Source organism: Enterobacter sp. JJBC, assembly GCF_036936505.1.
GTDB lineage: Bacteria > Pseudomonadota > Gammaproteobacteria > Enterobacterales > Enterobacteriaceae > Enterobacter > Enterobacter hormaechei_C.
The window spans coordinates 3,094,404-4,017,149 of record NZ_CP136935.1 but is presented as its reverse complement, the minus strand read 5'-3'; the positions used below and the strand labels follow the sequence as shown (position 1 = coordinate 4,017,149).

Annotated in this window: 840 protein-coding genes, 18 tRNA genes, 3 rRNA genes, 2 other RNA genes, 7 pseudogenes, 1 riboswitch and 1 other annotated feature (2 of these 872 running past the window's edge); of the genes and pseudogenes, 528 read left to right on the top strand and 342 right to left on the bottom strand. The window is 55.7% G+C overall.

Translation table 11 applies throughout. The features are described 5' to 3' along the window. Positions 1-673 carry the 5' portion of a DUF554 domain-containing protein gene (locus RY075_RS19315; RefSeq protein ID WP_338627893.1) on the bottom strand. It extends 41 nt beyond the left edge of the window, so the window shows 673 of its 714 coding nt (coding positions 1-673); it begins with the start codon at positions 671-673; the stop codon falls past the left edge of the window. 181 nt (positions 674-854) lie between these two features. Here RY075_RS19315 and RY075_RS19310 point away from each other — a divergent pair, with 181 nt between their 5' ends. Further along, the gene (locus RY075_RS19310; protein WP_109948523.1) at positions 855-2,990 is read left to right on the top strand and encodes an ornithine decarboxylase; all 2,136 of its coding nucleotides are present in this window, start codon (positions 855-857) and stop codon (positions 2,988-2,990) included. 93 nt (positions 2,991-3,083) lie between these two features. Here the strand turns inward: RY075_RS19310 and RY075_RS19305 are convergent, their stop codons facing one another. Both RY075_RS19305 and RY075_RS19300 read right to left on the bottom strand, forming a co-directional pair. Then, positions 3,084-3,776: a response regulator gene (locus RY075_RS19305; protein WP_023323736.1), complete on the bottom strand. Its 693-nt coding sequence runs from the start codon at positions 3,774-3,776 to the stop codon at positions 3,084-3,086. Further along, positions 3,766-5,403, bottom strand: a complete 1,638-nt coding sequence (locus RY075_RS19300) for a sensor histidine kinase (protein ID WP_109948522.1) — start codon at positions 5,401-5,403, stop codon at positions 3,766-3,768. Before RY075_RS19300 ends, RY075_RS19305 begins: the two co-directional genes overlap by 11 nt. A 345-nt stretch (positions 5,404-5,748) precedes the next feature. On the opposite strand from RY075_RS19300, the gene RY075_RS19295 reads away from it, so the two are divergent. The 8 genes from RY075_RS19295 to citG are packed head-to-tail and all read left to right on the top strand — an operon-like array spanning position 5,749 to position 13,060. Beyond that, positions 5,749-7,110: a 2-hydroxycarboxylate transporter family protein gene (locus RY075_RS19295; protein WP_022651841.1), complete on the top strand. Its 1,362-nt coding sequence runs from the start codon at positions 5,749-5,751 to the stop codon at positions 7,108-7,110. A 17-nt stretch (positions 7,111-7,127) separates the two neighbouring features. Further along, the gene (locus tag RY075_RS19290) at positions 7,128-7,991 is read left to right on the top strand and encodes a fumarylacetoacetate hydrolase family protein (protein ID WP_023314832.1); all 864 of its coding nucleotides are present in this window, start codon (positions 7,128-7,130) and stop codon (positions 7,989-7,991) included. Positions 7,992-8,004: 13 nt separating this feature from the next. Continuing rightward, positions 8,005-9,027, top strand: a complete 1,023-nt coding sequence (gene citC, locus RY075_RS19285; protein WP_032660300.1) for a [citrate (pro-3S)-lyase] ligase — start codon at positions 8,005-8,007, stop codon at positions 9,025-9,027. A 16-nt stretch (positions 9,028-9,043) separates the two neighbouring features. Continuing rightward, positions 9,044-9,337, top strand: a complete 294-nt coding sequence (gene citD / locus RY075_RS19280; RefSeq protein WP_017382935.1) for a citrate lyase acyl carrier protein — start codon at positions 9,044-9,046, stop codon at positions 9,335-9,337. Beyond that, positions 9,334-10,209, top strand: coding sequence for a citrate (pro-3S)-lyase subunit beta (gene citE, locus RY075_RS19275; RefSeq protein ID WP_003862436.1), 876 nt, complete (start codon positions 9,334-9,336; stop codon positions 10,207-10,209). The genes citD and citE overlap by 4 nt, the downstream gene beginning before the upstream one ends. A gap of 10 nt (positions 10,210-10,219) precedes the next feature. After that, positions 10,220-11,743, top strand: a complete 1,524-nt coding sequence (gene citF / locus RY075_RS19270) for a citrate lyase subunit alpha (RefSeq protein WP_003862435.1) — start codon at positions 10,220-10,222, stop codon at positions 11,741-11,743. Beyond that, positions 11,740-12,279 (top strand): citrate lyase holo-[acyl-carrier protein] synthase, encoded by a 540-nt coding sequence (gene citX, locus RY075_RS19265; protein WP_233132208.1) that lies wholly within the window; start codon positions 11,740-11,742, stop codon positions 12,277-12,279. Before citF ends, citX begins: the two co-directional genes overlap by 4 nt. Then, positions 12,257-13,060 carry a triphosphoribosyl-dephospho-CoA synthase CitG gene (citG, locus tag RY075_RS19260; RefSeq protein WP_003862431.1) on the top strand — a complete coding sequence of 268 codons (804 nt, stop codon included), beginning with the start codon at positions 12,257-12,259 and terminating at the stop codon, positions 13,058-13,060. The genes citX and citG overlap by 23 nt, the downstream gene beginning before the upstream one ends. A 79-nt stretch (positions 13,061-13,139) precedes the next feature. On the opposite strand, the gene RY075_RS19255 is transcribed toward citG, so the two are convergent. The 4 genes from RY075_RS19255 to mutY form a co-directional block, all read right to left on the bottom strand. After that, positions 13,140-14,396, bottom strand: coding sequence for a nucleoside permease (locus RY075_RS19255; protein WP_003862429.1), 1,257 nt, complete (start codon positions 14,394-14,396; stop codon positions 13,140-13,142). 292 nt (positions 14,397-14,688) lie between these two features. Continuing rightward, the gene (mltC, locus tag RY075_RS19250; protein ID WP_003862427.1) at positions 14,689-15,765 is read right to left on the bottom strand and encodes a membrane-bound lytic murein transglycosylase MltC; all 1,077 of its coding nucleotides are present in this window, start codon (positions 15,763-15,765) and stop codon (positions 14,689-14,691) included. Positions 15,766-15,889: 124 nt separating this feature from the next. Further along, positions 15,890-16,162 (bottom strand): oxidative damage protection protein, encoded by a 273-nt coding sequence (locus RY075_RS19245; RefSeq protein WP_003862425.1) that lies wholly within the window; start codon positions 16,160-16,162, stop codon positions 15,890-15,892. Positions 16,163-16,188: 26 nt separating this feature from the next. After that, positions 16,189-17,241 carry an A/G-specific adenine glycosylase gene (mutY, locus tag RY075_RS19240; RefSeq protein WP_170851355.1) on the bottom strand — a complete coding sequence of 351 codons (1,053 nt, stop codon included), beginning with the start codon at positions 17,239-17,241 and terminating at the stop codon, positions 16,189-16,191. Positions 17,242-17,385: 144 nt separating this feature from the next. Here mutY and trmB point away from each other — a divergent pair, with 144 nt between their 5' ends. The 3 genes from trmB to RY075_RS19225 are packed head-to-tail and all read left to right on the top strand — an operon-like array spanning position 17,386 to position 19,205. Beyond that, positions 17,386-18,105 (top strand): tRNA (guanosine(46)-N7)-methyltransferase TrmB, encoded by a 720-nt coding sequence (gene trmB, locus RY075_RS19235; RefSeq protein WP_015571843.1) that lies wholly within the window; start codon positions 17,386-17,388, stop codon positions 18,103-18,105. Beyond that, positions 18,105-18,431 (top strand): YggL family protein, encoded by a 327-nt coding sequence (locus tag RY075_RS19230; protein WP_003862421.1) that lies wholly within the window; start codon positions 18,105-18,107, stop codon positions 18,429-18,431. Before trmB ends, RY075_RS19230 begins: the two co-directional genes overlap by 1 nt. Positions 18,432-18,488: 57 nt before the next feature. Continuing rightward, positions 18,489-19,205 carry a DUF2884 domain-containing protein gene (locus tag RY075_RS19225; RefSeq protein ID WP_003862419.1) on the top strand — a complete coding sequence of 239 codons (717 nt, stop codon included), beginning with the start codon at positions 18,489-18,491 and terminating at the stop codon, positions 19,203-19,205. A 66-nt stretch (positions 19,206-19,271) separates the two neighbouring features. On the opposite strand, the gene RY075_RS19220 is transcribed toward RY075_RS19225, so the two are convergent. The 6 genes from RY075_RS19220 to RY075_RS19195 are packed head-to-tail and all read right to left on the bottom strand — an operon-like array spanning position 19,272 to position 23,011. After that, the gene (locus tag RY075_RS19220; RefSeq protein WP_022651832.1) at positions 19,272-19,634 is read right to left on the bottom strand and encodes a DUF559 domain-containing protein; all 363 of its coding nucleotides are present in this window, start codon (positions 19,632-19,634) and stop codon (positions 19,272-19,274) included. A gap of 56 nt (positions 19,635-19,690) precedes the next feature. Next, complete coding sequence (hemW, locus tag RY075_RS19215; RefSeq protein ID WP_045332868.1) at positions 19,691-20,839, bottom strand: radical SAM family heme chaperone HemW; 1,149 nt, start codon at positions 20,837-20,839, stop codon at positions 19,691-19,693. Beyond that, positions 20,832-21,425 carry an XTP/dITP diphosphatase gene (locus RY075_RS19210; RefSeq protein ID WP_022651831.1) on the bottom strand — a complete coding sequence of 198 codons (594 nt, stop codon included), beginning with the start codon at positions 21,423-21,425 and terminating at the stop codon, positions 20,832-20,834. Before RY075_RS19210 ends, hemW begins: the two co-directional genes overlap by 8 nt. 3 nt (positions 21,426-21,428) lie before the next feature. Further along, positions 21,429-21,725, bottom strand: a complete 297-nt coding sequence (gene yggU / locus RY075_RS19205; RefSeq protein ID WP_003860023.1) for a DUF167 family protein YggU — start codon at positions 21,723-21,725, stop codon at positions 21,429-21,431. Beyond that, positions 21,722-22,288, bottom strand: a complete 567-nt coding sequence (locus tag RY075_RS19200; protein ID WP_003860024.1) for a YggT family protein — start codon at positions 22,286-22,288, stop codon at positions 21,722-21,724. Before RY075_RS19200 ends, yggU begins: the two co-directional genes overlap by 4 nt. A gap of 21 nt (positions 22,289-22,309) precedes the next feature. After that, positions 22,310-23,011, bottom strand: a complete 702-nt coding sequence (locus tag RY075_RS19195; protein ID WP_047053922.1) for a YggS family pyridoxal phosphate-dependent enzyme — start codon at positions 23,009-23,011, stop codon at positions 22,310-22,312. 17 nt (positions 23,012-23,028) lie between these two features. Here RY075_RS19195 and RY075_RS19190 point away from each other — a divergent pair, with 17 nt between their 5' ends. Then, complete coding sequence (locus tag RY075_RS19190) at positions 23,029-24,009, top strand: type IV pilus twitching motility protein PilT (protein ID WP_109948520.1); 981 nt, start codon at positions 23,029-23,031, stop codon at positions 24,007-24,009. A 10-nt stretch (positions 24,010-24,019) separates the two neighbouring features. Here the strand turns inward: RY075_RS19190 and ruvX are convergent, their stop codons facing one another. From ruvX to metK, 8 genes are all read right to left on the bottom strand, one after another. Next, entirely contained in the window at positions 24,020-24,436 is a 417-nt protein-coding gene (gene ruvX, locus RY075_RS19185; RefSeq protein ID WP_003860030.1) for a Holliday junction resolvase RuvX, read from the bottom strand. Next, positions 24,436-24,996 carry a YqgE/AlgH family protein gene (locus RY075_RS19180; RefSeq protein WP_003860031.1) on the bottom strand — a complete coding sequence of 187 codons (561 nt, stop codon included), beginning with the start codon at positions 24,994-24,996 and terminating at the stop codon, positions 24,436-24,438. Before RY075_RS19180 ends, ruvX begins: the two co-directional genes overlap by 1 nt. 74 nt (positions 24,997-25,070) lie before the next feature. Further along, positions 25,071-26,018, bottom strand: a complete 948-nt coding sequence (gene gshB / locus RY075_RS19175) for a glutathione synthase (protein ID WP_003860032.1) — start codon at positions 26,016-26,018, stop codon at positions 25,071-25,073. A 31-nt stretch (positions 26,019-26,049) separates the two neighbouring features. Next, a complete protein-coding gene (rsmE, locus tag RY075_RS19170) occupies positions 26,050-26,781 on the bottom strand; it encodes a 16S rRNA (uracil(1498)-N(3))-methyltransferase (protein WP_003860033.1) in 732 nt (243 codons plus the stop codon). A 51-nt stretch (positions 26,782-26,832) separates the two neighbouring features. Next, positions 26,833-27,540, bottom strand: a complete 708-nt coding sequence (endA, locus tag RY075_RS19165) for a deoxyribonuclease I (protein ID WP_003860034.1) — start codon at positions 27,538-27,540, stop codon at positions 26,833-26,835. Between the two features lie 94 nt (positions 27,541-27,634). Continuing rightward, on the bottom strand, positions 27,635-28,132 hold the full coding sequence (locus RY075_RS19160; RefSeq protein ID WP_003860035.1) for a SprT family zinc-dependent metalloprotease: 498 nt from the start codon (positions 28,130-28,132) through the stop codon (positions 27,635-27,637). Positions 28,133-28,190: 58 nt separating this feature from the next. Beyond that, complete coding sequence (gene galP, locus RY075_RS19155; RefSeq protein WP_015571832.1) at positions 28,191-29,588, bottom strand: galactose/proton symporter; 1,398 nt, start codon at positions 29,586-29,588, stop codon at positions 28,191-28,193. Positions 29,589-30,005: 417 nt separating this feature from the next. After that, on the bottom strand, positions 30,006-31,160 hold the full coding sequence (gene metK, locus RY075_RS19150) for a methionine adenosyltransferase (protein ID WP_003860037.1): 1,155 nt from the start codon (positions 31,158-31,160) through the stop codon (positions 30,006-30,008). Between the two features lie 660 nt (positions 31,161-31,820). Here metK and yqgB point away from each other — a divergent pair. From yqgB to speB, 3 genes are all read left to right on the top strand, one after another. Beyond that, positions 31,821-31,952 (top strand): acid stress response protein YqgB, encoded by a 132-nt coding sequence (gene yqgB, locus RY075_RS19145; RefSeq protein ID WP_057979949.1) that lies wholly within the window; start codon positions 31,821-31,823, stop codon positions 31,950-31,952. 8 nt (positions 31,953-31,960) lie between these two features. Next, a complete protein-coding gene (speA, locus tag RY075_RS19140; RefSeq protein ID WP_047654192.1) occupies positions 31,961-33,937 on the top strand; it encodes a biosynthetic arginine decarboxylase in 1,977 nt (658 codons plus the stop codon). A 209-nt stretch (positions 33,938-34,146) separates the two neighbouring features. Then, positions 34,147-35,067: an agmatinase gene (gene speB / locus RY075_RS19135; RefSeq protein ID WP_017382921.1), complete on the top strand. Its 921-nt coding sequence runs from the start codon at positions 34,147-34,149 to the stop codon at positions 35,065-35,067. 3 nt (positions 35,068-35,070) lie between these two features. Here the strand turns inward: speB and RY075_RS19130 are convergent, their stop codons facing one another. Further along, positions 35,071-36,282, bottom strand: a complete 1,212-nt coding sequence (locus RY075_RS19130; protein ID WP_302378168.1) for an MFS transporter — start codon at positions 36,280-36,282, stop codon at positions 35,071-35,073. A gap of 415 nt (positions 36,283-36,697) precedes the next feature. Between RY075_RS19130 and RY075_RS19125 the strand changes: the two genes are divergently transcribed. The 14 genes from RY075_RS19125 to RY075_RS19060 all read left to right on the top strand — a co-directional run bounded on the left by RY075_RS19125 (position 36,698) and on the right by RY075_RS19060 (position 49,392). Then, entirely contained in the window at positions 36,698-37,021 is a 324-nt protein-coding gene (locus tag RY075_RS19125; protein WP_003860044.1) for a non-heme iron oxygenase ferredoxin subunit, read from the top strand. Then, a complete protein-coding gene (locus RY075_RS19120; RefSeq protein ID WP_302378159.1) occupies positions 37,018-37,326 on the top strand; it encodes a recombinase-like helix-turn-helix domain-containing protein in 309 nt (102 codons plus the stop codon). The genes RY075_RS19125 and RY075_RS19120 overlap by 4 nt, the downstream gene beginning before the upstream one ends. 10 nt (positions 37,327-37,336) lie before the next feature. Continuing rightward, positions 37,337-38,359: an aromatic ring-hydroxylating dioxygenase subunit alpha gene (locus tag RY075_RS19115; protein WP_003860047.1), complete on the top strand. Its 1,023-nt coding sequence runs from the start codon at positions 37,337-37,339 to the stop codon at positions 38,357-38,359. Next, positions 38,359-39,108 (top strand): SDR family oxidoreductase, encoded by a 750-nt coding sequence (locus tag RY075_RS19110; protein ID WP_129256160.1) that lies wholly within the window; start codon positions 38,359-38,361, stop codon positions 39,106-39,108. The genes RY075_RS19115 and RY075_RS19110 overlap by 1 nt, the downstream gene beginning before the upstream one ends. Positions 39,109-39,120: 12 nt before the next feature. After that, complete coding sequence (locus RY075_RS19105) at positions 39,121-39,909, top strand: IclR family transcriptional regulator (protein WP_003860053.1); 789 nt, start codon at positions 39,121-39,123, stop codon at positions 39,907-39,909. A 78-nt stretch (positions 39,910-39,987) separates the two neighbouring features. Then, positions 39,988-40,914: a VOC family protein gene (locus tag RY075_RS19100; RefSeq protein WP_003860055.1), complete on the top strand. Its 927-nt coding sequence runs from the start codon at positions 39,988-39,990 to the stop codon at positions 40,912-40,914. After that, complete coding sequence (locus RY075_RS19095; protein ID WP_302378158.1) at positions 40,911-42,098, top strand: FAD-dependent oxidoreductase; 1,188 nt, start codon at positions 40,911-40,913, stop codon at positions 42,096-42,098. Before RY075_RS19100 ends, RY075_RS19095 begins: the two co-directional genes overlap by 4 nt. A 25-nt stretch (positions 42,099-42,123) precedes the next feature. Then, positions 42,124-43,380 (top strand): MFS transporter, encoded by a 1,257-nt coding sequence (locus RY075_RS19090; RefSeq protein ID WP_023314815.1) that lies wholly within the window; start codon positions 42,124-42,126, stop codon positions 43,378-43,380. Between the two features lie 10 nt (positions 43,381-43,390). Beyond that, the gene (locus RY075_RS19085) at positions 43,391-43,921 is read left to right on the top strand and encodes a cupin domain-containing protein (protein WP_302378157.1); all 531 of its coding nucleotides are present in this window, start codon (positions 43,391-43,393) and stop codon (positions 43,919-43,921) included. 9 nt (positions 43,922-43,930) lie between these two features. Continuing rightward, positions 43,931-44,701, top strand: coding sequence for an alpha/beta hydrolase (locus tag RY075_RS19080; protein ID WP_058662848.1), 771 nt, complete (start codon positions 43,931-43,933; stop codon positions 44,699-44,701). After that, positions 44,685-45,479, top strand: coding sequence for an SDR family oxidoreductase (locus RY075_RS19075; protein WP_302378156.1), 795 nt, complete (start codon positions 44,685-44,687; stop codon positions 45,477-45,479). Before RY075_RS19080 ends, RY075_RS19075 begins: the two co-directional genes overlap by 17 nt. 9 nt (positions 45,480-45,488) lie before the next feature. Then, positions 45,489-46,259, top strand: a complete 771-nt coding sequence (locus tag RY075_RS19070) for an aspartate dehydrogenase (protein WP_023314812.1) — start codon at positions 45,489-45,491, stop codon at positions 46,257-46,259. Positions 46,260-46,268: 9 nt separating this feature from the next. Beyond that, positions 46,269-47,738 carry an aldehyde dehydrogenase gene (locus RY075_RS19065; protein WP_103883182.1) on the top strand — a complete coding sequence of 490 codons (1,470 nt, stop codon included), beginning with the start codon at positions 46,269-46,271 and terminating at the stop codon, positions 47,736-47,738. A 13-nt stretch (positions 47,739-47,751) separates the two neighbouring features. Next, positions 47,752-49,392 carry a thiamine pyrophosphate-binding protein gene (locus RY075_RS19060; protein WP_022651819.1) on the top strand — a complete coding sequence of 547 codons (1,641 nt, stop codon included), beginning with the start codon at positions 47,752-47,754 and terminating at the stop codon, positions 49,390-49,392. Between the two features lie 45 nt (positions 49,393-49,437). Here RY075_RS19060 and RY075_RS19055 read toward each other — a convergent pair whose 3' ends face one another. Next, complete coding sequence (locus RY075_RS19055) at positions 49,438-50,196, bottom strand: M48 family metallopeptidase (protein WP_302378155.1); 759 nt, start codon at positions 50,194-50,196, stop codon at positions 49,438-49,440. Between the two features lie 272 nt (positions 50,197-50,468). On the opposite strand from RY075_RS19055, the gene tkt (RY075_RS19050) reads away from it, so the two are divergent. From tkt (RY075_RS19050) to RY075_RS19020, 7 genes are all read left to right on the top strand, one after another. Further along, positions 50,469-52,460, top strand: coding sequence for a transketolase (gene tkt, locus RY075_RS19050; protein ID WP_003860074.1), 1,992 nt, complete (start codon positions 50,469-50,471; stop codon positions 52,458-52,460). 337 nt (positions 52,461-52,797) lie between these two features. After that, positions 52,798-53,817 carry an erythrose-4-phosphate dehydrogenase gene (gene epd, locus RY075_RS19045; RefSeq protein WP_302378154.1) on the top strand — a complete coding sequence of 340 codons (1,020 nt, stop codon included), beginning with the start codon at positions 52,798-52,800 and terminating at the stop codon, positions 53,815-53,817. A 49-nt stretch (positions 53,818-53,866) separates the two neighbouring features. After that, positions 53,867-55,030: a phosphoglycerate kinase gene (gene pgk, locus RY075_RS19040; RefSeq protein ID WP_003860077.1), complete on the top strand. Its 1,164-nt coding sequence runs from the start codon at positions 53,867-53,869 to the stop codon at positions 55,028-55,030. A 92-nt stretch (positions 55,031-55,122) separates the two neighbouring features. Beyond that, the gene (gene fbaA, locus RY075_RS19035; protein WP_003860079.1) at positions 55,123-56,202 is read left to right on the top strand and encodes a class II fructose-bisphosphate aldolase; all 1,080 of its coding nucleotides are present in this window, start codon (positions 55,123-55,125) and stop codon (positions 56,200-56,202) included. Between the two features lie 187 nt (positions 56,203-56,389). Continuing rightward, a complete protein-coding gene (mscS, locus tag RY075_RS19030) occupies positions 56,390-57,244 on the top strand; it encodes a small-conductance mechanosensitive channel MscS (RefSeq protein ID WP_302378153.1) in 855 nt (284 codons plus the stop codon). Positions 57,245-57,389: 145 nt separating this feature from the next. Then, positions 57,390-58,025, top strand: a complete 636-nt coding sequence (gene argO, locus RY075_RS19025) for an arginine exporter ArgO (RefSeq protein ID WP_003860085.1) — start codon at positions 57,390-57,392, stop codon at positions 58,023-58,025. A gap of 92 nt (positions 58,026-58,117) precedes the next feature. Then, positions 58,118-58,858 (top strand): oxidative stress defense protein, encoded by a 741-nt coding sequence (locus tag RY075_RS19020; RefSeq protein WP_023314807.1) that lies wholly within the window; start codon positions 58,118-58,120, stop codon positions 58,856-58,858. Between the two features lie 48 nt (positions 58,859-58,906). Here RY075_RS19020 and argP read toward each other — a convergent pair whose 3' ends face one another. Continuing rightward, entirely contained in the window at positions 58,907-59,800 is an 894-nt protein-coding gene (gene argP, locus RY075_RS19015) for a DNA-binding transcriptional regulator ArgP (protein ID WP_003860089.1), read from the bottom strand. Positions 59,801-59,927: 127 nt separating this feature from the next. On the opposite strand from argP, the gene rpiA reads away from it, so the two are divergent. Further along, positions 59,928-60,587: a ribose-5-phosphate isomerase RpiA gene (gene rpiA, locus RY075_RS19010; RefSeq protein WP_003860091.1), complete on the top strand. Its 660-nt coding sequence runs from the start codon at positions 59,928-59,930 to the stop codon at positions 60,585-60,587. Between the two features lie 266 nt (positions 60,588-60,853). After that, complete coding sequence (gene serA, locus RY075_RS19005; protein WP_017692705.1) at positions 60,854-62,086, top strand: phosphoglycerate dehydrogenase; 1,233 nt, start codon at positions 60,854-60,856, stop codon at positions 62,084-62,086. Between the two features lie 102 nt (positions 62,087-62,188). On the opposite strand, the gene RY075_RS19000 is transcribed toward serA, so the two are convergent. The 3 genes from RY075_RS19000 to zapA form a co-directional block, all read right to left on the bottom strand. Next, entirely contained in the window at positions 62,189-62,785 is a 597-nt protein-coding gene (locus RY075_RS19000; protein ID WP_032610088.1) for a 5-formyltetrahydrofolate cyclo-ligase, read from the bottom strand. Positions 62,786-62,809: 24 nt separating this feature from the next. After that, positions 62,810-62,993, bottom strand: a non-coding RNA gene (ssrS, locus tag RY075_RS18995) — 6S RNA. A gap of 41 nt (positions 62,994-63,034) precedes the next feature. Continuing rightward, positions 63,035-63,364: a cell division protein ZapA gene (gene zapA / locus RY075_RS18990; protein WP_003860096.1), complete on the bottom strand. Its 330-nt coding sequence runs from the start codon at positions 63,362-63,364 to the stop codon at positions 63,035-63,037. Between the two features lie 167 nt (positions 63,365-63,531). Here zapA and RY075_RS18985 point away from each other — a divergent pair, with 167 nt between their 5' ends. The 8 genes from RY075_RS18985 to RY075_RS18950 all read left to right on the top strand — a co-directional run bounded on the left by RY075_RS18985 (position 63,532) and on the right by RY075_RS18950 (position 73,560). After that, positions 63,532-64,110: a YecA family protein gene (locus RY075_RS18985; protein WP_003860099.1), complete on the top strand. Its 579-nt coding sequence runs from the start codon at positions 63,532-63,534 to the stop codon at positions 64,108-64,110. Between the two features lie 31 nt (positions 64,111-64,141). After that, the gene (pepP, locus tag RY075_RS18980; RefSeq protein ID WP_302378167.1) at positions 64,142-65,455 is read left to right on the top strand and encodes a Xaa-Pro aminopeptidase; all 1,314 of its coding nucleotides are present in this window, start codon (positions 64,142-64,144) and stop codon (positions 65,453-65,455) included. After that, positions 65,452-66,630: a 2-octaprenyl-6-methoxyphenyl hydroxylase gene (gene ubiH / locus RY075_RS18975; RefSeq protein WP_003860103.1), complete on the top strand. Its 1,179-nt coding sequence runs from the start codon at positions 65,452-65,454 to the stop codon at positions 66,628-66,630. The genes pepP and ubiH overlap by 4 nt, the downstream gene beginning before the upstream one ends. Positions 66,631-66,642: 12 nt before the next feature. Beyond that, entirely contained in the window at positions 66,643-67,845 is a 1,203-nt protein-coding gene (gene ubiI, locus RY075_RS18970; RefSeq protein WP_302378152.1) for an FAD-dependent 2-octaprenylphenol hydroxylase, read from the top strand. 397 nt (positions 67,846-68,242) lie between these two features. Next, positions 68,243-69,337 carry a glycine cleavage system aminomethyltransferase GcvT gene (gene gcvT / locus RY075_RS18965; RefSeq protein WP_058647787.1) on the top strand — a complete coding sequence of 365 codons (1,095 nt, stop codon included), beginning with the start codon at positions 68,243-68,245 and terminating at the stop codon, positions 69,335-69,337. A gap of 23 nt (positions 69,338-69,360) precedes the next feature. Beyond that, positions 69,361-69,750 carry a glycine cleavage system protein GcvH gene (gcvH, locus tag RY075_RS18960; RefSeq protein WP_006811885.1) on the top strand — a complete coding sequence of 130 codons (390 nt, stop codon included), beginning with the start codon at positions 69,361-69,363 and terminating at the stop codon, positions 69,748-69,750. 122 nt (positions 69,751-69,872) lie between these two features. Continuing rightward, the gene (gcvP, locus tag RY075_RS18955; RefSeq protein ID WP_338627892.1) at positions 69,873-72,746 is read left to right on the top strand and encodes an aminomethyl-transferring glycine dehydrogenase; all 2,874 of its coding nucleotides are present in this window, start codon (positions 69,873-69,875) and stop codon (positions 72,744-72,746) included. Positions 72,747-72,816: 70 nt separating this feature from the next. Then, the gene (locus RY075_RS18950) at positions 72,817-73,560 is read left to right on the top strand and encodes an SDR family oxidoreductase (RefSeq protein ID WP_325773877.1); all 744 of its coding nucleotides are present in this window, start codon (positions 72,817-72,819) and stop codon (positions 73,558-73,560) included. Between the two features lie 2 nt (positions 73,561-73,562). Here the strand turns inward: RY075_RS18950 and RY075_RS18945 are convergent, their stop codons facing one another. The 6 genes from RY075_RS18945 to RY075_RS18920 all read right to left on the bottom strand — a co-directional run bounded on the left by RY075_RS18945 (position 73,563) and on the right by RY075_RS18920 (position 79,480). Further along, entirely contained in the window at positions 73,563-74,063 is a 501-nt protein-coding gene (locus RY075_RS18945) for a protein disulfide oxidoreductase (RefSeq protein WP_032634255.1), read from the bottom strand. Further along, the gene (locus RY075_RS18940; protein ID WP_003863423.1) at positions 74,053-74,655 is read right to left on the bottom strand and encodes a DsbA family protein; all 603 of its coding nucleotides are present in this window, start codon (positions 74,653-74,655) and stop codon (positions 74,053-74,055) included. The genes RY075_RS18945 and RY075_RS18940 overlap by 11 nt, the downstream gene beginning before the upstream one ends. Before the next feature lies 1 nt (position 74,656). Continuing rightward, on the bottom strand, positions 74,657-76,666 hold the full coding sequence (locus RY075_RS18935; RefSeq protein WP_325773876.1) for a protein-disulfide reductase DsbD domain-containing protein: 2,010 nt from the start codon (positions 76,664-76,666) through the stop codon (positions 74,657-74,659). Between the two features lie 48 nt (positions 76,667-76,714). Continuing rightward, positions 76,715-77,074: a hypothetical protein gene (locus RY075_RS18930; protein WP_003863427.1), complete on the bottom strand. Its 360-nt coding sequence runs from the start codon at positions 77,072-77,074 to the stop codon at positions 76,715-76,717. Between the two features lie 124 nt (positions 77,075-77,198). Beyond that, on the bottom strand, positions 77,199-78,632 hold the full coding sequence (gene bglA, locus RY075_RS18925) for a 6-phospho-beta-glucosidase BglA (protein WP_325773875.1): 1,434 nt from the start codon (positions 78,630-78,632) through the stop codon (positions 77,199-77,201). Between the two features lie 116 nt (positions 78,633-78,748). Further along, a complete protein-coding gene (locus RY075_RS18920; protein WP_003863431.1) occupies positions 78,749-79,480 on the bottom strand; it encodes a MurR/RpiR family transcriptional regulator in 732 nt (243 codons plus the stop codon). A 266-nt stretch (positions 79,481-79,746) separates the two neighbouring features. On the opposite strand from RY075_RS18920, the gene RY075_RS18915 reads away from it, so the two are divergent. Further along, positions 79,747-80,406 (top strand): hemolysin III family protein, encoded by a 660-nt coding sequence (locus RY075_RS18915; RefSeq protein WP_003863433.1) that lies wholly within the window; start codon positions 79,747-79,749, stop codon positions 80,404-80,406. A gap of 85 nt (positions 80,407-80,491) precedes the next feature. Here RY075_RS18915 and ygfZ read toward each other — a convergent pair whose 3' ends face one another. Then, positions 80,492-81,472, bottom strand: coding sequence for a tRNA-modifying protein YgfZ (ygfZ, locus tag RY075_RS18910; RefSeq protein WP_022649306.1), 981 nt, complete (start codon positions 81,470-81,472; stop codon positions 80,492-80,494). A gap of 294 nt (positions 81,473-81,766) precedes the next feature. On the opposite strand from ygfZ, the gene sdhE reads away from it, so the two are divergent. Together sdhE and RY075_RS18900 are read left to right on the top strand one after the other, a co-directional pair. Beyond that, a complete protein-coding gene (gene sdhE, locus RY075_RS18905; protein ID WP_003863437.1) occupies positions 81,767-82,033 on the top strand; it encodes an FAD assembly factor SdhE in 267 nt (88 codons plus the stop codon). Beyond that, entirely contained in the window at positions 82,014-82,424 is a 411-nt protein-coding gene (locus RY075_RS18900) for a protein YgfX (RefSeq protein ID WP_003863439.1), read from the top strand. Before sdhE ends, RY075_RS18900 begins: the two co-directional genes overlap by 20 nt. A gap of 1 nt (position 82,425) precedes the next feature. Here the strand turns inward: RY075_RS18900 and fldB are convergent, their stop codons facing one another. After that, positions 82,426-82,947: a flavodoxin FldB gene (gene fldB / locus RY075_RS18895; protein WP_003863440.1), complete on the bottom strand. Its 522-nt coding sequence runs from the start codon at positions 82,945-82,947 to the stop codon at positions 82,426-82,428. Between the two features lie 101 nt (positions 82,948-83,048). Here fldB and xerD point away from each other — a divergent pair, with 101 nt between their 5' ends. From xerD to lysS, 5 genes are all read left to right on the top strand, one after another. After that, a complete protein-coding gene (xerD, locus tag RY075_RS18890; protein WP_003863442.1) occupies positions 83,049-83,945 on the top strand; it encodes a site-specific tyrosine recombinase XerD in 897 nt (298 codons plus the stop codon). Between the two features lie 28 nt (positions 83,946-83,973). After that, entirely contained in the window at positions 83,974-84,687 is a 714-nt protein-coding gene (gene dsbC / locus RY075_RS18885; RefSeq protein WP_003863443.1) for a bifunctional protein-disulfide isomerase/oxidoreductase DsbC, read from the top strand. A gap of 5 nt (positions 84,688-84,692) precedes the next feature. Continuing rightward, on the top strand, positions 84,693-86,426 hold the full coding sequence (gene recJ / locus RY075_RS18880) for a single-stranded-DNA-specific exonuclease RecJ (protein WP_023314793.1): 1,734 nt from the start codon (positions 84,693-84,695) through the stop codon (positions 86,424-86,426). A 90-nt stretch (positions 86,427-86,516) separates the two neighbouring features. Next, a protein-coding gene (gene prfB, locus RY075_RS18875; RefSeq protein ID WP_096147815.1) for a peptide chain release factor 2 occupies positions 86,517-87,615 on the top strand; the annotation gives its coding sequence in 2 pieces (ribosomal slippage) (positions 86,517-86,591 and positions 86,593-87,615; 1,098 coding nt in all). Between the two features lie 9 nt (positions 87,616-87,624). Beyond that, complete coding sequence (gene lysS, locus RY075_RS18870; RefSeq protein ID WP_325773874.1) at positions 87,625-89,142, top strand: lysine--tRNA ligase; 1,518 nt, start codon at positions 87,625-87,627, stop codon at positions 89,140-89,142. Positions 89,143-89,190: 48 nt separating this feature from the next. On the opposite strand, the gene idi is transcribed toward lysS, so the two are convergent. Beyond that, complete coding sequence (gene idi, locus RY075_RS18865; RefSeq protein WP_003863454.1) at positions 89,191-89,733, bottom strand: isopentenyl-diphosphate Delta-isomerase; 543 nt, start codon at positions 89,731-89,733, stop codon at positions 89,191-89,193. A gap of 163 nt (positions 89,734-89,896) precedes the next feature. Between idi and actS the strand changes: the two genes are divergently transcribed. The 4 genes from actS (at position 89,897) to RY075_RS18845 (ending at position 93,314) form a co-directional block, all read left to right on the top strand. Further along, positions 89,897-90,637, top strand: a complete 741-nt coding sequence (gene actS / locus RY075_RS18860) for an amidase activator ActS (RefSeq protein WP_022651807.1) — start codon at positions 89,897-89,899, stop codon at positions 90,635-90,637. A gap of 80 nt (positions 90,638-90,717) precedes the next feature. Then, positions 90,718-90,791 (top strand) — tRNA-Gly (locus RY075_RS18855). Between the two features lie 164 nt (positions 90,792-90,955). After that, on the top strand, positions 90,956-92,182 hold the full coding sequence (locus tag RY075_RS18850; RefSeq protein ID WP_063438095.1) for an integrase arm-type DNA-binding domain-containing protein: 1,227 nt from the start codon (positions 90,956-90,958) through the stop codon (positions 92,180-92,182). Between the two features lie 196 nt (positions 92,183-92,378). Beyond that, the gene (locus RY075_RS18845) at positions 92,379-93,314 is read left to right on the top strand and encodes a hypothetical protein (RefSeq protein WP_058687311.1); all 936 of its coding nucleotides are present in this window, start codon (positions 92,379-92,381) and stop codon (positions 93,312-93,314) included. Between the two features lie 75 nt (positions 93,315-93,389). Here RY075_RS18845 and RY075_RS18840 read toward each other — a convergent pair whose 3' ends face one another. Together RY075_RS18840 and RY075_RS18835 are read right to left on the bottom strand one after the other, a co-directional pair. Beyond that, positions 93,390-95,093 carry a DUF2326 domain-containing protein gene (locus tag RY075_RS18840; RefSeq protein WP_047644112.1) on the bottom strand — a complete coding sequence of 568 codons (1,704 nt, stop codon included), beginning with the start codon at positions 95,091-95,093 and terminating at the stop codon, positions 93,390-93,392. A gap of 256 nt (positions 95,094-95,349) precedes the next feature. Next, complete coding sequence (locus RY075_RS18835) at positions 95,350-96,297, bottom strand: ABC-three component system protein (protein ID WP_047644116.1); 948 nt, start codon at positions 96,295-96,297, stop codon at positions 95,350-95,352. 210 nt (positions 96,298-96,507) lie between these two features. Between RY075_RS18835 and arsR the strand changes: the two genes are divergently transcribed. From arsR to arsC (RY075_RS18810), 5 genes are read left to right on the top strand one after another with little or no spacing between them, the layout of a single operon-like run. Continuing rightward, positions 96,508-96,858, top strand: coding sequence for an As(III)-sensing metalloregulatory transcriptional repressor ArsR (gene arsR / locus RY075_RS18830; protein WP_057107865.1), 351 nt, complete (start codon positions 96,508-96,510; stop codon positions 96,856-96,858). A 47-nt stretch (positions 96,859-96,905) separates the two neighbouring features. Then, positions 96,906-97,268 (top strand): arsenite efflux transporter metallochaperone ArsD, encoded by a 363-nt coding sequence (gene arsD / locus RY075_RS18825; protein ID WP_047644109.1) that lies wholly within the window; start codon positions 96,906-96,908, stop codon positions 97,266-97,268. 17 nt (positions 97,269-97,285) lie between these two features. Further along, entirely contained in the window at positions 97,286-99,037 is a 1,752-nt protein-coding gene (arsA, locus tag RY075_RS18820; protein ID WP_151602254.1) for an arsenite efflux transporter ATPase subunit ArsA, read from the top strand. A gap of 47 nt (positions 99,038-99,084) precedes the next feature. Continuing rightward, the gene (gene arsB / locus RY075_RS18815; protein WP_063438093.1) at positions 99,085-100,374 is read left to right on the top strand and encodes an arsenite efflux transporter membrane subunit ArsB; all 1,290 of its coding nucleotides are present in this window, start codon (positions 99,085-99,087) and stop codon (positions 100,372-100,374) included. 12 nt (positions 100,375-100,386) lie between these two features. Then, positions 100,387-100,812 carry a glutaredoxin-dependent arsenate reductase gene (gene arsC, locus RY075_RS18810; RefSeq protein ID WP_063438092.1) on the top strand — a complete coding sequence of 142 codons (426 nt, stop codon included), beginning with the start codon at positions 100,387-100,389 and terminating at the stop codon, positions 100,810-100,812. 34 nt (positions 100,813-100,846) lie between these two features. Here arsC (RY075_RS18810) and RY075_RS18805 read toward each other — a convergent pair whose 3' ends face one another. From RY075_RS18805 to RY075_RS18770, 8 genes are all read right to left on the bottom strand, one after another. Next, a complete protein-coding gene (locus RY075_RS18805) occupies positions 100,847-101,383 on the bottom strand; it encodes a GNAT family N-acetyltransferase (RefSeq protein ID WP_038423326.1) in 537 nt (178 codons plus the stop codon). A 124-nt stretch (positions 101,384-101,507) separates the two neighbouring features. Continuing rightward, complete coding sequence (arsA, locus tag RY075_RS18800) at positions 101,508-103,265, bottom strand: arsenical pump-driving ATPase (RefSeq protein WP_151602251.1); 1,758 nt, start codon at positions 103,263-103,265, stop codon at positions 101,508-101,510. 20 nt (positions 103,266-103,285) lie between these two features. Then, entirely contained in the window at positions 103,286-103,648 is a 363-nt protein-coding gene (locus RY075_RS18795; protein ID WP_004129372.1) for an arsenic metallochaperone ArsD family protein, read from the bottom strand. Positions 103,649-103,723: 75 nt separating this feature from the next. Continuing rightward, positions 103,724-104,269 (bottom strand): sigma-70 family RNA polymerase sigma factor, encoded by a 546-nt coding sequence (locus tag RY075_RS18790; RefSeq protein WP_063618742.1) that lies wholly within the window; start codon positions 104,267-104,269, stop codon positions 103,724-103,726. An 8-nt stretch (positions 104,270-104,277) separates the two neighbouring features. Further along, on the bottom strand, positions 104,278-104,991 hold the full coding sequence (gene arsH, locus RY075_RS18785) for an arsenical resistance protein ArsH (protein WP_032410135.1): 714 nt from the start codon (positions 104,989-104,991) through the stop codon (positions 104,278-104,280). 1 nt (position 104,992) lies between these two features. Next, a complete protein-coding gene (locus RY075_RS18780; protein WP_038423487.1) occupies positions 104,993-105,316 on the bottom strand; it encodes a metalloregulator ArsR/SmtB family transcription factor in 324 nt (107 codons plus the stop codon). 564 nt (positions 105,317-105,880) lie between these two features. Then, positions 105,881-106,459: a hypothetical protein gene (locus tag RY075_RS18775; RefSeq protein WP_338627891.1), complete on the bottom strand. Its 579-nt coding sequence runs from the start codon at positions 106,457-106,459 to the stop codon at positions 105,881-105,883. A gap of 279 nt (positions 106,460-106,738) precedes the next feature. Then, positions 106,739-106,978, bottom strand: coding sequence for an AlpA family phage regulatory protein (locus RY075_RS18770; protein ID WP_048215604.1), 240 nt, complete (start codon positions 106,976-106,978; stop codon positions 106,739-106,741). Positions 106,979-107,430: 452 nt separating this feature from the next. On the opposite strand from RY075_RS18770, the gene RY075_RS18765 reads away from it, so the two are divergent. The 10 genes from RY075_RS18765 to RY075_RS18720 all read left to right on the top strand — a co-directional run bounded on the left by RY075_RS18765 (position 107,431) and on the right by RY075_RS18720 (position 114,417). Then, complete coding sequence (locus tag RY075_RS18765) at positions 107,431-108,528, top strand: hypothetical protein (protein WP_338627890.1); 1,098 nt, start codon at positions 107,431-107,433, stop codon at positions 108,526-108,528. Positions 108,529-108,625: 97 nt separating this feature from the next. Next, entirely contained in the window at positions 108,626-109,519 is an 894-nt protein-coding gene (locus RY075_RS18760; RefSeq protein ID WP_063437479.1) for a GTPase, read from the top strand. Between the two features lie 284 nt (positions 109,520-109,803). Then, entirely contained in the window at positions 109,804-110,481 is a 678-nt protein-coding gene (locus RY075_RS18755) for a hypothetical protein (RefSeq protein WP_063437480.1), read from the top strand. 98 nt (positions 110,482-110,579) lie between these two features. Then, complete coding sequence (locus RY075_RS18750; RefSeq protein ID WP_063437481.1) at positions 110,580-111,401, top strand: DUF932 domain-containing protein; 822 nt, start codon at positions 110,580-110,582, stop codon at positions 111,399-111,401. 30 nt (positions 111,402-111,431) lie between these two features. Beyond that, positions 111,432-111,875 carry an antirestriction protein gene (locus RY075_RS18745; protein WP_063437482.1) on the top strand — a complete coding sequence of 148 codons (444 nt, stop codon included), beginning with the start codon at positions 111,432-111,434 and terminating at the stop codon, positions 111,873-111,875. Positions 111,876-111,887: 12 nt separating this feature from the next. Beyond that, positions 111,888-112,430 carry a DNA repair protein RadC gene (radC, locus tag RY075_RS18740; protein ID WP_082827672.1) on the top strand — a complete coding sequence of 181 codons (543 nt, stop codon included), beginning with the start codon at positions 111,888-111,890 and terminating at the stop codon, positions 112,428-112,430. After that, positions 112,427-112,648, top strand: a complete 222-nt coding sequence (locus tag RY075_RS18735; protein WP_047644100.1) for a DUF987 family protein — start codon at positions 112,427-112,429, stop codon at positions 112,646-112,648. The genes radC and RY075_RS18735 overlap by 4 nt, the downstream gene beginning before the upstream one ends. A 25-nt stretch (positions 112,649-112,673) precedes the next feature. Next, entirely contained in the window at positions 112,674-113,030 is a 357-nt protein-coding gene (locus tag RY075_RS18730; RefSeq protein ID WP_049116113.1) for a type IV toxin-antitoxin system YeeU family antitoxin, read from the top strand. A gap of 44 nt (positions 113,031-113,074) precedes the next feature. After that, a complete protein-coding gene (locus RY075_RS18725) occupies positions 113,075-113,374 on the top strand; it encodes a TA system toxin CbtA family protein (RefSeq protein WP_242662839.1) in 300 nt (99 codons plus the stop codon). A gap of 728 nt (positions 113,375-114,102) precedes the next feature. Continuing rightward, positions 114,103-114,417 (top strand): hypothetical protein, encoded by a 315-nt coding sequence (locus RY075_RS18720; protein WP_003862882.1) that lies wholly within the window; start codon positions 114,103-114,105, stop codon positions 114,415-114,417. Here the strand turns inward: RY075_RS18720 and RY075_RS18715 are convergent. Next, on the bottom strand, positions 114,414-115,223 hold the full coding sequence (locus RY075_RS18715; protein WP_048209574.1) for a DUF4225 domain-containing protein: 810 nt from the start codon (positions 115,221-115,223) through the stop codon (positions 114,414-114,416). The genes RY075_RS18720 and RY075_RS18715 overlap by 4 nt on opposite strands. 412 nt (positions 115,224-115,635) lie before the next feature. Here RY075_RS18715 and RY075_RS18710 point away from each other — a divergent pair, with 412 nt between their 5' ends. The 5 genes from RY075_RS18710 to RY075_RS18690 all read left to right on the top strand — a co-directional run bounded on the left by RY075_RS18710 (position 115,636) and on the right by RY075_RS18690 (position 119,532). Further along, a complete protein-coding gene (locus RY075_RS18710) occupies positions 115,636-115,779 on the top strand; it encodes a hypothetical protein (RefSeq protein WP_015571788.1) in 144 nt (47 codons plus the stop codon). Between the two features lie 259 nt (positions 115,780-116,038). Beyond that, complete coding sequence (locus RY075_RS18705) at positions 116,039-116,707, top strand: isochorismatase family protein (protein WP_017382881.1); 669 nt, start codon at positions 116,039-116,041, stop codon at positions 116,705-116,707. 223 nt (positions 116,708-116,930) lie between these two features. Beyond that, positions 116,931-118,127 carry an outer membrane protein transport protein gene (locus RY075_RS18700; protein WP_338627889.1) on the top strand — a complete coding sequence of 399 codons (1,197 nt, stop codon included), beginning with the start codon at positions 116,931-116,933 and terminating at the stop codon, positions 118,125-118,127. A 63-nt stretch (positions 118,128-118,190) separates the two neighbouring features. Next, positions 118,191-118,820, top strand: a complete 630-nt coding sequence (locus RY075_RS18695) for a winged helix-turn-helix transcriptional regulator (protein ID WP_003862875.1) — start codon at positions 118,191-118,193, stop codon at positions 118,818-118,820. A 100-nt stretch (positions 118,821-118,920) separates the two neighbouring features. Beyond that, a complete protein-coding gene (locus RY075_RS18690; protein ID WP_003862873.1) occupies positions 118,921-119,532 on the top strand; it encodes an outer membrane beta-barrel protein in 612 nt (203 codons plus the stop codon). Between the two features lie 59 nt (positions 119,533-119,591). Here the strand turns inward: RY075_RS18690 and RY075_RS18685 are convergent, their stop codons facing one another. Then, on the bottom strand, positions 119,592-119,990 hold the full coding sequence (locus RY075_RS18685) for a hypothetical protein (RefSeq protein WP_023323707.1): 399 nt from the start codon (positions 119,988-119,990) through the stop codon (positions 119,592-119,594). A 171-nt stretch (positions 119,991-120,161) separates the two neighbouring features. Here RY075_RS18685 and RY075_RS18680 point away from each other — a divergent pair, with 171 nt between their 5' ends. Next, a complete protein-coding gene (locus RY075_RS18680; protein WP_137041676.1) occupies positions 120,162-122,144 on the top strand; it encodes an alkyl sulfatase dimerization domain-containing protein in 1,983 nt (660 codons plus the stop codon). A gap of 33 nt (positions 122,145-122,177) precedes the next feature. Here RY075_RS18680 and RY075_RS18675 read toward each other — a convergent pair whose 3' ends face one another. Next, a complete protein-coding gene (locus tag RY075_RS18675) occupies positions 122,178-123,062 on the bottom strand; it encodes an SDR family oxidoreductase (RefSeq protein WP_022651800.1) in 885 nt (294 codons plus the stop codon). Between the two features lie 61 nt (positions 123,063-123,123). After that, positions 123,124-123,513 carry a YdeI family stress tolerance OB fold protein gene (locus tag RY075_RS18670; protein ID WP_003862868.1) on the bottom strand — a complete coding sequence of 130 codons (390 nt, stop codon included), beginning with the start codon at positions 123,511-123,513 and terminating at the stop codon, positions 123,124-123,126. A gap of 139 nt (positions 123,514-123,652) precedes the next feature. On the opposite strand from RY075_RS18670, the gene RY075_RS18665 reads away from it, so the two are divergent. The 4 genes from RY075_RS18665 to RY075_RS18650 are packed head-to-tail and all read left to right on the top strand — an operon-like array spanning position 123,653 to position 126,144. Continuing rightward, positions 123,653-124,156 carry a hypothetical protein gene (locus tag RY075_RS18665; protein WP_003862866.1) on the top strand — a complete coding sequence of 168 codons (504 nt, stop codon included), beginning with the start codon at positions 123,653-123,655 and terminating at the stop codon, positions 124,154-124,156. A 9-nt stretch (positions 124,157-124,165) separates the two neighbouring features. Continuing rightward, a complete protein-coding gene (locus RY075_RS18660; protein ID WP_338627888.1) occupies positions 124,166-124,612 on the top strand; it encodes a YetF domain-containing protein in 447 nt (148 codons plus the stop codon). Positions 124,613-124,622: 10 nt separating this feature from the next. Next, complete coding sequence (locus tag RY075_RS18655) at positions 124,623-125,141, top strand: 2-oxo-tetronate isomerase (RefSeq protein ID WP_126542432.1); 519 nt, start codon at positions 124,623-124,625, stop codon at positions 125,139-125,141. Positions 125,142-125,157: 16 nt separating this feature from the next. Continuing rightward, positions 125,158-126,144, top strand: coding sequence for an SDR family oxidoreductase (locus RY075_RS18650; protein ID WP_045896912.1), 987 nt, complete (start codon positions 125,158-125,160; stop codon positions 126,142-126,144). Here RY075_RS18650 and RY075_RS18645 read toward each other — a convergent pair whose 3' ends face one another. The 7 genes from RY075_RS18645 to RY075_RS18615 form a co-directional block, all read right to left on the bottom strand. Then, on the bottom strand, positions 126,145-127,770 hold the full coding sequence (locus RY075_RS18645) for an alpha-amylase family protein (RefSeq protein ID WP_032610073.1): 1,626 nt from the start codon (positions 127,768-127,770) through the stop codon (positions 126,145-126,147). Between the two features lie 8 nt (positions 127,771-127,778). After that, positions 127,779-128,789, bottom strand: coding sequence for a cytochrome d ubiquinol oxidase subunit II (gene cydB / locus RY075_RS18640; protein WP_015571779.1), 1,011 nt, complete (start codon positions 128,787-128,789; stop codon positions 127,779-127,781). Further along, entirely contained in the window at positions 128,789-130,192 is a 1,404-nt protein-coding gene (locus RY075_RS18635) for a cytochrome ubiquinol oxidase subunit I (protein WP_032610072.1), read from the bottom strand. Before RY075_RS18635 ends, cydB begins: the two co-directional genes overlap by 1 nt. 70 nt (positions 130,193-130,262) lie before the next feature. Next, positions 130,263-131,135: a manganese catalase family protein gene (locus tag RY075_RS18630; RefSeq protein WP_032610071.1), complete on the bottom strand. Its 873-nt coding sequence runs from the start codon at positions 131,133-131,135 to the stop codon at positions 130,263-130,265. 17 nt (positions 131,136-131,152) lie between these two features. After that, complete coding sequence (locus RY075_RS18625) at positions 131,153-131,659, bottom strand: ferritin-like domain-containing protein (protein WP_003862853.1); 507 nt, start codon at positions 131,657-131,659, stop codon at positions 131,153-131,155. Positions 131,660-131,721: 62 nt separating this feature from the next. After that, on the bottom strand, positions 131,722-132,219 hold the full coding sequence (locus tag RY075_RS18620) for a ferritin-like domain-containing protein (RefSeq protein ID WP_003862851.1): 498 nt from the start codon (positions 132,217-132,219) through the stop codon (positions 131,722-131,724). A gap of 90 nt (positions 132,220-132,309) precedes the next feature. Continuing rightward, on the bottom strand, positions 132,310-132,498 hold the full coding sequence (locus tag RY075_RS18615) for a general stress protein (RefSeq protein WP_022651794.1): 189 nt from the start codon (positions 132,496-132,498) through the stop codon (positions 132,310-132,312). Positions 132,499-132,951: 453 nt separating this feature from the next. Here RY075_RS18615 and yjdI point away from each other — a divergent pair, with 453 nt between their 5' ends. After that, positions 132,952-133,182: a 4Fe-4S mono-cluster protein YjdI gene (yjdI, locus tag RY075_RS18610; RefSeq protein WP_003862849.1), complete on the top strand. Its 231-nt coding sequence runs from the start codon at positions 132,952-132,954 to the stop codon at positions 133,180-133,182. Positions 133,183-133,192: 10 nt separating this feature from the next. Next, complete coding sequence (locus tag RY075_RS18605; protein WP_003862848.1) at positions 133,193-133,465, top strand: GNAT family N-acetyltransferase; 273 nt, start codon at positions 133,193-133,195, stop codon at positions 133,463-133,465. A gap of 33 nt (positions 133,466-133,498) precedes the next feature. On the opposite strand, the gene RY075_RS18600 is transcribed toward RY075_RS18605, so the two are convergent. Then, positions 133,499-134,728, bottom strand: coding sequence for an amino acid permease (locus RY075_RS18600; RefSeq protein WP_003862847.1), 1,230 nt, complete (start codon positions 134,726-134,728; stop codon positions 133,499-133,501). Positions 134,729-134,843: 115 nt separating this feature from the next. Further along, positions 134,844-135,308: a multidrug/biocide efflux PACE transporter gene (locus tag RY075_RS18595; RefSeq protein WP_022651793.1), complete on the bottom strand. Its 465-nt coding sequence runs from the start codon at positions 135,306-135,308 to the stop codon at positions 134,844-134,846. 101 nt (positions 135,309-135,409) lie between these two features. Between RY075_RS18595 and RY075_RS18590 the strand changes: the two genes are divergently transcribed. The 3 genes from RY075_RS18590 (at position 135,410) to RY075_RS18580 (ending at position 138,549) form a co-directional block, all read left to right on the top strand. Next, positions 135,410-136,276, top strand: coding sequence for a LysR family transcriptional regulator (locus RY075_RS18590; RefSeq protein WP_003862845.1), 867 nt, complete (start codon positions 135,410-135,412; stop codon positions 136,274-136,276). Between the two features lie 92 nt (positions 136,277-136,368). Beyond that, the gene (locus tag RY075_RS18585; protein WP_302378148.1) at positions 136,369-137,547 is read left to right on the top strand and encodes an acetyl-CoA C-acetyltransferase; all 1,179 of its coding nucleotides are present in this window, start codon (positions 136,369-136,371) and stop codon (positions 137,545-137,547) included. Positions 137,548-137,865: 318 nt separating this feature from the next. Continuing rightward, positions 137,866-138,549 carry an oligogalacturonate-specific porin KdgM family protein gene (locus tag RY075_RS18580; protein ID WP_003862842.1) on the top strand — a complete coding sequence of 228 codons (684 nt, stop codon included), beginning with the start codon at positions 137,866-137,868 and terminating at the stop codon, positions 138,547-138,549. Between the two features lie 187 nt (positions 138,550-138,736). Here the strand turns inward: RY075_RS18580 and RY075_RS18575 are convergent, their stop codons facing one another. Further along, the gene (locus tag RY075_RS18575) at positions 138,737-139,912 is read right to left on the bottom strand and encodes an oligogalacturonate lyase family protein (protein ID WP_045895014.1); all 1,176 of its coding nucleotides are present in this window, start codon (positions 139,910-139,912) and stop codon (positions 138,737-138,739) included. A gap of 300 nt (positions 139,913-140,212) precedes the next feature. On the opposite strand from RY075_RS18575, the gene kduI reads away from it, so the two are divergent. The 3 genes from kduI (at position 140,213) to RY075_RS18560 (ending at position 143,602) form a co-directional block, all read left to right on the top strand. Continuing rightward, entirely contained in the window at positions 140,213-141,049 is an 837-nt protein-coding gene (kduI, locus tag RY075_RS18570; RefSeq protein WP_003862837.1) for a 5-dehydro-4-deoxy-D-glucuronate isomerase, read from the top strand. Between the two features lie 63 nt (positions 141,050-141,112). Next, positions 141,113-141,874 carry a 2-dehydro-3-deoxy-D-gluconate 5-dehydrogenase KduD gene (kduD, locus tag RY075_RS18565; protein ID WP_003862835.1) on the top strand — a complete coding sequence of 254 codons (762 nt, stop codon included), beginning with the start codon at positions 141,113-141,115 and terminating at the stop codon, positions 141,872-141,874. Positions 141,875-142,186: 312 nt separating this feature from the next. Continuing rightward, a complete protein-coding gene (locus tag RY075_RS18560; RefSeq protein WP_003862834.1) occupies positions 142,187-143,602 on the top strand; it encodes a sugar porter family MFS transporter in 1,416 nt (471 codons plus the stop codon). A gap of 82 nt (positions 143,603-143,684) precedes the next feature. Here the strand turns inward: RY075_RS18560 and RY075_RS18555 are convergent, their stop codons facing one another. Genes RY075_RS18555 through RY075_RS18540 form a run of 4 tightly spaced genes read right to left on the bottom strand, consistent with a single transcriptional unit; the run spans position 143,685 to position 147,910 of the window. Beyond that, positions 143,685-144,971 (bottom strand): ABC transporter substrate-binding protein, encoded by a 1,287-nt coding sequence (locus RY075_RS18555; RefSeq protein ID WP_003862832.1) that lies wholly within the window; start codon positions 144,969-144,971, stop codon positions 143,685-143,687. Between the two features lie 13 nt (positions 144,972-144,984). Continuing rightward, positions 144,985-146,112, bottom strand: a complete 1,128-nt coding sequence (locus RY075_RS18550; RefSeq protein WP_003862829.1) for an ABC transporter ATP-binding protein — start codon at positions 146,110-146,112, stop codon at positions 144,985-144,987. A gap of 12 nt (positions 146,113-146,124) precedes the next feature. Then, the gene (locus RY075_RS18545) at positions 146,125-147,027 is read right to left on the bottom strand and encodes a carbohydrate ABC transporter permease (RefSeq protein WP_003862827.1); all 903 of its coding nucleotides are present in this window, start codon (positions 147,025-147,027) and stop codon (positions 146,125-146,127) included. Continuing rightward, positions 147,020-147,910 carry a sugar ABC transporter permease gene (locus RY075_RS18540; protein WP_003862825.1) on the bottom strand — a complete coding sequence of 297 codons (891 nt, stop codon included), beginning with the start codon at positions 147,908-147,910 and terminating at the stop codon, positions 147,020-147,022. The genes RY075_RS18545 and RY075_RS18540 overlap by 8 nt, the downstream gene beginning before the upstream one ends. A 544-nt stretch (positions 147,911-148,454) precedes the next feature. Between RY075_RS18540 and wzz(fepE) the strand changes: the two genes are divergently transcribed. Further along, a complete protein-coding gene (gene wzz(fepE) / locus RY075_RS18535) occupies positions 148,455-149,591 on the top strand; it encodes an LPS O-antigen length regulator Wzz(fepE) (protein WP_023314779.1) in 1,137 nt (378 codons plus the stop codon). 33 nt (positions 149,592-149,624) lie between these two features. On the opposite strand, the gene RY075_RS18530 is transcribed toward wzz(fepE), so the two are convergent. Then, on the bottom strand, positions 149,625-149,948 hold the full coding sequence (locus RY075_RS18530) for a cupin domain-containing protein (RefSeq protein ID WP_003862821.1): 324 nt from the start codon (positions 149,946-149,948) through the stop codon (positions 149,625-149,627). Between the two features lie 135 nt (positions 149,949-150,083). Between RY075_RS18530 and RY075_RS18525 the strand changes: the two genes are divergently transcribed. After that, on the top strand, positions 150,084-150,776 hold the full coding sequence (locus tag RY075_RS18525) for an aspartate/glutamate racemase (protein WP_003862819.1): 693 nt from the start codon (positions 150,084-150,086) through the stop codon (positions 150,774-150,776). Here the strand turns inward: RY075_RS18525 and RY075_RS18520 are convergent. After that, positions 150,771-151,697: a LysR family transcriptional regulator gene (locus tag RY075_RS18520; protein ID WP_023295367.1), complete on the bottom strand. Its 927-nt coding sequence runs from the start codon at positions 151,695-151,697 to the stop codon at positions 150,771-150,773. The two genes, RY075_RS18525 and RY075_RS18520, sit on opposite strands and share 6 nt — an antisense overlap. Before the next feature lie 120 nt (positions 151,698-151,817). Here RY075_RS18520 and lysA point away from each other — a divergent pair, with 120 nt between their 5' ends. Continuing rightward, entirely contained in the window at positions 151,818-153,080 is a 1,263-nt protein-coding gene (gene lysA / locus RY075_RS18515; RefSeq protein ID WP_003862815.1) for a diaminopimelate decarboxylase, read from the top strand. On the opposite strand, the gene RY075_RS18510 is transcribed toward lysA, so the two are convergent. Then, entirely contained in the window at positions 153,050-154,087 is a 1,038-nt protein-coding gene (locus RY075_RS18510; protein ID WP_003862814.1) for a LacI family DNA-binding transcriptional regulator, read from the bottom strand. The two genes, lysA and RY075_RS18510, sit on opposite strands and share 31 nt — an antisense overlap. Before the next feature lie 299 nt (positions 154,088-154,386). Here RY075_RS18510 and RY075_RS18505 point away from each other — a divergent pair, with 299 nt between their 5' ends. The 4 genes from RY075_RS18505 (at position 154,387) to RY075_RS18490 (ending at position 158,472) form a co-directional block, all read left to right on the top strand. Further along, a complete protein-coding gene (locus tag RY075_RS18505; RefSeq protein WP_003862812.1) occupies positions 154,387-155,712 on the top strand; it encodes a PTS transporter subunit EIIC in 1,326 nt (441 codons plus the stop codon). A 7-nt stretch (positions 155,713-155,719) separates the two neighbouring features. Next, a complete protein-coding gene (locus tag RY075_RS18500) occupies positions 155,720-157,147 on the top strand; it encodes a glycoside hydrolase family 1 protein (RefSeq protein ID WP_003862810.1) in 1,428 nt (475 codons plus the stop codon). A 78-nt stretch (positions 157,148-157,225) separates the two neighbouring features. Then, the gene (locus RY075_RS18495) at positions 157,226-157,999 is read left to right on the top strand and encodes an FCD domain-containing protein (RefSeq protein ID WP_325773872.1); all 774 of its coding nucleotides are present in this window, start codon (positions 157,226-157,228) and stop codon (positions 157,997-157,999) included. Continuing rightward, positions 157,996-158,472 (top strand): GNAT family N-acetyltransferase, encoded by a 477-nt coding sequence (locus tag RY075_RS18490; RefSeq protein ID WP_023306858.1) that lies wholly within the window; start codon positions 157,996-157,998, stop codon positions 158,470-158,472. Before RY075_RS18495 ends, RY075_RS18490 begins: the two co-directional genes overlap by 4 nt. Here RY075_RS18490 and galR read toward each other — a convergent pair. Beyond that, complete coding sequence (galR, locus tag RY075_RS18485; RefSeq protein WP_003862806.1) at positions 158,427-159,449, bottom strand: HTH-type transcriptional regulator GalR; 1,023 nt, start codon at positions 159,447-159,449, stop codon at positions 158,427-158,429. The two genes, RY075_RS18490 and galR, sit on opposite strands and share 46 nt — an antisense overlap. A 617-nt stretch (positions 159,450-160,066) precedes the next feature. Between galR and aas the strand changes: the two genes are divergently transcribed. Further along, on the top strand, positions 160,067-162,226 hold the full coding sequence (gene aas, locus RY075_RS18480; RefSeq protein ID WP_023314771.1) for a bifunctional acyl-ACP--phospholipid O-acyltransferase/long-chain-fatty-acid--ACP ligase: 2,160 nt from the start codon (positions 160,067-160,069) through the stop codon (positions 162,224-162,226). Beyond that, complete coding sequence (gene lplT, locus RY075_RS18475) at positions 162,219-163,412, top strand: lysophospholipid transporter LplT (RefSeq protein ID WP_003862801.1); 1,194 nt, start codon at positions 162,219-162,221, stop codon at positions 163,410-163,412. The genes aas and lplT overlap by 8 nt, the downstream gene beginning before the upstream one ends. A 93-nt stretch (positions 163,413-163,505) precedes the next feature. On the opposite strand, the gene RY075_RS18470 is transcribed toward lplT, so the two are convergent. The 3 genes from RY075_RS18470 to mutH form a co-directional block, all read right to left on the bottom strand. Further along, entirely contained in the window at positions 163,506-164,546 is a 1,041-nt protein-coding gene (locus RY075_RS18470; protein ID WP_003862795.1) for an NADP(H)-dependent aldo-keto reductase, read from the bottom strand. 132 nt (positions 164,547-164,678) lie between these two features. Continuing rightward, positions 164,679-164,897, bottom strand: a complete 219-nt coding sequence (locus RY075_RS18465; RefSeq protein ID WP_003862794.1) for a YgdI/YgdR family lipoprotein — start codon at positions 164,895-164,897, stop codon at positions 164,679-164,681. Positions 164,898-165,025: 128 nt separating this feature from the next. After that, a complete protein-coding gene (gene mutH / locus RY075_RS18460; protein ID WP_338627886.1) occupies positions 165,026-165,718 on the bottom strand; it encodes a DNA mismatch repair endonuclease MutH in 693 nt (230 codons plus the stop codon). 683 nt (positions 165,719-166,401) lie between these two features. On the opposite strand from mutH, the gene rppH reads away from it, so the two are divergent. From rppH to recD, 12 genes are all read left to right on the top strand, one after another. Beyond that, positions 166,402-166,932 (top strand): RNA pyrophosphohydrolase, encoded by a 531-nt coding sequence (gene rppH, locus RY075_RS18455; RefSeq protein WP_003862791.1) that lies wholly within the window; start codon positions 166,402-166,404, stop codon positions 166,930-166,932. Positions 166,933-166,944: 12 nt separating this feature from the next. Then, on the top strand, positions 166,945-169,191 hold the full coding sequence (ptsP, locus tag RY075_RS18450) for a phosphoenolpyruvate--protein phosphotransferase (RefSeq protein ID WP_003862789.1): 2,247 nt from the start codon (positions 166,945-166,947) through the stop codon (positions 169,189-169,191). Positions 169,192-169,418: 227 nt separating this feature from the next. Continuing rightward, on the top strand, positions 169,419-170,294 hold the full coding sequence (gene lgt, locus RY075_RS18445; protein ID WP_003862787.1) for a prolipoprotein diacylglyceryl transferase: 876 nt from the start codon (positions 169,419-169,421) through the stop codon (positions 170,292-170,294). A gap of 6 nt (positions 170,295-170,300) precedes the next feature. After that, a complete protein-coding gene (gene thyA, locus RY075_RS18440) occupies positions 170,301-171,095 on the top strand; it encodes a thymidylate synthase (RefSeq protein ID WP_232967423.1) in 795 nt (264 codons plus the stop codon). Positions 171,096-171,279: 184 nt separating this feature from the next. After that, the gene (locus RY075_RS18435) at positions 171,280-171,744 is read left to right on the top strand and encodes a prepilin peptidase-dependent protein (protein ID WP_232967422.1); all 465 of its coding nucleotides are present in this window, start codon (positions 171,280-171,282) and stop codon (positions 171,742-171,744) included. Next, complete coding sequence (locus RY075_RS18430) at positions 171,735-172,295, top strand: prepilin peptidase-dependent protein (protein ID WP_032610062.1); 561 nt, start codon at positions 171,735-171,737, stop codon at positions 172,293-172,295. The genes RY075_RS18435 and RY075_RS18430 overlap by 10 nt, the downstream gene beginning before the upstream one ends. Further along, the gene (locus RY075_RS18425) at positions 172,292-172,690 is read left to right on the top strand and encodes a DUF2509 family protein (protein WP_003862778.1); all 399 of its coding nucleotides are present in this window, start codon (positions 172,292-172,294) and stop codon (positions 172,688-172,690) included. The genes RY075_RS18430 and RY075_RS18425 overlap by 4 nt, the downstream gene beginning before the upstream one ends. Next, on the top strand, positions 172,675-172,998 hold the full coding sequence (locus RY075_RS18420; protein ID WP_003862776.1) for a prepilin-type N-terminal cleavage/methylation domain-containing protein: 324 nt from the start codon (positions 172,675-172,677) through the stop codon (positions 172,996-172,998). The genes RY075_RS18425 and RY075_RS18420 overlap by 16 nt, the downstream gene beginning before the upstream one ends. Before the next feature lie 12 nt (positions 172,999-173,010). After that, positions 173,011-176,385: an exodeoxyribonuclease V subunit gamma gene (recC, locus tag RY075_RS18415; protein ID WP_104469149.1), complete on the top strand. Its 3,375-nt coding sequence runs from the start codon at positions 173,011-173,013 to the stop codon at positions 176,383-176,385. A gap of 139 nt (positions 176,386-176,524) precedes the next feature. Beyond that, complete coding sequence (ptrA, locus tag RY075_RS18410; RefSeq protein ID WP_048209543.1) at positions 176,525-179,407, top strand: pitrilysin; 2,883 nt, start codon at positions 176,525-176,527, stop codon at positions 179,405-179,407. After that, positions 179,404-182,946: an exodeoxyribonuclease V subunit beta gene (recB, locus tag RY075_RS18405; protein WP_109948502.1), complete on the top strand. Its 3,543-nt coding sequence runs from the start codon at positions 179,404-179,406 to the stop codon at positions 182,944-182,946. Before ptrA ends, recB begins: the two co-directional genes overlap by 4 nt. After that, positions 182,943-184,763: an exodeoxyribonuclease V subunit alpha gene (recD, locus tag RY075_RS18400; protein ID WP_023323692.1), complete on the top strand. Its 1,821-nt coding sequence runs from the start codon at positions 182,943-182,945 to the stop codon at positions 184,761-184,763. Before recB ends, recD begins: the two co-directional genes overlap by 4 nt. Positions 184,764-184,796: 33 nt before the next feature. On the opposite strand, the gene argA is transcribed toward recD, so the two are convergent. Then, positions 184,797-186,128 (bottom strand): amino-acid N-acetyltransferase, encoded by a 1,332-nt coding sequence (gene argA, locus RY075_RS18395; protein WP_003862767.1) that lies wholly within the window; start codon positions 186,126-186,128, stop codon positions 184,797-184,799. Between the two features lie 227 nt (positions 186,129-186,355). On the opposite strand from argA, the gene amiC reads away from it, so the two are divergent. Next, positions 186,356-187,609 (top strand): N-acetylmuramoyl-L-alanine amidase AmiC, encoded by a 1,254-nt coding sequence (amiC, locus tag RY075_RS18390; protein ID WP_302378147.1) that lies wholly within the window; start codon positions 186,356-186,358, stop codon positions 187,607-187,609. 89 nt (positions 187,610-187,698) lie between these two features. Here amiC and RY075_RS18385 read toward each other — a convergent pair. The 3 genes from RY075_RS18385 to RY075_RS18375 form a co-directional block, all read right to left on the bottom strand. After that, positions 187,699-187,775 (bottom strand) — tRNA-Met (locus RY075_RS18385). Positions 187,776-187,819: 44 nt separating this feature from the next. After that, positions 187,820-187,896, bottom strand: a tRNA-Met gene (locus tag RY075_RS18380). A gap of 171 nt (positions 187,897-188,067) precedes the next feature. Then, positions 188,068-188,144 (bottom strand) — tRNA-Met (locus RY075_RS18375). 208 nt (positions 188,145-188,352) lie between these two features. On the opposite strand from RY075_RS18375, the gene mltA reads away from it, so the two are divergent. Continuing rightward, positions 188,353-189,450 (top strand): murein transglycosylase A, encoded by a 1,098-nt coding sequence (gene mltA / locus RY075_RS18370; RefSeq protein WP_003862765.1) that lies wholly within the window; start codon positions 188,353-188,355, stop codon positions 189,448-189,450. A gap of 75 nt (positions 189,451-189,525) precedes the next feature. Then, entirely contained in the window at positions 189,526-190,332 is an 807-nt protein-coding gene (gene tcdA / locus RY075_RS18365; RefSeq protein WP_006811804.1) for a tRNA cyclic N6-threonylcarbamoyladenosine(37) synthase TcdA, read from the top strand. Here the strand turns inward: tcdA and csdE are convergent. Then, the gene (gene csdE / locus RY075_RS18360; RefSeq protein WP_003862762.1) at positions 190,323-190,769 is read right to left on the bottom strand and encodes a cysteine desulfurase sulfur acceptor subunit CsdE; all 447 of its coding nucleotides are present in this window, start codon (positions 190,767-190,769) and stop codon (positions 190,323-190,325) included. The genes tcdA and csdE overlap by 10 nt on opposite strands. Next, positions 190,769-191,974 (bottom strand): cysteine desulfurase CsdA, encoded by a 1,206-nt coding sequence (gene csdA / locus RY075_RS18355; RefSeq protein ID WP_022651789.1) that lies wholly within the window; start codon positions 191,972-191,974, stop codon positions 190,769-190,771. Before csdA ends, csdE begins: the two co-directional genes overlap by 1 nt. A gap of 191 nt (positions 191,975-192,165) precedes the next feature. On the opposite strand from csdA, the gene RY075_RS18350 reads away from it, so the two are divergent. From RY075_RS18350 to rlmM, 4 genes are all read left to right on the top strand, one after another. Further along, a complete protein-coding gene (locus tag RY075_RS18350) occupies positions 192,166-192,393 on the top strand; it encodes a YgdI/YgdR family lipoprotein (RefSeq protein ID WP_003862759.1) in 228 nt (75 codons plus the stop codon). Positions 192,394-192,743: 350 nt separating this feature from the next. Next, a complete protein-coding gene (gene gcvA / locus RY075_RS18345; protein WP_003862758.1) occupies positions 192,744-193,661 on the top strand; it encodes a glycine cleavage system transcriptional regulator GcvA in 918 nt (305 codons plus the stop codon). Positions 193,662-193,700: 39 nt separating this feature from the next. Then, positions 193,701-194,096, top strand: a complete 396-nt coding sequence (locus RY075_RS18340) for a DUF423 domain-containing protein (protein ID WP_003862756.1) — start codon at positions 193,701-193,703, stop codon at positions 194,094-194,096. Continuing rightward, on the top strand, positions 194,089-195,189 hold the full coding sequence (rlmM, locus tag RY075_RS18335; protein ID WP_003862754.1) for a 23S rRNA (cytidine(2498)-2'-O)-methyltransferase RlmM: 1,101 nt from the start codon (positions 194,089-194,091) through the stop codon (positions 195,187-195,189). The genes RY075_RS18340 and rlmM overlap by 8 nt, the downstream gene beginning before the upstream one ends. A 57-nt stretch (positions 195,190-195,246) precedes the next feature. Here rlmM and xni read toward each other — a convergent pair whose 3' ends face one another. The 5 genes from xni to queF form a co-directional block, all read right to left on the bottom strand. After that, a complete protein-coding gene (xni, locus tag RY075_RS18330; protein ID WP_338627883.1) occupies positions 195,247-196,002 on the bottom strand; it encodes a flap endonuclease Xni in 756 nt (251 codons plus the stop codon). A gap of 112 nt (positions 196,003-196,114) precedes the next feature. Continuing rightward, the gene (locus tag RY075_RS18325) at positions 196,115-197,482 is read right to left on the bottom strand and encodes an L-serine ammonia-lyase (RefSeq protein WP_338627882.1); all 1,368 of its coding nucleotides are present in this window, start codon (positions 197,480-197,482) and stop codon (positions 196,115-196,117) included. Positions 197,483-197,544: 62 nt separating this feature from the next. Continuing rightward, positions 197,545-198,834 (bottom strand): HAAAP family serine/threonine permease, encoded by a 1,290-nt coding sequence (locus tag RY075_RS18320; RefSeq protein WP_003862749.1) that lies wholly within the window; start codon positions 198,832-198,834, stop codon positions 197,545-197,547. Between the two features lie 504 nt (positions 198,835-199,338). Next, positions 199,339-200,703: a nucleotide 5'-monophosphate nucleosidase PpnN gene (gene ppnN, locus RY075_RS18315; protein ID WP_003862748.1), complete on the bottom strand. Its 1,365-nt coding sequence runs from the start codon at positions 200,701-200,703 to the stop codon at positions 199,339-199,341. 116 nt (positions 200,704-200,819) lie between these two features. Further along, the gene (queF, locus tag RY075_RS18310; RefSeq protein WP_023323687.1) at positions 200,820-201,662 is read right to left on the bottom strand and encodes an NADPH-dependent 7-cyano-7-deazaguanine reductase QueF; all 843 of its coding nucleotides are present in this window, start codon (positions 201,660-201,662) and stop codon (positions 200,820-200,822) included. Positions 201,663-201,731: 69 nt separating this feature from the next. Between queF and syd the strand changes: the two genes are divergently transcribed. The 8 genes from syd (at position 201,732) to RY075_RS18270 (ending at position 210,065) form a co-directional block, all read left to right on the top strand. Beyond that, positions 201,732-202,277 carry a SecY-interacting protein gene (gene syd / locus RY075_RS18305; protein ID WP_302378582.1) on the top strand — a complete coding sequence of 182 codons (546 nt, stop codon included), beginning with the start codon at positions 201,732-201,734 and terminating at the stop codon, positions 202,275-202,277. Positions 202,278-202,908: 631 nt separating this feature from the next. Then, on the top strand, positions 202,909-203,238 hold the full coding sequence (locus tag RY075_RS18300; RefSeq protein ID WP_003862740.1) for a YqcC family protein: 330 nt from the start codon (positions 202,909-202,911) through the stop codon (positions 203,236-203,238). Continuing rightward, the gene (truC, locus tag RY075_RS18295; RefSeq protein ID WP_045337384.1) at positions 203,235-204,020 is read left to right on the top strand and encodes a tRNA pseudouridine(65) synthase TruC; all 786 of its coding nucleotides are present in this window, start codon (positions 203,235-203,237) and stop codon (positions 204,018-204,020) included. Before RY075_RS18300 ends, truC begins: the two co-directional genes overlap by 4 nt. 15 nt (positions 204,021-204,035) lie before the next feature. Beyond that, positions 204,036-204,485 carry a flavodoxin gene (locus tag RY075_RS18290; RefSeq protein ID WP_023295346.1) on the top strand — a complete coding sequence of 150 codons (450 nt, stop codon included), beginning with the start codon at positions 204,036-204,038 and terminating at the stop codon, positions 204,483-204,485. A gap of 308 nt (positions 204,486-204,793) precedes the next feature. After that, entirely contained in the window at positions 204,794-206,149 is a 1,356-nt protein-coding gene (gudP, locus tag RY075_RS18285; RefSeq protein ID WP_003862734.1) for a galactarate/glucarate/glycerate transporter GudP, read from the top strand. Further along, positions 206,149-207,489 carry an enolase C-terminal domain-like protein gene (locus RY075_RS18280; protein WP_338628667.1) on the top strand — a complete coding sequence of 447 codons (1,341 nt, stop codon included), beginning with the start codon at positions 206,149-206,151 and terminating at the stop codon, positions 207,487-207,489. Before gudP ends, RY075_RS18280 begins: the two co-directional genes overlap by 1 nt. Positions 207,490-207,504: 15 nt before the next feature. Beyond that, positions 207,505-208,842 (top strand): glucarate dehydratase, encoded by a 1,338-nt coding sequence (gudD, locus tag RY075_RS18275; RefSeq protein WP_058647835.1) that lies wholly within the window; start codon positions 207,505-207,507, stop codon positions 208,840-208,842. A gap of 77 nt (positions 208,843-208,919) precedes the next feature. Further along, positions 208,920-210,065 (top strand): glycerate kinase, encoded by a 1,146-nt coding sequence (locus RY075_RS18270; RefSeq protein WP_023314755.1) that lies wholly within the window; start codon positions 208,920-208,922, stop codon positions 210,063-210,065. Between the two features lie 50 nt (positions 210,066-210,115). Here RY075_RS18270 and barA read toward each other — a convergent pair whose 3' ends face one another. Continuing rightward, positions 210,116-212,875 (bottom strand): two-component sensor histidine kinase BarA, encoded by a 2,760-nt coding sequence (gene barA / locus RY075_RS18265; RefSeq protein ID WP_003862726.1) that lies wholly within the window; start codon positions 212,873-212,875, stop codon positions 210,116-210,118. A 57-nt stretch (positions 212,876-212,932) separates the two neighbouring features. Here barA and rlmD point away from each other — a divergent pair, with 57 nt between their 5' ends. The 5 genes from rlmD to eno all read left to right on the top strand — a co-directional run bounded on the left by rlmD (position 212,933) and on the right by eno (position 220,615). Beyond that, the gene (gene rlmD, locus RY075_RS18260; RefSeq protein WP_023323683.1) at positions 212,933-214,231 is read left to right on the top strand and encodes a 23S rRNA (uracil(1939)-C(5))-methyltransferase RlmD; all 1,299 of its coding nucleotides are present in this window, start codon (positions 212,933-212,935) and stop codon (positions 214,229-214,231) included. Positions 214,232-214,282: 51 nt separating this feature from the next. Further along, on the top strand, positions 214,283-216,514 hold the full coding sequence (relA, locus tag RY075_RS18255) for a GTP diphosphokinase (RefSeq protein WP_003862722.1): 2,232 nt from the start codon (positions 214,283-214,285) through the stop codon (positions 216,512-216,514). Between the two features lie 67 nt (positions 216,515-216,581). After that, complete coding sequence (gene mazG / locus RY075_RS18250) at positions 216,582-217,373, top strand: nucleoside triphosphate pyrophosphohydrolase (protein WP_032610052.1); 792 nt, start codon at positions 216,582-216,584, stop codon at positions 217,371-217,373. Between the two features lie 223 nt (positions 217,374-217,596). Continuing rightward, complete coding sequence (pyrG, locus tag RY075_RS18245) at positions 217,597-219,234, top strand: CTP synthase (glutamine hydrolyzing) (protein WP_003862718.1); 1,638 nt, start codon at positions 217,597-217,599, stop codon at positions 219,232-219,234. A gap of 82 nt (positions 219,235-219,316) precedes the next feature. After that, positions 219,317-220,615, top strand: coding sequence for a phosphopyruvate hydratase (eno, locus tag RY075_RS18240; protein ID WP_006811784.1), 1,299 nt, complete (start codon positions 219,317-219,319; stop codon positions 220,613-220,615). Positions 220,616-220,667: 52 nt separating this feature from the next. On the opposite strand, the gene RY075_RS18235 is transcribed toward eno, so the two are convergent. Continuing rightward, positions 220,668-221,492 carry a MurR/RpiR family transcriptional regulator gene (locus RY075_RS18235; RefSeq protein ID WP_032610051.1) on the bottom strand — a complete coding sequence of 275 codons (825 nt, stop codon included), beginning with the start codon at positions 221,490-221,492 and terminating at the stop codon, positions 220,668-220,670. Between the two features lie 167 nt (positions 221,493-221,659). On the opposite strand from RY075_RS18235, the gene RY075_RS18230 reads away from it, so the two are divergent. Genes RY075_RS18230 through queE form a run of 3 tightly spaced genes read left to right on the top strand, consistent with a single transcriptional unit; the run spans position 221,660 to position 224,652 of the window. Next, the gene (locus RY075_RS18230; protein WP_302378591.1) at positions 221,660-223,219 is read left to right on the top strand and encodes a PTS transporter subunit EIIC; all 1,560 of its coding nucleotides are present in this window, start codon (positions 221,660-221,662) and stop codon (positions 223,217-223,219) included. Next, positions 223,219-223,926 carry an N-acetylmannosamine-6-phosphate 2-epimerase gene (locus RY075_RS18225; protein ID WP_109949010.1) on the top strand — a complete coding sequence of 236 codons (708 nt, stop codon included), beginning with the start codon at positions 223,219-223,221 and terminating at the stop codon, positions 223,924-223,926. The genes RY075_RS18230 and RY075_RS18225 overlap by 1 nt, the downstream gene beginning before the upstream one ends. 54 nt (positions 223,927-223,980) lie before the next feature. Continuing rightward, positions 223,981-224,652, top strand: coding sequence for a 7-carboxy-7-deazaguanine synthase QueE (gene queE, locus RY075_RS18220; RefSeq protein ID WP_006811780.1), 672 nt, complete (start codon positions 223,981-223,983; stop codon positions 224,650-224,652). Positions 224,653-224,669: 17 nt separating this feature from the next. On the opposite strand, the gene RY075_RS18215 is transcribed toward queE, so the two are convergent. Both RY075_RS18215 and RY075_RS18210 read right to left on the bottom strand, forming a co-directional pair. After that, positions 224,670-226,067, bottom strand: a complete 1,398-nt coding sequence (locus tag RY075_RS18215) for an MFS transporter (protein WP_109949011.1) — start codon at positions 226,065-226,067, stop codon at positions 224,670-224,672. Positions 226,068-226,094: 27 nt separating this feature from the next. Further along, complete coding sequence (locus RY075_RS18210) at positions 226,095-227,264, bottom strand: M20 aminoacylase family protein (RefSeq protein ID WP_109949012.1); 1,170 nt, start codon at positions 227,262-227,264, stop codon at positions 226,095-226,097. Between the two features lie 171 nt (positions 227,265-227,435). Between RY075_RS18210 and RY075_RS18205 the strand changes: the two genes are divergently transcribed. Continuing rightward, positions 227,436-229,790, top strand: coding sequence for a helix-turn-helix domain-containing protein (locus RY075_RS18205; RefSeq protein ID WP_063401856.1), 2,355 nt, complete (start codon positions 227,436-227,438; stop codon positions 229,788-229,790). Here RY075_RS18205 and queD read toward each other — a convergent pair. Next, positions 229,775-230,140 carry a 6-carboxytetrahydropterin synthase QueD gene (gene queD / locus RY075_RS18200; RefSeq protein WP_006811776.1) on the bottom strand — a complete coding sequence of 122 codons (366 nt, stop codon included), beginning with the start codon at positions 230,138-230,140 and terminating at the stop codon, positions 229,775-229,777. The two genes, RY075_RS18205 and queD, sit on opposite strands and share 16 nt — an antisense overlap. 303 nt (positions 230,141-230,443) lie before the next feature. On the opposite strand from queD, the gene cysJ reads away from it, so the two are divergent. Genes cysJ through cysH form a run of 3 tightly spaced genes read left to right on the top strand, consistent with a single transcriptional unit; the run spans position 230,444 to position 234,711 of the window. After that, positions 230,444-232,249 (top strand): NADPH-dependent assimilatory sulfite reductase flavoprotein subunit, encoded by a 1,806-nt coding sequence (cysJ, locus tag RY075_RS18195; RefSeq protein ID WP_003862698.1) that lies wholly within the window; start codon positions 230,444-230,446, stop codon positions 232,247-232,249. Continuing rightward, a complete protein-coding gene (gene cysI, locus RY075_RS18190) occupies positions 232,249-233,961 on the top strand; it encodes an assimilatory sulfite reductase (NADPH) hemoprotein subunit (protein ID WP_003862696.1) in 1,713 nt (570 codons plus the stop codon). Before cysJ ends, cysI begins: the two co-directional genes overlap by 1 nt. A 15-nt stretch (positions 233,962-233,976) precedes the next feature. Continuing rightward, a complete protein-coding gene (gene cysH, locus RY075_RS18185) occupies positions 233,977-234,711 on the top strand; it encodes a phosphoadenosine phosphosulfate reductase (protein WP_003862694.1) in 735 nt (244 codons plus the stop codon). A 544-nt stretch (positions 234,712-235,255) separates the two neighbouring features. Here cysH and RY075_RS18180 read toward each other — a convergent pair. Beyond that, positions 235,256-236,299: an aminopeptidase gene (locus RY075_RS18180; protein WP_045343683.1), complete on the bottom strand. Its 1,044-nt coding sequence runs from the start codon at positions 236,297-236,299 to the stop codon at positions 235,256-235,258. 237 nt (positions 236,300-236,536) lie between these two features. On the opposite strand from RY075_RS18180, the gene cysG reads away from it, so the two are divergent. From cysG to RY075_RS18125, 11 genes are all read left to right on the top strand, one after another. Beyond that, positions 236,537-237,895 (top strand): siroheme synthase CysG, encoded by a 1,359-nt coding sequence (gene cysG / locus RY075_RS18175; protein WP_022651777.1) that lies wholly within the window; start codon positions 236,537-236,539, stop codon positions 237,893-237,895. A gap of 9 nt (positions 237,896-237,904) precedes the next feature. Then, positions 237,905-238,813, top strand: a complete 909-nt coding sequence (gene cysD / locus RY075_RS18170) for a sulfate adenylyltransferase subunit CysD (RefSeq protein ID WP_006811770.1) — start codon at positions 237,905-237,907, stop codon at positions 238,811-238,813. 9 nt (positions 238,814-238,822) lie between these two features. Next, positions 238,823-240,247: a sulfate adenylyltransferase subunit CysN gene (cysN, locus tag RY075_RS18165; RefSeq protein WP_045331308.1), complete on the top strand. Its 1,425-nt coding sequence runs from the start codon at positions 238,823-238,825 to the stop codon at positions 240,245-240,247. Beyond that, a complete protein-coding gene (cysC, locus tag RY075_RS18160; protein ID WP_022651775.1) occupies positions 240,247-240,852 on the top strand; it encodes an adenylyl-sulfate kinase in 606 nt (201 codons plus the stop codon). The genes cysN and cysC overlap by 1 nt, the downstream gene beginning before the upstream one ends. 58 nt (positions 240,853-240,910) lie before the next feature. Further along, positions 240,911-241,237, top strand: coding sequence for a DUF3561 family protein (locus RY075_RS18155; protein ID WP_006811767.1), 327 nt, complete (start codon positions 240,911-240,913; stop codon positions 241,235-241,237). Positions 241,238-241,316: 79 nt separating this feature from the next. After that, the gene (ftsB, locus tag RY075_RS18150) at positions 241,317-241,628 is read left to right on the top strand and encodes a cell division protein FtsB (RefSeq protein WP_003862095.1); all 312 of its coding nucleotides are present in this window, start codon (positions 241,317-241,319) and stop codon (positions 241,626-241,628) included. A 19-nt stretch (positions 241,629-241,647) separates the two neighbouring features. Next, on the top strand, positions 241,648-242,358 hold the full coding sequence (gene ispD, locus RY075_RS18145) for a 2-C-methyl-D-erythritol 4-phosphate cytidylyltransferase (RefSeq protein WP_022651774.1): 711 nt from the start codon (positions 241,648-241,650) through the stop codon (positions 242,356-242,358). Then, positions 242,358-242,837: a 2-C-methyl-D-erythritol 2,4-cyclodiphosphate synthase gene (gene ispF, locus RY075_RS18140; protein WP_058652613.1), complete on the top strand. Its 480-nt coding sequence runs from the start codon at positions 242,358-242,360 to the stop codon at positions 242,835-242,837. The genes ispD and ispF overlap by 1 nt, the downstream gene beginning before the upstream one ends. Next, on the top strand, positions 242,834-243,883 hold the full coding sequence (gene truD, locus RY075_RS18135) for a tRNA pseudouridine(13) synthase TruD (RefSeq protein ID WP_023323677.1): 1,050 nt from the start codon (positions 242,834-242,836) through the stop codon (positions 243,881-243,883). The genes ispF and truD overlap by 4 nt, the downstream gene beginning before the upstream one ends. Further along, on the top strand, positions 243,864-244,625 hold the full coding sequence (gene surE, locus RY075_RS18130) for a 5'/3'-nucleotidase SurE (protein WP_017382816.1): 762 nt from the start codon (positions 243,864-243,866) through the stop codon (positions 244,623-244,625). Before truD ends, surE begins: the two co-directional genes overlap by 20 nt. After that, complete coding sequence (locus RY075_RS18125) at positions 244,619-245,245, top strand: protein-L-isoaspartate(D-aspartate) O-methyltransferase (protein WP_015571709.1); 627 nt, start codon at positions 244,619-244,621, stop codon at positions 245,243-245,245. Before surE ends, RY075_RS18125 begins: the two co-directional genes overlap by 7 nt. A 94-nt stretch (positions 245,246-245,339) precedes the next feature. Here RY075_RS18125 and RY075_RS18120 read toward each other — a convergent pair whose 3' ends face one another. After that, the gene (locus RY075_RS18120; RefSeq protein WP_306173474.1) at positions 245,340-245,471 is read right to left on the bottom strand and encodes a peptidase; all 132 of its coding nucleotides are present in this window, start codon (positions 245,469-245,471) and stop codon (positions 245,340-245,342) included. On the opposite strand from RY075_RS18120, the gene nlpD reads away from it, so the two are divergent. After that, positions 245,413-246,486 (top strand): murein hydrolase activator NlpD, encoded by a 1,074-nt coding sequence (gene nlpD / locus RY075_RS18115; protein ID WP_306173475.1) that lies wholly within the window; start codon positions 245,413-245,415, stop codon positions 246,484-246,486. The genes RY075_RS18120 and nlpD overlap by 59 nt on opposite strands. Positions 246,487-246,545: 59 nt before the next feature. Further along, positions 246,546-247,538 (top strand): RNA polymerase sigma factor RpoS, encoded by a 993-nt coding sequence (gene rpoS / locus RY075_RS18110; protein ID WP_338627879.1) that lies wholly within the window; start codon positions 246,546-246,548, stop codon positions 247,536-247,538. Between the two features lie 50 nt (positions 247,539-247,588). On the opposite strand, the gene RY075_RS18105 is transcribed toward rpoS, so the two are convergent. Together RY075_RS18105 and RY075_RS18100 are read right to left on the bottom strand one after the other, a co-directional pair. Beyond that, a complete protein-coding gene (locus RY075_RS18105; RefSeq protein ID WP_109949096.1) occupies positions 247,589-247,966 on the bottom strand; it encodes a DUF4440 domain-containing protein in 378 nt (125 codons plus the stop codon). Beyond that, a pseudogene (locus RY075_RS18100) lies at positions 247,963-249,164 on the bottom strand (MFS transporter). The gene RY075_RS18105 and the pseudogene RY075_RS18100 overlap by 4 nt, the downstream one beginning before the upstream one ends. 109 nt (positions 249,165-249,273) lie before the next feature. Between RY075_RS18100 and RY075_RS18095 the strand changes: the two are divergent. Further along, on the top strand, positions 249,274-250,161 hold the full coding sequence (locus tag RY075_RS18095; protein ID WP_023323674.1) for a LysR family transcriptional regulator: 888 nt from the start codon (positions 249,274-249,276) through the stop codon (positions 250,159-250,161). Here the strand turns inward: RY075_RS18095 and RY075_RS18090 are convergent. Next, the gene (locus RY075_RS18090; protein ID WP_022651767.1) at positions 250,158-250,565 is read right to left on the bottom strand and encodes a MarR family transcriptional regulator; all 408 of its coding nucleotides are present in this window, start codon (positions 250,563-250,565) and stop codon (positions 250,158-250,160) included. The two genes, RY075_RS18095 and RY075_RS18090, sit on opposite strands and share 4 nt — an antisense overlap. Positions 250,566-250,738: 173 nt before the next feature. Between RY075_RS18090 and RY075_RS18085 the strand changes: the two genes are divergently transcribed. Genes RY075_RS18085 through RY075_RS18075 form a run of 3 tightly spaced genes read left to right on the top strand, consistent with a single transcriptional unit; the run spans position 250,739 to position 252,990 of the window. Then, positions 250,739-251,341 (top strand): non-oxidative hydroxyarylic acid decarboxylases subunit B, encoded by a 603-nt coding sequence (locus RY075_RS18085; RefSeq protein ID WP_003862111.1) that lies wholly within the window; start codon positions 250,739-250,741, stop codon positions 251,339-251,341. Beyond that, on the top strand, positions 251,331-252,758 hold the full coding sequence (locus tag RY075_RS18080; protein ID WP_023314736.1) for a non-oxidative hydroxyarylic acid decarboxylases subunit C: 1,428 nt from the start codon (positions 251,331-251,333) through the stop codon (positions 252,756-252,758). The genes RY075_RS18085 and RY075_RS18080 overlap by 11 nt, the downstream gene beginning before the upstream one ends. 10 nt (positions 252,759-252,768) lie before the next feature. After that, on the top strand, positions 252,769-252,990 hold the full coding sequence (locus RY075_RS18075; RefSeq protein ID WP_003862116.1) for a non-oxidative hydroxyarylic acid decarboxylases subunit D: 222 nt from the start codon (positions 252,769-252,771) through the stop codon (positions 252,988-252,990). Between the two features lie 90 nt (positions 252,991-253,080). Here RY075_RS18075 and mutS read toward each other — a convergent pair whose 3' ends face one another. After that, positions 253,081-255,642 (bottom strand): DNA mismatch repair protein MutS, encoded by a 2,562-nt coding sequence (mutS, locus tag RY075_RS18070; RefSeq protein WP_045331305.1) that lies wholly within the window; start codon positions 255,640-255,642, stop codon positions 253,081-253,083. A 113-nt stretch (positions 255,643-255,755) separates the two neighbouring features. Further along, entirely contained in the window at positions 255,756-255,986 is a 231-nt protein-coding gene (locus RY075_RS18065; RefSeq protein WP_045335710.1) for a SymE family type I addiction module toxin, read from the bottom strand. A 175-nt stretch (positions 255,987-256,161) separates the two neighbouring features. Here RY075_RS18065 and RY075_RS18060 point away from each other — a divergent pair, with 175 nt between their 5' ends. Next, entirely contained in the window at positions 256,162-256,506 is a 345-nt protein-coding gene (locus tag RY075_RS18060; protein ID WP_073970451.1) for a nitrous oxide-stimulated promoter family protein, read from the top strand. Positions 256,507-256,511: 5 nt separating this feature from the next. Here the strand turns inward: RY075_RS18060 and RY075_RS18055 are convergent, their stop codons facing one another. From RY075_RS18055 to hypA, 10 genes are all read right to left on the bottom strand, one after another. Further along, on the bottom strand, positions 256,512-257,732 hold the full coding sequence (locus tag RY075_RS18055) for an MFS transporter (RefSeq protein ID WP_061856254.1): 1,221 nt from the start codon (positions 257,730-257,732) through the stop codon (positions 256,512-256,514). 15 nt (positions 257,733-257,747) lie between these two features. Beyond that, entirely contained in the window at positions 257,748-258,509 is a 762-nt protein-coding gene (locus tag RY075_RS18050; RefSeq protein WP_109949097.1) for an ABC transporter ATP-binding protein, read from the bottom strand. After that, on the bottom strand, positions 258,509-259,546 hold the full coding sequence (locus tag RY075_RS18045) for an iron chelate uptake ABC transporter family permease subunit (protein WP_045894888.1): 1,038 nt from the start codon (positions 259,544-259,546) through the stop codon (positions 258,509-258,511). Before RY075_RS18045 ends, RY075_RS18050 begins: the two co-directional genes overlap by 1 nt. Then, entirely contained in the window at positions 259,546-260,544 is a 999-nt protein-coding gene (locus tag RY075_RS18040; RefSeq protein WP_045894886.1) for an ABC transporter substrate-binding protein, read from the bottom strand. Before RY075_RS18040 ends, RY075_RS18045 begins: the two co-directional genes overlap by 1 nt. Positions 260,545-260,693: 149 nt before the next feature. Next, positions 260,694-262,766 carry a formate hydrogenlyase transcriptional activator FlhA gene (gene flhA, locus RY075_RS18035; RefSeq protein ID WP_022651748.1) on the bottom strand — a complete coding sequence of 691 codons (2,073 nt, stop codon included), beginning with the start codon at positions 262,764-262,766 and terminating at the stop codon, positions 260,694-260,696. Positions 262,767-262,828: 62 nt separating this feature from the next. Continuing rightward, positions 262,829-263,839, bottom strand: a complete 1,011-nt coding sequence (gene hypE, locus RY075_RS18030; protein WP_023323667.1) for a hydrogenase expression/formation protein HypE — start codon at positions 263,837-263,839, stop codon at positions 262,829-262,831. Then, positions 263,836-264,957 (bottom strand): hydrogenase formation protein HypD, encoded by a 1,122-nt coding sequence (gene hypD / locus RY075_RS18025; protein WP_032610032.1) that lies wholly within the window; start codon positions 264,955-264,957, stop codon positions 263,836-263,838. Before hypD ends, hypE begins: the two co-directional genes overlap by 4 nt. Positions 264,958-264,960: 3 nt before the next feature. Continuing rightward, positions 264,961-265,233 (bottom strand): HypC/HybG/HupF family hydrogenase formation chaperone, encoded by a 273-nt coding sequence (locus RY075_RS18020; protein WP_003862132.1) that lies wholly within the window; start codon positions 265,231-265,233, stop codon positions 264,961-264,963. Next, positions 265,224-266,087: a hydrogenase nickel incorporation protein HypB gene (gene hypB, locus RY075_RS18015; protein ID WP_045335702.1), complete on the bottom strand. Its 864-nt coding sequence runs from the start codon at positions 266,085-266,087 to the stop codon at positions 265,224-265,226. The genes RY075_RS18020 and hypB overlap by 10 nt, the downstream gene beginning before the upstream one ends. 3 nt (positions 266,088-266,090) lie before the next feature. Next, entirely contained in the window at positions 266,091-266,441 is a 351-nt protein-coding gene (hypA, locus tag RY075_RS18010) for a hydrogenase maturation nickel metallochaperone HypA (RefSeq protein WP_022651745.1), read from the bottom strand. Between the two features lie 210 nt (positions 266,442-266,651). Between hypA and hycA the strand changes: the two genes are divergently transcribed. The 9 genes and pseudogenes from hycA (at position 266,652) to hycI (ending at position 274,345) form a co-directional block, all read left to right on the top strand. Continuing rightward, entirely contained in the window at positions 266,652-267,116 is a 465-nt protein-coding gene (gene hycA / locus RY075_RS18005) for a formate hydrogenlyase regulator HycA (protein WP_022651744.1), read from the top strand. Between the two features lie 73 nt (positions 267,117-267,189). Next, positions 267,190-267,798 carry a 4Fe-4S dicluster domain-containing protein gene (locus tag RY075_RS18000; protein WP_017692772.1) on the top strand — a complete coding sequence of 203 codons (609 nt, stop codon included), beginning with the start codon at positions 267,190-267,192 and terminating at the stop codon, positions 267,796-267,798. Beyond that, positions 267,795-269,561, top strand: a pseudogene (gene hycC / locus RY075_RS17995) (formate hydrogenlyase subunit 3); the annotation flags it as partial. The gene RY075_RS18000 and the pseudogene hycC, both read left to right, overlap by 4 nt. Beyond that, positions 269,541-270,446, top strand: a complete 906-nt coding sequence (locus RY075_RS17990) for a respiratory chain complex I subunit 1 family protein (protein WP_338628666.1) — start codon at positions 269,541-269,543, stop codon at positions 270,444-270,446. The pseudogene hycC and the gene RY075_RS17990, both read left to right, overlap by 21 nt. Positions 270,447-270,461: 15 nt before the next feature. Continuing rightward, positions 270,462-272,171 carry a formate hydrogenlyase subunit HycE gene (gene hycE / locus RY075_RS17985; RefSeq protein ID WP_045894878.1) on the top strand — a complete coding sequence of 570 codons (1,710 nt, stop codon included), beginning with the start codon at positions 270,462-270,464 and terminating at the stop codon, positions 272,169-272,171. A 9-nt stretch (positions 272,172-272,180) separates the two neighbouring features. Continuing rightward, a complete protein-coding gene (locus RY075_RS17980) occupies positions 272,181-272,723 on the top strand; it encodes a formate hydrogenlyase complex iron-sulfur subunit (RefSeq protein WP_232967412.1) in 543 nt (180 codons plus the stop codon). Beyond that, positions 272,723-273,490 (top strand): NADH-quinone oxidoreductase subunit B family protein, encoded by a 768-nt coding sequence (locus RY075_RS17975; RefSeq protein ID WP_017382799.1) that lies wholly within the window; start codon positions 272,723-272,725, stop codon positions 273,488-273,490. Before RY075_RS17980 ends, RY075_RS17975 begins: the two co-directional genes overlap by 1 nt. Beyond that, positions 273,487-273,897 (top strand): formate hydrogenlyase maturation HycH family protein, encoded by a 411-nt coding sequence (locus RY075_RS17970; RefSeq protein WP_017382798.1) that lies wholly within the window; start codon positions 273,487-273,489, stop codon positions 273,895-273,897. Before RY075_RS17975 ends, RY075_RS17970 begins: the two co-directional genes overlap by 4 nt. Further along, on the top strand, positions 273,890-274,345 hold the full coding sequence (hycI, locus tag RY075_RS17965; protein ID WP_017382797.1) for a hydrogenase maturation peptidase HycI: 456 nt from the start codon (positions 273,890-273,892) through the stop codon (positions 274,343-274,345). Before RY075_RS17970 ends, hycI begins: the two co-directional genes overlap by 8 nt. An 88-nt stretch (positions 274,346-274,433) precedes the next feature. Here the strand turns inward: hycI and RY075_RS17960 are convergent, their stop codons facing one another. Both RY075_RS17960 and ascF read right to left on the bottom strand, forming a co-directional pair. Beyond that, a complete protein-coding gene (locus tag RY075_RS17960) occupies positions 274,434-275,858 on the bottom strand; it encodes a 6-phospho-beta-glucosidase (RefSeq protein WP_017382796.1) in 1,425 nt (474 codons plus the stop codon). Between the two features lie 18 nt (positions 275,859-275,876). Then, positions 275,877-277,328 (bottom strand): PTS cellobiose/arbutin/salicin transporter subunit IIBC, encoded by a 1,452-nt coding sequence (gene ascF, locus RY075_RS17955; protein WP_017382795.1) that lies wholly within the window; start codon positions 277,326-277,328, stop codon positions 275,877-275,879. A 213-nt stretch (positions 277,329-277,541) separates the two neighbouring features. On the opposite strand from ascF, the gene RY075_RS17950 reads away from it, so the two are divergent. From RY075_RS17950 to RY075_RS17935, 4 genes are all read left to right on the top strand, one after another. Continuing rightward, entirely contained in the window at positions 277,542-278,555 is a 1,014-nt protein-coding gene (locus RY075_RS17950; RefSeq protein ID WP_015571683.1) for a LacI family DNA-binding transcriptional regulator, read from the top strand. A 133-nt stretch (positions 278,556-278,688) separates the two neighbouring features. Next, positions 278,689-279,234, top strand: a complete 546-nt coding sequence (hydN, locus tag RY075_RS17945) for an electron transport protein HydN (protein WP_017382793.1) — start codon at positions 278,689-278,691, stop codon at positions 279,232-279,234. A gap of 6 nt (positions 279,235-279,240) precedes the next feature. Next, positions 279,241-281,457, top strand: a complete 2,217-nt coding sequence (gene hypF, locus RY075_RS17940; protein ID WP_232967411.1) for a carbamoyltransferase HypF — start codon at positions 279,241-279,243, stop codon at positions 281,455-281,457. A gap of 1 nt (position 281,458) precedes the next feature. Then, positions 281,459-282,481 carry a HoxN/HupN/NixA family nickel/cobalt transporter gene (locus RY075_RS17935; RefSeq protein WP_232967410.1) on the top strand — a complete coding sequence of 341 codons (1,023 nt, stop codon included), beginning with the start codon at positions 281,459-281,461 and terminating at the stop codon, positions 282,479-282,481. 126 nt (positions 282,482-282,607) lie between these two features. Here RY075_RS17935 and norW read toward each other — a convergent pair whose 3' ends face one another. Both norW and norV read right to left on the bottom strand, forming a co-directional pair. Further along, the gene (norW, locus tag RY075_RS17930) at positions 282,608-283,741 is read right to left on the bottom strand and encodes an NADH:flavorubredoxin reductase NorW (protein WP_325773938.1); all 1,134 of its coding nucleotides are present in this window, start codon (positions 283,739-283,741) and stop codon (positions 282,608-282,610) included. Beyond that, a complete protein-coding gene (gene norV / locus RY075_RS17925) occupies positions 283,738-285,186 on the bottom strand; it encodes an anaerobic nitric oxide reductase flavorubredoxin (protein WP_022651734.1) in 1,449 nt (482 codons plus the stop codon). Before norV ends, norW begins: the two co-directional genes overlap by 4 nt. Before the next feature lie 187 nt (positions 285,187-285,373). On the opposite strand from norV, the gene norR reads away from it, so the two are divergent. Continuing rightward, positions 285,374-286,888, top strand: coding sequence for a nitric oxide reductase transcriptional regulator NorR (gene norR / locus RY075_RS17920; RefSeq protein ID WP_022651733.1), 1,515 nt, complete (start codon positions 285,374-285,376; stop codon positions 286,886-286,888). On the opposite strand, the gene gutQ is transcribed toward norR, so the two are convergent. The 7 genes from gutQ to srlA all read right to left on the bottom strand — a co-directional run bounded on the left by gutQ (position 286,885) and on the right by srlA (position 291,795). After that, positions 286,885-287,850: an arabinose-5-phosphate isomerase GutQ gene (gene gutQ, locus RY075_RS17915; RefSeq protein WP_015571677.1), complete on the bottom strand. Its 966-nt coding sequence runs from the start codon at positions 287,848-287,850 to the stop codon at positions 286,885-286,887. The genes norR and gutQ overlap by 4 nt on opposite strands. Beyond that, the gene (locus RY075_RS17910) at positions 287,843-288,616 is read right to left on the bottom strand and encodes a DNA-binding transcriptional repressor (protein WP_022651731.1); all 774 of its coding nucleotides are present in this window, start codon (positions 288,614-288,616) and stop codon (positions 287,843-287,845) included. Before RY075_RS17910 ends, gutQ begins: the two co-directional genes overlap by 8 nt. Before the next feature lie 63 nt (positions 288,617-288,679). Then, positions 288,680-289,039, bottom strand: a complete 360-nt coding sequence (gene gutM, locus RY075_RS17905; protein WP_023323656.1) for a transcriptional regulator GutM — start codon at positions 289,037-289,039, stop codon at positions 288,680-288,682. Positions 289,040-289,106: 67 nt separating this feature from the next. Beyond that, on the bottom strand, positions 289,107-289,886 hold the full coding sequence (gene srlD / locus RY075_RS17900) for a sorbitol-6-phosphate dehydrogenase (protein ID WP_032610012.1): 780 nt from the start codon (positions 289,884-289,886) through the stop codon (positions 289,107-289,109). A gap of 14 nt (positions 289,887-289,900) precedes the next feature. Then, positions 289,901-290,263 (bottom strand): PTS glucitol/sorbitol transporter subunit IIA, encoded by a 363-nt coding sequence (srlB, locus tag RY075_RS17895; RefSeq protein WP_022651730.1) that lies wholly within the window; start codon positions 290,261-290,263, stop codon positions 289,901-289,903. Between the two features lie 12 nt (positions 290,264-290,275). Beyond that, on the bottom strand, positions 290,276-291,235 hold the full coding sequence (locus tag RY075_RS17890; protein ID WP_045331261.1) for a PTS glucitol/sorbitol transporter subunit IIB: 960 nt from the start codon (positions 291,233-291,235) through the stop codon (positions 290,276-290,278). Continuing rightward, on the bottom strand, positions 291,232-291,795 hold the full coding sequence (gene srlA / locus RY075_RS17885) for a PTS glucitol/sorbitol transporter subunit IIC (RefSeq protein WP_003862164.1): 564 nt from the start codon (positions 291,793-291,795) through the stop codon (positions 291,232-291,234). The genes RY075_RS17890 and srlA overlap by 4 nt, the downstream gene beginning before the upstream one ends. Positions 291,796-292,046: 251 nt before the next feature. Here srlA and mltB point away from each other — a divergent pair, with 251 nt between their 5' ends. The 19 genes from mltB (at position 292,047) to RY075_RS17790 (ending at position 306,449) form a co-directional block, all read left to right on the top strand. Then, complete coding sequence (gene mltB / locus RY075_RS17880) at positions 292,047-293,147, top strand: lytic murein transglycosylase B (RefSeq protein ID WP_057979986.1); 1,101 nt, start codon at positions 292,047-292,049, stop codon at positions 293,145-293,147. Positions 293,148-293,413: 266 nt separating this feature from the next. Further along, positions 293,414-294,067 (top strand): ATP-binding cassette domain-containing protein, encoded by a 654-nt coding sequence (locus RY075_RS17875; protein WP_022651726.1) that lies wholly within the window; start codon positions 293,414-293,416, stop codon positions 294,065-294,067. Beyond that, the gene (locus RY075_RS17870; RefSeq protein WP_338627875.1) at positions 294,064-294,924 is read left to right on the top strand and encodes a metal ABC transporter permease; all 861 of its coding nucleotides are present in this window, start codon (positions 294,064-294,066) and stop codon (positions 294,922-294,924) included. Before RY075_RS17875 ends, RY075_RS17870 begins: the two co-directional genes overlap by 4 nt. A 14-nt stretch (positions 294,925-294,938) precedes the next feature. After that, on the top strand, positions 294,939-295,817 hold the full coding sequence (locus tag RY075_RS17865; RefSeq protein ID WP_022649141.1) for a metal ABC transporter substrate-binding protein: 879 nt from the start codon (positions 294,939-294,941) through the stop codon (positions 295,815-295,817). A gap of 130 nt (positions 295,818-295,947) precedes the next feature. Then, on the top strand, positions 295,948-296,445 hold the full coding sequence (gene pncC, locus RY075_RS17860; protein ID WP_003862172.1) for a nicotinamide-nucleotide amidase: 498 nt from the start codon (positions 295,948-295,950) through the stop codon (positions 296,443-296,445). Between the two features lie 89 nt (positions 296,446-296,534). Further along, positions 296,535-297,593 carry a recombinase RecA gene (gene recA, locus RY075_RS17855; RefSeq protein ID WP_015571667.1) on the top strand — a complete coding sequence of 353 codons (1,059 nt, stop codon included), beginning with the start codon at positions 296,535-296,537 and terminating at the stop codon, positions 297,591-297,593. A gap of 68 nt (positions 297,594-297,661) precedes the next feature. Further along, positions 297,662-298,162: a recombination regulator RecX gene (gene recX / locus RY075_RS17850; protein ID WP_017382782.1), complete on the top strand. Its 501-nt coding sequence runs from the start codon at positions 297,662-297,664 to the stop codon at positions 298,160-298,162. A gap of 131 nt (positions 298,163-298,293) precedes the next feature. Then, positions 298,294-300,921: an alanine--tRNA ligase gene (gene alaS / locus RY075_RS17845; protein ID WP_022651724.1), complete on the top strand. Its 2,628-nt coding sequence runs from the start codon at positions 298,294-298,296 to the stop codon at positions 300,919-300,921. 241 nt (positions 300,922-301,162) lie between these two features. Beyond that, complete coding sequence (gene csrA, locus RY075_RS17840) at positions 301,163-301,348, top strand: carbon storage regulator CsrA (protein ID WP_000906486.1); 186 nt, start codon at positions 301,163-301,165, stop codon at positions 301,346-301,348. Between the two features lie 342 nt (positions 301,349-301,690). Further along, a tRNA-Ser gene (locus RY075_RS17835) sits at positions 301,691-301,783 on the top strand. Between the two features lie 4 nt (positions 301,784-301,787). Next, positions 301,788-301,864: transfer RNA gene (locus RY075_RS17830), tRNA-Arg, on the top strand. Between the two features lie 64 nt (positions 301,865-301,928). Beyond that, positions 301,929-302,005, top strand: a tRNA-Arg gene (locus tag RY075_RS17825). Positions 302,006-302,034: 29 nt separating this feature from the next. Beyond that, positions 302,035-302,111: transfer RNA gene (locus tag RY075_RS17820), tRNA-Arg, on the top strand. A 29-nt stretch (positions 302,112-302,140) separates the two neighbouring features. Further along, positions 302,141-302,217 (top strand) — tRNA-Arg (locus RY075_RS17815). A 126-nt stretch (positions 302,218-302,343) separates the two neighbouring features. Further along, positions 302,344-302,910 carry a fructose-1-phosphate/6-phosphogluconate phosphatase gene (gene yqaB / locus RY075_RS17810; RefSeq protein ID WP_015571665.1) on the top strand — a complete coding sequence of 189 codons (567 nt, stop codon included), beginning with the start codon at positions 302,344-302,346 and terminating at the stop codon, positions 302,908-302,910. Further along, a complete protein-coding gene (locus RY075_RS17805) occupies positions 302,907-303,335 on the top strand; it encodes a YqaA family protein (RefSeq protein WP_017692791.1) in 429 nt (142 codons plus the stop codon). The genes yqaB and RY075_RS17805 overlap by 4 nt, the downstream gene beginning before the upstream one ends. An 83-nt stretch (positions 303,336-303,418) precedes the next feature. After that, positions 303,419-304,963: a glutamate--cysteine ligase gene (gene gshA, locus RY075_RS17800; RefSeq protein ID WP_338627873.1), complete on the top strand. Its 1,545-nt coding sequence runs from the start codon at positions 303,419-303,421 to the stop codon at positions 304,961-304,963. Positions 304,964-305,115: 152 nt separating this feature from the next. Next, complete coding sequence (luxS, locus tag RY075_RS17795; protein WP_003862180.1) at positions 305,116-305,631, top strand: S-ribosylhomocysteine lyase; 516 nt, start codon at positions 305,116-305,118, stop codon at positions 305,629-305,631. A gap of 53 nt (positions 305,632-305,684) precedes the next feature. Next, positions 305,685-306,449, top strand: coding sequence for a helix-turn-helix transcriptional regulator (locus tag RY075_RS17790; RefSeq protein WP_003862181.1), 765 nt, complete (start codon positions 305,685-305,687; stop codon positions 306,447-306,449). Here the strand turns inward: RY075_RS17790 and leuA are convergent. The 13 genes from leuA to RY075_RS17725 all read right to left on the bottom strand — a co-directional run bounded on the left by leuA (position 306,436) and on the right by RY075_RS17725 (position 321,243). Beyond that, the gene (gene leuA, locus RY075_RS17785; protein ID WP_003862182.1) at positions 306,436-308,091 is read right to left on the bottom strand and encodes a 2-isopropylmalate synthase; all 1,656 of its coding nucleotides are present in this window, start codon (positions 308,089-308,091) and stop codon (positions 306,436-306,438) included. The two genes, RY075_RS17790 and leuA, sit on opposite strands and share 14 nt — an antisense overlap. A gap of 166 nt (positions 308,092-308,257) precedes the next feature. Then, a complete protein-coding gene (emrB, locus tag RY075_RS17780) occupies positions 308,258-309,805 on the bottom strand; it encodes a multidrug efflux MFS transporter permease subunit EmrB (RefSeq protein WP_338627872.1) in 1,548 nt (515 codons plus the stop codon). A gap of 16 nt (positions 309,806-309,821) precedes the next feature. Next, entirely contained in the window at positions 309,822-310,994 is a 1,173-nt protein-coding gene (gene emrA, locus RY075_RS17775; protein ID WP_022651722.1) for a multidrug efflux MFS transporter periplasmic adaptor subunit EmrA, read from the bottom strand. A gap of 130 nt (positions 310,995-311,124) precedes the next feature. Next, positions 311,125-311,655, bottom strand: coding sequence for a multidrug efflux transporter EmrAB transcriptional repressor EmrR (emrR, locus tag RY075_RS17770; RefSeq protein ID WP_017694792.1), 531 nt, complete (start codon positions 311,653-311,655; stop codon positions 311,125-311,127). A 314-nt stretch (positions 311,656-311,969) separates the two neighbouring features. Continuing rightward, positions 311,970-313,154, bottom strand: a complete 1,185-nt coding sequence (locus RY075_RS17765; RefSeq protein WP_032610002.1) for an MFS transporter — start codon at positions 313,152-313,154, stop codon at positions 311,970-311,972. Between the two features lie 188 nt (positions 313,155-313,342). Further along, on the bottom strand, positions 313,343-314,338 hold the full coding sequence (gene proX, locus RY075_RS17760; protein WP_017382774.1) for a glycine betaine/L-proline ABC transporter substrate-binding protein ProX: 996 nt from the start codon (positions 314,336-314,338) through the stop codon (positions 313,343-313,345). 9 nt (positions 314,339-314,347) lie between these two features. Next, positions 314,348-315,412 (bottom strand): glycine betaine/L-proline ABC transporter permease ProW, encoded by a 1,065-nt coding sequence (gene proW, locus RY075_RS17755; RefSeq protein ID WP_015571659.1) that lies wholly within the window; start codon positions 315,410-315,412, stop codon positions 314,348-314,350. Beyond that, positions 315,405-316,607 (bottom strand): glycine betaine/L-proline ABC transporter ATP-binding protein ProV, encoded by a 1,203-nt coding sequence (gene proV, locus RY075_RS17750; protein ID WP_022651720.1) that lies wholly within the window; start codon positions 316,605-316,607, stop codon positions 315,405-315,407. The genes proW and proV overlap by 8 nt, the downstream gene beginning before the upstream one ends. A gap of 333 nt (positions 316,608-316,940) precedes the next feature. Then, positions 316,941-317,900, bottom strand: a complete 960-nt coding sequence (nrdF, locus tag RY075_RS17745; protein WP_338627870.1) for a class 1b ribonucleoside-diphosphate reductase subunit beta — start codon at positions 317,898-317,900, stop codon at positions 316,941-316,943. Positions 317,901-317,909: 9 nt separating this feature from the next. Next, the gene (nrdE, locus tag RY075_RS17740; RefSeq protein WP_022651719.1) at positions 317,910-320,054 is read right to left on the bottom strand and encodes a class 1b ribonucleoside-diphosphate reductase subunit alpha; all 2,145 of its coding nucleotides are present in this window, start codon (positions 320,052-320,054) and stop codon (positions 317,910-317,912) included. Then, a complete protein-coding gene (gene nrdI, locus RY075_RS17735) occupies positions 320,027-320,437 on the bottom strand; it encodes a class Ib ribonucleoside-diphosphate reductase assembly flavoprotein NrdI (protein ID WP_325773935.1) in 411 nt (136 codons plus the stop codon). Before nrdI ends, nrdE begins: the two co-directional genes overlap by 28 nt. Next, a complete protein-coding gene (gene nrdH / locus RY075_RS17730) occupies positions 320,434-320,673 on the bottom strand; it encodes a glutaredoxin-like protein NrdH (RefSeq protein ID WP_017382770.1) in 240 nt (79 codons plus the stop codon). Before nrdH ends, nrdI begins: the two co-directional genes overlap by 4 nt. A 243-nt stretch (positions 320,674-320,916) precedes the next feature. After that, complete coding sequence (locus RY075_RS17725; RefSeq protein ID WP_017382769.1) at positions 320,917-321,243, bottom strand: DUF883 domain-containing protein; 327 nt, start codon at positions 321,241-321,243, stop codon at positions 320,917-320,919. A gap of 158 nt (positions 321,244-321,401) precedes the next feature. Between RY075_RS17725 and RY075_RS17720 the strand changes: the two genes are divergently transcribed. Further along, positions 321,402-321,746 (top strand): DUF2002 family protein, encoded by a 345-nt coding sequence (locus RY075_RS17720; protein ID WP_006811693.1) that lies wholly within the window; start codon positions 321,402-321,404, stop codon positions 321,744-321,746. A 32-nt stretch (positions 321,747-321,778) separates the two neighbouring features. Here the strand turns inward: RY075_RS17720 and alaE are convergent, their stop codons facing one another. Beyond that, the gene (alaE, locus tag RY075_RS17715) at positions 321,779-322,228 is read right to left on the bottom strand and encodes an L-alanine exporter AlaE (protein ID WP_022651718.1); all 450 of its coding nucleotides are present in this window, start codon (positions 322,226-322,228) and stop codon (positions 321,779-321,781) included. A gap of 496 nt (positions 322,229-322,724) precedes the next feature. Here alaE and stpA point away from each other — a divergent pair, with 496 nt between their 5' ends. Beyond that, positions 322,725-323,129 (top strand): DNA-binding protein StpA, encoded by a 405-nt coding sequence (gene stpA, locus RY075_RS17710; protein ID WP_022651717.1) that lies wholly within the window; start codon positions 322,725-322,727, stop codon positions 323,127-323,129. Positions 323,130-323,166: 37 nt separating this feature from the next. Here the strand turns inward: stpA and RY075_RS17705 are convergent, their stop codons facing one another. After that, positions 323,167-323,346 (bottom strand): hypothetical protein, encoded by a 180-nt coding sequence (locus RY075_RS17705; RefSeq protein ID WP_045346174.1) that lies wholly within the window; start codon positions 323,344-323,346, stop codon positions 323,167-323,169. An 82-nt stretch (positions 323,347-323,428) separates the two neighbouring features. Continuing rightward, on the bottom strand, positions 323,429-323,947 hold the full coding sequence (locus RY075_RS17700; RefSeq protein WP_032609995.1) for a rhodanese family protein: 519 nt from the start codon (positions 323,945-323,947) through the stop codon (positions 323,429-323,431). Between the two features lie 179 nt (positions 323,948-324,126). Here RY075_RS17700 and RY075_RS17695 point away from each other — a divergent pair, with 179 nt between their 5' ends. Then, a complete protein-coding gene (locus RY075_RS17695) occupies positions 324,127-324,285 on the top strand; it encodes a YqaE/Pmp3 family membrane protein (protein WP_023314704.1) in 159 nt (52 codons plus the stop codon). Here RY075_RS17695 and RY075_RS17690 read toward each other — a convergent pair. Continuing rightward, positions 324,282-325,211 carry a LysR substrate-binding domain-containing protein gene (locus tag RY075_RS17690; protein WP_015571650.1) on the bottom strand — a complete coding sequence of 310 codons (930 nt, stop codon included), beginning with the start codon at positions 325,209-325,211 and terminating at the stop codon, positions 324,282-324,284. The two genes, RY075_RS17695 and RY075_RS17690, sit on opposite strands and share 4 nt — an antisense overlap. A 320-nt stretch (positions 325,212-325,531) precedes the next feature. Here RY075_RS17690 and RY075_RS17685 point away from each other — a divergent pair, with 320 nt between their 5' ends. From RY075_RS17685 to RY075_RS17660, 6 genes are all read left to right on the top strand, one after another. After that, complete coding sequence (locus RY075_RS17685) at positions 325,532-326,137, top strand: ankyrin repeat domain-containing protein (RefSeq protein WP_022651715.1); 606 nt, start codon at positions 325,532-325,534, stop codon at positions 326,135-326,137. Positions 326,138-326,245: 108 nt separating this feature from the next. Then, entirely contained in the window at positions 326,246-327,787 is a 1,542-nt protein-coding gene (fdrA, locus tag RY075_RS17680; protein WP_338627869.1) for an acyl-CoA synthetase FdrA, read from the top strand. After that, entirely contained in the window at positions 327,787-329,202 is a 1,416-nt protein-coding gene (locus RY075_RS17675) for a DUF1116 domain-containing protein (protein ID WP_172745079.1), read from the top strand. The genes fdrA and RY075_RS17675 overlap by 1 nt, the downstream gene beginning before the upstream one ends. 11 nt (positions 329,203-329,213) lie before the next feature. Further along, positions 329,214-330,794 carry a hypothetical protein gene (locus RY075_RS17670; protein ID WP_022651712.1) on the top strand — a complete coding sequence of 527 codons (1,581 nt, stop codon included), beginning with the start codon at positions 329,214-329,216 and terminating at the stop codon, positions 330,792-330,794. Next, the gene (locus RY075_RS17665; protein WP_063944425.1) at positions 330,791-331,747 is read left to right on the top strand and encodes a carbamate kinase family protein; all 957 of its coding nucleotides are present in this window, start codon (positions 330,791-330,793) and stop codon (positions 331,745-331,747) included. Before RY075_RS17670 ends, RY075_RS17665 begins: the two co-directional genes overlap by 4 nt. Before the next feature lies 1 nt (position 331,748). Beyond that, the gene (locus tag RY075_RS17660; protein ID WP_023314699.1) at positions 331,749-333,128 is read left to right on the top strand and encodes an amidohydrolase family protein; all 1,380 of its coding nucleotides are present in this window, start codon (positions 331,749-331,751) and stop codon (positions 333,126-333,128) included. An 18-nt stretch (positions 333,129-333,146) separates the two neighbouring features. Here the strand turns inward: RY075_RS17660 and RY075_RS17655 are convergent, their stop codons facing one another. Continuing rightward, entirely contained in the window at positions 333,147-334,067 is a 921-nt protein-coding gene (locus RY075_RS17655; protein WP_003862214.1) for a LysR substrate-binding domain-containing protein, read from the bottom strand. Between the two features lie 215 nt (positions 334,068-334,282). Between RY075_RS17655 and RY075_RS17650 the strand changes: the two genes are divergently transcribed. From RY075_RS17650 to RY075_RS17630, 5 genes are all read left to right on the top strand, one after another. After that, entirely contained in the window at positions 334,283-335,614 is a 1,332-nt protein-coding gene (locus tag RY075_RS17650) for an MFS transporter (RefSeq protein ID WP_023323645.1), read from the top strand. Positions 335,615-335,650: 36 nt separating this feature from the next. Further along, entirely contained in the window at positions 335,651-336,400 is a 750-nt protein-coding gene (locus RY075_RS17645) for a glucose 1-dehydrogenase (RefSeq protein ID WP_003862216.1), read from the top strand. 12 nt (positions 336,401-336,412) lie between these two features. Beyond that, positions 336,413-337,258, top strand: a complete 846-nt coding sequence (locus RY075_RS17640; RefSeq protein WP_022651707.1) for a transketolase — start codon at positions 336,413-336,415, stop codon at positions 337,256-337,258. Beyond that, positions 337,258-338,256: a transketolase family protein gene (locus RY075_RS17635; protein ID WP_022651706.1), complete on the top strand. Its 999-nt coding sequence runs from the start codon at positions 337,258-337,260 to the stop codon at positions 338,254-338,256. The genes RY075_RS17640 and RY075_RS17635 overlap by 1 nt, the downstream gene beginning before the upstream one ends. Positions 338,257-338,330: 74 nt before the next feature. Continuing rightward, positions 338,331-339,062, top strand: coding sequence for a class I SAM-dependent methyltransferase (locus tag RY075_RS17630; RefSeq protein WP_032660054.1), 732 nt, complete (start codon positions 338,331-338,333; stop codon positions 339,060-339,062). Here the strand turns inward: RY075_RS17630 and RY075_RS17625 are convergent. Next, positions 339,059-339,661 carry a short chain dehydrogenase gene (locus RY075_RS17625; RefSeq protein ID WP_032660049.1) on the bottom strand — a complete coding sequence of 201 codons (603 nt, stop codon included), beginning with the start codon at positions 339,659-339,661 and terminating at the stop codon, positions 339,059-339,061. The genes RY075_RS17630 and RY075_RS17625 overlap by 4 nt on opposite strands. 97 nt (positions 339,662-339,758) lie before the next feature. Between RY075_RS17625 and RY075_RS17620 the strand changes: the two genes are divergently transcribed. Both RY075_RS17620 and RY075_RS17615 read left to right on the top strand, forming a co-directional pair. Then, entirely contained in the window at positions 339,759-340,646 is an 888-nt protein-coding gene (locus RY075_RS17620; protein WP_045343785.1) for a LysR substrate-binding domain-containing protein, read from the top strand. A gap of 20 nt (positions 340,647-340,666) precedes the next feature. Continuing rightward, complete coding sequence (locus RY075_RS17615) at positions 340,667-341,848, top strand: PLP-dependent aminotransferase family protein (protein ID WP_023314694.1); 1,182 nt, start codon at positions 340,667-340,669, stop codon at positions 341,846-341,848. 75 nt (positions 341,849-341,923) lie between these two features. On the opposite strand, the gene RY075_RS17610 is transcribed toward RY075_RS17615, so the two are convergent. From RY075_RS17610 to RY075_RS17580, 7 genes are all read right to left on the bottom strand, one after another. Next, complete coding sequence (locus RY075_RS17610) at positions 341,924-342,271, bottom strand: HigA family addiction module antitoxin (RefSeq protein ID WP_022651701.1); 348 nt, start codon at positions 342,269-342,271, stop codon at positions 341,924-341,926. Between the two features lie 10 nt (positions 342,272-342,281). Further along, positions 342,282-342,581, bottom strand: a complete 300-nt coding sequence (locus tag RY075_RS17605; RefSeq protein ID WP_015571638.1) for a type II toxin-antitoxin system RelE/ParE family toxin — start codon at positions 342,579-342,581, stop codon at positions 342,282-342,284. A 250-nt stretch (positions 342,582-342,831) separates the two neighbouring features. Next, positions 342,832-344,031, bottom strand: a complete 1,200-nt coding sequence (locus RY075_RS17600) for an HlyD family efflux transporter periplasmic adaptor subunit (protein WP_032609982.1) — start codon at positions 344,029-344,031, stop codon at positions 342,832-342,834. After that, a complete protein-coding gene (locus RY075_RS17595) occupies positions 344,012-346,204 on the bottom strand; it encodes a type I secretion system permease/ATPase (protein ID WP_022651699.1) in 2,193 nt (730 codons plus the stop codon). Before RY075_RS17595 ends, RY075_RS17600 begins: the two co-directional genes overlap by 20 nt. Beyond that, positions 346,201-347,604 (bottom strand): TolC family outer membrane protein, encoded by a 1,404-nt coding sequence (locus tag RY075_RS17590; RefSeq protein WP_338627868.1) that lies wholly within the window; start codon positions 347,602-347,604, stop codon positions 346,201-346,203. The genes RY075_RS17595 and RY075_RS17590 overlap by 4 nt, the downstream gene beginning before the upstream one ends. A gap of 82 nt (positions 347,605-347,686) precedes the next feature. Further along, the gene (locus tag RY075_RS17585) at positions 347,687-359,110 is read right to left on the bottom strand and encodes a BapA/Bap/LapF family large adhesin (RefSeq protein ID WP_302378308.1); all 11,424 of its coding nucleotides are present in this window, start codon (positions 359,108-359,110) and stop codon (positions 347,687-347,689) included. 893 nt (positions 359,111-360,003) lie between these two features. After that, positions 360,004-360,921, bottom strand: a complete 918-nt coding sequence (locus RY075_RS17580; protein WP_023323641.1) for a LysR family transcriptional regulator — start codon at positions 360,919-360,921, stop codon at positions 360,004-360,006. A 98-nt stretch (positions 360,922-361,019) separates the two neighbouring features. Here RY075_RS17580 and RY075_RS17575 point away from each other — a divergent pair, with 98 nt between their 5' ends. After that, complete coding sequence (locus RY075_RS17575) at positions 361,020-361,742, top strand: SDR family oxidoreductase (RefSeq protein ID WP_023323640.1); 723 nt, start codon at positions 361,020-361,022, stop codon at positions 361,740-361,742. Between the two features lie 39 nt (positions 361,743-361,781). Here RY075_RS17575 and RY075_RS17570 read toward each other — a convergent pair whose 3' ends face one another. Genes RY075_RS17570 through RY075_RS17535 form a run of 8 tightly spaced genes read right to left on the bottom strand, consistent with a single transcriptional unit; the run spans position 361,782 to position 373,617 of the window. Next, complete coding sequence (locus RY075_RS17570) at positions 361,782-362,207, bottom strand: hypothetical protein (RefSeq protein WP_050583628.1); 426 nt, start codon at positions 362,205-362,207, stop codon at positions 361,782-361,784. A gap of 35 nt (positions 362,208-362,242) precedes the next feature. After that, the gene (locus tag RY075_RS17565; protein WP_302378307.1) at positions 362,243-364,441 is read right to left on the bottom strand and encodes a sugar-binding domain-containing protein; all 2,199 of its coding nucleotides are present in this window, start codon (positions 364,439-364,441) and stop codon (positions 362,243-362,245) included. Beyond that, entirely contained in the window at positions 364,410-367,118 is a 2,709-nt protein-coding gene (locus RY075_RS17560) for a response regulator (RefSeq protein WP_338627867.1), read from the bottom strand. Before RY075_RS17560 ends, RY075_RS17565 begins: the two co-directional genes overlap by 32 nt. 2 nt (positions 367,119-367,120) lie before the next feature. After that, complete coding sequence (locus tag RY075_RS17555; RefSeq protein WP_003862244.1) at positions 367,121-367,555, bottom strand: globin; 435 nt, start codon at positions 367,553-367,555, stop codon at positions 367,121-367,123. Beyond that, positions 367,552-368,946: a DUF3131 domain-containing protein gene (locus RY075_RS17550; protein ID WP_048209491.1), complete on the bottom strand. Its 1,395-nt coding sequence runs from the start codon at positions 368,944-368,946 to the stop codon at positions 367,552-367,554. The genes RY075_RS17555 and RY075_RS17550 overlap by 4 nt, the downstream gene beginning before the upstream one ends. Continuing rightward, positions 368,931-370,478: a DUF3131 domain-containing protein gene (locus RY075_RS17545; protein ID WP_023323635.1), complete on the bottom strand. Its 1,548-nt coding sequence runs from the start codon at positions 370,476-370,478 to the stop codon at positions 368,931-368,933. The genes RY075_RS17550 and RY075_RS17545 overlap by 16 nt, the downstream gene beginning before the upstream one ends. Next, positions 370,475-371,806 carry a DUF3131 domain-containing protein gene (locus tag RY075_RS17540; protein WP_003862249.1) on the bottom strand — a complete coding sequence of 444 codons (1,332 nt, stop codon included), beginning with the start codon at positions 371,804-371,806 and terminating at the stop codon, positions 370,475-370,477. Before RY075_RS17540 ends, RY075_RS17545 begins: the two co-directional genes overlap by 4 nt. After that, entirely contained in the window at positions 371,803-373,617 is a 1,815-nt protein-coding gene (locus RY075_RS17535) for a cellulose synthase catalytic subunit (protein WP_023323634.1), read from the bottom strand. Before RY075_RS17535 ends, RY075_RS17540 begins: the two co-directional genes overlap by 4 nt. A 282-nt stretch (positions 373,618-373,899) precedes the next feature. Between RY075_RS17535 and opgC the strand changes: the two genes are divergently transcribed. Genes opgC through RY075_RS17510 form a run of 5 tightly spaced genes read left to right on the top strand, consistent with a single transcriptional unit; the run spans position 373,900 to position 378,005 of the window. Next, on the top strand, positions 373,900-375,117 hold the full coding sequence (gene opgC, locus RY075_RS17530) for an OpgC domain-containing protein (protein ID WP_338627866.1): 1,218 nt from the start codon (positions 373,900-373,902) through the stop codon (positions 375,115-375,117). A 10-nt stretch (positions 375,118-375,127) separates the two neighbouring features. Further along, a complete protein-coding gene (locus RY075_RS17525) occupies positions 375,128-376,027 on the top strand; it encodes a hypothetical protein (protein ID WP_003862255.1) in 900 nt (299 codons plus the stop codon). Between the two features lie 8 nt (positions 376,028-376,035). Further along, positions 376,036-377,250, top strand: coding sequence for a SpoIIE family protein phosphatase (locus RY075_RS17520; RefSeq protein WP_032609966.1), 1,215 nt, complete (start codon positions 376,036-376,038; stop codon positions 377,248-377,250). After that, positions 377,240-377,578 (top strand): STAS domain-containing protein, encoded by a 339-nt coding sequence (locus RY075_RS17515; RefSeq protein ID WP_003862258.1) that lies wholly within the window; start codon positions 377,240-377,242, stop codon positions 377,576-377,578. Before RY075_RS17520 ends, RY075_RS17515 begins: the two co-directional genes overlap by 11 nt. Before the next feature lie 7 nt (positions 377,579-377,585). Then, entirely contained in the window at positions 377,586-378,005 is a 420-nt protein-coding gene (locus RY075_RS17510; protein ID WP_109948933.1) for an ATP-binding protein, read from the top strand. A gap of 100 nt (positions 378,006-378,105) precedes the next feature. On the opposite strand, the gene RY075_RS17505 is transcribed toward RY075_RS17510, so the two are convergent. From RY075_RS17505 to RY075_RS17480, 6 genes are all read right to left on the bottom strand, one after another. Further along, positions 378,106-379,281, bottom strand: a complete 1,176-nt coding sequence (locus RY075_RS17505) for a cupin (RefSeq protein WP_232967429.1) — start codon at positions 379,279-379,281, stop codon at positions 378,106-378,108. Between the two features lie 11 nt (positions 379,282-379,292). Further along, a complete protein-coding gene (locus tag RY075_RS17500) occupies positions 379,293-380,084 on the bottom strand; it encodes an aldolase/citrate lyase family protein (protein ID WP_302378305.1) in 792 nt (263 codons plus the stop codon). Further along, positions 380,066-380,809 (bottom strand): alpha/beta hydrolase, encoded by a 744-nt coding sequence (locus RY075_RS17495; RefSeq protein WP_251995415.1) that lies wholly within the window; start codon positions 380,807-380,809, stop codon positions 380,066-380,068. Before RY075_RS17495 ends, RY075_RS17500 begins: the two co-directional genes overlap by 19 nt. Positions 380,810-380,817: 8 nt before the next feature. Further along, entirely contained in the window at positions 380,818-381,582 is a 765-nt protein-coding gene (locus RY075_RS17490) for an SDR family oxidoreductase (protein ID WP_063855236.1), read from the bottom strand. A 3-nt stretch (positions 381,583-381,585) separates the two neighbouring features. Next, the gene (hisD, locus tag RY075_RS17485; protein ID WP_023323627.1) at positions 381,586-382,908 is read right to left on the bottom strand and encodes a histidinol dehydrogenase; all 1,323 of its coding nucleotides are present in this window, start codon (positions 382,906-382,908) and stop codon (positions 381,586-381,588) included. Positions 382,909-382,983: 75 nt separating this feature from the next. After that, the gene (locus RY075_RS17480; RefSeq protein WP_022651680.1) at positions 382,984-384,222 is read right to left on the bottom strand and encodes an MFS transporter; all 1,239 of its coding nucleotides are present in this window, start codon (positions 384,220-384,222) and stop codon (positions 382,984-382,986) included. Positions 384,223-384,530: 308 nt separating this feature from the next. On the opposite strand from RY075_RS17480, the gene RY075_RS17475 reads away from it, so the two are divergent. The 5 genes from RY075_RS17475 to RY075_RS17455 all read left to right on the top strand — a co-directional run bounded on the left by RY075_RS17475 (position 384,531) and on the right by RY075_RS17455 (position 390,478). Continuing rightward, positions 384,531-385,601 (top strand): LacI family DNA-binding transcriptional regulator, encoded by a 1,071-nt coding sequence (locus RY075_RS17475; protein WP_003862277.1) that lies wholly within the window; start codon positions 384,531-384,533, stop codon positions 385,599-385,601. Further along, positions 385,598-386,569 carry a nuclear transport factor 2 family protein gene (locus RY075_RS17470; protein WP_015571630.1) on the top strand — a complete coding sequence of 324 codons (972 nt, stop codon included), beginning with the start codon at positions 385,598-385,600 and terminating at the stop codon, positions 386,567-386,569. The genes RY075_RS17475 and RY075_RS17470 overlap by 4 nt, the downstream gene beginning before the upstream one ends. A 105-nt stretch (positions 386,570-386,674) precedes the next feature. Beyond that, positions 386,675-387,817, top strand: coding sequence for an ester cyclase (locus RY075_RS17465; RefSeq protein ID WP_015571629.1), 1,143 nt, complete (start codon positions 386,675-386,677; stop codon positions 387,815-387,817). Then, positions 387,818-389,113, top strand: coding sequence for a histidinol dehydrogenase (gene hisD, locus RY075_RS17460; protein ID WP_032659981.1), 1,296 nt, complete (start codon positions 387,818-387,820; stop codon positions 389,111-389,113). Positions 389,114-389,167: 54 nt separating this feature from the next. Beyond that, positions 389,168-390,478, top strand: coding sequence for an amidase family protein (locus RY075_RS17455; RefSeq protein ID WP_302378304.1), 1,311 nt, complete (start codon positions 389,168-389,170; stop codon positions 390,476-390,478). Positions 390,479-390,550: 72 nt separating this feature from the next. On the opposite strand, the gene ssrA is transcribed toward RY075_RS17455, so the two are convergent. Together ssrA and smpB are read right to left on the bottom strand one after the other, a co-directional pair. Continuing rightward, positions 390,551-390,914: a transfer-messenger RNA gene (ssrA, locus tag RY075_RS17450) on the bottom strand. Positions 390,915-391,003: 89 nt separating this feature from the next. Continuing rightward, a complete protein-coding gene (smpB, locus tag RY075_RS17445) occupies positions 391,004-391,486 on the bottom strand; it encodes an SsrA-binding protein SmpB (protein WP_003863115.1) in 483 nt (160 codons plus the stop codon). A 156-nt stretch (positions 391,487-391,642) separates the two neighbouring features. Here smpB and RY075_RS17440 point away from each other — a divergent pair, with 156 nt between their 5' ends. Both RY075_RS17440 and RY075_RS17435 read left to right on the top strand, forming a co-directional pair. Continuing rightward, positions 391,643-392,080: a type II toxin-antitoxin system RatA family toxin gene (locus tag RY075_RS17440; RefSeq protein ID WP_003863117.1), complete on the top strand. Its 438-nt coding sequence runs from the start codon at positions 391,643-391,645 to the stop codon at positions 392,078-392,080. Beyond that, positions 392,070-392,357 (top strand): RnfH family protein, encoded by a 288-nt coding sequence (locus RY075_RS17435; protein WP_003863119.1) that lies wholly within the window; start codon positions 392,070-392,072, stop codon positions 392,355-392,357. Before RY075_RS17440 ends, RY075_RS17435 begins: the two co-directional genes overlap by 11 nt. 61 nt (positions 392,358-392,418) lie before the next feature. Here the strand turns inward: RY075_RS17435 and bamE are convergent, their stop codons facing one another. The 3 genes from bamE to nadK all read right to left on the bottom strand — a co-directional run bounded on the left by bamE (position 392,419) and on the right by nadK (position 395,521). Beyond that, positions 392,419-392,757: an outer membrane protein assembly factor BamE gene (gene bamE / locus RY075_RS17430; RefSeq protein WP_003863121.1), complete on the bottom strand. Its 339-nt coding sequence runs from the start codon at positions 392,755-392,757 to the stop codon at positions 392,419-392,421. A gap of 138 nt (positions 392,758-392,895) precedes the next feature. Next, on the bottom strand, positions 392,896-394,557 hold the full coding sequence (gene recN / locus RY075_RS17425; RefSeq protein WP_109948932.1) for a DNA repair protein RecN: 1,662 nt from the start codon (positions 394,555-394,557) through the stop codon (positions 392,896-392,898). Between the two features lie 85 nt (positions 394,558-394,642). Next, the gene (nadK, locus tag RY075_RS17420; protein ID WP_003863124.1) at positions 394,643-395,521 is read right to left on the bottom strand and encodes an NAD(+) kinase; all 879 of its coding nucleotides are present in this window, start codon (positions 395,519-395,521) and stop codon (positions 394,643-394,645) included. A 122-nt stretch (positions 395,522-395,643) separates the two neighbouring features. On the opposite strand from nadK, the gene grpE reads away from it, so the two are divergent. Further along, the gene (gene grpE / locus RY075_RS17415; protein ID WP_232967377.1) at positions 395,644-396,237 is read left to right on the top strand and encodes a nucleotide exchange factor GrpE; all 594 of its coding nucleotides are present in this window, start codon (positions 395,644-395,646) and stop codon (positions 396,235-396,237) included. Between the two features lie 52 nt (positions 396,238-396,289). Here grpE and RY075_RS17410 read toward each other — a convergent pair whose 3' ends face one another. Both RY075_RS17410 and RY075_RS17405 read right to left on the bottom strand, forming a co-directional pair. After that, positions 396,290-397,576 carry an HlyC/CorC family transporter gene (locus RY075_RS17410; protein WP_338628665.1) on the bottom strand — a complete coding sequence of 429 codons (1,287 nt, stop codon included), beginning with the start codon at positions 397,574-397,576 and terminating at the stop codon, positions 396,290-396,292. Between the two features lie 19 nt (positions 397,577-397,595). After that, positions 397,596-398,387 (bottom strand): inner membrane protein YpjD, encoded by a 792-nt coding sequence (locus RY075_RS17405; RefSeq protein WP_003863130.1) that lies wholly within the window; start codon positions 398,385-398,387, stop codon positions 397,596-397,598. A 166-nt stretch (positions 398,388-398,553) separates the two neighbouring features. Between RY075_RS17405 and ffh the strand changes: the two genes are divergently transcribed. The 7 genes from ffh to RY075_RS17370 all read left to right on the top strand — a co-directional run bounded on the left by ffh (position 398,554) and on the right by RY075_RS17370 (position 403,971). After that, a complete protein-coding gene (gene ffh, locus RY075_RS17400; protein ID WP_338627865.1) occupies positions 398,554-399,915 on the top strand; it encodes a signal recognition particle protein in 1,362 nt (453 codons plus the stop codon). 116 nt (positions 399,916-400,031) lie between these two features. After that, positions 400,032-400,280 carry a 30S ribosomal protein S16 gene (gene rpsP, locus RY075_RS17395; protein WP_003863133.1) on the top strand — a complete coding sequence of 83 codons (249 nt, stop codon included), beginning with the start codon at positions 400,032-400,034 and terminating at the stop codon, positions 400,278-400,280. Between the two features lie 15 nt (positions 400,281-400,295). Further along, positions 400,296-400,835, top strand: coding sequence for a ribosome maturation factor RimM (gene rimM, locus RY075_RS17390; protein WP_003863136.1), 540 nt, complete (start codon positions 400,296-400,298; stop codon positions 400,833-400,835). 31 nt (positions 400,836-400,866) lie between these two features. Then, a complete protein-coding gene (gene trmD / locus RY075_RS17385) occupies positions 400,867-401,634 on the top strand; it encodes a tRNA (guanosine(37)-N1)-methyltransferase TrmD (protein ID WP_058659737.1) in 768 nt (255 codons plus the stop codon). A gap of 43 nt (positions 401,635-401,677) precedes the next feature. Further along, positions 401,678-402,025, top strand: a complete 348-nt coding sequence (gene rplS / locus RY075_RS17380; RefSeq protein WP_002914145.1) for a 50S ribosomal protein L19 — start codon at positions 401,678-401,680, stop codon at positions 402,023-402,025. 132 nt (positions 402,026-402,157) lie between these two features. Beyond that, positions 402,158-402,562, top strand: a complete 405-nt coding sequence (locus RY075_RS17375) for a DUF2946 domain-containing protein (RefSeq protein ID WP_045346112.1) — start codon at positions 402,158-402,160, stop codon at positions 402,560-402,562. 38 nt (positions 402,563-402,600) lie between these two features. Continuing rightward, the gene (locus RY075_RS17370; RefSeq protein WP_058659736.1) at positions 402,601-403,971 is read left to right on the top strand and encodes a PepSY-associated TM helix domain-containing protein; all 1,371 of its coding nucleotides are present in this window, start codon (positions 402,601-402,603) and stop codon (positions 403,969-403,971) included. Positions 403,972-403,973: 2 nt separating this feature from the next. Here the strand turns inward: RY075_RS17370 and RY075_RS17365 are convergent, their stop codons facing one another. From RY075_RS17365 to RY075_RS17350, 4 genes are all read right to left on the bottom strand, one after another. Next, entirely contained in the window at positions 403,974-404,459 is a 486-nt protein-coding gene (locus RY075_RS17365; RefSeq protein WP_047654140.1) for an OmpA family protein, read from the bottom strand. A gap of 12 nt (positions 404,460-404,471) precedes the next feature. Continuing rightward, a complete protein-coding gene (gene dgcN, locus RY075_RS17360; protein WP_003863147.1) occupies positions 404,472-405,692 on the bottom strand; it encodes a diguanylate cyclase DgcN in 1,221 nt (406 codons plus the stop codon). Beyond that, positions 405,685-406,221 (bottom strand): YfiR family protein, encoded by a 537-nt coding sequence (locus tag RY075_RS17355; protein WP_023323613.1) that lies wholly within the window; start codon positions 406,219-406,221, stop codon positions 405,685-405,687. Before RY075_RS17355 ends, dgcN begins: the two co-directional genes overlap by 8 nt. A gap of 153 nt (positions 406,222-406,374) precedes the next feature. Next, positions 406,375-406,749, bottom strand: coding sequence for a DUF2799 domain-containing protein (locus RY075_RS17350; RefSeq protein WP_003863151.1), 375 nt, complete (start codon positions 406,747-406,749; stop codon positions 406,375-406,377). Positions 406,750-406,961: 212 nt separating this feature from the next. Between RY075_RS17350 and aroF the strand changes: the two genes are divergently transcribed. Both aroF and tyrA read left to right on the top strand, forming a co-directional pair. Beyond that, a complete protein-coding gene (gene aroF, locus RY075_RS17345; RefSeq protein WP_006811632.1) occupies positions 406,962-408,032 on the top strand; it encodes a 3-deoxy-7-phosphoheptulonate synthase AroF in 1,071 nt (356 codons plus the stop codon). A gap of 10 nt (positions 408,033-408,042) precedes the next feature. Further along, positions 408,043-409,164, top strand: a complete 1,122-nt coding sequence (gene tyrA, locus RY075_RS17340) for a bifunctional chorismate mutase/prephenate dehydrogenase (RefSeq protein ID WP_022649060.1) — start codon at positions 408,043-408,045, stop codon at positions 409,162-409,164. 188 nt (positions 409,165-409,352) lie between these two features. Here tyrA and RY075_RS17335 read toward each other — a convergent pair whose 3' ends face one another. Further along, a complete protein-coding gene (locus tag RY075_RS17335) occupies positions 409,353-410,333 on the bottom strand; it encodes a tyrosine-type recombinase/integrase (protein WP_032609917.1) in 981 nt (326 codons plus the stop codon). A gap of 69 nt (positions 410,334-410,402) precedes the next feature. Next, the gene (locus RY075_RS17330; RefSeq protein WP_032610269.1) at positions 410,403-410,696 is read right to left on the bottom strand and encodes a helix-turn-helix domain-containing protein; all 294 of its coding nucleotides are present in this window, start codon (positions 410,694-410,696) and stop codon (positions 410,403-410,405) included. Positions 410,697-410,855: 159 nt separating this feature from the next. On the opposite strand from RY075_RS17330, the gene RY075_RS17325 reads away from it, so the two are divergent. The 9 genes and pseudogenes from RY075_RS17325 (at position 410,856) to RY075_RS17285 (ending at position 415,735) form a co-directional block, all read left to right on the top strand. Then, on the top strand, positions 410,856-411,128 hold the full coding sequence (locus tag RY075_RS17325; protein ID WP_023295263.1) for a Cox family DNA-binding protein: 273 nt from the start codon (positions 410,856-410,858) through the stop codon (positions 411,126-411,128). 2 nt (positions 411,129-411,130) lie between these two features. Further along, a complete protein-coding gene (locus tag RY075_RS17320; protein WP_032682201.1) occupies positions 411,131-411,310 on the top strand; it encodes a hypothetical protein in 180 nt (59 codons plus the stop codon). Beyond that, positions 411,301-411,801: a hypothetical protein gene (locus tag RY075_RS17315; protein WP_044704156.1), complete on the top strand. Its 501-nt coding sequence runs from the start codon at positions 411,301-411,303 to the stop codon at positions 411,799-411,801. The genes RY075_RS17320 and RY075_RS17315 overlap by 10 nt, the downstream gene beginning before the upstream one ends. 65 nt (positions 411,802-411,866) lie before the next feature. Continuing rightward, entirely contained in the window at positions 411,867-412,082 is a 216-nt protein-coding gene (locus RY075_RS17310) for a DUF2732 family protein (RefSeq protein ID WP_044704157.1), read from the top strand. Positions 412,083-412,098: 16 nt separating this feature from the next. Continuing rightward, the gene (locus RY075_RS17305) at positions 412,099-412,374 is read left to right on the top strand and encodes a DUF5405 family protein (protein WP_044704158.1); all 276 of its coding nucleotides are present in this window, start codon (positions 412,099-412,101) and stop codon (positions 412,372-412,374) included. Continuing rightward, a complete protein-coding gene (locus RY075_RS17300) occupies positions 412,364-414,658 on the top strand; it encodes a replication endonuclease (protein WP_338627864.1) in 2,295 nt (764 codons plus the stop codon). Before RY075_RS17305 ends, RY075_RS17300 begins: the two co-directional genes overlap by 11 nt. After that, positions 414,655-414,996, top strand: a complete 342-nt coding sequence (locus RY075_RS17295; protein ID WP_338627863.1) for a hypothetical protein — start codon at positions 414,655-414,657, stop codon at positions 414,994-414,996. The genes RY075_RS17300 and RY075_RS17295 overlap by 4 nt, the downstream gene beginning before the upstream one ends. Further along, positions 414,993-415,196, top strand: a pseudogene (locus tag RY075_RS17290) (hypothetical protein); the annotation flags it as partial. The gene RY075_RS17295 and the pseudogene RY075_RS17290, both read left to right, overlap by 4 nt. Positions 415,197-415,477: 281 nt before the next feature. Beyond that, positions 415,478-415,735: a hypothetical protein gene (locus tag RY075_RS17285; RefSeq protein ID WP_230020136.1), complete on the top strand. Its 258-nt coding sequence runs from the start codon at positions 415,478-415,480 to the stop codon at positions 415,733-415,735. Between the two features lie 312 nt (positions 415,736-416,047). Here RY075_RS17285 and RY075_RS17280 read toward each other — a convergent pair whose 3' ends face one another. Continuing rightward, positions 416,048-417,073, bottom strand: a complete 1,026-nt coding sequence (locus RY075_RS17280; RefSeq protein ID WP_032618971.1) for a phage portal protein — start codon at positions 417,071-417,073, stop codon at positions 416,048-416,050. Between the two features lies 1 nt (position 417,074). Continuing rightward, positions 417,075-418,844, bottom strand: a complete 1,770-nt coding sequence (locus RY075_RS17275; protein ID WP_049125943.1) for a terminase ATPase subunit family protein — start codon at positions 418,842-418,844, stop codon at positions 417,075-417,077. Between the two features lie 165 nt (positions 418,845-419,009). Here RY075_RS17275 and RY075_RS17270 point away from each other — a divergent pair, with 165 nt between their 5' ends. The 18 genes from RY075_RS17270 to RY075_RS17185 all read left to right on the top strand — a co-directional run bounded on the left by RY075_RS17270 (position 419,010) and on the right by RY075_RS17185 (position 430,501). Continuing rightward, on the top strand, positions 419,010-419,864 hold the full coding sequence (locus tag RY075_RS17270; RefSeq protein ID WP_032669154.1) for a GPO family capsid scaffolding protein: 855 nt from the start codon (positions 419,010-419,012) through the stop codon (positions 419,862-419,864). Positions 419,865-419,919: 55 nt separating this feature from the next. Next, the gene (locus tag RY075_RS17265) at positions 419,920-421,014 is read left to right on the top strand and encodes a phage major capsid protein, P2 family (protein ID WP_252060903.1); all 1,095 of its coding nucleotides are present in this window, start codon (positions 419,920-419,922) and stop codon (positions 421,012-421,014) included. A gap of 3 nt (positions 421,015-421,017) precedes the next feature. Next, positions 421,018-421,773 carry a terminase endonuclease subunit gene (locus RY075_RS17260; protein ID WP_210231937.1) on the top strand — a complete coding sequence of 252 codons (756 nt, stop codon included), beginning with the start codon at positions 421,018-421,020 and terminating at the stop codon, positions 421,771-421,773. 99 nt (positions 421,774-421,872) lie between these two features. Then, positions 421,873-422,379 carry a head completion/stabilization protein gene (locus RY075_RS17255; protein ID WP_032609900.1) on the top strand — a complete coding sequence of 169 codons (507 nt, stop codon included), beginning with the start codon at positions 421,873-421,875 and terminating at the stop codon, positions 422,377-422,379. Further along, a complete protein-coding gene (locus tag RY075_RS17250) occupies positions 422,379-422,582 on the top strand; it encodes a tail protein X (RefSeq protein ID WP_017382979.1) in 204 nt (67 codons plus the stop codon). The genes RY075_RS17255 and RY075_RS17250 overlap by 1 nt, the downstream gene beginning before the upstream one ends. After that, on the top strand, positions 422,573-422,794 hold the full coding sequence (locus RY075_RS17245; RefSeq protein ID WP_017382980.1) for a hypothetical protein: 222 nt from the start codon (positions 422,573-422,575) through the stop codon (positions 422,792-422,794). Before RY075_RS17250 ends, RY075_RS17245 begins: the two co-directional genes overlap by 10 nt. Next, positions 422,778-423,290 carry a lysozyme gene (locus RY075_RS17240; RefSeq protein WP_039269015.1) on the top strand — a complete coding sequence of 171 codons (513 nt, stop codon included), beginning with the start codon at positions 422,778-422,780 and terminating at the stop codon, positions 423,288-423,290. Before RY075_RS17245 ends, RY075_RS17240 begins: the two co-directional genes overlap by 17 nt. Next, positions 423,287-423,718, top strand: a complete 432-nt coding sequence (locus tag RY075_RS17235) for a DNZ54_00345 family protein (protein WP_059295689.1) — start codon at positions 423,287-423,289, stop codon at positions 423,716-423,718. The genes RY075_RS17240 and RY075_RS17235 overlap by 4 nt, the downstream gene beginning before the upstream one ends. Then, entirely contained in the window at positions 423,718-424,134 is a 417-nt protein-coding gene (gene lysB, locus RY075_RS17230) for an Rz-like lysis system protein LysB (protein WP_039269012.1), read from the top strand. Before RY075_RS17235 ends, lysB begins: the two co-directional genes overlap by 1 nt. After that, positions 424,022-424,267, top strand: coding sequence for an Rz1-like lysis system protein LysC (gene lysC / locus RY075_RS17225; protein ID WP_072163360.1), 246 nt, complete (start codon positions 424,022-424,024; stop codon positions 424,265-424,267). Before lysB ends, lysC begins: the two co-directional genes overlap by 113 nt. After that, positions 424,230-424,697: a phage tail protein gene (locus RY075_RS17220; protein ID WP_023295244.1), complete on the top strand. Its 468-nt coding sequence runs from the start codon at positions 424,230-424,232 to the stop codon at positions 424,695-424,697. Before lysC ends, RY075_RS17220 begins: the two co-directional genes overlap by 38 nt. After that, a complete protein-coding gene (locus RY075_RS17215) occupies positions 424,690-425,139 on the top strand; it encodes a phage virion morphogenesis protein (protein ID WP_338627862.1) in 450 nt (149 codons plus the stop codon). The genes RY075_RS17220 and RY075_RS17215 overlap by 8 nt, the downstream gene beginning before the upstream one ends. A gap of 68 nt (positions 425,140-425,207) precedes the next feature. Next, a complete protein-coding gene (locus RY075_RS17210) occupies positions 425,208-425,843 on the top strand; it encodes a phage baseplate assembly protein V (protein WP_045339915.1) in 636 nt (211 codons plus the stop codon). Continuing rightward, complete coding sequence (locus tag RY075_RS17205; protein WP_338627861.1) at positions 425,840-426,190, top strand: GPW/gp25 family protein; 351 nt, start codon at positions 425,840-425,842, stop codon at positions 426,188-426,190. Before RY075_RS17210 ends, RY075_RS17205 begins: the two co-directional genes overlap by 4 nt. Positions 426,191-426,195: 5 nt before the next feature. Next, complete coding sequence (locus RY075_RS17200; protein ID WP_032618987.1) at positions 426,196-427,104, top strand: baseplate assembly protein; 909 nt, start codon at positions 426,196-426,198, stop codon at positions 427,102-427,104. After that, a complete protein-coding gene (locus RY075_RS17195) occupies positions 427,097-427,627 on the top strand; it encodes a phage tail protein I (protein WP_044704180.1) in 531 nt (176 codons plus the stop codon). The genes RY075_RS17200 and RY075_RS17195 overlap by 8 nt, the downstream gene beginning before the upstream one ends. Positions 427,628-427,638: 11 nt before the next feature. Then, positions 427,639-430,068: a phage tail protein gene (locus RY075_RS17190; RefSeq protein WP_044704181.1), complete on the top strand. Its 2,430-nt coding sequence runs from the start codon at positions 427,639-427,641 to the stop codon at positions 430,066-430,068. A 1-nt stretch (position 430,069) separates the two neighbouring features. Beyond that, entirely contained in the window at positions 430,070-430,501 is a 432-nt protein-coding gene (locus RY075_RS17185) for a tail fiber assembly protein (protein ID WP_338627860.1), read from the top strand. Positions 430,502-430,524: 23 nt separating this feature from the next. Here RY075_RS17185 and RY075_RS17180 read toward each other — a convergent pair whose 3' ends face one another. After that, on the bottom strand, positions 430,525-430,647 hold the full coding sequence (locus RY075_RS17180; RefSeq protein WP_255248574.1) for a hypothetical protein: 123 nt from the start codon (positions 430,645-430,647) through the stop codon (positions 430,525-430,527). Positions 430,648-430,875: 228 nt separating this feature from the next. Here RY075_RS17180 and RY075_RS17175 point away from each other — a divergent pair, with 228 nt between their 5' ends. From RY075_RS17175 to RY075_RS17140, 8 genes are all read left to right on the top strand, one after another. Beyond that, entirely contained in the window at positions 430,876-432,069 is a 1,194-nt protein-coding gene (locus tag RY075_RS17175) for a phage tail sheath protein (RefSeq protein ID WP_338627859.1), read from the top strand. A gap of 12 nt (positions 432,070-432,081) precedes the next feature. Further along, complete coding sequence (locus RY075_RS17170) at positions 432,082-432,600, top strand: phage major tail tube protein (RefSeq protein WP_023295232.1); 519 nt, start codon at positions 432,082-432,084, stop codon at positions 432,598-432,600. A 57-nt stretch (positions 432,601-432,657) separates the two neighbouring features. Next, positions 432,658-432,981 carry a phage tail assembly protein gene (locus tag RY075_RS17165; protein WP_032618991.1) on the top strand — a complete coding sequence of 108 codons (324 nt, stop codon included), beginning with the start codon at positions 432,658-432,660 and terminating at the stop codon, positions 432,979-432,981. Positions 432,982-433,013: 32 nt separating this feature from the next. Beyond that, a complete protein-coding gene (locus RY075_RS17160) occupies positions 433,014-433,136 on the top strand; it encodes a GpE family phage tail protein (RefSeq protein ID WP_017382998.1) in 123 nt (40 codons plus the stop codon). Continuing rightward, complete coding sequence (locus tag RY075_RS17155) at positions 433,126-435,576, top strand: phage tail tape measure protein (protein WP_338627858.1); 2,451 nt, start codon at positions 433,126-433,128, stop codon at positions 435,574-435,576. The genes RY075_RS17160 and RY075_RS17155 overlap by 11 nt, the downstream gene beginning before the upstream one ends. A gap of 10 nt (positions 435,577-435,586) precedes the next feature. Further along, on the top strand, positions 435,587-436,051 hold the full coding sequence (locus RY075_RS17150) for a phage tail protein (RefSeq protein WP_023323579.1): 465 nt from the start codon (positions 435,587-435,589) through the stop codon (positions 436,049-436,051). Further along, on the top strand, positions 436,048-437,217 hold the full coding sequence (locus RY075_RS17145; protein WP_338627856.1) for a phage late control D family protein: 1,170 nt from the start codon (positions 436,048-436,050) through the stop codon (positions 437,215-437,217). Before RY075_RS17150 ends, RY075_RS17145 begins: the two co-directional genes overlap by 4 nt. 76 nt (positions 437,218-437,293) lie before the next feature. Continuing rightward, on the top strand, positions 437,294-437,515 hold the full coding sequence (locus RY075_RS17140) for a DNA-binding transcriptional regulator (RefSeq protein ID WP_023323577.1): 222 nt from the start codon (positions 437,294-437,296) through the stop codon (positions 437,513-437,515). A 45-nt stretch (positions 437,516-437,560) separates the two neighbouring features. Here the strand turns inward: RY075_RS17140 and RY075_RS17135 are convergent, their stop codons facing one another. Continuing rightward, positions 437,561-438,067, bottom strand: a complete 507-nt coding sequence (locus tag RY075_RS17135; RefSeq protein ID WP_232623488.1) for a hypothetical protein — start codon at positions 438,065-438,067, stop codon at positions 437,561-437,563. Between the two features lie 85 nt (positions 438,068-438,152). Here RY075_RS17135 and RY075_RS17130 point away from each other — a divergent pair, with 85 nt between their 5' ends. Further along, positions 438,153-439,025: an SMP-30/gluconolactonase/LRE family protein gene (locus RY075_RS17130; protein ID WP_032609874.1), complete on the top strand. Its 873-nt coding sequence runs from the start codon at positions 438,153-438,155 to the stop codon at positions 439,023-439,025. On the opposite strand, the gene pheA is transcribed toward RY075_RS17130, so the two are convergent. The 4 genes from pheA to bamD form a co-directional block, all read right to left on the bottom strand. After that, positions 439,022-440,182, bottom strand: a complete 1,161-nt coding sequence (gene pheA, locus RY075_RS17125) for a bifunctional chorismate mutase/prephenate dehydratase (RefSeq protein ID WP_023314685.1) — start codon at positions 440,180-440,182, stop codon at positions 439,022-439,024. The two genes, RY075_RS17130 and pheA, sit on opposite strands and share 4 nt — an antisense overlap. A 30-nt stretch (positions 440,183-440,212) precedes the next feature. Then, positions 440,213-440,338 (bottom strand) — a sequence feature (Phe leader region). Beyond that, positions 440,290-440,337, bottom strand: coding sequence for a pheA operon leader peptide PheL (gene pheL / locus RY075_RS17120; RefSeq protein WP_100229775.1), 48 nt, complete (start codon positions 440,335-440,337; stop codon positions 440,290-440,292). (Overlaps the previous feature by 48 nt.) 104 nt (positions 440,339-440,442) lie before the next feature. Continuing rightward, positions 440,443-440,784, bottom strand: coding sequence for a ribosome-associated translation inhibitor RaiA (gene raiA, locus RY075_RS17115; RefSeq protein WP_003863162.1), 342 nt, complete (start codon positions 440,782-440,784; stop codon positions 440,443-440,445). A 267-nt stretch (positions 440,785-441,051) separates the two neighbouring features. Beyond that, entirely contained in the window at positions 441,052-441,789 is a 738-nt protein-coding gene (bamD, locus tag RY075_RS17110; protein WP_003863164.1) for an outer membrane protein assembly factor BamD, read from the bottom strand. A gap of 131 nt (positions 441,790-441,920) precedes the next feature. Between bamD and rluD the strand changes: the two genes are divergently transcribed. From rluD to RY075_RS17065, 9 genes are all read left to right on the top strand, one after another. Further along, positions 441,921-442,901: a 23S rRNA pseudouridine(1911/1915/1917) synthase RluD gene (rluD, locus tag RY075_RS17105; RefSeq protein ID WP_003863165.1), complete on the top strand. Its 981-nt coding sequence runs from the start codon at positions 441,921-441,923 to the stop codon at positions 442,899-442,901. Further along, on the top strand, positions 442,898-443,629 hold the full coding sequence (yfiH, locus tag RY075_RS17100; RefSeq protein ID WP_003863167.1) for a purine nucleoside phosphorylase YfiH: 732 nt from the start codon (positions 442,898-442,900) through the stop codon (positions 443,627-443,629). The genes rluD and yfiH overlap by 4 nt, the downstream gene beginning before the upstream one ends. A gap of 129 nt (positions 443,630-443,758) precedes the next feature. After that, positions 443,759-446,332 (top strand): ATP-dependent chaperone ClpB, encoded by a 2,574-nt coding sequence (gene clpB / locus RY075_RS17095; protein ID WP_045895522.1) that lies wholly within the window; start codon positions 443,759-443,761, stop codon positions 446,330-446,332. A gap of 429 nt (positions 446,333-446,761) precedes the next feature. Next, positions 446,762-448,303, top strand: a 16S ribosomal RNA gene (locus RY075_RS17090). A gap of 84 nt (positions 448,304-448,387) precedes the next feature. Beyond that, a tRNA-Glu gene (locus RY075_RS17085) sits at positions 448,388-448,463 on the top strand. A gap of 182 nt (positions 448,464-448,645) precedes the next feature. Then, positions 448,646-451,551: ribosomal RNA gene (locus RY075_RS17080) — 23S ribosomal RNA — on the top strand. Between the two features lie 70 nt (positions 451,552-451,621). Further along, a 5S ribosomal RNA gene (gene rrf, locus RY075_RS17075) occupies positions 451,622-451,737 on the top strand. The 16S, 23S and 5S rRNA genes sit together here with 1 tRNA gene alongside, the layout of an rRNA operon. Positions 451,738-451,865: 128 nt before the next feature. Then, positions 451,866-452,318 carry a DUF4385 domain-containing protein gene (locus RY075_RS17070; RefSeq protein WP_006811623.1) on the top strand — a complete coding sequence of 151 codons (453 nt, stop codon included), beginning with the start codon at positions 451,866-451,868 and terminating at the stop codon, positions 452,316-452,318. Positions 452,319-452,469: 151 nt separating this feature from the next. Then, on the top strand, positions 452,470-453,777 hold the full coding sequence (locus RY075_RS17065) for an MFS family transporter (RefSeq protein ID WP_338627855.1): 1,308 nt from the start codon (positions 452,470-452,472) through the stop codon (positions 453,775-453,777). On the opposite strand, the gene RY075_RS17060 is transcribed toward RY075_RS17065, so the two are convergent. From RY075_RS17060 to trxC, 6 genes and pseudogenes are all read right to left on the bottom strand, one after another. Continuing rightward, positions 453,774-454,097 (bottom strand): YfiM family lipoprotein, encoded by a 324-nt coding sequence (locus RY075_RS17060; RefSeq protein WP_003860739.1) that lies wholly within the window; start codon positions 454,095-454,097, stop codon positions 453,774-453,776. The two genes, RY075_RS17065 and RY075_RS17060, sit on opposite strands and share 4 nt — an antisense overlap. A 45-nt stretch (positions 454,098-454,142) precedes the next feature. Beyond that, positions 454,143-455,498 (bottom strand): CDP-diacylglycerol--serine O-phosphatidyltransferase, encoded by a 1,356-nt coding sequence (gene pssA, locus RY075_RS17055; RefSeq protein ID WP_045330531.1) that lies wholly within the window; start codon positions 455,496-455,498, stop codon positions 454,143-454,145. After that, positions 455,482-455,523: pseudogene (locus RY075_RS17050) on the bottom strand (hypothetical protein). Before RY075_RS17050 ends, pssA begins: the two are co-directional and overlap by 17 nt. Positions 455,524-455,607: 84 nt before the next feature. After that, positions 455,608-458,271, bottom strand: coding sequence for a protein lysine acetyltransferase (gene pat, locus RY075_RS17045; protein WP_302378632.1), 2,664 nt, complete (start codon positions 458,269-458,271; stop codon positions 455,608-455,610). 35 nt (positions 458,272-458,306) lie between these two features. Then, positions 458,307-459,005 carry a tRNA-uridine aminocarboxypropyltransferase gene (gene tapT, locus RY075_RS17040; RefSeq protein ID WP_302378649.1) on the bottom strand — a complete coding sequence of 233 codons (699 nt, stop codon included), beginning with the start codon at positions 459,003-459,005 and terminating at the stop codon, positions 458,307-458,309. A 70-nt stretch (positions 459,006-459,075) separates the two neighbouring features. After that, positions 459,076-459,495: a thioredoxin TrxC gene (gene trxC / locus RY075_RS17035; protein WP_003860733.1), complete on the bottom strand. Its 420-nt coding sequence runs from the start codon at positions 459,493-459,495 to the stop codon at positions 459,076-459,078. A gap of 204 nt (positions 459,496-459,699) precedes the next feature. On the opposite strand from trxC, the gene RY075_RS17030 reads away from it, so the two are divergent. Next, complete coding sequence (locus tag RY075_RS17030) at positions 459,700-460,785, top strand: tRNA/rRNA methyltransferase (protein ID WP_022651671.1); 1,086 nt, start codon at positions 459,700-459,702, stop codon at positions 460,783-460,785. 39 nt (positions 460,786-460,824) lie between these two features. On the opposite strand, the gene ung is transcribed toward RY075_RS17030, so the two are convergent. Then, entirely contained in the window at positions 460,825-461,514 is a 690-nt protein-coding gene (gene ung / locus RY075_RS17025) for a uracil-DNA glycosylase (RefSeq protein ID WP_003860729.1), read from the bottom strand. 315 nt (positions 461,515-461,829) lie between these two features. Here ung and grcA point away from each other — a divergent pair, with 315 nt between their 5' ends. Beyond that, positions 461,830-462,213: an autonomous glycyl radical cofactor GrcA gene (grcA, locus tag RY075_RS17020; RefSeq protein WP_003860727.1), complete on the top strand. Its 384-nt coding sequence runs from the start codon at positions 461,830-461,832 to the stop codon at positions 462,211-462,213. A 52-nt stretch (positions 462,214-462,265) separates the two neighbouring features. On the opposite strand, the gene srmB is transcribed toward grcA, so the two are convergent. Next, complete coding sequence (srmB, locus tag RY075_RS17015; protein ID WP_003860725.1) at positions 462,266-463,594, bottom strand: ATP-dependent RNA helicase SrmB; 1,329 nt, start codon at positions 463,592-463,594, stop codon at positions 462,266-462,268. A gap of 132 nt (positions 463,595-463,726) precedes the next feature. Here srmB and RY075_RS17010 point away from each other — a divergent pair, with 132 nt between their 5' ends. Next, positions 463,727-464,464, top strand: a complete 738-nt coding sequence (locus tag RY075_RS17010) for a tRNA1(Val) (adenine(37)-N6)-methyltransferase (protein ID WP_003860724.1) — start codon at positions 463,727-463,729, stop codon at positions 464,462-464,464. Here the strand turns inward: RY075_RS17010 and nadB are convergent. After that, positions 464,449-466,068, bottom strand: a complete 1,620-nt coding sequence (gene nadB, locus RY075_RS17005) for an L-aspartate oxidase (protein ID WP_022651669.1) — start codon at positions 466,066-466,068, stop codon at positions 464,449-464,451. The genes RY075_RS17010 and nadB overlap by 16 nt on opposite strands. Before the next feature lie 425 nt (positions 466,069-466,493). On the opposite strand from nadB, the gene rpoE reads away from it, so the two are divergent. The 11 genes from rpoE (at position 466,494) to acpS (ending at position 475,876) form a co-directional block, all read left to right on the top strand. Then, positions 466,494-467,069 carry an RNA polymerase sigma factor RpoE gene (rpoE, locus tag RY075_RS17000; RefSeq protein WP_006176728.1) on the top strand — a complete coding sequence of 192 codons (576 nt, stop codon included), beginning with the start codon at positions 466,494-466,496 and terminating at the stop codon, positions 467,067-467,069. Between the two features lie 31 nt (positions 467,070-467,100). Next, on the top strand, positions 467,101-467,751 hold the full coding sequence (gene rseA / locus RY075_RS16995) for an anti-sigma-E factor RseA (protein ID WP_003860719.1): 651 nt from the start codon (positions 467,101-467,103) through the stop codon (positions 467,749-467,751). Beyond that, entirely contained in the window at positions 467,751-468,704 is a 954-nt protein-coding gene (gene rseB / locus RY075_RS16990) for a sigma-E factor regulatory protein RseB (protein WP_003860717.1), read from the top strand. The genes rseA and rseB overlap by 1 nt, the downstream gene beginning before the upstream one ends. Beyond that, entirely contained in the window at positions 468,701-469,177 is a 477-nt protein-coding gene (rseC, locus tag RY075_RS16985) for a SoxR-reducing system protein RseC (protein WP_058659563.1), read from the top strand. Before rseB ends, rseC begins: the two co-directional genes overlap by 4 nt. A gap of 185 nt (positions 469,178-469,362) precedes the next feature. After that, entirely contained in the window at positions 469,363-471,168 is a 1,806-nt protein-coding gene (lepA, locus tag RY075_RS16980; protein ID WP_003860714.1) for a translation elongation factor 4, read from the top strand. Between the two features lie 15 nt (positions 471,169-471,183). Next, the gene (gene lepB, locus RY075_RS16975; protein ID WP_003860712.1) at positions 471,184-472,158 is read left to right on the top strand and encodes a signal peptidase I; all 975 of its coding nucleotides are present in this window, start codon (positions 471,184-471,186) and stop codon (positions 472,156-472,158) included. Positions 472,159-472,381: 223 nt separating this feature from the next. Beyond that, positions 472,382-473,062, top strand: a complete 681-nt coding sequence (rnc, locus tag RY075_RS16970) for a ribonuclease III (protein WP_003860711.1) — start codon at positions 472,382-472,384, stop codon at positions 473,060-473,062. Further along, the gene (era, locus tag RY075_RS16965; protein ID WP_003860709.1) at positions 473,059-473,964 is read left to right on the top strand and encodes a GTPase Era; all 906 of its coding nucleotides are present in this window, start codon (positions 473,059-473,061) and stop codon (positions 473,962-473,964) included. Before rnc ends, era begins: the two co-directional genes overlap by 4 nt. A gap of 17 nt (positions 473,965-473,981) precedes the next feature. After that, positions 473,982-474,689: a DNA repair protein RecO gene (gene recO, locus RY075_RS16960; RefSeq protein ID WP_003860708.1), complete on the top strand. Its 708-nt coding sequence runs from the start codon at positions 473,982-473,984 to the stop codon at positions 474,687-474,689. Positions 474,690-474,764: 75 nt separating this feature from the next. Beyond that, on the top strand, positions 474,765-475,496 hold the full coding sequence (gene pdxJ, locus RY075_RS16955; protein WP_045330528.1) for a pyridoxine 5'-phosphate synthase: 732 nt from the start codon (positions 474,765-474,767) through the stop codon (positions 475,494-475,496). Next, the gene (gene acpS / locus RY075_RS16950; protein WP_003860706.1) at positions 475,496-475,876 is read left to right on the top strand and encodes a holo-ACP synthase; all 381 of its coding nucleotides are present in this window, start codon (positions 475,496-475,498) and stop codon (positions 475,874-475,876) included. Before pdxJ ends, acpS begins: the two co-directional genes overlap by 1 nt. Here acpS and RY075_RS16945 read toward each other — a convergent pair. After that, positions 475,873-476,133 (bottom strand): YfhL family 4Fe-4S dicluster ferredoxin, encoded by a 261-nt coding sequence (locus RY075_RS16945; protein ID WP_003860704.1) that lies wholly within the window; start codon positions 476,131-476,133, stop codon positions 475,873-475,875. The genes acpS and RY075_RS16945 overlap by 4 nt on opposite strands. A gap of 56 nt (positions 476,134-476,189) precedes the next feature. Continuing rightward, positions 476,190-477,038, bottom strand: coding sequence for a MurR/RpiR family transcriptional regulator (locus RY075_RS16940; protein WP_003860702.1), 849 nt, complete (start codon positions 477,036-477,038; stop codon positions 476,190-476,192). Between the two features lie 118 nt (positions 477,039-477,156). Here RY075_RS16940 and murQ point away from each other — a divergent pair, with 118 nt between their 5' ends. The 4 genes from murQ to tadA are packed head-to-tail and all read left to right on the top strand — an operon-like array spanning position 477,157 to position 480,630. After that, entirely contained in the window at positions 477,157-478,053 is an 897-nt protein-coding gene (murQ, locus tag RY075_RS16935; RefSeq protein WP_003860700.1) for an N-acetylmuramic acid 6-phosphate etherase, read from the top strand. Positions 478,054-478,062: 9 nt separating this feature from the next. Beyond that, on the top strand, positions 478,063-479,427 hold the full coding sequence (locus RY075_RS16930; RefSeq protein ID WP_023314660.1) for a PTS transporter subunit EIIC: 1,365 nt from the start codon (positions 478,063-478,065) through the stop codon (positions 479,425-479,427). A 3-nt stretch (positions 479,428-479,430) separates the two neighbouring features. After that, positions 479,431-480,066, top strand: coding sequence for a phosphatidylglycerophosphatase C (yfhb, locus tag RY075_RS16925; protein WP_003860696.1), 636 nt, complete (start codon positions 479,431-479,433; stop codon positions 480,064-480,066). 24 nt (positions 480,067-480,090) lie between these two features. Then, positions 480,091-480,630 (top strand): tRNA adenosine(34) deaminase TadA, encoded by a 540-nt coding sequence (gene tadA / locus RY075_RS16920; RefSeq protein WP_022651606.1) that lies wholly within the window; start codon positions 480,091-480,093, stop codon positions 480,628-480,630. On the opposite strand, the gene mltF is transcribed toward tadA, so the two are convergent. After that, the gene (gene mltF, locus RY075_RS16915) at positions 480,518-482,068 is read right to left on the bottom strand and encodes a membrane-bound lytic murein transglycosylase MltF (RefSeq protein ID WP_022651605.1); all 1,551 of its coding nucleotides are present in this window, start codon (positions 482,066-482,068) and stop codon (positions 480,518-480,520) included. The two genes, tadA and mltF, sit on opposite strands and share 113 nt — an antisense overlap. 267 nt (positions 482,069-482,335) lie before the next feature. On the opposite strand from mltF, the gene purL reads away from it, so the two are divergent. The 5 genes from purL to glnB all read left to right on the top strand — a co-directional run bounded on the left by purL (position 482,336) and on the right by glnB (position 490,691). Then, entirely contained in the window at positions 482,336-486,223 is a 3,888-nt protein-coding gene (purL, locus tag RY075_RS16910; protein WP_047653896.1) for a phosphoribosylformylglycinamidine synthase, read from the top strand. 532 nt (positions 486,224-486,755) lie between these two features. After that, a complete protein-coding gene (gene qseE, locus RY075_RS16905; RefSeq protein WP_302378281.1) occupies positions 486,756-488,189 on the top strand; it encodes a two component system sensor histidine kinase QseE/GlrK in 1,434 nt (477 codons plus the stop codon). Next, positions 488,186-488,938: a two-component system QseEF-associated lipoprotein QseG gene (gene qseG, locus RY075_RS16900; protein WP_003860689.1), complete on the top strand. Its 753-nt coding sequence runs from the start codon at positions 488,186-488,188 to the stop codon at positions 488,936-488,938. The genes qseE and qseG overlap by 4 nt, the downstream gene beginning before the upstream one ends. Then, on the top strand, positions 488,935-490,272 hold the full coding sequence (gene glrR / locus RY075_RS16895) for a two-component system response regulator GlrR (RefSeq protein ID WP_003860687.1): 1,338 nt from the start codon (positions 488,935-488,937) through the stop codon (positions 490,270-490,272). The genes qseG and glrR overlap by 4 nt, the downstream gene beginning before the upstream one ends. A gap of 80 nt (positions 490,273-490,352) precedes the next feature. Further along, complete coding sequence (gene glnB, locus RY075_RS16890; RefSeq protein WP_003860685.1) at positions 490,353-490,691, top strand: nitrogen regulatory protein P-II; 339 nt, start codon at positions 490,353-490,355, stop codon at positions 490,689-490,691. Between the two features lie 77 nt (positions 490,692-490,768). On the opposite strand, the gene hmpA is transcribed toward glnB, so the two are convergent. Beyond that, entirely contained in the window at positions 490,769-491,959 is a 1,191-nt protein-coding gene (hmpA, locus tag RY075_RS16885) for an NO-inducible flavohemoprotein (protein ID WP_003860681.1), read from the bottom strand. Positions 491,960-492,263: 304 nt separating this feature from the next. Here hmpA and glyA point away from each other — a divergent pair, with 304 nt between their 5' ends. Beyond that, the gene (gene glyA / locus RY075_RS16880; protein ID WP_003860678.1) at positions 492,264-493,517 is read left to right on the top strand and encodes a serine hydroxymethyltransferase; all 1,254 of its coding nucleotides are present in this window, start codon (positions 492,264-492,266) and stop codon (positions 493,515-493,517) included. Between the two features lie 53 nt (positions 493,518-493,570). Here the strand turns inward: glyA and RY075_RS16875 are convergent, their stop codons facing one another. Then, complete coding sequence (locus RY075_RS16875; protein ID WP_003860675.1) at positions 493,571-493,993, bottom strand: DoxX family protein; 423 nt, start codon at positions 493,991-493,993, stop codon at positions 493,571-493,573. 172 nt (positions 493,994-494,165) lie between these two features. On the opposite strand from RY075_RS16875, the gene RY075_RS16870 reads away from it, so the two are divergent. Next, positions 494,166-495,305: a 3-phenylpropionate MFS transporter gene (locus RY075_RS16870; protein WP_003860673.1), complete on the top strand. Its 1,140-nt coding sequence runs from the start codon at positions 494,166-494,168 to the stop codon at positions 495,303-495,305. Here RY075_RS16870 and csiE read toward each other — a convergent pair whose 3' ends face one another. Beyond that, complete coding sequence (gene csiE, locus RY075_RS16865; protein ID WP_220153285.1) at positions 495,306-496,583, bottom strand: stationary phase inducible protein CsiE; 1,278 nt, start codon at positions 496,581-496,583, stop codon at positions 495,306-495,308. Positions 496,584-496,708: 125 nt separating this feature from the next. Between csiE and RY075_RS16860 the strand changes: the two genes are divergently transcribed. Both RY075_RS16860 and RY075_RS16855 read left to right on the top strand, forming a co-directional pair. Beyond that, complete coding sequence (locus RY075_RS16860) at positions 496,709-497,347, top strand: DUF1007 family protein (protein WP_022651599.1); 639 nt, start codon at positions 496,709-496,711, stop codon at positions 497,345-497,347. Continuing rightward, entirely contained in the window at positions 497,338-498,318 is a 981-nt protein-coding gene (locus tag RY075_RS16855; RefSeq protein WP_023314655.1) for a nickel/cobalt transporter, read from the top strand. The genes RY075_RS16860 and RY075_RS16855 overlap by 10 nt, the downstream gene beginning before the upstream one ends. A 61-nt stretch (positions 498,319-498,379) precedes the next feature. Here RY075_RS16855 and suhB read toward each other — a convergent pair whose 3' ends face one another. Further along, positions 498,380-499,183: an inositol-1-monophosphatase gene (suhB, locus tag RY075_RS16850; RefSeq protein ID WP_003860668.1), complete on the bottom strand. Its 804-nt coding sequence runs from the start codon at positions 499,181-499,183 to the stop codon at positions 498,380-498,382. Between the two features lie 132 nt (positions 499,184-499,315). Here suhB and trmJ point away from each other — a divergent pair, with 132 nt between their 5' ends. The 11 genes from trmJ to sseB all read left to right on the top strand — a co-directional run bounded on the left by trmJ (position 499,316) and on the right by sseB (position 508,027). After that, the gene (gene trmJ, locus RY075_RS16845) at positions 499,316-500,041 is read left to right on the top strand and encodes a tRNA (cytosine(32)/uridine(32)-2'-O)-methyltransferase TrmJ (RefSeq protein ID WP_003860666.1); all 726 of its coding nucleotides are present in this window, start codon (positions 499,316-499,318) and stop codon (positions 500,039-500,041) included. Positions 500,042-500,257: 216 nt separating this feature from the next. After that, a complete protein-coding gene (gene iscR, locus RY075_RS16840; RefSeq protein ID WP_003860665.1) occupies positions 500,258-500,749 on the top strand; it encodes a Fe-S cluster assembly transcriptional regulator IscR in 492 nt (163 codons plus the stop codon). A gap of 117 nt (positions 500,750-500,866) precedes the next feature. Next, entirely contained in the window at positions 500,867-502,081 is a 1,215-nt protein-coding gene (iscS, locus tag RY075_RS16835; RefSeq protein WP_003860663.1) for a cysteine desulfurase, read from the top strand. A gap of 24 nt (positions 502,082-502,105) precedes the next feature. Next, the gene (gene iscU, locus RY075_RS16830; RefSeq protein WP_003860661.1) at positions 502,106-502,492 is read left to right on the top strand and encodes a Fe-S cluster assembly scaffold IscU; all 387 of its coding nucleotides are present in this window, start codon (positions 502,106-502,108) and stop codon (positions 502,490-502,492) included. A 13-nt stretch (positions 502,493-502,505) separates the two neighbouring features. Then, complete coding sequence (iscA, locus tag RY075_RS16825; RefSeq protein WP_003860659.1) at positions 502,506-502,829, top strand: iron-sulfur cluster assembly protein IscA; 324 nt, start codon at positions 502,506-502,508, stop codon at positions 502,827-502,829. A gap of 76 nt (positions 502,830-502,905) precedes the next feature. Further along, entirely contained in the window at positions 502,906-503,421 is a 516-nt protein-coding gene (hscB, locus tag RY075_RS16820; protein WP_338627853.1) for a co-chaperone HscB, read from the top strand. 14 nt (positions 503,422-503,435) lie between these two features. Further along, on the top strand, positions 503,436-505,286 hold the full coding sequence (gene hscA, locus RY075_RS16815) for a Fe-S protein assembly chaperone HscA (RefSeq protein WP_302378277.1): 1,851 nt from the start codon (positions 503,436-503,438) through the stop codon (positions 505,284-505,286). A 1-nt stretch (position 505,287) separates the two neighbouring features. Beyond that, on the top strand, positions 505,288-505,623 hold the full coding sequence (fdx, locus tag RY075_RS16810; RefSeq protein ID WP_003860652.1) for an ISC system 2Fe-2S type ferredoxin: 336 nt from the start codon (positions 505,288-505,290) through the stop codon (positions 505,621-505,623). A gap of 1 nt (position 505,624) precedes the next feature. Next, positions 505,625-505,825 (top strand): Fe-S cluster assembly protein IscX, encoded by a 201-nt coding sequence (gene iscX, locus RY075_RS16805; RefSeq protein WP_003860650.1) that lies wholly within the window; start codon positions 505,625-505,627, stop codon positions 505,823-505,825. Positions 505,826-505,885: 60 nt separating this feature from the next. Next, positions 505,886-507,172, top strand: coding sequence for an aminopeptidase PepB (pepB, locus tag RY075_RS16800; RefSeq protein WP_023325070.1), 1,287 nt, complete (start codon positions 505,886-505,888; stop codon positions 507,170-507,172). Between the two features lie 78 nt (positions 507,173-507,250). Further along, entirely contained in the window at positions 507,251-508,027 is a 777-nt protein-coding gene (sseB, locus tag RY075_RS16795) for an enhanced serine sensitivity protein SseB (RefSeq protein ID WP_109948726.1), read from the top strand. Positions 508,028-508,044: 17 nt separating this feature from the next. Here the strand turns inward: sseB and RY075_RS16790 are convergent, their stop codons facing one another. From RY075_RS16790 to RY075_RS16775, 4 genes are all read right to left on the bottom strand, one after another. Beyond that, complete coding sequence (locus tag RY075_RS16790) at positions 508,045-508,815, bottom strand: MurR/RpiR family transcriptional regulator (protein ID WP_109948725.1); 771 nt, start codon at positions 508,813-508,815, stop codon at positions 508,045-508,047. After that, a complete protein-coding gene (sseA, locus tag RY075_RS16785) occupies positions 508,815-509,660 on the bottom strand; it encodes a 3-mercaptopyruvate sulfurtransferase (RefSeq protein ID WP_022651593.1) in 846 nt (281 codons plus the stop codon). The genes RY075_RS16790 and sseA overlap by 1 nt, the downstream gene beginning before the upstream one ends. A gap of 89 nt (positions 509,661-509,749) precedes the next feature. Continuing rightward, positions 509,750-511,117, bottom strand: coding sequence for a 6-phospho-alpha-glucosidase (locus tag RY075_RS16780; protein ID WP_003860640.1), 1,368 nt, complete (start codon positions 511,115-511,117; stop codon positions 509,750-509,752). Positions 511,118-511,129: 12 nt separating this feature from the next. Next, positions 511,130-512,674 carry a PTS transporter subunit EIIC gene (locus RY075_RS16775; protein WP_003860637.1) on the bottom strand — a complete coding sequence of 515 codons (1,545 nt, stop codon included), beginning with the start codon at positions 512,672-512,674 and terminating at the stop codon, positions 511,130-511,132. A 286-nt stretch (positions 512,675-512,960) separates the two neighbouring features. On the opposite strand from RY075_RS16775, the gene RY075_RS16770 reads away from it, so the two are divergent. The 16 genes from RY075_RS16770 (at position 512,961) to RY075_RS16695 (ending at position 536,182) form a co-directional block, all read left to right on the top strand. Then, positions 512,961-517,913, top strand: coding sequence for an alpha-2-macroglobulin (locus RY075_RS16770; RefSeq protein WP_276191191.1), 4,953 nt, complete (start codon positions 512,961-512,963; stop codon positions 517,911-517,913). Between the two features lies 1 nt (position 517,914). Further along, positions 517,915-520,242 (top strand): peptidoglycan glycosyltransferase PbpC, encoded by a 2,328-nt coding sequence (gene pbpC / locus RY075_RS16765; protein ID WP_109948724.1) that lies wholly within the window; start codon positions 517,915-517,917, stop codon positions 520,240-520,242. A gap of 88 nt (positions 520,243-520,330) precedes the next feature. Next, positions 520,331-522,709, top strand: a complete 2,379-nt coding sequence (locus RY075_RS16760) for a DMSO/selenate family reductase complex A subunit (protein ID WP_023325065.1) — start codon at positions 520,331-520,333, stop codon at positions 522,707-522,709. After that, entirely contained in the window at positions 522,706-523,335 is a 630-nt protein-coding gene (locus tag RY075_RS16755; RefSeq protein WP_023314649.1) for a DMSO/selenate family reductase complex B subunit, read from the top strand. Before RY075_RS16760 ends, RY075_RS16755 begins: the two co-directional genes overlap by 4 nt. Further along, complete coding sequence (locus tag RY075_RS16750) at positions 523,328-524,107, top strand: DmsC/YnfH family molybdoenzyme membrane anchor subunit (RefSeq protein ID WP_045349786.1); 780 nt, start codon at positions 523,328-523,330, stop codon at positions 524,105-524,107. The genes RY075_RS16755 and RY075_RS16750 overlap by 8 nt, the downstream gene beginning before the upstream one ends. Then, positions 524,107-524,982: a 4Fe-4S binding protein gene (locus RY075_RS16745; protein WP_109948723.1), complete on the top strand. Its 876-nt coding sequence runs from the start codon at positions 524,107-524,109 to the stop codon at positions 524,980-524,982. The genes RY075_RS16750 and RY075_RS16745 overlap by 1 nt, the downstream gene beginning before the upstream one ends. A gap of 124 nt (positions 524,983-525,106) precedes the next feature. After that, the gene (gene ndk / locus RY075_RS16740; RefSeq protein ID WP_003860625.1) at positions 525,107-525,538 is read left to right on the top strand and encodes a nucleoside-diphosphate kinase; all 432 of its coding nucleotides are present in this window, start codon (positions 525,107-525,109) and stop codon (positions 525,536-525,538) included. Between the two features lie 147 nt (positions 525,539-525,685). Further along, the gene (locus RY075_RS16735) at positions 525,686-526,852 is read left to right on the top strand and encodes a bifunctional tRNA (adenosine(37)-C2)-methyltransferase TrmG/ribosomal RNA large subunit methyltransferase RlmN (protein WP_003860623.1); all 1,167 of its coding nucleotides are present in this window, start codon (positions 525,686-525,688) and stop codon (positions 526,850-526,852) included. A 291-nt stretch (positions 526,853-527,143) separates the two neighbouring features. Continuing rightward, a complete protein-coding gene (gene rodZ / locus RY075_RS16730) occupies positions 527,144-528,151 on the top strand; it encodes a cytoskeleton protein RodZ (RefSeq protein WP_003860621.1) in 1,008 nt (335 codons plus the stop codon). Positions 528,152-528,177: 26 nt separating this feature from the next. Continuing rightward, positions 528,178-529,296 (top strand): flavodoxin-dependent (E)-4-hydroxy-3-methylbut-2-enyl-diphosphate synthase, encoded by a 1,119-nt coding sequence (gene ispG / locus RY075_RS16725; RefSeq protein WP_003860619.1) that lies wholly within the window; start codon positions 528,178-528,180, stop codon positions 529,294-529,296. Positions 529,297-529,377: 81 nt separating this feature from the next. Beyond that, a complete protein-coding gene (hisS, locus tag RY075_RS16720; RefSeq protein WP_022649001.1) occupies positions 529,378-530,652 on the top strand; it encodes a histidine--tRNA ligase in 1,275 nt (424 codons plus the stop codon). Between the two features lie 13 nt (positions 530,653-530,665). Then, entirely contained in the window at positions 530,666-531,286 is a 621-nt protein-coding gene (locus tag RY075_RS16715; RefSeq protein WP_003860614.1) for a YfgM family protein, read from the top strand. A 10-nt stretch (positions 531,287-531,296) separates the two neighbouring features. Continuing rightward, entirely contained in the window at positions 531,297-532,475 is a 1,179-nt protein-coding gene (bamB, locus tag RY075_RS16710; protein ID WP_003860612.1) for an outer membrane protein assembly factor BamB, read from the top strand. Positions 532,476-532,587: 112 nt separating this feature from the next. After that, on the top strand, positions 532,588-534,060 hold the full coding sequence (der, locus tag RY075_RS16705; RefSeq protein ID WP_045894693.1) for a ribosome biogenesis GTPase Der: 1,473 nt from the start codon (positions 532,588-532,590) through the stop codon (positions 534,058-534,060). 300 nt (positions 534,061-534,360) lie between these two features. Further along, entirely contained in the window at positions 534,361-535,902 is a 1,542-nt protein-coding gene (locus RY075_RS16700) for a peptide MFS transporter (RefSeq protein WP_109948722.1), read from the top strand. A 58-nt stretch (positions 535,903-535,960) separates the two neighbouring features. Beyond that, positions 535,961-536,182 (top strand): zinc ribbon domain-containing protein, encoded by a 222-nt coding sequence (locus tag RY075_RS16695; protein ID WP_003860607.1) that lies wholly within the window; start codon positions 535,961-535,963, stop codon positions 536,180-536,182. Here the strand turns inward: RY075_RS16695 and RY075_RS16690 are convergent. The 3 genes from RY075_RS16690 to xseA are packed head-to-tail and all read right to left on the bottom strand — an operon-like array spanning position 536,179 to position 538,980. Next, entirely contained in the window at positions 536,179-536,529 is a 351-nt protein-coding gene (locus tag RY075_RS16690; protein WP_003860606.1) for a protealysin inhibitor emfourin, read from the bottom strand. The genes RY075_RS16695 and RY075_RS16690 overlap by 4 nt on opposite strands. Beyond that, positions 536,529-537,548 carry a M4 family metallopeptidase gene (locus tag RY075_RS16685; RefSeq protein WP_017383522.1) on the bottom strand — a complete coding sequence of 340 codons (1,020 nt, stop codon included), beginning with the start codon at positions 537,546-537,548 and terminating at the stop codon, positions 536,529-536,531. Before RY075_RS16685 ends, RY075_RS16690 begins: the two co-directional genes overlap by 1 nt. Before the next feature lie 58 nt (positions 537,549-537,606). Beyond that, positions 537,607-538,980, bottom strand: coding sequence for an exodeoxyribonuclease VII large subunit (gene xseA / locus RY075_RS16680; RefSeq protein WP_032654466.1), 1,374 nt, complete (start codon positions 538,978-538,980; stop codon positions 537,607-537,609). A 159-nt stretch (positions 538,981-539,139) separates the two neighbouring features. On the opposite strand from xseA, the gene guaB reads away from it, so the two are divergent. Continuing rightward, the gene (guaB, locus tag RY075_RS16675) at positions 539,140-540,606 is read left to right on the top strand and encodes an IMP dehydrogenase (RefSeq protein WP_039270203.1); all 1,467 of its coding nucleotides are present in this window, start codon (positions 539,140-539,142) and stop codon (positions 540,604-540,606) included. Positions 540,607-540,673: 67 nt separating this feature from the next. Further along, positions 540,674-542,251, top strand: a complete 1,578-nt coding sequence (guaA, locus tag RY075_RS16670; RefSeq protein ID WP_003860599.1) for a glutamine-hydrolyzing GMP synthase — start codon at positions 540,674-540,676, stop codon at positions 542,249-542,251. A 102-nt stretch (positions 542,252-542,353) separates the two neighbouring features. Here the strand turns inward: guaA and RY075_RS16665 are convergent, their stop codons facing one another. Then, the gene (locus RY075_RS16665; RefSeq protein WP_022651570.1) at positions 542,354-542,707 is read right to left on the bottom strand and encodes a helix-turn-helix domain-containing protein; all 354 of its coding nucleotides are present in this window, start codon (positions 542,705-542,707) and stop codon (positions 542,354-542,356) included. Between the two features lie 338 nt (positions 542,708-543,045). Between RY075_RS16665 and RY075_RS16660 the strand changes: the two genes are divergently transcribed. Both RY075_RS16660 and oqxB read left to right on the top strand, forming a co-directional pair. After that, on the top strand, positions 543,046-544,221 hold the full coding sequence (locus RY075_RS16660) for an efflux RND transporter periplasmic adaptor subunit (RefSeq protein WP_109948720.1): 1,176 nt from the start codon (positions 543,046-543,048) through the stop codon (positions 544,219-544,221). A gap of 24 nt (positions 544,222-544,245) precedes the next feature. Beyond that, entirely contained in the window at positions 544,246-547,398 is a 3,153-nt protein-coding gene (gene oqxB / locus RY075_RS16655; RefSeq protein WP_109948719.1) for a multidrug efflux RND transporter permease subunit OqxB, read from the top strand. Positions 547,399-547,464: 66 nt separating this feature from the next. Here the strand turns inward: oqxB and RY075_RS16650 are convergent, their stop codons facing one another. The 3 genes from RY075_RS16650 to RY075_RS16640 form a co-directional block, all read right to left on the bottom strand. Then, positions 547,465-547,944 carry an Rrf2 family transcriptional regulator gene (locus RY075_RS16650; RefSeq protein WP_003860591.1) on the bottom strand — a complete coding sequence of 160 codons (480 nt, stop codon included), beginning with the start codon at positions 547,942-547,944 and terminating at the stop codon, positions 547,465-547,467. 167 nt (positions 547,945-548,111) lie between these two features. Beyond that, positions 548,112-549,500, bottom strand: a complete 1,389-nt coding sequence (locus tag RY075_RS16645; protein WP_032609820.1) for a HAMP domain-containing sensor histidine kinase — start codon at positions 549,498-549,500, stop codon at positions 548,112-548,114. Beyond that, a complete protein-coding gene (locus RY075_RS16640; protein ID WP_022651566.1) occupies positions 549,500-550,177 on the bottom strand; it encodes a response regulator in 678 nt (225 codons plus the stop codon). Before RY075_RS16640 ends, RY075_RS16645 begins: the two co-directional genes overlap by 1 nt. A gap of 203 nt (positions 550,178-550,380) precedes the next feature. On the opposite strand from RY075_RS16640, the gene RY075_RS16635 reads away from it, so the two are divergent. Continuing rightward, positions 550,381-551,217 carry a MipA/OmpV family protein gene (locus RY075_RS16635; RefSeq protein ID WP_050870829.1) on the top strand — a complete coding sequence of 279 codons (837 nt, stop codon included), beginning with the start codon at positions 550,381-550,383 and terminating at the stop codon, positions 551,215-551,217. Positions 551,218-551,346: 129 nt separating this feature from the next. Here the strand turns inward: RY075_RS16635 and RY075_RS16630 are convergent, their stop codons facing one another. Genes RY075_RS16630 through RY075_RS16620 form a run of 3 tightly spaced genes read right to left on the bottom strand, consistent with a single transcriptional unit; the run spans position 551,347 to position 553,852 of the window. After that, complete coding sequence (locus RY075_RS16630) at positions 551,347-552,093, bottom strand: alpha/beta hydrolase (RefSeq protein WP_338627850.1); 747 nt, start codon at positions 552,091-552,093, stop codon at positions 551,347-551,349. Between the two features lie 10 nt (positions 552,094-552,103). After that, positions 552,104-552,571, bottom strand: a complete 468-nt coding sequence (locus tag RY075_RS16625) for a DUF6130 family protein (RefSeq protein WP_003860582.1) — start codon at positions 552,569-552,571, stop codon at positions 552,104-552,106. Positions 552,572-552,622: 51 nt separating this feature from the next. Further along, positions 552,623-553,852, bottom strand: a complete 1,230-nt coding sequence (locus RY075_RS16620) for an MFS transporter (RefSeq protein ID WP_045330471.1) — start codon at positions 553,850-553,852, stop codon at positions 552,623-552,625. 97 nt (positions 553,853-553,949) lie between these two features. Here RY075_RS16620 and RY075_RS16615 point away from each other — a divergent pair, with 97 nt between their 5' ends. Further along, positions 553,950-554,840 carry a LysR family transcriptional regulator gene (locus RY075_RS16615; protein ID WP_032609815.1) on the top strand — a complete coding sequence of 297 codons (891 nt, stop codon included), beginning with the start codon at positions 553,950-553,952 and terminating at the stop codon, positions 554,838-554,840. Here RY075_RS16615 and RY075_RS16610 read toward each other — a convergent pair. Then, positions 554,837-555,007, bottom strand: a complete 171-nt coding sequence (locus RY075_RS16610) for a YfgG family protein (protein WP_017383512.1) — start codon at positions 555,005-555,007, stop codon at positions 554,837-554,839. The genes RY075_RS16615 and RY075_RS16610 overlap by 4 nt on opposite strands. Before the next feature lie 368 nt (positions 555,008-555,375). On the opposite strand from RY075_RS16610, the gene RY075_RS16605 reads away from it, so the two are divergent. Next, the gene (locus RY075_RS16605; protein ID WP_338627849.1) at positions 555,376-557,616 is read left to right on the top strand and encodes an EAL domain-containing protein; all 2,241 of its coding nucleotides are present in this window, start codon (positions 555,376-555,378) and stop codon (positions 557,614-557,616) included. Positions 557,617-557,620: 4 nt separating this feature from the next. Here the strand turns inward: RY075_RS16605 and ppx are convergent, their stop codons facing one another. The 4 genes from ppx to purM all read right to left on the bottom strand — a co-directional run bounded on the left by ppx (position 557,621) and on the right by purM (position 563,127). Continuing rightward, positions 557,621-559,159 carry an exopolyphosphatase gene (ppx, locus tag RY075_RS16600; protein ID WP_003860570.1) on the bottom strand — a complete coding sequence of 513 codons (1,539 nt, stop codon included), beginning with the start codon at positions 559,157-559,159 and terminating at the stop codon, positions 557,621-557,623. A gap of 3 nt (positions 559,160-559,162) precedes the next feature. Next, positions 559,163-561,223, bottom strand: coding sequence for a polyphosphate kinase 1 (gene ppk1 / locus RY075_RS16595; protein WP_003860568.1), 2,061 nt, complete (start codon positions 561,221-561,223; stop codon positions 559,163-559,165). 228 nt (positions 561,224-561,451) lie between these two features. Continuing rightward, the gene (gene purN / locus RY075_RS16590; RefSeq protein WP_003860566.1) at positions 561,452-562,093 is read right to left on the bottom strand and encodes a phosphoribosylglycinamide formyltransferase; all 642 of its coding nucleotides are present in this window, start codon (positions 562,091-562,093) and stop codon (positions 561,452-561,454) included. Beyond that, positions 562,090-563,127 (bottom strand): phosphoribosylformylglycinamidine cyclo-ligase, encoded by a 1,038-nt coding sequence (purM, locus tag RY075_RS16585; protein ID WP_003860563.1) that lies wholly within the window; start codon positions 563,125-563,127, stop codon positions 562,090-562,092. Before purM ends, purN begins: the two co-directional genes overlap by 4 nt. 266 nt (positions 563,128-563,393) lie before the next feature. Here purM and RY075_RS16580 point away from each other — a divergent pair, with 266 nt between their 5' ends. The 4 genes from RY075_RS16580 to RY075_RS16565 all read left to right on the top strand — a co-directional run bounded on the left by RY075_RS16580 (position 563,394) and on the right by RY075_RS16565 (position 567,837). Beyond that, a complete protein-coding gene (locus RY075_RS16580) occupies positions 563,394-564,824 on the top strand; it encodes a 6-phospho-beta-glucosidase (protein ID WP_045337237.1) in 1,431 nt (476 codons plus the stop codon). Between the two features lie 216 nt (positions 564,825-565,040). Next, positions 565,041-565,667: a uracil phosphoribosyltransferase gene (gene upp, locus RY075_RS16575; RefSeq protein ID WP_003860560.1), complete on the top strand. Its 627-nt coding sequence runs from the start codon at positions 565,041-565,043 to the stop codon at positions 565,665-565,667. A gap of 82 nt (positions 565,668-565,749) precedes the next feature. Continuing rightward, the gene (gene uraA, locus RY075_RS16570; protein WP_003860558.1) at positions 565,750-567,039 is read left to right on the top strand and encodes a uracil permease; all 1,290 of its coding nucleotides are present in this window, start codon (positions 565,750-565,752) and stop codon (positions 567,037-567,039) included. Between the two features lie 96 nt (positions 567,040-567,135). Then, positions 567,136-567,837 (top strand): DnaA inactivator Hda, encoded by a 702-nt coding sequence (locus RY075_RS16565; RefSeq protein ID WP_211482948.1) that lies wholly within the window; start codon positions 567,136-567,138, stop codon positions 567,835-567,837. 86 nt (positions 567,838-567,923) lie between these two features. Here the strand turns inward: RY075_RS16565 and RY075_RS16560 are convergent, their stop codons facing one another. Genes RY075_RS16560 through celB form a run of 3 tightly spaced genes read right to left on the bottom strand, consistent with a single transcriptional unit; the run spans position 567,924 to position 571,621 of the window. Further along, a complete protein-coding gene (locus RY075_RS16560; protein ID WP_023325034.1) occupies positions 567,924-569,342 on the bottom strand; it encodes a leucyl aminopeptidase family protein in 1,419 nt (472 codons plus the stop codon). Further along, entirely contained in the window at positions 569,342-570,298 is a 957-nt protein-coding gene (locus tag RY075_RS16555) for a N(4)-(beta-N-acetylglucosaminyl)-L-asparaginase (protein WP_063944233.1), read from the bottom strand. Before RY075_RS16555 ends, RY075_RS16560 begins: the two co-directional genes overlap by 1 nt. Positions 570,299-570,301: 3 nt before the next feature. Continuing rightward, positions 570,302-571,621 carry a PTS cellobiose transporter subunit IIC gene (celB, locus tag RY075_RS16550; RefSeq protein ID WP_109948718.1) on the bottom strand — a complete coding sequence of 440 codons (1,320 nt, stop codon included), beginning with the start codon at positions 571,619-571,621 and terminating at the stop codon, positions 570,302-570,304. 147 nt (positions 571,622-571,768) lie between these two features. Between celB and RY075_RS16545 the strand changes: the two genes are divergently transcribed. Further along, a complete protein-coding gene (locus RY075_RS16545; RefSeq protein WP_045345535.1) occupies positions 571,769-572,593 on the top strand; it encodes a homeodomain-like domain protein in 825 nt (274 codons plus the stop codon). Here the strand turns inward: RY075_RS16545 and arsC (RY075_RS16540) are convergent. Together arsC (RY075_RS16540) and bepA are read right to left on the bottom strand one after the other, a co-directional pair. After that, positions 572,590-572,946 carry an arsenate reductase (glutaredoxin) gene (gene arsC, locus RY075_RS16540; RefSeq protein ID WP_003860549.1) on the bottom strand — a complete coding sequence of 119 codons (357 nt, stop codon included), beginning with the start codon at positions 572,944-572,946 and terminating at the stop codon, positions 572,590-572,592. The genes RY075_RS16545 and arsC (RY075_RS16540) overlap by 4 nt on opposite strands. Positions 572,947-572,959: 13 nt before the next feature. Further along, entirely contained in the window at positions 572,960-574,423 is a 1,464-nt protein-coding gene (gene bepA, locus RY075_RS16535) for a beta-barrel assembly-enhancing protease (RefSeq protein WP_003860547.1), read from the bottom strand. Between the two features lie 220 nt (positions 574,424-574,643). Here bepA and RY075_RS16530 point away from each other — a divergent pair, with 220 nt between their 5' ends. Further along, a complete protein-coding gene (locus RY075_RS16530; RefSeq protein ID WP_003860546.1) occupies positions 574,644-575,708 on the top strand; it encodes an AI-2E family transporter in 1,065 nt (354 codons plus the stop codon). A gap of 82 nt (positions 575,709-575,790) precedes the next feature. Here the strand turns inward: RY075_RS16530 and bcp are convergent, their stop codons facing one another. Beyond that, positions 575,791-576,261, bottom strand: coding sequence for a thioredoxin-dependent thiol peroxidase (bcp, locus tag RY075_RS16525; protein WP_003860544.1), 471 nt, complete (start codon positions 576,259-576,261; stop codon positions 575,791-575,793). Next, positions 576,261-576,830 (bottom strand): glycine cleavage system transcriptional repressor, encoded by a 570-nt coding sequence (locus RY075_RS16520; RefSeq protein WP_000213743.1) that lies wholly within the window; start codon positions 576,828-576,830, stop codon positions 576,261-576,263. The genes bcp and RY075_RS16520 overlap by 1 nt, the downstream gene beginning before the upstream one ends. Before the next feature lie 145 nt (positions 576,831-576,975). Here RY075_RS16520 and dapA point away from each other — a divergent pair, with 145 nt between their 5' ends. The 6 genes from dapA to ypfH all read left to right on the top strand — a co-directional run bounded on the left by dapA (position 576,976) and on the right by ypfH (position 583,433). Further along, on the top strand, positions 576,976-577,854 hold the full coding sequence (gene dapA / locus RY075_RS16515; RefSeq protein WP_003860542.1) for a 4-hydroxy-tetrahydrodipicolinate synthase: 879 nt from the start codon (positions 576,976-576,978) through the stop codon (positions 577,852-577,854). A 16-nt stretch (positions 577,855-577,870) separates the two neighbouring features. Next, positions 577,871-578,905, top strand: coding sequence for an outer membrane protein assembly factor BamC (gene bamC, locus RY075_RS16510; RefSeq protein ID WP_325773843.1), 1,035 nt, complete (start codon positions 577,871-577,873; stop codon positions 578,903-578,905). 109 nt (positions 578,906-579,014) lie between these two features. After that, a complete protein-coding gene (purC, locus tag RY075_RS16505; protein WP_001171626.1) occupies positions 579,015-579,728 on the top strand; it encodes a phosphoribosylaminoimidazolesuccinocarboxamide synthase in 714 nt (237 codons plus the stop codon). A 120-nt stretch (positions 579,729-579,848) separates the two neighbouring features. Then, positions 579,849-580,718: a neutral zinc metallopeptidase gene (locus tag RY075_RS16500; protein WP_001303362.1), complete on the top strand. Its 870-nt coding sequence runs from the start codon at positions 579,849-579,851 to the stop codon at positions 580,716-580,718. Continuing rightward, positions 580,718-582,664 carry a GNAT family N-acetyltransferase gene (locus RY075_RS16495; RefSeq protein WP_109948716.1) on the top strand — a complete coding sequence of 649 codons (1,947 nt, stop codon included), beginning with the start codon at positions 580,718-580,720 and terminating at the stop codon, positions 582,662-582,664. Before RY075_RS16500 ends, RY075_RS16495 begins: the two co-directional genes overlap by 1 nt. Positions 582,665-582,737: 73 nt before the next feature. Continuing rightward, entirely contained in the window at positions 582,738-583,433 is a 696-nt protein-coding gene (gene ypfH / locus RY075_RS16490; RefSeq protein ID WP_023314628.1) for an esterase, read from the top strand. Positions 583,434-583,531: 98 nt separating this feature from the next. Here ypfH and RY075_RS16485 read toward each other — a convergent pair whose 3' ends face one another. Genes RY075_RS16485 through RY075_RS16475 form a run of 3 tightly spaced genes read right to left on the bottom strand, consistent with a single transcriptional unit; the run spans position 583,532 to position 585,241 of the window. Further along, positions 583,532-583,729 (bottom strand): YpfN family protein, encoded by a 198-nt coding sequence (locus tag RY075_RS16485; protein WP_000383991.1) that lies wholly within the window; start codon positions 583,727-583,729, stop codon positions 583,532-583,534. A gap of 24 nt (positions 583,730-583,753) precedes the next feature. Then, positions 583,754-584,881 carry a succinyl-diaminopimelate desuccinylase gene (gene dapE, locus RY075_RS16480; protein ID WP_003863566.1) on the bottom strand — a complete coding sequence of 376 codons (1,128 nt, stop codon included), beginning with the start codon at positions 584,879-584,881 and terminating at the stop codon, positions 583,754-583,756. A gap of 3 nt (positions 584,882-584,884) precedes the next feature. Next, the gene (locus RY075_RS16475; RefSeq protein ID WP_015572203.1) at positions 584,885-585,241 is read right to left on the bottom strand and encodes an ArsC family reductase; all 357 of its coding nucleotides are present in this window, start codon (positions 585,239-585,241) and stop codon (positions 584,885-584,887) included. 387 nt (positions 585,242-585,628) lie between these two features. On the opposite strand from RY075_RS16475, the gene ypfM reads away from it, so the two are divergent. Beyond that, positions 585,629-585,688 (top strand): protein YpfM, encoded by a 60-nt coding sequence (gene ypfM / locus RY075_RS16470; protein ID WP_015572204.1) that lies wholly within the window; start codon positions 585,629-585,631, stop codon positions 585,686-585,688. A 109-nt stretch (positions 585,689-585,797) separates the two neighbouring features. On the opposite strand, the gene acrD is transcribed toward ypfM, so the two are convergent. Beyond that, a complete protein-coding gene (acrD, locus tag RY075_RS16465; protein ID WP_109949130.1) occupies positions 585,798-588,911 on the bottom strand; it encodes a multidrug efflux RND transporter permease AcrD in 3,114 nt (1,037 codons plus the stop codon). A gap of 141 nt (positions 588,912-589,052) precedes the next feature. Then, a complete protein-coding gene (gene narQ / locus RY075_RS16460) occupies positions 589,053-590,747 on the bottom strand; it encodes a nitrate/nitrite two-component system sensor histidine kinase NarQ (protein ID WP_109949129.1) in 1,695 nt (564 codons plus the stop codon). A 152-nt stretch (positions 590,748-590,899) separates the two neighbouring features. Between narQ and aegA the strand changes: the two genes are divergently transcribed. The 3 genes from aegA to RY075_RS16445 all read left to right on the top strand — a co-directional run bounded on the left by aegA (position 590,900) and on the right by RY075_RS16445 (position 594,687). After that, positions 590,900-592,876 carry a formate-dependent uric acid utilization protein AegA gene (aegA, locus tag RY075_RS16455; protein ID WP_109949128.1) on the top strand — a complete coding sequence of 659 codons (1,977 nt, stop codon included), beginning with the start codon at positions 590,900-590,902 and terminating at the stop codon, positions 592,874-592,876. Positions 592,877-592,943: 67 nt separating this feature from the next. Next, the gene (nudK, locus tag RY075_RS16450) at positions 592,944-593,537 is read left to right on the top strand and encodes a GDP-mannose pyrophosphatase NudK (RefSeq protein ID WP_058648647.1); all 594 of its coding nucleotides are present in this window, start codon (positions 592,944-592,946) and stop codon (positions 593,535-593,537) included. Positions 593,538-593,643: 106 nt separating this feature from the next. After that, a complete protein-coding gene (locus RY075_RS16445; protein WP_109949127.1) occupies positions 593,644-594,687 on the top strand; it encodes a DUF1176 domain-containing protein in 1,044 nt (347 codons plus the stop codon). Positions 594,688-594,746: 59 nt separating this feature from the next. Here the strand turns inward: RY075_RS16445 and tkt (RY075_RS16440) are convergent, their stop codons facing one another. Together tkt (RY075_RS16440) and tal are read right to left on the bottom strand one after the other, a co-directional pair. Further along, entirely contained in the window at positions 594,747-596,735 is a 1,989-nt protein-coding gene (gene tkt / locus RY075_RS16440) for a transketolase (RefSeq protein WP_109949126.1), read from the bottom strand. Positions 596,736-596,754: 19 nt separating this feature from the next. Beyond that, positions 596,755-597,705, bottom strand: a complete 951-nt coding sequence (tal, locus tag RY075_RS16435) for a transaldolase (protein ID WP_023314621.1) — start codon at positions 597,703-597,705, stop codon at positions 596,755-596,757. Positions 597,706-597,991: 286 nt separating this feature from the next. Here tal and maeB point away from each other — a divergent pair, with 286 nt between their 5' ends. Then, a complete protein-coding gene (maeB, locus tag RY075_RS16430) occupies positions 597,992-600,271 on the top strand; it encodes an NADP-dependent oxaloacetate-decarboxylating malate dehydrogenase (RefSeq protein WP_003863546.1) in 2,280 nt (759 codons plus the stop codon). 64 nt (positions 600,272-600,335) lie between these two features. Here the strand turns inward: maeB and hemF are convergent, their stop codons facing one another. Both hemF and amiA read right to left on the bottom strand, forming a co-directional pair. Next, complete coding sequence (hemF, locus tag RY075_RS16425; RefSeq protein WP_109949125.1) at positions 600,336-601,235, bottom strand: oxygen-dependent coproporphyrinogen oxidase; 900 nt, start codon at positions 601,233-601,235, stop codon at positions 600,336-600,338. Continuing rightward, the gene (amiA, locus tag RY075_RS16420; protein ID WP_023325022.1) at positions 601,235-602,110 is read right to left on the bottom strand and encodes an N-acetylmuramoyl-L-alanine amidase AmiA; all 876 of its coding nucleotides are present in this window, start codon (positions 602,108-602,110) and stop codon (positions 601,235-601,237) included. Before amiA ends, hemF begins: the two co-directional genes overlap by 1 nt. A gap of 212 nt (positions 602,111-602,322) precedes the next feature. On the opposite strand from amiA, the gene RY075_RS16415 reads away from it, so the two are divergent. The 10 genes from RY075_RS16415 to pdxK all read left to right on the top strand — a co-directional run bounded on the left by RY075_RS16415 (position 602,323) and on the right by pdxK (position 610,617). Further along, positions 602,323-602,748, top strand: coding sequence for a GNAT family acetyltransferase (locus RY075_RS16415; RefSeq protein WP_003861292.1), 426 nt, complete (start codon positions 602,323-602,325; stop codon positions 602,746-602,748). Then, on the top strand, positions 602,735-603,184 hold the full coding sequence (locus tag RY075_RS16410; RefSeq protein ID WP_003861294.1) for a DUF2919 domain-containing protein: 450 nt from the start codon (positions 602,735-602,737) through the stop codon (positions 603,182-603,184). Before RY075_RS16415 ends, RY075_RS16410 begins: the two co-directional genes overlap by 14 nt. Positions 603,185-603,247: 63 nt before the next feature. Then, positions 603,248-603,823, top strand: a complete 576-nt coding sequence (locus tag RY075_RS16405) for an RpoE-regulated lipoprotein (protein WP_045345545.1) — start codon at positions 603,248-603,250, stop codon at positions 603,821-603,823. Between the two features lie 92 nt (positions 603,824-603,915). Then, positions 603,916-604,815 (top strand): Dyp-type peroxidase, encoded by a 900-nt coding sequence (locus tag RY075_RS16400; RefSeq protein WP_003861297.1) that lies wholly within the window; start codon positions 603,916-603,918, stop codon positions 604,813-604,815. A gap of 175 nt (positions 604,816-604,990) precedes the next feature. Continuing rightward, the gene (locus RY075_RS16395; protein WP_015572222.1) at positions 604,991-606,004 is read left to right on the top strand and encodes a sulfate ABC transporter substrate-binding protein; all 1,014 of its coding nucleotides are present in this window, start codon (positions 604,991-604,993) and stop codon (positions 606,002-606,004) included. After that, positions 606,004-606,837, top strand: a complete 834-nt coding sequence (gene cysT / locus RY075_RS16390; protein ID WP_003861303.1) for a sulfate/thiosulfate ABC transporter permease CysT — start codon at positions 606,004-606,006, stop codon at positions 606,835-606,837. Before RY075_RS16395 ends, cysT begins: the two co-directional genes overlap by 1 nt. Further along, positions 606,837-607,712 (top strand): sulfate/thiosulfate ABC transporter permease CysW, encoded by an 876-nt coding sequence (gene cysW / locus RY075_RS16385; RefSeq protein WP_003861305.1) that lies wholly within the window; start codon positions 606,837-606,839, stop codon positions 607,710-607,712. The genes cysT and cysW overlap by 1 nt, the downstream gene beginning before the upstream one ends. Beyond that, positions 607,702-608,796 (top strand): sulfate/thiosulfate ABC transporter ATP-binding protein CysA, encoded by a 1,095-nt coding sequence (gene cysA, locus RY075_RS16380; protein WP_072139488.1) that lies wholly within the window; start codon positions 607,702-607,704, stop codon positions 608,794-608,796. The genes cysW and cysA overlap by 11 nt, the downstream gene beginning before the upstream one ends. A 67-nt stretch (positions 608,797-608,863) precedes the next feature. Beyond that, positions 608,864-609,775, top strand: coding sequence for a cysteine synthase CysM (gene cysM, locus RY075_RS16375; RefSeq protein WP_338627843.1), 912 nt, complete (start codon positions 608,864-608,866; stop codon positions 609,773-609,775). A 5-nt stretch (positions 609,776-609,780) separates the two neighbouring features. Further along, positions 609,781-610,617 carry a pyridoxine/pyridoxal/pyridoxamine kinase gene (pdxK, locus tag RY075_RS16370; protein WP_023325017.1) on the top strand — a complete coding sequence of 279 codons (837 nt, stop codon included), beginning with the start codon at positions 609,781-609,783 and terminating at the stop codon, positions 610,615-610,617. Between the two features lie 44 nt (positions 610,618-610,661). On the opposite strand, the gene crr is transcribed toward pdxK, so the two are convergent. The 5 genes from crr to cysZ form a co-directional block, all read right to left on the bottom strand. Beyond that, positions 610,662-611,171 carry a PTS glucose transporter subunit IIA gene (gene crr / locus RY075_RS16365; protein ID WP_003861316.1) on the bottom strand — a complete coding sequence of 170 codons (510 nt, stop codon included), beginning with the start codon at positions 611,169-611,171 and terminating at the stop codon, positions 610,662-610,664. A gap of 40 nt (positions 611,172-611,211) precedes the next feature. After that, positions 611,212-612,939: a phosphoenolpyruvate-protein phosphotransferase PtsI gene (gene ptsI, locus RY075_RS16360; RefSeq protein WP_023314613.1), complete on the bottom strand. Its 1,728-nt coding sequence runs from the start codon at positions 612,937-612,939 to the stop codon at positions 611,212-611,214. 45 nt (positions 612,940-612,984) lie between these two features. After that, complete coding sequence (gene ptsH, locus RY075_RS16355) at positions 612,985-613,242, bottom strand: phosphocarrier protein Hpr (RefSeq protein WP_000487600.1); 258 nt, start codon at positions 613,240-613,242, stop codon at positions 612,985-612,987. Positions 613,243-613,559: 317 nt separating this feature from the next. Then, the gene (gene cysK, locus RY075_RS16350; protein WP_006811453.1) at positions 613,560-614,531 is read right to left on the bottom strand and encodes a cysteine synthase A; all 972 of its coding nucleotides are present in this window, start codon (positions 614,529-614,531) and stop codon (positions 613,560-613,562) included. 163 nt (positions 614,532-614,694) lie between these two features. Continuing rightward, positions 614,695-615,456 (bottom strand): sulfate transporter CysZ, encoded by a 762-nt coding sequence (cysZ, locus tag RY075_RS16345; protein ID WP_200529828.1) that lies wholly within the window; start codon positions 615,454-615,456, stop codon positions 614,695-614,697. 229 nt (positions 615,457-615,685) lie between these two features. On the opposite strand from cysZ, the gene zipA reads away from it, so the two are divergent. From zipA to RY075_RS16330, 3 genes are all read left to right on the top strand, one after another. Beyond that, positions 615,686-616,681, top strand: coding sequence for a cell division protein ZipA (gene zipA, locus RY075_RS16340; RefSeq protein WP_003861325.1), 996 nt, complete (start codon positions 615,686-615,688; stop codon positions 616,679-616,681). 67 nt (positions 616,682-616,748) lie between these two features. Further along, a complete protein-coding gene (ligA, locus tag RY075_RS16335; RefSeq protein ID WP_338627841.1) occupies positions 616,749-618,764 on the top strand; it encodes an NAD-dependent DNA ligase LigA in 2,016 nt (671 codons plus the stop codon). Position 618,765: 1 nt separating this feature from the next. After that, entirely contained in the window at positions 618,766-618,981 is a 216-nt protein-coding gene (locus tag RY075_RS16330) for a DUF3820 family protein (protein ID WP_003861328.1), read from the top strand. On the opposite strand, the gene RY075_RS16325 is transcribed toward RY075_RS16330, so the two are convergent. Then, on the bottom strand, positions 618,978-619,973 hold the full coding sequence (locus tag RY075_RS16325; protein ID WP_045896680.1) for a bile acid:sodium symporter family protein: 996 nt from the start codon (positions 619,971-619,973) through the stop codon (positions 618,978-618,980). The genes RY075_RS16330 and RY075_RS16325 overlap by 4 nt on opposite strands. Before the next feature lie 89 nt (positions 619,974-620,062). Here RY075_RS16325 and RY075_RS16320 point away from each other — a divergent pair, with 89 nt between their 5' ends. Beyond that, positions 620,063-621,004, top strand: a complete 942-nt coding sequence (locus RY075_RS16320) for a LysR family transcriptional regulator (protein WP_003861331.1) — start codon at positions 620,063-620,065, stop codon at positions 621,002-621,004. On the opposite strand, the gene RY075_RS16315 is transcribed toward RY075_RS16320, so the two are convergent. The 5 genes from RY075_RS16315 to RY075_RS16295 all read right to left on the bottom strand — a co-directional run bounded on the left by RY075_RS16315 (position 620,995) and on the right by RY075_RS16295 (position 621,851). Continuing rightward, on the bottom strand, positions 620,995-621,336 hold the full coding sequence (locus tag RY075_RS16315) for a FlxA-like family protein (protein ID WP_003861333.1): 342 nt from the start codon (positions 621,334-621,336) through the stop codon (positions 620,995-620,997). The genes RY075_RS16320 and RY075_RS16315 overlap by 10 nt on opposite strands. Before the next feature lie 137 nt (positions 621,337-621,473). Next, positions 621,474-621,549 (bottom strand) — tRNA-Lys (locus tag RY075_RS16310). Positions 621,550-621,553: 4 nt separating this feature from the next. Next, a tRNA-Val gene (locus tag RY075_RS16305) sits at positions 621,554-621,629 on the bottom strand. Positions 621,630-621,658: 29 nt separating this feature from the next. Next, positions 621,659-621,734 (bottom strand) — tRNA-Val (locus RY075_RS16300). Between the two features lie 41 nt (positions 621,735-621,775). Beyond that, positions 621,776-621,851 (bottom strand) — tRNA-Val (locus RY075_RS16295). A gap of 258 nt (positions 621,852-622,109) precedes the next feature. Between RY075_RS16295 and gltX the strand changes: the two genes are divergently transcribed. Then, positions 622,110-623,525, top strand: coding sequence for a glutamate--tRNA ligase (gene gltX / locus RY075_RS16290; RefSeq protein WP_063855529.1), 1,416 nt, complete (start codon positions 622,110-622,112; stop codon positions 623,523-623,525). A 52-nt stretch (positions 623,526-623,577) separates the two neighbouring features. Here the strand turns inward: gltX and RY075_RS16285 are convergent, their stop codons facing one another. Together RY075_RS16285 and RY075_RS16280 are read right to left on the bottom strand one after the other, a co-directional pair. Next, a complete protein-coding gene (locus RY075_RS16285) occupies positions 623,578-623,964 on the bottom strand; it encodes a YfeC-like transcriptional regulator (protein WP_017383469.1) in 387 nt (128 codons plus the stop codon). A gap of 1 nt (position 623,965) precedes the next feature. Further along, positions 623,966-624,325: a YfeC-like transcriptional regulator gene (locus RY075_RS16280; RefSeq protein WP_003861339.1), complete on the bottom strand. Its 360-nt coding sequence runs from the start codon at positions 624,323-624,325 to the stop codon at positions 623,966-623,968. A gap of 217 nt (positions 624,326-624,542) precedes the next feature. On the opposite strand from RY075_RS16280, the gene RY075_RS16275 reads away from it, so the two are divergent. The 3 genes from RY075_RS16275 to RY075_RS16265 all read left to right on the top strand — a co-directional run bounded on the left by RY075_RS16275 (position 624,543) and on the right by RY075_RS16265 (position 627,136). After that, positions 624,543-624,618: transfer RNA gene (locus RY075_RS16275), tRNA-Ala, on the top strand. A gap of 41 nt (positions 624,619-624,659) precedes the next feature. Beyond that, positions 624,660-624,735, top strand: a tRNA-Ala gene (locus RY075_RS16270). Positions 624,736-624,946: 211 nt separating this feature from the next. Then, positions 624,947-627,136 (top strand): EAL domain-containing protein, encoded by a 2,190-nt coding sequence (locus tag RY075_RS16265; RefSeq protein ID WP_045343764.1) that lies wholly within the window; start codon positions 624,947-624,949, stop codon positions 627,134-627,136. A 45-nt stretch (positions 627,137-627,181) separates the two neighbouring features. Here RY075_RS16265 and nupC read toward each other — a convergent pair whose 3' ends face one another. Then, positions 627,182-628,369: a nucleoside permease NupC gene (gene nupC / locus RY075_RS16260; protein ID WP_003861341.1), complete on the bottom strand. Its 1,188-nt coding sequence runs from the start codon at positions 628,367-628,369 to the stop codon at positions 627,182-627,184. 345 nt (positions 628,370-628,714) lie between these two features. On the opposite strand from nupC, the gene RY075_RS16255 reads away from it, so the two are divergent. Beyond that, complete coding sequence (locus RY075_RS16255; protein WP_003861343.1) at positions 628,715-629,953, top strand: Nramp family divalent metal transporter; 1,239 nt, start codon at positions 628,715-628,717, stop codon at positions 629,951-629,953. A gap of 33 nt (positions 629,954-629,986) precedes the next feature. On the opposite strand, the gene ypeC is transcribed toward RY075_RS16255, so the two are convergent. Together ypeC and mgrA are read right to left on the bottom strand one after the other, a co-directional pair. Continuing rightward, positions 629,987-630,334 (bottom strand): DUF2502 domain-containing protein YpeC, encoded by a 348-nt coding sequence (ypeC, locus tag RY075_RS16250; protein WP_003861345.1) that lies wholly within the window; start codon positions 630,332-630,334, stop codon positions 629,987-629,989. Positions 630,335-630,460: 126 nt separating this feature from the next. Further along, positions 630,461-631,459, bottom strand: a complete 999-nt coding sequence (mgrA, locus tag RY075_RS16245) for an L-glyceraldehyde 3-phosphate reductase (protein WP_022651552.1) — start codon at positions 631,457-631,459, stop codon at positions 630,461-630,463. Positions 631,460-631,645: 186 nt separating this feature from the next. Between mgrA and ipdC the strand changes: the two genes are divergently transcribed. Then, positions 631,646-633,304, top strand: a complete 1,659-nt coding sequence (gene ipdC, locus RY075_RS16240) for an indolepyruvate decarboxylase (protein ID WP_232967511.1) — start codon at positions 631,646-631,648, stop codon at positions 633,302-633,304. Here the strand turns inward: ipdC and RY075_RS16235 are convergent, their stop codons facing one another. Further along, complete coding sequence (locus tag RY075_RS16235; protein WP_045343762.1) at positions 633,305-634,540, bottom strand: ion channel protein; 1,236 nt, start codon at positions 634,538-634,540, stop codon at positions 633,305-633,307. Between the two features lie 205 nt (positions 634,541-634,745). Between RY075_RS16235 and glk the strand changes: the two genes are divergently transcribed. Then, a complete protein-coding gene (gene glk, locus RY075_RS16230; protein WP_003861352.1) occupies positions 634,746-635,711 on the top strand; it encodes a glucokinase in 966 nt (321 codons plus the stop codon). A 35-nt stretch (positions 635,712-635,746) separates the two neighbouring features. Here the strand turns inward: glk and RY075_RS16225 are convergent, their stop codons facing one another. Beyond that, positions 635,747-636,478, bottom strand: coding sequence for a LytTR family DNA-binding domain-containing protein (locus tag RY075_RS16225; RefSeq protein ID WP_023325009.1), 732 nt, complete (start codon positions 636,476-636,478; stop codon positions 635,747-635,749). Positions 636,479-636,491: 13 nt separating this feature from the next. Then, entirely contained in the window at positions 636,492-638,189 is a 1,698-nt protein-coding gene (locus RY075_RS16220; protein WP_003861356.1) for a sensor histidine kinase, read from the bottom strand. 386 nt (positions 638,190-638,575) lie between these two features. On the opposite strand from RY075_RS16220, the gene alaC reads away from it, so the two are divergent. After that, a complete protein-coding gene (alaC, locus tag RY075_RS16215) occupies positions 638,576-639,811 on the top strand; it encodes an alanine transaminase (protein ID WP_023314600.1) in 1,236 nt (411 codons plus the stop codon). 58 nt (positions 639,812-639,869) lie between these two features. Here the strand turns inward: alaC and ypdK are convergent, their stop codons facing one another. Both ypdK and lpxP read right to left on the bottom strand, forming a co-directional pair. Beyond that, the gene (gene ypdK / locus RY075_RS16210) at positions 639,870-639,941 is read right to left on the bottom strand and encodes a membrane protein YpdK (protein WP_099458937.1); all 72 of its coding nucleotides are present in this window, start codon (positions 639,939-639,941) and stop codon (positions 639,870-639,872) included. 359 nt (positions 639,942-640,300) lie between these two features. Further along, positions 640,301-641,221, bottom strand: a complete 921-nt coding sequence (gene lpxP / locus RY075_RS16205) for a kdo(2)-lipid IV(A) palmitoleoyltransferase (RefSeq protein WP_086527955.1) — start codon at positions 641,219-641,221, stop codon at positions 640,301-640,303. Between the two features lie 268 nt (positions 641,222-641,489). On the opposite strand from lpxP, the gene RY075_RS16200 reads away from it, so the two are divergent. Beyond that, positions 641,490-642,869, top strand: coding sequence for a diguanylate cyclase (locus RY075_RS16200; protein ID WP_338627840.1), 1,380 nt, complete (start codon positions 641,490-641,492; stop codon positions 642,867-642,869). 13 nt (positions 642,870-642,882) lie between these two features. Here RY075_RS16200 and RY075_RS16195 read toward each other — a convergent pair. Then, positions 642,883-642,954: transfer RNA gene (locus RY075_RS16195), tRNA-Arg, on the bottom strand. Positions 642,955-643,029: 75 nt separating this feature from the next. Next, entirely contained in the window at positions 643,030-643,959 is a 930-nt protein-coding gene (locus RY075_RS16190) for a formate/nitrite transporter family protein (RefSeq protein WP_003861364.1), read from the bottom strand. A 314-nt stretch (positions 643,960-644,273) separates the two neighbouring features. On the opposite strand from RY075_RS16190, the gene mlaA reads away from it, so the two are divergent. After that, positions 644,274-645,026, top strand: coding sequence for a phospholipid-binding lipoprotein MlaA (mlaA, locus tag RY075_RS16185; RefSeq protein ID WP_003861365.1), 753 nt, complete (start codon positions 644,274-644,276; stop codon positions 645,024-645,026). 44 nt (positions 645,027-645,070) lie between these two features. On the opposite strand, the gene fadL is transcribed toward mlaA, so the two are convergent. Further along, entirely contained in the window at positions 645,071-646,354 is a 1,284-nt protein-coding gene (gene fadL / locus RY075_RS16180; RefSeq protein WP_003861367.1) for a long-chain fatty acid transporter FadL, read from the bottom strand. A 372-nt stretch (positions 646,355-646,726) separates the two neighbouring features. On the opposite strand from fadL, the gene RY075_RS16175 reads away from it, so the two are divergent. The 4 genes from RY075_RS16175 (at position 646,727) to sixA (ending at position 651,392) form a co-directional block, all read left to right on the top strand. Beyond that, the gene (locus RY075_RS16175; RefSeq protein WP_003861368.1) at positions 646,727-647,011 is read left to right on the top strand and encodes a YfcZ/YiiS family protein; all 285 of its coding nucleotides are present in this window, start codon (positions 646,727-646,729) and stop codon (positions 647,009-647,011) included. Positions 647,012-647,239: 228 nt separating this feature from the next. Next, a complete protein-coding gene (gene fadI, locus RY075_RS16170; protein ID WP_032609764.1) occupies positions 647,240-648,550 on the top strand; it encodes an acetyl-CoA C-acyltransferase FadI in 1,311 nt (436 codons plus the stop codon). Next, positions 648,550-650,697: a fatty acid oxidation complex subunit alpha FadJ gene (gene fadJ / locus RY075_RS16165; RefSeq protein WP_032609762.1), complete on the top strand. Its 2,148-nt coding sequence runs from the start codon at positions 648,550-648,552 to the stop codon at positions 650,695-650,697. Before fadI ends, fadJ begins: the two co-directional genes overlap by 1 nt. A 209-nt stretch (positions 650,698-650,906) precedes the next feature. Beyond that, positions 650,907-651,392, top strand: coding sequence for a phosphohistidine phosphatase SixA (gene sixA, locus RY075_RS16160; RefSeq protein ID WP_003861375.1), 486 nt, complete (start codon positions 650,907-650,909; stop codon positions 651,390-651,392). A gap of 46 nt (positions 651,393-651,438) precedes the next feature. On the opposite strand, the gene smrB is transcribed toward sixA, so the two are convergent. Further along, positions 651,439-651,990 carry an endonuclease SmrB gene (gene smrB / locus RY075_RS16155; protein WP_015572246.1) on the bottom strand — a complete coding sequence of 184 codons (552 nt, stop codon included), beginning with the start codon at positions 651,988-651,990 and terminating at the stop codon, positions 651,439-651,441. Between the two features lie 145 nt (positions 651,991-652,135). Between smrB and prmB the strand changes: the two genes are divergently transcribed. The 6 genes from prmB to RY075_RS16125 are packed head-to-tail and all read left to right on the top strand — an operon-like array spanning position 652,136 to position 656,687. Next, positions 652,136-653,068 (top strand): 50S ribosomal protein L3 N(5)-glutamine methyltransferase, encoded by a 933-nt coding sequence (prmB, locus tag RY075_RS16150; RefSeq protein WP_003861381.1) that lies wholly within the window; start codon positions 652,136-652,138, stop codon positions 653,066-653,068. Positions 653,069-653,128: 60 nt separating this feature from the next. Next, entirely contained in the window at positions 653,129-654,214 is a 1,086-nt protein-coding gene (aroC, locus tag RY075_RS16145; protein ID WP_003861383.1) for a chorismate synthase, read from the top strand. A 2-nt stretch (positions 654,215-654,216) separates the two neighbouring features. Beyond that, positions 654,217-655,041: a penicillin-insensitive murein endopeptidase gene (mepA, locus tag RY075_RS16140; protein ID WP_032659668.1), complete on the top strand. Its 825-nt coding sequence runs from the start codon at positions 654,217-654,219 to the stop codon at positions 655,039-655,041. Further along, complete coding sequence (locus RY075_RS16135) at positions 655,041-655,850, top strand: sulfite exporter TauE/SafE family protein (RefSeq protein ID WP_003861386.1); 810 nt, start codon at positions 655,041-655,043, stop codon at positions 655,848-655,850. Before mepA ends, RY075_RS16135 begins: the two co-directional genes overlap by 1 nt. Further along, positions 655,850-656,395, top strand: coding sequence for an elongation factor P hydroxylase (locus tag RY075_RS16130; RefSeq protein WP_023314593.1), 546 nt, complete (start codon positions 655,850-655,852; stop codon positions 656,393-656,395). Before RY075_RS16135 ends, RY075_RS16130 begins: the two co-directional genes overlap by 1 nt. Before the next feature lie 13 nt (positions 656,396-656,408). Further along, positions 656,409-656,687 carry a YfcL family protein gene (locus RY075_RS16125; protein WP_003861391.1) on the top strand — a complete coding sequence of 93 codons (279 nt, stop codon included), beginning with the start codon at positions 656,409-656,411 and terminating at the stop codon, positions 656,685-656,687. Between the two features lie 58 nt (positions 656,688-656,745). Here the strand turns inward: RY075_RS16125 and mnmC are convergent, their stop codons facing one another. Next, positions 656,746-658,743 carry a bifunctional tRNA (5-methylaminomethyl-2-thiouridine)(34)-methyltransferase MnmD/FAD-dependent 5-carboxymethylaminomethyl-2-thiouridine(34) oxidoreductase MnmC gene (mnmC, locus tag RY075_RS16120; RefSeq protein ID WP_058652824.1) on the bottom strand — a complete coding sequence of 666 codons (1,998 nt, stop codon included), beginning with the start codon at positions 658,741-658,743 and terminating at the stop codon, positions 656,746-656,748. 158 nt (positions 658,744-658,901) lie between these two features. Between mnmC and fabB the strand changes: the two genes are divergently transcribed. Together fabB and RY075_RS16110 are read left to right on the top strand one after the other, a co-directional pair. Then, positions 658,902-660,119, top strand: coding sequence for a beta-ketoacyl-ACP synthase I (gene fabB, locus RY075_RS16115; protein WP_338627836.1), 1,218 nt, complete (start codon positions 658,902-658,904; stop codon positions 660,117-660,119). A gap of 68 nt (positions 660,120-660,187) precedes the next feature. Then, on the top strand, positions 660,188-661,366 hold the full coding sequence (locus RY075_RS16110) for an MFS transporter (RefSeq protein ID WP_003861397.1): 1,179 nt from the start codon (positions 660,188-660,190) through the stop codon (positions 661,364-661,366). 87 nt (positions 661,367-661,453) lie between these two features. Here RY075_RS16110 and flk read toward each other — a convergent pair whose 3' ends face one another. Further along, a complete protein-coding gene (gene flk, locus RY075_RS16105; RefSeq protein WP_003861399.1) occupies positions 661,454-662,458 on the bottom strand; it encodes a flagella biosynthesis regulator Flk in 1,005 nt (334 codons plus the stop codon). Positions 662,459-662,569: 111 nt separating this feature from the next. Here flk and pdxB point away from each other — a divergent pair, with 111 nt between their 5' ends. From pdxB to hisP, 15 genes are all read left to right on the top strand, one after another. Beyond that, positions 662,570-663,706, top strand: a complete 1,137-nt coding sequence (gene pdxB / locus RY075_RS16100) for a 4-phosphoerythronate dehydrogenase PdxB (protein WP_023314591.1) — start codon at positions 662,570-662,572, stop codon at positions 663,704-663,706. 66 nt (positions 663,707-663,772) lie between these two features. Beyond that, the gene (locus tag RY075_RS16095; protein WP_003861403.1) at positions 663,773-664,786 is read left to right on the top strand and encodes an aspartate-semialdehyde dehydrogenase; all 1,014 of its coding nucleotides are present in this window, start codon (positions 663,773-663,775) and stop codon (positions 664,784-664,786) included. Beyond that, entirely contained in the window at positions 664,786-665,598 is an 813-nt protein-coding gene (gene truA / locus RY075_RS16090; RefSeq protein WP_001286071.1) for a tRNA pseudouridine(38-40) synthase TruA, read from the top strand. The genes RY075_RS16095 and truA overlap by 1 nt, the downstream gene beginning before the upstream one ends. A 28-nt stretch (positions 665,599-665,626) precedes the next feature. Beyond that, entirely contained in the window at positions 665,627-666,286 is a 660-nt protein-coding gene (locus tag RY075_RS16085) for a DedA family protein (RefSeq protein WP_003861406.1), read from the top strand. Positions 666,287-666,440: 154 nt separating this feature from the next. Further along, a complete protein-coding gene (gene accD, locus RY075_RS16080) occupies positions 666,441-667,346 on the top strand; it encodes an acetyl-CoA carboxylase, carboxyltransferase subunit beta (RefSeq protein ID WP_003861408.1) in 906 nt (301 codons plus the stop codon). A gap of 70 nt (positions 667,347-667,416) precedes the next feature. After that, entirely contained in the window at positions 667,417-668,685 is a 1,269-nt protein-coding gene (gene folC, locus RY075_RS16075) for a bifunctional tetrahydrofolate synthase/dihydrofolate synthase (protein ID WP_232967505.1), read from the top strand. Beyond that, positions 668,675-669,361 carry a cell division protein DedD gene (dedD, locus tag RY075_RS16070; RefSeq protein WP_003861412.1) on the top strand — a complete coding sequence of 229 codons (687 nt, stop codon included), beginning with the start codon at positions 668,675-668,677 and terminating at the stop codon, positions 669,359-669,361. The genes folC and dedD overlap by 11 nt, the downstream gene beginning before the upstream one ends. Before the next feature lie 253 nt (positions 669,362-669,614). Next, positions 669,615-670,103: a colicin V production protein gene (gene cvpA, locus RY075_RS16065; protein WP_000262116.1), complete on the top strand. Its 489-nt coding sequence runs from the start codon at positions 669,615-669,617 to the stop codon at positions 670,101-670,103. Positions 670,104-670,136: 33 nt separating this feature from the next. Then, positions 670,137-671,654 (top strand): amidophosphoribosyltransferase, encoded by a 1,518-nt coding sequence (purF, locus tag RY075_RS16060; RefSeq protein ID WP_008502595.1) that lies wholly within the window; start codon positions 670,137-670,139, stop codon positions 671,652-671,654. Positions 671,655-671,743: 89 nt separating this feature from the next. Continuing rightward, complete coding sequence (locus RY075_RS16055; protein WP_023314587.1) at positions 671,744-672,313, top strand: UbiX family flavin prenyltransferase; 570 nt, start codon at positions 671,744-671,746, stop codon at positions 672,311-672,313. Between the two features lie 290 nt (positions 672,314-672,603). After that, entirely contained in the window at positions 672,604-673,386 is a 783-nt protein-coding gene (gene argT / locus RY075_RS16050) for a lysine/arginine/ornithine ABC transporter substrate-binding protein ArgT (protein WP_003861418.1), read from the top strand. Positions 673,387-673,612: 226 nt separating this feature from the next. Then, positions 673,613-674,395, top strand: coding sequence for a histidine ABC transporter substrate-binding protein HisJ (hisJ, locus tag RY075_RS16045; RefSeq protein WP_338627835.1), 783 nt, complete (start codon positions 673,613-673,615; stop codon positions 674,393-674,395). Between the two features lie 88 nt (positions 674,396-674,483). Continuing rightward, positions 674,484-675,170 carry a histidine ABC transporter permease HisQ gene (locus RY075_RS16040; protein ID WP_015572256.1) on the top strand — a complete coding sequence of 229 codons (687 nt, stop codon included), beginning with the start codon at positions 674,484-674,486 and terminating at the stop codon, positions 675,168-675,170. Further along, complete coding sequence (locus tag RY075_RS16035) at positions 675,167-675,880, top strand: ABC transporter permease (protein ID WP_003861424.1); 714 nt, start codon at positions 675,167-675,169, stop codon at positions 675,878-675,880. Before RY075_RS16040 ends, RY075_RS16035 begins: the two co-directional genes overlap by 4 nt. A 9-nt stretch (positions 675,881-675,889) precedes the next feature. Beyond that, positions 675,890-676,663 carry a histidine ABC transporter ATP-binding protein HisP gene (gene hisP / locus RY075_RS16030; RefSeq protein ID WP_003861426.1) on the top strand — a complete coding sequence of 258 codons (774 nt, stop codon included), beginning with the start codon at positions 675,890-675,892 and terminating at the stop codon, positions 676,661-676,663. A 140-nt stretch (positions 676,664-676,803) separates the two neighbouring features. Here hisP and RY075_RS16025 read toward each other — a convergent pair whose 3' ends face one another. The 4 genes from RY075_RS16025 to yfcG all read right to left on the bottom strand — a co-directional run bounded on the left by RY075_RS16025 (position 676,804) and on the right by yfcG (position 679,329). Next, positions 676,804-677,304: a GNAT family N-acetyltransferase gene (locus tag RY075_RS16025; protein WP_022651543.1), complete on the bottom strand. Its 501-nt coding sequence runs from the start codon at positions 677,302-677,304 to the stop codon at positions 676,804-676,806. A gap of 44 nt (positions 677,305-677,348) precedes the next feature. After that, positions 677,349-678,242 carry a TIGR01777 family oxidoreductase gene (locus RY075_RS16020; protein ID WP_232967501.1) on the bottom strand — a complete coding sequence of 298 codons (894 nt, stop codon included), beginning with the start codon at positions 678,240-678,242 and terminating at the stop codon, positions 677,349-677,351. Positions 678,243-678,255: 13 nt separating this feature from the next. Then, the gene (gene folX, locus RY075_RS16015) at positions 678,256-678,624 is read right to left on the bottom strand and encodes a dihydroneopterin triphosphate 2'-epimerase (protein WP_003861432.1); all 369 of its coding nucleotides are present in this window, start codon (positions 678,622-678,624) and stop codon (positions 678,256-678,258) included. Between the two features lie 75 nt (positions 678,625-678,699). After that, the gene (gene yfcG, locus RY075_RS16010) at positions 678,700-679,329 is read right to left on the bottom strand and encodes a GSH-dependent disulfide bond oxidoreductase (RefSeq protein ID WP_126296739.1); all 630 of its coding nucleotides are present in this window, start codon (positions 679,327-679,329) and stop codon (positions 678,700-678,702) included. Positions 679,330-679,469: 140 nt separating this feature from the next. Here yfcG and yfcF point away from each other — a divergent pair, with 140 nt between their 5' ends. Genes yfcF through yfcD form a run of 3 tightly spaced genes read left to right on the top strand, consistent with a single transcriptional unit; the run spans position 679,470 to position 681,344 of the window. Continuing rightward, positions 679,470-680,114 (top strand): glutathione transferase, encoded by a 645-nt coding sequence (yfcF, locus tag RY075_RS16005; RefSeq protein WP_003861435.1) that lies wholly within the window; start codon positions 679,470-679,472, stop codon positions 680,112-680,114. A 56-nt stretch (positions 680,115-680,170) separates the two neighbouring features. Beyond that, the gene (gene yfcE, locus RY075_RS16000) at positions 680,171-680,722 is read left to right on the top strand and encodes a phosphodiesterase (RefSeq protein ID WP_017692997.1); all 552 of its coding nucleotides are present in this window, start codon (positions 680,171-680,173) and stop codon (positions 680,720-680,722) included. A 55-nt stretch (positions 680,723-680,777) separates the two neighbouring features. After that, a complete protein-coding gene (gene yfcD / locus RY075_RS15995; RefSeq protein ID WP_003861439.1) occupies positions 680,778-681,344 on the top strand; it encodes an NUDIX hydrolase YfcD in 567 nt (188 codons plus the stop codon). Positions 681,345-681,347: 3 nt separating this feature from the next. Here the strand turns inward: yfcD and RY075_RS15990 are convergent, their stop codons facing one another. Continuing rightward, positions 681,348-682,367, bottom strand: a complete 1,020-nt coding sequence (locus tag RY075_RS15990) for a LacI family DNA-binding transcriptional regulator (protein WP_003861441.1) — start codon at positions 682,365-682,367, stop codon at positions 681,348-681,350. A gap of 236 nt (positions 682,368-682,603) precedes the next feature. Here RY075_RS15990 and RY075_RS15985 point away from each other — a divergent pair, with 236 nt between their 5' ends. The 5 genes from RY075_RS15985 to RY075_RS15965 all read left to right on the top strand — a co-directional run bounded on the left by RY075_RS15985 (position 682,604) and on the right by RY075_RS15965 (position 686,585). Continuing rightward, on the top strand, positions 682,604-683,047 hold the full coding sequence (locus RY075_RS15985) for a PTS sugar transporter subunit IIA (RefSeq protein ID WP_022651541.1): 444 nt from the start codon (positions 682,604-682,606) through the stop codon (positions 683,045-683,047). 79 nt (positions 683,048-683,126) lie between these two features. Then, positions 683,127-683,399 carry a PTS sugar transporter subunit IIB gene (locus RY075_RS15980; RefSeq protein ID WP_003861447.1) on the top strand — a complete coding sequence of 91 codons (273 nt, stop codon included), beginning with the start codon at positions 683,127-683,129 and terminating at the stop codon, positions 683,397-683,399. Positions 683,400-683,420: 21 nt separating this feature from the next. After that, positions 683,421-684,812 (top strand): PTS ascorbate transporter subunit IIC, encoded by a 1,392-nt coding sequence (locus RY075_RS15975; protein ID WP_022651540.1) that lies wholly within the window; start codon positions 683,421-683,423, stop codon positions 684,810-684,812. After that, on the top strand, positions 684,809-685,639 hold the full coding sequence (locus RY075_RS15970) for a transketolase (protein ID WP_045331066.1): 831 nt from the start codon (positions 684,809-684,811) through the stop codon (positions 685,637-685,639). The genes RY075_RS15975 and RY075_RS15970 overlap by 4 nt, the downstream gene beginning before the upstream one ends. Next, positions 685,632-686,585 (top strand): transketolase family protein, encoded by a 954-nt coding sequence (locus RY075_RS15965; RefSeq protein WP_003861452.1) that lies wholly within the window; start codon positions 685,632-685,634, stop codon positions 686,583-686,585. Before RY075_RS15970 ends, RY075_RS15965 begins: the two co-directional genes overlap by 8 nt. 107 nt (positions 686,586-686,692) lie before the next feature. Here RY075_RS15965 and pta read toward each other — a convergent pair whose 3' ends face one another. Together pta and ackA are read right to left on the bottom strand one after the other, a co-directional pair. Beyond that, the gene (pta, locus tag RY075_RS15960; protein WP_022651538.1) at positions 686,693-688,834 is read right to left on the bottom strand and encodes a phosphate acetyltransferase; all 2,142 of its coding nucleotides are present in this window, start codon (positions 688,832-688,834) and stop codon (positions 686,693-686,695) included. Between the two features lie 75 nt (positions 688,835-688,909). Beyond that, on the bottom strand, positions 688,910-690,112 hold the full coding sequence (gene ackA, locus RY075_RS15955; protein ID WP_015572267.1) for an acetate kinase: 1,203 nt from the start codon (positions 690,110-690,112) through the stop codon (positions 688,910-688,912). A gap of 337 nt (positions 690,113-690,449) precedes the next feature. Here ackA and yfbV point away from each other — a divergent pair, with 337 nt between their 5' ends. The 4 genes from yfbV (at position 690,450) to RY075_RS15935 (ending at position 694,070) form a co-directional block, all read left to right on the top strand. Continuing rightward, complete coding sequence (gene yfbV, locus RY075_RS15950) at positions 690,450-690,905, top strand: terminus macrodomain insulation protein YfbV (protein ID WP_003861459.1); 456 nt, start codon at positions 690,450-690,452, stop codon at positions 690,903-690,905. Positions 690,906-690,996: 91 nt separating this feature from the next. Beyond that, entirely contained in the window at positions 690,997-691,491 is a 495-nt protein-coding gene (locus RY075_RS15945; RefSeq protein WP_003861461.1) for a YfbU family protein, read from the top strand. Positions 691,492-691,502: 11 nt separating this feature from the next. Next, entirely contained in the window at positions 691,503-692,162 is a 660-nt protein-coding gene (locus RY075_RS15940) for a sugar phosphatase (RefSeq protein ID WP_338627834.1), read from the top strand. Positions 692,163-692,237: 75 nt separating this feature from the next. Then, on the top strand, positions 692,238-694,070 hold the full coding sequence (locus RY075_RS15935; protein ID WP_045350222.1) for an SLC13 family permease: 1,833 nt from the start codon (positions 692,238-692,240) through the stop codon (positions 694,068-694,070). Positions 694,071-694,123: 53 nt separating this feature from the next. Here RY075_RS15935 and yfbR read toward each other — a convergent pair whose 3' ends face one another. Both yfbR and alaA read right to left on the bottom strand, forming a co-directional pair. After that, positions 694,124-694,723: a 5'-deoxynucleotidase gene (yfbR, locus tag RY075_RS15930; protein ID WP_058659505.1), complete on the bottom strand. Its 600-nt coding sequence runs from the start codon at positions 694,721-694,723 to the stop codon at positions 694,124-694,126. 117 nt (positions 694,724-694,840) lie between these two features. Then, positions 694,841-696,055: an alanine transaminase AlaA gene (gene alaA, locus RY075_RS15925; protein WP_003861471.1), complete on the bottom strand. Its 1,215-nt coding sequence runs from the start codon at positions 696,053-696,055 to the stop codon at positions 694,841-694,843. A 937-nt stretch (positions 696,056-696,992) separates the two neighbouring features. Here alaA and lrhA point away from each other — a divergent pair. The 14 genes from lrhA (at position 696,993) to nuoN (ending at position 713,503) form a co-directional block, all read left to right on the top strand. Then, the gene (gene lrhA, locus RY075_RS15920; protein WP_003861473.1) at positions 696,993-697,931 is read left to right on the top strand and encodes a transcriptional regulator LrhA; all 939 of its coding nucleotides are present in this window, start codon (positions 696,993-696,995) and stop codon (positions 697,929-697,931) included. A 631-nt stretch (positions 697,932-698,562) separates the two neighbouring features. Then, on the top strand, positions 698,563-699,003 hold the full coding sequence (gene nuoA / locus RY075_RS15915) for an NADH-quinone oxidoreductase subunit NuoA (protein ID WP_003861475.1): 441 nt from the start codon (positions 698,563-698,565) through the stop codon (positions 699,001-699,003). Positions 699,004-699,018: 15 nt separating this feature from the next. Beyond that, the gene (gene nuoB / locus RY075_RS15910) at positions 699,019-699,693 is read left to right on the top strand and encodes an NADH-quinone oxidoreductase subunit NuoB (RefSeq protein ID WP_003861482.1); all 675 of its coding nucleotides are present in this window, start codon (positions 699,019-699,021) and stop codon (positions 699,691-699,693) included. A gap of 89 nt (positions 699,694-699,782) precedes the next feature. After that, positions 699,783-701,585, top strand: coding sequence for an NADH-quinone oxidoreductase subunit C/D (gene nuoC, locus RY075_RS15905; RefSeq protein ID WP_003861484.1), 1,803 nt, complete (start codon positions 699,783-699,785; stop codon positions 701,583-701,585). A gap of 2 nt (positions 701,586-701,587) precedes the next feature. After that, complete coding sequence (gene nuoE / locus RY075_RS15900; protein WP_214596255.1) at positions 701,588-702,088, top strand: NADH-quinone oxidoreductase subunit NuoE; 501 nt, start codon at positions 701,588-701,590, stop codon at positions 702,086-702,088. Beyond that, entirely contained in the window at positions 702,085-703,422 is a 1,338-nt protein-coding gene (gene nuoF, locus RY075_RS15895; RefSeq protein WP_003861487.1) for an NADH-quinone oxidoreductase subunit NuoF, read from the top strand. Before nuoE ends, nuoF begins: the two co-directional genes overlap by 4 nt. A 54-nt stretch (positions 703,423-703,476) precedes the next feature. Further along, on the top strand, positions 703,477-706,200 hold the full coding sequence (nuoG, locus tag RY075_RS15890) for an NADH-quinone oxidoreductase subunit NuoG (protein ID WP_003861488.1): 2,724 nt from the start codon (positions 703,477-703,479) through the stop codon (positions 706,198-706,200). Then, complete coding sequence (gene nuoH, locus RY075_RS15885; protein WP_003861490.1) at positions 706,197-707,174, top strand: NADH-quinone oxidoreductase subunit NuoH; 978 nt, start codon at positions 706,197-706,199, stop codon at positions 707,172-707,174. The genes nuoG and nuoH overlap by 4 nt, the downstream gene beginning before the upstream one ends. A 14-nt stretch (positions 707,175-707,188) precedes the next feature. Then, positions 707,189-707,731, top strand: coding sequence for an NADH-quinone oxidoreductase subunit NuoI (gene nuoI / locus RY075_RS15880; RefSeq protein WP_003861491.1), 543 nt, complete (start codon positions 707,189-707,191; stop codon positions 707,729-707,731). Between the two features lie 10 nt (positions 707,732-707,741). Next, on the top strand, positions 707,742-708,296 hold the full coding sequence (nuoJ, locus tag RY075_RS15875; RefSeq protein WP_003861493.1) for an NADH-quinone oxidoreductase subunit J: 555 nt from the start codon (positions 707,742-707,744) through the stop codon (positions 708,294-708,296). Next, the gene (gene nuoK / locus RY075_RS15870; RefSeq protein WP_003861496.1) at positions 708,293-708,595 is read left to right on the top strand and encodes an NADH-quinone oxidoreductase subunit NuoK; all 303 of its coding nucleotides are present in this window, start codon (positions 708,293-708,295) and stop codon (positions 708,593-708,595) included. Before nuoJ ends, nuoK begins: the two co-directional genes overlap by 4 nt. Further along, positions 708,592-710,433 (top strand): NADH-quinone oxidoreductase subunit L, encoded by a 1,842-nt coding sequence (gene nuoL, locus RY075_RS15865; protein WP_003861497.1) that lies wholly within the window; start codon positions 708,592-708,594, stop codon positions 710,431-710,433. Before nuoK ends, nuoL begins: the two co-directional genes overlap by 4 nt. Positions 710,434-710,509: 76 nt before the next feature. Continuing rightward, positions 710,510-712,039, top strand: a complete 1,530-nt coding sequence (nuoM, locus tag RY075_RS15860) for an NADH-quinone oxidoreductase subunit M (protein ID WP_045896718.1) — start codon at positions 710,510-710,512, stop codon at positions 712,037-712,039. A gap of 6 nt (positions 712,040-712,045) precedes the next feature. After that, positions 712,046-713,503 carry an NADH-quinone oxidoreductase subunit NuoN gene (nuoN, locus tag RY075_RS15855; RefSeq protein WP_003861500.1) on the top strand — a complete coding sequence of 486 codons (1,458 nt, stop codon included), beginning with the start codon at positions 712,046-712,048 and terminating at the stop codon, positions 713,501-713,503. Positions 713,504-713,666: 163 nt separating this feature from the next. On the opposite strand, the gene RY075_RS15850 is transcribed toward nuoN, so the two are convergent. Further along, a complete protein-coding gene (locus RY075_RS15850) occupies positions 713,667-714,671 on the bottom strand; it encodes a chemotaxis protein (protein WP_003859465.1) in 1,005 nt (334 codons plus the stop codon). Positions 714,672-714,735: 64 nt separating this feature from the next. Beyond that, positions 714,736-715,653: a ribonuclease BN gene (gene rbn / locus RY075_RS15845; protein ID WP_050871398.1), complete on the bottom strand. Its 918-nt coding sequence runs from the start codon at positions 715,651-715,653 to the stop codon at positions 714,736-714,738. A gap of 71 nt (positions 715,654-715,724) precedes the next feature. On the opposite strand from rbn, the gene RY075_RS15840 reads away from it, so the two are divergent. The 8 genes from RY075_RS15840 to menE all read left to right on the top strand — a co-directional run bounded on the left by RY075_RS15840 (position 715,725) and on the right by menE (position 723,636). After that, positions 715,725-716,189 carry a GNAT family N-acetyltransferase gene (locus RY075_RS15840; RefSeq protein WP_023314583.1) on the top strand — a complete coding sequence of 155 codons (465 nt, stop codon included), beginning with the start codon at positions 715,725-715,727 and terminating at the stop codon, positions 716,187-716,189. 50 nt (positions 716,190-716,239) lie between these two features. Further along, on the top strand, positions 716,240-716,545 hold the full coding sequence (elaB, locus tag RY075_RS15835) for a stress response protein ElaB (protein ID WP_017693006.1): 306 nt from the start codon (positions 716,240-716,242) through the stop codon (positions 716,543-716,545). Between the two features lie 86 nt (positions 716,546-716,631). Beyond that, complete coding sequence (menF, locus tag RY075_RS15830; protein ID WP_338627832.1) at positions 716,632-717,927, top strand: isochorismate synthase MenF; 1,296 nt, start codon at positions 716,632-716,634, stop codon at positions 717,925-717,927. Positions 717,928-718,015: 88 nt separating this feature from the next. After that, on the top strand, positions 718,016-719,686 hold the full coding sequence (menD, locus tag RY075_RS15825) for a 2-succinyl-5-enolpyruvyl-6-hydroxy-3-cyclohexene-1-carboxylic-acid synthase (RefSeq protein ID WP_338627831.1): 1,671 nt from the start codon (positions 718,016-718,018) through the stop codon (positions 719,684-719,686). After that, positions 719,683-720,459, top strand: a complete 777-nt coding sequence (gene menH / locus RY075_RS15820; protein WP_232967285.1) for a 2-succinyl-6-hydroxy-2,4-cyclohexadiene-1-carboxylate synthase — start codon at positions 719,683-719,685, stop codon at positions 720,457-720,459. Before menD ends, menH begins: the two co-directional genes overlap by 4 nt. Then, entirely contained in the window at positions 720,456-721,313 is an 858-nt protein-coding gene (gene menB / locus RY075_RS15815) for a 1,4-dihydroxy-2-naphthoyl-CoA synthase (protein ID WP_023314580.1), read from the top strand. Before menH ends, menB begins: the two co-directional genes overlap by 4 nt. After that, positions 721,313-722,278, top strand: coding sequence for an o-succinylbenzoate synthase (menC, locus tag RY075_RS15810; RefSeq protein WP_032659632.1), 966 nt, complete (start codon positions 721,313-721,315; stop codon positions 722,276-722,278). Before menB ends, menC begins: the two co-directional genes overlap by 1 nt. Next, a complete protein-coding gene (gene menE / locus RY075_RS15805) occupies positions 722,275-723,636 on the top strand; it encodes an o-succinylbenzoate--CoA ligase (RefSeq protein WP_048210164.1) in 1,362 nt (453 codons plus the stop codon). Before menC ends, menE begins: the two co-directional genes overlap by 4 nt. On the opposite strand, the gene RY075_RS15800 is transcribed toward menE, so the two are convergent. The 3 genes from RY075_RS15800 to RY075_RS15790 are packed head-to-tail and all read right to left on the bottom strand — an operon-like array spanning position 723,637 to position 726,586. Further along, a complete protein-coding gene (locus RY075_RS15800) occupies positions 723,637-725,151 on the bottom strand; it encodes a tripartite tricarboxylate transporter permease (protein WP_338627830.1) in 1,515 nt (504 codons plus the stop codon). It abuts the gene before it with no gap. An 11-nt stretch (positions 725,152-725,162) separates the two neighbouring features. Continuing rightward, on the bottom strand, positions 725,163-725,594 hold the full coding sequence (locus RY075_RS15795) for a tripartite tricarboxylate transporter TctB family protein (protein ID WP_003859443.1): 432 nt from the start codon (positions 725,592-725,594) through the stop codon (positions 725,163-725,165). 11 nt (positions 725,595-725,605) lie between these two features. Further along, complete coding sequence (locus RY075_RS15790) at positions 725,606-726,586, bottom strand: tripartite tricarboxylate transporter substrate binding protein (RefSeq protein WP_338627829.1); 981 nt, start codon at positions 726,584-726,586, stop codon at positions 725,606-725,608. Positions 726,587-726,738: 152 nt separating this feature from the next. Between RY075_RS15790 and tctD the strand changes: the two genes are divergently transcribed. The 4 genes from tctD to RY075_RS15770 all read left to right on the top strand — a co-directional run bounded on the left by tctD (position 726,739) and on the right by RY075_RS15770 (position 730,775). Next, positions 726,739-727,413, top strand: coding sequence for a transcriptional regulator TctD (gene tctD, locus RY075_RS15785; protein WP_193042312.1), 675 nt, complete (start codon positions 726,739-726,741; stop codon positions 727,411-727,413). Then, positions 727,400-728,809 (top strand): sensor histidine kinase, encoded by a 1,410-nt coding sequence (locus RY075_RS15780; protein ID WP_023314574.1) that lies wholly within the window; start codon positions 727,400-727,402, stop codon positions 728,807-728,809. The genes tctD and RY075_RS15780 overlap by 14 nt, the downstream gene beginning before the upstream one ends. A 129-nt stretch (positions 728,810-728,938) precedes the next feature. Then, on the top strand, positions 728,939-729,481 hold the full coding sequence (locus tag RY075_RS15775; protein ID WP_045331086.1) for a YfaZ family outer membrane protein: 543 nt from the start codon (positions 728,939-728,941) through the stop codon (positions 729,479-729,481). Positions 729,482-729,575: 94 nt separating this feature from the next. Continuing rightward, the gene (locus tag RY075_RS15770) at positions 729,576-730,775 is read left to right on the top strand and encodes a nicotinamide mononucleotide deamidase-related protein YfaY (RefSeq protein ID WP_032609731.1); all 1,200 of its coding nucleotides are present in this window, start codon (positions 729,576-729,578) and stop codon (positions 730,773-730,775) included. A 31-nt stretch (positions 730,776-730,806) separates the two neighbouring features. Here the strand turns inward: RY075_RS15770 and glpC are convergent, their stop codons facing one another. From glpC to glpA, 3 genes are read right to left on the bottom strand one after another with little or no spacing between them, the layout of a single operon-like run. After that, the gene (glpC, locus tag RY075_RS15765) at positions 730,807-731,997 is read right to left on the bottom strand and encodes an anaerobic glycerol-3-phosphate dehydrogenase subunit GlpC (RefSeq protein WP_047653838.1); all 1,191 of its coding nucleotides are present in this window, start codon (positions 731,995-731,997) and stop codon (positions 730,807-730,809) included. Then, positions 731,994-733,211 carry a glycerol-3-phosphate dehydrogenase subunit GlpB gene (glpB, locus tag RY075_RS15760; protein WP_003859428.1) on the bottom strand — a complete coding sequence of 406 codons (1,218 nt, stop codon included), beginning with the start codon at positions 733,209-733,211 and terminating at the stop codon, positions 731,994-731,996. Before glpB ends, glpC begins: the two co-directional genes overlap by 4 nt. Continuing rightward, positions 733,201-734,829: an anaerobic glycerol-3-phosphate dehydrogenase subunit A gene (glpA, locus tag RY075_RS15755; RefSeq protein WP_015572285.1), complete on the bottom strand. Its 1,629-nt coding sequence runs from the start codon at positions 734,827-734,829 to the stop codon at positions 733,201-733,203. The genes glpB and glpA overlap by 11 nt, the downstream gene beginning before the upstream one ends. 250 nt (positions 734,830-735,079) lie before the next feature. On the opposite strand from glpA, the gene glpT reads away from it, so the two are divergent. Together glpT and glpQ are read left to right on the top strand one after the other, a co-directional pair. Next, on the top strand, positions 735,080-736,432 hold the full coding sequence (gene glpT / locus RY075_RS15750; protein WP_003859423.1) for a glycerol-3-phosphate transporter: 1,353 nt from the start codon (positions 735,080-735,082) through the stop codon (positions 736,430-736,432). 11 nt (positions 736,433-736,443) lie between these two features. After that, complete coding sequence (gene glpQ, locus RY075_RS15745) at positions 736,444-737,496, top strand: glycerophosphodiester phosphodiesterase (protein WP_047653832.1); 1,053 nt, start codon at positions 736,444-736,446, stop codon at positions 737,494-737,496. A 23-nt stretch (positions 737,497-737,519) separates the two neighbouring features. On the opposite strand, the pseudogene yfaE reads toward glpQ, so the two are convergent. From yfaE to ubiG, 4 genes and pseudogenes are all read right to left on the bottom strand, one after another. Then, positions 737,520-737,774: pseudogene (gene yfaE, locus RY075_RS15740) on the bottom strand (class I ribonucleotide reductase maintenance protein YfaE). Then, positions 737,774-738,904: a class Ia ribonucleoside-diphosphate reductase subunit beta gene (gene nrdB / locus RY075_RS15735; protein WP_023314567.1), complete on the bottom strand. Its 1,131-nt coding sequence runs from the start codon at positions 738,902-738,904 to the stop codon at positions 737,774-737,776. The pseudogene yfaE and the gene nrdB overlap by 1 nt, the downstream one beginning before the upstream one ends. 108 nt (positions 738,905-739,012) lie before the next feature. Further along, positions 739,013-741,298: a class 1a ribonucleoside-diphosphate reductase subunit alpha gene (gene nrdA, locus RY075_RS15730; protein WP_003859415.1), complete on the bottom strand. Its 2,286-nt coding sequence runs from the start codon at positions 741,296-741,298 to the stop codon at positions 739,013-739,015. A gap of 348 nt (positions 741,299-741,646) precedes the next feature. After that, complete coding sequence (gene ubiG / locus RY075_RS15725; RefSeq protein WP_003859413.1) at positions 741,647-742,375, bottom strand: bifunctional 2-polyprenyl-6-hydroxyphenol methylase/3-demethylubiquinol 3-O-methyltransferase UbiG; 729 nt, start codon at positions 742,373-742,375, stop codon at positions 741,647-741,649. A 146-nt stretch (positions 742,376-742,521) separates the two neighbouring features. Here ubiG and gyrA point away from each other — a divergent pair, with 146 nt between their 5' ends. Together gyrA and rcsC are read left to right on the top strand one after the other, a co-directional pair. Beyond that, positions 742,522-745,158 (top strand): DNA topoisomerase (ATP-hydrolyzing) subunit A, encoded by a 2,637-nt coding sequence (gene gyrA / locus RY075_RS15720; RefSeq protein WP_023314566.1) that lies wholly within the window; start codon positions 742,522-742,524, stop codon positions 745,156-745,158. A gap of 135 nt (positions 745,159-745,293) precedes the next feature. Further along, the gene (gene rcsC, locus RY075_RS15715; RefSeq protein WP_022651523.1) at positions 745,294-748,140 is read left to right on the top strand and encodes a two-component system sensor histidine kinase RcsC; all 2,847 of its coding nucleotides are present in this window, start codon (positions 745,294-745,296) and stop codon (positions 748,138-748,140) included. 111 nt (positions 748,141-748,251) lie between these two features. Here rcsC and rcsB read toward each other — a convergent pair whose 3' ends face one another. Both rcsB and rcsD read right to left on the bottom strand, forming a co-directional pair. Further along, positions 748,252-748,902, bottom strand: a complete 651-nt coding sequence (rcsB, locus tag RY075_RS15710; RefSeq protein ID WP_003859405.1) for a response regulator transcription factor RcsB — start codon at positions 748,900-748,902, stop codon at positions 748,252-748,254. A 16-nt stretch (positions 748,903-748,918) separates the two neighbouring features. After that, complete coding sequence (gene rcsD / locus RY075_RS15705) at positions 748,919-751,591, bottom strand: phosphotransferase RcsD (RefSeq protein WP_003859403.1); 2,673 nt, start codon at positions 751,589-751,591, stop codon at positions 748,919-748,921. Positions 751,592-752,334: 743 nt separating this feature from the next. Between rcsD and RY075_RS15700 the strand changes: the two genes are divergently transcribed. From RY075_RS15700 to mgtE, 6 genes are all read left to right on the top strand, one after another. Continuing rightward, positions 752,335-753,429 (top strand): porin OmpC, encoded by a 1,095-nt coding sequence (locus tag RY075_RS15700; protein WP_047055377.1) that lies wholly within the window; start codon positions 752,335-752,337, stop codon positions 753,427-753,429. Between the two features lie 114 nt (positions 753,430-753,543). Then, positions 753,544-754,599 (top strand): FAD:protein FMN transferase ApbE, encoded by a 1,056-nt coding sequence (gene apbE, locus RY075_RS15695; RefSeq protein WP_023300605.1) that lies wholly within the window; start codon positions 753,544-753,546, stop codon positions 754,597-754,599. Between the two features lie 72 nt (positions 754,600-754,671). Further along, complete coding sequence (gene ada, locus RY075_RS15690) at positions 754,672-755,730, top strand: bifunctional DNA-binding transcriptional regulator/O6-methylguanine-DNA methyltransferase Ada (protein WP_232967294.1); 1,059 nt, start codon at positions 754,672-754,674, stop codon at positions 755,728-755,730. Beyond that, complete coding sequence (gene alkB, locus RY075_RS15685; protein WP_032609716.1) at positions 755,730-756,380, top strand: DNA oxidative demethylase AlkB; 651 nt, start codon at positions 755,730-755,732, stop codon at positions 756,378-756,380. Before ada ends, alkB begins: the two co-directional genes overlap by 1 nt. A gap of 76 nt (positions 756,381-756,456) precedes the next feature. After that, on the top strand, positions 756,457-758,100 hold the full coding sequence (locus RY075_RS15680; protein WP_003859392.1) for a multidrug ABC transporter permease/ATP-binding protein: 1,644 nt from the start codon (positions 756,457-756,459) through the stop codon (positions 758,098-758,100). 141 nt (positions 758,101-758,241) lie between these two features. Continuing rightward, complete coding sequence (gene mgtE, locus RY075_RS15675; RefSeq protein WP_006811337.1) at positions 758,242-759,678, top strand: magnesium transporter; 1,437 nt, start codon at positions 758,242-758,244, stop codon at positions 759,676-759,678. On the opposite strand, the gene RY075_RS15670 is transcribed toward mgtE, so the two are convergent. After that, positions 759,641-760,936, bottom strand: coding sequence for a SulP family inorganic anion transporter (locus RY075_RS15670; RefSeq protein WP_109948982.1), 1,296 nt, complete (start codon positions 760,934-760,936; stop codon positions 759,641-759,643). The genes mgtE and RY075_RS15670 overlap by 38 nt on opposite strands. A 187-nt stretch (positions 760,937-761,123) precedes the next feature. Here RY075_RS15670 and mqo point away from each other — a divergent pair, with 187 nt between their 5' ends. Continuing rightward, positions 761,124-762,773: a malate dehydrogenase (quinone) gene (mqo, locus tag RY075_RS15665; RefSeq protein WP_003859385.1), complete on the top strand. Its 1,650-nt coding sequence runs from the start codon at positions 761,124-761,126 to the stop codon at positions 762,771-762,773. 134 nt (positions 762,774-762,907) lie between these two features. Here mqo and eco read toward each other — a convergent pair whose 3' ends face one another. After that, a complete protein-coding gene (gene eco / locus RY075_RS15660; protein ID WP_032609713.1) occupies positions 762,908-763,417 on the bottom strand; it encodes a serine protease inhibitor ecotin in 510 nt (169 codons plus the stop codon). A 202-nt stretch (positions 763,418-763,619) separates the two neighbouring features. Between eco and RY075_RS15655 the strand changes: the two genes are divergently transcribed. Next, positions 763,620-763,880, top strand: coding sequence for a DUF2534 family protein (locus tag RY075_RS15655; RefSeq protein ID WP_006811332.1), 261 nt, complete (start codon positions 763,620-763,622; stop codon positions 763,878-763,880). Between the two features lie 66 nt (positions 763,881-763,946). Here the strand turns inward: RY075_RS15655 and RY075_RS15650 are convergent. The 3 genes from RY075_RS15650 to RY075_RS15640 form a co-directional block, all read right to left on the bottom strand. Continuing rightward, positions 763,947-764,023: transfer RNA gene (locus tag RY075_RS15650), tRNA-Pro, on the bottom strand. A 73-nt stretch (positions 764,024-764,096) separates the two neighbouring features. Then, positions 764,097-765,857, bottom strand: a complete 1,761-nt coding sequence (yejM, locus tag RY075_RS15645; RefSeq protein ID WP_003859380.1) for an LPS biosynthesis-modulating metalloenzyme YejM — start codon at positions 765,855-765,857, stop codon at positions 764,097-764,099. Positions 765,858-765,876: 19 nt separating this feature from the next. Next, positions 765,877-766,104: a YejL family protein gene (locus tag RY075_RS15640; protein ID WP_001135586.1), complete on the bottom strand. Its 228-nt coding sequence runs from the start codon at positions 766,102-766,104 to the stop codon at positions 765,877-765,879. Positions 766,105-766,238: 134 nt separating this feature from the next. Between RY075_RS15640 and yejK the strand changes: the two genes are divergently transcribed. Next, positions 766,239-767,246: a nucleoid-associated protein YejK gene (gene yejK, locus RY075_RS15635; RefSeq protein ID WP_017383403.1), complete on the top strand. Its 1,008-nt coding sequence runs from the start codon at positions 766,239-766,241 to the stop codon at positions 767,244-767,246. A gap of 51 nt (positions 767,247-767,297) precedes the next feature. Here the strand turns inward: yejK and rplY are convergent, their stop codons facing one another. Both rplY and RY075_RS15625 read right to left on the bottom strand, forming a co-directional pair. Further along, positions 767,298-767,582 (bottom strand): 50S ribosomal protein L25, encoded by a 285-nt coding sequence (gene rplY, locus RY075_RS15630; protein ID WP_003859376.1) that lies wholly within the window; start codon positions 767,580-767,582, stop codon positions 767,298-767,300. A gap of 125 nt (positions 767,583-767,707) precedes the next feature. Continuing rightward, positions 767,708-769,468: a DEAD/DEAH box helicase gene (locus RY075_RS15625; RefSeq protein ID WP_022651520.1), complete on the bottom strand. Its 1,761-nt coding sequence runs from the start codon at positions 769,466-769,468 to the stop codon at positions 767,708-767,710. 151 nt (positions 769,469-769,619) lie between these two features. On the opposite strand from RY075_RS15625, the gene rsuA reads away from it, so the two are divergent. The 3 genes from rsuA to RY075_RS15610 all read left to right on the top strand — a co-directional run bounded on the left by rsuA (position 769,620) and on the right by RY075_RS15610 (position 772,163). Continuing rightward, positions 769,620-770,327 (top strand): 16S rRNA pseudouridine(516) synthase RsuA, encoded by a 708-nt coding sequence (gene rsuA / locus RY075_RS15620; protein ID WP_045896180.1) that lies wholly within the window; start codon positions 769,620-769,622, stop codon positions 770,325-770,327. A 15-nt stretch (positions 770,328-770,342) separates the two neighbouring features. After that, positions 770,343-771,542 carry a Bcr/CflA family multidrug efflux MFS transporter gene (locus RY075_RS15615; protein WP_003859373.1) on the top strand — a complete coding sequence of 400 codons (1,200 nt, stop codon included), beginning with the start codon at positions 770,343-770,345 and terminating at the stop codon, positions 771,540-771,542. Between the two features lie 276 nt (positions 771,543-771,818). Next, positions 771,819-772,163 carry a YejG family protein gene (locus RY075_RS15610; protein ID WP_003859372.1) on the top strand — a complete coding sequence of 115 codons (345 nt, stop codon included), beginning with the start codon at positions 771,819-771,821 and terminating at the stop codon, positions 772,161-772,163. Positions 772,164-772,166: 3 nt separating this feature from the next. On the opposite strand, the gene yejF is transcribed toward RY075_RS15610, so the two are convergent. The 9 genes from yejF to RY075_RS15565 form a co-directional block, all read right to left on the bottom strand. Then, positions 772,167-773,756, bottom strand: coding sequence for a microcin C ABC transporter ATP-binding protein YejF (gene yejF / locus RY075_RS15605; protein ID WP_058648613.1), 1,590 nt, complete (start codon positions 773,754-773,756; stop codon positions 772,167-772,169). Position 773,757: 1 nt separating this feature from the next. Beyond that, positions 773,758-774,783 carry an ABC transporter permease gene (locus RY075_RS15600; protein ID WP_023314555.1) on the bottom strand — a complete coding sequence of 342 codons (1,026 nt, stop codon included), beginning with the start codon at positions 774,781-774,783 and terminating at the stop codon, positions 773,758-773,760. Then, positions 774,783-775,877: a microcin C ABC transporter permease YejB gene (locus RY075_RS15595; RefSeq protein ID WP_063855601.1), complete on the bottom strand. Its 1,095-nt coding sequence runs from the start codon at positions 775,875-775,877 to the stop codon at positions 774,783-774,785. Before RY075_RS15595 ends, RY075_RS15600 begins: the two co-directional genes overlap by 1 nt. Before the next feature lie 9 nt (positions 775,878-775,886). Further along, a complete protein-coding gene (locus RY075_RS15590) occupies positions 775,887-777,692 on the bottom strand; it encodes an extracellular solute-binding protein (protein WP_032634211.1) in 1,806 nt (601 codons plus the stop codon). A 75-nt stretch (positions 777,693-777,767) separates the two neighbouring features. Beyond that, complete coding sequence (locus RY075_RS15585; protein WP_003859366.1) at positions 777,768-779,321, bottom strand: cyclic di-GMP phosphodiesterase; 1,554 nt, start codon at positions 779,319-779,321, stop codon at positions 777,768-777,770. A 127-nt stretch (positions 779,322-779,448) separates the two neighbouring features. Beyond that, on the bottom strand, positions 779,449-780,018 hold the full coding sequence (gene mepS / locus RY075_RS15580; RefSeq protein ID WP_003859364.1) for a bifunctional murein DD-endopeptidase/murein LD-carboxypeptidase: 570 nt from the start codon (positions 780,016-780,018) through the stop codon (positions 779,449-779,451). 415 nt (positions 780,019-780,433) lie between these two features. Continuing rightward, a complete protein-coding gene (locus RY075_RS15575; RefSeq protein ID WP_063401224.1) occupies positions 780,434-781,147 on the bottom strand; it encodes a phosphatase PAP2 family protein in 714 nt (237 codons plus the stop codon). 33 nt (positions 781,148-781,180) lie between these two features. Then, positions 781,181-782,167 carry a GTP-binding protein gene (locus RY075_RS15570; RefSeq protein WP_003859361.1) on the bottom strand — a complete coding sequence of 329 codons (987 nt, stop codon included), beginning with the start codon at positions 782,165-782,167 and terminating at the stop codon, positions 781,181-781,183. Positions 782,168-782,290: 123 nt separating this feature from the next. Then, positions 782,291-783,757 (bottom strand): fructuronate reductase, encoded by a 1,467-nt coding sequence (locus tag RY075_RS15565; RefSeq protein ID WP_109949177.1) that lies wholly within the window; start codon positions 783,755-783,757, stop codon positions 782,291-782,293. 205 nt (positions 783,758-783,962) lie between these two features. Here RY075_RS15565 and uxuA point away from each other — a divergent pair, with 205 nt between their 5' ends. Next, on the top strand, positions 783,963-785,153 hold the full coding sequence (gene uxuA, locus RY075_RS15560; RefSeq protein WP_023324974.1) for a mannonate dehydratase: 1,191 nt from the start codon (positions 783,963-783,965) through the stop codon (positions 785,151-785,153). A 116-nt stretch (positions 785,154-785,269) separates the two neighbouring features. Here the strand turns inward: uxuA and yeiP are convergent, their stop codons facing one another. Further along, positions 785,270-785,842 carry an elongation factor P-like protein YeiP gene (gene yeiP / locus RY075_RS15555; RefSeq protein ID WP_003859355.1) on the bottom strand — a complete coding sequence of 191 codons (573 nt, stop codon included), beginning with the start codon at positions 785,840-785,842 and terminating at the stop codon, positions 785,270-785,272. Between the two features lie 164 nt (positions 785,843-786,006). Here yeiP and RY075_RS15550 point away from each other — a divergent pair. Beyond that, positions 786,007-786,090: pseudogene (locus tag RY075_RS15550) on the top strand (YkgJ family cysteine cluster protein); the annotation flags it as partial. Positions 786,091-786,125: 35 nt separating this feature from the next. On the opposite strand, the gene RY075_RS15545 reads toward RY075_RS15550, so the two are convergent. Continuing rightward, positions 786,126-787,217 carry a DUF4236 domain-containing protein gene (locus RY075_RS15545; RefSeq protein ID WP_338627828.1) on the bottom strand — a complete coding sequence of 364 codons (1,092 nt, stop codon included), beginning with the start codon at positions 787,215-787,217 and terminating at the stop codon, positions 786,126-786,128. A 219-nt stretch (positions 787,218-787,436) separates the two neighbouring features. Here RY075_RS15545 and RY075_RS15540 point away from each other — a divergent pair, with 219 nt between their 5' ends. The 3 genes from RY075_RS15540 (at position 787,437) to RY075_RS15530 (ending at position 789,781) form a co-directional block, all read left to right on the top strand. Then, positions 787,437-787,703, top strand: a complete 267-nt coding sequence (locus RY075_RS15540; protein WP_072059494.1) for a YkgJ family cysteine cluster protein — start codon at positions 787,437-787,439, stop codon at positions 787,701-787,703. Between the two features lie 307 nt (positions 787,704-788,010). After that, entirely contained in the window at positions 788,011-788,637 is a 627-nt protein-coding gene (locus tag RY075_RS15535) for a hypothetical protein (RefSeq protein WP_338627827.1), read from the top strand. Further along, positions 788,630-789,781 carry a hypothetical protein gene (locus tag RY075_RS15530; protein WP_338627826.1) on the top strand — a complete coding sequence of 384 codons (1,152 nt, stop codon included), beginning with the start codon at positions 788,630-788,632 and terminating at the stop codon, positions 789,779-789,781. Before RY075_RS15535 ends, RY075_RS15530 begins: the two co-directional genes overlap by 8 nt. 93 nt (positions 789,782-789,874) lie before the next feature. Here the strand turns inward: RY075_RS15530 and RY075_RS15525 are convergent, their stop codons facing one another. From RY075_RS15525 to RY075_RS15495, 7 genes are all read right to left on the bottom strand, one after another. Further along, positions 789,875-790,534: a hypothetical protein gene (locus RY075_RS15525; RefSeq protein WP_338627825.1), complete on the bottom strand. Its 660-nt coding sequence runs from the start codon at positions 790,532-790,534 to the stop codon at positions 789,875-789,877. Beyond that, the gene (locus RY075_RS15520) at positions 790,531-790,803 is read right to left on the bottom strand and encodes a hypothetical protein (protein WP_226834867.1); all 273 of its coding nucleotides are present in this window, start codon (positions 790,801-790,803) and stop codon (positions 790,531-790,533) included. The genes RY075_RS15525 and RY075_RS15520 overlap by 4 nt, the downstream gene beginning before the upstream one ends. Positions 790,804-791,330: 527 nt before the next feature. Continuing rightward, positions 791,331-792,002 carry a recombinase family protein gene (locus tag RY075_RS15515; RefSeq protein WP_338628662.1) on the bottom strand — a complete coding sequence of 224 codons (672 nt, stop codon included), beginning with the start codon at positions 792,000-792,002 and terminating at the stop codon, positions 791,331-791,333. 294 nt (positions 792,003-792,296) lie between these two features. Then, a complete protein-coding gene (locus RY075_RS15510) occupies positions 792,297-794,048 on the bottom strand; it encodes a hypothetical protein (protein ID WP_338627824.1) in 1,752 nt (583 codons plus the stop codon). A 559-nt stretch (positions 794,049-794,607) separates the two neighbouring features. Then, positions 794,608-795,204, bottom strand: a complete 597-nt coding sequence (locus tag RY075_RS15505; RefSeq protein WP_338627823.1) for a hypothetical protein — start codon at positions 795,202-795,204, stop codon at positions 794,608-794,610. Next, complete coding sequence (locus tag RY075_RS15500; RefSeq protein WP_338627822.1) at positions 795,188-795,556, bottom strand: hypothetical protein; 369 nt, start codon at positions 795,554-795,556, stop codon at positions 795,188-795,190. Before RY075_RS15500 ends, RY075_RS15505 begins: the two co-directional genes overlap by 17 nt. Next, entirely contained in the window at positions 795,546-796,310 is a 765-nt protein-coding gene (locus RY075_RS15495) for a lysozyme inhibitor LprI family protein (RefSeq protein WP_338627821.1), read from the bottom strand. The genes RY075_RS15500 and RY075_RS15495 overlap by 11 nt, the downstream gene beginning before the upstream one ends. A gap of 1,491 nt (positions 796,311-797,801) precedes the next feature. Between RY075_RS15495 and RY075_RS15490 the strand changes: the two genes are divergently transcribed. Beyond that, entirely contained in the window at positions 797,802-798,554 is a 753-nt protein-coding gene (locus tag RY075_RS15490; RefSeq protein ID WP_338627820.1) for a hypothetical protein, read from the top strand. A 200-nt stretch (positions 798,555-798,754) separates the two neighbouring features. On the opposite strand, the gene RY075_RS15485 is transcribed toward RY075_RS15490, so the two are convergent. Continuing rightward, positions 798,755-800,671, bottom strand: a complete 1,917-nt coding sequence (locus RY075_RS15485) for a recombinase family protein (RefSeq protein ID WP_338627819.1) — start codon at positions 800,669-800,671, stop codon at positions 798,755-798,757. 89 nt (positions 800,672-800,760) lie between these two features. On the opposite strand from RY075_RS15485, the gene RY075_RS15480 reads away from it, so the two are divergent. Next, a complete protein-coding gene (locus RY075_RS15480; protein ID WP_074185052.1) occupies positions 800,761-800,946 on the top strand; it encodes a Fe-S-cluster oxidoreductase in 186 nt (61 codons plus the stop codon). On the opposite strand, the gene setB is transcribed toward RY075_RS15480, so the two are convergent. Both setB and RY075_RS15470 read right to left on the bottom strand, forming a co-directional pair. Continuing rightward, the gene (setB, locus tag RY075_RS15475; RefSeq protein WP_032609703.1) at positions 800,943-802,124 is read right to left on the bottom strand and encodes a sugar efflux transporter SetB; all 1,182 of its coding nucleotides are present in this window, start codon (positions 802,122-802,124) and stop codon (positions 800,943-800,945) included. The two genes, RY075_RS15480 and setB, sit on opposite strands and share 4 nt — an antisense overlap. A gap of 103 nt (positions 802,125-802,227) precedes the next feature. Beyond that, on the bottom strand, positions 802,228-802,407 hold the full coding sequence (locus RY075_RS15470) for a hypothetical protein (protein WP_136129487.1): 180 nt from the start codon (positions 802,405-802,407) through the stop codon (positions 802,228-802,230). 75 nt (positions 802,408-802,482) lie between these two features. On the opposite strand from RY075_RS15470, the gene fruB reads away from it, so the two are divergent. Genes fruB through fruA form a run of 3 tightly spaced genes read left to right on the top strand, consistent with a single transcriptional unit; the run spans position 802,483 to position 806,253 of the window. Then, positions 802,483-803,613 carry a fused PTS fructose transporter subunit IIA/HPr protein gene (gene fruB, locus RY075_RS15465; RefSeq protein ID WP_023314548.1) on the top strand — a complete coding sequence of 377 codons (1,131 nt, stop codon included), beginning with the start codon at positions 802,483-802,485 and terminating at the stop codon, positions 803,611-803,613. Next, positions 803,613-804,551, top strand: a complete 939-nt coding sequence (gene fruK / locus RY075_RS15460; protein ID WP_006811313.1) for a 1-phosphofructokinase — start codon at positions 803,613-803,615, stop codon at positions 804,549-804,551. The genes fruB and fruK overlap by 1 nt, the downstream gene beginning before the upstream one ends. 16 nt (positions 804,552-804,567) lie before the next feature. Next, on the top strand, positions 804,568-806,253 hold the full coding sequence (fruA, locus tag RY075_RS15455) for a PTS fructose transporter subunit IIBC (protein WP_109949179.1): 1,686 nt from the start codon (positions 804,568-804,570) through the stop codon (positions 806,251-806,253). Between the two features lie 46 nt (positions 806,254-806,299). On the opposite strand, the gene nfo is transcribed toward fruA, so the two are convergent. Together nfo and RY075_RS15445 are read right to left on the bottom strand one after the other, a co-directional pair. Then, positions 806,300-807,157 (bottom strand): deoxyribonuclease IV, encoded by an 858-nt coding sequence (gene nfo, locus RY075_RS15450; RefSeq protein ID WP_003859342.1) that lies wholly within the window; start codon positions 807,155-807,157, stop codon positions 806,300-806,302. 64 nt (positions 807,158-807,221) lie between these two features. Beyond that, positions 807,222-808,268, bottom strand: coding sequence for a YeiH family protein (locus RY075_RS15445; RefSeq protein ID WP_003859339.1), 1,047 nt, complete (start codon positions 808,266-808,268; stop codon positions 807,222-807,224). A gap of 97 nt (positions 808,269-808,365) precedes the next feature. On the opposite strand from RY075_RS15445, the gene yieE reads away from it, so the two are divergent. Next, the gene (gene yieE / locus RY075_RS15440; RefSeq protein ID WP_003859337.1) at positions 808,366-809,232 is read left to right on the top strand and encodes a DNA-binding transcriptional regulator YeiE; all 867 of its coding nucleotides are present in this window, start codon (positions 808,366-808,368) and stop codon (positions 809,230-809,232) included. 170 nt (positions 809,233-809,402) lie between these two features. Beyond that, entirely contained in the window at positions 809,403-810,869 is a 1,467-nt protein-coding gene (locus tag RY075_RS15435) for an amino acid permease (protein WP_003859336.1), read from the top strand. 56 nt (positions 810,870-810,925) lie between these two features. Here the strand turns inward: RY075_RS15435 and RY075_RS15430 are convergent, their stop codons facing one another. Both RY075_RS15430 and fghA read right to left on the bottom strand, forming a co-directional pair. Beyond that, positions 810,926-812,911 carry a ligand-gated channel protein gene (locus RY075_RS15430; protein WP_276191134.1) on the bottom strand — a complete coding sequence of 662 codons (1,986 nt, stop codon included), beginning with the start codon at positions 812,909-812,911 and terminating at the stop codon, positions 810,926-810,928. A 268-nt stretch (positions 812,912-813,179) separates the two neighbouring features. Further along, on the bottom strand, positions 813,180-814,007 hold the full coding sequence (fghA, locus tag RY075_RS15425; RefSeq protein ID WP_232967276.1) for an S-formylglutathione hydrolase: 828 nt from the start codon (positions 814,005-814,007) through the stop codon (positions 813,180-813,182). A 137-nt stretch (positions 814,008-814,144) separates the two neighbouring features. On the opposite strand from fghA, the pseudogene RY075_RS15420 reads away from it, so the two are divergent. The 7 genes and pseudogenes from RY075_RS15420 (at position 814,145) to mglC (ending at position 822,338) form a co-directional block, all read left to right on the top strand. Beyond that, a pseudogene (locus RY075_RS15420) lies at positions 814,145-815,293 on the top strand (YbfB/YjiJ family MFS transporter). 102 nt (positions 815,294-815,395) lie between these two features. After that, entirely contained in the window at positions 815,396-816,064 is a 669-nt protein-coding gene (gene folE / locus RY075_RS15415) for a GTP cyclohydrolase I FolE (RefSeq protein WP_003859328.1), read from the top strand. Between the two features lie 18 nt (positions 816,065-816,082). Continuing rightward, entirely contained in the window at positions 816,083-817,240 is a 1,158-nt protein-coding gene (gene yeiB, locus RY075_RS15410) for a DUF418 domain-containing protein YeiB (protein WP_032659578.1), read from the top strand. Positions 817,241-817,395: 155 nt separating this feature from the next. Further along, positions 817,396-818,418 (top strand): HTH-type transcriptional regulator GalS, encoded by a 1,023-nt coding sequence (gene galS / locus RY075_RS15405; RefSeq protein WP_109949180.1) that lies wholly within the window; start codon positions 817,396-817,398, stop codon positions 818,416-818,418. A gap of 295 nt (positions 818,419-818,713) precedes the next feature. Continuing rightward, on the top strand, positions 818,714-819,712 hold the full coding sequence (mglB, locus tag RY075_RS15400) for a galactose/glucose ABC transporter substrate-binding protein MglB (RefSeq protein ID WP_017383382.1): 999 nt from the start codon (positions 818,714-818,716) through the stop codon (positions 819,710-819,712). Between the two features lie 79 nt (positions 819,713-819,791). After that, complete coding sequence (mglA, locus tag RY075_RS15395) at positions 819,792-821,312, top strand: galactose/methyl galactoside ABC transporter ATP-binding protein MglA (protein WP_109949181.1); 1,521 nt, start codon at positions 819,792-819,794, stop codon at positions 821,310-821,312. A gap of 15 nt (positions 821,313-821,327) precedes the next feature. Continuing rightward, positions 821,328-822,338, top strand: a complete 1,011-nt coding sequence (gene mglC, locus RY075_RS15390) for a galactose/methyl galactoside ABC transporter permease MglC (RefSeq protein WP_003859318.1) — start codon at positions 821,328-821,330, stop codon at positions 822,336-822,338. Positions 822,339-822,465: 127 nt separating this feature from the next. Here mglC and sanA read toward each other — a convergent pair whose 3' ends face one another. The 4 genes from sanA to RY075_RS15370 form a co-directional block, all read right to left on the bottom strand. After that, the gene (gene sanA / locus RY075_RS15385; protein WP_039274159.1) at positions 822,466-823,176 is read right to left on the bottom strand and encodes an outer membrane permeability protein SanA; all 711 of its coding nucleotides are present in this window, start codon (positions 823,174-823,176) and stop codon (positions 822,466-822,468) included. 127 nt (positions 823,177-823,303) lie between these two features. After that, positions 823,304-824,188, bottom strand: coding sequence for a cytidine deaminase (gene cdd / locus RY075_RS15380; RefSeq protein ID WP_003859312.1), 885 nt, complete (start codon positions 824,186-824,188; stop codon positions 823,304-823,306). 128 nt (positions 824,189-824,316) lie between these two features. After that, a complete protein-coding gene (locus RY075_RS15375) occupies positions 824,317-825,012 on the bottom strand; it encodes a CidB/LrgB family autolysis modulator (RefSeq protein WP_003859310.1) in 696 nt (231 codons plus the stop codon). Continuing rightward, positions 825,009-825,404, bottom strand: coding sequence for a CidA/LrgA family protein (locus RY075_RS15370; protein ID WP_003859308.1), 396 nt, complete (start codon positions 825,402-825,404; stop codon positions 825,009-825,011). The genes RY075_RS15375 and RY075_RS15370 overlap by 4 nt, the downstream gene beginning before the upstream one ends. A 168-nt stretch (positions 825,405-825,572) precedes the next feature. Between RY075_RS15370 and dusC the strand changes: the two genes are divergently transcribed. From dusC to RY075_RS15355, 3 genes are all read left to right on the top strand, one after another. Then, positions 825,573-826,508: a tRNA dihydrouridine(16) synthase DusC gene (gene dusC, locus RY075_RS15365; RefSeq protein ID WP_003859306.1), complete on the top strand. Its 936-nt coding sequence runs from the start codon at positions 825,573-825,575 to the stop codon at positions 826,506-826,508. A 332-nt stretch (positions 826,509-826,840) separates the two neighbouring features. After that, positions 826,841-828,259 carry a multidrug resistance outer membrane protein MdtQ gene (gene mdtQ / locus RY075_RS15360; RefSeq protein ID WP_338627817.1) on the top strand — a complete coding sequence of 473 codons (1,419 nt, stop codon included), beginning with the start codon at positions 826,841-826,843 and terminating at the stop codon, positions 828,257-828,259. A 50-nt stretch (positions 828,260-828,309) separates the two neighbouring features. Further along, positions 828,310-829,074, top strand: coding sequence for an SDR family oxidoreductase (locus tag RY075_RS15355; RefSeq protein WP_022651513.1), 765 nt, complete (start codon positions 828,310-828,312; stop codon positions 829,072-829,074). Between the two features lie 56 nt (positions 829,075-829,130). Here RY075_RS15355 and RY075_RS15350 read toward each other — a convergent pair whose 3' ends face one another. Further along, a complete protein-coding gene (locus RY075_RS15350; protein ID WP_045343063.1) occupies positions 829,131-829,703 on the bottom strand; it encodes a DedA family protein in 573 nt (190 codons plus the stop codon). A gap of 157 nt (positions 829,704-829,860) precedes the next feature. Between RY075_RS15350 and RY075_RS15345 the strand changes: the two genes are divergently transcribed. Beyond that, positions 829,861-830,448: a Yip1 family protein gene (locus tag RY075_RS15345; protein ID WP_003859296.1), complete on the top strand. Its 588-nt coding sequence runs from the start codon at positions 829,861-829,863 to the stop codon at positions 830,446-830,448. Positions 830,449-830,615: 167 nt separating this feature from the next. Then, positions 830,616-831,539, top strand: coding sequence for a D-alanyl-D-alanine endopeptidase (pbpG, locus tag RY075_RS15340; RefSeq protein ID WP_015572329.1), 924 nt, complete (start codon positions 830,616-830,618; stop codon positions 831,537-831,539). 96 nt (positions 831,540-831,635) lie between these two features. Here the strand turns inward: pbpG and RY075_RS15335 are convergent, their stop codons facing one another. Then, a complete protein-coding gene (locus tag RY075_RS15335) occupies positions 831,636-832,190 on the bottom strand; it encodes a GNAT family N-acetyltransferase (protein ID WP_003859289.1) in 555 nt (184 codons plus the stop codon). A gap of 102 nt (positions 832,191-832,292) precedes the next feature. Beyond that, complete coding sequence (gene dld / locus RY075_RS15330) at positions 832,293-834,050, bottom strand: D-lactate dehydrogenase (RefSeq protein WP_003859288.1); 1,758 nt, start codon at positions 834,048-834,050, stop codon at positions 832,293-832,295. 189 nt (positions 834,051-834,239) lie between these two features. Between dld and bglX the strand changes: the two genes are divergently transcribed. From bglX to RY075_RS15305, 5 genes are all read left to right on the top strand, one after another. Then, on the top strand, positions 834,240-836,537 hold the full coding sequence (gene bglX, locus RY075_RS15325; protein WP_232967274.1) for a beta-glucosidase BglX: 2,298 nt from the start codon (positions 834,240-834,242) through the stop codon (positions 836,535-836,537). Positions 836,538-836,673: 136 nt separating this feature from the next. Beyond that, positions 836,674-837,591, top strand: a complete 918-nt coding sequence (locus RY075_RS15320; RefSeq protein WP_003859284.1) for an ABC transporter substrate-binding protein — start codon at positions 836,674-836,676, stop codon at positions 837,589-837,591. Positions 837,592-837,603: 12 nt separating this feature from the next. Then, entirely contained in the window at positions 837,604-838,761 is a 1,158-nt protein-coding gene (locus RY075_RS15315) for an ABC transporter permease (RefSeq protein WP_048208356.1), read from the top strand. Continuing rightward, positions 838,754-839,704, top strand: a complete 951-nt coding sequence (locus RY075_RS15310; RefSeq protein ID WP_022651508.1) for an ABC transporter ATP-binding protein — start codon at positions 838,754-838,756, stop codon at positions 839,702-839,704. The genes RY075_RS15315 and RY075_RS15310 overlap by 8 nt, the downstream gene beginning before the upstream one ends. Further along, positions 839,688-840,425: an ABC transporter permease gene (locus RY075_RS15305; RefSeq protein ID WP_017383373.1), complete on the top strand. Its 738-nt coding sequence runs from the start codon at positions 839,688-839,690 to the stop codon at positions 840,423-840,425. The genes RY075_RS15310 and RY075_RS15305 overlap by 17 nt, the downstream gene beginning before the upstream one ends. Here RY075_RS15305 and RY075_RS15300 read toward each other — a convergent pair. Together RY075_RS15300 and mlrA are read right to left on the bottom strand one after the other, a co-directional pair. Next, entirely contained in the window at positions 840,400-840,513 is a 114-nt protein-coding gene (locus tag RY075_RS15300; RefSeq protein WP_022648678.1) for a protein YohO, read from the bottom strand. The genes RY075_RS15305 and RY075_RS15300 overlap by 26 nt on opposite strands. A 69-nt stretch (positions 840,514-840,582) precedes the next feature. Beyond that, positions 840,583-841,323, bottom strand: coding sequence for an HTH-type transcriptional regulator MlrA (mlrA, locus tag RY075_RS15295; RefSeq protein ID WP_045350289.1), 741 nt, complete (start codon positions 841,321-841,323; stop codon positions 840,583-840,585). 218 nt (positions 841,324-841,541) lie between these two features. Between mlrA and RY075_RS15290 the strand changes: the two genes are divergently transcribed. Genes RY075_RS15290 through RY075_RS15280 form a run of 3 tightly spaced genes read left to right on the top strand, consistent with a single transcriptional unit; the run spans position 841,542 to position 844,457 of the window. Beyond that, positions 841,542-843,227 (top strand): sensor histidine kinase, encoded by a 1,686-nt coding sequence (locus tag RY075_RS15290; RefSeq protein ID WP_023314534.1) that lies wholly within the window; start codon positions 841,542-841,544, stop codon positions 843,225-843,227. Beyond that, positions 843,221-843,940, top strand: a complete 720-nt coding sequence (gene btsR, locus RY075_RS15285; protein ID WP_022648676.1) for a two-component system response regulator BtsR — start codon at positions 843,221-843,223, stop codon at positions 843,938-843,940. Before RY075_RS15290 ends, btsR begins: the two co-directional genes overlap by 7 nt. 46 nt (positions 843,941-843,986) lie before the next feature. Further along, on the top strand, positions 843,987-844,457 hold the full coding sequence (locus RY075_RS15280) for a DUF1456 family protein (RefSeq protein ID WP_023324960.1): 471 nt from the start codon (positions 843,987-843,989) through the stop codon (positions 844,455-844,457). 109 nt (positions 844,458-844,566) lie between these two features. On the opposite strand, the gene metG is transcribed toward RY075_RS15280, so the two are convergent. Next, positions 844,567-846,600, bottom strand: a complete 2,034-nt coding sequence (gene metG, locus RY075_RS15275; protein WP_023324959.1) for a methionine--tRNA ligase — start codon at positions 846,598-846,600, stop codon at positions 844,567-844,569. Positions 846,601-846,737: 137 nt separating this feature from the next. Between metG and apbC the strand changes: the two genes are divergently transcribed. Further along, the gene (apbC, locus tag RY075_RS15270; protein WP_003859263.1) at positions 846,738-847,847 is read left to right on the top strand and encodes an iron-sulfur cluster carrier protein ApbC; all 1,110 of its coding nucleotides are present in this window, start codon (positions 846,738-846,740) and stop codon (positions 847,845-847,847) included. An 89-nt stretch (positions 847,848-847,936) separates the two neighbouring features. Here apbC and RY075_RS15265 read toward each other — a convergent pair whose 3' ends face one another. Both RY075_RS15265 and RY075_RS15260 read right to left on the bottom strand, forming a co-directional pair. Then, the gene (locus RY075_RS15265; protein WP_032609688.1) at positions 847,937-848,416 is read right to left on the bottom strand and encodes a GNAT family N-acetyltransferase; all 480 of its coding nucleotides are present in this window, start codon (positions 848,414-848,416) and stop codon (positions 847,937-847,939) included. Further along, entirely contained in the window at positions 848,367-848,699 is a 333-nt protein-coding gene (locus RY075_RS15260) for an RcnB family protein (RefSeq protein WP_003859260.1), read from the bottom strand. Before RY075_RS15260 ends, RY075_RS15265 begins: the two co-directional genes overlap by 50 nt. Before the next feature lie 480 nt (positions 848,700-849,179). On the opposite strand from RY075_RS15260, the gene RY075_RS15255 reads away from it, so the two are divergent. The 3 genes from RY075_RS15255 to RY075_RS15245 are packed head-to-tail and all read left to right on the top strand — an operon-like array spanning position 849,180 to position 852,966. Continuing rightward, the gene (locus RY075_RS15255; protein ID WP_032609687.1) at positions 849,180-850,319 is read left to right on the top strand and encodes a polysaccharide export protein; all 1,140 of its coding nucleotides are present in this window, start codon (positions 849,180-849,182) and stop codon (positions 850,317-850,319) included. Next, positions 850,319-850,768: a protein tyrosine phosphatase gene (locus tag RY075_RS15250; RefSeq protein ID WP_058648597.1), complete on the top strand. Its 450-nt coding sequence runs from the start codon at positions 850,319-850,321 to the stop codon at positions 850,766-850,768. The genes RY075_RS15255 and RY075_RS15250 overlap by 1 nt, the downstream gene beginning before the upstream one ends. Further along, entirely contained in the window at positions 850,768-852,966 is a 2,199-nt protein-coding gene (locus RY075_RS15245) for a polysaccharide biosynthesis tyrosine autokinase (protein ID WP_058648596.1), read from the top strand. The genes RY075_RS15250 and RY075_RS15245 overlap by 1 nt, the downstream gene beginning before the upstream one ends. Positions 852,967-853,010: 44 nt before the next feature. On the opposite strand, the gene RY075_RS15240 is transcribed toward RY075_RS15245, so the two are convergent. The 4 genes from RY075_RS15240 to RY075_RS15225 form a co-directional block, all read right to left on the bottom strand. Further along, on the bottom strand, positions 853,011-854,477 hold the full coding sequence (locus tag RY075_RS15240) for an aspartate aminotransferase family protein (protein ID WP_338627815.1): 1,467 nt from the start codon (positions 854,475-854,477) through the stop codon (positions 853,011-853,013). Between the two features lie 18 nt (positions 854,478-854,495). After that, positions 854,496-855,872 (bottom strand): diaminobutyrate--2-oxoglutarate transaminase, encoded by a 1,377-nt coding sequence (locus RY075_RS15235; RefSeq protein WP_015572345.1) that lies wholly within the window; start codon positions 855,870-855,872, stop codon positions 854,496-854,498. A 311-nt stretch (positions 855,873-856,183) separates the two neighbouring features. Further along, entirely contained in the window at positions 856,184-856,627 is a 444-nt protein-coding gene (locus RY075_RS15230) for a hypothetical protein (RefSeq protein WP_003859249.1), read from the bottom strand. 184 nt (positions 856,628-856,811) lie between these two features. Then, positions 856,812-857,867, bottom strand: coding sequence for a YadA C-terminal domain-containing protein (locus RY075_RS15225; RefSeq protein WP_109949184.1), 1,056 nt, complete (start codon positions 857,865-857,867; stop codon positions 856,812-856,814). Positions 857,868-858,483: 616 nt separating this feature from the next. Then, positions 858,484-858,580: riboswitch (TPP riboswitch) on the top strand. A 35-nt stretch (positions 858,581-858,615) separates the two neighbouring features. Between RY075_RS15225 and thiM the strand changes: the two genes are divergently transcribed. Genes thiM through RY075_RS15210 form a run of 3 tightly spaced genes read left to right on the top strand, consistent with a single transcriptional unit; the run spans position 858,616 to position 860,972 of the window. Beyond that, the gene (thiM, locus tag RY075_RS15220) at positions 858,616-859,386 is read left to right on the top strand and encodes a hydroxyethylthiazole kinase (RefSeq protein ID WP_170851338.1); all 771 of its coding nucleotides are present in this window, start codon (positions 858,616-858,618) and stop codon (positions 859,384-859,386) included. Beyond that, entirely contained in the window at positions 859,383-860,183 is an 801-nt protein-coding gene (thiD, locus tag RY075_RS15215) for a bifunctional hydroxymethylpyrimidine kinase/phosphomethylpyrimidine kinase (RefSeq protein ID WP_003859244.1), read from the top strand. Before thiM ends, thiD begins: the two co-directional genes overlap by 4 nt. A 42-nt stretch (positions 860,184-860,225) precedes the next feature. After that, entirely contained in the window at positions 860,226-860,972 is a 747-nt protein-coding gene (locus tag RY075_RS15210) for a GntR family transcriptional regulator (RefSeq protein WP_003859242.1), read from the top strand. Here the strand turns inward: RY075_RS15210 and RY075_RS15205 are convergent. Genes RY075_RS15205 through RY075_RS15195 form a run of 3 tightly spaced genes read right to left on the bottom strand, consistent with a single transcriptional unit; the run spans position 860,946 to position 864,174 of the window. Next, a complete protein-coding gene (locus RY075_RS15205; RefSeq protein WP_003859240.1) occupies positions 860,946-861,899 on the bottom strand; it encodes a PfkB family carbohydrate kinase in 954 nt (317 codons plus the stop codon). The genes RY075_RS15210 and RY075_RS15205 overlap by 27 nt on opposite strands. Further along, on the bottom strand, positions 861,896-862,900 hold the full coding sequence (locus RY075_RS15200) for an ADP-ribosylglycohydrolase family protein (protein WP_003859238.1): 1,005 nt from the start codon (positions 862,898-862,900) through the stop codon (positions 861,896-861,898). The genes RY075_RS15205 and RY075_RS15200 overlap by 4 nt, the downstream gene beginning before the upstream one ends. Next, positions 862,897-864,174, bottom strand: a complete 1,278-nt coding sequence (locus tag RY075_RS15195; protein ID WP_003859236.1) for a nucleoside permease — start codon at positions 864,172-864,174, stop codon at positions 862,897-862,899. Before RY075_RS15195 ends, RY075_RS15200 begins: the two co-directional genes overlap by 4 nt. A 248-nt stretch (positions 864,175-864,422) precedes the next feature. Here RY075_RS15195 and fbaB point away from each other — a divergent pair, with 248 nt between their 5' ends. Then, complete coding sequence (fbaB, locus tag RY075_RS15190) at positions 864,423-865,475, top strand: class I fructose-bisphosphate aldolase (RefSeq protein WP_000129585.1); 1,053 nt, start codon at positions 864,423-864,425, stop codon at positions 865,473-865,475. A 397-nt stretch (positions 865,476-865,872) separates the two neighbouring features. On the opposite strand, the gene yegS is transcribed toward fbaB, so the two are convergent. From yegS to yegD, 12 genes are all read right to left on the bottom strand, one after another. Beyond that, entirely contained in the window at positions 865,873-866,772 is a 900-nt protein-coding gene (yegS, locus tag RY075_RS15185) for a lipid kinase YegS (protein WP_023314523.1), read from the bottom strand. Between the two features lie 170 nt (positions 866,773-866,942). Continuing rightward, the gene (locus tag RY075_RS15180) at positions 866,943-867,548 is read right to left on the bottom strand and encodes a hypothetical protein (RefSeq protein WP_022651497.1); all 606 of its coding nucleotides are present in this window, start codon (positions 867,546-867,548) and stop codon (positions 866,943-866,945) included. A 7-nt stretch (positions 867,549-867,555) separates the two neighbouring features. Next, the gene (locus RY075_RS15175) at positions 867,556-868,521 is read right to left on the bottom strand and encodes a hypothetical protein (protein WP_058656753.1); all 966 of its coding nucleotides are present in this window, start codon (positions 868,519-868,521) and stop codon (positions 867,556-867,558) included. A 413-nt stretch (positions 868,522-868,934) separates the two neighbouring features. Beyond that, positions 868,935-870,296: a tRNA 5-hydroxyuridine modification protein YegQ gene (gene yegQ, locus RY075_RS15170; RefSeq protein ID WP_022651495.1), complete on the bottom strand. Its 1,362-nt coding sequence runs from the start codon at positions 870,294-870,296 to the stop codon at positions 868,935-868,937. A gap of 151 nt (positions 870,297-870,447) precedes the next feature. Further along, positions 870,448-871,386, bottom strand: a complete 939-nt coding sequence (locus RY075_RS15165; protein WP_045350251.1) for a hypothetical protein — start codon at positions 871,384-871,386, stop codon at positions 870,448-870,450. A gap of 149 nt (positions 871,387-871,535) precedes the next feature. Continuing rightward, positions 871,536-872,258: a two-component system response regulator BaeR gene (baeR, locus tag RY075_RS15160; RefSeq protein WP_015572364.1), complete on the bottom strand. Its 723-nt coding sequence runs from the start codon at positions 872,256-872,258 to the stop codon at positions 871,536-871,538. Continuing rightward, entirely contained in the window at positions 872,255-873,658 is a 1,404-nt protein-coding gene (gene baeS / locus RY075_RS15155; RefSeq protein WP_006811258.1) for a two-component system sensor histidine kinase BaeS, read from the bottom strand. Before baeS ends, baeR begins: the two co-directional genes overlap by 4 nt. Beyond that, positions 873,655-875,070, bottom strand: coding sequence for an MFS transporter (locus tag RY075_RS15150; RefSeq protein ID WP_003862087.1), 1,416 nt, complete (start codon positions 875,068-875,070; stop codon positions 873,655-873,657). Before RY075_RS15150 ends, baeS begins: the two co-directional genes overlap by 4 nt. After that, positions 875,071-878,148, bottom strand: a complete 3,078-nt coding sequence (gene mdtC, locus RY075_RS15145; protein ID WP_023324948.1) for a multidrug efflux RND transporter permease subunit MdtC — start codon at positions 878,146-878,148, stop codon at positions 875,071-875,073. It lies immediately after the preceding gene. Next, entirely contained in the window at positions 878,149-881,271 is a 3,123-nt protein-coding gene (locus tag RY075_RS15140; protein ID WP_022651491.1) for an MdtB/MuxB family multidrug efflux RND transporter permease subunit, read from the bottom strand. Continuing rightward, positions 881,271-882,473 (bottom strand): MdtA/MuxA family multidrug efflux RND transporter periplasmic adaptor subunit, encoded by a 1,203-nt coding sequence (locus tag RY075_RS15135; RefSeq protein WP_022651490.1) that lies wholly within the window; start codon positions 882,471-882,473, stop codon positions 881,271-881,273. Before RY075_RS15135 ends, RY075_RS15140 begins: the two co-directional genes overlap by 1 nt. Before the next feature lie 216 nt (positions 882,474-882,689). After that, positions 882,690-884,042, bottom strand: coding sequence for a molecular chaperone (yegD, locus tag RY075_RS15130; protein ID WP_003862083.1), 1,353 nt, complete (start codon positions 884,040-884,042; stop codon positions 882,690-882,692). A 130-nt stretch (positions 884,043-884,172) separates the two neighbouring features. On the opposite strand from yegD, the gene alkA reads away from it, so the two are divergent. After that, positions 884,173-885,045, top strand: a complete 873-nt coding sequence (alkA, locus tag RY075_RS15125; RefSeq protein ID WP_047055230.1) for a DNA-3-methyladenine glycosylase 2 — start codon at positions 884,173-884,175, stop codon at positions 885,043-885,045. On the opposite strand, the gene RY075_RS15120 is transcribed toward alkA, so the two are convergent. Next, positions 885,010-888,339 carry a diguanylate cyclase gene (locus tag RY075_RS15120; protein ID WP_338627814.1) on the bottom strand — a complete coding sequence of 1,110 codons (3,330 nt, stop codon included), beginning with the start codon at positions 888,337-888,339 and terminating at the stop codon, positions 885,010-885,012. The two genes, alkA and RY075_RS15120, sit on opposite strands and share 36 nt — an antisense overlap. 342 nt (positions 888,340-888,681) lie before the next feature. Here RY075_RS15120 and udk point away from each other — a divergent pair, with 342 nt between their 5' ends. From udk to asmA, 3 genes are all read left to right on the top strand, one after another. Continuing rightward, the gene (gene udk, locus RY075_RS15115) at positions 888,682-889,323 is read left to right on the top strand and encodes a uridine kinase (RefSeq protein WP_000130320.1); all 642 of its coding nucleotides are present in this window, start codon (positions 888,682-888,684) and stop codon (positions 889,321-889,323) included. 91 nt (positions 889,324-889,414) lie between these two features. Next, positions 889,415-889,996, top strand: a complete 582-nt coding sequence (gene dcd / locus RY075_RS15110) for a dCTP deaminase (RefSeq protein ID WP_013097886.1) — start codon at positions 889,415-889,417, stop codon at positions 889,994-889,996. A gap of 23 nt (positions 889,997-890,019) precedes the next feature. Further along, a complete protein-coding gene (gene asmA / locus RY075_RS15105) occupies positions 890,020-891,870 on the top strand; it encodes an outer membrane assembly protein AsmA (RefSeq protein ID WP_022651488.1) in 1,851 nt (616 codons plus the stop codon). Positions 891,871-891,983: 113 nt separating this feature from the next. Here the strand turns inward: asmA and RY075_RS15100 are convergent, their stop codons facing one another. Then, complete coding sequence (locus RY075_RS15100; protein ID WP_023314474.1) at positions 891,984-893,567, bottom strand: TerC family protein; 1,584 nt, start codon at positions 893,565-893,567, stop codon at positions 891,984-891,986. Between the two features lie 693 nt (positions 893,568-894,260). Here RY075_RS15100 and RY075_RS15095 point away from each other — a divergent pair. The 26 genes from RY075_RS15095 to RY075_RS14970 form a co-directional block, all read left to right on the top strand. Next, positions 894,261-895,397, top strand: coding sequence for a polysaccharide export protein (locus RY075_RS15095; protein ID WP_003862079.1), 1,137 nt, complete (start codon positions 894,261-894,263; stop codon positions 895,395-895,397). A gap of 6 nt (positions 895,398-895,403) precedes the next feature. Further along, a complete protein-coding gene (gene wzb, locus RY075_RS15090; RefSeq protein ID WP_003862078.1) occupies positions 895,404-895,847 on the top strand; it encodes a low molecular weight protein-tyrosine-phosphatase Wzb in 444 nt (147 codons plus the stop codon). Between the two features lie 2 nt (positions 895,848-895,849). Continuing rightward, positions 895,850-898,012: a tyrosine-protein kinase Wzc gene (gene wzc, locus RY075_RS15085; RefSeq protein ID WP_109948664.1), complete on the top strand. Its 2,163-nt coding sequence runs from the start codon at positions 895,850-895,852 to the stop codon at positions 898,010-898,012. Between the two features lie 151 nt (positions 898,013-898,163). Continuing rightward, on the top strand, positions 898,164-899,006 hold the full coding sequence (gene wcaA, locus RY075_RS15080; protein ID WP_017383272.1) for a colanic acid biosynthesis glycosyltransferase WcaA: 843 nt from the start codon (positions 898,164-898,166) through the stop codon (positions 899,004-899,006). Continuing rightward, positions 899,006-899,497 (top strand): colanic acid biosynthesis acetyltransferase WcaB, encoded by a 492-nt coding sequence (gene wcaB, locus RY075_RS15075; RefSeq protein ID WP_003863505.1) that lies wholly within the window; start codon positions 899,006-899,008, stop codon positions 899,495-899,497. The genes wcaA and wcaB overlap by 1 nt, the downstream gene beginning before the upstream one ends. After that, positions 899,494-900,711, top strand: coding sequence for a colanic acid biosynthesis glycosyltransferase WcaC (wcaC, locus tag RY075_RS15070; protein WP_109948665.1), 1,218 nt, complete (start codon positions 899,494-899,496; stop codon positions 900,709-900,711). Before wcaB ends, wcaC begins: the two co-directional genes overlap by 4 nt. Next, positions 900,686-901,906, top strand: a complete 1,221-nt coding sequence (wcaD, locus tag RY075_RS15065) for a colanic acid polymerase WcaD (protein WP_003863508.1) — start codon at positions 900,686-900,688, stop codon at positions 901,904-901,906. The genes wcaC and wcaD overlap by 26 nt, the downstream gene beginning before the upstream one ends. A 16-nt stretch (positions 901,907-901,922) precedes the next feature. Beyond that, entirely contained in the window at positions 901,923-902,669 is a 747-nt protein-coding gene (gene wcaE / locus RY075_RS15060) for a colanic acid biosynthesis glycosyltransferase WcaE (RefSeq protein ID WP_003863510.1), read from the top strand. Positions 902,670-902,685: 16 nt separating this feature from the next. Further along, positions 902,686-903,234 carry a colanic acid biosynthesis acetyltransferase WcaF gene (wcaF, locus tag RY075_RS15055; protein ID WP_003863512.1) on the top strand — a complete coding sequence of 183 codons (549 nt, stop codon included), beginning with the start codon at positions 902,686-902,688 and terminating at the stop codon, positions 903,232-903,234. 24 nt (positions 903,235-903,258) lie between these two features. Further along, the gene (gene gmd / locus RY075_RS15050; protein WP_003863514.1) at positions 903,259-904,380 is read left to right on the top strand and encodes a GDP-mannose 4,6-dehydratase; all 1,122 of its coding nucleotides are present in this window, start codon (positions 903,259-903,261) and stop codon (positions 904,378-904,380) included. Between the two features lie 2 nt (positions 904,381-904,382). After that, a complete protein-coding gene (locus RY075_RS15045) occupies positions 904,383-905,348 on the top strand; it encodes a GDP-L-fucose synthase (RefSeq protein WP_003863516.1) in 966 nt (321 codons plus the stop codon). Positions 905,349-905,350: 2 nt separating this feature from the next. Beyond that, positions 905,351-905,830 (top strand): GDP-mannose mannosyl hydrolase, encoded by a 480-nt coding sequence (locus tag RY075_RS15040; RefSeq protein WP_003863519.1) that lies wholly within the window; start codon positions 905,351-905,353, stop codon positions 905,828-905,830. Continuing rightward, entirely contained in the window at positions 905,827-907,050 is a 1,224-nt protein-coding gene (gene wcaI, locus RY075_RS15035) for a colanic acid biosynthesis fucosyltransferase WcaI (RefSeq protein ID WP_003863520.1), read from the top strand. Before RY075_RS15040 ends, wcaI begins: the two co-directional genes overlap by 4 nt. A 3-nt stretch (positions 907,051-907,053) precedes the next feature. Beyond that, positions 907,054-908,490: a mannose-1-phosphate guanyltransferase gene (gene cpsB / locus RY075_RS15030; RefSeq protein WP_003863522.1), complete on the top strand. Its 1,437-nt coding sequence runs from the start codon at positions 907,054-907,056 to the stop codon at positions 908,488-908,490. Positions 908,491-908,599: 109 nt separating this feature from the next. After that, the gene (gene cpsG, locus RY075_RS15025; RefSeq protein ID WP_061856590.1) at positions 908,600-909,970 is read left to right on the top strand and encodes a colanic acid biosynthesis phosphomannomutase CpsG; all 1,371 of its coding nucleotides are present in this window, start codon (positions 908,600-908,602) and stop codon (positions 909,968-909,970) included. 116 nt (positions 909,971-910,086) lie between these two features. Then, positions 910,087-911,481, top strand: a complete 1,395-nt coding sequence (wcaJ, locus tag RY075_RS15020; protein ID WP_003863525.1) for an undecaprenyl-phosphate glucose phosphotransferase — start codon at positions 910,087-910,089, stop codon at positions 911,479-911,481. A gap of 1 nt (position 911,482) precedes the next feature. After that, positions 911,483-912,961: a colanic acid undecaprenyl disphosphate flippase WzxC gene (wzxC, locus tag RY075_RS15015; RefSeq protein WP_003863527.1), complete on the top strand. Its 1,479-nt coding sequence runs from the start codon at positions 911,483-911,485 to the stop codon at positions 912,959-912,961. A 15-nt stretch (positions 912,962-912,976) separates the two neighbouring features. Further along, a complete protein-coding gene (gene wcaK, locus RY075_RS15010) occupies positions 912,977-914,257 on the top strand; it encodes a colanic acid biosynthesis pyruvyl transferase WcaK (protein WP_003863530.1) in 1,281 nt (426 codons plus the stop codon). Further along, entirely contained in the window at positions 914,254-915,474 is a 1,221-nt protein-coding gene (wcaL, locus tag RY075_RS15005; protein ID WP_032609659.1) for a colanic acid biosynthesis glycosyltransferase WcaL, read from the top strand. Before wcaK ends, wcaL begins: the two co-directional genes overlap by 4 nt. Before the next feature lie 12 nt (positions 915,475-915,486). Continuing rightward, positions 915,487-916,878 (top strand): colanic acid biosynthesis protein WcaM, encoded by a 1,392-nt coding sequence (wcaM, locus tag RY075_RS15000; RefSeq protein WP_302378111.1) that lies wholly within the window; start codon positions 915,487-915,489, stop codon positions 916,876-916,878. Positions 916,879-917,052: 174 nt separating this feature from the next. After that, entirely contained in the window at positions 917,053-917,949 is an 897-nt protein-coding gene (galF, locus tag RY075_RS14995) for a GalU regulator GalF (RefSeq protein ID WP_017383282.1), read from the top strand. 358 nt (positions 917,950-918,307) lie between these two features. Further along, positions 918,308-919,393: a dTDP-glucose 4,6-dehydratase gene (rfbB, locus tag RY075_RS14990; protein WP_045896142.1), complete on the top strand. Its 1,086-nt coding sequence runs from the start codon at positions 918,308-918,310 to the stop codon at positions 919,391-919,393. After that, entirely contained in the window at positions 919,393-920,292 is a 900-nt protein-coding gene (rfbD, locus tag RY075_RS14985; RefSeq protein ID WP_045896141.1) for a dTDP-4-dehydrorhamnose reductase, read from the top strand. The genes rfbB and rfbD overlap by 1 nt, the downstream gene beginning before the upstream one ends. A gap of 52 nt (positions 920,293-920,344) precedes the next feature. Beyond that, entirely contained in the window at positions 920,345-921,223 is an 879-nt protein-coding gene (gene rfbA / locus RY075_RS14980) for a glucose-1-phosphate thymidylyltransferase RfbA (RefSeq protein ID WP_302378110.1), read from the top strand. A 3-nt stretch (positions 921,224-921,226) separates the two neighbouring features. Further along, positions 921,227-921,763: a dTDP-4-dehydrorhamnose 3,5-epimerase gene (gene rfbC, locus RY075_RS14975; protein ID WP_155023460.1), complete on the top strand. Its 537-nt coding sequence runs from the start codon at positions 921,227-921,229 to the stop codon at positions 921,761-921,763. A 47-nt stretch (positions 921,764-921,810) separates the two neighbouring features. Then, on the top strand, positions 921,811-922,746 hold the 5' portion of the coding sequence (locus RY075_RS14970; RefSeq protein ID WP_126297251.1) for a hypothetical protein. It continues 192 nt past the right edge of the window; the window shows 936 of its 1,128 coding nt (coding positions 1-936); its start codon is at positions 921,811-921,813; the stop codon falls past the right edge of the window.

Sequence of the window (922,746 nt, the reverse complement as noted above, 5' to 3'; positions counted from 1 at the left end):
CGAGCAGGAGGGCAGGGAGCATGTTCACCACTGCAAACGTCTTAATGCCACAGATTCGCAGCCCTGTCGCCAGCAGCAACAGGCCGCCGACGGCGGTAAAGTCTGCCATCATCGCTGGTGTTGTCAGCGGCAGGATCAGCGTGGCGCAGGTGGCCAGCGCCAGTTGAATAAGCAACATCGGCACGCAAATCGCGGCGACGGCGATGCCGAGGGTGGTGGCAAAGATGGTGGCAGTAAAGAAATCCAGAAACGCTTTCGCAATCAATATGCTGGGATCGCCGGTCATCCCTTCCTGCATCGAACCGAATATCCCCGTGCCGCTGGCGCAGAACAGAATAATGATCGCAACGTAGTTTTGAATAAACGACTCGTGCGTGCCGTGCTTCGCCTTGCCCGGTCGGGCAATCAGATTTTTGGCTTTGCCTACCGCGTGATTGATGCCCTTTTCCAGATAGCAAAATTCGCCGATCAGCGCGCCGAGCAGCGTCGCCAGTACCATCACCGGCAGGTTGGCGCATTTCACCACTAAAAGGATACCAATCCCTAACGACGCCAGGCCAAAAATGGAGGGCATGGAGACGCGAATACGCTCCGGCAACCGCTGGCTTAATACTGCCCCAAGTACACCGCCCAGCAATACGGCTCCCGCATTGATAAAGGGTCCAATTACCACGTTTAACTCCTGTTATTTAAGCACTGGCATTGCATCATTATGGCACGTTCGTCCCTGATTACGCTTAGCTTTGGGAGGCGTAACGCATACTGATTCCTTCTTGCACCTGAAAATAAAAGGTGACATGATTGCGCGAATTTTCTCCTTCCTGTCTCACCGCTCGGTGAGGGTATTTGCGCCTATGAAAACCATGAAAATTGCCGTCAGCCGCGAGCTGGTATCCAAAGTTTCTACGCATCGCGAAAAGGTTATGCTGGATAACTCTGATTTCACCGATGTGGCGGCAGTCGTCATTACGGTTGTTGAAAGCTACAGCGGCATTCTCGCGTTGCTGAAGCGTACGGGCTTTCAGCTACCGGTATTTATGTTCTCAACAGAGCCAGGAGAGGTGCCAGAGGGTGTCACGGCGATCATCTCGGGTAAAGCACAGGAATTGCTGGAACTGGAATCTGCCGCCTGCCGGTATGAAGAGAACCTGCTGCCACCCTTTTTTGACACCCTGAGCCAGTATGTGGCGATGGGAAACAGCACCTTTGCCTGTCCGGGTCACCAGCACGGCGCCTTTTTCAAAAAACACCCGGCGGGGCGGCAGTTTTACGACTTCTTCGGTGAAAACGTGTTTCGTGCCGATATGTGCAATGCCGACGTGAAGCTCGGTGATTTGCTGATCCACGAAGGTTCTGCCAAGCACGCGCAAAAGTTCGCGGCGAAAGTGTTCAACGCGGATAAAACCTACTTCGTGCTGAACGGCACGTCGGCGGCCAATAAAGTGGTGACCAATGCGCTGCTGACTCGTGGCGATCTGGTGCTGTTCGATCGTAACAACCACAAGTCCAACCATCATGGGGCGCTGATCCAGGCCGGGGCAACGCCTGTCTATCTTGAGGCAGCCCGTAATCCGTTTGGTTTTATCGGCGGGATTGATGAGCACTGCTTTGATGAGGCCTGGCTGCGGGAACTGATCCGTGACGTCGCGCCGCAGAAAGCCGCCGAGGCGCGCCCGTTCCGTCTGGCGATCATTCAGCTCGGCACCTACGATGGCACGATCTACAACGCCCGTCAGGTGATCGACAAGATCGGGCACCTTTGCGACTACATCCTCTTTGACTCCGCCTGGGTCGGCTACGAGCAATTTATCCCGATGATGGCGGAAACGTCTCCGCTTCTGCTGGAACTGAACGAGAACGATCCGGGAATTTTCGTGACCCAGTCGGTCCACAAGCAGCAGGCCGGGTTCTCACAAACGTCGCAGATCCATAAAAAGGATAACCATATTCGCGGTCAGTCGCGCTTCTGCCCGCACAAGCGGCTGAACAACGCGTTCATGCTGCATGCCTCCACCAGCCCGTTTTACCCGCTGTTTGCGGCGCTGGACGTGAACGCCAAGATCCACGAGGGCGAAAGCGGACGCAGGCTGTGGGCGGAGTGTGTCGAGTTGGGCATTGAAGCGCGCAAGGCCATCATCGCTAACTGCCATATGATCAAACCGTTTATCCCACCGGTGGTGGCGGGGCGGCCATGGCAGGATCACCCCACGCAGGCCATCGCCAGCGAACGTCGCTTCTTTAGTTTTGAACCGGGTGCAAAATGGCACGGTTTTGAAGGCTATGCCCGCGAGCAGTATTTCGTCGATCCGTGCAAGCTGCTGCTGACCACGCCGGGCATTGATGCTGAAACAGGGCACTATACCGATTTCGGCATTCCGGCGACCATTCTCGCCCACTACCTGCGCGAGAACGGCATTGTGCCGGAGAAGTGCGATCTCAACTCCATCCTGTTCCTGCTGACGCCAGCCGAGAGCGCGGAGAAGCTGATGCAGCTGGTGGCGATGCTGGGGCAGTTTGAACAGCATATTGAAGACGACACACCGCTCGCGGATGTGCTTCCGACCATCTATCAGAAATACCCGGTGCGTTACCGCGACTATACGATCCGTCAGCTATGCCAGGAGATGCACGATCTCTACGTCAGCTTTAACGTGAAGGATTTACAGAAGGCGATGTTCCGTCAGGAGAGCCTGCCTGCCGTGGTGATGAACCCCCAGGATGCCAACCAGGAGTACATTCGCGGGAACGTCGAACTGGTGCGTATTCGTGACGCCGAAGGACGCATTGCCGCCGAAGGTGCGCTGCCATACCCGCCGGGCGTGCTGTGCGTGGTGCCGGGGGAAGTCTGGGGTGGAGCAGTACAGCGCTACTTCCTGGCACTGGAAGAGGGCATTAATATGCTGCCGGGTTTCTCCCCAGAGTTGCAGGGCGTTTACAGCGAGAAGGATGCGGACGGGATTAAGCGGCTGTATGGGTACGTATTGAAGTAGGGACCCTCACCCTCTCCCCAAAGGGGAGAGGGGATTGCACGGAGCCGTCTTTTCACCCTCGCCCCTTTGGGGAGAGGGCCGGGGTGAGGGGAGTTAAGTCGCACTACGCCTGTACATCCTTCTCGGATGTCCAATCTTACCGTACAGCATCTCCACCGTCAGAAAACCCACCTCCACGCAGTGTTCCAGATAGCGCCGGGTGGTGGTTTTACTCAGGCCCGTCTCGCTCACCACCTCATCCACCGTAAAACAGTGCGCCGCCTTGTTGTTAAACAGCATTTGCACCCGCGCCAGCGTGTTCTCCTCTATCCCTTTGCTGCCGTTGTCCAGACGATAGTTTTTCGCCTGTAACTGATAGAGTGAATCCACGTTCTGCTGGTCGACAATCTTCCAGACGCGCTGCTGTTCGGCAAACTGCACAAAACGCTCCAGCGACTGGCTGAGCCGCTTCCAGGAGACCGGCTTAAGGATATAGTCAAACGCGCCGTTACGAATGGCCTGGCTACAGGTGTCCATATCGCTGGCGGCGGTGATGAAAATCACCGAACAGTTGGCGCGGGCCAGCATCGGGTTGCTGATAAGGGTGATGCCTTTGCCGTCCGGCAGGTAGTTATCCAGCAGCATCAGCTTCGGCTGTTTGCTCTCCAGTTGTACCTGCGCGTCGGCCAGCGACGCGGCAATCCCCACCAGCCTCAGACGCGGATGTTTACCGATAAGCTCCGCGTGCAGTTGCGCCAGTTCGTTCTCGTCTTCAACAATCAGTACGTCGATAAGTTCATGTTGCATAGTCGGTATCTTCCAGTTCCTGTACGGGGTGCCGGGCCGTTCCCGTGGCGGGAATAAACAGTGAGAAAATGGCACCGCGTGGGGTGTTATCGGCAACTTCAATTGCACCGCCAGCCTGTGTGACATAGCTTTCAATCAGATACAGGCCAATACCATGATCGCCGCGCGTTTTGGTGGTGATGCCGCGCTCAAAGATCCGGTCGCGGATTTCCGGTGTGATGCCGACGCCCTGGTCGGCGACTTCAATAATCAGTTCCTGCTCGTTCAGCTTTATCAGCACGTCCACCGGGGCATGCGGGAGCGGTGCACGCTGGGTCGCTTCAATGGCGTTATCCAGCAAGTTCCCGATGATCGAGATAAGTTCCGATTCGAGCAGCGGCAGGAACGGTTTATCCACCCGGCAGGCCGGATCGAAACTCAGCTCAACGCCTTTTTCACGCGCGCGGGCGGCCTTTCCAAGCAGCAAACCACACAGCGTCGGAGAGCTAAAGCGGGACGAGATAAAGTCCAGCAGCTCCTGAGCGTGTTCCGACTGCGCCTGTATGTAGCGAATTGCCTCGTCATAACGGCCCATATGCAGCAGGCCGGACAGCGTAGTCATGCGGTTCAGCTGTTCATGGCGCATGATGCGCAGGTTATCAACGTAGCGCTTCACCTGGCTGAGCTGGGCGCTGAGCGAGTCGATCTCGTTGCGATCGCGAAAGGTGATCACCCAGCCCTGCAATGAATCTTCCAGCATTATCCGCACCCGGCTGGCAATGACCGTGAGATCGTTAAAGCGACAGATCTCATCGTGGGTGTCTTTCGCAAGCATGGTTTGCGCGTTGAAGAACGGGACGGGCGCGATCACCTGGCTGATGAGTTGACCCCGCAGTTCGCGGGCGGGCTGGCGTAAGCCTAATAATTTACGCGCCGCCTGGTTGATCACCTCAATGCGGAGATCGTCATCGATGGCAATCACCCCTTCATAAATGGATTCCATCATCGCCTTTTGCTGGCGCACCAGCAGGCCGATTTCGCGCGGCTCCAGAGAGAATATCTGCTTCTTGATGCTGCGGGTGAAGAACCAGGAGAAAATAAACAGGGCGATAAGCAGCAGCACGGCGGCAATCAGGATATTAACCACCTTGCTGACGGTGATGGTGTCCAGATAGCTTGTGAGATAGCCTACCGAAACAATCCCCACCACCTGACCGGCATCATTAAAAATGGGCGCTTTGCTGCGCAGTGAAATGCCTAACCCGCCCTTGCGGATGGTGATGGTACTTTTGCCGTGTAATACCTCGTCGTTATCTCCGCCAACCAGCGTTTTGCCTACCCGGTCGGCAAACACGGAGTGGAAAAGATGCAGCCCCTTATTGTCACCAATCACAATAAAACTGGCGTCGCTGCGGGCGGCTATTTTCTGCATAAAGTCATAGATGCCCTGGATATCCTTTTGTTCGACTTCTTTTCGCAGGGTTGGAATAAGCGCAATTTCTTCAGCCTGTATTTTTGCGCGTGCGCTCATTTCCTGATAAAGCTGCCTGCCGACATCGACATAATAATATCCGCCCAGTAATGCGAACAGCACTGAGAAAAAGGCGACCAGCGAAATAAACAGCTTGATCTGAAACGATACTTTCATAACTATCACGCGAGATATCAACAGGTCGGCTGAATATATCATCTTTTAAGGCCAGGATGCCCGCTTTGCAGAAAACTTGTGATCCCTTGCACAGCGCAGCCTGTAAAAGATTTTTCCGAAAGTCTCATCCTCTTAAGGTTAAATGAATAAATGTTATTTCTTTGTTCAGCTAAGAAAAGAAACCATAAAAACCACGGCAATAAATAAGGCATAAATCACATTAAATAAAAGAAACCATTAAAACCATAGCGTCCATTAAAACTTCGCTTTTAATATGCCATCCCTCACATAAAGTAAGCCTTTGTGACTCTAAGCTGAACGCACAAAATAACTAAGGGGCTTATTATGAGCACAACTGACGATTCATTCTCTGTTACCCACGACCCGATTGATATTCAGCGGCCATCGCTCAAAGAGCGCTGGTGGCATATTATGGATACCTGGAAAATCGGCATTATACCTCTGCCGCTGTTCGTTCTGGCGGGCGCGCTGATTGCGATTGATTGCCTGGGCGGAAAACTACCGAGCGACATTGTGGTCATGGTGGCCACGCTGGCCTTCTTCGGCTTTGCCTGCGGTGAATTCGGTAAACGCCTGCCGATTGTCGGCAAGCTCGGCGCGGCGGCAATTTGCGCCACCTTTATCCCTTCCGCGCTGGTCTATTACGGCCTGCTGCCGGATGTAGTAGTGGAATCCACCACTAAGTTCTATAAATCCACCAACATTCTTTATCTCTATATCTGCTGCATTATCGTCGGCAGCATCATGAGTATGAACCGCACCGTGCTGATCCAGGGCTTCCTGCGCATCTTCTTCCCGATGCTGTGCGGTGAAATCGTCGGCATGATTGTCGGCATGGGTGTTGGGCTGGCGCTGGGCCTCGAGCCGTTCCAGATCTTCTTCTTTATCATTCTGCCGATCATGGCGGGCGGCGTCGGGGAAGGGGCGATCCCGCTCTCTATCGGCTATGCCACCCTGTTGCATATGGATCAGGGCGTGGCGCTCGGCCGCGTACTGCCGATGGTGATGCTCGGCGGCCTGACGGCGATCATTATCTCCGGTTGCCTCAACCAGCTCGGGAAACGCTACCCGCACCTGACCGGTGAAGGCCAGCTGATGCCGAATCGCGCCAATGCCGATGCCACCGTCTCTCAGCCTGCGTTCTCCGGCAAAGCGGACGTGACGACCATCGCCTCCGGCGCGCTGCTGGCGGTGTTGCTGTACATGCTGGGCATGCTCGGTCACAAGCTGATTGGTCTGCCAGCGCCGGTGGGCATGCTGTTTATGGCGGTGCTGGTGAAGCTCTGCAACGGTGCCTCTCCGCGTCTGCTGGAGGGCTCTCAGGTGGTGTACAAATTCTTCCAGACCTCTGTGACCTACCCGATTCTCTTTGCCGTTGGCGTGGCGATTACCCCATGGCATGAACTGGTGGCCGCCTTCACGCTGACCAACCTGCTGGTGATTATCAGCACCGTCTCCGCGCTGGTGGCAACCGGGTTCTTCGTCGGCAAAAAGATTGGTATGCACCCGATTGATGTCGCCATCGTCTCCTGCTGCCAGAGCGGCCAGGGCGGTACTGGTGACGTGGCGATCCTGACCGCAGGCAACCGCATGAGCCTGATGCCGTTCGCCCAGATTGCTACCCGTATCGGCGGGGCGATTAACGTCTCCATCTCTCTGCTGATTCTGGGCAACTTCCTCGTTTAAGTTTTCAGGAAAGAACAATGAAACTCGCAAGCTTTTTATACCAGGGAAAACGCAGCTACGGCATCGTTCAGGCCGACGGCGTGATTGATTTGGGCCGCCGCCTCGGCGACCGCTATGGCGACCTTAAAGCGCTGTTGCAGGGGAACGGGCTGGCGCAGGCCACCCGATTCCTGAACGACGCGGTGGACGTGCCGCTGAACGCCATCACCTTCTTACCGGTGATTGTCCAGCCGGAAAAAATCCTCTGCGTGGGCATGAACTATGCCGACAAGCGCAAGGAGTTTGACCAGCACAACCCGGCCCCGACGCTGTTTGTCCGCTTCCCGGACTCACAGACCGGCCACAACGAGCCTGTGCTGAAGCCGCGCCACTCCAGCGAATTCGACTACGAAGGCGAGCTGGCGGTGATCATCGGCAAAGGCGGGGAGAACATCAGCCGCGACGACGCCCTTCGCCACGTGGCGGGCTACAGCTGCTACATGGACGGCTCCGCCCGCGACTGGCAGCACACCTGGTTCACCGCCGGGAAAAACTGGCGGCAGACCGGGGCGTTCGGCCCGTGGATGGCGACGGCGGATGAGATCCCCGATCCGCACCAACTGGCAATCCGCACCTGGCTGAACGGCCGCATGGTGCAGGAAGACAACACCAGCAGCATGATCCACAAGGTGGCGGAGCTGATCGAGTACATCAGCACCTTCACCCGCTTAAGTCCTGGCGATGTGATCATCACCGGATCCCCAGGTGGGGTGGGTAAAAAACGTAACCCGCCGCTGTTTATGAAAGAGGGGGATCGCATTGAGGTGGAGATCGAGCATATCGGTCATCTCAGCAACGTGATCGTGGAAGCGCCAGCCGTCGGGCTTGCGGCAGCACATTAAGTAAGGCGGCAGCATGCAATCGCAACCCATTGATTTTCGGCACACCGTTGTGGCGAAACACCCGGAACGCTTAAGCCAGATCCGCTACCTGCTGGCAGACAGCGGCCTTGGCCTGGACAACGACATCACGCTGTTTGTCGAAGCCTGGTCCGGCGCGCAGCTGGTGGGTTGCGCCGGGCTGGCTGCCAACGTCATCAAATGCGTGGCGGTCAACGAGCAGCTTCGTGGGGAAAACCTCAGCGCGCGTCTGCTGGCAGAGGTGGAAAATGCGGCGCTGGAGCGCGGCCATTTTCACCTCTTCCTCTGCACCCGTCCGTGCAATAAGGAGCGCTTTGGCCGCAGCGGCTTCTGGCCGATTGCCCAGAGCGGGAACAACGCGGTGCTAATGGAGAACACCCCGCAGGGGATCGCGCGCTACTGCCGTACCTTAAGCCGGATGCGAAGGGGCGGGGAAAAAATTGGTGCCATTGTGATGAACGCCAACCCATTCACCCTCGGCCACCGTCATCTGGTGGAGCAGGCGGCGGCGCAGTGCGATGCCCTGCATCTGTTTGTGGTGCGTGAAGACGCCTCGTTCTTCCCGTTCAGCGCGCGCCTTGAAATGGTGCGCGCGGGCGTGGCGCATCTGCCGAACGTGGTGGTGCATGAAGGCTCGCAGTACATCATCTCCCGCGCCACGTTTCCGGCCTACTTCCTGAAGGAGACCGGCAAAGTGCAGCAGGCGTGGAGCGAGATCGACGTGCTGATCTTCCGGGACTTTATCGCCCCGGCGCTGGGCATCACGCACCGCTTCATCGGCTCGGAGCCGTTCTGCGATATCACCCGCCAGTACAACCAGACGCTGCACGACCTGCTGGCCTCGCATATTGACGTGGTGGAGATGCCGCGCATCAAGGCCACCGGCAACGCCATTTCGGCCTCGGAAGTGCGCCGTTTACTCAAGACACAGCAGTTTTCCCGGATCCGGGAGATTGTCCCGGACTCCACCTTCGCGCACCTCGAAGCACATTATCGTGCGAGTGCGGAAGTCGCATAACTATCAGGAATTTATCATGAATATTGTAAGGGAGGCGCTGGCCGGAACGCAGGAGTCCAGCGACCTGATGGTGAAAATCGCCCCCGCTCACGGTGAGCTGGAGATCGTCATCCACAGCGAAGTGATTAAGCAGTTTGGCGAGCAGATTCGCCAGGTGGTCAACGACACATTGCGCGCCATGAACGTGCACCAGGGATTAATCATTATTGAAGACAAAGGGGCGCTGGACTGTGTGATCCGCGCTCGCCTGCAAAGCGCGCTTCTGCGTGCCGCCGATGAACAGGCCATCAACTGGGGGGCGCTGAAATGAGCAAACTCCGCCGCAGTATGCTGTTCCTGCCGGGCGCCAATGCCGCCATGCTCTCTACCGCCTTTATCTACCGCCCCGACTCCATCATGTTTGACCTTGAGGACGCCGTGGCCCTGCGCGAGAAAGACACCGCACGCATGCTGGTGTTCCACGCGTTGCAGCACCCGATGTATCAGGATATCGAAACCGTGGTGCGTATTAACCCGCTGAGCACGCCGTTTGGCCTGCTGGATCTGGAGGCCGCCGTGCGCGCGGGCGTGGACGTGATCCGCCTGCCGAAAACCGACACCCCGGACGATATTTACGAGCTGGAAGGCCACCTCGAGCGTATCGAGCAGGCGTGCGGCCGCGAGGTGGGTTCCACCCGCGTGATGGCGGCGATTGAATCGGCCATTGGCGTCATCAACGCCGTGGCGATTGCCCGCAGCTCCCCGCGCCTGATCGGCATCGCGCTGGCCGCCTTTGACTACGTGATGGACATGCAGACCGAGCGCGGCGACGGCACCGAGCTGTTCTACGCCCGCTGCGCCGTGCTGCACGCCGCCCGCGCGGCAGGCATCGACGCCTTCGACGTGGTGTGGTCAGACGTTAACGATGAAGCCGGGTTCCTGCGCGAGGTCGACCTGATCCGCAAGATGGGCTTTAACGGCAAATCGCTGATTAACCCGCGCCAGATAGACCTGCTGCACAACGCCTACGCCCCGACACGGGAAGAAGTGGAACACGCGAAGCGGGTGATTGAGGCGGCAGAAGAGGGCGAGCGTAACGGCCTGGGCGTGGTGTCGCTCAACGGCAAAATGGTGGATGCACCGATTATTAACCACGCGCAGGTGGTGCTGGAGCGCGCGGCGGCCTCCGGCGTGCGTCGGTAAGGATGACATAATGAATCAGACAGAACTTCTCCATATGAATTTCCCCCATCTGCGGGATCTGAAACCCTTTGATACCGCCCACAGCGCGACGCCGTGGCTGGCGGACAGCGAGGCGAAGCACAGCCGCAAGCTCTGCGCCTCTATTGAAGAGGCGGTTAAGCGCTGCGGCTTGCAGGACGGGATGACCATCTCCTTCCACCACGCCTTTCGCGAAGGCGACCGGGTGATCAACACCGTCGTGGCGCTGCTGGCGCGGATGGGCTTCAAAAATCTGACCCTGGCTTCCAGCTCGCTGATGACCTGCAACGACGCGCTGATCGAGCATATCGAAAGCGGCGTCATCACCCGGATTTACACCTCCGGCATGCGCGGCAGGCTGGCGGATGCCATCTCTCACGGGCTGATGGACGAGCCGGTACAAATTCACTCCCACGGCGGGCGCGTGAAGCTACTCCAGGACGGCGAACTGAACATCGACGTGGCGTTTCTCGGCGTGCCGTGCAGCGATGAGTTTGGCAACGCCAACGGCACGCACGGCAAATCGTGCTGCGGCTCGCTGGGCTACGCGATGGTGGACGCGCAGTTTGCCCGCAAGGTGGTGCTGCTGACCGAAGCGCTGGTGCCGTTCCCCAATATGCCCGCCAGCCTGGTGCAGGATCAGGTGGACTACATCGTGCAGGTGGAGAGCGTGGGCGACCCGGCGAAAATCAGCGTCGGCGCAGCGCGCGTCACCAGCAACCCGCGCGAGCTGATGATTGCCCGCTATGCGGCGGACGTGATTGAACACTCCGGCTACTTCAAACCGGGCTTCTCGATGCAGACCGGCTCCGGCGCGGCGGCCACGGCCTGCACTCGCTTTATGGAAGAGAAGATGGAGCGCAGCGGCGTGAAGGCGCGCTTTGCGCTCGGCGGCATCACCGGCAGCCTGGTGGATCTGCACGAGAAGGGGCTCATCGAAAAGCTGCTCGACACCCAGTGCTTTGACGGCCAGGCGGCGGCCTCGCTGGCGCGCAACCCGAACCACGTGGAGATCTCCACCAACGTCTACGCCAACCCCGGCAGCAAGGCGGCAAGCTGCGACCAGCTCGACGTGGTGATCCTCAGCGCCCTGGAAATCGACGTCGACTTTAACGTCAATGTCATCACCGGCTCCGATGGCGTGATGCGTGGCGCATCCGGCGGACACTGCGACGTGGCGGCGGCAGCCAACCTGACCATTGTGGTCGCGCCGCTGCTGCGAAGCCGCATCCCGACCGTCGTGAAGCGCGTTACCACTCGCCTCACGCCGGGGGAGAGCATTGACGTGCTGGTCACCGACCACGGTATTGCGGTCAACCCGGCGCGCCCGGAGATCCGCGAACGACTCATGGAAGCAGGGATGAAGGTTGTAGATATCAACGCGCTGTATGAGCGAGCGATTTCGTTGACAGGCGTACCGAAACCGATTGAGTTCACCGACAAAATCGTCGGGGTGATCCGCTACCGCGACGGCAGCGTGATCGACACTGTGCGACAGGTGAAGGAGGAAGTATGACTTTAGCGACACCCGTGCGGGCGGGTGTCAGCCTGGAGGAACTGCTGGCGGCGAAAGAGCGCCGCGCAGCCCGCCAGGCTGACTGGCTTACGCACTATCAACAACCGGTGATCTCCCTCACGCTGGTCACGCCCGGGGAAATCAAAGACAGCCTGCGCTACCGCAACACCATGGGGGTGGCGTTACAGATGTGCGACCAGCTGCTGTGGGAAAACCGCTGGCAGGTGCTGGACCGCCTGGTGCTCTGGCTACCCACCGGACCTGAAGCATTGTGGTGCGTCGCGCATCCGGCGGCGGAAATCAAAGCGCACTGTGCAGAACTGGAGCAGACGCACCCGCTCGGCAGACTGTGGGATCTGGACGTGATCTGCCCTGAAAACGGCCTCGTGGGCCGTCAGTCGCTGGGTTCACACCTCAGACGCTGTCTGATTTGCGACGAGCCCGCCCACGCGTGTTCCCGTTCGCACCACCATCCCGTTGAGCAGGTGGTTTCCCGCGTGGAGAAGATGATCGATGACTGGTTTGCTCGCGACTAAACCGCGCCCGGTTGACGTGCCTGCGCTTGCCGAAGCGGCGCTGTGGCAGGAGCTGGAGCTGACGCCCAAGCCGGGGCTGGTGGACAGGCTCAATAACGGCTCGCATCGGGATATGGACCATGCCTTGTTTGTCCGCAGCATTATGGCGATTACGCCGTGGTTTGCCCGGTTTGCGGAACTGGGTGAAGCACATGCGGCCAAACCTGCCGATCGGCAGTTGCGGATTCTCCGCCCAATGGGAATGGCCTGCGAGCAGGCAATGTACGCCGCCACGGGCGGGGTAAATACCCACAAGGGCGGTATTTTTGCTCTTGGTTTGCTCTGCTTCGCCGCCGGTCGTGTGAAAAATATCTCTGCGGATAGCCTCTGTTGTGAGGTAAGTAACATCTGTCGCGGGCTGGTGGCGCGGGAGCTGGCCGGGCGCAGCGGGCAAGCAACGGCGGGGGAGCGGCAGTTTCAGCATTACGGCTTAACCGGGGCGCGAGGCGAGGCGGAGAGCGGCTTTGCGACGGTGCGTAAGGCGCTGGGGCAGTGGAACGGACAGTTGCTTCACGACCTGCTGTTGCGCCTGATGGCGGTCAATCAGGACAGTAATCTCGTGTCACGCGGCGGCATTCAGGGGCTGCGCTATGTTCAGGGCTACGCGCGTGAATTACTGGCAAGTGGCTGGGATCGCGAGGCGCTGCTTAAGATGGATAAGGCACTGATTGAACGAAACCTGAGTCCGGGCGGCAGCGCGGATTTGCTGTCGGTGGGGTGGGTGCTGTCTGCTATAAAATAGCCGGGTGGCGGCTTCGCCTTACCCGGCCTACGGTCTGGTTTTGTAAGCCCGGTAAGCGCAGCGCCACCGGGCACAACAATCAATGCGCGATCGGCTGCGCACCATTCGGCACGCGAACATGCTTGTACTTGAACAGCGCGATGAACGCGAAGAACAGCACCAGCGAGTACCCGGCGAAGATCAGCCACACCGGCTGCCAGTCTGTAATGCCGTTGGTGGTATACATCTCAACCACTTTACCGCTCACCACGCCGCCCAGAATACAACCGAAGCCGTTGGTCATCATCAGGAACATGCCCTGCGCACTGGCGCGGATTTCAGGCTTCACCTCTTTTTCCACAAACACCGAGCCGGAGATGTTGAAGAAGTCGAAGGCACAGCCGTAAACAATCATCGACAGAACCAGCAGCACGGTGCCGAACGCGCTTGGGTCGCCATAGGCGAACAGACCGAAGCGCAACATCCAGGCGGCGATACTGATCAGCATGACGTTCTTGATACCGTAGCGGCTCAGGAAGAACGGGATGGTCAGGATGAACAGCGTCTCGGAGATCTGCGAGATGGACATCATCACCGACGCGTGTTCGACGATAAAGCTCCCGGCAAACAGCGGATCGTTATCGAAGCTGTGCAGGAAGGTATTACCGAACATGTTGGTGATTTGCAGTTCCGCGCCCAGCAGCATGGAGAAGATAAAGAAGATCGCCATGCGCTTGTTTTTAAACAGTGCGAAAGCGTCCAGGCCAAGCATGGTGCTCCAGCTCTGGTTTTTCTGCTGGTTAGACACCGGAATGGTGGGCAGCGTCAGGGTGAACAGCGCCAGCAGCACGGAGAGCGCGGCACCAATATACAGCTGCATATGGCTCAGCTCGAAGCCCGCGAAGCTCACGCCCCACATCGCCATGATAAAACCGATGGTGCCCCAGATACGGATAGGCGGGAAGTCGGTGACGATATCCAGTCCGGCAGATTTCAGGCGGTAGTAGGAGATGGTGTTGATCAGGCCAAGCGTTGGCATATACGCCAGCGAGTTAAGCAGGATCACCATAAACATCGCCCCCGGCGTGGTCACTTCGGCCGCCATAAACAGCGTCCCCGCACCCACCAGATGGCAAAGCATGTATAGCCATTTCGCACTTAACCATTTATCCGCCACGATACCGAGCAGCGTTGGCATGAAAACAGCCGCAATGCCCAGCGAGCTGTAAACGGCACCGATCGACGCACCATCGAACTTGAGCGTCACAAACATATAGGAGCCGAGTGTAGTCAGCCAGCTACCCCACAGGCAGAACTGCAGAAACGACAAGATTTTAAGCTGCAGCTTAAGGTTCATGTTACTTTCCTCACAAGTGAGCGGGAGATATGTTGTTATAGGAACATTCAGGGTTGTTATTTGATGCAATTCTATCAGTTGGCAACGTTATGTTTTGTTACCTCCCGCAAAAAAATGCAATCCACATTAATTTGCAGTCTGGATTGTGATGCAAATAGCATTTTCGTATGGGTGGGGTGGAGTGAGTGCGGCCTGATGCCCCCTCACCCTAACCCTCTCCCCAAAGGGGAGAGGGAACTTGAACACCCTCTCCCCTTTGGGGAGAGGGCAGGGTGAGGGGTGGTGTTGGTTTTTAGCGGCGACGATAGTTCTTCTGCGCCGTATTCACCTTATACAGATAGCGGCGGGATTCCGCAGACGGGTGGCGGGTGGTGAGGGTAGCGTACACATCCCCCGGCGCCATGCTGTTGATGATGTTCGCGGCCTGCACTTTGTCATTCGAGAAGACGCGCAGCACGCTGCCCGCCCCGCCGTTGTAGGCGGTGATCACCGCATAGCGACGTGAGGTTGGGTTATCAATCCCGCCGAGATAGACATTGTTCAGCATCGCCAGATAGGCCGTGCCGGTATCAATGTTGCTCTGCGGGTCAAACAGGTAGCTGCGGCTCGGCGTGCCGGATTTCCCCTGCGCGCGGAACACGTCTTTACCGGCGCTGTGCTGCACAACCTGCATCAGCCCCAGCGCGTCGGAACGGCTTACCGCGTAGGGGTTGAACGAGGACTCGGTCTGCATAATCGCCAGGATCAGCGACTCATCCACGCCATACTTACGCGACGCCTGACGCACCATGCCCAGATACTTATGCGCACGCTTGTCGAGGTGGTTCGGCACCAGGTTGATGGTGACGCTGTAGATCACTTTCAGGCCGTTGGTACGGCTTTTCAGGCGCGTTTGCAGCAGATAGTCGGCAAATTTCGTGGCGCGGCCTTCCCAGCGGATCGGCTGACCGGTCTGGTCAACGACCTGGCCATACAGGAACGGCTCTTTGGAGATGGTGATGTCATCGGCATCAGAGTAGAGGTCGATAGACCCCGGATCGTCGCCCATCAGCAGGGTTTTAATGATGGCCTGACGTAAATGCGCCGCAGGTTCAGTCCCCGCGATGGTTTCAACCGTAATCGTACCGTCATCAAAGTTGATGTGGCTACGGGTCTGATAGGCGTCGGTGTACTTAACGTAGTCCTTCGGTCCGGCAATAAGAACTTCGTTAAATCCCCATATGTTCTCGATGTTGTGGGCAAACTGCCCCATCAAAATGTCAAAACCGTTGGTGTCCTTGACCCAGGCTTCGTTGTATTCATCGCCTTTTTTGGAAGAACAAGACACAAGCAACGGCGCAACAAGGGCTAGCGCTAAAAGTTTTTTCATCATTCCGGGAGTGCGTGTTGTGTTTGCTTTGGGGTTGCTGTTGCCGGGTGGCGCTGCGCTTACCCGACCTACAAAACCGTAGGCCCGTGCAAGCGCAGCGCAGCCGGGCAGCAGCTGCGCGTTATTATTTTTCCGGTGGCGTATAGCCTTCGATGTGGACGTCTTTACCCTCGAACAGGAAGTTCACCATCTCCTGCTCCAGCAGTTTGCGGTGTTCCGGGTTCATCATGCTGAGCTTTTTCTCGTTGATCAGCATGGTCTGTTTTTTCTGCCACTGTCCCCAGGCTTCTTTGGAGATCTCGTTGTAAATGCGCTTACCCAGGTCGCCCGGGTAGAGCTGGAAATCCTGGCCTTCAGCGTCGCGCTGTAGGAAAGTACAAAAAATGGTTCTGGCCATACTCATTCCTCTTTGTCTTGCCGATGCTAAACCATTGCACCGACACGTAATTGCTGTAACAGGCGCTCCACGGGAGCCGCCAGCCCGACTGATGGCGGTTGCGCTAAGTTATACCAGAGAGCGGTGCCTTCATCCATGCACGACGTGAATGAGGACACGGGAAGCCACATCGGCACAATGTCCAGATGGAAATGGCTGAAGGTATGACGGAACGCGTTGAGTTGCGTCAGGGTTTCGGCCGCAATGCCGCGCTGTACAAGCCATGCCCGAAGCGAGGCTTCATCCTCAAACTGTGGGAAGCAGTATAGACCACCCCACAGGCCACTCGGCGGACGCTGAGCGAGAAACACCTCGTCGCCATGCTGCATCAGCAGCATGTACCCGGTGCGTTCAGGCAGCGTCTGCTTCGGTTTTTTCCCCGGATACTGCGCCCAGGTGTGGTTCGCATAGGCCACGCAGAGGTTGTTTACCGGGCAGAGTTCGCACTTCGGTTTTGAACGGGTACAGACCATCGCGCCCAGATCCATCATCGCCTGGTTAAAACGCTCCACCCCTTTCGCCGGAGTGACCGCTTCACTTATCTCCCACAGGCGTTTCTCAACCTCTTTCTTACCCGGCCAGCCATCTACGGCGTAGCAGCGTGCGAGCACGCGCTTGACGTTGCCGTCGAGAATAGGGAAATGTTTGCCTAAAGAGAGGGAGAGGATTGCGCCTGCGGTCGAACGCCCGACGCCGGGCAAATCCGCCACCTCGTCGAAGGTTTCCGGGAATTTACCGTTGTGGCGCGTCGCGACCTGCTGTGCGGCCTTGTGCAGGTTGCGCGCGCGGGCGTAATAGCCAAGCCCGGTCCACAGGTGCAGCACCTCGTCCAACGGGGCGTTCGCCAGATCGGTGACTGTCGGGAAGCGCGCCATAAAACGCTCGAAGTAAGGAATGACCGTCGCGACCTGCGTTTGTTGCAACATCACCTCGGAGAGCCATACTTTGTACGGCGTTTTTTCAATTTGCCAGGGCAGGGTTTTACGCCCGTATTTGTCGTACCAGTCCAGCACCTGGGCTGAAAATTGAGAGGCTTGCATGGTCATCGATTCGCTTAATCAGGGACGCAGATTGCAGCACAGCGTCAATCTGCTGTAAACCGGATCTTTCCCATGCTTGCATAGAAGCCTTAACTTTGGATAATGCCCGTTTCCCGAACATTCTCACAAGCAGACAACTCTTTTATGAAAAACGACGTCATTTCACCGGAATTTGATGAAAACGGTCGCCCGCTGCGCCGTATTCGCAGCTTTGTCCGCCGTCAGGGGCGCCTGACAAAAGGGCAGCAACACGCGCTGGACAACTACTGGCCGGTGATGGGCGTTGAGTTCAGCGAGCAACCGCTCGACTTCACCGACCTGTTTGGCCGCGACGCGCCAGTGACCCTGGAGATCGGCTTTGGTATGGGCACCTCGCTGGTCACTATGGCGAAAGCGCGCCCGGAGCAGAACTTCCTCGGTATTGAAGTACATTCGCCGGGCGTCGGCGCATGCCTGGCAACGGCCCATGAAGAGGGCGTTGAGAACCTGCGCGTCATGTGTCACGACGCGGTGGAAGTGCTGCACAAAATGATTCCTGACAATTCTTTGAACATGGTTCAGCTCTTTTTCCCTGACCCATGGCACAAAGCGCGTCATAATAAACGCCGTATCGTTCAGGCACCGTTTGCCGAGCTGGTGAAAAGTAAGCTCAAGCTGGGCGGCGTTTTCCACATGGCAACCGACTGGGAACCTTATGCGGAACATATGCTGGAAGTGATGTCGTCCCTGGACGGGTATAAAAATCAGTCTGAAAGCAACGACTACGTACCGCGTCCGGATTCACGTCCGGTGACAAAATTTGAACAGCGTGGCCATCGTCTTGGTCACGGCGTATGGGACTTAATGTTCGAGAGGGTGAAATAATGGCAAAGAATCGTAGCCGTCGTCTGCGTAAAAAGATGCACATCGAAGAATTCCAGGAAGTGGGTTTCTCCGTTGCCTGGCGTTTCCCGGAAGGCACCAGCGTTGAGCAGATCGATCAGGACGTTGATGCGTTCATCAACGAGGTGATCGAGCCAAACAAGCTGGCCTTCGACGGTAGCGGCTATCTGGCGTGGGAAGGTCTGATTTGCACCCAGGAAGTGGGGAAATGCACCGAAGAGCATCAGGCGCTGGTACGCAAATGGCTTGAAGACCACAAACTGGAAGATGTCCGCGTTAGCGAACTTTTCGACGTTTGGTGGGACTAATAAAGCAAGAACGGGGCCAGCATTAGCTGGCCCATTTTGTCTGAGGGAGTGTTTAAGATGCGCAAAACGTTGCTGGCTGTTGCTTTACTGGCAATCGGATCCACCGCCCATGCGGAGTATAAATGTAGCGTCACCCCGCGTGATGACGTGGTGCTGAGTCCGCAAACCGTGCAGGTTAAGGGCGAGAATGGCAATCTGGTGATTACGCCGGATGGCAACGTGACCTTTAACGGCAAACCGCAAAACCTGACGGCCGCACAGCGCGAGCAGGCGATGGACTACCAGGCCGAGTTGCGTACCGCGCTGCCCTGGATCAACGATGGCGCGCTGACCCGCGTTGAAAAGAGCCGCGTGGCGCTGGATAAAATCATCACCAAAGAGGTGGGGGAGAGCAGCAATATGCGCACCCGCCTGACGAAGCTGGATAAGCAGCTGAAAGAGCAGATGAACCGTATTATCGAGACGCGCTCTGATGGCCTGACGTTCCATTATAAGGCGATCGATCAGGTGCGTGCCGACGGTCAGCAGCTGGTGAACCAGGCGATGGGCGGCATTCTCCAGGACAGCATCAACGAGATGGGCGCCAAAGCGGTGCTGAAGGGTGGCGGTAATCCTTTGCAGGGTGTACTGGGTAGTCTGGGCGGACTGCAAACCTCGATTCAGAACGAGTGGAAGAATCAGGAAGCCGATTTCCAGCAGTTCGGCAAAGACGTGTGTAAGCGCGTGGTGTCGCTGGAAGACAGCCGGAAGGCGCTGGTGGGGACGTTGAAGTAATTCACTTAGCCCCTCACCCTAACCCTCTCCCCAAAGGGGCGAGGGGATGTTCGCCCCCTCTCCCTTTCAGGGAGAGGGCCGGGGTGAGGGTTGCAGCGCTTGCAGCGTTTCAAGGATCCTTTCTAACACCGCCTCTTCGTTATTCCAGAGTTCGTTGTTCCAGAATCGAATGACGTGCCAGTCCTTATGGTTTAACCACAATGTCCTTTGTCGATCGTATTCCTGATTTTCATCATGTTGTCCGCCATCCAGCTCAACGGCCAGCCGAGCCGCGCAACAGGCGAAATCCAGAATGTAGTTACCTACCGGGTGCTGTCGGCGAAATTTATAATTTTCGAAACGGCGGCTGCGCAGTAAATACCAAAGCCGTCTTTCTTCCTGTGTCAGCTCGCGTCTGAGCTGCTTTGCGTATGAACGTATTGTTTCCATCCCCACACTCTGCCAGCCTTTCCCTCAGCCAGCAGAACGGGATGTAAAATCCTGAATCAGCCTTCAGGATTTTCAGCGAGGAACAACTCAAGAAGGGAGTTCAGGAACAGCTTGCCGTGCTCGGTGATCTGCCAGGACACATCACACTCGGTCAGGTACCCCTGCGCCAGCGCCTCGTCAATCTGCGGGCGAATCACTGACTCCGGCAGCCCGGTATAACGCGTAAATTCCGCGCGCGGAGCGGCTTCCAGCAGACGGAAGCGGTTCATAAAGAACTCAAACGGCTTATCCACCGCCTCGACGTCGTGCTGACGCTCCAGGTAGCGGCCTTCCATATACCCGCGCGGATGACGCGTTTTGGCGGTACGCAGAATGCGTCCGTCCGGGAAGGTCACCTTGCCGTGCGCACCGCAGCCAATTCCGAGATAGTCGCCAAAACGCCAGTAGTTCAGATTGTGCTGACACTGATAGCCCGGCTTCGCATACGCCGACGTTTCGTATTGCTGATATCCCGCCGCGGTCAAAAGCTGGTGGCCCTGCTCGAAGATATCCCACAGCGCGTCGTCGTCCGGCAGCACCGGCGGGCGCGAACCAAACAGGGTGTTCGGTTCAATGGTCAACTGATACCACGACAGATGCGGCGGGTTCAGTTCAATCGCCTGACGCAAATCGTCCAGCGCTTCTTCGAGCGACTGATCCGGCAGGCCGTGCATCAGGTCGAGGTTAAAGCTGCGCAGCCCAAGCCCCGTTGCCAGGTTTGCCGCGCGCTTTGCCTCTTCCGGGCCGTGAATGCGCCCCAGACGCTTCAGCTTTGGCTCGCTAAAGCTCTGCACGCCGATAGAGATACGGTTCACGCCCGCACGCTGGTACTCGACAAAACGGTCGGCCTCAACGGTGCCGGGGTTGGCTTCCATCGTAATTTCAGCATCCGCTGCCAGGTTCAGGCGTGCGCGCACACCGTCCAGCAGCGTCTGCATCGCCGGGCCTGAAAGCAGGCTCGGCGTACCGCCACCAATAAAAATGGTCTTCACTTCACGTCCCTGTGCGTACGGTACATCGGCATCCAGATCGGCCAGCAGATGCGCGACGTAATCATCGTGCGGCACTTCACCCTTCAGCGCGTGCGAGTTGAAATCACAGTACGGACATTTCTGCACGCACCATGGGATGTGAATATAAAGACTCAGAGGCGGCAAATTAGCCATTACGCAGTGCTTCCAGTAACAGTTTCAGGGCGCGTCCACGGTGGGAGATCGCGCTTTTCTCTTCGCGGGTGAGTTCCGCAGCGGTTTTGCCCTCGGTCGGGACAAAGAAAATCGGGTCGTAACCAAAGCCGCCGTTGCCCGCCGCTTCACGGGTGATCACGCCCGGCCAGCTGCCGTGACAGACAATCGGCGTGGGATCTTCCGCGTGACGCATGTAGACCAGCACGCAGTGGAACTGCGCGGTACGCTGTTCGTCAGGAACGTCTTTCAGGGCCACAAGCAGCTTTTCCAGGTTCTGCTGGTCGGTGGCGTCCGGCCCGGAATAGCGGGCGGAGTAAATCCCCGGCGCACCGCCCAGAAAATCCACGGCCAGACCGGAATCATCGGCAATCGCGGGCAGGCCGGTTACCTGCGCCGCATGGCGCGCTTTCAGAATGGCGTTTTCGATAAACGTCAGGCCGGTCTCTTCGGCGGAGTCCACGCCCAGCTCGGTCTGAGCCACCACGTCCAGCCCAAAATCATTTAATAGCGAGGCCAGCTCGCGCACTTTACCGGCGTTACCGGTGGCGAGAACAACTTTCTGCATGGTTTAGTCCTGTTCTGTCAGAGCCGCGACTTCCGTCGGGATAGATTGCGGGTTAAGGATTTTTACCTGTTTATGCCGGCCAAGTTCACCTTTCTCAATGATGACCTGGCTTTTAGCGACGCGAAACTGTTTAGCCAGATATTTGGTCAGATGCGCATTCGCCTGGCCGTCAACCGGCGGGGCCGTGATGGCGACTTTTAGCTCGTCGCCATGCAGCCCAACAATACTGTCGCGGCTGGCTTTCGGCTGAATGTACAGCCGTAAAACCAGCCCGTCGGCGCAGGGGCTAACTGCACTCATAACGCCATCCACAGCCCCGGCAGCAGCATATTACCCGTCGCCTGTAACAGTTCCGCGATACCCATATTCAGCACGTACAGCAGCAGAACGAGAAGCATCGGCGAGAAGTCGATTCCGCCCATCGCAGGCAGCAGGCTACGAATTGGACGCAGCAACGGTTCCGTCAGCTGAATCAACGCGTACTCCACCGGGCTACGGCCCCGGCTTACCCAGCTCATGATCGCCATCACCAGCAGGACCCAGAAGATCAGCGAGCCGACGGTTTTAACCAGGATCAGAACGGCTGAAATCCAGATAATCGGCTGGAAAGTGATGACCATAAACAGCACGATCGCTTTGATAACGCTCAGAATAAACGCCATCAGCAGAGATGAACTGTCAATCGGCCCCATTGCCGGAATGATGCGGCGAAGCGGCCCCACAATGGGCTGCGTGATTTTCACGATAAATTGTGAGAATGGATTGTAAAAATCACAACGGGCCCACTGCATCCAGACGCGCAACAGCAGCGCCATCGTATACAGTTCAATGACCGTTGAAAGCAGGAAAGTCAACGTCTTCATGGCGTTCCTCAGGTTTCCTTATTATTGGGGGTAATCGCGCGCACCGAAAATTGCCGTGCCGATGCGCACCATGGTGCTGCCTGCCGCGATGGCGGCTTCCATATCATCCGACATGCCCAGAGAAAGCGTGTCTACCGTGTCATAGCGCGCTTTAAGCGCCTCAAATGCTACAGCCATTTGCTGTGCTACGGCAAACTGCCTTTCATAACTTGACTCTGGCGCCGGGATAGCCATCAGCCCGCGCAGGATTAAGCGCGGCAGCGCCGCCACGTCCGCCGCCAGCGCATCCAGTTCGCTCAGCGTAATGCCGGACTTGCTGTTTTCATCGCTGATGTTGATTTGAATTAGCACGTTAAGCGCTGGCATCTCAATAGGGCGCTGGTCGCTCAAACGGGTAGCGATACGCAGACGATCGATGGTGTGACACCAGTCGAAGTGCTCTGCTACCAGACGGCTTTTGTTCGACTGTAGCGGACCGATAAAGTGCCATTGCAGGTCTGCATTTCCCCGTTCCCGGAAAGCGAGAATCTTATCTACGCCTTCCTGCACATAGTTTTCACCAAAGGCACGATGACCGGCGGCTATCGCTTCTGCGATGGCGCTCGCAGGCTTGGTTTTGCTGACTGCAAGCAACGTAATTTCTTCTGGAGCACGGCCGCAACGCGTTGCCGCGGCTGAGATTTTGTCCCGGACCTGTGCCAGGTTATGCGCAATGTCGTTCATTTTCCGAGGAGTTGTCTATGGATGTGGAAGAAATTGTGGCCCTTAGTGTAAAGCATAACGTCTCCGATCTACACCTGTGCAGTGATTCACCACCGCGCTGGCGCAGGTCAGGCCGTCTTGAACCTGCGCCGTTTCCGCCCCCGGATGTGGAGGCGTTATTAAAAGCGTGGCTCAATGACGAACAGCAGGGCGCCTGGTGGGCAAACGGGCAGGTGGATTTTGCCGTTACCCTCACAGGCGGTCAGCGGCTGCGCGGCAGTGCGTTTAAGCATATGCACGGCGTTTCGATCGCGCTGCGCCTGTTGCCGCTGACGTGCCCGCAGCTCTCTGCATTAGGCGTGCCGCGCGCGATCCCGGAGCTTTTGTCCAATGACAATGGCCTGATTCTGGTCACCGGCGCCACCGGCAGCGGGAAATCGACCACTCTGGCCGCGATGGTCGATTTTCTCAATCACCAGACGGACGGGCACATTCTGACCCTTGAAGATCCGGTGGAGTTTATGTACCAGAGTGAACGTTGCCTCATCCGGCAGCGGGAGATAGGCCAGCACAGCCCGTCCTTTGCCGAGGCGCTGCGCAGCGCGCTGCGTGAAGATCCGGATGTGATTCTGCTTGGTGAGCTGCGCGACAGCGAGACGATACGCCTGGCGCTGACGGCGGCGGAAACCGGCCATCTGGTGTTGGCCACGCTGCACACGCGCGGTGCGGCGCAGGCGATCGAGCGCCTGGTCGATACCTTTCCGGCGCAGGAGAAAGATCCGGTGCGTAATCAGCTGGCGGGAAGCCTGCGTGCGGTTCTGGCGCAGAAGCTGCGTCAGGATGTCCAGGGCGGGCGCGTGGCGCTGTATGAGCTGCTGGTGAATACCTCGGCGGCGGCAAACTTGATCCGCGAAGGCAAAACCTGGCAACTGCCGGGCATTATTCAAACGGGGCAGCAGGCGGGGATGCAGAACTTTGAGCAGAGTCTGGCGGAGCGACGGGCGCAGGGGCGGCTGTAGGCCCCGGCGCTCAGTAACCCTGGTCGAAATAGCTTTCGAGGATAATGACGGCTGAAGCTGAATCCACGCTGCCTTTGTTCAACGCCCGGAAGCCACCGTGCTCGAACAGGCCAGCGCGTGCCTCGACGGTGCTCAAACGTTCATCGTGCAGCTTAACGGAGACACCAAAGCGGCCATGGATTTTGTTCGCGAACTTGCGCGCGCGGGCGGTAAGCGGCTGCTCGGTGCCGTCCATGTTCAGCGGCAGACCGACAATCACGTCGTCCGGCTGCCACTCTTTGAGCAAGCGCTCAATAAGGTTCCAGTCCGGCGTGCCGTCGTTAGCTTTCAGCGCAGTGAGCGGGCGAGCGGTGCCGGTGATCCGTTGACCCACAGCGACGCCGATGCTTTTGGTGCCGAAGTCGAAGGCGAGAAGGGTGCCGCTCATTACGCGTGCCCCGCAACGCCAGGCATGGTCAGAATATCAATGCCAATCAGTTTTGCCGCGTCACGCCAGCGATCGGCGATAGGGGTTTTAAACAGGATATTCATATCCGCAGGGGCCGTCAGCCAGGCGTTATCCAGAATTTCTTGTTCCAGCTGCCCTTTTTCCCAGGAGGCGTAACCGAGCGCAACCAGCACCTCAGAAGGCTGACTGGCAGTGCCCAGCGTTTCAAGCACATCGCGAGAGGTGGTGACGACGGTGTTATCGGAGATACGAATGCTGGACGAGAAAACCGGCGGGGTATGCAGGATAAAACCACGATCTTCTGCAAGCGGGCCGCCGAGCATCACCGGTTTATCAAGACGGATTTCCGGCAGCCGCGCTTCAGCAGGGATTTTCAGCTTGTCCAGAATCCCTTCAACCTGAAGGTTTTCCAGCGGCTTATTGATGATAATCCCCATCGCGCCGTCTTCGTTGTATTCACAAATATAGACCACGGCGCGGCGGAAAATCGGATCCTGGAGAGCAGGCATGGCAATAAGAAAGTGATGCTGTAAATTCATTGTCAGAGGTACTGTTTCCTGGTTTAAAAAGCGACAGCGCCCAGTATGGGGATAAACACAGGCGCTGTCACAGGTTATTTCTGTAAACGTTTTTCGATAGCGTCCATCAGCATTCCGGTGATCGAGATCGGGAATTCCGCTTCGATTTCACGAATGCAGGTTGGGCTGGTGACGTTCACTTCGGTCAGACGATCGCCGATGATATCGAGGCCAACGAAGATCAGGCCTTTGGCTTTAAGCGTAGGGCCGACGCGGCGGGCAATTTCCCAGTCGCTTTCGCTTAACGGACGCGGTTCGCCACGGCCGCCAGCCGCCAGGTTGCCACGGGTTTCCCCTCCCTGCGGAATACGCGCCAGGCAGTAAGGCACCGGCTCGCCGTCTACGACCAGCACACGCTTGTCGCCGTCTTTAATGGCTGGCAGATAGTTCTGTGCCATACAGTAGCGGGTTCCCAGCTCGGTCAGCGTTTCGGCAATCACGCCAATGTTCGGATCGCCTTCTTTCACCCGGAAGATCGACGCGCCGCCCATGCCGTCCAGCGGTTTCATGATGATGTCGCCGTGCTTCTGCCAGAATTCTTTCAGCTGCGTTTTGCTGCGGGTGACGAGCGTTTCCGGCGTCAGGTCAGAGAACCATGCGGTATAGAGCTTCTCGTTGCAGTCGCGCAGGCTCTGCGGCTTGTTGACGATCAGCGTGCCTTTCTCTTCGGCACGCTCAAGGATATAGGTGGAATAAATGTATTCGGTGTCGAACGGCGGATCTTTACGCATCAGGATGACGTTGAGGTCGGCCAGGGCAATATCCTGCTCGGTACCGAATTCGTACCATTTTTCGTAGTTCTGCTCGACGTTAACGATGCGGGTGCGTGCGCGGGCTTCACCGTTGATCAGGTAAAGATCGTTCATCTCCATGTAGTGGAGTTCATAGCCGCGACGCTGCGCTTCCAGCAGCATAGCGAAGCTGGAGTCTTTCTTGATGTTAATGTTTGCGATGGGGTCCATCACGATGCCGAGCTTAATCATCTTCTTCTCCGGTTATGGGTCAGGCTTTGCTTCAACCCAGATCGCCAAATCGCACCTGTAGCGCGGTAATGGCGGTGAGTGCCGTTGTCTCAGTGCGCAGAACGCGAGGTCCCAACAGAATATCAGTAAACTGGTAACGCGCCGTCATGGCAATTTCGTCAGCCGACAGGCCGCCTTCCGGGCCAATCAGCAGGCGTACACGCTCAACGGGCAGCGGCAGCGTATTGATGCTGGCGCTGGCGCGCGGATGAAGATTGAGCTTAAGCCCGCTTTCCTCTTCTGCACACCAGTCCTCCAGATCCATCGCCGGGCGGATCTCCGGGATACGATTGCGGCCGCTCTGTTCGCAGGCCGCAATGGCAATTTTTTGCCACTGCTGGATCTTTTTGTTCAGACGTTCCGCATCCAGTTTAACGCCGCAGCGCTCAGAAAAAAGTGGCGTAATGAGGCTTACACCCAGTTCAATGGATTTCTGAATGGTGAACTCCATCTTTTCCCCACGCGACATCACCTGGCCCAGGTGAATGTGCAGCGGCGATTCCCGGTCATCCACGTCGCCACGCAGCACCTTCACGTGCACGCTTTTTTTATCGGCGCGCGTAATTTCAGCGTCGAAAATCTGATTAGAGCCGTCAAAGAGCTGAATCGCCTGGCCTGCACCCATGCGCAGCACGCGGCCTACATGGTTTGCGGCATCATCAGACAGGGCGATTTCGCCGCCTGGGGTAATCAGTTCAGGGTGATAGATGCGAGGGATGCGCATAGTCAGAAATTCCATGTGTCATGCGATATAAGCGAATTGCCGTAGTGTAGGTTAGCTCTTTTGCGCCTGGCAAGCCCGCTGGACGTAAGGGTTGTGATTCCCCTGGACTTTGGCGATACGTTCGTCGCGCTGGCATTCCCAGTCCGTCACCGGGTAGAGCTTGTCCCAGGCATTGAAGAGCTGCGTCTGCTGGCGGGAAAGATTGAGATCGTAGCGGTCGCGCATATAGAAATAAGTGCGGGCGATGCTACCGCGCGCGCGGGCAGGCGGTTCGGCGACTTTCTCTTTGAAATCGACCTTCATGGCGCACTGACCGTACTGGCCTTCGCCACCGTTCCACTGGCTGTACATGAAGTTTCCGCGGTCGCCATTGACCTCACCCACGGCGGGTTGCAGGTTGTGCATATCGCTTTCCATCTGGCGGTAGACCGGATCTTTTGCGCAATTTTTACGTCCACCGTCCTGCCAGCACTGGCGCTGGTGGCCAAACTGCCAGGCCGGAACGACGTGTTCCCATTCGATTCGGCTGGCGCGGTTCTCGTTCTTGCGCACCTTATAGCCGCAGGATCCCAGATCCACGACCCCTTTCTTACCCTGCCAGTTAATTTTACAGCCGCAGTAGAAATCACCCGGTACGTCGGCGTTAATCTTTACGCCTGCGGTTTTTGCCTGAGAGAAACTGTGAATACCGTCGGCCAGAGCATGGCCGGAGAGCGCTGTCGCCAGAAAAGCGACCGCGAGAGAAACATTACGGGACATCTTACACTCCGTGTCAAAACGAGCCCGCAACGTAACGAATGTTGTTCCCGTATGCAATCAGTCAGATCAGGAAAGTTCCTGAAAGTTCGCGTGATTATTCCGCAACCAGCGGTTCGCCGCATTTAACGCAGCGGTAGGTCGCCTCGCCCCGCACTACGCGGTTATGGCGGCGGACGGTAAGCTGGTGCTGCTGGCACTGGCAGCGGTAGGGGAAGGTATTGCGGCGTACCGATTCCAGCTCGAACTGATGGGTGCGACGGGCCGGAACGCCGAGCACCGCCTCCATCATCCACTTCCACTCTTTGCCGTGCGGCGCGACGCGGCCAAAGTGCTTCCACACCAGCAGATGCGCCAGCTCGTGCGGCACCACTTCTTCGATAAACGCCTGCTGATTTTCCATCATCAATACCGGGTTGAGGCGGATCTCATACGATTCCAGCCAGGCGGTACCTGCCGCGGTGCCACGCTGCTGATAGACCAGCTTCGGTTCAGGATAATTGCGGCCGAGCTTCAGGTTGGCCTGGGCGAGTTTTTCCCGCAGGCTGCGCATAACGGCTTGCTGAATGGCGATGGGGAGACGGGGTGCTTTCATAGGGGCAGAGCATAAAGCGGGAAGCGGGGAGGCGCAAGAGGCGCCTCCCGCAGGAGGATCAGTCGTGTGCGCCGATTTCGCGCAGAGGACGACCTTTCATCAGGTTACGTTCAATGTGTTCCAGTGAAACATGTTTGGTTTCAGGAACCAGCCAGATAGTGAGAACAATAAAGAACAGGTTCAGACCGGCGTAGACCCAGAAGGTGTTGGCATTACCCAGAGTATTAAGCATGGTCAGGAACGTTGCGCCGACGATCATGTTGGCAATCCAGTTGGTCGCGGTAGAGCAGGTGATGCCAAAATCACGTCCTTTCAGCGGCTGGATCTCAGAGCACAGCACCCAAATCAGCGGACCGGCGCTCATCGCAAACCCAATGATAAACATCAGCAGCATCGCCACGGCGAAGTACTGTGCCGTTGGGGAGTGAATGCCCATGTGCATCATGGTACCCAGCACGCCCATCCCGACGGCCATCACCAGGAAGCCCAGCGTCAGGGTTGGCTTACGTCCCCAGCGGTCCACCAGGCCGATAGCGATAAAGGTCGCCAGCACGTTGGTCAGGCCGACGATCACGGTGCCCCACATCTGCTCGGTGGTGTTGGTGTAGCCCGCCAGTTCGAAGATTTTCGGCGCGTAATACATGATGACGTTCATCCCGGTGAACTGTTGCATGATCTGTAACAGCACGCCGAGGAACACCGCGCGGCGGAAGTTGCTGTTCTCTTTGAACAGCGCCCAGCCGGACTGTTTGACCTTCAGGCTTTCGCGGATCTCTTCCAGCTCGTTTTTGGCTTCGGCGCTGGTATCACGCAGGCGTAAGAGCACGCGTTCGGCATCATGGAAGCGGCGTTTGGCGGCGAACCAGCGCGGACTGTCCGGCAGGAAGAAGACGCCAATCAGCAGCAGGATGGCAGGAATGATGATGACGCCCAGCATCCAGCGCCATGCGCCGCTGTAGCTGAAGGCGGTATCGGAGAGATAAGCCCCCAGAATACCGATAGTGATCATCAGCTGATACATGGAAATCATGCTGCCGCGGATTTTTTCCGGAGCGATTTCAGACAGGTACAGCGGGGCAGTATAAGACGCCACGCCCACTGCCAGACCGAGCAGCACGCGGGAGATGATCAGCACTTCAACATTAGGCGCAGCGGCAGAGAACAGTGAGCCGGCAACGAACAGGATCGCGCCAATCATCAGGCTCTTTTTACGCCCGAGCTTAAAGGAGAGCCAGCCGCTGCCGACCGCGCCGACGGCGGCACCGAACATCATGGAGCTAACCACCCATTCCTGAGTGTGTGCGCTAATCTGGAACTCATCGGTGATGAAAGGTAATGCACCGGCAATTACGCCAATATCCAGGCCAAAGAGTAATCCTGCCAGAGCGGCGAGGAAGCAGACGAAGAACGTCATTGCCTTATTGGACGTACGCCCCTGTTTATTATTGTCAGGCATTATGCCCTCCAGTTGGGTTATCAGTTTTTACGATATAAAGAGTAGGTGAGCGGCTCATAAAAATATGTGAGTCAAATCACAACGGTGTAATCGGTTACACTGGCTTGTAACCGTAAAAATAATTAAAGCTTTGAAAATATAGAGGTAAATTAATTGATGTGCATCGCGTTTGCACAAATTTCAGACTTAACTGAAAGGGAATGTAACAGCAGAAGAAATGCGATCATGCAAAGAGAATATTCTGAAAGCGGGGTATAGAGAGTGAGGTGTAAACGGTTCCAAACATTGCCGGGTGGCTACTAGCGCCTTACCCGGCCTACAAAAACTCACTACCCGTAGGTCGGGTAAGGCATAGCCGCCACCCGACATAAAAAAGGCCAGCACAAAGGCTGGCCTTTTTAAGCTGCTGGCAGTCGATTATTTCAGACCGGCAGCATCACGCAGCAGGGCGGCTTTGTCGGTTTTTTCCCATGGGAAATGTTCGCGACCAAAGTGACCGTACGCTGCAGTTTCCTGGTAGATTGGGTGCAGCAGATCCAGCATCTGAATCAGACCGTATGGACGCAGGTCGAAGAACTCACGCACCAGCAGGGTCAGCTGTTCAGAAGGCACTTTTTCAGTACCGAAGGTTTCCACCATGATGGAGGTTGGCTCAGCCACGCCGATGGCGTAGGAAACCTGAATTTCACAGCGGTCAGCCAGACCGGCAGCAACGATGTTTTTCGCCACATAACGTGCAGCGTACGCGGCAGAACGGTCAACTTTAGACGGATCTTTACCGGAGAATGCGCCGCCGCCGTGACGTGCCATGCCGCCGTAGGTATCTACGATGATTTTACGACCGGTCAGACCGCAGTCACCCATTGGGCCGCCGATAACAAAGCGTCCGGTTGGGTTGATGAAGAATTTGGTCGCAGAGCTCAGCCATTCAGTTGGCAGAACCGGCTTGATGATCTCTTCCATCACCGCTTCTTGCAGGGATTTCTGGTCAATCTCTTCAGCATGCTGCGTGGAAAGAACCACGGCATCGATACCGACGATTTTCCCGTCGTCATACTGGAAGGTCACCTGGCTTTTCGCATCCGGACGCAGCCACGGCAGGGTGCCGTTTTTACGTACTTCAGCCTGACGCTGCACCAGACGGTGTGCGTAGGTCACCGGCGCTGGCATCAGCACGTCGGTTTCGTTGGTTGCGTAGCCGAACATCAGGCCCTGGTCGCCCGCGCCCTGTTCCAGCGGATCGGCACGGTCAACGCCCTGGTTGATGTCCGGAGACTGTTTGCCAATCGCGCTCAGTACGGCGCAGGAGTTGGCATCAAAGCCCATATCAGAATGTACATAGCCGATCTCACGCACCGTGTTACGGGTGATCTCTTCGATATCAACCCATGCGCTGGTGGTGATCTCACCGCCAACCAGAACCATGCCGGTTTTGACATAGGTTTCACACGCTACGCGCGCCTTTGGATCCTGCGCGAGGATCGCATCCAGCACCGCATCGGAGATTTGGTCAGCAATTTTATCAGGATGTCCTTCTGATACGGACTCGGACGTAAACAGGTGTTTTGCCATGTTTTATTTCACCTAAGAGGAATTTGGTTAGCTCAAGCTGCTGTGTGGAATAGCCATAGGAGATAATTCTACCAAGGCCTACAGGATTTTGACACTGGCAGTCTGAGTGTTAATCGGTATGGATGGATTAACATCTGGACGTCTATTTTAGGTCACTTCTTCACCCGATTTCCAGTTTTTTTTGACTCACCTCTCATTGCGTTGAAAACACGGCTGGAAATTTTTCCTGACGACGCTGGCAACCTGCGCATTTTTGTTTTGCTTTTTAGCGACCTTCTCGGTATAAAACGCGGCGCGCGGCTCATATAAAATAAGCGCTCGATGAACACATCGTGTCGCCACTTCCAGCCGGGTTAAGCAGTGAACTTTTAGCTTTGGCTTGTGGTCCGTTTCAGCAGAAGCGGCCGTGGAGGTGATACCAGATAATGAACCATCGTTTTCCGCTCATTCAGCGCAGCCGTTCTGGCGCGCATTTGATTCCCACCCGCACTTCTGGTCTAAACACCTGCCGATGTTATACCCATCTCGGTGCTTCTCAGGATTCCAGAGCCGGTCACGCTTTGTGAAAACTGAACAAGGGCGCTCTTGTTAATACAGGAGTTTTCTCGTGGTTTCGCCGAACCTTGTCATACAGAGTTCGGATACGTGTTTTACAATGATATGAATAAGAAACCGGTCGCACGGTCTGGATTTCAGCATACTCTGCTGGGAAATGGAGCCGTTAATGGGTTGTTATCGCCGTATAACGCTGCGATAGTAGTCAACTGTTTTACACTTAATACAAAGAGTTGAGGTTCGCTATGTCTGACGACATGTCTTCGCTTTCGCCTTCGTCAGCAGGCGAACAGGGTGTACTACGTTCTATGCAGGAGGTTGCGATGAGCTCCGAGGAAGCCAGCAAGATGCTGCGCACTTACAATATTGCCTGGTGGGGCAATAACTACTACGACGTTAACGAGCTGGGCCACATCAGTGTCTGCCCGGATCCGGACGTCCCGGAAGCGCGCGTGGATCTCGCTAAACTGGTGAAAACCCGTGAAGCGCAGGGTCAGCGCTTGCCTGCACTGTTCTGCTTCCCGCAGATCCTGCAACATCGCCTGCGTTCTATTAACGCCGCGTTCAAACGCGCGCGGGAATCGTATGGTTATAACGGCGACTATTTCCTCGTTTACCCGATCAAGGTCAACCAGCACCGTCGCGTGATTGAGTCCCTGATCCACTCCGGCGAGCCGCTGGGCCTGGAAGCAGGCTCTAAAGCGGAGCTGATGGCGGTTCTGGCGCACGCGGGCATGACCCGGTCGGTGATCGTCTGTAACGGCTATAAAGATCGCGAATACATTCGTCTGGCGCTGATTGGCGAGAAGATGGGCCACAAGGTCTATCTGGTGATCGAGAAGATGACCGAAATCGCGATCGTGCTGGAAGAGGCCGAGCGTCTGAACGTGATCCCGCGCCTTGGCGTGCGTGCGCGACTGGCGTCGCAGGGTTCCGGTAAATGGCAGTCTTCCGGCGGTGAAAAATCCAAGTTCGGCCTCGCGGCGAACCAGGTGCTTCAGCTGGTGGAAATTCTGCGCGAGCGCGGTCGTCTGGACAGCATTCAGCTGCTGCACTTCCACCTCGGCTCGCAGATGGCCAACATTCGCGACATCGCCACCGGCGTGCGTGAATCGGCACGTTTCTACGTTGAGCTGCATAAGCTCGGCGTGAATATTCAGTGCTTTGACGTGGGCGGCGGCCTGGGCGTGGACTACGAAGGGACCCGCTCGCAGTCTGACTGTTCGGTAAACTATGGCCTGAACGAATATGCCAACAACATCATCTGGGCGATTGGCGATGCCTGCGAAGAGCACGGCCTGCCGCACCCGACGGTGATCACCGAATCCGGCCGCGCGGTCACGGCGCACCATACGGTACTGGTCTCTAACATCATTGGCGTTGAGCGTAGCGAAATCACCGAAGCCACGCCTCCGGCAGACGATGCCCCACGTTCCCTGCAAAGCATGTGGGAAACCTGGCAGGAGATGCACGAGCCGGGCACGCGTCGTTCCCTGCGCGAATGGCTGCACGACAGCCAGATGGACCTGCACGATATTCACGTCGGCTACTCGTCAGGCACATTCAGCCTGCAAGAGCGCGCGTGGGCCGAGCAGCTCTACCTGAATATGTGCCACGAAGTGCAGAAACAGCTCGACCCGAGCAACCGCGCGCACCGTCCGATTATCGACGAGTTGCAGGAGCGTATGGCGGACAAAATGTACGTCAACTTCTCCCTGTTCCAGTCGATGCCGGATGCCTGGGGTATCGACCAGCTGTTCCCGGTTCTGCCGCTGGAAGGGCTGAACCACGCCCCGGAACGCCGCGCCGTGCTGCTGGACATCACCTGTGACTCTGACGGCGCGATTGACCATTACGTCGACGGCGACGGTATTGCGACCACTATGCCAATGCCGGAGTACGATCCGGAGAACCCACCAATGCTGGGCTTCTTTATGGTGGGGGCGTATCAGGAGATCCTCGGCAACATGCACAACCTGTTCGGTGATACCGAAGCGGTTGACGTGTTTGTCTTCCCTGACGGCAGCGTGGAGGTTGAGCTGTCCGACGAAGGGGACACCGTGGCGGACATGCTCGAATACGTTCAGCTGGATCCGAAAAAACTGCTCACCCAGTTCCGCGATCAGGTGAAAAACACCGGTCTGGACGACGCGTTACAGCAGCAGTTCCTGGAAGAGTTTGAAGCGGGTCTGTACGGGTACACCTACCTGGAAGATGAGTAGGTAAACTCCCTCTCCCGGTGGGAGAGGGGCGGGGTGAGGGCAACAGACCGCACAATGCCCTATACTCACTTGAACCCGTATGAATTAACGGCGATAATTCGCCCCAATTAGCGATTTACGAATCAATCCCTTCCTCGTCGGGTTTAACGACGCGGAGGGGATTTTTTTTCATCTGTTTTTAATGTATCGACTTTATAAGAGGTCAGGACATGAGCACTTTAGGTCATCAGTACGATAACTCTCTGGTATCTAACGCGTTTGGTTTTTTACGCCTTCCGATGAACTTCCAGCCGTACGACAGCGATGCGGACTGGGTGATCACCGGCGTACCGTTCGACATGGCAACGTCCGGTCGCGCGGGTGGTCGTCATGGTCCGGCGGCGATCCGTCAGGTTTCCACTAACCTGGCCTGGGAGCACAACCGCTTCCCGTGGAACTTCGACATGCGCGAGCGCCTGAACGTGGTGGACTGCGGCGATCTGGTGTACGCCTTCGGCGACGCGCGTGAGATGAGCGAAAAATTGCAGGCGCACGCCGAGAAGCTGCTGGCGGCCGGTAAACGCATGCTCTCCTTCGGCGGTGACCACTTCGTGACCCTGCCGCTGCTGCGCGCCCACGCGAAGCACTTCGGCAAAATGGCGCTGGTGCACTTCGATGCGCACACCGACACCTACGCGAACGGCTGTGAATTCGACCACGGCACCATGTTCTATACCGCGCCGAAAGAAGGCCTGATCGATCCGAACCACTCGGTGCAGATCGGCATCCGCACCGAGTTCGACAAAGACAACGGCTTCACCGTACTCGACGCGGGCCAGGTGAACGATCGCGGCGTGGACGATATTCTGGCTCAGGTTAAGCAGATCGTCGGCGACATGCCTGTCTATCTGACCTTCGATATCGACTGCCTGGATCCGGCATTCGCACCGGGTACCGGTACGCCGGTGATCGGCGGCCTGACATCAGACCGCGCCATCAAGCTGGTGCGCGGCCTGAAGGATCTGAACATCGTCGGGATGGACGTGGTGGAAGTAGCTCCGGCCTATGACCAGTCCGAGATCACCGCGCTGGCCGCGGCGACCCTGGCGCTGGAAATGCTCTACATCCAGGCGGCGAAAAAAGGCGAATAAGCCTTACGCGCTGATTGCTGCTGCGCGCCGCATGCGCAGCAGCAACATTCCCCCGGCAAGCAGGGTGACAACCTGCGAGACGACCAGCACCGAAAAGCCTGAACTGACCGACCCCACCGATCTCATCACCATCCCCATCAGCAGCGGAATAAACGCCGCGCAGATATTGCCGATCCCATTAATAATGCCGTACGCGCTGCCCACGGCGTCCCGGGCGGCGTGATGCTGGATTACCGCAGGAATAGCCGCTCCCTGAAGTCCCCAGAACACGTTGGCAGACAGCATAAAGACCGCCAGCCATGCGGGTTGATGGCTGAGCATCAGTGCGATCACGGAGAGTGCCGTCAACGTACCGCCCACCACAAACAGTACCGGCGCCTGTTCCGGCCGCATTTTGTCGAGCAGCACGCCACCCAGAAACTTTGACCCCAGGCTGAGCAGGAAGGGGATCGCCGCAAGCCAGCCCGTGGCATGCAGCGAGAAGTGGTGCTCGTCACGCAGCCATGCGGGTAACCAGGCGCTGCTCCCCCAGAGATAGCTCAGGGTGGCGATTTCAACCAGCAGGATCCAGCCCAGCAGCGGCGTCTGCCAGGCCAGCGTGAAGGTGTGGACAAACCCCGGCTTTTTCGTGGTCGGGAGCTTGCGCGGCGCGGGCAGAAAACGCCAGATTAAGCCGCCGCCGAGGAGAAGGTTGATTGCCGCCAGTGCATAAAACGATCCGGCCCAGCCCAGATGCGACATCAGCCAGGTCACCAGCGGAAAGCCCACGGCCAGCCCGAGCGAGACGCCCAGCGCGGTCACGGCGTTGGGTTTGCCGATCTCTTGCGCGCTAAAGTTATCGCTGATAAAGCGCGTTTTCAGCGAAAATAGCGGACCCTCCGCGATCCCCAGAATCACGCGGGCGATGAGCATTCCCGTCAGCGAGCCGAGCAAAGGTGAAGCCGCGCAGACCGCGGCCCAAATCGCAATGCTGCTTAATAATCCCTGCCGATAATGAAGTTTGCTTTCAATAACCGGCGTTAATAATAGAGCGGAAAAACCATAACCCAGAAGAAAGCAGGTCATGAGCAGGCCCTGTAACATTCTGTTTTCATTTAACTGAAAATGTTCGGCAAATTCCGGGTTTAAAATCATTACCGAGATATTTACCCGATCGACGTACGAAATAATAATGAGTAATAAAAGCGCAATCGTGCCTTGCCATCTTGCCGTCATCATGTCCGCCTTACTTTTTTTGTAACTTATATTTTTCATCAATGTGATTGTCACGGAGCTAAAATGGTTCACCTGTGAAACTCTTTGTTTAGTAAAGATAAATTAAAAATGAGTTTCACAGGTGAAACGCGAAAGAGGTGACGTTCATTTATTTTTAAAGAGTAAAAAGAAAGGAAGTCAATATCTTTTATTCAAAATAAGAGGCCATTAAAAAAACGTATTTCTCACGCTGCAATAATGAAAATTTCATATCGCTGCATTTTTTCGTGATCCCTTGCACACTTAGTTAATTAATTGCTGATCAATTAACAAATTGGTCACATTGTCGCTTGACGAAACATTCATCGCTTTTATATTGACCGTATTAAATAAGAAACAGAGTTTCATATATGAAACAAAAGCCTGGAGGATCGTGATGAGCTGGATAGGCGTATGTGACGCAGAGCAAGTACAGGAAGATTTCCCTTTTAGCGGCAACGTCGACGGTAAAGAGATCGGCGTTTACCTGATCGACGGTGAATATTACGCGCTGGAGGACGTATGCCCGCACGCCTATGCCCTGCTGAGTCAGGGCTTCGTGGAAGACGGCAAGGTGGAATGCCCGCTGCACGAGGCGGTATTCGACGTCAAAACCGGTCAGTGCCTGCACGGCCCCGGCGGGCGCAACCTCAACCGCTACCCGGTTCGGGTCTTTGAAAACCAGATTCAGATTACCTTCGTCGAGGAGACCGTGGCATGAGCGACACCCTGAACTTCAACCCGGCGCTGCCGGAAAGCCGCCAGTTTACCCCACCGGCAGAGGGCGGTAATGGCGCCATTCATAAGCCGGGTGATTACACCAACCTGATCTGGCAAACCCGCAGCCGCGAGCCGGAAAGCTGGGAAGTGAAGCTGATTGCGAAGCTGGAAGATCTCTTCGAGCAGGGCGTTGAAACCTTGCCGGAGCTGGTAAGCGGGCTGAACGCGGTGCGCATGCACGACCAGCAGGGCGAGCCGTGGAGCGACGCCAGCTTCCAGGCATTCTTACAGGTTAACGGCTACTGAGGGCAACGCGATGACGACGACCGTACAACATTATCTGGATAAAGGCCTGCGTGGCCTCTGGTATCCGGTGCTGGCGAGCTGGGAAGTGCAGTCTGCGCCGGTGGGCATCACCCGCCTGGGCGAGCAGATTGTGGTCTGGCGCAATAAAGATGGCCAGGTGCAGGCGCTGGAGGACCGCTGCCCGCACCGCGGCGCGCGCCTGTCGATGGGCTGGAACCTCGGGGACCGCATTGCCTGCTGGTATCACGGCGTAGAGGTGGCGGGCAACGGCGAAGTGAAAGACGTGCCCGCCGTAGATAAATGTCCGCTGGTCGGCCAGCAGTGCGTGCGCAGCTATAACGTGCAGGAGGCGCACGGCGCCATCTTCCTCTGGTTTGGCGTCACCGCGGACCAGCAGCCGGACGAGCTGACCTTCCCGGACGAGCTCGCCGATACGGACAGCTTCAGCAACTTCCTCTGCACCGCCGCGTGGAAATGCAATTACCAGTACGCGCTGGAAAACGTGATGGACCCGATGCACGGCACCTATCTGCACTCCTCGTCGCACTCGATGGCGGAAGGGGATCGCAAGGCCGACATGGTGCTCCAGCCGACCAAAACCGGTTTTATTTTCGAGAAGAAAGGGCAGAGCGGCGTCAATTTTGACTGGGTGGAGCTGGGCAACAGCGGCACCTGCTGGATGCGCCTCTCCATTCCGTACAAGAAGCGCTTCGGGCCGGGCGGCCACTTCTTTATCGTCGGCATGGTGGTGCCGGAAGATAACGACAACTGCCGCGTCTTCTTCTGGCGCATTCGCCGGGTGCAGGGCTGGCAGCGCGATATGTGGCGTTTCATGTACCGCAACCGTCTGGAAAAACTGCACTGGGAAGTGCTGGAGCAGGACCGCGTGGTGCTGGAAAGCCTGGCGCCAAACGCGCGCGATCATGAGTACCTGTATCAGCACGACGTCGGTCTTTCGCGCCTGCGCCGCATGATGCAAAAGGCCGCCAAAGAGCAGCTGGCGATGCGTGAAGCACAGCAGGGAGCCGCCTGATGAACGGGCTGCTGAGCGGCAAGCGCATCGTCATAACCGGCGCCGCGCGCGGGCTGGGCTTTCACTTTGCCAAAGCCTGCGCGGAGCAGGGCGCGGCGGTGGTGATGTGCGACATCCTGAAGGGCGAGCTGGCCGAAAGCGCCCACGCCCTGAGCGAGCGGGGCTATGCGATCGAACCGCACGTTATCGATCTGGCCGATCCACAGTCCATTGAGCAGGTGTTCAGCGCCATTGGCGAGCAGGGTCAGATCGATGGCCTGGTGAACAACGCGGCGATGGCGACGGGCGTCGGCGGCAAAAACATGCTCGATTACGATCCGGATCTCTGGGATCGGGTGATGAGCGTCAATGTCAAAGGCACCTGGCTGGTGACGCGCGCCGCCGTGCCGCTGCTGCGTGAAGGGGCGGGCATTGTGAACGTGGCGTCCGACACCGCGCTGTGGGGCGCGCCGCGCCTGATGGCCTACGTCGCCAGCAAGGGGGCCGTCATTGCCATGACCCGATCAATGGCGCGCGAGCTTGGCAAAAAGCGCATTCGAATCAACGCCATCGCCCCGGGATTAACCCGCGTCGAGGCAACCGAATATGTGCCGGCCGAGCGGCATCAGCTTTACGAAAACGGTCGCGCATTAACGGGGGCGCAGCAGCCGGAGGATGTCACCGGCAGCGTGGTCTGGCTGCTTAGCGATCTGTCGCGGTTCATCACCGGACAGCTGATCCCGGTCAACGGCGGTTTTGTCTTTAACTAAGGTAGGGCGATGATGGCAAACGATCAGGAAGTGAAGTATCTGGTGCCGGGGCTGGAGCGCGGTTTACAGCTGCTGTTGGCCTTTGGCGAGCAGCATCGCGATCTGACTTTTGCCGAGCTGCACCGGCTGGTGGATATGCCGAAGGCGACCGCCTATCGCGTGGTGCAGACGCTGGAGTACATGGGATTTCTGGAGCGCAACACGCGCACCAATACCTTTTCGCTGGGCATGAACGTGCTGCGTCTTGGCTTTGAGTACATCGCCTCGCTGGACGTGGCGCAGGTCGGCCAGCCGGTGATCGAGCAACTGCGCGACGTGAGCCAGTGCAGCAGCCATCTGGCGATCCGCGACGGGCGCGACATTATCTACATCGCCCGCGTCAGCGCCGCCGGGTCGCGTATCAACCAGGTCAGCATTGGTACCCGTCTGCCGGTGCACTGTACCTCGCTGGGCCGCATGCTGTTGACCGATATTTCCCGCGCTGATTTCGAACAGCTGTTCCCGCATGAGCGTCTGCCGGGCAACACGCCGGGGCAGCTTCACGACCGTGAAGCCCTGTGGCAGATGGTGCAGCAGGACAAAGCCCGCGGGTATGTCATCGGCGAATCCTTCTTCCGCCACGGCATCTCTTCCATCGTCTACCCGGTGTATGACCGAAGCGGCCGCGTGGCGGCGGTAGTCAGCATTCTGGTGCCGTCGGAGGAGATCCCGCAGAGCGACCGCGAGCGCCTGCAAAACGAGGTTCGCCTTGCGGCGGATAAAATTTCTGGCTTCTTAGGGTATCTATCACAGGCCAGTTAAATCAGTGAGTTAACGCCAGGCGCTTGACTGCGTCGGGCATGTTTTACGCCCAATCTGGGCCAGATGAGGCAACGAACGATGAGTGTAACCGGAATTGAAAAGCTGGAATTTGGTGTGGAAGACCTGACGCACTGCGCCAAATTTATGCGTGATTTTGGCCTGACGGGCGATGCCAGCGGCCAGCGTTTCACCACCCTGAGCGGCGCGCGCGTGGAGCTTAACCCGATCGACAGCCCCGACCTGCCGCCCGCGTTTGAAGCGGGCAACACCCTGCGCCGCATGACCTGGGCGGTTGCCGCACAGTCCGATCTCGACGCGCTGCGCCCGAAGCTGGCGCAGCAGCCCGGCTTTCGCGAAGTGGGCGACGCGCTGGAATGCCTCGATCCGAACGGCATGACGCTGCGCGTGCAGGTGACCCAGCAGACCGACGTGGAGCTTAACGTCGAGCCAATAAACCAGTGGGGCGACGCCCGCCGTATCGACACCCCCAGCCCGGTTTACGATCGCGCCCAGCCGATCAACGTGGGGCATGTGGTGTTCTTCGTGGAGGAGCTGGCGGCGGTGGAAAAATTCTACCGCGAGGTGCTCGGCTTCCAGGTCTCGGATCGCTATATCAACCGCGCCGTGTTCCTGCGCTGCGGCGTGCGTGGCGGCCATCACAACCTGTTCCTGCTGCAACTGCCGAACCGCAAGCGCGGCCTTAACCACGTGGCCTTCACCGTGCGCGACATCCACGAGGTGATCGGCGGCGGTATCGCGATGAATAAACATGACTGGAGTACCTTTATCGGGCCGGGCCGTCATCCGGTGTCGTCGGCGTACTTCTGGTACGTCAACAGCCCGACCGGCGGCGCGTTTGAGTATTACACCAACGATGATTACCTGACGGAAAACTGGCAGCCGCGTGAGCTGGAGCATTCCCTGGTCTCCTTCACCGAGTGGGCGGTGGAAGGCGGGATTGACCACGACACACGCCGCCAGCAGAAAAAGCCGGAGGCGGTATGACATCGCGCATTGTCATTATCGGCGGCGGCCAGGCGGGCGGCTGGGCGGCGAAAACCCTGCGTGACGAGGGCTTCGACGGCGAGATTTGCGTGGTAGCGGAAGAGGAATGGGATTTCTACGAGCGGCCGCCGCTGTCAAAAGCGTCTCTGCTGGAACCGGACGCGGCGCTCCCAAGGCTGTTTACCGACGAGGTGCAGCAGGCGCTGAACCTGACCTGGTACCGACCGCTGCGCGCAGAATCTGTCGATCGCGTTGAAAAAAAAGTCCTTCTTAGCAACGGCGAGCAGCTTAGTTACAACATCCTTTTAATCGCTACCGGCGGTCGGGCGCGCCTGCCTTCGCAGGCATGGGCCAGCCATCCGCAGGTCTATACCCTGCGCCACTGGCAGGACGCGCAGCGCCTGAAAAGTCGCCTGTCGGAAAGTCACAAACTGGCGATTATCGGCGGCGGCTGGATTGGCCTTGAGATTGCCGCTTCCGCGCGGAAAAGCGGCGTGGCGGTCACGCTGTTCGAGCAGCAGCCTGCGCTGTGCATGCGCTCGGTGAGCGGCGAGGTGTCGCAGCGCCTGGAGGCCATCCACCGCGAGCAGGGGGTGGAGATCCGTACCGGCTGCGGCGCGCTGGAGCTGGAGGACGACGGCGGCCTGCCGGTCGTCCACTGCGACGGCAACCGTGAAACCTTTGATGCAGTGGTGGTGGGGATCGGCGTCGATCTCAATCTGGAGCTGGCGCGTGACGCGGGGCTGAAAACCGGGCGCGGGATCGTGGTGGATGCCCAGGGACGCACCTCGGATCCGTTCATCTTTGCCGCAGGAGATGTCGCCCAGCACCATCACTACGGCTTGTGCATCCAGTCCTGGGCCTTCGCCCAGAATCAGGCGGTGGCGACGGCGAAAGCGATGCTCAATCCCGATGCGCCAGGTTATGACGACGCGCCGTGGCTGTGGTCGGATCAATACCAGCACAACATCCAGATCCTCGGCATTCCGCAGGCAGGCTGCCGAACGATAGTGCGTGAAGAGGCGCTGTACTTCTCGCTGGACGACAACGGGCGGCTAACGCAGCTTGTGGCGTTCAACGATGCGCGCACCGTCAAGCTGGCGAAGCGCTGGATGGCGGCGGGGCGGGATCTGTCGGACGTACCGCTTGCCGACCCGACATTTTCACTGATGTCACTGCGATAGCTAACCCGCACCCGTAGGGGGAGAAATGACCACACTAGAGACTAACACCGCGCCGGTTGAGGCGAGCGGTGAGGGGACCCGCACGCCCGAAAAAGCGGTGCGCTGGGCCATCCCGCTGTCGCTGCTGGCCTGCGTGCTGCTGGCCTTTTTCGACAAAATCAGCATCGCGGCGCTCTTTTCGGATACCCATTTCCAGCAGGCGATGGGCATTGATTTCGACACCACGCGTCTCGGCATTCTGATGAGCGCTTTCCTGCTGAGCTATGGCTTCTCATCGGTGTTTTTAAGCGGTTTAGGCGACAAAATCGCGCCGCTGCGCCTGCTCACCGGGATGATGGCAGTGTGGTGCGTGCTGATGGTGGCGATGGGCTTTACCCATAACTACACGCTGATGATCGTCCTGCGTATTCTGCTGGGCGTGGCGGAAGGACCGCTGTTCCCGCTGGCCTTTGCCATCGTACGTCACAACTTCCCGCAGCATTTACAGGCACGCGCCACCATGCTGTGGCTGCTGGGTACCCCGGTGGGCGCGGCGATTGGTTTCCCGCTCTCCCTCTGGCTGCTGAACACCTTTGGCTGGCAGAGCACTTTCTTTGTGATGGCCATGCTTACCGTGCCGGTGCTTATCTTTGTGCGCATTGGTCTGCGCGGGATCCGCCTGGAGGCAAAACCCGGCACCTCGCAGGCGTCCCGGGACGAGCGGCGCGCGGCGCGGCGTGAGCTGTTCGTCAGCCCGCACTTCTGGATCATCTGCATCTTTAACATCGCTTTCCTGACCTACCTGTGGGGCATCAACGGCTGGTTGCCTGGCTACTTAATTAAGGGCAAAGGCATCCACCTGGAGCATGCGGGCTGGCTGTCGTCGATGCCGTTCATCGCCATGCTGGCAGGGGAAGTGATTGGCGCGTGGCTCTCTGACCGGGTCGATAAGCGCGCGGCGGCCTGCTTTATCTCGATGGCGGGGGCGGCGGTAGGCCTGGCGGCGGTGATGCACCTGGATACCCCGCTCGCCATCATTGCGGCGATGAGCTTCAGCACCTTTATGTGGGGCACCGGCGCGCCCAACATTTTCGCCCTGCTGGCGAAGGCCACCCATCCCCGGGTGAGCGCCACGGCGGGCGGTATCTTCAACGGGCTGGGAAACTTTGCGGGCGCGCTGTCGCCGGCGGTGATGGGCGCGCTGATCGCCTTTACCCACAGCATGGATTCCGGGCTGATTTTTCTGGCGGTGATGGCGGCGGTGGGCTGCGTCCTGTTACTGCCGCTGCTGAGACGTTACTGAGGAGAGTGTCATGACTGATTCAATCGTAACCAACAAAACAGGCATCAAACCTGACCATCTGACGATGGAAGAGTGGGTCGAGTCGCGCATCGCGCGCTTCGAAGGCCGTAAATACGACTGGAACGCGCTGAAGTTCCAGGCCGATTTTGATCCGAAATATCGCCGGGCGCAGATGCGCTACATCGGCACCGGCGCAACCGGCGTGGCGAACGACACCAACACCGTGCAGGCGGACCATTTTACCTTCTCCACCATGGTGCTGCCGTCGAAGTGCGAAGGACCGCTGCACCTGCACGACGACGTGGAAGAGGTGTTCTTCATGCTCAAGGGGCAGATCACGCTGATGATCCGAGACGGCGACAACTACACCGAAACCGTGCTGCGCGAGCGTGACCTGATCTCCGTTCCGCCGGGCATCTATCGCGGCCTGTTTAACCACGGCGAAGAAGAAGCGCTGATGTGCGTCATGCTGGGGACCAATAAGCCGGAAATCCCGACCTATCCGTCCGACCATCCGCTTTCCAAAGTGAAGCGGAACTAAGGGGGCATGATGACGGGTTTTCGTGAACAGGGAAGCGGCATTCCGCTGATGCTGCTGCACGGGATCAGCTCCGGCGCCGCCTCCTGGCACAAGCAGATGGCGCTGAACGGTTTTCGCGTGCTGGCGTGGGACATGCCCGGTTACGGCGAAAGCCCAATGCTGGCCGTAGCGCGGGCAAACGCGGGGGATTACGCCGACGCGCTGGCGGCCATGCTGGATCGCGCCGGTGTCTGGCAGACAGTGCTGGTCGGCCATTCCCTGGGGGCGCTGGTGGCCAGCGCCTTTGCGGCAAAGTTCCCGGATCGCGTCATTCATCTGGTGCTGGCCGACGCGGCGCAGGGGTACGGCAATGCCGCGCCGGAGCAGCGGGAGCAGGTCTGGCGCAACCGCGAGCAGCAGATGGCGCTGGGGGGCGAAATCCTCGCCCAGACCCGCGCCCCGAAGCTGCTGCGCCCCGGCGCGCGCGCGGAAGATATCGCCACCGTCGCGGCGGGCATGCGGGTGCTGCGCCCGGAAGGCTACCTTGCCGCCTCGTGGATGCTGGCGCATGACGACATCCACGGCTGGCTGAAGCGTTATTCCGGCAGTTTTGAAGTCTGGTGCGGCGAGCAGGATGCCATCACCCAGCCGGAGCTGGTTCAGGGTCTGGCGCTGCGCTACGGCATGCCGTTTATCGCCATTCCGCAGGCCGGGCACGCCAGCTATCTCGATAACGGCGCGTTTTTCAACCAACAGCTTTTACGCATTAACGAAGAGGTGCGCGATGAATGCACAAATTGACGGGCGCGTAGCGGTAGTCACCGGCGGTTCTTCCGGCATTGGCTTTGAAACGCTGCGCCTGCTGCTGAGAGAAGGGGCGAAAGTCGCCTTCTGCGGCCGTGACGCGGACCGGCTCGCCAGCGCCCATGCGACGCTGCAAAACGAATTTCCTCACGGGGAGATTTTCGCTTACCGCTGCGACGTGCTGAATGCCGACGAAGTTCAGGCCTTCGCGGATGCGGTGCAGGCGCGTTTTGGCGCGGCGGATATGCTGATCAACAACGCCGGGCAGGGCTACGTGGCGCACTTCCATGACACGCCGCGCGAGGCGTGGCTGCACGAAGCCGAACTCAAACTGTTCGGGGTGATTAACCCGGTGCAGGCGTTTCAGCCGCTGCTGGAACTGTCCGACATCGCCTCCATCACCTGCGTGAACTCCCTGCTGGCGCTTCAGCCGGAAGAGCACATGATCGCCACGTCGGCAGCCCGCGCCGCGCTGTTGAACATGACGCTGACGCTCTCGAAAGAGCTGGTGGGCAAAGGGATTCGCGTCAATTCCATACTGCTCGGTATGGTCGAGTCCGGCCAGTGGCAGCGCCGCTTTGAAAGCCGGGCGGATAAAAGCCAGAGCTGGCCGGAGTGGACGGCGGAGATCGCGCGCAAGCGCGGCATTCCGTTGGCGCGCCTCGGCAAGCCGCAGGAGCCCGCGCAGGCGCTGCTGTTCCTCGCCTCGCCGCTGGCCTCGTTTACCACCGGCGCGGCGCTGGACGTTTCCGGCGGCTTTTGCCGCCATCTGTAAGGACGCATCATGAAAAAGGTAATGTTAATTGGTTATGGCGCCATGGCGCAGGCGGTGATTGAGCGCCTGCCCGCCGGCGTGGCTATCGGCTGGATCGTGGCGCGCGCGTCTCACCATCCCGCCATTCACGACCAGTTTGGCAATGCGGTCGAGGCGCTGACGTCGCCGATGGCGTGCGCACAAACGCCGGATCTGGTGCTGGAATGCGCCAGCCAGCAGGCGGTGGCCCAGTACGGGGAAGAGATCCTGCGTCGCGGCTGGCATCTGGCCATCATTTCCACCGGCGCGCTGGCGGACAGCGCGCTGGAGCAGCGTCTGCTCGCCGCGGGCGGAAAACTGACCCTGCTTTCCGGTGCGGTGGCCGGTATCGACGGGCTGGCGGCGGCGAAAGAGGGCGGGCTTGAGCGCGTTACCTATCAGTCGCGCAAAAGCCCGGCCAGCTGGCGCGGCAGCTATGCCGAGCAGCTTATCGATCTGAATGCGGTGTCAGAGGCAAAGGTTTTCTTCGAGGGCAGCGCCCGCGAGGCGGCGCGCCTGTTCCCGGCGAACGCCAACGTGGCGGCGACCGTGGCGCTCGGCGGCGTCGGGATGGACGACACCCGCGTGCAACTGATGGTTGACCCGGCAACGAAACGTAACACCCACACGCTGCATGTCGAAGGATTATTCGGCGAGTTCCATCTGGAACTGAGCGGACTGCCGCTGGCTTCTAATCCTAAAACCTCCACCCTGGCGGCACTGAGCGCGGTGCGCGCCTGCCGCGAGCTGGCCCTGAGCTGAGGAGTGACGATGGACGATCTGAAGATTTTTATCGGCGGCCAGTGGCGACGCGGCGGCGGCAACCCGATGCAGAGCCACTTTCCGGCAGACGGGTCGATCAACGCGACGCTGAATGCCGCCAGTCTGGATGACCTGGAGGAGGCGGTAGCCGCCGGAGAGCGCGCCTGGCGCGATCCCGCATGGCGTAACAGTCTGCCGCACATGCGCGCGAAGATCCTGCATAACGTTGCCGATCTTATTGAATCCCGCGTCGATGCGCTGGCGCAGATGCAGAGCCGTGATAACGGCAAGCCGCTGGCGGAAGCACGCGGGCTGGTGATGAGCGCGGCGGGAACGGCGCGCTACTTTGCCGCCGCCTGCGAGCTGCTGGAAGGGGAACTTCCGACGCCGCGCCAGCCGGATCTGCTGACGCTGAGCTGCTACGAGCCCCTTGGCGTGGTGGCGGCCATCACGCCGTGGAACTCGCCGATTGCCAGCGAAATGCAGAAGGTCGCACCGGCGATTGCCGCCGGGAACGCGGTGATCCTCAAGCCCGCCGAAGCCACGCCGCTGATGGCGCTGGAGCTGGCGCGGATTTTTGAACAGGCCGGGCTGCCCGCCGGGCTGCTGAGCGTCCTGCCGGGCAAAGGCTCGGTGATTGGCGATGCGCTGGCGCGTCATCCTCGCGTGCGGAAAATTTCCTTTACCGGCGGCACCACCACGGGCCGTCATCTGGCGCACGTGGCGGCGGAAAAACTGATCCTGGCCTCGCTGGAACTGGGCGGCAAATCGCCGACCATCGTGCTGGAGGATGCCGATATCGAACAGGCCGCGCGCGGGATCTGCTACGGCATTTTCAGCTCGGCGGGGCAGGCGTGTATCGCCGGGTCGCGGCTGTTTATCCACGAGAGTATTTACGCCCCGCTGATGGCGAGGCTGCTGGAATTAACACGCGGGCTGCGCGTCGGACATCCGTTTACCGACGGCGTCCATGTAGGACCGCTGATCAACGAAAAACATCGCCAGAGCGTGATCCAGTACGTCGAACTGGCGAAGCGTGAAGGGGGCCGCGTGCTGTGCGGCGGCGAGATCCCCGCCGATCCCGCTCTGGTAAACGGCAGCTTCTTTCTGCCAACCATTATCGAAGGGCTGAGCAACAGCGCCCGCGCCTGTCAGGAAGAGATCTTCGGCCCGGTGCTGGTGGCGATGCCGTTTGGCGATGAAGCCACGCTTATCCACGAGGCGAACGACTCGGTGTACGGCCTGGCGGCGGGGATCTGGACGCGCGATACCGGTCGCGCCCTGCGTCTCAGCGAGCAGCTGGAGGCAGGCACGGTGTGGATCAACACCTACAAGGTTTTTGCGATTTCGACCCCGTTCGGGGGCTTTAAAGAGAGCGGTCTGGGCCGCGAGAAGGGTATCCAGGGGCTGAAAGCCTGGATGCAACAAAAGAGCATTTATCTGGCGACGGGTAACAGCGTCAACCACTGGTGCGACTGAGAAAGGGTGAGCAATGAGCGAAATGATAACCGTCGGCGACGCCATCGCCAGAACGCTGGAGCAGTATCAGGTTGAGGCCATCTACGGCGTCATCTCCATTCACAACCTGCCGATCGCGGATGCGGTTGGGCAGCGGGGCAATATCCGCTTTGTGCCCGCGCGCGGTGAAGCCGGTTCCGTCACCATGGCCGATGCTCACGGGCGCTTTTCCGGCCTCGGCGTGGCGCTGACCAGCACCGGCGCGGGGGCCGGGAACGCGGTAGGCGCGCTGGTGGAAGCCATGAATGCCTGCACGCCGCTGCTGCATTTAACCGGGCAGGTTGAGAAAGCCTGGCTGGACGCCGACACCGGGTTTATCCATGAAACCCGTGACCAGCTGACCTTCCTGAAGGCCAGCTCAAAACGGGCGTACCGCATCAGCAATGCGAATCAGGCGATAGCTATTCTGCATAAAGCCATCCAGGACGCGCAGACCCCGCCGTGCGGACCGGTCTCGGTGGAAATCCCGATTGATATTCAGAGCGCCAAAATTCCGCTGTCGCTGGTAACCGCTCCGATCAAACCGGTATCGGCTCCGGCCGTGGATACCGGAATGGTTGACGCGCTGTGGGCGCAGCTCAAACAGGCGAAACAGCCGCTGCTGTGGCTGGGCGGCGGGGCGCTGGGTAGCGCTGAGGCAGTGAAAAAACTGGCGGATGCGGGCATCACCGTGATTTCCAGCACCCACGCGCGCGGCGTGCTGCCGGACAACCACCGCGCCAGCCTTCGCGCGTTCCATAATTCGCCGTCGGTTGAGGCGCTGATTGCGCAGTGTGATTTTACGTTGGTGGCCGGTTCTCGCCTGCGCAGCAACGAAACCCGATCCTGGACGCTTGAGCTGCCTTCCCCGCGGGTGCAGCTCGATATCGACCCGGCGGCAGCAAGCCGTAACTATCTGATGGATAGCACGTTGATAGCCGATTGTTCCGCGCTGCTTGGCGCGCTGGCTGAAAAAGTGCAGGGCCGCGAGTGGGGCAACGCCCAGTGGGATACGCAGGTACAGCAGGCTGTCGGGCAAGCTGAGCAGGGGCTGCGCGAGCAGTGCGGCGCCTATGCGAAGCTTAACGACGCCATTGAGAAAGCCCTGCCGAAAGACGGCCTGCTGGTGCGCGATATCACCGTGTCCGGCAGCCTGTGGGGTAGCCGCCTGTTCAGGGCTAACGGTCCGCTGATGAATATTCACTCCCTCGCCGGGGCGATTGGCATGGGCCTGCCGATGGCTATCGGCACCGCGATTGCCAACCCACAGCGCAAGGTGGTGGGGCTGGTGGGCGACGGCGGCCTGAGCCTCAATTTAGGCGAACTGGCGACGCTGGCGCAGGAGAAAGCCAACGTGACGCTGCTGATCATGAACGACGGGGGCTATGGCGTAATGCGTGGTATTCAGGATAAATATTTTGGCGGGCGTCAGTATTATAACGCGCTGCATACGCCGGATTTTACCCTGCTGGCGCAGGCGATTGGTCTACAGGCCTGGAGCGTTGAGCAGGCCGAGGATTTTGACGCGGTGATGATGGAAGCGTTAGCGATGCCGGGGCCGTCGGTGGTAGAGGTGCGGATGGGGCAGATTGGCGCCCTTAAGTTTGCCGGGCCGCCACAGAAAACGCTGTACTGATTGAGTCTTGTTGCCCGGTAGCGCGGCGCGCACCGGGCCGGAGTATTATTTAATACCGTCTGCCGCCATGCGGTCACGGATATGCTGCGCGCGTTCAACGGAGGCCGGGTGATCGTCAAACATGGAGCTTTGACGGCCTTCCTCCAGTTTCGCCAGTTTTTCGAAGCTGGTGGCTAAACCTGATGGATTGATGCCGCGTTTGCGCAACAGATCGTAAGAGTAGTCATCCGCTTCCGACTCCTGACGCTGGGAGAACTGGGAGTTAACCAGTTTCTCACCCACGTCGCCCAGCTGCGACTGGGACAGGCTGCCGACAATGCCGCCCGCAGAGGCCGCCGCTGCACGCACGGCATTGGTGCCCAGCGCAACCTGCATCCCTTTCTTCACGTGACCCAGAGCAACGTGACCCATTTCATGGCCGATCACCGCTTCCACTTCGTTGTCGGTCATCATGTCCATCAGGCCGCTGTATACGCGGATACAGCCGTTAGCCATCGCGAAGGCGTTCACGTCTTTCGCCATATACACCTTGTAGTTCACCGGCTGACCGTTAATGTTGTCGCCCAGCGCGGAAGCAATCTTGTTCAGACGCTGCGTGTAGGTGCTGTTTGCCGGGGCAAGCGTAGCTTTTCCATCCATATCCTTACAGGCCTCGTCGCTCAGCGCTTTCACCTGCGCATCGCTCAGTGAGTAGGCCTGAAAAGCTTCTGCGCCTGAGGTCATCAGGCCGTTAGAATCCATATTCTGACAGCCGCTTAGCAGGAGCGTTGTCCCCACAGCCAGCCCGATTGCAAGCATTTTCATGATGTTGCTTCCGTACTCGTTAATCTGAATTAATTCCGAAAAATGCACCGTCAACGAAGCCGGTGTCGGGCTAAGTATAAGGAATATCTACAGGGGCGGGCGAGCAGATTGCGCAACATGCGAGCATGATCCAGAGATTTCTTAAGCAGCAAAAGAATGCTCCATGTACATGCCCTGCGGCTTGGGTTACATTGTTGGCACTTTTTTCCGGCGTAGCCCAAAACGCGCTGTCGTCAAGGGCATGGCCTTTAACAGTCCGATCTGGAGTTAAAATGTCCTCACGTAAAGAGCTTGCTAATGCTATTCGTGCGCTGAGCATGGACGCAGTACAGAAAGCCAAATCCGGCCACCCGGGCGCCCCTATGGGCATGGCTGACATCGCCGAAGTCCTGTGGCGTGATTTCCTGAACCATAACCCGCAGAACCCGGCATGGGCAGACCGCGACCGTTTCGTGCTGTCTAACGGCCACGGCTCTATGCTGATCTACAGCCTGCTGCACCTCACCGGCTACGATCTGCCAATCGAAGAGCTGAAAAACTTCCGTCAGCTGCACTCCAAAACTCCAGGTCATCCGGAAGTAGGCTACACCGCTGGCGTTGAAACCACTACCGGTCCGCTGGGTCAGGGCATCGCTAACGCCGTAGGTATGGCGATTGCAGAGAAGACCCTGGCGGCGCAGTTTAACCGTCCTGGCCACGACATCGTTGACCACTTCACCTACGCCTTCCTGGGCGACGGCTGCATGATGGAAGGCATTTCTCACGAAGTGTGCTCCCTGGCAGGCACCCTGAAGCTGGGTAAACTGGTTGCGTTCTACGACGACAACGGCATTTCCATCGACGGCCACGTTGAAGGCTGGTTCACTGACGACACCGCCGCACGTTTCGAAGCCTACGGCTGGCATGTTGTGCGCGGCGTTGATGGCCACGATGCTGACTCGATTAAACGTGCCGTAGAAGAAGCGCGCGCCGTGACCGACAAACCGTCCCTGCTGATGTGCAAAACCATCATCGGCTTCGGTTCTCCGAACAAAGCGGGCACTCACGACTCCCACGGCGCACCGCTGGGCGACGCGGAAATTGCACTGACCCGTGAAGCGCTGGGCTGGAAACACCCTGCCTTCGAAATCCCGTCTGAAATCTACGCTCAGTGGGATGCGAAAGAAGTGGGTCAGGCGAAAGAAGCGGCCTGGAACGAGAAGTTCGCGGCTTACGCGAAAGCCTTCCCACAGGAAGCGGCTGAGTTCACCCGTCGTATGAAAGGTGACATGCCGTCTGACTTCGACGCCAAAGCGAACGAGTTCATCGCGAAGTTGCAGGCGAACCCAGCCAAGATCGCCAGCCGTAAAGCATCTCAGAATGCGATCGAAGCGTTTGGCCCTCTGCTTCCAGAATTCCTCGGCGGCTCCGCTGACCTGGCGCCATCAAACCTGACCCTGTGGTCCGGATCTAAGCCAATCAACGAAGATACTGCCGGTAACTACATCCATTACGGTGTACGTGAGTTCGGTATGACTGCGATTGCCAACGGTATCGCTCTGCACGGTGGTTTCCTGCCGTACACTTCTACCTTCCTGATGTTTGTGGAATATGCACGTAACGCCGTGCGTATGGCTGCGCTGATGAAACAGCGTCAGGTGATGGTCTACACCCACGACTCCATCGGTCTGGGCGAAGATGGTCCAACTCACCAGCCAGTAGAGCAGGTGGCTTCCCTGCGCGTGACCCCGAACATGAGCACATGGCGTCCATGTGACCAGGTTGAATCTGCGGTGGCGTGGAAATACGGCGTTGAGCGTCAGGACGGTCCAACCGCGCTGATCCTCTCCCGTCAGAACCTGGCGCAGCAGGAGCGTACTCCAGAGCAGCTGGCGAACATCGCACGCGGTGGTTACGTGCTGAAAGATTGCGCGGGCCAGCCTGAGCTGATCTTCATCGCCACCGGTTCAGAAGTTGAACTGGCTGTAGCAGCATGGGAAAAACTGACTGCCGAAGGCGTGAAGGCGCGTGTGGTTTCCATGCCGTCTACCGATGCGTTCGACAAGCAGGATGCCGCGTACCGCGAATCCGTACTGCCTAAAGCGGTCTCCGCTCGCGTGGCAGTGGAAGCGGGTATCGCAGACTACTGGTTCAAATACGTGGGTCTGAACGGCGCTATCGTCGGGATGACCACGTTTGGTGAGTCTGCGCCAGCTGAACAGCTGTTTGAAGAGTTCGGCTTCACCGTTGAAAACGTTGTCGCTAAGGCGAAAGAACTGCTGTAATTGTTTGTCCGGTGCGGGCTGATGCCCTCACCCTGGCTCTCTCCCACGGGGAGAGGGAGAATAAAGTAGGCCGGGTAAGCGCTAACGCGCCACCCGGCTTTTTTGTAAGCATTATTCCACCCAAAATGTGACGCAAGTCATATAGCTCGCTTATTCATCTGGACAGACATTCCTTTTATTCCCCGATTCGCTTATTCTTGCTGAAGCGTTTCAGTCGATTAAATGTTCGACAATTGACCAATCAATCGCAGTTTGTGACAGCAAGGATTCCCCTTCGGGCGTCGCTGGATTACTCTTTCAGCCACCTCAAACTCAGGGATAGCTTTGCAGGAGATCTATGACCGTACGCGTAGCGATTAATGGCTTCGGTCGCATCGGGCGCAACGTGGTTCGTGCTTTATATGAATCCGGGCGTCGTGCGGAAATCACCGTGGTGGCAATCAATGAACTGGCGGATGCTGCGGGCATGGCACATTTGTTGAAATATGACACCAGCCACGGTCGCTTTGCCTGGGACGTTCGCCAGGAAAGGGAACAGCTGTTCGTCGGTGACGATGCCATCCGCGTGCTGCATGAGAACAGTATTGAAGGGCTGCCCTGGCGCGAACTGGGTGTGGATGTGGTGCTGGACTGTACCGGCGTGTACGGTAACCGTGAACATGGCGAAGCGCATCTGAATGCTGGCGCGAAAAAAGTGCTGTTCTCCCATCCCGGCAGTAACGACCTCGACGCCACCGTCGTGTTTGGTGTTAACCAGCACGAGCTGCACGCTGAACACCGCATTGTCTCCAACGCCTCCTGCACCACCAACTGCATTATTCCGGTCATTAAACTGTTAGACGATGCTTATGGCATTGAATCCGGCACCGTGACCACGATTCACTCCGCCATGCACGATCAGCAGGTAATCGACGCCTACCATCCGGATTTACGACGCACTCGCGCGGCGAGCCAGTCAATCATTCCGGTGGATACGAAACTGGCTGCCGGGATCACCCGTATTTTCCCGCAGTTTAACGACCGTTTTGAAGCGATTGCCGTGCGCGTTCCGACGATAAACGTCACCGCAATCGATCTTAGCGTGACGGTGAAAAAACTGGTAAAAGCCTGTGAAGTCAACCTGTTGCTGCAAAAAGCGGCACAGGGAGCATTTCATGGTATAGTTGACTATACGGAATTACCGTTGGTCTCAGTAGATTTTAACCACGACCCGCATAGCGCCATCGTGGATGGCACGCAGACGCGAGTCAGTGGTGCGCACCTCATCAAGACGCTGGTCTGGTGTGATAACGAATGGGGCTTTGCTAACCGAATGCTCGACACCACGTTAGCCATGGCCGCGAAAGGTTTCAGGTAGAGCGCACCTTGCGCTTGCAAAACTTTAAGAATCAACGAGAGGATTCACCATGTCTGTAATTAAGATGACCGATCTGGATCTGGCAGGTAAACGCGTTTTCATCCGTGCCGATCTGAACGTACCGGTTAAAGATGGCAAAGTGACCAGCGACGCGCGTATCCGTGCATCTCTGCCAACCATTGAACTGGCTCTGAAGCAGGGCGCTAAAGTGATGGTCACCTCCCACCTGGGCCGTCCAACTGAAGGCGAGTACAACGAAGAGTTCTCTCTGCTGCCGGTTGTTAATTACCTGAAAGACAAACTGTCCAGCCCGGTTCGCCTGGTGAAAGATTACCTGGACGGCGTGGAAGTTGCCGAAGGTGAGCTGGTTGTTCTGGAAAACGTTCGCTTCAACAAAGGCGAAAAGAAAGACGACGAAACCCTGTCCAAAAAATACGCTGCGCTGTGCGACGTATTCGTGATGGATGCATTCGGTACGGCTCACCGTGCGCAGGCATCTACCCACGGTATCGGTAAATTCGCAGACGTCGCCTGTGCAGGTCCGCTGCTGGCTGACGAACTGGAAGCGCTGGGTAAAGCACTGAAAGAACCTGCTCGTCCAATGGTCGCTATCGTTGGTGGTTCTAAAGTTTCTACCAAACTGACCGTACTGGATTCTCTGTCCAAAATCGCTGACCAGCTGATCGTTGGCGGTGGTATCGCGAACACCTTCGTTGCTGCGCAAGGCCACAACGTGGGTAAATCCCTGTACGAAGCGGATCTGGTTGACGAAGCCAAACGTCTGCTGGGTACCTGTGATATCCCGGTTCCAACTGACGTTCGCGTGGCAACCGAGTTCTCCGAAACTGCTACCGCAACCCTGAAATCTGTTAACGACATCAAAGATGAAGAGCAGATTCTGGACCTGGGCGACGTTTCTGCACAGAAACTGGCTGAAATCCTGAAAAACGCAAAAACTATCCTGTGGAACGGTCCTGTCGGCGTGTTCGAATTCCCGAACTTCCGCAAAGGGACTGAGATCGTGGCTAACGCAATCGCAGACAGCGAAGCGTTCTCTATCGCAGGCGGTGGTGACACCCTGGCAGCAATCGACCTGTTCGGTATCGCTGACAAGATCTCCTACATCTCCACTGGTGGCGGCGCATTCCTCGAATTCGTGGAAGGCAAAGTTCTGCCAGCAGTAGCAATGCTCGAAGAGCGCGCTAAGAAGTAAGCCATTCAGGGGCAGGGAAACCTGCCCAATTTTCAGCGCGCTTATCAGAGCTCGCACCATTTCTAACGGCCGAAGATACAGGACTAAGCAACATGTCTAAAATTTTTGATTTCGTAAAACCTGGCGTTATCACTGGTGATGACGTACAGAAAGTGTTCCAGGTAGCTAAAGAAAACAACTTCGCTCTGCCAGCAGTTAACTGCGTGGGTACCGACTCCATCAACGCCGTACTGGAAACTGCTGCTAAAGTTAAAGCTCCAGTTATCGTTCAGTTCTCTAACGGCGGCGCTGCGTTCATCGCAGGTAAAGGCGTGAAAACTGACATTCCTCAGGGTGCTGCAATCCTGGGCGCTATCTCTGGCGCACATCACGTTCACCAGATGGCTGAGCACTACGGTGTTCCGGTTATCCTGCACACTGACCACTGCGCGAAAAAACTGCTGCCATGGATCGACGGTCTGCTGGACGCAGGTGAAAAACACTTCGCGGCAACCGGTAAGCCACTGTTCTCTTCTCACATGATCGACCTGTCCGAAGAGTCTCTGGAAGAAAACATCGAGATCTGCTCTAAGTACCTGGCGCGTATGTCCAAAATGGGCATGACCCTGGAAATCGAACTGGGTTGCACCGGCGGTGAAGAAGACGGTGTGGACAACAGCCACATGGACGCTTCTGCACTGTACACTCAGCCAGAAGACGTTGATTACGCTTACACCGAGCTGAGCAAAATCAGCCCACGCTTCACTATCGCAGCGTCCTTCGGTAACGTACACGGCGTATACAAACCAGGTAACGTGGTTCTGACCCCGACCATCCTGCGTGATTCTCAGGAATACGTGTCCAAAAAACACAACCTGCCGCACAACAGCCTGAACTTCGTCTTCCACGGCGGTTCCGGTTCTTCTGCTCAGGAAATCAAAGATTCCGTAAGCTACGGCGTAGTGAAAATGAATATCGATACCGACACCCAATGGGCAACCTGGGACGGTATCCTGCAATACTACAAAACCAACGAAGCTTACCTGCAAGGTCAGCTGGGCAACCCGAAAGGCGAAGACCAGCCGAACAAGAAATACTACGATCCACGCGTATGGCTGCGCGCTGCCCAGACTTCTATGATTACTCGTCTGGAGCAGGCATTCAAAGAACTGAACGCGGTTGACGTTCTGTAATTTGAGCTGTTCATAGCGTCAAGAAGGTCCGCATATGCGGGCCTTTTTTTATGCTTTTTCAATATCCTGCAATACCTGATTTTGTGATCTGTTTGGCAAAGCCGGTGCTTTTTGTTTACCCTTTACTGACCTGCCTGTCTCCATGGGGGATGGATTTTGTGTTTTGGTTTAACAAAAGGAAGAATAAATGGAACAACTTGATGTTGTAGACAGCATCAATAACGCGGGTAACTGGCTGGTGCGCAACCAGGCGCTACTGCTGAGCTACGCCGTGAATATTGTTGCCGCTATTGCCATCATCATTGTCGGGATGATCGTGGCGCGTATCGTTTCGAACGCTGTCAACCGGGTGATGGTCGCACGACACATTGATGCCACAGTCGCCGATTTCCTCTCCGCGCTGGTCCGTTACGGCATTATCGCCTTTACGCTGATTGCGGCGCTGGGGCGTGTCGGCGTGCAGACGGCATCCGTCATCGCTGTGCTCGGTGCTGCCGGTCTGGCCATTGGTCTGGCATTGCAGGGTTCGCTGTCTAACCTGGCGGCGGGCGTATTGCTGGTGACCTTCCGTCCGTTCCGTTCCGGTGAGTATGTGGATCTGGGCGGTATTGCCGGTACCGTGTTGCAGGTTCAGATTTTCTCCACGACCCTGCGTACCGTGGATGGTCGCATTGTGGTAGTCCCGAACGGGAAAATCATTGCGGGCAATATCATTAACTTCTCCCGCGAGCCGGTGCGTCGTAACGAGCTGATCATCAGCGTGGCGTACGACTCCGATATCGATCAGGTGAAGTCGCTGATCGCCAACATCATTGCCTCTGACGATCGCATTCTGAAGGACCGCGAGCAGACCGTTCGTCTGAACGAGCTGGGCGCGTCATCTATTAATTTTGTGGTGCGCATCTGGAGCAAAAGCAGCGATCTGCAAAACGTTTACTGGGATGTGCTGGAGCGCATCAAGAGTGATTTCGATGCCAACGGCATCAGCTTCCCGTACCCGCAGATGGACGTAAACGTCAAAAAAGTCAAAGAAGCAGAGTAACGTCTCCCGTAGGCCCGGTAAGCGTCAGCGACACCGGGCTTTTCTTTTATTAGCCCAGCTAATCCCCAATTAATATTATCCATTTCCTCTAATGACGTTCCCGCAGTATAGTCTGCCTCCAGGACAACTCTGCGAGAATTACGTCATGTTATCTTATTATTTTCAGGGGCTTGCGTTAGGTGCGGCCATGATCCTTCCCCTTGGTCCACAAAATGCGTTCGTGATGAACCAGGGCATTCGCCGTCAGTACCATCTGATGATTGCCCTGCTGTGTGCGGTGAGCGATCTGCTGCTGATTTGCGCCGGGATTTTTGGCGGCAGCGCCCTGTTGATGCAGTCGCCGTGGCTGCTGGCGCTGGTTACCTGGGGCGGCGTAGCGTTTCTGCTGTGGTACGGGTTTGGTGCCCTGAAAACGGCCATGAGCAGCAATCTTGAGCTGGCTAGCGCCGAAGTGATGAAGCAGGGGCGCTGGAAGATTATCGTCACCATGCTCGCCGTGACGTGGCTTAACCCGCACGTCTACCTTGATACCTTTGTGGTACTGGGCAGCCTGGGCGGACAGCTGGACGTTGAGCCGAAACGCTGGTTTGCGCTCGGTACGGTCAGCGCCTCCTTCCTCTGGTTCTTCGGTCTTGCGATCCTGGCGGCGTGGCTGGCGCCACGACTGCGTACCGCCAAAGCACAGCGCATTATCAATACCCTGGTGGGGCTGGTGATGTGGTTTATTGCCTTCCAGCTGGCGAAAGAGGGCATTCATCACGTACAGGGATTGTTCAACTAAGCGTTGTCTTATGGACATCTGGACAAGACCCGCTAAGCTTGCTGGCATGAGCCCTGTTAACAGGGCACTCTTCGCAACATGGAGGAATGACAGTGAAGTTTAAGGTGATGGCCCTGGCGGCATTAGTAAGTTTAGGTGCGGTGTCGGTGCAGGCGAATGAACTGCCGAACGGCCCGCACATTGTCACTTCAGGCACGGCAAGCGTGGATGCGGTACCGGATGTTGCAACCCTGGCAATTGAAGTGAACGTGGCGGCGAAAGATGCTGCTTCCGCCAAGAAACAGGCAGACGATCGTGTTGCGCAATACCTCTCTTTCCTGGAACAGAACGGTGTCGCGAAAAAAGACATCAGCTCTGCGAACCTGCGTACCCAACCGGATTACGACTACCAGAACGGCAAAAGCATCCTGAAAGGCTATCGCGCCGTGCGTACTGTAGAAGTGACCGTGCGCCAGCTTGATAAGCTCAACGGATTGCTGGATGGTGCGCTGAAGGCAGGGCTGAACGAAATTCGTTCCGTCTCGCTGGGCGTTGCGCAACCGGAGAAATATAAAGACGAAGCGCGTAAAGCGGCGATAGATGATGCCATTCATCAGGCGCAGCAGCTGGCTTCCGGCTTCAAGACCAAGCTCGGTCCGGTTTACAGCGTGCGCTACCACGTTTCAAACTACCAGCCAAGCCCGATGGTGCGGATGATGAAGGCGGACGCCGCGCCGGTTTCTGCTCAGGAAACCTACGAGCAGCCAACCATTCAGTTCGACGATCAGGTTGATGTGGTGTTCCAGCTGGAGCCGACTGAAACTCAGCAAACTGAGGCGGCTAAGGCGCAGTAGTTTGCCCTCACCCTAACCCTCTCCCACAGGGAGAGGGAATTCAAGCGATTAATCCTGTCTCAACACCTTATGCCCAAACGCCAGCAGCGCGTCGGTGACGTTGCGCATCATGCGGCTTTCCGGGGCAAAACGGTGCCAGTACAGCATCCGGCGCTGATACAGCCCCGGGGTTAAATCAATCAGCTCACCGCTTTTCAACTCTTTCTCAATCTGCAAATGCGGGATCATGCAGCAGGTGGTGCCCTGACGCGCGAGCTGTACGAAGGCTTCGGACGAGTTAACGATATGACACGGCACGCTGCCCGGCGGCAAATCGAAGTTTTGTTGCAGGAAGGCCTGATGCATATCGTCCAGATGGTCGAACGCGACGGCAGGGGCTTTCAGCAGCGCGGCGCGAGTCACGCCGTTCGGGAAGTAGCGCTCTGCAAAGGCTTTTGAACCGACAAACAGGTAATCCAGCGCGCCCAGCTGATCCACCAGACAGCTTGGCAGCGCCTGCGGCTGAATACTGACCGCCCCAACCACTTCGCCACGGCGCAGGCGTTCCTGAGTGCGGGTCTCGTCTTCAACCTGAAGGTTCAGGCGGATTGGGGAGTCGGCCAGCACCGGCGCAAGGGCCGGCAGCAGCCAGGTTGCCAGACTGTCGGCGTTCACCGCCAGCGACAGCAGCAGCGGCGTGGAGCCGGTTTGTTCATCGCCCAGCCATTCATCTTCCAGCAGTTCAACCTGACGCAGCAAGGCGAGGAGCTTTTGTCCTTGCTCTGTCGGACGCGGCGGTACGGTACGCACCAGCAGCGGCTGCCCGAACATGTTTTCAAGCTGTTTGATACGCTGTGATACGGCGGACTGGGTGATGCACAGCTTTTGCGCCGCGCGCTCAAAACCGCGTTCACGAATAACTGCATCAAGTGCCTGTAGTGTTCTGTAGTCCGGACGTTTCATTGCTCTGGCTGACTCCTTAATTTTGCTTAATCTGCACTATGACACAATTTTCCCTTCGTGGCAGACGAAATCCATTCGACGTGTTCTATAATGCGCCCTGAGTTTTCACACCACAGGCAAAACGATCATGACGCAGGATGAACTGAAAAAAGCAGTAGGATGGGCCGCTCTCCAGTACGTACAGCCGGGTACCATTGTCGGTGTTGGTACGGGGTCCACGGCGGCACACTTTATCGATGCGCTGGGCACGATGAAGGGGCAGATCGAGGGTGCGGTTTCCAGCTCCGATGCTTCCACGGAAAAGCTGAAAAGCCTCGGCATCACCGTTTTCGACCTCAACGAAGTGGACCGTCTGGGCATTTACGTTGATGGCGCGGATGAAATCAACGGCCACATGCAGATGATCAAAGGCGGTGGCGCGGCGCTGACCCGCGAAAAAATCATCGCTTCCGTGGCGGATAAGTTCATCTGCATCGCGGACGCCTCCAAGCAGGTCGACATTCTGGGGAATTTCCCGCTGCCGGTCGAAGTGATCCCGATGGCGCGCAGCGCGGTTGCCCGTCAACTTGTGAAGCTGGGCGGTCGTCCGGAATACCGTCAGGGCGTAGTGACCGACAACGGCAACGTGATCCTCGACGTTCACGGTCTGGAAATTCTTGACGCGATTGCGCTGGAAAACGCTATCAACGGCATTCCAGGCGTAGTGACCGTAGGGCTATTCGCCAACCGTGGCGCGGATGTGGCGCTGATCGGCACCGCTGACGGCGTGAAAACCATCGTAAAATGATCTGACGGGGGGAGTCCTCCCCCCGCTAAAAAATTTTTGAAACGCTAAATTCGGTGACTTGTGTCACGTTTTTATGCCTCTTTTGCCGATCCTTCCGCGTTTGTAAATTTCCATAGCATTTTCCTCTGCCATTTTGCGCTGTATGACTTTCCTTCAGCGTACTGACGCAAACGTTCATATTGCTGCAATAGTTTTTTTTGATATGTTGGCTACAGCGGATTTATATCCAGCACAACATCAGTTCAGACAAAAACAGGGTCGGGTAAATGGCAAAGGTATCACTGGAGAAAGACAAGATTAAATTCCTGCTGGTTGAAGGCGTGCACCAGAAAGCGCTCGATAGCCTTCGCGCAGCAGGCTACACCAACATCGAATTTCACAAAGGCGCGCTCGATACCGAAGAGCTGAAAGCGTCCATCCGTGATGCCCATTTCATTGGCCTGCGATCCCGTACCCAACTGACTGAAGACGTTATTGCTGCGGCGGAAAAGCTGGTGGCGATTGGCTGTTTCTGCATCGGCACCAACCAGGTTGATCTGAATGCCGCCGCAAAACGCGGTATCCCGGTCTTTAACGCGCCGTTCTCTAACACCCGTTCCGTGGCGGAGCTGGTAATTGGCGAGCTGCTGCTGCTGCTTCGCGGCATTCCGGAGGCTAACGCCAAAGCGCACCGCGGCGTGTGGAATAAGCTGGCTGCGGGCTCCTACGAAGCCCGTGGGAAAAAGCTCGGGATTATCGGTTACGGCCATATCGGTACGCAGCTCGGTATTCTGGCGGAATCTCTCGGCATGCACGTGTTTTTCTACGATATCGAAAGCAAGCTGCCGCTGGGTAACGCGACGCAGGTGCAGCATCTTTCTGACCTGCTGAACATGAGCGACGTGGTAAGCCTGCACGTGCCGGAAAATGCGTCCACCAAAAACATGATGGGCGCAGAAGAGCTGGCGCTGATGAAGCCGGGCTCTCTGCTGATCAACGCCGCGCGCGGTACGGTGGTCGATATTCCTGCACTGTGCGATGCGCTGAAGCGTAAACATCTGGCGGGTGCGGCGATTGACGTGTTCCCGACGGAACCGGCCACCAACAGCGATCCGTTCACCTCTCCGCTGTGCGAGTTCGACAACGTGATTCTGACGCCGCACATCGGCGGTTCTACTCAGGAAGCGCAGGAGAATATCGGCCTGGAAGTGGCGGGTAAACTGAGCAAATATTCCGATAACGGTTCAACGCTCTCTGCGGTGAACTTCCCGGAGGTGTCTCTGCCGCTGCACGGTGGGCGTCGTCTGCTGCACATCCACGAAAACCGTCCTGGCGTGCTGACCGCCATCAACCAGATCTTTGCCGAGCAGGGCGTTAACATTGCTGCGCAGTATCTGCAAACTAACTCGCAGATGGGTTATGTGGTTATTGATATTGAAGCGGATGAAGACATCGCCGAGAAAGCATTGCAGAGCATGAAGGCCATTCCGGGGACGATTCGCGCGCGTCTGCTGTACTGATGGTGCGGTCTGTGATGTCGGGTGGCGCTTACGCTTACCCGACCTACAATGTTCGATGATTTATGTAGGCCGGGTAAGGCGTAGCCGCCACCCGGCTTTATTCTACCAGGTCCAGGTTTTACTGGGCGTCACCACCGCCGGCAACGGCACATCCCATTTCTCTACGGGTAATACCTCCACGCCCTGGCAATCATGCGCATACCCCACCGGCTGCAATCCGTACTGCTGCCAGTTTTGTAGCGTCCTGTCGTAGAACCCCCCGCCCATGCCTAATCGCTGGCCCTGCTCGTCAAACGCCACCAGCGGCGTAATCAGCACATCCAGCCCGGAAAGCGGGAGCACATCGCGCACGTCGAGTTTGGGTTCTGTGATTTTCAGACGATTTACCACCAGCTCGCTGTGCGGATGGTAGTGCAGAAACAGCAGATTGCCTCGGCTAAAGGGATGTAGCACCGGCAGATAAACTTTTTTCCCGGCGCGCCAGAGCTGGTCGATAAGCGGTTGGGTATCCAGCTCACCATCAAACGAGAGAAACAGGGCGACGGTGTTTGCCATCACCACAGGCGGATAGGCCATCATGCGGGCGGCGGCCTGCTGGGCAAAATGTGCCTGTTGCTCGGCGCTTAAGGCGCGACGACGCTGGCGAATAAGCTGACGGATGTCCTGGCGTGAAGCAGAAACTTCAGGGAATTGAGTCATGGTAGTCGGTAGAAGAAAAGAGAGGGAATCTCCGAGATGCCGCCGCAGGCTGTAACCCTTGAACCCTTGGTTCAAGGTGAATGTGTCGTCATAGTTTTAAGGCTTCTCGGACGGACCGAGCGTGCTCACCAACCATGGAGCGCCACATTCTTGTGGTATGAAATATCGGCTCAGGGGACTGGCCCGCTTGCGAACATCTCAGAGAAATTTTGTCTTCACAGTTACTCTACCATAGTCAACTGAGAAGTGTTATTCAAACTTTGGTCCCGGTCTTTCGGGACTGCGACCTTGATCAAGCAATGCCTGTTCTATGGTCTGCTGGAGCATTTTAATGCGCTGCTCCATGCTTGCCGCGTAATCGCGGGTCTTCGCTTTTTCCTGAGTCAGTTCATAGCTGATGTTCAACGCGGCGATGAAAACCAGCTGCTCAGTATTTGTGACTCTAGTGCGTTCTTTTAGATCTTGCAACCGCTGATTCAAATCGTCCGCAGCCTGATTCAAGGCATCCCTTTGTTCAGGCGGACAATTCACTCGCAGTGAACGGCCAAAAATCTGGAGATCGACGGGTTGTGCAGACATGCCACCTTCCTGCTGATTGACTGCGCTGCCTTCGCTTACTGCCCCGGGGGCTGCGAAGGGGCGACACTATAGCTACCCTGATGTGAAGATACAAGCCCTTTTCTGGTATCACCAGGGTCCAAAGTGGTAGCATATCATGAATATCCTCCCTTTGATGACGAATGCGTATGTCTATACAGAACGAAATGCCTGGTTACAAGGATTTAAACCAGTTACTGAACCAGCAGGGAGTCGGTCTGACCCCTGCCGAAATGCACGGTCTGATCAGCGGCATACTGTGCGGCGGAAACAGCGACAGCTCATGGCAGCCGCTGATCCACGACCTCACCAACGAAGGGCTGGCGTTTGGCCACGAACTGGCGGAAGCGCTGCGTAAAATGCACGCCGCAACCAGCGATTCCCTGGAAGACGATGGCTTTCTTTTTCAGCTTTATCTGCCTGAAGGCGACGATGTCAGCGTCTTCGATCGCGCCGATGCGCTCGCGGGTTGGGTAAACCACTATCTTCTTGGCCTGGGCGTAACCCAGCCTAAACTGGATAAAGTGACCGGCGAAGCGGGTGAAGCGATCGACGATCTGCGTAATATCGCCCAGCTCGGCTACGATGAAGACGAAGACCAGGAAGAGCTGGAAATGTCTCTCGAAGAGATTATCGAGTACGTGCGCGTGGCGTCTCTGCTGTGCCACGACAACTTTACGCGCTCGCAGCCGACCGCGCCGGAAGTTCGCAAGCCAACATTACACTAAGAAAAATAACGCACAGGAGGGTGTCATGGTTATCTCCAGTCAAGAGTATTCTCGCCGTCGTCAGGCGCTGCTGGCAAAAATGCAGCCGGGAAGCGCTGCCCTGATTTTCGCCGCGCCGGAAGTGACGCGCAGCGCCGACAGCGAATACCCCTATCGCCAGAGCAGTGATTTCTGGTACTTCACCGGGTTTAACGAGCCGGAAGCGGTACTGGTGCTGATTAAAAGCAATGACATCCACAACCACAGCGTGATTTTTAACCGCGTGCGCGATCTGACCGCGGAAATCTGGTTTGGCCGCCGCTTAGGGCAGGAGGCGGCGCCGGAAAAACTGGGCGTGGACCGTGCGCTGGCCTACAGCGAAATCAACCAGCAGCTTTACCAACTGCTGAACGGCCTGGACGTGCTCTATCACGCGCAGGGCGAATACGCGTATGCGGATGACATTGTCTTCACCGCGCTGGATAAGCTGCGTAAAGGCTCACGTCAGAATTTGTCTGCACCCGCCACCCTGACGGACTGGCGACCGATGGTGCATGAGATGCGCCTGTTTAAGTCTGAAGAAGAGCTGAATGTGATGCGCCGCGCGGGCGAAATCAGCGCCCTGGCGCATACCCGCGCCATGGAAAAGTGCCGTCCCGGTATGTTCGAGTACCAGCTTGAAGGCGAAATTCACCATGAATTTAACCGTCACGGCGCGCGCTTCCCGTCCTATAACACCATCGTAGGCGGCGGTGAAAACGGCTGCATTCTGCACTACACCGAAAACGAAAGTGAACTGCGCGACGGCGATCTGGTGCTGATTGACGCGGGCTGTGAATATCAGGGTTACGCGGGCGACATCACCCGTACCTTCCCGGTGAACGGTAAATTCACCACCGCGCAGCGTGAAATCTATGACATCGTGCTTGAGTCTCTGGAGACCGCGCTGACGCTGTTCCGCCCTGGCACCTCCATCCAGGAGGTTACGGGCGAGGTGGTGCGCATCATGATTACCGGGCTGGTGAAGCTCGGCATTTTGAAAGGCGATGTGGACACCCTTATAACCGAAAACGCCCATCGTCCGTACTTTATGCACGGCCTGAGCCACTGGCTGGGGCTGGATGTGCATGACGTCGGGGCATACGGTCCGGAACGTTCGCGCGTGCTGGAGCCAGGCATGGTGCTGACCGTTGAGCCTGGGCTGTACATCGCGCCGGATGCCGACGTGCCAGAACAGTACCGCGGGATCGGCATTCGCATTGAAGATGACATCGTCATCACCGAAACCGGTAACGAAAACCTGACCGCGACCGTGGTGAAAAAAGCCGACGACATCGAGGCGCTGATGGCGGCGGCACGCGTATGAGCGTGATCATCGTTGGCGGAGGCATGACCGGCGCTACTCTGGCGCTGGCCATTTCGCAGTTAACCAAAGGCCAGCTTCCGGTGCATCTTGTTGAGGCGGTTGCGCCGCAGGCGGCCGATCATCCCGGCTTCGATGCCCGCGCCATCGCGCTGGCCCAGGGAACCTGCCAGCAGCTTGCGCGCATTGGCATCTGGCAGGCGATAGCGGACTGCGCGACGGCCATCGGCACCGTTCACGTCAGCGATCGCGGCCACGCCGGGTTTGTGACGCTGGATGCCCACGATTACCGAATTGAGGCACTGGGGCAGGTCGTCGAGCTGCATGACGTGGGGCTGCGGCTGTTCCGTCTGTTACAGGATGCCCCTGGCGTCACGCTGCACTGTCCGGCGCGCGTCGCCAGCTTCAGCCGCCGTGACGAGGCCGTCAGCGTGACGCTGGACAACGGCACCACGCTGGAGGGGCAACTGCTGGTGGCGGCAGATGGTTCACGCTCCGCGATCGCCACGCAGTGCGGCGTCGAATGGCGCTCTGAACCCTATGGACAGGCGGCGGTCATCGCTAATGTCTCTACGGCTGGCGCGCATAACGGCAGGGCATTTGAGCGCTTCACGGAGCACGGCCCGCTGGCCATGCTGCCGATGTCGAACGGGCGCTGCTCGCTGGTATGGTGCCATGCGCAGGATCGGGCCGATGAGGTTCTCTCCTGGTCCGACGAACGTTTTTGTTCCGAGCTGCAAAAGGCCTTCGGCTGGCGGCTTGGGCGCATCACCCACGCCGGAAAACGCGTGGCCTATCCGCTTGCGCTGACGACCGCATCGCAGACTGTCTCCCATCGCGTCGCCCTGGTCGGCAACGCCGCGCAGACGCTACACCCCATCGCCGGGCAAGGCTTCAACCTTGGCCTCCGTGACGTGATGAGCCTGGCCGAGCTCCTGGCCCGAACGTGGAGCGAACAACAGGATTGTGGCGCATACTCAGTGCTGAGCCATTACCAGAAACGACGCCAGGCGGACAAAGCGGCGACCATTGGCGTCACCGACGGTTTAGTCCACCTGTTTGCCAATCGCTGGGCACCGCTGGTTGCGGGTCGCAACCTTGGGCTTATGGCGATGGAACTGTTCATTCCGGCACGTGACGTGCTGGCGCAGCGGACCCTGGGTTGGGTCGCGCGTTAAGGAGTATTGACCGTGCAAAATGTTGATGTCGCCATTGTGGGCGGCGGAATGGTAGGACTGGCGCTGGCTTGTGGTTTACAGGGCAGCGGCCTGCGCGTGGCCGTGCTTGAGCAAAAAGCGCCGCAGCCTGTGGCGCAGGATGCACCGCCAGAGCTTCGCGTCTCGGCGATCAATGCCGCCAGCGAAAAGCTACTGACGCACCTTGGCGTCTGGTCTGAAATCGTGGCGCTCCGTGCCAGTTGCTATCACGGGATGGAAGTGTGGGACAAAGACAGCTTTGGCCGTATCGCGTTTGACGATGAAAGCATGGGTTACAGCCACCTTGGACATATCGTTGAAAACGCGGTGATCCACCACGTGCTGTGGCAGAAAGCGCAGCAGTGCAGCGACGTCACGCTGATCGCACCGGCGAAACTTCATCAGGTGGCGTGGGGCGAAAACGACGCGTTTATCACTCTTGAAAGTGGCGATATGCTGACTGCGCGTCTGGTAGTGGGTGCCGACGGCGCTAATTCCTGGCTCCGTAACAAAGCGGATATTCCGCTGACCTTCTGGGATTACCGTCATCACGCGTTGGTGGCCACAATCCGCACCGAAGAGCCGCACGGCGGCGTGGCGCGCCAGATTTTCCATAATGACGGCATTCTGGCCTTCCTGCCGCTTGCCGATCCGCATCTCTGCTCCATCGTCTGGTCCTTAGAGCCGGAGAAAGCGCAGCAGATGCAGGAGACGACGCCGGATGCCTTCAGTCAGGCGCTATGCGTGGCGTTTGATAACCGTCTGGGCCTGTGCGGGCTTGAAAGCGAACGCCAGACGTTTCCGTTAACCGGTCGCTACGCGCGTCAGTTTGCCGCGCACCGTCTGGCGCTGGTGGGGGATGCGGCGCATACCATTCATCCGCTGGCCGGGCAGGGAGTGAACCTCGGCTTTATGGACGCGGCTGAGCTGGTTGAAGAGCTGCGTCGCCTGCATCGGGAAGGCAAAGATATTGGTCAGCATCTGTATCTGCGTCGCTACGAGCGCAGCCGCAAACACAGTGCGGCGATGATGCTGGCGGGTATGCAGGGCTTCCGCGAGCTGTTTGCCGGAGCGAACCCGGCGAAAAAACTGCTGCGCGATATTGGCCTCAAACTGGCCGACACGCTTCCCGGCGTAAAACCGCAGCTTCTTCGTCAGGCAATGGGCCTCAACGATCTTCCCGACTGGTTACGTTAATCTCGATCCCCGTCACACTTTATTTTCCCGGCCTGCGCGCCGGGGAAATTCCCTCGTTTGAAATAATCTAATTTCACGTCATTTTTCGCATTAGAAAATCTAATCTTACTATTTTTATGTTACGGAAATTCGGCCCATTTTTCCGCATGAAATATCAGCATCTGCTAAATCCTGTTAGATCATTGTTAATTTTATGCGGGTTTAATCGCATTTTCCCAGTGAATAACTCTGTAGGCTTTTCAGCGATTTTTGGTCATAAGCTAATGTGATGACCCGTTTTACCTTATGGTTAACCGCCGGTTTCGGTGGTAAGTTCAGGTAAAAGAGAACGTTTGCGTCGGCCCCCGATCGCGAGGCCGACACCGGGTTTCACGGTGAATTTTTCAACGAGGAAAAGATGGCTCAACAGACTCCTTTGTACGAACAGCACGTGTTATGCGGTGCCCGCATGGTGGACTTCCACGGCTGGATGATGCCGCTGCACTACGGCTCGCAGATTGATGAGCACCACGCGGTGCGCACCGATGCCGGTATGTTCGACGTGTCTCATATGACGATTGTCGACCTGCGCGGTAGCCGCACCCGGGAGTTTTTGCGTTATCTGCTGGCAAACGACGTCGCCAAACTGAAGACGCCGGGCAAAGCGCTCTATACCGGTATGCTCAATGCCTCTGGCGGCGTGATTGACGACCTCATCGTCTACTACTTCACCGAAGATTTCTTCCGCCTCGTTGTAAACTCCGCCACCCGCGAAAAAGACCTCTCCTGGATTTCCCAACACGCTGAACCTTACGCCATTGACATCACTGTCCGTGACGATCTGTCGCTGATTGCCGTACAGGGGCCAAACGCCCAGGCGAAAGCCGCGTCTCTGTTCAGCGACGAGCAGCGCAAAGCCACCGAAGGCATGAAGCCATTCTTCGGCGTGCAGACGGGGGATCTGTTTATCGCCACCACCGGCTACACCGGTGAAGCGGGCTATGAAATTGCCATGCCAAACGAGAAGGCCGCTGATTTCTGGCGTGCGCTGGTGGAGGCAGGTGTGAAGCCTGCGGGCCTGGGCGCGCGCGATACGCTGCGTCTGGAAGCGGGGATGAACCTCTACGGTCAGGAGATGGACGAAGGCGTCTCTCCGCTGGCCGCCAACATGGGCTGGACCATCGCATGGGAACCGGCTGACCGTGATTTTATTGGTCGTGAAGCGCTGGAGATGCAGCGCGAGAAGGGCACTGAACAGCTGGTAGGCCTGGTGATGAAAGAAAAAGGCGTGCTGCGCGGCGAGCTGCCGGTGCGCTTCACCGATGCCGATGGCAATCATCGCGAAGGCGTGATTACCAGCGGAACGTTCTCCCCGACGCTCGGCTACAGTATTGCCCTGGCACGCGTGCCGGCGGGGATTGGCGAAACGGCGGTGGTGCAGATCCGCAACCGCGAAATGCCGGTCAACGTGACCAAACCGATTTTTGTTCGCGCCGGTAAGCCGGTCGCCTAACTATTTTTATCAGGAGAACTTCAATGAGCAATGTGCCAGCAGAACTGAAATACAGCAAAGAACACGAGTGGCTGCGCAAAGAGGCGGACGGCACTTACACCGTTGGGATCACCGAGCACGCGCAGGAGCTGCTGGGCGACATGGTGTTTGTTGACCTGCCGGAAGTGGGCGCAACCGTGAGCGCAGGCGATGACTGTGCGGTGGCGGAATCCGTTAAAGCGGCCTCTGACATCTACGCCCCGGTAAGCGGTGAAATTGTTGCCGTGAACGACGCGCTCAGCGACTCCCCGGAGCTGGTGAACAGCGAACCGTATGAAGGCGGCTGGATCTTCAAGATCAAAGCCAGCGACGAAGCGCAGGTTGCCGCGCTGCTGGATGCGACCGCGTACGAAGCACTACTGGAAGACGAATAAGCCATTTCCCTCTCCCCTTGGGGAGAGGGTAGGGTGAGGGAACAGACGATACCCTCACCCCAGCCCTCTCCCTTAGGAGAGGGAGAAAACACATTCACTGCACGTTTCAGGAACCATCGCTCATGACACAGACTTTAAGCCAGCTTGAAAACCGTGGCGCCTTCATTGAACGTCACATTGGGCCGGATGCTCAGCAACAGCAGGAGATGCTGAAGACAGTTGGCGCGGATTCATTAAACGCACTGATCGGCCAGATCGTGCCAAAAGACATCCAGCTTGCCACGCCGCCGCAGGTAGGCGAGTCCACGACGGAGTTCGCCGCGCTGGCGGAGCTGAAGGCCATCGCCAGCCTTAACAAGCGCTATAAGTCTTACATTGGCATGGGCTACACCAACGTGCAGTTACCGCCGGTGATCCTGCGTAACATGCTGGAAAACCCGGGCTGGTACACCGCTTATACCCCATATCAGCCAGAAGTCTCCCAGGGCCGTCTGGAAGCGCTGCTGAACTTCCAGCAGGTGACGCTGGATCTGACCGGTATGGATATCGCCTCTGCCTCGCTGCTGGATGAAGCCACCGCCGCCGCCGAAGCGATGGCGATGGCGAAGCGCGTGAGCAAACTGAAAAACGCCAACCGCTTCTTCGTCGCGGCGGACGTGCATCCCCAGACGCTGGACGTGGTGCGCACCCGTGCGGAAACCTTCGGCTTTGAGGTGATTGTCGACGACGCTGAAAAAGTGCTGGATCACCAGGACGTCTTCGGCGTGCTGTTGCAGCAGGTGGGCACCACCGGGGAAGTGCACGACTACGGCGCACTGATCGCCGAGCTGAAATCCCGTAAGGTTATTATTAGCGTCGCCGCTGATTTTATGGCACTGGTGCTGCTGACGGCGCCAGGTAAACAGGGCGCGGATATTGTCTTCGGCTCAGCCCAGCGTTTCGGCGTGCCGATGGGCTACGGCGGCCCGCACGCGGCGTTCTTTGGCGCGAAAGATGAATTTAAACGCTCCATGCCAGGCCGTATTATCGGCGTATCGAAAGATGCCGCCGGTAACACCGCGCTGCGCATGGCGATGCAGACCCGCGAGCAGCATATCCGCCGCGAGAAAGCGAACTCCAACATCTGTACCTCGCAGGTGCTGCTGGCTAACATTGCCAGCCTGTACGCGGTGTTCCACGGTCCGGCAGGCCTGAAGCGTATTGCCAGCCGCATCCACCGTCTGGCCGATATCCTGGCCTGCGGTCTGCAACAGAAAGATCTCAGACTGCGTCATGAACACTATTTCGACACTCTGTGCGTCGAGGTGGCAGACAAAGCGGCCGTGCTGGCGCGCGCCGAGGCAGCACAAATCAACCTGCGCAGCGACATTCACAATGCGGTCGGCATTACGTTGGACGAAGGCACCACCCGTGACGATATCCTGACCCTGTTCAACGTATTGCTGGGTGACGCACACGGTCTGGACGTTGATACGCTCGACAAAGAGGTTGCGCTCGACAGCCGCTCCATTCAGGAAAGCATGCTGCGCGACGACGCGATCCTGACTCATCCGGTGTTCAACCGCTATCACAGCGAAACCGAGATGATGCGTTACATGCACTCGCTGGAACGTAAAGATCTGGCGCTGAACCAGGCGATGATCCCGCTGGGCTCCTGCACCATGAAGCTGAACGCCGCGGCTGAGATGATCCCAATTACCTGGCCTGAATTCTCTGAGCTGCACCCGTTCTGCCCGGCTGAGCAGGCGGAAGGTTATCACATGATGATCAACCAGCTCTCCGACTGGCTGGTGAAGCTGACCGGGTACGACGCGCTCTGCATGCAGCCGAACTCCGGCGCGCAGGGTGAATACGCTGGTCTGCTGGCGATCCGTCACTATCACGAAAGCCGCAATGAAGGCCACCGTGATATCTGCCTGATCCCAAGCTCCGCCCACGGTACCAACCCGGCTTCTGCCCAGATGGCAGGAATGGAAGTGGTGGTTGTGGCGTGCGACAAAAACGGCAACATCGATCTGGCCGACCTGCGCGCCAAAGCCGAGCAGGCGGGCGACAAACTCTCCTGCATCATGGTGACCTACCCATCCACCCACGGCGTGTACGAAGAGACCATCCGTGAAGTGTGTGAAGTGGTGCATCAGTTCGGCGGCCAGGTTTACCTCGACGGCGCAAACATGAACGCCCAGGTGGGCATCACCTCTCCGGGCTTTATTGGCGCGGATGTGTCGCACCTGAACCTGCATAAAACGTTCTGCATTCCGCACGGCGGTGGCGGCCCGGGGATGGGCCCAATCGGCGTGAAAGCGCACCTGGCACCGTTTGTGCCGGGCCACAGCGTGGTGCAGATTGAAGGCATGCTGACCCGTCAGGGCGCGGTCTCCGCGGCACCGTTCGGCAGCGCCTCTATCCTGCCAATCAGCTGGATGTATATCCGCATGATGGGCGCGGAAGGGCTGAAGCAGGCCAGCCAGGTAGCGATCCTTAACGCCAACTACATCGCAACGCGTCTGAAGGACGCCTATCCGGTGCTCTATACCGGCCGCGACGGTCGCGTGGCGCACGAATGCATCCTCGATATTCGTCCTCTGAAAGAAGAGACGGGCATCAGCGAGCTGGATATTGCCAAGCGCCTGATCGACTACGGATTCCACGCGCCAACCATGTCCTTCCCGGTTGCGGGAACGCTGATGGTTGAGCCGACCGAGTCTGAAAGCAAGGTGGAACTGGATCGCTTTATCAACGCCATGCTGGCGATCCGCAGCGAAATCGACCGCGTGAAAGGCGGGGAGTGGACGCTGGAAGATAACCCGCTGGTTAACGCGCCGCATACCCAGAACGAACTGGTAGCAGAGTGGAACCACGGTTATACCCGCGAGCTGGCTGTCTTCCCGGCAGGTGTGGCAAACAAATACTGGCCAACCGTGAAACGTCTTGATGATGTTTACGGCGACCGTAACCTGTTCTGCTCCTGCGTACCGATGAGCGAATACCAGTAACGTTGTTCCTGTAGTAACGTAGGCCGGGTAAAGCGAAGCCGCTACCCGGCTTTTTTATTGGGAGAAAAGAATGGCAATTGCACTGGTCACCGGCGCCAGCCGGGGTATTGGTAAAGCCACCGCGCTACAGCTGGCAAGCGAAGGCTACACCGTTGCGGTGAATTTTCATCACAACATCAAAGCCGCGACAGAGGTCATTAATCAGATCGTGGACGCGGGCGGTAAAGCCTTTGCCGTGCGCGCGGACATCAGCGATGAGGCGCAGGTGATGGCGATGTTCGCCAGCATCGATCGCGAAGGTGAGCCGCTCGCCGCGCTGGTGAACAACGCCGGGATTTTGTTTGAACAATCCACCATCGAACACCTCTCCGCTGAACGTATTAACCGCGTGCTGGCTACCAACGTCACCGGCTATTTTCTCTGCTGCCGTGAAGCGGTTAAGCGCATGTCGCATAAACACGGCGGCAAGGGCGGCGCGATTGTGAATGTCTCCTCGGCGGCGTCACGGCTGGGCGCGCCGGGGGAATATGTGGATTATGCCGCCTCAAAAGGGGCGGTGGATTCCCTGACTACCGGCCTCGCGCTGGAGGTGGCGGCACAGGGCATTCGCGTTAACTGCGTGCGGCCAGGCCTGATTTATACCGATATTCACGCCTCCGGCGGCGAGCCGGGGCGTGTGGATCGGGTGAAGTCGATGTTACCGATGCAGCGTGGCGGTCAGCCGGAGGAGGTCGCCCAGGCCATTGCCTGGCTGCTGAGCTACAAAGCCTCCTATGTTACCGGTAGCTTCCTGGAGCTGGCTGGCGGGAAGTAACGCTACGACGCCAGCCACAGCCGCAGGCGCATTCCCCAGCCGCTGGTCCAGCCGGTGGTGATCGACTTCACCTCACCGTGAGAGATCACCACCAGCGTTGGCGTCACCTTAACGTCCCACTCACGCGCCAGTTCTCCGCTGGCGTCGTTGACCGTGGGCATCATCGCCTTCTTCTTCCTCATCCATGTTTCGAGCGTCGCGTTATCGCCCGAGCGCAGCGCAACCGACATCACGTTACCCCCGTCCGCGGCAAGCGCCGCCACCGACGGCGTGGTGTAGCGGCAAACGCCGCACCATGTCGCCCAGACGTAGACCAGCAGCGGTCGCTCCTTACTCATGGCGATAAGATCGACGGGCTGACCGTCGAGGGTGTGCAGTGCCGTCGCGGAGAAATTCTGCGGCAGCGCGGGCTGGCGGAAATAGTCCACCGCCAGGCTCACGGCTACGCCAATCAGCAGCCACACGCCCAGTTCGCGCAGCAGGCGCGGAAGCTTACTTGCCACGGACGTTTGCCAGCTGTTCTTTGACCAGCCCCTCCAGGTCGTCATACGGAATGGCGCCCGCCACCATCTGGTCGCCGATAATGGTCGCCGGGGTACCCTGAATATTCAGCACCTGCGCCAGGATGAGGTTCATCTTTAAGCTGTCCATGGTTTTATCATCCGTTTTAATGCCGTCCGTTCCGGTCTTGACCTTCGCGGCGGCGATGCTGGCGTCATCGTGATAGCCCTTTTTCATCATCAACCGCTGGTGCAGCGCCCAGAATTTATCCGGCGCCTGCTGCCACGTCGAGAGCGCCGCTTTCGCGGCATTTACCGAGCTTTGTCCCTTAAACGGCAGCAGTTTGACGATGAGCTGCACGTCGGGATTTTCCTGCACGATTTTCTCCAGCATTGGGTCGAACTGCTTGCAATACGGGCAGTTGTAGTCCGTGAAGGAGACGATGGTCAGCTTCGGCGATGCCGCGCCGGTTCGCGGGCTATTGGTGTCGTTAAACAGCAGTTTTGCCAGCTGGTCGCTGGAAGCGTCATCTGACGGTGCGGCGAAACCGAACGTTGATAACGACAGCAGAAGTAAGGCTATTAAGGCTCTCATGTTATTTTCCTTTTGCATCGGACAGGGTGCTCAGCACCGCTTCGCGGCTTAACAACGCAGGCAGCACGTGGCCCTGCGGTAATCCCGGTCCGTAGATCTGGTTAAACGGCACGGCGGCGCTGCCGCGCGTGGTTAAGAACTGGCTGATGGTATCTGAGGGGCGGCTCCAGTCGCCGCGCAGGGCGACAACGTCCGGGGCGGAGAGCGCATCCTGCACGTCGTCGCGCAGCAGCACGTTGTATTTATTGGCTTTACAGGTCACGCACCAGTCGGCGGTCACGTCGACGAACACCCGTTTGTTCTCCGCCAGCGCGCGGGTAATGGCCTGCTCGCTGAGCGGTTGCCAGTGGATACGATCGCGGCGGGAACCCTCGCCGCCGGAGCCGGATACAAACGCGACTGCTCCGGCCACCACTACAGCTAATACCCCGGCGCGCAGTGCCGTTTGCCAGCGGTAGCGCCAGGCGGTGACCAGCAGCAGCGTAAGGATCAGGAGCACGCCCAGCGTGATGACGGGCAGGCTGCCAATGTGCACCGTCAGCAGGCTCAGCAGCCACAGCGATGAGCCGAGCATCATTATCCCCAGCACTACGCGTACGACGTTCATCCAGCGTCCCGGACGCGGCAAGCGCTGGGCCAGCCCCGGCCAGGCCGCCACCAGCAGCCACGGCAGGCTCATGCCGATACCCATCGCCAGGAAGATCCCCCACAGCAGGGGAAGCGGCGCCGCCAGCGCGACCGAGACCGCCGTACCCAGGAACGGCGCGGTGCAGGGCGTCGCCAGCAGCGTGGCAAACGCGCCTTGCCAGAAATGACCCGCAAGCCCGTTGCCGCCGCGCGTGGCGAGGAAGGTGCTGGCGCCGGAAGGGAGACGGATTTCAAACAACCCCAGCAGGCTGGCGCTGAAAAGCACCATCACCATCGCCATCGCACCAATAAACCACGGGTTCTGGAACTGGATCCCCCAGCCGAGTGCCTGATTGCCTAAGCGTAAAACCGTCATCATCAGCGCCAGCGCGAGGAACGAGATCACGATCCCGGCTACCGACGCAAGAAACTGTCGGCGTACCTGACTCCGCGCCTGCCGTTCGGTTTGCATCAGCGTGCCCAGCTTCATGGCCAGCACGGGCAGTACGCAGGGCATGACGTTAAGGGTCAGACCGCCCGCCAGCGCCATCAGCAGCACCCAGCCTAACGAGAGCGTCGGCGCGGCGTTCCCCGGCTGAATGCTCAGGCTGGACTCCTGCGCCTGCCCGCTATCGGCCAGAACCAGCGACAGGGTTTTGCCGCTGAGGTTGGGCGCGGCCTCGCCCCAGCTGTCCGTCACGGGCACGGTGGCGACCAGCGAATCACCGCGCACGGTGAGGGCCGGTTTGCCGAAATCAACATCATCCATACCGTCGATAAACAGGGACGGCGCCTGCCAGCCTGCGTCACGCTGCGCCGTTACGGTCAGCTTGCCGGGGGCATAGGTGGCGTTAAGCGTTGAGGTCAACCCGCCGCTGAGCGGAAGGGTGCCCATGGCCCGACTGAAATCGTAATCAAAACCGGTGCCTGCGGATGCGGTCATGTTCAGTGAAAACGGGTAGTCGGTAAGAATACAGACGTTGCTACAGGTGGAGAGCGTAAGCACGCCGCTCAGGATCTTCGGGACGTCGCCCCGCAGGGTGATGGGAAAGCTGACATCGCCGTGATAGCCCTGCGTGGTGATACCCGCGACGTCGAAACGCTGCGGCACAGGCCAGCGCCATTTCGCCTCGACGGGCTGATGCCATTTAATCGCGGGTGCGACGCCCCCTTCGCCCGGCGAGCGCCAGTAGGTTTTCCAGCCTTTTTGCAGGGCGACGTCCAGCAGCAGGCGGGTTTCGCCAGTGCTTTCGGGTTGCGCACGCAGCCTGACGCTGGCGTGCTGATTATCGGCGGCGCGCAGCCAGCCGCTGTCGGCAGCCTGGCTGAGGGGCAGCCATAGCCAAAGCAGGCAGACCAGCAGTCGCCTGAATACAGTAAACATAAATTATCTCCGTAAATGATGAATTAACCTGAAGTAACAGGCGAAGGCTCATTCACGGAAGACGCATAATCGCAGATGCACCCTTAACCGGGGCGGGGAGATAACGCGGGGAGGCCACTGCCGTTCGCGGCGCGGCGGGCTGGCTGCCAGCAACGCCAGCAGCAGGGTGACGGCAATCAGGGCGCCTTCAAACAAAACAGGCGGGACCGACATCAGCGACTTGGCGCTAAGCTCACACGGGGTTACCGGTGCGTCGGTACTCTCCTGCCCCTGCTGGACAGATTGGCTCGTGGCGGTGACGTTCATGACAAGCGCGTGCATCCCGGCCATCCGCTGGGCGGTGCATATCAGCACCACCAGGCAGGCCAGGGCTACAAGCAGGATAGCGTTGCGTTGTCGCTTGATCATGTTCGCCTCAAATATTCAGGACGCCTATATTATCGGGCGAACATATTTTGGCAACGCAAAAGCTGTAAAGAAGTGTCTGGAAGATAAGCGGTTTGCCCTCTCCGCTTGCAGAGAGGGCAAACCGTTACAGCGTTTCGCCGTTGCTGGCAATCACGGTTTTGTACCACTCAAAGCTTTTCTTACGGGAGCGGGACATGTCGCCGGTGCCGTCGTCGTGCTTGTTGACGTAGATAAAGCCGTAGCGCTTACTGTACTGGCCGGTGGTGAAGGAGACGCAGTCAATGCAGCCCCACGGGGTATAGCCCATCAGATCCACGCCGTCCCAGGTCACGGCCTTCATCATCTCTTCCACGTGGGCGCGCAGGTAGTCGATGCGGTAGTCATCGTTGATGCAGCCGTCCTCTTCCACTTTGTCGTAGGCGCCGAAACCATTTTCGACGATAAACAGCGGCTTCTGATAACGTTCGTACAGTTCGCACAGCGAATAGCGCAGGCCTACCGGATCAATCTGCCAGCCCCAGTCGGACGCCTTGACGTGTGGGTTCGGCACGCTGCCCTCGAAGCCGGAAATGGCGTCACCGGTGCCGCCTTCCGCTTTGACCGCGTTGGTCATGTAGTAGCTGAAACCTAAGTAGTCGCAGGTGCCCTCACGCAGGATCTGCTCGTCGCCCGCTTCCATCCTGATGGAGAACCCACGGCGCTCCCACTCGTTCAGCACGTAAGACGGGTAGTAGCCGCGCAGCTGCACGTCGGTAAAGACGTAGCGCTCGCGCATGGATTCCTGAGCAAACATGACGTCCTCTGGCTTGCAGGAGTAAGGATAGAGCGCCACCATCGCCAGCATGCAGCCGACTTTCATCTCCGGGTTAATGCGGCGTGCGGCTTTCACCGCCAGCGCGCTGGCCACGAACTGGTGGTGCAGCACCTGGTACATGGTCTCTTCCGGGTTGTCGTGCTCGGTATAGACCACGCCAGAGCAGCAGTAGCCGAACAGCGGCGCACGCCAGTTGCGCTGGTTGTTGATTTCGTTGAAGGTCATCCAGTATTTGACCTTATTTTTGTAGCGCTCAAATACCACTTCCGAGAAGCGCACAAAGAAATCGACCACTTTACGGTTGGTCCATCCGCCATATTCCTGAACGAGATGCAGCGGCATTTCAAAGTGGGAGAGGGTGATCACCGGCTCGATGTTGTACTTCAGCAGTTCATCGAACATGTCGTCGTAAAACTTCAGCCCCTCTTCGTTTGGCTGAGTTTCGTCGCCTTTCGGGAAGATGCGCGTCCAGGCGATGGAGGTACGGAAACATTTGAAGCCCATCTCGGCAAACAGCTTAATGTCTTCTTTGTAATGGCCATAGAAGTCGACGGCTTCGTGGTTCGGGTAATATTTGCCTTCAATCACTTCCTGCGTGATTTCACGCGGAACGCCGTGTGCGCCGCCGGTGAGCACGTCGCAGATGCTTGGCCCTTTGCCGCCTTTGTTCCAGCCGCCTTCAACCTGGTGCGCCGCCACCGCGCCGCCCCATAAAAAATCTTTCGGTAAGGTGAGTTTTTTCATCTTTGCTATTCTCAATTCAGGACTTATTGATTTCGAGTCTAGCAAAGCGGAATTAAATGTCACGATATAACAATTTGTGGAAATTGTAATTTGTCACATCAAAAAAACAGGATGTTTTATTCTGTTAGTTTCTTCGCCAGTTTTCGGCCTAATGATTCCAGAATATAGATGACGGGAATTTGCGTGGTGATATCGTAAACGCCGCCAATACGCGTTTGCGGGACATGCCAGGAGAGGTTAAAGTCCGCCAGCTTTGCGAGACGAGAATGTTCATGGCTGGTGACGGAGAGCACCTTGCAGTGGTGCAGGCTGAACTGGCTGGCGAAGCGCAGGATCTCCTCGGTTTCGCCGGAGACGGAGAGTACAATGGCCAGCGCATTTTTAGCCATGTCGTTAGTGACCGGGAAATAAGGATCGTCGATATGGTTACTGAATTTGCCGATATTTGAAAAGAAACGTGCGCCATATTTTGCCAGCGATCCGGAGGTGCCCGCACCGACAAAAATAATTCGTTCAGATGATAAAATAATATCGACGGCTTTATCTAATAGCGCATCAAACTCTTCGTTATTTACGCTTTTAAAGAAGCTGATAATTTCACTGGCACCAAAATTCGCCTGCTGCGGCTCGTTCTGCTCCAGATAGAGTTTAAAGCGCACCCGAAATTCCGAGTAACCATCGCAGTTGAGCTTGCGGCAGAAGCGCAGGATAGTGGTAGTGGAAACGCCCACCGCATCCGCCAGCTCGCGGATGGTCATGTACATCACTTTATCGCGGTTCTTAATGACATAGTTGTAGACCATCATTTCCAGATTGTTGAGGCTGGCAATGGCGGAATGGCTGAACATACTCACAATGGCTAAACTCGCTGTCGGACGCTATTCCTGAAGCATACCATGATGACGAAGGGCGGGAGACGGATTTATCTCCTTGATTACTCAGGTGTTAATAAAATCATTTACACCTGTGCGGTGGATTGCTTTTGCATTGTACTGATTTATAAGAATAAATCTTGATTATGGATTTATTTTAGCTAACAGGTGTTCACTGGAATCATTCTCAGTTAGCATAGACTGGCGATGAATAATCATCTTTTGTTTTCCCGGAGTTAAGTATGGTGAGCAGACCATTAATCGCACAGGGATATTCGCTGGCTGAGGAAGTAGCCAACAGTATAAGCCATGGCATTGGCCTGGTTTTTGGGATTGTCGGCTTAGTGTTATTGCTGGTACAGGCAGTGGATACCAACGCCAGCGCGATGGCCATTACCAGCTACAGCCTGTATGGCGGGAGTATGATCCTGCTTTTCCTTGCCTCAACGCTGTATCACGCGATTCCGCATCAACGGGCGAAGATATGGCTCAAGAAATTTGACCACTGCGCTATCTATCTTCTTATTGCGGGTACCTATACGCCGTTTTTGCTGGTGGGGCTCAACTCACCGCTGTCGCGTGGCCTGATGATTGTGATCTGGAGCCTGGCGCTACTGGGGATCTTGTTTAAGCTGACCATTGCGCACCGGTTTAAAGTGTTGTCGCTGGTTACCTATCTGACAATGGGCTGGCTGTCGCTGATTGTGGTGTATCAGTTAGCCATTAAGCTGGCGGTGGGGGGCGTGACGCTTCTGGCGGTGGGCGGTGTGGTCTACTCGCTGGGCGTGATTTTCTACGTCTGCAAGCGTATTCCGTACAACCATGCCATCTGGCACGGCTTTGTGCTGGGCGGCAGCGTGTGTCACTTCCTGGCAATTTATCTGTATGTTGGGCAGGTGTAGTTTTTTTGTAAGGTGCGGTCTGATGCCCTCACCCCGACCCTCTCCCACAGGGAGAGGGTGAATATCAACACCGGGCGATACAGCATCAATCTTCCAGTGAATACGGCAGCGGCTCAATGCTGAGCGTGTTTGCATCATCACGCACGCGGAACACGCTGTCGGGCTCCATATCATTATTCATGACAACCTGCACCAGCAGGCGGCCATCATCGAGCTGGACGGCGGCTAACACGGTGCCGGTACGGCGCCAGTTTTCGCCCATCTTCATTTCAAGATCTTCACCCGCTTCCGGCACACGGCTGGCGTGACCAGCCAGCGTCCACAGGGCGCGTTTGTTCGCGCCGCGGAATTTCGCACGCGCCACCATTTCCTGACCGGTGTAGCAGCCCTTCTTAAAGCTGATACCACCCAGCGCCTGGATGTTTGTCGCCTGCGGGATAAACTGCGCGCTGTTTGCCGCGTCAATGACCGGCAGGCCCGCTTCGATGTTCAGCGCCAGCCACTGCTGGCTGTTGTTGAGCTGTGCCTCACCGCGCAGGGCGTCAGTGACGCGTTCCGCCGTTGCTTCGTCGGTTACCAGCAGGAAGCGCTCCGCCGGGTGTTCGAACCACAGAATGGAGGTTGCTCCCTCGCTGACCAGCTGTTTTTCAGCATCCGGTAGCTCGGCAAACAGGTTTTTCAGCGCTGCACGCGCCTGGAAACCCGCGACCCCCAGCAGAACGTGTTCATCGTCCGGGGCGATGGTGACTTTAGAAAAGACCGCGTATTTTTTTAGCTCTTTAAGCTGGGCGTCACGCAGGCTGCGGCGCTCAATAAAGGCGAATCCGTCCTGACGGCGGAACAGACGCAGGTTGCTCCACATTTTGCCTTTTGGATCGCAATGCGCGGCCAGCAGATGCTGGTGCTCAGTCAACTGCGCCACGTCCGCCGTGACCTGGCCTTGCAGGTATTTTTCACTGTCCGCACCGGTCAGTGTCGCCAGTGCCCAGTCATCAAGAGTAATCAGCGTCAGCGGCAGACGCGCAGAGGCGGCGGGCTGGCGAGGAGAAAATGGTGTAAATGCCATAGTGATGTCCTGAATTGCTTAACGCTTTGATAATACCTAATGGTAAAAGAGACTGTATTCAATGCAAGCGCTTTCAGCAGGCCATTCGTGCCATTACGCGGTTATGCGTGGCGCTACGCAAAATAGTGTAATCCGCTGTCTTTATAAGGATTATTCAGGAAGCCTGCTCGAGGTTCGCAATATTCCAGTAAAGAAACGGTCAAAAACACGTTACACTAGCAGGTGTTCCCGGAGAGCAATAATGAATACCGAACGGGATACCGACTGTGCCAAACGTATTGCAGGAAACAGAACATGGATATTAACAACAAGGCCCGTATTCACTGGGCGTGCCGTCGCGGCATGCGTGAACTTGATATCTCCATCATGCCTTTTTTCGAGTATGAGTACGACAGCTTAAGCGATGACGATAAGCGCCTGTTTGTCCGTCTGCTTGAGTCTGACGATCCGGATTTATTCAACTGGCTGATGAATCACGGCAAGCCCGCCGACACCGAGTTGCAACGGATGGTGCAATTAATTCAAACACGGAATCAGGAACGTGGTCCTGTGGCAATCTGATCTTCGCGTCTCGTGGCGCTCACAGTGGATGTCCTTACTGCTCCACGGTCTGGTCGCGGCAATGGTGTTATTGGTGCCGTGGCCGCTAAGCTATACCCCTCTGTGGCTGCTTTTGCTGTCGTTTGTAGTGTTTGATAGCGTGCGCAGCCAGCGTCGAATCAACGCCCGTCAGGGTGAAATTAAGCTGCTGATGGATTCTCGCCTGCGCTGGCAGGGAAAAGAGTGGGAGATGATGGGGACGCCGTGGATGCTTAACACCGGGATGATGCTACGGCTGCGTCGGGTCGAGGACAACCGTCGCCAGCACCTGTGGCTGGCCGCAGACAGTATGGATCCCGCGGAGTGGCGGGATCTGCGCCGGCTAATCGTGCAACAGCCGACGCAGGAATAAATCAGCTAAACTGCTCGGCCATCTCACCCAGAATTTGTTCGCACCAGGTCTGGAGGCGCTCGTCGCTGAGATCGTACTGGTTGGTTTCATCCAGCGCGAGCCCGACAAACAGCTGGCCGTCGGCAATGACGGGTTTTGGGCTGGTGAACTCATAGCCTTCCGTAGGCCAGTAGCCGATAAACGTCGCGCCCTTTGGCGCCAGTTTGTCATGCAGCATGCCGAGCGCGTCGAGGAACCACTCCCCGTAGCCCAACTGGTCGCCCATGCCATACATCGCAATGATTTTGCCTTCAAAATTGACTGAATCGAGCTGATCCCAGATGGCTTCCCAGTCTTCCTGAATCTCACCAAAGTCCCAGGTAGGGATACCCAGAATCAGCACATCGTACTGCTCCATCAAGGCAACCGCGTCATCTTTCAGGTTATGCAACGTCACCAGTTCCGGGCCAATGATGTCACGAATTTTCTCCGCCGCCATTTCGGTGTAGCAGGTGCTGGAACCATAGAACAGACCAATATTCATCGCGTAACTATCTCAATTCTTGCTATGACTTTGCGCGTAGTGTACCAGAAACCGATGGCAATCAGGCATAATGGCCAGATTGCAGAACCAAAGGGGCTGATGTGGAAAAGGATCTCGCACTCATCGAACAGTTTCTCGACGCGCTGTGGCTGGAGAAAAACCTCGCTGAAAATACGCTCAGCGCCTATCGTCGGGATCTCACGCTGCTGGTCGAGTGGCTGGCGCATCGGGGGCTGACGCTTGAAAGCGCGCAAAGCGATGACCTGCAAGGGTTGCTGGCTGAGCGGATGGAAGGGGGGTACAAAGCCACCAGCTCCGCGCGTCTGCTGAGCGCCATGCGCCGCCTGTTCCAGCACCTGTACCGCGAGAAGATCCGCGCGGATGACCCCAGCGCACTGCTGGCATCGCCTAAACTGCCTCAGCGGCTGCCAAAAGATCTCAGCGAAGCACAAGTTGAGAGATTATTACAGTCGCCCGCAGTTGACCTTCCGCTGGAGTTACGCGATAAAGCCATGCTTGAACTATTGTATGCCACGGGCTTGCGCGTTTCCGAGCTGGTGGGCCTGACGATGAGCGATATCAGCCTGCGTCAGGGCGTGGTGCGCGTTATCGGTAAAGGGAACAAAGAAAGGCTGGTGCCGCTGGGTGAAGAGGCGGTCTACTGGCTGGAGACGTATCTGGAACACGGGCGTCCGTGGCTGCTGAACGGCGTCTCCATAGATGTATTGTTCCCGAGCCAGCGCGCGCAGCAGATGACGCGACAAACGTTCTGGCATCGCATTAAACATTACGCCACACTGGCGGGTATTGACAGTGAGAAGCTGTCGCCGCACGTTTTGCGTCACGCCTTCGCGACGCATCTGTTAAACCACGGCGCTGATTTACGCGTGGTGCAGATGTTGCTTGGACACAGCGATCTTTCAACGACGCAAATATACACCCATGTCGCGACGGAACGCCTGCGGCAGCTACACCAACAGCACCACCCTCGCGCGTGAGTGCCGACGAATTGTTACAGGAACATATATGAAAAAGTCTTTAGCGCTGTTCACCCTGCTGGCAGCTTCGGTTTCCGGTTTTGCCCATGCGGATGATGCCGCCATTAAACAGTCTCTGACGAAACTCGGCGTCGCCAGCAGCGAGATCCAGCCAGCGCCGGTGGCTGGCATGAAAACGGTGCTGACCAACAGCGGCGTGCTGTACGTGACCGAAGACGGTAAGCACATCATTCAGGGACCCATGTACGACGTGAGCGGCGCGCAGCCGGTGAACGTCACCAACCAGCTGCTGATGAAAAACCTGAACGCGCTCGAAAAAGAGATGATTGTCTACAAAGCGGCGCAGGAAAAGCACGTTATTACCGTCTTCACCGACATCACCTGCGGCTACTGCCACAAGCTGCATGAAGAGATGAAAGACTACAACGCGCTGGGCATTACCGTGCGTTACCTGGCTTTCCCACGTGCTGGCGTGCAGAGCCAGCCTGAGCAGGATATGAAAGCGATCTGGTGTGCGAAAGACCGCAACAAGGCCTTTGATGACGCGATGAACGGCAAAGGCGTGAAGCCCGCGTCCTGCGATATCGACATCGCTAACCATTACGCGCTGGGCGTACAGTTTGGCGTGAGCGGTACGCCAGCCATTGTGCTGAGTAACGGCTATGTGGTGCCGGGCTACCAGGGGCCAAAAGAGATGAAAGCGTTCCTCGACGAGCACCAGAAACAGATGGGTGGTAAATAATTCGCGTGAAAGCCCCGATAAAACTGCGCCGCCGCGATGCGGGTGAAACCGCGGATTTACCAGACACGCTTCCGCTGCTGCTAAAGCGGCTGTACGCCAGCCGTGGCGTGCGTACGGCAAGCGATCTTGAGCGCAGCGTCAAAGGCATGCTGCCCTGGCAAGCGCTGAGTGGCATCGAACAAGCGACTGAAATGCTCTACAACGCGTTCCGGGAAGGCACGCGGATTGTCGTGGTGGGCGATTTCGATGCCGACGGCGCAACCAGTACCGCGCTGAGCGTACTCAGCCTGCGTGCGCTGGGCTGCGATAACGTGGCTTACCTGGTGCCGAACCGGTTTGAAGACGGCTACGGCCTCAGCCCGGAAGTGGTCGATCAGGCCCATGCCCGTGGCGCACAGATGATCATGACCGTGGATAACGGGATCTCTTCTCATGCGGGGGTCGATCATGCCCATGCGCTGGGGATCCCGGTACTGGTCACCGATCACCACCTGCCAGGCGAAACTCTGCCTGCCGCCGAAGCCATCATTAACCCGAACCTGCGCGACTGCGATTTCCCGTCGAAATCGCTGGCCGGAGTAGGGGTGGCGTTTTATCTGATGCTGGCGTTACGCACGTTGCTGCGTGATAAGGGCTGGTTCGAATCGCGCGGGATTGCCGTGCCGAACCTCGCGGAGTATCTCGATCTGGTGGCGCTGGGAACCGTGGCGGACGTGGTGCCGCTCGATACCAATAACCGTATTCTCACCTGGCAGGGCTTAAGCCGCATTCGGGCAGGTAAATGCCGTCCGGGGATTAAGGCGCTGCTGGAAATTGCCAACCGCGATCCGCTGAAGCTCGCGGCAAGCGATTTGGGTTTTGCCCTCGGCCCGCGCCTGAACGCGGCGGGGCGGCTGGACGATATGTCGGTTGGCGTCGCGCTGCTGCTGTGTGACAACATCGGCGAAGCGCGCGTGCTGGCCAGTGAGCTGGACGCACTCAACCAGACCCGTAAAGAGATTGAGCAGGGGATGCAGGCCGAAGCACTGACCCTTTGCGAAAAGCTGGAGCGCAGCGGTGACACCCTGCCGGGCGGGCTGGCGATGTATCACCCCGAATGGCACCAGGGCGTGGTGGGCATTCTGGCGTCGCGTATTAAAGAGCGTTTCCACCGCCCGGTGATCGCGTTCGCCCCCGCCGGGGACGGCACGCTGAAAGGCTCCGGTCGTTCCATTCAGGGGCTGCATATGCGCGATGCGCTGGAGCGTCTGGATACGCTGCATCCGAACCTGATGATTAAGTTCGGCGGTCACGCGATGGCGGCAGGCCTGTCGCTGGAAGAGGCGAAGTTCGACGAGTTCCAGCGTCTCTTTGGCGAACTGGTCACCGAGTGGATCGATCCGGCTCTGTTGCAGGGTGAAGTGGTTTCTGACGGTGAGCTTTCACCGGCTGAAATGACCATGGAGGTGGCGCAGATGCTGCGCGATGCCGGCCCGTGGGGGCAGATGTTTCCGGAGCCGCTTTTCGACGGACGTTTTCGTTTGTTGCAACAGCGCATCGTGGGCGAACGCCATCTCAAAGTGATGGTGGAACCGGTCGGCGGCGGACCGCTGCTCGACGGCATCGCCTTTAACGTTGATACCTCCATCTGGCCGGACAACGGCGTGCGCGAGGTTGAGCTGGCCTATAAGCTGGATATTAACGAGTTCCGTGGTAACCGCTCCCTTCAGCTCATCATCGACAATATCTGGCCAATTTAGCGTCAGTAATCTCTATAAAAAAGGGCGTGGATTCGGTACAATCCCGCTCTTATCACCGCATTTTGACAAGCTCATAAAAGAAAACAGACCATGTTTGAAATTAATCCGGTAAAAAACCGCATTCAGGACCTCACGGAGCGCTCTGACGTTCTTAGGGGGTATCTTTGACTACGATGCCAAGAAAGAGCGTCTCGAAGAAGTAAACGCCGAGCTGGAACAGCCGGACGTCTGGAACGAACCTGAGCGCGCGCAGGCGCTGGGTAAAGAGCGTTCTTCCCTCGAAGCCATCGTAGATACGCTGGATCAAATGGCGCAGGGTCTGGAAGATGTTTCTGGGCTGCTGGAGCTGGCTGTCGAAGCCGACGACGAAGAAACCTTTAACGAAGCCGTGGCAGAGCTCGACGTGCTGGAAGAGAAGCTGGCGCAGCTGGAATTCCGTCGCATGTTCTCCGGCGAATACGATAGCGCTGACTGCTATCTCGATATTCAGGCAGGTTCTGGCGGTACCGAAGCACAGGACTGGGCGAGCATGCTGATGCGCATGTACCTGCGCTGGGCGGAAGCGCGCGGTTTCAAAACCGAGATTATCGAAGAATCCGAAGGTGAAGTGGCGGGTATTAAATCCGTCACCATCAAGATTATTGGCGATTACGCCTACGGCTGGCTACGTACTGAAACCGGCGTTCACCGCCTGGTGCGTAAGAGCCCGTTCGATTCCGGCGGCCGTCGTCACACCTCCTTCAGCTCCGCGTTTGTCTACCCGGAAGTGGATGAAGATATCGATATCGACATCAACCCGGCGGACCTGCGTATCGACGTTTACCGCGCATCCGGCGCGGGTGGTCAGCACGTTAACCGTACGGAATCTGCGGTGCGTATTACCCACATTCCAACCGGGCTGGTAACACAGTGCCAGAACGACCGTTCCCAGCATAAGAACAAAGACCAGGCCATGAAGCAGATGAAAGCGAAGCTTTATGAGCTGGAGATGCAGAAGAAAAATGCTGAGAAGCAGGCGATGGAAGACAACAAGTCCGATATCGGCTGGGGCAGCCAGATCCGTTCTTACGTCCTTGATGACTCCCGCATCAAAGACCTGCGCACCGGGGTTGAAACCCGTAACACGCAGGCGGTGCTGGACGGCAGCCTGGACCAATTTATCGAAGCAAGTTTGAAAGCAGGGTTATGAGGAACCAACATGTCTGAACAACAAGCACAGGGCGCTGACGCGGTAGTCGATCTTAACAACGAACTGAAAACCCGCCGCGAGAAGCTGGCAGCGCTGCGCGAGCAGGGCGTGCCGTTCCCGAACGATTTTCGTCGTGACCACACCTCAGACCAACTGCACGCAGACTTCGACGGTAAAGAGAACGAAGAGCTGGAAGCGCTGAACGTTGAAGTGTCCGTGGCGGGCCGCATGATGACCCGTCGTATCATGGGTAAAGCGTCCTTCGTGACCTTACAGGACGTTGGCGGCCGCATTCAGCTGTACGTCTCTCGTGACGACCTGCCGGAAGGCATCTACAACGAGCAGTTCAAGAAGTGGGACCTGGGCGACATCCTGGGCGCGAAAGGTAAACTGTTCAAAACCAAGACCGGTGAACTGTCTATCCACTGCACCGAGCTGCGTCTGCTGACAAAAGCCCTGCGCCCGCTGCCGGACAAGTTCCACGGTTTGCAGGATCAGGAAGCGCGCTATCGTCAGCGTTACCTGGATCTCATCTCTAACGATGAATCCCGTAAGACCTTCAAAATTCGCTCCCAGATCATGGCCGGCATTCGCCAGTTCATGGTTAACCGCGACTTTATGGAAGTAGAAACCCCGATGATGCAGGTGATCCCAGGTGGAGCCTCCGCTCGTCCGTTCATCACCCATCACAACGCCCTGGACCTGGACATGTACCTGCGTATCGCGCCGGAACTGTACCTGAAGCGTCTGGTGGTCGGCGGTTTTGACCGCGTGTTTGAGATCAACCGTAACTTCCGTAACGAAGGTATCTCCGTACGTCATAACCCAGAGTTCACCATGATGGAACTCTATATGGCCTATGCGGATTACAAAGATCTGATCGAGCTGACCGAATCCCTGTTCCGCACCCTGGCGCAGGACATTCTGGGCACCACCCAGGTACCTTACGGTGAAGAGGTGTTCGACTTCGGCAAGCCGTTCGAAAAACTGACCATGCGCGAAGCGATCAAGAAATACCGTCCTGAAACCAATATGGCGGATCTGGATAACTTCGACTCTGCGAAAGCGATCGCTGAAAGCATCGGTATTAAGGTTGAGAAGAGCTGGGGTCTGGGCCGTATCGTGACCGAGATCTTCGAAGAAGTGGCCGAAGCGCACCTGATTCAGCCTACCTTCGTCACCGAATACCCGGCGGAAGTGTCTCCGCTGGCGCGTCGTAATGACGAGAACCCGGAAATCACTGACCGCTTCGAATTCTTCATCGGGGGCCGCGAAATCGGTAACGGCTTTAGCGAGCTGAACGATGCAGAAGATCAGGCGCAGCGCTTCCAGGATCAGGTTAACGCGAAAGCGGCAGGCGATGACGAAGCGATGTTCTTCGACGAAGACTACGTGACCGCGCTGGAGCACGGCCTGCCGCCGACGGCTGGCCTGGGTATTGGTATCGACCGTATGGTGATGCTGTTCACCAACAGCCACACCATTCGCGACGTGATCCTGTTCCCGGCGATGCGTCCGGTGAAATAAGCCGTTAAGACGTAAAAAAAGCCCCGTGCGTTTATCGCCGGGGCTTTTTTATTGCGCCGCGAAGGCGCTGAGTTTTTCACGCGCAGTGTTCGCTTCTTGCACCATCCACGGGCTAAATGCCCACGGTGTGGCGTCCAGCGCGCGGAATAGCGCGTCCAGCTCCACCCACTGATACTCCATCACTTCATCGTCATTGATTGCGAGGGTATTCGTTACGCGGGCGGCATAGACCGGGCAGATTTCGTTTTCAACGATCCCTGACGGGTCGGCTTCACGGTAGCGGAACTCCGGGGCAATGGGGGTGATGTCTGTGATTTCGGCGCCGACTTCAAAGCGGCAGCGGCGGATAATCGCCTGCTCTGTCGCTTCGTCGGCCTGTGGATGACCACAAACGGAGTTGGTCCATACGCCGGGCCAGGCTTTTTTACTTAAGGCGCGACGGGTGATCAGACATTCTCCGTTAGCGTTAAACAGCCATGAAGAGAAGGCCAGGTGTAGCGGGGTGTGTGACGTGTGCGCGGCGTACTTCTCCTGAGTGCCAATCACTTTTCCCTGGTCATTTACCAAAATAACGTGTTCTTGAATACTCATTGATGCTCCAGTGCCAAAATGCTTAATGGTTCAGCACCATCAGCGGAATTATTATACTGCATTCTTATGCGAACGGTTTGGCCCACAGAGCGGAAAAGGGCATGACCCGCATCAGTTTGGGCTGCTATCATAGTGCGCCATTCACGCTGACCGAGGAGCTGTTTTGTTTGCAGGAAGCCTGACGAGAAACCCGATCATTGCCGTTTTCTGCCTAACGCTGACGCTACTTGTAGCAGGATGCTCGGGGAGTAAATCTTCGGATATGGGCAGTTATTCCGGTGCAGTCTATACCGTTAAGCGCGGGGACACGCTCTACCGCATCTCACGCGCCACGGGAACCAGCGTGAAGGAGCTGGCGCGCCTGAATAATATCTCTCCACCGTATACTATTGAGGTAGGGCAGAAGCTCAAGGTTAACGGCGGTTCCTCCTCAGGGAAAAAGTCCTCAACGCGTAAAACAGCCAAAGTCACGCCATCCTATCAGGTGCCTAAATCATCCTGGCCGCCGGTCGGTCAGCGCTGCTGGATCTGGCCTGCAAGCGGAAAAGTGGTTGCGCCGTACTCGCTCTCGGAAGGTGGCAATAAAGGTATTGATATCGCTGCCGCACGCGGCACGCCGGTTTACGCTTCAGGGGCCGGGAAGGTGGTCTATGTCGGTAACCAGCTTCGTGGATACGGTAACCTGATCATGATTAAGCATGGTGAGGACTACATTACGGCGTATGCGCATAACGACACGATGCTGGTCAATAACGGGCAGAACGTGAAGGCGGGGCAGAAGATTGCGACCATGGGCAGTACCGGGACGGATACGGTGAAGCTGCACTTCCAGATCCGCTATAAGGCCACAGCCATCGATCCGCAGCGTTATCTTCCGGCGCAGGGCAGTAAGCCGAAGTGCTAAGTGATTATTTAATCGCCACTTAGTGGGGTAAAGGCTTGTATGAAGAGGCGTAAGGTCTATAATGCCTTACGCACCTCAAAGCGGGCGTAGTTCAATGGTAGAACGAGAGCTTCCCAAGCTCTATACGAGGGTTCGATTCCCTTCGCCCGCTCCAAACTCAAGTCTCCTGAAGTCTACCAAACTCAATTTTTCCTTGATAAATCAGCAGTTATAGCATTCTATTAGTCTATTGAACTCAATTGTACTCCCCCAGGGTCAAGCTCAATGTGGGGGTATGGATGGGGGTATAATTGTACCCCCTGCTGAGAGGTACCCCCAATGAAGCTGACAGCTCGTCAGGTTGAAACTGCAAAACCTAAAGATAAGCCCTACAAACTCGCTGATGGTGGTGGTCTTTACCTGCTGGTTAATCCCAACGGTAAAAGATACTGGCGTCTCAAATACCGTTCGCTAGGTAAAGAGAAGCTGCTCGCTATTGGCGTTTACCCCGATGTTTCTTTAGCTGAAGCCAGAAATAAGCGTGAGGATGCAAAAAGGACATTAGCGGCTGGCAACGATCCTTCTCTTGAACGGAAAATTGAGAAACTTAGTCGTCAACAAGATGCAGAAAACTCTTTTGAGGCTATCACGCGGGAGTGGTATCAGCGTCGCTATGACCGCTGGTCTGTCTCCTACCGCGAAGAAATGCTGAGAACCTTTGAAAAGGATGTGTTCCCTTATATCGGTCACCGGCCAATCAAAGATATCAAGCCGATGGAGCTGCTTGCTGTTCTTTCAAAAATAGAAGCACGAGGAGCAACTGAGAAGGTCCGTAAGGTTCGCCAGCGTTGTGGAGAAGTCTGGAAGTATGCCGTTGTGACTGGCAGGGCCGAGTACAATCCAGCACCAGATCTAGCCAGCGCCGTGACTCCTCATGAGAAAGAGCACTATGCTTTTTTAACCCAGGATGAATTGCCAGAGTTTCTTCGGACTCTGAACACCTATGCCGGTAGTGTGCTTGTTAAGATTGCGATGCAATTACTTATTCTGACAGGAGTAAGGCCTGGGGAGTTGAGGCAAGCGGAGTGGCAGGAATTTGATTTTGAGCGGAAGGTTTGGAACGTGCCAGCAGAGCGAATGAAAATGCGCCGACCTCATCTGGTTCCGTTATCAAGCCAGGCAATTGACCTGCTTAATCAGCTTAAACCCATGACTGGAGCAGGAACGTTGCTGTTCCCAGGACGTAATAATCCTAAGAAACCGATGAGTGATATGGCATTAACTGTGTTGGTAAGGCGTATCGGCTATGCCGGGCGCGTTACAGGGCATGGATTCCGCCACACGATGAGTACCATTTTGCATGAGCAGGGATTCAACTCGGCCTGGATTGAGTTACAGCTGGCTCACGTCGATAAGAACTCAATTCGTGGGACGTATAACCATGCTCAATATTTGGAAGGTCGGCGGGAGATGATGCAGTGGTATGGAGATTTCATCGGTCAAGCAGGCAAATCCGGATCATCGCTAGCTTATGCAGCTATTAGCTTGACTGCTGAATTAGAGTGAGAAGGGGCAAGTTGAGCCTCTTCGCTGAGAAGAGGCTCAACGTGAACCTATTTTTTTGGGAGTTAATACTTTTTGCAATTTTTTTTTCGTGCCGTTGGATGTAAAGATCTGCGGGGGTTAGGGAAGAAAATCATGCTATGTTAGTCTTTGAGGAGTGAGTCAAAATGTTATAACTTTTTCAAAGAGGCGTTACATCGTGAAAGTCGTTTTTAATGTTAATGGTAAAAAAGTTCCGCTCAAATCTCTGCAATATATAAGTAAAGCAAATCAACTCGAAGTTATGCGGAATTGGTTTTTTGAGAATTTTGAAGATCCCGCGAACTCTTGCCCGTATGAATCCCGTGAAGGCGGGTATGCTTACATTTATGGGGGCCCATACGAAGCAAGTGAAGAGTTGCAAGCGATGTTTGAAGGACACGTGAAATTTGATTATATCCAAGAATTAGTCAATGAATTACAAGAACAGTGCTATGAATGGTCTGGTAATTCAAATAATATTAATGATTGGTACGATGAAGACTTGTATGATGCTGTTACATCTTCTGAACATCCTTTTTCTAAGTTCGTTGAAAGCATTGATGGAATAAAATTGCTGTCTAAAGGCGAATTTAAAGATAAACAAAAAGATCATCTGCTTAGCATCCTATATATTAATGTCATTACAGCCCTGGAAACACTTTATGTTGAGTTATTTATTAACTCTATAGATAAAAACGACTCATATCTTGCTGACTTTATAGAAAAAGGTAAGACGGAATTTAAGGTAAATAAAGAAATATTGGCTTTGCCATTCAAAGGAGAAACTATTGAAAACATGAGGGCGCAATTAATTAAGGTAATTAAAGAGCATTTGATTAGTGCAAGTTGGCATAGTACAAACAAAGTTGTAGGACGTTATAAAGCTACATTTGATATAAAAGTACATAAAGAGTGGCCAATAGATGCGATCGAAATAGCAACTCAAAAGCGTAATCATTTAGTCCATCGTGGCGGGAAAGATAAAGAAGGTAATTCGGTAGTGATTACTGAACAGGATTTAGAAATGTTGCTGGATCACGCACAATCTCTTGGAGAAAAATTGTTTGATAGCCTTGAGGTGGCATTACAGAAAAAAGATGAGAGTGAATTTTGAGTCTCGGGGTAGGTTGATAGTGCTACCGATAACGAGCAAGCAAATGATACTCGGCAGGCAGTGCCTGCCGGAGGATTACTTTTTACTTCCAAATTGAATGCCGAGAAGTTTATTCTCTGCTTTATCGCCACGTAGAGTAAGAACAATTTTTGATTTCAGTTCTAACATTTCGATTTCAGATAAAGTTGTTTCCATAGCATTAAAGTTTTCAGTGTTTAAAGATGCTATATATTGCTTTCCGCTTCGTTTTAATGACTGATTGACAAATGAGAACCATCTTGCGCGAACACCGGGATCTATATCAGCAAAAAGACGGTTATCATGCCATAGCATATCCATGGCATGGTTTTCACCACATGTAAATACTAACCAGTCAAAGCATAATATCCTAGCATCATTGATCCCATCCGAATCATCACCCTCGATTTGGATGCTTAGATCATAACGAATTTTGTTGTCACCAGTATTAACATCCAAAACTATTCCTGCTGGTACCCTTGGGTACATTATTTCTGCGAGCTCAGCAAAAATTTTATCGTATTCTGAAAGAGGATTTGTAGAAGCATAGTTTACCGCTAATCTGTCTTGTTCAACTTTTCGTTCTCTTAGATTTTGAGCTTTCTGTTGAAGATTAATAGAAAAATTTAAATAATCATGTAACCTTTCTTTTTCTTCTTTAAATTCAGCTAGTTGTCTAGCTATGACTGCGTATTCATCAAATGCTTTCTTGCCTTGCAGGGATTCCAAATATGAATCACGTAATGCTGAAATATCCTTAATGTCAATTTTAAGAGATTCAATTTCTAACAAAAGTTTTACTTTATCATTTTCAAGTCTTTTCTTTCTGTTAAAAGATAATGATTTGTGAAAATTTTCAACTGACTCAAAATGGGCCAATGTTTCTGGCTTGAAAATCTCTTGTAAGCCATTGTACAGTTCAAGAAGCTCTTCTCTTGAAATGTCAGGGTGTTCTAATAAAGTTTTTTCTATATTATTTACTTTAAATTCAGCTATATTTTTGTTTTTTTCAACTTCTCGTAATTTTATAGTTAAACTGTTTGTTTCATTCTCAATAGCTCTGTATTGCTCGTGAACTTGAAATGCATTCAGTTCATCCTGCAGTCTTGGGATCTCTCTTTCTAGCCACTCATAGCGTACTTTAGGTTGAGAGCCTGCTCTAAACATGTCTTTTAGAATATCATCGTCTTGCCAATTTTTTAGAGATTGACTTACTTTATCCAGCTCTTGCTTATTATTTCTTTTAGATAATATTAAATTATGATCTATACCGAGAAGAAATGCGGTACGAAGCAATGCTTCAAAGTCTTGCTCCTTTTTTGTCCTAGTTGGACTGATGCAGTCATCTCTGGTATATCGCGAAAAACGCTTAAATAAAGATCTGAATGATAAATACGGAATGTTATTCTCAAGATTAAATATTCCTATTTTATCTAATAAATCTTTAAATGCTTTTAAAGATATTGTTTTGTCATTTAATAATAATTTTTTTCCATTGCCCGTTCTAGATATTAAGTACTCAACTCCATTATGAGAAAAAAGTAAAGAGAACCACCAATCTGGAACTGCTGAAGTTAATTTTTTATCAGCATTAGCTCCTAAACAATGTTGAATGAGACCGAGAATAAGTGTCTTACCGACTCCGTTACTACTGCCTTCTTTTTCTTTAGAGCTATCACCAATGATCAACGTTAGTCCTGTATCATTGAAATGCACTGGATGAAAAGTTGGCTGATCGCAAGTTAAGCGAATTAACTTCATTTAACTTTCCTTATTTTTTAATTTGTCATCATTGCAACAGATTGGCATTATTCTGTTTTCATTATCTAGCGTTATTTCTTTGATGCAAAAAAGAATGTCTACGGCAAGTATAAATTGTGTAAAAGAGGGCGTGATTATCGTTGATTTATTTTTCCGCTCTATTTTTGTCCATAGTTCTTCTATGGATACCGGTCCATCAATTAACGAACGGATGTATCCTGCAATCGCAATTAGGGAGTTACTAAACCTAACATGCTTATGTGGCAGAAGCATTGCTTGGATGTTCATAAGCATCACATGTCTCAAAATATTTAGCTAAAATTAACTCTGCTGCAAATCGATAACTCGCGACCGCACTTGTGGGAACTTGCGGGGGAAGGAGTTTATCTATCATCCAAGTATATCTTAAATCTGCATAATTGTGGTTATCTTCAGTTATCGCCAATTTACTTTTTGCATAAGTATCTCTAACTTCTTGAGCTATAGTTTGTTCAAGACCACTATCAACAGAATCTAAAAATTCATTTATCAAATATAGTTGATAGCTAAAAGATTCCAGCCTGCTTTTTATTGGTTTTGTAATACCATTTATTTTTATTTTATCTTCGAAGTCCGGGGCTGTTTCACTTAAAAAATTCATGGGTGAAGAAGATTTTTGTGCTAAAAAAGTCAATACTTCGCCAACAGCTCGAGTATCTGTAAAGTCTAAATCAACCTCAGGAATGAAACCTACAATATCTTGCTTTTCACCCTCGGATAATGACATAAACTTTTGAAGTAGCTCCATCCCACCCATTGCACCTGCGTGATTAAGACTTTTACTGATTGCAAGTGTATTTAATGAAAGTCCAACAGGTGCTGGAATACCCTTGAAATAATCATTCATTACAAAAGTATATTTTGATACTTTCCCCCATTTGGCGACTAATTTATCAAAGTCGCCAATCGATTTATTAACAGCTTCTAGCTCTTTGGTTTGATTTGAAGGTTTAGGTCCATAAACTTGGAAGTAATGAGCCTCATGAGCAATCCACCCATCATTCCCGCCATCTCCCCAGTTTCCCCAAGGGGAAACAGCTTGAAAGCCAGGAGTCGCGTATTGCATAACCTTCGAAAAAAGCGCCTGAAAACTGTCTCCCATACATTCATGTACTTTTAACCGAAAGAACTGTCTGTAGAGGTAATCTTGCTGTGTCGAACTCATTTTCCTCTCATCCATGATGAACACTTTTGATGATAATATCCTCTCATTCATTGTTGTAAACCTATGATTAGCAAAATTGGAGATGCTTTCACTTTAGAGTTGGTATCTAAAGGTTATAAATTATCAAAACAGGTTGTATAGATATCAAATTGAATACGATTTGACATATATGTTAATTTGATTAGTATCAGAGAAAAACAGGAGTCCTTAATGTCGCTTATCCCCCTACAACTCTTCAAAAACCTCTCCGATGAAACCCGTTTGGGCATCGTGTTGCTGCTTAGAGAGATGGGAGAGCTGTGCGTGTGCGACCTTTGCACTGCGCTAGAACAGTCGCAGCCCAAGATTTCCCGTCATCTGGCAATGCTCCGGGAAAGTGGTCTATTGCTGGATCGTAAACAGGGCAAGTGGGTTCACTACCGCTTATCCCCGCATATTCCTTCCTGGGCCGCTCAGGTGATTGAGCAGGCCTGGTTAAGCCAACAGGACGATGTGCAGGCCATCGCCCGTAAGCTGGCATCAGCAAACTGCTCTGGTAGCGGTAAGGCTGTTTGTATCTAAAAAATTTGCCTGAACATATATGATTTCTCGAATGTGAGGTGTTCAGAATGAAAAAGTTAACGGTGTTTGACCCGGCAATGTGCTGCAGTACCGGCGTATGTGGCTCAGATGTCGATCAGGTTCTGGTTGATTTTTCTGCTGATGTGCAATGGCTGAAAGGACGTGGCGTACAGGTTGAACGTTACAACCTGGCGCAGCAGCCCATGAGCTTTGTTCAAAATGAGAAAGCGAAAGCATTCCTCGAAGCATCTGGAGCAGAAGGGCTTCCGTTACTGCTGTTGGACGGTGAAACGGTGATGGCAGGGCGATACCCAAAACGCGCTGAGCTGGCTCGCTGGTTCGGTATACCGCTGGAGAAGGTAGGTTTAGCTCCCACCAGCTGTTGTGGTGGTAATACTTCCTGTTGCTGAGTATGTCAGGAGGACATATGAAATTCTTACAGAATATCCCGCCTTACCTGTTTTTTACCGGTAAGGGAGGTGTAGGAAAAACTTCTATTTCCTGCGCGACGGCAATCCGCCTTGCTGAACAGGGTAAGCGGGTTTTGCTGGTCAGTACCGATCCGGCCTCCAATGTCGGCCAGGTATTCGATCAGGCTATCGGTAACACCATTCGCCCTGTGGCAGCAGTTCCTGGACTTTCCGCTCTGGAAATCGACCCGCAGGAAGCCGCCAAACAATATCGTTCCAGAATCGTTGATCCTATCAAAGGTCTTTTGCCTGATGACGTTGTTAACAGTATCAGCGAGCAGCTTTCAGGAGCCTGTACCACTGAGATTGCGGCGTTTGATGAGTTCACCGGCTTATTGACAGACGCTTCCCTGCTGACCCGCTTCGATCACATCATTTTTGATACAGCGCCGACGGGCCACACTATTCGCCTTCTCCAGCTTCCCGGTGCCTGGAGTAACTTCATTGAGAGTAACCCGGATGGTGCTTCCTGTCTTGGCCCAATGGCCGGACTGGAAAAGCAGCGTGAGCAGTATGCTCATGCGGTAGAGGCGTTATCCGATCCTGAACGTACCCGCCTGGTTCTGGTTGCAAGACTGCAAAAATCCACGCTGCAGGAAGTCGCCCGCACCCATGAAGAACTCGCCGCAATTGGCCTGATAAACCAGTACCTGGTGATTAATGGTGTGCTGCCTAAAGCCGAAGCTGAACATGACGCCCTGGCCGCTGCGATATGGCAACGTGAACAGGAGGCACTGGCAAATCTTCCTGCCGGTTTATCCGGGTTGCCGACAGATACCCTATTACTACAGCCAGTCAATATGGTTGGTGTTTCAGCATTGAAGGGACTGCTGGATACCCGTTCTGAGGCATTACCGCTCCCGGTAACGAACATCCAGTACACGCCTGAAAACATATCGCTCTCTGGCCTGGTCAATGATATCGCTCGCAGTGAACACGGCCTGATTATGCTGATGGGCAAAGGTGGCGTGGGTAAAACCACGATGGCTGCTGCCATCGCCGTAAGGCTGGCGGATATGGGATTTGATGTCCATCTCACCACCTCAGATCCCGCTGCACATCTCAGTACCACGCTGAACGGTAGCCTTAATAACCTGCAGGTCAGCAGGATTAATCCACACGAAGAAACCGAACGCTATCGCCAGCATGTTCTTGAGACGAAGGGTAAAGATCTGGACGAAGCAGGGAAACGGCTACTGGAAGAGGATTTGCGCTCTCCCTGTACTGAAGAAATTGCCGTGTTTCAGGCCTTTTCCAGGGTGATTCGTGAAGCGGGTAAACGGTTTGTTGTCATGGATACCGCCCCTACCGGACACACGCTGTTGCTGCTGGATGCGACCGGGGCTTACCACCGAGAGATTGCAAAAAAAATGGGGAGTAAAGGTCATTTTACTACCCCAATGATGCAGCTTCAGGATCCGGATAGAACCAAAGTTCTGCTTGTTACGCTTCCTGAAACCACACCGGTTCAGGAAGCGGCAAACCTGCAGGCTGACCTTGAAAGAGCGGGGATTCATCCGTGGGGCTGGATTATCAATAACAGCCTTTCCATTGCGGATACGCGTTCTCCGTTGCTTTGCCAGCGCGCCCGGCAGGAACGGCCTCAGATTGAGGCTGTTAAGAATCAGCACGCTGAACGTATAGCGCTTGTTCCGGTGCTGGCGTCAGAGCCCGCCGGTATTAAAAAGCTCAGAGAGTTGATGAGTTAATTTTTTGGCATATACAGGGCGGCAAAGTCGCCCTGTCAGGAGGTTTTATGTTACTGGCAGGCGCTATTTTTGTCCTGACCATTGTTTTGGTTATCTGGCAACCAAAGGGATTAGGGATCGGCTGGAGTGCAATGCTGGGCGCGGGACTGGCTCTGATATCTGGCGTTGTGCATCTGGGCGATATTCCGGTGGTGTGGAATATCGTCTGGAACGCGACGGCGACCTTTATTGCCGTAATTATTATCAGCCTGCTGCTTGATGAGTCCGGCTTTTTCGAATGGGCAGCGCTGCACGTTTCCCGCTGGGGTAACGGTCGTGGACGTTTGCTCTTTACGTATATCGTTCTGCTCGGTGCGGCGGTGGCGGCACTGTTTGCCAACGATGGTGCGGCACTTATTCTGACGCCGATAGTCATCGCCATGCTGCTGGCATTAGGGTTCAGCAAAGGCACGACACTGGCATTTGTCATGGCTGCCGGGTTTATTGCCGATACGGCCAGCCTGCCGCTTATCGTGTCGAACCTGGTGAATATCGTCTCGGCGGACTTCTTTGGACTGGGCTTCACCGAGTATGCGTCGGTAATGGTGCCGGTTGATATTGCAGCCATTGTTGCCACGCTGGTTATGCTGTATCTGTTCTTCCGCAAGGATATCCCACCGACTTACGACCTGGCTCTTCTGAAAGCTCCGGCAAAAGCGATTAAAGATCTGGCAACCTTCAGAACCGGCTGGATAGTTTTAATACTTCTGCTGGTTGGGTTCTTTGTCCTTGAGCCGCTCGGTATTCCCGTTAGCGCGATTGCGGCTGTTGGCGCTGTGATCCTGTTTGCAGTAGCTAAACGAGGCCATGCCATTAACACTGGCAAAGTGCTGCGCGGTGCGCCATGGCAGATCGTCATCTTCTCATTGGGGATGTACCTGGTGGTCTACGGTCTGCGCAACGCCGGGCTAACCGAATACCTTTCAGGTGTGCTGAATGTACTGGCGGATAAAGGACTCTGGGCTGCGACGCTGGGTACTGGCTTCCTGACGGCTTTCCTGTCTTCCATCATGAACAACATGCCTACCGTGCTGGTTGGCGCTCTTTCTATCGATGGAAGCACCGCAACAGGCGTTATCAAAGAAGCGATGATTTATGCCAACGTGATTGGCTGCGATCTGGGACCTAAAATTACACCTATTGGTAGCCTGGCAACGCTGCTCTGGTTGCATGTCCTTTCACAGAAGAATATGACCATCACCTGGGGATACTATTTCCGCACCGGGATCGTCATGACTCTGCCTGTGCTGTTTGTAACGCTGGCAGCGCTGGCGCTACGTCTCTCTTTCACTTTGTAATGAGATACTGATATGAGCAATATCACCATTTATCACAACCCGGCCTGCGGCACGTCGCGTAATACGCTGGAGATGATCCGCAACAGCGGTAATGAACCAACCGTTATTCATTATCTTGAAAATCCACCGTCACGCGATGAACTGGTCAAACTTATCGCAGATATGGGGATTACAGTACGGGCGCTGCTGCGTAAAAACGTCGAGCCTTATGAAGAACTGGGGCTTGCGGAAGATAAGTTTACTGACGATCAGTTAATCGATTTTATGCTTCAGCATCCGATCCTGATTAACCGCCCGATTGTGGTGACAGCGTTGGGAACGCGTCTGTGCCGCCCTTCCGAAGTGGTACTGGATATTCTTCCGGATGCGCAAAAAGGCGCATTTGCTAAGGAAGACGGCGAGAAAGTCGTTGATGAAACAGGTAAGCGATTGAAATAAAGATAAAGGGGGCAGACGCCCCCTTATTCCTGCCTCAGAGCATAAGATCTGAATCTTCTGGCAGAGTACTATTCCCTTCACCAAGTTTCATTTGTAGCAAAACCGTGTCAAGCCAGCGGCCATGTTTGAAACCAATATCCTTTAATGTGCCTATTTCAGTAAATCCTGCGCGGATATGCAGCGCAACAGAAGCGACGTTAGCGCTGTCACCCACAACAGCAATCATCTGACGATATCCCTCAGATTCGGCCCATTTTAATGCATGATCGAGCAGTGCTTTTCCGACGCCCTGTCGCTGATAAGCCGGATCAATATATATCGAATTTTCAACCGTGAACCGATAAGCATGGCGTTCGCGGTAACGGGAAATATAACAGTAGCCGATAATCGTATCGCCCTGCAGGGCGACATACCATGGGAATCCCCGAGACTGAATGCTCCTCAGTCGGTTAAGCATTTCCTGCGTATCCGGAGGTTCGGTTTCGAAGCTACCTGTACCATGCAGAACATGGTGAGCATAGATATTGCGTATCGCGGTAATGTGCTGTTCTTCAGCATTAATAATGTGCATCGTGTTACTCCAGTAATGGTGTTTTACAAACTACCGGAATTCGCGACAGCAGGTTAAGTACTTAAACTTATAACCTGTATAAGCAAAAGTTTGGCTGCAGTAAATGGGGCCGTAGCCCCATCTATTAGCCTGCCATTTTTGCCAGCAGAGCCGCACCCACTGGTTCTTCGTTCTGCAGTGGCGTTAATGCAATACGCTTTGCAAACTGCTCTGTAACGTCATTTATCAGCGGCAGTTCGCGGCTGGCTCGGGTTACCAGGAACGGTGAGGACGGTTTCGCAGCAGCCAGACTGCTATTGATTACCCATGCCCATGGTTCAATTTCAGCCCGACGCAAATCCTGTTGCAGGTTTGCTGCTTCCAGCACCGGTGTCGTTTCGGCAAGCGTCACGATAATCACCTTCGTCTTCTCCGGGTCCCGCAATTGCATCATTGGCGTCATCACCTGGTCATGTGTTTGCCCCATCTGGCGCACCATTTCCCGGTGATAGGCTCCGGTTGCATCCAGTAGCAACAGCGTATGGCCCGTGGGTGCCGTGTCCATAATGACAAAATGGTCGTCGGCCTCTTTGATGATCCGTGAGAATGCCTGGAAGACCGCGATCTCTTCAGTACAGGGCGAACGGAGATCTTCCTCCAGTACCGTCAGCCCTTCCGCATCCAGCCCTTTCCCCTGATTTTCCAGAACAAAGCGACGATAGCGTTCCGTCTCTACCTTCGGGTCGATACGGCTGACCTGAAGATTTGGTAGCGAGCCATCCAGAGTATAAGACAGATGTGCTGCCGGATCTGACGTCGTCAGATGGACCTTATGGCCGCGTTTTGCCAGAGATACCGCCACCGATGCCGCAAGAGTCGTTTTGCCCACACCGCCTTTACCCATCGTCATTACCAGACCTTTACCTGTCAGGCTGAGTTCATCCACCAGCGAGGCAAGTTTCGGTAAATCCAGAGTATTCAGCGTGGTAGTTGGGAGAGACATCGAGGCTTCGCTCTCTGTAAATAACTCACGCAAGGCTTCGAGACCGACCAGATTAAATGGCTTCAGATACAGCTGCGAGCGGGGAAGGTGCGCCAGATTCTCTGGCATAGCAAGTAGCGCTTGTTCTTCCCGAGCCAAAATACTTTGCGCCAGCGGATCATTTTCACCCACAAATGGCGGCAACACGCCATTAATGGCAAGGTGTTGATGCTGCAAACCGATAGCAGATAGCTCATCATGAGTATGGGAAACCTCTTTTAGTGTCGAAGCCTGGGCGCGGGCAACCAGAACCAGACGCGTGAGTGCAGCATCAGAGAGCGCCTTAACCGCGTCTGAGTACTGGTGCTGTTGTTTCTCCAGCCCCACCAGCGGCCCGAGGTTAGCGGCAGCATCAGGGTTCGTTTCGAGATAACCGCTCCAGGCTCCTGGCAGCTCAAGCATACGGATGGTATGACCGGTTGGCGCTGTATCAAATACGATATGGTCATACTTTTCCCGCAACTCATGGTTGGTAAGAAGACCAGTAAACTCATCAAATGCCGCGATTTCCGTAGTACAAGAACCGGAGAGTTGCTCTTCAATACTGCTGACCACATCGGCTGGCATCAGCCCGCGAACAGGGTCGAGCACTCGGTCACGATAGGCTTGCGCTGCAGCCATCGGGTCAACTTCCATCGCCGCAAGATTTTGTACGGTACTGATATCTGTGATTCGGTGGCCGATAGTCTGGCTAAATACCTGGCCGACATTGGAAGCCGGATCGGTACTCACCAGAAGTGTTCTCTTGCCTTGATCGGCCAGCCATACCGCAGTAGCACAGGCCAGAGATGTTTTACCCACGCCACCTTTGCCTGTGAAGAAGATGAACGGAGGAATGTCTTTTAAAAATGGCATATTCATCAGTGATAGCTCCTCTGGAATTAAGGCATACGTGGAATGCTGCAGCAGCTTGGTTGCGTGCTGTCTTCGTTCCAGTCCTGAGTAAGCGGAGTACCTGCCCATCGGGCGATATCTTCACGAGTCGGCAGTTTGCCTGCCATTACCAGCTTGCCGTCAAGTAAGGTGACAGGAAGGGATTCCATCCCTGATGTGTTCAGGAACTCTTTGATGACAGGCGTATTCAGGAACTGCTGCGGATTCTTCGCGAGGCTGTAGCGCTGAATATCAACGCCATTTTTTTTCGCCCATTCGGCGCTGGCGTTCCATTTGACGGCTTCGTCACTGACCACAACGCTACTGGTTGCGCAGCAGCCTGCAGCTTCAAAGATCTCAATTTTTGACATGGACTGTTTACCTCTGTGTTTAGTCATTTGGCTTTACACTGAGGTAAACGAAGGTGGTGGGAAAAAGATGCGCGATTAATTCATTTTTTTGTGGCAGCAGACGGGAGACATGTCATCCGCCTCAATCTGACAAAGTTCTGTCATCGTTTCTTTCAGGTGCTTCCTGGCCCGAAGCAGACGGGATTTAAACGCCGTAAGCGTGATTCCCAGTTCATCGGCCAGAGACTGCTGGGGACGCCGGTTAAGGTCGGACTCTTCAATCAACCACCGCTCATCTTCGGGTAAAGCCTGTAATGTTTCAGGCAGGCATATACCCAGCATTGAGATTGCATCAGGGGATGCGTCTGTTAATAGGGCATCTTCTTCCAGCTCAACAAACTCCCTGGTGGTGCGGTACTCATCAATCAGCAGATTCCTCGCCGCCCGATATAGCCAGGCTCGCGGATTCTCCATCTCGCAGAAACTGTCTGAATGAGCGCGGGCACGCAGGAATAGCTCTTGCAGAAGGTCGGCTGCTTTTTCGCTATCACCTGTCTTCGATGTCAGGAAGCGAGAGAGTTCGGCTTCATGTTGCCGCCAGAACACGCTCATGCAGTTGTTGAATGCCGTTATATCACTCATACCAGCCCTCAGATTTTGCTCTGATTAACCCGCCGGGAAAGTTCTTCTGCTGACTCTTTTCGTTCGCTGTAGCGATCAACGAGATAGGCTGAGTTACCTCGGGTCAGCAGAGTAAATTTCACCAGTTCTTCCATCACATCCACGATCCGGTCGTAATAAGACGACGGCTTCATGCGTCCATCTTCATCAAACTCCTGCCAGGCTTTTGCGACAGAGGACTGATTCGGGATGGTGATCATCCGCATCCAGCGGCCAAGAATGCGCATCTGGTTTACGGCATTGAAAGACTGAGAGCCACCGCAGACCTGCATTACGGCCAGCGTCTTACCCTGCGAAGGGCGAACTGCACCTTCTGATAACGGTATCCAATCAATCTGGGCCTTCATGATGCCGGTCATCGCACCATGGCGTTCAGGGGAACACCACACCATCCCTTCGGACCAACGAACCAGCTCGCGCAGTTCCATGACTTTAGGATGCGAGTCAGGTGCATCATCAGGAAGAGGCAAGCCAGAAGGATTGAAGATCCGCACGTCTGCGCCCATTGCGGTCAGTAACCTTGCCGCTTCTTCCGTTGCCAGTCGGCTATAGGAACGTTCGCGCACAGAGCCGTACAACATGAGGATACGTGGAGGATGGGGAACGGCAGGAACACCGAATCTTGCCTCTGTGATTGAGGTGTCGAACAAACCCGAATCAACATTCTTAAGATCACCTGTCATTTTAGTTCTCCGTCTTCTGGGGCATGGTGAGGCAGTCGTCAGTTCCTGAGCAGCATTCTTCGGTCAGGAAGGCAATCAGAGCCTCAAGGTTTTCATATCGAGCATGGCAAAAGAGCGTTCTGCCCTGACGTTCCTGGCGTACCAGAGAGACTGATATCAGCGATGAGAGATGATGGCTCAGCGTAGAGGCAGGGATGTCGAGCCGCTTCTGCAGTTCGCCAACCGGTAACCCTTTATGTCCGGCTTTAACCAGCTCTCTGTACACGCTCAGTCGTGTAGGATGACCCAGCTCTTTCAGGGTGTCTGCTGCTTTTGAAAGCTCCATTTGCATTTTATTTCTATATTTCCGGAATTGTGGAAATAATAACTTATTTTCCCAGGAAACCATAGTCAACATGCCTGAGAGTCAAACTGGAGAAACGACTTAATCTGCAACGGAGGTTCCAGTGGTCACGATGCTTAACCTGAGTTGAAGGGCTGTTCCACTGCTGGTATCGGCAGAGTTAGCCCTTTGGCAGTAGAGCGATGAGGCTTTACTTAACTGCTCAAGCGCTCTCAAACGCCAGCCACGCCGCTCGGCATCACTACATCATCCAGCCAGGCTATCCCGGCAGACCCTAAGCCGGGTGATGTATAAACTGTATTCCGCCACCTTTACCACGATCGTGTTCTCTGGCTGTTTCATTTTTGATTTCCCTTGTTTGACAGGTATGAGAAATACCCGACAGGAGAGCTGCCGGGTATAAATGGAGTTGTGGATTTGCTGATTCACTGCGGTTGGAGCGACAAGCTTCAAGTGTGCTGGTCCGGTCACGACTGCGAGGACATTATTTGTCGCCGTAATAACGGGGTTTGTACAGGATGCAGAGCCAGTTGCGTAGCCGTAGGATCAGGGGCCTGGCTTACGTGGACGCCCTGCCGCTGAGCGTGGAGGAACGTCATTACAGCCGTATGCACACAAACCTTCTTTTTGTTCTTCCTTAGCCAGATAGCTCAGAACATGACGGATATTGTTAATGCTTTCCGGATCGTTATACCGAACAGGTATATTGATATTTCCAGAATACTGCGGCCGATATTCACATCGGTGCGATACGCCGTCCCGGTGCGTTATTTCCTCCCAAAGTGTATTTGCTGTAAGGGCAAAGGGATAAGAGTGCTGTGTTTTTTGTCTGTCCAGCCAGAATACGACATGCGCATGGTATCTATGTCGTTCAGTCCATTCGACAACCCAGAAATAGCCCACCACACCTTTCTCTTTTGTCATTTTCTCCATTAGTTCACGCAAGTCATGTTCAAGTGTTTGGTGATTTAAGTGTGAATACCTGACACTTTCCTTTTGGTAGAAAAAATCCATACGTAATGCCAAAAGGCATGAGTATCTGTATATCATTTCATCGATGTGCGCATTAAGAACTGAAGCCAGAAACCAGTCTTCATTAAAATTTCTATCTGAATTTTTAAGCATGATTATTCCACTGCATATGATGAGAGAGGTCAGTACAAGCACTAATTTAATGATATTTCATGCAAGGCTTTTCTTTAAGCCAATACTGAACTGATACTTAAATTAATTATCACTTTAAAAAGATGATAGTGGTTGTTGAAATATTGTTTGCGAGGGTGCTTGAACGGGCTTTGATAGTAAGCGATGAATATAAGAACAAATGAGAGTGAGTATAATTATATTAAAAAACCTATATTAAATTACGTAACCTTCCTGTGTAAAACACCAACATTAAAGGTTCTAACCTCGAGATGCTTGTATTCTATCCAGCATCCATTTTTCCACTTCGCTTTTTAGCCAGCGTGAGCTACGCCCCAGTTTAATTGGTGCAGGGAACGCATTTTCTGAAATTAATCGGTAGAACCATTTATCGGTCATGTTTGTATAGCCAGTGATGAATGTCATATCAACGAGCTGATCATTCAGTAAAGATGTGGTTGTTTGGGTACTGGATGATATCGGATGAGTTTTGTTTGTCATGGTAATGCTCCCGCGATTTAGTGTGAGTTCGGGAGAGGGCCAGTTGCCATCGATAGAGTAACGGGCATCCTTCTCATACCATCAGCTGATAAGTAGAAAATTACATCAGCTAGTTCTCACCAGCTAGTAGTGCTGTCAGGACACAACGTGTCCAGCCCTGTACCCTGATAATAAGAACAGAACTGACGTGAGCTACATTCGCGGTGCGCGTGACAATGTAAAACATAGTGAATGCCTGCCACAAATTTATGTATGCTGTACAAGTTTATGAATGTTCATTTTTACCTGGTAAATCGCCGGAACCCCCTTTATTTTAGAGGTTGGCGTCGATTTTACTCTTACAAAAAACTTACAATTTTCGAGCTATTTTCATTCAAAATAAAAACTTGTTTACTTCATAATCGATTCATTATACATACTGTTTATGGTGGATTTTACTACAGGAGGTAACGGTGAGCGATAGTGATAATGAGAATTATTATCCAAAAGGGATTGGTAAACTGGGCGCTGAAGAATTAGCAAGGCCAGAAGAACCTCCCCTTGAGGGAGGGAGCCGCTTTACCAGTCCTGAGAGAGAATTTAGTATCGACTCTTGGCCAGAAGGTGAGTCTGCGCAGGCGGCCGAGGATTCTGATATTGAAGTCAGGACAGGAGAACCGATCTCAAGCCCCCCGGTGTCTGAAAGCAGTAATAACGCCACCAGGGGTGATGAAGCTTTTAAGCGTTTAATGCAAAATATGCAGGCCGGGGAAAAACGCAATGTTAAAACTAAAAGTCTTCATGGTGAAGATTCTTCATGTCTACAAGACGTCGATTTAAAGTGGTTGAAGGGGGCGGTTAATTCACGTGCTATTTTTTGGTTCTGGGCGTATATACGAAAAGCCTCTGCCCGGGAGCTTTATTTACCTGAAGATACGGCTGTGTTAATTCCGGGATGGGATCAAAGAGAGGAAAACTTATACTCTTTTTTCAGACTATCTGGTAATCCAACGAGTTCAGCTGAAAGAAGTCGGGTAATTATTACCTTCATGAATAAACTGTCTTGTTCCCTCAGTCCATATCAAAGTAAGAAAACATTCGATTATATTCGTAGTATCTGGCTTGTTTTTAATAGTCAGGTTCAAAGCCCCAGATGGTTAAAGAAAAATGATAATGAAGGCATTGAGTGGGCATGGTCGTATTTATCAAAGAAAAAGGATATAAAAAGAAATGTTCTGTCCTGGTTTAAACCCGCAGACCTTAATGAGCGATACATTGGTGTAATGGGCGCGATTGATTGCTGGGCCATCCCGAATAAACTGGATGTGGAAAATTACAGAAAATTTCTGGATGATAAAAGTGCACTCCTGAAAAAAATGAGTGATTCTTTTAAGCAACGAAAAAGAAGGTCTGGAAAACATGATTTGACAATCTCTGCCAAAGCCAGCAAGGAATTATCTGAGTTAGCAGTGGCACTTAATAAAAAAGAGATTAAAGTTATTGAAAAACTTATTCATGATGAGTATCTAAGATATAAAAGCAAGCTTTTTGATTACAAAAATCCATCCTAGACAGGCAACGATAACTCCAAAAAATATAACGCCTACATTACTCATGTGAGTCGCCGGGAGAAAAATTTCCCGGCTAGTTTTTTCACAGGAGTAAATCATGCCTCAAATCCCCGATCCGCAGGATACCAGTGATGTGGTGCGTACCTGCCTCAATCTCTTACCCCGGCAGGCTACTGAACGTATTCTGTCCCGCCTCCAGGAGGCGATTAACTATGAACCCGTGATAGGCATCATGGGCAAAAGTGGTGCGGGCAAGAGTTCATTATGCAACGCGCTTTTTCAGCAACCCGTTTGTCTGACCAGTGATTTGTTAGGCTGCACCCGCGAACCCCAGCGTCTGTTACTCACCGTTGGTGAGCACAGCATGACACTGGTGGATTTACCGGGTGTGGGCGAAACACCGGAATACGACGAGGAATATCTGGCGCTCTATAAGGCGTTGCTGGGAGAGCTGGATTTGATTATTTGGGTACTGCGTGCCGATGACCGTGCCCGGGCAACGGATATCACGACATACAGGGCACTGATGGAAGCCGGTGCTGAACCTTCACGTTTCCTGTTTGTACTCACTCAGGCCGACCGTATTCCACCCCTCAGGGATGGTGAGCCCTGGCAGGCATCACCTTCTTCTGAGCAATGCCTTTCACTAGCTTCAGTCAGTGCGCAGGTTGCCGGTCAGTTGCCGTCCTCTTTCCCGGTCATGGCTGTCTCTGCACATACCGGCTATAACCTGCCCGCCCTGGTGGAGTTGATTGTGCATGCCTTGCCCGTACAGGCCAGCAGTACCGTGTATTGCCAGCTGAAACCAGAGCATCAGACCCCGTACACTGATGCCGCTGTACGGCAGCAGTTTGGTGAGGCAGCGGGTAAGGCTTTTGACACGGTGATTAATCCTGACCACCTGCCTTCTGTCTGGACTGCTCTGTTAAGGAGTATCCGACAAAAGTTAGTGCAACTTGCCACGGCATTATGGGACCGAATATTTGGCTGAAATCTGCCGCTTTACCCCTCAATTACCACATTCAAAAAACAGTATATTGATCTGTAAAAACGATCGATAATAGAATATCGATCGTTTTTATCTATTAAAATATCGATGTATAAGCCCCCTATTGATCGCTTTTACCTATCAAAGCAAAGGGATATTTCTTTCTTAAAAGTCTTCATGAGCACGACGAACAGGGATGTTGACATGATGGTCTGGATACAAAGATGCATCAGGTTCTGTGTACCGCGTCCCCCGTTGCCGCTTCTGATTCATTAATAAGGTGACATATGAAAATTCAGACCGTGATTGCACTTGTTTTGTCAGCCGTTTCGGTTTCTGCTCAGGCGGGTAACTGGGCTGTGAAAAACGGCTGGTGCCAGACGCTGACCGATAATGGTCAGGCACTGGTGATGCTGAAAAACAACACCATTGGCATCTTTGGTCAGTTGCAGGGCTGCCCCAATGGCCCGCAGGAGCTGATGGGGAGTCGCATCAGTGTAAACGGCAATCTGGTACCCACGTCTCAGTTGTGCAACCAGCAAACAGGATTTAAGGCTGTTGAGGTTGAAGGCGGGCAGGCACCTGCAGCCGCCAGAAAGGCAATTGCTTCGATTGCAGGTCAGGAAACATCGACCCTTCAGGTCTTTGGTGCGCAACTGACATTCACCCGTGGGGACATGATGACGGTCTGCCCGAAATACGTATCTGCCCTTGCTGCCAGTGCCGGGAGTCGAGCGCCGGAGATTAACAAAGGCTCAGTCATGAAAGCGGCCAAAGAAGCGTACACGAAAGAGTATGACCGTGACACGGCTGAGGCCGCTGATTTTGGCAGCTACAAAGTGGAGGGAAATACTGTGGTTTATGAGGTCTACAATGCCGGATATCGTACCTACGATAAGGTGGTGGTGACCGTTGGTGCTGATGGTAAGGCCACCGGTGCCAGGGTTGAATACATGGGGCAATAACGTCTTATCCGCCACGCCATTTTTAATGTTAAAGGCCATGTTCCTTCGGGAGCGTGGCCTTTTCTTTTTATACCGATAAACACACAAAGGAGTGGATTATGCGATTAGCATCCCGCTTTGGTGCGGTGAACCTAGTTCGCCGTGACCGTCCCTTAACCCGTGATGAACTTGCTCACTATGTTCCCAGCGTGTTCGGGAGTGACAAGCATGAATCTCGTTCAGACAGGTACACCTACATCCCGACCATCACCATCCTCGAAAGCCTGCTGCGTGAAGGCTTTGAGCCGTTCTTTGCCTGCCAGACAAAGGTTCGCGACCAGAGCAAGAGGGAACACACCAAACACATGCTTCGCCTGCGTCGTGCCGGTCAACTGACCGGGCATCAGGTACCGGAAATCATTTTGCTCAACAGTCATGACGGCTCCTCGAGCTATCAGATGCTGCCGGGACTGTTTCGTGGCGTCTGTACCAACGGCCTGGTCTGCGGTCAGTCATTCGGAGAAGTGCGGGTACCGCATAAAGGTAATGTCGTCGAGAAGGTGATTGAAGGGGCTTACGAAGTGCTCGGGGTCTTTGATCGGGTGGATGAGAAACGCGATGCAATGCAGTCGCTGGCGTTACCAGCCCCGGCCCGTCACGCGCTGGCAAATGCCGCACTGAAGTATCGATTTGGTGAGGAGCACCAGCCGGTCACGGTATCGCAGTTGCTGACCCCACGTCGCCGGGAGGACTACAGCGATGACCTGTGGACCGTATACCAGCGCGTGCAGGAGAACCTGATGAAAGGTGGATTGTCGGGGCGAACCGCTCAGGGGAAAAGCAGCCGCACCCGTGCTGTTACCGGTATTGATGGCGATGTGAAGCTCAATCGCGCCCTGTGGGTTATGGCAGAAAACATGCTCGATTTTTTCGGGCGTTAAACAAGAGTTCCGGCATAAGGAGATAGTTTAATGAATACACAAAATAATCAGTTCGCGGAGCATACCGCAATTACTGCCTCAGTGGTCCCGGACGAGTTACGCATCGGCTTCTGGCCGCAGCACTTTGGCTCCATCCCACAATGGATAACCCTTGAACCTCGCATTTTCGCCTGGATGGATCGACTGTGTGCCGATTACCAAGGTGGTATCTGGCGCTTTTCGACACTCAGCAACGGCGGTGCTTTCATGGCTCCTGAGTCAGAGCACGATGAGAAATGGGCATTGTTCAACAGCATGAATGGCAACGGCGCGGAACTTACTGGAGAAGCGGCAGGTATAGTCGCCTGCCTGATGGCATACAGCCATCACGCCTGCCGTACCGAATGTGACGCGATGACTGAGCACTATTATCGCTTACGAGACTTCGCGTTGAACCATCCAGAGTGCAGCGCCATTATGCATCTAATCGACTGAGGAATACCTGACATGAATACCGCATTATCCCCGGTGTCATTACAGCCTGAACTTTTCCAACTGACGGTTATGGCCCAGCATGGTTGCCTGCTCCCCGCGACCTCCGGATTGACACCTTATGCCCAACGGACCATCCGCCGCGCTATCAACCTGCTGGATAAATATCTTCGTCAGCCTGGCATATCCTTTACTTCAAGTACGGCAGCCCGTGACTGGCTTCGGTTAAAGCTGGCAGGACAAGAACGGGAAGTGTTTATGGTGCTCTATCTCGATAACCAGCATCGTTTACTGGAGAGTGAAACACTGTTTGCCGGTTCGGTTAACCATGTGCAGGTCCATCCCCGTGAAGTGGTGAAGTCTGCGCTTCGCTTCAATGCTGCAGCTGTCGTGCTGGCGCATAACCATCCATCCGGCGATCCGAAGCCCAGCCAATGCGATCGCAACATTACTGGCAGGCTTAAAGAAGTGCTGGCACTGGTTGATGTGAACATGCTCGATCATCTGGTCATCGGTTCAGAGGGCATTGTGTCGTTCGCAGAGCGAGGCTGGATATGAAAATCATCAGCAAACGCCAGGCAATGACCCTGTACCGGCAACATCCTGGCTCCCGACTGTTTCGCTTCAGTACGAGCAAATATAAATGGTCAGGTAGTATCTGTCATTATGCTGGCCGCGAGGTGGAGGACATACGCGGCGTTCTGGCCGTGTTTGCTGAACGTCGTCAGGACCGCAATGGTCCCTATGTCATTCTTCGAAGCGTTACTCTCAATTAATCCTTCACTTTAATCAGGAACAATAATGAACAATCACTCAGAATCCGGTGCCATACCGGAGAATCCCCCCTGCCAGCAGTGGGGGCTAAAGAGTACGATTACACCCTGTTTTGGAGCACGTCTGGTGCAGGAAGGCGACCGCCTGCATTTTCTCGCTGACCGCGCCGGGTTTAACGGTGCTTTCAGCGACGAGCATGCGTTGCGCCTCGACCAGGCCTTCCCGTTGATACTCAAGCAGCTGGAGCTGATACTCACCAGCGGAGAACTCTCCCCCCGCCATCAGCACTGTGTCACCCTCTATCACAACGGACTCACCTGCGAAGCCGATACGCTTGGTAGTTGTGGCTACGTATACATCGCCATTTATCCCACTCAACGTTAATTACTTTCACGAGAGAAAAATTGAAATTTCTACCTACAACAAATATGCGGGCGGCGAAGCCATGCCTGTCGCCCGTAACTATCTGGCAAATGCTACTTAGTCGTCTGCTGGAACAGCATTATGGCCTGACACTAAACGATACACCTTTCTGTGATGAAACCGTCATACAGGAACATATCGATGCCGGTATCACTCTCGCTAATGCCATTAACTTTCTAGTCGAAAAGTACGAACTGGTTCGTATCGATCGCAGAGGGTTTAGCTGGCAAGAACAAACGCCATATCTCACGATTATTGATATCATGAGGGCCCGTCGCGATCTGGGTTTAATGAATCGTAATTAGTCTGATGCTAACGGTATCGCTGCTTTTGAGTATGCCTGCCATTTGGTATCATCTAGCTTCCTGCTGATTTATCGACAAAGGTAATTGCTTGAATTCAAAGCTTCTGTGCTTTGGGGGTATCTTTGGGGGTATAAGTAAAGTTATAACTTGAAAATTTCATATTTTTCAATTTATTGGAGAGCCTATTCTAATCCCTTCGCCCGCTCCAGTCTCCTCATAAATTAACAAGTTATAATTTATCAGTTAGTTACTTTGCTCCGCTTTAGCAGGTACAACTAAAACTACCCAATGTTCTATGCCCGTATCTGGCGTCGCGTGACAGGGTCTGTAGTACAAGGAAACATATCATCCACGCTGGCGGTGGTTCCAGTTTCTTACCGCGACAGCACAACAACGAACTAAAAGCCGCATATCTGGCATAACTCCCGAAAACAGGTTTATGGTGATAACGTACCTACAAACGACATGTAGGATCTATCAGCGTTTCAGCCACGCTCCCGCAAGGGTACACGGTTATCCTGATAAGGTGTGATCCCTCTGACAGTCTGATGTTGTCGCCTAACGGCTCCACTTGTTGCTGTATCACCAACGGGGCTTTATGGCTTCTATTGTCTGAAATCTGATTCATTGGACAAACATCATGTGGATTGCTGTAAAGTTCATCAGTATGATTGCTTGCACAATCAGCGATTGGGAAAACACTTCTGGGAGATAAGGGACGAGACGATATGAAAGTGACTGATGAGGCTTTGTTACGTTCAGGGTTTACGCAGCCCGAATTGCAGAAGATAAAAAGCAACATTGAAAAATATGGAGGAACGCTTGGAGAGGCCATAAATGACCTCGCTAGGCGATTTGTTACCTTGGCGGGAGTGGTGGCTGTGTGTGCCTTAATCCTACTGCTACTTATCGTCTTCAGCTCACCTGATAGAGCAGTTGCATGGGGGCTGGCGATGATCTTTGGGGTTGCCATTATGTCCTTCGCGCAGCCGCCGGTAATTTCCTATAAATCCTGGCGTTACCGAAAAACTATCAAGGATTAACTGGTTCCATTTTCGGTTGTCAATAGATCGAAAATCACTTTTGCTTTAACACCATAACCGACAATCTTCATTGTTAGCTTAGGAGTGCTCATTGTGCTGACTTTGCGATAGTAATCGTGTGGAAGCCAGCGAAATAATCTCCAGGCTCCAGTTTTTCGAGCGAGTCCTACAATGCTGTACACACTGGCACCGAGAGTAACACCATTATAGAGAGCCAAGCCCGTGTTAGGATTAAATCCCATGAACTGGGCCGTATGCATCGCGGAGTCAGCAATGATACCTTGCGAGGATTTATGTCCTTCTGGCTGATCAAAGTTGAGCACTTCTTTCGTTAATCCGTTCATTCCATCGGCAATCAGGACTGCCCCAGCCAGCATACCAATCGGCCCCATAGTGGATAACATCATAAAGCCACCAAAGAGAACCACGCCTGATAGCACCACGTTTACGGCGGATATAACATAACCGACGATTTTATTATTTTCCTTAACAAACTCGACCTTCGCGTAAAGCTGTGCGGCTCTGGTTCTTAACAGGCGTTCTTGTTCGTGTAGATTATCTGTTTCAGCACGCAGATTTTTGATGCATGCAATGCATTCTTCATCGGTTTTAGCTCGTCGTGCTGTTTCAAATTCTTTATCTACAACCTGTTTTATCTCTTCGACAAACTTGATACGTGTAAGACCATCTTGCAAATAGAATGCTGACAGCCGGTTTGCTGTTTCGACGAGTTTCCGGGCCTCTAGATTCACCATGGTATCTGACCATGTTCTGTTCCAGCCCCTGTTAAGCAACGCAATATCCATTAAAGACTCCTTCCCAAAATGTGTCTGGTCATTTTAGGTGCAATAAGGTCGAAGACCATAGGAAATACTTTCACAACCCACCCCCGTGGGTGTCCCGTCTCTTTATCCTCCCAGTTTACTTCCTCCTGCTTAAAATATCCCCGGCTCTATTATAGATCCGCTGAGTGGAACGATTAACCGCCTAATAATTTCACTGGATCTGCATGAAATATTCTGGTGTTGCCACTGCGTCACACCGCTTTGCTTACGCTGCAATTTGCCTCGCTTTATTGCAACAGGCACAAAGCTCTCTTTTCGTAGTAAAAAGCCTTCTTTTGCTAAACAAGGAATCACCCATGGCATAACACGCTAAGTTGCACATTTCCTGTACCCTGGATACCCTGAGATTAATCCTAATAACTCAAGGGTGAGTATGGCTACCGGGAAGAGAAAGAACCAAAAGGAATCACCTGAAGAAGAGTTAGATCGCTTGCTGGATGAGCTTGAACTCACAGAGGAGCAACGGGAGTTTATCGAATCCATGCGGGAGGATAAGGGCGATCCCAGTAGTGAGTAACGCTTGCCTTCAGCCGAACGAATACGAATGGCCGCATAACGGCATTGTAAAGATCTTTTCTCCTCACGAGGGCTTTCCGTCAGCGTCGATGGCTCAGCGTACCGTGCCAGAAATTGTCCTGAAATGATGCGGTATTCAGACCGGATCGAACTACTATTCATTATGATTTATCAATGCATTATACCCTGACCATGTGCATGTAAAATCGCGGAGCCGGGAGAGTTGACGGCAATGTAAAAGAAATCATGAGGAAAGAAATATGGCTGCTACAAACGGTATGATTGATACTGATGACGCTGTAATTTTACTCATCGACCATCAGAGTGGCTTATTCAACACGGTACGTGATGTGCCTGTACCAGACCTTCGTAATTATGTGACAGCGATAGCCAAAGTTGCCACGCTTTTAAATATCCCGGTGATCACCACGGCCTCTGTTCCTGACGGTCCCAATGGCCCGCTCATCCCGGAAATTCACAAATATGCACCCCATGCCGTGTATGTTCCACGCACCGGGCAGATTAATACCTGGGATAATCCGGCGTTTGTGAAGGAAGTGGAAAAGACGGGCAGAAAGACCCTGATTATTGCCGGCACGCTCACCAGCGTCTGCATGGCGTTCCCTGCGGTTAGCGCTGTCCAGGAGGGGTATAAGGTTTACTGTGTTGTGGATGCCTCGGGGAACTGGTCCAAAATCGCGACCGATACCACCATCGCGCGCGTGGCTCAGGCGGGGGCGATCCCTACCGATACGTTTGCCATTGTCGCTGAATTAATGAGAACCTGGAACCGCGAGGAAGGTTCTCGCTTTGCTGAGATCCTGGCAGAGCATGTCTGTCCGGAATATAAGTGCCTGATTGAAAGTTTCGGCAAAGCTCAGGAAATTGCCAGAACGGGCCCGGAAACCAATCTGGAGCATTATAAGTAAGTCCTAATAAACATGTATAAAAGTTGCTGGATTTTATCGTCCTGTACCTGAGCGTATTACAGGTGCAGGACGTAGCGGCGTCGTATTCCGGACGTCGCTGAATTGTCAGAGATATTAAGAGGGGCTGAACCGCGCATAATTTAAAATTAAACCCTCTTTCTTTTTACGTAATCAATCGCCCCTGTTATATCTGTCGGCAAATTTTTTATTTCCCGGACCACAGATGAAAACACGACTCCTCCTGTGCGCTGGCGTATTAGCTGTCTCCAGTGCCCATGCCAGCGCCCTCTATTTTTATGAAGCCGGCACCGAAGATACCGCGCTTGCCGGAGCAGGGCAGGCGGCTCGTGCGAAGGACGCCTCGACAATCATGACCAACCCGGCTGGCATGACGCGCTTACCGGATCATATGGTCACCGGTGGGTTACAGGTTATGGATGGCTCCATCGACAACCAGCTGGATAACGATGCCCATCAAAGCCCCGGCGATGTGATGAAAACCATCCCGAATGCCAGCGCCTTTTATAGCCAGAAGATAAACGATGATCTTTATGCCGGGATCGGGCTTTACGGTAATTACGGCCTGGGGATCGACTACGGCAGCTGGGCGGGCGACAGGCTGATTAAAAAGAGTACCATGGTAGCCATGACGCTCAGCCCCTCGCTGGCCTATAAGCTTAACGACCGTCTTTCGATTGGCGCGTCCGCCAACGTTAACTACGGTTACTTCTCGCTGACTCGCAGCGTTAACGATGATGACTACCAGCGACGCGATGATGACTACCAGCGACGCGATGAAGACCTGGCCATGAGCTATCGGCTTGGGCTGCTGATGCAGCTAACTGACCAGACCCGAGCCGGTATTACCTGGAACAGCGAAACGGACTACAGCTTCAATATTGACGGCAACGCGCGTCTACAGAACGGCACCTACGACCTGCCATTGTCGGCACAGATCAGCGCGCCGCAGCAAATCATGCTCAGTCTGGTGCATGATATTAACCCGCGGTGGTCGGTTATGGGCGATCTCGGCTGGCAGGACTGGAGCCAGTTCGGCGCGCCGCAAATCGTCGTCGGGGACCAGCAGCTGAACAACGTCAGCCGCCTGAAGGACACGTGGCACGGTGCGGTGGGCGTGCAGTATCGTCCAACGCCTCAGTGGCGACTGAATGCCGGTGTGGCGTTCGACAGCTCGCCGTATGAAAGCCAGAGCGATGTGGCCTTAACCTTACCTACCGGCGATGAGTGGCGATTTGGCACGGGGGCCCAGTATCAGATCACCCCGGCCAGCAATATTGGTATTGCCGTGTCGTATCTTCATATGCAGTCGTCGCATGTGAAATCGCCGGTGGCGTTTGCCGGAAGTTACGACCATCCTTATCTTTGGTTTGCCAGCGTCAACTACAGCTATCAGTTTTGATCGGCTAAACGCTTAAAATATATGGTCTATAATGGCAGATATTGAATGTCAGAAGGTTGTACCATGCATATTTTACCGCCTGTTCGACCCGAAAAATCCATCGAACGACTGACCGCTATCCTTGAGCCGATAGCGGAGAAAGTGCACGTTGTTCCGCGTAAGCGACTCACCTGGTTACGGAAGGGGAAACAGCAGATGTACCTCTTTCTGGAAGGGGAGTTATCCCTGCTGCGGGCTTCGGATGGACTGGTGGTAGTGACCGTTTACGAGCCGCATTTGTTTGGTATTGCAGAGATGATCCAGCCTACGCAGGGGCATCTTCTCCGTGCGGAAAGGGAGTCGACTATTTTACGTCTCGATGCGGACAAGGCGGCTGAGTTGTTTCGCGCCGAGGGCGTCTGGGAGGATGTCGCCGCGCTGCTTTCATACCATACGGCCTATTTAATATTTCGTGATGCACAGGTACTCCAGCAGCGTACCTATTCCGTTATTCGTAACCACCTTCAGGAAATGATTTTGCTCCCGGAAGAGACGCGTCTGCGTACCACGATTCTGGAATATATTCAGGATCGTACGCTGCTCTCTCGCAGCAGTATACTCAATGTATTATCCGCCCTTAAGCAGGGAGAATATATCTCCTTTAAGCGCGGCGGATACCTGCTTGAAGTCAGACATTTACCCGAATCATTCTAGCGGAAGTTTAAAATTAAACAGAAATGGAATTAACGCTGCCGTTAATTTTCTATATCGTTTGCTTTCTCAGATTTAACTTTATCAAGTAAACGGTATTTTTATGAAAAAGACAGTTATCGCATTAATTGTGGCTAATGTATTTACCGCCACTTCCGCCTTCGCCGCCGCGGATGCGGGCACCTGGTATAGCGGGGCGAAATTCGGCTGGTCTCACTATTTTGATACCAATATGGGTTCAAAAGCGTTTGAGAACACGCATTCCGATCACTTCGATTTTGACCATGATAATGTCGGCGGGGGTGTTTATACGGGTTATCAGATTACCCCATGGCTTGCGGTAGAAGGTGGTTATGATTATTTAGGCAACATGCAGATTAAAGGCCAGCATGGCGCAGGGGCGCAAATGAAGACGCAGGGCCTGCAACTGTCTCTGAAGGCCAGTTATGCCCTGACCAATGACTGGGATATTTACGGCCGTGCCGGCGCAATGGGCTATCGCGCTGAATCCGATGTAAGTGGTCACAATCGTTTTGAAACAGGTGTGCGCCCGCTTGCTGCCGTGGGTACTGAATACGCCTTCAATAAAAACTGGGCGGGCCGCCTGGAGTATCAGTGGGTAAGCAACGTGGGCAATGTTAACCAGATCGGCGTGAGCAGCGACCTGAGTTCCGTCACCGCAGGGCTTAGCTATCGCTTTGGTCAGTACGACTGATGTCCGTGATATGCCCATTAATAAAAACCCGGCTGCTTAAGTTGCCGGGTTTTTTGTTTTCAGCTGGTGAATAATGGTTCAAGAACGATATGAATATTTTGCAGGCCCGTGACATTATTATCTTTCAGGTATTGCTGGTTAACCATATCTAGCTGTTCCAGCTTGGTCAGCGAGGCATAGACGCGTTGAACGGCACTGTCCGCAACAAAAATTTCTTTTGCGGTGGTGTCCTGTAGATACTGTGATTTTACGCTGCGCGTTAGGGTCTCGATCTGCTGTTTATTTTCCTGATAAAGAGACGCGATATGCGATATCTGTACCTGCGGCGATTTTTCCCCCGGCAACACCAGTGGAATTTGCAGATGATTAATTTTTTCAACATTGTCTGGTTGGGGAGAACTACAGGCTGTTAATGTGCTGAGGGTTAATACAGCGAAAAAGAACGGCAGGCTCTTCATCGAATCACTCCGGGGAAATAACTGGACTCAGCATTATCCCTGAAGGCCGCAGCGACGAAAGAATTAACTTATTTATTTATAAACATTAATTTCATAGGTTAAAGATAAGCCTGGTGATAGCCTCCTTTCCCCCCATGTACCGCCAGCGTGAATATAACTCCTCGAGGAAGTATGAAATTTAAAACTCTCGTTAGTGCGATGGCCGTTGCTGGTCTGCTATTAGTCTCGTTGACCTCATTGCCTGTCCTGGCACAAAAGGAAGGGAAGGGAGCCACTGCCCATACGAAAGAGATGAATGATGCACTTTATGGTCAACTGCCCTTCTTTGATAAGACCGATTTCCGAAATGCGCACAAAGGCTTTATTGCCTCGCTGCCACCCGCGGTGATTAAAGACGAAAAAGGCGCCGTTATCTGGAACCCCCAGAAATACGCTTTTATCAAAGAAGGGCAAAAAGCGCCGGATACCGTCAACCCGAGCCTGTGGCGTCAGGCGCAGCTGAATAATATTGGCGGTCTGTTTGAGGTCACGGAAGGCGTCTACCAGATCCGCAACCTCGATCTGTCGAATATGACGATTATAGAGGGCAAAGAGGGGATCACGGTTATCGATCCGCTGCTGTCTGCGGAAACGGCCAAAGCGGGCATGGATCTTTACGTTCAACATCGTGGCAAACGCCCGGTTGTTGCCGTTATTTATACCCATAGTCATGTCGATCATTATGGCGGCGTGCGTGGCGTGGTCGATGAAGCGGGAGTGATGACCGGCAAAGTGAAAGTCTATGCTCCAGCAGGTTTTATGGAAGAGGCGGTATCGGAAAATATCATGGCCGGAAATGCCATCAGCCGCCGTGCCAGTTATATCTACGGAAACCTGTTAAAGGCCAATGTAAAAGGTCAGATAGGAGCGGGTCTGGGGACGACCACCTCAGCGGGGACGGTCACGCTTATCGCGCCCACTCACGCCATTACCAAAGACGGGCAGAAAGAGATCATCGACGGTCTCACCTATGATTTTATGCTGGCGCCGGGGTCGGAAGCGCCGTCTGAAATGCTCTGGTATGTGGAAGAGAAAAAGCTGATTCAAGCAGCAGAGAACGTCACTCACACCCTGCACAATACCTACTCGCTGCGCGGGGCGAAGATACACGATCCGCTGGCATGGTCAAAGTACATCAATAACGCTCTCGATCGTTGGGGGGATAAAGCGGAAATTATTATCGCGCAGCACCACTGGCCCACATGGGGTAATAAGAAAGTGGTGAAGCTGATGAAAAGCCAGCGTGATATCTACCGCTATATCAACGACCAGACGCTCAGACTGGCGAATAAGGGGCTGACGAGGGATGAAATAGCCGCAAATTTCGCCCTGCCTTACGGACTGGCTAAATCCTGGGCAGGCCGTGGCTATTACGGCTCGGTAAGCAACAACGTCAAAGCCACCTATGTCTACTATCTTGGCTGGTTCGACGGCAATCCGGCGACGCTCGATGAACTGCCTCCGGTCGAGGCGGCGAAAAAGTATGTCGATTACATGGGCGGAGCCCGCGCGATCCTTGAAAAAGCCCGTGTCGATTATGCCCGGGGGAATTATCGCTGGGTGGCTCAGGTGGTCAGTAAAGTCGTTTTTGCCGATCCGAATAATAAGGCGGCGCGCGAACTGGAAGCCGATGCGTTTGAACAGCTGGGATACCATGCGGAGTCAGGGCCGTGGCGTAACGCCTACCTCACCGGTGCGCAAGAGTTGCGTAACGGCGTGAAGATAAAGCCGACGCCCAAAACCGCCAGCCCGGATGCGGTCCGTGCCATGTCGACTGAGATGATTTTTGACTACTTCGGCGTTCACCTTAACGGCGTCAGAGCGGCGAATGCCAGAGGTATTTTTAACGTTGATTTAGGCCGCGAGGGCGGCAGGTATAAGCTGGAGCTGGAGAATGGCGTGCTGAACCATAGTGCCAATATCCAGGCAGAAGATCCGGATGCAACCATTACGCTCAGCCGCGAAACGCTGAACAAAATCATCCTTAAGGAAACCACGCTGAAAAAGGCGCAACAGGCAGGAGAGGTGACGATCGTCGGCAACGCCGCGAAGGTAGACGAAATGCTGCGCTGCATGGAGAGCTTCAGTTTCTGGTTTCCTGTCGTCACCCCTTAAAAGTAAAAAAGGCTGCTTTCGCAGCCTTTTTCGTCAAATGACGCCGTCGCCGCCGTCTGAACACCAGACCTGCCCGGAGGTGTATGAACACTCATCCGAGGCCAGAGTGACATACAGCGGTGCGATCTCCACGGGCTGTCCCGGGCGTCCCAGAGGGGTACTCTCGCCAAAATGTTTCACTTTCTCCTGTGGCTGCCCACCGCTGGGCTGGAGCACGGTCCAGTAAGGTCCGGGCGCTACCGCGTTCACGCGGATCCCTTTCGGACCCAGCTGTTTCGCCAGCGCTTTGGTAAACACCGCGAGACAGGCTTTGGTCTGCGCATAGTCAAGCAGTACGGCGCTCGGTTTTACCGCCTGAACGGAGGAGGTGTTAATGATGGAAGCGGGAGCTTTCATGTGGCGCAACGCCGCCTTTGTGATCCAGAAAGGCGCATAGACGTTGGTCTTAAAGGTCGCGTCAAAATCTTCCGTAGTCAGTTCTTCCAGCGACTCACGATACTGCTGGCGGCCTGCGTTATTCACCAGGATATCCAGCCCGCCCAGTTTTGAGACGGCCTGCTCCACCAGGTTCTGACAAAAAGTTTCGTCGCGCACATCGCCCGGAAGCGCGACAGCGTTCCGTCCTTCCGCTTTAATCAGGGCGATGACTTCCGCTGCGTCTTCTTCCTCTTCCGGCAAATAGTTAATGGCGACATCTGCCCCTTCGCGGGCATAGGCAATGGCTACCGCGCGTCCGATGCCGGAATCGCCCCCGGTAATTAGTGCCTTCTTACCGGCAAGACGTCCATGCCCTTTGTAGCTCTTCTCGCCGTGGTCGGGTACAGGTTCCATTTCAGAGGACAGGCCCGGCGGCGTCTGGGGTTGCTCCGGGAAAGGTGGCGTTGGGTAAGCGTTCGTACGTTGTTCATTATCACTCATAGCTAACTCCTTGTTAGGGGTGAGATTTGATGGATAGTTACAGCGTTAACGCTTCGCTGAATTATTTTTGCAAGTGGCTGACCCGGACTACGGGTGGGGATGATTTTTTATCGAGCGAGCCGCTAATACTGATCATGTTGTCAGGTTCCACGGTTCTGTCGTCAAATACGGCTTTCGGGATAATAACGTCGATTTTCCCGGTTTTATCCTGGAATACGTATTTATCGCCATTGCCATCAATAAGATTGCCGCGCAGTGAAATAGAGGCGCCATCATGCATCTCTTTCGCCTGAGTAATGGTCATAATGCGCGCATCATCGGTACCACGATAACCGCTGTCCAGCGCATGCGGCGGTGGCGGCGCGTCACCCTTTTGTAACCCGCCGTTATTATCTGCCCAGGCAGTAGGGATAATTAATATTAACAAGGCTGAAATCACTGATAATTTCATCTGATATCCTTCATTTTGGATGTCTTGACTTATTAAGTATTGTTGCTATTTCTTTATGTGGCAAATGTGATAAGTCTTAAAAGCATTTGCACAGAGAAATCAAAAATTTCGGCAATTAAGCGAAACGGTGACGACTGCCATGGAACCAAAAAATGAAAAAGTGCCTGGGATAAAAGAGAGTTATCGTTTACTGACGTTTGAGTACGCATTTCGTCAGGTGGGTTTTATTGTGCTGTTAGCTATTATCGTGGCGGCAATTGCCGGGCTGTTTTCAAGCGGTGTGGTCAGCGACGTGGAGAAAACAAATGATGCAAAATCCCTGGCTCTGAGCTATGAGCGCTTCGGTCGCCGCCAGACCGAATCACGGATGGCGCTGACGTTTCCGGTGACGTCTGAGGGGAAATATACCCTCAGCCTGACCAGCGAAAGCAGCGACGTGTATGAGCCCGGCAGCGTCTGGCCACAACCGGACAGCATGTACAGCCGGGGGAATACCCTGTTTCTCGTCTACGATCGTTTACAACAGACCGATAAATTTACCGTTCTATTATTCATCACGCCGTCAAAAGCAGGGAAGTGGACAAACAGCATCCGCGTAAACAACGAGCCAGATATCCGTTTCTGGCAGTTTATTTACCCCTAGGAGTCGAATATGGACATGGTTTTTCGTGCCCTGGCAATTTACCTGTTTCTGGTCATTGTGTTTAAAGTTGCCGGGCGGCGCGCCCTGCTACAAATGACCAGTTTTGACCTTATTTTGCTCTTAATTATCAGTGAAGCGACACAGCAGGCGCTGCTTGGCGAAGATTTTTCCGTCACCGGTGCGATGATTACAATAACAACGCTGGTGGTGGTGGATATTATTTTTGGCCTCCTGAAAAAATATTTTTCCACTGTTGAGAATATTCTTGATGGCACGCCGGTGATATTGGTGGAGAACGGTGTCCCCCTTGCCGATAAACTGAAAAAGGTCGATGTATCCTGTGATGATATATTGGTATCAGCCCGCCAGAATCACGGTATTACAGAATTGAAGGAGATAAAATACGCTATTCTTGAGCGTAATGGTCATATTTCTATTATTCCTGGCGAAAATTAAGGGCAACGCGATGAGCAATCTTATTCACGACAGTAACAGCACCATCAGCGAGCTGACGAAAAAGCTCGCCACTGAGCTTACGGACAGAGGTTTGCGGTTAACTACCGCAGAGTCCTGTACCGGCGGCAATCTCGCGGTTGCGCTTTGTGCCGAAGAGAACACGGCGGAATTTTATGATGTTGGCATGGTGGTGTTCAGCGATGCGGCGAAGGAGAGGATCCTCGGCGTGCGGCACGAAACCATTGAGCGCTTCACCGCCGTCAGTGAACAAACGGTGACCGAGATGGCCGCTAAAATTCGCGAAATTGCCGAGGCGGATATTGGCCTTGCCATCAGCGGCTATGCGGGACCGGAAGGCGGAGACGATGGCACCGCAGCCGGTACGGTCTGCTTCGGCTGGAATATTCGCGGACAGACGGAAACCCGCACCGTGCTGTTTTCCGGTGAATGTCAGGATGTGGTGGATAAAGCGGTGCGTTATTCCCTGTCTGAACTGATCGAAATACTCTCCGGCTGGGATAACGTCTGAAACAAGGGGAAAGGCTATGGCTGTCATCGTTATTACCGGCGGTACGGCGGGCGTGGGGAAGGCCACGGCGCTGCACTTTGCCAAAGCGGGCTACGATGTGGGCATCATTGCCCGCGATGAGCAGAGTCTGCGCTCCACAGAAGAGGAGTTGCGCCGTTTCGGGATCAACGCCTGTGCCGTTCAGGCCGACGTGGCGGACAGCAAGGCGGTGACCGATGCTGCTAACGAGATTGAATACCGGCTTGGGGCCATCGATGTGTGGGTGAATAACGCCATGGGCGGGATGCTGGCGCCGTTTCGCACCATGTCGCCTGAGGAGTTTCGCCGCGTCACCGAGGTGACCTATCTGGGCTATGTTAACGGTACCCGCGCCGCGCTGGAGTTAATGACTCCTCGTGACCGGGGGACGATTATTCAGGTTGGCTCCGCGCTGGCCTACCGCTCCATTCCCTTGCAGTCAGCCTACTGTGGGGCGAAAGCCGCGATCCGCGGGTTTACTGACGCCGTGCGCACCGAGCTGATGCATGAAAACAGCCGGGTGCAGATCGCAATGGTACAGATGCCGGGCCTCAACACGCCGCAATTCGAGTGGGCGAGGAATAAATTTGCCTGGGCGATGCGACCGGTTCCCCCCGTGTTTCAGCCGGAAGTGGCTGCCAGCGCGATTTTCAAGGTAGCGCAAAAACCGGTGCGGGAGCTGTGGGTGGGCAGCAGCACCGTCCAGTCGATTGTCGGGCAATTTCTTTTTCCCGGCTTTCTGGATCGGCTGATGGTTAAAAAGGCCTGGGAAGGGCAGATGACCGATACGCTAAATGCGGATGACCGTCAGGACTATCTGGATCAGCCGGTTAACGATCTGCATAAAATCCACGGGCACTTCACCGACGAAGCAAAAGAGCGCGCCACCAGCGTTACCTCCGGCATGCCGGGGAAAGTGCTGCTCGGCTCCCTCGCCGTCACGAGTGCAATCGTGGCGCGTCTTCTGCTCTCGCGGAGACGATAATCAGCGCAGTGCGGTACGATCGGTCCAGAACCAGCGGTACCCATAGCCGCTGAGGTTAAGCGCGACGGTTTTGCCGCACACCAGCGCGTCGTTGTAGCGTTTGTCCGCCAGGCAGGCGGTCCAGGTCGCATGCCGGATCCCTCTGGCGGTAAAATTAACGGGCTTATCGCTAAAGTTAACGAAGGTCAGAATGCTGCGCGTGTCGGTTTCGTAATAGATCCCCAGCACCGCATCGCTGTCGATATTAATAAGACGAAACGGCGCGACGCCGATCTCAGGGAACTCCGAGCGCGTATTGGCGATATCGATAATGCAGTGCAGGAGTGAGTTGCGGTGCAACAGCGAATCCGCCACGTTGATTTTTTGATAGCGGTACGGGCCGCGGTCAATCATCGGGGCGATAAAGGTTTCCGGGTCGGCGTCTGAGAAACCGCCGCCTTGCGATCCGGCCCACTGCATCGGGGTGCGTACGGCGTAACGCTCCTCCAGTTCCAAATCATCTCCCATGCCAATCTCATCCCCGTAGCGCATGACCGGTACGCCCGGCAGCGAAAACAAGACCGCATGGCAAAAGGCCAGCCGCTTACGATCGCCATTAAGCATCGGCGCCAGACGGCGGCGGATACCTCGCTGATACACACTCATTTCTTTGTCAGGGGCAAAGGCATCAATGACGGTCTGCTTCGCTTTTTTTCCTATCCCTTCCAGATCCAGCTCATCATGATTGCGCAGCCAGTTGGCGAAGCAGCAGGAGTCAGGCGGCACAATCATCTTCTTTACCGCGTTGCGCAGCGGTCGTGCGCTTTTCTCCGCAAGGCTGACGTAGAAGTACTTATTGAGCCAGAAATTCAGCACCAGGTTGAGCCGGTCGTTCTGACCAAAATAATCTTTGTAGGCCTCGACCTCCACGTCGACTTCGCCGAGCAGGATCGCATCCGGGTTACGCTGCTCGATAAGACGGCGCAGATGCTCCAGGATCCACAGGCCGCGTTTTTCATCCCCACGTCCGGCCTGTTTTGTCAGGTGCGACGCCGCATCCAGGCGAAAGCCCGACACCCCGAGCTTTAGCCAGAAGATGATGATGTTCTCAACCTCCTTCAGCACCGCAGGGGAGGCCAGATTGAGATCCGGCTCGTGGTGATAAAACATATGCCGGTAGTATTGCCCCGCCTCGTCGTCCCATGTCCAGATACTCTTCTCCACGCCGGGGAACATCGGCGGCGTATCGTCGTCGTCCGTGTCGGACCACAGGTAATAGTCACGATAGGGTGATTGAGGGTTGCGGCGGGCCTGTTGAAACCAGGGATGCGCATCCGAGGTATGCTGGATCAGCAGCTCAATAATGACCTGCATCCCCAGCTCCCGCGCCTGTTCAATAAAGGCGATGATATCGTTGAGCTTGCCGAAGCGGGGATCGACCTGCAAATGGTCGCTCACGTCATAGCCTTCATCGAGAAAAGGCGTGAGGTAAAACGGAGTGATCCAGATAACCGTCGCGCCCATCCGGCGGATGTAGCGTAGCTTCGCGGCGATTCCGGCGATGTCGCCACAGCCATCGCCGTTCAGATCGTAAAACAGGGCAGTATCTATCTGGTAAATAATGGCGCGTGTATGCCAGCCTGCCATAGTAATCCTTAGTGATAACCTTCGGTATCAGACACTTTGCCCCGGAAGACGTAATAGCTCCAGGCGGTATAAACCAGGATCACCGGGATGATTAACAGCGTGCCGATCAGCATAAACAGCTGGCTGGCAGGCGGCGCGGCGGCTTCCCACAAGGTGATGTGCGGCGGAATTATGTGTGGCCACAGGCTGATGCCCAGGCCGCTAAAGCCGAGGAAGATCAGGCCCAGCGTTAACAGGAACGGACGGGCATGGCTGTCGGGATTACGCGTCAGCCGCCAGATCCACAGGCTGAATACCGCCACCAGAACCGGAACCGGCAGGAACCAGAAGAAGTTAGGCAGAGTAAACCAGCGCTCGGCGACAAACTGCCAGCCGAGCGGGGTCCAGATACTTACCACCGCAATGACGGCAATCAGCGCCAGCAGAACGTGGCGGGTCAGCTCGCGCATCCGGTTTTGCAGCGCGCCTTCGCTTTTCATGATCAGCCACGTGGTGGCCAGCAGGGTATAGGCGACAATTAAGCCCAGCCCGCAGAACAGGTTAAACGGGGTGAACCAGTCCAGCGAGGAGCCCACAAAGCGACGCCCTTCCACGTCAAAGCCGTTGATCATCGCGCCAACCACGATCCCCTGGCTGAAGGTTGCGAGCAGGGAACCGCCAGCAAAAGAATAGTCCCAGAATTTGCGGTGGGAAGGGGTCGCCTTAAAGCGAAACTCAAATGCCACGCCGCGGAAAATAAGCCCGATCAGCATGGCCGTCAGCGGGATGGTCAGGGCATCGATTATTACCGCGTAGGCCAGCGGAAAAGCGCCGAACAACCCTGCGCCGCCGAGAACCAGCCAGGTTTCATTTCCGTCCCAGACCGGGGCGACGCTGTTCACCATCACGTCGCGCTCTTTGGCATCACCCACAAAGCTGAACAGCATGCCGATACCGAGATCGAAACCGTCCATGATGATGTACATCAGCGTGGCGAAGACAATAATGGCAAACCAGATGACCGGGATATCGACGCCCATCAGATCTTCTCCTCTTCCGGAACAGACTCGGCGGCGGACAGCGGACGGGCAGGGGTGCCCGATGTATTAGACGTTAGCGTGCCCACAGGCTGCGGACCTTTGTTAATCAACCGGGCGAGATACACATATCCCACGCCAAATACCGAACAGTAGACCACGATAAAGGCCAGCAGGCTGATGCTCATCTGCAACGTGCTGTGCAGAGACACCGCATCTATCGTGCGCAGATAACCGTAAACGACCCACGGCTGGCGGCCCACTTCGGTGGTGACCCACCCGGCGAGCAGCGCGAGTAATCCGGCAGGCCCCATACAGAGGGCAAACCAGTGGAATGGCCGTGAGTGATAGAGTCGACGGCGATAGCGCAGCCAGACGCTCAGTACGCCAAGGGTAATCATCAGCAGCCCCATGCCGACCATAATGCGGAAGGACCAGAAGACGATGAGCGAGTTAGGGCGGTCCTCTTTCGGGAAATCCTTCAGCGCCGGGACCTGTTTATCCAGGCTGTGCGTCAGGATCAGGCTGCCGAGCGCGGGAATTTCAAGCCCGTATTTGGTGCGTTCCTCTTCCATATCCGGTACGCCAAACAACAGCAGCGGGGTGGCCTCGCCGGGCGGGTTTTCCCAGTGGCCTTCAATCGCGGCGATTTTGGCAGGCTGGTGCTCAAGCGTATTCAGCCCGTGCATATCCCCAACCACGGCCTGAATGGGCGCGACCAGCAGCGCCATCCACATGGCCATGGAGAACATCTTGCGGATCGCGGGCGTATCGTTACCGCGCAGCAGATGCCATGCCCCGGACGCGCCCACAAACAAGGCGCTGCACAGGAAGGCGGCGATGGACATATGGATCAGGCGGTAAGGGAATGAGGGGTTAAAGATAATGGCCAGCCAGTCTTCGGGAATGACCTGACCGTTCTGAATACTGAAGCCCTGCGGGGTGTGCATCCAGCTGTTAGAGGCGAGGATCCAGAAGGTGGACATCAGCGTGCCCAGCGCCACCATGCAGGTGGCAAAGAAGTGCAGGCCGGGGCCAACCTTGTTCCAGCCGAACAGCATCACGCCTAAGAAACCGGCTTCCAGGAAGAAGGCGGTTAAGACTTCATAGGTGAGCAAAGGGCCGGTTATGCTGCCCGCGAACTGGGAAAAGCCGCTCCAGTTAGTCCCAAACTGGTAAGCCATCACCAGCCCGGAAACCACGCCCATACCAAAGTTGACGGCGAAAATTTTTAGCCAGAAATGGTATAGCGAGCGCCAGACATCATTTTTTGTGCGAAGCCACATGCCTTCGAGAACCACCAGATAGCTCGCAAGCCCGATGGTGATCGCCGGGAAGAGAATATGAAAAGAGACGGTAAAGGCGAACTGTATCCTGGCCAGATGAAACGCATCAAGCTCGAACATGCTCCGTACCTCTGGAACTGATAGCGCACAAGGCATTGCCAGACAGCCTCAGGCTGCCTGGCAAAACCGGTTACGGTTTTTTCTTACCTGCGCCAAGCTCGGCACCGGTAAGCGGATCGGCGTTAGGGTCGGATTTCGTACGTGCGCACATCGCTTTGACCAGCGTTTCCTGCTCTGTCGTGAGCGTTACGCTTGCGCCGCCGTCACCGCCATCGACCGCGGGCTGAGGAGATTCCACGTAGTCGAAGTGCTTATCGCTGTTCCAGCTACCGCGAACTTCTCCCCCCTCAGACATATTGTAGTACTTATTAGTGTACTCTTCGATTGGCGGCAATTTACCCGGTGGGAAATTGTTACGGATCGACTGGAGCGCCTTCTCAAATGAGAGCTGGTGTGCTGCCTCACGCGTCATTAAAAACGCCAGCGCATCTTTAACACCCGGATCGTCCGTTACGTTAATAAGCCGTTCGTAGATAATTTTGGCGCGCGCCTCGGCCGCAATGTTAGAGCGCAGATCGGCGGTGGGCTCGCCAATAGTATCCACATACGCCGCCGTCCATGGTACGCCCCCGGAGTTGGTCAGTGGAGTACCGCCGCCGTAGAGCAGGGAGGTGATATGACTGTCGTTGCCGTTCTCGGTCATGGAACGGTACAATTCCGCTTCATTTTCAACGCCTTCCGCCAGTTCACCTTTCGCACCCTTATTCAGCATACCCACCAGGGTGCCGATGATTTCCAGGTGACTTAATTCCTCGGTCGCGATATCCATCAGCATATCTTTACGACCGGGATCGTCGTCGCTCAATCCTTGCGTAAAGTAACGACATGCCGCGGCAAGTTCGCCCTGTGGCCCGCCAAACTGCTCAAGCAGAAGATTGGCCAGGCCCGGATTCGGTTCGGCTACGCGTACCGTGTATTGCAGCTGTTTTACGTGTCGAAACATAGTTTCTCCCTCTTTCGTTATTTTTTCGCTTCAACACCGTCCGCATCGGAGCGCAGCAGGAACTGTTCCGTCGTCTGTGGAATATGCTGGAGCAGCCAGTCAGCCATCTGGCGCTCTTCTTCCAGAATGGACTCAATGGCAGGAATGGAGGCAGTATCGCCCGCTTGTTTGGCCGCAGCCAGCAGAGAGGTGTAGCAGGCAATTTCAAACTGCTCAAAAACGTAGCCGCTGATGGAGCCTTTAACAATTTCGTCGGAAGGGAACATGCCGCCAATGGACTGGCCGAGCGCCGCCATTTTGCTCATGGAATCTTTTATGACCGAACGGGAAATATCATTGCGGTCGAGAATTTCTTCCAGCACGGTAATTTGGTGTTTAGTCTCATTAACGTGTTGTTCAATTCGTGCACGTAAGTCGGGATAATTATCAATACGGCTGGCCATAGATTCCAGCATGGATTCGGCTTGCTTTTCCATCGCATGGGCATCGCGTAGCCAATCATGGTAGTGTTCTACATGATTCATAATTAACTCCTGTGATTTATTATCTGGTTAATTTTTGTTGCTGATGCTCATCAAATTAATATTTATCCTTTCTGGGCTTTTTGATTAATATTGCCGACAGCCAGATCGGTTAATTTGAGATCGGTTTCTTTTTCTTCTTCCAGCGTTTCGGCAAGAAGTTTAACGGCTTTTTTATAGCCTAATTGTTCAGCCAGGGTGGCCAGGGTGCCGTAGCTGGCAATCTCGTAATGCTCGACTTTTTGTGCTGCGGCAATTAATGCAGCGTCACGCACTTCATTTTTCTCAGTGCTCTCAATAACTTCGTTGGCTTCTTCAATTAAGCCTTCCATCGCAACGCATTTCATGCGCTTCAGTTTGAGGCCGGATTCCTGCTCAATAATCTGATCGATACGCTCGATTTGTCCCTGAGTCTCTTCGAGGTGGGCCGTGAACGCGGCACTCAACTTCTCGCTGGATGCGGCGCGAGCTAACTTGCTTAGAGCGCGGGTCAGCTGCTTCTCAGCGCTGTAGGTGTCGGATAACAGGTGAATAAATACATCTTCAACAGTTTTCATATTCATATTTTCGCTCCAGTGAAATAAAGGGAAGGTACTGCGAGCCGACGGGCCCGCAGCATGCTCTCGGTATATTTATAAGAGCTTTAAATAAGATCAGGAGTTATCAGATTTACGGCCTCCGCCGTGACTGTTCTGGCCCCCTTTCTTACCCGCTTCAGATGCGCGTTGCGGATCGTTTTTGAAATTACCGCCGCTGTGCTGGCCGCCTTTACGTCCAGCTTCTGATGCCTTTTCACGGTCTTCAGCGAAATTACCGGAACCACCACGATGTTGCTCTGCCATATATCAACCCTCATGTTGCGTTTATGTCAGGAGATACGATAAGTAATTCGTATCAGTTGTCGTTCAGGAATTAACATTAGTCGTTATGTGAGAAGAGTCAAATTTCATGTCTGGGTTGTTTTGCGGTAATTTTGCAGGTGTTCAGGAAATACCGCTTCGTTACGAACTTTAAAAACGGACGGTAAATCCACTGGTTAGGGAGAAATAAATCTGGATGTTGGGAGTTCGCTTAGCTAATAATCCTAATGTGAACGTGGCGTGAATTATTACAAGAGTTGACACAACGCAAAAATATATCGTCGCAACGGGCGCTTCTGTATTCGGAATAATCTTAAGTGTCTGGCGAAATAACGTGTTGAAAAGAGGGTGGCCAAACCTCGTTTTTGACGTGGTCAGGCGGATCGGCTGAGGGTATGCTTCTTTTGTCACCACAATAATTACAGAGGCAATATCATGGATCAGGAGCTACTGGATGCGGGGTACCGGGCCTACACCGGTGAGAAAATTGATGTTTACTTCAATACCGGGATCTGCAAACACTCGGGCAACTGCGTGCGCGGCAGCGCGGCGCTGTTCGACCTGAAGCGTAAACCATGGATCGCGCCGGATGAAGTAGATGCAGAAACGGTTGTGCGCGTAATTGATACCTGCCCGAGCGGTGCGCTGAAGTACCGCCAAAAATAAGTGAGGAACCATGGAAATTCTTGAAGGCCATAACAAGTTTTACGTCAACGACGCCGAAGGCAATCAGGTAGCGGAGATTGTCTTTGTCCCAACCGGCGAGCATCTGAGCATCATTGAGCACACCGATGTAGATCCAAGCCTGAAAGGGCAGGGTGTGGGTAAACAGCTGGTGGCGAAGGTGGTAGAGAAGATGCGCGGGGAGAACCGTAAAATTATCCCGCTGTGTCCGTTTGCGAAGCATGAGTTTGATAATACGCGGGAGTATGACGATATTCGGGCGTAAAACAGATGCCCGGCATTGCGCCGGGCAGCACACTCAACCGACAAACATCACCGACACACACAGCACACCTACAATCAGCGTCAGCAGGTTACCGATGGAGCGGTACGGTTTTAACGACGGGATCAGGTACGTCGACAGCGTCGGCATGATGAAAAGGATCATGGCGATAAGCGGACCGCTGATAGCGTAAATCATTGAAATGGCGTTCGGGTTGATGCAGCAGACCGCAAAGGTAATCAGCGACACGCCGAGAATAGAAACCGCGCGGTTAAAGGCGCGGCTTTTCTTCACACCCACCTGATTCAGCGACGATTTCACAATTTCCGTTGCCCCTTCAATCACGCCAAAATAGGTGCCGAGGAACGATTTCGACATCGCAATAATCGCCACGATAATGCCGGAAATGCCCAGCCATGCCGGGGACGAAGGCATCATCGACAGCGCGGACAGGATCGTCACCCCTTCCTCTTTTGCCGCCACGATATACGACGGTGGAATCGAAAGCAGGCAGCTGAACACAAAGAACAGCACGCTGAGGCAGATGATCAGATACGCCACTTTCATGATTTTTTTGCATTTACCCATCGCCTCTTCACCGTATTTCTCGCGACGGTCTACGGCGAAGGTCGAGATGATCGGAGTATGGCTAAAAGCGAAAACCATCACCGGGATCGAAATCCACACCTGGTGCAGCGTATGCTGGTCGAAGGCCATCTGGCTGGTCAGCAGCGACGGCTGCCAGCTGCCCGTCAGATACAGCGAGACAAACAGGAAATAGGCGATCAGCGGAAAGACAAGGAAACCCATCACCTTAATGGTGATGTGCCGCCCCATCAGGAAGATCAGATTCAAAATCAGCACTACGCCAAAGCTCACCAGCATCCGCATGCCGGTATCCACCGTCATCCGTTTCGCCAGCTGTTCAGTGAGTGAGTTGGTTATCGCCACCGCGTAAATCAGAACTACCACAAAGAAGGCCACAAAATAGAGTGTGGTGATCAGGTTGCCGATCTTTTTGCCGTAGTAATGCGAAACGGCACCGGTGATCCCTTCGTTGCCTTTCGTCTTCGACGACAGAATAAATTGCGCCAGCGCTTTATGCGGCCAGTAGGTTAAGGGATACGCCACAAGGGCGGTGATCAGCAGGACAATCGCGCCAGCAGAGCCGAGCTGAATGGGCAAGAACAGGGTTCCTGCGCCCACGGCAGTGCCGTAGAGGGCGAAACTCCAGAGAGTCTCTTCTTTTGACCAAATTTTCGACATTAGAGCAACGTATCAACTATAAAACGAACAAAAAGGAGTGCAATTTACCATAATTATGCGTTGAGGTCGCCGTTGCTTCGCAGGGGTGGGCCGGAGCAGGTCTCCGGCCGGAAGGTTATTCGCTTGCCAGGGCGCGGCGTTGCTGGCGGCGCTTGATGATTTTCTCCCGCAGGGTGTCGTACGCCCAATTGTAGAGCATGGTGTACGGCAGGAAGAACAGGAAGAAACCAATTTCCAGCGTAAAGGCCTGGAGCAGCGTCACGCCCAGCACGGCGGCAACGATGGTTACGCCAATCACAATAAAACCGCATTCAAAACCCAGCGCATGCAGGGCGCGCACTTTCGCCGTGCGCTTCACCCGCTGGACGGGCCAGAAACGGTCGAAGCCAAAGTTATAGATAATGTTCCAGAGCATTGCCGTGGTCGCCAGAATTATGGTGAGACCCCCCATTTCAACCACCGAGCGCTGCATTAGCCACGCGGCCGTCGGGGCGAGGATCGCCGTAGCAATGCCTTCAAAACAGACGGCATGGAAGATCCGCTCCGGCAATTTACGTTGGAGTGCATCCTGATGTTGCATATTTACCTCATATTGACGCCAGTATGGGCGTTGATGCGGTCTATTCTTATCGTTTAAGGTGATATATAAAAGATGGTATCCATCGATAAAGTAGATACATCATGCGTTATTCTCCCGAAGCACTGACCGCGTTTGTTGAAACTGTCGCCGCAGGTTCGTTTTCTGCTGCGGCACGGCGGCTGCGTAAAAGCCAGTCCACCATCAGCACCTCCATCGCCAACCTTGAAGCTGACCTTGGCTTTGAACTGTTCGATCGCTCGGCGCGTCACCCGGTGTTGACCGCCCAGGGTGAACAGGTGCTGGGCTATGTCCAGTCGATACTCGCCGCCAGCGCGCGCCTGGATGAGCTGGCCGTATCTTTAACCGCGCAAACGGAGGCGCGTTTTACCTTTGTTCTCTCCGATACGCTTAACCCGGCCGTGCTGGAACAGATGATGAGCCAGTTCGACCAGCGTTTTCCGCACACGGAATTTGAGTGCCTGATTGGTGAAGAGGAGGACGTGATCGATCTGCTGCAAAAGGAGCGGGCGCAAATTGGCCTGACGGAAGCGCGCGACAGCTACCCGACCGATATTGGCGCGACCCGTCTGCCTATGCAGACAAGGATGGCTATTTACGTTTCTGCCGGACATCCTCTGGCAGGGCAACATGAGACGCAGGCGGACGAGCTGCATGGCTGGCGCGAGCTGCGGCTGAGTACCTATCTTGAACGGGAAGCGCCCCTTGCGCGCGGGCCGGTCTGGTCTGCGCCGAATTACCTGTTACTGCTGAGTATGGCGGTACAGGGCTTTGGCTGGTGCGCGTTACCCTGCGCGCTGGTCGACGAATTTGCCGCGTCGAAATCGCTGGTGCAGCTGAACGTGCCGGGCTGGCCGAGGTCGATTGCCATCGATCTGGTATGGAACAAACGAACCCCGCCCGGCGTCGCCGGAAGCTGGCTGCGCCAGTACTTGCAGGACGCACGATAATCCTGTGACTAAACTCACTAATTTTAAACATTTGCGTCAATTGTTGATAACAATCCTCTACTATCGTCATGTCATTTTGCACAGAGGTCGTGATGAAAGATGTCGTTATAGTGGGTGCGTTACGTACGGCTATCGGCTGTTTTCAGGGAGCGCTTGCGCGTCACTCTGCGGTTGATCTCGGCAGCGTGGTGGTAAGAGCGCTGGTGGAACGCAGCGGGATTGCCGCACATGAAATTGATGAGGTGATCCTTGGCCAGGTGCTGACCGCTGGCGCGGGACAAAACCCTGCGCGCCAGGCAGCGCTGAAGGGGGGCCTGCCCAATACCGTTTCGGCAATTACCATCAACGACGTCTGTGGTTCAGGTTTGAAAGCGCTCCATCTTGCGACGCAGGCCATCCAGTGCGGTGAAGCGGACGTGGTTATTGCCGGCGGGCAGGAGAATATGAGCCGCGCCCCGCACGTCCTGACCGACAGCCGGACCGGCGCGCAGCTCGGGAACAGTCAGCTGCTTGACAGTCTGGTTCACGACGGGCTGTGGGACGCCTTCAACGACTACCATATGGGCGTAACGGCGGAAAACCTGGCGCGGGAATACGGTATCAGCCGCGAGCTTCAGGATGCATATGCCCTCAGCTCACAGCAAAAAGCGCGTGCAGCGATCGACTCCGGGCGTTTTCGCGATGAAATTGTCCCGGTCAGTACCCAGCGCCAGAACGGCGAAGCGCTCATCGTCGATACCGACGAGCAGCCGCGCACCGATGCCAGCGCAGAAGGGCTGGCAAAACTCGATCCGGCCTTTGAAACGCTCGGTTCTGTAACGGCAGGCAACGCCTCATCCATTAACGACGGTGCGGCGGCGGTGATGATGATGAGTGAAAGCAAAGCCCAGGAGCTGGCGCTGCCGGTGCTGGCGCGCATCAAAGCGTTTGCCAGCGTGGGTGTTGATCCTGCGTTAATGGGGATCGCCCCGGTCTATGCCACGCGCCGCTGCCTGGAGCGGGCGGGCTGGGACCTGAGCGATGTGGATCTGATTGAGGTCAACGAAGCCTTTGCTGCACAGGCGATCTCGGTCGGGAAAATGCTGGAATGGGATCCGCTGCGGGTCAACGTCAACGGCGGTGCAATTGCGCTGGGTCATCCCATTGGCGCCTCCGGCTGCCGCATTCTGGTGTCGCTGGTCCACGAAATGAAAAAGCGTAACGCCCGAAAAGGGATCGCAACGCTCTGTATTGGCGGAGGGCAGGGGGTGGCCCTGGCTATCGAACGGTAGTTTCCCCTCTCTGTGCACAGAAAACCTCCCACGGGAGGTTTTTTTGTGTCCGCAGAATCCTTTTTTAACACTTCTGCGTTCTTTCTGAAGCCCGCAATAATTATTGCGCGGTTAATTATTTGCTTTGTGAAGTGCTTAATGTGATCTTCCCCCTGAAATTTACGGTTAATGCCCTTTTTTTGTTGATGGGGTTCACGTCGATCTTTGCCAAAAAAAATGAAACAAATAATTTCGATCCTTGTCACTAAAATAACGGTGCATAAAAAATAAACTCAAGTTTCATAAAAACGAAACGTTATTTTAATTGAGGGTTTTTTCATGTTTAAGAAATCTCTGCTCCTTGCTTCCCTTATTAGTGCCTCTTTTGCGGCTAGCGCCGTTACCGTCGATCTGCGTCACGAATATATTGACAGCGGCTCGAATGCCGACCGTGTTGCCGTCTCGCACCGCTTTGATAATGGCTTCGGTTTTTCAGTCGAGGCGAAGTGGAAATCAGGCGGGGACAAGGCAGATCAGCCATTCGCGGATGTAGTGGGGAACGGTCACGAAGATCAGATTAGCTGGCGCTGGAAAGCGACAGACAATATCGCCCTGACCCCTGCGTTTACGATTGAAAGCACAGACAGTCGCACCATTTATAAACCGAATCTGCATGTGCAATATAGCTTCGATAATGGCTTCTACGTGGCTGCGCGTTACCGTTACGAATATACTCGCTACCCGTCAAGCTCAAATAAGGACGATGATAAAGTTAACCGTGGCGATGCGTGGGTCGGTTGGGTATTAGGTGACTGGCGTACCGAGCTGAACTATGTTTACGCGAAAAGTTCTGAAGGCGTGGCCCGAAATAATAATAAAGATTATTCCAACGAATATAACGCCAAGCTGGCCTACAAATGGGATAAAAACTGGGCACCGTATGTGGAGGTGGGGAACGTGGGGGTTAAAGACACGGACGAACGCCAGACCCGTTTCCGTTTAGGTGTGGCGTACTCCTTCTGATAATTCAGTTCCTTCGCTAAAAACCGCCGGGTGGCGCTAACGCTTACCCGGCCTACACATTCTTTCCAATCCATTTTTTCGTAGGCCGGGTAAGCGAAGCGCCACCCGGCAAAAAGCGCCGCGCAATCACCCAAAAAAAAGCCCTCCGAATCGGAGGGCAAGGCCAGTTACAGAAACACTAACTCATTCAGGCATGCAACATTTCAGGTTGCTCGGGGAGTTTCGCGATATAGAGGGCCGGTTTGCCGTCTTTATCGGAACTGTACAGCACCGCTTTTTCGTCCGGCGTGAAGGACGGATGCGGGTGGGTTACCTGGCGGCTGTTCGCCACCGTAGCCCATGAGGTGTCATGACGGGCGATGCGGTAATAAGCTTTCTTCGCCACGTCAAAGGCATACAGATAAGGATCGTTATCAATGGTGTAGCCGCCGGTGTCTTTCACGTCAACAGGCGTACCGGAACCGTCGCCAACCAGCATGCTGCCGTCAACGTTGCTCATCAGATGTGAACAGGCGGGCATGTTCATTACCGCTTCATTCACGCCGGTGTCCGGGTTGAAGCGGGAGATGGTACGCCCTTGCTGACCTTTCAGATAAGAGACGTAGATCAGCGCGGACCCGTCGGGCACCCAAAATTCATGTGTACAGCTTTCACCTTCCGCGTGCGTTTTCACTTTCCGCACGTTGCTGCCATCTTCGTTGACCAGCCACATGCGGGCGTCGACCAGGTCGTGCGGCCCTTCATGACAGAAGGCCACGGTATTGTCATCGAACGGGCGATAAATCGGATGTCCCAGCCAGATCTTCTCGTCATGAATGGTGGTGCTTTCACCCGTTTTCAGATCAACGCGCAGCAGGCGGCAGTGCGGCCCTTTGTGGAAGAAGTCGTGGAAAATTTTCCAGTCGTTGAGTGGCGTCCAGTCACGTCTGGCAATCTCAATACCCACCAGTTTGGTGCAGTCGCTGTTCGCGACCCAGGTGCCGTAGCCGACCCACTCTTCCGGAACGCGGTACACTTCGCGCTCTGCCAGCGTCTGTAAATCCACCTCCAGCAGGGTGCGATCGTTCTTCACATAGTAGAGGGATTTATCGTCCGGAGAGAGGAACCCGCCAAAGGTATTATCGCCCGCGCCTTCGGTCAACTGTACCGCTTCGGCGTTTTTCAGATCCAACAGGTAATAGTTCCAGTGACCGTCGAACTCCCCGGCGAACAGCAGGTGGCTGCCATCGTTAAAGAAGCACTTCTGGTAAAAGTAGTTGCGATGACAGGTTACTTCCGGTGGGGTCAGGCGGGTGACTTCCACGCCTGTATCCGGATCGCGGCTGACCTCATAGTTCAGCTTGACCCGCATACCTTTAGCCATAATGCACTCCTTTGAACGCGTAATGTAGGTTGAAAACTAGGTGATAAATTATCAAAACGTTGTTTCATTATTTGTGACTGACAGCGCACTTTCTCATTTTCATTAACCAGATTGAGGGTCTTAAAGATTTATCGTGATCGAAACACCATTTCTGGCATAAACAGGCAGGAAAAATGAAACGTTGTTTTAAATGTAATTGAAAACCCCGTTGTCAGGGGATAATATGTGTTCATCACTAAAACGGAACGTTGTTTCGTTATTTATATTTGCCTTCGGGCACGATCAATTCTGGAGGTTTACGTGGACGTCAGACAAAGCATCCACAGTGCGCACGCTAAAATGCTGGATACTCAGGGGCTGCGCAGTGAGTTTTTAGTTGAGCAAGTGTTCGAAGCCGACAAGTACACCATGGTCTACAGCCATATTGACCGCATTATTGTGGGCGGGATTATGCCGGTGGCGAAAACCGTCTCCGTGGGCGGTGAAGTGGGCAAACAGCTGGGCGTGAGCTACTTCCTCGAACGCCGTGAACTGGGCGTGATTAACATCGGCGGGCCGGGCACCATTACCGTCGATGGCCAGTGCTACGAAATTGGTCACCGCGACGCGCTGTACGTCGGCAAAGGCGCGAAAGAGGTGGTGTTCGCCAGCATTGATGCCAGCAAACCGGCGAAGTTTTACTACAACTGCGCCCCGGCTCATACGACTTACCCAACCAAAAAAGTCACGCCAGCGGACGTTGCCCCGGTGACCCTTGGCGATAACCTCACCAGCAACCGTCGCACCATCAACAAATACTTTGTTCCGGATGTGCTGGAAACCTGCCAGCTCAGCATGGGGCTGACCGAGCTTGCGCCGGGCAACCTGTGGAACACCATGCCGTGCCATACCCACGAGCGCCGCATGGAAGTCTACTTCTATTTCAACATGGATGAAGACGCCTGCGTGTTCCACATGATGGGACAGCCGCAGGAGACGCGCCATATCGTTATGCACAACGAGCAGGCAGTCATTTCGCCGAGCTGGTCCATCCACTCTGGCGTGGGAACGAAAGCCTATACCTTTATCTGGGGGATGGTCGGTGAAAACCAGGTCTTTGATGACATGGACCACGTCGCTGTTAAGGATCTGCGCTAGTCGCAGGCAGTTAAGCATACATCTGCCTGTTGCTGACAGGCGCTGAACGATTAAGGAACAAACATGATTCTGGATGCATTTTCTCTGCAAGGTAAAGTGGCTGTGGTTTCCGGTTGTGACACCGGGCTGGGGCAGGGTATGGCGTTAGGTCTGGCGGAAGCGGGCTGCGATATCGTCGGGATTAACATCGTTGAGCCAACGGAAACCATCGAGCGCGTCACCGCGCTGGGCCGCCGTTTCCTGAGCCTGACCGCGGACCTGCGCAAAATCGATGCGATCCCTGAGCTGCTGGATCGCGCGGTGGCGGAGTTTGGGCATATCGATATTCTGGTCAACAACGCCGGCCTGATCCGTCGTGAAGACGCGATTAACTTCAGCGAAACGGACTGGGACGACGTGATGAATCTGAACATCAAGAGCGTGTTCTTTATGTCCCAGGCGGCTGCGAAGCACTTCATTGCTCAGGGGAAAGGTGGCAAGATCATTAATATTGCCTCCATGCTCTCTTTCCAGGGCGGCATCCGCGTGCCGTCTTACACCGCATCGAAGAGTGCCGTGATGGGCGTGACCCGTCTGCTGGCGAACGAGTGGGCGCAGCACAACATCAACGTCAACGCGATTGCGCCGGGCTACATGGCCACCAACAATACCCAGCAGCTGCGTGCGGATGAAGAGCGCAGCGCGGCAATCCTGGAGCGTATTCCAGCGGGTCGCTGGGGTCTGCCGAGCGATCTGATGGGCCCGGTTGTATTCCTGGCGTCCCCGGCTTCGGACTACATTAATGGCTACACCGTTGCCGTAGACGGCGGCTGGCTGGCACGTTAAGTCAGCCCGAATAAAGAACCTCTGCCCTCGTGTAGAGGTTTTTTTTGCGCCAAAATTGGCTTTATCCATATCCATAAAGATGAAAAATCCATACTGAAAAGGAATGAATGACGGGTGTCACACATTTATTGCTTAAATATTAACTAATTAATCAAAAATAAGGTTAAACCATCCTGATTTGAAATTGTAATGTCCATCACAGATCGGTGTGTCGTAGCGAAATAATCCATATCTTCACCATTTCCGGCCTGACACTTTCTTCCGGTATCTCGTAATTTCACTTAACGAATTTCGCTGTTGAGGCAGGAAACAATGACATCTGTAAATGACTCTACCCTTATGCCCGCTGCGCTGCGCGATACCCGACGCATGAACCAGTTTGTTTCTGTTGCGGCCGCCGTAGCCGGTTTACTGTTTGGTCTGGATATCGGCGTTATCGCGGGCGCACTGCCCTTTATTACCGACCACTTTACGTTAAGCAACCGCCTGCAAGAGTGGGTGGTGAGCAGCATGATGCTGGGTGCGGCCATCGGCGCACTGTTTAACGGCTGGCTGTCGTTCCGTCTCGGGCGCAAATACAGCCTGATGGTCGGGGCGATCCTGTTTGTTGCTGGCTCTCTTGGTTCGGCGTTTGCCACCAACGTTGAAGTGTTGCTGCTTTCCCGCGTGCTGCTGGGCGTGGCGGTAGGTATCGCGTCCTACACCGCGCCGCTTTACCTCTCCGAAATGGCGAGCGAAAACGTGCGCGGGAAGATGATCAGCATGTACCAGCTGATGGTGACGCTCGGTATCGTGCTGGCGTTCCTGTCGGATACGTACTTCAGCTACAGCGGCAACTGGCGGGCAATGCTTGGCGTGCTGGCGCTGCCTGCGGTGCTGCTGATTGTGTTAGTCATTTTCCTGCCGAACAGCCCGCGCTGGCTGGCGCAAAAAGGGCGTCACGTGGAGGCGGAAGAGGTGCTGCGCATGCTGCGCGACACGTCTGAAAAAGCGCGTGAAGAGCTGAACGAAATCCGCGAAAGCCTGAAGCTGAAGCAGGGCGGCTGGTCCCTGTTTAAGGCGAACCGCAACGTGCGCCGCGCGGTGTTCCTCGGCATGCTGTTACAGGCGATGCAGCAGTTCACGGGGATGAACATCATCATGTATTACGCCCCACGCATCTTTAAAATGGCTGGTTTTACCACCACCGAACAGCAGATGATCGCCACGCTGGTGGTGGGGCTGACCTTTATGTTCGCCACCTTTATCGCGGTGTTCACCGTCGATAAGGCTGGACGTAAACCGGCCCTGAAAATTGGCTTTAGCGTAATGGCGCTCGGCACCTTGATCCTTGGTTACTGCCTGATGCAGTTCGATAACGGCACGGCGTCAAGCGGCCTCTCCTGGCTCTCCGTTGGCATGACCATGATGTGCATCGCCGGTTACGCGATGAGCGCCGCACCGGTGGTGTGGATCCTGTGCTCTGAAATTCAGCCGCTGAAATGCCGCGACTTTGGTATCACCTGTTCCACCACCACCAACTGGGTGTCGAATATGATCATTGGCGCGACCTTCCTGACGCTGCTGGATGCGATTGGCGCGGCAGGCACCTTCTGGCTCTATACGGTGCTGAACGTGGCGTTTATCGGCGTGACATTCTGGCTGATCCCGGAAACCAAAGGCGTGACCCTGGAGCATATTGAACGCAAGCTGATGAAAGGGGAGAAACTACGTAATATCGGCGTGTAATGTCATTGCCGGGTGGCGCTTCGCTTACCGGGCCTACGATACCGTGTAGGCCGGGTAAGCGAAGCGCCACCCGGCTTTGTTTTTACCGCATCGCACGTCTCAAAATACGCTCCGCCTGACGCTGGAAGTCAGCGGCCGTCTCTTCCACGGTTTTCTGCCCGTAGTCGATATACTGCAAAGAGGTACCGAACTGCGCCACAATCTGTGGGTCGTCAAAGTATGGCGAGACGGTGAGTTTCGCCGGCAGCGACTGCGCCAGGCGCAGGCCTGCCACGGAAGGATCGTCCTCTTTAATGGTGCCGTCTTCGGTCAGATACTGCACCGCTACTTTGCTCAGCGGTACGCCACGCTCAAGACCCAGCGTATCGACCCCTTCTTTGCTGTTGAGCAGGAAATTAATTAGCTTCGCTGCCGCCTCCGGGTTTTTGGTCGTCTTACCAATCGACAGCATCTGCGCCGGTTTGAAGAACAGACCTGCGTCGGTGGCGCCCGGCAGCATTGGGTAGTTGCCCAGCTCCAGTTTCGCCGGTGGCTTCAGGTTGTCGGAATATTTGTTGATGGTGGAGTTCCACATGTAGGTGCCGCCCCATTCACCCTGGATCCACGGCTTCATCTCATACATGTTGCTCTTACCGAAAGAGGCATAGTATTTGGTGTCCGGCATGACGTGGCTGTCGATCAGCTTTTTGTAGGTCTGGAAAAACTCTACCCACTGTTCCTTTGTGTAGCTGAACTTTTTGGTTTTCTCATCCACCGCAGGAATGTTGTACTTCTGGATCATGTACGAATTCAGCAGCGCCAGCGTATCCTGATGCTCCAGTATCACCGGATAGTATTGCTTGCCGAGCTTGCTCTCGAAGGTTTTACCGGCCGCCATCAGCTCGTCCCAGGTTTTCGGGTACGCAATACCCGCTTTTTTCCAGGTTTCGTCATTGAAGTAGAACACGCGCGCCGTCACCGAGATCGGAATGCCGTTCAGCTTGCCGTCCACGGTGGTGGTTTGCAGCTCTTTGGGATCGAACTGCGACAGGTCAATCACGTCCTTCATCTTGTTCAGATCGTAGAAGCCGTCACCGGTTTTCGAGAAGATCGGCAGCCAGTTCCAGTTCGTCTGCATTACGTCCGGCTCGGTGCCGCCCGCAATCTGGGTGGTCAGACGGGAGAGGTGACCATCCCAGCCGGTGTATTCCGCTTTCACGTTGATGTCCGGGTTCTGCTTATGGAACTCTTCCAGCGCTTTCAGGGTGACCTGGTGACGGCCGTTGCCGCCCCACCAGGACATCCGTAAATCCACATTCTGCGCCATCGATGGCAAAGCGGTAAGACCCAGGGTCGCGGAGATTGCTGCGCTTAAAAGCACTTTTTTCATTTTTATCACTCCATCAGAGAGAGAGGTTCTGTTCAGTTTTTGCGTCAAAAATATGACACTTGTTCATCTCAAACGTGAAATACACCTTACGATGAAGCCCCTTATCAATCATTGGCTTAGCTTCATCGGACGGGATTCGGGCGGTCAGTTCGTAGTCCGCGACCTTCAGGTACACAAAGAATTCGTGGCCCATGTTCTCAACGCGCACCATCTCCCCGCTACAGCCGCCGTTCGGGAAGGGCTCATCAGAGAGCGACACAAATTCCGGACGCACGCCGTAGTAAATCTCCTGACCCGCGTAGGCCGCGACTTTCTCCTGCTTCTCCGCGTTCAGCGGCATGGTTTCATCGCCAATGGCGATGTGCAGCTGGCCCGCTTTTTCGACCAGCACGCTTTTGCGTATATTCATCTCCGGCGCGCCGATAAAGCCCGCCACGAACATGTTCCTCGGCCTGTGGTAGAGGTTGTCCGGCGTATCCACCTGCATGATATGGCCGAGCTTCATCACGCAGATGCGGTCGCCCATAGTCATCGCTTCGGTCTGGTCGTGTGTCACGTAAACGGTGGTCGCCGGTTTTCCGGATTTCTTCAGCTGCTTGTGCAGGTCGGAAATACGAATACGCATCGAAGCGCGCAGTTTGGCGTCGAGGTTTGAAAGCGGCTCATCGAACAGGAACACATCCGGTTTTTTCACAATCGCACGGCCTACCGCCACGCGCTGCGCCTGGCCGCCGGAAAGCTGGCGCGGCAGGCGGTCGAGCAGCTCTTCCAGTTCAAGAATTTTGGCAGCTTCATTCACCTGAGACTCAATCTGATCTTTCGGCAGTTTGCTCAGTTTGAGACCAAAGGCCAGATTCTCGCGCACCGTCATGTGCGGATAGAGGGCATAGTTCTGGAACACCATTGCAATACCGCGCTCTTTCGGCGCGAGGTTGTTCACGATCTTGTCGCCAATGCGCACCTCGCCGCCGCTGATGGTTTCGAGCCCCGCCAGCATGCGCAGGGTCGTGGATTTGGCGCAGCCAGATGGGCCGACGATCACCATGAATTCCCCTTCAGCAATTTTAAGATCGATAGCGTGTACCGCTTTAAAGCCGTTGGAGTAGACCTTTTCCAGCTTGTTGAAAATAACTTCAGCCATGGTATTTCCCTCTTAACCTTTAATTCCGCTGCTGGTGACGCCCTGTACGAAGTAGCGCTGTGCCAGGAAGAAGACAATGATGGATGGCAGAATGGAGATGCTCGCCATTGCCAGAATTTCGTTCCACGGCGCGCCTTCGGTGACATCGATGGACATTTTCAGCGCCAGTGCGATGGGGTATTTATCCACGCTGTAGACGTAAATCAGCGGCCCGATAAAGTCGTTCATGGACCACATGAACTGGAACAGGGCGACGGAGATAATGGCCGGTTTCAGGATCGGCACTACCACGTACCACAGCACCTGAATGGAGTTACAGCCGTCAATCTGCGCCGCCTCTTCCATGTCACGCGGGACGCCGCGCAGGAACTGGATCAGCATGAAGACGAAGAACCCCTGAGTGGCGAAGGCCAGCGGCAGGTACAGCGGCATATAGCTGTTGAGCATGCCCATTTCACGGAACATCAGGTACTGCGGGATCAGCAGCACGGTGCTGGGCAGCAGCATGGTGGTGATGAGCGTGGCGAACCAGAACTTCTTCCACGGGATCTCGAAGCGGGCAAAGCCGTACGCCACGATGGTGGAGGAGATAATGGTCAGGATCACTTTCGGGATCACATACTTAAAGGTGTTCAGCATGTAATGGCCGAAGTTGTACTCGGTGCCGGTTTTCCAGCCGTTTACGAAACCATCCCAGGTGGCGTGGGCAGGCCACAGGCTCAATGTGGTGAAGATCTCGTGGTTCGGTTTGAACGACGCGGAGAACATCCACACCAGCGGGTAAAGCATCAGCAGGCCGACAACCAGCAGAATCACATAGCGAACGGAGGCGTTGATTTTCTCTCTGCGCAGCGTGCGGGCCACTTCGCGTTCGGCGACGCTTCTTGCCGTGGAGAGTTGTTGAATATCAGCCATTTTTGCCTCCTTTATCGGCGGAGTAGAACACCCAGTATTTCGACGACTTAAAGGCGATACCGGCGAAGACGGCCACCACCAGGAACAGGATCCACGCCAGCGCCGCGCCATAGCCCATATCGAAATACTTAAAGGCGGTGTCGTAGATGTAGAGCGAGAACAGATAGGTCGAATAGGTTGGCCCGCCGCCGGTAATCACGTACGGCCCGGTAAATTCCTGGAACGCCTGCGTGGTCTGCATGATGAAGTTGAAGAAGATCACCGGCGTAATCAGTGGCACGGTCACCTTCATGAACATCTGCCATTTCGATGCGCCATCGATCATTGCCGCTTCATACTGGGACTGCGGTACGTTTTGCAGCGCGGCCAGGAAGATGACCATCGCGGAACCGAACTGCCAGACGCGCAGCAGGGTAACGGACATCAGCGCCAGCGACGGCTCGCCCAGCCAGTTCACCGGATCAAAGCCAAAAACGCCGATAAAGCTGTTCAGCAGGCCATCGATGGCAAATAAGGCGCGCCACAATACGGCAATGGCGACGGAGCTGCCGAGGATCGACGGAATATAGTAGGCCGTTCGGAAAAAGCCGATGCCGCGTAATTTAAAGTTCAGGACAAAGGCAATTCCTAATGCAAAGGCGAGCTTTAGCGGGATGGTTAAAAATACATAGGCAAAGGTCACGCCCATGGATTTCCAGAAGAGCGTGTCTTCGGTAAACATGTAGCGATAGTTTTCGATGCCGTTAAACACCGGCGGACTCATCAAATCGTAATCCGTAAAGCTGAGGAAAAACGATGAGACGAAGGGGAATGCCGTAAAGAGTATCAGCCCGATGATATAGGGTGATATCCATGCGAGCCCCAGCAGCTTGTTTTCATTCATACATACCTACCTGGCAATCAATGGTTTAATACGAAATCTGCTTTGTTACATTTTCCCAGGCCTGCGATGCGCGGCATGGGAGCTGAAATTCAGGGTGCAACGTCTGGCAACGGCAAAACCTACGTTTGTTTTTTAACGCTTTTTTGTCTTTCGTCGTGGTGTAAGCGCTTCGGGTTTCAAAAGAGCTGAACCGGTGTTCTTGGATACTAAAACATCGTTTTATTTTATATTATTGCGATTTATTTCTGCGTCATTCGCTTAATGGTGGAAATGTGATCAGCGTCGAAACGCTGTTTCAATATAGTGAGGGAGGTGGCATTTTTGACTTTCCACGGACGTTCGCCGCGGCCCATGAGGAAGAGATAATGAAGCAAAAGGGGAGCAGGAATAACAATAGTCACGCAGCGTGGCTAACTACCAGATCTGATAGCAGGTCTACAGATGTACCAATTCGTCATTCAGATAATTCTTACATTCTTGTATGATTTGTTACACCGGAACCAGTCAGGCAGAATTTCACTGCATCCTTAAAAGAAGAACAGTTATGTCAGCGATGGATTTCAAAAAACATACGGATCTCAATTTTCCTCACTATGCTCCCCCGGCGGTCAGCGCTAAAGAAATAGATCTTCTGGGTCTGCTGGACGTCCTGCTGGCAGCAAAAAAACGCATCATCACCATTGTCTTTGCATTTGCACTGGTCGGCCTGGCAATCGCCTTTCTGATACCGCAAAAATGGACCAGTAAAGCGGTCATTACGCCCGCGGAACAGACGCAGTGGAGTTCGCTGCGCCAGATGATGGTGGCGCTCCAGGTGCTTGATGTCGACGTGAAAATTACCCGTGCGGATGTGTTTAATCTGTTTATCAAAAAGTTTCAGTCCCAGTCTCTGCTTGAAGAGTACATGAAGAGCTCACCTTACGTGATGGCTCAGCTCGATGGCGCTGAGGTTGACCCGCTGGAACTGCACCGCGCGGTGGTCAATATTGCCGAAAAGATGAAGGCTGTTGATAACACGCAGGAAAAAAATGCCGATAAAGCACCATACCTCTCCTGGACGTTAAGCTTCACAGCCCCAACGGCAGAGGATGCGCAGAAAGTGTTGAATGGTTACATTCAGTACATCTCCCGCATCGTCGAGCAGGAGACCATGCAAAACATTCGCGATCAGCTGATCCTGAGAACCAAAACGGTACAGCAGCAGCTGGAGTTGGATCGGGTCCGTCTGACCAATATCCACAATACCAACCTGCAACGCCTGAACTACTCGCTGGAAGTGGCGAACGCGGCTGGGATCAAAAAGCCGGTTTACAGCAATGGACAGGCGGTGAAAGACGATCCGGATTATTCCGTCGCCCTCGGTGCGGACGGGATTGCGCAGAAATTGCAGATTGAAAAAAATCTCAAGGACGTTTCTGAGCTGAACGCCGATTTCCAGAACCGCGAATACTATCTGGCACAGCTGCAAAAACTCTCCTTCGAAGATGTGAGCCTGGAGCCGTTCAAATACCAGCTTTCACCTTCTATGCCGGTGAAAAAAGATGGCCCGGGCAAAGCCCTCATCGTGCTGCTGGCGTGTATTCTGGGTGGACTGTTCGCCTGTGGCAGCGTGCTGCTGCGCGAGGCTATGAGCACCCGCAACCCGCTGCCGGAACAACTTCCTGAGCCGGTAACGGAATAACATCAAAAAAGGCGCTCAACTGAGCGCCTTTTTTTATTTCAGGAAATCTTCGCGTACCGGCGTAAAGGTATCCAGCAGGGTGCCGGGTTTCAGGCAAACGCAGCCGTGCATCACGTGCGGCGCTTTATAGAGGGTGTCGCCCGCGGTCACCACATGCTTCTCCTCGCCAATGGTGAACTCAAATTCCCCCGAGAGAACGTAGGTGAGTTGCTCATGCGGGTGGTTATGCATCGGGCCAATCGCGCCTTCCTCGAAATTCACTTCCACCGCCATCATCCTGCCGTCGTGCGCCAGAATACGACGCGTCACGCCGTTGCCCAGATCCTCAAGCGTGGTCTCTTTATGGAAAATAAACATATTTTCGCCCTGTTATGTAATGAAACATTGTTTCAATTAACTTATCTCACCCGCCGAGAAAAGGAAACGTTTAGCCAAATAACTGGAAAGGCGATCACAAGTTTGCTTCACTGGGTGAAACGCACAGGAGGAAAGATGAAAACGATCGGTCTGTTAGGGGGCATGAGCTGGGAATCAACGATCCCGTACTACCGCCTGATTAATGAAGGCGTTAAACAGCGTATGGGCGGCCTGCATTCGGCCAGCCTGCTGCTGCACAGCGTGGATTTCCATGAAATAGAAGCCTGCCAGTCGAGCGGGGAGTGGGACAAAGCGGGGCAGATACTGGCGGACGCCGCGCTCGGGCTGGAGCGTGCGGGCGCGCAGGGTATTCTGCTGTGTACCAACACCATGCATAAGGTGGCGTCGCACATTGAAGACCGCTGTTCGCTGCCGTTCTTACATATCGCGGATGCCACCGGGCGTGCCATACGTACCGCCGGCATGACGCGCGTGGCGCTGCTGGGGACGCGCTACACCATGGAACAGGATTTTTACCGCGGGCGGCTGAGCAGCCAGTTCGGGATTGAAAGCCTGATCCCGGAGGAGGCTGACCGGGCGCACATTAACCAGATTATTTTTGATGAGCTGTGTCTGGGCACCTTCAGCGAAGCTTCGCGCGCCTGGTACGTCAGCGTGATAGAGAAACTGGCGCAGCAGGGAGCGGAAGGGGTCATCTTCGGCTGTACCGAAATCGGTCTGCTGGTGCCGGCAGACCGAAGCCCGATACCGGTCTTCGATACCGCCGCCATCCATGCCGCGGATGCGGTGGAGTTTATGCTGTCATAAAGGTTTTTGCAGGTCAGGTAAGCGAAGCGCCACCTGACGCGCGTGCGCAATCAGATGTTCACTAAAGGCATCAACCAGCGCTGAGGCGGGCCGGTGCAGCGGGCGGATCAGGCTCACGGTAAAGGGAACGGAAACGCTAAAACGGCGCAGAACCACGCCGCTGCTGGCGTAGTCCATGGCCGTGAGCGGGTTCACCACCGAAATACCCACGCCCGCGCGCACCATCGCGCAAATTGACGCCGCACTGTGCGTTTCCATCACCATCCGCCGCTTCACCTGATGTTCGGCAAACAGGCCATCCAGAAGCTGCCGGTAGCTGTCGGTCTGCGACAGGCTGATATAGTTCTCACCGTGAAAATCCGCCGGTGTCAGCACGGTTTTGTGGGCAAGCGGGTGGCTGGCAGGCAGCACGCAGACCTCATCCAGCGACAGCAGCTCCGTGCGTTCCGTTCCCGCTGGCGTGACGAGGGTTTCAGTCAGACCCAGATCGTGGCGCTGGGCCGAAAGCCACTCCTCCAGCAGCGGCGACTCCTGCGGCACGATGGTCAGGCTGACCTCCGGATAGCGGGCCAGAAACGGCTGTAACAGTACCGGCAGGAATGACTGGGAAAAGACCGGCAGGCAGACGATGGACAGTTCGCCCTGGCGGAACTCCCTCAGGCTCTCTGCCGCGCTCACGATCCTGTCCAGCCCGTACCAGGAGCGCTGAACCTCCTCAAACAGACGTAAACCCTGCACCGTTGGATGCAGCCTGCCGCGGGTGCGTTCAAACAGCTTCAGCCCCAGCACTTTCTCAAAACGCGCCAGCTCGCGGCTGACCGTCGGCTGCGAGGTGTGCAGCATGTGCGCGGCTTCAGTGAGATTGCCGGTGGTCATCACCGCATGAAAAATCTCGATATGGCGTAGGTTAACGGCGGGCATAGGGCACCTGATGGCTGAGCGTGTTCCATATCATTTTTGCATAGACTCACGATAAAACGATATTTTTTATTCTCTTCAGGCTATGGCGTAATGATAAAAAACAGATTTCCGGAGACGACCATGCCACGCCCGCTCAACCAGACCGAAACCGATTTAAACGCCGATAACCTGCTGCGCCTGCCTGCCGAATTCGGCTGTCCGGTGTGGGTCTACGATGCGCAGATTGTCCGCGAGAAGATCGCCGCGCTGCATCAGTTTGACGTGGTGCGTTTTGCGCAGAAAGCCTGCTCCAATATTCATATTCTGCGCCTGATGCGCGAGCAGGGCGTGAAGGTTGACTCCGTATCGCTGGGTGAGATCGAACGTGCGCTGGCGGCCGGGTTTGATCCGAAAGCCGACAGCGACGCGATCGTCTTCACCGCTGACCTGATAGACGACGCCACGCTGGCGCGCGTGCACGAGCTGCAAATCCCGGTCAATGCTGGTTCGGTGGATATGCTGGAACAGCTTGGGCAGGTCTCTCCTGGCCATCGCGTCTGGCTGCGCGTCAACCCGGGCTTTGGTCACGGCCACAGTCAGAAAACCAACACTGGGGGCGAAAACAGTAAACACGGGATCTGGTATGCCGATATGCCTGCGGCGCTGGAGGTTTTACAACGCTACAACCTCAAGCTGGTGGGCATTCACATGCATATCGGGTCCGGCGTGGATTATGGCCATCTTGAGCAGGTCTGTGGCGCAATGGTGCGTCAGGTTATCGATTTTGGTCAGGATCTGGAGGCGATCTCCGCCGGGGGAGGGCTTTCGATCCCTTACCGCGAAGGAGAAGAGGCGATCGACACGGATCACTATTACGGCCTGTGGAGCGCCGCGCGTGACAGGATCGCTGCCCATCTGGGCCATGCGGTGAAGCTGGAGATTGAGCCGGGTCGTTTCCTGGTCGCCGAAGCTGGCGTGCTGGTGGCGCAGGTGCGGAGCGTGAAGGAGATGGGAAGCCGTCACTTTGTGCTGATTGATGCTGGCTTCAACGACCTGATGCGCCCGTCCATGTACGGCAGCTATCATCACATTACCGCGCTTGCCGCCGATGGCCGCGATCTGGTCAACGCGCCGCGCATCGAGACCGTTGTTGCCGGCCCGCTGTGTGAATCCGGTGACGTCTTTACTCAGCAGGAAGGCGGGAAAGTCGAAACCCGTTCGCTGCCAGAGGTAAAACCGGGAGATTATCTGGTGCTGCATGATACCGGTGCGTACGGGGCGTCTATGTCTTCCAACTACAATAGCCGCCCGCTGCTGCCGGAAGTGCTGTTTGATAACGGCGTGGCGCGGCTGATTCGCCGTCGCCAGACCATTCAGGAGCTGCTGGCGTTAGAGCTGGTCTGATTAAACCACGGCCCTGTTGTCACCGAATCGCGTAACACCAGCGTGCCGGTGAACGGCGGGATCGCTTCAACCGGCTGGTTTTTTGCCAGCCGGATCGCCTGGTCGATTGCCGTGACGATCATGTTGTCGATCGGCAAATATACCGACGACAGGGCAGGCTCCAGCCACTTTGCGCTGGGGGCATCGTCAAAACCAAACAGCGAAATATCCTGCGGGATCTTGAGCCCGGCCTGGTGTAATGCTTTGGAGGCGCCCAGGGCCATATCATCATTACAGGCAAACAGGGCGCTGAACGATGTCTTTTCCGCAATCAGCTCCTTGCACAGCTCGTAACCCCGCGTCATGCCTGCATCGCCGTATTTAATCCGCCGCTCGTCGAGACGAATACCGTGCTTCTCCAGCGCCTTACGGTAGCCCATCAGCCGCGCTTTACCCGTTGGGGTGTGGATCGGGACGGTGATACAGGCGATCTCCCGATGACCCTGGCTTATCAGGTAATCCACCGCTTTGAAGGCCGCGTCCTGCTGTTCAAAGAAGACGCAGCGATCCGCCGCCTGGCTCACTTCACGGTTAATGATCACCAGCGGCGTCTGCACGCTGTTGATCAGCTTCAGGATCGTCTTTTCGCTCATGTATCGCGTGTACAGCACGATGGCGTCGCACTTGCGGTCGGCGAGCATCTGCACCGCCTGTTCTTCCTGTTCAGGGGCGTCGTGACCGTCGGTAACAATCAGCTGTTTTCCGTGCTTTTCGGTCTGCCGTGACGCCTGCTGTAGCAAACGACCAAAGTAAAAACCGTCGAACGTCGAGACGACAAGACCAATGCTGTTGCTGGTCTGGTTAGCCAGCGAACGCGCGAGAAAGTTCGGACGATAGCCCAACTCCTCCATCGCGCGAAATACCTGCTGACGCGTGCTCTCTTTAACCTGACCTGTGCCGTTCAGCACGCGCGAAACGGTGGCCTTCGACACGCCCGCACGCAGTGAGACATCCAGCATTGTTGCCATTCGAAATTCCTGTTTCCACGTAATGGTTTGCAGTTTAACACAGACCATCCGGCGCATAAGCGACGTGGGAAGGGCAAAACCCCATAACGATCACGCTTTTCGGTAACGATCCTCGCCCGCGGGATAAATGCCTGTCATTGGCATGCCAAAATGGTGATAAATCGCAATCTGGAATACCTCTTACCTCATTGAGAGCTTAATCACAGAACAAAGCGCCTGTGGACGCTATTTTTGGCATACCAATAGTATCCGGCTGTCCATCTTATTCAATAAAAGCCCTTTTACTGAGGTATTACCCTATGGCATTTCAGGAAAAACTGATCGACGCTCTGGGCAGTTTTGCCACCACCTTCAACAGCTATCGCTATATCCAGGCGATCAAGTCTGCGTTTATTACCTTAATGCCGGTCATCATTGTGGGGGCGTTCTCGGTACTGATCTCCAATATGGTGCTGGATCCGAAAAACGGCCTGGCGAGCTTTCAGTCGCTGTCGTTTCTGGCGGCGTTAAAGCCGATCACCAGCGCGCTCAACTATGCCACGCTTAACTTTCTCAACATCGGTGCGGTGTTTTTAATCGGCATTGAGCTGGGGCGTATTAACGGCATTAAGTCCCTGTTCCCCGGCCTGCTGGCGGTGATCTGCTTTATCTGCGTGACGCCAACCACGGTGGAAATGCTGGTGGACGGCGAGATGCACGTGGTGAAAGACGTGCTGCTGCGCCAGTTCTCCGATACCCGCAGCCTGTTCCTCGGCATGTTTATCGCCATCCTGTCAGTGGAGATTTACTGCTGGCTGGAAAACCGCAAGGGGCTGAAAATCAGGATGCCGGACACGGTGCCGCCGAACGTCGCCGCGTCGTTCTCTGCGCTGATCCCGGCCATTATCACCACCACTGCCATCGCCACCTTTGGCTTCGTGTTTCATCAGATTACCGGCATGTATCTCTACGACGCGGTTTACCAGGTGGTGCAACAGCCGCTGGAGCGCGTGGTGCAAAGCCTGCCGGGGATCCTGCTGCTGATGTTTGTCGCCCAGCTGTTCTGGGTGATTGGTATTCACGGCAACCAGATGATCAAGCCGATCCGCGAGCCGCTGTTGCTGGGGGCAATCACCGTTAACATGAGCGCGTTCGAGCAGGGCAAAGAGGTGCCAAACATCATCACCATGCCGTTCTGGGACGTCTATATGAGCATCGGCGGCTCCGGCCTGACCATCGGCCTGCTGATCGCCGTCATGATTGCCACCAAACGTAAAGAGATGAAGGAGATCGCTAAGCTCTCCATCGGCCCGGGTATTTTTAATATCAACGAGCCGGTGATCTTCGGGATGCCAATCATGCTCAACCCGATCCTGGCTATCCCGTTCATCATCACGCCGCTGGTGACGGGCTCGATTGGCTACTTTGCCACCGTGACCGGATTTGCCGGGAAAGCCGTGGTGATGGTGCCCTGGACCACGCCGCCGCTGATCAACGCCTGGCTGTCAACCGCGGGCTCCATGGGGGCGGTGATCACCCAGTTTATCTGCATCGTGACCGCGGTGATTATCTATCTGCCGTTTGTGAAAATTGCCTCACGCCGCGCAGAGCAGGCCGCGCTGCAACAAGCCACCGATAACGCATGAGGACCGGATGAGCATAAAACAGATAACTATACCGCAGGATTTTATGCTGGGCGCGGCGGCATCGGCCTGGCAGACCGAGGGCTGGAGCGGCAAAAAGCCAGGGCAGGATTCGTGGATCGATCTCTGGTACAAGAACGATCGTCACGTCTGGCACAACGGCTATGGCCCGGCGGTGGCAACCGACTTTATTAATCGCTTCCGTGAAGATGTGGCGCTGATGAAGCAGGCGGGCCTGACGCACTATCGCACCTCGATCAACTGGTCGCGCTTTTTGACCGACTATGAAAACGCCACCGTAGATGAAGAGTACGCCGCCTATTACGACGCGCTGTTCGATGAAATGCACCGTCAGGGCATTGAGCCGATGATCTGCCTAGAACACTACGAATTGCCGGGCGTGCTGCTGGAAACCTACGGCGGCTGGGCGTCGAAGCACGTCGTCGAGCTGTTCGTTCGCTATGCGGAAAAAGTGTTTGAGCGCTTTCACGGCAAAGTCACCCGCTGGTTTACCTTCAACGAGCCGATTGTGGTCCAGACGCGCGTCTACCTTGACGCACTGCGCTGGCCCTATGAGCAGAACACCAGCACCTGGATGCAGTGGAACCACCATAAAGTGCTGGCGACGGCGAAAGTGGTGAAGCTGTTTCGCGAGAAAGGGTATGACGGCTCAGTGGGTTGTATTCTTAACCCGGAAGTGACCTATCCACGCTCGCGCGCACCGCATGACGTGCGAGCGGCAGAGATGTACGATCTGTTCTACAACCGCGTCTTTCTCGACCCACTGGTGCACGGGCGCTATCCGCAGGCGCTCTTTACCCTGCTGGCGCAGCATCAGGTGCAGTGGGACTACACGGCTGACGAGCTGGCGCTGATTGCCGACAACACCGTCGACGAGCTGGGCATTAACCTCTATTACCCGCATCGCGTCAAAGCCCCGTCCCGCGCCTGGCACCCGGAGACGCCGTTCCACCCGGCGTATTACTACGAGCCGTTCGAGCTGCCGGGGCGGAGGATGAACACCTCCCGCGGCTGGGAGATCTTCCCGCGCATTATTTACGACATGGCGATGCGGATTAAAAACGACTATCGCAACATTGACTGGTTTGTAGCGGAAAGCGGGATGGGTGTGGAGAACGAAGCGCAGTTTCGCAATCGCGACGGCATTATCGATGACACGTACCGCATCGCGTTTATCAGCGAACATCTCTACTACACGCTGCTGGCGCGGGAGGCGGGGGCAAACTGTCACGGTTATATGCTGTGGGCCTTCACCGACAACGTCTCGCCGATGAACGCGTTTAAAAACCGCTACGGGCTGATTGAGATCGACCTTGAAAATCAACGCGCACGGCGGGCAAAGAAATCAGCGTCCTGGTTCCGCCAGCTGCGCGATGAGCGTGTGCTGACGCTCAGGGTAGACGATGAATGGAAGTAAGCCTTCTGGTAAAATAGCGCACAAACTGGCCGGGAGGACGTCCGGCTCGCGCATTAACTGAAAAACACAGGTGAAAACGTGGATAAGGCTGTCATCCTGCCGGAAAAAAAACAGTACCAGGAGATTGGCGAGGATTTACGGGCGCAGATTATCCAGGGGCATTATCCCGTGGGATCGCGTCTGCCGCCGGAGCGCAACATCGCCGAGACGTATGGCGTGAGCCGCACTATTGTGCGCGAGGCGCTGCTGATGCTTGAGCTTCAGGGGACGGTGGATATTCGCCAGGGGTCTGGCGTGTACGTGATGCGCATTCCGGAGGAGCATGAAAACGAGGAAGAGCGTTTTCTGAACAGTGACGTGGGGCCGTTTGAAATTCTCCAGGCGCGTCAGCTGCTTGAAAGCAACATTGCCGCCTTTGCCGCAAAAATGGCGACGCGGGCGGATATCGACAACCTGCGCCGCATCATCGAGCAGGAGCAACGGGCGATTGCCGCCGACGATCGCAGCCAGGACAACAACAAAATGTTCCACCTGGTACTGGCGGGGGCCACACAAAACCAGATGCTGCTGGCGACCGTTGAAAGCGTCTGGCATCACATGGACAGCAGCCCACTGTGGCAGCAATTCAACGGCCACATCGCCAGCCGCGCATGGCGGCTGAAATGGCTCGGCGACAGGCAAACCATTCTCGCTGCGCTCCGCCGCCGCGACGTGATGGGGGCGTGGCAGGCGATGTTCCAGCATCTTGAAAACGTCAAAAAGAGCCTGCTTGAGCTGTCAGACGAAGACGCACACGATTTCGACGGCTATCTCTTCGAATCGGTCCCTCTTTTCCAGGGGAAGCTGGTGTGAATATACTGCCGCTTCACGCTGCGCCGCAGTTTACACAGCAGGTGATCGACTGGATCTGGAACGCGTTTGGTGAAGGTATGCCGCGTGCCTTTTTCCAGAGCATTGTCGAGCACAGCCTGACGCCGGGCGAGTTACCGCTCACCTTTATTGCCGTTGAGGATGACCAGCTGCTGGGCACCGTTGGGCTGTGGCGTTGCGATTTAATTTCCCGACAGGATCTCCACCCCTGGCTGGCTGCGCTATATGTCGATGAAGCCGCCCGGGGAAACGGGCTGGCGGGAAAACTTCAGCAGCATGTTATCGGCTACGCGCGACGCGCCGGGTATCACGAGCTTCATCTCTGGTCTGCCTGCCGCGACTTCTACGAACGTTACGGCTGGCACTACATCGGCGATGCGCTGGAATACCCGGATAAAACCGTCCATCTCTATCGCTGTTCGCTCACGGCTTCCGCGGGCGATACCACCGAGTGACGGCGCACTAAGGTTGGGCTGAACAGGTGGGTAATTTCCGGTGGCGGGCGATGCTCGGCCAGCGCTAACGCCAGTTCTGCCGCCTGCGTTGCCATGGTTACAATCGGGTAACGCACGGTGGTCAGGCGAGGGCGCACGTAGCGCGACACCAGCACATCATCAAAGCCAATCAGCGAAATTTCTGCCGGGACGTCAATCCCGTTATCATTCAGCACGCCCATTGCGCCGGCGGCCATGGAGTCGTTATAGCTGGCCACGGCGGTGAAATTCCGCCCGCGTCCCAGCAGCTCGGTCATCGCCTGCTCGCCGCCGCTCTCATCCGGTTCTCCGTACGCCACAAGACGATCGTTGCAGGGCAGACCGGCTTCGCGCAGCGCGTCGTAATAGCCCTGAAGGCGATCTTCCGCATCGGAAATTGGGTGGTTGGAGCACAGATAACCAATTCGGGTATGGCCCTGCTGGATCAGGTGACGGGTTGCGAGCCATGCGCCGTAACGGTCGTCGAGCGCCACGCAGCGGGTTTCAAAACCGGGAATAATACGGTTGATAATCACCATCCCCGGCATCTGTTTCATCAGATGGATCAGCTCGGCGTCGGGGATCATTTTGGCATGGACCACCAGTGCCGCACAGCGATGACGGATCAGCTGCTCAATGGCCTGGCGCTCTTTCTGTTCATTGTGGTAGCCATTACCAATCAGCAGGAAATTTCCGGTGTGATAAGAGACTTGTTCTACGGCTTTGACCATCGCACCGAAAAACGGATCGGATACATCCCCGACCACCAGCCCGATGGTTTCTGTCGACTGCTGGGCAAGGGCGCGCGCGTTGGCGTTAGGGTGATAATTCAGGTTTTCCATGGCGTCCTGCACGGCCTGTCGCGATGCATCACTCGCTTTAGGGGAGTTGTTGATTACGCGGGAGACGGTCGCGACGGAAACACCGGCCAGACGAGCCACATCCTTAATTGTCGCCATTCAATACCTTCTTATAGGGGTAAGCGTTTACACACTAACTAGTGTTGCGGAAAAGCGGCGCGCATTCAAGGGGAGCGGGTGAGCGTCCTCTGCAAATGTGAAGCAGAACATCCCTCGCGGTGTAATCGTTACACGGCCAGTCATGTCTGAATAATGGTAATCTGAACCTTTAGTTACACTTTGCCTCAGGCTGTTGCGATTGTCCGTTAGCAACGATGCGTTATGAATTGCTAGAGTCGAGATCCCAGAGGTATTGATAGGTGGAATCAACTTCGGTTGATTAACACGATTTACACCAACCTGCGTTTTACGCAGGTTTTTTTTTGCCTGTAAGTTCAACCTGTAACAGCAAAAGAGAATATTCACACCTGGTTGCACTTCGGCTCATTCCCTTGCGTTTTCCCGCTGGCGAAGCCTGTCGCCGGAGGCCACAATCAAGATCCCAGAGGTATTGATTGGTGAGAATTCCTGGTACGTTTTCGTACTCTTCTCTTGCACCAACCTGCGCGGATGCGCAGGTTTTTTTTCGCCTCTGTTTTTGCTATCGCTCCCTCACTACTTCTCGTGTAATCTGCCACCATTTATACCTTTCACACTGGCTGGCAAAGGGAGTTGAAATGCTTTTTGGGTTCTTCCGCACACTGTTTCGTGTCCTGTTTCGCATCCGCGTGACTGGCGATACGCAGGCACTCTATGGCGAGCGTGTTCTTATCACACCGAATCACGTCTCTTTTCTTGATGGCGTATTGCTGGCGCTGTTTTTGCCCGTGCGGCCCGTCTTCGCGGTGTACAGCTCCATCAGTGAAAAATGGTACATGCGCTGGCTCAAACCGCTGATTGATTTTGTCCCGCTCGATCCAACCAAACCGATGATGATTAAACATCTGGTGCGTCTGATTGGGCAGGGGCGTCCGGTGGTTATCTTCCCGGAAGGGCGGATTTCAGTGACGGGCTCCCTGATGAAAATTTACGATGGGGCCGGTTTTGTCGCGGCGAAGTCTCAGGCCACCGTCGTGCCGCTACGCATCGACGGGGCTGAGCTGACCTTTTTCAGTCGTCTGAAAGGGCTGGTGAAGCAGCGTCTGTTCCCGAAAATTACGCTGCATATATTACCGCCGACGTCACTGCCGATGCCCGAGGCGCCGCGTGCGCGCGACCGCCGTAAAATCGCCGGGGAAATGCTGCACCAGATTATGATGGAAGCGCGCATGGCCGTTCGCCCGCGCGAGACGCTGTATGAATCGTTGCTGTCGGCCCAGTATCGCTACGGTGCGAAGAAAAACTGCATTGAAGACATCAACTTTACGCCGGATACCTACCGTAAGCTGTTGACCAAAACGCTGTTTGTCGGGCGTATCCTGGAAAAATACAGCAAACAGGGTGAAAAGATCGGCCTGATGCTGCCAAACGCGGGTATCAGCGCGGCGGTGATCTTTGGTGCCGTCTCCCGGGGCCGCATTCCGGCGATGATGAACTACACGGCGGGCGTGAAAGGGCTCTCCAGCGCGATTACCGCGGCGCAAATCAACACCGTCTTTACCTCCCGCCAGTTCCTGGATAAAGGCAAGCTGTGGCACCTGCCGGAACAGCTGACGCAGGTGCGCTGGGTGTTCCTGGAAGATCTGAAAGCAGACGTCACGACCGCCGACAAGCTGTGGATTTTCGCGCACCTGCTGATGCCGCGTCTGGCGCAGGTTAAGCAGCAGCCGGAGGATGATGCCATTATCCTCTTTACCTCCGGCTCTGAAGGCAACCCGAAAGGTGTGGTTCACAGTCACAAAAGCATTCTGGCGAACGTCGAACAGATTAAAACCATTGCTGACTTTACCGCCAACGATCGCTTTATGTCGGCGCTGCCGCTGTTCCACTCATTTGGTCTGACCGTGGGGCTCTTTACGCCGCTGCTGACCGGTGCCGAGGTGTTCCTCTACCCAAGCCCGCTGCACTACCGCATTGTGCCGGAACTGGTTTATGACCGTAACTGCACGGTGCTGTTCGGGACGTCCACCTTCCTCGGAAACTACGCGCGCTTCGCCAACCCGTATGATTTCTTCCGCGTGCGCTACGTGGTGGCGGGGGCGGAAAAACTCCAGGACAGCACGCGCCAAATCTGGCAGGACAAATTTGGCCTGCGCATTCTGGAAGGTTATGGCGTGACGGAGTGCGCGCCGGTGGTCTCCATCAACGTTCCGATGGCGGCAAAACCCGGAACGGTTGGCCGCATTCTGCCGGGGCTGGACGCGCGTCTGCTGGCGGTGCCGGGTATTGAAGACGGCGGACGTCTTCAGCTGAAAGGGCCGAACGTCATGAACGGCTATCTGCGTGTGGAAAACCCGGGGGTGCTTGAGGCGCCGACGGCTGAGAACGTCAATGGCGAGGTTGAAACGGGCTGGTACGATACGGGCGATATCGTGCGCTTCGACGATCAGGGCTTCGTGCAGATCCAGGGACGCGCAAAACGCTTCGCCAAAATCGCCGGGGAAATGGTCTCTCTTGAAATGGTCGAGACGCTGGCGACCGCAGTCTCAGCAGAGAAAATGCATGCGACCGTGGTGAAAAGTGATGCCAGTAAAGGCGAGGCGCTGGTGCTCTTCACAACAGACGGTGAACTGAAGCGTGACGCGCTGCTCAGGTATGCACGCGAACACGGTATCCCCGAGCTGGCGGTCCCCCGCGATATTCGTTACCTCAAACAGTTACCGGTGCTGGGCAGCGGTAAACCCGATTTCGTGACCCTGAAGGGCATGGTTGAAGAGGCGGAACAGCAAAATGCGTGAGTCAGTGCACACTAACACTTCAATCTGGTCGAAAGGCATGATGGCGGTTATCGCCGCCCAGTTTCTTTCCGCGTTCGGCGATAACGCGTTGCTGTTTGCCACGCTGGCGTTGCTGAAAGCTGAGTTTTATCCCGACTGGAGCCAGCCGATCCTACAGATGGTGTTTGTGGGTGCTTACATCGTATTTGCGCCGTTTGTCGGCCAGGTGGCGGACAGCTTCCCGAAAGGTCGGGTCATGATGTTTGCCAACAGCCTTAAGCTTCTGGGCGCGGCAAGTATCTGCTTTGGTATCAATCCTTTCGTCGGCTACACGCTGGTGGGCATTGGTGCGGCAGCCTACTCCCCGGCGAAGTACGGCATTCTGGGTGAGCTCACCACCGGTGATAAGCTGGTGAAGGCCAACGGCCTGATGGAGTCCTCCACCATTGCGGCTATTCTGCTGGGTTCGGTGGCGGGTGGCGTACTGGCAGACTGGCATGTGCTCGCCGCGCTTGGCATCTGCGCCCTGATGTACGGTGGCGCGGTGATCGCCAACCTGTTTATCCCCAAACTGGCCGTGGCGCGTCCGGGGCAATCCTGGCGCTTCGGGCCCATGACCGGCAGCTTCTTCAACGCCTGCCGCGTACTGTGGCGTAACGGTGAAACACGCTTCTCGCTGATGGGCACCAGCATGTTCTGGGGGGCCGGCGTTACGCTGCGTTTCCTGCTGGTGCTGTGGGTGCCGGTGGCGCTGGGCATTACTGACAACGCCACGCCGACTTATCTGAATGCCATGGTCGCCGTCGGGATTGTTGTCGGGGCCGGGGCTGCGGCAAAACTGGTGACGCTGGAAACCGTCGCGCGCTGCATGCCTGCGGGGATCCTGATTGGCGTCGGCGTTCTGTTCTTCTCCCTGCAACATGCCCTATTGCCTGCCTATGCCCTGCTGCTGCTGATCGGCATGTTAGGCGGTTTCTTTGTGGTGCCGCTAAACGCGCTGTTGCAGGAGCGCGGCAAGCAGACCGTTGGGGCGGGTAACGCCATTGCGGTGCAAAACCTTGGTGAAAACATGGCGATGTTACTGATGCTGGGGATTTACTCGCTGGCGGTAAAAGCAGGTGCGCCGGTCGTGGCAATCGGGGTAGGATTCGGCGCGCTGTTCGCGCTGGCGATTAGCGGGCTGTGGGTCTGGCAGCGTCGTCGTTGAATTGTGCTGCCTGATGCCCTCAGCCCGGCCCTCTCCCACAGAGAGAGGGTGAAAACCCTAAAAACGGCAACGTGCGTTGCCGTTTTGCTTTTATTACGGTGCCGGGTAGGTATAAACCTGATGCACCGCTTCTATCTCCGCTAATACCTCTTCACTCAGGTTCAGATTGAAACTCTCAATATTGGTTTTCAACTGATCCATCGTCGTTGCGCCGAGCAGGGTACTCGCCACAAACGGCTGACGACGCACGAAGGCCAGCGCCATCTGCGCCGGATCGAGTCCGTGGCGTTTCGCGATATCCACGTAGGCCGCAACGGCTTTTTGCGTCTGCTCGCCGCTATAGCGGGTGAAGCGGCTGAAAAGCGTGTTACGCGCGCCAGCCGGTTTCGCGCCGTTCAGGTATTTGCCCGTCAGGGTACCGAAGCCCAGACAGGAGTAGGCGAGCAGCTCCACCTCTTCGTACTGCGTCACCTCCGCCAGACCCACTTCATAACTGCGGTTCAGCAGGCTGTACGGGTTCTGAATGGTCACGATGCGCGGCAGATCGTGTTTATCGGCCAGATGCAGATAGCGCATCACGCCAAACGCCGTCTCGTTGGAAACGCCGATGTAGCGGATCTTACCCGCCCGCTGGCACTCCGTGAGCGCTTCCAGCGTTTCCAGCAGGGTAACGGCCGGAGCACTTTCGTTCCAGGTGTAGCCAAGCTTACCGAAGCAGTTCGTCGGACGCTGCGGCCAGTGCACCTGATAAAGATCGAGATAGTCGGTTTGCAGGCGCTTGAGGCTTGCATCCAGCGCCGCACGGATATTCTTGCGATCGAGGATCTGATTAGGGCGGATCCCGGCATCGTTATTACGGGAAGGTCCGCTGACTTTGGAGGCGATGACCAGCTTTTCGCGATTGCCGCGTTTCGCCAGCCAGTTGCCGACATACGTTTCAGTAAGACCTTGTGTTTCCGGGCGGGGAGGAACGGGGTACATCTCCGCCACGTCAATCAGGTTAATGCCCTGGCTGACGGCGTAATCGAGTTGTGCATGGGCATCGGCTTCGCTGTTTTGTTCACCAAATGTCATGGTGCCCAACCCCAGTTGGCTGATCTCCAGAGCGCTGTGGGGGATACGATGATAATGCATAGCCGGTTTCCTTTTTTAGACATACAGACTGCGTCAGGAGCCTCCCGACAAAGGAATATAAACATGGCAGAGGGAAGGCAAAAGGGGAAGGAAAAAATCAAAAAGGCCAGCAAGCTACTGACCTTTATCTGTTTAACGCTCGATGATCTGGGAGACTTCGTCGCGATTAATCTGCATTTGATTGCCTTCGCGATCGCGGTAACTCACCAGACCGGTATCGTCGTCGACTTCGGGTTTGCCATCGGTCAGGATCATACGACCATCTTTCGTTGACATGACATAGTCGCTGCTACAACCCGATACCGCAAACGCTAAACCGACTGCTGAGATAATTACTGCCCATTTTTTCATCGTTCTCATCCTCACCTGGCTCGTATCAAATCATAGTGTAGTAATAACCTGATATTACGACAGGTGAAAGGGGGGAAATCTTAAAAAGGAGGAGATTATGTTAGCCGGAGCGCAAAATTAGTAAAAAACTATGTTTTCAACAGGAAGTGGCGTGCCAGCAGTGACCCGGTGAAATTCTTTTTAAGATAGAAACCGCGCGGCAGCGTGAGGATCGGTTCGCCCTGTGCGCCTACCGCTTCAGTGAGCGCTTTGCTGTTGGCGGCTTTGGGACGAAGTTGCAGCACTTCGCCATGCCGGGCGGTGATCCGCTCAACCTGTCCCAGCACAATCATGTCCATCAGCTCTTCCCAGTCCTGGGAAAGCAGTCTCTCCTCTTCATCATTCGGACTCCAGAGCAGCGGGGCGCCAACGCGACGCTCTGCCAGCGGGATCTGCCTGTCGCCCTCAACGGGTACCCACAACACCCGCTTCAGCTTATGCCTGACGTGGCTGGTTTCCCAGGTCACTCCGCTGTTACCCGTGAGCGGCGCAACGCAGACAAAGGTGGTTTCCAGCGGCCGCCCCTGGCTATCGATGGGGATCGTCTTCAGTTCCACCCCCAGCGCCGCAAAATCTTGTTCGGGTTTACTGCCCGCGCTTGCGCCCAGCCAGCGTTCCAGCAACACGCCGATCCAGCCCTTATCACGCTTTAGATCGTTGGGTATCGTCAACCCCGCCATCACGGCCAGCTCGCCCAGTGAATAACCTGCCAGACGTTGTGCCTGCTGGAGCAACTGGGCTTCACTGACGGGAGGGGAGAGCAGTGGGGCGAGAGAATGCATGCAAACAACCTTTTGATTAAAAAATGAGCTGATATTTTATCCCTTGTGGACAGAGTTTACCTTTTTCTGTGCACCTATTCCATGTGGATGATTTATTTCATCTTTTTTAGACTATAGCCCGTCGCGCCGCGGCTAAAAAACAGGTTGTGCAATTCTGGTCACTGACAATAAACAGGATCTTACACCATGTTATCCACAGAAAAATGGGATAACTGGGAATAACTGCCACTACTGTTTCAATTTACAGCCTTGACGTGCGATGAAAATCGAATTTTCACACAAATTGTGCCTAACTTATTGGCACAATCTGTGGATAAAACCGACGCTGTTCGATCTTTCATCAGCAGGAGGATCTTTGATGTGACGATCGTCACGTTAATCGCCTCTGGCACCCTTAATTCCAATCTAATATTATGAATTTAAATGATTTATTATTGGCAGGGTAAATTGGCGTTTCGTCGGGTTACAAGGTTGTTCATCGGTAATTCCGCACTTCTTCACAACTATATCCACAGAAAAGGTGAATAAAAATGGTCTCTGTCGCCCGCATCTGTTTATAACTCCTCACTAAATTGTGAGTTATTCAAATGTTGTTAGGTTGCAGGCCTGTAAGAGAGTGGTTTACCGCCTCCCTGTAGTGTGAAACAATCATTCATATATCAGATTTAGTTTGGGGTAGTCCGGTGATTGATGACGATGGCTACCGCCCAAACGTAGGAATAGTAATTTGTAATCGTCAGGGCCAGGTGATGTGGGCCCGGCGATATGGTCAGCACTCCTGGCAGTTCCCGCAAGGCGGGATCAATCCTGGAGAGTCCCCAGAACAAGCGATGTACCGGGAGCTGTTTGAAGAGGTTGGTTTAAGCCGAAAAGATGTTCGTATTCTGGCTTCGACCCGCAACTGGTTGCGTTACAAGTTACCGAAACGTTTGGTGCGTTGGGACACAAAGCCGGTTTGTATCGGCCAGAAACAGAAGTGGTTTCTTTTGCAGTTGGTGGGCAACGATTCAGATATCAATATGCAAACCAGCAGCACGCCAGAGTTTGATGGCTGGCGCTGGGTAAGCTACTGGTATCCGGTTCGTCAGGTCGTGTCATTTAAGCGCGATGTATATCGTAGGGTGATGAAAGAGTTCGCAAGTGTCGTGATGCAGCTTCAGGAGACGCCTCCGAAGCCACAGAGCGCACCTGCCTGGCGACGTAAAAGAGGTTAAGCTACGCAAATCATGCTCACCCGCTTGCGAGAAATAGTTGAAAAGGTTGCCAGTGCGCCTCGCCTCAACGAGGCGCTGAATATTCTGGTGACGGACATCTGTCTTGCGATGGAAACCGAGGTCTGTTCGGTCTACCTGGCCGATCATGACCGACGTTGCTACTACCTGATGGCAACCCGCGGTTTAAAAAAACCACGGGGACGCACCGTCACGCTCGCGTTTGATGAAGGTATTGTTGGCCTGGTCGGGCGACTGGCGGAGCCAATCAACCTTGCCGATGCGCAAAAACACCCCAGCTTCAAATATATCCCTTCCGTCAAAGAGGAGCGGTTCCGCGCTTTCCTTGGCGTGCCTATTATTCAGCGCCGCCAACTGCTTGGCGTGCTTGTTGTCCAGCAACGAGAGTTGCGGCAGTACGACGAAAGCGAGGAGTCTTTCCTCGTCACGCTGGCAACGCAGATGGCTGCTATCCTCTCCCAGTCTCAGCTGGCAGCCCTTTTTGGGCAGTATCGTCATACCCGCATCCGCGCGCTTCCGGCCTCGCCGGGCGTCGCGATTGCCGAAGGCTGGATGGATGCCACGCTCCCGCTGATGGAGCAGGTCTACGAAGCCTCGACGCTGGATGAAGCGCTTGAGCGCGAACGGCTTACCGCTGCGCTGGAAGAGGCGGCGAATGAGTTTCGTCGCTACAGCAAACGCTTTGCCGCTGGCGCTCAAAAAGAGACGGCGGCCATTTTCGACCTCTACTCACACCTGCTTTCCGATGCGCGTTTGCGTCGTGAGTTATTTGCCGAGGTCGATAAAGGTTCGGTGGCAGAGTGGGCGGTTAAAAAGGTCATTGAAAAATTTGCCGAGCAGTTTGCGGTGCTGACTGACGGTTATCTGAAAGAGCGCGCCGGCGATTTACGCGCGCTTGGGCAACGTCTGCTGTTCCACCTCGATGATACTATTCAGGGGGCGAACGCCTGGCCGAACCGGTTTGTGCTGGTGGCCGATGAACTCTCAGCGACGACGCTGGCGGAATTACCGCAGGACAGGCTGGCGGGCGTGGTGGTGCGCGATGGCGCTGCTAACTCCCATGCCGCCATTATGGTGCGCGCGCTCGGTATTCCGACCGTGATGGGGGCGGATATTCAGCCCTCCGTACTGCATCGCCGTACGCTGGTGGTGGACGGATACCGTGGTGAGTTGCTGGTGGATCCTGAACCGGTTCTCCTTCAGGAGTACCAGCGTCTTATCAGCGAAGAGAATGAATTAAGCAAGCTGGCGGAAGATGACGTCAACCTGCCCGCGCAGCTCAAGAGCGGTGAGCGGGTGAAGGTGATGCTCAACGCTGGCTTAAGCCCCGAGCATGAAGAGAAGCTCGGCAGCCGCATCGATGGCATCGGCCTCTACCGCACCGAAATACCGTTTATGCTGCAAAGCGGCTTCCCGTCAGAAGAGGAGCAGGTGGCGCAGTATCAGGGCATGTTGCAGATGTTTAATGACAAACCCGTCACGTTGCGCACCCTGGACGTCGGCGCGGATAAGCAACTGCCCTATATGCCCATCAGTGAAGAGAATCCCTGCCTCGGCTGGCGTGGGATCCGCATAACCCTCGATCAGCCGGAAATCTTCCTTATCCAGGTTCGTGCCATGCTGCGTGCCAACGCGGCCACGGGGAATCTCAGCATTTTGCTGCCGATGGTCACCAGTATTGACGAGATCGACGAAGCGCGGCGGTTGATAGAACGTGCAGGGCGCGAAGTGGAAGAGATGATCGGCTATGCGATCCCTAAACCCCGTATCGGCGTGATGCTTGAAGTGCCTTCAATGGTCTTTATGTTGCCGCAGCTGGCGACCCGCGTTGATTTTATCTCCGTTGGCACCAACGACTTAACGCAATACATTCTGGCAGTCGATCGCAACAATACGCGTGTTGCCAGCATCTACGATAGCCTGCATCCGGCGATGCTTCGTGCCCTGGCGATGATCGCCCGCGAAGCCGAGCAGCATAATATCGACCTGCGCCTGTGCGGTGAAATGGCCGGCGATCCGATGTGCGTGGCGATCCTGATTGGTCTCGGTTTCCGTCACCTGTCAATGAACGGACGTTCCGTTGCGCGTGTGAAATACCTGTTACGTCACATCGAACAAGATGAGGCGCGCGAACTGGCCGCGCGTAGCCTGGAAGCACAGCTGGCAGCCGAAGTGCGCCATCAGGTGGCTGCGTTTATGGAGCGACGCGGCATGGGCGGTTTGATCCGCGGTGGCCGCTGATCCCCACAAAATAATGACTGCTCGGACGACCCCTCTCCCTTGAGGGAGAGGGATGGGGTGAGGGAGAACTGCGCGCATGAACCCCTATACACATCTTTTACATCTCAGGCGCATCCTCCGCGCCTGCCTTATGCTATGATTCGCAACTTTGGAGCACCTGCCAACGGCGGGAATGCAATTCACCCGCTGTCCACTTTCAGCGGAATAACAACATCTTGTGGTGACAGATGAACAGTGGTTATCTGCATTTTCCGGAATTCGATCCGGTTATTTTCTCAATAGGACCTGTAGCGCTGCACTGGTACGGTCTGATGTACCTGGTGGGCTTCGTTTTTGCCATGTGGCTTGCTGGCCGTCGCGCCAGTCGTCCGGGCAGTGGATGGACGAAGAACGAAGTGGAAAACCTGCTTTATGCCGGCTTCCTCGGCGTATTCCTGGGAGGTCGCATCGGTTATGTCCTGTTCTATAATTTCCCGGTATTCCTGAACGACCCGCTCTATCTGTTCCGCGTCTGGGACGGCGGTATGTCCTTCCACGGCGGACTGATTGGTGTGATCCTCGTGATGGTGATCTTCGCCAGACGCACCAAACGCAACTTCTTCCAGGTGGCTGATTTTATTGCGCCGTTAATCCCGTTTGGGCTGGGCGCAGGGCGTCTGGGCAATTTCATCAACGGTGAGCTGTGGGGGCGTGTCGATCCGAGCGTGCCGTTTACCATGCTGTTCCCGGGCTCCCGCGCAGAGGATATCGCGCTGCTGCCTTCGCATCCTGAGTGGCAGTCCATTTTCGATACCTACGGCGTCCTGCCGCGCCATATGTCACAGCTCTATGAGCTGGCGCTGGAAGGCGTGGTGCTGTTCATCATCCTGAATCTTTATATCCGCAAACCGCGTCCAATGGGGGCTGTCTCCGGTCTGTTCCTGATTGGCTACGGCGCGTTTCGTATCATCGTCGAGTTCTTCCGCCAGCCGGATGCGCAGTTTACCGGTGAATGGGTACAGTACATCAGCATGGGGCAGATCCTCTCCATCCCGATGATTGTCGCGGGTGCCATTATGATGATTTGGGCGTATCGTCGTCGTCCACAGCAACAACTTTCCTGAGGAATCATGAAACAGTATCTTGAATTGATGAAAAAAGTGCTCGACGAGGGCACGCCGAAAAACGACCGCACCGGCACCGGTACGCTCTCCATTTTTGGCCACCAGATGCGCTTCAATCTGCGAGAAGGCTTTCCTCTGGTGACAACGAAGCGCTGCCATTTGCGCTCGATCATTCATGAACTGCTCTGGTTCCTGCAAGGCGATACCAACGTTGCTTATCTACATGAAAACAATGTCTCCATCTGGGACGAGTGGGCAGATGAGATCGGCGACCTGGGTCCGGTCTACGGCAAGCAATGGCGCGCGTGGCCTACCCCGGACGGCCGCCATATCGACCAGATCACGACCGTCATAAACCAGCTGAAAAATGATCCGGACTCGCGCCGTATCATTGTCTCTGCCTGGAACGTGGGTGAACTGGATAAAATGGCGCTGGCGCCTTGCCACGCGTTTTTCCAGTTTTACGTGGCGGACGGCAAGCTCTCCTGCCAGCTCTATCAACGCTCCTGCGACGTGTTCCTCGGCCTGCCGTTTAACATCGCCAGCTACGCGCTGTTGGTGCACATGATGGCGCAGCAGTGCGATCTTGAAGTGGGCGATTTTGTCTGGACGGGCGGTGATACCCACCTCTACAGCAATCATATGGAACAGACGCATCTCCAGCTGACGCGCGAACCGCGTGCATTGCCGAAGCTGGTGATCAAACGTAAACCGGACTCGATCTTCGATTACCGTTTTGATGATTTCGAGATTGAGGGTTACGACCCGCATCCCGGCATTAAAGCTCCTGTCGCCATCTGATACGGCAAATCCTGACACAACCGGTGCTCTTTAGCGCCGGTTTTTTTTCACGCCCGTTTTGTTTTTCGAGCCTGTTTCCAGAGATGATGCAACGCGTTGCAACGGGTGAAATTCTCCTGAAAGCGGCTCGTAAAGTTCTGGTTTGACGCTCGCACCGTTTCTGCTATTCCTCCACACTCCCGCCATGAAAAACGAACAAGGCTTTACGCTTATCGAAACCCTTATCGCCGTTTCGCTGGCAGTGATCCTCAGCGCCACAGGACTCTATGGCTGGGACAGCTGGCAGCAGCGGCAGCGGCTTTGGCAAACCGCCTGCCAGGTGCGGGATTACCTGGTGTTTTTGCGCAATGACGCCAACCGTCACAACAGCGAGCACAGGATCGCGCTGTATAACGACGGTGAAAAGAACTGTCTGGCCAGTTCAGCGGTGACCGGTTGTGACAGCGGCGGACCGTTCGTGATGAAGCCGATGTGGCCAGGGGTCACGATAAGCGACATAACACCTGCGCTGGGATTTTACGGTTTAAGAGATACCGCGTGGGCCGGACATATCCGGGTGCAGAGCCGCGCTGGTGGGTGGTGGGTTATTGTCTCAAATGGCGGACGTATCAGGCTGTGTAATGCCGCAGGAGAAGATGCATGCCAGTAAATCGAAAAGGGTTTTCCCTGCTGGAAGTGCTGATTACGATGACGATAAGCAGCATTCTGTTACTCAGCACGTCACGTTTTTTACCGGGGCTACAGCGGGGGGTTTTACTGCAATCCGGGCAGCAGGAGCTGGAGGATGAGGTCTGGCAACGTCTGTTCGCGGTCGGTAAACAGTTTCAGAGAGCAGGATACTGTGCAGGGCATTGCCAGGGACAGGGGATGATCATCGGCAGGCAAGGACGATGTGCGATTGTGCAATGGGATGCGAACAGCAACGGCCAGTGGGATAGCACCGCGTCAGAAAACGACAGTACGGGATTCCGGCTTGAGTCCGGATCGCTTGAAACGCTGCGGGGCGCCACATCCTGTGACGGTAAGGGATGGGATAAGCTCACCGACCCGGATCGGGTCCTGATAGAGCAATTTATGGTCACTAAAACCGATCGTGCTGGCTTTGCGCCGGTCATCAGTATCGAGCTGCGTGCCCGCCGTAAAGGTGAACTGACCGCCCCCTTTTCGGCTCGCCATACCGTAACGGGGTTTAATCTGTGAATCGTCAGCGGGGCATGTCATCGCTGGCGCTGGTCCTGCTATTGCTGGTGCTCGGCACGCTGATCCTCACCGGATTAAATCAGCAGTTGCAAACCTTTAGCACGCTGGTAAGTGGCGAGAGTTTGTCTGTTCGCCAGCAGGCTGCCGTGCAATCTGCACTGGAGTGGGGGCGCGTTCAGGAATGGGCTTTACAGCCAGAGGTTCAGTGCAAACAGACACAGCGTTTGCGGGTCTGTGTAAGGCTGTTTGGGGAGCGTGTTTTGCTTATTGCCGGCAATGACGATCTGTTGCTATGGCAAGGCGGGGACATCGCGGAAGGGCAGATACGCTTTTCCGCCCACGGCTGGAGTGATTTCTGCCCCCTTAAGGAAAGTACGCTATGTCAGTTACCCTGAGCAGACAAAAAGGATTTAGCATGGTTGAGGTTTTGCTGGCAATGATGTTGCTGGTTGTGGTTGTGACGGCGTTATCCGGATATCATCGCGCGCTGGCAGCCCGGTATGCGGCGCTTAGCCAGTATCGTCAGCTATGGCATCATGCGTGGAATCAATCGCAGATCTCAACATTAACGCTCCCGCCGGGCTGGCAAGTCAGTCGGGGGCAGACAACACAGTCCGGATGTGTCAGCATCACGGTCACACTTATTTCTCCTATGGGGCGGCAGGGCGCGTTAACGCGTCTGCACTGCCCGGTTAGCCGCTAGTCGGGAGCGTTTATGCTAAGGGTTTACCACTCAAATCGTCTGGATGTGCTGGAAGCACTGATGGAGTATATCGTTGAGCAAGAGCGTCTTGACGATCCGTTTGAGCCAGAAATGGTGCTGGTGCAGAGCACCGGTATGGCGCAGTGGCTGCAAATGTCCCTTTCGCAGAAATTTGGCATTGCGGCGAACATCGATTTTCCGCTGCCCGCGAGCTTTATCTGGGAGATGTTTGTTCGCGTCCTGCCGGACATCCCTGAGCAGAGCGCCTTCAACAAACAAAGCATGGCCTGGAAACTGATGACGCTGCTGCCGGACATGCTGGCGCGTGATGAGTTTGCCATGCTGCGGCACTACCTGAATGACGACACCGACAAGCGTAAACTTTTCCAGCTGGCCTCACGTACTGCCGACCTCTATGACCAGTATCTGGTTTACCGTGCAGACTGGCTGATTCGCTGGGAAGCGGGAGAATTAGTCGATGGGTTACCGGAAGCGCAAATCTGGCAGGCGCCGCTCTGGAAAGCGCTGGTCGAGCATACCGGGAAACTCGGTCAGCCTAAGTGGCACCGTGCTAACTTGTACGATCGCTTTATCTCGATACTTGAGAACAGCGCAGAACGGCCAGCCCGTTTGCCGTCACGCGTGTTCATTTGCGGTATCTCCGCGTTGCCCCCTGTCTACCTGAACGCGCTAAAAGCGCTCGGTAAGCACACTGATATCCATATCCTCTTTACCAACCCGTGTCGGCACTATTGGGGGGATATTCAGGATCCGCGCTGGCTTTCACGGCTGGTCACCCGTCAGAGAAAACGTCTCTTTGAAGAACGCGCGGTGCCGCTGTTTAAAGACAGTGAAAACGCGGCGCAGCTTTTTGATGAAGAGGGGATTCAGAACCTGCCGAACCCGCTGCTTGCCTCGTGGGGCAAGCTCGGACGTGACTATATTTATCTGCTTTCAGATATCACCTCCTCGGGAGAAGGGGATGTGGATGCGTTTGCCGATATTACGCCGGATAGCCTGCTGCACAATATTCAGCTTGATATTCTGGATTTAGAGAACCGTGCCGTTGCCGGGATCACTGCCGAGGAGTTTGCGCGAAGCGATAAGAAGCGAAAACTGGATCCTGACGATCGTAGTATCGCGATCCACGTTTGTCACAGCCCACAGCGTGAAGTTGAAATTCTTCATGACCGCCTGCTGGCCATGTTGCAGGACGACCCAACCCTGACACCGCGCGATATCGTGGTGATGGTGGCGGATATCGACAGCTACAGCCCGTTTATTCAGGCGGTATTTGGCAGCGCAACGGGCGACCGCTATCTGCCCTACGCAATCTCTGACCGTCGCGCTCGTCAGTCACACCCGGCGCTACAGGCCTTTATCAGCCTGCTTTCGCTGCCTGATAGCCGGTTTATCTCTGAGGATGTGCTGGCACTGCTGGATGTGCCAGTTTTGGCCGCACGTTTCAACATTAACGAAGAGGGGTTGCGCTATCTGCGCCAGTGGGTCAACGAATCCGGTGTCCGCTGGGGTATCGACGATGATAACGTCCAGGAGTTCGAACTGCCAGCAACCGGCCAGCATACCTGGCAGTTTGGGCTGACGCGCATGCTGCTGGGGTATGCAATGGAGAGCATCCACGGCGAATGGAATGACGTGCTGCCGTACGATGAATCCAGTGGGTTGATCGCGGAACTGGTTGGTCACTTAGCCTCGCTGCTTATGCAGCTCAACCGCTGGCGCCGTGCATTGATGCAGCCCCGCCCGCTCGAAGAGTGGCTGCCAGTTTGCCGCGAAATGCTGAATGATTTCTTCCTGCCGGACAGCGAAACTGAAGCCGCCATGGCGCTTATCGAGAAGCAGTGGCAGGCCATCGTTGATGAAGGGGTTAATTCGCACTATCACGAGGCGGTTCCCCTTTCGCTTCTGCGTGATGAGCTGACGCAACGTCTCGATCAGGAGCGCATCAGCCAGCGCTTCCTTGCGGGGCCGGTGAATATTTGTACCCTGATGCCAATGCGTTCAATCCCGTTCAAAGTGGTCTGTCTGCTTGGCATGAACGACGGTATTTATCCGCGTGCGCTGCCGCCTCTGGGCTTTGATCTTATGAGCGCACAACCGAAGCGGGGTGACCGCAGCCGCCGCGATGATGACCGTTATCTCTTCCTTGAGGCGCTGATGTCTGCGCAAAGCAGGCTGTATATCAGCTATATCGGACGTTCAATTCAGGATAACAGCGAGCGTTTCCCGTCTGTGCTGGTGCAGGAGCTAGTGGACTACATTGGACAGAGCCACTATCTGCCGGGCGATGAAGCCTGCAACTGCGACGAAAGCGAACGTCGGGTGATAGCGCATATCACTTGCCACCATAGCCGTATGCCGTTCGATCCTGTCAACTACGTTCCTGATGAACTGCAAAGCTATGCCCGCGAGTGGCTTCCCGCCGCGAAGAAAGCGGGGACGCCGCAAACCGATTTTATTCAGGCGCTCGAACCGCGCGCTATAGACACCCTCACGTTTGAGCAGCTACAGCGCTTTTGGGCACACCCGGTTCGGGCGTTTTTCCAGCAACGCTTGCAGGTGAATTTCCGCTCTGAAGAGAGCGAAATCCCCGATGCGGAACCGTTTATTCTTGATGGGCTGGAGCGTTTTAAGCTTAATTCCCAGCTTCTGAATGCGCTGGTTGACGAAGAAGACGCCAGTAAACTGTTCCGACGTTACAGGGCGTCGGGATTACTTCCGTATGGTGCATTCGGTGAAATCGTCTGGGATGCCCAGTGCGAGGAGATGCGAGCGCTAGCTGATCGCGTTATCGCGTGTCGGCAGCCGGCGAGCAGCATTGAAATCGATCTCGATTGTAACGGTATGCACCTCAGCGGCTGGCTCACGCACGTGCAGTCTGACGGGCTGCTGCGCTGGCGGCCATCCATGCTCAGCGTTTCACATGGCCTGCAACTCTGGCTCGAACATCTTGTCTACAGTGCGAGTGGTCACGAAGGTGAAAGCCGGTTGTTTGTACGTAAGGACGGCGAATGGCGTTTCCCGCCGATGGAGCCTGAGCAGGCGTTGACGTACCTGTCGCTTTATATTGAAGGTTACCGTCAGGGCATGAACAAACCCCTGCTTTTGCTGCCTGAAAGTGGGGGGGCATGGATAAAAGCCTGTTATGACGCGCAGAATGATGCCATGTTAACGGATGAGGCTTCGCTCCAGAAAGCGCGCAGCAAGTTTTTGCAGGCCTACGAAGGGAACATGATGGTACGTGGCGAAGGTGACGATGTCTGGTATCAACGTTTATGGCGAACGCTGGAGCCAGAATATTTCGACATTATCACCCAGGAGGCGCAACGCTACCTGTTACCGTTATACAAATTTAATCAGTCCTGAGTGCTGTATAAAAATTGCGCAGTATGAGGTGTTCATTTATGATGCACCTCTTATCACGGACTGATGTACCCAAAGAAAGAGATGCTGGCGTGTCCAGCACGCACGTTGTTAATGATGTAGCCGTGATAAAGAGGTCGTAATGCCAGGCAGCACCTTGTTCAAAGCGTTTGTTTTGTTTATCGCCCTTTGGGCTCCCGTCACACAGGCCGATTCCGGTTGGCAACCTGTCAAGGAAACAATCCGTAAGAGCGATAAGGACACCCGTCAGTATCAGGCGATTCGTCTTGATAACGGGATGACCGTACTGCTGGTTTCCGATCCTCAGGCGGTGAAATCGCTCTCCGCGCTGGTTGTGCCGGTGGGTTCGCTGGAAGATCCTGACGCCCATCCGGGACTGGCGCACTACCTTGAGCACATGACGCTGATGGGATCTAAAAAATACCCACAGCCTGACAGCCTGTCCGAATTTCTGAAAATGCATGGCGGCAGCCACAACGCCAGTACCGCGCCGTATCGCACCGCGTTTTACCTGGAAGTGGAAAATGATGCGCTTGATGGGGCGGTGGACCGTCTGGCGGATGCCATCGCCGCACCGCTGCTGGATAAAAAATACGCTGACCGTGAACGTAACGCCGTGAACGCCGAACTGACGATGGCGCGCACGCGAGACGGTATGCGCATGGCGCAGGTTAGTGCTGAAACCATCAATCCGGCGCACCCGGGTTCTCGCTTCTCAGGCGGCAACCTTGAAACGCTGAGCGACAAGCCAGGTAGCCCGGTGCTCGATGCGCTGCATGCGTTTCGTGAAAAATACTATTCCGCCAATCTGATGAAAGCGGTTATCTACAGCAATAAACCGTTGCCGACGCTGGCAAACATGGCCGCGCAGACCTACGGCAGGGTGCCAAATAAAAATATCGATCTGCCGCAGATTAACGTGCCAGTTGTCACGGACGCGCAAAAAGGCATTGTTATTCACTATGTGCCGGCCTTGCCGCGCAAGGTGTTACGCGTTGAATTCCGTATTGATAACAACACTGCGCAGTTCCGCAGCAAAACCGACGAGCTGGTGACGTATCTTATCGGCAACCGCAGCCCGGGTACGCTCTCCGACTGGCTGCAAAAGCAGGGGCTGGTGGAAGGTATTCGCGCTGACTCCGATCCCGTTGTAAATGGGAATAGCGGCGTGCTGGCCATCTCCGCGACGCTGACCGATAAAGGGCTGGCTCACCGGGACGACGTCGTTGCGGCCATTTTCAGTTACCTCTCTCTGCTGCGCGACAAAGGCGTCGATAAACGCTACTTTGACGAGCTGGCGCACGTGCTGGATCTCGATTTCCGCTATCCCTCTATCACGCGTGATATGGACTACGTTGAGTGGCTGGCAGATACCATGATCCGCGTGCCGGTGGAACATACGCTGGATGCGGTAAATATTGCCGACCAGTTTGACGCCGGAGCGCTCAAAGCGCGTCTGGCGATGATGACTCCGCAGAATGCCCGCGTCTGGTATATCAGCCCGAACGAACCGCATAACAAAATGGCCTACTTCGTTGATGCCCCGTATCAGGTTGAAAAAATCAGCGAACAGACCTTCGCGGGCTGGCAGAAAAAGGCGGGGGAAATTGCGCTGAAGTTACCGGAGCTTAACCCCTACATTCCGGACGATTTCTCGCTGATCAAACCCGCAAAGGCGTATCCGCACCCGGAGCTGATTGTTGATGAGCCGACGCTGCGCGTGGTCTACACCCCAAGCCGCTATTTCGCCGACGAGCCAAAAGCGGATGTCAGCGTGGTGCTGCGTAACCCCAAAGCAATGGACAGCGCCAGAAACCAGGTGCTGTTTGCGCTTAATGATTATCTGGCCGGTATTGCCCTCGATCAGCTCAGCAACCAGGCTGCCGTTGGTGGTATCAGTTTCTCCACCAACGCCAATAACGGCCTGATGGTGAATGCCAACGGCTATACCCAGCGTTTGCCGCAGCTGTTCCAGGCGCTGCTGGACGGTTATTTCAGCTATACGCCTACGGAAGAACAGCTCGAGCAGGCTAAGTCCTGGTATGCCCAGATGATGGATTCTGCCGAGAAGGGTAAAGCCTACGATCAGGCGATTATGCCAGCACAGATGCTGTCGCAAATTCCGTACTTCCAGCGCGAAGATCGCCGCGCGATATTGCCCTCAGTCACCTTAAAAGAGGTGCTGGCTTACCGTGATGCGCTGAAAACCAATACCCGTCCGGAGTTCCTGGTTGTAGGGAATATGAGCGAAGATCAGGCTAAAACGCTGGCGCAAAACGTCCGTGCGCAACTGGGTTCAAAAGGCGATGAGTGGTGCCGTAACCAGGATGTGCTGGTAGAGAAAAAGCAGAACGTGATCTTCGAAAAAGCGGGAAGCAGCACGGATTCCGCGCTGGCCGCGGTGTTTGTCCCTGTCGGTTATGACGAATTTACCAGCTCTGCCCAGAGTGCGGTGCTTGGTCAAATTATTCAGCCGTGGTTTTACAACCAGCTGCGCACCGAAGAGCAGCTGGGCTATGCGGTGTTCGCTTTCTCCATGAATGTGGGCCGTCAGTGGGGGCTGGGCTTCCTTCTGCAAAGCAGTGACAAGCAACCCGCTTACCTGTGGCAGCGTTATCAGGCGTTCTTCCCGCAGGCGGAAGCAAAACTGCGCGCCATGAAGCCGGAAGAGTTTGCCCAAATCCAGCAGGCGGTTATCGCCCAGGTGATGCAACCGCCGCAGACGCTGGGTGAAGAGGCCTCGCAGCTGAGCAAAGATTTTGATCGCGGTAATATGAAATTTGATTCGCGTGATAAAATAGTGGCCGAAATAAAACAGCTGACGCCACAAAAGGTTGCCGATTTCTTCCATCAGGCGGTAGTAAAACCGCAGGGTATGGCCATCCTGTCTCAGGTTTCTGGCAGCCAGAACGGGAAAACGGACTACGTAAAATCAAAAGAGTGGACCGTCTGGAAGAGCGTCAGCGCGCTGCAACAAACAATGCCCTGGAGTAAGAAAGAATGACCCATACCGCTGAGCCGCTTGATCCCCTAAGTTTACCTCTACAGGGTGAGCGACTGATTGAAGCCTCAGCGGGAACGGGAAAAACCTATACCATCGCCGCGCTCTATCTGCGTCTGCTGTTGGGGCTCGGCGGCAACGCCGCTTTTTCGCGCCCGTTAAGCGTGGAAGAGCTGCTGGTGGTAACCTTCACCGAAGCGGCCACTGCCGAGCTGCGTGGCCGTATTCGCAGCAACATTCATGAGCTGCGCATCGCCTGTCTGCGTCAGACGACGGATAACCCCCTCTACGCGAGCCTGCTGGACGAGATTGCGGATAAGCAACAGGCTGCGCAATGGCTGCTGCTGGCCGAACGGCAAATGGATGAAGCGTCCGTCTTCACCATTCACGGTTTTTGTCAGCGCATGCTGAGCCTGAATGCGTTTGAATCCGGCATGCTCTTTGAGCAGCAGCTTATTGAAGATGAATCCGAGCTTCGCTATCAGGCCTGTGCGGATTTCTGGCGTCGACACTGTTATCCGTTGCAGCGCGACATTGCCGAAGCGGTTCACGCCCTGTGGAAAGGTCCGGAAGAGCTTCTTCGCGCCATCGACCGTTACCTGCAAGGCGAGGCGCCGGTCATTAAATCTCCTCCGCCTGCCGATGAAACGCTGGCCTCGCGCCATGAAAAGATCGTCGCCAAAATTACCGCGCTTAAGCAGAAGTGGAATGAGTCGGTTGGTGAAATTGATGCAATCATCGAAAACTCAGGCATCGACAGACGCAAGTTCAACCGTGGGAACCAGGGGAAGTGGATCGAAAAGATCAGCGCCTGGGCCCAGGAGGAGACGCGGGGTTACCAGCTTCCGGACGCACTGGAAAAATTTTCGCAACGCTTTTTGACCGAGCGAACCAAAGCCGACGGTATTGTGCCTGAGCATCCCCTGTTTGTGGCGATTGAAGCGCTGCTTGCGGAGCCATTAACGCTCAATGACCTGATGATCACCCGCGCCATGACGGAGATCCGCCAGGCCGTCGCGCGCGAAAAACGTCGCCGGGGCGAGCTGGGGTTTGATGACATGCTGAGCCGCCTGGACGAAGCCCTGTCCAGCGAGAATGGTGAAGCGCTCGCCAGCGCGATCCGTACCCGTTTTCCGGTGGCGATGATTGACGAATTTCAGGACACCGACCCCCAGCAGTACCGCATTTTTCGCCGCATCTGGCGACAGCAGCCCGACACTGCCCTGTTGTTGATTGGCGACCCTAAACAGGCGATTTACGCCTTCCGTGGGGCAGATATCTTCACCTATATGAAAGCCCGTAGTGAAGTTGTCGCGCATTACACGTTAGACACCAACTGGCGTTCCGCTCCGGGGATGGTTGAGAGCGTCAATGCGCTGTTCAGCCGTATGGAGACGGCGTTCATGTTCAAGGAAATCCCTTTTCTGCCGGTGAAATCCGCCCCAAAAAACGCATCCCTGCGCTTCGAAGTCAGTGGCGCGGAGCAGCCCGCCATGACCTTCTGGCTGCTTGAAGGGGAAGGCTATGGCGTTGCTGATTATCAGGCGGCGATGGCCCAGCACTGCGCCGCGCAAATCCGTGACTGGCTGAGCGCAGGCAACCGCGGCGAGGCGCTGCTGTGGAAGGGGGAACAGGCAAATCCTGTTAAAGCCTCTGATATTACCGTGCTGGTGCGCAGTCGTCAGGAAGCGGCGTTAATCCGCGATGCGCTAACATTGCTGGATATTCCGTCAGTGTATCTCTCTAACCGTGACAGCGTGTTCGACACGCTGGAAGCCCAGGAAATGCTCTGGCTGCTTCAGGCGGTACTGGCGCCGGAGCGCGAAAATACGCTTCGAAGCGCGCTGGCCAGCTCTATGCTGGGTTTGAACGCGCGCGATATTGATGAGCTCAACCATGACGAAAACGCATGGGATGCGGTGGTGGAAGAGTTTGTCCATTACCGTGAACGCTGGCAAAAACGCGGCGTCATGGCGATGCTGCGCGAATTGATGACGCGGCGTCAGATTGCCGAAAATATGCTGGCGTCATCCGGCGGTGAAAGGCGTCTTACCGATATTTTACACATCAGCGAACTGTTGCAGGAAGCCGGCACCCAGCTTGAAAGTGAACATGCCCTCGTGCGCTGGCTGGCGCAGCAAATCGCGGATCCAAACAGTAACGCCTCAAGCCAGCAGATGCGTCTTGAGAGCGATAAGCATCTGGTGCAAATCGTCACTATTCACAAATCGAAAGGTCTCGAGTATCCGCTGGTCTGGCTGCCCTTTATCGCGAACTACCGCGTTCAGGATCAGGCCTATTATCATGACCGCGAGACTTTCGATGCGGTGCTCGATCTCAGCAAGGCGGAAACCAGCGTTGAGCTGGCGGAAGCGGAGCGTCTGGCGGAGGATTTGCGCCTGCTTTACGTGGCGCTGACCCGTTCTGTCTGGCATTGCAGCCTGGGCGTCGCGCCGGTTTTCCGCCGTCGCGGGGAAAAAACAGGGGAGAGCGATTTCCATTTAAGCGCCTTAGGGCGGCTTATTCAGCGTGGTGAGCCAAAAGATGCGGCGGGGTTGCGCCTCTGTATTGAGTCGCTTTGCGGAGACGATATCGCCCTGCATATCCCTTCTCTGCCAGACAACAGCCGCTGGGAAATGGCGCAAGAGCCCGTGACCGATCTTAACGCGCGCCAGATCACACGGGTGCTTGCCGACGACTGGCGCGTCACCAGCTATTCTGGCCTGCAACAGCAAGGGCAAAGTATTGCGCAGGATCTCATGCCGAAGCTGGACGTGGATGCCGCAGGGGTAGGCGATGTTCCGGTTGAACCGACGTTAACTCCGCATCAGTTCCCACGCGGCGCGTCGCCGGGCACCTTTTTGCACAGCCTTTTTGAAGAGCTTGATTTCACCCAGCCTGTCAGTGAGGAGTGGGTGCTGAAGATGTTGCAGAGCGGAGGCTATGACGCGCACTGGCAGCCCGTTCTCACTGACTGGATCAACGCCATTTTGCAAGCGCCGCTGACGGCGCAGGGCTTCTCTCTTCGCCAGTTAACGGCCAAAAATAAGCAGGTTGAGATGGAGTTTTATCTGCCCGTCGCAGGCCCGCTTAAGGCCGACGCGCTCGATGCGCTTATCCGTCAGTACGATCCGCTGTCAGCCGGTTGCCCGCCGCTGAACTTCCGTCAGGTGCAGGGCATGCTGAAAGGGTTTATCGACCTGGTCTTCCGTCACGAAGGACGGTACTACCTGCTGGATTACAAATCAAACTGGCTGGGCGAGAACAGCGAAGCCTATACCCAGCAGGCGATGGCGGCCGCCATGCAAATGCATCGCTACGATCTGCAATATCAGCTCTATACCCTGGCGCTGCACCGCTATTTGCGCCACCGTATTGCGGATTACCGCTACGACGATCATTTTGGCGGTGTCATCTACCTGTTCCTGCGCGGGGTTGACGCTGCCGATCCGCGCTCCGGGATCTTCAGCACTCGTCCGGATGCGGAATTGATTAATAAAATGGATAACCTGTTTGCAGCAAACACGGAGGAGATGGCATGACGATGCAGGACTTATTGCTGGATGCGGTAGAGCAACGCGTGCTGCGTCAGCTGGACGTGCAGTTTGCCATGATGATTGCCGCTGACCAGCCCGCCGTGATGCTTGCCGCTGCCCTGTTGAGTAAAGATGCCGGAGAGGGGCATGTGTGTCTGCCGCTCTCGCGTCTGGTGGTTGACGAGAAAATGCCGCCTGTCCTCCAGTCCTGCTTTGCGCTGCTGGGAGATAAGGTGGACTGGCAGAAAATCTTGCGGGAATCGTCAGCCGTTGGGCCGGGAGACAACCAGGCACCGCTGATCCTGACGGGGGAGCGCTTATACCTGAACCGCCTGTGGCGAAATGAACTGACGGTAGCGCGTTTCTTTAGTGAGACCAATGCGCCGCTTCCCTGCGACGAAGCACAGCTTCGCCAGACGCTGGACAGGCTGTTTGACTCCGGTGAGGACACAGACTGGCAGAAAGTGGCGGCGGCCGTCGCCCTGACGCGGCGGATCTCGGTGATATCCGGCGGCCCGGGAACGGGGAAAACAACGACCGTCGCAAAGCTGCTGGCAGCCCTGATACAGCTTTCAGGAGAGCAGCGATGCCGTATTCGTCTGGCGGCGCCCACCGGGAAGGCTGCGGCGCGTCTGACCGAATCACTGGGCGGCGCGATGCAACAGCTGCCGCTCACTCAGGAGCAGCTTGCGCTTTTCCCGGGTGAAGCAAGTACTCTGCACCGTCTGCTCGGCGCGCAGCCGGGTAGCCAGCGGCTGCGCTACCATGCGGGTAATCCGCTGCATCTGGACGTGCTGGTGGTGGATGAAGCCTCCATGATCGACCTGACCATGATGTCGCGCCTGATTGATGCTCTGCCACCCCATGCGCGGGTGGTTTTCCTGGGCGATCGCGACCAGCTCGCCTCTGTAGAAGCCGGGGCGGTGCTGGGAGATATCTGTACCTACGCCAGTTACGGTTATACCGCCGCGCGGGCGCAGGAGCTCGCCCGTCTGACCGGCTGCTCGCTTGAACCCGATCACACGCCGATCGCGGGCGCACTGCGTGACAGCCTGTGCCTGCTGCAAAAAAGCTACCGTTTCGGTAGCGACTCCGGCATCGGCCAGCTGGCTGCGGCGGTCAACCGTGGCGACAGGCACGCCACGCGCACGGTGTTTGACGGTACCTTCACTGACATTGAAAAGAAATCGCTGCAAAGCGGGGAAGAGTATCAGGCTATGCTTGAGGAGGCTCTCCAGGGATACCAGCATTTTCTGAGCTGCGTGCAGCAGCGCAGTCAGCCCGGACAGGTCATCGCCGCATTTGGCGAATACCAGCTTCTGTGCGCATTGCGGGAAGGGCCGTTTGGCGTCACGGGCCTGAACGACAGGCTGGAGCAGTTGCTGGTGCAGAAACGCAAAATTAACCGTCAGCTGCATTCGCGATGGTATGAAGGCCGGCCAGTGATGATCTCCCGCAACGATAGTGCGCTGGGGCTGTTCAACGGGGATATCGGCATTGCGCTCGATCGCGGTAACGGTCTGCGCGTCTGGTTCCAGCTACCGGACGGTAGCGTGAAGTCCGTCCAGCCCAGCCGCCTGCCAGAGCATGAAACGGCATGGGCGATGACGGTACATAAATCTCAGGGCTCCGAGTTCAACCATGCGGCGCTGATCCTGCCGACACAGCTGTCGCCGGTAGTGACCCGCGAACTGGTCTACACAGCCATTACCCGTGCGCGCCAGCGCCTGTCGCTATATGCGGATGAGCGCGTGTTGAGCCAGGCTATTGCCACCCGTACCGAGCGCAGAAGCGGATTAAGCGCGATATTTGAATCTGTCTGAGTGAACGCCCTCTCCAACAGGAGAGGGTGACTGTTATCCCAGGTCCGCCATTAACACCTTCGAGCGGCGCTGGTAGTTGTACATCTCTTTCTTACTTTCCGGCAGGGAATCAATATCCACCGGCGTGAAGCCGCGCTCCTGGAACCAGTGAATGCTGCGCGTGGTGAGCACGAACAGCTTGCTCAGACCCATCTGGCGCGCCTGTGCCGCCACGCGTTCAAGCAGCAGTTCCCCCCGCGAGGAGCTACGGTAATCCGGGTGCACGGCAACGCACGCCATTTCGCCAATCTGCTCTTCCGGGAACGGATAAAGCGCCGCACAGGCAATGGTCAGGTTATCGCGCTGAATGATGGTGAACTTGTCGATCTCCATCTCCAGCTGCTCCCGGGAGCGGCGAACCAGAATGCCCTGTTGTTCCAGCGGACGGATCAGCTCCAGAATGCCGCCGATATCGTTGATGGTGGCACGGCGGATCTGCTCGGCGCTCTCCATGACGATCTGCGTACCGATCCCGTCCCGGGAGAACAGTTCCTGCAACAGCGCACCGTCTTCCTGATAGCTGATCAGGTGGCTGCGGCGCACCCCGCTGCGGCACGCTTTAACGGCGCCGCGCAGAAAACGCACGGTACCGGAATAGTAATCGCCTTCTGCTTCCAGCGCTTCCACGCGCGCCTGGGCTTCATTCGGAAAAAGTTCTGGCACAATTACGCCCTCATCGTTCACGACACCCTGCGAGGAGCAAAAGCCGATCATTTTTTCCGCTTTCAGCTTGATGGCCAGCTGGGTGGCAATCTCTTCTGAGGTCAGATTAAAACTTTCACCCGTTACGGAGACGGCAACGGGCCCCATCAGGACGATCGCGCCATTGTCTAACTGGCGGTGAATGGCGTCTTCATCAATACGGCGGATGCGGCCGCTGTGGCAGTAATCCACGCCATCGTCCACGCCGAGCGGCTGAGCGATGATAAAGTTGCCGCTCACCACGTTAATGTGCGCGCCCTGCAACGGCGTATTATTCAGGCTCATCGACAGGCGGGCGGTGATATCGAGCTGCAACAGACCCGCCGCCTGTTTGACCAGTTCGAGGGTTTTCGCATCCGTCACGCGCGTGTGTTTGTGGTAGATCGGCTCATGGTGATGGGCGGCCAGGTTGGCTTCGATTTGCGGACGTGCGCCATACACCACCACCAGACGGATGCCGAGGCTGTGCAGCAGGCCGATATCATTGACGATGCTGGAAAAGTTTTCATGCTCAATGGCTTCGCCGCCAAGCATGATGACAAACGTTTTTCCCCGATGGGTGTTGATATAGGGAACAGAATGGCGGAATCCCTGGACCAGTTCGGTTCTGCGTTCCTTAACCATGACACAACCCTTAGTGAATGTTTATTCGTAATTTATGTATTTTTATTCGATCGTGGCCGCGTGTGCAAGCCTAAATTTTCTGCGACCCACAGAAAATAATAAGTAATCCGTGCGTTAACGTATGATTGTTTACCCTTTTATAGATGACAGTTTATGCGTCATTCGTTAAAGTTTTCGGTCAATTTGGGCGTTTTGTTCATCAATCAGATTTCTTGCTCGGGAGAAGCATGTCGGGATCCAATTCAGCAATAAGCCGCCGCCGCCTGTTAAAAGGGGCCGGGGCGATGTGGTTGCTTAGCGTCAGCCAGGTCGGTCTTGCCGCCACAAGCCAGGTAGTCGCGGTGCGCGTCTGGCCGTCGTCGACCTATACGCGCGTGACGGTCGAGTCCAATCGCGTGCTGAAATACAAGCAATTTGCCCTCAGCAATCCTGAACGTGTGGTGGTTGATCTCGAAGGTGTGAACCTCAACTCCGTGCTTAAAGGCATGGCAGCACAAATCCGTGGCGACGATCCGTTTATCAAATCGGCGCGCGTCGGGCAGTTCGATCCGCAAACCGTGCGCATGGTGTTTGAGCTGAAGCAGAACGTGAAACCGCAGCTCTTTGCCCTTGCGCCTGTTGCCGCCTTTAAGGAGCGTCTGGTGATGGATCTCTATCCGGCGAATGCGACGGATATTCAGGATCCGCTACTGGCATTACTTGAGGATTACAACAAAGGCGATCTCGACAGCCAGGTTCCGCCAGCGCAAAGTGGTCCAAAGCCTGGCAAGGCGGGGCGCGATCGCCCGATTGTGATCATGCTCGATCCTGGCCACGGCGGAGAAGATTCCGGCGCCGTCGGGAAATATCGCACCCGCGAAAAAGATGTGGTGCTGCAAATTGCCCGTCGTCTGAAGGCGTTGATCGACAAAGAGGGCAATATGCGCGCCTATATGACGCGCAACGAAGATGTCTTTATTCCGCTGAAGGTCCGCGTGGCAAAAGCGCAAAAGCAGCGCGCGGATCTGTTTGTCTCTATTCATGCGGATGCCTTCACCAGCCGCCAGCCGAGCGGATCCTCAGTGTTTGCCCTGTCAACAAAAGGGGCGACCAGCACCGCGGCGAGATACCTGGCGGACACGCAGAACGCCTCGGATTTAATCGGTGGTGTGAGCAAAAGTGGCGACCGTTACGTCGACCATACGATGTTTGATATGGTGCAGTCGCTGACTATTACCGACAGCCTGAAGTTTGGTAAAGCGGTGCTGGGCAAACTGGGCCGGATCAACAAGCTGCACAAAAACAGCGTCGAGCAGGCCGGATTTGCGGTACTGAAAGCGCCGGATATTCCTTCCATTCTGGTCGAAACCGCGTTTATCAGTAACGTGGAAGAGGAACGTAAGCTCAAGACGGCTAAATTCCAGCAGGAAGTGGCGGAGTCGATTCTGGCGGGGATTCGGGCCTACTTCTCAGACGGGGAAACGCTGGCGCGGCGGGGGTAGGGCATTAAGCCGGGTATCATGCCCGGCATTTTCACAAACGCCAGATACAAAAAAACACCCTTCAGGGTGTTTATTGTTTTAAGAAGTGTTGGTTGCGGGGGCCGGATTTGAACCGACGACCTTCGGGTTATGAGCCCGACGAGCTACCAGGCTGCTCCACCCCGCGTCCGTCTTTCTACACTTGTAGAAACTTACTTCTTCAAATTTGATTGGTTGCGGGGGCCGGATTTGAACCGACGACCTTCGGGTTATGAGCCCGACGAGCTACCAGGCTGCTCCACCCCGCGTCCGTCTTTTTGCTTCGTATTTCAAACCACATCTGCGTTGACTTTCCTCGTTCACCTCAGTCACTTACTGGAGTAAGTTCCTAAGGATTCACTGCGTCGTCGCCTTGCTGTGATTCGAACTACTTCGCAAAAACTTCTACAGTCGTAGAAGATACTTCATCAAATTTTAATTGGTTGCGGGGGCCGGATTTGAACCGACGACCTTCGGGTTATGAGCCCGACGAGCTACCAGGCTGCTCCACCCCGCGTCCGTGGAAGCGCACTATACTCGGATAGGTTTGTGATGCAACCCCTTTTTCACATAATTCATTATTTTGTATGCAAAATGAACGGCAAAAGCCACTTTGGACTATTTTTTGTGCAGAATTTGCCAAAGGGAAGGCGATTGCATTTCATTAACACGGTGGGTTTGTTATCTTCATCTCGCGGAATTGGGCAACTAAAAGACGAGATATAATGAAAGGACGTTGGGCGAAGTATCTGATGACAGGCGCAATGGTGGCGATTCTTGCGGCCTGCTCTTCCAAACCGACCGATCGCGGTCAACAGTATAAAGACGGGAAGTTATCCCAGCCTTTCTCTTTAGTTAACCAGCCCGATGCCGTGGGTGCTCCAATCAATGCCGGGGATTTCTCCGAGCAGGTGTACCAGATCCGCAAAGCGTCGCCGCGCCTGTATGGCGCACAGAACAACGTTTATAGTGCCGTGCAGGACTGGCTGCGTGCAGGCGGTGATACCCGCAATATGCGCCAGTTTGGTATCGATGCCTGGCAGATGGAGGGGGCGGATAACTACGGTAACGTCCAGTTTACCGGTTACTACACCCCGGTTGTCCAGGCGCGACACACGCGCCAGGGCGAGTTCCAGTATCCCATTTACCGTATGCCGCCGAAACGCGGTCGTCTACCGTCCCGCGCCGAGATCTACGCCGGCGCGCTGAGCGAAAATTATGTTCTGGCCTACAGCAACTCGCTGATGGACAACTTCATTATGGACGTGCAGGGCAGTGGCTATATTGATTTTGGCGACGGCTCGCCGCTGAACTTCTTTAGCTATGCCGGTAAAAATGGCCATGCCTATCGCAGCATCGGTAAGGTGCTGATCGACCGTGGCGAAGTGAAACGAGAAGATATGTCGATGCAGGCTATCCGCGAGTGGGGCGAAAAGCACAGCGAAGCGGAAGTGCGTGAGCTGCTTGAGCAGAACCCATCGTTTGTCTTCTTCAAACCGCAGAACTTTGCGCCGGTGAAAGGGGCGAGCGCCGTCCCGCTGATTGGCCGCGCTTCTGTGGCATCGGATCGTTCGATTATTCCGGCGGGTACCACTCTGCTGGCGGAAGTTCCACTCCTCGACAACAACGGCAAATTCAACGGCAAGTATGAATTACGCCTGATGGTGGCGCTGGACGTGGGTGGGGCGATTAAAGGCCAGCACTTCGACATTTATCAGGGCATCGGCCCGGATGCCGGCCATCGTGCAGGCTGGTATAACCACTACGGACGCGTGTGGGTGCTGAAGACAGCGCCGGGTACCGGAAACGTATTCAGCGGCTGATTGTGGTATTCTGAGCGCAAGACGGATTACGGTTCAGGGTGAGGAATACCTCACCCTTTTTACATCTGAGGTTTTATGTCTGTGGTAATCAGCGATGCCTGGCGCCAGCGTTTCGGCGGCACGGCACGGTTATATGGTGAAAAAGCCCTGCAACTGTTCGCGGATGCGCATGTCTGCGTGGTGGGCATTGGTGGCGTGGGTTCGTGGGCGGCAGAAGCGCTGGCGAGAACCGGCATTGGCGCAATTACGTTGATTGATATGGATGATGTCTGCGTGACTAACACTAACCGTCAGATCCACGCCCTGCGTGATAACGTCGGTCTGGCGAAGTCCGAGGTGATGGCGGAGCGTATTCGTCTCATCAACCCGGAGTGCCGGGTGACGGTGATCGACGACTTTGTGACGGCAGATAACGTCGCGGAGTACATGAGCAAAGGCTACAGCTATGTGATTGACGCCATCGACAGCGTGCGGCCAAAAGCGGCGCTGATCGCTTACTGTCGTCGTTACAAGGTGCCGCTGGTCACGACCGGCGGCGCGGGCGGGCAAATCGATCCGACGCAGATCCAGGTGGCGGATCTGGCGAAAACCATTCAGGATCCGCTGGCTGCCAAGCTGCGCGAGCGCTTAAAAAGCGACTTCAACGTGGTGAAGAACAGCAAGGGCAAGCTGGGCGTCGACTGCGTGTTCTCCACCGAAGCGCTGGTCTACCCGCAGGCGGATGGTTCGGTCTGTGCAATGAAAAGCACGGCGGAAGGGCCAAAGCGGATGGATTGTGCCTCAGGGTTTGGAGCGGCCACCATGGTGACCGCCTCCTTCGGCTTTGTGGCGGTCTCTCACGCCCTGAAGAAGATGATGGCGAAGGCGGAACGTCAGGCCTGAGCCTGACGGGCGGCATCCAGCACCGCGTCGTTTAGCGCAATCAGTCCCTGACCGCGCGAGGCGCTAAGCTGTGCGCGAAGTCCCAGCTCATCAAACAGCGCCAGCGGAGAATGCGCCAGCAGCTCTGCGGCGCTTTTCCCTTCGATTGCGGTCAACAGCACCGCCAGCAGACCGCGAACAATGCGTCCCTCGCTGTCGCCGAAGAAATGCAGTTTCTCACCGGATACGCTAAACCCAAGCCAGACGCGGTTCTCGCAGCCTGCGATCTCCTTCGCCTGTAATTTCAGCTCGTCTGACAGTGCAGGCAACTGTTTGCCCAGCAGGATCAGCTGACGATATTTATCTTCCCACTGCGTGAGCGGGACAAAGGTCTGTTTTAACGTCTCTTCAGTAATAACGGTGCCGAACGGGTGTCCGGCTAAAGCTGAACTTGTCATTAATCCACCAGTAATTCCAGGGCGCGGTCGACGGCGGAAACCAGCGCATCGACGTCACTTTTTGTATTGTACGGTGCAAACGAGGCGCGCAGGGTACCGCTCACGCCAATAGCCGCCAGCAGCGGCTGGGCGCAGTGCTGTCCGGCACGCAGGGCAATGCCGTATCCGGCAAGTAGCGTTACCATGTCGCTATGGTGCACGCCCGCGAAATCAAAGGCGAGCAGGCTGGAGTCCTGGACGCGGAACGAGCGAAAACCCGGACGTTTTTTCAGTTCTTCTTCCGCCAGCGTCGCCAGACCCCGGCTCCAGCTTTCAGCCTGAACCACGTCCGTTTCTGCCAGCCATTCGAGCGCCGCGCTCAGGCCAATAACCCCGGCCACGTTCGGTGTACCGGCTTCCAGGCGGTAGGGCACATCCTGCGTTTTAAAACCGTCGAAGGTGACTTCGGTAATCATCTTGCCGCCGCCGAGCCACGGCGTCATCCGGGCCAGCAGTTCAGGTTTGCCGTACAGCGCGCCGATACCGGTTGGCCCGTACAATTTGTGCCCTGAGAAGGCATAGAAGTCGATATCCAGCGCCTGCACATCAGCCGGAAAATGCACCACACCCTGCGCACCGTCGACCATCACCACCACGCCGCTGGCATGGGCAATCTCAATGGCGCGAGCCAGATCCGGACAGCCGCCGGTGACGTTGGACATCTGCCCCAGCGCCAGAATACGGCTGCGCGGCGTAATCAGCTCAGGCAGACGCGCCACGTCAGGCAGGAAGTCCGCACCCAACGGGAGCTTTACAACCTGTGCCCCGGTTTGTTCGGCCACCATCAGCCAGGGCACCAGGTTGGCGTGGTGTTCCGCCTCGCTGACGATGATCTCATCCCCGGGCTGCAACAGCGGACGCGCGTAACATTGCGCCACCATGTTAATGGCCTCGGTGGTGCCCCGCGTCCAGACGATGTTCTTACCGCTGTCAGCATTGATCAGGCGCGCGACCTGATCCCGTGCGGCTTCGTATTGCGCCGTTAAGCGCTGCGCGTCGGCATACTGGCTGCGGTGCACGTTCCCGGCGCTCAGGCTGTAAAACTGGCGGGTTGCCTCAATCACCGCCTGCGGTTTAAGGGCCGTGGCAGCGCTATCAAGATAAATGCCGGCATCGGCCAGCGCGGGAAACTGTGCGCGAAACTGCGCAGGACTGAAAGCGTTCATGGAATTCCTCATATCGATTCTACGATCGTCGCGCAAATTCATCGGCAGGGCAAGGAAGTTGATATCTATCAGATTTGTCTGCTTATCCTGGCGAGTCTGAAAAAGCAGGTTATGCTAAATAGTGTTAGGCGGATGTTTTAGCCTGTTATAAATCGAGGTTTGAATAGCATTAATTGCTAAAGGAGATAATCATGAAAAAGACAGCTGCAATCATTTCTGCCTGTGCGTTGACCTTTGCCCTGAGCGCCTGTTCTGGAAATAACTACGTAATGCATACCAACGATGGTCGATCTATCGTCTCTGAAGGGAAACCGACAACCGATAATGATACCGGGATGATTTCATACAAAGATGCTAACGGGAACAAACAGCAGATCAATCGCACTGACGTGAAAGAGATGAAGGAAATCGAGCATTAACAGTTAGATAAGCGAAAAAAAAGCACCGCAAGTTGGCGGTGCTACATTAATCACTATGGACAGACAGGGTAAATGTACAGGAAGTGAAAAATTGGTAGCGTTGCTACCGTGGTCTGAATCGCAGACCAATTGCAAACACAACAACACAACATCACAACCGTAAGCCAAAAGCCCTTCAGAACACGCATTCCAAAAAAAGCTTTTCGTTCCGGCTCAGGAAGTGCCGCCACTATAGGTATTTGCTGGTAGTTCCTCAACGGACAAATTATAATGGCTCAGATAAAAAAAACTAATAGGTTAAACGTTGTTTCCTATATGTTAAATCTCGTTAACATCTAAGCCAGATAACCATGTCCAAGCGATTGCCACCCCTTAATGCATTACGTGTTTTTGATGCAGCAGCACGCCACCTCAGCTTCACCCGCGCAGCCGATGAGCTTTTTGTGACACAGGCCGCAGTAAGTCATCAAATCAAGTCTCTGGAGGATTTTCTGGGGCTTAAGCTGTTCCGTCGACGCAACCGTTCGTTGCTGTTGACCGAAGAGGGGCAGAGCTATTTTCAGGATATTAAAGAGATTTTTTCCCAGCTGACGGAAGCCACTCGCAAGCTTCAGGCCCGGAGCGCAAAAGGCGCTCTGACTGTGAGTTTATTGCCCAGTTTTGCCATTCAGTGGCTGGTGCCGCGACTCTCAAGCTTTAACTCAACTTATCCGGGAATCGATGTCCGAATCCAGGCGGTGGACCGTCAGGAAGACAAGCTTGCAGATGATGTGGACGTGGCGATTTTTTACGGTCGCGGTAACTGGCCGGGCTTGCGTGTGGAAAAATTATACGCAGAATATCTGTTGCCGGTCTGTTCACCGCTGCTGCTGACGGGGGATAAAGCGCTCAAAACGCCCGCCGATCTGGCGCAACATACGCTTTTGCACGATGCGTCGCGTCGCGACTGGCAAACTTATACCCGCCAGTTAGGTCTTAATCATATAAACGTGCAGCAGGGGCCCATTTTTAGCCACAGCGCGATGGTGCTACAGGCTGCCATTCACGGGCAGGGCGTGGCGTTGGCAAACAACGTTATGGCGCAGTCCGAAATTGAGGCAGGCCGTCTGGTTTGCCCATTTAACGATGTACTGGTCAGCAAGAATGCATTTTATCTGGTTTGTCATGACAGTCAGGCAGAACTGGGTAAAATAGCCGCTTTCCGGCAGTGGATACTGGCGAAAGCGGCAAGCGAGCAAGAAAAATTCCGCTTCAGGTATGAACAATAACGTTTGTGTGCCGGGCACGCATCAATTCAGGACTTAAACATGACCAGCCGATTCATGCTGATTTTCGCCGCGGTGAGTGGCTTTATTTTTGTAGCTCTGGGCGCGTTTGGCGCGCATGTCTTAAGCAAATCTCTGGGCGTTGTGGAGATGGGGTGGATCCAGACCGGCCTTGAATATCAGGCGTTCCACACGCTGGCAATTTTTGGGCTGGCGGTGGCGATGCAGCGCCGCATCAGCATCTGGTTTTACTGGAGCAGCGTCTTTCTGGCGCTGGGTACCGTACTGTTCAGCGGCAGTCTTTACTGTCTGGCGCTGTCGCATTTACGCCTGTGGGCGTTTGTTACACCTGTCGGCGGCGTCAGCTTCCTGGCGGGTTGGGTGTTAATGTTTATCGGAGCTATCCGTCTGAAACGCAAGGGCGTTGTTCATGAATAAGGTTGTTTTATATTGTCGCCCGGGGTTTGAGAAAGAGTGCGCCGCGGAAATCACCGATAAAGCGGCGAAGCGTGAAGTCTTTGGATTCGCTCGCGTCAAAGAGAACGCGGGCTATGTGGTATTTGAATGCTATCAGCCTGATGATGCCGACAAGCTGGCGCGCGAACTGCCGTTCAGCTCATTGATTTTCGCCCGTCAGATGTTTGTCGCGGGTGAACTGCTGAAAGATCTTCCGCCGGAAGATCGCATCACGCCGATTGTTGGCCTGTTGCAGGGCGTGGTGGAGAAGGGCGGCGATTTGCGCGTGGAAGTGGCCGACACCAACGAAAGCAAAGAGCTGATGAAGTTCTGCCGTAAGTTCACCGTGCCGCTGCGCGCGGCGCTGCGTGATGCGGGTGTGCTGACAAACTACGAAACGCCAAAGCGCCCAGTCGTGCATATCTTCTTTATTGCGCCAGGATGTTGTTACGCAGGCTACTCGTATACCACCAATAACTCGCCGTTCTTTATGGGGATCCCGCGTCTGCGCTTCCCGGCAGATGCGCCGAGCCGTTCAACCCTCAAGCTGGAGGAGGCGTTTCACGTCTTTATCCCGGCGGACGAGTGGGACGAACGGCTGGCAAACGGCATGTATGCCGTCGACCTTGGCGCGTGCCCGGGCGGCTGGACCTATCAGCTGGTGAAACGCAACATGTGGGTATCGTCCGTTGATAACGGCCCAATGGCGCAAAGCCTGATGGACACCGGACAGGTCACCTGGCTGCGTGAAGACGGTTTCCGCTATCGCCCGAACCGCAACAACATCTCCTGGATGGTGTGCGACATGGTTGAGAAACCGGCGAAAGTGGCCGCGCTGATGGCCTCCTGGCTGGTGAACGGCTGGTGTCGCGAGACCATTTTCAACCTCAAGCTGCCGATGAAAAAGCGCTATGAGGAGGTGTCGCAGAACCTGGCCTACATTCAGCAGCAGCTGGATGAACACGGGATTAACGCGGAAATCCAGGCGCGTCAGCTTTATCACGACCGCGAAGAAGTGACGGTGCATATCCGTCGCTGGTGGGCGGCCGTGGGGGGGCGTCGCGACGAGCGATAACGTTTGTAACGCCCGGTGGCGCTGCGCTTACCGGGCCTACAAAATCGTGTAGTTGTTTTAACGCTCTAACCTTAACTGCTGTAAATTCCCGTCCAGTTGTAAATCCGTCTGTAGCGTCGCCACCTCCCGGCAGATAAACGCCATTTCTTTATGCGCCTCCAGCTTTTTGCGCCATTTATCCGGCACCTCGTTCAGCCGGGCGTACATCCCTTCCAGACTCTGAAACTCCGTCAGCAGCTGTGCGGCGCTTTTGGGTCCAATACCGGCGACACCCGGCACTTTAGAGCTGCTGATCCCCGCCAGCCCCCAGTAATCCGGCAGTTGCTCAGGCGATACGCCAAACTCGCTGGCAATGAACGGCGCGTCCAGCCAGCGTTTTTGAAAATAGTCGCGAATACGGATATTGGGGGAGAGCAGCTGGCAGTAGCCTTTGTCGGTTGAAACGATAGTCGCCTGATGTCCGGCGCTCGCGACTTTAACCGCCAGCGTTGCGGCTAAATCGTCAGCCTCATTACCGTGGGCGCCCCAGCACGGAACGCCGCGCTGCTCAAAGGCCGCGCGGATAGCGGGCATTTCTGCGTGCAGATCGTCCGGCATCGGCGCACGCCCGGCTTTGTAGTCCGGCAGGCGCTGGTGCCGCCAGCCCGTGTTGCGGGCTTCGTCATCAAAAACCGCGACCGCATGGGTGGGTTCACTGTGGCGGATAAGCTGCTCCAGCGCGTGTAAACAGGTGTCCTTGCAGGGTGTGCCCTGTACCGCATGAATACGGCGAATCAGGTTAAGAGCATCGACGATAAGCAAATGAACGGCCACAGATAATCTCCCTTCTGTCTAATGGGTGAAGGGTAACACTGAGCGCAGCATGAAACTATGAATGGTGGGGAAAACAGGAAGAAGCCTCGCAAAACGAGGCTTCCTGAGAGGCTTAATCGCAGGTGACGATCTTCATCGCCAGGCCACCGCGGGAGGTTTCGCGGTATTTGGCATTCATATCTTTGCCGGTTTCGTACATGGTTTCGATAACCTTGTCGAGGCAGACGCGCGGTTCGCTGGTACGACGCAGCGCCATACGGGCCGCGTTCACTGCTTTCACCGAGGCGATGGCGTTACGTTCGATGCATGGCACCTGGACCTGTCCGCCGACCGGATCGCAGGTCAGCCCCAGGTTATGTTCCATGCCGATTTCCGCCGCGATACAAACCTGCGCAGGGCTTGCGCCCAGCAATTCGGCCAGACCCGCCGCCGCCATAGAGCAGGCTACGCCCACTTCACCCTGACAGCCTACTTCCGCGCCAGAAATTGAGGCGTTCATCTTGTACAGTGAGCCAATCGCACTGGCGACCAGCAGGTAGCGTGCAAGTGAGTTTGCGTTCACTTCACGGATAAACTTGTCGTAATACGCCAGGACCGCCGGAACAATGCCGCACGCCCCGTTGGTTGGTGCGGTGACGACGCGGCCGCCCGCGGCGTTCTCTTCGTTCACCGCCAGCGCGAACATGTTGATCCAGTCGACGACGGCCATCGGATCGGTGGTGGTTTTGTCGGCGCTGACCAGCATGCGGCACAGCGCAGCCGCACGACGCGGAACACGCAGTTTACCCGGCAGCACGCCTTCGGTGGTGATCCCGCGCTCAATGCCGCTGCGCATCACTTCCCAGACGTTAGCGAAGTGCTGTTCCAGTTCCTCTTTGCTGTGCAGGGCCAGCTCGTTTTTCATCATCAGGCCGGAGAGAGAAAGCCCTGTCTCCTGGCAGTGACGCTGTAAGTCGGCCGCGTTTTTGTAAGGGTACGGCACATCAACAGCAGAATTGGTGCTTTGACCAAAATGGTCCTCGTCGACGATAAACCCGCCGCCGATGGAGTAATACGTCTGGCTGTAAACCGCTTTGTCGCCGGCCAGCGCGGTAATGCGCATGCCATTCTCGTGCAACGACAGGTTATCCGCATGGAAATTCATGCAGTGATCAACCGGGAATTCAACCTCATGCTCGCCGTTCGCCAGCAGCAAACGACCGTGGGTGTTCACGTCCTGGATAAAGCCAGGTATTGCATCAATATCAACGGTATCCGGCAGATTACCCGCCAGCCCCATGATAATGGCAATATCGGTATGGTGGCCTTTACCGGTCAGGGAAAGGGAACCATATACATCGACAACCACGCGGGTGATGTCGTGCAAAATGCCGCGTGCAATCAAGTCATCCGTGAATTGTTTACCGGCTTTCATTGGTCCGACGGTGTGAGAGCTGGAAGGACCAATACCGATTTTGAAGATATCGAATACGCTAATCATGATGCGTCCATTGCTTCAGTCAGAGGGGAGAAGTGCGCCGTCCGCAGACGGCGCAGGAGGTATTAGCTGAACAGCGAGTAGAAAATAGCGGAGATGGCAATCAGGCCCATCACAACAACGAACACGTTGCTGATATGGCCGCTGTATTTGCGCATCGCAGGCACTTTCTGAATCGCGTACATCGGCATCAGGAACAGGATCATCGCGATAATCGGGCCGCCCAGGGTTTCAATCATGCCCAGAATGCTTGGGTTCAGGGTGGCTACCGCCCAGGTGGTCACCAGCATGAACAGTGCAGTGATTTTGTTCAGACGGTTGATTTCAATGGTCTTGCCTTTACCACGCAGAGATTTAATCACCATGCCGTTGAAGCCTTCACGTGCGCCCAGGTAGTGGCCCAGGAAGGATTTGGTGATGGCGATAATCGCGATGATCGGCGCCATCCACGCAATCAGCGGTGCGTTAAAGTGGTTTGCCAGGTAAGACAGAATAGAGATGTTCTGCTCTTTCGCAGCCGCCAGATCCGCCGGGGAGAGGCTCAGCACGCAGCTGAACACGAAGAACATTACGGTCAGTACCATCATGATGTGCGCGCGAGCCAGGATGCTGGAGCACTTCTTCTCTGCGCCATTGCCGTACTCTTCACGCTTCGCTACTGCGAAGGAAGAGATGATTGGCGAGTGGTTGAAGGAGAATACCATCACCGGGATCGCCAGCCACAGGGTCAGCAGCAGACCGTTGCCGGTCGTGGATGCGCTGCTCAGAGACAGGGTTTCCAGCGCAGCGCCGTTCCACTGTGGGATCAGGTACAGAGCCAGCACCATCAGAGCCGCAACAAACGGGAACACCAGCACGCTCATCGCTTTCACAATCATCTGCTCGCCGAAGCGCACGATGGTCATCATACCGACGATCAGGATCAGGGACAGAATCGCACGCGGCGGCGGGGTCATCTGAAGCTGGTGCATCATAAAGCTTTCAACGGTGTTGGTGATAGCAACGCTGTACACCAGCAGAATCGGGTAAATCGCGAAGAAGTAGAGCAGGGTAATCAGCTTACCTGCGCCGACGCCGAAGTGTTCTTCAACGACTTCAGTGATGTCTTCGCCCGGATTTTTACCGGACAGCACGAAGCGGGTCAGGCCGCGGTGTGCAAAGAAGGTCATCGGGAAAGCGATGAGGGCCATGATGATCAGCGGGATCATACCGCCGACACCTGCGTTGATAGGAAGGAACAGTACACCAGCGCCGATTGCTGTGCCGTACAGGCCAAGCATCCACATGGTATCCGTTTTGCGCCAACCGCTTCGGGATTCAATCGAAGCAACGGTGCTGGTTTGAGTGGTTTCCATCTGTATCTCCTGGAGGAAGCAAATTGTCAGGTTTTTAGTCAAATCCGATGAAAAAGTGCCTGACGGTAATATGAAATTCGTTCAGTGACGGTTTTTTAATAATTTTTGCCCGTAACTATTGGCGGGCGGAAAGATACATTCTAGTTATGAATCTATCAGTGATCGCGATCCCAAATGCAATAATCCACTTGTGATGTGGGTATCTTTAGACCATTTATCTGTTAAAAAAACATCAAAGAGAATTTACGGGCGCGAAGGCTACCATTAACGACATGTTTTCGAAAAGGTCGACCCGCGAGATAGGTGTCTTTCGCTGTAAAGAAATGGGATTTTAGGATTTTCTGGCGGGTAATTTCGATTAAGGCTGATTATTTACGGTTTCAAAATTGAGGTAATCGTTTGCGCAGGCGTCAGATTTGTTAATAACATTGAAGATCGCTATGAATTGCATCACTAATAAAAAAGCCGGATGACGATCCGGCTTGAGAGGAGAGAAATGTCGCTTTACTTGATGATTTCGTAACACGGAATATAGGCAGAGCCTGGAAGCTTCATGCGGTGCTGAGCGACAAAGCCCTGCAACATGTCATCCATGCGGCGCATCATCTCCGGGTCACCGTGGATCTTATACGGCCCGAACTCTTCAATTGCGCGGATCCCTACCTCTTTCACGTTCCCCGCCACGATGCCAGAGAAGGCGCGACGCAGGTCGGCAGCCAGCACTTCCACCGGCTGATCCGGATAGAGTTTGAGGTTCGCCATGTTCTCATGCGACGGCTCGAAGGGTATCTGAAGATCCGGTGCGATACGGATGGACCAGTTAAAACTGTAGGCATCCCCGGTATCACGACGATTCTCTTTCACCAGCGGCATCGCTTTTTTCATCTGACGGGCCACTTCTGCGGCATCGTCAATAATAATGCGGTAGTGACGGCGCGCATCTTCGCCCAACGTATGCACGATAAACTCGTCCAGCACGCGGAAGTAGTCGGCGCTCTCTTTCGGGCCGGTCAGGATCAGCGGCAGAACCTGATCTTTGTTAGCCGGGTTCATCAGGATCCCCAGCAGATAAAGCAGCTCTTCCGCCGTGCCTACGCCGCCCGGGAAGATGATGATGCCGTGCGCGATACGGACAAACGCCTCAAGACGTTTTTCGATATCCGGCATAATAATCAGTTCGTTAACCAGCGGGTTAGGCGGCTCAGCGGCGATGATCGATGGCTCGGTCATGCCGATAAAACGGCCTTCTTTATAGCGTTGCTGTGCGTGTCCTACTGCCGCGCCTTTCATCGGCGCTTCCATCGCGCCAGGACCGCAACCGGTACAGATATTCAGTTCGCGCAGGCCGAGCTGCGTCCCTACGCGGCGGGCATACAGGTATTCGGTTTCGTTAATGGAGTGACCGCCCCAGCAGACGACCATGTTCGGCGCTTCGCCCACGTGCAGGGCACGGGCGTTACGCAGAATGGAGAAGACCAGGTTGGTGATATGAACGGAACTTTCCAGGTCAAGATGCTGGAAACGTCCGGCATTGCTGATCTGTCCGTTAACAAACAGAATGTCGCGCAGCACGGCAAACAGGTTGGCCTGAAGTGAGCGAATAATACGCCCGTCGACAAAAGCGTCTTCCGGCGGGTTGATCACTTCGAGCTTCACCCCGCGCTCGCGGCGCAGCACGTTGATATCAAAACTTTCGAAGCGGGACAGCAGCTCTTTACTGTTGTCGGTCAGGCTTCCGGAGTTCAGTACGGCAAGTGAACAGTTACGAAACAGTTGATAAAGGTCGCTACTGGCGGTGCGTTTAAGCATGTCCACTTCCAGTTGCGACAACATATCCATAGAGCCAAGCGGGCTAATATGTGTAATCAAGTGAGCTCCTTATGGGACGATTATCGTCTTTCCCTGTTGATTACAATAGCCCTGGCTTATGACGTTTCACAACACTTCGGGCGGAATACCGCCCGCATATTGTGAAAATATTTATCTTACTGGCGCACAAGTCGTCCGGTGGCAGGCACAAAATCGGTATTGGTGCGCCACGGGTTGATATCCAGGCCGCCGCGACGGGTGTAGCGGGCGTAAACGCTCAACTTTTCGGGCTGGCAGAAACGCTGGATGTCGTTGAAGATGCGCTCCACGCACTGCTCGTGGAATTCGTTGTGATGACGGAATGACACCAGGTAACGCAGCAGCTTTTCACGGTCAATCTGCGGGCCGCGGTACTGGATCTGTACCGAGCCCCAGTCCGGCTGATGGGTGATAAGGCAATTGGATTTCAGCAGATGGCTGACCAGCGTCTCGTTGACCACTTTTCCGCCCGCCGCGTTTTCCAGGTAGTCGCTGCTAAATTCATAGCTTTCCACCTCAATGTCCTGATCGTCGATGCAGGTGCCGTGGAAATGGGCGATGGGCTGACCTTCCAGCTCATGCAGACGGTATAACGAGACGGTTACGTTCCCCTGCGCGCACGCGCTTAAATCACGTTCAAGCGTCTGTTGCACCTCGTCCCAGCTGTTAAATTTGGTCTGGTTAAAGCTGTTGAGATAGAGCTTAAAGCTCTTGGATTCGACCAGGTTTACGCTGGCGTAATCCAGCTCAACGTGGCCCACGGCCACCTGCGGCAGACCGCGCGCATTCAGCCAGGAGAGTTCGTACAGCGTCCAGATGTCGCCGCCGACAAACGGCAGCGCGTCAGCGTGCAGCCCGAGCGGATCGCGGTTCAGACTGCGCGGCACGCCCTGCAACAGGCTTGCATCGTAGGTGTCGCGGTAATCGGTCGATTTTCCCAGCGTTAAGCCCGTTAACGCCTGATGATTTTCGTAAGACATGTTTCATAGCCACTTTACAGGTACACTTATGGGCTGAGTTTATCCTGTCTTACAAGAAGAGAGAAATCGGTGGATATCGAAACTGCAAATGCCCTGACGTCCTTCACGACCCGCTATTGCGATGCCTGGCATGAAAAGCGGGGGACGTGGCCGCAAAGTACTGACTTATATGGCGTGCCGTCACCGTGCATTATCGCTTCGCAGGATGATTACGTTATCTGGCAACCGAAACCGTTCATGGGCGAGCAGAATGTAAATGCTGTTGAACGCGCGATGGACCTTGTGATACAACCTGCGCTTCATGCATTTTATACCACGCAGTTTGCCGGGGATATGACTGCATGTTTTGCAGGACAGCCGCTGACGCTGCTGCAAACCTGGAGCGAAGACGATCTGCAACGCGTTCAGGAAAACCTCATTGGTCACCTGGCCACGCAAAAACGGCTTAAGCTCTCTCCGACTCTCTTTATTGCGACGCTCGACAGTGAACTGGACGTCATTTCTGTCTGCAACCTGTCTGGCGAGGTCATTAAAGAGACGCTCGGCACCCGCAATCGCGACGTTCTCGCGCCTTCACTTGCGGATTTCCTTACCCGAATTGAGCCGCTTCTGTAATCCATGATGCTAGTGGGCGTGTGAGAGATCTCTTACACGCGCTGTGAGACATCGCCGAAACAATTAGCATTGTCTTAGGAATTTCAGATTAATATTAACTTCTCTTTCAATAAGTTAGTGGTTTTCTGAAAGGAAATCCCCCGTTTCGCCTGGCTTACATTGCTCACAAGGTGGGTTGTAAGACGAAGCAGAATAGCGGATTCTATCTGTGTCGACAGGATGCCGACACGAGAAACGAACATCAGGATGATGGCGTTTCTTACCAGGGACACGTCAGGATGACGCCGCAGGAAGGCTTCAGGATGAAGCAAAGTGGATCACGCAGGATGCGTAAGGGACACCTCCAGGAAGGAGAACGAGAGCCGGTCAGGATGGTCGGTGGGTCAGGATGGCCAGGACGTTTCAGGATGAAACCTACACATCAGGACGATGTGAGCAGGAAGCAAAAGGTAAAGGGATGACCAGGCCTTCGGGCATCAGGAAAAGTTGTCACGGATGAGCAGGGAGCACGTATTGTAGCTGGAATGCTGCGAAACGAACCGGGAGCACTGTTTTTACAGTGCTCCCTTTTTTATTTCTGTCTTCCGCAATGCTATGCTTCGCGCCATTCCGTTTTTCAGTTGAGGTATATATGTCGCATCATGACAGCGTTCGTGCGCAGTTGCACGCCATCGAAGCCCTTATGCGCCAGCATCAGCTGTGGCAGGATAACGCGCCGCAGCCAGACGCGTTCGCCAGCACCCAACCGTTTTGTCTGGATACGCTGGACCCGTTCGAGTGGCTCCAGTGGGTCTTAATTCCGCGTATGCACGCGCTGCTGGAAGGTGGCCACGCGTTGCCCGCGTCTTTTGCCGTCTCTCCCTATTACGAAATGGCGCTGGAAGCGACCCACCCGGCGCGTGCCATGATGCTGGTGGAGCTGGAGAAGCTGGATGCGCTTTTCGCCGGTGACGATGCATGACGCTTGAGATCCTTTATCAGGATGAGTGGTTAGTGGCGGTGAATAAACCGTCCGGCTGGCTGGTGCACCGTAGCTGGCTCGATCGCGATGAGAAAGTGGTGGTCATGCAAACCGTGCGCGATCAAATCGGTCAGCACGTTTTTACTGCCCATCGTCTCGATCGGCCAACCTCTGGTGTTCTGCTGATGGGGCTTTCCAGTGAGGCCGGGCGCCTGCTGGCGCAGCAGTTTGAACAGCACCAGATCCAGAAACGCTACCACGCCATCGTGCGTGGCTGGCTGATGGATTCCGCCACGCTTGATTATCCCCTGGTGGAGGAACTGGATAAAATCGCCGATAAATTTGCCCGCGAAGATAAAGGCCCGCAGCCAGCGGTGACCGACTATCGTGGTATGGCGACCACAGAACTGCCGGTGGCGACCAGCAAATTTCCGACCACGCGATACAGTCTGGTGGAGCTTTTGCCCAAAACCGGGCGCAAGCACCAGCTTCGCCGTCACCTTGCACATCTGCGCCACCCCATTATCGGCGACAGCAAGCACGGCGATCTGCGCCAGAACCGCAGCGCGGCCGAGCACTTTGGCTGTAACCGGCTGATGCTGCACGCCAGCGAGCTACGCCTGACGCACCCGTTTACCGGCGAACCGCTGACTATTCGCGCGGGGCTGGACAAGGTCTGGATGCAGGCGCTGTCACAGTTTGGCTGGCTGGGACAACTCCCCGAAAATGAAAGGGTTGAGTTTGCCGCAGGCAACGTTCAGGATGAACAGCAAGCGCAATAATTACGGGAGCAAAGCATGGCTGAAGTAGGCATTTTTGTCGGCACAATGTACGGCAACTCGCTGCTGGTGGCGGAGGAAGCGGAAGCAATCCTCGTAAACCAGGGCCATAAAGCAACGGTCTATGAAGATCCGGAGCTGGCGGACTGGGAAAAGTATAAAGATAAATACATCCTGGTGGTGACCTCCACCACCGGGCAGGGCGATCTACCGGACAGCATCGTCCCGCTTTTCCAGGGCATTAAAGACCAGCTTGGTTATCAGCCAGATGTTCACTATGGCATCATTGCCCTCGGCGATAGCTCTTACGCCAATTTCTGCGGCGGCGGTAAGCAGTTCGACGCGCTGTTGCAGGAACAGAGCGCTCAGCGCGTCGGAGAGATGTTGCTGATTGATGCAGGTGAACACCCTGAGCCAGAAAGCGAGTCAAATCCCTGGGTTGAACACTGGGCCACGCTCCTGAACTAACCCTGTACTAAACGAACGCCAGGCCGGGTAAGGCGAAGCCGCCACCCGGCAACGAAGCCGCATCCTATCCTCAATTCCGTGAAGTATCTTCCACCACTTTGGGCTTATGCCCCAAACCACGTTCCCCACGCCCGTCAATGTTGTGTTCCTGCACGGTGAGAGAACCGGTCACTCCTTCATATACTTTTCCCGTCACTATAAAACGGCTTCTGGCCGTACCAAAACCAAACACAAATCTCTCATTCTGATTACCCTACAGGTGCTGTACAGAATGAACCAGGCGAAAGCTATGTTTCAGGAGTGCAACAATGAGTACATTAAGCCACGCGGCGAGCAGCGCTGAGAAGCGCACCAACGCCCGCTACTGGATAGTGGTGATGCTGTTTATCGTCACCTCTTTCAACTACGGCGACCGTGCCACGTTATCCATTGCCGGCTCTGAGATGGCAAAGGACATCGGACTTGATCCGGTGGGTATGGGGTATGTTTTCTCCGCATTTTCATGGGCCTACGTAATCGGCCAAATCCCTGGCGGCTGGCTGCTGGACCGCTTTGGCTCAAAACGGGTCTATTTCTGGTCCATTTTCATCTGGTCGATGTTTACCCTGTTACAGGGCTTCGTGGATATCTTTAGCGGCTTCGGCATTATCATTGCGCTCTTTACCCTCCGCTTCCTGGTGGGCTTAGCGGAAGCGCCATCGTTCCCTGGCAACAGCCGTATTGTGGCCGCCTGGTTCCCGGCGCAGGAGAGGGGAACGGCGGTAGCGATCTTTAACTCGGCGCAATACTTTGCGACGGTTATTTTCGCGCCAATCATGGGCTGGCTGACGCATGAGGTGGGCTGGTCACACGTCTTCTTCTTCATGGGCGGGCTGGGGATCGTCATCAGCTTCATCTGGCTGAAAGTGATCCACGAACCAAACCAGCATCCGGGCGTGAACAAGAAAGAGCTGGACTACATTGCTGAAGGCGGGGCGCTGATCAACATGGATCAGAAAACCCAGAAAGCTAAGGTCCCGTTCAGCCAGAAATGGGGGCAGATCAAACAACTCGTCGGCTCACGAATGATGATCGGTATCTATCTCGGCCAGTATTGCATTAACGCCTTAACCTACTTCTTCATCACCTGGTTCCCGGTTTACCTGGTGCAGGCGCGTGGGATGTCGATTCTGAAGGCGGGGTTTGTCGCCTCCGTGCCGGCCATCTGCGGCTTCGTGGGTGGGGTGCTTGGCGGGGTCATCTCCGACTGGTTGATGCGTCGTACCGGTTCGCTGAATATTGCGCGTAAAACGCCAATCGTGCTCGGCATGCTGCTCTCCATGACCATGGTGTTCTGTAACTACGTCAGCGCGGAGTGGATGATTATCGGCTTTATGGCGATGGCCTTCTTCGGTAAAGGCATTGGCGCACTGGGCTGGGCGGTGATGGCAGATACCGCGCCGAAAGAGATCAGCGGCCTGAGCGGCGGTCTGTTCAACATGTTTGGCAACATTTCCGGCATTGTCACCCCAATCGCTATCGGTTACATCGTCGGCACCACCGGCTCCTTCAATGGTGCGCTGATTTATGTAGGCGTCCATGCGCTGGTGGCGGTACTCAGTTACCTGGTGCTGGTGGGTGACATCAAACGAATCGAACTGAAACCTGTTGGGGAGCGCGGATGATGACAACGCAATCAAGCCCGATCGTGACGGAGATGAAGGTCATCCCGGTGGCGGGGCAGGACAGCATGCTGCTCAACATTGGTGGCGCGCATAACGCCTGGTTCACCCGCAACATTGTGGTGCTGACCGACAGCGCAGGGAACACCGGCGTCGGGGAAGCGCCTGGCGGAGAGGTGATTTACCAGACGCTGGTCGACGCCATCCCGCAGGTGGTTGGGCAGGAGGTCGCCCGTCTCAACAAGGTGGTTCAGCGGGTGCATAAGGGCAACCAGTCGGCGGATTTTGATACCTTCGGCAAAGGTGCCTGGACGTTTGAACTGCGCGTTAACGCGGTGGCGGCGCTGGAGGCGGCTCTCCTCGATTTACTGGGCAAGGCGCTGAACGTGCCGGTCTGCGAACTGCTGGGGCCAGGCAAACAGCGTGATGCGGTAACGGTGCTGGGCTATCTGTTCTACGTTGGCGACCGGACTAAAACCGATCTGCCGTATCTGGAACGCTCGCCGGGTAGCCACGAGTGGTATCACCTGCGTCATCAGGAGGCACTCTCTGGCGAGGCGGTGGTACGCCTGGCAGAGGCGGCGCAGGATCGCTACGGCTTTAAAGACTTCAAGCTGAAAGGCGGCGTTCTGCCGGGCGAGCAGGAGATTGACAGCGTGCGCGCGTTGAAAAAACGCTTCCCGGAGGCACGCATCACCGTCGATCCGAACGGCGCCTGGCTGCTGGATGAAGCTATCGCGCTGTGCAAAGGGCTGGGCGACGTGCTGACCTACGCGGAAGATCCGTGCGGTGCCGAGCAGGGCTTTTCTGGCCGCGAGGTGATGGCCGAATTCCGCCGCGCTACCGGGCTGCCGGTTGCGACCAACATGATCGCCACCAACTGGCGCGAAATGGGCCATGCGGTGATGCTGAATGCGGTGGACATACCGCTGGCGGACCCGCACTTCTGGACCCTTTCCGGCGCGGTGCGCGTGGCGCAGCTGTGCGATGACTGGGGCCTCACCTGGGGCTGCCACTCCAATAATCATTTCGACATTTCGCTGGCGATGTTTACCCACGTTGGCGCGGCGGCGCCGGGCAACCCGACCGCCATCGATACGCACTGGATCTGGCAGGAAGGCGAAGCGCGCCTGACCAAAAATCCACTTGAAATCAAAAACGGCACAATTGCCGTACCGGATGCGCCGGGGCTGGGCGTGGAGCTTGACTGGGATCAGATCCACAAGGCGCATGAAGCGTATAAAAAACTGCCGGGCGGCGCGCGCAACCACGCAGGCCCGATGCAGTACCTTATCCCCGGCTGGACATTTGACCGTAAGCGCCCTGTATTTGGACGTCACTGATAAAAGGATCGAACGATGAGCACATTTTCTACCCCTGTAGTTACCTCCATGCAGATCATTCCTGTCGCGGGACATGACAGCATGCTGATGAACCTGAGCGGCGCCCATGCGCCGTTCTTCACCCGTAATATTGTGGTGATCAAGGACAACTCAGGGCATACCGGTGTCGGTGAAATCCCGGGCGGGGAGAAGATCCGTAAAACGCTGGAGGACGCCATTCCGCTGGTGGTGGGTAAAACGCTGGGCGAGTACAAAAATGTGCTGACTCGCGTGCGCACGACCTTTGCCGATCGTGATGCGGGTGGCCGTGGTCTGCAAACGTTTGATCTGCGCACCACTATCCATGTGGTCACGGGCATTGAAGCCGCGATGCTGGATCTGCTGGGCCAGCATCTGGGCGTCAATGTCGCCTCCCTGCTGGGCGACGGCCAACAGCGCAGCGAAGTGGAAATGCTCGGCTACCTGTTCTTTATCGGCAACCGCAAACTCACCCCGCTGCCGTACCAGAGCCAGCCGGACGAAAAATGCGACTGGTATCGTGTGCGTCACGATGAAGCGATGACCCCGGACGCGGTGGTGCGCCTGGCGGAAGCCGCGTATGAAAAATATGGCTTTAATGACTTCAAGCTGAAAGGCGGCGTACTGGCGGGTGAAGAAGAAGCAGAGGCGATCGCCGCGCTGGCGAAGCGCTTCCCGCAGGCGCGCGTCACGCTGGATCCGAACGGTGCCTGGTCGCTTGATGAGGCGATCAAAATCGGTAAGCAGCTTAAAGGCGTGCTGGCCTACGCGGAAGATCCGTGCGGCGCCGAGCAGGGGTTCTCCGGACGTGAAGTAATGGCGGAGTTCCGTCGCGCCACCGGGCTGCCAACCGCCACCAACATGATCGCGACCGACTGGCGTCAGATGGGGCACACGCTCTCGCTGCAATCGGTGGACATTCCGCTGGCAGACCCGCACTTCTGGACGATGCAGGGCTCGGTTCGCGTGGCGCAGATGTGCCATGAGTTCGGCCTGACCTGGGGCTCCCACTCCAACAACCACTTCGACATCTCGCTGGCGATGTTCACCCACGTGGCGGCCGCTGCGCCGGGCAACATTACCGCCATCGACACCCACTGGATCTGGCAGGAGGGCAACCAGCGCCTGACCAAACAGCCGTTTGAAATCAAAGGCGGCATGGTGCAAGTTCCTGCTACGCCGGGGCTGGGCGTTGAGCTGGATATGGACCAGGTCATGAAAGCGCATGAGCTTTACCAGAAACACGGCCTGGGCGCGCGTGATGACGCGCTGGCGATGCAATACCTGATCTCAGAGTGGACATTCGACAATAAACGTCCGTGCATGGTACGATAAGCTCATTGGGACCGCTCCCATGAGTGGTCCCTTACGTGGTGTATGCTTAACGTAACTAACATGCGTAAGGATGGCTTATGAAAATTGTTATCGCTCCGGACTCGTATAAGGAAAGCTTGAGCGCGCTGGAGGTGGCGACAGCGATAGAGGTCGGTTTTCGCGAAATTTTCCCGTCAGCGGACTATGTCAAATTACCGGTTGCCGATGGTGGCGAAGGGACGGTGGAAGCGATGGTGGCAGCCACGCATGGGCGTCTTGTCCATGTTCCTGTTACCGGGCCTTTGGGTGAACGCGTGGAAGGGTTTTTCGGGTTATCCGGAGACGGGAAAAGCGCCTTTATCGAGATGGCGGCAGCGAGCGGTCTGGAGCTTGTTGCTCCTGCAAAGCGTAACCCGTTAATCACCACCTCCTGGGGAACCGGGGAACTGATCCGTCATGCGCTGGATGCGGGCGTTAAGCATATCATTATTGGCATTGGAGGCAGCGCGACCAATGACGGTGGCGCAGGCATGGTGCAGGCGCTGGGCGTAAAACTGCTGGATGCGAAAGCGCAGCCCGTTGGGCCGGGCGGCGGCGAACTGGCAAGCCTTGCGCATATCGATCTTAGCGGGCTGGACAAGCGGCTGGCAGCCTGTCGAATTGAAGTGGCCTGCGATGTGACCAACCCCCTGATCGGCGAGACAGGTGCTTCTGCGGTATTTGGTCCGCAGAAAGGGGCGACGCCGGAGATGGTCAGGACGCTGGACAACGCGCTTGCGCATTACGCAAAAATTATCGCCCGGGATATGGATATTGACGTCTTAAACCTGGCGGGCGGTGGTGCGGCCGGCGGAATGGGGGCGGCGCTGTATGCATTTTGCGGCGCACAGCTCCGTCAGGGGATTGAGATTGTCACCGATGCCCTGCATCTCGATGAACAGGTCGCGGACGCCGATCTGGTGATCACGGGCGAAGGGCGTATCGACAGCCAGACGATCCACGGAAAAGTGCCCGTTGGCGTGGCGAGAGTCGCGAAACGCTATAACAAGCCGGTTATTGGCATTGCCGGCAGCCTGACGGCGGATGTTGGCGTGGTGCATGAGCACGGACTGGATGCCGTATTCAGCGTGATTTACACCATCTGCTCGCTGGAGGATGCGCTGGAAAATGCGCAACAGAATGTACAGATGGCCGCAAGGAATATTGCGGCGGTGATAAAGATGGGGCAGGGGATGTCGCGTTAACGTTCGTGCTCCTGTAGGCCCGGTAAGCGAAGCGCCACCGGGCTTTGGTCTTAGCTCCCCAACACCTTCATTGCTTCCCGCGTCACGTTGTCCATCTCGTCCAGCAGCTCCAGGAACTCCGGTTCGAGATCGGATTCTGGCGTACCCGCGCGGAGCTGCTGTTCAAGCAACTGGCAGAGATTTTTCAACCGCGGTACGCCGCTGTAGCCGCAGCTGCCGTGCAGTTTATGAATGGCTTCCAGCAGTCCTTCGGGGTTTTCACCCACCAGCTGTTCTTCAACCTTGTTACGGATCTCAGGCAGGAAGTCCACCAGCATTTGCAGCATATCGCGGGCCAGATCGGGTTTGCCTGCCGCCTGGCGCAGTGCCAGTTGCCAGTCAAACGTGGCATTCTGGTTAACGCTGATCTCCGGCGATTCAGCTGTAATGGTGTATGTCCCGCCAATGTGCCCCGGCTTGTAGCGCAGCAGCAGGCTGTGCAGCTTCTCTTCGTCGATCGGTTTCGCCAGATAATCGTTCATGCCCGCACCCAGCAGTTTCTCTTTTTGCCCCGCCATCGCGTGCGCCGTCACGGCAATCACCGGCGTCTGCTGCTGGTGCGGAAGCTGGCGAATCAACTCGCAGGCGCGGATGCCATCCATGCCCGGCATCTGAATATCCATCAGGATCAGGTCGAACTGCATCTGTTTGGCTTGTTCCACGGCTTCGGCGCCGCTGGTACACAGCTCAACGTGCTGAACCTGATCCTCAAGCAGCACGCCAATCAGCTTCAGGTTCGCCGGGTTATCGTCCACGGCCATCACCGTCATCGGCAGCTTATGTTCGTCGTTTTCCAGCGGCAGGGACTGATGCGTCAGACGGCAATATTCGGTCAGCGCAGGTAACAGCCGTGTGGCGGTGAGGGGTTTCAGCAGACACGCCGCCGCTCCGTCGTTTTTCAGCTCTTCGGCGTTGATTTGGGCGTGGCACGGCAGCGCCAGCAGCAGGTAGTCCGTCATTGAGGCCGCCTTCGCCAGGCGTTCCTGCTGCATGGTCAGTTCTCCGGTAAACGTCACCGGAATCCCCAACAACAGGATATCGTAATGATCGTTCGCCAGCGCGGAGAAGGTCGGGCTGTAGATGACCTCCAGCGGCGTGCTGCTTAATACATCCAGCGTACACTGCGCCGCCGCGGCGTTCGGTTCCACATAGGCCAGACGCATCCCTTTCAGGCAGCCGGTGACCGGGCCGTCGGTCTGCACGTTCGGGTTAAGATCAAGGTTGATATGGAACCAGAAGGTTGAGCCCCGGTTAGGCTGGCTGTGGAAGGAGATATCGCCTCCCATCTCTTTCACCAGCTTTTGGGTGATCACCAGCCCCAGGCCCGTTCCGCCGTGACGACGGGAAATGCTCGCATCGGCCTGGCGGAAAGCCTGGAACAGACGCGTCTGATCGCGCTCCGGAATACCAATGCCGGTATCCCGGATCTGCACTTCAATCTGGACTTTGTTATTACTGAGCGCCCTTTTTTCGACCAGAATGTCGATGTTGCCGCTCTCGGTGAACTTAATCGCGTTGCCCACCAGATTGGTAATGACCTGTTGCAGGCGCAGCGGGTCGCCAATGACGTTATCCGGCACATCATTTTTAATATTGAGCGTCAGTTCCAGACCCTTATCATGCGATGAGTGGGCAAGAAGCGTGACCACGTCATCCAGCGTGCTGCGCAGCGGGAAGGGAATACTCTCCAGAATCAGCTTGCCCGCTTCCAGCTTCGAGAAGTCCAGTACGTCGTTAATAATGGTCAGCAGGTTATTGGCTGAGCGTTCAATGGTATGCAGATGGTCACGCTGGGTTGGGTTAAGCTCGCTTTTGAGCGTCAGACGGGTAAAGCCAATCACCCCGTTCAGCGGCGTGCGCAGCTCGTGCGACATGTTCGCCAGGAATTCAGACTTAATACGCGCCGCCTCCTGAGCACGTTTTTTCGCCAGATCCAGCTCCACGTTCTGGATCTCCATCTGCTCCAGCGTTTCGCGCAGGTCAGAGGTGGCCTGGTCAACGTTGTGCTGCATCTCTTCGTGATAAGCCGCCAGCGACATCGCCATTGAGTTGATGCCGTTTTTCAGCATATCCAGCTCGCCGAGCATAAAGCCTTCCACGCGGCTGTCGAGCTGACCCCGGCGGATCCGGTCAACGGTATTCACCATGTTGCGGATAGGCCCCGTGACGTCGCGCATCAGTCGCCAGCCGAAGATCAGCGCGATGCCAATACAGAACAGCATCATCACGCCGGAGATGAAAATTTCTTTGTACTGCTGGAGCCGCACCGACTTGAGATCCAGCTCCAGCGCCACATATCCAAGCATATTATTGCTGGACTTCGCATCGGACTGGGCAGATTCGTCGGGTGAATAGCTTTCGGAGATAATCGGCGTGCGCAGGATCATGATATCGCCTCGCCGCAACACCGTAAGATGACGCGGGAAGGGGGTACCATCCGGGATTTTCAGCGACGTGGGATCCAGATGGAAATTCGAGGTGACGAACAGACGGTTATGCTCATCATAAACGGAAATGGCGCGTACGATCTCTGAATGACGGCGGTGCAATACGCTGATTAACTGACCAATGGATTCACGGTTTTGCAGGTTCATGCCGTACTCGCTGGAGACGGCCAGCGGTTCGATAATACTGGCCCCGGCATCTTCAAGCTGTCTCTGCAAATCGTTATAGCGATGCACTACAAAGAAAATGCTCAGCAGCAAACCGATGAGAACGGTAGGAGCGAGGATCAAAATCATCATGCGCGCGCGCAGGCTGTAGTTGGTCATGGAGTTCCGTTATGGGACAATCAGGCTAATTATGTTTATTTGAGAACAATCTTGGCGATGGCGCAATTCTACTCTGCAAAACGACGCGTGACGACGCGTCAGATCATAACTGTTGAAGCCTCTGACCTCGATCCTTTTGGACAGGGGGTGGCGCGTCACAAGGGTAAAACACTGTTTATCACAGGTTTGCTGCCAGGAGAACGTGCAGATATTACGCTGACGGAAGACAAACGTCAGTATGCGCGCGGTCAGGTCAAGCGCCGTCTTAATGATAGCCCGGAGCGCGTGACGCCTCGCTGCCCCCATTTTGGCGTCTGCGGTGGCTGCCAGCAACAGCATGCCAGCACTGAATTACAGCAAAAAAGTAAAAGCAGCGCGCTGGCCCGCCTGGTCGGACACGACGTGAATGACATCATTGCCGATCGGCCCTGGGGCTACCGTCGCCGCGCTCGCCTGAGCCTCAGCTACCAGCCCAAAACCGAGCGGCTGGAGATGGGGTTTCGCAAAGCCGGCTCCAGCGATATCGTCTCTGTCACGCAGTGCCCTGTTTTGGTGCCCCATCTTGAGGCATTGCTCCCGGACGTGCACCACTGTCTTGCATCGCTGGATGGCGTGCGTTCGCTCGGCCATGTCGAACTGGTGCTGGCCAACAGTGGCCCGCTGATGGTGCTGCGCCACACCGCGCCGCTGTCAAAGACGGATCGCGAAAAACTGGAACGCTTTTCGCATTCTCATGAGCTTGCGCTTTTCCTCGCGCCGCAAAGCGAGATACTTGAGCAGGTCAGCGGAGAAGCGCCCTGGTATGCGTCAGACGGGCTACGCTTAACGTTCAGCCCGCGGGATTTTATCCAGGTCAACGACGGCGTGAACCAACAGATGGTGGCGAATGCGCTGGAATGGCTCGACGTACAGCCCACTGACCGGGTGCTCGATCTGTTCTGCGGCATGGGGAACTTTACCCTGCCGCTGGCCCGCAGAGCAGCAAGCGTGGTCGGAGTGGAAGGCGTTGAGGCGCTGGTGGCGAAAGGCCAGGAGAACGCCCAACAGAACGGTTTGCAAAATGTGACATTCTTTCATCAAAATCTTGAGGATGATGTCACTCAGCAACCGTGGGCTAAGCAGGGCTTTGATAAGATCCTGCTCGATCCGGCGCGCGCAGGTGCGCCGGGCGTGATGCAGCATATAATTAAACTCGCGCCTGAACGCGTGGTCTATGTTTCCTGTAACCCGGCGACGCTTGCCCGTGACAGCGAAGCATTATTGAGCGGGGGTTACCAGATTCGGCGTCTGGCAATGCTGGACATGTTCCCGCACACTGGTCATCTGGAATCGATGGTGTTGTTCGAGCACATCTAATGAGTTTGGCTTGTCGACTTCGACAGGCCCTTGTCCCTAAAGGAGAGGACGATGGTTGCGGTAAGAAGTGCACATTTAAATAAAGCTGGTGAGTTTGACCCTCAAAAATGGATCGCAAGTCTGGGGATTTCCAGCCAGCAGTCGTGTGAACGCTTAACCGAAACCTGGGCCTATTGTTTACGCACAACGCAGGGGCATCCGGACGCTGAACTGCTGTTGTGGCGCGGCGTGGAGATGGTTGAAATTCTCTCCATGCTGAACATGGACATCGAAACGCTACAGGCCGCACTGCTGTTCCCCCTGGCGGACGCCGACGTGGTGACGGAAGACGTCCTGCGTGAAAGCGTCGGCCAGTCCGTCGTGGCGCTCATCCACGGCGTGCGTGATATGGCAGCCATTCGTCAGCTTAAAGCCGCGCAAACTGACTCTGTCTCTTCCGAGCAGGTGGATAACGTTCGTCGTATGCTGTTGGCGATGGTAGATGATTTCCGCTGCGTGGTGATCAAGCTGGCCGAACGGGTTGCCCATCTGCGTGAAGTAAAGGATGCGCCGGAAGACGAGCGCGTCCTGGCCGCCAAAGAGTGTACGAATATCTATGCGCCGCTGGCGAACCGTCTGGGTATTGGGCAACTGAAGTGGGAGCTGGAAGATTACTGCTTCCGCTACCTGCATCCGGCGGAATACAAACGCATTGCAAAATTGCTGCACGAACGCCGCATTGACCGCGAGCACTATATCGAGGAATTTGTCAGCGGGCTGCGCCAGTCGATGAAAGAGGAGAATGTGCGCGCCGAGGTCTACGGGCGTCCAAAGCACATCTACAGCATCTGGCGCAAAATGCAGAAGAAACACCTCGCCTTTGACGAGCTGTTTGACGTGCGCGCGGTGCGTATCGTGGCGGAGCGTCTTCAGGACTGCTATGCCGCGCTGGGGATAGTGCATACTCACTTCCGCCATCTGCCGGATGAGTTCGATGACTACGTCGCGAACCCGAAACCGAATGGCTATCAGTCTATCCATACCGTGGTGCTCGGCCCTGGCGGCAAAACGGTGGAAATTCAGATCCGTACCAAACAGATGCACGAAGACGCCGAGCTGGGCGTGGCGGCGCACTGGAAATACAAAGAGGGTACCTCCGGTGGCGGTCGCTCCGGTCACGAGGACCGTATCGCCTGGCTGCGTAAGCTGATTGCGTGGCAGGAAGAGATGGCCGACTCCGGCGAAATGCTCGACGAAGTGCGCAGTCAGGTCTTCGACGATCGCGTCTACGTCTTTACCCCGAAAGGGGACGTGGTTGATTTGCCGGCAGGCTCCACGCCGCTCGATTTCGCCTACCACATCCACAGCGATGTGGGGCACCGTTGCATCGGGGCGAAGATCGGCGGACGTATCGTACCGTTTACCTACCAGCTACAGATGGGCGATCAGATTGAAATCATCACCCAGAAGCAGCCAAACCCAAGCCGCGACTGGCTGAACCCAAACCTCGGTTACGTTACCACCAGCCGTGGGCGCTCAAAAATTCACGCATGGTTCCGCAAGCAGGATCGTGACAAGAACATCCTTGCCGGTCGCCAGATCCTGGACGACGAGCTGGAACATATTGGCATTAGCCTGAAAGAAGCGGAGAAGTTCCTGCTGCCGCGCTACAACTTCAACGAGCTCGACGAACTGTTAGCGGCGATTGGCGGCGGTGATATCCGCCTGAACCAGATGGTGAACTTCCTGCAAGCGCAGTTCAACAAGCCAAGCGCGGCAGAGCAGGATGCGGCAGCCCTGAAACAGCTCCAGCAGAAAACCTATGCTCCGCAGCAGCGCAGCAAGGACAATGGCCGCGTGGTGGTTGAAGGGGTGGGTAACCTGATGCACCACATTGCCCGCTGCTGCCAGCCGATCCCGGGAGATGATATTGTCGGCTTTATCACCCAGGGGCGCGGGATCTCAATTCACCGCTCCGACTGCGACCAGCTTGCAGAGCTGCAATCGCATGCGCCGGAACGTATCGTGGAAGCCGTCTGGGGGGAGAGCTACTCGGCGGGTTACTCGCTGGTGGTGCGCGTCACTGCCAACGACCGCAGCGGCCTGCTGCGCGACATCACCACCATTCTCGCCAACGAGAAGGTCAACGTGCTGGGCGTTGCCAGCCGCAGCGATACCCGCGAGCAGCTTGCCACCATCGATATGACTATCGAAATCTATAACCTTCAGGTGCTGGGCCGCGTACTCGGCAAACTGAACCAGGTGCCGGATGTGATTGACGCGCGTCGTCTGCACGGCGGCTAAACATCCTCTTCTGTAGGCCGGGTAAGGCAACGCCGCCACCCGGCTCAGGCATTTAATGGAATCTGTTATGACTCAAATCGACCGCCTGCTCGGCATCATGAAACGCCTGCGCGACCCGGAAAACGGCTGCCCGTGGGATAAAGAGCAGACTTTCGCCACCATTGCGCCTTACACGCTGGAAGAGACCTACGAAGTGCTGGACGCCATTTCGCGAGAGGATTTCGACGATCTGCGCGGTGAGCTGGGCGACCTGCTGTTCCAGGTGGTGTTCTACGCGCAGATGGCGCAGGAAGAGGGGCGCTTTAACTTTGACGATATCTGCGCCGCTATCAGCGACAAGCTGGAGCGTCGTCATCCGCATATCTTTGGTGATGCCTCCGCAGGTAACAGTGTGGAAGTGCTGGCGCGCTGGGAGCAGATAAAAAGCGCTGAACGCGCTGAAAAATCCCAGCACTCGGCGCTGGACGACATTCCCCTGAACCTTCCCGCGCTGATGCGCGCGCACAAAATTCAAAAGCGCTGCTCGGCGGTAGGGTTTGACTGGACCTCTCTCGGCCCGGTGCTGGAAAAAGTACACGAAGAGATCGACGAAGTGATGCATGAAGCGCAGCAGGCCGTTGTGGATGAAGCAAAGCTGGAAGAGGAGATGGGCGATCTGCTGTTTGCAACCGTCAACCTTTCACGCCACCTCGGTGTAAAAGCGGAAACCGCCCTGCAAAAAGCGAACATTAAATTCGAACGACGCTTTCGCGAAGTTGAGCGGATTGTGGCCTCGCGCGGCCTGGAAATGAGCGGGATTGACCTCGACGCGATGGAAGAAGTCTGGCAGGAAGTAAAACGCCAGGAACATGATCTCTAACGAGATTTTGCGATCAAGCGCAATTTGTGTGATTTTTTAAATGACAAGCGCTTGATTTGCGTCAAAAACATTTACCCAAAAGGGGCTATTTTCTCACTCCTTATGTTTGTCATGGCCTGGAATGGAGACGGAGAATGAAAGTTTGTGGCGCTCGTCGTGTTCGGGTATACTACTTTCCCGTCCTGGTTATTCCATCGTTTCACCCTAACTTCTCAGGTTCAGCATGACAACGAACTATATTTTTGTGACCGGCGGGGTCGTATCCTCTCTGGGTAAAGGCATTGCCGCAGCCTCCCTCGCAGCCATTCTTGAAGCCCGTGGCCTCAATGTGACCATGATGAAACTGGATCCGTACATCAACGTCGATCCTGGCACCATGAGCCCAACCCAACACGGGGAAGTGTTCGTTACTGAAGACGGCGCTGAAACCGATCTGGATCTTGGCCACTACGAGCGTTTCATCCGTACCAAAATGACCCGTCGTAACAACTTTACGACTGGTCGTATCTACTCTGACGTTCTGCGTAAAGAGCGCCGTGGTGACTACCTGGGCGCGACCGTGCAGGTCATCCCGCACATCACTAACGCCATCAAAGAGCGTGTCCTTGCCGGTGGCGAAGGGCATGACGTTGTGCTGGTTGAAATCGGCGGTACCGTGGGGGATATCGAATCCCTGCCGTTCCTCGAAGCGATTCGTCAGCTGGCGGTAGATATTGGTCGTGAGCACGCGCTGTTCATGCACCTGACGCTGGTGCCTTACATGGCGGCAGCTGGTGAAGTGAAAACCAAACCGACTCAGCACTCTGTTAAAGAGCTGCTCTCCATCGGTATTCAGCCTGACATCCTGGTTTGCCGTTCCGATCGCGCGATTCCGGCGAACGAACGTGCGAAAATTGCATTGTTCTGTAACGTGCCTGAAAAAGCCGTTATTTCAATGAAAGATGTCGATTCCATTTATAAAATCCCGGGCCTGTTGAAATCACAGGGTCTGGACGATTATATTTGTAAACGATTCAGCTTGAACTGTCCGGAAGCTAACCTGTCTGAATGGGAGCAGGTAATTTACGAAGAAGCCAATCCGGGCGGCGAAGTGACTATCGGTATGGTCGGCAAGTACATCGAACTGCCAGATGCCTATAAGTCAGTTATCGAAGCGCTGAAACACGGTGGTCTGAAGAATCGCGTCTCTGTGAACATCAAGCTGATTGATTCGCAGGATGTGGAGACGCGCGGCGTCGAAATTCTCAAAGATCTGGATGCGATTCTCATCCCTGGCGGCTTCGGCTACCGTGGTGTTGAAGGCAAGATCGCCACTGCACGCTATGCGCGTGAAAACAATATTCCATACCTCGGTATCTGCCTGGGTATGCAGGTTGCGCTGATTGAATTTGCGCGCAACGTAGCGGGAATGGAAAACGCGAACTCTACGGAATTTGTGCCAGACTGTAAGTACCCTGTTGTGGCGCTGATTACGGAATGGCGCGACGAAGACGGTAACGTCGAAGTCCGTACCGAGAAGAGCGATCTGGGTGGCACCATGCGTCTTGGCGCACAGGCCTGCCAGCTGTCCGACGATAGCGTGGTACGCAAGCTGTACGGCGAGCCGGTCATCACCGAGCGCCATCGTCACCGCTATGAAGTCAACAACATGTTGTTGAAACAAATTGAAGCTGCGGGTCTGCGTGTTGCGGGCCGTTCCGGGGATGATCAGTTAGTCGAGATCATCGAAGTGCCTAACCATCCGTGGTTCGTGGCCTGCCAATTCCACCCGGAATTTACTTCAACGCCGCGTGACGGGCATCCGCTGTTTGCAGGCTTCGTGAAAGCCGCCAGCGAGTACCAGAAGCGTCAGGCGAAGTAAAAAAAGTTAGAACGGCAACGCGTACCTTTGGTACGCGTTGTTTGTCTGGAGTTTTAGTTTAACTTGTACTGAGGAAAATCTAATGTCCAAAATCGTTAAAGTCATCGGTCGTGAAATCATCGACTCCCGTGGTAACCCGACCGTTGAAGCTGAAGTTCATCTGGAAGGTGGTTTCGTCGGTATGGCAGCGGCTCCATCAGGTGCTTCTACAGGTTCCCGCGAAGCGCTGGAACTGCGTGATGGCGACAAATCCCGTTTCATGGGCAAAGGCGTACTGAAAGCGGTTGGCGCTGTTAACGGTCCTATTGCTCAGGCTATCGTTGGCAAAGATGCTAAAGATCAGGCTGGCATCGACAAGATCATGATCGATCTGGACGGTACTGAAAACAAATCTAACTTCGGTGCGAACGCAATCCTGGCGGTTTCCCTGGCGAACGCCAAAGCGGCAGCAGCAGCTAAAGGCATGCCACTGTTCGAGCACATCGCTGAACTGAACGGCACCCCAGGCAAATACTCTATGCCTGTACCAATGATGAACATCATCAACGGTGGTGAGCACGCAGACAACAACGTTGATATTCAGGAATTCATGATTCAGCCAGTTGGCGCGAAAACCCTGAAAGAAGCGGTACGTATGGGTTCTGAAGTGTTCCACAACCTGGCTAAAGTTCTGAAAGCTAAAGGTATGAACACGGCTGTTGGTGACGAAGGCGGCTACGCGCCAAACCTGGGTTCTAACGCAGAAGCACTGGCTGTTATCGCTGAAGCGGTTAAAGCAGCAGGCTACGAGCTGGGCAAAGACATCACCCTGGCGATGGACTGCGCAGCATCTGAATTCTACAAAGACGGTAAATACGTTCTGGCTGGCGAAGGCAACAAAGCGTTCACCTCTGAAGAGTTCACCCACTTCCTGGAAGACCTGACCAAACAGTACCCAATCGTTTCTATCGAAGACGGTCTGGACGAGTCTGACTGGGATGGTTTCGCATACCAGACCAAAGTACTGGGCGACAAAATCCAGCTGGTTGGTGACGATCTGTTCGTAACCAACACCAAGATCCTGAAAGAAGGCATCGAGAAAGGTATCGTTAACTCCATCCTGATCAAATTCAACCAGATCGGTTCTCTGACCGAAACGCTGGCTGCGATCAAAATGGCGAAAGACGCTGGCTATACCGCGGTTATCTCTCACCGTTCTGGCGAAACTGAAGATGCTACCATCGCTGACCTGGCTGTTGGTACCGCTGCTGGCCAGATCAAAACCGGTTCTATGAGCCGTTCTGACCGTGTTGCTAAATACAACCAGCTGATTCGTATCGAAGAAGCGCTGGGCGAAAAAGCACCTTACAACGGTCGTAAAGAGATCAAAGGCCAGGCATAAGCCTGAACCTTCGTTCTTATGAAAAAACCCGCTTCGGCGGGTTTTTTGTTTTCTATAGCAGAAGCGGCAACGTGGCGCTTGCCGTTTGCTGGCTAACGTCACCGTAATGGCTGTCTACTGCAATAAGGGAAGTGGTTAGCAGTTCAACCAGCAGCATCACGCCAACCTTGGCATTGAGCGCACCCGCGCTCAGCGGTCCCTCGGGTTTGGCTGCAACCAGCTGTAAATCGCTCAGGGAGGCCAGCGGGCTGCGAGGCGTATTGCTGAGCGCCAGTACCTTAACGCCCCGCTTGCGGGCTAGCTTCACGACGTGGAGTAAATCGCGGGTCGATCCCGAACTTGAGATAGCGACCACCAGCGTCTCGTCAGACAGCGTTGCCGCATTCATGGCCGCGCGATGCATATCGCTAAACAGCTGCGCGGGTTTGCCCAGCCGCAGGAGCTTGTAATGCAAATATTCCCCCAGAATCGCGCTGGCCGCCACTCCGTAAATTTGCACTGACTGCGCCTGATGCAGGGCCAGTGTCGCCTGTTCAAGCTGGGCCCGGTCGAGGAGTTTTGCGGTATCTTGCAGCGCCTGGACAGACTCATCCACCACGTTATCTATTGCATCTCCTGCCTGACGCTCCGGCAAACCCTGCTGAATATCCAGCGCAAGCGCCATTTTAAATTCGTTATATCCCTTACAGCCCAGCGTGCGGCAAAGGCGTGTGACGCTGGCCTCGCTGGTGCCGCTTTCACGCGCCAGCTCGGTGATCGTCAGGTAGAGCACCCTGGCAGGATCGTTGAGGACAAACTCCCCCAGTTTTTGTTGCGTTGGGCTGTACCCGGAAGCCTCCTGGCGTAGCTTCAGCAGCAGGTTTTCATGGTCCGACATGCTAGATCCTTAATGCGTTTCTCTGCCAACTAGTGTGGCGGAAAGCGGGGGAGAGATGCCAGTCATTTCGAAAAAGTATGATCGGTGTCCTGGTTTTTTGGTGGTAATTTTCACAATTAAAAATATATGTGGTAAAAATTTTCATCAATAACCAGGGGGATAAAAAAATGATGCAAATGTTCAGCGGAGCGTCTTCCGGCGGATGGTTTGAAAAAGCGCAGCGCTTCGGCAAATCCTTTATGTTACCCATCGCCATACTGCCCGCAGCAGGTCTGTTGCTGGGGATCGGCGGGGCGCTATCGAATCCGAATACGCTTACCGCGTATCCATTTTTAGACGTTGGCTGGCTACAGGCCATCTTTACCATCATGAGCAGCGCAGGCTCGATTGTGTTTGCAAACCTGTCGGTACTGTTTGCTGTTGGGGTCGCCGTTGGGCTGGCGAAAAATGATAAAGGCACGGCAGGGCTGGCGGCGTTGCTCGCTTATCTGGTGATGAATGCCACTATCAATGCGCTGCTGATCCTGACCGGAAAACTGGCGCATGAGAACCCGGGCGCCGTAGGGCAGGGCATGACGCTGGGTATTCAGACGCTTGAAACGGGCGTGTTTGGTGGGGTAGTTATTGGGCTGGTGACCTGCGCACTGCATCATCGATTTAATAAAATCGCGCTTCCGCAATTCCTGGGCTTTTTTGGCGGCTCACGCTTCGTTCCCATTATCAGCTCACTGGCGGCGATACTCGTCGGCGCGCTGATGATCGTGGTCTGGCCGCATTTTCAGAAGCTGATCTTTGGCCTCGGCGGTCTGGTGGACGCCACCGGCTATCTGGGCACCCTGCTGTACGGTTTTATCCTGCGCATGCTTGGCCCGTTTGGTTTGCACCACATCTTCTATCTTCCGTTCTGGACCACCGCGCTTGGCGGCAGTGAAATTGTTAACGGTCACCTGGTTGAGGGCACACAGCGGATCTTCTTCGCCCAGCTCGCCGACCCGAACACGCAGCATTTCTATGAGGGCACGTCGCGCTTCATGTCCGGGCGCTTTATTACCATGATGTTTGGCCTGCTGGGCGCCTGCCTTGCGATGTACCACACGGCCAGGCCGGAGAATAAGAAGCGCGTCGCCGGGCTGCTGCTTTCTGCGGCGTTAACTTCTTTCCTGACCGGCATTACTGAGCCTGTCGAGTTCTCATTCCTGTTTATTGCCCCTGTGCTGTACGTCATTCATGCGCTGTTTGACGGGCTGGCGTTCATGCTCGCGCACATTCTGCACATCACCATCGGACAAACTTTCTCCGGCGGGTTTATTGATTTCGTGCTGTTCGGCATTTTGCAGGGGGAAGCGAAAACTAACTGGATGGTCGTCCCGCTGGTGGGCGTACCGTGGTTCTTCCTTTACTACTGTACCTTCCGCTATCTGATCAAACGTTTTGATTTTGCCACGCCGGGCCGTGAAAAGGAGGCGTTGGCTGACGAGGCTACCCTGCCGCAAAGCGAGCGCGCCGCGGCGGTGATCGCCGGGCTGGGAGGAAAAGACAATCTGGATGACGTTGACTGCTGCGCCACGCGCCTTCGCGTCACGGTGAAAGACGGTAGCAAAGTCAATGAATCTGCACTGAAAGCGACCGGCGCGCGCGGCGTAATCGTCCGCGGCAACGGTGTCCAGGTCATCTATGGCCCGCACGTCACCATTATCAAAAACGAAGTGGAAGAGATCTTATCGTAATGAAAACTGTACTGGATAACCTGAAAGGAAAACTGGTCGTCTCCTGCCAGGCGCTGGAAAACGAACCGCTGCACAGCCCGTTTATTATGTCGCGAATGGCGCTGGCGGCGGCCCAGGGCGGTGCCGCTGCGATCCGCGCCAATAGCGTGGTGGATATCGTGGCTATCAAAGGGCTGGTCTCACTGCCGGTCATCGGCATCATCAAACGAGACTATCCGGACAGCGAGGTGTTCATCACCGCGACGCTCAAAGAAGTGGATGAGCTGATGGCGGTCGCCCCGGAGATCGTTGCGCTGGATGCGACCGCCCGGAAACGGCCCGGTGGCGTATCGCTGGACATGCTGATCGCGCAGATCCGCACCCGTTACCCGTCGCTGCTGCTGATGGCGGATATTGCCACCGTGCAGGAGGCCGTGACCGCGCAGGCGCTGGGATTTGATTGTGTCGGAACCACCCTTTACGGTTATACGGCGGAGACCGCGGGCCATTCGCTACCGGAAAATGACTGCGCGTTTTTGAAAGAGGTGCTGTCTGCCGTCACGATCCCCGTGATAGCCGAAGGTAACGTGGATACCCCCGATCGCGCGGCCAGGTGTCTGGCGCTGGGGGCGCACACGGTTGTCGTCGGCGGGGCGATCACCCGACCGCAGCAAATTACGGAACGGTTTATGGCGGCAATTGGCGCGCAAAGCACCGATGGAGCATGATCATCTGACGGGGATCTGCGATACTTATCGTTTATCCCCTTAACAGAGTTGACTATGCAGTACCCGATTAACGAGATGTTCCAGACCCTTCAAGGCGAGGGTTACTTTACCGGCGTTCCCGCTATCTTTATTCGTTTACAGGGATGCCCGGTTGGCTGCGCCTGGTGTGATACCAAACATACGTGGGATAAGCTCGCAGATCGGGAAGTGTCGCTGTTCAGCATTCTGGCGAAAACCAAAGAGAGCGATAAATGGGGCGCGGGCAGCGCGGAAGATCTGCTTGCCATTATTGGTCGTCAGGGCTGGACGGCGCGGCACGTGGTGATCACCGGCGGGGAACCCTGCATTCACGATCTGATGCCGCTCACCGAACTGCTCGAGAAGAACGGCTATAGCTGTCAGATTGAAACCAGCGGTACCCATGAAGTGCGCTGCTCCCATTCAACGTGGGTAACGGTTTCACCGAAAGTGAATATGCGCGGCGGGTATGACGTACTATCGCAGGCGCTTGAGCGTGCTGATGAGATCAAACATCCGGTGGGGCGCGTGCGTGACATCGAAGCGCTGGACGAACTGCTGGCGACGCTGACGGACGAAAAGCAGCGCGTGATCGCGCTACAGCCTATCAGCCAGAAAGACGATGCGACCCGTCTGTGCATTGAAACCTGTATCGCCCGCAACTGGCGCCTGTCGATGCAGACGCACAAATATCTGAACATTGCCTGATACTTTTGTGGCCCCGCTTAACGCGGGGCTTTTGTTGTTGGCAGTAAAGCCCAGGTCACGACTGCCGACCCAAGGCAAATCGCACTGTTGAACAGCAAGGCATACTGCGCGGCACTGGCCGTTCCCATCGGCAGCCATAGGGCGTACAGCGATGCGGTGACCGCGATCCCCATTGCGCCGCCCAGGGAACTGCCCATCTTATAGATCCCTGAAGCCACCCCCACTTTGTTTTCAGGGGCATTCATTACCGCCGTGTCCGTTGAGGGCGTGGCGTAACATCCGAGCCCCAGCCCGAATAAAATATTGCTCAGAAAGACGGTGACAATGTAGACCTCTTTGCTTAAGAAGGTGCATGAAATCAGCGAAATACCTGTTGCGGTCAGCAGCGGGCCGGTCATCATCGGCAGCCTGGCGCCATAGCGCTGAAGCAGTTTTTCACCCACCCGGATCATCGCCAGTACGGTAATCAGATACCCCAGCGTCATCATGCCGGTCTGTAGCGGTGACAGATGATGGCCTTGCTGCAACCAGATGCTGGCGATCATCATGGTGCCAATGCAGCCGTTGAGCAGGAAATTTGAGAATACCGAGGCGCTATAGGCCCGGTTTTTAAACAGGGCGAAATCGATCAGTGCCGCATCGCCTTTCCGTCGCCCGGTAACGACAAAACACATCAGTGCAATCACGGCTCCACACAGTACAAGAAGCGATAAACTGCTGCTCCAGCCCCAGCTGTGTCCTTTGCTGATAAACAGATTGAACAGCACCAGCATAAGGACAAAACTCACCAGGCCGCTGATATCCAGTTTGTGTCGACACGCATCAGGGCTGCGGCTTTCCGGGGTGGCGCGGATAAGCAATAGCGCGGCCAGAGCCACCACCATGGAGAAAATAAATATCCAGCGCCAGCCCAGCGTGGTAGCGATGGCGCCTCCCACAAACGAGCTCAGGCCACTGCCGCCCCAGGAGCCGATAACCCAAAAGCTGATGGCCCGCTGGCGTGCTTTACCGTCATACCAGGTCTTAATCAGCGCCAGCGTGGCGGGCATGATGCAGGCCGCTGATAGCCCCTGTATCGCTCTTCCCAACAGAAACAGGACGGGCTCCCATGAAATGAACAGCAGACCACTCCCGATCATGCTCAGGATCAGGCCAATCATGGTCAGTCGCATGCGCCCAAACTTATCGGCAAACCCACCGCAGGCAACGACAAAACAGCCGCTGAACAATGCGCTCAGGCTGACGGCCAGCGTAAGGGTTTCGAGGGCAATATCGAGGCTATTCTGCATGGCCGGAACCACGTTGATAACCGACTGGGCAAACAGCCAGAATGTCAGAACGCTCATGACGATACCCGCCAGCAGCCGATCGTTACCGGCGTAGGCGGATGCGCCTGTCAGGGAAACGGTACTCATAGTGCAGCCCTCCCGGGAAGGTGCGAATCAGCGCAGATAGTGTTCGGTCAGTGCGGCCCACAGCGCCGCGCCGGTGAGGAGAATGTTGTCGTTAAAGTCGTAACCCGGGTTATGTACCATGCAGCGGTCAGGCTCATCCCCGGCGCCAAGGGTGAAATAGCATCCATTGGGATTTTTCTCGAGCATGAAAGCAAAGTCCTCGCTGCCCATAAACGCATTGACCTCCGTGACGGCATCCTGACCGAACAGATCGGTGGCGACGCTGCGCACCATCTCGTTGGCTTGCGGATTGTTTTTCAGTACCGGGCTGCCGTTAATGTGTCGAATGGTGGCCGTCGCATTGAAACTTTCCGCCTGTGCAACGGCGATATCATGGATACGCTGTAGCACGGTTTGCCGCACGCGTTCATCCAGCGTGCGCACGGTAAGTTTCATCAACACTTTGTCGTTGATAATGTTGGGGGCGTGCCCGGCCTGAATGCTGCCTACGGTAACGACGGCTGGCTGGAAGGGGGTAATGTTGCGCGAAACAATCGACTGCAACGCGATAGTGATATGACAGGCAACCAGGGTGGCGTCAACGGTATGTTCTGGCACCGCGCCGTGACCACCCACGCCGTTAACCTCAATATGAAGAGTGTCGGAAGAGGCCATCATGGCGCCATCGCGCAGACCAATTTTTCCGAGGGGCTGTGACGGCATATTGTGCAGACCAAAGATGTGGTCGCAGGGGAACAGGTCAAACAAACCGTCCTCTACCATAACGCGTCCGCCATACAGAAGTTCTTCCGCGGGCTGAAAAATAAGGTGCAGCGTGCCGTTAAAATTGCGGGTGCGTGCCAGGTACTCCGCTGCATACAGGAGCGTTGTGGTGTGGCCGTCATGACCGCAGCCGTGAAATTTACCCTCAACGGTACTACTCCACGCCTTGCCGTTGTTTTCCTGCATTGGCAGCGCATCCATATCGGCGCGCAGGCCCAGGCGTTTATGCCCGTTACCCACCTTCAGTGTGCCGACCACACCGGTTTTCGCCAGCCCGCGATGAACCTCATATCCCCATTCCTGAAGCAGCGCAGCAACGCGATCGCTCGTGTTGTGCTCCTCAAAACCAATTTCAGGATGCTGATGAAAATAGCGCCGTAATTCAGTGAACCGAGCTTCGTTGCCACGCAGAGCTTCGATAATTGGATGTGTCATTTTTGTTATCCTTTTTCTGCCAAACGATGATAATTTCGAGTCTATGACGATCGTACTGCCTGAAAATGCAATTTTTTGTTGTAAAGCGACGGCTTTGTTTTGATTGTTTTTCATACAATTCAGTTATGACAAAAAAGAGCAGGTCATTATTTGTCTTTGATGAGGGGTAAGATGGCGCAACGGGGAGATGAATTTTGGATAGAGATTCAGGACATTCGCCACTGCGTGGAGGATGAAGGCGATACGCTAACGTTGCTCTGGGTGCTGGAAGGGCGGGCAGAGCTGAACACCGATGCGGGACGTGACATCCTGGAGGCCAATACCCTTGCCATCATCAACCGTCATCGGCGCTGGCAGTTCACGAGCGAAACGGCAAATGTCACCCTGCGCGTAACCCTTTCCGGGCGCTGGGTCGTCCAGCTCTGCAATGATTTTTTTGCCCATGATTATGCTGTACCGGCAGAAGCCGGAGGCGTCTGGCCCCAGTGCGATGCGCTTCGCGATCTGCTGCGCCAGCTTCTTGTGGTCACCCTCATCAACGACCCGCACCGCTACCGGCTGGAGGCGTACCGCTGGCTGAGCGAGATTTTGCTGTTGCTGACCAGCCGCTTTCAACAGCCCGCCCGTATGCTGTCCCGGGAACTTTCCTCAGCGCACAGCAAACGCATCGCCCGGGTGATAGAGCGGATCAATGCCAGTTATTCCCGCCGTATTACGCTTGCGGAAATCGCCGCGAGTGAATATGTTTCTGAAGCCTGGCTCTCTCGTCTCTTTCGCAAGGAGGTGGGGATTAGTTTCATGCAGTACATCACCCACCTGCGGCTGGAAAAGGCGGCCGACGCTCTCCGGCTGACGAACCGACCGCTGCACCAGATTGCGCTTGAGCAGGGTTTCGCCAGCACGCGTATGATGAGCGATCGGTTCAGGCGTGTTCACAATATGTCTCCGGGTGAGTTTCGTAAGGCCCGACGCCAGCACCCGGAGGCGGCACGTATTCGGACGGACAGGCGTGAGCAGCGCTATCCGGTCGCCGTGGACAAGCTGTTTAGCCTGCTCAATGAACCGGTGGCGCGCGGTTGGGGAGCCTCGCCGCTCATCGTTCACCCGCAGCAGGAGCAGAGACTGGATCTTGAGCAGCTCAATCCTCTTTCTGCCTCGCTGCGCCGTATGCGGGTGGTCATTACCCTGCGTGAGCTCGACGATTTGCTCCGTGAGGACGTTCGACAAAATCTGGAGGCGATAAATGAGGCCATTCCCATTGAGGGAATTGATATCGCCGAACCTTTTCTCAGCAGTCGTCTGTTTGCTACCGGGTGGGATGACCCCCAGATGGCGGGCTACGCCTGCTGGTACAATCTGCATCAGCTCTTCACCTGGCTGGCAAAAAAGCAGTGGACGGTGCTACTGCACACCGGCGTAACGACCCGCCGCGATCTTCTCACCCGCTTTTTACAACAGTCGGTTAATCATTTTGCGCCAGAGATCACCGCGGGCTGGCACTTCGTCATGCACTGGTCAACACAGGCGAGTGAGGAGACCCGGGAGCAGGTCTGGCTGGCCCAGCAAAAGGCAATACGAACTTATCTTCCGCAGGCAAAGTTTGGTTTATGGCACCGATTTGCCCCCGTCAGCGCGGGCGTAAGCGACGATACCCTGTTCAGTTCAGCCATCCTGATGCAGGCCGATTTTCTTGCCTGCTCTGCCGATGCCAATGAACTTCTCGATCCCGCGCAGCTGGAGGTAACCCCTCTCTCCTCAACGGAAAATTATCCGATACTGAAGGTCCGCCAGATCCTCGCTGCCCTTCGCCTGCGAAAATGTTCGCTTCCCGTCTGGCTTCTCTCCTGGAATACCCTCACCGGCAACACGCGGGCGACAAACGGCTGGTTTTTTCGTGGGGCGCTGCTGATGCAGAACCTGCTCGGGCTTTCGGAGCAGGTCTGGCTGGCGGGATTCTGGCTCAATTCGGGCCTTCAGGGAGAAGCCCGTGCGAACAACACCATCGATACCTCAAGCCTTGCGCTACAGTATAACCATGGTCTGCCGCGTCCGGTTTATTGGGTACTCTGGCTCTGGCAACGTCTGCGGGGCGAGGTGCTGGTCAATGATAAGCGTGTCCTGCTTACGCGCCATCGCAATGGTTATCAGCTGTTGCTGCGTAATGTGGTGGTTTTTAATCCGCTCCTATCCAGTGAAGAAGCCTTCATCCAGCGTTTTCGCCAGCAGTATCATTTACACCTGAAGGGAATGCGCGGTAAATGGCGAATTAAATGCCATCTGTTTGATCAGCACAACGGCGCGCTCTATCCGTTGCTTGAAGGGGTTGGCAGCGAAAGCGGCCCTGATGAAGAGATGTGGCGCTGGATAGCGCATAAAGCGCGTCCAACGCTTTCCGTACGCGATGAACGCCTTTATGACGGCTGGCAACTGAGTGAATCACTGGAGAGTAATGCGCTGGTGCTCTACGAGTTTACGCCGCTCGTGCCTCGTGAGGCCGAAACGGAGGAGATTCACTCCCCGCGGTAGACGCAGCCTGCCGTGCAGGTCTCTTTGATCATCACCGCGCTCAGCAGCGGGACCAGCGGTTTCATCTGATCCCAAATCCATTTCGCCAGCACCTCGCTGGTCGGGTTTTCAAGGCCCGGAATATCATTCAGATAGTAGTGATCGAGACGATCGTAGGTCGGCTTAAACGCGGCCTTCAGTTCGGCAAAGTCCATGATCCAGCCCGTATGGGGATCGACTTCACCGGTGATTTCAAGACGCACCATAAACGAGTGTCCATGCAGGCGGCCACATTTGTGCCCGGCAGGAACGTGTGGAAGGTGGTGTGCGGCTTCGAAGGTGAAATCTTTAAACAGTGTGGTGGACATCATAGCTCTCAGGAATGCGGAAAAAACCGCCGCATAGTACCGGAAAGCACAATTTTTATCATTAACTAAAACGGCTCTGAACTGTCGCCGCCTCGTATTCATGGTGTTTATCGACTTTTTTTGTTTTATTTCAGATGGTTATTTAATCGCTTTTATCGTTAAGAACGATAACTAAAACAGGTTAGTCCATTTGGTTATTTATTATTTCCATCCCTTCTTTAATTGTTATTATCCCCGCCGTTAACCTTATCTTCAGTTTGGATTTATTCGCTTAAAGTCCGCTTTGCTACTGGAACATAACGACGCATGACAACACAGGCCCCACCTTCAAATTTGCTTCCCCTTAACCCGGAGCAACTGGCGCGCCTCCAGGCCGCGACTTCCGATTTTTCACCCACCCAGCTCGCCTGGGTCTCCGGCTATTTCTGGGGAATGCTGAACCAGCAGCCGGGTGCTGTGGCTGGCGTCCCGCCAACGGCCGTTGAAATTCCTGCCATCACGCTTATCTCCGCTTCGCAAACGGGTAATGCCCGTCGTGTGGCCGAAGCGCTGCGTGATGACCTGCTCGCCGCGAAGCTGAACGTTAACCTGGTCAACGCCGGGGATTATAAATTCAAACAGATCGCGTCAGAAAAACTGCTGGTGGTGGTGGCGTCAACGCAGGGCGAAGGCGAGCCTGCGGAAGAAGCCGTCGCGCTGCATAAGTTCCTGTTCTCGAAAAAAGCGCCAAAGCTCGAGGGCACCGCCTTTGCCGTCTTCGGCCTCGGTGACACGTCCTATGAATTTTTCTGCCAGTCCGGTAAAGATTTCGACAGCAAGCTGGCGGAGCTGGGTGCAGAGCGCCTGCTGGATCGCGTAGACGCTGATGTCGAATACCAGGCCGCCGCCGCCGAATGGCGGGCGCGCATCGTTGAGGTGCTGAAGGCCCGCGTCCCGAAAGAGACGCCAGCGCAGGCCGCCGTTACCGCAGCGGGCACCGTCAACGAAATCCACACCAGCCCTTACACGAAAGAGGCGCCGCTGACGGCGACCCTGTCGGTAAACCAGAAAATCACGGGCCGTGATTCGGAAAAAGACGTGCGCCATATCGAAATCGATCTCGGTGACTCCGGCCTGCGTTATCAGCCTGGCGATGCGCTGGGCGTCTGGTATCAGAACGATCCGGCGCTGGTGAAAGAGCTGGTCGAACTGCTGTGGCTGAAAGGTACGGAGCCGGTCCAGGTGGAGGGTAAAACCTTACCGCTCTCTGAGGCGCTTCAGTGGCATTTCGAGCTGACGGTGAACACCGCCAACATCGTTGAAAACTACGCCACCTTAACCCGCAGCGAATCGCTCCTTCCGCTGGTCGGGGATAAGGCGAAGTTACAGCAATACGCGGCGACAACGCCGATTGTCGATATGGTGCGTTTCTCACCGGCACAGCTGGATGCCGACGCGCTGATCGGCCTGCTGCGTCCACTGACGCCGCGTCTTTACTCCATCGCCTCCTCACAGGCGGAAGTGGAAAACGAAGTCCACATCACCGTTGGCGTGGTGCGTTACGACATCGAAGGCCGCGCGCGGGCGGGCGGGGCCTCGGGCTTCCTGGCCGACCGCGTGGAAGAAGAGGGCGAGGTGCGCGTCTTTATCGAGCACAACGACAACTTCCGTCTGCCGGCGAACCCGGAAACGCCGGTGATCATGATTGGCCCGGGCACCGGCATCGCACCGTTCCGCGCCTTTATGCAGCAGCGTGCAGCGGACGAGGCACCGGGTAAAAACTGGCTGTTCTTCGGCAACCCGCATTTTACCGAAGATTTCCTCTACCAGGTTGAATGGCAGCGCTACGTCAAAGAGGGCGTGCTGACCCGCATCGATCTGGCCTGGTCTCGTGACCAGAAAGAAAAAGTATACGTACAAGACAAACTGCGCGAACAGGGCGCAGAGCTGTGGCGCTGGATCAATGACGGTGCCCACATTTATGTCTGCGGCGACGCCAATCGCATGGCGAAAGACGTTGAGCAGGCACTGCTGGAAGTGATTGCCGAATTCGGCGGTATGGATGCCGAAACGGCGGATGAATTTTTAAGTGAGCTGCGCGTAGAGCGCCGTTATCAGCGAGATGTCTACTAATGAGCGAAAAACATCCTGGCCCACTGGTGGTCGAAGGCAAACTGTCTGATGCCGAGCGCATGAAGGTAGAGAGCAACTACCTGCGCGGTACCATTGCCGAAGATTTAAATGACGGCCTGACCGGCGGTTTCAAAGGCGACAACTTCCTGCTGATCCGTTTCCACGGTATGTACCAGCAGGACGACCGCGATATCCGCGCCGAACGTGCCGAGCAGAAGCTGGAGCCGCGTCACGCGATGCTGCTGCGCTGTCGTCTGCCGGGTGGCATCATCACCACTAAACAGTGGCAGGCGATCGACAAGTTTGCCCATGACAACACGATTTACGGCAGCATTCGTCTGACCAACCGTCAGACCTTCCAGTTCCACGGCATTCTGAAGAAGAACGTCAAGCCGGTTCACCAGATGCTGCACTCCGTGGGTCTGGACGCGCTGGCGACCGCCAACGACATGAACCGTAACGTGCTCTGCACCTCGAATCCGTACGAGTCCGAACTGCACGCCGAAGCGTACGAGTGGGCGAAAAAAATCTCCGAACATCTGCTGCCACGCACGCGTGCCTATGCGGAGATCTGGCTCGATCAGGAGAAAGTCGCCACCACCGATGAAGAGCCGATCCTCGGTCAGACCTACCTGCCGCGTAAGTTCAAAACCACGGTGGTGATCCCGCCGCAGAACGATATCGACCTGCACGCCAACGACATGAACTTCGTGGCGATTGCCGAAAACGGCAAGCTGGTCGGCTTTAACCTGCTGGTGGGCGGCGGTTTGTCCATTGAGCATGGGAACAAGAAAACCTACGCCCGCACCGCGAGCGAGTTCGGCTTCCTGCCGCTGGAGCACACGCTGGCAGTGGCTGAGGCGGTGGTTACTACCCAGCGCGACTGGGGTAACCGTACCGATCGTAAAAACGCGAAAACCAAATACACTCTGGAGCGCGTAGGCGTCGAGACGTTCAAAGAAGAAGTGGAGCGTCGCGCGGGCATCAAGTTTGAGCCGATCCGCCCTTACGAATTTACCGGTCGCGGCGATCGCATCGGCTGGGTTAAAGGTATCGATAATAAATGGCACCTGACGCTGTTTATCGAAAACGGCCGTATTCTTGATTATCCGGGCCGTCCGCTGAAAACCGGCCTGCTGGAAATCGCGAAGATCCACAAAGGCGAGTTCCGTATCACCGCTAACCAGAACCTGATCGTCGCCAGCGTGCCGGAAAGCGAAAAGGCGAGAATTGAAGAGCTGGCCCGCGAGCACGGGTTGATGAATGCGGTGAGCGCGCAGCGTGAAAACTCGATGGCCTGCGTGTCGTTCCCGACCTGTCCGCTGGCGATGGCCGAAGCCGAGCGTTTCCTGCCGTCCTTCACTGATAAAGTGGAAGCGATTCTGGAAAAACACGGTATTCCGGACGAGCATATTGTTATGCGCGTGACGGGCTGCCCGAACGGCTGCGGTCGCGCGATGCTGGCCGAACTCGGTCTGGTAGGGAAAGCGCCGGGTCGCTATAACCTGCACCTGGGCGGTAACCGTATCGGGACGCGTATTCCGCGTATGTTCCGCGAGAACATCACCGAGCCGGAAATTCTCGATTCCCTCGACGTGCTTATCGGACGCTGGGCGAAAGAGCGCGAAGCGGGTGAAGGCTTCGGCGACTTTACGGTACGTGCGGGCATCATTCGCCCGGTGCTCGATCCCGCAAGGGATTTCTGGGAGTAACCACGAGAGGTATTTATGTCCGTACTCGATCTAAACGCGCTTAACGCATTGCCAAAAGTCGAACGCATTCTGGCACTCGCAGAAACTAACGCCCAACTGGAAAAGCTGGACGCCGAAGGGCGCGTGGCGTGGGCGCTGGAAAACCTGCCGGGAGACTATGTGCTTTCGTCGAGCTTTGGCATTCAGGCGGCGGTCAGTCTGCATCTGGTGAATCAGATCCGTCCGGACATTCCGGTGATCCTCACCGATACCGGCTATCTGTTCCCGGAGACCTATCAGTTTATCGACGAGCTGACGGATAAGCTCAGGCTGAACCTGAAAGTCTACCGTGCGACGGAAAGCGCGGCCTGGCAGGAGGCGCGTTACGGCAAGCTGTGGGAGCAGGGCGTTGAGGGCATTGAGAAATACAATGAGATCAACAAGGTCGAGCCGATGAACCGGGCGCTAAAAGAACTGAACGCTCAGACCTGGTTTGCGGGCCTGCGCCGCGAGCAGTCCGGGAGCCGGGCAACGCTGCCGGTGCTGGCGGTGCAGCGCGGCGTGTTCAAAGTGCTGCCGATCATCGACTGGGATAACCGCACGGTGTACCAGTATCTGCAAAAGCACGGGCTGAAGTACCATCCGCTGTGGGATCAAGGCTACCTGTCGGTAGGCGACACCCACACCACGCGTAAATGGGAACCGGGAATGGCGGAAGAAGAGACGCGATTCTTCGGGCTGAAGCGCGAGTGCGGATTGCACGAAGGGTGATAACCTTTTTGCCCGGTGGCGCTGCGCTTACCGGGCCTACAAAGGCTTAATTCTCCCTCTCCCCGTGGGTGGTTCCCCAGTAATTCGAAAGCAAAAGCGATAACGTTGCCTCAGAATAACTGAGGGCTTTCAGCGATGCTTCGGTCCGGCTGTAAATCGCTGAGGCGTTTCCTGTAGGCCGGGGCGAGGCGCAGGGATGCGCCGAGAGGGCGGGCTTTACAGGGATGTTACCTCCGCCCGTCCCCGATAAGCCGGAAGGAATAAGCCGAAGGCACCGCGAAGCGGCGATTTTCCGCCGGAAGCCCGGGTCGCCAGGGTGGTGGCGACTGAGCCACCCTGGCACGTTCACCGGTCATGTCGTGACAGAGTAGCAAGGAACATAAAGTGAACGGAATGACCACCAGAGCCGTATGTTCCCCCTCACCCCAGCCCTCTCCCTCAAGGGAGAGGGGGCCGTCTGTGCAGGCATTATTTTGTGGGGAACCCTCAGCCCCGTGGGAGAGGGTTGGGGTGAGGGCATAAGGCCGTACTATGCTTAACGGCCTCAGGCTTTCCCCGCTTTCGCCAGCTCCTTCACCAGCGGCAGCATCACTTTCACGACATCCCGGCTGCGGTGCTCAATCCGCTGCGGCAGCGCTTTATCAATGTGCTGCTGATTATCCAGCCGCACATCATGCCAGCTGGTCCCGTCCGGGAAGGCTTTCGATTTGCTGCGCTGCTGATAGCCATCTTTTTTGCCCAGCGCCCAGTTCGTCGCCTCGACGTACAGCACCGGAATGCCCGCCTTATCAAACACTTCACCGTCATTACAGCAGCCTGTGCCTTTAGGATACTCCGGGTTACCGCCCGGATTTGTCGCGGCATAGACGCCATGCGTGCGGGCAAGCGCCAGCGCGCGGTCGCGGGTGAGTTTACGTACGCTGCTCGGCGTGCTCTGTCCGCTATTAAAATAGAGCTTATCCCCCACGATCAGATTATCGAGGTTAATCACCAGCAACGTATTTTTCTTCTCCTCAGCGCTCATGCGCTTAAGGAGATTCTCAGCGCCGAGTTTTCCTTCTTCTTCGCCGCTGGTCGCAACAAAGCGAATGCTGTATTTCGTCGGAATATTCTTCAGGCGTTCGGCCAGCTCAAGCATCACGCCCAGACCCGCCGCATTATCATCCAGTCCCTGAAGCGTCAGCCCGCCGAGATTATTATCGACATCGGCATCGCTCAACGGCGTGTAGGTATCAAGGTGCGCCATAATAATAATCTGCTCAGCCGCCTTTCCTTCGTGCGCCGCAATAACCGTGCTGCCGGTTACGTTATGCCAGTTTTGCGTTTTATTGCGAGTGGTATAGATGTAGCGGCTGTGGAAAGCGCGAATGTCGCTTTCATAGCCCATATCCGCAAACTGCTGACGAATATAGTCTGCCGAGAGCATCTCGGCTGGGGTTCCGGTCATACGGCCCGGAAAGACCGTCGCAATATGCCGCGCCTGCATACTGGCTATTTCACCGTAAGATGGATTTTTTGCCTGAGCCGGAAGGATAAAGCAAACGCCGAGCGCCAGGGTAACGAATCGGTGGCGCATTGCGGAAAACATAGTGAGTCCTTAAAAACAGAGCAAAATTTTAACCCGCATAGTATGAAACTGTGATCGGGTAGACACAATTTGAATTGCTCTTAAATGCCCGAAATTTCGCGTGTTAAGCACTTTTTGATATTTGCTTTTCCACGGCGTTATTCCATTGAGTAACTACTCATTCCAATTCGTAATTTCATTCGATCTAAGCCGCCCCCTATAGTCCCTTTATTCGTGGTTGTTAGTGAGTTGTTGCCTGTGGACTATCTCCCCCTTTTTGCTGCCTTAAAAGACCGACCGGTATTGGTTGTCGGGACGGGTGAAATTGCCGATCGCAAAATCGCCTTCCTGCAACGCGCCGGGGCGCAGGTGCAGATCGTTGCAGAGGCGGATTTTGCAGAGTCTCAGATCGACAGCGTGGTACTGGTGATTGCGGCAACCGAAGATCGGGCGCTCAACAGCCGAATCTCCGACGCAGCCCAGGCCCGTCACCGCCTGGTGAACGTGGTAGACGACCAGCCGTTATGTTCATTTATCTTCCCGTCGATTGTCGACCGCTCGCCGCTGCTGGTGGCGATCTCCTCCGGCGGCACCGCCCCGGTGCTGGCGCGCGTGCTGAGAGAAAAAATCGAAGCGCTGCTGCCGACCAGCCTCGGACGCATGGCGGAGAAGGCCAGCTACTGGCGCAACCATCTGAAAACGCGTCTGACCAGCGTGACGGAACGCCGTCGCTTCTGGGAGCGTGTGTTTCGCGGCCGCTTTGCCAGCCTGATGCAGGCCGGTAACGAGACGGCGGCGCAACAAATCCTCGAAGACGAACTGGATAACCCCGGCAGTACGGGCGGGGAGATCATTCTGGTGGGCGCCGGGCCGGGCGATGCCGGGCTGCTCACGCTGCGTGGCCTCCAGGTTCTTCAGGATGCGGATGTCGTGTTCTACGACCACCTGGTCACCGACGGTATTCGCGAGCTGATCCGCCGTGACGCGGAGCAAATCTGCGTCGGCAAACGTGCCGGCGAGCACTCCGTGCCACAGCACGACACCAATCAAATGCTGATTGCCGCTGCGAAAGCGGGCAAAACCGTGGTGCGCCTGAAAGGGGGCGATCCGTTTATCTTCGGTCGTGGTGGCGAGGAGTTGCAGGCGGCAGCCGAAGCGGGCGTCCCGTTCCAGGTGGTTCCCGGCATTACGGCGGCGTCTGCCGTCACGGCCTACGCCGGTATTCCGCTGACCCATCGCGATTACGCCCAGAGCGTGACCTTTGTGACCGGGCACTATAAAGCCGACAGTACGCCGTTTGACTGGTCGCATCTCGCCCAGAGCCGGCAAACGCTGGCGATTTATATGGGCACGATGAAAGCGGCAGACATCAGCGAACAGCTTATTCAGCACGGTCGCGATGCGGCGACGCCGGTAGCGGTGATCTCCCGCGGGACACGCGTCGATCAGCATGTCGCCATCGGCACTTTACAAGACCTTGCAACCCTGGCGAAAGACGCCCCAATGCCCGCCCTGATTGTGGTGGGAGAAGTGGTGCAGCTGCACAGCACGCTCGCCTGGTTCCAACACACAACCGACACAGAAGGCTTTGGCGCTTCTGTTATAAATTTGGCTTAAGGAACGGTTATGGACCAAAAACGACTTACTCACCTGCGGCAGCTCGAAGCGGAAAGTATCCACATTATCCGCGAAGTGGCCGCCGAGTTTTCTAACCCGGTGATGATGTACTCCATCGGTAAAGATTCCAGCGTCATGCTGCACCTGGCGCGTAAAGCGTTTTATCCGGGTACGCTGCCGTTCCCGCTGCTGCACGTGGATACCGGCTGGAAATTCCGCGAGATGTACGAGTTTCGTGACCGTACCGCCAAAGCCTACGGCTGCGAGCTGCTGGTGCACAAAAACCCGGAAGGGGTGGCGATGGGTATCAACCCGTTCGTGCACGGCAGCGCCAAGCATACCGACATCATGAAAACCGAAGGGCTGAAGCAGGCGCTGAATAAATACGGTTTTGATGCGGCCTTCGGCGGCGCGCGCCGTGACGAAGAGAAATCCCGCGCCAAAGAGCGTATCTACTCTTTCCGCGACCGCTTCCACCGCTGGGACCCGAAAAACCAGCGTCCGGAGCTGTGGCACAACTACAACGGCCAGATCAACAAGGGCGAAAGTATTCGCGTCTTCCCGCTCTCCAACTGGACCGAGCTGGATATCTGGCAGTACATCTATCTGGAAAATATTGAGATCGTTCCGCTGTATCTGGCGGCCGAGCGCCCGGTGCTGGAGCGCGACGGCATGCTGATGATGATCGACGACGATCGCATTGATTTACAGCCGGGCGAAGTGATCAAAAAACAGATGGTCCGTTTCCGTACTCTCGGCTGCTGGCCGTTGACCGGCGCGGTGGAATCCAGTGCGCAGACGCTGCCGGAGATCATCGAGGAGATGCTGGTGTCGACCACCAGTGAGCGACAGGGCCGCGTGATTGACCGCGACCAGGCAGGCTCCATGGAGCTGAAGAAACGTCAGGGTTATTTCTAAGGAGCCGCCATGAATACGACTATTGCCCAACAAATTGCCGATGAAGGCGGCGTAGAAGCTTATCTGCACGCCCAGCAGTACAAAAGTCTGCTGCGTTTCCTGACCTGCGGCAGCGTTGATGACGGGAAAAGCACCCTGATAGGACGTCTGCTGCACGACACGCGCCAGATCTACGAAGATCAGCTCTCTTCCCTGCACAATGACAGTAAACGCCACGGCACCCAGGGCGAAAAACTCGACCTGGCGCTGCTGGTAGACGGCTTGCAGGCGGAGCGCGAGCAGGGCATTACCATTGATGTCGCCTATCGCTACTTCTCTACCGAAAAGCGCAAATTTATTATCGCCGACACCCCGGGGCACGAGCAGTACACTCGTAACATGGCGACCGGCGCGTCCACCTGTGATCTGGCGATCCTGCTGATTGACGCCCGTAAAGGTGTGCTGGATCAGACTCGTCGTCACAGCTTTATCTCTACGCTGCTGGGGATCAAACATCTGGTGGTGGCGGTGAACAAAATGGATCTGGTGGACTACAGCGAAGCGCGATTCGACGAGATCCGTCAGAGCTACCTGACCTTTGCTGAACAGCTGCCGGGCAACCTCGATATTCGCTTTGTGCCGCTGTCGGCGCTGGAAGGGGATAACGTCGCCTCTCAGAGCGGGAACATGCCGTGGTACAGCGGCCCGACGCTGCTGGAAGTGCTGGAAACCGTTGAAATTCAGCGCGTGGTTGATACCCAGCCGATGCGCTTCCCGGTGCAATACGTGAACCGTCCGAACCTCGATTTCCGCGGCTTCTCGGGCACCATTGCGTCCGGCTCGGTCAAAGTGGGCCAGCGCGTGAAGGTGCTGCCGTCCGGTGTGGAATCGGCCATTGCCCGAATCGTCACCTTTGATGGCGATCTGGAGGAAGCCGGAGCAGGTGAAGCGGTAACCCTGGTACTGAAAGACGAAATTGATATCAGCCGCGGCGACCTGCTGGTCGACGCGCAGGAAACGCTGGCGGCGGTGCAGGGCGCATCCGTGGACGTGGTGTGGATGGCGGAACAGCCGCTGACCGCAGGCCAGAGCTATGACATTAAAATCGCCGGCAAGAAAACCCGCGCCCGCGTGGACGGCATTCAGTTCCAGGTGGACATCAACAACCTGACCCACCGTGACGTGAGCGAGCTGCCGCTGAACGGCATCGGTCTGGTGGATATGACCTTCGACGAGCCGCTGGTGCTGGATCCGTATCAGCAGAATCCTGTTACGGGCGGGCTCATCTTCATTGACCGCCTGACGAACGTTACCGTCGGTGCCGGCATGGTGCGCGAGCCTGACGCGCAGGCGAGCGTGACGTCTGAGTTCAGCGCCTTCGAGCTGGAACTGAACGCGCTGGTGCGTAAGCACTTCCCGCACTGGGGCGCACGCGATCTGCTGGGAGGCAAGTGATGGCCGCCCATGATGAGAACGTCGTGTGGCATCCTCATCCGGTCACCGTCGCCCAGCGCGAACAGCTCCACGGTCACCGTGGGGTTGTGCTGTGGTTTACCGGGCTGTCTGGCTCCGGTAAATCCACGGTGGCAGGCGCACTGGAAGAGGCGCTGCATCAGCAGGGGGTGAGCACCTACCTGCTGGACGGCGACAACGTGCGTCACGGCCTGTGCAGCGATTTAGGGTTCAGCGATGAAGATCGTAAAGAGAACATTCGTCGGGTGGGGGAAGTCGCCAGCCTGATGGCGGATGCCGGGCTGGTGGTGCTGACGGCGTTTATCTCACCGCACCGCGCCGAACGTCAGATGGTGCGTGAGCGCGTGGGGCAGAATCGCTTTATTGAAGTGTTTGTGGATACCCCGCTGGCAATCTGCGAAGCGCGCGATCCTAAAGGGCTGTACAAAAAAGCCCGCGCGGGAGAGCTGCGAAACTTCACCGGCATTGACTCCGTTTACGAAGCGCCTGAATCCCCTGAGATTCAGCTGGAAGGTCAACAATTGGTAACAAATTTAGTAAGCCAATTATTAGACCTGCTCAGACGGGACGATATTATCAGATCCTGAGACGGTATCGTTCGGGAGCTGTCTTCCCGAGCGATGAGTCACGGTCACAGGATTAGCTATGCGCAACAGTGAAAACTACATGATTACCACCGGGTCGGAACCGTTAACGACCGACGACGAGACGACCTGGTCCTTCCCTGGGGCGATAGTCGGCTTTGTGTCGTGGCTACTGGCGCTGGGTATCCCGTTTTTGATCTACGGTGGTAACACCCTCTTTTTCTTCCTCTATACCTGGCCTTTCTTTTTGGCGCTGATGCCCGTTGCGGTGGTTGTGGGCGTGGCGCTGCACTCCCTTTTCAACGGCAAGCTCCTGTATAGTACGCTCATCACTATCGCCACCGTTGTGGTCATCTTTGGCCTGCTGTTTTTATGGCTGATGGGCTAACTTACGGCATAATTAAAACCCCGCAGTAGAGTCCAGCGGAAAGTTATGGGATGATGATGCCGTTTTTTCAGGGGGCAGGATGGGTAAACTAACGCTGCTGTTGCTGGCTTTGCTGGTCTGGCTGCAATATTCGCTGTGGTTCGGCAAAAACGGACTGCACGACTACAGCCGGGTGAGCGATGACGTCGCGGCACAGCAGGCGACAAACGCCAAACTTAAAGCGCGTAACGATCAACTTTTTGCTGAAATTGATGACCTCAATGGCGGCCAGGAGGCGATTGAGGAGCGCGCACGCAATGAACTCAGTATGACTAAGCCGGGCGAAACGTTTTATCGCCTGGTTCCGGATGCGTCTAAACGCAATCAGGGCTCCGCACAAAACAATCGATAATCAGGCCCAGGATTACGACATGGCAGCAACTTTTTCGGACGTCTGTGCCGTGGTGCCGGCCGCAGGTTTTGGCCGGCGCATGCAGACAGAATGTCCTAAGCAGTACCTCTCAATTGGCGATAAAACGATCCTCGAGCACGCCGTGGCGGCGCTGCTGGCGCATTCTCGGGTGAAACGCGTTGTTATTGCCATCAGCCCCGGCGATGCACGTTTTGCTCAGCTCCCGCTGGCGAATCACCCTCAGATTACCGTCGTTGACGGCGGCGCAGAGCGGGCTGACTCCGTTCTGGCGGGCATTCAGGCTGCCGGGAACGCGCAGTGGGTGCTGGTGCACGATGCCGCGCGTCCCTGTCTGCATCACGACGATCTGTCACGTCTGCTGGCCCTGAGCGAAACCAGTAACGTGGGCGGCATTCTGGCCGCCCCGGTGCGTGACACCATGAAGCGTGCCGAACCGGGTAAACCGGCGATTGCCCACACCGTCGAGCGCGTCGATCTATGGCACGCGCTGACGCCACAATTTTTTCCCCGCGAATTACTCCACGACTGCTTAACGCGTGCGCTTAAAGAAGGTGCGACCATTACGGACGAAGCCTCGGCGCTGGAGTATTGCGGTTTCCACCCCACGCTTGTTGAAGGGCGCGCTGATAATATAAAAGTGACGCGCCCGGAAGACTTACAGCTCGCGGAATTTTATCTTACCCGTACGACCCCTCAGGAGAAGGCATAATGCGTATTGGACACGGTTTTGATGTACACGCCTTTGGCAGCGTTGGCCCAATTATCATTGGCGGCGTGCGCATTCCTTACGAAAAAGGTCTGCTGGCGCATTCTGATGGCGACGTGGCGCTGCATGCGCTGACCGACGCGCTGCTGGGTGCCGCCGCGCTGGGCGACATTGGCAAACTGTTCCCGGACACCGATCCTGCTTTTAAAGGCGCAGACAGCCGCGAACTGCTGCGCGAAGCCTGGCGTCGTATTCAGGCCAAAGGCTACACCCTTGGCAACGTTGATGTGACGATCATTGCCCAGGCACCGAAGATGCTGCCGCACATCCCTCAGATGCGCGTGTTTATCGCTGAAGATCTGGGTTGCCATATGGACGACGTCAACGTCAAAGCGACCACCACGGAGAAGCTGGGCTTTACCGGTCGTGGCGAAGGCATTGCCTGTGAAGCCGTGGCGCTGCTGGTGAAGGCGGCCAAATGACGGATTTCGACAACCTGACGTATCTGCACGGTGAACCGCAGGGCAAGGGGCTGCTGAAAGCCAACCCTGAAGATTTCGTGGTAGTGGAAGATCTCGGTTTTGAGCCGGACGGCGAAGGCGAGCACATCCTGGTGCGCATTCTGAAAAACGGCTGCAACACCCGCTTCGTGGCGGACGCGCTGGCAAAATTCCTCAATATTCACGCCCGCGAAGTGAGCTTTGCCGGTCAAAAAGATAAACATGCCGTGACCGAACAGTGGCTTTGCGCCCGCGTGCCCGGCAACGGCATGCCCGATTTAAGCAAATTTGAGCTTGAGGGCTGTAAGGTACTGGAGTACGCCCGCCATAAACGCAAATTGCGTCTGGGAGCGTTAAAAGGCAATGCCTTTACTCTGGTGTTGCGCGAAGTGACCGAACGCGAAGACGTTGAAAAACGCCTGAAGGCCATTAACGAACGCGGCGTGCCAAACTATTTCGGCGCACAGCGCTTTGGCATTGGTGGCAGCAACCTGCTGGGTGCGCTGCGCTGGGCGCAAAGCGGTGCACCGGTGCGCGATCGTAATAAACGCAGTTTTTGGTTGTCGGCGGCCCGCAGTGCGTTGTTTAATCAGATTGTGAGCGAACGGCTGAAAAAACCGGACGCGAATCAAGTTGTTGTCGGCGATGCGCTACAATTAGCGGGACGCGGAAGCTGGTTTGTGGCAACGGCCGATGAGATGGCCGATGTCCAGTCGCGCGTGGACGCTAAAACGCTGATGATTACCGCCGCCTTGCCGGGTTCAGGCGACTGGGGAACCCAGGGCGAGGCGCTGGCCGCTGAGCAGTCAGCGGTGGCGGATGCGCCAGAATTACAATCGTTGCTGGTGCGGGAAAAGGTCGAGGCGGCGCGCCGTGCGATGCTCCTCTACCCGCAACAGCTGAGCTGGAACTGGTGGGATGACGTAACCGTCGAGTTACGCTTCTGGCTGCCGGCAGGTAGCTTTGCCACCAGTGTTGTCAGGGAACTTATCAACACGTCGGGTGATTATGCGAATATTGCTGAGTAACGATGACGGGATCCATGCGCCAGGTATTCAGACGCTGGCGAAACACCTCCGCGAATTTGCGGATGTGCAGGTCGTGGCTCCCGATCGTAACCGCAGTGGCGCGTCTAACTCATTGACGCTGGAGTCTTCACTTCGCACCTTTACCTTTGAGAATGGCGATATTGCCGTCCAGATGGGGACGCCGACCGACTGCGTGTTTCTGGGCGTAAATGCGCTGATGCGCCCTCGGCCGGATGTTGTGGTCTCCGGCATCAATGCCGGACCAAATCTTGGCGATGATGTGATTTACTCCGGCACCGTGGCCGCGGCGATGGAAGGGCGTCACCTGGGTTTCCCGGCGCTGGCGGTCTCGTTAAACGGCCACACCCACTATGACACTGCCGCCGCGGTGACCTGCTCCATTCTCCGTGCGCTTGGCCGCGAGCCACTGCGTACCGGACGTATCCTTAATATTAACGTGCCGGATCTCCCACTGGACGAGATTAAAGGGATCCGCGTGACGCGCTGCGGCAGTCGCCACCCGGCCGATCAGGTTATTCCCCAGCAGGATCCGCGTGGCAATACCCTGTACTGGATCGGCCCGCCGGGAGATAAATGCGATGCCGGGCCAGACACCGACTTCGCTGCGGTGGATGAGGGTTACGTTTCCGTAACGCCGTTGCACGTAGATTTAACCGCTTATAGCGCGCATGATGTGGTGTCGGACTGGTTAGATCGGGTCGGAGTGAACGCGCAATGGTAAGTAAACGTGTACAAACTCTTCTGGAACAATTACGCGCACAGGGGATTGCCAACGAGCAGGTGCTGGATGCGCTTGCCCAGGTTCCCCGTGAGAAGTTTGTAGATGAGGCGTTTGAACACAAAGCGTGGGAAAACGTGGCGCTGCCCATCGGGCAAGGCCAGACGATTTCGCAGCCCTACATGGTGGCGCGTATGACGGAGCTTCTGGAGTTAACGCCAGACTCCCGGGTGCTGGAAATTGGCACCGGTTCAGGGTATCAGACCGCGATCCTGGCCCACCTTGTGCACCATGTCTGTTCCGTGGAACGGATTAAAGGGTTGCAGTGGCAGGCGCGCCGTCGCCTGAAACAGCTTGATTTACATAATGTATCGACACGCCACGGCGATGGATGGCAGGGTTGGCAGGCTCGCGCCCCGTTTGACGCCATCATTGTCACGGCAGCGCCACCTGAAATCCCCGCTGCACTTCTCTCGCAGCTGGACGAGGGCGGCATTCTTGTTTTGCCCGTCGGCGATGAGCAGCAGCTTTTAAAGCGCGTTCGTCGACGCGGCGGCGAGTTTATTATCGATACCGTGGAAGCCGTACGCTTTGTGCCCCTGGTTAAGGGCGAGCTGGCCTGAGACTCGGATTTTTCCAGGGTTATTAAGGCAAATTCAGCGTATGGTGTGGCGCGATAGGTTCGTGCCATCACGGTTATTTTTAAGTCACTGGTAGTTAACACATTCCTGGGGGATAAATGAGCGCGGGAAGCCCAAAATTCACCATCAGCCGTGTTGCGGCATTATCACTGGTTTCGCTCTGGCTGGCAGGCTGTACAAGTTCAAATAACGCGCCTGCGCCCGTCAGTTCCGTTAATGGAACCAGCGGCTCGGGTAACACGTCCAGCGGAATGTTGATCACCCCTCCGCCTAAAATGGGCACCTCAACGGCGCAGCAAACGCCGCAGATCCAGCCGGTTCAGCGTCCAGTTACGCAGCCTACGCAGATACAGCCAGTGGAACAGCCTGTTCAGACTGAAAATGGCCGCATAGTGTATAACCGTAAGTATGGGAACATTCCGAAAGGTAGCTATACCGGCGGCAGTACCTATACCGTGAAGCGCGGCGATACGCTGTTCTATATTGCCTGGATCACCGGGAACGATTTCCGCGATCTGGCACAGCGAAACAACGTCCAGGCCCCGTATGCTCTGGAAGTCGGGCAAACGCTTCAGGTTGGCAACGCGACGGGGACACCGCTTACGCCAGGCAATACCGTTTCAGCAGCCGACGTAACTGCGCAAAATAACAGCGTCACCCCTGCACAAAAAACCACCACGGTGGTTGCTTCACAACCTGTAATTACGTATTCTGAGGATTCAGGTGATCAGAGTGCTAACAAAATGTTGCCGAATAATAAAGGTACTGCGACTGTTGTCACAGCACCGACTACGGCACCTGTGGTTAGCTCTACTGTACCGACTGCAAGCAGTCAGAATGCCAGCTCGTCAATTACCACCTGGCGTTGGCCAACTGACGGCAAGATCATCGAGAACTTCGCTACCTCTGAGGGGGGCAACAAAGGGATCGATATCGCAGGCAGTAAAGGACAGGCAATCATCGCGACCGCAGACGGACGCGTTGTCTATGCCGGTAACGCACTGCGCGGTTACGGTAATCTTATTATCATCAAACATAATGATGATTACCTGAGTGCCTACGCCCATAACGACACAATGCTGGTCCGGGAACAACAAGAAGTTAAGGCGGGGCAAAAAATCGCTACCATGGGTAGCACCGGAACCAGTTCTACACGCTTGCATTTTGAAATTCGTTACAAGGGGAAATCCGTAAACCCGCTGCAATATTTACCGCAGCGATAAATTGACGGGGCATGCCAGCCAGGGTGTCTCGTCCAGGGATCACGGGTAGGAGCCACCTTATGAGTCAGAATACGCTGAAAGTTCATGATTTAAATGAAGACGCGGAATTTGATGAGAACGGAGCAGAGGCTTTTGACGAAAAAGCCTTAGTAGAAGAGGAACCCAGTGATAACGATTTGGCTGAAGAAGAGCTGTTATCGCAGGGTGCCACACAGCGTGTGCTGGACGCGACTCAGCTTTACCTTGGGGAGATTGGTTACTCCCCACTGCTAACGGCCGAAGAAGAAGTCTATTTCGCACGTCGTGCTTTGCGTGGTGATGTTGCCTCGCGTCGTCGCATGATCGAAAGTAACCTGCGACTGGTCGTGAAAATTGCCCGCCGTTACGGCAATCGTGGTCTGGCTCTGCTGGATCTGATTGAAGAGGGCAACTTAGGTCTCATCCGCGCAGTTGAGAAGTTTGACCCGGAACGCGGGTTCCGTTTCTCAACCTACGCGACCTGGTGGATTCGTCAGACCATCGAACGGGCTATTATGAACCAGACCCGTACGATTCGACTGCCGATCCACATCGTCAAAGAGTTGAATGTTTATCTGCGTACCGCGCGCGAGTTGTCCCATAAACTGGACCACGAGCCAAGTGCGGAAGAGATCGCAGAGCAACTCGACAAACCGGTTGATGACGTAAGCCGTATGCTGCGTCCCAACGAGCGCATTACCTCGGTTGACACCCCGCTGGGTGGCGACTCCGAAAAAGCGCTGCTGGACATCCTGGCCGATGAAAAAGACAACGGCCCGGAAGACACCACGCAGGACGATGACATGAAACAGAGCATCGTCAAATGGCTGTTCGAACTGAACGCCAAACAGCGTGAGGTGCTGGCACGTCGTTTCGGTTTACTGGGGTATGAAGCTGCGACACTGGAAGATGTCGGCCGTGAGATTGGCCTGACCCGTGAACGTGTTCGTCAGATTCAGGTTGAAGGCCTACGCCGCCTGCGTGAAATCCTGCAAGGGCAAGGTCTGAATATCGAAGCGCTGTTCCGCGAGTAAGCAACCATTCGTCAGAAAAGGCCCGTCGTGAGACGGGCCTTTTTTATGCCTTACGGCTGCGCCGTTTCGTGCAGCAAACGCCAGGTGATGTTATCCCCTTCCTGATTAAGCACCGCGGTTGACCAGCGCACGTTGACGGGCTGGCCTGGCCGGGTTTGCGTCTCCCGGTAATGGAGCACCGCGCCGTTGTCCCATGTCTGAAGCGTTGTTAACGCGTCAATACCGATCCTGAGCCCGGGTCGGGTTCCCCGCTGCGCATATAAAAATTGGGCAAGCGCGTGATGATCTAACGGGTTGCCACTCGGTGGAACCATCAGAAAATCCGGACGGAAACGGGCGAGCAGGGCGTCCCGATCGCCTTCGCCTGCACCTAACCAGTTTTCAAGGGCGACGTGAATGTCGAGGATCTCTTGTTCGAAATGGGTCATGGTTGCTCCTGTTGCAGTTGCGCAAGTAACTGCGTGTTGTTAAGACGGTAGACGTACAGTACGGGCAGTAGAGTGATGACTGCGGCAAAAACAAACATCCCGTGCCAGGCTGCCAGCTGCGAGAGATAAGCTGCATGAAGCTCAGCGCCTGCGCCAGCAGCAGGGCACCCGCAAAAAAGCTCAACTGACGATTCAGATTCCATAGCGCGCTGGCATCAGGCATATTTTCCGGTCGCATCGTCAAAAACGCGCTGCTCTGAGCCGTACTGCTGCAAAGGCTTCCCCCCGCGCCCATCAGCGCAAACGCAACGGCAGGTAGCAGCATTGCCGGGCCGACGTTAACTAAAAGCAGAATGCCCGTCGCCTGCAAAAGGCAACCGATGACCACCAGCGGCCGGGGGCCGATACGGTTGAAATAGCGTCCTGTCGTGGTGATAGCCAAAAACGAAGCCACAGACCACGGCAGCATAAGCATGCCCGTTGCGGCGGGTGTCATATTGGCCTCGCTCTGGAGGTAATACATGCCCGTTACGTTCACGCCGATAAAAATGCCGGGTACGCACACATAGATAAGCATGGATAAGCGCAACAGCGGATCCGTCAGCAAAGACAGGTTTACTGTCCTGGTGGGGGTTATCGGCGACGGTTCTGTTTTAAGCCACGCGCAGGCCAAAGCAAAGGTGACAATGACGACGGGCAGGGTGGCAAAAAATATCCAGCGCCAGCTGAATGTCTGAACCAGCATACCGCCCACAGCCGGTGAGCAGGCGGGGGCAAGCAGTGCGACCAGCATCACCGCCGAGGAGAGTCTGGCCCGCTCATGAGGCTTAAACTGTTGCCAGGTCAGCGCCTGACCAACCGGGATCAGTAAACCCCCTCCGGCGCCCTGTACGACTCGCCAGACAATCAGACTTTCCAGCGAAGATGAGAGACCCGCCGCAACGGAGGCCGCGCTAAAGAGAAGCAGTGAGAGCAGGATAACGCGCTTCGGCCCGACGCGGCGCGTCAGGATACTGCTGAAAGGGATGACTAGCGTTAGCCCGGCAATGTATCCGTTACTTACCCAGGCAAGCGCGGAAGGTGTGGTATTGAAAGCGCGAGCCATCGCCGGAAAGGCGACGCTGGCAATAAACATGTTTATCAAATCAAGGAAAAAGCCGAGCAGAAAGACGACGGCGATTTTGCTGCGATACGTCATGGAAGTTCCTCCGGTGAGGTGGCGTATCGTATCGGCCCGCACGTTACGGATAAACGCGACAAAGCACGATATACTGTCAACATTATTTTGACAGTTAACCAGGCAAGCGATGCTTAATTTACAGCGTACGGCAATGTTTATCGCCGTAGCGGAAACCGGCAGTTTCACCGCCGCGGCGGAGGCGATGGGGCTGACAAAAGCGGTGGTCAGCTTTCATATTCGTCAGCTTGAAGAGGAGCTGGGCGTCACCCTGTTGCTGCGAACCACCCGACGCCTGACGCTGACCGAGGCGGGGAAGCTCTTTCATCAACGAAGCGTGATGCTGTTACGGGATGCAGAGCGATTGCAGGATGACGTTCGCGCCAACCACGCCGGGCTGACGGGAGAACTGCGGATCACCACCACGCCCGAATATGGCTCGCAGGTGGTGGTGCCTTTGCTGGCTGAATTTAGCCAGTTGCACCCGGACCTTCGCGTGCGGCATGTCTCGTCCTCTTTGCATGCCGATCTTATCGCCGAGCGCTTCGATGTCGCTATCCGGCTCGGCACGCTTGCAGATTCGCGCTACCACGCCGCGTTGATGACCTCCTTCACCATCCTGCCCGTGGCAACGCCAGGCTGGCTGGCAAACCATCCGGTTGACTCGCTGGAACAACTGGCGGAAGCGGACTGGATCATTCACGAGCGTTTAACGTCGCCGCTGCGCTGGCAGGTGAGAGGTGTTGATGGACATCCGGTTTCCTTTGAGATCAAGAAAGCGCCGCGCCTGTATGCAGACAGCGCCCAGGCGCTGATGGCTTTTGCCCTCGCGGGATGTGGAGTGGCGCTGCTGCCGGAGTGGCTGGTGCGTAACGCACTGGATGCGGGGGAACTGGTCTCGCTGTTACCGGCATACACGTTTGCTCAGCAGGGCATCTATGCCGTTTATCCCGATGCCCGGCATGTGCCCGCGAAAGTGCGAACATTTATTGATTTTATGCGCGTCAGGGTGACTTAACCCTGCATCATCTTTTTAATGAGCGCTGAAAATTGCTCTCGTTCCGCGCCGTTAAGGCGCCCCAGAAATGCCTCATCCACCTCATTTCCAATCGGTTTACTGCTCTCAAGCAGGGCCTCTCCTTCGGCAGTCAGAAAGACAAACCGACGGCGTTTGTCTGCCGGATCGTGCTCGCGCCTGACCAGGCCGCGTGCTTCCATGCGGCTCAGCATTTCTGCCAGCGTCGCTTTGGTGCTCACCGCGACTTCAGTCAGGGCAACCTGCTCAATACCAGGATTTTCAGCAATTGACCGCATCACCGCATATTGTGGCTTGGTCAGTTCAGGCAATGCGTGCTGCCACTGAGCGGTATGCTGTTGAAAAAGCTGACGTAGCAGGTGGAAAGCTTCTTGTCTTAACTCCATGGGCACTCCGACGGAAAAATACTCCCTCTATGATAGCCGCTCTTGGGCTGAATTTTAACGCGAGAGTTTTTTAGCGATTAGTGTGATCGTATGCGAACGATCTTGTCAGCAGCAGGATCAAGGCGTAGTTTAATTAATATGTTCGTATACGAACAAATTAATTGAGGTGCTGAATGAGATTGATTGTGGGAATGACGGGCGCGACGGGTGCGCCATTAGGCGTGGCGTTGTTACAGGCGCTGCGGGAAATGCCGGAGGTGGAAACGCACCTGGTGATGTCGAAGTGGGCAAAAACCACGATTGAGCTGGAAACGCCCTTCACTGCGCATGACGTTGCTGCACTGGCGGATGTCGTCCATAGCCCGGCCGATCAGGCTGCCACCATCTCCTCCGGCTCGTTTCGCACCGACGGCATGATCGTCATCCCGTGCAGCATGAAAACGCTGGCGGGTATCCGCGCGGGCTACGCCGAAGGGCTGGTAGGGCGTGCGGCAGACGTAGTGTTGAAAGAGGGGCGCAAGCTGGTGCTGGTTCCCCGTGAGACTCCGCTCAGCACCATCCATCTCGAGAACATGCTTGCTCTTTCCCGTATGGGCGTGGCGATGGTGCCGCCTATGCCTGCGTACTACAACCACCCGCAAACCGCCGATGACATTACCCAGCATATCGTGACCCGTGTTCTCGACCAGTTTGGTCTGGAGCATAAAAAAGCCCGACGCTGGGAAGGTTTGCAGGCAGCGAAACATTTTTCACAGGAGAATAAAGATGGCATTTGATGATTTGAGAAGCTTCTTGCAGGCGCTCGATGAGCAAGGGCAACTGCTGAAAATTGAGGAAGAGGTAAACGCTGAGCCGGATTTAGCGGCGGCCGCCAACGCTACCGGACGCATTGGCGATGGTGCGCCTGCGCTGTGGTTCGATAATATTCGCGGCTTCACCGATGCCCGTGTGGTGATGAACACTATCGGCTCGTGGCAAAACCACGCTATTTCGATGGGGCTGCCAGCGAATACCCCGGTGAAAAAACAGATCGACGAGTTTATTCGTCGCTGGGACAAATTCCCCGTCTCGCCAGAGCGTCGTGCAAATCCGGCCTGGGCGCAGAACACGGTGGACGGGGAAGACATCAACCTGTTCGACATTCTGCCGCTGTTCCGCCTGAACGACGGTGACGGAGGCTTTTATCTCGATAAAGCGTGCGTTGTCTCCCGCGATCCGCTCGACCCCGATCACTTCGGCAAACAGAACGTCGGGATCTACCGTATGGAAGTGAAGGGCAAGCGTAAGCTCGGCCTGCAACCGGTGCCGATGCATGATATCGCGCTGCATCTGCATAAGGCAGAAGAGCGCGGCGAAGACCTGCCTATTGCCATTACGCTGGGTAACGATCCGATCATCACCCTGATGGGCGCCACGCCGCTGAAATACGATCAATCCGAGTATGAGATGGCCGGTGCGCTACGCGAAAGCCCGTATCCGATTGCGACGGCTCCGCTGACCGGTTTCGATGTGCCGTGGGGGTCGGAAGTGATCCTCGAAGGGGTGATTGAAGGCCGGAAACGTGAAATTGAAGGGCCATTCGGTGAGTTTACCGGACACTACTCCGGCGGGCGCAACATGACGGTCGTACGCATTGATAAAGTCTCTTACCGCACCAAACCCATTTTCGAATCCCTTTACCTCGGCATGCCGTGGACCGAGATTGATTATCTGATGGGGCCCGCCACCTGCGTACCGCTCTATCAGCAGCTAAAGTCGGAATTCCCGGAAGTGCAGGCGGTAAACGCCATGTACACCCACGGTCTGCTGGCGATTATCTCCACTAAAAAGCGTTACGGCGGTTTTGCCCGTGCGGTCGGCCTCCGAGCCATGACCACGCCACACGGTCTGGGTTACGTGAAAATGGTGATTATGGTGGATGAAGACGTCGATCCGTTTAACCTGCCGCAGGTGATGTGGGCGCTGTCATCAAAGGTCAATCCGGCAGGCGATCTGGTGCAGCTACCGAATATGTCAGTGCTCGAGCTTGACCCCGGCTCCAGCCCGGCGGGGATCACTGACAAGCTGATCATTGATGCCACCACCCCGGTTGCCCCGGACAACCGTGGTCACTACAGCCAGCCGGTACAGGATCTCCCTGAAACCAAAGCCTGGGCCGAAAAACTGACCGCGATGCTGGCGGCACGTCAATAAGGAGGAAAAAATGATTTGTCCACGTTGTGCCGATGAACATATTGAAGTGATGGCAACATCACCGGTGAAAGGTGTCTGGACGGTATATCAGTGTCAGCACTGTCTGTATACCTGGCGCGATACCGAACCGCTGCGCCGTACCAGCCGCGAGCATTACCCGGAAGCGTTCCGCATGACGCAGAAGGATATTGATGAAGCACCGCAGGTGCCGACGATCCCGCCGCTGCTGTAAAAAAAGCCCGGTGGCGCTACGCATACCGGGCCTACGGGTTTTGTAGGCCGGGTAAGGCGAAGCCGCCACCGGGCAAAAGACCGCAGAGAACTAAACCAGACTCTTCAACCGATAAATCCACTCCAGCGCCTGACGCGGCGTCAGCGAATCCGGGTCGAGATTTTCCAGCGCTTCCACGGCCGGAGAGGTCTCTTCCGGGACCGCCAGCAGTGACATCTGCGTACCATCTATCTGCGTCGCCGCCGCATTCGGTGACAAACTTTCCAGCTCACGCAATTTCTGACGCGCGCGCTTGATCACCTCTTTTGGCACGCCCGCCAGCGCCGCGACGGCCAGGCCATAACTCTTGCTTGCCGCGCCGTCCTGCACCGTGTGCATAAAGGCGATGGTGTCGCCGTGCTCAAGCGCATCAAGGTGGACGTTAGCCACGCCTTCCATTTTCTCTGGCAGCTGTGTCAGTTCGAAATAGTGCGTTGCGAACAGCGTCAGCGCCTTGATTTTATTTGCCAGACTTTCCGCGCACGCCCAGGCCAGAGACAGGCCGTCATAGGTGGAGGTACCGCGTCCTACTTCGTCCATCAACACCAGACTGTTCTCTGTCGCGTTATGTAGAATGTTGGCGGTTTCGGTCATCTCGACCATAAAGGTAGAGCGACCGCTCGCCAGATCGTCCGCCGCACCCACACGGGTGAAGATACGGTCGATAGGGCCAATCTCAACCTTCTGCGCTGGAACGTAGCTGCCGATGTAGGCGAGCAGCGCGATAAGGGCTGTCTGGCGCATATAGGTACTTTTACCGCCCATGTTGGGGCCGGTAATGATCAGCATTCTTCGCTGCGGTGACAGGTTCAACGGGTTGGCAATAAACGGCTCGTTCAGCACCTGCTCAACCACCGGGTGGCGGCCTTCGGTAATGCGAATGCCGGGTTTGTCAGTAAAGGTCGGACAGGTGTAATTCAGCGTGTCGGCGCGCTCAGCCAGGTTTACCAGGACATCCAGCTCGGCCAGCGCAGCGGCGCTCAGTTGCAGGTCAGCCAGGTGCGGCATGAGGATGTCGAACAGCTCGTCATACAGCTGTTTCTCCAGCGCCAGCGCTTTACCTTTCGACGTGAGCACTTTGTCTTCGTACTCTTTCAGCTCGGGTATAATGTAGCGCTCGGCATTTTTCAGCGTCTGGCGGCGAACGTAGTGAATCGGGGCCAGGTGGCTCTGCCCACGGCTGATCTGGATATAGTAACCGTGTACCGCGTTGTAGCCGACTTTCAGGGTGTCGAGCCCCAGACGTTCACGCTCGCGGATTTCCAGCTTATCCAGATAATCCGTCGCGCCATCGGCCAGCGCACGCCATTCGTCCAGCTCTTCGTTGTAACCCGGAGCAATAACCCCGCCATCCCGCACCAGAACAGGCGGCGCATCAATGATGGCGCGTTCCAGCAGTTCGCGAAGCTCGGTAAATTCGCCCATGGTTTCGCGCAGCTTTTGCACTGGCGCGCTGTCGATCTCTCCCAGCTGAGCGCGCAGTTCCGGCAACTGCTGGAACGCGTGCCGCATACGGGCGAGATCGCGTGGACGCGCGGTGCGCAAGGCCAGGCGCGCCAGGATACGCTCAAGATCACCCACCTGACGCAGCACCGGCTGCAATTCGGTGTAACGATCCTGCAATGCGGCAATGGTTTGCTGGCGGCCAGTCAGCGTTTCGGTATTGCGGATCGGCATATGCAGCCAGCGTTTGAGCATACGGCTGCCCATGGGGGTAACCGTGCTGTCAAGAACCGACGCCAGCGTATTTTCCATGCCGCCAGCGAGGTTCTGCGTGATCTCCAGGTTGCGGCGCGTGGCGGCATCCATGATGATGCTGTCCTGCTGACGCTCCATGGTGATGGAACGAATATGGGGCAGGGCGGTACGTTGCGTATCCTTAACGTACTGCAACAGGCAGCCTGCGGCACACAGCCCGCGCGGGGCGTTTTCCACGCCAAAGCCAATCAAATCGCGCGTGCCAAATTGCAGGTTTAACTGCTGGCGCGCGGTATCAATTTCGAACTCCCACAGTGGACGACGACGCAGGCCGCGGCGACCTTCAATCAGCGCCATCTCGGCGAAATCCTCTGCATAAAGCAGTTCTGCCGGATTAGTGCGCTGTAGTTCAGCCGCCATGGTTTCACGGTCAGCCGGTTCACTCAGGCGAAAACGACCGGAGCTGATATCCAGCGTGGCGTAGCCAAACCCTTTACCATCCTGCCAGATCGCCGCCAGCAGGTTATCCTGGCGCTCCTGAAGCAGGGCCTCATCGCTGATGGTTCCCGGCGTGACGATGCGTACGACCTTGCGCTCAACAGGGCCTTTCGATGTGGCCGGGTCACCAATTTGTTCGCAGATAGCGACAGACTCGCCCTGGTTCACCAGCTTCGCCAGATAGTTTTCAACCGCGTGATGCGGGATACCCGCCATCGGGATGGGCTCGCCTGCCGACGCGCCACGTTTCGTCAGGGAAATGTCGAGCAGCTGAGACGCACGTTTCGCATCATCATAAAAAAGCTCGTAAAAATCGCCCATACGGTAAAACAGCAAAATTTCCGGGTGCTGTGCCTTCAGCTTCAGGTACTGCTGCATCATTGGCGTATGCGCGTCGAAATTGTCGATTGTGCTCATGGAGTTATGATATCCATTTCTTTGAAAATATTACGCTTTGAGCGGCTCAATGGCCGATTGTTCCTTCTATTGTCGCATGAAAAAAAGGTGCGGCGCAGAAAAAAGTCACGACTTTACGAGGCATCTTCCGCCATTAATTCAATGATGATTTTTCCGTGCTCGACGCCCACCCGCACCTGCGAGTTGGTGGTAAATCCCGCTTGTTCAAGCCAGTCGCCTTTCAGGCTTAGAGCTGCGTGTACGCTGTACCGTTTTGGAATTTTCGTTTTACGGTCTTCATGACGTTTTCTGAAGTAACCCACTTTCAAGTGACGATAGGGTTTGGCGATCGCGATCTGTTGCATAAGCGCTCCGGTGAATGCGGTCAAAGGTGATTATTTACGCCTGTATAAAATACCAGTAAAACGCGGCGGGGGGCGGGGAAATTCTGGAAGGACGCTTCAGAAAATGGAATGCAATGACTGAAAATGTGCAGATAAAAGGGTATTATAAATGCACTTTATTGTTGGGGACGGCGTTATGTCCGGTAAACGTATTTCACGAGAAAAAAAGACGATCGCCAGAATGATCGCCCTGTACGAAAACAGGTGTCCGCACGCCATAAAAGAAGAGGGACACTATTCGGCGCTCAAGGCTTATGCTGATAAGCGGCTGGATAAATGCGTGTTTGGTGAGGAAAAACCCGCCTGCAAACAGTGCCCGGTGCACTGCTATCAGCCCGCCAGACGTGAGGAGATGAAGCAGGTGATGCGCTGGGCGGGGCCACGAATGCTATGGCGTCATCCGATTCTGACTCTTCGCCACCTTATTGACGATCGCCGTCCGGTTCCGGAACTGCCTGAAAAGTATCGACCTAAAAAATAGGCGCTTCAGCGCCGCAGCGGGCGGCAAATCACGCTCAGCGCGACCGCGCTGCACAGTGGAAACACCGCCAGCAGCAGCCACGGGTAAATGGCCTCCGTCGAGGGCACCAGCGCCTTGTCCAGCAGGCTGCCTAAACCTAAATTCCCCACCAGCACCGCGATGCCGCCGGCGGTTGAGAGTGCGCCATAGTGCGCTCCAAGCGTTGACTCCTCGGCAAAGCGCGGGATCAAATCTTTAGCCGACGGCACCAGCAGCATTTGTCCGAGCGTCAGCAGCGTGACAAGGCTTGCAGAGGGCAGCAGGCGCAGCCAGCCCTCCGGCGGCTCCGTCGCGGCAAAAAGCGCCACGCTGGCAAACGCGGCGGAGAGCAGCAAAAAGCCCACCGGTAAAATCCTTACCGCGCCAACCTTTCGGGCGAAGCGGGCGAGGGGCAATTGCAGAACAATGATCAGCACCGATGCCAGCATAAACAGCGGTCCCAGGTCTTTTTCGTTCCCCCCGGCGCGCTGGATCTCCACCGGCAGCGCCAGATAGAGCTGGTTATAGCTTAACAGCCATGAACTGTAGGCAATGATAAAGGCGACGAAACGCGGCTGACGGAACGTCGTCCACCAGGGCAGAATTTTCAGCGGCTTCGTGCTGTGATGTGCCGCAGGCAGGCAGAAAAATAGCACTACCAGCGCAACGATAAATATCCCTGCGCCTGCGAGCGCAACCTGACGAAAGCCCAGCCCCGTCAGCAGGGCCCCCATCACCGGGCCAAGAACGGCGCCAAGTTCACCGCACACCGCAAACAGCGCAAACCACTCCGCGCGGCTCCGTTTACCCTTTGCCTCACTTTGCGTTCCCGCTTTTGCCAGCAGGGCCTCTATCGACGGTGAGAACAGCGCGCCGCCAACGCCCGTCAGACAGGCCCCCAGAATGACGGGCCACAGGGATTGCCCAAAGGCCAGCAGTAAATAACCCACCACGCGGACGATGCAGCCGCTGAGGATCACGCTCTTCGCGCCAAACCGGTCTGAAAGCGCGCCGCCAACAATAAACATCCCCTGCTGGGAAAAGGTGCGCAGCCCAAGCACCAGCCCAATCAGCCCGCCGGAGAGCAGCATATCGTCACGCAAGAAGATCGCGAGGAAGGGAACGACCGCGTAAAAGCCAATGTTAAACACGAACTGGCTGCCCAGCAGAACGGGCGGCCAGAGCGTGGTGGCAGTGCGAAGAGGCATCGTTTTAACTCACCCCTACACGATAAAATGGATGTGTTTTTTGCCGTGGTACGGCGAGATCTCGATTCTGGTTTTCACCCTGAAGATGTCCCAGAGCAGCTCCTCGGATAAGATTTCCTGCGGCGTTCCGGTCGCCACAATCTGCCCTTGCTGCATCACAATCAGCGAATCGCAGAACATGGATGCGTGGTTAAGATCGTGAATGGCGACGATGCTGGTTACCGGCAGCTCACTGATAAGCTGCATGAGCTGCATCTGATGATGAATGTCCAGATGGTTGGTCGGTTCATCCAGCAGGATCTCGGTGGGCGTTTGCGCCAGCGCGCGGGCGATATGTACCCGCTGACGCTCGCCGCCGGATAAGCTCAGCCAGCCCTGTTCGCTGCGATCCAGCATATCCACGCGTTGCAGGGCGGCGGTGACGGTTTCGTCATCCTGCGCGCTCCAGTTTGAGAAGGGAGAATGGTGCGGAATTCGCCCCAGTTTGACGACGTCACGCACGCGCATATTGGCGTCGGTCATTCCGTGCTGTTCAACAAACGCCACGCGCCGCGCCAGCTGCTTTTTGGCAATGCGGGCAATGTCCTGTCCGTCCAGCGTCACGCACCCGGCATCCGGGCGGCGCAGACCTGCCAGTATGCGCAACAGCGAGGATTTACCGCAGCCGTTAGGGCCAAGCAGACCCACCGTTTCGCCCTGGGAAACCTTCAGCGAAACATGATTCACGATAACCTTTTTACCTACCTTCCAGGTGATATTGTCGGCGCAGATGCTCATCATTTATTCCTTGAGCGGTAGATAATCACGGCGAAGAACGGTACGCCCACCAGCGCGGTAACGACGCCAACCGGCAGGCTTTGCGGGGCAATCAGCATCCGCGAGGCGATGTCGGCCAGCACCATCAGGATCGCCCCCGCCAGCGCGCTGGCTATCAGCAGCGTGCGGTGCAGCGGCCCGAACAGGAAACGCATAACGTGCGGCACGACCAGCCCGACAAAACCAATAGAGCCCGCCATGCTGACAATGGTCGCGGTGATCAGGGCGGTGGTGGTGAACAAGGCCAGGCGCACCCAGGGCACGGCAATGCCCAACGAGGCGGCGGCATCATCACCGAACGTAAAGGCGTCCAGCGCACGGGAATAATAAAGACAGACGGCCAGCCCCGCCACCACCACCACCAGCGCCAGCTGGAATTCCGGCCAGCGTACGCCGCTAAAGCTGCCCAGCAGCCAGAACATCACGTCGCGCGCCTGTTGCGCGCTGGCAGAGGTGCTGATGGTATAGGCGGTAATGGCGTTAAACAGCTGAGAGGCCGCTACGCCCGCCAGGATCGTGCGTTCATTGCCGCCGCGCGCGCCGTTGGTCAGGAAGGCGACGAAGGCAAAGGCGGCGAAGGCTCCGGCAAACGCGCCCGCAGAAAGCGACACTGCGCCGGTGCCGAGACCCAATACGACGACTGACACCGCCCCGGTTGACGCTCCCGCCGACACGCCGAGCACGTAAGGTTCCGCCAGCGCATTCTTCAAAAGGCTCTGCAATACGGCCCCGCAGATGGCCAACCCGGCTCCGCAGCAGGCCGCCACCAGCGCGCGGCTGAGGCGAAAGTCCCAGATGACGCTCTCGTAGATGCGGTTGAGCGGAACGTCAGTCAGCCCCAGCTTATTGCTGATGGCGTAGAACACGTTATTGAGCGGGATAGACAACTCACCGATGCTGACGCCAAGGGCGATCACCAGAAACAACAGCACGAAGGCGAGCAGGCATGACGTGGTCAGGAGCACCCCCTGCCGCATCTGAAGTACGGCGGTGGTCATCAGTCCAGTCCCAGTTTTCTGAGCTGTTCGCCGACCTGCTCAGCACCGTAAAGCGTGCGAATCGTCGGGTTCATGGCCTGGCCGTCCATCACCACAATATGACCCTTCTTCACCGCCTCCATCTGGCTGACGGCTGGATCGCTTTTCAGGAATTTGATTTTTTCTTCGGCGTTGTCCAGCGCCCAGCGGTTACGATCCAGGCTGGAGACCACAATCACGTCCGGATTAGCGGCAATAATACTTTCCCAGCCTACGGTCGGCCATTCGGTCTCAGAGGTAATGGCGTTATGGCCGCCCAGCACGTTAGCAATAAAGCCAGAGGCGCTGTTTTTGCCGCCGACATAGGCATCAGCCGAAGGTGAGGAGCTTGAGAACCAGAAAACAAAGGAGAGGTCTTTGTTGTTTTTGCCAAACTCCTGGCGCAGGTCGGCTTCACGTTTTTTGAAGTCGGCGATAACGGCCTGACCGCGCGCTTCCACGTTGAAAATCTTGGCGAAATCCTCAATCTCTTGATAAAGGTAGGTCATGTCCCACAGCGTCTGGCGGCTGCCGTACATGTCCCCTGCGGCTTTTTTGGTGGCGCACATGCCCGGAGATAAATAGCTGTTTACCCCAACGGTGGCCAGGTCTTCGCGTTTTGCGACCTTACTTTCCGGTCCGAGCAGCAGCGGCAGCTGTGCAGGAACAAAATCAGGGTTTTGCGCAAGAATGGATTCAAGTGTCGGAATTTCGACGGTCAGGGTTTTGATTTTTGCATTCTGCTCAGCCAGCTGCGGCAATACTTTGGTCGGCCAGAACGCGCTGGCTTTCACCTTATCTTCCAGACCCAGCAGAAGCAGGATCTCGACGGTATTCTGCCCCAGGGCCACAACGCGTTCCGGCGCTTTGGTGAAGGTTTCTTTATACCCGCAGTTTTCTATCGTGAGCGGGTACGTGGTAGCCAGAGCTGTACTCATTGATGCAACCGCCAGGCCTAACGCGCAGAGAACCTTTTTCATTAAACGCTACCTTCATTAAAATTATTTTGATGCAAATGAAACGCATTATTAAGGCGGAATTTTATACAGAGGAAAATATATTGTGTCAATGTGAGACAATTACGCAGAGTGATGAAAGGCGGCGCCATATACGGCGCCGGAATGACGGGTTAATTCAGGCTCTCTTTATCGATTCCCAGACGCTTCATGCGCGAGAGCAGGGTGGTACGCTTCAGCCCCAGCCGTTGCGCCGCGCCTTTCGGCCCGGCTACCACGCCGTTGGTCTCCTTCAGCACTCGCATAATGAGCTGATATTCATCCTCTCCATCCTTCGCAACCTCGGTTGCGGCCACGGTCGTTTCCGCAAGAGAAACCTCCGGCAGAGACAGCTGAAGCACGTTCCCGCGCGTCAGCAGCACCGCGCGCTCGATGACGTTTTCCAGCTCGCGCACGTTCCCCGGCCACTCCATCGCCGAGAGTGTGCGTAGCGTTTCGGCAGGAATACTGTCGATATTTCGCCCCATCCGGCGGGCAATCTTCGCGGTAAAGGCTTTCACCAGCAGCGGAATATCTTCCGGGCGCTCGCGCAGCGGCGGCAGGCAGATCGGGAACACGTTCAGGCGATAGTAGAGATCGCTTCTGAACTCACGGTCTGCGACCATTTTTTTCAGATCGCGGTTGGTGGCGGCAATCAGACGCACGTCGGTCTGGATCAGCTTGTTGCTGCCGAGGCGCTCAAACTCCTGCTCCTGCAGCACGCGCAGCAGCTTGGGCTGGAGCTCCAGCGGCATATCGCCCACTTCGTCGAGGAACAAAGAGCTTTTATCCGCAAGCTCAAAACGGCCCAGCCGCTGGCTGCTGGCGCCGGTAAAGGCACCGCGCTCGTGGCCGAACAGGTCGCTTTCCAGTAAGCCAGCAGGCATCGCCGCGCAGTTCATCTTCACCATCCGGCGGCTGTTGCGGTTGCTCAGGTTGTGGATCGCCCGGGCAATCAGCTCTTTCCCGGTACCGGTTTCACCGAGGATCAGCACCGTGCTGTCGCTTTGCGCCACCATCTCCACCTGCTTGAGCACGCTGTACATGGCATCGCTGCGCCCGATGATTTCGCCAAACTCGCTGTCCACGTTGTTGAGCTGCTCGGTCAGCGCCAGGTTTTCGTCCACCAGCCGCTCCTTCAGGCGGTGGATCTCCTGATAGGCGAGGGCGTTATCCAGCGCGATGGAGATGCGCTCGGCGATCTGGCGCAGCAGCTTCAGGTTGGCGGTGGTAAATACGGCTTCATCGCACTGCGCCAGTTTGAGCACGCCGAGCATGGTGTTGCCGGACATCAGCGGCAGCAGGCACAGGGTCTGGATCTTGTTGCCCCAGGTGTTGAAGAGCATCCGCTCGTAGGGGGCTACCGGATCCTGTTCATTGAGATTGAGCAGCAGGATCTCTTTGCTTTTAAATACCCGCTCGGACAGCGTTCCCGCTTCGTCCACTTCGCTCTGCTCGTGCGCCGGGTTAGCTTCATCAAGGTAGTGGGTGGAGTAGATGTTCAGCTTGCCTTTCCGGTTGCCGCGTAGCGCAATGCTGATGGCATCGATTTTAAAATAGTGATGGATCTCTTTTGATACTTCGCTGACCAGCTCATCCATGTCCAGGCGGGAGAGCACGGCGTTGGTGATGGCAACCAGAATGCGGAAGTTATCGCGCTCGCGGCTCAGCAGGTCGTAGTCCACGTTATTGGTGACGCGGCTTTGGATCTGCTCCGCGACAACGGCCACAATCTGGGTAAAGGTGTGCAGGCGTTCGTACTCCGCCTCGCTCCAGGGCTGGTCGGTATCGCGGATAAACTCGCAGCCGCCAAAAATTTGCCCTTCCACCGCCAGCGGCAGCATGCTGTAGTGGCCGAAAGGGTGGTAAAGGTTGCTCTCTGCCAGCTTCGGCCAGGCCTGGCGAAACTGGTCAAAATTGCAGTGCAGCGCTTCCGGACGGGAGAGAATACGCCGCACCGGGCCGTGGGCAAGAAACGTTTCATCTTCATATTCGAAGATTTTGCCGTTATCACGCGTTGAGAAATAGCTCGCGCGGTGGGTTGCGCTATGCCAGAGCACAATGGCGGCGCTGTCCGCCAGCGCAGATTGCCTGACCAGCCGCGTCAGGGCATCGCTCAGTGCGCCGAGGTCGGGCTGTTGTAAAAGTGTGCGCGTGATGTCAAACAGGCCCTGCTGTCCAAGATCGCTCATCGGTGTATACGGCATTGTTGCTTTCCAATAGAAACTGGCAAAAAGAGAAATTCAGCGCTGACCGCTTTTGGCGCGGTCTAGCAAATTCGGGGTAACGGTTCAGCGTGCGGCAGATCCAGCGTACGCTTCACGCCGTAAAGCCCGGTCAGGCGCACCCCTTTGCGCTCAACCACGTCGCCGATGATGGCCGCGTCTTTCCCTAATGGATGCGCGCGCAGCTGTGCAAGTACGGCTTCGGCAGCCTGGCGCTCCACGCCGATCAGCAGCTTGCCCTCGTTGGCAAAGTTCAGCGGGTCGAGCCCCAGCAGTTCGCACAGGCCACGAACGGCAGGTCTGACGGGCAGGCTGCGCTCGTTAAGCTCAATACCACAGCCACTGCTGGCGGCAAACTCATGCACCACGGCATTCACGCCGCCGCGGGTGGCATCGCGCAGCGCTTTCACGCCGGGAACGGTACGCAGCGTCTGGATCAGCGGCGTGAGTACCGCGCAGTCACTGCGCAGTTCCCCGTCCAGCCCCAGGCCTTCGCGCAGGTTCAGGATGGTTGCCCCGTGGCAGCCCAGCGTGCCGCTGACAATCAGCACGTCGCCTGCGCAAAGCTGTTGAGCGCCCCAGTGAATATCGGCGGGGATCGCCCCCATCCCGGCGGTGTTGATAAAAAGCTTATCCGCCGCGCCGCGCTGCACCACCTTGGTATCCCCGGTGACGATAGCGATCCCCGCCTCGCGGGCGGTGTGCGCCATGCTGTTGACCACCGCCGTGAGCGTTTCCATCGGTAACCCTTCTTCGAGGATAAACCCGCAGGAGAGGTAGCGGGGGATCGCGCCGCTGACGGCGACGTCGTTTGCCGTGCCGCAGACGGCGAGCTTGCCGATATCGCCGCCCGGGAAGAACAGCGGGTCAATCACGTAGCTGTCGGTAGAGAACGCCAGCCTGTCACCGTGTGCGGTGAGGGTTGAGAGCGCAATGCGCGCCTGATCTTCCTGCTCGGCGAGCCAGGGATTGTTAAAGGCGTCCATAAACAGCCGGTTAATCAGCTGCTGCATCGCCTGTCCACCGCTTCCGTGCGCCATTTCCACCGTGTTCATGCTTCACACTCCTGGTTGCGATAGTGATACCACGCGGCGCATGCCCCTTCTGAAGAGACCATCAGCGCGCCAAACGCGGTTTGCGGGTTACAGGCGTTGCCAAATAACGGGCAGTGATAAGGTTTGCATTTTCCGGTGAGTACGTCGCCACAGCGGGCGCGGGGATCGTCGCACACCTGCTGCGGCTGCGGTCGGAAATGCGCTTCGGCGTCGAAGGCGCGATACGCGGGCGTCAGGTGTACGCCGGATTCGGCAATCAGCCCCAGTCCGCGCCACTCGCTGTCGCCTTCGACGCTAAACACGTCGGCTATGGCCTGCTGTGCCCGTCTGTTACCTGCATCGGGCACCACGCGGCGATACTGATTTTCCACCGCACTCAGGGCCGCTATTTTCTGCTCAACCAGCATGGTCACGCCTTGCAGTAGATCAAGTGGCTCGAAACCAGCCACCACTAACGGACGATTGTACTGTTCAGCGATAAAACCGTAGGCTTCTGTGCCGATCACCATGCTGACGTGGCCCGGCGCCAGAAACGCGTCGATACCGTTATCTGGCGCTTCCAGCAGGCTGCGCAGCGTGGGAATAAGCGTGATGTGCTGGCAGAAAAAGTAAAAGTTTGTGACGTTGCGGGCTTTCGCCTGCTGGAGGGTAATGGCGGTGGCGGGCATGGTGGTTTCAAAACCCAGCCCGAAAAAGACGACCTTACGCTCAGGATTAGCCATCGCCAGCGTCAGGGCATCCATCGGTGAGTAGACGATCCGCACGTCCGCGCCGCGCGCCTTCGCCTGGAGCAGCGAGCCATTTTTTCCCGGTACACGCATGGCGTCGCCAAAGGTACAAAAAATCACACCGGGGCGGCTGGCGATGTCGAGACAGCTGTCGATGCGCCCCATCGGCAGCACGCACACCGGGCAGCCGGGGCCGTGGATAAATTCGATGTTCTCCGGCAGCAGCTGGTCGAGGCCAAATTTAAAGATGGCGTGGGTGTGTCCGCCGCACACCTCCATGATCCGCAGCGGTTTTTCTTTCGTGTAGTCCAGCAGCGACGCGCGGGACTTCAGGCGATCGATAAGCTGCAACACCTGCTCAGGCGCGCGATATTCATCAACGTAACGCATGTGTTATCGTTCCTCCCCATACAGCAGGGCGCCCACGTCCGGCTCGACGTCAAACATATTCTGTAGCGCGTCCAGCGTGTCGCGGGCTTCTTCCTCATTAATCACGCTCATGGCAAAACCCACGTGGACCAGCACCCACTGGCCGAGACGCGATGCGCCGGTCTCATCGTGGCTGCCTACCAGCGTCAGATCGACATCGCGCAGGATGCCGCATACCTCCACTTTGGCCTGATTGCCGTCGATGGAATGAATTTGCCCGGGTACGCCTATGCACATCGTTCACTCTCCAGCCAGTTCAGCCAGGCGTCCATCCCGTCGCCGCGCGTGGCGGAAACCAGCAGGATCTCAATGTCCGGGTTCACTTCGCGGGCGTAAGCCAGGCACTTATCTACGTCGAAATTCAGGTACGGCAGCAGGTCGACTTTGTTCAGCAGCATGAGGGAGGCGGCGGCAAACATATGCGGATATTTCAGCGGCTTGTCTTCCCCTTCGGTCACGGAGAGTACCGCCACTTTATGCCGCTCGCCGAGGTCGAAGCTTGCCGGGCAGACCAGGTTGCCGACGTTTTCAATGAACAGGATGCCGTTGTTCGCCAGCGGCAGGCGCGGGGCGGCGTCGGCAATCATCTGCGCGTCCAGATGGCACCCTTTCCCGGTGTTGACCTGAATCGCAGGCGTACCGGTTTCGCGGATGCGCGCGGCGTCGTTTACCGTTTGCTGGTCACCTTCGATAACGGCGCAGGAGACACGTTTATTCAGCCGTTTGAGGGTTTCGGTCAGCAGCGTGGTTTTACCGGAGCCGGGGCTGGAGACCAGGTTCAGCACCAGCTGTTCGCGCGCGGCAAAGCGGGCGCGATTGCGGACGGCGAGCTGGTTGTTTTTATCCAGCACGTTAATCTCCACCTCCAGCATCTGGCGCTGGCTGATGCCCGGCGCGTGGGTGCCCGCTTCGCCGCGGCCGTAATGCAGGTCACCCGCGTCGGAACGCTGCGGCGCGAAGGTGATGCCGGTCAGTGCCGCCGCGGGACGCGGGGCAGGGGAAAAGGGCGCGGAGCGAAACGCGGAGTGGGGGCGGTGTTCATCCCCTTCGATATACAGGTTGCCTTCAGCGCAACCGCAGGTACTACACATACTTTACTCCTTCTCGATTTCGAGGCGTTGGATCTGCATACCGTCATCCGCCACGATGCGCAGCCCGCTGCTCTGGCACTGCGGACAGCGCTGTACCTTCGATGACAACAGCGTGACGTACTCCTGACACTGTTCGCACCAGCACTCCGCCTGCTGCTCCTCGATATGCAGTGCGCAACCTTCCGCCAGCGTGCCGCGGCACACCAGCTCAAAACAGAAGGTGAGGGCGCTGGTCTCGACGCAGGAAAACGCCCCGACCTTCAGCCAGACGCCGGTCACGCGCTTCGCATGGTTCTGCACAGCCTGCTGTTCGATAAGTTCCAGTGCCCGCTGGCAGAGGGTGATTTCGTGCATGACGCCTCCTTAATGAATTGCCCCTTCAATGCAATAACAGTGCCAGCTTGATTTGCGTTACGGCGTGACGATGTCAACGCTGTCGAAATGACACGTCGACACCGCGGCGGTGACAGTACGTCTCCTGTTAAAAGCTATGTAAATCAAAATTTTAAAAACTGGCACGAAAACTGCTTAACAGCCGCTAACTCCATTAACCGGATACCTTTTATGACTATTTGGGAAATTAGCGAAAAAGCGGATTACATCGCGCAACGTCATCAGCAGCTTCAGGATCAGTGGCACCTCTACTGCAACTCTCTGATTCAGGGGATCACCCTGTCAAAAGCCCGTCTGCACCATGCCATGAGCTGCGCGGCGCAGGGGGACATGCGCTTTGTGTTGTTTGGTCACTTCACGATTTTTGTCACCCTGGCGGAGAGCTTCAACAGCCACACCATTGAGTATTACGTTGAGACAAAAGAGGGTGAAAAACAGTGTATTGCGAAAGCTCAACTGATGGCCGACGGCATGGTGGACGGTCACGTCAGCAACCGCGATCGCCAGCAGGTGCTGGAGCACTATCTGGAGAAAATAGCGCCGGTTTATAACGGCCTCTACGCCGCCGTTGAGCACGATCAGCCGATCAACCTGAAACAGCTGATCGACGGAAAATCCTCCGCGAACGTGGCCTGAAAAGCGAGTGTCGAGAAGTGTCGATAAGACAGTTTTTTTTCGTCAAAAATGACCATCACCAGAGGATGACCCGGTGAACCGTTTTGTAATTGCTGACTCGACGGTCTGTATTGGCTGTCGGACCTGTGAGGCGGCGTGTTCGGAAACGCACCGCCTGCACGGGCTACAGTCCATGCCGCGCCTGCGCGTCATGCGTAATGAGAAAGAGTCTGCCCCGCAGCTCTGTCACCACTGTGAAGACGCCCCGTGCGCGGGCGTTTGTCCTGTCAATGCCATCACCCGCGTTGACGGCGCGGTACAGCTGAACGAAAGCCTGTGCGTGAGCTGCAAGCTGTGCGGCATCGCCTGTCCGTTCGGCGCCATTGAGTTTTCCGGCAGCCGTCCGCTGCATATTCCGGCGAATGCCAATACCCCGAAAGCGCCGCCTGCGCCGCCGGCTCCGGCACGCGTGAGCACGCTGCTGGACTGGGTACCGGGCATTCGCGCCGTTGCGGTGAAGTGCGACCTGTGCAGCTTCGATGAGCAGGGTCCGGCCTGCGTGCGGACCTGCCCGACCCGGGCGCTGGTCCTGGTCAACATCCGCGACATCGCTCGCACCAGCAAACGCAAGCGTGAGCTGACCATCAATACCGACGTCGGCGATCTTTCGCTGCTGCGGGCGCTTAACGAGGGGGCGAAATGAACGCGATAGTTATGATGACCAGCGGCGTGGCCTGGTTTGCCGCCGCCGCTGTCCTGGCGCTGCTCCTCGCCTTCCATAAAACGTTGAGCGGCGTGATCGCCGGTATCGGCGGGGCGGTCGGCAGCCTGATGACGCTGGCGGCGGGCGGGGTTGTCCTGATCGACGGGCAATCCGTCGACACCCTCATCCCGCTGATTCACCACGCCGTTGAGCTTACGCCGCTGAACGCCATCTGGCTGATAACCTTTGGCCTGTGCGGGCTGTTTATCAGCCTGTTTAATATCGACTGGCACCGCCATCAGCACACCAAAGCCAACGGCCTGCTGGTTAACCTGTTGATGGCCGCCGCGGTCTGTACCGTTGTCGCCAGCAACTTCGGCGCACTGGTGGTGATGGCTGAAATCATGGCCCTGTGCGGCGTGTTCCTGACCGGATGCAGCGCCTCCGGCAAGCTGTGGTTTGCGCTCGGACGTCTCGGCACGCTGCTGCTGGCGCTGGCCTGCTGGCTGGTGTGGCAGCGTTTCGGCACGCTGGATTTCGCCGCGCTTAACGGCCAGCCGCTGGGCAACGACGTCTGGCTGTTGAGCGTAGTCGGTTTTGGCCTGCTGGCCGGGATAATCCCGCTGCACGGCTGGGTGCCGCAGGCGCATGCCAATGCCTCAGCCCCGGCCGCTGCGCTGTTCTCCACCGTGGTGATGAAGGTCGGTCTGTTCGGCATCCTGACGATAACCCTGACGGGCGATCAGCCGCCGCTGTGGTGGGGCGTGGCGTTGCTGATTGCGGGGATGATCACCGCGTTCGTCGGTGGCCTCTACGCGCTGATGGAGCACAACATCCAGCGTCTGCTGGCGTACCACACCCTGGAGAACATCGGGATTATCCTGCTCGGCATGGGCGCAGGCGTCACCGGGCTGGCGCTCAACCAGCCGGCGCTGATTGCCGCCGGGTTTATTGGCGGTCTGTATCACCTTATCAACCACAGCCTGTTTAAAAGCACCCTGTTCCTCGGCGCGGGCAGCGTCTGGTTCCGCACCGGGCACCGCGATATTGAGAAGCTCGGCGGGATTGGCAAAAAAATGCCCGTCATTTCGCTGGCGATGCTGGTCGGGCTGATGGCGATGGCTGCGCTGCCGCCGCTGAACGGCTTTGCCGGCGAGTGGGTGATTTATCAATCCTTCTTCGCCCTCGGCCAGAGCGAGGCGTTTATCGGGCGTTTACTCGGCCCGCTGCTGGCGGTGGGCCTGGCGATCACCGGCGCGCTGGCGGTGATGTGTATGGCTAAAGTTTACGGTGTCACCTTCCTGGGCGCGCCGCGCACCCGAGAAGCGGAAAACGCCTGCTGCGCCCCGGTACTGATGACCACCAGCGTGGTCGCGCTGGCGCTGTGCTGCATCGCGGGCGGGGTTGCCGCGCCGTGGCTGCTGCCGCAGCTGGGCCAGGCTATTCCGCTGCCGCTGGTCACGGCGCATACCGTCGTTTCCCAGCCGATGATGGCGCTGCTGCTGATTGCCGCGCCGCTCCTGCCGTTCGTGCTGATGCTGTTCTTCAGACGCGACCGTCTCGCCTCCCGCTCGCGCGGCGCGGCGTGGGCCTGCGGCTACGAACACGAGCAGTCGATGGTCATCACCGCCCACGGTTTCGCCATGCCGGTGAAAGAGAACTTTGCCGCCGTGCTGAAGCTGCGCCACTGGCTGAACCCGGTGGGCTGGGTGCCGGGCTGGCAGGGGGCCGCCGTGCCCGTACTGTTCCGCCGCCTGGTGCTGTTCGCCGCCGCGCCGCTGCTGTCGGGCATCACGCGCGTGGCGCGCGCCCGGCTGCACAACCGTCGCGGACCTGGCGTGCTCCAGGAGTACCGCGATCTCTTCAAACTGCTCTCCCGTCAGAGCGTCGCGCCGGATGCCGCGGGCTGGGTGTTCCGCCTGACGCCGTTTGTGATGGTGGGCGTGATGCTGACCATCGCCACCGCGCTGCCGGTGGTGACGGTGGCGTCGCCGCTGCCGGTGCTGGGCGATCTGATTACGCTGATCTACCTCTTCGCCATCGCGCGTTTCTTCTTTGCGATTGCGGGCCTGGACACCGGCAGCCCGTTTACGGGTATCGGCGCCAGCCGCGAGGCGATGCTCGGCGTGCTGGTTGAGCCAATTCTGCTGCTGGGGCTGTGGGTCGCCGCGCAGGTTGCAGGCTCGACCCACATCAGTTTCATCACCGACACCGTTTACCACTGGCCGGTTTCACGTTCGCTCCCGCTGGTGCTGGCGCTCTGCGCCTGCGCGTTCGCCACGTTTATCGAGATGGGCAAGCTGCCGTTCGATCTCGCGGAAGCGGAGCAGGAATTACAGGAGGGGCCGCTCACCGAGTACAGCGGCTACGGCTTTGCGGTGCTGAAGTGGGGCATCAGTCTCAAGCAGCTGGTGGTGTTGCAGATGTTCGTCGGCGTTTTCTTCCCGTGGGGGCAGATGACGCACTTCTCTGCGGGCGGCCTGCTGCTGGCCGTGGTGGTGGCTGTGCTCAAGCTGCTTATCGGCGTGCTGGTCATTGCCCTGTTTGAAAACAGCATGGCGCGCCTGCGTTTTGTCGAAACGTCACGCATTACCTGGGCTGGTTTTGGTTTTGCATTTTTAGCGTTCGTCTCCTTGCTGGTGGCGTGATTAAAGAGAGTGTTTATGTCTGAAGAAAAGAAAGGTCAGCAGTATCTCGCCGCGTTGCATCAGGCTTTCCCGGGCGTGGTGCTGGAGGAGTCCTGGCAAACCAAAGACCAGATCACCGTCACCATTAAGGTGAACTATCTGCCGGAAGTGGTGGAGTTTCTCTACTACCAGCAGGGCGGCTGGCTGTCGGTGTTGTTCGGTAACGACGAGCGCCAGCTGTGCGGCAGTTACGCGGTGTACTACGTGATGTCGATGGAGCAGGGCGAGAAGTGCTGGATCACCGTGCGCGTCGAAGTCGACCCGAATAAACCGGAATACCCGTCCGTCACGCCGCGCGTGCCCGCCGCCGTCTGGGGCGAGCGCGAAGTGCGCGACATGTACGGCCTGGTGCCGGTTGGCCTGCCTGACGAGCGTCGCCTGGTGCTGCCGGACGACTGGCCGGATGAACTCTATCCGCTGCGCAAGGACAGCATGGACTACCGCCAGCGCCCGGCCCCGACCACCGACAGCGAAACCTACGAGTTCATCAACGAGCTGGGCAGCAAGAAGAATAACGTGGTGCCGATTGGCCCGCTGCACGTTACCTCTGACGAACCGGGCCACTTCCGCCTGTTCGTCGACGGCGAGAACATTATCGACGCCGACTACCGCCTGTTCTACGTCCACCGCGGCATGGAGAAGCTGGCGGAGACCCGCATGGGCTACAACGAAGTCACGTTTCTTTCTGACCGCGTGTGCGGCATCTGCGGCTTTGCCCACAGCACCGCCTACACCACCTCGGTGGAAAACGGCATGGGGATCGTGGTGCCGGAACGCGCGCAGATGATCCGCGCCATTCTGCTGGAGGTGGAGCGCCTGCACTCGCACCTGCTGAACCTCGGCCTGGCCTGCCATTTCGTCGGCTTTGACTCCGGGTTTATGCAGTTCTTCCGCGTGCGCGAGGCGTCGATGAAGATGGCGGAGATCCTTACCGGGGCGCGTAAAACCTACGGCCTGAACCTGATCGGCGGGATCCGCCGCGACCTGCTGAAAGACGACATGATCCAGACCCGCCAGCTGGCGCAGCAGATGCGCCGGGACGTGCAGGAGCTGGTGGATATGCTGCTCAGCACGCCCAACATTGAGCAGCGCACCGTCGGGATTGGTCGTCTTGACCCGGAAATCGCCCGCGACTTCAGTAACGTTGGTCCGATGGTGCGCGCCAGCGGCCACGCCCGCGATACCCGCGCCGATCACCCGTTCGTCGGCTACGGCCTGCTGCCGATGACCGTGCACAGCGAGCAGGGCTGCGACGTCATCTCCCGTCTGAAGGTGCGCATCAACGAGGTGTTCACCGCGCTGAACATGATCGACTTTGGTCTGGACAACCTGCCGGGCGGCCCGCTGATGGTGGAAGGCTTCACCTACATTCCAAACCGCTTTGCCCTCGGCTTTGCCGAAGCGCCGCGCGGGGACGACATCCACTGGAGCATGACCGGCGACAACCAGAAGCTCTACCGCTGGCGCTGCCGTGCGGCGACCTACGCCAACTGGCCAACCCTGCGCTACATGCTGCGCGGCAACACGGTCTCTGACGCGCCGCTGATCATCGGCAGCCTCGACCCGTGTTACTCCTGCACCGACCGCATGACCGTCGTGGACGTGCGCAAGAAGAAAAGCCAGGTGGTGCCGTACAAAGAGCTTGAGCGCTACAGCATCGAACGTAAGAACTCGCCGCTGAAATAAGGATTCGCCATGTTTACCTTCATCAAAAAAGTGATCAAAACCGGCGCGCAGACCAGCAGTTATCCGCTGGAGCCGATCCCGGTGGATAAAAACTTTCGCGGCAAGCCGGAGCACAACCCGCAGCAGTGCATCGGCTGCGCGGCCTGCGTCAACGCTTGCCCTTCGAATGCCTTAACGGTGGAAACGGACCTGAAAACCGGCGAGCTGGCCTGGCAGTTTAACCTCGGGCGCTGCATCTTCTGCGGCCGCTGCGAGGAGGTCTGCCCGACGGTGGCCATTCGCCTGTCTCAGGAGTACGGGCTGGCGGTGTGGAAAAAAGAGGACTTCCTCCAGCAGTCGCGCTTTGCGCTGTGCAACTGCCGCGTCTGCAAGCGTCCGTTCGCCGTGCAAAAAGAGATCGACTACGCCATCGCGCTGCTGAAGCACAACGGCGACGTCCGCGCGGAGCATCACCGTGAAAGCTTCGAAACCTGCCCGGAGTGCAAGCGTCAGAAATGCCTGCTGCCGTCTGACCGCATCGATTTAACCCGCCATATGAGAGAGGCCAGCTGATGGAAAACTTACTCGGCCCGCGCGACGCTAACGGCATTCCGGTGCCGATGACGGTGGACGAATCCATCGCCAGCATGAAGGCGTCGCTGCTGAAAAAAATCAAACGCTCGGCCTACGTCTACCGCGTGGACTGCGGCGGCTGCAACGGCTGCGAGATCGAGATCTTCGCCACGCTGTCACCGCTGTTTGACGCCGAGCGCTTCGGCATCAAAGTGGTGCCGTCTCCGCGCCATGCGGACATTCTGCTGTTTACCGGGGCCGTCACCCGCGCCATGCGATCCCCCGCGCTGCGCGCCTGGCAGTCCGCGCCGGACCCGAAAATCTGCATCTCGTACGGTGCCTGCGGCAACAGCGGCGGCATCTTCCACGACCTGTACTGCGTCTGGGGCGGCACCGACAAAATCGTGCCGGTGGACGTCTACATTCCGGGCTGCCCGCCGACGCCCGCCGCCACGCTGTACGGTTTTGCCATGGCGCTCGGCCTGCTGGAGCAGAAAATCCACGCCCGCGAGCCGGGCGAGCTGGACAACCAGCCTGCCGCCATTCTGCACCCGGACATGGTGCAGCCGCTGCGGGTGAAGGTTGACCGCAAGGCGCGGAAACTGGCGGGCTATCGCTATGGCCGCCAGATTGCCGACGATTATCTGCGCCTGCTGAGCCAGGGCGACCATCAGGTGGCGCGCTGGCTGGAGGCGGAAAACGATCCGCGACTCAATGAGATCGTGGCGAACCTGAACAGCATCGTGGATGAGGCGCGTATCCGATGAGTGAAACGGTGGTGTTCAGCCAGCTGAGCCGTAAGTTTATTGATGAGAACGACGCCACGCCGGCTGCGGCGCAGCAGGTGGTCTATTACAGCCTGGCGATTGGGCACCACCTCGGGGTGATCGACTGCCTGGAGGCGGCGCTGAGCTGCCCGTGGGCCGATTACCTGGCTTGGATCGCCACGCTGGAGGAGGGCAGCACGGCGCGGCGCAAGATGGAGGGCGTGCCGAAATACGGCGAGATCGTCATCGATGCCAACCACATTGCGATGCTCGCCAACGCCTTTGACGAGGCGCTGAGCAGGCAAACCCCCGAGCAGCAGGCGTGGAGCAAAACGCTGCTTAGCATGCTGCACGATATTCATCAGGAGAGTGCCATCTACCTGATGGTGAGGAGATTACGTGACTGACGTTTTACTGTGTGTCGGCAACAGCATGATGGGCGACGACGGCGCGGGTCCGCTGCTGGCGGAACTGTGCGCCGCAAACCCGCCGGGCAGCTGGGTGGTGATTGACGGCGGCAGCGCGCCGGAAAACGACGTGGTGGCCATTCGCGAGCTGCGCCCGGACAGACTGTTAATCGTTGATGCCACCGATATGGGGCTCAACCCCGGTGAGATCCGCCTGATTGACCCGGACGACATCGCCGAAATGTTTATGATGACGACGCACAATATGCCGCTGAACTACCTGGTCGATCAGATTAAAGACGACGTGGGTGAGGTGCTGTTTTTGGGGATTCAGCCGGACATTGTCGGGTTTTATTACCCGATGACGCAGCCGGTGAAAGAGGCGGTGGACGTGGTCTATTCACGGCTTGCCGGGTGGGTTGGGGATGGGGGATTTTCTCAGCTCTGAGCAGTGCCGGGTGGCGGCTTCGCCTTACCCGGCCTACCAAACCCATCCCCCTCTCCCTGTGGGAGAGGGCTGGGGTGAGGGCAACAGGCTACTCCAGATCCCCCCCGTTACTCGCAATCACCTTCTTATACCACCAGAATGATTTCTTGCGCTTGCGGTCCAGCGTGCCGTTCCCGGCGTCGTCCCGGTCGACGTACACAAACCCGTAGCGCTTGCTCATTTCCCCCGTTGAGGCCGAGACAAGGTCAATGCAGCCCCAGGTGGTGTAGCCCAGCAGCGGTACGCCGTCCTCAATCGCATCAGCCATCGCGCGAATATGCTCGCGCAGGTAGCTGATTCGGTAGTCGTCGTTGATCTCGCCGTTTTCATCAATGACGTCCTTCGCTCCAAGGCCGTTTTCCACCAGGAACAGCGGCTTCTGGTAGCGGTCGTACATCATGTTCATGGTGATGCGCAGGCCGAGCGGGTCAATGCCCCAGCCCCATTCGCTCACCTGAATATGCGGGTTGCGCAGGGACTTCACGATGTTCGCCGCGCTGGTGTTGCCCGCGTTCATGTCCGCCGACGCGCAGCGCGAGGCGTAATAGCTGAACGAGACAAAGTCGACGGTGTTTTTTAAAAGTTCGTCGTCGCCGGGATCTTTCACAATCACCACGCCTTTTTCGCGGAACACGCGGGCAGAGTAGGCCGGATAGCTGCCGCGCGCCTGCACGTCGATAAAGAACAGGTTCTCGCGGTCTTTCTCCAGCGCCATCCACACGTCTTCCGGCTTGCAGGAGTACGGGTAGAAATTGCCGCCCGCCAGCATGCAGCCGACCTGGTTTTCCGGGTTCACCTCGTGGGCAATTTTGGTCGCCAGCGCGCTCGCCACCAGCTCGTGGTGCGCGGCCTGGTATTTCACCTGATCTTCGTTTTCACCTTCTTCAAATACCAGCCCCGCGCCGGAGAACGGGCTGTGCAGCATGATGTTGATTTCGTTGAAGGTCAGCCAGTATTTCACCAGCCCGTTAAACGCCTCGAAGCAGGTGCGGGCGTAGCGGGCGAAGAAATCCACCATCTTACGGTTGCGCCAGGAGCCGTACTCCGTGACCAGGTGCATCGGCACGTCGAAGTGGCAGAGCGTCACCAGCGGCTCGATGTTGTACTTTTTACACTCCTCGAACACCGCGCGGTAGAAGGCAATGCCTTCCTGATTCGGCAGCGGTTCGTCGCCGTTCGGGTAGAGGCGGCTCCAGGCAATCGAGGTGCGGAACACCGTAAAGCCCATCTCCGCCATCAGGGCAATGTCTTCTTTGTAGCGATGGTAAAAATCAATCGCCTCGTGGCTCGGGTAGAATTCGTCGTCCCGCAACGAAAACCGTTTTTCCTTGCCGACTTTTACCGCCAGACGGTTTGCGCCGTGGGGGATCATGTCGACCGTCGTCAGTCCTTTGCCGCCTTCACGGTAAGCCCCTTCACTCTGGTTGGCGGCAAGCGCGCCGCCCCATAAAAATCCTTGTGGAAAAACAGACATTCTTACCTCGCTTTCAGTTTATGCTTCTGCTGCTTTGTTCTGTACCGGTGCGGTTTGCAGGGCGCGTGCTTTTTCGGCTTCGTCTTCTACCGGGATATCCTCAAACCCTAACAGCAGGGTTAGCACAAACGACAGCACTACCGCCAGACCCATCACGCCAAACACCCAGACGATGGTCATCGGGTTGGCCGGGTCGAAGAACTGCACGCTGGTAAACAGCCCCGGCGCCGCCATCGAGTGGCTGGCAAGGCCTGCCATGCCAGCCACCGCGCCGCAGATAAAGCCGCTGATCAGGCTCGCAATCAGCGGACGCTTCAGGCGTACCGCTACGCCGTACAGGGCCGGTTCAGAGATCCCCGCCATGATGGCGGAGGCCGCCGCGGCCAGCGCCGTCTGGCGCAGCTCCGGATTTTTGGTTTTCCACGCCACCGCCAGCGACGAACCGCCGAGCGACAGGTTGGCGCCGATCTCCGACGGCATCACCATCCCTTCTTTGCCCGTTTCGGCAATGGTCTGGATGATGGTCGGCGTAAACACGCGGTGCATCCCGGTCATCACCAGCAGCGGCCACAGCGCGCCCATAATGGCAACGGAGAGCCAGCCCAGATAGCCGTGAATGGTGTAGACCAGCGCGGAGATGGCGCTGCCGATCCAGATCCCGAGCGGGCCAATCAGTACGATGGCGAGCGGGGCGGCAATCAGCACGATCAGCATCGGCTTGAGGAAGTTTTTGGTCACCGCCGGGGTAATGCGATCCACCCAGCGTTCGATGTATGACAGGCACCAGGTCATCACCAGGGCGGGGATCACCGTGTAGGTGTATTTCACCGCCGTCACCGGAATGAAGGCGAACTCAACGTGCTCGCCCTGCGCGGCTTTCGCCATCAGCTCGATAAAGCTCGGGTGAACCAGAACGCCCGCGATGGCGATTGCCAGCGACATGTTGGTTTTGAACTTCACCGCCGCGGACGCCGCCACCATCAGCGGCAGGAAGAAGAACGCGCCATCGCCGATAACGGTCAGGATCGTCAGCGTCGGGTCGCCTTTGCCCAGCACGCCGGTCATCTCAAGGATCATCGCCAGCAGCTTGACCATCGACCCGCCGATGATCGCCGGGATCAGCGGAGACATGGTGCCGATCAGCGCGTCGAGGATCCCGGCGCCAATCCGGCGCAGCGTGAGCTTCTGTGGACCTTCCGCTACGGCAGGTTGCAGGTTAGCGGGCAGCAGGCTCACCACTTCACGGTATGCCTGGGACACGGTGTTGCCGATGATCACCTGACACTGGTTGTCGTTGCGCACCACGCCGAGCACGCCGCTGATGCTTTTCAGGCGTGCGGCGTCGGTGAGACTTTCGTCTTTCAGGACGAAGCGCAGTCGCGTCATACAGTGGGTGACGGCGACGATGTTCTCTTTGCCGCCCAGCGCGCTAACGACGTCGGTCGCCAGCGCAGCGTAATTTTTTGCCATCGGATGTGATCCTGTTATCGTTGTGTGAAATGTAGGAAACCGGTTTCACATAATCATCATGAGTTTCTTTTAATGAAACAAGACCACTTTTTATGCATTTTTTCGTTTCGTGATGACGATCACTCGTGGCCGTAAAAAGCGTGATAACGCCGCTGCGACAATTTTTCTGCGGTGCAGTACACTGCGCCCATCAGGTTCAGACGGAATAATAATATGACCACGATGCTGGAAGTGGCGAAGCGGGCAGGCGTATCAAAAGCGACGGTCTCCCGGGTACTGTCGGGGAACGGTTACGTCAGCCAGGAGACGAAAGACCGCGTGTTTCAGGCCATCGAAGAGAGCGGGTATCGCCCCAATCTGCTGGCGCGAAACCTGGCGACCAAACGCACCCAGACTCTGGGGCTGGTGGTGACGAACACCCTGTACCATGGGGTCTACTTTAGCGAGCTGCTGTTTAACGCCGCGCGGATGACGGAAGAGAAGGGGCGTCAGCTGATCCTGGCGGACGGCAAGCACAGCGCCGAAGAGGAGCGCGAGGCGATCCAGTACCTGCTCGACATGCGCTGCGACGCGGTAATCATCTATCCGCGTTTTCTGAGCGTGGAAGCGCTGGACGAGATCATTGAGAAATGCGAGCAGCCGATCATGGTGCTCAACCGCCGTTTGCGGAAAAACAGCAGTCACAGCGTCTGGTCCGATCATAAAGCGTCGTGTCAGGACGCGGTATCGCAGCTGATTGAGAAAGGCCACCGGGAGATTGCGTTTATCACCGGTTCGCTGGATTCCCCCACCGGGGTGGAGCGTCTTTCCGGCTACAAGGACGCGCTGGCGCAGCACGGGATTGCAGTTCGCGACGCGCTGATCGCCGAAGGGAAGTGGAACCCGGCCAGCGGCGCGGCGGCGGTCTCTCAGTTGCTCACCCGCGGCGAAACGTTTACCGCGCTGGTGGCGAGTAACGACGACATGGCGATTGGCGCCATCAGGCAGCTGCACGAGAGCGGCGTCTCCACGCCGGGCGCAGTGTCCGTCATCGGCTTTGACGATGTGGCAATCGCGCCCTATATCGTGCCGTCCCTCTCCAGCGTGCGTATTCCAGTAACGGAGATGATTCAGGAGACCATCAGCCGTATGATTTTCATGCTCGACGGCGGTGAGTTTAAGCCTCAGCAAACCTTTTCCGGCGAGCTTATCCTGCGCGGCTCCGTCATTGACGGCCCGCATCGCTGACGTCGACATCTGTCATCGTCACTAATGACGATGACAGATCCTTCTCTTTTAAATTTCCCTATAAAATCAATTCATTAAATATTGGCACGGTTTATGAATAGCTTCGCGCATAACAGTTATGCCGGAGAAGCAGATGAACCGTTTTATTATGGCCGATGCCAGCAAATGCATTGGTTGCCGTACCTGTGAAGTGGCGTGCGTGGTGTCCCATCAGGCAGAGCAGGATTGCGCCTCTCTCACCCCTGATACCTTCCTGCCGCGCATCCACGTCATTAAAGGCGTGAATATTTCTACCGCCGCTATCTGTCGCCAGTGCGAAGACGCGCCGTGCGCCAACGTCTGTCCGAACGGGGCGATTAAGCGCGAGAAAGGCTTCGTGCATGTGATGCAGGAGCGCTGCATCGGGTGCAAAACCTGTGTGGTGGCGTGTCCGTATGGCGCGATGGAGGTGGTGGTTCGCCCGGTGGTGCGCAACAGCGGTATCGGGCTGAGCGTACGCGCGGAGAAAGCCGAAGCCAATAAATGTGACCTCTGCTACCACCGCGATGCTGGTCCGGCGTGTATGGAAGCCTGTCCGACGCATGCGCTGGTCTGCGTCGATCGCGACAAGCTCGAACAGATGAGCGCCGAAAAACGCCGCCGCGCGGCGTTCGACACCTCGTCATCGCTGCTGTTTTAAGCTGCAATGCGCGTTAATGGCGTACAGCTTCGGGTGCGCGGCAAGGTGCAGGGGGTAGGATTTCGTCCCTTCGTCTGGCAGCTTGCGCACCAGCTGGGGCTGGCAGGCGACGTCTGCAACGACGGAGAGGGTGTCCTGGTGCGTCTCGCGGGCAGTGGGGGTGACTTTACCGCGAGACTGCGCCAGGACTGCCCACCGCTTGCGCGCATCGATCGCGTTGAAACGCAGCCGTTCAGCTGGACGACGCTGCCGGACGAGTTTGTCATCCGCCACAGCGAGAGCGGGGCGATGGACACGCAAATCGTCCCGGATGCCGCCACCTGTCCCGCATGCCTGGCGGAGATGCGCGATCCCCGCGAACGTCGCTACCGCTACCCGTTTATCAACTGCACCCACTGCGGGCCGCGGTTTACCATTATCCGCGCCATGCCCTATGACCGCCCGGCCACGTCAATGGCGCCATTCCCGCTCTGTGTGCCCTGTGAAACGGAGTACCGCAACCCGGCTGACCGGCGTTTTCACGCCCAGCCGGTGGCCTGCCCGGACTGCGGACCGCAGCTGGAGTGGCGAGCCGGGGAGGCTGCTGCCACCCGCGAATCGGCGTTAAGCGCGGCGGTGGCGATGCTGAAAGGCGGCGGGATTGTGGCGGTCAAAGGGCTGGGCGGTTTTCACCTGGTCTGCGACGCGCTTAACCCGCAGGCGGTTCGGAAATTACGGGCACGCAAGCAGCGCCCGACCAGGCCGCTGGCGGTGATGATCCCGCATGCGGACGATCTGCCGGAGGCCATCCAGACGCTGTTACGTGCACCCGCTGCGCCGATTGTGCTGACGCCAAAAGCCTGCCTTCCTGCGTTTCCTGAGGAGATTGCGCCGGGGCTGGATACGGTTGGCGTGATGCTGCCTGCGAACCCGCTCCAGCATTTGCTGATGCTGGACTGCCAGCGCCCGCTGGTGATGACCTCCGGCAACCTCAGCGGCCATCCACCCGTCATAAGCAACCAGCAGGCGCTGGAAGAACTCAGTGACATCGCTGATGGCTTCCTGCTGCACAACCGCGAAATCCTGCAACGGATGGATGATTCAGTGATGGACCAGGAGGGCACGATGCTGCGTCGCGCACGCGGTTTTGTGCCGGATGCCATCACATTGCCCGCCGGATTCCGCGACATCCCGCCCATGTTATGCACCGGCGCGGAGATGAAAAACACCTTCAGCCTGGTGCGTGGCAACCAGGCGGTGCTGAGCCAGCATTTTGGCGATCTGAGCGACGAGGGGGTAGAGGCGCAGTGGCGCAGCGCGCTCTCGACGATGCAGGAGATCTACGCTTTCCAGCCAGAGCGTGTGGTGTGCGATGCCCATCCGGGATATCACGCCCGACAGTGGGCCCGGACGCAGGCGCTGCCCGTTGAGACCGTGCTGCATCATCATGCGCATGCGGCAGCGTGTCTGGCGGAGAACGGCTGGCCGCTCGACGGCGGGGATGTTATTGCCCTGACGCTGGACGGGATCGGCATGGGCGAGAACGGCGCGCTGTGGGGCGCCGAGTGCCTGCGGGTGAACTATCGCGACTGCGAACGGCTGGGCGGTCTGCCAGCCGTTGCGCTGCCGGGGGGCGATCTGGCGGCAAAACAGCCGTGGCGCAATTTGCTCGCCCACTGTCTGGCGTTCGTACCTGACTGGCAGCAGTACCCGGAAACTGAGGTGGTACAGCGTCAAAACTGGCCGCTGCTGGCAACGGCGGTGTCGCGCGGTATCAATGCGCCGCGGGCCTCCTCCTGTGGTCGTCTGTTCGACGCCGTGGCCTGTGCGCTGGGCATTGAAACGCAACGCTATGAGGGCGAAGCCGCGTGCCGGCTGGAGGCGCTGGCCGAACGCTGTGCAGGGGTTGATCATCCGGTGACGCTCCAGACGGATAACCTTGCGCTGTTCTGGCAGCAGTGGCTGGCCTGGCGGGCGGAGCCCGGCGAGCGCGCCTGGGCCTTTCACGATGCGCTGGCAAAAGGGCTGAGCGAACTGGCGGCAACGCATGCCCGCCGACGGTCGCTCTCTACGGTGTGCTTCAGCGGCGGCGTCCTTCACAACCGCCTGCTGCGCGCGCGCCTTCGTCATTACCTTTCTGATTTCACGCTTCTTTTTCCTTCGCGCCTGCCCGCAGGTGACGGAGCGATCTCCTTCGGGCAGGCGGTGGTTGCTGCCGCCCGATCATGTTTACAAAGGACTTAAAATGTTACGACTGTTACACAATGAACCTCGTGCAGCGTGCCTGCTGCTGGCTCTCGGGATGGCTAACCTGCTGGCCTGGGGGCTGGCGTGGCACACCTTTAGCGACAGTACGGCGCTGATGGCGGCCAGCCTGCTGGCCTGGTGTTACGGACTGCGTCATGCGGTGGATGCCGACCATATCGCCGCGATTGATACCGTGACGCGTAAGATGATGCAGCAGGGCAAGCGCCCGTCCGGCGTGGGCGCATGGTTTTCCCTCGGACACTCCACCATCGTGGTGCTGGCCTCCATTGCTATCGCCGCTACCGCCACGGCGTTTCAGAAAAACATGGCATGGTTCCACGAAACCGGCAGCCTGATTGGCACCGCCGTCTCCGCCACCTTCCTGCTGGCGATGGCGCTGGTGAATATGGTGATCCTGCGCGGCGTCTGGCGCAGTTTTCAGGCACTGAAACACGGCAAGCCGGCGCAGGGCGACATCACGCTGCCTGCACAGGGTGGCATCATGAACTGGCTGTTCGGCAAAACCTTCCGCCTCGTCAATAAAAGCTGGCAGATGTACCTGGTCGGTTTCCTGTTTGGCCTCGGCTTTGACACGGCCACCGAAATCGGCGTGCTGGGGATCTCCGCCGCCAGCGCCTCCAGCGGGATGTCGGTGTGGTCGATCATGATCTTCCCGGCGCTCTTCGCCAGCGGCATGGCGCTGGTGGATACGCTCGATAACCTGCTGATGGTGGGTGCCTACGGCTGGGCGTTTAACAAACCGCAGCGCAAGCTGTACTACAACATGACCATCACCGGCACTTCGGTGGTGGTGGCGCTGTTTATCGGCGGCCTGGAAGCGCTGGGTCTGCTGATGGACAAGTTCTCCCTCAGCGGCGGCGTGTGGGATCTGATTGGCGCGGTGAACGATAACCTGGGCGATGCCGGATTTGTGGTGGTCGGGCTGTTTGTCGCCTGCTGGCTGATCTCGATGGCGAACTATCGCTGGCGCGGTTATGACGCGCTGGTGGTGCGCTCCTGACGCTGAAAGGGTAGCCATAAAAAAAGCCCCGGGACATCGGGGCGGTGGACAATAAAATCCAAAGGTTAAGTAAGCGTGGCAGTACTGTAGGCCGGGTAAGCGGAGCGCCACCCGGCATGACGAGGGTTAAGCAGGTAATGATTTCAGCAGCGCGAAGGCCTCCTTCATTCTGTCTTCGCTGACCACAAAGGCGCGCATCTGACCGGCAGTATCGGTGCCGCGCGCCACCATGCCCTGAGGCGAAAGGACAATCTCCCAGTCCAGATCCTGACGCTGCGTTTCACCTGCGAGATGCAGCGGTAGTTCCGGCGTTTTTACCTTCACCAGCATGGCGGGTAATTTCACCGGGGCGTTGCCGCCGAGCAGGTTTTTCGCCAGGAACATGGCGCTTAACTGAATCGGTTGCAGGAACGGCAGCACCTGGCCGTTAATTTCCGCGCAGTCGCCCAGGGCATAAATGTCCGGCTGGGTGGTTTGCAGGTAGCTGTCCACCTTCACGCCGCGATTGATCTCTGCGCCCGCGCGGTGCGCCAGCGCGGTTTCCGGGCGCAACCCCGTCGCCGCAATTACCACATCCACTTCCACGCTGCGGTTGCGGTCGAGTGTCGTACAAATGCCGGTTTCGGTTTTGCTCAGGCTCTGCAACTGCGATTTCAGCAGCAGATGCACGCCCATGTCGGTCAGACGATGCTGTAAGCGACTGCTTACTTCTGCCGGCATCAGCGCTGACAGAATGCTGGCCGCGTGGTCAACCAGGGTGACGGATTTTCCCGCCCGGCAGAAGTCCATCGCCAGCTCGGTGCCAATCAGCCCGCCGCCGACAATCATCACCCGCGTGGCGTCGCGTAACAGGGTCTCGCTGGCCTGATACTCCTGCTGGCTGTTGAGCGTGACCATTAGTTCGCGGCCCTCAACCGGCGGCACAAACGCCGATGCCCCCGTCGCCAGCACCAGCTTGTCGTAGTGCCAGGTTTTATCTTTCGCGTTCACCACGTGGGCGTCGGCGTCGATATCGGTCACCCAGGTGTACGGAAACAGACGCAGGTTAAACTGTTCTGCAAACTCCTCCGCCGTCTGGCGGGTGAGATCGTCGGCGCGCTGATTCTGGCTAATGACGTGGCTTAAATCAGGCTTGTTGTACTCATCCATGCTGTCGGCGGCGATTACCGTCAACGGCACGTTAGCATCCTGTTTGCGGATATTTTTCACCAGCTGGCGGGCGGCAAAGCCCGAGCCGATAATGACGATGCCGTGGCTCATTTTGCCTCCGTTGCCAGTTCATCAAAGACGTCTTTCCCGAGGGAACATTCCGGGCAGAGGAAGTTGTCCGGCACCTCGCTCCATGGCGTACCCGGCGCGACATCCTGCAACGGCTCGCCCAGCTCAGGATCGTAAATCCACTGGCAGACGCTGCACTGCATGCAAGGGCCGAGGTCGGCAGCGGCAGGAGCGGCTTCTGCTACGGCTTCCGGCGCAACAGCCGCGGCGGGTGCGGTTTCCGGCAGTGGCGCAAGCGCCCACTGGCGGGCAATGTCGCGACCGTGCTGGCGACAGATTTCCAGCGCGTCGAGATCCGGACGCCATTTCGCCTTCAGGCTCAGGGACATCTCAAAACCGGCATCCTGTAAACGGGTGGAGAGACGGTCTACCGCGCCGCCGCTCCAGCCGTGTGAACCAAAGGCGCTGGCGCGTTTGTTACGGAAGCGCAGGCCGGTCATCTCTTCCACCAGTCCGGCAATTTTCGGCATCATCACGTTATTCATGGTGGAGGTACCCACCAGCACGCCTTTGGAGCGGAAGACGTTGGTCAATACCTCATTCTTATCGCTGCGCGCCACGTTGAAGATTTTCACCGCCACGTTCGGGTCAACTTCGTTGATGCCCTGGGCAATGGCGTCCGCCATCATGCGGGTGTTGTTGGACATGGTGTCGTAGAAGATCGTAATGCGGTCTTCCTGATAGTCCGCCGCCCACTTCAGGTACAGTTCGACAATCTGGGTTGGATTTTCACGCCATACCACGCCGTGGGAGGTGGCAATCATATCCACCGGCAGGTTGAAGCCGAGGATCTCGGTGATTTTTGGCGTGACCAGACGGCTGAACGGGGTCAGGATGTTGGCGTAGTAGCGTTGGCACTGTTCGAACAGCTCGGTCTGATCCACTTCGTCGTTGAACAGACGTTCGTCGCAGTAGTGCTGGCCGAAGGCGTCGTTACTGAACAGCACCGCGTCACCGGTCATGTAGGTCATCATGCTGTCCGGCCAGTGCAGCATTGGGGTTTCCACGAAGATCAGCTGTTTGCCGTTGCCGATATCCAGCGTGTCGCCGGTTTTCACAGTGTGGAAGTTCCACTCCGGATGGTGGTGGTGGCCGTTGATGGAGTCAATGGCGTTAGTGGTGCAGTAGATCGGGGTATCCGGAATGTGGGACATCAGCTCGGTCAGCGCCCCGGCATGATCCTCTTCCGCGTGGTTGATGATAATGTAGTCGATCTCATTCAGATCGATTTCGCTGCGCAGGTTCTGCACGAACTCGCGGCTGAATTTGTGATCGACGGTATCGATCAGGACGTTTTTACCTTCACGAATGAGATAGCTGTTGTAGCTGCTGCCGCGCAGCGTTTTGTATTCCGTCCCGTGAAAATCACGTACTTCCCAGTCACGTTGACCCACCCAATGAATGTTATTTTTAACCAGAATAGACATAGCAACCTCAACTTAATACGGCGTTTTCAAATAAGATGACTGTCATATATCAAGTTGCGTGCCAGCTTTTTAACTTATTGAAAATAATGAATTTATATTTTGATGCTCCCAAATAGGTAGTCATTTTGACTATCTTAAAAATTGTCAATATGACACTATGTATTGTCAAAATGACAGTGAGGCAGAGATGAGCTTTTCCGTAGATGTGCTGGCGAAGATCGCCATAGAACTGCAAACCGGTATTGGTCATCAGGACCGCTTTCAGCGGCTGATCTCCACGTTGCGTCACGTGCTGGATTGCGATGCCTCGGCGCTGCTGCGTTACGAAGGGCGGCAGTTTATTCCGCTGGCTATCGACGGTCTGGCGAAGGACGTACTCGGGCGGCGCTTTACCCTGGAGGGCCACCCGCGTCTGGAAACCATCGCCCGTGCGGGTGACGTGGTGCGTTTCCCGGCGGACAGCGATCTGCCCGACCCTTACGACGGCCTGATCCCCGGGCAGGAGAGCCTGAAGGTGCACGCCTGTATCGGCCTGCCGCTGTTTGCCGGGCAGAACCTGATTGGTGCGTTAACCCTCGACGGCATGTCGCCGGATCAGTTCGATACCTTCAGCGACGAAGAGCTACGGCTGATTGCTGCGCTGGCGGCCGGGGCGCTGAACAACGCCCTGCTGATAGAACAGCTGGAGAGCCAGAATATTCTTCCGGGTAGCCCGACGGCGTTTGAGCAGGTGGCGCACACCGAAATGATCGGCCTTTCGCCAGGCATGGCGCAGCTCAAAAAAGAGATTGAGATTGTCGCCGCGTCTGATTTGAACGTGCTGATCTTCGGGGAGACCGGCACCGGTAAAGAGCTGGTGGCGAAAGCGATCCACGAAGCCTCGCCCCGTGCGGTGAATCCGCTGGTCTATCTCAACTGCGCGGCGCTGCCGGAAAGCGTGGCGGAAAGTGAGCTGTTCGGACACGTCAAAGGGGCCTTTACCGGGGCGATCAGCAACCGCAGCGGCAAGTTCGAAATGGCCGATAACGGCACGCTGTTCCTCGATGAAATTGGCGAACTCTCCCTTTCGCTCCAGGCCAAACTGCTGCGGGTGTTGCAGTATGGCGATATTCAACGCGTGGGAGACGATCGCAGCTTACGCGTGGATGTGCGCGTGCTGGCGGCGACGAACCGCGATCTGCGCGAAGAGGTGCTGGCGGGGAATTTCCGCGCCGATCTGTTCCACCGTCTGAGCGTGTTCCCGCTCACGGTGCCGCCGCTGCGCGAGCGGGGCGAGGATGTGGTGCTGCTGGCGGGCTTTTTCTGCGAACAGTGTCGGCTCAAAATGGGGCTTTCCCGCGTGGTGCTAAGCCCCGGTGCGAGGACGCACCTGCTGAGCTACGGCTGGCCGGGTAACGTGCGTGAACTGGAACATGCGATTCACCGCGCGGTGGTGCTGGCGCGGGCTACGCGTTCGGGGGATGAAGTGGTAATTCATGCGCGCCATTTCGCGCTGCATGAGGAAACGACGCCGTCCGTGAAGCCGGTGATACCTGAGAGCGTGAACGAAAACCTGCGCGAGGCGACGAATGCGTTCCAGCGTCAGATGATCGCCCGCGCGCTGGAGCAGAATAACCGCAGCTGGGCGGCGTGCGCGCGGGCGCTGGAGATGGACGTCGCCAACCTCCACAGGCTGGCGAAACGTCTGGGGCTGAAGGGTTAAATAATCCCCGCCTGGTAGAAGTCTTGCAGGTTGATCGCGCCGCACAGCCTGCCGTGCTCGTCCACCACCGGCGCGGCGGTGATTTTGCGCTTCATCAGCACCTCTTTGGCTTCAATGGCGCGGCTGTCGGCATTCAGCGTCAGTCCGCCCTGGGTCATTGCTTCGGATACCCGCGCCTCCAGCTTGCCGCCGCCCACCAGCCAGCGGCGCAGGTCGCCGTCGGTGAAGACGCCCTTCACCTGGCGGTCATTGTCGCATACCGCAACCAGCCCCAGCCCGGTGCGGCTCAGCTCCAGCATGGCGTCCATCACGCTGGTGTCGAGTTTGACCTGAGGAATGGCATCGTCGGTGCGCATCAGGTGGTGAACCTTGTTGAGCAGACGTGCCCCAAGCGCGCCCGCAGGATGGGAGCGGGCGAAATCTTCCTCATTAAAACCGCGCGCCTGCATCACCGCCATTGCCAGCGCGTCGCCCATCATCAGGGTGTTGACGGTGCTGGAGGTCGGTGCCAGGTGCATCGGACAGGCTTCGCGCTCAACGGAAATATCCAGCGTTGCTTTCGCGGCCAGCGCCAGCGGCGATCGGGATTTGCCGGTCATCGCTAACAGGGCCACCGATTTTTCTTGCAGGCGAGGGATGATGAGATCCAGCTCTTTGGCTGAACCGGAGTAGGAGATAAACAGCATCACGTCGCGGCTTTCGATCATCCCCAGATCGCCGTGCAGCGCTTCGGCAGGATGCACAAAGAACGCCGGGGTGCCGGTGCTGGCAAGCGTCGCGGCAATCTTCTTGCCGATATGACCGGATTTACCGATACCCGCCACGATCACTTTACCCTCGCAGTGGATAATGGTGTTGGCTGCACGAACAAAATCCTCACCCAGACGCTCCGGCAGGCGGCTGGCTTCCTGTAGCTCCAGCAGCAGGGTCTGACGGCCTGCGTTTAACAGAAAATCACTCATTTTTCTCTCCGGTTACGATCACGTCGATGCCCTTCGCTTCCAGCGCTTTTTTAAATGCCGGATCGATACCTGCGTCGGTAATCAGCTTATCGACGCTTTCAAGGCTACAGACAATGTTGGGGCTTTTACGGCCAAACTTCGACGAGTCCGCCATCAAAATCACTTCCCGTGCGGCGTTGCACATCGCTTTGCTGACGCTGAACACCTCGTTGAAGGTAGTCACGCCCGCGTTGAGGTCGATGCCGTCGGTGCCCATAAACAGCTTATCGAAGCTGAAGTGGTCGAAGGCATTCTCCGCCAGCTGCCCGTGAAACGACGCCGATTTTTTACGGAAGGTGCCACCGGGCATCAGGATGGTCTGCTCGCTGTCGAACTCTGACAGGGCATTGACGATGTGCAGGCTGTTGGTCATCACGGTGATGTTATTAAAGCGGCTGAGCAGCGGGATCATCTGTAGGACAGTACTGCCTGCGTCGAGGATAATGGAATCGCCGTCATGGATAAATTTGACGGCGGCTTCGGCAATCAGCGCTTTCTGGTGAGTATTGATCAGCGTTTTGTGGTCGATAGGCGGGTCGGCTTCGTCTTTATTGAGCACCACGCCGCCGTAGGTACGAATGACGGCGCCGGAGTTTTCGAGCAACACCAGGTCCTTGCGTATTGTCGTGCCGGTGGTGTCAAAGTAGTGGGCCAGATCCTCTACCGAGCACTTTCCCTGCTTTTGCAGATGCTCAAGTATGGCCGCCTGCCGCTGACGTGGTTTCATAGGCGCTTCGTTCCTTACGTTGCGAAATGATAATTCCGCAAGTTTATAACTTTCACAACGAAATTATCCATGTTTCAGATTAAGCGCTAATGATAGTGCATTCTGACAGAGTGAATCATGGGGGAAGATCACATCAGGTTGTAATTCATGCAGCGAAATGCCGTTGATCGCCTGAATTTTGGTCGGACGGGCAAACACCGTTACGCCGCGCATGATGAGGGAATCGCTCACCCGGTTGTGTTCATCCAGCGCAACGGCAACCACCACGCGCGGCTTAAAGCGCCCCCCGGAACGCCCGACGCCGACGCGTCCCTTCTGACACAACGCATCAAAGGCGCGGTTAAACTGGTAGATCTGCCAGCCGCCAAACGCCATCTGGCAGATCCAGGCGAGGGCGGCGACGGTGATGAGTGCGGTTACCATATCGGCTCCTTGTTATATTCCCTCTCCCGGTGGGAGAGGGGGAGGGTGAGGGCATCACCCTGCTCGATCAGAACATCACCTGCCCACCGGTGACGTTAATCGACTGTCCGGTGCAGTACGAGGCTTTCGGGCTGGCGTAAAACAGCAGCATGTTCAGCACGTCCTGATAGTCGCACCCGCGCTTGAGCGGCACTTTGTCGATGTAGTACTGCTCCACTTCTTCAGCTTTGATGCCAAGTTTGGCGGCGTACTGCGGCAGCAGGGACTGGAACATCGGGGATTTCAGCAGGTTACCCAGCATCAGCGCGTGAACGGTAATGCCGTATTCGGCCAGATCCAGCGCCAGAGACTGCGTCAGCCCGACGCCGCCAAACTTCGCCGCGCTGTAGCCGGAGTTGTGCTTGCTGCCCACTTTCCCCGATTTTGAGTTGATCTGAATGATGCGACCCTGAATACCGTCGCGGATCATCAGACGGGAAAATTCGCGGGCGCAGAGGAAATAGCCCACCAGATTCACCTGCAACGAGCGGTCAAAATCCCCCAGCTCGAAATCGCTGATAAACGCCGCTTTCGCAATCCCCGCGCTGTAGACCAGCAGGTCGATATGCCCAAATATCTCGTCCACGCCGCGGGCCAGCGCCATCACGCTCTGCTCGCTGGTGGCGTCCGCACCAAATCCGTACGCCATCCCTTCGCCAAACTCGGTGTTGATGGCGTCCGCTACGCGGGCGGCTTTCTCACTCTGAATATCCACGACCGCCACGCGGTAGCCCTCTGCGGCAAGCCCATGGCAGAGGAACTCGCCTAAGGTTTGTCCCCCACCAATGACAACGGCAACCTGACTCATGTGTCTCTCCTTTATTACGAAATAAATTTTAACGTGCAGCCTGGGGTCACAGCCTGCGGAACCGGGCCCACTACGTGAACCGTACCGGGATATTCCGCCTGCGGCTGGCCGTCGAAACGTAGGGTGATATGCCCCAGCTCGCGCAAGTTTTGCTCGGCGACGTCGCCGACGGCGGTCACGGCATAGCGCGCCTCGCCCAGCTGTAGCTGGCTCCCTGCCTTTAGCTCGCCGTTCAGCTCGCCGTGGCAGTGGATAAAGCAAAACTCCTCGATATCTGCCGGGGCGCCTTCGCGGAAGGTGATCAGCATCTGGTCGCTCAGCGCATCCGCCGCGCTCTGGCCGATGCGGGTAATGGTGGTCTGGTAAATCACAGTCATGGCAGGCACCTCTTATTGATAAATAAAGCCGGAAACAAACCAGGCAATCAGCACCGTCGGCGCGCCCGTCAGGAAGCGGCTGACCAGCACGGACGGCACGCCCACGCGCACGGTCTCCTGGCGTGCTTCCGCCAGCGACAGCCCCACGGGGATAAAGTCGCACGCTGCCTGGGCGTTAATGGCAAACAGGGCGGGCAGGGCGAGGTGCGGAGGAATATTCCCCAGACCAATCTGCACGCCAATCAGCACGCCGATAACCTGAGCAATCACCGCGCCCGGGCCGAGGAACGGCGACAGCAGCGGGAAGGAGCAGATCAGCGCCAGCGTCACCAGGCCGAGCGGGTGGCTGGCAAGCGGGGCGAGGCCGTGGGCAATCCAGTCGCCCAGGCCTGAGGCCATGATGATGCCGATCAGCGCCGAGACGAATGCCATAAACGGCAGAATGGTCTTCAGCACCGTGTCGATGGTGTCGCGCCCCGACTGGAACAGCACCGCCACGGCGGACCCCATCCCCATCCCGACCTTCGCCAGCAGGCCATCGCTCTGCTCGGTGATTTTTTTGCTGGTGTCGTACTCGCGCGGGGCCGCTTTTTGCGGCGCAGATGTGCCATTCACCAGCGTGATGTTGTCTTCCTTCACGCCTGACACATAAATATCTTCAACGATGTACTGCGCCAGCGGGCCGGATTTCCCGGTGGAGTGAATATTTACCGTCGGAATGCGGCGCTTCGGATAGATGCCGCAGCGCAGCGTGCCGCCGCAGTCGATCACCGCCACGCCGATTTCCGCTTCCGGCGGTTCGCCTTCCTTGAAGCCGTCGACCGCTTCCCAGCCGGTCAGATCGCGCAACTTGTCGACGATCGCCGGGCGCGTGCCCGCGGTGATGTACACAATCTTTTTGCCTTCGGTGGCGTCGAACTCCAGCGGGCCGCCCCAGCCGCCCGTGCCTTTCTCAATGCGGATCCGGTTCATGCTGTGGCTCCTGAAAGATGGACTTTCTGTTCAAGCTGGATGCCCATTTTTTTCTCAAAAATGGCGGTGGTGAGATCTGTCACCCAGCCGCGGAAGAAGTTGGTGACCAGACCGACCAGCAGGTAGCTCACCGCCAGCGGGCCGAGCGGCAGGCCAAGCGTGGTAAGGCCGCTGGCGATCCCGAGATAGACAAACAGTTCGCCGGGGTTGATGTGCGGGAACAGGCCGTTCATGGAGTGGCAGCTGTAGGAGGCGGCGGCGTAATAGCTCGGCTTGTACTTCTCTGGCATAAAGCGGCCGAGGCTTAAGGTCATCGGGTTGCAGAACACAAAGGTGCCGATGAAGGGCAGTATCAGGTAGCGGGACAGCGGGTTTCCGGCGCAGCGCTGGGCGAAGCGCTCAATGCGCTGCTGGCCGATAAAGTTAATCAGCGCGTTCATGATCACCAGCAGGCTGATCAGCAGGGGCAGGATCCCGGTCACCATGCCAGTGAACACTTCTCCGCCTTTCTGAAACAGCCCGATGAACCACTCGGCGCCATGGGTGATGGTTTCTATCATTCTTCTCTCCTGTAGGGCGTTTGTTTTTGTCTATCTGCGGCTAATAATAATCACTTTGAAAGGTTTTAAAGTGTTAGTTAGATCTCACAATGAAAGAAAAATATATTATTTTGAAAGTTTATTGGTGAGGTGAATAATTTTTGGTGGAAAAAGGCACGGATTTGCGTTGGGGAGGTGCGTACCGCTTCCTTGAGGAGTTGGGGATGCTTTACCATACTGGGTTCTTACCGAACTCGTTAAATGGATGCCACATGTTCAAGCGTCGTTATGCAGCGCTGTTGCCTGCGCTTATTCTCCTGTCCGCCTGTAGTAGCAAACCCAAGACCGAAGCCGTTCAGCCAACGGCGGGCGCGCCTTCCGGAGGATTCCTGCTGGAGCCGCAGCACAATATGATGCAGATGGGCGGCGACTTCGCGAATAACCCTGCGGCCGAACAGTTCATCGATAAAATGGTGAGCAAGCACGGTTTTGATCGCCAGCAGCTTCATGCCATTTTGTCTCAGGCGAAGCGTCTGGACTACGTGCTGCGCCTGATGGACAGGCAGGCGCCGACGGCCCAGGTGCCGACCGGGCCAAACGGGGCGTGGCTGCGTTATCGCAAACAGTTTATTACCCCGGACAACGTGCAAAATGGCGTGGTGTTCTGGAATCAGTATGAAGACGCCCTGAACCGCGCGTGGCAGGTCTATGGCGTGCCGCCGGAGATCATCGTCGGTATTATTGGGGTTGAGACCCGCTGGGGACGCATTATGGGTAAAACCCGCATCCTCGATGCGCTGGCGACGCTCTCCTTCAACTACCCGCGTCGCGCGGAGTATTTCTCTTCCGAGCTGGAAACCTTCCTGCTGATGGCGCGAGACGAACAGGACGATCCGTTAGATCTGAAAGGGTCGTTCGCCGGTGCGATGGGCTACGGCCAGTTTATGCCGTCCTCCTATAAGCAGTACGCGGTAGATTTTAACGGGGATGGTCACATCAACCTGTGGGATCCCGAAGACGCTATTGGCAGCGTGGCCAACTACTTCAAAGCGCATGGCTGGACGCCGGGCGGCCAGGTGGCGGTACAGGCGAACGGCGAAGCGTTTGGTCTGGAAAACGGATTTAAAACCAAATACAGCGTGGCGCAGCTGGCTGCGGCAGGCTTAACGCCGTCTCAGCCGCTGGGCAATGTTGACCAGGTGAGCCTGCTGCGCCTGGATGTCGGAACCGGTTATCAGTACTGGTTCGGGCTGCCGAACTTCTACACCATTACCCGCTACAACCACAGCACGCACTATGCGATGGCGGTGTGGCAGCTGGGGCTGGCGGTGTCTCAGGCGCGTGTGCCAGCAGCGTCACCGTTTAGCCAGTAAGTCCCCTTATGCCTCCCTCTCCCTGTGGGAGAGGGCTGGGGTGAGGGCACCCGCCCGCACCTGTTTCCCGCAGAAACATTTCGCCACACTCCCATTTTAATCCCGCCGTTTACATCTCAATCGCCTTTCATTATTGTTATGTTATAACATTATTGAATTGAGATATCCATGTCCCTGTTTTCTCTCTCATCCTCGCTTCGGCTGCTGCTGGCGCTGGTGCTCATTCTGTTTCTCGGCCTGGCCGTGCGCTGGGCGGTGGCGTTGCCATGATCGTGATGAACGACCTGGTGGCGGGTTACGATCGCCAGCCCGTTACGCGCGCGCTGTCCGGCGTGATTGAACGCGGGAGCATGACCGCCATCGTCGGGGCCAACGGCTGCGGCAAATCCACGCTGCTGAAAACGCTCGCCGGCTTTCTTCCGCCCGTCAGCGGTACGTTTCGCTGGCAGGGGAGACGTCCGGTGGTGGGCTGGCTGGCGCAGCGTCACGCGCTGGAGGCGCAATTTCCTCTGACCGTGCAGGACGTGGTGAGCATGGGCTGCTGGCCAGCAATCTCTCTGTTTGCCGGTTTTCGTCGGGATGCCCGCATGCGCATTGCAGGCGCGCTGGAGCGCGTGGGGCTGGAGTCCATGGCGTTCTCCACTATTGATGAACTTTCCGGCGGGCAATTCCAGCGCATGCTGTTTGCCCGCGTTTTAGTGCAGCAGGCACCGCTGGTGATGCTGGACGAACCCTTCACTGGCGTCGATGAAGCGACCTGCAACGTGCTGATGGATCTGATGCTGGAGATGTATATGCAGGGGCAGACCCTGCTGGCGGTACTGCACGACAGCGAACGCGTCTCGCGCCACTTCCCACAAACGTTGCGGCTGGACGCTGATACGCCGCACTGGAAAACCGAGCGGGTGAGGGTGGCATGATCTGGCATCTCTTCTTCCAGCCGTTTATTGAGTACGGCTTTATGCGGCGCGCGCTGGTGGTTTGCCTGGCGCTCTCCGTCAGCACCACTGCGCTGGGTGTATTCCTTCAGCTGCGTCGGATGAGCCTGATGGGGGACGCCCTTTCTCACGCCATTTTGCCGGGTGTCGCGGTGGGCTATCTGCTCAGCGGAATGTCGCTGCTGGCAATGACTGTCGGCGGGTTTATTGACGGTATCGCCGTTGCGCTGGTGGCCGGGCTGGTCAGCCGCCGTACACCTCTTAAAGAGGATGCCAGCTTCGCGGGGTTTTACCTGGGTTCCCTGGCGCTGGGCGTCACGCTGGTGTCGCTGCGCGGTTCAAATGTCGATCTGCTTCATCTTCTGTTTGGCTCCATTCTCGCCGTGGATAGCGCGTCAGCCCTGTTCGTGACGGGGGTCTGCATGTTCACGCTCCTCACGCTGGCGATTTTTTATCGTGGGCTGGTCAGTGAAGCGTTCGATACTGCGTGGTTGCAGGTGAACGCGCGCTGGCTGCCCGGGATGTTACACGGTCTGTTTCTGGCGCTGCTGGTGCTCAACCTGGTGGCCGGTTTTCAGGTACTCGGCACGTTGATGGCCGTCGGGCTGATGATGTTACCCGCCGTGGCGGCACGCTGCTGGGTGCGCACACTGCCAGGGTTACTTTTGATGGCGGGTATCAGCGGTATTTTTTGCGCGTGGCTGGGCTTAAGTCTTTCCTGGGCAGTGAGTCTGCCCGCCGGGCCCTCCATTGTGCTGACCGCCAGCGCATTGTTCTTTATTTCAGTTTTATTTGGCACGCGCAGCAGGCTGGCGGATAGCCTGCGGGCGCTTTTTTAACGCAAGGGGAAACGATGAAACGTACAGGGTTAGCCGTGGCGCTCGCGCTCGGCATGATGACGCACGGCGTAATGGCGAAAACGCTTAATGTGGTGACCAGCTTTTCCATCCTGGGAGACATCACGCAGCAGGTTGGCGGCGATCGTGTGAAGGTGACGACGCTGGTGGGGCCGGACGGTGATCCCCATACTTTCGAACCCTCGCCCAAAGACAGCGCGGCGCTGAGTAAAGCTGACGTGGTGGTGGTCAATGGGCTGGGGCTGGAGGGTTGGCTCGACCGTCTGGTAAAAGCTTCTGGATTCAAAGGCCAGCTGGTGGTTGCCTCGGACGGCGTGAAAACGCACACGCTGGAAGAGGACGGTAAAACCGTGACCGATCCGCACGCGTGGAACAGCGCGGCGAACGGCGCGCTGTATGCGCAAAATATTCTCTCAGGGCTGGTGAAGGCCGATCCTGAAGATACGGCGGCGCTTGAAGCTACCGGTAAACCCTATATTGCGCAGCTCTCTCAGCTGGACGGTTGGGCTAAAAAGCGTTTCAGCGACATCCCACAGGCGAAGCGCAAAGTGCTGACCAGCCACGACGCCTTCGGCTATTTCAGCCGCGCCTACGGCGTGACGTTTATGGCGCCGCAGGGGCTGTCGTCTGAGAGTGAAGCCAGCGCGGCGCAGGTAGCGGAGATCATCAACCAGATTAAAGCTGACGGCGTGAAAACCTGGTTCATGGAAAACCAGCTTGACCCGCGTCTGGTGAAGCAGATTGCGACCGCCACGGGCGCCCAGCCGGGCGGTGAACTTTACCCGGAAGCGCTGTCCGCGAAGGGCGGCGTGGCGGACACCTACGTCAAGGCGTTTCGCCACAATGTGGACACCCTCGCTAACAGCATGAAATAAGCGTCTCTCTGGCCGGTGCGCCCGCATCGGCTTTTTTCTGAAGCCCCCTCGTAAAACCCGACGCGCATCCCCATATTTGATGAGAAAGTGCTATCTTGTGCTGCATGTTTTTCTAAGGCCTGGAGCGAGAATGACTGACCATGAATTGATGCAGCTAAGCGAAGTGGTGGGGCTGGCGCTGAAACAGCGCGGCGCGACTCTCACGACCGCAGAATCCTGCACCGGCGGCTGGGTGGCGAAAGCAATTACCGATATTGCTGGCAGTTCCGCCTGGTTTGAACGCGGCTTTGTGACCTACAGTAACGAGGCTAAAGCGCAGATGATTGGCGTGCGTGAAGCTACGCTTGAGCAGCATGGCGCGGTCAGCGAACCGGTGGTGATCGAGATGGCGATTGGCGCGCTGAAAGAGGCGCGCGCAGATTACGCTATCTCCATCAGCGGTATCGCGGGGCCGGACGGCGGCAGCGACGTGAAGCCTGTCGGCACCGTCTGGTTTGGCTTTGCCACCTCAAAAGGTGAAGGGATCACCCGCCGGGAATGCTTCAGCGGCGATCGCGAAAGCGTGCGTCGTCAGGCAACGGAATACGCGTTAAAAACGCTCTGGCAACAATTTCTACAAAACACTTGATACTGTATGACTATACAGTATAATTGCCTCAACAGAACAGAAGTCCATGGTGAAGCGCAGTTGCTTCTCCCGGCATGACAGGAGTAATAATGGCTATCGACGAAAACAAACAGAAAGCGTTGGCGGCAGCACTGGGCCAGATCGAAAAGCAATTCGGTAAAGGCTCCATCATGCGCCTGGGTGAAGACCGTTCCATGGATGTGGAAACTATCTCCACTGGTTCGCTTTCTCTTGATATCGCACTGGGCGCTGGCGGTTTGCCGATGGGCCGTATCGTAGAAATCTACGGTCCGGAATCCTCGGGTAAAACCACCCTGACGTTGCAGGTTGTTGCGGCGGCACAGCGCGAAGGTAAAACCTGTGCGTTTATCGATGCCGAGCACGCGCTGGACCCGGTCTATGCCCGTAAACTGGGCGTTGATATCGACAACCTGCTGTGCTCCCAGCCGGACACCGGCGAGCAGGCACTGGAAATTTGTGACGCGCTGGCGCGCTCAGGTGCGGTTGATGTGATCATCGTCGACTCCGTTGCGGCGCTGACGCCAAAAGCGGAAATTGAAGGTGAAATCGGTGACTCTCACATGGGCCTCGCGGCACGTATGATGAGCCAGGCGATGCGTAAGCTGGCGGGTAACCTGAAGCAGTCCAATACGCTGTTGATCTTCATCAACCAGATCCGTATGAAAATTGGTGTAATGTTCGGTAACCCGGAAACTACCACCGGCGGTAACGCTCTGAAATTCTACGCTTCTGTCCGTCTGGATATCCGCCGTATCGGCGCGGTGAAAGAGGGGGATAACGTAGTCGGTAGCGAAACCCGCGTGAAGGTTGTGAAGAACAAAATCGCAGCACCGTTCAAACAGGCTGAGTTCCAGATCCTCTACGGCGAAGGTATCAACTTCCTCGGCGAGCTGGTTGACCTGGGCGTGAAAGAGAAGCTGATTGAAAAAGCGGGCGCATGGTACAGCTACAACGGTGACAAGATTGGTCAGGGTAAAGCGAATGCTATCTCCTGGCTGAAAGAGAACCCGGCGGCGGCGAAAGAGATTGAGAAGAAGGTGCGTGAACTCCTGCTGAACAACCAGGACTCTAAACCTGATTTCGTGGTCGACGGCGCGGATGCTGAAGAAACCAACGAAGACTTTTAATCCTCTCGGATAAAAATGAAGGGCTGCTGATGCGGCCCTTTTTGCATTTCTGAATCGACAGGTTTTTTATGAGTGAACCGACATCACGCCGACCAGCCTACTCACGCTTGCTGGATCGGGCCGTGCGTATTCTTGCCGTGCGTGACCATAGCGAACAGGAGCTGCGGCGGAAACTGTCAGCGCCCGTCATGAGCAAAAACGGTCCGGAAGACATTGATGCCACCGCGGAAGATTATGACCGCGTGGTTGCCTGGTGCTACGAGCATCACTATCTGGATGACGGCCGTTTTGCCGCTCGCTTTCTTGCCAGCCGTGGTCGTAAAGGCTATGGGCCAGCGCGTATCCGCCAGGAGCTGAACCAGAAAGGCGTTGCCCGTGAATCGATTGAAAAAGCCATGCGCGAAAGTGAAATTGACTGGTGCGAACTGGCGCGTGAGCAGGCGGTACGAAAGTACGGTGAGCCGCTGCCGCGTGAATTTTCAGAAAAAGTTAAAATCCAGCGCTTTTTGCTCTACCGCGGCTTCCTGATGGAAGATATTCAGGATATCTGGCGTAATTTTACCGATTGAACGCATGCGGGATTTTACTTCCCACTAAAGAAAACTTATCTTATTCCCACTTTTTCCAGTAGCTGGTCCGTCCAACTGTTTACAGATACAGATCTGCTGCGACATTTCGTTAGCTTGATTTCAGGATAATTATGAGCAAGAGCACCGCTGAGATCCGTCAGGCGTTTCTCGATTTTTTCCATAGTAAGGGACACCAGGTTGTTGCCAGCAGCTCCCTGGTACCGAACAATGACCCGACTCTGCTGTTTACCAACGCCGGGATGAACCAGTTCAAGGATGTGTTCCTTGGTCTCGACAAGCGTAATTATTCCCGCGCCACAACCTCACAGCGTTGCGTGCGTGCGGGCGGTAAACACAACGATCTGGAAAACGTCGGTTACACCGCGCGCCACCACACCTTCTTCGAAATGCTGGGTAACTTCAGCTTCGGCGACTACTTCAAACACGACGCTATTCAATACGCGTGGGAACTGCTGACCGGTGAAAACTGGTTCAATCTGCCGAAAGAGCGTCTGTGGGTGACCGTGTATGAGACCGATGACGAAGCGTTCGACATCTGGGAAAAAGAAGTGGGTATCCCTCGCGAACGTATCATCCGTATCGGTGACAACAAAGGCGCGCCTTACGCGTCTGATAACTTCTGGCAGATGGGCGACACCGGCCCTTGCGGTCCGTGCACCGAGATCTTCTACGATCATGGCGACCACATCTGGGGCGGCCCTCCGGGAAGCGCGGAAGAAGATGGCGATCGCTATATTGAGATCTGGAACATCGTCTTCATGCAGTTCAACCGTCAGGCCGACGGCACCATGGAGCCGCTGCCAAAACCGTCCGTAGATACCGGTATGGGCCTTGAGCGTATCGCGGCCGTTCTGCAACACGTTAACTCCAACTATGAGATTGACCTGTTCAGCACCCTGATCAAAGCCGTTGCTGAGGTAACGGGCGCAACCGATCTGAGCAACAAATCACTGCGCGTTATCGCAGACCATATTCGTTCCTGTGCGTTCCTGATTGCTGACGGCGTTATCCCGTCAAATGAAAACCGTGGCTATGTGCTGCGTCGTATCATTCGTCGTGCGATCCGCCATGGCAACATGCTGGGCGCGAAGGACACCTTCTTCTATAAACTCGTTGGGCCACTGATTGGCGTGATGGGCTCTGCCGGCGACGAGCTGAAACGCCAGCAGGCGCAGGTTGAACAGGTTCTGAAAACCGAAGAAGAGCAGTTTGCCCGTACGCTGGAGCGCGGTCTGGCGCTGCTGGACGACGAGCTGGCGAAACTCAAGGGCGACACGCTGGATGGCGAAACCGCTTTCCGCCTGTACGACACCTACGGCTTCCCGGTTGACCTGACGGCGGACGTTTGCCGCGAGCGCAACATCAAAGTTGACGAAGCAGGCTTTGAAGCCGCAATGGAAGAGCAGCGTCGTCGTGCGCGTGAATCCAGCGGTTTTGGCGCAGACTACAACGCGATGATCCGCGTTGATAGCGCGTCTGAATTTAAAGGCTACGAAGAGCTGGCCCTGACCAGCAACGTAACCGCGCTGTTTGTTGACGGTAAAGCCGTAGACAGCATTAGCGCGGGTCAGGACGCGGTTGTTATCCTGGATAAAACGCCGTTCTATGCGGAATCGGGCGGTCAGGTTGGCGATAAAGGCGAACTGAAAGGCAATGGCTTCAGCTTCAGCGTAAGCGATACCCAGAAATACGGTCAGGCGATTGGTCACCAGGGCAAACTGGTTTCCGGTTCTCTGAAAGTGGGCGAGGGCGTTCAGGCCAACGTTGACGAAGCTCGCCGCGCGCGCATTCGTCTGAACCACTCGGCAACCCACCTGATGCACGCAGCCCTGCGCGAAGTGCTGGGTACGCACGTTGCACAGAAAGGTTCTCTGGTTAATGACAAAGTGCTGCGTTTCGACTTCTCACATTTTGAAGCGATGAAGCCATCTGAAATTCGTGCGGTGGAAGACCTGGTGAATGCCCAGATCCGCCGTAACCTGCCAATCGAAACCCACATCATGGATCTCGAGGCAGCGAAGAAGAAAGGTGCGATGGCGCTGTTTGGCGAGAAATATGACGACCGCGTTCGCGTGCTGAGCATGGGCGACTTCTCTACCGAACTGTGTGGCGGTACTCACGCATCCCGCACCGGTGACATCGGCTTGTTCCGCATCGTTTCCGAGTCGGGGACGGCGGCAGGCGTGCGTCGTATTGAGGCGGTGACCGGGGAAGGCGCAATTGCCAGCCTGCATGCGCAGAGCGACCAGCTACACGAGATCGCGCAGCTGCTGAAAGGCGATAGCCAGAACCTGGGCGAAAAAGTGCGTGTCGCGCTGGATCGTACCCGTCAGCTGGAAAAAGAACTCCAGCAGCTGAAAGAACAGGCTGCGGCGCAGGAGAGCGCAAACCTCTCCAGCAAAGCGGTAGACATTAAGGGCGTCAAACTGCTGGTCAGCGATCTGGCGGGCGTTGAGCCTAAGATGCTGCGTACCATGGTCGACGATCTGAAGAACCAGCTTGGTTCGACGGTTATCGTGCTGGCAACGGTCGCAGAGGGTAAGGTTTCTCTGATTGCGGGCGTCTCTAAGGATGTGACGGATCGTGTCAAAGCAGGGGAACTGATTGGCATGGTCGCCCAGCAGGTGGGTGGCAAAGGTGGCGGTCGTCCGGACATGGCGCAAGCCGGTGGTACGGATGCGGCGGCACTTCCCGCGGCATTAGCCAGCGTTGAAAGCTGGGTAAGCGCGAAACTGTAATAACTACAAAGCACAAGCAGACGCCATAGCGGTAACGTTATGGCGTCTTGCTCACTGCGCTATCGATAACGATAAAGTCAGGTTGAGTTTGTGTATATCGGCTAAACTTACGTTTAACAGAATGTGATGCCGTGACTGCTTACACTTTACGTGTTTGTCATCGCTTACTTTTTGGCGTTATATGATGGATAATGCCGGGATACAAGAGACCCGACTCTTTTAATCTTTCAAGGAGCAAAGAATGCTGATTCTGACTCGTCGAGTTGGTGAGACCCTCATGATTGGGGATGAGGTCACCGTGACAGTTTTAGGGGTAAAGGGTAACCAGGTACGTATTGGTGTTAACGCTCCTAAAGAAGTATCTGTCCACCGTGAAGAGATCTACCAGCGTATCCAGGCTGAAAAATCCCAGCAGTCCAGTTACTGATATTGTCGCGTCTCGCTGTCGGGCGAGACGCAACCCTCCTGTTATTTTTCCTGCATAAAGTTACCGTTCTATTTCAAACGCTTCGTTTTTGACCACTCTCATAACCTTATCTCATCTAAATGACGCGCTTCTCTCAACAGAATTCTGTGAAGATGTCTGCAAAATCCGCTTATAAAACACTCTCTTTGCGGCTTTTACATGCGAATTGCGTGCGAATTGTGCAAACGAAAAAAGCATGTGGAAAATTGTTTGACTTATAAGTCCCAGAAAGTAATATATGCGCCACGCAGCGACGAGAAGCTCTTAACGAGTTGCTCGAAGCACTCGAAAGAGGCGTTGTGTGGTGAGGTGGCCGAGAGGCTGAAGGCGCTCCCCTGCTAAGGGAGTATGCGGTCAAAAGCTGCATCCGGGGTTCGAATCCCCGCCTCACCGCCATTTTGCATCCGTAGCTCAGCTGGATAGAGTACTCGGCTACGAACCGAGCGGTCGGAGGTTCGAATCCTCCCGGATGCACCATCTATTACTTCATATTGCTTTCGAAGTGATATGAATATCGAGCAGTACAGTAGTAAATCCCGATGCATCCGTAGCTCAGCTGGATAGAGTACTCGGCTACGAACCGAGCGGTCGGAGGTTCGAATCCTCCCGGATGCACCATTTACTATTTCTGAAAGCAGTTCCCTGATGCATCCGTAGCTCAGCTGGATAGAGTACTCGGCTACGAACCGAGCGGTCGGAGGTTCGAATCCTCCCGGATGCACCATTTACTGTTTCTAAAAGCATTTCCCCGATGCATCCGTAGCTCAGCTGGATAGAGTACTCGGCTACGAACCGAGCGGTCGGAGGTTCGAATCCTCCCGGATGCACCATCTCTTCTTGTGATCCCCTTCGATGTTTAGTTCTTAATCACTCTCATTGTTATCACTTCGCAATCAGCGACAAAAATCCCCTTTTACGATAAAGTAATGCTTTGTTAATCGTTTAGCGAGAGCACGATGTACGCACAGTATGACGGTTTGATCTTCGACATGGACGGCACCCTCCTGGATACCGAACCCACGCATCGTCAGGCCTGGACCGAAGTCCTGGGCCGTTACGGTATGCGTTTCGATTTACAGGCGATGATTGCTCTCAACGGATCGCCCACCTGGCGTATCGCACAGGCCGTGATTGAGCTGAATCAGGCCGATCTCGACCCTCACCAGCTCGCGCGTGAAAAAACCGACGCGGTAAAAGCCATACTGTTAGACACCGTGCAGCCTTTACCACTCATTGACGTCGTCAAGGAGTGGCACGGCCGTCGTCCTATGTCTGTCGGTACGGGCAGCGAGAGCGCGATTGCTGAAGCGCTACTCAATCACCTTGGCCTGCGCCACTATTTTTCTGCCGTCGTTGCCGCCGATCATGTTAAACATCACAAACCCGCACCGGATACCTTCCTGCTCTGTGCAGAATTAATGGGTGTTCCACCTGCAAAATGCGTGGTGTTCGAAGATGCTGATTTTGGCATTCAGGCCGCGCGTGATGCCGGAATGGCGGCGGTGGACGTTCGCTTACTGTGAGTGACGCGCTGTCACTCGCTTCATTATTCGCCAGCAGTTTTTTAAGCTCCACCCTCTTACCGGGGAATTCGGAAGTGGTGCTGGTGGCGATGCTGTTGTCCGGCGTAAGTCAGCCTTGGTTGCTGGTCTTAATAGCAACAATGGGTAATAGCCTTGGAGGGCTGACTAACGTTATTCTTGGACGTTTCTTTCCGCTACGCGAAAAATCTCGCTGGCAGGAAAAGGCAGTGGGCTGGCTAAAACGCTATGGCGCTGCCACGCTGTTATTAAGCTGGATGCCTGTAATAGGCGATTTACTGTGTCTGCTGGCGGGATGGATGCGCATCTCCTGGGGACCGGTGCTCTTTTTTTTGTGCCTTGGCAAGGCGTTACGCTATGTTTTACTGGCATGGGTAACACTACAGGGTATGACGTGGTGGCACTAATTGGTGGAATGAATTCGCGACCTTCAATCGTCAACCATTACAATTATGCTGAGTGACAATTTTTTGACAGGCGGGAGGTCAAATTGATCCCGGACGTATCACAGGCGCTGGCCTGGCTGGAAAATCACCCTCAGGCACTGAAGGGGATTCAGCGTGGGCTTGAGCGCGAAACGCTGCGCGTAAATGCGGATGGTAGCTTAGCGACTACGGGACACCCGAAGGCGTTAGGCTCGGCGCTGACACATAAATGGATCACAACCGATTTCGCCGAAGCGCTGCTGGAGTTCATCACGCCAGTAGACGGTGATATTGATCATATGCTGACGATCATGCGCGACGTGCATCGCTTCACCGCCCGCAACCTCGGCGACGAGCGTATGTGGCCGCTCAGCATGCCGTGCTATATCGAGCAGGGGCAGGATATCGAGCTGGCGCAGTACGGCACCTCGAATATTGGTCGGCTGAAAACGCTGTATCGCGAAGGACTGAAAAACCGCTACGGCGCATTGATGCAGACGATCTCTGGCGTGCACTACAACTTTTCTCTGCCGATGGCGTTCTGGCAGGCGAAGTGCGGTGAAACGGATAAAGAAGCGATCTCCGCGGGCTACTTCCGCCTGATCCGCAACTACTACCGTTTTGGCTGGGTTATTCCGTATCTGTTCGGCGCGTCCCCGGCTATCTGTTCATCGTTCCTGCAAGGGAAACCGACCACGCTACCGTTCGAGAAGACCGAATGTGGCATGTATTACCTGCCATACGCGACCTCCCTGCGCCTGAGCGACCTTGGCTATACCAATAAATCGCAAAGCAATCTCGGAATTACGTTTAACGATCTGCACGAATATGTGGCAGGCTTGAAGCGGGCGATAAAAACCCCGTCGGAAGAGTACGAAAAAATCGGCCTCGAAAAAGACGGCAAACGCCTGCAAATTAACACCAACGTGTTGCAGATTGAAAATGAACTGTATGCGCCGATTCGTCCGAAGCGCGTGACGCGCAGCGGTGAAACGCCGTCGGATGCGCTACAGCGCGGCGGGATCGAATACATTGAAGTGCGCTCGCTGGATATCAACCCGTTCTCACCGATTGGCGTTGACGAGCAGCAGGTTCGTTTCCTTGACCTGTTTATGGTCTGGTGCGTACTGGCGGATGCGCCGGAAATGAGTTCCGACGAACTGCTGTGTACCCGTGCCAACTGGAATCGCGTGATTCTGGAAGGGCGCAAGCCGGGCCTGACGTTAGGTATTGGCTGTGAAACGGCTCAATTCCCAATGTCTAAGGTAGGGAAGGATCTGTTCCATGACCTGAAGCGCGTAGCCCAGACGCTGGATAGCGTGTACGGCGGCGAAGCTTACCAGAAGGTCTGCGACGAACTGGTTGAAAGCTTTGATAACCCGGAACGGACATTCTCAGCACGTATTCTGCGTTCTATGATTGAGCAGGGAATTGGTGGCACAGGGCGTTCACTCTCAGCGGAGTACCGTGAGATGCTGATGCAGGAGCCGTTAGAGATCCTGAGCGAAGCGGATTTTGTGGCAGAGCGCGATGCGTCCGTTGTGCGTCAGAAAGAGGTCGAAGCGGCAGATACTGAGTCGTTTGAGGCGTTTTTGGCGAAGCAGGCCTGAACCAAAAGAAAAAGGCCACATCGCTGTGGCCAAAATATACATCTCTGAATTCAGGGATGATGATAACAAATGCGCGTCTTTCATATACTCAGATGCGCATTCTGTAGAAGAGTTCAGTTTATTTTAAAAAAAATCACTATCGGAGGTGACGTATGCCGTTATTAGATAGCTTTACTGTCGACCATACCCGTATGGAAGCACCAGCAGTCCGCGTGGCGAAGACCATGAACACGCCGCACGGCGACACGATCACCGTTTTCGACCTGCGCTTCTGCGTGCCGAATAAAGAAGTGATGCCAGAGAAAGGCATTCACACGCTGGAACACCTGTTCGCCGGATTCATGCGCGACCACCTGAACGGCAACGGCGTGGAGATCATCGATATCTCTCCGATGGGCTGCCGCACCGGTTTCTACATGAGCCTGATTGGTCAGCCTGAAGAAAAACGCGTCGCGGATGCGTGGAAAGCGGCGATGGAAGACGTGCTGAAGGTGAAAGAGCAGAACCAGATCCCTGAGCTGAACGTTTACCAGTGCGGCACTTACCAGATGCACTCTCTGGAAGAAGCTCAGGAGATTGCCCGTCATATCATCGAACGTGATGTTCGTGTAAACAGCAACGACGAGCTGGCCCTGCCAAAAGAAAAACTTCAGGAACTGCACATTTAGTATCGTGCCTGTGGATGCCCGGTGGCGCTTCGCTGACCGGGCCTACAATCCTGATGACGACAACCACCACCTTCTCCTTTACCCATCGCCCGCTTGTGCCGTTTTCGCATGATTATGCTCATGGCGACAGCGAGCCGTGGCATCAGCACGACTGCGCGCAGCTCCTGCACAGCCTCACCGGCGTCGTGCGGGTGGATACCGCATCCGGCTGCTGGGTGGTGCCGCCCGGTCGCGGCGTCTGGCTACCTGCGGGTACGCAGCACGCCCTGCGCATCACCGGCAACGTTGCCGCCCGCACGCTGTTTATCGACCCGCTGGCGCGCGCCGATCTCCCGGCGACCTGCCAGATCGTGCAGATCTCGCCCCTGCTGCGCGAGCTGATCCTGACCTCCCTTACGCTTCCTGAATCTTACGCACCCGGAAGCCGCGATGAACGTGTTTATGAGCTGATCCTCGATGAAATTCGTCTCATGCCGGTGCTGCCGTTTCACCTGCCCGAGCCGGAAAGCGAAGCGCTGCGCCATCTCTGCCAGCAGATTCGAATGGCCCCGGGAGAAAGCTGGAGCAGCGCCCAGGCCGCAGGTATTGTGGGGATGAGCGAACGCACGCTGAACCGTCATTTTCAGCAGCAGACAGGCCTGAGCTACGGCGAGTGGGTGAGAAGGGCGCGACTGCTGGAAGCCTTAGTGCGGCTGGCGCAGGGCCAGCCGGTATTACGCGTGGCGCTGGATCTGGGGTATGGCAGCCACAGCGCCTTTACGGCAATGTTTCGCCGGGTAATGGGTCTCTCACCCAGCGATTACTTCAGGAACGACTGACCGCGTTAAAAAGCGCCTGAATCGACGCGCGTGCCACGTCGCTGTCGATGCCCACGCCCCAGCGGCTGGTCCCATCCTGGAACAGGCAGCGGATATAGGCCACCGAGCGGCTGTCGCTGCGTTCGCCTAACGTATGTTCGTGATAATCCTTGATCACAAACGACGCGTTGATCCAGCGGCTTAAGCCGTGAGCGGCGGCGGAGAGCAAACCGTTTCCCTGGCCTTCCAGCTGGCGGGTGCCCCCATGCGTGGCGACGCTTGCCGTCAGCCGCAGCTGGCCGTCCTGCTGGCTGTCGCTGCGGTACGATTGCAGCGCTAATGGCGGGCTCGCCACCAGGCCGTAACGGGCGCGGAACAGCTGCCAGAGCGCATTCTGCGTCATCTCTTTTCCATGGTTATCCGTTTCCTGCTGCACGTGCTGGCTAAAATCGTGTTGCAGGGCGCGAGGCAATTTCAGGCCGTGGTTTTGCTCAATAAGCCAGGCGCTTCCGCTTTTTCCTGACTGGCTGTTCACGCGGATCACCGCTTCATAGGTACAGCCAATATCCTGCGGGTCGACGGGCAGATAGGGCATCTCCCAACGTTCGCCAGGCTTACGGGCATCGAAACCTTTCTTGATGGCATCCTGGTGCGAGCCGGAGAAGGCGGTGTAAGCCAGACGACCCGCCCACGGATGGCGCGGATGGACGGGCAGCTGGTTGCAGGTTTCTACCGTTTCAACCACCCGATTCATATCGCTGAAATCCAGATTCGGGCTAATGCCCTGGCTGTAGAGGTTCATCGCCAGCGTCACCAGACAGACGTTGCCCGTGCGCTCACCGTTGCCAAACAGGCAGCCCTCCACGCGGTCAGCCCCGGCCATGACGGCCAGCTCCGCGCTGGCGACGCCCGTTCCGCGATCGTTATGCGGATGTACGCTGATACAGACATCACTGCGGCGGCTGAAGTGGCGGCAGAAATACTCGATCTGGTCGGCATAGACGTTCGGCGTGCTCACTTCGACGGTAGCGGGCAGGTTGACGATCATCGGACGCGCCGCGCACGGCTGCCAGATCTCCGCCACGGCTTCACAAATCTCCAGCGCAAACTCCGGTTCGGTAAAGCAGAAGGTTTCCGGGGAGTATTCGTACTGCCAGCGGGTGTCAGGGTTCTCTTCACACAGCTGACGAATCAGGCGCGTCGCGCGCGTCGCCAGCTCGACGATTTGCGCTTTCTCCATGCCGAATACCAGACGGCGGAACAGCGGGGCGGTAGCGTTATACAGGTGAACGGTGGCCTGCTTCGCGCCGCGCAGGGAGTCGAAAGTGCGATGGATAAGATCGTCCCGCGCCTGCGTTAACACCTGAATGGTGACGTCATCCGGGATGCGATTCTCCTCAATCAGCTGACGTACAAAATTAAAGTCCGTCTGCGAGGCGGACGGGAAGGCGACTTCTATTTCTTTAAACCCGCAGGTCAGCAGCAGATCCCAGAATTGCAGCTTGCGCGCGCTGTCCATCGGCTCGGCCAGCGCCTGGTTACCGTCGCGTAAGTCGGTCGAGAGCCAACGCGGGGCGCAGGTGATAATCTGCTCCGGCCAGCGGCGGTCGGGCAACGAAAGGGTGGGGTAAGGCTGGTATTTGTCGGCGGGTGTGTTCAGCATGGTGCGCTCCTGTTGTCTTTTCACTATCGTGAATCGATTTCAGGCGCGCTGCTTTATCGGAACTGACAATCGCTGTCGCGTTTTGGACAACCGTAGAAGTTGCCCGGTGGCGCTGCGCTTACCGGGCCTACGATCGTAGGCCGGGTAAGGCGTCCTGTAATGAGGGCTAATGCGCCCCACCGCCCCCGCTACCGGCCCCAAACGGTGGTTTGGCAAACCACACCAGCCCCAGCAGGACGATAAAGATCCCTGCCGATATCCAGAAAATCTCGTTTGCCGAGATAATCAGCCCCTGGTTGGTGATCTGCTGGGCAAGCCAGCCGGACGCCTGCTGCTCCGTCATCCCCATCCCCTCAAGCTGGCTATACATCTGCTGAGCGTTAGGGTTGAACGGGTTCACCGCTTCGGTGAGTTGAGCATGGTGCATCGATTCCCGGTTGGTCCACAGCGTGGTGGTGATCGATGTCCCGATGGAGCCCGCCAGCGTACGGGTGAAGTTCGACAGGCTCGATGCCGCCGCCATCCGCTCAGGCGGCAAGCCGGAAAGCGTAATGGTGGTCAGCGGCATGAAGAAGCACGCTACGGCGAAGCCCTGAATAAACTGTGGCCACGCGGAGGCGCCAAAGTCCATTCCCGGTTCAAACGTATACGCGCGCCAGTAGAAGCACACGGCGTACATGATGAAGCTGAACGTCACCAGCCTGCGCATGTCGAGCTTATGGGCGAAACGGCCAATAATCGGCGACAGCAGAACCGGAATTAACCCCACCGGCGCGGAGGCCAGCCCCGCCCAGGTTGCGGTATAGCCGTACACCTCCTGCAACAGCTGCGGCAGCAGAACAATCGCGCCGAAGTAGAGCATATAGGCGAGGCTGATACACAGGCAGCCGATGGTGAAGTTTCGCGATTTAAACAACGAGAGGTCGACTATCGGGTTATCGTCCGTCAGCTCCCAGACAATCAGGAAGCTGATGGCCACCACAGCGACCACCGTCAGCACGATGATTTCCGTAGAGGCGAACCAGTCCAGCTCTTTGCCGCGGTCGAGCATGATTTGCAGGCTGCCGATGCCGACAACCAGCAGTGCCAGCCCGATGCCGTCGATCCGCCGCTGTTCAGTCAGCGTTTCGCGACCACGCAAAGACTGTAGCGTCATCAGTACCACCAGCGCACCGATGGGTACGTTGATGAAGAAGATCCAGCCCCAGTGATAGTTATCGCTGATATAGCCGCCGAGGATTGGCCCGCAAATTGGGGCGACAATCACCGTCATCGACCACAGCGCGAGCGCGATGGAGCGTTTGGCGGGCGGATAGTTGTTCAGCAGCAAACTCTGCGACAGCGGAATCAACGGCCCGGCGACAATCCCCTGGATGACGCGGAAGAAAATCAGCATCGTCAGGCTACTGGACATGCCGCAGGCCCAGGAGGCCAGCACGAACAGGATCGTCGACCAAAGGAACAGCTTCACTTCACCGACGCGCTTCGCCAGCCAGCCGGTGATGGGAATGGAGATGGCGTTCGCCACCCCGAACGAGGTAATGACCCAGGTCCCCTGGCTCAGCGATGAGCCAAGGTTCCCGGCGATCGTAGGGATCGCCACGTTTGCGATGGTGGAGTCCAGCACCTGCATGAATGTCGCCAGCGACAGCGCAATGGTCATAATGACCAGTTGCGCCCCCTCCAGCGGTTTTTGCGGCTTTTGCTGTTGCATAACGCTCACCTTCGGCTTAACCGGCGTTTGCCTTCACGATGTCATCGATCAGCTTATTGACGGGATCGAGGCTAATTTCACGGGCGTTACTTTCATAAGCTGGCGTACTGCGCACCTGGCTTGCGAGGATCTGACCGTCTCGGTTGGCGGTATCGACCGTCACCAGCGTGGAAAGGCCAATTCGCAGCGGATGGTCTGCCAGCTGCTTAGGATCCAGTTCGATACGCACAGGCAAGCGCTGTACCACTTTGATCCAGTTGCCGGTGGCGTTCTGTGCAGGCAGCAGGCTAAACGCGCTGCCGGTCCCCATGTCCAGACCGACCACTTTCCCGGTGTACTTGATGTCATCGCCGTAAATATCGCTGACCACAGTTGCGGTTTGGCCGATACGCATATGCGCCAGCTGGGTCTCTTTGAAGTTCGCATCGACCCACAGATTGTTCGCCGGAACGACCGCCATCAGCGGCGTGGTGGTGCTAATCTGCGCCCCTGGCTGTACGGAACGACGGGAAACGTAGCCGGTCATCGGGCTGACGATTTTGGTACGTTGCAGGGCAAGCCATGCGTTACGCACTTCGGTCGCCGCCTGTTTCACCGCCGGCTGGTTTTCCAGAGAAGTACCCAGCACCATCGCCTGATTAGCGTTGTACTGTTGGATCGCCACGTCCAGCTGCGCCTGTGCGCTGGCCACCGCATCGCGGGCGTGCTGCAACTCTTCACGGCCAATCAGGTTGGCGGTGCCGAGAGGAACACGACGATTGAGGTCGCTCTGCGCCTGAGCCAGCGCCGTTTTCTGCACGTCGATATTGGCCTGAAGCTGCTTGCTGTTGATCATCAGCTGGCGGGTCTGGCGAACGCTGGAGGCCAGAGCCGTCTGTGCTTTTTCAAAAGCCTGTTGGGCGTCGGTTGGATCGAGCGTGACCAGCACATCGCCTTTTTTCACAAAGTCGGTGTTATCAGCCCAGACTTTCGTCACGCTGCCTGACACCTGGGCCATGATTTGAACCTGATTCCCTGCCACGTATGCATCGTCTGTCTCTTCAACATGACGCAAGACTAAAAACCAATAGATCCCATATGCCACGGCAATAATAATAAAGAGCAAGGTCAGCAGAATAAGGGCGCTCTTACGTTTGCCCTTTTTGTTGACCGGTTGCTGCGGGGGGGTGTTCTCCGCATTTGCGCTCATTGTTGTTCTCCACGATCTTTTTATTTTCACATCGGCTGAGCCGACCTGTTGTCAGAAAGGCCAGCAGTTTCACGTGCTGGCCTGTCAGTTTTTCTTTTTAGCAATCTGGAATGTTGAGCGGATCGTCGCGTTAGCGCAGCGCCTCAAGGATGACGCCATCTTCATCCATCTGGTCCAGACGGGTGAGCAGCTTGCGAGTAATATGCTCAAGCTGGTCGCGCTCGGCGGTGCTGAGGGCAGACCAGAGCTGGTGCAGGCAGTTGTGCTGCGGTGGCAGCACTTCGCGCAAGAATTCGTGACCTTTCTCGGTCAGTTGCAGATGCAGGCAGCGGCGATCGTTATCGCTTTCACGGCGTTCAATCCAGCCGCGCTTTTCCAGTTCATCCGCGATACGGGTTGCATTGGTACGGGATGACCCCAGCGCACAGCTCAGTTCCGATGGCTGAATGCTGTGATTTTCCTGAGACTCCAGCGTAATCAACGCCATAAACAACGTCTCGTTAATCCCTTGCGCTTTCAGCATCTTGTTACGATTTTCCAGCAGCTTACCCTGCATGTGCATGCACAGGCGGGTCAGCAGAATTTCCTGATACGGGAAGTCCTCATGACGACTGGCGCGGAACTTAAGCATTTGTTCAATGGGCGTAAACGAACTATCCATTTTGGGCATAACCTCATTAATTACAGCCGATATAGTAACGACAGTGACAAATAATGTAAATGAATTATTTGTGCGGTTATATCCGCCAAACGTATGTCACCATCAGAAAGCGCCGGGTAAATCCGTGACCCGGTGAGCACAGAGAGTGTGGGGTGTGTACCCGCGAAAGAGGGGATGTGAGGACAGGGGTCTGAACTATTCATGCCGGTAGTAAATATGTCACCCACAGTAAAATTTCTGGGATAAATGATTGCTGTTACCTTAACAGATGCAGGCCCCCTTTACACCCCAGGGGACCCAAAGCAATGTAAAACTTAGTGAATTGCTTCCTGACGGTGATAGCCGCGCCACCATACCAGCAGATTTATCGCCGCGACGATGGCGCCGATGGCGCACACGCCCGTCCAGCCCGCATGCTGCCAGGCGGAGGCTGAGATGAGCGAGCCCGCCGCGCCGCCGATAAAGTAGCTGGTCATGTACCCGGCCGTCAGACGGTTACGGGCGTCCGGCTTCATGCGGTAAATCACGGTCTGGTTGGTGATGTGTACGCCCTGCACGGTGAGGTCTAGCACCAGAATACCGACAATCAGCGCCAGCACGGAGACGTGTCCGTACCAGATGGCCGCCCAGGAGAGCAGGAGTAAAACCAGCCCTGCGGAGGTGGTCATATGAGATTTACCTTTATCGGCCAGCCCACCCGCCGGGCGCGCGCCCAGTGCGCCAGCCGCGCCTGCCAGCCCGAACAGGCCAATCACGCCTTCTGAGTAGTTAAACGGTGGTGCGGCGAGCAGAAACGCCATCGACGTCCATAAGATGCTGAAGTTGGCGAAGGTGAGACACCCCAGAATGGCGCGCGTGCGCAGGAGTTTATCCCGGGTGAAGAGGCTGAAAACGGAGGCGAGGAGCTGCGGATAGTTCAGGTGATTTTCCTGCTTCACCTTTGGCAGGCCGCGCCACAGGGCCAGCGCCATGATAAGCATCAGCACGCTCGCCACCCAGTAAACGGTGCGCCAGCCGCCGAGGCTCGCCAGCAGCCCGGCAACGGTTCGCGCCAGCAGGATGCCCAGCAGCAGGCCGCTCATGATAGTACCGACCACTTTGCCGCGTTTTTCCGGGGAAGCCAGCGTCGCGGCGAGGGGAACCAGAATTTGCGCCACCACCGAGAACAGCCCCGTCAGCGCGGTGCCGATAATCATCATCGTTAACGACTGGCTGCTGGCGGTGATCAACATTCCGCCCGCCGCCAGCAGCGTCATGGAGACGATAAGCATCCGGCGCTCAAACATATCGCCTAATGGCACCAGGAACAGCAGCCCGGCCGCATAGCCGAGCTGTGCTGCGGTGACAATAAAGCCGGCGGAGCTGGCTGAAAGATCGAAGGCGCGTGCGATGGTGTCGAGCAGTGGTTGTGCGTAATAGTTGCTGGCGACGGCCAGACCCGTTGCCACGGACATTAAAAGGATGAGTGCGGGGCTAAGCCCTTGAGTTGTTTTTGTCATTAGTTTCAGGAATCGTGAGTTAAGTGATTATTTTTCCGGAAACATAATAACCAATGATGGTGAATGTTGGGGAATTGTTATGTGTGTGTTTGTGCGGTTAAGCCCCTCACCCTAACCCTCTCCCGAAGGGAGAGGGAACGCTAACACCCTCTCCCTTCGGGAGAGGGCTGGGGTGAGGGGAAAGTACTTTACTTCTGCGCCTCAAGCGCCTCTTTCACCCAGCCATCGAACTGCTGCTGGTGGGCTTTGATCCAGCCATCCACGTGGCCTTTGATATCTGCTTCGGATGATTTACCCGCGTGCATCATCGCGTTCTGGGCGTTAATGTCAGCCAGCGGCAGTTTCATCACCGAGAACAGCTTCGCCGCCGCCGGGTTTTTCTCGGCCCAGGCTTTGTTCGCCACGATATGCATAGTATTCACCGGGAAGCCATAGTTCATGCCGTTTGGCAGTTTGGTGTCGATATCTTTCTGCTCGCCCGGCAGGGAAGAGAAGGGCACCTGCAACCACACCACGTCTTTGCCCGGCTTCAGCACGTCGCTCACCCAGTACGGCGTCCAGGTGTAGTAGATCACCGGCTTGCCTTCTTTAAAGCGGGCGATGGTGTCGGCCATCATCGCAGAGTAATTGCCGTGGCTCACGTCGACGGTCTTCGCCAGATCGAAGGCTTTATTCTGGTGGTTAATCACCGCTTCACAGCCCCAGCCCGGCGAGCAGCCCATCATGTCGGCTTTGCCGTCACCGTTGGTATCAAACAGTTTTGCGATCTTCGGATCTTTCAGCTGTTCAATATTGGTGATGTGATACTTATCGGCGGTTTTCTTGTCGATCAGATATCCCTGCGCAGCGCCGGTCACAAAGGTGCCTTCGCGGTAGAATTTCTTGTCACCGCCTGCGGCGGCATACATATCGTCGTGCAGCGGCTGCCAGTTCACGGCGGTAAAGGTGGCATCGCCGGAGGCAATAGAGGTATAGCCCACGTTGTAATCCACTTCGCTGGCGGTATTCACCGTATAGCCCAGTTTCTCCAGCGCACGGCTGACAATCTGGGTCTGGAAGGACTCTTCCGAAATAGTGCTCTGCACCGGCTGCACGGTAATGCCTTTGCCCGGCAGGTCAGCGGCAACTGCGCTGGTGGAGACAAGGGTCGCAAACGCTGTGGCAAAAAGTACGTTATGTCGCATCGTTGTTCCTTATTTTGTGAATGGGCGGGTGAGTAACCCGACAGGGCCGGTGGTGTACCAGCGACGGTTGCCGCGACTGCGTGAATCACGACCGACAGCCTGGGTCAGGCGGTCAAGAATGATGGCGAGGATCACAATCCCGACGCCGCCGACGGTCGCCAGCCCCATATCGAGACGACCAATGCCGCGCAGTACCATCTGACCTAACCCGCCAACGGCAATCATTGAGGCGATCACCACCATCGACAGCGCCAGCATCAGCGTCTGGTTAACACCTGCCATAATGGTCGGCATCGCCAGCGGAAGCTGAACCTTAAACAGCATCTGACGCGGGCTGGCGCCGAACGAGCGCGATGCCTCTATCAGATCCGCAGGCACCTGGTTAATGCCCAGAATGGTCAGACGAATAATTGGCGGAAGGGCGAAGATAATGGTCACGACCACCCCCGGTACGTTACCGATGCCGAACAGCATCACGATAGGCACCAGGTAAACGAACGCTGGCGTGGTCTGCATCGCATCCAGCAGCGGGCGGATAATTTTCGCGGCCCGGGGGCTGCGCGCCAGCCAGATCCCCATCGGCAGGCCGATCACCACGCAGAACAGCAGGGCGGTCAGCACCAGCGCCAGGGTGATCATCGCCTGAGACCACGCGCCAATCGCGCCGATGGCAATCAGGGAGATCAGCGTGGCGATCCCCATACCCGCGCTGCCGAACTGCCATGCGATCAGCGAGAACAGGATAATCGCCACCGGCGCGGGCATGCCCAGCATCAGCTGCTGGAAGCCGTTCAGGATGTAATCCACCGGGATGCGGATCCCCTGGAACACCGGACGGAAGTGGGTAACGACCCAGTCGATCCCCTCCGTTACCCAGCTATCCAGCGGGATCAGCGTCTTGTGGAACGGATCCATAATATTGAAATGCTCTGGGGCAGGCGCTGGTGCGCTGTTGAGCCAGTCTGCCGCGCCGCCGCCATCGGCAGGCGCAGGCGTCGAACCCCACGCATCGGCAGATTGCGCCGCGCTGTCCGCTGCTTCAGTGGTGCCCCATGGGTTTGATTGATCAGCCATTGTTTGTCCCCTCGCGATCTAAAGCCTGTAGCAGCATCCGTTTTGAGATGATGCCAACGTACTGTTGTTCTTCACCGACGACCGGCACGGCGCACGGCGCCTGACCCACGTGAGAGAGCAACTCGCTGAGCGGCGTTTCGGCGTCCACGGCAAGCGGAGCGTCAATCAACGCCGCATCGATTCCCTGGTTTTCGCTCAGGGCGGTTTTCAGAGAGTCGATGGAGACCACGCCGACAAATTTATTGCCGCGTTCAACCAGATAACCGTATTCACGGTCTTCGTCCTGTAACAGCTTCAGCGCGGAGCGCGGGCCAAAACCTGGGGTTTTACGAATAATGCCGTTTGGTGTTCGACGGGCAATATCTTTCGCACTGAATACGTGGCTAATATCCACGCCGCGGAAGAAGGTGCGCACATAATCATTCGCCGGATTATTGAGAATTTCATCCGGTGTGCCGACCTGCACCACTTCACCATTTTGCATAATGGCGATACGGTCACCAATACGCATGGCTTCATCCAAATCGTGAGAAATAAAAACAATGGTGCGCTGATGTTTGGCCTGTAATTTTACCAGTTCATCCTGCATCTCGGTGCGAATTAAGGGATCGAGCGCCGAGAAGGCTTCGTCCATTAATAAAATGTCCGGATTAATCGCTAATGCGCGCGCTAATCCCACACGCTGACGCATACCGCCGGAGAGTTCATCCGGATACGCATGAGCATAATTTTCCAGCCCGACCTGACGCAGTGCATCAAGGGCTTTTTCCTGACGTTCCTGAGCGGGGATACCGGCTAACTCCATGCCAAAGGCGGTATTATCGAGTACCGTCATGTGCGGCATCAGTGCAAATGACTGAAACACCATCGCAATTTTCTTTCTGCGCACCTCGCGGAGTTCCGCGTCTGATATTCTGGCGATATCAACGCCGTCAATCAGCACCTGTCCGCGGGTGGGTTCAATCAGGCGATTGAGAAGGCGAACCATAGTGGATTTACCCGAACCGGATAATCCCATGATGACAAAAATCTCGCCTTCTTCAATGGCCAGACTGGCGTCTTTAACGCCAAGCGATAGCCCGGTTTTTTCCAGAATTTGCTCTTTCGAAAGGCCTTTCTCAATATATTTGAAAGCACGCTGCGGGTGCTCGCCAAATACTTTATAAAGATTTTTCACTTCTAATTTAATTGCCATGCAATAGAGAGTGTCCTGTTATTTGTTTATGTCGATATGATTACCATGGTAAATAGTTAACTGGCATTACCCTAACATACTCAGAATCTGAGACAACCCTGGGCCAGCCGAAGGCCAGAATTTTGCCGCAAGCGAAACGGCTGAATTTCCCATGAATAAAGGGCTGAGGGCGGTTTGAATTTTTCTCAATTTTTTGCTGCTGCATGGGGAAATTTCGCCTGAATCGGTGTGTTTCAGGCGAATATGACGGGGAAATTACAGTGTAGTACCTGGTGGAATATTTGGCTGGAAATAATGAAATGCAGAGTTAATTAATGAACGTTAATTCATTCATTAAAAATCCCAGTCCTCGTCTTGCGTCTCCACCGCTTTACCCATCACGTACGACGAGCCGGACCCGGAAAAGAAGTCGTGGTTTTCATCGGCGTTGGGCGACAGCGCCGCGAGGATCGCCGGGTTCACTTCCGCCATTTCCGGTGGGAATAACGCTTCGTAGCCCAGGTTCATCAGCGCCTTGTTGGCGTTGTAGCAGAGGAAGGCTTTTACGTCCTCTTCCCAGCCCGTTCCGGCGTACAGCTCCTCGGTATAACTCAGCTCGTTGTCATACAGATCCATCAGTAAATCGAGGGCACAACCTTTGAGTTCCTCGCGTTTTTCCGGGATGACTTTCTCCAGTCCTTTCTGGTACTTATAGCCGATGTAATACCCGTGTACCGCTTCATCGCGGATGATGAGGCGAATCAAATCGGCGGTGTTGGTGAGCTTGCCCCGGCTCGACCAGTACATAGGCAGCCAGAAGCCGGAATAGAAGAGGAAAGATTCCAGGAATACGCTGGCGATCTTCTTCTTCAGCGGCTCGTCGGCCCGGTAATATTCCAGCACCAGATCTGCCTTGCGCTGCAATGACGCGCTCTCTTCACTCCAGGCGTAGGCGGCGTCCACGTCCCTGGTCTGGCACAGAGTGGAGAAAATCGAGCTGTAAGAGCGGGCATGCACCGCCTCCATAAAGCTGATATTCGACATTACCGCCTCCTCGTGCGGGGTCAGCGCATCACTCATCAGCGCGGGCGCACCCACGGTATTCTGAATGGTGTCCAGCAGCGTCAGGCCGGTGAAGACGCGGATTGTCAGCTGCTGCTCGGCATGGCTCAGAGTTTGCCAGGCCGGAATATCGTTGGAGAGCGGCACCTTTTCCGGCAGCCAGAAGTTGCTGGTCAGGCGGTTCCATACCTCCAGGTCTTTATCATCCTGAATTTTGTTCCAGTTAACGGCGCTTACGCGTGACAGTTTCATCCATTCTCCTTACAGCGCGCAGGACACGCAGCCTTCAATTTCGGTGCCTTCCAGCGCGAGCTGGCGCAGGCGAATGTAGTACAGCGTTTTGATGCCTTTCTTCCAGGCGTAGATCTGCGCTTTGTTGATATCCCGCGTGGTGGCGGTGTCCGGGAAGAAGAGCGTCAGCGACAGCCCCTGATCCACATGTTTAGTCGCCTCGGCGTAGGTATCAATGATCTTTTCCGGGCCAATTTCATAGGCGTCCTGGTACAGAGCCAGATTCTCATTGGTCATAAACGGGGCAGGGTAGTAGACGCGCCCGGTTTTGCCTTCCTTACGGATTTCAATCTTCGACACGATGGGGTGGATGCTCGACGTGGCGTGATTGATATAGGAAATGGAGCCGGTTGGCGGCACCGCCTGAAGGTTCTGGTTATAAATGCCGTAGCGCATCACCTCTTCACGCAGCTGTTGCCACATCTCACGCGTCGGCAGGGTGATGCCAGCGCGGGCAAACAGCGCGCGTACTTTTTCGGTTTTCGGCTGCCAGTCGCCTTCCAGATACTGGCTGAAATACTCTCCGCTGGCGTAGCGGGACTGCTCAAAGCCTGCGAACCGCTGGTGGCGTTCGCGCGCCAGCATCATCGAGGTATGCACCGCATGCCAGGTGACGGTGTAGAAATAAAGGTTGGTGAAATCCAGCCCTTCGGGGCTGCCGTAGGCGATGCCCTCCCGCGCCAGATAGCCGTGCAGGTTCATCTGCCCAAGGCCGATGGCATGCGACGCGGCGTTGCCCGCTTCAATAGACGGTACGCTGCGGATGTGGCTCATGTCTGATACCGCCGTCAGTCCGCGAATGGCGGTCTCTACCGTGCGGCCAAAATCGGGAGAGTCCATGGTGTGGGCAATATTCAGCGACCCGAGGTTACAGGAGATATCCTTGCCCACGTCCGCGTAGTCGAGGTTCTCGTCGTAGCTGGACGCGCTGTTGACCTGCAAAATCTCCGAGCACAGATTGCTCATGTTGATGCGCCCGCCAATCGGGTTGGCGCGGTTCACCGTATCCTCGTACATGATGTACGGATAACCGGATTCAAACTGAATTTCAGCCAGCGTCTGGAAGAAATCCCGGGCGTTGATGGTTTTTTTACGAATGCGATCGTCGGCCACCAGCTCGTCGTACAGCTCGCTTATCGCCACGTCGCCAAAGGCTTTGCCGTAAATCCGCTCAACATCATACGGTGAGAAGAGCGCCATGTCGGCATTCTCTTTAGCCAGCTTAAACGTGATATCCGGGATCACCACGCCGAGCGACAGGGTTTTAATGCGGATCTTTTCATCGGCGTTTTCACGTTTGGTATCCAGAAAACGCAGAATGTCCGGGTGGTGCGCGTGCAGATAAACCGCACCCGCGCCCTGACGCGCGCCAAGCTGGTTGGCGTACGAAAAGGCATCTTCCAGCATCTTCATCACCGGGATGACGCCGGAGGACTGATTTTCGATGCGCTTAATCGGCGCGCCCGCTTCCCGCAGGTTCGAAAGCAGAAATGCCACACCGCCGCCGCGTTTCGAAAGCTGTAGCGCCGAATTTACCGCACGGCCAATCGACTCCATATTGTCTTCAATACGCAGCAGGAAGCAGGAGACCAGCTCGCCGCGCTGGGCTTTCCCGCAGTTAAGGAACGTTGGCGTGGCGGGCTGGAAGCGGCCGGAGAGGATCTCCTCCGTGAGACTTTCGGCCAGCACTTCATCGCCCTGCGCCAGCGTCAGCGCCACCATCACCACCCGATCTTCAAAGCTTTCTAAATAGCGTTTGCCGTCAAAGGTTTTCAGGGTGTAGCTGGTGTAATACTTCCACGCGCCGAGAAACGTCTGGAAGCGAAAACCGCTGGCGTGCGCCCGTTCAAACAATGCCACCACGAAGGCGCGGTCGTAGCGGGTCAGGACACGCTCTTCGTAATAACCCTCTTTTACCAGCCAGTCGAGACGTTCCTGCTGGCTGCCAAAAACGATGCTGTTCGGGCGCACATGAGCGGCAAAAAAGGCGTCCACCGCCTCACGATCTTTATCAAACTGAATGCGCCCCTCCCGGTCATAGAGGTTTAGCATGGCGTTTAATGCGTGGTAATCCGGCGTTGCCTGAATCACGCGCTCTGCGGTTGTCGTTGCCAAAATTCGTTCACTCCTTTACGCACGTTCTCTACGTCCTGCTGTGTCCCCATCAGTTCAAAACGATAGAGATACGGCACGCCGCATTTTTGAGAGATGACATCCCCGGCGCGGGCAAAGGCCTCGCCGAAGTTGCGATTGCCTGCGGCGATCACGCCGCGAATCAGCTGCCGGTTATGGGGATCGTTCAGAAAGCGGATCACCTGACGAGGCACAGCCCCTGCGGTGCCGCCACCGCCATAGCTGGGCACCACCAGAATGTAGGGTTCGTCTACCTGAATACGCTCCCGCTCGTTCAGCGGAATGCGTATCGCGGGCAGCCCGAGACGCTCCATAAACCGAAGCGTGTTTTCCGAGCTGCTGGACAAGTAGACCAGCGTGCTCATGCACTGACGCCCTGAGCGGCAAGGCGGTTGATCATGTCCGGACGGAAGCCAGACCAGCTGGTGTCGCCGGCAACCACAACCGGAAGCTGACGGAAACCCTGCGCCCGCAGGGTGTCTGCCGCGTCGGGCACCTGATCAATATTGACCATCTCAAATGCCACGCCGCGGCTCTCCATCGCCCGTTTCGTGGCGTGGCACTGAACACAATCGTTACGAGTGTAAATAATAATGCTCATGATTCGCATTTCCATTTAGAATGAGAGGACGGCGCGAGTAAACGCGTCATATTGTGTGTGTCTTACTAAAGGGAATACTAGATGTAGTTTATATAAGTTTCAACCACACAAGATATGGGAAATTCAGATTAATAAGGCCCCGATGATGAGCCTGGCGGGGCAGGGCGGGCTGTACGGTTTTTTCAGGTTGTCAGGTAAAGAAAAGCCCCGGCGCCTGAGGCTACCGGGGCTAAGAACGCGCGCTTACTTACGCAGACTAAGCAGGGCGCCGACAAAAATCCCGACCGCCGCGACCGTTCCCAGCGTACAAAGCGGTTTTTCACGTACGAAGGTGGTGGCGCAGCTGGCCATGTCGCAGGCCGCCTGAGTGGTACGTGAGCGGCCATTCATCCTTGCCCGCGTTTCACGCAGCAGAGACTGAGCCTTACGTTTCGCGGCATCTGCTTCGTCCTTCGCGTCAGAGCCCCAGGATTTCAATACGGCTTCCAGCGTGTCCGCTAATTGGCTGACATCGTTACGAATATCCTGTGTGTCGTCATTAATATCGTTTCGGTTCGGTCTGTTAAACATACGATCCTCCATAATTTGTGTTCCCGTTTAGTTTAGTCCAGAAATGTAATATCTGAAGCGAGTCACGGCTTATCGGGCAGTTTATGGAATATTCTGAAAGCCCTGCTAATGCTGAATACTGTAAGGTTGCCGGGCAGGAATGATAATGAGGAAAAGATATGTATTTACGACCCGATGAGGTGGCGCGCGTTCTTGAAAAAGAAGGGTTCACCATGGATGAGGTAACATCAAAAGCGTACGGATATCGCCGTGGTGAGAATTATGTTTACGTCAACCGTGAAGCAAGAATGGGGCGTACTGCTCTCATTATTCACCCGACACTCAAAGACAGAAGCCTGTCATTTGCTGAGCCCGCCTCGGATATTAAAACCTGCGATCATTATCAGCAATTTCCGCTCTATTTAGGCGGCGAGACGCATGAACATTATGGTATTCCGCACGGTTTCAGCTCGCGTATGGCGCTGGAGCGATTCCTGAAAGGGCTGTTTGGCGACGTACAATAACTCTGCGACTGGCATGAGCCAGTCGCCTTACCTTACGCTTTTGCCTGGCTATAAGGGCTGACTTTGAACAGGCGGCGGCAGTAGTCAAGAAAGTAACCGTACACCGCACCCATCAGCATGGATACCACGATATTTGAACTTACCGCAGCGGCGATTTGATGCCAGTCTGCGCCCACCGTCAGCAAAATAAACACATACACCGGGGACTGGAACGTCACGTAAGCCAGCACGTCCGCCAGGTTTTTTACCCAACCCGCCGGGCTAATACGCCGGGCTAAACGCATCACTGCATCGCGGTACAGGCCGTACGGCCAGGCGATCATGATATTCACCGGAATGGCCACCAGGCGCGACGAGAGAGATTGCTCAAAGGACATTCCCGACAGGAAAATTTCAATCAGCATATTCACGACGGAACAGTAAACGACCATCGCGAACGTATCCGCTACCGCATGGCGCAGGCGAGACTGCGGTGAGAACATGTCTGAACTCCTCGAACAGGACAAAAAAGTGGCGTTTTACCTGCGGCCTTTAGTGCTTTAGGTTGGTTTGTTTTGAGTGTATAGCGTATCTCTCTGGCTTTTAACTAACAAGTAGTGATTAATTTTTATTTACTGGCGCTTTAGCCATAAAATTCTCTAAAAATGTGCGTTTTTTGCGCGCTTCGTTATTTTCTCTCCTCGCGCCTATTTTAGTGAAATATATCAATGAATTAGATTATCTATGCGCGTGTGAAACCTTTGTTGTGTGGGATTTTGGAGGCGGTTTTTTGAACGGTTTAAAACAGGGTTTTTTGGCCTGGGTAAGGGCGGTATATTACGCTTTAAAACAGACATATATTTCAGGGTTATATTAACGGGATATTCTAAAACATTTACAATAATGTCAAAACGTCACAGTGGGTAGATATCAGAACCAAAATCAATTATTCTGTTGCCTGATTTATGTTATACACACGAAGAAAGGTTTTTCATTATTATGGCTTTAACGTTACAGAATCTTAATAATATTCGTACCCTCCGGGCGCTGGCACGTGAATTATCCATGGATGTTCTGGAAGAAGTGCTGGAAAAATTCCGGATTGTCACTGAAGAAAAACGCAGCGAGCAGGCTGAATTAGAGCGTCAACGCGCTGAACAGCAGGATAAAATTAATGCTCTGCTGGAACTGATGAAAGCTGACGGTATTTCTCCGAGCGATCTGTTAGGCAGTGACCTGGCGCAGGCGGGTCAGCCGACGAAAAAACGTAAAGCGCGTGCGGCGAAATATCGTTTTATTGACGCGAACGGTGAAGAAAAAACCTGGACCGGTCAGGGACGTACGCCAAAGCCAATTGCGACCGCACTGGCAAACGGTAAATCGCTGGACGATTTCCTGATCTGATGATTATTCGGGCGGTGTATTCCGCCCGATTATTGACTTAGCAGACGCCAAAGTCACCTTCTTCGGAGTACAGAACTACGTCCGCCGCTTTCAGGTGATATTTCTCGCTCTGCTCATCGCTGGCCTGCACGGCCACAATGTTTTCACCATTCACTTCGAGCACTTTCAGTTTCGGACCGCCCTGACGCGGTTGGACATAATCACCGACAGAAAACATAGCACCTCCTCATCATTGTCATGATCTTCACCATAGCCCACGTCCGGGACGGGGTACAGCCTAATCTTTCAGATACTCCTTATCAGGTACGTCGGTTCCACGGCATCACTTTCAGAAGTCGCGCCATACCGCAAAAACCTGTCACTCCGGCGAACAGCAGCCCGGCGCCCACAAAACCGCTCAGCAGGAAAAAACCGCTGGAGACGCTGTAACCCAACACCACGCCGCAGAGGATCAGCAGCCCGGCAGCGATCTGCACCTGACGCATCAGCGGAAGCGGCTGCGATCGATCTTCAACGGTCAGCAGCCCGGCCTGTTTCCAGCCCTGAATGCCTCCCTCAACCACACAGGCGTTCGCAGGGGATGCTGCCTGCGCCAGACGAGCAGCATTGTTTGAGGTTCGTGCGCCGGACTGACAGTGGAAAATCACCGTTTCTCCCGGCGCCGCGTTAAGCCCGCCGGGTAACGAATCCAGCGGAATGGAGTGCGCCGCCGGAATATGCTCGCGGGCATACTCGTCGGGGTCGCGAATATCGATAAGTTTGGCGCCTTCAGCAATAAGCGCGTTTGCCTGCTGCGGCGAAATAAGAGGAAGAGACATTATGTTTCCTTACGGTCAATTTCAGAACAGTAGAGCATTTAAGGCCGGGTTTAAGCCAGTGTAAAGAGGGTAAAGGCAGGTAAAAGCGCGAGAGATGAATGGCAGTTACCCTTAAACTGGCTACGCTTAGAGAAGTGTCTTTTATAATTTTCAATTGGTTAGCTTGCACGGAGTTATTTATGGGTTTTTGGCGCGTTCTTTTTACGATTATTCTCCCGCCGCTGGGCGTGCTGCTTGGCAAGGGGCTGGGCTGGGCGTTTATTCTGAATATCCTTCTGACCATCCTGGGCTACTTCCCCGGTCTTATCCACGCATTTTGGGTTCAGACGAAGAGCTAGGTACGCCACAGTAAGTCACTGTAGATCCGGGTCAGCACGCCTTCGGGGCCAAATTGCTGTTTTATCCAGCGCGTGACCTGACCGGTCGCCGCATGCTGCGTGGCGAGCAGCATGCGCGAATCCTGGCGCGGATTATTGATTCGCCGCGTTACCAGCAGCCCATCCTCCACCGCCTCACGCGTCATGTATTCCGGTAAAAATCCAATACCTTCCCCCAGGATCTGACACTGGCATTTCGTGTTGAAGTCCGGCACCAGAATCGCCTCCTGACCGTGAAGCAGCCAGCCCACCTTCTTATTGATGGTATGCGCGGTATCCTCGACCATGATATTGGGATACAGACGCAGCTGACTTTCGGAGATGGGCTCCGGGGCGAACGCCAGCGGATGCGTGGGCGCGATGGCAAATACCCAGCGGATCGCGCCTATCTCGGTATAATCAATGCCGCCGCCGTCCAGCAGCGTATCCGGCGCGCCAATGGCGATATTGGCCTGATTATTAATGATGGAATCCCAGACGCCGTTATACACCTCGGTCGTCACCGTGATCTGGCAGGTGGGAAACTGTTTTTTCAGCACCTGGAGCAAACGCGCGGTATGGCGTGGCGTATACAAAAGCTGATTTATGCAGATGCGCACCCGCGTCTCAATGCCCTGAGAAATGGTATCAATCCCGCGCTTGATGGCATGAAAGTCATTCAGCAGGTCGGTCGCTTTACGATAAAAATAAAAACCGGATTCGGTCAGCTCAATGCTGCGCGTGTTGCGTACAAACAGCACCACGTCCAGGCCGGTCTCCATGCGTTTGATGGTGTAACTGATGGCCGAGGTGGTTACGCCCAGCTCGGCAGCCGCTTTGCTAAAACTGCCAAAACGTGCCGCGGTGGTGAAGGCCAGCAAATTCTCTTCGGTAAAGATGGAATTCATATTATGGCTCCTGGTGACCATCAGTTTTGAACATATTTTAACACTGGCGTTACATCATAGTTGATGTTGGTCACAGTTCTGTATTTTTACGTAGGGCCGCGCTGTGTAAGGCTTTTTCAGCCATAAGGATAATGCAGCCTGAAGTGTGTAAAAGCGGTAAAACATAAGAAAAAGGTTGCACAGACGCACGTTTCTGCCGGACCGTTGAATTTAACTCAACAATGAATTGCGTGTCGATGAATGATTTTTAAGCGGATTCTTTTATGACCAGGCTGTTGCTATTCTCAGGCCATCAGAAGTGAAACATAGGGAGTCTGAATATGTCTGCAACTGCACTGGTTACAGAATTTCTGCTGGCGGCAGAAGAGGGCAATATCGACGCGCTAAAAGCCTGCCTGGAAAAAGGCGTGGATATTAACGTAACCAACCGCCAGAAAAGAACCGCCATTATTATTGCCAGCCTGAAAAAGCATTACGCCTGTGTGGAATTTTTAATTGCCGCCGGGGCGGATATTGATAAACAGGACCAGACCTGTTTTAACCCCTTCCTGATCAGCTGCCTGACCAATGATTTAACCCTGCTGCGCATTGTCCTTCCGGCGGATCCGGATCTCGACCGTCTGACGCGCTTTGGCGGCGTGGGCATTACCCCTGCCAGTGAAAAAGGGCACGTTGAAATCGTGCGTGAGCTGCTGGAAAAAACCGACATCAACGTCAACCACACCAATTTTGTCGGCTGGACGCCGTTGCTGGAGGCCATCGTATTAAACGACGGCGGCGCAAAGCAGCAGGAAATTGTGAAGCTGCTGCTGGATCACGGCGCGAACCCGCACATGACCGATAAATACGGCAAAACCCCGCTCGAACTGGCGCGGGAAAAAGGCTTCAACGCGATCGCAGACCTGCTGCTGGCGGCAGGCGCGTAGCGCATTCGGTCAGCCTTCCCCTGGCTGGCCGTTACTGAAAAAACGCATTGTTACCGACGTGCATTTAGCACGACGGCGGCCCCCTTTTATCTTAAACAGGTGAAAATAATGCCAACCAAAATCGTCATAAAAAAGAATACGTATTTCGATTCGGTTTCCTTAATGTCGGTTTCCACCAAAGCCAATAAATTGCCGGGCGTCGAGCAGGCGTTTGTGGCGATGGCGACGGAAATGAACAAAGGCGTATTAAAAAACCTCGGGCTATTAACGCCGGAATTAGCGGACGCGAAAAATGGCGACCTGATGATCGTGATTAAAGGCGACGCGGCAAATGATGAAACCCTGGCCGCCATTGAAGCGCTGTTCACGCGTAAAGAGCGCACGGGCTCCCATGAAGCACGCTACGCGTCGATTGCCAGCGCCAAAACCCATCGTCCGGACAGCAACCTGGCGGTGATTTCCGTCAACGGCACCTTCGCCGCCCGGGAAGCGCGTCAGGCGCTGGAAAACAATCTTAACGTGATGCTGTTCTCCGATAACGTATCGCTCGACGACGAGCTGGCGCTGAAGCAGCTGGCGCATGAAAAGGGTCTGCTGATGATGGGGCCAGACTGCGGCACCGCCATTATCAACGGCGCGGGGCTGTGCTTCGCCAACGCGGTGCGTCGCGGGCCGATTGGCATCGTTGGCGCCTCCGGTACCGGCAGCCAGGAGCTGAGCGTGCGCATTCATGAGTTCGGCGGCGGCGTGTCGCAGTTAATCGGCACCGGCGGACGCGATCTTAGCGAGAAGATCGGCGGCCTGATGATGCTCGACGCCATCGACATGCTGGAGGCGGACGACGCGACTCGGGTGATAGCGCTCATCTCCAAACCGCCAGCACCCGCGGTGGCTGAGAAGGTGCTGGCCCGGGCACGCGCCTGCCGCAAGCCTGTAGTTGTGTGCTTCCTGGGCCGCAACGAACCGCCTGCCGATGAAGACGGTTTGCAGTTTGCTCGTGGCACCAAAGAGGCGGCCCTGAAAGCGGTGCTGCTTACCGGCATTAAAAAAGACGACCTGGATTTACATCCGCTCAACTGGCCGCTGATCGAAGAGGTACGCACCCGCCTGACGTCGCAGCAGAAATACATTCGCGGCCTGTTCTGCGGCGGCACCCTGTGCGACGAAGCGATGTTTGCCGCGCTGGAGAAGTTTGACGATGTTTACAGCAACATCCAGCCGGACCCGGCCAGGCGTCTGAAAGATATCAGCGTTAGCCAGGCCCACACCTTCCTTGATTTCGGTGACGATGATTTCACCAACGGCAAGCCACACCCAATGATCGACCCGACCAACCGCATCAGCCGCCTGCTACAGGAGGCGCGCGATCCGCAGGTGGGCGTCATCGTGATGGACTTCGTGCTGGGCTTTGGCGCGCACGACGATCCGGTGGGGGTGATGATCGAGGCGATCAAAGAGGCACAGGCGATCGCGAACGCCGACAACCGTCCGCTGGAAATTCTCGGCTACGTGCTCGGCACCGATCAGGATCCGCAGTCGCTGGCGCAGCAGTGCCAGCTGCTGACCGACGCAGGCGTCATCTGGGCCAGCAGCAGCACCAACACCGGATTACTGGCACGCGAATTTGTCTGCAAAGGGGAGAAAGCATAATGACCACTTTATTCAACCAGCCGCTAAACGTCATTAACGTCGGCATTGCGATGTTCAGCGACGACCTCAAAAAGCAGCACGTTCCCGTGACCCAGCTCGACTGGACGCCGCCGGGGCAGGGCAATATGCAGGTTGTTAAAGCGCTCGACCAGCTGGCGGAAAAACCGCTGGCGGAGAAAATTGCCGCCGCGAACAAAATTGCCCTGGAGCGGATTATTCAGTCCCATCCGGTGCTGGTGGGCTATGACCAGGCCATCAACGTGGTGCCGGGCATGACCCGCACGACCATTCTGCACGCCGGTCCGCCAGTTACCTGGGAAAACATGTGCGGTGCGATGAAAGGCGCGGTTACCGGCGCGCTGGTGTTTGAAGGGCTGGCGACGGATCTGGACGATGCGGCAAGGATCGCCGCCTCCGGAGATATTACGTTCTCGCCTTGCCACGAGCATGACTGCGTGGGCTCGATGGCGGGCGTCACCTCCGCGTCGATGTTTATGCACATCGTTGAGAACAAAACTTATGGCAACCGCGCCTTCACCAACCTCAGCGAGCAGATGGCGAAGATCCTGCGCATGGGGGCTAACGACCAGAGCGTGATCGAGCGCCTGAACTGGATGCGCGACGTGCTCGGCCCGATGCTGCGCGACGCGATGAAGATTATCGGCGAAATCGACCTGCGCCTGATGCTGGCCCAGGCGCTGCACATGGGCGACGAGTGCCACAACCGCAACAACGCGGGCACCACGCTGCTTATTCAGGCGCTGACGCCGGGGCTGATCCAGGCGGGCTATCCGGTGGCGCAGCAGCGTGAAGTGTTCGAGTTTGTCGCCAGCAGCGACTACTTCTCCGGTCCGACGTGGATGGCGATGTGTAAGGCCGCGCTGGATGCCGCCCACGGCATTGAGTACAGCACCGTCGTCACCACCATGGCGCGCAACGGCTACGAGTTCGGCCTGCGCGTTTCCGGCCTGCCGGGGCAGTGGTTTACCGGCCCGGCGCAGCAGGTGATCGGCCCGATGTTCGCGGGCTATAAGCCGGAAGACTCCGGGCTGGATATCGGCGACAGCGCGATTACCGAAACCTACGGCATCGGCGGCTTTGCGATGGCGACGGCCCCGGCCATCGTTGCGCTGGTGGGCGGCACGGTGGAGGAAGCCATCGATTTTTCTCGCCAGATGCGCGAAATCACCCTCGGCGAAAACCCGAACGTCACCATTCCGCTGCTCTCCTTTATGGGCATCCCGACCGCCATCGACATCATGAAGGTCGCGGGCAGCGGCATTCTGCCGGTCATTAATACCGCCATTGCCCACAAGGACGCCGGGATCGGCATGATTGGGGCGGGCATCGTTCACCCGCCGTTTAGCTGTTTTGAAAAGGCGCTGTTAACCTTCCGCGATCGCTACTTTTTATAAGGCATGCATCCATGAAAAACATGAAACTGGAGTGGAAAAGAGGTGACTGGGCAGCTTATTTCGGGTTGATGACCAACAACCTGACCAATTTGCTGACCATGATGGGGCTGCTCATTTTTGTCGTCGGCATCCCGAAGGAGATTGTTTATGGACGCATCGCGCCAGCCTTCGGGCTGGCGGTGCTGGTGGCGAGTCTTTGCTATACGTGGTTTGGCCTGCAAATGGCGCGCGCTACCGGACGAACGGACGTCACCGCGTTGCCGTCCGGCCCGAGCGCGCCGTCGATTTTTACCGTGACCTTCCTGGTCTTAATGCCGGTTTACCAGCAAACTGGCGATGCGGATTTCGCGATTCAGATTGGCCTGGTGTGGTGCTTTGTGGAAGCGATGATCCTCGCGGGCGGTTCCTTCCTGGGGGAAACCATCCGCAAGATGATCCCGCGTACCGTGCTGCTGTCGTGCCTGTCCGGTCTTGGCCTGCTGCTGCTGGCGATGAACCCGATGTTGCAGGCGTTCGAAGCGCCGACCGTGTCGTTTATCGTCCTGCTGCTGATCTTCATTAACTGGTTCGGTAAAAAGCCGATTTTCGCCCGTATCCCGACCGGCCTGCTGTTGTTAATTGCCGGTACTCTACTTGCGTGGATCTCCGGCCTGCAAAGCCCGGATGCCATTAAAGCGTCCATGTCATCCTTCGGCTTTAACCCGCCGGAAGTGCACGTGGACAGCTTCATGCAGGGGCTGCCGCACGCGCTGCCGTATCTGGCGTCCGCCGTACCGCTGGGGCTGGCGAACTACATCTTTGACCTGGAGAACATCGAAAGCGCCCACGCGGCGGGGGATGAATACCCGACCCGCAAGGTAATGCTGGCGAACGGTCTGGCCTCGATGCTCGGCTGCCTGATGGGCAATCCGTTCCCGGTCACGGTCTACGTCGGCCATCCTGGCTGGAAAGCGATGGGCGCCAGCATCGGCTACACCCTGGCGTCCGGCGTGACCATGTTCATCGTGCCGCTGTTCGGGCTGGGGGCCTTTATGCTCGCCATCATACCGATGACCGCCATCGTGCCGATTCTGGTGTTTATCGGCGTCGTCACCGCCAACCAGGTGGTGAGGGAAACCCCGAAAGTGGAGGTGCCCGTCATCTTCATCTGCCTGTTCCCGTGGATCGCCAACTGGGCGCTGACCATGATGAACAGCGTGATGAGCGCCGCGGGGACCAGCGCGGCGAAAATCGGCACCGACGTGCTGCACAGCAAGGGGATCTACTACGAAGGCTTGATGCATCTCGGCAACGGCGCGCCGCTCGCCAGCATGCTCTGGGGCTGTATCGCCATCTTCGCCATTATCAACAAACCGCTGCGCGGGGCCGTCGCCGCCGCAGGAGGCGCGCTGCTGGCGCTGTTTGGCGTGATCCACGCCCCGGTGGTGGGCTTTGCCGAGGGCAGTTCCCTGATGTTTGTCACGGCCTACCTGATGATGGGCGGGATGTTTGTGGTGAAGCATGTGCTGGATACCTCTGTTAATCCCCCTCTCCCTGTGGGAGAGGGCCGGGGTGAGGGCACCAGAACGCACCTTCTAAAGGAAACAAAATGAAAGAGCTTATGGTCGTCGCCATCGGCGGCAACAGCATTATCAAAGACAACGCCAGCCAGTCGATTGAGCATCAGGCGCAGGCGGTCAAAGCGGTGGCTGAGTCGGTGCTCGAAATGCTGGCCTCGGACTATGACATCGTGCTCACCCATGGCAATGGCCCGCAGGTGGGGCTGGATCTGCGCCGCGCCGAAATCGCCCACGAGCGGGAAGGGCTGCCGCTGACCCCGCTGGCAAACTGCGTGGCGGATACCCAGGGCGGCATCGGCTACCTGATCCAGCAGGCGCTCAACAACCGCCTGGCGGCGCGTGGCGAGCAAAAGGCGGTCACGGTCGTCACCCAGGTGGAGGTGGATAAAAACGATCCCGGCTTTACGCACCCGACAAAACCGATCGGCGCGTTCTTCAGCGAGGCGCAGCGCGACGAGCTACAGCTCGCGCACCCGGACTGGCATTTTGTCGAGGATTCAGGCCGGGGCTATCGCCGCGTGGTGGCCTCGCCCCAGCCGCGGCGCATCGTCGAGGCGGATGCGATTAAGGCGCTAACGCAGAAAGGTTTTGTGGTCATCGGCGCGGGCGGTGGAGGCATTCCCGTGGTGCGCAGTGAACAGGGCGATTACCAGAGCGTGGATGCGGTTATCGATAAAGATCTCTCCACCGCGCTGCTGGCGCGCGAGATCCGCGCTGACGTGCTGGTGATCACCACCGGCGTGGAGAAAGTGTGCGTGAACTTCGGCAAGCCGAACCAGCAGGCGCTGGATACCGTCAACGTGGCGCAGATGAAGCGCTACATGGATGAAGGCCACTTCCCGGCGGGCAGCATGTTGCCAAAAATCGTCGCTTCGCTGGAATTTTTACGCCATGGCGGCAGGCGCGTAATCATCACCTCGCCGGACTGCCTGCCCGCAGCGCTGCGCGGTGAAACGGGTACCCATATTATTAATGAAGGAAGATAAGATGAGTGAGAATAAAAGCCGCCGCGAGTTTATCAGCCAGAGCGGCAAAATGGTTACTGCCTGCGCGCTGTTTGGCGCCACGGGTTCCGTCGCGTATGCTGCCGATTCTGTAAAGGCAACCTGCGAGACGGGTAAACCGATGAACATCACCGCAAAACATTACTATCTCGACAACGTGCTGCTGGAAGCCGGGTTTAACTACGACGGCAGCGTGGCGACAAGCACCCGCACCGAGCTGAAAACGCTGGAGATCAAAGACGGGAAAATCGTCGCCCTGCGCGATAACGGCAGCCACGCCGACGCGACCCTGCCGCACTACGACGCGGGTAAAAAGCTGATGCTTCCGGCGATGCGCGACATGCACATTCACCTGGATAAAACCTTCTACGGCGGCCCGTGGCGCTCCCTGAACCGTCCGGCGGGCACCACCATTCAGGACATGATCCGCCTGGAGCAGAAGCTGCTGCCGGAGTTACAGCCCTACACGCAAGAACGCGCCGAAAAGCTGATCGACCTGATCCAGTCCAAAGGGTCCACCATCGCCCGCAGCCACTGCAACATAGAGCCGGTTTCCGGCCTGAAAAACCTGGAAAATTTGCAGGCGGTACTGGCGCGCCGGGGCGCAGGCTTTGACTGCGAAATCGTTGCCTTCCCGCAGCACGGCCTGCTGCTGTCGAATTCTGAAAAGCTGATGCGCGAGGCGATGCAGGCGGGGGCGCATTATGTGGGCGGGCTGGACCCAACCAGCGTCGACGGCGCGATGGAGAAATCGCTAGATACCATGTTCCAGATTGCGCTGGATTACGACAAAGGGGTGGATATTCACCTGCATGAAACCAGCCCGGCGGGCGTGGCGGCGGTGAACTACATGGTAGAAACCGTGGAGAAAACGCCGGCGCTGAAGGGGAAGCTGACCATCAGCCACGCCTTCGCGCTGGCCACGCTTAACGAACAGCAGGTGGATGAGATCGCCACCCGCATGGCGGCACAGCAGGTAACCATCGCCTCGACCGTGCCGATTGGCACCCTGCACATGCCGCTGAAGCAGTTACGTGATAAAGGCGTGTTTGTCATGACCGGTACCGACAGCGTGATCGACCACTGGTCGCCGTACGGTCTGGGGGACATGCTGGAGAAAGCCAACCTCTACGCCCAGCTCTATATTCGCCCGAACGAGCAGACGCTTTCGCGGGCGCTGGGCATCGCCACCGGCGACGTGCTGCCGCTGAACGACAAAGGTGAGCGCGTGTGGCCTAAAGCGCAGGACGACGCCAGCTTTGTGCTGGTTGACGCCTCCTGTTCCGCCGAGGCGGTGGCGCGCATTTCTCCGCGCACCGCGACGTTCCACAAGGGGAATCTGGTCTGGGGCACGGTCGCCTGACGCCACGTTGGGGTATCGCTACAGGTGATACCCCGACAATCGCAACTCACGGTCAATCCACTCGACGAACTGCTGGATCTTCCACGCGCGTTCGTTCATGTGCGGCATCACCAGATGGTGCGCGTTGATGGCGATACCCATTTCATCAGGCAGCACCTGCACCAGCGAGCCATCCTTCAGGTGATCGGTAGCCATCATTTTGCTCTCCAGAATAAACCCAAGCCCCATGCGCGCCGCTTCAAAGCTCATGTAGGAGCGGTCGAAGCTGAGGCTGAAATTAAGCCAGGGCCTGTCGATATTGTGCCAGGCGAACCATTTCTCCCAGTTCACCAGAGTGCTGGTGGACGAGATAAGCGACTGTTGCAGCAGATCGGCGGGCGTGCTGATGGGATGCTCTTCTGCATAGTCCGGCGAGGCCAATACCACCAGCGTGTCGTTTTTAATGGTCATCACCCGGTAGGCGTCCCAGTCCGGAATACCGTGACGGATATCAATGTCGATATTATCTCTGGCGAACTGTAGGTTCTCATAGGAGCAGGTGAGATTGATGGTGATATCAGGATATTCGGCGCGGAATCTGCCCAGACGGCGCAACAGCCAGGACAGCCCGAAGGTGGGGGAAGAGTGCACGCGAAGCACAGCATTGTCTTTTTCTTTCACGATTTGATCGGTGGCGCGCCCGATGGCGCTCATCGCCGCCGAGACCTCCCGCAGATATTGTTCTCCCGTCGGGGTGAGTTGAACCCCTTTGCCGCTGCGGATAAATAATTTCTTGCCCAGCCACGATTCCAGCGACGCGATCTGGTGGCTTACCGCCGAAGGCGTGACGTTGAGCTGTTCCGCCGCCTGATGGATGCTCAGGGCGTTAGCAACGGCGATAAACGCCTGCAAATTTCTGAGCGAGGGCAGCGATAACGTCTGGCGATCCTGCGCGGACATGGCCTACTCCTTACACGATAATTGATAAAAAACATAACATTGAGACTGCGAGCGGGCAATTTTATCCCGATGTTATTTTTTTGAGCTCTATCGCGAATCAAATTTATCTCAGCAATAAATGAGCTTTATTGAATGGCGTTTCATGGGTGAGCCGATATATTGACGTTGAACGCAATAATAAAACGACTCACGGTGTTCGAATAATGAGGTAAGTTATGTCTCGTATAGAACAAGCTGTCCCCTACATAAAGACTAAAAAAACCAATTACCGTTTCGTTGTGCTGGCATTAATTTTTATTGTTTATGCCATTAACTATGCTGACCGAACAAATATTGGTGCAGTACTGCCGTTTATCATTGACGAATTTCATATCAATAATTTCGAAGCCGGTGCCATCGCCAGCATGTTTTTTTTGGGATACGCCCTGAGCCAAATTCCTGCGGGCTTTTTTATTGCCAAAAAGGGAATTCGCGGCATGGTGGCACTGTCGATATTCGGCTTCTCTGCCTTTACCTGGCTGATGGGCACCGCAACCTCGGTTCTGGGCCTGAAGTGTATCCGCCTGGGGCTGGGGTTAACAGAGGGGCCGTGCCCGGTCGGGCTGGCCTCCACCATCAATAACTGGTTTCCGCCAAAGGAGAAGGCCACGGCCACGGGCGTCTACATCGCCGCCACCATGTTCGCGCCCATCCTCGTGCCGCCGCTGGCAGTGTGGATCGCCATGACCTGGGGCTGGCGCTGGGTCTTCTTCTCCTTTGCGATCCCCGGTCTGGTCATTGCCGTCCTGTGGTATCTGCTGGTACGCACCAGGCCGTCCGAGAGCGCATTCGTCTCGAAAGCGGAGCTGGAGACCATTACCGCCGGTCAGGAGACCCCGGACGCCAGACGGGAAAATATCGTGATTTCACCAGGCTTTGCACGCCTCGATCGGCTGATCCGCGTGCGGGAATTAGCCCCGGTAAGCACGGTGAAAGGGCTGTTTACCTCGAAGAATATTCTCGGCGACTGCCTGGCCTATTTTATGATGGTCAGCGTGCTGTACGGACTGTTGACGTGGATCCCGCTCTATCTGGTGAAAGAGAAAGGCTTTACGTTTATGAGCATGGGGCTGGTCGCCAGCATGCCGTGCATCGGTGGATTTATCGGTGCGATTTTTGGCGGCTACGTCTCCGACAAACTGCTCGGCCGCCGACGTAAACCGACCATGATGTTTACAGCCATCAGCACCGTTTTAATGATGGTTATTATGCTGAATATTCCGCAAAGCACCGTCGCGGTTTGCGTCGGGTTATTTTTTGTCGGCCTCTGTCTGAATATCGGCTGGCCCGCTTTTACGGCTTATGGAATGGCTGTTGCGGACAGTAAAACCTATCCGATTGCCGCGTCCATTATCAATAGCGGCGGTAATCTCGGCGGATTTGTTTCCCCGATGCTGGCAGGTTATCTGCTGGATAAAACAGGTAGTTTTAATTCCGTGTTTATTTATTTCGGTATTTGCGCAGCCATTGGCTTAATAATGATTATGCTGCTGGAAGAGCCGAAATAAAACATTAAATCTCTCTTGTCCTAATGGAGTAAATGTATGCTACTGAAAAATAAAGTCGCCGTTATTACCGGCGCGGCTTCCGTACGCGGTTTGGGTTTCGCTACGGCGAAATTATATGCTGAACAGGGTGCGAAAGTGGTGATTATCGATTTAAACGCTGAAGCCAGCCGGGCTGCCGCCGCGAGCCTTGGCGACGAACATCTGGGCCTTGCGGCGAACGTCAGCAATGAATTACAGGTTAATGCCGCCATTGAGCAGGTGCTGGGGAAATACGGGCGCATCGATATTCTGGTGAATAACGCCGGCATAACTCAGCCGATCAAGCTGATGGATATCAAACGCGAAAATTACGATGCGGTGCTTGACGTCAGCCTGCGCGGCACGCTGCTAATGTCCCAGGCGGTTATTCCCACTATGCGCGCGCAAAAGTCGGGCAGCATCGTCTGCATTTCATCGGTATCGGCCCAGCGCGGCGGCGGCATCTTTGGCGGCCCACACTACAGCGCTGCAAAAGCGGGTGTGCTGGGGCTGGCAAAAGCCATGGCGCGTGAGCTGGGGCCCGACAATGTGCGCGTAAACTGCATCACGCCGGGTCTTATCCAGACGGACATTACCGCAGGCAAGCTGAGCGATGAGATGAAAACGTCCATTCTGGCGGGCATTCCGCTTAACCGCCTCGGAGACGCGCAGGATATTGCCCGCGCCGCGCTGTTCCTCGGCAGCGACCTCTCTTCTTACTCCACCGGTATCACGCTCGACGTGAACGGCGGGATGCTGATCCATTAAGGAGATACGACGATGACGGATACCACAGTTCAACAGGTTGCCGCCGCGGCCTGGCGCATTCGCCGCTACGCGCTGCGCATGGGCGAAGTGCAGGGGCAGGGCTACATCGGGCAGGCGCTGGGCTATGCCGATGTGCTGGCCACCGCGTTTGCCCACGGGATGAACCTTAAGCCGGGCGAGCCGGAGTGGGAGGGGCGTGACCGTTTTTTGCTCTCTCACGGCCACTACGCCATTGCCTGTTACGCCGCCCTGATTGAAGCGGGGATCGTTCCTGAAGAGGAGCTGGAGACCTACGGCGCGGACGACAGCCGCCTGCCGATGTCCGGCATGGCAACCTACACGCCGGGCATGGAGATCTCCGGCGGTTCGCTGGGGCAGGGCTTAAGCATTGGCGTTGGCATGGCGCTGGGGCTGAAGCGCAAGCAGAGCGCGGCATGGGTCGTTAACTCCATGTCGGACGGCGAGCTGGACGAAGGGTCAACCTGGGAAGCTGCGATGTCGGCGGCACATCACGGCCTGTCGAACCTGATCGTGCTGGTGGACATTAACCGCCAGCAGGCGGATGGCAACTCGCACGCGATCCTCGGCTTTGAGCCGCTGGAAGATAAATGGACCTCCTTCGGCTGGTACGTGCAGCGCGTCAACGGCAACGATGTCCCTTCACTGGTAACGGCGTTTGATAACGCCAAACGCTACCCGGAAAACCAGCCGCGCGTCATTTTGTGCGACACGCTGATGGGCAAGGGCGTGCCGTTCCTCGAAAAGCGTGACAAGAACCATTTTATTCGCGTGGATGCTGACGAGTGGCAAAAGGCACTCGCTGTGCTGGATGCCAACAAACCTGAAGGAGTGCTGTAATGAGCCAGACCACGGAGAAAAAACCGCGTTTAACCACGTCGGCGATGATTGCCTCTATCGCGGAAGAGGGCCAGGAGACGCGAGCCGCACCGTTCGGCCACGCGCTGGTGAAGCTGGCGGAACAGCGACCGGAGGTCGTAGGCATGACTGCGGATCTGTCGAAGTACACCGATCTGCATATTTTCGCTCAGGCCTACCCGGAACGCTTCTTTCAGATGGGCATGGCCGAGCAGTTGTTAATGGGGGCCGCGGGCGGCATGGCGAAAGAGGGTTTTATTCCTTTCGCCACCACCTATGCCGTCTTCGCTACCCGCCGCGCCTACGACTTTATCCATCAGGTGATTGCTGAAGAGCACCTGAACGTGAAGATCTGTGCGGCGCTGCCGGGGCTAACCACCGGTTACGGGCCGAGCCACCAGGCGACGGAAGATATTGCGATTATGCGCGGTATTCCGGGCATGACGATTATCGATCCCTGTGACGCAATCGACACGGAACAGGCGGTGCCGGCGATGGCAGCGCACGATGGCCCTGTCTATATGCGCCTGCTGCGCGGCAAGGTGCCGGTGGTGCTGGACCAGTACAACTACCAGTTTAAGATTGGCAAAGCTGCGCTGCTGGAAGAGGGGAACGATGTCCTGATCGTCGCCTCAGGCCTGATGACCATGCGTGCGCTGGAGGCGGCGAAGCAGCTGCGTAAGGATAACGTCAGCGTGGCGGTGCTGCACTCGCCCACCATTAAGCCGCTGGACGAAGAGACGATCCTGGCGCAGGCTGCGAAGCCGGGACGGCTGGTCATCGTGGCGGAAAACCACAGCAGCGTAGGCGGGTTGTGCGAAGCCGTCGCGTCGCTGTTGATGCGCAACCGCGTGAACGTGGATTTCGATACCGTCGCGCTGCCGGACGCGTTCCTTGATGCGGGCGCGTTGCCCACCCTCCATGACCGCTACGGGATCTCAACCACAGCCATGGTGGAGAAAATCCGGCGCAGGCTGTGATTTATAAGACGGATACGTTGTCAACGGGCGAGGGGTGCTTTACCCTCGCCACTGTTGTGATAAAGGAGTCCGTTATGGCGCAAAACATCTACGACAACCCGGCATTTTTTGAAGGCTATGCCCAGCTTCCGCGCTCGGTTCAGGGCCTGAACGGCGCGCCGGAGTGGCCCGCGCTCAAGGCAATGCTGCCAGATTTAACCGGTAAAGCGGTTGTCGATCTCGGCTGCGGCTACGGATGGTTCTGTCGCGCAGCGCGCGAGCTGGGCGCGTCTGACGTCACGGGTGTTGATATTTCAGAAAAAATGCTCGCCCGCGCGGCTGAACTGACTGATGACAATCGGATTCACTATCAGCGTAGCGATCTGGAATCTCTGGCGCTGAAAGCGAATAGCCTCGATCTGGTCTACAGCTCGCTGGCGCTACACTACCTGCCGGAGCTGGACACGCTATTCGCCAACGTTCAGCGCGCGCTAAAACCCGGTGGCAGCCTGGTCTTCTCGATGGAGCACCCGATTTATACCTGCGCCACCCGTCAGGGCTGGCTGACCGACGACAGCGGCGAGCGGTTCTGGGGCGTGAATCATTATCAGGACGAAAGCCAGCGCGTCAGCAACTGGCTGGCGGACGGGGTGATTAAATACCACCGTACGCTGGGCACCACGCTTAACGCACTGATCAAGGCCGGATTGACGATAAGCGAAGTCAATGAGTGGGGACCAACGCAGACGCAGGTTGACGCCTGGCCCGCGCTGGCCGAAGAGGCGGAACGCCCGATGCTGGTGCTGATCGCCGCCCGTAAGGCTTAATAGCCGACTTTATATACCCGCCCGCTCTGTACCCCTTCCACGCTGCGGCGGTAGGCCTGCGCAACGGTCGCAGCGGGAACGCTTTCAAAGCCCGGGAAGAAGCCATCATATGCTTCGACGGATTCCGTCAGCACCGTCGGGCTGATCAGGTTAATGCGGATCCCGCGCGGCAGTTCACAGGCCGCGGCGCGCACAAACCCTTCCAGCGCCGCATTCACCGTGGTGGCATTGACGCCCTGAGCAATCGGCTCGTGAGCCACAATGCCGCTTATCAGCGTAATCGAGCCGCCTTCGTTCAGGTAGTGCTGGCCGGTCAGCGCCAGACGAATCTGCCCCAGCAGCTTATCCTGCAAGCCCCGGTTGAATTCGCTGTCGGTCATGGTTGCGAGCGGGCCGAAGTGTACCCCACCGCTGGCGGAGACAATCGCATCCACCGGGCCGATCTTTTCGAACAGCGCCTGTACGCTCGCCTGCGAGGTGATATCCACCTGATGGTCGCCCTGCGTGCGACCCACGCTGATCACCTCGTGACGACGGCTTAGCTCTTCTGTCACAGCACGACCGACCGTACCGCTGGCACCAATAATGACGATTTTCATAGCAGACTCCTTATGTTGTGAGCCTTCATTCTTTAATAAATAAAAATTCAGATAAACTGGGTTGATGTTAGAAGATTGCTAACCAGAGGTTCGGAATATGGATAAGCTTCGCGGCATGGAGACGTTCATCGCGGTGGTGGAAAGCGGCAGCTTTACCGGCGCGGCGGCCCGGCTGGAGATGTCGGCGGTGATGGTCGGGAAGTATATTACGCAGCTGGAATCGCAGCTCGGTACGCGGCTGCTGGAGCGCAACACCCGTCGCCAGAGCCTGACGGATGCCGGACGCGTTTATTTCGAAGAGGCCAGGCGCGTGCTGGAGCAGGTCTCGATTGCTGAAAACGCGGTTGAGCGCCTGCGAGCCACACCCGCCGGCACCCTGCGCGTGACGGCGCCCACCTCGTTTGGCGGCTGCGTTATCGCGCCTCTGACGGCCACGTTTTTGCAGCGTTACCCGGAAGTGCGCATCGAACTGGATCTCACCAACCGAATGGTTGATCTGGTCGAGGAAGGGGTCGATCTGGCCATTCGTATCGGTGAGATCCGTAATGAGGACCTGGTGGCGAAATATCTGTGTCCCTACAACATGACGATCTGCGCCGCGCCGGATTATCTGGCGCGTCACGGTACGCCGCAAACGCCAGCCGATCTGGTGGATCACCTGTGCCTGTCGCACACGGTATGGACGGCGCGTAACGAGTGGCGGCTGCCGGGTGTGGAAGGCGAAGTGCGCTGGAAGCGTGATGCCGTCTTACGATGCAATGACGGCTACGGCTTACGCATGGCGGCGCGAGCCGGGGCGGGACTTCTGCTGCAACCGGAAGTGCTGGTGGCGGAAGAGCTGGCAAGCGGCAGGCTGGTTCGGGTTCTGGAAGCGTTTACGCCCGCGCCGAGGCCGGTGCATTTATTGTGGCGCCAGGATTTGCGTCCGCTGCCTAAGCTAACGGAATTTATTGCCCATATTCTGCTAAGATTGGGCACAATATAAAAAAAGAAGGTAAGTAAAGAATGTCTGCAAACAAACTCGCCAGCAGCGCGCAGGGCCTGCAATCCTCTGCCATCCGTGAATTATTAAAACATAGCAAAATGGCAGGCGTGATTTCGCTGGGTGGCGGTATTCCAAATCCGGACCTGTTCGATCATGAAGGTTTAAAAATCGCCGCTGATGCCGTGCTGTCTCAACATTTTGGCGAAGCATTCCAGTACGGTCTGACGGAAGGCGTCCCGGGGCTGCGCGAAGAGATCCAACGCATCTCTGAAGGTCGCGGCATCGCCTGTAAAGCCGATGACGTGGTCATTACTTCCGGCTCGCAACAGTCGCTTGACGTGCTGGCGCGGGCGTTAATCAACCCGGGCGATACGGTCGTCGTGGAGCGGCCTACCTACCTCGCCGCGTTGCAGGTCTTTGGCCTGGCGCAGGCGAAATTTGAATCCGTCGGTACCGACGGCGACGGCATGAAAGTGGATGAACTTGAAGCGCTGGTGGCAACTAAAACCATCAAAGCGGTTTATATCGTGCCAACCTTTGGTAACCCGGGCGGCGTGACGCTCTCCGAAGCGCGTCGTAAACAGCTGGTGGAATTATCGAAGCGCTATGACTTCGTGATTATCGAAGACGACCCGTACAGCGAGATCAACTACACCGACGAAGCGTTCCGCCCGCTGATTGCTCATGCCAAAGATATCGGCAATGAGGATAACGTGGTGTACACCTCCACCTTCTCTAAAATCCTCGCGCCGGGCACCCGCGTGGGCTGGGTGCTGGTGCCGGAGTGGCTAAAGCGCGCGGTAGTGAACCTCAAGCAAACCACCGATCTGCACACCAGCACGCTGTCGCAGCTGATGACGTACGAATATCTGAAAACCGGTCGTCTGGCGAATCAGATTAAAATGATCCGCGAAGCCTATCGCCAGAAATACCAGACCTTTGCCAGTGAACTGGAAGCGGAGCTGGGCGATGTGATGTCGTTCCACAAGCCAAAGGGCGGCATGTTCCTGTGGGCGAAAATGAATAACGGCATCAATACGACGAAATGGCTGGAAAAAACGTTGAGCAACGGCGTCGTGTTTGTGCCGGGTGAGTTCTTCTACTGCAACGAGCCGGACCACACCACGCTGCGCATGTCTTTCGTTACCCCAACGGATGAGCAGCTTAAAGAAGCGGTTCGACGCCTGAGAATTTCCCTGTAACCGGATGCGCATAATGGCAGATGCCGTTATGCGCCGTTCCCGTGTCGGGTAAGCGTATTGCGTGGCGCGAGCGGATCAGGCAACGTCCGGCTTGCCGGATTTTCGCTTCGCCATGACTTCCGCAACGGTTTTTATCCGGCTTAACTCCTCCTGCGTGCGGGAGTTAGATTGCGCTTCCCAGATATCAACGTTTAGCTGTAAGTTCAGCCAAAATTCAATAGTGGTATTAAAGGCTTTTGCCAGTTTGATCGCCATATCGGCAGTAAGTTTGCGATTGTTATTGACCAACGCGCTTACGGTATTGCGGTGTACATTTAGCATCTCTGCCAGATCGTTGATTTTCAGATTGAGCGGTTCAAGATACTCATACTGCAACACCTCGCCCGGCGTGGTGGGTTTGCGGAGTGCCTGTTGAAGTGTCATAGGTGATGCCTCACTTGTGTTGCGTGTACTTGTGTGGAGAGAGATAGAGATCGTCTGCTTTTCCCTCTGACCAGCGAAATACAAGCCTGTATTGTCTGTTTACCCGGATAGAGGAGTATCCCTTCAACGGAGGACTCAATGCTTCATACATATTGCCCGGTGGCGATCGTAAATCCAGGTGCGACATGGCCGCATTGATGATGTCGAGCTTTCTTGCAAGCGCTGTTTCCAGATTCAAAGGAATAACATTGCTCGATCTCCCGTAGAGAAAAAAATCCTCAAGCCATTGATCCCGAAAATGATTAATCATAATGCTGGTAAGCTCCAGTCCTTGAAGCTGAGTGGATAGTAATGCACTCCTGCACTGTGCGCAAGTGCGTTTTGTCTGCGAGTAATATTACCCTGGTCATGGCTGAAGGGAAGTGTGATGCATGACTAAAGGTTAATTCTTCGAGGCGGATTCCACGTCTTGCGTGCGGATTAATGCCCGGCGGCGCTGCGCTTGCGCGGGCCTGCGAGAATGTAGGCCGGGTAAGGCGCAGCCGCCACCCGGCGTTTGACTACCGCTCCCTCAGCGCCTCCTTCGCCCGGTTAAACGGTTTGATCATATAATCCAGCACCGTTTTCTCTCCGGTCTTAATATCCACCGTCGCTATCATCCCCGGCACAATCGAGAAGTGCCTGCCCGCCTTATTCACCAGATAATCCTGGCTGGTACGGATAAATACCCGGTAATAGAACACCTCCGGCTTCGCTTCGTCCTGAATGGTGTCCGGCGAAATGGTCTCCACCACCCCGTGCAGCCCACCGTAAATCGCGTAATCGTAGGCAGTGATTTTCACCAGCGCCTCCTGATTAGGGTGGATAAAGGCGATATCCCGCGGCGAGAGGCGGGTTTCAATCAGCAGATGATCGTCCACCGGCACAATTTCCATCAGCTCGCCGTTGGGCGGGATCACGCCGCCGATGGTGGTGACCTTGATGTTTTTCACGATCCCGCGCACCGGAGACTTCACCGTCAGACGGGTAACGGAATCCTCGCGGCCTTTCAGGATCGCTGACACCATATCCACCTCGGCGTTGGCCTTCGACAGCGCTTCACGGGCCTGCACGTAATACTGGGAACGGACGTCGGTGAGCTTCAGCTCCAGGTCGCTTTTCTGCCGTTGCAGGCGCAGCACTTCCACGTGGCTGGCGGCCCCGGTTTTCACCAGCCGCTGGGTGATCGCCAGCTCTTTATTGGCGAGCGCCAGGGCGGAGCGCAGCTCACGCTGCGTGTCCTCCAGCTGGGCGCGCCGCGAGTTGTAGAGCCGCGTTTCGGCGGCGGTCAGGTCGGTCCATTTCGCCAGGGACGGCGGGAATTTGAGCGGCAGATCGTTCACCTCGGCATACAGACGCGCGCTGGAGGCCAGCGACGCGCGGTAACGCGCCGCGCTTTCGCCGACGTTAGATTCCGAGCGGGTAGGATCCAGCCGCGCCAGCACCTGTCCGGCCTGCACCTGATCCCCTTCGTGCACGTTCAGCTCGGTGAGGATCCCCCCATCCAGCGACTGCAACACCTGCTCGCGTGAGCTGGGGATCACTTTTCCGGTGCCGGTTGAGACTTCGTCCAGCACGCCGAACCACGCCCAGACGCCGAGCACCACAAACATCACCAGGGAGAAGAAAACGATGCGCCGGGCGCCGGTATAACCGCTTTCGGAGTCGAGCGCGTTATCCAGATCTTCTACTGCGGCAACGTCACGCTGACTGATTTTCATTTTTCCACTCCCGTCCGGTTGCCTGCTGCTGTTGCTGCATACGGCTGTTGTTCAGCGCCTGGGCTTTTGGCGCGTCCATCACCAGCATGCCATCTTTGAGTACCACCACGCGCTCCACCAGCTCCAGCACCGGCACGCGGTGGGTCGCGACAACCAGCGTGCGGTTGCCGAGCCACGCCCCGAGACGTTGAATAAATTCCCGCTCGGTATGTTCATCAAGGGAGGCGGTCGGTTCATCCATCAGCACGATATTCGGGTCGCGCAGCAGCATCCGCGCCAGCAGAATAGACTGCCGCTGCCCGCCGGACAGCCCGACGCCGTTCTCCATAATCGGGTAATCCAGCCCCTTTGGCAGCTTCTGCACAAAGCTGGCCGCGCCGCACATCTCCAGCACCTCGAAGATCTCTTTATCGGTGGCGCGCGGCATGCCGAGCGTGATGTTCTCGCGCAGGGTGCCGTAAAACAGCCGGGCGTTTTGGGTCATAAAGCCGACGTTTCTCCGCACGTCAGCCACGTCCAGATGCGGCAGGCTGAGGTTGTCGAGCCGCAGTTCACCGCCCGCCAGATCCATCCCGCCCGCCATCGCCTGCAACAGGGTTGATTTGCCCGCGCCGTTGCGCCCGAGGATCGCCACTTTTTCGCCCGCTTTGATCTCCAGGCGGTTAATGCGCAGCGCCATGCGGGGATCTTCCGGGTGATAGCGGAACTGCGCCTGCTCGAAAAGATAGTGGCCGCGCAGCACGTCCTGGCGGATCGGTGTCTCTTCGCGCTGGTTCTCGGTCGGCAGCTGCATAATGCTGTCCAGCCCCTCTTTGGCCGCCTTCACCTGCTGCCAGCGGGCCAGCACGCCGCATAGCGTCGCCATCGGGGCGATCATCCGTGAGGCGAGCATCGAGGCGGCCACCACCGAACCGGTGGTTAAGGTGCCGTCGATCACCATCGGCGCGCCCACCACGATCACCCCGGCATAGACCAGGCTCTGAATGGTCATCCCCCAGCTGATCAGGTTCTGCGTCAGTTCGCGGGTGCGCAGGCCGGATTCGGCGGTGATCTGGATATAGCTGTTCCACTGCTGCAAAAAGCGGTTCTCTGCCTGCATCAGCTTGATGTCCTCCAGCCCCTGCACGCTTTCCACCAGCACCGCGTTGCGCAGGGTTGATTCATGCGCCGACTGCTTCGCCAGCTCCGCCAGCTTCTTTTGCAGCAGCAGGCCAGGCAGGACCATGATCACCGCCGCCACCGGAGCGATCCACGCCAGCTGCGGGGCGATGATCGCCAGCACAATCACAAACAGGATAAAAAACGGCAGATCGACGATGGTGGAGATGGTGGAGGAGGTGACCATCTCGCGGATCTGCTCCAGCTCGCGCAACTGGGAGATAAAGCTGCCGGTGGATCGCGGAATGGCGCTGTGGCGCAGCCGCAGCGCGTGGCCGAACACCCGATCCGAGACGCGCAGATCCGAGCGTTTGCCCAGCAGATCCATAATGTGTCCGCGCGCCACGCGCAGCACAAAGCCAAACAGCGTGGCGATCAGCACCCCGATAGTCAGCACATAGAGCGTCGGATAGGACTGGGCGGGGATCACCCGGTCATACACCTGCATGGAAAAGACGATGCCCGAGAGGGAAAGCACGTTAATGAACAGTGCAGCCAGCATCACCCAGCTGTAAGGGCGAAGGTCGCGCATCACCAGCCGGTAGAGCCAGTCCGGGCGGTATTTTGATATATAGGCATCCACGCGGCTGTCCTTCAGCGCCGCCAGCGGACGCAGGGCGATGACGTGGCGGATGGCAGGCAGCATCGCGCTCATCGACAGGCGGTTGGTGTGCGTGCTGTCGTCGAAAAAGCTGACCTCAAGCGTATCCTCGCCGTCGAAATTGTCGATGACGCCGATTTTACCGTCGTTCAGCTCCACCACCACCGGCAGACGCCAGCTGTTGATAGCGTGCTGATCGGCCGTCAGCAACTGGAATGTCAGCCCGGCTTCACGGGCGAGCTGCGTCAGCGCGGGCACCATCGGTTTGCCTTTCAGCCACGGCGCGCCTGCGACGAGCGAGCCTGGCGAGCAGGCAACGCGATAGCGCGTCGCCACGTAGCCAAACGCCTGCGCCCACTGCTCTAGCGCCTGATCCGTCATGTTTTCACCCTGCGGGATATCGCGTTGCTTCATGGCTGGATCTCCACGGTCTGGATGGTGCGGTTTTCAAGATCGAACGCGTGACGCAGGCGCCCGGTGTTGTACAGACAGTTGAGCTGAAGCTGATGCAGCTGTCCGGCGGTTTGCTGTTGGGTAAAGCGCGCCTGATACACCTCCTGCTCGGCGTTGAGCACGTCGAGCAGCGGGCGGGAACCAAGATCGAGATACTGCTGCTGATACAGCTCGCGGGTGCGGGCGCTGAGCGCTTCCTGACGGCCCTGGATCTGAAGCGTGCTCATCAGGCTCATCACCTGGCTGCGCGCTTCCAGCAGTTTTTGCCGCACCTCAAGACGGGTGCGCTGGATGGTGGACTGGGCGGATTCCACCGCGTGTCCGGCGGCGTTACGCCGGGCGGTGAGGCCGCCACCCTGATAGAGCGGCATTTGCACTTTAACCCACGCGGAGTACTGGGTGCGGTCCCGCGTTTCGTTGCCCGCGTAGCGGTCGTTCAGGTAGTGACGAACTTCCGGCTCCAGAGAAACGGTAGGGGTCATTTGCGCGTTGGCATAATCGAGATTTGCCTGCGCGACGTTGGCCTGCGCCCAGGCCGCTAATACCGAGGGCACCAGACGATCGTCCGGCTCGGCGATGTCGCAGCTGCGGGCCAGGCTTTGCGGAAAGTCATTGCTGACCGCGTTCAGGCTGTCCCAGCCCAGCAAGCTCATCAGCGTGGCGCGCGAGCTGTCGAGGCTCGCCTGATACTGCATCAGCTGCGCACGCGCCCCTTCGATACGGGCATCGGTCTGGACCACGTCAGAGAGTGACGTTGCGCCTTCATCATTACGTTGTTTCGTCAGGGTGCCGATGGAGGACAGTGCATCCAGCTGTTCTTTGGCGGTCTCGACCATCTGCTGCCAGGTCTGCACCTGCACCATGGCGATGGCGGTATCGTGGGCGATGGTGTCGATGCTCACCAGCAAGTTGGCCTGCTGCTGGGCGACGCCCGCATTTTCGGCGCGCACCTGGCTTGCGACTTTGCCGAAGTCGTACAGCATTTGCGAAAGAGAAAGCACCAGCGAGGGGGTAAAGCCATTATCGTCACCGTCGTGGCTATAGCCGTTATCCATGCCAGCGTTAATTTGCGGATAATATTTCGATTTAGCGACGTCCACATTTTCGCTCTGCTGATAAAGTTTGCCGATGGCTTCACTGATAGCCGGATGCCAGGTCACGGCGCGGTTAACCGCTTCATTCAGCTGTAGCGTGCCGGGGGCGGCTTTGCTGGCTACGGGCGCCACGCGGCCATTTAAAGAGGGGAGTTCCTGCGTTTCGCTTAATTGTCCGGTATTAATCATCGCCGCAGGGTTTGCCGCGATAGCGGGCACAGATATCAGGCAGCACGAGAGCCACCAGTAAGGCATCTTCTTTCCCATTTCTTGTCCCTAATAAAAAAGTACTGCTTTTTTGTTTATGCCCGGGCGCTGCGCGCGCCCGGGTCATTTCTTGCAGGTGCTATCAGGTAATGATGTGTTGCTGGTTTACAAGCTCGTCGTAGGTGGTCTGAACATTGTCCAGCGTAACGAGTGTAGATTTAGTGTAGGCGGCTCCCGTGCCGTCACGGTCGATGGAGATCACAGTATTGTTACCGCTTTGTGAAACAGAGACATAGTTCCCCAGCGTCGACGCGCTACCGTTCCACCCCACCAGCAGATCGCCAATGTCGATCTTGTCTCCCTGCGTGAGGGAGAAGTTCGTCCAGTGGTCGCCCGTGCTGTTACCTGCGGTGGCGTTACCCGCCGTGTTGTTCAACACCTGATAAATCAACGTGTCGCCGTAGGCCGTACCGCTAATCACATCGTTATGCTCCGAACTGACAAATTTCGGCGCCATGTCAATGGTCAGCGACGCGGTATCTTTAACACCGTTGGCATCGGTCAGGGTGTAGTTAAAGACCTCCTTGCTGGTAATGGTAGAGAGCGAGATACCCGGGTTGAGGGTGTAGGTGTAACTGCCGTCAGCGGCAATCGCCAGCGTCCCGTAGTGGCCCGTGATGTTTGACATCGTGCTGCCGGTGTACGGATCCAGCGTAGTGGTAACGCCGTCGTAGCCGGTAATGCTCACGCGGGTATCAACCGAGTGGAGCTGGTCCATCGCCCCTGCGGAGTCGGTGCCGTCGAAGATATTGCCGTCAACGGTGTGGGTACCCGTCGCGTCGAACTGCGACAGCGAGTAGCTGGTGCCGGTCACGCTTGGGGTGATGGTGATATTTCCTACCCCCAATGGCCCCATTTTGCCCGTATAGCTCAGCGTATAGGTTCCCGCCTCCAGATCGAGACCCGTCAGGTTGATGGTCGCCGTGCCGCCCAGCAGTAACCCACCGTTAAACGAGCCGGTTCTGACGGTGGTTGCGCCGTTGGACAGCGTCCAGTCCACCGTTAACCCGGTAAGCGTCAGCAGCGAGGCGACGTTAAACGACAGAACCACGTTATGCAGCGCGGTATTAGGATCCACCACGAAGGTCCCGCTCCCGCTGCCCTGGGTTGAGGCAAGCAGCGCAGCGTTCCAGCTCGCCGACCCGACCGTCGTATCGGAATAGGCGGCCGTATGGTGAACCGACGTGACGTCCATCGCGGTGCTGACATCGTTTACCGCATCCATTGGGCGCGCGGTTGGGGTGATGTTCAACGATGCCGTGTCTTTCGAGCCGTCAGGCGCGGTGATGGTGTAAACGAAGGTATCCGGCGTGCTGATATGGTCCGCGCCGACCCCGCTGTTCAGGGTGTAGGTGTACTCTCCGGCCGCGTTGATCCGCAGCGTACCGTACTCGCCGGTGATCTCCGTCAGACCGCTGCTGTTCACCGCCACGCCGTTAACGTCGGAGACTACGGTACCCGCTGGCGCAATATCATCCGCCAGCACATCGCCGGTGGTGCTCTCGCTCACGCTTGCCACGCTGTAGACATGATCCTGCAAGACGTTCAGCGTGTAGGCCGTCAGCGCGGTGATCCCCGCCGCCGTATTGAGCAGGAACAGGTACTCACCGGCGGGCAGATTCAGCGTCAGCTGCGGGGAGGTGCCGCCCAGCAGCGGCGCGCGCAGCCAGCCGGGTTCAACGCGCATCTGCTCGAAGGTCTGCGTCGCATTGTTGAACTTATAGATGTAAAGGTCGAACACCGAGGCCAGCGCGACGCCGCCCACGGACGCCTGAACGGTCATGGTGCGGGTGGTGCCTTCTTCCACGTTATAGATGATCGGGTTGGCCAGATCGTCCAGCAGGTTCAGCCCCAGCGTATTGCCAAGGTTGATCCCCACCAGGGTAAAGCCGCCCTGCGACGAGGTGCCGTTGTTGATCGCCTCCACGGTGGTATCGAAGGTCAGCGAGGCGGTATCGTCCACGGCCACGATACCGCTGCTGCTGGTGCCTTCGCCCAGCGACAGCACCAGATTTGCCGAGGCGCTGGTGCCGTTGTGGGTGATGGTGTAGGTAAAGTTCTCCGTGCGGCCAATGACGGCGGCGCTGGTGTTGGTCAGGTTATAGGTATAGCTGCCGTCCAGGTTGATGGTCAGCGTGCCGTACTGCCCCTGAATCACTGTGCCGTCAGCCGTAACGCTGGTGGTGGTGCCCTGGGCGTTGGTGACCGCAGTGACGGTGGTGCCCGCCGGGGCGTTGTCGCTGCCTGCGGTTGGATCCACGTCGGTGATGACGTTACCGACAATGTTGGTTTCGCCGGACACGGTGCCTGCGCTGGTCTCTTTCACCGCCACATCGAGGCTGGTGTAAGAGCCGGTTGCCAGCAGGTTAGTGTTGTAGCTCAGGACGCGATACTGACCATCCGCCAGACCGTTCAGGTTCAGCGACACCCCCGTCGCGCCGAGGGTCAGCAGGTCAGCGAACTGCGGCTGTCCGGTATCGACCACGGTGGTCCAGGTGTTGTTGGCGGCGTCAAAGCGCTGTACCACCAGCTCAAGGGTATTGAGCAGGGAAAGAACGGCACCCGTGGCGTTGGCGTTCACGGCAATATCCGCACTGCCGCCGTTGCCGACGGTGAAACCTACCTGCGCGGTGTCGTTGCCGAGCAGCGTCAGCACGTTACCTACGGCGCCCACCAGCAGGAAACCATAGTCGCTGTACTGCGAGTTGGTCACCGTTGCGGTGGTCGTCAGCGCCAGCTCTTCAACGTTGGTGCTGGCAGAGAGCGGCACCACCGGCGCAAGGGCTGAGCCGGGCAGCGAGACGTTCCCTGCCGCATCGGTGGCGGTGATTTGCAGCGTCTGGCCTTCCGTCTGTTTATTGAGGAAGGTGTAGCTCCAGGATCCGTTGCTGTCTGCCGTGGCGGTGACCGTTGAATTGTCCGCCAGACGGATGGTGACGGTGCTGCCCGCTTCGGCGCTACCGGTCAGTACGCTGCCGTCTGCGTTGAAGGTCCCGGTTGGAGCCGTTGGCGCAGTGAGATCGACAATGACGGTGGTCGACGTGGAAATCGGGCTGGTGCCCGAGCCGTTGCTCGCCGTGGCGGTGAAGGCATGTGGCCCTTCGCTCAGCACCGGCGTGGTGAAGCTCCAGTTGCCGCTGGCATTCGCGGTGACCGTGCCCATCAGCACCCCGTTGTTATAGAGGGTGATGGTCGCGTTCGGCTGCGCCGTGCCGCTCAGGGTTGGCGTGGTGTCATCGGTGGTTTTCCCGTTGGTCAGGTTGCCCGTCACCGTGCCGACGTTATCGTCGATGTTAGCGATAACCGGCGCGTTCGGGATCGTGGTGATCGGGGCAATCACGGAGGTGGTGATACCCGCGTTACCGGCCTTATCGGTAGCAAAGACAATCAGTGACTCCCCGCCGGTCTGTGGAGGGGTGAGGGTGACGCTGAAGTTTCCGCTGCCGTCCGCAACGGCTGTGCCAAGCACGGTTCCGGTGCTGCTGGTGATGGTGACGGTACTTCCCGCTTCCGCCGTACCGGTAACCTGCGTCCCGTTGGTGATCACCGCCAGCCCGGTTGGGGCTGCTGGCGGCGTCAGGTCAACGTTGATCGTGATAATCGGCGATGGCGCGCTGGTATTGCCCGCGGCATCGGTGGCGGTGGCGGTGAAGCTATGCGCGCCTTCGATCAGCGTGGTGCTGGTTTGCGGCAGCGTCCAGTTGCCGTTGGCATCGGCGGTAACGGTTCCCACCAGCGTCGTGCCGTCGTAAATACGTACGGTGGCATTGGCTTCCGCCGTGCCGTTTAAGGTCGGACGGGTGTCGTTGGTTGGGTTGGTGCCGGTGACAGGGCCGGTGACGGTTCCCACATCATCCACAATCGAGGTGATTGCCGGTGCGACAGGGGCGGTGGCATCCACATTGATGGTGTAACCCCCGGTCTGCGCGCTGGCGTTGCCCACGGCGTCGGTGGCGGAGAAGGTCAGATTATGCGGCCCGTCAGCCAGCGGGGTGGACGGCGTAAAGCTCCACGCGCCGCCGGTGGCGACCGCGGTGCCAATCTGTACCCCATTGTCGTAGATGGTTACCGTCGCGCCGGCTTCTGCCGTACCGGTGAGCGTTGGTCGTGCATCGTTGGTTAACCCGCCGTTGGCGACAGGCGTCGCAGCATTACCGACGTCGTCGGTGACACTGGTCAGCACCGGTAGCGCTGGCGGCGTGGTGTCAATGATCAGGCTGAAGTCGGCGGACGGCGCGCCGGTGTTACCCGCCTGATCCGTTGCTTCTGCGGTAAAGGTGTGTGACCCGGTGCCCAGCGGCACGGTGATATCGACGGTCCAGTTGCCGTTAGCATCGGCAGTACCGGTGCCCACCAGCGTAGTGCCCTCGTAGATATTCACGGTGGCCAGCGGCTCGCTGGTCCCCACCAGCCGCGGGAGAGGATCGTTCGTGGTCTGGCCGGAGCCAATCGCCCCGGTGATGGTGCCAACATCGTCTATCGCCTGGGTGATAACCGGCGCGGCAGGCACAGTTGTATCCACAACCAGCGTAAAGCCCGGTGAGGCAGGACTGATGTTGCCCGCGGCATCGGTTGCCGTGGCGGTCCAGGTGTGGCTGCCGTTTGCCAGCGTGCCGGTGGTGAAGCTCCATACGCCGTTGGCATCCGCCACGGCGGTGCCCACCTGCTGACCATTCTCATAGATGGTGATGGTCGCGTTGGCTGCCGCGGTGCCGTTCAGCGTTGGCGTGGTGTCGTCTGTGCTTTGTCCCGAGGCGACCGGGCCCAGCACGGGACCGGCATTGTCGGTGGCGGGGGTAAAGACCGGTGCTTCGGGCACCGTCGTATCCACCGTCAGGTTGAACGGTGGCGAGGTGACCCCGGTATTGCCTGCGGCATCGGTGGCGTTAAAGGTAATGGTATGCGGCCCTTCACCCAGCGCGGTGGTCGGCGTGAAGGTCCAGTTACCCTGGGCGTTGACGACCGCCGTGCCGATTTCCACATCATCGACAATAACGTGCACCGTTGCGCCCACTTCCCCCGTACCGTTGAAGGTTGGACGGGTGTCGTTGGTGGAACCGTTGCTGGCGATGATTCCCGTTCCCGGGCTGACATCGTCTATCACCGTGGTGACCACCGGGGCCGCAGGGCCAGTGGTATCCACCGTAAAGGCGAACACTGGCGAGTTGGCGGAGACGTTTCCAACATCATCGCTGGCGTTTACGCGCAGGTTATACGTCCCGTCCGTCAGGACCGGATCCGGCGTAAAGGTCCAGTTACCGTTGCCGTCGACCGTAGTGGTACCAATCTCCACGCCGTTATTCAGAACGTGAATAGTGGTGCCCGCCTGGCCGGTGCCGCTCAGGGTTGGCGTGGTGTCATTTGTCACCTGCCCGGCGGTAAGCGGGCCGGTTACGCCACCCGGGGCGTTGTCGCTGACCGTAACGATCGTCGGCACCTGTGGCGCAGTAAGATCGATTTCGACGCTCCAGGCGTTGGACGGCTGGCTGACGTTGCCCTGCGGATCCGTGGCTCTGACGGTAAAGTCATGCGTCCCTTCGCCGAGGGCGGTTTCAGGAGTAAATGTCCAGGCGCCGGTACCGTCTGCTGCCACGGTACCAATCTGCGTGGTGCCATCAAAAATGGCGACGACGCTGTTCGGCTCAGCGGTACCGGTCAGGGTTGGCGTGGTGTCGTTGGTTGGATCGCCGCTTGGAACAGGCGTTGCCGCATTGCCTGCGTTATCCGTCACGCTGGTAATCACCGGCGTGGTAGAGACGGTGTCGACCACAATGGTGATCCCGGCCGACGGGGTGCTCTCATTGCCTGCCGGATCGGTGGCGGTCACGGTCAGGGTGTGGCTGCCGTCGTCCAGCGCAGGCGGCGTGTAGCTCCAGGTGCCAGTCGGACCGACAATAACGGTGCCCAGCGGGTCGCCGTCATCGTACACCGTAATGGTGTCCCCGGCCGTGCCTGTCCCGGTCAGGGTAGGACGGTTATCGTTGGTGCTCTGCCCGTCGGCGATTGGCCCGGTGATCGGACCTACGTCATCGGTCACCGCACCGATGGCTGGCGCTGTCGGGGCGGTAAGGTCGACGGTGACGGTCGCGACAGGCGACTGCCCGCTGGTCGCGCCGGTGGTGGTGTTTGTAGCGGTCACGGCGAAGGTGTGTGGCCCTTCCGTCAGCGGCAACAGCGGCGTGTAGCTCCAGTTGCCGTTGGTATCCGCAACGACAGTGGTCACCGGAAGCAGCGATCCATCCTGATAAATGGCGATCACGCTGCCCGGATCGGCGGTGCCGGTAAGGGTAGGCGTGGTGTCATTGGTGGTTTTATCTTTCACGTCGCCCGTGACGGGATCGACGTCATCGTTGATCGCCGTAATCACCGGCACCGCAGGCAGCTCGAGCGGAGAGTCCGGCACGTCAAAGGTGGTTGACGGGCTGGCATTGCCTGCGGGGTCCGTGGCGATCAGCGTCAGCGTCGCGGCATCCAACTGGGCCGGGGAGAGGGCAATGGAGAAGGAGCCTCCCGTCGCGACCCCGGTCCCGATGATATTGCCGTTGGCGTCACGAACCGTCACCGTGGTTCCGTCATCCGCCGTCCCGGTCAGCGGGGTGCCCTCCGCGGCAATGGTCATATTCGTTGGCGTTGCAGGCGGCAGGGTATCCACCGTCACGCTGAGATCGCCGGAGCTGGCGGAGGTATTCCCCGCCGCGTCACTCGCGACCACTGAGAAGGTATGCGGCCCCTCGTTGAGCGCAGGGTCGGCGGTCCAGGACCATGTCCCGTTCGGCTGAACCTCCACGACCACCGGCGAGGCGACACCATCAACGGAGACGGTGACGCTCGAACCCGGCTCGCCAATCCCGGTGAGGGTTGGCGTACCGTCGCGGGTGTAAAGCACGCTGTTGTTCAGCTGGCTGTCAGAGACGGCGTCAATTTGCGGCACGGTTGGCGCCTGCGTATCAACCTCCACCGTAAAGACCGGACTTACCGGGCTAACGTTACCGGCATCGTCCACCGCGGCGACGGTGATATTCAGCGGGCCGTCGGTTTGTGTCGGCAGGGTATAGGACCATTCATTATTGACGACCTCTACGCGCGCGACTTCCACGCCGTTGTTGTAGATGATCACCGTCTCGCCGGTGGTGCCGGTTCCGCCGATGCCTGGCGTAGTGTCGTTGGTAGACTCGCCATTCTGCACGCCACCAATGGCACTGATAACCGGAGTATCCGGGGCGAGGGTATCGACCGTTATCGTGATACCGGCTGATGGCACAGATTCATTCCCGGCTTCATCGGTGGCGGTCGCCGTGTATTCGTGCGTCCCTTCGCCAATGTTGCTCTCAGGACGCCAGCTCCAGTTACCGTTACCGTCCACCGTAACGCTGCCCACGGCCTGCGGCTCGCCTGTACCCACCTGGTCATAGATGGTAATGACGTCATTCGGCGTACCGGTGCCACTCAGAACCGGACGCGGATCGTTGGTGGATTCGCCATCCAGCACGGGTCCGGTGATCTGGCTTACGCTGTCTGTCACCGTTGGGGTTCCCGGTTGGGCAGGCGCGTCAGTATCAATGGTAATGGTCACCGGCGTGGACGGCGCGCTTTCGTTCCCGGCGCTGTCCTGGTTAGTGACCGTCAGGGAGAGATCGTAGGTGCCGTCAGGGAGCGGATCATCCGGCGTCCAGCTCCAGTTACCGTCGCCATCGATCTCGGCTTCACCAATTTTAGTAGCGCCATCGTAAATGTTCACGATATCCCCCGGCGTGCCCGAGCCGCTCAGGGTTGGCGTGGTATCCCGGGTGGTCTCCCCTGGATTCAGAGCCGTCCCCGGCGTGCCGCCGTCCGGGTTGACGGTGATCTCAGGAATATCCGGCGTTGCAGGCGCGGTCGTGTCGATCGCCAGTTCAAACGGCGGCGAAATGGTGGTGTTACCCGCCTCATCCGTTGCGTGGACCGTCAGCGAGTGCGGGCCGTCCGTCAGCGGCGTGGTTGGCGTAAAGCTCCAGCCGCCGCTGCCGTCGAGCACCGCCGTGCCGAGCAGGGTGGTTCCGTCATAGATCGTGATGGTGGTGCCGTCCGGTGCGGTTCCCTGCAACTGCGGCAGCGTGTCGTCGGTGGTGTCCCCGCTGTTAAGCGGAAGCTGCACGGGCCCCACGTTATCGGAGACGGTGTCAATGGTGGCCGCTGGTGGCGGGGTGGTATCGACGGTAAGGGTAAAGCCGGCTGATGGTGCGCTGGCGTTACCGGCCGCATCGCTCGCGACGACGGTGAACGTATGCTGCCCGTTCACTAATGGGGTAGCAGGTGTGAATGTCCATGCGCCACCGCTGTTAACAACGGCAGTACCAATATCCTGTCCGTCCAGGCGGATCGTCACGGTGGAGCCCGGCTCACCGGTACCGTTCAGCGTCGGGAGCGTGTCGTTGGTAGTTTCATTGGTGTCGAGCGCACCCGTGCGGCCCGGTACGTCATCAATGACCTGCGTAATGGCCGGCGCGCCCGGCGCGGCGGTATCCACCGTGATGCTCCAGGTGTTCGATGTCCCGCTGAGGTTATTATTGGCGTCAACCGCCGTCGCCGTCAGCACGTGCCCGCCGTCCGGTAGCGCGGTTTCCAGCGTGATGGACCACTGACCGTTCGCCGAAACCAGCGCGGTGCCAAGCACGGTAGTACCGCTGTAGAGGGTGATGGTGGTGCCAGGCTCGCCCGTTCCGTTGATGGTTGGCGTGTTGTCGTTGGTGAGACCGTTCTGGCTGACAGGACCGGTGACGCCTGGGGCATCATCCACCACGCCCGTGATGACAGGGGTTTGTGCCGCGGTGATGTCCGGCGCGTCAAACGGCGCGGTCGGGCCGGTGTTTCCGGCGGTATCGGTGGCATCGGCGGTCAGGGCTTCGCCGTTGGCTTTCGGCGGGATCAGTTCAACGCTGAAATTCCCCTGATCGTCGGCGACCGCTTCCCCGACCTTCACGCCATTTTCACGAATGGTGACGGTACTGCCCGGCTCGGCTGTACCGGTTACGGTGGTGCCGTCGGCAGAGATCACCACGTTTTCCGGCGCCAGCGGTGGGGTGCTGTCTGGCGCGTCGGCAAAGCCAGACGGGCTGGTGTTACCGCTGCCGTCGGTGGCCGTCACTTCAAGGGCTTCGCCGTTGGTCTGGGCTGGCGAAATCGGGATGGTGAAGGTGCCGTCCGGGCCGGCGGTGGCCTGGCCGATGATCGTACCGTCCGGCGCTTTAATGATAATCGTGCTGTTTGGCTCGGCGGTTCCGCTGACGCTGGCCCCGTCTTCCGCCACCACCAGGTTGCCCGGTGCGGCAGGTGGGGTGATATCCGCTGCGTTGACCAGCGCCGGTGAGCTCTGATTGCCTGCGGCATCGGAGGCGACCACGGAGATAATCTCGCCGTTGGTCTGCGCAGGGTTCAGGTTGACGACATAGTTGCCGTTGCTGTCGGCAGTGGCGGTCCCGATTTGCAGCCCGGCATTGTTGGTGATGACGATTTTACTGCCCGGCTCGGCGGTACCGGTGATCTGGGTGCCTGCGGAGTTGAGCGTCGCAACCGGCATGTCTGGCGGCGTAAGATCGACGGTAAAGTTGATCGGCTGAGACAGACCGCTCTGGTTGCCTGCCGCATCGGTTTCCCGCAGGGTAATCGAGTGTGCGCCTTCTGCCAGTGGACTCGTCGGCGTGATGCTCCAGGTGCCGTTCGGCAGAACGGTGGTGGTGCCGATAACAACGCCGTTATCGTAAACCGTGATCGTGCTGCCCGGTTCGCCTCTGCCCGTCAGACGTGGCTCTGAGGCATCGGTAAACTGCCCGGCACCGATCGCTCCTTTCAGTACGCCCGTGTCGTCGTTAATGATAAATCCGGAAGGCGTTTGCGGCGCGGTGACATCTACCGTGACGGTAAAGACCGGCGAGGCCGGGCCAGTGTTACCGGCGACGTCGGTGGCGCGCACGGTAAGCTGGTGGCTGCCTTCGCTCAGGTTCACCGACGGCGTAAAGCTCCAGCTTCCGTTACTGCCCACAACGGCTGTGCCAATGGCAATGCCGTTATCATAGATGGTGACCGTCGAGCCCGCTTCCGCCGTACCGGTGAGCTGTGGCCGTGGGTCGTTGGTGCTGCTTCCACTCCCGAGTGTGCCGGTGCCAGGCGCAACATCATCGGTGATGCTGACGATCGCTGGCGCGCCAGGCGCGACGGTATCGACCACGAAGCTTACCGCCGTGGACGCCGGGCTAGTATTGCCTGCGGCATCGGTCGCGGTGGTGGTAATGGCGTGGTTGCCTTCAGACAGGTTGGTCGACGGGGTAAAGCTCCATTTCCCGGTGGCATCGGCTGTGGCGGTGCCAATCGGTTTCCCGTTGTCATAGAAGGTAATGACGGTGCCGGCTTCACTGATGCCGCTGAAGGTCGGGCGGGCATCGTCCGTGCGTTGTCCGTTGCTCAGCGGGCCTGTTTCGGCGCCTACGTTATCATTGACGGTGACAATCTCCGGTGCATCCGGCGCGGTTAAATCCGGTGCCGTTACCTGAACGCCCGGGCTGGTATTGCCGGACGGATCGGTGGCGGTAGCGGTGATCTGTTCCCCGTTGGTGAGCTGCGTACCCAGATCAATCGTAAATTTCCCGTCGCTACCCGCTTTGCCCGTTCCGATGGTGTTGCCATCGGCATCTTTCAGGGTAACGGTGCTGCCCGGCTCAGCGGTACCGGTGACGGTTTTGCCGTCAGGGGAGACCTCCAGATTGGCCGGGGCATCCGGTGCGGTGAGATCCGGTGCCGTAACCTGACCGCCCTGGCTGGTATTGCCGGATGGATCGGTGGCGGTGGCGGTGATCTGTTCCCCGTTGGTGAGTGGCGTACCGAGATCAATCGTAAATTTTCCGTCGCTGCCCGCCTTGCCCGTTCCGATGGTGTTGCCATCGGCATCTTTCAGGGTAATCGTGCTGCCCGGCTCAGCGGTACCGGTGACGGTTTTGCCGTCAGGTGAGACCTGTAGATTGGTGGGGGCATCCGGAGGCGTGGTATCTGGCTCGGAAGGATTTCCCGGATTGCCGGGATTCGGGCTGTTGTTATCGTCATCTCCGCCACCTCCACCGCCAGTTCCCGCCGCAATGGCAATCCCACCTGCGGCGGCCAGGCCACCCAGCACCCAGGGCCACGCAGCGGCGCCGCCGGCATCACTCCCTGACGCCGCCAGTAATGCATCGGTGGAGGCGATGGATTCATAGGTTGCGGCACCGGTTGGATCTTCAATCCACCACAGCGCACCGTCGCTCTCCTCAAGCACCAGCTGGCTCACGCCCTGCGCGTCGGTGACGTAGAAATTCTTGAGGGTAATCACTTCGCCCGAGTTGAGGGTAATCACCAGATCGTTTCCGCTGCGGGAGTAACCTGAGATGTCGGCGCGATCCACGTTAAGTTTAACGATTGAGGAGTGATCGAGTGTTATCTGTGTCCCTTCCGTGGTCGTTTCCACGCCAGTTAATTTAGATATAACAGATATTTGGCTCATACAATTATTACTCCAGCTGAGTGATTGGTTACGGCGTGTAAAACAAAGCCATCGTTTCTGAAGAGACGAACGCGCTCCCGGCGAAAATACTGTTTAATAAACAGGATTTACCGTTACTTTCTTTAGCGCGACCGATGCCCGCCAGGATTAAAAGTGGCAACCTCAGGGCAAAGCTAATTATTTACACAGGAAATAGTTGTTTATTTATATGTTTGCGATTTATAAGCCTTATTATTTGTGCAGGTATTGATTTATTTCGTTATGAAAATGATATAGCTATAAATGTCTGAATATGCAAATTAAGTGTTCGTAAACCCAGTACGGCTATTGCAGGGGCGATTAATTGATAGCGTTAATATATTTCGTTAGCTGTGAGGGCGCGTGGGTAAAGGGTTTTGGCGTTAAAGGTGCAACCCTTAAAACGCTGCTGGTGGGGCGATAATAATAATTAAAATGTGCGGTAAATATTTAATTTTGGTTAGGTTTAATTTCTGCTTAATAGTAATTTAAGTTAGGGTGAAATATCTGGTGTATGATATATTTTAAATTCTCTCATTTATAAAATATATTTTTACGTGCGGGTTAATTTCTGCTACTCCAAAAATAACGTGATTTCTTCTCATGTTTAATAAATAAAAGGCCGCAAGCGTGGCCTTTCAGAGGCAATCGGTATTAGCCTAAAGAAATTAAGCCGATTTCCACGAGGGCGGCTAATGTCAAAAGAATAAAGAGGATAACAACTATTGGTCTGTACATTTTTAAGGTTCCATCCTTGTGTGAAGTCCTGCCCATCGTGTCCGTTGTCATTTTCCATGGTAATGATGTGCTGTCGTTGATGCTCATCAAAGGGACGCAGCAGATTGAGGAAAATCTGCATTCAGGGTTGGAACCATTCAACGCTGTGTGGGTTGCGTGGCGGGGAGCTGTCGCCACTGGCGGATGTGCTCGATCAGGGCTCTGAGCTTGGGGGCCATATTGTGGCGCTGGGGAAAATAGAGATAAAAACCAGGAAAAGATGGAAGAAACGCATCCAGTAAGGAAACCAGCTGTCCTGATTCAATGTACGGTGTGAAGGTGTCCTCGGTGGCAAAGGTTATACCACCGCCGGCCAGCGCGAGGCTGAGCATAAGACGCAGATCGTTAGTGGTGATTTGTGGTTCAATTGCCACATCGAAAGGGACGCCTGCTTCCTCAAACTCCCAGCGATAGGGGGCAACGTCCGGGGAAGGGCGCCAGCCGATACACCGATGAGCGACCAGCTCACGGGGATGCGCCGGTGCGCTGTGTGTCGCCAGATAGGAAGGTGAAGCCACCACCCGTTCACGCTGCTGGCCCGTAAGGGGAATCGCGATCATGTCTTTTTCGATAACTTCGCCCAGTCTCACCCCAGCGTCATAGCCCGCTGCCACGATATCGAATTCCTCATCTGACACGAAGACATCAAGCGATACCGCAGGATGCGCTGCCGCAAACGAGGCGAGCAGTGGGCCAGAAAGAAACGCTTCCGCTATTGAGGTGACAGCGATCCTGAGCTGTCCGCGCGGCATGCTGTCCGAGGTGACATCGTCAAAGGCCGCCTCAATGTTGGCGATGGGCCCCAGCAACGATTTATGCAACCGTTCACCCGCTTCGGTGAGCCTTACCGAGCGCGTGGTGCGCATCACCAGCAGGGTCTGAAACCCATCTTCGAGACGTCTTATCCCCTGGCTGACAGCGGAACGGGTGATGCCCAGCCGCCCGGCGGCCGCGCTGAAGCTGCGCTCCTCGGCGACCGCCAGAAAAAGCGGTAACAAATTAAGATCAATTTTCATTGTTTAACATTGCTAACCAGTGAGTCCAGTAAAGGCAGGATACAAGAAACAATGTTGAGACTCTATGATTGCTTTGAACTCAACTGAAGGAGCAAAACATGAACAAAGTGATCTTAATTACCGGTGCCTCCAGCGGTATTGGAGAAGGTATTGCCAGAGAGCTGGGAAAGGCAGGCGCAAAAGTTTTCCTGGGGGCACGCAGGCTGGAGCGCATCCACGCCCTGGCTGATGAAATCCGCAGCGCAGGAGGAGAGGCAGAGGCTCAGGTATTAGACGTTACCAGCCGCCAGTCTATGGCCGCCTTCGTTGAGGCAGCACGGGAAAAGTGGGGCCGCATTGACGTTCTTATTAACAATGCGGGCATTATGCCTCTGTCTCCGCTTTCGGCTGGCAAGCAGGATGAGTGGGAACGCACCATTGACGTGAATATTAAGGGGGTACTGTGGGGAATTGGCGCGGTTCTGCCGATTATGGAAGCCCAGAACTCGGGGCAGATCATTAATATTGGCTCGATCGGTGCCTTGTCCGTCGTGCCCATGGCCGCCGTCTATTGCGCGACCAAATTTGCGGTCCGGGCCATTTCCGATGGTTTGCGTCAGGAAAGTTCAAACATCCGCGTGACCTGCGTCAACCCCGGAGTGGTGGAAAGCGAACTGGCCTCGACCATTACGCACAAAGAAACCATGGCGGTGATGGATGCGTACCGGGCTATTGCTCTCAAACCAGCTGATATCGCTCGCGCCGTGCGCCACATCATCGAGGCGCCTGAGAGTGTCGATACCACCGAAATCACCATCAGACCTACGGCCTCCGCAAACTAACGTAGCGGGTCAGGCATCAGCCTGAACCGCTTCACTCTCTTACCACGGCTGTTCGGGCGGCATAATAAACAGCTCTGCCACGTTCACATGTTCCGGTGCCTGCAACACGTAAGGAATCGAGTCGGCGACATCATCGGCTTTCAGGAACGTCATCTTCTCCTTCAACTGTTCCATCGGTGCACGATAATTTTTGTCACTGATATGCTCGAATAATTCACTTTCAACGGCACCCGGCTGAAGCGAGGTGACGCGAATGTTGAACTGAGGCGCCAGCTCCACGGACGGGGGGGTTATATGCCGCTGCCAATGGTCGAGGAAGCTTTCGCAGCGGGAAAACGGGTTACGCTGAACGTGCAGATGCAGCCCGACGTCGGGACCGGTTTTTCCATGCGGGCAGTGCACCTGGAAGAACATCCGCCCGGCCAGGCCAGATGCTGGTTCGTTAACACGCTGAAAGGCTGACATGCCGGGTATCAATAGCATCGTTGGGTAGCCAGCATTCATTGCTCAGGAGGGCTTTCCACTCTCTCATTGCGCTGGTTGGAACCCACGGTGTTACCGGCGCGATCCGAAATCTCATACTCAATGGTAACGTTATGCCTGGTGGTCGGTGTGACGGTGATGTCCTTGATCCTGCTGCCCGAATCGGGGGGAAGCGTGAGGCTTGTATTGCCTTTAGCCAGCACCCGACCATTTTGCTTCACCTGCCACTTCAGACGACACGCCTCACAGGCGGACCAGGTGTCATTGATCGCCCACAGGCGAACCGTTGCTTCGCTTCCCTGACGCCACACCGCCGTCACGGGTTCAATCGACGGCAGAATGGGCTGATAGGCTTTTTGCAGGGCGTAGTAGCCCGCTTTCGGCTTACGCAGATAATCCACGACGCCCCAGTTGATGGAGGGCCAGGTTTCTACAAACATAAAGTGGAAGAGGGCAGTTACCGGCTGGTAGCGCTGCCGACGATAGCTCTCTGCCGCCATTGCCACCAGCTCTGCCTGGTAACGCTGGGTGTTGGCAATCATCTCCTGAATGGTATTGCCCCGCGGAATATTGGCAAATTTAAAGGTCTGGAAGGGCTGGAAGTTATGGTATTTCCAGTGCGTCCAGCCGGGATCGTCGGCGGAGGTGCTTTTCGGCCACATCAGGCGGGCGGGAATGATGGTTTTCAGGGTTGAGAGTCGCGGTAGCGCCTGAGCGCCAAACTCCGTGATGATCGCGGTTTTGGCGGGGCCAAGAAGATCGCGCATGGTGCCAAAGTACCATCCGGCCCAGTAGTGTTCTTCCACCGCAGAAAAACGATGCACTATGCGCGAGGTATCTTGCGAAAGCGCGTCTCCGACGCGTTTCGTCAGCGTCTGGTTCAGGTTTTTATTCCAGTCGGGAAAGCGTTTTTCCATCCACGGTGAATTCCATGGCGGCTCGTTATGACCGCCCCAGACGATAATGGCCGGGGAATTACCAAACTGTTCAACCATCTCGCGGGTCTGTCGCGCGGCATTATCCGCGAAGGCGTCGCTGTTATTGTAACCCCATTGCAGGGGGACATCCTGCCAGATCATCAGCCCCATTTCGTCAGCCACATCGTAAAGTGCCCGGCCTGCCACATGCGAGTGAACGCGTATCGCGTTGGCGTTCATTGCCTGCACCAGCCTGAAATCGCGGCGATATTTTTTGCGTGTCATGGTGCTAAGCCACGGGGAGCCGATGTAATTACTCCCTTTGATAAACAGGCGTTTGTCATTAAAGAGCCAGCCCTTGTTGTCAGGCTGCTTCACTATCTTGCGTAACCCGGTACGGGCAACTGCGGTATCCATCACTCCTTGCTTATCCGTCAGGGTTGCGCGCACTCGGTACAGGTTTGGCCTGCCATAGCCCACTGGCCACCAGAGCCTGGCGCCTTGCATTGGCAGCGTGACGCGAAGCGATTGCGGCTTTCCGTCCGTTCTCGCAAGGTTTACAGGGAATTTCTGCTTTACAGGCGGGCCCGTAAAATTGTCTGGCGTGGCCGACAGGCGCAAAGTTACGTCACCGGCAGACAACGCCCGGTAGCGGATCTCGGCGTGCAGCGCTGGTTTGCTCAGCCCTTCACGCCAGTCCGGACGCAGTATTACCTCGTCGATGGTCACTCCGCGGCTCAAATGTAGCTTTACCGGCGACCAGATCCCCCCGGAGTTGGCATCCTGGCCGTCCTCTGACCAGGCCCCGCCAGGGCGGGTATCGTGCTGGTTAAGTACGCCTTTAACCATCGTTTTATGCAGCGGCCAGATTGTTTTCGGATCTTCCCAGGGACTGTCCACCCGCACGGCGAGCTTATTGTGTCGCTGCAAAGCATCGCTTATGTCTACCGAGAAGCGCTGAAAATACCCCTCGTGATGGGCAAGATGCCTGCCGTTGAGCGTGACGTCGGCAAAATAGTCCACGCCATCAAAGACCAGGGTGGCCATGGTATCGGGCGCGCGCCTGGGCAGGGTAAATTCGTGCCGATACCAGAGGGCACCCTGATGATCGTATCCGGCGCTGTACCAGTTGGCCGGAACCGCAATCGATCGCCAGTCGCGGTCAGGCGCGCTGGCGCCATCAAAGGTGCTGAGGTTGGCGTCATGCACGCGCCACATTCCGGCCAGTGACCAGGTGACGGGCTGGCTGGCCTGGGCCAGCAGAGGGCTAATTGCCAGCAGCAGAAGAAGCCTGATCATCTTTAACCTCCTGTGCTCTGCGGCGCAGCCAGGCCGCAGAGCGTCTGGCCTCCTCGATAAGCTCGCCATGTAAAACGCTCAGCCCCGTCTGGTTCAGCGAGACCGCCTGACTCTCCAATTGCTGGAGCACTTCTGAAAGACGAATGAAACCGAGGGTGACGGCTTCGCCGCGAAGCTTATGAGCGGCCCGCCGCAGGGCATCGCGGTCATTATGCGCAATGTTCAGCGCCATGGCTGCCACCGCCTCGTCAAGACCGTTGCCGAACAGCGCCAGCAATTCATTAACCAGTTCAGGATCGTCCGCGCACTGTTTTAACAGCTGTGCCTCATCCGGCAGACCCTTATCTTCTCCGGCGAGAACATGGGCTATCTCCTCCCTGAGCGCCTCCTGACTTACCGGCTTGGCAATATAGCCGTCGAAGCCCATTGCCAGACAGCGCGCCTTGTCACCCTGCATGGCATGGGCGGTCATCGCGATGGCGGGCTGGTGGCTACGCCCCCGCGTTAGTGTCTCCTCACGAAGCAGGCGAATGGCCGTTTCACCGTCCATTTCTTGCATTTGCAAGTCAACCAACATCAAATCCCAGGACTGTTCACGCCAGCGTTCGAGGGCCTCCCGGCCATTGGATACCACTTCGCAACGGTGGCCGAGCTGCTCCAGCAGGCGTCTGGCGACTTTCTGATTCACCAGGTTGTCCTCGGCCAGCAGGATTCGCAGACTGGCCTGCGCAGTAACGGGCGCAGTAACGGGCGCAGAAGCGGGCACAGCCGTGGGAGAGGCAAGGGGAGCGGGTGCCAGGACGCTGGCTATGGTTTGATAGAGTTCACGTTGGGCAACCGGCTTATGCAAATAGTGGGCAACCCCGATGCGCTTGAGCATATTGGCATCGAAATGGCGGCTCATGGAACTGAGCATAATGATGTGGCTTTGCTCGGCCTGCGGCATAACAGAGAGCTCAATGGCCAGCGATACACCGTCCATATCCGGCATCTGGGCATCCAGCAGGATCAGCGGCCAGTATCCCCTTTTTGCGGTCAGGCTTAACGCTTCCCCGGCGTTGTTAACACAGGTCGGTGTCAGACCCATCTGGCGAAGCATGGTGTCCAGCAGCCGCAGGTTGGTACTGTTGTCGTCTACCACCAGTACCGATTCGCCGTTAAAGCGTGCTACAGGAGCATCGGTTGCTGAGACAGCCAACTGACCTTCCAGTGGCAACGTAAAAGCAAATTCGCTGCCTTCACCCGGCTCGCTCTGAACCGTTAGCTCTCCGCCCATCAGACTTACCAGGCGGGCAGAAATGGTCAGCCCGAGGCCAGTACCGCCGTAGCGGCGGGTGGTAGAGCTATCGGCCTGGCTGAACGCCTCGAAAATGGCTTTTTGTTTCTCCATCGGGATGCCAATGCCGCTGTCGCGTATGCGAAAACGCCAGTGCCCTTCACTTTCTGTAGGCTCTATTGCCAGCATAACCTCACCGTGATGGGTGAACTTCAGCGCGTTGCCCAGGAGATTAGTCAGAATTTGACGTAGTCGGGGACCATCAACGATGAGCACTTCCGGCACCCCCGGAGCGATATCCACCAGCAGTTCAATGCCTTTTTCGCTGGCGGAGGGCATATGCGGGCGGATGAGCGACTGCACAAAGGGGCGGATTTCCAGCGGCTCTGTATCGACGGTCATCTTCCCTGACTCAATGCGTGAGAAATCGAGAATGTCATTGATGATATGCAGTAGTGACTGCGCTGAACTCATCACCAGAGAAAGATATTCACGCTGTTCGGGGGTGAGCTGTGTATCGAGGCAGAGCTGAGTCATGCCCAGAATGCCGTTCATCGGGGTGCGAATTTCGTGGCTCATGTTGGCGAGAAATGCACTCTTCGCCTCGTTGGCCTCCCGGGCCACTTTCGCCGCTTCAATGGCTAACAACTCGGCCTCCTTGCGGCGGGTGATGTCCTGTAGGGTGCCGATCACCCGTTCGGCCTGCTGCTGCATACTGAGGGTGACCACCTGTCCCGAAACCAGCATCCAGCGCCAGCCCTGCGTCGCGTGTTGCACGCGAATCTCACTTTCAAACACCGGCATGTGCTCCTGCCTGGAGGCGATCATCGCGTTGCGCAGGACGGCACGATCCTCTTCATGGACCAGATTCAGTAAAAAGCGCAGCGGGTAGTGCAGCTGCGTACGTGACTGACCCACCATCGCCAGCAACGTATCGTTCACCTCCAGGCTGTCGTGAGAGACCTGCCAGTTCCAGATGCCGATCTGAATGGACTCTGCGGTCAGTAAAAAATCATCGTGCAGCTGCTGGCGCGAGCGCTGGGCGTCGTCAAGCTCGGTAATATCGGTATGCAGGCTGAGAATGCCGCCATCGGCGAGACGCTGATGCTGCACGTAGAGCCGCCGGTTTCCCGACTGCCGCACCTCTCGATGGCTTGACTGACGGCAGTTGCGAACGATCGCTTCACGCAGGGTCCGGCGGCGGGTGGAGTCGATGTTATAACCCGCATCAATAAATTTCTCCGCCAGGCTCTCGAGGGAAGCGCCGGCGATCAGCCAGGGGGCGATCACCGGGTAAAAGCGCGATATCTGGTCATTCCAGGCCAGCAGATGCTCGGCGGGATCGTAAATCATCACCCCCACAGGCAGCGCGTTGAGATCGAAACGGGATGTGGCTCGCATGGTTACTCACCTCTGGCCTTATAGTGCAGCTCCGCCTGGCGGCGCAGATACTCCAGCCCGGGGGCAATTGCCATCGCCCAGGCTGTGAGGATCTCTTCATCGCAAAGTGGATCGCAGGCGCGCACGGTCCTGAGCATTGCCTCCCGCCAGAGGCCGAAAAATCGCGGTGGCAGGCCTAGTCCTTCATCACTCTGCTCCCGCGCCAGGCGTTCCAGAAAATCGGGTACAAACAGCGCACCGTCAACGGCAAGCATGGCGAAAAAGCTCTTGAAGATCGTCTGCTGGCCATCTCCGCCCTGGTCCCGGGCAAAGTGCTGTTCTGTCTCCGGTGACATATGGATAAACGTTTCCCAGAACGTTTCAAAAAAGTGCCGTTTATCATTCTCCGGCAGGACGCGGTTCAGGCTGGCGTCAAAGAGATCGCGATAAAATTTCATGGTGCGGCCCTCAAGGCACGTTCGCCGGGCAGGCAGAGGCCGGGCGGATTGAAAGGATCCGACGTGCGGCGGGCAAAATAGCCATCATTCTTCACAAGGCCGTTTTCAAACAGCGGTCCGGCGTTGTGTTTGTACAGCAGCGCTTCCAGCACCATGGCGTTCGTCGAGAGGGTTAGCGTCGGGTTGATATCGCCGGTGGCCTCAACGCGGCCCTCAAACCAGCCCTGTTGCGGGTTATTCAGGTGTCGGGTTATAGCCATCAGGGCATCGGTATATTCGTTTTCCCACAGCGTCCAGAGCATGAAGACCGCTTTGGTGGTCACCTGTGCCAGCCGGGGATAGCTTTTACCGTCATCGCCCAACGTATTCCAGGCGTAACCATTCCCCCAGACGGTGTCCTCGACGTGCCATGGCGCCTGAGAGAGGTAAAAATCGGCGCGTGCGGTGAGTATGCCGTCGTGCTCCCAGCGCGTTTTTTGGCTGAGCCATACTCCTTCGGCCCGGGCGCGCAGCCTTTTTTGAATATCGACGGCCACTCCGGGGGCCTGCCAGCCAAACTCCAGACCCGGGAGCATCGCGGGGAGGGTGGAGAGCAGCGATGGCTGCCAGGTTGTTCTTGGATCGCGCGCGTCAACGGCGAGGCTGCGCTGGTACATGATGACGTTCTGGGAAGGCGGGGAAAATGCCTTGCCCGCCGGGAATCCCCACAGCCGAAACGCGCTGGCGGCATATTCGCTTTCACCCAGCCGCAGTTCGTCGCGTACCAACAGCTGTTCGTTCTGCTCGGACGCAGACCACAGCTCCCCGTCTTTATCCATCACCGGACAAAAATTCCAGCGCAGGATGATTTTTTCCAGATATTCGCGGTACTCAGGTGCTCGCTCGGCAGTGAGACGCAGGGCCAGCATCAGCCGCGCCATATCTTTCGCCGACCATCCGCGCTGCGCCGGTTTTCCTGTGAAATCGATGGGCGTGGCCGTACGGCTGGAATAGAGTCTGCCTGGCGTGCGGGTTTCGGTCAGCGTCAGGCGATTGAGTGTTCCGAGCAGGCGCGTCAGCCGTGCATCAAACTCGGCCGCCTGGATCAGACCCAGCTCGCGGGCTGCCAGCAGGGCGATAAGCGTATCGCCCATTTGCCACAGCGTAACGCGTGGCTGTTTATCGCTACCGTTGACCAGCCCTGTCTGAGGCTGTGTGTTATTCTCAAAATAGCGCCAGGCGATACCCGCCCACTCCCGCTCCTGTGGGGTCAGGCTACTGATGCGAGCGGTGGTGTGCCAGCCGCCTTTGGTCAGCCAGCGCCACCCTGCGCTTTCGCAGCTGAACAGGGCGAAGGCGATAATAAGAATGAGGACGGCGGCAGCCAGCCAGCGGGCTAAGGTCTTAAGCATTGTGCGGTCACCGGCGGCAGTTTCACAGGCTCGTCCGTATTACAGGTAGCACATTGACAGGCCTGGCAAGCGGGTTTGGTGCGCAGAGTGGTCCCGGTTTGTTCACACCATGTCTTCACTGCGGGCGTACTGTTCAGGAATGGACGGTTGCGCGAGGCATTATTAGGCTCAAAGAGATCCACCAGCTTTTTTTCCCACAGGGAAGGGGCAAAGTGGGGATCTTTGGGATTATCGCTGTTGAACTGCAACAGCTTGCCCTCTTTTTTGAACAGCAATGCTTCAAGCATGATGCCGTTGTTATTGGCCGTGAATTCTTTGATGGGGCCGTCGCCGTTTTCGTACAGCCCTTCATAGTAGCCTTTGCCCGCCTCGTTGGCGTTTTCAATGGCGTCCAGCAGGCGGTCGGTATAAGGCGAATTCCAGAGAACCCACATCCCGAGCGCCGCTTTCAGAGAGACGGCGGCCGTATTGGGAACGTACACGCCTTTATCGGTGATGGTGTTCCAGTTGAAGCCGTCGCTAAAGACGGTGTCGTAGACGAAGTAGGGTGACTGATCGAGTTGATGCTCAGAGCGAGCAGATAAAATACCGGTGATGGCGTAGCGATTCTCCTGAGCCTGGTAAACCCTGTCGGCGAAGTTTTTCATCCACGGATGGGTGTAGTCACGCGGGCTGTTTTCCCTGTCCGTCGGTTTGTCGAAACCAAATTCGAGGCCGTAAAGCACATAGGATTCGGTTACGACGTAATTATGCTGGCTGGTAAGGCGCGGATCGCGCGAGTCATAAGGCACCATTACGCAGTAGATCTCCGCCAGCTCGTAGGGCTGAGGCTGGCTGGCCTGACAGGTGCCAAAGCCCCACAGCGCAAAGCCCGCTGCACCATACTCTTCGTAGCCCAGCCGCCCCTCCTGCACGTACTTTGGCTGGCCATTTTCCAGGTAGGCTCCGTACATCATTCCACAGGGGTTGATGACGTTGGTGAAGTTCCATCCCAGCAGCACGTTATCAATGCTGTTGCCGTATTCCGGATAGCGCTCCTTAATGACCTTCAGCCAGATCAACATCCTGCCGATGTCCAGCGCCGAGAAGCCAATCTCGCCAGGTTTGTTCTGATAGTTAACCTTCTGACCTGTGATGGTGTTATAGGCTTTATTGGGCAGTTCGTTGCGGAATAAATCCAGTTTGTTCAGGGTAGCGAGTAATTTCAGCATTCTGCGATCGAACTCAGCTTTATCAATAATCCCCAGCTCCCTTGCGGCCGTCATCGCGGCCATATAAGAGGCGCTGTCCCACATGGTGGTTGAGGGGTATTTATTAACGGCATTTACCAGGCCGGTTGTGGGCTGATAGTTAGCAACGAAATATTGCCAGGCGTTTTTGGCAATAGTCATCTCGCGAGGCGTGAGTTCGCCGCTACGCGGTGGGTAATCAGAAGCGGGAAGTCCAGCCGCTGCCTGTGCCGCAGAGAGTGAGAGCCAGCACGCCACAAGCCCGGCCAGAAGAGGAAAAAAGAGTATTGATTTCAGCTTCATGGCTTCGCTCCTGCTGAAGAGGTTTGGGGAGTGGCGGGGCCAGGGCAGGCCAGACAAAGCATCTGACCGTGGGCAATGTACGCCAGGCTTTCGAGGACGACCGCATTGGTATCGGCATCAACGATCTCGTTCACGCTGCTGTTGAGGTTAAGCCCGCGCTGCCAGCCCTTGCCTGGTACCTGTAGCTTTTGCACCTGCTGGCGCAGTGCTTCGCTCCAGCCGTTGCGGAACAGGGCGTACCAGGCAAAGGCGGTGCGGGTCGAAGTCATCGCCGTTTGCTCCGGCGTGGCGTCAAGCAGAGCGCTATTTTGCAGCGGCTGGCGATTGGGCAGATCGTTGACGTAATCCGGCGCGGGCTCGGCGTAATCGGTGCTGATCGGCGGCTTGCGGACCCGAAGGCTATGTCGACGCTGTTGGATCTGCATTATGCGCCATGTGATTTCTGCGCTCTGCGCATCAAAACCCAGCTCAAGCCCCGTTAATAAATAGGGAAGGCTGATAAGCGAAGGTTGGCGACCCCACGGCGTACGCAGCCCCTCGTCGGGCACCATTATTCCGTCGATGTCGATCATCTGCTGCCCTTCTGGTGGATTCGTCACTGCCAGTCCCGCCGCGCTGTCGATCAGCCGAAGCGTATGGCTTGCATAAAGACGATAGCCGAAGCTGTTTCTCGGCTCGTCCGTCGCCAGCGCCCAATGGTGGAGCGGGACCGCGGCCTGGCTGGTGGTGTTATTGGCAATCAGGGCGCCCATCTTCCAGCGATCGAGCAGATTGCGTACGGCGCCAGCGTGCTGAGGATAACGCCACAGCAGCGTTTGCAGGGCGTTAAGCAGGCGGCCCATGCCGATAGCCGAGGCGTCCGGTTTGCCCAGGGTCTCAAGTGTGTCGGCATGGTAATAGGCGGCGGGCAGCCCCTGAGGATTGAGTGGAAGGCTTGCGAGGGCCGCCAGTGCGGCCGCGATGCGTTCATCAAACTCCTCGGAAGTAAGAACGTTGAGCTGCCTGGCGGCTGCAACCGCAAAAAGATAGCTGCCGGTGCTCCACAGGCTGAGCCAGGGTTCGCCGTCGTGCGCGTTGGCCAGGCCATTCGGCTGCGTGTTGTTCACATAATATTGCCAGGCCACCCGCGCCCAGATGGCTTCTTCGAATGTCAGTTCACGCGGAGCGGGCAAGGGTGGGAAATCGTTACTCAGCGATATCCCTGCGCTGCTCTCAACGCGTGTCGGCATCTGTTTTTCAACCCAGACGACAATAGCGAATCCCAGCAGAAAGCCGAGCAGAATGGTGAGGTAGCTGCGGGCTGACAAAAGTGCGTCGCGTTTTCTCATTCGCTCACCTCTTCTTCAGCCGGGGTCCACATGGCGGCGAAGATCAGCGGCAGCATGGCGGCAATGTTGACTGCACCCCAGAAGATATTGATAACGTAGCCGGACGGATCGTCAACCTGCCCACGTGCAACCTGAATACCGCCCCAAATCAGCCCCGCCAGCGTGAGCACGACGATGGCGATTTGCGGTTTCACCAGGTATAGAAACCGTCCCGTCTGCCTCTCTTTGGGGGTAACGTGGAATTTGATCTGCTCTCCGCGCAGGACTGTGTTGAGCGCGCGCAAATTCATGGAGAAGAATGAGAGATACGATGCTCTGCCATCCCAGGCTGATATTCCCCAGGTGCCGAACATAAACGCCAGCTCCGAAACAATAAAAAAGGGCAAAAAATGAAGATAAAAGGGTTCAGACCAGGCTGATACAGGCGGAATGCCGGTAAACAGGTAAACAATGGGCGATATCAGGAAAACAGTGTTCCACACGCAGGCCAGATAGGACCAGAAGGTGGTGGCGTACATCAGCGTTTGCGGCAAAGAGAGCTTAAAACGGCGGCGGCTGAAAATATTGTCATGGAACAGAATATCCAGTGAACCCGCGGCATATTTGAAGCGCTGGATCATCCACGTCAGCATATCCTGCGGTGAGAGCATTTTCGATTCGATCCGCGGGTGCATTACCGAGCGCCAGCGGCGGGCGGCATCGCCGTGGAGCAGGATGGAGGTATAAATATCTTCTGAAACGTGAAATTTATAGGGCGTGAGTTCCGTGTCGAAGGCCACGTGGGGACGCATGGCGTCCTGAAGGGTTTCACGCATGACGGGATCGCGAATGTCCCGCGTGTGGCGATCGATCTCTTCTTCTATCGTCCAGACGTAGCTGCGCAGCGCTGCCTGCATTACCGCTTCGCGCCTGTGTACAGAGGCCGCACCGCAGCAGAAGGCGGCGTTGGCCCAGTTTCGCCGTCGCAGAATGACGTCATAAAACATGCGCGGATCGTTAAAAAAGGGATCGCGGCCGATGGTTACTGGCCCGATGAACTTCTGGGCGAGCCATCCTAGCCCGTATCCCGTTTTGCCTGCTTTTCGCCCAAGCCAGCGCGCGAGGTTTTCCCCCTCCGGCAGGTCGAAGAACCACTGCGGTGTCTGAACCCAGGCCACGTCAGGGTCACGAAAGTAGCCCAGCGTGTGGCTGAGCAGAGTGGGGAAGACCCGGGTATCGGCATCGCAAATGATAAGGAAATCACCGTCGGTTTGCTCAAGTCCGTTTCGCAAGTTACCGGCCTTAAAGCCAATATTGGTCTGGCGGGAGATGTAGTTTGCGCCTTCCTGATCGCAGACGGCTTTCATCTCCGGACGCCGGCCATCATCGAGCACGTGCACCTTGTAGTCCAGCGGGCCGGGGTAATCCATCTTCATGGCGTCCCGAATTGAAAGCCTGACCAGCTCAACATCTTCTGAATAGGTTGCGATAAAAAGATCGACCTTGATGGGTCTTGAGGCTTCCGCGTCTTCGGAGCGCAGGCAATCATTGATCTCAATCGGGGGCGGATTTTGCGGCGGATCGTCTTCTTTCCACAGGTTTATGGTGAATAGCACTGTGCCGATCCAGGCCAGGGTTTCAGCCAGCACTAATGGAATGGCATACCACAGCGCGTCGGTATTTAAGGAAGCTGTCCAGCGCCAGTAAATATAATTAGCGCCTAAAATCAGCGAGGCAACCGCCAATACCTGCCATGTTAACATGACCCATCGCGGTGTCTTAAGCGGTTCAGGCGGCTGGCGATGTTCAAAACGGGTAAAATAAAAATCCATAGAGAAGGATATCCTGTTTCCACGATAGTTATTAATTACAGACCCGTTACTGACAGGGAGCGCAAAACGGAAAATAACGTCCGTAAACAAAAAGTAAAGTAAGTGTAGATGGCGGAGGGAATAATTCCAGAGAGGTTAAAACTCGATTGTTTACACGCGCTAAAATAACTGTTAACTACGCTTAATAATATTTGAAGCGTTATCAAAAATTGCCAGATGCTTTTGTTTACGCTATCTAAATAAAATACAAGAAACTTTTTAGCATGGAGAACGCGACGCCCCATGAGCCAGATTGCGCCTGTGCTTATAAATAAAGACGTTGAAAAACCAACGACATGGCGTTACATCGCGTCGGATAAACGTGATTTACGTATTGATTTTATGCGCGGTATCGCCTTAGTGATGATGGTGGTGGCGCACACGGAAGTGATGTCGATATTTAATATATTTACCTGGGAAAGGTTTGGTCTGGTCACCGGCGCTGAGGGTTTTGTGATCCTTTCAGGATTTATGCTGGGAATGTTAAACCGTGTAAGATTGCAAAAAGCAGTATTGTTGACTATATCCTGGGGGCTTTATCTGCGTGCATGGAAAATATATCGGATAAATATCATCATTATTCTTTCATTTTTACTGTTAGGATATCTGCCGTTTATTAACGTCTTTGAGGTGATCCATTTTACCGATCGTTACTCAGGTACAACCTGGTCACTGTATCCGGTGACGCCGCAAATTAAAGAAACCTGGTTTAACATTGTCCTCTACCTGCAAATTGGCCCTCATCAAACGCAAATCCTTGGGCTCTATATTTTTCTTCTGCTGTTAAGCCCCCTGTTTTTGGGGATGCTCCAGAAAGGATACGTCTACTGGCTGCTGGGTTTATCGTTGCTCGTCTACGGCGGCTGGCAGATGTGGCCGGTACGCGCTACGCCGTCTCAGTTTGAATTCGCGTTTCCGCTGCTGGCCTGGCAGTTTATTTTCGTGCTGGGTATGTGCAGCGGTTGGTACAAAGAGGATTTGATCTCTTTTGCCCGTACGCCCGCCGGTAAGGTCGTGCTCGTGGCGCTGGTGATAATTGCGCTGCTTCTTGGCTTTATCGCCCAGAACCATACCAACCCGTTTATGCCGCCCGCACTGCTAATGCACAGCCTCTCGCCGGAGGACTTCAACGCTTTTTATCATACCTGGGCGGCAAAAAATGGCCTTGGGCCCGTCAGGGTACTTAACGATATCTGTCTGATGGTGACCGTCTATTTGGTGCTGACCTGGTGCTGGCTGCCCCTGTATCGCCTCGCAGGCTGGTTTCTTATTCCGCTGGGTCAACATTCGCTTTATACCTTTATTTTGCATGTCTACGTCGTATTTCTGGTAAGCCAGTTCGTCACGTTCGATCTGTGGCGCCAGGACTGGATAGTGAACACCTTCATTCACGCTGCGGCGCTGGGCGTGCTGTGGCTGATGGCGAAATATAACGTCGCCGCGCGCTGGATACCTAACTAAGGAAGGGCTGATGCGGGATAAATTTTTGCTGACCTGCGCACTGCTGTGCGTTGCCACTGGCGCAGAGTCGGCGCCGAAGGACGATGCGGATTCACTACGTGACAAGAACGGCGAGCCGGTGCAGGCTGGCGTGTTCACCAGCCGCTGGGGTCGCCTGTTCTCCGGTAATGAAGACGTCTTCTCTGGCGCGCTGAGCTTTAGTTCGGGACTAAAAGAGCAGTGGATGACTATCCCTAACAGCTCGGACACCGCAGAGCAGAAACGTAAATACAACCAGACGCTTAATCTCAGCCTGCAATACTCACCCTACAGTTACTGGTTTGCGAACGTGACATCGCGTTTGCCGGTGACGGACACCAGCCGCTACACGGCCGATTTTCGTTACAGTTTTGGCTATGATGACTGGCATGCCAACACTTTCAGCCTGGTGTACAGCAATTACGGGGATAACCGCTTCTGGACGTCAGGAAACCGTCGCCACACCTATTTTGAGCAGGGGGCCGTGACGCTGGCGTATAAATTTTCACTGCCGAAACCGATAGAGAATACGCTCCTGATTAACAAAGGCGACTCTATCATTTGCCAGATGGGCTACAGCTGGGTTCCGCGTTATTACGATCTGGACAGCAACGATATCCGCAAAAACAAGAACGTGGTATTGGGCGGGTGTGGTTATACCTTTAAGCAGCACTTCTTCGTGCGCGCCACGGCGTTCTGGTTTCCGGACAGCAGCCAGCAACAGCCCTGGAACGGCGACTACAGCTATAGTTTTGGCTATGCGGGTTATACGCCAGGTTCATTCTCTGTTCAGTATGCTAACTACTCCGGCACCCGTTACCCCGGTCACCAGAGCGGCAGCGGTAAATTCCGGGAAGGCACCGTCAGCGTCATCTGGTTCTTACCGCTTTAGGAGGGCGTATGTTGTCACAGCACGTCCTGATAGTTGAAGACTCACTGGTTTATCGTCGCCTGCTTAGCCGAATGCTGACGCAGTGGGGGTATACCGTCTACGAGGCGGAGAACGGCGTTGCCGCGCTTGAGATCCTCGAAAACCAGCCAGTCAGCCTGGTGATCAGCGACTGGGATATGCCGGAAATGGATGGCCTGACGTTGTGCCGGGAGGTTCGCAGCCGTCAGTTCGGACATTATGTTTATTTAATTTTGCTTACCGCACGCGAAGAGCCGGGCGATCTGACGGTGGGGTTTGACGCCGGTGCGGATGATTTTCTCAACAAGCCGGTCGAGCAGAGTGAGCTGCGGGCGCGATTGCACGCGGGGGCACGGGTTCTGTCCCTTGAGGCCACGCTTGCTACGCGTAATGCACGCCTCAGTGAGGCGTTAAGGCAGATAGAGCAAGACCTTGAAGTGGCGGCGCGGATCCAGCAGTCGGTTCTGCCTGCGCATCAGTTGCGTTACCGGGATTACTTTGCAGACTGGATTTTTTTGCCGTCAGCCTGGGTGTCCGGCGATATTTTCAATGTCTTCCCGCTGGACAATCACCTGGGATTCTACTGTGTAGATGTGTCGGGGCACGGCGTTGGTGCGGCGATGATGTCACTTGCCGTGGCCCGTCAGTTTCTGCATGGCAGGGCGGTAGAGCGTTTTCTGTTTGCGGACGATAGCGACGTTGCCTCCCCTGCGGAAGTCGTTCGGATCCTGAATGGTCGCTTTTGCAGCGAAGAGGTTGAGATAATGAGTTATTTCACCATGATTTACGGTGTTATCGACCTGACAACAGGTGAAGGCAAGCTTTGCCAGGCCGGCCATCCTACGCCGTTCATTGTGAACCCTGGCGGCGAGGTCAGGACGGTCGGTGAAGGCGGCGCGCCGGTAGGATTGATGCCGGATCTCAGCTGGTCAGACGTAAGCTTCTCGCTGGCGCCGGGTGAGCGCCTCTGCCTGTTTAGCGATGGCATCACCGAGTGTGAAAATCCTGACAACGAACAGTTTGGTCAGGCTCGTTTGCAGCGTCGGCTTCAGGATGACGCCACGCTCGCACTGGAACGGCTCTTACCGCAGTTTGCGCAGCATCTTATACGCTGGCGCAGCGGAAAATACCGTGAACAGCAGGCCATGGCGGACGATGTTTCCTTATTAGTGATTGAGCGTACAGGAGTAAACGATGAACATTGATACAGACCGACTGGACGACGTAAACATTATGACGCCTTCGGTGCGCCGACTGGACGCCTCGGTGGCGGCGGTATTTAAGGAAGCTATTGCCCGGGAGATTGGGGTGGATCGTAAAGCCCTGATAGTCGATTTCAGCAAAATCGATTTTATCGACAGCAGCGGCCTTGGCGCACTGGTTTCCCTGCTGAAGATGATGAATGGTAAAGGTGAAATGATGCTGTGTGCGCTGAACCCCGGTATACGCAACATGTTCACCCTGACCCGTATGGATCGCATATTTCGCATTTGCCCGGATCGCGCTACGGCACTTTCGCATCTAAATCAGTGAGTTGACTGTGGCTAACGACATTACTTTTCCCGCCACGTTAACCTCCGTCTCGCCGCTTGCGGCATGGCTTGAGCGTCAGATGGCTTCGCTGTCCGTTAGCGATGACTGGCGCTTTGCGCTCGATCTCGCCGCCTGTGAAACGGCTACCAACATTATTCGTCATGCGCTACATGAGGATCCGGAACGTTGCTTCACCGTGGAGTTCATCGTTACCGTCTCGGACGCGGCGCTGCGTTTTACGGACGATGGCGATAAATTTCCCGCTGAACGTCTCGCGGCGGTGCGTGACGACGCGACGTTCGATGCCTCTCTTTTGGCTGAAAGCGGCAGAGGACTGAAACTCATTTTGTTGTATGTGGATAATTTCAAGGTAGAAAATATTGCAGGGAAAAATATCACCGTTCTGGAGAAGAGGATGGTCGGATAATTGTGACGTTTAAGAAGGTCCGATCAGGGCGGTATGTGGGTATTCACAATGGCGCAGTGATCAATCTGCGCCAGTATCGTGATGACGAGCACAAGCCCAGTCAGGCCTCCGCCTGCCATTTTGCCAGTATCGCACCGGCCCGACGGGCCGTGGCTGGCAGGATGTCGGCATCCGCCACGTAGCCATCAGGATCGATACAGCGATTGTGTTCTCTCGCCTCGTGCAGAATCGCCTCGTCCCAGTAGAGGCGCTTACGCTGATCGCCCCGGGTCGTCAGAATAAACTCCACATTGCCATCAACCGCGCGGTAGCGGCGCCAGCTGTTTGCCGGAATGGAGATCACCGAACGTTCCGGGGCGATAATGCTGACTTCCTTACCCGCCTCGTTCCAGGTCACCTCCAGCTGGCCTTTAAAGACCATGATCACCTGAATATCCGGGCAGAGATGGCGACCGACAATGTGGTCGTCAGCAAGACGCAGCCATTCGACGGAAAAACCGTGCGGGCTCAGGATAGCGGGAGCGGAATCCCGATCCTGTGAAATGCCGAAACCGATAACCGGCGCAATTTCGCCGCCGTGTCCCGGCAGCACCGAATCCAGCAGTCCCTGTGCTGACCAGCGGCGGTCATCACCGGTTACCGCACGCTGGCGCATCTCCTCAACGCTGTAGTCACGCAGACTGGCAATATATTGCTCTGACAGCGGCGTCAGCAGTGTGGTGGGATCGGGCGTTGGCTCACCAGCCTCCTGCGCAATCAGCATATTATCCTTGCTGAGATACATACCGTACTCGCTGGCGGCCGCCAGCACTGACGGGTGCCAGATGATGCCGCCCGTGTTGTCCCCGCCGAGCACGGTAAATACCATGCCGCAGGTATCTTCTTTACTGACGTTGGTGAAACCGCGGAAGATCCAGGTCGGTATTGAGAGGATGGTGGGCGCGCTAAATTCAGCTTCATGCTCGCCGTTGGCGCCCCAGCGAAAACGCCACGTCCCTTCATGGATCAGGAACACTTCTGCGGTGAAATGCAGATGCAGGTTATTCGTCACCCCTTTTGGCATAGCCGCCGCGCCAATGTTAAAGCCGTGCGGCTCGGGAATATTGACGACCTGCTCGCTGGACTGGGTTACACCCGGGCCGATGAAGGAATAGTTTTGTTTGAGATGCGAGCCGGGTAGCTTGCAATCAATAAAAGCAAGATTGCAGGAGACCATATCGTCGGGGGCGACTAACCGTGTTCGTGCCTGGCTCTGGGTAAGATGGATAGTTTTCATCATTTCTCCTTTTAATAACCGGATGCACCGGTGGTAGGGATGGCGTTGCCGCGGGCGAGGGCAATGGCTTCACGTGAGGCGCGACCCAGCTGCATAACGTCGTTTGCAGGGGTAACAAACTGGAAACCCTGAGCAATACGCGCTGCCGCGGCCGCGCCGGAAGTGCAGAAAATACCGGCAATCTTTTGCTGCTGGCGGCAGCAGTGAATCACCCGCTCAATAGCAGCAAGCATTTCGGGATGTTGGGATTCGGCGCTGGCACTGCCGGTCAGCGTCAGCGAGAGATCGTTGGGGCCAATAAACACACCGTCCAGCCCTTCGGTATCAAGGATGGCGTCAAGATCCGCCAGCCCTTGGCGGGTTTCGATCATTGCCAGCGTCAGGATCTCGTCGTTGGCGTGCTGTGGATAATCGCTGCCGCCATAGAGTAGACCTCTGGCCGGACCAAAGGAGCGAACCCCCAGTGGTGGATAGCGACAGGCCGCGACAAAACGGCGAGCCTGTTCCGCGCTGGAGATCATCGGGCAGATTACGCCGTAGGCTCCTGCGTCTAATACGCGCATGATTTGCGCCGGATCGTTATTTGCCACCCGCACCAGCGGCACGGCAGGCGTGGCCGATAGCGCCTGTAGCATCGACAACGCGCTGGCAAAATCAATCATGCCGTGCTGCAAATCGACGGTGACGGCGTCGTAACCCTGATGGCCCATAATTTCCGCGCTATACCCGGAGGGGATTGCCAGCCAGCCGTTAACGATCGGAGTATTTTCCAGAAATACGGTCTTTAAACTGTTTTTGCGCACTGTATGCACTCCGTTATCCACTGACGCAGCAGCGGCGCGATCTCATCCGGGGTTTCCAGCGGAATAAAATGCCCGCCAGCCTCCACCGTATGCCTGGTCACGTTCGCATTGCCGGCTGCCAGTAGTTGATGATGATGAGGCGTGCAGATAACGTCCTGCGCGCCGTTTAGAAGTAATGTGGGGCAGGCGAGGGCGTTAAACGCAGTCCGGTTGTCCTGCCGGTGAATGGCCATTTCCGTTTGCCCGGCAAAGGTCTCAATGCCGCACTCTTGCGCCATTCGGCAAATAGTCTCTTGCAGGATCCGATCGGACAGACGTGACGGGGCGACATAGCTCTGCCACAGCGAGGAGACCAGCCAGTCGGCCAGGCCCTGCGCCTGGGCGGTGTGTACCGCTTCCCGGCGTGAAGCGAGGGTGTCTGGCGCAACGGGCAACGGATTAACGGAAATCAGCGTCAGCCCGTTCACTCTTTCTGGCGCGTCGGCGGCCATTTGCAGCGCGACAATCGCGCCGAGCGAAAAGCCCGCCAGCAGAAAGCGCGGTGGCAGAACCTTTAATAACCGCCGTGACGCCTGCGGCGCGGACTCTGCGCCCGTCAGCGTGATGCACAGCACCGCTGAGATGTTCAGCCTTTCAATAAGGGGCTGCCAGAGCCGGGCGTTACACAGGGTGCCACCAAGCAGCACCAGCGGTAGATCGGTATTGTCCAGAAGCGGATATTCCATTGCATCCCTCACGTAGCCGTCCAGCCGCCGTCAACCATCAGGGCGCTGCCGGTGATCAGCCCGGCGGCCTCAGAGGCGAGGAACACTACCGGCCCCATAATGTCCTCCAGCCTGCCTGGCCGGCGCAGTTTGATGTTGTCCAGCACATAGCGGCGAAATGCCGGGTCGGCGAGTGACGAACGCGTCAGGTCGGTTTCAATGAAGGTCGGGCACAGCGTATTGACACGGATCCCCGCATCGCCCAGCTCCAGCGCCATCGTTCGGGTTAACCCTTCAAGCGCGAATTTGGAGGCACAGTACACGCTACGCTCGGGGCCACCAACGTGTCCCATTTGCGATGAGATGTGAATAATCGATCCCCCCTTACCGCCCGCCCGCATTCTGCGCGCCACGTGCTGGCTGATAAAAAAGGTGGCGCGCAGGTTAAGCGCCATCACCGCATCGAAATTTTCCTCGTTTACCTCAAGAAACGGCTGGTGGCGGGCCAGCCCGGCACTGTTCACCAGAATGTCGGGCGTGGGCAACGTTGTCAGCACACGCTCCACCTCCTGAGCGTCGGTAATATCCAGTTCCAGCGGGTGAAATGCGAGGCTGTGTTCCGCTGCCAGACCTGCGGCATGCGCCAGCGCCTCGCGGCCCCGGGCGGCAATCCAGACCTCTGCCCCTGCCTGTGCGAGGGCGACGGCGGCAGCGAAGCCAATCCCTCTTGACCCGCCGGTCACCAGCGCGCGTTTGCCGTGCAGGGTGAAAGAGGGCGTTTGCAAAAGCGTCATGGCTTACACCTTTTCCCTGACCGGGGCCGGTGTGGCGTAGGGAACTTCCGTCTGGCCATAACGGCGCACGCGAATATTGGCCTGCTCGGCATGTCCGGCGAACCCCTCCAGGAGCGACAGACGCGAACAATAGCTGCCGATTTCGGCGGTGGCTTCGTCGCTGAGGACTTTCTGGAAGGTGCAGGTTTTCATGAACTTGCCCACCCACAGGCCGCCGGTATAACGTGCGGCTTTCTGCGTGGGCAGGGTGTGGTTGGTGCCGATCACCTTATCGCCGTAGGCCACGTTAGTACGTGGTCCAAGGAACAGCGCGCCGTAATTGGTCAGGTTAGCCAGGAACCAGTCGTCCCGGTCGGTCATCACCTGAACATGTTCGGAAGCGATACGATCTGCCTCCAGCAGCATCTCTTCGTAGCTGTCGCAGACGATGATTTCCCCGTAGTCCTGCCACGACTGGCGGGCAATGTCGGCGGTAGGGAGCTTTTCCAGCAGCCGTTCCACTTCGCTGAGCGTCTCTTTGGCAAGCTGGAGCGAGTTCGTCAGCAGGATGGCAGGGGTGGTGACGCCGTGTTCGGCCTGGCCCAGCAGATCCGTGGCGCACATTTCCGCGTCAACCGTGTCATCGGCAATCACCAGCGTTTCCGTCGGACCGGCAAACAGATCGATACCTACCCGGCCGAACAGCTGTCGTTTGGCCTCCGCGACGAAGGCGTTACCGGGGCCGACCAGCATGTCGACCGGTGCCAGCGAGTCCGTGCCCAGCGCCATGGCGCCTATCGCCTGAATGCCACCAAGGGCATAGATTTCCGTTGCGCCAGCCATTTTTTGCGCCGCGACGATCGCCGGGGCGGGCTGACCGTTAAACGGCGGGGCACAGCTGATAATTCTTGAGCATCCCGCCACGCTGGCGGTGATGATCGACATGTGCGCGGAGGCGAGCAGGGGATATTTTCCGCCAGGCACGTAACATCCCACGGCGTTAATCGGAATATTTTTATGCCCGAGAATAACGCCGGGACGCGTTTCAATTTCCAGGTCCCGCAGACATTCTTTCTGCGCGCGGGCAAAATTCGCGACCTGCTGTTGGGCGAATTCAATATCCTGAATATCCTGACGGCTTAACTGTTTTATGCAGCGGTCAATCTCCGCGGACGTCAGACGATAATCCTGACGGTCATAACGATCGAATTTAATGGATAATTCGCGAATGGCTTTATTTCCGCGTTTTTCAATATCCGCAAGTATTTGTTCAACCGTTTCTCTTATTTGCTGGTTGGCTTGCTGGCGCTCTTCGGTAGATTTACCGGTTTTTAATTTCCAGGACACTCGCTTCTCCTTACTTTTTTCAGATGTCAGTTGTCCTCCCGGCGAGCCGGGAAAGGGTATTTACTTCAGAAAGGGTTATTGATCCGGCGCGGCAGCGTACGCACCGTTTTTTAATAATTGGGCTGAGGTTTGCGTTTTACGGGCATATACCCATCGAGCGGACAGCGGCGTGGCAATAGCGGCCACAACGGAAAGGGCGGCAATCAATATATAACCGGACGACAGGTTAATATGTTGCATCATTACGCCCATCATTACCGGCCCGACAAACATGCCGCAGGAATAAATGGTCTGGAATAGCCCCATTCGCGTGGATTGTTCATCAGACGAGGTATTCACTACGCTGAGCGACATGAATGCCGCAAAGGCCATACCGAACGAGAACCCCGCCAGCGCCTGCCACAGGTAAATAACATAGATATTGCTGGTGAAGGGAATGCCGAAAGTGGATATCACCTGTAAAACGATGCCGAGCACGGCGGTTTTTACCAGCCCAAGTCGCTGATAAAACACCGAGCTGCACAGGGCGATGGCCAGCCCGTAAAAAAGAAGGTGAATGTTACCCAGCAGCGCGAGGATCCCCGCCCGGGCGCCAAGCTGCTCGGCATAGACCGGCGTCAGCGTGTCGCGGGTGGCGAAGGGCACCAGAATGACGACGGTCGCCAGAATGCCAATCAGCCAGACGGAACGGTCGGCCAGCTGCTGGCGCGCGCCGGTAATGCAGGCTTTAAGCGTGGGGGCCTGAACCGGGTCGTGCACGTCCTGAATGCGGGTCGTCAGGATCAACGCCACCAGGGCGGAGATGCAGGAGACAAAAAAGGCGATGTTATTGGCGAAATAGTGAATCAGCACCGCGCCAATACAGTTGCCGAGAAACACGCCGATGGGCCCTGCAAGCGCCAGCAGCGCGACGGCGGCAGGGGCTTCGTTGCGACCGAAGTAACGCATGAACAGGATGTTGTACAGCACCCAGGTCGCCGCCGTGACGCCGTCTGCCGCTTTCGCCAGATACAGCGTAATGGCATTGGGTTCAAGCCAGGCAATCGGCCAGGCGATAATTGGCAGCAGCAGGCCAATCTGGATGAAGATCCTGCGGCTTTTAACCACGTCGGAAATAATGCCTAACGGGAAGCGTATCAGAAGGGTTGCCAGACCAGACGCGCCCATAATGATGCCCATGATCTGTGGCTCAATGCCCTGGTTGATCATCATGGGGGCCAGGAATGCATCAATGCTATGGATGCAGATAAAGAACAGGATGCTGATGATAAAAAAGAGCCGGGCTTCCCGACGGCGTAACAGTGCTTGAAACATGGTTTTGAACCTCTTGAGAATTAATGGGTTATAACCAGTCAGGGACGACGTTTACCGGTTCAATCCTTTGGGCGACTCCTGTTCTCTCCGGTACCATTGACGGTATGAAAACTCTTTGCATACGTATTCAAGATTTGAAGTTACGAAAAGGTTTCATGTTTGTAAAGTGATCTCGATCTTGTTGTGAGAATTTTAATTTTTTGTGTTGCATACGCATGCAAAGGTGGTGTAAGTATAAAAAACACCCACTTGCTGAGGCGTTTGAAGCACGCGCAAATGGGCAGGACGTTGATAAGGAATCAGGGGTAATGAAACGTAAGACTTTTGCAGCAGTCACATCCCAACAGGTCGCTCAGCTGGCGGGGGTATCGCAATCTGCGGTGTCGCGAACGTTCACGCCGGGGGCGAGCATTTCGCCGGCAACGCGTGAAAAAGTGCTGAAGGCAGCGCGCGAGCTGGGTTATCGCCCGAATGCGATCGCCCGTTCGCTCAACACGGCTCGTTCGCGCATTATCGGTGTCGTCATTTCTTACTTTGATAACCCCTTTTACTCGCAGGTGCTGGAGGCGCTGGCGCAAAAGCTGGATACGCTGAACTATCACCTGCTGCTGTTCGTTGGCGACCGGGAGGGCAACGTTGACCGTATTTTTGACCAGATTATGCAGTACCGGGTGGATGGTATTGTGCTGGCCTCGGTGACGCTGTCGCTGGAGTTATCTGAAGAGTGCCTTGCCGCCGGGATCCCGGTAGTGCTGTTTAACCGCAGCGAAGAGAGTGGCATGGCCTCCAGCGTCAACAGTAATAACGAAGCGGCCGCGCGGCAGATTGCCGAGTTTCTGCTGGCGGGGGAGCACAAGCGTTTTGCCTACGTGGGCGGCGTGGCCGATTCCCCGGTCAATATTGCCCGCCAGCGCGGGTTCATCTCCACGCTGGAAGAACATGGCATCACCGATGTGCGGGTGGTGCACGGGAATTACGACGCTCAGCAAACCACCCGGGCAGCCTATACCCTGTTTTCGACGTCGCCAGCGCCGGATGCGGTCTTTGTCGCCAACGATCATATGGCCGTCACGGTAATGGATGTGGCGCGCTATGAGTTTGGTTTGCGCATTCCGGAGGAGGTCTCCGTTGTCGGGTATGACGACATTGGCCCTTCCGGCTGGCCCTCTTATGCGTTGACCTCGGCGTCGCAGCCGGTCGGCGCGATGGTGGATGCCACGGTGGAACTGTTAATGAAACAAATTGACAGCGGAACCATAGAGCCTGAACAGATTACGGTGCCCGGTACGCTGGTGATACGCCACTCGGCGCGTCGCCCACGCAGCGGCGTTATCGAAACCAATGGTTTAACGCTATTCCAGTCTAAGGAGCGCACATGACCAGATTGCGGGGCTTCAGCCCTCAATTCGACTCTATCCAGCAGTTCATTTTGACGCTGACGCACGTGGTGTGGGAGCAGAAAGATATCGGCCAGCTGGCGGATTTTTACGCCACGCCGGTGGTTTTCACTACCCCCGAAAAACAGCTGCATGAGCTTTCCCAGTTTATGCGCCTGACGCTTGAGGCGATGCACAGCTTCCCGCAGCGAGCGGTGCTGACGGAGGATATTCTGTGCAGCCAGAACCCGGGGGATGAGTACTATGCGGCGCAGCGTACCGTAGCCCGCATTCAGCACCAGGGGGAGGGATTTTTTGGCCCGCCGACGGGGAAAAATGTCTGGGTCCGCACCTGGGCCGATCGCATCTGTGTTGATGGTGCCGTACGCCAGGAGTGGCTGCTTCAGGATCGTGCCGCGATTGTGGCGCAACTGGGGCTGGATGTCCGCGACTTTGCTTTTAACCTGGCGACCATGCGCCAGCAGCTTGGGCTGGAATCTGTGTCTGCTGAGACGCTGGACGCCCGCTGGGCGGGCGGGCCCGAGGGCGACGACGTGGAAGGGGCGCTGGCCGGGGTCGTTGAGCGCTACTTAACGATGTGGGCGGGCGGTAACAGCGGCGTGGTGCCCGGTCTCTATCACCCGGCGGCGACGCTGTACGCGCCGGGGCACTGCCTCTGCACCGGCGAACAGGAAATTGGCGCACAGCTTTCCGGTTATCGCGCTTCATTTGCCGACAGCGAAACGCAACTTCATCACCTGATTGTGCGTAAAGATCCTAATGAGCCGATTCGACTTTCATTGCGCTGGTCGTTGTTAACCTGGCATGACGGTTACGGCAAATTTGGTGCGCCGACCCGTAAACCCATATCAATTACCGGTATCAGTCAGCTTGAATTACGTGATGGTTTAATTTTCCGTGAATACCTGGGGATCGATGAATTAGCGATTTGGTCGCAAATATTTAATTAATGGGGCGGCAGCCCCCTTATTCCGGCTGCAAATATTAACCGTGTTTAATTCACCCTCACTTACGGGTGCGGGTCCTTATTGTCTGAAAACAGAGCAGGAGTTTATATGTCTTCCACCGAAGCAACAAATAAAGCACCAGCCGTACCCGAAAAAAGCAGCGTGAAATCTCTGAAAGAGGAACCTGTATTACAGGTGGAGCGTCGTGATTTTGTCGATCTGGTACCGGAAAAAAGACCGCGTGTGCAATCATTACGCGGCTTTGATGACTGCTATACCGATATTGTCGATTATATCGTTCGCTGCACCCATAAAATATGGGATGAGCGCGATGTCGGCTTAATTTATTCTCACTATACCCATAACTGCGTGCTGTATAACGCGCTGGGGACACTCTATAACCGTGAACAGGTGGTACAGGATACGCTGCAACGCTTAATTGCCTTCCCGGAACGGCGCGGAATGGCAACCCAGGTTATCTGGAACGGAAATGATGTTGACGGTTTTTATACCTCTCACCTGGTGACGGGAAGCGGGCGGCATACCCAGCACAGCCATTTAGGCAAGCCGACCAACCGCACCTTCGTTACCCGGACCGTGGCGGATTGCATGATCCACGAGAATAAAATTTATCGGGAGTGGGTGGTCAGCGACAACATGTCGTTAATGAAACAGCTTGGCCTGAACACCGATCAAATCGCATTTAATATGGCAAAAGAGCAGTTCGATAAAGGCTTCCGCGTGATGGACATCGGCGAAAACGGCCGCATGCTGGGGCAATATCCGCCGGAGATGGAGTGCGATGTTTCCATTGCGCACACCGATACTGAGGAGCAGTGCCTGCGTTGGCTGCATGAGATCTACAACCGCCGGATGTTTGGCAAGATCAAAGAAGTGTATGCGCCTAACGTACAGTGGCACGGTCCGCTGATGAAAGAGCTGTACGGCACCGCGGCGGTAACCCATCAGACGCTGGCGCTGGTGGGGATGATCCCTGACGGCGCGTGGCTGCCGCAGCATATTTGTTCCAACCCGTGCGATGAAGGCGGCGTCAAAGTGGCCGTTCGCTGGATCATCGAAGGGCATCACCTGGGTTACGGCGAACTGGGCAAGCCGACCGGAGAACGACTGTTTGTGATGGGCATGTCGCACTACCACATCGTCAACGGAAAAATTGTTGATGAATGGGTCGTGTATGACCACCTGGCGCTGTTGGCGCAAATCAAACTCGGCCAGATGGAGGACGCGTAAATGTTAAATCAGGTGAGCTGGATTAAGCGCCCGCAGGGGCAGGATGCGCAGGCCGATCGTTCCCTGACGGAGAAGGTCAGCGCCATTATCGAGCGCGTGAAAACCGAAGGCGATACGGCGCTAAGAGCCTTTTCGCAGCAGTTTGATAAGGTCGTCCCCGCGCAGTTTGAGGTGAGCGAGCAGGAGATCGCCGAAGCACTGGAGGGGATGGATGCCCAGACGCGCCGCGACAGTGAGTTTGCGATTAATCAGGTGCGTCGTTTTGCGCAGGCGCAGCTGGCGACCATGCAGCCGCTGGAGGTAGAGACGCTGCCTGGCGTGCATCTCGGTCACCGGATCATCCCGGTGCAGACGGTGGGCTGCTACGTGCCGGGCGGTCGGTATCCGATTCTCTCCGCTCCCGTGATGTCGATTGTTCCTGCGACGGTGGCGGGTTGTGAACAGATTATCGCCTGTCTGCCCCCGGGCGCCCATCCGGCGATGATTGCAGTTTGCCATCTGGCAGGCGCGCACCGCATTTTCAAAGTTGGCGGCGCGCAGGCCATTGCGGCTATGGCCTGGGGAACGGAGAGCATTCCGTCGGTGGACAAAATTGTTGGGCCAGGCAACGCCTTCGTTAATGAAGCGAAACGCCAGGTTTTTGGTCGGGTCGGCATTGATGCCCTCGCCGGGCCGAGCGAGATTTTCACTATCGCGGACGACAGCGCCGACCCGCGCATTCTGGCCGCCGATATGCTGGCGCAGGCAGAGCACGATATTCATACCCGCGTCGGGCTGGCGACAACCAGCCGGGATATCGCTGAGCGTACCCTGGCGGAGGTTGAGCGTCAGCTCGCCAGCCTGCCAACGGCGGCAACGGCGGGGGAGGCGTGGCGCCGGCAGGGTGAGATTGTGCTCTGCGAAGATGAAGCGCAGCTGATTGCTTTTGCTGACCATATGGCGACGGAGCATTTGCAGGTGCATACCCGCGATCCGCACGCCACGGCGGCGAAGATCCGCAACTATGGCTCGCTGTTTATTGGTCAGAACGCCAGTGTGGTGTTCTCTGATAAATGCTGCGGCACCAACCACACGTTACCGACGATGGCGGCGGCACGCTATACCGGCGGTCTGTGGGTTGGCGCGTACGTCAAAATCTGTACCCATCAGTGGATTGACGAGCAGGGTATCCCGGCAATCGCAGAACCGGCGATCCGCCAGAGCCGTACCGAGGGGATGCAGGGGCACCGACGGGCGGCGGAAATTCGTCTGCGTCCGCAGGACATTGATGCCATTACTACCGGCATGCGGGACTAAAACGTATCCCGGGCAGCCTTCTGCCCGGTTTTCATCACGAGAGAGCCTGAGACTATGAAGCGCCTGATACCGCCAGACGACTGCCCGGAGGAAATTGCCCACCGTCTCGACGTCATACAGCAGCACCGGGCGCTCAACGCGATCCTCGGGGTTAACCCTGACGCTATGTCTCAGGCGGAACAGCATCAGCAGCAGCGTCGACGTGGAGAACCGATCGGCCCCCTGCACGGCGTGCCGCTGATCGTCAAAGATAATATTGCCTGCGCGCCGATGCCCATTACTCTTGGCTGCCGGGCGCTGGCCTCACTTAACGCGACAGCGGATGCACGGGTGGTGCAGCGATTGCGCAGCGCGGGGGCGATTATTCTCGCCAGGGCCAATATGTCCGAGTTCGCGTTCGATGTGCGCTCGCGAAGCTCGCTGGGGGGCGATGTGGCGAATCCACTTTGCCCGACACTCACCGCCGGAGGTTCCAGCGGAGGATGCGCTGCGGCCGTGGCGGCGGGAATGGCGGATGGCGCATTGGGTACCGATACCGGCGGCTCTATCCGCATTCCCTGTAGCTATACCGGGCTGGTGGGGCTACGGCCTGCCTTTCGCCGTTCACAGCTGGACGGTGTAGCGCCGCTCTCGCCCAGCAAAGATACCGTTGGGCCAATGGTACATAGCGTTGAAGATGCCGCCTTGCTGCATGCGGTGATCCATGGCCTGCCGCCGGTTGCGCTTCCTGTGCGTTCGCTGAAAGGCGTTCGCTTTGGTGTGGTAACCGCGTTACAGGGAGAGGATGAGGTACAGCTGGAGGTCTGGCAGTCGGCGCTGCACACGTTGCGCCGTGCCGGAGCGACGCTGGTGGAGGTTTCACTCCCTTTCCTTGAAGAGGTGAGGCAGGCCACCTGCCTCAGTCTGTATGAATTTCGCGTGGCGATTGACGACTGGCTTAGCAAACAGCCTGGCGCTCCCTCCGGACTGACGAGCATTGTGGACTCCGGCGCTTTCCTGCCGGAGTTTGCGCCGTTTCTACGTCAGATGCTGGCGAGTAACACGCTGAAAACCCCGCTCTGGCTGGCGGGGCGTCGCTTTCAGCGCCTGTTGCGGCAGAACCTTTGCCAGGTGGCGGAGGCGCAGCGCATCGACGGATTTGTGTATCCCACCGTACAACGATTACCAGAAAGTATGGCGAAGATGCCGCCAGGCTGCGCGCCGGAACTGGCCGCCATCAGCGGCCTGCCTGCCATTACGTTGCCCTGTGGCGTAAGCCGTATCGGTCTGCCGGTGGGGATGGAGATGTTATCGGTGCAGGAGGATGAGGCGGCACTGATGGTGCTGGCGCTGGCGTGTGAGGGGGCGCTGGGCAAGAAGGGATAGATACAAAAAAGCCCGCAGGGCTTGTGCCGTGCGGGCTTTCTGTACTTCACCGGACATATCCGTATCATTATTTGGTGGAGCTGGCGGGAGTTGAACCCGCGTCCGAAATTTCTACATCCTCGGTACTACATGCTTAGTTTGTCTTTACATTCGCACGCCAGCTGCGGACAGACACGCCACTAACGAACTAGCCTGATTAGTTTTAACGCTTCAACCCCAGGCAGGGTTTCCACGCGATCTCTTTTGGGTTTGACCTCTCTTTGATCCCCGTCTTAAGAGCGGAAGCTAGGGAGAGAGGGCTCTTAGCAGGTTATTAAGCTGCTAAAGCGTAGTTTTCGTCGTTTGCGACTATTTTTTTGCGGCTTTTAACGAGGCAAACCGCCCCTCGGCATGCACCTTGGGTTTCGCAAATCCCGTCGAATCCAGAATCAGCCCCAATAGTGTTGAACTCAGTATACCAGATTTTACTTCCTCGACACCAGCCCGAAACGCTAACTTATTGAATAGTACAATAAGCGCGCAGAATCAACGTCCTGCGTTTTTCATGATACGTGCTTTGTCGAGCTGCCACTCGCGTGCTTTCAGGTCAGTACGCTTGTCGTGTTGTTTCTTACCTTTCGCCACGCCGATTTTCACTTTGCACCAGGCGTTTTTCCAGTACAAAGAGAGTGCCACCACTGTGAAGCCTTCACGGTTGATGCGTCCGTAGAGGGATTCCAGTTCGCGCTTGTTCAGCAGCAGCTTACGGGTGCGGGTAGGATCGCAAACGTAATGTGAAGAGGCGACGGTCAGCGGCGTAAAGTTCGCGCCGAACAGGAAGGCCTCACCGTCTTTCAGGATCACGTAGCTGTCGCCGATATTGGCTTTCCCGGCACGCAGCGATTTTACTTCCCAGCCCTGCAACGCAAGGCCGGCCTCGAATTCTTCTTCGATGAAATACTCGTGGCGAGCACGCTTGTTAAGCGCAATGGTCGCCGAACCAGGTTTATGTGCTTTTTTCTTCGTCATAAGTGTCGTAAAGCCGTCGGTAATCTGATTTTAAAAAGTCACCTCATTGCGTCCTGTGAGGTCTAACGCGCTATATTAGCACGAGATAAGGCTTAGCGTTTTTTTAACAGGTGATAAATGTTATTATTTGTCTGTTGTGTGACCATGGAAAATGCTATGCCTCAGATTAGCCGTACTGCGCTTGTTCCCTACAGCGCGGAACAAATGTATCAGTTAGTGAACGACGTTCAGTCCTATCCGGAATTTATTCCAGGATGCACCGGTAGCCGAGTGCTGGAATCCGGCCCGACGCAGATGACTGCGGCCGTGGATGTCTCCAAAGCGGGGATCAGCAAAACGTTCACCACGCGCAATACCCTGACGAGCAATCAGAGTATTTTGATGCATCTGGTGGATGGTCCGTTTAAAAAACTGATGGGAGGGTGGAAGTTTACGCCACTGAGCGCTGACGCCTGCCGCATTGAGTTTCATCTGGATTTTGAATTTACCAATAAGCTGATCGAACTGGCGTTTGGCCGAATCTTTAAAGAGCTGGCCTCGAATATGGTTCAGGCGTTCACCACGCGCGCCAAAGAGGTTTACAGTGTCGCATAAGATTGCTGTTGAGGTGGTGTATGCGCTGCCGGAGAAGCAGTATTTGCAGCGCGTGACGCTTGAAGAGGGCGCCACCGTTGAGGCGGCTATCCGGGCCTCCGGCATCCTTGAACTTCGCCGTGATATTGACCTGGCGAAGAATAAAGTCGGCATTTATAGCCGTCCGGTTAAGCTCGGTGATGTGCTGAAAGAGGGCGACAGGGTTGAAATCTATCGTCCTCTGATTGCCGACCCGAAAGAATTGCGCCGTCAGCGAGCAGAGAAATCCGGTAAGTAGCCAAATAAATGTACACAAAAAAGGTGCTCATTGAGCACCTTTTTGCGTTGTTGACGCCTGATTATTTGGTCAGGGCAGGCTTGTTGTCGATGTTGGTCAGCACGCCGGCACTGCTGAAGGTCAGCGTCAGGGTTTGCTGGGTTACATCTTCATGACCAGGCTGCTGGCGGAATACATAGAACCAGGTGTTTGTGCCGAAGGGATCGGACATCATCGGGGTTCCCAGGGCATAAGCGACCTGCTGTTGTGTCATACCCACGCGGATTTTGGACACATCGTTAGGGGTAAGGTAGTTCCCCTGGTTGATGTCAGGACGGTAAACCACTTTCTCCAGAGTGGAACAGCCTGCGGTCAACATCAGAAGAACCGCTGCGGCAGCGGTCAGCGTTTTACAGCGCATAGTGATTTGATTCCTTTTCGGGCCCGAGCAGTACGCGGCTCATATGTAATATGCCGATGATAATAGACCTTGCCCCACTTTGAAACCGGTCTGGCGGCGTTTTTGTTGTTCTGTATGACCCTGAGATCCCGAAAAAGTTTATGCCGCCAGCAGTTCTTTCGCATTCGCGAGGGTATTGCGAGTGACTTCACTGCCGCCGAGCAAGCGTGCCAGCTCCTGCAAGCGTGAGCGTTTATCCAGCGGCTTCATGTGCGTTTCCGTCATTTCACCATCGGTTTCCTTGCTGACGATAAAGTGGTGATGACCACATCCGGCGACCTGCGGCAGGTGAGTCACACACATGACTTGCGTCGATTCACCCAACTGACGCAGCAGTTTGCCGACAACGGCCGCAGTCGGGCCGCTGATACCCACATCCACTTCATCGAAAATCAACGCCGGGGTTTCCATTTTACGGGCGGTAATCACCTGAATGGCCAGGGCGATACGCGACAGTTCACCACCGGAAGCCACTTTCGAAATTGCCTGCAAAGGCTGGCCCGGGTTGGTGGTGACGCGGAATTCTACGCGGTCTGCGCCTTCCGCCGTCAGGTGATTCTCTTCAAAGCGAACATCTATGGTGAACACCCCATGCGGCATCGCCAGCGTATGCATGCTGTCGGTAATGTGCTGGCTAAGCTCCTGCGCATAGTGTTGCCGCACGTCGTGCAGCCGTTTCGCCGTTTCCAGCGCCTGCTGATGATGCAGATTAACCGCCAGAGACAAGGTTTCAAGGGAATCGGCCTGATCGTCCAACTGCTGCTGTTCCTCCAGCAGAGACTGATAGTAATTCGGCAGCTCTTCCGGGGGAACGTGATGCTTACGCGCCAGTGAAATCTGACGGGAGATGCGTTGCTCAAGCTCGAACAGACGGTTCGGGTCGAGATCCAGACGTTCACAGTAGTGGCGCAGCTCATCCCCGGCTTCTGAAATCTGAATCGCGGCCTCTTCCAGCATTTCCAATACGCCAGAAAGCTTATTGTCCATGCCGGTCAGTTCGGTCACAAGCTGACGCACGTTGTACAGCTGGCTCTGCAAATTCACGTCTTCGCCATCCGCCAGCATGTTAAGGGCAGTCTGGCTGGTGGAGAGCAGCTGACCGCTGTTGGCCAGACGCTTGTACTCTTCGTCGATTTGCTCAAATTCACCCGCCTGCGGGTTAAATTCGTTCAGCTCTTTCAGTTGATATTCCAGCAGCTCGGCGCGCGCGGTACGCTCCTGGCTTTGCTGCTGATGCTGCGCAAGTTCGCGGCAGCTTTGATGCCACTGACGATAGTGCTCCGCCATGAGTTGAGTAAGCGCGTACTCACCTGCATAGCCATCAAGCAGGGCTTTCTGTTGTTCGGGTTTGATTAACTGCTGGTGCGCATGCTGACCATGGATCTGGATGAGCAGCTGGCCCAGCTCGCGAAGCTGGGAGAGGGGAACCGCTGTACCATTGATAAAACCGCGGGAGCGGCCATCGTTGCTGATGACGCGGCGAAGTAAACACTCACGTCCGTCTTCGAGCTGGTTTGCTTCCAGCCAGCGCAGGGCGGCAGGTGTGTCTTTTAACGAGAAGCGGGCGCAGAGATCGGCACGGGCGGCGCCTGTGCGCACCATATCCCCCTCTGCACGACCACCGAGGCACAAGCCGAGGGCATCAATGGCAATGGATTTACCTGCACCGGTTTCACCGGTAATCGCCGTCATTCCGCTATGGAAGTCGATCTCAAGCTCACGAACAATGGCAAAGTTGCTGATGGTCAGTTGTGCCAGCATAATTGTTTTCCTGTATGAAAAACCATAACTGTGTTTGTATACAGTATAAACTGGTTTTATATACAGTAAAGTGCTGGATGCAAAATCAGAACAATTTTTTTGACCAGCCGAGCTTGGAGCTTAATGTGTTGAAATAGCTGTAATCTTTTGGGTGAATGAGGTTCAGGTGGTAATCGCAGCGGCGAATGAGGACATCTTCACCTTCCTGAATGGGGAGCGCAATCTGACTGTCGCAGCTGATCTCCAGATCGCTGCGGCGATGAGAAAAACGCAGGCGGATGGTGCTGTCGCCGTTGATCACCAGCGGACGCGCCGAGAGCGTATGCGGGAACATCGGCACCAGAGTAATGGCATCCAGCGATGGCGTAAGGATTGGACCTCCGGCTGAAAGCGAGTAGGCGGTGGACCCCGTCGGGGTTGAAATAATCAGCCCGTCAGACCGCTGCGAGAAAGCGAAGATTTCGTCGATATAGACTTCGAATTCGATCATGTGCGCCACTTTACCAGGGTGGAGAACCACCTCGTTAATGGCGGTGCTGATGCGCTTCTGGCAGTCCTGCTGGCAGACCTGGGCTTCCAGTAAAAACCGTTTTTCACTGATATAGTGGCCTTCCAGCACGTCCGCCAGCTGCTGCTGCGCATTGTCCGGGTCGAGGTCGGTAAGGAAACCGAGATTGCCACGGTTAACACCAATAACCTTAATATCATAGCGAGCCAGCGTTCGCGCCGCGCCCAGCATATTGCCGTCGCCACCGACCACCACGGCGAGATCCGCCTGCTGGCCAATTTCCGCCAGCGTGCCGGTTCTGACGCTTTTAAGCTGCAACTCCTGGGCAATCTGCTGCTCGACCATCACTTCATAGCCTTTACCACACAGCCAGCGATACAACATTTCATGTGTCGTCAATGCGGTAGGGTGACGCGGATGGCCGACGATCCCAATACACCTGAAATGATTATTCATTTTCTGGAGGTCCTTGTGCCTGATGAATGATGACAATCTGCCTTGTTCCCTTGAATCCAGGAAACTGATCCCCATAATAAGCGAAGTTAGCGAGATGAATGCAGAAAAACGCGGAGAAATTCATGAGTAGTAAAGAACAGACAACGCCTGAGGGGCAAGCCCCTGAAGAAATTATCACGGAACAGCACGATGAAGTTGAGGCAGTAGAGCCAGACACGTCTGCTGAGCAGGTGGACCCGCGCGATGAAAAAATTGCCAACCTGGAAGCTCAGTTGGTAGAAGCGCAGAATCGCGAACGCGATGGCGTACTGCGTATCAAAGCGGAAATGGAAAACCTGCGCCGTCGTACCGAGCTGGACGTTGAAAAGGCGCACAAATTTGCGCTGGAGAAATTCGTCAACGAACTGCTTCCGGTGATCGACAGCCTGGATCGCGCGCTGGAAGTGGCGGATAAAGCTAACCCGGATAACGCGGCAATGATTGAAGGCATTGAGCTGACGCTGAAATCCATGCTGGATGTGGTGCGTAAGTTCGGTGTTGAAGTGATTGCCGATACGGATGTACCGCTGGATCCAAACGTTCACCAGGCCATTGCGATGGTGGAATCCGAAGACGTTGCCGCGGGTAACGTGCTGGGCGTGATGCAGAAAGGGTATACCCTGAACGGCCGTACTATTCGCGCTGCGATGGTGACCGTGGCGAAAGCGAAAGCGTAATCTGCCGACCCGTAGTGCCGGGTGGCGGCTTCGCCTTACCCGGCCTACAACATTACTCGGCGATACTTTCGCGTAAAGGTTTAACGGGCAGGACCTTCACCTGCTTAATCATGTTGTCCTGAACGTCCAGAATATCAATATCATACTGTTCAATGCGCACGCGCGTGCCTGCCGCCAGGATCTCTTCCAGCGCTTCCAGGATCATTCCGTTCATCGTCCGCGCTTCGTCTTCCGGCAAATGCCAGTTGAACGCTTTATTGATTTCACGAATGTTGGCGCTGCCGTCGATAAGCACTGACCCGTCGTTTTGCGGGGTGACTTCTTCCGCAAGGGAAGGCGACATTGAGGTGGTAAAGTCCCCGACAATCTCTTCCAGAATATCTTCGACCGTCACCAGCCCCTGTATATCGCCGTATTCATCCACCACCAGGCCGACTTTCTTCTTGTTGCGCTGGAACTTCACCAGCTGCGTGCTGAGTGGGGTGCCTTCCGGCACGTAGTAAATTTCGTCGGCGGCGCGCAGCATTACCTCTTTGGTGAACTCGTTTTTCTCGGTCATCAGACGATAGGCCTCGCGCACGCGCAGCATGCTGATGGCATCGTCGAGAGAATCGCGATAGAGGACGATACGCCCGTGCGGGGAGTGCGTCAGCTGGCGGACAATGGCCTTCCAGTCGTCGTTGATATCAATCCCGACGATTTCATTGCGCGGCACCATGATGTCGTCAACGCTGACCTTTTCCAGATCCAGCACCGACAGGAGCATGTCCTGATTGCGGCGGGAGATCTGCGAGCGGGATTCGTTCACGATGGTACGCAGTTCGTCTTTGCTGAGCGCGCTACTAATGGTGACGTCTGCCTTTATACCGACCATGCGCATCAGCACCCGTGTCACCATATTCAGCAGCCAGACCAGCGGCATCATCAGAATAAGCAGCGGTGCTAACAGGAAGCTGCTCGGGTAGGCGACTTTTTCCGGGTAAAGCGCCGCGATGGTTTTGGGCAACACTTCCGCAAACACCAGTACCACAAACGTGAGCACACCTGTGGCAATCGCCACGCCTGCGTTGCCGTACAGACGCATCCCGACGATGGTGCCCAGTGCAGAGGCGAGAATATTGACCAGGTTGTTACCGATAAGCACCAGGCTAATCAGACGGTCCGGCTTACGCAGAAGCTTTTCGACACGACGCGCGGCACGGTTACCCTGCTTGGCGCGATGACGTAACCGGTAGCGGTTCAGCGTCATCATGCCGGTTTCAGAGCCAGAGAAATAAGCGGAGATGACCACCATGATGACCAGAATGACGATCAGCGTGGTGGTAGAGATGTGTTCCAGGGGGAACTCCTTTTGTTACTTAGCCAGCAAATTGCTGTATGAAGCGGCTACCAAAATAGGCAAGCGTGAGAATGCCCGCACCCGCTACGTTGAACCAGACCACGCGACGACCGCGCCAGCCTTCATGATAATGGCCCCATAACAGGACAATATAGACAAACCACGCGATGATGGAGAGCACCGCTTTATCGATATTCTCCACGCTGAACAGGTTCTTCATGTAAAACAGCCCGGTGCAGAGCGTGAGCGTCAGCAGCACCACGCCGACCTGGGTGATGTGGAACATCTTACGCTCAATCACCATCAGCGGCGGCATTTCGTGGTTAAACGCCAGCTTTTTATTTTTCAGCTGGTAGTCAATCCAGGCGAGCTGCATGGCGTAAAGGGCGGCGATGATCAGCGTCGCGTAGGCAAAGAGCGACAGGCCGATATGCACCAGCATCCCCGGCGTGGCTTCCAGGTGAGTAATAAACTCATTGGGCATGAACGTGGCTAACGCCAGATTGATCAGCGCAAAGGCGTAGACTATCGGCAGCAGCAGCCAGCCACGGTTTTTAGACGCGACAATGGTCATGACCGTACAGATCATCAGGCTGACCAGCGAGCCGACGTTCAGTACGCTCAGATTTTGCACGCTGCCGTCGCCGGGGATAATGCGTGATTCCAGCGCAAACGCGTGGCTAATCAGTGCGATCACTGCCGAAAGAATAGCCATGCGCCGCCAGCCGCTGTTTTTTTGCAGCAGGCCAGGAATGATCAGCGCGAGGCTGACAGAGTAGGCAACAAGGGCGATCAGTGCGAAAACAGGCATATAGGCGTCGACAGTTGTCTTAATAAGAAAGAGAAGCAGTATAACGTTACGTGACGCCTGCTCCAACCGTTGCATAACAACAAAGGCGCCTTCATGTTATACTCCGGCAAAATTCTGTGTATGTGTCGCCCAGGCGACCTAACGTTTCTACCCCAGGCGAGAGACAATGTTTGATAATTTAACCGATCGTTTGTCGCGCACGCTGCGCAACATCAGCGGCCGTGGACGCCTCACCGAAGAGAACATCAAGGAAACGCTGCGCGAAGTGCGCATGGCGCTGCTGGAAGCAGACGTCGCGTTGCCGGTCGTGCGTGACTTTATCAACCGCGTGAAAGAGAAAGCGGTTGGCCATGAAGTGAACAAGAGCCTGACTCCGGGTCAGGAGTTCGTCAAAATCGTCCGTAACGAGCTGGTTTCGGCGATGGGCGAAGAGAACCAGGTGCTTAACCTGGCGGCTCAGCCGCCAGCCGTCGTGCTGATGGCGGGTCTGCAAGGTGCGGGTAAAACCACCAGCGTCGGTAAGCTGGGGAAATTCCTGCGCGAAAAGCACAAGAAAAAGGTGCTGGTGGTGTCGGCGGACGTGTATCGCCCAGCGGCGATCAAACAGCTGGAAACGCTGGCCGAGCAGGTTGGCGTGGACTTCTTCCCGTCCGACGTGGCCCAGAAGCCTGTCGACATCGTTAACGTGGCGCTGAAAGAGGCGAAGCTGAAATTCTACGACGTGCTGCTGGTGGATACCGCCGGTCGACTGCACGTTGACGAAGCGATGATGGACGAAATCAAGCAGGTTCATGCCTCTATCAATCCAGTAGAGACCCTGTTTGTTGTTGACGCCATGACCGGTCAGGATGCGGCAAACACCGCAAAAGCGTTTAACGAAGCCCTGCCGTTAACCGGCGTGGTGCTGACCAAAGTCGACGGCGATGCCCGCGGCGGTGCGGCGCTGTCTATTCGTCATATTACCGGTAAGCCAATTAAGTTCCTCGGCGTGGGCGAAAAAACCGAAGCGCTGGAGCCGTTCCATCCGGATCGTATTGCCTCCCGTATCCTCGGCATGGGCGACGTGCTGTCGCTGATCGAAGATATTGAAAGCAAGGTTGACCGCGCCCAGGCGGAAAAGCTCGCCAGCAAGCTGAAAAAAGGTGACGGTTTCGATCTGACCGACTTCCTTGAGCAGCTGCGTCAGATGAAAAACATGGGCGGCATGGCAAGCCTGATGGGCAAACTGCCAGGCATGGGCCAGATCCCGGACAACGTCAAATCCCAGATGGATGACAAAGTGCTGGTGCGTATGGAGGCCATCATCAACTCGATGACGCTGAAAGAGCGCGCGAAGCCAGAAATCATCAAAGGTTCCCGTAAACGCCGTATCGCTGCCGGTTGCGGCATGCAGGTGCAGGACGTAAACCGCCTTCTGAAACAGTTCGACGACATGCAGCGCATGATGAAGAAAATGAAGAAAGGCGGCATGGCGAAGATGATGCGCGGCATGAAAGGCATGATGCCGCCCGGTTTTCCTGGGCGATAATCGCTTTTGAGATTGCTTTTTGCCCGGAAATGAGTAAAATTTTCGGGCTTTTAATATGACACCCGGGCTCCGTTCCTCGATGGGGCCCGGTTGTTTTATTCACACAAGAGGATGTTATGGTAACTATTCGTTTAGCACGTCACGGCGCTAAAAAGCGTCCGTTCTACCAGGTTGTTGTGACTGACAGCCGTAATGCACGCAACGGTCGCTTCATCGAGCGCGTTGGTTTCTTCAACCCACTGGCCGCTGGCGCAGAAGAAGAAACCCGTCTGGATCTGGATCGTATCGCTCACTGGGTTGGCCAGGGCGCTACTGTTTCCGATCGCGTTGCTACGCTGATCAAAGCAGCAAATAAAGCAGCTTAATCTGTCACGGTGGTCATGATGAGCAATAAAGCACCTGTTGAACCGATCGTATTGGGAAAAATGGGTTCTTGCTACGGTATCCGTGGTTGGCTCAGAGTGTTTTCCTCCACTGAAGACGCTGATAGCATTTTTGATTACCAGCCCTGGTTTATCCAGAAAGCCGGTAAGTGGGAAGAGGTCGAGCTGGAAAGCTGGCGTCACCACAATCAGGACATCATCATCAAGCTGAAAGGCATTGACGATCGTGATGCCGCGAATGCGCTGACTAATTGTGAGATTGTCGTGGATTCGTCGCAGTTGCCGCAGCTGGAAGAGGGTGACTACTACTGGAAAGACCTTATGGGTTGCCAGGTAGTGACCACTGAAGGCTACAGCCTGGGGAAAGTCATCGACATGATGGAAACCGGGTCAAATGACGTTCTCGTCATTAAGGCAAACCTGAAAGATGCATTTGGCATCAAGGAGCGGTTGGTTCCGTTCCTCGATGGACAGGTTATCAAGAAAGTCGATCTCACTACTCAAACCATTGAAGTAGATTGGGATCCTGGTTTTTAAATTCTCCGGATAAACGGTAAAAGACGGCGCTATGTGGATTGGCATAATTAGCCTGTTTCCTGAAATGTTCCGCGCGATTACCGATTACGGGGTAACTGGCCGGGCAGTAAAGAATGGCCTGCTGAGCATCCAGAGCTGGAGTCCTCGTGACTTCACGCACGACCGGCACCGTACCGTGGACGATCGTCCTTACGGCGGCGGACCGGGGATGTTGATGATGGTGCAACCCTTACGGGACGCCATTCACACAGCAAAAGCCGCGGCAGGTGAAGGCGCGAAGGTGATTTATCTGTCACCTCAGGGACGCAAGCTTGATCAAGCGGGCGTGAGCGAACTGGCGACGAATCAAAAACTGATTCTGGTCTGTGGTCGCTACGAAGGAATAGATGAGCGCGTAATTCAAACCGAGATTGACGAAGAATGGTCTATCGGCGATTACGTTCTCAGCGGTGGTGAGTTACCGGCAATGACGCTGATTGACTCCGTCGCCCGGTTTATTCCGGGGGTTCTGGGCCATGAAGCTTCGGCAACGGAAGATTCCTTTGCCGATGGGGTGCTGGACTGTCCACACTATACTCGTCCTGAAGTGTTAGAAGGGATGGAAGTCCCGGCAGTGTTACTGTCTGGAAACCATGCCGAGATACGTCGCTGGCGTTTGAAGCAGTCGCTGGGCCGAACCTGGCTTAGAAGACCTGAACTTCTGGAAAACCTGGCTCTGACTGAAGAGCAAGCAAAGTTGCTGGCCGAGTTCAAAACTGAACACGCGCACCAGCAGCATGAACATGATGGGAAAGCGTAATACGCTCCCGAATATCAGTTTACCCAGGATAAGAGATTAAATTATGAGCAACATTATTAAGCAACTTGAACAAGAGCAGATGAAGCAGGACGTACCTTCCTTCCGTCCAGGTGACACCGTGGAAGTGAAAGTATGGGTTGTTGAAGGTTCCAAAAAACGTCTGCAGGCATTCGAGGGCGTGGTTATCGCTATTCGTAACCGCGGTCTGCACTCTGCATTCACTGTTCGTAAAATTTCCAACGGCGAAGGCGTTGAGCGTGTCTTCCAGACTCACTCTCCGGTAGTTGACAGCATTGCTGTTAAACGTCGTGGTGCTGTACGTAAAGCTAAACTGTACTACCTGCGTGAGCGTACTGGTAAGTCTGCTCGTATTAAAGAGCGTCTGAACTAAGATTCGCTTAAGCGACATCCTGTTAGAAAGGGCTGGCCGAAAGGCTGGCCCTTTTTTTATCCCATCGCACCTCTCGCGTTAACCCTTCCGTCATAAATCATTTACAATGTTCGCCTCTTGGGTGGAGGGTAAGTGGATAACGTACTGCATCAGCATAGCTGGAAACGCGCAGCGGCATTGACCGCGCTGTTTGCGATCCTGCTGATCGTCGTGGCGCCGCTGATCTCCGTCTCGCTGCAAAAAGATCCCATGAGCGCCATGCCGGGCATGCACCACGACATGAGCATGATGTCGGTGGACGAGCATCATGGTGATATGCCGCATTCTATGCCAGTTGACCATGCTGAAGCATGCGGCTACTGCGTGCTGTTAGCGCATGTGCCGGGCGTGATGCTGGCGCTTATCGTTCTGCTCAGCGTGGTGTTGCAGCGGCTGCGCGTGAAGCCGCCTCGTCAGGCGGTCAGCCACTGGCACTTTTTCCCCTGGCTTTACCCCGATACCCGCGCGCCGCCGCGTCGGTCTGCTTTCTCCCTTTAAAACAAAATCACTCACTTTTTGCCTTAAAAAGGAAAAGTATGACTACCTGCACTCCGCGCGCGGCATGGGGAAACCTGCTGCGTCGCCTCCATTTCTATATCGGGCTGTTTGTCGGTCCGTTTATCTTCTTCGCAGCGCTGACCGGTACGCTGTATGTCGCCACGCCGCAGCTTGAAAATGCGCTGTACCATTATGCACTCCACACGGATGCCGTTGGTGAGGCGCAGCCTCTTGCTAAACAAATTACCGTGGCAGAAAAGGCCGTGGGTTCAGCGCTGCGTTTACACGCTGTTCGTCCGGGGCTGGAAGAGGGTGAAACGACCCGCGTGATGTTTGCCGACCCGGCGCTGGGTCCCTCCGAGCATCGGGCTATTTTTATTGATCCCGCCAGTCTTGAGGTTCGAGGGGATATGACTGTGTACGGCACCAGCGGGATTTTACCGCTGCGTCAGACTATCGATTATCTGCATACCTCGCTGATGCTGGGCAACATCGGGCGCCTCTATAGCGAGTTAGCCGCCTCGTGGATGTGGGTTGCTGCCCTGGGCGGGATCGCGCTGTGGTTCTACACCCGACCGAAGCGCCGTATTAACAATCGTTTCCAGAATCGTCGTCGCCTGCATGTGATCTTAGGCTGGACGTTACTGACGGGAATGCTGCTGTTCTCAGTCACCGGGTTAACCTGGTCACAATGGGCCGGTGGCAACGTCGATAAGCTGCGTGCAGAGATGAACTGGCTGACGCCGCAGGTAAATACCACCCTTTCCGGTGCGCCGGAAATGAGGGATGAACACGCCGAACATCGTGGTCATCACGGGGGAATGACGATGCCTGAAATGCCTGTTGAACTGTCGCTTTTTGACAGCGTATTGCAGGCCGCCCGCCAGTCAGGAATTGATGCGAAAAAGGTTGAGATCCGCCCGGCAAGCAGGGACGACCAGGCCTGGACGGTGACGGAAATCGATCGCCGCTGGCCGACGCAGGTTGATGCCGTTGCCGTGGATCCCCACTCACTGAAGGTGCTGGACAGCACTCGCTTCGGGGATTTCCCGCTGATGGCTAAACTCACCCGCTGGGGCGTGGATTTCCATATGGGGATCCTGTTTGGTCTGGCAAATCAGCTGCTGCTCATCGCGTTTGGCGTTGCGCTGTGCGTGTTGATTATCTGGGGATACCGGATGTGGTGGATGCGTCGCCCTGCAACGTCAGCCGCGAACCCGGTACAGACGCTCTGTCAAAGCTGGCTGGCATTGCCGCTGTGGGGAAGGGGAGTGACGTTCCTGATAAGCCTCCTGCTGGGGCTGGCGTTGCCAGTAATGGGCGTCAGTCTGGTGGTCTTTATTGTGATTGACTGGCTGCGCTGGCGAGCGGTTTCAGGCGTGTCGCTCGCCGGAACATCCGTTAAATAGCCTTAAGGCGTGCTGATGACTACCGCAACCCGGCGGTTTTCAGCGCGCCCCTGTGCAGTGCGGTTGCTGCTGACAGGGTATTTTTTGCCTAAGCCCCGCGTGGTGAGGTTGCTGCGCGGGATGTTCGCGCCCTTCGCCCAGGCATCCGCCACAACATTGGCACGTTTTAACGAAAGCGCTTCGTTGTAGCTCTCTTCGCCATAGTTATCCGTATGGCCATCCATCCGGGCGTGGTTCAGGCCGGTTGCCGCCAGGCGTGAGGCCATAGTCTGGATCTGCGTTTGACTTTCCGGGCGCAGCCTGGCGTCATTTTTATCAAACAGGATCTTATCTGACAGGCCCAGAGACCAGTCGCCATTCAGTTCGTTAAAGCCATAGGATTTCATGGCCGCGATTTGCTCTGGCGTGAATTTCCCTTCAGGGGATGACTGGCATCCGGACATTGCCAGTGATGCCAGTAACAACGGCGCAAAATATCGCTTTAACATATCGTCTTCCTTTCAGGATATTGTTTTCGAACGCTGGTTTTTGACCAGATACATATTGCGATCGGCTTGCTCCAGTAAGGCCTCAACGGAGGCATTTTCCCATGCCAGAGCAAAGCCAATGCTGAGTGACATTGATGCTGTGTGCCCGTTATGCAGATCAAACGGACGGATAAATTGCTGCGACAGCGCAGCGCAAATATATTCGACCTCACGCGCGGTGTGGACACCGTAAAGGATCATGGCAAATTCGTCGCCGCCAAGACGGTAAGACTGATGACGTTTTTCGCCAAATTCGACCATCCTTTTTGCGGCTTCGATCAGAACGCAGTCACCCGCGGCATGACCCCAGGTGTCATTGATAAACTTGAAGTTATCACCGTCCAGAAATAGCAGGGCGGAATTGGTTTTTGCCGAAGCGTCATTCATTAATGCTGCAATGTTGTTGCGAAACGCGGCGCGGTTTGCAAGCCCCGTGAGCGGATCGTGCATGGCGGTACGCAACAGTTGAGCGTTTTTCGCCTGTAGTTTGAGCTGCCACTCTTCCATTTCATCCAGCAGGCTGTTGAAGTCTTCTCCAAACTGGTGGAACTCTTCAATGCGGCCTTCCGTTACCCGGCGAGAAAAGTTGCGGTTGGTGCGAACGTCATGCACAACGTCAGTGATGTTTTGCATTTCAACAACCATGCCATGATGTAGCGAGCGGGTGATGGTCAATGCGACGGCAGAAGCAAAAAGAATGCACCCGGTGAGGACTGCAAACGAGAGCCAGATAAAGTGGCTAATCAGGCTGTCGCGTGCGGTCAGACGAATTTCGCCAATCACATTGCCGTTATGTATGATGGGCTGTGCGACAGGAACAGGGAACAGCCACCGGTTGACCAGCGCGCCCAGCGTGTCGGTATTATCCGCCGGGTTCCACGACCACCAGGCAAACCGTTTATGATGTGCATTAAGCACTTCCGCCACGGCAAACTGCCCCTGCTTGCCGAGGGTCGCCAGCGTTTCATTTGCTGCCACGGCATCGTTGAACACCAGAGAGGCTTCAAGGCTGTGGCTCATGGTGGCGCCGGTAAGTTCGAGGTTTTTTTGCGCGTATTGCTTTAATGTCACCACGGAAGCGAAACACAGCAGCAACCATATAAACGTCATCGTTATAATGACGCTTATCATGCTGATTCGCCGCAACGTTCTTTTAAACGTCGGACGCGGTGTTGGTACGACTTCCTTATTCATGCTTCTTATTCCGTGCGAGCATTAATACATCCGGATTGACTCTTACGCCACTGCGCGCCAGCGCATCAAGATTTACGGAAAACCTGACCTGGTTGTGCTCTATTATCAGACAAAATGCGCTGCCAATAACGCATTCAGGATTTTGTTCTGACATTAATAGCAACGCCTGGTCCTGATATTGATTTATTATTTCCTGTTGTTTTGCTGGCGACTCGCTCCCGAAATAGAGGGCATCGCACCTTGCTGTGAGTGCTTCCCGATCGCTATGCACAATGACAGGACTATAGGGCAACGGGTTGTGTTCATCTTCACTGCTGAGCGCCTGTCTGTAATGGGAAGAGGCATAAATACAGAGCTTAGGCTGGCCAGACAGTGCTGGCCATCGGGTGTAGCTCACAATACCAGAAACAATCGAACGTACTGATTTATCCGTTTCAGTGAACGAGCCTGCCTTTGCAGGGGCCACTAAAATGAACAGCATTAGCGCCAGGGGGAGTCGGAGCAAAGCGATCAAGATTGCATTTCTCATCAGAATCCGCCAAACCGCCCCGGAAATAGATGTCCTTAAGAATTGTCGGCAGAATACCATTGTTTATCAAAGCCGTCATTATGTCAGAAATATCCCTGTTTTGACCTAAGCTAAATCTTACAGTGAGCTATATTCAGAGGAATTAAGGCAGGCTCAATTAAGCCTGCTGGAACGCATACTTTCATCCAATCCTTGTTGCCAGGATTCATGCAGTTTTACTGCATTTTCAGTTGTATCGCAGCTGGCAGGAAATGATTTTCCCGCTAATCCCCAGGCGTGAATAAAGCCCTCTTCGCATATTTTTTTCTGTCCGTCAGCGTAGCCACGAAGATATTCCCCTCGATCAACCTGAGGGTCATTAAAACTATCGGCCAGAGCCTGGTTATCTTTAACCGGAACACCATTCATAGCGTCTTCTTTACCGGCAGTGAACCAGTCCGGGCTGGTCCAGCCAGGCTGAAAAGTATAAGGATTGATCTGGCAACCCGACAAAATCAGCGACAACAACATGAGAGTAATTGAACGCATGGCTATTCTCCTTTTTGTGAGCATAGCCTGGCTTACAAGTGTGCGTGTGTAATTTTAAATTTACGGTTTTAGGCCATTAATTTTGCAATTTAAGGGCTTCTGTAAAGTAATGTGTACGTATTTTGGATTGAAATCTTTACTTGATGTGATATCGTTGTGTCACCTCTTCGAGGAAAACCACTATCGCAAACGAGTTTGACAGGATCGCAATCATGCAAAAAGACGCGCTGAACAACGTACATATCACTGACGAACAGGTGTTAATCACCCCGGATCAACTGAAGGCAGAATTCCCGCTGAGCGTCGCGCAGGAAGCTCAGATTGAGCACTCGCGCCAGACCATTTCTGACATTATCGCAGGCCGCGATCCGCGTCTGCTGGTGGTATGTGGTCCTTGCTCCATTCACGATCCTGAAACCGCCATTGAGTACGCTCGTCGATTTAAAGCATTAGCGGAGGAGGTCAGCGATAGCCTCTATCTGGTGATGCGCGTCTATTTTGAAAAGCCACGTACTACGGTTGGCTGGAAAGGGTTGATTAACGATCCGCACATGGATGGCTCGTTTGATGTGGAAGCGGGCCTGAAGATTGCGCGTCGCCTGCTGGTGGAGCTGGTCAGCATGGGGCTGCCGCTGGCAACCGAAGCGCTGGATCCGAACAGCCCGCAGTACCTCGGCGATCTGTTTAGCTGGTCTGCGATTGGGGCGCGCACCACCGAGTCGCAAACCCACCGCGAGATGGCGTCTGGCCTGTCTATGCCGGTTGGTTTTAAAAACGGTACCGACGGCAGCCTGGCTACGGCGATTAACGCCATGCGCGCCGCCGCTATGCCCCATCGTTTTGTCGGGATCAACCAGGCGGGCCAGGTATGCCTGCTGCAAACTCAGGGCAACCCGGACGGGCATGTGATCCTGCGCGGCGGTAAAGCGCCAAACTACAGCCCGGCGGATGTCGCGCAGTGTGAAAAAGAGATGGAACAGGCGGGACTGCGTCCGGCGCTGATGGTAGATTGCAGTCATGGTAATTCGAATAAAGATTACCGTCGCCAGCCTGCGGTTGCAGAATCTGTGATTGCACAGATTAAAGATGGTAACCGTTCAATTATCGGCCTGATGATTGAAAGTAATATTCATGAAGGCAATCAGTCATCGGAACAGCCGCGTAGCGCGATGAAGCCCGGCGTCTCCGTCACGGATGCTTGCATCAGCTGGGAAACCACTGATGCGCTACTGCGTGAGATCCACAAAGATTTGAACGGCCAGCTGGCGACGCGTCTGGCATAAGAGGATAGTTATGGTTGCTGAATTGACCGCATTACGCGATCAAATTGATGAAGTGGATAAGGCGTTGCTGGACCTGCTGGCGCGCCGCATGGCACTGGTTGCTGAGGTCGGCGAAGTTAAAAGCAAATACGGCCTGCCAATTTACGTTCCGGAGCGTGAGGCCTCTATGCTCGCCTCCCGCCGTAAAGAGGCACAGGCGCTGGGCGTTTCACCGGACTTAATTGAAGATGTCCTGCGTCGTGTGATGCGGGAATCCTATTCCAGCGAAAACGACAAGGGCTTCAAAACCCTCTGTCCGTCGCTGCGTCCGGTGGTGATTGTCGGTGGCGGCGGCCAGATGGGGCGTCTGTTTGAAAAAATGCTGACGCTTTCTGGCTATCAGGTGCGCATCCTGGAAAAAGAGGACTGGCCGCATGCACCGGAACTCATGAAGGATGCCGGAATGGTTATCGTCAGCGTACCGATTCATGTGACGGAGCAGATTATCGCGAAACTTCCTCCGCTGCCGGAAGATTGCATTCTGGTGGATCTGGCGTCCGTTAAAAATGGTCCTCTACAGGCAATGCTGGCGGCGCACACCGGGCCCGTGCTTGGGTTACACCCGATGTTTGGCCCGGACAGCGGCAGCCTGGCGAAGCAGGTAGTGGTTTACTGCGACGGTCGTCAGCCGGAAGCGTATCAGTGGTTCCTGGAACAGATTCAGGTCTGGGGGGCACGTTTGCACCGTATCAGTGCGGTTGAGCATGACCAGAACATGGCGTTTATTCAGGCGCTGCGCCACTTTGCAACCTTCGCCTATGGTCTGCACTTGGCGGAAGAGAACGTTCAGCTTGAACAATTGCTGGCGCTTTCCTCGCCAATCTATCGTCTGGAGCTGGCGATGGTCGGGCGACTGTTTGCCCAGGATCCACAGCTTTACGCCGACATCATCATGTCGTCTGAAAATAACCTGGCGCTGATCAAGCGCTACTATCAGCGTTTTGGCGAAGCGATCACTTTGCTGGAACACGGCGATAAACAAGCGTTTATCGACAGTTTCCGTAAAGTGGAGCACTGGTTCGGTGATTACGCCACGCGATTCCAGAGTGAAAGCCGCACGCTGTTGCGCCAGGCAAATGACAGTCGCCAGTAATGTAATGATGTATATACTGAAAGCCAGCATTGCTGGCTTTTACCATATATTGGGTGGATTAGGTTTATCAACCACTTACATTAATCCACTAATGAAAACAGTAAGTTAAAAAAAGCTGTAACCATCTGGAACCGTTTCTAATACCCCGAAGTGTGGACGCAATGTGGACACTCCGGGGCGAACAGAACCTACAGCGATATCCCTCCTGAAAGCGGATTCAATGCAACGGCATTTTGCAGATACTCCGGTGACAAATGCGCGTAAGTCATCGTCTGCTGGATGTTTGCATGACCCAGTATTTGCTGTAATGCAATGATGTTGCCCCCGTTCATCATGAAATGACTCGCGAAGGTATGACGCAGGATATGCGTTGCCTGATTTGCAGGAATATCGGGTTTAACCATCTTCAGCACCTTGCAAAAACTCACGTAATCGACGTTGAACAGATTCCCGCTGGCATTCTTCTTTATCAGCGATTCAAGTTCAGATGAAATTGGTACAGTGCGCTTTTTTCCGTTTTTGGTTTTCAGGAATGTCACGCGCCCGTTTACTATCTGTGCCGGTTTGAGTGTTGCCAGCTCTGACCACCGCCCGCCGGTACTAATCCCCAGCAGGGCAACCAGCAGATCATCACCTGTAAATGACTTAAGCAGCAGCGCAATTTCTGCCTTGTTAAGGAAAGCCATTTCAGGGTTAGTCTCTGCCAACGGAGGCAAACCATGAACGGGATGCGCCCCAGCAAACTCTTCAAGTTGAATCAGCTTCGTGAACATGCCTGATAAGCGGTACATGTCACGGTTTATCGTCGATGCGCTGACTCCCTCACTAAGCCGCTTTGAACGGTAATCCATAAGTGTTCTTTTGCTTAACCTTGTAACAGGTATGTCTCCCATATCACCAATGGTTTTTAGCAAATGATTAAACTCCTTCGTTCCGCGCTCATGGTTCTGTCCGTAATACTTCCACCATACGTCCAGCAACTCTGAAAGCGTTCTACGATCCGCTCGCTTACCCGCCCATTCTTTGGTCTGTGCGTTTGCCAGCGTGTAGCGCTCAAAAGCCAGTGCTTCGGCTTTCCTGTCAAACTTCCGGCGAATGCGACGTCCTTCGCGCCCGCGCGGTCTAATGTCCACTTCGTAACGACCATCATCGAGCTTCTTAATTGACATAAGAAAGCCCTCCGGTGGGGTTATGACTATCTTGGTAACAAATAGTGAAAATGTAATGCTTATAAAGCGTTAACCAATCTTCTTCTCGGAGTGGTCTGATTTTGTTGCATCTTGCCCATTGTGCGCGAAAGCCGGTGCGATCTGACCAGCTTGCGGGGCGGTTTTATCTGTCATGAGCCACAGTGTGTATTTCTGAAATTTAGGTGTGTTTGTCACCTGCATAACCACTTGTAATCCAGGTGATTTATATCCCCCCTCATAATTTTTGACTGTACCGAGTGCCAGCCCGCAAGCTTCACAGAAACTTTTTTGCGTTAGCCCCTCAGCTTTACGTACTGCTTTAAGTTTTTGACCTAACTCCATTGACAAGGACTCCCCTTGGTGACTATATTCACCGCGAAAGGTAACCATAGGGAAACCTTTTACGGCATGACTCCAGCGACTCAGGAAGCATCCTGAACCGTTCTAAGCCCGCTGGATCTGACAAGGTTAGCATGTAACCAAATGAGAATGGAGTGTGTTATGGAAGCAAACGACTACGTTATCCAGTATCCGCTTGACGCAGTTCACCCTGATAAGTTCGCGGAATTGCTGGGAAAACCTCGCACCGCAGTAGTAGCGATGATTGAAAAAAACAAACTGCCGGTCATTGAGTTTCGCGATCCGGCAAAACCGAAAGCGCGTGCTGGTGACAAGCTTGTTTTCATTCCTGAGTTCAATCGCGGCGTGCGTGAGGCGTTTTATAACCGCCCGGCAGAACAACGTGATGCATGGTTGTTGTGGATGGGGCTATGACTATGAATGAGCCACGCTGCATAGCTCAGTTACTCCGTAACGAGAGCCCGACCCCGATTAACTTCACCATCACCCACGGCCGGGGACGTAAAGGCATCATTATCCGTACCCGTAAGTCTGGCATTTTGGCCGCTGTTGTTAAGCGCATTATGAAAATCAGAGAGGTGTCAAAATGGCTGTGATGACTCTTGATTTGGTACAAAAACAACCTGCTGCACTGCGCGTTGTCATCGGCAAACATCTTGCAGAAGCTCGCTGGCAGGACTCCTGCGATTTTTACAATCAGATGATGGAACGCGACCGCCTGACGGTCTGTTTTCATGCTCAGCTTAAACAGCGTCACGCGACCATGCGTTTTGAAGAAATGAGCGATGTAGACCGTGAGCGTCTGGCCTGCGCGATTGACGAGCTGCGCGGTGCGTTTTCTAAACGGCGTCAGGTCGGTGCCAGTGAATCGGCGTATATAAGTTATCTGACAGTAAGCCAGCGCCGCACTTTATTCCTTCACGCAGGATTAACTGAAAAGGAATTTAATCAGCCTTACTGGCGAGTTAATGAAGAGTCATGTTATTGGCGTGAGAAATTATTCCGTGCTCTACGTGAGTTATTCAGCCTCTTTGAATATGCCCCAACTATTTTGACCTCGGTTAAGCCCGAGCAATATTTGCATTAATTAAATAAAGGAAATTTTTTACGCGCTTGAATGCGTGGGACATCTTTTTGTCTGGAGCCGGGTAAATGGAAAAAGAAATATCAGTTCCTCGCAGCAACATGAAAGAGTTGTTAGCGCAGGCCACCTTTGAGGCTCAGATAGTCACCGCGACGCGTTTTGCGTCTGCGCTCGATTCTCTGATAGCTCACATTTGCAAGTCAGAAATGAACCGCACGGAAATCATTGAGCTGTTGGGGCAGGAGTCCGAAAAGCTTCACAACTCTATATTAAATCAGCGATAAGTTAATAAGGGGCTGTATGAGTATTAATATTCTTATCGATAATAAGTTCGTAATTACCAGCGACCAGTTCCAGTTTATTTTGCAGGAAAAGAAAATCGCTAAGTCTGGAAAAAATGCCGGTAAAGAGTGGCTCGATACTGTTGGCTTTTATCCAACAATTGGCAAGCTCGTTTCCGCTTTAGTGCTGCACAACATTTTAACCGGCGAAGCTCGTCAGTTTTCTGAATTAGAGAAACAGGTCGAGCAGTTAGGTCAAAAATGTCTCGAAGCATTCACTGCTAATGGCCGTTGAGACCCGGGGGCGCGTTGCCCCCTCGCCACCCCCACCACTACCAAAAAGCACCGGTGAGAATTTCGTCGGTGCTTATCCTTGGAACAAATCCCGCGAGGCCATTGGCCGCGATAGAACCCTTACACGTGCCGAACTCCGTCAGGTGCAAGGTGTTTTAAACCGGATTGACCGTCTGCCGTTTTTCCTGCAAACGCTGTTTACCTCGCGTTATAACTTCATCCGCCGCACAAAGAGCCCTTTGGGTGGGCTGTATTTCCTCAAAAACACGTTTGAGCGCAAGCTGCTGCCGCGTCTTGAGCGTGTTAATGAGCTGTGCGGGATGAATGAATCCGCCTCGATAGGTTTTTTATCTGCGCGTGATGAATATGCACGCCTGCCGGATATGAACGACAAAGAGCTCAGGAAATTTGCGGCCAGAATCGCCGCTCAACTCTGGAGCAGATACGAAGAATTAAGCGATGCATGGGCGCACGCTCACGGCGGCAGAGAGACTCTTTTCACTGATGAGGCGCAGGCGCATTTATACGGGAAAGTTGCCGGTGTTGCGCGCGCTTTCAATCTCACACCGATGTACTGGAAAAAATACCGTAAGGGTCAGATGACGATCCGCATGGCATTTTCCGCTATTTCACGTCTGATTAAGGATGAGTGGTGGGTTAACCAGTTCAAGGCGCAGCGTATGCGCTGGCGTGAGGCGCTGCTCATTGCTGCCGGTGAGGTCAATAAAGACCGTTCCCCCTACGCCAGCAAAATGGCGATCCGCGATGTTCACGCGCGCCGCCTGGCTAATCTCGAATACCTGAAATCCTGCGAGCTCGAAAACAAAGTCACCGGCGAGCGTATCGACCTCATCAGCAAAGTCATGGGGAGTATTTCTAACCCTGAAATCCGTCGAATGGAGTTGATGAATACTATCGCCGGGATTGAGCGCTACGCGGCCAGCGTGGGTGACGTGGGGATGTTTATCACACTAACCACACCATCAAAATACCACCCGACCCGACAGGTCGGGAAAGGCGACAGCAAAACAGTGCAGCTCAATCACGGCTGGAACGAAAGCGCATTCACGCCAAAAGACGGTCAGCGCTATCTGTGCCGAATCTGGAGCCTGATGCGCACCGCGTTCAAAGATAACGATTTAGAGGTTTACGGGATGCGCGTTGTCGAACCGCACCACGACGGCACGCCGCACTGGCACATGATGCTGTTTTGCAAACCCGGTCAGCGTAAAGCCATCAACGAAATTATGCGTCGTTATGCCCTCAAAGAGGACGGTCATGAAAAGGGCGCGGCAAAACAGCGCTTTGAGTCACGTCATCTTAATCAGGGCGGCGCGGCGGGTTATATCGCTAAATACATTGCCAAAAATATCGACGGTTACGCACTCGACGGCCAGCTCGACCACGACACCGGCAAGCCCCTGAAAGATACAGCCTCCGCCGTCACCGCATGGGCGTCTACATGGCGCATCCCGCAGTTTAAACCAATTGGCCTCCCGACGATGGGCGCTTACCGCGAACTGCGCAAGCTGCCGCGCGGCGTGAGTATCGCCAGTGAGTTTGACGATCGTGTCGAGGCTGTCCGGGCTGCTGCTGATGAAGGTGAATTTGACCTGTATATCATCGCGCAGGGAGGAGCAAACATTAAGCGTGATGCTCAGGCCGTCAGGGTCGCCCGTAAGGTGACGGATGAGGTCAACGAATACGAGGAAGATATCGAGAGGGTGGTCGGTATTTATGCCCCTCACCTTGGGGCTGACCGTGTCCGTGTAACCCGTACAGCCGAATGGCGCATCGTTCCAAAGGTTTTGGCCGTTGAGCCTTTGACCTCAAAAAGCGGCTTCGCCGCGCCTCGGAGTCCTGTCAATAACTGTGGAAAGCTCACCGGCGGTGGCGATCCAGTTATGACCCCCACACCGTCTGAGCAAGCCGCAGCGGTGTTAAATCTGATTGAGCGCGGGGTTATCGGCTGGAATGAGCCGGACGTCGTGAAGGTGCTTAGCGGGGCGTTAAAAGCTGGGGCGCCGCGCAAAAATCGACAGCAAAGAAGCAATGCGCCGCTCAAAACGAGCGAGCTGGCGCCATCAGCCAGGATGACGAAACACGAAAGGGATCGCGTCGCGAAAATCCGTTTCGATTTGGCTCAGGAGGGCATTACCCCGGAACGGTGGGAGCTCGATGCGCTAGCGCGTGGGGCAACGGTGATTTATGGCGATAAAAAATTCAGATATCCGGCAGCTAATGAGTGGCCGGGAAATTTAACTCAACAGGAATGGAATTTATGAAAACTTATTTGATTCATACAGATAATTACTGGTGTGCATTCGATTCAGGTCATCCGAAAGGGGACAAATCTGTCGGGATTATTTCCCGCGTTGATGACGAAACAGGGATAACAGCGGTTTTGGCAACGCTTGATGAGCACGGTATCGGTTTGGTTGCTGAGTTGGCAGATAAGCTGGTCAAAGCTGAAAAACGCAAATCTGATGTCGAGGCGATGCTGGCGCGGCTCTATGCCGAATGTGATACGGGCGAACGTCGCGGTAATGGCAGTCAATCAGGCGTTGCGATGCCGTCGTGGGGAACAGTTGAGGCGACGCGTTTGCTGCTGGGAGTCAAATAATGGAATTTACCAAAGAGCAATTAATCGAAATCGTTGAAGCAGCCGATGAGGTTATTACCGCACTGGCCGGAACAAATGAGGATGTTCATCCCGAAAGCGACAATATGCTCCGTCTGTGGGATGACCTGAACGACAGATACGCACCGCCAGAAGTTGTTCGAGAGCTGGCGCGTATCGCGTTGGAAAGAATGGACGCTAAGGCTGTGGCGTGGACTGATGAGCAGGAGTTGCGGAGCGTCGAAAAAGATGGCTGCGGCTACATCTTTAATGCTAACCCGGTTTCGCCACACGCTGACCCGCATCGAGTCATTAAACTGTACACCGCCCCTACAGCGTATCAACGATAGAAAACGCCGCCGGTGCTGAAACTTGCTTTCAGTGCCGGTGGTGTTGAACAACGAGCCCGGCGAGGCGTTAGCGTTTACCCCGGATATCTGCTAAAAGACTGTATGCATATACAGTCTTTTTTTATGGGGGTTATATGGGCGTCAAAGACTCGAAATTTCAGGTTGTCTATCGTGGTGAGGTTTTAGAGCACTTTAAGCCGGGCGGGTGGGTATTCTTTCAGCGACCCAAAGAGTGCGGCGGTGGGTACTGGTTAGGACGCACATATCACGATGTTTTCATGATTGAATATGAGCGGCCGGTATCGCTAAACGAGGGAATGCAATATCTGCTCTTAATGGATGAGGTCGGGTCGAAAAGTGACGAATTTATAACGAATTTTTCGCTGTTTTAGCGGCGCATGCATCAGGTGCATGAGTTTGCATTCGTTTTTTACTCCAGTTTTTGCCAGCCAGCGCCAGTACTGGCGCGGCTCGGGGCTGATGATGCACTTGCATTAAAAGCGCCTTGCTAAGCGCGCAGGCGAGGCGGGGATTGCACTGCGCGCCAGATGTGGTGACAGGATTTATTTTACGCGTCTGTGCGCGTCGTGGTGGCGCGCTGTTATGTGCGGTCGGTTAACGAGGTGCTGGCGTGGTTGCGCCGCGTGTGCGGCGTCTGGCTCGCTCTGAGAGGATGCCGCCCGGAGGCGGCATTTAGGCGGGGGTTACTCAGTTTCGATGTTGTAATCCTTAAAGCGGATCACCTCTAAACCGAGCCATTCATTGATTTCCTTGAAACGCTCCTGCAATGGCGTCAGCTCGTTTCGTACAAACACCCGCGCCACCTTCTCGATATCACCCATTGAGCCGATATTCTCGGGCTTGCCGCCCATAAGCTGGAACGGTACGCGGTGCGCATCGAGCAGGTCGGCGGCGCTCACCTTTTTGATGTTGAAAAAATCGTCCTTTGTGGCGACTTCACTCAGCGGCACTATCTTGATGCCGTCCGGTTTCCCGTTCGGGGCATAGAAAAACAGGTTTTTGAAATTCCCGAGCCCTTTCGAGTCTCGCATCGCGGAGCGCAGCGCCTCGACGTCTGTGCTGCTCTGCGCCGCGTCGGTGACGTACATGATGTAACCCGCGTGCGCGCCGTTCTGGTAATACTTGCGACGAAACAGCGTGGCGGATTCATTCAGCCAGGCTGAATTAAGCGCGCTAAGGTATTCCGGCATCCCGTAGAGCTCCTGATTGATGTCGGGCTCAAGCAGATGACAGACTGAGCCGGGGGCAAACTGGTGCGGGTGCGTGAAGTCCGACACGTACCAGTAAACCCCATCCTCGACACCCCGGCGGGTGTATTTGGCCGGAGAGGTTTCAAGCTTCATGAGCTGGCCGGTCACGCTCATGCGCTTTTCAAGATAGCCGTTGGCAAACACCAGATAATCGAGCACAAGGCGGCTGAAATCCTGCCGTGAAAGCAACGGATGCGGGATGTAGGTGCTCGTCAGGATGTTACGCTTCACATAAATCGGGGAGCTGTGATGCACGGCGGCGCGCAGGCTTTTCGCCAGCCCGGAGAAGTTGACCGGCGGCTCGTACCATTTGCCGTTATTGATGCACTCGACATAGTCGAGGATATCGCGGCGATCCAGAACGGGTGACGGCTCGCCAAAGGTGAACGCCTCCATTTTCTGCGGTGCGCTGGCGGTCATGTTGGTCTGTTTTGGCTGTTTCTTTTGGCGTTTTTTCATCTTAATTGATATCCAGAATCGAGGTTGAATGCATACCGCTACCGGCGGAAAGTGGCTCGTTTAACAGGGCGTGCATGGTCGCCCATGCGATATCCGCGTGGCTGGCTTCCTCACTGCGGCTGGCTTCATAGGTGGCACTGCGACCGCTGCTGGTCATGGTTTTGCGGATAGCCATGAATGACTGCGTGATGTCGGTCGCACCGGCGTCATACTCCAGACACCCGCGTCGGATGGTGTCTTTCGCTTTCAGCACCATTGCGGTTTTCATTTCCGGTGTGTAGCGGATAGCGCGCGCTGCCGGGAAGAATGAACGCACGAGCTGGTAAACCCCCTGGCCGATGCCGGTCGCATCGATGCCGATATAGTCGACGGTGTATTTCTCGGTCAGCGCACGGATGGCCTCGGCCTGCGCGGCAAAATCCATGCCTTTCCACTGATGACGCTCAAGGATGCGGAACTTGCCACCGGCAACCAGTGGCGGAGCCAGCACCGCACAGCCTGCGCTGTCGCCGGTATGTGACGGGTCGTAGCCAATCCAGACCGGGCGCCAGTTAAACGGACGGTCAGCAAACGGCTCGAAGTCCTCCCATTCTTCCATCGCATCGACCATGCAACGCTGGAGCTCCTCGAACGGGAATACCGACGCCTTATCGTCGACGAACTCACACATAAACAGGTTACGGAAGTCATCCGCGCTGTTTTCCTGTCTGAGCTGGTCGAGGTTAAACAGGGTACAGCCCCCGGCGAGCGCGTCCTCAATGGTGACAATCTGCCGCCACTGGCCGTCCCCGCATAACATGCCCCCGGCAAGCGCCTGATGACTAATATCGATGTCGACACGTTCGTCGCGGTTACTGCGTCCCCGGTTAAACAGCTCCCCTGACCAGAACGGATAAGCGCCGTGCGCCAGCGTCGACGGCGTCGAAAAATAGGTTGTGCGCAGGTGCGACTGCGACGCCATACCGGAGGCGACTTTTCGCAGCTTCTGGAAATTGGGTATCCAGAAAATTTCATCGACGTACAGGTCGCCGTTGTGACTCTGCGCAGTGTTGGAATTGGTACCGAGGAAAATCAGCTCTGCGCCGTTGTTGCCGATGACAATCGGGTCGCCTGACAGGTCGACGTCGACCAGACGCGCAAAGGCGATGATGTACTTACGGAAAACGTAAGCCTGCGTTTTACTGGCTGATAAAAATATCTGGTTTTGCCCGGTCTTAAGGGCGCGCAGGAGCGCCTCACGCGCAAAGTAGAACGTTGCGCCAATCTGGCGCGATTTCAGGATGTGGCGGATGCGGTGCTCTAACCCGGCTTTATGCCACCTGAGTTGATACTCAAAGGACTGGTCAAAGAAAATCTCTTCCAGCTTCCCGATAGCCTCGTCGCTGAAATAATTACGTTTCGGCTTTTTGCGATCCCCTTTGTTGCGGCTGGCAATGTTGGGGTTTAAATCCACCTCGTTTCCGGTCTGGCCGTAGCGGTTCACGCGCGCGAGGCGCTCCATCTGGCGCGACAGAAAATCAGCGACCTTAAAGTCGTGCGGCGTCAGGTCGGGCTTGGCGTAAAGCTGGATGAGACGCGCCTCTAACGTCGACTCAACGCGATTAATCGGCGCGGTTTCCTCCCATCCATCACGCTGTTTCCAGCTCTGCACCGTGGGGCGCTTGAGTTGCAGCATGTCGCAGATTTGCGGCACGGCGAACCCCTGCCAGTACAACAGCCGCGCCTGTCGTCGTGGGTCATTGAGTAATGAAAGGTCAGTTGAAATGGTCATGCTTACCTCGTTTTGATGTTACGAGGCAAGGCTAAGGAAATGACCGTGCTTAATCGCTAAACCCCTGTTGTGTCAGGGATTGCACTTCCGCAACAGGTGGCTGATGAGGAGCTGAGTCGGGAAACTAACCCCGACCCGAAAACCCAACATCAGGACACCTGAACAATGGCAAAGAAAGTTTCTAAATGGTTTCGCATCGGCGTCGAGGGTGACACCTGCGATGGCCGCGTCATCAGCGCTGATGACATTCAGGAAATGGCCGACACGTTCGACCCGCGCGTCTACGGCTGCCGCATCAACCTCGAACATATCAAAAGCCTCATCCCTGACAGCCCCTTTAAGCGCTACGGCGATGTGACCGCGCTTAAAGCGGAGATTATCAGCGATGACTCTGCGCTTAATGGCAAAAAGGCGCTGTTTGCCAAAATTGCCCCACTCGATGAGCTGGTCAGCATGGTACGTGCCGGGCAGAAGGTTTACACCTCAATGGAGATCCGCCCGAATTTCTCTAACAGCGGCAAATGCTATCTCATCGGGCTGGCCGTCACTGATGACCCGGCAAGCCTCGGCACCGAATACCTTGAATTCTGTAGCCGCGCCACGCAGAACCCGCTCGCCGGTAAAAAAGACCAGCCGGGCGATCTCTTCTCTGTGGCCTCACTGGCTGAGCTGGAATTTGAAGACGTTCCCGACACCATGCTCAACAGCCTGACCGACAAGGTAAAAGCCATTTTCAGCCGTAAACAGGCCAGCGACGACGCTCGTCTTGCAGATGTGCATGAGGCTGTGACGACCGTTACCGAGCTGGTGCAAACCAACCTCACCGCCACCGACCAGCGCGTCACCGAGCTTGAGACCGAACTGGCGCAGCTTAAGCAGGACGTGACCAGCAAAGCCGAAGAAAGCGCGCAGGCGTTTAACGCCCTCAAAAACTCCCTCGATAACACCGAAAGCCAGCGCCAGCCGCGCCGCGAGCTTTCAAAAGGTGGTACGGGCGACGAGCTGCTGACCAACTGCTGAAAACCCGCCGGGCGCGCCGCCCGGCCTGATACCTATTACCCGAACAGGAAAAACCATGCGTAAACAAACCCGCTTTAAATTCAATGCTTACCTGACCCGCGTCGCGGAGCTGAACGACATTTCCACGGATGACGTGGCGAAGAAATTCACCGTCGAGCCGTCGGTCACGCAAACCATGATGGACACCGTGCAGGAATCGTCCTCATTCCTGACGAAAATCAACATCGTGCCGGTCGACGAGCTGAAAGGCGAAAAGGTCGGTGTGGGCGTTAACGGCACAATCGCGAGCACCGCCGATACTGACGGCGATGGCGAGCGTGAAACTGCTGATTTTACCGCGCTGGAGTCCAACAAATACGAGTGCGCGCAGATTAACTTTGACTTCCATATCCGCTATAAACAGCTCGACCTGTGGGCGCGATTCCAGGACTTCCAGACCCGTATCCGTAACGCCATTATCAAGCGTCAGGCGCTCGATTTCATCATGGCCGGTTTCAACGGCATTGAGCGCGCCGCAAAATCTGACCGCAAAAAAAATCCGATGCTTCAGGACGTGGCCGTGGGCTGGTTGCAGAAGTACCGCAATGAAGCGCCAGCGCGTGTGATGTCAAAAATCACCGACGAGGACGGCACGGTCATTTCCGATGTGATCCGCGTGGGTAAAAACGGCGACTATGCGAACCTCGACGCGCTGGTCATGGATGCCACCGGCAACCTGATTGATGAGATTTATCAGGATGACCCGGAGCTGGTCGTCATCACCGGTCGCAAGCTGATGGCGGATAAATACTTCCCTATCGTCAACAAAGAGCAGGAAAACAGCGAGTCGCTGGCCGCTGACATCATCATCAGCCAGAAGCGAATCGGCAACCTGCCTGCCGTGCGCGTGCCTTACTTCCCGGCGAATGCCCTGATGGTGACGCGTCTCGATAACCTGTCTATCTACTTCATGGATGACGCGCATCGCCGCAGCATCATCGAAAACCCGAAGAAAGACCGCATTGAAAACTACGAGTCAATGAATACCGACTACGTGGTCGAGGCATACGCTGCCGGTTGCCTGATTGAAAATATCAAGCTCGGTGAGTTTGCCGCGCCTGCTGCACCGGAAAGCGCTTCCACTCCAGTAGATAACGAAGGCGGAGAGTAAGCCATGACGAGTCCCGCAGCGCGTCACATGATGCGGGTCTCGGCCTCTGAAACAGCGCGGCGGGCTGCTGTCCCGCTGCGCAATGCAACTGCCTATGAGCAGATGCTCGTTAAGCTGGCCGCAGACAACCGCACGCTAAAACAAATCCGATCCAATGAGCGCAAGGCAGATAAAAAGCGTGAGCTGCTGCCGTTCTATCTGCCATGGGTGGCTGGCGTCCTCGCACACGGCAAGGGCGCGCAGGATGACATCGTCATGACGGTCATGCTGTGGCGTCTCGATGCTGACGATATCGCCGGGGCGCTGGAAATTGCCCGTTACGCCATGACCTATGGCCTGACCATGCCGACCGGTCGACGTCCGACGCCTTACCTGCTGGCCGAAGAGGTAGCACTGGCCGCGCAGCGCCTGCTCACTGCAAAACAGCCGGTCGAACTGGCGAACCTGCTCGACACCATTGCGCTGACTGAACGCGCTGACATGCCCGATATCGTGCGCGCGAAGCTGCACAAAATCACCGGCTATGTCCTGCGTGATGCGAATCAACTACCCGAGGCGCTGGCGCACCTGCAACGTGCGATCCAGTTAGAACGCACAATCGGTGTGAAAAAGGATATCGAGCAGTTAGAGCGCCAGCTCAGGCCAAAACCCGAACCGGCACCGAAAACCAAAACGACTAAACCGCGCACGCGCAAACCTGCCGCCAAACCGGCGGCACGTCGCGGGCGTCCACCAAAGGCGGCAAAAGCCGCAGGTTAACCGAGCGCTCCCCGAGCCGGGCGGCACGCCGGTCAAAGCGGGTATCAATTGCCCTGACTGCGACCGGCGTCCACCGCCCACCTATTACCCGAGGTTGTCATGACGACGCTGATTATTGAGCAAAATAAAGAGCCGCAGGATGTGCCGGGCGTGGTGATACCGCCGCCGGGCGTGAGCGAGCCGGTAATCAAAAACACCCCGTTTTTTCCTGATGTTGACCCGAAGCGCGTGCGTGAGGAAATGCGTTTAGAGCAGACCGTTTCCCCTGTGCGCCTGCGCCGGGCAATTAAGACCGCCATCGCAGAGACGAACGCGGAGCTGGGCGAATGGCGCGAGCGTCAGCTCGATGCCGGTTACGCCACGCTGGCGGATGTCCCGACCGACAGGCTCGATGGCGAAAGTGTGCGCGTATTCCATTACTTCAACGCCGTGTGTGCCATGACGACCGCCACGCTTTACGAGCGTTTTCGCGGCGTGGATGCGACGGCCAGAGGTGACAAAAAGGCCGACAGCATCGACAGCACTATCGATGAAATGTGGCGGGATATGCGCTGGTCTGTGGCGCGCATCCAGGACAAAGCGCGCTGCATTGTGGGGCAAATCTGATGAAAGCGTATGCGCTACAGGGCGACACCCTCGACGCGATTTGTGTGCGGTACTACGGGCGCACCGAGGGCGTGGTCGAAACCGTCTTAGAAGCGAATCCCGGTCTGTCTGAGCTCGGCGTCATCCTGCCGCACGGCACGGCAATTGAACTGCCCGAGACCGACAGCGCGGCCAGAACCGAAACGGTGAATCTATGGGACTGAGTATGGAGAAAATCACCACGTTTATCGCCTACTGGCTGGCCGTCGCGCTGGCGTACCTCGGCGCAATGTCGCCCGAAAAGATGGCGCTTTACGTGGGCGGCGGATGCGCCATTTTTACCGCGCTGACGAACTACTGGTTTAAGCGCAAAACGTACCTCTATCTGACGTCACTCGGACTCGACAAGGGGGCTATTCGTGAAATCAATCGTTAAACGTTGCAGTGTGGCCGCAGTGCTGGCGCTGGCGGCGCTGATGCCTGACTTTCGTCTGCTTAACACCTCGCCCGAGGGGCTGGCGCTGATTGCCGACCTCGAAGGTTGTCGCCTGACGCCTTACCAGTGCAGCGCGGGAGTGTGGACGTCAGGCATCGGCCACACTGCCGGGGTCGTCCCGAAAGGGGAAATCACAGAACGTCAGGCGGCGGCGAACCTCGTCGCGGATGTGATGAACGTCGAGAAGCGTCTCGCAGTCTGCGTGCCGGTAGAAATGCCGCAGCACATTTACGACGCGCTGGTGAGCTTCTCATTCAATGTGGGAACCGGCGCGGCCTGCCGGTCGACGCTGGTCTCGTATATCAAGCGACACCAATGGTGGCAGGCGTGCGACCAGCTCACCCGCTGGGTTTATGTGAATGGCTCAATCAATAAAGGGCTGGAAAATCGCCGCGCGCGTGAGCGTGCTTATTGTCTGAAAGGAATTTCTCAATGAAAAAATACTTACGTTCTCTGATGTTAGATGTCCTGCTGGCTGTATTCCTGCTATGGGGGCTGGCTTCGCCGCAAAGTGCAGCACTTAATTTTGTTGCAGCATGGGCGCTGTTTGGCTGTGTTGTCTGTATTGCGGCGAGCCTTGCCGGTGTGGCTGTTTTTGACCACTGGCTACGAAATGCGGGGAAAGGTATTCCGGTAAAACCCGGGATTATGAAAATCTTCCGCGCTGTTTTCTGTAACAAGCCCTCAAAGGCGCGTCGCGCATGGTCTCTTATTCTTTTTGTCGTAACCATTGGGTGTCTGCTCGGTGCTGGCTGGATCTTTACCGCGCTGCTTTACCTGATTTGCGTCCTGACCTTTACGGGGGTGCGCACCTCATACCGTCAGCGCATTGAGGAGGCGGGGCTGTGTCCAGATTCATTGTGATGTTGATTGCCGCAGGTCTGGCGCTGGCGGCTGTGCTCTGGTTAAGGCATGAGAACGGTAATCTACGGCGCTCTTTTGACCGGGCAAATAAGGTCGCGACCGAACAGAAAAACGTGATCGGGATGCTGAAAAATCAGCTTTCCGTTTCGCAGGGAATCGCCAGGCGAAATGAAACCGCGCAGGTCAGTTTACGTGGTGAGCTGATTGCTGCCGGTGCGATGGCCGTGCGCCGGGAAGAAACCATTACGAGACTGATGAATGAAAATGAAACGTTACGCCGCTGGTACAGCGCTGAGCTGCCTGATGTTGTGCGCAGGCTGCACACCCGCGCCGGTTGCGCCTCCGCCGGTCATTGTTTACAGCGCCTGCCCGAAAGTGAGCTATTGCCCGATGCCGGGAAGCGACCCGGCCACTAATGGCGACCTGAGTGCAGACATCCGCAGGCTTGAGCACGCGCTCGCCGCCTGCGCGTTACAGATTGAAACCGTCAAAGCCTGCCAGGATAAACTCGATGAAGAAAGCAATCAGCCTGCGAAAAGCGCTAACTGACGCCGTCCCGCAGCTTAAAACCAACCCCGAGATGATGCGTATTTTTGCCGACGAGGGGAATATCGATGCACGGCTCGCGGCCTCCCTGTCCCACGAGAAAATTTACACCCTGAATGTGATCGTGTGCGATTTTGTTGGCGACCCTGATTTGATTTTCGTGCCGGTGGCCGCGTGGCTCAGGGAAAACCAGCCGGATATCTGCACGCTCGATGAGGGGCATAAAAAGGGCTACCGCTTCCAGATGGATTTAAACGACGAGGATACGGTTGATATCAGTATCAGCCTCCAGCTCACCGAGCGCACCATCATCAGGGAGGAAAACGGCGCGCTGCATGTGAGCTATGCCCCGGAGCCGCCACCGCCTGAACCCGTCACGCGTCCAAAAGAGCTCTACATCAACGGTGAACTGGTGAGCAAGTGGGATGAGTGACTTTAAACCCTTTGATAACCAGCTCGCCGGGCTGCTTGCTGCCCTGTCACCCGCAGGGCGTCGGAAGCTTGCCGGTGAGATTGCGAAGCAACTCAGAACGGCGCAACAGCAACGTATCAAACAGCAAAAAGCCCCGGATGGCTCACCGTATCAGACGCGAAAGCGCCAGCCGCTGAGAGCCAAACAAGGTCGAATTAAACGGGCGATGTTTCAAAAACTGCGCACTAACCGGTACATGAAAGCCAGTGGCCGTGAAAACGGTGCTGTGGTGGAATTTACCGGAAATGTGCAGCGTATCGCGCGTGTCCATCAGTACGGCCTCAAAGACCGGCCAAACGTGCACGCTCAGGATGTGCAGTACGCAGAGCGCCAGCTACTCGGATTTAGCCAGGCGGATAAACAGCTCGTCGAAACGCTGACTATCAAACATCTTAGCCGCTGATTGTTGTCCCATCCCTCATAAAACCCGCCTTAATTGCCGCTGGCCTTGCCCGGCGGCATCCTTCCCGTATGAATAATTTAAATTCTCTACAGGAAATCGCACGCGCGATCCGCAACCTCATCCGCACCGGCATCGTGACCGACGTCGACCTCGACGAGGGGCTGTGTCGTGTCCAGACCGGCGGTATGCAAACCACCTGGCTTAACTGGCTCACCTGTCGCGCCGGTCGCTCTCGCGTATGGTGGGCTCCATCCGTTGGTGAGCAGGTGTTATTACTGGCCATCGGTGGTGAGCTTGATACGGCCTTTGTGCTGCCGGGCATTTTCTCAGATGACAATCCCGCGCCGTCAGCCTCACCCGATGCGCTTCACGTTACCTTCCCTGATGGCGCGGTCATTGAGTACGAACCCGAAAACAGTGCGCTCACCGTGTCAGGTATCAAAACCGCCGACGTCACCGCGTCGGATTCCATTACGGCCACCGTGCCGGTGGTGCTGGTGAAGGCCTCGACCCGCATCACGCTCGATACGCCTGAAGTGGTGTGTACCAACAAACTGACGACCGGCACGCTCGAAGTGCAGAAAGGCGGAACGATGTCCGGGAATATCGAGCATACCGGCGGGTCACTGTCGTCAAATGGCAAAGTGCTGCACCTCCATAAACACCCGGGCGACAGTGGCGGGACAACGGGGGCACCGATATGACAGTGCGTTATCTGGGAATGAACAGCCAGACCGGCCTCAGTATCACTGAGGTTGAGCATATCAGGCAAAGCGTGCGCGACATTCTCGTCACGCCGGTTGGCTCGCGCGTCATGCGCCGTGAATACGGCTCGCTTCTGTCGGCACTGATTGACCAGCCGCAGACACCGGCACTGCGATTGCAGATTATGGCCGCGTTCTATTCCGCGATCCAGAAGTGGGAGCCGCGCGTCAGGCTGACCACCATCACCTTTGAGCGGTCGGAGACCGACGGCGGGCTGTATGTCGATATCACCGGCACGCGCTCGGCTAACGGCCAGCCCTTTTCCCTCACCATTCCACTGAGTTAAACGCTATGGCAATTGTTGACCTTAACCAGCTCGCCGCGCCTGATGTCGTGGAAGTGCTGGACTATGAGACCATCCTCGCGGAGCGCAAGGCGACGCTCGTCTCGTTATACCCGGAGGAACAACAGGAGGCAGTGGCGCGCACGCTGACCCTCGAATCCGAGCCGATTGTTAAGCTGCTGGAGGAAAACGCCTATCGGGAAGTTATCTGGCGGCAGCGCGTCAACGAGGCCGCGCGTGCGGTCATGCTGGCTTACGCTGCCGGAAGCGATCTCGACCAGATTGGGGCTAATTCCAATGTTCCGCGACTTGTCATAACCCCGCCAGACGACACGACATTTCCCCCCACGCCAGCCGTGATGGAATCGGATACTGACTATCGTCTGCGTATCCAGCAAGCCCCCGAGGGGCTAAGTACCGCAGGCTCAACCGGCGCATATCAGTTTCATGGCCGCAGTGCCGACGGGCGTGTCGCGGATATTTCCGTCATCAGTCCTGAGCCTGCGTGTGTGACCGTGTCTGTGCTGTCGCGTGAAAATAACGGCGTGGCCTCTGACGAGCTGCTCGCCATCGTGCGCGATGCGCTGAACGACGAGGACGTCCGGCCGGTTGCCGACCGCGTGACCGTGCAGTCAGCGAAAATCGTCGACTACAAAATCACTGCATCGCTTTACCTTTACCCCGGCCCCGAAAGTGAGCCGGTGCTCAGTGCGGCAAAAGCAAAGTTACAGGCGTATATCACCGCGCAGCACCGGCTCGGGCGTGACATCCGAAAGTCGGCCATCTATGCGGCGCTCCACGTCGAGGGCGTGCAGCGTGTCGAGCTGGCCGCGCCGGTGGCCGACATTGTGCTCGATGACACGCAGGCGTCATGGTGCAGCGAGTACAGCGTCACCATAGGGGGCAATGATGAATGACACCCGACTGTTGCCGGTGGGCTCCTCGTCACTTGAGGTGGCGGCGGCGCGTGCCTGCGCTGAAATCGAGAATACCCCTGTCCCCCTGCGCCGACTCTGGAGCCCGGACGACTGCCCGGCAAACCTCCTGCCGTGGCTGGCGTGGGCGTTTTCCGTTGACCGCTGGGATGAGAACTGGCCGGAGGCCACCAAACGGGATGTGATCCGCAGCGCCTGGTATATCCACGCACACAAAGGAACGATTGGGGCAGTGCGCCGCGTGGTGGAGCCGCTCGGCTACCTGATAAACGTGTCTGAGTGGTGGCAGACAAACGACCCGCCCGGCACGTTTCGCCTCGATATCGGTGTGCTGGAGACCGGCATCACCGAGGAAATGTATTACGAAATGGAGCGGCTTATTGCCGATGCAAAGCCAGCCAGCCGCCATCTTATCGGCCTCAATATTATTCAGGACATTCCCGGCTATCTGTACACCGGCGCCCTGAGCTATGACGGCGACATCATCACGGTTTACCCCGGATAAGTGAGAGCACAATGACAGTGAAATATAAAACGGTCATCACCAAAGCCGGTGCCGAAAAACTCGCGGCGGCGACCGTCCCGAACGGGAAAAAGGTGAATTTTACGGCGATGGCCGTCGGTGACGGCGGCGGTACGCTGCCGGTGCCTGATCCGAACCAGACAAAGCTGGTCAAAGAGGTCTGGCGTCACGCGCTGAACAAAATCAGCCAGGACAGGAAAAATAAAAATTATGTCGTGGCGGAGCTGCTCATCCCGCCTGAGACCGGCGGTTTCTGGATGCGCGAGCTCGGGCTCTATGACGACACCGGCACGCTGATTGCGGTCGGCAATATGGCCGAAAGCTACAAGCCAGCGCTGGCGGAGGGCTCTGGCCGCGCGCAGACCGTGCGCATGGTTATTATGGTGAGCGACATCGAGTCAGTCGAGCTGACCATCGACACCTCAATGGTGATGGCAACACAGGACTACGTCGACGACAAGCTCGCTGAGCATGAGCAGTCCCGCCGCCATCCTGACGCCACGCTCACCGCTAAGGGTTTCACTCAGCTAAGCAGTGCGACCGACAGCGCGTCTGAGAGCGTCGCAGCGACGCCGAAAGCGGTTAAGGCAGCATATGACCTTGCGAAAGGGAAATATACGGCTCAGGACGCGACCACGGCGCAAAAGGGTATCGTCAAGCTCAGTAGCGCAACCGACAGCACGTCTGAGGCGCTGGCGGCAACGCCGAAAGCCGTTAAGGCCGCGAATGACAACGCTAACGGGCGCGTGCCGTCAGGGCGCAAGGTAAACGGTCGGGCGCTGTCATCCGATATCAACATTACGGCGCAGGATATTTTCAACGGTCAGACTGTTGGCATTGGCAACGCTGCCGACCTGAACGCCTACACCACGCCGGGGCTGTATTACCAGCCAGCGAACGCGCAGGCACAAACAGGCAGGAACTATCCAGAGGCTAACGCCGGTTCGCTGGAAGTCTATAAGCATGCCGGTATCACGCAGATTTACCGGGTTTACAACAGCTCCCGCTCGTACATTCGCACGCTTTACAGCGGGACGTGGTCAGCCTGGACAAAACAATATGATGCGGCGAACAAGCCTACACCGGCTGATATTGGGGCGTTACCAGTAACCGGCGGAACGGTGACGGGAAATCTGTATTCAAAAGGTCAGATATCAGCGGGGGATTCGCGTCTTTTATCTATCTATTCCTCGAACACTTCATCCCTTGCAGGGGCTATTAACCTTTGGGGTAATGTTGACCGACCAACAGTATTAGAATTTAAAGACGCTACTGGATACCACTTTTATTCACAACGTAATGTAAATGGTTCCATATCTTTTAATTTTAATGGTGCAGCAGAAGTCAGAGGCACAATTTCTGCTCATGGTGAAATTGTTTCAAGAGCTGCGAACGGCCTGCGTATCGCCTATGGTAATTTTGGCGCATTCTGGCGAAATGATGGCTCAAGTCTTTATTTGATGTTAACGAACGCTGGTGATTCGCTGGGAAGTTACAACTCACTCCGCCCGTTGTATGTGAATCTCACCACAGGCGCGCTTCAGTCAGGAACGCCGCTGTCGGTATACAACACAATCACTGCGAGCGAAGAAATTACCGCAGGCAAAGGAATGGTTGCGGGTTATAGCGGTCCATTTGCCTGGGCTGAACAGTACAAAGCGAAAGCGCCATTTTTCAATGCGTATTCAACTACCGCCACGAGTGAATACCATCCGGTAATCAAACAACAAGCGACCATTGTGAGTAAAAACTCATGGGCATTTTCGATGGGGTCTCTGGTTGCTGGTGATGAACTTTCATGGCATCTGCATATGAAAGGCAGTGGCGCACAGGATATTAATTTTAAATGGGACACTAAAGGAAACTTCAACGCGCCGGGACAGGTGAATCCGGGAAGCTATGCCAATTTTGATAACCGCTATTACACCAAAACGCAATCCGATGCGGGATATATGCCTAGAACGGGCGCTTACACCAAAGCGGAGAGTGACGGGCGTTTCCAGCCAAAAGGCAATTACACCCCGGCGGGTCAGGCTTACACCAAAGCGGAGAGTGACGGACGTTTCCAGCCAAAAGGCAATTACACCCCGGCGGGTCAGGCTTATACCAAAGCGGAGTCGGATGCGCGTTACGGAGTCGGTAAAACGACGACAGGTAATAACAGCGCTTACTACACGCATGGTAATGGCGCTGTATTCATGCAGGCAGTAAGAAATATTGCTGTCGGTAATAATGCTACCGTAACTGTGACACTGCCAACATCTTTCCCTAACGGCATTCTCGGTACAGGGCTCAGCTTTTACGGTTCGGGTGGCAACAACTCCGACTCATATTATATGTGCACGCCGGTCAATAAAAATCAGGTGAAAATCCAGACCCGAAACTGTAACGGAACATTTTCACTTATCGTGTCGGGATATTGATATGAAGAAATATTTCAGCAATACAGATAAAAGCTTTTACCTTGAGGAAACTGTCAGAACCTATGAAGAACAGGGTATTCCCGTTCCGTCAGACCTGATGACAATAACCGATGCCGAATATGAAGCCTTTATGGTTTCACCTGACCGGAAAGCGCCTCAGTACAATACTGAATCAGAATGCATGGAATGGGTCGATATCGAACCGCCGACCCGTGAGGAAGCTATTGAAAAAGCTGAGTCATTAAAGGCGCAGCTCTTGTCTGTTGCAGCTCAGGCCATAGCCCCATTGCAGGATGCGGTCGATTTGTCGATGGCGACAGAGGAGGAAATGGCGAGCCTGTCGGCGTGGAAAACATACCGGGTTTTACTTAACCGGGTTGATACTAGTGAGCCTGACGAAATTGAATGGCCTGAATCACCGTTAACAGAGTAATAAAAAACCCGCGCTAAGCGGGTTTAATCATAGGGGCATTCTTCATAATCTTTTTCTGTTTCATCACCGGCAAACAATCTGAGCCAGCAAAAGCCAAAGAGCCACCATGCAGCCAGACCACCCACAACCCAGAGTAAAATCGTCATTATCGCTTCCTCGTTAATGGCGAAACGATAGCGACAATACCCACTCATTGATAATGGTTATCAGCGATCAATTTACCGTGATTGATCGCTGATAACGATCAATGACGCTTTCCTCACACGGCAACCGGTCACTGCGCGTTGTGCTGTCACTCCTCCAACGGCCTTTCGTTTCTCATGTCCCGCACACAACAGAAAATAGTCGCACCCCTTAACCACGGAGTTAAACGGATGAGCGACTATCATCACGGCGTCGAGGTCATCGAGATTAACGATGGCACGCGCACCATTTCCACCGTTTCGACAGCTATCATCGGCATGGTCTGCACCGCCAATGATGCTGACGATTCAACATTTCCGCTAAATGAGCCGGTGCTGATTACCAGCGTGCAGAACGCTATCGGTAAAGCCGGTAAGCTCGGCACCCTGTCAAAATCCCTGCAAGCCATTGCCGACCAGTGCAAGCCGGTCGTTGTGGTTGTGCGCGTTGCCGAAGGTATTGAAGACCCGGACGACCCGGAAGCGGCGCAGAAAGAAACCATTTCCAACATCATCGGCACGACCGACGAAAACGGCAAATACACCGGACTGAAAGCGCTGCTGACCGCCAAAACCGTCACCGGCGCCAAGCCGCGCATTCTCGGCGTGCCGGGGCTGGATTCTCTGGAAGTGGCGACCGCGCTCGCGGCGACCTGTCAGAGCCTGCGCGCGTTTGGCTATATCAGCGCGTGGGGCTGCAAGACCATTTCCGAAGCTATCGCCTACCGTGAGAATTTCAGCCAGCGTGAGCTGATGGTCATTCACCCTGATTTTCTGGCGTGGGACACCACGGCGAATCAGACCGATATTGCATGGGCGACCGCCCGCGCGCTCGGCCTGCGTGCCAAAATCGACCAGGAAACGGGCTGGCACAAAACGCTGTCTAACGTTGGCGTGAATGGCGTCACCGGCGTCAGTGCCTCGGTCTCGTGGGACTTGCAGGAGAAGGCCACCGACGCGAACCTGTTGAATCAGGCTGGTGTCACCACGCTAATCCGTAACGACGGCTTTAAATTCTGGGGCAACCGTACCTGCTCCGACGATCCGTTATTCCTCTTTGAAAACTACACCCGCACGGCGCAGGTGCTGGCCGACACGATGGCGGAGGCGCACGCCTGGGCGATTGATAAACCCGTCACCGCAACGCTTATCCGCGACATCGTCGCCGGTATCAATGCGAAATTCCGCGAGCTGAAAAACAACGGCTATATCGTTGACGGCTCCTGCTGGTACGACCCGGAGTCAAACAGCGTGGAAACGCTCAAAGTGGGGAAACTGTATATCGATTACGACTACACCCCCGTCCCGCCGCTGGAAAACCTGACCCTGCGCCAGCGCATCACTGATACCTATCTGGCGAACCTGTCAGAGTCGGTCAACAGCTAAGGAGCTCTGAGCATGGCATTACCACGCAAACTGAAATACCTGAACATGTTCAACGATGGCCTGAGCTACATGGGCGTTGTTGAATCCGTCACCCTGCCAAAGCTGACCCGTAAGCTTGAGAAATACCGCGGCGGCGGGATGCCGGGCTCGGTGTCGATTGACCTCGGTCTCGATGACGATGCGCTGTCGTGCGAGTGGACGCTCGGCGGTCTGCCTGACGTCGAGCTGTGGGCGCAGTACGCCTCACCGGGCGCGGACAGCGTACCGTTACGCTTTACTGGCTCATACCAGCGCGATGACACTGGCGCGATTTCTGCCGTTGAGGTGGTCATGCGTGGCCGTCACAAAGAGTACGACGGCGGCGAAAACAAACAGGGCGAAAGCGGCACGACCAAAATCTCGACCGAATGCGCGTACTACCAGCTCACGATTGACGGCAGGGAAGTCATCGAGATTGACGTCATCAACATGGTGCTGAAAGTCGACGGCGTCGACCGTCTGGCAGAGCATCGCAAGGCCATTGGCCTGTAACCCCCTTAACCGGTCAGTCAGGCTGGCCGGTCACTTAACTTTGACGAGAGCAACATCATGGAAAACAACATCGAAACCGGCGTTACAGAAATTGAAGTCACCGAAACCAAAAAGCCACACGTCGTGACCCTCGATAACCCCCTCATGCGCGGTGAGCAAAAAATCGGAGAGGTGACGGTTTCAAAACCTAACGCGGGAACCCTGCGCGGGGTGTCGCTGGCCTCGCTGGCAAACTCTGACGTTGACGCGCTGATTAAGGTGCTGCCGCGTATGACCTACCCGGCACTCACCGAGCATGAAATTGCCCGTCTGGATGCCTCAGACCTGATGCAGTTCGCCGCTGAGGTGATTGGTTTTTTGTCGCCATCTTCGGCTCGCTGACGTTCCCCGCAAAACTTTCGGTCGATGACCTGATGGCGGATATCGCGGTGATTTTTCACTGGCCGCCATCAGAGCTGTATTCCCTTAGCGTGACCGAGCTCCTCACATGGCGCGACAAGGCGCTACAGCGAAGCGGAAACCACTATGAGCAATAACGTCAGAATCGAGGTGCTGCTTAACGCAGTAGACCGGGCAAGCCGACCGCTAAAAGCTATCCAGAACGCCAGCAAATCCCTCGCTGGCGATATCCGCAACTCACAGACGACCCTGCGCGACCTTAACGCGCAGGCGTCCCGAATTGACGGATTCAGGAAAGCGAGCGCACAGCTTGCCGTGACCGGTCAGTCGCTTAACAAAGCGAAACAGGAGGCCGCAGCGCTGGCCGTCCAGTTTAAAAACACGGAAAACCCCACCAAAGCGCAGGCGCGCGCAATGGAGGCAGCAAAAAAATCTGCCGCTGACCTGCAACTCAAATATAACGGGCTCAGGCAGTCGGTACAGCGCCAGCGCACCGAGCTTGCACAGGCCGGGATAAACACCCGCACGCTGTCGGCTGACGAGCGTCGCCTTAAAACCAGCATCAGTGAGACAACTGCGCAGCTTAACCGGCAACGTGAGGCGCTGGCGCGGGTCAGCCAGCAACAGGCAAAGCTGAGCCGGGTTAAGGAGCGGTATCAGACCGGTAAATCCCTCGCGGGGAGTGCGGCGGCGGCTGGCGCTGCCGGTGTCGGAGTTGCCACGGCTGGCACCATGGCCGGGGTAAAACTGCTGATGCCTGGCTATTCGTTTGCACAGAAAAACTCTGAGTTGCAAGCCGTGCTCGGGGTCGACAAACAGTCGCCCGAAATGGAGGCGTTACGCAAACAGGCCAGACAGCTCGGCGACAATACTGCCGCATCTGCGGACGACGCAGCGAGTGCACAAATCATCATCGCCAAAAGTGGCGGGGATGCTGATGCCATTCAGGCGGCGACGCCGGTCACGCTGAATATGGCGCTGTCGAATCAGCGCTCAATGGAGGAAAACGCCGCCCTGCTGACAGGGATGAAATCTGCGTTTCAGCTTTCCAACGACCAGATCGCGCACATTGGCGACGTGTTGTCGATGACGATGAACAAAACCGCCGCCGACTTTGACGGGCTGAGTGATGCGCTGACCTATGCCGCGCCGGTGGCGAGAAATGCCGGGGTCAGTATCGAGCAAACCGCCGCGATGGTCGGTGCGTTGCACGATGCGAAAATTACCGGCTCGATGGCGGGAACGGGTAGCCGTGCAATCCTGAGCCGCCTACAGGCTCCGACCGGTAAAGCCTTTGAGGCCATCAAAGAGCTCGGTGTCAAAACCTCTGACGCCAGAGGAAACACGCGCCCGATATTTTCCATCCTGAAGGAAATGCAGCGCAGTTTTGAGAAAAACAATCTCGGTACCAGCCAGCGCGGCGAGTACATGAAAGCCATCTTCGGTGAAGAGGCCAGCTCGGCGGCAGCGGTGCTGATGACCGCAGCGTCAACCGGCAAGCTCGACAAACTCACCGCAGCGTTTAAAGCCTCGGACGGTAAAACCGAGGAGCTGGTCAAAATCATGCAGGACAATCTCGGCGGCGACTTTAAAGAGTTTCAGTCTGCTTATGAGGCCGTGGGAACTGACCTGTTTGACCAGCAAAACGACGCTCTGCGCAAATTGACGCAGACGGCCACGCGATATGTTTTGAAACTCGATGGCTGGATCACCCGCAATAAATCACTGGCGACCACTATCGGTGTTGTAGCCGGTGGCGCACTGGCGCTGATTGGTGTGATTGGCGGGATTGGCCTGATTGCGTGGCCGGTGGTGATGGGGATTAACGCCATTATCGCCGCCGCAGGTCTGCTGGGAACGGTCTTTACCGTTGCCGGTGGCGCAATAGTGACTGCTGTCGGTGCAATAAGTCTGCCGGTGGTCGCGGTCGCCGGTGCGGTGGTGGCCGGGGCGCTCCTGATTCGTAAATACTGGGAGCCCATCAGCGCATTCTTTTCGGGCGTGGTGGAGGGGCTTAAAGCGGCATTTGCGCCGGTGGCGGAAATCTTCTCGCCGCTGACGCCGGTGTTTGATTCCATCATCGAGAAATTGCGCGGGGTCTGGCAGTGGTTCACTGACCTGATAGCACCGGTCAAGGCAACGCAGGAAACGCTGGACCGCTGCAAAAATGTCGGCGTGGCATTTGGCAAAGCGCTGGCCGATGCGTTAACGGCTCCCCTGAACGTCTTTAACAGCCTGAGCGGCAAAGTCGGCTGGCTACTGGAAAAGCTCGGGGTTATCAAAAAAGAGTCGGACGGCCTCGACCAGACTGCCGCTAAAGCCAGTGCCGCAGCCGGTACGCAAAACGGGTCTTATATTCCGCAGACGTCCGTTTATGGCGGTTATCAGATGTACCAGCCAGTGACGGCGCCTGCTGGCCGGTCCTATGTCGACCAGAGCAAGCGTGAATACAACATTACTCTGTCGGGTGGCGTTGCGCCGGGAACTGACCTCGACCGGCAGCTCCGGGAAGCAGTCGAAAAACTCGACCGGGAAGAAAGAGCACGCCAGCGCTCAAGTATGCGCCATGACGGATGAGGGCTAAAACATGTTAATGGTACTGGGTTTATTTGTGTTTGAACGCCGCACGCTGCCGCATCAGTCCATGCAATATTCGAAGGATTACCGATGGGCGTCAAATGACCGCATCGGTAAACCCCCTGCTTATCAGTATCTCGGCGAGGGGGAAACCTCGCGCACGCTCTCGGGCGTGCTGTACCCCGAAATCACCGGCGGACGCCTGTCGCTGACGGCCATCGAACTGATGGCCGACGAGGGCAGAGCGTGGCCGCTGATTGACGGGACGGGCATGATCCACGGTATGTATGTCATCGAAAAAGTGACCCACACGCACACCGAATTATTCAGCGACGGCGCGGCCAGAAAAATTGAGTTTAGCCTCTCGCTGAAACGGGTCGATGACTCGCTCGCGGCCATTTATGGAGACCTGAAAACGCAGGCCGACAATCTGGTGACATCTGCCGGTAACTGGATTGGAGGGCTGGCGGGATGATTACGGGTCTGAATGTTCAGGCCGGGGCGCAGATTGCTCCGGCGTTTATGCTCACGCTTGATGGCGATGATATCACGCAGAATTTCAGCGACCGGCTAATCAGTCTGACCATGACGGACAATCGCGGATTCGAGGCTGACCAACTCGACATCGAGCTCGACGACACCGACGGGCTTGTCGAGCTGCCGCCGCGCGGTGCAAAACTGACGCTGTGGCTGGGCTGGCAGGGCTCAGCCTTGCTGAATAAGGGCAGTTTCACGGTCGACGAAATCGAGCACCGTGGCGCGCCTGATACGCTGACCATCAGGGGGCGCAGCGCTGATTTTCGCGGCACGCTGAACTCCCGCCGGGAACAGTCATGGCATGACACCACGCTCGGTGTCATTGTTGAGACCATCGCAGCGCGTAACAAACTCACGGCCAGCGTGGCTGACACGCTGAAAGCGATCCCCGTGCCTCATATTGACCAGGCGCAGGAATCCGACGCGGTGTTTTTGTCCCGCCTGGCTGACCGTAACGGTGCATCAGTGTCGGTGAAAGCGGGGAAACTGCTGTTCCTGAAAGCCGGTACCGGCAGGACGGCCAGTGGCAAGCCCATCCCGCAAATGACCATCGAACGCGGCGACGGCGACCGTCATCAGTTTGCGATTGCTGACCGCGAAGCCTACACCGGCGTAACGGCGAAATGGCTGCACACAAAAGACCCGAAGCCGCAAAAGCAAAAGGTGAAGCTCAAGCGCAAGCCGAAGGAGCAGCACCTGCGCGCGCTGCAACATCCAAAAGCGACAAAAACCACGTCAAAGGCCAAAGCCAAAAAAGAGCAGGAGGCGCGCGAGGGCGAGTATATGGTCGGTGAGTCTGAGAACGTGCTGGAGCTGACGACCATCTACGCGACAAAAGCGCAGGCCATGCGCGCCGCTCAGGCTAAGTGGGACAAGTTACAGCGCGGAGTGGCGGAGTTTTCAATCTCGCTGGCTATTGGTCGGGCAGATTTATTTCCTGAAACGCCAATCGCGGTGAAAGGCTTTAAGCGCGTTATAGACGAGCAGGCTTGGATAATCAGCCGGGTGGTGCACTACCTTAACGGGAACGGCTACACGACGGGCTTAGAGCTTGAGGTTAAGGTTTCGGATGTAGAGTATGAAAGCGAAGAATTAACGCAATAAATGAATTTTATGTATTTGATATATAAGGATTTAATGGTTAAAATTGGTTCATCAATAACCCTCTGAGGTGTTCGCCATGTTCCACTGCCCTAAATGCCATTACGCCGCCCACGCTCGCACAAGTCGCTATTTCTCCGATACGACAAAAGAGCGGTATCATCAGTGCACAAACATCAATTGCAGTTGCACGTTCGTCACCACTGAGACGGTCGAGCGCTTTATCGTTTCGCCGGGTGAAGTGGTACCAGCGCCGCCGCACCCTACGCAGTCAGGCCAGCAACAAATCCACTGGATGTGACCAAAAGAAAACCCCGCAGATGCGGGGTTTTTTATATGCGATTAGTCAAAAAAGATGAGTGTTTGCAAGCATTATAACTTTGGCTCTTTCGGGTTGCTCTTTACCCATTTCATTACAGGTGTTAAGCGGTTTCTCCAAAACATAGCCCTGAGCTTTATGCTTATTGAGAATACGAAGCTCCTTAACCGTTTGAAGATATTTTTTAGGGACGTCTTTTGTCCAAATATCCATACAGGCACCTGAGCTGATAACAGTTTCATACACATCAGATGTTATCTGGTTCTCATTTAAAACAACCGTCAATGTGTCGCCACTTTTCGAGACCTCTACGGGTTGCCATGGCTTAAGGGACTTTTTCAAGGTAGAAGTATCATTTGCTAGTGCGGTGAAGGAAGTCAGGGTAAGGGCTAACAAAACTACCGTTTTGAAGGGTTTCAAATTAATTTCCTTATTAAACATATTGTTGAGACTTATTCTTGCACCGCTTAAAACAAAAAGTAAAGCCCCGCACATGGCAGGGCTTTTTTCGATGTGTGGACGACGTGTGGACATCGTCAGAAACAAATCCTTTTGTTTCAGTCTTTTGCGTCTAAAATTAAATCAGCATTGCTGGCTTTTTTCATTTTGGGGAACTGTCATGGCTGAACCGCAGCTGCTGTTGAACTATACCGGGCATCTGCCTGAATGCCCGACGTGGAGTGCAGAAGAGAAGGCGCTCTACTGGGCGGATATCCTGGAAGGGGAGATCCATCGGTACCATCTGCCCACCGCGGAACACTCGGTGCTCTCATTCCATGAAGAAGTTGGGTGTTTTGCCCTGCGTGAACGCGGCGGATTTATCGTCGCGATGCGAAACGCCATCTGGCTGACCGATAAACACGGCCTGCTCCAGCGTAAGGTTTGCGATAACCCATCCAACCCGCAGCTTGCACGTTTTAACGATGGCGGTACCGATCATCAGGGACGGTTTTATGCGGGCACGTTCTGGGGGCCGGGAGATTATAACGGGGCCATGTTGATGCGTATCGACAACGACCTGACGCCGAAAGTGATCCAGTGCGATATCCAGGGGCATAACGGTTTAGCGTTTAGTCCTGACAAACGGTGGATGTTTACTTCTGATACGCCGAACGGTGTGATCTACCGTACGCCGCTTGATGAGCAGGGGGAACCCGGTAAGCGCGAAGAGTTTCGCCGGTTTAGCGAGGGAGACGGTATTCCCGACGGTGCGGCAATGGATGAGGAAGGCTGCTACTGGAGCGCACTGTTTGACGGCTGGCGTATCGCACGGTTTTCACCGCAAGGCGAACAGCTGGAAGAGCACCGGCTGCCGGTACGCTGCCCGACAATGGTCTGCTTTGGCGGCGACGATATGAAAACGCTGTTTATCACCACCACGCGGGAAAATATGGAGGCGGAGGAGCTGGAGAAATACCCGCTTTCCGGTGCCATCTTCACCCTGCCTGTAAATGTGGCAGGGATGAAGAAAAGCCGCTTTATCGAACATTAAGCCGGATCGACCGGGACCACGGTTTCGCTCGGATAGCAGCCCAGCACTTTCATGGAGCGTGTGATCTCGCCCAGTTCGCGCAGGGCTTTCTGCATGGATGCAGACTCCAGGTTGGCCTGAACGTCGAGATAGAACATCTCTTCCCACGGGTTGCCATGTATTGGGCGGGATTCCAGCTTCGTCATGATCAGGTTGTGATTACGCAGCACCAGCAGCGCTTCAACCAGCGCACCCGCCTGCTGGCCGGTCGCCATCAACAGGGTGGTTTTCGCCGGGACCTGGTCCGACACGTTGATGGCCTTGCGGGCCAGAACCACGAAACGGGTGATATTCTGCGTCTGGTTGGCCAGATTGCGTTCCAGCACCTGTAAGCCATACAGCGCGCCGCCCGCTTCGCTACCGAGAGCCGCGACGGCAGGAGAGTTTGCCTGCGCCACTTTTTCCATCGCCGCCGAGGTGCTTTCGGTGTACTCAATTTTCCAGTGCGGATAACGGTTCAGGAACTGGCTGCACTGCTGGAACGGCTGCGGGTGACTGTACACCGTTTCGATCTGACTCAGATCGGTTGAGCCAGAGACCAGCACACAGTGATCGATAGGGATGGTCAACTCGCCGACTAACGACAGGCTGGTGTGCTGGAGCAAATCGTAAACATCGTTGATGGCGCCGGAACTGGTGTTCTCAATAGGCACCACGGCGTAATCTGCCTGGCCGGTTTCGACCTGGTTGAAAATGTCTGCAAATTTCGCGCAACCGCTCTCAATAAACTCTTCGAAATGGCGGGCTGCGTACTGGCGAGCCGCCAGATGAGAATAGGAGCCTTTCGGGCCGAGGAAAGCGATACGAGCAGAGTGCGGGTTGGTTTTGTTCAGATGCTGCTGGAGCAGGGCCTGTTGCGTCAGAACGGAATCTTCAATGATGAGCTGGAACAGGCGGGTGATGTAGTGCGCATCCAGATGATGCGCTTTGCCGAGTTGAATCAACCGTTCCAGTAAATCACGTTCGCGATCGATATCGCGCACCGGCCGATGGGACTCTAGCTTCGCTTTGCCCACTTCAATGGCGAGCGCGCGGCGTTCGGCCAGCAGGGCCAGTAATTTTTCGTCGAGTGCACTGATTTTTACGCGTAAATCCAGGAGCGGGTTTTCCGGTGTCATAGTGTTGTCTGTCTCATTTTATCGTTATCAATAAAAAAGGCCTCCCGGTGTGGGAGGCCTTGTTGTTCGTCTTCGCATTCTTTATCACACGACGAAACGCCTCCCGGTCAGGGGAAGGTAAAAAAGAATGCGAAGAAAAACGGCGTCTGTTTCATAAGGTCATCCTGAAAATGATAGGGTTAAAGTACCTGCACTGTTTTGATCCTGTCAATAAAAAACGCGCCCGAAGGCGCGTTGTCGGTACACTCAATTTTAGAGGATTACTCTTCTTCAACTTCTTCCGCGAAGCTGGCGTCTTTCACCGAGGTTGCGGCGCGACGTGCTTCACCTTTGTGTTGCACTTTATTGAGCTGCCGTTCCAGCTTGTTGATCAAATCGTTAATTGCGGTGTACATATCCTCGTGTTTTGCGCTGGCGACCAGATGGCCGTTTGGAGTATTGATAGTTGCATCAGCGATGAAACCCTGCGGCTCCTTGGACAGGATGATATGTGGATTAATCAAATGTGTTTGCCATTTATCCAGTTTGGCGAGACGGTCTGCGACGTGCTGGCGGATTGCCGGAGTAATTTCCATTTGTTTACTGGTAATGTTCATTGTCATAAATTTTACCTCTTGTCTTTCCGTCTTGGTGATTCCAGCATACCCGACCCAATGTCAAAATGTGTGATTTAGATCACGTTATTTTGTCGGTTTTTGTCAGGGAATCTTTTTTGTGAGGCAGGGCAGGAAGAGGTGAGATTTACCTTGTCGAAGCCAACAATTGCGGTCATAGTTGAATGGATGTGTTGAAGCTAAACCGCTTCAGCGTAAGTCTGAAAGAATAAAAAAACGGCAGCCCGCGGGCTGCCGTTATGCGTTGTAGCGGTATCAGGTGTTGCTGCTGTTCGCGGCGATGATTTTCGCCACTTTGTCAGCCTGAGCCGTCATCTGCATCTGGCGATACGCATTTTCCATCAGCTTCAGGCCATCACGCGTGGCTTGGGTATCCGGATAATCACGCAGCATGCCTTCTACACGGTTAACCACGGCAACCCATGCGCCACGGCGGGTGTAGTATTCCGCAACGGAGTACTCATATTTCGCCAGACGATCTTTCAGGAACACCAGACGCTTAGTGGCATCGGTAATGTACTGGCTGTTCGGGTAGCTACGCACCAGTTTGGAGAAGTCATTGAAAGCATCACGCGCATGTTGCGGGTCACGGTCTGAACGATCCACCCCGAAGAAGCCCTGCAATGCACTGTCATCCAGCGCCATGTTAGTCAGGCCGCGCATGTACATCACGTAATCGATGTTAGGATGGGTAGGGTTCAGACGCATGAAACGATCGATCGTTGCCTGAGCCAGCGGCAGATCGGCATTTTTGTAGTAGGCGTAGATAAGATCTAACTGTACCTGCTGCGAATACGGACCAAACGGATAGCGATTATCCAACGCTTCCAGTTGCGTTATCGCCTGTTTCCAGTTACCGTCCTGCAACTTTTGTTGTGCAGTCGCATAGATTTCATTCGGCGGATTGTCAGGGACCTGTTCATTCGAACCGGAGCAGCCCACCAAAGCCAGGCTCAACGTGGCCGCTGCCACCAGATATTTCATGCGCGTCATGACGTTTTGACTTTCCTCAAATGTTTGTCCGGGAGAAACTCAGTTCCTGCTCCCGATTAAGACCAGCTACAATAGCACACTATATTAAACGGCAAAGCCGTAAAACCCAACGTTAAACGAAGAAGCAGTTTATGGCACAACGAGTAGAACTCACCGCAACAGTCTCCGAAAATCAGCTCGGTCAACGCTTAGATCAGGCTTTGGCCGAATTGTTCCCTGATTATTCGCGTTCACGCATAAAAGAATGGATCCTTGACCAGCGCGTGCTGGTAAACGGCAAGATCTGGGACAAACCAAAAGAGAAAGTGTTTGGTGGGGAAGCTGTCGCCATCAATGCTGAAATCGAAGAGGAAATCCGCTTCGAGCCGCAGGATATCCCGCTGGATATCGTCTACGAAGATGACGACATTCTGGTCATCAACAAGCCGCGCGACTTTGTTGTTCACCCGGGCGCGGGCAATCCTGACGGTACGGTACTTAACGCACTCCTTCATTATTATCCGCCGATTGCCGACGTACCGCGTGCCGGTATTGTTCACCGTCTGGATAAAGACACCACGGGTCTGATGGTGGTGGCGAAGACGGTTCCCGCCCAGACTCGCCTGGTGGAATCGTTGCAACTGCGCGAAATCACCCGTGAGTATGAAGCGGTGGCGATTGGTCATATGACCTCTGGCGGCACGGTGGAAGAGCCTATCAGCCGTCACCCAACCAAGCGTACGCATATGTCCGTACACCCGATGGGCAAACCGGCGGTGACCCATTACCGCATCATGGAACATTTCCGTATTCATACGCGCCTGCGTCTGCGCCTGGAAACCGGGCGTACTCACCAGATCCGCGTGCACATGGCGCATATTACCCATCCGCTGGTGGGTGACCCGGTTTACGGCGGTCGTCCGCGTCCACCAAAGGGCGCATCGGATGAATTCATCTCCGTGCTGCGTAAATTCGATCGCCAGGCGCTGCATGCGACGATGCTGCGTCTTTACCACCCAATCACCGGAATTCAGATGGAATGGCATGCGCCGATCCCACAGGATATGGTGGAACTTATCGACGCGATGCGCGCAGATTTCGAAGAACATAAGGATCACGTGGACTGGTTATGACCAAACTGATTGTCCCGGAGTGGCCACTGCCTGAAGGCGTGGCCGCCTGTAGTTCAACCCGTATCGGTGGCGTGAGCCAGGGCGCGTGGGAGTCTCTGAACCTCGGTGCGCATTGTGGCGATAACCTGGAGCACGTTGAAGAGAACCGTAAACGCCTCTTTGCTGCGGGAAACCTTCCTTCAAAACCGGTCTGGCTTGAGCAGGTGCACGGTAAAGCGGTGCTTAAGCTGACGGGTGAGCCCTATGCGTCTAAACGCGCCGATGCTTCGTACAGCAATACGCCGGGAACGGTTTGCGCGGTGATGACTGCTGATTGCCTGCCGGTGTTGTTCTGCAATCAGGCAGGAACTGAAGTGGCTGCTGCCCACGCCGGATGGCGAGGCCTGTGCGAAGGCGTGCTGGAAGAGACCGTCGCCTGCTTCCAGGACGATTCTGCAAATCTCATCGCCTGGCTTGGCCCGGCGATTGGCCCGCAGGCATTTGAGGTCGGGCCCGAAGTGCGCGATGCCTTTATGGAAAAAGATCCGCAAGCGGTCGAAGCGTTCGTGGCTTCCGGAGATAAATATCTGGCCGATATTTACCAGCTTGCCCGCCAGCGCCTGAATAACGTCGGTGTGACTCAAATCTTCGGCGGAGATCGCTGTACCTTCACCGAAAAGGGTGATTTTTTCTCCTATCGCCGCGACAAGACGACAGGCCGTATGGCAAGTTTCATTTGGCTGATATAACCTAAAGAATCAAGACGATCCGGTACGCGCCGTTTTCTTTTCACATAATTCAGGTTATTAACCTTGAATAATTGAGGGATGACCTCATTTAATCTCCAGTAGCAAATTTGACCTGTTATGGGAGGAGTTATGCGTCTGGATCGTCTTACTAATAAATTCCAGCTTGCTCTCGCCGATGCCCAGTCCCTCGCACTGGGGCACGACAACCAATTTATCGAACCTCTTCATTTAATGAGCGCCTTGCTGAATCAGGAAGGGGGATCGGTACGTCCGTTATTAACGTCCGCTGGCATTAATGCCGGCCAGTTACGCACCGCCATCGATCAGGCGCTGAGCCGTTTACCGCAGGTCGAAGGTACCGGCGGCGACGTGCAGCCGTCGCAGGATCTGGTGCGCGTGCTGAACCTTTGCGACAAGCTGGCGCAAAAACGTGGGGACAACTTTATTTCGTCAGAGCTGTTTGTTCTGGCGGCGCTTGAATCACGCGGTACCTTAACCGACCTGCTGAAATCCGCCGGTGCAACCACCGCTAATGTGACCCAGGCGATTGAGAAAATGCGCGGAGGTGAAAGCGTGAACGACCAGGGAGCCGAAGACCAACGTCAGGCTTTGAAGAAATTTACGGTCGACCTGACCGAACGTGCCGAGCAGGGCAAACTTGACCCGGTGATCGGCCGCGACGAAGAAATCCGCCGGACAATCCAGGTACTGCAACGTCGTACCAAAAACAACCCGGTGCTGATTGGTGAGCCAGGCGTCGGTAAAACCGCCATCGTTGAAGGGCTGGCGCAGCGTATCGTTAATGGCGAAGTGCCCGAAGGGCTGAAAGGCCGTCGCGTACTGGCGCTGGATATGGGCGCGCTGGTGGCCGGGGCGAAATACCGCGGTGAATTTGAAGAGCGTCTGAAAGGCGTGCTGAACGATCTGGCGAAACAGGAAGGTAACGTCATCCTGTTTATCGACGAACTGCACACCATGGTGGGGGCGGGTAAAGCTGACGGCGCAATGGATGCCGGGAACATGCTGAAACCTGCTCTGGCGCGCGGTGAACTTCACTGCGTCGGCGCCACTACGCTTGACGAGTATCGTCAGTACATTGAGAAAGATGCCGCGCTGGAGCGTCGTTTCCAGAAGGTGTTTGTCGCTGAACCAAGCGTTGAAGATACCATCGCCATTTTGCGTGGTCTGAAAGAGCGTTATGAGCTGCACCATCACGTGCAGATCACCGACCCGGCCATCGTTGCGGCGGCGACGCTTTCGCATCGTTACATTGCCGACCGTCAGTTGCCGGATAAAGCCATTGACCTTATCGATGAAGCGGCGTCCAGCATCCGTATGCAGATTGACTCGAAACCGGAAGAGCTGGACCGACTCGATCGCCGTATTATCCAGCTCAAGCTGGAACAGCAGGCGCTGAGCAAAGAGTCTGATGAAGCGAGCAAGAAACGCCTTGATATGCTCAACGAAGAACTGGACGAGAAAGAGCGTCAGTATTCTGAGCTGGAAGAAGAGTGGAAAGCTGAGAAAGCCTCCCTCTCTGGCACCCAGACAATCAAGGCGGAGCTGGAGCAGGCTAAAATTGCCATTGAGCAGGCGCGTCGCGTAGGGGATCTGGCACGGATGTCCGAACTACAGTACGGCAAGATCCCTGAGCTGGAAAAACAACTTGAGATCGCCACGCAATCGGAAGGCAAAACCATGCGTCTGTTGCGTAATAAAGTGACGGATGCCGAGATTGCCGAAGTGCTGGCGCGCTGGACGGGTATTCCTGTGGCTCGCATGATGGAAAGCGAACGCGAGAAACTGCTGCGTATGGAGCAGGATCTGCATCAGCGCGTCATTGGACAGAACGAAGCGGTCGAAGCGGTATCTAACGCCATTCGTCGTAGCCGTGCGGGGCTGTCCGATCCGAATCGTCCAATCGGCTCGTTCCTGTTCCTGGGGCCAACCGGTGTCGGTAAAACCGAGCTGTGTAAAGCGCTGGCTAACTTTATGTTCGACAGCGATGACGCGATGGTGCGTATCGATATGTCCGAGTTTATGGAGAAACACGCCGTCTCGCGTCTGGTCGGTGCGCCTCCGGGATATGTCGGTTATGAAGAGGGCGGTTATCTGACGGAAGCGGTTCGCCGTCGTCCTTATTCCGTCATCCTGCTGGATGAAGTAGAAAAGGCACATCCTGACGTGTTTAACATTCTGTTGCAGGTGCTGGATGATGGGCGTCTGACGGATGGGCAGGGAAGAACGGTCGACTTCCGTAACACGGTGGTGATCATGACCTCGAACCTGGGTTCCGATTTGATTCAGGAACGCTTCGGTGAGCTGGATTACAGCCATATGAAAGATCTGGTGCTGGGTGTGGTCAGCCAAAACTTCCGTCCGGAGTTCATCAACCGTATTGATGAAGTGGTCGTGTTCCATCCGCTGGGTGAGAAACACATTGCGTCGATTGCGCAGATCCAGTTGCAGCGTCTGTACAAACGTCTGGAAGAGCGTGGGTATGAAATCCACATCTCGGATGATGCGCTGAAACTGCTTAGCGAGAATGGTTACGATCCTGTTTATGGTGCGCGTCCGTTAAAACGTGCTATCCAGCAGCAGATCGAAAACCCGCTGGCACAACAAATCCTCTCTGGGGAGCTGGTTCCGGGCAAAGTTATCCGTCTGGAAGCCAACGAAGACCGAATTGTGGCAGTGCAGTAAGTCACAAAACGCAAAAACGGGCCGCTTGCGGCTCGTTTTTGTTTAAAAACCAGGCAAGAATTAATGTCTGAGATGTGTTTTGCCTGGAAAGTGAGCAGTCGGTAAATAATTTTCACTTTGCACTTGCAGCCTCAGAATAACTCCCTATAATGCGCCTCCACTGACACGGAACAACGGCACGCAAGCCGCCGGGTCAGCAGAGAAAAGCAAAATAAACGCTTGACTCTGAAGCGGGAAAGCGTAATATGCACACCCCGCGCCGCAGCGAAAACGAAGCGGCACTGCTCTTTAACAATTTATCAGACAATCTGTGTGGGCACTCAAAGTGACATGGATTCTTAACGTCCTCGGACGAAAAATGAATACCAAGTCTCAACGAGTGAACACGTAATTCATTACGAAGTTTAATTCATTGAGCATCAAACTTTTAAATTGAAGAGTTTGATCATGGCTCAGATTGAACGCTGGCGGCAGGCCTAACACATGCAAGTCGAACGGTAACAGGAAGCAGCTTGCTGCTTCGCTGACGAGTGGCGGACGGGTGAGTAATGTCTGGGAAACTGCCTGATGGAGGGGGATAACTACTGGAAACGGTAGCTAATACCGCATAACGTCGCAAGACCAAAGAGGGGGACCTTCGGGCCTCTTGCCATCGGATGTGCCCAGATGGGATTAGCTAGTAGGTGGGGTAACGGCTCACCTAGGCGACGATCCCTAGCTGGTCTGAGAGGATGACCAGCCACACTGGAACTGAGACACGGTCCAGACTCCTACGGGAGGCAGCAGTGGGGAATATTGCACAATGGGCGCAAGCCTGATGCAGCCATGCCGCGTGTATGAAGAAGGCCTTCGGGTTGTAAAGTACTTTCAGCGGGGAGGAAGGCGATAAGGTTAATAACCTTGTCGATTGACGTTACCCGCAGAAGAAGCACCGGCTAACTCCGTGCCAGCAGCCGCGGTAATACGGAGGGTGCAAGCGTTAATCGGAATTACTGGGCGTAAAGCGCACGCAGGCGGTCTGTCAAGTCGGATGTGAAATCCCCGGGCTCAACCTGGGAACTGCATTCGAAACTGGCAGGCTAGAGTCTTGTAGAGGGGGGTAGAATTCCAGGTGTAGCGGTGAAATGCGTAGAGATCTGGAGGAATACCGGTGGCGAAGGCGGCCCCCTGGACAAAGACTGACGCTCAGGTGCGAAAGCGTGGGGAGCAAACAGGATTAGATACCCTGGTAGTCCACGCCGTAAACGATGTCGACTTGGAGGTTGTGCCCTTGAGGCGTGGCTTCCGGAGCTAACGCGTTAAGTCGACCGCCTGGGGAGTACGGCCGCAAGGTTAAAACTCAAATGAATTGACGGGGGCCCGCACAAGCGGTGGAGCATGTGGTTTAATTCGATGCAACGCGAAGAACCTTACCTACTCTTGACATCCAGAGAACTTAGCAGAGATGCTTTGGTGCCTTCGGGAACTCTGAGACAGGTGCTGCATGGCTGTCGTCAGCTCGTGTTGTGAAATGTTGGGTTAAGTCCCGCAACGAGCGCAACCCTTATCCTTTGTTGCCAGCGGTCCGGCCGGGAACTCAAAGGAGACTGCCAGTGATAAACTGGAGGAAGGTGGGGATGACGTCAAGTCATCATGGCCCTTACGAGTAGGGCTACACACGTGCTACAATGGCGCATACAAAGAGAAGCGACCTCGCGAGAGCAAGCGGACCTCATAAAGTGCGTCGTAGTCCGGATTGGAGTCTGCAACTCGACTCCATGAAGTCGGAATCGCTAGTAATCGTGGATCAGAATGCCACGGTGAATACGTTCCCGGGCCTTGTACACACCGCCCGTCACACCATGGGAGTGGGTTGCAAAAGAAGTAGGTAGCTTAACCTTCGGGAGGGCGCTTACCACTTTGTGATTCATGACTGGGGTGAAGTCGTAACAAGGTAACCGTAGGGGAACCTGCGGTTGGATCACCTCCTTACCTTAAAGAACCTGCCTTTGTAGTGTCCACACAGATTGTCTGATGAAAAGTAAATAGCAAGGCGTCTTGCGATTGAGACTGTACGTCCCCTTCGTCTAGAGGCCCAGGACACCGCCCTTTCACGGCGGTAACAGGGGTTCGAATCCCCTAGGGGACGCCACTTGCTGGTTCGTGAGTGAAAGTCACCTGCCGCCATATCTCAAAACTGACTTGCGAGTCACTTTTGAGATATTTGCTCTTTAAAAATCTGGATCAAGCTGAAAATTGAAACGACACACAGCTCATGTGTGTTCGAGTCTCTCAAATTTTCGCAATCAGAAGTGAAACATCTTCGGGTTGTGAGGTTAAGCGACTAAGCGTACACGGTGGATGCCCTGGCAGTCAGAGGCGATGAAGGACGTGCTAATCTGCGAAAAGCGCCGGCGAGGTGATATGAACCTTTGACCCGGCGATGTCCGAATGGGGAAACCCAGTGTGTTCCGACACACTATCGTTAACTGAATACATAGGTTAACGAGGCGAACCGGGGGAACTGAAACATCTAAGTACCCCGAGGAAAAGAAATCAACCGAGATTCCCCCAGTAGCGGCGAGCGAACGGGGAGCAGCCCGGAGTCTGAATCAGCTTGTGTGTTAGTGGAACGGTCTGGAAAGTCCGACGGTACAGGGTGATAGTCCCGTACACGAAAATGCACATGCTGTGAACTCGAAGAGTAGGGCGGGACACGTGGTATCCTGTCTGAATATGGGGGGACCATCCTCCAAGGCTAAATACTCCTGACTGACCGATAGTGAACCAGTACCGTGAGGGAAAGGCGAAAAGAACCCCGGCGAGGGGAGTGAAAAAGAACCTGAAACCGTGTACGTACAAGCAGTGGGAGCCTCTTTATGGGGTGACTGCGTACCTTTTGTATAATGGGTCAGCGACTTATATTCTGTAGCAAGGTTAACCGTATAGGGGAGCCGAAGGGAAACCGAGTCTTAACTGGGCGTTAAGTTGCAGGGTATAGACCCGAAACCCGGTGATCTAGCCATGGGCAGGTTGAAGGTTGGGTAACACTAACTGGAGGACCGAACCGACTAATGTTGAAAAATTAGCGGATGACCTGTGGCTGGGGGTGAAAGGCCAATCAAACCGGGAGATAGCTGGTTCTCCCCGAAAGCTATTTAGGTAGCGCCTCGTGAACTCATCTTCGGGGGTAGAGCACTGTTTCGGCTAGGGGGCCATCCCGGCTTACCAACCCGATGCAAACTACGAATACCGAAGAATGTTATCACGGGAGACACACGGCGGGTGCTAACGTCCGTCGTGAAGAGGGAAACAACCCAGACCGCCAGCTAAGGTCCCAAAGTCATGGTTAAGTGGGAAACGATGTGGGAAGGCACAGACAGCCAGGATGTTGGCTTAGAAGCAGCCATCATTTAAAGAAAGCGTAATAGCTCACTGGTCGAGTCGGCCTGCGCGGAAGATGTAACGGGGCTAAACCATGCACCGAAGCTGCGGCAGCGACGCTTATGCGTTGTTGGGTAGGGGAGCGTTCTGTAAGCCGTTGAAGGTGTGCTGTGAGGCATGCTGGAGGTATCAGAAGTGCGAATGCTGACATAAGTAACGATAAAGCGGGTGAAAAGCCCGCTCGCCGGAAGACCAAGGGTTCCTGTCCAACGTTAATCGGGGCAGGGTGAGTCGACCCCTAAGGCGAGGCCGAAAGGCGTAGTCGATGGGAAACAGGTTAATATTCCTGTACTTGGTGTTACTGCGAAGGGGGGACGGAGAAGGCTATGTCAGCCGGGCGACGGTTGTCCCGGTTTAAGCATGTAGGCGGAGGTTCCAGGTAAATCCGGTACCTTGTTAACGCTGAGGTGTGATGACGAGGCACTACGGTGCTGAAGTGATAAATGCCCTGCTTCCAGGAAAAGCCTCTAAGCATCAGGTAACACGAAATCGTACCCCAAACCGACACAGGTGGTCAGGTAGAGAATACCAAGGCGCTTGAGAGAACTCGGGTGAAGGAACTAGGCAAAATGGTGCCGTAACTTCGGGAGAAGGCACGCTGATATGTAGGTGAAGTCCCTGCGGACGGAGCTGAAATCAGTCGAAGATACCAGCTGGCTGCAACTGTTTATTAAAAACACAGCACTGTGCAAACACGAAAGTGGACGTATACGGTGTGACGCCTGCCCGGTGCCGGAAGGTTAATTGATGGGGTCAGCGGCAACGCGAAGCTCTTGATCGAAGCCCCGGTAAACGGCGGCCGTAACTATAACGGTCCTAAGGTAGCGAAATTCCTTGTCGGGTAAGTTCCGACCTGCACGAATGGCGTAATGATGGCCAGGCTGTCTCCACCCGAGACTCAGTGAAATTGAACTCGCTGTGAAGATGCAGTGTACCCGCGGCAAGACGGAAAGACCCCGTGAACCTTTACTATAGCTTGACACTGAACACTGGTCCTTGATGTGTAGGATAGGTGGGAGGCTTTGAAGCGTGGACGCCAGTCTGCGTGGAGCCATCCTTGAAATACCACCCTTTAATGGCTGGTGTTCTAACGTAGACCCGTGATCCGGGTTGCGGACAGTGTCTGGTGGGTAGTTTGACTGGGGCGGTCTCCTCCCAAAGAGTAACGGAGGAGCACGAAGGTTGGCTAATCCTGGTCGGACATCAGGAGGTTAGTGCAATGGCATAAGCCAGCTTGACTGCGAGCGTGACGGCGCGAGCAGGTGCGAAAGCAGGTCATAGTGATCCGGTGGTTCTGAATGGAAGGGCCATCGCTCAACGGATAAAAGGTACTCCGGGGATAACAGGCTGATACCGCCCAAGAGTTCATATCGACGGCGGTGTTTGGCACCTCGATGTCGGCTCATCACATCCTGGGGCTGAAGTAGGTCCCAAGGGTATGGCTGTTCGCCATTTAAAGTGGTACGCGAGCTGGGTTTAGAACGTCGTGAGACAGTTCGGTCCCTATCTGCCGTGGGCGCTGGAGAATTGAGGGGGGCTGCTCCTAGTACGAGAGGACCGGAGTGGACGCATCACTGGTGTTCGGGTTGTCATGCCAATGGCACTGCCCGGTAGCTAAATGCGGAAGAGATAAGTGCTGAAAGCATCTAAGCACGAAACTTGCCCCGAGATGAGTTCTCCCTGAGACTTTAAGTCTCCTGAAGGAACGTTGAAGACGACGACGTTGATAGGTCGGGTGTGTAAGCGCAGCGATGCGTTGAGCTAACCGATACTAATGAACCGTGAGGCTTAACCTTACAACGCCGAAGGTGTTTTGGCGAAGAGACAGACACGATTTTCAGCCTGATACAGATTAAACAGAATTTGCCTGGCGGCTTTAGCGCGGTGGTCCCACCTGACCCCATGCCGAACTCAGAAGTGAAACGCCGTAGCGCCGATGGTAGTGTGGGGTCTCCCCATGTGAGAGTAGGGAACTGCCAGGCATCAAACAAGAAAAACCCCGTACCGTAAGGTACGGGGTTTTTTGCTTTGGGCGCGGAAAACATGCCGGATGGCGGCTTCCCCTTATCCGGCCTACAATTGTTAAAACAATTTTAACAATGGTGCCGCTTTGACTCGTCCCTTTGATTATCAACAAGATTTTGCCAATATTAATTTTCGCGAACATCCCGAACGGTATCAGGTGGGCCGGGGTGAGCAGGGCGTATTGATGGTCGAGCCTTATAAAAGCGAAATCCTTCCACACTGGCGTTATAAAAATGCTGAAGTCGCAGCGCGTTCGGCAGAAGAGATCTACGCCCTCTTTGAAGAGTACCGCAGGAATAACGATTTTGTAGGTATGGATATGGCGCGTAAATTCATACAGATGGGATATACCCGTGCCCGGCGATACGCCAATCATAAAGGCGGAAAAAAGTATGATGAGAAGCGCCAGGTCAAACCCCTCGATCACGATCCAGTAAAAGCAGAGGCCGCTGCGGTATTCAAAACGTGGTGGGATAAAATTCGTGCTGATGAAGATTATTTGCAGCGAAAAAAGGCTCACCAGCAAGCGTGGGGATAATTACTACGTCCGCTAATAATTCGATACCTGATCGAGTTCACAAAATCCAATGAAACATATTGGAAACATTTTATTTACCTAACGATTCGTTTTAAATCCGGTTTTACTGTTTGTGGGCAATGGCCCGCAATGTGAGACAGGGGATTTTAAAATGACAGAAACCGTAGCCAGTGCAGATACGGATAACACAAGTTTAGCAGGCAAGGATACTCGCCGTCGGGTTTGGGCAATTGTTGGAGCCTCATCGGGGAACCTTGTAGAGTGGTTTGATTTTTACGTCTATTCATTCTGTTCACTCTACTTTGCGCATATCTTTTTCCCATCAGGGAACACCACAACGCAGCTTCTGCAAACCGCAGGCGTTTTTGCCGCCGGGTTCCTGATGCGTCCCATTGGCGGATGGCTGTTCGGCAGGATCGCGGACAGGAAAGGGCGCAAGACATCCATGCTCATCTCTGTGTGCATGATGTGCGTCGGCTCGCTGGTGATTGTCTGCTTGCCCGGATATGACACAATCGGAACATGGGCACCGGCGTTGCTGTTGCTGGCACGTCTGTTCCAGGGGCTGTCAGTGGGTGGCGAATACGGCACCAGCGCGACATACATGAGCGAAGTGGCTGTTGAAGGGCGCAAAGGTTTCTATGCATCATTCCAGTATGTAACCCTCATTGGCGGACAGCTACTGGCGTTACTGGTTGTGGTGATCCTTCAACAAATCCTTAGCGATGAAGATTTACGCGCCTGGGGCTGGCGCATCCCGTTTGCCCTGGGGGCCGCCCTGGCGGTTGTGGCGCTGTGGTTACGCCGTCAGCTTGATGAAACCTCCCAGCAGGAGGTCAGGGCGCTGAAAGAAGCCGGTTCGATGAAAGGGTTGTGGCGTAACCGCAAAGCATTTTTGATGGTATTAGGCTTTACCGCCGCAGGCTCGCTAAGCTTCTATACCTTCACCACCTATATGCAAAAATATCTGGTCAACACGACGGGCATGCATGCTAACGTTGCGAGTGTCGTCATGACGGTGGCGTTACTGGTCTTTATGCTCATCCAGCCGATTGTTGGCGCGCTGTCGGACAAAATAGGTCGCCGCACCTCCATGCTGATCTTTGGTGGCATGCTCACCCTGGGGACTGTTCCGCTTTTGACGGCGCTACAGCATACAACCTCTCCGTATGCCGCTTTCGCTTTGATTATGGTGGCACTTATTATTATTAGTTTTTACACGGCAATCAGTGGCATTTTGAAAGCGGAAATGTTTCCCGCACAGGTGAGGGCGCTGGGCGTAGGCCTCTCTTATGCGGTCGCTAACGCCCTGTTTGGCGGATCAGCAGAATATGTCGCGCTATCCCTAAAGTCATGGGGCAGTGAAACGACCTTCTTCTGGTATGTCACCATCATGGGGGCGCTGGCGTTTATTGTCTCCCTGATGCTGCATCGTAAAGGAAAAGGGATCCGCCTTTAATAATGCGCCATCTGCCAGACGGCGTAGCCGGTTGTTGCCCCGGCTACGTCCCAGGCAAAATCTTTCCAGCTCCAGCCGCTTCCCGAGGGGCGGCTATCCCAAAGTTCTTTTGATGCCCCCAGGCTGATGGAGAACATCAGGCCCATTGTGGCACTTCGATCCCGGCTATACCCCTGGTGCAGCGCATACTCATTACCCGCAGCGGACAACATTGCAGACGCCAGAAAGTGTTGAGCTTTATCCTGACCCGACCAGTTATCATTAGCCATATGGCTGCAACCGGTCAGGAAAAGAGGGATTATCAGGAAAGGCGTACGCATTAACAGACTCCATAAAAAAGCCCCGTCGATGACAGGGCTCGTGTATTACAGAATGCGGCTGATGAGGCGGTCGATACGGATCCGACGTAGACGGCGAATCAGCTTGCGAACTTTCACCGGATAATCAGCGATGCTTTGCAGATCGCGATAATGACGAACCACGGTGGTATGCGTGCGTATAAGCTCCAGCTCACGATCGCGTTTCGCGGCTAACGCATGCTGAGGATCATGAATAAGGATGGCGTTTTCCAGATCCAGACGCCAGGCGCGTGGGTTCAGGTTATTACCGGTCAGCAGCATCCACTCGTCATCCACCCAAATCCCTTTGAGGTGATAGCTGTTGTCTTCATCTTTCCAGAGACGCACAACCAGCTGGTCCGTGTTCACATAGTACTGTAAACGGCTCAGGAAGCGGCGCAGGTTAATCTCATAGAGATAAGGCAGTGCGCCGATGATCTTGAAAGGCTGATCTTCCGGAATGAAAAAGTCATTTGCCGTTTTATCCCCGACAATGATTTCCACCTTTTTACCATCACGCAACAGCTGAATGATATTACGCACCAGAACGGCGGGAAGGTTGAAGTACGGGGTGCAGATGGTGAGCTTATGCTCAGCGCACGGCATCAAATGAAAGATGGTCTTGTTCAGCAGGCTGGATTTTCCCAGGCCTACCAGAGGCGTAACGGACAGTTCTTCATTACTGGCATCACCCTGAAAACGATAAACCGCATCGCGCAGTTCCTGGCGGAAGGAGCGAACGTCGTTTTTGATTTCCGGGCTTTTCGGACGATGAGGATCGTCAAGACGGTGCACACCCCGACCATGAACCAGGTTTTTATCAACCCAGTTGAACATGATGTCAGCCATCTGCGGATTGCGGATCAGATGGTAGCGATCGTAGCGGTATTTATCGAGCTGATGGAGATACACATCATTCAGGCTGGCGCCGCTATAAAGGACGCTGTCATCAATGATAAATCCTTTAAAATGAAGAACGCCAAGCGCTTCACGGGTATTCACCGGTACGCCATACACCGGGATATCAATACCCGGATTTTCCTGGGCCGTGCGGCAATACCAGTCAGCATTGGTATTCGAGGCAGCCGCACCAATACGGCCACGCTGAGCACGGTGCCAGTCAACCAGCACGCGAACATCCAGTTCCGGACGCTGACGTTTCGCTTCATAGAGCGCGTTCAGGATCGCACGCCCACCTTCATCTTGTTCAAGATAGAGCGCCACAATGCAAATACGTCGCGTAGCGCTGGCAATCTTTTCAAGAAGCGTCTCCCGGAAATGAGCGGGAGCATAAAAGAACTCTACATCATCAACTGACTGAGAAATCTTCGGTAGTTGAGCAAGGTGTTGTTGATGTTTATTACGCTTAAATTTTGACAACATCACAGTGCGTTTCTTCTCTGTTCATTGAAGGGTTGTCTGTACCAGGCAAACAACATAAGCGGACAATGATACCCCAGTGCCGGTAAAAGTGGGTAACATTTCCAGCAGCTTACTCTTGTTTATCCGTCGAAGTCAGGCTGAGGGACAGAGAGACAATGCCTTCATCCAGCTGGATATCAACGTCAAAACCGAGCTTCCGCGCCAGGGTCACCATACCCCGATTGTTTGGCATAGTAATGCCATTCAGGCGTGACAATCCGTGATCGCGCGTATAACCAATAAGTTTTTCGAGCAGCCGTCTGCCCAACCCCAAACCCTTAAGATCGGAACGCACCAGTACGGCAAACTCCGCATCCACGTTATCCGGGTCGGAAATAGCGCGCGTCACGCCGAGGATCTCCTCTCCCGCTCCGGAACGGCGGACCGCCACAATCGCCATTTCTCGATCGTAGTCGATCTGGGTCATATTGGCTAAATCGTCATGGGTAAATTCATTGATTTCGCTGAAATAGCGATAGTACAAATCTTCCTTCGTCACCTGCGAGATGAACGCCCGCAGCAGCGGCTCGTCTTCCGGCAGGATAGGGCGAAACAGCGCCCGCTCCCCATTTTTCATCTCCACCCACTCTTCCAGATGAAGAGGATAAGGACGAATGGCGAGACGGCTTTCCGGGTCACCGATATAGGGCGCAATATCCAGCGTCACGTCCAGGGCGGTAAATTCATTTCCGGAGGCAAGAAGGGGGTGAATATCCAGGCGCTGGATCTCCGCACAGTCAACAATGAGGTTGGAGACCTTCACCAGAAACTGGCTTAATCCGGCGATATCAAGCGGCCGCAGAGCGCTTCTCCCGCGGATTTTTTTGCTTTTGATGGCCTGAATAATTAAATAACGCGCCAGGTTCATGTTCAGAGGGGGAAGCGCGACAACCGCCTGTTCTTCTGGCCGCCACTCAACGCCGCCTTCACCCAGCATAATGAGCGGACCAAAAACCGGATCGTGTTCGACAACCACGCGCAGCTCCTGCGCACCTGCACGGTTGGCCATGCTCTGCACCAGCAGGCCGTGGATCCTGGCCTGTGGCCACGTCATTTTTACGCGATCGATAATGGCATCCGCGGCCTGTTGTACTTCTGTCGCGGTGCGCAGATACAGCATGACGCCCTGCACATCCGATTTGTGCGGAATATCGGGAGAGCGCAGCTTCAGCGCGACCGGATAACCAATCTGCTCAGCAATATGTACCGCCTCAGCGCTGTCGCCGGCAATCCAGGTGGGCAGGGTTTGCATTCCATAACTGCCAAGAATGGGTTGTACCTCATGTGTATCAAGAGAAGTGGCGCCCTCTTCGATGGCCTGCTGCAAAAGCCTGTGCACATCCACCGAATTTGCGGTGAGATTGCCCGGCAGGGCAGGCGTTTCACGCAGCTGCTTCTGGTTGCGGCGGTATTCAACCATATGCATAAACGCGGTAATGGTGCCCTCTGGGGTACGGTAGGTTGGCAACCCGGCTTCACTAAACAGACGCCGTGCCTCCTGCGAGGAGAATTCGCCGCACCAGTTGGTCAGCAGGGTAACGTATTTACCGCGGGGATGGTTTCGGACCGCCTCAATCAGCGCACGCGCACTTTCGCTGCCTGGCGCAACCGCGCTGGGCGAATGGATAATCATCAGCGCATCAAAGTCCTGGCTATCCAGCAAAATCGTGATCGCCTTAATGTAACGATCGCTGCTGGCATCATCGCGCAAATCGAGGGGATTATCGGGAACAACGCTTCCCGGTAACGCATCCCGCAGGCGCCGGAGCGTCTCTTCACCCAGCGTGGCCAGCTTGCCGTTGCGTAGCCAGAGCTCGTCCAGCGCCAGGGCGGCGGGAGCTGCACCGTTGCTGACAATCATCAGCTTTTCACCGCGCAGGGGGCGCATGTGGCTTAACGTTTCGACGGCGGAAAAAAGCTCGTGCGTATCCTGTACCCGCAATAAACCGGCGCGCTGGATCGCTACATCCCATGCGGGATCCATCCCGGAACGGGAATGTAGCAGGCGCTGAGCCGCGGGGCTGCGCCCGCTTTTGATGACCAGAATCGGTTTATTACGTGATGCGCTACGCGACGCCGACACAAAACGACGGGCGTCGCTCAGGTGTTCAAGGTAGAGCAGGATAGCGCTGGTTTTGCTGTCACGCGCCAGGAAATCCAACAGCTCATCGACGTCAATGTCCAGGCTGTCGCCGAGGGCAATGAAATAGGAAAAGCCCATCTCACGCTGCTGCGCCCAGTCGAGGATGGTATTGGATACCGCAGCCGACTGCGAAATAAAGGCCAGTTTGCCTTTACGGATCGGAACCGGGGAAAAACTGGCATTCAGCCCTTGCCAGGGCGCAAGCAGACCGAGGCTATTTGGACCAAGAATGCGCATCTGGTAGCGGCTGGCGCAGGCCAGCAGTTCGGGCTGCTGTTCAGGAGGCGAGGAAAGAATAATGCAGGTTTTACAGCCTTTCTGACCGAGCGACTCAAGCAATTCGAGGTTTCGTTTCGCATGCGTACAGAGCACGGCGAGGTCGGGAACAAACGGTAAACTTTGCACGTCCGGCCACGCCAGCACCCCCTGTACCGCCTTATAAGCGGGCGTAACGGGCATGACCGGGCCGTTAAATCCGCCAGCCAGCAGATTGCGCATCATCAGATACCCTGCGCGGTCCGGTTTCATCGAGGCGCCAATAACGGCAATGGATTTCGGACGGAGTAGCGCTTCTAACCCTCTCTGGCTCATGCAGGCCTCCTGTGAATGCAAGCGACCTGATGATTTTAAACGCTTTCTGCCTCAGTTGCTGTGACACTACCCTTATGAACGGTTTTTCCCGCAAGATAACGTTCGCGGAAGCAGGAGAAGTGACTGCCCAGCGCGCCGGCCGCCTGGGTATCGCCCGCCAGATCCAGTAGCGCTATGGCGACTTCAGCGGTGCAATATTGACCGTCGGCATGCGCTTCACGCAAGCGATAGGCCGAAACATGCGACAGATCGACGGAAATCACCGGCAGCGCATCAAGATAAGGGCTTTTGCGAAACATCTTTCTTGCTTCGGTCCAGGTGCCGTCGAGCATAATAAACAGCGGCGGCTTACCGGATGGTGGCGCCGTAAGTACCTGACGTTGTTCGCCTGCATATGATGCCGGGAAAACGACCATGGGCTGATAGTCCGGGCTTGCCACCAGGTCGAGCAGAGCCTGAGGTGGCTCAGTGCGCGACCACTGAAACGCTGCGGTGTTGGGCAGAATATCGGCGATCAAACGCCCTGTGTTGCTGGGCTTCATCGGTTCGGTATCGAACATGACCAGACAAAAGCGGCTTTTCGCCTCGCTCGGTGCAAGCGTTTCGCACAGACACACTTTCAGCGGTAAAAGGCAGCGCTGGCAGCGGCGAATACGATTGCCTCGGGCCAGAAAAGGGCGGGTGGCGCGCGCAAGGCGCTCGGCGCGTAATTGAAGTACAGCGTTATCAGTCATGGGCGAAAAGGCAGGAAAAACCCCATTTTCGCAGAGGAGAGAACGGGGCACAAGATATGCCCCGCGAATGTTACAGGGATTCGTTTAACCAGCTGTCGAAAGGCGCTTTCGGTACTGCACCATTGAGCATGTCGATCACTTCACCATTTTTGAAAATCATAATGGTTGGAATGCTGCGAATGCGAAAACGGGCGCTGAGTTCACGTTCCGCTTCGGTATTCACTTTGACAAAACGCATTTTCCCGCTGCGCTCTTCAGCCACGTCTTCGAAGATGGGCGCAAAGTTACGGCAGGGGCCGCACCACGGTGCCCAGAAATCGACCACAACAGGCAGATCGTCCTTGAGGAGTTTGTCCAGCGTAGCACCCGTCGCGTTAATGACATCGCCATCAAATAATTCGTGGCCACAACGCCCGCATTTCGCACCGTCATCCATCCGATCGTCCGGAATGCGGTTTAAAGCCTGACAGTTGGCACATACGGTATTCATAACTAACCTCTGATAGAGCCGTGGAACAACGGCAGAACGCCGATAATGTTTCTGATATGTTACATATTATCAGTGAGCCTGTATGAAACGACAACGCGTTTTATTCAATGGGAACAATAGTCACAGGCTTTTGTACGAAATTATGGCTATGAGCTTGCACATCGGGTAATCTGCGCGCTTCGCGCAGCGCTGGTGGAGAAAAGCATGAACGACGAAATGAAAAACAAAAGCGGCAAGGTCAAAGTGATGTATGTCCGCAGTGATGATGACTCTGATAAACGCACCCAAAATCCGCGTACCGGAAAAGGTGGCGGGCGTCCGGCGTCTTCTCGTGCAGACGGTGGCCGTCGCCCCGCCCGCGATGACAGAAATAACCGCGGCGATGACCGCAAACGTGATGACCGTAAGCGTGACGATCGCAAACGCGATGATTTTGTCCGCGACGGTGGATCGCCATGGCGTACCGTTTCTCGCGCGCCCGGTGAAGAGACGACCGAAAAAGCCGATCACGGCGGTATCAGCGGAAAAAGCTTTATCGATCCGGAAGTGCTGCGTCGTCAGCGTGCGGAAGAGACCCGTGTCTACGGTGAGAACGCCTGTCAGGCCCTGTTCCAGAGCCGCCCGGAGTGTATCGTTCGTGCATGGTTTATCCAGAGCGTGACCCCGCGCTTTAAAGAAGCGCTGCGCTGGATGGCGGCGAACCGCAAAGCCTACCACGTGGTTGACGATGCCGAGCTGACAAAAGCGTCCGGTACAGAACACCACGGCGGCGTCTGCTTCCTGATCAAAAAACGTAACGGCACTACCGTGCAGCAGTGGGTTAGCCAGGCGGATGCCGATGACTGCGTACTGGCGCTGGAAGATGTGGGTAACCCGCATAACCTGGGCGCTATGATGCGTAGCTGCGCGCACTTTGGCGTGAAAGGCGTTCTGTTGCAGGATGCCGCGCTGCTGGAATCCGGTGCGGCGATTCGTACTGCGGAAGGTGGTGCAGAGCACGTTCAGCCGATCACCGGCGACAGCGTGCTGGAAGCCCTTGAACAATTCCGTAAAGCGGGCTACACCATTGTCACCACCTCAAGCCGTGCCGCTACGCCGTTGTTTAAAGCGACGTTGCCGCGCAAAATGGTGCTGGTGTTAGGTCAGGAGCGCGATGGTCTGTCTGATGCGGCACTCTCCAGCGCTGACCTGAGCGTCTCTATCGACGGCACTGGCAACGTTGAAAGCCTGAACGTATCCGTTGCGACCGGCGTGCTGCTGGCGGAATGGTGGCGTCAGAACAAGGCATAAGCCTTTTATGTGCCGGGCCTGACCCGGCACATTCAAACCCTACTCGCTCTCTGCCGGTAACACAGGCATCCAGTCAATCGGCTTTTCGCCACGCTTTTCCAGCCACTCATTCGTCAGAACAAAATGATTACTGCCAAAGAAACCACGATGCGCAGACAGCGGCGACGGGTGCGGCGCCTTCAGCACGTGATGACGCTGACGATCGATAATCGCCCCTTTCTTTTGGGCATGCGAACCCCAGAGTAAAAACACGACGCCTTCACGATGCTCATTGATCAGGCTGATAACCTTATCGGTAAAGGTTTCCCATCCCAGACTGGCGTGGGAGTGTGCCTGACCCGCCCGGACAGTTAATACGGTATTCAGCAACAGCACGCCCTGGCGCGCCCAGCTTTCCAGATAACCGTGATTAGGGCGGGTGAAACCCGGAATCGTTCCTTCCAGCTCTTTATACATATTCAACAGAGAAGGGGGGATGGCCACGCCCGGACGTACGGAAAATGCCAGTCCGTGAGCCTGCCCGGGGCCGTGGTATGGATCCTGCCCCAGGATAACCACCTTTACATCGCTCAGTTCGGTGTAGCGGAAGGCGTTAAACACATCTTTCTGCGGCGGATAAATTGTCTGGCCGGCCTGCCGTTCAGCCGCAACGGTACTGAGGGTATTTATAAAATAGGGCTGCTGCTTCTCTTCAGCCAGCACGTCATGCCAGGTTAAAGGTGTTGTCATCTCGCTCTCCTGCGAATCTCATTCTGTGTCTAGCTTACCTGTTAAACACCAATGAGCAAAATTACCCGCGGAAAAGCAGGCTAAGTGACTCAATTTATGTTGAAAACCAGGCAGGATAAGTTGAATTGGTAAACCTTTAAAATTGATCTAAAACAAAAAATACAGACCACACTCTTTGTGTGGTTGGTGGTTTTGTTGATTTAAATCAATAAATCACCCGGGACTGAATGTTATATATACACACAACAAACAATGGTTTTACCAATTGGCCGCAAAAGGCCAGCATCAGTTAATGTAGCCTAAGGGAGGCAACACATGATTACAGGTATCCAGATTACTAAAGCTGCAAATGACGATCTGCTGAACTCTTTCTGGCTGCTGGACAGCGAGAAAAACGAAGCGCGCTGTGTAGTAGCGAAAGCAGGTTTTGCGGAAGACGAAATCGTTCCGGTGAGCAAACTGGGCGAAATTGAATACCGTGAAATTCCAATGCAAGTGCAGCCAGAAGTACGCGTGGAAGGTGGTCAGCACCTGAACGTTAACGTCCTGCGTCGCGAAACGCTGATGGATGCCGTTGAGCACCCGGAAAAATACCCGCAGCTGACCATCCGTGTGTCTGGCTATGCGGTGCGTTTCAACTCTCTGACCCCGGAACAGCAGCGCGACGTTATCGCGCGTACCTTTACTGAAAGCCTGTAAGGTTTCAGCTTTGGGGGTGGAATAAAAAAGCCGGGAATGTCCCGGCTTTTTTTTACTCTTCCGTTTTTGTCTCAGACGCAGCAGAGCTTGGCTTACGGCGCTTACCAATATTTTTGGTATCGCGGTGGCGCTGTTTAACGCGCGGCTTCTCTTTTTCTTTCTCTTTTCTCTCAGCACGTTTCGCGAGCGCTTTCTTGGACGGTTTACCCGTCATTTTTTCACTCGGCGCACGTGTGGTCGGACGAAGTCCGTCAATCACGCGAGCTTTCAGCGGCTCCTCAACGTAGCGGCCAATTTTCTGTAGCAGCAAATGGTCGTGCGCTTCTACCAGAGAGATAGCAATACCTTTGCGGCCCGCACGGCCGGTACGACCAATACGGTGCAGGTAAGTATCACCGCTGCGCGGCATATCAAAGTTGATCACGTGGCTCACGTCCGGGATGTCGATCCCGCGCGCGGCAACGTCGGTGGCAACCAGCACATTCACGCGGCCATCGGTCAGGCGCTTAATCCCTTCGGTACGCTTAACCTGCGCCATTTCACCTTCGAGATAGCAGTTGTTGATACCGGCATTGCGCAGCATTTCTGCCAGTTCATGCACGCGCTCACGTTTGCGTACGAATACGATGGTACGGGTTGCCTCTTCCTGCTTCAGCAGGTGTTTCAACAACTCAACCTTATGCTCAAGGTTATCTGCGCGGTAGTACCACTGGTGGATCTTCTTACGCTCACGGGTCGATGGCGTAGCGGACACTTCCACCGGATCTTCCAGCAGACGTTCGGCGAAATCTTTAATGGCATCCCCTTCAAGGGTTGCCGAGAACAGCATTGTCTGGTTACGCCAGCGCGTTTCACCCGCGATGTGTTCGATATCCTGGGCAAAGCCCATGTCCAGCATGCGGTCAGCTTCATCGAGAATCAGCGTTTCCACTGCGCGGCAGTCGAAGTTCTCTTCTTTTATGTATTGCAGCAGACGGCCTGTCGTCGCGACAACGATATCCTGGTTTTCGCTGAACACTTCGGCGTGGTTCATATACGCTACGCCGCCGGTGATGGTCGCGATATCCAGATGGGTGTTCGCCGCCAGCTCACGCGCGTGTTCGGCAACCTGCATCGCCAGTTCACGGGTCGGGGTCAGGATCAAAATGCGCGGCGGGCCTGATTTTTTACGCGGAAAGTCGAGCAAATGCTGCAACACAGGCAGCAAGTAGGCTGCTGTCTTCCCCGTGCCGGTTGGCGCAGAACCGAGCACATCGCGGCCCTCAAGCGCAGGCGGAATGGCCGCGGCCTGAATGGCGGTCGGGCGTGTAAAGCCTTTGCTCTCAAGGGCATTGAGCAGGCTTTCATCGAGTTCAAGTTCGGAAAAAGTCGTTACAGTCATGTTCTACCTCTGTGTGGGGCGCTGATTATAGACGTTACGGCTGTAATCTTCATCTGTTTGTATGGATATCGCTTTTCGACCACTTCGCTTTCCCCTATGCTACTCCAGTTTCACTCAGAAGGTTGCCCCGACATGTCTCAACTCAAAGCGCAGTTGCGCCGCGATGGTTTTACGTTTAAACAGTTTTTTGTGGCGCACGATCGTTGTGCGATGAAAGTCGGTACAGACGGTATTTTACTGGGGGCATGGGCTCCTGTCGCAGGTGTAAAACGCATTCTGGATATTGGTACGGGCAGCGGACTTCAGGCGCTGATGCTGGCGCAGCGAACGGAAGAACACGTCACGATCGATGCCGTTGAGCTTGATCCTCAGGCGGCCCGGCAGGCAAGTGAAAACGCTGCCGACTCTCCGTGGGCAGAACGCATCAGGGTAGAATGCGCCGATGTCCTGACCTGGGCGCCGGAGCAGACCGCGCGTTACGATTTGATTGTCAGCAATCCGCCGTATTTCACGCCAGGCGTGGAATGTGGCACGCCGGAACGCGAGCAGGCACGTTACACCGGCTCGCTCGATCACAAGGCGCTACTGACCAGTGCGGCGGAGCTCATCTCGGAAGAGGGATTTTTCTGCGTGGTCTTGCCTGAAAGCACGGGTAATACCTTCATTGAGATCGCACATGAGATCGGCTGGAATCTGCGTCTTCGTACCGATATTTCGGATACGGAAGGACGCTTACCGCACCGCGTGTTGCTGGCACTCTCGCCGAAAGAGGGCGAGTGCTTTATCGACAGGATGGTCATTCGTGGGCCAGACCAGCGTTATTCCGAAGATTACACAGCTCTGACCCAGGCCTTTTATCTTTTTATGTGAACCTGCGGCGTCAACACCGACGGCCCGGACGTTTCAAGCGGTTCGGGATAGTCCAGCGTATAATGCAGGCCACGGCTCTCTTTGCGCATCATTGCACAGCGCACAATCAGCTCGGCAACCTGCACAAGGTTGCGCAGCTCCAGCAGATTATTAGAAACGCGGAAGTTGGCGTAATATTCATCGATTTCCTGCTGCAACATCATGATGCGGCGTAACGCGCGTTCCAGACGCTTCGTTGTACGTACAATCCCGACATAATCCCACATGAAAAGCCGCAGCTCGTGCCAGTTATGCTGGATTACCACCAGTTCGTCCGGGTTTTCTACCCGACTTTCATCCCATGCCGGCAAGTGTGTTGTCGGACGTGCATAGGGCATGCGTTTGGTAATATCTTCCGCAGCCGACCACCCATACACCAGACACTCCAGCAGCGAGTTTGAGGCCATGCGATTCGCACCATGCAGGCCGGTATAGCTGACCTCGCCGATCGCATACAAACCATCCACGTCGGTACGACCATGATCGTCAACCATCACCCCGCCACAGGTATAGTGGGCGGCAGGTACAATCGGCACCGGATCGCGGGTTAGATCAATACCCAGACTCAGCAGCTTTTCATAAATCATCGGGAAGTGCTGGCGAATAAAGTCTGCCGGTTTATGGCTAATGTCCAGATACATACAGTCCACGCCAAGCCGCTTCATCTCGTGGTCAATGGCGCGGGCCACGATATCCCGCGGTGCCAGTTCACCTCGGGGGTCGAAGTCCGGCATAAACCTGGAACCGTCCGGACGCTTCAGATACGCGCCTTCGCCACGCAACGCTTCAGTTAACAGGAAGTTACGCGCCTGCGGGTGGAACAGGGCGGTAGGATGGAACTGGTTAAACTCCAGATTCGCCACGCGGCAACCTGCGCGCCAGGCCATGGCGATACCGTCTCCGGAGGCGATATCCGGGTTTGTCGTGTACTGGTAAACCTTGGAGGCGCCGCCGGTGGCCAGCACAACGGCTTTTGCCTGGCAGGTTTCCACCTTCTCTTTATTCCGATTCCACACCCATGCGCCGACAACACGGCGCGTGCCGGGCAGGCCAATTTTATCGGAAATAATCAGGTCGACGGCGTTGCTGCGCTCCAGTACCCGAATATTGGGATGGCTGAGGGCTTTGCTGACCAGCGTGGTTTCAACCGCTTTTCCGGTTGCATCAGCAGCGTGCAGAATACGGCGGTGGCTGTGCCCGCCTTCACGGGTCAGGTGATAGCTCTCTTCACCATTAGGCTGAACCTGCGTATCAAACAGCACGCCCTGATCGATAAGCCATTGCACGCAGTGGCGGGCATTGCTGGCGACAAACTCTGCGGCATGCTCATCCACGATCCCGGCACCGGCAATCAGGGTGTCTTCTACGTGCGAGGCAATGCTATCCGTTTCATCAAACACCGCGGCAATACCGCCTTGTGCATAGAAGGTGGAACCTTCGCTCATCGGCCCTTTACTCAGCACGATTACGTTCTGATGTTCCGCCAGGCGCAGTGCGAGGGAGAGGCCGGCAGCACCGCTGCCAATGATCAGTACATCACAATGAAGTTCAGGCGTCGTGTTCATGATGTTTGTTTAATTTACTAAACATGGTGTGGGGAGAATAGCATTGCGATGCGAGATATCGCACGTTTTTTTTGAGGTGTGTTGCAATGACTAAACGGAATCCCGGAGGTTAAATCTGCGCTAAATGGCCGGAAATATTTTGCGAAGCAGATCGTTAGCTTCAGATTTTGTGGTGAAATAAAGCCTGTGTTGCGTTACTCTTCTGACGATAAAGTTAATGATTCTTGTCAGAAAGCGGGTGCGTATCGTGAACAGACTTATAATGAGAGAAAATGAATGGTCTGCGGCGCGATGAACAAAAACAAAGGCGTTACGGAACTTATTGAAGAACAGACACTCTAATTCGGTGCTTGCTCAAAGTGCAATGTTGTTAGAGTGGCGTTTCGATAACGCGTGGAATTTGGTTTGGGGAGACATTACCTCGGATGAGCGAGCAGTTAACGGACCAGGTCCTGGTTGAACGGGTCCAGAAGGGAGATCAGAAAGCTTTTAACCTACTGGTGGTGCGCTACCAGCATAAGGTAGCGAGTCTGGTTTCCCGCTATGTACCGTCAGGCGATGTTCCTGATGTTGTACAAGAGTCTTTTATTAAGGCCTATCGCGCGCTGGATTCATTCCGGGGGGATAGTGCTTTTTATACCTGGCTGTATCGTATTGCAGTCAATACGGCTAAGAATTATTTGGTTGCTCAGGGCCGGCGTCCGCCTTCAAGTGATGTTGACGCTATCGACGCAGAAAACTTCGAAAGTGGCGGCGCGCTGAAAGAAATTTCGAACCCTGAGAACTTAATGTTGTCAGAAGAACTGAGACAAATCGTTTTTCGCACGATCGAGTCGCTCCCGGAAGATTTACGCATGGCAATTACGTTACGGGAGCTGGATGGCCTAAGCTATGAAGAGATAGCCGCCATCATGGATTGTCCGGTCGGCACGGTTCGTTCACGAATTTTCCGTGCGCGAGAAGCCATTGATAATAAAGTTCAACCGCTTATCAGGCGTTGACGATAGCGGGATACTGGAAAAGGTATTAGGCATGCAGAAAGAAAAACTTTCCGCTTTAATGGATGGTGAAACGCTGGATAATGAGCTGCTCGATGAGTTGTCTCATTCTCCCGAAATGCAACAGACCTGGGAGAGCTATCATCTTATCCGCGACACGCTGCGCGGTGATACCAGTGAGGTTCTCCATTTCGATATCTCAGCACGCGTTATGGCGGCCATTGAGAACGAACCTGTTCATCAGACCACGCCGCTGATTCCTGAAGCGCAGCCTGCACCTCACCAGTGGCAGAAAATGCCGTTCTGGCACAAGGTGCGTCCATGGGCCAGCCAGCTCACCCAGATGGGGGTCGCTGCGTGCGTATCGCTTGCAGTTATCGTTGGGGTCCAGCACTATAACACTCAGTCTGAAGCCAATCAGCAACCTGAAGCGCCAGTGTTTAATACGCTGCCGATGATGGGTAAAGCCAGCCCGGTTAGCCTGGGCGTACCGGCAGATGCCTCCGCAAGCGGCGGACAGCAACAGCAGGTACAGGAGCAGCGCCGTCGCATTAATGCGATGTTGCAGGATTACGAGTTGCAGCGCCGTCTGCACTCCGAGCAGCTTCAGTTTGAGCAGGCCCAAACCCAGCAGGCTGCTGTGCAGGTGCCAGGAAACCAAACTTTAGGAACGCAATCGCAGTAATGAAGCAACTTTGGTTCGCCATGTCTTTGATGGCGGGTAGCCTGTTCTTCTCTGCTAACGCCTCGGCTGATGTTTCATCCGGGGCGTTGTTGCAGCAAATGAATCTGGCCAGCCAGTCACTCAATTACGAGTTGGCATTTATCAGCATCAATAAGCAGGGTGTCGAATCGTTACGCTATCGCCACGCCCGCCTTGATAACCAGCCGCTCGCCCAGCTTTTACAGATGGATGGCCCGCGTCGGGAAGTGGTCCAGCGTGGGAACGAAATCAGCTATTTCGAGCCTGGCCTTGAGCCGTTTACGCTCAATGGTGACTACATCGTTGACTCCCTGCCGTCGCTCATTTACACCGATTTTAAACGTCTCGCCCCCTACTATGATTTTATCTCGGTGGGGCGAACGCGTATTGCCGACAGGCTGTGCGAAGTGATCCGCGTTGTTGCGCGGGATGGGACGCGTTACAGCTATATCGTCTGGATTGACGCAGAGACGAAGCTGCCGATGCGCGTTGATCTGCTCGATCGCGACGGTGAAACGCTGGAGCAGTTCCGTGTGATCTCCTTTGACGTAAACAGTCAGGTCGGCAACAGCATGCAGAATCTGGCCAAAGCCAGCCTGCCGCCTTTGCTTTCCGTGCCTGCCGGCGATTCTGTCAATTTTAACTGGGTACCATCCTGGATCCCGCAAGGGTTCAGCGAAGTTTCCAGCAGTCGTCGCCAGCTGCCCACTATCGAAACTCCGGTTGAGTCGCGACTCTATTCCGATGGGCTGTTTAGCTTCTCGGTGAATATCAATCGCGCTACGGCGAACAGTTCCGAACAGATGCTCCGTACCGGTCGCCGGACGGTCAGCACGACGGTGCGCGATAATGCGGAAATTACCATTGTCGGTGAATTACCGCCGCCAACGGCAAAACGTATTTCAGACAGCATTAAATTCAGGGCTGCGCAATGATTAAAGAGTGGGCCACGGTCGTATCCTGGCAGGATGGCGTAGCGCTTGTTAGCTGTGACGTTAAAGCATCATGCAGCAGCTGCGCTTCACGAGCCGGTTGCGGCAGCCGCGTGTTGAATAAGCTGGGGCCGCAAACGTCGCACACTATTACTGTGCCGAGCGCTCAGCCGCTGGTGGCAGGGCAAAAAGTGGAGCTCGGCATCGCTGAAGGTAGCCTGCTCACTTCCGCCATGCTGGTTTACCTTTCTCCGCTCGCAGGCCTGTTCGTGATGGGCGGGGTTTTCCAGATGCTGTTCGGCACAGATTTGGCCGCCATGTGCGGGGCCGCGTTGGGCGGCGTGGGCGGGTTCTGGCTTGCTAAAGGCGTTTCCCCAAGGCTTGCCGCCCGGGAAGCGTGGCAGCCCGTTATCCTCAGCGTTGCACTGGCACCCGACCAACTTCGTGTTGAGACGCTCTCTTCTAAGGCCCGGTGATCTGCCGGGCTTTATTATTATTTACATCGCCATAAAGAAAACGCCGTCTCTTCGCGCTATACCTGGCTCTAAGTGCAGTTCCAGCTGACGAGGATGTAGTGTAGAATGCTGCGTTTTCGCACTGAAAAACGTCAGGCTAAGAACAGCGGCCTCCAGGAATTCGTAAGGCATAATTATTTAACTATATGAAGAACATACGTAACTTTTCGATCATTGCTCACATTGACCACGGTAAGTCGACGCTGTCTGACCGTATTATCCAGATTTGCGGTGGCCTGTCTGATCGTGAAATGGCAGCCCAGGTTCTGGACTCCATGGACCTGGAACGCGAACGCGGTATTACCATCAAAGCGCAGAGCGTGACGCTCGACTATAAAGCTTCCGATGGTGAAACCTATCAGCTGAACTTTATCGACACCCCAGGGCACGTTGACTTCTCTTATGAAGTGTCACGCTCGCTGGCGGCCTGCGAAGGCGCGCTGCTGGTGGTGGATGCCGGACAGGGCGTAGAGGCCCAGACGCTGGCAAACTGCTACACCGCCATGGAAATGGATCTCGAAGTGGTGCCGGTTCTGAATAAAATCGACCTGCCAGCCGCCGATCCTGAGCGCGTAGCGGAAGAGATTGAAGACATCGTCGGTATTGATGCGACCGATGCAGTGCGCTGCTCGGCGAAAACCGGCGTCGGTGTTCCGGATGTACTGGAACGTCTGGTGCGTGATATTCCGCCGCCGGAAGGTGACCCGGATGCGCCGCTACAGGCGCTGATCATCGACTCCTGGTTTGATAACTACCTCGGCGTTGTTTCGCTGGTGCGTATTAAAAACGGCACCATGCGTAAAGGCGACAAAATCAAGGTCATGAGCACCGGCCAGGTCTACAACGCTGACCGTCTGGGCATCTTCACGCCAAAACAGGTTGACCGTACCGAGCTGAAATGCGGCGAAGTGGGCTGGCTGGTCTGTGCCATTAAAGATATCCTCGGCGCGCCGGTGGGTGATACCCTGACCGGTGCACGTAACCCGGCAGATAAAGCGCTGCCAGGCTTCAAAAAGGTGAAACCGCAGGTTTATGCGGGTCTGTTCCCGGTCAGCTCTGACGATTACGAAAACTTCCGCGATGCGCTCGGAAAGCTGAGCCTCAACGATGCCTCCCTGTTCTACGAGCCAGAAAGCTCAACGGCGCTGGGCTTCGGCTTCCGCTGTGGCTTCCTCGGTCTGCTGCACATGGAGATCATTCAGGAACGTCTGGAGCGTGAATACGATCTGGATCTGATCACCACCGCCCCGACGGTTGTCTACGAAGTAGAAACCACGTCGAAAGAGGTGATCTACGTCGACAGCCCGTCCAAGCTCCCGCCGCTGAATAATATTCAGGAACTGCGCGAGCCTATCGCAGAGTGTCACATGCTGCTGCCGCAGGAGTTCCTCGGCAACGTGATCACCCTGTGTATTGAGAAGCGTGGCGTGCAGACCAACATGGTTTACCACGGTAACCAGGTGGCGCTGACCTATGAAATTCCGATGGCGGAAGTAGTGCTCGACTTCTTCGACCGTCTGAAGTCTACCTCCCGTGGCTATGCGTCGCTGGACTACAACTTCAAACGCTTCCAGGCCTCGAACATGGTTCGCGTGGATGTACTGATCAACGGCGAGCGTGTTGATGCCCTGGCGCTGATCACCCACAACGATAACGCACCGTACCGTGGTCGTGAGCTGGTTGAGAAGATGAAAGATCTCATCCCGCGTCAGCAGTTTGACATTGCGATTCAGGCGGCCATTGGTAACCACATCATTGCCCGTTCAACCGTGAAGCAGCTGCGTAAAAACGTTCTGGCTAAGTGCTATGGCGGCGACGTCAGCCGTAAGAAAAAGCTGTTGCAGAAGCAGAAAGAAGGTAAGAAGCGTATGAAGCAGGTCGGTAACGTTGAGCTGCCGCAGGAAGCATTCCTTGCCATCCTTCATGTTGGTAAAGACGGTAACGGTAAATAACCTTAAGGAGTTGGCATGGCGAACATGTTTGCCCTGATCCTGGTCATCGCTACCCTGGTGACAGGTCTGTTGTGGTGTCTGGATAAGTTTATCTTCGCCCCAAAACGCCGTGAACGTCAGGCTGCCGCGCAGGCAGCCACGGGCGATGCGCTGGACGCGAAAACCCTGAAAAAAGTCGGCCCAAAACCGGGCTGGCTGGAAACAGGGGCATCGGTATTCCCGGTGCTGGCGATTGTGCTGGTGGTGCGTTCTTTTATCTATGAACCGTTCCAGATCCCGTCAGGATCGATGATGCCAACGCTGCTGATCGGTGATTTCATTCTGGTTGAGAAGTTTGCCTATGGCATCAAAGATCCGATCTACCAGAAAACGCTGATCGAAACGGGTCATCCGAAACGTGGCGACATCGTGGTGTTTAAATATCCGGAAGATCCACGGCTGGATTATATTAAACGCGCGGTAGGTCTGCCGGGCGATAAAGTGACCTACGATCCGGTGGCGAAAGAGGTGACCATTCAGCCAGGCTGTAGCTCTGGAACTGCATGTGAAAATGCGCTGCCAGTCACTTACTCCAACGTTGAGCCAAGTGATTTTGTGCAGACCTTTGCCCGCCGTAACGGCGGTGAAGCGACCAGCGGATTCTTCCAGGTGCCAAAAGGTGAAACCAAAGAGAACGGTATTCGTCTGGTTGAACGGAAAGAGACGCTGGGCGATGTCACTCACCGCATTCTGACCGTGCCAATCGCACAGGATCAACTGGCAATGTACTACCAGCAGCCAGGCCAACAGCTGGCGACCTGGATTGTGCCACCGGGACACTACTTCATGATGGGTGACAACCGCGATAACTCTGCGGACAGCCGTTACTGGGGCTTTGTGCCGGAAGCGAATCTGGTCGGTAAAGCAACCGCTATCTGGATGAGTTTTGAGAAGCAGGAAGGCGAGTGGCCGACCGGCGTTCGCCTGAATCGTATTGGCGGAATTCATTAATTTTCGTCAAAAATAACACGTAGCGGCTTTAATTCGCCGCTACGTGAATTATTTCAGCGATAAATCTCTTTGAACTAACGACATCCCCTGTCGTTGTGTATAGAATATTCCCCCGAAGTTTAAGGTTGGCCCTGCAAGGGTGCCACGGCACACGAAACCGCGTTGGTTTTCTCAGGTCGGTTTCGTGTGCTGCATTTTTGACGCATTCATTTATTGGTATCGCATGAACCCCATCGTAATTAATCGGCTTCAACGGAAGCTGGGCTACACTTTTCATCATCAGGAGTTGTTGCAACAGGCATTAACCCATCGCAGTGCCAGCAGCAAACATAATGAGCGTCTCGAGTTTTTAGGCGACTCTATTTTAAGTTTCGTGATTGCAAATGCGCTTTATCATCGTTTTCCGCGTGTGGACGAAGGTGATATGAGCCGCATGCGCGCCACGCTGGTGCGCGGCAATACCCTCGCTGAAATCGCACGCGAGTTTGAGCTGGGTGAATGTCTGCGTCTGGGGCCAGGTGAGCTGAAAAGTGGTGGTTTCCGTCGTGAATCCATCCTTGCCGATACGGTCGAGGCATTGATCGGTGGCGTGTTCCTGGACAGCGATATCCAGACCGTAGAAAAGCTGATCCTGAACTGGTATCAGACCCGCCTGGACGAAATCAGCCCGGGCGATAAACAAAAAGATCCTAAAACGCGTCTGCAAGAATATTTGCAGGGTCGTCATCTGCCGCTGCCATCCTATCTGGTGGTGCAGGTACGTGGCGAAGCGCACGATCAGGAATTTACCATCCATTGCCAGGTCAGTGGCCTGAGTGAACCGGTGGTCGGCACGGGTTCAAGCCGTCGTAAGGCTGAACAGGCTGCCGCCGAACAGGCGTTAAAAATGCTGGAGCTGGAATGAGCATCGACAAAACCTATTGCGGATTTATTGCCATCGTCGGACGTCCGAACGTTGGCAAATCCACCCTGCTGAATAATCTGCTTGGGCAGAAGATTTCTATCACCTCGCGTAAGGCGCAGACCACGCGTCACCGCATCGTCGGTATCCATACTGAAGGCGCGTATCAGGCGATTTACGTCGATACCCCGGGCCTGCACATGGAAGAGAAGCGCGCCATTAACCGTCTGATGAACAAGGCGGCGAGCAGCTCCATTGGCGACGTAGAGCTGGTGATTTTCGTTGTGGAAGGCACCCGCTGGACGCCGGACGACGAAATGGTCCTGAACAAGCTGCGCGACGGCAAAACGCCGGTGATCCTCGCGGTCAATAAAGTGGACAATGTGCAGGAAAAAGCCGATCTGCTGCCGCACCTGCAATGGCTGGGCAGCCAGATGAACTTCCTCGACATCGTCCCGCTGTCTGCGGAGACGGGTCTGAACGTTGATACCATCGCGGGCATCGTGCGCAAGCATCTGCCGGAAGCGACTCATCACTTCCCTGAAGACTACATCACCGATCGCTCTCAGCGTTTTATGGCGTCTGAAATCATCCGTGAGAAGCTGATGCGTTTCCTGGGCGCTGAACTGCCGTACTCTGTGACGGTGGAGATCGAGCGTTTCCAGAGCAACGAGCGCGGCGGTTACGATATTAACGGTCTGATCCTCGTTGAGCGTGAAGGGCAGAAGAAGATGGTGATCGGTAATAAAGGCGCCAAGATCAAAACTATCGGAATCGAAGCCCGTAAAGACATGCAGGACATGTTTGAAGCACCGGTTCACCTGGAACTGTGGGTGAAAGTGAAATCTGGCTGGGCCGATGATGAGCGTGCGCTGCGCAGCCTCGGTTACGGCGAAGATCAGTAACCTAAGACGACGAGCATATGGATGGATGGCAGCGCGCCTTTGTCCTGCATAGTCGTCCCTGGAGCGAAACCAGCCTGATGCTGGACGTCTTCACGGAAGAGTCCGGTCGCGTGCGCCTTGTTGCCAAAGGCGCACGTTCCAGACGTTCTAATCTCAAAGGTGCCTTGCAGCCTTTCACCCCACTGCTGGTCCGCTTTGGCGGGCGAGGGGAAGTCAAAACCCTGCGCAGTGCTGAAGCCGTTTCCCTCGCGCTTCCTCTTTCTGGTATCACGCTCTACAGCGGTTTGTACGTCAACGAACTCATCTCACGGGTGCTTGAACATGAGACCCGCTTCTCTGAACTTTTCTTTGATTACCTGCACTGTATCCAGTCGCTCGCTGGCGCAACCGGCACTCCTGAGCCTGTGCTGCGTCGTTTCGAGCTGGCGCTGCTCGGTCACCTTGGATACGGTGTTGATTTTCTGCACTGCGCGGGGAGTGGGGACGAGGTAGAAGATACCATGACCTATCGCTATCGTGAGGAAAAGGGCTTTATTGCCAGTGTCGTCGTCGATAACAGCACCTTTACCGGGCGCCAGCTCAGAGCACTGTATGAACGCGAGTTCCCGGACGCCGACACCCTGCGTGCGGCAAAACGCTTTACCCGAATTGCGCTCAAGCCGTATCTTGGGGGCAAACCTTTAAAGAGCCGCGAATTATTCAGGCAGTTTATGCCGAAACGCTAATGTTTTACCCCTCACCCCAGCCCTCTCCCGGAGGGAGAGGGAGAAGGTAAATGAACAAAAATACCGAGGATTGTCATGGCTGAATTACTGTTAGGCGTCAACATCGACCACATTGCCACCCTGCGCAACGCGCGCGGCACGGCGTATCCGGATCCGGTTCAGGCGGCGTTTATCGCCGAGCAGGCTGGGGCGGACGGCATTACCGTCCATCTGCGTGAAGACCGTCGCCACATCACCGATCGCGACGTGCGTATCCTGCGCCAGACGCTGGATACCCGCATGAATCTGGAGATGGCAGTAACGGAAGAGATGCTGACGATTGCCTGCGATACGAAGCCGCATTTCTGCTGCCTGGTGCCGGAAAAACGACAGGAAGTGACCACCGAAGGCGGTCTGGATGTGGCCGGGCAGCTCGACAAAATGCGCGATGCCTGCAAACGCCTGGCGGATGCCGGTATCCTGGTTTCACTGTTTATCGACGCCGATTTCACCCAGATTAAAGCCGCTGCCGACGTGGGCGCGCCGTATATTGAAATTCACACCGGCTGCTATGCCGATGCTGAAAACGACGCAGCGCAGGCGAAAGAGCTGGAGCGGATCGCCAAAGCGGCAACCTACGCCGCGAGCCTGGGACTGAAGGTTAACGCCGGTCACGGCCTGACCTATCACAACGTAAAAGCCATCGCTGCCCTGCCGGAAATGCACGAGCTGAACATCGGCCACGCTATCATTGGCCGTGCGGTGATGAGCGGTCTGAAAGACGCGGTTTCCGAGATGAAGCGTCTGATGCTGGAAGCGCGTCAGTAATGGCTATTCTGGGCTTAGGCACCGACATCGTTGAAATAGCCCGCATTGAAGCGGTGATCGCCCGGAGCGGCGATCGCCTCGCAAGACGCGTGCTGAGCGATAACGAATGGGCTATCTGGGAGGCGCATCAGCAGCCGGTGCGCTTTCTGGCAAAACGTTTCGCGGTAAAAGAGGCGGCGGCGAAAGCGTTCGGCACGGGCATTCGTAACGGCCTGGCGTTTAACCAGTTTGAAGTGTTTAACGATGAGCTGGGTAAGCCACGTCTGCGTTTATGGGGCGAGGCGCTTAAGCTGGCGGAAAAGCTGGGCGTGGCGCACATGCACGTAACGCTTGCAGATGAACGCCACTACGCCTGTGCGACGGTGATTATCGAAGGTTAAATTTTGTCCGCATGGTGCATCAGGACAAACTTATCCCACAGCTGTTCTTCGTTCTCGACATGTGCCGGATCTTTTAAGATCGTATTGGGAATGGGGCACACCTTCTGGCAGGTCGGCGTCTCATAGTGGCCAATGCACTCGGTGCAGCGGTCGCTGTTAATCTCATAAATGCTGTCGCCCATCGAAATCGCCTCGTTCGGGCATTCGGGTTCGCACATATCGCAGTTGATGCATTTTTTGGTGATTAACAGCGCCATCAGGAAATTCTCAGAAACATCACAAACAGGGCGGGCATTATACGCTCATTCGTTGTTCAAACCAGTTTTTTTACCAGCTCTTCGCTGTGACGAATACGCTCTGGCGCACGCTCCAGATCCTGCTGAACCAGCGCCATAAACAGCAGGTCCGTCAGCATCATCTGCGCACTCGTCGACGAAATCGCCGCGCTGCGAGTGGCCTGTTCCTCGGCGATGGTATACAGACAGCGGGTGGCCCGCTGCTGGAGCGCATTCGGGCTGAAGCCAGTAATGGCCAGAATTTTTCCTCCTACACGCAGGGCTTCGTCGGTAGCCATATTAATTTCACGGCGCTCGCCGGAATAGGAGATGGCCAGCAGTAAATCGTCAGGATCCATGGCCTGCACGGTCGCCAGCAGCGCGTGCATATCCTGTTCAACGATGGCGTTATAGCCGATTTTTGTCAGCTTCCAGCCAAAGTTACGCGCAACCAGTCCGGAGGCACCGATCCCGGTCAATACAATACGCCGCGCGTCGCGAAGCATGGCTACGCTTTCCAGCAGCTTCTCTTCCGTGTTCACATCCAGCGTGGCATGCATTGCCGCCACGTTCTCTTTGATCAGCTTTTCGCCGACCAGACGCATCGGATCGTCGCCGCGGATCTGGTTATGCACCGGCATTGACTGCGGATTAGGGTTGCTTACCAGTGCTTCACTGATCGCCAGTTTTAGCGCCGGAAAGCCTTTATAGCCTATCTTTTGGGCAAATTTCACCACGCTCGACTGGCTCACCCCGGCTTCGCCTGCCAGCTGCTGGGAGCTGAGGTGTCGCGCGCGATCGGGCTGGGAAAGTAAATAATCCGCCAGCTTTTTGTCACTCTGGGCAAACCCTGCGTAGCGCTGGCGAATACGAATTAAACAGTTCATACGGTCTCCTGGCGAAAATGTGATTACCCGCGCAAATACGAATTATGCTCGCCTGAATGAATTTTATATTCCATTATAGTGCGTTTATTATGAATTAAAAATTCCAGAGGTAAATAACATGAATCTAGGCTCTCTTGTTTCTGAAACGCGTAACCCGCAAACCATGGATCTTGATGCACTGTCCACGCTGGAGCTGGTAAACCGCTTTAATCAACAGGATACCCTCGTCGCGCTGGCAGTCAAAGAGACATTGCCCGAGGTGGCGAAAGCCGTAGACGCCGCTGCCGACGCTCTGAAAGCAGGAGGACGCATTATTTACATGGGGGCGGGTACCAGTGGGCGCCTCGGTGTGCTGGATGCCTCAGAATGTCCCCCGACCTTTGGCGTTCCGCACGGTCTGGTCGTTGGCCTGATTGCCGGTGGCCCCGGCGCGCTGCTGAAAGCGGTGGAAGGGGCAGAAGACAATAAACAGCTTGGGGAGGACGATCTCAGGGCGCTGAACCTGACCGCGCAGGATCTGGTCGTCGGGCTGGCGGCTTCTGGTCGTACGCCGTACGTCATTGGTGGGCTGGAATACGCCAGACAGACGGGATGTACCACGGTGGCCATCTCCTGTAACCCGGGCTCGCCGATTGCGCAGGTGGCCGCCATTGCCATCTCTCCGGTCGTCGGGCCGGAAGCGCTCACCGGCTCCACGCGCCTGAAATCCGGAACCGCACAGAAGCTGGTGCTCAATATGATCTCCACCGGCGCGATGGTGAAATTTGGCAAGGTCTACCAAAACCTGATGGTGGATATGCAGGCCACCAACGTCAAGCTGGTGGACAGAGCCTGCCGCATGGTGATGGAAGCGACAGGCGCCAGTCGTGAAGAGGCGGAAAAGGTGCTTCAGCAGACCGATCACGATGTAAAACCCGCCATTCTGATGATATTAACCGGGCTGGATGCAGCCGCGGCCAGAGCCAGGCTTGAAGCCCATCACGGGTTTTTACGGGCGGCATTAGAACATCAATAAGAGGCGTTTATGGACAAAACAGCAGCGCTCGCCAGCGACATCCTGCTTGGGATCGGTGGGGAAAAAAATATTCAGCGTCTGGAAAACTGCATGACGCGTGTACGCGTCGAGGTGTACAACGACGAAAAGCTTGATTTAACGCGCCTGAAGCAGCTCCCCGGCGTGAGCGGGTACGTTAAACAGGGGCAACAGCACCAGCTGATTGTCGGTCCGGGCAAAGCGGCGCAGGTGGTTGATGCCATGCGCGCCCTGATGACGGGCGGTGAAACGGCTCCCGCCTTTGACGACGCGGAACGCACCAAAGCGCAGGCGAAAGCCAAATACAAAGCCCCCATGAGCGATGCGCTGCGCCAGCTGGCAAACGTCTTTATTCCTCTTATCCCGGCGTTTATCGCGTCGGGGCTGATCACCGGGATTATCAATATCCTCAAGCGTCCGGATATTGTCGGGAATTTCGCCACCCAGTATCCGAACCTGCTGGGTATTCTGGCGATTTTCGGCAGCGCGGTGTTTGCCATCATGAATATTCTGGTGGGGGTGAACACGGCCAAAGTGTTCGGCGGCTCGCTGGCGATGGGCGGCGTAATGGCGGGTATCCTCTCCAGCCCGCAGCTGGCGCAGATTACGCTGTTTGGCGAGGCGCTTCAGCCTGGCCGCGGTGGGGTGATTGCCGTGCTGCTGGTGGTCATTCTGATGTGCTGGATTGAGAAAAAGCTACGCGCGTTGCTGCCAGGCTCGATTGAACTGATCCTCAACCCGCTGCTGACCACATTGATTACCGGGAGCGTGGCGATTGTGGCGCTGCAACCGTTAGGCGGCGCGATCTCTGAAGCCATCGCCCACGGCGCGTCTCTGGCGATCGATCGCGGCGGGCTGCTGGTGGGGGCCGTGCTGTCCGGGACCTTCCTGCCGTTAGTGCTGACCGGTCTGCATCAGGGGCTGGTGCCGATTCACGTCGAACTGGTACAGGCGCACGGCTATAACGCCCTGCTGCCGATCCTGTCGATGGCGGGCGTTGGGCAGGTCGGCGCGGCCATCGCGGTGCTGATGAAAACCCGCAACGCGCGTTTAAAAAAGGTCATTAAAGGGGCGCTGCCGGTCGGGTTGCTCGGTATCGGCGAGCCGCTGATTTTCGGCGTGACCTTGCCGCTGGGTAAGCCGTTCCTGGCCGCTTGTCTCGGTGGGGCGGTGGGCGGGGCGTTAATCAGCTACTGGAAAGTGGCGACCGTCATTACCTTCGGAATCTCCGGGTTACCGCTGGCATTAACCATCGTGACCGGAAAAGTGATGCTCTATCTGTTAGGCTATCTGGTAGCGGTGATCGCCGGGTTCCTGTTTACCTGGCTGTTAGGATTCAACGACCCAGAGGAGTAAGGTTTGGCCAGTCACGAGCGTCGCGTTGTCTTTTTTGATCTGGATGGAACGCTGCATCAGCAGGATATGTTCGGCACCTTTATGCGCTACCTGCTACGGCGCCAGCCCCTTAACGCGTTGCTGGTATTACCCCTGTTACCCGTTATTGGCATCGCGCTGCTGGTGAAAGGCCGTGCAGCGCGCTGGCCGATGAGCCTGCTGCTCTGGGGATGCACGTTTGGTCATAGCGAAGCGCGCCTCAAGCAGCTCGAACAGGATTTTGCGCACTGGTTTCGCGGGCACGTCGCCGCGTTTCCCGTGGTACAGGCGCGCCTGACCAGCTATCTCGACGCCAATGATGCCGATATCTGGCTGATTACTGGCTCCCCGCAGACGCTGGTGGAGCAAGTCTATTTTGATACGCCCTGGCTGCCGCGCGTAAATCTTATCGCCACGCAGATCGCGCGCGGCTACGGCGGCTGGGTGCTCACCCTGCGCTGCCTCGGACATGAAAAAGTGGTGCAGCTGGAGAAACGCATCGGTACGCCGCTGCGTCTGTACAGCGGCTACAGCGACAGCAAGCAGGACAACCCGCTGCTCTATTTTTGTCAGCACCGCTGGCGCGTCACGCCTCTGGGCGAACTTCAGCAACTCGAATAGTCTTATCTGTACCGGCTGTGTATAATGCCGCCCGCTTTTCGACTGGAGTATCAGCCCTTGTCCAACCCTGAACACAATCATGAATACTGGATGCGTCATGCGCTGGCGCTGGCTCAGCGCGCCTGGGAAGAGGGCGAAGTGCCCGTGGGCGCGGTTCTGGTCCATAACAATCAGGTGATTGGGGAAGGGTGGAACCGTCCGATTGGCCGTCACGATCCTACCGCGCATGCTGAAATTATGGCGCTGCGTCAGGGCGGACTGGTGCTGCAAAACTATCGTCTGCTTGATACCACCCTGTATGTCACCCTTGAGCCGTGCGTAATGTGCTCCGGGGCGATGGTGCACAGCCGAATCGGTACGCTGGTGTTTGGCGCGCGGGATGAAAAGACGGGCGCTGCTGGTTCACTGATGGACGTACTTGGGCATCCGGGGATGAACCACCAGGTGAAAACTATCGGCGGGGTACTTGCACCAGAATGTTCGGGTCTGTTAAGTGACTTTTTTCGAATGCGTCGGCAGCAGAAAAAGCAACAAAAGGCAGAATTGAAACCGCAGGGTGATTAAGCTCTTCCGGTGCGACCACCGGATAGCTTTCAGCCAGCTGTTGCGCCTCGGCCGCCTCTTTTTCTTTCTCCAGCAGATATCCCACCAGGCTTATCTGATACTTACGAATATTTTCCACGTAGGCATACGCTTCATGCCCGCGCGCATAGCCATACGTCAGCTTCTGGTACCACTGTTTCTGGCTAAGCAGCGGCAGGCGCTGTTTTACATCTGACCAACTGTCCGGATTACCTTTGGTTTTCGCCGTCAGCGCCCGCGCGTCGAGCATATGCGCATACCCCATGTTATAGGCGGCCAGCGCAAACCAGATCCGCTCCCCTTCCGGGACCGTCTCCGGCACTTTCGCCATCATATCCTGTAAATACTGCGCGCCGCCGCTGATGCTCTGTTCCGCATCGGTCCGGTCGCTGATGCCGAGGCTCTGGGCGGTATTTTTGGTCAGCATCATCAACCCGCGCACGCCCGTGGGGGAGGTGGCCTGAGCATCCCAGTGCGATTCCTGGTAGGAAATTGCCGCCAGCAGCTTCCAGTCAATCTCCTGGGCGTACTTCTCAAACAGCGGTTGCAGGTCCGGCAGCACGCTGTCCACCGCGCGCAGGAAGGTGCGGGTGTCAACGTAATCAAAATCGTCCCCGTGACCGAGATATTTCTCTTCCAGACGCGCCAGGGTGCCGTCTTCATTGATGGAATTAAAGAAATCGAGCATGGCCGCAGAGACGGTTTGATCGTCGTCCAGCTGGGTAAACCAGGTCACCGGCTGTTCGTCGGTCACATCCAGCGCCACGGCGATTTCAGGATGAACGCGCTGGAAAAGACTGATCGCCACCGAATCAGCAATGGTATAGGCCAGCTTTTTATCTTTTACCTGCTCCAGCAATTCGGTCGTGCCGAGTTTAGGATCGACCGTCCAGCTGAGGTTAGGGTATTTTTTCTCTTTCAACGCCCGCAGATCGTCAATCACCACATGGCCTGGCGCAATGGTCAATTGCTGGTCGGTGATGTCGGCCAGTGAGCGCGGGCGCAGGCTACCCACACGATAAACCACCTGCTGCGACACGGAGTAGTAGGTCGGGCCCGGCTGATAGTTTTTGCTGCGTTCGCTGTTGTACACCAGACCTGCGGCGAGAATATCGGCACGGTCATGGTCCAAATCATCAAACAGCTGGTTGATGTTCTGCCGCACGGTAACTTTCAGCTTCACGCCCAGATAGTCCGCAAACAGCTGTGCCAGTTCGTAATCAAGACCGATGGTTTTACCGTTGATATCGTCGTAAATAAGCGGGGAGGAGAGTGTACTGACGCGCAACTCCCCCCGCTCCTGAATGGCGGCGATACGGTTTTCGGCCTTGCCGAACCAGGGGATAGACGGCCAGAGGGCCACTGCCAGCAGCAACGTAACAATGCCGATGAGCAGATAATTAATCTTTAATTTTTTCAATTAGTTAATTCTCTGCGACGCCGGTTGCCTCAGTGTGCTGTAGTCATGTTAAGAGTAGAGTTTGCCATTGATTGAGCGGCATTTTGCGCAAAGTAGCGCCAGTTGGCAACCAATTAGAGAGACAGGTCACATCTATTGTTAAACATAAAGGTTGATTTTATTTCGACGCAAACGGTTTCGTCGGCGCTCAGGATTCTCTATAATGACGCCCGTTTTCCCCCCTTGCGCACACTGTAAGCGCCCCGGCGCTTCGAAGACGAGAGACTTATGATGGAAATTCTGCGTGGTTCGCCTGCACTGTCTGCCTTCCGTATTACCAAACTGCTGGCACGTTTTCAGGCGGCCGACCTTCCGGTAAGCAATATTTACGCTGAGTATGTCCATTTTGCTGACCTGAATGCCCCCCTGAATGCAGAGGAGCGCGTACAGCTGGAACGTCTGCTTAAATATGGCCCAAGCCTGAGCAGCCATACGCCGACCGGCAAATTAATCCTCGCCACGCCACGCCCTGGCACCATCTCCCCCTGGTCTTCCAAAGCAACAGACATCGCTCACAACTGCGGCCTGAACCAGATTAATCGTCTGGAGCGCGGTGTGGCGTACTACGTGGAAGCCTCTACCCTGAGCGACGCGCAGTGGCAGGCGGTTGCGGCTGAACTGCACGACCGCATGATGGAGAGCGTGTTTGACTCTCTGGATGATGCGCAGAAACTGTTCTCCCACCATCAGCCTGCGCCGGTACAGAGCGTGGATCTGCTGGGGCAGGGCCGTCAGGCGCTGATTGACGCAAACCTGCGTCTTGGTCTGGCACTCGCAGAGGATGAAATCGACTACCTTCAGGATGCATTCGTTAAGCTGAATCGCAACCCGAACGACATCGAACTGTATATGTTCGCGCAGGCCAACTCCGAGCACTGCCGCCACAAGATTTTCAACGCCGACTGGATTATCGACGGCGAACAGCAGCCGAAGTCGCTGTTCAAAATGATCAAAAACACCATGGAGCAAACCCCTGACCACGTGCTGTCTGCCTATAAAGACAACGCCGCGGTGATGGAAGGTTCCGAGGTGGGCCGCTTCTTCGCCGATCGCGAAGCAGGGCGCTATGACTTCCATCAGGAGCCCGCGCATATCCTGATGAAAGTGGAAACCCACAACCACCCGACGGCGATCTCCCCATGGCCGGGTGCGGCGACCGGCTCCGGCGGTGAAATCCGTGACGAAGGGGCGACCGGTCGCGGCGCGAAACCAAAAGCGGGTCTGGTCGGTTTCTCCGTCTCCAACCTGCGTATCCCGGGCTTTGAACAGCCGTGGGAAGAAGATTTCGGCAAGCCAGAGCGCATCGTGACCGCGCTGGATATCATGACCGAAGGCCCGCTGGGCGGCGCGGCGTTTAACAACGAATTTGGTCGTCCGGCGCTGAATGGTTACTTCCGTACCTATGAAGAGAAAGTGGACAGCCACAACGGCGAAGAGCTGCGCGGCTACCACAAACCGATCATGCTGGCGGGCGGGATCGGCAACATCCGTGCCGATCACGTGCAAAAAGGCGAGATCGTCGTCGGCGCGAAGCTGATCGTGCTGGGCGGCCCGGCGATGAACATCGGTCTGGGCGGCGGTGCGGCCTCTTCTATGGCCTCCGGCCAGTCTGATGCGGATCTCGATTTCGCCTCCGTGCAGCGTGACAACCCTGAGATGGAGCGTCGCTGCCAGGAAGTGATCGACCGCTGCTGGCAGCTGGGCGATGCTAACCCGATTCTCTTTATCCACGACGTGGGAGCGGGCGGCCTGTCCAACGCTATGCCTGAGCTGGTGAGCGACGGCGGCCGCGGTGGTCGTTTCAACCTGCGCGATATCCTGAGCGATGAGCCGGGTATGAGCCCGCTGGAAATCTGGTGTAACGAATCCCAGGAGCGCTACGTGCTGGCGGTTGCCGCCGATCAGCTGCCGCTGTTTGACGAGCTGTGCCGCCGCGAGCGCGCGCCGTATGCCGTCATCGGTGAAGCGACCGAAGAGCAGCACCTGACTCTGAGTGACACCCATTTCGACAACCAGCCAATCGATCTGCCGCTCGACGTTCTGCTCGGTAAAACGCCGAAGATGACCCGCGACGTAACCACCCGTAAAGCGGCGGGCAAAGCGCTGGATCGCCAGGGCATCACCGTGGCACAAGCGGTCAACCGCGTGCTGCACCTGCCTGCTGTGGCAGAGAAAACCTTCCTGGTGACCATCGGCGACCGCACCGTGACCGGTATGGTATCCCGCGATCAGATGGTTGGCCCGTGGCAGATCCCGGTCGCTAACTGCGCCGTGACCACCGCGAGCCTCGACAGCTACTACGGCGAAGCGATGGCGCTGGGCGAACGCACCCCAGTGGCGCTGCTGGACTTCGCCGCCTCTGCACGACTGGCGGTTGGTGAAGCGCTGACCAACATCGCGGCGACGCAGATTGGCGACATCAAACGTATCAAACTTTCCGCGAACTGGATGGCCGCCGCCGGTCACCCTGGTGAAGACGCCGGCCTGTATGAAGCCGTGAAAGCGGTGGGTGAGGAACTGTGTCCTGCGCTCGGCCTGACCATTCCGGTGGGTAAAGACTCCATGTCGATGAAAACCCGCTGGCAGGAAGGTAACGAGCAGCGCGAGATGACCTCTCCGCTGTCGCTGGTGATCACCGCGTTTGCGCGCGTGGAAGACGTACGTCATACCGTTACGCCGCAGCTTTCCACTGAAGATAACGCCCTGCTGTTGATTGACCTCGGCAAAGGCCATAACGCCCTGGGCGCCACCGCGCTGGCGCAGGTTTACCGCCAGCTCGGCGATAAGCCAGCCGACGTGCGCGACGTCGCCCAGCTGAAAGGCTTTTACGACGCAATTCAGGCGCTGGTGGCGCAGCGTAAGCTGCTGGCCTATCACGACCGTTCCGATGGTGGCCTGCTGGTGACGCTGGCAGAGATGGCCTTCACCGGTCACTGCGGCGTTGAAGCAAACATTGCTACGCTTGGCGAAGACCGCCTGGCGGCGCTGTTTAACGAAGAGCTTGGCGCGGTCATTCAGGTACGCGCCGCAGATCGCGACGCGGTAGAAGCGATTCTGGCGCAGCACGGTCTGGCAGACTGCGTACACTATCTCGGTAAAGCGGTGCAGGGCGACCGTTTCGTGATTGAAGCCGACGGCCACGCGGTGTTCAGCGAAAGCCGCACCACGCTGCGTATGTGGTGGGCGGAAACCACCTGGCAGATGCAGCGCCTGCGTGACAACCCGGAATGCGCCGATCAGGAACACAACGCGAAGGCGAACGACAACGATCCTGGCCTGAACGTGAAGCTCAGCTTCGACATAAACGAAGACATTGCCGCGCCGTACATTGCGACCGGTGCGCGTCCGAAAGTGGCCGTGCTGCGCGAGCAGGGCGTTAACTCCCACGTTGAGATGGCGGCGGCCTTCCACCGGGCGGGCTTTGACGCCATCGACGTCCACATGAGCGACCTGCTGGCCGGGCGTACCGGGCTGGATGATTTCCAGGCGCTGGTTGCCTGCGGAGGGTTCTCCTACGGTGACGTGCTGGGCGCGGGCGAAGGCTGGGCGAAGTCTATTCTGTTCAACAGCCGCGTGCGTGACGAGTTCGAAACCTTCTTCCATCGTCCGCAGACGCTGGCGCTGGGCGTGTGTAACGGCTGTCAGATGATGTCTAACCTGCGCGAGTTGATCCCGGGCAGCGAAGCCTGGCCGCGCTTTGTGCGTAACCAGTCTGACCGCTTCGAAGCGCGCTTCAGCCTGGTAGAAGTAACCCAAAGCCCGTCTCTGCTGTTGCAGGGAATGGTGGGTTCGCAGATGCCAATCGCGGTTTCGCACGGCGAAGGTCAGGTTGAAATGCGTGATGCGGCGCACCTGGCTCAGCTTGAAAGCAAAGGACTGGTAGCGCTGCGCTTTGTTGATAACTTCGGCAAGGTCACCGAAACCTATCCGGCTAACCCGAACGGTTCGGCAAATGGCATTACCGCGGTCACCAGCGAAAGCGGTCGGGTGACCATCATGATGCCGCACCCGGAGCGTGTCTTCCGCACCGTGAGCAACTCCTGGCACCCGGAAAACTGGGGCGAGGACAGCCCGTGGATGCGCATTTTCCGCAACGCGCGTAAACAACTGGGTTAAGTTTCAACGCCCTGACTGTAGGCCCGGTAAGCGCGAGCGCCACCGGGCTTTTTTGTACCTGTCGCAAAATTGCGACAATCCTCTGGATTGAGTGTCTCCAATAAGAGACATTTAACCTGTTGATTTATATATGTCAGGACGGGTTCCCGTTAAGGTGTTGCTTAATAGCGACACTTAGCCTGGAAATCATTCACCTGACAATCAATGCATTTTAATAATAAAACGATTATTAATCATAAGGATAGCATCAATTTTTGCAATCTGGCACGCGCGTTGCATAATAGTAACCAGTGGCTCATTCACCTTCTTATGTCAGCCCCTTCGGGACGTGCTACATAAACTTCGAATGACGCACAAAAAGGTGCCTGCCGTCCAACTACTGATTATTGCAATGCTTTATCAGGCCAGGGCGAAACGTCGAGTTAGGCACCGCCTTATTCCATGACAAAGCCGGGTTTTTACCCGGCTTTGTTGTATCTGAAGGGCAGACTCAGTTACGCTCTCCTCAAACCCGGATGATGAGAGTAATGTGTTGAAACGCTGGCCCGCTTTCCCTCGCTCCCTGCGACAGCTCGTTATGATGGCCTTCCTGCTGATCCTGCTACCTTTGCTGGTTCTGGCGTGGCAGGCATGGCAAAGCCTGAATGCGTTAAGTGCCCAGGCGGCCCTGACTAACCGCACGACGCTTATTGACGCAAGACGCAGTGAAGCCATGACCAACGCCGCGCTTGAGATGGAGCGTAGCTATCGTCAATACTGCGTGCTTGACGATCGCACGCTGGAAAAGGTGTACCAGAGTCAGCGCAAGCGCTATAGCGAAATGCTGGACGCCCACGCCGGCGTATTGCCTGACGACAAGCTGTATCAGGCGTTACGTCAGGATCTGAACGATCTTGCGCAGCTGCAGTGCCACAACAGTGGACCCGATGCCGCCGCCGCCGCGCGCCTGGAAGCCTTCGCCAACGCCAATACCGAGATGGTGCAGTCAACCCGCACGGTGATTTTCTCTCGCGGCCAGCAGCTTCAGCAGGAGATTGCCGAGCGCGGCCAGTTCTTCGGCTGGCAGGCGCTGGTGCTGTTCCTCGTGAGCCTCGGGCTGGTGCTGCTCTTTACCCGCATGATCATCGGCCCCGTAAAGGGGATCCAGCGGATGATTAACCGCCTGGGGGAGGGCAAATCTCTCGGGGATACGGTTGTTTTTAAAGGCCCGCGCGAGCTGCGCTCGGTCGGTCAGCGCATCATCTGGCTTTCTGAACGCCTGGCGTGGCTGGAATCGCAGCGTCACCAGTTCCTGCGCCATATCTCACACGAACTCAAAACACCGCTGGCCAGTATGCGTGAAGGCACGGAGCTGCTGGCAGATGAAGTAGCGGGGCCGTTATCCCCTGAGCAAAAAGAGATCGTGGCGATTCTGGATGCCAGTAGCCGCAATTTACAAAAACTTATTGAACAACTGCTGGACTATAACCGCAAGCTGGCGGATGGTGCTGTGGTGCTTGAAAGCGTTGAGATTGAACCGCTGGTGGACATGGTGATCTCCGCCCATAGCCTGCCAGCAAGAGCTAAAATGATGCATACCCAGGTGGATCTCAATGCGCCATCCTGTCTGGCAGAGCCGATGCTCTTAATGAGCGTACTGGATAATCTTTATTCCAATGCGGTGCACTATGGTACTGAATCCGGTACCATTTATATCAGAAGCAATAACAACGGTTCGCGGGTATTTATTGACGTAGCGAATACGGGAAGCCCGATTCCGGATGATGAAAAAACGATGATCTTTGAGCCCTTCTTCCAGGGGAGTCATCAGCGAAAAGGTGCGGTAAAAGGAAGTGGTCTGGGGCTGAGTATTGCCCGCGACTGCATACGACGCATGCAGGGTGAGCTTAACATCGTGAGTGATGAACGCGCCGATGTCTGTTTTCGTATCGAACTGCCTCTTGAGCCGGAAAAATCAATGAAATGAATAACAACCTGGTGAGTATGTCACACGTCTTTTACCGCGCACTGCGCGCGGTGTTTTCCAGCAAAAATGTGCGCCTCAGCCTGCCCTGCTTACTGCTGGCCGGCTGTGTAACCCATGCACCAAAAAGTGCGATTAGCCACAAACAGGAAGATAAATGGCCGCAAAAACAGCTGGCCGATTTCCTTTCAACACGTTGCGATGATATCTGGAGCCTGTCGGGGCGTGATGTTGAATCCAATCCGCTGTTCTGGCTGCGCGGAATAGACTGCGCCCAGCGACTGGCGCCCGCCGAGGCCCGTGCCCAGGCGGCGATGCTGATGGACGATACCTGGCAGGACGCGTTTAAACGCGGGATCGTGATGGCGGATGCCAGAATCACGCCTGTCGAACGCCGCGCCAACGTGACGCGGCTGGATACTTACGTGATCAATATTCCCCCCCAGGTGCGCCCGGTTTATCAGCTCTGGCGGGACGGACAAACCCTGCAATTACAGCTGTCCGAAGAGCGTTTCCGCTACAGCAAATTGCAGCAGTCAAGCGACAGCGAGCTTGATGCGCTTCGCCAGCAGCAGGAGTCGCTGCGCGAGCAGCTGGAAACCACCACCCGCAAGCTCGAAAATCTGACCGATATCGAAAGACAGCTCTCGACGCGTAAGCCGGCAGGCAGCTATCTGCCCGATGGGTCGAAAGGCAACTCTGCCACGACGCCAGACAGTGAGACGCCGAAACAAGAGGATGTGAAGCCATGACAAGCCGTAAACCTGCCCATCTGTTACTGGTGGATGACGATCCCGGGCTGTTAAAGCTGCTGGGGATGCGTCTGGTCAGCGAAGGCTACAGCGTGGTCACCGCTGAAAGCGGGCAGGAGGGGCTGAAAGTGCTCAGCCGCGAGAAAATCGATCTGGTGATCAGCGATTTGCGCATGGATGAAATGGATGGCCTGCAACTGTTCACGGAGATCCAGAAGCAGCAGCCCGGGATGCCGGTGATTATCCTCACCGCTCACGGATCTATTCCTGATGCGGTGGCCGCGACGCAGCAGGGGGTATTCAGCTTCCTCACCAAACCGGTGGATAAAGACGCCCTCTATAAAGCGATCGACAGCGCTCTTGAGCACGCGGCGCCATCCGGCGACGACGGCTGGCGTGAATCCATCGTGACGCGTAGCCCTGTGATGCTGCGCCTGCTGGAACAGGCGCGGATGGTGGCGCAATCCGACGTTAGCGTGCTGATCAACGGCCAGAGCGGGACCGGGAAAGAGATCCTGGCCCAGGCGATCCACAACGCCAGCCCACGCAGTAAAAATGCCTTTATTGCCATCAACTGTGGCGCGCTGCCGGAACAACTGCTTGAGTCTGAGCTCTTCGGCCATGCCCGCGGCGCCTTTACCGGCGCGGTGAGCAGCCGTGAAGGGCTGTTCCAGGCGGCAGAGGGGGGCACGCTGTTCCTTGATGAAATTGGCGATATGCCCGCGCCGTTGCAGGTCAAACTGCTGCGCGTGTTGCAGGAGCGGAAAGTGCGTCCGCTTGGCAGCAACCGCGATATCGATATCAACGTGCGCATTATTTCCGCTACCCATCGCGATTTACCCAAGGTGATGGCGCGCAACGAGTTCCGCGAAGATCTCTACTATCGACTGAATGTCGTCAACCTGAAAATCCCGGCGCTGGCCGAGCGTGCGGAAGATATCCCGCTGCTGGCAAATCACCTTTTGCGCCAGGCCGCTGACCGCCACAAACCATTCGTGCGCGCGTTCTCCACCGATGCGATGAAACGCCTGATGACAGCAAGCTGGCCGGGCAACGTACGCCAGCTGGTGAACGTGATTGAGCAGTGCGTGGCGCTGACGTCATCGCCGGTGATCAGCGATGCGCTGGTGGAGCAGGCGCTCGAGGGGGAAAACACGGCCTTACCGACGTTTGCGGAAGCGCGAAACCAGTTCGAGCTGAACTATCTGCGCAAGCTGCTGCAAATCACCAAAGGCAACGTAACCCATGCGGCGCGCATGGCCGGGCGTAACCGTACCGAGTTTTATAAATTGCTCTCACGCCACGAGCTGGAAGCGAACGATTTTAAAGAGTAATACCGCAAAATTCGCCTGAATATGATACTGTGAGCAACCGATTACGAGGCTGCTTACTGGCAAGAGTTTAAGGACCCACCATGAAAAAGATTGATGCGATTATTAAACCTTTCAAACTGGATGATGTACGTGAAGCGCTGGCAGAAGTAGGCATCACCGGGATGACCGTAACTGAAGTGAAAGGTTTTGGTCGTCAGAAGGGCCACACCGAGCTATACCGTGGCGCAGAGTACATGGTGGACTTTCTGCCGAAAGTGAAAATCGAGATCGTGGTAAGCGATGATATCGTCGATACCTGTGTGGATACCATCATCCGCACGGCGCAGACCGGTAAAATTGGCGACGGGAAAATCTTCGTCTTTGACGTGGCGCGCGTGATCCGTATCCGTACCGGCGAAGAAGACGACGCGGCGATTTAAAAAAGATTTGGTAGGCCGGGTAAGGCGCAGCTGCCACCCGGCGAAAAAAAAAGCCCCTCGTTGAGGGGCTTTTTGCATTACAGCACTTTATGCGGGCCGAAACATTCGTAATGAATGTTGTCTTTATTCACGCCCAGGTCGACCAGCTGCTTCGCGGCATACTGCATAAACGCTACCGGCCCACAAACGTAGAACTGCATCCCCGGTGCGCTGAACGCCCCTTCATGCTGCCCTAAATTCATCAGGCCTTCGCTGTCGAAACGAGCCGCTGCGCGGTCGGCTTCCGTGGGTGAACGATACCAGGTATGCGCGGTAAAGTGTGGCAGACCCGCTCCCAGCGCTTTCACTTCGTCCGCAAAGGCGTGAACATCACCGTTCTCCGCCGCGTGGAACCAGTTAACCTGCGCGCTGTGGTTTGCTTTCGCCAGCGTATCCAGCATCGCCAGCATTGGCGTCTGACCCACGCCTGCGGAGATCAGCGTCACCGGGGTATTCGTTTCAACGGCCATAAAGAAATCGCCCGCCGGTGCCGCCAGATGGACCACGTCGCCCACGCTGGCTTCGTTATGGAGCCAGTTGGATACCTGACCACCTTCCTCACGTTTAACCGCAATGCGATAGCCTTTGCCGTCTGGCTTGCGGGTCAGGGAGTACTGGCGAATCTCCTGATGCGGGAAGCCTTCAGGCTTCAGCCAGACGCCCAGATACTGGCCCGGCTGGTAATCGGCAACTGGCTGACCGTCAACTGGCTCAAACTCAAAGCTGGTGATCAGTGCGCTGCGCGGGGTTTTCTCAACGATGCGGAAGGCGCGCGTGCCTTCCCAGCCGCCATTCTTGCTGGCGTTTTCGCTGTAGATCTGTGCTTCACGGTTGATGAATACGTTTGCAAGTACGCCATAGGCCTTCCCCCAGGCATCCAGTACTTCCTGGCCCGGGCTGAACATTTCGTCCAGGGTCGCCAGCAGGTGACTGCCGACGATGTTGTACTGCTCAGGTTTGATCTGGAAGCTGGTGTGCTTCTGCGCGATTTTTTCCACCGCAGGCAGCAGAGCCGGCAGGTTTTCGATGTTGCTGGCATAGGCGGCAATAGCGTTAAACAGCGCTTCGCGCTGATCGCCGTTACGCTGGTTGCTCATGTTGAAAATCTCTTTGAGCTCCGGGTTATGCGCGAACATGCGATCGTAGAAATGGGCGGTCAGTTTAGGACCCGTTTCAACCAGCAGGGGAATTGTGGCTTTCACGGTAGCGATGGTTTGGGCGTCGAGCATAGCAGCTTCCTTCTGATGTTACTTTAATGATGTATTTTAGATGCATCTTATAAAAATACCCCTGCAATGTAAATGGTTCTTTGCATCGTGAAAAATATGCATCACAAAGCTGAAAAGAAATCCGTTGAAAATGGTGAGAGCTTTATTGCTCAAACCCTTGCGTGGCGTGGAGGTAAACGTTTGCGTAAAATCGTTTGTCAAGACCTGTTATCGCAGAACTATTCAGTTATACTGTTGCCCGTCGTCCAACAGGACTGCCTTTTCAGGCCAAAAATTTACTTGTTAGCTGAGTCAGGAGATGCGGATGTTAAAGCGTGAAATGAACATTGCCGATTATGATGCCGAACTGTGGCAGGCTATGGAGCAGGAAAAAGTACGTCAGGAAGAGCACATCGAACTGATCGCCTCCGAAAACTACACCAGCCCGCGCGTGATGCAGGCGCAGGGTTCTCAGCTGACCAACAAATATGCTGAAGGTTATCCGGGCAAGCGCTACTACGGCGGTTGCGAATACGTTGATATCGTTGAGCAGCTGGCTATTGACCGTGCGAAAGAACTCTTTGGCGCTGACTACGCGAACGTCCAGCCGCACTCTGGCTCTCAGGCTAACTTCGCTGTTTATACCGCGCTGTTGCAGCCGGGCGATACCGTTCTGGGTATGAACCTGGCGCAGGGCGGCCACCTGACTCACGGCTCCCCGGTTAACTTCTCTGGCAAACTGTACAACATCATCCCTTACGGTATTGATGAGTCCGGTAAAATTGACTACGAAGACATGGCGAAGCAGGCCAAAGAGCACAAGCCGAAGATGATCATCGGTGGCTTCTCTGCTTACTCCGGCATCGTTGACTGGGCAAAAATGCGTGAAATCGCTGACAGCATCGGCGCGTACCTGTTCGTCGACATGGCGCACGTTGCCGGTCTGATTGCCGCTGGCGTTTACCCGAACCCGGTTCCACATGCGCACGTTGTGACCACCACCACCCACAAAACCCTGGCGGGTCCACGCGGTGGGCTGATCCTGGCGAAAGGCGGTGACGAAGAGCTGTACAAAAAGCTGAACTCCGCCGTATTCCCAAGCGCCCAGGGCGGCCCGCTGATGCACGTTATCGCCGCGAAAGCCGTCGCGCTGAAAGAAGCGATGGAGCCAGAGTTCAAGGTTTATCAGCAGCAGGTTGCTAAAAACGCCAAAGCGATGGTGGAAGTGTTCCTGAATCGTGGCTACAAAGTGGTCTCTGGCGGGACTGAAAACCACCTGTTCCTGCTGGACCTGGTTGATAAGAACCTGACCGGTAAAGAAGCTGACGCAGCCCTCGGCCGCGCCAACATCACCGTGAACAAAAACAGCGTGCCAAACGATCCGAAGAGCCCGTTCGTGACCTCCGGTATCCGTATCGGTTCTCCGGCCGTAACTCGTCGTGGCTTTAAAGAAGCGGAAGTAAAAGAGCTGGCGGGCTGGATGTGTGACGTTCTGGACAACATCAATGACGACGCGGTTATCGAGCGCGTTAAAGGTAAAGTGCTGGACATCTGCGCACGCTTCCCGGTGTACGCATAATTCTCTGCGTTGCAGAACTGAAAAAGGCCGCTCATGCGGCCTTTTTTTATGGGCTAACGTCGATCGAGGGAGATGGCCCCCGGCCCGGTAATCGCCAGCAAAATAAATGCGCCAGCGATACTCACATTTTTGTAGAAGTTAATCATATTTGGCAGGACCGCATCGCCCGTCATATCCCAGTAGTGGTGACCAATCACCGCCGTTCCCAGCGTATAGAAGACAAAGATCACCGCGAGAGGGCGGGTGAAAAAGCCCAGCACGATTAGAATCGCGGCGGGGACTTCCATCACCACCGCAATAATCGCGGCCAGCATGGGCATGGGGGCGCCGAGCGACGTCATATACTGAACGGTGCCGCTAAACCCCGTCAGCTTGGGATAACCGAAAATAATAAACAGGACCACGATAGCAATGCGGGCAATTAAAAGCAGGAGAGAACGAGAGGAGCCGAAATCGAAATAACGTAAGCTGTTCATGGCAAACGACCTCTTCAGGCGATGTCTTATAAACGTAATACAGTTTTACCGCTCTCGCCATACGCTGTCCGGCTGGTGATGATGTTAATTTTTAGTTAATTTATAGCGCGCTAACGACTTGCTAAAGTCAGGGATTAACGCCAGACTATCGCCTCCATTTCGGGAGGGATTCATGGTCTTGCATTCCACGCGCTGGCTGGCGCTCAGCTATTTCACCTATTTCTTTAGTTACGGTATTTTTCTGCCTTTCTGGAGCGTCTGGCTCAAGGGAATTGGTCTGACGCCTGAGACCATTGGCATCCTGTTGGGCGCGGGGCTGGTGGCACGTTTCCTGGGTAGTCTGCTGATTGCGCCCCGCGTCAGCGATCCCTCCTTACTGATTAAAGCGGTGCGAATTCTGGCCCTGCTGACGCTGGTCTTTGCCGCCTGCTTCTGGGTTAGCCACCAGTTTGCCTGGCTGATGGTGGTAATGGTTGGCTTTAATCTGTTCTTCTCCCCGCTGGTGCCGCTGACGGATGCCCTGGCGAACACCTGGCAAAAGCAGATCACCATGGACTATGGCCGCGTGCGCCTGTGGGGATCGATTGCCTTCGTGATCGGCTCTGCGCTGGTCGGGAAACTGGTCAGCCTCTATGACTATCGTGCCATTCTGGCGCTGCTAACGCTCGGCATCGCCTCAATGCTGCTCGGTATGTTGCTGCGTCCGTCGGTGATGCCGCAGGGCGAAAGCCGCCATCAGGAGAGCGCCGGCTGGCCCGCCTGGCGCTCGCTGGTGGCGCAAAGCTGGCGTTTCCTGGCCTGCGTCTGTCTGCTTCAGGGGGCGCATGCGGCCTATTATGGCTTCAGCGCCATCTACTGGCAGGGGGCGGGTTACTCGGCTTCTGCGGTAGGCTACCTGTGGTCGCTCGGCGTGGTGGCGGAGGTTATTATCTTCGCGCTGAGCCAAAAACTGTTCCGTCGTTTCGGGGCGCGTGACCTGCTGCTGCTTTCCGCCGTGTGCGGCGTGGCGCGCTGGGGCATCATGGGCTGGACGACGGAGCTGCCGTGGCTGATTGTGGCGCAAATTCTGCACTGCGGAACCTTCACCGTCTGCCATCTGGCGGCGATGCGCTACATCGCGGCGCGAGAGGGTGGGGACGTTATTCGTCTTCAGGCGGTCTATTCAGCGGTGGCGATGGGCGGCAGTATTGCGGTGATGACCGTATTTGCCGGTTTCCTCTATCAGCACCTGGGGCACGGTGTGTTCTGGGTGATGGCGCTGGTCGCTTTACCGGCCATCGTTATTCGCCCTAAGGTCGCTGCTCGCACGTAACTACGATTCGAGCATTACGCGAATGTGTTCCTGCTGCTGCGTGTTCAGGGTCTCAACGGCATGAATGAGCGGCGGCGAGAACAGCGGCAGGGCGGTTGGATAAGGCGTAATAACCAGCGCCGCCTCGCGGGGCGCGCCCTCCTTCTTAAACGCCTCCAGGCTAAGATAACGAATATTGAGCGGCAGCAGCGTCAGCTCGCGAAGCTGCTGCTCAATTAACTCTTCACAGGCTTTATTTTCCCCCGTTAACAGGACCACCTGTTTTTCATGCAGATCGGTCTCCTGCATCAGCCAGGCACCAAAAATCACCGCCACCAGAGCCATCTCTTCACCGGAGAATCGCAGACCAAATTCGGCTTCCAGCTCAAACAGCGCCTCTTTAGTGGTGCGCAGCAGCCGGGGGTATAAACGGTGGATCTCTTCCGGCAGACTGTTGTCGATGCCGATGTCAAACAAGGAGCGGTCTAGCGCCTGAGCCAGATGGATATAAAGCTGATCGGTCAGACCTTGCTCATCGCTGAAGTTCATCCCGGTTTGTGCCCGGAAGCGGGCAATCATACGCACGATGGCGCGACGCAGGCGCTGATCCTGCTGGTGTTTATCCATCACCGGGTCGGGTGTGCGAAGCATCATAAACAGCAGCGCCAGGAACAGCTGTTCATCGCTGTGCGTTCCCTGCGGGACGCGCCGTTTCCAGTGGCGGACAATTTCCTGCGCCGTAAAGTATTCCCCTCGGGACTGCGTCCAGCTGCGCTGAACGGGCGAAAACTCCGGCGTATTGCCCAGATGATGCTGAATCAGACAATATTGCAGATAGAGCTGTAAAAATTGTACGTCGCGGGACTCAAACTGGCGCTGAAGCTTGCGCGCACAAAAGTTGATAAGCGCCCGAAGGTTCGCATCGTCATAAAGCGGGCGGGCAATGCCGTGCTGTTTGAGCGCGGTTTTTAAGGCAGGAGTAAACTGTTGGGCGACAAAATGTGGACACAGCCGAAGCGCCCTGCGCAGCCAGTGCAGCAGGCACAAACGTTGATTCAGGGCGGTACCCTCAATTCGGTAGCAGCCATCATGGTGCGTGACGATATCAAGCCGATGATAGCGCTGGATTTCATCGCGCGTCTCGGCTATATCTTGCCGTGCCATGACGTCGTCCACGCCGTTGGCAGCGATTATGCTCTGTGCGGTGATGGCAGCATCGGGCAGGTAAAGCATCAAAAGCACCTGGCAGCGGCGCTGCGAACTGGAAAGCACAGATGGAATTTCAAGCGTCGTCATCATCTGTCGGGTATCCAGTGTGAATGTTTGATAAGAATAGCTAAAGGATGGGCGCTGAAAAGCGCACCGGCAGGCCTTTCACTCAGGATTGCTGGCGAACATCACAGAATTTTTGACGTGAGGAACAGATGCAAATAGTTAAACAAAGCGCGGTAGCGTTATTTTTGGCGGTTTTCACTTTCGCCGCCGGCGCACATCCTCACAGTTTTATCAGCCTGAAAACCGAACTGGTTACGGACGGCACGCAGCTCAGTGGCCTGAAGATGCACTGGACGATGGATGAAATCACCTCCGCCGACCTGCTGTACGATGCCGGAAACGCAAAGCCCGGCGATGAGATCTGGAAAAAGCTGGCGGCGGAGGTGATGGCCAACGTGCTGGGTCAGCACTACTTCACCGAGTTCTGGCACAACGGACAAAAGGTGAAATTTCTTAACCGTCCCACGGAGTACGGCATGACCCGCGAAGGTCATCAGGCGGTGCTTACGTTCGTGCTTCCGCTGGCGCATCCTCAGCCGCTGGCCGGGCAAACGTACCGCTTTTCCACTTTTGACCCTACCTACTATGTCGATATGCGCTATGACAAAGACAGCGACGTACGGCTGCCGGACGCGCTGCAAAAAAGCTGCAAAATTGGCGTGCACACCCCTAAACCCAGCGAAGAGACGCTGAACTTTGCGATCTCGCTGGATAAAGCAGATGCCCCGCCTGAGGACATGGAGCTGGGTAAACAGTTCGCGCAGGAGGTGACGTTACAATGTCAGTGATCTCCTCTCCCGTCAGTAAGCCGCGTCGCTGGCTGCACCTCTGGCCTCTGGCGCTCTTTTTGTTGTTAGCGGTTGGCGGCGCGCTCTGGCTGTGGCAGGCATGGCCGCAGGTGATGGTGAAAAGCGTCCTCTGGCAGCGGGAAGTTAATCAGCAGATGAGCGTGCTGCTGAAAGCCGTGGCGGAAAATCCGACCAAAGCGGGCGGCGCTCTTCTGGCGTTCAGCTTTATCTATGGCGTGCTGCATGCCCTGGGGCCGGGGCACGGCAAAATTGTCATCACGACCTGGCTTGCCACGCATCCGTCGAAGCTGAAATCGAGTATCGGCCTGACGCTGGCTTCTTCTTTACTTCAGGGCGGTGTGGCGATTGCGCTGGTCGTGGTCGTCCTCTCGCTGCTACAGCTGCCGGCTCGCCAGCTGCATATGAGCAGCTTCTGGCTGGAGAAGGGGAGTTACGCGCTGGTAGGCGTGCTGGGGTTGATCCTCTGCTGGCGGGCGCTGAAAAAATTGCGCGCGTTGCTGCAAAAACCAAAATTCAAAGCCTTTACGCCGCATCACGTTCACCATGAAAACTGCGGGTGCGGGCATCAGCATCTGCCGACGCAGGAACAATTACAGAATGGTGACGACTGGCGTGCGCGTCTGATGATTGTGCTCTCAATGGGGATGCGTCCGTGCTCGGGCGCAATCATGGTGCTGTTGTTCAGCAAAGTGACAGGCGTATTTGGCTGGGGCATGCTCTCGGCGCTGGCGATGGCGGCGGGAACGTCTCTGACGATCTCTTCGTTAGCCTTGCTGGTGCACAGCTTCCGTCAGCTGGCGGTAAAACTCAGCGGCAATAAAACGCCGGTATTGTGGCGACAGGTTGGCTGGACGACGCTTGCGTTGGCGGGCGGGGTGATTCTGCTGGTGGCTGCGGTCACGATGTGGATGAGCGCGGTGCCGGTGGGAAGGGGGTTGCGGCCTTTCTAGCCGTATCTGAGGCGTGTTGTAGGCCCGGTAAGCGTAGCGCCACCGGGCTTAACAGACTGAATTAACGCTTCAGCGCATCGCTCAGTTCATCACGCATGTTTGCCAGCATGGCTTTAACAACGCGCGGGTTACCTGCAACGATGTTGCCGGTAGACATATAGTTATGGCCGCCGGTGAAGTCGCAAACAATCGCGCCAGCTTCACGTGCGATCAGCTCGCCCGCCGCGAAGTCCCACGGCTTCAGTGACAGCTCAAAGTAACCGTCAACGCGGCCGGTCGCCACGTAGGCCAGATCCAGTGCAGCAGAGCCAGTGCGACGGAAGTCCGCGCATTCGGTGAACAGCTTGCCCAGGATATTCATATAGGTGGTTGCGTGCTGCTTCGCCTTGAACGGGAAGCCAGTCGCCAGAATCGTGCCGTCCAGATCGCGTGCATTGCTGCAACGCAGACGGTAGCCGTTCAGCTGCGCGCCCTGACCGCGGGTTGCGGTGAACAGTTCGTTACGCATTGGATCGTAAACAACGGCGACTTCAGTACGGCCTTTGATGCGTACTGCGATAGACACAGAGAAGTGTGGCAGGCGTTTAACGAAGTTGGTGGTGCCATCCAGTGGATCGATAACCCATTGAACATCCTGATCGGTACCTTCATGTTCACCGCTTTCTTCGGTGATGATGGTGTGCTGCGGGTAAGATTTGCGGATCGTTTCGATAATAATCGCTTCTGCGGCTTTATCGACGTTCGTCACGAAATCATTGCTGCCTTTCTGGCTGGTTTCTACGGAGTCTGGGGTTTCGTAGTGTTTGGCAATTACATTACCCGCCTTGCGCGCTGCGCGCACGGCGATGGTCAGCATCGGATGCATCGGTCTCTCTCACTGGATGTTAAAGAACAGGAAAATCGGCGCAGAGTATAGCAGCGGGATCGGATTATGTCTCTCGTTTATGATAATATGCCCGAATATTCTTCAGACACTGAATCCAGACATCTAAAAATTATGCTGCAAAACATTCGAATCGTGCTGGTCGAAACATCGCACACCGGCAACATGGGCTCTGTGGCCCGCGCTATGAAAACCATGGGCTTAACGAACCTGTGGCTGGTTAATCCGCTGGTGAAACCAGACTCTCAGGCTATTGCTCTGGCGGCCGGCGCCAGCGACGTGATCGGGAATGCGCAGATCGTGGACACCCTGGACGAAGCCCTGGCCGGTTGCAGTCTGGTGGTGGGGACCAGCGCGCGCTCCCGTACGCTGCCCTGGCCGATGCTGGACCCGCGCGAATGCGGCCTGAAAAGTATCTCAGAAGCGGAACAGGCGCCGGTTGCGCTGGTGTTTGGTCGTGAACGCGTTGGCCTGACCAACGAGGAACTACAGAAGTGTCACTACCACGTGGCGATTGCCGCCAATCCGGAATACAGCTCGCTGAACCTGGCGATGGCGGTGCAGGTCATTGCCTACGAAGTGCGCATGGCATGGCTGGCGACGCAGGAGAAACCGGTCGAACCTAAAGAAGAGACGGCCTACCCGCTGGTGGACGATCTGGAGCGCTTCTACGGTCATCTGGAGCAGACGCTGCTCTCAACCGGCTTTATCCGTGAAGGCCACCCGGGTCAGGTGATGAACAAGCTGCGCCGTATGTTCACCCGCGCCCGCCCGGAAAGCCAGGAGCTGAACATTCTGCGCGGGATTCTGGCGTCGATTGAGCAGAAGAACAAAGCGTAGTGTCGATTTCCCCCTCTCCCCGTGGGAGAGGGCTGGGGTGAGGGCATCAGGCCGCACCTATATTATGAAGGCACAGAAGGTTAAATACCTGACTAAAACAGTCAAGTAAATAGTTGACCAATTTAGTCAGGAATGTCAGACTTGGCCCTGCTATGCAATACCCCCATTTTACAATAAAAAACCCCGGGCAGGGGCGAGTTTGAGGTTAAGTAAGACATGAGACTGACATCTAAAGGGCGTTATGCCGTGACCGCGATGCTGGACGTTGCGCTCAACTCCGAAGCGGGCCCGGTTCCGTTGGCTGATATTTCTGAACGACAAGGGATCTCCCTCTCTTACCTGGAACAGCTGTTCTCCAGACTGCGTAAAAATGGACTGGTGTCCAGCGTTCGTGGCCCGGGCGGCGGTTATCTGCTGGGTAAAGACGCGGGCAGTATTGCGGTTGGCGAAGTGATTAGCGCGGTTGACGAATCCGTTGACGCGACCCGTTGCCAGGGTAAAGGCGGCTGTCAGGGCGGCGATAAATGCCTGACCCACGCGCTGTGGCGCGATCTGAGCGACCGTCTGACCGGCTTCCTGAACAACATCACCCTCGGTGAGCTGGTGAATAACCAGGAAGTTCTGGATGTCTCTGGTCGTCAGCATAGTCAGGATTCACAGCGCAGCACCCGCACGCAGGACGCCATCGACGTTAAACTGCGCGCGTAATTAAAAAGATAAGTATTCAGAATCAGGCCGGGGTGGTCACACCCCGCGTACTCGGTCGTACATCCAGCCGGTTGCCTGATTCCTTGCATTGAAGCGATGTACGGAGTTTATAGAGCAATGAAATTACCGATTTATCTCGATTACTCCGCAACCACGCCGGTGGACCCGCGTGTTGCCGAGAAAATGATGCAGTGTCTGACCTTGGACGGAAACTTTGGTAACCCAGCTTCCCGTTCACACCGTTTTGGCTGGCATGCTGAAGAGGCGGTTGATATCGCCCGTAATCAGATTGCTGACCTGGTCGGTGCCGACCCGCGTGAAATTGTTTTCACCTCCGGTGCGACCGAATCCGACAACCTGGCGATTAAGGGTGCAGCCAACTTTTATCAGAAAAAAGGCAAGCACATCATCACCAGCAAAACCGAACACAAAGCCGTGCTGGACACCTGCCGTCAGCTGGAGCGTGAAGGGTTCGAAGTCACCTATCTGGCGCCACAGAGCAACGGCATTATCGATCTGAAAGAGCTCGAAGCGGCGATGCGTGATGACACCATTCTGGTCTCCATCATGCACGTCAACAACGAAATCGGCGTGGTACAAGACATCGCGACCATCGGCGAAATGTGCCGCGCGCGCGGTATCATCTACCACGTGGACGCGACCCAGAGCGTGGGCAAACTGCCTATCGACCTGAGCCAGCTGAAAGTGGACCTGATGTCCTTCTCCGGTCACAAAATCTATGGTCCGAAAGGTATCGGCGCGCTGTACGTTCGTCGTAAGCCACGTATTCGCATCGAAGCACAGATGCACGGCGGCGGTCACGAGCGCGGCATGCGTTCCGGTACGCTGCCTGTTCACCAGATCGTGGGCATGGGCGAAGCCTACCGCATTGCAAAAGAAGAGATGGAAACCGAGATGGCACGCCTGCGCACGCTGCGTAACCGTCTGTGGGACGGCGTGAAAGATATGGAAGAAGTGTATCTGAACGGCGATCTCGAGCAGGGCGCGCCGAACATCCTCAACGTCAGCTTCAACTATGTTGAAGGCGAGTCGCTGATCATGGCGCTGAAAGACCTGGCCGTTTCTTCCGGCTCTGCCTGTACCTCTGCAAGCCTGGAGCCATCCTACGTGCTGCGCGCGCTGGGTATGACTGACGAGCTGGCACACAGCTCTATCCGTTTCTCTTTAGGTCGTTTTACTACCGAAGAAGAGATTGACTACACCATCAAGCTGGTTCGTAACTCCATCGGCCGTCTGCGCGACCTTTCTCCACTGTGGGAAATGTTCAAGCAGGGCGTGGATCTGAACAGCATTGAATGGTCACATCACTAATCGGTACATAAGGAGAATTCAATCATGGCATACAGCGAAAAAGTCATCGATCATTACGAAAACCCGCGCAACGTTGGCTCTTTTGACAACAGCGACGAATCTGTTGGTAGCGGCATGGTCGGTGCACCAGCATGTGGCGACGTGATGAAGTTGCAGATCAAAGTCAACAATGAAGGTATCATTGAAGACGCGCGCTTCAAGACCTACGGCTGCGGTTCTGCTATCGCGTCCAGCTCCCTGGTCACCGAATGGGTGAAGGGCAAGTCTCTGGACGAAGCACAGGCAATCAAGAACACGGATATTGCTGAAGAACTCGAACTGCCGCCGGTGAAAATTCACTGCTCAATTCTGGCAGAAGACGCGATCAAAGCCGCCATTGCGGATTACAAAAGCAAACGTGAAGCAAAATAATTGAGGTTTGAGTATGTCGATTACCCTTAGCGACAGCGCTGCCGCGCGAGTAAGCTCTTTTCTGGCGAACCGTGGTAAAGGCTTTGGCCTGCGACTGGGCGTACGTACCTCCGGCTGTTCTGGTATGGCTTACGTACTGGAGTTTGTTGACGAACCGGCGTCTGATGACACCGTGTTTGAAGACAAGGGCGTGAAGGTGGTGGTCGATGGCAAAAGCCTGCAATTCCTCAACGGCACTCAGCTGGACTTCGTAAAAGAAGGCCTGAACGAAGGGTTCAAATTCACGAACCCGAACGTCAAAGATGAGTGTGGTTGCGGCGAAAGCTTCCACGTTTAACCGCGCGTCATCCGAAACCCCACCGTGGCTTTGCTACGCGTGGGGTTTGTTCTGACAGGCTACCCCTGAGATTGTTATGGATTACTTCACTCTCTTCGGACTACCCGCTCAATACCCGATCGATCTCCAGGCGCTGACGGTCCGTTTTCAGGATCTCCAGCGTCAGTACCATCCGGATAAATTCGCCAGCGGGACGCAGGCAGAGCAACTGGCTGCGGTATCACACTCCGCCACCATCAACCAGGCCTGGCAAACGCTGCGTCATCCGCTGGCGCGTGCAGAATATCTGCTCTCGCTTCACGGTTTCGATCTGGCGAGCGAACAGCATACCGTGCGCGACACCGCCTTTCTGATGGAACAACTGGAGCTGCGCGAAGAGCTGGATGAAATTGAACAGGCTAAAGACGAAGCGCGCCTGGAAAGCTTTATCACGCGCGTAAAAGGTATGTTCGATACCCGCCATCAGCAGATGGTGGAGCAACTGAACAACGAGACCTGGGACGTGGCGGCAGACACTGTGCGCAAACTCCGTTTTCTCGATAAACTGCTAAGCAGTGCTGAACAACTCGAAGAAAAGCTGCTCGATTTTTAATTTCGGAAGCAATTATGGCCTTATTACAAATTAGTGAGCCTGGCTTAAGTGCCGCACCGCACCAGCGTCGTCTGGCGGTCGGTATTGACCTGGGCACCACCAATTCCCTCGTGGCGACCGTGCGCAGCGGCCAGGCGGAAACGCTGGCTGACGAGCAGGGGCGCCATCTGCTGCCTTCTGTAGTCCACTACCAGCAGCAGGGTCACGCGGTCGGGGTTGATGCCCGCGCTAACGCCGCGCGCGATCCGGCCAATACCATCAGCTCGGTTAAGCGCATGATGGGCCGCTCGCTGGCTGATATCCAGACCCGTTACCCGCATCTGCCGTATCAGCTACAGGCCAGCGAAAACGGCCTGCCGATGATCGCGACGTCAGCCGGTTTGCTGAACCCGATTCGCGTTTCTGCTGACATCCTTAAAGCGCTGGCGGCACGCGCCACGGCGACGCTCGGCGGCGATCTGGACGGCGTGGTGATCACCGTTCCGGCCTATTTCGACGATGCACAGCGTCAGGGCACCAAAGACGCCGCGCGTCTGGCGGGCCTGCACGTGCTGCGTCTGCTGAACGAACCGACGGCGGCGGCGATTGCCTACGGCCTCGACTCCGGTCAGGAGGGGGTGATCGCGGTTTACGATCTCGGCGGCGGGACGTTCGATATCTCAATCCTGCGCCTGAGCCGCGGCGTGTTCGAAGTGCTGGCGACCGGCGGGGATTCCGCGCTCGGCGGCGATGACTTCGACCATCTGCTGGCAGATTACATCCGCGAGCAGGCGGGCATCAGCGATCGCAGCGATGCGCGCGTTCAGCGCGAACTGCTGGATGCGGCCATCGACGTCAAAATTGCGCTGAGCGATGCGCAGTCGGTCAGCGTGAACGTCGCAGGCTGGCAGGGTGAGATTACCCGCGATCGGTTCAGCGAGCTGATTGCGCCTCTGGTTAAGCGTACCCTGCTGGCCTGTCGTCGCGCATTGAAAGATGCGGGCGTTGAGGCTAACGAGGTGCTGGAAGTGGTCATGGTAGGCGGCTCAACGCGCGTGCCGCTGGTGCGCGAGCGCGTGGGCGAATTCTTTGGCCGCACGCCGTTGACTTCTATCGACCCGGACAAAGTGGTTGCCGTCGGCGCCGCTATCCAGGCCGATATTCTGGTCGGCAACAAGCCGGACAGCGAAATGCTGCTGCTGGACGTCATCCCGCTGTCTCTCGGTTTAGAAACCATGGGCGGCCTGGTGGAGAAAGTGATCCCGCGTAACACCACCATTCCGGTGGCGCGTGCGCAGGAGTTCACCACCTTTAAAGACGGCCAGACCGCGATGTCCATCCACGTGATGCAGGGCGAGCGTGAGCTGGTGCAGGACTGCCGCTCCCTGGCGCGCTTTGCGCTGCGCGGCATCCCGGCGCTGCCAGCTGGCGGGGCGCATATTCGCGTCACCTTCCAGGTTGATGCGGATGGCCTGCTGAGCGTGACGGCGATGGAAAAATCCACCGGCGTGGAATCATCCATTCAGGTGAAGCCGTCCTACGGCCTGACCGATGGCGAAATCGCCTCCATGATCCAGGATTCAATGAGCTACGCCGAGCAGGATGTGAAGGCGCGTATGCTGGCTGAACAAAAAGTGGAAGCCGCACGCGTGCTGGAAAGTCTGAACGGCGCGCTTGCTGCCGACGCCGCGCTGTTAAGCGCCGCTGAGCGCCAGGTGATTGACGACGCTGCCGCGCGCTTAAGCGCCGTGGCCGAAGGCAATGACGCTGACGCGATAGAAGAAGCCATTAAAAACGTTGATAAACAAACCCAGGACTTCGCTGCTCGCCGCATGGACAAATCTGTCCGCGTCGCGCTGAAAGGCCAGTCCGTGGACGAGGTTTAATATGCCAAAGATTGTAATTTTGCCTCATGCGGACCTCTGTCCGGATGGCGCTGTTCTGGAAGCGAAGACCGGTGAAACCATTCTCGATGTAGCCCTGCGTGCAGGTATCGAAGTGGAACACGCCTGTGAAAAATCCTGTGCCTGCACCACCTGCCACTGCATCGTGCGTGAAGGTTTCGACTCTCTCGCCGAGAGCACCGAAGACGAAGACGACATGCTGGATAAAGCATGGGGTCTGGAGCCAGACAGCCGCTTAAGCTGCCAGGCCGCGGTGACCGATGAAGATCTGGTCGTGGAGTTCCCACGCTACACCATCAACCACGCACGCGAGCATTAATATGGGACTGAAGTGGACAGACAGCCGTGAAATCGGCGAAGCGCTCTACGACGCGAACCCGGATCTCGATCCGAAGACCGTACGATTCACCGACATGCATCAGTGGATCTGCGATTTAGAGGATTTCGACGACGATCCTAACGCATCCAATGAAAAAATTCTGGAGGCGATTCTGTTAGTCTGGTTAGATGAAGCAGAATAAATAACAAAACGGGCTGCCTTCAGGCGGCCCGTTTGCTAGTTGCTAATAAGGAAAAATAAAATGACCGAAGCGATGAAGATTACGCTCTCGAATCAGCCTGCCGACGCGCGCTGGGGCGAGAAAGCCACCTACAGTATTAATAACGACGGCATTACCCTGCACCTGACGGGCAACGATGATTTGGGCCTGATCCAGCGCGCCGCGCGTAAGATTGACGGCCTTGGCATTAAGCATGTGTCGCTGGAAGGGGAAGGTTGGGACACCGACCGCAGCTGGGCGTTCTGGGCAGGCTACAAAGGGCCGAAAGGCACCCGTCAAATTGAGTGGGCGAACCTCGACGAAGCCGGTCAGAAAGAGCTGGAAAGCCGCCTGAACATTATCGACTGGGTGCGCGACACCATTAACGCACCGGCGGAAGAGCTGGGGCCGGAACAGCTGGCGCAGCGCGCCGTTGACCTGCTGTGCGGTGTGGCGGGCGAAAAGATGTCCTACCGCATCACTAAAGGGGAAGACCTGCGCGAGCAGAACTACATGGGTATCCACACCGTGGGCCGTGGCTCAGAGCGTCCTCCGGTCCTGCTGGCGCTGGACTACAACCCAACCGGCGACAAAGAAGCGCCGGTCTTTGCCTGTCTGGTCGGGAAAGGCATCACCTTCGACACCGGCGGCTACAGCCTGAAGCAGAGCGCATTCATGGACTCCATGAAGTCCGACATGGGCGGCGCGGCGACCATTACCGGCGCGCTGGCCTTCGCCATCACCCGTGGCCTGAACAAGCGCGTGAAGCTCTACCTGTGCTGCGCGGACAACATGGTGAGCGGCAACGCCTTCAAGCTGGGCGACATCATTCGCTACCGCAACGGTAAAAACGTTGAGGTGATGAACACCGACGCCGAAGGCCGTCTGGTGCTGGCCGATGGCCTGATCGACGCCTCTGCGCAGAAGCCGGAGCTGATTATCGACATGGCGACCCTGACCGGCGCGGCGAAAACTGCCCTGGGTAACGACTATCACGCCCTGTTCAGCTTCGACGACAAGCTGGCCGCTCGCCTGCTGGCCAGCGCGGCGGCGGAAAACGAACCGTTCTGGCGTCTGCCGCTGGCCGAGTTCCACCGCAGCCAGCTGCCGTCTAACTTCGCCGAGCTGAACAACACCGCGAGCGCAGCGTACCCGGCGGGGGCAAGCACCGCAGCAGGCTTCCTGTCTCACTTCGTTGAGAACTACCATGAAGGCTGGCTGCACATTGACTGCTCCGCAACCTACCGTAAAGCGGCGGTTGAGCAGTGGTCTGCGGGTGCGACCGGTCTGGGCGTGCGTACCGTAGCGAACCTGCTGACGGCTGAGTAATGCTCTTTGCCCTCACCCTAACCCTCTCCCCATGGGAGAGGGCAGGGGTGAGGGGGAAATTCGACATCTGGAATTGTTATGTCAGAAACCAAAAACGAATTAGAAACCCTGTTGGAGCAGGCGGCGACCGAGCCCGCCCACCGTCCGGCCTTTTTCCGCACGCTGCTGGAATCCACCGTCTGGGTGCCGGGCACCGCAGCGGAAGGGGAGCAGGTTGTCGAAGACAGCGCGCTGGATCTGCTGCACTGGGAGAAAGACGACGGCACGTCGGTGATCCCGTTCTTTACTTCGCTCGAGGCCTTGCAGGAAGCGGTAGAAGACGAACAGGCGTTCGTGGTGATGCCGGTGCGCACGTTGTTCGAAATGACCCTGGGGCAGACGCTGTTCCTCAACGCCAAACTGCCGACCGGGAAAGAGTTTACTCCGCGCGAAATCAGCCACCTGATTGGTGACGAGGGCAGCCCGCTCAGCACTCAGGAGGTGCTGGAAGGGGGCGAAACGCTGCTGCTGTCTGAAGTGGCCGAGCCGCCCGCGCAGATGATTGACTCCCTGACCACGCTGTTTAAAACCATCAAGCCGGTAAAACGCGCGTTTCTCTGCTCCATCAAAGAGAGCGCTGACGAAAAGCCTGTTCTGCTGATAGGGATTGAGGCCGACGGCGATATCGACGAGATCATCCAGGCGGCGGGAAGCGTGGCGACCGACACCCTGCCGGGCGATGAGCCGATTGATATCTGTCAGGTGAAGAAAGGTGAGAAGGGGATCAGCCACTTTATTACCGAGCACATCACTCCGTTCTACGAGCGTCGCTGGGGTGGCTTCCTGCGCGATCTCAAGACCAACCGCATTATCTGATTACGGCGGGGTGATCTTCACCCCGTTGCTTCCAGCAGCAGTAAATCCATCAGCAGCACCAGATTCGACTCAAACGACGTCACACCTGCGGCTTCGGCGGCGAAATGTACCGCTTCGTCATAGAGAGCAAAATGCACGTCCGCCATACCCGCCAGCGTATTGGCCGACGCGCGGGTAAACGCGACGATTGTCATGCCGACGTTTTTGGCGATCCGCGCTTTATCCAGTACCTGCTCCGTTTCGCCGCTGCGTGAAACGGCAATAAACACCTGATAGCGCGCGGCGTTGCTGAGAAAAATATTCCGGCTGTCTCCCGGCCCGGAGATGAAGGCCGTTTTTCCCAGCACCTGCAACTTCTTGGTCAGGTACTCGGCAAAAAGGTACGAAAACCCGGCGCCGTAGAGAAAGAAGCTCTCTTTCTGGCGCAGCAGGCTGGCAAACTGCTGGCGTTTGTCCTGAGTGACCCACTGGAAGGTCTGCTGATAGTTGGCAACGAACCGGGTAAAAAGCGCGGGCATTTCCGCATGTTGCCCAGGCTGTACGGTGATATGCGGCGTGTCAGAAAGCAACTGCTTGCAGTGCCAGATAAACTCGCTAAAGCCGCTAAACCCCAGCTTCTGGCACAGCCGCATAATCGTCGCGGTAGAGACAAATGTCGCCTGCGCCAGCTCGCGCACCGTGATGTTGCCCACCAGCAATGGATGCTCAGTGAGGTGGGCGAGGACGCGATACTCCGCGCGGGTCAGCGACGACCCGCGCGTTAACAGCGTTGCCAGGCGGTTATCCATTATTTCGCCGGTTCAACCGGCAGATCGTCCCGTGCACCCCATTCACTCCAGGCGCCGTCGTACAGGGTCACGTCATTTGCGCCAAGGGTTGCCAGCGCCAGGATCACCACGCAGGCCGTTACGCCGGAGCCGCAGCTTGCAATAACCGGACGATGCAAATCCACGCCCTGACGTTCAAAAATGGCACGCAATTCATCGGTGGTTTTCAGCTCGCCTTCAAACACCAGATCGCCCCACGGCACGTTCAGCGCCCCCGGGATATGGCCGCGTTTCAGTCCCGGTCGCGGCTCGTCCGCTTCTGCGTTGAAACGTGGAGCGGGACGCGCATCGACGATTTGCGCCGTGTTTTCGTGGCTCACGACCAGCACGTCGGTCAGGCGCTTGACCACATTAGCGTCAAACGTGGCATCAAATTCCCCTTCCGGCAGCGTGACGTCACCCTGCTGAAGCGGTAGTTCGTCGCGCTTCCAGCCTGCAAGTCCGCCCGCCAGAATCGATACCTTTTCCACGCCGAAGTTTTTCAGCATCCACCACGCTCGCGGCGCGGAAAACAGATTACCTTCATCGTAAACAACAAGATGTTTATCTTTGCTGATGCCCAGCTCGCGCATCGCCACGGAAAACGCTTCCGGGCGAGGCAGCATGTGCGGCAGGGAAGAGGTGTGATCGGAGAGGGCTTCGATATCAAAAAATACCGCGCCAGGCAGGTGTCCTGCCCGGTATTCAGCGGGAACGTCACGATGCTCCTGGCCCGGAGGGGCCATGCGCGCGTCGATAATCTGAACTTCCGGGTCGTCGCCGTGCTCAATCAGCCAGTCGGCAGCGACAAAATATGAGGTGGACATGGTTGCCTCCATTCTTTTCCGTAAAAAAGGATTGTCGGTGTTTTTTCTGACACCGACAAGCTCACCACGTTCAACTCGCGAGCAAGCCCCTATTTTTTCACCGCTTCACCGTCCTGCCAGGCCTTTTGCAGCGCAGGCCAGTAGTCGCGGTTGGCTTCGATCATCTCATCCAGAATCGCTTTCGCGTGCTCCATGGTCGGCACGGTGCGGTTCAGAGTGAACGCCTGCAACGCTTTCTCGTAGCTGCCTTCGATGGTTGCCTCAACCAGCAGCTGTTCAGAGGCCAGCTGCTGTTGCAGGAGCGTCTGGTGGAACAGCGGCACCTGACCCACGCGGACGGGCTCCGGCCCTTCGGAGGTGATATAGGCAGGCACTTCCACCACCGCATCGTACGGCAGGTTGGTAATCGCCCCGCGGTTTTCCACCATCACCAGATGGCGGCTTCGCAGGTTGAACGCCAGCGAACAGGCGACGTCAACGATAAATTCACCGTGGACGCCCACGTGGAAGGCATCCGGTAAAATTCCGGTGCGTTGATATTCTTCGGCGGCGGCGAACAGCTTTTTCTCGCGCCCGTTCATCACTTCGTTGGCGCGGGTATAGTCCGGGTTTTGATGCTCCACAATCTGGTTCGGCATCAGGTAGTACTGTAGATACGGGTTCGGCAGGTACTCCGGGAAGTTATCCATAATCGGCTTGATATTGCGCCAGGTTTTCACCCACGACGGATCGGAATGCTGCGGATCGGTTTTAGCCGCATCTTCCGTCAGCAGGCCAAACTTCGCGATATGCTTACGCAACTCCGGGAGCTTGTCTTCGCCGTCCACCAGCACGCGGGTAAACCAGCCGAAGTGGTTCAGGCCGAAGTAGTCCACTTCCAGTTTATGACGATCCACGCCCAGAATGGCGCCCATATTGCGCATCGCGGCAACCGGCATATCGCAGATGTTCAGCACCCTCGCGTTCGGACGCAGGCGGCGCACGCCTTCCGCGACGATCGCCGCCGGGTTGGAGTAGTTCACGATCCAGGCTTTCTCGTGCGCGTAGCGATCGACCAGATCGATAAGCTCCACCATCGGCAGGATCGTGCGCAGGCCATATGCCAGCCCGCCGGGCCCGCAGGTCTCCTGGCCCACCACGCCGTGACGCAGCGGGATCTTCTCATCCTGCTCACGCATTTTGTACTGGCCGACGCGCATCTGGGCGAAGACAAAATGCGCGCCGCTAAAGGCCACTTCCGGGTCACTGGTGACGGTAAATTTGATGCTCTGGCTGTGGTCGCGAATAACCTTCTCCACCACGGGCGCGATGGTGTTCTGGCGCGCCTCGTCAATGTCATACAGGCGGATCTCTGCCAGAGGGAAATCGTGCAGACGCACCATGAGGCTTTTCACAATACCTGGCGTGTAAGTGCTACCGCCGCCGGCAATCGACAGAATAAATGGGGGTGTAAACATCTTTAGCTCCTTTCAGAGAAACGTCTCAACGGCTTCTCGCATTTTTTTGACATGCAGCCCGTAGACCACCTGAACGTTGTTACCTTGTTTGATAATCCCTTTCGCGCCGGTCGCTTTCAGGCGCGGTTCGTCGATGATGGCGACGTCCTTCACCGTGACGCGTAAGCGGGTGTAGCAGTTATCCACCACCTCTATGTTTTCCCGACCGCCCAGACCCACAACGATCGATTCGCCCAGCCCGTCGTTATTGCCCTTCGCCTGGTACTCCTGCTTGCTGTAAAGGCGTGTCTCCTGGTCCTCATCTTCACGCCCCGGCGTTTTCATGTTGAAGCGCAGGATCAGGAAGCGGAATACCACGAAATAAAGAGTGAACATGATCAGCCCGACCACGATGTACATGGGCCAGTTGGACTTCTCCGTGCCGAGCGGCAGGTTGTAGAGGATGAAATCGATAATCCCGTTGGCGCCGATGGCGTGAACGCCAAACAGCGAGAACAGCATCATGCCGATACCGGTCAGCACCGCATGCACCACGAACAGCAGCGGGGCGACAAACAGGAAGGAGAACTCAATCGGCTCGGTTACGCCGACCAGCAGCGAGGTCAGCGCCGCCGGGATCAGAATCGCTTTCGCCGCCGCTTTACGCTCTGGCCTGGCGGTCATATACATCGCCAGCGCCGCGGCAGGCAGGCCAAACATTTTGCTGATGCCGCGCGCATCCCACACCACGGTACTGCTGAGCTGCTTCACGTCCGGGCAGGCCATCTCGGCGAAGTAGATATTGCGCGCGCCCTGGTAAGCCGTACCGCACACCTCCTGCGTACCGCCCAGTTCGGTATACAGGAACGGCGTATAGACCAGATGATGCAGGCCCGTCGGCACCAGAATGCGTTCAAGGAAACCGTAGATCGCCACGCCAAACGGACCGGACCCTTTGATCGCCAGCGCCAGGGCGCTTATTCCATGCTGTGCGTACGGCCAGAGTTCGCTCATGATCACGCCGAGCAGCATAGAGACAGGCAGCATTACAATCGCGACAAAGCAGTGGCCGGAGTAAATCGCCATCGCGCCGTTAAACTGGACACCGGAATATTTGTTGTACAGATAACCGGAGAGCGCCCCGGTCAGGATCCCGGCGAAAACGCCCATTTCCAGCACCTGGACGCCCAGCACCATGCTTTGTCCGGCGGCTTTCATCTGTTCCGCAGGGGCCAGTTCCCCCTGAAGCTGTAACGTCACGTTCATGGCATTGATAAACACGATAAAAGTTACCAGCCCAATCAGCGCCGCGTAGCCTTTGTCTCGGGTTGCCAGTCCAATGGGGATACCAACGGCAAACACCAGCGCCAGGTTGACCAGCACCGACACGGCAGACTTGGCGATCAGCTGGCCGACACTCTGGATCAGCGGGTGGCCAAGAAACGGCAGGTACTCGGCCAGATTGCCGTTACCCAGCACATTCCCAAAGGCGATAAACAGGCCTACGATGGGTAAGATAAGTACAGGTCCGTAAAGTGATTTTCCGAAATTTTGTAGGGCGTTCACGGCTCGTTTCATGGCTTTCTCTCTTATTGAACCGCGCACTCAGGGTGCGTCATGGTCATAAAACTAGCAGGCCTGATGCGAGCTTATCCAGCTATCTTCTTGTTTTAAAAACAAATGACGTGAAAGGTAACATGTAACGTTATGCGCTGTGATCGCGGTTCCATCACGGCGTAGCGGCGTGATGCCATTCTGCGAGGTGCTTTCCAGATTATAAAATTGGACTTTTTGTATTAACGAAACTTGCGGATAATACTTATCCGGACGATGACCAACAGGCCCCTCAGGCCAGGGACACAGGATGAAACCGTTTCGCTTAGCTGCGATCTCTCTCGCGCTGCTCACCACCTTTACGCTTGTCGGCTGTGATAACAGCGACGACAAACCTCAGGCCGCTGCCCCCGCAGCGTCTACTGCATCAGAAAAGAAAACCCCGGCGACACCGGATCCTGAAAAGCTGGCTAAGCTGGCCGCGCAGAGTCAGGGTAAGGCGTTGACGCTGCTGGATGCCTCGGAAGTGCAACTCGACGGCGCCGCGACGCTGGTTCTGACCTTCTCTGTACCGCTGGATCCCAGCCAGGATTTTGCGAAAACGGTACATGTGGTGGATAAAAAAAGCGGCAAAGTGGACGGCGCCTGGGAACTGGCCCCCAATCTGAAAGAGCTGCGCCTGCGCCATCTGGAGCCGAATCGTAATCTGGTTGTCACCGTCGAACGTGATTTGCTGGCGCTGAACAAAGCGACATTCGGCATTGACTATGAAAAAGCGATCACCACCCGGGATGTTGAACCGACGGTCGGATTCGCCAGCCGCGGATCGCTGCTGCCGGGTAAAGTGGTGGAAGGGTTGCCGGTGATGGCGCTCAACGTCAACAATGTGGACGTGAACTTCTACCGCGTTAAGCCGGAGTCGCTGGCCTCGTTTGTCAGCCAGTGGGAGTACCGTAACTCGCTGACCAACTGGGAATCTGACAACCTGCTGAAGATGGCGGAACTGGTCTACACCGGCCGTTTCGACCTCAACCCGGCGCGCAACACGCGTGAAAAACTGCTCCTGCCGCTTAAAGATATTAAGCCGCTCCAGCAGTCTGGCGTCTATATCGCCGTGATGAATCAGGCTGGTCACTATAACTACAGTAACGCCGCGACGCTCTTTACCTTAAGTGATATTGGGCTGTCCGCTCACCGTTATCATAACCGCCTGGACATCTTCACCCAGAGTCTTGAAAACGGTGCGGCGCAGTCAGGCGTGACCATTACCCTTCTGAACGATAAAGGGCAGACTCTGGCCGAGGCGAACAGCGACGCCGATGGTCATGCGAAACTGGAAACCGATAAAGAAGCCGCGCTGATCCTTGCCAGTAAAGATGGCCAGACCACGCTTCTTGACCTCAAACTTCCGGCGCTGGATCTGGCGGAGTTTGATATCGCCGGTAACCCGGGTTACAGCAAACAGTTCTTTATGTTTGGCCCGCGCGATCTCTATCGTCCGGGTGAAACGGTGATCCTTAACGGCCTGCTTCGCGACAGCGATGGCAAACCGCTTCCCGAGCAGCCGGTAAAACTTGACGTGCTGCGTCCGGACGGACAGGTGGCGCGTACGGTCGTTGTGCAACCTGAGAATGGCCTTTATCGCTTCAACTATTCGCTTGATAGCGGCGCCCAGACCGGCATGTGGCATATTCGCGCGAATACGGGGGATAACCAGCAGCGCATGTGGGATTTCCACGTCGAAGATTTTATGCCTGAGCGTATGGCGCTGAATCTGACCGGGCAAAAAACGCCGGTTTCCCCGCAGGAGGATGTGGACTTTAACGTTGTGGGCTATTACCTGTACGGCGCGCCAGCTAACGGCAATTCTCTGCAAGGCCAGCTTTTCCTGCGTCCGCTACGTGACGCGGTGCCTGCGCTGCCTGGCTTCCAGTTCGGTGATATTGCCGAGGAGAACCTGAGCCGCAGCCTGGATGAAGTGCAGCTTACGCTGGACGAACAGGGGCGCGGACAGGTTACCACCGAAAGCCAGTGGAAAGAGGCGCACTCGCCGCTGCAACTGATTTTGCAGGCCAGCCTGCTGGAATCAGGTGGGCGTCCGGTAACGCGACGCGCTGAGCAGGCTATCTGGCCGGCGGCTGAGCTGCCGGGTATTCGCCCTCAGTTCGCCAGCAAGGCGGTTTACGACTACCGCACCGATACTACCGTCAACCAGCCGATCGTCGACGAGAACGGCAACGCCAGCTTCGACATCGTCTATGCCGATGCCAGCGGAGCCAAAAAGGCCGTTTCCGGATTACAGGTACGACTGGTTCGCGAGCGTCGTGACTACTTCTGGAACTGGTCCGAGAGTGAGGGCTGGCAGTCTCAGTTTGATCAAAAAGATCTGGTTGAGGGCGAGCAGGAGCTAAACCTCAAGGCCGATGAAACCGGTAAAGTCACCTTCCCGGTGGAGTGGGGCTCATACCGTCTGGAAGTGAAAGCCCCTGATGACATGGTCAGCAGCGTGCGCTTCTGGGCAGGCTACAGCTGGCAGGATAACAGCGACGGCACCGGGGCCGCGCGCCCTGACCGCGTGACGCTGAAACTGGATAAGCCATCCTATCAGCCAGGCGATACCATCCAACTGCACATCGCCGCGCCGGCCGCAGGCAAGGGCTATGCGATGATCGAGTCCAGTGAAGGGCCGCTGTGGTGGAAAGAGATCGACGTACCGGCTAACGGTCTGGATCTCGCTATCCCGGTCGACAAGGCCTGGAAACGTCACGATCTCTATCTCAGCACGCTGGTGGTTCGTCCTGGCGATAAATCAAAATCCGCCACGCCAAAACGGGCGGTTGGCCTGCTGCATCTGCCAATGGGGGACGAAAATCGTCGCCTGAACATCGCACTGGATAACCCGCAAAAAATGCGTCCGAACCAGACGCTTTCTGTGAAAGTGAAAGCCAGCGTAAAAGAGGGGGCTGTGCCACAGAAGGTGAACGTGCTGGTCTCGGCTGTCGATAGCGGCGTGCTGAACATTACCGACTACGTCACGCCGGATCCGTGGCAAGCTTTCTTCGGTCAGAAGCGCTATGGCGCGGACATCTATGATGTTTACGGCCAGGTGATTGAAGGTCAGGGACGTCTGGCCGCACTGCGCTTTGGCGGAGACGGCGATGAACTGAAACGCGGCGGTAAGCCACCGGTGAACCATGTCACCATTATTGCCCAGCAGGCGCAGCCGGTTACGCTTGATGCCAACGGCGAAGGTACCATCACGCTGCCGATTGGCGATTTCAACGGTGAACTGCGTCTGATGGCGCAGGCCTGGACGGAAGACGATTTCGGCAGCAGCGAAAGCAAAATCATTGTGGCGGCTCCGATTATCACCGAGCTTAACACGCCGCGGTTCCTCGCAAGTGGCGATACCTCCCGCCTGACGCTGGACCTGACTAACCTGACTGACCAGCCGCAAACGCTGAACATTGCGTTAACCGCAGCCGGTAAGTTGTCGCTCGAAGGTGCTCAGCCAGAGCCGGTTAAGCTGCCGCCTGGCGCACGTAGCACCCTGTTTATACCGGTGCGTGCCCTGGAGGGCTATGGCGATGGGCAAGTGACTGCTCAGGTGACGGGCCTTCAGCTCCCAGGTGAGACGTTTGCGCCGCAGCAGAAGAGCTGGAAAATTGGCGTGCGTCCCGCATTCCCGGCGCAAACCGTGAATACGGGCACGATGCTGAATCCTGGCGAATCCTGGAGTGCGCCAGCACAGCATATCGAAGGTTTCTCGCCTGCCACGCTACAGGGGCAGCTGTTGCTCAGCGGTAAACCACCTTTGAACCTGGCGCGCTACATACGTGAACTTCAGGCCTATCCGTATGGATGTCTTGAGCAGACCACCAGCGGCCTGTTCCCGTCCCTCTACACCAACGCGGCACAGCTGAAGGCATTGGGCATTAAAGGCGATACCGACGATAAACGCCGTGCGGCCATTGATATCGGGATCTCCCGTCTGCTGCAAATGCAGCGTGACGATGGCGGTTTTGCCTTGTGGGATAAAAACGGCCCGGAAGAGTACTGGCTGACCGCCTATGTCACGGACTTCCTGGTGCGGGCAGGGGAGCAGGGTTACAGCGTGCCTGCCGAGGCGGTGAATAACGCCAACAGCCGACTGCTGCGCTATTTACAGGATCCGGGCATGATGTCCATCCGCTACAGCGACGACACCCAGGCCAGCAAATTTGCTGTCCAGGCGTATGCTTCGCTGGTGCTGGCGCGTCAGCAAAAAGCGCCGCTCGGTGCGCTGCGTGAAATCTGGGAGCGCCACGCTCAGGCTGCTTCCGGGCTTCCGTTGATGCAGCTGGGCATGGCACTCAAACTGATGGGGGATGCACCGCGCAGCCAGCAGGCGCTGGATCTGGCTCTCAAAACACCCCGTAACGACAGCCGAAACTGGATGGCGGATTACGGCAGCCAGCTGCGTGATAATGCCCTGATGCTCTCCCTGCTGGAAGAGTACAAGCTGCTGCCGGATGCGCAAAACAGGCTGCTGAACGCGTTATCTGAAGACGCGTTCAGCCAGCGCTGGCTGTCTACCCAGGAGAGCAATGCGCTGTTCCTGGCCGGACGATCACTGCAAACCTTGTCAGGTGCGTGGCAGGCAACGACCTCCCTCTCTGAACAGACCCAGAGCAGTGATAAAGCGCAGGTAGAAAACCTGAACGGCGATCAGATTGGTGCGTTGCAGATGACGAATACCGGCACTACGCCGCTGTGGGTACGACTGGACACTACTGGCTATCCGGAGTATGCGCCTCAGCCATCCTCGAATGTCTTGCAGATTGAACGTCATATCCTGGCGACAGATGGCAGCAGCAAGTCGCTCTCTTCTCTGAAGAGCGGTGAACTGGTTCTGGTATGGCTGGAAGTGAAGGCCAGCCAGAACGTGCCGGATGCGCTGGTGGTGGATCTGCTCCCGGCAGGTCTGGAGCTGGAAAACCAGAATCTGGCGAGCAGCAGCGCCAGCTTGCAGGACAGCGGCAGTGAAGTGCAAAACCTGCTGAATCAGATGCAACAGTCTGATATTCAGCACATGGAATTCCGCGACGATCGCTTTGTGGCCGCGGTGCCGGTCAATGAAGGTCAGCCGGTCACGCTGGTTTACCTGGCCCGTGCCGTTACGCCGGGAACCTACCAGGTGCCTGTTCCGATGGTCGAGTCCATGTACGTTCCGCAGTGGCGGGCAACGGGGGCGGCCAGTGGCCCGCTGATCGTTGTTCCGTAAGATGCGGATAGCACGCCTGATTCGCTCCCGCTGGCTGTGGCTGGCGGGAGCGCTTCTCGTTTCAGGGGGGCTGATTGTCGTCGCTGACCGCGTGTGGCCGTTGCCCCTGAAAGAGGTCAACCCTGCGCGAGTGGTGGTGGATGAGCAGGGTGTTCCGTTGTGGCGTTTTGCCGACAGCGAAGGCATCTGGCGCTATCCGGTTACCATTAAAGAGGTTTCCCCACGCTATCTCGAGGCGCTGATCCAGTATGAAGATCGCTGGTTCTGGGATCACCCGGGCGTCAATCCGCTTTCTGTAGTGCGTGCCGCCTGGCAGGATCTCACCTCCGGGAGAGTGGTTTCTGGCGGGAGCACGCTTACCATGCAGGTGGCACGCCTTCTGGATCCGCATCCGCGAACCTTTGGCGGTAAAATTCGTCAGCTGTGGCGGGCGATGCAGCTGGAGTGGCATCTCTCCAAGCGTGAAATCCTGACGCTGTATCTGAACCGTGCCCCGTTTGGCGGCACGTTGCAGGGCGTGGGCGCGGCAAGCTGGACTTACCTTGGCAAACCGCCGTCTCAGCTGAGCTATTCCGACGCGGCGCTGCTGGCTGTACTACCACAAGCACCCAGCCGTCTGCGCCCGGACCGCTGGCCGGAACGTGCCGAAGCGGCGCGGAACAAAGTACTCGACCGCATGCTGACTCAGGGCGTCTGGTCTGAGAAGCAGGTGAAAGAGTCCCGTGAAGAGCCGGTCTGGCTGGCCCCCCGGCAGATGCCGCAGCTGGCGCCGCTCTTTTCCCGCATGATGCTGAGTAAAAGTCGTGACACAAAAATAGTCACCACGCTGGATGCAGCATTGCAACGACAGCTTGAAGAGCTGGCAATGAACTGGAAATCACGCCTGCCCGCCCGCAGTTCGCTGGCGATGATCGTCGTGGATCATACATCCATGAAAGTGCGTGGCTGGGTAGGCTCGGTAGATATCAATGATGACAGCCGTTTCAGCCACGTAGATATGGTCAATGCGATCCGATCGCCGGGATCGGTTCTCAAACCATTCATCTATGGCATGGCGCTGGACGATGGTCTGATCCATCCCGCTTCGTTATTACAGGATGTTCCAAGAAAAACGGGGGATTATCGTCCCGGCAACTTTGACAGCGGCTTCCATGGGCCGGTCAGTATGAGCGAAGCCCTGGTGCGTTCCCTCAACCTGCCTGCGGTGCAGGTTCTGGAAGCGTACGGCCCAAAACGTTTTGCCGGAATGCTGAGCAACGCGGGATTACCGCTCATTCTGCCTGCGGGGGCACAGCCCAACCTCTCTCTGATCCTGGGGGGCGCAGGCGCACGCCTGGCTGATATCGCTGCCGCCTATAGCGCCTTTGCGCGTCAGGGTAAGGCGGGCCGGCTGCGTTTACAGCCGGGCGATCCGCTGATCGAACGTCCGCTGTTATCGCAGGGGGCGGCGTGGATTATTCGTCGCATTCTCGCTAATGAAGCACAGCCCCTGCCGGACAGTGCGCTGCCCCAGGTTGCGCCGCTGGCGTGGAAAACGGGCACCAGCTATGGCTACCGGGATGCCTGGGCCATCGGCCTGAATGCCCGCTATGTCATCGGAATCTGGACCGGACGCCCGGACGGCACGCCCGTTGCCGGGCAGTTTGGTTTCGCCAGCGCGGTACCGCTCCTGAATCAGGTCAATAACATGCTTCAGTCCCGCTCGATGGTGGATGAAGCGCGCCTGCCGCGCGATCCGCGTCCCGCAAGCGTAGGACGGGGCGTGATTTGCTGGCCGGGGGGCCAGTCCCTGCCTGAAGGGAGCGAAAACTGTCGGCGTCGGCTGTCAACCTGGCTGCTGGAAGGCAGTGAACCGCCTACGCTGCTGCTGCCGGAACAGGAAGGTATTCGCGGGATCCGTTTCCCGGTCTGGCTGGATAAAGAAGGCAAACGCGTTGCGGCGGATTGTCCTGATGCGACAGAAAAAGTGCTGGATGTCTGGCCGCTGCCGCTGGAGCCCTGGCTGCCTGCTGCCGAAAAACGGGCTGCTCGTCTCCCCGCCCGTTCAGCAATTTGCCCTCCGCTGGATAACCATAATGCGGCGCCGCTGATGTTGTCAGGCGTCAGAGAAGGGGCGGTAATTAAACGTCTTCCAGGTGAGAAAAATATTACCCTCAACGTTTCAACCAGCGGCGGGGAGGGGCAACGATGGTGGTTTTTGAATGGCGAACCGCTGGACGGGCATCAGAAGAATTATTCACTGCAATTATATTTGCCTGGTAAATATCAATTAATTGTATTAGATGAAACAGGACAAACGGCGACGGTGAATTTTGAATTAGATCGCTAAGTGTTACTCCTCAAGAGTTAGCTTGATAATTATCAATATTCGTTCCTGAAAAAAAACGAGAATGCGTTTTTATTTGAAGGAACGAGCAATGAAAAAAAATAAACATCAGGGAGAAGGGCTTATTCCCGCCATATCCCGGCGTCATTTTATTCAGGCAGGGTCGGCGCTCGCCGCCCTGCCGTTTGTCGTCAAAACCGGCAAAGTACAGGCACAGGACGCGGCGGTTTCAGACGCTACGCCTGAAGAAAAAGTGGTGCAAACCTGTAGTACGTTTGACTGCGGCGGCAAGTGTGATATTCGTGCTCACGTCAGTGATGGCGTTGTGACCCGAATTTCAACGCGACCGGATAACGCGCTGGATCCGCAGATGCCAGTGATGCGCGCCTGCGTTCGTGGTCGGGCTTATCGGAAATTTGTTTATCATCCCGATCGGCTTAAATATCCAATGAAACGCGTGGGTAAACGTGGCGAAGGAAAATTCGAACGTATTACCTGGGATGAAGCCACCACCCTTATTGCGAATCAATTAAAAACTATTACGCAAAAATACGGTGCTGCGTCACGCTATGTTCATGTGGGCACCGCGGTGTCCGGCGGGACCTTTTCCGGCGATAAAATGGTTCGTCGTCTGCTCAACTTAACCGGCGGCTATCTCGAAAGCTATCACTCGGTCAGTATGGGTAACACGGCGGCGGCAACGCCGTATACCTATGGCACCGCCGCCAGCGGCAGCTCTCTGGACACGCTGCTGGACACCAAACTGGTCATTCTCTGGGGGCATAACCCGACGGAAACCATCTTCGGGCACAGCAACCACTTCTACCAGAAGATGAAGCAAAACGGCACGCGCTTTATCGTTGTTGACCCACGCTATTCCGATACGGTTTCCTCCCTTGCCGATCAGTGGATCCCATTGCTTCCTGCCACGGACAACGCCCTGATGGACGCGATGATGTATGTGATCGTCACGGAGAATCTGCACGATCGCGACTTTATTCAACGCTACACCCTGGGCTTTGACGAAGACGCCATGCCAGAAGGCGTTCCGGCCAATGAATCCCTGATGGCTTACCTGAGCGGTGCAAAGGATGGCGTGGCGAAAACGCCCGAGTGGGCAGAGAAAATCACTCACGTGCCTGCACAAACTATTCGTCAGCTGGCGCGCGACTACGCAACCACCAAACCCGCCGCGCTGATCCAGGGCTGGGGACCGCAGCGTCACAACTGCGGCGAGCGCACCGCGCGCGGCTCGACGATACTGGCCACGCTGACGGGTAACGTTGGGGTGAAAGGCGGCTGGGCAGCAGGCTATGGAGGCTGCGCAAACCGCAAATTTGCGGCCGGGCCAGAGATGCCGGACAACCCGGTCAAAGCCAAAATTTCGGTCATGAACTGGGTGCAGGCTGCTGATGATGCTTCTAAGGTAACCGCGGAAGATGGCCTGAAGGATGCTGAGAAGCTGGACAGCAATATCCGCATCCTGTTCTCGCTGGCGGGCAATTATCTGGCTAACCAGAACCCGGATCTTCATCAGGCAACCCGTGTCCTGGAAGACGAGTCGAAAATCGAGTTTATCGTCGCAAGCGATCTGTTTATGACGCCTAGCGCCAGATACGCCGACCTGCTTTTGCCGGAAACCAGCTTTATGGAACGCTGGAATATCGGCGAAACCTGGGGCACGGCAAGCTATCTGATCCTGTCAGAAAAGCTCATTGAACCTGAATTCGAACGCCGTTCAGACTACGACTGGCTGCGGGAGGTCGCTGCTAAGCTTGGCGTCGAGCCAGCGTTCAGCGAGGGCCGTGACGAAAAAGCGTGGATTGAGCACATCTGGGAGCAGACGCGGCTGTCCATGCCGGATGAAAACCTGCCGGACTTCGCGACGCTACAGAAGACGCGTCAGCATCTTTTCAAAAGCGCGCCGTACGTTGCCTTTGAAGACAACATTCGCGATCCGCAGAATCATCCGTTCCCGACGCCGTCCGGAAAAATTGAGATCTTCTCGAAGCGTCTGTACGACATGCATCACCCGGAAATTCCGGCGCTGTCGCACTACGTGCCTGCCCATGAAGGGCCGGAAGACGAGCTGGCGAAAACCTTCCCGCTCCAGCTGATCACCTGGAAAGGGAAAAACCGCGCTAACTCCACCCAGTACGCCAACCCGTGGTTAATTGAGGCGCAGCAGCAAAAGCTGTGGATCAACCCGCAGGATGCGCAAAAGCGCGGCATTGCGCAGGGGGATACCGTGCGTATTCATAACGCGCGCGGCATTTGCGAGATCCCGGCGGAGGTCACGCCGCGCATCATTCCAGGCGTGGTGGCCATGCAGGCAGGCGCCTGGTGGCAGCCGGACGAGCAGGGTATCGATAAAGGCGGCTGCGCGAACGTGCTCAGTTCCGCCCGTATTACCGCGCTTGCGAAAGGGAATTCCCATCAAACCATGCTGGTGGAGGTAGCTAAAGCATGAGTCAGTTTAAACATTACGCACCGGTGAGCGACAAACAGCTGGGTTTTTATATCGACTCTTCTCGCTGCTCGGGCTGCAAGGCATGCCAGGTGGCGTGCAAAGATAAAAACAACCTTGAGGTCGGACGTCGTTTCCGTCGCGTTTATGAAGTCAATGGCGGGAATTTCATCCCAACCGGGCAGGGCGGCGTCAGCAACAATGTGTTTGCCTACACGCTCTCTATTTCCTGTAACCACTGTGCAGACCCAATCTGCACTAAAAACTGTCCGACCACGGCGATGCACAAGCGTCCGGGAGACGGCATTGTGCGCGTTGATACTGATAAGTGCGTCGGCTGCGGCTACTGCGCGTGGTCTTGCCCTTACGGCGCGCCACAGCTCAACGAGCAGACCGGGCAGATGTCCAAATGTGATTTCTGCGTGGATCTCCAGGCGAAGGGAGAGCAGCCCGTCTGTGTGGCAACCTGTCCACTCGAAGCGATTAAATTCGGGCCGATTGATGAACTGCGGGCGAAGTATGGTGCGGTCTGTGATGTGAAAGGCTTGCCTGATTCCTCCATCACCAAACCAAACCTGGTGATCAAAGCGCATCAGGGCGCAGAGAAAGAGGGGAAATGTCATGCATGAGTTACCGCTGCTGATTTTTACGCTGTTCCTGCAAGGATCGGTTGGCGTTACGCTGTGGCTGGCGTTCGGAAGCACGCAACGTAGCGCGCTGCTGCCGGCTGCCGGAGCGTTTGTGCTGGCGAGCCTGGGGCTGCTCGCCTCCGCGCTGCACATGGGCTATCCGCTTAATGCTCTTAACGCGCTGCGCCACGTATCCAGCTCCTGGCTGAGCCGTGAGATTATCTTTGCCAGTCTTTATCTTGCGGCGCTTGGCTTCGCAACGCTGCTGATGTTTGTCAAAAAGCCAGGCTGGAAGCCACTGTTGGTTGTGGCAGGTCTGGTTGGTTTAGTCGATGTGTTCTGCATGGCGCAGATCTACATGCACGCATCCGTGGTGACATGGCAGCATGTTAACACTCTGGTGCTGTTTATCGGTTCGGTGGGGATTATCGGCTCAGCCTGCATGGCCGTTGGGACGCGTTCCCAGTCAACCGTGCGTGCGGCGGTTGTCATTATCACGCTGCTGGTGCTTGTGCGTCTGGTGATGCAGCCCGTCTGGCTGGCAGATATTACGGCTATGGACCACACCGTGGTGACGTTCCCTCACGCACCGCTACAGATGCTGGAGCAACTGCGAACCGTTCATCTGCTGAGCTGGTGCGTATCCGTTGCGGGTATGCTGTGCTTTGCTGCGGGCGGCTTAAAAGCGGCGCGAGGCACAATGCTGTTGGGCAGCGCCTTGCTAATTGTGGGTGAGCTGATGCTGCGCTTTGTTTTCTTCAGTATTGGCTGATGGGCGGATTAACCTTTGCCCCGGCGATGGACGTGACGCATGCGTGCGTCCGTCGTCGTTTTCGCCACTCTTCCTGCTGTGCCTGCGCGGACGTCTGTCCCGTGCAGGCTTTTTCTTTTACCGACTCAGGCGTCTCGGTTGATGACAGCCGCTGTATTGAATGCGGTGACTGCCTGTTCGTCTGCCCCGCTGGGGCCATCACCGGCATCACGCCGCGAAAACGCTTTCTGAGTGGCGATACGCTTGTTGGGCCGTTTACTGACCGTGCGCCAGGGGTGAATGAGCTTCTGCTGTGGCACGCGCAGTACCACGTTCGTTTTATCAGTATCGACGCGGAGCAGAATCCTGACTGGTTGCTGGCTATTGCCCGGCTGAATCTGGCGCTTCGTCGACGCGGTGAAGCGGCGTGGGCGTTTAAACATATACCCGTCAACGAGGTTAATACCGCCCGGCGTGCGCTGATGCACGTTCCCCGTGAGGATGTCCGGGTCTGTAGCGTCGTGCCCGGTCAGCGTGATCTGCGCAGGGCGTTTTCTGCGTTTAGCGAGGCAGAGATAACTCTCGATACCGAATCCTGCGTACTCTGCGGCGCGTGCTGGCGGAGTTGTACGGAAAACGCGATTCGGTTTGAGAACACTGAACTGGTCGTGGAAATCGGACGCTGTACGGGGTGCGGCGGCTGCGAAGCGGTATGCCAGCATGCGGCGATAAACGTGACGCAAACAGAAGGAACAGCGAAAAGCGTGACCATACCGGCATATGAAGCCGTTTGCCTGACGTGCCACCGTCATTTCTGGTCATTTACGTCTGATGAAAAGCAGTGTCCGCTCTGTTTTCATCATCAACGCGGTATGCGAAATACGAGCTGTTGCTAATCTTCGTCTCATTTTAAAAAAATGTTATGCATAACCATAGGCAATGGCGCTATTGCTCTTTATAATCCGCGCCACACCATACTCAGGTATGCAAAAACAACAGAACATTTTACAGAGGTTATCAATGGCTATTGAACGTACTTTTTCCATCATCAAACCAAACGCGGTGGCAAAAAACGTTATTGGCAGCATCTTCGCTCGCTTTGAATCAGCAGGGTTTAAGATCGTTGGCACCAAAATGCTGCACCTGACCGTTGAACAGGCTCGCGGTTTCTACGCTGAGCACGAAGGTCGCCCATTCTTTGACGGTCTGGTCGAGTTCATGACTTCTGGCCCAATCGTGGTATCCGTACTGGAAGGCGAAAACGCGGTACAGCGTCACCGCGATCTGCTGGGTGCAACCAACCCGGACAACGCGCTGGCAGGTACTCTGCGCGCCGACTACGCAGACAGCTTCACCGAGAACGGCACCCACGGTTCCGACTCTGTTGAATCTGCTGCGCGCGAAATCGCGTTCTTCTTCGCTGAAGGCGAAGTGTGCCCGCGCACTCGCTAATAATTTCGTAAATGCCGCGTGCAAACGTGGCATCCCTGCGCCAGACTTTGTACAATGCAACGCCCCGGACGAGCAGACTGCTTACCGGGGCGTTTCTTTTCAACCCACCAAGGGCCACAACGTGTAACAACGAGGCCGGAAAAAATTATGTCTGAATTAGTGAATACCTCCGAAGTCGCCATTCCTGCGGTTCCCAATAAAAATGGAAAAATTAACCTGCTGGACCTGAACCGTCAGCAGATGCGCGAGTTCTTTAAAGAGATGGGCGAGAAGCCGTTTCGTGCCGATCAGGTCATGAAATGGATGTACCACTATTGCAGCGACAACTTTGATGACATGACGGACATCAACAAAGTGCTGCGCAATAAGCTTAAAGAAGTGGCTGAAATCCGCGCACCGGAAGTGGTGGAAGAGCAGCGCTCTTCAGATGGCACCATCAAGTGGGCCATTGCCGTTGGCGATCAGCGCGTTGAAACCGTGTATATCCCGGAAGACGATCGCGCCACGCTGTGCGTCTCTTCTCAGGTGGGCTGTGCGCTGGAGTGCAAATTCTGCTCTACGGCGCAGCAGGGCTTTAACCGTAACCTGCGCGTGTCGGAAATCATCGGCCAGGTCTGGCGTGCCGCGAAAATCGTGGGCGCGGCGAAAGTCACCGGTACACGTCCAATCACCAACGTGGTGATGATGGGGATGGGTGAACCGCTGCTCAACCTGACCAACGTCGTTCCGGCGATGGAAATTATGCTCGACGATTTCGGTTTTGGCCTGTCCAAGCGCCGCGTTACGCTCTCTACTTCCGGCGTGGTGCCTGCGCTGGACAAACTGGGCGATATGATTGACGTTGCGCTGGCCATCTCTCTTCACGCGCCAAACGACGCCATCCGTGACGAAATTGTGCCGATCAACAAAAAGTACAATATCGAAACCTTCCTGGCTGGCGTGCGCCGTTACCTGGAGAAATCCAACGCCAACCAGGGCCGCGTGACCATTGAATACGTGATGCTGGATCATGTTAACGACGGGACCGAGCATGCACATGAGCTGGCTGAACTGCTTAAAGATACGCCATGCAAGATCAACTTGATCCCATGGAACCCGTTCCCGGGCGCGCCGTATGGCCGTAGCTCGAACAGCCGTATCGATCGCTTCTCAAAAGTGCTGATGGAGTATGGTTTCACCACCATCGTACGTAAAACGCGTGGCGACGATATCGACGCAGCCTGTGGCCAGCTGGCGGGTGACGTTATTGACCGTACCAAGCGTACGCTGCGTAAGCGTATGCAGGGTGAGTCAATCGCGGTTAAAACCGTTTGATTATTATGCAGACACGGCGCATTTTTTGCGCCGTGAAGCATTAATTTACTGAATATTCAGTCACAATCATCACGACTGATTAATAATTACGGTGCGTTTCATACGACTTTCGGGCAGTATGTAACGACGTAACAACAGTTTAGCGTGAAGGCCTGCCAGCGCTGTCATCTGCGGCCCGACAGTCTTATACTGTTTGTTCCAGGTTAACTGACCTAAAGTTTCGCGGTGCGGGTGGCATTGTGACTCACCGGCACCTGAACCCTTATTTTCACGTACCAGTAGTTGTAGCGAATGAATACTGAAGCCACTCACGATCAAAATGCAGCACTCTCCACTGGCGTTCGTCTTCGCAACGCCCGTGAACAACTCGGACTTAGCCAGCAAGCCGTTGCAGAACGCCTGTGCCTGAAGGTTTCCACCGTTCGCGATATTGAAGAAGATAAGGCACCCGCCGATCTGGCTTCAACGTTTCTGCGCGGTTATATCCGTTCTTACGCCAAACTGGTTCATATCCCTGAAGACGAATTACTGCCGATGATGGAGAAGCAGGCGCCTGTGCGTGCGGCAAAAGTTGCGCCGATGCAAAGCTTCTCTCTGGGTAAACGTCGTAAAAAACGCGATGGCTGGCTGATGAGCTTTACCTGGCTGGTCCTGTTTGTGGTTGTCGGCCTGACGGGCGCATGGTGGTGGCAAAACCACAAAGCGCAGCAGGAAGAGATCACCACCATGGCCGATCAGTCCTCCGCTGAGCTTAATCAGTCTGGTAATAACGGCGCGCAAAGCGTGCCGTTGAGCACCGAAGGGGCGACCTCCAGCGAACCTCAGTCGGCAGCAAGCAACACGCCTGCAACCGAGCCAGCGGCGACGCCAGAAGCGACGACGAATACTGCGCCAGCCACCCAGACCCAGGATCAGAACGCGGTCGTATCACCTTCTCAGGCCAATGTTGATACCGCCCCTGCGGCAACGGCACCGGCAGATAACACCGCGGCGTCACTGCCAACTGACCCGGCTGGCACGGCGGCTCCTTCCGTTGACCCGAATGCGCTGGTGATGAATTTTACGGCTGATTGCTGGCTGGAAGTGACTGACGCGACAGGTAAAAAGCTGTTCAGCGGCCTGCAACGTAAAGATGGCACGTTAAATCTAACGGGCCAGGCACCTTACAAGCTTAAAATCGGCGCACCGGCAGCGGTACAGATCCAGTATCAAGGAAAACCTGTCGATCTGAGCCGCTTTATCAGAACTAACCAGGTTGCGCGTCTTACCGTTAATGCCGAACAATCAGCAGCACAGTAACAGACGGGCAATGCGGGAGATTTTACATGCATAACCAGGCTCCTATTCAACGTAGAAAATCGAAACGGATTTACGTTGGGAACGTGCCAATCGGCGATGGGGCGCCTATCGCCGTCCAGTCAATGACCAATACGCGTACTACGGATGTAGAAGCGACGGTCAATCAAATCAAAGCATTAGAACGCGTCGGCGCGGACATCGTTCGCGTCTCTGTGCCTACCATGGACGCCGCCGAGGCGTTCAAACTGATCAAGCAGCAGGTGAGTGTTCCGCTGGTTGCCGATATTCACTTCGATTACCGTATCGCGCTGAAAGTCGCTGAATACGGTGTCGATTGTCTGCGTATTAACCCAGGCAACATCGGCAACGAAGAGCGCATTCGCATGGTGGTTGACTGCGCCCGCGACAAAAACATTCCAATCCGTATCGGCGTGAACGCTGGCTCTCTGGAAAAAGATCTCCAGGAAAAGTACGGTGAGCCGACGCCGCAGGCGCTGCTCGAATCCGCCATGCGTCACGTCGATCACCTGGATCGCCTTAACTTCGATCAGTTCAAAGTGAGCGTCAAAGCGTCTGACGTCTTCCTGGCCGTTGAATCGTATCGTCTGCTGGCAAAACAGATCGATCAGCCGCTGCATCTTGGCATCACCGAGGCGGGCGGTCTGCGCAGCGGTTCGGTAAAATCTGCGATTGGTCTCGGCCTGCTGCTCTCTGAAGGCATCGGCGACACGTTACGTGTCTCCCTGGCCGCCGATCCGGTGGAAGAGATCAAAGTCGGATTCGACATCCTGAAATCACTGCGTATCCGCGCGCGTGGGATCAACTTCATCGCCTGCCCAACCTGTTCACGTCAGGAGTTTGACGTGATCGGCACCGTGAATGCTCTGGAGCAGCGCCTGGAAGACATCATCACCCCGATGGACGTTTCCATCATCGGCTGCGTGGTGAACGGTCCGGGTGAAGCGCTGGTGTCCACGCTGGGCGTGACCGGCGGTAACAAGAAAAGTGGTCTCTATGAGGATGGCGTTCGTAAAGATCGTCTGGATAATAGTGACATGATCGACCAGCTCGAAGCCCGCATTCGTGCAAAAGCGACGATGATGGACGAAGCGCAGCGCATCAGCGTTCAGCAGGTTGAAAAATAACGTGATGGGAAGCAGGCTGCTTCCCATGTATGATTGAACCCATTCTTTGGGTTCTTTTTTGTATATAGAAAGAGAATAAACGTGGCAAAAAACATTCAAGCCATCCGCGGCATGAACGATTATCTGCCTGGCGAAACCGCCATCTGGCAGCGCATTGAAGGCACACTGAAGCAGGTGCTCGGCAGCTACGGTTACAGCGAAATTCGTTTGCCGATTGTAGAGCAGACCCCGTTATTCAAACGCGCGATCGGCGAAGTAACCGACGTGGTTGAAAAAGAGATGTATACCTTTGAGGACCGCAACGGCGACAGCCTGACCCTGCGTCCTGAGGGGACGGCGGGTTGCGTACGCGCCGGCATCGAACATGGTCTCCTGTACAATCAGGAGCAGCGCCTGTGGTATATCGGCCCGATGTTCCGCCACGAACGTCCGCAAAAAGGCCGCTACCGTCAGTTCAACCAGCTTGGCGTGGAAGTGTTTGGTCTGCAAGGACCAGATATCGATGCTGAACTGATTATGCTTACTGCCCGCTGGTGGCGTGCGCTCGGTATTTCTGAGCACGTATCCCTGGAGCTGAACTCTATCGGTTCTCTGGAAGCGCGTGCGAACTATCGCGATGCGCTGGTGGCGTTCCTGGAACAGCACAAAGAGAAGCTCGACGAAGACTGTAAGCGTCGTATGTACAGCAACCCGCTGCGCGTACTCGATTCCAAAAATCCTGACGTACAGGCGCTGCTGAACGATGCGCCAGCGCTGGGTGACTACCTGGATGAGGATTCTCGCGAACACTTTGCCGGCCTGTGCAAGCTGCTTGAAGCGGCGGGCATTGCTTATACCGTTAACCAGCGTCTGGTGCGCGGTCTGGACTACTACAACCGCACCGTATTTGAGTGGGTCACCACCAGCCTCGGTTCGCAGGGCACCGTCTGTGCTGGCGGTCGTTATGACGGTCTGGTCGAGCAACTGGGTGGTCGCGCAGCACCGGCAGTAGGCTTCGCGATGGGCCTTGAGCGACTTGTTTTGCTGGTTCAGGCAGTTAATCCGGAATTTAAAGCCGATCCTGTTGTCGATATATACCTGGTGGCCTCAGGTGCGGATACGCAGTCTGCGGCAATGCAGCTTGCCGAACGCGTGCGCGATGCGCTGCCGGACGTTAAGCTGATGACCAACCACGGCGGCGGCAACTTTAAAAAACAGTTTGCTCGTGCCGATAAGTGGGGCGCAAGTATCGCACTGGTGCTGGGTGAGTCCGAAGTGGCCAACGGCGAAGTGGTAGTTAAAGACCTGCGCTCTGGTGAGCAAACTACGGTAACGCAGGATGGCGTTGCGGCGCACTTGCGCACTCTATTGGGCTAAGGAGAAGGACTGCGTGGAAATTTACGAGAACGAACACGACCAGGTTGATGCGGTTAAACGCTTCTTTGCTGAAAACGGCAAGGCACTGGTTGTAGGGGTTATTTTAGGTGTTGGTGCGCTGGTAGGCTGGCGTTACTGGAACAATCATCAGGCTGACTCTGCTCGCGGTTCGTCCCTGAACTACGAAAATACCGTTAGCGCAATCCGTGCCGATCAGCCGCAAACGCTGACGGCTGCGGAGAAATTTGCCGCTGACAACAAAAACACCTACGGCGCGCTGGCTGCGCTGGAAGTGGCTCAGCAGTATGTTGATAAAAACGAACTGGACAAAGCCGCTGCGCAACTGTCTCAGGGGCTTGCTGCTGCCAGTGACGATAATCTGAAAGCGGTGATCAATCTGCGTCTGGCGCGTATCCAGGTTCAGCAGAAAAAAGCCGACGACGCGCTCAAAACGCTTGATACCATCAAAGGCGAAGGCTTTGCCGCTATTGTTGCCGATCTTCGCGGTGAAGCACTGCTGAGTAAGGGTGATAAAGCGGGCGCGCGTAAAGCGTGGCAAGCTGGCGTGGATAGTAAAGCTTCACCTGCGCTGAGCGAAATGATGCAGATGAAAATAAATAATTTGTCCGTCTGAGAGGGACCCAATGCAATTGCGTAAATTACTTCTGCCAGGACTGCTTTCTGTTACGTTATTGAGTGGTTGTTCACTGTTCAGTGGCGAAGAAGACGTTGTTAAAATGTCCCCGCTGCCGACGGTTGAAAACCAGTTCACCCCATCTACCGCCTGGGACACTTCCGTAGGCGATGGTATTGGCGATTTTTATTCCAACCTGCACCCGGCATTTGCTGACGGCGTTGTCTATGCGGCCGATCGCAAAGGCACCGTTAAAGCGCTGAACGCTGATGACGGAAAAGAAGTGTGGTCCATTAACCTGGCGGAAAAAGACGGCTGGTTCTCCCGTAAACCTGCACTGCTTTCTGGCGGCCTGACCGTTACTGGCGGTCACGTGTATGTGGGCAGCGAAAAAGCGCAGGTTTACGCGCTGAATGCCAGCGACGGTTCGGTTGCATGGCAGACCACCGTTGCCGGTGAATCCTTGTCGCGTCCGGTTGTCAGCGACGGCCTGGTGCTGATCCATACCAGCAACGGCCAGTTGCAGGCGCTGAACGAAGCCGATGGTCTGGTAAAATGGACGGTTAACCTGGATATGCCAGCGCTGTCTCTGCGTGGTGAATCTGCTCCGGCGACCGCATTTGGTGCCGCCATTGTGGGCGGTGACAACGGCCGTGTCAGCGCGGTACTGATGCAGCAGGGCCAGATGATCTGGCAGCAGCGTATTTCCCAGGCGACCGGTTCAACTGAAATCGACCGTCTGAGTGACGTGGACACCACGCCAGTTATCGTCGACGGTGTGGTTTACGCGCTGGCGTATAACGGCAACCTGACGGCGCTGGACCTGCGTAGCGGCCAGATCATGTGGAAACGTGAGCTGGGTTCCGTGAACGATTTCATCGTCGACGGCAACCGTATTTATATGGTGGATCAGAACGACCGCCTGCTGGCGCTGAGCACCGAAGGTGGCGTAACGCTGTGGACGCAAAGCGATCTGCTGCACCGTCTGCTGACCGCACCGGCACTGTATAACGGCAGCCTGGTGGTGGGCGACAGCGAAGGCTATATGCACTGGATCGATCCAGAGAATGGCCGCTTCGTGGCACAGCAGAAAGTGGATAGCTCAGGCTTCCTGACGGAGCCCGTTGTGGCTGACGGCAAACTGCTGATTCAGGCAAAAGACGGCACGCTGTACGCGATCACGCGTTAATTACACGGCGGTTGTAGTATACTAAACGGCTCCTGTTCACTCAGGAGCCGTTTTGACATTTTTAAAAACGCTGCGAAAGCGACGTTATTTTGAATTTTATGAGGCTTCAAACATGGTACCTGTGGTCGCGCTTGTCGGGCGCCCTAACGTTGGAAAATCCACTCTTTTTAACCGTTTAACACGCACCCGTGATGCGCTGGTTGCGGATTTCCCGGGGCTGACGCGTGACCGTAAGTACGGTCGTGCAGAGGTGGAAGGACGCGAGTTCATCTGTATCGATACCGGGGGTATTGACGGTACGGAAGACGGCGTAGAAACCCGCATGGCAGAGCAATCTCTGCTGGCTATCGAAGAAGCAGATGTGGTTCTGTTTATGGTGGATGCTCGCGCTGGCCTGATGCCCGCGGATTCTGCTATCGCTAAACATCTGCGTTCACGCGAAAAGCCAACCTTCCTGGTGGCGAACAAAACTGACGGCATCGATGCCGATCAGGCCATTGCGGATTTCTGGTCTTTAGGCCTGGGCGATATTTATCCTATCGCGGCCTCGCATGGCCGTGGCGTCACCAGCCTGCTGGAAACCGTTCTGCTGCCGTGGGTTGATGAAGTAAACCCACCGGAAGAGGTGGACGAGGACGCTGAATACTGGGCGCAGTTTGAAGCCGGAGAAGAAGGCGAGGAAGAGCCGGAAGACAACTTCAACCCGCAGGATCTGCCTATCAAGCTGGCTATCGTGGGCCGCCCAAATGTAGGTAAGTCTACGCTTACTAACCGTATTCTCGGTGAAGAGCGCGTAGTGGTTTACGACATGCCAGGCACAACGCGTGACAGCATTTACATTCCAATGCAGCGCGATGAACGTGAGTACGTACTTATCGACACCGCAGGGGTGCGTAAGCGCGGGAAAATCACCGATGTGGTGGAAAAATTCTCGGTGATCAAGACCCTTCAGGCGATTGAAGACGCCAACGTGGTGCTGCTGGTTATTGACGCACGTGAAGGTATCTCCGATCAGGATCTCTCTCTGCTCGGCTTTATCCTCAATAGTGGGCGCTCACTGGTTATCGTCGTCAACAAGTGGGACGGCCTGAGCAATGAAGTGCGCGAGCAGGTGAAAGAGACGCTGGACTTCCGTCTGGGCTTTATCGACTTTGCCCGCGTTCACTTCATCTCTGCCCTGCACGGGAGTGGTGTCGGCAACCTGTTCGAATCCGTTCGCGAAGCCTATGACAGCTCTACCCGCCGTCAGAGCACGGCGATGCTGACCCGTATCATGAACATGGCTGCTGAAGACCACCAGCCGCCGCTGGTGCGCGGTCGTCGCGTGAAGCTGAAATATGCTCACGCCGGGGGATATAACCCGCCTATCGTGGTGATCCACGGTAACCAGGTGAAGGATCTGCCGGACTCCTACAAACGCTACCTGATGAACTACTTCCGCAAGTCGCTGGACGTGATGGGTACGCCTATCCGTATTCAGTTCAAGGAAGGGGAAAACCCGTTTGCGAATAAACGCAACACCCTGACGCCGAACCAGATGCGTAAGCGTAAACGTTTGATTAAGCACATTAAGAAAAGCAAATAATCCTTACCGATCTCACTAAAACCCGCGCCTGTCGCGGGTTTTTTTTCGCTCATTCAAAAGGCCCGCCTTCCCTGTGTGATGTCAATCACTATTCACTTTTAACCAAGTTTAAATCTAAGAAAGTAGACAATCGTCGAATTTTCATCTTAAAGTCCAGGGTCCGGTACTAGACAAAACTAGCGCCTGGTTATCAAATGGTTAACCAACATTTCGCCGCATGTAAAAAATCGATCGGATACGTAACCGTTCGGCGTACATGCTGGTGTTTACAAGCACGACACATACCTTTTCGGGAGAATTATGCAATCCTCTGTTAATCAAAAAGAGAGCCGAACCTTCTTCGGCCATCCTTATCCGCTCGGTTCGCTGTTCTTCACCGAGATGTGGGAGCGTTTCTCGTTTTACGGTATTCGCCCGCTACTGATCCTGTTTATGGCCGCCACCGTGTATGACGGCGGAATGGGCCTGGCGCGTGAAAACGCCTCGGCGATTGTCGGTATTTTTGCCGGCACCATGTACCTCGCCGCGCTGCCGGGCGGCTGGCTGGCGGATAACTGGCTCGGCCAGCAGCGGGCCGTCTGGTACGGTTCGATTTTGATTGCGCTTGGGCACCTGTCGATTGCCCTGTCGGCCATCATGGGCGACAACCTGTTCTTCATCGGCCTGATGTTTATCGTGCTCGGCTCCGGCCTGTTCAAGACCTGTATCTCGGTCATGGTGGGGACACTGTACAAAAAGGGCGATGCGCGTCGTGACGGCGGTTTCTCGCTGTTCTATATGGGCATCAACATGGGCTCGTTCATTGCCCCTCTGATTTCCGGCTGGCTGATCAAAACCCACGGCTGGCACTGGGGCTTTGGTATCGGTGGTATCGGGATGCTGGTCGCCCTGATTATCTTCCGCGTGTTTGCCGTTCCGGCCATGAAGCGCTACGACAGCGAAGTCGGTCTGGACTCCACCTGGAACAGTCCGGTAGTGAAACGTAACGGCGTGGGCGCCTGGCTGCTGGCGCTGGCTGTGGGTGTTGCAATCATCGTTACGTTGATTGCCCAGGGCGTGATTGTGATTAATCCGGTCGCGGTCGCCAGCGTGCTGGTGTATGTTATTGCCGCCTCCGTCGCGCTCTACTTCATCTATCTGTTCATCTTCGCCGGGCTGAATCGCAAAGAGCGCGCAAGGCTGCTGGTGTGCTTTATTCTGCTGGTCTCCGCCGCGTTCTTCTGGTCCGCGTTCGAGCAGAAGCCAACCTCCTTCAACCTGTTCGCCAACGACTACACTAACCGCATGATCGGTGATTTTGAGATCCCGGCGGTGTGGTTCCAGTCGATTAATGCCCTGTTCATCATTCTGCTGGCCCCGGTATTTAGCTGGGCATGGCCGAAGCTGGCGAGCAAAAACATTCGTCCGAGCAGCATCACCAAGTTCGTGATCGGTATTCTGTGTGCAGCGGCGGGCTTTGGCCTGATGATGCTGGCGGCGCAGAACGTACTGAGCAATGGTGGGGCAGGGGTTTCTCCGTTCTGGCTGGTGGGCAGTATCCTGATGCTGACGCTCGGGGAACTGTGCCTGAGTCCGATTGGTCTGGCGACCATGACCCTGCTGGCGCCGGAAAGAATGCGCGGCCAGATGATGGGCCTGTGGTTCTGCGCCAGTGCGCTGGGTAACCTGGCTGCGGGGCTGATTGGCGGTCACGTGAAGGCCGACCAGCTGGATATGCTGCCAGACCTCTTTGCCCGTTGCTCCATCGCGCTGCTGATTTGTGCTACGGTGCTGATCGTCCTCATTGTTCCGGTACGTCGCATGCTGGAAAATGCGCAAACTAAACCGGCTACCGAAGCCTGATACTATTCAGTCTGCCGGGGCAGTTGTCCTGTCCCGGCCCAACTCAACAGGAGAGAGCATGTCGATTACCTGTCCGGATTGCCACGCAGCGCTCGAGCCGCAAAACGGTATCGCGCACTGCGACAGCTGCAATAAAGATATTCCCCTCGAAGCGCGCTGCCCTGACTGCCATCAGCCGCTTCAGGTACTCAAGGCCTGCGGCGCGGTGGATTACTTCTGTCAGAACGGCCACGGGCTGATCTCAAAAAAACGCGTCGAGTTCGTCAGGGCTGGGGCTTAATCGCACACGCAGCCTTCTCCTTTTTGCCATAGCTCAATCAGCGATTCCGGCGCTTCCTGCTCCGGAACCAGCACAATAATATCGGTATACTGCGCCTGATTGTGCCGGGTCCAGATTATCTGAATGCGAAAATAGCGCTGATCGCCGCTGCCCGGAGACGACGCCTGGCCCGGTGGCTGTCCGCGCGGGATAGCCTGTTCCAGAATATTCACCACGCGCTGACGCTGTGCCTCGTTGAGCGTGGAGAGGGCGATCGTGCGCTGACCGCTCAGCTTAGGAATAAAGGCGACGCCGCCTTCCCGGGCCAGCTCAACCACGGCGTCATCCGTCAGTTCCGGTACCTGCATTACAGTACTCCCACCTGTTCCCAGGCTTGTTTAATGGCCGCCCCAACGTCGCTACCGGAGCGTTTCTCGCCGTGGGCGATCGTCAGTTTTGCGAAAGCGTCAAAATCCGCATCCTGCGCCAGGTTGCGATCGCAAACCGTGTCGTACCAGGCATAACCCGCTTTTTCCCAGGCGTAGCCACCGATTGCCGTTGCGGCCAGGTAAAACGCCCGGTTGGGGATGCCAGAGTTGAGGTGTACGCCGCCGTTATCCTCGCGCGTTTTGATGAAATCTTTCATGTGCGCGGGCTGCGGGTCTTTGCCAAGGAGGGGATCGTCGTAGGCGGTACCGGGTTCAGACATGGAACGTAGCCCTTTGCCGTTAATCCCCGCTGCCAGCAGCCCTTCACCAATCAGCCAGTCTGCTTTATCGGCGGTTTGCTTCAGATGATACTGCTTCACCAGCGAGCCAAACACGTCGGATAAAGACTCGTTCAGCGCGCCCGACTGTTCAAAATAAATCAGCCCGGCTTCGGTCTCGGTCACGCCGTGGCTCAGCTCATGCGCCACCACGTCGATGGCAATGGTGAAGCGGTTGAAGATTTCTCCGTCACCGTCGCCAAAGACCATCTGCTGGCCGTTCCAGAAGGCGTTCTGATATTCCCGACCATAATGCACGGTGCCGGTGAGGATCAGCCCTTTGTTATCGAGCGAATCGCGCTGATATTCTTTCCAGAAGAAATCATGGGTGATACCCAGATAATCGTACGCTTCATCCACCGCCACATCGCCGTTGGAGGGCTGGCCTTCATAGCGCACCTGGCTACCCGGCAGCTCCTGGGTCTGTTTCGCATCGTAGATGTCACGCTCAAGCTGACCGGCTTTATTCACATGCGGCGCGGCGGGTTTGCCCGGCATATGGGCCATCAGCGTCTGGACGTGGGTTAAGGTCTGACGGGCGCAGCGCTGCTGCGGCTCAGAACCGCTTTCGATAATTCGACGAAGAATATACGGAGGGATGACGCTATGAAGATGGGGCATGCTGCTCTCCTTATTAAAAAAGGCAATAGCAGCAGTATAGTTTGTAACCGGCGAAGATTTATCCGCTTTTACGCTGGCGCGTTTTTTTCACCGGTTTGATCTCTTTCACCTCACTCTCGACCCAGCCGTCAGAAAGCCGGGTGGTGAGCACATCCCCGGCTTTAACCTGTTTCGTTTGTTTCAGCACTTTGCCGTCCGTCGCGGTGGTCACACTATAGCCGCGAGCCAGCGTGGAGAGCGGGCTGACGGCTTCCAGATGGGTGACCGCATTGCCGAAACGCTCGCGCGTGGTGCTCAGGCGTGAGCGGATATTTTCCGCGAGGCGGAACTCAAGCTGCTGGATACGCGTTTGTGCGCGATAAATCTTCGGCTGCGGGTTTTGCTGGTTCAGACGCTGCGTGACGCGCTGCTGGCGAGATACCGCACGCTTAAGCTGGTTATCCAGCGCGAAGTTCATCCGCTGACGCAGACGTTCCAGCACGGTTTGCTGACGCGCCAGACGCAATTGCGGATGCTGCTGTTGCAGACGATGGTGAAGCTGGGTAAAGCGGCGGGTACGGTTGGCGAGGAAGTAGTCCATCGCCATCTCCAGGCGCTGCTGCCCGTTCTGGATCTGACGCAGCAGCTCCAGCTGGTTACGGCTGACTACCTCTGCCGCCGCGGACGGCGTGGGCGCGCGTAAATCCGCGACAAAATCGGCAATCGTCACATCCGTTTCGTGACCGACGGCGCTTACCACCGGGATAAGGCTGGCAAAGATTGCCCGCGCCACGCGCTCGTCGTTAAAGCTCCAAAGGTCTTCCAGCGAGCCGCCGCCGCGCCCGACGATCAGGACATCACACTCCTGACGGGCATTTGCCAGTTCAATCGCGCGCACGATCTGCCCCGGCGCATCGTCACCCTGAACGGCAGTTGGGTAAATAATGACGGGCAGGGAAGGGTCACGGCGCTTCAGGACGTGCAAAATATCGTGCAGGGCCGCACCGGTTTTCGAGGTAATGACCCCAACGCAGTGAGCGGGTGAGGGCAGGGGCTTTTTAAACTGCTGGTCGAACAATCCCTCAGCCGAAAGCATGGCTTTGAGCTGCTCGTACTTCTGTTGCAGCAAGCCTTCGCCCGCGGGCTGCATGCTCTCGACGATAATCTGATAATCGCCGCGCGGCTCATACAGGGTAATGTTGGCGCGAACCAGAACCTGCTGGCCATGCTGAGGACGGAACGTCACGCGACGGTTGCTGTTGCGGAACATCGCGCAGCGCACCTGAGCGGTGTCGTCTTTCAGCGTAAAGTACCAGTGACCGGAAGCAGGCTGCGTGAAGTTAGAGATTTCACCGCTGATCCAGACCTGTCCCATTTCCTGCTCAAGCAGCAAACGTACCGTCTGATTAAGGCGGCTGACAGTATAAATTGAGGGGGATTGAGAGGATAACATGTGAGCGGGATCAAATTCTAAATCAGCAAGTTATTCAGTCGATAGTAACCTGCTGAGAGGTGAGCGCAAGCATTTTTTTCAAAAAAGTGTGGATGCAATCGGTTACGCTCTGTATAATGCCACGGCAATATTTAACCACCCAGGTCAGAGATATTGCCCATGCTACGTATCGCTAAAGAAGCACTGACGTTTGACGACGTCCTCCTCGTTCCCGCTCACTCCACCGTTCTGCCGAATACTGCCGACCTCAGCACGCAGTTGACGAAAACCATTCGTCTGAACATTCCTATGCTCTCCGCAGCAATGGACACCGTGACTGAAGCGCGTCTGGCTATCGCCCTGGCACAGGAAGGCGGCATTGGCTTTATCCACAAAAACATGTCTATCGAGCGTCAGGCGGAAGAAGTTCGCCGCGTGAAGAAGCATGAATCCGGTATCGTGTCCGATCCTCAGACCGTTCTGCCAACCACCACGCTGCACGAAGTGAAAGCCCTGACCGAGCGTAACGGCTTTGCAGGCTATCCGGTAGTCACTGAAGACAACGAACTGGTGGGTATCATTACCGGTCGTGACGTGCGTTTCGTGACTGACCTGAACCAGCCTGTCAGCGTCTACATGACGCCAAAAGAGCGTCTGGTGACCGTGCGTGAAGGCGAAACCCGCGACGTGGTGCTGGCGAAAATGCACGAAAAACGCGTTGAGAAAGCGCTGGTTGTGGACGCGAGCTTCCACCTGCGCGGCATGATCACCGTTAAAGATTTCCAGAAAGCAGAACGTAAACCGAACGCCTGTAAAGATGAGCATGGCCGTCTGCGCGTCGGCGCTGCGGTGGGCGCAGGTGCGGGTAACGAAGAGCGCGTTGACGCGCTGGTTGCTGCGGGCGTTGACGTGCTGCTGATTGACTCCTCCCACGGCCACTCCGAAGGCGTTCTGCAACGTATTCGTGAAACCCGTGCTAAATACCCGGATCTCCAGATTATCGGCGGTAACGTGGCAACAGGCGCAGGCGCTCGCGCGCTGGCGGAAGCGGGTTGCAGCGCGGTGAAAGTGGGTATCGGCCCTGGCTCTATCTGTACCACCCGTATCGTCACTGGCGTAGGCGTGCCGCAGATCACGGCGGTTTCTGACGCGGTTGAAGCGCTGGAAGGCACCGGTATTCCGGTTATCGCGGACGGCGGTATCCGCTTCTCTGGTGACATCGCCAAAGCGATCGCCGCAGGTGCCGCAGCCGTGATGGTGGGCTCCATGCTGGCCGGTACCGAAGAATCTCCGGGTGAAATCGAACTCTACCAGGGGCGTTCTTATAAATCCTACCGCGGTATGGGCTCCCTGGGCGCGATGTCCAAAGGTTCCTCCGACCGTTACTTCCAGACCGATAACGCTGCTGACAAACTGGTACCGGAAGGTATCGAAGGTCGCGTGGCGTATAAAGGCCGCCTGAAAGAGATCATTCACCAGCAGATGGGCGGCCTGCGCTCCTGTATGGGTCTGACCGGCTGTGGTACCATTGACCTGCTGCGTACCAAAGCGGAATTCGTACGCATCAGCGGTGCGGGTATCCAGGAGAGCCACGTTCACGACGTGACGATCACCAAAGAGTCCCCGAACTACCGTCTGGGCTCCTGATAAATTTCCGCGCCCGGCTCAATGCCGGGCGCTTTGTTTTGTTTCACTTGCCTCGGAATTAGCGTCAATGACGGAAAACATTCATAAACATCGCATTCTCATCCTGGACTTTGGTTCTCAGTACACTCAGCTGGTGGCGCGCCGCGTGCGTGAGCTGGGCGTTTACTGTGAGCTGTGGGCGTGGGATGTCACGGAAGCACAGATTCGCGAATTCAATCCAAGCGGCATCATCCTGTCCGGCGGCCCGGAAAGCACCACCGAAGAGAACAGCCCGCGCGCGCCGCAGTACGTGTTCGAAGCGGGCGTACCGGTGTTCGGCGTTTGCTACGGTATGCAGACCATGGCGATGCAGCTGGGCGGCCACGTAGAAGGCTCTAACGAGCGTGAGTTCGGCTACGCACAGGTTGAAGTTGTCACCGACAGCGCGCTGGTGCGCGGTATCGAAGACTCCCTGACCGCAGACGGCAAGCCGCTGCTGGACGTGTGGATGAGCCACGGCGACAAAGTCACCGCTATCCCGTCCGACTTCGTGACCGTTGCCAGCACCGAAAGCTGCCCGTTCGCCATCATGGCGAACGAAGAAAAACGTTTCTACGGCGTGCAGTTCCACCCGGAAGTGACCCATACCCGTCAGGGTATGCGCATGCTGGAGCGCTTCGTGCGTGACATCTGCCAGTGTGAAGCCCTGTGGACCCCGGCAAAAATCATCGACGACGCCGTGGAGCGTATCCGCCAGCAGGTTGGCGATGACAAAGTGATCCTCGGCCTCTCCGGTGGCGTGGACTCCTCTGTGACCGCGATGCTGCTGCACCGCGCCATCGGCAAAAACCTGACCTGTGTCTTCGTGGATAACGGCCTGCTGCGCCTGAACGAAGCGAAGCAGGTTATGGACATGTTTGGCGACCACTTCGGTCTGAACATCGTTCACGTGGAAGGCGAGCAGCGTTTCCTGGACGCGCTGAAAGGCGAGAACGATCCGGAAGCGAAACGTAAGATCATCGGTCGCGTGTTCGTGGAAGTGTTCGACGAAGAAGCGCTGAAGCTGGAAGACGTGAAATGGCTGGCGCAGGGCACTATCTACCCTGACGTGATCGAGTCTGCGGCCTCCGCAACCGGTAAAGCGCACGTTATCAAATCTCACCACAACGTGGGCGGCCTGCCGAAAGAGATGAAGATGGGTCTGGTGGAACCGCTGCGTGAGCTGTTCAAAGACGAAGTGCGTAAAATCGGTCTGGAGCTGGGGCTGCCGTACGACATGCTCTACCGTCACCCATTTCCGGGCCCGGGCCTCGGCGTACGCGTGCTGGGCGAAGTGAAGAAAGAGTACTGCGACCTGCTGCGTCGCGCGGACGCGATCTTCATCGAAGAGCTGCACAAGGCTGACCTGTACAACAAGGTAAGCCAGGCGTTCACCGTGTTCCTGCCGGTTCGATCTGTAGGCGTAATGGGCGATGGACGTAAGTACGACTGGGTTGTTTCCCTGCGTGCGGTGGAAACCATCGACTTCATGACCGCGCACTGGGCGCACCTGCCGTATGACTTCTTAGGCCGCGTGTCTAACCGCATCATCAACGAAGTGAACGGCATTTCCCGCGTGGTGTATGACATCAGCGGCAAGCCACCGGCGACGATCGAGTGGGAGTAAGCCCATAACCTTTCCTGCGAAGTTATAAACAGGTAAGACTGATAAAACCCTCTGTTTACAGAGGGTTTTTCTTTTGTAGCTGATATCCGAACGGGACGTGAGCTACTGGCTCATCTGCCGGGATCCACGGCAGCCGATACTGCGTCGCCATGCCCCTGGCGCCTGACCATACTGACGCTTAAAGCTGCGATTGAAGGACTGCTGAGAGTCAAAGCCCAGCGCGATCGCCACGTTCAGAATCGGTTCATCGCTGTGGGCTAAGCGCTCAACCGATTTTTGCAGCTTTTGCGCGCGAATATATTCGGCGAGAGGGGAGCCGGTATGTTCTTTGAAAAGCCGCTGGAGGTGCCATTTCGAATAGCCGGCTCGCCTGGAGACGGTTTCAATGTCCAGACGGCTATCGAGGTTGTTGTCGATCCAGTCGAGTAAATCGTGAATGAATGCACCCGTATTCATCTTGCTTCCCCCTACGCCACGCATTAAAAAGCATCTTTGTTTGTTGCACTTAAAGGTGACCCGTTTTTACATTAATTGCAAGTTTTATTGTTGCATTTAAATCCCTGTTCAAAACACGTGATTTACCTTTGCCGCAAATAGCACATAAAGTGCAACAATTATTCTTGCACTTAGTTAAGCGCCTTCCTACAATCGCCGCGAATAGTGTATTCGCAACTGTTACAGTTTTGTGGCGATGAACGACACAAATGGCCTTAAGCCAGCTACCGGACAAAGGAAGTGGCGCGGCGTCTCCCGCTGCGTCTTGCCCGGCGGCTACAATAACCGGAATAAAAATAATGAGCCTGCAAAAAACCTGGGGTAACTTTCATCTGAGCGCGATGGGGGTGGTTTTACTCTCCGTGCTTCTCGTCGGGTGCGATGACAGCGTCGCGCAAAATGCCGCGCCGCAAGCGCCCGTTGTCAGCGCTGCTGACGTGGTGGTGAAATCCATTAGCCAGTGGGACAGCTTTAACGGTCGCATTGAAGCGGTGGAAAGCGTTCAGCTGCGTCCGCGCGTGTCCGGCTACATTGAGAAAGTGAATTACACCGACGGCCAGGAAGTGAAGAAGGGCGAGGTGCTGTTCACCATCGATGACCGAACCTATCGCGCCGCGCTGGAACAGGCGCAGGCGAACCTGGCAAGAGCCAAAACGCAGGCCAGCCTCGCGCAAAGTGAAGCCAACCGTACCGATAAGTTGATCAATACCCATCTGGTCTCACGGGAAGAGTGGGAGCAGCGTCGCTCGGCTGCCGTTCAGGCGCAGGCCGACATTCGCGCCGCGCAGGCGGCGGTTGACGCAGCCCAGCTCAACCTGGACTTCACCAAAGTGACTGCGCCTATCGATGGTCGCGCCAGCCGGGCGCTGATCACCAGCGGGAACCTGGTGACTGCGGGCGATACCGCCAGCGTCCTCACCACGCTGGTCTCGCAGAAGACGGTTTATGTCTACTTCGACGTGGACGAGTCAACCTACCTTCACTATCAGAAACTGGCCCGCAGCGGGCAGGGGGCGTCCAGCAATCACACGGCGCTGCCGGTGGAGATTGGCCTGACGGGCGAAGAGGGCTATCCCCATCAGGGCAAAGTGGATTTCCTGGATAACCAGCTTACGCCGAGCACCGGGACCATCCGCATGCGCGCGCTGCTGGATAACTCACAGCGTCAGTTCACGCCGGGACTGTTTGCCCGAGTACGCCTGCCGGGCAGCGCGGAGTTCAAAGCTACGCTTATCGACGACAAAGCGGTGCTGACCGATCAGGATCGTAAATACGTCTATATCGTCGATAAAGAGGGGAAAGCGCAGCGTCGCGACATTACGCCGGGTCGTCTGGCAGACGGTTTACGCATCGTGCGGCAGGGGCTGAACCCAGGTGACAAAGTCATCGTCGAGGGTTTACAGAAAGTGTTTATGCCGGGTATGCCGGTTAACGCCAAAACCGTTGCCATGACCGCCAGCGCCGCCCTCAACTGATCCCTTGACCTGAGAATCCAACCCATGGACTTTTCCCGCTTTTTTATCGACAGGCCGATCTTTGCTGCCGTCCTGTCGATTCTGATTTTTATCACAGGGTTAATCGCCATCCCGCTGCTGCCGGTGAGCGAATACCCTGACGTCGTGCCGCCAAGCGTGCAGGTGCGCGCGGAGTACCCGGGCGCCAACCCGAAAGTGATTGCTGAGACCGTGGCAACACCGCTGGAAGAGGCGATCAACGGCGTTGAAAACATGATGTACATGAAATCCGTCGCGGGCTCCGACGGCGTGCTGGTGACTACCGTCACCTTCCGCCCGGGCACCGATCCGGATCAGGCGCAGGTTCAGGTGCAGAACCGCGTCGCGCAGGCCGAAGCGCGTCTGCCGGAGGACGTGCGGCGTCTGGGCATTACCACCCAGAAGCAGTCGCCCACGCTGACGCTGGTGGTGCATCTGTTTTCGCCAAACGGTAAGTACGATTCGCTGTATATGCGCAACTACGCCACGCTGAAGGTGAAGGATGAGCTGGCGCGCCTGCCCGGCGTCGGCCAGATCCAGATTTTCGGCTCCGGTGAGTACGCGATGCGCGTCTGGCTGGACCCTAATAAAGTGGCGGCGCGCGGGCTGACCGCCTCGGACGTGGTCACGGCGATGCAGGAGCAAAACGTACAGGTCTCCGCCGGTCAGCTTGGCGCCGAGCCGCTGCCGAAAGAGAGCGACTTCCTGATCTCCATTAACGCCCAGGGCCGCCTGCATACCGAAGAAGAGTTTGGCAATATTGTCCTGAAAACAACGCAGGATGGTACGGTCGTCCGCCTGCGCGACGTGGCGCGGATTGAAATGGGCTCCGGGAGCTATGCCCTGCGTTCCCAGCTGAACAATAAAGACGCGGTCGGGATTGGTATCTTCCAGTCGCCGGGGGCGAACGCCATCGATCTGTCTAACGCGGTGCGCGCCAAAATGGACGAACTGTCGACGCGATTCCCGGACGATATGAAATGGGCGGCGCCTTACGACCCGACGGTATTTGTACGCGACTCGATCCGCGCGGTGGTGCAAACGCTGCTGGAAGCGGTGGTGCTGGTCGTGCTGGTGGTGATCCTGTTCCTGCAAACATGGCGCGCGTCGATTATCCCGCTGATTGCGGTGCCGGTATCGGTAGTGGGTACCTTCAGTATTCTCTACCTGCTGGGCTTTTCGCTGAATACCCTGAGTCTATTCGGGCTGGTGCTGGCGATTGGTATCGTAGTGGACGATGCCATCGTGGTGGTGGAAAACGTCGAACGAAATATCGAAGAGGGGCTCGCCCCACTTGCGGCAGCGCATCAGGCGATGCGTGAGGTGTCCGGGCCGATTATTGCCATTGCGCTGGTGCTCTGTGCGGTATTCGTTCCGATGGCGTTCCTCTCCGGCGTGACCGGTCAGTTTTACAAACAGTTTGCGGTAACGATAGCCATTTCCACGGTGATCTCCGCCATCAACTCGCTGACGCTCTCGCCAGCGCTGGCCGCGCTGCTGTTGAAGCCGCATGGCGCCCCGAAAGATTTCCCGACCCGGCTTATCGATCGTCTGTTCGGCTGGATTTTCCGTCCGTTTAACCGCTTTTTCCACCGCAGCTCGACTGGCTATCAGGGGCTGGTGAGCAAAACGCTCGGCCGACGCGGGGCGGTGTTTGTGGTTTATTTGCTGCTGCTTTGCGCTGCGGGGGTGATGTTTAAAGCCGTTCCCGGCGGGTTTATTCCGACGCAGGATAAGCTGTACCTGATTGGCGGCGTGAAAATGCCGGAAGGCTCGTCGCTGGCGCGTACCGATGCGGTGATCCGCAAAATGAGCGAAATCGGGATGAATACCGAAGGCGTGGATTATGCGGTCGCGTTTCCTGGCCTGAATGCGCTCCAGTTCACCAATACGCCGAACACCGGGACGGTCTTCTTTGGCCTGAAGCCGTTCGACCAGCGTAAACATTCCGCGGCGGAAATTAACGCGGAGATCAACGCGAAAATCGCGCAAATCCAGCAGGGCTTTGGCTTCTCGATTCTGCCGCCGCCGATTTTAGGGCTGGGTCAGGGGTCGGGCTATTCGCTGTACATACAGGATCGCGCTGGTCTGGGCTATGGCGCGCTGCAAAACGCGGTGAACACCATGTCCGGGGCGATTATGCAGACGCCGGGGATGCATTTCCCCATCTCAACCTACCAGGCTAACGTGCCGCAGTTGGACGTCCAGGTTGACCGCGATAAGGCGAAAGCGCAGGGCGTGTCGCTGACCGATCTCTTCGGGACGCTGCAAACCTATCTGGGCTCGTCGTACGTCAATGATTTCAACCAGTTCGGGCGCACCTGGCGCGTGATGGCGCAGGCTGACGGGCAGTTCCGCGACAGCGTGGAAGATATTGCGAATCTGCGTACCCGCAACAGCCAGGGCGAAATGGTGCCGATTGGCAGTATGGTGAACATCACGACCACCTACGGTCCGGACCCGGTGATCCGCTACAACGGCTACCCGGCGGCGGATCTGATTGGTGATGCCGACCCGCGCGTGCTCTCTTCCGCGCAGGCGATGACGCAGCTGGACGCTATGTCTAAGCAGATCCTGCCGAACGGGATGAATATTGAATGGACGGACCTGAGCTTCCAGCAGGCCACCCAGGGCAACACGGCGCTGATCGTCTTCCCGGTCGCAGTGCTGCTGGCGTTCCTGGTGCTGGCGGCGCTGTATGAAAGCTGGACACTGCCGCTGGCGGTGATCCTCATCGTGCCGATGACGATGCTCTCCGCGCTGTTCGGCGTCTGGCTGACCGGGGGCGATAACAACGTCTTCGTGCAGGTAGGGCTGGTTGTGCTGATGGGGCTGGCCTGTAAAAACGCGATTCTTATCGTTGAGTTTGCCCGCGAACTGGAAATTCAGGGCAAAGGCATCATGGAGGCTGCGCTGGAGGCGTGCCGCCTGCGTTTACGCCCGATTGTAATGACTTCTATCGCCTTTATTGCCGGGACTATTCCACTGATCCTTGGTCACGGGGCAGGGGCAGAAGTGCGCGGCGTCACCGGGATCACAGTCTTTTCCGGGATGCTGGGCGTGACGCTGTTTGGTCTGTTCCTGACGCCGGTCTTTTACGTGACGCTGCGTAAGTTCGTGACGCGCGGCAAAGCGGAAAGAGAGGTGTTGCCTGAGTAGGACGTAGCAGATAGCAAAAAGCCGCCTTCACAATGAAGGCGGCTTTTTTTTCGCAGTCTGTCAGGATTAAGGCGCTTTTTTATGCTGCGTACAGAGTTCCGGCACCGGATCGCACCCGCTGGTATCGGCTTTTTTCACCTCTTCCAGCGCGCTGGCGACGGTATGGCGCGCTAAAACCGCTAACGAAGCCTGCTCCGCTTCATCAGCGATTGATTTGAAGTACCAGCAGGCGTTGGCGCTGACCACGCAGCGGGCCGGGACGTCAGGACGGGACGCCCACAGCTTTTTATCTTCAGTGACGGAAAGGTAGATATCACGCAGGGTGATCTCTTCAGCCGGGCGGCCAAGATGAATAGAGCCGTTGCGGCCAAGCGTGGAGACGATAATGCCGTCGCGGGCGAGAGGAACCATTAATTTGCGGATAAAGCTCGGATTCGCTTCCAGGCCGTAAGCCAGGATTGCACTCGTCGAACGTTCACCCGATTGCTCCGCCATCGCTACGCTGAGAACCATCTGCAAAGCTGTCGGGAAGCGGTAATCTAACATTTTTCTGTCCTGGGTTGCGGTGAATCTTGTTCTTTTTGGCACCGCAGAGGTGAATAATCAGTAAGTAACAATATAACAAATACGGTAATTTTATTGAAGCAATCTGCGGCATACGTGAAGTAACGCTGCGCTGACACATGTCAGGACGTGTAGCGCCGGGTTTACGTTCATGCGAACGCCGGATTCGGGAAATCAACGGTCACCATAAGACCACCTTCGGCTGACGTACTCAGATTGACCCTGCCGTTGTGTTGCTGCGTAACGGCTTTGACGATGGCAAGCCCCAGTCCACTCCCGCTTTGGGTCTGATTAGGATCGCGGAAAAATCTGTCGAACACGCGCTCCCGCAGTTCAATCGGGATACCGGGGCCCGCGTCTGAGACGCGCAGCTGAGCGCACTTATCACGCGATTGCAGTTGTACCTCAATGCGTCCACCCTCGGGGCTGTACTTCACGGCATTCTCAATTAAATTGTCGATCAGCGACACCAGACGTTCCCGAATGCCTGCGACATGGATTTCATCGTCGGCGAAGAATTCAAACTCAATTCTGCGTCCGGACGCCAGCGGTTCCAGGGCAGCCATTCGCTCCTGAATAAGCGTTGTCAGCGGCACAGGCGACATCACCGTGCTGATGTGTGCTTCGCTGTGCATCATCAGCAGAAGCTGATTGACGAGACGCGCAGCACGGCTATTGCTGCGAACAATGCCCGCAAGCAGTTCCTGCTGGCTTTCGCTGATGACCCAGGACTGCAATGCCTCGACGTTGATCCGCATCGCGGCCAGAGGCGTACGCAGTTCGTGAGCGGCATCGGCAATAAACATTTTTTCCCTTTCGGCGCTTTCCCGCACCCTGGCCAGAAAGTCATTAATCGCGTCGACCGTCTGGCGAAGCTCTCTGTGTCTGGGGACGGCTTTTAAAGGCGAGAGATCGTCCGGCGTGCGCAATGAAATTTCATCTACCACCTTGTTCCAGGGGCGCATCGCGATGCGGATGGACAGCCACGCGGGGAACAGAAGAAAAGGGATGCATATCATCAGCGGCATGACGTAGTAGCCGCGCGAGTTCAGATAGATAAAGAAATTCCAGCTACCGGCAGGGGTAAAAAGGGTGACCTCCACGTCGGAGTGCGCGGATTTGAGGGTACGGCTTGTCCATGTATGGTCCTCACTCTGGACATGCTGCATGACCCCCAGACGGCTATTTTTTACCCCCGTTGGCGCACCATCCGAAGAAAAAATAATCTCGTTATTCTTGCGAACAATGAGGTTGATGGACAGCTCCGGGTCTTCACCGCCGCCATAGCCCTCCCGCAGCGCCTTGCTGAACGCTGCCAGCACGGCATTACGCGCCTGCGGGCGATCGTCCATGCTCTCTACCAGGGAAAAAACGGTTTCGTAAGTCTCATTGCCCGTCAGTATGGGAGGACTACGCAGGTCTTCCAGCAAAATGAAGGTTAAAAAGAGACACCAGAGCAACGTAAGCAGCAGCATCTGGGCGACCAGCATTCGCCTGACCAGTGTGGGAAGCCTGAGGTGGTGCCAAAAATTACGCATCAACCTGCCGCCTTCTGAACGGGTACGGTATCAATGACATACCCAACGCCTCTCACCGTTCGCACAAAGCCATCGCCAATTTTTCGCCGCAGGTTACCCATATGCACATCAAGTGCGTTGCTGAGGTTTTCTTTCGTGCCAAATAACCTTTCTTCCAGATACCGTCGCGTAAGCACGCGATCGGCGCGCAGCATTAACGTTTCAAGCAGCGCATATTCGCTTGCCGTCAGCTCAACGTGGCGTGCGCTCACCGTTACTCGACGCGTCGGAATATGAAGCGACAAACCGCGAATTTCTATTGCCTCATTTTCAAAACCGTAACTGCGCCGCGCAAGGGCTCTCACGCGCGCCAGCAGTTCGGCGAGAACAAAAGGTTTGACCAGATAATCGTCTGCGCCTGCATCCAGACCGCACAGGCGGTCCTGTAGCGTGCCTCGCGCCGTCAGGATGATGACGGGGACGCCCTTAAGCTGTTGACGCAGGCGCGTCATCAGGCTCATGCCATCGCCATCGGGCAGCCCCAGGTCTAGCAAAATAAGTTCCGGCACGCAGATCCCAAGCTGATGCAGCGCATCCTCTTTGCGGCGTACCCATATGACATCAAATCCTTGATCTGCAAGGGCGATACGTACGCCATTGCCGAGATCCAGGTCGTCTTCAATTAGTAGAATTTTCACATTGGTAACTGTATCAACAGTGCATGAAGAACAACTGAAGAAAAAACGGTATCAGGAATTCTTCAGGGTTTACAGAACCTTCACTTGCTTCAGCATTTCTTCATTTACGGCTCATAAGAACCTTAAGGTGAGTATTCAGAATGAGCGCTCTGGCGTTTAACACCGCTTGTATCGCAATCATCTGAATCCAAAGGGCTTCTTTAATGAGAAACATCACACTGCGTAATAGTTTCCCCCGTTCACGCATCGGTCGCAGCATGAAAAGCATCTTGCCGGGGGCCGTCCTGGCGTTACTGGCTACCCCGACCCTGGCGGCAGATCAGCCTCAGGGCAACGTGTTAACCCTGGGAGGCGGCGTGGATGTTGCGCCACGCTATTCCGGTTCGGACAAGAGCCGGGTCTCTGCGGCTCAGGTGGTTGATTACGCGATGGCCAATGGTTTTTTTGTCAGCACCACGCGGGGGATCGGCTACGGCAACAGCTTTGGTAACCTGGACTACAACGCAGCGCTGAGCTATCGCGCAGGACGTAAGGATCGCGACGTAAGCAGCGATTCGATCGCCTCCGGCAGCGACGACCTGCGGGGAATGGGTGACATTAAAGGCTCAGCTATCGTTGTGCCAGGGCTGGGGTACAGGGTGACTGACTGGCTGACCGTGCAGTTGCAGGCAGAGGTTCCGGTTTCTGAGAGAGACAATGGTGAGGCTGTGCATTTCGGCATTGCCAGCCCGTTCTATACATCTTCGAAAAATGCGTTAACGCTGGCGCTGACCGGTAGCTGGGGATCCAGTAAGTACGTGCAAACCTATTACGGGGTGAATGCCGCCCAGTCGGCCGCATCGGGTTTTGCCCGACACGATGCCGGATCGGGACTATATGCGTATTCGCTGAACCTGGACTGGACTCATAAGCTCACCTCCCGCTGGAGCCTGCTTGCCGCAGCTGGCGTTACGCAACTGACGGGAGATGCAGGCGATAGCCCAATTGTTCAGCGAAAAACGTCTCCTGTGGGAAGTTTGAAGGTGACGTACAGCTTCTGATGGTTAAGAGAGGGGGAAGGCGCGTTTGTGACAAAACCGCACATAACCCCGTTGCAGGAGCCAGAAGTGCATAAAGCCCGCAGGATGGCGTGGCCCGAAGTCGGACCGTTCATCATGCGGGCTTTTTTATCACTGTTGACCCGATAACGCCTGTTCAATCGTACGGGTAACGACGTCCGGCTGGCTGACCATCGATACATGGCTTGCCGCTACCTCCGTGGTGTTGGCGTTGATTTTCTTCGCCATTGCGCGCTCAAGCTCAGGATTGATCATCCGGTCATTTTTGCTGATCACATACCAGCTCGGTTTGTCATGCCAGGCGGCATGCGCGACTTTCTCCCCAAACGCATCGGCCTTAATAGGGTTTTGCGTCGCGGCAATCACGCTGCGCTCAACGTCCTTCACTTCAGGGGCAAAATTCTCGCTGACCGCTTTTGTCGGCAGATATAAATACCCCTCTGACGTTTTAGCGAGGCTGGCGCTCCCTGGCGGAGCAGGATAACTGTCTGCCAGATCTGCGGTCGACTGGCCGGAATCCGGCGCAAAAGCGGCAACGTAAACCAGAGACTTCACCCGCGCATTATTGCCCGCTTCGCTGATTACCGACCCGCCCCAGGAGTGCCCGACCAGCACAACGTCGCCATGAGCCCGGGCGATAGCACGCTGCGTGGCGGCGACATCATCTTTCAGAGACGTGAGCGGAAGTTGTACCGCAATGACCTCGGTATGGTGTTTTTGCAGCCGGGTAATCACCTTATTCCAGCTGCTGCCGTCGGCAAACGCCCCGTGCACCAGCACCACGCTGGCTTTCGTCTCTGCCAGCGCGCTGGTGGAAACCGCCAGCAGCGCCGCTGTTAATACAGACAATGCTTTCATAACAGGCTCCTTAAAAGTGGTGAACCGCGGCGTGTGGCGGCACGGTGAATTCAACGGTTTTATGGTCGATGGGCTTATGCGTCGGGTCGGCAACGATGATGGTTACCTTGTGTTTCCCGGCGGGCAGCCCGACCAGGATCACCGGCTCGCCGCTGGTATCAGCCCAGTGCCAGGGCGCGTCATCCACCACAACGTGAATATGGCCGATACGCGGAGTGACTTTCAGCGCGTCGGGTCCAAATACAGGTTCAATGCGCAGGTTTTCGACGCGGTACTGAATAAAGACTGCACCTTTACTCAGCGGTCCCGCCAGCGGTGGGTCGACGATCAGTTTTGCTGGCGGCTGGGGTTTTTCCTGCGGCGCTACGGCGGCCGGGCCATTAACATCAGCAGCGCTCAGGCCATCTAACGGTGCGGCCAGTGCGCCAGCAAAGGACGTCAGCGCAAATACAGGAAGCAGGAAATATCGACGAATCATCTGTGTCTCTCCTCATCAGTTTATTATGGCGAGGGATACAGAAGACCATTTTTATGTATCGGGGATGTTTGCTTCTGCGGGCGTTTTGTACCGGTTTGTCAGCGTAGCGCTCGGGATACAGTGCGATACAGTTTGTTTGCCTGGGCTGCGCACGAGCGCCACTGCGAACCCCGCAATGACCAGCGTCAGTCCTGCGGAAACCCACATTCCGCCTGTTATACCCAGCGACTTATTCAGCCACGCATACGCAAACGGAGAGGCGGCTGCCATCAGTTGGCCTGGAATAAGCAGCAGCCCCGTGCGGCTGGCATAGCGCTCTGTACTAAACAGTTCCAGGGGTAGCGTCGCTTTGACGATAGTCACCAGCCCGTTAATGGCACCAAAGCCGAACACAAATCCGGCGGCACACCAGGCCAGCATGTCGCTGCTCAGTCCGATGAGAAAACAAAGCGGCATGGCGAGCGCAGTGAAAAGCGTCAGTTTTAGCGGAGTGAGGCGCGCCCCTGCCAGCACCTCCATAAGGCGTGCACCGGTCTGCCCCATTCCCCACAGCATGCCGACGGCGACCGGCAGGCCGAAGCTGGCGATAAATTCGGGAAGGTGGGTAGAGGTGCCGTTAGAGACGAAGGTGATGAGAGCAATGAAGGTTGCATAAAGCCAGCCGTTACGCCTGTCATGAGGGGAAACCTGCGTACATGCTTTGGGCTTGACCGTAAAGCGCTGGCGCGGGAAGCGCCGAAGAAGCAGGGCACTGAGCAGACCGAACAGGGCGTAGATCTTCAGCGCATCCTGCCAACCCATCACGTTCAGTAAGGCGTCTCCCAGCGGCCAAAAGACAGCGGACGCCAGCCCGCCCGCCAGGGTGACACGAGAGATTGTCCTGCGTGCCTGCGGTCCGTATAGGTTCACAAGAGCGGAGAAAAGCGCATCATACAGCGACAGGCGCATCCCGATGCCGGTCAGCAACCAGGCGCCATACCAGCCTGAAAGTGTGGGCGTAAAGGCCATTGACAGACAGCTTACGGCGATCAGCAAGGTCCCGCTCATTACCACCCTTTGTCCACCAAAACGCGCCAGCAGAGGAGCGACAAACGGCGAGACAATAGCCATAACCAGCATGGCCAGCGTCAGGCCGAGATAGATTTCGGGGGACGACCAGCTTCGGTCTGCTGTAATGGCATGAGCAAAGGTTCCCGGCATGTAAAAGGAGATCCCCCAGTTAATGAGTTGATTACATCCCGCAGTGAGCGCAAGACGGCGAGGGAGTGCAGGTGTTTCCATTATTTTTCATTCCGTTAGGCAGTTGTCCCGAGCATACAGGGCGCGGTATTGTGCTGGCAGAGCCGTATCCTTATTCACCCTATAAGAGAAACTTTGCATGACGACGCTCAATCTGGGACACCTCGCCACTTTTCGTCTGGTCGTTCAACGCGGCAGCTTTTCTGCGGCAGCAGATGTAATGGGTATTTCCCAGCCCGCCGTCAGCCTGCAAATACGCCAGCTGGAGCAGTTTCTTCAGACGCGGCTGATCGAACGTACGGGGCGTGGAATCAAAGCCACTGCTGCCGGTGAGGCGCTACGGGTGCACGGTGAACGTCTTGAACTGGCGGTTGAGGAGACAATTCGTTCGGTTAGCGCATTCAATCAGGAAGTGAGCGGCACCATCACGCTTGGCACGGGCGCGACGGCCTGTATTCATCTGCTTCCAGCGCTGTTGCAGCAGCTTCGTGAGGAGTATCCCCTGTTACGGATCGGAGTGACGACGGGAAATACGCCAGATATCGTCAGGGCGATTGAGGAGAATCGGCTGGATATGGGGCTGGTCACGCTACCGGCGAGCGGTCGTACGTTGGCGATTATGCACGCGATGGAGGAAGAGTTTGTCTGGATTGGCGCGCAGGTTCAGCCGGAAGAAGGGGAGCAGTTTACGCCAGACTCTTTATACGCTCAGCCGCTCATTGCGTTTGAGTCGGGCAGCGGTACGCGAACGTTGATTGACGGCTGGTTTGAAGCCCGCGGACTAGCCGTCTCACCGGTTATGCAGCTTGGCAGTATTGAGGCCATCAAACGCATGGTACGTGCAGGGCTGGGCTACAGTATTGTGCCGCGAATGGCGGTGGAGCATGCCGACGACCGGGAGGGATTACGCGTTCAATCGTTAACGCCCGTTCTGCGCCGGCAACTGGCGATAGTGATGCGTCAGGATAAGATCCTCAGCAAAGGGATGACGGTAATTATTCGGCTGTTACAGCGTGAACATGGACGTTAGCGCTCGGGCGAATCCACAACGAGGCCTGATTGCTGCGACTGAATTTTGTCCTGATGGTGATACCAGGCGCCAATGGAGGAATAAACAAAGCGGCCAAAGAAAAACAGGAAACTGATGAGCAGTATGATGCGGGTCATCCGGGTGTTAAATCGATGTCGTTTTCGCATACGCGTAGCCTGACTCACTTTCTTTTCCTGAGTATACCCTTTTGGGCGATACGGCTATTAAGGCACAGCCGCAAGTCTGGGTCAATTCGGCGAAATGTAAAATACCGTCAATGCTTACATTAATTTATGTTATTAAAAACAACGCTTTTATTTATCGCATTGATAATTAAAGGAAAAATATTCAAAAAAAACGTAAGAAAGGTTTATTCAGATAAATTAATTTGATTTAGGTCAACCGCATCCCGTCGTTGATATTTAAAATCCCTCCTCCACTGTGCTTGCCAGGAATTTTCCGGGCAACGTGTACGTCAGGTTGGATGCCTGTCTTCCTTTACCCTCTGGAGCGCAAGGGTTGTAAACGAGCATCTATGAATATTCACCACATCCTGAAGCAAAATAAAGACCGCTGGTGGGCACTTCCTCTTATTTTACCCGTCGTGTTACTCCCGGTACTAAGTGTGGCTAATACCTTAACGCAGCTGGGTGACGGTATCGTTGCGCTCTATTATCTCCCGCTCTCTTTTCTGCTGGCGCTGATGTTGTTCTTTGGCCTGGAAGCCCTCCCCGGGGTGGTGGTATCGCTATTTTTACGTTATTACCCCTCCGTTGGGTTATTTGAAACCGTGGCTGGCATTCTGCATTTTATCGTTCCTCTGGTGCTCAGCTGGGGCGGTTATCGCGTATTTGCGCCCCGGCGCAATATGACCGCTTACGGTGACATACGTCTGATGGGGCAGCGTATTTTCTGGCAGGTGTTTTGTCCGGCAACGCTTTTTCTGGTGCTGTTTCAGTTTGCGGTTTATCTCGGCATTTATGAGAGCCGCCAGAGCCTCGCGGGACTAAATCCCCTCAATATTCGGACACTTATTAACTATCAGGGGCTACTGGTGAGCGGGCTGACGGGCGTGCCGCTAAGCTACCTGCTGATCCGCCTGATACGGCATCCGCGCTATATCAAGGGACTGATGTCCCAGCTCCGCGCGCAAATAGACAAAAAGGTGACGGCCGTTGAGTTTGTGGTGTGGTTTTTAGCCCTGGGCGGGTTGCTGGTCATGCTGCTGCTGCCCATGAATGCAAACAGTTCCATTTTCAGTACCAACTACACCTTGTCCCTGCTGATGCCCGTGATGCTCTGGGGGGCGATGCGCTTTGGCTACAAGCTGATGTCACTCATCTGGACGCCGGTCCTGCTGGTGTCGATTCACTTTTTTTATCACTACATTCCGGTGCAAGAGGGGTATGGCATTCAGCTGGCGATCACCTCATCCAGCTATCTGGTCTTTTCCTTCGTTGTGACGTACATGTCGATGCTGGCGACACGCCAGCGCGCCATCAATATTCGCTCCCGCAGTCAGGCTTTTCTCGATCCGGTGGTGCATATGCCCAACCTGCGGGCGCTGTCGCGCGAGCTGGCCAGTCATCCGTGGTCAGCGCTCTGTTTACTGCGCGTGCCCGAGCTGGAGGTACTGGGACGCAATTACGGCGTGATGCTGCGGATCCAGTATAAACAGCAGCTGGCGCAATGGATAAACGGCACTCTACAGCCCAATGAGCGAGTCTATCACCTCACCGGGTATGACATGGCGGTGCGTCTGGATGCGGAGTCGCATCAACAGCGCATTGAGACGCTGGACGAGCATATCAAGCAGTTCGTTTTTGTCTGGGATGGTATGCCGGTACAGCCTCAGGTCGGCATAAGCTATTGCTATGTGCGCTCACCCGTCAATCACCTCTATCTGGTGCTGGGGGAGCTGGGCATCGTGGCCGATCTCTCCCTTTCTACCAACCACCCGGAAAATCTTCAGCAGCGCGGGGCTGTTCACTTGCAGCGTAGCCTGAAAGATAAGGTCGCGATGATGAGCCGTTTACAGGCCGCGCTGGAGCAGGACGCTTTTACCCTGCTGGTTCAACCCGTTCGCGGGCTGCGCGGCGATTGTTATCACGAGGTGCTGCTGCGAATGCGTGATGATAATGGGGCGCTGATCTTTCCCGAACAGTTCCTGCCCATAGCACAGGAGTTTGGTTTATCGTCGCGTGTCGATTTATGGGTACTGGAGCGTACGTTGAGTTTCCTGGCACAGCACCGCCAGCGGTTGCCGGGCCAGCGCTTTGCGATCAACCTCGCACCTTCTACCGTCTACCGGGCGCAGTTCCCGCTTGAAGTGAGCCGCCTGTTAGCCAAATACGCCGTTGAAGCATGGCAGTTGATCTTTGAAGTGACCGAAAGCAGCGCCTTTGGTCATGCGGAACTGGCGGCGTCTACCCTCAGGAAATTACAAAAAATGGGCATCCGGATCGCCATTGATGATTTTGGCACCGGCTACGCCAGCTATGCGCGGTTAAAAAGCGTGGACGCCGACATCCTCAAAATCGACGGCGGTTTTATTCGCAATATTGTCAGCAACAGCCTGGATTACCAGATTGTGGCTTCTATTTGCCATCTGGCCCGGATGAAGAAAATGCTGGTGGTGGCGGAATATGTGGAAACAGAAGAGATACGTAGCGCGGTGCACGCGCTAGGTATCGATTATGTGCAGGGTTATTTGATTGGGTTGCCGGCTGAGCTTGATACGTTGCTCGACACGGAGCCTTCTCAGGAGAGCGCCTGAGCCGTTACGCTGCCGCCTCAGAACTCTCTTCTTCAATCTTCAACAGCCAGCCGGTGACCGCTTCCCAGTACTGCTGCTCTTTTTCCAGATCCAGCAGTACCAGCGCGTTCTGGCTGAACCAGTCGTGCGGGAAGCTCAGCGTCCAGTGATAGTCATCCGTTTTTAGCTTCAGCGTCGGCGGCGTGGTGGTCGCCTGTCGCTGATTATTGAGCAATACGCCCAGGCGCAACAGCTGAATGAGCGGCAGGAACTGCTTTTTCTTAAACAACGTAAAGCGCGGCAGATCGTCGAGCTTGATGGCTTTGCGGTGATAGCGGACCAGCGTCGCCATCATGGTTTGCTGCTCCTGGTTGAAGCCAGGCAGATCGCTGTTTTGCAGAATATAGGCTGAATGGCGATGCATTCCGCTGTGGTTAATGTTCAGCCCCACCTCGTGCAGCATGGCGGCCCATTTTAACAGTGCGGCCAGCTGCGGATGCGCCAGCTTAGGATTTTGCTCCTCCCACTGCTCGTACATCTGCACCGTGGTTTCGAGAACACGCTTCGCCTGTTCACGGTCGATGTTGTACTGGTTGGCCAGGCTCTGCGCGGTACGGCTGCGAATATCCTGATGACGGAAACGTCCTTCCATCTCATACAGCACGCCTTCACGCAGGGCGCCGTCAGAGAGGCGCAGCTCTTTGATCGCCAGCGCGTCAAACACGCCGCAGAGGATCGCCAGCCCCGGTACGAACACGGCTTTACGTTCGTCGGACAGACCCGGCAAACTCAGGGCGTCGAAGCTCTTATGCTTAAGCACCTCTTCGGTGAGTTTCACCAGGCGCTCAGGCGTAATAAACCCGTCTTTTTCACCCATCGCCAGCAGCACTTCATGGGCCGCTTTAATCGACCCCGATGCGCCCAGCGCCACGTTCCAGCCCTGAATACGGTATTGCCAGGCCAGATTTTCCAGTTTTTGTACGGCGGCCATGCGCGCGCGCTGGAAGTTTTCGCGGGTGATGACGCCGCCCGGGAAATACATCTGCGCGAAGCTGACGCAGCCCATACGGCGGCTTTCCACCAGACGCGGCTCGAAGTCTTCGCCAATCACCAGTTCCGTGGAGCCACCGCCGATATCAATCACCAGCTTGCGGCCTTTTTCCGGCTGCGTATGCTCCACGCCCATAAAAATCAGGCGCGCTTCTTCGTTACCGGAGATGATCTCAATCGGGTAGGGGATAACCTTTTCCGCGCGCTTAAGAAATTCCGGCGCGTTCAGCGCCTGGCGTAGCGTATGCGTTCCAACGATGCAGACGCTGGACGGTGAAAAGCCTTGCAGACGTTCTGCGAACAGCGACAGGCAGTTCAGCCCGCGCTCCATAGCCTCTTCGCTCAGCATGTTACGCGCGTCGAGACCATCGGCCAGATGCACACGCTGCTTCAGACGACCGATGATCTGCATCGCGCCATCCACCTCGCGGGCGATGACCATATGGAAACTGTTTGAGCCAAGATCGACCGCAGCGAACTCCTGCGGGCGTGGGGTATTATCGTTTATTGGCATAGGTTAATCGGGTTGCTCAAGTGATTTAATGTAATCGTAAATCGCCAGCTGCGAGCGCACTTTACGGCGATTGCCGCGCGGTACATAGCGATTACTGAGTTCTTTGTCGATATAACGTGCTTTCACCGTATCGCTGAACAGGATCTCGATAATGTCCAGGATACGCTGCTTCAAGCGAGGATCCAGCAGCGGTGCCGCTACTTCAATACGGTAATCAATGTTACGCGTCATCCAGTCGGCGGACGAGAGGTATACGCGCTTATCACCGGCGTTATCGAAAATATAGACGCGATCGTGTTCAAGATAGCGATCCACAATGCTGATCACGCGGATGTTATCGCTAATGCCTTCCAGTTCCGGAATGAGCGAGCACATGCCGCGAATGAGCAGATTTACCGGAACGCCAGAGCTGGAGGCCGCGTACAGGCGGTCCACCAGCCCTTTGTCCACCAGATTGTTAAGCTTCAGCGTGATGCCGGACGACAAGCCGTTCTGCGCATTGGCAATCTCTTTGTCGATCATATCGTACAGCAGGCGCCGTGAGTTCTGCGGTGACACCAGCAGATAATCGAAGCTCACCGGGCGGTACGGGTTCTCAATGAAGTTGAACACCCGACGCACTTCGTTGGTGATGCGGGCATCGGCAGTCAGCAGCGAATAGTCGGTGTAGATTCTCGCGGTTTTCTCGTTAAAGTTCCCGGTACCGATATGGGCGTAGCGCACCACCTCGTCACCCTCTTTACGGGAGATCAGGAACAACTTGGCGTGAATTTTCAGCCCCGGCGCGGAGAAGATGACGTGCACGCCCGCTTCCGTCAGTCGGCGCGCCCAGTGGATGTTGGCCTCTTCGTCGAAGCGAGCCTGGAGCTCAACTACCACGGTCACTTTCTTGCCGTTGTGCGCCGCGTGGATCATCGCATCGATGATGCGGGAATCTTTCGCCACGCGATAAATATTGATTTTAATCGCCAGCACGTTCGGATCGAATGAGGCCTGACGCAGCAATTCCAGCACGTGCTCAAAGGTATGATACGGATAGTAGAGCAGTACATCCCGTTCGCGGATGGCGTCGAACCCGTTGCGGAACTTATCGAACCAGATATGGCGCAGGCGCGGCAGCGGTTTGTTCACCAGATTGGCTTTGCCGACGTTCGGGAAGCCAATGAAATCTTTAAAGTTGTGGTAACGCCCGCCGGGAATAATGGAGTCGTAGCGGGAGATGGTCAGCTTATCGCGCAGCATCTCCACCATTGCGTCCGGCATATCACGCTGATAGACAAACCGCACCGGCTCTGCCGTCAGGCGCTGCTTGAGGCTGGAAGACATCAGCTCCATCAGGCTGGCCTCCATCTCATGCACCAGATCGTACTCGGCGTCACGGGTCATCTTCATCGAGTAGGCGTTGAGCGCGTCGTAATCGAAGAAGCCTTTGAAGATATCGTCCAGGCAGTAGCGCAGGATGTTATCCAGCAGGATCATCGGCTTACGTCGGCGCGGGGTTTCCGGCGGCAGGTTTACAAAGCGTGGGACTTTATCAGACGGTATTTCCAGCAGCGCGTAGTTAATGGTCTCACCACGAATGATTTCTACCGCCAGATAGGTGTAGTCATCTTTCAGGAACTGCACCAGATCGGTTTCACGGTTGATCAGAATCGGGGTGATATGCTGGCGCAGATAATGTTTAAAATAGTGGCGCAGCCAGTTTTGCTGATTCGCGGAGAGCTGGCGTTCGTTGATCAGGAAGATTTGGTTGCGTGCCATTTCCAGCAGCAGCTCGTTATAGAGGCCATCAAATTCCTGATCGGCTTTCATGACGCGAGACTGGATTTTTCCAAGCAGATGTCGCGAGTGGGAGTTTAAGCCCTGTTCTTCGCTGATGATGATTCGGCGTTTCAGTTCGGCGAAGCGAACCTTGTAGAACTCATCTAGATTGTTGGAATAGATGCCTAAAAAACGCATACGTTCAATCAGCGGGTTGGTTTTATCGGCCGCTTCCTGAAGTACACGTTCGTTGAATGCTAACCAGCTTAGCTCTTTCTCGATGTATAACTTTTCCTGACCCATTACAGCTCACACTCCAGTTCAATCACAGGACGTGGTAAATCCGTCTCGTCCTTATTATGGCGAGCATTTCCACGATATGTCCAACAGTGCCAGAAAAGTATGACAGTTATTTTTTTATTGGGGAATTTAGAGGGTTGGGGGAGGGGATGTCGGGTGGCGCTGCGCTTACCACGACCTAAGGGACCGTAGGCCCGTGCAAGCGAAGCGCCGCCGGGCAATTCAAACAGACTACTCTTCGGCAGCATAACCCTGCGGGGGCAACTTCACTCCGTCCAGCCAGGCTGCGCCGTCGCGCATCTCAAGACGGCCGTCAACAAACCAGCTTACCACCAGCGGATAAATGGCGTGTTCCTGAGCCTGTACACGTTCGGTCACGTCGTCTTCGTTGTCACCGTCAAAGACCGGTACTTTTGCCTGCAAAATGACCGGACCGCCGTCCAGCTCGTCGGTAACGAAATGCACGGAGGTACCATGCTCCTCATCGCCGTTCTCCAGCACCTGACGATGGGTGTGCAGACCGGGGTATTTTGGTAGCAGGGAAGGGTGGATATTGAGCAGTCGTCCGGCGTAGTGTGCAACAAAAGCCGGGCTCAGGATGCGCATGTAGCCTGCCAGCACCACCACGTCAGGCGCGTAGGCGTCAATCTCCTGCACCAGCTCACGGTCAAAGGCTTCACGCCCGGCGAACTGGCTGGCTTCCAGCGCGTGCGCAGGAATGTTCGCTTCCCGCGCGCGCTCAAGGCCGAATGCATCGGCCTTGTTGCTGAATACTGCCCGAATGGTGCCATTGATTTTCTTCTGTTTGCAGGCGTCTATGATTGCCTGCAAATTGCTTCCGTTGCCGGAAATGAGCACCACGATGTTTTTCATTCAATGACCACACGCTGTTCGGAATCGGAAGCTTTAATCGTACCGATTTTCCACGCGTTTTCACCTTTTTCTGTCAGCAGCTTAATCGCTTTATCCGCTTCGCTGGCGGGCAGGGCGATAACCATGCCCACGCCGCAGTTAAAGGTGCGGTACATTTCATGCTCGCTCACGTTGCCTGCGGTTTGCAGCCAGTTGAAGACGGACGGCCACTGCCATGAGGAGGCGTCGATCACCGCCTGGGTATTATCCGGCAGCACGCGCGGAATGTTTTCCCAGAAGCCGCCGCCGGTAAGGTGAGCGATGGCGTGCACGTCAACGTTCTCAATCAGCTCCAGCACGTTTTTCACGTAGATGCGGGTCGGGGCCAGCAGGTGATCGGCCAGCGGTTTGCCGTCCAGCTCGGTGGTCAGCGGGTCGCAACCGCTCACTTCGAGGATCTTACGCACCAGAGAGTAGCCGTTGGAGTGCGGACCGCTGGAGGCCAGCGCAACCAGCACATCGCCGTCAGCCACTTTGCTGCCGTCGATAATTTCTGATTTTTCTACCACGCCGACGCAGAAGCCTGCGACGTCATAATCTTCACCGTGATACATGCCAGGCATTTCCGCGGTTTCACCGCCGACCAGCGCACAGCCGGATTGCAGGCAGCCTTCGGCGATACCGTTAATGACGCTGGCTGCGGTATCCACGTCCAGCTTGCCGGTCGCGTAGTAATCCAGGAAGAACAGCGGCTCAGCGCCCTGTACCACCAGGTCGTTGACGCACATCGCCACCAGATCGATACCAATCGTATCGTGACGCTTAAGATCCATCGCCAGGCGCAGTTTTGTACCGACACCATCCGTACCCGAGACCAGCACAGGTTCACGATATTTTTGCGGCAGCGCGCACAGTGCGCCGAATCCACCCAGGCCACCCATCACTTCCGGGCGGCGGGTTTTTTTCACCACACCTTTGATTCGGTCAACCAGCGCATTACCTGCGTCAATATCAACACCGGCATCTTTGTAGCTGAGAGAAGTTTTGTTGGTCACGGCTTAAATCCCCACGCGATTGCATAGCTAGTAAGAAAAATCGGCGCAATTCTAACAGTCCAGGCAAACGTTTGCGAGCCTATTCTCGGCGCGGGGATCTTTTTTTCTGTGCGGCCTGTCCAGGGCAACAAACTTGACTCTGTTCACGAAAATGAAACCGGTTTCGGCGATCTGCTTGCAACGGCAATCCCGTTTGCACATCATCAAACTGAAACCGGTTTCTGTAACTGTTTTTGCAGAAAATAACGCAGAATGAGGGATAGCGAATGTCAGGATTTAAATCAGGTTTTCTGTGGGGTGGGGCCGTTGCGGCGCACCAGCTTGAAGGCGGCTGGAAAGAGGGCGGCAAGGGCGTGAGCGTTGCTGATGTCATGACGGCAGGCGCCCATGGGGTACCGCGTGAAATCACCAACGGCGTGATGGAGGGGAAAAATTACCCAAACCACGAAGCCATCGACTTCTATCACCGCTATAAAGAAGACATCAAACTCTTTGCCGAAATGGGGTTCAAATGCTTTCGCACCTCCATCGCCTGGACGCGTATCTTCCCGAAAGGCGACGAGCTGGAGCCGAACGAAGCGGGACTCCAATTCTATGACGATTTGTTCGACGAGTGCCTGAAGCACGGCATCGAGCCGGTGATCACGCTTTCCCACTTCGAGATGCCTTTCCACCTGGTGACGGAATACGGCGGCTGGCGCAACCGTAAGCTGATCGACTTCTTTGTCCGCTTCGCGAAGGTCGTTTTTGAGCGCTACCAGCATAAAGTGAAGTACTGGATGACCTTTAACGAGATCAACAACCAGGCCAACTTCCACGAAGACTTTGCGCCGTTTACCAACTCCGGGCTGAAATATGCGCCGGGAGAAGATCGCGAGCCGGTGATGTTCCAGGCGGCGCACTATGAGCTGGTGGCCAGTGCTCTGGCGGTGAAGGCGGGGCGCGAGATCAACCCGTCACTGCAAATCGGCTGCATGATTGCCATGTGCCCCATCTATCCGCTGACCTGTGCCCCGGACGACATGATGATGGCGATGAACGCCATGCATCGCCGCTACTGGTTCACCGACGTTCACGTGCGCGGCAAGTATCCGCAGCATCTGCTCAACTACTTTGAACGTCGCGGCTTCGCGCTGGATATTACCGAAGAAGATAAAGTGGCGCTGACGCAGGGCTGCGTGGATTACATCGGGTTCAGCTACTACATGTCTTTCGCTACCAAAGCGACGGCGGATAATCCGACGCTGGATTACGACGAGAGCAAGAGCCTGGTTTCTAACCCGTACGTGCAAAAATCGGACTGGGGCTGGCAGATCGATCCTGTCGGGCTGCGCTACTCCCTGAACTGGTTCTGGGATCACTATCAGCTGCCGCTGTTTATTGTGGAAAACGGTTTTGGCGCGATCGACGTGCAGGAGAGCGACGGCACGGTGAACGACCAGTACCGCATCGACTACCTTTCCGCCCACATCCGCGAGATGAAAAAAGCGGTGGTGGAAGACGGCGTGGATCTGATGGGCTACACGCCGTGGGGCTGTATCGACCTGGTCTCTGCCGGCACCGGCGAGATGAAGAAACGCTACGGCTTTATCTTTGTCGATAAAGATAACGAAGGTAACGGTACGCTGAACCGCAGCAAGAAGAAATCGTTCGACTGGTATAAGCAGGTGATTGCCAGCAACGGAGAGCAGCTATAATTGCCCGGTGGCGCTGCGCTTATCGGGCCTACGGGATGTCCAGGCCGGGTAAGCGTTAGCGCCACCCGGCAGAATCCCGCCCCCAAGCCGGAGCCTCGCCTCCGGCTTTTTTGTTTTTGATTGATGTATGTCAAGCAAGATGGGTATGGCGCAATCCGAAAAAAGCGGTATAATCCCGCGATTTTTTTGCGGATGCCACCTCAGAGGAGAAAGAGAATGAAGATTGTGGAAGTGAAACACCCACTCGTTAAACACAAGTTGGGCCTGATGCGTGAGCATGACATCAGCACGAAGCGTTTTCGCGAACTGGCTTCTGAAGTGGGTAGCCTGCTGACCTACGAAGCGACCTCTGATCTGGAAACGGAAAAAGTGACTATCGAAGGCTGGAACGGCCCGGTACAGGTTGAGCAGATCAAAGGTAAAAAAATTACCGTGGTGCCAATCCTGCGTGCGGGTCTGGGCATGATGGAAGGCGTGCTGGAGCACGTCCCAAGCGCGCGTATCAGCGTGGTGGGTATCTACCGTAACGAAGAGACGCTTGAGCCGGTCCCGTACTTCCAGAAGCTGGTCTCTAACATCGATGAGCGTATGGCGCTGGTGGTTGACCCGATGCTCGCGACCGGCGGTTCGATGATCGCCACCATCGACCTGCTGAAAAAAGCGGGATGCAGCAGCATCAAAGTGCTGGTACTGGTTGCGGCGCCGGAAGGTATCGCGGCGCTGGAAAAAGCGCACCCGGACGTTGAACTCTATACCGCGTCTGTCGACCAGGGACTGAACGAGCACGGGTACATCATCCCGGGGCTCGGCGATGCCGGCGATAAGATTTTTGGTACTAAATAATCGAATAACGATAAAGAAGCCGACTTTGATAGTCGGCTTTTTTTTGAATAAAAGCCAACAATGACACTCAGAGGAAAACACTATGACGCGCCGTGCTATCGGGGTGAGTGAAAGACCGCCGCTTTTACAGACAATCCCGCTTAGTTTGCAGCACCTGTTCGCCATGTTTGGCGCAACCGTGCTGGTGCCAATCCTGTTTCACATTAACCCGGCTACCGTGCTGCTGTTTAACGGCATCGGTACGCTGCTTTACCTCTTCATCTGTAAAGGCAAAATCCCGGCCTATCTCGGGTCGAGCTTCGCGTTTATCTCCCCGGTACTGCTGTTGCTGCCGCTGGGTTATGAGGTCGCGCTGGGCGGCTTCATCATGTGCGGCGTGCTGTTCTGCCTGGTCTCCTTCATCGTGAAGAAAGCCGGTACCGGCTGGCTGGACGTGATGTTCCCGCCTGCGGCAATGGGGGCCATCGTTGCCGTCATCGGCCTGGAGCTGGCGGGTGTCGCGGCGAACATGGCTGGGCTGCTGCCTGCGGACGGTCAGTCACCGGATTCTAAAACCATTATTATTTCGCTGGTGACGCTGGGCGTGACGGTATTCGGTTCCGTCCTCTTCCGCGGCTTTATGGCGATTATCCCAATCCTGATCGGCGTGCTGGCGGGTTACGCGCTCTCCTTCGTGATGGGCGTTGTGGATACCACCCCGATTGCCGAGGCGCACTGGTTCGCGCTGCCAACCTTCTACACCCCGCGCTTTGAATGGTTCGCCATTTTCACCATTCTGCCTGCTGCGCTGGTGGTGATTGCTGAGCACGTCGGCCACCTGGTGGTGACGGCGAACATCGTGAAGCGCGACCTGATCCGCGACCCGGGCCTGCATCGCTCCATGTTTGCCAACGGTTTCTCCACCATCATCTCTGGTTTCTTCGGCTCCACGCCAAACACGACTTACGGTGAGAATATCGGCGTAATGGCGATCACCCGCGTCTACAGCACCTGGGTTATCGGCGGCGCGGCGATCATCGCCATTCTGCTCTCCTGCGTTGGTAAACTGGCGGCAGCGATCCAGATTATCCCGGTGCCGGTGATGGGCGGCGTTTCTCTGCTGCTGTACGGGGTGATCGGTGCCTCCGGTATTCGCGTGCTGATTGAATCCAAAGTGGATTACAGCAAGGCGCAGAACCTGATCCTGACCTCCGTTATCCTGATTATCGGCGTGAGCGGCGCGAAGGTGCACATCGGCGCGGCAGAGCTGAAGGGTATGGCGCTGGCGACCATCGTCGGCGTCGGCCTGAGCCTGATTTTCAAGCTGATCTCGGTGATCCGCCCGGAAGAGGTGGTGCTGGACGCGGACGACAGCGAAAAAGCGCCACATTGATCGTCATGCCGGGCGAAGGATCGCCCGGTTCTCTCCTTGCAGGTTCCGTGTTAAACTCCATTCCGATTTTATGTAAGATCTCTGGTTGAGGTATTTCTGAACGGACCGGCACAGCTCTCTCTGCCACTTTATCTCCCTGACGATGAAACTTTCGCGAGTTTCTGGCCGGGTGATAACCCCTCTTTACTGGCTGCACTGCAAAACGTGCTGCGCCAGGAACACAGCGGATACATCTATATCTGGTCACGCGAAGGCGCGGGACGCAGCCACCTGCTGCATGCCGCCTGTGCGGAGCTTTCGGCGCGCGGTGACGCGGTAGGCTATGTGCCGCTGGATAAACGCACCTGGTTTGTGCCTGAGGTGCTGGAGGGCATGGAACATCTCTCCCTGGTCTGCATCGATAATATCGAATGCGTGGCGGGGGACGAACCGTGGGAAATGGCGATCTTTAACCTCTACAACCGCATTCTGGAGTCGGGCAAAACCCGGCTGCTGATCACCGGCGATCGTCCGCCGCGCCAGCTCAATCTGGGGCTGCCGGATCTGGCGTCTCGTCTGGATTGGGGGCAAATCTACAAGCTGCAACCGCTGTCGGATGAAGACAAACTCCAGGCACTTCAGTTGCGCGCCAGACTGCGCGGATTTGAACTGCCGGAAGACGTAGGGCGCTTCCTGCTCAAGCGTCTGGATCGGGAGATGCGCACGCTCTTTGATACGCTCGATCAGCTCGATCGCGCCTCCATCACCGCCCAGCGCAAGCTGACCATTCCGTTTGTGAAAGATATTCTTAAGCTTTGAGTTTTTTGCCCGGTGGCGCTGCGCTTACCGGGCCTACGAAAACCCGTCATACCTTGCAGGCCGGGTAAGGCGCAGCCGCCACCCGGCTAAAGATCCCCCAACAAGTGCTCCACCAGCAGCGGAATCGGTCTTCCCGACGCCACGCTCCGTCCGTTTTCTCGCCACAGCGCCGTCCCGCTGATATCCAGATGCGCCCACGGAATAGTCGGCGGGCAGAAATGGTGCAGCAGCCACGCCGCCGAGGCGCTGATCGCCGCATTGTTGGTCGGCGTGTTGCACAGATCGGCAATCGCGCTGTCGGTTTGCTTTCTCAGCCTCGCATCCAGCGGCAGGGACCACACCTCGTCGCCGCTCCGTTTGCCCGCGAGCGTCAGTGCCTGACGCAACGGCTCATCCTGGGTCATCAGCCCGCTCAGCTCATACCCCAGCGCTTTCACCACCGCTCCGGTTAAGGTCGCCATATCAATAATATAATGCGCCTGCGGATGGCGCTGACTCGCCCAGGCGATAGCGTCTGCCAGCACCAGCCGGCCCTCGGCATCGGTGTTGTTGATTTCCACCGTAATGCCGTTGCAGGCTGTTGCCACCGTGCCGGGCTGCATGGCGTCGGGGCCGATGGCGTTTTCCGCCAGCGCCAGCACGCCCATGATGCGCACGGGTAATTTCTGCTCCGCAACGGTCAGCATCAGCCCGAGCACGTTAGCCGCGCCGCACATGTCATATTTCATGGTGTACATGCCCGCGCCTTCCTTCAGCCACAGGCCGCCGGTGTCAAAGGTAATGCCTTTTCCCACGTAGCAGCGCACCGGGCCATCAGACACGCCGTTATAGTGAATAGCCAGCAGGCGAGGCGGGCAGGTCGCCCCTTTGCCAACGGCGTGCAGTAGCCCCAGCCCCTGCTCAACAATTTGCTTTTCATCCAACACCTCGCAGCGCAGAGCAGGGCTGGCGGCACACAGTTTTTGCGCCTCTTCCACCACAAACTGCGGCGTACAGCGGTCGGATGGCATATCCGCCAGACGTCGTGCCGCAACCATGCCGAGCGCAATGGCCTGCTGCTGGCGGAAGGTCGTCTCCAGCTTCGCCTGCTGTTCCGGCAGGCAGAGGGCAGTGATGCAGGTAAGGCGCAGCGCTTCGTCCGTCTTCTTCAGCTTCAGGTCACTGAGCATGTGTGCCTGATTAAAGAGAAAACGCAGTACCTGCGCCAGCACCACATCGTCGATATCCGTCACGTCCAGCACGAGTTCGGCGCTGGCGGGGGCGGTAAGCAGCGGTCGCAGGGCCGTGATCAACCCTTCGGTCAGGGCGTCATGCCAGAGCGCATCCGGCAACAGAGTGATGCGGGCAAACGGCGCGCAGCCAAAGCGCGCGTCCGCGACGGTGCTCTGCTGGCGCATTTCAGCGATAAGAGCGCTATCCGGTAACAGGGAACTGTCAGCGCGCGCAATCAAATGGCTCTGCGGCTTCGCGTCTGAAAGCGCGTTGATAAACTGGTACGTGATCATCATAACTCCTCAATCGGTGCGCGGATCCGCGCGGCATAGGCCTGCATCCACTCATCATCTACCGCGTGATAGTGCGTTTTCTCCCGCAGGCGTTCAGTACGGAAAACGGTGAGGGGCTGGCGAGCCGTCGCCACCACGAACGAGAAGGTTTTGATGTTGGTCGCGGCGCCAAATTCTCCTTTGCTGTTCATGCACACCACGGAGAGATCGCCCGCGCGACCGAAGCGCGACATCAGTTTGTCTTCCAGTTCGAACACGACCGAATCCGCCGCCTGCTGCGGCGTCATGCCTTGCGCCATCCGGCGAACGATTTCGTAGCTGGTACAGCCCTTCATCAGATCTTCACCGACGCCCGTGGCGGTGGCCGCGCCGGTTTCGCTGTCGCAGTAAAAGCCGGAGCCGATGATGGGTGAGTCACCGAGGCGACCGCGTTTTTTCATAAACAGGCCGCTGGTGGAAGTGGCGACGCTCATCGAGCCCTGTTTATCGAGGCCGATGATGCCGACGGTGTCATGTCCGTCGTAGGGGCTTAACCCCTTATCCAGCGTTTCGCGGCAGCGCTTACGGTAGTGTTGCATGGCGCGATCCGTGAGCATGGTTTTATCGGCAAAGCCCTGGCTCAGCGCCCATTCGCGCGCGCCCTGGCCGACCAGCAGGCTGTTATAACGCTGGCGGCTGAGCGCATGCGCCACGCGCACCGGGTTGGCGATATCCACCAGATTGCCCACGGCGCCGAACGCCAGCGTGTCGCCGTCCATATAGGCCGCGTCCAGCTCTACCTCGCCGTTTTCGGTGGGCAGCCCGCCGTAGCCGACGGATTTATAAAACGGAAAGTCCTCGACGGCGGCGACGGCATCCACTACCGCCGCAGCGACAGGTTTGCCCGCAGCCAGGGCAGACGCGGATTCCGTTACCCCTTCAAGCGCCATTCGCCAGGTTGCGATAATTCCCCACATGCTTTACTCCTGTTTTGCAAGGGTGGTGTCGGTTTGCGTAACGCTGGCTATTTCCGCCGCGCGGTACTGTTTATCCAGGATACGCATGAAAGGCAGGTACAGCATGGCGCCAATCAGCAGGTTGAGAAGCTGCATCACGCTGCCGCTCAGGTGCCCGGTGACGATAAAGCCGCTGATGACCGGCGGCAGCGTCCAGGGGATAAACACCCCGGTGGTGACGGCGACCGCACCAATTTTCATCGCCAAATACTGCACGGTGACCAGCACCAGCGGCACCAGATTGAACGGGATGAGCATGATCGGGTTCATGATCACCGGCAGGCCAAACAGGATCGGTTCGTTGATGTTAAACACCGAGGCACCCGCACCGAGGCGCGCCACTTCGCGCATGTTTTTGCTGCGGGCGAAAATCAGCATCGCAATCACCAGCGACAGCGTGGCGCCCGCGCCGCCCATCCAGATCATGTCAAAAAACTGTTCGGTGATGATGTGCGGCGGCGTCGTTCCCGCCTGAATCGCGGCGATGTTGTCGGTCTGGTTCTCCATCCACAGCGGACGAATAATCCCGTTGATCATCGAACCTGAGTTAATGCCCACTGACCACAGAATGGTGATGCTGAATACGGTCATCAGCGCCCCGAAATAAGAGGTGCCGTAGTGGCGCACCGGGGTGGCAACCACTTCATAAATAAACTGGTGGATGGTGTGGTAGTGGGTGTTTTCAAAGATGATGCGGATAAGCAGCACCAGAATCATCACCAGCAGGGCCGGGATCAGGGCCGCGAACGACTCCTGCACCGCAGGAGGCACGCCGTCCGGCATTTTGATGACCAGCTTTTTGCGCTTCAGCCAGCAGAACAGTTCCGTCCACAGCAGGGAACCGATCATCGCCACGAACAGCCCTTTGCTGCCAATCCACTCCACCGGCATCACGGTAATGCCGCCGTTTTCCGCCACTTTGATAAAGGGCGTCAGGATCAGAAACGCGACCAGCGCCAGGATGCCGCAGGAGATGCGGTCCTCGCCATAATGCTCAGCCAGGCGGTAGGCCACCAGGAAGCTGATAAACAGCGACATGGTTGAGAACACCGCGTTGAACGGGATCTCTATAATCGCACTCCAGCTCTCACCAAAGGCCTGAGACATAAACTGCTGATAGGCCTGATTCGGGAAGGAGGAGATCACCAGCAGGATGGAGCCGACGATGATAAACGGCATGAATGAAACGTAGGCCCCACGAATGGCCCCAAGATGACGCTGCTGGGCCGTTTTCGCCGCCAGCGGCATCAGTTTTGCTTCAAGAAATCCCAGAACATTGTTCATTGTGAACTCCGTACAAGATTGAGAGGTGTTGTTTATGTTATGTCTGTGGATTATCAGTGAAGCGCGGCGAGCGAAAGGTGAAATCGGTCACAAAGCATTCGCTGCTCTGATATAAATCTCATAAGATTAGTTGCGGAGAGAGACGCGATGGAAATCAAACTGCATGCCAACGCCACCACCACACCGCGTATCCGTCGTTATCTTCAGCAGTCAGATAAAAGCGACAGAGAGCTTGCCGTTGAGTTGGGTATCTCGGTCACCACCGTCAGGCGCTGGCGCAACCGCGACCAGGTTTCGGATAACCACACCACGCCAAAAGTGATACATAAAGCGTTGAGACAAGAGCAGGCAGCACTCATAAATGCTCTGCGTGATATCACCGGTGCACCGCTGGATGAACTGCTGCTGCTGGTGAATGACGGACTCGGGATCGCCGTTTCCCGCGCGACCCTGAACCGCTACCTCAAACCGGCTTCGGTAAGACAAAAGGGGGCGTCGTTGCAGGGCAAAAAGGCGCTGAAGGCCGGTATCATGCCGCAGAAGCTACTTCTGCATCATCAGCCGCTATCGCTGCATATGGACGACGGTGGGGAGCAACACCTGCTCTGGGCGCGTGAACCCGTTAGCGGCTGGTGCTACGCCCGGCTTTATGCCGGTGTCTCGCCGCAGTTGCTGACCCGCTGGACGAACGAGGTGCTGGCTGCCTGTCCGGCTGATATTCAATCTGTTGAGACTTTTGGGCTGGCAGTGAACTTGCCGGAGCATAACGTCACCGTAAAAGTGCATTCACAGTATTATCTCGCCCTTCAGGTCACCGTGCCGTTACGCGAAATCATTCCGCGGGTGAACAGTGAACCGGCGGGAGCGCTGTTGATCCAACTGTGTGAGTTTTACAACCGGGGAAAAGCGCAGAAAAAGCTGGGAGAGCGTACGCCGCAGGCGTTTCTGAAAGCGCTGCGGCGTAACGATTAGACGATCCCGAGTACGTCTTCCGGCGGACGGCCGATACGCGCCTTGCCGTTCGCCACCACAATCGGGCGCTCAATCAGCTTAGGATTGTCGACCATCGCCTGAATCAGCCGATCTTCAGTGAGACTGGTATCGTTCAGATTGAGCGACTTATACAGATCTTCTTTCTGACGCATCAGGTCGCGTGCGCTGCCCATGTTAAGCATCTTCAGCAGCTGGCGGATCGTCTGCGCATCCGGCGGCGTCTCCAGATACAACACCACTTCCGGATCGATGCCGTTAGACTTCAGCAGATTCAGCGTCTCGCGGCTCTTGGAGCAGCGAGGGTTATGGTAAATTTTTACCGCGTCTGTCATGACTTCTCCTTTATTACATCTTCTCGTACGGCTTAAAGCGTTGTTGCAGGCCGCGCAGCTGGTCGATTCGCGCATCGTAGCGGGCCTGTTGCAGGCTGCCAAGCTTCACCTGTGAGCTGGCGCTGCTCAACAGGGAAATGGCCTGATCGAGGCGACCCGCCAGCGCCAGGCCTTCCGCACGCGCGGCCAGCTCCTGATCGCGGTTACCCAGTTGCCCCTGGGCCTGGGCGAGCAGTTCCCAGCCGTTCTGGTCATCTTTATTGTTAAAGGTGTAGCGGTTCAGAATGGTCACCGCCTCGCCGGGCTGGCCGCCCTGTAGGTAGGCGTTCGCCAGGTTAAGCTGCAATACCGGATTGTTGCGAATGTCTTTCGCCCCTTTCAGACGATTAATCGCATCGGTCGCTTTTTTCTGCCCCAGATCGATATCGGTGGCGAGGTCAAGATACCACGGATTGTCAGGCGCCGACGCCAGCAGCGGCTGTAGCGCTTTACGCGCTTCATCGTACTTGCTGGCCTCCATCGCCTGGAGCGCCTGACCATACTGCGCCGCGTTCTTCTCGCGCACGTTGCCTTTCGCCAGCGCGTCCAGCAGATCGCTGGTGAGCTGATTACGTCCGGAGTTGTACATGCCAAGCGTTCTCACTTTGGCCATGTAGAAATCCTGCGAAGACTGCACCACGACCGGACGCATCTGGTTGGCACGGTTACGGGCATCCGAGAGTCGGCTTTCCGGCAGCGGGTGGGTCAACAGAATTTCAGGCGGGCGCGACGAGTAGCGTGCCTGGTCGAGCAGTTTTTCCAGGAAGCTCGGCATGGCCTGCGGGTCAAAGCCGGAACGCTGTAAAACCTGAATGCCGATGCGGTCTGCTTCCTGCTCGTTCTGCTGGGTAAAGCTGATCATCCCCTGACGCGTCCCCGCCAGCGTCCCGGTAAGCGCCGCCATCCCGGCCTGCGGGCTGGCCATCGCCAGTAAAATGGAACCCAGCGCGCCCACCCAGGTCAGGGGGGCGTTACGCTTCTGATCTTCCATCGCACGCGCCAGATGGCGCTGGGTGACGTGCGAAATTTCGTGCGCCATGACGGACGCCAGCTGGCTTTCGTTATCGGAATAACGGAACAGCGCCGAATGCAGCACCACGTTCCCGCCAAAGAAGGCGAAGGCGTTGATTTCGTCGTTATTGATTAAATAGAAATGGAAGGGCGTTTTTACCGAGTCGGCGTGCGCCACCAGCCGCATCCCCAGACCGTTGATGTACTGCACCAGCAAAGGGTCGTTAATCAGCGGAGCACTGCCGCGCAGCTGGCGTACGTAATAATCACCCATCTGCATCTCCTGCCCGATGGAGAGCGTGCTTCCTGCCGTGGTGCCCATGTCCGGCAATGAATCGGACGAGTCAGCGAAAGCGGGCAACACCTGACCCACCGTCACGGCGGCAATCAGTGTCGCAACCAGTGTTTTTCTCAACTGCCTGAACATAACCACTGTCCTGTATTTTGGATGTGCTAATTTGACCGATGAACCCGCATAACGTTCATCTCCGCTGCTCTGCGAGTGTAGCCGTGTTAAGAGATGAAGAAAATCCCATTCATCAGGGTTTTGCGAAACCTGACAGTGAAACAAAAAGGAAAGTCTTTTTTGTGACAGTTAGATACAATTCACCGTCTCACTCCCGCCATTCGATTCAGGGAAGGGTTGTATGCTCGAAATGTTAATGCAGTGGTATCGGCGTCGGTTTAGCGACCCGGAAGCCATTGCTTTGCTGGTCATTCTGGTTGCCGGATTCGGTATCCTGTTCTTCTTTAGTGGCCTGCTGGCACCGCTACTGGTGGCGATTGTACTGGCGTATCTGTTGGAGTGGCCCACCGCGCGTCTGGAACATATCGGCTGTTCCCGCCGCTGGGCGACCAGCATTGTCCTGGTGCTGTTTGTCGGTATTCTGCTGCTGATGTCCTTCGTGGTGATGCCCATCGCCTGGCAACAGGGGATCTACCTGATCCGTGATATGCCCGGCATGCTGAATAAACTGTCTGATTTTGCCGCCACGCTGCCGCGCCGCTATCCTGCGCTGATGGACGCCGGGATTATCGATGCGATGGCCGAAAACATGCGCGCCCGCATCATGACCATGGGTGATTCGGTGGTGAAATACTCTCTGGCCTCGCTGGTGGGGTTGCTGACGCTGGCGGTTTACCTTGTTCTCGTGCCGCTAATGGTGTTTTTCCTGGTCAAAGATAAAGAGCAGATGCTGAACGCGGTGCGCCGCGTGCTGCCGCGCAATCGCGGTCTCGCCGGTCAGGTCTGGCAGGAGATGAACCAGCAGATCACCAACTACATTCGCGGCAAAGTGCTGGAGATGATTGTGGTGGGCGTGGCGACCTGGATTGGCTTCGTGATCTTCGGGCTGAACTACTCGCTGCTGCTGGCGGTGCTGGTCGGATTCTCGGTTCTGATCCCGTATATCGGCGCGTTTGTGGTGACCATTCCGGTAGTCGGTGTGGCGCTGTTCCAGTTTGGTCTGGGTACGGAGTTCTGGAGCTGTTTCGCCGTATACCTGATTATTCAGGGACTGGATGGGAACCTGCTGGTACCGGTGCTGTTCTCAGAAGCCGTTAACCTGCATCCGCTGGTGATTATCCTGTCAGTGGTGATTTTCGGCGGGCTGTGGGGATTCTGGGGCGTGTTCTTCGCCATTCCGCTGGCGACGCTGATTAAAGCCGTGGTCCACGCGTGGCCGGATGTGCCGGCGGTGGAGGAGAAGTAGTTTTGCCGGGTGGCGCTGCGCTTACCCGGCCTACTTATTCTTGTAGGTCGGGTAAGGCGAAGCCGCCACCCGACACTCACTTTCAGGCACTTTCTTTCAGCCACTTCAACACCACGTCGTGGTGGTTGCTGGTTTTGAAATCATCAAACACGTGCTCAACTCTACCGTCAGCGCCAATCAGGAAGCTGATACGGTGAATACCGTCGTACGTTTTGCCCATAAAGGACTTCTCACCCCAGACGCCAAACTGCTCGCAAACCTGGTGGTCTTCATCGGAAAGCAGCGTGAAGTTCAGCAGCTCTTTTTCCGCAAAACGTGACAGCTTCTCTGGCTTATCGGTGCTGATGCCCAGCACTTCCACACCGACCTTTTTCAACTCATCCATGTTGTCGCGTAGACCGCAGGCCTGTACGGTACAGCCCGGGGTCATGGCTTTCGGGTAGAAATAGACCAGAACACGCTGTCCCTGGAAGTCGGTCAAATTTACTTGCTCGCCGTCTTGATCCGGTAAGCTAAATTTCGGTGCGATATCACCGGCTTTCAGTGGGTTCATTACTCAACTCCATCCTGTTCGTGCTGCGAATAATCGACGACGCTTATACTGCCTTGCGCGTGTAATTCTGTACAGAGGGCTTTGAACGCTTGCTCGATATTTGACGCATCCTGCGAGGCAGGGCTGTGTGCGGTAATTTGAATAAACAGCGTCGGGATTGCGTTTTCATCGCCCGGCTGCGTGCGGGAAACCAGTTCGGCAATGTTCATCTGATGGCTGTCAAACAGCGCCGTAAAACGTTCAATCAGATGAGGTGAATCAGGCACTTCAACCTGTACCCAGACCGTGGCAGGCAGAGCCGGACGCGGGCGCGCGGTGGTGCGCTTCATCACAATCAGTAAATCCAGCTCTGCGCCTTTCAGCGGCAGGGTAGATTCGATGAGGGTAATGGCATTCCATGTTCCGGAAAGCAGCATGATGAACGTGAACTCTTCGCCAAGCATAGCCAGCCGGCTGTCTTCGATGTTGCAGCCGCAGCTGCTCACGTGGCGAGTGATGGTATTCACGATACCCGGCCTGTCAGCACCCAGCGCAGTGATAACCAGGTAATGTTGTGATGAGGTTGTCAAACCTGTTCTTCCTTTGCGTGGTTAAGTCTTCCTAAGGAAAGCATAAAAAAAACATGCATACAACCGCCTGAGAGCCTCAGGTCGCTTGCTTTTATTACAGTTCCAAACGTAACATTGAGGCTCTTGTTCGCACAGAGGATGGCTCATGTTCACGGGAAGTATTGTCGCGCTTGTTACACCGATGGATGAAAAAGGTAATGTCTGCCGGTCAAGCATGAAGAAGCTCATTGATTACCATGTCGCCAATGGAACCTCGGCGATCGTTTCGGTAGGGACTACCGGTGAATCCGCTACGCTGAGCCACGAAGAGCACGGCGACGTTGTGATGCTGACCCTGGAACTGGCGGACGGGCGTATTCCGGTCATCGCGGGGACGGGCGCAAACGCAACCGCAGAAGCTATCAGTCTGACCCAACGTTTTAACGACAGCGGCATTGTCGGCTGTCTGACGGTGACCCCTTATTACAACCGTCCTACTCAGGAAGGTTTGTTCCAGCATTTCAAAGCCATCGCTGAACATACTGACTTGCCACAAATTCTGTATAATGTGCCGTCCCGTACCGGTTGCGATATGCTGCCGGAAACCGTTGGCCGTCTCTCGAAAGTAAAAAATATTATCGGGATTAAAGAGGCGACAGGGAACTTAAGCCGCGTTCATCAGATCAAAGAGCTGGTTTCAGACGACTTTATCCTGTTGAGCGGTGATGATGCGACCGCGCTGGACTTTATGCAGCTCGGTGGTAACGGCGTGATTTCCGTGACGGCGAACGTGGCGGCGCGCGATATGGCTGACATGTGCAAACTGGCCGCAGCCGGTCACTTTGATGAAGCTCGCGTGATTAATCAGCGTCTGATGCCGTTGCACAATAAATTATTTGTCGAACCCAATCCGATCCCAGTGAAATGGGCATGTAAGGAGTTGGGGCTTGTAGCAACCGACACGCTGCGTCTGCCAATGACACCGATTACCGACCACGGTCGTGAAATTGTCGCTGGCGCGCTGAAGCATGCCGGTTTGCTGTAAAGTTTAGGGAGATTTGATGGCTTATTCAGTACAGAAGTCGCGCCTGGCGAAGGTTGCGGGTGTTTCGCTTGTTATGCTCCTCGCTGCCTGTAGTTCAGACTCGCGCTACAAGCGCCAGGTGAGCGGTGATGAATCCTATCTGGATGCGCCGCCGCTTGCTGAACTTCACGCGCCTGCCGGCATGATCCTGCCGATCCAGAACGGTGATTATAATATTCCGGTTACCAACGGCAGCGGCCTGGTGGGTAAAGCGCTCGATATTCGTCCGCCAGCTCAGCCTCTGGCGCTCGTGAGCGGCGCGCGCACGCAGTTCACCGGTGATACAGCTTCTCTGCTGGTGGAAAGCGCACGCGGTACAACGCTGTGGCCGCAGGTTGTAAGCGTCATTCAGTCGAAAAACTATACGATTGATAAACGCGACGACGCCAGCCAAGCTTTAACCACCGACTGGATTGAGTGGAACCGTCTCGATGAAGACCAGCAGTACCGTGGTCGTTATCAAGTCTCCGTTAAGCCGCAGGGTTATCAGCAGGCGGTTACCGTTAAGCTGTTGAATCTTGAGCAGGCAGGTAAACCGGTTGCCGATCCGTCCGCCATGCAGCGCTACAGCACTGAAATGCTGAACGTGATTGCAGCGGGTCTGGATAAGAACGCTACCGATGCCGCAAACGCCGCGCAGAACCATAACGGCTCAACCTTTGACGTGCAGAGCGGTGCAGACGATACCGGTCTGCCGATGCTGGTGGTGCGTGCGCCGTTTAACCAGACCTGGCAGCGTCTGCCAGCAACGCTTGAAAAAGTGGGCATGAAGGTGACTGACAGCACCCGTTCAACGGGCAGTATCACAGCGACCTATAAGCCGCTGTCTGATAGCGCCTGGCAGGAGTTGGGGGCACGCGATCCACAGCTGCCTTCCGGTGACTACAAAATCCAGGTCGGCGACCTCGATAACCGCAGCAGCCTGCAATTTATCGATCCGAAAGGACACACGCTGACCCAGGCGCAGAACGATGCGCTGGTCGCTGCCTTCCAGGCCGCATTCAGCAAATAATAGTGAGGGCTGGTTATTCCAGCCCTTTTTATTTTCGTGCTACGCAAACGTGTGCGTGGCATAATATGGCCAGTTTTGAATACAAATCATCACACCAGGAGTAATGAAGATGCAGAAGCAAGCTGAGTTGTATCGTGGCAAAGCGAAAACCGTATACAGCACGGAAAACCCGGATCTGTTGGTGCTCGAATTCCGCAATGATACGTCAGCAGGAGACGGCGCACGCATTGAGCAGTTCGATCGTAAGGGCATGGTGAACAACAAGTTCAACCACTTCATTATGACCAAACTGGCCGAAGCCGGTATCCCGACTCAGATGGAAGCGTTGTTGTCCGATACGGAATGTCTGGTAAAAAAACTGGATATGGTGCCGGTTGAGTGCGTGATCCGTAACCGTGCCGCAGGCTCCCTGGTGAAGCGTCTGGGCATCGAAGAAGGTATCGAACTGAATCCACCGCTGTTCGATCTGTTCCTGAAAAACGACGCCATGCATGACCCGATGGTCAACGAATCCTACTGTGAAACCTTCGGCTGGGTAAGCAAAGAGAACCTGGCGCGCATGCAGGAACTGACCTACAAAGCCAACGACGTGCTGAAAAAGCTGTTTGATGACGCGGGCCTGATCCTGGTCGACTTCAAGCTGGAGTTCGGTCTGTACAAAGGCGAAGTGGTGCTGGGCGACGAATTCTCTCCGGACGGCAGCCGCCTGTGGGACAAAGAGACGCTGGATAAAATGGACAAAGACCGTTTCCGCCAGAGTCTGGGTGGCGTGGTCGAAGCGTACGAAGCGGTTGCTCACCGTTTAGGCGTTAAGCTCGACTAAACTGCGCATTTGCCAAAGGATGTGGGCATCCTTTGGCGTCTTATCCTTGTTTACTATGGTAATCCTTTCATTAACCGCCTACGATCATAGCTATTATAAATGGAATAGTTCGAGGTGTTTATGCGCTGGCAAGGGCGTCGTGAAAGTGACAACGTAGAAGACAGACGCAGCAGTGGTGGCGGTGGTCCGTCTATGGGCGGGCCAGGTTTCCGGTTACCCAGCGGCAAGGGCGGCATTATTCTGCTGGTCGTCGTGCTGGTGGCGGGCTACTACGGTGTCGACCTGACCGGTTTGATGACCGGTGAAACCGGGCAACAGCAGCAGTATTCTCAGCGCTCCATCAGCCCAAATGAAGATGAAGCGGCGAAATTTACTTCCGTTATTCTCGCGACGACCGAAGATACCTGGGGTCAGCAGTTCGAGAAAATGGGGCGGACTTATCAGCCGCCAAAACTGGTGATGTACCGGGGCGCAACCCGCACCGGCTGCGGCACCGGGCAGTCCGTTATGGGGCCGTTCTACTGCCCGGCGGACAGCACCGTCTATATCGATCTCTCCTTCTATGACGACATGAAAAGCAAGCTGGGCGCCGACGGCGATTTTGCCCAGGGCTACGTGATCGCGCATGAAGTCGGCCACCATGTGCAGAAGCTCCTCGGCATTGAGCCTAAAGTGCGTCAGATGCAGCAGAATGCGTCTCAGGCGGAGGTGAATCGTCTTTCCGTACGCATGGAGCTTCAGGCCGACTGCTTCGCTGGCGTCTGGGGACACAGCATGCAGCAGCAGGGCGTGCTGGAAACAGGCGATCTGGAAGAGGCCCTGAATGCCGCACAGGCGATTGGTGACGATCGCTTGCAGCAGCAGAGCCAGGGGCGCGTTGTGCCGGACAGCTTTACCCATGGCACCTCAGAGCAGCGCTACAGCTGGTTTAAGCGTGGCTTCGACAGCGGCAACCCGTCGCAGTGTAATACCTTCGGCAAAGCTATGTGATGTTGGGGTTTGAACAGCTGGTTAACCAGCTTCAGCGTACCGGGCACCGCCGGCTGGTGGTGCTCAGCGGCGATGAAGCGTGGACGTTGAGCCAGGTGACCCATCTGCGCGATACGTTACCAGGAGACTGGCTGTGGCTGGAGGAAAACCCCTCTAAGGCCATCAGCGGCCTGCTGGGACGTGAATACCTGCACGCCGTTTTTGACGCGCGAGACGGGTTTGACGTCTCGGCCTTCGCCGCCCTCAGCGGGACCCTGCGCGCCGGAAGCCTTCTGGTGCTGCTGGTGCCGCCGTTCTCCGTCTGGGCCGACAGGCCCGACAGGGATTCTCTGCGCTGGAGCGACAGCGCAGAGCCGATCGCCACCCCGCACTTTGTTCACCACTTTTGCCGGATGCTTGCCGCCGATTCAGATGCCATCGTCTGGCATCAACATCGTCCTCTGTGCCTGCCCGTTGCGCCAGATTTACCCGCCTGGCAGCCCGCCAGCGGTGAACCGCAGCGCGAGCAGGCTGAAATCCTCGACGCTCTTCTGACCATGCCTGCGGGCGTGGCCGCCGTGACGGCGCCGCGCGGACGCGGAAAGTCCGCCCTGGCGGGCATGTTGCTGAGCGGCATTCAGGGGAGTGCAGTAGTGACGGCACCGGCAAAAGGGGCGACGGATGTCATCGCGCGTTTCGCCGGGGAACATTTTCACTTTATGGCCCCGGATGCGCTGCTGGCCTCCACCACAGAAGCTGACTGGCTGATTGTCGATGAGGCAGCCGCTATCCCCGGCCCGCTGCTGGAGAAGCTGGTGTCGCGCTTTCCCCGCGTGTTGCTGACCACCACGGTGCAGGGTTATGAAGGCACGGGCAGGGGATTCCTGCTGAAGTTCTGCGCCCGGTTCAGCGGGCTGCGGCGTTATACCTTATCCACGCCAGTTCGCTGGGCTGCCGGATGCCCCCTTGAGCGGATAGTGGCGAACGCGCTGCTGTTCGACGATGCGCTTATCGATCGCAAACCGGCAGGGGAGGTACGTTTAACGTCGCTGGAGCCCGGGATATGGGAGAGCGATCCGGCGCGCGGGGCAGGCGTGTATGAACTGCTGTGTGCCGCGCACTACCGAACGTCCCCCCTCGATTTACGCCGGATGATGGACGCCCCCGGCCAGCACTTTGCTGTTGCTCAGGCGGGCGCGGAGATCGCGGGCGCGCTCTGGCTGGTGGAGGAGGGGGGATTACCCCCTGAACTTAGCCGCGCAGTATGGGCGGGGTTTCGTCGGCCGCGTGGAAATCTGGTGGCGCAGTCGCTGGCGGCGCACGGCGGTTCGCCGCTCGCGGCGACGCTGAAAGGCCGACGCGTCAGCCGCATTGCGGTTCATCCCCATCGCCAGCGGGAAGGCATCGGCCAGCGGCTGATCCGCAGTGCCAGCGGAGAAGATTATCTCTCGGTCAGCTTTGGCTATACCGACGAGCTGTGGCGTTTCTGGCGGCAGTGCGGGTTTGTGCTGGTGCGGATGGGCAGCCACCGGGAAGCCAGCAGCGGGTGCTATACGGCGATGGCGTTGCTGCCGCTGAGCGAGGCGGGGCATCAGCTCTGCGAACAGGCGCATCAGCGTTTATGTCGTGATATGCGCGTCCTGTCGGCCTGGAATGGCGAAAAGATCCCGGTGACGGATGCATGGGAAGCTACCCTTAATAGTGATGACTGGCTGGAGCTGGCGGGGTTTGCCTTTGCTCACCGGGCGTTTTCAACCTCGGTTGCGGCGCTAACGCGATTGGTGTTAGCCGTGGACATCCCACTCCCGGCGCTGCGCGGGAAAATGGAAGGGAATACGCACGATTTCGGGCGCAAAGCGTTGCTGGCGAAGCTACGCGAGGAAACCGCACGCGCGCTTGAAAGGCTTGATTACTCCCGTAGCCAGCAGCTGAAAGCCGACATTTTGCAATGGCAATTTTTTCAATGACTTCTTCAGTAAAGTGGCATGGTCATTACCCCGCAGAGGCGTAAAATCCTGCTTATCAATTAAGGAGATCGCCATGAAACATGACCATTTTGTTGTGCAAAGCCCGGATACGCCTGCTAAACAGCTCCTGCTTCTGTTTCATGGCGTGGGCGACAATGCCGTCAATATGGGACAGATTGGCAGCTGGTTTGCACCCGTTTTCCCACACGCGCTGATCGTCAGCATCGGCGGCGTGGAGCCGTGCGGTCCGGACGGTCGGCAGTGGTTTTCCGTCGAGGGCGTGACGGAGGAGAATCGTCAGGCGCGTATTGATGCCGTTATGCCAGCCTTTATCGATACCGTGCGTTACTGGCAGCAGCAGAGCGGCGTAGGCGCCGACGCAACGGCGCTGATTGGCTTCTCTCAGGGTTCAATCATGTCGCTGGAAAGCGTAAAAGCGCAGCCCGGACTGGTGTCCCGCGTGATTGCCTTTAACGGGCGTTTTGCGACGTTACCGCAAAGCGCGACCACGCAGACCACGATCCATCTCATTCATGGGGGTGAAGACCGGGTAATTGAGCTTTCGCATGCAGTAGCCGCCCAGGAGACGCTGATGCGCGAGGGCGGAGATGTGACGCTGGATATCGTAGACGATCTGGGGCATGCCATTGACGATCGCAGCATGCAGTTCGCGCTCGATCATCTGCGTTATACCGTACCGAAGCACTACTTTGATGAAGCGCTCAGCGGCGCGAAGCCGAATGACGATGATATCGTCGAGTTTATTTAAACATTTCCCCTCACCCTAACCCTCTCCCCAAAGGGATAGGGAACAAAACCCCCCTCGTCCCTCTGGGGAGAGGGGCCGGGGGTGAGGGGTGTGTACAATTACTTCTTCTGGTCCTTCTTCGGCCAGTCGTCTTCATCGTCCCACTTGTCGTTAAAATCACGGTGCGGCGGAAGATCCGGTTTGTTGGCAAGGAACTTTTTGTGGTCAACGCGCTTGAGATCTTTAATCACGTTAAGCAGCACGCCTACCAGAAATACCAACACCAGAATCCACCAGTACTTTGAAAGCCAGTCCATTCGCTAATCCTCTTTAAGCACCCGTCAGGCGACGAGTTGCTCCATAATACGTTGATACATGCGGGCCAGCAGTTGTAAATCGGCAGCGTTCACGCATTCATTGATTTTGTGAATCGTCGCGTTAACCGGACCCAGTTCGACAACCTGTGCGCCCATGCGGGCGATAAAGCGTCCGTCAGACGTGCCGCCCGTTGTCAGCAGTTGTGGCTTAATTTCATTATAGTGCGCAATGGCGTTCACTACCGCATCCACCAGTTTACCGCGCTGCGTCAGGAACGGCTGGCCAGACAGCCACCAGTCGAGGGTATAGCGCAGCTGATATTTCTCGAGCAGCGCAATCACTCGCGCTTTGATCATCTCGTCAGTCAGTTCGGTGCTGAAGCGGAAGTTAAACTGGACGAAGAGATCGCCGGGAATGACGTTGTTGCTGCCGGTGCCAGCCTTGATGTTGGCTATCTGCATGCTGGTTGGCGGGAAAAATTCATTGCCTTTATCCCATTCAATGCTCACCAGTTCGTTCAGCATCGGCGCGGCGCGGTGTACCGGGTTATCCGCCAGGTGCGGATAGGCAACGTGGCCCTGCACGCCATGAATAGTCAAATTGCAGGTCAGGGATCCACGGCGGCCATTTTTCACCACATCGCCCACCACTTCGGTGCTGGACGGTTCGCCCACCAGACAGTAGTCCAGACGTTCATTGCGCGCCATCAGCGCCTCAACGACCTTCACGGTGCCGTTGTGGGCGCTGGCTTCTTCATCGGAGGTAATCAAAAACGCAAGACGGTTTTTATGGTTCGGATGCTGGGCGACGAAACGCTCTGCCGCCACGACCATCGCAGCCAGGGAACCTTTCATGTCCGCAGCGCCGCGTCCGAAAAGCATGCCGTCTCGAATGGTCGGCTCAAAAGGCGGGTTGATCCAGCGGTCTGCGTCGCCCGCGGGAACTACGTCAGTATGTCCGGCAAACGCCAGCGTCTCCCCCTGACCGCGCCATGCCCAGAAGTTCTGCGTATCGCCAAAATCCATGTGCTCCACGGTAAAACCGATGGCACGCAGGCGCTCAATCATTAATGCCTGACAACCTGCGTCGTCCGGGCTAAGGGAAGGACGGCGAATAAGCTGCTGAGTCAGCTCAATGACCGGGCATGACATAGACTACACCTCAACGAATAAATCTGAATAAAGGGTTTCACTGAAACCCAGCAGCATAGGCTGACCTGGCTTGCAGAGCAATGGGCGTTTGATGATTGCCGGCATTTCAAGCATCAATTTGGCTGCGCTGTCGGCGTCGTTGATCGTGGCCCGGAGAGATTCATCCAGTTTTCGCCAGGTGGTCCCGCGGGTATTCAGCAGCGCTTCCCATCCCAGTTCGTTGATGGCGGAATGGAGAAACGCGGGGTCAAGCCCGTCGGCACGGTAATCGTGGAAGCGATAGTCGATGTTGTGTGCTTCCAGCCAGCGGCGGGCTTTTTTAATCGTGTCGCAATTCTTAATGCCGTACATCACAACCATAGTGAATCCTTTTGTTCTTTTGTGGATTTAATGTTCAATATTTTCGAAGATATATCCTTAAGTGGAATATAACACATTCGGAATTTTTCGGGATTTACAATTCTCCATAATTCAACGAACAGCTGTAAGCTGAATAGTCTTTCATCTTTTAAGCATAGTTGTCCACCCTGTTTAAATTGCCAATAAACTCAGGGGGAAATTAAAAATGCTGTCATTTTTCCGACTATTTCAAAATATTGCTGTAGGTCACATAAAATTTACCCGGCAACGCTCATAGTGATCCTAAACCTACCAGTACAGCGGGGCTCAATCACAGCAATCGGTTAAAGTGGCTTCACAATGATGATACGTTTTCGTAGAATGCGCATAATAATAAGAGAGGTTGTTATGATTGAACGTGAACTGGGGAACTGGAAAGATTTTATCGAAGGCATGCTTCGTAAATGAATTTCCGGTAAGAAATGCAAGAGCACTTAATTAACTAAAATAACCATAGTGTGAAAGAATCACACAATAAAAAGGCGGCCTGTAAAGCCGCCTTTTTTATTTCAACGGGTTATTCCGGCTTATCCTTCAGCGGGAAACGACGACGTATCAGCACAAAGAACAGCGGTACGAAATAGATAGCCAGTATCGTCGCGGATATCATTCCCCCCATAACGCCCGTACCCACCGCGTGCTGGCTGCTGGAGCCTGCGCCGGAACTGGTGGCCATCGGCAGGACGCCAAACACAAAAGCCAGAGAGGTCATCAGGATCGGACGCAGGCGCTGACGACAGGCGTGCAGCGTGGCGGCCATCAGTTCGTGACCTTTGGCATTCATCTCATTGGCAAATTCGACGATCAGAATGGCGTTTTTTGCCGACAATCCGATCACGGTGAGGAGTCCGACCTGGAAATAGACATCATTTTCCAGGCCGCGCATCCAGGTTGCCAGCAGCGCGCCGATGACCCCGAGAGGCACCACCAGCATCACCGAGAACGGCACTGACCAGCTTTCATACAGCGCCGCCAGGCAGAGGAATACCACCAGCAGCGAAAGAGCATACAGGGCAGGCGCCTGAGCGCCGGAAAGCCGTTCCTGGTAAGACATCGCCGTCCACTCCAGGCCAAAGCCGGTCGGTAACTGCTGAACCAGTTTTTCCATAATGTCCATTGCGGTACCGGTACTGACGCCCGGCGCGGCTTCACCGACAATCTCCAGCGCCGAATAGCCGTTGTAACGCTCCAGACGCGGCGAACCGGTCTCCCAGCGTGACGTCGCAAACGCCGAGAACGGCACCATGCCGCCGGTGTTATTGCGCACATACCAGCGGTTGATATCGTCCGGCAGCATGCGGTATTTGGCGGCAGACTGAACGTAGACCTTCTTCACGCGGCCGCGATCCATAAAGTCATTTACGTAGCTTGAGCCCCATGCCGTTTGCAGGGTGTCGTTAATGTCGTCGATGGAGACGCCCAGCGCCTGCGCTTTACGCTGGTCAATATCCACCTGTAGCTGAGGGCTGTCATCCAGACCGTTATGACGAACGCGGGTAAGCTGCGGATCTTTGCCGGCCAGCTCGAGCAGTTTATCGCGAGCAGCCATCAACGCGTCATGCCCGGCACCCGCGTGATCCTGAAGCTCCATATCAAACCCGGCTGAGCTGCCCAGGCCGCTGATGGCGGGCGGGCTGCTGGCGAAAACGCGCGCTTCCTTGATTTTGTTGAACGCTTTGGTTGCACGCTCAATGATGGCAAAGGAGGAGCCGGTATCGCTGTCGCGCTGGTCCCAGTCTTTCAGGCGCACAAACATACGCGCCACGTTCTGCCCGTTACCGCCGGGGCCAGAGCCGACGGTGGAGAAGACTGAGACCACGTTATCTTTCTCCTGAGTATGGAAGTAGTTCTCAACCTTCTGCACCACTTTCAGGGTCTGCTGCTGGGTCGAGCCGCTCGGTAACTGTACGGAGGTAATAAACATGCCGCGATCTTCCAGCGGCAGGAACGAGGTTGGCAGCCGCAGGAACAGGAAGACCATGCCGCCGAGCAGCAGGACATAAACCACCATCCAGCGCACGCTGCGGTGCAGTACTTTACCCACGCCCGCTTCATAGCGCGCCGCATTGCGGTTAAACATGCGGTTAAACCAGCCGAAGAAGCCTTTTTGACCGTGGTGTTCGCCCTTATGCAGCGGTTTGAGCAGCGTCGCGCACAGGGCAGGGGTAAGGATCATTGCCACGAGTACGGAGAGCACCATTGCAGAGACGATGGTGATCGAGAACTGGCGATAAATCGCGCCCGTGGTGCCGCCAAAAAATGCCATCGGGATAAATACCGCCGACAGCACCATGGCGATACCGACCAGCGCGCCCTGAATTTGTCCCATCGATTTGCGCGTGGCCTCGCGGGGCGAAAGCCCTTCCTCGCTCATAATGCGCTCGACGTTTTCCACCACCACGATGGCATCATCCACCAGCAGGCCGATGGCCAGCACCATGGCGAACATGGTCAGGGTGTTGATGCTGTAACCGAAGGCATACAGCACCGCAAAGGTTCCCAGCAGCACCACCGGCACCGCAATGGTGGGGATCAGCGTGGCGCGGAAGTTTTGCAGGAACAGGTACATCACGAGGAACACCAGCGCGATAGCTTCGAGCAGGGTTTTCACCACATCTTCGATGGAGGCTTTTACGAATGAGGTGGTTTCGTAGGCGACTTTGTACTCCAGTCCGTGCGGGAAGTAATGCGACAGTTCATCCAGACGCTCTAACACCCGCTGCGCGGTCGCCATTTCGTTGGCGCCGGAGGCCAGTTTTACCCCCAGTCCGGACGCGGCATTGCCGTTAAAGCGACTCAGGTAGTCATATTTTTCCGCCCCCATTTCCACGGTGGCGACATCCCCCAGACGCACTTCCGAACCGTCCTGATTCACGCGCAGAGTAATATCGCGGAACTGTTCAGGCGTCTGGAGCAGCGACTGGGAGTTGATGGTGGCATTAAGCGCCTGGTTATCCACGGACGGCGTACCGCCGAGCTGCCCCACGGCAATCTGGGCGTTCTGCGATTCGATAGCGTCGGTGACATCTTTAGCGGTCATCTGCACGCTGTTAAGCTTGTTGGGATCCAGCCAGATACGCATGGAGTACTGCGAGCCGTAGGCGTCGATATCACCCACGCCGTTGATACGGCTGAGCGGGTCCTGAATATTACTGGCGACGTAGTCCGCGATGTCCTGCTTATCCATCGAGCCATCGGTTGAAACAAACGCGATGGTCAAAATATTGGTGTCACCGGTTTTACGCACGGTCACCCCCTGGTTCTGCACCGCCTGAGGCAGTTTACGCAGGGCCGATTGCAGCTGGTTTTGCACCTGCTGCACCGCTTCATCCGGATCCGTGCCCGCCGTAAAGCTCAGGGTTACCGTCGCCTGGCCCGTGGCACTGCTCTGCGAGGACATGTACATCAGGTTATCAAGACCCGTCATGTTCTGCTCGATAACCTGCGTGACGGTATTTTCCAGCGTCTGTGCCGAGGCGCCAGGATAGTTCGCCGTGATACGCACGTTGGGGGGCGCGAGGTCGGGGTATTGCTCAACAGGAAGGGAAGTAATCGCCAGGACACCCGTCAGACACAACAGGATTGCAAGCACCCAGGCAAAAATGGGGCGATCGATGAAAAAATTCGCCATTAAAGTGTGACCTCGTTTTGCTGCACGTCATTATTGTTTATTGCCCGCCTAACTTTAGCGGTAAGGCCCAGGTCAAACGTGGAGAAATAAAGGAGATAATGTAAATTATCATGCGCTTTTTTCAGCGCGCCTTCTTTCCCGCTATTTTTCAGCCTGCGCCGCAGGCGTCCGGAACGTTACGCTGACCTGTGTCCCACCCTGTGGCGGCTGAGAAAAGTGTAATGTCCCGCCGAGCCGTCCCGCGCGTTCGCGCATGATATTCAGCCCGTAATGCCCCGGCGGTTCACTGGCGTCGCCGATACCAATACCGTTGTCGCGGATCGTGACCGTGTGAGTGCCGTCCGCGGTGGTGACGCAGCTGACCACAATCTCGCTCGCGTCGGCATGTTTAATCGCATTCAGCACTGCCTCACGCACAATCTGTAAGAGGTGCACCTGTTTTTGCGCGTCCAGCGCCAGCGATGAGAGACGGCAGTCGAGCACCAGCTTCGCGCTGGTCTGGCTTTGCAACCCGTCAAGAGACTCCTGTAGCGCGGCAGGAAGATTGGCGTGATTGAGCGTCAGGCGGAAGGTGGTGAGCAGCTCGCGTAGCTGATGCCAGGCGTTATTCAGCTCGCGAGAGAAGTCCGTAATGATGGCCTGCGCCGGGGCATTGTCGCCCGGCACGGCATGCTTCAGCAGCGTAAGCTGAATACGCAAATAGGAGAGCACCTGCGCCAGCGAATCATGCAACTCGCGCGCGATGGTGGCGCGCTCTTCCATCAGCAGCAACTGCTGATAATGTTTCTGCGCCTGATTGAAATAGAGCCCCCGGCCCAGCATCGTCGCCACGCTTTCCATGAGCGGCAGCGGAACATCCCCGGTCGCGCTTTGCCAGCGCAGTTCGCCGTACAGGGTGTCCTGCATTAATACCGGTAAATTGTGCATTTTCTCGCCCGGGGACTCCTGTCCTTCGTAAAGCTGCCAGTCGTCACTGGTGCGCAATTGCAGGTAATTCATCTGCGTATAGTCATGCACAATCTGCAAAATATGCCGGAAGCAGTGGCTGTCTATCTGCCCGGTATTCAACGCCTGTGAGCATTTGAACAGCATTTCGAGCTGCTGATGCGCTTCATTCAGGTGGCGGGTTTTTTCAGCAACGGAGTGCTCCAGGGAACGGTACAGGGTGTGTAATTCCGCCGACATATGGTTGAAGGCGCGGGAAAGCTGGCCCAGCTCGTTGGGAAGCATAATATCCGGCGCGGGGGTATCGAACTGCCCCTGTTCGATACGCTCGCTCGCTGCCACCAGATTATTCAGCGGCAGCACAACCTGACGGCGGATGCGCCGCAGGGTCACCACCGCCAGCAGCAGGATGCCCAGGCCGCCCGTCAGCGACATGAAAATCACCAGCTGTATCTTATGTTCGGTGTAGTGCTGTAGCGCCAGCACAAAGGCATCTATCCGGCCCACGAAATCCTCTATGTGGCTCTGATACCACCCGGTATCGCCGCTGGCGATACGCGTGTCCATCTCCTGCCAGCCAAGCTGCAACTGCTGGTAACGCTGTTTGACGTCCTCTGGCACGTACCAGCGGTTTAGCTTCTGCAACGCAGGCGCGCTCAGCGTTTTCTGCCAGACCGCGCGGTGCTCTGCCAGCGACGGGCTGGCGCGCTGCATTTCGTAGCCCAGGCGGTAGCTCTGCATGCGCAGCGAACCGGCAATGTTAATCGCCTCGGCGTCGCGCTGGCTGCTGGCGAGTGTAACCAGCGCAATGGCGCTGATCAGAACGGACAAGACAATCATCGAAAAGAAAGCCCGGGCCAGGCTTCCCGATACGGGGCGTTTAACGGTCACTCATCGGCTTCCTGAATTAAATTGATCTGCCACAGGTTCACTGGAAATAGTTCGCCTTCCAGGGCATTTGAACATTGCGTCGCCATGCCACTGTGGGTAAATACGATAACAATAGAAAGAATAAGGTTATTGAACCAAAAACAGGTGTTGTTATGAATCGTTTTATTATGGCCAACGCTCAACAGTGTATCGGTTGTCGCACCTGCGAAGTTGCCTGTGTGATGGCGCACAACGGGGAGCAGCACGCGCTGAGCGAGCGCCATTTTCATCCCCGCATTACGGTCCTTACCTCAGGCTTGCGAAAAAGCCCCGTGACCTGCCACCACTGTGAAAACGCGCCCTGCGCGCAAAGCTGCCCGAACGGAGCCATCACGCAACACAGCGACAGCGTACAGGTCAATCAACAAAAATGCATTGGCTGTAAAGCCTGCGTGGTGGCCTGTCCGTTTGGCACGATGGACATGCTGATCGCCCCGCTGGAAAACGACAGCGTAAAGGCCTCGGCGCACAAATGCGACCTCTGCCTGGAAAGGCCGCAAGGCCCGGCCTGCGTTGAAAACTGCCCGGCAGAGGTGCTTACGCTCGCCACTCCAGCCGTGCTGGATAAGCTGGTTAAACAGCGCCGACAGCGCAGCGCAAGGCTGGACGCGCTGCCGTGGCACAGCGAGGCGGTTCAGTCAGTCCCTCCGCAAACCAAACGGCAACAGATGCAAAACACCCCGGCGCGCGGTGAGCCGGATAAGCTCAGCCCCGACGCGCGCGCAGGTCATTTTAACGAGATCTACCTGCCGTTTCGCCCGGAACAGGCGCAGCGCGAAGCATCCCGGTGCCTGAAATGTGGCGACCACAGCATTTGCGAGTGGACCTGCCCGCTGCATAACCATATTCCACAGTGGATTGAGCGGATCGGGGCGGGGGATATCATCGGTGCGGCTGAGCTTTCTCACCAGACTAACTGTTTACCGGAAATTACCGGCCGCGTCTGTCCACAGGATCGATTATGTGAAGGCGCCTGCACCCTGCGGGATGCGTCAGGGGCGGTAACCATCGGGAATATCGAACGGTATATCTCGGATCGGGCGCTGGCGATGGGCTGGACGCCGGACGTCAGCCACGTTAAACCGGTCGGTAAGCGCGTCGCCATCATCGGTGCCGGTCCGGCAGGGCTGGCCTGCGCCGACGTACTGGTGCGCAGCGGCGTCGGTGTGACGGTCTACGATCGCCATCCGGAAATCGGCGGATTGCTGACCTTTGGTATTCCGGCCTTCAAGCTGGATAAATCCCTGTTAGCGCGGCGCAGAGAGATATTCAGCGCGATGGGCATCCGCTTCGAGCTGAACTGCGAGGTGGGAAAAGACGTATCGATGGCCCAACTGCAAAACGACTACGATGCCCTGTTCATCGGCGTAGGGACCTATCGTTCCATGAAAGCGGGTATCCCTCACGAAGACGCGCCGGGCGTGTACGACGCGCTGCCGTTTTTAGTGGCGAACACGCGGAACGTGATGGGCCTTGACCCTGCCGCAGACGAGCCGTTTATCGACACGCAGGGGTTAAACGTGGTGGTGCTGGGCGGGGGCGATACGGCGATGGACTGCGTGCGCACCGCGCTGCGACATGGCGCGGCGAAAGTCACCTGCGCCTATCGGCGGGACGAGGCCAACATGCCGGGCTCAAAGAAAGAGGTTAAAAACGCGAAAGAAGAGGGCGCGGCCTTTGAATTTAATGTCCAGCCGGTTGAGCTCACGCTGGATACCGACGGAAAGGTCAACGGTATCCGGATGCTGCGCACCCGTCTGGGCGAGCCGGATGCGCAGGGGCGGCGGCGTCCTGTCCCGGTGGCGGGCAGTGAGTTTGTCATGCCAGCGGATGCGGTGATCATGGCGTTTGGGTTTAATCCGCACGCCATGCCGTGGCTTAAGGCGCAGGGCGTCGATACCGACGACTGGGGGCGCATCAGGGCCTCCGTGGAGAGCCGTTATCGCTACCAGACCTCGAATCCGCAGATTTTTGCTGGCGGTGATGCGGTACGCGGTGCAGATCTGGTGGTCACCGCGATGGCGGAAGGGCGCCATGCCGCGCAGGGGATCATGGACTGGCTTGGCGTGCCGCCGCGCAACATGCATTAACGCAGACGGGCGACAAAGCGGGCTTCACAGCGTAGTATAAACAGACTCATTTTGCCGTGGAGCCCGTATGTCCCCGAACATTAGCGTTATTACAGACAAAATCCTTTCTGAAAATTACTTTGTCCTGCGTAACATCACTTACGATCTCACCCGTAAGAACGGGGACGTCATTCGCCATAAACGCGAAGTCTACGACCGGGGCAATGGTGCAACCATTCTGCTGTATAACCGTGAAAAGCAAAGCGTAGTGCTGATCCGCCAGTTTCGCATCGCGACATGGGTCAATGGCAACGCGGACGGACGTCTGATTGAAACCTGTGCAGGTCTGCTGGACGACGATGAGCCGGAAGTGTGTATCCGCAAAGAAGCCATTGAAGAGACGGGTTTTGAGGTGGGGACGGTGCAGAAAGTCTTTGAGCTGTTTATGTCCCCTGGCGGGGTCACCGAGCTGATCCACTTCTTCATTGCGGAATATACCGATGCCCAGCGCACGCACCGGGGCGGTGGCGTGGACGACGAAGACATTGAAGTGCTGGAAATGCCTTTCGCTAAGGCTGTCGACATGGTGAAACGCGGCGAGATCCGCGACGGTAAAGCGGTGATCCTGTTGCAATATCTGCAAACCAGCGGGCTGATGAATGCCGCGGCGGAAGCGCGATAAGTTGTATTTCAGATAAATCTATCCGATAAATCCGATTGAGCCAGCCCGCCCAGGGCACGAAGATACGCCCCAGATTGACCTATTCGTTTCCGGGGCTGTGCCGTTCATGCGCTACTGCGTTTTTCTTCTCTTCTTCATTTGCGTGCTTCCCGCGCCTCGGGTGTGGGCTGCGCCTGCGCAGCAGTCTTTTTCAGACTGGCAGGTGACCTGCAATAACCAGAACTTCTGCGTAGCGCGCAACACTGGCGAGCATCGCGGTCTGGTCATGTCGCTGAGCCGCAGTGCGGGGGCAAAAACGGACGCCAGCCTGCGCATTGATCTCGGTGGGCTTTCGGTGCCTCCGGTGAAAGAGCCTGACATCGCCCCGCGCCTGCTGCTCGACAATGTGCCGCTTAAACTCACGTCGCAACACTGGCAGTTAACCCCCTGGCATCTTAAAACAGACGATACGGGCACCATCACCACGTTTCTGAAGACCATTCAGGAAGATCAGGCGCTGACTCTGCGCGGGGGGAAGCAGACAATCTCTCTGGCTGGGCTGAAAGCGGCGCTGCTGTTTATCGATGCCCAGCAAAAGCGCGTCGGAAGTGAAACGGCATGGATTAAAAAAGGGGATAGTCCACCGCTGAGCGTGCCGCCTGCGCCGGCATTAAAAAAGGTGGCGGTGGTGAACCCCACGCCAACGCCGCTGACGCATAACGAATTGAACGATCTGCTGGATTACGGTAACTGGCGCATGAACCACAGCCAGTGCTCTCTCGATCCGAACCGGCGTGAGGTGCGCGTGACCGCGCTGACCGATGACAAAGCGCTGATGATCATCAGCTGTGAGGCGGGGGCGTACAACACCGTCGACCTGGCGTGGCTGGTGTCGCGTAAAAAACCGTTTGCGGCCAGGAGCGTGAGATTGCGTCTGCCGTTTACCCCTTCCAGCCAGAGTAGCGACATGGAGCTGATGAATGCCAGCTTCGATGAAAAAACGCGCGAGCTGACCACGCTGGCGCTGGGACGCGGGATTGGCGACTGTGGGATCCAGACCCGCTGGCGTTTTAACGGCCAGCGCTTCCGTCTGGTACGCTACGCGGAAGAGCCAAGCTGTGATAACTGGAATGGGCCAGATGCCTGGCCCACGCTGTGGATCACAAGGTAGGGTTTTGCCGATTTGTAGGCCGGGTCAGGCGCAGCCGCCACCCGGCAACGCAGATCGCACTACAGCACGCTCAGCGCCTTCTCCACTACGTTCTCAACGGTAAAGCCGAAGTACGGGAACAGCTTATCGGCCGGGGCGGATTCACCGTAACCCTTCATGCCGACAATCGCCCCTTTCAGACCCACATATTTGTACCAGTAGTCGGCAATGCCAGCTTCAACCGCCACGCGCGCCGCGACGTTTGAAGGCAGCACCGATTCGCGGTACGCCTCATCCTGGGCATCAAAGATATCCGTTGAAGGCAGGGAAACCACGCGCACCGCGTGACCCTCGGCGGTTAGTTTCTCCGCCGCTTTTACCGTGATTTCCACCTCTGAACCGGTGGCAATCAGGATCACGTCTGGCTTGCCGCCGCTGTCTTTCAGGATGTACCCGCCGCGGGCGATATTTTTCACCTGCTCCGGCGTGCGCTCGATCTGCGCCAGGTTCTGGCGCGACAGGATCAGCGCCGTGGGTCCGTTATGACGCTCTACGGCCAGCTTCCAGCCCACTGCCGCTTCAACCTGATCGCACGGACGCCAGGTACTGAAGTTTGGCGTCAGGCGCAGGCTCGCCAGCTGCTCTACCGCCTGGTGCGTCGGCCCATCTTCACCCAGTCCGATGGAGTCGTGGGTGTACACCATGATTTGCCGCGCCTTCATCAGAGCCGCCATACGCGCCGCGTTACGGGCATATTCGACAAACATCAGGAAGGTAGCGGTGTACGGCACGAAGCCGCCATGGTGGGCGATGCCGTTGGCAATGGCGGTCATCCCGAACTCGCGCACGCCGTAGTGGATGTAGTTCCCGGCAATGTCCTCCTTCAGGGATTTAGAGCCGGACCAGATGGTAAGGTTACTTGGCGCCAGATCCGCCGATCCGCCCAGCAGTTCGGGCAGGATTGGGCCAATTGCGTTTAGGGTGTTTTGTGATGCCTTACGGGTGGCAATTTTCGCCGGGTTGGATTGCAGGTTTTCAATCAGCGCCTGGGTTTTCTCTTCCCAGTTTTCCGGCAGGCCGCCGCTCATGCGGCGGGTAAACTCAGCCGCCAGATCCGGATACGCTTTTTTGTAAGCGGCAAACTTCTCGTTCCAGGCCTGCTGCGCTTTTTCACCTGTTTCGCGAGCATCCCAGGCCTTGTAGATCTCTTTTGGGATCTCAAAGGCCGGGTGTTTCCAGCCCAGTTTCTGGCGGGTCAGCGCCACTTCCTCTTCACCCAGCGCCGCGCCGTGCGCCTCTTCTTTGCCCGCTTTGTTCGGCGAGCCGAAGCCGATGGTGGTGCGGCAGATGATCAGGGACGGTTTGTCCTTCACGCTCTGCGCTTCCTGAATCGCTTTTTTCACCGCCTCAGGATCGTGACCGTCGATCTCGTGCACCACGTGCCAGTGATAGGCTTCAAAGCGTTTTGCCGTGTCGTCGGTAAACCAGCCTTCGGTTTCCCCGTCAATGGAGATACCGTTGTGATCGTAGAAGCCAATCAGCTTGCCCAGGCCCAGGGTGCCCGCCAGCGAGCAGACCTCGTGGGAGATCCCCTCCATCAGGCAGCCATCACCCATAAAGACATAGGTGTAGTGATCGACAATCTCGTGGTCGGGCTGGTTGAACTGCGCGGCCAGCGTACGCTCTGCAATCGCCAGGCCGACGGCATTCGCCAGCCCCTGGCCCAGCGGGCCGGTAGTGGTTTCAACACCCGGCGTATAGCCGATCTCCGGGTGGCCCGGCGTTTTGGAGTGCAGCTGGCGGAAGTTTTTTAACTCCTCAAGCGGCAGATCGTAGCCGGAGAGGTGCAGCAGGCTGTAGAGCAGCATCGATGCGTGACCGTTGGAGAGAATAAAACGGTCGCGATCGTACCAGGTCGGATCGGTCGGGTTGTGCTTGAGGAAGTCGTTCCACAGCACTTCGGCAATATCAGCCATACCCATGGGGGCGCCAGGGTGGCCGGAATTGGCTTTTTGTACGGCATCCATGCTGAGGGCGCGAATGGCGTTGGCGAGCTCTTTACGGGACATAGTTCACTCCGTGGCAAGGTTAAAGTTTGGCAGCGAGAAGATCTTCGAGTTTGCGCTGGTCGACGGCGAACTGACGGATGCCGTCCGCCAGTTTTTCCACGGCCATTGGGTCCTGATTGTGCTCCCAGCGGAATTCCGCTTCGGTCATGGGTTTTGGTTTTGGCAGAACGGTAGAGGTCGGCACAAGCTTGCGGATCACCGTCTCTTCACTCTCCTGAAGCTTTTTCAGCAGGTCAGGGGAGATGGTCAGCCGGTCGCAGCCCGCGAGCGCCAGGATCTGCTCGGTGCGGCGGAAGCTGGCCCCCATCACGATGGTTTCGTAGCGGTGCTGCTTGTAATAATCGTAGATATTACGCACCGATTTCACGCCGGGATCTTCTTCCACCACGTACGGATCCATTGGCTGTTTCGCCTGATACCAGTCGTAGATACGTCCGACAAACGGTGAAATCAGGAACACGCCCGCTTCGGCGCAGGCACGCGCTTGGGCGAAGGAGAACAGCAGCGTCAGGTTGCAGTGGATCCCCTCTTTCTCCAGCACTTCCGCCGCGCGGATGCCTTCCCAGGTAGACGCAAGCTTGATCAGGATGCGTGACTTATCGATCCCCTGCTCCTGGTAGAGTTCCACCAGGCGGCGAGCCTTGTTGATGCTCTTTTCCTGGTCAAACGAGAGGCGGGCGTCCACTTCGGTGGAGACGCGTCCCGGTATGCTTTTAAGAATTTCCGCACCGATATTGACCGCCAGCTTGTCGCTGGCCTCGGCGACCTGCTGCTCCTGCGTTTGCCCGCGCTGTTTGCCATAGGCAAGGGCGTCATCAATCAGATGACTAAAGTGCGCAAGACCGGCCGCCTTGAGCAGCAGCGAGGGGTTGGTGGTCGCGTCTTCCGGCTGGTAGTGACGAATCGACTCGATGTCGCCGCTGTCTGCAACCACGGTGGTAAATTGTTTGATGCCGTCTAGCTGGTTCATAATTACTCCTTGGAAATAAAAGAGTTAGTCGAGTGCGTTAGTTCACACTTCTGAGAAAATCATGATGGACTTAACAAAAAAGCATAGCAGACGGGGGAGGCATTGCTGTCTGAGACGGGTAACATGGTTGTTATAAATTGATAACAATTTTTATTCTGCAATGGTGAGAGTTTGGCAGCCTTCAAAGTTTAGGAGCCTGCCTGCGGCGATACTATGCGGCACACCAGGGTGTGCATAGGAACGTCAACATCACCCTTTTTGACCGAAACGTGAAAGGAATAACAAGATGGATGATCAGTTAAAACAAAGCGCTCTCGATTTTCACGAGTTTCCTGTTCCGGGTAAAATCCAGGTATCCCCGACCAAACCGCTGGCGACCCAGCGCGATCTGGCGCTGGCCTACTCGCCAGGCGTGGCTGCTCCGTGCCTGGAAATCGAAAAAGATCCGCTGGCAGCGTACAAATACACCGCCCGTGGCAACCTGGTGGCCGTTATCTCTAACGGTACGGCGGTGCTGGGGTTAGGGAACATCGGTGCGCTGGCCGGTAAGCCGGTGATGGAAGGGAAGGGCGTTCTGTTTAAGAAATTTGCCGGTATCGACGTCTTCGATATCGAAGTGGACGAACTGGATCCGGATAAATTCATCAACGTGGTGGCGGCGCTGGAGCCGACCTTCGGCGGCATCAACCTGGAAGACATCAAAGCGCCGGAATGTTTCTATATCGAGCAGAAGCTGCGCGAGCGTATGAACATTCCCGTGTTCCATGACGACCAGCACGGCACGGCGATTATCAGTACCGCCGCCATTCTGAACGGCCTGCGCGTGGTAGAGAAAAATCTCTCCGACGTGCGCATGGTGGTCTCCGGCGCAGGCGCCGCGGCCATCGCCTGTATGAACCTGCTGGTGGCGCTGGGCATGCAGAAGCACAATATTGTGGTCTGCGACTCCAAGGGCGTGATCTACAAAGACCGCGAGCCAAACATGGCGGAAACCAAGGCGGCCTATGCGGTGGAAGACGACGGCAAGCGCACGCTAGAAGACGTCATTGAAGGTGCCGACATTTTCCTCGGCTGTTCAGGCCCGAAAGTACTGACCCAGGAGATGGTGCAGAAGATGGCGCGCGCGCCAATGATCCTGGCCCTGGCGAACCCGGAGCCGGAAATTCTGCCGCCGCTGGCGAAGGCGGTGCGTGAAGACGCGATCATCTGTACCGGACGTTCGGACTACCCGAACCAGGTGAACAACGTGCTCTGCTTCCCGTTCATCTTCCGCGGTGCGCTGGACGTCGGCGCTACGGCAATCAACGAAGAGATGAAGCTCGCCGCCGTTCATGCTATCGCAGAGCTGGCGCACGCCGAGCAGAGCGAAGTGGTGGCCTCCGCCTACGGCGATCAGGATCTGAGCTTCGGCCCCGACTACATCATCCCTAAACCGTTTGACCCGCGTCTGATCGTGAAGATCGCGCCAGCGGTGGCCAAAGCGGCGATGGACTCCGGCGTGGCGACGCGGCCGATTGAAGATTTCGATGCCTACGTCGATAAACTCACCGAGTTCGTCTACAAAACCAACCTGTTTATGAAGCCGATCTTCTCCCAGGCGCGCGCTGACGCGAAGCGCGTGGTGCTGGCGGAAGGGGAAGAGGCGCGGGTGCTGCATGCCACGCAGGAGCTGATCACCTTAGGGCTGGCGAAACCGATCCTGATTGGTCGTCCGAGCGTGATCGAGATGCGTATTCAGAAGCTGGGCCTGCAAATTAAGCCGGGCGTCGACTTTGAGATCGTCAATAACGAATCCGATCCGCGCTTCAAAGAGTACTGGAACGAATACTATTCGATCATGAAGCGTCGCGGGATCACCCAGGAGCAGGCGCAGCGGGCGGTGATCAGCAATACCACGGTGATCGGCGCGATCATGGTTCATCGCGGTGAGGCGGATGCGCTGATCTGCGGCACCATCGGCGAGTACCATGAGCATTTCAGCGTGGTACAGGAGATCTTCGGCTATCGCGAGGGCGTCCATACTGCCGGCGCAATGAACGCGCTGCTGCTGCCAAGCGGTAACACCTTTATCGCCGATACCTACGTCAACGACGATCCTTCCCCGGAGGAACTGGCGGAAATCACCGTGATGGCGGCGGAAACCGTGCGCCGCTTTGGTATCGAGCCGAAAGTGGCGCTGCTGTCGCACTCTAACTTCGGGTCATCCAAATCCGCGGCGGCGTGCAAAATGCGCCAGACGCTGGACCTGGTGCGCGAGCGTGCGCCGGAGCTGATGATCGACGGCGAGATGCACGGCGACGCCGCGCTGGTGGAGAGCATTCGTAATGAACGTATGCCGGACAGCCCGCTGAAAGGCTCGGCGAACGTGCTGATTATGCCGAACGTAGAAGCGGCGCGTATCAGCTATAACCTGCTGCGTGTGTCGAGTTCTGAAGGGGTGACCGTAGGGCCAGTGCTGATGGGGGTGTCAAAACCGGTGCATGTGTTAACGCCGATTGCCTCCGTGCGTCGTATCGTCAACATGGTGGCGCTGGCGGTGGTTGAGGCACAGACGCAGCCGCTGTAAGGGCGCGTTTGCTTACCCGACCTACGGATTGAGTAGGCCGGATAAGCGCAGCGCCATCCGGCAGTTAAATCCAGTCGCGTACTTTAAGGAACTCACTCAAGGCAGCCTCCGGGCTGCCTTCTTTTGGCGCGTAGCTGTATTCCCAGCGCACCAGCGGCGGCATCGACATCAGAATGGACTCCGTGCGCCCACCGGTTTGCAGGCCAAACAGCGTCCCGCGATCCCATACCAGGTTAAACTCCACGTAGCGCCCGCGGCGGTAAAGCTGGAACTCACGCTCGCGCACGCCGTAGTCGGTGTTTTTGCGGCGTTCGACAATCGGCAGATAGGCATCGGTAAAGCCTTCACCCACCGCGCGCATAAAGCTGAATGCGGTATCAAAATCCGGCGTGTTGAGATCGTCAAAGAACAGCCCGCCGATGCCGCGCTGCTCGTCGCGGTGCTTCAGATAGAAATAGTCATCGCACCATTTTTTGTATTTCGGGTAAACGTCTTCGCCAAACGGCAGGCAGAGGTCGCGCGCGGTGGTGTGCCAGTGCACGGCGTCCTCTTCGAAGCCATAGTAAGGCGTTAAGTCGAAACCGCCACCAAACCACCAGACCGGATCGGCCCCCGGTTTTTCCGCGATGAAAAAGCGCACGTTGGCGTGGCTGGTTGGCACAAACGGGTTATGCGGATGCACCACCAGCGAGACGCCCATCGCCTCGAAGCTGCGGCCCGCCAGTTCAGGCCGATGCGCCGTGGCGGACGCTGGCATTGCATCACCGTGGACGTGGGAGAAGTTGACCCCGGCCTGTTCAAAAATACCGCCGTTACGCAGCACGCGGCTGCGCCCGCCGCCGCCCGCTTCGCGCTGCCAGGTGTCTTCCTGGAATTCACCGCCGTCTGCGGCGGCCAGTTTCTGGCAAATCGCGTCCTGTAGCTGCATCAGGAAAGTTTTGACCAGCTGTGCATTCGGTTTCATCAACGTTTCCTGGAGTGCGCTTTTTGATTATCGAACCAGTTGAAATAACTGATGACCCCGGAGGCAATGGCGTTCGCGATCTTCTGACGAAACGCCGTGGTGCCGAGTAAACGCTCTTCTTCCGGGTTGGTAATGAACGAGGTTTCCACCAGCACGGACGGTATGGACGGGGACTTCAGCACCACAAACGCGGCCTGCTCGGTGCTTTTGCTGTGCAGACGGTGCACGGGCTTAATCCGTTTAAGGATATGCGAGCCGAGCGTCAGGCTGTTTTTGATGGTATCGGTCTGCACGAGATCAAACAGAACCTGCTGTAACAGATGGTCTTTGTCGGTAGCTTTTTTCCCGGCCACTTCATCCGCCCGGTTTTCACGATCGGAGAGGTATTTCGCCATGGCGCTACTGGCGCCACGGTTGGAGAGAGCGAACACCGAGGCGCCTGCGGCGGAAGGGTTTGTGAAGCCATCCGCGTGAATGGACATAAACAGGTCTGCGCCATGCTTGTGGGCAATCTCCACGCGATCGTACAGCGGGATAAACGTGTCGCCCGTGCGCGTCAGGCGGGCGTCAATACCGTTGCTGCGTAAAATTGCGCGCACATTTTTTGCAATTGCCAGCACGACGTGTTTTTCTTTCGAACCGTTTCGGCCAATGGCGCCGGTGTCGATCCCGCCGTGGCCTGGATCGAGCATGACCAGACGCTTTGCGCCGGCTTTTTTGGTTTTCGGTTTGCTGTGTCCGTTACTGGTTTTAAGCGTGCTCTCGTCTTTTGCCTGAGCCTGCTTTGCGATGCCCGTTAACGTTAAGGCCGCCAGCCCCGCTTTGAGAACCTGACGACGCGATGTGAGTGCTTTTAATGGTTTGAATGTGCTCATGCGGCCTGAATTGTAAAAATTGGGGTCCTGGTGTTATATCGTATCGCGTTTTGCGTGACGACATTCCTTATTGAGAATTGTTTTACTTTTCATTTCAATACGTGACAAAGTGACATTATGCCAAATTTTGGCGAGTTTTTCCCCGGTTATTGGCTAAATGCCCTGTTCACGCCATAATCACTGTTTTTAAACCCGAAAAGGCGGTTAATACCATGGAGATACGCGTTTTTCGCCAGGAAGATTTCGAAGAGGTGATCACCCTTTGGGAGCGCTGCGATCTGCTGCGTCCGTGGAACGATCCGGAGATGGACATCGAACGGAAGGTGAATCACGACGTCAGTCTGTTTCTGGTCGCTGAGGTCAACGGCGAAGTAGTCGGGACGGTGATGGGCGGGTACGACGGCCACCGCGGCTCGGCCTACTATCTGGGCGTGCACCCGGAATACCGCGCGCGCGGCATCGCCAACGCGCTGCTTAACCGTCTGGAAAAGAAACTGATCGCCCGTGGCTGCCCGAAAATCCAGATTATGGTGCGGGAAGATAACGACGTGGTGCTGGGCATGTATGAACGTCTGGGCTACGAGCATGCGGATGTACTGACGCTGGGTAAGCGCCTGATCGAAGATGAAGAGTACTGAGTTCCACCCTGGCGACTATGATGTTCACGGTCGTCTGCGTCTGCCTTTTTTGTTCTGGTGCGTTCTGCTGTTGCAGGCCCGCACCTGGGTGCTGTTCGTTATGGCTGGCGCGTCGCGCGGGCAGGGCGATACGCTACTGAATCTCTTTTATCCCGATCACGATGCGTTCTGGCTGGGGTTACTGCCCGGTGTACCGGCGGTGCTGGCGTTCCTGTGCAGCGGACGGCGGCAGTTCCTCCCGCGCTTCTGGCGCGCACTTCGCTGGCTATTGATTCTGGCGCAGGTTGTGCTCCTGGTCTGGCAGCCCGTGCTCTGGCTGTACGGCGAGCCGCTATCAGGTATCGGGATTGCGCTGGTGGTGGCGGATATTGTCGCGCTGCTGTGGCTGGTCACGAATCCCCGTTTACGCGCCTGTTTTACGCAAGAGTCAGATTAAAACGGCACTTTTTGCCGATACTGCACTCCAACAAGCGTTGATTTACTACGTAAGGACGTCTCAATGAAATCGCTGCGTTTACTTTTATGCGCTCTCCCGCTGGCGTTAACCGGCTGTTCCACGCTCTCATCCATCAACTGGTCTGCGGCCTATCCGTGGAACTGGTTTGGTTCCTCAACGGAAGTGACCGAGCAGGGCGTGGGCAAAATTACCGCCTCGACGGCGCTGGATCAGGATGCCATTCAGGATGCCATCGGCAGTGATTATCGCCTGCGCAGCGGCATGAAAACCGAGAACGGCAACATCGTGCGCTATTTCGAAGCGTTGAAAGACGACAATGTGGCGATGGTCATCAACGGCGATAAAGGTACGGTCAACCGCATTGCGGTGATGGATGAAGAGATCCCGACCTCAGGTGGCGTGAAGGTAGGTACGCCGTTTGGCGAGCTCTACCAGAAAGCGTTTGGCCACTGCGCCAGTGTGCCGTCGGAGGAGAGCGTGGCGGTCGAGTGTAAGGCCGACGGCAGCCAGCACATTAGCTATGTATTCAGCGGCACCTGGAACGGTCCGGAAGGGTTAATGCCGTCTGACGACACCCTGAAAAAGTGGAAAGTGAGCAAAATTATCTGGAAGCAGTAATTTGCGCCTGAGCAAGCCGCCTCGCTGAAATCCAGGTATAATAGCCGCCATCAATGCCACGCAGTCGTGGCATCTTTTTTTCAGGAGGAGCGATGTCTCAGGTTCAGAGTGGCATTTTGCCAGAACATTGCCGCGCGGCGATTTGGATTGAAGCCAACGTCAAAGGGGATGTGGATGCCCTGCGCGCGGCCAGCAAAGTTTTCGTTGATAAACTGGCCACCTTCCAGGCCAAATTCCCCGAAGCCCATCTGGGCGCGGTGGTTGCCTTTGGCAATACCGTCTGGCGTCAGCTGAGCGGCGGCGAAGGCGCAGAAGAGCTGAAAGATTTTATTCCTTATGGCAAAGGTCTTGCGCCTGCCACCCAGTATGACGTCCTGATCCATATCCTCTCCCTGCGCCACGACGTGAACTTCTCCATCGCTCAGGCAGCGATTGAGGCCTTTGGTGACAGCATCGACGTGCAGGAAGAGATCCACGGTTTCCGCTGGGTGGAAGAGCGCGATTTGAGCGGCTTCGTCGACGGCACCGAAAACCCGGCCGGGGAAGAGACGCGCCGCGAGGTGGCTGTAATCAAGGATGGCGTTGACGCGGGCGGCAGCTACGTGTTCGTCCAGCGCTGGGAGCATAACCTCAGGCAGCTCAACCGCATGAGCGTGCATGACCAGGAGATGATGATTGGCCGTACCAAAGATGCCAATGAAGAGATTGACGGCGATGCGCGTCCGGTCACGTCCCACCTGTCCCGCGTTGACCTTAAAGAAGACGGTAAGGGGCTGAAGATTGTTCGCCAGAGCCTGCCGTACGGCACCGCGAGCGGTACGCACGGCCTTTACTTCTGCGCTTACTGCGCGCGCCTCTACAACATTGAACAGCAGCTGCTGAGCATGTTTGGCGATACCGACGGCAAGCGTGACGCCATGCTGCGCTTCACCCGTCCGGTGACTGGCGGCTACTACTTTGCGCCGTCCGTTGAGCGCCTGCTGGCGCTGTAAATCGCTCTCCATTCGTAGGCCGGGTAAGCGTTAGCGCCACCCGGCAATTTCTCTCGCACCCTTATTCCCTTTTCTGCTTCTAAATCACCAAACGGTATATAAAACCGTTACTCCTTTAGACTCCGTTATAAATATTATGACTATAAGATAGTCATCACATTTATAAGGGTGCGCAATGGCCGTTACTGTACTGAAAAAAGGATCGCTGGCACTGGCAGGTTTACTGCTGGTGGCGCAGGCGCAGGCAACCGAGTTGCTGAACAGTTCTTATGATGTTTCGCGCGAGCTGTTTGCCGCCCTTAATCCCGCATTTGAACAGCAGTGGGCGAAAGAGAACAACGGCGACAAGCTGACCATCAAACAGTCGCACGCTGGCTCATCCAAGCAGGCGCTGGCCATTTTGCAGGGGCTGAAAGCCGATGTGGTGACCTACAACCAGGTCACGGATGTGCAGATCCTGCACGACAAAGGCAAGCTGATCCCGGCGGACTGGCAAAGCCGCCTGCCGAACAACAGTTCGCCGTTCTACTCCACCATGGGCTTCCTGGTGCGCAAGGGCAACCCGAAAAACATACACGACTGGAACGACCTGGTGCGTTCTGACGTCAAGCTGATTTTCCCGAATCCGAAAACTTCCGGCAACGCGCGTTATACCTATCTGGCGGCGTGGGGCGCGGCGGACAAAGCTGACGGTAACGATAAAGCGAAAACCGAACAGTTTATGACCCAGTTCCTGAAAAACGTCGAGGTGTTTGATACCGGCGGCCGGGGCGCAACCACCACTTTTGCCGAGCGCGGGCTGGGCGACGTGCTGATCAGCTTTGAATCCGAAGTGAACAATATTCGTAAACAGTACGAAGCGCAGGGCTTCGAAGTGGTTATCCCGAAAACCAACATTCTGGCCGAGTTCCCGGTGGCGTGGGTGGATAAAAACGTCAAAGCCAACGGCACTGAGAAAGCGGCAAAAGCCTATCTCAACTATCTATACAGCCCGCAGGCGCAGACGGTGATTACTGACTATTACTACCGCGTTAATAATCCGGACGTGATGAACAAGCTGAAAGACAAATTCCCGCAGACCGAGCTGTTCCGCGTGGAAGACCATTTTGGTGCCTGGCCTGAGGTGATGAAAACGCATTTTGCCAGCGGCGGTGAGTTAGACAAATTGCTGGCGGCGGGGCGTAAGTAATGTTTGCAGGATCAACAAGACGTGTGCTGCCGGGTTTTACCTTAAGCCTCGGGACCAGCCTGCTGTTCGTCTGTCTGATTTTATTGTTACCGCTCAGCGCTCTGGTGATGCAGCTCGCTGAGATGAGCTGGTCCCAGTACTGGGAAGTGGTCACCAACCCTCAGGTGGTGGCGGCCTATAAGGTCACGCTGCTGTCTGCGTTCGTGGCCTCGATTTTTAACGGCGTGTTTGGCCTGCTGATGGCGTGGATCTTAACCCGCTATCGCTTCCCGGGCCGCACGCTCCTCGACGCGTTGATGGATCTGCCCTTTGCCCTGCCGACGGCAGTGGCCGGTTTGACGCTGGCGTCGCTGTTTTCCGTGAACGGCTTTTACGGTGAGTGGCTGGCGAAGTTTGATATCAAAGTGACCTATACCTGGCTCGGTATCGCGGTGGCGATGGCCTTTACCAGCATCCCGTTTGTGGTGCGTACCGTGCAGCCGGTGCTGGAAGAGTTAGGACCCGAATACGAAGAGGCCGCGGAAACCCTGGGCGCCACGCGCTGGCAGAGTTTCCGTAAGGTTGTTCTGCCGGAACTTTCTCCGGCCTTGCTGGCGGGGGTGGCGCTCTCCTTTACCCGCAGCCTCGGTGAATTTGGCGCGGTCATTTTTATCGCCGGGAACATCGCGTGGAAAACCGAAGTGACCTCGCTGATGATTTTTGTCCGTTTGCAGGAGTTTGATTATCCGGCCGCGAGCGCGATTGCCTCGGTGATCCTTGCCGCGTCGCTGCTGCTACTGTTTTCGATTAACACTCTGCAAAGTCGCTTTGGTCGACGTGTGGTAGGTCACTGATGGCGGAAGTTACGCAATTGAAGCGCTATGACGCGCCCCGCATCAACTGGGGCAAATGGTTTCTGATTGGTACCGGCGTGCTGGTCTCCGCATTCATTCTCGTCGTGCCGATGGTGTACATCTTCGTACAGGCCTTCAGCAAAGGGATTATGCCCGCGCTGCAAAATCTGGCCGATCCGGACATGCTCCACGCCATCTGGCTGACGGTGATGATTGCCCTGATCACTGTCCCGGTGAATCTGGTGTTTGGCGTATTGCTGGCCTGGCTGGTAACGCGCTTTAACTTCCCGGGGCGTCAGCTGCTGCTGACCCTGCTGGATATCCCGTTTGCGGTGTCTCCTGTGGTGGCGGGTCTGGTTTATCTGCTCTTCTACGGCTCCAATGGCCCGCTGGGCGGCTGGCTGGATGAACACGACCTGCAAATCATGTTCGCCTGGCCGGGGATGGTGCTGGTGACCGTCTTTGTCACCTGTCCGTTCGTGGTGCGCGAGCTGGTGCCAGTGATGCTCAGCCAGGGCAGCCATGAAGATGAAGCCGCGGTGCTGCTCGGCGCTTCCGGCTGGCAGATGTTCCGCCGCGTCACGCTGCCGAATATCCGCTGGGCACTGCTTTACGGCGTGGTGCTGACCAACGCCCGTGCGATCGGTGAGTTTGGCGCGGTGTCGGTAGTATCCGGCTCGATTCGCGGCGAAACCCTGTCGCTGCCGTTACAGATTGAATTACTGGAACAGGACTACAACACTGTCGGTTCCTTTACTGCCGCAGCGTTGCTGACGCTGATGGCCATTTTGACCCTGTTTTTGAAGAGTGTGGTGCAGTGGCGTTTAGAGAATCAGGAAAAACGTCAGCATCAGGAGGGAAATCATGAGCATTGAGATTGCCAATATTAAGAAGTCTTTTGGTCGCACCCAGGTGCTGAATGATATCTCGCTGGATGTCCCTTCCGGACAAATGGTGGCGCTGCTGGGGCCGTCTGGCTCCGGTAAAACCACGCTGCTGCGTATTATCGCCGGGCTTGAGCACCAGACCAGCGGACATATCCGCTTCCACGGTACGGACGTGAGCCGCCTGCATGCCCGCGACCGTAAAGTGGGCTTTGTATTCCAGCATTACGCGCTGTTCCGCCACATGACGGTATTTGACAACATTGCGTTTGGCCTGACCGTGCTGCCGCGTCGTGAACGTCCAGATGCCGCCGCCATCAAAGCGAAAGTGACCAAACTGCTGGAGATGGTGCAGCTTGCACATCTGGCGGACCGCTTCCCGGCTCAGCTTTCCGGCGGGCAGAAGCAGCGCGTGGCGCTGGCGCGTGCGTTAGCCGTTGAACCGCAAATCCTGCTACTGGACGAACCGTTTGGCGCGCTGGATGCGCAGGTGCGTAAAGAGCTGCGCCGTTGGCTGCGTCAGCTGCATGAGGAACTCCAGTTCACTAGCGTTTTCGTGACCCACGATCAGGAAGAGGCGATGGAAGTGGCCGACCGCGTGGTGGTAATGAGTCAGGGCAACATTGAGCAGGTTGACGAGCCAGAGCAGCTCTGGCGTGAACCGGCGACCCGCTTTGTGCTGGAGTTTATGGGAGAAGTAAACCGCCTTCAGGGCACCATTCGCGGCGGTCAGTTCCACGTTGGCGCGCACCGCTGGCCGCTGGGGTATACCTCCGCGCATCAGGGGCCGGTGGATCTGTTCCTGCGTCCGTGGGAAGTGGACGTCAGCCGCCGTACCAGCCTGGATTCACCGCTTCCGGTGCAGGTGCTGGAAGCTAGCCCTAAAGGCCACTACACCCAATTGGTGGTACAGCCCCTGGGCTGGTACACCGAGCCGCTGACCGTGGTTATGCGTGACGACGTGCCTCCACACCGGGGGGAGCGCCTGTTTGTGGGGCTGCAACACGCACGCATTTATCACGGCAACGAGCGCATCGAGACGCGCGAGGATATTGCTCTGGCGGAGTCAGCCTGATAGGTTATTGAGTATGTTTTTCGCCCGGTGGCGTGATGCTTACCGGGCTTTTTATTGAGTAAAAATCGTGAATACACTCGAACACACCGTCGCCAACACCCCTCTGGTCAAACTTCAGCGCATGGGGTGTGACAACGGCAGCGAAATCTGGGTCAAACTTGAAGGCAATAACCCGGCGGGGTCGGTGAAAGACCGGGCGGCGCTGTCGATGATTGTTCAGGCCGAAAAGCGCGGCGAGATAAAGCCCGGCGATGTGCTGATCGAAGCCACCAGTGGTAACACCGGTATCGCACTGGCGATGATAGCCGCCCTGAAAGGCTATCGTATGAAGCTGCTGATGCCGGATAACATGAGCCAGGAGCGCCGTGCCGCCATGCGTGCCTACGGGGCCGAGCTGATTCTGGTGAGCAAAGAGCAGGGGATGGAAGGGGCGCGAGATTTAGCGTTAGCGATGGCGGAGCGCGGGGAAGGCAAGCTGCTCGACCAGTTCAACAACCCGGACAACCCGTACGCGCACTACACCACCACCGGCCCGGAAATCTGGCAGCAAACCGACGGGCGCATCACCCACTTTGTCTCCAGCATGGGGACCACGGGCACGATCACCGGTGTGTCACGCTTTCTGCGTGAACAGGATAAGCCAGTGACGATTGTCGGCCTGCAACCGGAAGAGGGGAGCAGTATTCCGGGCATCCGCCGCTGGCCGGCGGAGTATATGCCGGGCATCTTTAATGCGCAGCTTGTGGACCAGGTGCTGGATATTCATCAGCGCGAGGCGGAAAATACCATGCGTGAGCTGGCCGTACGTGAAGGCATCTTCTGCGGCGTCAGCTCTGGCGGTGCCGTAGCGGGCGCGATCCGGGTGGCTGAGTCCACGCCGGGAGCGGTGGTCGTAGCGATTATTTGCGATCGCGGCGACCGTTACCTGTCTACCGGCGTCTTTGGTGAAGAGAGTTATTCGCAGGGGGCGGGGATTTAAGCGTCATGGAGATGATTTTATTCCGGGATAACACCCGGGCGCAGCAAACCGATATTGTCGCCGTACAGTCGCAGGTGGTGTACGGCAGCGTGGGAAACAGCATTGCGGTGCCGAATATTCGCACCCACCGGCTGAACGTTACCGCCGTGCCGACGGTGCTGTTCAGCAATACGCCACACTACGACACCTTCTACGGCGGGGTGATCCCGGACGAGTGGTTCAGCGGCTACCTGAAGGCGCTGGAAGAGCGTGAGATTTTACGCGCGTTAAAAGCGGTGACAACCGGGTATATGGGCAGTGCCAGCCAGATCGTGCTGCTGGCGCAGTGGCTGAAGGCGATCAAAGTGCAACATCCCGATCTGTTGGTGCTGGTTGACCCGGTAATCGGGGATATCGACAGCGGGATGTACGTGAAGCCGGATATTCCTGAAGCCTACCGTGAACATCTGCTCCCGCTGGCCCAGGGCATTACGCCCAACGTGTATGAACTGGAAGTGCTGAGCGGCAAACCGTGCCGTACGCCGGAGAGCGCCATTGCCGCCGCGCAGGGGCTGCTGTCCAACTCGCTGAAATGGGTGGCTATCACTAGTGCGCCAGTGGCTGACGATCCGCAGAATATCCACGTCGTGCTGGTGAGCGAAGAAGGTGTTACCGTTAGCGCGCACCCGCGCGTAGAGACGGATCTGAAAGGGACGGGGGATCTGTTCTGTTCGGAGCTGGTGAGCGGTATCGTCGGGGGTAAAACCGTGGCCGACGCCATTCGCATGGCGGGCGACAGGGTGACTGACGTGATGATCTATACGCAGTCGAAAGGCTATGACGAGCTTATCCTGCCTGCATAAACAAAAATGGCGCCCGAAGGCGCCATTTTACCGTGCGGCAAGAATTACTTCTTGATGCGGATAACCGGGGTTTCACCCACGGTAACGCTGCCAGACAGTTTGATCAGTTCTTTGATTTCGTCCATGTTGGAGATAACAACCGGAGTCAGGGTAGACTTGGCTTTTTCTTCCAGCAGTGGCAGATCGAATTCAATTACCGGGTCGCCAACTTTAACACGCTGGCCTTCTTCCGCGATACGTTTGAAGCCTTCGCCTTTCAGTTCAACGGTGTCGATACCGAAGTGAACGAACAGTTCGATACCGCTATCGGATTCGATAGAGAACGCATGGTTGGTTTCAAAAATTTTACCGATGGTGCCGTCAACTGGAGCAACCATTTTGTTGCCAGTTGGTTTGATAGCAATGCCATCACCAACGATTTTCTCAGCAAACACTACATCCGGCACGTCTTCGATGTTGACGATCTCGCCGGAGAGCGGAGCAACAATCTCAATAGTTCCGGAGTCTTTCTTGTCATCAGAAACCAGAGATTTCAGTTTATCGAACAAACCCATGATCTTCTCCTAAGCAGTAAATTGGGCCGCATCTCGTGGATTAGCAGATTGTTTTTTCTTCAATGAACTTGTTAACCAGCGTCATTAACTCGTCCGTTGTCGGTTGAGCAAGAGCCTGCTCTGCTAACACCTTCGCATCTTCGAAGTTCGTGTTACGGATAATCTTCTTAATGCGCGGGATGGAAATGGCGCTCATAGAGAATTCGTCCAGACCCATACCCAGCAACAGAAGTGTAGCACGTTCGTCGCCTGCAAGCTCACCACACATGCCAGTCCATTTACCTTCTGCATGAGAAGCATCAATAACTTGCTTGATCAAATTCAGTACGGACGGTGACATTGGCTGGTAGAGATGTGAAATCATATCATTACCACGGTCAACTGCCAGGGTGTACTGCGTTAAATCATTGGTACCGATACTAAAGAAATCAACTTCTTTGGCTAAATGACGCGCAATGGTCGCGGCTGCCGGTGTTTCCACCATCACGCCGATCTCAATGGATTCGTCAAATGCTTTACCTTCGTCGCGCAGTTCCTGTTTGTAGATTTCGATCTCTTTCTTCAGTGCACGCACTTCTTCAACAGAGATGATCATCGGGAACATGATGCGCAGTTTACCGAAAGCGGAGGCACGCAGAATAGCGCGAACCTGGTCACGCAGGATCTCTTTGCGATCCATGGCGATACGCACGGCACGCCAGCCCAGGAACGGGTTCTCTTCTTTCGGGAAGTTCATGTACGGCAGCTCTTTGTCGCCACCGATGTCCATGGTACGGACGATAACCGCCTGCGAGCCGCACGCTTCCGCAACCGCTTTGTACGCTGCAAACTGCTCTTCTTCCGTTGGCAGAGCGTCGCGATCCATGAACAGGAATTCAGTACGATACAGACCCACACCTTCCGCGCCGTTGCGCTCAGCGCCGTCAACGTCACGTACGGTACCGATGTTAGCGCACACTTCAACCTGATGGCCGTCCAGCGTGATGGCTGGCAGATCTTTCAGTTTAGCGAGTTCCGCTTTCTCGGTAGCAACCTGCTCCTGAACGGCGCGCAGTTGCTCGATCACATCGTTAGTTGGGTTGACGTAAACCACGTTGTTTACGGCATCCAGAATCAGATAGTCGTCGTTTTTAACCTGAGAGGTAACGCTACCGGTACCCACGATGGCTGGCAGCTCCAGAGAACGCGCCATGATTGAGGTGTGGGAGGTACGTCCACCTGCGTCAGTAATGAAACCCAGCACCTTGTTCAGGTTCAGCTGTGCGGTTTCAGACGGGGTCAGGTCAGCGGCAACCAGGATAACTTCGTCCTGAATCGCGCTCAGATCGATGATGGCCAGACCCAGGATATTGCGCAGCAGGCGCTTACCGATGTCACGTACGTCAGCCGCACGTTCTTTCAGGTATTCATCGTCCAGCTCTTCCAGGGCAGATGCCTGACCTTCGATAACTTCATGCGCAGCCGCGTCGGCTGTCATGCCTTTATCTTTAATCAGGGCTATGATTTCCTGCTCCAGCTCCTCATCTTCGAGCAGCATAATGTGCCCTTCGAAGATGGCTTCTTTTTCTTCACCGAAAGTTTCGCCAGCTTTAGTTTTAATCGCTTCCAGTTGCGCAGATGCCTTGGCACGACCGCTCAGAAAACGTTCAACTTCCTGATCAACCTTGTCGGCAGAAATTTTTTTCCGGTCAATGACGATTTCGTCTTCTTTCAGCAGCAATGCTTTGCCGAAAGCGATACCCGGGGATGCTAAAATGCCTGAAATCATAACCCTACCTTACTTGTGACTGATATTGAAAAGAACCCGGTAAACTTACTCGAGTTCAGCCATCAGCTTAACCAGATGCTCAACTGCTTTCTGCTCGTCTTCACCTTCAGCGGAGATGGTAACAACGGTACCCTGAGTCAGGCCCAGAGTTTGCAGCTTGAACAGGCTTTTTGCGCTAGCGCTTTTGCCGTTGGAAGTCACAGTGATTTCAGAAGTGAAGCCTTTCGCTTCTTTAACAAACTGAGCAGCAGGGCGGGTGTGCAGACCGTTCGGAGCGGTAATGGTAACTTCTTGCTGGAACATTGTATTTCCCCAACTTATAGGTTTAGTGTTGTGGAACTAAAGTCTAGCCTGGCGACTTAACTTTAGCCTGTATAGTTAGCGCTGACGTTTCAATCGTCATTAAACATTATGCAGTGAAAGCAAGACTTGAACCAAATCATAAAATCGATTCAGCAGCGCTATTTCGTTCACCGATTAATTTCGCGCATCAAAATAATTGCTGGTTTAAATACCAGACCCAACGGGGTGAAGCAATGCCAGGAGGGGTAAAACTTTGAAGCAGGCCACAAAAAAGCACCTGAAAAGGTGCTTTTTTACGCGTTTTTAACATGCTGGCATCACTGTTGCAGTTCTTTCTCTGTGAAGAGATCGGCAAACAGTGCTGTGCTTAAGTAACGCTCACCCGAAGACGGTAGGATAACCACAATGTTCTTATTGGTAAAGGTTTCGTCTTCCAGCAGTTTGAGCGCTGCCGCAACCGCCGCACCGGAAGAGATACCCGCCAGAATGCCTTCCTCGTCCATCAGGCGACGCGCCGTAGAGATGGCTTCTTCATTGGTGATGGCGACCACTTTATCGATCAGCTTCAGATCGAGGTTGCCTGGAATAAAGCCAGCCCCGATACCCTGGATTTTGTGCGGACCTGGTTTGATCTCTTCGCCTGCCAGCGCCTGAGCGATAACCGGCGAGTCGGTTGGCTCAACGGCAACGGTAATCAGATCTTTTTTACCTTTCGTGCCTTTAATATAGCGAGACACCCCGGTCAGCGTACCGCCGGTGCCTACGCCGGAGATAAACACATCAACCTGACCGTCGGTATCTTCCCAGATTTCCGGGCCTGTGGTTTTCTCATGAATTTCCGGGTTGGCCGGGTTGCTGAACTGCTGGAGCAGCAGATACTTTGCCGGATCGCTGGCGACGATTTCTTCGGCCTTCTGAATCGCGCCCTTCATGCCTTTCGCGCCTTCGGTCAGGACCAGGTTCGCACCCAGCGCTTTCAGCAGCTTACGACGCTCAATGCTCATGGTTTCAGGCATAGTCAGCGTCAGCTTATAGCCACGCGCCGCCGCAACATAGGCCAGAGCGATACCGGTATTGCCGCTGGTGGGTTCAACCAGCTCAACGCCAGGTTTCAGCACGCCACGCTTTTCAGCATCCCAAATCATATTCGCACCGATACGGCATTTAACGCTGAAGCTTGGGTTACGAGATTCGACCTTCGCCAGAATGCGTCCATTACCGATACGGTTCAGTCGAACCAGGGGCGTATGACCGATAGTCAGCGAGTTGTCTTCATAAATCTTACTCATGGCCTGTCCTTAACTGTATGAAATTGGGATACCGACCCAGCATACCTGTTGAACAGGTATGGGGAAGTAAGGAAATCGCATATCTATATGCTGCAAGGAAATAATGGGGATCAGTATGGAATAAGGGGCGGCATAAGCCACCCCTCTTTTACACATTTTTGCATTACTTCCATAACGCGTTCTTAGCGCGGTAGCAGTCCACCCACATCGCCGTCGCGCCGCATACGGCAACGGGCATGATGAACAAATTCAGGAAAGGGATCATGGTGAACAGGCTGGTCAGCGCGCCAAACTGCATATTGGCAACCTTCTGAGTGCGCAGGGCAGTGCGCATCTCTTTAAACGGCACTTTGTGGTTATCGAACGGATAATCACAGTACTGGATAGCGAGCATCCAGGCGCTGAACAGGAACCACAGCACGGGCGCGACCGTCTGGCCAATCCCGGGTACAAAATAAAGGATAAGCAGCACAATCGCCCGCGGCAGGTACCAGGCGAATTTCTGCCATTCACGCTTCATGATGCGGGGGAGATCTTTCACGATCCCCAATACGCCCGTGTCAGGTGGCGTCGCACCGGTCAGGCGCGCTTCAAGCTGTTCGGCCAGCAGACCGTTGAACGGCGCGGCTATCCAGTTTGCTATCGTCGAAAAAAAATAGCCGAAAACCAGCAGCACGGAGATAACCGCAATCGGCCAGAGCAGGTAGTCTAGCCACTGTAACCAGTCCGGCACATAGCTCATCAGGGAAGGGATCCACGTTTCCAGTCTGGTGAACAGCCACCAGAAGGCCCCGCCCATCAGAATAATGTTGATCAGTAACGGCAAAATAACGAAGCGTCGAATGCCCGGCAGGGAGACCAGTTTCCAGCCCTGAGAAAAGTACCAGACCCCGCTGCGTGGGGCAGAAGAAGATGTTGAAACCATACCAGGCTGTACTCCTTTTTACACAACCAGTGGAATTGCCCGCCTATATTATCCAGTTACGGGCCAATGACCAGTTCGGAAATGTTCGAAAAACCAGCAAAAAGCACGATTTAGTTCATCTTTATGCTGTGAATGCTCTGCATACACTTGCACTTGACGTAAACGGCAAATACTCTTAGTGAGTAAATGTTTGCCGTGGTGGCAAGGTGTTAGAACAACAGAGAATATAATGATGCAGGATTTGCGTCTGATATTAATCATTGTTGGCGCGATCGCCATAATCGCTTTACTGGTACATGGTTTCTGGACCAGCCGTAAAGAGCGTTCCTCTATGTTTCGCGATCGTCCACTGAAGCGCATGAAGTCCAGTCGTGACGACGATGACGTTGAAGACGACATCGACGGTCTTGACGACGACGGCGTGGGTGAAGTTCGTGTTCATCGGGTCAATACTGCGCCCGGCGCAGCGCATGGAGAGCATGAAGCCCCCCGCGCTCCGCAGCACCAGTATCAACCACCGTATGCCTCTGCCCAGCCGCGCCAGCCAGCGCCGCCGCCAGTGGAAGAACCTGTTCGTCATCCGCCGCACCAGCCTGTGCAACAGCAGCCCGTTGCGCCACAGCCTGTACAGCCGCAACCTGTCCAACAGCCTGCACAGCCAGTGCATCAGCCACAGCCTGTTCAGCAGCCGCAGCCGGTACAACAACCGCAGCCGCAGCCTGAACCGCCTGCGCCACAGCCCGCCCCGCGCGCTGAGCCAGAGCCGGTTGCAGAGCCAGAACCGGTTGTTGAAAAGCCGCAGCGTAAAGAAGCGGTGATCATTATGAACGTGGCTGCTCATCATGGCACCCATCTGAACGGTGATGTGCTGCTTAACAGCATCCAACAGGCAGGCTTCAAGTTCGGCGACATGAATATTTTCCATCGCCACCTGAGTCCTGACGGCAGCGGTCCGGCGCTGTTCAGCCTGGCCAATATGGTCAATCCAGGCACGTTTGACCCGGAAATGACCGGTGATTTCGTCACGCCAGGCGTTACGATCTTTATGCAGGTGCCGTCCTACGGTGACGAGCTGCAAAACTTTAAGCTGATGCTACAGTCCGCTCAGCACATCGCCGACGAAGTGGGCGGTGTGGTGCTCGACGATCAGCGTCGAATGATGACGCCGCAGAAACTGCGCGAGTATCAGGACCGCATCCGCGAAGTTAAGGAAGCGAACGCGTAATCGTCGCGTTAACTTAACTCCTCCTCAACCCCCGCCTGTCGGGGGTTTTTCTCATTGATGGTGCGATATGGACTCAATCGAACAACAACTTACTGAACTGCGAACCACGCTTCGCCATCATGAATATCTCTATCATGTTATGGACGCACCGGAAGTGCCGGATGCGGAGTATGACCGCCTGATGCGTGAACTGCGCGAGCTGGAAGCGCAGCACCCCGAACTGATTACGCCCGATTCTCCAACGCAGCGCGTCGGTGCGGAACCGCTGGGCGCTTTCAGCCAGGTGCGCCACGAAGTGCCGATGCTGTCGCTGGATAACGTGTTTGATGAAGAGAGTTTTCTGGCTTTCAACAAGCGCGTGCAGGATCGCCTGAAGAGCGTCGACAATCTGAGCTGGTGCTGCGAGCTAAAGCTGGATGGTCTGGCCGTCAGTATTCTTTATGAGAACGGCGTGATGGTGCGTGCCGCAACGCGCGGCGACGGCACTACCGGGGAAGACATCACCACCAATGTGCGCACTATTCGTGCGATCCCGCTGAAACTGCGTGGCGATAACATTCCCGCCCGGCTGGAAGTGCGCGGGGAAGTGTTCCTTCCGCAGGCGGGCTTCGAGAAGATCAACGAAGAAGCGCGTCGTACCGGCGGGAAAGTGTTTGCTAACCCGCGTAACGCGGCGGCAGGTTCGCTGCGTCAGCTCGATCCGCGTATCACCGCGAAGCGACCGCTTACTTTCTTCTGCTACGGCGTCGGGATCCTGGAAGGCGGTGACCTGCCAGATACCCACCTGGGTCGTTTAATGCAGTTCAAAGAGTGGGGATTACCGGTAAGCAACCGCGTGCAGCTCTGCGACTCTCCGGAGGCGGTGCTGGAGTTCTATCACAAGGTTGAAGAAGCTCGTCCCACGCTCGGGTTTGATATTGACGGCGTGGTGATCAAGGTTAATTCGCTGGCGTTGCAGGAACAGTTGGGATTTGTGGCCCGTGCGCCACGCTGGGCGGTGGCCTTTAAGTTTCCGGCGCAAGAGCAGATGACCTTCGTTCGCGACGTGGAGTTTCAGGTCGGACGTACGGGGGCCATTACGCCTGTGGCGCGTCTGGAGCCTGTGCAGGTGGCTGGCGTGCTGGTAAGTAACGCCACGCTGCATAACGCCGATGAAATTGCGCGTCTGGGGCTGCGAATTGGTGACAAAGTGGTGATTCGCCGCGCGGGTGATGTGATCCCACAGGTGGTTAACGTTGTGGAGTCTGAACGTCCTGCCGACACCCGTGCCATCGAGTTTCCAGCCCACTGTCCGGTATGTGGTTCTGACGTTGAGCGCGTGGAAGGTGAAGCGGTAACGCGCTGTACGGGCGGGTTAATCTGCGGCGCGCAGCGTAAAGAGTCCCTGAAGCACTTCGTCTCCCGCCGGGCGATGGACGTGGACGGAATGGGTGACAAGATTATCGACCAGTTAGTTGAGAAAGAGTACGTCCATACGCCTGCGGACCTCTTTACCCTGACGGCAGGTAAGCTGACCGGTCTTGATCGTATGGGACCGAAATCTGCCCAGAACATTGTTAACGCGCTCGAGGCGGCCAAAAACACCACCTTTGCCCGTTTCCTTTACGCGCTCGGCATTCGTGAAGTCGGAGAGGCGACGGCGGCAGGGCTGGCGGCGTATTTCGGCACGCTGGACGCGCTGGAGAAAGCCACCATCGACGAGCTACAGAAAGTTCCTGATGTCGGCATTGTGGTCGCCACCCACGTCTTCAACTTCTTCGCCGAAGAGAGCAACCGTGAAGTGATCGGTAAATTACTGGAACAGGGCATTCACTGGCCCGCACCGGTAGTGGTTAATGCCGAAGAGATCGACAGCCCGTTTGCCGGTAAAACGGTGGTGCTGACCGGCAGCCTGAGCCAGCTCTCGCGCGATGATGCGAAAGCGCGCCTGGTGGCGCTGGGGGCAAAAGTGGCAGGAAGCGTGTCAAAGAAAACCGACCTGGTGATTGCCGGGGAAGCGGCCGGTTCGAAGCTGGCAAAAGCGCAGGAGCTTGGCATCGAGGTAATCGACGAAGCGGAAATGATGCGCCTGTTAGGAGAGTGACGTGGAAAAAGAGCAGCTCGTTGAGATCGCCAATACGGAGATGCCGTTCGGTAAATATAAGGGTCGCAGGCTGATTGATTTACCGGAAGAGTATCTGCTGTGGTTTGCCCGTAAGGATGAGTTCCCCGCCGGGCGTCTGGGCGAGCTGATGGCTATCACGTTACTGATCAAAACAGAGGGGCTGACCCAGCTGGTTCAGCCCCTGAAACGTCCTTAAACTTTCGCGGCGCGGGTCTCTTCCTGCGCCAGCTTTTCCGTCTGCGCCTTGTAACGCCGCGCCAGTACCGCACACACCATCAGCTGGATCTGATGAAAAATCATCAGCGGCAACACCATCATCCCAATGACAGACGTCGGGAACAGAATATTGGCCATTGGGATTCCGTTGGCCAGGCTCTTTTTCGATCCGCAAAATACAATGGTGATTTCATCGGCTTTATTGAAGCCGCATTTGCGGGCCACAAAGACGTTAACCGCGATGACAATGGCCAGCAGAACGATGCTTACCACCACAATAAACAGCAGCGATCCAGCGCCCACCCTGTGCCAGATGCCGTTCACCACGGCTTCGCTGAAGGCCGTGTAAACCACCAGCAGAATGGAGCTTTGGTCCGTTTTCCCGATCCATTTTTTATGTTTCGCCACAAACTCCCCAATCCAGGGACGGGATAAGTGTCCGAGCACAAACGGCAGCAGCAGTTGCAGACAAATTTTACCCACCTGCTCCAGATTGCCTTCCGCCCCGTGCATGTTCATCAGCAGACCGACCAGCAGCGGTGAAACAAAGATCCCGAGCAGGCTGGAAGCGGAAGCAGAACAAACCGCCGCCGCGACGTTACCGCCCGCCAGCGAGGTAAAGGCAATTGCAGACTGCACGGTGGCCGGCAAAATGCACAGATAAAGGAAACCGGTATACAGCGCCGGATCGACATTCACCGGCGCCCACCAGGCGAACAGCACGCCCAGAACCGGGAAGAGGATAAAAGTGCTGCACATTACCCACAGATGCAGTCGCCAGTGGCTACCGCCTGCAATAATGGCTTCCCGGGAGAGTTTGGCGCCATGCATAAAGAACAGCAGGGCAATGGCTGCCGTGGTCAGTCCTTCAATAACCGGAACGAAACTGCCCCGCGCCGGGAAGAACGAGGCCAGCAAGACGACACCAATCAGGGTCAGCGTAAACGGATCAAGGATACGAAAAAGTTTCATAATCACTCCTGAAAACAGATGCCGCTATTGTGCTTTCTTCCCTTTGAGAAATAAAATTGATTTATTGCATCCATTCATGAATTAAACAGATGAATTATTCGTTACGTCAGCTTCGCGTTTTCGTCACCGTCGCGCAGGCCCGCAGCTTTAGCCGGGCAGGGGAGATCATTGGCCTCAGTCAGTCGGCGGTGAGCCATAGCGTTAAGGAGCTTGAAACGCAAACGGGCGTGAAGCTGCTCGACCGCACGACGCGAGAAGTGGTGCTCACCGAAGCGGGACAGCAGCTGGCAATGCGTCTGGAGAGGCTGCTGGATGAACTGAACAGTACGCTCAGGGATGTCGGCCGGCTCGGACAACAGCTTTCCGGCACCGTGAGAGTGGCGGCGAGCCAGACGATTTCGGCGCATCTTATTCCCCAGTGCATCGCTGAAAGTAATCACCGCTATCCGGATATTGATTTTGTTTTGCATGACAGGCCGCAGCAGTGGGTACTGGAGAGTATCCGTCAGGGGGATGTGGATTTTGGCATCGTTATTGATCCCGGAGCGGTAAGCGACCTGGAATGTGAAGTGGTACTCTCGGAGCCCTTTTTATTGCTCTGCCGCGATGATGATCCTCTGGCATCGCTGCCGCAGGTGGCCTGGCAGGCCTTGCAGGGGGCAAACCTGGTGTTACAGGATTATGCATCAGGCAGCCGCCCGCTGATAGATGCCGCACTTACCGCGCAGGGTGTTAAGGCAACCATTGTGCAGGAGATCGGGCATCCTGCCACGCTGTTCCCCATGGTCGAAGCGGGGATTGGCATCAGCGTTCTGCCGGCGCTGGCGCTGCCACTGCCGCAGGGGAGTCGTTTAACGGTGAAGCGTTTCGTACCCTGTGTCGAACGCCAGCTGATGCTGGTACGCCGTAAAAACAGGTCTCTTTCCGGAGCGGCGCATGCCTGCTGGGATGTGGTGCGTATGCAGGCCGAACGTTTGATGGAGGCCCGCACACGCGATCCACTTTTTAACGAAACCAATAATCAGACGTAGATATTAATCTGATGTTCTGCGGAGGGCTTATTGATGCCTTCCGCGACTGCCTCACCTTTTTCCTGCTTTGGCATCGCCTCTTCGGCCTGCTGACGCTGCAATTGCGCCAGCTGTGCCTGCAACATAGCCAGCTGAGATTCGAGTAATTCTTGCTGCTTTTGCTTTTCTTCTGCTGTGGCATCACCCATGGCCACTTCTTTGAGCTGCTGAGTAACTTTCGTTATCTGTTTGGTCAGACGGGTGATTTGAGAAGCAATGTCGTTTCCGCCGGAGCTGTTATCTACGCTGCCGATTTCCATCGCCGACAGAGAAACGGGCTTAAGAGTTGTCATATTGAGATCCTTTTCGCCATAAAATAGAGGTATCGGCAAAGAAGGCGTGAGCTTGAGTAAAACAAGCGGTCTGGCTGCAATGGGGACGTGCTATGTCGCAGATAGCAAAAAAGCGCCTTTAGGGCGCTTTTTTACATTGGTGGGTCGTGCAGGATTCGAACCTGCGACCAATTGATTAAAAGTCAACTGCTCTACCAACTGAGCTAACGACCCGAAATGGTGGGCGATGACGGGCTCGAACCGCCGACCCCCTCCGTGTAAAGGAGATGCTCTACCAACTGAGCTAATCGCCCATTTCGGAACTGCTGCGATAAGGTGAGAATGGTGGGCGATGACGGGCTCGAACCGCCGACCCCCTCCGTGTAAAGGAGATGCTCTACCAACTGAGCTAATCGCCCAATCTCAATTCTTATCTACACTGCGAGTCTACCTAAGTAGATGGTGGGTGATGACGGGCTCGAACCGCCGACCCCCTCCGTGTAAAGGAGATGCTCTACCAACTGAGCTAATCACCCCCGCTGTGTGGAGTCGCATTATAGGGAGAGTTGAAAATGAGTCAACGCATTTTCTAAAGTTTTTATTCGTTCGTCGTAAAATTAGTCAAAACGATCGCAAAACGGACTGTGGCGCATGATTTATAAACAAAAACAGCAATCTCGAACCGGATAAAGTGATCGACATTGAGGAATCGGCCCACAGTGATAGAATATTGCCCATTGTTTTCTTCCCGGAATTTGCCGATTACCGGCATCTTTATAACGTAAGGCCATTTCATGAAAATCAAAACTCGCTTCGCGCCGAGCCCGACAGGCTATCTGCATGTCGGTGGTGCACGTACCGCTCTCTACTCCTGGCTTTTCGCACGTCACAACAACGGTGAGTTTGTGCTGCGTATTGAAGACACCGATCTGGAGCGCTCAACGCCGGAAGCAATTGAAGCCATTATGGATGGGATGAACTGGCTGAATCTGGCGTGGGACGAAGGCCCATACTTCCAGACCAAACGTTTTGACCGCTATAACGCCGTAATTGACGAGATGCTGGTGGCAGGCACAGCCTATAAGTGTTACTGCTCCAGGGAGCGTCTGGATGCGCTGCGCGAAGAGCAAATGGCAAAAGGCGAAAAACCCCGTTATGACGGTCGCTGCCGCCATGACCACAGCGAGCATGCTGCTGATGAGCCTTGCGTAGTGCGTTTTGCTAACCCGCAGGATGGCTCTGTTATCTTTGATGACCAGATCCGTGGCCCGATCGAATTCAGCAACCAGGAGCTGGATGACCTCATCATTCGTCGTACTGACGGATCGCCAACCTATAACTTCTGCGTAGTTGTGGACGACTGGGATATGGAAATCACTCACGTGATCCGTGGTGAAGACCATATCAATAACACCCCGCGTCAGATCAACATTCTGAAAGCGTTGAACGCGCCTGTACCGGTATATGCGCACGTATCAATGATCAACGGTGACGACGGTAAAAAGCTGTCCAAACGTCATGGCGCGGTGAGTGTGATGCAGTACCGTGATGACGGCTATCTGCCGGAAGCGCTGCTGAACTACCTGGTGCGTCTGGGCTGGGCTCATGGTGACCAGGAGATCTTCAGCCGCGAAGAGATGATCGAGCTGTTCTCTCTGAACTCGGTGAGCAAATCAGCCAGCGCGTTCAACACTGACAAACTGCTGTGGCTGAACCATCACTACATCAATACCATGCAGCCAGAATATGTAGCGACTTATCTGCAATGGCACATTGAACAGGCAAACATCGATACCCGTACGGGCCCTGAACTGGCGGATCTGGTGAAGCTGCTTGGCGAGCGTTGCAAAACGCTGAAAGAAATTGCTGAAAGCTGCCGTTACTTCTATGAAGAGTTTGACGCGTTCGACGCCGACGCGGCCAAGAAACACCTGCGTCCGGTTGCGCGTCAGCCGCTGGAAGTGGTGCGTGACAAACTCGAAGCCATTACCGAATGGACTGCGGAAAATGTTCACCACGCGATTCAGGATACCGCTGATGAGCTGGAAATTGGCATGGGTAAAGTCGGTATGCCGCTGCGCGTTGCGGTGACGGGGGCAGGCCAGTCTCCGGCGCTGGACGTGACCGTTCATGCCATCGGCAAATCACGTAGCGTTGCGCGTATCAACAAAGCGCTGGACTTTATTGCTGAGCGCGAAAGCCAGCAGTAATGCTCGTGTAATACAAAAAACGGCAGGGTAACCTGCCGTTTTTTTATGCCTGTTATTCAGCAATACCAAGACGCGTGAGAAAACCCTGCAACCCTTCACGAGCGAGCAACTTGTGCAAACGTTCCTGTTCGACAGTCGTCATGTTTTCCAGCGAGTCGATAATTTGTGGAAGCAGGCTGGATGAGGTTGCCACGCCGTAATGGGAAGGGCTTTCCGCCACATGGTAAACAGCCCGACGGTTACGAATGGCAGGAAGGCTAATGATGTGCTCCTTAACGTGCGCATCAATACATATCACCCTCGCTCTTCCGCCTTTTACACCGTTGATACCTTCCGTTTTCCATCCCTTCTGTCGTATCCAGCGATTAACGGTTTGTCGGGCTACGCCCAGACTGTCCGCCAGCTCTTCCGTGGTCATTTTGCTGCGTAATCTTTTCATATCAGCGTTGGTCGCGAATCCCTAAACGTTGTAACAAGCCGGTAATCCCTTCCCGCAGTAACAGCGATGTCATCTGCTTTTGCTCTTCCGGCGTCATTTCATTCGCCAGCGTCAGGAGCAGGGCATGAAGCGAGCCCTCGTGGTACGTATCTGGCAGTTCCGGCGTCTCTGTTGCCCTGCGCGCGCTGCGAATAAAGTCGCGCACTTTTTCATTGACGTGTACCAGACGCGCCTTGCCACCCTGAACGCCTGGCTTTGGCGATGTAATCCAACCCTCTTTGCGTACCCATTTATTGATGGTCTGTCGGCTATAGCCAGTCAGCAGGGCTAACTCTTCTGGCGTCATTCGTTCCTTGATCATACAATTTCCTGAATATCAGTGGGGTTAATTAGTGGTTCATTTTATAGCACCGTTTTACGTGAAAACGTGACAAGCTTAACTCCTGGCTGCGAGCAGGCTCGCAAAGTGATTCATTTGCATGATTTTTCGGCGGTTGAAAGGCGGAGGTGGAATTTGCCGTTGACACTCTGCGGCGGAATTCATATTATGCCGCCCGTCAACATGACAGCTTTACGACGGGGCTATAGCTCAGCTGGGAGAGCGCCTGCATGGCATGCAGGAGGTCAGCGGTTCGATCCCGCTTAGCTCCACCAAACTCTGAACCCAACAGAGTGCGGTAGGTAAAGTAACATGTGGGGCTATAGCTCAGCTGGGAGAGCGCTTGCATGGCATGCAAGAGGTCAGCGGTTCGATCCCGCTTAGCTCCACCAAAATTTAAACCCTCGTCGCAAGACGGGGGTTTTTTTATATCTTGTAAAATGTTTAGACTCTTTTTGTTGCCAGCAATGTCGTTTTCTATACATCACCTCAATCCAAATCAATAAACAAGTCTATAAATAGACCTGAACTTGATTCGTGCAATTAATAAACCTATTATCCATCCGGTCAATAAGACGATGGTTAAATAGATCACACGGATTAATGAATAGAAAAATTTACAATAATGTAAAAATATTTATGATTGTCCTGGCGTTAAGCCTGATTACGATCCCCTTTTCCCGTTATATCTCCCCGCGCGCTATCGTCAACGAAAATGATGTTTATTTAGCGTGGTTGCCCTTAAGCGCCATGCTCGCCATCGTATTGTTATTTGGACGTCGGGCAATCATTCCTTTACTGATTGGATTTAGTGTTACTAACATTTATTACTTTGATTTAGCATTACTACAATCTTCCGTGTTATTAATTTGTCAGACGTTTGCCGTCTTCGCTGCCTGTGGCGTCATCCGTCTGATGCTGGGCAAACGCTGGCGACACAGCATCCCGAATAAGTACATCGGTATACGTATTTTCTGGCTCGGATTTGTGGTTCCTGTAGGCATCAAATTATCGATGTATCTGGCGGGATATTTATTTGATTTTCCGGTGACAATCTCCTCCTATTTCGGCGAAGGCTCTGCAATTTATAACGTTATCGATATTCAAAGCCTGATTTGTGCCGCCCTGATTTTCACCATGATGTTCTACTACCCGTTAAGAATGATAATTAATCCCCGGTATGCCCGAACATTCTGGCGGCGAAGCGTGAAGCCCCTCTTTTGTCACAAAAAAGTGTTATTTATCGTTGTGTGGCTGATGCTGTTGGTCTCGATGATCGCTATTTTGTGCGCGCCTTTCGAGTCACAGTTTATTGCTGGTTATTTGATGCCAATCGTTTTTATTCTTTTTACCCTGGGGATTGGTCGTCTGAGCTATGCGCTCATCTCTTTACTCTGGGCGGCCTCGGCGCTCATGCTGTTGACCTACAATTATAATTTTCTTAATGGCGTTGAATCGGGCCACTCGCTCTCCTTTATCTTGTCGGTACTGATCTCTTTCGCCATCTGCCTGCTTTACATGTCGCGGATCTATCAGAAAAGTGAATGGCTGAAACAGGGGTGGCAGGAGAGGGCGCTTACCGATCCGCTCACCGGTCTGCCTAACATTCGTGCGCTGGAAGTGTTTTTACAGCACCATCCCGAAGCCAAAATCTGCTGCCTGCGCCTGGATAATCTGGAATTTCTGAGCCGTCATTACGGCATCCTCATGCGTGTACACTGTAAAAAGATGATCACCGCGTCGCTGCAACCGTTATTGCAAAAAGACGAGAAGCTCTTTCAGTTGCCAGGCAGTGAGCTGGTGGTGGTTTTGTTGGGTCCGGGCACGGCTGAACGTCTGCAATATATGGTTGATCATCTGAACAGCCGTAAGATTGTCTGGAACAAGACTGAGCTCGACATTGAGTTTGGCGCCTCCTGGGGCGAAGTGCCGGATGGGGAAAGCCTGCACCACACGCTGGGTCAGCTGAGCTGGCTGTCCGAGCAATCCTGTGGCGGGCATAACGTTCTGGCGTTAACCAACAGTCTGGATGATGTCTCTGGTCAGACGACGGACAGGGTGCTAATGCTGGCCCGCATAAAACGCGCCCTTGATATCGGCGGTCTTCACCTTTACGCCCAGCCAATTCACAACGCGCGCGGAGAAGGGTACTTTGAAATCCTCTCCAGGCTGGAAAGCGATGGCGAGATCATCACCCCTGACCGCTTTATTCCGCTGATTGCTCAGTTTAACCTGAGCCACCGGTTTGACCTGAACGTGTTGGAAAAATTGCTGATGTGGATGCGCAGCCATCCGTCCGGACGTGCAGGAACGCGCTTCTCCGTTAATCTGATGCCGCTGACGCTGATGCAAAATGAGATTGCGGCTGAGATCATCGCGCTTTTTGAACGCTACGCCATTGCGCCGCAAAATATCATCATTGAGATCACCGAGGAACAGGCTTTCTCAGACTCGGGAAGCAGCATCAAAAATATTCAGCAGCTGCGTGATTACGGCTTCCGCATTGCCATAGACGACTTTGGTACCGGCTATGCCAACTTTGAGCGCCTGAAGCGGCTGGAGGCCGATATCATTAAGATCGATGGTTGCTTCGTGAAAGATATCTGCACCGACAGCATGGATGCGATGATCGTGCAGTCCATTTGCAACATGGCAAAAACGAAATCGCTGTGTGTGGTGGCTGAATATGTGGAAACGGCTGAACAACGCGAGATGTTGTTGCGATTTGGCGTAGATTATTTGCAGGGCTATTTGATTGGTAAACCCCAGCCTCTGACGGCGCTGGAAGCATAAAAAAACCGGGAGCGAGGACTCCCGGTTTTTATTACGCGGTATGAATTACAGAACCAGTGCTGCAATAGAGGCAGACAGGACGCTCACCAGCGTTGAACCGTAAACCAGCTTCAGGCCAAAGCGAGAAACCACGTTACCCTGCTCTTCGTTCAGGCCTTTAATCGCGCCAGCGATGATACCGATGGAAGAGAAGTTCGCGAAGGAGACCAGGAAGACGGACAGGATCCCTTCCGCACGTGGGGAGAGTGTGCTGGCAATCTTCTGGAGATCCATCATCGCCACGAATTCGTTGGATACCAGTTTCGTTGCCATGATACTGCCCACCTGCAACGCTTCGTGAGCGGGCACGCCCATCACCCAGGCAACCGGGTAAAAGATATAGCCCAGAATGCCCTGGAAGGAGATACCGAGTACGGCCGCAAACAGGGCGTTCAGCGCAGCGATCAGCGCGATAAAGCCAATCAGCATCGCGGCAACGATAATTGCAACCTTGAAACCCGCCAGAATGTATTCACCCAGCATTTCGAAGAAGCTCTGCCCCTCGTGCAGGTTAGACATCTGAATGTTCTCTTCGCTGGCATCCACGCGGTACGGGTTAATCAGCGAAAGCACGATAAAGGTGCTGAACATGTTCAGAACCAGGGCCGCAACCACGTATTTTGGTTCCAGCATGGTCATATACGCGCCCACGATAGACATGGAAACGGTAGACATTGCGGTTGCCGCCATGGTGTACATGCGGTTACGGGACATCTTGCCGAGGATATCTTTATACGCAATGAAGTTCTCAGACTGACCGAGGATCAGTGAGCTGACTGCGTTAAAGGATTCCAGTTTACCCATGCCGTTAACTTTCGATAACAGGAAGCCGATCGCACGGATAACCACCGGAAGAACGCGGATGTGCTGAAGGATACCGATCAGGGCAGAGATGAAGACGATAGGGCAGAGTACCTTCAGGAAGAAGAAGGCCAGACCCTGATCGTTCATGCTGCCAAAGACGAAGTTTGTCCCTTCGTTGGCAAATCCGAGCAGTTTTTCGAACATTTCGGAGAAGCCTTTCACGAAGCCGAGGCCTACGTTGGAGTTCAGGAAGAACCACGCAAGTAAAACTTCAATGACCAGCAGCTGGACAACATAGCGAATACGAATTTTTTTGCGGTCTGTGCTGACCAGCAATGCAAGTGCAGTAACGACAACAAGTGCCAGGACAAAATGAAGGACGCGGTCCATATTTGCTCCAAATATGAGGCAGGTTTAATTTCCGTGCACATTCTATGTAACAAGCACAAAGAAAACGAGATCAAGCCCACACTATAGTTACATCCTGTGACGAGTCTCAAAAATAGTGATCAACAATACATTTTTGTTATGTTAGGTAAATGAGTGAAAAGTTAAGTTTGTGTGCTACGCTTCACAAATGTCTGCGCATTTTCACATTCTGTGACCTTGCTCCACCTGCCTGTCTATCGTTCCTGGCTATCAGAGAAATCATGTTAACCATTTTAAATGAACTTGATAATCATTCTCATTTTGATAGCATAAAACATAGCAAAGGCTATATTTCCAGAGGCAGAAATGACGAATAGTCGCGTAGAGAGTAGCAGCGGCAGAGCGGCACGCAAGCTGCGGCTCGCATTAATGGGACCGGCATTCATTGCCGCGATTGGCTACATCGATCCGGGTAATTTTGCGACCAACATTCAGGCCGGGGCCAGCTTCGGCTATAAACTGCTGTGGGTTGTGGTCTGGGCCAATCTGATGGCGATGCTGATTCAGATGCTCTCCGCGAAGCTGGGTATTGCTACCGGAAAAAACCTGGCGGAGCAAATCCGCGATCATTATCCACGTCCGGCAGTTTGGTTTTACTGGGTTCAGGCGGAAATTATCGCCATGGCCACCGATCTCGCCGAGTTTATCGGGGCGGCGATCGGCTTTAAGCTTATTCTGGGCGTATCTCTGCTTCAGGGGGCCGTGCTAACCGGTATCGCCACTTTCCTGATTCTGATGCTCCAGCGGCGGGGGCAAAAACCGCTGGAGAAAGTTATCGGCGGCCTGCTGCTGTTCGTCGCTGCCGCCTATATTGTTGAGCTGATTTTCTCCCAGCCGAATCTGGCGCAGCTGACGAAAGGGATGGTGATCCCGTCGTTACCTACTTCTGAAGCCGTTTTTCTGGCTGCCGGGGTGCTGGGGGCGACAATTATGCCGCACGTCATTTATCTACACTCTTCATTAACCCAGAATCTGCATGGCGGGACGAGTAAAGAGCGCTACTCCGCCTCGAAATGGGATGTGGCTATCGCGATGACCATTGCCGGATTTGTGAATCTGGCGATGATGGCCACCGCCGCCGCCGCGTTCCACTTTAACGGGCATACCGGGGTTGCCGATCTTGACCAGGCTTACCTGACGCTGGAGCCGTTGCTGAGTCATGCCGCTGCCACTATTTTTGGTTTAAGTCTGGTTGCTGCGGGCCTTTCATCTACGGTTGTGGGGACACTGGCCGGGCAGGTGGTGATGCAGGGGTTCGTACGTTTCCATATTCCGCTGTGGGTTCGCCGCTCGGTCACGATGCTGCCTTCCTTTGTTGTGATCCTGATGGGACTGGATCCGACCCGCATTCTGGTGATGAGTCAGGTGCTGCTGAGTTTCGGGATTGCGCTGGCGCTGGTGCCGCTGCTGATCTTCACCAGCAACAAATCACTGATGGGCGATCTGGTGAATTCGACGTGGGTGAAACGCGCCGGGTGGGCCATTGTGGTCGTGGTGGTGGCGTTAAACTTGTGGTTGCTGATAGGCACAGCCGCAGGCCTGTAAAAGAAAAAGGAGCCGGAAGGCTCCTTTTTGTTGTTAATGGTGATGGCCGTGACCGTGGCCTCTGCCTTTTCCGTGACCCCAGCCGCCACGGCGGTCGTCACGATCTTTCCAGCCTTCGCGGTAGCCGCGTTCGTAAGCCTTACGCTTATCCCAGCCACGGTGATAGCCGTTATCGTGTTTCCACCAGCGGTTTTGACGCCATTCATAATGGCGATGCCAGTAGTCACGGTCGCGCCAGTAGCCACCGTCCCAGTATCTGCCGTAGTCATCACGATCGCCAATTTGTAATTTAATCGATGGCAACAGGGTGATTTCGCCCGCATTGGCGACCAGCGGGGCCGAAGCCAGTAATACCGCTGCAAGAATCAGTGACCTGAACATACTCTTCTCCTTCACGATCGGGGCCGCTGTGCGACCTGTTAACGCAATTTTACGAGTTGGTAAACATTCGTTTCATCGCCTCAACTCCTAAATCATGAACGAGAGCACTTTTTGCTAAAAGTGTTTTTAATCTGAACTGGACAGGATCGTATCTATCGTCTTGAGCTCTTCTGCCGTGAACCGACAATTTTCAAGCACGCCTGCTGCATCATCAATTTGTCCGGTCTTGCTTGCGCCGATGAGCACGGATGTCACCGCATCGTGGCGCAGGATCCAGGCCAGTGCCATTTGCGACAGCTTTTGCCCCCGTTTTTCCGCCAGCGCATTCAGCTTACGTACCTTTTCCAGCTTTTTGTCGGTGATCTGTTCCGGATTAAGGAACTTACTGCCGCTTGCTGCGCGAGAATCCGCTGGGATGCCGTTCAGATAGCGATCGGTCAACTGTCCGCCCGCCAGTGGAGAGAAGGGGATACATCCCACCCCTTTTTGCTGCAACACGTCCAGCAACCCCTCTTCAGGCGCACGTTCAAACATGGAGTACTTCGGCTGGTGGATCAAACATGGCGTGCCCAGATCCTCCATTATTTCAATCGCCTGCCGTGCCATTTCTGCCGGGTAGTTGGACAGACCGATGTACAGCGCTTTGCCCTGACGCACCACATGGTCAAGCGCTTTCATGGTTTCACGTAGCGGCGTGTGTGGATCCGGGCGGTGGTGATAGAAGATATCGACATACTCCAGCCCCATACGCTTGAGGCTCTGGTCCAGGCTTGCGATCAGATATTTACGCGAGCCCCAGTCACCGTAAGGCCCGTCCCACATGGTGTAGCCCGCTTTAGTGGAGATGATCAGCTCATCGCGCCAGGGCAGGAAATCCTCCTGCAAAATGCGCCCAAAATTACGTTCGGCCGAACCAGGAGGCGGGCCGTAATTATTGGCAAGGTCAAAATGCGTAATACCCAAATTGAAAGCACGCTGTAAAAGTTGACGGCTGTTTTCGAGCAACGTCGCGTCGCCAAAATTATGCCACAGCCCCAACGAGATGGCGGGAAGCTTAAGACCGCTTTGCCCACAGCGGCGATATTGCATTGTCTGATAACGATTTTTGTCAGGCTGATAACCCATTTGTGAGACCTCTGGCGCTGGAAAGAAACATCCGTGTATACGTTTACACTAATCTGAAGAAAATGAGCATAGCGCAGCTTTTTTCGTAAAGCATTCTTTCCAGCCCCTGATTGTCGTCAATTCTGGACACGCTTCACGCTTATTTAATACTCAGAGTGAGGTCAACGTCAGAAGGACACTTATAATATGCGTACCCCCTATTGCGTCGCCGATTACCTGCTGGACCGACTAACAGATTGTGGTGCCGATCATCTGTTTGGCGTGCCGGGCGACTATAACCTGCAATTTCTCGATCACGTGATAGACAGCCCGGACATCTGCTGGGTGGGCTGTGCCAACGAACTGAACGCGTCTTACGCCGCAGACGGCTATGCCCGCTGTAAGGGCTTTGCCGCACTCCTGACGACATTCGGCGTTGGGGAGTTAAGCGCCATGAACGGTGTGGCGGGCAGCTTTGCCGAACATGTTCCCGTCCTCCATATTGTAGGGGCCCCGGGTATGGCGGCGCAGCAGCGAGGAGAGTTACTGCACCATACGTTGGGCGACGGCGAGTTCCGCCACTTCTATCATATGAGCGAACCCATCACCGTTGCGCAGGCGGTGCTTACGGAACAAAACGCCTGCTATGAAATTGACAGAGTCCTGACCACCATGCTGCGGGAGCGCCGTCCGGGCTATCTGATGCTGCCCGCCGATGTGGCGAAAAAAGCCGCTACACCTCCTGTAAGCGCTCTCACTGTTAACCCCGCACCGGCCGATTCAGCCTGCTTGCAGGCGTTCCGTGAGGCTGCCGAAAAGCGCTTGTCTACGAGCAAACGCACCGCGCTGTTAGCGGACTTCCTGGTACTCCGCCACGGTCTGCGCGCGGCCCTTCAGACGTGGGTGAAAGAGGTGCCGATGGCACACGCCACCATGCTGATGGGCAAGGGAATTTTTGACGAACGACAGAGCGGTTTTTACGGCACCTACAGCGGATCGGCGAGCGCCGCGCCGGTCAAAGAGGCCATCGAGGGTGCTGATACGGTGCTGTGCATTGGCACGCGCTTTACCGATACGCTCACTGCCGGATTTACCCACCAGCTTACGCCAGACCAGACGATAGAGGTTCAGCCTCACGCGTCCCGCGTCGGCGACGTCTGGTTTACGGGTATCCCGATGAGGGAGGCCATTGAAACGCTGACAGCGCTGTGTAAAACCTATGTTCGTGATACGCGAGCGCCATCGGATCACAGCGGCTTTTCGTTCCCGACTATTGAAGGGGCGCTGACTCAGGAGAGCTTCTGGCGTACCCTGCAAACGTTTATTCGCCCCGGAGACATTATTCTGGCTGACCAGGGGACGTCTGCTTTCGGCGCTATCGATCTGCGTTTACCGGCGGACGTGAACTTTATCGTCCAGCCGCTGTGGGGATCGATTGGCTACACGCTGGCGGCGGCGTTTGGCGCGCAAACGGCGTGTCCGAACCAACGCGTGATTGTCCTGACGGGCGACGGCGCCGCGCAGTTGACCATTCAGGAGCTGGGATCCATGCTGCGCGACAAGCAGCGCCCGATTATTCTGGTGCTTAACAACGAAGGATACACGGTGGAAAGGGCCATCCACGGGCCGGAGCAGCGCTATAACGATATTGCCCTCTGGAACTGGACGCAGATACCGCAGGCGCTGAGCCTGGCGCCTCAGGCAGAGTGCTGGCGCGTCAGCGAAGCGGAAGCGCTGGCGGAGGTGCTGGATAAAGTGGCACACCATGAGCGGCTTTCGCTGATCGAGGTCATGCTGCCGAAAGCCGATATTCCGCCGCTGCTGAGCGCGCTGACCAAAGCGCTGGAGGCGCGCAATAACGCCTGATTACCTGTCGTTTCGCCATGCCATCAGCATCGGTTTGCCCGCCAGCAGGAGCCAGGCGGGCAACATCACGATACAGAGCAGCGGCAGAAGCGTGGTATCCGGCACGACAACGGCCGCCATAAACAGGCTCAGCCACGCATCGCGCGTGACCACCAGTACCAGCCCCAGAATGGAGCAGGAGACGGTAATCGCCGCAGGGACAGCGTCAACGTGCTCATGCAGCATCAGCCCCAGCGCGACGCCAACAAATACCGCCGGGAAGATACGACCTCCCCGGAAACCACAGGCCGCCGCGACCACCAGCGCCGCCAGTTTCACCAGCGCGAACAGCAGATAATCTGAGACGCTGAAGACCTGGCTGAAGGCCAGCTGCTGCATCTCGTCCAGACCCTTAAACAGCGTAACCGTCCCGCCGATAGCGCCTAAAACGCCCAGAATAAAACCCCCCATGCCCAGAATCAGCACCGGATGCTTCAGCCTGTGCATCAGGCGATGCAGGCGAGGAAGACACCACACCGCGACCATCCCCAACGCAATGGCGATCGCGACGACGACGGCGCCGCTGAAAATATCGGTGAGTTGCATCTGGCCGTAGTGGGGAATGGAGAGTGAAAAATGGGGATGGAAAAACAGGCTGGTGGTGAGGGCTCCCGCAGCGGCGGCCATTAGCGGCGCGAAGAGTTTATCCCAAAGCGGCACCTCATGATCACTGCTGAGCGTTTGCGAAAAAATGAGCGCAGCCGCGACCGGAGTGCCAAACAGCGCCCCGATGGTGCCAGCGGAGGCCAGGATCGTCCAGTCCAGCGCGCCAACGCGCGGGAAAAGACGCGCCCCCAGAAAGACCGCCAGCGCGATATTCACCGCCATAATGGGATGTTCAGGCCCGAGGCTTACGCCGCCCGCAAGACCGATAATCAGCGCGATAATAAGCCCCGGCAGAGCAGAGGGAGAGACAGGGGCGCCAATCAAGGGTTCCAGTGCCGGGTCCGGCCCGGCATGGCCCGGGCTATAGCGGATCACCAGCCCTACGGCAATCCCGGTCAGGGTCAGCATCATCATGATCCAGCCCGGCGAGTCAATGCTGATGCCGAGTTTTACCGGAAGCGCGGTCCATAAAATCGTTTGCAGCACCGCCGCCACTTTCATGACGACGATGAGCACCAGGCTCGACGCCACGCCAATAATCAGCGCCGGGACAGCCAATAACAGCATGGTTCTGGCTCGCGGATGGAGCATGATGATTTCCTTGTACAAAACGGCTTAACGTTACTTTGCACAATCAGCATTGTGGCAATAGTGCAAAAGGTGCTGAAACGGTAAAGTTATTATGTGACGAAGATCGATAATCCATGGGCAGTCACCTTCTGGTCGTTGTTGTTATCACGCCTTGAATTTACAGTGTCCCAAAGATTTATTCTGACTTTAGCGGAGCAGTAGAAGAATGACAAAGTATGCTTTGGTAGGTGATGTAGGCGGCACCAACGCGCGCCTTGCCCTGTGCGATGTGAACAGCGGTGAAATTTCTCAGGCGAAAACCTATTCAGGGCTGGATTACCCAAGCCTGGAAGCGGTGGTTCGCGTCTATCTGGAAGAGCATAAAGTGAGCGTTGAAGACGGTTGTATCGCCATCGCCTGTCCGATCACCGGCGACTGGGTGGCGATGACCAACCACACGTGGGCCTTCTCAATTGCCGAAATGCGGAAAAACCTCGGCTTCTCGCACCTTGAAATTATCAACGACTTCACTGCGGTTTCCATGGCTATCCCAATGCTTAAACCAGAGCATCTGATTCAGTTCGGCGGTACGGCCCCGGTTGAAGGCAAACCGATTGCCGTTTACGGCGCGGGAACCGGTCTGGGGGTGGCGCACCTGGTCCACGTCGACAAACGCTGGGTCAGCCTGCCGGGCGAGGGCGGTCACGTGGATTTTGCGCCGAACAGCGAAGAAGAGGGCATTATTCTTGAGGAGCTACGCGCCGAGATTGGTCACGTGTCGGCCGAGCGGGTGCTTTCTGGTCCGGGTCTGGTGAACCTGTATCGGGCGATTGTCAAATCAGACGGTCGTCTGCCGGAAAATCTGCAACCGAAAGATGTGACCGAACGCGCGCTGGCCGACAGCTGTATTGACTGCCGCCGTGCTTTGTCGCTGTTCTGCGTCATCATGGGGCGTTTTGGCGGCAACCTGGCGCTGAACCTTGGCACCTTTGGCGGGGTCTATATTGCGGGCGGGATCGTGCCGCGCTTCCTCGATTTCTTTACCGCCTCCGGCTTCCGTGGCGGCTTCGAAGACAAAGGCCGCTTCAGGAGCTATGTCCAGGACATTCCTGTTTACCTGATTGTCCACGACAACCCAGGCTTACTGGGATCCGGCGCGCATCTGCGTCAGGTTCTTGGTCAGATCCTCTGACGCTCATTTCCCTCTCCTGCGGGAGAGGGAACGTGCTACAGGTGCATGAGCTGGCGGAACTCTTTCACTCTGCTGCGGCTTACAGGCACCTGAAAATCCAGATCCTTCAGCCGCAATATATAGGTGTTGTTAAACCAGGGTTCGATTTCGCGGATCTTGTTCAGGTTGACGCAGAACGAGCGGTGGCAGCGGAAGAAGTGGGCGGCCGGGAGTTTATTGCAGAATTCGGTGATGTTCATCGCCATGACGTAGGATTCACGCCGCGTATAGACAAATGTCATTTTTTCATGCGCTTCGGCATAGTAAATATCGTCGACAGGCGTGACGATGATCCGTTCGTCCTTCACCAGATTAATTGTGTCGTTTTCCCGCGCTACCGGGCTGGCACTGGCGGGTAAGGACTGCTGCTGCCACGCGGCTTCCAGCTTATGCAGCATGCTGATAATACGCGACTCCTGGTACGGCTTTAGAATATAGTCAAACGCCTCAAGCTCGAAGGCCTCCACGGCATGCTCTTTCCACGCGGTGACAAACACAATAAACGGCTTGTGGGCGAACTGATTGATATTTTGCGCCAGCAGGACGCCGTCCAGCGACGGAATATTAATATCGAGGAATATCGCGTCGACCCGGTTATGCTGTAAAAATTTCAGCACGTCCAGACCATCCTCAAAACAGCCAACAATCTCCATCTGGCTGTGGGTTTTGATAAGCCAGCTCAACTCCTGTTGAGCCAGAAATTCATCTTCTACGATGATGACTTTCATCTGTTACTCCGGCCTACGGCAACAAGGATATGGGGGCATTCACGGGCGTTCGCTCATTCGGAACATAAAAGGCAATTTCGGTGCCCGGCTCAAGGCGGTGAATATGCAGCCCGTCACCGTACAGCAGTTTGACCCGGTGATGCACATTCAGCAGTCCGATCTTGTTGCCTGGCATTTCGTTTGATTTGACGCGTTCGATAACTTTCGGATCGATGCCGTGCCCGGTATCGCGCACGGCGATACGCACGCGGTTACCGCTTTCCGTTACGCTAATTGTTACCACGCCTTTGCCTTTACACGGCTGAATACCGTGAACAATGGCGTTTTCCACCAGAGGCTGGATCAGCAGGCTTGGGATCACGCAGTTGACCTCTTCATCAATATCGTAAATGACCGTCAGCTTATCGCCAAAGCGAGCCTGCTCGATCGCGATGTAATCCTTGATTTGATACAGCTCTTTTTTGATGTCGATCTGCTCGTCGTCTTTTAGCTCAATGTTGTAGCGAAGATAGCGCGACAGATTAAATATCAGCTGCCGCGCGGTGTCCGGATTCAGACGGATGGAAGAGGAGATAGCGTTCAGCGCGTTAAACAGAAAATGGGGATTGATCTTGCTTTGCAGGGCGCGCAGCTCTGCCTTATTTGCCATCTCGCGCAGCTGCTCTGCACGCGAAACCTCTAGTTGAGTGGAGATGATCTGCGACAGGCCAATCGCCATCTCCTGGAGCGAGGAGGTGATTTGGTGCGCATGACAGTAGTAAATTTTCAGCGTCCCCGTGACCACGCCTTTTTCCCACAGCGGGATCACCAGCATTGAGTGGATCTCTGGCGTCCGGTGGGCTTCGTCATTGTTTTTAATGATGATTTTTCCGTAGTTAATCGCCTGTCTGGTGGTCGGGCTGATGGTGTCGTCGCTGTCGCGATAATTGTGCTCACCGACGCCAACGTAAGCCAGCACGTGATCAATATTGGTGATAGCGACCGCATCGGCATGAATATCACGGCGGATGATATCGCAAACCTGACGTAAAGATTCGGCGTTAACGTGCCGGAAAAGCGGCAGCGTCTTGTTGGCGATATCCAGCGCCAGCTTGGCCTGACGCGCGGCGCTGGCCTCTTTTTCGCCTTCCACGCTTTGCACCAGCAGCACGATAAAACCGATACAGACGCTCCCGAGGATCATCGGAATACCGATCTTCGAGACGATATCCAGCCCCAGCGCAACGGTTGGCGCCCAGACGATGACCAGGATCATGGTCAGCGTTTCGCAGACCATCCCCGCGATAATCCCCGCACGCCAGTGCTGCTTTTTCGGGATTTTGCGGTTAATCCAGCCCGAGAGCAGCCCGGCAATAATGCTGGTGATAAAGCAGGGAACTGCCGTCACGCCGCCAATATCAATCAGGTATCGATGGGTGCCAGCGATAATGCCTGTGATAATCCCGACCCAGGGACCAAAGAGGATCCCGCCCGACATGACGGCGATGATGCGCACGTTCACCAGCGAGCCTTCTACCGGCACCCCGGACCAGGTGCTGAACAGGGCAAACATCGAAAAGATAAACGTGACGGCCAGCAGCTCTTTTGGCGAATGGGCAGATTTATGCAACAGTTCGCGGAACAAGCGGATGCGGATAAGGAAAAAGAGACAGATCAGCATTAATGCCGCGCGGTCGAACACCGCGAGGAGCATATTGAAGATTTCGTGCACGGTCAGGCCTGGGAAAACGGGAAAAATCTATGATAGAAAACATAGGGCCTGATGACCAGCTATCCATCAGATTTATCAAATGGGGAAAAACCATAATTCTCAAAGGGGATTGCTGGCTTTTGACTGAAAGCCGGCGCTTTTCCGTTTGGGGAGAAACGTCAGGTAACGATACTGAAAATATTGTGTTAAATTGTAGAGCTTAAAACTGCCTGTTCGCGATAGGAGTTCCGCTTTTCACTGCAATCGCATTCCCGTTTTAGAGCAAAATATTGTTTTGCCGTTATCCTCTCGACAGCCTCTTTTTCTTCAGGTTATTTTCTAAGCATGCCACACGGGTGGCAGCGTCGCTCGGACGGTCCGGGCGCTAACGTGACTCTGAGGAATCTATGGCTGAATTCAGTCCTGAACGCCGTTTTACGCGTATCGATCGTCTCCCCCCTTATGTTTTCAATATCACTGCTGAACTGAAAATGGCTGCGCGTCGGCGCGGCGAAGACATTATCGATTTCAGTATGGGTAACCCTGACGGCCCAACGCCGCCGCACATTGTTGAGAAACTCTGCACGGTTGCCCAGCGTCCCGATACCCATGGGTATTCCACCTCACGCGGCATTCCACGCTTACGTCGGGCGATCTCCCGCTGGTATCAGGATCGTTATCAGGTCGATATCGATCCTGAAAATGAAGCGATTGTGACCATTGGCTCCAAAGAGGGGCTGGCCCACCTGATGCTGGCGACGCTGGATCACGGCGATACCGTACTGGTGCCGAATCCGAGCTACCCGATTCATATCTATGGGGCGGTGATTGCCGGGGCGCAGGTGCGTTCTGTCCCGCTGGTGGAAGGCGTCGACTTCTTTAACGAGCTGGAACGGGCGATTCGTGAAAGCTATCCGAAGCCGAAAATGATGATCCTCGGTTTCCCGTCAAACCCAACGGCACAATGCGTTGAACTCGAATTCTTCGAGAAAGTGGTCGCGCTGGCTAAGCGTTACGACGTGCTGGTGGTACACGATCTCGCCTACGCCGATATCGTTTATGATGGCTGGAAAGCGCCGTCAATTATGCAGGTACCGGGTGCCCGTGATGTGGCGGTTGAGTTTTTCACCCTGTCGAAAAGCTACAACATGGCGGGCTGGCGAATTGGTTTTATGGTGGGAAACAAAACGCTGGTGAGTGCCCTGGCGCGTATTAAAAGCTACCATGACTATGGCACCTTTACGCCGTTACAGGTCGCGGCCATCGCGGCGCTGGAAGGGGATCAGCAGTGCGTACTCGATATTGCCGCTCAGTACAAACGCCGTCGTGATGTGCTGGTAAAAGGGCTTCATGAAGCAGGCTGGATGGTGGAAATGCCTAAAGCCTCCATGTACGTCTGGGCGAAAATCCCCGAGCCGTATGCGGCGATGGGTTCTCTGGAATTTGCCAAAAAACTGCTTCAGGATGCGAAGGTTTGCGTCTCTCCAGGCATTGGCTTTGGTGACTACGGTGACACGCATGTGCGTTTCGCGCTGATTGAAAACAGCGACCGTATCCGTCAGGCAGTGCGGGGCATTAAAAGCATGTTCCGTGCGGATGGCCTGCTTGCAGCGAAGAGCGTTGCGGAACAACCCGAGTCGTAACAGACCCCAAAAAAAACAGGCGCCAACGGCGCCTGTTTTTTTGACTGCATTTTCTTAACTAGATCATCAGAGCAAACGTTCCGGCCCAAACTAAAACAATAACCGAAATGCCCATAAAGAAATATTTCACGTTTCATCGCTCCGCGTATCTTCCGGTACGCATTAAAAAAACAGAGTCCAACTGAGTATAGAGAGTTGAAATCATGCGAAAGGGGAAATCGGAATTATCCCGTTACGTCGCTAACTTCAGCTCTGAATTCTGTGCTTTCCTGTCGCCAGACGGCGCTAATGTACGCCTAAATTTCAGGAGTGACAAGAGGCATTTTTTTAAATAATTTCCTACACTTACGAGTGTCGTGGAACGGCGACAGTTTGATTTCGGTACGCAATAAATGCCTGTTGAGCGACGGTCGATAAAAGCCGTTACGCACTGTGATTACAGGTGTTTGAAAAGGTTAGTTTCTTAGCGAAACTAACCTTCGAAAGGGGTCAGATATAGAGTGAGGCTTCGCCCAGGGGACGGGTTTTAAAGCGGCGGTGCATCCACAGATACTGCTCAGGCGCACGCATAATCTCAAACTCAATCACCTTATTGATAAAGGTCGCGGCTTCACTCTCATCTTCAGGATAGTTCGCCATCTCTGGGGAGATATGCAGACGATAGCCTGACTTATCCGCTTTTCTGACCATGGTCACCGTCAACATCGCGGCGCCTGAGAGACGTGAAATCACAAAGGTACCGTTCGTCGTAGCGACATCTTTAACCGCAAAGAAAGGGGCAAAGCTGCTGCCTTTAGGACCGTAGTCCTGATCCGGGGCAAACCAGACTGCTTCACCTTTTTTCAGGGCGCCAACCATACCGCGCAAATTGTTACGGCTGATCATCGCCTTATTTGAACGCATGCGGCCCCGCGTTTGTACCCATTCCATCAGCGCGCTGTTATGCGGGCGATAGGTTGCCATCATCGGCTGACAAAGGCCCATAACGCGGCCACCCAGCTCAAGCGACATAAAATGCACACCCACAACCATCACGCCGCGGTTTTGCATCTGGGCACGTTTCAGGTTATCCAGACCTTCCACGTCAAACCATTTACGGACACGCTCGTCTGGCCAGAACCAGGCCATACCGGTTTCAAGCAGCGCCATACCGATAGATTTAAAGTTTTCCGCAATCAGCGTTTCGCGCTGCTGCGCATTGTAATGCGGAAAGCAAAGTTCGAGATTTTTTCGGGCAATGGACTCACGACGCTTAAGGAAGTGACGCGATGCGCTGCCGAGCTTCGAACCCAGGAAACGGATCACGGGATAAGGAAGTTGAACCAGCAGCCAAAGTACGCCAAGGCCAAACCACGTAAACCAGTAGCGCGGGTGCAGAAACGCCCGCTGAAATTTGGATTGAGACAAAATAGTGGAACCTATGTAAAGCCTGTGAAGGTAGCGCAGACTTCGCGATACCACGTGCCATTAAGACCGTAGGACGAGGTCATGGTTGCAGGCTTTACCGTTCTTTACGACGTTGCCTGGCCATTGCTGACTTGGGTGGGCGGCATAATGTAGCACCGTTATACATTATGAGCTATCACTCGTTTTTGTTTAAAAAAGCGGCAATTGCGGAGTGGTTTGATTTTGCTATTGTTAAATCTGCGTTCCCGCATGCCTCCTGAAGGTGCAGACCATGGAAACCTACCTGCAAACGGTGAAAGAAGAATGGGTGAAGCTAATTAATGAAACCGATCCCGATGTGCATCGGCTTGCGACTGAGCTTGCCAGGGACAACGCAACGCCCCTGGTCGCTGAATTCTATCGTGTTGTGCTGGCAGATCCGTCGGCAGCTGAATTCCTGACCACCGAACAGGTGGAGAGGCAGCTTCAGGAGGCGCTTCGTCGCTGGCTTATTGATGTGCTCTCATGCCGTGTGGAGCAGGTTGAAGAGCAGATGCGGGCGCAGCAGCGCGCTGCGGATGTTCATGCCCGTATTGGTATTTCGGTTGATTTAGTTGAAATGGGCTTCCGTGTTCTGAAAAAGCTGCTGTTACCTGTCATTACTACCAGCGCCCATTCGCCTGAGGTGAAGCTGCATATTTATCACTACGCGATTAACAGTATCGATCTGGCCATGGAAGTGATGTCGCGGGCCTATGTATTTAGCGAGAACAATGCGGCGAAAGAGGACGAAAATTACCGCATCTTTTCCTTAATGGAGAACGCAGAAGAGGAGAAGGAGAGACAGACCGCGGCGCTGCTGTCATGGGAAATGGTGCTTCTGTATAAGATCACGCTTAATTCCAGTATCGGCAACAGTCTGCCGCTTGGGCAGTCTGAATTTGGACTGTGGTTTAGCCATAAAGGTCGGCACTATTTCAGCGGGATCGCTGAGGCTGGTCATATCTCTCGTCTGATTCAGGAGTTCGATGACCTTTTTAACGAGGTCCGTCTTTCAGGGCAGGGTCTGAGTGATAAAGCGCAGCGGGATAAATTCTTGCAGCGAATGCGTAATACGCTCTCGCAAATCATCACGCTTTTGCGCGAACTGTTTAACGAAGTGTCGCGACACGAGGTGGGGGTTGATGTCCTGACCCGCCTGTTGAATCGCCGTTTCCTGCCAACCATCTTCAAACGCGAAATCCTGCACGCCACCCGGGCGGGAACAAAGCTCTCGACGCTGCTGATTGACGTCGACAAATTTAAACAAATCAACGATACCTGGGGGCACAATACCGGGGACGAGATCCTGCGAAAAGTCTCCGGCGCGTTCTACGACAACGTGCGAACCTGTGATTACGTTTTTCGCTACGGCGGCGATGAATTTCTGATTGTGCTAACGGAAATCTCAGAGGTGGACGCGCTGCGAATCGCCGAGCGTATCCGCAGGCGGGTGGAAAAAATCAAGGTTAACTCCCCAACCGGCGATATTATCCCGCTCTCCCTCTCGATAGGCGTGGCGATGTTCAACGGGCATCCCGATTACGAGCGATTGATTCAGGCGGCGGATGAAGCCTTATACGGCGCGAAACGGCGTGGCCGAAACTGCGTGGAGCTTTGGAAGGGGGCGTAAGGAAAGACAGAAGTGTCCCCTGCAGGAATCGAACCTGCAACTAGCCCTTAGGAGGGGCTCGTTATATCCATTTAACTAAGGGGACGAAGCGGCAAGAGTATAGCGTTATTTACACTTTTCGTTAAGCGCATTGCCGCCTGACTGGTCAAAGAGTCACCGTTCACGCCGATTTTTCGGCAGTTTTATCCTTTTTTTCCTGAGCCTTAAGCTCGGCCTTACGCTTGTTGGACATGTCGTTACGGATTTGCGCATGGCTCAACAGCGCAAAGATAAAGGTCCCGCCACAAATGTTGCCTGCGAGGGTTGGCAGGGCGAACGGCCAGAAAAAGTCGCTCCAGTGGAGTGTGCCGTTAAATACCAGATAAAGGATTTCAACGGTTCCGACAACAATGTGCGTGGTATCGGCGAGTGCGATAAGCCAGGTCATCAGGATAATCACCACGATTTTCGCGCTGCCCGCTGAGGGGAACATCCACACCATAGTGGCGATGATCCAGCCGGAAATTATAGCATTAGAGAACATTTCAACCGGCGTGTTTTTCATCACATCCATGCCAATTTTCACAAATGCGTCGCGGGTCGGTTCATCAAATATTGGCATATACTCGAACGCCCAGGCGGCTATACCCGTACCGATGAGGTTCCCCAGCAGCACGACGCTCCACAGGCGCATCAGTAAACCGAAATTACCGAGGGTCGGATTTTGCATGACGGGCAGTACGGCAGTGACGGTATTCTCCGTAAAAAGCTGCTGTCTCGCCATAATGACGATAATAAAGCCGAACGTGTAGCCTAAATTTTCCAGCAAAAACCCGCCCGGTACGCCTTCCAGCTGAACGTGAAATATCCCTTTGGCGAGCAAAGAGGCGCCCATTGACAGACCGGCTGCAATGGCTGACCACAGCAGGGCCATCGCGTCGCGCTCCATCTCTTTTTCCCCGTCCTGGCGAATATGCTCATGAATAGCCATGGCGCGTGACGGCAGGCGATCTTCATCGACTTCTATCTCTTCTCCCCGGTCTTTCTCCTCACTTTCAATCTCAAGTTCTTCATTGTTCTCGCCAATTTTTTCTTCGTTAATGTCTTTCATAACAGCTCCTTCGGGGTAATTGCTCATTTAAGCGTAGCGGCTTTTAGCGCCTTGCCCGTGGGGATGCTCTTAAATTGCTGTAAATGGCAATAAAGGTGAGACATCTCTTTCAAAGCCAATATAAAATTGCCAGCGAAACGAATTCTGAAAGACAGGCTATGCTGAAATTAGCGTGATGACGCGAGCGGGTCGTCATTGTCCTCGTAGACATCGGTAAGCGTGCTGTTACAATCACTTGCACGTTTCAGGCGGAGCATCACCGGCTCCGTCACAGATGGCATTCAACGATAGCCATATTGAACAGGGAGAAATTTATGAAGCTTCGGCTGTCGGCGCTTGCGCTGGGCGTAACAATGCTTGTGGGCTGCGCCAGCTCTGGCGAGCAAACGGGACGCTCCGATCCTCTCGAAGGATTTAACCGTTCAATGTACAGCTTTAACTATAATGTGCTGGATCCGTATCTGGTTCGTCCGGTTGCCGTGGCATGGCGTGACTACGTTCCGCAGCCGGCGCGTAACGGGCTGAGCAACTTTACCAGTAACCTGGAAGAGCCAGCGGTTATGGTCAACTACTTCCTCCAGGGCGACCCGTATCAGGGGATGGTGCATTTCACCCGCTTCTTCCTGAACTCCCTGCTGGGTATGGGCGGCTTAATTGATGTCGCGGGCATGGCGAACCCGAAATTACAGCGTGAACAGCCGCACCGTTTCGGCAGCACGCTGGGGCATTATGGCGTAGGTTATGGGCCGTATGTGCACCTGCCATTCTACGGCAGCTTTACCGTGCGTGATGATGGCGGCGACATGGTGGATACGTTGTATCCGGTGCTGTCATGGCTCACCTGGCCGCTGTCGATTGGTAAATGGACCGTGGAAGGAATTGAAACACGTGCGCAACTGCTGGACTCTGACGGCCTGCTGCGTCAGTCTTCCGATCCGTACATCATGGTCCGCGAGGCCTACTTCCAGAACCATGACTTTATTGCCAACGGCGGTAAGCTGAAGCCGGAAGATAATCCGAACGCGAAAGCCATCGAGAACGAATTAAAAGATATCGATTCGGAATAAATAAAAAAGGTGAGCGATGCTCACCTTTTTTAATCGTGTTGGGATTAGAACGCGTAGTTGAAGTTGGTACCAAACAGCCAGGCTTTACCTTCAGAGGTAAACTCGTAAGGGCCTTCCTGGAAGGTCACTTTCTGTCCATGCATGTACGACACGCCCGCGTCGATAGAAGCATTCTCGTTGAACGCGTAGGTTGCCCCCGCACTCACCCAGAAACGGTCCTGATCCGGAATGGAGATCGAACGTTTATCGGCCGGTACCGGGCTGTCATCAAATGCCACGCCGGTACGGAACGTCCAGTTGTCATCCATATAATAGGTCGTACCAAGTGCGATACGGTAAGCATCGTGGAAGCTTTCGTCTTTATAGAACAGCGTCTGGCCGTTGCTGCCGGTGGCTTTCAGCTCCTGGAACTGGCTCCAGCTGGTATACGCGAGGCTATAGTGAATAGCCCACTGCGGCGCAACGCGGTTATAACCTGACACTTCCCACATTTCTGGCAGATGCAGTGACAGTGAACCCGGTACGGTTTGATTCGAGGTACCCCATGGAATGGTGGTGCCTGCGCCCGGTACCATACCGTTGACTGGGCTCAGGATGCCGCTTTTGTAATCGCCATCGAAGTCAATCTTCACTTCTGAGCGGTAGGTCAGACCCCAGCGGTTGTTTTTATCCAGTTCATACAGGATACCGGCGTTCCAGCCGTAGCCCCATTCATCGCCTTTCAGGCTGGCAATTTTATTGCTGTTTTTCGGCAGCGCAGCAGTTTGCTCCCCGGAGTAACGCTCGATTTTTGCATCGGCGTAAACAGCATCAAAGCCCAGACCAAAGCTCCAGTTATCGTTCAGACGATATGCGCCGCTCAGGTTGAGGTTCAGGGTCGTCAGGTCGGTTTTACCGCCGTATTCCCCGGCCGGATAGTTGTTATTGAACTCCGTTGCCAGGCCATAGTTAGAGGTGACAGAGGCACCCCAACCAAACTGTTCATTGATTGGCGCAACAAAGTGCAGGTTAGGCACCCACGCGGTCGGCGCAATGTTATCCGCCTTCAGATCTGCGCCGGTGAATTGAGATTTGCCAGAAATATTGACATCAGGATCGATGTAAACCGCACCGGCAGAGAAGGTAGGGCGATCAAACATCATGATCAGCGCCGGGTTACGGCTCGCGTTGCCTGCGTCATCGGCAATCGCACCTTCCCCGGAATACGCACGGCCAAGGCCAGAGGAAGAAAATTCGTTTAACTGGAAGCCCGCTGACCAGGCGGACGTTGAGACGATTGCCACTGCAACTGCTAAAGCAGTTTGTTTGAACAGGGTTTTCTGGCTCATGACCATAACCTCATTGAGTTATTTTTATTCAATAATTGTTACATACCGTAACAGGAGCGCGAAGTGTAGGGTCTGAGGTATGACTTACAAATCAGACCAGTGGCGAGAGTATAGGTCTGACCAGCTGGGATGTTGCAAGTTTGTTTATTAATATTTTCAGATATGTTTCTTGAAACGAGATCTGGTTGGCAAAATTGTGACCAGTGCGATTCCTCTGAAAAGGGGAATTTTGTTTTAGATCATTTTTTAGTGTGATATTGCTCACTTATCCGATTTTGCGCCATTAACGGCTGGAGGGGGCTCGTCCGGGGGCGTAAAATAGACGCATCGTGTTTATCTCGCGCCCTGCGCGAATACAGAGGAAATTGAGCTATGAGTAAATGCAGTGCTGATGAAACCCCGGTTTGCTGCTGTATGGATGTTGGCACCATTATGGACAACACCGATTGCACCGCCTCTTACAGCCGCGTATTCCCTAACCGTGCTGAAGCGGAAGAGACGCTGGCCGCGCTGAGCCAGCGCGCGCGTGAAGTCGAATCCGATCCGTGTGAAATCAAATCCACCTTCACGGAAGTAGAAGGCGGCGTGCAGCTGGATATCGACTTTGTGTTCGCCTGCGAAGCAGAAACGCTGATCTTCCAGTTAGGCCTGCGTTAATACTTTTTGCACGGGCCTATGATCGTGTAGGCCGGGTAAGGCAACGCCGCAACCCGGCAACAAATCTCACAAATGCCTCTGCCATGCAGGGGCATTTTCTTTTTCTTCTCTGTGCCTTAGCTCGCAATTTTTCGCTTCCCCGATTGGCTCAATGTAAAAAAATAGTTAAGACTATTATCAGGTCAGACCACTTAATGTGCGCGCAAAATTTTTTTACAGGGGAGTGTTATGAGTCAGGCATTACCGCTTATCACCCGACACGGTGACCGCATTGCCATTATCAGCGGGTTACGTACGCCGTTTGCGCGTCAGGCAACCGCGTTTCACGGTATACCGGCTGTCGATCTGGGAAAAATGGTGGTGGGGGAGATGCTGGCTCGCAGCGAGATCCCGCCAGAGGTTATTGAGCAACTGGTTTTCGGCCAGGTGGTGCAGATGCCGGAAGCACCCAATATCGCGCGTGAAATCGTGCTGGGTACCGGCATGAATGTTCATACCGACGCCTACAGCGTCAGCCGCGCCTGCGCCACCAGTTTCCAGGCGGTGGCGAACGTGGCGGAAAGCCTGATGGCGGGGACCATTCGCGCGGGGATCGCCGGCGGCGCGGATTCCTCCTCCGTGCTGCCCATCGGCGTCAGCAAACAGCTGGCCCGCATCCTCGTGGATGCCAACAAAGCTCGCACTACCGGTGCAAAGCTTAAACTCTTCTCGCGTTTACGCCTGCGCGACCTCATGCCCGTGCCACCTGCCGTTGCTGAATACTCCACCGGCCTGCGCATGGGCGATACAGCCGAGCAGATGGCAAAAACCTACGGTATTACCCGCGAACAGCAGGATGCACTGGCGCATCGCTCGCATCAGCTCGCTGCGAAGGCCTGGTCGGAAGGCAAACTTGCCGACGAGGTTATGACGGCTTATATCCCGCCTTTCCGCGAACCGCTGGTGGAAGATAACAATATCCGTGGCACCTCGACGCTGGAGGATTACGCAAAACTGCGCCCGGCGTTTGATCGTAAACATGGCACCGTTACGGCGGCCAACAGTACGCCACTGACGGACGGTGCCGCCGCCGTGATCCTGATGACGGAATCCCGGGCGAAAGAGCTTGGCATCACACCGCTGGGCTATTTGCGTAGCTACGCCTTTACCGCCATTGATGTCTGGCAGGACATGTTGCTCGGTCCGGCCTGGTCCACGCCCCTGGCGCTGGAGCGTGCGGGGTTGACGCTGGCTGACTTAACCCTGATCGATATGCACGAAGCCTTTGCCGCACAAACCCTGGCAAACATTCAGCTGCTGGCAAGCGAGCGCTTCGCGCGCGATGTACTGGGCCGCGCCCACGCGACCGGCGAAGTGGATCAGAGTAAGTTTAACGTGCTTGGCGGATCCATCGCCTACGGCCATCCATTTGCGGCGACCGGCGCGAGAATGATAACCCAGACTTTGCACGAGCTGCGTCGCCGCGGCGGCGGTTTTGGTCTCGTTACCGCCTGTGCGGCGGGCGGCCTGGGTGCAGCAATGGTTCTGGAGGCTGAATAATGGAAACGACATCTGCATTTAACCTGGCTGTTCGCCTTGATAACGTGGCTGTTATCACCATTGATGTACCCGACGAAAAGATGAACACCCTGAAGGCCGAGTTCGGCGTTCAGGTGCGTGCGATGCTCAGACAGATCCGCGAAAACAAAGCGATACGTGGCCTGGTATTTATCTCGGCAAAGCCGGATAACTTTATTGCCGGGGCCGATATCAACATGATTGCCCGGGCGAAAAGCGCTCAGGAAGCAGAAGACCTGGCGCGTCAGGGGCAGCAGGTAATGGCGGAGATCCATGCGCTGTCGATACCCGTTGTCGCTGCGATCCACGGGGCCTGCCTGGGCGGTGGGCTTGAGCTGGCGCTGGCCTGTCACAGCCGCATTTGTACCGACGATGCGAAAACGGTACTCGGACTGCCGGAGGTACAGCTTGGATTGCTGCCCGGTTCAGGTGGCACGCAGCGCCTGCCGCGTCTGGTGGGCGTCAGTACGGCGCTGGAGATGATTTTAACCGGTAAACAGCTGCGCGCCCGTCAGGCATTAAAGGCGGGTCTGGTTGATGAGGTCGTTCCGCACGCCATCTTGCTTGAGGCCGCCGTTGAGCGGGCGCTGAAAGGTCGTCAGGCGAAACGCCCTCTGCCGGTGCGCGAGCGTATCCTCGCCGGGCCGCTGGGGCGCACGCTGCTGTTCAATATGGTGGGTAAAAAAACCGAGCAAAAAACCAAAGGGAACTATCCGGCAGCGACGCGCATTCTGAAGGTGATTGAAACCGGTTTATCGCAGGGCAGCAGCAGCGGTTATGCTGCGGAAGCGAAAGCCTTTGGCGAGCTGGCGATGACGCCGCAGTCGCAGGCGCTGCGCGGCATTTTCTTTGCCAGCACGGAGGTTAAAAAAGATCCGGGCAGTGAAGCTGAACCGGCTCCGCTGCGCGCCATTGGCGTTCTGGGTGGTGGGCTGATGGGCGGCGGCATCGCATTTGTCACCGCCAGCAAAGGCAAATTGCCCGTACGTATCAAAGATATCAACCCTAAGGGTATCAACCACGCGTTGCAGTACAGCTGGCAGAACCTTGATCGCAAAGTGAAACGCCGCCATATCAAGGCCAGTGAGCGCGATAAAACCCTCGCGATGATCACTGGCGCCACCGACTACAGTGGGTTTGCACACCGCGATCTGGTGATTGAAGCCGTGTTCGAAGATCTGGCCCTTAAGCAGCAGATGGTGGCGGACGTTGAACAGCACTGCGCGCCGCACACCATTTTCGCGTCAAACACCTCGTCTTTGCCGATCGGCGACATCGCGGCGAAAGCCGTGCGCCCGGAGAAGGTAATAGGGCTGCACTATTTCAGCCCTGTCGAAAAAATGCCGCTGGTGGAGGTTATCCCGCATGCCACAACCAGCCCGCAAACTATTGCCACCGTGGTGAAACTGGCGAAAAAACAGGGCAAAACCCCGATTGTGGTCGCGGACAAAGCCGGCTTCTACGTCAACCGCATTCTGGCGCCGTACATTAACGAAGCGATGCGGTTGCTGACGGAAGGGGAGAAAATTGAGCACGTCGATGACGCTCTGGTGAAGTTTGGTTTCCCCGTCGGCCCAATCCAACTTTTGGATGAGGTAGGAATTGATACGGGGACTAAAATTATCCCTGTGCTGGAAGCGGCTTATGGCGATCGTTTTGCGCCGCCTGCAAACTTTGTTTCTGCAATTTTGAAGGACGATCGCAAAGGCAGAAAAAATGAACGCGGTTTCTATCTTTACGCCGCGAAAGGGCGTAAAAGCAAGAAACAGGTCGACCCTTCGGTTTATGCGCTTATTCCTGTCACGGGTCAGGCAAAATTGTCGGCGGTTCAGTGTGCTGAGCGCTGCGTAATGATGATGCTCAATGAAGCGGCGCGCTGCTTTGGTGAGCAGGTGATCAAGAGCGCACGCGACGGCGACATCGGCGCCGTGTTTGGTATCGGTTTTCCGCCATTCCTTGGCGGTCCGTTCCGGTATATGGATACCCTCGGGGCGGGTGAAGTGGTTGCGATTCTGCAACGTCTGGCCTCGCAATATGGTCCACGGTTTACACCTTGTGACGAATTATTGCAGATGGCGGAACGGGGTCAGACATTCTGGCCCGTAAGGGAAACTGATTGCGTAAACTGAAGTCAAAGAAGGGTAAATCCTGAGGTGATGGAACCTGTTCTGGCGAAATTGTAAACAGAGATTGACTATACTTACGCCATTGAGGTAAAAAACAGCGTTTCATTCACCGAATGGATCAGGCACAATGCCCGGCCATCGGGTTTTCTACCTCAGAGCATTAATCGCGGGTAGTTAACGCCGGTGATTCTGGTTAACAAAAGCGGTGCAATATGCAAGTTTTTATCATGCGTCACGGCGACGCGGCACTCGATGCCGCCAGTGACTCAGTACGTCCTTTAACCGTCTGTGGCTGCGACGAATCCCGTCAGATGGCAACATGGCTTAAAGGTCAAAAAGTGGACATTGAACGCGTTCTGGTGAGTCCGTTCCTGCGGGCAGAACAGACGCTGGATGTGGTAGGGGAGTGTATGAACCTGCCATCCAGTGTGGATGTGCTCCCTGAACTCACGCCGTGTGGCGATGTTGGCCTTGTCAGTGCTTACCTTCAGGCGCTGTGCAATGAAGGTGTCGCTTCCGCACTGGTCATTTCCCACCTGCCGCTGGTCGGCTATCTGGTATCTGAGCTGTGCCCGGGCGAAACGCCACCGATGTTCACTACGTCCGCCATTGCCAACGTCACCCTCGACGAAACCGGCAAAGGGGTCTTTAACTGGCAAATGAGTCCGTGCAACCTGAAGATGGCAAAAGCCATCTGACGTGACGTGCGATATGGCGGGGTGCAGCGTGCCTCCCGCCATCCTGTCAGGGCAACTCTGGCGGCTGCCACTCCTCCACTTCAATCAATACCAGCAATGCGGCATCTCCGCCGTACTCTTTGGGTGCCTGATGAAACGCCATCACGTGCGGGTGCTGAGCCAGCCACAGCGGTGTCTGTTGCTTAAGAATATGTTTGCCGTGGCCGTGCATTACGCAGGCGCAAAAAACATGCTCGCGACGACATGCCGCGATCAACGCCCCCAGCTCCTGTTTCGCCTGCATCTGGGTCAACCCATGCAGATCGAGGAACAGCTCCGGCGAGTAATCTCCCCGGCGTAATTTTTTCAGTTCAAAATGGCTGACGTCTTCGCGCACGTATTTCACCGCACCCTGAGTATTGAGCAGCGGCTGAAACTCATCTGAAAAATAGTGGCTGTTATCGGCCTGCTCCTGGAGCAGACGTTTGACCGGAACCTCGCTGACTTTTTTACGCTGCGGGCGATGGACAATGGTGTCGTGCGTGATTTGTCGCGTCCCGGTCATCAGCTGACGGAAGAGAGCCTGATCCTCCTCGCTGAGCGATGTTTTCTTTTTCATTCGTCATTCTCATCTCGTATTTCCGATAGTGTACCCGACTAAACGCATTTTTTAACCTCAAGCGACACGCGTCATTGCTGATTTATCGCCGTCTTCATGGCAAACTAGCCGCCGAAAATTATGCGAGCATGCCCTGGAGGAAAGAGTGGATAAAATTTTTGTCGATGAAGCAGTAAACGAGCTGCATACCATACAGGACATGTTGCGCTGGTCGGTTAGCCGCTTCAGCGCCGCCAATATCTGGTACGGCCACGGTACGGATAACCCGTGGGATGAGGCCGTTCAGCTGGTGCTGCCGTCTCTCTATCTGCCGCTGGATATTCCGGAAGACATGCGCACCGCGCGCCTGACCTCCAGCGAAAAACACCGCATCGTTGAGCGCGTGATCCGTCGCGTGAACGAGCGCATTCCGGTGGCTTACCTGACCAACAAAGCCTGGTTCTGCGGCCATGAGTTCTATGTTGATGAACGCGTGCTGGTGCCGCGCTCGCCGATTGGCGAGCTGATCAACAACCACTTTGACGGCCTGATTAACCATCAGCCGCAGCACATTCTTGATATGTGCACCGGCAGCGGCTGCATCGCCATTGCCTGCGCGTACGCCTTCCCGGAAGCGGAAGTGGACGCCGTCGATATCTCCACCGACGCGCTGGCCGTCACCGAACACAACATTGAAGAGCACGGGCTGATTCATCACGTCACGCCTATCCGCTCTGACCTGTTCCGCGACCTGCCGACGCTGCAATACGACCTGATCGTCACCAATCCGCCGTACGTGGATGCAGAAGACATGTCCGACCTGCCGAACGAGTACCGTCACGAGCCGGAGCTGGGTCTGGCGTCCGGCTCTGACGGGCTGAAGCTGACCCGCCGCATCCTGGCCTGCGCGCCGGATTATCTGACCGACGACGGCGTTCTGATTTGTGAAGTGGGCAACAGCATGGTACATCTGATAGAGCAGTACCCGGATGTGCCGTTCACCTGGCTTGAGTTCGACAACGGCGGTGACGGCGTCTTTATGCTGACCAAGGCGCAGCTGCTTGATGCACGCGAATACTTCAGTATTTACAAAGATTAATCCAGCGGGCTTCGGCCCGTTTCACAACGCTCAAACACAAACAACAACATCGGAGCCGTGATGGCAGGAAACAGTATTGGACAGGTATTCCGTGTGACCACCTTTGGCGAGTCGCACGGTCTGGCACTGGGTTGTATCGTTGATGGCGTCCCGCCAGGCATCGAACTGACCGAAGCCGATTTACAGCATGACCTTGACCGTCGGCGTCCGGGTACCTCTCGCTACACCACGCAGCGTCGCGAGCCGGACCAGGTCAAAATTCTCTCCGGCGTATTTGAAGGCCGTACCACCGGGACCAGCATTGGTCTGCTGATTGAAAACACCGATCAGCGTTCTCAGGACTACGGCGCGATTAAAGACGTCTTCCGTCCGGGCCACGCTGATTACACCTACGAACAAAAATATGGCTTTCGCGACTATCGCGGCGGCGGACGTTCTTCCGCACGTGAAACCGCGATGCGCGTGGCGGCAGGGGCGATTGCCAAAAAATATCTCCAGCAGAAATTCGGCATCGTTATCCGCGGCTGTCTGACCCAGATGGGCGACATTCCGCTGGCAATCAAAGACTGGGATCAGGTAGAACTTAACCCGTTCTTCTGCGCCGATGCCGACAAGCTGGACGCGCTGGATGAGCTGATGCGTGGCCTGAAAAAAGAGGGCGATTCCATTGGTGCGAAAGTCACCGTGGTAGCCGACGGCGTGCCGGCTGGCTGGGGCGAGCCGGTATTTGACCGCCTTGACGCCGACATCGCCCACGCGCTGATGAGCATCAACGCGGTGAAAGGCGTTGAAATCGGCGACGGTTTTGACGTGGTTAAGCTTCGCGGCAGCCAGAACCGCGACGAAATCACGAAGGCGGGTTTCCAGAGCAACCATGCGGGCGGCATTCTGGGCGGCATCAGCAGCGGGCAGCAAATTATTGCCAATATCGCGCTGAAGCCCACGTCCAGCATTACCGTGCCGGGCCACACGATTAACCGCGCTGGCGATGAAGTTGAGATGATCACCAAAGGGCGTCACGATCCGTGCGTGGGGATCCGCGCGGTACCGATCGCAGAAGCGATGCTGGCGATCGTGCTGATGGATCACTTCCTGCGCCAGCGCGCGCAGAATGCGGATGTGACGACCACCATTCCACGCTGGTAACTATGAAAAAAACCGCAATCGCTCTGCTGGCGCTGCTGGCCAGTGGAGCAAGCCTGGCCGCTACGCCGTGGCAGAAAATCACCCACCCGGTAGCGGGGAGCGCGCAGTCCATTGGCGCTTTCTCCAACGGGTGTATCGTCGGCGCGCAGGAACTTCCGCTGCAATCGGATACCTATCAGGTGATGCGCACCGACCAGCGCCGTTATTTCGGCCATCCTGACCTGGTGCTTTTTATTCAGCGTCTTGGCAACCAGGTGCATAATCTGGGGCTGGGCACGATGCTGATTGGCGATATGGGGATGCCTGCCGGTGGCCGCTTTAACGGCGGTCACGCCAGCCACCAGACCGGACTGGATGTGGATATCTTCCTGCAATTGCCGAAAACGCGCTGGAGCTCAGCGCAACTGCTGAAACCGCAGGCGCTGGATCTGGTCTCGGCCGACGGTAAACGTGTCGTCGCCTCGCGATGGTCGCCGGAAATTTCCAGCATGATTAAGCTGGCGGCAAAGGATAACGACGTCACGCGGATCTTTGTTAATCCGGCCATCAAGCAGCAGCTTTGCCTGGATGCGGGAACGGATCGCGACTGGTTGCGTAAAGTGCGCCCGTGGTTCCAGCATCGTGCCCATATGCATGTTCGCCTGCGCTGCCCGGCGAACAGCCTGGAATGTGAAGATCAGCCGCTGCCACCGCCTGGCGATGGTTGTGGTTACGAACTGCAAAGCTGGTTTGAACCAGCCAAGCCTGGAACCTCTAAGCCTGAGAAGAAGACACCGCCTCCGTTGCCGCCTTCCTGCCAGGCGCTACTGGATGAGCATGTACTTTAATGGATAATTTCGTCGACCTGTTCATGGTGTCACCGCTGCTGCTGGCGGTGCTCTTTTTTGTTGCAATGTTAGCCGGATTTATCGATGCCCTGGCGGGCGGCGGCGGGTTGCTCACCGTTCCGGCGTTGCTGGCGGCAGGCATGAGCCCTGCCCAGGCGCTTGCCACCAACAAACTCCAGGCATGCGGCGGTTCGCTCTCCTCGTCGCTCTATTTCATTCGGCGTAAAGTTGTGAATCTCGCCGATCAGAAGCTCAATATCCTGATGACGTTTATTGGCTCAACGGCGGGCGCGCTGCTGGTCCAGCACGTACAGTCCGACATTCTGCGCCAGATCCTGCCGCTGCTGGTTATCTGTATCGGCCTCTATTTCTTACTCATGCCAAAGCTCGGGGAAGAAGATCGACAGCGTCGCCTTCACGGCCTGCCGTTTGCGCTGATCGCCGGTGGCTGCGTCGGTTTTTACGATGGCTTCTTTGGCCCGGGGGCAGGCTCGTTTTACGCGCTGGCATTCGTGACGCTGGCCGGGTTCAACCTCGCCAAATCCACCGCCCACGCCAAAGTCCTCAACGCGACCTCCAACGTTGGCGGTCTGCTGCTGTTTATCATTGGCGGCAAGGTTATCTGGGCAACCGGGTTTGTGATGATGGCAGGGCAGTTTTTGGGCGCGCGCGCAGGCTCGCGTCTGGTATTAAGCAAAGGGCAAAAGCTGATCCGCCCGATGATTGTTGTCGTCTCGGCGGTGATGAGCGCCAAACTTCTTTATGACAGCCATGGACAGGAGATCCTCACCTGGTTGGGGATGAACTAATGAACAGTACGCATAACTACGAACAGCTGATTGAGATCTTTGATAGCTGTTTTGCTGATGATTTTAATACCCGTCTGATTAAAGGCGACGACGAACCGATCTATCTTCCAGCTGATGACGAGGTTCCGTATAACCGCATCATCTTTGCCCACGGCTTTTACGCCAGCGGTTTGCACGAAATTTCGCACTGGTGTATCGCCGGGAAAGCGCGTCGCGAGCTGGTGGACTTTGGTTACTGGTACTGCCCGGACGGGCGCGACGCCGCCACCCAGGGGCAGTTTGAAGATGTGGAGGTGAAACCCCAGGCGCTGGAATGGCTGTTCTGCGTGGCGGCGGGTTTCCCGTTCAACGTGAGCTGTGACAACCTCGAAGGCGACTTCGAGCCAGACCGTATCGTCTTCCAGCGCCGCGTTCATGCGCAGGTGATGGAATATCTTGAGAAAGGCATCCCGGCACGTCCGGCACGCCTGATCGAGGCTTTACAGAATTATTACCACACGCCGGAGATCACGGCGGAACGCTTCCCGTGGCCGGAAGATCTTTAACAGAGGAAAGAAGATGATCGCAGAATTTGAATCACGCATTCTGGCGTTAATTGATGACATGGTGGAACACGCCAGTGATGATGAGCTGTTCGCCAGCGGTTATCTGCGTGGTCACCTGACGCTGGCGGTAGCCGCGCTGGAAGCCGGGGACGATCACTCTGCCGACGCCGTTCACGCGGAAGTCACTCGCAGCCTGGAAAACGCTATTCAGGCCGGGGAACTCTCTCCGCGCGACCAGTCTTTAGTGCTGGGCATGTGGGATAATTTGTTCCAGCAGGCGAAAGCGAAGTAAGTGTATCACCGCCCTCTCCCACAGGGAGAGGGCCGGGGTGAGGGCACCAGACCGCACCCTACTTGACCATTTTCCCCTTCAGCAATTTCCGCACCCACAGTCGGTTTGGATTCAGCCCCGCGAGCGTAACCCTGTCCAGCGGAACCGGCTCGTCGCTCATTTGCGCGGCTAACGCTTCAGCCAGCAGCGGCGCGGAGCACAATCCCCGCGAGCCTAAGCCACCCAGCATAAACAGCTCGGGGTGAACGGGCGCACTTACCGCCGTTTCTTTGCTGTCTGCAAGATCCTGATAGACTTCAAGCGTGGCGTCATAGTCCGGCACGTTTCCCGCCATCGGCAGGTGATCGCGGGTCGCGCAGCGTACGCCGCAGCGCGCCTGACCCTCACTGACATCAACCTCTTTCGCCCACGACGCATCCGGAAAACAGTCGACCAGGCGCTGTCGGTTTTGCTGCTGATCCGCTTCGCTGTACTGCATATCTGTTTCACCGCGATGGTAGCTGGCGCCGATGCAGTGATGGCCGTTGGAGGGATTTTGCGGCGTCAGGTAGCCGTCGTAACACAGCACCTGACGCAGTTTGCTCAGTTCGGGCGCGGTCGGGATATGGCTCACCTGGCCGCCGACTGGATAAACCGGCAATGACGCTGTCTGGGTAAACTGAGTGATGTGATGTCCGTTGGCCAGTACAACGCTGGCATGCTGCGCCTCTTTACCGTCAGCGAAACGCAGTTCCCAGTGCGCAGTGCGGCTTAGCGATTGAACCTTATGGGCATAATGCACTGTCAACCCACGCGACTGCCCGAGGGCTATCGCCGCAGAAGTCAGTTCAGCCGGACATAGCCAGCCGCCGAGTGGATACTGAATTCCGCCGCAGCCGGTGTCGACACCAGCGGTCTCAGCAACCTGCTGTGCCGTCACTGCATGGGCGATGTCCTCCGGCAGCCCCAGCGACAGCATTTGTGTGATTTTCTGCTGGCTCTTCTCGTCCCAGCCGAGCTGCGTCACGCCGCACCAGTCGTGGTCGAACGCAACCGGCAGGCTATCGTAAAGGCGGCGAGCAAACGTAAACGCCGCCGGGAAGAACTGGAACAGTGCCGGATCGTGTGCACTTAATAAGGGATAAAGCGCGCCCTGACGGTTGCCTGATGCGCCCGTCGCCGGTGCCTCGTCAGCGCAGTAGAGCGTCACCTGCCAGCCACGGTGCAGCAGCGCCAGCGAGAGCAGGGCGCTGGCAATACCCCCGCCCACAATAGCGACCTCACGCGAGGTGCTGGCGCGGCGGGCAAACCAGGGGGCCTGCGCCGGGATCGCCAGATCCTGTTCCATCACCCCGACCAGCATGTCGCGTTTGCGGCCAAAGCCTTTGGTTTTCCGCATGGTAAACCCCGCCTCCTGCAACCCACGACGGACAAAGCCCGCGGAGGTGAAGGTAGCAAGCGTCGCGCCCGGGCGCGCCAGACGTGCCATGGCGCTGAACAGGTGCGGGCTCCACATGTCCGGGTTTTTAGCGGGCGCAAAACCGTCCAGGAACCAGGCGTCCACTTTCTGATTCATTGAGTCATCAAGCTTATCGGTCAGGTCGTTAATATCGCCCAGCCACAGGTCGAGGGTGACGCGTCCGTCATCCAGAATCAGACGATGACAGCCGCCGATAGCCGGTGGCCACTGGGTCTGAAGCTGTTCCGCCCAGTGGGCAAGCTCCGGCCAGCGCTGATGGGCAAGCCGCAGATCGTGCGCGGTAAGCGGAAATTTTTCGAAACTGATGAAATGTAATCTTTGTAAGGTAGCCTCGGGGTATGCAGCGCGAAAACAATCGAACGCCTGCCAGAGGGTCAGAAAATTCAGCCCGGTGCCGAAACCGCTCTCCGCCACGACGAACAGCCTGCGCGGATGCTCAGGGAAGCGGGTGCCGAGATGATTTCCGTCGAGGAAAACATAGCGCGTCTCTTCCAGTCCGTTATCATTAGAAAAGTAGACGTCATCAAAATCTCGGGAAACAGGTGTACCCTCAGCGTTGAATTCGAGGTTGGCAGGTTGTATGGCGTTTTGTTTCACGTAAGTTACTCGTCCGACAGGCAGTGGCACGATCTTAGCGATGTGAGCCCATCGGTGCAAATTTCCACAGAAAATGGCTGATCGGACTTGTTCGGCGTACAAGTGTACGCTATTGTGCGACTCGAAACTTTTTATAGTGCGACTTACAGAGGTATTGAATGAAACGTGCAGTGATTACTGGCCTGGGCATCGTTTCCAGCATCGGTAATAACCAGCAGGAAGTCCTGGCATCTCTGCGTGAAGGACGCTCCGGGATCACTTTCTCTGAAGAGTTTAAAGATTCTGGAATGCGTAGCCACGTATGGGGTAACGTTAAACTGGACACCACCGGTTTAATTGACCGTAAAGTGGTTCGTTTCATGAACGATGCCTCTATCTACGCCTATCTTTCCATGCAGGAAGCGATCAAGGATTCTGGTCTGAGCGAAGACATTTACCAGAACAACCCACGCGTGGGCCTGATTGCAGGTTCCGGCGGTTCTTCTAAAGCTCAGGTGTTCGGTGCTGACGCCATGCGCAGCCCGCGCGGCCTGAAAGCGGTCGGTCCATATGTTGTGACCAAAGCCATGGGTTCAGCGGTTTCCGCGTGCCTGGCAACGCCGTTCAAAATCCACGGTGTGAACTACTCCATCAGCTCCGCATGTGCGACCTCCGCACACTGTATCGGTAATGCGGTTGAGCAGATCCAACTGGGCAAACAGGACATCGTATTTGCTGGCGGCGGCGAAGAGCTGGGCTGGGAAATGGCCTGTGAGTTCGACGCGATGGGCGCACTGTCCACCAAATACAACGAAACGCCAGACAAAGCGTCCCGTACTTATGATGCACACCGCGACGGTTTTGTTATCGCTGGCGGCGGCGGTATGGTTGTGGTTGAAGAGCTGGAACACGCGCTGGCGCGTGGCGCGCACATCTATGCTGAGATCGTGGGCTACGGCGCAACGTCTGACGGCGCTGACATGGTTGCTCCATCCGGTGAAGGCGCGGTGCGCTGCATGAAGATGGCGATGCACGGTGTTGATACTCCAATCGACTACCTGAACTCCCACGGCACCTCAACGCCGGTAGGCGACGTGAAAGAGCTGGGTGCGATCCGTGAAGTGTTCGGCGACAACAGCCCGGCTATCTCTGCAACCAAAGCCATGACCGGTCACTCTCTGGGTGCGGCGGGCGTGCAGGAAGCGATCTACTCTCTGCTGATGCTGGAAAACGGCTTTATCGCGCCAAGCATCAACATCGAAGAGATGGACGAGCAGGCGGCTGGCCTGAACATCGTGACTGAAACCACCGAACGTGAGCTGACGACCGTTATGTCCAACAGCTTCGGTTTCGGCGGCACTAACGCCACGCTGGTGATGCGTAAGCTGAAAGCGTAAGCGTTTGAAGGTATAGTAGAAGGGAGCCGCGCGGCTCCCTTTTTTTATGCCTGAACACGGAGTTATGCATGAAGGCTGTTACCCCTGAGAAGAGCGCTCCTTCCGGGAACCTTTCCCTTTTCCGCATCGCCTTTGCGGTGTTTCTGACCTATATGACCGTTGGCCTGCCGCTGCCGGTGATCCCCTTGTTCGTTCACCAGGAGCTGGGCTATGGCAACACCATGGTCGGCATTGCGGTGGGCATTCAGTTTTTAGCGACGGTATTAACCCGGGGCTACGCCGGTCGCCTGGCGGATCAGCACGGCGCAAAACGCTCGGCGTTGCAGGGCATGTTTGCCTGCGGGCTGGCGGGGGGAGCCTGGCTGCTGGCGGCGCTGTTGCCAATAGATGCAGCGTATAAATTCGCGCTGCTGGTGGTAGGGCGCCTGATCCTCGGCTTTGGCGAAAGCCAGCTGCTGACCGGCACCCTGACCTGGGGAATGGGGCTGGTGGGACCTGCGCGTTCCGGAAAAGTGATGTCCTGGAACGGGATGGCGATTTACGGCGCACTGGCGGCAGGCGCGCCGCTGGGGCTGCTGATCCACAGCCAGTTTGGTTTTGCGGCGCTGGCAGGCACCACCATGGTATTGCCGCTGCTGGCGTGGGCGTTTAACGGTTCGGTGCGTAAGGTGCCCGCCCATAAAGGCGAGCGTCCTTCGCTGTGGAGCGTGGTGGGGCAAATCTGGCAGCCGGGGCTTGGGCTGGCGCTTCAGGGGGTGGGCTTCGCGGTTATTGGTACCTTTGTCTCCCTCTATTTCATGAGCCGCGGCTGGGCGATGGCGGGCTTTACGCTGACGGCCTTTGGCGGCGCGTTTGTATTGATGCGCGTGCTGTTTGGCTGGATGCCGGATCGCTTTGGCGGCGTGAAGGTGGCCGTGTCGTCACTTGTCATTGAGACCGTGGGTCTGGTACTGCTCTGGCAGGCGCCCTCTGCATCCGTTGCGCTGCTGGGTGCGGCGTTAACCGGCTGCGGCTGCTCGCTGATCTTCCCGGCGCTGGGCGTTGAAGTGGTGAAGCGCGTGGCTCCGCAGGTGCGCGGCACGGCGCTGGGCGGCTATGCGGCGTTTCAGGATATCTCATACGGCATCACCGGGCCGCTGGCGGGGCTGCTTGCAACGTCGTTTGGCTATCCTTCCGTATTTCTCGCCGGTGCGGTGTCAGCGGTGGTGGGGATTGTGGTGACGATGGTGGCGTTTCGCAAGCGGTAGTATGTTGCCGGGTGGCGGCTTCGCCTTACCCGGCCTACGGTTCGAGCCGTTGTAGACCCGGTAAGCGAAGCGCCACCGGGCAAATCCTCACGCAACCAGCCAGAAAATCGCCAGCGCAATCACCAACGCGATCAACATCAATCCCGGACGGGCAGAAAGCGTTTTGAACGTATCAACTACGGGGGCAAACAGCGGGTTGTAGATCGGCTGAATGTTTCTTACCTCCGGCACGCCGCCTTCCCGCTCGGCGCGGCGAACGAAGATCTGATTGAGCACATCCTGCACCTGGGCGGTGGTCAGCACCGTTTGCGGCGTAGCCTGCCAGCTCTGCTGAGCGTAATCCCGGATCGTATCGAACTCGTGCGGTTCCAGCGGTTGTTTCAGCGCCGCCTGTACGCTGTGCAGGGTCGGGGCGCTCTGGGTGCTGAGCGTCTGACGCGCCTGGAGCCAGGTGACCAGATGGGTAAACTGTTTTGCCGGGATCATCTCGCCCGCTTTCACACCGGAAAGTTCCAGCATGGATTGCCAGATAAGCTTTGTTGGTTCGCCGGTTGCGGCAGCCAGCTTAGTGACCATCTGCTTGAGCGTATTATGCTCCGCAGGCTGCAATGGCCGTTCTGTAGACGGGCGCTGTTGCGGCTGCGGGATAGAAAGCTGATTGCTTTGCAGCAGGGTCAACACGGTTTTCAGCTGTTCCGGCGAAAGCTGGCTCAGGGCGGTATGACCGTACTGTTGACGGATAAAATCACTCACCGCCTGGCGATTATTCCCCTGGCCCAACAGCTCGGTCAGCTGCGAGATAATCTGGCGGGTGGTATGTTGCTGCTGTGCGCTGGTAAGACGCTGGTTCAGGTTTTGTTCGGCGGCAGGGAAATGGCGCGACTGTAGCGGCGCATCGTTTCTGACGCCCAAATCGTGCTTCACGCCGGCCCACACCTCTGCGTTTTGCTGTGAGGTCAACGCAATAAGACGCGTGATCAGACGCTCCAGTACGGTGCGTTGCTGCGTGGAGAGCGGTTGTTCGCCTGGCGTGTTGGGCGTTACGGGGCCTTCACCCGGAGGGCGCGGAGGCGTACCTGAAATGGGCTGCATCGTCAAAAATCCTTAAAGTCAAACTCTGCGTAACCGGGCGGAGATATATGCCCGGCGGCGAGATTATGGCACACTTGGTAGGTTTACTTCCTCTCAAACAGGTACTCAGACGTGAAAATCCTCGTTGATGAAAATATGCCTTACGCCCGTGAGCTGTTCAGCCGCCTGGGTGAGGTTAAGGCTGTCCCTGGTCGCCCGATTCCGGTCAGCGAACTGGACGATGCAGACGCCCTGATGGTGCGCTCGGTGACTAAAGTAAATGAGGCGCTGCTCACCGGCAAAGGGGTTAAATTTGTCGGGACGGCAACGGCCGGGACCGATCATGTGGATGACCAGTGGCTTAAGCAAGCGGGGATTGGTTTTTCCGCGGCGCCAGGCTGTAACGCCATTGCCGTCGTGGAATATGTTTTCTCCTCGCTATTGATGCTGGCCGAGCGCGATGGTTTTACGCTGAAAGACCGCACCGTCGGGATTGTGGGGGTGGGCAACGTGGGCGGACGTCTGCAAAAGCGTCTGGAAGCCTGGGGAATCCGCACCCTGCTGTGCGATCCGCCGCGTAAGGATAACGGTGATGAAGGCGACTTCCGCACGCTGGATGAGCTGGTCGACGAGTGCGACGTCATCACCTTCCATACGCCGCTCTTTAAAGAGGGGCCGTATAAGACCCTGCACCTGGCCGACGAAAAGCTGATCCGCCGTCTGAAGGCTGGCACTATTCTGATAAATGCCTGCCGGGGACCGGTGGTGGATAACGCGGCGCTGCTGGCATGTCTCGATGAAGGACAAGAGCTTAGCGTCGTGCTGGACGTCTGGGAGCCAGAGCCTGATCTCAACGTCGCATTGCTGGATAAGGTAGACGTGGGTACCGCACATATCGCGGGTTATACCCTTGAAGGCAAAGCGCGTGGCACAACCCAGGTGTTTGAGGCTTACAGCGCCTTTATCGGCCATCCGCAGCAGGTGGCGCTGGATACGCTGCTGCCCGCCCCGGAATTTGGCCGCATTACCCTTCATGGCCTGCTGGATGAGGCAACGCTGAAAAGACTGGTGCATTTGGTGTATGATGTGCGCCGCGATGACGCGCTGCTGCGTAAAGTGGCGGGTATTCCGGGTGAGTTTGACAAGCTACGCAAAAATTACCTTGAGCGCCGCGAGTGGTCTTCCCTGTATGTCATGTGCGATGACGCGTCAGCGGCGGGGCTGCTGCATAAACTGGGATTTAACGCCGTTCACCACCCGGCACGTTAATGTCTTCTTAATGCTCCCTGTCGGATGTTCCGGCAGGGACGCTTTTTATTTCTGGAGTAAACCACCATGTCTGAAGGCTGGAACATTGCCATTTTGGGTGCCACTGGCGCCGTGGGCGAAGCCCTGCTTGAAACCCTTGCTGAGCGTCAGTTCCCGGTGGGTGAGATTTACGCACTGGCGCGTACCGACAGCGCAGGAGAACAGCTGCGTTTCGGCGGGAAATCCTTGATGGTGCAGGACGCCGCCGCGTTTGACTGGACGCAGGCTCAGCTGGCGTTTTTTGCCGCAGGTGCGCAAGCCACGGCGTCTTACATTGAAGAAGCGACAAATTCAGGCTGTCTGGTGATCGACCTGAGCGGCCTGTTCTCCCTGGAGCCGGATGTGCCGCTGGTGGTGCCGGACGTCAACCCGTTTGTGCTGGCTGACTACCGCAACCGCAACATCATTGCAGTACCGAACAGCCTCACCAGCCAGCTGCTGACCGCGCTGAAGCCGCTGATCGACGACGGTGGCCTGTCGCGTATTTCCGTGACCAGCCTGCTGTCAGCCTCCGCTAACGGCAAAAAAGCCGTAGACGCACTGGCAGGGCAGAGCGCGAAGCTGCTGAACGGTATCCCGATCGACGAAGATGATTTCTTTGGCCGCCAGCTGGCGTTCAACATGCTGCCGCTACTGCCGGATCGTGAAGGTTCGGTGCGGGAAGAGCGTCGTATCGTCGATGAAGCACGCAAAATTTTGCAGGATGACGGGCTGATGATCTCCGCGAATGTCGTGCAGTCTCCGGTCTTTTACGGCCACGCGCAGATGGTCGGGTTTGAAGCCCTGCGTCCGCTGGCGGCTGAAGAAGCCCGCGACGCGTTTGGCCGCGGAGAGGACATTGTCCTGTCCGAAGAGAGCGAATTCCCGACGCAGGTGGGCGACGCCACCGGCAGCGCGCATCTCTCTGTGGGCTGTGTGCGTAACGATTACGGTATGCCTGAGCAGGTGCAGTTCTGGTCTGTTGCCGACAACGTGCGTTTCGGCGGCGCGCTGATGGCGGTCAAAATCGCGGAAAAACTGGTGCAGGAGTATCTGTACTGATGTCAGATGTGGAACAAAAGCCGGTCCACAGAATTGCCCTCGGCATTGAATACGATGGCAGTAAATACTATGGCTGGCAGCGGCAGAATGAGGTGCGCAGCGTCCAGGAGAAGCTGGAGAAAGCGCTCTCTCAGGTAGCGAATGAACCGATAAGCGTCTTCTGCGCGGGCCGCACCGATGCCGGCGTTCACGGCACGGGGCAGGTGGTGCATTTTGACACCACCGCCGTGCGCAAAGACGCGGCCTGGACGCTGGGTGTAAATGCGAATTTGCCTGGTGACATTGCCGTGCGTTGGGTGAAAGCTGTGCCGGATGATTTTCACGCGCGTTTCAGCGCGACGGCGCGGCGCTACCGTTATGTCATCTATAACCAGCGCCTGCGCCCGGCGGTGTTAAGCCAGGGCGTGACGCATTTTTATGAACCGCTGGATGCAGAACGTATGCAGCGTGCGGCGCAGTGTCTGATTGGAGAGAATGATTTTACGTCGTTTCGTGCGGTGCAGTGTCAGTCCCGTACGCCGTGGCGTAACGTCATGCACATTAACGTCAGTCGGTATGGCGCGTATGTGGTGGTGGATATCAAAGCCAATGCCTTTGTACATCATATGGTGCGGAATATTGTGGGCAGCCTGATGGAAGTGGGCGCCGGACACCAGCCGGAGAGCTGGATTGCAGAACTGCTTGCAGCGAAGGACAGAACGCTTGCGGCAGCAACGGCGAAAGCGGAAGGGCTGTATCTGGTTTCGGTGGATTATCCGGACCGGTTCGACCTGCCAAAACCGCCAATGGGCCCGCTGTTTTTAGCGGACTAAACAAAGGTGCAATTAGGGCTTAGACAATATGGACGTAATACGTTTTCTGATTGATTTCATCCTGCATATTGATGTTCACCTGGCGGAGCTGGTCGCGCAGTACGGCGTCTGGGTTTACGCCATTCTGTTCCTCATTCTGTTCTGTGAAACCGGCCTTGTGGTTACGCCGTTCCTGCCTGGAGATTCACTGCTGTTCGTGGCGGGCGCGTTATCCGCACTGCCAACGAATGACCTGAATGTCCATCTGATGGTCGTCCTGATGATCATCGCCGCGATTGTTGGTGATGCGGTCAACTACACCATCGGGCGGGTGTTTGGCGAGCGGTTGTTCAGTAATCCGGACTCGAAGATTTTCCGCCGCAGTTATTTAGATAAGACCCATGCGTTCTATGAGCGCCATGGCGGTAAGACCATTATCCTTGCCCGTTTTGTGCCTATTGTGCGTACATTTGCACCGTTTGTGGCGGGAATGGGTCACATGTCCTATCGTCATTTTGCCATGTACAACGTGGTGGGCGCGCTGCTGTGGGTGCTGCTGTTCACCTATGCAGGCTACCTGTTTGGCGATCTGCCGGTGGTTCAGGAAAACCTTAAGTTACTGATTGTAGCGATTATTGTGCTTTCCGTACTGCCTGGCGTCATCGAAATTATCCGTCACAAACGCGCGGCGGCAAAGCAAGCGAAGTAAATGCACGCTGGCGGTTCGACCACTTTTTTATCCAAAGTTTCGGGCTGTTATGTTTTAATGTGCAACATTCATGGTCTGTTGGAGGCAAAAATGGCATTATTCGCCTCTTACAGCAAAACTGGCATACGACCAGGTTCAGGCAGAAAGGTTATCAATGAGCTGGATTGAACGAATTAAAAGCAACATTACCCCAACGCGTAAAGCGAGCATTCCTGAAGGGGTATGGACGAAGTGTGATAGCTGCGGCCAGGTTCTGTATCGCGCAGAGCTGGAACGCAATCTTGAGGTGTGTCCGAAGTGTGACCACCATATGCGTATGTCGGCGCGCAACCGCCTGCATAGCCTGCTGGACGAAGGTTCTCTGGTAGAACTGGGCAGCGAACTGGAGCCAAAAGATGTGCTCAAGTTCCGCGACTCCAAAAAATACAAAGATCGTCTGGCCTCTGCGCAGAAAGAGACCGGCGAGAAAGACGCGCTAATCGTCATGAAGGGCACCCTGCATGAAATGCCGGTGGTTGCCGCTGCGTTTGAGTTCTCCTTTATGGGCGGCTCAATGGGCTCCGTGGTCGGCGCGCGTTTCGTGCGTGCCGTTGAGCAGGCGCTGGAAGACAACTGCCCGCTGATCTGCTTCTCCGCCTCCGGTGGCGCACGTATGCAGGAAGCGCTAATGTCCCTGATGCAGATGGCGAAAACCTCTGCGGCGCTGGCGAAAATGCAGGAGCGCGGTCTGCCGTACATTTCGGTACTGACCGACCCAACCATGGGCGGCGTTTCTGCAAGCTTCGCCATGCTGGGCGACCTGAACATCGCGGAGCCAAAAGCGCTGATCGGCTTTGCCGGTCCTCGCGTTATCGAGCAGACCGTACGTGAGAAACTGCCGCCGGGCTTCCAGCGCAGTGAGTTCCTCATTGAGAAAGGCGCTATCGATATGATCGTCCGCCGTCCGGAAATGCGCCTGAAACTGGCCAGCATTCTGGCGAAGCTGATGAATCTGCCAGCGCCTAACCCGGACGAGCCGCGCGAAGGCGTGGTGGTACCGGATCAGGAACCCGAGGCCTGATAACTGAAAAGGGCAGGGCCGAATGGCGCTGCCCTTTTGCTTTCTAAACCGTTAATGACAACCGGGCATCATGGAAAATAAAAGCATTCCTCAAGCCACGTCGCCCCTGGCCGCGTGGCTTTCTTATCTGGAAAACCTGCACAGTAAAACTATCGACATGGGCCTTGAGCGCGTAAGCCAGGTTGCCGCGCGTCTTGACGTGCTGAAACCCGCGCCTTTCGTGTTTACCGTCGCCGGCACTAACGGTAAAGGCACCACCTGCCGCACGCTGGAATCTGTCCTGATGGCGGCGGGGTACAAAGTTGGCGTTTACAGCTCGCCGCATCTGGTGCGCTATACCGAGCGCGTGCGGGTGCAAAACACCGAGCTGGCGGAATCGGCCCATACGGCGTCGTTTGCCGCTATCGAAGCGGCGCGCGGCGAAACCTCATTAACCTATTTCGAATATGGCACCCTGTCGGCGCTGTGGCTGTTTAAGCAGGCGCAGCTGGACGTGGTGATCCTGGAAGTGGGGCTGGGCGGGCGTCTGGATGCCACCAATATGGTGGATGCGGATGTCGCCGTCGTCACCAGCATCGCGCTGGATCACACCGACTGGCTGGGCCCGGACCGCGAGAGCATTGGCCGTGAGAAGGCCGGTATTTTCCGGGCCAATAAGCCTGCCGTGGTAGGCGAACCGGACATGCCACATACCATCGCTGAGGTAGCGAAAGAGAAGGGCGCTCGTCTGCTGCGTCGCGGCGTGGACTGGCAGTATGAGGTGCAGGACAACGGCTGGCGCTTCAGCGATGCGGAGGGCGTGCTGGAGAGTCTGCCCCTGCCGCAGGTGCCACAGCCTAACGCGGCGACTGCGCTGGCAGCCCTGCGCGCCAGCGGATTAGCGGTAAGCGAGCAGGCAATCCGCGATGGCATTCAGAACGCACTGTTACCAGGACGTTTTCAGATTGTGAGTGAGTCACCGCGTCTGATTCTGGATGTTGCACATAACCCGCATGCGGCGGCGTACCTCGCAGGACGTCTCAAATCGTTACCAAAAACCGGGCGCGTGCTGGCGGTTATCGGTATGCTTCATGATAAAGATATCGGCGGCACGCTGGCCTGCATGGAGAGTGTGGTCGATAGCTGGTATTGTGCTCCTCTGGAAGGGCCGCGCGGCGCGACTGCTGAGCAGTTGATGGAACATCTCGGCAAAGGCGAAATCTACAGCAGTGTGGTTTCGGCCTGGCGTGCCGCGATGGCGGAGGCTAAACCAGAAGATACCGTGCTGGTGTGTGGGTCATTCCACACGGTGGCACATGTCATGGAAGTGATGGACGCGGGGAGAACCGGTGGCGAGTAAGTTTCAGAACCGTTTAACAGGAACCATTGTGCTGGTCGCGCTCGGGGTGATTATTCTCCCGGGATTGCTCGACGGGCAGAAAAAGCATTACCAGGATGAATTTGCGGCCATTCCGCTGGTACCCAAACCGGGCGATCGCGACGAGCCCGATATGTTGCCAGCGGCAACGCAGGCGCTGCCTGCCCAGCCGCCAGAAGGCGCAGCGGAAGAGGTGCGCGCAGGTGATGCAGCCGCGCCGTCGCTCGATCCCTCGCGCCTGGCGACGAACAATAACATCGAGATTGATCCGGTGCCGGTAGAACAGCCTAAGCCTGTTGAGAAGCCGAAACCGGTGGAGAAGCCGCAGCCGAAACCGCAGCGGGATAAAGCGGCCGAGCAACTGGCAGCCGCTTCAGAAACGCCACCGCAGGCAAAACAGGACGCGGCCCCTACCGGCAAAGCCTATGTCGTTCAGCTCGGTGCGTTGAAAAATGCAGATAAGGTCAATGAGATCGTGAGTAAACTGCGCGGCGCGGGATACCGTGTTTATACTTCACCCACCACGCCGGTACAGGGTAAAATTACGCGTATCCTCGTGGGGCCGGATGCGTCGAAAGATAAGCTCAAAGGTTCGCTTGGCGAGCTGAAGCAAATCTCCGGCCTGAGCGGTGTGGTGATGAACTACAGCGCCAACTGATAGAAATTATCCCCTCACCCTGGCCCTCCCCCTAAAGGGGCGAGGGGTCGGTTTACTCCCTCTCCCTTGAGGGAGAGGGCCGAGGTGAGGGGGAGGCAGACGTTCACAGAAACGTCAAAGGTGCGGGGCGTTGAGCATTTTTTCAGCGCCTTTTTTATTTACGCGTGGGAAGGAAATCCCTACGCAAACGTTTTCTTTTTCTGTTAGAATTCGCCCCGAACTGGATGACAGGGCGTTAAATCGTGGGACACATATGGTCTGGATTGATTACGCCATCATTGCGGTGATTGGTTTTTCCTGTCTGGTTAGCCTGATCCGTGGCTTTGTTCGTGAAGCGTTATCGCTGGTAACCTGGGGTTGTGCTTTCTTTGTTGCCAGTCATTACTACACTTACCTGTCTGTCTGGTTCACGGGCTTTGAAGATGAACTGGTCCGAAACGGAATCGCCATCGCGGTGCTGTTTATCGCGACGCTGATTGTCGGCGCTATCGTCAATTACGTGATAGGTCAGCTGGTCGAGAAAACCGGTCTGTCAGGAACGGACAGGGTGCTCGGCATCTGTTTCGGCGCGTTGCGAGGCGTGCTCATTGTGGCCGCGATCCTGTTCTTCCTGGATACCTTTACCGGGTTCTCCAAAAGTGAAGACTGGCAAAAATCGCAGCTCATTCCGGAGTTCAGCTTCATCATCAGATGGTTCTTTGACTATCTGCAAAGCTCGTCGAGTTTCTTGCCCAGGGCATAAACCCTGAGATGTGGCTTAACGAGGAAAAGACGAATGTGCGGTATTGTCGGTATCGCCGGTTTCATGCCGGTAAACCAGTCGATTTATGACGCGTTAACGGTGCTTCAGCACCGTGGGCAGGATGCTGCGGGTATCATCACCATTGATGCAAACAACTGCTTCCGTTTACGCAAGGCGAACGGCCTGGTAAACGATGTATTTGAAGCCCGCCATATGCAGCGTCTGCAAGGTAATATGGGGATCGGTCACGTTCGTTATCCTACTGCTGGCAGTTCCAGCGCCTCTGAGGCTCAGCCTTTTTACGTTAACTCCCCGTATGGCATCACGCTTGCCCACAATGGCAATCTGACCAATGCCCACGAGCTGCGTAAAAAGCTGTTTGAAGAGAAACGTCGCCACATTAACACCACCTCTGATTCTGAAATCCTGCTCAATATCTTTGCCAGCGAGCTGGATAACTTCCGCCATTATCCGCTGGAAGCAGACAACATTTTTGCTGCCGTTGCCGCGACTAATCGCCAGATCCGTGGCGCGTATGCTTGCGTGGCGATGATCATCGGTCATGGCATGGTAGCCTTCCGCGATCCAAACGGCATTCGCCCGCTGGTGCTCGGCAAACGTGATCTCGGCGATGGCCGTTCCGAGTACATGGTTGCCTCCGAAAGCGTGGCGCTGGATACTCTGGGCTTCGAATTCCTGCGTGATGTCGCGCCAGGCGAAGCGGTCTACATCACTGAGAAGGGCCAGCTGTTTACCCGTCAGTGCGCCGACAATCCGGTGAGCAACCCGTGCCTGTTCGAATACGTTTACTTCGCGCGTCCGGACTCGTTCATCGACAAGATTTCCGTTTACAGCGCGCGCGTCAATATGGGGACGAAGCTGGGCGAGAAGATTGCCCGCGAGTGGGACGATCTCGACATCGACGTCGTCATCCCAATCCCTGAAACCTCCTGTGATATCGCGCTGGAGATTGCCCGTATTCTGGACAAGCCGTACCGTCAGGGCTTCGTGAAAAACCGCTACGTGGGCCGCACCTTTATCATGCCGGGCCAGCAGCTGCGTCGTAAGTCAGTACGTCGTAAGCTGAACGCTAACCGCGCCGAGTTCCGCGACAAGAACGTGCTGCTGGTGGACGACTCCATTGTGCGCGGCACGACGTCTGAGCAGATCATCGAGATGGCGCGTGAGGCCGGGGCGAAGAAAGTGTATCTTGCCTCCGCAGCGCCGGAAATTCGCTTCCCGAACGTGTATGGCATTGATATGCCAACCGCTAACGAGCTGATTGCTCACGGTCGTGAAGTAGACGAAATCCGGCAGATCATCGGTGCCGACGGTCTGATTTTCCAGGATCTGAACGATCTGATCGACGCGGTGCGCGCCGAGAACCCGGATATTCAGCAGTTCGAATGCTCAGTATTCAATGGGATCTACGTGACGAAAGACGTTGACCAGCAGTATCTCGACTATCTGGATTCTCTGCGTAACGACGATGCGAAAGCCGTCCAGCTGCAAAACGATCTCGAAAGCTTAGAGATGCACAACGAAGGTTGATGCGTATGCAGGTGAGGGCGCTCGCCCTCACTTGCAACTCCCAGTAAAATCCTGCACAGTCTGCCCTGAAATCAGCAAGGGCGAAAATCATGAAACGACTCATTGTAGGGATCAGCGGTGCCAGCGGCGCGATTTATGGCGTCCGTCTGTTACAGGTGCTGCGTGACGTTGCAGGCGTAGAAACCCATCTGGTGATGAGCCAGGCGGCGCGTCAGACCCTCTCTCTTGAAACCGATCTCTCTCTGCGCGACGTTCAGGCCCTGTCTGACGTTGTCCACGATGCCCGCGATATCGCCGCCAGCATCTCTTCGGGCTCGTTTAAAACGGCCGGCATGGTTATTTTGCCCTGTTCGATTAAAACCCTTTCCGGCATTGTAAACAGCTATACCGACACGCTGGTGACGCGTGCAGCGGATGTGGTGCTGAAAGAGCGTCGTCCTCTGGTGCTCTGCGTGCGGGAAACGCCGCTGCACCTGGGACATCTGCGTTTAATGACGCAGGCAGCCGAACTGGGGGCCGTGATTATGCCGCCGGTCCCCGCGTTCTATCATCGTCCGCAAACGCTGGATGATGTCATCAACCAGACCGTTAACCGCGTGCTGGATCAGTTCGATATCGACCTGCCGGAAGATCTCTTTACCCGCTGGCAGGGGGCGTGAAGCTGTGCACAAACAAGGTGCATGAAAAGACAATTTGCCCTGTTTCAGGGCAAAACTGCAACCGCGATCATATCCTCGACATTTAATTCGCTTTTTCCTTTTTTCTCTTTCCGGTTCGTTCGGCAGACCTGCTATCTTTCACCATTAAGGCAGTATCGCAACGTTTTATTAACATATTTAACGTCGTAGTTTTATCCCGACGACAATGTGGCATAAGACCTGCAAGAGCAGCCTGCAACACAACACACAACATAAACCATAATAAAATCACGGTTCTTGAGGGTAAATGTATGAAGAAGACGGTTCTGGCTCTGTCTTTGCTCGTGGGCTTGAGTGCGGCAGCAAGTAGCTATGCAGCGCTTCCACAGACAGTTCGTATCGGTACAGACGCAACCTACGCGCCATTCTCCTCCAAGGATGCGAAAGGCGACTTCGTGGGGTTTGATATCGATCTGGGAAATGAGATGTGCAAACGCATGGAAGTGAAATGCACATGGGTGGGCAGTGACTTTGACGCGCTTATCCCGTCGCTGAAAGCCAAGAAAATTGATGCCATTATCTCTTCTCTCTCCATCACGGAAAAACGTCAGCAGGAGATTGCCTTCTCTGAGAAGCTCTACGCTGCCGACTCACGTCTGATTGCCGCGAAAGGCTCGCCAATCCAGCCGACCATCGACTCGCTGAAAGGCAAACATGTTGGCGTGCTTCAGGGCTCGACCCAGGAAGGTTTCGCCAATGCAAACTGGCGCGAGAAGGGCGTCGATGTGGTGGCTTACCAGAACCAGGATCTGATCTACTCTGACCTGGCGGCAGGCCGTCTGGATGCCGCGTTTCAGGATGAAGTCGCCGCGAGCGAAGGCTTCCTGAAACAGCCTGCGGGTAAAGAGTACGCCTTTGCCGGCCCGTCGGTAAAAGACAAAAAATACTTTGGCGACGGTACCGGTATTGGCCTGCGTAAGGATGATACCGAGCTGAAAGCCGCCTTCGACAAAGCGTTTAATGAGCTGCGTAAAGACGGTACCTACGACAAACTGGCGAAGAAATACTTCGATTTCAACGTCTACGGTGATTAATGCCTGAATGAGATGCACTGAAGTGGTGCATCTCTGTGGGGTTGTGTTCCAGTATGGTGCAACGCATGCACCATGCTGGATCGCTGTGTGCATAGTTAAGCATTTATAATGCAAAAATTCCCGTACAAAGGCATTAATCTTTGCCTGAATGAGGGGATTAATGGCACATTAACAACACCCCGTCGTCGTAAAAATCTCGTATTAAGACAGTTTGTTGAGGACAGATATGAAAAAACTGGTGTTGTCACTTTCTCTGGTACTGGCTTTTTCCAGCGCCACCGCGGCATTCGCAGCAATTCCGCAGAAAATTCGTATTGGAACTGACCCAACCTATGCACCTTTCGAATCGAAGAATGCGAAGGGGGAACTGGTCGGTTTTGACATCGATCTGGCTAACGAGCTGTGCAAACGCATTAAAGCGCAATGTACCTACGTTGAAAACCCGCTGGATGCGCTGATCCCGTCTCTGAAAGCGAAGAAAATTGACGTGATCATGTCCTCCCTGTCCATCACTGAAAAACGTCAGCAGGAGATTGCCTTCACGGACAAACTCTACGCGGCGGACTCACGTCTGGTGGTGGCGAAATCCTCTGACATTCAGCCAACCCTTGAATCTCTGAAAGGCAAACGCGTGGGCGTGTTGCAGGGTACTACGCAGGAAACCTACGGCAACGAGCACTGGGCGCCAAAGTGGATTGAAATTGTCTCTTACCAGGGCCAGGAAAACATCTACGCAGACCTGACGGCAGGCCGCATTGATGCAGCATTCCAGGATGAAGTGGCGGCAAGCGAAGGTTTCCTGAAACAGCCTGTGGGTAAAGATTACAAGTTCGGCGGTCCGTCCATTAAGGACGAAAAACTCTTTGGCGTTGGCACCGGTATGGGCCTGCGTAAAGAAGACAACGAACTGCGTGAAGCCCTGAACAAAGCGTTCGCCGAGATGCGCGCGGACGGCACCTATGACAAGCTGGCGAAAAAGTACTTCGATTTTAATGTTTACGGCGGCTAATCGCCCCGTCTGATAACGTGCGGCCCCTCCCGTTCCGGGAGGGGAAAAGACACGGTTCCACCACTCACGAGACGACAGGGCACGCGGTATGCTGTACGGATTTTCTGGCGTTATTTTACAGGGCGCGCTTGTCACCCTTGAGCTGGCTATCAGCTCCGTGGTGCTGGCGGTGCTGATAGGCCTGGCGGGCGCGGGGGCTAAATTATCCGCCAACAGACCGCTGGCGCTGATATTTGAAGGCTATACCACGCTGATTCGCGGCGTGCCTGACCTGGTGCTGATGCTGCTGATCTTTTACGGCCTGCAAATCGCACTTAACGGCGTGACGGATGCCATCGGCATGGAACAGATCGATATCGACCCGATGGTGGCCGGTATTATTACCCTTGGTTTTATCTACGGTGCCTATTTCACTGAGACTTTCCGCGGCGCTTACATGGCCGTGCCGAAAGGGCATATTGAAGCGGCGACCGCCTACGGTTTTACCTCCTCACAAACGTTTCGCCGGATCATGTTCCCGGCCATGATGCGCTACGCGCTGCCGGGCATCGGGAACAACTGGCAGGTTATTCTCAAGGCAACGGCGCTGGTCTCCCTGCTGGGTCTGGAAGATGTGGTGAAGGCCACGCAGCTGGCAGGTAAAAGCACCTGGGAACCGTTCTATTTTGCGGTGGTTTGCGGCGTAATCTATCTGGTCTTTACGACCGTCTCCAATGGTGTGCTGCTTCTGCTCGAACGTCGCTACTCCGTGGGTGTGAAGAGGGCTGACCTGTGATTGAGATTATTCAGGAGTACTGGAAATCCCTGCTTTGGACAGATGGCTACCGCTTTACTGGCGTGGCGATCACGCTGTGGCTGCTGATCTCCTCGGTGGTAATGGGCGGCATTCTGGCGGTGTTTCTCGCCATTGGCCGCGTGTCGAACAATAAATTTATTCAGTTCCCTATCTGGCTGTTCACCTACGTGTTTCGCGGTACGCCGCTGTACGTACAGCTGCTGGTGTTCTATTCCGGGATGTACACGCTGGAGATCGTGAAAGGCACCGAGATGCTGAACGCGTTCTTCCGCAGCGGTCTGAACTGTACGGTGCTGGCACTGACCCTCAATACCTGCGCCTATACCACCGAGATCTTCGCCGGGGCCATCCGTTCTGTGCCGCACGGTGAGATCGAGGCGGCGCGCGCGTACGGCTTCTCGTCCGTGAAGCTCTACCGCTGTATTATTCTGCCTTCGGCGCTGCGTATTGCGCTGCCGGCGTACAGCAACGAAGTGATTTTAATGCTGCATTCGACGGCACTGGCGTTTACCGCCACGGTACCGGATCTGTTAAAGATTGCCCGCGATATTAACTCTGCCACCTACCAGCCGTTTACGGCGTTTGGCATTGCAGCAGTGCTCTATTTGATCATTTCTTACGTCCTGATCAGCCTGTTCCGTAAGGCTGAAAAACGCTGGTTGCAGCATATAAAACCGTCGACGCACTGAGAATTTATGATGGCTGAGAACAAATTAAACGTAATTGATTTGCACAAGCGCTACGGCGAACATGAAGTGCTGAAAGGGGTGTCGCTGGAGGCTAACGCGGGCGACGTGATCAGTATTATCGGCTCATCAGGTTCGGGTAAAAGTACCTTCCTGCGCTGCATCAACTTCCTCGAAAAGCCGAGCGAAGGGTCGATTGTGGTGAGCGGACAGAACATCAACATGGTCCGTGATAAAGACGGCCAGCTTAAAGTGGCGGATAAAAATCAGCTACGCCTGCTGCGTACGCGTCTGACAATGGTGTTTCAGCACTTCAATCTCTGGAGCCACATGACGGTGCTGGAGAACGTGATGGAAGCGCCGGTTCAGGTGCTCGGCTTAAGCAAGCAGGAAGCCCGCGAGCGTGCGGTCAAATACCTGGCGAAAGTGGGTATCGACGAGCGGCAGCAGATCAAATATCCGGTGCACCTGTCAGGGGGGCAGCAGCAGCGTGTTTCTATCGCCCGTGCGCTGGCGATGGAGCCGGAAGTGTTGCTGTTTGACGAACCGACTTCCGCGCTGGATCCTGAACTCGTTGGCGAAGTGCTGCGCATCATGCAGAAGCTGGCGGAAGAGGGCAAAACAATGGTGGTGGTGACGCACGAGATGGGCTTCGCCCGTAACGTTTCTAACCACGTTATCTTCCTGCATCAGGGCAAGATTGAAGAGCAGGGTCATCCGGACGAGGTGCTGGCGAACCCGCAAAGCCCGCGTTTGCAGCAGTTCCTGAAAGGCTCGTTGAAGTAGGTTTGGCCTTTCTCCCTCTCCCTGTGGGAGAGGGCCGGGGTGAGGGCATCAGGCCGCAGAGCCGCCCAATTGCCCGGTGGCGCTTCGATTACCGGGCCTACAAAAACCGTAGGCCGGGCAAACGCAGTGCCGCCCGGCATTCAACACTCGAGCCGATACACCCAGTCGTCATACCGTACGCCGTTAATCTCGTACGCCTTCTCCAGCACCTGCGTGCGCACAAAACCCGCTTTCTCAAGGACCCGCACCGACCCGACGTTATCCGCCAGCACGTACGCGTTTATCGCCTTCACGCCCGTCTGGTTAAATGCATACTCACACACCGCGCGCAGCGCTTCGCTGGCAATGCCTTTTCCCTGCGCGGCAGGCACAACCGTGTAGCCAATATCCGCCTCTTCACGGTTCGCCGCACTGATTTGCAGGCCGATATCCCCGAGCGGCTTAACGTCGTTATGCAGACGGATTACAAAGACATGCTCCGCCATCAGGCGTGCGGCAAATACGCGGCGCGTCTCTTTTTCCGGTGTAATAGCGGCCATATAGCGCATGATGGCGGGGTCTTCGCGCAGAGAGCGGAAGAATGCCCAGTCAGAAGGTTCGAAAGGGGTGAGGTTAAGCCGGGTTGTGGTGATGGTTGCCATAGTTACGCCATATCATCCAGACATGGCGTATAACTCTAACATATTCACTGCACCACATCCCCCAGCGCCTCTTCCAGGTCATACCAGCGGAACGTAAACCCGGCCGCTTCCAGCCGTTTTGGCAGCGCGCGCTGCCCGCCCAGTACCAGCACCGAAGACTCACCCATCAGCAGACGAATCGCCGTCGCAGGCACGCGCAGCACCGCCGGGCGATGCAGGGCATGACCCAGGGCATGAGCAAATTGCTCATTACGTACCGGATACGGAGAGACCATGTTAAACGGCCCACGCAGGTCGTTATCCAGCAGCCAGAGAATACCGTTGACCATATCGTCGATATGGATCCACGCCAGATACTGACGACCGTTTCCGATGGGCCCGCCAAGCCCCATTTTAAACGGCGGCAACATTTTACCGAGAATACCGCCTTTCGGAGCAAGCACCACGCCGGTGCGCAGCAGGCAGACGCGGGTGTTATCGCTCTGCGCCCCGCAGGCGATACGCTCCCATTGGGCGCAGAGTTTATGGGTAAACTCGTTGTGCGGCGGCTCTTCTTCGGTCACCACCACTTCACCAAGATCGCCATAGTAGCCTGTAGCAGAGCCTGAAATCAGCACCGAGGGCGGCGTCTCGCTGTTGCGAATCAGCTCAACCAGCCTTTCGGTCATATTCCAGCGACTGCTGCATAAACGCTGTTTTTGCTCTTCGGTCCAGCGTTTATCGGCGATTGGTTCGCCTGCAAGGTTGATGACGGCGTCAAAGCCGTTCAGATCCTGCATTTCCGCCAGGCCTTTCCAGATCTCAACGCCGGTGCCCAGCACCTGGCGCGCTTTCTCCGGGCTGCGCGTGACCACGGTAATGTCGTGATGCAAAGCCTGCAAACGTGGAATGAGATGGCGACCAATCAGGCCCGTACCGCCGGTGAGCAGGATCTTCATACAACCTCCAGGTTTACGCCTGGCGCTGCCAGCTTAACGTCATGGAGACGGAGTCGGCGTAGCGCAGGGCGTGAAGTTTATCGATCTCCACTTCAGCATAAGTGACCCAGTGGTGTTCGCGTGCGATGTCGAGCACATCCTGAGTTAATTTTTCCAGTAGCGCAAAACGGTTGTTCTCTACGTACTGGATGATGCTTTTGGTGATCGTGCGATAGTTCAACGCGTCATTGATGTCTTCACTGGCGCGCGCCTTGTCTGCCGGGTAGTGGATCACCACATTCACCACGATATCCTGGCGATTCGCGATCTCCTCCTCTTTGATACCAATGAACGTGCGTAAGCGTAAGTTTTTTATACGAATAATAGCGTCATGCTGGGACATTGCAGGTCTTCTCCGTGTCAGTATTTTCACCTCATCATACATGAGGAGAACACCTGCACCCAACGGGGCGCAGGATCAAATCTGATGGATTTTTTGTATGGCGCGTTCGGTGGCCGGGCGGGTCCGGATGCGCTCAAACCAGTTGTTCACCGCCGGATAAGTGGCCAGGTCGATCCGGTGGCGTTCATGGGTGTTGACCCACGGCCAGCAGGCGATATCTGCGATGCTGTAATGCTCACCTCCCAGCCACGGTGATTTTTCCAGCCGACGGTTCAGTACCCCGTACAGGCGCTGGGTTTCGACCTGATATCGCTCAATGGCGTAAGGGATCGTCTGCGGCGCATAGGCCGTAAAGTGGTGATTCTGCCCCAGCATCGGCCCGAGGCCGCTCGACTGCCAGAATAACCATTGCAGCGTGTGATGACGCTCGCGCAACTCACCGCTCAGGAGCTTGCCGGTTTTCTCTGCCAGATAGAGCAAAATCTCTCCGGACTCAAACAGGCTTAACGGTTTGCCGCCGTCAGAGGGCAGGTTATCAATGATGGCCGGAATTTTATTGTTGGGCGAGATGGCCAGAAAAACGGGGCGGAACTGGTCGCCTTTACTGATATCCACGCGAATGATCCGGTAGTCCACTTCGGCTTCTTCAAGAAAGAGTGTGATCTTATGGCCATTAGGGGTGGGGGCATAATAGAGATCTATCATTCTCAACTCCTGTCAGTGCGAATAGTGTTGCCATGAAAAATCAGTATAGGTGCTTGTTGTAAATCGTGAGTTTTCATCAAGTGACAGCGAGGCAAAGAGATTATATGTTGAGTGAAAACCGATCAGCCGAAGAGGATGTTATGAGCCAGCCTGTAATAACGTTGTGGTCCGATGCGAACTTTTTTTCTCCTTATGTCATGAGCGTTTATGTGGCGCTGGCAGAAAAGGGGCTTACTTTTACTCTGAAAACCGTTGACCTGGACAGCGGCGAACACCTGAAGCCTCAGTGGCAGGGCTACGCGCTCACTCGCCGAGTCCCTGTGCTGGAGATCGACGGTTTTGAGTTGAGTGAATCTTCGGCGATTGACGAGTACCTTGAGGACCGCTTTGCCCCGCCTGAGTGGGAACGCATCTATCCTCACGATCTGCAAAAGCGCGCCCGTGCCCGCCAGATCCAGGCGTGGCTGCGTAGCGACCTGGTGCCGATTCGCACAGAACGCTCCACGGACGTGGTGTTCGCTGGCGTCAAAAAGCCCGCCCTCAGTGAGGAAGGCTTATCCAGCGCCCGGAAGCTGATTGAAACTGCGTCATCGCTGCTGGCGCAGGGTAACCCCAACCTGTTTGGCGAGTGGTGTATTGCCGACACCGATCTGGCGCTGATGCTCAATCGCCTGATCCTCAACGGGGATGACGTCCCACAACTGCTGGTGGATTACGCCACATTCCAGTGGCAACGCGCGTCGGTACAGCGCTATCTGGCACTCTCTGCTAAGCGCGCGGGCTGATAAGACGGGACGCTTGAGGTATGATAGGGGCAGTCTGTATTCCCGAGGAGTAACTGATGAAACTGATGTTTGCGTCGGATATTCATGGATCGCTGCCCGCGACCGAACGCGTGCTTTCTCTGTTCGCCCAAAGCGGGGCGCAGTGGCTGGTGATCCTGGGCGATGTGCTAAACCACGGCCCACGCAATGCGTTGCCGGAAGGCTATGCTCCCGCGCAGGTGGCGGAAAAACTTAATCATTTTGCCTCGCGCATTATCGCCGTTCGCGGCAACTGTGACAGTGAAGTTGACCAGATGCTGCTGCATTTTCCCATCACCGCTCCCTGGCAACAGGTGTTGATGGAAAACAGCCGTTTGTTCCTGACCCACGGGCACCTGTTCGGCCCGGATAACCTGCCGTCACTCGCCGCTGGCGATGTCCTGGTTTATGGTCATACTCATATTCCGGTGGCGGAAAAGCGCGGGGCGTTTTATCACTTTAACCCCGGGTCTGTCAGCATTCCTAAAGGCGGCAACCCGGCAAGCTACGGCATGTATGAAGACGGGACATTAAGCGTTATCGCACTTAATGATCAGCAAGTTATTGCGCAGATAGCGATTAATCCGTAAGTTACACCACAACTGCAAACGCGCCGAAAGAGCGCTTAGACGAGAAGGTTTCCCGATGGTGGAGCAGAATCATTTGGCAAGTACTGAATGGGTTGACATTGTCAGCGAAGAAAATGAAGTGATCGCGCAGGCCAGCCGCGAACAAATGCGTGCGGAGCGTCTGCGTCACCGCGCGACGTACATCGTTGTTCATGACGGCATGGGCAAGATTCTGGTCCAGCGTCGCACCGACACCAAAGATTTTCTTCCTGGTATGCTGGATGCCACAGCGGGTGGCGTCGTGCAGGCCGATGAAGTGCTGCTGGATTCCGCGCGTCGTGAAGCGGAAGAAGAGTTAGGTATCGCTGGTGTGCCGTTTGCCGAGCACGGGCAGTTTTATTTCGAAGATGAGCATTGTCGCGTCTGGGGCGGGCTGTTTAGCTGCGTTTCCCATGGGCCTTTCGCCTTGCAGGAAGAGGAAGTGAGCGAAGTCAGCTGGATGACGCCGGAAGAGATCACCGCGCGTTGCGACGAATTCACGCCGGATTCCCTTAAAGCACTGGCGCTGTGGATGACCCGCAACGCCAAAAACGAATCCGCTAAACCGGAAAATAAGGCGGAAAAAGAGGAAGAGGCTGAGTAAGCCTTAACAGCTTTCCCGCAGACACAGGCTGGACGCGATGGGTTTATGGTCGCGCCAGTCTCCGTCATTAAGACGTTCCAGTAACGCTTTCCCGGCTTCAATCCCAATCTTGCGATGCGGTACTGCCATCGTCGTCAGCGGCGGCTGACAGACGCGACTGACGTCGCTGTCGCCAAAACCTACGACCGCTAAATCGTCCGGCACCTTGATGCGCCGACGCTGGCACTCATACAGCGCGCCGCAGGCCAGTTCATCTGACACGCACACCAGCGCATCCAGCTCCGGCCACGCCAGCAGGAACTCTGGCAATTGTGCCGCGCCGGTGGAGAAGTTCGGCGGCATGGCGGCATTAATCACTCTGTTCGGCGCCAGGTGGTGGCGCAGCATCGCCTTGTACCAGCCCTGCAAATGCTGCTGAAAAATCCACTGTTCCTGGTTAGCGCACAGCAGGCCGATATTCTGGTAGCCGCGCTGAATCACCATCTCGGTAAGTTCATACATGGCGGCGACGTTATCAATCCCGATATTCATATCAATCGGATCGGCACGCATTGCACCCATTTCCATCACCGGGATAGAGGCGTTTTTTAGCCAGTGTCGCACGGTATCAGAGTGCTCGACGCTGAGCAGTATCGCCGCGGCGATGTTCGAGGCCAACAGCGTTTCAAGCAGTTTCTCTTCCTGTTCAAGACGATGCTGAGATTCCGCCAGCATGATCTGATATCCGGCTGGCTGGAGCACCTGCTGTAGCCCGGCGAACATCTCGGAACAGCCAGCTTCGGAAAGATTGGGTACAACCATCGCAATCGTCCATGACGATGCCGATGCCAGTGCGCTGGCGGCAAGATTGGGCATGTATCCCAGCTCCTGCACCGCGGCTTCAATTTTTTCACGCAGTTTATCGGAAACCTGTTCGGGCGTGCGGAGGGCACGGGAAACAGTCATCGTGCCTACGCCGGCAAGCTGCGCGACATCCGCGAGCGTTACTTTTCCGGTACTGCGCCGTTTTCGGGTTAAAGACATACCTCTTCCTGCTGACAGGACGCGATTCAGTTTCATCCTTCATTTTACGTGACAGGCAGTATACGCCTTAAATCCCTTTTTTTGCTGTGATTTCGCACCATGATAGTAATTTGATAGCGCTATCACAGTTCTGCATGTTAGTTGTTGGTAGCGCTATCTTTGTGATCGCGATCGCAGTCATTAATTGATGGGTTGAATAGAGTTTGCCCATGTCTGGTCTTTAGCGGGAGTGAAAAATGCTCAAAAAGTGGATATATGATACAACCATCATCCTACAGGATAGCGTTGAAAGCTGGCCCCAGGCGCTGGAACTGTGCGCGAAACCGCTGCTGGATTTGCAGGTCATTGCGCCGGAATATGTCACGGCTATCATCGAGCAGCATCACACGTTAGGTCCCTACTATGTGCTGGCTCCAGGGCTGGCAATGCCCCATGCGCGACCGGAAGAAGGGGCGAAAGGACTTGGCCTGTCATTATTAAAACTGAAACAGGGTGTCTCTTTTGGTGCCGGTGAGTTTGACCCCGTCGATGTGATTGTGATGCTGGCGGCGCCGGACAAGCATAGCCATATCGAAATGATCTCAGCCTTAGCGGAATTATTTTCCAGCGACGAAGATATGGCTGAATTACATCGGGCGAATACGCTGGAGGAGATAAAAACCATCATCGATCGCTTCTGATTTAATTATTTAATCCGATTCATCTCAACATTACGCATCAGCGTGATGGGGCGTACTCTACTCAAAAAAGGGGATAACAATGAAAATCATGGCTATTTGCGGCTCCGGCCTGGGCAGCAGTTTTATGGTCGAAATGAATATTAAAAAGGTGCTCAAAAAACTGGAAATTGAGGCCGAGGTTGAACACTCCGATCTCTCCTCGGCTACGCCGGGCGCGGCGGACCTGTTTGTAATGGCGAAAGACATTGCCGCAAGCGCCAGCGTGCCGGAAAGCCAGCTGGTGGTGATCAACAATATCATCGATATTAACGAACTCGAAGCGCAGTTGCGCGCCTGGTTCGAAAGACAATAATCCTGATAAGGCGAGGTGGATATGTTTATCCTTGAAACGCTGAACTTCGTTGTTGATATTTTAAAAGTCCCTTCAGTGCTGGTCGGTTTAATTGCCCTGATTGGTCTTGTGGCGCAGAAAAAAGCCTTTTCGGATGTGGTAAAAGGCACAATTAAAACCATTCTCGGCTTTATTGTACTGGGCGGCGGCGCAACCGTGCTGGTGGGCTCATTAAATCCGCTCGGCGGTATGTTTGAGCACGCCTTTAATATTCAGGGCATTATTCCCAACAATGAAGCTATTGTGTCGATTGCCCTGGAAAAATATGGCGCTTCCACCGCGCTCATTATGGCCTTCGGGATGGTGGCGAATATTATTGTTGCGCGCTTTACCCGCCTGAAATACATCTTCCTCACCGGGCATCACACCTTCTACATGGCATGCATGATTGGCGTGATCCTGACGGTTGCAGGCTTCGAGGGGGTCGGGCTGGTCTTTACCGGCTCGTTGATCCTCGGCCTGATTATGGCCTTCTTCCCGGCGATTGCGCAGCGCTATATGAAGCGTATTACCGGCAACGATGAGATCGCCTTCGGTCATTTCGGCACGCTGGGCTACGTGCTGTCCGGCTGGATTGGCAGCAAGGTCGGTAAAGGTTCGCGCTCCACCGAAGAGATGAACCTGCCGAAGAACCTTAGCTTCCTGCGTGACAGTTCAATCTCCATCTCCCTGACCATGATGATTATCTACCTGATCATGGCGGTGAGCGCCGGACGTGAGTACGTGGAGGCCACCTTCAGCGGCGGCCAAAACTACCTGGTGTACGCCATCATTATGGCCATCACCTTCGCGGCAGGCGTGTTCATCATCTTGCAGGGCGTGCGCCTGATTCTGGCGGAAATCGTCCCGGCCTTTACTGGCTTCTCGGAAAAACTGGTGCCCAATGCGCGGCCTGCGCTGGACTGCCCGGTAGTCTACCCGTATGCGCCAAACGCGGTGCTGATTGGCTTCCTGTTTAGTTTCCTCGGCGGGATTGTGGGCTTGTTCATCTGCGGTCAGTTTAGCTGGGTGCTGATCCTGCCGGGCGTCGTGCCGCATTTCTTCACCGGTGCAACGGCGGGCGTGTTTGGTAACGCCACTGGTGGACGCCGCGGGGCAATGATTGGCGCCTTTGCTAATGGCCTGCTGATCACCTTCCTCCCGGTCCTGCTGCTGCCTGTTCTGGGCGCAATTGGCTTTGCGAATACGACCTTCTCGGACGCTGATTTTGGTGCGGTCGGGATTGTGCTGGGCAACCTGGCGCGCTTCCTGTCGCCGTTTGCCATCACCGGACTGGTTGTTGTGTTGTTCGCGCTGCTGGTGGCCTACAACGTCTTCGCTAAAAACAAACCTGCCAGCGGTAACGCGCAGGAAAACCCCGGAGCCAAATCATGAATGAGAATGAAATAACCGAACTGGCGCGTCAGATTCGCCTTGAGACGCTGAAATCCCTTACGCAGCTGGGTTTTGGGCACTACGGCGGCAGCATGTCAGTCGTTGAAACGCTGGCGGTGCTGTACGGCGCGGTGATGAAAATTGACCCGGCCGATCCGGACTGGCCAGAGCGCGATTACTTTGTGCTGTCGAAAGGCCATGCGGGCCCGGCGCTGTACAGCACGCTGGCGATTAAGGGCTACTTCCCGATTGAAGAGCTGAGCACGCTGAACCAGAACGGGACGCGTCTGCCAAGTCACCCGGATCGCCTGAAAACACGCGGCGTGGATGCCACCACCGGATCACTGGGGCAGGGGATCTCCATCGCTGGCGGCATGGCGCTGTCGCACAAGCTGGCAGGAAGGCCAAACCGGGTGTTCTGCATCGTCGGTGACGGGGAGCTGAACGAAGGACAGTGCTGGGAAGCCTTCCAGTTTATTGCTCACCATCGACTGAACAACCTGACGGTATTCGTGGACTGGAACAAACAGCAGCTCGACGGCGAGCTGGACGAAATCATCAGCGCCTTCGACCTGGAAGGCAAATTCCGCGCCTTTGGTTTTGACGTGGTAACGGTGAAAGGGGATGACATTCCGGCGCTGCTGGAGGTGACCGCGCCGATCGCTGCGGCCGATGCGCGTCCGCGGGTGGTGATCCTCGACAGCATCAAAGGGCAGGGGGTGCCATACCTGGAACAGCTCAGCAACTCGCATCACCTGCGATTAACTGAGGAGAGCAAAGCGGCGCTCAACGAGACGATTCGCCAACTGGAGGCTTCACATGATTAAGGTTGCACCGACAGGACAGAAAGATGCCGTTGAGATGCGTAAGGTCTACGCGGGTTTTGTGGCAAAACAGATTGAGGCCGGGAGCGAGATTATTGCGCTCGAAGCGGATCTGATGAGTTCGATGGCGATGGACGGCGTAGCGCGTGATTATCCACAGCACGTCATCAACTGCGGCATTATGGAGGCTAACGTGATTGGGACGGCCGCCGGGCTGTCGCTCACCGGACGTAAGCCGTTCGTCCATACCTTTACCGCCTTTGCCAGCCGTCGCTGCTTCGACCAGCTGTTTATGTCCCTGGACTACCAGCGCAATAACGTGAAGGTGATTGCCTCGGATGCGGGCGTGACGGCCTGCCACAACGGCGGGACGCATATGTCGTTCGAGGACATGGGCATCGTGCGCGGTCTGGCGCATTCAGTGGTGCTGGAGGTGACCGATGCGGTGATGTTCGAAGATGTGCTGCGTCAGCTTATCGACCTGGAAGGCTTCTACTGGGTGAGGACCATCCGTAAACAGGCCCCGAGCGTGTATGCCCCGGGGTCAACCTTCACCATCGGCAAGGGCAACGTGCTGCGCGAGGGAACCGATATTACCTTGATTGCTAACGGCATTATGGTGGCGGAAGCGCTGGAGGCGGCGCGCCAGCTGGAGCAGGAGGGGGTAAGCGCAGCGGTCATCGACATGTTTACCCTGAAGCCTATCGATCGGATGCTGGTGAAAAACTATGCCGAGAAAACCGGGCGTATTGTGACCTGCGAAAACCACAGCATTCACAACGGGCTGGGGTCGGCGGTGGCGGAAGTGCTGGTGGAAACCTGTCCGGTGCCCCTGCGTCGGGTGGGGGTGAAGGAACGATATGGTCAGGTGGGCACGCAGGACTTCTTGCAAAAGGAGTATGGCCTGACGGCACATGACATTGTGTCGGCGGCGCGGGAGCTGTTGTAATAAAAAAAGGCGACCGTGTGGTCGCCTTTTTGTTGCCCGGTGGCGCTGGCGCTTACCGGGCCTACGGTCCTGTAGGCCGGATAAGCGAAGCGCCATCCGGCAAAACATTACTGCTGCTGCGAAGACTGGATCGCCGTCAGCGCGATGGTGTAGACGATATCGTCTACCAGCGCACCACGGGACAGGTCGTTCACAGGTTTGCGCATGCCTTGCAGCATTGGCCCGATGGAGATCAGGTCTGCTGAACGCTGTACCGCTTTATAGGTGGTGTTACCGGTGTTCAGATCCGGGAAGATGAACACGGTAGCGCGACCTGCAACCGGCGAGTTCGGCGCTTTGGATTTCGCCACGTCAGCCATTACCGCGGCATCGTACTGGAGCGGGCCGTCGATCATCAGATCCGGACGTTTTTCCTGCGCAATGCGGGTCGCTTCACGGACTTTCTCTACGTCACTACCTGCACCAGAGGTACCGGTGGAGTAGGAGAGCATCGCGACGCGCGGTTCGATACCGAAGGCAATCGCGGAGTCCGCAGACTGGATAGCGATTTCTGCCAGCTGCTCTGCGGTTGGATCCGGGTTGATCGCGCAGTCGCCGTAAACATAAACCTGTTCAGGCAGCAGCATGAAGAACACGGAGGAGACCAGAGAGCTGCCCGGTGCGGTTTTGATCAACTGCAACGGTGGACGGATGGTGTTCGCGGTGGTGTGAACCGCACCGGAAACCAGACCGTCAACTTCGTCCTGCTCCAGCATCAGCGTACCCAGCACGACGTTGTCTTCCAGCTGCTCGCGCGCAACGGCTTCGGTCATGCCCTTGTTCTTACGCAGTTCAACCAGGCGAGCAACGTAGCTTTCGCGAACCACTTCCGGGTCAACGATCTCAATGCCAGCGCCCAGCTCAACGCCCTGAGACGCCGCAACGCGGTTGATCTCATCCGGGTTACCCAGCAGCACACAGGTCGCGATACCGCGTTCTGCACAGATGGCTGCCGCTTTAACGGTACGTGGTTCGTCGCCTTCTGGCAGAACCACGCGTTTGCCCGCTTTACGCGCCAGCTCGGTCAGCTGGTAACGGAAGGCTGGAGGAGACAGACGACGGCTGCGCTCGGAGGTCGCAGTCAGGGATTCGATCCAGTCCGCATTGATGTAGCCCGCAACGTATTCCTGAACTTTCTCGATACGCTCGTGGTCATCAACCGGCACTTCGAGGTTGAAGCTTTGCAGGCTCAGGGAGGTCTGCCAGGTGTTGGTGTTCACCATGAAGACTGGCAGGCCAGTGGCGAACGCACGCTCGCACAGCTTGCTGATACGCGCGTCCATTTCATAGCCGCCGGTCAGCAGAATTGCACCGATTTCCACGCCGTTCATTGCAGCCAGGCACGCTGCAACCAGCACGTCTGGACGGTCAGCAGAGGTCACCAGCAGTGAACCTGCGCGGAAGTGTTCCAGCATGTGTGGAATGCTACGTGCGCAGAAGGTTACGGACTTCACGCGGCGGGTGTTGATATCGCCTTCGTTGATCACGGTGGCGTTCAGGTGACGCGCCATATCGATTGCACGGGTGGCAATCAGATCGAAGCTCCATGGCACCGCGCCCAGAACAGGCAGCGGGCTGGAATCCTGCAACTTAGCCGGGTCAACTTTGATGACTTTCGCTTTGGAGGAGTCGTCAAAAATTTCGGACAGGTCAGGACGCGTACGGCCCTGCTCATCTACTGGCGCGTTCAGCTTGTTAACAATCACGCCGGTGATGCTGGTGTTTTTCGCACCGCCGAAGCTGCTGCGCGTCAGTTCGATACGCTCTTTCAGCTGCTCTGGGGTATCCGTGCCCTGAGACATCACAAAAACGATCTCTGCGTTCAGGGTTTTCGCGATTTCAAAGTTCAGAGACTGGGCAAACTGGTGTTTACGGGTCGGGACCAGGCCTTCAACCAGCACCACTTCCGCGTCCTGCGCGTTTGCGTGGTAGTTGGCAATGATCTCTTCCATCAGCACGTCTTTCTGGTTGCTGGAGAGCAGAGATTCAACGTGGCTCATCTTCAGCGGTTCAGCCGCTGGCAGATTGGAGTTCTTGCGAACGATGGTGGTGGTCTGGTCTGGCGCATCGCCACCGGCACGTGGCTGGGCGATAGGCTTAAAGACGCTCAGACGAACGCCTTTGCGTTCCATAGCGCGGATCACGCCGAGGCTGACGCTGGTCAGGCCGACGCTGGTTCCGGTAGGGATCAGCATAATAGTACGGGACACGGTTTATCCTCTTTCGTTACCGCCGCGTTGGGCGGGTTACAAAACAGCACCGCCAGCATTGCTGGCGGTGTGGAATCAGGCAGTCAGGCGGTGTGCGTCTTGCGCGATGACCAGCTCTTCGTTAGTTGGAATAACGATAGCAGGGCGGGTGCCTTCTTTGTTGATGAAGCCAGACTTGCCGAAGCGGGCAGCCAGGTTACGCTCATGATCAACTTCGAAGCCCAGAACGCCCAGTTTGCCCAGGGACAGTTCACGTACCATTGCCGCGTTCTCACCGATACCACCGGTGAAGATAACAGCATCCAGACGGCCTTCCATCAGCGCGGTGTAAGAACCGATGTACTTCGCCAGGCGGTGGCAATAAACGTCCATTGCACGTTTAGCGTCAGCTTTTTCTGCGTAGTTGTCTTCAACGTAACGGCAGTCGCTGGTGACCTCGGTCAGGCCCAGCAGGCCAGACTCTTTGGTCAGCATTTTGTTGATGTCGTCAACGCTCATGCCCAGGGTGTCGTGCAGGTGGAAGATGATCGCCGGGTCGATATCACCGGAACGGGTACCCATCACCAGACCTTCCAGCGGGGTCAGACCCATAGAGGTGTCAACACACTTACCGTTGCGGATAGCGGAAACAGAACCACCGTTGCCCAGGTGGCAGGTGATAATGTTGACTTCTTCTACCGGCTTGTTCAGCACTTTTGCGGCTTCCTGAGTCACATAGAAGTGGCTGGTGCCGTGTGCGCCGTAACGACGGACGCCGTGCTCTTTGTACAGGCTGTATGGCAGGGCATAGAGGTAAGACTCTTCCGGCATGGTCTGATGGAACGCAGTATCAAACACGGCCACGTTTTTGTCTTTCAGACTCGGGAAGGATTTCAGTGCTTCAGCGATACCGATCAGGTGAGCCGGGTTATGCAGCGGTGCGAAAGACGCAGAGTCTTTGATACCCTGAATCACGGAGTCGTCGATTACCACGGAACTGGTGTATTTTTCGCCGCCGTGGACGATACGGTGACCAATTGCGGTCAGCTGAGCAGACAGTTCTGGTTTTTGTGCCAGAATAGTGTTAACGATAAAGTTCAGCGCTTCACTGTGAGCGGCGCCTGCACCTAAAGCCGCTTCTTGTTTGCTGCCGTCCATCTTCCACTTGATACGTGCTTCAGGCAGATGGAAACATTCGGCCAAACCAGAGAGGTACTCGTCACCGTTGAGCGCATCGATGATGGCGAATTTCAGTGAGGAGCTACCGCAGTTCAGAACCAGTACTAACTTACTCGACATGGAAGTACCTATTATTGATACGTGGCTAAAAAAACGTCAGTGAGTCTAAAAGCGTAACGCATGCTGACCCAGACATTTATGATTAACATCATGCCAAACGAACATTCTGGCAGGATGAAAGAAATACCTATGATTTTAAGCCATTTTGAACATTTTTCAGACAATGGCATAATATGCGATAATTTGACGAGTTAACTCTTATCGTCTACGGCCCTATCAGGCTGGCACAGGATACCCGATACGGGGTAGCGATGACAAAATATTTTGAACGTTGTCATAGCCTGTTGTGGTTTTGCACGAAAATTTTAATTTTTATATGTGAAGTTGAGGTACAGCCATGTCGACACCCGAAATCCCGTCCGTGAACTTTTTTAGTCTGTTTCGTCGGGGACAGCATTACGCAAAGACATGGCCGATGGAAAAGCGCCTCGCGCCCATGTTTATTGAAAATCGCACTATTCGCGCCACGCGCTATGCGATTCGCTTTATGCCCCCGATTGCCGTTTTTACCCTGTGCTGGCAGATAGCGTTAGGTGGGCAGCTTGGCCCTGCCGTCGCGACGGCGCTCTTTGCGTTAAGCCTGCCGATGCAGGGGCTATGGTGGTTAGGTAAACGTTCCGTCACGCCACTTCCGCCTTCTATTTTACACTGGTTTTATGAAGTGCGTGGAAAACTGGAAGAGGCTGGCCAGGCGCTGGCACCGGTTGAAGGTAAGCCGGACTATCAGGCGCTGGCGGATACCCTCAAGCGTGCGTTTAAACAGCTTGATAAAACATTCCTCGATGACTTGTGATTGATCATCGAAACGACGACCAAAAGAAGGCACAGTAACAATCAGTTACCGTGTCTTTTTTTACAGTGCAATGCGCTACAGGAGTCGAAAGATGGAAATGACCCATGCTCAACGTCTGATTTTGTCTAACCAGTACAAGATGATGACTATGCTTGATCCCGATAACGCTGCGCGCTACAGCCGCCTGCAAACCATTGTTGAACGTGGTTTTGGCTTGCAGATGCGCGAACTGGATCGCGAATTTGGCGAACTGAAAGAGGAAACCTGCCGTATCGTTATCGACATCATGGAGATGTACCATGCGCTGCATGTGTCCTGGACCAATCTGAAGGACCAGCAGACCATTGACGAGCGCCGCGTGACGTTCCTGGGCTTTGATGCTGCGACGGAAGCGCGCTATCTGAGCTATGTACGCTTTATGGTGAATACCGAAGGGCGCTACACCCATTTTGATGCGGGTACGCACGGCTTCAACGCCCAGACCCCGATGTGGGATAAGTATCAACGTATGCTGAGCGCGTGGCACGCCTGTCCGCGCCAGTACCATTTAAGCAGCAACGAAATTCAACAAATCATTAATGCCTGACGGAGGTGCGTGTGCAGTATAAAGGTTTTCTGTTTGATCTGGACGGTACGCTGGTGGATTCGCTGCCGGTGGTGGAGCGCTCGTGGTGCCACTGGGCCGACCGGCACGGCATTGACCATCAGGACGTACTAAATTTCATCCATGGCAAACAGGCCATTACCTCATTGCGGCACTTCCTTGCGGGACGTTCTGAGGAAGAGATTCAGGCGGAGTTCCGCTATCTTGAGCAGATTGAAGCTACCGATACCGAGGATATCACCGCGCTGCCCGGTGCGCGCGAACTGCTTGAGCACCTGAATGAAGCGCAGATCCCGTGGGCTATCGTCACCTCCGGCTCGGTTCCCGTCGCGCATGCACGCCATAAGGCGGCAGGTTTGCCGACGCCGGACGTCTTCATTACCGCTGAGCGCGTGAAGCGCGGCAAGCCTGAACCGGATGCGTTCCTGCTCGGCGCAGAACTGCTTGGCCTGGCGCCAGCGGAGTGCGTGGTGGTGGAAGACGCGGCGGCAGGCGTGCTGGCCGGGCTGAACGCCGGAAGCCACGTCATTGCCGTTAACGTCCCGGCGGGTTCCCCCCGGCTGGAGGAGGCGGATTTCGTGCTTAACACCCTGACCGCCATCGACGTCTCGAAGGTGTCAGACGGAGTTGTAACCGTCTCGCTAAAAATGTAATCCCATGATATAGCCCCGCATTACCGGGGCTTTTTTATGGCAGAATTGCTTCTCCTCCACTGACAAGGACATGTTGTGAACGGTGAACTGATTTGGGTCCTGAGCCTGCTGTTAATCGCCATCATTCTTTTTGCCACGGGCAAGGTGCGCATGGATGCCGTCGCCCTGTTTGTGATTGTCGCATTCGTTCTAAGCGGTACCCTTTCCCTGCCGGAAGCCTTTTCCGGGTTTAGCGATCCCAACGTAATTTTGATTGCCGCTCTGTTTATTATTGGCGACGGGCTGGTCCGCACCGGCGTGGCGACAATGATGGGGTCGTGGCTGGTGAAAGTGGCGGGCAGCAGCGAAACCAAAATGCTGATTTACCTGATGCTGACGGTCGCCGGGCTGGGCGCGTTTATGAGCTCTACGGGCGTCGTGGCCATCTTTATTCCGGTCGTGCTGAGCGTCTGCATGAGGATGCAGATCTCCCCTTCGCGGCTGATGATGCCGTTGAGCTTCGCCGGGCTCATCAGCGGCATGATGACGCTGGTCGCGACGCCGCCGAACCTCGTCGTGAACAGCGAACTGATCCGTGAGGGGCTTGAGGGGTTTAGCTTTTTCAGCGTTACGCCGATCGGGCTGGTGGTACTGGTGATGGGCATTATCTATATGCTATTGACCCGTTTTGCGCTGAAAGGGGAGAAGCAGGATAAAGCCAAAGAGGGCTGGAAGCGGCGCTCTTTCCGCGATCTGATTAAAGAGTATCGTCTGACCGGGCGTGCCCGACGTCTGGCTATCCGCCCGGGGTCGCCTATGGTGGGGCAGCGGCTGGATGACCTTAAGCTACGCGAACGCTATGGCGCGAACGTCATCGGGGTTGAGCGCTGGCGTCGTTTTCGTCGGGTGATCGTTAACGTGAACGGGGTGTCAGAGTTTCGCGCGCGTGACGTCCTGCTGATTGATATGTCCACCGCAGACGTGGATCTGCGGGAGTTTTGTAGTGAGCAGCTGCTGGAGCCGATGGTCCTGCGCGGCGAGTATTTCTCTGACCAGGCGCTGGATGTGGGAATGGCCGAGGTGTCGCTGATCCCGGAATCGGAGTTATTGGGCAAAACCGTGCGTGAAATCGGCTTTCGTACCCGCTATGGCCTCAACGTGGTAGGCCTGAAGCGCGATGGCGTAGCCCTTGAAGGGGCGGTGGTGGATGAGCCGATCCTGCTGGGGGATATCTTCCTCGTGGTCGGCAACTGGAAACTGATTAGCCAGCTCGGGCAGAAAGGCCGCGATTTTGTGGTGCTGAATATGCCGATTGAAGAGAGCGATGCATCACCGGCGCACAGCCAGGCGCCCCATGCGATTTTTTGCCTGGTATTGATGGTTGCCCTGATGCTGACGGACGAGATCCCTAACCCGGTGGCGGCGATAATCGCCTGTCTGTTAATGGGCAAATTCCGCTGTATCGACGCCGAAAGCGCTTACAAAGCGATTCACTGGCCGAGCATTATTCTCATCGTCGGGATGATGCCCTTCGCCCTGGCGCTACAGAAAACCGGCGGGGTGGATTTGATCGTAAAAGGCTTAATGGACGCGGGCGGGGGATATGGTCCGTACCTGATGATGGTTTGCCTGTTCGTCATGTGCGCCACCATTGGTTTGTTCATCTCCAATACCGCAACGGCGGTGCTGATGGCGCCCATTGCACTGGCGATGGCAAAATCGATGGGTGTTTCGCCGTATCCGTTTGCGATGATGGTTGCGATGGCGGCGTCCGCGGCATTTATGACGCCGGTCTCTTCCCCGGTCAATACGCTGGTGCTGGGGCCCGGGAATTATAGGTTCAGTGATTTCGTGAAGCTGGGTGTGCCGTTCACCGTGCTGGTGATGGTGGTGTGCGTGGTGTTAATTCCGGTGTTATTCCCGTTTTAGCGTGAGTGCAGAAACGTAGGCCGGGTAAGGCGGAGCCGCCACCCGGCAAAAAACTACAGCGGCGAATCCTGGCTAATCTCATCCAGTGACAAATGGAAGCTCGGCACAAACATGCGCATAAAGTAGTCCATCTCTTCGCTGCGACGAGATTCCAGCGTTTTTTCCAGACGCGTTTTTGCCAGTAAAAATTCGTTATTCCCGGCGGACAGCTCTTCCAGACACTTCAGGTAGGCGCACAGCGCATCGGCCTGCTTAACCAGGGATTTCTCCTCTTCCGTATACTGATGCTCGTCGATGAGCGGCCCGAAGATATCGCGCAGCTCTTCAGGCACCATGTCGATCAGCTTCTGCTGGGCAATCTTCTCAATAGCTTTATATTCCTGGGCAATCTGCGAGTTGAAATATTTCACCGGCGTAGGCAGATCCCCGGTCAGCACTTCCGATGCATCGTGGTACATCGCCAGCAGGGCGATACGTTCGGCATTCACCTGCCCGTTGAATTTGCGGTTTTTAATCGCGGCCAGCGCGTGCGCGACCATGGCAACCTGTAAACTGTGCTCAGACACATTTTCAGTGCGCACGTTGCGCATCAGCGGCCAGCGGTTGATGAGTTTCAGGCGGGAGAGGTGGGCAAAGAAATGACTCTGACTCATAGGTTACCTTATGTCTTCACTGCGACAGACTTCATTGTGCGGGGAGGGGAGGGAAGATGCAAATTTGCGGATATTGCAGGCCGGGTAAGCGCAGCGCTACCCGGCGGAAAGTCAGCGTTACTGATGGTACCCGGAGAGGAAGCGCCCGAAGCGGCTGATGGCCATTTCGAGATCGTCTTCGCGCGGCAGGGTGACGATACGCACGTGATCCGGCCACGGCCAGTTAAACGCCGTACCCTGAACCAGCAGCACTTTTTCCTGCAACAGGAAGTCGAGCACCATTTTCTGGTCGTCGTGAATATTAAAGCGCTTCGCGTCGATTTTCGGGAACATGTACAGCGCGCCGTTAGGCTTCACGCAGGAGACGCCCGGAATATCATTAATCAATTCCCATGCACGGTTGCGCTGTTCATACAGGCGGCCGCCTGGGACGATAAACTCGCTGATGCTTTGATAGCCGCCGAGTGCTGTCTGGATCGCATGTTGCGCCGGTACGTTGGCGCACAGACGCATGGATGCCAGCATCTCCAGCCCTTCAATGTAGCCTTTCGCATGTTTTTTCGGACCGTTCAGTACCATCCAGCCCTGACGGAAACCGGCAACGCGGTAAGTTTTAGACAGTCCGTTAAAGGTGACCGTTAGCAGATCGGGCGCCAGCGCGGCGATAGAGTGGTGCTGCGCCGCGTCGTACAGGATCTTGTCGTAAATCTCGTCGGCAAAGATGATCAGGTTGTGCTGGCGGGCGATCTCGACGATCTCCATCAGCAGCTCTTTTGAATAGACCGCGCCCGTCGGGTTATTCGGGTTAATGATCACGATACCCCGGGTGCGCGGGGTAATTTTGGCGCGTATATCATCCAGATCCGGGAACCAGTCAGAGGATTCGTCGCACAGGTAGTGCACCGCTTTACCGCTGGACAGGGACACCGCAGCCGTCCACAGCGGATAATCTGGGGCAGGAACCAGCATTTCATCGCCGCTGTTCAGGAGCGCCTGCATCGCCTGAACGATCAGTTCCGAGACACCGTTGCCAATGTAGATATCTTCAACGGTGACGTCGCGCATACCGCGAGCCTGATAGTGCTGCATGATGGCTTTACGGGCGGAGTAAAGCCCTTTTGAATCGCAGTAGCCTTGTGCAGTGGGCAGGTTACGGATCACATCCACCAGGATCTCATCCGGCGCTTCAAAACCAAATGGCGCGGGGTTGCCGATGTTGAGTTTCAGAACCTTATTGCCTTCCTCTTCAAGGCGTTTTGCCTCTTTGAGTACCGGGCCACGGATGTCGTAACAGACGTTGTCGAGCTTGCTGGATTTTTCGATAGGGGACATGAACCTTTAACCTTTTCGCTATTATTGCAACTTCCTGCCGTGGAAGTGTGCACGGAACAATGTACTCCCCCCGCGCTTCGTTTTGAAGGGCGCACAGAAGAAGATTTCGTTCCACCGGGGAATGTCGCTGTGATCGCTTACTCTAACGAGGTAGTGATTTTGTGCCTGAATTTATCGTAATAAAGGTTATTAATGGGTTTTTTATGCTAAAATTTGCATGTAACTATGAATTTTATTCTGGTGTAAATAAAAAGACGATTCGGGCTGATGCATTAGTCCCCCTGAGTGATCATTCGTAAAACCTGAATGCTGAGATACCGATTGCCATATTAGCAAAGCCAGGCTAAAAGTTACTCATGTGAAATTAATGTTAAGGGTTATTAATGAATGGCCTGAATCTAAATTAAACTTTATTTATTATTAACGACGAAAATGCAACTTTCGTTAATTTTAATAAAAAGAGTGTAGTTGCTTATCATTGGCGGTAACTCCTTAATATTGCAATAAGACTTATAAATATAGTGGATTTGGGTTAAGATGTGTTTCGGGAATGCAGCATAGCGATAGGCCTGTTACGTATATCGGCTTCTGCTTTTCTGTATTAATCGATTGTTATTGTTAAAGTTATCTCTGGCTGATTGGGTAAGTCACATCTTGCTACGCTGGCAACGCTGCGATATAGATGGCAGAAAACATGTCTTACTCTTTATGGTATTTACATCGACCTGCAAACAACGAAATATCCTGGACGCAAGAGAATAAAAATAACGTCATGAAACGTGATTTCTGACTGGTGATATACCGCAGTACAATAACTATCTGTCAGGCAGTCTGCCGGGCCGGGATGCGAGGGAAACTCTTCAGAAGGAATTGCTTAACTGTTACACACAGCTTCAACCCGGGCAGCTCCGCACGAGCAACCTGAAAGTGAAAAGATATGATAAATGCAAATCGTCCGATAATGAATCTCGACCTCGATCTGCTGAGAACGTTTGTTGCGGTCGCCGATCTCAACACTTTTGCAGCAGCTGCTGCCGCCGTTTGCCGTACCCAGTCCGCCGTGAGTCAGCAAATGCAGCGGCTGGAACAACTGGTTGGTAAAGAGCTTTTTGCGCGTCATGGACGTAATAAGCTTTTAACAGAACATGGTATTCAGCTTCTGGGTTATGCCAGAAAGATACTGCGCTTTAATGATGAAGCCTGTATGTCATTAATGTTTAGCAACCTTCAGGGAGTGTTAACATTAGGGGCGTCAGATGAATCAGCAGATACCATTTTACCCTTCCTTCTCAACCGAATTAGCTCGGTTTATCCGAAGCTTGCCCTGGACGTTAGCGTTAAACGCAATGCCTTCATGGTTGAGATGCTGACAGAAAACGAGGTTGACCTGGTGGTCACCACGCATCGACCTGGCCAGTTTGACAGCCTGACGCTGCGTACTTCTCCAACGCACTGGTACTGTGCCGCGGAGTATGTATTGCAGAAAGGTGAGCCGATACCCCTGGTCCTGCTGGATGATCCCAGTCCGTTCCGCGATATGGTGCTGGCAGCACTCAACGAAGCCAGTATTCCATGGCGCCTGGCGTACGTGGCGTCAACCTTGCCGGCAGTGCGAGCGGCGGTGAAGGCTGGGCTTGGCGTAACGGCCCGTCCGGTGGAAATGATGAGCCCCGATCTGCGTGTGCTGGGTCAATCCGAGGGACTCCCGTCGTTGCCGGATACGGAGTACCTGCTGTGCCATAACGCTGCCAGCAACAACGAGCTGGCAAAAGTGGTATTCGAGGCAATGGAAAACTACCACAATCCATGGCAGTACGCGGCTGTTACTCCCGAAGGAGGGGATGACTCCCTGATCGTGGAAGGGGATTTTGAGTGATCATTCCCTCAAAATTCTCGTAACAAAATGTAAGTGCAAAAAAGAGCCACTCGCATGATTTTTTCCTGCGAGTGGTTTTTTTTGCTATTCATAACCGCGGGCGGAACAGGGATAAAGCAAATACCGCTTATTTATCAATGCAGAAAATGCTTTTGATTAAGATGTAAACAAGACCTGTTCTAACTTACCTCATACCCCACCGATGTTAAAAAAACAGGAAATATGTTGCTGTTTTTTTGATTGAATTAACAAAAGCGTGTCTCAGATCAAGAAAATACTCCCATTTGGGGGGAGGAATCGTTGGCAAATCCTGTCAAAATAGGAGGGTTATTTTTTTTACTTCCAAAACGGACACGATTCAACAAGATGCATTTGACGGAAAGTCATGTACCCACCAGGGTTAAAGGGCACCAAATGTTAATGAGAATCGCACGTTGTAATTTAATGTGAAGAAACCTTTGTTAAAGTTGACAAAAGGTTATAGAAAGGAGTAAAAAACCCCATCATTTTGCTGTCTATGTCTCATTTCTGACAGTTAGTGTAAGGTTATTTTGTTCCTCCCCATGAATCGATGTGATGCCCATCTGCCAGCAAGAGCAGTGTCGTCGGTATCACTTTTGATGAGTAAGCAATGAGTATGTCAACATCCACAGAAGTCATCGCTCATCACTGGGCATTCGCAATCTTTCTTATTGTAGCCATTGGCCTGTGCTGCCTGATGTTAGTCGGCGGCTGGTTCCTGGGCGGTCGCGCCCGCGCAAGGCACAAAAACACACCTTTCGAATCAGGTATTGATTCAGTAGGTACCGCTCGCTTACGCCTGTCTGCCAAGTTTTACCTGGTAGCCATGTTCTTCGTCATTTTTGACGTGGAAGCGCTTTACCTCTTCGCGTGGTCTACCTCCATTCGCGAAAGTGGTTGGGTGGGCTTTGTCGAGGCCGCAATTTTCATTTTAGTGTTACTGGCCGGTCTGGTTTATCTGGTGCGTATTGGCGCGCTGGACTGGACACCTGTGCGTTCACGCCGTGAACACATCAACCCGGAAAACAGTATCTCTAATCGTCAGCAGTAACAGCGAGGCAATAAGATGGATTATACGCTCACCCGCATAGATCCTAACGGTGAGAATGACCGTTACCCCCTGCAAAAACAGGAGATCGTAACCGACCCCCTGGAGCAAGAAGTCAACAAAAGCGTGTACATGGGCAAGCTCGAACATGCCATGCACGACATGGTCAACTGGGGTCGTAAGAACTCCATCTGGCCATACAACTTTGGCCTTTCTTGCTGCTACGTTGAAATGGTGACGTCATTCACTGCGGTGCATGACGTTGCGCGTTTTGGGGCCGAGGTACTGCGTGCTTCTCCGCGTCAGGCTGACCTGATGGTGGTGGCAGGGACCTGCTTTACCAAGATGGCACCGGTTATTCAGCGTCTTTATGACCAGATGCTGGAGCCAAAATGGGTTATCTCCATGGGCGCATGTGCAAACTCCGGCGGTATGTACGACATTTATTCCGTTGTGCAGGGCGTTGATAAGTTCATTCCGGTGGATGTGTACATCCCGGGTTGCCCGCCGCGTCCAGAGGCCTATATGCAGGCGCTGATGCTGCTCCAGGAGTCAATTGGTAAAGAACGCCGCCCGCTTTCATGGGTTGTTGGCGATCAGGGTGTCTATCGCGCGAACATGCAGTCTGAGCGCGAGCGTAAACGTGGTGAACGTATTGCCGTCACCAACCTGCGTACGCCTGACGAAATTTAATTTGCGCCTGTGGGCCTGGAGAACACCTTCGCATATCACTACTCAAATAGCGCGAAGCCAGGCTTAACAGTCACCACGGACCATTTGCAATGGTGAACAATATGACCGACTTAACCGCGCAAGAAGCCGCCTGGCAGACTCGGGATCATCTCGATGACCCGGTCATTGGCGAACTGCGCAACCGTTTTGGGCCGGATGCCTTTACTGTTCAGGCCACCCGCACCGGGGTACCCGTTGTTTGGGTGAAGCGTGAGCAATTACTGGAAGTTGTCGATTTCCTCAAGAAATTGCCAAAACCTTACGTCATGCTGTTTGACTTACACGGCATGGACGAACGTCTGAGAACGCACCGCCAGGGTCTCCCTGCCGCGGATTTTTCCGTTTTCTACCACCTGATCTCAATAGACCGCAACACGGATATCATGCTCAAGGTGGCATTGTCTGAAAACGACATGCATCTGCCGACGATCACCAAACTTTTCCCGAACGCCAACTGGTACGAGCGTGAAACCTGGGAAATGTTCGGCATGACCTTCGACGGCCACCCGCATCTGACGCGCATCATGATGCCGCAGACCTGGACCGGCCACCCGCTGCGTAAAGACTACCCGGCACGCGCCACCGAATTCGACCCGTTTGAGCTAACCAAAGCCAAGCAGGATCTGGAGATGGAAGCGCTGACCTTCAAGCCGGAAGACTGGGGCATGAAGCGCGGCACCGAAAACGAGGACTTCATGTTCCTCAACCTGGGTCCAAATCACCCCTCTGCGCACGGTGCGTTCCGTATCATCCTTCAGCTTGACGGCGAAGAGATTGTCGACTGCGTCCCTGACATCGGCTACCACCATCGTGGTGCCGAGAAGATGGGCGAACGTCAGTCCTGGCACAGCTACATTCCGTATACCGACCGTATCGAATACCTCGGCGGCTGCGTGAACGAAATGCCATACGTGCTGGCCGTTGAGAAACTGGCAGGCATCACCGTCCCGGATCGCGTTAACGTGATTCGCGTAATGCTGTCTGAACTGTTCCGTATTAACAGCCACCTGCTGTACATCTCCACGTTCATTCAGGACGTCGGCGCGATGACGCCGGTCTTCTTCGCCTTTACCGACCGTCAGAAAATCTACGATCTGGTGGAAGCGATTACCGGTTTCCGTATGCACCCAGCCTGGTTCCGTATTGGTGGTGTGGCGCACGATCTGCCGCGCGGTTGGGACCGTCTGCTGCGTGAATTCCTCGACTGGATGCCGAAACGTCTGGCGTCTTACGAGAAAGCCGCGCTGCGTAACTCCATCCTGAAAGGCCGTTCCCAGGGCGTTGCTGCCTACGGCGCGAAAGAAGCGCTGGAGTGGGGGACTACCGGTGCTGGCCTGCGTGCGACCGGGATTGATTTCGACGTGCGTAAAGCGCGTCCTTACTCTGGTTACGAGAACTTCGACTTTGAAGTCCCGGTTGGCGGCGGTGTTTCCGACTGCTACACCCGCGTGATGTTGAAAGTGGAAGAGCTGCGCCAGAGCCTGCGCATCCTTGAGCAGTGCCTCAACAACATGCCGGAAGGCCCGTTCAAGGCGGATCACCCGCTGACGACGCCGCCACCGAAAGAGCGCACGCTGCAACATATCGAGACCCTGATCACCCACTTCCTGCAAGTTTCCTGGGGCCCGGTCATGCCGGCACAGGAATCCTTCCAGATGATTGAAGCGACCAAGGGTATCAACAGCTACTACCTCACCAGCGACGGCAGCACCATGAGCTACCGCACCCGCGTGCGTACGCCAAGCTTCGCGCACTTGCAGCAGATCCCGGCCGCCATTCGCGGCAGTCTGGTCTCCGACCTGATTGTGTATCTGGGTAGTATCGATTTTGTTATGTCAGATGTGGACCGCTAATTATGCACGAGAATCAACAACCACAAACCGAGGCTTTTGAGCTGAGTGAAGCAGAGCGTGCCGCCATTGAGCACGAGATGCACCACTACGAAGACCCGCGTGCGGCGTCCATTGAAGCGCTGAAAATCGTACAGAAACAGCGTGGTTGGGTGCCGGATGGGGCGATCTATGCGATCGCAGAAGTGCTGGGCATTCCGGCAAGTGACGTAGAAGGCGTAGCCACGTTCTACAGCCAGATCTTCCGTCAGCCGGTAGGCCGCCATGTGATCCGCTACTGTGACAGCGTGGTCTGCCACATCACCGGTTATCAGGGCATTCAGGCTGCGATTGAGAAGAAACTCAATATCAAGCCGGGCCAGACCACCTTCGACGGACGCTTTACTCTGCTGCCAACCTGCTGCCTGGGTAACTGCGACAAGGGGCCGACCATGATGATTGATGAGGACACTCACAGCTATCTGACGCCGGAAGCGATTCCTGACCTGCTGGAGCAGTACAAATGAAAACTGTAATTCGTACTGCTGAGACGCATCCGCTGACCTGGCGTCTGCGTGATGACAAACAGCCGGTATGGCTCGACGAATATCAGAGCAAAAACGGCTATGCCGGTGCGCGTAAAGCCCTTGGCGGCATGGCGCCGGACGACATCGTTAACGCGGTGAAAGAGTCTGGCCTGAAAGGCCGCGGTGGTGCGGGCTTCTCCACCGGTCTGAAGTGGAGCCTGATGCCGAAAGATGAATCCATGAACATCCGTTACCTGCTGTGTAACGCCGATGAAATGGAGCCGGGTACCTATAAAGACCGTCTGCTGATGGAACAGCTGCCGCACCTGCTGGTGGAAGGCATGCTGATCTCCGCGTTCGCGCTGAAAGCGTACCGTGGCTACATCTTCCTGCGCGGCGAATACATCGAAGCGGCGGAAAACCTGCGTCGCGCGATTGCCGAAGCCACCGAAGCGGGACTGCTGGGTAAAAACATCCTGGGCACCGGGTTTGACTTCGAGCTGTTCGTGCACACCGGTGCAGGGCGTTATATCTGCGGTGAAGAGACCGCGCTGATTAACTCCCTGGAAGGCCGCCGTGCGAACCCGCGTTCCAAGCCGCCGTTCCCGGCAAGCTCCGGCGTGTGGGGTAAACCGACCTGTGTGAACAACGTCGAAACCCTGTGTAACGTTCCGGCTATCCTCGCCAACGGCGTGGAGTGGTATCAGGGCATCTCCTCAAGTAAAGATGCCGGTACCAAGCTGATGGGCTTCTCCGGCCGCGTGAAAAATCCTGGCGTCTGGGAACTGCCGTTCGGTACCACCGCCCGCGAAATTCTTGAAGACTACGCCGGCGGCATGCGCGATGGCCTGAAATTCAAAGCCTGGCAGCCGGGTGGGGCAGGGACGGACTTCCTGACCGAAGCCCACCTTGACCTGCCAATGGAGTTCGAAAGCATTGGTAAAGCAGGTAGCCGTCTGGGTACCGCGCTGGCGATGGCCGTCGACCACGAGATCGGCATGGTATCCCTGGTGCGTAACCTGGAAGAGTTCTTCGCCCGCGAGTCCTGCGGCTGGTGCACACCGTGCCGTGATGGTCTGCCGTGGAGCGTGAAGATCCTGCGTGCTATCGAACGTGGCGAAGGCCAGCCTGGCGATATCGAGACACTTGAGCAACTGTGTCGATTCTTAGGACCGGGTAAAACCTTCTGTGCCCACGCACCGGGCGCCGTCGAGCCGCTGCAAAGCGCGATTAAATATTTCCGCGACGAATTCGAAGCAGGCATCAAGCAGCCGTTCAGCAATACCCATTCGATCAATGGTATTCAGCCGAACCTGCTGAAAGCGCGCTGGTAAAAACAGAATTTTGATTAACGCTCGGTTTCGGCCGAGCCAACTGGAAGCATGCTAATGGCTACGATTCATGTAGACGGCAAAGAATACGAAGTCAACGGGGCGGACAACCTGCTGGAAGCTTGTCTGTCTCTTGGCCTCGATATTCCGTACTTTTGCTGGCATCCGGCGCTGGGCAGCGTCGGTGCTTGCCGCCAGTGTGCGGTGAAGCAATATCAAAACGCGGAAGACACGCGTGGTCGCCTGGTGATGTCCTGTATGACGCCAGCCGCCGAAGGCACCTTTATTTCGATTGATGACGAAGAAGCCAAACAGTTCCGTGAAAGCGTGGTGGAGTGGTTGATGACCAACCACCCGCACGACTGTCCGGTGTGTGAGGAGGGCGGTAACTGCCACCTTCAGGATATGACCGTCATGACCGGTCACAGCTTCCGTCGCTATCGCTTTACCAAACGTACCCACCGTAACCAGGATCTGGGGCCGTTCATCTCTCACGAAATGAACCGCTGCATCGCCTGCTACCGCTGCGTGCGTTACTACAAAGATTATGCAGACGGTCAGGATCTGGGCGTGTATGGCGCGCATGACAACGTTTACTTCGGTCGTCCGGAAGACGGTACGCTTGAAAGTGAATTCTCCGGTAACCTGGTAGAAATCTGTCCGACCGGCGTATTCACGGATAAAACCCACTCTGAACGTTACAACCGTAAATGGGACATGCAGTTTGCGCCAAGCATCTGCCAGCAGTGCTCCCTTGGCTGTAACACCAGCCCGGGTGAACGTTACGGCGAACTGCGTCGTATCGAAAACCGTTACAACGGTACCGTTAACCACTACTTCCTCTGCGACCGCGGTCGTTTCGGCTATGGCTATGTGAACCTGAAAGACCGTCCGCGTCAGCCGGTTCAGCGCCGTGGCGATGACGTCATTACCCTCAACGCTGAGCAGGCGATGCAGGGCGCGGCAGATATTCTGCGTCAGTCGAAGAAAGTGATCGGCATTGGCTCCCCGCGCGCCAGCATCGAAAGCAACTTCGCGCTGCGCGAGCTGGTTGGGGCGGAAAACTTCTACACCGGTATCGCCCAGGGCGAGCAGGAACGTCTCCAGCTGGTACTGAAAGTGCTGCGTGAAGGCGGCATTCACACGCCTGCGCTGCGCGAAATCGAATCTTATGATGCGGTTCTGGTGCTGGGTGAAGATCTGACGCAGACTGGCGCACGCGCGGCCCTGGCGGTTCGTCAGGCGGTGAAAGGCAAAGCACGTGAAATGGCAGCGGCGCAGAAAGTGGCTGACTGGCAGATTGCGGCCATCCTCAACATCGGCCAGCGCGCGAAGCATCCTCTTTTTGTGACTAACGTCGACAACACCCGTCTGGACGATATCGCAGCGTGGACCTACTGCGCGCCGGTTGAAGATCAGGCGCGCCTCGGATTTGCCATTGCCCACGCGCTGGACAGCAACTCGCCGGCCGTTGAACTGGATCGCGACCTGCAAAACAAGGTCGACGTGATTGTTCAGGCGCTGGCGGGGGCGAAGAAACCGCTGATTATTTCCGGTACCAACGCCGGTAGCGCTGAAATCATTCAGGCCGCAGCGAACGTTGCCAAAGCCCTGAAGGGCCGCGGCGCTGACGTTGGTGTGACCATGATTGCCCGTGCGGTGAACAGCATCGGTCTGGGTATGATTGGCGGCGGCTCGCTGGAAGACGCGTTAAGCGAACTGGAATCCGGTGCCGCTGACGCCGTTGTGGTGCTGGAAAATGACCTGCATCGCCACGCTTCTGCCGCTCGCGTTGACGCCGCGCTCTCCAGAGCGCCGCTGGTGATGGTTATCGACCATCAGCGCACCGCGATCATGGACAAAGCGCATCTCGTACTCTCTGCGGCAAGCTTCGCAGAAAGCGATGGTACGGTTATCAACAACGAAGGCCGCGCACAGCGTTTCTTCCAGGTTTATGACCCGGCCTACTACGACAGCAACACCGTGATGCTGGAAAGCTGGCGCTGGCTGCACTCTCTGCACAGCACCGTGCAGAGCCGTGAAGTGGACTGGACGCAGCTCGACCACGTTATCGACGCGGTTGTTGAGAAACTGCCTCAGCTGGCGGGTATTAAAGATGCCGCGCCGGACGCAAGCTTCCGCATTCGCGGCCAGAAACTGGCGCGTGAGCCGCACCGCTACAGCGGTCGTACCGCGATGCGCGCCAACATCAGCGTGCACGAACCGCGTCAGCCGCAGGATAAAGACACCATGTTCGCCTTCTCGATGGAAGGGAACAACCAGCCGTCTGCGCCGCGTTCGCAAATCCCGTTTGCATGGGCACCGGGCTGGAACTCCCCGCAGGCATGGAACAAATTCCAGGCTGAAGTGGGCGGTCACCTGCGCCACGGCGATCCAGGCGTGCGTCTGATTGAAGCCTCCGAAACCGGTCTGGACTTCTTCACCACCGTTCCGGCGAGCTTCCAGGCGCAGGAAGGTCACTGGCGCATTGCACCGTACTACCATCTGTTCGGTAGCGACGAAATGTCCCAGCGTTCTCCGGTATTCCAGCAGCGTATGCCGCAGCCGTACATCAAGCTCAACCCGGCGGATGCCGCGAAGCTTGGCGTTAACGCGGGTGCGAACATTGCCTTTAGCTACGACGGCCAGACAATCAGCCTGCCGCTGATTATTTCTGAACGCCTGTCAGCAGGGCAGGTGGGTCTGCCGATGGGTATGCCTGGCATCGCGCCGGTCCTGGCGGGTGCGCATCTTGATAACCTTCAGGAGGCAAAAGCATGAGTTGGTTAACGCCGGATCTTATCGACATCCTGCTGAGCATTCTGAAAGCGGTTGTGATTCTGCTGGTGGTCGTCACCTGCGGCGCGTTCATGAGCTTTGGTGAACGTCGTCTGCTCGGTCTGTTCCAGAACCGTTACGGACCGAACCGCGTGGGCTGGGGTGGTTCACTCCAGCTGGTCGCGGACATGATCAAGATGTTCTTTAAAGAGGACTGGGTTCCGCGCTTCTCGGACCGCGTGATCTTTACGCTGGCGCCGATGATCGCCTTCACCTCGCTGCTGCTGGCGTTTGCTATCGTTCCGGTCAGCCCGACCTGGGTGGTCGCTGACCTGAACATCGGCATTCTGTTCTTCCTGATGATGGCAGGCCTCGCGGTCTACGCGGTGCTGTTCGCAGGCTGGTCCAGTAACAACAAATACTCGCTGCTGGGTGCGATGCGTGCTTCCGCGCAGACGCTGAGCTACGAAGTGTTCCTGGGTCTCTCCCTGATGGGCGTGGTGGCGCAGGCCGGTTCATTTAACATGACCGACATCGTCAACAACCAGGCCGACATCTGGAACGTTATCCCGCAGTTCTTTGGGTTTATTACCTTTGCCATCGCGGGCGTGGCGGTGTGTCACCGTCACCCGTTTGACCAGCCAGAAGCCGAACAGGAACTGGCCGACGGTTACCACATTGAATATTCCGGTATGAAGTTCGGTCTGTTCTTCGTGGGCGAGTACATCGGTATCGTCACCATTTCGGCGTTGATGGTAACGCTGTTCTTTGGTGGCTGGCATGGCCCGTTCTTACCGCCGTTCATCTGGTTCGCGCTGAAAACCGCGTTCTTCATGATGATGTTCATTTTGATTCGCGCAGCGTTACCGCGTCCGCGTTATGACCAGGTAATGTCCTTCGGCTGGAAAGTGTGCCTGCCGCTGACGCTCGTCAACTTGTTGGTAACGGCGGCTGTCATTCTCTGGCAGCAGCCATAAGGGGCTTTGAGATCATGACCTTAAAAGAATTATTAGTAGGTTTCGGCACCCAGGTACGCAGTATCTGGATGATCGGCCTGCATGCGTTTGCCAAACGCGAAACCCGGATGTACCCGGAAGAGCCGGTATATCTGCCGCCGCGCTACCGTGGACGTATCGTGCTGACGCGCGACCCGGACGGTTCCGAGCGTTGCGTTGCCTGTAACCTGTGTGCGGTAGCGTGTCCGGTGGGCTGTATCTCTCTGCAAAAAGCAGAGACGGTAGACGGCCGCTGGTATCCTGAGTTCTTCCGCATCAACTTCTCACGCTGCATTTTCTGCGGTCTGTGTGAAGAAGCGTGCCCAACCACGGCGATTCAGCTGACTCCAGACTTTGAGCTGGGTGAGTACAAGCGTCAGGATCTGGTGTACGAGAAAGAGGATCTGCTGATTTCCGGTCCGGGCAAATACCCGGAATATAACTTCTACCGGATGGCGGGTATGGCAATCGACGGCAAAGATAAAGGCGAAGCAGAGAACGAAGCTAAGCCTATCGACGTCAAGAGCCTGTTACCGTAAGGAGAGGGCAATGGAATTCGCTTTTTATATCTGTGGCCTTATCGCCATCCTGGCTACGCTGCGAGTGATCACGCACACCAATCCGGTGCATGCGCTGCTGTATTTAATCATCTCGCTGCTGGCTATTTCCGGGGTGTTCTTTGCGCTGGGCGCGCACTTCGCCGGTGCGCTGGAAATCATCGTCTACGCCGGGGCCATCATGGTGCTGTTCGTGTTCGTGGTGATGATGCTCAACCTGGGCGGCTCTGAAATTGAGCAGGAACGTCAGTGGTTAAAACCGCAGGTGTGGATTGGCCCGGCGATTCTGTCGGCCATCATGCTGGCGGTGATTGTTTACGCCATTCTGGGCGTCAACGACCAGGGTATCGACGGGACGCCAATCAGCGCGAAAGCCGTGGGTATCACCCTGTTTGGTCCGTACGTTCTGGCGGTTGAGCTGGCCTCGATGCTGCTGCTGGCGGGTCTGGTTGTGGCCTTCCACGTTGGCCGCGAAGAGCGTGTCGGCGAGGTGCTGAGCAACCGCACTGACGACCGCGCGAAAAGAAAAACGGAGGAACGCGCATGATCCCCTTAACACATGGACTGATCCTCGCTGCGATTTTATTCGTTCTGGGCTTAACCGGTCTGGTTATCCGCCGCAATCTGCTGTTTATGCTGATCGGTCTGGAAATCATGATCAACGCTTCCGCGCTGGCCTTTGTGGTCGCCGGCAGCTACTGGGGCCAGACCGATGGTCAGGTGATGTACATTCTCGCCATCAGCCTCGCGGCTGCTGAAGCGAGTATTGGCCTGGCGCTGTTGCTACAGCTCCATCGTCGCCGCCAGAACCTGAACATCGATTCAGTAAGTGAGTTGCGTGGATGAACATGCTTGCCTTAACCATTATTTTTCCGCTGATTGGCTTCGTGCTGCTGGCGTTTTCTCGCGGCCGCTGGTCTGAGAATCTGTCTGCCACCGTGGGCATTGGCTCTATCGGCCTGGCTGCGCTGGTCACAGCGTATGCGGGTATCGACTTCTTTAACAATGGACGTCAGGCCTACAGCGTACCGCTGTGGAACTGGATGTCGGTCGGTAACTTCAACATCGGTTTCAACCTGGTGCTGGATGGTCTGTCTCTGACCATGCTCTCCGTGGTCACCGGCGTCGGCTTCCTGATCCACATGTTCGCCTCCTGGTACATGCGCGGTGAAGAGGGATACTCCCGCTTCTTCGCCTACACCAACCTGTTTATCGCCAGCATGGTGGTTCTGGTGCTGGCCGATAACCTGCTGCTGATGTATCTGGGCTGGGAAGGCGTGGGTCTGTGCTCTTACCTGCTGATCGGTTTCTACTACACCGATCCGAAGAATGGCGCAGCGGCCATGAAAGCGTTCGTCGTGACCCGCGTGGGTGACGTCTTCCTCGCTTTCGCGCTGTTCATTCTCTACAACGAACTGGGCACGCTGAACTTCCGCGAAATGGTGGAACTGGCGCCGGCGCACTTCGAAGCAGGCAACAACATGCTGTGGTGGGCAACGCTGATGCTGCTGGGTGGCGCCGTGGGTAAATCCGCGCAGCTGCCGTTGCAGACATGGCTGGCCGACGCGATGGCGGGTCCAACCCCTGTCTCCGCGCTGATCCACGCCGCGACCATGGTTACCGCCGGTGTCTACCTGATTGCGCGTACCCATGGCCTGTTCCTGATGACTCCGGAAATTCTGCATCTGGTGGGTATTGTCGGTGCGGTTACGCTGGTGCTGGCAGGCTTTGCCGCGCTGGTGCAGACCGACATCAAACGCGTTCTCGCGTACTCCACCATGAGCCAGATTGGTTACATGTTCCTGGCGCTGGGCGTTCAGGCGTGGGATGCGGCCATTTTCCACCTGATGACGCACGCGTTCTTTAAAGCGCTGCTGTTCCTCTCATCCGGTTCGGTGATCCTGGCCTGCCACCACGAGCAGAACATCTTCAAAATGGGCGGACTGCGTAAGTCCATCCCGCTGGTCTATGTCTGCTTCCTGGTGGGCGGCGCGGCGCTGGCGGCACTGCCGCTGATTACCGCGGGCTTCTTCAGTAAGGACGAAATCCTTGCGGGCGCCATGGCGAATGGTCATATCAATCTGATGGTTGCGGGTCTGGTCGGTGCGTTCATGACCTCCCTGTACACCTTCCGTATGATTTTCATCGTCTTCCACGGTAAAGAACAAATTCACGCTCACGCAGGGAAGGGGATTACCCACCACCTGCCGCTGATTGTGCTGCTGGTCCTGTCCACCTTCGTTGGCGCGATGATTGTGCCACCGTTGCAGGGTGTACTGCCGGCAACAACCGAGCTTGAGCACGGTCGCGTTCTGACGCTTGAAATCACCTCCGGCGTAGTGGCTATAGCGGGCATCCTGATTGCCGCATGGCTGTGGCTGGGCAAACGCACGCTGGTAACTGCCGTTGCCAACAGCGCGCCGGGCCGTCTGCTGGGCACCTGGTGGTACAACGCGTGGGGCTTCGACTGGCTGTACGACATGATCTTCGTGAAGCCGTTCCTGGGCATTGCGTGGCTGCTGAAGCGCGATCCACTGAACAGCCTGATGAATATCCCGGCGATCCTCTCTCGCTTTGCAGGTAAAGGCCTGCTGTTTAGCGAGAACGGTTATCTGCGCTGGTATGTGGCGTCCATGAGCATCGGTGCGGTTGTCGTGCTGGCGCTGCTGATGGTGTTGCGTTGATCGTAAAGTGAATTTTATTCGAATTCGTTGAAAATCAGGCCCCTGCTGGGGGCCTTAAAAAGGAATGTAAATCGCCATGTTACTACCCTGGCTAATATTAATTCCCTTCATCGGCGGCTTCCTGTGCTGGCAGACCGAACGCTTTGGCGTGAAGATGCCGCGCTGGATCGCGCTGATCACCATGGGATTGACGCTCGCGCTTGGCCTGCAACTGTGGTTGCAGGGTGGCTACTCACTGACCCAGTCTGCGGGCCTTCCGCAGTGGCAGTCTGAGTTCATTCTGCCGTGGATCCCACGTTTCGGTATCACGATCCACCTGGCGATTGACGGTCTGTCGCTGCTGATGGTCGTGCTGACCGGTCTGCTCGGCGTTCTGGCGGTACTTTGCTCCTGGCGAGAAATCGAAAAATACCAGGGCTTCTTCCACCTGAACCTGATGTGGATCCTGGGCGGCGTGATCGGCGTGTTCCTGGCCATCGACATGTTCCTGTTCTTCTTCTTCTGGGAGATGATGCTGGTGCCGATGTACTTCCTGATCGCGCTGTGGGGCCATAAGGCGTCCGACGGTAAAACGCGTATCACGGCGGCCACCAAGTTCTTCATCTACACCCAGGCGAGTGGTCTGGTGATGTTGATTGCCATCCTGGCGCTGGTGTTTGTGCATTACAACGCGACCGGTGTCTGGACCTTCAACTACGAAAACCTGCTGAAGACCCCGATGTCCCACGGCGTGGAATACCTGCTGATGCTAGGCTTCTTTATCGCCTTCGCGGTGAAAATGCCGGTGGTTCCGCTGCATGGCTGGCTGCCAGACGCGCACTCTCAGGCGCCAACGGCAGGTTCCGTTGACCTGGCGGGTATCTTGCTGAAAACCGCGGCTTACGGTCTGCTGCGTTTCTCCCTGCCGCTGTTCCCGAACGCCTCCGCAGAGTTCGCGCCGATTGCCATGTGGCTGGGCGTGATCGGTATCTTCTACGGTGCATGGATGGCCTTCACGCAGTACGACATCAAACGTCTGATTGCTTACACCTCCGTTTCCCACATGGGCTTCGTGCTGATTGCCATCTACACCGGCAGCCAGCTGGCGTACCAGGGCGCGGTGATCCAGATGATTGCGCACGGCCTGTCCGCTGCCGGTCTCTTCATCCTGTGTGGTCAGCTGTACGAACGTCTCCATACCCGCGACATGCGTATGATGGGCGGTCTGTGGGGCAAAATGAAATGGCTGCCGGCGCTCTCGATGTTCTTCGCGGTGGCGACTCTGGGTATGCCGGGTACCGGTAACTTCGTCGGCGAGTTTATGATCCTGTTCGGCAGCTTCAACGTGGTACCGACGATCACCGTCATCTCCACCTTTGGTCTGGTGTTTGCCTCCGTGTACTCGCTGGCGATGCTGCACCGCGCTTACTTCGGTAAAGCGAAGAGTGAAATTGCTGCACAAGAATTGCCGGGGATGTCGCTGCGAGAGCTGTTCATCATCCTGCTGCTGGTCGTACTGCTGGTGCTGTTGGGCTTCTATCCGCAGCCGATTCTGGATACCTCGCACTCCGCGATGGGTAACATCCAGCAGTGGTTTGTTAATTCTGCTTCTACTACAAGGCCGTAATTCGCCATGACAATAACTCCACAACAACTGATCGCGCTGCTACCGCTGCTGATCGTCGGATTGACGGTGGTGGTTGTGATGCTCTCCATTGCGTGGCGACGCAATCACTTCCTGAATGCGACCCTGTCCGTTCTGGGTCTGAACGCTGCGTTAGTCTCCCTCTGGTTTGTTGGCCAGGCGGGAGCGATGGACGTCACGCCGCTGATGCGCGTTGACGGCTACGCCATGCTCTACACCGGTCTGGTGCTGCTGGCGAGCCTGGCAACCTGTACCTTTGCGTACCCGTGGCTCGAAGGGTACAACGACAACAAAGAAGAGTTTTACCTGCTGGTACTGATTGCTGCACTGGGCGGCATTCTGCTGGCGAACGCGAACCACATGGCCGCGCTGTTCCTTGGTATTGAGTTGATCTCACTGCCGCTGTTCGGCCTGATTGGTTACGCCTTCCGTCAGAAGCGCTCTCTGGAAGCGGCTATCAAGTACACCATTCTGTCTGCTGCCGCGTCGTCGTTCCTGCTGTTCGGTATCGCGCTGCTGTATGCACAGACGGGTAACCTCTCCTTCCTGGCCATCGGTAAGAGCCTCGGCGACGGCATGATGCATGAGCCGCTGCTGCTGGCGGGTCTGGGCATGATGATTGTTGGCCTTGGCTTTAAACTCTCTCTGGTTCCGTTCCACCTGTGGACGCCAGACGTCTACCAGGGTGCGCCTGCACCGGTCTCTACCTTCCTGGCGACGGCGAGTAAAATCGCTATCTTCGGCGTGGTTATGCGTCTGTTCCTGTACGCCCCGGTGGGTGACAGCGAAGCGGTTCGCGTGGTGCTGGGCATTATCGCGTTCGTTTCTATCATCTTCGGTAACCTGATGGCGCTGAGCCAGACCAACATCAAGCGTCTGCTGGGCTACTCCTCTATCTCCCATCTGGGTTACCTGCTGGTGGCGCTGATTGCGCTGCAAAGCGGTGAAATGTCGATGGAAACCGTGGGTGTGTATCTGGCCGGTTACCTGTTCAGCAGCCTCGGCGCGTTCGGCGTGGTGAGCCTGATGTCCAGTCCGTACCGTGGTCCGGATGCAGATTCCCTGTTCTCCTACCGTGGACTGTTCTGGCACCGTCCGATTCTGTCTGCGGTAATGACCGTGATGATGCTCTCTCTGGCGGGTATCCCAATGACGCTGGGCTTTATCGGTAAGTTCTACGTGCTGGCCGTCGGTGTGCAGGCGGGTCTGTGGTGGCTGACGGCGGGTGTCGTTATCGGCTCCGCGATTGGTCTCTACTACTACCTGCGCGTTGCCGTGAGCCTGTACCTGAGCGCGCCTCAGCAGCTCAACCGCGATGCGCCGTCCAACTGGCAGTACAGCGCCGGCGGTATCGTGGTGCTAATCTCCGCGCTGCTGGTGCTGATCTTCGGTATCTATCCGCAGCCGCTGATTGATATCGTGCAGCGAGCGATGCCGCTGATGTAAAAACAAAAAACCCGCCTCGGCGGGTTTTTTATTGTTTTCTCCCTCTCCCCGTGGGAGAGGGCCGGGGTGAGGGCACCAGCCCGCATAGAGTAAAACATGCCCAGGGCGCTACGCTTGCAGGGCATACGGGTCTTGTAGGTCGGGTAAGCGAAGCGTCACCCGACTAAGCTAACTGCTTCCTGCTTATAAGCGGCCCTTCAATCTTCTTCATCGAGCGGTCCAGCACCTCTTCAATCACCGACGATAGCTCATTTAGCTCAAACTTCGCCACATAGCCGTCCGCCTTCACTTTGCGAATATGATCTTCGTTCGCGTTGCCGGAAAGAGACGAGTGGATCACCACCGGAATATCTTTCAGTACCGGGTCGGTTTTGATTTTGCGCGTCAGCGTAAAGCCGTCCATCTCCGGCATTTCGAGGTCGGTCAATACCAGGGCAATCTTATCGGTAACGGGGACGCCCTCAGCCTGAGCCTGCGCGGCCAACTGAGTGATTTTCTCCCACGCGTCTTTGCCGGTGATATGCAGCTGGGCCGGGATCTCCATCGCCTGCAATCCCTTCTCCAGCATTGAGCGCGCCACTTTCGAATCTTCTGCAACAATCGCGACAGAGCCAGGCTTGATGTTGAATTTGGTGGTTTCCAGATGGGTGGCGTGCAGATCGTGGTTCGCCGGGGTGATGTCGTACAGGATCTGCTCCACGTCCAGCACCATCGCCAGATCGTTGGTATCCGTCTTCTCGTCCAGGCAGGCAATGCTGGTAATGTAGCGACCGCTGACGGCAGTTTCCGCAGCATGCACCTGCTTCCAGTCCAGACGCATGATGTTTTCCACCGATTCCACAGCAAACGCCTGCACGCTGCGGGCATATTCGGTGATCAGCAGGATGTTCAGCCCGGTGGCTGGCTTGCAGCCGGCGACGGCGGCCAGATCGATCACCGGGATCACCTGGTCGCGAATGTTCACCATCCCCATCAGCGGAGACTTCATTCCCGCCGGTTTGGTGAAGGTCGGCATCGGCACAATTTCGCGCAATTTGAACACGTTGATGCCGAACAGCTCGGATTTATTTTCGTTCAGAGAGGTGCCAAGACGGAACAGCAACAGTTCAAAACGGTTGGACAGGGTCAGGTTCGCCCTGTCATCAATATCTTTCTGGAAATTATCCATTCTACCCTCAAGAGAAATGCTGGCCTTTTAATCGTTATCGGCACGCTGAGGGAAAAATGAAGGACTAAACGCTGACCTGAGCAAAATCTTCCGCCAGCTCGCATGCCGGAAATACTTCCCGACACTCTGCCAGCAGGCTTTCAGCGCCGCGGACGTCATAGCGTGAGCTGACGTGAGTAACAATCAGTTTCCGGACGCCAGCCTCACGCGCCAGCTGCGCCGCCTGACGCGTTGAGCTGTGCCCCCGGCTGTTGGCTTTTTCTTCCATCGCCGCTTCCAGCGTCGCCTCATGCACCATCACATCCACACCCCCGGCAAGCCTGAGCGCCGAAGGGCAGGGGGCGGTATCCCCAAAAATAGCCAGTTTTTTGCCTGGCTGCGGCGGCGCGAGGTAATCCTGACCGTTGATGACGCGCCCGTCTTCCAGCGTGACGGTCTCGCCGTGCTTCAGACGCTGGAACAGCGGGCCAGGTTTCACCCCATCGGCCTGCAACGCGGCGGCGTTCAGCGCCCCGGGCTTGTCATGCTCCTCAACGCGATAGCCGTAACATTCCACCGGATGGTTAAGCGGGTAAGCGCGCACCTGATAATCTCCGTCGTCGAACACCAGACCTTCGCCGATCTCCACCACCTCCAGCGGATAATCGGTCCACGAGCCGCTCAGGCGCAGCGTGGTTTCAACAAATTCCTGAATACCCGCAGGGCCATAAATGGTCAGCGGGTTAGCGTTACCGGCCATCGAACGGCTGCACAGCAGGCCCGGCAGGCCAAACAGATGGTCGCCGTGCAGATGGGTGATAAATATTTTATCCACTTTCCCCGGGTGGTATGAAGTATGCAGCATCTGATGCTGCGTACCCTCGCCGCAGTCAAACAGCCACAGCCCACCGCGGGTAGGATGCTTAAGATCCAGCAGAATCGCCGTCACGTTTCGTGAGCGGGTTGGCACCCCGGCGGACGTACCCAGAAAAATCAGTTCCATAACGCAATCAGCCCTTTGCCGAATGGGAAGGGGTTTAGTATAACGTGATGAACCCCAGGAAGGAGAAACACATGATCCAGTGGCAAGATCTACACCACAGCGAACTGACCGTGCAGTCACTCTACGCCCTGCTCAAACTGCGCTGTGAAGTCTTCGTGGTTGAACAAACCTGCCCGTATCAGGATATCGACGGCGATGACCTGGTCGGCGAGAACCGGCACATCCTCGGCTGGCGCGATAACGAGCTGGTGGCGTATGCGAGGATTCTGAAAAGCGAAGAGGAATTTGACCCTGTCGTCATTGGGCGCGTCATTATCAGTGGCCGCGCGCGCGGTGAAAAGCTGGGCTATCAGCTGATGGAAAAAACGCTGGACGCATGCCAGAAACAGTGGCCGGACAAGGCGTTATACCTGGGCGCGCAGGCGCATTTGCAATCATTCTATGGCCATTTTGGTTTTACCCCGGTCACGGACATTTACGACGAAGACGGCATCCCACACATCGGCATGGCACGCGAAGCGAAACAGGCGCAATAGCAATACGTTGTCTATAGTTACCGGACTGGTGTACTAACATGGAGAAAAATATGTCATTTCAATCCTGGGATACCCGAGTCGACGACGACCTGACGCTGCTAAGCGAAACGCTGGAAGAAGTGCTGCGCTCTTCAGGCGATCCTGCCGATCAGAAGTACATTGAGCTCAAAGCCCGCGCCGAGCAGGCGCTGCATGACGTGAAAAACCGCGTCAGTAACGCCTCCGACAATTATTACTACCGCGCCAAACAGGCGGTTTATCGTGCCGACGATTATGTGCATGAAAAACCGTGGCAGGGCATTGGGGTCGGTGCGGCCGTAGGGCTGGTGCTGGGTCTGCTGTTAGCCCGTCGTTAAGCCGGTAAACCACTCCCTACACGTGGGTACTGCTATTTATCGTCAGTACCCCGTATAATATAAGGCTTTAACAGGGAGAGGTTCGCGTGCACTCGATTTTCCTCGCGCTGCAAAGCCTGCGCACTCAGCTTGCGCAAGCATTGCCTGCTATACCCGGTTTACGCCATTTCGATGTCTCTTTCCCGTTAAACGACGCCTTCGATCCGCTGGCCTGGCTGGGTGTGCAGCGATGCTATCCTCAGTTTTACTGGCAACAGCGCAGCGGCGATGAAGAACTTGCCGCGCTCGGAAGCCTCGCCCAGTTTGATTCTCTGGCTTCGGCCTCGCGGTTTTTGCATGCCCATGACGTAGCCAATGACACCCGTATCTGCGGCCTGAACGCCTTCAACCCGGCGCAGGGCAAGCTGTTTTTACCGCGCCTTCTCTGGCGACGGTCTGGCGGGGTCGCCACGCTGCGTCTGCAACTGTGGAGCGAAACGTCGCTGCGGGAAGATGCCCGTGAGGCGCTGAATTTTGTCGATAACCTGCGCGACGCCGCGCCGATCCGCCCGTTGTCCGTGCAGATTGTGCAGGAAACCCATCATCCGGAAAAACCGGACTGGCTGGCGTTGATTCGTCAGGCGACGGATACCCTTGCTCGCGGTGATTTTAAGAAAGTGGTGCTCGCACGTGCTACAGACGTTCAGTGCCAGCAGCCCGTGAACGCCATCGCGCTGATGGCTGCCAGCCGCGCCCTAAACCTCAACTGCTATCATTTTTGTATGGTCTTTGACGCCAGCAATGCCTTCCTCGGCTCGACGCCCGAGCGCCTGTGGCGGCGACGCGGCACGCTGCTGCGCACTGAAGCGCTGGCAGGCACCGTCGCCAGCCATTCTGACGATAAGCAGGCCCAGCGTCTGGGCGACTGGCTGATGAACGACGATAAAAATCAGCGGGAAAATATGCTGGTGGTGGAAGATATCTGCCAGCGTCTTCAGCACCATACCCGGACGCTGGAGATCCTGCCTGCGCAGGTGCTGCGTCTGCGCAAGGTGCAGCATTTACGCCGCTGTATCTGGACCGAACTTAAACAGCCTGACGACGAACAGTGTCTGCATATTTTGCAACCGACGGCGGCGGTGGCCGGGCTGCCGCGACAGGCGGCCCGAGAATTTATTGCGAAAGTAGAGCCGTTTGACCGGGAGTGGTACGCCGGTTCGGCGGGCTATTTATCGCGCGATCAGAGCGAATTCTGTGTGGCATTACGCTCCGCCCGCGTTCACAACGCTGCGCTGCGTCTTTATGCGGGGGCGGGCATCGTCAGCGGCTCCGATCCTGAGCAGGAGTGGCAGGAGATCGAAAACAAGGCCGCCGGGCTGCGTTCCCTTCTCCTAAGGGATTAATACTGATTCGTGCAATCCCGATTCATATCAAAATTCTGACTTTTTCTATTATTTATACTGTGTCGCATTCTTGATACTGGACAATCTCATGTCAGTAAGTTCTTTTAACCGACGCTGGGCGGCGGTGATCCTTGAAGCCCTGACCCGTCATGGTGTCAGGCATGTGTGTATTGCCCCGGGCTCTCGCTCCACGCCGCTCACCCTTGCTGCCGCGGAAAACCGGGCTTTTATTCACCACACCCATTTTGATGAGCGTGGTCTGGGCCATCTGGCGCTCGGGCTGGCGAAAGTCAGTAAAGCGCCCGTGGCGGTGATCGTCACCTCCGGCACGGCGGTGGCGAACCTCTATCCGGCGCTGATAGAAGCGGGATTAACCGGCGAAAAGCTGATTTTACTCACCGCCGACCGTCCCCCGGAACTTATCGACTGCGGCGCTAACCAGGCGATTCGTCAGCCTGGCATTTTTGCCTCGCATCCTTCACAGACGGTCTCGTTGCCGCGCCCCACCCAGGACATTCCCGCCAGCTGGCTGGTCTCAACCCTCGACCACGCCATGAACGCACTGCGCAGCGGCGGGCTACACATTAACTGCCCGTTTGCCGAGCCGCTGTACGGTGAAATGAACGATACTGGCCTCGTCTGGCAACAGCAGCTGGGAGACTGGTGGGAGAGCGAAAAAACCTGGCTGCGCGAGCAGACGCATCTGGAAAGCGCTAAACAGCGCGACTGGTTCTTCTGGCGTCAGAAGCGCGGCGTGGTGATAGCCGGGCGGATGAGTGCGGCGGAAGGTAAGCTTGCGGCGGAGTGGGCACAAACGCTTGGCTGGCCGCTGATTGGTGACGTGCTTTCCCAGACGGGCCAGCCGCTGCCCTGCGCCGACCTCTGGCTGGGGAACGCGAAAGCGGTCACCGAGCTGGCGCAGGCGCAGATTGTCGTCCAGCTGGGATCGAGCCTGACGGGGAAGCGTCTGCTCCAGTGGCAGGCCACCTGTACGCCTGAAGAGTACTGGCTGGTGGACCCGCTCGAAGGACGCCTTGACCCGGCGCACCATCGTGGCCGCCGCCTGGTGAGCGATATTAACAGCTGGCTGGAATTGCATCCGGCGGAAAAACGCAAACCCTGGGCGGTGGAGATCCCGGCGCTGTCACGTCAGGCGTGGGAACTCACCAAAGCGCAGTGCGAGGCGTTCAGTGAAGCCGGGCTGGCGCACCATATCCGCAAATATCTTCCCGAGCAGGGACAACTTTTTGTCGGTAACAGCCTGGTGGTGCGCCTGATTGACGCCTTTTCGCAGCTGCCGGCGGGTTATCCGGTGTACAGCAACCGGGGCGCGAGCGGCATTGACGGCCTGATCTCCACCGCCGCTGGCGTACAGAGGGCCAGCGCGAAATCCACGCTGGCGATTGTGGGGGATCTCTCAGCCCTCTACGATCTCAACGCGCTGGCGCTCCTGCGTCAGGCGTCGGCCCCGTTCGTGCTGATTGTTGTGAACAATAACGGCGGGCAGATTTTCTCGTTGCTGCCGACGCCGCAAAGCGAACGTGAGCGCTTCTATCTGATGCCGCAAAACGTGCAGTTCGAACACGCCGCCGCCATGTTCAGCCTTAAATACCATCGCCCGGAAAGCTGGGACGATCTGGAAACGGCGCTGAGCACCGCCTGGCGGCAGCCTGGCGCGACGCTCATTGAGCTGGTGGTAAACGATGCTGACGGCGCGCAGAAGCTGCAACATCTGCTTGCGCAGATGAGTCACCTGTGATCCTCGCAGGCGTCTCCCAGCCAGGAAAACCAGGCTACCCCTGGCTGGTTTTCCTGCACGGTTTTTCCGGCGACTGTCGCGAGTGGCAGGCTGTCGGGGCGTCGCTGCATGACTACCCCCGGCTCTACATTGACCTGCCCGGGCACGGTGGTTCAGCGGATACGGGCGTGACGGGGTTTGCAGAGGTGAGCGATTTGCTCACGCACACCCTTTTTAGTTACAACATACTAAGATACTGGCTCGTGGGGTACTCCCTCGGCGGCCGCATTGCGATGTTCCATGCCTGCCAGCATCCAGCGGGGTTAGACGGGGTTATTGTGGAAGGTGGACACCCGGGCCTGCAAGACCCCGATGCGCGCCAGGCGCGGCTGACCTCTGACCGCCGCTGGGCATCACGTTTACGCAGTGAGCCGCTGGAGGCCGTCTTTGCCGACTGGTATCAACAGCCGGTCTTTGCCTCACTTACGGATGATCAGCGCAGGGCGCTGATCGCGCTGCGCAGCCGGAACAACGGCCCGAGGCTGGCAGAGATGCTGGAAGCCACCTCGCTTGCCGTTCAGCCTGATTTACGTCCCGCGCTCACCGCGCGTGATTTTTCTTTTGACTATCTCTATGGCGAACGTGACGGGAAGTTTGCAGCTATCGCCGCTGAACTTAACGCCACGCGTCATGCTATCCCTCACGCCGGACACAACGCCCACCGGGACAACCCGGAAGCTGTTGCCGCGAGTCTGGCTCAGATACTGCGTTATCGAACAAAGGACACGCTATGATCTATCCTGATGAACACATGCTTTACGCGCCGGTTGAATGGCAGGACTGCTCCGAAGGCTACACCGACATTCGTTACCACAAATCCGCCGATGGTATCGCCAAAATCACCATCAACCGTCCACAGGTGCGCAACGCGTTTCGTCCGTTGACCGTAAAAGAGATGATCCAGGCGCTGGCGGATGCCCGCTATGACGACACTGTCGGCGTCATCATCCTCACCGGGGAAGGGGAGAAAGCCTTCTGCTCCGGCGGCGATCAGAAAGTCCGCGGTGACTACGGCGGATACCAGGATGATGCGGGCACGCACCACCTGAACGTGCTGGATTTCCAGCGCCAGATCCGCACCTGTCCAAAACCGGTGGTCGCGATGGTGGCAGGGTATTCCATCGGCGGCGGTCACGTGCTGCACATGATGTGTGACCTGACGATCGCGGCGGAAAATGCCATTTTCGGTCAGACTGGCCCGAAAGTCGGCTCTTTCGACGGCGGCTGGGGCGCGTCCTATATGGCGCGCATTGTCGGCCAGAAAAAAGCCCGCGAAATCTGGTTCCTGTGCCGTCAGTACAATGCGCAGGAAGCGCTGGATATGGGGCTGGTTAACACCGTGGTGCCGATCGCCGATCTGGAAAAAGAGACCGTGCGCTGGTGTCGCGAAATGCTGCAAAACAGCCCAATGGCGCTGCGCTGCCTGAAAGCGGCCCTCAACGCCGACTGTGACGGTCAGGCGGGCCTTCAGGAGCTGGCAGGTAACGCCACCATGCTGTTCTATATGACCGAAGAGGGTCAGGAAGGGCGCAACGCGTTCAACGAAAAACGCCAGCCAGACTTCAGCAAATACAAACGGAACCCGTAATGCGTCGCGCGCAGGTTTACCGCTGGCAGATACCGATGGACGCGGGCGTGGTGCTGCGTGAACGGCGGTTAAAAACCCGTGACGGCTTTTTCGTGCATCTCCGGCAGGGCGAGCGGGAAGGGTGGGGCGAAATCGCCCCGCTTCCGGGTTTTAGCCTGGAAACGCTCGACGAGGCGCAGGCTGCGCTGATGGCCTGGACGTACGAATGGCGTGAGGGAGCAGATCCGGCGCTGCCGGACGTTCCTTCCGCCGCGTTCGGCATCAGCTGTGCGCTGGCAGAGCTGGACGGCAGTTTACCGGACGCGGCGAACTATTGCGCCGCGCCGCTCTGTACCGGCGATCCGGATGAACTTTTCGCGCTCCTTTCCGCGATGCCTGGCGAGAAGGTGGCGAAAATAAAGGTTGGCCTGTACGAAGCGGTGCGCGACGGGATGGTGGTTAATCTGTTACTGGAAGCCATTCCCGATCTGCACCTGCGCCTGGACGCCAACCGCGCCTGGACACCGCTCAGGGCGCAGCAGTTTGCGAAGTACGTCAACCCGACGTACCGCAACCGCATCGCGTTTCTCGAAGAGCCGTGCAAAACGCGCGACGACTCTCGCGCCTTCGCCCGGGAAACCGGCATCGCCATTGCCTGGGATGAGAGCCTGCGCGAAGCCGATTTCGCGTTTGCCGCCGAGCCGGGCGTCAGGGCCGTGGTGATTAAGCCAACGCTGACCGGCAGCCTCGACAAGGTGCGCGAGCAGGTTGCGGCGGCCCATGCCGCAGGGCTGACGGCGGTGATCAGTTCATCCATCGAATCCAGCCTCGGCCTGACGCAGCTGGCGCGCATTGCTGCATGGTTAACGCCGGACACCGTTCCCGGTCTCGATACGCTAAACCTGATGCAGGCCCAGCTGATTCGCCAGTGGCCTGACAGCACCTTGCCGTGCCTCGACGTCGGGGCGCTGGAGCCATTGCGATGAGTTTTACCGACTGGCCGTGGCGGCACTGGCGCACCCGGCGTGCCGATAAACCCGCGCTGCGTTTAGACGATGTAACGCTCAGTTGGTCTCAGCTGGGCGAGCGTATCGATCGCCTGGCAGCCGGTTTTCAGTCTCAGGGCGTTGCTGACGGTGACGGCGTCATGCTGCTCGCCCACAACCACCCGCAGACCCTGCTGGCCTGGCTGGCGCTGCTTCAGTGCGGCGCCCGCATTTTGCCGGTGAACCCTCAGCTTCCCCGTCCGCTGCTGGACGTCCTCCTGCCGCAGATGACCCTGCGTTTTGCGCTGGTGCTTAACGGTGAGTATGACGGTCTGCCCGCGCTGGCATTAAGAGAGGGCGAGGGGCAGGGGGGCGTGACGTGGCGGGCAGAACGACTGGCCTCAATGACGCTCACCTCCGGCTCCACCGGTTTGCCAAAAGCGGCGGTGCACACCTGTGCCGCCCACCTTGCCAGCGCAAAAGGGGTGCTGGCGCTGATGCCTTACGGCGATAGCGACGACTGGCTGCTCTCTCTGCCGCTGTTTCACGTCTCCGGTCAGGGGATTTTGTGGCGCTGGTTACAGGGCGGAGGCCGTCTCACCGTGCGCGAAAAACAGCCGCTTGAGCAGGCGCTACAGGGCTGTACCCACGCCTCGCTGGTGCCAACGCAGCTGTGGCGACTGCTTAATTCACACCATCCCGTCGCGCTGAAAGCCGTGCTGCTCGGCGGGGCGGAAATCCCCGTTGCGCTGACCGAACAGGCGCGCGAGCAGGGGATCCGTACATTCTGCGGCTACGGTCTGACCGAGTTCGCCTCCACCGTCTGCGCCAAAGAGGCCGACGGCGCGCCGGACGTGGGCAGCGCGCTGCCGGGCAGAGACGTTCAGGTGGTAAACGGTGAAGTCTGGATCCGGGCGGAAAGCATGGCGGCGGGCTACTGGCGAGACGGCGCATTATTGCCGCTGGTCAATGCGCAGGGCTGGTTCGCCACCCGGGATCGCGGCGAGTGGCATGACGGGCGCCTGACCATTCTGGGCCGAATGGACAATCTCTTTTTCAGCGGCGGAGAAGGGATCCAGCCGGAAGCGCTGGAGCGCGTTATCGCCACGCATCCGCAGGTAAGCCAGGCGTTTGTCGTTCCGCTGGATGATGCCGAGTACGGGCAACGCCCGGTGGCGGTGGTGGAATGCGAGCCGGGCACGGATATCACGCTGCTGCCGGAGTGGGTTCAGGGCAGGCTGGCGCGCTTTGAGCAGCCGGTACACTGGCTGGCGCTGCCGTCAGAACTGAAAAATGGCGGGATTAAAATCTCCCGCCAGGCGTTAAAGCAGTGGGTCAATGCCCTGTTGAGGGGCTAATCAGCCGATATCCGGCTGCGGTTTGTGCTGGCGTCGGCGGATCCAGCGCAGCGCCGGCGGCACGACAATCACCATAATCGCCATTGCCAGCAGGATCTTCGTTACGCTGCTCTCCCACAGGATCCCCATGTTGCCGTTGCTGATGGAGAGGGCGCGGCGCAGGTTCTGCTCCAGCATTTCCCCCAGCACAAACCCTAAAATCAGCGGCGACATCGGGAAGTGCATCTTGCGCAGAATGTAGCCCAGCACGCCGAGCAGCACCATCAACACCAGGTCGAAGGTGGTGCTGTGCACCGCGTACACCCCAACCGCAGAGACGGCGGCGATGGCCGGGACCAGGAACCACAGGGGAATGGTCAGCATGCGGGTGAACAGGCCGATCAGCGGGATGTTCATTACCAGCAGCATCACGTTGGCGATCAGCAGGGCGGCAATCAAACCCCAGACGATATCGGGCTGCTCGGTAAACATCGCCGGACCCGGGGTGATGTTATAGAGCGTCAGCGCGCCCATCATTACCGCCGTGGTGCCGGAGCCCGGCACGCCGAGGGTCAGCATCGGGATAAACGAGCCGCAGGCCGAGGCGTTATTCGCCGCCTCCGGCGCCGCCACGCCGCGGATATCGCCTTTGCCGAAGCTGTCGCTGTTACCGCTCAGCTTTTTCTCGGTCATGTAGGTGATGGCGCTGGCGATAGTCGCCCCCGCGCCGGGCAGAATGCCGACGAAGAAACCGATCACCGACGAACGCAGGGTGGCACCCACACACTGCGCCCCCTCTTTGGCATTAAAGAGCATACGTCCGGTTTTACGCACCAGCGTCTGCCCGCTGCTGGTATGTTCCAGCATCAGTAAGATTTCTGAGACAGAGAACAGACCAATCACCACGACGATAAACTGCACGCCGTCGGAGAGATGAACGCTGTCGAAGGTAAAACGATAAACCCCGGTGTTGGCATCCACGCCGACGGTGGCCAGACTGAGGCCAATCAACGCAGACAAAAACGACTTCAGCGGATTCTGCGCCATCATGCTGCCGAGACAGGCGATGGCGAACACCATCAGGGCAAAATACTCGGCCGGACCAAACGCCAGCGACCACTGGGCCAGCGCCGGGGCGAAGAGGATGATGCCGCCAATGGCGATCAGGGAGCCAAAGAACGAGCTGACGGCGGAAATAGAGAGCGCCACGCCGCCGCGTCCCTGCTGCGCCATTGGATAGCCATCCAGCGCGGTCATAATGGCGGCGGCATCGCCGGGCACGTTAAGCAGAATCGAGGAAATACGCCCCCCGTATTCGCAGCCGATATAAACCGTCGCCAGCAGGATCAGCGCCGATTCCGCAGGCAGGTGCAGCGCAAAGGCCAGCGGCAGTAAAATCGCCACGCCGTTGATAGGTCCAAGGCCCGGCAGCAGGCCGACGATGGTCCCGACGAAACAGCCGATCAGGGCGATCACCAGGTTTTCCGGGGTCATCGCTACCGCGAACCCCTGAGAGAGATAGATCCAGGTATCCATAGCGTGCTCCGTTAGTTAAACCATGCGCCAAGCGGCAGGGTCACGTCCAGCAGGCGGTCGAAGGCGTACCAGAGTAAAATGCCCAGTACGACCCCGGAGATCCCCGCCGCAGGCAGCGAGGCGTTAAATAGTATGCCAATCACCATCGTCAGCAGGGCGGTGGCAATCGGGAAGCCGAGCCATTCAAAGCCCCACGCGTACATCAGCAGGACAATCACCATTACCAGCAGACGTTGCAGCGTTCGGCGTGGCGGCCACTCCACGGTATCCGGATGGCGCAGCAGCAGCGCTACCGAGCAGAGCAGCATCAGGCCGACAATGCCGACGGGAAAGGGGCGTGGCCCCACGGGTTCATAGCTGTATTCGCTGTGGATCTGCCAGGCGACGAACATGCCGCCAATGCAGAGCAGCAGCCATATCCCGGCAAAAATGCGATCGCTCATAGCGCCTCCGGTTATTTCGCCAGGCCAAAGGCTTTCGCCTGTTCGCGGTAGTCATTCACCTGTTTTTTGACATACTCGTCCAGCTGCTTGCCGTTCAGGTTGAACTCAAACAGCCCGCGCAGATCGCGCTGTTTTTTGAACTCCTCGGTTTGCTGAAGTTTTGCGAAGGTATCCACCCACCACTGGTATTCGGCGTCGGTCACTTTTGGCCCGACGAAGAAGCCGCGGATGATCGGCCAGACCAGGTTATAACCCTGCTCTTTGGCGGTTGGGACGTCTGCCAGCTGGCCCGGCAGACGGTTTTCTGAGAAGACCGCCAGCACACGGATCTTATCCCCGCTCAGGTAGGGCACCATTTCGCTGAGATCGCCCGATACCGCCTGGACGTGATTGCCCATCAGCGCCGTCACCGGCTCGCCGCCGCCTTCAAAGGCCACGTAACGCATCTTGTGCGGATCCACTTTGGCCTGCTGCGCCAGCAGCGCGGCTTTCATCCAGTCCTGGCTGCCGATAGAGGCGCCTGCGCCAATGACCACGCTGTTCGGATCTTTTTCCATGGCGGTCAGCAGATCTTTCAGGGATTTCCACGGAGAGTCCGCGCGCACGGCGATCATGCCGTAATCGGTGCCTACGGTGGCGAGCCAGCGCACGTCGTCCACGTCATAACGGCCAAATTTCCCCTGTGACAGATTCAGCAGCGAACCGCCGGAGAACGCCACCACGGTGCCCGCTTCGGCAGGGCGCTGGGCGACGATGGCGTTATAGGCTACCGCGCCCACGCCGCCGGGCATGTAGGTAACGCGCATCGGTTTCTCAATGGCCTTCGTCTCCAGCAGGCTGACCTGAATCAGCTTACAGGTCAGGTCGAAGCCGCCGCCGGGTTTGGCCGGGGCGATACATTCGGTACGGGATGGCGCGTCCTGCGCCTGGACGACAGAGGCACTCAACAGCAATACGCTTGCAGCAAGGGTAGAAAATAATTGTTTTTTCATCGTTTATCCTCACGCCGGAGAACCGGGAGTACGGGTACGGGTGTCTTTTTTCTGATTATGTGAACCACCTTGTAGCGGTTCCGTTGCGTGATTGTTAAAACAATAACCTTTCATTTCCCTTTCACTGCGACACCAACTTTACAGGATGTGATATGCGTCTCTTACTGGCGGAAGATAATCGTGAGCTGGCTCACTGGCTGGAAAAAGCGCTGGTACAAAACGGATTTGCCGTGGATTGCGTCAACGATGGACGGGCGGCCGATCATCTTTTGCAGGGAGAAAACTATGCCGTCGCGATCCTTGATATCGGCATGCCCGGTTTCGACGGGCTGGAGGTGGTGCATCGGCTGAGAAAGCGCGGGCAGACGTTGCCCGTGCTGTTTCTTACCGCCCGCAGCAACGTGGCAGACAGGGTTAAGGGGCTGAATGCCGGGGCGGATGACTACCTGCCGAAACCGTTCGAGCTGGAGGAGCTTGATGCCCGCCTGCGTGCGCTGCTGCGCCGCAGTGAAGGGCGAACCCAGGAGCGCCAGCGGCTGGGAGAGCTGGAGTACGATGATGAAGGCTTTTTTCTGCTGCGCGATGAATCCCTTTCCCTCACGCCGCGCGAACTCTCTTTGCTGAAGGTGCTGATGCACCGTCGGACCCGTCCCGTCTCCCGGCAACAGCTTTTCGACCAGGTGTTCAGCCTGAACGACGACGTCAGCCCCGAGAGCATCGATCTCTATATTCACCGTCTGCGTAAGAAGCTGACCGGCAGCGGCGTGCGGATCACCACCCTCCGGGGGCTGGGCTACGTGCTGGAGTGCGGCGATGAAGTGGGTTAAGCCGCAGTCGCTTTACCTGCAACTTTTGCTTTTTCTGGGTTTGCCGCTGCTGCTGTTATGGGGGCTGTCAGCCTTTAACAGCTACGTTAGCGCGCTACAGGCGGCGACGCAGGCCTATGACCGCACGCTGTTATCCTCGGCGCGCACGGTGTCAGAGCGGCTGGTGGTGCACAACGGCAAGCTCCAGGTGAACGTGCCGTGGGTCGTGCTCGACAGCTTCGAGCTGAACATGAACGATCGCCTCTACTACAAGGTCGTGGACCCTGACGGGCGGACGATCTCCGGCTATGACGATCTGCCGAATATGCCCCCCTCCACGTCGCGCACCTCCCACTATCCGGCGCTGGCGTGGTTTTATCATACCGAGTATCGCGGGCAGGCGATCCGCGTGGCGAAGCTGCTCCAGCCGGTTAACGAGGAGAGTGTGTTCGGCATGGCGGAAATCTACGTCGCCGAAACGTTGCAGTCGCGGCGCTATCTGGCCACTCAGCTGCTGTTTTCCTCGCTCGTGTCGCAGGGGCTGCTGGTGCTGCTGACGCTGGTCCTGACCGCGTGGCTGCTGCGTCGCGTGCTGCGCCCGATGCGGCAGCTCTCTTCGCTGATGGTGCGCCGTGAGCCCGGGCTACTGGCCCCGCTGCCGGAGCTGCTGCCCTGGTCGGAAACGCGGCTGCTGATTGTGGCATTTAACCGCTATATCGACAGGTTACGCGGCGTGCTTTCGCGACAGGCGCGCTTTAATGCTGACGCCTCACACCAGCTCAAAACGCCGCTGGCGGTGCTGAAAACCCAGGTATCGGTTGCCCTGACGCGTAACGATCCGGCCCTGTGGCAGGAGAGCTTACGGGCGATGAACGTCACGCTGGATAACACCATCGTGCTGACGGAAAGGCTGTTGCAGCTTTCAGCGGTGAAGCGAAAAGAGCAGGGGGAGCGACAGTTTGCCCCTGTCGATCTGGTGCAGGTGGTGCAAAACTGCTGCTTTTCCCGGCTGGCGCAGGCGCGCAGCAAGGGTATCGATCTCGGTTATGACGGCGTACAGCAGCCGGTAATGATTGAGGGTGATGACGTGCTGCTGGGTGAACTCTGCGCCAACCTGCTGGAGAACGCGATCAAATACACGCCGGAGCAGGGCATCGTGACGGTGTACCTGCGCACGGCTAACGATGCCGTTGAGCTGAGCGTGGAGGACAGCGGACCGGGTATTGCTGAAGACCAGATCTCCCAGGCCATGCTGCCGTTTCATCGTCTGGAAAACGTGGGTGATGCCGCCGGGTCCGGCATTGGCCTGGCGCTGGCTAACGATATTGCCCGCCTGCACCGCAGCCATCTTCAGCTGATGCCCAGTGAAAATCTGGGTGGGCTGAGCGTGAAAATGCGCTTTCTGATGCTGATATAAATGCCGATATTATCAAATCGTTACAAACTAATTGCCTGCCGCACGCGGAGTCCATTGATCACACAGGCAGGCAGGTTAAAATCTCGCGGTTTTTGGACATCTCTGAATAAATTGTGCGGGATCACGACAATGAAAAAAGTGGCATTAATGGGCTTAAGCGGCCTGATGTTTGTTTCAGCAGCGGCAAACGCAATTTCCTTCAACGGCTCGGCGGGACAAGATTATACCCATCTGGGCTTCGGTCTTGGCACGGACAGCGCAGGCCTGGCAATGACCGGCGGCTGGACGCATAACGACGACGACGGCGATGCGGCAAGCCTGGGCCTCGGCTTCAACGTGCCGTTGGGTCCCTTCCTGGCGACCGTCGGCGGTAAAGGCATTTACACCAACCCGAACGACGGCGACGAAGGCTACGCGGCGGCAGTGGGCGGCGGCTTGCAGTGGAAAATTGGCGACAGCTTTGGCCTGTTCGGTGAGTACTACTACTCTCCTGATTCCCTCTCCAGCGGCATCGACAGCTATCAGGAAGCTAACGCCGGCGCGCGCTGGACCATCGTGCGTCCAATCACCATCGAAGCGGGTTATCGCTATCTGAACCTGGCCGGTAAAGACGGCAACCGCGACAACGCCCTGGCAGACGGCCCGTACGTTGGCGTTAGCGCCGGCTTCTAATCCTCTCGGCGCGGCGTTCAGTCGCGCCAGTTTCTCTCTTCCCCCAGTCTTTGATTGCGCTATAGTGTTTTGACCATTGAAATGGGAGAACACAATGATAAACGTGGAAATGTTATCCACTGGCGACGAAGTGCTTCATGGGCAAATCATTGATACCAATGCCGCCTGGCTCGCCGATCTCTTCTTTGAGCAAGGATTACCGTTAACGCGCCGCAACACCGTAGGTGACAACCTTGAGTCGCTGGTCAACGTTCTGCGCGAGCGCAGCGAACGCTGCGACGTGCTGATTGTGAACGGCGGGCTGGGACCCACCAGCGACGATCTCAGCGCGCTGGCCGCCGCCACGGCCAAAGGCGAAGGCCTGGTCCTGCACGAGGCGTGGCTGGCGCAGATGGAGCGCTTTTTCTCCGGGCGTGGCCGCGTGATGGCCCCCAGCAACCGCAAGCAGGCTGAAATTCCCGCCAGCGCGGAACTGATTGATAATCCGGTCGGCACCGCCTGCGGGTTTGCCGTTCAGTTGAACCGCTGCCTGATGTTCTTCACTCCGGGTGTGCCGTCGGAATTTAAAGTGATGGTCGAGCAGCAGATCCTGCCGCGCCTGCGCGCGCGCTTTACGCTGCCTGAACCGCCGCTGTGCCTGCGTCTGACCACCTTTGGTCGCTCGGAAAGCGATCTGGCTCAGAGCCTCGATCACCTGCAACTGCCTCCCGGCGTGTCGATGGGCTATCGCTCCTCCATGCCGATTATTGAACTGAAGCTGACCGGACCGGCGTCAGAGAAAGCCGCTATGCTGGCACTGTGGCCGGAAGTGCGGCGCGTCGCCGGGGAAAGCCTGATTTTCGAAGGCACGGAAGGGCTGCCGGCGCAGATCGCAGCGCATTTGCAGTCCCGCCAGCTGAGCGTGACGTTAAGCGAGCAGTTTACCGGTGGGCTTCTGGCGCTTCAGCTTACCCGGGCGGGTGCGCCGCTGCTGGCCAGTGAAGTGGTGCCGTTCCAGCAGGAGACGCTGGCGCAGACGGCGCGCTGGGCATCCGAGCGCAGAGTGAAGCATTTTGCCGGACTGGCGCTGTTTGTGGGCGGGCTGGATGAGGAGCACCTCAACTTTGCCCTGGCAACGCCGGAAGGAACGCACGCCCTGCGCGTCAGGATGAGCATTACCCGCCACAGCCTGGCCGTACGTCAGGAGGTGTGCGCGATGATGGCGCTGAACATGCTGCGCCGCTGGCTGAACGGGAAAGAGGTCGCCAGTGAGCACGGCTGGATCAACGTCGTGGAATCGCTGTTCGTAGAGTGAGAGTGTGCCGGGGCAGTGTCCCCGGCAACGGTTACGCCAGCGCTTTTGCCAGCAAGGTAATGGGATGTTCACAGCGTTTGCTGGTGGACATCTCGATCTGCCACTTGCAGGTTTCACAGTCCGTCACCACGATATCTGCGCCGCTCTCTTCAATCTGCCGGAACAGCGGCGCGCCAATGGCCTGTGACGTTGGGTAGTTTTCACGCTTGAATCCGTAGGTGCCAGCGATGCCGCAGCAGCGTGAGTCCAGCACCGTCAGCTCCAGCCCCGGGATCAGCCGCAGCAGCTCAAGCGTATAGATCGACCAGCCCATCTTCTCCATATGACATGGCGTGTGATACACCACCTTCAGCGGCAATTTGCCCAGCGGTAACGTCTGCCCGCTGTCCAGCTTGCGCCAGAGAAAACGGGTCGCCAGCTCAATATGCTCGCGCAGGCCGGTGTTATCCACATCCAGCAGATGCGGATATTCATCGCGCAGCGTGAAGGTACAGGTTGACGACGTCGCCAGTACCGGTATCCCTTTGTCGACGATCGCCTCGCGTAAAGAGGTGACGTTGCTTTTCGCCTGCCTGCGCGCTTTGTCGGTAAAACCGTTGGCAATCAGCGGAACGCCGCAGCACTTCTCTTTGCTCAGCAGCTGAACGCCCGTCCCCATGGCGTTAAGCACTTTCAGCAGGTCTTTCCCCAGCTGCGGATGGTTGTAGTTCACGTAGCAGCCGTGGAAGAAGGCGACCTGCTCAGCGAACTGCGCCTGTTCTGCCGCCACGGATTTATACCAGCGGCGGAAGGTGCCGTGAGAATATTTCGGCAGACTGCGGTGATGGTCGATTTTGAGCGTCGCATCCAGCAGCCTGCGCACCGGCTTCAGGGCGGTGGCGGCATTGACGACCGGTGCGAAAGGCGTCGAGAGGCTGCCCATTAGATCGGTGTGGCTCAGTATCGCGTCACGCAGCGTCGGTTTTTTCGTACTGTAGCGGGCGCGGGCGCGCTGGATGATATCGCCTATTTTCACGTCCGACGGGCAGGCAACTTCGCAGCGTTTGCAGTTGATGCAGTATTTCAGCGCCTCGTCGTAGAGCGCGCCATCCTTCAGGCGCAGACGCTCCCCGTCGGGACCGGCCTGTTTCGGGCCGGGATAGCGCGGATCGACGCCGCTGACCGGGCAAACCGTGGTGCAGACCGTGCATTTGATACAGCTTTCAAATCGGGTGTCGTTCATTGTGCTCTCTCCCTGCGCTGGATAATCTGCTCCGCGACATGCAGCGCGGTGACGGCGCAGACGCCGCCACCGCAGCCCTGCGCCACGGGATCGTACCCGCCCAGAACCGAGCCGATGGCGTAAAGATTTTCAACCGGTTCCCCGCCCAGCCGCGGGCGCAGTTGGCTGTCGACGATCACGCCGAACTGCTGCCAGGGCTGCGGGGTGAAGAAATCGCTTTGATACCAGTCCGCGCGGGAAGCGCTTTGCCGGACATCCAGCCCGAGTATTGCCTCACGCACGCCATCCCGGCTGCTTAGCAGACCGTTACTGAAGAAACTGCCGCTTGCCAGCACCGTATAGCGTGCGCGAAGCGGGATGTCGCCGTGGTTGCGGGTCCAGATATCGCTTACCGCGCCCTCAGCCAGGGTGATTTTTTTCACTTCGTCGCCTGCCATCCAGACGCCACCCTGGGCGACAAACTGACGCTGAAGCTGGGTATGCAGACGAATGCCGGGCACGGAAGGGGGGAGCGTCGGCAGTAAACCGAGCGTACAGGGCAGGCGCGCCGAGAGCCAGCGCCAGAGCCGGTTGTCCGTTAAGCCAAAACAGGCGGGCATAAACAGGGCGTCGCAGGTCTCGCCGAGCGGTTGAAGCGCCGCGTACAGCTGCGGCCAGTAACTTTCATTATCCAGCAGGCGGGCAATGTTCACCGCACGAAACTCGCTGGGGTTTTCGCGCAGCACGTCGAGCTCGGGGAGATCAATCTCCGCTGTATCCACCTGAACACCCTGCTGTCTGAGAGACGCGGCGGCCAGATGTGGCTGGAAATCAAGGAAACCGCTGATCCCCACCACCCGCACGCGCTCGGCAGCGATGGGAGCGACAGGCACCTCTTCCGGGCTAAGCCAGGCGGCGCGCAGGGTGCCGAGTGGCGTGACGCGCTGATGGTTTTGCTCGGCGTCACCCTGCATGCGTGCGCCGCAGGCAGTGAGCAGGTGTTCGGTTTCGCAGGCAAAGCGGGCCATATTCTCTGCGCCCGTCAGGCGGTAGGGATGTTCAGGCGGCAGATCGGCGAACGATAGCGCGCCCAGTAAATCCAGCGAGCCGGAGGAGAAGTGCAGAGCACTCTGACCGCGAGTGACAATGGCGCAGCGCAGACCCCGCTGCGTCAGTTTGAGGCCGCACAGCAGGCCCGCCAGCCCCCCACCCACAATCACGGTATCAAATTTCATGGTTGTGCTCCTTCTCCAGACCGCAAAGCCCCTGATAGACCCAGCGGGTAAATTCGCTTTCGCGCAGGGCATCGCCCCAGGCGACGGGCTGAATGCCTTTCCAGCGCTCGTTTAAAAAATCGCTGAGTTGGGCAAGCGACTGGGTTGACGTGGTGGCGTGAAAACGTTGCAGCAGCCCGGCGGCACGGCAGGCGCACAGCTCCCCCTGACAGGTGCCCATCCCGACGCGCGTGCGGCGGCGTAAATCGAGCAGGTTGTTTACCGTCAGGTTTTCCACGGCATACTGCACCTCGCCTGCGGTCACGGCTTCGCATTCGCACACCAGGCTGCGGCTGAGTCGCCCTTCACCGAGCCAGGTCGGGGTGCGGTCGCCGTGGCGGTAAATCGCCGAACCGCGAAGCGGGGCAGGGAGTGAAATGATTTTGTGCAGCGTTTTTTCTGTCGATTGCTGCGAGCCGGGCAGGGCCTGTTCCGCCGTCACGCACGGCGCGGTGTTGCCGAGCTTACGGCAGACGGCATCGGTGGCCCACTGGGCCATCAGCCGGTAGGTCATCAGCTTGCCGCCGGTAATGGTGATAAATCCGTCCATGCCGTCACGTTCGGCGTGATCGAGCAGTACGATGCCGCGGCTGACGTTACGCCCGCTCGGATCGTTATCGCTGGCGACGAGGGGACGCACGCCCGCGTAGGCACGCAGAATACGCGTCTGCGCCATCACCGGGGCCAGCTTTTCCCCTTCGCGCAGCAGGATATCCACCTCTTCAGCGGTGACGCGGTTGTAATCAATTTCGCTGTAGTCCACATGCATTGAGGTCGTGCCGATTAACGAAATGGTGTCCCCCGGCACGAGGATATCGGCGTCAGACGGTTTACGGCAGCGGTTGATGACATGGTTATTGATGCGGTGGTCGAGGATCAGCAGCGAGCCTTTCGCCGGGAACATGCGCACCGACAGGTCCGCGTATTCCGCGATGCGCTGGCCCCAGATCCCCGCCGCGTTGACCACGACGGCGGCATACAGCTCGCGGTGTTCGTTGTACTGCGCATCAAACACGCGCACTCCGCGCACGGTATTCCCTTCGCGAATAAGCCCGGTGACGTGATGCCCGGTCAGGATCTGGGCGCCATGTTCCCGCGCGTCGAGCATATTGGCGGCGGTCAGGCGGAAAGGATCAACGGTTCCGTCCGGTACTTTTACCGCGCCCAGTAACGCCGGGTTTACCGAGGGTTCAAGACGGCGCGCCTGCGCAGGATCGATCGCCTCGGCCTGAATGCCTGCCGCCGTGCAGGCGGTGATAAAGGTTTGCTGAAAGCCGAGGTCGTCTTCTGGAAGGGTGATAAAAAGACCGTTGGTCGGTTCAACGCAGTGGCGGGCGATGCGCCTGAGGATCTGGTTTTCAGCGATACACTCGCGCGCTGACTCAGCGTCAGTGACCGCATAGCGGGCGCCGCTGTGCAACAGACCGTGGTTACGTCCCGTCGCGCCGGTGGCGATATCGTGGCGTTCCAGAAGCGTGACGCTCAATCCCCGCAGGGCGCAGTCGCGTGCGATGCCGGCACCCGTCGCGCCACCGCCAATGATAATCACATCGCTGAAGCGTGGATCGTGAATTGTCATTGCCTTTCCTCTATGTTCGTTTTTTTGCATTTAGCCACATTGATCGTGTGGTTTGTTTGATTTCGAACATAAACGCGCGAAATTCGAAAGTGAAACGTGATTTCATGCGCTTTTTTGCGCATTCTGTCATATTTCTGTAACAATCTGTGCGTTGATTCACAGTAACATTCACCGTGATTTCTTAACATCGCCGCCTCTGTAGCCGGGCGCGAGATGCCCGGTCATTTTTTGAAAGGCCACGGAGGCTGTTATGCTCAGTATCTTTAAACCTGCGCCACATCGGGCGCGACTGCCAGAGGCAGAGATTGATCCTCTCTACCGCCGTCTGCGTTGGCAAATCTTCCTCGGGATCTTCTTCGGGTATGCGGCGTACTATCTGGTACGTAAAAACTTTGCGCTCGCCATGCCGTACCTGGTGGAGCAGGGCTTCTCTCGCGGCGATCTGGGATTTGCGCTGTCGGGGATCTCCATCGCGTACGGTTTTTCAAAGTTCATTATGGGGTCGGTGTCGGATCGTTCGAATCCGCGCGTGTTCCTGCCCGCCGGTCTGATCCTCGCGGCAGCGGTGATGCTGTTCATGGGCTTTGTGCCGTGGGCGACCTCAAGCATTGCCATCATGTTCGTGCTGCTGTTCCTCTGCGGCTGGTTCCAGGGGATGGGATGGCCGCCATGCGGACGCACCATGGTTCACTGGTGGTCACAGAAAGAGCGTGGTGGAATTGTATCGGTCTGGAACTGTGCGCATAACGTCGGGGGCGGGCTTCCGCCGCTGCTGTTCCTGCTGGGGATGGCCTGGTTCAACGACTGGCATGCCGCGCTCTATATGCCAGCCTTTGGCGCCATTCTGGTGGCGATTATCGCCTTCGCTCTGATGCGCGACACCCCACAGTCCTGCGGCCTGCCGCCGATCGAAGAGTATAAAAACGACTACCCGGATGATTACAGCGAGAAGCACGAAGAAGAGCTGACGGCAAAGCAGATCTTCATGAAGTACGTGCTGCCGAACAAGCTGCTGTGGTACATCGCGGTGGCGAACGTGTTTGTCTACCTGCTGCGTTACGGCATCCTCGACTGGTCCCCGACTTACCTGAAAGAGGTGAAGCACTTCGCGCTGGATAAATCTTCCTGGGCCTATTTCCTGTATGAATACGCGGGCATTCCCGGCACGCTGATCTGCGGCTGGATGTCGGACAAAGTGTTTAAGGGCAACCGTGGGGCAACGGGCGTGTTCTTTATGACGCTGGTGACCATCGCGACGGTCGTTTACTGGCTTAACCCGCCGGGTAATCCGGGTGTGGATATGGCCTGTATGATCGTCATCGGCTTCCTGATTTATGGTCCGGTTATGCTGATCGGCCTGCACGCGCTGGAGCTGGCACCGAAGAAAGCGGCAGGCACGGCTGCGGGCTTTACCGGTCTGTTCGGCTATCTCGGCGGTTCGGTCGCGGCGAGCGCCATTGTGGGCTATACCGTTGACTTCTTCGGCTGGGACGGCGGCTTTATGGTGATGATCGGCGGAAGCGTGCTGGCGGTACTGCTGCTGGTTGTTGTGATGATTGGTGAAAAACGTCACCACGCCGAAGTGCTGGCGCGTCGTCAATAAGGAGCATTGCGATGAAATTAACTCAGTTAGCAACCGGCCTGCTGCTGGCGGGCCTGATGACAGGCTCCGCGCTGGCGGCAGATAAGATCGTGATCGCCCACCGTGGCGCCAGCGGTTATCTGCCGGAGCATACGCTGCCGGCAAAAGCGATGGCCTATGCCCAGGGCGCGGATTATCTGGAGCAGGATCTGGTGATGACGAAGGACGACCAGCTGGTCGTCCTGCACGACCATTATCTTGACCGCGTGACGGACGTGGCAGAGCGTTTCCCGGATCGCGCCCGTAAAGATGGTCGCTACTACGCTATCGACTTCACGCTGGCGGAGATCCGCTCCCTGAAGTTCACCGAAGGCTTCGAGATTGAAAACGGCAAGAAGGTGCAGGTCTATCCGGGACGTTTCCCGATGGGCAAGTCTGACTTCCGTATTCACACCTTCGAAGAGGAGATCGAGTTTGTTCAGGGGCTGAACCACTCGACAGGAAAAAATATCGGTATCTACCCGGAAATCAAAGCGCCGTGGTTCCACCATCAGGAAGGAAAGGACATTGCCGCGAAGACGCTGGAGGTACTGAAAAAGTACGGCTACACCAGCAAGCAGGATAAGGTTTTCCTGCAATGTTTCGATGCCGCGGAACTGAAGCGCATCAAAACCGAGCTGGAGCCGAAGATGGGGATGGATCTCAATCTGGTGCAGCTGATTGCCTATACCGACTGGAATGAAACCCAGGAAAAACAGCCGGACGGGAAGTGGGTGAACTACAGCTACGACTGGATGTTTAAGCCGGGCGCGATGAAGCAGATTGCGCAGTACGCTGACGGCATCGGGCCGGATTATCACATGCTGGTGGCGGAAGGCTCAACGCCTGGCCACGTGAAGCTGACGGCGATGGTGAAAGAGGCGCACGCCAGCAAGATGCAGGTGCATCCGTACACGGTGCGTGCCGATCAGCTGCCGCCATATGCCACCGATGTGAATCAGCTTTACGAGGTGTTGTATAAGCAGGCGGACGTGGACGGGCTGTTTACGGATTTCCCGGATAAAGCGGTGACGTTCTTAAAATAGAAAAAGGGCCGTAAGGCCCTTTTTTACATCTCGATCTCAATATCGCCTTTTGCCCGGCAGCAGCAGGGCAAAATTTCCCCTTCATTGATAAAGGCCAGCGGTTCGGTCAGCCAGTCCACCTGGCCTGCGACCAGACGGCAGCGGCACGAACCGCAATAGCCTTCACGACACTGTTACTCTACCTCAACCTGATGCGCTTCAAGCGCCACCAGCAGAGAAGGATGCTCTTCCTGGCACAACACCTCTGTACCAGAAAGGCTCAGCGTTACGCGGCTCATCAGAGCTGGAAGTCGCTCAGGTCGTCGGTGTTGACTTCAGAATCAATCTGACCGACCAGATAAGAACTCACTTCCACTTCCTGCGGCGCAACCTGCACGTTATCGGACACCAGCCAGGTATTGATCCACGGAATTGGGTTAGAGCGCGTCTGGAATGGCAGATCGAGACCCACAGCCTGCATGCGGATGTTAGTGATGTACTCCACGTACTGGCACAGAATGTCTTTGTTCAGGCCAATCATGGAGCCGTCGCGGAACAGGTAGTCTGCCCACTCTTTCTCCTGCTGGGCGGCCTGCAAGAACAGGTCGTAGCACTCCTGTTTGCACTCTTCGGCGATTTCCGCCATCTCCGGGTCGTCCGCACCGCTGCGCAGCAGGTTTAGCATATGCTGGGTGCCGGTCAGGTGCAGGGCTTCGTCACGGGCGATCAGGCGGATAATTTTGGCGTTACCTTCCATCAGCTTGCGCTCGGCAAAGGCGAAGGAGCAGGCGAAGCTCACGTAGAAGCGGATCGCTTCCAGCGCGTTGACGCTCATCAGGCACAGATAGAGCTGCTTTTTCAGGGCCCGCAGGTTTACGGTAACGGTTTTGCCGTTCACGTTATGCGTGCCTTCGCCCAGCAGATGCCAGTAGCTGGTCATCTCGATCAGCTCGTCGTAGTAGTGCGCAATGCCTTCGGCGCGCTTCTGGATCTGTTCGTTGGTGACGATATCGTCAAACACCACCGCCGGATCGTTCACAATGTTGCGGATGATGTGGGTGTAAGAGCGGGAGTGGATCGTCTCGGAGAACGCCCAGGTTTCTACCCAGGTTTCCAGCTCAGGAATCGAGATTAGCGGCAGCAGCGCCACGTTCGGACTACGTCCCTGAATGGAGTCCAGCAGCGTCTGGTACTTCAGGTTGCTGAGGAAGATGTGCTTTTCGTGTTCCGGCAGCGCCTGGAAATCGATACGGTCGCGGGAAACGTCAACTTCTTCCGGACGCCAGAAGAAGGAGAGTTGCTTTTCAATCAGCTTTTCGAAGATGTCATATTTTTGCTGATCGTAGCGTGCCACGTTGACCGGCTGGCCGAAGAACATCGGCTCTTTGAGCTGGTCGTTTTTCGTCTGTGAAAAGGTGGTATATGCCATTGCGGTGAGTCCTGTGGTGTTATTTCCCCTCACCCCGGCCCTCTCCCACAGGGAGAGGGGGAAAGAGTTCCCTCTCCCTGTGGGAGAGGGTTAGGGTGAGGGAATTTATTAGATCTTACATGCGCCGCTTTCGCAGCCATCGTCCTGAATTGACGGCGCCAGGTCGTCCTGGGCGTCTTCCGCACCATCACGGGTGTTGTGATAGTACAGCGTTTTCACGCCAAATTTGTAGGCGGTCAGCAGGTCTTTCAGCAGCTGCTGCATCGGTACCTTGCCGGACGGGAAGCGCGTCGGGTCGTAGTTAGTATTGGCAGAGATCGACTGGTCGATAAACTTCTGCATGATACCCACCAGTTGGAGGTAGCCGTCGTTGTTTGGCATTTCCCACAGCAGCTCGTAGTTGTCACCCAGCGTTTCGTAATCCGGTACCACCTGACGCAGCACGCCGTCTTTCGACGCTTTAATGCTGACGTGCCCGCGCGGTGGCTCAATACCGTTAGTGGCGTTGGAGATCTGCGAAGAGGTCTCGGACGGCATCAGGGCAGAGAGCGTGGAGTTACGCAGGCCGTGAGTTTTAATGGACTCGCGCAGGCCTTCCCAGTCGAGGTGCAGCGGCTCGCTGACGATCGCATCCAGGTCTTTTTTATAGGTGTCGATCGGCAGAATGCCTTTCGCGTAAGTGGTTTCGTTGAACCACGGGCACGCGCCTTGCTCTTTCGCCAGCTCGTTAGAGGCTTTCATCAGGTAGTACTGGATCGCTTCGAACGTCTGGTGCGTCAGATTGTTGGCGCTGCCGTCGGAGTAACGCTTGCCGTTTTTCGCCAGCCAGTAGGCGAAGTTGATTACGCCGATACCTAAAGTGCGACGACCCATTGCGCCGCGTTTTGCCGCCGGGATTGGGTAATCCTGGTAGTCCAGCAGGGCGTCGAGGGCACGAACAGCCAGCACCGCCAGCTCTTCCAGCTCGTCCAGGCTCTTAATCGCACCCAGGTTGAACGCAGAGAGCGTACACAGCGCGATTTCGCCGTTTTCGTCGTTCACATCGTCCAGCGGTTTGGTCGGCAGGGCGATCTCCAGGCACAGGTTGGACTGGCGCACTGGGGCAACCACCGGATCGAACGGGCTGTGGGTGTTGCAGTGGTCAACGTTCTGGATGTAGATACGGCCGGTAGAAGCACGTTCCTGCATCATCAGGGAGAACAGATCGACCGCCTTCACGCGCTGCTTACGGATGCTGTCGTCTTTTTCATATTTGGTGTACAGACGCTCGAACTCATCCTGATCGGCGAAGAACGCGTCATACAGGCCCGGGACGTCGGATGGGCTGAACAGGGTGATGTCTTCCCCTTTCAGCAGGCGGGTGTACATCAGCTTGTTGATCTGCACGCCGTAGTCCATGTGACGCACGCGGTTGCCTTCCACGCCGCGGTTGTTCTTCAGAACCAGCAGGCTTTCCACTTCCAGGTGCCACATCGGGTAGAACAGGGTCGCAGCGCCACCGCGCACGCCGCCCTGAGAGCAGGATTTTACTGCCGTCTGGAAGTGCTTGTAGAACGGGATACAGCCGGTGTGGAACGCTTCACCGCCGCGGATTGGACTGCCAAGCGCACGGATACGACCGGCGTTGATGCCGATACCGGCACGCTGGGAAACGTATTTCACGATGGCGCTGGAGGTCGCGTTGATGGAATCCAGGCTGTCACCGCACTCGATCAGCACGCAGGAGCTGAATTGACGGGTAGGGGTGCGCACGCCAGACATGATTGGCGTAGGCAGAGAAATCTTGAACGTCGACACCGCATCGTAGAAACGCTTCACGTAGTCCAGACGGGTTTCGCGTGGATAATTAGAGAACAGGCAGGCGGCCACCAGAATATAGAGGAACTGGGCGCTTTCGTAGATCTCACCGGTTACACGGTTCTGAACCAGGTATTTGCCTTCGAGCTGCTTCACCGCCGCGTAGGAGAAGTTCATGTCGCGCCAGTGATCGATAAACCCGTTCATCTGCTCGAACTCTTCTTCCGTATAGTCTTCCAGCAGATGCGTGTCGTATTTGCCCAGCTCAACCATTTTCACTACGTGATCGTAAAGCTTCGGCGGCTCGAACTGACCGTAGGCTTTTTTACGCAGGTGGAAAATCGCCAGACGCGCAGCGAGGTACTGATAATCCGGTGCGTCGCGGGAGATCAGATCTGCCGCTGCTTTGATAATGGTTTCGTGGATATCAGACGTTTTGATGCCGTCGTAGAACTGAATGTGAGAACGCAGTTCAACCTGGGAGATAGATACGTTGTTCAGTCCTTCTGCTGCCCAGTCGAGAACTCGATGGATTTTGTCCAGATTGATACGCTCGGTGGTACCGTCGCGCTTTGTCACCAGCAGACTCTGATTCATGTGGGTTTTTACCTGTCCGTGAAATAAAAAATATCCCCCGCTTATCCACAGACCCGTCTTGTGACTAACTCTGTGGATAAATACTACATATAGGGGTTTTGCGATAAGAAGAACGCTATATGGTGAGTATTCTAGTAAGGATTCTTTTCAGTACAAGGGTTGATTTTGACGTTAAATTGAGGTTGTGAAAGGGTAAAAAAGGCTAAGTCCTCGTGCCGTAAGGCCTGGAAGAGATGTCAATAATTAAGAAAAAAAATTCAAAATTTGATCGAGTGCTGATTTCTTCAACGGGAGGTCAGAATTGCGCAACATGATGTCGCGCAATCTTTATAAGAATAACGAATGACGTTAGTCGTTTTTGGCGGTTGTGTGCAACATATAGTTAACATCCACACCTGGGGCAAGTTTGAATTTATCGGTCAACGGGTTGTAGTGCAGGCCCGTCATGTGCTGCTCCTTAAGCCATGTCTGGTCAACCCAGCCCAGCAGTTCGGCAGGCTTGATGAACTTCTTCACGTCGTGCGTCCCTTTCGGCACCATGCGCAGCACATATTCCGCGCCTACCACGGCCATCAGCCAGGCTTTGCCGTTGCGGTTGATGGTCGAGAAGAAGACCTGTCCACCCGGTTTCACCAGGTTTGCACAGGCGCTGACGACCGACTGCGGATCGGGAACGTGCTCCAGCATCTCCATACAGGTCACCACGTCATACTGGTGCGCATGTTTTGCCGCGTGCTCTTCCACGGTTTCCTGAACGTATTCTACCTGTATGCCGGACTCCAGCGCATGAAGACGCGCAACCTGTAGAGGTTCGAAGCCCATGTCCAGACCGGTGACGGTGGCCCCTTCACGCGCCATACTTTCCGCCAGGATGCCGCCGCCGCAGCCGACGTCGAGCACTTTCTTACCGAACAGACCGCCGGAACGCTCCGCGATATAGCCCAGACGCAGCGGGTTAATACGATGCAGAGGTTTGAACTCACCTTCGAGATCCCACCAGCGGGACGCCACCGCTTCAAATTTGGCAATCTCTTCGTGGTCAACGTTGTGAGCCACCGGGGATTTTTCGGCATTCATGGGCGCTTTTACTCCTTATTTAGCAAGACAAATGAGTATATCAGGCAATCCCTGTGAATAAAGCGTATAGGTTTACCTGTATCACCGCGGCTGTGTTATAATTTGCGACCTTTGAATCCGGGATACAGTAGAGGGATAGCGGTTAGATGAGCGACCTTGCGAGAGAAATTACACCGGTTAACATCGAGGAAGAGCTGAAAAGCTCCTATCTGGACTATGCGATGTCGGTCATTGTTGGCCGTGCGCTGCCGGACGTCCGCGATGGCCTGAAGCCGGTACACCGTCGCGTACTATACGCCATGAACGTATTGGGCAATGACTGGAATAAAGCCTACAAAAAATCTGCCCGTGTCGTTGGTGACGTAATCGGTAAATACCATCCTCATGGTGATTCCGCGGTGTACGACACCATTGTCCGTATGGCGCAGCCCTTCTCGCTGCGTTACATGCTGGTAGATGGTCAGGGTAACTTTGGTTCTATCGACGGCGACTCCGCCGCGGCAATGCGTTATACGGAAATCCGTCTGGCGAAGATTGCCCATGAGCTGATGGCTGACCTGGAAAAAGAGACGGTTGATTTCGTTGATAACTACGACGGCACGGAAAAAATTCCTGACGTCATGCCAACGAAGATCCCAAACCTGCTGGTGAACGGTTCGTCCGGTATCGCCGTCGGTATGGCAACCAACATTCCGCCGCACAATATCACGGAAGTGATCAACGGCTGCCTGGCCTACATTGACGATGAAGACATCAGCATTGAAGGGCTGATGGAACACATCCCGGGCCCGGACTTCCCGACGGCGGCAATCATCAATGGCCGTCGCGGTATTGAAGAAGCGTACCGTACCGGTCGCGGCAAGATTTACATCCGTGCCCGCGCCGAAGTGGAAGCGGACGCCAAAACCGGCCGTGAAACCATTATTGTTCACGAGATCCCGTATCAGGTGAACAAAGCGCGACTGATTGAAAAAATCGCCGAGCTGGTAAAAGAAAAACGCGTTGAAGGCATCAGCGCGCTGCGTGACGAGTCTGACAAAGACGGTATGCGCATCGTGATTGAAATCAAGCGCGACGCGGTGGGTGAAGTTGTGTTGAACAACCTTTACTCCCAGACTCAGCTTCAGGTCTCCTTCGGTATCAACATGGTTGCGCTGCACCATGGCCAGCCGAAGATCATGAACCTGAAAGAGATCCTGAGCGCGTTCGTGCGTCACCGCCGTGAAGTGGTGACTCGCCGTACCATCTTCGAACTGCGCAAAGCGCGCGACCGTGCCCATATCCTTGAAGCACTGGCCGTTGCGCTGGCGAACATCGACCCGATCATCGAGCTGATCCGCCGTGCGCCGACGCCAGCAGAAGCGAAGGCGTCGCTGGTTGCGCGTTCATGGGATCTGGGCAACGTGGCGGCGATGCTGGAACGTGCCGGCGATGACGCTGCGCGTCCTGAGTGGCTGGAGCCGGAATTCGGCGTGCGTGACGGTCAGTACTACCTGACTGAACAGCAGGCCCAGGCGATTCTGGATCTGCGTTTGCAGAAACTGACCGGCCTTGAGCATGAAAAACTGCTCGACGAGTACAAAGAGCTGCTGGAGCAGATTGCCGAGCTGCTGCATATCCTGGGTAGCGCAGAGCGCCTGATGGAAGTGATCCGTGAAGAGCTGGAGCTGGTTCGCGATCAGTTCGGCGACGAGCGTCGCACCGAAATCACGGCCAACAGCTCTGATATCAACATTGAAGATCTGATCAACCGCGAAGACGTGGTAGTGACGCTGTCTCACCAGGGCTACGTGAAGTATCAGCCGTTGACCGACTACGAAGCTCAGCGTCGGGGCGGTAAAGGCAAATCTGCGGCGCGTATTAAAGAAGAAGACTTCATTGATCGTCTGCTGGTGGCGAACACCCATGACACGATCCTCTGCTTCTCCAGCCGGGGCCGTCTGTACTGGATGAAAGTCTATCAGCTGCCGGAAGCAAGCCGTGGCGCGCGTGGACGTCCAATCGTCAACCTGCTGCCGCTGGAAGCGAACGAACGTATCACCGCCATACTGCCGGTACGCGAGTACGAAGAGGGCGTGAACGTCTTTATGGCGACCGCGAGCGGTACCGTGAAGAAAACCGCACTGACCGAGTTCAGCCGTCCACGTTCTGCCGGGATTATCGCGGTGAACCTGAACGAAGGCGACGAACTGATCGGCGTGGATCTGACGTCCGGTTCTGATGAAGTGATGCTCTTCTCTGCCGCCGGTAAAGTGGTGCGCTTTAAAGAGAACGCCGTGCGCGCAATGGGTCGTACGGCGACCGGCGTGCGTGGTATCAAGCTGGCGGGTGAAGACTCCGTTGTTTCCCTGATCGTTCCTCGTGGCGAAGGCGCAATCCTGACCGTCACCCAGAACGGCTACGGTAAACGTACGGCGGAAAGCGAATACCCGACCAAGTCTCGCGGCACGCAGGGCGTTATCTCCATCAAAGTGACCGAGCGCAACGGTTCCGTTGTTGGCGCGGTGCAGGTGGACGACGCGGACCAGATCATGATGATCACCGATGCCGGTACGCTGGTGCGTACCCGCGTGTCAGAGATCAGCGTGGTAGGTCGTAACACCCAGGGCGTTATCCTCATCCGCACTGCGGAAGATGAAAACGTCGTCGGTCTGCAACGCGTTGCTGAGCCGGTGGATGACGAAGAGCTTGACTCTATCGACGGCAGCGTCGCGGAAGGGGATGATGAAATCGCCCCGGAAGCGGACACCGATGATGAAGCAGCGGATGACGCTGACGAGTAACGTCTCCTGACGCATAAAGGGCCGGTTTCCGGCCCTTTTGTTTTGCGCAAGCAGACAAGTGAACGTTGCGACAAGCCGCGTTTACCGCTACCTTAACCACATTCTTTTTGACCCCGACGGCGGAGCCTCGCCCCTTTGAAATACCTCGTCTCCTTTCGTACCACGTTAAAAGTCTCCCGCTATCTGTTTCGGGCGCTTGCGCTACTGCTATGGTTGCTGGTGGCACTGCTCTCGGTGTTTTACATCGTTAACGCGTTACACCAGAAAGAAGCGGAGATCCGCCAGGAGTTTAATTTGAGCTCGGATCAGGCTCAGCGCTATATCCAGCGTACGTCTGACGTGATGAAAGAGCTTAAGTATATTGCTGAGAATCGACTGACGGCGGAGAACGGCATTCTTGCCATCCGCGGTCGGGATGAAAAAACCGAAGTGCCTGATTTCGAACCGCTCTTCCCGGATTCCGATTGTTCCGCCATGGGCAAAGCCTGGCGTGGTTCACTGGAGTCCCTGTCATGGTTTATGCGCTACTGGCGCGATAACTTCTCGGCCGCTTACGATCTGAACCGTGTCTACCTGATTAGCAACGAAAATCTCTGCATGGCGGATTTCGGCCTGCGGGATATGCCCGTCGAACGCGAAGACGCGCTGAAAAGCCTGCATGAGCGCATAGTGAAATACCGTAATGCGCCTCAGGAAGAGCGCGGGAACAACATCTTCTGGATAAGCCAGGGGCCGCGCATGGGGGTCGGCTATTTCTATGCCCTGACTCCGGTTTACCTCGGAAACCGCCTGCAAGCGCTGCTGGGGATTGAACAAACCATCCGCATGGAAAACTTCTTCACGCCGGGCAGTCTGCCGATGGGCGTGACCATTCTGGATGAAAACGGCCATCCGCTCATCTCCCTTACCGGGCCTGAAAACCGCCTGAAGGTGGAACCCAGCTGGATGCAGGAGCGGTCATGGTTTGGCTATACCTCCGGGTTCCGCGAGCTGGTGCTGAAGAAAAGTTTACCGCCATCGTCGCTGAGCATTGTCTACTCGCTGCCGGTGGACAAGGTCCTGGAGCGCATTCGCATCCTGATCCTTAACGCCATTTTGCTGAACATCGCGGTAGGCGTCGCGCTGTTTATGCTGGCGAGAATGTATGAGCGGCGGATCTTTATTCCGGCGGAGGCGGATGCTCAGCGTCTGGAGGAGCACGAGCAGTTTAACCGTAAAATTGTCGCCTCGGCACCGGTGGGGATCTGCATCCTGCGTACTCAGGACGGGACAAATATCCTCAGTAACGAGCTTGCCCATAACTACCTGAACATGCTAACGCATGAAGACCGTCAGCGGTTAACGCAGATCATCTGTGGGCAACAGGTTAACTTTGTGGATGTGCTGACCAGCACCCACACCAACCTGCAAATCAGCTTTGTCCATTCGCGCTACCGTAATGAAAACGTGGCGATTTGCGTGCTGGTGGACGTCTCTGCGCGCGTGAAAATGGAAGAGTCGTTGCAGGATATGGCGCAGGCGGCGGAGCAGGCCAGTCAGTCGAAATCGATGTTCCTCGCGACCGTCAGCCATGAGCTGCGTACGCCGCTGTACGGTATTATCGGTAACCTCGATCTGCTCCAGACCAAAGAGCTGCCGAAAGGGGTCGACCGGCTGGTGACGGCCATGAACAACTCGTCCAGCCTGCTGCTGAAAATCATCAGCGATATTCTCGACTTCTCTAAAATTGAATCCGAGCAGTTGAAAATAGAGCCGCGCGAGTTCTCCCCGCGCGAGGTGATGAACCATATCTGCGCCAACTATCTGCCGCTGGTGGTGCGTAAACAGCTTGGGCTGTACTGCTTTATCGAGCCGGATGTGCCCCTGACGCTGCATGGCGATCCGATGCGTCTGCAACAGGTCATCTCAAACCTGCTGAGCAACGCCATCAAATTCACCGATATCGGCTGTATTGTGCTGCACGTGTGTCGGGCAGGGGAGTACCTGACCATTCGCGTGCGCGACACGGGGGTGGGGATTCCGGCGAAAGAAGTTGTTCGCCTGTTCGATCCGTTCTTCCAGGTGGGAACCGGCGTCCAGCGTAATTTTCAGGGGACCGGGCTAGGTCTGGCGATTTGCGAGAAGCTAATCAGCATGATGGACGGGGATATCTCCGTCGATACTGAGCCGGGTATGGGCAGCCAGTTCACCATTCGTATTCCGCTCTATTCGGCGCATTATCCGGCGAAAACCACGGTCGACGGCCTGAGCGATAAGCACTGCTGGCTGGCGGTGCACAACGCCTCCTTACATGATTTCCTGACCTCAATGCTGACCAGCAGCGGCGTGCGGGTTTCGCGCTACGAAGGCCAGACGCCGGGCGCGGATGACATGCTGATCACCGACGTTGAGCCGGAGCAGGCATGGGCGGGGCGCGGCGTGGTGATGTTCTGCCGCCGTCATATCGGTATTCCGCTTGAGCGTTCGCCTGGGGTATGGGTGCACAGCGTGGCGACACCGCACGAGCTGCTGGGCTTGCTGGCGCGCATTTACAGCGTGCAGCTTGAAGACAGCGACGGCGCCACCGTGCTGGCTTCCCCTGATGAGCTGGCGTCGGTGAATGACGATATGATGATTCTGGTCGTCGACGATCATCCGATTAACCGTCGTCTGCTCGCAGACCAGCTTGGCTCTCTGGGCTATCAGTGTAAAACGGCCAATGATGGCGTGGATGCCCTGAATGTCTTAAGTAAGAACCATATTGATATTGTGCTCAGCGATGTGAACATGCCTAACATGGACGGCTACCGTCTGACGCAGCGTATCCGACAGTTGGGGCTGACGCTACCGGTGGTGGGGGTGACAGCCAACGCGCTGGCGGAGGAGAAGCAGCGCTGTCTGGAGTCGGGAATGGACAGCTGCCTGTCGAAGCCGGTCACGCTGGATGTACTGAAGCAGACGCTATCCGTCTATGCGGAGCGGGTACGAAAAGCGAGACAATAAAAAAGGCCCGAAAGGGCCTTTTTTATGTGCCCGGCGGCGCTGCGCTTGCGCGGGCCTGCGGGGTTTGTAGGCCGGGTAAGCGCGAGCGCCACCCGGCATAGACAGCGAAGATCAGTCTTTGTCCGTTGCGCTCAGCGTCACGGAAGAGAGATAGTTCAGCAGGGCGATATCGTTATCCACACCCAGCTTCATCATCGCGGATTTTTTCTGGCTACTGATGGTTTTAATACTGCGGTTCAGCTTCTTGGCGATTTCAGTGACCAGGAAACCTTCAGCGAACAGACGCAGAACTTCACTCTCTTTAGGCGAGAGACGCTTGTCGCCATAACCACCCGCGCTGATTTTTTCAAGCAGGCGTGAGACGCTCTCAGGAGTGAATTTCTTCCCTTTCTGTAGCGCCGCCAGCGCTTTTGGCAGATCGGTAGGTGCGCCTTGTTTCAGCACAATCCCTTCAATATCGAGATCCAGAACGGCGCTCAGGATCGCCGGGTTATTGTTCATGGTCAGAACAATGATCGAAATGTCCGGGAAGTGGCGTTTAATGTATTTGATGAGCGTGATCCCATCACCGTATTTATCTCCAGGCATGGAGAGATCGGTAATGAGCACGTGCGCATCAAGTTTAGGCAGGTTGTTAATGAGGGCTGTGGAATCTTCAAATTCACCGACTACATTCACCCACTCGATCTGTTCAAGTGATTTGCGAATACCGAACAGTACAATCGGATGGTCATCGGCAATAATTACGTTCATATTGTTCATGTATAAGGCTACCTTGCTACAGCAAGCTCTTGACGTAAGCGTCAATGTCGCTGATGTATTTTTCAATGCCAGAGGCATCTTTCTCACGAATTAGATGTTCCAGCGTTTCACATAACTGCTTGCCGGGAACCAGATTAAGCATGGCAAACACCCCTTTAAGCCGGTGTGCTGTCTGTGCCAGCGCTGCAAAATCCTGCGCAGCGGACTCAGTATACAACCGCTTAACATCATCTGGTACTGTATCAACGAAGAGCGAATAATATCCGCTGGCATGGAGTTCGGCATTTTCATCGCCGCCTAACGGTGACTCCAGGATCTCTTCCTGCGCCAGATTCTCTTCAATCAGTTGTAATACAGCTTCCTGCATTGCATTGCTCATATTAAAGTTGACGCGCAGCTGCCCAGGGCCGATTTTCCGCACGCCTGGCTCATCATCGCTTAAAAGCAAGCCTGAGGCAGTAAGATTAGACGGATTATCAGTTAAAAATAGATCAAATTCTTGACTCGCGAGCCTTTCGTCCGGGGTAATGCAGGACGCACCCCAGTTTTCCAGCTGACGTACGACGATATTTCGGATCTCACTGGAGGTCACATCCACCATCACCACCACATCGTCCAGCAGACGCTCTTCATCCTCTTCCTGTGGATTCGCCGCCATTTTAACGTGTAAAGAGTAGCGGGTGCCGAGGGATTCGCGCGCCTTAATGTTCAGATGACCGCCCAGCTTACGCGCCAGCTGATCGCAAAGCCAGAAGGTGAGGGCATTCGCCTTACCGTAGTGGTCGCGCTGGGTATCGTTCAGGAACGGGAAGTGCAGGTTATCAATTTCGCTCACGGTCACGCCTTCGCCCGTATCCAGGATGCGGAACGTCAGACGATCGTCGGTGGACTCATCGGTGCTGACTTCAAGGGTGATCTTGCCGATCTGCGTCGTGGTGACGGCATACTGAATCAACATCATCAGGATGCGACGCAGGGCATCGCGATCGCCATGACGTTCGTCGTTGGCCGGTAAATGGTTGTTGATCAGCAGCTGGAGTCCCTTGCGCTTGATCACCGGCAGGACTTCCGGCACCACCTCATCAATCAGGTCCTGGATGGAGAAGAGCGTAGGGGTGCCCTTCCAGATGTCATTCTCCAGCATGTTCGCAAGCTGGATTTCGTCCACCAGACGAACCAGTGAATCGGCCTGGCTGCTTAGCTGTCGGCTTTCTGGCGTGCTCAGATCAGCAATCTGTGTGGCGAGTGACTTCAACGGCTGTTTAAAGGCATCGCCAATATTTTGCATAAACGCGGCGCGGCCATGCTGGTTTTTCTCGTACAGCCTTTGCGCCTGCTTGAGCTTTTTATTCACCAGCACTTCGCGATCCTGATCGCGAATGATGAAGATTTGCGTGCGCGACGCGACCTGACTGCGGAACTGACGGATCTCATACAGTTCATTATTAATGGTGGCCTGGATGACACCCTGATGCTGGTCCGCCATGGCCGTAATATTTTGCAGGTTAAGATGCGGCAGAAGGTGATCGGCAATTTTATTGCTCATTACCGTGCGGTTTGCCTCCTGATCGTGAACGAGCACCCCAAGCGGCAGCACGGAAATAATCTCTTCATTCAGGGCACGAAGAATGCGCAGCTCGTTGCTGGTCCCGGCTGATACCGACGTCGAGTCGCTCTGGCGGCCCGACTGGAAACGGAAGGTGCTGTAACCAAACAGCGCCAGCGCCAGCAGGCCGATATTCAGCAGCAGCGGCAGCAGAATGTTTTGCAGAGTATCAAGCATCAGGGTGCCAAAAGGCACCTGCCACACCAGACGCATACCGGTTGAGTTGAGCGATGAGGCAATCTCAATCTTTGAGCCATTAAATGAGATCGCTACGCTGTCCGCGCCTTCTTTATCCGACGGCGAGCGCATATTTTGGGTGCTATTGTCTGGCTCCAGACGGAAGCTGTCCAGCGGCATATCCGGTGGGATGAGATCGTTAATCGGCAGGTCGAAGGCAACCACGGTCGCCAGATGGCCCGGCTGGTTAAAGGTGGTTCGCAGCGTAAAGTAGTGACCATTCTGCCAGGCAAGACGGCGTAATGACGAGAAACTTTCGCGCTCGTCCAGCGCGTTGGCCTGTTGCAGCATTTCTGCCCGACGGGAATCGACAATACTGCCAACGGTGGTCTCTTTAAAGCCCGACGAGAGATCCTTAAGCGGCAGGGTCGAGATCAGGATCATGCTGTTGTCCTGACCGTTCAGGTAATACATGGACCACGGTACGGTCTCGGCGCCCCACAGGGTGTCCAGATAGGAGGAGATCCGCTGCGTCATCTCAAGCGTTGCGCTGTCGTGCGAGCCGAAAATCAGGGCTTCCGTCTTGCGCTGCGGTTTTTCAAGGTAATACACATCCTGCTTAAGGCGCGTTTCCTGCAACCCTTCGCCTGACGAGGTGGCAGGCGCGGCAGCGATATTGTCGTAGATTTGCCAGGTCGCATAGCGCCACGTATCAATGCGTTTATGCACCGCATGGGTGATATCGACGATTTGATAGCTTTTATCTTTAAGCCAGGTGTTAACGGCGCTCTGGATCATCACTCCCATTGTGACTAACAGCACAACGATCAACAGAAGAAAGAAACGGGTGATGCTGCCCGGTAGAAGGGAGAATTTGCTCGGGGCGGTAGTTTCAGTCTGACTCATCGATGTGTTTAACCCGTAATGGCCGCGCAGTAATGGGATAGGGCAGTATAAAGGGTAATAACTGAATTTCCAGCGTCGTTATCGGTATAACCTTGACTTTTTATCCGGGTAACCGGCTTCAACGTCGCCGGGTGAAAGGTGTACAAAACCCCGTGAAATGTATAAATACGCCATCGCACCGGCAGAAAAATAGCACGAATAAACAAGAAATTAATTTCGATAGCATAAAAACAATTAAGTGCAAGCCGTATTCGGGATTTAGTTAATAGTCGTTATTATTACCAAGCGGTAGCACATTAAATGTAGGTTGACGTAAAGAAAGGTAAAAAAAAACCGAATGCGAAGCATCCGGTTCAATTAGGGATAAACAGACATTCAGAACTGAATGACGGTAATAAATAAAGTTAATGATGATAGCGAGGGTTATTTTAGTGGTGTTGAAGGGAATTTTTTTGTCATTCAGTGCTGTACTGTTTTTTACGGCAATTTGCTGAATTTAATGCGATATATTTTTGTTTTGATTATCCGTGCTATATTTTTAAACTATTAATGCTCTGTAAAAGTTCCTCCAAATTTACAAATTGAAACATCTTGATGGTAAAGTGAAACATCTTCAAAGTTTTCGTATCATATTCCTGTTGGATTATTCTGCATTTTTGAGGAGAATGAACTTGCCGACTGGTTAAGAGGGTTGACCAGTAAGCAGTGGTAAATAATAAGGCATATAACAGAGGGTTAATAAAATGAAAGTTAAAGTACTGTCCCTCCTGGTACCAGCTCTGCTGGTGGCAGGCGCAGCAAATGCGGCTGAAATTTATAACAAAGACGGCAACAAATTAGATCTGTACGGTAAAGTGGATGGCCTGCACTATTTCTCTGATGACGACAGTGCAGACGGCGACCAGACCTACATGCGTCTGGGCTTCAAAGGCGAAACTCAGGTTAACGACCAGCTGACCGGTTACGGCCAGTGGGAATACCAGATCCAGGGTAACTCTGGTGAGAACGAAAACAACTCATGGACGCGTGTGGCGTTCGCAGGTCTGAAATTCGCTGATGCGGGTTCATTCGACTATGGTCGTAACTACGGCGTTGTTTACGATGTAACTTCCTGGACCGACGTTCTGCCGGAATTCGGCGGCGATACCTACGGTTCTGACAACTTCATGCAGCAGCGTGGTAACGGCTTCGCGACCTACCGTAACCAGGACTTCTTCGGTCTGGTTGATGGTCTGAACTTCGCGTTGCAGTACCAGGGTAAAAACGGCAGCGCAAGCGGCGAAGGCCAGACCAACAACGGTCGTGAGGCACTGCGTCAGAACGGTGATGGCTACGGCGGCTCTCTGACCTATGATCTGGGCGAAGGCTTCGCTATCGGTACGGCAGTCACCAGTTCTAAACGTACTGCTGACCAGAACGCTGCGCGCTACTACGGTGAAGGCGATCGCGCAGAGACCTACACCGGTGGTCTGAAATACGACGCGAACAACATCTACCTGGCTGCACAGTATACTCAGACTTACAACGCGACCCGTGCGGGCGACCTGGGCTGGGCTAACAAAGCGCAGAACTTCGAAGTGGTTGCGCAGTATCAGTTTGACTTCGGTCTGCGTCCATCCGTGGCGTACCTGCAATCTAAAGGTAAGGACCTGGAAAACGGCTACGGCGACCAGGATCTGCTGAAATATGTTGATGTTGGCGCGACTTACTACTTCAACAAAAACATGTCCACCTACGTTGATTACAAAATCAACCTGGTTGATGAGAACGACTTCACTCGCGCAGCAGGTATCGGTACTGACGATATCGTCGCGCTGGGTCTGGTTTACCAGTTCTAATTGCTCATACAGCGACAAAGGGGCCATTAGGCCCCTTTTTTCATGCTTTTTTAGGGTCTTACAAATACGCTGTTTTAGTGTACTCTTGCCGCCCTGGCATGAGGATAATAACCAATGGATATGACTTTTTTACGCGCCAGCGTTCTGGCGACTTTTTTACTCCTGACCGCGTGTGACTCTTCCACACAGCCCGCAAAAATCGACGCACCCGCCGCGACGGTGCTGGAAGGGAAAACCATGGGGACCTTCTGGCGCGTCAGCGTGATGGATATTGATAAATCCCGCGCTGAAGAATTACGCGGTAAAATTCAGGCGCAGCTGGATGCCGACGATCAGCTACTCTCTACCTATAAAAATGACTCAGCGCTGATGCGTTTCAATCGCTCCAGCAGCACCTCGCTGTGGCCGGTGAGCGAAGCAATGGCCGATATCGTCACGGAAGCCATGCGCGTGGGCTACAAAACCAACGGCGCAATGGATGTGACCGTGGGGCCGCTGGTGAACCTGTGGGGATTTGGCCCCAACAAGCAGCCGGTGACTACACCCGATCAAGCCGCCATCGACGACGCCCGCGCGCGTACAGGGTTACAGCATCTGGCGGTGATCTCCCAGTATGGTCAGCAATACCTGCAAAAAGATATTCCCGACCTGTTTGTGGATCTCTCCACGGTAGGCGAGGGGTATGCTGCGGATCATCTCGCGGCCCTGATGGCGCAGGAAGGCATTCCGCGTTATCTGGTTTCCGTCGGGGGCGCGCTCGTCAGCCGGGGCATGAACGCCAGCGGCAGGCCGTGGCGAGTGGCCATCCAAAAACCAACCGATCAGCAAAACGCGGTGCAGGCGATTGTCGACATCAACGGGCATGGTATCAGCACCTCCGGAAGCTACCGCAACTATTACGAGCTGGATGGCAAACGTATCTCGCACGTGATTGATCCGCAAACCGGACGCCCGATTACCCATAACCTGGTGTCCGTGACGGTGATAGCCCCAACCGCGCTGGAGGCGGATGCCTGGGATACCGGATTGATGGTGCTCGGCACGGAGAAGGCCAAAGAGGTGGTGCGTCAGGAAGGGCTGGCCGTCTATATGATCACTAAAGAGGCTGACGGGTTTAAAACCTGGAGTTCGCCGCAGTTCAACAGCTTCCTGGTGAGCGAAAAAAATTAAAAAGCAAGGTTGCGGGTTTTTGTTCGGTGGCGTTCAGGCAAGCTGAGCGTATGCTTGTGAGAGGAGCCGATGATGAAAAACACAACCTATCTTACCGATGAGGATCGCTGGCAGGCCGTACTGGCCCGCGATCCGCGTGCGGATAACCAGTTTGTCTTTGCCGTGCAGACGACCGGCATTTATTGTCGTCCGTCCTGTCGCGCCCGCCACGCGCTGCGTAAAAATGTCTGCTTTTATCCTGATGCTCACCAGGCCGCGCAGGCGGGTTTCCGCCCCTGTAAGCGCTGTAGGCCGGACCAGGGCGACCCAATGGCACAGAAAAAGGCCAACATTGCGCTGGCCTGTCGACTGCTTGAACAGGATGCCTCGCTGAACCTGGAGGCACTGGCGCAGCAGGTTGCCATGAGTCCGTTCCATTTCCACCGCTTGTTTAAATCCGTCACCGGCATGACGCCGAAAGCATGGCAGCAGGCCGCGCGTGAACAACGCCTGCGCACCCTGCTTGCACAGGGCGGTAAAATCACCGACGCCGTACTGGCCGCTGGCTTTCCGGACGGCAGCAGTTACTACCGTAAAGCCAACGGCGCGCTGGGCATGACGGCAAAACAGTACCGCAACGGAGAGGCTGCGGTCCGCTATGCCATCAGTGACTGCTCGCTAGGCCGCTGTCTGGTGGCGGAAAGCGAGCGCGGGATCTGCGCAATACTGCTGGGTGATGACGACGCCGGGCTGACGGCTGAGCTGCTGTCACTGTTTCCGCTTGCCGTCCGTGAACCGATGGAAGGCGCATTTGCCGGGCGTGTACGTCAGGTGATTGCCTCTGTCGACAGCCGCGCGACGCCGCTGACGCTGCCGCTGGATATCCGGGGTACCGCCTTCCAGCAGCAGGTCTGGCAGGCGCTGCGGACTATCCCCTGCGGAGAAACGGCAAGCTATCAGCAGGTGGCAAAGGCCATTGGTAAACCCAATGCCGTACGTGCCGTGGCGGGGGCCTGCGGTGCCAACAAACTGGCGATAGTCATCCCCTGTCACCGCGTGGTGCGTAACGACGGCGCGCTGTCGGGTTATCGCTGGGGCGCAGCGCGTAAGGTGCTATTGTTGAAACGTGAGGCGAACAACCCGGAGGAATAATGCTCGATCTTTTTGCTGATGCTGAACCCTGGCAGGAGTCGCTCGCGCCGGGGGCGACGATCCTGAGACGCTTCGCGCTTTCCCGCGCGGCGGCGCTGTTCGACGGCATTAAAGCCGTCACCGCCCGTTCGCCGTTTCGCCATATGGTTACGCCGGGCGGGTATACCATGTCCGTGGCGATGACCAACTGCGGCGAACTGGGATGGGCGACGAATGAGCGGGGCTATGTATATGCCGCGTACGATCCGCTGACGGATCAGCCGTGGCCGCCGATGCCGGAGGCGTTTCAGGCGCTGTGTCATGATGCCGCCGTGGCGGCCGGCTATCCTGATTTTCGACCCGATGCCTGTCTTATTAACCGCTATGCCGTTGGGGCAAAGCTCTCCTTGCATCAGGATAAGGACGAGCCGGACCTGCGCGCGCCGATTGTCTCGGTATCCCTTGGGCTGCCCGCTGTCTTTCAGTTTGGCGGCCTGCGGCGCAACGACCCGCTCAAACGGCTGATGCTGGAGCATGGTGATGTGGTGGTCTGGGGCGGTGAATCACGGCTTTTTTACCACGGTATTCAGCCGCTTAAACCTGGCGATCACCCGGTGGCGGGGGCATTTCGCTACAACCTCACGTTCCGCCAGGCAGCGTACAGAGAATAAAAATAAGAATTATTCTTGATGTGTGTGAAAGGCAGTTTACACTGCTGGCTGATTTTTCTTGTCCGGATTGCTCTGCATGCAACTACTTCTTCTTGTCTGGCGGCAGTATCGCTGGCCTTTTATCGCAGTGATGGCGTTAAGCCTTGCCAGCGCGGCGCTGGGGATCGGCCTGATTGCCTTCATTAACGTGCGTTTGATCGAAATGGTCGACACGTCACTCTCCGTCCTGCCGGAATTTCTGGGTTTACTGCTGCTGCTGATGGCCGTCACGCTCGGGTCACAGCTGGCGCTGACCGCCCTCGGCCACCATTTCGTTTTCCGTCTGCGCAGTGAGTTCATCAAACGGATCCTTGATACTCAGGTGGAACGCATCGAGCAGCTGGGAAGTGCCTCTCTGCTGGCGGGGCTGACCAGCGATGTGCGCGCCATTACCATCGCCTTTGTGCGCCTGCCGGAGCTGGTGCAGGGGATCATCCTGACCTTTGGCTCGGCAGCCTATCTCGCCTGGCTCTCCAGCAAAATGCTGGCGGTAACGGCGCTGTGGATTGTTATTACCATCTGGGGCGGGTTCCTGCTGGTATCACGCGTCTATAAGCACATGGCGGTGCTGCGCGAAACGGAAGACAAGCTCTATAACGATTACCAGACGGTGCTGGAAGGGCGCAAAGAGCTGACGCTGAACCGCGAGCGCGCCGAACATATCTTCAACCATCTCTATATCCCGGATGCGCACGAATATCGTCATCACATTATTCGCGCCGATACGTTCCACCTGAGCGCCGTGAACTGGTCCAACATCATGATGCTGGGCGCGATTGGCCTGGTGTTCTGGATGGCGAACAGCCTGGGGTGGGCGGATACCAACGTGGCGGCAACCTACTCCCTGACGCTGCTGTTTTTACGCACGCCGCTGCTGTCGGCCGTTGGCGCACTGCCGACGCTGCTGAGCGCACAGGTGGCCTTCAACAAGCTGAAGAAGTTCGACCTTGCGCCGTTTAAGGCTGAGTTCCCGCGCCCGCAGGCCTTCCCGAACTGGCAAACGCTGGAGCTGCGTAACGTTACCTTCCGCTATCAGGATAACGCCTTCTCCGTAGGGCCGATCAACCTGACCATTCACCGCGGCGAACTGCTGTTCCTGATCGGCGGTAACGGCAGCGGCAAATCCACGCTGGCGATGCTGCTGACGGGCCTCTACCAGCCGCAGTCGGGTGAAATTTTGCTGGATGGTAAAGCGCTGAGCGCGGAGAAACCGGAGGACTACCGCAAGCTCTTCTCGGCGGTATTTACCGACGTCTGGCTGTTCGACCGGCTGCTGGGACCGGAAGGGCAGCAGGCGGATCCGGCGCTGGTGGAGAAGTGGCTTGCGCACCTGCAAATGTCGCACAAGCTGGAGCTTCAGGATGGCAAAATCCTGAATCTCAAGCTGTCGAAAGGGCAGAAGAAGCGCGTGGCGCTGCTGCTGGCGCTGGCCGAAGAGCGCGACATCATCCTTCTGGATGAATGGGCCGCCGATCAGGACCCGCACTTCCGTCGCGAGTTTTATCAGGTCCTGCTGCCGCTGATGCAGGCGATGGGAAAAACCATTTTTGCCATCAGCCATGACGATCACTACTTCATTCACGCCGACCGTCTGCTGGAGATGCGCGACGGCAAGCTGAGCGAGCTGACCGGCGATGAGCGCGATGCGGCGTCACGGGACGCGGTGGCGCGTACGGCCTGATTGCAATTGTGCCGGGTGAACCCCGGCACACTAATTTTTTCATATATGCCGTTTTTTTCTCCATCCCGACCCGCCGTTTATTCTTATTTACATATCCCCGCGCTATGCTTAACGCCAACTCATTTAATGGATTTATGATTGATGTCGGTATTAAAGAAAAACAGCGCCAGGCAGCGTGACCAGGAGCGTGCGCGGCTCATCTGGCTCCTGACGACTGATAAAGCGGTCACGTCAACGTTATTGGGTAAGCTAACCCTGGCTGAGCAATATGATGTCGGCACGCTGGCCGACGATATTGCTGAGGTAGGTGCGCTGGTTGCACATTTACCACCTCCGGATCTGGCGGACACCCTGGAGGCATTGCCTTCCGAGGAGCGCCACGCCCTGTGGCGGCTGGTGCAGGATCACGAGCGTGGTCAGGTGCTGCTTGAAGCCTCGGAAAACGTCTGGGATGACCTTATCGATGAGATGAGCGACCGGGACATTCTTGACGCACTGCAAACGCTGGATATCGACGAGCAGATCTACCTTGTACAGCACCTTCCGCGAAACCTGACCGGACGCCTGCTGGCTTCCCTGCCTGCCGAAGAGCGGGCGCGCGTGCGTCAGGTGATGCACTACGAGAAAAACAGCGTCGGCGCGATCATGGAGTTTGGCGTCATCACCGTGCGTCCGGACGTCACCCTGGGGACGGTGCAGCGCTATCTTCGTCGCCTGGGCAGTATGCCGGACAACACCGATAAACTGTTCGTCACCTCGCGGGATAAAACCCTGCTCGGGGAGCTGGAGCTGAAAACGATCCTGCTGAACAGCACCCAGCAGCGGGTGAGTGAGGTCATGGAAACCGAGCCGATGGTCTTCTCGCCGGAAGACGATGCCGAAAAAGCGGCGCGTACTTTCGAACGTGATGACCTGGTGAGCGCGGCGGTGGTGGATTCGGTGGGCAAGCTGATGGGGCGTCTGACCATCGATGAGATCGTTGACGTGGTCTATGAAGAGACCGATAACGACCTGCGTGCCCTTGGCGGGATCAGTGCCGAAGACGATGTTCATGCCTCCGTCGGCAAGGCCGTCAAAACCCGCTGGGCGTGGCTCGCCATCAATTTATGCACCGCGTTCGTGGCGTCCCGCGTTATTGACGGCTTCGAACATACCATTTCCCAGCTGGTGGCCCTGGCGTCGCTGATGCCGATTGTGGCGGGGATCGGCGGGAACACCGGCAACCAGACTATCACCATGATCGTTCGCGCCCTGGCGCTGGAAAACATTCAGCCGGGTAATTTTTCGTGGCTGATTTTCAGGGAGATGGGCGTCGCGCTGATTAACGGCCTGGTCTGGGGCGGCATCATGGGCGGCATTACCTGGTGGCTGTACGATGATATGGCGCTGGGCGGGGTCATGATGCTGGCGATGGTGCTGAACCTGCTGGTGGCGGCGATGATGGGCGTGATTATCCCATTGACGATGACCCGGCTGGGGCGCGACCCCGCGGTGGGGTCGAGCGTGATGATCACCGCCATTACCGATACCGGCGGTTTCTTTATTTTTCTTGGACTGGCGACGATTTTTCTTCTGTAGCCAGTGCTTTTTGCTTAAGTCGGGCAGGGAGGATGAACATCATCACAATCCCGCCCAGCACGCCAATCGCCAGGTTGCCGGTGTAAACCGTTGCCACAACCGTCACCAGCATCACGACGGTTTCAGCCACCGGCGCGTTTTTCAGCGTTCCGGGCTGAACGCTATGCCAGCTAAAGGTCTTGACGGCCACAATGGCCATAATACCCGCCAGTACCGCCATCGGGATTTTGGCCATCACCTCGCTGAGCGCCGTAACCAGCACCAGCAGTACGATACCCGCCGCAAGGGTGGAGATACGGCTTCTGCCTTTCCCCATCTCCACGTTTACGATGGTCTGCCCAATCATCGCGCAGCCCGCAATGCCACCGTAGAACCCGGCCATAATATTCCCCACGCCCAGACCGATGCTCTCGCGACGCTTACTGGAGGGGGTAGCGGTCAGTTCATCCACCAGTTTTGCCGTCAGCAAGGATTCCAGCAGGCCAACGAAAGCGATACTTAGCGCGCACGGCCAGATAATGCTCAGGGTTTCCAGATTGAGCGGCACCAGCAGTTGCGTAAAGCCCGGCAAACCGCCGCTCATGGAGCCTTCATCCCCTACCGTCGGCAGAATTTGCCCGCTGGTGACGGTGAACAAAGTCAGCAGCACAATGGCAATCAGCGGGGAGGGCACGCTTTTGATATAGCGTGGCACCCACAGCACAATCAGCAGCGTCAGCACGAACAGGCCCACAATCACCGGGCTTCGGCTCCAGAAATGGGGCACCTGGGCAAAGAAAATCAAAATGCCAAGGGCGTTAACAAACCCGGTCATCACCGACTGGGGAATAAAGCGCATCAGCCGCGCCATACCCAGCGCGCCGAACAGGATCTGAATCATGCCTGCCATCACCACCGCGGGCAGAATGTACTGTACGCCGTGTTGATGAACCATCGGGCCAATCACCAGCGCGACGGAACCTGCCGCCGCCGTCACCATGGCCGGACGCCCGCCGAGCAGGGAAAGGGCGAAACAGAGCACCACGGAGGCGATAAGACTCACTTTCGGATCCACGCCCGCGACCACGGAAAACGAAATCACTTCCGGGATCAGCGCCAACGCGGTAATCACACCGGCCAGGGTTTCGCGCATCAGACGGTGAGGCGAACGTAAAACAGTGGCGACATGGCCTTCTTGAGATACAGACGAGTGGGGTAATGACATAACAATTCGCTGGTAGGGGCAGGCTTCCGTGCGCGCGATCACAAAGTGCAGCATCATAGCCAGGAAAATCGTCGGGTGCCAGCCTGTCTGCCAAAACCCTACAAACAATCCATCATTAAATTTCACAATTACAATAATTTCGTAACCTTTAAACAATATTTAAAAGTTGCTACCGTGCCACCGCAGCGTGTTTCACCTGTAATTTCCACGCATCAAGCACTATTCAACTAAGGCATAAATGATGAAAAAAATGACTGCCGTGCTCTTTTCTCTGGCCGTGGGGCTGAACGCCGTCTCGCTGGCGGCGAAGGCTGACGCACCAAAAGAGCAGGAAACGGATGTCCTTTTAATTGGTGGCGGCATCATGAGCGCCACGCTGGGAACGTATCTTCAGGAATTAGAGCCGAACTGGTCCATGACCATGGTCGAGCGCCTCGATGGCGTGGCACAGGAAAGCTCTAACGGCTGGAACAACGCCGGGACGGGGCACTCGGCACTCATGGAACTGAACTATACGCCGCAGAAAAAGGACGGTTCCATTAGTATCGAGAAGGCGGTAGAGATCAACGAAGCGTTCCAGATCTCACGTCAGTTCTGGTCTCACCAGGTGAACAGCGGTGTGTTGCACAATCCGCACTCCTTCATCAACACCGTACCGCACATGAGCTTTGTGTGGGGCGATCAAAACGTCAACTTCCTGCGCGCGCGCTACGCTGCCCTGCAACAGAGCACGCTTTTCCGCGGGATGAAATACTCTGAAGATCACGCTCAAATCAAAGAGTGGGCGCCGCTGGTCATGGAAGGCCGCGATCCGAACCAGAAAGTGGCGGCGACCCGCACTGAAATTGGTACTGACGTTAACTACGGTGAAATCACCCGTCAGCTGGTGGCCTCTCTGAAGAAAAAAGAGAACTTTAACCTGCAACTCAGCTCCGAAGTGCGTGGTTTCAAGCGCAATGCGGATAACAGCTGGAGCGTGACCGTTGCCGATCTGAAAAACAACGAAGCCGAGCATGTCATTAAGGCGAAGTTCGTGTTTATCGGTGCGGGCGGCGCGGCGCTGAAACTGTTGCAGGAGTCCGGTATTCCGGAAGCGGACGACTACGCCGGCTTCCCGGTTGGCGGCCAGTTCCTGGTGTCGGAAAACCCGGAAGTGGTTAACCGTCATCTGGCAAAAGTGTACGGTCAGGCCTCTGTGGGCGCACCACCGATGTCGGTTCCCCATATCGACACCCGCATGCTGGACGGTAAGCGTGTAGTGCTGTTCGGGCCGTTCGCCACATTCTCCACCAAGTTCCTGAAAAACGGTTCCCTGTGGGATCTGTTGAGCGCGACCACAACGTCAAACGTCAAGCCAATGATGGACGTGGGGCTGGATAACTTCGATCTGGTGAAATACCTGATTAGCCAGGTGATGCTCTCTGATGAAGAACGCTTCGAGGCGCTGAAAGAGTACTATCCGCAGGCGAAGAAAGAAGACTGGCGTCTGTGGCAGGCAGGTCAGCGTGTGCAGATCATCAAACGCGATCCGAAAGAGGGCGGCGTGTTGCGTCTGGGTACCGAAGTGGTAAGCGATAAGGATGGCACCATTGCCGCGCTGCTGGGGGCATCTCCGGGGGCGTCTACCGCTGCGCCAATCATGCTGCACCTGATGGAAAAAGTGTTTAAGGACAAAGTATCCAGCCCGGAATGGCAGGCGAAGCTGAAAACCATTATTCCATCCTACGGTACGAAGCTGAACGGTAACGTTGAGGCCACGGAACAAGAGCTGGAATACACCAGCCGCGTTCTGCAACTGCAATACGTCAAACCGCAGGCTGCGGATGCTGCGCCAAAGGCAGAGCTGAAGCCTCAGGCGGAAAGCAAGCCGGTAGCGGATATCGCGCTGTAAGATAAACGCAAAACGGTAACATCCGTTACCGTTTCTAGTGTTTTCTCCCTCTCCCTGTGGGAGAGGGTTGGGGTGAGGGCGCCAGAACGCACCCTTTCCAGGTCGGGTAAGCGTGAGCGCCACCCGACTTATTTTTAACGAACTACCGCTTGTCCTACCGTCTCATCCGCCTTCCATACGCGATATTTCACATCCACGTTTTCCGGCGTATATACGACGATCGGCAGCTTGCTGTTATAGCGCAGCAGACTGTTATCGCCCAGATACGCGGTAATAAATTTCTTCTCTTTCTTGCCGTCCGGGCACGCCATCATGGTGGAGACTGGCGAGGTTACTTTGTCGAAGACATAGTAGTCATAGCCCCAGCCTTCCAGCGTTTTGCTTTCCAGCTGGCCGCCCAGGCGATGCTGGTTGCAGTCCACTTCCAGCGTCTGGCCGATTAACAGCTCAACTTTGAAATTTGCTTCATCCTGCTGAGCCGGGAGCTGAATAACCTGGCGCTTCATCCCTTTGTCCGCTTGCGGATACGGAGCAACTTTTTCCAGCGGCTGCTCTTTCTGGGTTTCGCTGGCGAAAGCACTGCTGCTGGCGCACGCAGCGGCGATGAGGGCGATGGCAAATTTAGGTGCGTTTTTCACTGTCATTCCTTTTTGTTAAAACGATCCTGGAAAGACTAACATAATATACGTGAATGGTTGGCGTAATTTACTCACATTTTCATTTTAAACGGAGTAATGCACTGCTTTTGTGTTCTTTTATTGGTGTTTAATGCTGTAGTGGAGTCGGTGCGGCGATCGTGTTATTTTACGCGTTAATTATTGTTATTTATCTGTAAAGGGAGGAGAGATGGTACGGGAAAAACTGAAGACACCTGAAGGCCGCAAGTTCCTGCTGGCGTTACTGGTTGTGTTTATGATTGCTGCTGCATGCGTGGGGCGAGCAACCATTGTCGGTGTGATTGAGCAGTACAACATCCCGCTCTCTGCCTGGACAACCAGCATGTTTGTCCTGCAATCGGCGATGATCTTTGTTTACAGCCTGGTGTTCACCGTGCTGCTGGCGATTCCGCTGGGGATTTTCTTTCTCGGTGGGCGTGAAAAACACTAAGCATTGCGCATGCGGAGACAGGCAATAAAAAACCAGCCATAAGCGGCTGGTTTTTTTGTGTAGTTTTGGTCGGCACGAGAGGATTTGAACCTCCGACCCCCGACACCCCATGACGGTGCGCTACCAGGCTGCGCTACGTGCCGACGCATAAAAGGAATACTACTCTATTCCTTTTTGAATGCAAGGGGCAAGCAACGCTAACTGATTCATAAATAATCAGTTAGCGATAAAGCGCTTCTCGTCTGTCAGCACCTGCAACAGCAAACTGAGCTGCGGTTTCTGGTCTTTCAGCTTCTCACCTTCGAGGCTATACGTCTGGTAATTGCCGTTGCTGTTCAACACCAGGGACAACGTCGGTGTGGTCACCACCAGCGTGTTTCCGCCAGCAGCCGTGACCCAGTTATGACGCCGCGTGGCGCTAAAGAGGTCTTGGCCCTGCGAGTACTCAATTGCCGGTGTGCTGACGTGCAGCAGCCGCTGCATTAACGTGGTCATGACGTCTTTATGGTCGGTCAGCATGTTGATGCGCTGCGCGGGAGTGCCCGGCCAGTGGATCACCAGGGGAACATGCAGGTTCGGACGTGACCACTCCATGCCCTTCGCCTCGTCGCCGAGCGGCACGCCATGCCCCGCCGTGATAATCACGACCGTATTATCCAGCTTGCCCGCGTCGCGCAGGGCGGTCAGCACGCGGCCGATCTGCGCATCAACATCGCCCGCCGCACGGCTATAGCGGCGCGCGAAGCCTTTCTGATTGCTGTCATCAAGCGTTGTGCCGTTAAACGCAACCCAGGAGAACCAGCGGTTATCTTCCTGCGCATAGCGCTTCAGCCAGTCTATCCACTGGTCAGCGGTCCGATCGTCAGACTGGCTCTGCGCGGCGGGCAGTGAGAAATCAGACAGCAGCGCCTGGCGGTACAGCGAGCTGTTGAAACCATCAGAGGCGAACAGCCCCAGCTGGTAGCCCTGCTGATTAAGCCCGGTAATCAATGCCGCCGGAATACGGGCCGACAGCACGCCGTCCATATAGCTCGGTGAAATGCCATAGAACAGGCCGAAAATACCCGCGTCGGTCGAATTACCGGAGCTCATATGCTGAGTGAATACGATATTGTTCTCAGCGAATTCAGCCAGCGCTGGCATCTGCTTCTCATAGCGGGAATAGTTCAGGCCATCGACGGTAATCAGCAGCACGTTCTGACCGCGCCCCATGTCGCGATATTTCAGATCGCTCAGGGGATACTGCACGCTGACCGCTTCCGGATTACCCTGTTCGACCAGACGACGCTGATACTCCTGCGCGTCCAGCAGGCCGTGTTTTTCGAGGAAACGACGCGCCGTCATCGGATAGGAGAGCGGCAGGTTTGCGCGTTGCATGGTAATCGGGCGGTAGAAGTTCGCATCTGCCCAGATATACATCAGGTGCGAACCGATAAATGAGGCGAAAAAGAGCGCCGCGACGGGCTTCGCATAATGGCGGCGTCGGGTCAGACTGCGGAGTTTTTGCCAGCTCCACGTGGCGAACAGCATTTCGATCAGCAGGATAATCGGCACGCTGATAAACATCAGCTGCCAGTCGCGCGCGGTCTCGTTCTGATCCGGGTTAATCACCAGCTCCCAGACGACAGGATTCAGGTGCAGGTGGAATCGGGTAAAGACTTCGCTGTCGATCAGCAACAGCGTCATGCCCGCCGTTGCAAGAATGGCAGACAGGAAGCGCATCAGCCGCTGCGACATGACGATAAACGTTAGTGGGAACAGGATCAGCAGATAGGTGGCGAAGACCAGAAAGCTAAAGTGACCCACAAGGCTCATCCACGAGTAGACGCGCCCGGTTAATGTGGTTGGCCAGTCCGCCACAAACAGATAACGGCAGCCGAGCACCATCGCCAACAGAATGTTGAACAGGGCAAACCAGTGCCCCCAGCTGACCATCTGGGAGACTTTTTCACGGTAGCGCTGACGATTCGTCACCATAAACTGTTGTTCGTTTCCCTTAGTGTGCCTGGTCGTCGCTAACGGAGGACTGCAAAGCCTGGGCGAAAGATTTGGCGATCGCCTGACGCTGAGCCGGAGCAACGCTGGTATTGATCAGGTTGGTAACCATATTTCCCAAAACCATCAGGGAGAGATCGGTTGGCGTTTTATGTTTTTCCAGTACGTTGACCAGCTCACTGAGCAGTTGTTCAACGTGTTCGTCACTGTAGCGGGAATGTTGTGGCATAAATCAAAATCAGTTTGTTGAGAGAAGGGCGACATATTACCGTAGCAACAGCTTTTTTTCCCCTTTTTTATCTTCTGTTGCACACATGCGTTGGTGGTGGTTGAATACCGCCCGGTCTAAAAGGAGAGTTTATCATGAGTCTGGAAATCAACCAGATTGCCTTGCACCAGCTTATCAAGCGTGATGAGCAAACCCTTGAAGTGGTGCTGCGCGATTCGTTACTGGAACCAACGCCTACCGTTGTCGAGATGATGGCGGAGTTGCATCGCGTCTACAGCGCGAAAAATAAAGCCTATGGCTTGTTCAGCGAAGAGAGCGAACTGGCGGATAGCCTGCGCCTGCAACGTCAGGGCGAAGAGGATTTCCTGGCATTCAGCCGCGCTGCTACTGGCCGTCTGCGTGACGAACTGGCGAAATATCCCTTCGCCGATGGCGGTATCGTCCTGTTCTGCCACTACCGCTATCTGGCGGTAGAGTATCTGCTGGTCACCGTGCTGAATAACTTAAGCAGTATGCGCGTGAACGAGCAGCTGGATATCAGCTCAACGCACTATCTGGATATCAACCATGCGGATATTGTGGCGCGTATCGATTTAACCGAATGGGAAACCAACCCGGAATCGACGCGCTACCTGACCTTCCTTAAAGGTCGCGTGGGCCGCAAAGTGGCCGATTTCTTTATGGACTTCCTCGGTGCCAGCGAAGGGCTGAATGCCAAAGCGCAGAACAAAGGTCTCCTCCAGGCGGTGGATGACTTTACGGCTGAGGCGCAGCTTGATAAATCTGAGCGTCAAAACGTGCGTCAGCAGGTTTACAGCTACTGCAACGAGCAGTTACAGGCCGGGGAAGAGATTGAGCTGGAGTCGCTGTCCAAAGAGCTGGCAGGCGTCAGCGAAGTCAGCTTCCAGGAATTTACCGCGGAAAAAGGCTATGAGCTGGAAGAGAGCTTCCCGGCGGATCGCAGTACGCTGCGTCAGCTGACGAAATTTGCCGGTAGCGGCGGTGGGTTAACCATTAACTTTGATGCCATGCTGCTCGGGGAACGTATCTTCTGGGACCCGGCCACCGACACGCTGACCATTAAAGGCACGCCGCCGAATCTGCGCGACCAGCTTCAGCGTCGCACCTCAGGCGGTAAGTAACAGCCATAAAAAAACCCCGCAAACGCGGGGTTTTTCTCGACAGGTTTGCGATTACGCGCGAACGAAGTCGATGTGAGTCAGTTTTGGCTTGAACGCGTGACGCTGAACAGCCTGAACTTTCACTTTTTCTTCTTTACCGCCAACAACGATGGTCAGAACTTCGCTGTAGAACTCAGCTTTGGTCTGCATGTTCCATACTTTGTCGTGATCCAGTTCAATAGCAACTGGAGCAGCTTCGCCACCGTAAACGATAGCCGGGAACTTGTTTGCGGTACGCAGGCGGCGGCTCGCACCCTTACCCTGCACGTTACGTACTTCTGCTTCGATAGTGAACATTGATTTCTCTCTGTATTTAAAACCCTACTACAGGCGACCCAGCAGCAGGTGAGTGTTCTGCCTCACGGATGTGAAGCGGGCGGCATTTTATACTCAAATGGCTCGCGCATCAACGAAAAGTCCCGTTAACCGCGCAATTCGTTTGCCCGGCGAAAGCGTCCTTCATAGTCAAAGACCTTCTCACGTACCTGCCAGAACTGCCCTTTTTTGCGGGCGACAACAAAATCAGGATGCCGCAGCAACGCCTGCTGGCGCACGATATCGGCAACGGTTAGCCAGCGCAGCGGTACGCCAGGCGTGCGGGTATGCGGGCGGATAAAGAGCTGCTCGAACGCGGTGCGCTGGGCGGACGTCTGGACCCGGAACCGCTCGCTGACGTCTGCGCCATCCTCGTCGTAATAGGTGATTTTTAGCCACTCGCCTTTTTCATCCGCGCCGGGTTGTAAGGCCATGCCGGAACAGCGCAGCACCAGCGCATCCTTTAGTTTCAGCGCTGCTTTCAGCATGTCGTCCGGGTCGACCAGGACCGTGTCGCACTCCCGACAGCGGCGGGCGGCAATGTCGTTTTCAGCGTTGCACTGCGGGCAGTTTTTGAAGCGGAAGCGGAAATCACACTGTTCGCGATGGCCTTCATCGTCTTCAAACCAGCCCTGACAGCGGCGGCCAAAATGTTCAATCAGCGTGCCGTCGGCGGTGGTTTTCCCCCAGAAGGTGTTGGCAAACCCGCAGGCAGGGCAAAAAACCTGAACGGGAACGTTGTCGCTCTTGCCTTTTGGCGTGCCTACTTCTGGCGAATAGAGATCGTGCGGGTTACCGGCGTAATCAAGGATCAGACAGTCGGTTTTGCCCGGCGCCAGACGCAGCCCGCGGCCAACAATCTGCTGATACAGGCTGACGGATTCCGTCGGGCGAAGAATCGCAATCAGGTCGACGTGCGGGGCGTCAAAGCCGGTGGTTAGTACGGAGACATTCACCAGATAGCGGAACCGCTGAGCTTTGAAGTCCTCGATCAGGCTGTCGCGCTCCGGGCCGGGGGTTTCACCGGTAATTAACGCCGCGTCGTCGGCGGGCAGCAGCCCCGTAATTTCGCGCGCGTGTTCGACAGTGGCAGCAAAAATCATCACCCCTTTGCGCGTTTGTGCGAACTCTTCAATCTGGCTGATGATATGGGGCGTGATCCGCTTCTGTTTTTTCAGCTCATGGTTAAGATCTGCCTCGCTGAACAGCCCGTTGCTCTGCGCCTGTAAGCGGCTGAAATCGTACTGAACGACGGGCATATCCAGCCGCTCCGGCGGCGTCAGGTAGCCGTGCTTGATCATGTAGCGCAGCGGAAGCTCATAGATACAGTCGCGGAACAGGGCCTTTTCATCGCCACGCACCATGCCGTGATAATGAAACTGATAAATCCAGCCCTTGCCCAGACGAAACGGCGTGGCGGTGAGGCCAAGCAGACGGAGGTGAGGATTCACCTTTTTCAGATGAGTGAGGATTTGCTGATACTGGCTGTCGTCGTCATCGCTGATGCGGTGACACTCATCGACAATCAGCAGGGAAAACTCGCTGCGAAACAGTTCCAGGTTGCGCGCGACGGACTGTACGCTGCCAAACACCACTTTTCCGTGGCTCTCTTTGCGCTTCAGTCCGGCGGCAAAAATGTCGGCCTCCAGGCCGAGCGCGCAATATTTGGCGTGGTTTTGCGCCACCAGCTCTTTGACGTGCGCCAGCACCAGCACGCGTCCGCGGGCCAGGCGCGCCAGTTCGGCAATCACCAGGCTTTTGCCGGCTCCGGTCGGGAGTACGATGGCGGCGGGCTCCCGATGCTTGCGAAACCAGGCGAGGGTGGCATCAACGGCTTCCTGCTGATAGGGGCGTAATGTGAACGTCATGGCTTCTCTATTCAGTTAACTCGCATATAGTATGCCACGAAACTTTTTCCCTTGAGTGGCGCAACCAGACCATTATACTGAACTGTTTCTGACTGCTTCTTTTTCGGACGCGTAGTCCGACTTCCAGCACCATTAAGGCTAAAAAGATTTCATGCGACTTGATAAGTTTATCGCTCAGCAACTCGGCGTAAGCCGCGCTATTGCCGGGCGTGAAATTCGCGCCAGCCGCGTAACCGTGGACGGCGACATTGTGAAAGACAGCGCTTTTAAACTCCAGCCTGAGCACCAGGTGGAGTATGACGGCAACCCGCTGACCCAGCAGAATGGCCCGCGCTACTTCATGCTCAACAAACCGGAAGGTTACGTCTGTTCAACGGACGATCCGGATCACCCGACGGTGCTCTACTTCCTCGACGAACCTGTGGCGCACAAGCTGCATGCGGCAGGGCGACTGGATATTGATACCACCGGCCTGGTGCTGATGACCGATGACGGCCAGTGGTCGCATCGCATCACCTCCCCGCGCCATCACTGTGAGAAAACCTATCGGGTGACGCTTGAGTCTCCGGTCTCGGATGACACGGCAGAGCAGTTCGCAAAAGGCGTTCAGCTGCATAATGAAAAAGATCTGACCAAACCGGCGGTGCTGGAAATCATCACTCCAACCGACGTGCGCCTGACCATCAGTGAAGGCCGCTATCACCAGGTGAAACGGATGTTTGCCGCCGTGGGCAACCACGTTGTGGGGCTGCATCGTGAACGTATCGGCGCGATTGCACTCGATCCAGACCTGGCGCCAGGGGAATATCGCCCGCTGACGGAAGAAGAGATTGCCAGCGTCGGGCTGCCTTCACGCTAAATTCAGGAGAACCCTGTGACCACCAGGCCACACTCGTCGTTTAAAATCGTATTTATCCTTGGCCTGTTGGCCATGCTGATGCCGCTGTCTATCGATATGTATCTGCCCGCGCTGCCGGTGATTTCCGCGCAGTTTGGCGTACCGGCAGGCAGCGCACAGATGACGCTCAGCACCTACATTCTTGGTTTTGCGCTCGGCCAGCTCTTTTATGGCCCAATGGCAGACAGCCTGGGGCGTAAACCAGTTATTCTGGGGGGGACATTGATATTTGCCGCGGCGGCGGTGGCCTGCGCGCTGGCGCAGAGTATCGATCAGCTGATTGTGATGCGTTTCTTCCATGGTCTGGCGGCGGCTGCGGCAAGCGTGGTAATTAACGCGCTGATGCGCGACGTCTACCCGAAGGAAGAGTTCTCACGCATGATGTCGTTCGTCATGCTGGTCACGACAATTGCGCCGCTGGTCGCCCCCATGGTGGGCGGGGCGGTGCTGGTTTGGTTCAGCTGGCATGCGATTTTCTGGATCCTGGCGATTGCCGCGCTGCTGGCCTCGGTGATGATCTTCGTCTTTATCGATGAAACGCTGCCGGTCGAGCGACGACAGAAGTTCCACGTTCGCACCACGCTTGGCAACTTTGCCTCGCTGTTTCGCCATAAGCGTGTGCTCAGTTATATGCTTGCCAGCGGCTTCAGCTTTGCCGGAATGTTCTCGTTCCTGAGCGCGGGGCCGTTTGTGTACATCGAACTGAACCATGTGTCACCCCAGCATTTTGGTTACTACTTCGCGCTGAATATTGTGTTCCTGTTTGTGATGACCATTATCAACAGCCGCTTTGTCCGGCGGGTTGGGGCGCTGAATATGTTCCGCGCCGGGCTGTGGATCCAGTTCGTGATGGCTATCTGGCTGGTATTGAGCGCGTTGCTGGGCGTCGGTTTCTGGGCGCTGGTGGTGGGCGTGGCGGCGTTTGTCGGCTGCGTGTCGATGGTTTCATCCAACGCGATGGCGGTGATCCTCGACGAATTCCCGCATATGGCGGGTACCGCCTCGTCGCTGGCAGGAACGTTCCGTTTCGGGATTGGCGCGATAGTCGGGGCGCTGCTCTCGACGGCAACGTTTAATACCGCCTGGCCGATGCTGTGGGCGATTGCCCTCTGCGCGACCTGCTCCATTCTTTTTTATCTTTACGCCAGCCGGCCGCGAAAGACGGCGCATAAATGACCACTTAAGGCCCGATACGGGCCTTTTTGTTGACCCATATCAACCAACCCTACGTTCGTTTACCCTGTGTTTGTTTCTTTTATGTAAAATCTATTTATGTAAAAAGTCACATCATTGTATTTAAAAAGGTTGAGTTAGATCGCAGAAACGGGTACATATAGCGCCGACGCGAGCCTGCAACGCCTATAAAATCCGCTAAACAGTGCAGGTTGTCGATGATGTGTTACTATAAATGTAAATAAATTGTGAAGTAAATTTGCTTCCGGGGATCTGAACGTGAATACATTACAACTCTCCATTGTCCATCGCTTGCCCCAGAGCTATCGCTGGTCGACGGGTTTTGCAGGTTCGAAAGTTGAACCGATTCCGCAAAGCGTTGCCGGGGAGGATAATTGCCTGGTGGCGCTCAAACTGCTCAGCCCGAGCGATGAAAATGCGTGGCCGGTTATGGAACGTCTCAGCCAGGCGCTGACGGACATCGAAGTGGACAGCTCCGTGCTGGAATGCGAAGGTGAGCCGTGCCTGTTTGTTAACAGCCAGGATGAGTTTGCCGCCACCTGTCGTCTGAAAAACTTCGGCGTGGCCATTGCCGAGCCGTTCTCCGGTCAATACCCTTTCTGAGTGCTAGTCAGCGGACAATAGCTGGCGCGTGTAATCCTGCGTCGGCGCGGTGAATACGCGCTGGCACTCTCCCTGCTCCACGACTTCTCCCTGCCGCAATACCACCACCTGATGGCAAAGCGCACGCACCACCTGTAAATCGTGGCTGATAAAGATATAGGCCAGCCGATGCTTTTCCTGTAGCCCCTTCAGCAGCGCCAGAATTTGCGCCTGCACGGTGCGGTCCAGGGAAGAGGTTGGCTCGTCCAGCACGATCAGCTCCGGTTTCAGGATCAGCGCGCGGGCAATCGCTATACGCTGGCGCTGTCCGCCAGAAAACTCAGCCGGATACCGGTGCCGGGTCTCGGGATCTAAACCCACTTCCTCCATCACCCGCTTCACGTCGATTTCACGCTGTTGCGCCGTCATTGTCGGCTGGTGGACGCGCAGGCCCTCTTCAATAATCTGTAATACGCTCAGGCGCGGGTTAAGCGAAGAGTTTGGATCCTGAAATACCACCTGCATCCGCGGGCGGACAGGAAGCATCATCCGGCGATTCAGGTTTTGCAGCGGCATGCCGTCAAAGACAATGCTTCCCTGAGAGGCGATCAGGCGCAGCAGCGCCAGGCCAGTGGTGCTTTTGCCCGAGCCGGATTCGCCCACAAGCCCAAGCGACTCGCCCGGACGCAGAGCGAAACTCATGTCTTTCAGGACATGATTGTGATCGACCACGCGACGGAGAATGCCTTTGCGGATCGGGAATGACACCGACAGCCCCTCAACCCTCAGCAACGGCGCGCAGTCAGCGTTAAGCGGAACCGGGTCGCCAGCGGGTTCGCTATCGAGCAGGCGCTGTGTATACGGGTGCTGAGGCGCGCTCAGCAGGACGGATGCCCGGTTCTGTTCCACGCAGCGGCCGTTTTGCATCACGGCCACCGTGTCAGCAAGCTTTTTCACGATGCTCAGGTTGTGCGTAATGAACAACAGGCTCATTTTCAGCTCGTCGCGAAGCTCGCGCAGCAGTTGCAGAATTTGCGCCTGCACCGTGACGTCCAGCGCGGTGGTGGGTTCATCGGCAATCAGCAGTTCGGGGCGCGTGAGCAGGGCCATTGCGATCATCACGCGCTGGCGCTCGCCGCCGGAAAGCTGGTGCGGGAAATCGTTCAGCCGTTTCGCCGCATGACGAATACCGGTGCGTTCAAGGCAGTCCAGAATTTCACCCCGCGCTGCCTCTTTACGCATTCCCCGATGAAGGGACAGCACTTCATAGAGCTGTTTTTCCAGCGTATGCAGAGGGTTGAGCGACACCATCGGCTCCTGAAAAATCATGGCGATGTTATTGCCACGAATGCCGCGCAGGGTTTGCTCGTCAGCGTTCAGCAGCGATTGTCCATGGAACAGAATATCCCCCTGCGGATAGCTGACCGGCGGGGAGGGGAGCAGGCGCAGCACCGAAAGTGCCGAGACGCTTTTACCGGAACCGGATTCCCCGACCAGCGCCAGCGTCTCTCCGCGCTGGATCTGCAACGATAAATCCGTCACTACCGTGCGTGATTCGCCCTGCTTTGAAAACGCAATCGACAGGTTTTCTATGCTCAGAAGAGGCCGGGTCATGTCATACCGCCTTGTTGGGATCGAAGGCATCGCGCACGGCTTCGCCAATAAAAATCAGCAGGGAAAGCAGCACCGCCACGGAGAGGAATGCGGTGATGCCCAGCCAGGGGGCCTGGAGATTGTTTTTGCCCTGCAACAGCAGTTCGCCAAGGGACGGTGAGCCCAGTGGCAAACCGAAACCAAGAAAATCAAGCGACGTCAGGGTGGTAATGGAGCTGCACAAAATAAACGGCAGGAAGGTGAGGGTCGCCACCACCGCATTGGGAAGCATGTGGCGGAAGATAATTGCGCGATCGCTCACGCCTAACGCTTGCGCGGCGCGAATATAGTCGTAATTCCGCGTGCGCAGAAACTCCGCGCGCACCACGCCGACCAGCGCCATCCAGCCGAACAGGACGGTGATCCCGAGCAGCCACCAGAAGCCAGGCTGTACCACACTGGACAGCAGGATAATCAGAAACAGCGTTGGCATACCGGACCAGACTTCAATCACGCGCTGTCCCCATAAATCTATTTTACCCCCGTAATAGCCTTGCACGGCGCCCGCCACAACGCCCATTACGCTGCTAAAGAGCGTCAGCATCAGCCCAAACAGGAGCGAGATGCGGGTGCCATAGAGGATGCGCGCCAGCACATCGCCGCCGTTGGCGTCCGTTCCCAGCCAGTTTTGCGCGGAAGGCGGCGAAGGGAAGGGGGTAGACGTGGCGAAGTTAATACTGTTCGCGCCAAAACGAATCGGTGCCCAGATAGCCCAGCCGTGCTGCGCTATCTGCTCACGTAACCAGGGATCCTGGTACTCGGCTGGCGTCGCAAATGGGCCGCCAAAATCGCTTTCGCTATAGGTAGTAAGCACCGGCACGTACCAGCGGTCTTTGAAATGCACCAGCAGGGGTTTATCGTTGGCAATCAGTTCCGAACACATACTTAAGGCGAACAGGACGGCGAAGATCCACAGCGACCAGTAGCCGCGACGGTTGTGGCGAAAGCGCGCCCAGCGGGCCTGATTGACGGGGCTTAAACGCGACATCAGCGGCCCTCAAAATCGATACGGGGATCGACCAGCGTATAGCTGATATCGCTGATGATGTTCAGCAGCAGGCCGATCAGGGTGAAAATGTAGAGTGTGCCAAACATCACCGGATAATCACGGGAGACGGTGGCCTCATAGCCCAGCAGCCCTAATCCGTTGAGCGAGAACATCACTTCTATCAGCAACGAGCCGGTAAAAAACATACTGATGAACGTGGCGGGGAAACCTGCAATCACCAGCAGCATGGCGTTACGAAAAACGTGCTTCCACATGATCTGCTTTTCACCGACGCCTTTGGCGCGCGCGGTGACGACGTACTGTTTGCGGATCTCATCAAGAAAGGCGTTTTTGGTCAGCATCGTAAGCGCCGCCAAACCGCCGATGACCGTCGCCAGCACCGGCAGCGTGATGTGCCAGAAGTAATCGGTGATTTTCTGATACCACGGCAGCGTGCTGAAATCCGCGGAGACCAGCCCGCGCAGCGGGAAGAGGTCGAAATAACTGCCGCCTGCGAAAAACACAATCAACAGCACGGCAAACAGAAACGCCGGAATAGCGTAGCCGATGATAATAAACGTACTGCTCCAGATATCGAAACGGCTACCGTTGTAGACCGCTTTCCTTATCCCCAGCGGAATGGAGACCAGATAAATAATCAGCGTCCCCCACAGTCCGAGCGTGATGGAAACCGGCAGGCTTTGTTTGATCAGGGTTAACACCGAGGCGCTGCGAAACAGGCTGTCGCCAAAATCGAAACGGACATAATCCCATAGCATCCTGAAATAGCGCTCGTGCAGCGGCTTGTCAAAACCATAGCGATGGGTGATCTCGGCGATCACCTCCGGATCCAGTCCCCGACCGCCCCGGTAGTGGCTTTCGCTGATGTTGCCCACGCCCGTCCGGGCATGGCTGGCCCCCATTCCTTCGCCGCCGCCGCCCGGCATGCCGCCAGCGTGACCAAATTCTATTGCCGCAATCGCCTGGTCCACCGGACCGCCGGGGGCGATCTGGACGATAAAAAAGTTAATGGTAATGATGGCCCACAGCGTCGGGATCACTAACAGCAGCCGGCGGATAAGATAAGCGCCCATCGTCACTCCTTAACGCCGCTCTGCGGGCAATTTTGCGGCTTTATTCACGTCATACCACCAGGTGTCAAAGCCGAGGGTGTAAACCGGGCGAACGGCAGGCAGGGAGAATTTATCCCAGCGGGCCACGCGATCTTCGCCCATATACCACATCGGCAGCATGTAATAGTTCCAGGTTAATACCCGATCGAGCGCGCGGCCAAGCGGCAGAAGCTTGTTCTTATCGCCCTGAGCGGCCACAATTTTTGCAATCAGCGCATCAATCACCGGGCTCTTTACGCCCGGGGCGTTGTAGGAGGAGTCGATATACCCCGATGCCCAGGAGATTTGCAGATCTGAACTCGGCCACGGCTGGGCGGCCCACAGGGTCTGCATCATATCGTAATCGCGACTGCGCTTGCGGTTAGTCAACTGGGCCATATCGACCTGGCGGATATTCATAGTGACGCCAAGCCGGGCAAGGTTCTTCTTAAACGGCAGCACCCACTGATCGTTTGCGCCAGAGGCAATCAGCAGTTCGAAGCTGAGCGGTTTACCGGTTTGCGCATTAACCCGTTGCCGATTTTTCAGCACCCAGCCAGCGTCATCCAGCAGGCTGCTGGCTTTCAGCAGGTTGTCCCGGTCGAACCCGTTTCCGTCGGATTTGGGCGGTTCAAATATGCGGGTGAACACCTCCGGCGGTAGCTCCGCTTTCAATGGCGCCAGCAAAACCAGCTCGTCCGCGTGGGGATAATCACGGGCGGCATATTCAGTATTCTGGAAATAGCTGTTCGCCCGGCTGTAGGCTCCGTAAAACAGCGCTTTGTTCATCCATTCGAAATCAAACGCCAGAGTAATGGCTTCACGCACCCGACGATCGGAAAAAACCGGGCGCTGAATATTAAACGCCAGCCAGCGCGTGTCCTGCGCGGATTCGTTTTTGTGTTCGTCTTTAACGATATAGCCTTTCGCGAAATTTTTTCCGATATAGCGGGTCGCCCAGTTTTTGGCGCTGTTCTCGACACGTAAATCAAATGCGCCTGCCTTAAATGCCTCGAAGGCCACGTTATCATCCAGGTAGTAGTCGTAGCGGATTGTATCGAAGTTCCAGCGGCCCCGGTTTACCGGCAGCGTGGCTGCCCAGTAATCTTTCACACGGGAATAGATCACATACTGGCCCATTCGCCAGTCGGTAATGCGATACGGCCCTCCGGCCAGCGGCGGGGTAGAGAGGGGATCGCTCAGCTTATGGTTTTTCCAGAAGGATTCGGGCATGACGGGCAGGGAGAACAGGCTCAGCATATTCTCTTTGTTCGCCTCAGGGAGTTCGATTCGCACGGTCAGCGGGGCGATGGCTTTCACCGTGGTGCCCTTGTACACCAGACGAAACTGCGGCACGCCTTCGGTCATAAATTTATGAAAGGTGAACGCCACGTCGCGGGCGCTAACCGGCGTACCGTCGTGAAAACGCGCCCGCGGATTAATCGCGATTTCTGCCCAGCTGAAATCTTCGGCGTAACGTACGTTCTCGGCGACCAGGGGATAATAGCTGCCGGGCTCGTCGTCGGAGGTGACGAACAGCGTGTCATAGAGGGATTCGGTACGCGCTGCCGCTACGCCGCGCAGGGCAAAGCGGTTAAAGTTGTCAAATGTTCCCGTGGCGGAAAGCGTCACGTTTCCGCCTTTCGGGGCGGCTGGGTTGACGTAATCGTAGTGGTTAAAGTTAACCGCGTACTTCGGCTCGCCAATGACGGCAAAGGCCGTGCTCTCTTTGATGGTCTGCGCCTGGCTCGACAGGCTCACCAGCGCCAACAGCGTCAACACAACGCGCATAATCATAGTGCGGCGGATCCCTTTGTTCACAGACAGGCTCGGTTGAACAGAATAATAAGGGACAGCGCCGTGATTGTGAAATTATTCCCCGAGCGTGATATCGGGTTGCCACGTCCTGAACTGCTCCAGCGGCATCGGGCGGCCAATCCAGTAGCCCTGAAGATAGTTTACGCCATGCTCGCGCAGCCACGCCGCCTGCTCGGGCGTTTCAACACCCTCGGCGACGGTTATCATATTCAGACGTTCTGCCAGCGTCAGCACCGCGTCAAGCACTGGCGAGGTGACGGTTTCAGTCCCGATGGCATTCACGAAGCCACGGTCAATTTTCAGGTAATCCATCGTGAAGCGTTCCAGATAGATCAGCGCGCTGTGGCCAGTGCCAAAATCATCGATGGCGATTTCAAAACCTTCATTGTGCAGCCATTCGAACAGCTGATTTGCCTCGCGGTGGTTAATCATGTCGCGCTCGGTTATTTCCAGCACAATCTGGAAGTGATCGGGCGGAAGGGCGGCGAGAAACGCGCGCATATCCTCTTTAAAGCTTTCCGCATGCAGATGCCCGGGCGCGATGTTGATCCCAAACTTGGCCCCAGGCGGGAGCACCGTTTGCAAGACAGGGGCATCGCGGATAATCAGGTCAAAAAGATGCAGCGTCAGCGGGACAATCAGCTTCTGCGCTTCAGCGAAGTTAATAAAGGCATCCGGTGGAATTTCGCCCATCACCGGATGCTTCCAGCGCATCAGGACTTCCAGCCCGGTCATTCTGAGCGACTGCGCATCCACGACGGGTTGATAGACCACGTAAAACTGGTCGTGCTTGATGGCCGTGAGGATCTCTTTCCCCGGATTGAGACGGATAGTAAGAATATAGAAATTCAACAGGCCCGCCGCGATACCGCAGACCAGGCCGAAAAACACCGCGTAGAGCAGTTCATCGGTTGTCCAGGCTTGCGCATAAACGTTAACGGTCAATGGAATATTTTTCAGCGTGGCGCTACGGGCAGGGACGTCAGGCAAATCCCGCGCCTGGATCAGCATTCCGGACTGTGTAGATAACGCGGAATCGCCAATGACGATCGATATCCCGGCAAATTCATCCTGACGTGACGTATAGAGAAGATAAGGCGACAGGTTGAGGTTGACGGACGTAAACACGCCGCCGTCTTTCACCAGCGGATTGCGATACCAGATGGCGATCGCGGGCTTATCCGGCAGCATTGGCGTGCCCGGCAGGAGCGCGATATCAACAGGTTTGCTGATATGTAGCTGAGGGATAAGCTTTTCCATCGGGGTATTCATCGGGCCTGTTGCCGAGGAGCAGAAGGCCTGTTTATCCCTGACCAGCAAAAAGGCGCGCACGTTGATGCTAAAGGCCGCCCGGGAGGTCAGGGCGGCACTCACTTCCTCGCAGCTGTTCAGCGTGAGTGGCTGGAGCGTATCAATCGACATTTTGAGCTCATCGAAATAGCTCTCCATGTAAACGCTTAAATCGGTAATGAGAGTATCGAATCTGACGTCTCGCTTGTGATAACTCCAGTAAAACTGTAATGCTCCCAGAAGCAGGGCAGTGAATAACCCCGTAAGGAAACTGATAAACAGTATCTTGCGGTTGCTGGAGAAGTAGCGGGTTAACATAGATGTCGTGATTCCTGAAATGCCGCTGGATAGTTATCAGTGTAACGGGCAAAAAAAAACACTGCCGGAGCAGTGCTTTTTTTATCGTATCGCCAGCCAAGGGATAACCAACGATACGACAACAATATTAACTACGGCTCAGAACGCGGCGAGCTTCGTTGTAGCGTTTCTTCCAGTAAGGTTCGTTCATGCTGGAAATCGTCACACCGCTGCTGGTGGAAGCATGGACAAACTGATCGTTACCGATATAGATGCCAACGTGTCGACCGGTTGAACCTGCTCTGAACAGGACTAAATCGCCCGTGCGTAGTTTAGTACGCGAAATGGACTTGCCCATTTCCTGCTGTTCATAGGTAGAACGCGGAAGGTCTAACCCAAACTGCTCACGGAACGTACGCTGTACGAAAGCGGAACAATCGATGCCTTTCTTGGTGCTGCCGCCCAGACGGTAACGCACGCCTTTCCAGTCAGCATACTGATCCATAATACGCGACTTAACGTCGAGATTACGTACCATATTTTCAAATTCATCCTGAGAGGCTTGCAGTGAAGAGGAATCTTCCATTCCCACAACACGCGTCTCAGGATGCATATTCTTCGCGGTATTCGTCGTACTACATGCCGAAAGCAGAACCGCCACTGCAATCGCCGGGATCCCCCGCAAGATATATCTCAGGATTGGTTGAGATTTGACCATTTTGTTTGTTTTCCCTTGAAGTCCTTAACGAAAATATCGTTATAAAAATGCCAACCGTGACGAGACTAATTATCTGTTCACAATGAGACAATTCTTTATGGTGAAAACTGTGGCTCAACGCACAAAATTATTCACCATGATAATAATTATCTCAGTGGGGCAAAACGAGTTTGAGGTTAACCGATTGCACGGGGTATTGCGAGCAAAAAAGTCCGATTTTTTATAAGAAAATGTGATACACAAAGTTACAGCGCGGAATTGCTCAAAATGCCGCCATTCATACCGATAATCCCTGCAATTGCTTCATTTTTATCACGAATTGTATGACAGGATGATGACAGCGTTGAATGACGCCGGAAAGAAGAGACTCAGGGACCGAAAACGATCCCCGATGAATGGTGTTAATTTGCGTTATTTATTTGTTTCTGACTTGTTTAAATTTACCGGGAAGATAGCGATCAAAAATACCTATTACGCGATCGCTCAGTGGGGTCATCAGCACCCACGGTAAACCAATTAACACCGCCGTGAGGGAGCCTACGGCGATATCTGTCAGCCAGTGAGCACCAATCATCACTCGCGGGAATGCAAATACCGCCACAATAACCAGGGCGATGGCGAAGGCTTTTTTACCAAAATAGCGCAGCATGAAGCCTGCAAAAATCAGCAGCATCATACCGTGGTCGCCCGGGAAACTGTCCTTCGAGGCATCTTTGGTTGGAATATGAAGCAGCTCGCTGACGCGGTTAATATTCGGGAAAAAGAGCGACGGACTGGCGCGTTTAACCGGCATCAGATGCTGCGCCAGCTGGTTGATAATCACGGCCGTCAGCAGCATCACCAGGCCGATAATCAGAATACGGCGACGACCCGTTTTGTCTTCCTTCAGCCAGAAGGAGAGCATCAGACAGCCCATTGCCAGCAGCGAACAGCCGTCAAACGCGCGGTTATTGGTGATCGCCACCAGCCACAGGAAGGCTTCACTCTTCGCCAGCGCGTGGTTAAAGAAGTGGAACAGCCCGGAATCCAGCGGGAACCAGAAACCGTGATCCGCCGGGATATACCAGGAGAAAAAGAGCGCCAGACCGGCAGCGTTGAGCAATAAAATAGCAGGAAGTCGAGTCGTCATAGTCTTCAGCAATGTGTGAAATCAGGGGCAACGTTAGCCGCCCAAACTTAAACGAAGCTTCAACAGGCTTGACTGGAGAGCATTCCAGTCGGTATTAACCGCACTAATTAACTCTATCCGGCTGTCGGGTGGCGCGACATTCTGGGTTTCAATAAAGAAATCCTCGCCCTGACGGTTAATGCGCACCAGACCATCCGGAGTGCGCATGATCCCTTTTACCCGCTCAACCGGCGCCAGTCTCGCCCATTCCAGTATACCAATGGTGTCGAAAACCGTATCGGCATCGAAGATCCACCCGCAGGCCTGGTGCCCCTGACCGCTGTTCAAATTTCGACGCCAGCGCTGATGTTCCGGCAGGCTCAGTGCAGCCAGGCCTTGCTTCGCGCCGTGGCTATGCGAATGCTCTGCGCTGGCAGGCAGTTGCGTCTGGTTGAGGCGGGGAAGATCGAGCAGGGCGCCATCAATGTTGCCCTGGGTGGTCTGCACGTACTGACGTCCACCGCCAGCCTGCTGCCACCAGGACTCGAACGCGGCCTGACTCTCAGCCGTCGCGCGATCGGATTTATTCGCCACGATAATATCTGCCGAGGCGAGCTGGTCGCGGAAATTGTCGTTGTTGATCGTTTTTTCATCCAGCAGCTGGCGGGGGTCGAGCAGGCAAAGCGTCGCACGCAGCTCAAGCCACGGCTCGTAGACCGGGGCGGTCAGTAAATCAAGGATTTGCTTAGGATGACCCAGCCCGGTAGGCTCAATCAGCAACCGGTCCGGCTTGCCCTGACGCAGCAGCGTATTCAGCCCGACCTGCATCGGCAGACCATTCACGCAGCACATACACCCGCCCGGGATCTCTTTCACCATCGCGCCGCTGTCGGCGAGCAACGCGCCGTCGATGCCGACTTCGCCAAATTCGTTGACCAGCACGGCCCACTTTTCCGCCGGATCTTTATTGGCCAGCAAATGCAGAATGGACGTAGTTTTACCGCTGCCGAGAAAACCGGTGATCAGGTTGGTTTTGGTCACGTGCGCTCCGATAAATAATTGTGATGTAGTAACAACTATCTATCATCCTGACGAAAAAATCGGGCATTGAGAAGAGGGAGGGCGAACGGAGCGTAAAACCGTTCGCCTTAAACGCAATAATCGCTAAATTTTTAACGTTTCGATAACGGCCTGGTGCGCGCCGAGCCGGACGAGGCGCTGGTACGCGCCGGTAATTGCCTCGACAAAGACAGGGTTTTGCGGCAGGTCGTCGCCAAAGATTTCATTTAACGTCAGCAGGGCGCTAACGCGTTCTGCGTCGCTGCTGGTGGCGACAATGGCCTGAAACTTTTCGCTCAGCGGATCGCGGACGTCAATGGCGTTGCCCTGTTCGTCCGTCCCGCTGACGTAGCGCATCCAGCCCGCCACCCCCAGCGCCAGTAATGGCCAGGCGGTGTTACGCTCAAGATGCATGCGGATCCCATCCAGCATGCGCTGAGGCAGTTTCTGGCTGCCGTCCATGGCGATTTGCCATGTACGATGCTGAAGGGCCGGGTTGGCGAAGCGGTTAAGCAGGCTGTCAGCATAGGCTGTCAGATCAACGTTGGTGATGCGCAGCGTAGGGGCCTGCTCATTCAGCATCAGCCTGCGGGCAGCCTCGCGGAAACTGTCGTCCTGCATACATTCATTTATGTGCGCGTAGCCAGCAAGGTAGCCCAGATACGCGAGGAAGGAGTGGCTGCCGTTCAGCATCCGCAGCTTCATCTGCTCCCAGGGCAGGACATCCTCAACCATCTGTACGCCTGCAACCTCCCATTCCGGACGCCCGGCGACAAAGTTATCTTCCACTACCCACTGAATGAACGGTTCACAGCTGATGGCGCAGGGATCTTCAACGCCAAGTTCCTGGGTGATTTCCGCGAGTGAGGCGTCAGTGGCGGCGGGCACGATTCGGTCGACCATGGTACCAGGGAAGCTCACGTGCGCCTCGATCCATCCGGACAGCTCTGCGGATCGCTTTCCGGCCATGCCGAGAACGGCATTTTTCACCACGTGGCCGTTGTCGGGAATATTGTCGCAGGAGAGCACGGTAAACGCCGGCAGGCCACGCTCGCGGCGGCGATGAAGCGCTTCGACCAGAATACCCGGTGCGGAATGTGGTTCAGACGGATGCTCGAGATCGTGCAGGATACGGCTGTTCTGCATATCCAGTTTTCCCGTCGCCGGATCGATGCAGTAGCCTTTTTCGGTAATGGTGAGGGAGACAATTGCCACCTGTGGTTCGCAGAACTTCTCAATAATGGCTGCCAGCGAGTCGAGTTTGGCGTTCAGGCACTCTTTTACCGCACCGATAATAATGGGCTGATTGCCTTCGGCACCTTTCTCCAGAACGGTAAACAGATGATCCTGCGCCCGGAGCTGGCGCATAAGGACATCGCCGCTAAAGAGGCTAATCTCACAAATTCCCCAGTCGCCTCCTCTGGCATTCAGTACCCGGTTTGTTAACAACGCCTGATGCGCCCGGTGGAACGCGCCAAAACCGAAATGGACGATGCGGGAGCGTAACTGCTCGCGATCGTAGCGGGGCTGCTGGACATGAGCAGGAAGCGCGGTGGAGGCAATAGTCTTCATGTAGTACACACCTGATTAACCATTAATTAACAATGCCAGTGTAAAGTTATATGACAACAAATTAAATTGGTAAGCCGTAAATATCCCTGTTATGTGAGTTTGATCAATCAATGTCACGCGCTGTATTGACCACTTCGATTAAACATGTATGGTAGTCGTCATTGAGGTAACACATATTGGTATAACAACTTGAGAGGGTGGGGCAATGGAACAAACCTGGCGTTGGTACGGGCCGAACGATCCGGTTTCTCTTGATGATGTGCGTCAGGCTGGCGCAACGGGTGTGGTCACGGCGCTGCATCATATTCCGAACGGTCAGGTGTGGCCGGTGGAGGAAATCCAAAAGCGTCAGGCTCAGCTGGCAGAGAAGGGGTTAACCTGGTCTGTTGTGGAAAGTATTCCGGTTCACGAAGATATCAAAACCCACTCCGGTGAGTGTGATACCTGGATTGCGAATTATCAGCAGAGCATTCGTAACCTGGCAGCCTGCGGTATTGATACCGTCTGCTACAACTTTATGCCGATTCTGGACTGGACGCGTACCGACCTGGAATATGTAATGGCCGATGGTTCGAAGGCGCTGCGTTTCGATCAAATCGCTTTTGCGGCTTTCGAGCTGCACATTCTGAAGCGTCCGGGTGCGGAAGCAGACTACACCGCCGAAGAGCAGCAGCAGGCGCTGGCGTGGTTCAATGCCGCCAGTGAAGCGGACATTGAGAAGCTGGTTCGCAATATCATCGCGGGCCTGCCGGGGGCGGAAGAGGGCTATACCCTCGATCAGTTCCGCGCGCGCCTGGCGGAATATGGCGATATCGATAAAAACCAGCTGCGTGAAAACATGGCGCGCTTCCTGCGCGCTATCGTGCCGGTGGCAGAAGAAGTCGGCGTGCGGCTGGCGGTTCATCCGGACGATCCACCGCGTCCTATCCTCGGCCTGCCGCGTATTGTGTCTACGATTGAAGATATGCAGTGGCTAAAAGAGACGGTGGATAGCATCTACAACGGCTTTACCATGTGTACGGGCTCGTATGGGGTGCGGGCGGATAACGATCTGGTGCGGATGATCGAAACCTTCGGCGATCGCATTCATTTCACCCACCTGCGTGCAACCTGCCGTGAAGAGAATCCAAAAACCTTCCACGAAGCAGCCCATCTTGGCGGCGACGTGAACATGGTTGCGGTGGTGGATGCCATTCTCTCTGAAGAGGTTCGTCGTAAGCAGGCAGGAGATGTTCGTCCTATCCCGTTCCGTCCGGATCACGGGCACCAGATGCTGGACGATCTGCGCAAGAAAACGAATCCAGGGTATTCGGCGATTGGTCGTCTGAAAGGGATGGCGGAAGTGCGCGGTATCGAGCTGGCGCTGAAAATGACGAAGTATCCTGAACTTCTTTAAGTCTCATTGCCCGGTGGCGCTACGCTTACCGGGCCTACGAAAAACCGGCTCTGAGGCCGGTTTTTGTGTTTTTGTAGGCCGGGTAAGGCGTAGCCGCCACCCGGCAAATGCCACAATCAGTCAGCACGACCCATATAGCGTTTTTCTTCGATATGGATACGGATTTTCTCGCCCGCCGACAGGTACTCTGGCACCTGTACGACCAGACCGGTAGTCAGGGTAGCCGGTTTGTTACGCGCACTTGCAGACGCGCCTTTGATGCCCGGTGCCGTTTCAACAATTTCCAGATCAACGGTCTGCGGCAGTTCCAGCGCCAGCAGCACGCCATCCCAGGTCAGCACCTGCATGTCCGGCATCCCACCTTCAGGAATAAACAGCAGCTCTTCTTCGATCTGATCTTTGGTGAAGATATACGGGGTGTAATCTTCTTTATCCATGAACACGTATTCGTTGCCGTCAATGTAGGAAAAATCAACGTAGCGACGGGTCAGGGTTACGGTATCGACGATATCGTCGCCTTTAAAACGTTCTTCCACTTTCAGGCCGGTGCGGACATCGGAGAAACGCATTTTGTACAGCGTTGCTGCGCCACGGGCGCTGGGTGCCTGAATGTCGATATCTTTCACAATCAGCAGTTTGCCGTTGTAATTCAGTACCATACCTTTCTTAATTTCGTTCGCTCTTGGCATTGCAGTAATCCTGTTTACGGGAGGTAAAAAATATCGCGCCAAATTACTCGCGCGCGGCCTTTCAGGCAAGCGGAATTCGTGGGTTTTGCTATCAATACATAAAAGGTGTTACTGTGCGCGCAATGCCCGACTGCGCGGGCATCAGCCACCAACAGAGGGCATGTATGGATTGTCGTTCCGACTGTGGCGCGTGCTGTACCGCACCGTCCATCTCAAGCCCCATTCCAGGCATGCCGGAGGGCAAGCCTAATAGTCAATTATTCACAGTTTAAAAATGTCATAGCTAAGTAGAAATGACTTTTTTGCTAAGTGTTTCAATTGAATGTGAAAAGCTTTCTCCATAGCCAGTTTTCGACAGCTGTAATAACTCATTTAGTCCAGAATGACTTGTAAACGAAAGGTTTTCATACAAGCATATAGGAAGTTCTGAATTGTCTTTAAATCTTCTGTCTGGGCCTCCAGACTTGTTCACATACTTCCATGTCCTGCCAACGACTATGGCATCTCCAGGTACACCTTCGCTTTCAATGAATCGACTGTCACCAACATTAACGAATAGCTGGTTATAACCAACAGCGCCAACACCTTCACGGTCATAAACGAGTACTCTATCTGGAAAAAAATGTAATGTTTGACGGCCGACATTGATAGCAATCGTCTCAATATTTGTTTTAACAAAGGGAGGCTTTGATTTACTGATAGAGGTTATTTTTCTGCGTAATAAGTTACCAGCCCCGGCATGATACTTGGGGTCATAAACGGCTCCAGAAGCTTCTATATGCCATACTTTTGAGCAGCTTGCGAGCTTGGCTCCACTATCATGAAGTTGCTGGTAACATGCCATCATTTGATCATCAAAGTCATAAAAAAGAACAGTAGTCTTTCTTAGCTGATCGTACATGTAAGCAAAAACAGAAATTGCTGCCCCTAAGATAAAACCTATGGCGAGGCACCACTCAGGCCATGCCTGTGAAAAACCGTAAAGTAACAGCGCAATCGAAAGGCAGAGGATCAAGGGCCATATTTGTGACTTCTTACGTTTGTTGTTCAACTCTTCAAGCAGTTCTCGTGAACTTGAATCAACGATTTCTGAGATATGGGATGACTCGATTTCCTCAAGAGGTGCATGTGTAGTGTCATGTCCTATTGGGGACTCGTCTGGTACATGTTGAACCTTCTTTCTGTTCTGTGGGACCAGGCTTGGTGAAAGCGAAGCACGATAATAGACTCCACCAGCACCGATGTGGATATAATTTCCTCTTGGGCCAGTCCCAAACCTCAGTCCTTTTATACCAATTGATGCCCCGACTCCTGATTTAGATAGGTTAAATCTCATCGGTCCAACGCGAATGCTTTTCTTGATATGAAAGCTCATTATAACTCCTGGTAAAGCGAGGGGCAGAATTCATCTTACGCTAGGGCGATCTAACTGATGGATTTTACTGCATACGCTTGAGATTTTTAAATGAGCATTAATCCATATGAGAGGACAATCGCGAATTTTATGCGGAATAGTTCTTAGTTACATACTGTCGCCCTGATTCTGACAATGTGTTAATGTTTTATTCGAATACAAAGAATCTGAGATGTCCTGATGGAATGCCGAATCGATTGTGGGGCCTGTTGCATCGCTCCTTCAATATCCAGCCCTATCCCTGGTATGCCGCAAGGGAAACCAGCAAATGTAAGGTGTGTTCAGCTATCTAATGATAATTTATGTAACATTTTTGGATCCCATCTTCGTCCTAAAGTTTGTAGTAGCCTGCAACCCTCTTTGGATATGTGTTCAACGAATCGAACAGATGCGATGACATACCTAATCAAACTCGAAGATGAAACTTGCCCCACTGCCACTTTGTAGGTATACGCTTATAAACTACTGTAGGGCAGGACTGTCTATCGGGGCGGGCTCAGTCAACTGCGAGTGCTAAGTCGTTTATTGCATGCGCTGCCGCTTTTTTGCTTTGTTTTGAATTAAAAAAACGATAAGATCTTAGTTGTAAACACAGTATATCGATAATTAATTTTACACTGGTTCTATATCTAGTGTCTTAGGCTTTTTGGTTAAAAGTTGTACTTCTATAGTTTGTGAGTCTTTATGCTTCAGCTGGTTTGGCTTTTTCACGTTTAAACCTCACTAGTACGTGGGATGTGATGGATAGAGTTGAATGAAGAGTCATGAGTATATTGTCATATGTGGACTTAATCGTAGTCAGGTTGGCAGATTGCTTGCGATCGTTGCCTCAACTTTGTCTGCTTTTATAATCTTTTCAATGTTGAAAGTGGCCGAGATGCTTAAGCATTTCAACTTCGACAGCCATATCCCTCCTTCTCTCCTATCACTTGGTGGGGCTGGAACCATTTACTTAATTCTCTATAAATTACTGGACAAATCCCTATGGAGAGCGCCGTTAGTAGGCAGAGCTCTGCGCGTGCCTGACCTCTCAGGTAAGTGGCAAGTTCAAGGCTTAACAAAAACGGAGGGGGGTAAGCCTTGGGAAGGTGTGCTAACAATCGTACAGTCATGGGATAAGGTCCGGATTGTTCTCAAAACTGCTCAATCGCAATCTGATAGTGTTACTGCATCGATAATTTACGATGAATGCATTGGTTATCAGTTGCTATACCACTATAAAAACCACCCAAAAATGGGCGAAGAGCACCTTCATGCACATATAGGATTTGCTGAATTCTGGTTTGATGAAGATTTATTAACGGCTGAAGGGCATTATTTCAACGCTCAAGGCCGAGCTACTTATGGCACCATGACAATCAAGAGGATCGCTAATGTCTAGTTCAACTTTCAGTGACCGCATTCAGCGGATGAAAAAACGCCGCAAGGGCTCCGCGGAACAAGTTAAGGTTGCGATGGAGTCTTATAGTGGTGTTGCAATGGATGGTCTTGAGAGTTATGACATATTAGCAAATGTACTTTCCTCTCAGGAAGAATGGGAGCATCGTGGCAGGGGAGATAACGCGACACGTTACGTCATAGGTGCTATGCAATCTGTCGAAACTCAATATACTGAGGTATCACTTAATACCGCAAAGCGGATTGAAAACCAGCTTGAAAAAAGACTGAGTGAATATAATCTTGACTTTCGTCTGCAAGGCTCTGTTGCTTTAGATATTCATATCAAGGGTTTCAGTGATGTTGATTTGCTTGTTATTGATAAGCAGATGTTAATGTATGATCGTGATGGGGTTAGACAGAGTCTATATACACCCACATCTAAGAAAGAAGATGATGTTATACTCACATTACGCAATACAGCACGCGATGAACTAAGAAAAGCATTTCCAGAAGCATACGTTGATGATGAAAATAATAAATCTTTGAGAATTACAGGTGGCTCATTACAACGGGAAGTAGATGTAGTACCCGCAATCTGGTGGGATAATATTGACTATCAGTTAAGTCAGGAAGAGAGCGACCGTGGGGTAATGATTCTTCAAAGAGATGAGCGTAAACGAATTTATAACTCCCCATTTGTACATATAAAGCGAATTGAGAGTAAATGTGATCGTTCTAATGGTGGCTTGCGTAAAAGCATACGCTTACTGAAGACCATTAAGTCTGACTTCCAAGATGAGGAGGGTACAGAAATTGGTCTTAACAGCTATGATTTAACATCGATTATGTATCACGCCGATGAAAATAATCTACGGCATAATGCATATTATGAGCTTGCTGTATTGGTGGAAACACATCGATGGTTAAACTATCTTTGTTCGCATCCTATTGAGGCGAAAAAATTGGATGTGCCTAATGGTACTAGAAAAATCTTCGAGGATGATAATTCATTAAATGAGTTGATGAAGCTAACTAATGTGGTTAATAACTTGGTTAATGAAGTAATGAATGAGCACATTGGTAATTTTGGACGGCAATTAGCACTCAACGAAAGTGAATTGCTCAAAGGCATTCAAGTACTTTAGCTTGAAAATAGAGGGAGGCAGTTAGCCTCCCTCTTTAAAATTTGATAGTTTAGTAAAAAGCATTCAGTCAGGTTTTTTAAAATGATAATTTTATCATACAGCAATTTTACGTTGTGTGTTTTCGGCTTCTTTGTAGGATGATATACCTTTACAGTCACGAGTGACGAGTCTTAAAGTTATCTCTCCGTGTGTTGGTGTATTTGTCCAATATGTTCCGTTCAAAGATAATTGATCTCCCGCTAACTTTAATTCCCCTGCACCGCTTGTTATTGAATGTGCGCCTGAAAAAACTTTCCTTAGTTCAAAGACATAGCAAAGCCTAGTCACGTCTGTTTTCGAGCTTCTTAAAAGAGCTTCAAGTCGGGATTCTCCTTCCTGTCTTTCGGTAAAAGATTGAATAGAAAGAGTTAGATAGGTTTGTCGTATCACGAAAAAAATAGGAATGACCAATCGGTTTCCGTCAATAGCACCGTAGTCTGACCTTAGCTCTCCAACCCAAACGCCATGGACGAGTGGTCGATTCATCCATTTGGCTAGATGCCGCCAGCGCCAGGCTAATTTTGAAAATACCCCGAAGAATAAAACACAAAGACCAAGCGATAAGCTGAATGCCTTCCATGCAGCAGAGGGTATTGGTTGATGGAGGTAATACCATTGGAAAAGAAAAATCAGCAAGCCTAGTAGCCCCAGCAGCCAGCCAAATACTTTTAGTAGGCGTTCAAACTCGGCAGTAGTTAGACTAAGATTATTCATTGGAGCTCACCAATTGTATCTTCAAAACCATTTTTATAAATGTGTATATATCCTTCCGCGGATATTATAGCGGCAGCTTCCACTTGTGGTAAGGTTGATATTAGCTTAGCAGTCATCTGACGAGCACCTTGCGGCCAAACAGCTAATGGGTTGGCAAGAGCGACATCGAGAGGAGGAGATACAAATTGCGCAATATGAGTGAGATCTCCGCTTTTTGCCTCAATGAGGTGAAAACCATCATGCATAATGCTTCCACGAGTTGCCAACATTGCAAGGACCTTCAAGACGTGGTCTGCACCCGAAATGGGTAAGCCTTTATCAGCATTAAGGCGCGACCCCAAAGGAACTACAGGCAAGTTCTCGATAGTGCGATAAGCAATAACCCCAATTCCTACAAAATCGGTAGACCTCTGTGCTACTAGTCTAGTTAGAAGTTGATGAAGCCATAACTTGTTTATAAGTCTACCCTCGCCAGTTAAGCATTAACATGTGTGCAAGATCCTACCATCAAACAATTTTTGCATGAAAGGGATTTATTCACATAAAGGTCTTTGAAACTAATTTTTTTCAATAAAAAAATGTAAGCATATTGCTCATAGGATCCTCTTAGGCATGATAATAGTGCCTGATTGCGAAAGAAGTTTTGGGAATATACAAAACACAGATTTGCGTCGTTTTAGTGACATCCTTGATGTTTCCTCGATGTGAGCTAGACCCTTTCCAGGCTGATCATGGCAAAGCAATATACGAAATACTTCACCCATTGTGATAAAAATTCCTAACCTTCGCATCACGCTCAAAGCATATGATCAGATTCGATTGCATTCCGTCTGCTGAAACTATCAGTTCCAGCCCGTTCTAATAACTCTTTCTTGATGCGGTAAAATGTTGCACGGCTTATATCTGCCGCCTTCATTATGTGTGCTGGTTTTACGTTTTGTGCAAGCATCTCGCGAACGATCTCACGGGCCTCCATATCTTTTTCTTTCCCCGCATACAAACCTGCCAGTTTTGCTCTTGCGATACCCTGCGCTTGGCGTTTACGCCGAGTTTCATAATCTTGTCGTGCCATTGTCGCAAGGATATCGATCAGCATTGCATTGACTGCCCGAAGAATACCGCTGGTTAGGTCATTACCGGACATTTCAACCATCTGCCAGCTTGTTGGCAAATCCATTGATACAATAACCAGTCCTTTACTGTTCAGCGTAGCTTTGAGTTCAGCCCATTCTTCATGTTTAAGACGGCTTAGACGGTCAATCGCTTCAATAAGAAGTAGATCGCCGGGTTGTGCTTGTTCAAGAAGATGCATTAGTTCCACACGATCCAGCTTCGCACCGCTGGCATTCTCAATGTATTCTCCGGCTATTTGCCAGTTTTTGCATTGCGCAAATTCGCGCAGGCTAACTAATGCACGATCAGCATGTTGGCCTTCGGTAGATGCACGGCAATAGATACGGACTTTCATCATGAGTTCTCTTTTGAATATTAAATCGATACCCATATGATACGGTGCGTGGTTTTGTTGTCAATAGAGTTAAATTTAACCCTATTGAGACTTTGTATCATGGTCTTTATCAGGTATACCCAATCGATACATATTGGCTTGGGGGAGTAATAACTCTTATGTCAGGAGATGATAGAGAGTCGGCTAAAAGTTCATAGCCGACTTCACTAATGCCTTATTCCGAACAAAATGAGTCGGTAGGTAAAAACATATAAAGTATAAAAATTATACTTATTAATGAATACATTACATGATTCATGTGTCTTTAAACAGTAACTTTCCAATCCACCAAATTGATTGACCAAAATTTGATATGAGTTGCTCACCTTGCCTTAAATAGGAATTATTGTCATCAATACCTGCAAGCTTTAAAGCATCTCCAATTTTCGAACTGGTAGGGTGAGCATCTCCCACTCGCATATCGTATGTTCCTGCTATGGGACCAAATACCTTCCGCGCTTTCTCTGGGCCAATTTTTTGAGCAAGGATATCTTCAAGCAGTTTATTTGAACCCAGCTTGTCCTTGTTCGCGTGTGTTGAAAGTTTACGAAGTTCGCGTACGTCCAACCGATCAGTAAAAATTCGTATAAGCTCTTTTGCTAACCTCAAAAGGGACGCTTGATCTTTGACCGCGAAACGGGAGACATGCTTCATAGCCTCAGAGCGATCAATATCATGTGTAAAAAGCGGAACGTTGAAGACGCCGCGGAATCCGCTTTCAAGCATCTCAATGACATCAAAAAATAGCTCTTCCACAGCGTGGGTTGACGCAGGGCGACACTTTACTTGAGAATCTAATAGTTCACCTGAAACTTTCCCATCCGGTACAACATTATGGGCAGCCCATATATGTTGCTCCCATGCAGGAAGACGAGCGATGTCATAAGCGTAAATGGTAATCAAATCGGAAGAATTTATACCGAAGTGAATCGAATAGCCTGAAGTGGAAATGATTCCTCCAGTTTCTGCTGAATACCACCTGAGTGAAAATCCTCTGAGAGCAAGCAGTTCACTAACGATACTGGAGCGAAACCACAACCATCTTCCAACATCTTCGTTATCTAATTCGGCAGATGCTAAACGAGTTCCATCGGTTTCAACAATGAAATAAGGTAGATTTTTATCTAAATCTCCTCTTATTCGTGTGCTTACTCCTTGATGTTCTATCCACTCATCACGCCAGAATTCCCCCTCGACTCGAACCCCTGTATAACCACCTTTTCGCCCATGAGATTTTTCATAATCGGTGTTCTCGTCAGTTTCTGGCCCCATTACGGGGGCATCTTCATCTTCGTCGACATCTGTTCTCCATGCGCGGAACATTGCCCAACTGCCGCCAAATACATCATTTATTTCGCGGATTAATAACTCGTATTGCCCGCCATCACGCTGTTCTTTGTGGCTCACCAAATTTGCATATTGGCTAGTTTCAAGTGAAGCTACATTTTCAATGCGTTGACGGTAGTAAGAGAGCCGTAACGACAGATTTCGAGCAGCTAAGTAATCGATTAAAAATTCTCTCTTTATTTCGATCAGACGGTGCTCACCGTTTTCATCGATAACTTCACGAGCGACAACTACAAAATTTTCTTCAGGTCTTACCCATTGTTCTCCCTCTTTAATGAGGCGAAGTGCTGCAACAAGGTCAGGATTGAGTATCCACTGTCTTCCTCCGACTACTGGCTGAGGCAATTCAAGTACTAAGTGAATACCAATCGGGTCTTTATCATTAAATTGATACTCATCAATTGCAGAATAATACCCATCCTTGTATGCGTAAGGAGATATGGTTGTACCAATTCCTATTTCGCTCCAGCTTAAGCTTTCGGCGACTTCACGATTCTGCGGCGGGAATGCAACTGATCCACATCCAAAATACTCATTGATGTAGCCGATTTCCTTGACGTCTCCTTGCGCATTCTCCAAGGATTGCCGCAGGGGTATCCAAGTCGATTTTGAAAACGTACGTCGAGTCTCTTTCTGTTGAAGAATCCAATCTTTATCCATTTGTCGTTAATCCTTTGTTAACATAAGTTATCAATCAAACGTTTCGCACTTGATTTGGGTAGCAGGCTATCCCTGACTTGAAATGACGTTGACTACAACCTTGAGTCACCAACTACATGGATCCAGCCACACGCGAATAAACCAATGCAATAAAAAGTTATATCTCCGATTTTTTTTATGGACAAGTCTTTGGTGCAGTGTAAGTCAATAGCATGATCTTCTTGAGTTTGCTAATGGTTGATTTCATTTTTACGTGCAATTTTTATCGATTTGGCTAATCAACCATGATAATGTTGACTGGGTAAACTACTGGAATCTTCACTGTGGATGGCAGCGTGTTAAGATTTAGCGCTTCTGCTGCGTTACAAAATTGGATACAGTTTGCGACACATAAAAACCCCAGCGTCGCTGACACTACATATGGTTGAACGTTGTTATTTTCTTGGTCGGATATGTTTTTATCTAATCCTAATCAGTGGGTCATATATTGATTAAATAAGTTAATATTTTGATTAGTGATGCAGGGGGGCGCCCCTGCATTTGAAGATCGTATAGAGCGTTACTTCTGGCAAATCTCCCGATCGTAGACGCCACCATTTACAGCCAGCAGCTGTCTTTTCTTTTTTGAAATCATATTAGTCATGATTTGCGAACGATCTAAAAAAATACCATCAAATGTTCCTGGACGTGCATTCCGTCCTGCAATAATTGCTATATCTCCCAAGTTTAACGTTGCTACCTTATCGTTATCATAATCCGTATTTTCGAAAATGAATTTTATCCCTTCATTCGAATCAGGGATATATAACGTTACTAACGGTTTTTTACTGAAAGTGACTGTACCGATGCTTTTAATTTTACCAGTAACCATCAAGCGACATTTCTTGAAATCATTCGTTGCCCTGAATTCGTGTTCTTTAAACTTCGCATAAACTTCCCCGGTAGTATACACCCTTGGAAGTATATCGATTATTGATGGTTTGGATAGTTGCTCTTTTTGTTGCAAAGAAGTTGAGTCTCTGTATGATACTTGTATTGATTCATATGTGCTGGCTTGGGTTGGTGTTATTGCTAAACCGTTCAACATATAAATCCCGAAGGAGATGGCAACAGTTACAATCGTTTTTTTAAAGTGAAATTTAGAGTCTGCTATCATTTTGCTTTTCCATAACTTCTATCTTAACAATATGCTTACCATTACGGTATGTTTTTACGTTATCAGTGGGAGACTTAACTGCGTTACGGATCTCATTTATTATATGTTTAGATAACAAATCGCAGCCCTCCATATACATAACCTTACGGGTATCAGTATCTGATATATTAGTGAAGCAGCTACTTATCCATGAATCAGGTATTTCGACTCCATGTATCAGATTCATATATTCAACGATAAACTTATCTGTCAGGTGAAAATGTCCAACCACGTATTTTCCATTATAGGTTTGACGAGAAGACGAAGTTATCCAGTCATTTTTTAAAACCAATGTCAGTGCTTTATTTTTCATTTTCAGATTCCAGTTCACGAATACGATTGTTCGTCATGTTGATAAGGCATTTCTGCTCGTTATTGCAGTCGGATTTTTGTTTTATCCATTCTCTTTGAGAAGGGAGTAAGCGTTTTCGTGTTTCAGGGCTAAGGTTTTTCCAGACCAAATTTAGTCTCTCATCGCTTGCTTCATAACTGTGTGTATCGACATTTGAGGTTGCTGTATTGTTATTGGTGGCTTCAAGGTTGTTATTATAGAAAATGGGTGCGCGAACTCCCTGAGCATACTCTTTAGCTGCTTTGTCCCACACGCCTTGACCATTGACAGTCAGTATTTTCCTGAACTCTGTAGTGTTGAAACTATAAATGCGGATCTCGCCATTGAAATCCATCTTCACGTTGACTGTGGTTGACTTCGCAATGCCAGTCAAGAAAGCCCCAGCTTCTGAGCCAAGTGAACAGACTAATTCCTTCGTATCCTCGTTATTCTTTGGGCGTAGTCCGTGCATTTTGAATCTACCACTATTAGTTGTAGCAGTGATATCTACCAGCGGCACAATCGATGATGATTGCTTTGCCATCGCGAAGCATATTCCCTTCAGATTTACATCCCTGTCCATCCCGAGAAACATCAGGGCTTTTTGGTCGCTGCTGGCGACACCCGCTGATTTTGCCTCTGGTAATAAATAGACGGTATTAGATGCGGTAGCCATACATGAAATGAGAACAACGCCTGATGCCATGATTTTTAACGTTTGTATAAGGATAGTCATTCTGGATACCTTCTTTCTTTCGCACTTGATCGGGGGGCAGAGCACTCGTTCCGTGAGTCTTGCTTACGAGAAACACCTACTGAAGAATCATGATCTTACATTGATCTGTAAAATCTATCAATATCGAGAAATTGATCTATAAAAACGATCGATTGATTCAATAGATATACCGAAAGTTACAGGAATTAAGATTAAGTATATGTTATTCAAGCGTTTTAAGTTTTTTGGGATTGCATGCGTGGGATGGAAAACTCCTCTTTGCTGGTCGTGTTGAGAAAGATTTCAGGCTCAACTAGGCAAACCCACAATCCTCTTTGCATAAAGGTATATCTACCTGATAATCCAGCCCCGGGTCTCGTGCATAGCGCAAACAGAAGTGTTCTATGCGATTGAGGAGGCAACTGCTTGGGTCACAATGCCTTTCCACCAATAGCGCTGGCTTTTAGTGTGTTTTGTCTTTTAGAAGGCGTTGGTGGAAAGGGGGCGGGGTTGTCGATCTAGGGGGGCTGAAAACCGCATTCTATTACTGAGTTTTGTCGATCTAGGAGGCTGTAAACCCTTGCTGTAACAGGGTTTGAGTTCCCTTCTATATAGTAAAAATAACAATGATAACCATGTTACAAGGATAAAGGTCACTTCAAAAATCTACGAGCGAAGCGAGTGCGCGAAGCGCTATTGACCGTTATTAGATCATTGAACGATTGGATTCATTCACTAGATTTCTTCGCTACGCTCGAAATCCCTTCGGGCTTCGCCCTTCGGTGCTTACGCCCTTGAAGTTGTTGTAACGACTTCTGTAAGGTATTTAATTCATTAATTTCTGAGGTTTACTTGGGTGAGAAACCCTGTTCAGGTTATCCCTTCTCTAACTAAAATAGAGATACCAGCAAAGCGAGATAACCAACTTCCCCGATCTATTTGCTGAACGCTCAGTTGATTAGAGCGTTACCAAAAGAGCTGTTGAGAGTTCATTGATTAGCTTTGGAGAAGTGCTTGTTTGTGAGTATTCCAAGTCAACACTAAACCATGTAGTGAGAAACACTTTTTATTGACTAAATAAAAGTCATAAATTTCTTTTTTTATACAATTAAGGGATTGGACACTAAATTGAATTATACTTGTACTATTTCTTTGAGCGCGTGAAAAATGACGCTCTAAATAGATATGTGATAAAAAAACTTGTTAGCATTGACAACTTATAGGAAGCTAATAATAAAGTTTTGCAGCCAGGGAGTATTAAATGAGACCAAGAAAGCTATCAGGAGATGATCTTGTCATATTGGCTTCCAAATGGCTTGCCATTGATACTGAAGGTAAAAAATGAATTACCGAAAGAATCATGCATTTCATAAGAAACTTTGTATTGTTCGATGGATATATTCGGATTAGCGTTCGTTAAATCGTTGAACTTAACCCAGACAAAAAGCCCTCTGTACTAACAGAATACAATCAGAAGAATCGAATTCAACTTTAGGAAAAACAGATAGTTATATGAACTTTATTCAGTACTTTTTTTATGATGGACGCATGAATCGCACTAACACAAAATATTCAAAGCATGACCAAAATTCCCCACTTTCTCCTATTGCGTATGTTGCGGAGTCCATAGAGGATTTAAAGAGAGCTCTTCGTATTAGCGGTCTTTACGATAAAGCGATCCGGCAGGCTTTCCCAAAATTCATCAAGCAAGTTAATTCAATGGCGCTGGGTGATGCTTACCGTTGCTTCTACACCCAGAATAGCAAGATGAATAAACCCGCTCTGGGTGTTTGCTTCCGTCGCCGTGGGAACAATTGCGGCTCGGTCCTGATGCTTTCCGCAGACATTATCGTTGAGAAAAAGCATTCATGCGTGAACGCTCGACAAGATTACTTCCTTGGTATGTGGAAAAAGGTTTCGGGCGATACCGCAAATGAATTCCTAATCGCGTTCGAAGATACGAAGCCAATGAAAGCCCGTGGCGACGCTATGAAAGGCCAGTTAGTTAAAACCGATTCAGCAGCCCCAGAAGCAGCGATTATTGATGAACCGTACCAATACGCCCCAGAGGACATTTTGGACGCAATAGAAGCCGTACAGGTAGTGGAGCAAGCACCGGAAGATTTAGACGTAACAGAGCCTGTTTACGTTGCTGATTTAATCGAGACCGAAATTGATCCTGAAAGTGAACGTTTAGAGCTAATCAAGATTGAAGAAATGATTTACCATATTGAAAGCATGGAATACTGCATTAACACGAAATAAATAGTCTGAGTATAGGCCTGCCCGCCATGGATTAAAATATAGTAAAATTATTCATGCCTTCATCAATTATATGATAGCATCCCCATGAAAAACCATTCTTTGCTGAAAGTGGAACGTCAGTATTACTAGGGAGATGAATCCAGTATAGGTTTATCGGGGAAGTTGATTGGCTTCCCCTTGGCTAATAGGTAAGAGTGATTTTAGTTTGAAATTTTATTTAAGTCTTCTAGCGAGTTAATCACATGCTTAATGCCGTTTATCGTTGCATATGATTTGCTTGTAGTGCCATCCACCCTGATAGCTATTCCATTGACTTCATCGCGTCTAATACCATCTTCTAGCTCAGTGATATACGTCGGGTTAAGAAGGCTGACTTCGTGTTTTTCCTGAATATGCTGCGCAAATTTGTCAGGAGAAATAAGTACATCAATAAAGGAATGCAGCACAAGTCCTTGCATTTTTAGTAAGTCATGATCATTGACTGTTTGCGCTTCTACATACGAAACTCCAGGTGATCGGTTGCGATTGAACTTAATCACGATTCTTTGCTTTGTCTCGTCCGCGAAGGTTACTTCGAAATGACCATGACGCCCATCAATATCGTAACAATCAATGCGTCTGATAGCTTGCTTTACCTTTAGTCTGATCTGCTTACGGTTAGGGTTCTTTGTATCATGCACATCAAATTTTCGGAATTGTTGCCAGCCCGTAGTTTGAATTTCTGAACGGTTGATTTTGTACTGATGAAATTCTCTCTCAAGCTTCGCTTTATTATGTTTATTCAGATTAATCTGTTCTGCAAGCTCTTCGAGGCTATCCGTTAAAGTTGCCAGTTTCAGAAGCTTATCAATAGATTCTGAGATCTTTTCAATCTCAGATTCATACCATGCCGTTTTATCTTCTTGGTGGTTGTTCCAGACGTGATCAGCAATTAGTTGCAAAACAGTGTGCTCAAGCTGGTATGCCGTAAACCCTTTTTTACCGCAAGGTTTACCCTGAACAATTTTTGAGCCACAGATATAACGGTATTTATTTTCGGTTGAACCTGATTTGAACATAAAAGATCCACATTTCCCACAGAAAAGAATTCCAATTCCTGATAGTAACGGGATTTCGGGTTCAGGGTTGCCCTCTGGGTATTTTGAGGAGCTTCTAGTAACCGCTCGGTGTCGGTCCAGTTTTGATAGAGTCATATAGTCTATTTCTGAAATCAGGGCCGGGTAGTAATCAGGAATAATGAATATTTCTTTCAATGGTTCTTCTGAATCCGGATCGTATATCACGACACCTGATTCATCGCGCTTATCCAGCGTAAAGACTTTTTGTCCATAAACAGTAGGGTTCAAGAAGGTTCGAATTAAATGCTTGCCCCATTGTTCCGTTTTGGGCGTCAGTGCTTGACCTGTCTGGTCTTTATAAACCCTCTTTTTAGGGGCCGGGTAATGTTCGTTAAGATATCTTTGGATTCCAAGAAGAGTTTCACCGTTTTGTTTCAGCTCTATAATCTTTTGCGCTGCTGCAAAATACATTGAGTGTGGGGTAACGTATCCTGATTTTGTATCTACCCACCAGACATTCTGACCCACTGATTCTATTGCTTTTGCTGGCGTTCCCGCTTCTCTTGTCAGGTTGTGCCGTATCAGTGAACGGGCTTGGGCTTCAACCCGATTCTTTTTTGTCAACGATTCGTCGTGGGCGCGTGTGAACATCAACAATGAAATGATTAAATCGGTTGGATTATTCTTTACGTCCGCGTACTTATAGACCTTTTCATCCATGCCAGTAACAACAACTATCCCCTTGCTAAGTATGCTCTTGAATATATCCAAAGCGGTCCAGGCATCATCACGACTAATGCGGTCAAGATTTTCGACTACTAGCCACGAACCAACGGGAACTTTAACCCCAATCTGCTTGATGAACTCCGATAGCTTCCCTTCATGAGCATTTTTTCCTTTGAACGCGGACATGCCGAGATCGTGGAAAGCCGTTGTATCAAGTTCGAGATTATAACGGGCCGCAATTTTTAGAGCGGTATCTTGCTGACGTTCCAGGGAGTTACCTTCCCGTTGTTTCACAGATGAAAAACGCACGTACGAATACAGCTTAGGTTTCATTAAGTGTGATTCCCTTCGAATGGTATTGATTGATCAAATGGACCTGATGCTAACAGCAGGAATGTGGATTTTAAACAGTGAATAATTGTATGTTAGGCAAGCCTGCCAATACCCGCTGCGTTCAGCTCTCTGACACTAACCTGTGCATGATCTTTGGCTCGCCCCTGCGCCCGAAGGTGTGCTCCGGGCTCCAGCCTGACGCCGAAATGTGCGGCAGTACGCGCCAGCAGGCCATCACTTATCTGCTTGAGCTGGAAGCGCTCACCGCGCCTTAAACGTCTTTGATTCGCGTCAGGCAACTCAGCGTCATGACGCACATCACCAGCGCAATCCAGAACACCGTATGATAGTTCCAGATTTCAGCCACAACGCCCGCCAGTGAGCCTGCAATAATCCAGCCCACGCGGGTGGTATTCGTATAAAGGGTGGTGGCAGAGCCTGCCTGACCCGGCATCAGGTCCTGAAAGTAGAGCATGCCGATACCGGCCAGAATACCGATGTAAATGGCGTTCAGCAGCTGTAAAGCCAGAAGCAGGGCTGGCGTATGAACCGTCAGCATACCGACATAAAACAGCAGCCCGGCTACGGCGGCGACGCGCATCAAAAAGCGCTTGCCGAAGCGCTTCGCGTAATAACCCGCAATCAGCATGGTGGGGATCTCAAGCCCCGCGGCGGTTCCCATCATGATCCCGGCCAGCTTCTCCGGCAGATGCAGCTCATCAATAATAAACAGCGGCATATTAATGATATAGAGGCTGTTCGTTCCCCACATCAGCGTACAGATAATGAATAACAGCAGTGCGTCGCGGCGGTTGCGTCGCGGAGCTTCCAGCGTACCAGTCGCCACTTTCGGCTCTTTACGCATGGAGGGCAGGAAGAACCAGACCATCGCGCCGCATACCACGAAGGCCACGGCTGCGCTGAGGTACATCACCGTAAAGCCAAAACCCATCGCCAGCGCGTAGGCAAGCGGGGGGCCAATCACCCACGCCAGCGACACCTGCGCGCGCAGTATCGAGCTGAACATCACCGCTTCCCGCCCGGTGTGGTCGGCATGCTCGCGGGCAAGGGCGAACATCTGCGGGTTGGCGGTCGAGCCGAAGCTGCTCAGGAAGACGCCCACGAACAGCAGAATGAAGTAGTTACGGTTCCAGGCAAACAGCAGGCAGGCAAATACCCCGAGCAGGCAGCAAAAAACGATCAGGCTTTTGCGATCGCCTTTGCGGTCTGAACGACCGGCAAGAAACTGGCTGACAAAAATGCCAATGATGGCGCTCCCGGTAAAGAAGAAGCCAACCATCGCCGGGCGGGCGTGGACTTCGTTGGTCAGAAAGAGGCTCAGCGTAGGCGTTTGTAACGCACCGGCAATACCGGTGAGGAAAGCAACGATCAAAAACGCCGTTGACGTCAAATCAAAGGGCTTTGGTGAGGCGGCAGCGGGGGTGTTATGCATGTTCAGTCTTTGCGAGTAACAGAGAGAGGCGGAGTTTACGCCGCCCGTCATTAAATAAACAGAGGGTAAAGTCAAGATTGCTACAAAAAATCAAAATGGCATTTCACTTTCGCGCCGCCTCGCTGAAGCGTGCTGAACCTGTTTGCTGAACATCAACAAAATCCCCTGAACTGAAGAAGAAATGTGCTGCACTTCTAAATTCTGCAACAAGAAATGTAACTTTTCTTGCAACCTTTTGTAGAAAAGACAAGACTTCTTGAAACGTTTCAGCGCTATCTTGCATGTCCTGAAGAAGCAGGTTAGCGCCTATTTTCTCAGTTAAGCTGAAACGATTCAATTTCAGCAGGAGAGGAGAATCATGTTCCAGTTATCTGTTCAGGATATTCACCCGGGCGAACAGGCCGGGAATAAAGAAGAGGCTATTCGCCAGGTCGCCGCTGCGCTCGTGCAGGCTGGCAACGTGGCTGACGGCTACGTCAACGGCATGCTGGCGCGTGAACAGCAGACCTCCACCTTCCTCGGTAACGGTATTGCAATTCCGCACGGCACCACGGACACCCGCGATCAGGTGCTGAAAACCGGTGTGCAGGTCTTCCAGTTCCCGCAGGGCGTGCTGTGGGGCGAGGGTCAGGTGGCTTATGTGGCGATCGGCATCGCGGCCAGCGGTGACGAACACCTGGGCCTGCTGCGTCAGCTGACGCACGTGCTGAGTGATGATGCCGTCGCGGAACAGCTTAAATCCGCCACCACTGCTGAAGAACTGCGTGCCCTGCTGATGGGCGAAAAACAGAGCGAAGCGCTGAAGCTGGATAATGAAACCCTGACGCTGGACGTCGTTGCGTCCGATCTGGTAACGCTCCAGGCGCTGAATGCGGCTCGCCTGAAAGAGGTCGGTGCGGCAGATTCCGCTTTTGTGACGCGCGCAATCAATGATAAGCCATTAAACCTGGGTCAGGGCATCTGGCTGAACGACAGTGCTGAAGGTAACCTGCGTAGCGCTATCGCGGTCAGCCGTGCTGCGGTTGCCTTTGAGACAGACGGCGAACGCGCCGCGATGCTGGTAACGGTTGCCATGACTGACGATCAGCCGGTTTCCGTGCTGAAGCGTCTGGGCGATCTGCTGCTGAACAATAAAGCTGAAAAACTGCTGAACGCAGACGCGGCGACGGTGCTGGCTCTGCTGACCAGCGACGATGCGCTGACGGATGACCTGCTGAGCGCAGAGTACGTGGTGCGTAACGAACATGGCCTGCATGCCCGTCCGGGCACCATGCTGGTGAATACCATTAAACAATTTGAAAGTGAGATCACCGTGACCAATCTGGACGGTTCGGGTAAACCAGCCAACGGGCGCAGCCTGATGAAAGTTGTCGCGCTGGGCGTGAAGAAAGGCCATCGTCTGCGCTTTACCGCGCAGGGTGCGGATGCTGAACAGGCGCTGAAAGCGATTGGCGACGCCATCGCGGCCGGTCTGGGGGAGGGCGCATAATGAGCAGACGTGTTGCGACCATTACGCTGAACCCGGCTTACGATCTGGTGGGCTTCTGCCCGGAAATTGAGCGTGGCGAAGTTAACCTGGTGCGGACGACCGGCCTGCATGCCGCAGGAAAAGGGATTAACGTGGCGAAGGTGCTGAAAGATCTCGGCATCGACGTCACCGTTGGCGGTTTCCTCGGTAAAGACAACCAGGACGGTTTTCAGCAGCTGTTCAGCGAGTTGGGCATCGCCAACCGTTTTCAGGTTGTGCAGGGCCGTACCCGCATTAACGTTAAGCTGACCGAGAAAGACGGTGAAGTGACCGATCTGAACTTCTCCGGCTTCGAAGTGACCCCGGCTGACTGGGAGCGCTTTGTTGCCGATTCCCTGAGCTGGCTGGGCCAGTTTGACATGGTGTGCGTCAGCGGCAGTCTGCCCTCCGGCGTCAGCCCGGAAGCGTTCACCGACTGGATGACGCGCCTGCGCAGCCAGTGCCCGTGCATTATTTTCGACAGCAGCCGCGACGCGCTGGTCGCCGGTCTGAAAGCCTCTCCGTGGCTGGTTAAGCCTAATCGCCGCGAACTGGAGATCTGGGCGGGCCGTAAGCTGCCAGAATTAAAGGATGTGATTGACGCTGCCCATGCGCTGCGCGAGCAGGGTATCGCTCACGTGGTGATTTCGCTGGGTGCAGAAGGTGCCCTGTGGGTTAACGCCTCCGGGGAATGGATTGCCAAACCGCCTTCAATGGAGGTGGTCAGCACCGTGGGTGCCGGGGATTCGATGGTTGGCGGTCTGATCTACGGTCTGCTGATGCGCGAATCCAGTGAACATACCTTACGTCTTGCTACCGCCGTTGCGGCCCTGGCCGTGAGCCAGAGCAATGTCGGTATTACCGATCGTACCCAGTTAGCCGCGATGATGGCGCGCGTTGACTTAAAACCTTTTAACTAACAGCAGGAGAGGAATAATGAAAACGCTGCTGATCATTGACTCCGGTCTCGGACAGGCTCGTGCCTATATGGCGAAGGCCCTGCTGGGCGCGGCGGCACAAAAAGCGCACCTGGATATCATTGATAACCCGGGTGATGCTGAAATGGCGATTGTTCTGGGCGACAAAATCCCCGCTGACAGCGCCCTGAACGGCAAAAAAGTGTGGCTGGGTGATATTAATCGCGCGGTGGCACATCCTGAACTGTTTCTGAGCGAAGCAAAAGGTCATGCGACGGTTTACAGCGCACCTGTTGAGGCGGCGCCGGTTGCCGCCGTTGGGCCGAAACGCATTGTTGCGGTAACGGCCTGCCCGACAGGTGTGGCGCACACCTTTATGGCGGCTGAAGCCATTGAAACCGAAGCGAAAAAACGTGGCTGGTGGGTAAAGGTTGAAACTCGCGGCTCTGTTGGCGCGGGCAATGCCATCACGCCTGAAGAGGTGGCGGAAGCCGATCTGGTGATTGTGGCGGCGGATATCGAAGTGGATCTGGCGAAGTTTGCCGGCAAGCCTATGTACCGTACCTCTACCGGCCTGGCGCTGAAGAAGACCGCGCAGGAGTTTGATAAGGCGCTGGCAGAAGCCAAACCGTATCAGGCAACCGGTGCGGCTAAAACTGCGACTGAAGGAAAAAAAGAGTCTGCGGGTGCGTATCGTCACCTGCTGACCGGCGTGTCCTACATGCTGCCGATGGTGGTGGCGGGCGGCCTGTGTATTGCGCTCTCCTTCGCCTTTGGTATCGAGGCGTTTAAAGAGCCGGGCACGCTGGCGGCCGCGTTGATGCAGATTGGCGGCGGCTCCGCGTTTGCGCTGATGGTGCCAGTGCTGGCGGGCTTTATCGCCTTCTCCATTGCTGACCGTCCTGGTCTGACGCCGGGTCTTATCGGCGGTATGCTGGCCGTGAGCACCGGTTCTGGCTTTATCGGCGGTATCATTGCCGGTTTCCTCGCCGGTTATGTGGCGAAGCTGATCAGCTCGAAGCTGAAGCTGCCGCAGAGTATGGAAGCGCTGAAACCTATTCTGATCATCCCGCTGATTTCCAGCCTGGTGGTCGGTCTGGCGATGATTTACCTGATCGGTAAGCCGGTCGCGGGCATTCTGGAAGGCCTGACCCACTGGCTGCAAACCATGGGGACGGCGAACGCGGTGCTGCTGGGCGCAATCCTCGGCGGTATGATGTGTACCGACATGGGTGGTCCGGTGAACAAAGCGGCATATGCGTTTGGCGTTGGCCTGCTGAGTACCCAGACCTACGCGCCGATGGCGGCGATCATGGCGGCAGGTATGGTGCCACCGCTGGCGCTTGGCCTGGCGACGATCATTGCCCGTCGTAAGTTCGATAAAGCGCAGCAGGAAGGCGGTAAAGCTGCGCTGGTGCTGGGCCTGTGCTTCATCACCGAAGGCGCAATTCCGTTTGCGGCGCGCGATCCAATGCGTGTTCTGCCGTGCTGTATCGTGGGTGGTGCGGTGACGGGGGCTATCTCCATGGCCGTAGGTGCGAAACTGATGGCGCCGCACGGCGGTCTGTTCGTCCTGCTGATCCCTGGCGCCATCACGCCGGTGCTGGGTTATCTGCTGGCGATTGTTGCCGGTACGCTGGTGGCAGGCCTGTCTTACGCGGTGCTGAAACGTCCGGAAGCGGAAGTTGTGGCGAAAGCAGCGTAAGCGGTAAGCAATAAAAAAGCCGGGTGCTAATGCAACCCGGCTTTTTTTATGCCGCCTGTTCAGCGGTTTGCTGTGCCTTCAGCCAGGCAATCTCTTCTGCCCAGATGTCCGGATTGATGGTTTCCAGCACCATCGGAATACCGTCGAAGCGAGCGTCCTGCATGATAAAGCGGAACGCATCGTGGCCGATGTTGCCTTCGCCCAGGCTGTGATGGCGGTCAACGCGGCTACCAAAGGCGCTTTTCGCATCGTTTAAGTGCATACCGCGAAGATATTTAAAACCAACAATACGCTCGAACTCCTCGAAGGTATTTTTTGTGGCCTCGGTTGTGCGCAGGTCATAACCGGCCGCAAACGCGTGGCAGGTATCAATGCACACGCCCACGCGGGATTTGTCTTCCACGCCGTCGATGATCGCCGCCAGATGCTCAAACTTAAAGCCGAGGTTGCTGCCCTGACCGGCGGTATTCTCAATCACCGCCGTCACGCCCTGGGTTTTATCCAGCGTCATGTTAATTGACTCGGCGATGCGCGCCAGACAGGCGTCTTCGTCGATTTGCATCAGATGGCTGCCGGGATGGAAATTCAGCAGCGTTAGCCCCAGTTGCTCACAGCGCTGAACCTCATCCAGGAACGCTTCGCGGGATTTTTCCAGCGCCTCGGCAACCGGGTGACCGAGGTTAATGAGGTAGCTGTCATGGGGAAGGATCTGGCCAGGCCCGTAGCCGTATTTCTCGCAGGCGGCTTTGAAGTCATCAATCACTTCCGCGGTGAGGGGAGCTGCGCGCCACTGGCGCTGGTTTTTGGTGAACAGGGCGAAAGCGGTCGCCTCGATTTCGGCGGCGCGAATGGCGGCATTCGCAAGGCCACCGGCAGCGCTGACGTGCGCTCCAACATATTTCATAAAAAGACTCCTGTTAACCCGAAATGCCTATGATAACGGGTTAACAGGAGAAGGACGAGATGGTTTATGCCAACAGGCTGTGTACCGCAAGGTTAATCGCACCGCCGCCAACTATCAGCCAGATGAACAGCACCAGCGCCATCAGCAGCGGTTTCGCCCCGGCTTTTTTCAGCGCGCTGACGTGCGTGGTGATGCCCAGCGCCGCCATTGCCATCGCCAGCAGGACCGTATCCAGCGTGACCAGCATATCCACCATCGCTTTTGGCAGCAGGTGGAAAGAGTTGAAGACAGCGACCACGATGAACAGGATCGCAAACCACGGAATGGTGATTTTGCTTTTCTCGCTGCCGCCTGCCGGAGCAAGCTGTTTAACCCGCGCCGCGAGGAAAATCAGGAACGGGGCCAGCATCATCACGCGCAGCATTTTGGCGATGACCGCCGCGTTTTCCGCTTCCGGGTTAATGGCGTGACCTGCCGCCACCACCTGCGCCACTTCGTGCATGGTTGAGCCGATATAAATGCCGTAGGTTTCCGGACTAAACCAGTGCGCCACCAGCGGATACATGGCCGGATACAGGAAGATCGCCAGCGTACCGAAGATAACTACCGTCGCGACGGCAACCGTGACTTTACTGGCTTCGGCTTTAACGACGGGTTCTGTTGCCAGTACCGCCGCCGCGCCGCAGATGCTGCTACCCGCACCGATCAGCCAGCTGGTCTGTTTGTCCAGCCCAAAGATCTTCTGGCCGATAAAGCACGCCAGTAAAAAGGTGCTCGAAAGGGTCAGGACGTCAATGGCAATCCCGCTGACCCCCACATCCGCAATCTGCGAAAAGGTGAGACGGAAGCCATAAAGGATGATCCCGAGACGTAATAAATGCTGCTTGGCGAAAATCACGCCGCCGTCGCAGGATTTCCAGATGTGCGGGTAAACGGTGTTCCCGACCACCATGCCGAGCAGAATGGCCAGCGTCAGGGCGCTGAACCCTGCACCGGCAACCGCCGGTATACTGCCGCCCCATAAGGCCACGCCGGTAACCACGGCGCTGAGCGCGAGACCCGGCACGAAGTGCCACACTGTACGATGATGTTGTAAGGTGATTTCTGACATAACCTTCTCCTTTGTCTGGCTAAAGGTTACGGCGCTCTGGCTTAAAAATAAAATTGATTATATATTTATAATCAATCTTTATAAGTGGTAAGCAACCATGCACATTACATTGCGTCAGCTGGAAGTTTTTGCCGAGGTGCTGAAAAGCGGCTCGACAACCCAGGCGTCACAAATGCTGGCGCTCTCGCAGTCCGCCGTTAGCGCGGCCTTGACCGATCTTGAAGGGCAACTGGGCGTCCAGCTTTTCGACAGGGTAGGGAAGCGGCTGGTGGTGAACGAACATGGCCGCCTGCTGTATCCGCGTGCCCTGGCTTTACTGGAGCAGGCGACGGAGATCGAACAGCTGTTCCGCGAGGACAACGGCGCTATTCGCGTCTACGCCAGCAGCACGATCGGTAACTACATCCTGCCGGAAGTGATTGCCCGCTACCGCCGGGATTTTCCGACCCTGCCGCTGGAGATGAGCGTCGGCAACAGCCAGGACGTGATCAACGCGGTGATTGATTTCCGCGTGGACATCGGGCTTATCGAAGGGCCGTGCCACAACGTGGATATCATTGCGGAGCCCTGGCTGGAGGATGAGCTGGTGGTGTTTGCCTCTCCGGCCTCTTCTTTACTCCAGGGCGAGGTCACGCTGGAGCGGCTGGCGCAAGCGCAGTGGATCCTGCGAGAGCAGGGCTCCGGCACGCGTGAGATTGTCGATTATCTGCTGCTGTCCCATCTACCGCAGTTCCAGTTAGGGATGGAATTAGGTAACTCCGAGGCCATTAAGCATGCCGTACGCCATGGTCTGGGCATTAGCTGTCTTTCCCGACGGGTGATTGCCGAACAGCTGGAAACCGGCTCACTGGTTGAGATCCCCGTTCCGCTGCCGAAGCTGGTGCGCACGCTGTGGTGCATCCATCATCGTCAGAAACACCTTTCCAGCTCGCTCCAGCGTTTTCTGCGCTACTGCGAGATGTAAAAGCGCCCCTCACCCTGGCCCTCTCCCCAAAGGGGAGAGGGAAAAATTATGCTTTACTTATAATCCTGGCCGAGTCATGAAGCTCTCTTATAACTGAGTATTTCTGCCGGAAGCAACGCAGATCGTCTGCTACAATCGCGCCTCATTTATTGAATGGACAGCATTTTCACATGGTTTCAGAAACTAAAACCACACAAGCGCCCGCGCTACGTCGCGCACTTAAGGCGCGTCACCTGACGATGATCGCCATTGGCGGCTCCATCGGTACGGGTCTTTTCGTTGCCTCTGGCGCAACAATTTCGGCAGCCGGCCCGGGTGGGGCATTATTCTCTTATATCCTGATTGGCCTGATGGTCTACTTCCTGATGACCAGCCTGGGCGAACTGGCGGCATACATGCCGGTGTCTGGTTCGTTTTCGACCTACGGACAAAAATACGTTGAGGAAGGCTTCGGCTTCGCGCTGGGCTGGAACTACTGGTACAACTGGGCGGTGACCATCGCCGTTGACCTCGTCGCGGCACAGCTGGTAATGACCTGGTGGTTCCCGGACACGCCCGGCTGGATCTGGAGCGCCCTGTTCCTGGCGGTCATCTTCCTGCTGAACTACATCTCCGTGCGCGGTTTCGGCGAAGCGGAATACTGGTTCTCTTTGATTAAAGTGGCAACCGTCATCATCTTTATCGTCGTCGGTGTGGCGATGATCGTTGGTATTTTCAAAGGGGCTGAACCGGCGGGCTGGAGTAACTGGACAATAGGCGATGCGCCGTTTGCCGGGGGCTTCTCGGCGATGATTGGCGTGGCGATGATTGTCGGCTTCTCCTTCCAGGGTACCGAGTTGATTGGCATTGCGGCCGGTGAATCCGAAAACCCGGAGAAGAATATTCCGCGCGCGGTGCGTCAGGTGTTCTGGCGTATCCTGCTGTTCTATGTGTTCGCGATCCTGATTATCAGCCTGATCATTCCGTATACCGACCCAAGCCTGCTGCGTAACGACGTAAAAGACATCAGCGTCAGCCCGTTCACGCTGGTCTTCCAGCACGCGGGTCTGCTCTCAGCGGCGGCGGTGATGAACGCGGTGATCCTGACGGCGGTACTGTCTGCGGGTAACTCCGGGATGTACGCCTCCACCCGCATGCTCTACACCCTGGCCTGCGACGGTAAAGCACCGCGTATTTTCTCGAAACTGTCTCGCGGTGGCGTGCCACGCAACGCGCTGTATGCGACCACGGTGATTGCGGGTCTCTGTTTCCTGACCTCCATGTTCGGCAACCAGACGGTCTACCTGTGGCTGCTGAACACCTCTGGTATGACGGGCTTCATTGCCTGGCTGGGCATTGCCATCAGCCACTACCGTTTCCGTCGCGGGTACGTCAAGCAGGGGCATGATCTGAATAACCTGCCGTACCGGTCAGGATTCTTCCCGCTGGGGCCGATCTTCGCCTTCGTTCTGTGCCTGATTATTACCCTGGGTCAGAACTATGAGGCCTTCCTTGCGGACACCATTGACTGGGGCGCCGTCACGGCCACCTATATTGGCATTCCGCTGTTCCTGATCATCTGGTTTGGCTACAAACTGACGAAAGGAACACGCTTCGTTCGCTACAGTGAAATGGATTTCCCGGAACGATTTAAATAATAACCGCACTTCCTCTCTTTTAGCCCGCTCAGTTGAGCGGGCTTTTTTATGGCAGATCAGAAGCTGTAGGTCATGCCAACGGTATAGCGGCGGCCATCCAGCACGGTGTCATACGTATCGTAATCAATCTGCTTATCGAGCACGTTATACACACCGGCAGTAACCAGCAGGTTTTTGTTGGCGTTGTAGCGCATACCGACATCAATCTGAGTGTAGGACGGCGTACCCTGGGACATTGACGTGCGGCTCAGGTACTCAGACGTTTTACCGCGCAGGTTCAGACGGCTCCAGAACCCGACGTCTGGCGTCGCCTGCCAGTCCAGGGTGGTGTTGAACATGTGTTTCGGCATTTTGTTCAGTGGCTTGCCGGAGAACTGGCCGCTCTTCTGCTCGGACTCTGTATAGGTGTAGTTTGCAGTCCAGTTCACATCACGCGTGATCTTCCACCCGAAGGAGGACTCCACACCGCGCATGTTGGCTTTGTCCACGTTGACGCGATCGCTGACGAAATCATAGCTGTGACCGCCAATCGTACAGGCGGGATCGGCGCTGCTGTTACAGCGGCGAACTTCCGTAATTTTGTCCTTGAAGTTGGTATTAAACAGCGTTACGCCGGCATTCAGGTCATCGTTGTTATCCCAGAGCAGGGCGAGCTCTTCGCTCAGGCTCTTCTCTGGTTTCAGATCCGGGTTGCCGACGATGATACCGTCAAGACGGCCGCCACCTGTCACCTGGCCCCAGCTGGCAGACGACTGACGCAGATCCGGCGCACGATAGCCAGCAGAAACCCCGCCTTTCAACGTCCACTGATCGGCCAGGTGCCATACGCCGTAACCGCGCGGCGTCCAGTTAGTACCGTAGTTTTGGTCTTTGTCCATACGCAGGCCGCCGGTCAACGTAAAGCTTTCCGTCATTGACCATTCATCTTCGGCAAACAGGGCCCAGCTCCAGCGCGTCAGTTTGTTCAGGCCGTCAGCAGCTTCCAGCTGATTACCGTTGTCGCGCAGTTTCTCATAGCGATACTGCCCGCCGAGGGTCAACGTATGATCGCCGAGGAAAATTTGGTTCTGGTTGTTGAAGGTGGTGTTATAGGAGCGCATTTCGCGACCTGGATTATTGGTCTCTTCCTGCTGGATATAGCTGGTGGTATTGAAGTCTTCGTAATAACCACTGTGGGTTAACGAGTAGGTCGTGTGCTCATAGCGCGAGTCGCTTTTGGTATTTGGCGTACAGGTTGTTCCCCGGCAGGTTTCAGCCGCTTTCGACATCCCCGGGGTGCTGTTTCTGTCCTGAAGTTCGCGAGCAAAGTCGAGGTCGAAATCGTTCTTCTCGTCCGGCGTGAAGTTCAGCGTAATGCCACCGTTACGCATTTTCTGCTCGTTATAGCCGTTCACGATTTTATCTTCTGCGCGGCGTGACAACAGCCCCGTCACCTTTGCGCCCAGAAGTCCGTCGATCAGGGGACCAGAGGCGTAGGCGTTGGTCTGGAAGATATCGCCGGAATCATGATTTTCCTGGAAGGTTTCATCGCCATGCAACGAACCGGTCCAGGCTTTGGTGTTCGAGACTTTTTTGGTAATGACGTTAATGACGCCACCCATCGCATCGGAGCCGTAAAGCGAGGACATCGGGCCGCGGATGACCTCGATGCGCTCAATGGACTCCAGCGGCGGCAGCCAGCCTTGTTCAATACCCGAGTTGTCGCTGTTGGGGCGGGTGCTTCGCGTACTGACGCGTTTGCCGTTCACCAGGAACAGGGTGTACTGAGAGGCCATGCCGCGAATACTGATATCACTGCTGCTCCCGCCGCCAGTCACGACAACACCCGGGACATCTCTCAGGGCATCGGTAACATCACGGTAGGCTTTATCTTCAATCTGCTGTTTTGAAATCACAGAGATGGAGGCGGGGGCATTCTGGATCTTTTGTTCAAAACCCGTTGCAGTGACGACAACGGTGTCCTGATCGGCTGCGTGAACGAAGGGGGAACATGTGGCAGCGCCAATGGCGACGGCCAGGAGCTTAATGCGTGGTATTGTCATTTGTACATTCCGTATAAAAATGAAAAAAACTCCATCGGGATAACCCTGAGAACTGTATGTTTTTGTCTTGTAAGAACTCTTTGAGATGGAGAAGAGCCTGGAATTGTACAAAAGAATGTAGAATTGTAAACACAAATGATAATTGAAATCATTTGTGTTTGAGTGATGACGACGGAAAACAGGCTGGATTCAAGCGGATAGAAGTATGTAAAGAGGGGGAGGGGAAAGACCCGGCAGGCAGGAGGCGCTACCGGGCAAAAGGCGGAACTTACCTGAACAGATGCTCCGCATGGAAGCGGAGATGATCCTCAATAAAGGACGCCATGAAGTAATAGCTGTGGTCGTATCCCGGTTGAATGCGCAGCGTTAGCGGCCAGTCCTTCTGGCGCGCGGCTTCCGCCAGCACCGCAGGCTGTAACTGCCCGGCGAGGAACTGATCGGCATCACCCTGATCCACCAGCATCGGGATAGCGTCTTCTGACTGGCTCGCCAGCATCAGCGCGCAGCTATCCCATTCCTGCCATTTCTCTAGATCTTCACCCAGATAGTGCCTAAAGGCTTTTTGCCCCCACGGCACCTGCGTTGGGTTCACAATCGGCGCAAATGCGGACACGCTGGTGTATTTCACCGGATTTTTTAGCGCCATTATCAGCGCCCCGTGGCCACCCATCGAATGTCCGCTTATCGCGCAGCGCTCGCTGACCGCGAACTGAGAGTGCACCAGGGCAGGCAGTTCATCGCGAATGTAGTCATACATGCGGTAATGGCGCGCCCACGGTTGTTCCGTGGCGTTGAGATAGAAGCCGGCGCCTTTACCCAAATCGTATCCGGCATCGTCGGCCACGTCCTCGCCACGCGGGCTGGTATCTGGCATCACCAGCGCAATGCCCAGTTCGGCGGCAATACGCTGGGCGCCCGCTTTGGTGGTGAAGTTTTCGTCGTTGCAGGTCAGGCCTGAAAGCCAGTACAGCACCGGTGGGTTGTCCGCAGGGGGCAGGAAAATGCTGAACGTCATAGCACAATTCAGCGTGGTGGAGTCGTGCCGCCAGCGCTGCTGTCGACCTTCAAAACAACGATGCTCTTCGAGCAGTTCCATGCAGGGCTCCTTATACGAAAGACTATTCATAAAACGCATAATACAGAGTTTTCATTGACCTGTGAGCAACTTTCACTTTCGCAGGACGGCGAGATGTTGCATCATAAATTTACTTTTCTTTAACAATTGGAGCGATCATGTCGCTGCGTATCGCGCTCAGCGGATTTGTGGTTCTGGTCGTGGCGATGGGGATAGGGCGCTTCGCCTTCACGCCTCAGGTGCCGCTGATGATAGCCGCCGGGCAACTCACGCTTACCAGCGCGGGGCTGGTGGCGGCAATGAACTATCTGGGCTATCTGGTAGGGGCATGGGATGCCATGCGCGCCCATCGCTTCGTTGAAACGCGCCTCTGGCTTGGCATCACCGGTGCGGTGGCGCTGACGCTGCTCTCCGCGGCGGCAGAGAATGCCGTTGTTCACGGTCTGCTGCGCTTTGTGATCGGCTGCATGAGCGGCTGGTCGATGGTGCTGATTGCCGCCTGGACCAACGAGCGGCTGGGGCAGCTGGGCAAACCGGGACTCAGTGCGGCCGTCTTTGCCGGACCCGGGGCCGGCATCGCCTTGAGCGGCCTGCTGGCGGTCTATATTCAGGCGAAATCCTTGTCCGCCGGGGCGGCATGGCAAATCTACGGCGTACTGGCGCTGGTGCTGATCGTACTGGTGGCGCGCTACCTGCCGCGCGCAGGTCAGCTTCATCGCCCTGGTACCGCGCCTGAGCCGTTGCTGCTGACTGCGGATCTCCGGCGTCTGGTCTGGAGCTACAGCCTGGCAGGGTTCGGCTATATCCTCCCGGCGACCTTTTTATCGCAAATGGCGGCGGTGCGTTTTCCCGGCAGCCTGTTTGCCCAGTTTGTCTGGCCAATATTTGGCGCCGCCTCGGTGTTGGGGATTGCGCTGAGCATTGCCCTGCGGCATACATCAAGCGCTAACCGCAGGCTGGCGATTGTTCTTTGGTTACAGGGGATTGGCGTGCTGGCGGCCTGGTTGCTGCCGGGCATAGGCGGCTTGCTGACGGGTGGGCTGCTGGTGGGCGGCGGGTTCCTCTGCGCCGTGCAGCTCTCTCTTCTGTACGGTCGCGAGCTGGCGCCAGACCACACGCGTTAAATGGCGGGACTGCTCACCACCGGGTATGCCATTGGTCAGCTGGTGGGTCCGGTCACGTCGGCTCTGTCGACCTGGCTCACGCACCGTCTGGAACCTGCGCTGGGGCTGGCGGGGATCGCGCTGTTCGTTGGCGGAGCGTTAGTCTGGAACCGTCAGGCTGAAAGGCAACAGCAATTGCAATAATTATCGTCGTGAATACTGGATTATGTGCGTCGCCTCACGCACAATGAGCGCACACTTTTGCCACAACGAGGGCAAAAGACGCCACACCTGCAGGAGAAAAGAATGTCATCACTCAGTAAAGAAGCAGCCCTTGTCCATGAAGCGCTGGTTGCGCGCGGTCTTGAAACGCCACTGCGCCCGCCCGTGCAGGAGCTGGACAATGTTACCCGCAAGCGTCTGATCGCCGGCCATATGACGGAGATCATGCAACTGCTGAATCTCGATCTGAGCGACGACAGCCTGATGGAGACGCCGCACCGCATCGCGAAGATGTACGTCGACGAAATTTTCTCCGGCCTGGATTACGCGAACTTCCCGAAAATCACCGTCATTGAAAATAAGATGAAGGTCGATGAGATGGTGACGGTACGCGATATCACGCTGACCAGCACCTGCGAGCATCACTTTGTGACCATCGATGGTAAAGCGACGGTGGCCTATATTCCAAAAGATACGGTCATTGGCCTGTCCAAGATCAACCGCATCGTGCAGTTCTTTGCCCAGCGTCCGCAGGTGCAGGAACGTCTGACGCAGCAGATCCTGACCGCACTGCAAACCCTGTTGGGGACTAACAATGTGGCGGTGTCTATCGACGCGGTGCACTACTGCGTGAAAGCGCGCGGCGTGCGTGATGCTACCAGCGCAACCACCACCACTTCGCTGGGCGGCCTGTTCAAATCGAGCCAGAACACCCGCCAGGAGTTCCTGCGCGCCGTGCGTCACCACAACTAATCAGACAGGGCAGGGACCATGGAGCGAAACGTCACGCTCGATTTTGTTCGCGGCGTCGCCATTCTCGGTATCCTGCTGCTGAATATCAGCGCCTTCGGTCTGCCGAAGGCCGCCTATCTGAATCCTGCGTGGTATGGCGACATCACGCGTAGCGACGCCTGGACGTGGGCAATCCTCGATCTCTTTGCACAGGTGAAATTCCTGACCCTCTTTGCGCTTCTGTTTGGCGCGGGACTTCAGCTTCTGCTCAAACGCGGTACGCGCTGGATCCAGTCGCGTTTAACGCTGCTGGTTATCCTCGGTTTTATTCACGGGCTGCTTTTCTGGGACGGCGATATTCTGCTCGCGTATGGTCTGGTGGGCCTGATTTGCTGGCGGCTGATCCGCGACGCACCCGGTGTGAAAAGCCTGTTTAACACCGGCGTGATGCTCTATGTCATGGGACTGGCCGTGTTATTGCTGCTTGGCATGATTGCCGATGATTCCACCAGTCGTTCATGGATCCCGGATGCGGCCAACCTGCAATATGAGCAGTTCTGGAAGCTGAAAGGCGGCATGGAAGCGATCGGCAACCGGGCCGATATGCTCGGCGATAACCTGCTGGCGCTGGGCGCGCAATACGGCTGGCAGCTGGCGGGGATGATGCTGATGGGTGCAGCCCTGATGCGCACCGGCTGGCTGAAAGGGGAATTTAGCCTGCGACACTATCGTCGTACGGGTGCAGGGCTGGTGCTGCTCGGCGTGATCATCAACCTCCCGGCGGTGATGATGCAGTGGCATCTACAATGGGATTACCGTTGGTGTGCGTTCCTGTTGCAGGTGCCGCGCGAACTGAGCGCGCCGTTCCAGACCATTGGCTATGCGGCGCTGATCTATGGCTTCTGGCCCCAGCTTTCTCGCCTGTGGATCGTCAGTGCGGTGGCCTGCGTCGGGCGGATGGCGTTAAGCAATTACATCCTGCAAACGCTGATATGCACCACGCTTTTCTACCGATTCGGCCTGTTTATGAAATTCGATCGCCTGACGCTGCTGGCGTTTGTTATTCCGGTCTGGATTGTTAACGTGGTGTTTTCAGTTGTCTGGCTGCGTTTTTTCCGTCAGGGCCCGCTGGAATGGGCATGGCGACAGTTAACCGCTCGTGCTTCGGGCGTGTCATTGCGTAATACATCCAGATAACGATCTGGATCACAATCATTAACAAAACGGATGTAAGCGTTTTCATCTGTGTGAGCTTCTTCACGTAGTCTCCTCTATCTCGCTGCCAGAATAGCCACCTTGCTAAACACAGGGGGTGTCTGTGAGTTGCTGCAATCCTTTAAAGGGTGGTGAATATGATCACCATTCGTGACGTCGCCCGCCAGGCGGGTGTTTCTGTTGCTACTGTCTCCCGTGTGCTGAACAACAGTGCGCTGGTCAGCCCTGAAACGCGTGAAACCGTAATGAAAGCCGTGACCCAGCTGGGGTACCGGCCAAACGCCAATGCCCAGGCGCTGGCGACGCAGGTCAGCGATACCATTGGCGTAGTGGTGATGGACGTGTCGGACGCCTTCTTCGGCGCGCTGGTCAAAGCGGTGGATGTGGTTGCCCAGCAGCACCAGAAATATGTGCTGATTGGCAACAGCTATCACGAGGCTGAAAAAGAGCGTTATGCCATTGAGGTACTGATCCGCCAGCGCTGTAACGCCCTGATTGTGCACTCAAAAGCCCTGAGCGATGAAGAGCTGGCCGGGTTTATGGAGCAGATCCCCGGCATGGTGCTGATCAACCGTATCGTCCCCGGCTACGCGCATCGCTGCGTCGGTCTGGATAACATCAGCGGCGCGATGATGGCGACGCGGATGCTCATCAGCAACGGCCATCAGCGCATAGGTTATCTGGCTTCCAGCCACGGTATTGAAGACGACATGATGCGCCGCGAGGGCTGGCAAAACGCCCTGAAAGAGCAGGGCATTGCGCCGCTGGAGAGCTGGGTAGGTACCGGTTCGCCGGACATGCAGGGCGGTGAAGCGGCAATGGTTGAACTGCTGGGGCGTAATCTTCAGATGACGGCCGTGTTTGCCTATAACGACAGCATGGCGGCAGGTGCGCTTACCGCGCTGAAAGATAATGGCATTGCGGTACCGCAGCATTTATCGCTGATCGGTTTTGATGATATCCCCATTGCCCGTTACACCGATCCGCAGCTGACAACGGTGCGTTACCCTATTGCGTCGATGGCGAAACTGGCGACAGAGCTGGCGTTACAGGGGGCGGCTGGGCTGTTAGATCCTGACGCAACGCATTGTTTTATGCCGACTTTAGTACGCCGCCATTCGGTCGCTATCCGGCAAACTGTGGCTCCGATCACTAACTGATAACATCACGTGATGTAACCGTTTTCAATCTGTGAGTAAATTCACAGTATCTTAACAAGCCGCTGTCTATGATGTCAGCGTTTTAGGGGCTGAAACACAATGTAACGGTGATTATTCACTTTTACCGTTATCACAATGCCTCAAACAACGAATAAAACGCATTTCTGGAGCGTTACCGAACACGGAAGCTGGACATTTTATAAGTGAACTTCGGCGATCAGTAACGTTTTATTAACATCTGCCCGCCGACCGTTTTTCACAAGAACTACCCTGCATAAAAAAAACCGGAGATACCATGAATAAGAAGGTGTTGACTCTGTCTGCTGTCATGGCAAGCATGCTTTTTGGCGCAGCAGCACACGCAGCGGATACCCGTATTGGCGTGACTATCTATAAATACGACGATAACTTCATGTCCGTTGTGCGTAAAGCAATTGAAAAAGATGCTAAATCAGCGCCAGACGTGCAACTGCTGATGAATGACTCCCAGAATGACCAGTCCAAACAGAACGATCAGATTGACGTTCTTCTGGCAAAAGGCGTGAAAGCGCTGGCTATTAACCTGGTTGACCCGGCTGCGGCAGGCACGGTGATCGAGAAAGCGCGCGGCCAGAACGTGCCAATTGTCTTCTTCAACAAAGAACCTTCCCGTAAAGCGCTGGACAGCTACGACAAAGCGTATTACGTGGGTACCGACTCCAAAGAGTCCGGGATTATCCAGGGCGATCTGATTGCGAAACACTGGGCGGCGAACCCAAACTGGGATCTGAACAAAGATGGTCAGATTCAGTTCGTTCTGCTGAAAGGCGAACCGGGCCATCCAGATGCTGAAGCACGTACCACCTACGTTATTAAAGAGCTGAACGACAAGGGCCTTAAAACCCAGCAGCTGGCGTTAGACACCGCAATGTGGGATACCGCTCAGGCGAAAGATAAGATGGACGCGTGGCTGTCCGGCCCTAACGCCAACAAAATTGAAGTGGTCATTGCCAACAACGATGCGATGGCAATGGGTGCGGTAGAAGCGCTGAAAGCACACAACAAATCCGCCATTCCTGTATTCGGTGTGGATGCCCTGCCAGAAGCGCTGGCGCTGGTGAAATCTGGCGCTATGGCCGGTACCGTGCTGAACGATGCCAACAACCAGGCGAAAGCCACCTTCGATCTGGCGAAAAATCTGGCCGATGGTAAAGGTGCCGCTGACGGGACTAACTGGAAAATTGACAACAAAATCGTTCGCGTTCCTTACGTGGGCGTAGACCAGTCCAACCTGGCTGAGTTTATAGGTAAATAAGTTATCTGCATTGTCTTCACTGGGCGCAATTCGTTGCGCCCTTTTATAACGCGATATGCGAGGCCAACAAGGTATAATTATGGTCAGCACAACTACTCAGTCGTCCGGTGAATACTTGTTGGAAATGACCGGTGTCAATAAGTCATTCCCCGGTGTTAAGGCGCTCGATAATGTTAATTTAAAAGTTCGTCCTCACTCTATTCATGCATTAATGGGTGAAAACGGTGCGGGTAAATCAACATTATTAAAATGCCTTTTTGGGATCTATCAAAAAGATTCTGGCAGCATTCTTTTTCTGGGAAAAGAGATCGACTTCCATTCAGCGAAAGAAGCGCTGGAGAACGGTATCTCGATGGTACACCAGGAATTAAACCTGGTCCTGCAACGTTCAGTTATGGATAATATGTGGTTGGGTCGTTATCCAACCAAAGGTGTCTTTGTCGATCAGGATAAAATGTATCGCGACACCAAAGCCATTTTTGATGAGCTGGATATTGATATCGACCCGCGCGCCCGCGTCGGGACATTATCCGTTTCCCAGATGCAGATGATCGAAATTGCCAAAGCGTTCTCATATGATGCGAAAATTGTGATCATGGATGAACCTACATCGTCATTAACGGAAAAAGAGGTTAACCACCTTTTTACCATTATTCGTAAGCTGAAAGATCGCGGCTGTGGCATTGTCTATATCTCACATAAAATGGAAGAGATCTTCCAGCTGTGCGATGAAATCACCATCCTGCGCGACGGTCAGTGGATTGCCACCCAGCCGCTGGAAGGGCTGGACATGGACAAGATCATCGCCATGATGGTTGGCCGTTCTCTGAACCAGCGCTTCCCGGATAAAGAAAACAAGCCAGGCGAAGTGATTCTGGAGGTGCGTAACCTGACCTCGCTGCGTCAGCCGTCTATCCGCGATGTCTCTTTCGATCTGCACAAGGGGGAGATCCTTGGCATCGCTGGGCTGGTGGGCGCTAAGCGCACCGATATCGTGGAAACCCTGTTTGGTATCCGTGAGAAAGCCGAAGGCACCATTACGCTGCACGGTAAGAAGATCAACAACCACAACGCCAACGAAGCCATTAATAATGGCTTTGCGCTGGTGACGGAAGAGCGTCGTTCCACCGGTATTTACGCTTATCTGGATATTAACTTTAACTCGTTAATTTCTAATATTCGCAATTACAAAAACAAGGTCGGGCTGCTGGATAATTCCCGCATGAAGAGCGATACCCAGTGGGTGATTGACTCCATGCGCGTGAAAACGCCGGGCCACCGCACGCAAATTGGCTCACTTTCGGGAGGAAACCAGCAGAAAGTCATTATTGGTCGCTGGCTATTAACCCAGCCTGAAATTCTGATGCTGGATGAACCTACGCGCGGTATCGACGTGGGTGCAAAATTCGAGATTTACCAGCTTATCGCAGAGCTGGCGAAAAAAGATAAAGGGATCATTATTATTTCTTCCGAAATGCCGGAATTGTTAGGGATCACAGACCGTATTCTGGTTATGAGCAATGGTCTCGTTGCCGGTATTGTTGAAACCAAAACGACAACGCAAAACGAAATTTTGCGTCTTGCGTCTTTGCACCTTTAAGATCAGGGGCTCCTCATGAGTGCGTTAAATAAAAAAAGTTTTCTCACTTATCTGAAAGAAGGCGGTATTTACGTTGTTCTTTTAGTCTTGCTGGCGATTATTATTTTCCAGGACCCTACGTTCTTAAGTCTGCTGAACTTGAGTAACATTCTGACCCAGTCTTCCGTCCGTATTATTATCGCGCTTGGCGTGGCGGGGCTTATCGTTACTCAGGGGACTGACCTTTCGGCAGGGCGCCAGGTGGGTCTGGCGGCGGTCATTGCGGCGACCCTGTTGCAGTCGATGGAAAACGCCAACAAGGTATTCCCGGAGATGGCGACCATGCCGATTTTCGTGGTGATCCTGATCGTGTGTGCCATCGGCGCGGTAATTGGCCTGATTAACGGCATCATTATTGCTTACCTGAACGTGACGCCATTCATCACTACGCTTGGCACGATGATCATCGTTTATGGTATCAACTCCCTGTACTACGATTTCGTCGGCGCGTCTCCAATCTCTGGCTTCGACAGCGGCTTCTCGACCTTCACGCAGGGGTTTGTTGCGCTCGGCAGCTTCCGTCTCTCCTATATCACCTTCTATGCGCTGATTGCGGTGGCATTCGTCTGGATCCTGTGGAACAAAACCCGCTTCGGTAAAAACATCTTTGCTATCGGCGGTAACCCGGAAGCGGCGAAGGTCTCCGGGGTCAACGTGGCTCTGAACCTGCTGATGATTTATGCCCTGTCCGGGGTCTTCTACGCCTTCGGCGGGATGCTGGAAGCAGGCCGTATCGGCTCTGCAACCAACAACCTCGGCTTTATGTACGAACTGGATGCGATTGCGGCCTGCGTGGTTGGCGGCGTCTCCTTCAGCGGCGGCGTGGGTACCGTGCTGGGCGTGGTGACCGGTGTGATCATCTTCACCGTTATCAACTACGGCCTGACCTACATCGGTGTGAACCCGTACTGGCAGTACATTATCAAGGGTGCGATCATCATCTTCGCGGTTGCCCTGGATTCACTGAAGTACGCGCGTAAGAAGTAAGTTCTTCAGAATGAAAAGGCCCGCTCACGTAGCGGGCCTTTTTTTGCCCGGCGGCGCGACGCTTACCGGGCCTACAAAATCGCGATCGTAGGTCGGGTAAGGCGAAGCCACCACCCGACATCAGTTATTACTTCTTCTGCATTTCCAGCAGCTGCTCTGGCGTTACCGCCGGATAACCCTGCGCATCCTCCGGCACTTCGTGCATCGTTGGGATCGGCACCAGCGGGCCTAAAAAGCGCGGTTCACGTTTGAACAGGTACAGGTCAGCCAGCGCGCCGAAACGGGCGCCAAACTCACGCACGCGCACGCTCAGCATATCTTTTGGCGATGGCACCGCATAACACTGCGCCTGAATGCCCATATGCAGGGCGATAAACAGCGCCCGCTCGCAGTGGAAACGCTGGGTAATGATGATGAAATCATTGGTGTCGAACACCTTGCGGGTACGCACGATGGAATCAAGCGTGCGGAATCCGGCGTAGTCGAGCACGATATCGGCCGGGTCGACGCCTGCGGCAATCAGATCTTTGCGCATCGTCACCGGCTCGTTATAGCTTTGCAGCGCGTTATCGCCGCTCAACAGCAGATAGTTCACCTTGCCGCTGTTATAGGCGTTCAGCGCGCCCTGAATACGATACCGGTAATACTGATTTATGACGCCGGTGCGGTAATACTTGGCGGTGCCAAGCACCACGCCAACCTGACGGTAGGGGAGGTCCTGTAGGTCATCAAAAATGTAGGGGGCTGTTTTCCAGCTCATCCAGCGGTCGAGACCCAGCACGATCAACAGCAGTATGCCGACCAGGACAGACAGGCTGTAAAACACGCGCTTTAACATGCAGATGGCTCGTACCGATGATGAAATTTCCCTCAGGCTACTGTACCCGCCTGGTTAGCGCAAGAAACAGCGATTCAACTGAGGGGTTTTTCGTCAGACTGGCGGGCAACTCTGCCCGCCGAACAGATTATGCCAGCAGCACGCGGTCAATGGTTGAACAGCCCAGCGCTTTCAGCGTGGCTGCGGTCGCGTCCCACTGGATCAGCGGCGCATCGGCCTTTTCAGCCAGGATTGCGCGCTGAATATCCGGGTAGTCATACCCGTTCAGGCTAAGCAGGTTCAGGGCGCCCTGAAGCGGAGGCAGCGTCGGGTTAAACGCGGCGTTCTCTGCGTAACTGCCGGTGAAGATGCGGCCGTCGCGGCACTGAAGGGCGACGCCGCTTGGAGATTTGCTGTATGGCGTGTGGCTTTTATTGGCGGCGGCAATGGCCGCTTCGCTCAGCTCATCCCCTGAGAGCGCATAACCGTGGTCCTGCTCGTCCATCAGCAGGGTTTTGATCTCAAGATCTTTCGGGCCGAAAGCATCCGGCAGGTAATCACGCAGCGTATGCGGTGCGCGTCCCGGCAGGTTGATACGCAGTTCAAGACCGCTGTTCAGCTCATTCATAAACTGGCGGCAGTGGCCGCAAGGGGTATAGTTGACGGTGATGGCGCGCAGGGCTTTTTCGCCGCGTAGCCAGGCGTGACTGATGGCGCTCTGCTCCGCATGGACGGTTTGCTGCATGGTCGCACCGAGAAACTCCATGTTTCCGCCGAAGTACCAGGTCCCGCTCACACCGCGCGCAATTGCGCCTACGTTAAAATGGGAAAGGTCAGCGCGGGCGCAGGCAGCCGCCAGGGGCAGCAGGGCGAAAGCCAGCGCGTCTTCGTCCAGCCCCGTTGCCTGTTTAAGCGTCGTGACCTGATCTGCCGTCAGCAGGGCGGGGAAATGCGCATCCGCCAGAACCGGAGCCAGGGCTGATTGCAAATTCTCTGCAAGCTGAGAGAAAGCAGCTTGAAAACGTGGATGCATGACGTTGCCTCATCAAGGTTAATGGATCGGTAGTGTACGGAGCCGTACGGCCTTTATATGTGATCCAAATCTCATTATGTGTGCAACTTATGAAATGAAAATGAAATTTGCGCGACGCATCGCAAATTTTAGCCCATTACTGCCAGAATAATCGGGAAGATAAACGGCGCGACCAGGGAAGTGATAATCCCGCAGATCACCAGCGCCAGCGAGCTGAATGCCCCTTCCTGATAATCCAGTTCCGCGCAGCGTGCGGTGCCCAGCGCGTGCGAGGCGGTACCCATCGCCAGACCGCGTGCCGCTTTGGTACGAATTTTCATGATATTCAGCAGCGTATGACCAAACACCGCGCCCAGGATACCGACGAAAATCACGCACACGGCGCTGATGGCCGGAATGCCCCCGATGCTGCCGCCCACGGCCATGGCAATCGGCGTGGTGACGGATTTAGGCAGGATAGAGGCGGCGATCTGCGGCGATGCGCCCATCATTAAGGCCACCGAGGTGCCGGTGATCATCGCAACAAGGCTCCCCACGAAGCAGATGGTTATGATGGATTTCCAGCGCGCGCGGATCTGATGCAGTTGCTCATATAAAGGAAACGCCAGCGCCACCACGGCAGGCTGCAACAAATCGTTAAGGATCTTGCTCCCGGCGAAGTAACGCTCATAAGAAATGCCGGTGAGCAGCAGAAAAGGAATAATCACCACCATGGCGACCAGCAGCGGGTTGAGCAACGGCATTTTGAAACGCACCGCAAGCTTACGCGCAGCAAAGAACACCACCAGGGTTAACGGCAGGGACCACCAGATATTCGCCATCATTTTTTTGTTTTCTCCCCGACGACCTTACGTTCGCCATGCACAATGTGTGAACTCCAGCTGACGACCAGGAAAACCACCAGCGTACTGATGGCGCAGGAGACCACAATCGGGCCGAACTGCGCTTTAAGCACATCGTAATACTGCATAACCCCAACGCCGATAGGCACAAAAAGCAGGGCCATGTAGCGAATGAGAACGAAGCACCCTGGGTTGACCCATTTTGCGGGCAGCACCTGTAATGCCAGCAGTACAAACAGGATCAGCATGCCGATAATGCTGCCGGGTATCGTAATCGGCAGCAGCGAAGCGATAAAAATGCCGGCGTACAGGCAGGCATAAATGAGGACGAAGGCGCGAAGGTATTGCCAGATAGTATTCAGTGATTTGCTCATGGTGAAAGTCCTTGCTGAGACGTATTCATCATACAATTAAACCTGAAAATGTGCCACGGATCACATCATGAATTTTGGGCATACCAGACATTCCGGAATGGAACGCCGGGCTTTCAACATACATAGAGAGCAGCTACTATAGCGCGTCTTTTTTCACAGGTACTCAGAATGCGTGTTTTACTGGCCCCGATGGAAGGCGTGCTCGACTCTCTCGTGCGCGAGCTGCTTACCGAGGTGAACGATTACGATCTCTGCGTGACGGAGTTTCTGCGCGTGGTCGATATGTTGCTGCCAGAAAAATCATTTTATCGTCTCTGTCCGGAACTGCATCGTCAGAGCCGCACGCCGTCCGGTACGCTGGTGCGCGTCCAGCTGCTCGGCCAGTATCCTGAGTGGCTGGCTGAAAACGCCGCCCGCGCGGTAGCGCTTGGTTCGTACGGCGTCGATCTTAACTGCGGCTGTCCGTCAAAGCTGGTCAACGGCAGCGGCGGGGGGGCGACGCTACTTAAAGATCCGGAGCTGATTTATCGCGGCGCAAAGGCCATGCGTGAGGCAGTGCCATCGCATCTGCCGGTGACGGTCAAAGTCCGTCTGGGATGGGACAGCGGCGATAAGCAGTTTGAAATTGCTGACGCGGTGCAGCAGGCGGGCGCCACCGAGCTGGTGGTGCACGGGCGAACCAAAGAGGATGGTTATAAAGCCGAGCGCATTAACTGGCAGGCGATTGGCGAGATCCGCAAACGGCTTACGATTCCGGTGATTGCCAACGGCGAAATCTGGGATTACGAGAGCGCGCAGGCCTGCCTCAAAGAGACCGGCTGTAATGCCGTGATGATTGGCCGCGGTGCGCTGAACGTGCCGAACCTCAGCCGGGTGGTGAAATATAATGAACCGCGGATGCCGTGGGCGGATGTGGTGAAACTACTGCAAAAATACACGCGGCTGGAAAAACAGGGCGATACCGGCTTGTATCACGTCGCGCGCATTAAACAGTGGCTGAGTTATTTGCGTAAAGAGTACGACGACGCGCTGGGATTATTTCAGGAGATCCGTACCCTACAGACGTCTGCGGATATTGCCCGGGTGATCCAGTCGAAGTCCTGAGCGAAGTGTGAAGAGTTTGCCCGGCGCGGAGCCGGGCAACGGAATCAGAAAATCATCTTAAATACGCCGGTTACCACCAGCAGCCCTATCAGAAATATAATCAAAATAACCCACAATAATATTTTCATTCGCCTCTCCTGCGTATGTCTGTCGAAGTAAGTGTAGCAGTCAATTCATAATTAGCATGAATACATGAAATTAACTCATTGTCTTGGGGAATAAATTTCCGGATATGAAAATGTATAACAATATGCGGATTGCCACGCGTTACTAAAAAACGGAACGTCAGTAAGCGTAAGTTGCGCCTTTATTTTTTTTGAGTTCATGGCGTAATGAAACGTTCTCTTACTTTATCTCTGAGTGCTCCTCTTGTTTTTATGCTGGCCGCCTGCGCGCCGGAACATGCCACGGTGTCACCAGTAAAAACGCAAGCCGCCGCCGCAACTGTAAATACCCAACTGCGTCATGCCGACTGGCCAAAAAGCGAATGGTGGAAAGACTTTAACGACCCCCAGCTCAACGCGCTGATCGACAAAGCGCTGGCGGATGCGCCGGATATGCAAATTGCCCGTCAGCGTATCACCCTGGCGGAAGCACTGGCGAAAGCCGCTGTCGCTGCTGAGGGTCCACAAATGGATTTTTCCGCAGATGTGGAACGGCAAAAGATGTCGGCAGAGGGGTTGATGGGGCCATTTGCACTGACCGACCCGGCAGCGGGGACCACCGGCCCCTGGTATACCAACGGCACCTTTGGTCTGACGGCGGGTTGGGATCTGGATTTATGGGGTAAAAACCGCGCCCAAATTGAGGCCCGCATTGGTAAGGTGAATGCGCAAAAAGCGGAGCTGGAGCAGACCCGCCAGCTGCTCGCCAGCAGCGTCGCGCGGCTGTACTGGGACTGGCAGACCGAGGCCGCGGTGGGTGACGTGCTCGCGCAGATCAAACGGGAGCAGGAAAATATCATCGGTGCCGATCGGGAGCTTTATCAGCACGGCATTACCTCCTCGGTGGAAGGGGTTGAAACGGATATCAGTGCCAGCAAAACCGATGAACAGCTCGCTGACGTGCACGGCAAAATGAAGGCCATTGAGGCGCGTCTGAATGCGTTGACCAATACCCCTTCAGTCACGCTCGCACGGCATGCCTTACCTGACGCAGAGGCATCGCTGCCATCAACGCTCGGTTATGAACTGCTGGCTCGGCGCCCGGATTTGCAGGAGGCGCACTGGTATATCGAAGCATCCATGAGCGAAGTCGATGCCGCCAGAGCCGCGTTCTACCCTGACATCAATTTGATGGCGTTCTTGCAGCAGGATGCATTGCACCTGAGCGACCTGTTCCGCTCATCTGCGCAGCAAATGGGCGTAACCGCGGGGCTGACGCTGCCAATTTTTGACAGCGGTCGGTTGAATGCGAACCTGGATATCGCCCAGGCGCAAAACAACCTCTCCGTGGCGAACTACAACAAGGCCGTGGTAGATGCCGTAAACCAGGTCGCCCGGACGGCCAGCGAATTGGAAACGCTGACCGCCAAAAATCAGCACCAGCAGCAGATCGAAAAAGATGCGGCGCGCGTCGTCGCGCTGGCGCAGGCGCGCTTCAGGGCGGGGATCATTGCCGGCTCCCGGGTGAGTGAAGCAAAAATTCCGGCGCTCAAAGAGCGTATTGCCGGGTTGATGCTGAAAGGTCAGTACGTGGATGCCACGCTCCAGCTCACCTCCGCGCTGGGTGGCGGATATCATCACGGCTAACATTGCGCATTATCTATACTTACCTCTTTGCAGATTTTCAGGAGGTGAGTATGACGCGAGTCGCAATTGTTACCGCATCGGATTCAGGAATTGGCAAAACGACGGCCCTGATGCTGGCCGAGCGCGGGTTTGATATCGGGGTGACCTGGCACTCAGATGAGGAAGGGGCGCTGGAAACCTGCCGTGAGGTTGAAGCGCGCGGTCAGCGTGCCGAGGCCATCCATCTCGACCTGGGTACTCTGCCAGAAGGCGCAAAGGCCATTGAAACGCTGATTTCCCGCTTCGGGCGGCTGGACGTGCTGGTTAACAATGCCGGGGCGATGAACAAAGCGCCTTTTCTGGAACTGTCATTTGATGACTGGCGAAACATTTTCACCGTTGACGTGGACGGTGCGTTTCTCTGCTCGCAAATCGCGGCGCGTCAGATGGTGAAGCAGGGGGAAGGGGGGCGGATCGTGAACATCACCTCGGTTCATGAACATACTCCGCTGCCGGATGCCAGCGCCTACACCGCCGCAAAGCACGCTCTGGGCGGGTTAACCAAATCAATGGCGCTGGAACTGGTGCAGCATAAGATCCTGGTGAACGCCGTTGCGCCCGGTGCGATCGCCACGCCGATGAATGATATGGACGACAGCGAAGTGAAAGAAGGCTCAATGCCGGAAATCCCGCTGGCACGGCCAGGGCATACCAAAGAAATTGCCAGCCTGGTGGCGTGGCTGTGTGACAGTGACGCCAGCTACACCACCGGGCAGTCGTTTATCGTTGACGGCGGTTTTATGCTGGCGAATCCGCAGTTTAAGCCGGAAGGGTAGATACCCTTCTCCCTCTCCCTGTGGGAGAGGGGCGGGGTGAGGGCAGCAGGCCGAACTCACTCTTCATCCCGCCGCTTTTCACGATGCTTCAGCCACAGCCGTACCCCAATCACCACCGCAACCACCAGGATCAACCACGCCCAGTGCTTCAGGTGCTGGTCAAGATTATGCAGCCATGGGCCAATCACTTCGCCACCCGCGTAGCCAAGCGTGGTGAAAATCAACGCCCAGGCAATCGCCCCGAGAATGTTCAGCGGCAGGAAAATTTTCGGTGGTAAACGACTCGCGCCAATCAGTATCGGCCCAATGATGCGAAAACCGTACATAAAGCGGGTACCAATCACAAACAGATAAGGATGTCGCTGGATCAGCCGCTGGGCGCGGCGAATTTTCTTTTGATGCCTGGCAAAACGTTGCAAAAGCGTCGGGCCAAAGCGCAGCCCCAGAAAATAGAGCAGCTGATCGCCAATCATACCGCCCAACGCGACGGCGGCGACCACCAGCGAGAATTTCAGCAATCCCTGGTGTGCGGCCACCCCGCCCAGCAGCGTGATAGTTTCGCCTTCCGCCACGCTGCCGATCACCAGCGCGGCGTATCCATATTGTTCAATAAGACCGTTGATATCCATTACGTAAACGTCGTCTCCCTTACTGTGCCTGCGTTAATCATATACCCCATCCATTAACCGCGCGGCAATCAACGGAAATTTCCCACTGTACATAAAATAATCTAAAGCCTGCATTATACTTAAGCTATCGCTGACGGGCCGACAACAAGGGGGCGTTATGAACCATGTCTGGGGACTTTTCTCCCATCCCGATCGTGAAATGCAGGTCATCCGTAACGAGAACGAAACGGTCGCGCATCACTATACCCACCATGTCCTGCTGATGGCAGCGGTGCCGGTGGTCTGCGCATTTATTGGTACTACGCAGATAGGCTGGAACTTTGGTGACGGCACCGTGGTTCAGCTTTCCTGGTTCACCGGACTGTACCTGGCCATTCTGTTTTATGGCCTGATGCTGGCCGGGGTGGCGGTGATGGGGCGGGTCATCCACTGGATGGCGCGCAACTATCCGCAGCGCCCGTCGCTGGCACACTGTATGGTCTTCGCCGGATACGTCGCGACCCCGCTGTTTTTAAGCGGTATTGTCGCGCTCTATCCACTGGTCTGGCTGTGCGCGCTGATCGGTACGGTTGCCCTCTTTTACACCGGTTATCTGCTGTATGTAGGGGTGCCAACCTTCCTCAATATCAATAAAGAAGAGGGCCTGAGCTTCTCCAGCTCTACGCTTGCCATCGGCGTACTGGTCCTGGAGGCGCTACTGGCCCTGACAGTTATTCTTTGGGGTTATGGATACCGTCTCTTCTAAGTTCCCTGCATTGCTGGCGTAAATGCCAGCAATGCAGCATCTGGTCATGATTCTCCGCTGGCGACAACGCACGGTGACCGCTATGATGCCGAAGCCAGCCTGTGTTTATCCGTCGACACAGGCGGTGTACGTCATAACGTGCGTGAATCATTATCAGAAGTCTCATCATGCTGAAATTTCGAGTGTCACTCCTTAGTCTTGCGCTGCTGTTGGGCGTCTCCGCTACCGCGCCAGCCATCGCCAAAACGACCGCAGTCGCCACCGCTGCTGCGCAACCCCAGATTGCGTCCGGCAGCGCGATGATCGTTGACCTGAATACCAACAAGGTGATCTACGCCAGTCATCCGGATCTGGTGCGCCCGATCGCTTCCATAACCAAAGTCATGACCGCGATGGTGGTGCTTGATGCACGACTGCCGCTGGACGAAAAGCTAAAAGTGGATATCAGCCACACGCCAGAGATGAAAGGGATCTACTCTCGCGTGCGTCTGAACAGTGAAATTAGCCGTAAAAATATGCTGCTGTTGGCGCTGATGTCCTCAGAGAACCGCGCGGCGGCGAGCCTTGCCCACCATTATCCTGGCGGTTACGACGCGTTTATCCGCGCGATGAACGCCAAAGCCAAAGCGCTGGGGATGAAAAATACCCATTTCGTGGAGCCAACCGGTCTGTCGATCCATAACGTCTCGACGGCGCGTGATTTAACAAAGCTGCTGATCGCCAGTAAGCAATACCCGCTGATTGGTCAGCTCAGCACCACGCGTGAGGAGATGGCGACATTCTCGAACCCGGCGTATACGCTGCCGTTCCGCAACACTAACCATCTGGTGTATCGCGATAACTGGAATATTCAGTTAACCAAGACCGGATTCACCAATGCGGCAGGACACTGCCTGGTTATGCGCACCGTATTTAACGGTAAGCCAGTGGCGCTGGTGGTGATGGACGCCTTCGGCAAATATACCCACTTCGCGGATGCCAGCCGCCTGCGTACCTGGATTGAAACCGGGAAAGTGCAGCCGGTGCCGGCTTCAGCGCTGGCGTATAAAAAGCAGAAAGCGGAACAGATGGCGACGGCGCAGAACGATTAGGAAAAAGCAAAACGGTAACGCATGTTACCGTTTTTTATGTTTTCTCCCTCTCCCTGTGGGAGAGGGCCGGGGTGAGGGCACCAGACCGCACTGCGTTTATTCCGGCAGCGTCCAGTCCCCGTCGTTGAGCGGGCGCTGCATCATCACCGTGTCCCGCCAGTCGCCTTTTTTATATCCCACACTTCTGAGCTGACCCACAATTTCGAAACCGTGCTTTTTATGCAGCCGCAACGACCCGGGGTTATTTTGCCCGTCGCCGACCACGGCAATCATCTGCCGCCACGGTCCTTGTTCACAACGGGCGATCAGTGCCTGGAGTAAGGCCGAGCCAAACCCGCGGCCGGTGGTGCTGGCATCCACATAAATGGATTCTTCAAGGGTATAGCGATAAGCCTGGCGTGGACGATAAAACGTGGCGTAGCAGTAGCCGACAACAATGCCGCGATACAGCGCAACCAGCCACGGTAAACCGCTGTCGGTCACGCTCTTCATCCGCTGACGCATCTCATCGACGGTGGGGGGAACTTCCTCGAAGGACGCACGGCCATGAAGCACATGCCAGGCGTATATCGCCGAGATGGCATGCGCATCGTCAGGAAGGGCGTCGCGCACCTCGATTTCAGTTTCGGGGAAAGTTTCTACAGCCGACATGTTCTGCCCGCTCCTTGTTTGGAAAGCCAGAGAAACGTTTCTCTGGCAACAGGCAGATACTCTAGTACGTTTGAGGAGAGCTTAACAATCTCTTAAATTTGGCTATATGAGTTCATCAGAGGCTTGCGTATTGTGCTGCTCTGATTCGGCACTCTCTTTCCAGTATTTCTTCCGCGTTGTCTTACCAATGCCGGGGTTCATACTGTTTGTAGGGTCATTTTTGCGATAAAACTGTTTAAGCGTCTCCGGCGCTTTATACAGGTGTCCCACGTTGTGCTCGGCAGGATATTGCGCGCCACGCTCGTGCAGCAGCGCCAGCATCTGTTCTTTCAGCGCGTGTGCATCAACCCCTTTTTTCACGATGTAATCCTGGTGGAAGACATAGCACATAAAGTGGCCGTAATAGAGCTTATGCACCAGCTTGCTGTCGATCTCCGGCGGCAGATGTTCAAACCACTCGGTATCGTTGCGACGCAGGGCGATATCCAGCGCCAGAATATCCTCCACTTCTTCGGAATGCACCGCCTGATAACGGATAGCGGCACCCGCCGCGGCGAAACGATGCAGGAAGGCTTTGCTGCCTTCTTCCGGCGTGCAGGCAAAGAAATCCCCGTCGGCGGTTTTGAAGAATTCGGTGAGCCAGCTCTGCGCTTCGTCAATTCCGTCCCCGGCCATTTTCAGCAGCAGATGGTGCTCATACTTGTCGCGCCAGGTCTTCATCCGCTCCGGTAAATGCGCCGGGAAGACGTTGCCCAGCTTCTGCATAAAGCGGTCGGTGAAGTGCGGCTTGAAGAGCGACACTTTCTCCAGCATCGCATCGGTGCGGCCCTTCATGGTGAAGAAGAACGGCATTTTGTCGGTGCCGAGCTTGTCGATCATCAGGAAGGTATCTTTGCCGTAGCGCTCGGCGATGTCGTAAATGTCCCGGTGCATATACTCGCCCGCCACCGGCAGGTGAGTGAACTCGGCCAGAATATGACGGCGGATCTCCGTCAGCACCTCCGGCTGATTGGTGCCGATGTAAAACACCTGCTGCTTTTTCTCTGCCGGGAAGGTATCGAGGCGCACCGCAAAAACGGCCAGCTTGCCCGCGCAGCCGGAGGATTCAAACAGGCGATCCGGATCGGCGTTATAGCGCGCTGGCGTATCGGCATTGATATCGCGCACGCGGGTGATGTAATCGTGGTCATGCGCGTGACGGCCATCGTGCTGAACGTCTTCGTCCTTCACGCGGTCATCGTCAAGTTTGCTGAGGATCTGCTCTGGCGTTACGCCCAGATCGATCCCCAAATGGTTAACCAGCGTCAGCTTGCCGTTTTCATCGATACGGGCAAACAGCGACATCTCCGTGTAGGCCGGGCCGCGCTGCACCAGCGAGCCGCCGGAGTTATTGCAGATCCCACCGATCACCGAGGCGCCAATGCACGACGAGCCGATCACCGAGTGCGGTTCGCGACCCAGCGGCTTAAGCGCCTTTTCCAGCGAGTAGAGCGTGGTGCCGGGGAAGGCGAGTACTTGTTCGCCCTTGTCCAGCAGGTGCAGTTTGTCGAGGCGCAGGGTGCTGATAATCACGATGTCACGATCGTAATCGTTGCCGTTCGGCGTGGAGCCTTCAGTCAGGCCGGTGTTAGCAGCCTGCATTAAAATAATCTTGTCTGCCGCAACGCAGGCGCTGAGCACGCGCCACAGTTCGAGCAACGTACCGGGGAAGACCACCGCCAGTGCCTCGCCCTGACCGGAGCGGAAGCCCTTGCGGTAGCGGGCGGTTTTAGCCGGGTCGGTAAGCAGGTGAGAGTGACCAACCAGGCGCGACAGTTCGTTAATAAATGTAGTGTTATCGTCAGTTCGAACAGAAGACATCTTCCACTCCTTGTGGTGGGGCAAATTTCTCGCTGTAAAGCATAGCGCGATTAGCCGTTGAGCGGTCGGGTATTCATGAGAAAAATCAGAGAATAACCCTGCAAGGTTTTCAGGCTTTGTGGCACACTGCGCTTTTCGCACGGTCTGGCCGGGTGCTTCCCGCGGTTATTGATGAGAGAGAATAACAACATGAAATGGCTATGTTCTGTAGGTGTCGCCGTCAGCCTGGCGCTGCAACCTGCGCTGGCAGAGGATTTGTTTGGTAATCACACGCTCACGCCCGAAGCCCGCGACGCCTTTGTCACGGATTTACTCAAAAAGATGACGGTCGATGAGAAAATCGGCCAGCTGCGCCTGATCAGCGTCGGCCCGGATAACCCGAAAGAAGCCATTCGCGAGATGATCAAAGACGGGCAGGTAGGAGCCATTTTTAACACTGTTACCCGCCAGGATATCCGCAAGATGCAGGATCAGGTGATGGAGCTGAGCCGCCTGAAAATCCCACTGTTCTTCGCTTATGACGTGGTGCACGGCCAGCGTACCGTCTTCCCGATTAGCCTCGGCTTAGCCTCCTCCTTTAACCTCGATGCGGTGAAAACCGTCGGGCGCGTATCGGCATATGAAGCCGCAGACGACGGCCTGAACATGACCTGGGCGCCGATGGTTGACGTCTCTCGCGATCCGCGCTGGGGCCGCGCTTCGGAGGGCTTTGGAGAAGACACGTATTTAACCGCCACGATGGGCAAAACCATGGTGGAAGCGATGCAGGGCAAAAGTCCGGCAGATCGTTACTCGGTGATGACCAGCGTCAAGCACTTCGCCGCCTACGGCGCGGTGGAGGGCGGTAAAGAGTACAACACCGTCGACATGAGCCCGCAGCGCCTGTTTAACGACTACATGCCGCCATACAAGGCAGGGCTGGACGCGGGCAGCGGGGCGGTGATGGTAGCGCTGAACTCGCTGAACGGCACGCCTGCCACCTCCGATTCGTGGCTGCTGAAAGACGTGCTGCGCGACCAGTGGGGCTTCAAGGGCATCACCGTTTCTGACCACGGCGCGATTAAAGAGCTGATCAAACACGGCACGGCGTCTGACCCGGAAGATGCGGTACGCGTGGCGCTCAAGTCCGGCATCAACATGAGCATGAGCGACGAGTACTACAGCAAATACCTGCCGGGGCTGGTGAAGAGCGGCAAGGTGACGATGGCAGAGCTGGACGACGCTGCTCGCCACGTGCTGAACGTGAAATATGACATGGGACTGTTTAACGATCCTTACAGCCATCTGGGGCCGAAGGATTCAGACCCGGCGGACACCAATGCCGAAAGCCGTCTGCACCGTAAAGAAGCCCGGGAAGTAGCTCGCGAAAGCCTGGTGCTGCTGAAAAACCGTCTCGACACGCTGCCGCTGAAAAAATCCGGCACCATTGCCGTGGTCGGTCCGCTGGCCGACAGCAAGCGCGACGTCATGGGCAGCTGGTCCGCCGCAGGCGTGGCGGATCAGTCCGTTACCGTGCTGACCGGCATTAAGAGCGCCGTGGGTGATAACGCAAAAGTGGTTTACGCCAAAGGTGCGAACGTCACCGACGATAAAGGCATCGTGACCTTCCTCAACCAGTATGAGGAAGCGGTGAAGGTGGATGCGCGCACGCCGAAAGAGATGCTCGACGAAGCGGTTAACGCCGCGAAGCAGTCCGACGTGGTGGTCGCGGTGGTGGGTGAAGCGCAGGGGATGGCGCACGAAGCCTCCAGCCGTACCGATATTACCATTCCGCAGAGCCAGCGCGATCTGATCGCGGCCCTGAAAGCCACCGGCAAGCCGCTGGTGCTGGTGCTGATGAACGGGCGCCCGCTGGCGCTGGTGAAAGAAGATCAGCAGGCTGATGCCATTCTGGAAACCTGGTTCGCCGGTACCGAAGGCGGTAACGCCATTGCCGACGTGCTGTTTGGCGATTACAACCCGTCCGGCAAGCTGCCGATGTCCTTCCCGCGCTCCGTCGGGCAGATCCCGGTTTACTACAGCCACCTGAACACTGGTCGTCCGTATAACGCCGACAAGCCGAACAAGTACACGTCCCGTTACTTCGACGAAGCTAACGGCCCGCTCTATCCGTTTGGCTATGGCCTGAGTTACACCACCTTCAAGGTGTCTGACGTCAAAATGTCGGCGCCGACCCTGAAGCGTGACGGCAAAGTGACCGCCAGCGTAGAGGTGACCAACAGCGGCAAACGCGAAGGGGCGACGGTGATCCAGATGTACGTTCAGGACGTCACGGCCTCCATGAGCCGTCCGGTGAAACAGCTGCGCGGCTTCGAAAAGGTCAACCTGAAACCGGGCGAAACCAGAACGGTCAGCTTCCCGATTGACGTAAATGCGCTGAAGTTCTGGAATCAGCAGATGAAATACGATGCTGAGCCTGGCAAATTCAACGTCTTCATCGGCGTGGATTCCGCCCGCGTGAACAAAGCCGAGTTCGAACTGCAATAATCTTACCTTTCTCCCTTTCCCCCGCCTGGCGGGGGATGCCTCTCATCTTGTACGAAAAACGGTTAAATTCACTGTTTTAAGCTACGCTTTTCTCTCAAGCCTATGAAAAAGGCCACAAAATAATGAGGAAAGCAGAATGACGATGATTAAGGGGATAACAGGGTCGGCGGTGCTTCTGGCGGCGCTGAGCCTGCCGTTACAGGCCGCAGAGCCGGTTAAGGTGGGTTCCAAAATTGATACCGAGGGCGCGTTGCTCGGCAATATCATTTTGCAGGTACTCGAAAGCCACGGCGTGAAAACGGTCAATAAAGTACAGCTTGGCACCACGCCTGTCGTGCGCGGTGCCATCACTTCCGGCGAGCTGGATATCTACCCGGAATACACCGGCAACGGGGCATTCTTCTTCAAGGATGAAAACGATCCGGCCTGGAAAAATGCCAAAGCCGGGTACGAAAAAGTCAAAAAGCTGGACGCAGAAAAAAATAAGCTGGTCTGGCTAACGCCGGCACCGGCCAACAACACCTGGACCATCGCGGTGCGCAAAGATATCGCCGAGAAAGGCAAGCTCACCTCGCTTGACGATCTCAGCCGCTACCTGAAAGAGAAGGGCGAGTTTAAGCTCGCGGCCTCGGCAGAGTTTATCGAGCGCGCTGATGCCCTGCCAGCGTTTGAAAAAGCCTATGATTTCAAGCTCGATCAGGCACAGCTGCTCTCTCTGGCAGGCGGCGACACGGCAGTGACCATTAAGGCGGCGGCGCAGCAAACCTCCGGCGTCAACGCGGCGATGGCCTACGGCACAGACGGCCCGGTCGCGGCGCTTGGCCTGCAAACCCTGACCGACCCGAAAGGCGTTCAGCCTATTTACGCCCCAACCCCGGTCGTGCGCGAGGCGGTGCTGAAAGCCTACCCGGATATTGCGGAATGGCTCAAACCGGTATTTGAAAAACTGGATGCGAAAACGCTGCAACAGCTGAATGCCAGCATTGCCGTTGAGGGGCTGGATGCCAAAAAAGTGGCTGCCGACTTCCTGAAACAACAAGGGCTTGTGAAGTAACGGGATAAGGCTGTGCCAATAAAATGCCATAACCGCGTCCTGCTGCTGTTGGCCTGTGTGGCCATCGCGGCGGTCGCGTTACCTTTTGTGAATGTCGCGCCAAACCGTCTGGTGTCGGGCGAACCGCGCGCGCTCTGGCAGATCTGGGCATTTACGCCGCTGCTGCTGGGCGCGGCGCTGGCGAGTACTGTTGCTTTAGCCTTCTGGCCGGGGCGAACCGCCCTGTGGCTGACGTTTTTGCTCAGCGAAGCGCTGTTTATCGTACTGTTCTGGAGCGCGGGACAGGCAGCAACGCAGATGGCCGCGGTTGAAAGCCCGCTGGCGCGCACGTCGGTTGGTAGCGGGCTGTGGCTGTGGCTGGCACTTTGTCTGCTGGTCTGTAGCGATGCCATTCGCCGTCTGACGCCGCAACCCGTCTGGCGCTGGCTGCTGAACGCGCAATTCTGGGTTATCCCTCTGCTGATCCTTTTCAGCGGCGATCTGAATCAGCTCTCGCTGTTAAAAGAGTACGTCAACCGCCAGGAGGTATTTGACAACGCGCTGGCGCAACATCTGACGATCCTGTTCGGGACGCTGATCCCGGCGCTGCTGCTGGGCGTGCCGCTGGGCATGTGGTGCTACCGACATACCAGCCGCCAGGGCGCCGTCTTTACCGTGCTCAACGTTATTCAGACCATCCCCTCCGTCGCCCTGTTTGGCCTGCTGATTGCCCCCCTCGCCGGTCTGGTGAAATCCTTCCCTGCGTTGGCCGCGGCAGGCATTGCCGGAACCGGGCTGACGCCAGCGCTGATTGCCCTTGTGCTGTATGCGCTGCTGCCGCTGGTGCGCGGCGTGGTGGCGGGGTTAAGCCAGGTTCCGCCCGACGTGCTGGAAAGCGCCCATGCGATGGGGATGAGCGCGCGCCAGTGTTTCTGGAAAATACAGCTGCCGCTTGCGCTTCCGCTGCTGGTTCGCAGCCTGCGGGTGGTGACAGTGCAAACCGTGGGGATGGCGGTGATTGCCGCGCTGATCGGGGCGGGCGGCTTTGGGGCACTGGTCTTCCAGGGGCTGCTCAGTAGCGCGCTGGATCTGGTGTTGCTGGGCGTCGTGCCCACAATTGTGCTGGCGGTCGTACTGGATGCCCTGTTTGCCCTGTGGCTCGCGCTGCTCAGGAGAAGAGCCAATGATTGAATTTCATGATGTGAGTAAAACCTTTGCGGGCCGTCCGGCGGCAAGCCACCTTAATCTGCATTTTGCCGAGGGGGCGTTCTCGGTATTGATCGGGACATCGGGGTCGGGAAAATCGACGACGCTGAAGATGATCAATCGGCTCGTGGAGCACGACAGCGGGACGATTCGCTTTGCCGGAGAGGAGATCCGCAGCCTGCCGGTGCTGGAGCTGCGGCGGCGTATGGGCTACGCCATTCAGTCCATCGGCCTGTTTCCCCACTGGACGGTGGCGCAGAACATTGCCACCGTGCCACAGCTGGAAAAATGGTCCCGGGGGAAGATCAATGAGCGTGTCGACGAACTGATGGCGCTGCTGGGCCTGGACGCGTCGCTTCGTAACCGCTATCCGCACCAGCTTTCCGGCGGACAGCAGCAGCGGGTCGGGGTGGCGCGCGCGCTGGCCGCTAACCCGCAGGTACTGCTGATGGATGAGCCCTTCGGCGCACTGGATCCGGTCACCCGCGGCGCACTTCAGGCCGAGATGAGCCGCATCCACCGTATTCTCGGGCGCACCATCGTGCTGGTGACGCATGATATCGACGAAGCACTGCGGCTGGCCGATCGTCTGGTACTGATGGATCACGGCGAAGTCGTCCAGCAGGGTACGCCGCTTGAGCTGTTAACCTCGCCGGCGAATGATTTTGTGCGTGAATTTTTTGGCCGCAGCGAGCTGGGCGTCAGGCTGCTCTCGCTGCGCACCGTCAGGGACTATCTGCGTCCGCAGGATGCGCAAATCGGTGGTGAACCGCTGCATGACGGGATGAGCCTGCGCGATGCCCTGTCGGCGTTTGTCGCCCGGCAGTGTGAGGTGTTACCCGTTGCGGACGGGCAGGGGACGCCATGCGGGACGATCCATTTTCGCGATCTGCTGGCGGGGGAGGTGACGCGTGAAGTGGGTCCGTGATCCGTTACTCTGGCTGACAGGGCTGTTTATCGCCTTACTCTACCTGATGCCGCACAGCGCGGCGCTGTTTAATGCGCTTATTCCCGGGCTGCCGCGCCCGGTATACCAGCAGGAGAGCTTTGTTAATCTCACCCTGGCGCACTTCTGGCTGGTGGCAGTGTCAAGCGTGATTGCCATCGTCCTGGGCACAGGCGCCGGTATTGCGGTGACGAGGCCTGCGGGCAGGGAGTTCCGTCCGCTGGTGGAGACCATCGCCGCAACGGGGCAGACCTTCCCACCGGTGGCCGTGCTGGCGATTGCCGTGCCGGCGATCGGTTTTGGGCAGGAGCCTGCCATCATTGCGCTGATTTTGTACGGCGTGTTGCCCATTCTGCAAGGGACGCTGGCAGGGATTGCGGCGGTGCCTGCATCGGTGCTGAGCGTAGCGGAAGGAATGGGGATGAGCGCCTGGCAGCGGCTGGTGAAGGTCGAACTGCCGCTGGCCGCACCGGTGATTATCGCTGGCGTGCGAACGTCCGTGATAATCAACATTGGTACGGCAACCATCGCCTCGACGGTCGGAGCCAATACGCTGGGAACGCCGATCATTATCGGGTTAAGCGGGTTTAATACGGCTTACATCATTCAGGGGGCGGTATTGGTTGCGCTGGCGGCAATTGTGGTGGATCGCCTGTTTGAACGCCTGGCCGGATACCTCAGCCAACACCGCCGCGAACAATAAATGAATAACCTGCAAGCATAACGCCACCGATACCGCTGACAGCCATCAGTGCAAAAAGGGTAATTACGGCCAGTTTCGTTGCCTTCATCATGTGCTCCTGTTGTTAACGGAACAATTATACGGTGAAGCGCAGCTGTTAATGAACCATTAAATGCCGTTACGACGCATTTGGACCCAGTGAGTAAACGGGATAACCATGTTCGCGCCACTCCGTAAGGAGCTGCTGCTGGGAAGCGGAGGGGACTTCGCCGCACCAGACCAGCAGCGTCTGTCCCTCAAACAGTTCCGGCCTGAGCTGGGCCAGGGAGTGGGCAAGCACGTCAACGCGCCAGCCCTGCTGGGTGGCAATCCAGGCTTCGAGCCACAGCCGGGTGGTATCGTGTACGTTCCAGCCGATCACCAGTGCATCTTTGCTGTTTTTATTCCGCGCTGAGGCGAGACAGACGGAAATATAGTTAATCAGCACGCCATCAAGCATGCTGAGCAGCGCCTGTAAGGTGGTTTGCTGACACTGAAGCCGACGCCGTAGGGGAATAAAAAGATGAGTGATCAGGGTTTGCGCCGGGTAGTCTCGACCCTGTTCTTTGATCCAGCCGCGCAGACGCTGCAAATTGCCGGTCTGCAACAGCCTCAGCAGGGTTTCCTGCTGCTCGCGCCAGAGATGCTGCGTATCAGGATCGTCCTGGCTTAGAAGCGATTTTACCTTGCCGACCTGTACGCCGTTGTCGATCCAGCTTTTTATCTCGCGGATCCGGTCAATATCCGCATCGTTAAACAGGCGGTGCCCGCCGTCCGTTCTTTGCGGCTTAAGCAATCCATACCGTCGCTGCCACGCCCGTAGCGTAACGGGATTGATATCACACAGGAGTGCCACTTCACCTATTGTGTAAAGCGCCATTTTCGCCCCCAGGCTTGCGCGTCCCCAGCTTAACTGTAGACCCACTTTGCGGAACCAGGAAGATTTGATTCTTTTTTGTACAAATTATACGAAAGACAGGTTATCTCCGGCAAAAGGTGTGATGACGGACACGATTTATCGCTTTTTTGGCACGTTTCAAAGAAAGTTAACCGCTATCAGTGTATGTTACGCGTTTTTAGAATGTGCGGTTTGTGAGTATGTACGAGTTTAATCTGGTGCTGCTGTTGCTTCAGCAGATGTGCGTGTTTCTTGTCATCGCCTGGTTGATGAGCAAAACGCGTCTGTTCATTCCGCTGATGCAGGTCACCGTCCGTCTGCCGCACAAATTCCTCTGCTACGTCGTATTTTCCATATTCTGCATTATGGGGACCTGGTTTGGTCTCCATATCGAAGATTCCATCGCCAATACGCGTGCCATCGGCGCGGTAATGGGCGGGCTGCTCGGAGGCCCGGTTGTCGGCGGTCTGGTGGGGTTAACCGGCGGTCTGCACCGCTATTCGATGGGCGGTATGACGGCGCTAAGCTGCATGATCTCCACCATTGTCGAAGGGCTGCTCGGTGGTCTCGTCCACAGCTATATGATTAAGCGTGGTCGCCCGGATAAAGTGTTCAGTCCCTTTACCGCAGGGGCGATCACCTTCGTGGCGGAAATGGCGCAGATGGCGATCATCCTGCTGATCGCGCGCCCGTTTGACGATGCGTTACATCTGGTCAGCAGCATTGCCGCACCGATGATGGTCACCAATACCGTAGGTGCGGCGCTGTTTATGCGCATTCTGCTCGACAAACGCGCCATGTTCGAAAAATACACCTCGGCATTTTCTGCCACCGCCTTAAAAGTTGCGGCGTCGACGGAAGGGATCCTGAGGCAGGGATTCAACGAGGAGAACAGCATGAAGGTGGCGCAGGTGCTGTATAAAGAGCTGGATATCGGGGCCGTGGCGATTACCGATCGCGAAAAGCTGCTGGCGTTTACCGGCACCGGCGACGACCACCATCTGCCGGGCAAACCGATCTCATCGGCCTATACCCTGCGCGCTATTGAAACGGGTGAAGTGGTGTATGCCGACGGAAATGAAGTGCCGTACCGCTGTTCCCTGCATCCGCAGTGCAAACTCGGCTCTACGCTGGTCATTCCCCTGCGGGGCGAAAATCAGCGCGTTATGGGCACCATTAAGCTTTACGAAGCCAAAAACCGCCTGTTCAGCTCCATCAACCGCACGCTGGGGGAGGGGATCGCCCAGCTGCTTTCGGCGCAAATCCTGGCGGGGCAGTATGAACGGCAAAAAGCGCTGCTGACGCAGTCAGAAATTAAGCTCCTGCACGCTCAGGTGAATCCGCATTTCCTGTTTAACGCGCTTAACACGCTGAAGGCAGTGATCCGCCGCGACAGCGATCAGGCCGCGCAGCTGGTGCAATTTCTGTCGACCTTTTTCCGCAAAAATTTGAAGCGTCCCTCGGAGATCGTCACCCTCGCGGACGAGATTGAGCATGTAAATGCCTATCTGCAAATTGAAAAAGCGCGCTTCCAGTCACGTTTACAGGTGTCGTTATCCGTCCCGGATGAGCTGGCGTATCAGCATCTTCCGGCCTTTACCCTGCAACCGATTGTAGAGAACGCCATTAAGCATGGGACCTCGCAGCTGCTGGGTACCGGAGAAATCATGATTTCCGCGTCCCGTTTTAACCACCATCTGGTGCTGGATATTGAAGACAACGCGGGGCTGTATGAAGCTTCCGCGTCAGGCGGTCTGGGCATGAGCCTGGTGGATAAACGCCTGCGCGCGCATTTTGGTGACGACTGCGGTATCACCGTCGCCTGTGAGCCAGACCGCTATACCCGAATTACCTTACGATTGCCGCTGGAGGAGAACGCATGTTAAGAGTGCTGATTGTTGATGATGAGCCGTTAGCACGGGAAAACCTGCGTGTCCTGTTGCAGGAGCAGAGTGATATCGAGGTTGTGGGGGAATGTGCCAATGCCATTGAAGGCATCGGTGCGGTGCATAAACTGCGCCCTGACGTGTTGTTCCTCGATATTCAGATGCCGCGCATCAGCGGGCTGGAGATGGTCGGCATGCTCGACCCGGAGCACCGTCCCTATATCGTCTTTCTGACGGCCTTTGATGAGTACGCGGTAAAGGCATTTGAAGAGCACGCGTTTGATTATCTGCTGAAACCGATTGAAGAGAAACGGCTTGAAAAGACCCTGACCCGTCTGCGCCAGGAGCGTACCGCGCAGGACGTGACGCTGCTGCCGGAGCATCAGCAGCCCCTGAAGTTTATCCCCTGTACCGGGCACAGCCGGATTTACCTCCTGCAAATGGACGACGTTGCCTTTGTCAGCAGCCGTCTGAGCGGGGTATACGTCACCAGCGCCGAAGGCAACGAAGGCTTTACCGAGCTGACCCTGCGCACGCTGGAGAGCCGCACGCCGCTGATCCGCTGCCATCGTCAGTATCTGGTGAACATGGCGCACCTGAAGGAGATCCGCCTGGAAGATAACGGCCAGGCCGAGCTGGTGTTACGTGCCGGGCAAACCGTTCCCGTCAGTCGTCGCTACCTGAAAAGTTTGAAAGAGGCGATAGGGCTGTAAAACTGATACACTGCGCGCCATTGCATCATCGACATTCGAAGGCTCTATGCTAAGTAACGATATTCTTCGTAGCCTGCGCTACACCCTGAAAGCGAACAATAATGACATGGTGCGCATTCTTGCGCGCTCCGACATGGAATCCACGTCCGCCGGGTTCGACACCTGGATGACTAAAGAAGATGAAGAGGGTTTTGTTCGCTGCCCGGACATCATTCTGTCGGGCTTTCTGAACGGCCTGATCTACGACAAGCGCGGCAAAGATGAATCTGCTCCTGAGCTGGCGCTGGAGCGTCGGGTGAATAACAACACGGTGCTGAAAAAACTGCGTATTGCTTTCTGCCTGAAAACTGACGACATTCTGGCGATCATGACCGAGCAGAAATTTCGCGTGTCGATGCCGGAAATCACCGCCATGATGCGCGCGCCGGATCATAAGAATTACCGCGAGTGTGGGGATCAATTTCTGCGTTATTTCCTGCGTGGGTTGACGCAGCGGGTGCATAACCAGAAGGGGTGATTTTTAGCCGGATGGCGGCTTCGCCTGACCCGGCCTACAAAACCCGTCGGCCCGTGCAAGCGTAGCGCCGCCAGGCAAAAAAAAGCCGGATTCTCATCCGGCTTTTTTATTACTTCACCTGCTGACCCGGCTTCGCGCCTTCGTCAGGGCTTAACAGGAAGATGTCTTTTCCGCCCGGGCCTGCGGCCATCACCATCCCTTCGGAGATGCCGAAGCGCATTTTACGCGGCGCCAGGTTTGCCACCATCACGGTCTGACGACCGATCAGCACCTGCGGATCAGGGTACGCGGAACGAATGCCGGAGAAGACGTTACGTTTCTCGCCGCCCAGATCCAGCGTCAGACGCAGCAGTTTGTCAGAGCCTTCCACGAACTCCGCGTTTTCGATCAGCGCCACGCGCAGGTCGACTTTAGCGAAATCATCAAAGGTGATGGTCTCCTGAATCGGATCGTCCGCCAGCGGGCCGGTCACCGGTGCGGCAGCCGCTTTCACCTCTTCTTTGGATGCTTCCACCAGGGCTTCAACCTGCTTCATCTCGATGCGGTTGTACAGCGCTTTAAAGGTGTTCACCTTGTGGCCGAGCAGCGGCTGCTGGATGGCATCCCAGGTCAGTTCGGTGTTCAGGAATGCTTCCGCGCGGGCTGCCAGCTGCGGCAGAACCGGCTTCAGCCAGGTCATCAGCACGCGGAACATGTTCAGACCCATGGTGCAGATCGCCTGCAAGTCGGCGTCGCGACCTTCCTGTTTCGCCACCACCCACGGCGCCTGCTCGTCCACATAGCGGTTGGCCACGTCTGCCAGCGCCATGATTTCGCGAATGGCTTTACCGAATTCACGGCTTTCCCAGGCTTCGCCAACCGCAGCGGCGGCGTCGGTGAAGGTTTTATACAGCTCAGGATCGGCCAGTTCGGCAGAAAGCACGCCGTCAAAGCGTTTGGCGATAAAACCTGCGTTACGGGACGCCAGGTTCACCACCTTGTTGACGATGTCCGCGTTCACGCGCTGCACGAAATCTTCCAGGTTCAGGTCGATATCGTCGATGCGGGAAGAGAGCTTCGCGGTGTAGTAGTAGCGCAGGCTGTCCGCGTCGAAGTGGTTCAGCCAGGTGCTGGCCTTAATAAACGTCCCGCGAGATTTAGACATCTTCGCGCCGTTCACCGTTACGTAGCCATGTACGAACAGGTTGGTCGGCTTGCGGAAGTTGCTGCCTTCCAGCATTGCTGGCCAGAACAGGCTGTGGAAGTAAACGATGTCTTTACCGATGAAGTGATACAGCTCGGCATCGGAATCTTTCTTCCAGTATTCGTCGAAGCTTACGGTGTCGCCGCGCTTGTCACACAGATTCTTGAAGGAGCCCATGTAGCCAATCGGCGCATCCAGCCAGACGTAGAAATATTTGCCCGGTGCGTTCGGGATTTCGAAGCCAAAGTATGGCGCATCGCGGGAGATATCCCATTGTTGCAGACCGGATTCGAACCACTCCTGCATTTTGTTCGCGACCTGCTCCTGCAATGCACCGCTGCGGGTCCACGCCTTCAGCATTTCGCTGAACGACGGCAGGTCGAAGAAGAAGTGCTCGGAGTCACGCATCACCGGCGTCGCGCCGGAAACCACGGATTTCGGTTCGATAAGCTCGGTGGGGCTGTAGGTCGCGCCGCACACTTCGCAGTTATCGCCGTACTGGTCCGGGGATTTACATTTCGGACAGGTGCCTTTAACGAAACGGTCCGGCAGGAACATGCCTTTTTCCGGATCGTACAGCTGAGAAATGGTGCGGTTTTTAATGAAACCGTTCTCTTTCAGACGGGTGTAGATCAGCTCTGACAGCTCGCGGTTTTCGTCGCTGTGTGTGGAGTGATAGTTGTCATAGCTGATGTCAAAGCCAGCAAAATCGGTCTGATGCTCCTGACTCATTTCGGCGATCATCTGTTCCGGGGAAATGCCCAGCTGCTGCGCTTTCAGCATGATCGGCGTGCCGTGGGCATCGTCCGCACAGATAAAGTTCACCTCGTGGCCGCGCATTCGCTGGTAACGGACCCAGACATCAGCCTGGATATGCTCCAGCATGTGGCCGAGGTGGATTGAGCCGTTGGCGTACGGCAGGGCGCACGTTACCAGAATTTTTTTCGCGACTTGAGTCATAGTAGGCATTACTTCTTTTAACTGTGAAAAGGGTTTTCGATATTACCAAAAGGGGCATTATTAAGTAAGCACAAACCGCGGCCTTTCAGGTAAACTTGTTTGTCTAAGGTCTTATTCACAAGAACAAAGGAGTCGGGATGAGTTCTCAATCCCAGGCCAAATCACCGGAAGCCTTACGAGCAATGGTCGCCGGGACGCTGGCTAATTTTCAGCATCCAACCCTGAAGCACAATCTCACGACGCTGAAAGCGCTTCATCACGTCGCATGGCTGGACGATACGCTTCACATCGAGCTACAGATGCCGTTCGTCTGGACCAGCGCCTTTGATGCCCTGAAAGAGCAAACCAGCTCTGAGCTGCTGCGCATTACTGGCGCAAAAGCAATTGACTGGAAGCTAAGCCACAGCATCGCCACGCTCAAGCGCGTGAAAAATCAGCCGGGCGTTAACGGCGTGAAGAACATCATCGCCGTCAGCTCTGGCAAGGGCGGGGTGGGTAAATCATCTACCGCCGTGAATCTGGCGCTTGCACTGGCGGCAGAAGGGGCGAAGGTCGGCATTCTGGATGCGGATATCTATGGCCCGTCCATTCCAAACATGCTGGGAGCGGAAAACCAGCGTCCAACTTCGCCGGACGGCACCCACATGGCGCCAATCGTGGCGCACGGTCTGGCGACCAACTCCATTGGTTACCTGGTCACGGACGATAACGCAATGGTCTGGCGTGGCCCGATGGCCAGCAAGGCGCTGCTGCAAATGTTGCAGGAGACAATGTGGCCTGACCTCGATTATCTGGTGCTGGACATGCCGCCGGGCACCGGTGATATCCAGCTGACGCTGGCGCAGAACATTCCGGTTACCGGCGCCGTCGTAGTCACCACGCCGCAGGATATCGCGCTGATCGACGCCAAAAAAGGCATCGTCATGTTCGAGAAGGTAGAGGTGCCGGTACTGGGTATCGTCGAGAACATGAGCATGCATATTTGCAGCAACTGCGGGCACCATGAGCCCATCTTTGGTACCGGCGGTGCGGAGAAGCTGGCTGCGCAGTATCACACCCAGCTGCTGGGGCAGATGCCGCTGCATATTTCCTTGCGTGAAGACCTGGACAGCGGGAAACCAACGGTGGTCAGCCGCCCGGACAGCGAATTTGCCCAGATGTATCGCCAGCTTGCAGGGCGCGTTGCGGCGCAGCTCTACTGGCAGGGGGAAGTGATCCCGGGTGAAATCGCCTTCCGCGCGGTGTAACGCCTCTGCGCGTTAGTGCCGGGTGGCGGCTTTGCCTTACCCGGCCTACCTCGATTTTGTAGGTCAGGTAAGCATAGCGCCACCTGACTTTACCCAAGCCGATAGTGCATCAAATAATACTCCCCGTCCGGAGAATCTCCCGTCGCTTCAATGTGCCAGCCGTGGCGATGGTAAAACGCAATAGCCCGTTCATTCTTCACCAGACACTTCAGCGCGCCTGTACTGGTAAATGTCTTCTGTACCTGTTCCAGTAACAAATGACCCACTCCCAGACGCTGATACTGCGGATCGACAAACAGGTTGTGCAGAAAATTATCGTTCGTCCAGACTGAGGCAAAGCCAAGTCGGTGCCCATCCTGCTCCGCCACCCAAATCTCTTCGTCCAGGGTTGCCGCGTCAAAATCTTCAAGCTGCCACGCAGAACTGTCCAGCCACGGCCAGGCTTCACGCCGGGCGTGGAGGAACAGCGTGCGCAGGAAAGGGCGATCGCTCTCCTGCCACGGACGGATTAGGATCGTATCAGCGGTGATAGAAAATATCTCCGTTATAGGCTTTGTAGATTTTGCCATCGGCATCGCCAATCAGAACATAATTCTCGCCCATGTAGGTCCAGTGTGTGCCGGCATCGGGCGCAGGAAGGTTACGTAGCTGGTACTGTTTGATGGTGTACTCGGGCGTCTGATACTGCGCGGGCGCGGTGTCGCCAATTTTGAACTTCGTAAAATCGGCAATAAACTCTTGTTCTTCGTAGGCCTTGATGCCGGAAGGCGCTGTCGACGCTTGCGGTGCAGCGTGCGCGGCCCCCGCCAGTGACACTAATACACCCAGAAGCAACAATTTACGCTTAGCCATTTTTTCTCCAGTCATATCGTTACTGATACTTTTTGTGTGCAGATCCGCAAACGGATGGCAGACAGTTCATTTTAAGTATCCTCACAGGGTGAGTTTGCAAAAAATGTAACAAAAGCGCACGGTTTTGTGTAGTCGCAACCGTCATTAATTATTTCTTCGATGAATAAATATTGGCTTACGCAGATAACATAATTATGGGTTTATTAATTAATTCTGAAAAAACTTTTTCAAAGCAAATTTACAAAGATCCAGGCATGCATTAAACGAATAGAACATTTAAGATTGCCCGAAACCCTCTTTCCTAATCCGTAAGTCAGACGATGCATGGCTGTAAAAGCCAGGCCGCAGGAATGCTGTGGTTTTTTAAATGTTACTGCCATCACTGTTAATTAATTTAGCGGTAAGGGCTTGTTTTAGAATGGAAAGAATCATTTCGGTACGTATTCGATAATCAATACTATAAAAAGAAATTTTTACTCAATGAAAAACACAACAGTCTTTTCGATATTGTTTTTAATTATTACGCCATTATCTGGCTGCGTATTTTCACCGGGTCAGCATCTGGATCTTGCTGGAAAACAGGTGATGACCACAGAAAATGCAAACGATCGTCTGGAGAAGCGGATTGATGTTTATCCTCTTACGCCTTCGTTAATTGAAAAATTGCGACCATCGGCCCTTAAATCTCAGGCAAATCCTAAGCTGGATGAACAGGTCAAAAACTGGGAATACCGTATCGGCGTTGGGGATATTTTGACCGTCACCGTCTGGGATCACCCTGAACTGACAACCCCGGCAGGGCAGTATCGCAGCGCCAGTGACACCGGTAACTGGGTTAATGCCGACGGTACGCTTTTCTATCCTTATGTCGGTAAATTGCAGGTGGCAGGCAAAACGGTCGCACGGGTACGCGAGGAGATCACGGCCCGGCTGAACAATGTCATTGAAAGTCCGCAGGTGGACGTCAGCGTCGCCTCTTTCCGCTCGCAAAAAGCCTATGTGACGGGCGAGGTGGTGAAGTCGGGGCAGCAGGCTATCACCAATATCCCGTTAACGGTAATGGATGCCGTGAACGCCGCAGGGGGGCTCTCTGCCGACGCGGACTGGCGCAATGTCGTGCTGACGCATAATGGGAAGGATATGCGCCTCTCGCTATATGCGCTGATGCAGCATGGCGATCTCACCCAAAATAAGCTGCTCTATCCCGGCGATATTCTGTTTGTCCCCCGTAACGATGCGCTGAAAGTGTTCGTCATGGGCGAGGTCGTTAAACAGAGCACGCTGAAAATGGATCGCAGCGGCATGACCCTGGCCGAAGCGCTGGGCAATGCGGGTGGGCTGAACCAGAATATGGCCGATGCCACCGGAATTTTTGTCATTCGTTCGCTGCCGAAAAGCGAGCGTTCAGAGAAAATTGCCAACATCTACCAGCTCAATGCTCAGGACGCATCAGCCATGGTGTTAGGCACCGAGTTTCAGCTTGAGCCTTATGACATTGTCTATGTCACCACTGCACCACTGTCCCGCTGGAATCGCGTGATATCACAGCTTGTTCCGACCATCAGCGGGGTGCATGACCTTACCGAAACGGTTCGTTACATCAGATCGTGGCCGCAATAATGTTCAAATCAATACTCGTGGTTTGCACCGGAAATATCTGCCGTTCTCCGATTGGGGAGCGGCTTTTACGCCAGCACCTGCCCGACAGACATATCGCCTCGGCGGGGATATACGGGCTTGAGGGGAGCCCGGCGGATGACAGCGCCCAGGACGTGGCCTGGCGGCATGGGATCTCCCTCGACGGTCATGTGGCGCGCCGGCTGACACGCAATCTGATGCAGGGAGCCGATCTTATCCTGGTGATGGAGCCGGAACATCTTCGCTTCATTGCGGCCATGGCGCCGGAGAGCAGGGGAAAGTCGCTGCTTTTTGGGCAATGGCTGGAGCCGCAGGATATCCCCGATCCCTACCGTAAAAGCCGGGAAGCGTTTGAATATGTGTTCGGGCTATTGGGTAAAGCCAGCCAGGAATGGGCACGTCGTTTAGGTCAGAAAGGAATGAAGCATTAATGTCGTCTTACACAACAGACAATTATGGTGCAGCGGCACCCCAACAACATGAAGTCGATCTCGTTCGTTTGCTCGTCGAGATGATCGACCACCGCACGATGATTCTGTGCGTGACATTCCTGTTCACCCTATGCGCCGGTCTCTATGCCTGGGTTACGCCCCCTGTTTATCAGGCGGATGCCATGGTGCAAATAGAAAGCAAACAGGATAACAGTCTGCTTAAAGGGCTGAGTCAGCTGGGCACCGATGTTTCGCCGGATGTTGCCCCTGAAATTTTACTGCTGAAATCACGCATGATACTCGGCGAGACCGTCGACAAATTAGGTCTGACGCAGCAGGCAAAGCAGCGCGTTTTGCCTGTGGTGGGGCGTCTCTGGCAGCGTCTGCAAGGGCGTGGGCAGGGTAAGATCACGTTAGGCGAACTCCAGATCCCGCAGGTGGAAGGCAAAGCGCAAGAGCTCACGCTGACCGTACAGGAAGCGGGAAAATATCACCTGACGGGCGAAAACATTGAGGCAGACGGTCGGGTTGGGAAAACGCTGGTCACGCAAGGGATCGTTCTGCTGGTGACGTCGATTGAGGCGACGCCAGGCACGCAATTTTCGCTTAAATCGTTGACGCGGCTGGAGACGATCAACGCCCTGAAGAAGAGCCTCACGGTTGCGGAGTCGGAGAAACAGAGTGGTATCGTGACCTTAACCCTGACGGGTGAAAATCCTGACAACATCGCCCGGGTGCTGAATGCGATTGCTGACAATTATCTTCAGCAAAATATCGCGCGCCAGGAGGCTCAGGATTCTCGTAGTCTGGATTTTTTACAGGAGCAGTTGCCGAAAATCAGAGCGGATCTGGATCAGGCTGAAGCACGGCTGAATGCTTATCGGGCGCAGCGTGACTCGGTGGATCTGTCTTTAGAGGCAAAATCCGTACTGGATCAGGTAGTGAACGTTGAGAACCAGCTAAATGAGCTGACGTTCCGGGAGGCAGAGATCTCCCAGCTCTTTAAAAAGAGTCACCCTACCTATCGTGCATTGCATGAAAAGAGACAGACCCTTGAGCGGGAACGGGATCGCCTGAATAACCGTGTGTCAGCTATGCCCTCCACGCAGCAGGAGATTTTACGCCTGAGCCGCGATGTTGAGTCGGGCCGCACCATTTATTTACAGCTATTGACGCGTCAGCAGGAGCTGAATATTTCCCGCTCCAGCGCTGTCGGGAACGTGAGGATCATTGATGAGGCGGTTACGCACCCGGATCCGATAAAGCCGCGAAAAGCGTTAATCATCATTCTTGGCGCGCTGTTCGGCCTAATGCTCGCAATGGGGACCGTGCTGGTACGCCAGGCGTTCAAACGTGGGATCACGCTTTCCGAGCAGCTGGAAGCGCAGGGGCTGCCGGTTCTGGCTACGTTGCCACGTTCCCAGTGGCTGTGGAGTAAAACGCATTTGCGCAGAAAAAATCCGTTCTCTCGTCGCTGGAAACACAAAACCTCGGATGTGCCTTTCCTGCCCGTCGATCGCCCTGCTGATATGTTTGTTGAAGCGGTACGCGGGCTGCGAACCAGTCTGTATTTCGCCATGATGGAGGCTGAGAACCGCATTGTGATGATTTCTGGCCCCACTCAGGACTGCGGAAAAACGCTGGTGGCGACGAATCTGGCGGCCGTCGCCGGGCAGAGTGGTCAGCGGGTGCTGTTTATTGATGCGGATATGCGCCAGGGCTATGTTCATAATATTTTTGGCCTGGAGAACCGCTACGGATTGTCCTGCCTGCTTGAAGGGAAATGCGACTTTACGGAGGTCATTCAGCATGCTGAAAAAGCGGGAATTGACGTCATCACCTGCGGCCCGGAACCCCTGCGTCCGTTAGAATTGCTGTTAAGCGAACGCTTCCTTGACATCATGTCCTGGGTTAACGAGCAATATGACATTGTCATCATCGATACACCGCCAGTCCTGGCCGTCACCGATGCCTCGCTGGTCGCCAGAGCAGCCGGAACAACGCTAATGGTTGCCCGTTTCGATAAAACCAGCGTGAAAGAGATGGAGAATACCGTTAAACGTCTCCAGCATGTTGGTGTGAAGGTCAGCGGCACAATCCTCAACGATATTGTTAAATCCGCAGCGCTGTTTTACAGCTCGGGGTACAGCCAGTGTGACTACGGTTATGCTTCGAGGAAAAAAGGAGACAGGCGTTAGCGCGGGAAAAACAATCCCTCTCCCGGGTGGGAGAGGGATAAGCATTACTTCGCCATCACTTCCTGCGCGGTACGCTCAACCAGAGACAGCAGGACTTTAACATCCTCCAGCGTCACGGTTGGGTTCAGCAGGGTCAGCTTCAGGCAGGTGATACCGTTATGCTCGGTCACACCGACGTTTGCACGGCCAGACTCCAGCAGCGCATCGCCAATTTTCTGGTTCAGCAGGGCAATACCGGCGTCATCCATTTGCGCCTGCGGACGGAAGCGGAACAGCACGCTTGCCAGCTGGGGTTGCATCACCAGTTCCAGAGCCGACTGCTCTTTCACGTAAGCCGCAACCTGCTGTGCCAGCGTCACGCCGTGATCGATGATTGCCGCGTATTGCTCCTGACCCAGCGCTTCCAGGCTCATCCACAGTTTCAGCGCGTCGAAACGGCGCGTGGTTTGCAGAGATTTGGAGACCAGGTTAGGTACACCTGCTTCTTCATCGAACTCAGAGTTCAGATAGGCCGCCTGATAGCGCATCAGCTCATAGTGACGCGCTTCCTTCAGCAGGAACGCACCGCAGCTGATGGTCTGGAAGAACTGCTTGTGGAAGTCCAGGGTGACGGAATCCACCAGCTCGATACCGTCCAGGTAGTGACGATACTGCTCAGACATCAGCAGCGCGCCGCCCCAGGCCGCATCAACGTGCACCCAGATATTCTGTTTCGCAGCCAGCTCAGCAATAGCACGCAGCGGATCGATAGCACCCGCATCGGTCGTACCGGCCGTGGCCACAATCGCCAGGATCTGCTCGCCGTTCGCGTTGCACTGTTCGATTTTCGCCGCCAGATCGGTGAGATCCATGCGGGAAAATTCGTCCGTTTTTACCTGCACCACGGACTGGTAGCCCAGACCCATCAGCGCCATGTTTTTCTGCACGGAGAAGTGTGCGTTTTCCGAGCACAGCACGCGGATCTTACGCAGATCGCCTGTCAGACCGTCCTGCTGAACCGAGTGGCCCTGACGCGCAAAGAACGCGTCACGCGCCAGCATCAGCCCCATGAGGTTACTCTGGGTACCGCCGCTGGTGAAGACGCCTGCGTCGCCAGCCTGATAACCCACGCGGGTACGCAGCCACTCGATCAGTTTGATCTCGATGATGGTTGCGGACGGGCTTTGATCCCAGGAGTCCATACTCTGGTTGGTGGCGTTAATCAGTACTTCCGCCGCCTGGCTAACCACCAGGCTTGGGCAGTGCAGGTGCGCCACACACTGCGGGTGATGAACGGACAAGCTGTCTTTCAGGAAGAACTCCACGGCGCGTTCAATCGCCGCTTCGTTACCCAGCCCTTTCGGGTTGAAATCCAGCTTAATACGGTCGCGCAGCTCCGCGACCGTTTTGCCCTGGTACATCTCAGGCAGTTTCAGCCACTGCATCACAGCCTGAGTGCTTTGTTCAATCGCCTGCTGGTAAGCTTCAATGCTCTGCGCAGAGGAGAACAAAATTGGGTTTGAATCAGACATCGTAATCAATAACTCCGGTTACGCCGGGCTAACGCCCGCAGCAAGCAGTGCCTGCTCGAATTTATCCAGGAAGACTTTCAGCTCGTCATCGCTGATCAGCAGAGAAGGCAGCAGACGCAGAACGATACCGTTACGGCCGCCACGCTCCAGAATCAAGCCTGCTTCGAAGCACTTCTTCTGAATCAGTGCAGACAGCTCGCCGTCGCCCGGGAAGCAACCCATGTGGTCAGCGGCTTCGTGCGGCTTAACGATCTCAATACCGATCATCATGCCCAGACCGCGAACGTGACCGATAACCGGATAGCGTTTCGCCATCTCTTTCAGCTGGCCTTTCAGCCATTCGCCCTGTGCGGCCACTTTGCCCGCGATATTCTGGTCTTTCAGGATCTTCAGCGTCGTCAGACCGGTTGCCATCGCCAGCTGGTTGCCGCGGAAGGTACCGGTATGGTGGCCTGGCGCCCATGCATCGAACTGCTTTTTGATACCGAGCACGGCCAGCGGCAGACCGCCACCGACTGCTTTAGACATCACGATGATGTCTGGCTCGATACCTGCGTGTTCGAAGGCAAAGAATTTACCGGTACGGGCAAAGCCAGCCTGGACTTCGTCGAGGATCAGCAGGATACCGTGTTCCTGAGTGACTTTACGGATGCGCTGCAACCACTCAACAGGTGCCGGGTTCACGCCACCTTCACCCTGAACGGCTTCGAGGATCACCGCGGCAGGTTTACGCACGCCGCTTTCAACGTCGTTAATCAGATTTTCGAAGTAGTAGGTCAGCGCCTTCACGCCCGCTTCACCACCGATACCCAGTGGGCAACGGTACTCGTGTGGGTAAGGCATGAACTGGACTTCTGGCATCATACCGTCAACCGCTTCTTTAGGAGACAGGTTGCCGGTGACGGACAGTGCGCCGTGGGTCATACCGTGGTAACCACCAGAGAAACTGATGATACCGCTACGACCGGTCACTTTTTTCGCCAGCTTCAGCGCCGCTTCAACGGCGTCAGCCCCGGACGGGCCAGTAAATTGCAGGCAGTACTCTTTGCCCTGACCAGGCAACAGAGAGAGAAGGTATTCTGAAAACGCGTCTTTCAGCGGCGTGGTCAGATCCAGGGTATGTAACGGCAAGCCGCTGGTAATGACATTTTGGATGCTTTTCAGCACATCAGGATGATTGTGGCCAAGCGCCAGGGTGCCTGCGCCAGCTAAACAGTCAAGGTATTCTTTATTATCTGCATCGGTGATCCACACGCCTTCTGCTTTTGTGATCGCTAAAGGCAGTTTGCGCGGATAACTCCTGACGTTAGATTCAAATTCGGCCTGACGGGCCAGATAGGTTTCGTTGCTTTTGTGGGCATCTACGGTGTCAATACGGACTTTATCCGTCATCATATCACTCCTACAACCGCCGCTTCGTTATGAGCCACGATTGAATAAAAAGTTAAAAAACAGATGGGGCCTGAAAAAAACGCCGCCAATATAGAGCCTTTTGTCACCGGGCTCAATGGTTAATTTGTTTACTGTTTTGTGACACAGGGCACAGGGCAGGGAAGAACGCCGTTTGTATGGGGAAGATTGCACTTTATGCTAAATAAAAACAGCAGCTTACGTATGATTTGTCAGCATTGTAAAATCAGACAAAAGAGTGTGACAAATCGTGCGATTGGCAGGCGAAAAGGAGGCAGAGAGCCTCCTTACGCTGTTTATTTCTGACTAACGCGTAAAACGCCGTGTTCGCGTCCCTTCGTTTTATTCCATGACGCGTCCGTAATACCGTTTTCATCCAGGCTTATCGATATCACAAAACCGTTACCATGGATCTCATAGAAATTCGCATTCAGACGTTTAACGCTGGCTTTTTTGCCGTTCACGGTAGCGCTAAAAAAGCCGTTAGAAAGCGTGGCGTTAACCGTATCCGACGAGAACGAGGCTTCACGCAGGGGATCGTGAACGGATGCCGTTGGTTCGTGTTGTGCCGTGTTTTCCGCTTTGGTTTTGCTGACATCGCAAGAGCCATCGCCAGCGCTAATTTGCGTGCATCCCGAACGTTCTAATTGAGCGCGATAATGGGCGTTTATGGCGTGCGCAGGCGAGACACAACCTGCAAGCACGGTACCACTTATGACTAACATCATTAATTTTTTCATTTTATTGCCTTAAAAACGACACAAATACCAGGAGACATACATCACGCCGATCCAGATCCCGACCGAAATCAGCATTAGATACAGGGCTACCGAAATAAAAATATATTTAGACATCTTTTTGTATCAACGAAATGCTCATCCGCAAAATGAGGCTTTATACTTGTCCCGACGATTGTTTTACGCTTTAAAAGCCCATACCAATCCCAACCGAAGCGCCCATATTATTCGCAGTGTCATCTGAGAAGCTCACTTTCGCGATGACATGGGAATTAAAGTTAACGGACGCACCGACAGCAAGCGCGCTCTCACCGTTGTAAGTCGCACCACCAGCAGAGAACATGACGCGCTGATTGGTTTGCACTTGTGGCAAACCCGCCATCGCCATCGCCCTTGAAATACCGGCATTAGCCTGCTTCTTATTATTGTCCACTTCATCACGCAGAGATTTAAATTGCTGGCTGGTGTTAGTATTCATTGCCTGTAATGACTGCCTGGTGGCTTGCAGATCCTGCGTGGCGGCAGTAACAGCCATGCTATTTTTAGCGACCTTCGCCTGGGTAGCTGTATCCAGCTGTCGTTGTGTCACGGTGGTTGTCACACCATCTTTACCGTTATGACCGTCTGCACCGTCGCGACCGTTTCTTCCCGCAATGCCTTGTGCGCCAGTATCACCCTTATCACCTTTCATACCTGTCGCGCCAGCATCGCCTTTTTCACCCTTCGCGCCAGTTACACCGGTATCCCCTTTATCGCCCTTTGCGCCAGTCGCGCCGGTATCCCCTTTATCACCTTTCGCTCCATCTGCACCGTTGATGGGTTTAGGTGCATTTTCGAGAGCAGTAAGGCGGCTATCCTGAATATTATCGACGTGTTGAAGGTTGATAATGGCTGTGCCGTTAGTCGCCACACCCTGTAAGGCCGTCTCACTTTTCAGACTGGCGGTATCGGCAAGTGCGCCAGCAAGCAACGCTTTCTGATGTGCGTCGTTAGCCATTTTATCCACGACTAACACGCCCAGTTTTGTGGACTGAAGGTCGTCGTTAACCTGCGTTAAGCGGTTATCCGTTGCGCTATCACGGTTAATACTATCAGCGTTGTTTTGTGTAATTTGATCCTGATGGTCATTTACAATATTAGTGATTTGCTGATCGTCCCAAACCGTATTCGCGGCTTCAGCCTGGCTCATTGTACCCGCTAAGACAATGCCCATTACAAAAATAGCAGTAAAGTTTTTATTCATAGATTTCATTTAAAAAGCTCACATCATTAATTATCGAAAATACTGAAGCTGAACAGCTTTATTTTTTGGATTAAAAAAAACGGTTGAAGATTATCTAAATCTTATTTAGTAACGCGAGTGAACTATCAATTAAACGCAAACCAATGATGTTGATCTAAGTCATAAATACTATGAATAGTTCCGAGGGCGTAAAAGTCATTTTGCGGTTGTTATTAATGTAAACATTAAAGTGAAAATGACGAGGGAAATGAGAGGGTCAGATTAAGTAATTGACAGAAATAAATTTTTGCAAAATAAATGTTTACATTGATGACTGAGTTTATTTCATACGAAAGAAGGTGGGCTGTCTTATAAAATCACTCCCGGTGAGTCATTATGGATAAAAATAAAATTTCTCAGCACAGAAAGTGAATATTATATTTAATGAGTTCTTAACAAATATGGCGGGATAATTAACTGAACAATAATGTATACATATTGAGCGTAGTTAATATCTTGTCGTTTATTGTTCGTTACAGGGGGTTAACGGACAGCCCAAAACTCCTTGCACCCGGGTTACCCCCCGGTTACACTACATGACTACGAAATGCCATTTTGTAAGTAACTATTTTATAAGTAATTTGACTCGGGGTGCCCTTCTTTGTGAAGGCTGAGAAATACCCGTATTACCTGATCTGGATAATGCCAGCGTAGGGAAGTCAGATGCCTACCCGGTCATCGCTTCTTCACGCACGGCAGGAGCGAAACCATGCAGCCTGACCTGCTCGACTCACACGTTTTACATCAATTCCGAACCCGTTCCCCGCTCACGCACTGTATGACCAACGATGTCGTGCAGACCTTCACCGCCAACGTGCTGCTCGCGCTGGGCGCTTCCCCGGCAATGGTGATCGAAGCCGAGGAAGCGGAACAGTTTGCCGCGCTTGCCGATGCTCTGCTCATCAACGTGGGTACACTCACCGCACCGCGCGCCCAGTCGATGCGTCGGGCTATTGAGAGCGCTGTAGCCGCGGGCACACCCTGGGTTCTGGATCCGGTTGCGGTTGGCGCGCTGGCGTTCCGCACCCGTTTTTGCCAGCAAATATTATCCCTTAAACCTGCGGCCATTCGTGGAAACGCCTCCGAAATCCTCGCCCTTGCCGGAATGAGTGCGGGCGGGCGCGGGGTTGATTCCACCGATACGGCAGCGAGCGCGTTGACCGCTGCGCAGACGCTCGCCCGTCAGACCCATGCCGTTGTGGTCGTCACAGGAGAAGTGGATCACATCACTGATGGTCAGCGAACCCGTACGGTCGCGGGCGGCGACCTGCTGATGACCCGCGTGGTAGGAACTGGCTGTGCGCTCTCGGCGGTCGTCGCCGCCTGCTGCTCGCTGCCTGGCGACAGGCTTGATAACGCGACGGCTGCCTGCGGCTTCATGAAGCGCGCAGGGTCAGTTGCCCTGACTCAAAGCCGGGGGCCCGGCAGCTTTTCCTCCGCGTTTCTGGATGCGCTTTACGCGCTGGAGGAGCTGGTATGACACGCATTAATGCTCTGACTATTGCGGGCACCGATCCCAGCGGCGGAGCGGGGATCCAGGCAGACCTGAAAACCTTCTCTGCGCTCGGCGCTTATGGATGCTCGGTTATCACCGCGCTGGTGGCGCAAAACACGCGCGGTGTACAGTCGGTGTATCGCATTGAGCCGGATTTTGTCGCCGCACAGCTGGATTCGGTATTCAGCGATGTACGTATCGACACCACCAAAATTGGCATGCTCGCAGAGGCGGACATTGTTGAAGCGGTCGCGGAACGTCTCAAACGTTATCAGATAAAAAACGTGGTGCTCGATACCGTGATGCTGGCCAAAAGCGGCGATCCGCTGCTCTCCGCCTCTGCCGTCGACACCCTGCGTAAAAAGCTGCTGCCGCAGGTGGCGCTGATCACGCCAAACCTGCCTGAGGCCGCCGCGCTGCTGGATGCGCCACACGCGCAAAACGAACGTGAAATGAAAGAGCAGGGCAATGCGCTGCTGGCGATGGGGTGTCGCGCGGTGCTGATGAAAGGCGGCCATCTTGATGATGCAGAAAGCCCGGACTGGCTCTTCACCCACGATGGTGCGCAACGTTTCACCGCCCCGCGCGTACAGACCAAAAACACCCACGGCACGGGCTGTACGCTCTCGGCGGCGCTGGCGGCGCTGCGTCCCCGAAACGCGAACTGGGCGGATACGGTACAGGAGGCGAAGATCTGGCTCTCGGACGCGCTGGCAAAAGCCGATTCTCTGGAAGTGGGTCACGGTATTGGGCCGGTTCACCATTTTCATGCATGGTGGTAAGCCGTATACTGGCATAAAACCTTATGCCAGAGAAAAACAGAGATGGAACAAGCGCATACCCGGTTAATTGCTCAACTCAAGGAACGAATTGCCGCACCGGACAACACGCCGTTGTACCTGAAATTTGCCGAAACGGTTAAAAACGCGGTACGCAGCGGCGTGCTCGCGCACGGTAATATTTTGCCTGGCGAGCGCGATCTGAGCCAGCTGGCCGGTGTGTCGCGCATTACGGTGCGTAAAGCGATGCAGGCGCTGGAAGAGGCTGGCGTCGTCACCCGCGCGCGTGGATACGGGACGCAAATCAACAATATCTTTGAATATTCGCTAAAAGAGGCGCGCGGGTTTTCTCAGCAGGTGGTGCTGCGGGGCAAAACGCCCAACACGCTGTGGGTCAATAAACGCGTCGTGAAATGTCCGGAGGAGATCGCCCGCCACCTTTCCCTTGCGCCAGACAGTGATGTATTTCTGCTTAAGCGCATCCGCTATGTGGATGACGATGCGGTATCGATAGAGGAGTCCTGGGTACCAGTAGGATTAATTCCCAACCCGGACGACATTGGCGTCTCGCTTTATGATTACTTCCGCAGCCAGAATATCTTTCCGCAGCGCACCCGGTCCCGCGTCAGCGCCCGGATGCCGGACAGCGAGTTTCAGGCGCATATCAAGATGGACGATAAGATACCGGTGCTGGTGATCAAGCAAGTCGCGCTCGATCAACAGCACCGGCCAATTGAGTACAGCATCAGCTACTGCCGCAGCGACCTATACGTCTTTGTGTGCGAGGAGTAGGGCCTCGCGCGTGGGGGCGCAGTCGCCACCGCGATGGCTGACTACCCAGGCGGCTACGGCATTGCCAAGCTGCACCGCCTCTGGCAGTGACCATCCCGCGGCCAGACCGGCAAGGGTACCTCCCGCATGGCTGTCACCCGCGCCGATGGTATCGACCACGGTAGCAGGAAACGCCGGAACGTGTCCGGAAGCGTCACCGTCATACCAGACCGCCCCGTCTTTATCATGGCGTACGATCAGCGCAGCGCCAAACCTCTGCTGCCACCGTGTGCCGAGCTCTTCCACGCTTACGCCAAGCCATTCTGCGGCAAGTTCCGCCTCCTGACGATTAAGCGAGACCATCGGTTTGCAGGCCATAATCCTTGCCATCAGCGGGTCGGGAATATCCGCGATGCGCGGACCGAAATCGATAAAGAGCGTCGCATCCTGAAGACTTTCCAGCCAGGCCGTCAGCAGCTCACCGCTGGGGGACGCCAGCTGGTAGCCGGACAAAGAGATCAGGCTCCCTGCCGGCACGCTTAACCCGTCCAGCCAGCGCTGCTGCCACTGATTCTCCACGCCGCTGAACGACATAAAGGTCCGTTCACCGTCAGGCTCCACCAGCGCCAGGCACCAGCCGTTATCGCCCGTTTCCGCTTCCACGGCGCTGTGCAGATCCTGCTTCGCCATGGCGTTACGGATAATATCGGCCCACACGCCGTGGCCGACAGGAAGCGCGTTTTGCGCAGCAATGCCGAGCCGCTTCAGGGCGATGGCGATATTCAGCGCGCAGCCGCCAATATTCACTCCCTGTTGCTTCAGTTCGATATCACACCCGCGCCAGGGCAGAGCGTAGGCGTCGGCAATCACGTCGATGACCGCCGCGCCGAGCACCGTTACGGGACGCGTGGCGTGAAGGGTTTCGAGACGGCGGGCAAAAGCACTCATACGCCCTCCCTGTGCTCCCGGAAGTGCAGCAGTTTTTCACAGTAGTGGCCGAAATCGAGCCGGTTTACGGCATCAAGTTCGTTTTTGAGTGCCGGATCAATGGCCTGTACACCGTGCAGCGCGCCGCAGATGGCTGTTGCCATCGCGCCGATAGTGTCAGTATCACCACCCAGGTTGGCGCATAACACCGCGCAGCGGTTCGGATCGGTACCCGCGAGTTCGACCATCGCAATCGCCGCCGGAACGGACTCAAGGGTGCTCGTGCCTGCGCCAATAAGCTGATAGATCTGCTCGCTGGCGGTCTCGGTACCGTTGGCTTCGCGCACGGTTTTCAGGGCCAGCTCAATACGAGCGGAAAGCGATGCGCTGAAGGTGGTCGTGTTCGCCTCCTGTGCCGCACGGGCAATACCCGGCAGGGCATCGGCGATGTTCTGCCAGCGCTCGCCGTCGATAGCGCGTGAAACCGCCCAGGCGATCACCACCGCACCGGCGATAGCGAGATCCGATTTATGGGTCGGGCTGGAGGCTAACGCAACCTGTTCCACAAAGTGCGCCAGACGCGTGGCCGGCAGCAGGCATCCCAGCGGGGAGGCGCGCATCGCCGCACCGTTGGTGACGCCGTTGTTCTCCAGCTGGCTCACCGGCTTGCCGTCACGGATGGCGTTCAGGGCAATTTTGGAGGTCGGGCCGAGCACATTCTTATTGAACGCGTCAAAATCCAGCGCCCAGTCCAGAATATGCTTACCGATAACGTCAGGGTTAATTTCCCCCTCGCATTCGATAATCGCATCGGCCAGGCACAGCGCCATCGACGTATCATCCGTAAATTCGGCCTGCTTAAAGTAACAGGCGGCATTATTCTCAGCCGGGCCGGGTAAGAAACGGTCGATCCAGCCGAAGTGCGCTTTCACCCGCTTGCGCGGCCACAGCTCCGACGGCATTCCCATCGCATCCCCTAACGCCTGCCCGTAAAGAGCACCGAGAATACGGTCTTGTTTCATTTAACTTCCCCTCGTGTCAGCGCGGTATCGCCATCAACCACCTCAATTGCGGTGATCTCTTTATCCGATTCGCGGAAAAACAGCATAAACAGCACGGCAATCACCACAATCATGATTGCACCAAACGTCCACATTCCGGCCCAGTTGAAGGTCAGCCCATTCACCGGCTCTTTATATGCGAACATTTTTTCCATCATCACGCCGCCGAGACGGTAACCCAGCAGGCTACCAAAGCCCTGACAGCACAGCGTGATCAAGCCCTGCGCCGCGTTGCGCATATGCACGGGCGCTTTTTTATCCACGTAGATGTACGCGGTGACGTAATAGAAGTCATAGCTTACGCCGTGCAGCAGAATGCCGAGGAACAGCAGGGCGTAGGTGAAGTATTGCTCGGCGCCACCGTAAACAAAGAAACCGTAGCGAATGGCGGCGGTGATCAGGCCCAGCAGCAAGACCTTCTTAATACCAAAGCGTTTGGTAAAGAACGGCAGAGCGAGCATGAAGAAGATTTCAGAGAACTGGCCGAGGGTCATCCAGCCGGTGGCGTTTTTCATTCCCACTTCGGTGAGATAGCCGTTGGCAAAGATGTAGTAGAAGGCCAGCGGCATGGCGAACAGGAACGAGCAGAAGAAGAACACCAGAAAGTTTTTATCGCGCAGCAGGATCAGCGCATCCAGCCCCAGCATCACTTTGAAATCCAGCTTGCCGGTACTCTTTGGTGGCGTGTTCGGCAGGAACAGCGCGAAGACGCCGAGCAGAAGGGAGCTGGCAGCGGTCATCAGCAGCGGAATATTGGTGTCAGAGATGTCGCTATAGCCCATCATCTGCGGCAGGAAGCCGCACGCCAGGCCGGAGGCAATCCAGCCGATGGTGCCCATCACGCGGATGCGCGGGAAATCAGCCTCTACGTCATCGACGTTCGCGAAGGCGATGCTGTTGGTCAGCGCGATGGTCGGCATATAGGTCAGGGAGTAGGCCAGCAGCAGCGGGAAGAAGGTGCTGAACTGGGTTTGCTGTGCTGCGAAATACATCAGAATCGCGCCAGCGAACATCAGCACGGCCAGCACTTTCTGGGCGGCGAAGAAACGGTCCGTCAGCGAGCCGACCAGGATAGGAGAGAGGATCGCGGCAATCGCGGTACAGGCATACGACCAGCCAATTTCCCCGGCGGTAAACCCGCTCTTACTCAGCCACAGCCACAGCGGCACAAACCATGCGCCCCAGATAAACCATTCAACGAACATCATGAATGACAGTTGGACTTTCGTTTTCATTTTTTAATCCTGCATGTCAGAGGTACGCATGTAACATACCATGTGATAATACCTTTTAAATACCTTTAAGGCGATTGTTTGATCAGTGTAACAAAAATGTTGTACACGAAACGAGCCAGCAGATTGTGCTTAAAAAAGTTGCAAATGGTGGAAAATAGGTTAAGTCGGTACCAGGCTTAGTCTGCCTGCAAAAACGTGGGCTTGGATCACACGCTCCGACATCATGTCGGACTTACGGGAGCATCACTATGACTGATATTGCGCAGCTGCTTGGCAAAGACGCCGACAGCCTTTTACAGCATCGTTGTATGACCATTCCAGCCGACCAGCTTTATCTGCCTGGCCATGATTACGTAGACCGGGTCATGGTCGACAACAACCGTCCGCCTGCCGTACTGCGAAACATGCAGACGCTTTACAATACCGGCCGTCTGGGCGGGACCGGCTATCTCTCCATTCTGCCCGTTGACCAGGGCGTAGAGCACTCGGCGGGAGCGTCGTTTGCTGCTAACCCGCTCTACTTTGACCCGAAAAACATTGTCGAGCTGGCGATTGAAGCAGGGTGTAACTGTGTGGCATCGACGTATGGCGTGCTGGCCTCCGTTTCTCGCCGCTATGCTCACCGCATTCCGTTCCTCGTCAAGCTGAACCACAACGAAACCCTGAGCTACCCAACCGAATATGACCAGACGCTGTACGCCAGCGTCGAGCAGGCGTTCAACATGGGCGCGGTGGCGGTCGGGGCAACCATCTATTTCGGCTCTGAACAGTCGCGACGTCAGATTGAAGAAATCTCCGCGGCGTTCGAGCGTGCCCACGAGCTGGGCATGGTAACCGTGCTGTGGGCCTATCTGCGTAACGCGTCATTCAAGAAAGACGGCGTGGATTACCACGTATCAGCGGATCTGACCGGTCAGGCAAACCACCTGGCGGCAACCATCGGCGCGGACATCGTGAAGCAGAAAATGGCCGAGAATAACGGCGGCTATAAAGCGGTGAACTTTGGCTATACCGACGACCGCGTGTACAGCAAGCTGACCAGCGACAACCCGATCGATCTGGTGCGCTACCAGCTGGCGAACTGCTACATGGGCCGCGCCGGGCTGATTAACTCCGGCGGTGCGGCAGGCGGTGAAACCGACCTGACCGACGCGGTGCGCACGGCGGTCATTAACAAACGTGCGGGCGGTATGGGGCTGATCCTGGGCCGTAAGGCGTTTAAAAAATCCATGGCCGACGGCGTGAAGCTGATTAATGCGGTTCAGGATGTCTATCTGGACAGTAAAGTCACGATTGCCTGACGCCACCGTATCCCTCTCCCCCGTGGGCTGAGGGTTCCTCACAAAATAATGCCTGCACAAACGGCCCCCTCTCCCTTGAGGGAGAGGGTGGCTCAGTCGCCACCACCCTGGCGACCCGGGCTCCCGGCGGTAAATCGCCGCTTCGCGGTCCCTTCGGCTTATTCCTTCCGGCTTATCGGGGACGGGCGGAAGTAACATCCCTGTACAGCCCGCCCTCTCGGCGCATCCCTGCGCCTCGCCCCGGCCTACAGGAAACGCCTCAGCGATTTACAGCCGGACCGAGGCATCGCTGAAAGCCCTCAGTTATTCTGAGGCAACGTTATCGCTTTTGCTTTCAAATTACTGGGGAACCCTCAGCCCTGTGGGGAGAGGGCATTATCGCGCACGCTGTAAAAAATCAGCGCAACAGCACGCAGTCCGGCGGCAATCGGCACTGCAACGCCCCGGGCAAGACCTCAATGCGGAATCGTTCGCCGCTGAGTGGCTCTCCGTCGAGGTTAAAGGTCATGCCGTGTGGGGCTATCACTTCAAACCACGCGGATTTCCCGTCGATGATATTGGGGCTCTCCTCTGGCTGCGTCAGCGTCGTAAACAGCGCAGGCAGCAGCCCGTCACCGGTAAAAATGCGCAGCTGTAGCTGACCGTCATTAATCAGCGCTTCCGGGCAAAGCTGCTGTCCGCCGCCTGCCTGACGCCCGTTGCCGATACCAATCACCAGCGCGTCGCCCTGCCAGTGGAAGTTCTCACCGTGAATTTCACAGCTGTCGGGCTTGAGGGTGTCCATGCGCATTAGGCCATGGATGAGATACGAAACGCCGCCCAGCGCGGCCTTCAGTTTTTCCGGCGTTTCGCTGGTGATCCGCGTGCCGAAACCGCCCGTTGCCATATTGATAAAGCAGGTTCTTTCATTCACCTGCGCAATATCGACGGCGGTCGCTTTCCCGAGGATAGCCAGTTGCAGTGCTTTGCCTAAATCCTCAGGTATACCGGCGCTGGTGGCAAAATCGTTGGCGGTACCGAGCGGTAAAATCCCCATCGCCGGGCGAGCTGCGGCGTTGAGGTCAATGAGCGCACCGGCGATCTCGTTGATCGTTCCGTCGCCGCCGCCGGAAATGATGGTCTCAGCGCCTAACCTGATACCTTCATCGATATAGCGCGCCGCATCGCCTTTTTCAAAGGTCACCCGCACGTGAATGCGCGCGCCATCTTCACGCAATTCGGTAATCGCCTGGCGCAGCAGATCGTTGCCTGCACTCTTGCCGTTAAGAATTAATAAACTGTCTGGATAGGTTGCCATCCGGGTTGCTCCCTTTTTTAGCTATAGAAAGAGTGTATCCCAGAGAGGGAAAAAGCGGGTAAGAACAGGATGAAAGGCAAAAAATAAGCCCGCGTAAGGGCTTTGAAATCGACTAAAGAACCCCGTAGCGCTTACAGTGCATACTACTGCCGCTCAATTGACTATTGTGGTCAACGTTTGAGGTGTGACATTGGCCTTGCCTCGATTTTGAGCTGCTTACGCCAGACCCGATTATGTAGCGTTAGCGCAATGGAGCGGTAAAAAATCGATGAATTCATCCACATAATGTTCAGAAAGAAACATCCCAGCCCCAGCAAAGAGGTTATTTGCGGTGTGTAGTTCTCAACAGGGCCGAATAAAAGCGAAATCCCCGTCCAGATGAAATAAATGATGCTCATTATGCCTGTCAGCGTAATGACGAAAATATGCAGCTTATATCCAGGCAAAGAACCCCGTGTAGTCAGAAACATCGTGCTCATCACTACCAGACAATACACAATCGCTGCAATGAATACTCCCATCATAACCTTAAATTCGGGTAAGCCGAGCCAGCGAAACAGCAACAACCAGAGGGACACTTGCAGCATGGCGTAGCAAAAAATAGCCAGTAACGTGCTCACTGCCAAAGGAATTCCTGTCATATGGACGCCCACAGGAACGCCGAACCGATCTTTTAACTGTTCTTTTAATGTTTCAAGCTGGTTGAGATCATCGGTCGCCATTTTACTTTTAACCAAAGCACTTAATGCAAGGCTATCTTTAATGTATTTCATCATGGACGGGTCAATAACTTCCTGTAAATGAAAAAGACTGAATTAAACCAAAAATGTATTTACCCGTTTGTGCAACATTCTGTGGATTTCTGATATTTCCTGAGATGGCACTTCCAACGAAGGCAGAAGAATTTGAAATGGTATTCAGCAACTCACGCTGTAAGAGCAACTGCAACGCTTCTGACGGATAACGTTTGGGATACACGCCTGCCTTCATTGCTGCTTTTACACCTGAATTCGAGATGCCGGGATTGCGGATACGAATAATCTCCTCTGTTAATCGCGTACGGTCGGCCCGGCTCATTTTTTGTAATAAGGAGAGCAAACTCTCAGACGATGAACGGTTAAGAAGGCGATATGTTAATGCAGCGCTTTTTAAACCCGCAGCAGCCCCGGCAAGAGAAATCGCATCCAGGGCTGTGTTGGTTGCTGTATACCACTCCTGGGAGTCCATCCACGCAACGTAATCATCATGATTCATAGCGATCAACGATAGTCGGCCAAGCCCATTTGCACATTGAATTCCAGTTGCTACACCACCGGCTAAAATCACAGCGGCTATAGCACCGGAAGACCCTGCAGTGAGAGGTATAGCCATACCGGCCCCTGCCGCAAGTACAACAGTAAGAATTGCGGCTCCGCAGGAAATTGCCGTTGAACCAATTTCAGTTGCCAGGGAAGGGGAATTAATCGTCGCCGTTGTTGCCTGAACGGGGTTAACTTGTGAGGCATTTACTTTAGTTATGACTACATGACTAACCGAGCTTTCGTTTGGTGTCGCAATCCTTCTTGATGGCCGTACTAGCCACTGACGTGTACCGTCTGAGTAGATAATCCCGGCCTGGCTAAAATTTCTGCTGCAGTCCAGTTGACCTGCAAGTGCTGTGAAATTTATATCGCCGCCAGAGGCAAGACCAAGACTGCGTGCGAGTTCGTAATCTGGAAGATCCTTTGAAAATTGTCCTGTGAATGTCACTTCATCTCTCCGTCCATGTGAAACGTTGATTGTTAATAAATCAAGAGTAAAGGTCCTGTTAACACTTAAAATTAGGAATGTTCCGAATAGTGTTCATCCCTCTCAAATCCATTAAAAAATGTGATTAGGATCCTTTGTTCGTTCGATTTTCTTAGATGATACGCCTAATGCTGACACAAACCTTTCCCGGGTCAATGCAACGCCATATTTATCAGGGGGAAAAATTTCAGGAGTTAACAAAAAAAAAATAAGCCCGCGTAAGGGAGATTACGCAGGCTAAGGAGGTGGTTCCTGGTACAGCTAGCATTTATGGGTTATGTTTTTCAGCGGGGGGGATAATACCCGTATTGAACGAAGCGGTATGTGATCCGATTCTAAGAATTATCCCAGCGTGAAAAAATCCCGTTGATTGACTATTTGCCGTGTGGATTTCGGGTATTTTCACCTTCAAAATTACGCATCAGCAGCGCAAACTCCAGCTCCACCTCTTCAGGAACCGGCAGCCAGACCACATGGCCGTCGCCAGGTGCGACCTCAATCGCCTCACCTTTTTTGTTTTCCAGGTGCTCCAGTCGGAAGTTCATGTTGCCCTGCGGCGTCATCAGCTCCAGGCTGTCGCCTTTAGTGAATTTGTTTTTTACGGCGACGGCGGCCAGCGGGCCTTTACGCTCGCCGGTGAAGTCGCCTACAAACTGCTGGCGTTCGGAAATCGAATAGCCATGCTCGTAGTTCTGGTAGTCGTCGTGAGTGTGACGACGCAGGAAACCTTCGGTATAGCCGCGATGCGCCAGACCTTCCAGCGTTTCCAGCAGGCTGGTGTCGAACGGTTTACCGGCAGCGGCATCGTCGATGGCTTTGCGATATACCTGTGCGGTACGGGCGCAGTAGTAGTAAGACTTGGTGCGGCCTTCAATTTTCAGGGAGTGTACGCCCATCTTGGTTAAACGCTCGACGTGCGCGATGGCGCGCAGATCTTTAGAGTTCATGATGTAGGTGCCGTGCTCGTCTTCGAAGGCGGTCATGTACTCACCCGGACGTTTGGCTTCTTCGATCATAAACACGCTGTCGGTAGGCGCGCCGATACCCAGCGTTGGCTCAACGTTGGTGACCGGGATCGGCTCGTGTTTATGCACGATGTTACCGATGTCATCCTCTTTGCCTTCCTGAACGTTATATTCCCAGCGGCAGGCGTTGGTGCAGGTGCCCTGGTTCGGGTCACGCTTGTTGATGTAGCCAGAGAGCAGGCAGCGGCCGGAGTAGGCCATGCACAGCGCGCCGTGAACGAAGATTTCGATCTCCATATCCGGCACCTGGGTGCGGATCTCTTCGATCTCTTCGAGGGACAGCTCGCGGGACAGAATGACGCGGGTCAGCCCCATCTGTTTCCAGAATTTCACCGTTGCCCAGTTGACGGCGTTAGCCTGCACTGAGAGGTGAATGTCCATCTCCGGGAAATTCTCCCGAACCAGCATGATTAAACCCGGGTCCGACATGATCAGCGCGTCCGGCCCCATCTCCACGACCGGCTTCAGGTCGCGAATGAACGTTTTCAGCTTGGCGTTGTGCGGCGCGATGTTCACCACCACGTAGAATTTTTTGCCCAGGGCATGCGCTTCGTTGATGCCGAGCTGAAGATTCTCGTGGTTGAATTCGTTGTTACGCACGCGCAGCGAGTAGCGCGGCTGGCCCGCGTAAACGGCGTCGGCACCATAGGCGAAAGCGTAACGCATATTTTGCAGCGTTCCCGCCGGGGAAAGAAGTTCCGGTTTAAACATGTTTGTTCTCGTTCTGATGACAGGTCAGATCCGCATGCACCTGGTGCAGCGGTAAGGGGAGATCCCCCACTTTAAGGGCGGGCATTGTAGCGCTGCGGGGCGGGGAGGTAAAGCGCCTCACCCCTTTCAGATGACATAATACTTCGTATCTTTAAACCATTAGCGATATGACATACAAACACAAATATATTAAAGCCAGTAGAATAATACCGGCGATAAGAATGAAACCAATGGCATTCATCGTAGCCGTTCCAGAATACTTGACTGTCCAGATGGCAACCGTTCGGATGTTATGCAGTATTTTTGTGATCATATAGCTGATGAAAACAATAAGCAGCGTCAATTGCGTAAACATGGAAAGGTAAAACATGATCGCCTGCGGAATGAAGTAGTTAGATATTGCCCCTTTTGAGGTAAAGATAATCATGGTTTCGTTATCGATGAAATCCAGTGAAGAACGTATCACTTCCAGCGGGTTCCATGTCATTACAGGTCTGTCTTCAAAATACAGGCCTTGCTGGATATAGAGGTCCTCAATCGAAGCATTTTTAAGATGGGTGATGATAAGTGTAAATGAGAGCATAACACCCAGAACAATTGAAGAAAAATAAACGATCGATTTTACAGACGAAAACCCTTTCGATAGACCTGCGTTAATGTAAGCTCTGATAAGATAAATTGACATCACATCAAGCAGTAAAGAGTACCAAAAGCCAAAATGAATAAAGTCATGTAAAGCAACTTCAATGGTCAATGGCAGATGTTGAGGAATGATGTGCTCAGGATTTCTAAAAGTCAGCACCCAGAGATACCAAACTACAAATAAGATACTGGAATATAAAACCAATAAAAACGGGATGGTAATTAATTGCCTTTTTGAGAATGCATGATTACCGAATGCCAGGAAAAAAGCGCTTACCCATTGCTCGGAAAACTTGGTTATTCTGTTTTTTTTAGGTATGAGGAGTTCTATTTTTTGTATTGCTTTTGTTTTCATTTTTTTATTATAAGCAAATAACCCCAGAAAAAGGCTGGCAACGCTTATAGCTGTGGTGATGATAATGAATAAATTACCAATAAAATTTTGCATTTCTTGAAGCCGTAATATAGTGATTTATTTCGTTTTTAACATCAAACATTACAGTTTGCAATTGTCAAATCAGGTAGGCGTGTTGTTAGAAAGTGAATGTTATGAAGAACGATGATTACCTGGGCAGGTAATCATCGTTAAAGCAAATATTAAGCAATCCTGCACGCATCCGCTTCCCAGCGATACCCCACGCCGTACACCGCGCGAATAAACGACTGGTCGGCGTCCAGCGCCTCCAGCTTGCGGCGCAGGTTTTTGATGTGGCTGTCGATGGTGCGGTCGGTCACCACGCGGTAATCGTCATACAGATGGTTGAGCAGCTGCTCGCGGGAAAACACTTTGCCCGGCTCGTGGGAGAGCGTTTTCAACAGGCGAAACTCTGCGGGGGTGAGATCCAAAAGTTTGCTGCGCCAGCTCGCCTGGAAACGGCTTTCGTCGACGATCAGCGGGCTTTGCGCATCCAGCACCTGCAATTCACGCTGCGGCTTACAGCGGCGGAGGATGGTTTTCACGCGAGCGACCACCTCCCGCGGGCTGTAAGGCTTGCAGATGTAATCGTCAGCGCCGATTTCGAGCCCCAGCAGACGATCGATCTCTTCGATTTTGGCCGTCACCATCACGATGGGCACATCGGAGAAACGACGAATTTCGCGGCACAGGGTTAGGCCGTCGGTACCCGGCAGCATCAGATCCAGCAGGATCAGATCCGGCGGCGTCTGGCGCACGTAGGGCAGCACCTGGTCGCCGTGGCTGATAAGCGTTGGCGCGTAACTCGCAGCGCGCAAATAGTCGATCAGCAGTTGCCCAAGTTTAGGCTCGTCTTCCACGATCAAAATACGCGGTGTGTTGTCGTCAATCGGTAACTCGGTCATGCTTCCCTCGATAAATCCCGTTCCAGAGGTAACTCTACTGTAATGCTAACCCCGCCAAAAGGCGAATGGGCGGCGCGGATGGTGCCGCCATGGGCCTCCACAATGTTAACGCAAATGGCCAGCCCAAGGCCGGAACCGCCGCTGGCGCGGTTGCGTGAACCTTCGGTGCGATAGAAGCGCTCGAACAGTTTTTCCAGCTGCGCATCCTTCACGCCAGGGGCGGAGTCCGCAAAGGTCAGGGCAAAGCGCCCGTTTTCCTGCCTGCCGGAGATATGCAGCGCGCCGCCGCCGTCGGTGTAGCGGAGGCTGTTCTCCAGCAGATTATTGAACAGCTGCATCAGGCGATCTCTGTCGCCGAACACCACCGCACTGTCCGGCAGCGAAAGGTTGATTTTCAGGTCACGGCTGGCGAAGCGCTCGCGGAATGCGCCGGTCACGACTTCAAGGATATTGATCACATCGATCGGTGCTTTCTGGTAAGCCAGGGCGCCTTCGTCGGACATGGAAAGCTGATGCAGATCGTCCACCAGTTTGGTCAGCGTACCGACTTCCGCCTGAAGCGAGGCCACCGACTCGGGGGTGAACTGCCGCACGCCGTCCTGAATCGCCTCCAGCTCGCCGCGCAGCACCGCCAGCGGGGTGCGCAGCTCGTGCGAAATGTCGGCCATAAAATCGCGGCGCATCTGCTGGTTTTTTTCCAGCGTGCTGGCGAGCTGGTTGAAGTCCTGCGCCAGCTTGCCCAGTTCATCCTGGCTGCGGGTGTCCACGCGGGTCGAGAAATCACCCGCCGCCAGCTTGTGCGTGCCTTCCACCAGGCGCTTAACCGGCGCCAGCAGGCCGCGCGCCAGCGGGAAGGTGGCGAGCGCCGCAAGCAGGGTAGAAAGCGCGACAATCAACCAGCTGGTCTGACGCTGCTGGCGGTCAAAGTTGATGTCGGTGTTGCGCGTCAGCCGCTCGACCGGGGAGGCGATAACCCAGCCCACCGTGGCGCCGTTCGAGGTAATGGCGCGCTTTGTGCCGTCCGGCGGTACCGGAGAGCGTGGGCCAACGAGCACGCGCATCTCCTGATCAATTACCCAGAACTGGGTGCGCCAGCCGTGCGGTGGCATGCCCGGTCCCGGACGGTCGTCGTCATTATCGTGCTCCAGCGAGCGCAGAATTTGAAATATAAAGCGATCGTTGTTGCGCAGAAAACGCCAGTTACCGTGCAGGCTATACTGTTCCCCCAGCGCGTCGCTTAAGCCCTGTAAACGCTGTTCGTTACCGTGCTTGATGTAGTCAATAAAGCCGCGCTCAAAGCTGACCCGCACCGCCCAGTGCATAGTAATCAGCAGGACGATACAGGTGGCGAAAATCGCCACAAAAAGCTTACCGGTGATCCCCGGACGCCAGAATTTCATGGTGCACTCCTTTTGCCGCGTCGGATCACGACGTTTTTGGTCGTGTCATTCGGCACTCTGGCAAAGATAAAAGCGGGCAGAGCGATAATTACCGCCATGCTGAGGTAAGTGTATAAAAAGACCTGATGCGCGACGGGGGTGTCGGCGCTGAGATGGTGCTGACCGTACATGCCGAGCAGCAATCCGGCAACCGTGACCCCCACGCTCATGGAGAGCTGCATGATCATCGACAGCAGACTGTTACCACTGCTTGCCAGCTCGTCCGGCAGATCTTTCAGCGTCAGGGTGTTCATCGACGAGAAGCGCATGGAGTTGATGATCCCCTGGCAGAACAGCACCAGCGGCAGGATGTAGTACCAGCCCAGCAGCGCCACGGCCATAAACAGCAGGCAGACCAACGCCAGCCCGATCGTGGCGGCCACCAGCACGCGGCGATAGCCAAAGCGGTTCACCACCTGCACCACAATACGCTTCATCCCCATGCTGCCAAGTACCATCGGGATCATCATCAGCCCGGCATGGAACGGCGAGAAGCCCATCCCAATCTGTAAAAATACCGGCGTCATAAACGGCAACATGCCGCTGCCGATGCGTCCGGCAAAGCTGCCGAACAGACCAAGACGGTAGGTGGGATTCTTGAACAGATTTAGGCTGAACAGCGCGTTAGCGTTACCTCTGGCATGCCACAGATACCAGAGAATGGCGGTGACACCCAGCGCTACCAGCAGGGCGAGCGACAGGGAGGAGATCCCCAGCCCTTTTTGCCCGTCGAGCGCGAGGGTAAGCGTCGCCATGCCAGCTGCCAGCAGGATGAAGCCAAAGAAATCAAAGCGCCGGGTCTGCATTTTATAGTTCGGCATCAGCGTCAGGGTGGCAATCGCGCCGATAATACCGACCGGCAGGTTGATCAGGAAGATCCAGTGCCAGGAGGCATACTCCACCAGAATCCCGCCCAGCGCCGGGCCAAGCAACGGGCCGACCTGACCGGGCAGGGTGACGAAGGTCATCGCCGCCATATACTGCGCGCGCGGAACAATTTTCATCACCGTTAACCGCCCGACGGGTACCATCATCGCGCCGCCGACGCCCTGTAGCACGCGCGCCATCACCAGCTGGTCGAGGGTATTGGCCTGGGCGCAAAACAGCGACCCGGTGGTAAACAGCACAATGGCGGTGAAGAAGATGTTTCGCACGCCGACTTTATCCGCCAGCCAGCCGCTGGCAGGCAGCATCACGGCGACCGTCAGCACGTAGGCGACAATCACCATATGCATGTGCAGCGGGCTCTCCCCCAGGCTTTTCGCCATCGAGGGGAGGGCGGTGTTCACGATAGTCGTGTCCAGCGACTGCATAAAGAAGCCGAACGCGACGATCCACAATTGCCAGCGAACGTTACTGGGTAGGTCGGTCATTTACTCGGTCACCGTGGTTCTCTTTTTACGCGAAAAACGCAGCCGCAGGCGGTCAAAGAACAGATAGACTACCGGCGTCGTGTAGAGCGTCAGCAGCTGGCTCATCACCAGGCCGCCAACGATCGTGATCCCCAGCGGCTGGCGTAGTTCAGAGCCGTCACCGCCGGATATGACCAGCGGCAGCGCGCCGAACAGCGCGGCCAGCGTGGTCATCATGATCGGGCGAAAACGCAGCAGACAGGCCTGGAATATCGCCTCGTCCGGCGTCAGGTTGCCGTTGCGCTGGGCGTCCAGGGCAAAGTCGACCATCATTATCGCGTTTTTCTTCACGATGCCAATCAATAGCATGATCCCGATAAGCGCGATAAGACTGAATGGGGCACCGAACAGCTCCAGCGCCAGCAGCGCCCCCACGCCCGCAGAGGGAAGCGTGGAGAGAATGGTCAACGGGTGCACGTAGCTTTCGTACAGCACGCCCAGCACGATATAAACCGTGGCAATGGCCGCCAGAATCAAAATAACCTGCGAGTTCATGGTGTCCTGGAACACCTGCGCCGTACCGGCAAAGCTGCCGCGCACCGAGGAGGGCACCCCGAGCTGGGTCATGGCGCGATTAATGGCATCGCTGGCCTCAGACAGCGACGAGCCGGTTGGCAGGTTAAACGAGACGGTCGAGGCGGCGGAAAGCCCCTGGTGGTTCACCGACAGCGGGGCGTTCGACGGCTGCCAGCTGGCGAAGTACGACAGCGGAATCGCCTTACCGTCATCATTGATCACAAACATCTTGTCCAGCGCGCTGATGTCCTGGGTGTAGCGCGGATCCACCTCCATCACCACCTTGTACTGGTTCATCGGCTGATAGATGGTAGAGACTTCACGCTGCCCGAAGGCGTTGTTCAGCAGGCTGTTGGCCGCCTCCACGTTAATGCCCAGGCGGGCCATGGTTTCACGATCGTAGGTGAGCGCCATCTCCGCACCGTTGTTTTGGCTGTCAGAGTTCACGTCCGCCAGCTGCGGCAGCGCGGCCAGCGCTTTACGGATCTTCGGCTCCCACTCGCGCAGGGCGGCTAAGTCATCCGAGAGCAGGGTGTACTGATAGCTGGCGTTAGCCTGTCGTCCGCCGACGCGGATATCCTGAACGGCCATCAAAAACAGATTTGCCCCCGGCTCTTTGGCAAGCTTCAGCCGCAGGCGGTCAATGATCTGCTGCGCCGTTTCGTGACGTTCACCGCGCGGCTTAAGGGTAATAAACATCATCCCGCTGTTAACGCGCGAGCCGCCGGTAAAGCCGGTGACGTTATCCACGGCCGGATCTTCCCGGATGATTTTCATAAAGTCTTGCAGTTTGCCGCGCATCGCCTGGAACGAAATGCTCTGGTCCGCCTGAATGCCCCCCATCAGCACCCCGGTATCCTGCTCCGGGAAGAAGGTTTTCGGGATGGTGATATACATCCAGACGTTGAGGACGATGGTGCCGATCAGCACCAGCCCGACAATACGCGTGTGGTTCAGCACCCATTTCAGCGATTTGCCGTAGCCGGACTGCATCGCCATCAGGACGCGGCCAAAGCCTTTCCTGCGCGGCTGCGAGTGCGGTTGGCTGCGCTTTAGCATCCAGCCGCACATCATCGGCGTCAGCGTCAGCGAAATCACCAGTGAGATACCAATGGCGACGGAGAGCGTGACGGCAAATTCGCGCAGCAGTCGCCCCGGCAGGCCGCCCATCAGCAGCAGCGGCAGGAACACCGCCACCAGCGACAGGCTCATGGACAGGACCGTGAAGCCCACTTCGCGCGTCCCCTGAAGCGCCGCCTGGAGCGGCTTCATGCCCGCTTCCAGATGGCGCGAGATATTCTCCAGCACCACGATGGCGTCATCCACCACAAACCCGGTGGCAATCGTCAGCGCCATCAGCGACAGGTTGTTAAGGCTAAAGCCGCACAGGTACATGGCGGCAAAGGTGCCTATCAGCGATACCGGCACCGCCACCGCCGGGATCAGCGTCGCGCGCCCCGAGCGCAGGAACAGGAACACCACCAGGATCACCAGCGCGACGGAGATGATCAGCGTTTGCTCTACCTCCTCAAGCGAGGCGCGGATGGTGGGGGAGCGGTCCTGCGCAATCTGGAGATCGATGGCCGCCGGAATCGTTTCCTGAAGCTCCGGCAGGCGCGCGCGGATGCTGTTCACCGTCTGAATGATGTTGGCTTCCGGCAGCTTGCGGATCATCAGCAAAATCGCCGGTTTGGCGTTGGTCATCCCGGCGTTACGCACGTCCTGCACCGAATCGGTGACGCTGGCGACGTCGCTCAGGCGCACCGCCGCGCCGTTGTTGTAGTGAATAATCAACGGCTGATACTCGGCGGCGGTTTTCAGCTCGTCGTTAGTCTGGATCTGCCAGCGGTGGCTGTTGTCCTCAATCGCGCCCTGCGGCTTACGCACGTTGGCGTTGCTGATGGCGGAACGCACGTCGTCCAGCGACACGCCCTGGTTAAACAGCGCCTGCGGATTCAGCCCCACGCGCACGGCGGGCAGGGAGCTGCCGCCGACGTCCACGTCGCCCACGCCGTCAATCTGGGCGATGGTTTGCGCCAGCTGGGTGGAGGCAAAATCGTACAGCTCGCCCTGGGAGTAGGTCTCTGACGTAAGCGTCAGGATCATGATCGGCGCGTCGGAGGGGTTGGCCTTGCGATAGGTTGGACGGCTCGGCATGCCGCTCGGCAGCAGGCTTTGGGCGGCGTTAATCGCGGCCTGCACGTCACGCGCCGCGCCGTTGATGTCCCGGTCGAAATTGAATTCCAGAATGATGCGCGTGCTGCCCAGCGAACTGCTGGAGGTCATCTCGTTAACCCCGGCAATTCGACCAAGCGAGCGCTCAAGCGGCGTCGCCACCGATGAGGCCATGGTTTCCGGCGAGGCACCCGGCAGCGAGGCGCTGACCATGATCACCGGGAAATCGACCTGCGGCAGCGGGGCCACCGGCAGCAGCCGGAAGCCCAGCACGCCGCACAGGGTGATAGCGACGGAGAGTAAAATCGTCGCCACCGGACGGTAAATGAAGAGGGCGAAAAACTTCACTTACGCCTCCTCTTCACGTTTCGGGAAGCGGCTTTTCGTCCACAGGGCCAGACGGTCAAACAGCAGGTAGATAACCGGCGTGGTAAACAGCGTCAGCACCTGGCTTACGAGCAGGCCGCCGACCATCCCGATGCCCAGCGGACGGCGCAGTTCGGCCCCCACGCCGGTGCTCAGCATCAGCGGCAGCGCGCCCAGCAGGGCGGCGAGGGTGGTCATCAGGATCGGGCGAAAACGCAGCAGACAGGCCTGGTAAATGGCCTCGCGCGGCGCCATACCCTGCTCGCGCTCGGCGGCCAGCGCAAAGTCGATCATCATGATGGCGTTTTTCTTCACGATGCCGATAAGCAGAATGATGCCGATGATCGCAATCACGTCCAGTTCGCTCCCCGCCAGCATCAGCGCCAGCAGTGCCCCCACGCCCGCCGTCGGCAGGGTGGAGAGAATGGTGATCGGGTGGATAAAGCTTTCATACAGCACGCCAAGCACGATATACATCGCCACCACCGCCGCGACAATCAGCCAGACGGTGCTGCCCAGCGCGGCCTGGAACGCCAGAGTACTGCCCTGGAACTGGGTCTGAATATCGGACGGGAAGCTGAGTTCTTTCTCCGCACCCAGAATGGCCTCCACCGCTTCGCCCAGGGAATAACCGTCCGGCACGTTGAACGAAATGGTGGTGGATGGGAACTGATCGAGATGGTTAATCGACAGCGGGGTGTGACGCTCTTCCACGCTGGCAATGGCGCTGAGCGGCACAATCCCGCCGTCTTTGCTGGTCAGGCGTATCGAGTCCAGCGCGGCAAGCCCGGGCGTGTTCTCGGTGTTATGTTCCAGCACCACGCGATACTGGTTCGCCTGGGTGTAAATGGTGGAGATAAGGCGCTGGCCAAAGGCGTTATACAGCGCGTTATCCACGTCGGACATGGTAATGCCCAGACGGCTGGCGGTGTCGCGGTTGACGTTCACGTACGCCGCCAGCCCTTTATCCTGCCAGTCGCTGCTGACGTCAGAAATCTGCGGCAGTGCTTTCAGCTTGTCCACCAGCTGCGGCACCCAGGTGCTGAGTGCATCAAGCGAGGTGGCCTGGAGCGTAAACTGGTACTGCGTGCGGCTCACCTGCGTATCAATGGTTAAATCCTGGATCGGTTGCAGATACAGCTCAATGCCCGGTACGCGCGCCACAGCGCTTTGCAGACGCTCAATAACCGCGTTGACGCGATCGTCACGGTCATCGAGCGGTTTAAGGTTAATTTGCAGGCGCGCGCTGTTAAGCGACGGGTTGGTGCCGTCCACGCCCACGTAGGCAGTCAGGCTTTCCACCGCCGGATCTTTCATGATGATCTCAGACACCTGCTGCTGGCGCTGCGCCATGTTGGCGAAGGAGACCGTCTGTGGCGCCTGAAGCGTGCCCTGAATAATGCCGTTGTCCTGAATCGGGAAGAAGCCTTTCGGAATGAAAATCCACAGCATGACGCTGAGCGCCAGCGTGCCGAGGGCCACGCCGAGCGTCGCCCAGGGATGGTTCAGGACTTTCGCCAGCACGCGGCCGTAGGCGGCAATAATGCGCTCGAACATCCGCTCGGAGGCGAGGGAGAAGCGGTTTTGCTTGCGCAAAGATTCGTGGCTCAGCATGCGGGCGCACATCATCGGCGTCAGCGTCAGCGACACCACGGCAGAGATCAGAATGGCGACCGCCAGCGTCACGGCAAACTCGCGGAACAGCCGCCCGACGATATCGCCCATAAACAGCAGCGGGATCAGCACCGCAATCAGCGAGAAGGTGAGCGAAATAATGGTAAAGCCGATCTCCCCCGCGCCCTTCAGCGCGGCGGCTAACGGCTTTTCACCTTTCTCGATATAGCGCGAGATGTTTTCGATTACCACGATGGCGTCGTCCACCACAAACCCGGTGGCGATGGTGAGCGCCATCAGCGTCAGGTTGTTAATCGAGAAGTCGAGAAATACCATTACCGCGAACGTCCCGACCAGCGAGAGCGGCACGGCAACGGCGGGAATGATGGTTGCCGGAACGTTGCGCAGGAACAGGTAGATGATCATCACCACCAGCGCAATCGCCAGCATCAGCTCGAACTGGGTGTCAGTCACTGACGCGCGAATATTCGTGGTGCGGTCAGAGAGCACTTTCACGCTGACCGATTTTGGCAGGCTTTCCACCAGCTGCGGCAGCATGGTGCGAATGCTGTCGGCGGTATCAATAATGTTCGCGCCCGGCTGGCGCTGAACGTTCATGACAATCGCCTGCTGCTTATTAGCCCACGCCCCGAGCCAGCTGTTTTCCGCGCCTTGTTCGACGGTTGCCACGTCGCCCAGGCGGATCGGTGCGCCGTTCTGGTAGGCAATAATCAGCTGACGGTATTCATCGGCGGACTGCATCTGGTCGTTGGCGGAGAGCGTGACCGCGCGGGTCGGGCCGTCCAGCGAGCCCTTCGCTGAGTTAACGTTGGCGCTGCTGATGGCGGTGCGAATGGTTTCGCTGGTTAACCCCAGCGCGGCAATGGCCTGGGCATTGAGCTTAACGCGCACCGCGGGGCGTTGTCCCCCTGCGAGCGTCACCAGCCCGACGCCTGTCACCTGCGAAATCTTCTGCGCCACGCGGGTTTCGACCATGTCTTCCACCTGTGTCATCGGCATGGCGGAGGAGGTGACGGCAAGCGTCATGATCGGCGGGTCTGCCGGGTTCACTTTGCTGTAAACCGGCGGGTTCGGCAGGTCAGACGGCAGCAGGTTGGTGGCGGCGTTAATGGCGGCCTGCACCTCCTGTTCCGCGACGTCCAGCGACAGCGCGAGCTGGAACTGAAGCGTGACGACCGAGGCACCGCCCGAGCTCTGGGAGGACATCTGCTTCAGGCCAGACATCTGGCCAAACTGACGCTCCAGCGGGGCGGTGATGGCGGACGTCACCACATCCGGACTGGCGCCCGGATAGAGGGTGACAACCTGAATAGTCGGGTAGTCCACTTCCGGCAGCGCCGACACGGGCAGAAAACGGTAGCCAATGATCCCGGCCAGCAGGATCGCCACCATCAACAGGGTCGTCGCAACCGGTCGTAAAATAAACAGGCGTGATGGCCCACCTGTAGAGCTCGGCGGCATCACCTGCATCAGGCTTTTGCTCCTGTATTCTGCGCTTCCACCACCTCGACCTGCGCCCCTTCGGTCAGCCGGTCAATACCGTCGGTTACGACGCGGTCGCCTGCGGACAGCCCGGCGCTGATCACCACCGTCTGACTGTCCTGGATCCCGGTTTTCACCAGGTGTTTGCTGACCTTGTTTTCGCTGTTCAGCACCCAGACAAAGTTGCCTTCACTGCCCATTTGCAGGGCCGCCGTCGGGATCACCACGGCGTTTTCTTCGGTCGCGACCAGCATTCGCGCATTGACGAACTGATTCGGGAACAGGGCATCGTCCTGATTGTTGAAGCGTGCTTTTAGCTTGATGGTGCCGGTGGTGGTGTCGATCTGGTTATCCAGGCTCAACAGCGAACCTTCGCTCAGCTTCTGCTTGTTGGTGCGATCCCAGGCTTCAACTACCAGCGATTTTCCGGCCTTCTGCGCCTGTATCACCGTCGCAATGTCGCTTTCCGGCAGGGTAAAGACGAGATCGATAGGGTGCGTCTGGGTGATCACCACGATGCCCGTGGTATCGCCGCTGGAGATTTGGTTCCCGATATCAACCTGTTTCAGGCCCACGCGGCCGTCAATCGGCGCGGTGATCCGGCTCCAGTCGAGCTGGAGCTGGGCGCTGGCGACCGCGGCTTCGTCGGCCTTGATGGTGCCCTGAGATTCACTGACCAGAGATTGCTGGGTATCCAGCTCCTGGCGCGACACGAGGTTGGTTTTTACCAACTGCTGATAGCGGGCTAAATCGCGGCGGGCATTGGCGAGGGTGGCTTTGTCTTTCGCGAGTTGCCCCTGCGCCTGCGCCAGGGCCACCTTAAACTGGCTTGGATCGATTTCCGCCAGCAGATCGCCCGCTTTCACCTGTTGACCTTCCTGGAAGTGGATGGCCATCAGCTGACCGTCCACGCGGCTACGTACCGTCACGGTGTTGGCGGCAGTGATGGTTCCCAGCCCGGAGAGATAACGAGGCACCGCTTTATTCACCGCCGTTGCCGCCTGCACCGGTGCCAGCGCACCGCCGCGCATACCGTGGCGCCCGCCGCCCGTTGGGCGTTGTGAGGGGCTACTGGCGCCAGCAGGTGCCGTGGAGTTCGCGGACTGGCTGTGCCAGTACCAGGCGGCGGCCAGGACCACCACAATCAGACCAGCGGCGATTGCCCAGCGGGATTTGTTACTGCCTTTCATCGTTATACGTTCTCATCCTGAAACTCTTTCGGGGAATGATACTAGTTTAGTCAGGTAACACAGTGGAAAAATGGAGGAAATATGGAAGACTGTCAGGAATGGTCTGAGTGTGGTGCCGCGGTTTCGCCTTCGCCGGGTGGCGCTGCGCTTACCCGGCCTACGGTTGAAGGATCTTGTTAGCCGGGTAAGGCGAAGCCGCCACCCGGCACAACTCCATTAGCTAAACACCACCTGCGCCCAGCGCGCCAGCCCTGCCGTAACGGAGCCAAAGTCATCGCCGCCGGCAATCGGGATCCCCGGCAGCTGTTCCGCCAGCGCTTTCTTGATCAGCGGCGAACGGGCGCTACCGCCGGTCAGGTAAATCACGTCCGGCTTCACTTTGCCATTCTCAAGCGCCAGCTGCACCTGCTCCAGAATACGCTGAAGCGGCTGAGTCAGCGCCATTTCCAGTCCTTCCTGGGTGATAGCCGTAGCCAGATCGTCACTGATAAACGGCAGCGAAACCGCATGCTCAGGACGATCGGAAAGGGCGATTTTGCTCTCTTCGGCGGTGCGCACCACGCGGTAGCTCAGGCGCTGACGCCACACCTTATACAGCAGCGCGACCTTCTCTGCATCCTGTGCATCACGCACCAGATCGTTGAGGAAACGGCCATTCGCGGTGCTGTAAAAATCACTCTGGGCAGGGACGTCGTTGATGGCAATCGCGTTCCACCACGGCAGGATCGGCAGGGCGATGCCTTTCTCGGTTTGACCGCCCATGCCGAGCAGCGGCATCAGGCTCTTGAATGCCAGGGCAATATCCAGATCGTTACCGCCCACTCGGCAGCCGCTGTGCCCCAGCAGACTATTTTCACGATCGCGACGGTGATGCCACTTCGGACCCATCAGCAGTAATGAGCAGTCCGTCGTTCCGCCGCCGATGTCCACTACCAGCACCCGTTGTTCTTCCGTCAGCGTGGCTTCAAAATCCAGTCCCGCTGCAACCGGCTCATACTGGAATACCACGTCACGGAAGCCAGCCCGGTGCGCTGCACGCTCAAGGATCCCCTGCGCCTGCTGGTTGGCGTCGTCGCCGCCCAGCCCCTGGAAGTTGATCGGACGGCCAATTACCGCCTGGGTGATGGCATCCGGCACCTGGGACTGCGCCTGATTGCGGATGTGCAGCATCATCGCGCAGACCAGATCTTCAAACATCGCCACTTGCTGTGGCTTCAGGCCGCTGGCGCCGAGGAAGGATTTCGGCGATTTAACGAAGTAGACCTCTTCCGGATCTTCAATGTACTGCCCGAGGGAAGAGAGGCCGAACTGCACGCTGGAAGGGGTAACGTCGATATCTTCCTCGCGGTTAAAGCTGACCGCACGGCGCAGCAGCGCCTGGGTTTCCGCTGCGGTAGCAGGAACCTGATGATGGCGGAACAGCCACTCGCTCACCGCTTCACGCGTCGGCGCACAGAGCATTGACGGCAACAGCGTACTGCCGTTTTCCATTTTCAGGAGCTGCGGTTGTCCGTTTTGCATTATCGCAACCGAGCAGTTTGCGGTGCCGTAGTCGAATCCAATAAACACAATAAATCCCCATGCCGGTGAGAAGGGGCGAGACTTTAGCGAAATGTCTGCCAGGCGACAACAGGAATATGAAAGCAAGGCGCAACGCGATCTTTCGGTTTATGCTGAGGTAAATACAAAAGGAGAGACAATGTACACCCTGAACTGGCAACCGCCTTACGACTGGTCGTGGATGTTTGGCTTTCTTGCCGCGCGTGCGGTCACGGGGGTTGAGACCGTTACGAAGGATTACTACGAGCGCAGTTTTGGCTATGCCGGGCACCAGGGCGTTTTCCGGGTTACGCCAGACAGCGCAACCCATACGCTGGCGGTGTCGCTCAGCCCTGGCCTGATCCCGGTGGCGGATATCTGCCTGGACCGCATTGCCCGCCTTTTTGACCTCGATTGCGACCCGCAGCACATTGCACAGACCCTCGGCGATCTCGGCGCGGCGCGGCCGGGGTTACGTTTGCCCGGCGCAATGGATGCTTACGAGCAGGGCGTGCGCGCCATTCTCGGACAACTGGTAAGCGTGGCGATGGCGGCTAAACTGGCGTCACGGGTGGTGGCGCTGTGCGGTGAACCCATCCAGGACGCGCCGGGCTACCTCTGCTTTCCTCCGCCAGAGGTACTGGCCGCGGTGGATCCGCTGGCGTTGAAAGCCCTCGGGATGCCGCTCAAGCGTGCGGAGTCGTTGATTCATCTGGCGCAGTCGGTGGTGGACGGTGAATTCCCGCTGTTCCCGCCCGCGAACGTTGAGGACGGGATGAAGGCGCTACAGCAGCGCCCCGGCATCGGGCGCTGGACCGCGAATTATCTGGCCCTGCGCGGCTGGCAGGCGAAGGATGTTTTCCTGCCGGATGATTATCTGATTAAACAGCGCTTTGCCGGTATGACGCCCGCGCAGATCCGTCGCTACGCCGAGCGCTGGCAGCCGTGGCGCTCGTATGCGCTGTTACATATTTGGTACACCGACGGCTGGTCGCCGTCAGTTGATGGCGAAATAGCTGGTATTCAGCAGTAGATCGAGCGGCTGCGCTTCCCCAATGGTGTCGCCGTAGATAAAGTCAACGCCGATGCCCGACAGCGTATTCATCATGATCGACTGATGGCATGGCCCGGCAATGGTTTTTATGCCCAGACGCTGGGCATGGCCCTGAATGATGGTCACCATCATCTCGTCCATCAGATTGCCGTGGACGTTGGTCACCACGTCTGCATCCAGCAGCAGATAATCAGCGGTGTTGGCGCTGAGCTGGCTGAAGACGTTCATATCGCGTCCAACCCGCGTCAGCACCACGCGACAGCCAGCCTGACGAAGCTTTTGCAGACCCTGCTGCACGTTTTCATCCGTATTGCTCAGCACATCAGCGGCGATCGCCAGATGCAGCAGCCGCGCCGGCAGCGGACCTTTGGTAATGAGGTCGAGCAGCTCATCCACCAGCGTGACGCTGGCTAAACCCGCTTCTGAGAGCGGCAGCGCGACGCCCATTCCTTTGGCCGCCACCTGTGCGGCATAGGTACGGAAAAATTCGCTGAAGATACGTCGGTCCAGGGCGTGCAGCAGCTCCGGCTCCGCCAGCCCGGCGCGGAAGGCATGCTCTTCCAGCACTTCCCCCTGGCTGGTCCACAGCCGCAAGGAAATCAGCCAGAAGCTACTGCTCTCGGGAATGCGCGGCGAGGCGACGCTGCGGGCGATCATCAGCAGATGGTTATCTTTAATCATGTGCCACTGCTCATCCAGCGACATCATGCTGCGCGTGCTGTGGATCCTCTCCTGCTGGGGTTCGTAGACGGTGACCACGCCGCGCCCGCTGTTTTTCGAGGCGTAGCAGGCGATATCGGCCTGAGACATCACTTCCGCAGCCTGATAATTGGTGTCGTCAATCAGCGTAATCCCCGCACTGGCACCAATGCGGTGCAGGCGTCCTTCCCAGGAAAAATGATAGTTGTTGATGGCGTCGATCAACCGGCCCGCAATGTAGCGTGCGCTTTCGACGTTGCAGTCCGGCAGCAGCAGGCCAAACTCGTCGCCGCCCAGACGCGCCAGCACGTCGCTGGAGCGCAGCATGGTCAGCATCAGCGAAGAGAGTTCGCGCAGGAGCGCGTCGCCCGCCGCGTGACCTGCGGTATCGTTCACCGCCTTAAAACGGTCAAGATCGATAAAGACCAGCGCGTGATGCTGATGGGTCTCCTGTACTGTCTGCAACAGACGCTTCAGATGGTTTTCAAAGCTGACGCGGTTCGCCAGGTGGGTCAGGGCGTCATGTGAGGCGCTGTAACTCAGCTGGCGCAGCATTTTGCGCGACTCGGTCACGTCCTGAATCACCAGCACCGAGCCGATGGTGTTACCTTCCAGAGTGCTGAGGGGGGTAATGCTGTAATGAATATCGAAACTGCCGCCATTGCGGCAGTTAAGCACCACGTCCTGTTCGATATCGGTACGGGACATATCGCCGCTGTGGATGTTTTCCATTAACGGACCGTTCTCGCCAAAGGTAATGTGCAGCACCTTCAGAACGGGCTGACCCAGCGCTTCGCTTTGCGACCAGCCGCTCATCTTCTCGGCGACCGGGTTCATAAAGGTGATGTTCATGTCGATATCGGTGCACAGCACCGCTTCGCCGATGGAGTCGAGGGTGATATGCAGGCGCTCTTTTTCCTGGAACAGCGCCTCGTTCAGCTGCTTCACCTCGGTCATATCCATGTTGATCCCTAATAGCCGCTCCACTTCGCCCTGTTTGTTCAGTACCCGGTTCGCCAGCGAACGAATGTGGCGGATGCCATCCTTGACGCGAATGCGAAATTCCAGCTTGAAAGGCACCCTGGCCTGAAGGGATTCTCGCAGCACCTGTTCGGCGTGGGGGCGATCTTCAGGCACCATGGCCGCATGCCAGAGCTGCCAGGTGGGTTTAATGTGCGGGGGGATCTCGTACAGCTCAAACATCCGCTTATCCCAGCTGATCACGTCCGGCTCGAGATCCCACTCCCATATCCCGATGCCACCGGCTTCGTTCGCGAGGGTGATACGCTCCATCAGACGCTTATTGACCCACTCGGTCTGTTTCAGGTCGTTGATATCTTCAATCTGGGCAATAAAGTAGAGCGGGGTGCCGTCGGCATGGCGCACAACGGAGACGGCCAGCAGCGCCCACACCACCTCGCCGCTGCGAGTGTAGTAGCGTTTTTCGAGGCTGTAGCTATTGATCTCCCCGTTAATCAGCTGTCCCAACTGCTCCAGGTCGGTATTTAAATCTTCTGGCCAGGTTAACTGCTGAAACGTGAGCGACTGGAGTTCAGACTGGCTGTAACCGAGGAAATTGCACAGCGCCTTGTTGGCCTGGAGCCACTGGCCCTCAATGCCCACCAGCGCCATACCAATCGCGGAATATTCCATCGCATTACGAAAACGTTCTTCGCTTTCCGTAATATGTTTACGCTCGGCCCGGAAGGCATACATCACCATCGTCATAATATTGGCGGGGAGCAGCATCATCAGGAAGGGGAGCCACGGCGTGTTGAAGGTGACGATCATGGAGGAGGGCGTCATGGAGAGCGGATTTCGCGCCATCATCAGGGACACCATCATGATGGTGAATAAAAATATCAGGAACGCTTCCATACGCGGCAGACGTACCGCGCTCCACATCAGCAGAACGATGATGCAGGTGAATGGCCACGGCAGCCAGGTGATTGCCGTCCAGCAAAGAACCAGCGTAACGACCAGGGTCACCAGCGTTTCCAGCAGCAGTTTCGGATTGCGGTGGCGCAGCAGGTAATGCGGTTTAAACAGCAGACCTAAAGGCAACAGCGCCAGCGCGCCAATGGCCTCTGAAAGTACCCAGACAAGGAAATTACGCAGCGGCTCCGCGCTCGGCACCAGAAAATGAACCAGAACGCCCCCCACCAGCGGCGGCACAAGGGCACTGCCGAGGGCAAGCCGGACCCAGTCGTTGAGGTTTTGCAGCGGATTATACCAGGGGAGCAGTTTACGCAGTAACAGCGCGCCAACCGTGGCCTCAATGATATTAATCGCCGTGTAGGTGATGTTGAGCGATTCCCATGAGAAGAGCATCCACGAGGCAAAGATATTGCCAAAAGAGCAGGCGAGGGCAATGCCGGGCCACATTTTTCCCGCGTGGCGGTAAAACGCTACCATCATTATTGAAGTCGGGAACCACAATGGCGCCAGCAGCGTACCGAAGCGAGTCAGTTCGAGGGAAAATAAGGTGAAGATGAACGTGACCAGACCCAGACAGACAAGCCGCAGTAAAGGATGTGGGGTAGTAACCAAAACCCGCTGGTATTGTTTATTCATTACCGCTCTATCCAGGGACGCCATGTTGTCAGGAGCCAGGTCCGGACGCGTGAAATTAATAATTTGGTTTATGCTAGTACAAACATTTTACAATTCATATGCCGAGTGCTCAGATTTTGACTTCATAGACTTATAAAATAGTTACTCTGCGAAGAATGGTGATGAAATGGTGAAAATCCGCGCGTAAAAATTTCGCTAAAGGCGTGAAACGGCGCTTTTCAGCCCGCCTCGCATAACCTGCGCATTCGACTGGTATCACGCCCCCGAAATCCCTATAATTGCCGCGTTTGACGCTCCGGCGTCGTCCTTCCTTACATCCAGGTTAATCAGGTCGCTAAATTTATGACTGATAAGTCTCATCAGTGCGTCATCATAGGCATCGCCGGCGCATCGGCTTCAGGTAAAAGTCTTATTGCCAGTACGCTTTATCGCGAACTGCGTGAACAAGTGGGTGATGAGCATATCGGTGTTATTCCCGAAGATAGCTATTACAAAGATCAATCCCATCTTTCGATGGAAGAGCGCGTAAAAACCAACTACGACCACCCCAGTGCGATGGATCACAGCCTGCTGTTCCAGCATCTGGAAGCGCTAAAGCGCGGCGAGGCAATTGAGCTGCCCGTCTACAGCTACGTGGAACATACCCGCACCCAGGAAACGATCCGTATCGAGCCCAAGAAGGTGATTATCCTTGAAGGGATTTTGCTGCTCACCGACGCCCGTCTGCGCGAATCAATGAACTTCTCGATTTTCGTCGACACTCCTCTGGATATCTGCCTGATGCGGCGTATCAAACGCGACGTTAATGAACGTGGCCGCTCCATGGACTCGGTGATGGCGCAATATCAGAAAACCGTTCGCCCGATGTTCCTGCAATTTATTGAGCCTTCGAAACAATACGCCGATATTATCGTGCCTCGTGGCGGTAAAAACCGTATTGCCATTGATATCTTAAAAGCGAAAATCAGTCAGTTTTTTGAATAAGCCGTGTGAATTGTGTACCGTTCAGAGATAACCTGGTTTTGCCCTGACGCCGTAAGGCTTCAGGGCGCGATGCACGAAAGGAGAAAGTGCCATGCGTCTTTGTGACCGCGATATAGAAGCCTGGCTGGATGAAGGCCGCCTGTCTATCACCCCGCGTCCGCCGGTTGAGCGTATTAACGGCGTGACCGTCGATGTGCGTCTGGGGAATAAATTCCGCACCTTCAGCGGCCACACGGCACCGTTTATCGACCTCAGCGGGCCGAAAGACGAAGTCAGCGCGGCGCTGGATCGCGTCATGAGCGACGAAATCGTCATCGACGAAGGAGAGGCGTTTTATCTCCATCCTGGCGAACTGGCGCTGGCGGTGACCTTTGAATCGGTCACGCTGCCTGCGGATCTGGTCGGCTGGCTTGACGGACGCTCTTCCCTGGCGCGTCTGGGCCTGATGGTGCACGTCACCGCGCACCGTATCGATCCGGGCTGGTCGGGCCGTATCGTGCTGGAGTTCTTTAACGCCGGTAAACTGCCGCTGGCGCTTCGTCCGGGAATGATGATTGGTGCGTTGAGCTTCGAACCGCTGACCGGCCCGGCAGACCGTCCTTATAACCGCCGTCAGGACGCAAAATATCGCGACCAGCAGGGTGCGGTTGCCAGTCGTATCGATAAAGACTGATCTGTGAGTTCACTGAGGAAGCCATGAGAAGAGTTCTGACAACGCTGATGATTTTGCTGGTGGTGCTGGTGGCTGGCCTTTCAGCGTTGGTGCTGCTGGTTAACCCGAATGACTTCCGGGCCTACATGGTGCGGCAGGTGGAAGCGCGCAGCGGGTATGAACTCAAGCTGGACGGGCCCCTGCGCTGGCACGTTTGGCCGCAGCTCAGCATTCTCTCCGGACGTATGTCGCTCACCGCGCCGGGCGCCGCGCAGCCGCTGGTGACGGCGGATAACATGCGTCTTGATGTTGCGCTCATCCCGCTCTTATCCCATCAGCTCCAGGTTGAACAGGTGATGCTGAAAGGGGCGGTGATTCAGCTTACGCCGCAAACCGAAGCCGTTCGTCAGGCGGATGCGCCGGTCGCACCGCGTGAAAACACCTTGCCTGACGTCCCCTCTGATACCGGCTGGTCGTTCGATATTGGTAATCTGAAAGTTGCTGACAGCGTGCTGGTTTTCCAGCATGAGGATGACGAACAGATCACCGTACGCAATATCAATCTCAGGATGGAGCAGGACGCCAATCATCACGCCACCATGGAGTTCTCCGGGCGGATCAACCGCAATCAGCGCGATCTCAACCTGTCGATGAACGCAAACGTGAACGCTTCTGACTATCCGCACCAGCTGACGGCGGACGTTCAGCAGCTCAACTGGCAGCTGACCGGCGCGGATTTACCCGCGAAGGGGATTGCCGGCCAGGGCACGATGCAGGCGGTGTGGCATGAAGAGCGCAAACAGCTCGAACTGAACGCGCTCAACCTTCAGGCCAACGACAGTTCCCTGAAGGGGCAGGCGAGCGTCACGCTTGATGAGAAACCTAAGTGGGTGCTGGATCTGCAATTCGACAAGCTGAATCTCGAGAACCTGCTTCCGCTCCAACCGGTGAACGCGACCGATGAGGGAGCCACGCAGGTAGGGCAAAGCCAGGCCACGCAGTCGCGTCCGGTGATCTCCTCAAATCTCGATCTGCCTGACTACAACGGCCTGCGCGGATTTACCGCCGACATTCTGCTGAAAGCGAACAGCGTGCGCTGGCGTGGAATTGATTTTACTGACGTCAGCAGCCAGATGTTCAACCACAACGGCCTGCTGGTCATCTCCGAGCTCAGCGGAAAAATGGGAGCAGGGAACCTCTCCCTGCCGGGCACGCTGGATGTACGCAAAGACGTTGCCAGCGCCGCGTTCCAGCCGCGTCTGGAAAACGTTGAAATTGGCACCATCCTGAAAGCCTTTAATTACCCAATTGCCCTCACGGGGCAGCTGTCGCTGGCAGGGGATTTCTCTGGCACGAAGATTGATGCGGATGCCTTCCGTCGTAGCTGGCAGGGGCAGGCGCACGTTGAGCTGAAAGATACGCGCATGGAAGGGCTGAACTTCCAGCAGCTGGTGCAGCAGGCGGTAGAGCGCAGCAGCAGCGTGAAAGCGAATGAAAACTACGACAGCGCAACCCGTCTCGACAGCTTTACCAGTGAGCTTGCCCTCGACGACGGTCAGCTCTCGCTGGACGACATGCAGGGCACTTCGTCACTGCTGGCGCTGACCGGAACCGGCGCGCTGGATCTGGTGAAAGAGACGGCAGACACCCGCTTCAACGTCCGCGTGAAGGCTGGCTGGGAAGGCGAAGGCCAGCTTGTAGAGTTCCTGAAAGAGACGCCGATACCGCTGCGCGTTTATGGAAAATGGCAGGCGCTGAATTACAGTTTGCAGGTCGATCAGATCCTGCGTAAGCACCTTCAGGATGAAGCGAAACGTCGGCTGAATGACTGGGCGGACCGCAATAAAGAGTCTCAGTCAGGTAAGGACGTGAAAAAACTGCTCGATAAGCTGTGATGCCTGTTGTGCCGGGTGGCATGTACGGCCTGATGCCCTCACCCCGGCCCTCTCCGACGGGGAGAGGGAGCAAACACTAAAAACGGCAACGAGGTTGCCGTTTTGCTTTTTACCTACACCTCAAAATCCATCTCATCTTCACCGCGCAGCGGTATCAGCTGCACCTTCTGCACGCGATGGCTCTCTACCTGCAAGGTTTTGAGCATGTAATCCCCCACCTGGACCTCTTCCCCCGGCTGCGGAATACGTTGCAGATTTTCCATCAGCAAACCGGCGATGGTGTGATATTCGCGCTTCTCGTCCAGCGGAAGCGGAACGAACTGCACCAGATCTTCGAGCGGCATGTGGCCGTTGGCGGTCCAGCTGCCGTCGGCGTTTTTCTGAATATCGTGGCGCGCATCGATCTCATCCACCTCATTAGGCAGATTACCGGCGATGGTTTCCATCACGTCGCTGAGCGTCACCAGCCCTTCCACAGAACCAAACTCATCAACGACAAACGCGAAGTGGGTGCGCGCGTTGCGGAACTGCTCCAGCGCGGAGAGCAGCGGCAGCGCTTCCGGGAAGACCAGCGGCTGGCGCACCAGCGCGCGCAGGTTTAGCGGCTCGCCGTGAAGCTGCTGTTGCAGCAGGTCAATCACGTGTACCACGCCCAGCAGCTCTTCTTCCTCTTCACCGCCGGTCACGACCACGCGGGTGTGCTGGTTTTTATCCAGCAGGGCACGGATCTGCTCTTCCGGCGCCGTCAGGTCAATATGCTCAATGTCATGGCGGGAGGTCATGATACTGCTCACTGTGCGCTGGTTGAGGTTAAGCACGCGCTCTATCATCCGGCGTTCCTGCGGGTTGAAGATCTGCCCGTCGCTATGGTCGGCAAGCATCGCCGCGGATTCAGCATCCAGCTCGGCATCCTCTTTTTTGCCGCTCAGCAGGCGCATCACCGTATCTGCGGTGCGCTGACGTAATGTCTGGTTCGCGGAAAGAAAACGGCGACGGTTGAAAATGGCCAGTTGGTTGAGAAACTCAATCAGCACCGAGAAACCAATGGCGGCGTACAGATACCCTTTCGGGATATGGAAGCCAAAACCATCCGCTACCAGGCTAAAGCCAATCATCAGCAGGAAGCTCAGACAGAGGATGACGATAGTCGGGTGACTGTTCACGAAGCGCGTCAGGGCTTTACTGGCGAGCACCATCAGGGTGATGGCGATGATCACGGCGGCCATCATCACCGCCAGATGGTCAACCATCCCGACGGCCGTGATCACGGAGTCGAGAGAAAAGACGGCATCCAGCACCACTATCTGTGCGACCACCGGCCAGAATTTAGCGCCGCGTCGCTGGGTGGGGTTTTCACTGTCTTTTCCTTCCAGCCGCTCATTAAGCTCAACCGTGGCTTTGAACAGCAGGAACAATCCGCCGAAAAGCATGATCAGGTCGCGGGCGCTAAAGCTCAGACCCTGCACGCTGAATAAGGGTTTGGTCAGCGTCACCAGCCACGAGATTGAGGCCAGTAACAGCAGACGCATCACCATGGCGAGCAGAAGACCCGTCACGCGGGCGCGGTCGCGTTGTGAAGGGGGTAATTTATCGGCAAGGATGGCGATAAACACCAGGTTATCAATGCCGAGCACTAATTCGATGACGACCAGCGTCACCAGCCCGGCCCAGATTGATGGATCGGCAATCCATTCCATAGTAAATGCAATACCTTCTGTTATATGACTAATGTCACACTTCGATCATGGATAAAGCCGACGGAAATTGCAATGCCGGGGTGAGATTTCTCTTAATGCTACACTCAGGTAAACCCCATTTGCCCGGCGGTGTAAATAAGTTAATTGCGAAGATTTAATTACAGAAGTCGTTATTTAGGAAATATCGCAATAAATGGTCCGGCGATCTATTTTGTCAATATAAAGAAAATCCGAAAACCTTAAAACTTTGCTCTTAATATTAATCTTAAAAACGAATATTAGGACGGTTGTCTCCTTGCCTGCTATTAGGTTAGCTGCAACAATTCTTCCAGCATCAAATGTTAAAACTCCTTGTTGCTATTTTTGTTTCGGTCTTTGGTGAAGGTTATACATTATCAATCGCCCCTGTGAGGCGTTTGATATATTTCGCAAAAGGCCTTATCCAAGAGGGTGTCAAACCATAACGCATTGTTTAGTCAGTGGATTGGTAACTGAAAGCCAAGGGCGGTAGCGTGCCTGAAAGCGTGTGAATCAGCCTCAATTATTCTGTCAATAGCCAATGGATGAATAAGCTTTTTTTAGGACTGATGCCAGTTATATTGCTAAATGATTAACTGCATTCTGATTGTCACCACGACCCGCGCTTATTTTAATTGCACAGGATAATTACTCTGCCAAAGTGATAAATAATCAATGATGAAATCCAAAATGAAATTGATGCCATTATTGGTGTCTGTGACCTTGATGAGTGGTTGCACGGTCTTTCCCGGCAGCAATATGTCGACAATGGGCAAGGATGTGATTAAACAGCAGGATGCTGATTTTGATCTCGACAAAATGGTGAATGTGTATCCATTAACCCCACGTCTGGTGGAACAATTACGCCCACGTCCAAATGTTGCTCAGCCAAATATGTCTCTGGACCAGGAAATTGCCTCTTACCAGTATCGCGTGGGTCCGGGTGACGTCATTAACGTGACCGTCTGGGATCACCCGGAGCTGACCACGCCTGCGGGCCAGTACCGTAGCTCAAGCGACACCGGTAACTGGGTACAGTCCGATGGCACCATGTTCTATCCCTACATTGGCAAAGTGCACGTCGCGGGTAAAACGCTTGCTGAGATCCGTAGTGATATTACCGGCCGCCTGGCGCAGTACATTGCTGACCCGCAGGTGGACGTTAATATCGCCGCGTTCCGATCCCAGAAAGCCTATATCTCTGGCCAGGTCAATAAATCCGGCCAGCAGGCCATCACTAACGTCCCGCTCACCGTTCTCGATGCGATCAATGCCGCAGGCGGCTTAACCGACGGCGCTGACTGGCGCAACGTGGTGCTAACCCACAACGGCAAAGAGCAGCGCATTTCGCTTCAGGCGCTGATGCAAAACGGTGACCTGACCCAGAACCGCCTCCTCTATCCGGGCGACATTCTGTACGTGCCGCGCAATGACGATCTGAAAGTGTTCGTGATGGGTGAAGTGAAGAAACAGAGCACCCTCAAGATGGACTTCAGCGGTATGACCCTGACCGAAGCGCTGGGCAATGCGGAAGGCATCGACCTGACCGCCTCCAACGCCAGCGGTATCTTCGTGATCCGTCCTATCAAAGGCGAGAACGCGAAGGGCAAGATTGCCAACATCTACCAGCTGGATATGTCCGACGCGACGTCGCTGGTCATGGCAACGTCGTTCCGTCTCCAGCCGTACGATGTGGTCTATGTCACCACCGCGCCGGTCGCCCGCTGGAACCGTCTGATCAACCAGTTGCTGCCTACCATCAGTGGCGTTCGCTACATGACGGATACGGCGAGCGACGTTCATAACTGGTAAGCCGCGATGTTTAACAAAATTCTGGTGGTGTGCGTGGGGAACATTTGCCGTTCCCCCACGGCTGAAAGGCTGTTGAAAAATTACCAGCCTGCGTTAACGGTCGACTCCGCAGGGCTGGGCGCGCTGGTCGGAAAAGGTGCCGACGAACGTGCCGCAAGCGTTGCCCTTGAGCATAACCTCTCACTCGACGGGCACGTTGCCCGTCAGGTCTCTGGCCGGATGTGCCGGGAATATGACCTGATCCTCGCGATGGAAAAACGCCACATTCACGCGCTGTGCGATATCGCACCGGAGATGCGCGGCAAGGTGATGCTGTTTGGTCACTGGGATGGTGAGCGCGAAATTCCCGATCCGTATCGCAAGAGCCGCGAGGCCTTTGAGGCGGTATACACCTTACTAGACCAGTCTGCCCGTCAGTGGGCGCAGGCACTGAAAGCTCAGCAGGGATAACAATGACAGAAAAAACAAGACCTTCTGCCGCCCCGACGTCGGGCAGTGATGAAATCGATATCGGTCGCCTGGTCGGGACCGTTATTGAAGCGAAATGGTGGGTGCTGGGTATTACCGCCATTTTTGCCGTGGCGGCGATCGTTTATACGCTGTTCGCGACGCCTATTTACAGCGCCGACGCGCTGGTGCAGATCGAACAAAATACCGGAAACTCGCTGGTTCAGGATATCGGCTCGGCGCTGGCCAACAAGCCGCCGGCATCGGAAGCCGAAATTCAGCTGATCCAGTCGCGCCTGGTACTGGGCAAAACGGTTCACGATCTGGGGCTGGATATCGCGGTCACCAAAAACACCTTCCCGGTGTTTGGCGCAGGCTGGGATCGCCTGATGGGGCGCAGTAACGATACGGTAAAAGTGACCGACTTTGTGATCCCAAAAGGGGCAGGGGACCAAACCTTTACCCTGACCGTGCTGGGACCAAAACAGTATCAGCTGACCAGCGACGCGGGCTTCAGCGCGCGCGGCGAGGTGGGGCAGATGCTGACTAAAGAGGGCGTCAGCATCAAGGTCAGCGCAATTCAGGCGCATGAGGGCGGGGAGTTTACGGTCACCAAATTCTCGACGCTCGGGATGATCAACAACCTGCAAAACAACCTGACCGTCACCGAAAACGGCAAGGATACCGGCGTCCTGAGCATGACCTTCACCGGTGAAGACAAGGATCAAATCCGCGACATCCTTAATAGCATCACCCGCAACTATCTTGAGCAGAACGTAGAGCGCAAGTCAGCGGAAGCCGCAAAAAGCCTGGCGTTCCTCAGTAAACAGCTGCCGGAGGTGCGCGCCCGTCTGGATGACGCTGAGAACAAGCTGAACGCGTACCGTCAGGACAAAGATTCCGTCGATCTGCCGCTGGAGGCGAAATCGGTTCTCGACTCCATGGTGAATATTGATGCGCAGCTGAACGAGCTGACCTTCAAAGAGGCGGAGATTTCCAAGCTCTATACCAAACGTCACCCGGCGTACCGCACTTTGCTGGAGAAACGTCGTACCCTGGAAGAAGAGAAGGCGAAGCTGAATGACCGCGTGACCGCGATGCCGAAGACGCAGCAGGAAATTGTACGCCTGACGCGTGATGTGGAATCCGGCCAGCAGGTTTACATGCAGCTGCTGAACAAACAGCAGGAGCTGAAAATCACCGAAGCCAGCACCGTCGGCGACGTGCGTATCGTTGACCCGGCGATTACCCAGCCGGGCTTGCTGAAGCCGAAGAAGGCGCTGATTATCCTCGGCAGTATTATTCTCGGCCTGATGCTTTCCATCGTCGGCGTGCTGCTGCGCTCGCTGTTCAACCGCGGTATCGAAAGCCCGCAGGTGCTGGAAGAGAACGGGATCAGCGTGTACGCCAGCATCCCGCTCTCCGAGTGGCAGAAGTCCCGTGACAGCGTCAAAACCGTTAAGGGCGTCAAGCGTTACAAACAGAGCCAGCTGCTGGCCGTGGGTAACCCGACTGACCTGGCGATTGAAGCGGTGCGCAGCCTGCGTACCAGCCTCCACTTCGCCATGATGCAGGCCAAAAACAACGTCCTGATGATGACCGGCGTTAGCCCATCAATCGGTAAAACCTTCGTCTGCGCCAACCTGGCGGCGGTGGTGAGCCAGACCAACAAGCGCGTGCTGTTGATCGACTGCGATATGCGTAAGGGCTACACCCATGAGCTGCTGGGGACCAACAACGTTAACGGTCTGTCGGAAATCCTGCTCGGTAAAGGGGAAATCAGCGAGAGCGCCAAGCCGACGTCGATTCCGAAATTTGACCTGATCCCGCGTGGACAGGTGCCGCCGAACCCGTCTGAACTGCTGATGAGCGAGCGCTTCACGCAGCTGATTGAGTGGGCGAGCAAAAACTATGACCTGGTGCTGATCGATACCCCACCAATTCTGGCGGTCACCGACGCTGCCGTGGTAGGGCGTCATGCGGGCACCACGCTGATGGTCGCGCGCTATGCGGTGAACACCCTTAAGGAAGTGGAAACCAGCCTGAGCCGCTTTGAGCAGAACGGTATTGAGGTGAAGGGGGTCATTCTGAACTCCATCTTCCGCCGCGCGACCGGGTATCAGGATTACGGCTATTACGAGTACGAATACAAGTCTGACAGTAAATAACAAAATGCACCCCACACCCCTCACCCTAACCCTCTCCCCAAAGGGGAGAGGGGACTGTTCGGTGCTGGATTTGGGGGACGAACGTAATGATAACCACTGGATGCCTTTCACCCTCTCCCCTATGGGGAGAGGGCCGGGGTGAGGGGAAAATATGACCACACAACGCCCTTTGATTTCTATCTATATGCCGACATGGAATCGTCAGCAGCTGGCGATCCGCGCGATTAAATCGGTCCTGCGTCAGGATTACGATAACTGGGAACTGATTATCGTGGATGACTGTTCCTCCTCTTACGAACAACTGCAAAAGTTTGTTGAAGACCTGAACGACCCGCGCGTGGTGTACACCCACAACGCCATCAACTCCGGGGCGTGTGCGGTGCGCAACCAGGCGATTATGCAGGCGAAAGGGCAGTATCTGACCGGTATCGACGACGATGACGAATGGACGCCAAACCGTCTGTCGATCTTCCTGTCGCACAAAGCGCAGCTGGTGACCCACGCGTTTCTGTATGCCAATGACTATGTCTGCCAGGGCGAGGTCTATTCGCAGCCGGCCAGCCTGCCGCTGTATCCGAAATCACCGTATTCCCGACGCCTGTTCTACAAGCGCAACATTATCGGCAATCAGGTGTTTACCTGGGCATGGCGCTTTAAGGAGTGCCTGTTCGATACCGAGCTGAAGGCCGCGCAGGATTACGACATTTTCCTGCGGATGGTGGTGGAGTACGGCGAGCCGTGGAAGGTGGAAGAGGCCACGCAGATCCTGCACATCAATCACGGGGAGATGCAAATCACCTCGTCGCCGAAGAAATTCTCGGGCTACTTCCATTTTTACCGCAAGCACAAGGACAAGTTTGACCGTGCCAGCCGGAAGTATCAGCTCTTCACCCTGTATCAGATCCGTAACAAGCGCATGAACTGGCGCACGTTGCTGACGTTGCTGTCGGTACGTAACGGCAAGCGTCTGGCTGACGGGCTTCGGGGGAAATAATGTTTCTGGAAGATTGTCGCGCTAACAGCTGGAGCCTGCGCCCGTGCTGCATGGTTCTGGCCTACCGTATTGCGCACTTTTGCTCGGTGTGGCGCAAAAAAAATGTGCTGAACAATATCTGGGCCGCGCCGGTGCTGGTGCTGTACCGCATCATCACCGAATGCTTTTTTGGCTATGAAATTCAGGCCGCAGCCACCATTGGCCGCCGCTTTACCATTCATCACGGTTATGCGGTGGTCATCAACAAGTTCGTCGTCGCGGGTGATGATTTCACCATTCGCCACGGGGTGACGATCGGCAACCGCGGGCCAGACAGCCTGGCCTGCCCGGTCATCGGCAATAACGTCGAGCTGGGCGCCAACGTGGTGATGATCGGGGACATTACCGTGGGCAATAACGTGACGATTGGCGCAGGCAGCGTGGTGCTGGACAGCATTCCGGACAACGCGCTGGTGGTGGGCGAGAAAGCCCGCGTGAAGGTGATTAAATGAACATTCTGCAATTTAACGTACGCCTCGCAGAGGGCGGGGCGGCAGGCGTAGCGCTGGATCTGCACCAGCGCGCGCTGCAAAAAGGACTCCAGTCGCGCTTTGTTTACGGTTACGGCAAAGGTGGCAAGAAAAGCGTCAGCCATGATAACTATCCGCAGGTGCTGAAGCAGACGCCACGTCTGACCTCCATCGCCAATATTGCGCTGTTCCGCCTGTTTAACCGCGACCTGTTCGGCAACCTGAATAATCTCTACCGCACCGTCACCCGCACTCGCGGCCCGGTTGTGCTGCACTTCCACGTGCTGCACAGCTACTGGCTGAATCTGGAGGAGGTGGTGGCGTTTTGTGGCAAGGTGAAGGCGCACAAGCCGGATACCCGATTTGTCTGGACGCTGCACGACCACTGGAGCGTGACCGGACGCTGCGCCTTTACCGACGGCTGCGAAGGCTGGAAAGATAACTGCCAGAAATGCCCTACGCTCAGCAACTACCCGCCTGTGAAGGTCGATCGCGCGCATCAGCTGGTTGAGGGTAAGCGTCAGCTGTTCCGCGATATGCTCTCGCTCGGCTGCACCTTTATCTCCCCAAGCCAGCACGTGGCGGACGCTTTTAATAGCCTGTACGGAGCAGGGCGCTGCCAGATCATCAACAACGGTATTGATGTGGCGACGGAAACGATCTTGGCCGAACTGACGCCCGTAGCCGTTACCGCCGGTAAGCCGAAAATTGCGGTCGTCGCCCATGACCTGCGTTACGACGGCAAAACCAACCAGCAGCTGGTGCGCGACATGATGGCGCTCGGCGACAAGATTGAGCTGCATACCTTTGGCAAATTCTCCCCGTTTGAAGGCGCTAACGTGGTGAACCACGGGTTTGAAACCGACAAGCGCAAACTGATGAGCGCGCTGAACGGTATGGACGCGCTGGTGTTCAGCTCCCGCGTGGACAACTACCCGCTGATCCTGTGCGAAGCGCTCTCCATCGGCGTACCGGTGATTGCCACCCACAGCGACGCCGCGCGGGAAGTGCTGGAGAAATCCGGCGGTAAAACCTTCAGTGAAAATGAGGTGCTGCCGCTGGTGCAGTTGTCGAAGGCCGATATCGCGCAGGCTGTTTTTGGCACTGACCTGGAATCGTTCCGCAACCGTAGCCGCAAAGCGTACAGTGGACAACAGATGCTGGAGGAGTATGTCTCGTTCTATCAGAATCTGTAGTTATCTGCTGCTGCCGCTGATCTACCTGCTGGTCAACGTTAAGATTGCCCAGCTCGGTGAAAGCTTCCCGATCACTATCGTCACCTTCCTGCCGGTTCTGCTCTTGCTTTACGTTGACAAGCTTAACCTCAAAAAGCTGATGATTGCGCTGGGCATCGGGTTTGGTCTGACGGCGTTTAACTACATCTTTGGTCAGTCGCTGGACGCCAGCAAATATGTCACCTCCACCATGCTGTTTGTTTATATCGTTATCATTATTGGCATGGTGTGGAGTATTCGCTTTAAAACTATTTCTCCGCACAATTATAGGAAAATCCTCAGGTTCTTTTATATTGTCGTCGGGCTGATTGTTGTGCTTGCGGCAATGGAGATGGCGCAAATTATTCTCACAGGCGGCAGTAGCCTGATGGAAATAATTTCGAAATATCTTATATACAGTAACAGCTATGTACTGAACTTCATTAAGTTTGGTGGCAAGCGTACAACCGCGCTCTATTTTGAACCGGCGTTTTTTGCTCTGGCATTAATCTCAATTTGGCTCAGCATCAAACAGTTCGGTATCAAAACCCCCAAGACCGATGCTATGATTCTTGCAGGAATCGTTCTGTCAGGGTCGTTCTCCGGGGTAATGACGTTTATTCTGTTTTACCTGCTGGAGTGGGCGTTCCAGTACCTGAACAAAGAGGCGATTAAGAAAAAACTGCCGCTGGCGATAATCTCTCTGACGGTATTTTTAGTGGGCGTGATATTTGCGTTTCCGTACATTTCTGAGCGTCTGGGTGATTTGGGAACGGAAGGGTCATCGTCCTATTATCGCATCATTGGTCCACTGGTGATGGTGGGTTATTCCTTAACCCATATAGATGGCGTAGTAAGATTCGGCTCACTTTATGAATATGTTGCATCATTCGGAATCTTTAACGGTGCGGATGTCGGTAAAACCATAGACAATGGTCTGTATCTGTTAATTATCTATTTTTCCTGGTTCGCCGTACTGTTGACACTGTGGTATCTGTTTAAAGTTTTCAAAATGATGATTAACGCGTTTGGTGATAACCAGAACTTTCGCGTGCAACTTTATCTGTTCACACCGGTGTCGTTGTTTTTTACCGGGTCAATATTTAGCCCGGAATATGCATTCTTAATTGTATGTCCGTTTATTTTGCGCAAAGCGCTGAATATTACGAGCGTATGACGAAATGAGGTGATTTATGTTTCTTAGCGTCATTACTGTCGCCTTTCGTAACTACGAAGGGGTGGTAAAAACCTGGCGCTCGCTGCGCAACCTGGCGCGCGATCCGAGCCTCACGTTTGAGTGGATCGTGGTCGATGGCGGCTCGAACGACGGCACGGCGGAGTTCCTGGAAAAACTCAACGGTGAGTTCAACTTACGTTACATCAGCGAGAAAGATAAAGGCATTTACGATGCCATGAATAAAGGCATCAACATGGCGCAGGGGCGTTACGCCATCTTCCTCAATTCCGGCGATGTGTTCCATGAAGATGTGGCGCTGTTTGCCCGTCAGCTGGCGCGCCAGAAAGAAGATGCCATGTTTATCGGTGATGCGCTGCTTGATTTCGGCGAGGGGAAAAAAGTGCTGCGCGGTGCGAAACCAGGCTGGTATATCTACCACAGCCTCCCGGCCAGCCATCAGGCTATTTTCTTCCCAATGAGCGGCCTGAAAAAACAGCCTTACGATTTGCGCTATAAAGTGTCATCAGATTATGCCCTGGCCGCCAGCCTTTACAAATCTGGCTACCCGTTCCGTCGAATTAAAGGACTGGTATCTGAATTTTCAATGGGCGGCGTGTCAACCTCGAATAATCTGGAACTGTGCCAGGATGCAAAAAACGTGCAGCGTAAAATATTACGCGTGCCAGGGTTCTGGGCGGAATTATCTTATTTCTTACGTCTGAAAACGACGGGTAAAGCGAAAGCCTTATATAACAAAGCCTGAGATATAAGGAAACGTAATGCAGGAATTAAATGGATTCTCCGTACCGAAAGGTTTTCGGGGCGGGAGCGGTATTAAAGTTCAACTGTGGTGGGCTGTACAGGCAACGTTATTTGCCTGGTCGCCGCAAATACTGTACCGCTGGCGCGCATTTTTACTGCGTCTGTTCGGCGCAAAAATAGGAAAAAACGTAGTCATTCGACCTTCGGTGAAAATTACTTATCCCTGGAAATTAACGCTTGGGGATTACGCCTGGGTTGGGGATGACGCGGTGTTATATACCCTTGGTGAGATTACGATTGGCGCAAATTCGGTGGTTTCACAGAAGTGTTATTTGTGCACCGGTAGCCACGATTTTATGAGCCCGCATTTTGATATTACCGCTTCGCCTGTTGTGATCGGTGAAAAATGCTGGCTGGCAACAGACGTCTTTGTTGCACCCGGTGTTTCTGTTGGCGATGGCACGGTAGTCGGTGCCCGCAGCAGCGTTTTTAAATCGCTTCCGGCAAATAAAATTTGCCGTGGCAACCCCGCAGTGGTGATACGCGAACGCGTTGAAACTGATTAAATTCATAAGTAGAGGAATATAAACATGTCTAAAGTCGCTCTCATCACCGGCGTTACCGGGCAGGATGGTTCTTACCTGGCAGAGTTACTGCTGGAAAAAGGTTATGAAGTACACGGTATTAAACGTCGTGCGTCTTCATTTAACACCGAACGTGTCGATCATATTTATCAGGATCCTCACGCGGCGAACCCGAAATTCCACCTGCATTACGGCGACCTGACCGATACCTCCAACCTGACCCGCATCCTGCAAGAAGTACAGCCGGATGAAGTCTACAACCTGGGCGCGATGAGCCACGTTGCGGTCTCCTTCGAATCCCCGGAATACACCGCTGACGTGGACGCCATGGGTACGCTGCGTCTGCTGGAAGCGATTCGCTTCCTGGGTCTTGAGAAGAAAACCCGCTTCTACCAGGCATCTACCTCTGAGCTGTACGGCCTGGTGCAGGAAATTCCGCAGAAAGAGACCACGCCGTTCTACCCGCGTTCTCCGTACGCTGTGGCGAAACTGTACGCCTACTGGATCACCGTGAACTACCGTGAATCCTACGGCATGTACGCCTGTAACGGCATTCTGTTCAACCACGAATCTCCACGTCGCGGCGAAACCTTCGTGACCCGCAAAATCACCCGCGCGATCGCTAACATCGCTCAGGGCCTGGAGTCTTGCCTGCACCTCGGCAACATGGATTCCCTGCGTGACTGGGGCCATGCGAAAGACTACGTGAAAATGCAGTGGATGATGTTGCAGCAGGAGCAGCCAGAAGACTTCGTGATTGCGACCGGCGTGCAGTACTCCGTACGTCAGTTCGTTGAGATGGCTGCGGCACAGCTGGGCATCAAGCTGCGCTTCGAAGGCACCGGCGTGGAAGAGAAGGGTATCGTTGTTTCCGTGACCGGCCATGACGCACCGGGCGTGAAGCCAGGCGACGTGATTGTCCAGGTTGATCCGCGTTACTTCCGTCCTGCTGAAGTGGAAACCCTGCTGGGCGACCCAACCAAAGCGCACGAGAAGCTGGGCTGGAAACCAGAAACCACCCTGCAAGAAATGGTATCCGAGATGGTGGCCAAAGATCTTGAAGCAGCGAAAAAACACTCCCTGCTCAAGTCTCATGGCTACGAGGTTGCCATCGCGCTGGAGTCCTGAGAATGACAAAACAACGTATTTTTGTCGCCGGTCATCGCGGAATGGTGGGTTCCGCGATTGTTCGCCAGCTGGAACAGCGCGGTGACGTGGAGGTGATTGTTCGCACCCGCGACGAACTGAACCTGCTTGACAGCAAAGCGGTGCAGGACTTCTTCGCCAGCGAACGTATCGACCAGGTGTATCTGGCGGCGGCGAAGGTGGGCGGCATTATCGCTAACAATACCTACCCGGCGGATTTCATCTACGAGAACATGATGATTGAGAGCAACATCATTCACGCGGCGCATCTGCACAACGTGAACAAGCTGCTGTTCCTCGGCTCATCTTGTATCTACCCGAAAATGGCGAAGCAGCCGATCGCCGAGAGCGAACTGTTGCAGGGCACGCTTGAAGCCACCAACGAGCCGTATGCGATTGCCAAAATTGCCGGGATCAAGCTGTGTGAATCCTACAACCGTCAGTATAACCGCGACTATCGCTCGGTGATGCCGACCAACCTGTACGGACCGCACGACAACTTCCACCCGAGCAATTCCCACGTGATCCCGGCGCTGCTGCGTCGTTTCCACGAGGCGACTGCCGAAAACGCCCCGGACGTGGTCGTGTGGGGCAGCGGTACGCCAATGCGCGAGTTCCTGCACGTGGACGATATGGCGGCGGCCAGCATTCACGTCATGGAGCTGGATCGCGAAGTGTGGCAGGAAAACACCGAGCCGATGCTGTCGCACATTAACGTCGGGACCGGCGTGGACTGCACCATTCGCGAGCTGGCGCAGACCATCGCGCAGGTGGTGGGCTACAAAGGACGCGTGGTGTTTGACGCCACCAAACCGGACGGCACGCCGCGCAAGCTGCTGGACGTGACCCGTCTGCATCAGCTGGGCTGGTATCACGAGGTCTCACTGGAGCAGGGGCTGGCCAGCACCTACCAGTGGTTCCTGGAAAACCAGCACCGCTTCCGGGGGTAATGATGTTTTTAAGTCAGGAAGATTTTGCCACGGTAGTGCGTTCCACTCCGCTGATCTCAATTGATTTGATCGTGGAGAACGAACGCGGCGAGTTCTTGCTGGGGAAACGAACCAATCGTCCTGCACAGGGCTTCTGGTTCGTGCCCGGCGGGCGCGTGCAGAAGGATGAGACGCTTACCGATGCGTTTGAGCGTCTCACTCTGGCGGAACTGGGCCTGCAACTGCCGATGGCAGCGGGCCAGTTTTACGGGGTCTGGCAGCACTTCTATGACGATAACTTTTCAGGCACCGGGTTCACCACGCACTACGTCGTGCTGGGGTTCCGCCTGAAGGTGAGTGAGGCAGACCTGCGTCTGCCTGATTCTCAGCATGACGATTACCGCTGGTTAACGCCAGAGGCGCTGCTGGCAAGCGACAACGTCCATGACAACAGTCGGGCGTACTTCCTTGCGGAACGTCAGGCCGAGGTGCCAGGTCTATGAAAATCCTCGTCTACGGAATTAACTACTCGCCGGAGCTTACCGGTATCGGGAAATACACCGGCGAGATGGTCGAGTGGATGGCGAGCCAGGGACATGACGTGCGGGTGATTACTGCCCCGCCGTATTACCCGGAGTGGAAGGTAGGCGAACGCTATTCCAGCTGGCGCTACCGCCGCGAAGAGGGCGCCGCGACCGTCTGGCGCTGCCCGCTCTACGTGCCGAAACAGCCCTCGACGCTGAAACGTTTAATTCATCTGGGCAGCTTTGCCCTGAGCAGTTTCTTCCCGCTGATGGCGCAGCGTCGCTGGAAGCCGGATCGCATCATCGGCGTGGTGCCGACCCTGTTCTGCACGCCAGGCATGCGCCTGCTGGGAAAACTCTCCGGCGCGCGCACCCTGCTGCACATTCAGGATTATGAAGTGGACGCCATGCTCGGGCTGGGTATGGCCGGGAAAGGCAAGGGCGGCAAGGTGGCGAAGCTCGCCAGCGCCTTTGAGCGCAGCGGCCTGCACAACGTGGATTACGTCTCGACCATCTCGCGCTCGATGATGAACAAGGCGCAGGAGAAGGGCGTCCCGGCGGAAAAAGTGATCTTCTTTCCGAACTGGTCCGAAGTGGCGCGCTTCCGCGATGTGACAGACCAGGACGCGCAGGCGTTGCGCGCGCAACTCGGGTTGCCTGCTGAGCAAAAAATCATTCTTTACTCAGGCAACATCGGCGAAAAACAGGGGCTGGAGAGCGTGATTGACGCCGCGCTTCAGCTGAGCGAACACCCGTGGATGTTCGTGATAGTCGGGCAGGGCGGTGGTAAAGCGCGGCTGGAAAAAATGGCCAGCGAGCGCGGACTGACCAACATCCTCTTCTTCCCGCTTCAGTCTTATGACGCGCTGCCCGCGCTGCTGAAAATGGCGGACTGCCATCTGGTGGTGCAAAAACGCGGCGCGGCGGATGCGGTGCTGCCGTCCAAGCTGACCAACATTCTGGCAGTGGGCGGAAACGCGGTGATTACGGCAGAAGCCGCAACAGAATTAGGCCAGCTGTGCAACAGCTACCCGGGCATTGCCGTTTGCGTGGAGCCTGAATCGGTTCCTGCGCTGGTGACCGGAATTGAGCAGGCACTCGCCATGCCAAAAGAGAACACGGTGGCACGTGAATATGCCGAACGCACGCTCGAGAAAGAGAACGTGCTGAGCCAATTTATTGCAGATATACGGGGATAAATCATGAGTCAAACCACTTTGTATCCGGTCGTAATGGCGGGTGGATCCGGGAGCCGGTTGTGGCCACTGTCCCGCGTGCTTTATCCAAAACAATTTCTGTGCCTGAAAGGCGACCTCACCATGCTGCAAACGACGGTTAACCGTCTGCACGGCGTGGAGTGTGAAAGCCCGGTGGTGATCTGTAACGAGCAGCACCGCTTTATCGTTGCGGAGCAGCTGCGCCAGCTGAACAAACTGACCGAAAATATCATTCTGGAGCCTGCCGGACGCAACACGGCGCCTGCCATTGCCCTTGCGGCGCTGGCAGCAAAACGCAGCAGCCCGGACTGCGACCCGCTGATGCTGGTGCTGGCGGCTGACCACGTCATCCAGCAGGAAGAGGCCTTCCGCGACGCGGTACGCGCCGCGATTCCTTACGCTGAGAACGGCAAGCTGGTGACCTTCGGCATCGTGCCGGATCTCCCGGAAACCGGCTATGGCTACATTCGCCGCGGCAGCGTTACGCCTGGTGAAGGCGACAGCGTGGCCTTTGACGTGGCGCAGTTTGTCGAAAAACCGAATCTGGAAACCGCGCAGGCGTATGTCGCCAGCGGTGAATACTACTGGAACAGCGGTATGTTCCTGTTCCGCGCCGGTCGCTACCTGGAAGAGCTGGAAAAATATCGCCCGGATATTTTAAGCGCCTGCGAAAAAGCGATGGCGGTGGTGGATCCGGATCTCGATTTTATCCGCGTGGACGAAGAAGCCTTCCTCGCCTGTCCGGAAGAGTCCATTGACTATGCGGTGATGGAACGTACGGCAGATGCGGTAGTGGTACCGATGGATGCGGGCTGGAGCGACGTCGGCTCCTGGTCGTCACTGTGGGAGATCAGCGCGCATACCCCGGAGGGTAACGTCCATCACGGAGATGTGATCAGCCACAAAACGGAAAACAGCTACGTCTACGCCGAATCTGGCCTCGTCACCACGGTAGGGGTGAAGGATCTGGTGGTCGTGCAGACCAAAGACGCGGTGCTGATTGCCGACCGTAATGCCGTGCAGGACGTTAAAAAAGTGGTGGAGAAGATCAAGGCCGATGGCCGTCACGAACACCATATTCACCGTGAAGTCTACCGCCCGTGGGGCAAATATGACTCCATCGACGCCGGCGAGCGTTATCAGGTGAAACGCATCACCGTGAAGCCGGGAGAAGGGCTGTCGGTGCAGATGCACCATCACCGCGCCGAACACTGGGTGGTGGTGGCAGGGACCGCCAAAGTGACCATCGACGGTGAAGTGAAGTTGCTCGGTGAAAACGAGTCCATTTATATTCCGCTGGGCGCCACGCACTGTCTGGAAAACCCGGGGAAAATTCCGCTCGACTTAATTGAGGTGCGTTCCGGCTCCTATCTGGAAGAGGACGACATCATCCGCTTCCAGGATCGCTACGGGCGCGTGTAGCACTCCGCATCATGCCCGGTGGCGCTGCGCTTTCCGGGCCTACGAATGAAAAAAATAAATTTGGCCATTACATGGTCAGGGCCAACTGTTGCCTGAAAAAGGGGTCATCATGGAAAAATTAACCTGTTTTAAAGCCTACGATATTCGCGGCAAGCTGGGCGAAGAGCTGAACGAAGACATTGCGTGGCGCATCGGCCGCGCGTACGGCGAATACCTGAAACCACAAACTATCGTGCTTGGCGGCGACGTGCGTCTGACAAGCGAATCCCTGAAGCTGGCGCTGGCGAAAGGGCTACAGGACGCGGGCGTCGACGTGCTGGACATTGGCCTTTCCGGTACCGAAGAGATCTATTTTGCCACCTTCCACCTGGGCGTGGACGGCGGTATCGAAGTTACCGCCAGCCATAACCCAATGGACTACAACGGCATGAAGCTGGTGCGCAAGGGCGCCCGTCCTATCAGCGGCGACACCGGCCTGCGCGACGTGCAGCGTCTGGCCGAGGCCAACGACTTCCCGCCGGTTAACGACGCAAAACGCGGCAGCTATAAGCAGATTAACCTGCAAAAAGAGTACATCGACCACCTGCTGGGCTACATCAATGTGGCAAACCTCAAACCGCTGAAGCTGGTGATTAACTCCGGCAACGGCGCGGCAGGCCCGGTTGTCGATGCACTTGAAGCCCGCTTTAAGGCGCTGAACGTGCCGGTGACCTTCGTCAAAGTGCACAACACGCCAGACGGCAACTTTCCGAACGGTATTCCTAACCCGCTGCTGCCGGAGTGCCGCGACGACACCCGCAACGCGGTGATTGAGCACGGCGCCGATATGGGTATCGCCTTTGACGGCGACTTCGACCGCTGCTTCCTGTTCGATGAGAAAGGGCAGTTTATCGAAGGCTACTACATCGTTGGCCTGCTGGCGGAAGCGTTCCTCGAGAAAAACCCGGGGGCGAAAATCATTCACGATCCGCGTCTTTCCTGGAACACCGTCGACGTGGTGAAGGCCGCGGGCGGCGAGCCGGTGATGTCCAAAACCGGCCACGCGTTTATCAAAGAGCGTATGCGTGAGGAAGACGCCATCTACGGCGGCGAGATGAGCGCCCACCACTATTTCCGTGATTTTGCCTACTGCGACAGCGGGATGATCCCGTGGCTGCTTGTGACCGAGCTGCTGTGCCTGAAAGGGCAGAGCCTGGGCGAACTGGTGCGCGACCGCATGGCGGCGTTCCCGGCGAGCGGTGAGATCAACAGCAAACTGGCACAGCCCGCTGAGGCCATTGCCCGCGTGGAACAGCACTTTGCCATTCATGCGCTGGAGATTGACCGTACCGACGGTATCAGCATGGCGTTCCCGCAGTGGCGCTTCAACCTGCGCTCGTCCAATACCGAGCCGGTGGTGCGCCTGAACGTGGAGTCCCGCGCCGATACCGCGCTGATGGAAGCCCGAACGAAGGACATTCTGGCGCTGTTGAATCAGTAAAAAGAAAACCTTACCCCTCACCCTAACCCTCACCCCAAAGGGGAGAGGGAACTTGAACACCCTCTCCCCTTTGGGGTGAGGGGCGAGGGGTAAGGTTTAGAACTAAAGGAACAACGATGACAAATCTAAAAAAGCGCGAACGAGCGAGAACGAATGCATCGTTAATCTCTATGGTGCAGCGTTTTTCTGATATCACCATCATGGTCGGCGGACTGTGGGCGGTGTGTTGGGTCAGCGGGCAGTCGTTCTTATACATGCACTTGCTGATGGCGTTGATTGCGCTGGTGGTGTTTCAGATGATCGGCGGCATGACCGATTTCTATCGTTCATGGCGCGGCGTCAAAATGACCACCGAACTGATGCTGCTGCTCCAGAACTGGACCTTAAGCCTGATTTTCAGCGCAGGCCTGGTGGCGTTCAGCCATGATTTTGATAACCGTCTTGTGACCTATCTCTGCTGGTATCTGTTAACCAGCATTGGCATGGTGGTCTGCCGCTCGCTGATCCGCTTTGGCGCGGGCTGGCTGCGCAACCGCGGGTATAACCGTCGCTTCGTTGCCGTGGCGGGCGATCTGCCGGTGGGACAGGTGTTGCTCGACAGCTTCCGCAAAGAGCCGTGGTTAGGTTTTGAAGTGGTCGGGATTTATCACGACGCGAAGCCCGGCGGCGTACCGTCCGACTGGGCAGGTAACTACGAACAGCTTATTGACGATGCGAAAGCCGGCAAAATTCATAACGTCTACATCGCCATGCAGATGAAAGATGAATCCCGCATCAAGAAACTGATGCGCGAGCTGGCGGATACCACCTGCTCGGTGATCCTCATCCCGGATGTCTTCACCTTCAATATTCTCCACTCCCGTATTGAAGAGGTGAACGGGGTACCGGTTGTTCCGCTGTACGACACGCCGCTGTCGGGGATTAACCGCGTGCTGAAGCGCGTGGAAGATATCGTGCTTTCGTCCCTGATCCTGCTGCTCATCTCCCCGGTGCTGTGCTGTATTGCGCTGGCGGTGAAGCTCAGCTCGCCGGGGCCGATCATCTTCCGTCAGACCCGCTACGGCATGGACGGTAAGCCGATCATGGTGTGGAAATTCCGCTCCATGAAGGTGATGGAGAACGACAAGGTGGTGACCCAGGCGACGCAGAACGATCCGCGCGTCACCCGCGTGGGCAACTTCCTGCGCCGTACCTCGCTCGATGAGCTGCCGCAGTTCATCAACGTGTTCACCGGCGGGATGTCCATCGTCGGGCCTCGTCCTCACGCCGTGGCCCATAACGAGCAGTACCGTACCCTGATTGAAGGCTACATGCTGCGCCATAAGGTGAAGCCGGGCATCACCGGCTGGGCGCAGATCAACGGCTGGCGCGGCGAGACCGACACGCTGGAAAAAATGGAAAAACGTATCGAGTTCGATCTGGAGTACATCCGCGAGTGGAGCCTCTGGTTCGATATCAAGATTGTTTTTCTGACCATTTTCAAAGGTTTCGTGAACAAAGCGGCGTACTAAAATGAGCTTACGAGAAAAAACCATCAGCGGCGCGAAATGGTCAGCCATGGCCACCATCGTCATCATTGGCCTCGGCCTGGTACAGATGACGGTGCTGGCGCGCATTATCGATAATCACCAGTTTGGTCTGCTGACCGTCTCGCTGGTGATTATCGCCCTGGCCGATACGCTGTCGGACTTTGGTATCGCCAACTCCATTATCCAGCGCAAAGAGATCAGCCATCTGGAGCTGACCACCCTCTACTGGCTGAACGTCGGGCTGGGTATCTTCGTTTTTGTGCTGGTGTTCCTGCTGAGCGATGTGATTGCCGGCGTGCTGCATAACCCGGACCTGGCGCCGCTGATGCGCACCCTGTCGTTCGCTTTCGTGGTGATCCCGCACGGGCAGCAGTTCCGCGCGCTGATGCAGAAAGAGCTGGAGTTCAACAAAATCGGCATGATTGAGACCAGCGCCGTGCTGGCGGGCTTTACCTTCACCGTGGTCAGCGCCCATTTCTGGCCGCTGGCGATGACCGCCATCCTCGGCTACCTCGTTAACTCTGCCGTGCGCACGCTGCTGTTCGGCTTCTTTGGCCGTAAGATTTATCGCCCGGGGCTGCATTTTTCGCTGGCGTCTGTTTCATCCAACCTGCGCTTCGGCGCGTGGCTGACGGCAGACAGCATTATCAACTACGTAAATACTAACCTCTCCACGCTGGTGCTGGCGCGCATTCTGGGCGCGAGCGTCGCGGGTGGCTACAACCTGGCGTATAACGTCGCGGTTGTCCCGCCGATGAAGCTCAACCCGATTATTACCCGCGTCCTGTTCCCGGCGTTCGCCAAAATTCAGGACGATACCGAAAAGCTGCGCGTGAACTTTTACAAGCTGCTCTCCGTGGTGGGGATCATCAACTTCCCGGTCCTGCTGGGGCTGATGGTGGTCGCCAGCAATTTCGTACCGCTGGTGTTTGGCGAGAAGTGGAACAGCATCATCCCAATCCTGCAACTGCTGTGCGTCGTGGGGCTGCTGCGCTCGGTGGGGAACCCGATTGGTTCTCTGCTGATGGCAAAGGCGCGCGTGGATATCAGCTTCAAGTTCAACGTGTTTAAAACCTTCCTGTTTATTCCGGCAATTATTGTGGGCGGGCACATGGCGGGTGCCATTGGCGTGACGCTCGGCTTCCTGCTGGTGCAAATCGTCAATACCGTGCTGAGCTACTTCGTGATGATCAAACCGGTGCTGGGCTCCAGCTACCGTCAGTACATCCTCAGCCTGTGGCTGCCGTTTTATCTCTCCTTGCCGACGCTTGCGGTGAGCTACGGCCTGGGCGTGGTGCTCAACGGACATCTGCCGCTGGCGGCGCTGCTTGCGGTGCAGGTCGCGGCAGGCGCGCTGGCGTTTGGCGTGATGATTGTGCTGTCACGCAATGCGCTGGTGGTCGAGATGAAGCGCCAGTTTTGCCGTAACGAAAAAATGAAAACGCTGCTTCGCGCAGGCTAATTTTACGAGGCCATTATGAAATTACTTATTCTTGGCAACCATACCTGCGGCAACCGTGGCGACAGCGCCATCCTGCGCGGTTTACTGGATGCAATTAACACCCTTAAGCCTGAGACAGAAGTGGATGTGATGAGCCGTTATCCGGTCAGCTCATCCTGGTTACTGAACCGCCCGGTGATGGGCGACCCGCTCTACAGCCAGATGAAACAGCACAACAACGCTGCGGGCGTGATGGGGCGCGTGAAGAAAGTGCTGCGTCGCCGCTATCAGCATCAGGTGCTGCTTTCTCGCGTAACCGACACCGGCAAGCTGCGCAACATTGCCATCGCGCAGGGCTTTACCGATTTCGTGCGTCTGCTGTCCGGCTATGACGCCATTATTCAGGTGGGCGGCTCGTTCTTCGTCGACCTGTACGGCGTGCCGCAGTTTGAACATGCGCTTTGCACCTTTATGGCGAAAAAGCCGCTGTTTATGATCGGCCACAGCGTCGGGCCGTTCCAGGATCCGCAGTTTAACCAGCTGGCGAACTATGTCTTCGGCCACTGCGACGCGCTGATCCTGCGTGAATCGGTCAGCCTCGACATGATGAAGCGCAGCGAAATCGACACCACCAAAGTGGAGCACGGTGTAGACACCGCCTGGCTGGTGGATCATCAGGATGACAGCTTCCAGGCCAGCTACGCGGTACAGCACTGGCTGGACGTGGCGGCAAAGCAGAAAACCGTCGCCATTACCCTGCGTGAACTTGCGCCGTTCGATAAACGCCTCGGCACGACCCAGGCGGCGTACGAGAAAGCCTTTGCCGAGGTGGTGAACCGCGTGCTGGACAGCGGTTACCAGGTGCTGGCGCTCTCCACCTGTACCGGTATCGACAGCTACAACAAAGATGACCGTATGGTAGCGCTCAACCTGCGCAACCTGGTGAACGATCCGTCCCGCTATCACGTGGTGATGGACGAGCTGAACGACCTTGAGATGGGCAAGCTGCTCTCTGCCTGCGACCTGACCGTGGGCACGCGTCTGCACTCGGCTATTATCTCGATGAACTTCGGTACGCCAGCCATCGCCATCAACTACGAACACAAGTCCGCGGGCATTATGCAGCAGCTCGGTATGCCTGAAATGGCCGTCGATATTCGTCATTTGCTGGACGGATCGCTGGGTGCGATGGTGGGCGACACGCTCGGCCAGCTGCCTGCGATCAACGAACGTCTGGCGGAGGCGGTAAAAGCCGAACGCGAAAAAGGTATTGGCATGGTGAAATCCGTACTCGACCGCGTCCGGGAGGGGAAATGAAGGTTGGTTTCTTCTTACTGAAATTTCCGCTGTCGTCTGAAACCTTTGTGCTGAACCAAATCACCGCGTTTATCGATATGGGGTATGACGTGGAGATTATCGCCCTGCAAAAGGGCGATACGCAAAACACCCATGCGGCGTATACCCGGTATGGGCTGGAGGCAAAAACCCGCTGGTTGCAGGACGAACCCGCCGGACGGATGAACAAACTGCGCCATCGCGCCAGCCAGACGCTGCGCGGCCTGCATCGCGCCTCGACGTGGCGGGCGCTGAATATGTCGCGCTATGGGGCGGAGGCCCGCAACCTGATCTTATCCGCCATTTGCGGGCAAACGGCCCAGCCGTACCGGGCCGATGTCTTTATCGCCCACTTTGGCCCGGCGGGCGTAACGGCGGCAAAACTGCGTGAGCTGGGGGTGATTGACGGCAAAATCGCAACCATTTTCCACGGTATCGACATCTCCAGCCGGGAAGTGCTGAACCACTACACGCCGGAATATCAGCAGCTGTTTCGCCGTGGCGACATGATGCTGCCGATAAGCAACCTGTGGGCCGGGCGCCTGAAAACCATGGGGTGCCCGAGCGAGAAAATCACCGTTTCACGCATGGGCGTAGACATGGAACGCTTTACCCAGCGACCGGTCAAGGTGCCGGGCAAGCCGCTGCAAATTATCTCTGTTGCCCGCCTGACCGAAAAGAAAGGGCTGCACGTAGCCATCGAAGCCTGTCGCCAGCTGAAGGCGCGCGGTGTGGACTTCCACTACCGCATCCTGGGTATCGGGCCGTGGGAGCGTCGCCTGCGCACGCTGATTGAACAGTATCAGCTGGAAGACGTGGTCGAGATGCCGGGCTTCAAGCCGAGCCACGAAGTGAAAGCCATGCTTGATGACGCGGATGTGTTCCTGCTGCCTTCCGTAACCGGCGCCGACGGCGATATGGAAGGCATTCCCGTGGCGCTGATGGAGGCGATGGCGGTCGGCATTCCGGTAGTCTCGACCCTGCACAGCGGGATCCCGGAGCTGATCACCTCTGAGCATTCTGGCTGGCTGGTCCCTGAAAACAATGCGCTGGCGCTGGCGGATCGTCTGGCTGCGTTCAGTGATATCGATCAGCAAACGCTGATCCCTGTGCTGCAAAATGCGCGGCAAAAAGTTGAAGCAGAATTCAATCAGCAGGTGATTAATCGCCAGTTAGCGAGCCTGCTGCAAACGCTGTAACGCTGAGGTTGTATGCTGAAAAAGATTACCCGACGCCGATTTGTCTCTTCTTTATCCGTCCTGGCTGCCATGCCGCTGCTGTCGCCCCGCGCTGCGCGGGCGGCGACCGGGAAGACGGTTTCTGTCGATCGCTACAACAATAACGACTGGATCGCCGCCTTTAAGCAGGCATTTACCGAGGGCGAAACCGTTGTTGTTCCCGCCGGGTTAACCTGTGAAAACATCAATACCGGCATTTTCATTCCTGATGGCAAAACCCTGCTGATCCGCGGCGCGCTGAAGGGCAACGGGCGCGGGCGGTTCGTGCTCCAGGAAGGCTGTAAGGTCATTGGGGAAGGAGAGGGGCGCACGCATAACATTACGCTGGACGTGCGTGGCTCCGACTGTGTTATTAAAGGGCTGGCGATGAGCGGCTTCGGCCCCGTCACCCAGATCTACATTGGCGGTAAAAAGCCGAGAGTGATGCGTAACCTGCTTATCGATCGCATTGCCGTGAGTCAGGCCAACTACGCCATTCTGCGCCAGGGTTTCCATAATCAGGTGGATGGTGCGCGCATTACCAACAGCAAATTCAGCCATTTGCAGGGTGACGCGATTGAGTGGAACGTGGCGATTAACGACCGTAACATCCTGATCTCTGACCACGTGATCGATAACATCAACTGCACAAACGGCAAGATCAACTGGGGCATAGGCATTGGGCTGGCTGGCAGCACGTACGACAATGACTATCCGGAACAGCAGACCGTTAAAAACTTCGTGGTGGCGAATATCACCGGCAGCAACTGTCGGCAGCTGGTGCATGTTGAAAACGGTAAACACTTTGTGATCCGTAATATCAAGGCCAGCAATATTACTCCCGACTTCAGTAAAAAGGCCGGAATTGATAACGCAACGGTAGCTATTTATGGCTGTGATAATTTCGTTATCGATAATATCGATATGGTGAACAGCGCCGGAATGCTAATTGGCTATGGCGTGATCAAGGGCGATTATCTGTCGATACCGCAAAACTTCAAACTTAACGATATTCGCCTGGATAACCGACAGCTTGCCTATAAGCTGCGCGGGATACAGATTTCCTCCGGCAATGCCACGTCGTTTGTTGCCATCACCAACGTCAACATGCAGCGAGCAACGCTTGAGCTGCACAACAAGCCACAGCACCTTTTCTTGCGCAATATCAAGGTGATGCAGGAGTCAGCAACGGGGCCTGCGCTTAAGATGAACTTCGACTTGCGCAAAGACGTGCGCGGGAAGTTTATGGCCAAAAACGAGACGCTGTTGTCGCTTGCGAACATAAAAGCGGTTAATGAAAAGGGGCAGAGTTCGGTAGATATTGATCGGGTCGATCAACACGTGGTGAATACGGAACGGTTGAATTTTGCGCTGCCGCACAGGTAATCGCACAGACTATTTTGCGACTATTCCTGGAACAGAATCGCGATCTATTCAGATTACAACTACTGTAATTTGTGGTGGGGTGACCTAGGATTACTTCATATTTACGGCAAAACATGCTGGCGAAAACAGGTTTAAAAGCTATAATTCGTCAACCATTTTAAGGTGGAAGAAATAATGATTAATTTGAAAGCAGTCATACCGGTAGCGGGTCTGGGCATGCACATGTTGCCCGCCACAAAGGCCATTCCTAAAGAGATGCTGCCGATCGTTGACAAGCCGATGATTCAGTACATCGTCGACGAGATTGTTGCTGCGGGGATCAAAGAAATCGTTCTGGTGACGCACTCTTCGAAGAATGCCGTTGAGAACCACTTCGACACCTCTTATGAACTCGAGGCTCTGCTTGAGCAGCGCGTTAAGCGTCAGCTTCTGGCAGAAGTTCAGTCTATCTGTCCTCCTGGCGTGACCATCATGAACGTGCGTCAGGCGCAGCCGCTGGGTCTGGGCCACTCAATCCTCTGCGCGCGTCCGGTAGTGGGTGATAACCCGTTCATCGTGGTTCTGCCGGACATCATTATTGATACCGCTTCCGCCGATCCGCTGCGTTATAACCTGGCGGCAATGGTCGCTCGCTTCAACGAGACGGGCCGCAGCCAGGTGCTGGCGAAACGTATGAAGGGCGATCTCTCCGAGTATTCTGTTATTCAGACTAAAGAGCCTCTGGAGACAGAAGGGCAGGTGAGCCGGATCGTTGAGTTTATCGAAAAACCCGATCAGCCGCAGACCCTGGACTCCGACCTGATGGCAGTCGGCCGTTATGTGCTGAATGCGGATATCTGGGCTGAGCTGGAAAAAACCGAGCCGGGTGCCTGGGATCGTATCCAGCTGACCGATGCGATTGCTGAGCTGGCGAAGAAGCAGTCCGTTGATGCCATGCTGATGACCGGCGATAGCTATGACTGCGGTAAGAAAATGGGGTATATGCAGGCGTTTGTGAACTATGGCCTGCGTAACCTGAAGGAAGGGGCGAAGTTCAGAAGCCGGATTGAGAAGTTGCTGGCTAACGACTGATACTTCTTCCGCAGCCTTAAAGTCTTCATGCGCGGCAGTCATCATTTTAGTTATGTTGTTACATAACAAAAATGATGACTGCCGCTTTTTATTATTAATTCCCATGATAACAGAGAGTTACCTGCTTCAAATCTGGGCTGATTTGTAACGATTTGTGCTTGTTTCCGAGACCATTTAAGACGACAATTAACGCCAGTTTTTGTCTGAAATCAGACAGCCAATCTTATATTCAACACTCGCTCAGTGCACTGGTAGCTGTCAAGCTAGGGGCGGTAGCGTGCAAAATTTCTAATCCTAAATTAATACCAGGGTTTAGAACGCCAATATCTCGATATATCTACAAAACGGAATAGATAACGTGAAAATTCTTGTGACGGGTGGAGCCGGCTTTATCGGCTCAGCGGTTGTACGACATATTATTACTAATACCCATGACGAAGTCGTCAATGTGGATAAACTGACGTATGCCGGCAACCTCGAGTCCCTTAACGATGTCAGCGCCAGTGAACGTTATGTTTTTGAGCATGCAGATATTTGTGATAAAGCGGCTATGGATCGTATTTTTGCTGAACATAAACCGGATGCGGTAATGCATCTGGCGGCCGAAAGCCACGTTGACCGTTCCATTACTGGCCCGGCGGCATTCATTGAAACCAACATTGTTGGGACGTATGTGCTTCTGGAAGCTGCACGTGCTTACTGGTCAACCCTCGATGACGCAGCGAAAAAAGCGTTTCGCTTCCATCATATCTCCACCGATGAAGTGTACGGGGATCTGCCGCACCCGGATGAACATCCGGCATCCGCAGACCTGCCGCTTTTCACTGAAACCACAGCCTACGCGCCAAGCAGCCCGTACTCTGCCTCCAAAGCATCCAGCGACCATCTTGTTCGTGCCTGGCTGCGCACTTACGGCTTCCCGACCATCGTGACTAACTGTTCGAATAACTACGGACCGTATCATTTCCCTGAGAAGCTGATCCCACTTGTGATCTTGAACGCCCTTGACGGTAAAGCGTTGCCGATTTACGGCAAAGGCGACCAGATCCGTGACTGGCTTTATGTAGAAGATCATGCGCGTGCGCTTTACACCGTTGTGACTCAGGGCAAACCGGGTGAGACTTACAACATCGGTGGTCATAACGAAAAGCAAAACCTGGACGTTGTGCACACTATTTGCGATCTGCTGGATGAGATCGTCCCGAAAGAAGGCTCGTACCGCGACCAAATTACGTATGTTGCCGATCGCCCAGGACATGACCGCCGCTATGCGATTGATGCGCATAAAATTGGGGTGGAACTGGGCTGGAAGCCTGAAGAGACGTTCGAAAGCGGAATTCGTAAGACCGTGGAATGGTATCTGAGCAACCAGGAGTGGGTTAATAACGTAAAAAGCGGTGCTTATAAAACCTGGATCGAACAGAACTACGGGGAACGTCAATAATGAATATTCTTCTGTTCGGCAAAACAGGGCAAGTGGGCTGGGAGCTTCAGCGCGCGCTGGCTCCACTTGGCAATCTGATTGCGCTTGATGTGCATTCTAAAGATTACTGCGGTGATTTCAGCAACCCGGAAGGGATTGCTGAGACGGTTCGTAATATTAAACCTGACGTGATCGTCAATGCAGCCGCACACACCGCAGTGGATAAAGCAGAGTCGGAACCTGAGTTTGCGCAGTTACTGAATGCGACAAGCGTTGAGGCTATCGCGAAAGAAGCTGCAAAAATCGGCGCCTGGGTTGTTCACTACTCCACGGATTACGTCTTCCCCGGTGATGGCGAAACCCCCTGGAGTGAAACGGATGCGACGGCACCGCTGAATGTTTATGGTCAGACGAAGCTGGATGGCGAAAAAGCATTGCAGGATAATTGCCCTAATCATCTGATTTTCCGTACAAGCTGGGTATATGCAGGTAAAGGCAACAATTTTGCTAAGACCATGCTACGTCTGGCGAAAGAACGCAAAGAACTTTCCGTCATTAACGATCAGGTGGGTGCCCCAACAGGCGCTGAGCTGTTAGCCGACTGTACCGCCCACGCCATTCGTATCGCGATGGTGAAACCAGAAGTTGCCGGGCTTTATCATCTGGTCGCTTCTGAGACGACAACCTGGTACGACTATGCGGCGCTGGTGTTTGAGGAAGCCCAAAAGGCAGGCGTTGAGTTGGCGATTGAAAAGCTGAATGCTGTACCAACCACGGCATATCCAACGCCTGCGCGTCGCCCGCATAACTCACGCTTAAATACCATGAAGTTCCAGCAGAACTTCAACCTGGTATTACCAGCATGGCATGTTGGTGTGAAGCGTATGCTGGCTGAGCTTTTCACGGCGCAATCCATTTAATCATTAAAAAAATGCCCGTTTACGGGCATTTCGTGTTTATAGAGAAATTATAATGGCTACACGAAAAGGTATTATCCTTGCCGGCGGATCCGGCACTCGTCTCTACCCAGTGACCATGGCGGTTAGCAAGCAACTACTGCCAATTTACGACAAACCCATGATTTACTACCCGTTGTCTACGCTGATGCTGGCAGGGATTAAAGATATTCTGATCATCAGTACGCCGCAGGATACTCCGCGCTTTGAGCAGTTGCTCGGTAACGGCAGCCAGTGGGGGTTAAACCTTCAATATAAAGTCCAGCCAAGCCCGGACGGACTGGCACAGGCCTTTATCATTGGCGAAGAGTTTATTGGTGACGATAGTTGTGCGCTGGTGCTGGGCGATAATATTTTCTATGGTCATGACTTGCCGAAACAGCTGGAAGCTGCAATTGGTAAAGGTGACGGTGCAACGGTATTTGCCTATCACGTCAATGACCCTGAGCGTTATGGCGTGGTGGAGTTCGATAAAGATGGCACGGCAATCAGCCTGGAAGAGAAACCGCTGGAGCCGAAGAGCAACTATGCCGTTACGGGACTCTATTTCTACGATAACGATGTAGTGGAAATGGCAAAGAACCTGAAGCCTTCTGCGCGCGGTGAGCTGGAAATTACTGACATCAACCGTATTTATCTGGAGCAGGGTCGTCTATCTGTTGCAATGATGGGGCGCGGCTATGCGTGGCTGGATACAGGAACCCACCAGAGCCTGATCGAGGCGAGCAACTTTATCGCGACAATTGAAGAGCGTCAGGGATTGAAAGTGTCCTGCCCGGAAGAGATCGCGTATCGAAAAGGGTTTATTGATGCAGAGCAGGTGAAGAAACTGGCTGAGCCATTGAAAAAAAATGCCTATGGCCAATACCTGTTGAAGATGATTAAAGGTTATTAAGACATGAACGTAATTAAAACTGATATCCCTGATGTGCTGATTTTTGAACCAAAAGTATTTGGTGACGATCGTGGATTTTTCTTTGAAAGTTTCAGCCAAAAAGTATTTGAAGAGGCGGTAGGTCGAAAAGTTGAGTTTGTGCAGGATAATCATTCTAAATCTTGTAAAGGCGTTTTGCGTGGTCTGCATTATCAACTGGAACCGTACGCACAGGGTAAATTGGTGCGTTGTGTCGCTGGGGAAGTATTTGATGTAGCGGTTGATATTCGAAAATCTTCACCTACTTATGGGAGCTGGGTAGGGTTTTATCTTTCTGCTGAAAATAAAAGACAATTATGGATCCCTGAAGGGTTCGCTCATGGTTTCTACGTGATAAGTGACACTGCGGAATTCGTATATAAAACAACCAACTATTATCATCCGGATAGTGATCGTGGTATAAAATGGGATGATACAACGATTGGTATTAATTGGCCTTTAAGTGAAAAACCTAGCTTATCAGTAAAAGATGCTAATCAGTCGAATTTTATCGATCTATGACATACAATAAAAAAGCACAAAGCCTCATTTTTACTGTGGACCAGATTATGGACTCTGGTCTTATATTTCTTTTTATCGCAATTGGCGGAAATTTACTTAGTGGGACAGAGATGGCAAAGGTTGTTGTCGCTCAGTCTATTGCCTTAGTATGTGTATTATTTTGTTCTTGTTTTACAACACAGTATCTATTGCTAAGATATAAAAACCAAACTCATAGTTATTGGTTAAAGTTGTTTTTATTCTTTGTGGTTATTACTGCTGCTATTATTGTTGTTTGGTTCAAGTCACCTCTGATACTGTCACTTTTTGTTATAGGTATTGTCTCTGAATTTTTTAAACGTTATTGCTATTATACTGATAAGTCATTGATATCTGGTTGCGCAATGATCTCAACAGCCACGATATTTACAGTAATGATGCTTTTGGCATGGTTTAAAATAATCACTTTCGATTCTACTAGCTATGTTTATTTCTATTGCCTAGCAAAATTTCTCCCTTTTTTAATAGTGGTTCCGTTTTTCTTCAAAAGCAAACAAAAAAGCAAAGCCCATGCTGTGTGTAATGATCCTTTCAAGCATATAATTCAGGATTCTTTGAAGCTGGGAGGGGTATTCTCAATAATCACGATCATTTATTGGGTCACTAACCAAGGCTTTTTTATCCTTTTCAAAAATGAAATTCCAGCAAATGAATTAGTAAAGTTAAGAATTACTCAAAATGTATTCGGCATTGTAACAATGTTGATAACATTGTACGATTCAATATTTCTCAAAAGTAATATCAACAATGATGAGAAAATATTTATCTGGAAAAAATATTTTCATTTTATATTTGTTGCTATAGGTTTGATCATTGTCAATTACTTAATACTCTATTTTCTTTCTATAACCATTTATATTCACATTGATGTTTTTGAATATGCCTTTTATCTTGCTATGGGACAATTATTTTATTTGTTTTCACGGATGCCTATTTTAATAATG

Excerpts from the sequence above, each read along its gene's own strand:
- suhB (WP_003860668.1), bottom strand. The coding sequence starts at position 499,183 with ATGCATCCGATGCTGACCATCGCCGTGCGCGCAGCGCGCAAGGCGGGT.
- RY075_RS15775 (WP_045331086.1), top strand. The coding sequence starts at position 728,939 with ATGAAAAAAGTGGCATTAATGGGCTTAAGCGGCCTGATGTTTGTTTCA.
- purN (WP_003860566.1), bottom strand. The coding sequence starts at position 562,093 with ATGAAAAACATCGTGGTGCTCATTTCCGGCAACGGAAGCAATTTGCAG.
- rplS (WP_002914145.1), top strand. The coding sequence starts at position 401,678 with ATGAGCAACATTATTAAGCAACTTGAACAAGAGCAGATGAAGCAGGAC.
- flk (WP_003861399.1), bottom strand. The coding sequence starts at position 662,458 with ATGCAGCCCATTTCAGGTACGCCTCCGCGCCCTCCGGGTGAAGGCCCC.
- cpsG (WP_061856590.1), top strand. The coding sequence starts at position 908,600 with ATGGAAAAATTAACCTGTTTTAAAGCCTACGATATTCGCGGCAAGCTG.
- mltB (WP_057979986.1), top strand. The coding sequence starts at position 292,047 with ATGTTCAAGCGTCGTTATGCAGCGCTGTTGCCTGCGCTTATTCTCCTG.
- yfbR (WP_058659505.1), bottom strand. The coding sequence starts at position 694,723 with ATGAGTCAGAGTCATTTCTTTGCCCACCTCTCCCGCCTGAAACTCATC.
- nuoM (WP_045896718.1), top strand. The coding sequence starts at position 710,510 with ATGTTACTACCCTGGCTAATATTAATTCCCTTCATCGGCGGCTTCCTG.
- radC (WP_082827672.1), top strand. The coding sequence starts at position 111,888 with ATGAATACCGCATTATCCCCGGTGTCATTACAGCCTGAACTTTTCCAA.
- RY075_RS18915 (WP_003863433.1), top strand. The coding sequence starts at position 79,747 with ATGGTGAGCAGACCATTAATCGCACAGGGATATTCGCTGGCTGAGGAA.
- RY075_RS15780 (WP_023314574.1), top strand. The coding sequence starts at position 727,400 with ATGAAGTGGGTTAAGCCGCAGTCGCTTTACCTGCAACTTTTGCTTTTT.
- glrR (WP_003860687.1), top strand. The coding sequence starts at position 488,935 with ATGACAAGCCGTAAACCTGCCCATCTGTTACTGGTGGATGACGATCCC.
- RY075_RS17190 (WP_044704181.1), top strand. The coding sequence starts at position 427,639 with ATGACAGTGAAATATAAAACGGTCATCACCAAAGCCGGTGCCGAAAAA.
- bamC (WP_325773843.1), top strand. The coding sequence starts at position 577,871 with ATGGCTTATTCAGTACAGAAGTCGCGCCTGGCGAAGGTTGCGGGTGTT.
- uraA (WP_003860558.1), top strand. The coding sequence starts at position 565,750 with ATGACGCGCCGTGCTATCGGGGTGAGTGAAAGACCGCCGCTTTTACAG.
- citX (WP_233132208.1), top strand. The coding sequence starts at position 11,740 with ATGACTTTAGCGACACCCGTGCGGGCGGGTGTCAGCCTGGAGGAACTG.
- cysZ (WP_200529828.1), bottom strand. The coding sequence starts at position 615,456 with ATGGTTTCAACATCTTCTTCTGCCCCACGCAGCGGGGTCTGGTACTTT.
- wzc (WP_109948664.1), top strand. The coding sequence starts at position 895,850 with ATGACAGAAAAAACAAGACCTTCTGCCGCCCCGACGTCGGGCAGTGAT.
- opgC (WP_338627866.1), top strand. The coding sequence starts at position 373,900 with ATGAGCCAGATTGCGCCTGTGCTTATAAATAAAGACGTTGAAAAACCA.
- RY075_RS17545 (WP_023323635.1), bottom strand. The coding sequence starts at position 370,478 with ATGAAGCTGAAATCAATACTCTTTTTTCCTCTTCTGGCCGGGCTTGTG.
- RY075_RS16400 (WP_003861297.1), top strand. The coding sequence starts at position 603,916 with ATGTCTCAGGTTCAGAGTGGCATTTTGCCAGAACATTGCCGCGCGGCG.
- RY075_RS15600 (WP_023314555.1), bottom strand. The coding sequence starts at position 774,783 with ATGTCGCGTTTAAGCCCCGTCAATCAGGCCCGCTGGGCGCGCTTTCGC.
- RY075_RS18685 (WP_023323707.1), bottom strand. The coding sequence starts at position 119,990 with ATGAAGAGCCTGCCGTTCTTTTTCGCTGTATTAACCCTCAGCACATTA.
- RY075_RS16255 (WP_003861343.1), top strand. The coding sequence starts at position 628,715 with ATGACGAATAGTCGCGTAGAGAGTAGCAGCGGCAGAGCGGCACGCAAG.
- RY075_RS15945 (WP_003861461.1), top strand. The coding sequence starts at position 690,997 with ATGGAAATGACCCATGCTCAACGTCTGATTTTGTCTAACCAGTACAAG.
- RY075_RS15310 (WP_022651508.1), top strand. The coding sequence starts at position 838,754 with ATGATTGAATTTCATGATGTGAGTAAAACCTTTGCGGGCCGTCCGGCG.
- emrR (WP_017694792.1), bottom strand. The coding sequence starts at position 311,655 with ATGGATAGTTCGTTTACGCCCATTGAACAAATGCTTAAGTTCCGCGCC.
- rseA (WP_003860719.1), top strand. The coding sequence starts at position 467,101 with ATGCAGAAAGAAAAACTTTCCGCTTTAATGGATGGTGAAACGCTGGAT.
- RY075_RS17325 (WP_023295263.1), top strand. The coding sequence starts at position 410,856 with ATGGAAGCAAACGACTACGTTATCCAGTATCCGCTTGACGCAGTTCAC.
- wcaB (WP_003863505.1), top strand. The coding sequence starts at position 899,006 with ATGTTTCTGGAAGATTGTCGCGCTAACAGCTGGAGCCTGCGCCCGTGC.
- ndk (WP_003860625.1), top strand. The coding sequence starts at position 525,107 with ATGGCTATTGAACGTACTTTTTCCATCATCAAACCAAACGCGGTGGCA.
- oqxB (WP_109948719.1), top strand. The coding sequence starts at position 544,246 with ATGGACTTTTCCCGCTTTTTTATCGACAGGCCGATCTTTGCTGCCGTC.
- RY075_RS18580 (WP_003862842.1), top strand. The coding sequence starts at position 137,866 with ATGTTTAAGAAATCTCTGCTCCTTGCTTCCCTTATTAGTGCCTCTTTT.
- fruK (WP_006811313.1), top strand. The coding sequence starts at position 803,613 with ATGAGCAGACGTGTTGCGACCATTACGCTGAACCCGGCTTACGATCTG.
- RY075_RS17505 (WP_232967429.1), bottom strand. The coding sequence starts at position 379,281 with ATGAAAACTATCCATCTTACCCAGAGCCAGGCACGAACACGGTTAGTC.
- RY075_RS18555 (WP_003862832.1), bottom strand. The coding sequence starts at position 144,971 with ATGAAAAAAGTGCTTTTAAGCGCAGCAATCTCCGCGACCCTGGGTCTT.
- RY075_RS18615 (WP_022651794.1), bottom strand. The coding sequence starts at position 132,498 with ATGGCAGAGCAACATCGTGGTGGTTCCGGTAATTTCGCTGAAGACCGT.
- RY075_RS17175 (WP_338627859.1), top strand. The coding sequence starts at position 430,876 with ATGAGCGACTATCATCACGGCGTCGAGGTCATCGAGATTAACGATGGC.
- hydN (WP_017382793.1), top strand. The coding sequence starts at position 278,689 with ATGAACCGTTTTATTATGGCCGATGCCAGCAAATGCATTGGTTGCCGT.
- RY075_RS17060 (WP_003860739.1), bottom strand. The coding sequence starts at position 454,097 with ATGCGTACGCCTTTCCTGATAATCCCTCTTTTCCTGACCGGTTGCAGC.
- speA (WP_047654192.1), top strand. The coding sequence starts at position 31,961 with ATGTCTGACGACATGTCTTCGCTTTCGCCTTCGTCAGCAGGCGAACAG.
- amiC (WP_302378147.1), top strand. The coding sequence starts at position 186,356 with ATGTCGGGATCCAATTCAGCAATAAGCCGCCGCCGCCTGTTAAAAGGG.
- RY075_RS18180 (WP_045343683.1), bottom strand. The coding sequence starts at position 236,299 with ATGTTTTCCGCAATGCGCCACCGATTCGTTACCCTGGCGCTCGGCGTT.
- RY075_RS17980 (WP_232967412.1), top strand. The coding sequence starts at position 272,181 with ATGTTTACCTTCATCAAAAAAGTGATCAAAACCGGCGCGCAGACCAGC.
- RY075_RS18650 (WP_045896912.1), top strand. The coding sequence starts at position 125,158 with ATGGCTGTCATCGTTATTACCGGCGGTACGGCGGGCGTGGGGAAGGCC.
- RY075_RS18725 (WP_242662839.1), top strand. The coding sequence starts at position 113,075 with ATGCGGGCGGCGAAGCCATGCCTGTCGCCCGTAACTATCTGGCAAATG.
- ascF (WP_017382795.1), bottom strand. The coding sequence starts at position 277,328 with ATGGCAAAAAATTACGCTGCGCTGGCGACCGACGTCGTTAGCGCGCTG.
- ispG (WP_003860619.1), top strand. The coding sequence starts at position 528,178 with ATGCATAACCAGGCTCCTATTCAACGTAGAAAATCGAAACGGATTTAC.
- RY075_RS16135 (WP_003861386.1), top strand. The coding sequence starts at position 655,041 with ATGGATAATTTCGTCGACCTGTTCATGGTGTCACCGCTGCTGCTGGCG.
- RY075_RS15480 (WP_074185052.1), top strand. The coding sequence starts at position 800,761 with ATGTTAGGCAAGCCTGCCAATACCCGCTGCGTTCAGCTCTCTGACACT.
- RY075_RS18040 (WP_045894886.1), bottom strand. The coding sequence starts at position 260,544 with ATGAAAAAGGTTCTCTGCGCGTTAGGCCTGGCGGTTGCATCAATGAGT.
- arsB (WP_063438093.1), top strand. The coding sequence starts at position 99,085 with ATGTTACTGGCAGGCGCTATTTTTGTCCTGACCATTGTTTTGGTTATC.
- RY075_RS19160 (WP_003860035.1), bottom strand. The coding sequence starts at position 28,132 with ATGAAAGCACCCCGTCTCCCCATCGCCATTCAGCAAGCCGTTATGCGC.
- RY075_RS18420 (WP_003862776.1), top strand. The coding sequence starts at position 172,675 with ATGTCAGTTACCCTGAGCAGACAAAAAGGATTTAGCATGGTTGAGGTT.
- dsbC (WP_003863443.1), top strand. The coding sequence starts at position 83,974 with ATGAAAAAGTCTTTAGCGCTGTTCACCCTGCTGGCAGCTTCGGTTTCC.
- fbaB (WP_000129585.1), top strand. The coding sequence starts at position 864,423 with ATGACTGATATTGCGCAGCTGCTTGGCAAAGACGCCGACAGCCTTTTA.
- RY075_RS15260 (WP_003859260.1), bottom strand. The coding sequence starts at position 848,699 with ATGGCTAAGCGTAAATTGTTGCTTCTGGGTGTATTAGTGTCACTGGCG.
- tkt (WP_109949126.1), bottom strand. The coding sequence starts at position 596,735 with ATGTCCCGTAAAGAGCTCGCCAACGCCATTCGCGCCCTCAGCATGGAT.
- RY075_RS17725 (WP_017382769.1), bottom strand. The coding sequence starts at position 321,243 with ATGTTTAACAGACCGAACCGAAACGATATTAATGACGACACACAGGAT.
- glpB (WP_003859428.1), bottom strand. The coding sequence starts at position 733,211 with ATGAAATTTGATACCGTGATTGTGGGTGGGGGGCTGGCGGGCCTGCTG.
- RY075_RS16055 (WP_023314587.1), top strand. The coding sequence starts at position 671,744 with ATGAAACGACTCATTGTAGGGATCAGCGGTGCCAGCGGCGCGATTTAT.
- RY075_RS15120 (WP_338627814.1), bottom strand. The coding sequence starts at position 888,339 with ATGAATAAACAATACCAGCGGGTTTTGGTTACTACCCCACATCCTTTA.
- RY075_RS17600 (WP_032609982.1), bottom strand. The coding sequence starts at position 344,031 with ATGAAAATCAGTCAGCGTGACGTTGCCGCAGTAGAAGATCTGGATAAC.
- nuoA (WP_003861475.1), top strand. The coding sequence starts at position 698,563 with ATGAGTATGTCAACATCCACAGAAGTCATCGCTCATCACTGGGCATTC.
- RY075_RS18590 (WP_003862845.1), top strand. The coding sequence starts at position 135,410 with ATGCGTTATTCTCCCGAAGCACTGACCGCGTTTGTTGAAACTGTCGCC.
- nuoC (WP_003861484.1), top strand. The coding sequence starts at position 699,783 with ATGGTGAACAATATGACCGACTTAACCGCGCAAGAAGCCGCCTGGCAG.
- dcd (WP_013097886.1), top strand. The coding sequence starts at position 889,415 with ATGCGTCTTTGTGACCGCGATATAGAAGCCTGGCTGGATGAAGGCCGC.
- arsA (WP_151602251.1), bottom strand. The coding sequence starts at position 103,265 with ATGAATATGCCATTTTTAAAAGACATTCCTCCGTTCATCTTCTTCACA.
- uxuA (WP_023324974.1), top strand. The coding sequence starts at position 783,963 with ATGGAACAAACCTGGCGTTGGTACGGGCCGAACGATCCGGTTTCTCTT.
- gudP (WP_003862734.1), top strand. The coding sequence starts at position 204,794 with ATGAGTACATTAAGCCACGCGGCGAGCAGCGCTGAGAAGCGCACCAAC.
- rplY (WP_003859376.1), bottom strand. The coding sequence starts at position 767,582 with ATGTTCACTATCGAAGCAGAAGTACGTAACGTGCAGGGTAAGGGTGCG.
- RY075_RS17180 (WP_255248574.1), bottom strand. The coding sequence starts at position 430,647 with ATGACGATTTTACTCTGGGTTGTGGGTGGTCTGGCTGCATGGTGGCTC.
- RY075_RS15490 (WP_338627820.1), top strand. The coding sequence starts at position 797,802 with ATGAACTTTATTCAGTACTTTTTTTATGATGGACGCATGAATCGCACT.
- raiA (WP_003863162.1), bottom strand. The coding sequence starts at position 440,784 with ATGACAATGAACATTACCAGTAAACAAATGGAAATTACTCCGGCAATC.
- smrB (WP_015572246.1), bottom strand. The coding sequence starts at position 651,990 with ATGAAAAAGAAAACATCGCTCAGCGAGGAGGATCAGGCTCTCTTCCGT.
- RY075_RS15180 (WP_022651497.1), bottom strand. The coding sequence starts at position 867,548 with ATGATGAAATACATTAAAGATAGCCTTGCATTAAGTGCTTTGGTTAAA.
- nrdI (WP_325773935.1), bottom strand. The coding sequence starts at position 320,437 with ATGAGCACGCTGGTCTACTTGTCCAGCAGCTCGGAAAACACGCTTCGG.
- citE (WP_003862436.1), top strand. The coding sequence starts at position 9,334 with ATGAGCAAACTCCGCCGCAGTATGCTGTTCCTGCCGGGCGCCAATGCC.
- tctD (WP_193042312.1), top strand. The coding sequence starts at position 726,739 with ATGCGTCTCTTACTGGCGGAAGATAATCGTGAGCTGGCTCACTGGCTG.
- fadL (WP_003861367.1), bottom strand. The coding sequence starts at position 646,354 with ATGAGCCAGAAAACCCTGTTCAAACAAACTGCTTTAGCAGTTGCAGTG.
- RY075_RS18675 (WP_022651800.1), bottom strand. The coding sequence starts at position 123,062 with ATGAGTGATAATGAACAACGTACGAACGCTTACCCAACGCCACCTTTC.
- recN (WP_109948932.1), bottom strand. The coding sequence starts at position 394,557 with ATGCTGGCACAACTGACCATCAGCAACTTTGCCATTGTTCGTGAGCTT.
- RY075_RS18065 (WP_045335710.1), bottom strand. The coding sequence starts at position 255,986 with ATGCAACAGATCGCGATCGCCAAACCCTATCGTCACTTGAAAGTGGGT.
- nupC (WP_003861341.1), bottom strand. The coding sequence starts at position 628,369 with ATGGACCGCGTCCTTCATTTTGTCCTGGCACTTGTTGTCGTTACTGCA.
- rbn (WP_050871398.1), bottom strand. The coding sequence starts at position 715,653 with ATGGAACTGATTTTTCTGGGTACGTCCGCCGGGGTGCCAACCCGCTCA.
- rfbA (WP_302378110.1), top strand. The coding sequence starts at position 920,345 with ATGGCTACACGAAAAGGTATTATCCTTGCCGGCGGATCCGGCACTCGT.
- gcvP (WP_338627892.1), top strand. The coding sequence starts at position 69,873 with ATGACACAGACTTTAAGCCAGCTTGAAAACCGTGGCGCCTTCATTGAA.
- RY075_RS18630 (WP_032610071.1), bottom strand. The coding sequence starts at position 131,135 with ATGTTTCGACACGTAAAACAGCTGCAATACACGGTACGCGTAGCCGAA.
- RY075_RS16610 (WP_017383512.1), bottom strand. The coding sequence starts at position 555,007 with ATGCGAAAACGACATCGATTTAACACCCGGATGACCCGCATCATACTG.
- udk (WP_000130320.1), top strand. The coding sequence starts at position 888,682 with ATGACTGATAAGTCTCATCAGTGCGTCATCATAGGCATCGCCGGCGCA.
- gcvT (WP_058647787.1), top strand. The coding sequence starts at position 68,243 with ATGGCTCAACAGACTCCTTTGTACGAACAGCACGTGTTATGCGGTGCC.
- pepB (WP_023325070.1), top strand. The coding sequence starts at position 505,886 with ATGACCGAAGCGATGAAGATTACGCTCTCGAATCAGCCTGCCGACGCG.
- endA (WP_003860034.1), bottom strand. The coding sequence starts at position 27,540 with ATGTCCCGTAATGTTTCTCTCGCGGTCGCTTTTCTGGCGACAGCGCTC.
- qseG (WP_003860689.1), top strand. The coding sequence starts at position 488,186 with ATGAATAACAACCTGGTGAGTATGTCACACGTCTTTTACCGCGCACTG.
- RY075_RS16645 (WP_032609820.1), bottom strand. The coding sequence starts at position 549,500 with ATGCGTAATTTTTGGCACCACCTCAGGCTTCCCACACTGGTCAGGCGA.
- RY075_RS17335 (WP_032609917.1), bottom strand. The coding sequence starts at position 410,333 with ATGTCAATTAAGAAGCTCGATGATGGTCGTTACGAAGTGGACATTAGA.
- smpB (WP_003863115.1), bottom strand. The coding sequence starts at position 391,486 with ATGACGAAGAAAAAAGCACATAAACCTGGTTCGGCGACCATTGCGCTT.
- RY075_RS16445 (WP_109949127.1), top strand. The coding sequence starts at position 593,644 with ATGCGCTACTGCGTTTTTCTTCTCTTCTTCATTTGCGTGCTTCCCGCG.
- srlB (WP_022651730.1), bottom strand. The coding sequence starts at position 290,263 with ATGACTGTGATTTACCAGACCACCATTACCCGCATCGGCCAGAGCGCG.
- RY075_RS15545 (WP_338627828.1), bottom strand. The coding sequence starts at position 787,217 with ATGAGCTTTCATATCAAGAAAAGCATTCGCGTTGGACCGATGAGATTT.
- RY075_RS17910 (WP_022651731.1), bottom strand. The coding sequence starts at position 288,616 with ATGAAACCACGTCAGCGGCAGGCGGCCATACTTGAGCATCTGCAAAAG.
- mutY (WP_170851355.1), bottom strand. The coding sequence starts at position 17,241 with ATGCAAGCCTCTCAATTTTCAGCCCAGGTGCTGGACTGGTACGACAAA.
- RY075_RS19295 (WP_022651841.1), top strand. The coding sequence starts at position 5,749 with ATGAGCACAACTGACGATTCATTCTCTGTTACCCACGACCCGATTGAT.
- cysT (WP_003861303.1), top strand. The coding sequence starts at position 606,004 with ATGTTTGCAGGATCAACAAGACGTGTGCTGCCGGGTTTTACCTTAAGC.
- RY075_RS18350 (WP_003862759.1), top strand. The coding sequence starts at position 192,166 with ATGAAAAAGACAGCTGCAATCATTTCTGCCTGTGCGTTGACCTTTGCC.
- proW (WP_015571659.1), bottom strand. The coding sequence starts at position 315,412 with ATGGCTGATCAATCAAACCCATGGGGCACCACTGAAGCAGCGGACAGC.
- purF (WP_008502595.1), top strand. The coding sequence starts at position 670,137 with ATGTGCGGTATTGTCGGTATCGCCGGTTTCATGCCGGTAAACCAGTCG.
- lysC (WP_072163360.1), top strand. The coding sequence starts at position 424,022 with ATGTTGTGCGCAGGCTGCACACCCGCGCCGGTTGCGCCTCCGCCGGTC.
- nadK (WP_003863124.1), bottom strand. The coding sequence starts at position 395,521 with ATGAATAATCATTTCAGGTGTATTGGGATCGTCGGCCATCCGCGTCAC.
- RY075_RS18680 (WP_137041676.1), top strand. The coding sequence starts at position 120,162 with ATGAAATTTAAAACTCTCGTTAGTGCGATGGCCGTTGCTGGTCTGCTA.
- RY075_RS18125 (WP_015571709.1), top strand. The coding sequence starts at position 244,619 with ATGGTAAGTAAACGTGTACAAACTCTTCTGGAACAATTACGCGCACAG.
- RY075_RS17490 (WP_063855236.1), bottom strand. The coding sequence starts at position 381,582 with ATGACGCTTTTGCAAACGCCCTCTTTCACCCTGCACGGCAAACGCGCG.
- RY075_RS16735 (WP_003860623.1), top strand. The coding sequence starts at position 525,686 with ATGTCTGAATTAGTGAATACCTCCGAAGTCGCCATTCCTGCGGTTCCC.
- nuoK (WP_003861496.1), top strand. The coding sequence starts at position 708,293 with ATGATCCCCTTAACACATGGACTGATCCTCGCTGCGATTTTATTCGTT.
- grpE (WP_232967377.1), top strand. The coding sequence starts at position 395,644 with ATGAGTAGTAAAGAACAGACAACGCCTGAGGGGCAAGCCCCTGAAGAA.
- RY075_RS15850 (WP_003859465.1), bottom strand. The coding sequence starts at position 714,671 with ATGGATAATTTCCAGAAAGATATTGATGACAGGGCGAACCTGACCCTG.
- rsuA (WP_045896180.1), top strand. The coding sequence starts at position 769,620 with ATGCGACTTGATAAGTTTATCGCTCAGCAACTCGGCGTAAGCCGCGCT.
- citC (WP_032660300.1), top strand. The coding sequence starts at position 8,005 with ATGCAATCGCAACCCATTGATTTTCGGCACACCGTTGTGGCGAAACAC.
- accD (WP_003861408.1), top strand. The coding sequence starts at position 666,441 with ATGAGCTGGATTGAACGAATTAAAAGCAACATTACCCCAACGCGTAAA.
- metK (WP_003860037.1), bottom strand. The coding sequence starts at position 31,160 with ATGGCAAAACACCTGTTTACGTCCGAGTCCGTATCAGAAGGACATCCT.
- RY075_RS17720 (WP_006811693.1), top strand. The coding sequence starts at position 321,402 with ATGTATTTACGACCCGATGAGGTGGCGCGCGTTCTTGAAAAAGAAGGG.
- folC (WP_232967505.1), top strand. The coding sequence starts at position 667,417 with ATGGAAAATAAAAGCATTCCTCAAGCCACGTCGCCCCTGGCCGCGTGG.
- gcvH (WP_006811885.1), top strand. The coding sequence starts at position 69,361 with ATGAGCAATGTGCCAGCAGAACTGAAATACAGCAAAGAACACGAGTGG.
- RY075_RS16315 (WP_003861333.1), bottom strand. The coding sequence starts at position 621,336 with ATGACAACTCTTAAGCCCGTTTCTCTGTCGGCGATGGAAATCGGCAGC.
- RY075_RS19065 (WP_103883182.1), top strand. The coding sequence starts at position 46,269 with ATGGACGATCTGAAGATTTTTATCGGCGGCCAGTGGCGACGCGGCGGC.
- cpsB (WP_003863522.1), top strand. The coding sequence starts at position 907,054 with ATGAGTCAAACCACTTTGTATCCGGTCGTAATGGCGGGTGGATCCGGG.
- RY075_RS16175 (WP_003861368.1), top strand. The coding sequence starts at position 646,727 with ATGAGTAAATGCAGTGCTGATGAAACCCCGGTTTGCTGCTGTATGGAT.
- RY075_RS17535 (WP_023323634.1), bottom strand. The coding sequence starts at position 373,617 with ATGGATTTTTATTTTACCCGTTTTGAACATCGCCAGCCGCCTGAACCG.
- RY075_RS15375 (WP_003859310.1), bottom strand. The coding sequence starts at position 825,012 with ATGATGGCGAATATCTGGTGGTCCCTGCCGTTAACCCTGGTGGTGTTC.
- hypE (WP_023323667.1), bottom strand. The coding sequence starts at position 263,839 with ATGAACACGGTGGAAATGGCGCACGGAAGCGGTGGACAGGCGATGCAG.
- RY075_RS19125 (WP_003860044.1), top strand. The coding sequence starts at position 36,698 with ATGAGCTGGATAGGCGTATGTGACGCAGAGCAAGTACAGGAAGATTTC.
- RY075_RS17620 (WP_045343785.1), top strand. The coding sequence starts at position 339,759 with ATGGATAAGCTTCGCGGCATGGAGACGTTCATCGCGGTGGTGGAAAGC.
- RY075_RS16580 (WP_045337237.1), top strand. The coding sequence starts at position 563,394 with ATGTCAGGATTTAAATCAGGTTTTCTGTGGGGTGGGGCCGTTGCGGCG.
- RY075_RS17870 (WP_338627875.1), top strand. The coding sequence starts at position 294,064 with ATGATCTGGCATCTCTTCTTCCAGCCGTTTATTGAGTACGGCTTTATG.
- arsD (WP_047644109.1), top strand. The coding sequence starts at position 96,906 with ATGAAAAAGTTAACGGTGTTTGACCCGGCAATGTGCTGCAGTACCGGC.
- pgk (WP_003860077.1), top strand. The coding sequence starts at position 53,867 with ATGTCTGTAATTAAGATGACCGATCTGGATCTGGCAGGTAAACGCGTT.
- RY075_RS18745 (WP_063437482.1), top strand. The coding sequence starts at position 111,432 with ATGAATACACAAAATAATCAGTTCGCGGAGCATACCGCAATTACTGCC.
- ruvX (WP_003860030.1), bottom strand. The coding sequence starts at position 24,436 with ATGAGCGGCACCCTTCTCGCCTTCGACTTCGGCACCAAAAGCATCGGC.
- RY075_RS17205 (WP_338627861.1), top strand. The coding sequence starts at position 425,840 with ATGACAGTGCGTTATCTGGGAATGAACAGCCAGACCGGCCTCAGTATC.
- ubiH (WP_003860103.1), top strand. The coding sequence starts at position 65,452 with ATGAGCGTGATCATCGTTGGCGGAGGCATGACCGGCGCTACTCTGGCG.
- recO (WP_003860708.1), top strand. The coding sequence starts at position 473,982 with ATGGATGGATGGCAGCGCGCCTTTGTCCTGCATAGTCGTCCCTGGAGC.
- RY075_RS15350 (WP_045343063.1), bottom strand. The coding sequence starts at position 829,703 with ATGGATATCAACGGTCTTATTGAACAATATGGATACGCCGCGCTGGTG.
- alaS (WP_022651724.1), top strand. The coding sequence starts at position 298,294 with ATGAGCAAGAGCACCGCTGAGATCCGTCAGGCGTTTCTCGATTTTTTC.
- RY075_RS19075 (WP_302378156.1), top strand. The coding sequence starts at position 44,685 with ATGAATGCACAAATTGACGGGCGCGTAGCGGTAGTCACCGGCGGTTCT.
- menB (WP_023314580.1), top strand. The coding sequence starts at position 720,456 with ATGATCTATCCTGATGAACACATGCTTTACGCGCCGGTTGAATGGCAG.
- RY075_RS17160 (WP_017382998.1), top strand. The coding sequence starts at position 433,014 with ATGGCGGATATCGCGGTGATTTTTCACTGGCCGCCATCAGAGCTGTAT.
- aroF (WP_006811632.1), top strand. The coding sequence starts at position 406,962 with ATGCAAAAAGACGCGCTGAACAACGTACATATCACTGACGAACAGGTG.
- rfbC (WP_155023460.1), top strand. The coding sequence starts at position 921,227 with ATGAACGTAATTAAAACTGATATCCCTGATGTGCTGATTTTTGAACCA.
- fldB (WP_003863440.1), bottom strand. The coding sequence starts at position 82,947 with ATGAATATTGGTCTGTTCTATGGTTCCAGCACCTGCTACACCGAAATG.
- RY075_RS17370 (WP_058659736.1), top strand. The coding sequence starts at position 402,601 with ATGACTACCTGCACTCCGCGCGCGGCATGGGGAAACCTGCTGCGTCGC.
- pbpG (WP_015572329.1), top strand. The coding sequence starts at position 830,616 with ATGCTGAAATTTCGAGTGTCACTCCTTAGTCTTGCGCTGCTGTTGGGC.
- hemF (WP_109949125.1), bottom strand. The coding sequence starts at position 601,235 with ATGAAACCGAATGCACAGCTGGTCAAAACTTTCCTGATGCAGCTACAG.
- alaC (WP_023314600.1), top strand. The coding sequence starts at position 638,576 with ATGGCTGAATTCAGTCCTGAACGCCGTTTTACGCGTATCGATCGTCTC.
- RY075_RS18290 (WP_023295346.1), top strand. The coding sequence starts at position 204,036 with ATGGCTGAAGTAGGCATTTTTGTCGGCACAATGTACGGCAACTCGCTG.
- nrdA (WP_003859415.1), bottom strand. The coding sequence starts at position 741,298 with ATGAATCAGAGTCTGCTGGTGACAAAGCGCGACGGTACCACCGAGCGT.
- galP (WP_015571832.1), bottom strand. The coding sequence starts at position 29,588 with ATGCCTGACAATAATAAACAGGGGCGTACGTCCAATAAGGCAATGACG.
- RY075_RS18585 (WP_302378148.1), top strand. The coding sequence starts at position 136,369 with ATGAAAGATGTCGTTATAGTGGGTGCGTTACGTACGGCTATCGGCTGT.
- RY075_RS15345 (WP_003859296.1), top strand. The coding sequence starts at position 829,861 with ATGAACCATGTCTGGGGACTTTTCTCCCATCCCGATCGTGAAATGCAG.
- queF (WP_023323687.1), bottom strand. The coding sequence starts at position 201,662 with ATGTCTTACGAAAATCATCAGGCGTTAACGGGCTTAACGCTGGGAAAA.
- RY075_RS16870 (WP_003860673.1), top strand. The coding sequence starts at position 494,166 with ATGGTCTTGCATTCCACGCGCTGGCTGGCGCTCAGCTATTTCACCTAT.
- RY075_RS15240 (WP_338627815.1), bottom strand. The coding sequence starts at position 854,477 with ATGTCTGATTCAAACCCAATTTTGTTCTCCTCTGCGCAGAGCATTGAA.
- RY075_RS16690 (WP_003860606.1), bottom strand. The coding sequence starts at position 536,529 with ATGCAGGTACCGGAACTGACGGATGACGCCGTGGTTGAGCTGGCCCGG.
- recA (WP_015571667.1), top strand. The coding sequence starts at position 296,535 with ATGGCTATCGACGAAAACAAACAGAAAGCGTTGGCGGCAGCACTGGGC.
- yegQ (WP_022651495.1), bottom strand. The coding sequence starts at position 870,296 with ATGTTTAAACCGGAACTTCTTTCCCCGGCGGGAACGCTGCAAAATATG.
- RY075_RS16405 (WP_045345545.1), top strand. The coding sequence starts at position 603,248 with ATGAAATCGCTGCGTTTACTTTTATGCGCTCTCCCGCTGGCGTTAACC.
- xseA (WP_032654466.1), bottom strand. The coding sequence starts at position 538,980 with ATGTTATCCTCTCAATCCCCCTCAATTTATACTGTCAGCCGCCTTAAT.
- sdhE (WP_003863437.1), top strand. The coding sequence starts at position 81,767 with ATGGATATTAACAACAAGGCCCGTATTCACTGGGCGTGCCGTCGCGGC.
- RY075_RS16415 (WP_003861292.1), top strand. The coding sequence starts at position 602,323 with ATGGAGATACGCGTTTTTCGCCAGGAAGATTTCGAAGAGGTGATCACC.
- zapA (WP_003860096.1), bottom strand. The coding sequence starts at position 63,364 with ATGTCTGCACAACCCGTCGATCTCCAGATTTTTGGCCGTTCACTGCGA.
- ispD (WP_022651774.1), top strand. The coding sequence starts at position 241,648 with ATGGCAGCAACTTTTTCGGACGTCTGTGCCGTGGTGCCGGCCGCAGGT.
- mltC (WP_003862427.1), bottom strand. The coding sequence starts at position 15,765 with ATGAAAAAACTTTTAGCGCTAGCCCTTGTTGCGCCGTTGCTTGTGTCT.
- bglX (WP_232967274.1), top strand. The coding sequence starts at position 834,240 with ATGAAATGGCTATGTTCTGTAGGTGTCGCCGTCAGCCTGGCGCTGCAA.
- nuoN (WP_003861500.1), top strand. The coding sequence starts at position 712,046 with ATGACAATAACTCCACAACAACTGATCGCGCTGCTACCGCTGCTGATC.
- RY075_RS18545 (WP_003862827.1), bottom strand. The coding sequence starts at position 147,027 with ATGGCTGATATTCAACAACTCTCCACGGCAAGAAGCGTCGCCGAACGC.
- RY075_RS15575 (WP_063401224.1), bottom strand. The coding sequence starts at position 781,147 with ATGACGACTCGACTTCCTGCTATTTTATTGCTCAACGCTGCCGGTCTG.
- RY075_RS19190 (WP_109948520.1), top strand. The coding sequence starts at position 23,029 with ATGGATGTGGAAGAAATTGTGGCCCTTAGTGTAAAGCATAACGTCTCC.
- tapT (WP_302378649.1), bottom strand. The coding sequence starts at position 459,005 with ATGACTGATAACGCTGTACTTCAATTACGCGCCGAGCGCCTTGCGCGC.
- gshB (WP_003860032.1), bottom strand. The coding sequence starts at position 26,018 with ATGATTAAGCTCGGCATCGTGATGGACCCCATCGCAAACATTAACATC.
- RY075_RS16085 (WP_003861406.1), top strand. The coding sequence starts at position 665,627 with ATGGACGTAATACGTTTTCTGATTGATTTCATCCTGCATATTGATGTT.
- RY075_RS17580 (WP_023323641.1), bottom strand. The coding sequence starts at position 360,921 with ATGAAAATTGATCTTAATTTGTTACCGCTTTTTCTGGCGGTCGCCGAG.
- RY075_RS19095 (WP_302378158.1), top strand. The coding sequence starts at position 40,911 with ATGACATCGCGCATTGTCATTATCGGCGGCGGCCAGGCGGGCGGCTGG.
- RY075_RS17295 (WP_338627863.1), top strand. The coding sequence starts at position 414,655 with ATGAAAACTTATTTGATTCATACAGATAATTACTGGTGTGCATTCGAT.
- mlaA (WP_003861365.1), top strand. The coding sequence starts at position 644,274 with ATGAAGCTTCGGCTGTCGGCGCTTGCGCTGGGCGTAACAATGCTTGTG.
- guaA (WP_003860599.1), top strand. The coding sequence starts at position 540,674 with ATGACGGAAAACATTCATAAACATCGCATTCTCATCCTGGACTTTGGT.
- norW (WP_325773938.1), bottom strand. The coding sequence starts at position 283,741 with ATGAGCCACGGCATCGTCATTATCGGCTCGGGCTTTGCCGCCCGCCAG.
- proV (WP_022651720.1), bottom strand. The coding sequence starts at position 316,607 with ATGGCAATTAAATTAGAAGTGAAAAATCTTTATAAAGTATTTGGCGAG.
- menD (WP_338627831.1), top strand. The coding sequence starts at position 718,016 with ATGTCAGTAAGTTCTTTTAACCGACGCTGGGCGGCGGTGATCCTTGAA.
- nuoI (WP_003861491.1), top strand. The coding sequence starts at position 707,189 with ATGACCTTAAAAGAATTATTAGTAGGTTTCGGCACCCAGGTACGCAGT.
- RY075_RS15320 (WP_003859284.1), top strand. The coding sequence starts at position 836,674 with ATGACGATGATTAAGGGGATAACAGGGTCGGCGGTGCTTCTGGCGGCG.
- emrA (WP_022651722.1), bottom strand. The coding sequence starts at position 310,994 with ATGAGCGCAAATGCGGAGAACACCCCCCCGCAGCAACCGGTCAACAAA.
- csrA (WP_000906486.1), top strand. The coding sequence starts at position 301,163 with ATGCTGATTCTGACTCGTCGAGTTGGTGAGACCCTCATGATTGGGGAT.
- bamD (WP_003863164.1), bottom strand. The coding sequence starts at position 441,789 with ATGACGCGCATGAAATATCTGGTGGCAGCGGCCACGTTGAGCCTGGCT.
- RY075_RS18790 (WP_063618742.1), bottom strand. The coding sequence starts at position 104,269 with ATGAGTGATATAACGGCATTCAACAACTGCATGAGCGTGTTCTGGCGG.
- glpA (WP_015572285.1), bottom strand. The coding sequence starts at position 734,829 with ATGACAATTCACGATCCACGCTTCAGCGATGTGATTATCATTGGCGGT.
- RY075_RS17585 (WP_302378308.1), bottom strand. The coding sequence starts at position 359,110 with ATGAGCCAAATATCTGTTATATCTAAATTAACTGGCGTGGAAACGACC.
- RY075_RS15370 (WP_003859308.1), bottom strand. The coding sequence starts at position 825,404 with ATGAGCAAATCACTGAATACTATCTGGCAATACCTTCGCGCCTTCGTC.
- RY075_RS18465 (WP_003862794.1), bottom strand. The coding sequence starts at position 164,897 with ATGAAAAAATGGGCAGTAATTATCTCAGCAGTCGGTTTAGCGTTTGCG.
- RY075_RS17010 (WP_003860724.1), top strand. The coding sequence starts at position 463,727 with ATGTCTCAACTCAAAGCGCAGTTGCGCCGCGATGGTTTTACGTTTAAA.
- RY075_RS17245 (WP_017382980.1), top strand. The coding sequence starts at position 422,573 with ATGGGACTGAGTATGGAGAAAATCACCACGTTTATCGCCTACTGGCTG.
- gudD (WP_058647835.1), top strand. The coding sequence starts at position 207,505 with ATGAGCACATTTTCTACCCCTGTAGTTACCTCCATGCAGATCATTCCT.
- RY075_RS18230 (WP_302378591.1), top strand. The coding sequence starts at position 221,660 with ATGATGCAAATGTTCAGCGGAGCGTCTTCCGGCGGATGGTTTGAAAAA.
- nuoJ (WP_003861493.1), top strand. The coding sequence starts at position 707,742 with ATGGAATTCGCTTTTTATATCTGTGGCCTTATCGCCATCCTGGCTACG.
- RY075_RS17365 (WP_047654140.1), bottom strand. The coding sequence starts at position 404,459 with ATGTTAAAGCGATATTTTGCGCCGTTGTTACTGGCATCACTGGCAATG.
- RY075_RS15535 (WP_338627827.1), top strand. The coding sequence starts at position 788,011 with ATGAAGAGTCATGAGTATATTGTCATATGTGGACTTAATCGTAGTCAG.
- lrhA (WP_003861473.1), top strand. The coding sequence starts at position 696,993 with ATGATAAATGCAAATCGTCCGATAATGAATCTCGACCTCGATCTGCTG.
- RY075_RS17875 (WP_022651726.1), top strand. The coding sequence starts at position 293,414 with ATGATCGTGATGAACGACCTGGTGGCGGGTTACGATCGCCAGCCCGTT.
- RY075_RS16475 (WP_015572203.1), bottom strand. The coding sequence starts at position 585,241 with ATGGTTGTGATGTACGGCATTAAGAATTGCGACACGATTAAAAAAGCC.
- ada (WP_232967294.1), top strand. The coding sequence starts at position 754,672 with ATGAAAAACACAACCTATCTTACCGATGAGGATCGCTGGCAGGCCGTA.
- cysI (WP_003862696.1), top strand. The coding sequence starts at position 232,249 with ATGAGCGAAAAACATCCTGGCCCACTGGTGGTCGAAGGCAAACTGTCT.
- hisJ (WP_338627835.1), top strand. The coding sequence starts at position 673,613 with ATGAAAAAACTGGTGTTGTCACTTTCTCTGGTACTGGCTTTTTCCAGC.
- RY075_RS17565 (WP_302378307.1), bottom strand. The coding sequence starts at position 364,441 with ATGATCAGGCTTCTTCTGCTGCTGGCAATTAGCCCTCTGCTGGCCCAG.
- wcaM (WP_302378111.1), top strand. The coding sequence starts at position 915,487 with ATGCTGAAAAAGATTACCCGACGCCGATTTGTCTCTTCTTTATCCGTC.
- RY075_RS16620 (WP_045330471.1), bottom strand. The coding sequence starts at position 553,852 with ATGGAAACACCTGCACTCCCTCGCCGTCTTGCGCTCACTGCGGGATGT.
- galS (WP_109949180.1), top strand. The coding sequence starts at position 817,396 with ATGATCACCATTCGTGACGTCGCCCGCCAGGCGGGTGTTTCTGTTGCT.
- RY075_RS15990 (WP_003861441.1), bottom strand. The coding sequence starts at position 682,367 with ATGTCTTTAACCCGAAAACGGCGCAGTACCGGAAAAGTAACGCTCGCG.
- RY075_RS17250 (WP_017382979.1), top strand. The coding sequence starts at position 422,379 with ATGAAAGCGTATGCGCTACAGGGCGACACCCTCGACGCGATTTGTGTG.
- RY075_RS18045 (WP_045894888.1), bottom strand. The coding sequence starts at position 259,546 with ATGACCACCGCCGTACTTCAGATGCGGCAGGGGGTGCTCCTGACCACG.
- elaB (WP_017693006.1), top strand. The coding sequence starts at position 716,240 with ATGTCATTTCAATCCTGGGATACCCGAGTCGACGACGACCTGACGCTG.
- trmB (WP_015571843.1), top strand. The coding sequence starts at position 17,386 with ATGAAAAACGACGTCATTTCACCGGAATTTGATGAAAACGGTCGCCCG.
- RY075_RS15525 (WP_338627825.1), bottom strand. The coding sequence starts at position 790,534 with ATGAATAATCTTAGTCTAACTACTGCCGAGTTTGAACGCCTACTAAAA.
- RY075_RS19310 (WP_109948523.1), top strand. The coding sequence starts at position 855 with ATGAAAACCATGAAAATTGCCGTCAGCCGCGAGCTGGTATCCAAAGTT.
- cysJ (WP_003862698.1), top strand. The coding sequence starts at position 230,444 with ATGACAACACAGGCCCCACCTTCAAATTTGCTTCCCCTTAACCCGGAG.
- RY075_RS17570 (WP_050583628.1), bottom strand. The coding sequence starts at position 362,207 with ATGTCAGCCTTTCAGCGTGTTAACGAACCAGCATCTGGCCTGGCCGGG.
- era (WP_003860709.1), top strand. The coding sequence starts at position 473,059 with ATGAGCATCGACAAAACCTATTGCGGATTTATTGCCATCGTCGGACGT.
- RY075_RS17185 (WP_338627860.1), top strand. The coding sequence starts at position 430,070 with ATGAAGAAATATTTCAGCAATACAGATAAAAGCTTTTACCTTGAGGAA.
- ipdC (WP_232967511.1), top strand. The coding sequence starts at position 631,646 with ATGCGTACCCCCTATTGCGTCGCCGATTACCTGCTGGACCGACTAACA.
- RY075_RS17260 (WP_210231937.1), top strand. The coding sequence starts at position 421,018 with ATGACGAGTCCCGCAGCGCGTCACATGATGCGGGTCTCGGCCTCTGAA.
- lepB (WP_003860712.1), top strand. The coding sequence starts at position 471,184 with ATGGCGAACATGTTTGCCCTGATCCTGGTCATCGCTACCCTGGTGACA.
- RY075_RS15625 (WP_022651520.1), bottom strand. The coding sequence starts at position 769,468 with ATGACGTTCACATTACGCCCCTATCAGCAGGAAGCCGTTGATGCCACC.
- fdrA (WP_338627869.1), top strand. The coding sequence starts at position 326,246 with ATGCCAACCAAAATCGTCATAAAAAAGAATACGTATTTCGATTCGGTT.
- RY075_RS15590 (WP_032634211.1), bottom strand. The coding sequence starts at position 777,692 with ATGATTATGCGCGTTGTGTTGACGCTGTTGGCGCTGGTGAGCCTGTCG.
- RY075_RS17635 (WP_022651706.1), top strand. The coding sequence starts at position 337,258 with ATGAGCCAGACCACGGAGAAAAAACCGCGTTTAACCACGTCGGCGATG.
- RY075_RS17315 (WP_044704156.1), top strand. The coding sequence starts at position 411,301 with ATGGCTGTGATGACTCTTGATTTGGTACAAAAACAACCTGCTGCACTG.
- RY075_RS18080 (WP_023314736.1), top strand. The coding sequence starts at position 251,331 with ATGGCATTTGATGATTTGAGAAGCTTCTTGCAGGCGCTCGATGAGCAA.
- RY075_RS15280 (WP_023324960.1), top strand. The coding sequence starts at position 843,987 with ATGCTAAGTAACGATATTCTTCGTAGCCTGCGCTACACCCTGAAAGCG.
- cvpA (WP_000262116.1), top strand. The coding sequence starts at position 669,615 with ATGGTCTGGATTGATTACGCCATCATTGCGGTGATTGGTTTTTCCTGT.
- RY075_RS16235 (WP_045343762.1), bottom strand. The coding sequence starts at position 634,540 with ATGCTCCATCCGCGAGCCAGAACCATGCTGTTATTGGCTGTCCCGGCG.
- aas (WP_023314771.1), top strand. The coding sequence starts at position 160,067 with ATGCTTTTTGGGTTCTTCCGCACACTGTTTCGTGTCCTGTTTCGCATC.
- iscU (WP_003860661.1), top strand. The coding sequence starts at position 502,106 with ATGGCATACAGCGAAAAAGTCATCGATCATTACGAAAACCCGCGCAAC.
- tkt (WP_003860074.1), top strand. The coding sequence starts at position 50,469 with ATGTCCTCACGTAAAGAGCTTGCTAATGCTATTCGTGCGCTGAGCATG.
- yejK (WP_017383403.1), top strand. The coding sequence starts at position 766,239 with ATGAGTCTGGAAATCAACCAGATTGCCTTGCACCAGCTTATCAAGCGT.
- RY075_RS15245 (WP_058648596.1), top strand. The coding sequence starts at position 850,768 with ATGTCGTCTTACACAACAGACAATTATGGTGCAGCGGCACCCCAACAA.
- RY075_RS15655 (WP_006811332.1), top strand. The coding sequence starts at position 763,620 with ATGGTACGGGAAAAACTGAAGACACCTGAAGGCCGCAAGTTCCTGCTG.
- RY075_RS17975 (WP_017382799.1), top strand. The coding sequence starts at position 272,723 with ATGGAAAACTTACTCGGCCCGCGCGACGCTAACGGCATTCCGGTGCCG.
- RY075_RS16040 (WP_015572256.1), top strand. The coding sequence starts at position 674,484 with ATGCTGTACGGATTTTCTGGCGTTATTTTACAGGGCGCGCTTGTCACC.
- ppx (WP_003860570.1), bottom strand. The coding sequence starts at position 559,159 with ATGCCAATAAACGATAATACCCCACGCCCGCAGGAGTTCGCTGCGGTC.
- lepA (WP_003860714.1), top strand. The coding sequence starts at position 469,363 with ATGAAGAACATACGTAACTTTTCGATCATTGCTCACATTGACCACGGT.
- csiE (WP_220153285.1), bottom strand. The coding sequence starts at position 496,583 with ATGATGACGACGCTTGAAATTCCATCTGTGCTTTCCAGTTCGCAGCGC.
- srmB (WP_003860725.1), bottom strand. The coding sequence starts at position 463,594 with ATGACTGTAACGACTTTTTCCGAACTTGAACTCGATGAAAGCCTGCTC.
- wcaK (WP_003863530.1), top strand. The coding sequence starts at position 912,977 with ATGAAATTACTTATTCTTGGCAACCATACCTGCGGCAACCGTGGCGAC.
- RY075_RS17655 (WP_003862214.1), bottom strand. The coding sequence starts at position 334,067 with ATGTCCGCGCAGGATCGCCAGACGTTATCGCTGCCCTCGCTCAGAAAT.
- rlmD (WP_023323683.1), top strand. The coding sequence starts at position 212,933 with ATGGCGCAATTCTACTCTGCAAAACGACGCGTGACGACGCGTCAGATC.
- rpsP (WP_003863133.1), top strand. The coding sequence starts at position 400,032 with ATGGTAACTATTCGTTTAGCACGTCACGGCGCTAAAAAGCGTCCGTTC.
- RY075_RS16650 (WP_003860591.1), bottom strand. The coding sequence starts at position 547,944 with ATGTTAGATTACCGCTTCCCGACAGCTTTGCAGATGGTTCTCAGCGTA.
- truD (WP_023323677.1), top strand. The coding sequence starts at position 242,834 with ATGACGGATTTCGACAACCTGACGTATCTGCACGGTGAACCGCAGGGC.
- queD (WP_006811776.1), bottom strand. The coding sequence starts at position 230,140 with ATGATGTCCACCACACTGTTTAAAGATTTCACCTTCGAAGCCGCACAC.
- alaE (WP_022651718.1), bottom strand. The coding sequence starts at position 322,228 with ATGTTCTCACCGCAGTCTCGCCTGCGCCATGCGGTAGCGGATACGTTC.
- ffh (WP_338627865.1), top strand. The coding sequence starts at position 398,554 with ATGTTTGATAATTTAACCGATCGTTTGTCGCGCACGCTGCGCAACATC.
- RY075_RS17660 (WP_023314699.1), top strand. The coding sequence starts at position 331,749 with ATGAGTGAGAATAAAAGCCGCCGCGAGTTTATCAGCCAGAGCGGCAAA.
- RY075_RS15495 (WP_338627821.1), bottom strand. The coding sequence starts at position 796,310 with ATGACTATCCTTATACAAACGTTAAAAATCATGGCATCAGGCGTTGTT.
- RY075_RS15150 (WP_003862087.1), bottom strand. The coding sequence starts at position 875,070 with ATGACCGACCTACCCAGTAACGTTCGCTGGCAATTGTGGATCGTCGCG.
- tal (WP_023314621.1), bottom strand. The coding sequence starts at position 597,705 with ATGAACCAGCTAGACGGCATCAAACAATTTACCACCGTGGTTGCAGAC.
- thiM (WP_170851338.1), top strand. The coding sequence starts at position 858,616 with ATGCAGCCTGACCTGCTCGACTCACACGTTTTACATCAATTCCGAACC.
- RY075_RS18505 (WP_003862812.1), top strand. The coding sequence starts at position 154,387 with ATGGCATTTCAGGAAAAACTGATCGACGCTCTGGGCAGTTTTGCCACC.
- RY075_RS16770 (WP_276191191.1), top strand. The coding sequence starts at position 512,961 with ATGAAACCGTTTCGCTTAGCTGCGATCTCTCTCGCGCTGCTCACCACC.
- RY075_RS16780 (WP_003860640.1), bottom strand. The coding sequence starts at position 511,117 with ATGTTTACACCCCCATTTATTCTGTCGATTGCCGGCGGCGGTAGCACT.
- RY075_RS15195 (WP_003859236.1), bottom strand. The coding sequence starts at position 864,174 with ATGAAAACGAAAGTCCAACTGTCATTCATGATGTTCGTTGAATGGTTT.
- RY075_RS15445 (WP_003859339.1), bottom strand. The coding sequence starts at position 808,268 with ATGTCAGAAATCACCTTACAACATCATCGTACAGTGTGGCACTTCGTG.
- RY075_RS16125 (WP_003861391.1), top strand. The coding sequence starts at position 656,409 with ATGATCGCAGAATTTGAATCACGCATTCTGGCGTTAATTGATGACATG.
- iscX (WP_003860650.1), top strand. The coding sequence starts at position 505,625 with ATGGGACTGAAGTGGACAGACAGCCGTGAAATCGGCGAAGCGCTCTAC.
- RY075_RS17215 (WP_338627862.1), top strand. The coding sequence starts at position 424,690 with ATGAGTGACTTTAAACCCTTTGATAACCAGCTCGCCGGGCTGCTTGCT.
- guaB (WP_039270203.1), top strand. The coding sequence starts at position 539,140 with ATGCTACGTATCGCTAAAGAAGCACTGACGTTTGACGACGTCCTCCTC.
- RY075_RS17320 (WP_032682201.1), top strand. The coding sequence starts at position 411,131 with ATGAATGAGCCACGCTGCATAGCTCAGTTACTCCGTAACGAGAGCCCG.
- murQ (WP_003860700.1), top strand. The coding sequence starts at position 477,157 with ATGAATCTAGGCTCTCTTGTTTCTGAAACGCGTAACCCGCAAACCATG.
- RY075_RS15985 (WP_022651541.1), top strand. The coding sequence starts at position 682,604 with ATGCTCAAAAAGTGGATATATGATACAACCATCATCCTACAGGATAGC.
- RY075_RS19230 (WP_003862421.1), top strand. The coding sequence starts at position 18,105 with ATGGCAAAGAATCGTAGCCGTCGTCTGCGTAAAAAGATGCACATCGAA.
- nrdB (WP_023314567.1), bottom strand. The coding sequence starts at position 738,904 with ATGGCATATACCACCTTTTCACAGACGAAAAACGACCAGCTCAAAGAG.
- RY075_RS17255 (WP_032609900.1), top strand. The coding sequence starts at position 421,873 with ATGACGACGCTGATTATTGAGCAAAATAAAGAGCCGCAGGATGTGCCG.
- RY075_RS18090 (WP_022651767.1), bottom strand. The coding sequence starts at position 250,565 with ATGGAGTTAAGACAAGAAGCTTTCCACCTGCTACGTCAGCTTTTTCAA.
- recX (WP_017382782.1), top strand. The coding sequence starts at position 297,662 with ATGAGTGAACCGACATCACGCCGACCAGCCTACTCACGCTTGCTGGAT.
- RY075_RS17705 (WP_045346174.1), bottom strand. The coding sequence starts at position 323,346 with ATGTTTTCTGTCGGTGATTATGTCCAACCGCGTCAGGGCGGTCCGAAA.
- RY075_RS18095 (WP_023323674.1), top strand. The coding sequence starts at position 249,274 with ATGCTTAATTTACAGCGTACGGCAATGTTTATCGCCGTAGCGGAAACC.
- rnc (WP_003860711.1), top strand. The coding sequence starts at position 472,382 with ATGAACCCCATCGTAATTAATCGGCTTCAACGGAAGCTGGGCTACACT.
- RY075_RS18695 (WP_003862875.1), top strand. The coding sequence starts at position 118,191 with ATGCATATTTTACCGCCTGTTCGACCCGAAAAATCCATCGAACGACTG.
- pncC (WP_003862172.1), top strand. The coding sequence starts at position 295,948 with ATGACTGACCATGAATTGATGCAGCTAAGCGAAGTGGTGGGGCTGGCG.
- RY075_RS16095 (WP_003861403.1), top strand. The coding sequence starts at position 663,773 with ATGTCTGAAGGCTGGAACATTGCCATTTTGGGTGCCACTGGCGCCGTG.
- RY075_RS16225 (WP_023325009.1), bottom strand. The coding sequence starts at position 636,478 with ATGAAAGTCATCATCGTAGAAGATGAATTTCTGGCTCAACAGGAGTTG.
- RY075_RS16790 (WP_109948725.1), bottom strand. The coding sequence starts at position 508,815 with ATGGATAACCGCCTGGCAACGCTGTTAACGCGCGGGTCGTCGCTGACC.
- RY075_RS18075 (WP_003862116.1), top strand. The coding sequence starts at position 252,769 with ATGATTTGTCCACGTTGTGCCGATGAACATATTGAAGTGATGGCAACA.
- RY075_RS16685 (WP_017383522.1), bottom strand. The coding sequence starts at position 537,548 with ATGCCCCATCTTCATAGCGTCATCCCTCCGTATATTCTTCGTCGAATT.
- arsA (WP_151602254.1), top strand. The coding sequence starts at position 97,286 with ATGAAATTCTTACAGAATATCCCGCCTTACCTGTTTTTTACCGGTAAG.
- wcaJ (WP_003863525.1), top strand. The coding sequence starts at position 910,087 with ATGACAAATCTAAAAAAGCGCGAACGAGCGAGAACGAATGCATCGTTA.
- citD (WP_017382935.1), top strand. The coding sequence starts at position 9,044 with ATGAATATTGTAAGGGAGGCGCTGGCCGGAACGCAGGAGTCCAGCGAC.
- RY075_RS17640 (WP_022651707.1), top strand. The coding sequence starts at position 336,413 with ATGACGGATACCACAGTTCAACAGGTTGCCGCCGCGGCCTGGCGCATT.
- RY075_RS17970 (WP_017382798.1), top strand. The coding sequence starts at position 273,487 with ATGAGTGAAACGGTGGTGTTCAGCCAGCTGAGCCGTAAGTTTATTGAT.
- RY075_RS15840 (WP_023314583.1), top strand. The coding sequence starts at position 715,725 with ATGATCCAGTGGCAAGATCTACACCACAGCGAACTGACCGTGCAGTCA.
- RY075_RS17865 (WP_022649141.1), top strand. The coding sequence starts at position 294,939 with ATGAAACGTACAGGGTTAGCCGTGGCGCTCGCGCTCGGCATGATGACG.
- RY075_RS17700 (WP_032609995.1), bottom strand. The coding sequence starts at position 323,947 with ATGTCTCTTCCTCTTATTTCGCCGCAGCAGGCAAACGCGCTTATTGCT.
- nuoL (WP_003861497.1), top strand. The coding sequence starts at position 708,592 with ATGAACATGCTTGCCTTAACCATTATTTTTCCGCTGATTGGCTTCGTG.
- fdx (WP_003860652.1), top strand. The coding sequence starts at position 505,288 with ATGCCAAAGATTGTAATTTTGCCTCATGCGGACCTCTGTCCGGATGGC.
- hypF (WP_232967411.1), top strand. The coding sequence starts at position 279,241 with ATGCGCGTTAATGGCGTACAGCTTCGGGTGCGCGGCAAGGTGCAGGGG.
- wcaC (WP_109948665.1), top strand. The coding sequence starts at position 899,494 with ATGAACATTCTGCAATTTAACGTACGCCTCGCAGAGGGCGGGGCGGCA.
- lgt (WP_003862787.1), top strand. The coding sequence starts at position 169,419 with ATGAACAGTGGTTATCTGCATTTTCCGGAATTCGATCCGGTTATTTTC.
- RY075_RS16200 (WP_338627840.1), top strand. The coding sequence starts at position 641,490 with ATGGAAACCTACCTGCAAACGGTGAAAGAAGAATGGGTGAAGCTAATT.
- RY075_RS18805 (WP_038423326.1), bottom strand. The coding sequence starts at position 101,383 with ATGCACATTATTAATGCTGAAGAACAGCACATTACCGCGATACGCAAT.
- RY075_RS15680 (WP_003859392.1), top strand. The coding sequence starts at position 756,457 with ATGCAACTACTTCTTCTTGTCTGGCGGCAGTATCGCTGGCCTTTTATC.
- rseB (WP_003860717.1), top strand. The coding sequence starts at position 467,751 with ATGAAGCAACTTTGGTTCGCCATGTCTTTGATGGCGGGTAGCCTGTTC.
- yejM (WP_003859380.1), bottom strand. The coding sequence starts at position 765,857 with ATGGTGACGAATCGTCAGCGCTACCGTGAAAAAGTCTCCCAGATGGTC.
- RY075_RS16025 (WP_022651543.1), bottom strand. The coding sequence starts at position 677,304 with ATGGCAACCATCACCACAACCCGGCTTAACCTCACCCCTTTCGAACCT.
- truC (WP_045337384.1), top strand. The coding sequence starts at position 203,235 with ATGACGCTTGAGATCCTTTATCAGGATGAGTGGTTAGTGGCGGTGAAT.
- RY075_RS18600 (WP_003862847.1), bottom strand. The coding sequence starts at position 134,728 with ATGTCGAAAATTTGGTCAAAAGAAGAGACTCTCTGGAGTTTCGCCCTC.
- RY075_RS15530 (WP_338627826.1), top strand. The coding sequence starts at position 788,630 with ATGTCTAGTTCAACTTTCAGTGACCGCATTCAGCGGATGAAAAAACGC.
- RY075_RS17300 (WP_338627864.1), top strand. The coding sequence starts at position 412,364 with ATGGCCGTTGAGACCCGGGGGCGCGTTGCCCCCTCGCCACCCCCACCA.
- RY075_RS16555 (WP_063944233.1), bottom strand. The coding sequence starts at position 570,298 with ATGTGGGGAATTATCGCAACCTGGCGAATGGCGCTTGAAGGGGTAACG.
- mlrA (WP_045350289.1), bottom strand. The coding sequence starts at position 841,323 with ATGGCGCTTTACACAATAGGTGAAGTGGCACTCCTGTGTGATATCAAT.
- RY075_RS16325 (WP_045896680.1), bottom strand. The coding sequence starts at position 619,973 with ATGAAACTTTTTCGTATCCTTGATCCGTTTACGCTGACCCTGATTGGT.
- srlD (WP_032610012.1), bottom strand. The coding sequence starts at position 289,886 with ATGAGTCAGGTTGCCGTTGTCATTGGTGGGGGACAAACCTTAGGCGAG.
- RY075_RS15585 (WP_003859366.1), bottom strand. The coding sequence starts at position 779,321 with ATGTTAACCCGCTACTTCTCCAGCAACCGCAAGATACTGTTTATCAGT.
- recC (WP_104469149.1), top strand. The coding sequence starts at position 173,011 with ATGCTAAGGGTTTACCACTCAAATCGTCTGGATGTGCTGGAAGCACTG.
- truA (WP_001286071.1), top strand. The coding sequence starts at position 664,786 with ATGTCAGATGTGGAACAAAAGCCGGTCCACAGAATTGCCCTCGGCATT.
- RY075_RS16755 (WP_023314649.1), top strand. The coding sequence starts at position 522,706 with ATGAGTCAGTTTAAACATTACGCACCGGTGAGCGACAAACAGCTGGGT.
- RY075_RS15540 (WP_072059494.1), top strand. The coding sequence starts at position 787,437 with ATGGAATGCCGAATCGATTGTGGGGCCTGTTGCATCGCTCCTTCAATA.
- RY075_RS18700 (WP_338627889.1), top strand. The coding sequence starts at position 116,931 with ATGAAAACACGACTCCTCCTGTGCGCTGGCGTATTAGCTGTCTCCAGT.
- mepS (WP_003859364.1), bottom strand. The coding sequence starts at position 780,018 with ATGGTCAAATCTCAACCAATCCTGAGATATATCTTGCGGGGGATCCCG.
- RY075_RS17145 (WP_338627856.1), top strand. The coding sequence starts at position 436,048 with ATGATTACGGGTCTGAATGTTCAGGCCGGGGCGCAGATTGCTCCGGCG.
- ypeC (WP_003861345.1), bottom strand. The coding sequence starts at position 630,334 with ATGTTCAGGTCACTGATTCTTGCAGCGGTATTACTGGCTTCGGCCCCG.
- RY075_RS17270 (WP_032669154.1), top strand. The coding sequence starts at position 419,010 with ATGGCAAAGAAAGTTTCTAAATGGTTTCGCATCGGCGTCGAGGGTGAC.
- rcsD (WP_003859403.1), bottom strand. The coding sequence starts at position 751,591 with ATGAGTCAGACTGAAACTACCGCCCCGAGCAAATTCTCCCTTCTACCG.
- RY075_RS15470 (WP_136129487.1), bottom strand. The coding sequence starts at position 802,407 with ATGCAAGATAGCGCTGAAACGTTTCAAGAAGTCTTGTCTTTTCTACAA.
- RY075_RS17310 (WP_044704157.1), top strand. The coding sequence starts at position 411,867 with ATGGAAAAAGAAATATCAGTTCCTCGCAGCAACATGAAAGAGTTGTTA.
- RY075_RS17610 (WP_022651701.1), bottom strand. The coding sequence starts at position 342,271 with ATGACACTTCAACAGGCACTCCGCAAACCCACCACGCCGGGCGAGGTG.
- iscR (WP_003860665.1), top strand. The coding sequence starts at position 500,258 with ATGAGACTGACATCTAAAGGGCGTTATGCCGTGACCGCGATGCTGGAC.
- ypfH (WP_023314628.1), top strand. The coding sequence starts at position 582,738 with ATGAAACATGACCATTTTGTTGTGCAAAGCCCGGATACGCCTGCTAAA.
- RY075_RS18930 (WP_003863427.1), bottom strand. The coding sequence starts at position 77,074 with ATGATCAAGCGACAACGCAACGCTATCCTGCTTGTAGCCCTGGCCTGC.
- dapE (WP_003863566.1), bottom strand. The coding sequence starts at position 584,881 with ATGTCATGCCCGGTCATTGAGCTGACTCAGCAGCTTATTCGCCGTCCT.
- RY075_RS19060 (WP_022651819.1), top strand. The coding sequence starts at position 47,752 with ATGAGCGAAATGATAACCGTCGGCGACGCCATCGCCAGAACGCTGGAG.
- RY075_RS16110 (WP_003861397.1), top strand. The coding sequence starts at position 660,188 with ATGAAGGCTGTTACCCCTGAGAAGAGCGCTCCTTCCGGGAACCTTTCC.
- RY075_RS19210 (WP_022651831.1), bottom strand. The coding sequence starts at position 21,425 with ATGCAGAAAGTTGTTCTCGCCACCGGTAACGCCGGTAAAGTGCGCGAG.
- RY075_RS19130 (WP_302378168.1), bottom strand. The coding sequence starts at position 36,282 with ATGACGGCAAGATGGCAAGGCACGATTGCGCTTTTATTACTCATTATT.
- RY075_RS17645 (WP_003862216.1), top strand. The coding sequence starts at position 335,651 with ATGCTACTGAAAAATAAAGTCGCCGTTATTACCGGCGCGGCTTCCGTA.
- RY075_RS16485 (WP_000383991.1), bottom strand. The coding sequence starts at position 583,729 with ATGGACTGGCTTTCAAAGTACTGGTGGATTCTGGTGTTGGTATTTCTG.
- RY075_RS17540 (WP_003862249.1), bottom strand. The coding sequence starts at position 371,806 with ATGAGAAAACGCGACGCACTTTTGTCAGCCCGCAGCTACCTCACCATT.
- fabB (WP_338627836.1), top strand. The coding sequence starts at position 658,902 with ATGAAACGTGCAGTGATTACTGGCCTGGGCATCGTTTCCAGCATCGGT.
- zipA (WP_003861325.1), top strand. The coding sequence starts at position 615,686 with ATGATGCAGGATTTGCGTCTGATATTAATCATTGTTGGCGCGATCGCC.
- RY075_RS15520 (WP_226834867.1), bottom strand. The coding sequence starts at position 790,803 with ATGTTGGCAACTCGTGGAAGCATTATGCATGATGGTTTTCACCTCATT.
- RY075_RS19180 (WP_003860031.1), bottom strand. The coding sequence starts at position 24,996 with ATGAATTTACAGCATCACTTTCTTATTGCCATGCCTGCTCTCCAGGAT.
- RY075_RS16190 (WP_003861364.1), bottom strand. The coding sequence starts at position 643,959 with ATGAAAGACATTAACGAAGAAAAAATTGGCGAGAACAATGAAGAACTT.
- mqo (WP_003859385.1), top strand. The coding sequence starts at position 761,124 with ATGAAAAAAATGACTGCCGTGCTCTTTTCTCTGGCCGTGGGGCTGAAC.
- yggU (WP_003860023.1), bottom strand. The coding sequence starts at position 21,725 with ATGAGTGCAGTTAGCCCCTGCGCCGACGGGCTGGTTTTACGGCTGTAC.
- rseC (WP_058659563.1), top strand. The coding sequence starts at position 468,701 with ATGATTAAAGAGTGGGCCACGGTCGTATCCTGGCAGGATGGCGTAGCG.
- RY075_RS18950 (WP_325773877.1), top strand. The coding sequence starts at position 72,817 with ATGGCAATTGCACTGGTCACCGGCGCCAGCCGGGGTATTGGTAAAGCC.
- RY075_RS16745 (WP_109948723.1), top strand. The coding sequence starts at position 524,107 with ATGGGCGGATTAACCTTTGCCCCGGCGATGGACGTGACGCATGCGTGC.
- hycA (WP_022651744.1), top strand. The coding sequence starts at position 266,652 with ATGACTATTTGGGAAATTAGCGAAAAAGCGGATTACATCGCGCAACGT.
- galR (WP_003862806.1), bottom strand. The coding sequence starts at position 159,449 with ATGGCGACAATTAAGGATGTGGCTCGTCTGGCCGGTGTTTCCGTCGCG.
- RY075_RS16760 (WP_023325065.1), top strand. The coding sequence starts at position 520,331 with ATGAAAAAAAATAAACATCAGGGAGAAGGGCTTATTCCCGCCATATCC.
- hscB (WP_338627853.1), top strand. The coding sequence starts at position 502,906 with ATGGATTACTTCACTCTCTTCGGACTACCCGCTCAATACCCGATCGAT.
- norR (WP_022651733.1), top strand. The coding sequence starts at position 285,374 with ATGAGCTTTTCCGTAGATGTGCTGGCGAAGATCGCCATAGAACTGCAA.
- menC (WP_032659632.1), top strand. The coding sequence starts at position 721,313 with ATGCGTCGCGCGCAGGTTTACCGCTGGCAGATACCGATGGACGCGGGC.
- acpS (WP_003860706.1), top strand. The coding sequence starts at position 475,496 with ATGGCTATTCTGGGCTTAGGCACCGACATCGTTGAAATAGCCCGCATT.
- apbC (WP_003859263.1), top strand. The coding sequence starts at position 846,738 with ATGAGTTCTCAATCCCAGGCCAAATCACCGGAAGCCTTACGAGCAATG.
- argP (WP_003860089.1), bottom strand. The coding sequence starts at position 59,800 with ATGAAACGTCCGGACTACAGAACACTACAGGCACTTGATGCAGTTATT.
- RY075_RS18720 (WP_003862882.1), top strand. The coding sequence starts at position 114,103 with ATGAAAGTGACTGATGAGGCTTTGTTACGTTCAGGGTTTACGCAGCCC.
- RY075_RS16945 (WP_003860704.1), bottom strand. The coding sequence starts at position 476,133 with ATGGCGCTGTTAATCACCAAAAAATGCATCAACTGCGATATGTGCGAA.
- RY075_RS17265 (WP_252060903.1), top strand. The coding sequence starts at position 419,920 with ATGCGTAAACAAACCCGCTTTAAATTCAATGCTTACCTGACCCGCGTC.
- hscA (WP_302378277.1), top strand. The coding sequence starts at position 503,436 with ATGGCCTTATTACAAATTAGTGAGCCTGGCTTAAGTGCCGCACCGCAC.
- eno (WP_006811784.1), top strand. The coding sequence starts at position 219,317 with ATGTCCAAAATCGTTAAAGTCATCGGTCGTGAAATCATCGACTCCCGT.
- cdd (WP_003859312.1), bottom strand. The coding sequence starts at position 824,188 with ATGCATCCACGTTTTCAAGCTGCTTTCTCTCAGCTTGCAGAGAATTTG.
- RY075_RS16130 (WP_023314593.1), top strand. The coding sequence starts at position 655,850 with ATGAACAGTACGCATAACTACGAACAGCTGATTGAGATCTTTGATAGC.
- RY075_RS15510 (WP_338627824.1), bottom strand. The coding sequence starts at position 794,048 with ATGGATAAAGATTGGATTCTTCAACAGAAAGAGACTCGACGTACGTTT.
- RY075_RS18920 (WP_003863431.1), bottom strand. The coding sequence starts at position 79,480 with ATGTTCAGCCATTCCGCCATTGCCAGCCTCAACAATCTGGAAATGATG.
- RY075_RS17790 (WP_003862181.1), top strand. The coding sequence starts at position 305,685 with ATGACGACAACCACCACCTTCTCCTTTACCCATCGCCCGCTTGTGCCG.
- yieE (WP_003859337.1), top strand. The coding sequence starts at position 808,366 with ATGCACATTACATTGCGTCAGCTGGAAGTTTTTGCCGAGGTGCTGAAA.
- RY075_RS17165 (WP_032618991.1), top strand. The coding sequence starts at position 432,658 with ATGGAAAACAACATCGAAACCGGCGTTACAGAAATTGAAGTCACCGAA.
- maeB (WP_003863546.1), top strand. The coding sequence starts at position 597,992 with ATGGATGATCAGTTAAAACAAAGCGCTCTCGATTTTCACGAGTTTCCT.
- mltA (WP_003862765.1), top strand. The coding sequence starts at position 188,353 with ATGAAAGGACGTTGGGCGAAGTATCTGATGACAGGCGCAATGGTGGCG.
- RY075_RS17475 (WP_003862277.1), top strand. The coding sequence starts at position 384,531 with ATGAAACGTAAGACTTTTGCAGCAGTCACATCCCAACAGGTCGCTCAG.
- wzxC (WP_003863527.1), top strand. The coding sequence starts at position 911,483 with ATGAGCTTACGAGAAAAAACCATCAGCGGCGCGAAATGGTCAGCCATG.
- RY075_RS18620 (WP_003862851.1), bottom strand. The coding sequence starts at position 132,219 with ATGAATATGAAAACTGTTGAAGATGTATTTATTCACCTGTTATCCGAC.
- glpC (WP_047653838.1), bottom strand. The coding sequence starts at position 731,997 with ATGAACGACACCCGATTTGAAAGCTGTATCAAATGCACGGTCTGCACC.
- RY075_RS15205 (WP_003859240.1), bottom strand. The coding sequence starts at position 861,899 with ATGAGTGCTTTTGCCCGCCGTCTCGAAACCCTTCACGCCACGCGTCCC.
- yfiH (WP_003863167.1), top strand. The coding sequence starts at position 442,898 with ATGACCAAACTGATTGTCCCGGAGTGGCCACTGCCTGAAGGCGTGGCC.
- RY075_RS19110 (WP_129256160.1), top strand. The coding sequence starts at position 38,359 with ATGAACGGGCTGCTGAGCGGCAAGCGCATCGTCATAACCGGCGCCGCG.
- RY075_RS15165 (WP_045350251.1), bottom strand. The coding sequence starts at position 871,386 with ATGCAAAATTTTATTGGTAATTTATTCATTATCATCACCACAGCTATA.
- RY075_RS17150 (WP_023323579.1), top strand. The coding sequence starts at position 435,587 with ATGTTAATGGTACTGGGTTTATTTGTGTTTGAACGCCGCACGCTGCCG.
- RY075_RS17625 (WP_032660049.1), bottom strand. The coding sequence starts at position 339,661 with ATGAAAATCGTCATTATTGGTGCCAGCGGTACGGTCGGTCGTGCTGTG.
- RY075_RS18595 (WP_022651793.1), bottom strand. The coding sequence starts at position 135,308 with ATGCAACATCAGGATGCACTCCAACGTAAATTGCCGGAGCGGATCTTC.
- citG (WP_003862431.1), top strand. The coding sequence starts at position 12,257 with ATGACTGGTTTGCTCGCGACTAAACCGCGCCCGGTTGACGTGCCTGCG.
- recB (WP_109948502.1), top strand. The coding sequence starts at position 179,404 with ATGACCCATACCGCTGAGCCGCTTGATCCCCTAAGTTTACCTCTACAG.
- RY075_RS18050 (WP_109949097.1), bottom strand. The coding sequence starts at position 258,509 with ATGAGCATCTGCGCCGACAATATCACCTGGAAGGTAGGTAAAAAGGTT.
- arsR (WP_057107865.1), top strand. The coding sequence starts at position 96,508 with ATGTCGCTTATCCCCCTACAACTCTTCAAAAACCTCTCCGATGAAACC.
- RY075_RS19305 (WP_023323736.1), bottom strand. The coding sequence starts at position 3,776 with ATGCAACATGAACTTATCGACGTACTGATTGTTGAAGACGAGAACGAA.
- RY075_RS17405 (WP_003863130.1), bottom strand. The coding sequence starts at position 398,387 with ATGCCTGTTTTCGCACTGATCGCCCTTGTTGCCTACTCTGTCAGCCTC.
- fghA (WP_232967276.1), bottom strand. The coding sequence starts at position 814,007 with ATGGAACTGCTCGAAGAGCATCGTTGTTTTGAAGGTCGACAGCAGCGC.
- surE (WP_017382816.1), top strand. The coding sequence starts at position 243,864 with ATGCGAATATTGCTGAGTAACGATGACGGGATCCATGCGCCAGGTATT.
- glpT (WP_003859423.1), top strand. The coding sequence starts at position 735,080 with ATGCTCAGTATCTTTAAACCTGCGCCACATCGGGCGCGACTGCCAGAG.
- yfcG (WP_126296739.1), bottom strand. The coding sequence starts at position 679,329 with ATGATAGATCTCTATTATGCCCCCACCCCTAATGGCCATAAGATCACA.
- RY075_RS18655 (WP_126542432.1), top strand. The coding sequence starts at position 124,623 with ATGAGCAATCTTATTCACGACAGTAACAGCACCATCAGCGAGCTGACG.
- speB (WP_017382921.1), top strand. The coding sequence starts at position 34,147 with ATGAGCACTTTAGGTCATCAGTACGATAACTCTCTGGTATCTAACGCG.
- leuA (WP_003862182.1), bottom strand. The coding sequence starts at position 308,091 with ATGCTGAACACACCCGCCGACAAATACCAGCCTTACCCCACCCTTTCG.
- RY075_RS18760 (WP_063437479.1), top strand. The coding sequence starts at position 108,626 with ATGCCTCAAATCCCCGATCCGCAGGATACCAGTGATGTGGTGCGTACC.
- RY075_RS16495 (WP_109948716.1), top strand. The coding sequence starts at position 580,718 with ATGTTGGGGTTTGAACAGCTGGTTAACCAGCTTCAGCGTACCGGGCAC.
- RY075_RS15790 (WP_338627829.1), bottom strand. The coding sequence starts at position 726,586 with ATGAAAAAACAATTATTTTCTACCCTTGCTGCAAGCGTATTGCTGTTG.
- RY075_RS17465 (WP_015571629.1), top strand. The coding sequence starts at position 386,675 with ATGTCTTCCACCGAAGCAACAAATAAAGCACCAGCCGTACCCGAAAAA.
- RY075_RS18340 (WP_003862756.1), top strand. The coding sequence starts at position 193,701 with ATGACCAGCCGATTCATGCTGATTTTCGCCGCGGTGAGTGGCTTTATT.
- wzb (WP_003862078.1), top strand. The coding sequence starts at position 895,404 with ATGTTTAACAAAATTCTGGTGGTGTGCGTGGGGAACATTTGCCGTTCC.
- RY075_RS17470 (WP_015571630.1), top strand. The coding sequence starts at position 385,598 with ATGACCAGATTGCGGGGCTTCAGCCCTCAATTCGACTCTATCCAGCAG.
- RY075_RS19220 (WP_022651832.1), bottom strand. The coding sequence starts at position 19,634 with ATGGAAACAATACGTTCATACGCAAAGCAGCTCAGACGCGAGCTGACA.
- RY075_RS17480 (WP_022651680.1), bottom strand. The coding sequence starts at position 384,222 with ATGTTTCAAGCACTGTTACGCCGTCGGGAAGCCCGGCTCTTTTTTATC.
- RY075_RS15265 (WP_032609688.1), bottom strand. The coding sequence starts at position 848,416 with ATGGCAAAATCTACAAAGCCTATAACGGAGATATTTTCTATCACCGCT.
- RY075_RS18670 (WP_003862868.1), bottom strand. The coding sequence starts at position 123,513 with ATGAAATTATCAGTGATTTCAGCCTTGTTAATATTAATTATCCCTACT.
- mepA (WP_032659668.1), top strand. The coding sequence starts at position 654,217 with ATGAAAAAAACCGCAATCGCTCTGCTGGCGCTGCTGGCCAGTGGAGCA.
- arsH (WP_032410135.1), bottom strand. The coding sequence starts at position 104,991 with ATGACAGGTGATCTTAAGAATGTTGATTCGGGTTTGTTCGACACCTCA.
- RY075_RS18705 (WP_017382881.1), top strand. The coding sequence starts at position 116,039 with ATGGCTGCTACAAACGGTATGATTGATACTGATGACGCTGTAATTTTA.
- RY075_RS15355 (WP_022651513.1), top strand. The coding sequence starts at position 828,310 with ATGACGCGAGTCGCAATTGTTACCGCATCGGATTCAGGAATTGGCAAA.
- RY075_RS15800 (WP_338627830.1), bottom strand. The coding sequence starts at position 725,151 with ATGGATACCTGGATCTATCTCTCTCAGGGGTTCGCGGTAGCGATGACC.
- lplT (WP_003862801.1), top strand. The coding sequence starts at position 162,219 with ATGCGTGAGTCAGTGCACACTAACACTTCAATCTGGTCGAAAGGCATG.
- RY075_RS18300 (WP_003862740.1), top strand. The coding sequence starts at position 202,909 with ATGTCGCATCATGACAGCGTTCGTGCGCAGTTGCACGCCATCGAAGCC.
- RY075_RS17935 (WP_232967410.1), top strand. The coding sequence starts at position 281,459 with ATGTTACGACTGTTACACAATGAACCTCGTGCAGCGTGCCTGCTGCTG.
- RY075_RS17495 (WP_251995415.1), bottom strand. The coding sequence starts at position 380,809 with ATGGAATATCCGCTTCTGGACAATACCGATCTACCGCTGGTGCTGCTT.
- grcA (WP_003860727.1), top strand. The coding sequence starts at position 461,830 with ATGATTACAGGTATCCAGATTACTAAAGCTGCAAATGACGATCTGCTG.
- RY075_RS17690 (WP_015571650.1), bottom strand. The coding sequence starts at position 325,211 with ATGAATTCCATCTTTACCGAAGAGAATTTGCTGGCCTTCACCACCGCG.
- arsC (WP_003860549.1), bottom strand. The coding sequence starts at position 572,946 with ATGACAGACGCGGTAAAAATTTACCATAACCCTCGCTGCTCCAAGAGC.
- RY075_RS16635 (WP_050870829.1), top strand. The coding sequence starts at position 550,381 with ATGAGAAACATCACACTGCGTAATAGTTTCCCCCGTTCACGCATCGGT.
- RY075_RS18710 (WP_015571788.1), top strand. The coding sequence starts at position 115,636 with ATGGCTACCGGGAAGAGAAAGAACCAAAAGGAATCACCTGAAGAAGAG.
- RY075_RS16665 (WP_022651570.1), bottom strand. The coding sequence starts at position 542,707 with ATGAATACGGGTGCATTCATTCACGATTTACTCGACTGGATCGACAAC.
- RY075_RS15965 (WP_003861452.1), top strand. The coding sequence starts at position 685,632 with ATGATTAAGGTTGCACCGACAGGACAGAAAGATGCCGTTGAGATGCGT.
- RY075_RS18270 (WP_023314755.1), top strand. The coding sequence starts at position 208,920 with ATGAAAATTGTTATCGCTCCGGACTCGTATAAGGAAAGCTTGAGCGCG.
- RY075_RS17960 (WP_017382796.1), bottom strand. The coding sequence starts at position 275,858 with ATGTCTGTTTTTCCACAAGGATTTTTATGGGGCGGCGCGCTTGCCGCC.
- RY075_RS15430 (WP_276191134.1), bottom strand. The coding sequence starts at position 812,911 with ATGACAATACCACGCATTAAGCTCCTGGCCGTCGCCATTGGCGCTGCC.
- RY075_RS19000 (WP_032610088.1), bottom strand. The coding sequence starts at position 62,785 with ATGACTCAATTCCCTGAAGTTTCTGCTTCACGCCAGGACATCCGTCAG.
- RY075_RS17140 (WP_023323577.1), top strand. The coding sequence starts at position 437,294 with ATGTTCCACTGCCCTAAATGCCATTACGCCGCCCACGCTCGCACAAGT.
- arsC (WP_063438092.1), top strand. The coding sequence starts at position 100,387 with ATGAGCAATATCACCATTTATCACAACCCGGCCTGCGGCACGTCGCGT.
- fadJ (WP_032609762.1), top strand. The coding sequence starts at position 648,550 with ATGGAAACGACATCTGCATTTAACCTGGCTGTTCGCCTTGATAACGTG.
- nuoH (WP_003861490.1), top strand. The coding sequence starts at position 706,197 with ATGAGTTGGTTAACGCCGGATCTTATCGACATCCTGCTGAGCATTCTG.
- RY075_RS18735 (WP_047644100.1), top strand. The coding sequence starts at position 112,427 with ATGAAAATCATCAGCAAACGCCAGGCAATGACCCTGTACCGGCAACAT.
- queE (WP_006811780.1), top strand. The coding sequence starts at position 223,981 with ATGCAGTACCCGATTAACGAGATGTTCCAGACCCTTCAAGGCGAGGGT.
- aegA (WP_109949128.1), top strand. The coding sequence starts at position 590,900 with ATGAATCGTTTTATTATGGCCAACGCTCAACAGTGTATCGGTTGTCGC.
- wcaF (WP_003863512.1), top strand. The coding sequence starts at position 902,686 with ATGCAGGAATTAAATGGATTCTCCGTACCGAAAGGTTTTCGGGGCGGG.
- barA (WP_003862726.1), bottom strand. The coding sequence starts at position 212,875 with ATGACCAACTACAGCCTGCGCGCGCGCATGATGATTTTGATCCTCGCT.
- RY075_RS15500 (WP_338627822.1), bottom strand. The coding sequence starts at position 795,556 with ATGAAAAATAAAGCACTGACATTGGTTTTAAAAAATGACTGGATAACT.
- serA (WP_017692705.1), top strand. The coding sequence starts at position 60,854 with ATGGCAAAGGTATCACTGGAGAAAGACAAGATTAAATTCCTGCTGGTT.
- RY075_RS16695 (WP_003860607.1), top strand. The coding sequence starts at position 535,961 with ATGTCGATTACCTGTCCGGATTGCCACGCAGCGCTCGAGCCGCAAAAC.
- RY075_RS18850 (WP_063438095.1), top strand. The coding sequence starts at position 90,956 with ATGAAGCTGACAGCTCGTCAGGTTGAAACTGCAAAACCTAAAGATAAG.
- nudK (WP_058648647.1), top strand. The coding sequence starts at position 592,944 with ATGTCCCCGAACATTAGCGTTATTACAGACAAAATCCTTTCTGAAAAT.
- RY075_RS17155 (WP_338627858.1), top strand. The coding sequence starts at position 433,126 with ATGAGCAATAACGTCAGAATCGAGGTGCTGCTTAACGCAGTAGACCGG.
- RY075_RS17665 (WP_063944425.1), top strand. The coding sequence starts at position 330,791 with ATGAAAGAGCTTATGGTCGTCGCCATCGGCGGCAACAGCATTATCAAA.
- glyA (WP_003860678.1), top strand. The coding sequence starts at position 492,264 with ATGTTAAAGCGTGAAATGAACATTGCCGATTATGATGCCGAACTGTGG.
- RY075_RS17890 (WP_045331261.1), bottom strand. The coding sequence starts at position 291,235 with ATGAACCGGATCCGCATTGAGAAAGGCACGGGCGGCTGGGGCGGCCCG.
- RY075_RS15210 (WP_003859242.1), top strand. The coding sequence starts at position 860,226 with ATGGAACAAGCGCATACCCGGTTAATTGCTCAACTCAAGGAACGAATT.
- pbpC (WP_109948724.1), top strand. The coding sequence starts at position 517,915 with ATGCGGATAGCACGCCTGATTCGCTCCCGCTGGCTGTGGCTGGCGGGA.
- asmA (WP_022651488.1), top strand. The coding sequence starts at position 890,020 with ATGAGAAGAGTTCTGACAACGCTGATGATTTTGCTGGTGGTGCTGGTG.
- RY075_RS17235 (WP_059295689.1), top strand. The coding sequence starts at position 423,287 with ATGAAAAAATACTTACGTTCTCTGATGTTAGATGTCCTGCTGGCTGTA.
- RY075_RS19070 (WP_023314812.1), top strand. The coding sequence starts at position 45,489 with ATGAAAAAGGTAATGTTAATTGGTTATGGCGCCATGGCGCAGGCGGTG.
- yqaB (WP_015571665.1), top strand. The coding sequence starts at position 302,344 with ATGTACGCACAGTATGACGGTTTGATCTTCGACATGGACGGCACCCTC.
- recD (WP_023323692.1), top strand. The coding sequence starts at position 182,943 with ATGACGATGCAGGACTTATTGCTGGATGCGGTAGAGCAACGCGTGCTG.
- RY075_RS17355 (WP_023323613.1), bottom strand. The coding sequence starts at position 406,221 with ATGAGAAATGCAATCTTGATCGCTTTGCTCCGACTCCCCCTGGCGCTA.
- fruA (WP_109949179.1), top strand. The coding sequence starts at position 804,568 with ATGAAAACGCTGCTGATCATTGACTCCGGTCTCGGACAGGCTCGTGCC.
- galF (WP_017383282.1), top strand. The coding sequence starts at position 917,053 with ATGATTAATTTGAAAGCAGTCATACCGGTAGCGGGTCTGGGCATGCAC.
- RY075_RS18155 (WP_006811767.1), top strand. The coding sequence starts at position 240,911 with ATGCGCAACAGTGAAAACTACATGATTACCACCGGGTCGGAACCGTTA.
- alkA (WP_047055230.1), top strand. The coding sequence starts at position 884,173 with ATGTACACCCTGAACTGGCAACCGCCTTACGACTGGTCGTGGATGTTT.
- RY075_RS16775 (WP_003860637.1), bottom strand. The coding sequence starts at position 512,674 with ATGAAACGAGCCGTGAACGCCCTACAAAATTTCGGAAAATCACTTTAC.
- RY075_RS18985 (WP_003860099.1), top strand. The coding sequence starts at position 63,532 with ATGTCTATACAGAACGAAATGCCTGGTTACAAGGATTTAAACCAGTTA.
- RY075_RS17440 (WP_003863117.1), top strand. The coding sequence starts at position 391,643 with ATGCCTCAGATTAGCCGTACTGCGCTTGTTCCCTACAGCGCGGAACAA.
- ispF (WP_058652613.1), top strand. The coding sequence starts at position 242,358 with ATGCGTATTGGACACGGTTTTGATGTACACGCCTTTGGCAGCGTTGGC.
- RY075_RS17550 (WP_048209491.1), bottom strand. The coding sequence starts at position 368,946 with ATGCTTAAGACCTTAGCCCGCTGGCTGGCTGCCGCCGTCCTCATTCTT.
- RY075_RS17305 (WP_044704158.1), top strand. The coding sequence starts at position 412,099 with ATGAGTATTAATATTCTTATCGATAATAAGTTCGTAATTACCAGCGAC.
- bcp (WP_003860544.1), bottom strand. The coding sequence starts at position 576,261 with ATGAACCCACTGAAAGCCGGTGATATCGCACCGAAATTTAGCTTACCG.
- RY075_RS16530 (WP_003860546.1), top strand. The coding sequence starts at position 574,644 with ATGCTCGAAATGTTAATGCAGTGGTATCGGCGTCGGTTTAGCGACCCG.
- cysA (WP_072139488.1), top strand. The coding sequence starts at position 607,702 with ATGAGCATTGAGATTGCCAATATTAAGAAGTCTTTTGGTCGCACCCAG.
- hmpA (WP_003860681.1), bottom strand. The coding sequence starts at position 491,959 with ATGCTCGACGCCCAAACCATCGCTACCGTGAAAGCCACAATTCCCCTG.
- RY075_RS19100 (WP_003860055.1), top strand. The coding sequence starts at position 39,988 with ATGAGTGTAACCGGAATTGAAAAGCTGGAATTTGGTGTGGAAGACCTG.
- RY075_RS17605 (WP_015571638.1), bottom strand. The coding sequence starts at position 342,581 with ATGATTAATCATTTTCGGGATCAATGGCTTGAGGATTTTTTTCTCTAC.
- pssA (WP_045330531.1), bottom strand. The coding sequence starts at position 455,498 with ATGTTGTCAAAATTTAAGCGTAATAAACATCAACAACACCTTGCTCAA.
- RY075_RS18635 (WP_032610072.1), bottom strand. The coding sequence starts at position 130,192 with ATGTTCGAGCTTGATGCGTTTCATCTGGCCAGGATACAGTTCGCCTTT.
- RY075_RS16020 (WP_232967501.1), bottom strand. The coding sequence starts at position 678,242 with ATGAAGATCCTGCTCACCGGCGGTACGGGCCTGATTGGTCGCCATCTC.
- RY075_RS17765 (WP_032610002.1), bottom strand. The coding sequence starts at position 313,154 with ATGACAAAAACAACTCAAGGGCTTAGCCCCGCACTCATCCTTTTAATG.
- baeS (WP_006811258.1), bottom strand. The coding sequence starts at position 873,658 with ATGAAATTCTGGCGTCCGGGGATCACCGGTAAGCTTTTTGTGGCGATT.
- cysD (WP_006811770.1), top strand. The coding sequence starts at position 237,905 with ATGGACCAAAAACGACTTACTCACCTGCGGCAGCTCGAAGCGGAAAGT.
- ubiG (WP_003859413.1), bottom strand. The coding sequence starts at position 742,375 with ATGAATGCCGAAAAATCCCCGGTGGCTCACAACGTTGACCACGAAGAG.
- mglA (WP_109949181.1), top strand. The coding sequence starts at position 819,792 with ATGGTCAGCACAACTACTCAGTCGTCCGGTGAATACTTGTTGGAAATG.
- dld (WP_003859288.1), bottom strand. The coding sequence starts at position 834,050 with ATGTCTTCTGTTCGAACTGACGATAACACTACATTTATTAACGAACTG.
- RY075_RS18430 (WP_032610062.1), top strand. The coding sequence starts at position 171,735 with ATGCCAGTAAATCGAAAAGGGTTTTCCCTGCTGGAAGTGCTGATTACG.
- RY075_RS18935 (WP_325773876.1), bottom strand. The coding sequence starts at position 76,666 with ATGTTTACTGTATTCAGGCGACTGCTGGTCTGCCTGCTTTGGCTATGG.
- mglB (WP_017383382.1), top strand. The coding sequence starts at position 818,714 with ATGAATAAGAAGGTGTTGACTCTGTCTGCTGTCATGGCAAGCATGCTT.
- srlA (WP_003862164.1), bottom strand. The coding sequence starts at position 291,795 with ATGATAGAAACCATCACCCATGGCGCCGAGTGGTTCATCGGGCTGTTT.
- RY075_RS17525 (WP_003862255.1), top strand. The coding sequence starts at position 375,128 with ATGCGGGATAAATTTTTGCTGACCTGCGCACTGCTGTGCGTTGCCACT.
- RY075_RS18835 (WP_047644116.1), bottom strand. The coding sequence starts at position 96,297 with ATGAGTTCGACACAGCAAGATTACCTCTACAGACAGTTCTTTCGGTTA.
- rcsB (WP_003859405.1), bottom strand. The coding sequence starts at position 748,902 with ATGAACAATATGAACGTAATTATTGCCGATGACCATCCGATTGTACTG.
- RY075_RS18730 (WP_049116113.1), top strand. The coding sequence starts at position 112,674 with ATGAACAATCACTCAGAATCCGGTGCCATACCGGAGAATCCCCCCTGC.
- pdxJ (WP_045330528.1), top strand. The coding sequence starts at position 474,765 with ATGGCTGAATTACTGTTAGGCGTCAACATCGACCACATTGCCACCCTG.
- RY075_RS18770 (WP_048215604.1), bottom strand. The coding sequence starts at position 106,978 with ATGACAAACAAAACTCATCCGATATCATCCAGTACCCAAACAACCACA.
- RY075_RS18645 (WP_032610073.1), bottom strand. The coding sequence starts at position 127,770 with ATGGCAGGCTGGCATACACGCGCCATTATTTACCAGATAGATACTGCC.
- RY075_RS17650 (WP_023323645.1), top strand. The coding sequence starts at position 334,283 with ATGTCTCGTATAGAACAAGCTGTCCCCTACATAAAGACTAAAAAAACC.
- fruB (WP_023314548.1), top strand. The coding sequence starts at position 802,483 with ATGTTCCAGTTATCTGTTCAGGATATTCACCCGGGCGAACAGGCCGGG.
- RY075_RS18020 (WP_003862132.1), bottom strand. The coding sequence starts at position 265,233 with ATGTGCATAGGCGTACCCGGGCAAATTCATTCCATCGACGGCAATCAG.
- RY075_RS18715 (WP_048209574.1), bottom strand. The coding sequence starts at position 115,223 with ATGGATATTGCGTTGCTTAACAGGGGCTGGAACAGAACATGGTCAGAT.
- norV (WP_022651734.1), bottom strand. The coding sequence starts at position 285,186 with ATGTCTATTCTGGTTAAAAATAACATTCATTGGGTGGGTCAACGTGAC.
- RY075_RS15235 (WP_015572345.1), bottom strand. The coding sequence starts at position 855,872 with ATGATGACGGATAAAGTCCGTATTGACACCGTAGATGCCCACAAAAGC.
- RY075_RS16545 (WP_045345535.1), top strand. The coding sequence starts at position 571,769 with ATGGAAATCAAACTGCATGCCAACGCCACCACCACACCGCGTATCCGT.
- argT (WP_003861418.1), top strand. The coding sequence starts at position 672,604 with ATGAAGAAGACGGTTCTGGCTCTGTCTTTGCTCGTGGGCTTGAGTGCG.
- RY075_RS15435 (WP_003859336.1), top strand. The coding sequence starts at position 809,403 with ATGGTTTCAGAAACTAAAACCACACAAGCGCCCGCGCTACGTCGCGCA.
- RY075_RS16605 (WP_338627849.1), top strand. The coding sequence starts at position 555,376 with ATGAATATTCACCACATCCTGAAGCAAAATAAAGACCGCTGGTGGGCA.
- RY075_RS18575 (WP_045895014.1), bottom strand. The coding sequence starts at position 139,912 with ATGGCTAAAGGTATGCGGGTCAAGCTGAACTATGAGGTCAGCCGCGAT.
- RY075_RS16750 (WP_045349786.1), top strand. The coding sequence starts at position 523,328 with ATGCATGAGTTACCGCTGCTGATTTTTACGCTGTTCCTGCAAGGATCG.
- RY075_RS16395 (WP_015572222.1), top strand. The coding sequence starts at position 604,991 with ATGGCCGTTACTGTACTGAAAAAAGGATCGCTGGCACTGGCAGGTTTA.
- RY075_RS17560 (WP_338627867.1), bottom strand. The coding sequence starts at position 367,118 with ATGCGAGCCACATCCCGTTTCGATCTCAACGCGCTGCCTGTGGGGGTG.
- RY075_RS17130 (WP_032609874.1), top strand. The coding sequence starts at position 438,153 with ATGGCTGAACCGCAGCTGCTGTTGAACTATACCGGGCATCTGCCTGAA.
- RY075_RS19225 (WP_003862419.1), top strand. The coding sequence starts at position 18,489 with ATGCGCAAAACGTTGCTGGCTGTTGCTTTACTGGCAATCGGATCCACC.
- ppk1 (WP_003860568.1), bottom strand. The coding sequence starts at position 561,223 with ATGGGTCAGGAAAAGTTATACATCGAGAAAGAGCTAAGCTGGTTAGCA.
- nuoG (WP_003861488.1), top strand. The coding sequence starts at position 703,477 with ATGGCTACGATTCATGTAGACGGCAAAGAATACGAAGTCAACGGGGCG.
- csdA (WP_022651789.1), bottom strand. The coding sequence starts at position 191,974 with ATGAACGCTTTCAGTCCTGCGCAGTTTCGCGCACAGTTTCCCGCGCTG.
- RY075_RS18780 (WP_038423487.1), bottom strand. The coding sequence starts at position 105,316 with ATGGAGCTTTCAAAAGCAGCAGACACCCTGAAAGAGCTGGGTCATCCT.
- alkB (WP_032609716.1), top strand. The coding sequence starts at position 755,730 with ATGCTCGATCTTTTTGCTGATGCTGAACCCTGGCAGGAGTCGCTCGCG.
- folX (WP_003861432.1), bottom strand. The coding sequence starts at position 678,624 with ATGTCCCAGCATGACGCTATTATTCGTATAAAAAACTTACGCTTACGC.
- RY075_RS17455 (WP_302378304.1), top strand. The coding sequence starts at position 389,168 with ATGAAGCGCCTGATACCGCCAGACGACTGCCCGGAGGAAATTGCCCAC.
- bamB (WP_003860612.1), top strand. The coding sequence starts at position 531,297 with ATGCAATTGCGTAAATTACTTCTGCCAGGACTGCTTTCTGTTACGTTA.
- cysN (WP_045331308.1), top strand. The coding sequence starts at position 238,823 with ATGAATACGACTATTGCCCAACAAATTGCCGATGAAGGCGGCGTAGAA.
- RY075_RS19195 (WP_047053922.1), bottom strand. The coding sequence starts at position 23,011 with ATGAACGACATTGCGCATAACCTGGCACAGGTCCGGGACAAAATCTCA.
- hisD (WP_032659981.1), top strand. The coding sequence starts at position 387,818 with ATGTTAAATCAGGTGAGCTGGATTAAGCGCCCGCAGGGGCAGGATGCG.
- RY075_RS17275 (WP_049125943.1), bottom strand. The coding sequence starts at position 418,844 with ATGACCATTTCAACTGACCTTTCATTACTCAATGACCCACGACGACAG.
- btsR (WP_022648676.1), top strand. The coding sequence starts at position 843,221 with ATGTTAAGAGTGCTGATTGTTGATGATGAGCCGTTAGCACGGGAAAAC.
- RY075_RS15040 (WP_003863519.1), top strand. The coding sequence starts at position 905,351 with ATGTTTTTAAGTCAGGAAGATTTTGCCACGGTAGTGCGTTCCACTCCG.
- RY075_RS18755 (WP_063437480.1), top strand. The coding sequence starts at position 109,804 with ATGAAAATTCAGACCGTGATTGCACTTGTTTTGTCAGCCGTTTCGGTT.
- purL (WP_047653896.1), top strand. The coding sequence starts at position 482,336 with ATGATGGAAATTCTGCGTGGTTCGCCTGCACTGTCTGCCTTCCGTATT.
- RY075_RS18060 (WP_073970451.1), top strand. The coding sequence starts at position 256,162 with ATGTCCGGTAAACGTATTTCACGAGAAAAAAAGACGATCGCCAGAATG.
- rpiA (WP_003860091.1), top strand. The coding sequence starts at position 59,928 with ATGACGCAGGATGAACTGAAAAAAGCAGTAGGATGGGCCGCTCTCCAG.
- clpB (WP_045895522.1), top strand. The coding sequence starts at position 443,759 with ATGCGTCTGGATCGTCTTACTAATAAATTCCAGCTTGCTCTCGCCGAT.
- yfbV (WP_003861459.1), top strand. The coding sequence starts at position 690,450 with ATGTCGACACCCGAAATCCCGTCCGTGAACTTTTTTAGTCTGTTTCGT.
- RY075_RS16560 (WP_023325034.1), bottom strand. The coding sequence starts at position 569,342 with ATGATCACGTACCAGTTTATCAACGCGCTTTCAGACGCGAAGCCGCAG.
- der (WP_045894693.1), top strand. The coding sequence starts at position 532,588 with ATGGTACCTGTGGTCGCGCTTGTCGGGCGCCCTAACGTTGGAAAATCC.
- yfcF (WP_003861435.1), top strand. The coding sequence starts at position 679,470 with ATGAGCCAGCCTGTAATAACGTTGTGGTCCGATGCGAACTTTTTTTCT.
- RY075_RS18085 (WP_003862111.1), top strand. The coding sequence starts at position 250,739 with ATGAGATTGATTGTGGGAATGACGGGCGCGACGGGTGCGCCATTAGGC.
- gltX (WP_063855529.1), top strand. The coding sequence starts at position 622,110 with ATGAAAATCAAAACTCGCTTCGCGCCGAGCCCGACAGGCTATCTGCAT.
- pat (WP_302378632.1), bottom strand. The coding sequence starts at position 458,271 with ATGAGCCAGAGAGGGTTAGAAGCGCTACTCCGTCCGAAATCCATTGCC.
- iscA (WP_003860659.1), top strand. The coding sequence starts at position 502,506 with ATGTCGATTACCCTTAGCGACAGCGCTGCCGCGCGAGTAAGCTCTTTT.
- RY075_RS16700 (WP_109948722.1), top strand. The coding sequence starts at position 534,361 with ATGCAATCCTCTGTTAATCAAAAAGAGAGCCGAACCTTCTTCGGCCAT.
- RY075_RS18940 (WP_003863423.1), bottom strand. The coding sequence starts at position 74,655 with ATGAGAGCCTTAATAGCCTTACTTCTGCTGTCGTTATCAACGTTCGGT.
- RY075_RS18795 (WP_004129372.1), bottom strand. The coding sequence starts at position 103,648 with ATGTCAAAAATTGAGATCTTTGAAGCTGCAGGCTGCTGCGCAACCAGT.
- RY075_RS19105 (WP_003860053.1), top strand. The coding sequence starts at position 39,121 with ATGGCAAACGATCAGGAAGTGAAGTATCTGGTGCCGGGGCTGGAGCGC.
- dgcN (WP_003863147.1), bottom strand. The coding sequence starts at position 405,692 with ATGAATAAGGAAGTCGTACCAACACCGCGTCCGACGTTTAAAAGAACG.
- yejF (WP_058648613.1), bottom strand. The coding sequence starts at position 773,756 with ATGACCCGGCCTCTTCTGAGCATAGAAAACCTGTCGATTGCGTTTTCA.
- wcaI (WP_003863520.1), top strand. The coding sequence starts at position 905,827 with ATGAAAATCCTCGTCTACGGAATTAACTACTCGCCGGAGCTTACCGGT.
- RY075_RS16320 (WP_003861331.1), top strand. The coding sequence starts at position 620,063 with ATGAATTATTCGTTACGTCAGCTTCGCGTTTTCGTCACCGTCGCGCAG.
- glk (WP_003861352.1), top strand. The coding sequence starts at position 634,746 with ATGACAAAGTATGCTTTGGTAGGTGATGTAGGCGGCACCAACGCGCGC.
- RY075_RS17670 (WP_022651712.1), top strand. The coding sequence starts at position 329,214 with ATGAAAAACATGAAACTGGAGTGGAAAAGAGGTGACTGGGCAGCTTAT.
- RY075_RS17595 (WP_022651699.1), bottom strand. The coding sequence starts at position 346,204 with ATGAAGCAACGCGATATCCCGCAGGGTGAAAACATGACGGATCAGGCG.
- aroC (WP_003861383.1), top strand. The coding sequence starts at position 653,129 with ATGGCAGGAAACAGTATTGGACAGGTATTCCGTGTGACCACCTTTGGC.
- rodZ (WP_003860621.1), top strand. The coding sequence starts at position 527,144 with ATGAATACTGAAGCCACTCACGATCAAAATGCAGCACTCTCCACTGGC.
- trmD (WP_058659737.1), top strand. The coding sequence starts at position 400,867 with ATGTGGATTGGCATAATTAGCCTGTTTCCTGAAATGTTCCGCGCGATT.
- yfcE (WP_017692997.1), top strand. The coding sequence starts at position 680,171 with ATGAAACTGATGTTTGCGTCGGATATTCATGGATCGCTGCCCGCGACC.
- yeiB (WP_032659578.1), top strand. The coding sequence starts at position 816,083 with ATGGAGCGAAACGTCACGCTCGATTTTGTTCGCGGCGTCGCCATTCTC.
- wcaL (WP_032609659.1), top strand. The coding sequence starts at position 914,254 with ATGAAGGTTGGTTTCTTCTTACTGAAATTTCCGCTGTCGTCTGAAACC.
- upp (WP_003860560.1), top strand. The coding sequence starts at position 565,041 with ATGAAGATTGTGGAAGTGAAACACCCACTCGTTAAACACAAGTTGGGC.
- ptrA (WP_048209543.1), top strand. The coding sequence starts at position 176,525 with ATGCCAGGCAGCACCTTGTTCAAAGCGTTTGTTTTGTTTATCGCCCTT.
- RY075_RS18660 (WP_338627888.1), top strand. The coding sequence starts at position 124,166 with ATGGACATGGTTTTTCGTGCCCTGGCAATTTACCTGTTTCTGGTCATT.
- mutS (WP_045331305.1), bottom strand. The coding sequence starts at position 255,642 with ATGAGCACAATCGACAATTTCGACGCGCATACGCCAATGATGCAGCAG.
- wcaE (WP_003863510.1), top strand. The coding sequence starts at position 901,923 with ATGTTTCTTAGCGTCATTACTGTCGCCTTTCGTAACTACGAAGGGGTG.
- baeR (WP_015572364.1), bottom strand. The coding sequence starts at position 872,258 with ATGACCGAGTTACCGATTGACGACAACACACCGCGTATTTTGATCGTG.
- RY075_RS16625 (WP_003860582.1), bottom strand. The coding sequence starts at position 552,571 with ATGATTCGTCGATATTTCCTGCTTCCTGTATTTGCGCTGACGTCCTTT.
- RY075_RS16660 (WP_109948720.1), top strand. The coding sequence starts at position 543,046 with ATGAGCCTGCAAAAAACCTGGGGTAACTTTCATCTGAGCGCGATGGGG.
- gmd (WP_003863514.1), top strand. The coding sequence starts at position 903,259 with ATGTCTAAAGTCGCTCTCATCACCGGCGTTACCGGGCAGGATGGTTCT.
- RY075_RS18235 (WP_032610051.1), bottom strand. The coding sequence starts at position 221,492 with ATGTCGGACCATGAAAACCTGCTGCTGAAGCTACGCCAGGAGGCTTCC.
- folE (WP_003859328.1), top strand. The coding sequence starts at position 815,396 with ATGTCATCACTCAGTAAAGAAGCAGCCCTTGTCCATGAAGCGCTGGTT.
- RY075_RS19200 (WP_003860024.1), bottom strand. The coding sequence starts at position 22,288 with ATGAAGACGTTGACTTTCCTGCTTTCAACGGTCATTGAACTGTATACG.
- RY075_RS17200 (WP_032618987.1), top strand. The coding sequence starts at position 426,196 with ATGGCAATTGTTGACCTTAACCAGCTCGCCGCGCCTGATGTCGTGGAA.
- wcaD (WP_003863508.1), top strand. The coding sequence starts at position 900,686 with ATGTCTCGTTCTATCAGAATCTGTAGTTATCTGCTGCTGCCGCTGATC.
- RY075_RS18750 (WP_063437481.1), top strand. The coding sequence starts at position 110,580 with ATGCGATTAGCATCCCGCTTTGGTGCGGTGAACCTAGTTCGCCGTGAC.
- RY075_RS15225 (WP_109949184.1), bottom strand. The coding sequence starts at position 857,867 with ATGAATAAAAACTTTACTGCTATTTTTGTAATGGGCATTGTCTTAGCG.
- RY075_RS19085 (WP_302378157.1), top strand. The coding sequence starts at position 43,391 with ATGACTGATTCAATCGTAACCAACAAAACAGGCATCAAACCTGACCAT.
- sanA (WP_039274159.1), bottom strand. The coding sequence starts at position 823,176 with ATGTTAAAGCGCGTGTTTTACAGCCTGTCTGTCCTGGTCGGCATACTG.
- yjdI (WP_003862849.1), top strand. The coding sequence starts at position 132,952 with ATGGATCAGGAGCTACTGGATGCGGGGTACCGGGCCTACACCGGTGAG.
- RY075_RS15250 (WP_058648597.1), top strand. The coding sequence starts at position 850,319 with ATGTTCAAATCAATACTCGTGGTTTGCACCGGAAATATCTGCCGTTCT.
- RY075_RS18205 (WP_063401856.1), top strand. The coding sequence starts at position 227,436 with ATGGCGCAACGGGGAGATGAATTTTGGATAGAGATTCAGGACATTCGC.
- eco (WP_032609713.1), bottom strand. The coding sequence starts at position 763,417 with ATGACAGTGAAAAACGCACCTAAATTTGCCATCGCCCTCATCGCCGCT.
- RY075_RS18530 (WP_003862821.1), bottom strand. The coding sequence starts at position 149,948 with ATGTTTATTTTCCATAAAGAGACCACGCTTGAGGATCTGGGCAACGGC.
- tcdA (WP_006811804.1), top strand. The coding sequence starts at position 189,526 with ATGTCTGTGGTAATCAGCGATGCCTGGCGCCAGCGTTTCGGCGGCACG.
- argO (WP_003860085.1), top strand. The coding sequence starts at position 57,390 with ATGTTATCTTATTATTTTCAGGGGCTTGCGTTAGGTGCGGCCATGATC.
- RY075_RS17555 (WP_003862244.1), bottom strand. The coding sequence starts at position 367,555 with ATGAAATTTTATCGCGATCTCTTTGACGCCAGCCTGAACCGCGTCCTG.
- RY075_RS17285 (WP_230020136.1), top strand. The coding sequence starts at position 415,478 with ATGGGCGTCAAAGACTCGAAATTTCAGGTTGTCTATCGTGGTGAGGTT.
- RY075_RS17685 (WP_022651715.1), top strand. The coding sequence starts at position 325,532 with ATGTCTGCAACTGCACTGGTTACAGAATTTCTGCTGGCGGCAGAAGAG.
- trxC (WP_003860733.1), bottom strand. The coding sequence starts at position 459,495 with ATGAATACCGTATGTGCCAACTGTCAGGCTTTAAACCGCATTCCGGAC.
- yeiP (WP_003859355.1), bottom strand. The coding sequence starts at position 785,842 with ATGCCAAGAGCGAACGAAATTAAGAAAGGTATGGTACTGAATTACAAC.
- idi (WP_003863454.1), bottom strand. The coding sequence starts at position 89,733 with ATGAGTATTCAAGAACACGTTATTTTGGTAAATGACCAGGGAAAAGTG.
- mscS (WP_302378153.1), top strand. The coding sequence starts at position 56,390 with ATGGAACAACTTGATGTTGTAGACAGCATCAATAACGCGGGTAACTGG.
- RY075_RS16410 (WP_003861294.1), top strand. The coding sequence starts at position 602,735 with ATGAAGAGTACTGAGTTCCACCCTGGCGACTATGATGTTCACGGTCGT.
- nuoF (WP_003861487.1), top strand. The coding sequence starts at position 702,085 with ATGAAAACTGTAATTCGTACTGCTGAGACGCATCCGCTGACCTGGCGT.
- RY075_RS18510 (WP_003862814.1), bottom strand. The coding sequence starts at position 154,087 with ATGGCAACAATGCTGGATGTCTCACTGCGTGCGGGCGTGTCGAAGGCC.
- RY075_RS18225 (WP_109949010.1), top strand. The coding sequence starts at position 223,219 with ATGAAAACTGTACTGGATAACCTGAAAGGAAAACTGGTCGTCTCCTGC.
- RY075_RS18550 (WP_003862829.1), bottom strand. The coding sequence starts at position 146,112 with ATGGCTGAAGTTATTTTCAACAAGCTGGAAAAGGTCTACTCCAACGGC.
- RY075_RS18665 (WP_003862866.1), top strand. The coding sequence starts at position 123,653 with ATGGAACCAAAAAATGAAAAAGTGCCTGGGATAAAAGAGAGTTATCGT.
- menE (WP_048210164.1), top strand. The coding sequence starts at position 722,275 with ATGAGTTTTACCGACTGGCCGTGGCGGCACTGGCGCACCCGGCGTGCC.
- mglC (WP_003859318.1), top strand. The coding sequence starts at position 821,328 with ATGAGTGCGTTAAATAAAAAAAGTTTTCTCACTTATCTGAAAGAAGGC.
- RY075_RS15140 (WP_022651491.1), bottom strand. The coding sequence starts at position 881,271 with ATGCAGGTGATGCCGCCGAGCTCTACAGGTGGGCCATCACGCCTGTTT.
- RY075_RS17350 (WP_003863151.1), bottom strand. The coding sequence starts at position 406,749 with ATGCGTTCAATTACTCTCATGTTGTTGTCGCTGATTTTGTCGGGTTGC.
- sixA (WP_003861375.1), top strand. The coding sequence starts at position 650,907 with ATGCAAGTTTTTATCATGCGTCACGGCGACGCGGCACTCGATGCCGCC.
- lysS (WP_325773874.1), top strand. The coding sequence starts at position 87,625 with ATGTCTGAACAACAAGCACAGGGCGCTGACGCGGTAGTCGATCTTAAC.
- amiA (WP_023325022.1), bottom strand. The coding sequence starts at position 602,110 with ATGAGCACATTCAAACCATTAAAAGCACTCACATCGCGTCGTCAGGTT.
- mgrA (WP_022651552.1), bottom strand. The coding sequence starts at position 631,459 with ATGGGTTATCAGCCTGACAAAAATCGTTATCAGACAATGCAATATCGC.
- hypB (WP_045335702.1), bottom strand. The coding sequence starts at position 266,087 with ATGTGTAGTACCTGCGGTTGCGCTGAAGGCAACCTGTATATCGAAGGG.
- setB (WP_032609703.1), bottom strand. The coding sequence starts at position 802,124 with ATGCATAACACCCCCGCTGCCGCCTCACCAAAGCCCTTTGATTTGACG.
- RY075_RS16280 (WP_003861339.1), bottom strand. The coding sequence starts at position 624,325 with ATGATCAAGGAACGAATGACGCCAGAAGAGTTAGCCCTGCTGACTGGC.
- RY075_RS18325 (WP_338627882.1), bottom strand. The coding sequence starts at position 197,482 with ATGATTAGCGTATTCGATATCTTCAAAATCGGTATTGGTCCTTCCAGC.
- rlmM (WP_003862754.1), top strand. The coding sequence starts at position 194,089 with ATGAATAAGGTTGTTTTATATTGTCGCCCGGGGTTTGAGAAAGAGTGC.
- stpA (WP_022651717.1), top strand. The coding sequence starts at position 322,725 with ATGGCTTTAACGTTACAGAATCTTAATAATATTCGTACCCTCCGGGCG.
- tadA (WP_022651606.1), top strand. The coding sequence starts at position 480,091 with ATGCCGCCCGCTTTTCGACTGGAGTATCAGCCCTTGTCCAACCCTGAA.
- RY075_RS15300 (WP_022648678.1), bottom strand. The coding sequence starts at position 840,513 with ATGAAGGCAACGAAACTGGCCGTAATTACCCTTTTTGCACTGATGGCT.
- RY075_RS16930 (WP_023314660.1), top strand. The coding sequence starts at position 478,063 with ATGGACAAAACAGCAGCGCTCGCCAGCGACATCCTGCTTGGGATCGGT.
- RY075_RS17135 (WP_232623488.1), bottom strand. The coding sequence starts at position 438,067 with ATGTCCACACGTCGTCCACACATCGAAAAAAGCCCTGCCATGTGCGGG.
- RY075_RS15230 (WP_003859249.1), bottom strand. The coding sequence starts at position 856,627 with ATGAAAAAATTAATGATGTTAGTCATAAGTGGTACCGTGCTTGCAGGT.
- RY075_RS17210 (WP_045339915.1), top strand. The coding sequence starts at position 425,208 with ATGAATAATTTAAATTCTCTACAGGAAATCGCACGCGCGATCCGCAAC.
- cysH (WP_003862694.1), top strand. The coding sequence starts at position 233,977 with ATGTCCGTACTCGATCTAAACGCGCTTAACGCATTGCCAAAAGTCGAA.
- thiD (WP_003859244.1), top strand. The coding sequence starts at position 859,383 with ATGACACGCATTAATGCTCTGACTATTGCGGGCACCGATCCCAGCGGC.
- bepA (WP_003860547.1), bottom strand. The coding sequence starts at position 574,423 with ATGTTCAGGCAGTTGAGAAAAACACTGGTTGCGACACTGATTGCCGCC.
- cydB (WP_015571779.1), bottom strand. The coding sequence starts at position 128,789 with ATGGGCGTCGATATCCCGGTCATCTGGTTTGCCATTATTGTCTTCGCC.
- RY075_RS17195 (WP_044704180.1), top strand. The coding sequence starts at position 427,097 with ATGAATGACACCCGACTGTTGCCGGTGGGCTCCTCGTCACTTGAGGTG.
- RY075_RS16500 (WP_001303362.1), top strand. The coding sequence starts at position 579,849 with ATGCGCTGGCAAGGGCGTCGTGAAAGTGACAACGTAGAAGACAGACGC.
- bamE (WP_003863121.1), bottom strand. The coding sequence starts at position 392,757 with ATGCGCTGTAAAACGCTGACCGCTGCCGCAGCGGTTCTTCTGATGTTG.
- RY075_RS19055 (WP_302378155.1), bottom strand. The coding sequence starts at position 50,196 with ATGAAAATGCTTGCAATCGGGCTGGCTGTGGGGACAACGCTCCTGCTA.
- crr (WP_003861316.1), bottom strand. The coding sequence starts at position 611,171 with ATGGGTTTGTTCGATAAACTGAAATCTCTGGTTTCTGATGACAAGAAA.
- ftsB (WP_003862095.1), top strand. The coding sequence starts at position 241,317 with ATGGGTAAACTAACGCTGCTGTTGCTGGCTTTGCTGGTCTGGCTGCAA.
- argA (WP_003862767.1), bottom strand. The coding sequence starts at position 186,128 with ATGGTTAAGGAACGCAGAACCGAACTGGTCCAGGGATTCCGCCATTCT.
- RY075_RS18560 (WP_003862834.1), top strand. The coding sequence starts at position 142,187 with ATGACATCTGTAAATGACTCTACCCTTATGCCCGCTGCGCTGCGCGAT.
- hypD (WP_032610032.1), bottom strand. The coding sequence starts at position 264,957 with ATGCGTTACGTTGATGAATATCGCGCGCCTGAGCAGGTGTTGCAGCTT.
- nuoB (WP_003861482.1), top strand. The coding sequence starts at position 699,019 with ATGGATTATACGCTCACCCGCATAGATCCTAACGGTGAGAATGACCGT.
- hycE (WP_045894878.1), top strand. The coding sequence starts at position 270,462 with ATGTCTGAAGAAAAGAAAGGTCAGCAGTATCTCGCCGCGTTGCATCAG.
- lysA (WP_003862815.1), top strand. The coding sequence starts at position 151,818 with ATGCCACGCCCGCTCAACCAGACCGAAACCGATTTAAACGCCGATAAC.
- citF (WP_003862435.1), top strand. The coding sequence starts at position 10,220 with ATGAATCAGACAGAACTTCTCCATATGAATTTCCCCCATCTGCGGGAT.
- RY075_RS15095 (WP_003862079.1), top strand. The coding sequence starts at position 894,261 with ATGATGAAATCCAAAATGAAATTGATGCCATTATTGGTGTCTGTGACC.
- ptsI (WP_023314613.1), bottom strand. The coding sequence starts at position 612,939 with ATGATTTCAGGCATTTTAGCATCCCCGGGTATCGCTTTCGGCAAAGCA.
- tyrA (WP_022649060.1), top strand. The coding sequence starts at position 408,043 with ATGGTTGCTGAATTGACCGCATTACGCGATCAAATTGATGAAGTGGAT.
- RY075_RS18105 (WP_109949096.1), bottom strand. The coding sequence starts at position 247,966 with ATGACCCATTTCGAACAAGAGATCCTCGACATTCACGTCGCCCTTGAA.
- ung (WP_003860729.1), bottom strand. The coding sequence starts at position 461,514 with ATGACAACACCTTTAACCTGGCATGACGTGCTGGCTGAAGAGAAGCAG.
- RY075_RS18210 (WP_109949012.1), bottom strand. The coding sequence starts at position 227,264 with ATGACACATCCAATTATCGAAGCTCTGCGTGGCAACGAAGCTCGGTTC.
- gcvA (WP_003862758.1), top strand. The coding sequence starts at position 192,744 with ATGTCCAAGCGATTGCCACCCCTTAATGCATTACGTGTTTTTGATGCA.
- RY075_RS17170 (WP_023295232.1), top strand. The coding sequence starts at position 432,082 with ATGGCATTACCACGCAAACTGAAATACCTGAACATGTTCAACGATGGC.
- RY075_RS15970 (WP_045331066.1), top strand. The coding sequence starts at position 684,809 with ATGAATGAGAATGAAATAACCGAACTGGCGCGTCAGATTCGCCTTGAG.
- ygfZ (WP_022649306.1), bottom strand. The coding sequence starts at position 81,472 with ATGGCATTTACACCATTTTCTCCTCGCCAGCCCGCCGCCTCTGCGCGT.
- RY075_RS17590 (WP_338627868.1), bottom strand. The coding sequence starts at position 347,604 with ATGGGAAAGAAGATGCCTTACTGGTGGCTCTCGTGCTGCCTGATATCT.
- RY075_RS19300 (WP_109948522.1), bottom strand. The coding sequence starts at position 5,403 with ATGAAAGTATCGTTTCAGATCAAGCTGTTTATTTCGCTGGTCGCCTTT.
- glnB (WP_003860685.1), top strand. The coding sequence starts at position 490,353 with ATGAAAAAGATTGATGCGATTATTAAACCTTTCAAACTGGATGATGTA.
- RY075_RS15640 (WP_001135586.1), bottom strand. The coding sequence starts at position 766,104 with ATGCCACAACATTCCCGCTACAGTGACGAACACGTTGAACAACTGCTC.
- RY075_RS18840 (WP_047644112.1), bottom strand. The coding sequence starts at position 95,093 with ATGAAGTTAATTCGCTTAACTTGCGATCAGCCAACTTTTCATCCAGTG.
- relA (WP_003862722.1), top strand. The coding sequence starts at position 214,283 with ATGGTTGCGGTAAGAAGTGCACATTTAAATAAAGCTGGTGAGTTTGAC.
- RY075_RS15975 (WP_022651540.1), top strand. The coding sequence starts at position 683,421 with ATGTTTATCCTTGAAACGCTGAACTTCGTTGTTGATATTTTAAAAGTC.
- RY075_RS15200 (WP_003859238.1), bottom strand. The coding sequence starts at position 862,900 with ATGAAACAAGACCGTATTCTCGGTGCTCTTTACGGGCAGGCGTTAGGG.
- RY075_RS16855 (WP_023314655.1), top strand. The coding sequence starts at position 497,338 with ATGTCAGTGATCTCCTCTCCCGTCAGTAAGCCGCGTCGCTGGCTGCAC.
- RY075_RS17630 (WP_032660054.1), top strand. The coding sequence starts at position 338,331 with ATGGCGCAAAACATCTACGACAACCCGGCATTTTTTGAAGGCTATGCC.
- gyrA (WP_023314566.1), top strand. The coding sequence starts at position 742,522 with ATGAGCGACCTTGCGAGAGAAATTACACCGGTTAACATCGAGGAAGAG.
- RY075_RS15100 (WP_023314474.1), bottom strand. The coding sequence starts at position 893,567 with ATGGAATGGATTGCCGATCCATCAATCTGGGCCGGGCTGGTGACGCTG.
- RY075_RS15045 (WP_003863516.1), top strand. The coding sequence starts at position 904,383 with ATGACAAAACAACGTATTTTTGTCGCCGGTCATCGCGGAATGGTGGGT.
- RY075_RS18320 (WP_003862749.1), bottom strand. The coding sequence starts at position 198,834 with ATGGAAACCACTCAAACCAGCACCGTTGCTTCGATTGAATCCCGAAGC.
- RY075_RS17575 (WP_023323640.1), top strand. The coding sequence starts at position 361,020 with ATGAACAAAGTGATCTTAATTACCGGTGCCTCCAGCGGTATTGGAGAA.
- wcaA (WP_017383272.1), top strand. The coding sequence starts at position 898,164 with ATGACCACACAACGCCCTTTGATTTCTATCTATATGCCGACATGGAAT.
- rimM (WP_003863136.1), top strand. The coding sequence starts at position 400,296 with ATGATGAGCAATAAAGCACCTGTTGAACCGATCGTATTGGGAAAAATG.
- cysK (WP_006811453.1), bottom strand. The coding sequence starts at position 614,531 with ATGAGTAAGATTTATGAAGACAACTCGCTGACTATCGGTCATACGCCC.
- RY075_RS18215 (WP_109949011.1), bottom strand. The coding sequence starts at position 226,067 with ATGAGTACCGTTTCCCTGACAGGCGCATCCGCCTACGCCGGTAACGAT.
- RY075_RS15770 (WP_032609731.1), top strand. The coding sequence starts at position 729,576 with ATGATAAACGTGGAAATGTTATCCACTGGCGACGAAGTGCTTCATGGG.
- RY075_RS17065 (WP_338627855.1), top strand. The coding sequence starts at position 452,470 with ATGACAGAAACCGTAGCCAGTGCAGATACGGATAACACAAGTTTAGCA.
- RY075_RS18775 (WP_338627891.1), bottom strand. The coding sequence starts at position 106,459 with ATGCTTAAAAATTCAGATAGAAATTTTAATGAAGACTGGTTTCTGGCT.
- hemW (WP_045332868.1), bottom strand. The coding sequence starts at position 20,839 with ATGGCTAATTTGCCGCCTCTGAGTCTTTATATTCACATCCCATGGTGC.
- RY075_RS19290 (WP_023314832.1), top strand. The coding sequence starts at position 7,128 with ATGAAACTCGCAAGCTTTTTATACCAGGGAAAACGCAGCTACGGCATC.
- mazG (WP_032610052.1), top strand. The coding sequence starts at position 216,582 with ATGACTCAAATCGACCGCCTGCTCGGCATCATGAAACGCCTGCGCGAC.
- RY075_RS17030 (WP_022651671.1), top strand. The coding sequence starts at position 459,700 with ATGAACGACGAAATGAAAAACAAAAGCGGCAAGGTCAAAGTGATGTAT.
- rpoE (WP_006176728.1), top strand. The coding sequence starts at position 466,494 with ATGAGCGAGCAGTTAACGGACCAGGTCCTGGTTGAACGGGTCCAGAAG.
- pyrG (WP_003862718.1), top strand. The coding sequence starts at position 217,597 with ATGACAACGAACTATATTTTTGTGACCGGCGGGGTCGTATCCTCTCTG.
- RY075_RS18690 (WP_003862873.1), top strand. The coding sequence starts at position 118,921 with ATGAAAAAGACAGTTATCGCATTAATTGTGGCTAATGTATTTACCGCC.
- kduD (WP_003862835.1), top strand. The coding sequence starts at position 141,113 with ATGATTCTGGATGCATTTTCTCTGCAAGGTAAAGTGGCTGTGGTTTCC.
- RY075_RS18520 (WP_023295367.1), bottom strand. The coding sequence starts at position 151,697 with ATGCCCGCCGTTAACCTACGCCATATCGAGATTTTTCATGCGGTGATG.
- trmJ (WP_003860666.1), top strand. The coding sequence starts at position 499,316 with ATGCTGCAAAACATTCGAATCGTGCTGGTCGAAACATCGCACACCGGC.
- RY075_RS19255 (WP_003862429.1), bottom strand. The coding sequence starts at position 14,396 with ATGAACCTTAAGCTGCAGCTTAAAATCTTGTCGTTTCTGCAGTTCTGC.
- fadI (WP_032609764.1), top strand. The coding sequence starts at position 647,240 with ATGAGTCAGGCATTACCGCTTATCACCCGACACGGTGACCGCATTGCC.
- RY075_RS15565 (WP_109949177.1), bottom strand. The coding sequence starts at position 783,757 with ATGAAGACTATTGCCTCCACCGCGCTTCCTGCTCATGTCCAGCAGCCC.
- RY075_RS15290 (WP_023314534.1), top strand. The coding sequence starts at position 841,542 with ATGTACGAGTTTAATCTGGTGCTGCTGTTGCTTCAGCAGATGTGCGTG.
- RY075_RS17695 (WP_023314704.1), top strand. The coding sequence starts at position 324,127 with ATGGGTTTTTGGCGCGTTCTTTTTACGATTATTCTCCCGCCGCTGGGC.
- hypA (WP_022651745.1), bottom strand. The coding sequence starts at position 266,441 with ATGCACGAAATCACCCTCTGCCAGCGGGCACTGGAACTTATCGAACAG.
- RY075_RS15980 (WP_003861447.1), top strand. The coding sequence starts at position 683,127 with ATGAAAATCATGGCTATTTGCGGCTCCGGCCTGGGCAGCAGTTTTATG.
- RY075_RS15255 (WP_032609687.1), top strand. The coding sequence starts at position 849,180 with ATGAAAAACACAACAGTCTTTTCGATATTGTTTTTAATTATTACGCCA.
- RY075_RS16630 (WP_338627850.1), bottom strand. The coding sequence starts at position 552,093 with ATGAAAGCATTGTCTGTATTAACAGCGGCGCTGCTGGCGGTTTCCACC.
- ptsH (WP_000487600.1), bottom strand. The coding sequence starts at position 613,242 with ATGTTCCAGCAAGAAGTTACCATTACCGCTCCGAACGGTCTGCACACC.
- iscS (WP_003860663.1), top strand. The coding sequence starts at position 500,867 with ATGAAATTACCGATTTATCTCGATTACTCCGCAACCACGCCGGTGGAC.
- cysC (WP_022651775.1), top strand. The coding sequence starts at position 240,247 with ATGGCCGCCCATGATGAGAACGTCGTGTGGCATCCTCATCCGGTCACC.
- RY075_RS15700 (WP_047055377.1), top strand. The coding sequence starts at position 752,335 with ATGAAAGTTAAAGTACTGTCCCTCCTGGTACCAGCTCTGCTGGTGGCA.
- thyA (WP_232967423.1), top strand. The coding sequence starts at position 170,301 with ATGAAACAGTATCTTGAATTGATGAAAAAAGTGCTCGACGAGGGCACG.
- ligA (WP_338627841.1), top strand. The coding sequence starts at position 616,749 with ATGGACTCAATCGAACAACAACTTACTGAACTGCGAACCACGCTTCGC.
- RY075_RS16285 (WP_017383469.1), bottom strand. The coding sequence starts at position 623,964 with ATGAAAAGATTACGCAGCAAAATGACCACGGAAGAGCTGGCGGACAGT.
- yfcD (WP_003861439.1), top strand. The coding sequence starts at position 680,778 with ATGGTGGAGCAGAATCATTTGGCAAGTACTGAATGGGTTGACATTGTC.
- RY075_RS18435 (WP_232967422.1), top strand. The coding sequence starts at position 171,280 with ATGAAAAACGAACAAGGCTTTACGCTTATCGAAACCCTTATCGCCGTT.
- RY075_RS18500 (WP_003862810.1), top strand. The coding sequence starts at position 155,720 with ATGAGCATAAAACAGATAACTATACCGCAGGATTTTATGCTGGGCGCG.
- RY075_RS16265 (WP_045343764.1), top strand. The coding sequence starts at position 624,947 with ATGAATAGAAAAATTTACAATAATGTAAAAATATTTATGATTGTCCTG.
- rpoS (WP_338627879.1), top strand. The coding sequence starts at position 246,546 with ATGAGTCAGAATACGCTGAAAGTTCATGATTTAAATGAAGACGCGGAA.
- acrD (WP_109949130.1), bottom strand. The coding sequence starts at position 588,911 with ATGGCGAATTTTTTCATCGATCGCCCCATTTTTGCCTGGGTGCTTGCA.
- RY075_RS15595 (WP_063855601.1), bottom strand. The coding sequence starts at position 775,877 with ATGGGCGCTTATCTTATCCGCCGGCTGCTGTTAGTGATCCCGACGCTG.
- RY075_RS18605 (WP_003862848.1), top strand. The coding sequence starts at position 133,193 with ATGGAAATTCTTGAAGGCCATAACAAGTTTTACGTCAACGACGCCGAA.
- sseA (WP_022651593.1), bottom strand. The coding sequence starts at position 509,660 with ATGTCCACCTCATATTTTGTCGCTGCCGACTGGCTGATTGAGCACGGC.
- rsmE (WP_003860033.1), bottom strand. The coding sequence starts at position 26,781 with ATGCGCATCCCTCGCATCTATCACCCTGAACTGATTACCCCAGGCGGC.
- RY075_RS17280 (WP_032618971.1), bottom strand. The coding sequence starts at position 417,073 with ATGAAAAAACGCCAAAAGAAACAGCCAAAACAGACCAACATGACCGCC.
- sseB (WP_109948726.1), top strand. The coding sequence starts at position 507,251 with ATGTCAGAAACCAAAAACGAATTAGAAACCCTGTTGGAGCAGGCGGCG.
- RY075_RS18055 (WP_061856254.1), bottom strand. The coding sequence starts at position 257,732 with ATGCCTCTTCGCACTGCCACCACGCTCTGGCCGCCCGTTCTGCTGGGC.
- epd (WP_302378154.1), top strand. The coding sequence starts at position 52,798 with ATGACCGTACGCGTAGCGATTAATGGCTTCGGTCGCATCGGGCGCAAC.
- RY075_RS19080 (WP_058662848.1), top strand. The coding sequence starts at position 43,931 with ATGACGGGTTTTCGTGAACAGGGAAGCGGCATTCCGCTGATGCTGCTG.
- RY075_RS15795 (WP_003859443.1), bottom strand. The coding sequence starts at position 725,594 with ATGAGCGATCGCATTTTTGCCGGGATATGGCTGCTGCTCTGCATTGGC.
- RY075_RS19090 (WP_023314815.1), top strand. The coding sequence starts at position 42,124 with ATGACCACACTAGAGACTAACACCGCGCCGGTTGAGGCGAGCGGTGAG.
- RY075_RS18540 (WP_003862825.1), bottom strand. The coding sequence starts at position 147,910 with ATGAATGAAAACAAGCTGCTGGGGCTCGCATGGATATCACCCTATATC.
- proX (WP_017382774.1), bottom strand. The coding sequence starts at position 314,338 with ATGCGACATAACGTACTTTTTGCCACAGCGTTTGCGACCCTTGTCTCC.
- flhA (WP_022651748.1), bottom strand. The coding sequence starts at position 262,766 with ATGCCGTATACACCGATGAGCGATCTTGGACAGCAGGGCCTGTTTGAC.
- cysW (WP_003861305.1), top strand. The coding sequence starts at position 606,837 with ATGGCGGAAGTTACGCAATTGAAGCGCTATGACGCGCCCCGCATCAAC.
- RY075_RS15485 (WP_338627819.1), bottom strand. The coding sequence starts at position 800,671 with ATGAAACCTAAGCTGTATTCGTACGTGCGTTTTTCATCTGTGAAACAA.
- nrdF (WP_338627870.1), bottom strand. The coding sequence starts at position 317,900 with ATGAAACTGTCACGCGTAAGCGCCGTTAACTGGAACAAAATTCAGGAT.
- RY075_RS17615 (WP_023314694.1), top strand. The coding sequence starts at position 340,667 with ATGTCTGCAAACAAACTCGCCAGCAGCGCGCAGGGCCTGCAATCCTCT.
- purC (WP_001171626.1), top strand. The coding sequence starts at position 579,015 with ATGCAGAAGCAAGCTGAGTTGTATCGTGGCAAAGCGAAAACCGTATAC.
- RY075_RS17675 (WP_172745079.1), top strand. The coding sequence starts at position 327,787 with ATGACCACTTTATTCAACCAGCCGCTAAACGTCATTAACGTCGGCATT.
- alaA (WP_003861471.1), bottom strand. The coding sequence starts at position 696,055 with ATGTCCCCTATCGAAAAATCCAGCAAGCTCGACAACGTCTGTTACGAC.
- RY075_RS16615 (WP_032609815.1), top strand. The coding sequence starts at position 553,950 with ATGACGACGCTCAATCTGGGACACCTCGCCACTTTTCGTCTGGTCGTT.
- RY075_RS19115 (WP_003860047.1), top strand. The coding sequence starts at position 37,337 with ATGACGACGACCGTACAACATTATCTGGATAAAGGCCTGCGTGGCCTC.
- dapA (WP_003860542.1), top strand. The coding sequence starts at position 576,976 with ATGTTCACGGGAAGTATTGTCGCGCTTGTTACACCGATGGATGAAAAA.
- RY075_RS17515 (WP_003862258.1), top strand. The coding sequence starts at position 377,240 with ATGAACATTGATACAGACCGACTGGACGACGTAAACATTATGACGCCT.
- RY075_RS18470 (WP_003862795.1), bottom strand. The coding sequence starts at position 164,546 with ATGCATTATCATCGTATCCCCCACAGCGCTCTGGAGATCAGCCAACTG.
- RY075_RS17950 (WP_015571683.1), top strand. The coding sequence starts at position 277,542 with ATGACCACGATGCTGGAAGTGGCGAAGCGGGCAGGCGTATCAAAAGCG.
- mgtE (WP_006811337.1), top strand. The coding sequence starts at position 758,242 with ATGTCGGTATTAAAGAAAAACAGCGCCAGGCAGCGTGACCAGGAGCGT.
- rluD (WP_003863165.1), top strand. The coding sequence starts at position 441,921 with ATGGCACAACGAGTAGAACTCACCGCAACAGTCTCCGAAAATCAGCTC.
- yegS (WP_023314523.1), bottom strand. The coding sequence starts at position 866,772 with ATGGCAACCTATCCAGACAGTTTATTAATTCTTAACGGCAAGAGTGCA.
- RY075_RS16940 (WP_003860702.1), bottom strand. The coding sequence starts at position 477,038 with ATGAACTGTTTAATTCGTATTCGCCAGCGCTACGCAGGGTTTGCCCAG.
- RY075_RS16875 (WP_003860675.1), bottom strand. The coding sequence starts at position 493,993 with ATGAACAGCTTACGTTATTTCGATTTCGGCTCCTCTCGTTCTCTCCTG.
- nfo (WP_003859342.1), bottom strand. The coding sequence starts at position 807,157 with ATGAAATATGTTGGAGCGCACGTCAGCGCTGCCGGTGGCCTTGCGAAT.
- RY075_RS15505 (WP_338627823.1), bottom strand. The coding sequence starts at position 795,204 with ATGATAGCAGACTCTAAATTTCACTTTAAAAAAACGATTGTAACTGTT.
- RY075_RS18625 (WP_003862853.1), bottom strand. The coding sequence starts at position 131,659 with ATGAATCATGTAGAACACTACCATGATTGGCTACGCGATGCCCATGCG.
- RY075_RS19120 (WP_302378159.1), top strand. The coding sequence starts at position 37,018 with ATGAGCGACACCCTGAACTTCAACCCGGCGCTGCCGGAAAGCCGCCAG.
- mdtQ (WP_338627817.1), top strand. The coding sequence starts at position 826,841 with ATGAAACGTTCTCTTACTTTATCTCTGAGTGCTCCTCTTGTTTTTATG.
- celB (WP_109948718.1), bottom strand. The coding sequence starts at position 571,621 with ATGAACAATGTTCTGGGATTTCTTGAAGCAAAACTGATGCCGCTGGCG.
- luxS (WP_003862180.1), top strand. The coding sequence starts at position 305,116 with ATGCCGTTATTAGATAGCTTTACTGTCGACCATACCCGTATGGAAGCA.
- RY075_RS15670 (WP_109948982.1), bottom strand. The coding sequence starts at position 760,936 with ATGCTGCACTTTGTGATCGCGCGCACGGAAGCCTGCCCCTACCAGCGA.
- hisP (WP_003861426.1), top strand. The coding sequence starts at position 675,890 with ATGGCTGAGAACAAATTAAACGTAATTGATTTGCACAAGCGCTACGGC.
- glpQ (WP_047653832.1), top strand. The coding sequence starts at position 736,444 with ATGAAATTAACTCAGTTAGCAACCGGCCTGCTGCTGGCGGGCCTGATG.
- RY075_RS15135 (WP_022651490.1), bottom strand. The coding sequence starts at position 882,473 with ATGAAAGGCAGTAACAAATCCCGCTGGGCAATCGCCGCTGGTCTGATT.
- ptsP (WP_003862789.1), top strand. The coding sequence starts at position 166,945 with ATGCTCACCCGCTTGCGAGAAATAGTTGAAAAGGTTGCCAGTGCGCCT.
- RY075_RS19245 (WP_003862425.1), bottom strand. The coding sequence starts at position 16,162 with ATGGCCAGAACCATTTTTTGTACTTTCCTACAGCGCGACGCTGAAGGC.
- fbaA (WP_003860079.1), top strand. The coding sequence starts at position 55,123 with ATGTCTAAAATTTTTGATTTCGTAAAACCTGGCGTTATCACTGGTGAT.
- RY075_RS15335 (WP_003859289.1), bottom strand. The coding sequence starts at position 832,190 with ATGTCGGCTGTAGAAACTTTCCCCGAAACTGAAATCGAGGTGCGCGAC.
- metG (WP_023324959.1), bottom strand. The coding sequence starts at position 846,600 with ATGACTCAAGTCGCGAAAAAAATTCTGGTAACGTGCGCCCTGCCGTAC.
- pdxK (WP_023325017.1), top strand. The coding sequence starts at position 609,781 with ATGGAGATGATTTTATTCCGGGATAACACCCGGGCGCAGCAAACCGAT.
- gutQ (WP_015571677.1), bottom strand. The coding sequence starts at position 287,850 with ATGAGTGATTTTCTGTTAAACGCAGGCCGTCAGACCCTGCTGCTGGAG.
- RY075_RS18525 (WP_003862819.1), top strand. The coding sequence starts at position 150,084 with ATGAAAACGATCGGTCTGTTAGGGGGCATGAGCTGGGAATCAACGATC.
- emrB (WP_338627872.1), bottom strand. The coding sequence starts at position 309,805 with ATGCAACAGCAAAAGCCGCAAAAACCGCTGGAGGGGGCGCAACTGGTC.
- csdE (WP_003862762.1), bottom strand. The coding sequence starts at position 190,769 with ATGACAAGTTCAGCTTTAGCCGGACACCCGTTCGGCACCGTTATTACT.
- nadB (WP_022651669.1), bottom strand. The coding sequence starts at position 466,068 with ATGAACACGACGCCTGAACTTCATTGTGATGTACTGATCATTGGCAGC.
- RY075_RS17520 (WP_032609966.1), top strand. The coding sequence starts at position 376,036 with ATGTTGTCACAGCACGTCCTGATAGTTGAAGACTCACTGGTTTATCGT.
- RY075_RS17220 (WP_023295244.1), top strand. The coding sequence starts at position 424,230 with ATGAAGAAAGCAATCAGCCTGCGAAAAGCGCTAACTGACGCCGTCCCG.
- RY075_RS18280 (WP_338628667.1), top strand. The coding sequence starts at position 206,149 with ATGACAACGCAATCAAGCCCGATCGTGACGGAGATGAAGGTCATCCCG.
- nuoE (WP_214596255.1), top strand. The coding sequence starts at position 701,588 with ATGCACGAGAATCAACAACCACAAACCGAGGCTTTTGAGCTGAGTGAA.
- RY075_RS16860 (WP_022651599.1), top strand. The coding sequence starts at position 496,709 with ATGCAAATAGTTAAACAAAGCGCGGTAGCGTTATTTTTGGCGGTTTTC.
- apbE (WP_023300605.1), top strand. The coding sequence starts at position 753,544 with ATGGATATGACTTTTTTACGCGCCAGCGTTCTGGCGACTTTTTTACTC.
- rfbD (WP_045896141.1), top strand. The coding sequence starts at position 919,393 with ATGAATATTCTTCTGTTCGGCAAAACAGGGCAAGTGGGCTGGGAGCTT.
- ackA (WP_015572267.1), bottom strand. The coding sequence starts at position 690,112 with ATGTCGAGTAAGTTAGTACTGGTTCTGAACTGCGGTAGCTCCTCACTG.
- bglA (WP_325773875.1), bottom strand. The coding sequence starts at position 78,632 with ATGAAAAAACTCACCTTACCGAAAGATTTTTTATGGGGCGGCGCGGTG.
- RY075_RS15515 (WP_338628662.1), bottom strand. The coding sequence starts at position 792,002 with ATGAAAGTCCGTATCTATTGCCGTGCATCTACCGAAGGCCAACATGCT.
- yqgB (WP_057979949.1), top strand. The coding sequence starts at position 31,821 with ATGAATAAGAAACCGGTCGCACGGTCTGGATTTCAGCATACTCTGCTG.
- nrdH (WP_017382770.1), bottom strand. The coding sequence starts at position 320,673 with ATGAGCATTATTATTTACACTCGTAACGATTGTGTTCAGTGCCACGCC.
- RY075_RS17330 (WP_032610269.1), bottom strand. The coding sequence starts at position 410,696 with ATGGAGTTAGGTCAAAAACTTAAAGCAGTACGTAAAGCTGAGGGGCTA.
- dusC (WP_003859306.1), top strand. The coding sequence starts at position 825,573 with ATGCGTGTTTTACTGGCCCCGATGGAAGGCGTGCTCGACTCTCTCGTG.
- mutH (WP_338627886.1), bottom strand. The coding sequence starts at position 165,718 with ATGCATTCTCTCGCCCCACTGCTCTCCCCTCCCGTCAGTGAAGCCCAG.
- pheA (WP_023314685.1), bottom strand. The coding sequence starts at position 440,182 with ATGACACCGGAAAACCCGCTCCTGGATTTACGCGTAAAAATCAGTGCA.
- gutM (WP_023323656.1), bottom strand. The coding sequence starts at position 289,039 with ATGGTAACCGCACTCATCACCGTCGCCGCCCTCGCCTGGATCTGCCAG.
- lysB (WP_039269012.1), top strand. The coding sequence starts at position 423,718 with ATGTTGATTGCCGCAGGTCTGGCGCTGGCGGCTGTGCTCTGGTTAAGG.